The sequence below is a fragment of the Streptomyces africanus genome, assembly GCF_030816955.1.
Lineage (GTDB): Bacteria > Actinomycetota > Actinomycetes > Streptomycetales > Streptomycetaceae > Streptomyces > Streptomyces africanus.
In genome coordinates this window covers 4,544,041-5,450,146 of the sequence record NZ_JAUSYP010000001.1, presented here as the reverse complement: position 1 = coordinate 5,450,146, position 906,106 = coordinate 4,544,041, and the positions used below count along the sequence as shown (strand labels likewise).

Sequence of the window (906,106 nt, the reverse complement as noted above, 5' to 3'; positions counted from 1 at the left end):
TCCAACCGCTCGTACGACCGCCACGCGTGGGTGATCATCAGCCGCTCTGCCCACGGCCCGACGACCGGGAGCCTTTTCAGCCAGTCCATGATCCGACTCTGCCCTCCGCCCGGAAGACCCATGTACGGGTACCCCAGAACCTGAGGACTGTGGCCAACGCCATGCCGATGACCGCGCCGGACACGGTGTCGGCGCGCTGCGAGGTGAGTCCGAGGCCGTAGTGGCTGACGGCCAGGCACAGCAGTTGGACGGCGGCGCCGGCGAGGTTCACCAGGAAGAACGCGGCGTAGGGGCGCAGGCCGCTGATCCGCCTGTCGCGGTAGGTGCCGAGGGCGTTGCCCGCGTAGGCGACCGAGCAGGCCGCCAGGAAGGACAGGGCCTTGGCGGTGAGCGGGCCGAGTCCGGCGGGGCCGCGCAGCCAGGTGAACAGGGCCAGGTCGACGGCGTAGGCGAGGAGACCGGCGGCGGCGAAGCCCAGGAGCTCCCGGCGACCGGGGGCCGTGGGGGCCGACCACGCGCGCGTGGTCACCAATTGGCCACCGCCAGGCCGTACATCGCCATCCACACCAGGCCGATGAGGGCGAGCGCCCGGTCGCGCAGGACGACGTCCTCGGGTTCGCCGGCCGTGCCGCGGTCGGCGAAGACGGCGTACCGGAGGATCGCCAGGATGAAGGCGACCATGGACAGCTGCCGCCAGGGCAGCACGCTGGTGTGCGGGACGCCGCCCTCCTCCATGGCCCACAGGCAGTAGCCGAGGACCGCGACACCGGCGGCGAGCTGCCAGACGAAGCGGAGGTAGCCGGTGGTGTACTCGGTGAGCAACGCGCGCGTGGCGCCCTCCTTTCCGGCCATCTGCAGGGCTTCGGAGTAGCGCTTGGCCGACACCATGAACAGCGCGCCGAAGCCGGTGGTGATCAGGAACCAGCGTGACAGCGGGATGCCGAGGGCGATCCCGCCGACCATGGCCCGCATCAGGAAGCCGGTCGTGACGACGGCGAGGTCGACGACGAGGACGTGCTTGAGGCTGACGCAGTAGGCCAGTTGCATGCCGAGATAGGCGGTCAGCAGGGCGGTGACGGCCGGAGAGCAGAGCCAGGCCGCGGCGGCGGGCGCGAGGACGGCGAGGCCGCCGCCGACGGCGTAGGCGAGAGGTACGGGGACCTGTCCGGCGGCGACCGGGCGGTGGCGCTTGGTGGGGTGGGCGCGGTCGGCCTCGGCGTCGCGGGCGTCGTTGACGAGGTAGACGGCGGCGGCGCAGGCGGTGAAGAGGACGAAGACGAGGGCCAGTTGGAGGAGGGCGTGCCGGGAGAAGAGCTCGCCGGCGGCCGCCGGGGCGGCGACCACGAGGACGTTCTTCACCCACTGCTTGGGCCGCGCGGTCCGCAGGAGACCGGCTAGGAGACCGCCCTTGCGGGGTGGCGCGGACGGCTCCTCGTGGGTGCGCTGCCGCAGGAGGGCCGTCTCAGTCATGGTGGGCCCCTCCCCTCATCCAGCGGGCACCGAGCCGGGCCGTGAGCGCTCCGAGAGCCGCGCCGGCGGCGACGTCCGAGGGGTAGTGGACGCCGGCCACCAGCCGCGAGACGCACACGGCGGCGGCGAGCGGCGGGACGGCGCGCGCTCCGAGGGCGCCGAAGGCGACGGCGGCGGCAGCGGCGGAAGTGGCGTGCGAGCTGGGGAAGGAGTGCCGGCCGACGGTGCGCACCAGGGGCTCGATATGCGCGGGGCGCGGGCGGCGCACGACCCGCTTCACCCCCATGCTGACGAGGTGCGCCCCCGCGGTGAGCGCCGTGCCGCGCAGCCAGGCGCCGCGTCTCGGGCCGTCGACGGCGGCTCCGGCGAGCCCCGCCGCAAGCCACAGCGCCGCGTGTTCCCCCGCCCAGGACAGCGCGCGCGCGGCGCCTGCCACGCGCGGGTCGGTGCCGCACGCCCTGAGCGCCGAAACGATCCGGTGGTCCATGTCGTGCAGGTCGTCGAGGTCGTCCATGTGGACTCACTGTTCACGCCCACCTGGCCTGAAAAGCGGCAATATTGAGCGACATCCCATTAATCACCCGTTTCGGGGAGGGATGCCATGTTCTCGAACTAATAGCTCACACAGGGGCGATACGGTCACGGACATGTCTGCCGACACCGATTCCGACCCGGACGTCATGGGCCTGGACCACGCCACCGTCACCGGCTGGGGCCGCACCGCTCCCACCGCCGCCCGGCTGGTCCGCCCGCGCACGTACGAGGAGGCCGTGGCGGCCGTCCGCGACTGCGGGGCCCGCGGCGGGATCCCCCGGGGCCTGGGACGGGCGTACGGGGACGCGGCGCAGAACGCGGGCGGGTCCGTGCTCGACATGACGGGCCTGGACCGCGTCCACGCGATCGACGCCGACGGCGGCACCGTGCTGTGCGACGCGGGCGTCTCCCTGCACCGGCTGATGGAGGTGCTGCTGCCGCTCGGCTGGTTCGTGCCGGTCACCCCCGGCACGCGCTACGTCACCGTCGGCGGGGCGATCGGCGCCGACATCCACGGCAAGAACCACCACCTCTCGGGCTCCTTCGCGCGACACGTCCTGGCCCTCGAACTGCTCACCGCCGACGGCGAGATCCGCACGGTGATCCCCGGCACGCCGCTGTTCGAGGCCACCGCGGGCGGCATGGGACTGACCGGGGTGATCCTCACCGCGACGATCCGGCTCCAGCCGGTCGAGACCTCGCTGATGTCGGTCGACACCGAACGGGCGGCGGACCTCGACGACCTGATGGCCCGGCTGGCGGCCACCGACCACCGCTACCGCTACTCGGTCGCCTGGATCGACCTGCTGGCCCGGGGCGCCGCCACCGGCCGCGCGGTCCTCACCCGCGGCGACCACGCGCCCCTGGACGCCCTCCCCGCCCGCTTGCGCCGGGACCCGCTGTCCTTCCGCACCTCCCGCCTCCCGGCCGCCCCCTCCCTCCTCCCCGAGGGCCTGCTCACCCGCACGACCGTGGGCCTCTTCAACGAACTCTGGTACCGCAAGGCCCCCCGCACGCGGTCGGGCCGACTCCAGCGCATCTCCGCCTTCTTCCACCCCCTGGACGGCGTGCCGCACTGGAACCGCGTCTACGGCCGGGGCGGTTTCGTGCAGTACCAGTTCGTCGTCGGCTACGGCCAGGAGGACGCCCTGCGCCGCATCGTGCGCCGGATCTCCGAACGCCGCTGCCCGTCCTTCCTGGCCGTCCTCAAGCGCTTCGGGGAGTCCGACCCGGGCTGGCTGTCCTTCCCGGTGCCCGGCTGGACGCTGGCGCTGGACATCCCGGCGGGCCTGCCCGGCCTCGGCGCGTTTCTCGACGAACTCGACGAGGAGGTCGCCACCGCTGGCGGCCGCGTCTACCTCGCCAAGGACGCCCGGCTGCGCCCGGACCTGCTCGCGGCGATGTACCCGCGGCTGGACGACTTCCGCGCCCTGCGCGCCGAGCTGGACCCGCACGGGGTGTTCGTGTCCGACCTGGCCCGCCGCCTCCATCTCTGAGCGATCCCTAGGAGCTGTCATGAAGGACGCCTTCGGTCTCCCCCAGTCCCTGCTCGTCCTCGGCGGTACGTCGGAGATCGCGCTGGCCACCGCCCGCCGGCTGATCGCCCGCCGCACCCGCACGGTCTGGCTGGCCGGCCGCCCGTCGCCCGCCCTGGAGGAGGCCGCCGGGCAGTTGCGCGGGCTGGGGGCGGACGTGCACACCGTCGCCTTCGACGCGCTCGACCCCACCTCCCACGAGGCCGTGCTCGGCAAGGTCTTCGCCGAGGGCGACGTCGACATGGTGCTGCTCGCCTTCGGCCTCCTCGGCGACCAGGCCCGCGACGAGCGGGACCCGGAGGCGGCGGTGCGGGTCGCGCAGACCAACTACACCGGCGCGGTCTCGGCGGGCCTGGTGTGCGCCCGCTCGCTCCAGTCCCAGGGGCACGGATCGCTGGTCGTGATGTCCTCCGTCGCGGGCGAGCGGGCCCGCCGCGCCAACTTCATCTACGGCTCCAGCAAGGCCGGCCTCGACGCCTTCGCGCAGGGGCTGGGCGACGCGCTGTACGGCACGGGCGTGCACGTCATGGTCGTCCGCCCCGGGTTCGTGCGGACGCGGATGACCGCCGGGCTGCCCGAGGCGCCACTGGCGACCACGCCCGAGGCGGTGGCGACGGCCGTCGAGCTGGGGCTGCGGCGCCGCTCGGAGACGGTGTGGGTGCCGGGCGCGCTGCGCGTGGTGATGGCGGCGCTGCGGCACCTGCCGCGCGGGGTGTTCCGGCGGCTGCCGATCTGACCTACGGGCGGATCACCAGGTCGGGACCGAGCCGCGCTCCACGTGTCCGGCCTGGGGCGGGACGACCGGGCCGCCGAAGGGGAACTCGCGGAGCTTGCGCCAGACGCCGTCGGCGCCCTGCTCGTAGAGGGCGAAGCCGGTGCACGGCCACTCGGCCTCGTAGCCGGCGAGTTCCTCGAAGGCGCGGTCCATCGCCGCGTCCTCGATGCCGTGCGCCACGGTGACGTGGGGGTGGTACGGGAACTGCAGTTCGCGTGCGACCGGCCCGGCGGGGTCGCGGACCTGCTCCTGAAGCCGCGTGCAGGCCTCCGCACCCGAGACGACCTGGACGAAGACGACCGGGGACAGGGGCCGGAACGTGCCGGTCCCCGACAGCCGCATCGGGAACGGCCGGCCGGCCGCGGCGACCTCGGCGAGATGCGCCTCGACGGTCGGCAGGGCGGACTCGTCGATCTCCGTCGGCGGCAGCAGGGTGACGTGCGTGGGGATGCCGTGAGCCGAGGCGTCGCCGAAGCCCGCGCGCAGCTGCTGGAGCTCGCTGCCGTGAGGCTCCGGGACCGCGATCGAGACACCGATCGTTACGGTCCCCACGTCGTCTCCTGTCGTTTTGGTGTGCGGGTCGCTGATACGACCACCCGGTTATCGACTGTACGGCCACGACCCGGTTCCAGGCAGGCGCAACCGACGTGATGTACAGCGCTGTGCGGTGGTACGGCTGCGCGCGGGAGCGGGTTCAGTGCTTGGCGGGCAGGAAGCCGACCTTGTCGTACGCGTGGGCGAGGGTCTCCGCGGCGACGGCGCGGGCCTTCTCGGCGCCCTTGGCCAGGATCGAGTCGAGCGTCTCCGGGTCGTCCAGGTACTGCTGGGTGCGCGCCCGGAACGGCGTCACGAACTCGATCATGACCTCGGCGAGGTCGGTCTTGAGCGCGCCGTACATCTTGCCGGTGTACTTCTCCTCCAGCTCGCCGATGGTCTCGCCGGTGAGGGTCGAGTAGATCGTGAGGAGGTTGCTGATGCCCGGCTTGTTCTCGGCGTCGTAGCGGATCACCGTGTCCGTGTCGGTGACCGCGCTCTTGACCTTCTTCGCGGTGGCCTTCGGCTCGTCGAGGAGGTTGATCAGGCCCTTCGGCGTGGACGCCGACTTGCTCATCTTGATCGACGGGTCCTGAAGGTCGTAGATCTTCGCCGTCTCCCGCAGGATGTACGGCTTCGGGACGGTGAAGGTCTGGCCGAAACGGCCGTTGAAGCGCTCGGCGAGGTCGCGGGTGAGCTCGACGTGCTGGCGCTGGTCCTCGCCGACCGGGACCTCGTGCGCCTGGTAGAGGAGGATGTCCGCGACCTGGAGGATCGGGTACGTGAACAGGCCGACGGAGGCGCGCTCGGCGCCCTGCTTGGCGGCCTTGTCCTTGAACTGGGTCATCCGGCCGGCCTCGCCGAAGCCGGTGAGGCAGTTCATGACCCAGGCGAGCTGGGCGTGCTCGGGGACGTGGCTCTGGACGAAGAGCGTGCAGCGGTCCGGGTCCAGCCCCGCGGCGAGCAGCTGGGCGGCGGCCAGGCGCGTGTTCGCCCGCAGGTCCTTCGGGTCCTGCGGGATGGTGATCGCGTGCAGGTCGACGACCATGTAGAACGCGTCGTGGGTCTCCTGGAGGGCCACCCACTGGCGGACGGCGCCGAGGTAGTTGCCGAGGTGGAACGAGCCGGCGGTGGGCTGGATACCGGAGAGCACGCGGGGTCGGTCGTTGGCCATGTTCATCATTGTCTCAGAGAGCTCGGGTGATTCGGGTCGTGGGGAACTGCGGGCCGGCGGGGGCCGGTCGCGCAGTTCCCCGCGCCCCTGGGGACGCTGCCCCTGACGGCGTTCGTCAGCCGAGGTCGATCTCCGGGTACAGCGGGAAGGCCGCCACCAGGTCCGTCGCGCGGTGGCTGATCTCGTCGGCGATCTTCGCGTCGAGGACGTGGGCCGCCTTGGAGGGGGCGCCCGACTTGGTCGTGCCCGGCTCCGTGGTGGTGAGGACGCGGTCGATCAGGCCGGCGACCTCGTCCATCTCCGCCGTGCCGAGGCCGCGGGTGGTCAGGGCCGGGGTGCCGATGCGGATGCCGGAGGTGTACCAGGCGCCGTTCGGGTCGGCGGGGATCGCGTTGCGGTTGGTGACGATGCCCGAGTCGAGCAGCGCGGCCTCGGCCTGGCGGCCGGTGAGGCCGTAGGAGGAAGCGACGTCGATCAGGTTCAGGTGGTTGTCCGTGCCGCCGGTCACCAGGGTCGCGCCGCGGCGCATCAGGCCTTCGGCCAGGGCGCGGGAGTTGTCGACGATGCGCTGGGCGTAGTCGCGGAAGGACTCCTGGCGGGCTTCGGCGAAGGCGACCGCCTTGGCGGCCATGACGTGCGGGAGCGGGCCGCCGAGGACCATCGGGCAGCCGCGGTCGACCTGGTCCTTGAGCGAGTCGTCGCACAGGACCATGCCGCCGCGCGGGCCGCGCAGGGACTTGTGGGTGGTCGTCGTCACGATCTGCGCGTGCGGGACCGGGTCGAAGTCACCGGTGAGCACCTTGCCCGCGACCAGGCCGGCGAAGTGCGCCATGTCGACCATGAGCGTCGCGCCGACCTCGTCGGCGATCTCGCGCATGATCCGGAAGTTCACCAGACGGGGGTAGGCCGAGTAGCCCGCGACGATGATCAGCGGCTTGAACTCGCGGGCCGAGGCGCGCAGGGCCTCGTAGTCGATGAGGCCGGTGGCCGGGTCCGTGCCGTAGGAGCGCTGGTCGAACATCTTGCCGGAGATGTTCGGGCGGAAGCCGTGGGTGAGGTGGCCGCCGGCGTCCAGGGACATGCCGAGCATGCGCTGGTTGCCGAAAGCGCGGCGCAGCTCGGCCCAGTCGGCCTCGGAGAGGTCGTTGACCTGGCGGACGCCGGCCTTCTCCAGGGCGGGGACCTCGACGCGCTGGGCGAGGACCGACCAGAAGGCGACGAGGTTGGCGTCGATGCCGGAGTGCGGCTGGACGTAGGCGTGGCGGGCGCCGAAGAGTTCCTTGGCGTGCTCGGCGGCGAGGGACTCGACGGTGTCGACGTTGCGGCAGCCGGCGTAGAAGCGGCGGCCGATGGTGCCCTCGGCGTACTTGTCGCTGAACCAGTTGCCCATCGCCAGCAGCGTGGCCGGGGAGGCGTAGTTCTCCGAGGCGATCAGCTTGAGCATCTCGCGCTGGTCGGCGACCTCCTGGCCGATGGCGTCCGCTACGCGGGGTTCGACGGCGCGGATGACGTCGAGGGCGGCGCGGTAGGCGGTGGAAGCGGTGGAGAGGGGCTCGGCTGGCATGGGGGACCTCCGGACGTTGCGTTCAGCGTTCACGGTACGGCCCAGGCGCACGGCCCTCATCGGCTGGGCCGCTCCCCGATGGTTCATCCATCCCAGCGCGCCAGTCACGGCCCGGCGATCAGCCTACCGGGTGAGGGGGCGGGGGAGCATCTGCCGGGTGGGCGTCGGTGCCGGGTGGGGGCGTCGTTGTGGCTTGTCTCGCGGTTGTGCGGGGCCCGGACGGACCGGGCCCCGCACAACAGGGTGCTCACGAACCCTCGTACCTCGTGCTCACGGCTTGTCGAGGACCGTCCCCGTCAGCACCGGCCTGCCGGGCAGCGGCTCGGCGTTCCTGTCGGTCAGTGCGAGGCGCATCGACTCGGCCGGCTCGGCCACCTGGTCCCGCACGGTCGGCACGACGAAGTCCACGCCGGTGCTCCCGGGCGGGATGTTCAGCCACACCCACAGGTTCGCGTCGGACAGCGGACGCTCGGGGTCGGGCACGTCACCGGACCAGTCCTGGAGCCACTGCGGGTCCACGTCCTTGGTGGACAGCTCGGCGCCCTCGGTGACCGGAAGCACCCGCACCGGCTCCCAGAGGTCCACCGCCGCGGGCGCGTCCACGGACAACCGCCAGGTCAGCGTCTGTCCCTCGGTCACCCGGTCCGCGACCGGCGACAGGGTGATCACCGGCTCGGGGTCGTCGTTCTCGACGGTGAGCCCGCCCCGGTGCTTGCCGACGACGGCGCCCCGGACGGCCTTGACGGCGATGTCGTGCTCCACGTCGTCGCCGTAGACCGTGTCGCCCTTCACCTCGACCGGCACGTCGATCGCCTTGCTGCCGGGCCGTACGGTCACGAGGCGGTTCTCGGCCCTGCCGCTGTCCGGGTCGAGCACGTACACGCGGACCTGCCCGCTGCCGTGCCCGGAGAGCTCGACCGGGATCCGGTAGGTGCGGGTGCCCGAGTCGCCCTCCTTGACGATCGTGCGGCCCACGTCGACACGCGGCAGTGCGGCCGCCTTCACCGCCGAAGTGCCGGGCGTCCAGCCCCAGGCGTCCATCAGCCAGGCCCGCCCGGACCGCGAACGGGGCGTCAGCTCAAGGGACTTGACGCGCTTGAGATCGAGCCCGGCCCGGGTCGCTGCCGACAGCGGGACGCGCAGCTCCTGAGCCCAGTAGGAGGCGGTGTTCGCGGAGCCCGGGAGCCCGTCCGCCCGGACCGAGCCCAGCGTCACCCGACGGTTGGCGGAGTCGGTGACGGACACGTCGAACTTCGTGCCGGTCGTGTTCGGCGGTACGAAGAGCCGGAGCGCGAGCTTCTGGGAGCCGCGGAGGGAGAGCGGCTCGGCCGGAGTGAGACGCGCGGCCCGGCCCGGCGCGGACCACTTCAGGCCCACCGCGCCGCGGCCGGTCTCCTGTTCCGTCTCCCACGACGCGAAGTGCGGTGACGCTCCGGGGGTCTTGGGGTCCAGACAGGCCACGGCCGGGTCGGGGTCGATCGCCGAGCACAGCCGGGCGCCGGTCACCTTCGCCCCGCCGTCCGGCAGGAAGCCACCGCTGCGGCGGCCGCCGACCGCGTGGGTCAGCACCCGGGCCGGGTCCGCGGACGGGGCCCGCTTGCCGGAACCGTCGAGCAGCGGAAGCACCCGATCGTCACCGGCGAGGAAGAGCCGGGCCGCGGCGGCGATGTACGTGGCGCCCGCCTTGTGCTGCTGGGCGGCGGTCAGCCGGGTCGCGGCACCCGGCGAGCACACCGGGTCCGGCTGCTCCGGGTCGGTCCCGAAGTCGTCCCTGGCCGGTGCGACGGCCTCGCCCGGGGTCCACTCGCTGTTGAAGTAGTTGTGGTTGGCGCCGACCATGTAGACCGCGCTGTGCAGCGCGGTGCCCCGGCTGATCCCCCGGGTGCCGTCGACGAAGTCCTCGCCCTGCAGGTCCGACACGTCGCCGTCGCAGCCCGGCAGCAGCGTCACGGACGGCACGTCGGCGACTGGATTCTGACCGAAGATCGTCGGTCCGATGAGCACGGTCCCGCGCACCTTCCAGCGCACCGGGCCCCGGTAGCCGTCCTCGGCGGCCGGCGGCGGGTAGAGGCTGTCCATGGCGGCCCGGTTGACGCCCTCGCCACCGCGCGAGTGGCCGACGAGCAGGACATGGGAGAGGTCCGCCTTCGCCGCCTTGCGTACGACGGCCGGGGCGGAAGAGCGATGGGCGGCCCAGTCGGCCCAGCGGGCGAGGTGCTGCCGTACCAGCGAGGAACGCGCCTGCGCGCCGGCGTCCTCGGCCTCCCAGTCCTGGGCGTTGATGCCGTTCGCCGAGATCGACACCGTCACATAGCCCTGGGAGGCCAGCAGTCGCTGGTCGCGCAGATAGCCCAGGTGGCTCGGGATCGGCTTGTAGCCGTCCGCACAGGGCCAGTCGCCGGTCACGTCGTCCTCGGAGCCCGGCTTGTAGCAGGTGCCGTGGCGGCCGTGCAGGAACAGCGCGAGCGGCCGGCTGCCGGTGGCACCCTTCGGCGCCACCACCTTGGCGGTCATCTCCACCGGAGCGGCGTACCCGGGCAGGCGCACCGGGGCGAGGTCGTACTGCCCGGTGACCGTGCGGTACGAGCCGGGTTTGCCCGGGTCGACGCCGTTCGCCGGCGCCTGCGCGGGCGTCCGTGCCACGCGCGAGCCGGACCTGTGCGTGTCGTCGGCCGCCGCGTCCAGCCGGCGCCCCGCGGCCGTCACATGAAGGTCCGTCAGCTGCTCGGACCGCGCCTCGCCGACGGCGAGCCGGAAGGTCCGCCCGTCCCTCGCCGGCTTCGGCACCCCGAGCAGCCGGTCCCCGGTACGGAACTCGACCCGCGCGTCCCCCATCGGCACGGCCTTCGGCGCACGCCAGACCAGCTCACGCGCCCCGCCCTCCCCGTCGATCCGCCACCCCGGCGGAAGTGGGTTGTCGTCCGCCGCGCTCAACATCCCCGGTGCGTGGGGCTGTTCCGCCTGTGCCAGTCCGGGCGAGCCCGCCAGGGCCGCCAGCACCGCCACGGCGGTCACACATATTCGCCGGGCACGGATCAATGATCCTCTCCTCAAAACCCCGTGCGCAGACGTCCCGTCGGTCCCGGGCGCCTCTCGCGTCACCTAGGACGGGGGCGGGGAGTCTGTGGGTTGTCTGTGAGGAGACGCCCATGGCGGGCGAGCGATGCGATCAAGCCAGTGCAGCTGATCGCTCTCCGATGCCCGTGGGAGTTCTAAAGGATCACGTGCGGCAGGAAGCGGGCGTATTCGTCCGTGATCAAGCCCGAGCTCTCACGGATGCCCAGGCCCGCCGACTCGTTCTCCACGACCCACGCGCCCAGGACCACGCGGTTGCCGTCGAAGTCGGGGAGCGGGGCCAGTTGCTGGTAGCAGCACGGTTCGTCGCGGAGGGCGGGAGGGGAGCCGGGCTCGTGGATCGTGACGCCCGCACCCTCTCGGCCCAGGAGGGGCTTGGCCGCCCAGCCGTTCGTGGACAGGTCCCGGGGGCCGTCCAGGTACGCCGGGAGGAGGTTGGGGTGGTCGGGGTAGAGGTCCCAGAGGATCGCCAGCAGGGCCTTGTTGCTGAGGAGCATTTTCCAGGCCGGCTCGATCCAGAGGGTCGTGCCCGTGCCGCCGCCGTTGTCGAGGGTGTCCAGGACGTGATCGGCGAAGCGGTCGGTGGTGAGCCACTCCCAGGGGTAGAGCTTGAAGATGCTGCGGATGAAGCGGAGGCGGTTGTCGACGAAGCGGCCGGAGAGGCGGTCCCAGCCGATCTCCTCCATGGCGATCCAGTCGGTGTCCAGACCGGCTTGCTCGGCGGTTTCCTTGAGGTAGGCGACCGTCATCATGTCCTCGCCGAGTTCGTCGGCGGAGGAGTACGCGAAGTACAGGGGGCTGCCCGGCGGGAGGAGGGCGGCCTGTTTCCGCCAGGCGTCGATCAGGCGTTCGTGGAGGGAGTTCCACTGGTCGGCGCCGGGGAAGCGGTCCTCCATCCAGAACCACTGGGGGGATGCGGCCTCCACCAGCGAGGTGGGGGTGTCGGCGTTGTACTCCAGGAGTTTGGCCGGGCCGGTGCCGTCGTAGCGGAGGTCGAAACGGCCGTAGACGGAGGGGAGTTCGGCGCGCCGGTGCCAGGACTCGGCGACCGTGCGGGCCACGCGGGGGTCGGTGATGCCCAGGTCCGCGAAACGGTCCTCCGCGACGATGTGGTCGGCCGCCGCCAGGCACATGCCGTGGAGCTCCTCGACGACCTCTTCCAGGGCCTCGACCTCCGGGAGAGTGAAGGCGTAGTAGGCGCTCTCGTCCCAGTAGGGGCGCAGGGAGTCGTCGGGGTAGCGGGTGAGGGGGTAGATCAGGCCCTGTTCCTCGACGGTCTGCTGCCAGCCGGGGCGGGGGGTGATGGTGCGGCGTTCCATGTGCGTACGACCCCGGTCAGCCGCCGCCGCTGCCGGAACCCGAGCAGCCGAAGCCGCCCCGGTCGACGGCCTCGCTGCGGCTGAAGGTGCCGTTGTCGGCGTAGCGGCCGCTGACGTCGGCGTCGTAGTACCAGTCGGCGTTCGTGCCCTTGGTCTTGCCGGTCTTCTTGCGGCCCTTGCCGTAGGAGGAGGACGAGGATCCGGACGTGCAGTTCTTGTCGGCGACGATCTTGTAGCCGTTGATGTAGTCGTAGCTGTCCCGGTCCACGCAGCGGCGGTCCGGGTCGGAGCCGCAGGCGGACAGGGCCGCCGCGAGGACGCCCATGCCGCCCAGCACCACCGTGCTCGAGCGCAGTCGTCGCCGTGTTTCAGCCATGTGCGTGTCTCCCCGTGTCCCCGTCGTGTACTGCGTGTTCCTGTCATGCACTGCCGAGGGTTCAGCCTAGAGACCGGTGTGAACGGGCGCGCAGGACCCCCGGGCTCACACCCCCTCACCTACTGTCGTTTTGTGATTTTTGGAATGGTGTGCGCCCTTGGCGCGGCGGTCTGCTTCGGTACGGCGACGGTGCTGCAGGCGATGGCCGCGCGGGCGGTGGCGAGCGGTCCCGGCGGGGACGTGGCGCTGTTGTGGCGGGCGCTGCGGCAGTGGCGGTATCTGCTCGGGCTCGGGGTGGACGGGCTCGGGTTCCTGCTCCAGATCGTCGCGCTGCGGTCGGTGCCGATCTACGCCGTGGGGGCGGCGCTGGCCGCGAGTCTCGCCGTGACGGCCGTGGTGGCGGCGTGGCTGCTCAGGGTGCGGCTGAGCCGCATGGAGTGGTCGGCGGTGGGGGTGGTGTGCGCCGGGCTCGCGCTGCTGGGGGCGGCGTCCGGGGCGGAGGGCGACGAGGGCGGGCCGGTCTGGTTGAAGTGGGCGATGCCGGCGGCGGCGGGCGGGGTGCTGCTGCTCGGGGCGGTGGGAGGGCGGCTGCCGGAGCGGGGGCGGGCGCTCGCGCTCGGCCTGGGTGCCGGGCTGGGGTTCGGGGTGGTGGAGGTGGCGGTGCGGCTGATCGACCGGCTGACGCCCGGTGCGCTCGTCACGAACCCGGCGGTGTACGCGCTGCTGCTCGGCGGCGGGGCCGCGTTCCTGTTGCTGACCTCCGCCCTCCAGCGGGGGTCGGTGACCACCGCGACCGCCGCGCTGGTTCTCGGGGAGACGGTGGCGCCCGCACTGATCGGCGTGGTGTGGCTCGGGGACCGTACGCGGCCCGGGCTGGGCTGGCCGGCGGTGCTCGGTTTCCCGGTGGCGGTGGCCGGGGCGCTGGCGCTGGCGCGGTTCGGGGAGGCGCCGGCCGAGCGGGGCGAGGGACCGGAGGTCCCGGTGTTTCCCACCTGCTGAAAAGCTTCACGTTCCGGACGATCGGAAAATTGTTTGTTGAATCTTGAACGCGAGTGAACCGCTTTCCGTATGGGACGGCGTGACCAGTAATCCCGTCACGGTCACCGTGGCCTATCGCGTGACGCCGGGCCGTGCGGCCGACTTCCACTCCTGGGGGTGGGCCATGCTGGGCGCGACCGCGCGGCAACCGGGGTTTCTGGGGGGTGGGGTACTTGTCGACGGAGGGGCGGAGTGGCATGTCGTCTATCGCTTCGCCAGCGAGGGTTCGGCCCTGGCCTGGGAGAATTCGCCCTCCCGGGCACAGTGGGACGCCCGGCTGGACGGACTCGCCCAGGAGGCGGCGCGCAGGCGGGTGCGGGGGGCCCGGGCCTGGTTCGAGGCGCAGACTCTGACACCCGCGCCGCCGGCTCCGCCGTCGAAATGGAAACTGTGGTTCGTGAATATGAGCGCGGTTTTTCCGCCGGTGCTCCTGTTCAATCTGACGGTGCTTCCCTATCTCGGTGACCTCAATGCGCTGATCCGCACGTTGTTGTTATGCCTGTGCGTGACGGCCCTTGTCACCTGGATTCTCATGCCGCGGCTCCAGCGTTTCTTCAGGAAATGGCTGTACCCGTCGCTCCAGGCGCTCCGCGGCCGGCACAAACGCCGGGCCGTGTAGGCCCGCGAACGAACAGAGGGAGGTGGGCGGGTGAAGACCCTGCTCATCGACAATTACGACTCGTACACGTACAACCTGTTCCAGCTGATCGCCGAGGTCAACGGCGAGGAGCCGGTGGTCGTCCGCAACGACGCCGCCGTCGACGGGGTGCCGGATCTCCGGGAGTTCGACAACCTGGTGGTGTCCCCGGGGCCCGGACACCCGGCGGACGCGCGTGACTTCGGCATCACGGCCAGGCTGGTCGCGACCTCCCCGGTTCCGGTGCTCGGCGTGTGTCTCGGCCATCAGGGGATCGCGCTCGGGGAGCGGGGGGTGGTGGGGCCCGCGCCGGTGCCGCGGCACGGGCATCTCTCCACGATCCGGCATGACGAGCGTGACCTGTTCCAGGGCCTGCCGCAGAACTTCACCGCCGTCCGCTACCACTCGCTGTCCGTGCGCGAACCGCTGCCGGAGACGCTGGAGGCCACGGCCTGGGCGGAGGACGGCGTCCTGATGGGCCTGCGGCACCGCACCCGGCCGCTGTGGGGCGTGCAGTTCCACCCGGAGTCCGTCCTCACGGAGTTCGGCCATCGCATGCTCGTGAACTTCCGCAACCTCACCGCGAAGCGGGCCGGCAAGCTGCGCACGAAGAACACGGCGGTGCCGTCCTGGTCACCGGAGGCGGTCCGACGCCGGGTGGCGGTACCGGAGTGCGAGGCGGGGGTGTCTTTGCCACCGACAGCGGCCCGTCGGCCTGCGGCTGCGGCTGCGGCCCGGGCGGCGGTGATCCCGGGGGCCGGGGTGGCTGTGGCTGCGTCTGCCGACGGGGGCGGGTGGTCGGGCGGAGGTGTGCCTTCCGCTGGGGAAGGGTGGTCGGGCGGGGGTGTGCCGTCCGGAGGGGCCGTGTCGTCCGCGGGGGCCCGTGCGTCCGCCGACGCTGTGCCCTCCGGCGGGGCCGGGATGGCCGACGCGGCCGGAACAGCCGACGGGGCAGCGCCGTCCGCCGGGACCGCGTCTGCCTCCCAAGCCGGTCCATGCACCCCACCACGTCGATCCGGCGCGGCCGATCCGTCCGCCGACACCAGTTCATCCGCCCACGCTGTGCCCTCCGGCGGGGCCGGGATGGCCGACGCGGCCGGAACAGCCGACGGGGCAGCGCCGTCCGCCGGGACCGCGTCTGCCTCCGAAGCCCGTCCGTCCGCCGGGTCCGGCCGGTTCTCCGCGGCCGGTTCGTACGCAGAGGCTGGGTCCTCCGGTGGGGCCGGCCCGTCCGGTGGGATGGGTCGTGAGGGTGGGCGGTACGCAGGGCGTCAGGCGCGTGGCGAGGGCGGGGCGGTCAGGGACTCCGTCCCCTCCGACGCCGCTCTCGCCCCTCCCGCCGCCACCATCCCCCGGCCCCGTCGCCCCCACCGCGTCGGGTATCGGCTGCACAGTCGGCGGATCGTCGGGGCCGTGGATGTCGAGGCGGCCTTCGGGCGGATGTACGCGGGAGCCTCGCGGGCGTTCTGGCTGGACAGTTCGCTCGTGGAGCCGGGGCGTTCGCGGTTCTCGTTCTTCGGGGACGGCAGCGGGCCGCTCGCCGAGTTCGTGCGGTACGACGTCGACAGCGGGCGCTGTGCGATAGAGCGGGCCGGCCGGCCGGTGAGGAAGGTCGCGGCCAGTGTCTTCGACTATCTCAAGCGGCAGTTGAGCAACCGCCGTGTGGACGCGACCGGGCTGCCGTTCGACTTCACCGGAGGGTACGTCGGCTACTTCGGCTACGAGGTGAAGGCGGACTGCGGGTCGCCCAACCGGCACCGCTCCCCCGTCCCGGACGCCGCCTGGCTGTTCGCCGACCGGGTGATCGCGGTGGACCACCAGGAGGGCTTCACGTACGCCGTCTGCCTCGCGGAGGACACCCCGCAGGCCGCTCGGGAGGCCGCCGACTGGCTGGAGAGCGCCCTGGCCGACCTCACCTGCGTGGCGACGGAGCGGCCGCCCCTGCCCGTGCCGCCGGCCCCGGCGGACCCCGGCGCCGCCGAGCCGTGGCTGGTGCGCGACCGGGCGACATACCTCGCGGACATCGAGGCGTGCAAGCGGGAGTTGCGCGCGGGCACCAGTTACGAGGTCTGCCTGACCAACGCCGCCCGGTTGCCCGCACCGCCCGACGCGCTGGAGTTCTACCGGACGCTGCGCCGCGACAACCCGGCCCCGTACGCGGCGTTCCTGAGGTTCGGGGAACTGGAGGTGGCCGGGTCCTCGCCCGAGCGGTTCCTGCGGATCGGGCGGGACGGCACCGCCGAGGCCAGGCCCGTCAAGGGGACCGCGCCCAGGGGCGACGGGCCGGAGGAGGACGCCCGGCTGCGGGACGCGCTGGCGTCGGACGCCAAGACCAGGGCCGAGAACCTGATGATCGTCGATCTGCTCCGCAACGATCTGGGACGGGTCTGCCGGACGGGCTCGGTGCGGGTCTCCAAGCTCATGGCCACGGAGACGTACGCCACCGTGCACCAGCTCGTCTCGACCGTGCGGGGCAGGCTCCGGGCGGACACGGACGCGGTGGACTGTGTCCGGGCCTGTTTCCCCGGCGGCTCGATGACCGGCGCGCCGAAGCTGCGCACGCTGGAGATCATCGACTCGCTGGAGTCCGAGGCCCGGGGCGTGTACTCGGGCGCCCTCGGTTACTTCGGGTGCGGCGGCGGCGCGGATCTCAGCATCGTCATCCGTACCGCCGTGTTCGCCGACGGCCAGATGCATCTCGGCGCGGGCGGGGCGATCGTCCTCGGCTCCGATCCGGACGCGGAGTACGAGGAGATGCTGCTGAAGACCGCGGCCCCGATGCGGGCCCTGCACCAGCACACGGCCGACCGGGTCCGGCGGCAGGCCCCGCCGGGTGACCGGGCCGGGGCGGACGGGGAGGCCCGGCGATGACCAGTCCGCAGGTCGCGCCGCATCCCTTCGAGGCCGAGGCGCCCGGGAACCTCGCGGCCCAGCTCGCGGATCTCGCCGAGCGGCGTGGGTGGGGCGGGCGGACCGCCTTCCACCAGGGGCACCGGGCCTGGACCCACGGCGAGGTGCACGGCCTCGCGGCCCGGGCCGCCACCGTGCTCGCCGGACACGGGGTACGCCCCGGGGACCGGGTGCTGCTGGCGCTGCCCGACTCCCTCGCCTGGGTGACGGCCTTCCTCGCCACCGCCCGTCTCGGCGCCGTCGCGGTCCTGGTCAACCCCGAACTCCCCGCGGCCGACCACACGTTCCTGGGGAAGGACACCGGGGCCGTGCTCTGTGTGACGGGGCCGGGCCTGGAGGAGCGGTTCCCCGGACGGGCCCGTCTGGGCGCCGACCAGCTCATGGCGCTCGCCCCCGCCGCCGAGCCCGCGCCCGCCCACCAGGCCGACGCGCACACCCCGCTCTACGTCCAGTACACCTCCGGCACCACGGGCCGCCCCAAGGGCGTCGTGCACACGCACGGCGACCCACGGACGTACCACGACCTCGTCGGCCGGCGGGTGCTGCGGATCACCGCGGAGGACGTCACCCTGTCGGTGTCGAAGCTGTTCTTCGCCTACGGCTTCGGCAACGCCTTCGTCTTCCCGCTGTTCTCCGGCTCGTCCGCGGTGCTGGTGGACCGGCGCCCCACCCCGGCGACCATCGACGAACTCGTCGCCCGCCACCGGGTGACGCTGCTGTACTCCGTGCCGTCCGCGTACGCCGCGCTGGTGGCCGGGCGGGGCCACGGGCACGAGGGCTGCTTCGCCTCGGTGCGGGCCGCGGTGTCGGCCGGCGAGGGGCTGCCGGAGGAGCTCGCCCAGCAGGTGACCGCGCTGCTCGGCGCGCCCGTGCTGGAGCAGATCGGCTCCACGGAGGCCGGTCACGCGTTCTGCGCCAACGGCTTCGCCCACAACCACCCGGGCACCGTCGGCCGCCCCGTGCCCGGCTTCGAGGTGGAGCTGCGGGACCGGGACGGCCACCCGGTGCCGGACGGCGAGGCGGGCGAGATGTGGGTGCGCGGGCCGACGGTGACGCCCGGCTATCTGAACCGGCCCGAGGAGACCGCCAGGACCCTGGTCGGCGGCTGGCTGGCCACCCGCGACCGGGCGTGCCGCGAACCGGACGGCTCCTTCCGGCATCTGGGCCGGGCCGACGACATGGAGATGGTCGGCGGCATCACCGTCGCGCCGCTGGAGGTGGAGGCCGTGCTGCGCCGCCATCCGGCGGTGCGGGAGGTGGTGGTCGCGGCCGTGCCCGACGGGCAGGGCGCGAGCCGGCTGCGGGCCTTCGTGGTCCCCGCCGAGCCGGTGCGGGACGGCCTGGCGGACGAACTCATCGGCCTGGCGCGGGAGAGCCTCGCCGCGTTCAAGGTCCCCCGCAGCGTCAGCTTCGTCCCGTCGCTGCCGCGCACCCCGACCGGGAAGCTGCGCCGCCATCTGGTGCGACGGGGCGCCTGGTGAGCCCCGCAGAGAGGAACGACCGCATGCGAGCATCCCTGTTCACCGACCGCGGCTTCTATCTGGGACCGGTGTTCCGGCGTGCGGCCGACCGGCACGGGGCCGTCTTCGTCACCCTGGACCGGCCGCTGGACGTCGCCCCGGCCCTCGGGGTCGACCTGAGCTACACCGTGCTGGCCGACCTGGTCGAGGACCTGTCCGGCCGGCTGTGGGAGGCCGGGGTGCGGCCGTCGGAGCAGGTCGTCGTACACAAGGCGGACAACGTCGACATCATGCTGCTGACCTGCGCGGTCTCCCGTATCGGAGCCGTGCCGGTGCTGCTGTCGCCCGCGCTGGCTCCCGGGGTCGCCGGGCAGCTCCTTCAGCGGCTGCGCCGGCCCTGGCTGATCACCGACGGCGCCACGCTGGACGGTCTGCGGGAGCTCGCCCTGTCCGGGCTGGTGCGGCGGACGCTCTGCGTGGACGACGCGGCCGGGGCGGAGCCCCTGGCGAAGTACGCCGGCGCCGAGCCTCCCCCGCCGGTCCGGCTGCACCCCCGCGAACCCGCGCTGATCACCCACAGCTCGGGCACGACCGGCGTCCCCAAACTGGCCGTGCACTGCGCGCACACCATGTGGAACCGGCTGGTGCCGCAGCAGGCGATGGGCTGGCCCGCGCGGGGCGAGCCGGCGGCGCTGCACATGTCGTTCGTGCACTCGCGGTTCTACCATCTGCTCGGCGTCCTGCTGCACTTCGGCAGCCCGCTGGTGCTGATCACCGACCCGGATCCGGCCGCGGTGGGCCCGCTGCTGGTCCGGCACCGGCCCGGCATCGTGGAGACGCACCCCAACACGTTCGTGCTGTGGGAGGAGCTGGCCGACGCGCCCGGTGCCCCGCTGTCCCGGGTGCGGGCGTACGGCTCCACGTTCGACGCGATCCATCCGCGTACCGTCCGGCGGCTGCTGGGCGCCTCGCGGCGCCGGACGCCCTGGCTGGTCCAGCTGTACGGGCAGAGCGAGACGGGCCCGGTGGCGTTCCAGGTGGTGACGCGGCGCAGCGCGGCCCGCGCGGACGGGCGCCGGGTCGGGTTCGGGATACCCGGCTTCACCCGGGTCCGGGTCACCGGCGCCGGGGGCGGGCGGGTCCCGCCCGGCACCCCGGGCCGGATCGAGGCCCGTACCCGGGGCCGGATCCTCACCTACCTCGGCATGCCGGAGCGCTACGACCGTCAGCTCACCGACGGCTGGTGGGAGATGGGCGACATGGGCTACCGGAGCCGTCTGGGCGCGCTGTACCTGATCGACCGCGAGGTGGACCAGATCGACGCCGTGCACAGCAATCTGGAGGTGGAGGACGCGCTGATGTCCCGGCTGGAGGAGCTGCGCGAGGTCGTCATCGTGCCGGGTGCGGACCGGGAGCCGGTGCCGGTGGTGTGCGTGCGCGGCGAGCGGCCCCTGGACCCGGAGCGCTGGCGGCGGGCGACGGCAGGGCTGCCGGCGATGGCCGAGCCGCGGCAGTGGCGGTTCGAGGACCTGCCGATGACCGCGACGTGGAAGGTGAAGCGTGTGGAGATCGCCCGGATGCTCAGGGAAGGGGTCCGGGCATGACCCCGGTCCTGGTCGTGGGCGCCGGTCCCGTGGGCCTGTCGGCGGCGCTGGCGCTGCGGGCGCACGGGCTGCCGGCCGTCCTGCTGGAGGCGGAGCCGGAGGACCGTGAACGGCCGGGCAGCCGGGCCCTGTTCGTGCACCGCGAGACCCTCGGCCTGCTGGACTCGATGCGGCCCGGCCTCGCCACCGAGATCACGTCGTACGGGCGGACCTGGCACACCAGGCGGACCCTCTACCGGGGACGTGAGGTCTACGCCCGCACGTTCCCGCCGCCGTCCGGTCCGCCGCCGTTCACCAGTCTGCGCCAGACGGACACCGAGCGGTTCCTGCGGGCGGCCTGTGCGCAGGCCGGGGTGGAGTTCGTGTGGGGCACGCGCGTGACGGGCGTGCGCACCACGGGGACGGAGGTCCGGCTGACGGGTGAGGACGGCCGGGTGTGGTCCGGCGCGTTCGCGATCGCCGCCGACGGGGCCCGCTCCACGGTCCGGCGGGAGCTGGGCATCGCCCTGGAGGGCACGCACGGCGAGGGCTTCCACGTCGTCGTGGACGTCGCCGACGTGCCGGGCGCGGAGCTGCCGCTGGAGCGGGTCTTCCACTACGAGCATCCCGGGGTGGGCGGGCGCAGTGTGATGCGGGTGCCGTTCACCGGGGGCTTCCAGGTCGACCTCCAGTGCCGGGACGACGACCGGCCGGAGGAGTACGGCACCGAGGAGGCCGTACGGCGCTGGCTGCCCTCGGTCGTCGGGGACGGCTACGGCGAGCGGATCCTGTGGGTGTCGACGTACCGCTTCCTGCGCAAGGTGGCGGCCTCGTTCACCGATCCGCACCGGCGGGTGCTGCTGGCCGGCGAGGCGGCGCATCTCTTCCCCCCGTTCGGGGCACGCGGCATGAACAGCGGGATCGCGGACGCGACGGCCGCCGCCGAGGCGATCGCCGCGGGGACCGGTGAGGCGGTCGCCTCCTTCGCCGAGGTGCGGCGGGCGGCGGCCCTGTTCAACAGTGCCGCCGCCGGTGCCGCTCTGGACCATCTGCGGCCGCGCCGCCGGATCGTCCGGGCCGGGCAGCGGGCGGCGGCGGCCCTGTCGCCGGTGCTGCCCTGGTGCGGGTCGTGGCTGGAGCACGCGCCGTACGGGCCCCGGCACGGGGCGCCCGCCGTGGCGGGACGCAAGTACTGAGGAGGCAGTCGGTGACAAGAACGGCGGTGGCGGAAGGCCTGTGGACGTGGGCGCCCGGCCGTGGCCTGGCCCCGGCCGCGGACCAGGCGCCAGGGGGGCGGCTGCTCGTCGCGGACTCGTGGCTGGTGCGCGAGGGCCGGGTGCGGGCCTATGACCGGCACCGGGAGCGGTTCGCGCGGGCCTGCGGCGACTGCGGCGGGCCGGATCCGCGTCGGCTCGGGGCGTTCTGGCAGGACATGACCGCCGTGCTGCCGCGCACGGGTGCGTGGTTCCCGAGGGTGGAACTGGCGGCGGGCTCCCTGGAGTTGCGGCTGCTGGTCCGGCCCGCTCCGCCGCTCGGCACGGGGGTGCTCCTGTGGGCGGCGGGCCAGTCCGATCCGCGGACCGTGCCCCGCCGCAAGGGCCCGGACCTGGACACCCTGGCCCGGGTGCGGCGCCGGGCGGCCGGCGAGGGCGCGGAGGAGGCGGTGCTGATCGCGCCCTCGGGCACGGTGCTGGAGTCGGCCACGGCCGGCGTGCTGTGGTGGGAGGACGACACCCTGTGCCTGCCCCCGCCGCGGCTGCCCCTCCTGCCTGGCGTGACGTCCGGGCTGGTCCAGGAGCGGGCGCTGCGCTCCGGGATCCGGATCGCGCACCGGGAGCGGACCGTGGCCGAGCTGGACGGCCGTGAGGTGTGGCTGGTGAACGCGCTGCACGGGATCCGGCCCGTGACGGGCTGGGTCGGGCGGCCGATGCGGGTGCCTCCGGCTCAGCGGGCCGGGGAATGGCGGAATTGGCTGGACGGTCTCATGGAGCCGCTGCCGGCCGGCTGAATCGAGGAAACAGCCAGGAAATGGCGACGCCGGGTCGAATTCGACCCGGCGCATTCTTCGGCCTGCCGCTTTTCAGTTTTTCGGCACCATGCGCGTCGCTATCGCGATCCGGTTGTACGCGTTGATGACGGTGGCCGACCAGATGAGCGCCGCGATCTGGCTGTCGTCGAAGACGCCGGCCGCCTCGGCGTACACCGCGTCCGGGACGCGACCGTCGTGGACGAGCGTCACCGCCTCGGTCAACGCCAGTGCCGCACGCTCGCGTTCGGTGAAGAACGGCGTCTCCCGCCAGGCGTTCAGGGCGTAGATGCGCCGCTCGGTCTCGCCCTGGCCGCGGGCGTCCCTGGTGTGCATGTCGATGCAGAAGGCGCAGCCGTTGATCTGCGAGGCGCGGATCCTGACCAGTTCCAGCAGTTCCGGTTCGAGTGTGGCGTCCTGGGCCGCGGAAACGGCTGCGGCGTGCAGGGAGCCCATTGCTGCGGAGACGTCGGGTGTTATTTTTTTCAGGGCCACGCGGGGCAGGGAAGTGCTTTCGCTCATGGGGCGACCATATCCGTTGAGCGGCATTCCGGAGGGAATTCGCGCGATTATCCGGGCAGTACCGCGCACAACGCGTCCAGCGCCCCCGACCACGCGTGGTCCGGCGGTGTCCCGTAGCCCACGACGAGGGCGTCCACCGGCTCGGCCCGCGCGGCGGGGTGGGTGTAGCGGGCGAGTCCGTGGAGCGCGAGTCCCCGCCAGTGCGCCGCCTGGACCACCGACTGCTCGGTGCCGGGCGGCAGCCGCAGCAGGACGTGCAGCCCGGCCGCGATGCCGGTGACCCGGGCCTCGGGTGCCCGGGCCGCGACGGCGGCGACCAGGGCGTCGCGGCGGCGCCGGTAGCGCAGGCGGGTCGCGCGGACATGGCGGTCATAGGCCCCTGCGTCGAGGAACTCGGCCAGGGTCAGCTGGTCCAGCACCCCGCAGGTGTCGATCCAGCCCTTGGCCGCGGCGGTCTCCTGCACGAGGCTCGGCGGCAGCACCATCCAGGCCAGCCGCAGCCCGGGTGCCAGGGACTTGCTCGCGGTGCCGAGGTAGACCACCCGGTCGGGGTCCAGGCCCTGGAGCGCGCCCACGGGCTGACGGTCGTAGCGGAACTCGCCGTCGTAGTCATCCTCCAGCACCAGCCCGCCGGTGCGGCGCGCCCAGTCCACGACGGCCGCGCGGCGGTCGCGGTGCAGGGGGACGCCCATGGGGAACTGGTGGGCGGGGGTGAGGAGGACCGCGTCGGCTGCGGACAGCTCGCCGGTGTCGGTGCCCAGCCGGTCGAAGGGCAGCGGGACCGTGTGCAGACCGGACCCGGCCAGGAGTTTCCAGTGCGCGTCGAGCCCGTACGACTCGACGGCGACCGTCCGTGCCCCGCGCGCCCGCAGGGCGGTGCCGAGCAGCTTCAGGCCGTGCCCGAACCCGGCGCACACCACGATCCGTTCGGGGTCGGCGCGTACGCCCCGGGCCCGGGAGAGGTAGCCGGCGAGCGCGGCGCGCAACTCGGGACGGCCACGGGGGTCGCCGTAGTCCAGCACGTCGTAGGGGGCGGCGGTGAGGGCGCGGCGGGCCGCCTTGAGCCACTCCGCGCGCGGGAAGGACGAGAGGTCGGGGCTGCCGGGGCGCAGGTCGTACGCGGGGCGGGTGTGTTCGCGGGGGTGGGGCGCCGTGCCGGCCGGCGGCACCACCGTCCGCTCCGCGACCCGGGTCCCCGAGCCCTGCCGGGCGGTGAGCCAGCCCTCGGCGACCAGGTCGGCGTAGGCGTCGGCGACCGTGTTGCGGGCGATGCCCAGGTCGGCGGCGAGCGCGCGGGAGGAGGGCAGCCGGGTGCCGGGGGCCAGCCGGCCGGAGCGCACCGCCTCGCGCAGGGCGTCGGTCAGCCCCCGGCGCAGGCCCGGGCCGGTCGGCTCCAGGTGCAGGTCGATGCCGAGAGTGGCCCATTGATCCGCCATGGAAATGGACCATACCCCTGGGCTGCTTTCCTCCTAGGGTCGAGGGCATGACGACGACGCACAGCGATGACACGACCGACACGACGACCGTGGAGTACGCCGCCGAGCAGCCCGCCCGCCTGGACTGGGCCAAGCACGCGCCCGAGGTCTACAAGGCGATGGTCCGACTGGAGATCGCCGCCCGGCAGGGCCTCGACCACAAGCTGTACGAGCTGGTGAAGATCCGCGCCTCCCAGATCAACCACTGCGCCTTCTGCATCGACATGCACACCAAGGACACCCTCGCGGCGGGCGAGAGCGTCGAGCGGATCCTCCAGCTCAGCGCCTGGGACGAGTCGCGGCACTTCTACACCGCGAAGGAGCTCGCGGCCCTGGAGCTGACGGAGGCCGTGACGGTCCTGACGGACGGTTTCGTGCCGGACGAGGTGTATGAGAAAGCCGCGAAGCACTTCGAGGAGGCCGAGCTGGCGCAGCTCATCGCCGCGATCACGACGATCAACGCATGGAACCGGTTCGGGGTGACCTGCCGGATGACGCCGGGGCACTACCAGCCGGGGCAGTACAAGTGACGGCCCGGACGCGGCTGTTGGACCCCGCGGTCGCCCGGGCCCTGTCCGCGCTCAGCAAGGCCGCCAAGCAGGGCCTCGGCGACCCGGCCCTGGCCGAACTCGTGGTGATCCGCGCCTCGCAGCTCAACCACTGCGCGTTCTGCCTCGACATGCACCTCGCGCTCGCCCGCGAGCACGGCGTGAGCGAGAAGCAGCTCGATCTGCTGGCGGCCTGGGAGGAGGCCGAGGACGTCTTCGACGAGCGGGAGCGGGCCGCGCTCGCGCTGACGGAGGCGGTGACCGTGCTGACGGACGGTTTTGTGCCGGACGAGGTGTACGAGCGGGCCGCGAAGCACTTCGACGAGGCCGGGCTCGCCCATCTGATCGGCCTGGTCGTCGCCATCAACAACTGGAACCGGGTGATGGTCAGCCGCCGGATTCCGCCCGGAGGTTACACGCCATGAGCAAGGCCGAGATGTTCCGCGCCCTGCACCACAACCGAGCGCCCGGCGATCCCCTGGTGCTGCCCGGGCCATGGGACGCGGCCAGCGCCCGGGTGTTCGCCGAGGCCGGGTTCCCGGCGCTCGCCACGCCCAGTGCCGGGGTCGCCGCCTCCCTCGGCTACGAGGACGGGCAGGTCCCCGCCGACGAGATGTTCGCGGCCGTCGGCCGGATCGTCCGGGCCGTCGACGTGCCGGTGTCGGCGGACGTGGAGGGCGGGTACGGGCTCGCGCCGAAGGAGCTCGTGGAGCGGCTGCTGGAGGCCGGGGCGGTGGGCTGCAACCTGGAGGACTCCGAGGACGGGGTGCTCAAGGATCCGCGGGCGCACGCCGACTGGCTGGCGGAGGTGCGGGAGGCGGCCGGCGGCCGGCTCTTCGTCAACGCCCGCGTGGACACCTTCGCCCGCGGGGTCGCCGATCCCGAACAGGCCATCGAGCGGGCCGCGTCGTACGTGGCCGCGGGCGCAGACTGCGTCTACCCGATCGAGGCGCCGCCGGAGGTGCTGCCGCTGCTGCGGGCCGGCATCCAGGGGCCGATCAACATCGTTGCCGTGCCGGGCGAGGGCCCCTCGCCCGCCGAACTCGGCGCGCGAGGGGCCACCCGGATCACCTTCGGGCCGGGGCTCCAGCGGCGGGCCGCCCGCGCGCTGCGGGAGATCGCCGCCGGGCTGCGGCCGTAGGGACGGTCAGGACAGCCACTTCTTCCACGTGGACTTGTGGCTGTCCACCCACTTCTTCGCCGCGTCCTCCGGCGTCATCTTCTTGTCGGCGATCATCAGGGAGACCTCGTTCTGGTCCTCGGTCGTCCACTTGAACTTCTTCAGGAAGGCCGCCGCCTTGCCGCCGTTCTTCGCGAAGCCCGAGTTCAGGTACTTCTGCAGCGGTGTGTGCGGATAGGCGCAGGCGACCTTCTCCGGATCGGCGTCGCAGCCCTCCTTGTACGGCGGCAGCTTCACCTCGGTCATCGGGACCTTCTTGAAGAGCCACTGCGGCGCGTACCAGTAGGTGAGGAAGGGCTTCTTCTCCTTGGCGAACTGCCGCATCTGCGTGATCTGCGCGGCCTCGGACCCCGCGAACACCACCTGGTAGTCCAGCTTCAGGTTCTTCACCAGCGCCTTGTCGTTGGTGACGTAGGACGGCGAACCGTCCATCAGCTGGCCCTTGTCGCCGCTCTCCGGGGTGCGGAACAGGTGCGAGTACTTGTTGAGGTTCTTCCAGTCGGTGATGTCCGGGTGCTGCTTGGCGAGGTACGTCGGGACGAACCAGCCGATGTGGCCGGTGACGCCGAGTTCACCGCCGGCGGTGATCGTCTTCTTGTCCTTGACGTACCGCTGCTCCTGCTCGGGGTGGCCCCAGTCCTCCAGGATCGCGTCGACGCGGCCCTGGCTCAGGGCGTCCCAGGCGGGCACCTCGTCGACCTGGACGGTGTCGACGCGGTAGCCCAGCTCGTGCTCCAGGATGTACTGGGCGACGGCCACGTTGGCCTGGGCGCCCACCCAGGACTGCACGGACATGGTCACGGTCTTGGCGCCCTGCGCGTTGGCGAAGGGCGAGGCCTGCTTGGTCATGTCGGCGGCACCGCAGCCGGTGAGCAGCGCCAGGGAGCTCACCGCCGCGACCGCGGCGGAGGTACGGAATCGCATGTCACGCTCCCTTCTTGACGCGGCGTTCGGTGGGCTGGGTCACCCGGTCGAGCATCAGGCCGAGGCAGACGATCGCCGCGCCGGCCACCAGACCGGTCGCCAGATCGCCCTGGGCGAGGCCGAAGACGACGTCGTAGCCGAGCGCGCCACCGCCGACCAGGCCGCCGATGACGACGACGGCGAGGACCAGGACGAGGCCCTGGTTGACGGCGAGCAGCAGGGCCGGGCGGGCCAGCGGGAGCTGGACCTGCCGCAGTTGCTGCCAGCTGGTCGCGCCGAGCGAGCCGGAGGCCTCCAGCGCGGCCGGGTCGACCTGGCGCAGGCCCTGCGTGGTGATGCGGACGACGGCCGGGAGCGCGTACACGATCGCGGCCGCGACGGCCGGGGCGCGGCCGACGCCGAACAGGGCGACGACCGGGATCAGGTACACGAACTGCGGCATCGTCTGGAAGACGTCCAGGACCGGGCGCAGCAGCCGCTCCAGACGGTCGCTGCGGGCCGCCGCGATGCCGGTGGCGAAGCCGATGACGAGGGTGACGACGACGGCCGCGAGGACCTGCGACAGGGTGTCCAGGGACGGCTTCCAGACGCCGAGCGCGCCGATCGCGGCCATGGCGAGGACGGCGGTCAGCGCGGTGCGCCAGGTGCCGATCACCCAGGCCAGCGCGGCGACGATCAGCAGGACCGACCACCAGGGCAGCCCCTGCAGGCCGTCGCGCATCGGGTCGAGGACCCAGGTGGTGAAGTGGCCGGCCCAGTCGGCGGTGCCGCCGATCACAGGGACACCCGAGTAGAGGTGCGCGGTCATCCAGTCGACCACGCGGTTGACGGGCTCGGCGATGCCGACGACCCAGGAGTCGGGCCAGTCGAGCCGGCCCGCGAGACGTCCGGCGACCGCCACGGCGACGACACCGACCAGGGCGAGGAGCCAGCCGAGCCCGCGCCGGGGCTCGGGTTCGGCGCCGAGCCGCTCCCCCGCCGCGCCCGTGACGCGGTCCAGGACCACGGCCAGCAGCACGATCGGGATACCGGCGGCGAGCGCGGCTCCCACGTCGACCGAGGCCAGCGCCTGGTAGACGCGGTCACCGAGACCGCCCGCACCGATGACGGCCGCGATGACGGCCATGGACAGCGCCATCATGATCGTCTGGTTCACGCCGAGGAGGAGTTCCTTGCGGGCCAGCGGGAGACGGGCGGTCAGCAGCCGCTGGCGTGCGGTGGAACCGAGTGACTGGACCGCCTCCAGCACCTCCTTGTCGGCGCCGCGCAGCCCGAGCGAGGTGAGTCGGGCCATGGGCGGGGCGGCGTAGATGACGGTGGCCAGGACGGCCGCCGGGACGCCGATGCCGAAGATCAGCACGACCGGCAGCAGGTAGGCGAAGGCCGGGAGTACCTGCATGGTGTCCAGGACGGGGCGCAGGACGCGGTCCATCCGGTCGGACAGCCCGGCGGCGAGCCCGAGCAGCAGGCCCACCACGACCGACGCGACGACCGCGACGACCATCAGGGCGAGCGTCTGCATGGTCGGCACCCACATGCCGAGCAGGCCGCAGGCCAGGAACGCGGTGCCCGTGCCGAGGGCGAGCCGCACGCCCGCGACGCGCCAGGCGACCAGCGCGCCCAGGGCCGTGACGCCCGCCCAGCCGATGGCGAGGAGGGTGAGGTAGACGGCCCGTACGGCGATGACGACGACGTTGCTGACGTGGCCGAGGAAGTACAGGAACAGCGGGTGGCTGTCGCGGTTGTCGATGATCCAGTCGCTGGCCTTGGCGAGCGGCTCGGAGAAGTCGACGGTCAGGGCGCTCGGCCAGGTGCCGCTCGCCCAGCGGGCGTTCGCCAGCGGGACGAGGATCGCCGCCGCCAGGGCCAGGAAGAGAAGCTTGCGGACAGCGGGGCGCTTGAGGATGCCGGGCAGGCCGACACGGGGCGGGGATGCGGTGATGGTCGCCATCACACCGCCTCCTTGGGCTGTTCGGTCCCCGGCGGGGCGGGCTGCTCCGTGCCGGCGACGACGCCGAGCAGGGTGTCGGAGTCGACCACGCCCACGCAGCGGCCCTTGTCCATGACACGGGCCGGTGCGCCGGCGCGGGCGACCGCCTCGATGGCCTCGGAGACCGTCGCCTCGGGCCGGACCGCCGGTCCGCTGCCGTCCTGGTCCGCCGCCGGGCGGCGCATGGCCGTACGGACGGTCATGACCTGCTCGCGCGGGACGTCCCGGACGAACTCGCGGACGTAGTCGTCGGCGGGCGAGCCGACGATCTCCTCGGGCGTACCGAGCTGGACGACCTGGCCGTCGCGCATGAGAGCGATGCGGTCGCCCAGCTTGAGGGCCTCCTGGAGGTCGTGGGTGATGAAGACCATCGTGCGGCCCTCCTCGTGGTGCAGCCGGACCACCTCTTCCTGCATCTCACGCCGGATGAGGGGGTCGAGCGCGCTGAACGGCTCGTCGAACAGCAGCACTTCGGGGTCGACGGCGAGCGCGCGGGCGAGACCGACGCGCTGCCGCTGGCCGCCGGAGAGCTGGCCGGGGCGGCGGTGCTCCATGCCTTCCAGGCCGACCTTGGCGACGACCTCGGCGGCCCGCTCACGCCGCTCGGCCTTGCCCATGCCCTGGATCTCCAGGCCGTAGGCGACGTTGTCGATGACCGTGCGGTGCGGCAGCAGGCCGAAGTGCTGGAAGACCATGGCGGCGCGGTGGCGGCGCAGTTCGCGCAGCCGGGAGCGGTCCATGGCGCGGACGTCCTCGCCGTCGATGGCGATGGTGCCGGCCGTCGGCTCGATCAGCCGGGTCAGACAGCGCACCAGCGTGGACTTGCCGGAGCCGGACAGGCCCATGACGACGAAGACCTCGCCCTTGCGCACGTCGAAGCCGACGTCCCGGACGGCGGCCGTGCAGCCGGTGCGGGCGCGCAGCTCGGCGGGGTCGAGGGCGGTGAGCTCGGGGTCGCCCGGAACGCGGTCGGCCTTGGGGCCGAACACCTTCCACAGGCCCTCCACCGAGAAGACGGGGGTCGTGTCCATGGTCTGCTCCGTGGGGGGTTCGAGGGTCGCGGTCACTTCGCACCACCACCGATCAGCTCGGCGGCACGCTCCCCGACCATGAGCACGCCGATCATCGGGTTCACGGTGGTCATGGTGGGGAACACGGAGGCATCGGCGATGCGGATGCCCTCCAGGCCGCGGATGCGCAGCTCGGGGTCGACGACGGCCAGCTGGTCGTCGGCGTCGCCCATCTTGCAGGTGCCGGCGGGGTGGTAGACGGTGTGGGCGACCTTGCGGGCGTACTCGCCGAGCTCCTCGTCGCCGGTGACGTCCGGGCCGGGGGCGACCTCGCGCTTGAGCCAGCCGGCCAGCGGTTCGGTCTTGGCGATCTCGCGGGCGATCTTGATGCCGTCGACGAGGGTGCGGCCGTCGTAGTCGTCCTCGTCGGTGAAGTAGCGGAAGTCCAGGGCGGGCTTGACCTCGGGGTCGGCGCTCGTCAGGTAGAGCCGGCCGCGGCTCTTCGGCTTGGGGATGTTCGGGGTCATCGAGACGCCGAACTCCGGCCGCTGGTAGCCCAGTCGCTCCGGGTTGTCCGTGAACGGGATCTGGTAGAAGTGGAACATCAGGTCGGGGTGCGGCAGTTCGGGGTCGCGGCGCACGAACAGGCCCGCGTCCGAGTCCATCGCGGAGTTCTCCGGGATGGGGCCGTTGGTCTCCCACACGATGACCGACTCGGGGTGGTCGAGCAGGTTCTCGCCGACGCCCGGCAGGTCGTGCGTGACGGGGATGCCGAGCTTCTCCAGATCCGCCTTCGGGCCGATGCCGGAGTGCATCAGCAGGCGGGGCGAGTCGACGGCGCCGGCGCACAGCAGGACCTCGCCCCGCGCCTTGACGAGGATCTCCTCGCCGTCCTTGGTGCGCACGTGCACGCCCGTGGCGCGGTTGCCGTCCAGCTCCAGCTTGTACGCCCAGGTCTCCAGCAGGATCGTCAGGTTGGGGCGCTCGTCCATCACCGGGTGCAGATACGCCACCGACGCCGAGGACCGCTTGTTGTTCTCGGGGTGGTAGGCGAGGTCGAAGAAGCCGACGCCCTCGGTGAACGGCTTCTGGTTGAAGCCCTCCACGCGCGGGACGCCGAGCGCCTCCTGCGCCGCGTCGACGAAGTCGCGGGCGATGGCGTTCCGGTCCTGCTCGTCGACCGGGACGATGTTGTTGAGCAGGCGCGCGAAGTACGCCTCCATCTGCACGGCGCCCCAGCCCTTGGCGCCGGCGGCCTCCCACTCGTCCCAGTCGGCGGGCAGCGGCTTGAACGCGATCAGCGTGTTGTGCGAGGAACAGCCGCCCAGGACCCGGGCCCGGCTGTGCCGGATGTGCGAATTCCCGCGTGGCTGCTCGGTGGTGGGGTAGTCGTAGTCGAGCTCGCCACCCAGCAGGCCCATCCAGCGGCGCAGGGTCAGCACGTCGTCGCGGCCGACGTCGCTGGGGCCGCCCTCGATGACGGCGACGGAGACGTCGGGGTTCTCGGTCAGGCGGGAGGCAATGACGGAACCGGCTGTTCCGCCGCCTATCACGACATAGTCGTATTCATGGTTGTGGGACATGGCCTGCTTGCTCCAGAGGGGATGAACCAGAGGGGACGAAGGGATCGGGCTCGGAGGGTGGGGGTGTGGGGAGGTCAGCCCGCGAACCAGCGCACCGGCTTCGGCGCGAGGTTCTGGTAGACGTGCTTGGTCTCGCGGTACTCGGCGAGGCCGGCCGGGCCGAGTTCGCGGCCCACTCCGCTCTTGCCGAAACCGCCCCATTCCGCCTGCGGCAGGTAGGGGTGGAAGTCGTTGATCCAGATCGTGCCGTGCCGCAGCCGGCCGGCCACGCGCCGGGCGCGGCCCGCGTCGGTGGTCCAGACGCCGCCCGCGAGGCCGTACTCGGTGTCGTTGGCGAGGGCGACGGCCTCGTCCTCGGTGCGGAAGGTCTCGACGGTGAGGACCGGCCCGAAGACCTCCTCCCGCACGACGCGCATCTCCCGGTGGCAGTGGTCGAGGACGGTCGGCTCGTAGAAGTAGCCGTTCTCCGGGCGCTGCGGGGAGGGCGCCGGGCGCTTGCCGCCGGAGCGCAGCACCGCGCCCTCCTTCAGGGCGGACTCGACGTACATCTCGACCTTGGCGCGCTGCTGTTCGGAGACCAGCGGGCCGCACTCGACGCCGTCCTCGGTGCCGCGGCCGAGGCGGATCTTCTCGGCCCTGCGGGCGAGTTCGGCGACGAAACGGTCGCGCACGGACTCCTCGATGATGAGGCGGGCGCCGGCCGAGCAGACCTGGCCGCTGTGGATGAAGGCCGCGTTGAGGGCCTGGTCGACGGCGGTGTCGAAGCCCTCGTCGGTGGCGCAGGCGTCGGCGAAGACCACGTTGGGGTTCTTGCCGCCGAGTTCGAGGGCGACCTTCTTCACGGTCGGCGCGGCGGCCTGGGCCACCTTGGTGCCGCTGATCAGGCCGCCGGTGAAGGAGACCAGGTCGACGTCGGGGTGCTCGGAGAGACGGGCGCCGACCGAATGGCCCGGCCCGGTGACGATGTTGGCGACCCCGGCGGGCAGTCCGGCCTCGACGAGCAGCTCGATCAGCGCGATGGTCGTCATCGGGGTGATCTCGCTCGGCTTGATGACGAAGGTGTTGCCGGCGGCCAGGGCCGGGGCGATCTTCCAGCTGGCCTGGAGCAGCGGGTAGTTCCAGGGCGTGATCATCGAGCAGACGCCGATGGGCTCGTGCACGACGACGCTGTGGATGTCGGGCGAGCCGGCGTCCACGACCCGGCCGGGCGACTCGCCGGCGACCAGGTCGGCGAAGTACCGGAAGGCGTCGGCGACGCAGTCGATGTCGACGCGCCCCTCCTCGACGGTCTTGCCGGCGTCCCGGCTCTCCAGCAGCCCGAGCTGCTCGCGGTCGCGCACGAGCAGGTCGGCGACGCGCCGCAGCAGCGCGGCCCGCTCCCCGACGGGCGTCCGCGGCCACTCCCCCTCGTCGAAGGCGCGCCGGGCTGCGGCGATCGCCAGATCGGTGTCCTTGTCGTCACCCTCCGCGACCACGGCGAACGGCAGGGCGTCCGCGGGGTCGAGGATCTCGCGCGTGGCGCCGGAGACGGCCGCACGCCATTCCCCTCCCGCGTGGATGGTGCTGCGCGCCTGCAGTTCGTTACTTTCCGCCATGATCGCTTTCGCCTTCCGTTCCTGATCAGCGCCCCTGTGTCACACACGTGTCACTAAGAGACCGAGTGCGCCTGCCCCTCTCCCCTCGATGCATGCGCGATCCGTGGCCGAAAGTGCGCTGTGTCACTGGAGATGCGGGCAATCAGGGGCAAAGCGGGCATGAAACGGGGTCGGTGACGCGGCTGGGGCCCCTAAGCCCTGTCCGACCACGCGGCGAGAATCTCCCGCACCGCCCCGCGAAGCCAGCCGTGCGCGGGGTCGGCGTCGTGGCGCGGGTGCCATGCCAGGCCGAGCCGGACCGGCGGGAGCCGGAGAGGGACGTCGAAGGTGGTCAGGCCCAGGGCCCGCGCCAGCGGCACGCTCCAGGAGTTGACCAGACCCGTCAGGTCGGTGGCCCGGAGGACGAAGAGGGAGGCCGGGAAGGTGCCCACCGACCCCACCACCCGCCGGGCCAGGCCGAGTTCGGCCAGCGCCTCGTCCACCGGCCCGTGCAGCTTCCCCCGCCGGGAGACGGTCAGGTGATCGGCCTCCAGGGCGAACCGCTCGGGCGTCAACTCGCCCTCCAGCAGCGGATGCCCGGCTCGGATCACCCCCACCATCCGGTCCTCGTACAGCGACTCCACCCGCACCTCCGGCGCCACCGTGTCGATCACGCCGACCTCCAGATCGGCGGTGCCCTCGCGCAGGAAGGGCCCGTCCACATGACTCTCGGTGAGGAAGCGGATGCGGATCCCGGGGGCGTCGCGGGCCGCCCGGGTGAAGAGGTCCGGGCCGCAGGCGGCGGCGACGGCGTCATGACAGAGGACGGTGAACGTACGGGTCACCGTCCTCAGGTCGGTGTCGGCGGGCGCGAACAGCGCCCGGGCCCGCTCCACCACCGCGCTCACCTCGGCCCGGACGGCCAGCGCACGCGGCGTCGGCACCATCCGCCGCCCGGCCCGCACCAGCACCGGGTCACCGAGCGCCTTGCGGATCCGGCCCAGGGTGCGGCTCATCGCGGGCTCGGACAGATGCAGCCGCCGCGCCGCACCGCCGACGCTCTGCTCCTCCAGCAGCACGTCCAGGGCGACCAGCAGATTCAGGTCCAGGCCGCTTGATTGCGTCACACGCATCGATCCCTTGCAAAGGTTGCACTGGAGTACGGGTACGGCCCGAGCCTACGGTGACGAGGCGATCCCCATTCACCGAGCTCCCGGGAGGAGCCTTGCCCTCGCACGCCCTGAAACGGCGGACCCTGCTCGCCCTGTGCGCCTGCGTCCTGGTCGCCCAGAGCATGGTCGCCGCCGTCAATCTGCTGATCCCGCAGCTGAGTTCGTCGCCCCTGCACCCTTCGTCCAGCGAGATCCTGTGGACGGTCGACGCGTACGTCATCGTCTTCGCCGGGCTCCTCATCCCGGCCGGCGCCCTCGGCGACCGGTACGGCCGCAAAGGCGCCCTGCTCAGCGGGCTCGCCCTGTTCGCGGCCGGTGCCGCCCTCAGCGCCCTCGCCCGGGACCCTGCGCTGCTCATCGCCGGGCGCGGTGTCTCGGGAGCCGGGGCCGCGCTGATCACACCGGCGACGATGTCGATCCTGATGCACCTGGCCGGACCGCACGGACGCGCCCGGGCCATGGCCTCCTGGACGCTGGCGATCGGCCTCGGCGGGCTGGCCGGCAATCTCGGCGGCGGTCTGGCCGGTCAGTTCCTGTCCTGGCGTGCCCTGTTCGCCGTGATGGTGCCGCTGGCCGCGCTGCTCGCCCTCGCCGTGGCCGTCACCACCCCGCGCACCGACCGCTCCCCGCACAGCCACCTCGCCCCGGCCGGCACGCTGCTCCTCACCGCCGGGCTGGTCGCCGTCCTCTTCGGCATCATCGAGGGCCCGGAGTACGGCTGGAGCGCACCGCGGATCCTGCTCGCGTTCGCGGCGGGCGCCCTGCTCATCGCCCTGTTCACGGTCCAGGCCCTGCGCTCGCGCACCCCGCTGTTCGACCCGCGTGTCCTCGCGGCGCCCCGGCTGCGCGCGGCCACCCTCGGCATGGCGACCGGTTTCTTCGGCCTGTTCGCCCTCTTCTACCTCAACTCGCAGTACCTCCAAGGCGTCAAGGGCTACGGCCCCGCCCGCACCGGTGTCGCCATCGTGCCGCTCATCGTCGGCCTGGCGCTCGTGCCGAGGCTGGCGGCACGCTGGACCGCGCACCCCCGGCCGGTCATCGGCGGCGGCCTGGCCCTCATCGGCCTCGGCCTGCTCGGCGTGGCTACGGCCGGCGCGGGCACGCCCTACGCGGTGTACGCGTGCTGGCTGCTGGTCATCTCGGCGGGCGCCGGGCTGTGCATGCCGACGCTGACCCTGGGCGTCGTCACGTCCCTGCCGCCCCACCAGGCGGGCCTCGGTTCCGGCCTCGGCACGGCCGCCCGGGAGATCGGCGCGGCGCTCGGCGTCGCGGTCACCGGCACGGTCCTGGCCTCCCGCGGCGACCTCCACGAGGGCATGGCCCCGGCCCTGCGCACGGTCGCCCTGCTGGTCCTGGCGGCCACGGCGGCGGTGATCGCCGGGTACGGGGGCTCGCGGAAGGGCGCCGGACAGCCCGCAGGCCCCGCACCGGACGGAACCGGTACGGGGCCTGCGCGCGAACGCGGAGAGACTCCGGTCAGATGAGGCCGAGGCCGCGGACGGCCTCGCGCTCCTCCTCGAGCTCCTTGACGGAGGCGTCGATCCGGGCGCGGGAGAACTCGTTGATCTCCAGGCCCTGGACGATCTCGTACTTGCCGTCCTTGGTGGTGACCGGGAAGGAGGAGATCAGGCCCTCCGGGACGCCGTAGGAGCCGTCCGAGGGGATGCCCATGGAGACCCAGTCGCCGTCGGCGGTGCCGTTGACCCAGGAGTAGACGTGGTCGATCGCGGCGTTGGCGGCGGAGGCGGCCGACGAGGCGCCGCGGGCCTCGATGATGGCGGCGCCGCGCTTGGCGACGGTCGGGATGAAGTCCTCGGCCAGCCACTTCTCGTCGTTGACGACCTCGGCCGCGTTCTTGCCGGCGACCGTGGCGTGGAAGATGTCCGGGTACTGGGTGGCGGAGTGGTTGCCCCAGATGGTGAGCCGCTTGATGTCGGCGACCGTGGAGCCGGTCTTCTTCGCGAGCTGGGTCAGGGCGCGGTTGTGGTCCAGGCGGGTCATGGCCGTGAACCGCTCGGCGGGTACGTCCGGCGCGGCGGCCTGGGCGATGAGGGCGTTGGTGTTGGCCGGGTTGCCGACGACGAGGACCTTGACGTCGTCCGCGGCGTGGTCGTTGATGGCCTTGCCCTGCGGCTTGAAGATGCCGCCGTTGGCCTCCAGCAGGTCGCCGCGCTCCATGCCCTTGGTGCGGGGGCGGGCGCCGACGAGCAGGCCCACGTTCGTGCCGTCGAAGGCGACGTTCGGGTCGTCCGTGATGTCGATGCCCTGCAGGAGCGGGAACGCGCAGTCGTCCAGCTCCATGGCCGTGCCCTCCGCCGCCTTCAGCGCGGGCGTGATCTCCAGCAGGCGCAGCTTCACCGGCACGTCCGCGCCGAGCAGCTGACCGGAGGCGATGCGGAAGAGCAGGGCGTAACCGATCTGGCCGGCCGCGCCGGTGACGGTGACGTTCACGGGAGTGCGGGTCATGGCGTTCTCCGTATGACAGCTGGCGGTGGGGCGTCCCTGCCCCGGACGTTTGATCGATCTCTTGGCGTCAAGAGATCCATCCAGCGGTCAGGCTATCGCGCATCCGGGATCCCGCACGGCCGGGTCGGTGTGGCCCACCCCACAACCCACCCGACACCCGTACGAAAAGGCGGCCGCCCGTCCGGGAGAGGAGGACGAAGGCGGCCGCCGGGGGGAACCGACCAAGCCGGACTCCCGTGGGGGTACGGTTCGCGTGCCCCCGATTCCGCCGACCATGCCACCCTCTCCGAAATTCGTCCCCACCCGCCTCTGCCGCCGACACGTCCGGCCGAAGGCCGGAGGTTGCGACCAGGCGCGATGGGCCCCACCCGAGGTGCGGCGCCCCGCGTTTTACCGGGCGCCCGCGGGCCCCGGACCCCGGCCGGAAGCCAACTCGCCCGCCCGGAGTGGTGTCCCCCTACTCCGTGCAGCCCTGCTCGCCGGAGGCCAGCGTTGCGCAGGCCTTCGCGTCGGTGGCGTTCTTGACGGCGACCATCGGGGTGTACGCGATCGTGTCGCCCGTGGCCGTGATGCTTCCGGTCTGCTTCGCCTTGCCCGCGCTGACCTGGACCTCGTCGCCCTGGGCCGCCTGGGTGATACGGCCCCAGGCCGCCTTGCAGGTCTCGCTGTAGCGGACCTCGACGACGGTCGTGCCGACGGCCGCGGTCTGGGCCGTGGTCACCAGGTCACCACTGCACCCCATGTTCTCCGCGTCCTTGCCCGTGCAACTGTCGCCGCTGCATTTCACGCCGGGCGGCAGCTCCTGGTTCGTGGTGGCGGTCGGGGCCGGCGACTTGCCGCCGCCCTTGGCCTCGTCGTCGCCACCGCCACCGGTGAGGTAGAACGCGCCGGCGATCACCACGAGCACGCCCACGACACCCGCGACGAACGTCGCCGTCCGCCGCTTGGCGGCAGAGCTGCCGGAGCCCCCGGGCCCACCAGAGCTGCCCGTGCCGCCGGATGCACCCGCGCCCGCAGGGACGGCGTCCCGCGGTGGTGTGCCGTACGCGTCCGCCCCGACGTCCGGCATCCGGGTGGTACCGGGACCAGAACCGGGCGTGGTGCCGGTCCCTGTGCCGCCGGTGCGCCCGCGGCCCTGGGACGGGCCCTGGTATCCGGCGATTCCCCACGAGTTGACCCCGGTCCCGCCGCTGCCGGTGGAGTCCTGCACCTCGGGCGCCGTCGGCTGCGGCGGCACGGTCGGGGCGACGCCCGCCGGCCCGGCGATCCCCGGCGTCACCGTGGCGCTGCCGCTTCTGCGGGCCGTCCCGCCACCCCCCGCGGAGGCCGTCTTGCCGTCGCCCTTGGAACCGGCCGAGGCACTCCCGAAGTCCTGCCCGCCGAACTCGCCCAGCGCGGCGCGCGCCTGGGAGATCCGGATGGCCTCCATCGTCATGTCGTGCCGCATCTCCGAGCGGCTCCAGGCCCGCTCGGCGAGCTCCCACATGGTGGTGAGGTGCACCGGGTTGGTCCCGGTGACCTCGGCCAGCGCCACGATCGCGCCCTTGGGCGCGAGCAGCCGCCCGTTCAGATAGCGCTCCCACGACGTCTTGCTGTAGCCCGTGCGGTCCGCCACCGACGCGATGCTCAGACCACTGCGGTCCACGAGCCTGCGCAGCTGGCTGGTGAACTCCCTGATCTGCGGATCGAGCTCATCCGGCAAGGCCCTCCAACGAGGCATTGCTTCCCCCCTCTTCCCCCGCTACGTGCTGTTATGTCCCGCGCTGTTCGCCCCGCGCGCCCGCGGCCTCGGCCGAGTCCCCGTTCTGGCTACCCACAGGGATGCGCCCACCCAGGATCTCAGTTCCCTGACGGGGGGCGCACAGGAGCACAGGACCCGCGCGCGATACGCCCTGGACCGTCCCGATTGTCCACGCCGACCCCGTGCTTGCACCACTTCATACCGAATCTCCCGGCGGACGTACCGGAACCGTCACTTCCGTGCCACAGCGCACGGACAGCCGTTGAACAGGCCGTTCGCCGTGCAGGAGGGTGGTCCGTGGCGGCGGCCCGTCCTTCCTCGGGGGAGAGGACGGACCGCCGTCGCGTCACTCGCTGGTGACCGTGAAGTGCAGCGTGTCCTTCAGGAACGGGATCTGCAGCCAGGGATCCGGCTGCGCCATCATCGCCAGCAGGGCGATCGCCAGGCCCATGACGCCGTACGTGACGATGTCCGTGAACCGGGAGCGGACGGCGAGCATGCCGACGTCCGGCAGCAGCCAGCGCAGCGCGCCACCGCCCAGCAGGGCGATGCCGATCAGCAGCGTCCCCAGCCGGAACTGCCCGAACGCGGTCACCAGCAGCCCGAGTCCCACCAGCCCCAGCACAGCGAGGACGGGCCACTGCCTCGCCGGTGCGAACGCGTCCCCGGGCGCGGCCCTGCCACCGCCCTCGGGCCGCGCGGTGTCCTTGGTGAACAACGGAAACCGCCGGGTTACCCGCCGCGGCCGCCCCTCGGCATCGGGGGCACTGACGGGATCCCGCACGGTGAGAACGCCGTCCTCGTCGCGCACCGCGGCATCGGCGTCATCGTCGACCACACCCGGCGCATCGGGCTCACCTTGCACGGCCTGCGCGCTCTCCGCGCTCCCGGCCTCCGAGGCGCTGCCCGCGCTCCCCGCGTTCCGTTCAGCCGGCACTGCGCTCCGCCGCCTCGACCACGTTGACGAGCAGCTGGGCGCGGGTCATCGGGCCGACTCCGCCGGGGTTCGGGGAGATCCAGCCGGCGACCTCGGCCACGTCGGGGTGGACGTCGCCCACGATCTTGCCCTCGGCGCTGCGGGAGACGCCGACGTCGAGGACGGCCGCGCCCGGCTTGACGTCCTCGGCGCGGATCAGATGGGCGGAACCGGCCGCGGCGACGATGATGTCCGCGCGCTTGAGGTGCGCCGACAGGTCACGCGTGCCGGTGTGGCACTGGGTCACGGTCGCGTTCTCGCTGCGGCGGGTCAGCAGCAGCGGCATCGGCCGGCCGATGGTCACGCCCCGGCCGACCACCACGACCTCCGCGCCCTTGATCTCCACGCCGTAGCGGCGGAGCAGCGTGAGGACGCCGTTGGGGGTGCAGGGCAGCGGGGCCGGCTCGTTCAGGACCAGACGGCCGAGGTTCATCGGGTGCAGGCCGTCCGCGTCCTTGTCCGGGTCCATCAGTTCCAGGATGCGGTTCTCGTCGATGCCCTTGGGCAGCGGCAGTTGCACGATGTAACCCGTGCAGGCCGGGTCCTCGTTCAGCTCGCGGACGGCCGCCTCGATCTCCTCCTGCGTCGCCGTGGCCGGCAGCTCGCGCTGGATGGAGGCGATGCCGACCTGTGCACAGTCACGGTGCTTGCCGGCGACGTACTTCTGGCTGCCGGGGTCGTCCCCGACGAGGATCGTGCCGAGGCCGGGCGTGACGCCCTTCTCCTTCAGCGCCGCCACGCGGGCGGTCAGGTCGGACTTGATCGCGGCTGCGGTGGCCTTGCCATCGAGAATCTGGGCGGTCATGACCCCATCCTCGCGGATGACCCGCCCACGGTTCCAATCCGGCCGCAATACGGGCACCACGGGGTCCCTCCTCCCGTATCCGCCCATGATCAGTGATGTTGCACTTGCACAACACATCGGGAATGCGGCTGGACAAGCCCGTCAGTGGTGAAGAACGATGACCTGACAAGTGCCGCGGGCAGCTCAACGGGGGGACGGTCGCTGTCTGAAGAACTCTCCTCCGTGTGGATGCCACGCGTCGTCCCCGCACTCGGAACCAACGGAGGAAAGCCCCCATGAGCTACGGCGACCCGAACAATCCCTACGGCGCTCCCCAGGGGCAGCCGCAGCAGCCGCAGCAGGGCTACGGCTACCCGCAGCAGCAGGGGCAGGCGCCCGGGTACGGCTACCCGCAGGCCCCTCCGGTGTCCCCCTACGGCGGTCCCGCCGCGCCGACGACGATGCCGGGCTCCGTGGGCGCGGCCCGCGTGATGATGTGGGTCATCGTCGGCCTCCAGGTCATCGGCGTGGCGTTCTTCGCCTTCGCCGCCGCGGCCCTCAACGCCGCGAAGGACGACGAGTCCCTCAAGGACAACACCGCCTTCCAGGACCTGGTCGGCCAGTCGACCGGCGTGATCTGGGGTTACGTGGTGTTCGGCCTGGCCTGGCTGGTGTTCGCGGCCGTCCTGGCGACGAAGTTCAAGAACGGCGGCAACGGCGCCCGCGTCACCATCCTGGTCTTCGCCATCATCACCGCCGTCCTCGGCATCTACCCGTTCCTCCTCGTGGGTCTGGTGCACACCGTCCTGGCCATCCTGGTCGCGGTGTTCGTCGGCAACGCGAACGGCAAGGCCTGGTTCAACCGCCCCCGTTACTGAACGGAGTCCGGCGGGCGGACCAGTTCGCGCCCATCACATCCAAGGGCCGTGTCTCACCCGTTCGAGGGGGGCACGGCCCTGGTGCGTCGCCCTAGTCTGACGTCCATAGCTGTCAGGCACGGGAGAGCACCTTGTACAGCATCATCGTGGTACCTCCGCCGACCACGGAGGACGAGCGAAACCCCAGTCAGATCAGACTCGCGCCCGGCGAACGCCTCACGTTCGGCCGCTCCGCGCACGGCAACGACCTGTGCATCACCCACGACGGAGTCTCCCGCCGGGCCGGTGAGATCACCGCGCAGGGCGCCTTCTGGATCCTCAGCAACCTCAGCCGCGAACAGACCTACGTGGTGGAGAACCCGGAGGGCGCGGGCGAACACGTCAAGATCGCGCCAGGGCGGCTGGACGCGCCGATCCCCTTCGAGTTCTCGCGGATCGTGCTGCCCGCCGCCGGCGACCTGCTGACGCTCCAGGTGTGGGCGCCGCGCCACGACTACCTGAGCGGCCCGGGCGGCCTCGACGGCGCCACGACCGCGCCGGCCTTCTCCCTCGACCGCACCAAACGCTACTTCGCGGTCCTGGCCGCCCTGTGCGAACCGCGCCTGCGCGGCACCCCGCACGCCCCGCTGCCCACCATCGACCAGGTCGCCGACCGCCTGCGCCCCATCTGGCCGGCCGCGTCCCGCACCTCGGTGCAGTGGAACATCGACTACCTCGCCGTGAAACTGCGCCTCAAGCCGGGCCCGGAGAGCGCGGACACCGGCCCGCGGCTCAACGGCAAGAAGGAGTCCCTGGTCTCCCTGGCGCTCCGCTTCGATCTGGTCCGCGAGGACGACCTGACCGTCCTGGCGGCCCGTCGCCGGGCCGGGTGACCCGGTGACCGAGCCCTACGCCGTCGCGGTGCCGAAGGGCTACCGGGTCGGCGTCTGGGAGGTGCGCGAGCCCCTGGCGACCGGCGCCTTCGGCAGTGTGTACGCGGCCCGGCGCACCGGGGAGAGCACGCGGCTGCCCCGGACGGCCGCCCTGAAGTTCCTGCCCACGGGCACGGCCACGCCCCGCCGGCTGACCCATCTGCGCGAGCTGGTCGAGCGGGAGGTCGAGCTGTACCGGCGGCTGAAGCAGCCGCGCCTGGTGCGGATGTACGAGACGCTGACGGTCGACGACCCGGACCGGCCGGAGCTGGACGGCGCCACCGTCCTCGTCCTGGAGCGGGCCGAGGGCTCCCTGTCCGCCCTGCTCACTGCGGAGCCCCGGCCCGAGTCCGGTCCGGCACTGCTCGCGCAGATCTGCGAGGGCCTGGTCCAGCTGCACGGCGCCGGCTGGGTGCACGGCGACCTGAAGCCGGCCAACGTGCTGCTGATGGACGACGATTCGGTCCGCCTCGCCGACTTCAACATGGCCGCCGAGCTGGAAGGCACCCACGCCTACACCCCGGCGTTCTCCACCCCCGACTACACCCCGCCCGAGCTCCTGTGGACCGAGATCGGCGAACGGGGCCGCAGGATCCGCCCGTCGGCCGACGTCTGGGCCTTCGGTGTCCTCGCGCACCTCGTCCTCACCGACTCCTTCCCGCTGCCCGGCGCGACTGCGACGGCCCGCCGCGACGCTGCGGCCGCCTACGCCCGCGGCACCGACGAGCTGCGTCTGTCGCCCGAACTGCCCGACGACTGGCGGCAGATCATCTCCGCCTGCCTGACCCGCACCCACCAGGACCGTGTCTCCGGCGAGGCCCTGCTCGACCGCGTCCGGGCGGCCGCCGGCACCGGGCACCGCTCCTTCCGCCTGCCCCGCCTGCGCCCGGCCCGCCGCCGCTCCCGCCGCATCGCGGTCCTGGCGGCCGGTGCCGTCGTCGCCGCCCTCGGCTACGGCGTCGCCACCTGGGCCGATACCGGCGGCGGCGACGGGAGCAAGTCCGGCGAGACCCGCAAGGTGACCCCCGCCGGCTACGGCGCCTCCGAACTGCGCACCGACAAGGGCGTCCCGGTCGCCTACCGGCGGCTCATCGTCGACTCGGCCCACGACTGCGTCCAGCCGGAGATCACCCCGGCGCTCATCGCCGCGATGCTGAAGGTGGAGAGCGACTTCGACCCCGATCTCTCCGACCCGGACGCGGGCGAGGAGGGCGAGTACGGCATCGCCCGCTGGACCCCGAGCATCCTGCGCTGGTGGATCCGCGCCGACGGCGTCCCCGCGAAGGAGACCCCCAGGCCGCCGCTCACCCCCGCCGAGTCCATCCCGGCCATGGCCCGCTATCTGTGCTTCGCCGAACCGCGCCTGGAGGCCGGGCTGCGAGGCGACCGCCGGGTGCTGGTCGCCGCCGCGTACCGGACGTCGTACAAGAGCGTGAACAACGCGGGCGGCGTTCCCCCGAAGTACCGCGACTACGCCGCCCGCGTCGCCCACTACCTCAAGGAGTACACCCCGGCCGGGAAAAAGTGACCCTGAGAAGTCTGAGGTACCCAGCCGCCCCGACCCCGGTCATCTTTCACAAACCCCTCACAGGCGCGCTGTATCAAGCGCGACACTTCGGACTCGTTCGAAAACGTCCCATACTCTGCCTTCGTCGGACAGGGGGCCGCACCCCCTGGCGTCACTGGAGGAGGGGGATGACTCCATGTACAGCGTCATCGTCGTGCCACCGATGTGTGGCAGCGCGGAGGATCAGGTCAGGATCGCCGCGGGCGAACGGCTGGTGTTCGGCAGGGCCGGGACGGACGGCGGACTCACCATCGACCACGCAGGGGTGCCCCGGGTCGCCGGGGAGATCACGGCACACCGGTCCTTCTGGCTGCTGAGCAACCTCAGCGAGGACCAGACCTACGTGGTGGAGAACCCGGAGGGCGCCGGAGAACACCTCAAGATCGCGCCGGGCCGTCTCGAAGCGCCCGTGCCGTTCGAGTTCGCGCGAGTGGTCCTGCCCGCCGCAGGAGACCTGCTCAGCTTCGACGTCTGGGCGCCACGCCACGCCTTCCGCAGCGCCGACCGCCGGGGACTCCCCGGCGCCGCCACGGCACCGGCGTTCGCCCTGGACCGCACCAGCCGCTACTTCGCCGTGCTGGCCGCCCTGTGCGAGCCCCGGCTGCGCGGGGAACCGCACGCGCCGCTTCCGGCGGTGGAGCAGTTGATGGAGCGCTTGCGTCCGGTCTGGCCGGCGGTCAGCCGCTCGTCCGTCTACTGGAACATCGACTACCTGGCCGTCAAACTCCGGCTGCGCCCCCGCCCCGACACCGCCGAGCCCGGCCCGCGCGTCAACGGCAAGAAGGAGTCGCTGGTCTCCCTCGCGCTCCGCTTCGACCTGGTCCGCGAGGACGACCTGGTGGTGCTGGCCACCCCGGCCGGCGAGGTGGTCCGATGACCGGCCGGTCGTACGCCGTCACCGTCCCGAAGGGCTACCGCGTCGGCCGGTGGGAGGTGCGCGAACCCCTCGCCTCCGGCGCCTTCGCCACCGTGTACGCGGCCCGGCTCGCCGGGGAAGGGGGCCTGGAGCTGCCCCGTCGGGCGGCCCTGAAGTTCCTGCCCACCGGCACCCGCACCCCACGCCAGCTGCGACACCTGCGGGAACTGGCCGAGCGCGAGGTCGAGTTGCTGGGCCGCCTGCGAGCGCCCCGGCTGATCCGGATGTACGACACCCTGACGGTCGACGACCCGGGGCACCCGGAGCTGGACGGCGCCACGGTGCTCGTGCTGGAGCGGGCCGAGGGCTCCCTGGACGCCGTACTGGAACACGAGCCGCAGCCGGAGTCGGGCCCGGCCCTGCTCGCCCAGATCTGCGAGGGCCTGCACCAGTTGCACCACGCGGGCTGGGTGCACGGCGACCAGAAACCCGCCAACGTGCTGCTGATGGAAGACGGTTCGGTCCGGCTGGCGGACTTCAACATGGCGGCGGAACTGGAGGGCACGCACGCCTACGCACCCGCCTTCGCCACGCCCGACTACACACCACCGGAGCTGCTGTGGCCCGAGATCGACGAGCGGGGCACCCGCATACGCCCCTCCGCCGACGTCTGGGCCTTCGGCGTGCTCGCCCATGTCGTCCTCACGGGCTCCTTCCCGTTACCGGGTGGAAGCACTCAGGCACGCACGGACGCGGCGACCCGGTACGCGCGCGGTACCGAGGAGTTGCGCCTGTCTCCCGAACTCCCGGACGCCTGGCGGGAGATCGTCCGGGACTGCCTGGCCCCCACGCACGCGGCGCGCGCCGCCCGGGTTCCTGACACCGGCGCACTGCTGCGCCGGGTGGAGGAGGCCGCGGGCACCTCCCCCTCCGCCCGCCTGCCGAGGCTGCGGCCCCGGCGGTGGCGGCGTCCGGTGCTGGTCGCGGTACTCGCGGCGACGGCGGTGCTGGGCGGGACCGCGGTGACGTACGCTCTCCGCGACGATCCCCCGGCCGCCGCGGCACCGCCCAGATGCGAGAAGCCGGCGGTGTACGAGGACGAGGAGCACGGCGTCGGCTACACCGCGGGCTGGAACAGCACCTGGGACTTCACCGTCAAGCGGGGCGAGGGCGGCAGCCAGGTCCGTGAGGCGCAGTGCCTGCTCCGCTATCTGCACGGCATCACCGCGGTCGGCGAGGTCGACGGGGACTTCGGCCCGCTGACGCACGACGCGGTGATGACGTTCCAGAAGCGGGAGGGGCTGGAGGCGGACGGGGTGGTGGACGCGCGGACGTGGAGCGCGCTGCGGAAGGCCGACGAGGTCTGACCTTCCCCACAACCCGCGCGGCTGCCTGTCAGCCGCAGGAGTGGTACTTGTACCCCGCCTGACGCGAGTCGCCCTTGCGGTCGGGGAAGACGTACTTCCCCTCGGTGTTGCGGCGCAGATCGAAGGTGTGCTTCTTGCCCTCGTACCGCAGATACAGGGTCCTCTCGCTGTCGGTCGACCCACCGATCTTGTACATGTGCTTGTTGACCCGGCTGAAGGTCTTTTCGCCCACGATGCCGTCCGCGGATTCCCCCAGCTTCTTCTGCAGGTCGATCGTCGAATAGAGGGTGCGCCACCCGAAGTCCCCGTCGATGTGGTCCTCTTCGAAGATCTTGCCGTCGTAGTTCGTCGCGTAGGCTCCCTCCGCCCACAGGATGCGCTGCCACAGGCACGTCGCGTTGGAGCTTCGCCAGGCCGACGTGCGGGACAGCTCACCCTCGTCGTCCCAGTCGTCGGAGAACTTGGCGTACCCCCGTATCCACCCGTCGGACACCTTCGCCGAGGCCGGTGATGCCGCCAGTCCCAGCGTGGTCACCATGGCGGCGCCCAGGACCGCCGCCACTGCCCGTGAACGCTTCCTGAGAAAATTCATGTGCTCCCCCTCGGGTCGTGTTGGCCATGTGCAGAGTCACACGGAGGAGGAACGGTGTGACCCTCAAAAGTTTCAGGATGGGTGCGGAAAGGACGGGCCCCAGGGGGAGTTATCGCGGTGAGTTCGGGCGCGGCTGCAAGGATGATGAACACACCGGCACTTCACCTGCGCCGATTGACCTACCCGAGGAAGGTTCACACGTGAGACCAACCCGTACCGCCCTGACCCTCGTGACCACCGTCGCTCTGGCCCCCGCGCTCCTGCTGGCCGGCCCGGCCCTCGCCGCCGAGTCGTCCCCGTCGTCCGCCACCACCGCGGCGACCGCTTCCGACACGGCCGGCTCAAGCGTCGGTGACATGTCCGACGACGACGTCCGGGTCGCGATCGCGCGCATCCTCGCCGACCCCACCACGGGCAGGGCCGTCTACGCCGCCGCGCAGAAGGCCTTGGACGGCACCATCGAGGACCAGCGGTACTTTCTGGAGACCGGCCGGTGGATCGCCCAGGCCGAGGACGACCGCGTCGCCATAGCACGCATCCTCGCCTCCGCCGACCCGAAGACCGACAGGGCGGTCATCCGGGAGGGCAACAAGGCCCTCGACGCCAACACCCCGGAAGCCCTGCGCGCCTTCCTGGAGACCGGCTACCGCCTGGCCGTCGCCGAGGACGACCGCGTCCGTGTCGCCCGCATCCTCGCCGACCCGACGATCAGCGACGCGCTGCGGGCCACGGCGGAGGACGCCATTGACGGGACGCCGGAGGAGTTGCGGTACTTCATCGAGGTGGGCCAGTACGAGGTGGACGGCTGAGCCGTACGTCTGGAACGCCCTCGCTCCGCCCTTCGTTGGCGGGGCGGGGGTGGTCCTCGATTTTCGGGGGAGGGGACGGATCCGTGCACAGCGCGTCCGGACAGCAGCCGCACGCGGTGCCCGTACCGCAGGGCTACCGCGTAGGCCACTGGGAGGTGCGGGAGCCTCTCGGGTCCGGTGCCTTCGCGACCGTGTATGCAGGCCGGCCGACCGGCGAGGCGGATCCGGCCCTGCCCCGCCGGGCCGCCCTGAAGTTCCTGCCGACCGGCACCCGCACCCCACGCCAGCTGCGCCATCTACGCGAACTGGCCGAGCGTGAGGTCGAGTTGCTGTGCCGGCTGCGCGCGCCCCGCCTCATCCGCTTGCACGAAACGCTGACCGTCGACGACCCGGACCACCCGGAGCTGGACGGCGCCACCGTCATCGTCCTGGAACGGGCCGAGTCCTCCCTGGACGCCGTACTGGCACACGACCCGACACCCGAGTCCGGCCCGGCCCTGCTGGCCCAGATCTGCGAGGGCCTGCACCAGCTGCATCACGCGGGCTGGATCCACGGCGACCTGAAGCCGGCCAACGTCCTGCTCATGAAAGACGATTCGGTACGGCTCGCCGACTTCAACATGGCAGCCGAACTGGAAGGCACCCACGCCTACGCACCCGCCTTCGCCACACCCGACTACACCCCGCCCGAGCTGCTCTGGCCCGAGGTCGACGAACGCGGCACGCGCATCCGCCCGACCGCCGACATCTGGGCCTTCGGTGTCCTCGCCCATGTCGTCCTGACCGGAGACTTTCCGCTGCCGGGCGGGACGACCGAGGGCCGCATCGACGCGGCGACGCGTTACGCACGCGGCACGGACGAACTGCGCCTGTCCCCTGAACTACCCGAGGCCTGGCGGGAGATCATCACCGACTGTCTCGCCCGCACACACGCCGAGCGCACCACCGCGGCGGCGCTGCTGCCCCGCGTCACGAAGGCCGCGGGCGTCGCCACACCGGCCCGACTGCCCCGACTGCGCCCCCGCTTCTGGCAGCGACGCCCCGTACTCACGGCGACGCTCACGCTGGCCCTGCTCATCACGACGACGTCGACGGTCTCGGCCTACCGTCATGTGACCACGGACGATGGAACGCCGGTGTACGCGGCCCTGCCCAGAGAGCTGGCGTTCCCCACCAATGCGCGCGGCGAGGTGGTCTACGGCTACCACCGCTGCCCGGAGGACAGTGTCTGCTTCTTCAGCGAGCACAACGGCAACGGCGACATGTGCGTCTGGCAGGGCGACGACCCGGACTGGCAGTCGGGCAAGGACACCTGCACCTGGGCCGCCGACGCCCCGGTGCGTTCGATCTTCAACAACATCGACGACAGCCATGAGGAGAGTGCCGTCGCCTACTTCCGGGGCACCGACTTCTCCCCCGCGGACGCGGACCGCCGCCGCCTGGCGCAGCGCACCGGGTGCAGCGCGGTGAACAGCATGGGCAACCTGGCGGGCACGTATGCGCCGCGCTCTCACCGGCTGATCGACAGTTGCTCGTCGTTCACGGCGGTGGTGGATGTTCTGACGCCGTGGTGAGGGGCGGGCTACAGGGACTTGATGAAGAGGGCCCAGGCTCGGGTGGGGAACATCAGCGCGGGGCCCTCTGGGTTTTTGGAATCGCGGACGGGGACGGTGCCGGGGAAGTTGTCGGCTACTTCGAGGCACTCGCCGCCGGTTCCGTTGCTGTAGCTGCTCTTGCGCCACTGGAGAGGGCTCAGCTCGGCGACCTCGACGCAGTCACCGCCGGTCCCGTTGCTGTAGCAGCTCTTGCGCCACTGCACGGAGCTCAGGTCGATGTTGCTGTTCGGCTTCATTCCGGTAATCCTCTGCTGCTGCCTCGATCATGGCCAGGGACGCCTCCGGTGGCAGTGCGGCGGCCCTGAGCAGATCGTACGACTCGCGGTACTCCATCACGAGGGCCGGATAGTCGATGACTTGGCTGCTGTGCAGAGCTTCGGTGTACACCAGCGGCGGAGCGTCGAGGAAAGTCATGATCCGGGTCATCCCCGTCATGAACGGATGAGCCGCCGCGGTTGCCGGGACGATCTGCGCAATGGACCGCGTGCTCCTGACCACCTCCACAATGTGACCCAGGAGCTCGGCCATCCCTGCGGGCGTCAGCACTCGCCGCCGGATGACCGACTCGTCGAGCACCGCCCAGAACTTCGGGGGCGCCTCGCTCTCGAAAAGCTTTGCCCGGTCCAGGCGGGCGCTCACGATCGCCGACACCTCGGTGTCCGAGGCTCGTGGCATCGCCGACCGCGTGATCGCCGTTGCATAGGCCCTGGTCTGCAACAGCCCGGGCACAAACGTGGGAGCCCAGTCCTCGATGGTCCGCGCCTGCTGTTCCATCTCCGCGACGTCCGCGAAGTACTCGGCGATGCCCACCCGCCGCGCCTTGGCCGCGTCTTCACATCGCCGTTGGAAAAAGCCGTCCGACCCTAGCCGCTTGTCCACATGCAGGGCCAGGTCCATCGGCATCCCGCGCTCGCCACGCTCGATCTGGCTGAGGAACGAGATCCCCCGGAAGCTGCCCTCGGCCAACTGCTCCAACGTCAGCCCCGCTTGCTCCCTCCGATAGCGCAACTCGGCGCCGTAGAAGCACGGAACACTCGTCGACGCGTCAGGGTCCTTCTTCGCGGGCACAACCCACCACCGCCGTTTCACTTGTTGCATGCGCACCCGAAACCCCTTTCACGGTACGCAACTCGACGCCAGTCTGTAAGCGATTCGTCACAGAACGCACATGGAGGCGTCCCGGCATGCACCCCCACCCCCACGCACACCACGAGACCGACACCTGCGTCGAAGACCCCCGCACCGCCCTGGCGGAGAACGGCATCACACTCCCCTCGCTCGGCGTCGACCTGCCGACCTTCGCCGGCACACTCCCCCCGCGGCCCCTCATCGCACTCGGCAACTGCAACCAGGCCACCGCCCGCGCGCTGATCAGCGCCCTGCGCAGGGCGGCGGCCAGGTGAAGCCCCTCGTACTCCACCTGCTCGCGCTCCCCAAGGCCGTACCCGAGGTGCGGCACGCCGTACGCGAGTACCTGGGCGCACCCTGCCCCGAAGTCCAGCTCTGTGTCAGCGAGTTGCTGACGAACGTGGTCGACCACGTCGGCGAGGCCACCCCGGTGACCGTCCGCCTGTTCCTCACCCCTGACGGCCGCACCCGCCTGGAGGTCACCGACTCCGACCCGCACGCGTGGCTCATCGCGCGCCATCCCGGCGAGGACGACGAGACCGGGCGCGGCCTCCTGCTGCTCGACGCGGTGACCCGGCGCTGGGGCGTGTGGCTGACGCCGGCCGGCAAGACGGTGTGGTGCGAGGTCAGCCGGCCGCCCGAGTCGCCGCCCGGAGGACGGACGCCCCCGTCGGTGTGAGGGTGTGCAGCACGGACTGGCCGTGCCGGACGCTGATGAGGAGTCCCGCGTCGCGCAGCGCGGTGGCGTCCGTCCGGGGTGTGCGGCTCGTGGAGGAGCGTGTACCAGAGCACGGGCGGCAGTTCGGAGTCGGCCATGGCGACCTCCTCCCGCAGCCGCTGCCGTGCCGTGCGGTACCTCCCCCGTGAGCCGAGCTTTTGCTCTGCGGCGCAACAGCATCGGTCGGGTGCCGTCGGCCGGGTGATCGTAGGTCGCAGCGAAGCAGGCAGCGATGAACGGGGGCTCAACGGGCATGAGACACCTATTTGGTTCCGCCCGCACGCATGTCGTCGGACCCTGAAACGTTCGAGGTACCGCTCACCCCCTCAACCGTGGTCCATTGAGCACGAACACCTACGGGAGGAATCATGATGGGAAGCCGTATGTCGCTTCGTGCCCGGGCCGCCCTCGCCACGGGGGCCCTCACGTCGACGCTGCTGGCGGGAGCGGTCGTCGCCGCGCCGACCGCCTCGTCGGCGTCGTATCCGACGTGCAACGCCCAGAAGATGGTGTCCACCTCCGGGGGGCGCTTCACCTATCACCCCTACTACAAGGCTACGGGGTCCCGGAACTGTGTGATGGGCCGCGGGGCTCAGTCGGACGGCGTGTTCCCGCTCCAGCACGCCATCGAGTACTGCTACAAGCGGGACATCGCGTTCGACGGGATCTACGGCCCTCAGACCGAGGACGGAGTGTGGGCCATACAGCGCGCCGAAGACGTGGGCAGGGACGGCGTGTACGGGCCGGAGACCCGCAAAGCCATGAAGTGGCCCATCTATCAGGGGGGCGTCGGACACGTGGGCTGCTCGGAGCTGGGTGTCTGACGTACGCCGGCACGAAGGGACGAAGACCTTGCGCACTCTCAGCGCTCTGCGTACCAAGGCGGGCGTCTCCGCCGGCGTGGTCCTGCTGGCCGGGCTGGGCGCGGCCGGTATCACCGCCACCCCCGCCACCGCTGCCACCTACTGGTGCAACAAGACGCTGGGCCGCTTCATCAACGCGGACGGGCACCAGCTGACCGACATCCCCGCCTACAGCAACACCGACAACTGCATCACGGGGAAGGGCGCCACCGGTTCCCATGTGAAGGCGATCCAGAACGCGCTGCGCCACTGTCACGGCCGGAGCAAGGTGACGGTCGACGGCGTCTTCGGGACGATCACCGAGCAGGAGCTCAAGATCGTGCAGGCGAAGCTGGGCGGCCTCGACGACGACGGTGTGTACGGCCCGAAGACCCGCGACAAGCTCCGCTGGCTCGCCACGACCGGCAACTGCGGAACCGTCAACTGACGATCACCGAGAAACGGGGAAACGCATGAAGAGGCTCCGCAGGCCGCGCGTCACGACAGGAGCCGTAGCCAGTCTGTTGCTGCTGTCGGGGCTCGGCCTCGGTGTCGCCACGGCGACACCGGCCGCCGCGTACGCGGGCTACTGCAACAGCGGCTACGCGACGAAGACCAAGACGCTCTCCGGCTCCACCTACACGGCCTACCTTCCCGGCTACAACCGCAACGCGGACTGCCTGATGGACAGGGGCGCGCAGAGCAGCTCCGTCGCGATGCTCCAGCGTTCGCTGAACGTGTGCTACGGCTCTCGCCTGGACTTCAGCCTGGCCGAGGACGGGATCTTCGGCTCTGCCACTGAGCGGGCCCTCCAGGCTGCCCAGCGCGACGAGGACATCGAGGACGACGGTGTCTACGGCAAGGACAGCCGCACCAACCTGCTGTGGGAGTTCACCCGCGGCGGCTCCTACAAGTGCGTCCGACTCTGAGATCGACGAGGAGAAACTCATGACCATCCGCAAGCGGTTCGTCGCTGTGGCCCTGGCCGGCGCGGTCGTCGGCAGCGGCATGATCACCACCGCGGCCGGTGCGGCCACGCGTGGAGAGGTTGTGGCCCAGTCCTGCTACGGGGATGCCAACACCTACACCAAGGACACGGGCACCAACTGGTACCCCAACTACCCGAACTTCCACCGCCTCATCACGACCAGCAGCTGCGCCGACATCAACATCAAGACCAACACCGACCGCTACGTCAAGGTCTGCTTCCTGCCGCGCGACGGTGGACGGGACTGCCAGGACAACTACAAGCTCGCCAAGAAGGGGACCTGGACGGTGATCGCCACGGACGTCAAGGACAACACCTCCTTCCAGTTCTACTTCAGGAGCGACGCGAAATCGACGGGCTCCTACGCGGCCTGAGTTCCCGTCCGTCCCATGACCCCGTGCCGCCCTTGGGGGGAGTCGGCACGGCTGCCGGAGGCGGCCGCCATCAGGGGTGTGCGGTCGATTCCGTATGCGCGGCCGCGGTGAGCGTCACGTTTCCCTCGCTCACCGCGGCCGTCCCGGCAGGTTCTCGGCGCCTTCGAGTCACTCCCGCGCTCGCACCCGATAGCCTCGCACCCATCGTCGTGACACAAGCGACCGTTGGGAAGAACAGCTCTCGGGGGATCGATGACAGACACTGACGCCGTGCTGCGGCAGGCCGGTGCGCAACCGCTGCGGCCGAGTGATCCGGGGCGCATCGGGCCGTACGCCCCGCTCGGCATCCTCGGCAGCGGCGGCATGGGCCGCGTCTACCTCGCCCGCCCCGTCGACGGCACCCCCGGCCTCGCCGCTGTGAAGGTGATCCGCCCCGAGTACGCCGAGGACCCCCGCTTCCGTCGCCGTTTCGAACGGGAGGCGTCCCTGCACGCCCGGGTGCGTTCGGCGCAGGCGCCACAGCTGCTCGGTACCGGGTTCGACGACTCGCTGCTGTGGATGGCGACACAGCATCTGCCCGGCCTCAACCTCGCCGACGCCGTCCGCGAGTGCGGCCCGCTCGACGTCGCCGGGGTGTGGCGGCTGGTCGGTGATCTCGGGCAGGCTCTGGCAGCGCTGGCCGCCGCCGGTGTGGTGCACCGGGATCTCAAGCCGTCCAACGTGATCCTCTCCCAGCAGGGCGCGCACATCATCGACTTCGGTATCGCGCGGGCCACCGACAGCAGCGTGATCACCTCGACCGGGAACCGGGTCGGCACGCCCGCGTTCATGGCGCCCGAGTATCTGCGCGAAGGCCACTGCGACACCGCCTCCGACGTCTTCTCCCTCGCGGGAAGCCTGATCTACGCGGCCACGGGGCGCGCTCCTTTCGGTGACGGGACGGGCGTCGACGTGATGCACCGTGTCGCGTTCGAGGAGCCCAAGGCCGAGATCATGGCCGGACTGGCGGCCCGGGACGCCGGACTGGCCGCAGTGCTTGCCGCCTGCCTCTCCAAGGATCCCGCCGGCCGTCCCACGCCTCGGCAACTGACCGAGGCCGCCGAGGCCGCCGGGGACCCCCACGCCGCCTCCTGGCACGAGCCGCTGGACGGCCGGCTGCTCGTCCGACAGCAGGCCTGCGACGTACTGGAACGTTTCACCTTACCGAAGGCCCCTCACGAGACCGTCCAGTTACGTGGGCCGGCGGCCCAGGGCACAGCAACTCCAGCCCCTGCCCCTGACCCTGGTCCTGGTCCTGGTCCTGGTCCTGGTCCTGGTCCTGGTCCTGGCCCCGAGCAGAGTCCCACGAGGGACAGCGGCGGTGGGCGCACGAAGCGGAAGGTGTACCTCGCCGTCGCCGCCGGTCTCACCGTGTGCGCCGTTGTTGCAGGAACCTTCTTCCTCTCCCGTCCGTCCGTCGGCGACACCGCCTCGACAGTGCCGACAGCGGTCGCCACCAGCACCGGCGACGACGCCCGGACCGTCCCTCCGCCCGGTTCGTCCGTATCACCCTCCGGCGCCCAGGAGAAGGAAGCCGGCAAGGAGGAGAAGCAAGGCGCGTCGGGGGCGCGGGCGGACGAGGCGTCAACTGACCCGAGGACAGACGGGGGCGAAACCCGAGCCGAACCCACCGGCGAGACCTCCGGCGCCCCGGACGGCGGCGAAGACGGCGGGGGCGGTGACGGAGGCGGCCCGACCGCCGCACCCACCAAGACGGCTACCGCGCCCGGCGCCCCTCCCTGGATCTCCCGGTGCACGTATTACTCCGGCACCGAGCTCACCGTCCGCGGTGACAAGGGGCAGCGCGTGGTCCAGGTGCAGTGCATGCTCACCCAGCGTGGCTTCAAGGTCGGCGACGCGGGCGTGGACGGGCAGTTCGGCGGCGCCACGCAAGCCGCCGTCAAGAAGTTCCAGAGGGCCAAGGGCCTCTCCGCGGACGGCCAGGTGCGACCCGACACCTGGGCGGCGCTGCGCAGTTCGACGTAGTCGACGTAGGCAGGGGGCCGGTTCAGTCCGGCTCGTATTCCCAGCGGAAGACGAAGGGCGTTCCCAACGGTGCCCTGACGGTAGCCCTACCGCAACGCGGACGCGACGGGCCCGCCGGCTGACAACCGGCAGGCCCGTCCATGTCATTGCGACGCGGCTCAGTGGAAGAAGTGCCGCGTCCCCGTGAAGTACATCGTGACGCCGGCCTTCTGCGCGGCCTCCACGACCAGTTCGTCACGGACGGAGCCGCCGGGCTGGACCACGGCCTTCACACCGGCCTCGGTGAGGATCTCCAGGCCGTCCGGGAAGGGGAAGAACGCGTCGGAGGCCGCGTAGGAGCCCTGCGCACGCTCGGCGCCCGCCCGCTCCACCGCCAGCTTCGCGGAGTCGACGCGGTTGACCTGGCCCATGCCGACACCGACCGAGGCTCCGTCCTTGGCGAGCAGGATCGCGTTGGACTTGACGGCCCGGCAGGCCTTCCAGGCGAAGGCCAGCTCGGCCAGTTCCTCGGCGCTCAGCGCCTCGCCGGTCGCCAGCGTCCAGTTGGCCGGGTCGTCGCCGTCGGCCTGGAGCCGGTCGGTCACCTGGAGCAGCGCGCCGCCGTCGATCGGCTTGACCTCGACCGGGGCGGAGGGCCCGTCGGGGCAGCGCAGCACGCGGATGTTCTTCTTCTTGGTGAGGGCCTCCAGGGCGCCGTCCTCGTAGTCCGGCGCGACGATGACCTCGGTGAAGATCTCCGCGACCTGCTCGGCCATCTCCTTGCTGACCGGGCGGTTGACCGCGATCACGCCGCCGAACGCCGACAGCGGGTCACAGGCGTGCGCCTTGCGGTGCGCCTCGGCGACGTCCGCGCCCACCGCGATACCGCAGGGGTTGGCGTGCTTGATGATCGCGACGCAGGGCTCGGCGTGGTCGTACGCGGCACGGCGGGCGGCGTCCGTGTCCGTGTAGTTGTTGTACGACATCTCCTTGCCGTGCAGCTGCTCGGCCTCGGCGAGGCCGCCGGTGCCGGAGACGTACAGGGCGGCGGGCTGGTGCGGGTTCTCGCCGTAGCGCAGGGTGTGCTCGCGCTCCCAGGTGGCGCCGAGGAAGTCGGGGAACTGCGACTCGTCGACGGGCGCGTAGGAGGAGGCGAACCAGGAGGCGACGGCGACGTCGTAGGCGGCCGTGTGCTGGAAGGCCTCGGCGGCGAGCCGCTTGCGGGTGGCGAGGTCGAAGCCGCCACTCTGGACGGCCTTGAGCACATCGGCGTAGCGGGCCGGGCTGGTGACGACCGCGACGGACGGGTGGTTCTTGGCGGCGGCCCGGACCATCGACGGACCGCCGATGTCGATCTGCTCCACGCACTCGTCGGGCGAGGCACCGGAGGCGACGGTCTCGCGGAACGGGTACAGGTTGACGACGACGAGGTCGAACGGCTCGACACCCAGCTCGGCGAGCTGCCGCCGGTGGTCCTCCAGGCGCAGGTCGGCGAGGATGCCGGCGTGCACGCGCGGGTGCAGCGTCTTGACGCGGCCGTCCAGGCACTCGGGGAAGCCGGTGAGCTCCTCGACCTTGGTGACGGGGACGCCGGCAGCGGCGATCTTCGCAGCGGTGGAGCCGGTGGAGACGAGCTCGACCCCGGCCTCGTGGAGCCCGCGCGCGAGCTCCTCCAGCCCGGTCTTGTCGTAGACGCTGACGAGCGCCCGGCGAAGGGGCCGCTTGTTGCTCTCGGCGGTCACTGGATAACTACCTTTCGTCCCTCAATGCGATAGCCGTTGCGGGCGAGCCGCCCCACGACCTCGACGAGCAGCCTTCGCTCGACTTCCTTGATGCGCTCGTGCAGAGCGCTCTCGTCGTCCTCGTCCCGGACCTCGACCACGCCCTGGGCGATGATCGGGCCGGTGTCGACGCCGTCGTCGACGAAGTGGACGGTGCAGCCGGTGACCTTGGCGCCGTACGCGAGCGCGTCCCGCACGCCGTGGGCCCCCGGGAAACTGGGCAGCAGGGCCGGGTGCGTGTTGACGAACCGCCCGCCGAACCGGGCCAGGAACTCCTTGCCGACGATCTTCATGAACCCGGCGGAGACGACGAGGTCGGGCTCGAAGGCGGCGACGGCCTCGGCGAGGGCGGCGTCCCACTCCTCGCGGCTGCCGTAGTCCCTGACCTTGTGCACGAAGGTCGGCAGCCCGGCGCGCTCGGCGCGGGCCAGCCCCTCGATGCCCTCACGGTCGGCGCCGACGGCCACGATCTCGGCCCCGTACTCCTGCGCGCCGGCGGCGTCGATCTCGTCGAGCAGCGCCTGAAGGTTGGTACCGGATCCGGAGACCAGCACGACGAGGCGCTTGACGCGCGGGGCCACGGGCTTGGCGGCCACGGTAGGGGCCTTTCTCGGAGGGAGCGTCTGTCCAGGCGGCCGGCCTTGGCGTTTGTACATTCATACGAATGCTTCGGGCCCCCGGAGACGGGGAAGCCTACGAACCGGCCGACCGTCAGCAACGATACCGGCACACCGGACAGCCCCCACGGGACGGGGGCATGGCCGGCAGGTAGCGTCTGGGCGGAGCCGGTTCGGGAACGCCGTCCGGACGTGACGCGTTGAAGAGGTGGCGGGCCCGGGTCCGACACCGTTCGGTTCCGTCCGCCCCTACCTGCTCAGCAACTCGTTCCTACTCATCAACGGGAAGACGCTCACTTGATGCCGGACCGCAGCCTGCGACTCCTCACGTTCCCCCACCTGTCGGCGCAGGGAGGGGAGCGCGGCAGCGTGCTGCTGCGGGAGCGTCCCAGCTCACCGCCCGACGCGCCGTCGGACGGCGACCGCGGCGACGAGCGAGGGCGCGGGTCCCAGGAGGACAACCCCTTCGCCCCGCCGCCCGAGGGCACCCCGGACCGGCCCTGGCAGCCGCGGCGCCCGTCGGGCGACGACTCCCAGGACGACGGCGAGGACGACCGCGCGCCCTGGGGCAGGCAGTGGAGCGACCAGCAGCCCGGCCGCTCCTCCGACGGCTTCGGTGAACGCCCCCGCGGCGGCCCCGAGGGCCCGGGCGGCCCCCAGGGCGGCCCGAACCCGCGCTGGGACCCGACGGACCCCGCCCAGCGCCGTGCGCGCTATGCCCTGCTCTCCGGCATGTGGGCCTTCTTCTTCGCCCTCTTCAGCTGGCCGTACGTGGCGCTGCTGCTCGGCGCGCTCGCCCTCTACTGGGGCATCAGCGCCCTGCGCGCCAAGCCCCGCAGGCCCGACCCGGACGCCCCGGCCCCCGAGCAGCAGGGCCGCCCCCAGACGACGGCGGCGGTGAGCGGCCTGGTCACGGCGTCCCTGGCCATCGCCCTGGTCGCCGCGTCCTTCACGGCCCAGCTGGTCTACCGCGACTACTACACCTGCACGAACGACGCCCTCACGAACGAGGCGAAGCAGTCCTGCTCGGAGCTTCTGCCGAAGGAGCTGCGGGGCTTCCTGGGCACGAACGGCTGACGCGCGGGCCTGCCGCTTCAGGGAGTGTCCGGCTCGGGGGCGGGGGTCGGGAGTCGGGTCGGCGGGCAGGAAGTCGTACGGCTCGAATGGGGAGCCGTCGTGGTCGTCGTGGTCGTCGTGGTCTTGGCGGCCGTACGGGGTGTCGTGATCGAGGGGTGCGAAGGGGGCGTAGGAGGCGTCCGGAGCGGGGGGTGAGGTCCTCGGCTTCGCGGAGCCGGTGTTTCCCGTCCCACTGGCGGGCCCGGCGACACCGGCGGCCCCGGCGCGGCCCGCGCCCCCGGCGACTCCGGCGATCCCGGCGATTCCGGTGCGGGTGAACCAAGCCCGGGCAGGGCGCGAGTCCTTCCGTCGGCGCGTGCCCTGGTGGGTGCCGTCGGCCGGTTCTTCCCGTTGTCTGCCGATACTCGGGCCGTCCGTCCGGGGCGTCCGGCAGCGCCAGGCCCGTAGGGTCATCGCCGTCGGGACGGCCACCAGCACCAGCCACGCCAGTGTGGCCGTACCCACCTGCCACCACACCGGCCCGAACCGGGCCAGGACGGTGACCCCGAGCGGCCCGCCCGCCAGCGCGGCGAGCCCCGCGAGGACGGCCGCGCACAGCACGGCCGCGAGGGCGGCGGCACGGGCGGTGCGCCCCGGCGACCAGACGGCACCGCCCCCGCCGCCCGGCCGCGTCCCGCCGCGCTGCCCCGAATCCGCCTCCCGCGCCGCGACCCAGCCGACGACCACCCCGGTGGCCACCGGCACCGCCCCGGCCACCGCCCAGTGCACCCACCGCCCCTCCCCCGCCTCCGGCACCGCCGCCAGCAGCGGAAACGGCGGCAGGAACGGAGCCGGTGCGGAGGACAGCGGGCTGACGGCATGGCCGGCGCCGAGGGCGAAGCCGGGGCCGAGGGCGTAGGCGGCGCCCCACACCGCCGCGTTCGGCACCAGGGCCGCACACAGCAGCAGCACCGCGAACCGCCCCGACCACCCCTCCGTCAGCCGCAGCAAGGCCGCCTGGGCCGCCGCCCCGTGCCCCAGCAGCGACACCACGACCAGCAGTGCACCGCCCCCGAGGAGTACCGCCGTCCCGGCCGCCGCGGCCCGGGCGGCGACACCCGGGCGCCCGTCCGGCCCGAGCACCAGCGGCCGCGCCCCCGCCGGCAGCACTCCCAGCAGCCGCCGCAGCGGCCCGCCCGGACGGCCGTACGCCGACCACACGCCCGCCCCGGCCGCCACGACGGCGACCAGCGGCACGCACACCCCCGTCCACAGCCACGACGGCCGCAGCGCACCGCCCGCGGCGTACAGGGCGGCGGGCGCGGCTACGGCGAGGTAGCCGAGGACGACGCCCGTCCAGGCAGTCCGGGCGGACACCAGTGGCGGACCGGAGACCACCGCGAGGCCCTCGACAGCCGCGATGTCCGCGGCGAAGCCGTCGTCGGTGCCGTCGCCCCCGTCCCCCGCCCCGCCGTCCGTGGCGTCCCGCGCCGCCCGGTGCAGCAGCCACACCGGCAGCGCGAGCAGCAGCAGCGGCGGGACGCCCACGGGAGCCGGGACGCCGGCCAGCGTGTCGGTGCGGACCAGTTCGGCTCCGTGGGCCAGCAGCCACAGCGCCGCCGCCACGTGCAGCGCGCCGCCGGGCCCGCTGTCGGGGTACGGCGAGGTGATCCACAGCAGCATCACCAGCACGGCGAACGACGCGAGCCCGAGGCCCGCCGCGACCGCACCTCCCACGAGGGCGTCGCCCAGTCCGGGCGAACGGTCGCGCATCCGGGTGAGCAGGGGCGACGGCGGACGTCGGCGGGCGGTCATCTCGATCACGCCCGCCATGCTCCCAACGACACGCGCTTTCCCGTCGTAACAGGCGATCCATCGATGTGTCGCTCAATATACGTTTATGTACTTTTCTGTACGGAGGGGCCCCCTGTGACACAGAGCCCCGCCCTCCCGCTCCCGCCACCCAAGGAACGCCGACGCCTGCGCGAGGCCGCCTCGCTGACGCGGGCTCAACTGGCTTCCCGGGTGGGCGTCACCAGCGAGACGGTGCGCGGATGGGAGACCGGCCGCGCCACGCCGCGCGGACGGAAAGGGGAGAAGTACGCGAAGCTGCTGAACTCACTGGGCGAGGAGGCGGATGTGACAGCGCCTCATGCGGAGCGCGGCACGGCGGCCGCGAGTGATCGGACCCGCTCCTCGGCCACCGGACACAGCCGTACCGCCGGAAGCGTCCGGAGCCGCGGCCCCGCCGCCGGCCACCGCCATACCACGGTTGCCGACCACCGCCACACGACCACCGAGGTCGCCGCCGCCGATCGCGGCCATGCCAACGTCGGCGATCGCCGCCCCGGCCCGGCCCGGGCGACGGTCCCACGGCGGCCGGACGACGCGACCGCCGCCCTGACGCCCGAGCAGGCCTTCGACGCGCTGTACGCGTTCTGCGCGCCCGCGCTCGTCCGGCAGACCTACCTGCTGACCGGCCGCCGCGAGCTGGCCCGGGAGTCGGTCGAGCGAGCGTTTCACATCGCCTGGCAGCGCTGGCCCGAAGTGGCCCGCGACCGCGATCCGGCGGGCTGGGTGCGGGCGGTGGCCTACGACTGTGCCCTCTCTCCGTGGCACCGGCTCCGCCTCCGCCACCGGTACCCCGAGCCGCCTCCCCCCGACGCCTTCGACCGCGCGCTGCTGGACATCCTGCTGAAGCTGCCGCCCTCGTACCGCCGCACGCTGCTGCTGTACGACGGTGTCGGGCTCGGCCTGCCGGAGACGGCGGCGGAGACGGAGGCGAGCAGCCGCGCCGCCGCGAACCGTCTGGTGCACGCGCGGGAGGCGGTCGCCGAGCGGCTGCCGGAGCTGGCGGACCCGGAGGTGCTCCACTGGCGGCTGGTCGAGCTGGCCTCCGTCGAGCGGCTGCGGGCCGCGAAACCACTGGTCGTGCGCCGGGCCGGGGAGCGCCGGGCCCGTTTCTGGACCCGGGCCGCCATCGCCTTCACGATCGCCCTGATCGGGGCCACGGCCCTCACCGCCCGCACGGCCCCCACCCACTACGAGCCGCCGGTACCGCAGGGCGAGACCGTCCAGGACGTGCCGCCACCGGTCGCGCCCGGGCCGCTGTCGGAGTCGGAGCGGGAGCTGCGGGCGAAGCTGCGTGAGGAGGAGCAGCGGGGGCCGGTCCGGCTGATGCCGCAGCCGCGCTGACGCGTGTCTCAGGACATGGACCCTGTTCCATGAAAAGGCGGTGGGCCCGCCCCCGTGCGGGGAGCGGGCCCACCTATGACCTGTGCGCGGGGCTGGTCAGCCGGCGAGGATCGCGCGCGCCAGCTTCGCCGTCTCGGTCGGCGTCTTGCCGACCTTGACGCCGGCGGCCTCGAGGGCCTCCTTCTTCGCGGCGGCCGTGCCGGAGGAGCCGGACACGATGGCGCCGGCGTGGCCCATGGTCTTGCCCTCGGGCGCGGTGAAGCCCGCGACGTAGCCGACGACCGGCTTCTTCACGTTCTCCTTGATGAAGGCCGCGGCCCGCTCCTCGGCGTCGCCGCCGATCTCACCGATCATCACGATCAGGTCGGTGTCGGGGTCGGCCTCGAACGCGGCGAGCGCGTCGATGTGGGTCGTCCCGATGACCGGGTCGCCACCGATGCCGACGGCGGAGGAGAAGCCGATGTCCCGCAGCTCGTACATCATCTGGTACGTCAGCGTGCCGGACTTCGACACCAGGCCGATGCGGCCCGGCTTGGTGATGTCGCCCGGGATGATGCCGGCGTTCGACTGGCCCGGCGTGATGAGGCCGGGGCAGTTCGGGCCGATGATGCGGGTCTTGTTGCCCTTGGACACGGCGTAGGCGTAGAACGCGGCCGAGTCGTGGACCGCGATGCCCTCGGTGATGACGACCGCGAGCGGGATCTCGGCGTCGATGGCCTCGACGACGGCGGCCTTGGCGAACGCCGGCGGGACGAAGAGGACGGATACGTTCGCGCCCGTCTTCTCGATCGCCTCGGCGACCGTGCCGAAGACCGGGATCTCGTTGCCGTCGATGTCGACCGACGTGCCCGCCTTACGGGGGTTCACGCCACCGACGATGTTGGTGCCGTCGGCCAGCATGAGCTTGGTGTGCTTCATGCCCGTGGCACCGGTCATGCCCTGGACGATGACCTTGCTGTCCTTGTTGAGGAAGATAGCCATGGCTGTTTAGTCCCTCGTCCCTTACTTCGCAGCCGCGAGCTCGGCGGCCTTGTCGGCCGCGCCGTCCATGGTGTCCACGCGCTGCACCAGCGGGTGGTTGGCGTCGGAGAGGATCTTGCGACCCAGCTCGGCGTTGTTGCCGTCGAGACGGACAACGAGGGGCTTGGTGACGTCCTCGCCCTTGTCCTTGAGCAGCTGCAGCGCCTGCACGATGCCGTTGGCGACCTCGTCACAGGCGGTGATGCCACCGAAGACGTTGACGAAGACGGACTTGACGTCCGGGTCGCCGAGGATGATCTCCAGGCCGTTCGCCATGACGGCGGCGGAGGCGCCACCGCCGATGTCGAGGAAGTTGGCCGGCTTGACGCCGCCGTGTGCCTCACCGGCGTACGCGACGACGTCCAGGGTGCTCATGACGAGACCCGCGCCGTTGCCGATGATGCCGACCTCGCCGTCGAGCTTGACGTAATTGAGGTTCTTCTCCTTGGCGGCGGCCTCGAGCGGGTTGGCCGCCTCCTTGTCCTGGAGGGCCTCGTGCTCCGGCTGACGGAACTCGGCGTTCTCGTCCAGCGAGACCTTGCCGTCCAGGGCGATGACGTCACCGGAGGCGACCTTCGCCAGCGGGTTGACCTCGACCAGGAGGGCGTCCTCCTTGATGAAGGTGTCCCACAGCTTGACGAGGACGTTCACGACCTTGTCGGCGACCTCGGCCGGGAAGTTCGCGGCCTCGACGATCTCGCGGGCCTTCGCCTCGGTGACACCCTCGTTGGCGTCGATCGGCGTCTTGGCGACGGCCTCGGGGCGGGTGGCCGCCACCTCCTCGATCTCCATGCCGCCCTCGACGGACGCGATGGAGAGGAAGGTGCGGTTGGCACGGTCCAGGAGGAAGGAGACGTAGTACTCCTCCACGATCTCCGGGGCCGTCTCGGCGATCATCACCTTGTGGACCGTGTGGCCCTTGATGTCCATGCCGAGGATGTTGGTCGCGTGCTCGACCGCCTCGTCGGGGGTGGCGGCGAGCTTCACGCCACCGGCCTTGCCGCGGCCGCCGACCTTCACCTGGGCCTTGACGACGGACTTGCCACCGAGGCGCTCGGTGGCTGCGCGGGCCGCCTCAGGCGTGTCGATGACTTCACCGGCCAGCACCGGTACATCGTGCTTGGCGAAGAGGTCCCTCGCCTGGTACTCGAACAGGTCCACGCGCTTCCGTCCCTATCAGTGATCTCGCGGTTCGTTGTCTGCGTGGGCGTGCCGCGAGGGCAACGTGACGTCCGCCGTCTGTCACAAGGGAGGCGCACACGGTGTCCGAGCGCGCGGCATGTCCGTCTCGCAGGTTATCGCTGCTTGCGGGGGGCCTCTAAATCGAGGGTCACACCTGAGCGGTGATACCTGTCACATGATGCCGCGCTCTCTGGCACGGCGTGCCGGGCGTGAGGGGCCTCACCGGGCTGGGGTTGACCCGGTGAGGCCCGTCTGACATCCCCGGCTCTCCGGGGTGCGGGGTGGGTGGTCCCCACCCCAATGGGGACCACCCGACCCCATCCACGAGGTTCCGGCCCTCGGACGACCGACGGTTTTCGACCGCCCGGAGGCGATGCCTCGTGGAGTCGGTGGGGTGAGGGGCGCGGCACCGCAGAGTGGCGGTCCGCCGGTGCTAGCCGGGGAAGGGGATGTCCCGGTGACCGTTCCGGTTGCCTGCCGCGCGGGAGCGGGCCGCGACCCCGGGCAGGAGTCTCAGCGGGGCTCGATGGCTCAGGGTGAGGACGTAGGCGTCACCGTGGCGCGACGTGCCGCTGTCGGATGCGGACCGGTCGCCGAGCATGCCGTCAGGCCGGTCTGGGGCGGGCACGTGCCCACCTGGGCCGTGTCGGACGTGGTCGCGGGCATGTGTGGTCTGTGCGTCTGGTGTGGCCCGAGGCCGAGGAAGACGACAAGGACGGCTTTTTCGCCCGCATCTCTCCCCGCCCCCGCCTCACCGCCTCGCCGGTATCACGGACCACCCGCACCACCCGCTCCCCCACGGCCGCCCCATCGACACCCGCGTGGGAAGCGCTACCGACTCCGGACACGGAGCGAAGAGCCGGCGAGTCGGTCCGCCCGGCCGGGACGTCCGCGTCCGTCAGCCCCCGCACACCGTCCGCCGCCTGCGCCCGCTCTCCCCGCAGGAGCCCGATGACGTGCACCCCGCCCACCAGCAGCGCCACCCGGAGCGCACGCCACCCGGCCGCCGTGCGCAGCATGCGCACAGCGGCATGGGGCAGGGATGCCGACCAGATCAAGAGGGGGAGCTTCCTCCCGTGCTACGAACCAGCGCAGCGCGACGCACCGCCGAGCAGGCGCCGATCCTCGCACGGGAGTGCGGAGGTTAGGCAAGCCCTTGCTCGCTGACGGTCAGTCATATCCGTTTTGCTGGGCGAAAGTCGGACCATCGCGGCCCTCCACACGTCACGCCGCATCCGGTATCGGCAGCGGGCGCTTCTCGATCGCCGCCGCCATCACCTCCGGGAACAGGTCGGGCGTGCAGGCGAACGCCGGTGCCCCCAGCGCGGCGAGCGCTGCCGCGTGCTCCCGGTCGTACGCCGGTGCCCCCTCGTCGGAGAGCGCCAGCAGCGTCACGAACTGCACTCCCGAGGCCTTCATCGCCGCGACCCGCTTGAGCATCTCGTCCCGTATGCCTCCCTCGTAGAGGTCGCTGATCAGCACGACCACAGTCTCCGCGGGCCGGGTGATCTGCGACTGGCAGTAGGCGAGTGCCCGGTTGATGTCCGTGCCGCCGCCCAGCTGCGTCCCGAACAGGACGTCGACCGGGTCGTCGAGCTGGTCCGTGAGGTCGACGACCGCCGTGTCGAAGACGACGAGTCGCGTGGAGATCGTCCGCATCGAGGCGAGCACCGCTCCGAACACCGATGCGTACACGACCGATGCCGCCATGGATCCCGACTGGTCGATACAGAGGATGACCTCCTTCTTCGTGGTCTGGGACGCCCGCCCGTACCCGATGAGCCGCTCCGGCACGATCGTCCGGTACTCGGGCAGGTAGTGCTTGAGGTTGGCCGCGATCGTGCGGTTCCAGTCGATGTCGTGATGGCGGGGCCGGTTGATCCGGGCGCTGCGGTCGAGGGCGCCGGTGAGGGTGGCCCGGGTGCGCGTGGCGAGCCGCTTCTCCAGGTCCTCGACGACCTTGCGCACGACGGCCCGTGCCGTCTCCTTCGTCGTCTCGGGCATGGCCTTGTTGAGCGACAGCAGCGTGCCGACGAGGTGCACGTCGGCCTCCACCGCCTCCAGCATCTCCGGCTCCAGCAGGAGCGTGGCGAGACCGAGCCGGTCGATGGCGTCGCGCTGCATGACCTGGACGACGGAGGACGGGAAGTACGTCCGGATGTCCCCGAGCCAGCGCGCCACGGACGGCGCCGACGCCCCGAGCCCCGCCGAACGGTCCCGGCCCCCCTGCGGCTTCTCCCCCTTTCCGTAGAGCGCGGTCAGCGCTCCGTCCATCGCCGCGTCCCGCCCGGACAGTGCGCACCCGGTGCCGTCCGCCGCGTCGCCCCCGAGCACCAGCCGCCACCGCCGCAACCGCTCCTGCGCCGGGTCCGTCACCTCGGCCGTCATCCGTGTCCTCCCTTGCGAGGCCGTTCCCACAGCGGGATCACCGGTACGGCCGTCGCCGGCCGGCCTTCCGCCCGCGCCCCGTTCCCGTCGGTGTCTCCCGCTTCCGCGCTCGGAACCGGTCGCCGCGGTCCGTCGGTCGTCATCCCGTCACCCCCACCAGGTCGTCGCCGATGTGCTCTGCCACTTCGTCCAGCCCGAGCAGCAGCCGCAGGACCGGCAGCACCGCGTCCGCGCGCTCCGGGTCGAGCTCTGCCGCGAAGCCGGGTATGCCGGAGCCGGCCCCGGTCGCACCGCTCCCGGCCCCCGGCCCGCGCCGCACCAGTTCGCCGAGGGTTCGCCGCACGCCGGGCTCGTACGCCGAGAACGTCCGCCGCAGCAGGGGCAGCACGTCCGTGAACGCCTCCGCCGGCACCCCGGTCAGCCACGCGTCGACCAGCCCGAGCAGCCGCTCGTCGTGCACCAGGAGCATCCCGCCCCCGGAGCCGCCTCCGACGAAGCCCTCGATCCACGCGGCCGCGTCCGGCGGCGGCGTGCCCGGCGACAGGACGAGTCCCATGAGGCGCGCCGCCTCGTCCTGCGCCAACTCCCCGTCGTCCAGCAGGAGCCGCACGGCCCGCCCCCTGATCACTCCGGGTACGGTGTCCCGCCCGCACAGCACCCGCAGCACCGACTGCCAACGGGCTCTCAAATGGCCTCGACCCGCCGCGGGGGCGTCCCCCAGGAGACCCACGGCCCCGTGCACGGAGTCGACATGACGCCGCATCTCCTCGGCGCCGTCCGCGTCGAGTGCGGCGCAGGCCGGGGGCAGGCCGACGAAGACCCGCTCGGCCAGACCCGCCGCGACCTCTCCCAGGGCCCCGGTGTCCGTGCCGCGCACATCGCCGTAGCGCAGGGAGCGGACCAGGGCCGGCAGCGCCTGGGCGAGCCGGCCGACATCCGCGTCGAGTGCCGCCCGGTCGGCGAGGATCCGCATCACCGTCGGCAGCGCGTCGGACAGTTCGGCCAGCAGGCAGCGCTCGGCGAGCGCGGTGACGTCGGCCAGCCCCTGCGCGGTGACGGCGTCCGCCTCGGCCTTGGCGGTCGCGGCGGACAGGACGGTCGTCCCCCACACCCCGGCCTCGGCGACCCGCACCGACAGCTCCGGCTCCCAGCGCAGCCGCCACGTCTCGCGGAACGTGCCCGTGCTGCCCCGCGAGACGGCCGGTTCACCCCACGCGACGCCGAGCAACCGCAGCCGGTGCAGCAGCCTGCTGCGCGCTGCGTCGGTCTCCTTGCGCAGGTCGAGCTCCAACTCCCGTTCCAGCGCCTCCGGCTTGAGCCGCAGACGGCGCTGGAGCCGGGCGAGGTCCCGCTGCAGCGGAACCGCCGGGGCCGTCGGCGGCACCTCCCCCAGCACGTCCCCCACGACCAGCCGGTCCCGCACCAGCGCCAGCGGCACGTCCGAGCCCTCGCACATCACCGCCCGCACGGCGTCGGTCGTCTCGCTCAGGCCGGGCAGCGGACGGCCGCGCATCGCGGCGAGCGTCTCGGCCAGCCGCACGGCCTCGATGACGTGCGCGGAGGAGACGAGCCGGTCCTCGGCGCGCAGCAGCCCCGCCACCTTGGTCATCCACCGCTCGACCGGCCGGTCCGGGGCGCTGAACAGGTGCCCGTACCAGCCCGGCGAGTCGATGCCGGCCCCGTAGCCGCTCACCCGGGACAGCCGGCGGTGGGTCCACGGCACCCACGTCATGTCCGTCTTGATCTTGGGCAGCCCCTTCAGCAGCGCCTTGTCGGCGGCGACGGTGGTCTTCCGGCGCAGGGCGGGCACATGCCACGCCCCGCACACGACGGCCACGCCGTCCTCGAACTCCCGCTGCGCGGCCCGCACCTGGAGCCGCATGTACGCCTCGCGCACCAGGTCCCGGTCGTGTCCCCCGCTGCCGTAGGTCTCCCGCAGCACCCCCATCGCCTCCTCGAGCACGGTGAACGGCGCGAGCGCGTCTCCCTTCCCCACGCCCCGGTGCTCCACGACGTCCTCCCACCACCGCTCCGGGTCGTCGTAGCCGGCGGTTTCGGCGAGCACGCCGAGCGGATCGATCCGCACGTCGGTGGGTTCTGGTTCGGGGCCGGATGCGGGTTCGGGGCCGGATGCGGGTTCGGGGCCGGATGTGGATCCGGGCCCAGGTCTGGAGTCACGCTCGCTGTCCGCCGTATCAGCGTCCAGAGGTGATTCCCCCTCCCCTGCGGCCTCGTCCTCCTGCCTCCCCCACGCCAGCGTGTGCGTGGCCGGCAGGTCGATGAAGCGGGCCGGGACGTCGTGTTCCAGGGCCCAGCGGATGGCGACCCATTCCGGGGAGAACTCGGCCAGCGGCCAGAACGCCGAACGGCCGGGCTCGTCCACGGCATGGGCGAGCAGGGCGACCGGCGGCCGCATCTCCTCGTCGGCGGCGAGCGGAATCAGGGCATCGGCCTCGGGCGGCCCCTCGATCAGCACGACCCGCGGCCGGGCCTCCTCCAGAGCCGCCCGCACGGCCCGCGCCGACCCCGGCCCGTGATGCCGCACCCCGAGCAGCAACGGCCCCGCCCCGGCCGCCCGGCCCATAGCTTCTTCCCGGCCCGTCACTTGATCCCCTCCCATCGCCTGCCCGGTCCCGCAACCGACCCCCGCCCCGCGTCGCTCACACGCTCACCTCCCGGCAGGCCCGGTAGAAGTCCTTCCAGCCGTCCCGCTCGCGGACCACCGTCTCCAGGTACTCCTGCCAGATGACGCGGTCGGCCGCCGGGTCGCGGACCACCGCGCCGAGGATGCCCGCGGCCACGTCGCCCGGCCGCAGCACGCCGTCGCCGAAGTGGGCCGCCAGGGCGAGCCCGTTGGTGACGACGGAGATCGCCTCGGCCGTGGACAGCGTGCCGCTCGGTGACTTCAGCTTCGTCCGGCCGTCGGTCGTGACCCCGTCGCGCAGCTCGCGGAAGACCGTGACCACCCGGCGGATCTCGTCGAGGCCGTCGGGCGCGGCCGGCAGGTCGAGGGAGCGGCCGATCTGGTCGACGCGGCGCGAGACGATGTCGACCTCGGCCTCGGGGCTCTCCGGCAACGGCAGCACCACCGTGTTGAACCGGCGACGCAGGGCGCTGGACAGGTCGTTGACCCCGCGGTCGCGGTCGTTGGCCGTGGCGATCAGGTTGAAGCCGCGGACCGCCTGCACCTCCTGGCCCAGCTCCGGTATCGGCAGCGTCTTCTCCGACAGGATCGTGATGAGCGTGTCCTGCACGTCGGCCGGGATGCGCGTCAGCTCCTCGACGCGGGCGGTCATGCCCTCGGCCATGGCCCGCATGACCGGGCTGGGCACGAGGGCGTCGCGGCTCGGGCCGTGGGCGAGTAGCTGCGCGTAGTTCCAGCCGTACCGGATGGCCTCCTCCGGGGTGCCGGCCGTGCCCTGCACCAGCAGCGTGGAGTCACCGCTGACCGCCGCGGCCAGATGCTCGGAGACCCAGGTCTTCGCCGTGCCGGGCACACCGAGCAGGAGCAGGGCGCGGTCGGTGGCGAGCGTGGTGACGGCGACCTCGACGATGCGGCGCGGGCCGACGTACTTCGGTGTGATCACCGTGCCGTCCGGCAGCGTGCCGCCGAGCAGGTACGTGGCGACCGCCCACGGCGACAGCTTCCAGCGGGCCGGACGCGGACGGTCGTCCTGCGCGGCCAGCGCGGCGAGTTCACCGGCGAAGGCGTCCTCGGCGTGCGGCCGCAGTGCTTCTGCCTCAGGAACGTCCGCGGGTGCGCCCGTGCCCGCGTTCGCGGGCGCGGACCCGTTCTGGCTCGGGTCGACGGACGTCGGTTCTACGGACACAGGCATGGCTGAGTCCCCCTCCAGCTCGGCCGGTTCGGATCTGGCATCCACGTTGCACCACACCACTGACAATGCGTTCTGACCTGCGCAAACGCCTGGCGGGAGCCGCTGGCGGACCCGATTGTCAGTGGTGGGATCTACCTTCGGTGGCATGACTCAGCAGGGGGTGCGCTGGACCGCGGACCAGGTGCTGGCACTGGCGCCTGACGCCGCATCACGCAAAGCGGGAAGCAAACTCGGCGCGGCGGGGCCGTGGTCCGAGGCGGGGAGTTCCGACGAGGGGACGGTGTGGGGGCTGTGCAAGGGCAGCGGAAGCAAGCCGTATCAGACGATCGTGGACATCGCGGACGCCTCCGGGCCCGCGTACAAGTGCAGTTGTCCGAGCCGCAAGTTCCCGTGCAAGCACGCGCTCGGGCTGCTGCTGCTCTGGGCGGGCGGCGAGGGAGCGGTGCCGACCGGCGAGGCGCCGGGGTGGGCCGGTCAGTGGATAGCGGGGCGGCGCAAACGCGCGGAGGAGAAGAAGGCCGGGGACGGCTCCGGTTCGCCGTCCGGGTCCGCTGACCCCGAGGCGGCGCGGCGCCGGGCGGAGCGCCGGGCCGAGCGGGTCACGGCGGGCGCGGTGGAGCTGGAGCAGCGCCTGACCGACCTGTTGCGCGGGGGCCTGGCCTCGGCGGAGCAGTCGGGCTACGGCCTGTGGGAGGAGACGGCGGCCCGGATGGTCGACGCCCAGGCCCAGGGCCTCGCCTCGCGCGTCAGGGAATTGGGGGCCATACCGTCCACCGGCCCGGGCTGGCCGGTGCGTCTGCTGGAGGAGTGCGCGCTGCTGCATCTCCTCGGTCAGGGCTGGTTGCGCCGCGCGCGGCTGCCCGAGGCCCTCGCCGCCACGGTCCGCTCCCGCATCGGTCTGCCTGCCTCCGCGGACGGACCGCCGCTGCGGGACCGCTGGCTGGTGCTCGCCCAGTACGACACGGCGGACACCCGCCTGACGACCCGCCGGATCTGGCTGTACGGCACCGACTCGGACCGCACCGTGCTGCTCCTCTCCTACGGCGCCGCAGGACGCGCCCCGGAGCTGGCGCTGCCGGTCGGGCTGGCCCTGGAGGCCGAGGTGTCCGCCTACCCGGGTGCCGGGCAACTGCGGGTGGCCCTGGGCGAACAGTTCGCCCCGCCCGCGCCGACGGCGATACGCCCGCGGGGGATGACGACGTCCCAGGCTGCCGCCCGTTACGGCGACGCCCTGCGCGACGATCCCTGGCTGGAGTCCGTCCCGGTGACGCTGGACCGGGTCGTCCCCACCCCGGACGGCGACTCCTGGCAGTTGGCGGACGCGGACGAGGACGCGGCGTTGCCGCTCACTCCGGCCGCGCGTTCCCGGCCGGGCCTGTGGCGGCTCGTCGCGCTGTCGGGCGGCGCCCCCGTCCGGGTCTTCGGCGAATGCGGCCACCACGGCTTCACTCCGCTGACGGCCTGGCCGGAAGGCCCGGGCGAGGCGATAGCCCTGTGCTGAGCCGACATCGGCTCCCACGCCAATGCCGGTGCCGGTGCCAACGCCACTGCCGGTGCCGACGGCCCGGCCATTCCGGCCCGACCCGCCTTCCCCTCAAATCCACGCATCTTTCAGGCATCCCGGGACAACCGGTAAGGGTGAGCCTTCAACCACCCCCGGGCGCCCCACGGAAAGGAAGCTCATGACCAGGACCTCCGCTCCTGTGGTCGCGCCCGCGACGGGCGCCTGGGAGGGGCTCGTCACCACAGCACTGCTGGGCACGGACCGGCGCACGCCACCGAACACCGGTCCGGGCCCGGACGCACCGGTGGCCCTGCTGGACGCGGCGGCCGTGGAGACCGTGCGGCGACGGGCCGGTCTGCGTCCGGCGCGGGCGGCGGAGCGTCCGCAACCGGCTCCTGAGGACCCGCGTCCGCCGCTGCCGCAGGCGGCCGCCCGCAGACTCGCGATTCTGCTGGCCGACCGCCCCGGCGCGTCCGGCGGCGGCCGTCGGGGCACCGCGCCCGACCTCACGGAGCTGCTGCCCCAATGGCTCGCGGCGGCCAACGCCCGTGGTTTTGCTCCGCCTCCGCACCTGCTGCCGGCGTTGCTGGACGCGGCCCGGGGGCGTACCGACCTGCGTCCGGCGGCGCTGGAGTTCGCGGGGCCGCGGGCCCTGTGGCTGGCCCGGCTGAACCCGGACTGGCGGTTCGCCCTGCGCTCGACACCGGGTGGCGGAGCGGCCCTGCCGCATCTCGATGACGACGACAGCATCCGGCAGCTGTGGCAGGAGGGCCTGTTCGCCGAACGGGTCGCCCTCCTGTCCGCCCTGCGCTCCCGTGAACCGGCCGCCGCGCGCGACCTGCTCGCGACGACCTGGACGACGGAGCGGGCCGAGGACCGGCTGATGTTCCTCGACTCCCTGCGCACGGGCCTGGGGCCGGACGACGAGCCGTTCCTGGAACAGGCCCTGGCCGACCGCAGCCGCAACGTCCGGGCGGCGGCGGCGGAGCTGCTGTCGGCACTGCCCGGTTCGGCGCTCGCGGCACGGATGGCGCTCAGGGCGGAGGCGTGCGTCGCCATCGACCACATGCAGCCCATCAGGCCGCGCCAGTCCACCCAAGCCACCCCAGACACCCCAGCCACCGCAGCCACGGGGTCCGCCGTGGCCACGCCCACAATCACCGTCGAAGCGCCACATGAGTGCGATCCAGGCATGCAGCGCGACGGCGTCGTGGCGAAGGCGCCCGCCGGGCGCGGGGAACGGTCGTGGTGGTTCGGCCAGTTGGTGGAGGCGGCTCCGCTCGGGACCTGGTCACGGCGGCTGGGCGGGCGGACACCCCGGGAGATCGTGGCGCTGCCGGTCACGGACGACTGGCAGGGCGAACTGCACGCGGCGTGGTGCCGGGCCGCCGTGCGCCAGCGGGACGCCGAGTGGTCGCGCGCGCTGCTCGGAGAACCCTCGGCACCGGAAGCGGGCGGCCCGGGCGCGGTGTCCCTCGCCGAACGCGCCAAGCTGCTCGGCACGCTGGACGCCGCCGAGCGGGCCGAGTGGGTGGCCGGCTTCATCGCGACGCACGGCCTGTCCGAAGCGTTTCAGCTGCTCGGGGTGTGCGCGGTGCCCTGGGCACCGCCGCTGGGCCGGGCGGTGGTGGACGCGCTCAACATCGCGCGGGACGCGGGGAGTTATCCATGGAGTTTCAGCGGAGTCATGGGCCTGGCCGAGCGCTGCCTGGACCCGTCCGAGGCCGGCCGCCTCGACGCCCTGCTGGCCGTACCGGACGAGCCGGAGAACGCCTCTCCCGGCGCCGGCGGCTACTGGGCGGAGGCCTTCCAGCGCCTGGTCACGACGTTGCGCCTGCGCGCGGCGATGACGGAGGAGCTGAACACTCCCTGACCCCGGCCCGCGTCACGGATCCCGGTTGCCACCCACCGACGCCGGCCCCTGCCGACCATCACCACCCGCCGACTACCCCCCGGGCCACCGGCGCACCACCCGGCACCCCCGCCGGAGGCCTACGCCCCGGCCGGCTGGCGTACGTTCGCCCGGACCCAGTCCACGATCGACGCCGTCGTCGCGCCGGGCGTGAAGATCTCCGCGACGCCCTTCTCCTTCAGCAGGGGAATGTCCGCCTCGGGGATGATCCCGCCGCCGAAGACCAGGATGTCCTCCGCGTCCCGCTCCTTGAGCAGGTCGATCACCGCCGAGAAGAGCGTGTTGTGCGCGCCGGAGAGGATGGACAGCCCGATCGCGTCGGCGTCCTCCTGGAGCGCCGTGTCGACGATCTGCTCGGGAGTCTGGTGGAGCCCGGTGTAGATGACCTCCATACCGGCGTCGCGCAGGGCCCGCGCGATGACCTTGGCCCCGCGATCGTGGCCGTCGAGTCCCGGCTTGGCCACCACCACGCGGATCGGACCGGCTGCCACACCCATCACTGCCTCCATGAAGCGACTACATCCATCCGTATCGACAAGTACCGCACATATCGCGCTCGTCGTACACGCCGCACCGCACGGACACCCTGCCCCGATTCGTCCGGGCAAGTGAACGAACGTTATCTCCAGGATCCCGCGACCGGCAGTTTCGCGGTGTGGACCGAGGGGGAAATCACACGATGGGACAAGCGCAAGGGGAGCCGCGACGAGGTCGCCGTACCGCCGCCCCACCCACCACGCACAGCGGCGGTACGGCACTTCGGCGAAGGCACGCGGGACACGCAGGGCACGCACAGCACGCAGGGCAGACACGGCGCAACAGCGGGGAGCCTCGTCGCCGCACCGGCAGGGGACCCCGTCGCATCACTGGCGTCACACGCGCCACAAGCCGCGCTCCTTCCCCGCGGCTCACGCCGCTCACGCAGTCATCAGCCGTCTTCGCCGCTGCTTTCCACGAGGGCACACGGGGGGCGGCAGGCCTCCCGCGTGCCGACAGGAGGTCGGCCATGAAGGTCACCAGGGCTGCTCTGCCCTTTCTTCCGTTCTGCCAGCGTCTGCTGCCGAGCCGGCTGGCGGGACTCTCGCTGGCGCTCCTGAAGGCCACCGCCCTGGAGATCGCGATCCTGGCCGGGCATCTCCTCCTCTATCCCTCCGGCATCACCCAGGAGCGCCGGGCCCCCGCCCCGGCGCTCCCCCCGGGCGGCGCCGCCCAACTGCCCACGGAGGCCAAGCCCCCGGTCGTCCTGCTGCACGGCTTCATCGACAACCGCTCGGTCTTCGTCCTGCTGCGCCGCAGTCTCGCCCAGCACGGCAGGCAGCAGATCGAGTCCCTCAACTACTCGCCGCTCACCTGCGACATACGTGCCGCGGCCGAGCTGCTCGGCCGTCATATAGAGGAGGTCTGCGAGCGCACCGGAGCCCAGCAGGTCGACGTCGTAGGGCACAGCCTCGGCGGCCTGATAGCGCGTTACTACGTGCAGCGGCTCGGCGGCGACACGCGCGTGCGGACCCTCGTGACACTCGGCACGCCGCATTCGGGCACCCGGGTGGTGCCCCTGGCCAACGCGCACCCCATCGTGCGCCAGATGCGCCCCGGCTCACCGGTGCTCGAGGAGCTCACTCGGCCGGCCCCGGGCTGCCGTACGCACTTCGCCAGCTTCTGGAGCGACCTGGACCACGTGATGGACCCGCCGGAGACGGCCTGTATCGACCATCCCGATCTGACGGTGCAGAACGTGCGGGTGACCGGCATCGGTCATCTCGCCCTGCCCGTGCACCCCGCCGTCGCCAACGGAATACGGCAGGTTCTCGACACGGCCCACGAGGGTGAACCGTCCGTCGGCCGGACCGGCGGTCTGACGGTGGCCTGAGACTCGTCATACAGCCGGCACAGAGCGTCGAACCACCGATCAGCCTCGAACAAACCTCGAACACAGGGCCAAGTCCGTGCCCGCAGTCCGCCAAAACACGGCCGAATGCCCGTTTCCTGCGCGCGCGAAACCTGCCGAAGATTGTCGTGCCCGCGTACCGCCGGGTACAGTCGCCGCACTGCTCTGGCAGCCCCTGTTGTCGAGGCGAAAGAGAAGTTGGTGAACGACCGTCACCCGTCGGGGACCATGACCCCGGCTCCGGCTTCCGACGCCGACTCGGCGCACCACGCGTCGTACGGCACCCAGGAAGCCCAGTACGGCGACTTCACCACGTACGGCGACTACGCCGCCACCGGATTTGACACCACCGGTACGGACGGCACCGGTTTTGAGGCCACCGGCCACACCACCGCGACGTTCGCCACCGACCCCCTCTTCGGCGACATGCCGGGCAGCGGCCACGGCACGGGCACGTACGACACCGGCCACTGGCCCACCGGCACGCACGAGAACCCGCAGTACGACGCGTACGCGGCCCAGCACCACGCCGCCTACGACACGGGCGTCTACGACACGACGTCCTGGTCGGCCGCCCAGCAGCCGCTCTCGGTCATCCCGCCGCAGGCCACCTCCCCGGACAGCACCGGGCAGTGGGACACGGGTGCGTGGCTCCAGCCCGACCAGTCGGGCAATCCGGCCGACCAGACCCAGCAGTGGGAATGGGGGACCCAGGCCTTCGACACCGGTGCCTACGACGCCACGCAGTGGAACACCGACGGCGCCGGCGCCCCGGCCCCCGACGCGTACGAGCAGCACGGCGAAACCTTCGAGCAGCACGAGACGGCGACGTTCGAGCAGGTCGCCTACGACGAAGCCGACGGGGCCGCCTACCACGACCCCGCCCCGGACGGCGGCGAGCCGACCGCCACCGGCGAACTGCCCACCGTGGCCCCGCTCCTGGACGGCCAGGAAGAGGCGAGCCCGCGCGCCGGCTCACGGGCGGCCGCGCGCGCCGGGTCCCGTTCCCGCCGCCGCACGCCGCCCAAGCGCTCGGCGCTGCTGACCATCGCGGTGCCCTCGGCGTGTGTGATGGGCGTCGCGGGGATCGCCGCCGCCTCCGTCGGCACCTTCACCGACGACGGCGCCGCGGAGGCGCACACGACCGCGGCGGACGCGCAGCCGGTGAAACCGGTCGCCGCGAACAACAAGCTGGACACGCAGCTCCAGAGCCTCGCCGCCGGCGCCGACGACTTCGCCGACCGGGCCAGCCGTACGCAGGAGCGCATCGACCTCAAGGCCCAGCAGGCGGCCGAGCGCAGGCGCGCGGCGGAGGAGGCGGCCCGCAAGGAGCGGCTGCGCCCCAAGTTCGCCCTGCCGGTCGCCCGGCACGGACTCAGCGCCTACTACGGCCAGTCCGGCATCAACTGGATGTCCCTGCACACCGGCATCGACTTCCCCGTCTCGTACGGCACGACCGTCATGGCCGCGACCGACGGCACCGTCCGCACGCAGTGGAACAGCGCGTACGGCAACATGCTGATCCTCACCGCGAAGGACGGCACGGAGACGTGGTACTGCCACCTCTCCACCTACACGGTCCCCTCCGGTACGACCGTGAAGGCCGGCGATCCGATCGCGCGCTCGGGCAACTCGGGCAACTCGACCGGCCCTCATCTGCACTTCGAGGTGCGCCCGGCCGGGGGTTCGGCGATCGACCCGCTCCCGTGGCTGCGCAGCCACGGCATCGACCCGACGTAACGTCCCGGCAGCCCCCGCCCGTCGAGTGAACGGGGGCTCGTCTCTTACGACTACAGCTTCTCCACCGGCGCGTACCGCAGCAGCAGCCGCTTCGGCTTGGTGTCCCCGAAGTCGATGGTCGCCTCGGCGTTCCCGCCCGTGCCCTTCACCGCCACGACGGTGCCGAGCCCGAACTGGTCGTGCGTGACCCGGTCCCCGACCGCCAGGGAGACGACCGGCTTCTCGGAGGTCCGGCGCGTGGCGAAACCGGACGCGCCCGACGCCGACGAACGGGAGCGGGACGACGACAGCGAGGCCGCCACCCCGGAGACCGGGCCGGAGGACGCGGGCGCGGTGGCTCCCGTCCGCTTCCACTCCACGTAGGCCGGCGGGATCTCCTCCAGGAAGCGGGAGGGCGGGTTGTACGACGGCTGACCCCAGGCGCTGCGCAGGGTGGACCGCGTCAGATACAGGCGCTCCCGCGCGCGCGTGATGCCGACGTACGCCAGGCGCCGCTCCTCCTCCAGCTCCTTGGTCTGGCCGAGCGCGCGCATGTGCGGGAAGACGCCGTCCTCCATGCCGGTCAGGAAGACGACCGGGAACTCCAGGCCCTTGGCGGTGTGCAGGGTCATCAGCGTGATGACGCCGTCGCCGTCCTCCTCGTCGGGGATCTGGTCGGAGTCGGCGACCAGCGCGACCTGTTCGAGGAAGTCGGCCAGCGTGCCCCCCGGGGCGGCAGCCCCTGGCGTCTCCGTGCCCTCACCGCGCTCCTGCTCGAACTCCATGGCGACGGCGGCGAGTTCCTGAAGGTTCTCGATCCGGGTCTCGTCCTGCGGGTCGGTGGAGGCCTGCAACTCGGCGAGGTACCCGGTGCGTTCCAGGACGGCCTCCAGCACCGTGGCCGGTCCGGCGCCGGACTCGACGATCGTGCGGAGGTCCTCCATCAGCGTGTTGAACCGCTTGACGGCGTTGGTGGAGCGCGCGGCCATGCCGTACGCCTCGTCGACGCGCTTCAGCGCCTGCGGGAAGCTGATCTTCTCCCGTTGGGCGAGGGCGTCGATCATCGCCTCGGCGCGGTCGCCGATGCCCCGCTTGGGGACGTTGAGGATCCGGCGCAGCGGCACCGAGTCCTCCGGGTTGGCCAGCACGCGCAGGTAGGCCAGGACGTCCCGGACCTCCTTGCGCTCGTAGAAGCGGACGCCGCCGACGACCTTGTAGGGCAGGCCGACGCGGATGAAGACCTCTTCGAAGACGCGGGACTGGGCGTTGGTGCGGTAGAAGACGGCGACGTCGCCGGCCTTCGCCTCGCCGGCGTCCGTGAGGCGGTCTATCTCGTCGGCGACGAACTGCGCCTCGTCGTGCTCGGTGTCGGCGACGTAGCCGGTGATCGTGGCGCCCGCGCCCGCGTTGGTCCACAGGTTCTTGGGGCGGCGGGACTCGTTGCGCTCGATGACCGCGTTGGCCGCGCTGAGGATCGTCTGGGTGGAGCGGTAGTTCTGCTCCAGCAGGATCGTCGTCGCGTCCGGGTAGTCCTCCTCGAACTGGAGGATGTTGCGGATGGTCGCGCCGCGGAAGGCGTAGATCGACTGGTCGGCGTCACCCACGACGCACAGCTCGGCGGGCGGGACGTCGTCCGGGCCCGGCGGGACGTCGACGGGGTGCTCGGTGGTGCCGACGAGCTCCCGGACGAGGGCGTACTGGGCGTGGTTGGTGTCCTGGTACTCGTCCACCAGCACGTGGCGGAAGCGGCGACGGTAGTGCTCGGCGACGTCCGGGAAGGCGCGCAGCAGGTTGACCGTCGTCATGATCAGGTCGTCGAAGTCCAGGGCGTTCGCCTCGCGCAGCCGCGACTGGTACATCGCGTAGGCCTGGGCGAGGGTCTTCTCGAATCCGTCCGTGGCCTGGGCGGCGAAGTCCTCCTCGTCGATCAGCTCGTTCTTCAGGTTGCTGATCTTGGCGCTGAAGGACTTCGGCGGGAAGCGCTTGGGGTCGAGGTCCAGGTCGCGGCAGACCAGGGCCATCAGGCGCTTGGAGTCGGCGGCGTCGTAGATCGAGAACGAGGACGTGAAGCCGAGCTTCTTGCTCTCGCGGCGCAGGATGCGCACGCACGCGCTGTGGAAGGTCATCACCCACATCGCGTTCGCCCGCGGGCCGACGAGCTGCTCGACGCGCTCCTTCATCTCGCCGGCGGCCTTGTTGGTGAAGGTGATCGCGAGGATCTGCCCCGGGTGCACGTCCCGCTCGGCGAGCAGGTGGGCGATGCGGTGCGTGAGCACGCGGGTCTTGCCAGAGCCGGCACCGGCCACGATGAGCAGCGGGGAGCCGGAGTGGACGACGGCGGCGCGCTGGTTGTCGTTCAGCCCCTCCAGGAGGGCGGCGGTGTCCACCGGCGGGCGCGGGGCGCCGTCGCGGTAGTAGGCGTCCCGGTCCGGGGGCACGTCGAACTTCCCGCCGAACAGATCGTCCGGAACCGGCTCCGGTACGTGATCGTCCTCGGGTGGCGGCGGGGGCTCGTCCGCGGGGCCCCGCTGGGCCTGGAGGTCCGCCAGGAAGCTGTCGTCAAAGAGGCTGCTCATCGCTCTCCGAGTCTAGGGCGCCCCACTGACAGCCCGCCGCCGCCCTGAGCACATCGCCGAAAGACCCCCCTCGTCACCCTGCATCCCCACATGATCACGGCCTGCTACGGACGTCACAATCATGGACGACTCGTGACCAACCACCCTTGACCGGTCACTCTCGGCGACGCTCCGGGATAAGGTCACGAAAATGTATCGGGCATATCACCCATCAACCTTCACAAGGGCCACACCAGTTGGCTACCGTGCGGGCAGGCCGCACGACCCCCACCGGCGAACGTCGCCGGGCCGCGCGGCCTCCGCCGAGTCCGGTGTGCCGCAGCGGCAGCCGGAGCCGGGGACCCAACCGAGAACTCTGGGGTGAATCGGCCCGACTCCCTTCGCGGAGACGGCCGTAGGGCAACCCTTCCGATATACCCGCCCGAACCCGACAGCTAACCCGGTAGGCGGAGCATGGAAGGAGTCGCCTCCCTTGGCGTCGCACCGCAAGTCGCGTCCCGCTGGTACGCGCGTCGCAGGCATACGGACCCCCGCCCTGGCAACGGCGGCCCTCACATCCGTGGCCCTGCTGTCCCAGTCGGCCAACGCCGCCCCCGAGGCCGATGACAAGCCGAGTCTCGAGGAAGTCGAGAAGAAGGTCGACGACCTGTACCGCCAGGCCGAGTCGGCGACCGACAAGTACAACTCGGCCAAGGAGAAGACCACCAAGCAGCGCAAGCGCGTCGACACCCTCCTCGACGACGTCGCCGAGCGCACCCAGAAGCTCAACGAGGCACGGGAGGAACTCGGTTCCTTCGCCGCCGCCCAGTACCGCACCGGTGCCTCCGCCCCGGACACGGCGACGTTCCTGCTCGCGGACACCCCGCAGGACTACTTCGACCAGACCCAGCTGATGGGCCGGATGACCGGCCGTCAGAAGGTCGCGGTCGACGACTACGTCACCCAGCAGTCCGAGACGATGAAGAAGCGCCAGGAGGCCACCGAGAGCCTCGAGACGCTCACCGAGACGCAGGGCGACCTGAAGACGGCCAAGGCCACCGTCCAGCGGAAGCTCGCCGACGCGCGCGAACTGCTGTCGAAGCTGACCGCCGAGGAGAAGGCACGGCTCGCGGCGATCGAGCGGGAGAAGCAGCAGGAGGCCGCCCGCAAGGCCGCCGAGCTGGCCCGGCAGCAGGCCGCTCAGCAGCAGGCGCAGGAGCAGGCCGCCCAGCAGCAGGACAGCGGCTCCTCGTCGACGGGCTCCGGCTCGTCCACCTCGACGGCCCCGGCCGACTCCTCGTACGCCACCAAGGCCGAGAAGGCGCTCGCCTTCGCCCGCGCCCAGATCGGCAAGCCGTACGTCTGGGGCGCCGTCGGCCCCGGTTCCTACGACTGCTCCGGCCTCACCCAGGCCGCGTGGAAGGCCGCGGGCGTCACCCTGCCGCGCACGACCTACGACCAGGTCAACGCCGGCACCACGGTCTCCCTGGCCGACGCCCAGCCCGGTGACCTGGTCTTCTTCTACGACGACGTCACCCACGTCGGCATCTACATCGGCAACGGCATGATGATCCACGCCCCGAAGCCCGGCACCTATGTGCGCGAGGAGTCGATCTACTACGACGGCCAGTCGGCGATCCACAGCGTGGTGCGGCCGGCCTGAGGGCCGTACGTCATGGAGGGCACGCGCGCGTGAGGGTGCTCTCGCGTTTTTGAGACGCCCGCGCGCGTGCCCCGCTCGCAACGCGCGCGGCGCCTCCTAGCATCGGGCCCATGCCCGGCCCCTCCCCCTCCACCGCCTGGTGGGCGCAGCGCGCGCCGTCCGCCAGCGCCGCCGTGCTGACGACCGGCACCCTGTCCGTCGGTCTGGATCTGGCGGGGTACGGCGGCCTCTCCCGTATCGCTCTCGGTCTGGCCTGCGCGGCCTGGCTGATGCTCGCCGTGGACTTCACCCTGCGGCTGCTGCTGGCCGGCACGAAGTTGCGGTCGTACGCGAGGGTGCCGGGCCTCGTGGACACCGTGGCGACGGCGGCCCTCACCACCGTGGCGGCGACGGCCGTCCTGGGCACCGGCTTCTCGGCGGTCGGCTCGCAGGCTCTGGCCGCGGCCCTGCTGGTGCTGGCCCTCCTGCTCTGGCCCGTGGCGCTGGCCCGCCCCGCGCAGGACGGGGAGCGGCGCAGGCCCGGGACGGTGTTCGCGCGCTGCATGGCCACGCAGGGGCTCGCCGTGCTCGGCGCCACACTCGCCGCCACCGAGTCGGCCGCCTGGCTCGCCCACGCGGCTCTGGTGCTGTTCTGGCTGGGGCTCGTGCTGTACGTCCTCGCCCTGGCCCGTTTCGATGTGCGGCAGGTGGCCGAGGGGCGCGGCGACCACTGGCTCGTGGCCGGGGCGCTCGCCCTCTCGGCGCTGGCCGGGGCGCGGCTGATCAGCTCCGACAGCGCGCGCCTGTACCTGTGGAACGTCGACGACCGCGGCACCCTGCGCAACGTGACCGTCGTGCTCCTCGTACTCACACTGGCCGGTTGCGCCGTCCTGCTCGCCGCCGAGTTCCTGCGGCCCCGGCCCCGCACCGACATCCGCCGCTGGGCGACCGTGTTCACCTGGGCCAAGACGGCGACGGCGGCGCTGGCCGTCGCCGCCGCCCTCGACGTCTCCTGGCTCGACGGCCTGGGGGAGGTACTGCTGTGGGTCTCGGTGGCAGCGTGGCTCGGGGTCGCCGCCTGGGCGGTCGCCTCGTCCCGGGCCTACGCCGTGCCCGGCCGGGTCAGCTCCAGAGCACGGCGATGAAGACGTTCGCCGTGGTCAGCGCCCCGACCAGGCCGAACAGGCCCTTGTCCACCTTCTCGTCGTCCCTCTTCACGTAGACCAGGCCGAGGATCACGATCAGCAGGGCCAGTTTGACGCCGATCTTGAGGTTGTTCACGGACTGGTCGTCGGCCTGGTTGAGGCCGACCAGGATCACACCGGTGACCAGCATCGTCAGCGCGCCGTGCAGCATCGCGGGGGTGTAGCGGGCGGTGCCCTCGCCCATCGCCTTCATCTGGGTGAGGAAACCGCCCAGGAGGGAGGCGATGCCGATGATGTGGAGGCCGACGAAGAGGTGGATGAGTACGTCCATGGGGCCGGAGCCTAATCAGGGGCTCCGCAGCCGCCCGACACCGGCCCGGCGGATGCATATATGCGCCCTATAGCACCCGTCCGCCGCACCACGCCGCATGATTCGGCGCATCGGTCATCACGCTGAGTTGAGCCGACGTCGGCGAGAAGAGATCACGGTCGCATACGGTCACCGCCGGTCCTCTCGGGACACTTCCGCACACCCGCCACCGGGCCGCCGCGGCGAGGTTTAGCGTCCTCACCCAGGTGCCCGGCTCCCCACCGCCGCCCGGGCCAGGGGCGGCAGTCGGACACCACCGCCGAAAAGGTCCTGCGGCGGTCCGCTTCCCCTGTGCGGGCCGCCGCCGGACGCGCAGGCCGCCGTCCGCTCCCCCTGGCGGCCTGCGCGTCCGTCGGCGGTCGCAGGAAAGGACGTGGCCCCCAGGTGGCAGCGCACCGCAAGCCCCGCCGGCGCTCCGCGAGCGGCAACACGGCCCGTACGGCCGCCACGATCGCCCTCGCGGGCGCGGCGACCGCCACGGGCTTCGACGGCACCGGACACGCCGAACCCGAGCTCACCCCGAGCCAGGTCAAGGCCAAGGTGGACGAGCTGTATCAGGAGGCGGAGGTCGCCACCGAGAAGTACAACGGCGCGAAGGAGAAGGCCCAGGCGGCCGGACAGCGGCTGAAGGACCTCCAGGATCAGGCGGCCCGCAAGGAGGAGCGGCTCAACTCCGCCCGCGAGGCGCTGGGTTCGGTCGCCGCCGCCCAGTACCGCGGGGGCGGTCTCGACCCCGCGCTCCAGCTCGTCCTGTCCGACGACCCCGACCGGTACCTCGACAACGCCGAGTTCGTCGAGCGGGCCGGAAACCGGCAGCAGGCCGATGTCGCGCGCGTACGGCGGCAGCTCCGGGAGATCGAGCAGCTGCGCGGGGCCGCCCACATCGAGCTGACCTCCCTGAAATCCCGGCAGACGGAACTGAGACGGCACAAGAAGACGATCACCGGCAAGCTGGGCTCCGCGCGTCAGCTGCTGTCCCGGCTCACCGTGCAGGAACGTGCCCTCATCGGAGAAACGAGGGGCACGGACCGCGCCTCACGCTCCTCGACGGCTGCGCGTGACCGCCTGACCGTCCCCGGGTCCGTCAGCGCGCAGGCGCCCAACTCCCGCGCGGCCGCCGCCGTGTCCTACGCCTACCAGAAGCTCGGCAGTCCCTACGTCTGGGGCGCGACCGGGCCTGACGCCTTCGACTGCTCGGGCCTCGTCCAGGCCGCGTACCGCTCCGCGGGCGTCTCCCTGCCCCGCACGACGTACTCCCAGATCGACGCGGGCCGCCGCGTCTCCCGCTCCGAACTGCTCCCCGGGGACCTGGTGTTCTTCTACGCAGGCATCAGTCACGTCGGCATCTATGTGGGCAACGGCCGGATGATCCACGCCCCGAGCCCCTCCGCCCCGGTCCGGGTCGCCCCGCTCGACGAGATGCCGTTCACGGGGGCGACCCGGGTGGTCTGACCAGGGCTGTGCCGGGGTCACACCAGCCGGCGGGCCGTCGCCCAGCGCGTCAGTTCGTGCCGGTTGGAGAGCTGGAGCTTGCGGAGGACCGCCGAGACATGCGACTCGACCGTCTTCACGGAGATGAACAGCTGCTTGGCGATCTCCTTGTACGCGTATCCCCGGGCGATGAGCCGCAGCACCTCGCGCTCGCGCTGGGTGAGGCGGTCCAGGTCCTCGTCGACCGGCGGCGCGTCCGTGGAGGCGAAGGCGTCGAGGACGAACCCGGCCAGCCGCGGGGAGAAGACCGCGTCGCCCTCCTGGACACGGAAGACGGAGTCGACGAGGTCCGTACCGGTGATCGTCTTGGTGACGTACCCGCGGGCCCCGCCGCGGATCACGCCGATCACGTCCTCGGCGGCGTCCGACACGGACAGCGCCAGGAAACGGACGGGCTGCTCGGTGTCGGCCATCAACGGGGCGCAGCGGCGCAGCACTTCGACACCGCCGCCACCGGGCAGGTGCACGTCGAGCAGGACCACCTCGGGCCGGGTCGCGGTGATGACCGTGACCGCCTGGTCGACGTCCGCGGCCTCGCCGACGACCTCGACACCGGTCTGCTCGGTCTGGCCGATCTCGGCCTGGACCCCCGTACGGAACATGCGGTGGTCGTCGACCAGGACCACGCGCACGCGACGCCCTCCGGTGCCGCCGTCCGACTCCGCGGGCCCGGCCGCCTCCGCCGATCCCGCCGTTCCGTTCGCCTCGGTCGGGTCGCTCATGACGTCTTCTCCGCCCTCTCCATCTCCAGCTCGACCTCCGTGCCGCCGTCCGGCACCGCGCGCAGCCGCGCCGTACCGCCGTTGCGCTCCATGCGGCCGATGATCGATTCTCTGACACCCATCCGGTCGGCGGGTATCGAGTCGAGGTCGAAGCCGGGGCCGCGGTCCCGGACGGAGACGAAGACCGTCGTCCCCTCGACCTCGGCGAAGACCTGTACGGCTCCGCCCTCGCCACCGTACTTGGCGGCGTTCACCATTGCTTCGCGCGCGGCCTGCATCTGTGCGCTGATTCTCTCGTCGAGCGGGCAGTCGCCCACGACCACGACCTCGATGGGCACGCCGTGCTTGTCCTCCACCTCGGCCGCGTTGCGCCGCACCGCGTCGGCGAGGGTGGTGGGTTCGTCGGCCTCGTCCTTGCCGGTGCCCTCCGGCTTGTACAGCCAGGTGCGCAGGTCGCGCTCCTGGGCGCGGGCGAGGCGGCGCACCTCGCTCGCGTTCTCCGCGTTGCGCTGGATCAGGGTGAGGGTGTGCAGCACCGAGTCGTGCACGTGGGCGGCGACCTCCGCGCGCTCCTGGGCACGGATGCGCATCAGCCGCTCCTCGGAGAGATCCTGCGTCATGCGCACCAGATACGGCCCGGCGAGAAGCGTTGTCCCGACGAGGACCGCGAGGGCCGCCTGGAGGACGGAGCCGAGGTGGGCGGCGGAGCCCTGCATGACGAAGATGCCGGAGACGCCGGCCGTCACCAGCAGCACACCGCCCACCGAGCGCAGCAGCGTGACCGTGCGCCGGCGGCGGCCGACCTCGACCCAGCGGGCCCGGCGGGCGTTGTCCGCCTGCCGCCAGACCAGGGCGACGCCCGCGCCGACGAGCACCGTCGGCCAGAGATACGCCCTGGCCCCGCCGCTGAGGTTCACATTGCCCACGAACACCATGGCCACGACGACCATGAGGAGCAGGGCCACGATCTGGCCCTTGTCGGGCCTGCGGGCGACGAGTCTGCGGCGGCCGTCGGGCGAGGTCTCCGAGGCGACCAGCGACGGCGGCTTCTGCGCCTCGACGCCGCCGACGCCGAGCGGGACGAAGAACCAGAACGCGGCGTACAGCAGCGCACCGAGGCCGTCGGCCATGAACAGGCCGACGAAGACGAGCCGTACCCAGATCACGGGCAGCCCGAGGTGACCGGCGAGCCCTCGCGCCACACCACCGAGCCAGCGTCCGTCACTGCTGCGGTAGAGCTTGCGCGGCGGCCGCGGTTCGGCGAGTGGCGCTGCTGCGGCTTCCGACATGCCATTGATGGTCACACGGCCGGCAGGCCGGAGCATCAGGGTCGGCCCCGGAGACTCCCCTGATCTCCGGACCCGGGCCTTCGAACGCTTCCCGAGCCGTCCCTCAGGGCCGATATCAGGGTCGGGCCAGGGTCATTCCGGCTGCCGCGGCGCCGCCGCGCCCGTCACCATGGACCCATGACCGATCACGAGCACGCCGCGACGGGTCCGGGACCCGGCTCCGGCCCGCGCCCCGCACCGGGCGCCGGGCCGCAGGATGCCGCGCCCGCCGCGGGCGCCGGCTCCCCCGCGCCCCCGCCCGCGCACGGGCCCGCGGGCGCGGGAGAACAGAAGGGAGCCACGCCCGACGCGGCCGGCCCCGCGGGGGAGGCCGCCCCGCCCGGACCGCCGCACAGGTTCCGGCGCGACCGCCGCAACAAGGCCCTGGCCGGCGTCTGCGCCGGGCTCGGGCGGCAGTGCGACATGGACCCGGTGATCTTCCGGATCACCCTCGCGGTGCTCTCCGCCACCGGCGGCATCGGCCTCCTCTTCTACGGCTTCGCCTGGCTCGTCGTGCCGTACGACGACGAGGACGAGAACGAGGTGCGCAAGCTGCTGACCGGCCGCGTCGACGGCCAGGCCCTGACCGCGGTGCTGTTCGCGCTGGTCGGCTGCGGCGTGTTCCTGACGATGCTGAACAACGGCGGGGTGCTGACCTTCGCCGTCGTCCTCTCCCTCCTCCTCGGGGGCGCCGGCTACTGGTCGCGCCAGCGCGGCGCTCCCAGCCCGGACCCCCTGGCCGCCCAGGCCGCCGCCGACGCCCCGCCCGAACCCCAGGCGCCGCCGGTGTACATCACCTACCCGTCCTGGTGGCGCGACCCCATCGTCAAGGACGGCACCCACATCGGCGGCACGGGCTATCTCTGGGGCCCGCGCGACACCCGCGACCGGGACGTCGATGCGGCCATCAACATCGGCCTCGGCGTCCAGACCGGCGACCGCGAGGACATACCCGCCCCGCGCACCCGGCCGCCCGAGCCGCGCGGCCCCCGCTGGATCGGCGGCTGGGTCTTCCTGCTGGCCCTGCTCGCGGGCGCCCTCGGCACGAGCCTGACCTGGGACCAGCACCCGCTCGGCACGAGCGTGCAGACCGGTCTGTCCTGCGCGCTCGCCATTCTGGGCCTGGGCATAGCGGTCAGCGCCTTCCTGGGGCGGACCGGCGCCGGCTCGATCCTCCTGGCGATCATCACGGCCGCCCTGCTCGCAGGCTCGGCGGCACTGCCCAAGGACATCGGCACGCAGTGGACCCGCACCACCTGGCAGCCCACGACGGTGGCGGACGTACACCGGCAGTACGAGCTGGGCACGGGCGTCGGCACCCTGGACCTGTCGGGGGTGGACGTGGGCCGGGACCAGACGGTCACGACCCACGCCGACGTCGGCGTGGGCCGGGTGAAGGTGGTGGTGCCCGAGGACGTGACCGTGCGGCTGAGCGTCGACGTGGGGTTCGGAGACCTCCAGCTGCCGGGCGACGACACGAAGGACGTGGACGTGAAACCGGGCCAGCACAAGGAGATGACCCTCTCCCCCGCCCAGGGCGTCAAGAAGTCGGGCACCATCGACCTGGATCTGCAGGTCGGCATGGGACAGGCGGAGGTGGCCCGTGCTGCGTCATGAACTCCAGCCCGGAAAGCTGGTCGCCGGCACCGTCCTCACCCTGGCGGGCGTCCTCTACGGCGGTGACGCGGGCGGCGCCTGGGAGACGCCGTGGTTCGCGGCGATACCCCTGGTGGTGGGAGGGCTGTGCCTGGCCGGCGCGGTGGCGTTCCTGACGGGCCGGATACGCCGACGCCGGGCATCGGGCCGTACCGGCGACGAGCCCGGCCCGGACATGGCCGCCTGACGTCAGGCCCGCCCGCCGCGCAGCCCATGGGCGCTACCGGTAACCCCCTGTCCGCTGCCGTCGCCGCGACCGCAAGGCGGCGTCCACGGAGAGCAGGGGAGCGCCCGCGAGCACGAGAGGGGTCCAAGCCATGAGGTAGGCGAGGTCGTTGCCGTAGTAGTACGGGTCGGAGGCCCAGCTCACGGTCAGCCACAGGCTGAGGGAGATCAGCATGCCGCCGAGTGCGGCCAGCCGGGCGAGCAGGCCGAGCAGGGTGCCGATGCCGACGGCCAGTTCGCCGATGGCGATGGCGTAGCCGAAGCCGACGGGGCTCTTCAGGGAGAGGTCCACCAGGGCGGGGATGGCGGAGGAGTCGCGGACCGCGCGCATCATGTCGCCGATCGAGCCGGAACCGGAGTCCTTCATGAAGGCGCTGTCAGTGAGTTTGTCCAGGCCGGCGTAGATGAAGGTGACGCCGAGGAAGACCCGTAGGGGAAGGAGGGCGTAGCGGACGGCGGTGTCCCGCCAGTCTCCTCCGCTGCCGAAGTAGGGGGTGTGCGTGTCCGTTCTCATGCTGTGAGTCATCGCTGCTAGCCGCCTCTCGCCCGCCGGTGCCGAGACCCCCTCAACGACCATACGTACGACAAACCGACCCCGCTCAATCCTGTGCAGCGGCTTTTGTTACTGGGGCCAGGCAACCGGCGTCCCCAAGTGCTCGGCCCCGCCCCACACCACCACGCAGGCGCAACCGTCATTCCGTCACGTCGACCGCATACCGGTTCGTCTCCACCCCCGCCGCCGTGACCACCTGGACCTCCACCCGCCCCGGCTCCACATCCGCCGGTACCAGGCACGGTCAGCAGCGTGTCCGTCGGGTTGTCGAAACCCCCGGGCACCGGCACCAACGGGACGTGGACGTGCACGGCACCCACGCGGACGACCATCCTGGCCAGCCGGTCCGCCCCCTGCGCACCCGGCGGCACGAAACCGGCACCCCGGATCTCGATGTCGTCGCCCGTGCGGATCGGCCCGTCCAGGTCCCCCGCCTCCCGCGACCGCACGACGGAGAGGATGACCGGGCGGCCCCCCTCCGCGTACTTGCCCGCCAGGTACGTCGCCGCCGACACCAGGACGACCACCGCCAGCCCCCACGGGAGGTCCGGCAACTGGTCCGGCCGCCGGGCCAGCCGTACCGCCGCGAAGACCAGGGCGACAGCGCTGATCACGACGTACTGGATGTCGGCGAAGGTGCCCCGCCCCGCGTCGTCGGTCAGCAGGTCGGCGGCTCGCGGCCGGTCGGCGGGTACCTTCTGCAGCCGTTGCCCCAGCACTCGAAGCCCGACCACCCGGCGCACGAGCACGGCGATCCCGCACACCACGGCGAGCACGGTCACGACCCCCGCCCCGCGGGCGAGTTCCAGCCCGGAGAGCAGCGCGTCCCGGTCCGCGTGCCGGGACGCGCCCGCCAGCCGCCCTGCCAGCACGAGCACCGAGTAGGCCACGAAGAGCACCCACGCCCCGGCGACCGTACGGGAGGTGGAGAGCCGGTTGTCCTCACCGATGACGGGCGCCAGCGCACCGCCCTTCGCCCGGTGGAACCACGACGCCGCCGTCAGCGCCCCGGCGACCACCAGCGCCGCGGCCAGCCCGGCCGTACGGGCCGCCGTCCAGCCCGCGCCGACCGCGGTGAGGGACTGCCCGAGCAGGAACAGCACGACGGCCGCCCACACGACACCCGCCGTGCGGCGCCAGAGGCCGGCCAGCCAGGCCTGGCCCTCGGCCCGGCCGCGCTCGGCGACGAGTTCCGCGGACTGCGCCAGTTCCTCCGAGACCCACTGCCGGGAAGCCGAGGCGGAGTGGGCCACCGCGGCCGGCAGCCCCTGCCCGGCCGCGAACTCGTCGCGCTTGCGCAAAAACGCGGCGACGGCCCTCCGGTGCCCCTCACGGGCCCCGTGCGGACAGTCCCCACAGGCGCACCCCCCGTCATGCACACCGCCGTACGCGCCGCTGGGCACACCGCCGTGCACACCTCCGGGCGCACCTCCCCGCACGCCGCCGTGGCCGCCCGCATACCCACCGGCATACGCATCTCCGGCCCCACCGGTGTACCGACCCGCGTACCCACCCGCGTCCGCACCGCCCTGCCCCGCCTCGCGCACCGTCACGCCCGACGCCCGCCTTCCCGCGACCCAACCACCGTCGGTCTTCCGGACCCCGGAAACACCGCTGTACAACTCCCGTGCGACGACAGCGGATTATCCCTTCACCACCTGGTCCGCGTCCGCCCGGTCTGGTCAGCACGGGTGAAGTTCGGCGCGCCGTGTTGACCCGGCTGCGAGAATTCCCTTATGGCCGAGATCATCCAGCGTGACGGGGCCTGGGCCTTCGACGGCAGTACGGTCCGGATCACGCCCGGTCTGCACCGCTCGGTGCCGCTGTTCCGGCAGACGTACGGTGAGATCTCCGTGCCGCTGGAGGCGGTCTCGGGTGTCGTCCTCGAACCGGAACGCAAACGCGGGCGGCTCCGGTTGCGGCTGCGGGAGGGCGCCGACCCGCTGCTCCAGGCGACCGGGGGGCGGCTGCCGGACGCGGCCGATCCGTACCGGCTGGCGGTGGAGGTCGACCGGACGGGGGTCGCCGAGTACGTCGCCGAGGAGATCCGCCGCGCGCTGCTTCTCGACCAGGTCCCGAAGGAACCGGCGAAGGCCTATCTGCTGCCCGGCCCGCCGGTTCCGGTGTCGGTGCGCTCGTCCGACGGGACGGTCTCCTTCGACGGGACCCGGGTACGGATCGACTGGGCCGACACCTCCGAGCGGGTCAAACGCGCCACCGGCCCGCGCGTCATCGACCTGGGCGACCTGGTGCGGGTCGAGTGGCTGCCGAACTCCGGCCACGAGGACGGCTTCCTGCGTTTCGTGACCCGCGAGACGGTGTTCTCGAAACTGCCGCCGGAGAAGGACCCGTACGCCCTGGACCTGTGGGGCAGTGTCCGCCGCGACCTGCTGACCGCGCTCGTCGCGACGGCGGTCACCGCCCGGCTGCCGCATCCGTCCACCCGCGCCGCGGCCGGGAACCACGAGTCCGGCGCGCACGGCTCCCGCCCGGCCTCCGCCGCTTTGCCCGCGGCCGACCACCACGACGTCCTGCTGCGCCGCCTGCGCGAGTTGGGCGAGCTGTACCGGGAGGGTGTGCTCACCGACGAGGAGTTCGCCAGGACGAAGGCAGCGGTGCTCCGCGGCTTCTGAACGGCGGGCCGCTCAGCTCAACTCGGCTCAGCTCAGCAGATCCGGCTCGCTCCGGCTGACCTCCCGCCACATCGGCTGGTAGTTGATCCACGCCACCAGGTCGCCCCCCAGCTGCTCCCGCGTCGCCACCGCCATCCGGTGGTCGATGCGGACCGGCCGCCCGGCGGCCTGCGCCGTCAGCTGCACCTGGCAGGACCGTTCCATCGACACGAACCACCAGGCGGCGGCGTCCACCGAGTCGCCGACGGTCAGCAGCCCGTGGTTGCGCAGCACGAGCGCCTTGCGGGAGCCGAGCGCGGCCGCGATGCGCCGCCCCTCCTCGGCGTCGACGGCGACGCCGGTGTAGGCGTCGTAGAGGGCGTGGTCCTCGTAGAAGGCGCAGCTCTCCTGGGTGATCGGCTCCAGCAGCTCGCCGAGGGCGGCGAGCGCCCGGCCGTGCACCGAGTGGCAGTGGGCGACGGCGACCACGTCGGGGCGGGCGGCGTGGACCTGGGCGTGCACGGTGAAGGCGGCCTGGTTGACGTGGTAGCCGCCCTCGACGACCTGGCCGTCCTGATTCGCGAGCACCAGGTCGCTCACGGTGACGTGCCGGAAGGGCATCCCGAACGGGTTGACCCAGAAGCAGTCGGTGTACTCGGGGTCGCGGGCGGTGATGTGCCCGGACACGCCGTCCTCGTAGCCGAGCCGCCCGAAGATCCGCAGGGCGCCCGCGAGCCGTTCCTTGCGGTGCCGGCGTTCGTCCTCCACCGACTCGTGCATGGGCGGCATCGCGAACCGCAGCCGGTCGGTGGGCAGCGGCAGGGGCGGGGTGGGCCCGTGCATAGGTCCTCCAGCGCTGGTTCTACGTACGGGGCGGAAGCTACCGCCGGTCGGGCCGGGAAGAACAGAACCGTTTGGTGAAGATGAGGCGAGCGCCCCGGCGAACGCCTCGTGAGTACCCGTACGTACCCATGCGCACCCATGCGCACCCGTGCGCACCCCCTTCGCCCCCGGTCTCCCCCACCCCACGAATAGCCGACAGAGGATGTCGGGTTTCGGGGTCAGACTCTCCGTATGACAGCGAACTGGGCGGCTTTCGCCACTGCCGAACCGGATCTGGCCGGCACCGTCGAGAAGCGCTTCGGCGCCTACACCCACCACGTCCTCGCCACCCTCCGGAAGGACGGATCGCCCCGCACCAGCGGCCTGGAGGTGCGGTTCCTGAACGGCGAGCTGTGGCTGGGCATGATGCCGGACTCGCTCAAGGCGCTCGACCTGCGCCGCGACCCACGCTTCGCGCTCCAGGCGAACCCCGGGGAGGGCACGGGCATGGGCGGCGGCGACGTGAGGATCAGCGGGCGGGCGATCGAGGTCGACGACGTGGAGACCAAGGCGCGCTACGTCGAAGAGGTGGAACCGCCGGAGCCGTTCCACCTCTTCCGTACCGAGCTCACGGAGGTCGTACGGACCTACGTCGAGGACGACAAGTACCTCGTCGTCCAGGTCTGGACGCCCGGCGAGCCCCTGCGCACGATCAAGCGCACGTAGGGGTCACTCCCACTCGATCGTCCCCGGCGGCTTCGAGGTGACGTCCAGGACGACCCGGTTGACGTCCTTGACCTCGTTGGTGATGCGCGTGGAGATCCGGGCGAGGACGTCGTACGGCAGGCGCGACCAGTCGGCCGTCATGGCGTCCTCGGAGGAGACGGGCCGCAGGACGATCGGGTGGCCGTACGTACGGCCGTCGCCCTGGACGCCGACGCTGCGGACGTCCGCGAGGAGGACCACCGGGCACTGCCAGATGTCCCGGTCGAGGCCGGCCGCGGTGAGCTCCTCGCGGGCGATGGCGTCGGCCTCGCGCAGCAGGTCCAGGCGCTCCTTGGTGACCTCGCCGACGATCCGGATACCGAGGCCGGGGCCGGGGAAGGGCTGGCGCTGGACGATCTCGTCCGGCAGGCCGAGCTCCTGGCCGACCATGCGGACCTCGTCCTTGAACAGCTTGCGCAGCGGCTCGATCAGCTGGAACTCGAGGTCCTCGGGGAGGCCGCCCACGTTGTGGTGGGACTTGATGTTGGCGGTGCCGGTGCCGCCGCCGGACTCGACCACGTCGGGGTAGAGGGTGCCCTGCACGAGGAACTCCACCGCCGGGCCCTCGTCCGCGATGATCTCGGCCTGGGCCTGCTCGAAGACCCGGATGAACTCGCGGCCGATGATCTTCCGCTTCTCCTCGGGGTCGGAGACCCCGGCGAGCGCCTTGAGGAACCGCTCCTCGGCGTCCACGACCTTCAGCTGCACGCCGGTCGCGGCCACGAAGTCCTTCTCGACCTGCTCGGTCTCGCCCTTGCGCATCAGGCCGTGGTCGACGTACACGCAGGTCAGCTGGGAGCCGATGGCCTTCTGGACGAGGGCCGCGGCGACGGCGGAGTCCACGCCGCCGGACAGCCCGCAGATGGCGCGCCTGTCGCCGACCTGCTCACGGATCGCGGCGACCTGCTCCTCGATCACGCTGCCCGTGGTCCAGGACGGGGTCAGGCCCGCGCCCCGGTACAGGAAGTGCTCCAGCACCTGCTGCCCGTGCGTGGAGTGCATCACCTCGGGGTGGTACTGGACGCCGTACAGCTTCTTCTCGTCGTTCTCGAAGGCGGCGACCGGTACGACGTCCGTGGAGGCCGTCACGGAGAAGCCCTCGGGGGCGGCGGAGCAGGCGTCGCCGTGCGACATCCAGACGGCCTGCTCGGCGGGGGTGCCCTCGAAGAGGGTGGAGGACGACTTGGAGACGTGCAGGTCGGTGCGGCCGTACTCGCGGGCTCCGGTGTTGTCGACGGTGCCGCCGAGGGTCCGCGCCATGAGCTGGAAGCCGTAGCACATGCCGAAGACGGGGACGCCGGCCTCGAAGATCTCGCGGTCCAGGCTGGGCGCGCCCTCCTCGTACACCGACGAGGGCCCGCCGGAGAGGATGATCGCCGCGGGGTTCTTGGCGAGCATCTCGGCGACCGGCATGGTGCTCGGCACGATCTCGCTGTAGACCCGCGCCTCGCGGACACGACGGGCGATGAGCTGGGCGTACTGCGCGCCGAAGTCGACGACCAGGACGGTGTCGGCGGCGCTGGCAGCGGGAGTCGCTGATGACACAGGGTGCCTTCCGGCGGTGGGGCGGGGGTCTTGTGCCACCCGATTCTACCGGGGTGCCGGGGGGCGTCGTCCGGGCGCCGGGGGGGCGGGGCCGTCTCAGGATGCGAACCGTGTTGGACGGCCCCGGAGAGCGGGGCATACTGGACCCATGCTCCAGCACCAGACGTTCGTCTTTACCTATGGCACCCGGCCCGCCGGCTGCCATGGTCGTGCTGCTTGAGCAACTGACAAGCGACTTCCCAGGCGCCCCGGGCCGACAAGGTCCGGGGCGTCTGTCGTCGTCCGGGCCTTGCCGCTCCGGGACACCCCTCGACGACAAGGAGCCCCCATGAACGCCACCGACGTGACCGGCGCCCGTACCCCCGAGGCCGCCGGCGTGATCACCGGCGCGCGTGAGCGCATCGACGCGCTGGACGACCGGATCATCGGCCTGATCCAGGAACGGGCGGCCGTCTCCGCCGTCATCCAGGAGGCCCGGATCTCCTCCGGCGGCCGGCGCGTGAACCTCTCCCGCGAGATGGAGGTCCTCGGCCGCTACCGCGAGGCGCTGGGCAAGCCCGGCACGGCCCTCGCGATGACCCTGCTGGAGATGTGCCGCGGCCGGATCTGAATCCCCGTCCCCAAGGCAGGGGCCGGAACTGAACCCCCGTTCCCCAGGACAGACGTGCGCCCCCTCTCACCCGTACGGCGCGTGACCGTCCCGCGGGCCGCTTCGTTGGTCCCGGTATCCGTGCCAGCCAGGCGCGGGCCTGAGAGAACCACGCGTGGCTCGCTGGAGCGATGAGACGTACGGATCGTGCCGTGCGTCGTGGGACCTCGCTCCAGGGAAGTGACCGGACGGCAGGGGACAGCAGCCCGGTCACCCAAGAGAACGGTCGGCTCCGGGGACGCCCGGGGCCGACCGGCGGACCTTGCAAAAATGCACAAGACCGGGTCGAACGGTTGCGGGCGCCGCGTTCATCCAGCACGATGCGTAGACAGCCCAAGTCCCCTCGTGGGCATCCGCATTGCCCCCTTGCCAGAGGTACAGACCAGCGGCGCACCCCCCGGCGCCGCTTCCAGGCACCGGCGCTGCCCTGACGTCGGTGCTGACGAGAAGAAGGGCCCCGCGGCTCCACCCCGCGGGGCCCTTCTCTCTGCCGTCAGGTGCGCGACACCGTCCCGCACTCGTCCGCGTCGCGGTCGATGTCCTTGCTCCGGTCGTACGGATCCGTCGTCGGACCGCTCGGCGCCGCGCCCGTGGGCTCGCTCGACCGGAACTCCGGGTGCAGATAGCCGTCGTAGACGTCGCAGGAGGAGTTGCCGATCTCCTGGTCGTACTCCAGGAGCAGCAGCCGGCCCTGGGTGACCTGGTACCGCACGGGGTCGGCGAGTTCGACGTCGAGCACCCGGCGCACGATGGTGCGGGTGACCTCGGTGGGACCGTCCGCCCGCACGACGGGGTAGACGAAGGTGTAGTCGGCGCGCACGGCCACGCCCCCGTGCGATCCCTTCTTGAACGTCATGCGGCCGCGGGTCTTGATCACGTCGCCGGCCGGACGCACCTCGTCGGCGTCGAAGCGGCTGAACAACGTCACCGGGTCGTGCTTCCTGCTCGGGGAGCGCAGCGCGGTGCCGAGGTCGTCGAGGACATCCGGCTGCTTGGGGTCGAGCACCGAGAGCGCGGCCTCGGGGCGGGCGCCGCGCAGCGTCTTCGGGTCGAGGTTGGCGCCCACCAGCAGCTTCTTCGTCAGCTTCAGCGCCTGCTCCACACGGTCCTTGGGGACCGGTCCGACGGCCTTGGCCTCGGGCAGCACGATGCCGGCCTCGCCGTCGGCCCAGCGCAGCGCCGGGGAGCCGGCGAACGGCTCGTCCAGGGTGGGGGTTTCGGGGTCCGACGCCTCGGGCGCGGTACTGGGGGCCGCGGTCTCGACGGGCAGCGGTGAGGCGGCGGCCGGTGACTCGTCCGTGCCGAAGGGGTCACCGGGCAGCAGCGACGGCTTCAGCGCCACCAACGCCACGGCGACGGCGAGGGGCACGCCGAGCACGGCCCACAACTTGCGGCGCCGCGCCGCCCTGCCGTTCATCTCCTGCCAGACCGGGCCCGTCCGCCACCCGGGAGGCGACTCGCCCCGGGCCTCCTGCTGTCGCAGCCGCTCGGTCACCATGCGCGCGCGTGCGGACGGCTCCTTCGGGGCGGAGGCATGGCTGTCCCGCTCGGCGTCGCGGATGAACTGTTCCCAGACGTCGTCGGGGATCTCCGAGGCCGACGGCTCATCGTCGGACGGCTTTTCAGACACGAACCCAAGATCTAAGCGGCCGGGAAGCGTCTTCACAAGAAGGTCTTGGGTGTGACTCAGCCCACATAAAAATTCTGTGAATGCCAGCACAACCATTCACAGGTCTCACGGATCAAACCTGCCGAACCAAGGGCCACGCCCGCGCCCCACACGCGGAGGCCTCCCTCAACGTTCGTACCGCACACTGCGGTACGCCCGGACTCCCCGAGGTCTTCATGAAGCTTCGCCGCGCCATGGCAGCAGCGGCCGCCACGGCGGTCATAGCCCCGGTCGCACTGCTCGCGGCACCGGCCGCGTACGCGACCGACGAAACGACGCCCACGCCGAGCACGTCCGTGAGCGAGTCCGCTCCTGAGACGTCGTCCTCGCCGACCACGTCCGCGAGCCCGTCCGCTCCCGAGACGTCGTCCTCGCCGACCACGTCCGCGAGCCCGTCCGCTCCCGAGACGTCGTCCTCGCCGAGCACGTCCGCGAGCCCGTCCTCGCCGGCGCCGTCCACCTCCGAGCCCGAGGAGTCGGAGTCCCCCGACCCCGAGCCCTCGGTCTGCGAGGACACCAAGGTCGACGTCAGCATCTCCGGCCTGCCCGGCAAGATCGCGGCGGGCAGCGGCTGGCACAAGTTCTCGCTGAACGTGCTCAACAACTCCGACTCCACGCTCAACGACCTCGACTTCTTCGCCGGGGCCTCCCCCGACAAGAACGGCGAGGAGCTGTTCTCCAGCAAGCAGGTCCAGCTCCAGGCCTGGGACCCCCAGGACAAGATCTGGGTCGACCTCAACGAGGGCGGCTACGCGGTCGGTTACGTCGGCTACACCGACGAGCTCAAGCCCGACTACGAGGTCAACATCCCGCTGCGCCTCAACGTCAAGCCGTCCGCCCCGGTCGGCGCCGGCTTCTCGCTCGGCGCGACGATCTACGGCGACAACGACGCCGAGTGCACCGGCTTCGGCGACGTGTCGTACAAGTTCCAGATCGTCTCGGCCGGCACGGACACCGGCGGCACCAAGCCGCAGGAAGGCGGCAAGGCGCCCGTCACCGACGAGAAGCCGGCCGGCGACACGCCTGAGGTCACCGGCAGCCTCGCCGAGACGGGCTCCAGCTCCGCCCTGCCGATGATCAGCCTCGTCGGCGGTGCCGCGGTCGTCGCCGGTGCCGGTGCGATCTTCGTCGTGCGTCGCCGCAAGGCCGGCGTCCAGGCGTAAGCCACAGCGGCCGACAGGTCGTTGCACCAGCGGAAGAGGGACCTGCGCTCGGAGGGGGGCGCAGGTCCCTCTTCCGCTGTCCGCTGTCGGTCAGCTCTTCGGCGGTACCGCGGGCAGGCCCAGGAACGGCAGCCGCAGCGCGCCGAACGCGTCCGCCGGGACCGCCGGGGACTTCGGCTCGACCGGCTGGAGACGCTCGTAGGCCGCGCCCTGCCGGGGTCGCGGGTCGGGCTCGCCCTTGTTGGGCCAGAACGACATGGCCCGCTCCGCCTGGGCGGTGATGGTGAGGGACGGGTTGACGCCCAGGTTGGCGGAGACCGCGGCGCCGTCGACGACCGAGATGCCGGGGTGGCCGTAGAGGCGGTGGTAGGGGTCGATCACGCCCGTCTCGCGGGAGTCGCCGATCGGGCAGCCGCCCAGGAAGTGGGCCGTCAGCGGGGTGCCCATCAGTTCGCCGACGTTCGAGCCCGCGAAGCCGTTGATCTCGGCGGCGAGTGCGGACGCGCTCTCCGTGGCCGCCTTGATCTGCTTGGGGTTGGGGGCGCCGTGGCCCTGGCGGGCGGTGAGCAGGCCGCGGCCGACACCCGACGGTTTGAGGTACGTCGTCAGGGAGTTGTCCAGCGACTGCATCACCAGGCCGATGATGGTCCGCTCCGACCAGCGGCGGTTGGACAGGGAGCGCAGCACCAGCAAGGGGTGTTTCGCGGCGTGGGCGAGGAAGCCCAGGACTCGTGAGGTGCCCGAGTTACTCCCGGCGTAGGGGACCTGGAGGATCGACAGGCTGCCCATCGAGTTGGAGCCCTTGCCGTAGCGGACCGGCTCGATGTGGGTGTTCTCGTCCGGGTGGATCGAGGACGTGATGGCCACGCCCCGCGTGAAGTCGGCCTTCGGCGCGCCGTGCGCCTTGCGGTAGCGCCGGTCGTCGGTCTGGGCGCCGACCAGGGCCTCGGAGTTGGTGCGGGTCAGCCCGCCCAGCTTGTCCGACAGGTACGGCAGCTGGCCGCCGGCCTTCATGCGGTGCAGCAGCGTCTGGGTGCCGTACGTGCCGGCGGCGAGGACGACCTGGCGGGCCCTGTAGGTCCGGCCCTTGGCCTTGCGGCGGTCGTCGGTGGGCAGGGTGGCGACGGCGTACCCGCCGCGCGAGTCGTCGGTGACCGAGACGACCGTCGTCAGGGGGTGGACGACCGCGCCGGCCTTCTCGGCGAGGTACAGGTAGTTCTCGTTGAGGGTGTTCTTCGCGCCGTGGCGGCAGCCGGTCATGCACTCGCCGCACTCCGCGCAGGCCCTGCGGGCCGGGCCCGCCCCGCCGAAGTACGGGTCGGGCACCTCCTGGCCCGGCTTCGCCTTCGCCGTGCCGTCGGCGTCCTCGCCGTCACCGAAGAAGACGCCGACCGGGGCGAGGTGGAAGGAGTCACCGCAGCCCATGCGCTCCGCGGCGGCCTTCAGGTGCACGTCGGACGGCGTCATGGTCGGGTTGAGCCGTACGCCGAGCATGCGCCGGGCCTGGTCGTAGTACGGCTTCAGCTCCTCCTGCCAGTCCGTGATGTCCCGCCACTGGGGGTCCTCGAAGAACGGCTCGGGCGGGACGTAGAGGGTGTTGGCGTAGTTGAGGGAGCCGCCGCCGACGCCCGCTCCCGCCAGCACCATGACGTTGCCCAGGAGGTGGATGCGCTGGATGCCGTACATGCCGAGTTTCGGCGCCCAGAGGTAGTTCTTGAGATTCCAGGAGTTCTTGGGGAGGGTCTCGCGGGTGAAGCGGCGGCCGGCTTCCAGGACGCCGACCTTGTAGCCCTTCTCGGTGAGGCGCAGGGCGGTCACCGAGCCGCCGAATCCGGAGCCGACGACGATGACGTCGTAGTCGTAAGCGTCCTGAGGCACGTGCTCTCCTCGCTTCATCACCGGAACCGGAATGCCTTCATCAGGCGCAGGCTCCTGCTCATGAACTGGGCGTACTTCTCGTCGTCCATGCCCAGCGAGGGGGCCATCGGCAGGACTCGCTGGTGGGCGACCGTCTGGGCCTCGGTGTACTTGAGGATGCCCTCGGCGCCGTGGCGGCGGCCGAGGCCGGAGTCCTTCATGCCGCCCATGGGCGACTGGACGCTGCCGTAGGCGGGGGCGTAGCCCTCGTTGATGTTGACGGTGCCGGTGCGCAGGCGGGCGGCGACCTCCCGGCCGCGGCGGGCGTTCTTCGTCCAGACCGAGGAGTTGAGGCCGTACGCCGTGGCGTTGGCGCGCTCGATCACCTCGTCCTCGTCCGTGAAGCGGTAGACCGAGACGACCGGGCCGAAGGTCTCCTCCGTGCAGACGGACATGTCCGTGGCGACCCCGTCGAGGATCGTGGGCTCGAAGAAGTACGGGCCGATGTCCGGTCGGGCCACGCCGCCCGCGACGACCTTCGCGCCCTTGGCGACCGCCTCCTCGACGTGCCGGGTGACGGTCTCCAGCTGGCGTTCGCCGACCAAGGAGCCCATGTCGGCGCCGTACGCCAGGGACGTGCCGAGGCGGATGGCCTTCGTGCGGGCGGCGAAGCGCTCCAGGAAGGCGTCCGCGATGGACTCGTGGACGTACAGCCGCTCGATGGAGATGCAGAGTTGGCCCGCCGAGGAGAAGCAGGCGCGGACGGCGCCGGCCGCCGCCTTCTCGATGTCGGCGTCCTCCAGCACCAGCATGGCGTTCTTGCCGCCGAGTTCGAGGGAGACGCCGACCAGCCGGGCGGCGGCGCCCTGGGCGACCTCGCGGCCGGTGCGGGTGGAGCCGGTGAAGGAGACGTAGTCGGCGTGCCGGACGACCTCCGGGCCGACGACCGGGCCGTCGCCGAGGACGACCTGGAAGACATCGGCGGGCAGGCCGGCCTCGATGAGCAGGTCACGGGCCCACAGGGCGGTCAGGCAGGTCTCCGTGTCGGGCTTCATGACGACCGCGTTGCCCGCGACGAAAGCGGGGAGCGCGTCGCCGACCGACAGCTCCAGGGGGTAGTTCCACGGGGCTATCTGGCCGACCACACCGCGCGGGTGGCGCAGCTCGGTGACCTTGGTGAGGGTCGGCATGGCGCCGGCGTGCCGCTTCGGGCGGAGGTAGGCGGGGGCCTTGCGGCCGTAGTGCCGGGCGGCGACCGCGACGGCCTGGACCTCCTCGTGGGCGTGCAGCCGGGCCTTGCCGGTCTCCAGCTGGATCAGGTCGAGCACCTCGGCCTGGCGCTCCAGCATCAGGTCGTGGAAGCGCAGCAGGACGGCGGCACGCTGCCGTACCGGCGTCTGCGCCCACACGGCCTGGGCGGTGCGGGCCAGGTCGAAGGCCCGCGCCACGTCCTCGGGCGTCGACTCGGGGAGGTCGGCCAGCTTCTCGCCGGTGAACGGCGTGTGGTTGGCGGTCCGGCCGGAGCCGGCCACACCCTTGGTGAGCTGGACGACCAGCTCGGGGGTGACCACGTCGGCGGCGGTGCGGGCGCCCTCCGGCGCGGGGGCGAGGGGGTTCGTGCCGGCCTGTGCCGTGCCGGTCTTCTCCGGGGCGTGCGCGTCCGTCATGAGGCGCAGGGTATGCCCCGGCGGAGCCTTTGGGTACCCGTCGGTAATACGGCTTCACCGAGTGCACACACGGCGCCAGTGGCTGCTGGCAACGAACGCCCTGATCAGGGCGTTGTGCGGTGACCAGTGGGTGTGATTCAGCCTTTTACGATCTCGAGCCGGTCCCGGGCGCCCTCGAACACCGAGGTGCCCTCCTGCTCGTCGGGCGTGCCCTTGGGCATGTCCACGCGCAGTTCGTACATGCGGTCGTCGTCGGTGCGGATCACGACCCGCATGATCCGCCTGGGGTGGTCGTCCAGGCGGTAGGCGGTGTCGGCGAGGGCGGCCTCGTAGCCCTGGACGGTGGTGCGGGTGTACTGCGTGTCCCCCCGAACGACGGGTGCGTTGCGGACCTGGTCCATCGGGGAGCCCGGGGCCCGGTCCCAGAGGAGGAGGCGGACCTGGACGGTGCCGCCCTGTTCGTCGCCGTAGAGCACCGTGCGGGGCTGGTCGGTCGCGCTGCCGGTCCGGCCGAGTTCGCGGTAGTGGCCCGGGAGAGGGAGGACGGCCGCCAGGTCCGGATCGCGGTGCGGAGTCCAGGTCTCCGTCGCTTCGGCGGTCTCGGCGCTGCTGGTGTCGCCGAGGTGGGTGGCGGCGCCTATGCCGCCGGCGAGCAGTGCGCTCATCAGGGCGAGGGGGCCGGGGCGGAGGAGGCTCTGGCGCTTCGGGGGTGCGGCGTGGTTCCGCGTCGCGGTGTCGTCAGTACCCGGAGAATCCCGTATAGCCGAGGACTCCCGTATCACCGAGGACTCCCGTATATCCGCGGCCTGCTGTGTCTCCTTCGGTGTCTCCTCCGCCGCCGGCCACTGCCCGGCCGACGCCTCCAGCGTCTTCGCGACCTCCTCGGCGTCCGGCCGCTGTTCGGGGTCCTGCACGAGCAGTCGTGTGATCAGCGGCCCGAGCGGTCCGGCCTGCTTCGGTTCGGGCGGCTCGGGGGCGAGGATCGCGGCGAGCGTGGCCTGCGGCGTGTCCCGGCGGAACGGGGACGCCCCCTCGACGGCCGCGTACAGCAGGACGCCCAGGGACCACAGGTCGGAGGCGGGCCCGGCGATGCGGCCGGACATCCGCTCGGGCGCGACGAACTCCAGCGAGCCGACGGACTCCCCGCCGGTCGTGAGCGATTCCTCGCCCGGCACATGGGCGATGCCGAAGTCGGTGAGGACGACCCGCTGGTGGGGGCCCAGCAGCACATTGGCCGGTTTCACGTCCCGGTGCACGATGCCGACGGAGTGCGCGGCACGCAGGGCACCGAGGACGGCGAGGCCGATCCGGGCGGCTTCGCGCACCTCGACCGGGCCGCGCCGGAGCACCTCGTGCAGGGACTCGCCCGGCACCAACTCCATGATGATCCAGGGCAGTCCGTCGAGCACCGCGTCGACCGCGTCCAGTCCGTCGCGTCCGAGCCGGACGGGGCGATCGGTCCGCCCGGCGCGCGCGTCCGGCCGGCGCTCCGGCTCGACGACCACGTCGTGGATGGTGACGGCGGCGGGATGGTCGACGCGGGCGGCGGCGCGGGCCTCGCGGTAGAGCCGGTGGGCCGCACGCCGGTGGCTGTCGTCCTCCGGGTCGCCCGGGTCGCCCGGCAACCGGGGCTGCTTGACGGCGACTTCCCGCTGCACGAGCTCGTCGTAGGCCCGCCAGACGGTGCCCGTCCCGCCGGAGCCGATGCGCTCGATCAGCCGATAGCGCCCACCGACCGACCGGCCCTGGGCGCCCGTCCCGCCCCCGTCGTTGCTCATGCCCCATCAGTACCCCGCGGGGCGGCCGCTTGTCGACGCGAGGCAGTGGCCGGACCGCCGGTTCAGGTCCCGTCGATGTCCAGGTTCGCGATCGCCGTGTCGGCCACCTCTTGCCCGCGCTTCGTGAAGTCGCCCTTGCCCGGGTAGCTGACGGTGAGCTTGTACATGTCGCCGCCGGAGGTCCGGTAGTAGAAGATCCTCAGCTCGCGGGGACGGGGGTTCTCGGTGTCATCGGTGAAGTACTTGACGGTGTTCTCGGCGGCCTTCTTCCCCCTGTAGGTGGTGTCCTTGGGAGCCGTCTTCGGGTTCTCGGGCATGTCCAGGGTGTAGCTGCCGGTGTCCTTGAACCCGGTGTCGTCGTCGTACATCTCGGCGGCCGCGGAGCCGGCGATGGTGCGGCCGGTGTCCTCCGACTTCTTTTCGAGCGTCAGGCCGATCCAGATGCTGCCGCTCCAGTCGGTGTACCTGACCCCGTGCCCCTGGTCCGGCTGCCGGTCGGGCAGCGTCCGCTGGTAGTCGCCGGGAACGGCCAGCGACGCGGCGAGGTCCTTCTCCTGGCGTGTCGTCCAGCCCTCGGGCAGCGGCCCGGCGAACGGGTTCGCCAGCACCAGGTACGCCGTCACCGCCGCGGCGACGACCACCGCACCGAGTCCCGCCCACCCCTTGCGGCCGAACCGGAGTCTTCGATCCTGACCGCCCGTCATGGGGACGATCTGTGTGGCCTGGACGGCCGGCGGGTTCGCCGCGGCCTCCAGCAGGGCGCGCACCCGGGCGGCGTCCGGGCGGCGGGCCGGGTCCTTGTGCAGCAGGCCGGTGATGGCCTCGGCGAGTGGGCCCTGGGCGGAGGCGGGCGGCGCGGGCGCGGCGTTGAGGACGGACTGGAGCGTGGCCGGGGTGTTGCTGCGGCGGAACGGCGAGACGCCCTCCGTCGCCGCGTACAGCACCACGCCCAGGGACCACAGGTCGCTGGCCGGGCCCGGGCGCTGGCCCAGCACCCGCTCGGGCGCGATGTACTCGGGCGAGCCGACGAAGCCGCCGGTGTCGGTCAGGTTGGTCTCGCCCTCGATCTGTGCGATGCCGAAGTCGGTGAGGACGACCCGGTCGTAGCGGCCGAGCAGCACGTTGTCCGGTTTCACGTCGCGGTGCAGGATGCCCGCCGCGTGCGCGGCCTCCAGCGCGCCGAGCACCTCCAGGCCGATCCGGGCCGCTTCGCGCGCGGACAGGGTGCCCTCCTGGAGCGCGTCGCCCAGCGAACGGCCCCGCACGAGCTCCATCACGATCCACGGCTGTCCCTCCACGACCGCGACGTCGTGGACGTCGACCACCGCCGGGTGGTCGAGCCGGGCCGCGGCACGTGCCTCGCGGCGCATCCGCTCGAAGACGTTGGAGCGTTCACGTTCGGGAAGATGCTCCGGGACGCGGGGTTCCTTGACGGCGACCTCCCGGTCCACCGTCTCGTCCTTGGCGCGCCACACCGTGCCCATGCCGCCGTGCCCGAGCTTGGCGATCAGCCGGTAACGCCCGGCGATGAGCCGCCCGGCTCCGGGATCCTGGACCGTTGCCGCCGACTGGGACGGCACGACCTGGGTGGGCGTCGCGTACGGGTTGCCCGGTACCGGCGCCGGCGGATTCGGCTGATGTGGTGGTTGCAGCGCGAAACTCGTTGGCTCGTCGGCCCCGGCTCGGGCTCCCCCGTTGTTGCTCATGAGCTCATCAATATCGCGCCAAGCGCTTGCGCATCCAGCACGGAGGCGTCCCGGTCACAGACCCGTGACGCAGTCCGGGGCTTATCTCCCTTTATGCCGGTACGGGGCTCCTCGGTTGCACCCGCGTCAGGGCGAGGACGAGGTGGCAGCGGTCGCGGTGGCGCTGGTGGCCGCGGGAGTGCTGGGAGTGCGCGTGCCGTGGGAGGACGGGACGGCCGACGGCGTCGTCGGCGCCGAACTCTTCGGCGTACGGCCGCCGTCCCCGCCGCCCTCGTCCATGAGCAGCGCCGCCGCCGACACGCCCGCCCCGGCCATGGCGGCGACCAGCAGCGCGGCCACGAGCACCCGGCGCGTGGGTTGCCGGAGCAACTGCTCGTGCCGCGGGTCCGGGCCGGGCAGGTCCGTCGGCGGCATCGGCGGTTGCCGGTCGGCGCTGTCCTGCGGGCGTCCGTGCGAGGCGTCCCGCACCGTCGGCGCGTATCCGGGCGGCGGAGCGTGCGGCGTACTGCCCGTCTCGCGGAACGCCCGCAGCATCCGCTCCGCCCGGTCCGCGTCCAGCCGCCGGTCCGGATCGCGCTCCAGCAGGCCCTGTACGACGGGCAGGAGCGGCCCGGCCTGGGCGGGCGGGCGAATATCGCCGACGACGACCGCGTGCAGGACGCCGCCCAGCGAGTCGCGGTGGAACGGCGACTCGCCGCTGAGGGCCGCGCACAGCAGCGCGCCCAGCGACCACAGGTCGGACTCGGGCCCGGTCCTGACTCCGGACATCCGCTCGGGCGCCGTGTACTCGGGCGAGCCGACGAAGGACCCGCTCTCGGTGAGCGTGGGGGCGCCCGCGACCTGGGCGATGCCGAAATCGGTGAGGACGACCCGGTCGGTACCGGCCTCCAGCAGCACGTTGTCGGGCTTGAGGTCGCGGTGCAGCACCCCGGCCGCGTGCGCGGCGCCCAGCGCGCCGAGCAGGGCGATGCCGATCCGCGCGGCCTCGGCCGCGTCGACCGGGCCTTCGGTGGCGAGCCGGTCGGCGAGCGAGCCTCCCTCGATCAACTCCATGACGATGTACGGGCGTTCGTCGTCCTCGACGACATCGTGGACGACGATGATGTGCGGATGGCTCAGCTGGGCGACGGCCCGCGCCTCGCGCAGCGTACGGTCCCGCTGCCGGCGCGCTTCCGCCGCGGAGAGCGTCTCGTCGTAAGGGAGCTCCTTGACGGCCACGCCCCGGCCGAGCAGCTGGTCGGTCGCCCGCCAGACCACGCCCATGCCACCGCGCCCGAGCCTCGCCTCGAGCCGGTAACGGCCCGCGATGACACGCATGTTGTGTCCCTCGGTCCCCATGCGGCAATCATGCCCCAACGGAGGGACGGGCTCCGGGGGCAGCGGCCCGCGGGTGGCCGAAACACATGGCCCTGTGTCAGGGGCCCTGGGCAGGGGCCGGCCGTGTCAGGGGGTCTTCTCGTGCCAGCCCTGCAACAGCGCCGTGAACTGCTTGCGCGCCTTCGGCCAGTCCTGCGCGGGCGACGACATGTAGAGCGCGTACTCGGTGCCGTCGCGGGCGACGTACGTCTCCTCGATGGCCCTGCGCGGACCGGGGAACTTGGTGTCCTTCGCCTGCGCGGTCCAGGTGTACTCCCACAGCGCGCCGTCCCGGTCACGGTAGACGTTGCGTTTCAGCTGCACGCGCTTGTAGTCGACCAGCCGCTGCAACTGCTGTTCCAGGTCGAGCTGGTGGGCGTACGGGTCGGCGAAGTCCGGGGAGGTGTCGACGGCGATCCGGACGAAGTGCCGGCCGCCGTCGGGTGTGTAGTCGATCTGCTTGAGCTCGCCCTGCGGGCCGAAGGTCTGGCGCTTCCAGCCCTTGGGCAGGTAGAGGCTGAAACCCACGGGGTCGTCGCGGCGGGTCCAGCCGTCGGGCACCGAGCCCCCGGGCCGCTCCGCGCTCGTCGTACCGGGCGAGTCCGATACGGCGCCCGGCGTCTGGCGGCTCTCGTTCCACTGCTGGAGCACCACCGCGGTGCCTCCGCCGATGATGGCCGCGAGAGCGACGACGAGGGCGAGGGTGCGCAGCCGACGGCGTCGGCCCGAACCGGCCGGCTGCGGACCCGGCGCCATCGGGCCGACCATGGTGGGGCCGGGCGTCCCGTGCCCGGTGGCGAAGGCCCCGGCTGCCGCGGTGCCGGCGGTGGCGGTACCGGTCGTCGGCCTCCCGTCGGCGGGCGTCCCGGCCGGCGGCGGGAGCGGCGTCCCGGTGTGCGATCCCGAGCCGGTACCGGCCGTGTCCGGGCGGGACGTGCCAGTGCCGGGCGTACCGGTGCCGACGGTATCCCTGCTGGACGGGTACGTACCGGAAGGGTTCATGCCGGACGTGCCCGTCCCGCTGTGCGCCTCCCGGTACGGCGACGGCCCCCCGTACTGCGTCGGCACATACGCCTGCGCCCCGCTCGGCCGCCGCCCCTCCGCCGCCTCGGCGAGCATCTGCTCGGCCTCGGACGCGTCGGGCCGGGTGGCCGGATCCTTGCGGAGCAGGGCGGTGATGACCGGCGTCAGCGCGTCCGCGTGCTGAAGCTCGGCGGCCTCCTCCTCGACCACGGCCTGCATGGTGGTCAGCGGGGTGGTGCGGCGGAACGGCGAGCGCCCCTCGACCGCCGTGTAGAGCGTCGCGCCGAGCGCCCACAGGTCGGAGGACGGGCCCGGGTCGTGGCCGCGCACGCGCTCGGGCGCCAGGTAGTCGACCGAGCCGACGACCTCTCCGGTCCGGGTGATGGTCGTGTCGCCCTCGATCTGGGCGATGCCGAAGTCGGTGAGCAGGACACGTCCGTCCCGGGCGAGGAGGACGTTGCCCGGCTTGACGTCGCGGTGCAGGACGCCGGCGGTGTGCGCGGCGCGCAGGGCCCGCAGCACCCACATGCCGATGCGCGCCGCCTCGCGCGGCTCGACGCGCCCCTCCTCCTTGACCGCGTCGGCCAGGGAGCGGCCCTCGACCAGCTCCATCACGATCCACGGGCGGCCGTCGTGCTCCAGCACGTCGTGCACCGTGACGACCGCGGAGTGGTTGATCCGCGCGGCGGCCCTGGCCTCGGCCCGGGTGCGCGCCAGCAGGATGGCCTGCTCGCTCTCGGAGACGTAGAGGGCGGCCGTCAGCTCCTTGATGGCGACGGACCGGTGCAGCACCTCGTCATGTGCTCGCCATACCCGGCCCATGCCGCCACTGCCGATGGAGTCGGCGAGCCGGTAGCGGCCCGCGACGAGCAGGCCCTGCATCTGATTCACGTTGCCCCGCAATGGTCTTGACAGGGTCAGCGTAAGGACCCGCCCTTCCCCAGGGAACAAGCGGGGTACCACGGTGACCGCACTGTGACGGTTGTCGCCGCCTGAGACGGGAGGGAACCGCGAGGTGAACTCCAGCGCACGGCATGCGGGTCAGAAGATCATTTCGTCACCCGGTACGTCGCCGCCGCCTGCTCGTACAACCGCGTCACCTCGTCCCGTTCGGACTCCGGGCCGCGCACCTGGACCACGTGGTACCGCCCGCCGACGAGCATCGCGAGGTTGCGCACATACAGCTCGCCCCCGTCGTCGCCGCTCCAGGTGAACTGCCCCTCGGCCATGGTCCGCCCGCCCACCTCGATCGTCTTCAGCCCCGTGGAGGTGGCCCAGCTGGAGTCGCGGTACGGCTGCAGCTCGCGCTCCTTCTCCCGCTGGTAGACCATCGGATCGCTGCCGTGCTCCGACGCGCTGTCCCGGCCCGGTACGACGATGAGCTCGAAGTCGCCCTTCGCGTAGACGACCTGGCCGCTGCCACCCCGCGCGGTGCGGTCCCAGCCCTTGGCGACGGCGACCTGGAAGCCCGCCGCGTCCTTGCGCAGGGTGAAGCCGTCGGCGACCTCGGGGCCGGTGGTCTGCGTCTGCGTGGAACCGGCCGACGTCGACGGGCTCTTCTCGGGCTCGGGTGACGTCCGGTCGGTCCGGGGCTCGCCGCTGGCCTCCGGCTCGGGTGCCTGGCCGGGCCTCACCGGCGACACCGGTCCGGTCGGTGCCTGCCGCGCCGTCGGTCTGCGACTTGGGCATGAAGAGCATGGCGTAGGCGATCGCCGCGGCCATCACGAGCAGGACGAGCAGGAGCAGGGTGCGGCCGAGGCGGTGCGGCGACCGGGACTCCTTGGCCCGCTTGTGCCGCCCGTGGTGCGCGGGCAGTCCGGCCCGCCGCCTGCGCACGAGCTCCCCCCGGCGCCGTACGACGGGCAACCGGCTCGCGTCGACGGGCGGCGCCGCGACGACGTGCACACCGGCCTCCGGCTCGGGCGCCGAGCGCACCAGCGAGCGCAGCCAGCCGCGCAGTTCCTCGAAGTCGAGGCGCTCGGTCGGGTCCTGACGCAGCAGCGACTCCACGACCGGCCTGAGCGGCCCGCACTCCTCGGCGTACGCCGGCGGTTCCGCGCACACCATCTGCACCAGCTCGGCCGTCGACTCCTCCGGGTAGGGCGCATGCCCCTGCACGGCCCGGAAGAGCAGCGCGCCGAGCGCCCACAGGTCGGTGGCGGGACCGATCGGCGCGGCCAACTGCCAGTTCTCGTGCACGGGTCCGGCCTGCTCCGGCGCCCAGCGCTCCGTCACGGGGCCCACCACGGCCATCCGCGCCTGCCGCGCCCGCTCGGCGGCCAGCGCCGTGGCCGGGCCGCGCCGGGGCGCGGGGGTGTGGGCGACCAGGTCGTCCCACCGGGTGGGCTCGCCGGGGGCGGCGGTATCCGGGGCCGGCGGGAGCGCCGTCTGTTCCTGTCCCTGCGGCGAGGGCGTGCCGCCTGTTCCGCCGCGGGGCGTGGCGCCGTGCCATCCGGTCGTCCGGCGGGCGCCGCCGACGCCGTAGGGGTCGGCTATCTGCCCCGGTGCGGTCCCGCCGGGCCCCGCGCTCTGCCCGGGGACGTAAGGCGCCTGCGCCGAGCCGTTGCCGTGGGGCCCGGGTCCCGCCTCCGGGGCGGGCCGCGCGCCGGGCAGGGCCGCCCGGCCGTTCTGCGTCTCCTGGACCCGGGCCGCGGCCCGGGCACCCGCCCGGTAGGCCGCGATCGCCCCGGCTCGCGCGGCCCGCGGGTCCTCGCTGTCCTCCGCGCTCTTGCGGGCCGGCACGGGCGAGCCCCCGCTGCCCGCGTCGGCTCCGGCCGTCGGCAGTCCCCGGGCCTCCCGAGCCTCTATGGCGGCCCGCCGCGCGGCCTCGGGATCACCCGCGCCACCGCCGCCCGGGCCACCGACGCCGCCGGAGCCACCGGCACCGCCCGGGCCGCCGACGCCCTCGGCCGTCCCGGCGCCACCGGTCTCCCGGCCGGGCTCGCCGAAGGCCGGAGCCGGAACGGGGTCGTACCCGCACAGCGCCTCCTCCGCCGCGCCCACCGCCAGTCCGGTCAGCATCACCCGGCCGTCGTCGCAGACGAGGACCGTCCGCGCGGTGATGTTCCGGTGCACCCAGCCGTGCCCGTGCAGCACCCGCAGCGCCATGAGGACGTCGGAGGCCACCTCGGCCGCCCGGTACGGCGTCAGCGGCTTCTCGGCGAGCAGCGCCGCCAGCGGACGCGCGGCCACCAGCTCACTGACGATCCACAGCGAACCGCCCTCGGCGAACACGTCGAAGACCTGGTCGAGCCTGGGATGGTCGGGGATGGCCGCCGCGGCCTGCGCGGCCTCGACCGCCCGCCGTACCACCGGGTCCGTGGGCCGCCGGGTCCCCGCACGGGCACCGGGCCCGCGCGCGCCACCGTCACGTGCCGTGAAGCCGTCGGGCAGCCCCTCCGCGTCGAGGACCTCCGCCTCGACCACCTCCGGCAACGGCACTGCCCTGACCAGGACTTCCTGTCCGCTGTAGGTGTCGAAGGCCCGGGACTCGGTCAGTTCGTACTCGTCGGACGGCGGCAGCGGCAGGCGGTAGCGGTCGGCGAGCACCCGTCCCGCATAGTCGTCCACGATGCCTCCCCCGGCAGCCTGGTCGGTCACATCCGTTCGCCCCACGGTCCGTTCCGGCTGCGCACGGTCCGCAAACATTTACGATACGTGCCGCAGGCAACCCGCATGGGGGGATGCCAGATCTCACTCCCCAAACCCGGGGCCGCTCATGCTCAGGACTTGGGTTCGAAGGTCTTGGTCAGCGTCCGCCAGGTCTCCTTGCGCAGCTCATCGCCCCAGCCGGCCGCTTTCGCCGTGTACATCAGCGCGTAGCCCTGCCGGTCGTCGACGACGAAACCGCGGTCGATGGTCCGGTACTTGGTGCCGCTCTCCACGTAGGTGAACTCCCAGTCGGCCGTGTTCCAGCCGCGGTAGTCCACCTGCTCTATGCGGATCTTCTTGTACTGCGCGCGCACCATGTAGCGCTCCTGGCTCTTCCAGTCCGCCACCGGGTCGCCCTTGGGCGTGGACGTCCAGGCGATGAGCAGCTTCTGCCCGTCGGGCCCGGTGAACCGGTCGCCCGCGGCACCCGTGGACCGGTACTTCCACCCCTTCGGCAGTCCGATCGAGTACCCCTGGCTGCCCTGGTGCGTCGACGCCGCGGCGGTGCCCTTGCCGCCGCCGGAGGACTCGCTCGCCCGGTCGCCGGGCGTGCTGTTCGAGGCGGGCGCCGACGACGCGGCCTGCGTCGCCGCGTTGTCGGTGCGCGTGCCGTCGCTCTTGTCGCCCTTGGTGTCGGCGCTGGTGGACGCGGTGGCGACGGTCTTGCCGCCGTTCCCGCCGGCGGCCCCCTTCGCGTCCTTGTCGTCTCCGCTGAGCGCGATGGCGAGCACCGTGCCGATCACGGCCAGCACCACGACCGCTGCGATGATCATTATGGTCCGCCGCGGCACCACGTCGGTGAGCGGCGCCCTGGGCGCGGGCCGCGGCGGCAGGTCCGGCCGCGGCATGACGGGCCACCCCGAACTCCGGCCCCCGGACGTCGCCTTCGCCCCCTGCCCGCCGGCCCCGGTCCCGGCAGCCGCCCCCGAGACCGATGCCGAGCCCGACGCCGAACCCGACGCCGACACGGACGCACCGGCGTCCCCGGCCCCGGCCTTCGCGCCCTCCGGTCCGGAAGAGGCCGTGCCGTCCTCGGACCCGGTCCGGGACGCGGCCGACGCCCCGGCCGTTCCCGCCGCGGCCTTGCGCACCGAACGCAGGGCCCCGCGCAGCCGCTCCCCGGGCTCCTCGCTCCGCTTGCTCCCGGAACCCGCCGAACTCCCCTTGCGCGAGGACTTGTCCGGCTGCGCCGGCAGCGGCACCACCTTCGTCGCGTCCATCGGCTCCGGCTCGGCCGGCGCGGGGGCGTGGATGACCGAGTTCAGCATCGCCCGGGCGCCCGCGTCGTCGAGCCGCTGGGCGGGGTCCTTGTTGAGCAGCCCGTGGATGACGTCCTTCAGCGGGCCGGCGTTCTTCGGCTCCTCCAACGGCTCGGTCATCACCGCCGTGAGCGTCGCTATGGCCGACCCCTTGTCGTACGGCGGCGTGCCCTCCACCGCCGCGTACAGCAGCCCGCCGAGCGACCACAAGTCGGCCGCCGGGCCCGGCTTGTGCCCGCGCGCCCGCTCCGGGGAGATGTAGGAGGGCGCGCCGACGAGCATGCCGGTCGAGGTGATGGACGGGTCGCCCTCGACCTGGGCGATGCCGAAGTCCGTGAGTACGACCCGGCCGTCCTCGGCGATCAGCACGTTCGACGGCTTCACGTCGCGGTGCAGGATGCCCTCGCGGTGCGCGGACCGCAGCACGTCCAGGACGGCGAGCCCGACCTCGGCGGCCCGCTTCGGTTCGAGGAGGCCGTCCTCCCGGATGACCTCGGCGAGCGACTTGCCCTCGACGAGCTCCATCACGATCCAGGGCCGGTCGTCCTCCTGGACCACGTCGAAGACCGTCACGGCGCTGTTGTTGCGGATCCGCGCGATCGCCTTGGCCTCGCGCAGCGTCCGCGTGATCAGCCGCCGCTTCTCCTCCTCGTCGATGTTCGACGGGAACCGCAGCTCCTTGACGGCGACCGTCCGCCCCAGGGTCTCGTCCTGGGCCCGCCACACCGTGCCCATGCCACCGCGGCCGAGCACCTCGCCCAGCCGGTAACGCCCCGCGAGGAGACGCTCCCTGTTGTCCTGACGAGTGTCCTGACGAGATGTGCCCGCCCGCTCCGCCTCCGACATGCGTCCCCTCATACAACCCGCCCTGACAGAGCCTCCATTGTCTCTCACCCGACAAGTGCCCAGCGCCCCAGGGGCCCCCTGGTGAAACGCCCCCGCGGGCCCGCCCGTCCGGAACCCGGGCGCGGCGCCCGGCGCGCCGCCTTGCATGATGGGCCCCCGACGCCCCGACCAGGGAGGAACCCGCGTGCCGCCCTTTCGGACCTTGCTGGTCCTGCCGGTGTCCGTGGCCCTCCTCGGCCTGCCTCCGGCCGACTCGTCGGCTCTCTCCGCTCCGCCGACGGACGCGGTGCTCCCGCTGCTGGTGACCCGGGGCAGGGCACCGGCCGCGGCCCTGCTCGCCCAGGAGGGGACAACCACCCGCTATGCCCACGCCGGGCAGGGAATCGCCCGGTCGGACCACTTCCGGGCCGGCAGCGTCACGAAGACGTTCATCGCGACGGTCGTGCTGCAACTGGCCGCCGAGCACCGACTGTCGCTGTCCGACACCGTGGAGCAGCACCTGCCGGGCCTGGTGCGGGGAGCGGGCAACGACGGCCGCGCGCTGACCCTGCGCTCCCTGCTCACCCACACCAGCGGCCTGTACGACTACACCGCGGAGACCGGCGGAACCGCACCCGTCACACCCCGTCAGGCCATACGCATCGCACTCACCCACCCCCCGGCCGCCCGCGGCCGCTTCTCCTACTCGAACACCAACTACGTCCTGCTCGGCCTGGTCGTCCGGCAGGTCACCGGCCACTCGTACGCCACCGAGGCCGAACAGCGCATCATCACTCCCCTGCGTCTGACGGGCACCTCCTTTCCCGGATCCCGCTCCTCGCTGCCCTCTCCGCACGGCCGCGCCTACGCCGCCGACGGAACCGACGTCACCGATCTCGACCCGCGGGTGGCCGGCGCCGCGGGCGAGTTGGTGACCACGCTCGCCGATCTGGACCGCTTCTACTCGGCCCTGCTCGGCGGGCGGCTGCTGCCCCCGCACTGGCTGCGCGAGATGCTCGACACCCGTGCCGCACACGGCGCGTACGGCATCGGCCTGTTTCCCGAGAAACTGCCGTGCGGCACGACGGTGTGGGGGCACAACGGGCACATATCCGGCAGCTACGTGCGCACCGCAGCCACCGTCGGCGGCCGGCGTGTCCTCACCTTCCGCGTGAACACGGACGCGATAGCGGATCCCGGCCTCGAACCCGCGGTACTCGCGGCCGAGTTCTGCCCCCGCACCTCGTAGAACGACCGGGTTCCGAACGGAGATCCCCGTTTCTGACACTCGTTCGGGTGATACCGAAAGCACCGCCCGGTTCGCGGGAACATCCGCTCACAGCGGCACGATGTCCGGCGCCCCCAGCCGCGCCGCGTCCGCCGTCAGGTCGTCCGGCTGGCGCTGCGACTCCCGCTCGGCCTCCACCCGCTTCTCGTAGTGCTGCACCTCGCGCTCGATCTGGTCCTTGTCCCAGCCGAGGACCTGCGCCATCAGCCCGGCGGCGTCGCGTGCGCTGCGCGTGCCCCGGTCGAAGGTCTCGATGGAGATGCGCGTGCGCCGGGTCAGCACGTCGTCCAGATGCCGCGCCCCCTCGTGCGAGGCCGCGTAGACGATCTCGGCGCGCAGATAGTCGTCGGCCGCCGGCAGGGGCTCGCCCAGGGACGGGTCCTCGGCGATGAGCGCGAGGAGTTCCTCGGTCATCGTCCCGTACCGGTTCAGCAGGTGTTCCACCCGCACCACGTGCAGCCCGGTCCGGGCGGCGATGCGCGCCCGCGCGTTCCACAGCGCCCGGTAGCCCTCGGCGCCCAGCAGCGGCACGTCCTCGGTGACGCACTCGGCGACCCGCATGTCCAGCCCGTGCACCGCAGCGTCCACCGCGTCCTTGGCCATGACCCGGTAGGTCGTGTACTTGCCGCCCGCCACGACGACGAGCCCGGGCACCGGATGCGCCACCGTGTGCTCGCGCGACAGCTTGCTGGTGGCGTCCGACTCACCCGCGAGCAACGGCCGCAGGCCCGCGTACACGCCCTGGACGTCGTCCCGGGTGAGGGGCACCGCGAGCACCGAGTTCACATGTTCCAGCAGGTAGTCGATGTCGGCGCTGGACGCGGCCGGGTGTGCCTTGTCGAGGTCCCAGTCGGTGTCCGTGGTGCCGACGATCCAGTGCCGGCCCCAGGGGATGACGAACAGCACGGACTTCTCCGTGCGCAGGATCAGCCCGGTCGTCGAGTGGATCCGGTCGCGCGGTACGACCAGATGGATGCCCTTGGACGCCCGGACGTGGAACCGGCCGCGCTCCCCGACCATCGCCTGGGTGTCGTCCGTCCACACGCCGGTCGCGTTGACGACCTGCTTGGCGCGGATCTCGTACTCGCCGCCGCCCTCGACGTCCCGCACCATCGCTCCGACGACCCGCTCGCCCTCGCGCAGGAAGCCCGTCACGCGGGCGCGGTTGGCGGCCTTCGCGCCGTACGCCACCGCCGTGCGCACCAGGGTGGCCACGTACCGGGCGTCGTCCATCTGGGCGTCGTAGTACTGCAGCGCCCCGACCAGCGCGTCCTTCTTCAAGCAGGGCGCCACGCGCAGGGCGTGAGAGCGGGTCAGATGGCGGTGCGTGGGCAGGCCCCGGCCATGGCCCCGGGCCATGGACATGGCGTCGTACATCGCGACGCCCGACCCGGCGTACAGCCGCTCCCACCCCTTGTGCTGCAAGGGGTACAGGAACGGCACGGGCTTCACCAGATGCGGGGCGAGCCGCTCCAGCAGCAGGCCGCGCTCCTTCAGGGCCTCCCGTACGAGCGCGAAGTCGAGCATCTCCAGGTAGCGCAGGCCGCCGTGGATCAGCTTGCTGGACCGGCTGGAGGTGCCGGACGCCCAGTCGCGCGCCTCCACCAGTCCCGTGGACAGGCCCCTGGTCGCCGCGTCGAGGGCGGTGCCCGCACCGACCACGCCTGCGCCCACCACCAGCACGTCCAGCTCGCGCTCGGCCATAGATGCGAGTGACTCGGCGCGCTGCGCCGGCCCGAGTGTCGCTGTCCTCACCGCTGCCTCCCGCTCATCGCGACGGCTGGTGCCGCCTCGGTCGCGCCGGCCGCACCCGTCGGGTGAGACCCCGTCCGTATCCCCTGCCCAAATTCTGACCGTGTTGCCCGACTTCAGCCACCACGGGCCGTCAGCCTGTGGACAACGCCCACGGGACACTCACCGAAACTCGGGCGAGCAATCCCGCATATCGGTCATATTTACTCCTAGTCTGACATTGCGCTCGCCCGTCCTGTCCACAGGGCTTGCGCACCTGTCCCACTTCGGCTATTGGGAAGGACGGCCACGCCATGCCCGCAGATCTCGCCGTCATCGGACTCGGCCCGTACGGCCTGCCCCTGGCCCAGGCCGCCGTCGCCGCCGGTGTCGCCACCATCGGCTACCGGACCGGCCCCGAGGCCGGCTCCCTCAGCCCCGCCGAACAGCGCCGGATGCTCTCGGGGGGCTTCCGGCCGGCCACGAACGCCGCCGAGCTCGGCCGGGTGCGCACCGCGGTCATCTGCGCACCGACCCCGCGGGGCGCGGACGGCGGACTCGACCTGAGCCAGCTGGAGGCGGCCGCCCGCACCCTGGCCGCACAGCTGCGCCCGCACACCACTGTGATCCTGGAGTCGCCTGTGTACCCGGGGACCACAGAGGAAATCCTGCGCCCCCTCCTCGAAGAGGGATCGGGTCTGCGCGCGGGCCGCGACTTCCACCTCGCCTACTCCCCCAGCCGCGTCGACCCCGGCAACCGCGACTTCACCCCCGCCAACACCCCCAAGGTCATCGGCGGCCTCACCCCGGCCTGCACGGAGTCGGCCGCGGCGTTCTACGGACGGCTCACCGACAAGGTGGTACGCGCGCGTGGACCCCGCGAGGCGGAGACCGTGCAGCTCCTGGAGACCAATTACCGGCACGTGAACATCGCCCTCGTCAACGAGATGGCCGTCCTCTGCCACGACCTGGGCGTCGACCTGTGGGACGTCGTCCGCTGCGCGGAGACCAAGCCGTTCGGCTTCCAGGCCTTCCGCCCCGGCCCCGGCGTCGGCGGCCACGCCGTCCCGCAGGACCTGACCGCCCACGGCGGCCGCACCCTGCGCATGGTGGAACTGGCCCAGCAGGTCAACAGCCGCATGCCCGGCTACGTCGTCCAGCGCGGCGCCACGCTCCTCAACGAGCACGGCAAGTCGGCCCGCGGCGCCCGCGTGCTGCTCCTGGGCGTCACCTACAAGCCCGACCTCGCCGACCTGCACGGCACGCCCGCCCAGGAGGTCGCCCTGCGCCTGATGGAACTGGGCGCGTCGGTCAGCTACCACGACCCGTACGTCCCCGCCTGGAGCGTCCTGGACCGCCCCGTCCCCCGCGTGGACTCCCTCTACGAGGCGGTCGCCGACGCGGACCTGACCATCCTCCTCCAGCAGCACCGCACGTACGACCTGCAAGGCCTGTCGGTGAAGGCACAGCTGCTGCTGGACACACGGGGGGCGGCGCCCACGGGGGCGGCGCATCGGTTGTGAAGAGGGGCGCGTGGGGGCGCTGAGCCTCCCGGGCTGGTGGCGCGGGGCACCCCGCCGCCAGTACCTTGGGAGACGGCGGAGCCCACCGCAGAGGCCACTGCGGCAGGCTCCAGGATGGATCACGGAGTGTCCGCCCCTAGTTCTCGTGGGGGTGGCCGCTCACCATCCGAAGCAAGGTGGAGCCCACCGCAGGGGGCACTGCGGCAGGCTCCAGGATGGATCACGGAGTGTCCGCCCCTAGGTTCCTTGGGGGCGGCCGCTCACCATCCGAAAAGTCGCAAGATCCACCTCCTCCGGCACTGCACCATCCGAAGACGGAGTCGGTCCCAGCGGGTGGGCTTGCGGTGGCGTCCCATGGGCGCCCCCTTCCACGACGCCACCCATTGGCCCGGTAGGCAGCACGTCGGAATCGGGCCGGGCCCCGCGGGCCGGGGTCCGGAACCGTGTCCTTGGAAGGGGGCACCCAGGAGAACCGGGGCGCCGATCACGGACACTAGCGCCTCGAAACCGCCCTCCACCGCACCATCCGGCCCGAAGGCAACCACGCGCCCCCCTACGGCAACACGCGCCCCGCCAGGGCCAGTTGGGCACGCAAAAGGGCCTGGTCACTCACTCGAGTGACCAGGCCCTCCCTCGTCCTGGAGGCTACCGGCTACCGCCGGTGCTGCGAGTCCGCCACCGTCACCTCGACCCGCTGGAACTCCTTCAGCTCGCTGTACCCGGTCGTGGCCATCGCCCGCCGCAGCGCGCCGAAGAGGTTCATCGAACCGTCGGGGGTGTGGGACGGGCCCGTGAGGATCTCCTCGATCGTGCCGACCGTGCCGAGGTCGACCTTCTGGCCGCGCGGCAGCTCCTCGTTCACGGCCTCCATGCCCCAGTGGTGGCCCTTGCCCGGCCCGTCGGTCGCGCGGGCCAGCGGGGAGCCCATCATGACCGCGTCGGCGCCGCAGGCGATCGCCTTGGGCAGGTCGCCGGACCAGCCGACACCGCCGTCCGCGATCACGTGCACGTACCGGCCGCCGGACTCGTCCATGTAGTCGCGGCGGGCAGCGGCCACGTCGGCGACCGCGGTGGCCATCGGGACCTGGATGCCCAGCACGTTGCGCGTGGTGTGCGCGGCGCCACCGCCGAAGCCGACCAGCACGCCGGCCGCGCCCGTGCGCATCAGGTGCAGGGCCGCGGTGTACGTGGCGCAGCCGCCGACGATCACCGGGACGTCCAGTTCGTAGATGAACTGCTTCAGGTTCAGCGGCTCGTGCGAGCCGGAGACGTGCTCGGCGGAGACCGTCGTACCGCGGATGACGAAGATGTCCACGCCCGCGTCGACGACGGCCTTGGAGAACTGGGCCGTGCGCTGCGGGGAGAGCGCCGCGGCCGTGACCACGCCCGAGTCGCGCACCTCCTTGATGCGCGCGCCGATCAGCTCCTCCTTGATGGGCGCCGCGTAGATCTCCTGGAGGCGCCGGGTCGCCGCCTCGGCGGGCAGCTCGGCGATCTCGTCGAGCAGCGGCTGCGGGTCCTCGTAGCGCGTCCACAGGCCTTCGAGGTTCAGCACGCCGAGGCCGCCGAGCTCGCCGATGCGGATGGCGGTGGCCGGGGAGACGACCGAGTCCATGGGGGCGGCCAGGAACGGCAGCTCGAAGCGGTAGGCGTCGATCTGCCAGGCGATCGAGACCTCCTTCGGGTCCCGCGTACGGCGGCTGGGGACGACGGCGATGTCGTCGAAGGCGTACGCCCGGCGGCCGCGCTTGCCGCGCCCGATCTCGATCTCAGTCACGTTGGTGGCCTTTCCCTTTTTGCGTTTCAGCGTCTTCCAGTATCGCCGACGGGCACGACGAGGGCGGCCCCGGATGCTCCGGAGCCGCCCTCGGCAGGCCTGGGTACTACTTACTACGGCTGTAGTTAGGCGCCTCGACCGTCATCTGGATGTCGTGCGGGTGGCTCTCCTTGAGGCCCGCCGACGTGATGCGGACGAAGCGGCCCTTGGTCTCCATCTCCTCGATGGTGGCCGCGCCCACGTAGCCCATGGTCTGGCGCAGACCGCCGACGAGCTGGTGCAGCACGTTGGCCAGCGGGCCGCGGTAGGGCACCTGGCCCTCGATGCCCTCGGGCACGAGCTTGTCGTCGGAGGCGACCTCGGCCTGGAAGTAGCGGTCCTTCGAGTACGACCGGCCCTGGCCGCGGGACTGCATCGCACCGAGCGAGCCCATGCCGCGGTACGACTTGAACTGCTTGCCGTTGATGAACTGAAGCTCGCCCGGGGACTCCTCACAGCCCGCGAGCAGGCTGCCCAGCATGACCGTGTCGGCGCCCGCGGCGAGCGCCTTGCCGATGTCGCCGGAGTACTGCAGACCGCCGTCACCGATCAGCGGCACGCCGGCCGGACGGGCGGCGAGGGACGCCTCGTAGATGGCGGTGACCTGCGGGACACCGATACCGGCGACGACCCGGGTGGTACAGATCGAGCCGGGGCCGACGCCCACCTTGATGCCGTCGACACCGGCGTCGATCAGCGCCTGGGCGCCGTCGCGCGTGGCGACGTTGCCGCCGATCACGTCGACGCGCACGCTCGACTTGATCTTCGACATCCAGCTGAGGGCGTTGCTGTTGTGGCCGTGCGAGGTGTCGACGACCAGGAAGTCCACACCGGCCTCGGCGAGCGCCTGGGCCCGCTCCAGGGCCTCGGGGCTGGCGCCCACGGCGGCGCCGACGATCAGCCGGCCCTCGGCGTCCTTGGCCGCGTTGGGGTACTGCTCGGCCTTGACGAAGTCCTTGACGGTGATGAGGCCCTTGAGGACACCCGCGTCGTCGACCAGCGGCAGCTTCTCGATCTTGTGGCGGCGCAGCAGCTCCATGGCGTCGGGGCCGGAGATGCCGACCTTGCCGGTCACCAGGGGCATCGGGGTCATGACCTCGCGCACCTGACGGGAGCGGTCGGTCTCGAAGGCCATGTCGCGGTTGGTGACGATGCCGAGCAGCTTGCCGTTGCCGTCGGTGACGGGGACGCCGCTGATGCGGAACTTGGCGCACAGGGCGTCGGCCTCGCCGAGCGTCGCGTCCGGGTGCACCGTGATCGGGTCGGTGACCATCCCGGACTCGGACCGCTTCACCAGGTCGACCTGGTTGACCTGGTCCTCGACGGAGAGATTGCGGTGCAGGACGCCGACGCCGCCCTGGCGGGCCATGGCGATCGCCATGCGCGACTCGGTGACCTTGTCCATGGCGGCGGACAGCAGCGGGATGTTGACCCGCACGTTGCGGGAGATGCGGGACGAGGTGTCGACCGCGTTGGGGAGCACTTCGGATGCACCCGGCAGCAGCAGCACGTCGTCGTAGGTCAGCCCGAGTGTCGCGAATTTACCGGGCACTCCGTCGACGTTGGCAGTCATGACACCTTCCCCAAATGGCCTTGATCGGTGCGGATGTCCATGCTAACGGGAAGCACGGCTGTCTCATTCCACGGTTCCGCCTGGCTCCGGGCTTCGTATGTTCGTACGGAAGCAGCGCACCGCCTGTTCAACAAAGGGGTTGTTCCAGCAGGGCTACTGCTCGGCCAGCGCCCGCAGCCGGCTCAGCGCCCTGTGCTGCGCCACCCGGACCGCGCCGGGTGACATTCCCAACATCTGGCCCGTCTCCTCGGCCGTGAGGCCCACCGCGATCCGCAGCAGCAGCAGCTCCCGCTGGTTCTCGGGCAGGTTGGCCAGCAGTTTCTTGGCCCATTCCGCGTCGCTGCTGAGCAGGGCGCGCTCCTCCGGGCCCAGGGAGTCGTCGGGCCGTTCCGGCATCTCGTCGGAGGGGACGGCCGTCGAGCCGGGGTGGCGCATCGCCGCGCGCTGCAGGTCGGCGACCTTGTGGGCGGCGATGGCGAAGACGAACGCCTCGAAGGGGCGCCCGGTGTCCCGGTAGCGGGGCAGTGCGAGAAGCACCGCGACACAGACCTCCTGGGCGAGGTCCTCCACGAAGTGCCGGGCGTCGCCCGGGAGGCGGGACAGACGGGTGCGGCAGTAGCGCAGGGCCAGGGGGTGGACATGGGCGAGCAGGTCGTGCGTGGCCTGCTCGTCCCCGTCGACGGCGCGGTGGACGAGCGCGCCGATCGCCCCTTGGGCATTGACCGCCTCGTCATCGCGCATCGGTCCATGGTGCCTTGCGGCCGCCGGGTCCGTGGCACCGCGCCCGTTGTTGTGCACCGAAGCGTTATGAGCAGGTGCGCCGGAACTCATCCCCTGCGCCCTCCCCTTCCGCTCGACCGACTCGTCCCCGAGGAACTCCACACCCTCAAGGATGCGGCATCCGCGGCGAAACGAGCAGCGGGCATCCGGCGGACCCCCGGTCCACCCCCGCCGACCTGGCTTTCCGCGCCCCCACTGCGACCGCTGGGGCCTGCCGTTCGGATCATCCCGGGGCCGTGGGTCCTCGCGTGCACCCTCCTCGAGAGCTCGCACGGGGGCATCCGTGCGCCCCCGCTCTCCGGCCCCGGCCGGAGAGCGCGCGTCGAAGCCGGCCCGATCCGAAGGGCAGGCGCTAGGGGGTGTCCGTAAAGTCCCGTCGTCCGGCCGGAGGGCGGGCCCTGCGGCGTCCGGTGCGCGCTCTCGGCATGCCGGGCGGACACCCGCGTACTGGTGGTACGCAGGTGGTCGCCCGGTGGGGCGAGTGGGGGTACCTCCCACGCCCTTAAGGCAGTGGGGGAGCGTGCCGGGCGTCGCGGGGCAGGCGGGACTTTGCGGACATCCCCTAGCGCACCAGACCCCACCGGAAGCCGAGCGCCACGGCGTGGGCCCGGTCCGAGGCGCCGAGCTTCTTGAACAGGCGCCGGGCGTGCGTCTTGACGGTGTCCTCGGAGAGGAACAGCTCGCGGCCGATCTCCGCGTTCGAGCGGCCGTGGCTCATGCCTTCGAGCACCTGGATCTCACGCGCCGTGAGCGTCGGCGCGGCGCCCATCTCGGCCGAGCGCAGCCGGCGCGGGGCGAGCCGCCAGGTCGGGTCGGCCAGCGCCTGCGTCACCGTCGCGCGGAGCTCCGCGCGGGAGGCGTCCTTGTGCAGATAGCCGCGGGCGCCGGCGGCGACCGCGAGGGCCACACCGTCCAGGTCCTCGGCGACGGTGAGCATGATGATGCGCGCACCGGGGTCGGCGGACAGCAGCCGCCGGACCGTCTCGACGCCGCCCAGGCCGGGCATGCGTACGTCCATCAGAATCAGGTCCGAGCGGTCGGCCCCCCAGCGGCGGAGGACTTCCTCGCCGTTGGCCGCCGTCGTCACGCGCTCTACGCCGGGCACGGTTGCGACCGCGCGACGGAGCGCCTCTCGGGCAAGCGGGGAGTCGTCGCAGACGAGGACGGAAGTCATGGCCGCCCTCCGCAGCTGATGCGCGTCACCTTGAGCCTCCAGGCTGGTACGAAATCGTCACCTGTGCGGTCGACCGTCTCGGACGCCCGCCCGAGCGCTTGTTCCTTCAACCGCCTCGCACTCTCAACGACGGTCACTCGAAAGAGTTACGGGGGCGGCTGACATCTTCGGCACTCTACGTGAGGGGCCGGACACGGTGCAGACATGCGCAAGAGACCCGCGAACTTTCATCACAACCTATGCCCCGTTCGGACCTATTTCTTCCGCTTTGCCAGTGTCTGGAGCTAGATTCGCAATGAGTCATATTTTCATCTCCTTAGATCGTAGTTGTACGGTCGTGGACACCAGATCCGCCCAAAACGGCTACAAGGGGTCACGTAATGGCAGATTTCTCCCGCCTTCCCGGACCGAACGCGGACCTGTGGGACTGGCAGCTGCTGGCTGCCTGTCGCGGGGTGGACAGCTCGCTCTTCTTCCATCCGGAGGGTGAGCGCGGTGCGGCTCGGAGCGCTCGCGAGAACTCGGCCAAAGAGGTCTGCATGAGGTGCCCTGTGCGTGCCGAGTGCGCCGCCCACGCGCTGGCGGTGCGGGAACCGTACGGCGTGTGGGGCGGGCTGACCGAGGACGAGCGCGAAGAGCTGATGGGTCGGGCGCGCAACCGGCTGGTGTCGGCGTCGACATCCGGCGGGCACGCCGCCTCGAACACCTGAAGGAACGTTTCTGCGAGACAGGCACGCGCACGCGTGCCGTTGGTTTTTGACGCGTTGGCGCCGTGGCGTGACGCGCCCGCGCTGTGGCCGGGACACGTTTGTGCTGCGGCCGGGGCACGCCTGCGCCGTGGCTAGCGGTGGGCGGCCCGTGCCAGTTCGCCGAGCGTCGCCGCCACGGCCGGGACCTGTGCGAGGTCGGGCAGGGTGAGCGCGACGATCTCCCGGCGCACCGCCGGTTCCAGCGTCACGGTCCGCACCCCCCGGGGCCGTACGGACTCGATGGCCAGCTGGGGCAGCACGGCCACGCCCAGACCGGCGCCGACCAGGCCGGCGACCGCGGGGTAGTCGTCGGTCGCGAAGTCGATGCGCGGGGTGAAGCCGGCCGCCGCACAGACCTCGACGAGCTGGCCGCGGCAGCGCGGGCAGCCCGCGATCCACGGCTCCCGCGCGAGGTCGCCGATCGCGACGGACTGCGCGCCCGCGAGCCGGTGCCGCTCCGGCACGAGTGCGACGAGCCGGTCCGTCAGCAGCGGCCGTACGACGAGGTCCTCCCACTCCTCGGCGCCCGCCGCCCCCTCGTAGCGGAAGGCGAGCGCCACGTCGCAGTCGCCCTCGCGCAGCATGCCGACGGACGCGGGCGGTTCGGCCTCCTCCAGGAAGACCCGGGTGCCGGGGTGCGCGTCGCGCAGGGCGGCGAGGGCGGTCGGCACGAGCGTGGAGCTGCCGCTGGGGAAGGAGACGAGCCGGACCCGGCCCGCGCGCAGCCCGGCGATGGCGGCGACCTCCTCCTCCGCGGCCGTGAGCCCGGCGAGGATCCCGGCGGCGTGCCGCACCAGCGCCTCGCCGGCCTGGGTCAGGCGCATCTCGCGTCCCGTACGGATCAGCAGAGGTGTGCCGACGGAGGCTTCCAGGGCCTTCATCTGCTGACTGACGGCGGGCTGGGTGCAGCCCAGTTCGCGGCCCGCGGCGGAGAAGGAGCCGGTGGCCGCGACGGCGCGCAGGACACGGAGATGACGGGCTTCGATCACCCTTCGAGGATAAGCGACCCTTTGAAGCCGCTCCGAATAATGCGTCGACGCTTTGGGGACGGGTCCCCTACCGTGCGGGCATGAAGCTTCTGTCTGTGAATCTGGGCCGCGCCAAGGCTGTGCCGTACACGGACAACCCGGAGGGTGTGACCGGAATCGACAAGCGGCCGGTGGACGGGCCGGTGCGGGTCTCGGCGCCCGGGCCCAAGGGCGTCGGCGGGAGCGGGCTGGCCGGGGACGCGGTGTGCAAGCTGGAGCACCACGGCGGCGACGACCAGGCGGTCTACGCGATGGCGCGCGAGGACATGGACGCGTGGGAACGCGAACTGGGCCGGACGCTGCCCGACGGGGCGTTCGGCGAGAACCTCACGACACAGGGTCTCGACGTGTCCGGCGCGCGGATCGGCGAGCGCTGGCGCATCGGGCCCGAGGTGGTGCTGGAGGTCACCTGCGGGCGGATCCCGTGCCGCACGTTCCAGGGCCATCTGGAGGAGAAGCAATGGGTGAAGCGGTTCACGCAGCGGGGCGCACCCGGGGCGTATCTGCGGGTGATCGAGCCCGGTGCGATACGGGCCGGCGACTCCGTCGAGATCATCCACCGCCCCGAGCACGATGTGACCGTGGCCCTCCAGTTCCGGGCGGTGACCACCGAGCGGACGCTGCTGCCGCGGCTGCTGCCGGCGGGCGAGGCGCTGCACCCGGAGTCGCTGAGGCTGGCGCGGGAGTACGCGGAGAAGCTCGGGGTCTGACGGCCGCTCGCCGGTCGGGCCCGACGGCCGCTCGCCGTGCGGGTCTCCACCGACCCTTCACCGGTGAGACCCCCGCGCGGAAGCGGATGCTCATAGTCCGGGTCACTAACCTTCTGCCATGACAACGGCTCTGATTACGGGATCGACGGCAGGCATCGGGGCCGCGTTCGCGCGGCGACTGGCGGCGGACGGGCACAACCTCGTGCTGGTGGCCCGCGATACCAAGCGGCTCCGGGAGCAGGCGACCGAGCTGCACGACCGGCACGGCATCGAGGCGGAGGTGCTGACGGCCGACCTCGCCGAGGACCAGGGCATCGAGTCGGTGGCCGACCGGCTGGGCGACCGCAAGAACCCCGTCGACCTGCTGGTCAACAACGCCGGATTCGGCAACAAGGGCCGCTATCTCGACGTGTCCATGGCCGACGAGCTGCGGATGCTGAAGGTGCACTGCGAGGCGGTGCTGCGGCTGACGTCCGCGGCGACGGAGGCCATGCGGGAGCGCGGCCGCGGCGGCGTCGTGAACGTCGCGTCGGTGGCCGCGTTCGTCCCGCGGGGCACCTACGGCGCGTCCAAGGCCTGGGTCGTGCAGTTCACCCAGGGCGCCGCCCGCGACCTGGCCGGCAGCGGCGTACGGCTGATGGCGCTCTGCCCCGGCTTCGTGCGCACCGAGTTCCACGAGCGGGCCGGCATGGGGACGGACAACATCCCGGCCTGGATGTGGCTGGACGCGGACAAGCTGGTGGCGGCGGCGCTCAACGATCTGGCCCGGGGGAAGACGGTGTCGATCCCGGACCCGAGGTACAAGGCGCTGATGGGGGCGGCGAAGCTGGTGCCGCGGGGGATGCTGGGGGCGGTGTCGTCCAGGACGGGGCGGAAGTACGGGCCGCAGTAGGGGCGTGGCGAAAGGCGCCGACGAGGAACGGCACGGCAGCGGGTTCCACGTGCAGCACGGCCGGGAGGGCTTCCTGCCACTCCCCGTGCCGCAGCGCGTGGATCGCGAGGGAGCGGGCTCTGTCAGGGGCGACCCTGGATACCAGGGCCACCGCCGCTTCAGGGTGTTCACCGAGCGGCCTGGCCCAATTCAGCGCCGCCGAGACGTCGCCGGCTTCGGCGAGAGCCACCACGAGAGCCTCGCGCACGCTGTCGTGTTCGTCCCCGGGAGGAACCTGGCGCACCCACCACCTGGCCTCCTCGCACAACCTCGCCCGCACGAGAGCGCGAACCAGGCGCCATCCCACGGAGTAGCCGGTTACGTTCCGCAGACGCAGCGCCTCACCGGCGACGGCACGGGCTCGATCCGGCTCGCCGAGAACTGACCACGCCTGGAACACGTCGGCCAAGACCAGAGCCGATTCGGGTGCCTTGCCCAGGTCAGGGCACCCGTTGTGCTGCGGGAGCTCCGCCAGCACAGTGCGCGCCTCGGTCCTCATCCCGCTCAGGGCCAGGGCGGCGGCTGCTCTCGCCGTCGCGGAGATCCGTGCGGGTGCTTCTCGTACGGTGCCGGCGCAGTCCACCGAGCGGGCCGCCTCCCCACGTTCCGCCCACACCACCGACATCTCGGCCAGCAGGCCGTCGCGGTATGCCGTCGGCGCCTCCGCGACGAACTTCTCGGCCCTGCCGTACCTCCCGGCCCCCGTCCAGGCGCGCAGGAGTGCCGCCCAGGCCTCGTGGGCGCCGCGGCCCGCGCCGTCGGGTGAACGGATCAGGGCTTCGGCGCGGTCGAGCTCGCCGGATCGCACTAACGCCAGGGCCACGTCAGTGAGTTCCTGACCGTGCCAAGGCGTGTCGGATCCTGCCGAACGGGGCACAGCCGTCTGCGCGAGGGCGTTCTCGATCCCGGCCAGGAGTTCACGCGCCGCCGGGGTGTGTCCGGCGGCTGCCAGCGCCTGCGCCACGCGGGCACGGTCCGATACGGCGCCCGAGATGCCCGCCTCCGCGCGGACCCGGTTCTCGACCCGGGCGAGAAAGGCTGCGGCCTCCTCGCGGTGCCCGGACCGCGCCCAGGCGACGGCACCGCGGGCCAGCGGGTCGAGCCCATGGGCGGGATCGCTCCACACGGCGAGGGACTCGGCTTCCCGCAACCGTCCGGTGGCAGCGAAGCCCTCCGCCGCAGCGGCCGACAACTCGGAGCGTACGGCGGTCGAGGAGAAGGTGCGGCAGAAGCGCCTCACCCGGCCGGATTCGCCGCGGCGGGCGAGAGCGGCGGCCAGGAGGCGGGCGCCCTCGACGGCCGTACCTTCGGTCCGGCCCGCCAGCAGGGCTTCGGCGCTGTCCAGCTTGCCCTCAAGTACGAGAACGGGAGCGAGGAAAGTCGCCAGCCAGAGGGCGGAGTCACCGTCCCGCGCGGTGTTGCGCAGCATTTCCGTGATCACGTCCCACCTTCGCGCGTCCACGAAGGCCTGGAAGTAGTCGGTGGCGTCGGCCCCTGCCTCGGAGAGTTCTTCGAGGCAGTCCTTGGGGTCTTGAAGGCGGTCCTTGAAAGTGGTCGCGTGGTCGCGAGCGTCGTTCAGAAGCCGCTCCGCCTCCTCCACCCGGCCGGCTTCGGCCAGGGCCAGTGCGAGCCGGCACAGCGCGCCGCTCGGCGCGCTGTCTCCGGCCTCCCGGACGATCTCCCACGCCTGTTCTGTCCGCCCCTGCGCGAGCAGGCCTGTGACGAGTGCCCGTATGCAGGCCGACCGGTGCGACGGGGCCGTCTGGCGCGTCACCTCGGCACGTGCCCGGTCGAACTCTTCATCGTCCAACCACGTCTCCACGACCTGCGCGGCAAGCGCCGCAGAGGAGAGAGGAACGGAGGCCGAGCGCAGGACCGCTTCGGCTCGGTCGTACAGCCCGACGCGGACAAATGCTCGGTGGACAGCGACCGCGTGCTCCGGACGGCCGAGCCCGAACCCACTCTCGTGGAGAGCCTCCTCGGCCGCGACCGCCAGTCCCGTGGCGCGCTCGGTATCACCCTGACCAGCCAGTTCCTCCGCCACTCGGGCCAACGCCGGCGTCTTGTCCAGTGGCGGGAGATCGCGTGCCAGGGCCTCCGCGCGCGATGTCCGCCCGAGTGCGGCCCAAGCCCAGGCGAGTGACTCAGTGACGCTGCGGCGCCGACCGCGTATCACGTCGCCGTGCACGCACAGTGCCAGCAGGTGCAGGACCGCGTGCGGGAAGCGGGACGTCCCGGTGCTCCCGGCCGCGGGCTCGGCTTCGTCGGCCACTGCCGTGGCGAGCATCCGCTCCGCGGTGAGGATCTCCTCCAGAGCCGCACCGTCCGCGCCCGTCACCGCCAGCATCCGGTCATGACGGGCCTGGTCCAAGGCGAACTCCACCATGCGTGCCGTGTCCCCTGCCCGGGACACCATTTGGGAGTAACCGCGGAGCAGATAGGCAGGGGTCTCGGCCGGCCACTCCCGCCGGCGCCAGGCGTCGGCCCAGGTGTGCAGCAGGCCCCGGCAGCGGGACAGTTCGGCGTCACCGACCATCTCCTCGGCCTGGCGCCGCAACCCCTCGTGAGCGAGCAGGTAGCCGTGGGCCCGCTTCTCGAACGTCCGGCCCGCCCCCGTTTTCAGCGTCTTGCGCACGCGAAACGGAACCGCTCCGGTGAGTGCCGCCAGATCCTCCACCGTCAGACCGCCGCCGGCGGCCGTCACCAGGGTCAGCAGTTCACGTTCCAGGCCACCGGCCTCGGTGAGTGCGCTCAGTTCTCGTTCCGCAGCGGCCCGCACCATCCGGGCGTACGGCGACGGCTTCAGCGTCCGTGCGACAGAGGGGTCGCGCAGCGGGTGCCCGTCGGGTACGTCTGCCGGCAGCGGCGGGTTCAGCCGGCCGGTGACCAGGACCCGCATCCCCGCCTCCAACTGGTCCGGCAGCAGGCTCGCGATGCTGTGCGCGTCCGGGCCGGTCGTGACGCCCCTGTCCTCGTCCAAGCCGTCGACCAGCAGAACCAGACGCTCGCCCCGCTCCCGGCAGGCTCGGGCTGCTTCGCCGTACAGCCTCAGCAGGTGCGCGTCGCGCGTTGCCGGTCGGAGGTAGGCCGGCATGGAGCCCGAGAGTTCCGCGAGCTGTTCCAGTACGACATCGGCGTACGCCGCGAAGGTGTTGTGCGTGCTCAACTGAGCGGTGACGAAGAAGGGCACCACACACACGCCCGGCGGGGGATTCAGCGCGAACCATTTCATCAGCGCCGTCTTGCCCGCCCACGCCTCCGCGCGCCACCAGGCGTACGCCGGGCCGGAGCCGGCCGTGCAGAAGGCCGTCAGCTCGGCGAGTTCCCGATCGCGGCCGACCAGTTCGCCGGGGGCGATCCTGCGGACCTGCTCCCAGTACGCCGAGCGCACCTGCCGGGTGAACACGAGGTGGTTGTGGTCCCCGGTGACGGCCACCCCGACATCCCGCCCCGCGGCCACCGACCGCTCCCCCCGCTTCCCCCACCAGCGCATGGCCTCATGATGCCAAAGGGCCGGGAGGCGCCGAGCGGCTCTTGTGGGGACAATGGAGCTGTTCAGCCGGACCCAGGGGGGCCGGAGGCGAGGCCATGACCTTCGTACAGCTCATCGAATGCAGGACCAGCCGGCTCGACGAGATGAACCGGCTGATGGACAGGTGGGTCGAGCAGACCAAGGGGAAACGGACCGCTACGCACAGTGTGGTGGCGAAGGACCGGGCCGACTCCTCGCACATCGTCGAGATCGTGGAGTTCCCGTCGTACGAGGAGGCGATGCGCAACTCCGGGCTTCCGGAGACCGACCGGATCTTCCAGGACATGGTGGCGCTCTGCGACGAGACGCCGACGTTCACGGACCTGGACGTGGTGCGGGACGAGCAGCTGAACGCGGCCACGGCGCGCAGGTTCTTCGAGCTGGCGCCCGGGCAGGGTGCGGCGCCCGCGTTCAACGACGTGTTCATCGAGGGCTACCACGACCACGATCCCGCCAATGTGCAGGACGTCATCGGGCTGGACGCGTGGCGGCGCGAGGTGGAGGTGTGGCGGGGCGGGTTCGACTTCTCGTTCACGATCGAGGACCAGATCGCCCAGGGCGACCGGGTGTGCACCCGGTGGACCTGGAAGGGGCACCACAAGGGGGAGTTCCTCGGGATTCCGCCGACCGGGAAGGACGTCACCATGACCGGGGCGACCGTGCACCGGTGCACGCCGGACGGGAAGCTCGCCGAGGGCTGGTGGCAGTACGACCGGCTGGGGCTGATGCAGCAGCTGGGGGCTCTGGAGCCTACGGAGCTGTGACCTCGGTACTCCTTCGGTCAGCCGATCCGCACGGCGATGGTGCGCACACGCCAGGGTGTGCGGTGGCCACACTCTGGTCGGAGTGACTGCTGTTGTTGCACCTGTCGTCAGGGGAGCCGGCGGTGTGTACCTCCTGGAGCTCAAGGGGCACCCGGGCCGCGTCGTGAACCACGGCGACACCTGGCAGTTCCACGGTGACGACCGGGTGCGGACGCTGCGCAACCCACTCCATCCGACCGACCTCAAGGCCAAGGAGCTGAAAGGCCGGCTGGAGCGGTTGCAAAGCGACGGGGGGCTGCATCCCTACGCGGTCACAGGATGACATCACCATGTCGTCGGGGGCGACCCGAACCGCGGTGCTCCCGGCCGTCCTCCCGAGCGGCTTTTCGCCTGCCGCCGCGACGGGCACCACGTGAGCCCGCTGAACTGCAGCCCCGTGAGAACTCACCACCTGCGGGACCAGATCTGATGCATGAGGACAGGGCTGATACGCCACCGGGCGGGAGCGCGGGCCACCGGGCCCGCGCTCCCGCCTCCTGCTGTGCACGGGCTCGTGATCGTGGCATCATCGGCTCGCGCCACGTTGGCTTTTCGGGGGAACTCCATGGCGGATCAGGTCAGTTCACGTCGCTCGTCGTACTGGGCCACCGGCGCCCTCTGCGGCACCGTGGCCGCGCTGGGCGCGACCGGTGACATCATCTTCGACCTCTTCGACGGGTCGACCGCCGTCGCCGTGGGAAGCGGGACGGCGGTGCTGATCGGTGGCCTCACCTGGTATCACGCAGCGCGCGCCCGGCCCGGGTCGGTCACGCAACCGGCCGCACGCGGTGTGCCTCGGCACGAACTGCCTTCCACCGCGCCCTGGGTGGGCCGCCGGACGCTGCTCGACGGCCTGCTCGCCACGCTCCGGGACGTTCCGGCGCCGACGGGCGGGACCCTGTCCGTCGACCTCTCGCACAGCCAGTCGAAGATCATCGCCGTCCACGGGGCGCCCGGCACCGGAAAGACGACCCTCGCCCTCAACGCGGCGCACCGGGTGAAGGACGAATACCCCGACGGCCAGTTGCACCTCGCGCTGCGGGGCGACGGCGACGAGCCCATGACGAGTGCGGACGCCCTGAAGGAGCTCCTGCTGAGGCTCGATGTCGCCCGCGAGGACATCCCCGCCCGCGTCGCGGACCGGGCCGCGCGCCTGCGGTCGCTGACCAACGACCTCCGACTGCTGATCATGCTCGACAACGCGCACAGCGCCGAACAGGTACGCCCCCTGCTGCCGGTGGGGGCGGGGTGCGCGGTGCTGATCACGAGCCGCAGGGCGCTGTCCGTCGGGGACGTGGCCCGTCCCCCCGTGCACGTGTCCCTCCCGAGTGAGGACGACGCGCTGAGTGTCCTCGCGCACTGGGCCGGCGAGGACCGCATCGCCGCCGATCTCGCCGCCGCCCTCCGCATCACGCGGTTCTGCGGCCGGCTCCCCCTGGCCCTGCACATCGTCGGCTCGAAACTCAGGAACCGGCCGGACCTGAGTCTGGCCCAGATGCAGGACCGCCTTGTGGACGAGCGGGAGCGCCTGCGGGAGCTCTCCCGTGCCGACAGCAGCCTGGAGGCCTGTCTGGGCTTCAGCCACCGGGAGCTGGCGGAGCCCACGCGGGCGGCCTTCGGTCTGATCGCCTCGTTACCGGCAGGGCGGCTCACCGACTGGCACTTCGCGTCCGTCCTGGAGACTCGGGGAGCGGCGGTCGCGGCCTGCGACGAACTGGTCGAGGTCAGTCTGATGGAGGCCCAGAGCGACGGGCAAGCGGACCCCGGCTACCGCGTCCACGACCTGATCCGGGTCTACGCGGCCGAGCAGTACGACCGGCTGCCGCCGGACGACCGACGGCACCTGGAGGCCCGCCTGGTGCGGGCGTTCCGGGACGCCGTCGTCCACCTCGCCGCACAGCGCGCCCCGGAGCTCGCGACGGAGGTGTCCGCGGAGCAGGTCGACGGCCTGGACCGGTCGTCGGCCGCCGCCTGGGTTGCGGGCGAGCAGAAGCGGCTGGAGTGGGCCATCGGCCGGGGCCGGAGTCTCGGCATGGACGTGGAGGCGGCCGAGATCGGCGAGGCGCTGTCGTACTTCCTCAACGACATCACCCTGCCGTCCGGTGCCGCGGACTGGCTGTTCAGCGCGCCGTCCGGGACCAGGCCGCGGGTGCGGCGCAGTCTGCGGCGGGCCCGCGCGACGATGGCGCTGGCCGAGGGCTCGCCGGACACGGCACTGGCGCTGCTGGTGCCCGGCGGCACGGAGGACGGGGAGACGCCGGACACGGTGGACCGGGCCAGGGACGAGATGGTCGTCGCCGCCGCACACGCGGCGAAGCACGACTTCCGGGACGCCCTGCGGCACATGACCGCGGCGGTGGACCGGTTACGGACGGCCGGTGACTCCTGGCACGTCCTGAACTCCCTCGAGAGGCTGGGCGAGTTCCAGAGGTGGCGGGGGAAGCCGGAACTCGCGGAGCGGAGCCAGCGGGAGGCGCTGCGGCTGGCCGAGCAGGCCGGTGACCTCCGGGCGTGCGCCCGGCTGCGGCGGACGCTCGCGGAAACCCTCGGCTACCTGCGCCGGCCGGAGGAGGCGGCACCGCTGCTGGAGGCGGCGATCCACGACTTCCGTGTGCTGAACGACCGCAGATGGGAGGGCGCCTCCCTCTACGCCCTCGGAAAGATCTACCGGCTCCTCGGCCGCCGCGACGAAGCGCTCGACTGCTACCGGCGGGCGGAGGAGATCTTCGGGCCGATGGGCGAACGGCACTGGGTGGGGCGGGTCGCCAACGCCAGGATCCGCGTCCTGGCGGGTCTGGGCGACCTGGACGCGGCCGGCGAGACGGCCGGGACGGCGATCGGGATCTTCCGGCAGGTCGGCGACGAGATGTGGGTCGCCCACACTCAGCGGGACGTCGGCTGGCTGCATCTGAAGGCAGGCAGGCCCGCGGAGGCCCTCGGACCGCTCACCCATGCCGTCGAGGTGACCGAACGCGCCGGTGACGCCTACGCCAACGCCATGGCCCGTCATCTGCGCGGGGTCGCCCACCGCGACCTCGGCCACTACGCGGAGGCGCACGCCGACTTCGACGCCGCCCTCGATGTCTACCGGTCCGGGGACTACGCGTGGAACGAGGCGGCGGTGGTCCACGACGTCGTCCGTGCCCTGCGGGCGGAGGGCCGGTCCGACGAGGCCGCCGCCCTGGAGAGTGGCACCGCCGCGGCCAACCCGTTCTTCACGGGGATGCGCGGGCGGAACGGCGCCGAGGCGGTCCCGGACGAGGAGTGACGGCCTTCCGTCGTCCGGCCGGGCGCCGCACGTCCGTGGTGTCTCCCGGACGTTCCCGGGGCCGGCGGGTCCGGCCCGCGCAGCACGTCGTGGCGGGCCGGGAGCCGTGCCCCGGCCCGTCGGGTCCGCCCGGTGCGGGGGCTTCGGCGCCGTCCGTGGCCGGCCCCGCCGTCAGAACCACTTCGTGCAGGTCCAGGAACCGCCGGCGCCGTCGTACTGCTCGACACAGGCCCGGTAGGCGTGGCTGTTCCACACCATGGCGGTGTACGCCGGATAGTTGGGCGAGGCGTGCTCCGTGTACGTGGGACCCTTCTTGGTCTCGATCTTGAAGCGCCAGTTGCTGTTGGCCTTCTGGATGCGGGCCCAGGCCGCGCTGCAGGACGGTGAGACCCGCAGCTCGACCGCCGGGCCGCCGCCGGCCGGCGGGATCCTGCTGCCCTTGAGTGTGCGGGCATCGGCGCCGCAGCCCGTCGCCTGCGGGTTCTTGCCCGTGCAGCCGGAGCCTTTGCAGGTGGCGGCCTGTGCCGTCCCCATGGGCAGCAGCGCGGTCAGGGCCACGGCCGCCGTGACGATACCCAGCGTCTTCTTGAGCATGGCGTCCTCCCCGGGAGTCGCCGACTCCCGTGATCTGTGACGGTGTCGATCAGAAGGTACATATCGACACCCCTGGCCGGCGCGCACGCCACGGCCGGTGGGTGACGCCGCGGCGGCCGTCCTCGCTGTGGGCGCGCGGATGCATCGTTCCTGCGGCGCCGGACTCCGCTGTCCCCTTTCGGGGCAGCGGTGGTCACGCGAGGTTGACATGGGCCGACCAGGCGTCCGGGCCTACGAGGCCGTCGGCGGCGAGCCGGCCCAGGGCTCGGGAGGCCGCGATGCCCACGGTTCTCGTGGTGGGACCGACTCGGGGGCGGGTATTCCGTCGCTCTGCGGCGGACGGTCGCACAGTCGTTCCTCAACGGCCGGGGCGCGGATGTCCGTCCCCGTTGTCGTCAGGGCCCGACGGAACCGGGCCCGGTGCCCCGGTTCCGGTTCCGGCCGCCTTCGCTCAGCGGCCGGCCCGGCCTCCCTGGCGGCCTGTATCTTCCTCGCCACTTTCGCCAGTCTCGGCTCCTTCGCCTTGTTCCCCCCGGCCAGCCGCTTCTGCCGTTCCCGCTGCGCCTCCTCGGGGGTCAGCCGCATGTAGGCGGGTGCGATCTTGGGAATTCCGCTCAGAGGATCGGCGCCCCGGTTCGCGACGGGGCGGGGCGGGAACCGGGGAACTCCTTGTAGCCGGCGGCCCGGGCCTTCTTCTGTCGACCCTTCCTGGACGATTTCCCGGTCCCGGGCGCGGACCCGGACCCGAGCGCGGACGGGCTCGACGCTTCTCGGCCCTGACCGGAGCGGCGGCCAACCCGTTGCGCCGCCGCTCGGCGTCGCGGGCGAGCTCCAGCGCGCGCAGGCGTCCCTTCATGGCCACCAGCAGCCCCCGCCCACCCACCTCCCGATCCACCGCGTCCACCAGCTCCGGCCGGGGAATCCGCCGTGCTCCACCGCCGCGATCGCGCCTCGCCGTACCCGGCCCGCTCCCCCAACTGCGCCTGTGTCAGCCCCGCGGCCTCCCGCAGCAGCTTCATCTGGCGGCCGAAGCACCGCAGGAACTCCCCGTTCGAGTCCGCACCCTCCACGCCCGCACCCGAGTCCGCTCCGGACTCCATCGCACTCGCCCCCTCAGCACATCCGTCCACGGCGAAGGCCCGGCAGCCCCGTCTCCGGGGTGCCGGGCCTTCGCTCGGGCTCGGGCCGACTGAGGTCGTCAGCCGTCACGCATCGTGCCTCAGTGGGCGTGGCCGTGGCCGTGGCCCGCGGCGGCCGGCTCCTCCTCTTCCTTCTTCTCGACGACCAGGGTCTCGGTCGTGAGCAGGAGGGAGGCGATGGAGGCGGCGTTCTCCAGGGCGGAGCGGGTGACCTTGACCGGGTCGATGACGCCGGCCTTGATCAGGTCGCCGTACTCGCCGGTGGCGGCGTTGAAGCCCTGGCCCTTGTCGAGCTCGGCGACCTTGGAGGTGATGACGTAGCCCTCCAGTCCGGCGTTCTCGGCGATCCAGCGCAGCGGCTCGACGACCGCGCGGCGGACGACCGCGACACCGGTGGCCTCGTCGCCGGTCTTGCCGAGGCTGCCCTCGAGGACCTTGGCGGCGTGGACCAGGGCGGAGCCACCACCGGAGACGATGCCCTCCTCGACCGCGGCGCGGGTCGCGGAGATGGCGTCCTCCAGACGGTGCTTGCGCTCCTTGAGCTCGACCTCGGTGGCGGCACCCACGCGGATGACGCACACGCCGCCGGCCAGCTTCGCGAGGCGCTCCTGGAGCTTCTCGCGGTCCCAGTCGGAGTCGGTGGTCTCGATCTCGGCCTTGATCTGGGCGACGCGGCCCTGCACGTCGTCCTTGTTGCCGGCGCCGTCGACGACCGTGGTGTCGTCCTTCGTGACGGTCACGCGGCGGGCGGAGCCGAGGACGTCCAGACCGACCTGGTCGAGCTTGAGGCCGACCTCCTCGGAGACGACCGTGGCGCCGGTGAGGACCGCCAGGTCCTGCAGCATCGCCTTGCGGCGGTCGCCGAAGCCGGGGGCCTTCACGGCGACGGCGTTGAACGTGCCGCGGATCTTGTTCACGACCAGGGTCGACAGGGCCTCGCCCTCGACGTCCTCGGCGATGATCAGCAGCGGCTTGGAGGAGTTGGACTGGATGACCTTCTCCAGCAGCGGCAGGAGGTCCGCGATGGCGGAGATCTTGCCCTGCGTGATGAGGATGTACGGGTCGTCCAGGACGGCTTCCATGCGCTCCTGGTCCGTCACGAAGTACGGCGACAGGTAGCCCTTGTCGAAGGCCATGCCCTCGGTGAAGTCCAGCTCCAGACCGAAGGTGTTGGACTCCTCGACGGTGATGACACCGTCCTTGCCGACCTTGTCCATCGCCTCGGCGATGAGCTCGCCGACCTGCTGGTCCTGGGCGGACAGCCCGGCGACGGCAGCGATGTCGGACTTCTCGTCGATCGGGCGGGCCGAGGCGAGCAGGTCCTCGGAGATCGCGGCGACGGCGGCGTCGATGCCCTTCTTCAGGGCGGCCGGGGAGGCACCGGCGGCGACGTTCTTCAGGCCCTCGCGCACGAGCGCCTGGGCGAGCACGGTCGCGGTGGTCGTACCGTCACCCGCGATGTCGTTGGTCTTGGTCGCCACCTCCTTGACCAGCTGGGCACCGAGGTTCTCGTACGGGTCCTCGATCTCGACCTCGCGGGCGATCGTGACACCGTCGTTGGTGATGGTGGGGGCGCCGAACTTCTTGTCGATGACGACGTTGCGGCCCTTGGGGCCGATCGTCACCTTCACCGTGTCGGCAAGCTTGTTGACGCCGCGCTCGAGGGCGCGACGGGCGTCCTCGTCGAACTTCAGGATCTTCGCCATGGGAGCGTGAGCCCTCTTCCGGAATCAGGGTTAACGGCACTGCGCCCCGGGCGCCCGGCTTCTTATCGATCGCGGGGGGCCAGGGGCGCAGCTCAAAGCAATGTGCTTGGGGTGAATTACTTCTCGACGATCGCGAGCACGTCGCGGGCCGAGAGGACGAGGTACTCCTCGCCGTTGTACTTCACCTCGGTGCCGCCGTACTTGCTGTAGAGCACGACGTCGCCGACGGAAACGTCGAGCGGAAGACGGTTGCCGTCCTCGAAGCGGCCCGGGCCCACGGCCAGGACGACGCCCTCCTGGGGCTTCTCCTTGGCGGTGTCCGGGATGACCAGGCCAGAGGCGGTGGTCTGCTCGGCGTCGAGCGGCTGGACCACGATGCGGTCCTCGAGCGGCTTGATGGCAACCTTGGAGCTGGTGGTCGTCACGATCCGACCTCCCCCTTCGGAGATCTCACGGGGTTAACTGTCTGAGGTGGCGACCAGGTGGATCCGTCGTCGCGGGTGCCGGACCTGCCCGTCGCTGTGTTGGCACTCTCCAGTGGGGAGTGCCAGAGCCGAGACTATGACTGCGATTAGCACTCGGTCAAGCGGAGTGCCAATTGCCGGCGGCGCGTCGGCCCAGGAATCGGGTCGGCGTACGTCTGTGCCAGGGACCCGGCGTTGGCGTCCTGGCCCCTGGGGGCTGCCGCCCCCGGGCCCCCGCTTCGGCCTGGACGGCCTCGCCCTCAAGCGCCGGACGGGCTGGGCATCAGCACCACCCTGCCCACAGGAGTCAGAGGTAGTTCTCCAACCGCCCCACCCGCAGCCCCCTTCTCTCGATCTCCCTCAGCAGGCGCTCCGTCCGTTCTGTGAGCGTCAGGGACGCACTCTCCCCGGACGGAACCGAGATGACGTCGCCGGGGCGCAGGGCGGGCTTGCCTCGGGTGTACGTCAGGGTGCCGTCGGGGTTCAGGGACGCCCGCCACAGGACGACCGCCCGGATACCGCAGTCGGCGGCGGCGCGCAGGGTCGTCGTGTCGTACAGGCCGTAGGGCGGGCGGAAGAGGCGGGGGCGGAGGCCGAAGCGGGAGCGGAGTTTGTACTGCTGGCCGCAGATCTCGGCGCGCTGGCCGGCGTAGGGCAGGCCGCGCAGGGCGGAGTGGTCGAGGGTGTGGTTCTGGAGGGACGCGCCGACCGCGCGCAGCCGGGCGAAGTGGCCGTAGCCGGGCCCCACGACGCTGTCCGTGAGGAACATGCTGACCGGAAGCCGCCGTTCGCGGACGAGGCCGACGAAGGAGGGGTCGCGCTCGGCGCCGTCGTCGTAGGTCAGGAAGACCACCCGGTCGGGCGTGCGGACGTGGTCCACGACCGGCGGGAGGCCGCTCCGGTCCGGCCCGCGGACGCCGCTCGACGCGTGCGCCGGCGACTGGCCCCGGCCGTCCGCTCCCGTGCGCTCCCCCGCGGCCCCGGCGCATCCGGCCAGCAGGATCACTCCCGCGCACACCACTGCGGCCGGCGACCGCCGCCTCACAGGTAGTCCTCCAGCCGGCCCACCGCGTACCCCTCGGCCGTGACCTTGTTCAGGAAGCGGCGGATCATGTCGGGCATCGTGCCCCGCCACTGGTCGCGGCCCCGGAAGTGGGTGAGGACGATGTCGCCCGGGCGCAGTCGCCGGTCCCCCTCGCGGTACTCCCAGTGGTCGGCGAAGACCTCCTCGTTCCAGAGGGGGGCGTACTCGATGCCGCAGGCCTTGGCGGCGCGCAGGGTCGCCCTGTCGTAGCTGCCGTAGGGCGGGCGGAAGAGGGTCGGGCGCTTGCCGTAGCGCTTCTCGATGAGGCGCTGCATGCCGCAGATCTCGCGCTTCTGCGCGCGGTACGACAGGCCCCGCATGAGGCGGTGGCGGAGGGTGTGGTTGTTCAGGACCACGCCCCGGCCCTGCATCTTCTTGAAGTAGCCGTAGTCGTTCCTGATCAGGTAGCCGCTGAGGAAGGCGCTGTACGGGACCTTCAGGTCGCTCATCATCCGCAGGAACGCCGGGTCCTTCTCCACGCCGTCGTCGATGGTGAGGAAGACGACCTTGTCCCGGGTGGGGACGGTGGTGAAGACGGGCGGGAGGTCCAGTCTCCGGTGGCCCTTCACCTCGAAGCCCTCGCGGGTCCTGATCCGCGGCTTCTTCGCGGGGGCCGGCGGGGCGGTCAGCGGGACGGTCCTGAGCCTCCAGCGCTGCGCGGCGGCGATCCGGGCGGCGTGCGCGGCGCGCAGCTTGGAGGCGTAGGAGTCGAGCGCGCGGGCCGGGGGCGCGTCGAGGGGCTGCTGGCCGCCGGCCGCGGGGATCCGGCCGGTGTCGCCCTGCGCGCAGCCCGAGGCGATGGCGGCGAGGGTGAGTACGGCGATGCCGATCCGCACACCGCCAGATGCCCGCCTTTTGTCATTTTGTACGACTGCTCGCATGATGCGGGATCCTCGCAGCCGGCCTCCCCGGATCGGCCTCGACACCGCGACGGGCGGCACACCATCCACCGAGTGGCCCACACAGGGTCCGTGCCGGGCCCTGGCCGGCCTTTCGGCGCGCATACGGACGGACCACGGCCCGCCGCCCGACCCCGGCCTGTTCGGGCGGCGGCGCCGCATGCTGCCGGAGCCGGCGCCGCGCCCGGCGACGCCGGAGCAACGGACGCCCGCGGAGCAGGAGCCCGCCGCCCGCCGCGCGGACCCCGGGCCGACCCGCGTGCCGGCACCGGACCGACCGGCGTCCCGGGCCGGACCGACCGGCACCAGCCCGGACCGCTCCACCGCCCACACCGCCCGCCCCACCCGTGGCCCACAATGATCCGGTGAACGACCTCGCCCTCCTCCTCACCCCCGAAGGCCGCGTCCTCCTCGACGAGGTGCGGGACACCGATCCGGCACGGGAGCTGGCCGTGGCGACCCGGTTGCGCCGTGAGCACCCCGCCGAGCTGGTGTCGGCGGCGCTGGGCCAGGCGCGGCTGCGGCAGCGGGCGGTGGTGAAGTTCGGGGCGCAGGACGCGGGACGCATGTTCTTCACGCCGAACGGGGTGGAGCAGTCGACCCGGGCGAGCGTGGCGGCCTACCGGGCGCGGCGGCTCGCGGAGTCGGGCGTGACCTCGGTCGCCGACCTGTGCTGCGGCATCGGCGGTGACGCGATCGCGCTGGCCCGGGCGGGGATCCGGGTGCTGGCCGTCGACCGGGACCCGGCGGCCGCCGCGGCGGCGCGGGCGAACGCCGAGGTGCTGGGGCTGGCCGGCCTGATCGAGGTGCGGGAGGCGGATGTCACGGAGGTGGACACGGCCGGTTACGACGCCGTGTTCGTCGACCCGGCCAGGCGCGGCGGCCGGGGCCGGATCTTCGACCCCGAGGCGTACTCACCGCCCCTGTCCTGGGCGGTCTCCGCGGCCCGCCGCGCCCCTCGCACCGCCGCGCTGAAGATCGCCCCCGGCATCCCGCACGAGGCGGTCCCCGAGGACGCCGAGGCCGAGTGGATCTCCGACGGCGGCGACGTGAAGGAGGCGGTGCTGTGGTTCGGCACCGAGCCCGGGGCGGTACGGGCCACCCTGCTGCCGGGCCCCCGCACCCTGCTCTCCCGCGGCCTGCCCGACCCGGAGGTCCGCCCGCCCGGCCGCTACCTGTACGAGCCCGACGGCGCCGTCATCCGGGCCCATCTGGTCGCCGAGGTGGCCGAGGAGCTCGACGGCGGGCTGCTGGACGCGACGATCGCGTACGTCACCGCGGACGAGCTGCGCCCGACCCCGTACGCCACCGCCTACGAGATCACCGACCACCTCCCCTTCAACGTCAAGAAGCTGAAGGCGCTGCTGCGGGAGCGGGAGGTCGGCAACCTCACCGTGAAGAAGCGCGGCTCGGCGGTCGAGCCGGAGGAACTCCGCAGGAAGGTCAAGCCGCAGGGCCCGCACGCGGCGACGGTGTTCCTGACGCGGGTGGCGGGGGCGCCGGCGATGCTCATCGGGCACCCGGCCTGACCTTCAGGGCTGCTCCGCCGCCCGCCGCAGCAGCAGGTCCCGCTCCCGCTCGTTGCGCGTCAGCGACGCCGCCCGTTCGAACTCCGCCCGGGCCTCCGCCGTGCGGCCGAGGCGGGCGAGGAGGTCGCCGCGGACGCTGGGCAGCAGGTGGTAGTCCCGCAGGGCGGGGTCGCCGCGCAGTGCGTCGATGAGGGGCAGGGCGGCCTCCGGGCCCTCGGCCATCGAGACGGCCACCGCGCGGTTCAGTTCCACGACCGGGGACGGGGTACGGGCGGCCAGGAGGCCGTACAACGTGGCGATGCGGGGCCAGTCGGTCTCCTCGTACGTGTACGCGTGCGCGTGGCAGGCGGCGATGGCGGCCTGGAGGAGGTACGGGCCCGGGGCGCCGGAGGAGGTGGCCTCGGCCCTGCCCAGTGCGGCGACGCCGCGGGCGATGAGCATGCGGTTCCAGCGGGCGCGGTTCTGGTCCTTGAGGAGGACCGGTTCGCCGGAGGGACCCGTGCGCGCCGCCGTGCGGGACGCCTGGAACTCCAGGAGCGCGGTCAGGCCGTGCACCTCGGGTTCCTTCGGCATGAGGCCCGAGAGCACCCGGGCCAGGCGCAGGGCGTCCTCGCACAGGGACGGGCGGAGCCAGTCGTCGCCGGCCGTGGCGGCGTAGCCCTCGTTGAAGACGAGGTAGATGACGTCGAGGACCGAGCCGAGGCGGGCCTCGCGGTCGGGGCCGTAGGGCACCTCGAAGGCGATGTTCCGCGTCGCCAGGGTGCGCTTGGCGCGGACGATGCGCTGGGCGACGGTCGACTCGGGGACGAGGAACGCGCGGGCGATCTCGGCCGTGGTCAGGCCCCCGAGGAGGCGCAGGGTGAGGGCGGTGCGGGCCTCGGTGGACAGCACCGGGTGGCAGGCGGTGAAGACCAGGCGGAGCAGGTCGTCGTCGATGTCGTCCGGGTCGGCCGGCTCCTGAGGGGGAGAAACCGCCGACAGGTCCCGGCCGATCTCCGCCAGCTTGCGGGCGTAGTTCTCGCGGCGGCGGACCAGGTCGACGGCGCGGTTGCGGGCGGTGGCCATGAGCCAGGCGCCCGGGTTGTCGGGCACCCCGTCCCGCGGCCACCGCTCCAGCGCGGCGACCAGCGCGTCCTGCGCGAGTTCCTCGGCGATGCCGACGTCCCGGACGACCCGGGCGACGCCGGCGATGATGCGGGGCGACTCGATGCGGAAGACCGTCTCGATGGCCTCGGCGGTCCGGTCGGGCCGGGGCGCCGGGGAGGGGGTGGGCTGCGGGGTCACAACCCACCATCAGACACCCCCGGCGCCGCCCGGCCAAGGAGGACCGGTCAGCCCTCGGCGATCTGCCGGACCTCCGCGGTGATCGTCCAGTAGTCCTCGTGCAGGGACAGGAACCGCTTGGTCCACTCGATCGCCTCGGCCTTGTCCTTGCACTGGCTGATCGAGTAGCCGCCGATGACCTCCTTGGACTCGGTGAACGGCCCGTCGGTGACGGAGAGCTTGCCGTCCTCCCAGTGCACCCGGCTGCCGTCCGAGGTCGGGGTGAGTCCGGCCGTGTCGAGCATGACCCCGGCCTTGGTGATCTCCTCCAGGAGCTTGCCCATGCGCTCCTGGAGTTCGGGGCTCGGTCCCTCGGCGGGAGCGTTCTTCTCGTCGATGCGGATCAGGGTGAGAAAGCGCGGCATGGTGACTCCTCGGGGCTGTGCGGAGCGAGGTCCTTCCCCGCTCTCACCCCTGCGTCGATCGGGGGACCCCCGGATCGACACGCTCGCCGTTTTTTCTCCCGGATTTTTTTGCCGAGGGTGTCTGTGCAGGTCAGCGCAGCGACTCCCACAGCTTCCGGGCCTCCGGCTCCTCGGCCACCACCCGGTTGGGATCCGACGGCGCCCGGACCACCGGCATCGTCACCGTCCGCACCGCGCTCGCCGACAGGCCCCGCACGCTCTGCCCGAGCCGGGTCAGCTCGCCGAGGGAGTCCAGGCCGGTGTCGGTGGTGAGACCGGCGGTCACGGCGTCCGCCACCCGGTACAGCTTCGCCGGGTCGGTGAGCAGGTCCTGCGCGGCGATCTGGTCCAGCAGTGCCTTCACCAGCATCTGCTGCAGGCCGATCCGTCCCAGGTCGCTGCCGTCGCCGATGCCGTGCCGGGTGCGGGCCAGGGCGAGGGCCCGCGTGCCGTCCAGGTGGTGGGTGCCCGCCTTGAGGTGCAGATGGCTGTCGTCGTCGGCGATGTCCTCGTCCGTGGTGACGGTGACGCCGCCGAGCGCGTCCACGAGCTTCGCGAAGCCGGAGAAGTCGATCTCGATGTAGTGGTCCATGCGGACGCCGGTCATCGACTCGACCGTCTTCACCGCACAGGCCGGACCGCCCACCGCGTACGCGTTGTTGAACATGGAGTTGTAGGCGACGGCCGTCGACCCGCCGGACGGGCGCGGGCAGGAGGGGCGGGTGACCAGGGTGTCGCGCGGGATGCTCACCACGGTCGCGCTGGAGCGCCCGGCGTCGAGGTGGACGACCATCGCCGTGTCGGAGCGGGCACCTGAGCTGTCGCCGCCGCCGAGCCGCCGGTTCTCCTCGCCGCTGCGCGAGTCGGAGCCCAGCACCAGGATGTTGAGGGCCTCGCCGGGCAGGGCCGCCGCGGAGGGGGACGGCACGACCACCGGCTCCGGCGGGCGGTTGTCGCCCAGCGTGTTGTCGATGTCGACGCTTTTGATGTTGTCGTTGAGATGCCAGTAGGCCCAGCCCGCCGAGCCGAGGCCGAGCACCAGCGCACCCGCCAGGGAGAGGCCGGCGATCCGCAGCGCTCTCGACCGCCGGCCCACCGCTCTGCCCGCGTCCCCGTTCCCGTCCCCGTGTCCGTCACGTCCCGTCACGGGCAGGAACGTAAGTCCGAATTATGACGAGCAGGGACCCCAGGGCGATTTTTCTTCGGAAATTCTCAGACTTCTCCGTCCGGTCTCACCCCAGGGTCACCACCGGCACCGGGTTGCTCCCGCTCCACGAGGCGTTGAAGCCGAACGTGACCGAACCGCCGTCCGGCACCGACCCGTTGTAGGAGGCGTTCACGCAACTGACCGCCGCGCCCGACTGCGTGCAGTTCGCGTTCCAGGCCTGCGTGATCCGCTGCCCGGCGCCGAACGTCCAGTCCGCCTTCCACGACGACAGCGAGGCGCCCGAGCAGGCGATCCGCACCTGGCCCGTGTAGCCGGTGCTCCACTGACTGGTGACGCTGTACGTGGCCGAGCAGGCGCCCGTCGGCGGCGGGGTCGTCGTCCCGCCGAGGGCCTCCGCGATGGCGTGGTACGCCGGTTTCGGCTGGTAGTTCTCGTCGTACGGGGTCGCCGCGCCCTGCCCGGGGAAGGTGTCCGGGATCCAGGAGTCGGCGTCGGTGAAGCCCCAGACGGTGACGCCGGTACAGCGCGCGATGGCCACGCAGGCGTTCATGACCGCCTTGTAGTCGGCGGCCTGCTGGGTCAGCTTCGCCTGCGTCGCCGGCAGCTGCATCCGGATGTCCAGCTCGGTGATCGCCACGTCGACGCCCAGGTCGGCGAAGCGCTGGATGTTCTGCTGCAGCGTCGAGGGCACCTGGCCGACGATGAGATGCGCCTGCAGCCCCACCCCGTCGATCGGGATCCCGCGCTCCTTCAGGGACTTGACCAGGTTGTACAGGGCGGTGCTCTTCGCGTTGACGCCCTCGACGTTGTAGTCGTTGATGTACAGCTTGGCGCCCGGGTCGGCGGCCCGGGCCCAGGTGAGGGCCTGCGCGATGTAGTCCTGGCCGAGGGTGTCGTGGAACAGGGTCGAGCGGTAGGTGCCGTCCTCGTTGAAGGGCTCGTTCACCACGTCCCAGGCGGCCAGCCGGCCCTTGTAGCGGCCGACCTCGGTGGCGATGTGGTCCTGGACGACGGCGCTGAGCTGGTCCCGGGTCCAGTTGCCGTTCGTCAGCCAGCCCGGGTTCTGCTGGTGCCAGAGCAGGGTGTGGCCGCGCACCTGCTGGCCGTGGGCCTCGGCGAAGTTCACGATCTGGTCGGCCTCGGCCCAGTTGTAACTGCCCCGGCTCGGCTCGACGGAGGCCCACTTCATGGCGTTGCCGGGGGTGAGCGAGTTGAACTCGCGGCCGGCGATCTCGCCGTAGGTGCCGGTGAGTTTCGCGCCGGTGACCGCCGTGCCCATGACCTTGCCCTTGGCCTCGGCCAGGTCACGCAGCGGGGCGTCGGCGGCGTGGGACACGGGGGCCGCGGCCAGCAGGGAGCCGGCCGCGACGACGCCGGCCAGCAGGGAGGTGAGTAAGCCCGGTCTCAGCGATCTCATGTGCGGATGCCTCCGAAAGTTTCGGTGGTGCAACCGATTGGCTTCGGTGCAGTGTGGAGGCGTCCGGAACACCCGTCAACACGGCACCAGCGGTCAGCCGCCCGCGGGCGCCGCCGTACTGCTGCGCACCACCAGGCTCGTCGCCAGCTCGACCCGGGTGGCCGCCGGAGTGCCGGCCTCGCGGCCGAGGTCGAGGACCAGCTTGGCCGCCGCCTCGGCCATCTCCGTCAGCGGCTGCCGTACGGTCGTCAGCGGCGGCCCGACCAGGGGCGCCACCGGCAGATCGTCGAATCCGACCACGCTGAGGTCCTCGGGGATACGCAGCCCCAGCTCGCGCGCGGCCTCGTACAGCCCGAGCGCCTGGAGGTCGTTCCCGGCGAAGACGGCGGTCGGCCGGTCCGGGCGGCGCAGCAGCTCCAGGCCCAGCCGGTAGCCGGCCTCGTGGTGGAAGTCGCCGTTCGCGATCAGCGCGGGGCCGACCGGCAGCCCGGCCGTCTCCAGCGCGGCCCGGTAGCCGTCGACCCGGGCACGGCTGCACATCATCTGCGTCGGCCCGCTGATCGCGCCGATCCGGCGGTGCCCCAGCTCGACCAGGTGCCGGGTGGCCGCGAGACCGCCCTGCCAGTTGGTCGCGCCGATCGACGGCACGTCGGCTCCCGGGTCACCGGCCGGGTCCATCACCACGAAGGGGATGGCGCGGCTGGTCAGCAGTGCCCGCTGGGACTCGTCGAGCCCGGACAGGACCAGGACCACGCCGTGCGGGCGGCGCGCGGCGACCTGGTCCGCCCAGGTCCGCCCCGGGGTGAGCCGCCCCGCGCTCTCGGACAGCACCACGCTGAGCCCCGCGTCCCGGGCCACGTTCTCCACGCCCCGGATGACCTCCAGCGCCCAGGCGCTCTCCAGCTCGTGGAAGACCAGGTCGATCAGGGGCGAGCGGGTCGCCTCGGCACGGCGGCGCCGGTAGCCGTGGGCGCGCAGCAGGTCCTCCACGCGGGCACGGGTGGCGGGGGCGACGTCGGCCCGCCCGTTGAGGACCTTCGAAACAGTCGGTGCCGACACACCGGCCTCACGGGCGATCTCGGCGAGCGTCGCGGTCTGCGTGCTGCGCCCCTGCGTCCGGGTTTGCGTCCGGCTTTCAACCGGCTCCGGGGATGTCATGGCGGCGATCGTATCCCTGCGGGCCCCCTTGACGAAGTCCCCGTGGCGCCATAGGTTCCCGGAACATTCGACATACTTACCGAAACATTCGTGGAAGCGGGCGTGAGAAGCGCTCGTGAGCACCGTTCGTGAGAGGGCCGTCCGTCCACCCGACAGGAGCTTCATGACCACCGCGCCCTGGCGTGACCCCGCCCTGCCCGCCGCCGCCCGCGTCGACGACCTGCTCTCCCGGATGACCCTGGAGGAGAAGACCGCCCAGTTGTACGGCGTGTGGGTGGGTGCCTCGACGGACGGCGACGGAGTCGCTCCGCACCAGCACGACATGGCCGTGGACCACGAGTGGGACGAGCTGATCACCCGCGGCCTGGGCCAGCTCACGCGTTCCTTCGGCACCGCCCCCGTCGACCCGGCGCTGGGCGCGCAGGCACTGGCCCGCGCCCAGCGCCGTATCACCGAGGCCGGCCGCTTCGGCATCCCGGCGGTCGCACACGAGGAGTGCCTGGCCGGCTTCACCGCCTGGCAGGCCACGGCCTACCCGGTCCCGCTGGCCTGGGGCGCGACCTGGGACCCCCCGCTGGTCGAGGAGATGGCCCGCCGCATCGGCGCCGACCTGCGCTCGGCCGGCGTCCACCAAGGCCTCGCGCCCGTCCTGGACGTCGTCCGCGATCCGCGCTGGGGCCGCGTGGAGGAGACGATCGGCGAGGACCCGTACCTGGTCGGCACGGTCGGCACGGCCTATGTGCGGGGCCTGGAGTCGGCCGGGATCGTCGCCACGCTGAAGCACTTCGCCGGGTACGCCTCCTCGGCCGGCGCCCGCAACCTGGCCCCCGTACGGGCCGGCACCCGCGAGTTCGCGGACGTCACCCTCCCGCCCTTCGAGATGGCGCTGCGCGAGGGCGGGGCCCGCTCGGTGATGGCCGCCTACACGGAGCGGGACGGCGTGCCGGCCTCGGCGGACCCCGAGCTGCTGACCGGCCTCCTGCGCGAGGAGTGGGGCTTCACCGGCACGGTCGTCGCGGACTACTTCGGCATCGGCTTCCTCCAGACCCTCCACCGGGTCGCCGGCACCCCGGCCGAGGCGGCCCACGCGGCCCTGGAGGCCGGCATCGACGTGGAACTGCCGAGCCTCAAATGCTACGGCGATCCGCTGGTGGACGCGGTCCGCTCGGGCGAGATCCCCGAGGAGCTCGTGGACCGCGCGGCCCGCCGCGTCCTGCTCCAGAAGTGCGAACTGGGCCTGCTGGACGAGGACTGGACTCCCGAGCCGGCCGCCCCGGTCGACCTCGACTCGACGGGCAACCGGATCCTGGCCCGCCGCCTGGCCGAGGAGTCCGTCGTCCTGCTCGACAACCCCGACGGCCTGCTCCCGCTGGCCCCCGACACCCGGATCGCGGTGATCGGCCCCCGGGCGGCCGACGCCCTGGCCATGCTGGGCTGCTACTCCTTCCCGTCCCACGTCCTCACCCACCACCCCGGCGTCCCGACCGGCATCGAGATCCCGACCGTCCTCGACGCCCTGCGCACCGAACTCCCCGACGCCAAGGTGACGTTCGCGCAAGGCTGCGATGTGACGGACCCGGACACCTCCGGCTTCGAGGAGGCCGTCGCCCGCACCGCCGAGGCGGACGTGTGCGTGGCGGTCCTCGGCGACCGGGCGGGCCTGTTCGGCCGCGGCACCTCGGGCGAGGGCTGCGACGCCACGGACCTCGCCCTGCCGGGCGCCCAGGCCGAACTGCTGGACGCGCTGGTCGCCACGGGCGTCCCCGTGGTGCTGGTGCTGCTGACCGGCCGTCCCTACGCCCTCGGCCGCTGGCACGGCCGCCTGGGCGCGGTCGTCCAGGCGTTCTTCCCGGGGGAGGAGGGCGGCCCGGCGGTGGCGGGAGTGCTGTCGGGCCGCGTGAACCCCTCGGGCCGCCTCCCGGTGAGCGTCCCGCAGGCCCCCGGCGGCCAGCCCTGGACGTACCTCCAGCCGCCCCTCGGCCTCGCGGGCGAGGTCAGCAACCTCGACCCGACCCCGCTGTACGCCTTCGGGCACGGCCGTTCGTACACGACGTTCGCCTGGGAGGACGGCACGGGCGGCGCGGAGCCGGCGGAGATCGGCACGGACGGGACGTACGACGTCTCGGTGACCGTCCGCAACACGGGCGACCGCGAGGGCGCGGAGGTCGTGCAGCTCTATCTCCACGACCCGGTGGCGTCGGTGACCCGCCCCGACGTACGGCTGATCGGCTACCAGCGCGTGCGGCTGGCACCGGGGGACGCGGCCCGGGTGCTGTTCCGCTTCCACACGGACCTTTCGGCGTTCACCGACCGTTCAGGCCGCAGAGTGGTCGAACCGGGCGCCCTGGAACTACGGTTGGCGGCGTCCAGCGCGGACGTACGCCACACGGCCCACCTCACCCTCACGGGCCCGGTCCGGGTGCTCGGCACCGACCGGCGGCTGCGCTGCGAGACGGAGGTGTCGGAGGTGGGGTGAGCCTTCGCGCGGGGGATGCGGGGGCGCATGGACAGACTGGTGCACCACGAACTGCGGGCCGTCGTCTCGGTCCTGGCCGCCACGGCCGTCGCCCTGACGACCGTGGGCCTGGTCCGCGGCTTCTCCCCGCCGGCCGAACCTGGCCGGCTGGGGCTCTGCGTCGCCGCCGTGCTCGCCTCCGTCGTGGTGTGGACGCTCCTCAAGGCCACCCGGATCACGTGGTTCAGCGAGGTGCGGGACTTCGAGAAGGCGGTCCCCGTCGAGGAGACCGGCACGGTCCTGCCCACCGAGCGCTTCCTGCGGGACCAGCCGTTCAGCCCGCGCCTCTTCGTGCTGTACCTGCTGTTCGCGGTGCCCCTGTCCCTGTGGGAGCCGTGGGCGGCCCTGCTGCCCCTGTGGTCGGCCCTGGACTGGCTGGGCCAGGCCGCCCTGGTCGCACACTGGGAGCGCGGGCACGGCCTGCTGCTGTGGCGGGGCCGCGTCGCGAGCAGGCCGTGGGAGCTCTCGGTCAGCCGGCGCCCACCGACTCGAACCGCCACCGGTGCACGGCCCGCGTGACCAGCTCCCCGTCGGGCTCGGGCAGTTCCGGCAGTTCCGCGTCGTACGGGGCGTCCCACCAGGTGATGACCAGGACCCGGTCCTGGGGAGCGCGCAGGGTCTCCCGGCGCAGGGGTTCACGGGGCAGCTCCTGCGCCCGCGCCCAGGCCAGCAGGTCCTCGCCCCGGCCGGGCAGCGCCCGCGCCTCCCACATCAAGGCGACCGTCACGAGTAGAGGTTCTCCTTGCTGATCTCGTGCACATGGTCGTGGCCCGGGACATGCGGTTCCGTCACCGGGAGGGACGAGTCAGCCGACAGGTCCCAGCTCGAGGCGGCCCGGTTGCGGGCCACCATCTCCGCGCCGAGCGCGGCGACCATCGCGCCGTTGTCCGTGCACAGCTTGGGCCGCGGCACCCGCAGCCGGATCCCGGCCGCCTCGCAGCGCTCCTGGGCCAGGGCGCGCAGCCGGGAGTTGGCGGCCACCCCGCCGCCGATCATCAGGTGGTCGACGCCCTCGTCCTTGCAGGCCCGGACGGCCTTGCGGGTCAGCACGTCCACCACCGCCTCCTGGAAGGAGGCCGCCACGTCCCGCACCGGGACCTCCTCCCCCGCCGCCCGCTTCGCCTCGATCCAGCGGGCCACGGCCGTCTTCAGCCCGGAGAAGGAGAAGTCGTAGGCCGGGTCGCGCGGACCGGTCAGGCCGCGCGGGAAGGCGATCGCGTCCGGGTCGCCCTCGCGCGCGTACCGGTCGATGACCGGGCCGCCCGGGAAGCCCAGGTTCAGCACGCGGGCGATCTTGTCGAAGGCCTCACCGGCCGCGTCGTCGATGGTCGCGCCCATCGGACGGACGTCGGAGGTGATGTCCGAGGACAGCAGCAGCGAGGAGTGGCCGCCGGACACCAGCAGCGCCATGGTCGGCTCGGGCAGCGCGCCGTGCTCCAGCTGGTCCACGCAGATGTGTGAGGCGAGGTGGTTCACGCCGTACAGGGGCTTGCCGAGCGCGTACGCGTACGCCTTGGCGGCCGAGACACCGACCAGCAGGGCACCGGCGAGGCCGGGACCGGCGGTGACGGCGATGCCGTCGAGGTCGCGGGCGCTCACTCCCGCCTCTTTCAGCGCGCGGTCGATGGTGGGGACCATCGCCTCCAGGTGCGCCCGGGAGGCGACCTCGGGCACGACCCCGCCGAACCGGGCGTGTTCGTCGACGCTGGAGGCGACGGCGTCGGCGAGCAGGGTGGTGCCGCGGACGATGCCGACGCCGGTCTCGTCACAGGAGGTCTCGATGCCGAGGACGAGCGGCTCGTCGCGAGAGTCAGTCATTGGTCTGCGTTCCTCGTACGGAAGTCGAACCCGCGGCGGAGCCGCTGTCGGGTTGCGTGGTCAGTCGCATCACCAGGGCGTCCACGTTCCCCGGCTGGTAGTAGCCGCGCCGGAAGCCGATGGCCTCGAAGCCGAAGCGCTCGTACAGCTTCTGCGCGCGGACGTTGTCCACCCGGCACTCCAGCATCACCTCGGCGCATTCGAAGGCCGTCGCGGCCCGCAGCAGTTCGGTGAGGAGCCGGCCGCCCAGCCCCGTCCCCCAGTACTCCCGGGTGACGGCGATGGTCTGGATGTCGGCCTGCTCGCCGGAGGAGGCGACACCGGCGTACCCGACGATCCGCTCCCCCGCCTCGGCCACGAGGTACTTCCGGCTCGCCTCCGGCCCGCGCGCATGGGCCAGCTCGGACCAGAACATGCCCCGCGACCAGGCGTCGTCGGGGAACAGGTCCCGTTCCAGCTCCAGCACGGAGTCGATGTCCCACCAGCGCATCTCGCGCAGCACACACGTCTCGGACCCGGTCACTTGGGGGTGACCACCTTGTAGTTCTTGGGGACCTGGGCATCGGGGCGGCGCAGATACAGCGGCCGGGGCGCGGGGAGTTCCTCACCCGCCGCCAGCTTCTCCGCGGCCAGCCGGGCGAGCGCGGCGGCGGACACGTGCTCGGGCTCGTGCGCCTGGGGGAAGGTGTCCGGGTACAGCAGGGCGCCCGCACCGACCGCGGGCAGGCCCGCGACCGGCCCGGCGATGTCGGCGGGCCGGTCGACCGCCGGGTCGGTGACGCGGGTGCGGGAGTCGGCGTAACGGGCCCAGTACACCTCCTTGCGGCGGGCGTCGGTCGCCACGACGAACGGACCCTCGATGTCGGCGGCGTAGGCGAGGCCGTCCAGCGTGCACACGCCGTGCACGGGGACGCCGAGCGCGAGCCCGAAGGTCTCGGCGGTCATCAGACCGACGCGCAGCCCGGTGTACGGGCCCGGCCCGATGCCGGCGACTACCCCGGTGACGGCGTCGAGCTTCAGACCGGCCTCGGCGAGCACCCGGTCGATCGCGGGCAGCAGCAGTTCCCCGTGCCGGCGCGCGTCCACCTGACTCGACGAGGCGATGACGTCCCGGCCGTCGTGCAGCGCGACGGTGACGGCGGGGGTGGCGGTATCCAGAGCGAGCAAGAGCACGCAAACAGCCTACGGCTCCCCCGGGCCCGTGTCGGACGTACCTGTCGGGCCGTCACCTGCTGCTACCGTCACCTTCCGTCACGGTGCGGCATGCGCACCGCGCACGACAGGGACGTACGACGCGGAGGTGGGCGCCGGTGGCAGTCAGCAGCTCGGGGATCGTGGCCGGGCTCACCGCCGCGGCCCTCGCGACGGTCGGCTACCTCGCCCACCAGGCGGCACAGACCCTCCCGGCCGGCCTGGGCCGGGCGCACGCGGACGCCGCACCGGCCGCCGACGCCTCGAAGGCGCCGCCCCGGACCAGGAAGGACCCCGCCGCGCTGCCCGTCGGCTCCGGCGAGGGCGCACGGGTCGTGTACTCCCTGCACGGCGACCGGGTGTGGCTGGTCGGCGGGGACGAGGTGGTCACCCGCACGTTCCCGGTCGCCCCGAGTGCGGTGGACCCGGCGCCGGGCAACTACGCGGTCACGTCCCGCTCGAACGCGGTCACCGGCTCCGACGGTGTCCCCGTCGAGCACGTCGTGCGCTTCACCACCGTGGGCGGCGTGGTGATCGGCTTCAGCGCGGCCGTGGACGGCTCGACCGCCGCACCGGCCACGAAGGTACGCACGGGCGGCATCCGCGAGTCCCGCGCGGACGGCGAGGCGATGTGGACGTTCGCGACGATCGGCCGCAAGGTCGTGGTCGTCCGCTAGGCCGCTTCGCGGTGGTCCGCCACCGGCTCGACCGGCTCCGCGAGCTCCGGCTCCGGCGCCCGCGGTGGCGTGGAGATCAGCGCCGCCGCCTCGCCCGCCGCCAGCAGGTCGCGCATGGACACCCCGGCGACCGCGAACGGCAGCGGCCGCCCCTTGCTCTCTGTAGCCGACATGGACGCCTCCCGAAGGCGGGGCGGACGTAGTTAGGTACACCTAACTACGGACTGGATACCATGTGACCACGCACAAGACGCCGAACGCAACATTTTGCCGACGCCTTGTCGGAACGTTCATCAAAACACCACGTGCCGGGAGCTACGCTGCGAGCACGCTCAGGTCCGCCGACGCCCAGCGTTCCCCCACACCGGTGATCGTCATCTGCCGGACCTCGTCGGTCGTGTCGCCCACCGCGCGGTGGATCACCACCTGGAGCCGGTCCTCGGTCAGCTCCTCGACCTTGCCCTCGCCCCACTCCACGACGACGACGGACTCGGGCAGCGAGACGTCGAGATCGAGGTCCTCCATCTCGTCCAGCCCGCCCGACAGCCGGTAGGCGTCGACATGGACCAGCGGCGGCCCCTCGCCCAGCGAGGGATGCACCCGGGCGATCACGAACGTCGGCGAGGTGACGGCCCCGCGCACGCCGAGCCCCTCGCCCAGCCCACGCGTCAGTGTCGTCTTGCCCGCCCCGAGCTCGCCGCTCAGCATCACCAGGTCACCGGCCCGCAGCAGCTTCGCGAGCCGGCGGCCCAGCTCCCGCATCTGCTCGGGGGAGGTGACGACGATCTGGACGGATCCGGGCTCAGCCGGGTTGTGCGGTGCTGGTGCTTCCATAGCCCTTCACGGTAGCCCCTGCGGGCACGGCACCCGTGCGGGTGAGCAGGTCGGCGAGGCGGTCGGTGACCACTTCCGGGTGTTCCAGCATCACCAGGTGCCCCGCGTCCGGCACCAGCACCAGCTCGGCGTCCGGCAGCAGATCGGCGATGGCCTCGCTGTGCTCACTCGGCGTGACCAGGTCCTGCACCCCGGCCAGGACGAGGACCGGCATGTCGGCGAAGTGGGCGAGCGCCTCGGTCTTGTCGTGGTCGTTGAACGCCGGGTAGTACTCGGCGACCACGTCGATGGGCGTGCTCTCGATCATCCGCTCGGCGAACCGGGCGATGGCCGGATCGACGTCCCGGGACGCGAACGAGTACCGCTTGATGACCCCGGCGAACAGGTCCGCGGTGGCCCGGCGCCCCTTCTCCACCAGCTCGGCCCGCTGCCCCATCACTTTCAGCACGCCGGGCAGCACCCGCCGCACCGCGTTGACGCCGGCCACCGGAAGCCCGTAGTTGACCTCACCGAGCCGCCCCGACGACGTCCCCACGAACGCCACCCCGACGACCCGCTCCCGGACCAGCTCGGGGTACTGGTCGGCCAGCGCCATCACCGTCATGCCGCCCATGGAGTGCCCGACCAGCACAATCGGCCCCTCGGGCGCGGCCGCGTCGATCACGGCCTTCAGGTCGCGGCCCAGCTGCTCGATGGTGACCGGCTCGTCCCGCCCCTGGGCCACACCCCGCCCGGACCGGCCGTGGCTGCGCTGGTCCCAGTGCACGGTCCGTACGACGCCTCTGAGCGCCGCCCGCTGGAAGTGCCAGGAGTCCTGGCTGAGGCAGTAGCCGTGGCTGAAGACGACGGTGACGGGGGCGGGGGCCTTGCGGCCGAAGAGCCGTCGGCGGCGCGGGCCGATGGCGGCGGGGGCGGCCTCCGGGTCGAGGTCGTCGACCTCGTAGTACAGCTCCGTGCCGTCGTCGGCGAAGGCCTTGCCGGGCATGCCGCGCAGCGAGCCGTAGGGCCCCGCGGAGTCGAGGGCGAGCCGGGCCTTCTGGCGTATGCCCCGGCCGACCGTCATCCGCTCCAGGGCGACGCCGGCGGCCGCGCCCGCGGCCACCACGCCTATCGCGACACCGGCGATGCCGGTCGCCCGGCGCCAGCCTCCCGCCGCCCCCGCGGCGGAGGCCGCGACGGCCGCGGTGGCGGCGTTCGCGACGACCTCCGCGCTGCTCTCGCTCACGTACCGCTCCTCTTCGCCGGGCTGCTGCCGATGCTGGTGGTCTTGCCGATGCCTGGTGCTGGTGGTGCTGGTGTTGTCAGGGTGCCTGTTGTGCTGCGCGTGACCGGTCCTCTGTGCGAGTTACCCGTCCTGTTCCTCATTCACATAGACGCGAGGAACACGTGTTCCGATCCGGGTCACGATCTCGTAGGCGATGGTTCCGGCCGCCTGGGCCCAGTCCTCGGCCGTGGGCTCACCGCGGTCCCCGGGACCGAAGAGCACCGCCTCGGCGCCCGGCGCGGGCTCGTCGCCGCCCAGGTCGACGACGAACTGATCCATGGCGACCCGCCCCGCGATCGTGCGCCACTTGCCCTCGACGAGGACCGGCCCGGCCGAGGAGGCGTGCCGCGGGATGCCGTCGGCGTAGCCCAGCGGGACGAGGCCGAGGGTGGTCGCGCCGGGCGTCACGTACCGGTGGCCGTAGCTGACGCCGTGCCCGCCCGGCACGTGCTTGACCAGGGCGAGCGAGGCGGACAGCGTCATCACCGGACGCAGCCCGAAGTCGGCCGGGGTGCCGAGCTCGGGGCTGGGCGAGATGCCGTAGGTGGCGATGCCGGTGCGGACCAGGTCGAAGTGGCTCTCGGGGAGCGTGAGCGTGGCCGGCGAGTTGGCGATGTGCCGGACCTCGGGTCGGGCGCCCCGCTCCTCGGCGTACGCGACCATCTCCCGGAAGCGGCCGAGCTGGGCGGCGATGGAGGGGTGGCCGGGCTCGTCGGCACAGGCGAAGTGCGACCACAGCCCCGTGATCCGCAGGAGCCCCTCGGCCTCGGCGCGCAGTGCCTCCCGCACCAGCTCGGCCCAGTCCTCCCCGGGCTGGCAGCCGCCCCGCCCGAGCCCGGTGTCGGCCTTGAGCTGCACGCGCGCGGGCCGGTCCGCCCGCCGGGCGGCCTCGGTGACCTCCGCCAGGGCCCACATCCCGCTGACGGACACGTCGACGTCCGCCTCGATCGCCTCGCGCCAGGGCCCGCCCGGCGTCCACAGCCAGCACATGACGCGGCCCGGCAGCCCGGCGGCCCGCAGGGCCAGGGCCTCCTCGGGCGTCGCCGTGCCCAGCCAGTCCGCCCCGGCGGCGACGGCCGCGCGGGCACACGGCACAGCCCCGTGGCCGTACGCCTCGGACTTCACCACGGCCATCAGGGCCGCGCCCGGCGCGTGGGCACGCAGGGCCCGCACATTGGCCCGCAGGGCGGCCAGGTCGATCTCCGCGCGGGCCCGCAGGGGCGCGGTCCGCGGGGCTGTTCTCTCGCTCATCGCGCCCAGTGTCTCAGAGGGGCCCGGCCCACCCGAGGCAGCGGCCCCCGACGGCCACCGCTACGTCCCGGGCCTGCGCCCCCACACGAACACGCGGTCGCCCTGCTTCAGCACGCTCCACAGCCTCCGGGCGTCGGGGACGGTGAGATTGACGCAGCCCCTGGAGCCGACGGTGGTGTGGAGGCTGCCGTAGACGCCGTGGAAGGCCTGTCCGCCGCTGAAGAACTGGGCGTACGGCATGGGCGTGTTGTACAGCGTCGACCAGTGGTTCTTGTGCCGCCAGTAGACCTTGTGCCACCCGGCGCGCGTCCGGTACCCGGCCCGCCCGCTGCGGATCGGCACCGGCCCGAACACGACCTTCCGCCCCTTCTGCACCCAGGTCAGCTGCCGGCTGAGATCCACGCACGCGACGGGATAGCCGCGTACCGGGCACCGACCGGCGGCATTGGGGTTGCGGCGCGCCGACAGATACTGCATCCGGCCCCACGTCACGGGCCCGGCGAACCCGATGGCCGGCTTGATCCCCTGCCTGACCTGGAACGCCCGGATGGACCCGGCAGTCGGCCGCCGACTGCACCCCGTCCGCCCTCAGCCCCAGCCACCGCTCGACCTGCCGCTGATACGGCCCGGCCTTCCCGGTGCAGCTCACCCGCGCGACCGCCTCCGCCAACGGCACGTACTCGACGAGCGCGTACGTCCCTTCCACCGCCCCCCGCGGCTCGACGGCCTCCTCCTCGGCCGACGGCGTGTACACCACCGGCGGCAGCGCCTGGTCGGGCGTGTCGACGGACCAGGGCTGCGCGGGCCCCGGCGCGACGCCCGGGACCAGCTCGCCCAGGGTGCCGGGAGCGGGCGGTACGGGAGCGGCACCGGCGATTCCGACGGGCAGCGCGGTGAGGGCGGCGAGCAGGAGGGCGACGGCGCAGCCGGCGGTACGTCTGCTGGTCATGTCATCAGAGAAACGGTGTACCGGGTCGTCCCGGGGTTGCCGCGCGGCGGGTTCCCCCGGACGGCCCCCACCGGACAGCGGCGCTCAGCCCCTCTCAGCCCGTCCGGCGCTTGAGAACAGCCCGCCAAGCCGAAGCGGGAATCCCCGGCCGGCCCACACCGGACAGCGGCACCCCGGCACTCTCAGCCCGTCCGGCGCTTGAGGACGAACCCGCCAGGCCGAAGCGGGAATCCCCGGCCGGCCCGCACCTGACATCGGCGCTCAGCCCCTCTCAGCCCGTCCGGCGCTTGAGGACGAGGCCGTCCAGGCCGAAGCGGGGGCCCGGGGGCGGCAGCCCCCGGACTCGGGACGGGAAGGGGAGGAGGGGGCGACCCACCGCCACAGCAACCCCCACCCGCCGCCACCCGCCCCTCACTCAGCCCAGAACATTCCGCCACGCCTCCGGAACCGCCTCCGCCACGTCATGCGCCCCCACCGGCGCCCCGTCCGCCGCCAGCCTCCCGGCCAGCCCGTGCACATACGCCCCCACACTCCCCGCGTCCACCGCCGAAAGCCCCGCCGCCAGCAACGACCCCGCGAGCCCCGACAACACGTCCCCGCTCCCCGCCGTGGCCAGCCAGGACGTCCCCGTCGGATTCACCCGCACGGCCCCGCCCCCCGAGTCCGCGATCAAGGTCGTGGACCCCTTCAGCAGCACAGTCGCCCCGTACCGCCCGGCCAGCTCCCGCACCGCCGCGAGCCGCCCGCCCTCGACCTCCACCCGGTCGACCCCGAGCAGCGCCGCCGCCTCCCCGGCGTGCGGCGTCATCAGCGTCGGCGCCCGCCGCGCCCGTACGACCCCCGCCTCGGCCAGCCGCAACCCGTCCGCGTCGACCAGCACCGGGACGTCCGCCGCCAGCACCTCCCCCACCGTCGCCGCGTCGTCCCCGGCCCCCGGCCCGACGACCCACGCCTGCACCCGCCCGGCGTGCTTCGGCCCCTGGTCCGACACGAGCGTCTCGGGGAAGCGTGTGATGACGGCGTCCCCGGCCGGCCCGACGTACCGCACGGCCCCGGCCCCGCCCCGCAGCGCCCCGGCGACGGCCAGCACGGCGGCCCCGGGGTAGCGCGCGGACCCGGCGGCGATGCCGACGACACCCCGCCGGTACTTGTCGCTCTCGGCCCGCGGCACCGGCAGCAACCGCGCCACGTCCGCGTGCTGCAACGCCGCCAGCTCCGGCTCGGCCGGCAGCTCGAGACCGATGTCGACCAGCCGCACCGACCCCGCGTACTCCCGCGCCGGATCGATCAGCAGCCCCGGCTTGTGCGTCCCGAACGTCACCGTCAGATCGGCCCGGACCGCGACACCGCGCACCTCCCCGGTGTCGGCGTCGACCCCGCTCGGCAGATCGACGGCGACGACGGCGCCCCGCGACCGCTGGGCGGCGGCGGCCAGCGGCACCGCGTCGGGCCGCAGCCCGCCCTTCCCGCCGATCCCGACGATGCCGTCGACGACGAGATCCGCCCGCTCGACCAGCCCCTCGACACTCTGCGCGCCCCCGCCGGCACCCTCAGCTCCACCGGCGCTCACGACCCGCCCCCCGGCCCGCCGCAGCGCCGCCAGCCCCCCGGCGTGAGCCCGCTCCGGCGCGAGCAGCACCGCCGTGACCCCGGCCCCGCGCCGGGCCAGCCGGGCCCCGGCGTACAACGCGTCACCCCCGTTGTCCCCGCTCCCGACCAGCAGCACGACCCTGCTCCCGTACACCCGCCCCAGCAGGTCGGCGCAGGCCGCGGCGAGTCCGGCGGCGGCGCGCTGCATCAGCGCCCCCTCCGGCAGCCGCGCCATCAGCTCTCGTTCTGCGGTCCTGACCGTCTCCACGCTGTACGCACTACGCATGCGGTCGAGTTTCCCGTACGACCGCCCGGCCACTCCCCCGTATCGCGGGCAACTCCGAACCGTGTCGCATCCATTGACGCTTTGCCTGCCCTTTGCCAGACTCACCGGCCGCGCAGAAAGCGCTTGCACACCCCCCACATTCGACGAATCCGAGGCCACCATGGGACGCAGAGCCGCATTCCTCGCCGCCGCCGGTGCCACCGCCGTCCTCACCGCCGCCGGCACCCTGACCGCCCCCGCCACCGCCGCCCCGACCCGGGCAGCGGCCTGCGGAGACGGCTCCTACCAGGCAGAGGCCGTGCAGAACGGCGGCAACTGGACCGCCCGGCGCGGCGGCAGCACCGTCTACACCGGCACCGACATGCGCGCGGCCGTCCAGGCGGCCGTCAACAGCCTCAGCTCCGGGCGCACCTCGAAGGAACGGGTCGTGGTCCGCGGCTCGGGCTCGATCTCGGCGGGTTCACGCATCTCCCTCCCGAGCTACACCGTCCTCGACGTCTGCGGCACCATCAACGTCACCGGCAGCGGCTCCGGCGACCAGGCGCCGGTCTACTCCCGCGGCACCCGCGACGTGGAGGTCCAGAACCTCAAGCTCACCGGCACCCCGCTCTACGGCATCTTCCTGCGCAACGTCCAGAACGTCGTGCTCGGCCAGATCGACATGCGCCTCTCCCGCGGCCTGGGCGTCCGCATCGACAACCGCGGCGACACCAGCCAGTGGACACGCAACGTCCGCATCGACAACGTCTACGTCTCCGGCGCGTCCAGCCACGCGGTCGAGACCTACGGCGTCGACGGCATCACCATCGGCACGGTCACCGCCCGCAACGTGGGCGAGTCCGGCCTGCTGCTCAACCAGACCATCAACGCCACCGTCACCAAGGTGGACGCGGAGAACGCGGGCACGGGCACCGGCTACGCGGCCTTCCGCATGGCCAACCGCAACGGCCGGGTCGGCAGCGGCTACCCGACCAACATCCGGGTCGGCGAGGTCATCGCACGCGGCGGCGGGCGCGGGGTGTTCTGCGTCTCGGAGAGCGGCGGGGCCGTCATCGACAGGGTGACGCTCGGGAACACCGGCAACAACTCGGTCCTGATCGAGAACTGCTACAACGTCAGCCTCGCGGCGCAGAGCGGCACGATCTCGGGCGGCGGCGAACTGCGCCTGGCCGCCCGCTCGGAGTTCCCGAACAACAAGGACATCACCATCCAGAACCTGACGGTCACCAACTCGGCCATCAGGGAGAGCCCGTGCGGTGAGAACACCACGTTCCGCAACATCACGCGGGTGAACAGCAGCCAGACGATCTGCTGACGCCCGCGCCGACGAAGCCGCCCTCAGCCGCGAAGCCCTCGCCTCACCCGGCGGGGGCTTCACCGCGCAGGCGGCTCAGCTCCTCCATGGCTTCGCGTTCGATGCGCGCGATGTCGTGGAGGACCGTCCCTGCCCGCGCGAGGCACTGCTCATCGCCCGACTCACCGGCGTTCGTGATGAGCGCGGCCACGTCCGTCCACAGACCCGCCGCCTCCGAGTACAGCGCGTGCCCGGTGCGCAGACGGCCGCTGTCGAGCCACTCGGCGCACTCGGCGAGGAAGTCGCGGTACAGGTTCCGGAACAGGGCGCCGCCGGTGCCGGCCTTCTCCATCAACAGCGCGGCCTGCGGCAGGTCCCGCCGCGGGTCGTCGGTGCGCTGGAGCCACGTGCGGACGAGCTTGCCGGCCTTCTCGATGCCCCGGTGGCCGAGGTTGGCGATCGGCGGGTTCAGGAAGGCGTCTGCGCAGGCGGTGACGGCGGGGACGATCCGGCTCCGCGGGTCTGGCACCTTCTCCGCAGCGGTGAGCGTGAACGACCGGTGCCTGGCGGTCATCGGTCCGCGCGCGGCCCGGGCCCGGGCGAGGCTGCTCAGGCTGGTGGACACCGCGCCGCCCTGCTGGTCGGTGTCGACCAGGTAGGCGTCGTGCTCGTCGTAGCCGTACAGGGCGACGACGTGACCGCCGAAGTGCACCTTCGAGGTGAAGTAGTCCAGGTGGTAGCTGTCGAGCTGGAGTCCGACGGGCAGTCCGGCGTCGATGGCGGTCGCCACGTTCTCCCACGCCTTACGGGCGGAGCCGGTCTGCTGGACCGCGAGTTCCAGCCCGAGCCCGGCGGCCAGGTTCCTGGTGAGCTCGAAGGGCTTGACGCGCCCGCCCAGGAAGGGGAAGTCCATGTTCTTGCTGTCCCAGTAGATGAAGGACAGGCCGGACCCGAGGCCGAAGAGCATGGGCTCGGACAGATCGAGCCCCTGATGCCGCAGCAGCACACCCAGAGCCGACGTCTCGCAGTGCTGCGTGCCGCGAGGCTCGACGCCCTTCACCGTGGTCATGCCCTTCCCTCCTGGACGCGGATGCGGCCCCCTGTCACCCCTCCGCGATCACCACGGCCGAGGCGACACCCGCGTCATGGCTCAGGGACACGTGCCAGGACCGCACTCCGAGCTCGGCGGCCCGCGCGGCCACGGTCCCGGTCACCCGCAGCCACGGCTGCCCACTGTCCTCGACACACACCTCGGCATCGGTCCACAGCAGCCCGGGCGGCGCACCGAGCGCCTTGGCCAGGGCCTCCTTGGCGGCGAACCGCGCGGCCAGGGAGGCGACCCCCCGGCGCTCCCCACTGGGCAGCAACAACTCCCGCTCCACGAACAGCCGTCCGGCCAACGCGGGCGTACGCTCCAGCGACGCCGCGAACCGATCGATCTCGGCGACGTCGATCCCGACCCCGATAATGCTCATGCCCAGCACCCTACGGCGAGTCCCGCCCCGCCTTCGGACTCGACGTGGCGACTAGCATGATCAGCATGGAATGGGACGGCCTCACCGACCGCGAGCGCTACGGGGACTGGTATCTGAAGGAGCGGGACCGGTTCGCGGACCTGGCCCGGGACGCCGACTGGGACGGCCTGTTGGGGGAGCTGGTGAAGAATCCCGAGCGGGTCAATCTCGCCCGCCCCGGGAACCGCAGCGGGTTCGCCCCACTGCACCAGGCCGCCTGGCACGGCGCCACGATCGCGGTCGTCTCCCGGCTGATCGCGCACGGCGCCTGGCGCACGCAGCGCACCCGGGACGGACGGCGCCCGGTGGACATCGCACGGGAGCGGGGTCACACGCACCTGCTGGAGCTTCTGGAGCCGGTCGCGGTGCGGCAACTCCCGGATCCCACCGAAGCGTTGGAGCGCCACTTCCACGCGATGCTGCGGGAGCGCACCGGCAGCTGCTTCGACGAGATCGAGCACCTCCTGCCACCGCTGTCCCCCCTGACGGAGGGTCTGGACGTGCGGATCTTCTTCCGGGTGGTCGGCATGATGGGCGGCTTCCACTACCGCCTTCACGCGGACATCGTGCACGTGCACGGCAGCTCGCGGATGGACGGCGACAACGGGGACTTCTACCACGTGACCCCCGACGGCTGGACCAAGCTCCCCTACAGCCCCAAGCCGCCGTCGCCCTGGACCTTTCCGTACTGAACCCCTGAACGTGAACTCCCCCTCCTCCTTGTACAGTTCGCGATGACCGCGATGTGCAAACCGCATCGCACGCAACGGGAGGAACGCACCACCATGAAGTTCAAGTCGCTGGGAATCGCGGCCACTTCGATAGCCCTCTTCGCCACGGCCCTCACCGGCACCGTCGCCGCCGCCGGCACCGCCGCCGCGGCCCCGCCGAAGGACTGCAGCAAGGCGATCGTCAACGTCAAGGCCAAGGAGACCGTCAAGGTCCGGACCTCACCGAAGACGTCCGCCACCGCCCTCGGCATCTGGGGCAAGGGCAAGCGCGGCGGGATCTGCAACGACGGCAAGGCCTACAAGGGCGGTTCGTACACGGCCTGCGGCAAGAAGAGCAACATGTGGTACTACGGCGGCGACAAGGTCAACGGCTGGGTCCCGAAGACCTGCATCAACTGGTGATCACCCGGCCGACCGGCTGAAGAGGGGCGAACGGCAGTCGGCCGTTCGCCCCTTTCCTCACTCCACCGTCACCGACTTCGCCAGATTCCGGGGCTGGTCCACCTCGTTCCCGCGAGCCGTCGCCAGCTCGCACGCGAACACCTGGAGCGGCACCGCCGTCACGAGCGGCTGGAGCAGCGTCGGCGTGGCCGGCACCCGGATCAGGTGGTCCGCGTACGGCACCACCGCCTCGTCCCCCTCCTCCGCGATGACGATCGTCCGCGCACCCCGCGCCCGGATCTCCTGGATGTTGGACACGATCTTGTCGTGCAGCACGGACCGCCCGCGCGGCGACGGCACCACGACGACCACCGGCAGATCCTCCTCGATCAGGGCGATCGGCCCATGCTTCAACTCCCCCGCGGCGAACCCCTCGGCGTGCATGTACGCCAGCTCCTTGAGCTTCAGCGCGCCCTCCAGCGCCACCGGATACCCCACATGGCGGCCGAGGAACAGCACCGTGTTCTTCGACGCGAGCGTGCGCGCCAGCTCCCGCACCGGCTCCATCGTGCCCAGCACTTGCTCCACCGCACCGGCGATCGAGGACAGGTCGCGGACCACCGCCCGGATCTCGTCCCCCCACTTGGTGCCCCGCACCTGGCCCAGATACAGGGCGACCAGGTAACACGCGACGAGCTGCGTCAGGAACGCCTTGGTGGAGGCGACGGCCACCTCCGGCCCGGCGTGCGTGTACAGCACCGCGTCCGACTCGCGCGGGATCGTCGAGCCGTTGGTGTTGCAGATCGCCAGCACCTTGGAGCCCTGCTCGCGGGCGTGCCGCAGCGCCATGAGGGTGTCCATGGTCTCGCCGGACTGGGAGATGGCGATGACGAGGGTCTGGGCGTCCAGGATCGGATCCCGGTACCGGAACTCACTGGCCAGTTCCACCTCGCACGGGAGGCGCGTCCAGTGCTCGATGGCGTACTTGGCGATCATCCCGGCGTGGAAGGCCGTACCGCACGCGACGATGACGACCTTGTCGATCTCCCGCAGCACCCCCGCGGGGATCCGCACCTCGTCCAGGGTCAGCGAACCGGAGCCGTCGATCCGGCCCAGCAGCGTATCGGCGACCGCCTTGGGCTGCTCGGCGATCTCCTTGAGCATGAAGTAGTCATAGCCCCCCTTTTCCGCGGCCGACGCGTCCCAGTCGACGTGGTACGAGCGGACGTCGGCGGGGCGGCCGTCGAAGCCCGTCACCGTCACCCCGTCTCGGCGCAGCTCCACCACCTGGTCCTGTCCCAGCTCGATCGCCGACCGCGTGTGGGCGATGAACGCGGCGACGTCCGAGGCGAGAAAGGCCTCGCCCTCTCCAACGCCCACCACCAGCGGCGAGTTCCGCCGCGCGCCCACCACCACGTCCGGCTCGTCGGCGTGCACCGCGACCAGCGTGAACGCGCCCTCCAGCCGCCGGCACACCAGCCGCATCGCCTCGGCGAGGTCCGCGCACGCCGAGAACTCCTCGGCGAGCAGATGCGCGACGACCTCCGTGTCGGTCTCGGAGGCCAGCTCGTGCCCCCGCTCCGCCAACTCGGCCCGCAGCAGGGCGAAGTTCTCGATGATGCCGTTGTGGACGACCGCGACCCGTCCCGCGTTGTCGATGTGCGGGTGGGCGTTGGCGTCGGTCGGGCCGCCGTGCGTGGCCCACCGGGTGTGTCCGATGCCCGTCGTGCCGGCCGGCAGCGGCCGGCCGTCCAGTTCCTTCTCCAGGTTGAGGAGCTTGCCGGCCTTCTTCCCCGTCGCCAGGCCGCCGTCGGCCAGCACGGCGACGCCCGCCGAGTCGTACCCCCGGTACTCCAGCCGCTTCAGCCCGGCCATCACGACCTCGAGCGCCGACTGCGGCCCCACGTATCCCACGATTCCACACATGGGCGGCAGCTTAGGGTCGTTTCCCGCGCCGAACCGGCCGCCGCGTGCCCGAAATCGGAAATTCCCACCGGGGTACGAACAGCTGGGCCCCCTGCTGTCAGACCTTCGCGCGATACGCCCTCATGGCCAGCGGATAGAACACGAGCGCGATACCCGCCGCCCACACCAGCGACCACAGCACCGGCTCCGCCACCGCCCCGCCGAGCAGCAGCCCGCGGAAGGCGTCGGACAGGTGCGTGACCGGGTTGACGTCGCTCCACGCCTGGAGCCAGCCCGGCATGGTGTCGACGACGACGAAGGCGCTGCTGGTGAAGGTGATCGGGAAGATGAGCGTGAAGGCGAAGGCCTGCACCTTCTCCGCGTCACCGGCCACCATCCCGATCAGTACCGCGCTCCACGACACGGCCGCGGCGAACACCACCAGCAGCAGCGCGCCGAGCAGGAACCCGCCGAAGCCGCCGGTGATGCGGAACCCGAGGGCCAGTCCGAGGCCGATCATCAGCAGCATCGCCCACACATGCTTCGCGAGGTCGGCGGTGATCCGCCCGATCAGCGGGGCGGAGCGCGCGATGGGCAGGCTGCGCAGCCGGTCGAAGACGCCCTTGGTGAGGTCGGTGTTGAGCGCCATGGCCGTGTACATCGTCATGAACAGCGTGTTCTGCACGATGATCCCGGGCAGCGCGTACTTCAGATACGCCTCGGGCGATCCGGCCATCTGCCCGCCCAGCACGTAGGTGAACAGGAAGACGAACATGATCGGCGTGATGCTGTAGTCGACCAGTTCGAGCGGGTTGTGCTTGACGGCGACCAGGCTCCGCCAGGCCATCGTGAAGGTCTGCCGCACCCCGGCGAGCGGTGGCACACGGCCCGAGGCGGTGACCGGCGCGGTGATGGTGGTGGCGGTCATGACCGGCTCACCGCCTTCTCCAGCGCGTCGTCGTCCTGGTCGGCCGCGCCGCCGTTGCGCTCGGGCTCGCCCGGTTCGGCGCGGTGGCCGGTCAGGGCGAGGAAGACCTCGTCGAGCGAGGAGCGGCGCAGGGCCAGCTCGCCCACCGCGATCCCCTCCCGGTCCAGCGCGCGCACGACGGCCGGCATCAGCTCGGGGTCCTTCACCGGCGCGGTGATCCGCTCGCCCTCGATCCGGGCCTCCGGGCCGGCGGCCCGGACCACCAGCGCGTGCGCCCGCGTGAGGTCCTGCCCGAGGACCGGCCGGAGCTCCAGCACCTGGCCGCCGACCTGGGCCTTCAGCTGGTCCGGCGCGCCCTCGGCGATCACCCTGCCCTTGTCGATCACCACGATGTCGTCGGCGAGCACATCGGCCTCGTTCAGATACTGCGTGGTCAGCAGGGCGGTCGCACCGTCCGCGACCAGGCCGCGCAGCAGGTCCCACAGCTCACCGCGGCTGTGGGGGTCCAGGCCCGTGGTCGGCTCGTCGAGGAAGAGGATGCTGGGCCGCCCGACCAGGCTGGCCGCGAGGTCCAGGCGCCGTCGCATGCCTCCGGAGAAGGTCTTCGCGGCCCGTCCGGCCGCGTCCGTCAGCTGGAAGCGCTCCAGCAGCTCACCGGCCCGCGCCTTGGCCTCCCGTCTCGGCAGCCCCAGCAACCTGCCGATGAGCAGCAGGTTCTCCGTGCCGGTCAGGTTCTCGTCGACCGCCGCGTACTGCCCGGTCAGCCCGACCGTGGCCCGCACGACCCCGGCCTCACGGACCACGTCGTGGCCGGCCACCCGGGCCCTGCCCCCGTCCGGGCGGAGCAGCGTCGCGAAGATCCGCACCGCGGTCGTCTTCCCCGCGCCGTTGGGGCCCAGCAGCCCGAGCACCGTGCCCTTGCGGGCCGCCAGGTCGACACCGGCCAGCGCCTCGGCGTCCTTGAACCGTTTGACCAGACCTTCCGCCTCTATCGCATACGTCATGGGTCACCCCTCGGCGTTCCTGGACCCCGGCCCGGGCCCACTTCTCCCACAACTGTGACGCACGCCACTGACATTCCTCCCCTTGGCCACTTTTCTCCCATAGGGGAGGCTCCGAGGACGCTGCGTGACGGATCCCACCTCACGGTCCGTTCGTACGCCCGTAACAATGGACTGTGATCTCTCCGGTCTCCTCGATGCCCCGGAGCGCCCACCGGCAGCGGCCGGAGGCGACTCCCTACGTCGACCTCACCCGAGCCGAGTGGAGCGCGTTGCGCGACAAGACGCCGCTGCCGCTGACGGCCGAGGAGGTCGAGAAGCTGCGCGGCCTCGGCGATGTCATCGACCTCGACGAGGTGCGGGACATCTACCTCCCGCTGTCCAGACTTCTCAACCTCTACGTCGGTGCCACGGACGGCCTCAGAGGCGCGCTCAACACCTTCCTGGGCGAGCAGGGCTCCCAGTCCGGCACCCCGTTCGTCATAGGAGTCGCCGGCTCGGTCGCCGTGGGCAAGTCGACGGTCGCCCGGCTCCTCCAGGCCCTCCTCTCGCGCTGGCCGGAACACCCGCGCGTCGAGCTGGTCACCACCGACGGCTTCCTGCTGCCCACCAAGGAGCTCCAGGCCCGCGGCCTGATGTCGCGGAAAGGATTCCCCGAATCCTTCGACCGCCGCGCGCTGACCCGCTTCGTCGCCGACATCAAGGCCGGCAAGGACGAGGTCACGGCCCCCGTCTACTCCCACCTGATCTACGACATCGTCCCTGACAAGAGGCTCACGGTCCGCCGGCCCGACATCCTGATCGTCGAGGGCCTGAACGTCCTGCAGCCCGCCCTCCCCGGCAAGGACGGCCGCACCCGCGTCGGTCTCGCCGACTACTTCGACTTCAGCGTGTACGTCGACGCCCGCGTCGAGGACATCGAGCGCTGGTACCTCAACCGCTTCCGCAAGCTGCGCGCGACCGCCTTCCAGAACCCGTCCTCGTACTTCCGCAAGTACACGCAGGTCTCGGAGGAGGAGGCCCTCGACTACGCCCGGACGATGTGGCGCACGATCAACCAGCCGAACCTGGTCGAGAACATCGCCCCCACCCGCGGCCGCGCCACCCTCGTCCTGCGCAAGGGCCCGGACCACAAGGTGCAGCGCCTCAGCCTGCGCAAGCTGTGACGCCCGGGGCAAAGGCCGGTTAGATAGTCGTCATGCTCCACCTGCGACTGATCACGCCGACCGGGCAGACCGACGACGTGCTGCGGCTGATCGAGAAGACGGTCGGCACCACCCACCTCGTCGTGCTGCCGGACGCCGCCCGCAACCCCGCCGGGGACGTCGTGATGTGCGACGTGGCGCGGGAGGCGGGCGACGAACTGCTCACCGGCCTGCGGGACCTCGGCATAGACACCACCGGTTCCATCGCCGTCGAGACCATCGACCTGTCGCTGTCGGAGCGGGCCGAGCAGGCCGAGGCCGACGCACCCGGCGAGGGCGCCGACGCGGTCCTGTGGGAGCACCTCAGCGACGCGACGCACGAGGAGTCGACCCTCTCCGTCACCTACCTCGCGTTCATCACCCTCGCCACGATGATCGCGGCCTGCGGCGTGGTCCTGGACAACGCGATCCTGATCGTGGGCGCCATGGCGGTGGGCCCGGAGTTCGGCCCGCTCGCCGGCATCTGCACCGCGATCGTCCGCCGCCGAGGACGCCCGGCCCTGCGCTCGGTGATCGCCCTCCTGGTGGGCTTCGCGGTGGCGATGGCGGTGACCGTCGGCTTCAGCCTCTTCATGGACGGCGTCGGACTGTTCACCCAGGCCAGGTTGGATGCCGACCGCCCCAACACCGGCTTCATCTACGCCCCCGACTGGTTCTCCTTCGTCGTGGCGGTCCTGGCCGGCATCGCCGGCACGCTCTCCCTGACCTCCGCCAAGTCGGGCGCGCTGGTGGGCGTGGCCATCTCGGTGACCACGGTCCCGGCCGCCGCGAACGCCGCCGTAGCCCTCAGCTACGGCGACACGAACCAGACCTGGGGCTCCACGGAACAACTCCTGCTGAACCTGCTGGGCATCATCGTCGCCGGCACGCTGACGCTGCTGACCCAGAAATGGCTCTGGTCGAAGCGACCATGAGGGGCGCGGGGAACTGCGCGACAAGCCACACACGACCCGCAGTCCGCACTCAGCGGAACCGCCACCCCCTACCCGCAAAGGCCAACTAGCCCAGCGCGGACTTCACCGCATCGGCCAACCGCCCGGCAACAGACCGAGCCTGCTCGATATCAGCCGCCTCCACCATCACGCGCACCAACGGCTCGGTCCCCGAGGACCGCAACAGCACCCGCCCGGTAGCCCCGAGCTCCCGCTCCGCGTCGGCAACCGCCGAGGACAGCTCGGCCGACGTCGTCACCCGGGACTTGTCGACGTCCCGCACATTGACCAGCACCTGCGGCAGCCGCTCCATCACAGAGGCCAGCTCCCGCAGTGGACGCCCGCTCTGCGCGACCCGCGCCGCCAGCAGCAGCCCGGTCAGCGTGCCGTCACCCGTCGTCGCGTGGTCGAGGATGATCACGTGCCCGGACTGCTCGCCCCCGAGGGCGAACCCGTGCTCCTTCATCTCCTCCAGCACGTACCGGTCGCCCACGGCGGTCTGCACGAGCCGGATGCCCTCGCGCTCCATGGCGAGCTTGAAGCCCAGGTTGGACATCACCGTCGCCACGACCGTATCGGCCCGCAGCGTGGACGCCTCCCGCATGGCCAGGGCGAGCACGGCCAGGATCTGGTCGCCGTCCACCTCCTCGCCGGTGTGGTCCACGGCGAGGCACCGGTCGGCGTCCCCGTCGTGTGCGATGCCCAGGTCGGCCCCGTGCTCGACGACGGCGGCCTTGATCTTGTCCAGGTGCGTGGAGCCGCAGCCGTCGTTGATGTTGAGCCCGTCCGGCTCGGCCCCGATCGTGACGACCTCGGCACCGGCCCGCTGGAACGCCTCGGGCGAGACCCGGAAAGCGGCGCCGTGCGCCTCGTCGAGGACGACCTTCAGCCCGTCGAGCCGGTTCGGCAGGACGCGCAGCAGATGCTCGACGTACCGGTCGGCCCCCTCCTCGGAGTCGCGCACGCGGCCCACTCCGGCCCCGGTCGGCCGGTCCCACGGGGCGCCGGTGCGGTGCTCCTCGTAGACGGACTCGATCCGGTCCTCCAGCTCGTCGGCGAGCTTGTGCCCGCCGCGGGCGAAGAACTTGACGCCGTTGTCGGGCATGGCGTTGTGGCTCGCGGAGAGCATCACACCGAGGTCGGCGCCGAGTTCGCCGGTCAGGTACGCCACCGCCGGTGTCGGCAGCACGCCGACCCGCAGGACGTCCACGCCGGCGCTGGCGAGGCCCGCGACCACGGCGGCCTCCAGGAACTCCCCGGACGCGCGCGGATCACGCCCGACCACCGCGGTCGGCCGGTGCCCCTCGAACGTGCCCGCCTCGGCCAGTACGTGCGCCGCGGCCACGGAGAGGCCGAGGGCCATCTCCGCCGTCAGATCCGCGTTGGCGACACCGCGCACGCCGTCCGTGCCGAAGAGTCGTCCCACTGTGGTGTCCTCCGAATTGCGAGAGAGTGCGGCTCCGGTACATCCCCGGGGACGGTCCGACATCCGCAGGGGTTGTGTACGGGAACGCCCCGACGGCACAGAACGTGCCGCCGGGGCGATCGTTGCGAAATCAGGCGCAACGTTGCGAAGACAGTCGCAACGACAGCGACGCGATTAGCGCTTGCTGTACTGCGGGGCCTTGCGGGCCTTCTTCAGACCGGCCTTCTTGCGCTCGACCGCACGGTCGTCGCGCTTGAGGAAGCCGGCCTTCTTGAGCGGGCCGCGGTTGTTGTCGACGTCCGCCTCGTTCAGCGCGCGGGCGACACCGAGACGGAGCGCACCGGCCTGGCCGGAGACACCGCCACCGGCGATGCGGGCGACGACGTCGTAGCGGCCCTCGAGCTCGAGCACCTTGAAGGGCTCGTTGACTTCCTGCTGGTGCACCTTGTTCGGGAAGTAGTCCTCGAGGGTGCGACCGTTGATCTTCCACTTGCCGGTGCCCGGGACGATCCGGACGCGGGCGATGGCGTTCTTGCGACGGCCCAGGCCGGCGGCCGGCTGGGGCTCGCCGAAGCGGGAGGCCATGGACTCCGAGGTGTACTCACCCTCGACGGGGACCTCGGACTCGGTGGTGTAGCTGTCGATGTCAAGCTCTTCGAGCGGCTGCTCGGCAGTGGTCTCGGCCACGATTCTCCTCAGATTCTCTTCAGTCTTAGGGGGTGGCCGGACTTACTGCGCGACCTGGGTGATCTCGTACGGCTGCGGCTGCTGCGCGCCGTGCGGGTGCTGGTCACCCTTGTAGACCTTCAGCTTCGAGAGCATCTGACGGCCCAGAGTGTTCTTGGGGAGCATGCCCTTGACGGCCTTCTCGATGGCCTTCTCGGGGTTCTTGTCGAGCAGCTCGTCGTAACGGACGGAGCGCAGACCACCCGGGTAGCCGGAGTGGCGGTACGCCATCTTCTGGGTCCGCTTGTTGCCGGACAGGTGCACCTTGTCCGCGTTGATGATGATGACGAAGTCACCAGCGTCGACGTGGGGCGCATAGATCGGCTTGTGCTTGCCCCGGAGGAGGGTCGCTGCGGTGGTGGCGAGACGACCCAGGACAACGTCCTGAGCGTCGATGACGTGCCACTGGCGCGTCACATCGCCGGGCTTGGGGCTGTACGTACGCACGGTTCGTAGCCTTCGCTTCGAGTGAATGGTCCTGAACAGGTCACCGAAACGATCACGACAGCCTTGACCGCACAGCGGTGACGCAAACCGCGTGCTGGTCGCTGGTCATCGGCCCGGTGGACCGGTGTAAGGGCCCGTCCCGTGAGAATGAGCAAGCCAATACACAACGAAAGAGCAGAATACCGGGGCTCACCACAAGGGTCAAAACGCGGGATCATCGCCGCCGGTCGACTACGGAGACGAACAGGCCGGCACAGAGGGTCACGGCCCTCCGCAGCGTCCGGCGCCGCACCGGTCGCACGTACGGAAACACCGACGACAGCAGCACATCGGCGAGCGCCCCGGCGCACCGGCGCGGCAGACAGCCGCCGCCGCGCGGCCGACGCAGCACCCGCAGCACCCCGGCCGCGACCGACGGCCACACCCCGATCGCGGCCGCGGCCGACGGCCAGGACCACAGGCACACCAGCAGCACTCCGGTCGGCAGCAGTCGTCCCAACCACCCGCAGATGTCGCCTTTGCCCGTCCGCATGGGAGGAACGCTAGGGGCTCCGGGGCCCGTCCAGGCGGACCAGCACGCCCCATGTCCCGTCTAAGATGCGCCCCATGAGCTTTGGGCAGGGGGGACCCCAGTCCCAGTGGGATCCATGGAAACCGCAGTCGCAGCAGCCCTGGAACAGCGGGGGCGGCCAGTCTCCGGACTGGGCCGCGCTCGCCGAGGCGTCCGAGGCCCGTAACAGGCGACGCCGGCTGTTCCTGGTCGGCGGCGGCGCGCTCGCCACCGTCGCGATCGGCGCCGCCGTCGCCGTGGCCGTGGTCTCCGCGGGTGGCGACAGCAGCCAGGCGGGCAGCCCGACCTCCCAGGTGCCCTCGGCCGACATCCCGAGCGAGTCCGCCTCGGCCCCGTCGTTCGCCCCGACCAGCGCCCCGCCCCCGCTGGACCCGAAGGACTTCATCGCCAGCGCCAAGAAGGACACGGCTCCGCTCAGCCCGGACACCCTCTTCCCCGGCACGCAGCTGACCATGGGCGAGACGACGTACAAGAAGGGCCCCACGGCCGACACGAAGAACTGCGCCTCGGCGTCGGGCGGCACGCTCCCGAAGATCCTCACGGCGAACGACTGCACGCGCCTGATACGCGTCACCTACTCCGCGGACGGCATAGCCGTGACGGTCGGCGTGGCGGTCTTCGACACCGAGGCGCAGGCCGCCAAGGCCAAGGGCCAGACCAACAAGAAGAGCTTCGTCAAGTCGCTCTCCGGCGGCGGCGTGAAGCCCTTCTGCGAATCCGGGTTCTGCCGTACGACCAGCAACTCCTACGGCCGCTACGCCTACTTCACCAACGCCGGCTTCACCAGCGGCAAGGACGTGACGACGAAGGACACCGAGGTGTTCGCCACGGGCGACAACCTCCAGCTGTTCACCTTCCGCCAGATCCACCGCCGCGGCCAGGCGCAGGCGTCGGCGGCGGCCAACGGGTGACCGGCCGCCGCGCGCCCGGTCACAGCCGCTTCGCGCTGCGCAGCGTCTTGGCGTAGTAGCCGTTGCCGTCCAGCCGGGACACTCCGCCGACATCACCGATGGTCGGTCCGTTGACCTCCTCGCGGCTGGAGACGAAGAGCAGGTGGCCCTCGGTGTCGTAGCCGAGCACCATGCCGACGTGGTCCAGGCGCTGCTTGGTCCGGGTGTCGAGCTTGAAGAAGACGAGGTCCCCGGGCTGGAGCTGGTCGATGCCGGTGGGCCGGTCCGCGGGCGAGATGCCCGTGAGCGGCAGGATGTCGGCACCCTCCTTGGAGCGGGCCATGCCGTTGGCGGTGCGCGGCAGGCCGTCGCCCGAGTCGTCCGAGGACATCAGCGGGTAGCGGGCGCGGTAGCCGAACACCATCCGCATGTACCCCGAGCAGTCGACCGACCGGGCGCGCGCGGCCTCCGGCTGCCCGGTCACGCCGTCGCGGAAGGGGTACGGGACGCCGAGGTAGTCGTAGAAGTCGGACTGCTCCAGGCGCAGGTCGCCGCCCTCCGCCCCGGTCGTGTTGAGGGGCCCGAAGTTGGCGTCACCGGCGTAGACGGTGCCCTGCTCGTCCTTCTTCTGCTTGGCGCCCGCGACGTACTGGAAGGCGATGGCCAGGACGTCGTCCTCCTTGCTGGTCTCGTACTGGGCGTACCAGTCCTTGAACCACTTCTGCTTGTCCGCGCCCTTCTTCCAGGGCTCGGGCATGAGGCGGACCCAGTCCGTCGTGGAGACCTTGGAGCTCGTCGAGGAGGGCTCGGTGAAGGTGCGGGCCGGTCCGGTCAGGGTCGCGGTGCGCGCCCCGTCGGTGAACACCGCCTTGACCTGGCCGTCGGACCCGCGCAGCACGGAGCGTGCGGGGTTGTCCAGCCGGGACCAGCTCTCCCCGCCCTTGTCGCGGGTCTTCGCCGCGCCGCCGGCCCGGTCCGAGCCGTCCAGCACGCCGACGTTCGTGATCTCCGGGACGCCCTTGTCCTCCTGCTTGCGCAGCTCCACGGTGAGGTAGCCGGAGGTCGCGACGAGCCCCAGCACCACGAGGCCGGAGAGGACCGGCCGCGATTTCTTCTTCCCTGCCATGTGTTCTCTCCTGGGTGGTCGGTCGCCGGGACGCCGGTCTCAGACGGTGGGCATGATGCCGAGCAGCAGTCCGGCGGCGACGACGATGTAGGCCATGAGCGAGACGGTGCCGGTCGCCAGCAGCGTCGCCCCCTTGGGCTGGCGGACCATCTGGTACGCGATCAGGCCGGGCACGATGAAGCCGAGGGTCTGGTTGCCGTACAGCAGCGGGAACTCGATCGACAGCACGATCATCACGGTGGCCTGGAGCAGCACGCCCAGCAGGACCACCGCGGCGAACAGCCGCTTGCCGTAGAGGATCACCAGCCGCTGCATGACCTTGGTGCCCGCGTAGGTGAGGGCGGTGACGCCGACCACCATGGCCGCCCGCTGGAGGTCCTCGATGAGGGTCAGGGCGAGCCAGCCGGGTGTGATCATGCCCCCGGGCGACAGGTTGGTGGTCAGGTAGCACAGCAACGAGAAGAACAGGCCGATGGCGATGCCGAGGGCGGCCATCTCGGGGGTCAGGGCGGCGGTGGTCAACGAGGTCTCCGGGCACGGGTGCGGGTGCGGGGCGAGCGGTGGGCGTGAGGCGTGGGGTCCCGCCCGTGGACGTCAGGAACGGGGAGGCTGCCCCCTGTTGTCGGCCGGGGCGTACCCGTAGGGCTCGTCGGTGTACTGCTGCCAGGTCTGCTGGGCCGGAGCGGCGTACGGCCCTTGCTGGTAGGGACCGGGGTCGGCGTACCCGGCGTCGGCGTACGGCCCCGACGGCTGGACGGGGATGCGGACCACCGGGATCTCCTGGGTCTGGGAGGCCTGGTAGCGCTCCTCATAGGCCATGGGGTACGAGGCGTAGGGGTCCAGGCGGGCCGGCTGGGCCGGTACGGCCGTGGCCGAGGGCCGCTCGGTGTCGGCGGGCGCGGACTCGTCCGCCGGGAGTTCCGCCAGGTACTCCAGCAGCTCCTCGCCCTGGCCGTGGATGTTGCCGATGGCGACCAGGGAGGAGTCGGCGGCGAGGCGCCCCAGCAGGGCGGGCATGAACTCCTCGGCCGAGCGCCGTTCGCCCCCGAGGTCGACCGCGCGGTCGCGCCACTCGGCGGGGATGGCGTCGATCGCGCTCTTGGCGGGGTGCCCGATGACGAAGACGTTGTCCGGCTGGAGGTCGGGGATGATCTCGCCCATCTGCCCGTTGCGCTCGACGCGGTCGGGCCGGCAGTTGATCACCACGTTCAGCGGCCGGTGGATGGCTCCCAGGTCGAGCAGCTGGTTGATGTTCATCAGCGTCGACTCGGGGTCGTTGGCCGCGAAGACGTTGGCGAAGGCGAGCCGCTTGCCCTCGGGCGTCTGGTAGCGCTCGACGGACAGCACGCCCGGGTCCGGCGGGGCGTCGTACATGCCCTGCAGGGCGACCCGCCGCTCCACGCCGAGCAGTTCGGCCACGACGAGGGCGATCGCGACGTTCTCCTTGAAGGTGAACCAGCTGAAGCCGCGCAGCTCCTCGTCGGTGACGGTCTCCGGGTCGGCGTAGATCAGCTGGCAGTTCCGGGCGTCGGCCTCCTCCTGGAGGATGTGGAAACGCTCCTTCTCGGCGGTGACGCAGATGCCGTCCTCCGGCATGGAGCGGCACAGCGACCGCGCCACGTCGTCGAGGGTGGGTCCCATCTCGGCGAGGTGGTCCTCGCGGACGTTGCACAGCACGCCGATCGTGGAGCGGATCAGCTTGCTCTGGTTCACCTCCTGCAGGGCCGGCATGACGGCCATGCACTCGATGACGAGGGCGTCGGGCCGGTAGGTGGCGGCCCGGCGCACGATGCCGATCTGCTCCACCACGTTGGCGATGCCGAACTTGCGGTAGACCGGCTCCTCGGTGGCGTCGGGGTGGATGAACCGGGCCGCCGTGCCCGTGGTCTTCGCCACGGTGACCAGGTCGCCGCCGCGCAGCGCCCCGGCGCACAGCCGGGTGATGGAGGACTTGCCGCGGATGCCGTTCACGAGCACGCGCGACGGGATGCTGTGCAGGCTGGCGTAGTGCCGGCGCTGTTCCACGATGCCCGCCACCAGCAGCAGCACGCTGCCGGTGAGCAGGACGAAGTACAGATAGAGCACGGCTGGGTCACCTTCCCCGAACGCCGGCTTCCGGCTCCGCGAGCCGGCGCGCCTGGGTCTGCTTACGGGCCTGGAGTTGCTGGCGCAGCAGTTCGAGGCTGCGCACGACGGCGCCGACCTCGTCCTGGTAGCGGGGGTAGTGCACGGACTTGAGGTCGCCGTCGGCCAGCTTCTCCGCACTGGCCGCCAGGGCCCGCATCGGCCGGGCCACGACCAGGTACACCCAGCCGAGGCAGACGACGATCAGGGCCAGCCCGAGCAGTCCGGCCAGGACGCTGCGGTCCTCGCGTTCGTACGGGGTGATCTGGAAGTCCTTGGCGTTCTGCCAGCTGACCACGGTCCAGCCGATGTCGGCGGCCACACCGCCGCCGGAGAACGGGGCGGCCGCGGCGACCGTGGTCCCGCGTCCCTCGCGGATCAGCAGGCCGTTCTCGACGGGACCGGCGCCGACGTGGACGCTGCCGGCCCGGACGAGGTCGGTGAGCGCGTCGCGGGGCAGTTCCTCGAAGGCCAGGAAGCCGTCGCTGGCGGCGATGGTCTCCGTCTTGGCGTCCACCACGCGGACCTCGCCGAGCCCGGGCCGCTTCAGCAGCGAGTTGAGGAACTCGACCCGGACCTCGCCGACCAGGGTCATGCCCTTGTGGTCCGGCAGGGGCGCGGCGGCCTGGACGACCGGCTTCTTGCCGCCCTTGCCGGCGACCCGGACCAGCGGCAGGTCGTCCCCGTCGGCGAAGCCGGCGCGCGGCTCCTTGCCCGCGCGGGCGACGACCTCGCCGTCCCCGTCGAGGAGGTACAGCGCCTGGTAGCGGGTGTGCTCGCGGAGGGTCTCCTCCAGCAGTGCCTTGCCGGCGTCGGCGTCGTCCGGGTCGATCAGCCGGGACGTGGAGACCAGGTCCGCCTGCGCCTCGTTGAGCGCCCGGCGCACCCGGTCGGCGACCAGGTCGGTGCGGTCGCGCTGGTCCGAGACCATGCTGGCCGGGATGCTGACGGAGTCGTCGGTGCGGTTCAGCAGGAGGCCGACGGGCAGGCACCACAGCAGCAGCAGGACGGCGGTCAGTGCGAGCGGCCCGCGCACCCCGAAGCGCCCCTTGACGCGCTGGCGGCCGCCGGGATCATCGGTAGGTCCGCCCAGCTGCGCGCGCAGCCTCTCCAGTGCGGAGCCGATGCGCGCGGCCTCACCCCAGCGGGGCACGTCCACCGGCCGGGTCAGGTCGCCCCGGGCCAGTCGGCGGGACTCCAGGAACAGCCGCAGCAGCGGCCGCTGCACGGTCGCCCACAGCACGGCCGCGGCGAGCAGTCCGAGCACCACCAGGGCGCCGGCCGCCAGCAGCCCGTACAGCTCCCGGTCCGGACCGGCGGCCTGCTGCTGGACCACGGGCAGCATGGCGACGACGGTGAGCCCGAGGCCCGCGCCGACGCTCTTCTTCTCCTCCGGGTCGGAGGAGGAGAGGGAGGCGTAACCGGCCGTGGCGACACGGCCGTTGTAGCTCGCGCCGACCAGGGTCCCGCTGACCCCGGGGTAGCCGTGGGAGCCCGGTTCCCTGGCGCTGACCGGGTCCTGCTCGGTCTCGCGTGCCGCCCGCGCGGACAGCCCGCTCATCTGCTTCTGGAGGAAGCCCAGCTCCTTGCGCTCCTGGTCGGAGTTGAGCGACTCGGACTGCTCGAAGCCGGCCGTGGCGAGGATCTCCCCGCCGGTGGCGACGACCGCCATGGAGCGGAACTGTCCCAGGTTGATGGCGGGCACCGACAGGCTGTTGGAGGCGAGCAGCAGCTGCTGCGGCCGGTCGTCGAAGTCGAGGACCGCCATGGTCATCAGCCGTACGTCGCCGGTCTCCAGCCGCACCATGCGGGGCTTGAGGGCCGTGTCCCCGGTGAGGACGTCCTTGTCCAGCCATCCGAGGGGAATCGTTTCACCTCTGGCGGCCAGCACCTTGCCGCTCTCCAGGTCCAGGACCGTGGTGCCCGTCCACTTCTGGTACGTCTTCCCCAGGTCGGACAGGACGCGCTCGGGCTTGACCGGCGGCCCCGCGTTCAGCGCGGCGGCGGTGCGGTTCAGGTCGGTGACCCGCTCGTCGATCGAGGCGCGCAGGGCGATGGCGCCGTCCTCCGCGAAGTGCTGCTGCGAGGAGAGCACCGCCTGCGGTACGGCCTGCTCGCCGGCGGGGCCGAGCACTTGGGCGGTGAGGCCCGCGAGGGCCAGCACCAGCACGCACAGCAGCGCGATCGGGGGACGGACGCCGCCCAGCAGCGGCATGTCCGCGCGTCGTCGGCTGCGTCGCCGTCCTCCCTTCGCGGGGCGCACGGCGCGGGTGGGTGTCACCGGTGGTCTCCTGAGGCCTCTGGGTGAAGAACGGCCGCCCCGGACACCGCTCCCGCGGGAGGGGTGACGGACCGCCGTATACAAGACTGTTGGGAAGGGCCGAGGTTGTGCCGCTCGTCCCCGTGTGCGCTGTGGTGCTAGTCACCCTCCAGCGCGAGTTCCTTCAGGCCGTCGCCGCCCGGCGCCCCGCGGTTGTACAGGAAGCCGCGCGTACGGTCGGCCGCCAGCCGGTAGCGCGCGAGCCGCTCCTCGGAGAGGTCGCCGGGCTCGTCGAGCGCCCGCCGCACGTCCACCACCCGGTGGTCCTCGACCGCGCCGGCGGGCGGCTTCTCACCGGCCTCCACCTCGGGCGGGACCTCCACCAGCGTCGTGGCGTAGCGGGCGGAGACGTCCCAGCCGTCGGTCGTCTCGCGGAACTCGAACCAGCCGATCGCGCCCTCCTCGGTGAGCCCGGTGGGCGAGGAGTGCCGGGCGACCTGGTTGCCGAGACCGTAGGCGACCCAGGTGCCGTTCACCTTCTGGATCGGCTGCACCACGTGGGCGTGGTGCCCGATCACCAGGTCGACCCCGGTCTCCTCGGTGAGCCGCTCCGCCAACTGCAGTTGGGGGACGCTCGGTTCGTTGTAGTGCTCGAGCCCCCAGTGCACCGAGAGGATGACCACCTCGGCACCCTTCTCGCGGGCCCGGGCCTCGGCGTCCTTGATGGCGTCCGTGTCGATCTGGTTGAACGCCCACTTCTCCTTCTCCGGCGTCGGGTTCAGGAACGACATCCAGGAGAACGAGAGATGGGCGACCTTGACGCCGTTCACGTCACGGATGTTGATCCGTTCCGCTTCCTCGGGCGTGCGGGCCGAGCCGGTGTGGCCGAGGCCGGCCTTGTCCATGGCGTTCAGAGTGCGCCTGACGGCCCCGAGGCCGTGGTCGTAGGTGTGATTGGAGGCCGTCGAGCAGGTGTCGTAGCCCACGTCCTTGAGCGTCGTCAGGATCTGGGGCGGGACGAGGAACTCCGGGTACCCCTCGAAGGGGCCCCGCGGCTTTCCGACGGGCGTCTCCATGTGACAGATGGCCAGATCGGCCTTGCTGATGACCGGCTCGATCCCGGCGAGCAGCGGCCCGAAGTCCAGCCCGGCCTCTCCCTCGCCGGTCTTCTTGGCATCCTTGGCGGCCTGGTCGACCAGCTCGGGGTGGATCAGCACGTCACCGGCGGCGGCGACGGTGAACGAGCGGCCGCCCGGCTTCACCTGCGGCGTGGAGGCCGCGGAGCTGCACGCGGTCGCCACGGCGACGGTGGCTATGAAAGCGGTTGCCGCCCGGGCTATCCGGAGAGGATTGCGAAGTGTCACCGCATCATATTCACATGAAGCACACATGCACCACGGACGTTGCCATCACAAGACAGTCACATTTGACGCGTATTCTGGTCCAAATCGGACTCGTCCTCGCCTTGTTCGGCTGCCAGTCGGCAACAGACCGGTCAACGGACGACTCCACTCCGCACACCCGGGAGCTGGTGGACGTCCGCAGCAGGATCCTCGCCTACACGGCCGGCCTGGAGCCCGACGCCGCGTACACCCCGCCGGACGACACCCAGCGCGAGCGCGTCGCCGAGAGCGTCGGCCACCTCCTGGACGGCGACACCGCACCGGCCGAACGACTGCTCGCCCCCCTGGGCCTCAAGCTCACCCGCCTCACCGACACGCAGTCCGGCCGCAGGTACGACGAGATCGCCGCCGCCCGCCCGGGCCGGGCCGCACACTGGGGGCGCCTCTACCTGACCGCCGACTCCGACGTCCGCTGGAACGCCCAGGTGCCGCACCCGGTCTCCGACCAGGACACCGAACGCCTCGGCGTGCGGCTCCTGGAGGACAACCCCGGCGGCTCGCTGGTCCTGGCAGGCGCGCACCGCGAGGCGGGCCGGGACGGCGCCGCCGATGTCGCCCACCGGGAGGACAGCCTCTTCCACACCATCGTCGTGGAGCTCCAGAAACGCGACGTCCCGGGCGTCCAACTGCACGGCTTCGCCAAGGACTCGGACCGGCCCTACGAGGCGGTCCTCTCCACCGGAGCCGCGCGCAGCACCCTCACCGAGGCCGCCGCCCTGGCCGACGGCATGCAGGCCGACGGGCTGCGGGTCTGCCGGGCGTGGTCGGCTCGCTGCCCCCTGGAAGGCACCACGAACGTCCAGGGCAAGGCCGCGGAGCGCCACCACGCCAGGTTCCTCCACGTGGAGCTCTCCCCCAAGGCGCGGGGCGACGGCAACGACGCCGACGCCGCCGCAAGGGCCCTCTCCGGGCTGGTCACCACCTGGAACTCCGCCCGCCGGTGAGGAACAGGCGAAAGCGGGTCAGCAGCACCCCGCCGACGGCAACGACCGCTTGTTCCGCGCCTCCTTGCTGCGCGCGGCCAGCAACTCGTCGGCCGGGTAGCCGACCTCCTCCAGCGTCAGCCCGTGCGGCCGCACGACGTGCACGGCCGAGTCCCGTACGCCGGCCGCCAGCACCTTCGCCGGCCAGTCCGGCGGCCGGTGCCCGTCGCCCACGAACAGCAGCGCCCCGATGAGCGAGCGCACCATGTTGTGGCAGAAGGCGTCGGCCCGCACGGTCGCGGTGATGATCCCGTCGTCGCCCTTGTCCAGGCTCAGCTCCTGGAGCGTACGGATGGTGGTGGCCCCCTCCCGCTTCTTGCAGTAGGCGGCGAAGTCGTGCTCCCCGAGCAGCCGCCGCGCGGCCTCGTTCATGGCGTCGACGTCCAGGGGCCAGTCGTGCCAGAGCACATGGTTGCGCAGCAGCGGATCGACGCCCCCGGGATTGTCCGTGACCCGGTACGCGTACCGCCGCCAGACCGCCGAGAACCGCGCGTTGAAGCCACTGGGCGCCTCCCTGAGGGCCCACACCCGTACGTCCCTGGGCAGCCGCCCGGCGAGCCGCTTCAGCAGCTTCTGGTGGTGCTCGGCCCAGACCTCACGCGGCAGATCGACATGCGCCACCTGCCCCCGGGCATGCACCCCGGCATCGGTACGCCCCGCCACGGTCAGCTCGTACGTCTGCCCCGACCGCGTCACGGTCCGCAGGGCGTCCTCGATCTCCCCCTGCACGGTCCGCCGCCCCCCGGCCTGCTTGGCCCACCCGGAGAACTCGCTCCCGTCGTACGACAGATCGAGCCGCACACGAACGTAACCAGCTGCTGCTTCATCACTCACGCACAGATCCTCTCAGCAACACAAAAGCGGGCCCGCCCCTCGGAGAGGAACGGACCCGCCAACGCCCTCAAGGGGCGCGGGGAACTGCGCGACAAGCCACCACGAACCCGCAGCCGCCGACGAACAGCCCCCGGCAGACGCTTAGGCGTCCTTGGACTCCTCGGCGTCGTCGGCCTTGGTCACGTCGACCTGAGCCTCGGCAGCCTCGGCGTCCTTGGCGGCACGCTTGGTCGCGGCCTCGGCCTCACCCGTCGCCTCCTGCGCCACCGTCAGCGCCTCGACCAGCTCGATGACAGCCATGGGCGCGTTGTCGCCACGGCGGTTACCGATCTTGGTGATGCGGGTGTAGCCACCCGGACGGTTCTCGTAGCGCGGGCCGATCTCGGTGAAGAGCGTGTGGACGATGCTCTTGTCCGTGATGACCTGGAGCACCTGACGGCGGTTGTGAAGGTCGCCCTTCTTCGCCTTGGTGACCAGACGCTCGGCGTACGGGCGCAGCTTGCGCGCCTTCGCCTCGGTGGTGGTGATGCGGCCGTGCTCGAACAGCGACTTCGCGAGGTTCGCGAGCATCAGCTTCTCGTGCGCGGCGCTGCCGCCCATACGGGCACCCTTGGTGGGCTTCGGCATGGTGTTTCTCCTAGGTGTCTGCCCCGGCCGTATCAGGTACCGGGGTCAGTATCCGAGCGAGCGGTTGCCCGTCGGAGATCCGGGGTGCGCCCCGGAAGGGGCGCGGGGAACTGCGTGATCAAGCACAGCGCACCCGCGCCCGAAATCGAACCGGCGGTCCCGAGCTCTCAGTACTGCTCGGTCTCCACGAATCCGGCGTCAGCGTCGTCATCGGCCCCGAAGGCATCCGCCGCGGCGGTCGGGTCGAATCCGGGCGGGCTGTCCTTCAGGGCCAGGCCCATGCCGGCCAGCTTCGCCTTGACCTCGTCGATGGACTTCGCACCGAAGTTGCGAATGTCGAGGAGGTCGGCCTCAGAACGAGCCACGAGCTCACCCACGCTGTGGATGCCCTCACGCTTGAGGCAGTTGTACGACCGAACGGTGAGCTCCAGCTCCTCGATCGGCAGCGCCAGATCGGCGGCGAGGGCGGCGTCCGTGGGGGACGGGCCCATGTCGATGCCCTCGGCGTCGATGTTGAGCTCGCGGGCCAGACCGAACAGCTCGACCAGGGTCTTGCCGGCCGACGCCATGGCGTCACGCGGACGCATGGCCTGCTTGGTCTCGACGTCGACGATCAGCTTGTCGAAGTCGGTCCGCTGCTCGACACGCGTGGCCTCGACCTTGTACGTGACCTTGAGCACCGGCGAGTAGATCGAGTCGACCGGGATCCGGCCGATCTCCTGGCCGACCTGCTTGTTCTGCACGGCGGAGACGTAACCGCGGCCGCGCTCGACCGTCAGCTCCATCTCCAGCTTGCCCTTGCCGTTGAGCGTGGCGAGGACGAGGTCGGGGTTGTGCACCTCGACACCGGCCGGGGGCGCGATGTCGGCGGCGGTGACCAGACCCGGGCCCTGCTTGCGCAGGTACATCACGACCGGCTCGTCGTGCTCCGAGGAGACGACCAGCTGCTTGATGTTGAGGATCAGGTCGGTGACGTCCTCCTTGACGCCCGGCACGGTGGTGAACTCGTGCAGGACACCGTCGATGCGGATGGACGTGACCGCCGCACCCGGGATCGAGGAGAGGAGGGTCCGGCGGAGGGAGTTGCCGAGGGTGTAACCGAAGCCCGGCTCCAGCGGCTCGATCACGAACCGGGAGCGGAACTCGTCGACGACCTCTTCGGTCAACGAGGGACGCTGAGCGATCAGCATGTGTGGATCAGATCCTTCAGTCGGGGGCGCCCGCTATATGACGCCCGACTCGACCGTCCCCGACGAAAAGGGACGGGTACTGCAAGGGTACGGGCGATACGGCCCTTTTACGGAGCCGTACCGCCCGAAAACCGAGAACCCGAAGGCGTCGCGTCAGACGCGGCGGCGCTTCGGCGGGCGGCAGCCGTTGTGCGGGGTCGGGGTGACGTCCTGGATGGAGCCGACCTCGAGACCGGTCGCCTGGAGCGAACGGATGGCGGTCTCACGACCGGAACCCGGGCCCTTGACGAACACGTCGACCTTGCGCATGCCGTGCTCCTGGGCGCGGCGGGCAGCCGACTCGGCGGCCATCTGCGCGGCGAACGGCGTGGACTTCCGGGAGCCCTTGAAGCCGACGTGGCCGGCGGAGGCCCAGGAGATCACGTTGCCGGACGGGTCCGTGATCGAGACGATCGTGTTGTTGAACGTGCTCTTGATGTGCGCGTGGCCGTGAGCGACGTTCTTCTTTTCCTTGCGGCGCACCTTCTTGGCAGCGCCCTGACGACCCTTGGGGGGCATCTATAACTCCTACGGGAGGTGGTCGGTCCTGCAGCGAAGACCGCTGACGAGCGTCCGCTGAGGACTACTTCTTGCCCGGCTTCTTCTTGCCGGCGATGGCGCGACGCGGGCCCTTGCGGGTGCGGGCGTTGGTGCTGGTGCGCTGACCGCGGACGGGCAGGCCGCGGCGGTGACGCAGACCCTGGTAGGTACCGATCTCGACCTTGCGGCGGATGTCGGCCTGGATCTCGCGACGGAGGTCACCCTCGGTCTTGATGTTGTTGTCGACGAACTCGCGGATCGCGACGAGCTGCTCCTCGGAGAGGTCGCGAACGCGGGTGTTCGGGTCGACGCCGGTGGCGGCCAGCGTCTGCTGCGAGAGGGTCCGGCCAATGCCGAACACGTAGGTGAGGGCGATCTCCACGCGCTTGTCGCGCGGGATGTCAACACCGGAAACGCGTGCCATTCAATGGCTCCAGTTACTTGACGGAGGTCTTCCGCAGAACCGACTCCCAGCCGCCGTATGAGGTACGAACTGGGTCCCCGGCCTCCGACCGGGGGTGTCAGACCCGAAGGTCCGGGTCCTGCGTATGAACATATTCAGCTTGCGTCGCGCGAATCCCTGCGAGGAAGGCAGAGGGATCGGTCGTGCGTCAGCCCTGGCGCTGCTTGTGGCGCGGGTTGTCGCAGATGACCATGACCCGGCCGTGACGGCGGATCACCCTGCACTTGTCGCAGATCTTCTTGACGCTCGGCTTGACCTTCATGGGTGAGGTTCTCCGGGTCAGTGCCACCACCCCGGAAGCCGGGGCGCGGGCAAGATCTACTTGTAGCGGTAGACGATCCGGCCACGCGTCAGGTCGTACGGAGACAGCTCCACCACGACCCGGTCGTCAGGGAGGATGCGGATGTAGTGCATACGCATCTTGCCGCTGATGTGTGCCAGGACCTGGTGGCCGTTCTGGAGCTCGACCTTGAACATGGCGTTCGGAAGAGACTCGACGACAGTGCCCTCGATCTCGATGGCACCTTGCTTCTTGGCCACGCTTCGCCCTTCGAATCGACTACCTTGATCGACTCAGTGCGAGCGCATGCAGACATGCGGATGCACAAGAGCCGACGAGTCAGTCTACGTCAGGGCCCTCGGAAACACGAATCGAGAGTCTGCCCCGGTAGAGAGATCCTTATGCGCGCCCCGAAGGGGCGCGGGAAGGCGCTCAGCCCAGCGGATCCGGAGCAGCGACGATACCGAGCTCCGCCAGCTTGGCCTTGCCCCCGTCGGGAGCCGTGAGCACGAGCGGCCCCTGCTCCGTCAGAGCGACGGAGTGCTCCCAGTGGGACGACCACGTGCCGTCCGTGGTGACGACCGTCCAGTCGTCCTGGAGGACCTCGGTCTTCGGCGTGCCGAGCGAGACCATGGGCTCGATCGCGAGGCAGAAGCCCGGCACCAGCTTCGGGCCTTTGCCGCGCCGGCGGTCGACGTAGTTCAGCAGGTGCGGGTCCATGTGCATCTCGGTGCCGATGCCGTGGCCGCCGTAGTCCTCGATGATCCCGTACCGGCCGCCGCCGGGCTTGGGCTGGCGGCGGATGTACGTCTCGATCGCCCGGGAGACGTCGACCAGCCGGTTGCCCTGCTTCATGGCCGCGATGCCGGCCCACATCGACTCCTCGGTCACCCGGGAGAGCTCGACCAGCTCCGGGGCGTGACCGGAGCCCACGAAGGCCGTGTACGCGGCGTCGCCGTGCCAGCCGTCGATGATCGCGCCGCAGTCGATGGAGATGACGTCCCCGTCCTTGAGGACGACGTCGTCGGAGGGGATGCCGTGAACGACGACCTCGTTCACCGAGGTGCAGATGGTCGCGGGGAAGCCGCCGTAGCCGAGGAAGTTCGGCTTGGCGTTGTGCTCGGCGAGCACCTTGCGGGCGACCTGGTCCAGATCCTTCGTCGTGGCCCCTGGCACGGCGGCTTCGCGGGTCGCCGCGTGAATGGCCGCGACGACCAGCCCCGCCTCACGCATCTTGGCGATCTGCTCGGGGGTCTTGATCTGCACCATGGGGGCTACGGCCTTTCTGGACCTTCGGCGACGGTGAACGCCTTCAACGATACGGGGCCGGGCGACGGCCCCGTCCACACAGCAGCCGCGGCCCCCGAGGGGAACCGCGGCCGTAGCTGCGCACGAACGACTACTTGTCGTCCTCGCCACGCTTGAGCGCCTCCATGGCGCGCGTCGTGACGTCCTCCACCTTGCCGAGCGCGGAGATCGTGACCACCAGGCCCTGGGCCTTGTAGTAGTCGATGATCGGCTCGGTCTGCGTGTGGTAGACCTCCAGGCGCGTCCGCACCGTCTCCTCGGAGTCGTCGTCCCGCTGGTACAGCTCGCCACCGCAGACGTCGCAGACGCCTTCCTTGGCCGGCTGCTTGTACGTCACGTGGAAGACGTGCGAGGAGTCGTTGCGGCAGATGCGGCGGCCGGCGATCCGCTTGACCACCTCGTCCTCGGGGACCTCCAGGTCCAGCACCGCGTCGAGCTGCATGCTCTCGGTCTCGAGCAGCTCGTCGAGCGCCTCGGCCTGGGAGACGTTGCGCGGGAAGCCGTCCAGCAGGAAGCCGTTCTCGGCGTCCGGCTGCTCCATGCGGTCCTTCGCCATCGCGATGGTGACCTCGTCGGGCACGAGATTGCCCGCGTCCATGTAGGACTTCGCCAGTTTGCCGAGTTCCGTCTGCTGGCTGATGTTGGCCCGGAACAGGTCGCCCGTGGAGATGTGCGGGATCGACAGGTTCTTGGCCAGGAACGCGGCCTGCGTTCCCTTACCGGCACCCGGCGGCCCGACGAGGACGATACGCATCAGCGGAGGAACCCTTCGTAATTGCGCTGCTGGAGCTGGCTCTCGATCTGCTTCACCGTCTCGAGACCGACACCCACGATGATCAGGATGCTGGTGCCGCCGAACGGGAAGTTCTGGTTTGCCCCGAAACCAACCAACGCCATCGTCGGCACGAGAGCGATCAGACCCAGGTACAGCGAACCCGGCCAGGTGATCCGGTTGAGCACGTAGCTCAGGTACTCAGCGGTCGGTCGGCCAGCCCGGATGCCCGGGATGAAGCCACCATACTTCTTCATGTTGTCGGCGACTTCCTCGGGGTTGAAGGAGATCGCGACGTAGAAGAATGCGAAGAAAACGATCAGCAGGAAGTACGAAATGATGTAGTACGGGTGGTCGCCCTTGACGAAGTGTTGCTCGATCCAGGTTTTCCAGCCCGAGGTGCCTCCGGCGAACTGGGCGATCAGCGCCGGGATGTAGAGCAGCGACGAGGCGAAGATGACGGGAATCACACCCGCCTGGTTCACCTTCAGCGGGATGTACGTGGACGTACCACCGTAGGAACGTCGGCCGATCATGCGCTTGGCGTACTGAACGGGGATGCGGCGCTGGGCCTGCTCGACGAAGACCACCAGGCCGACCATGACGAGGCCGACCGCGATGACGGTGCCGAACTCGATCCAGCCGTCGGCCAGGGAGCCCTGCTCCTTGATGGCCCACAGGGCGGACGGGAAGGTGGCGGCGATCGAGATGAACATCAGGATCGACATGCCGTTGCCGATGCCGCGGTCGGTGATGAGCTCGCCGAGCCACATCACGAACGCCGTACCGGCGGTCATGGTGATGACCATGGTGATGGTGACGAAGATCGACTGGTCCGGGACGATCTGGCTGGCCACCGGGCAGCCCTGGAACAGAGCGCCGCTGCGGGCGGTGGCGACGAGGCCGGTGCCCTGAAGGATGGCGAGGGCCACCGTCAGGTAACGGGTGTACTGCGTGATCTTCGCCGTACCGGCCTGGCCCTCCTTCTTCAGGGCTTCCAGGCGCGGAATCACCACGGTCAGCAGCTGCAGAATGATGCTCGCCGTGATGTACGGCATGATGCCCAGCGCGAAGATCGTGATCTGCAGCAGCGCGCCGCCGCTGAACATGTTGACCAGACCGAACAGGCCCTGGTTGGCCTGGGCATTGTCGATACAGGTCTGGACGTTCCGGTAGTCGACGCCCGGGATCGGGATGTGCGTACCGACCCGGTAGACCACGATGATGCCGAGCGTGAAGAGCAGCTTCTTGCGCAGGTCGGGCGTCTTGAACGCCCGGGCGAACGCGGTGAGCACGGTGCCTCCTGCGACCCCCGCGCAACTGCGTCAAGGGTGACGGTCTTGAGGTTCGACGAATAAGTAACGGGCAGCTGCCGCTCAGAGTGCCCGAAGTGCAGCACCCTGTGAAAAGTGGGCAGTGCAGGCCACCTTACCGGCGAGACTGCCCCCTTGGAACGACCGACCGGGGATACCCCATTTGTGGGATATCCCCGGTCGGGATCGCTCAGGTCATCGAGACGCCTGTGGTGTTCAGACGAGCTCGGTGACGGTACCGCCGGCGGCGGTGATCTTCTCCTTGGCCGAGCCGGAGACGGCGTCGACCGTCACCTGCAGCGCCACGGAGATCTCGCCCTGGCCGAGGACCTTGACGAGGCTGTTCTTGCGAACAGCGCCCTTGGCCACCAGCGACTCGACGGTGACCTCGCCACCCTCGGGGTAGAGGGAGGCCAGCTTGTCGAGGTTCACGACCTGGTACTCGGTCTTGAACGGGTTCTTGAAGCCCTTCAGCTTCGGGAGACGCATGTGGAGGGGCATCTGGCCACCCTCGAAGCGCTCCGGAACCTGGTAGCGGGCCTTCGTGCCCTTGGTACCACGACCGGCCGTCTTACCCTTCGACGCCTCACCACGACCGACACGGGTCTTGGCGGTCTTGGCGCCCGGGGCGGGACGGAGGTTGTGGATCTTGAGCGGGTTGTTCTCCGCCATGATCAGTCGACCTCCTCGACCGTCACGAGGTGGCGGACGGTGTGCACCATGCCGCGGAACTCGGGGCGGTCCTCCTTGACGACCTGCGTGTTGATGCCCTTGAGACCAAGGGAGCGCAGGGTGTCACGGTGGTTCTGCTTGCTGCCGATGTACGACTTCGTCTGCGTGATCTTGAGCTGAGCCATTACGCAGCACCAGCCCCGGCACGCGCACGCAGCAGAGCCGCGGGAGCGACGTCCTCGAGCGGCAGACCACGGCGAGCCGCGATCTCCTCGGGACGCTGCAGGCCCTTCAGGGCCTCCACGGTCGCGTGCACGATGTTGATCGCGTTCGACGAGCCGAGCGACTTCGACAGCACGTCGTGGATACCGGCGCACTCCAGGACGGCACGCACGGGACCACCGGCGATAACACCGGTACCCGGCGAAGCCGGCTTGAGGAGAACGACGCCGGCAGCCTTCTCACCCGTGATCGGGTGCGGGATGGTGCCCTGGATGCGGGGGACCTTGAAGAAGTGCTTCTTGGCCTCCTCAACGCCCTTGGCGATGGCGGCCGGCACCTCCTTGGCCTTGCCGTATCCGACACCCACGGTGCCGTCACCGTCGCCCACCACGACCAGCGCGGTGAAGCTGAAGCGACGACCACCCTTCACAACCTTGGCGACGCGGTTGATCGCGACAACGCGCTCAACGTACGCGGTCTTCTCGGCGGCAGCTGCGCCGCCGTCACGGCCCTTCCGGTCCCGCCGCTCGCCGCCACCGGCACCGCCACCGCGGCGCTGGGGTCCAGCCATTGGAATTACCTCTCTCTGTCTCCGCTAGCTACGGAACCAGGACTCAGAACTTGAGTCCGGCCTCGCGGGCGGCGTCCGCCAGGGCGGCGATGCGCCCCGCGTACTGGTTACCACCACGGTCGAACACGACGGCCTCGACACCGGCGGCCTTGGCGCGCTCGGCGACCAGGGCGCCGACCTGCTTGGCCTGCGCGGACTTGTCGCCCTCACCACCGCGGATCGAGGTGTCCAGGGTGGACGCCGACGCAAGGGTGTGACCCTTGATGTCGTCGATCACCTGGGCCACGATGTGGCGGTTCGAGCGGGTAACGACCAGACGCGGACGCTCCGCCGTACCGTTGATGTGCTTACGGATCCGGATGTGGCGGCGCTTGATCGCGGCGCGCTTGTAGGCGTCGCCCTTAAGGATCTTCTGTCCGTATGCCATGGCTTACTTACCCGCCTTTCCGACCTTGCGGCGGATGACTTCGCCCTCGTACTTGACGCCCTTGGCCTTGTACGGGTCGGGCCTGCGCAGCTTGCGGATGTTGGCCGCAACCTCGCCGACCTTCTGCTTGTCGATGCCCTCGACCGAGAAACGGGTCGGGGACTCCACCTTGAAGGTGATGCCCTCGGGGGCCTCGACCAGGATCGGGTGGCTGTAGCCGAGGGAGAACTCCAGGTTGGAGCCCTTCGCCACGACGCGGTAGCCGACACCGCTGATTTCGAGCTTCTTGACGTATCCCTGGGTCACACCGGTGATCATGTTCGCCACCAGCGTGCGGGACAGGCCGTGCAGGGCCTTGCTCTGCCGCTCGTCGTTGGGCCGCAGCACCTGAAGGGTGCCGTCCTCGGCCTTGGCGATGTCGATCGGCGCGATGACGGTGTGGGTCAATTCGCCCTTGGGGCCCTTGACCGCGACCGTACGGCCGTCGATGGTGACGTCCACGCCGGCGGGAACCGGGATGGGGAGCTTGCCGATACGCGACATGTTGTCTCTCCTCCGTTCCCGAACTACCAGACGTAGGCGAGGACTTCCCCACCCACGCCCTTCTTCTGCGCCTGCTTGTCGGTCAGGAGACCGTGGGACGTGGAGATGATGGCCACGCCCAGGCCGCCCAGCACCTTCGGCAGGTTGGTGGACTTCGCGTACACCCGGAGACCGGGCTTGGAGATCCGCTTGATGCCCGCGATGGAGCGCTCACGGTTGGGGCCGAACTTCAGCTCCAGGACGAGGTTCTTGCCGACCTCGGCGTCCTCGACCTTCCAGCCCGTGATGAAGCCCTCCTGCTGGAGGATCTCTGCGATGTGCGACTTGATCTTCGAGTGCGGCATCGCCACGGAGTCGTGGTACGCCGAGTTCGCGTTCCGCAGACGCGTCAACATGTCTGCGATCGGATCAGTCATGGTCATGAATTGGCCTTCGGCCTCTCTCGCCGGGGTTTCCTGGTGCGCCATCCCTCTCCCCGATCCGAGACGGGACGGGTGCGGCGCGGTGGACCTACGGCGTAGTAAGTCGTAAGGGCGGCGGCAGACGCCCAACCCCACAAGCCTAAGGCATGTGAGCTGGACGTCCTGCCGCCCCAGATGCTTACCGAGAGCCCTGCTAATCCCTGATAGGGGGGATTACCAGGAGCTCTTGGTCACGCCCGGCAGCTCGCCACGGTGAGCCATCTCACGAAGGCACACGCGGCACAGGCCGAACTTGCGGTACACGGAGTGCGGGCGGCCGCAGCGCTGGCAGCGGGTGTAGCCACGCACACCGAACTTGGGCTTGCGAGCAGCCTTGGCAATCAGAGCCTTCTTCGCCATCTCGCTCACGCCTCCTTGAAGGGGAAGCCGAGGTGACGAAGGAGCGCGCGGCCCTCAGCGTCGTTGGTCGCCGTGGTGACCACGGTGATGTCCATACCCCGGACGCGGTCGATCTTGTCCTGGTCGATCTCGTGGAACATGACCTGCTCCGTGAGACCGAAGGTGTAGTTGCCACGGCCGTCGAACTGCTTGGGGGACAGGCCGCGGAAGTCGCGGATGCGCGGCAGCGCGAGCGACAGGGTGCGGTCCAGGAACTCCCACATGCGGTCGCCACGGAGCGTGACGTGGGCACCGATCGGCTGGCCCTCACGCAGCTTGAACTGCGCGATGGACTTGCGGGCCTTGGTGACGGCCGGCTTCTGACCGGTGATCGTGGTGAGGTCGCGGATGGCTCCCTCGATCAGCTTGGAGTCGCGGGCGGCGTCGCCCACACCCATGTTGACCACGATCTTGACGAGACCGGGGATCTGCATGACGTTCTCGTACTTGAACTCGTCACGCAGCTTGCCCGTGATCTCCTCACGGTACTTCTGCTTCAGTCGCGGAGTGGTGGTGGTCGTCATCAGATGTCCTCACCCGTCCGCTTGGCAACGCGGATCTTGTTGCCTTCGTCGTCGAAGCGGTAACCGACGCGGGTCACGACCTTGTTGCCGTCCTTCTCCACGACCAGCTGGACGTTGGAGACGTGGATCGGCGCCTCGGTGGTGACGATGCCGCCGGCCTGCGAACCGCGAGCCGTCGGACCGGCCTTGGTGTGCTTCTTGACCCGGTTGACACCCTCGACCAGGACACGGTCCTCACGGGGGAAGGCCGCGATGACCTTGCCCTGCTTGCCCTTGTCCTTACCGGTGATGACCTGGACCAGGTCGCCCTTCTTGATCTTCATGCTCACAGCACCTCCGGCGCGAGGGAGATGATCTTCATGAACTTCTTCTCGCGCAGCTCACGGCCGACCGGGCCGAAGATACGGGTGCCACGAGGGTCGCCGTCGTTCTTCAGAATGACGGCGGCGTTCTCGTCGAAGCGGATGTACGAGCCGTCCGGACGGCGGCGCTCCTTGACGGTGCGAACGATGACCGCCTTGACGACGTCACCCTTCTTCACGTTGCCACCGGGGATCGCGTCCTTGACGGTGGCGACGATGACGTCACCGATACCCGCGTAGCGGCGACCGGAGCCGCCGAGCACACGGATGCAGAGGATCTCCTTCGCACCCGTGTTGTCGGCGACACGCAGTCGCGACTCCTGCTGGATCACGTCTATCTCCTGGTTGTCTGCCGGTTCCCGCAGGGCCCTTTCGGGACGCACCTGCGAGCCTGGCGGAACTGTCCTGCGGGGTAGCCCCCGAAGGAATTACTTAGGCCTCTGCGGGCGAAAACCCACACCGGGGGCCGCATGGCCGCCCCCGGCGGGGGTCAGCAGGGGGCTCACGCCCCCCGCTTGGTTACTTCGCCTTCTCGAGGATCTCCACGACGCGCCAGCGCTTCGTCGCCGAGAGCGGACGGGTCTCCATCAGGAGAACCCGGTCGCCGACGCCGGCGGCGTTCTGCTCGTCGTGCGCCTTGAGCTTGTTCGTACGGCGGATGACCTTGCCGTACAGCGCGTGCTTGACGCGGTCCTCGACGGCGACGACGACGGTCTTGTCCATCTTGTCGCTGACGACCAGACCCTCACGGGTCTTGCGGAATCCGCGGTCCGTCTTGGTCTCTTCAGTCACGTTGCTCTCGCTCATCAGGCGCTCTCCACCGTCTCGATGCCCAGCTCGCGCTCACGCATCAGGGTGTAGATCCGCGCGATGTCCTTGCGGACGGCCTTGAGCCGACCGTGGTTCTCGAGCTGGCCCGTCGCCGCCTGGAAGCGGAGGTTGAACAGCTCTTCCTTGGCCTCGCGGAGCTTGTTGAGCAGCTCCTCGTTGCCCAGCTCGCGCAGCTCGGACGCCTTGGTACCGGCCGACATCACGCTTCACCTGCCTCGCGCTTGACGATCTTGCACTTCATCGGCAGCTTGTGAGCCGCACGGGTCAGGGCCTCGCGCGCGATCTTCTCGTTGGGGTACGACAGCTCGAACATCACGCGTCCGGGCTTGACGTTGGCCACCCACCACTCCGGCGAGCCCTTACCGGAACCCATGCGGGTCTCGGCCGGCTTCTTGGTGAGGGGGCGGTCCGGGTAGATGTTGATCCAGACCTTGCCACCACGCTTGATGTGACGCGTCATGGCGATACGAGCGGCCTCGATCTGGCGGTTCGTCACATAGGCCGGGGTCAGCGCCTGGATGCCGTACTCGCCGAACGCAACCTGCGTGCCACCCTTGGACATGCCGTTGCGCTTGGGGTGGTGCTGCTTGCGGTGCTTGACCCTACGGGGGATCAGCATGTCGGTCAGGCCTCCGTTCCGGTGCTCTCAGCCGGAGCGGCGGACGCGGGAGCCTCGGCCTTGGGGGCCTCGGCGCCGGCAGCCTGCTGCGGCTTGCGACCGCGCCGCTCGCCACCGCGGCCACCACGGGCCGGGCGGTCGGCACCGCCGCGGGCCGGGCGGTTACCCGCACGGGCAGCGGCGTTCTCGGCGCGGACCTCGGCGATGTTCTTGACGTCGCCCTTGTAGATCCAGACCTTCACACCGATGCGGCCGAAGGTCGTCTTGGCCTCGAAGAAGCCGTAGTCCACGTTCGCGCGGAGCGTGTGCAGGGGCACACGGCCCTCGCGGTAGAACTCCGAGCGGGACATCTCGGCGCCACCGAGGCGGCCACCGCACTGGATCTTGATGCCCTTGGCGCCGGCCTTCATCGCCGACTGCATGCTCTTACGCATGGCGCGGCGGAAGGAGACGCGGGAGGAGAGCTGCTCGGCGACGGCCTGGGCAACCAGCTGAGCGTCGGTCTCGGGGTTCTTGACCTCGAGGATGTTCAGCTGGACCTGCTTGCCGGTGAGCTTCTCGAGGTCACCGCGGATACGGTCGGCCTCGGCGCCGCGGCGGCCGATGACGATGCCCGGACGAGCGGTGTGGATGTCCACACGCACACGGTCACGGGTGCGCTCGATCTCGACCTTGGAGATGCCGGCGCGCTCCATGCCGGACGTCATCATCCGACGGATGGCGACGTCTTCCTTGACGTAGTCCTTGTACAGCTTGTCGGCGTACCAGCGCGACTTGAAGTCGGTCGTAACGCCGAGCCGGAACCCGTGCGGGTTTACCTTCTGGCCCATTACCGGGTTCCTTCCTTGCTGCTGACGACCACGGTGATGTGGCTGGTCCGCTTGCGGATCCGGTAGGCACGGCCCTGGGCACGCGGACGGAACCGCTTCAGGGTCGGGCCCTCGTCGACGTAGGCCTCGGAGATGTAGAGGCTGTCGACATCGGTGTGGTCGTAGTTGTGCGCGGCGTTGGCGATGGCGCTGTCCAGCACCTTGCCGACCGGCACGCTCGCGGCCTGCGGGGCGAAACGCAGGACCGCCTGAGCCTCCGTGGCGTTCAGGCCACGGATGAGGTCCACCACTCGGCGGGCCTTCATGGGCGTGACGCGGATGTACCGCGCCTGGGCCCTGGCTTCCATGGTTGTCCTTCCAGTGTCTGTCATGGTCATTCCACCCCGCGCTTAGCGGCGCTTCGACTTCCGGTCGTCCTTGACGTGACCCCGGAAGGTGCGCGTCGGCGAGAACTCGCCGAGCTTGTGGCCGACCATCGACTCGGTGACAAACACCGGAATGTGGGTCTTGCCGTTGTGCACCGCGAGCGTGTGGCCGAGCATGGCCGGCACGATCATGGAGCGACGGGACCAGGTCTTGATGACGTTCTTGGTGCCGGCTTCGTTCTGGGCGTCCACCTTCTTGATCAGGTGGTCGTCGACGAAGGGCCCCTTCTTGAGACTGCGCGGCATCTAAACCCGCTCCTAGCGCTTCTTGTTCGTCTTGCGGCGGCGGACGATGTACTTGTTCGACGCCTTCTTGGGCGAACGAGTACGGCCTTCCTTCTTGCCCCACGGGGACACCGGGTGGCGACCACCGGAGGTACGGCCCTCACCACCACCGTGCGGGTGGTCAACCGGGTTCATGACCACACCACGCACGGTCGGGCGGACGCCCAGCCAGCGCTTGCGGCCGGCCTTGCCCCAGTTGATGTTGCTCTGCTCGGCGTTGCCCACCTCGCCGACCGTGGCGCGGCAGCGCTGGTCGACCAGGCGGATCTCACCGGACGGCATGCGGAGGTGGGCCATCGAGCCCTCCTTCGCGAGCAGCTGCACCGAGGCGCCGGCGGAGCGGGCGAACTTCGCGCCGCCGCCCGGACGCAGCTCGATGGCGTGCAGCGTGGTACCGACCGGGATGTTCCGGAGGGCAAGGTTGTTGCCCGGCTTGATGTCGGCCCCGGGACCGTTCTCGACGCGGTCGCCCTGCGACAGGCCACGCGGCGCGAGGATGTAGCGCTTCTCGCCGTCCGCGTAGTGCAGCAGCGCGATGCGCGCGGTGCGGTTGGGGTCGTACTCGATGTGCGCGACCTTCGCCGGCACGCCGTCCTTGTCGTGACGACGGAAGTCGATCACGCGGTAGGCGCGCTTGTGGCCACCACCCTGGTGGCGGACGGTCACACGACCGGAGTTGTTACGGCCACCCTTGCTGTGCAGGGGGCGGACCAACGACTTCTCCGGCGTGGACCGCGTGACCTCGACGAAGTCGGCGACGCTGGCACCACGACGGCCAGGAGTCGTCGGCTTGTACTTGCGGATACCCATTTCTCAGTCCTCGTCCGATTCCGGACGATCCTGACCGCTTACGCGGTCGGACCGCCGAAGATGTCGATACGGTCGCCCTCGGCGAGGGTCACGATCGCGCGCTTGGAGCCGGCACGCTGACCGAAACCGGTCTTGGTGCGCTTGCGCTTGCCCTGGCGGTTGATCGTGTTGACCCCGGTGACCTTGACCGAGAAGACCGACTGAACGGCCTGCTTGATCTGGGTCTTGTTGGCGCTCGGGTCGACGATGAACGTGTACTTGCCCTCGTCGAGGAGCGCGTAGCTCTTCTCCGAGACGACCGGCTTGAGCAGCACGTCACGGGGGTCCGTGAAGGACTTGCTCAGCGGGGTCTCGACGGTGTTCTTGCCCTCGGTGGCGTGGCGACGCGCCTTCTTGACGCGAGCCTCCTTGGCCTTCTTCGCGGCCTTCGAGGCGATAGCGGGGTGACGGATGGCCATCAGACCTCGCTCCCTTCGGTGTCGTTGGCCTTCGGGCCGGCGACGAAGGACTCGAAAGCGGCCTTGGTGAAGACCACGTCGTCCGAGACGAGAACGTCGTACGTGTTCAGCTGGCCCGGCTCCAGGATGTGGACCTGGGGCAGGTTGCGGGCGGACAGCCACGCGGCCTCGTCGGAGCGGTCGACGACCAGGAGCAGGTTCTTGCGCTCGCTGATCTTGCCGAACAGGCTCTTGGCGGCCTTGGTGGAGGGGGTCTCGCCCTCGATCACGCCGGAGACGACGTGGATGCGGTTGTGACGGGCCCGGTCAGTGAGGGCGTGACGCAGCGCGGCAGCCTTCATCTTCTTGGGCGTCCGCTGCGAGTAGTCACGCGGCACGGGACCGTGCACGACGCCACCACCGGCGAACTGCGGCGCGCGGGTCGAGCCCTGACGGGCGCGACCGGTGCCCTTCTGGCGGTAGGGCTTCTTGCCACCGCCGCGGACCTCGCCACGGGTCTTGGTCTTGTGCGTGCCCTGGCGGGCAGCGGCCAGCTGTGCGACGACGACCTGGTGGATCAGCGGAATGCTGACCTTCTCGACGTCGAAGATCTCCGCGGGGAGCTCGACGGAACCGGCCTTGTCGCCCGCCGGCGAAAGGATGTCAACAGTGCTCATTACCTCAGGCCCCCTTGGCCGCGGTGCGGACCAGGACGAGGCCGCCGTTCGGACCGGGAACCGCGCCCTTGATGAGCAGCAGACCCTTCTCCGCGTCAACGGCGTGGACGGTCAGGTTCTGGGTGGTGACCCGCTCGTTGCCCATGCGACCCGCCATGCGGAGGCCCTTGAACACACGGCCCGGGGTGGCGCAGCCACCGATGGAGCCGGGAGAGCGGTGCTTGCGCTGGGTGCCGTGTCCGGCGCCGAGGCCACGGAAGTTGTGGCGCTTCATGACACCGGCGAAGCCCTTGCCCTTGCTCTTGCCGGTCACGTCGACCTTCACGCCGGCCTCGAACACCTCAGCGGTGATCTCCTGGCCCAGCGTGTACTCGGAGGCGTCCGCGGTGCGGATCTCGACGAGGTGGCGACGGGGGGTGACGTCGGCCTTGGAGAAGTGGCCCTTGAGGGGCTTGTTCACCTTGCGCGGGTCGATCTCGCCGAAAGCGATCTGGACGGACTCGTAGCCGTCGACATCGTTCGTACGGACCTGGGTGACGACGTTGGGGCCGGCCTTGACGACGGTGACCGGGACGACGCGGTTGTTCGCGTCCCACACCTGCGTCATGCCGAGCTTCTCGCCCAGGATGCCCTTGATCTGCTTAGCCATCTCTCAGATCACCGGCCTCAGAGCTTGATCTCGATGTCGACACCGGCCGGGAGGTCGAGTCGCATCAGAGAGTCAACGGTCTTGGGGGTGGGGTCGAGGATGTCGATCAGGCGCTTGTGCGTGCGCATCTCGAAGTGCTCGCGCGAGTCCTTGTACTTGTGCGGCGACTTGATGACGCAGTACACGTTCTTCTCAGTGGGCAGCGGCACCGGGCCCGCGACCGACGCACCAGTACGCGTCACCGTCTCGACGATCTTCTTCGCCGAGCTGTCGATGACCTCGTGGTCGTAGGCCTTGAGCCGGATGCGGATCTTCTGTCCCGCCATGGCTACTCAGTAGTCCTGTCTCTCGTAACGCTCTGGAACCCGGTGTTCCATTTCCCTTCCCTCTCCGACCCACGCGGTCGGGCGTGTCGCTCTCCCGCTGACACAGATGCCCCTTATTCGAACATCCCTGCGGGATTGCACACGGCCCTTCCGGTACCGCGAGCCGGAGGCGAAAGCCCACCGGGTGCCTGGCCGGCGCCGCACTGACACTTCCCGAAAGATTCCCGTACGTCCGCCCCAGCGCTGCCGTGTGGCAGTTAGGGCGACGAGTACTGTGGGACTCGCTTCCGGTCCTCCCGGCGGGAGGCGCGCAGCATCAACACTCGACCGAGCAACTCGGACAGTCTGCCATACGGGGCAGGGCGGACGCCAATCGGGCGGAAGAGACTACCCCGGCGGTGGCAGGAATCAAACGCCACCGACCCCGAAACCCAGACCGGGGTCGATCACAGCCGTGCCTGTTCGGGATGCCCCGGTCATTTCTTCCCCCACCGCCCGGTTCATGAACGCCGACCGCGCAGGGCCCGCCAGGCGTCACTGACGGCATAGACGGACTCCAGCCGCCAGGTCTCCAGCTTGTCCTGCACCTTTGACACGATCTTGCGCCATTTGAGCCACATCGGAAGCTGCCGGAACGGCACGTAGTCGAGGGTGTCGTCGATGGCGTTCTCGGCGATGCTCTTGCGGCCGGGGCCCTCCGCCCGCAGCGCGGCGTACAGCTCTGGCGTCAACGCGCCGTTGAGCCGGGCCGCGGTGCCCGCCGCGGTGAACGCGAACCCGCGCTGAGCGGCATCCGGTAGCTGCATCGCCCGGACGATCCGAGGCGACGCATCCTCCAGCGAACAGTTGAAGGCCAAACCGATCGCCGCTGTACCGAGATGCTTTTCGCCACGCTCGAACGCGGCATCCCACTCTGCCGGGTCGTCGATGCCCAACAGTCCTTCGCCGCTTTCCCAGTCCAAGTCGGACGCCATAACGAACCGTCCCCGTCACCTGTCAGTTGTCGCACTTAGGGGGAAGCACCTTCTGCTTCTTCTTGTTGTTGATCATTCCGGCCCTGACGAGCTTGGTCAGGTGGCTCTCCTTGACAGCGCTCGACGGGTACGAGGCCCGATGCGCCGGAAGTCATCCGGGTTGCTACCATCGCCCCGCGTGATGGACCGGTCCAGCGCGGCCTGGCCGTCCGTGGGAGCGCGACCGATCTCTCCCTTGGCCGACGAACTGCTGCTCGAACCATGCTTGTCGAATGTCGAGTCGTCGTAGATGCGGATCGGCTCGTCGCCCTCAAGGCCGAGCGGGTCGCTCCACCGAAGTGGGTTGCCGACATACGCGTGGTGGTTGGGGGCAGGGACCAGCCCGAGCGGGTCGGGGCTGGGGTAACTCGCCGTGTCCGGGTCGTAGTAGCGGGCCAGGTTGTAATGCAGGCCGGTTTCGGCGTCGCGGTACTGGCCCGGGAAGGCCAGAGGGCACAGGCCGCTGTCACCGCCGGCAGCGAGCAGCAGCCGGGCGTCACGTACCGGTCGGCCGGATCCTGCTGGTGAGCTTCTGCAAGGCTTCGTCGGGTGTGTGGGCGAGCAGCCAGACGCTGTCCATGCCGGCGTAGACCGAGCCGTCCTCCGCAATGGCCAGGTGCTGGTTCCCGCGGTCGCGCATGCCGATGGGGTACAGGTCGACGCCCGCCTGCTCGGCGAGGTCGTCGATGATCTCCGCGTCCCAGATGGCGAGCAGCGGGTCCAGCGAGAACTCCATCCACGGCATCGGGTCCCATGGCTCGCGGTAGGACACGCCCACGGCGCCGAACTCCGCCAGGAAACGCCGTGCCGCATCGTGGATCTCGAACTCGCCGGTCTGCAGAAGGATGCTCTCCCAGGTCTGCGTGGGAACTGACCGGCCCGGGAACCAGCCGCCGGCCCGCAGCACCCGGTCCGCCTCCTCGGACCAGCGCAGTCCGGCGTCCGGGCCGGTCTCCGCGGTGTGCAGTCGACGCCAGAACGCGTGCTCGGCCGCTGGTACCCCTGGCGTCCATAGGGCAGACCGGGCCGCCTGCACCTCGACCAGGCGGTCCAGCGCCCGGTCGGTGGTCTCGGCCAGCTGTTCCACGTGGTCCCTTACCAGGTGGAGTGCCCCGTCCTCGGTGATACCGAGGAAGCTGGCACCTTGGTCGGCCGTGCCAACGGGACAGAGGGACGCCCCCGCTTCCCGGCTCGCCCACGCGAACCGCTCGCTCTGCCAACTGGCCTTCAGGGGGTCGAAACGGATCGCCGACGACGTGGTGATCGTGTCGGCGGGCCAGCCGTACGTCACCAGACCCCCGAATTCGGAGAGGAACCGACGCGCGGCTTCATGGGCCACGCAGGACCCGCGCTCACGCAGGATCGACTCCCAGGTGTCGGTCGGCACGGAACGGCCGGGCCACCAGCCCGCGCGCCGCAGCACTTCATCGGTCTGCGCGGACCAACCACGTGCCTGATCAGCACGCACGTACATCACCCTCGCGCAGGACGACGACGAGCTGCACGGGTGCTTCGGTGTCGTCGTGCTTGACCCCTGCCAGAAGGACCTTGCCGGAGACCCTCCAGGCGGTGTGGTCGGTGAAGTCCGCCCCGCCCGTCAGGTCCTCGTCGGACACCTCGAGGCGAGTTCCGAGCGCTCCGGACTGGAGCTGGGAGACGACAGCCGGGAGTTCGGTGGCGGCGATGTCGTACAAGTCGTCCAGGTACGCGTCAGGGTCGGGCCACTCGTCGGCGACCTCGCGGAACCAGAGGGTGAACTCCACCTCCACCGGCCCGTCGCCCTGTATCCAGGTGCCGGCGTCGCCCCGCCTCCAGGTGGTCGCCCATTCCTTCGCCGGATTCCTGCGCTCGCCTTCCCAGCCCGATGCGGCGAGAACCGCTTCGACGGCTTGACCAGTGAGCCTGTCGAGGTCGGACAGCCGACTCAGTTCTTCAGTTACGTCAACCATTTACGTCAACGCCATTTCTCAGGATTGAGCCCGGCAGCGACGAACGTTTCCCCGGTGGTGACAGTCAGGTCGTTTTGATCAATCTGCCGCGCCACCTTCTCGTGATCGAATTCGTGGAACTCGAAAACGAAGCGTTCGACGATCGCTGGCCGGTCCAGGGGGAAGCCATCAAGATCGACCGACGAGTTCGCACGGTGGGCCCCCTGACAGAGGACCGACACGAAGAGGGGGAAGTGTTCCGCTTCCAGGAGTCGATCCGCGTCGCTAATTAGCCCTACGATCCCGACTCCACCGGTCACCTCAGCGCACAGATCGTCCAGGCAGTCCACCAAGGCGTCCCAGTTCCTGCCGAAGTACCCGGGGAATCGCAGAACCTCAGCGAACGAACGGTAGATCCCGTCCTCGGTCATCAGGTCACGGGAGTCGAAGCGGTGGACGCGTCCTCCCTTCGCTTCCAGCCGCGACAGCTGCTGCCGGATCCCGGCCTCTCCGCCCGGCACGAAGACCACCCAAGGCTCCGAGGTCCCCGTGAGGTCAAAACCTGTCATTACTGGATCACCCTGTGAATTCACCAACTTAGTAAAAGGTTCCGTAGTGGTCCGGCGTGCAGTACGCGGGGACAGGTCCGTCTTTCGGAGTCAGGAGCCGTTCAGGACCTCTGATCTCCTTTCCACATCACGGAGCGCTGCACTGCGGAAGGTCGACCTTGGCGTTGACGCACACCAACGTCAACAACCGTAGGCACACGTGAACTTACAGGGCACAACCATTCGAGGTAAACGTGAGCTTCCACATCGCGAACAGTGCCTGTGCGCGACGCCGCGCATCACCCCGGGGTTGCTCGGCGACGCCGCAGCCAGAACGTGCGACCGGGCCGCCAGTCCGCGCGTCGCAGCAGTTCATCGGTCTGCGGGGACCAGCCACGCGCCTGATCAGCACTCACTCACACACCACCCGAGCGCGCCACATGCATGCAGCGGAGCCAGGTGAAATCAGGAGTACCAGTCCAGAATCTCGGCGATGCAGCTTCTCAGGGTCAAACGCCCCTCGACAGCGCCACGGTCCACTCGGATGCGCTCCATGAGCGCTCGCAGCGCATCGGCAGTAACCGTGTCGCCGTCCTCCAGTGCGTCACCCACGGATCCGCCACCGAGAGTCATGTATTCCACGAGGAAGACAGCCAGTTCGGCGTCCGGGCCGTTCGGCTCTCTCATCCCCCACCCGGAGCTCATGTGCGTCGCAGCGTTGCTGAGAATCCACCCCACGTAACTGGACGGAGAAAAGAGCAGGTCGAGGTCGGGGCAGACCCGAAGACGCCTACTACCAGCGACCGGAGAAGGCGAACGACCGGTCGTGCACAGCAGTTTGTCGCCGGTGGATGTGATCAAGCTCGTGGTGCAGGGCGGGACGGAGAATCCTTGCTCCTGAATCAGCTCCATCCCTGTCACCTCGTAAGGAACGAGCGACCAGCCCTCGCAGTCCTCACCGACTGTCCTCGTCCCTGACGGAACCTGCAAGTGCAGGCTCTTGAGCAAGCCCTCGGCTGCGTCGAAGCGGAACTCGTCCTCCGCGGAGTCCTGCCAGTTTCCCGCTCCCCGGGTAGCGAGCAGGTGCATCTCGTGCTCCTCGCCGCTCGTGTACGGTCCCGCGACAACCAGGGACCCCGAGACGACGAATCGCGGAGTGCCGGTGATACCGCCGCCTGGGGCAAGGCGGACAGCTCCAGTACCGACGCGCATAGTTCCTCCTCGCTACGGCCCGATTCTGGCCGCCGGCGGCATGGTCCTTCCTCTCGGGGTGCGGCCTCCCTCGTTCGTGCGGCACTCAGCCTGCGCCGGGAAGGCCCGTCGTCAGACGTTCGACCGCGACCGTCACAAGTCGTTCGCGCTCGGCCTCCGAGAGCACGTCCGGGAGCGTGAGCTGCTCGACGATCAGCCAGTTGAGCGTGAGGTACAGCAACTGGACGGCGGTGGCGTCCCCGGGCAGGCCGGATTCCTCGTGGTAGGCCACATTGGCCCCGAGGTCGGCACGCACCTGTTCGGTCAGAACCGCCCGGAGCTGTGGCCGCCGGGTGGCCTCCAGGCGCATTTCGAGCAGTGCGAGGTAGCCCGTCCGGAAGTCGCTGATCCGGGCGACGAGTTCGCGCATCAGGGCCGCGTAGGTCTCCCGGTCCCCCGCCCGCGTGCTCGCCCGCTGCCGGGCGATGGTCGCCTCGTCGGGCTGAAGCCGCTCGTAGACACGGGCGCCGGCCTGGGTGAGCAGGTCGTCGCGGTTGGCGAAGTAGTTGGAGGCCGTACCGGCGGGCACACCGGCCTCGGCATCCACCGCCCGGAACGTCAGACCGCGCGCGCCTTCCCTGGCCAGGACCTCGATGGCGCCGTCCACGAGGGTCGCCCTTCGTTCGTCATTCCTGCGCACCATTGACACCACTCCAGCTGTAGTACTACGTTCAAAGCACTCTGAGCAGAGTACTACGAATGGAGTTGCATCGATGCGAGAGCTCGTCTATTACGTCGCCGTCTCCCTCGACGGCCGGATCGCCGACCCCGGCGGAGAGTTCGACTTCTACCCGGCAGGCGACGATGAGCAGGCAGCCGCCTACAGCGCCTGGATGAATGAGCGCTATCCCGAGACTGTCCCCACCGCGCTGCGCGCCGCGCACGGCTTAGCCGATGCGCCCAACCTCCACTTCGACACCGTGCTGATGGGGCTGGGCACCTACCGCGCCGTGCTGGACGCGGGCATCACCAGCCCGTACGCCCACCTGCGTCAGTACGTGGTGTCGAGCACGCTCGGGGCCGGCCCCGACCCGGAGGTGACCGTGGTCGACGACAGCCCGCTCGACCTCGTCCGCAAGCTCAAGGCGGAAGAAGGGAAGGACATCTGGCTGTGCGGAGGCGGTCGGCTCGCGGGGTCTCTGTTGCCTGAGATCGACAGACTGGTCATCAAGAGCTATCCGGTGGTGGCCGGGGCCGGTATCCCGGCGTTCGACGGGGCGTTCGACCCCACGCTCTTCACCGTGACGGAACGCCGGTCGTTCGCCAATGACGTCACGGCGACCTGGTTCACGCGGCGGTAGGGAAAAGGATCAGTGTCGGGAACGACGCCCGCGCCCAGCCCGCCACGCCTCCCCGACGGCGTCCGCGAACCGCAGCCACCAGCCCTCCACCTTGTTCCGCACCGTCGCATGCACCCACCGCCACTTGAACCACGGCGGCAGCTTGCGGAACGGCACGAACGTCAGCGTGTCGTTGATGGCGTCCTCGGCCAGGCCCTTGGGCCCCTCCACGCGCAGCACCGCGTACAACTCCGGCGTCAGCTCCCGGTTCAGCCGCGCTGCGGTACCCGCCGCGGTGAACGCGTACCCCCGCTGATCAGGGTGCGGCAACTGCGTCGCCCTCACGATCCGAGGCGAGGCCTCCTCCAGCGAACACTGGAGCGCCAACCCGATCGCCGCTGTACCGAGATGGCTCTCCCCGCGCTCCCACGCGGCATCCCACTCGGCGGGGTCGTCGATGCCCAGCAGGCCCTTGCCGCTCTCCCAGTCACGATCCGACGCCATGAGCCGTATCCCTACCGATACCAATCCTCGCCGTCGCTCTCCAACGCGCTGCGCACGTAGCCCTCCAGGCCCGGTGCCACGAGGATTCTGCTGTCCGTCTCATGGTCCCAGACGAACACCTCGTGGCGCTCGGGTCGCCGGACGAAGGCGAACTGGTCTCCCCCGCCGTTGTCTCCGAAGAACATGAGCGAATCGAACTCCATGTACAGGGACTCGTACTCTTCGTCGCTGCGAAAGGAGAGATTGTCGCCGAGGATCCGCTCGGCCGACCAGATGACGTCGGTGCCGTATTCATCGGCCAGCCCATCGCTCCCCAGAAGAAAGGAGCGGAGGTCATCCGGGAGCCGCTGACCAAGGACCGATTCGATGCGGTCGAGGGTGCCGGGATCTACGGGGTCACGGAGTTCCGCCGAGGGGAACGCTTCGGCGAGCTCGGGCCAGATCACATCTACTCCGATTCGGTGCCGTCAGCGTCGGTTGCTATGCCTCCGGTGATAGCGCCGGTACGAGCCGACCGGCTAAGGCGTCGTCCACCTGATTCTCGAGCAGGGCGAAATTGGCCAGGGCGAACATACCGCAGGGTTCGGTTCGGCCAGCGATCACCTTGTCGTTCTCGTCGACGTAGGCACTGCGGGCGGGGTCGAAGAAACAGTGCTGAGCCAGCAGGTCGGCCGGCTTGAGCTCTTCGTGCTCAACAGTCCTGAAGTAACCCTTGGTCCAGGGCCAGGGCGCCGTGAAGAACGGCGGCATCAGCAACCGGTCTGGTGTCAGCGTCAGCATCGGCGGGTCCGGCTTCTCGGCCTTGGCAGGGACGTCATACACGTAGGCGAGGAGCCCTCCGGGAAACCGGCCCTCCGGTCCACTCTGCCCAGTCTTCACGATTCGACCAAAACGCACCCCGCGCCCCTCCGGCTGCAGCACGAAGATGTCACCCGGCTGGTGCTGACAGCGCTGGCCCTTCATCCTGATCAGCGGCATGTGCCCGTCCCCTTTCTGGGCCGACGTACACCGCCGAAGCGCTCACCCGTCACCCAGGCGCCCCTCACGATATGCCTTGAACGCTTTCTTGAAGGACTGCGGGCTTGAGTCGTCCACCGGATTGTCCATGTCCATCAGGGGAAGGTTGATCTCGACCGCGGAGATCTGCCGCTCGACGTGGCGAGCATTCCACTCCTCGACTGCGCGAAAAGAGCGCGATGCCGCGAAATAGGCGGGTTGAATGTGCGCGTATGCGGCCTGGACTTTCCAGTGTCCCTGAGCGTCCCTGGTCATGGGTCTGCCGGGTGGCACGATGACGAGGTTGTGCCAGCCGTCGCCCCGCCGGTTCTCCAGGATCTGGGCCTCTTGGACGCCGGGGCGTCCGCCGTACCGTTCGAGGGCGAAGATTCCGGCCATGAGTACCGCGTCGACCGGAGCCTCGGCCCTCAGCCCTCGCTGGCAGATGACGTCTCCGCAGTCTTCGAAGACGCGCTGCCACCTGTCCAGCGTGTCGGTCTTCTGCGAGGTGATCACCAGGCGCACTGTGGCGGCTCTCCTGCTGTCCCGGCCGTCCTCCTGAAGAGGGAGGTCAGCTCGTGAACCGGAACGTCGACGTGATCGCGTCGAAGATGTCGAAGAAGGAGTCCGCGAGGTCGAGGACCTGGCTGCTGCCCGCCACCAGGGCCACCTTGCCCTCCTGGCCCGGCACGGGGATGTATGTCTGCATCAGCACAGCGCGGATCGTGCGGTTGAGCGCGTCGCCGGGAACGGCGATGTCCTCGATACCGAACGTCCGCGCGGCCGGGCCGACTCCGGGGATGTCGACGGTCGTCACCTTCCGCCAGGAGTCGCCCTCCCGCTTGGCCTCCTTGACGGCGAGCTGGCTCGCGATGACGGCCGGGTCGTTCGACAACGGCTCACCGCGCTCGTTGCGGCCGCCGACCAGGGAGACGGTCACCGAGCCGGTGATCGGCGTGTCCCCGCCGAAGCTCTCCGCCATGCAGCCGCAGTACATCGCGCCCGACTTCCAAGCGTCCGCAGCCGCCTTCTTCAGGAAGTCGACGTACGTGTCCCGGTACTGCTCCAACTCCGGCCGCTGCCGCACCCGTTCGTTCACCATCCGCCGGATCGAGTCGTCCCGCGACTCCGGCCGTACGTCGAACTCCCACCACGACTCCGGCACCTTGATCCGGAACCCGCCCCTCTCGACGGTCAGTGCCTCCATGTAGCGGGCCATGACGTCGGCCTCCCCGTTCGCTCGATCACACGATCACTCGATCACTCGTGCGCTCATCGTGCCATTACTCCTCCAGCGTCCAGAACGGTGAGTCCTTCGGCGGCGCCGGTCGCACGGGGAGCGTGCTGAAGTCGATGTCCACGTCGGCGAGTGGGTCTCCGACCGGAAGGCGGTGTCGGTGATCCGGGCTGTAGTACGTCCCGTACGCCCAGTACTCCGGCAGCTCGTGGCCCATCAACTCCACACCCCAGGCGGCCGACTCCCGCGTCCCGTACATCGCGTTGATCCTCGCGACCGCCTCCGCCCGGGAGATACCGACCCGCTCCACCAGCACGTCCGCCATCTCGCGGAAGTACGCGAGCATCTCCTCGTCGAGCGGAAGCACGAACTCCGTGCCCGTCGTGCCGGCCGTGGGACACGCCCCGTACTCGACGAGCCAGCGCAGGCGCCTGACCTCCGCCACCAGTCGCGGCACCGCTTCCCTGGCCCTGGCGGCGAATACCGGGTCCGGGGTCGCGGCCGTACACAGTTCCTCGATCGCGTCCAGGTCGAGGTCTTCGTGAACCGGTTCTGAAGTCATGCCCCAGTGTTACGGCCCGGCAGTGGCGAACTGGTCGGGGGGCTGCCCCCACCCCCGTCCACCAGCCCACCGGATGGCCGGCCCCCCACTCCCCCGGTCACCGTAGTGACCCACGACCACGAAAACGGGGACCCATCATGCGTACCGTCACAGCCACCGCCCTCGCCCTGTCCCTCGCCGCAGCAGCAGCGGCCGCACCCGCCGTCGCCACGCCCGGCAAGCCGAGTACCGAGGGCCTCTGGCGCATGGACGGCTACGGCACCGTCCTCTCCCTGGACGGCGACACCTTCCAGGAGTTCCAGACGACATCGGTCAGCTGCCTCAAGGGCGACACCGCCCGGCGCACCGGCCCGGGCACGTACACGACCGCCTACGGCACCGTGCTCACCGTCCGCCCCGGACCGAACAAGAACCGTGCCTCCCTCGGCGCGGACAGCTCCGTCGGCCACCGCACCCTGCGGCGGATCCACGCCCTCCCCGCCGACTGCACCCGCCCCACACCCAAGGACCCCCGCACCGCCTTCGACGTCTTCTGGCACTCCTTCGCCGAGAACTACCCCTTCTTCGCGGCGAAGGACATCGACTGGCAGGCCGTACGGGACCGCTACCGCCCGAAGGTCGACGACGACACCACCCGCAGCGAACTCTTCGCCCTCTTCAGCGACATGGTCCGCCCCCTCTACGACGCCCACGTCGCCGTCCGGGACGGAGACCGGGTCTTCGCCCAGGGCCGCCCCGGCACCGACATGCCCACGCAGGAGCTGGACACCAAGGTCAAGAAGTTCATCGGCGAACGGGACCTCAAGGGCGCCCCGTACCGCCAGGACTTCGCCAACGGCCGGATCACCTACGCCGACCTGCCCGGCGGCACCGACCAGGGCTACCTCCGCATCTCCGGCTTCGGCGGCTACACCCCCGAGGACGCCCCGTACGCCGCCCACCTCGCCGAACTTGACAAGGTCCTCGACACGATCCTCACCAAGAACCGCACCCAGCGCCTCAAGGGCCTGATCATCGACCTGCGCGTCAACGGCGGCGGCTCCGACGCCCTCGGCATCCACATCGCCGAGCGCCTCACGGACCAGCCCTACGTCGCCTACGCCAAGCGCACCCGCAACCACCCCACCGACCCTGGCCGGCACACCCGCCCCGAGCCCATCCGGGTCGTTCCGGCCGACGGGCCCCGCTACACCGGCCCCATCGCCGTACTCACCGGAGGCTCCACCGTCAGCGCGGGCGAGACCTTCACCCAGGCCCTCATCAACCGCCCCGGCGGCACGATCCGCGTCGGTCAGCCCACGCAGGGCGTCTTCTCCGACGTCATGGAGCGCCACCTGCCGGGCGGCATGACCGCCATCCTCCCGAACGAGGAGTTCCTCAACCGCTCCGGCCACACGTACGACGGCACGGGCATCCCGCCCCACCTCACCGAACCCGTCTTCACCAAGGAGGAGTTCGCCAAGAAGCGCGACTCCGCGTTCGACCGCGCGGTGAGCGTCCTGCGGAACGACGGCTAGACGGACGCCACGAAGTCCGACCAGGCCTCCGGCGCGAGGGCGAGCCGGGGGCCGGCGGCCTGCTTTGAGTCGCGGACGTGGATCACCTCCGGAGTGGTCGCGATCTCGACGCATGAGTCGCCGTCAGGGCCACTGCTGTAGCTGCTCTTGAACCACGCCAGTTCGGAGGCGGCCCCGATCGAGGGCTTGCGGATCATGTCTCTCCCAGCAGTTGCTCAATGAAGGCCAGCGACTCCCGTGGTGGAAGGGCCTGAGCTCGGATGGTGCCATACCGCAGTTCGAGGATCCGGATCTGCTTCGGATCAGTGGTCGGTCGCCCGTTGAAGGCGCCGTCGGACCGGCCCACCGCAGTACCCTCCCCGAACTTCAGCACCTCGATCCCCCCGTTCAGACCTTGGTGGGCCTCGCTGCTCGTCGGCATCACCTGAAGCCTGACGTTTCGCAACCGCCCCACCTCCAGCAGGTGCTCAAGCTGCTGACGCCAGACCATTGTGCCCCCAACCGGGCGCCGCAGCGTCGCCTCCTCCTGGACGAAGCTGAGCGACGGCGCCGGCGACCGCTCGAACACGGACTGCCGGGCCGTGCGCGCAGCCACCAGACGCTCCACCTCGTCCGGCGAGTACGCAGGCTGCCAGGACTCGAACAGGGCTCGCGCGTGATCCGGGGTCTGCAACAGGCCGTTGATGCTGATGCTTTCGTACACCCCGATCTCAACCGCCTGCCCCTCCAACTTGGCCAGCTCCCGCACCTTCTTGGGATACCGAACCCTCTTCACGTCCTCCCACGTCGCCGCAATCAGCCCACCCGCCCCCAACACCTCGTCCGCCCTGACGAGATAGTCCTGCCGGGGAATCCGCTTCCCGCCCTCGATCTTGTAGACCATGTCCTCGCCGTACCCGACCGCCGTCCCGAACTCGGCGGCCCGCATCCCCACCGCCTCCCGCCGCAGCTTCAGCTGCCGTCCGACGGTCGCGATGACGGCGACACCCCACTCGTCGTCCGGATCCACCTCCCAACCCGGCTCGTCCGCCTCGCCCTTGAGCCGACCCGCGTCCGCCTCGACCGCCGTCATCCCGCACCCTTCCGTCGTACGACCGTGCCCAGCGCCCTACCCGTACGCCCGGCCCCGACAGCCCGGACACGACCGGACAGCCTCCGGACAGTTACCGTACGCACCCGCTGAGTCACTGTTCACTGTAAGCACGGACAGCCACTCTGAGTGACGTGAAGCAACAACCCCCTGAACTCACCACCCCTGTCCGCAACTTCAGCGTCCAGCTGTCTCCCACCCCCCGCGGCGCCCGCCTGGCCCGTCTCCTGGCCACCGAACAACTGCGCTCCTGGGGACTGCCGTTGGACCCGGCGAGGCAGGTCATCGCAGAGCTGTCGGCCAACGCGGCGGCACACGCCCGTATCCCCGGCCGCGACTTCCGCCTGCTCCTCTACGTCGTGGCCGACACCCTCCGCATCGAGGTCACGGACACCCGCGACGACCGGCTGCCGACACCCCGCCTCCCCGCTCCGGAGTCCGAGTCCGGCCGCGGCCTGCTCCTCGTCGACGCACTCGCCGATCGCTGGGGCGTCACCCCGGGCCTGCCGCCCCGCAAGACCGTCTGGGCCGAACTCACCCTCTGAGCTGAAGCACCGGGTCCCCACACCTCGCGCTCCGGTGCCGCAGGCCGTCTCCCTCAAGGACCACGAGGAGGAAAGAACCTCACCAAGCCCCACCCCTCCCGCCCAGGCCGCCGCCTCACTCGCTCGCTCACTCACTCACGCGAGTGAACATCGCCAACTCAGCTGGATCCGGGAGCCCTTGCCTGCCCTACGCTCAGCGCAACCAACCGCAGACATGCGACGGCCCTCGCCGGGACGGCAATCCCAGTGCGAGGGCCTGACCACCGAGGAAGGCTCCAACTTCCTGATGGATACGCAGAACCCTAACGTGCCCTCGCACGCCCACACCCCCGTAACGGGGAAGAAGCACCCGAACCGGCGGCACCCCCACGCCGGCCTGGTTCACGACAACACCCGCCACACCGCCCGCTTCACGGTGATCGGCAACCATCTCGCCCAGCACCCGGAGCTGTCACTGCTCGCGATCGGGCTCGGCACGCACATCCAGTCGCTCCCAGCGGGCGCCCGAGTCGACATCAAGACCCTCGCCGCCCGCTTCCCGGAGGGCACGACCCGGATCGCCGCCGCCCTGCGCGAGCTGGAAGCCCACGGCTACCTACGGCGCGTGCGCGAACGCGTCCCCGGGGGCCGGATCATCACCCGCACGATCTCCTGCAACCAGCCAGGTCACAGCCGTACGGACGCCCCTCGACCAGCCCCGAGGAAGCGGAGGAGGCCGCCCGGCAGCAAGCTCCTCCCGGCCGTGCCGCACCCGGCCTACCCCGCACCCGCCCTCCTCCAACAGGCCACGGACCTCCTCACAGGCCTCCACCGCGAGGACACCCGCCTCCTCCTCTCCACCCGCGACGTCGCCCACCTCGCCCTCGGCGTCGCCGCCTGGCTGGAACGCGACGTCTCCCCCACCGCCGTACGCCACGCCCTGACGACCGACCTCCCATCCGAGGCCCTCCACCGCCCGGCCGCCCTCCTGGCACACCGCCTCACAGCCCAACTTCCACCCCCGCCCCCGTTCCGCGCATCCGCACCCCCGCCGGCCGCCCGTCACCCGCTCCAGACCTGCGACGGCTGCGACCGCGCCTTCCGCGCCCCCGAGCCCGGCCACTGCCGCGATTGCCGATCCAGTCTCCTGGAGGCCGCCTAGCATGAGAGCGACGATCCTTGCCCCTGGGCACAGACGAGGAGCGAGCGCCATGACCACCGCCTCGGAGAACGAGCAGCAGGGCGCCTCCCACCGGTATCGGGCCATGCGGGACTTCGTTCAGTCCATGGACGACTCCCTGCCTGGCAAGTTCGAGGTCAGCAAGGAAGGAATCGTCCACGACATGATGGCGCCCGTGGGTCCGCACGAGCTGACCACCCTGCACCTGCGGAGACGCCTGGAAAAGGTGATGCCGGAGGAGATCGTGGCCCACACGGGCGAACCCGATGTGGAGGACGAGTCCGAGGGCATCATGCGTCGCCCCGACGTGATGGTGATCGCTCTGGAGGACATGGACGTCCCGGGCTCCTTCGACCCCCGCACACTGGTCGCCGCCATCGAGGTCGTCTCCCGCTCCAACCCGGACAACGACTGGGTGGCCAAGATGCGCGACTACCCCCTCATCGGCATCCCCGTCTACGCCCTCTTCGACCCCCGCACCGGCACGGGCACCGTCCTCACCGACATCCACAGCACCCCTGACGGCCCTAGGTACGCCACCCGCAAGGACTTCGTCTACGGCGAGGACGTGACCATCGCCGACTGGACGATCGCGACGGACGGCCTGCCCCTCTACCCACAGGAGTAATCCGGCACCCGGGCACAGCAAAGGGGCCCGCACGACCGAAGTCGTACGGGCCCCTCCGAGCCACTCAGGTCAGCAGACCCTCAAGCCAGTCCGAAGACTCACTTGTTGATCTTGGTGACCTGGCCGGCGCCCACGGTCCGGCCACCCTCACGGATGGCGAACTTCAGGCCCTCCTCCATGGCGACGGGCTGGATGAGCTCCACCTTCATCTCGGTGTTGTCACCCGGCATGACCATCTCGGTGCCCTCGGGGAGGGTCACCACGCCGGTCACGTCCGTCGTACGGAAGTAGAACTGCGGGCGGTAGTTGTTGAAGAACGGCGTGTGGCGGCCACCCTCGTCCTTGGACAGGATGTAGGCCTGCGCCTCGAACTCGGTGTGCGGGGTGACCGAGCCCGGCTTGATGATGACCTGGCCGCGCTCGACGTCCTCGCGCTTGATGCCACGGAGGAGCAGACCGACGTTCTCACCGGCCTGGCCCTCGTCGAGGAGCTTCCGGAACATCTCGATGCCGGTGACCGTGGTGGTGGTCTTCTCCTGCTTGATGCCGATGATGTCAACGGTCTCGTTGACCTTCAGGACACCACGCTCGATACGGCCGGTGACGACCGTACCGCGACCGGTGATCGTGAAGACGTCCTCGATCGGCATGAGGAACGGCTTGTCGACGTCGCGCTCCGGCTCCGGAATGGCGGTGTCGACGGCGTTCATGAGCTCGAGGACGGAGTTGCCCCACTCCTTGTCGCCCTCGAGCGCCTTCAGAGCGGAGACCTTGACGACGGGAACGTCGTCGCCCGGGAACTCGTACTCGGTGAGGAGCTCACGGACCTCGAGCTCGACGAGCTCCAGGATCTCCTCGTCGTCCACCATGTCGGCCTTGTTCAGGGCGACGACGATGTACGGAACGCCGACCTGGCGGGCCAGGAGCACGTGCTCCTTGGTCTGCGGCATCGGGCCGTCGGTGGCGGCGACCACGAGGATGGCGCCGTCCATCTGCGCCGCACCCGTGATCATGTTCTTGATGTAGTCCGCGTGACCGGGGCAGTCGACGTGGGCGTAGTGACGCGTCTCGGTCTGGTACTCGACGTGCGCGATGGAGATGGTGATACCGCGCTGGCGCTCCTCAGGAGCCTTGTCGATCTGGTCGAAGGCCGAGGCCTCGTTCAGGTCCGGGTACGCGTCGTGCAGCACCTTGGTAATGGCGGCCGTGAGGGTCGTCTTACCGTGGTCGATGTGACCGATGGTGCCGATGTTGACGTGCGGCTTAGTCCGCTCGAACTTCGCCTTCGCCACTGGGGTCCTCCTGTGGAGTGGTTCTGGTACGCCTTACTCATCGGCGCCAGGTGATCTTTGCTGGAAAGCCCGGGCCCCGGGGCACTCTCACCATGATTGCGGCGGAATGCCCCTCAAGGCTCCGGAGTCAAGCCTACGGCGTGCAGACGCTGTGCGTTACTCGCCCTTGGCCTTCGCGATGATCTCCTCGGCGACGTTCCGGGGAACCTCGGCGTAGGAGTCGAACTGCATGGAGTAGCTGGCACGGCCGGACGTCTTGCTGCGCAGGTCGCCGACGTAGCCGAACATCTCCGAAAGGGGCACGAGGCCCTTCACGACGCGGGCACCGGCCCGCTCCTCCATGGCCTGGATCTGGCCACGGCGGGAGTTGATGTCACCGACGACCTCACCCATGTAGTCCTCGGGCGTGGTGACCTCGACGGCCATCATCGGCTCGAGCAGTACGGGGCTGGCCTTGCGCGCGGCCTCCTTGAAGGCCTGCGAACCGGCGATCTTGAACGCGAGCTCGGAGGAGTCGACCTCGTGGTAGGCACCGTCGAGCAGCGTCACGCGCACACCGGTCATCTCGTAACCGGCGAGGATGCCGAACTGCATGGCCTCCTGCGCACCGGCGTCCACCGAAGGGATGTACTCCTTCGGCACACGGCCACCGGTCACCTTGTTGATGAACTCGTACGAGGCGTCGCCGCCCTCGATCGGCTCGATCGCGATGATCACGCGAGCGAACTGGCCGGTACCACCCGTCTGCTTCTTGTGGGTGAACTCGACCTTCTCGACGGCCTTGCGGATCGTCTCGCGGTACGCGACCTGCGGCTTGCCGACGTTGGCCTCGACCTTGAACTCGCGCTTCATGCGGTCGACGAGCACCTCGAGGTGAAGCTCGCCCATACCGCCGATGACGGTCTGGCCGGTCTCCTCGTTGGTGTGCACCTGGAAGGAGGGGTCCTCCTCGGCCAGGCGCTGGATCGCGACGCCGAGCTTCTCCTGGTCGCCCTTCGACTTGGGCTCGATGGCGACCTCGATGACCGGCGCCGGGAAGTCCATGGACTCCAGGATCACCGGGTTCTTCTCGTCCGCCAGCGTCTCACCGGTGGTGGTCTGCTTCAGGCCCATGACGGCGACGATGTCGCCGGCGCCCACCGACTCGATCTCCTCACGCTTGTTGGCGTGCATGCGGTAGATCTTGCCGATGCGCTCCTTGCGGCCCTTCACCGAGTTCAGCACGGCGGTGCCGGAGTGCAGGCGGCCGGAGTACACGCGGACGAAGGTGAGCTTGCCGAGGTGCGGGTCGCTCATGATCTTGAACGCCAGCGCGGCGAGGGGCTCCTCGTCCGACGGCTTGCGCGCGATGACCTGCTCCGGGTCCTTGACGTCGTGGCCCTCGATGGCCTCGACGTCGAGCGGGGTGGGCAGGTAGCGCACGACCGCGTCGAGCAGGGGCTGAACGCCCTTGTTCTTGAACGCGGTACCGCAGAACACGGGGGTGACGGTGGTGCCGCCGCCCTTGCCGGACGCGATGGTGATGCGACGGATCGCGGCGTAGAGCTGCTCCACGGTGGGCTCGGTGCCCTCCAGGTACAGCTCCATCAGCTCGTCGTCGTTCTCGGCGACGGCCTCGAGCAGCTTGCCGCGGTACTCCTCGGCAGCCTCGACGTGGGTGTCCGGGATGTCGACGGTGTCGTACATCTCGCCCTTGGTCGCCTCGGCCGACCAGACCAGGGCCTTCATCGTCACGAGGTCGATGACGCCCTTGAAGTCCGCCTCGGCACCGATCGGCAGCTGCATGACCAGCGGCTGCGCGCCCAGGCGGTCGCTGATCATGTCGACGCAGCGGTGGAACTCCGCGCCGGTGCGGTCGAGCTTGTTGACGAAGCAGATACGCGGAACGCCGTAGCGGTCCGCCTGACGCCACACGGTCTCGGACTGGGGCTCAACGCCGGCGACACCGTCGAACACCGTCACGGCACCGTCGAGCACGCGCAGGGAGCGCTCCACCTCGACGGTGAAGTCGACGTGACCCGGGGTGTCGATGATGTTGATGGTGTAGTCGTTGCCCTCGAGCGGCCAGTGACAGGTGGTGGCAGCAGAGGTGATCGTGATGCCACGCTCCTGCTCCTGCTCCATCCAGTCCATGGTGGCGGCGCCGTCGTGGACCTCACCGATCTTGTACGAAACGCCGGTGTAGAACAGGATCCGCTCGGTGGTGGTCGTCTTGCCCGCGTCGATGTGGGCCATGATCCCGATGTTGCGGACCCTGGCCAGGTCAAGCGAAGTGGTAGCCATAAGGCTTCAGTCTTCTCTCGGTCTCGATGGGGTCTGCGACTACCAGCGGTAGTGCGCGAAGGCCTTGTTGGACTCGGCCATCTTGTGCGTGTCCTCGCGCTTCTTCACAGCGGCACCCAGGCCGTTGCTGGCATCGAGGAGCTCGTTGAGCAGACGCTCGGTCATGGTCTTCTCGCGACGGGCGCGGGAGTAACCGACGAGCCAGCGCAGCGCCAGGGTGTTGGCACGGCCGGGCTTGACCTCGACCGGGACCTGGTAGGTGGCACCACCGACACGGCGGGACTTGACCTCGAGGGTCGGCTTGATGTTCTCGAGAGCGCGCTTCAGCGTGATGACCGGGTCGTTGCCGGTCTTCTCGCGCAGGCCCTCCATGGCACCGTAGACGATGCGCTCGGCGGTGGAGCGCTTGCCGTTCAGCAGCACCTTGTTGATCAGGGAGGTCACCAGAGGAGAGCCGTAGACCGGGTCGATGATGACCGGGCGCTTCGGGGCGGGGCCCTTACGAGGCATTCTTACTTCTCCTTCTTGGCGCCGTAGCGGCTGCGGGCCTGCTTGCGGTTCTTGACACCCTGGGTGTCGAGCGAGCCGCGGATGATCTTGTAGCGAACACCCGGCAGGTCCTTCACACGGCCGCCGCGCACGAGCACGATGGAGTGCTCCTGCAGGTTGTGTCCCTCACCCGGAATGTAAGCGGTGACCTCGATCCCGCTGGTCAGACGCACACGCGCGACCTTACGCAGGGCCGAGTTCGGCTTCTTCGGGGTGGTCGTGAACACACGCGTGCAGACGCCACGACGCTGGGGCGAACCCTCGAGTGCGGGCGTCTTGTTCTTCTCGACCTTGTCCTGCCGGCCCTTGCGGACCAGCTGCTGGATCGTAGGCACTACTTCTCCGGTTTCTGTGTGCCGAATGGTGAAGCTAACCTGGAACGTCGCCGACCCACGCGGTCGGGTGTGTCGAATCCCGCGGACTCCCGCCGCCAGGCAGAATTAAGCGCAGATTGCGGTGGCCGGTGTCAGCTCGCAGTGCGGGTGATGGCACGCACGAGAGCCAGGGCACACCCCAGGCACAAGGTCTGAGCGTACCTACCGCATTCGCTGCGGTCAAAACAAATGGGTGCCGACCGCATCACCACGCGGGACATGTCAAGCCCCGCGGCCGTTCCCGATCTTCATTTCGATGCCGGCCTGTCGGATTTACCCACATTTCGTGCCGCCTGCGCGTCACCCGGCAGCGATGGACACCACCGTCAGCAACACCAGGACGAGTGCCCAGCCTGCCGTGGACAACCATCCGAGCACGAGACCGGTCAGGGCGAGCCCGTCCCCCAGCTCCCCCCGGCTGCGGATCTCGGCCCGCGCCACATGCCCCAGCACCACGGCCGGAATCCCGGTCAGCCCCATGGTCGGCACGCACAGCAGCCCGCACACGCCGGCCGCCACCGCCTTCCCGTTCGTCTGCGGCCGCGGCACGGGCAGGAACGTCCGCGGCACCGGCAGGACCCCGGCGGGCTGCGGCAGGGGCCCCTGCGGCAGATCCGCGACGAGCACCGCCAGCTCCCCCACGGTCCGCGCCGCGTACGCCCGCGCCACCCGCTTCTCGAACTCGTCGTGCTCCATCCGCCCCTCCCCGTACCCGGCTCTGAGCACGTCCACGGCCCGCTCCCGGTCGGCATGCGAGGCGAGCATGGACGGGGCACTAGGGCCCTGCCAGGGTTGCCAGGAGGGATAGGGCGGCTGGGACACGAAGAACCTCCCCGGAAGCCGGAGTCCTTCCATGATGCGCCGAAGCGGCGCATCCGGCACCGGTGCGTCCGCGGCCGGGGCGTCGCTGACACGCCAAAGGGCGATCACCCCAAAGGATGACCGCCCTCGGCTCAAGCGACTCGCTTACTGGTTGTACGGACCGTAGTCGTAGTCCTCCAGCGGCACGGCCTGGCCGGAGCCCGTGCCGAACGGCGAGTAGTCGATGTCGTCGTAGCCGACGGCCGAGTACATCGCGGCCTTGGCCTCCTCGGTCGGCTCCACCCGGATGTTGCGGTAGCGGGACAGACCCGTACCGGCCGGGATGAGCTTACCGATGATGACGTTCTCCTTGAGGCCGATGAGCGAGTCGGACTTGGCGTTGATCGCCGCGTCCGTGAGGACTCGCGTCGTCTCCTGGAAGGACGCCGCCGACAGCCAGGACTCCGTGGCCAGCGAGGCCTTGGTGATACCCATGAGCTGCGGACGACCGGAGGCCGGGTGACCGCCCTCCTGGACCACACGACGGTTCTCGTGCTCGAACTTCGAGCGCTCGACCAGCTCGCCGGGCAGCAGCTCGGCGTCGCCGGACTCGATGATCGTCACGCGGCGCAGCATCTGCCGGATGATGATCTCGATGTGCTTGTCGTGGATCGACACACCCTGCGAGTTGTAGACCTTCTGGACCTCGCCGACCAGGTGGACCTGGACGGCACGCTGGCCCAGGATGCGCAGCACGTCGTGCGGGTTGGTGGCACCCACGGTGAGCTTCTGGCCCACCTCGACGTGCTCGCCCTCGCTGACCAGGAGCCGGGCACGCTTCGAGATCGGGTACGCCGTCTCGTCGCTGCCGTCGTCCGGGGTGACGACGATCTTCTTGGTCTTCTCGGTCTCCTCGATCCGGATGCGGCCGGAGGCCTCGGAGATCGGGGCGACACCCTTCGGGGTACGGGCCTCGAAGAGCTCGACGACACGCGGCAGACCCTGGGTGATGTCGTCACCGGCCACACCACCGGTGTGGAAGGTACGCATCGTCAGCTGGGTACCGGGCTCACCGATGGACTGGGCGGCGATGATGCCGACCGCCTCACCGATGTCGACCAGCTTGCCGGTGGCCAGCGAACGGCCGTAGCACATCGCGCAGGTGCCGACGGCGGACTCGCAGGTCAGGACCGAGCGGGTCTTGACCTCCTCCACGCCGTGCTTGACCAGCTCGTCGATGAGCACGTCGCCGAGGTCGGTACCGGCCGGGGCCAGCACCTTGCCGTCGACCACGATGTCCTCGGCGAGGCAGCGCGCGTACACGGACGTCTCGACGTCCTCCGCCTTGAGCAGCGTGCCCTCCGCGTTCCGGCTCGCGATCTGCAGACGCAGACCGCGCTCGGTGCCGCAGTCCTCCTCGCGAATGATGACGTCCTGGGAGACGTCGACCAGACGACGGGTGAGGTAACCCGAGTCGGCGGTACGCAGAGCGGTGTCCGCCAGACCCTTACGGGCACCGTGCGTGGAGATGAAGTACTCCAGCACGGACAGGCCCTCACGGAAGGAGGCCTTGATCGGACGCGGGATCGTCTCGTTCTTCGCGTTCGACACCAGACCACGCATACCGGCGATCTGACGCATCTGCATCATGTTGCCTCGTGCACCCGAGTTCACCATCATGAAGATCGGGTTGGTCTTCGGGAAGTTGTCGTTCATCGCCTCGGCGACCTCGTTGGTCGCCTTGGTCCAGATCGCGATGAGCTCCTGCGTGCGCTCGTCCTTGGTGATCAGACCACGCTCGTACTGCTTCTGGACCTTCTCGTCCTGCGCCTCGTAGCCCTTGACGATCTCCTTCTTCGCCTCGGGAACGACGACGTCGGAGATGGCCACGGTGACACCGGAACGGGTCGCCCAGAAGAAGCCGGACGCCTTCAGGTTGTCGAGCGTCGCCGCCACGATGACCTTCGGGTAGCGCTCGGCGAGGTCGTTGACGATCTCGGAGAGCTGCTTCTTGCCGACCTCGTAGTCGACGAACGGGTAGTCCTCGGGCAGCAGCTCGTTGAAGAGCGCACGGCCCAGGGTGGTGTTCAGCCGGAAGCTGTCACCCTGCTGCCACTCGGGCTCGCCCTCCTCCCGCGCCGGCGGGGTCCAGCCGCGCGGCGGGATGGTGCCGACCGGGAAGCGGACGTCGATCCTCGACTGGAGCGACAGCTCGCCCGCGTCGAAGGCCATGATCGCCTCGGCGACCGAGGCGAAGGAACGGCCCTCGCCCTTGAGGTCGCGCATCTCGCCGTCGGTGGTGAGGAAGAACAGACCGAGGACCATGTCCTGGGTCGGCATCGTCACCGGACGGCCGTCGGCCGGCTTGAGGATGTTGTTCGAGGACAGCATCAGGATGCGGGCCTCGGCCTGCGCCTCCGCGGACAGCGGCAGGTGCACGGCCATCTGGTCACCGTCGAAGTCCGCGTTGAACGCGGTGCAGACGAGCGGGTGGATCTGAATGGCCTTGCCCTCGACCAGCTGCGGCTCGAAGGCCTGGATGCCGAGGCGGTGCAGCGTGGGCGCACGGTTCAGCAGGACCGGGTGCTCCGCGATGACCTCTTCCAGCACGTCGTACACGACCGTGCGGCCGCGCTCGACCATGCGCTTGGCGCTCTTGATGTTCTGCGCGTGGTTCAGGTCGACCAGGCGCTTCATCACGAACGGCTTGAAGAGCTCCAGCGCCATCGCCTTCGGCAGACCGCACTGGTGCAGCTTCAGCTGCGGACCGACGACGATCACGGAACGCGCGGAGTAGTCCACACGCTTACCGAGCAGGTTCTGACGGAAGCGACCCTGCTTACCCTTCAGCATGTCGCTGAGGGACTTCAGCGGGCGGTTACCGGGACCGGTGACCGGGCGACCGCGACGGCCGTTGTCGAACAGCGCGTCGACGGCCTCCTGGAGCATGCGCTTCTCGTTGTTCACGATGATCTCGGGCGCACCGAGGTCGAGAAGCCGCTTCAGGCGGTTGTTCCGGTTGATCACACGGCGGTACAGGTCGTTCAGGTCGGAGGTCGCGAAGCGGCCACCGTCCAGCTGCACCATCGGGCGAAGGTCCGGCGGGATGACCGGGACGCAGTCGAGGACCATGCCCTTGGGGCTGTTGGAGGTCTGCAGGAAGGCAGACACGACCTTCAGCCGCTTCAGCGCACGGGTCTTCTTCTGCCCCTTGCCGGTACGGATGATCTCGCGGAGGCGCTCGGCCTCCTCGTCGAGGTCGAACGACTCCAGGCGCTTCTGCAGGGCAGCCGCACCCATCGAACCGTCGAAGTACGTGCCGAAGCGGTCGCGCAGCTCGCGGTAGAGCAGCTCGTCGCCCTCCAGGTCCTGGACCTTGAGGTTCTTGAAGCGGTTCCACACCTCGTCGAGACGGTCGATCTCGCGCTGCGCACGGTCGCGCAGCTGCTTCATCTCACGCTCGGCACCCTCGCGCACCTTGCGGCGCACGTCGGCCTTGGCGCCCTCGGCCTCCAGCTCGGCCAGGTCGGTCTCGAGCTTCTTGGCGCGGGCCTCCAGGTCGGCGTCGCGGCGCTGCTCGATCTGCTGACGCTCGACGGAGACGTGGGCCTCCAGCGAGGGCAGGTCGCGCGTACGGCGCTCCTCGTCGACGTACGTGATCATGTACGCCGCGAAGTAGATGACCTTCTCCAGGTCCTTCGGAGCGAGGTCGAGCAGGTAACCCAGCCGCGACGGAACGCCCTTGAAGTACCAGATGTGCGTCACGGGCGCGGCGAGCTCGATGTGGCCCATCCGCTCACGGCGCACCTTGGCGCGCGTGACCTCGACGCCACAGCGCTCACAGATGATGCCCTTGAAGCGGACACGCTTGTACTTGCCGCAGTAGCACTCCCAGTCCCGGGTCGGACCGAAGATCTTCTCGCAGAAGAGTCCGTCCTTTTCGGGCTTGAGCGTGCGGTAGTTGATGGTCTCGGGCTTCTTGACCTCGCCGTGGCTCCACTGACGGATGTCGTCAGCGGTAGCCAGACCGATCCGGAGCTCGTCGAAGAAGTTGACGTCGAGCACTATGCGTCAATCCCTCTCAGGGTTGTAAGTCTTTGGTCTGATACGGGGGTCCTGGGGCCGGCGGACCTTGGGTCTCCCAAGGTCCGCCGGACTCCCGTCAGACCTCTTCGACGCTGCTCGGCTCGCGCCGGGACAGGTCGATGCCGAGCTCCTCCGCAGCGCGGAAGACGTCCTCGTCGGTGTCACGCATCTCGATGGACATACCGTCGCTGGACAGCACCTCCACGTTCAGGCAGAGAGACTGCATCTCCTTGATGAGCACCTTGAAGGACTCGGGGATGCCGGGCTCGGGGATGTTCTCGCCCTTGACGATGGCCTCGTAGACCTTCACGCGGCCGGTCACGTCGTCGGACTTGATGGTCAGCAGCTCCTGGAGGGCGTACGCGGCGCCGTAAGCCTCCAGCGCCCACACCTCCATCTCACCGAAGCGCTGGCCACCGAACTGGGCCTTACCACCCAGCGGCTGCTGGGTGATCATCGAGTAGGGGCCGGTCGAACGGGCGTGCAGCTTGTCGTCGACCAGGTGGTGCAGCTTGAGGATGTACATGTAGCCGACCGAGATCGGCTCCGGGAACGGCTCGCCGGAGCGGCCGTCGAACAGCCGCGCCTTGCCGGACGGGAGCACCATGCGCTCGCCGTCGCGGTTCGGGATGGTGTGGTTCAGCAGACCGGCCAGCTCGTCCTCGCGGGCACCGTCGAAGACCGGCGTCGCGACGTTGGTCCGCGGCGGGACCTGGTCGGCGTCGATGGCCTGCAGGCGCTGCGCCCACTCGTCGGCGAGACCGGAGACGTCCCAGCCCTGGCTGGCGAGCCAGCCGAGGTGGATCTCCAGCACCTGTCCCGGGTTCATCCGGGACGGCACACCGAGCGGGTTGAGGATGATGTCGACCGGGGTGCCGTCCTCCAGGAACGGCATGTCCTCGATCGGCAGGATCTTCGAGATGACGCCCTTGTTGCCGTGGCGGCCGGCGAGCTTGTCACCGTCCGTGATCTTGCGCTTCTGCGCCACGTAGACACGAACCAGCTGGTTCACGCCCGGCGGCAGCTCGTCGCCCTCCTCACGGTCGAAGACGCGGACGCCGATGACCTTGCCGATCTCGCCGTGCGGCACCTTCAGCGAGGTGTCACGGACCTCGCGCGCCTTCTCACCGAAGATCGCGCGGAGCAGGCGCTCCTCGGGGGTCAGCTCGGTCTCGCCCTTGGGCGTGACCTTGCCGACGAGGATGTCACCGGCGACGACCTCGGCACCGATGCGGATGATGCCGCGCTCGTCGAGGTCGGCGAGGACCTCCTCGGAGACGTTCGGGATGTCCCGGGTGATCTCCTCGGGGCCGAGCTTGGTGTCACGGGCGTCGACCTCGTGCTCCTCGATGTGGATCGAGGAGAGGACGTCGTCCTGCACGAGGCGCTGCGACAGGATGATCGCGTCCTCGTAGTTGTGACCCTCCCACGGCATGAACGCCACGAGCAGGTTCTTGCCCAGCGCCATCTCGCCGTTCTGGGTGGCCGGACCGTCGGCCAGGACCTGGCCCTCGATGATCCGGTCGCCCTCGGCGACGATGACCTTCTGGTTGACCGAGGTGCCCTGGTTGGAGCGGGCGAACTTGGCCAGGCGGTACGTGATGTACGTGCCGTCGTCGTTGGCGGTGGTGATGTAGTCCGCGGAGACCTCCTGGACCACACCGGCCTTCTCGGCCTTGACCACGTCGCCGGCGTCGACCGCGGAGCGGTACTCCATGCCGGTGCCGACGAGTGGGGCCTCCGCCTGGATCAGCGGAACGGCCTGGCGCATCATGTTCGCGCCCATGAGGGCACGGTTGGCGTCGTCGTGCTCCAGGAAGGGGATCATGGCGGTCGCGACCGACACCATCTGGCGCGGCGAGACGTCCATGTAGTCCACGTCCTCGCCGCCGACGTAGTCGACCTCGCCGCCCTTACGGCGGACCAGGACGCGGGCCTCGGCGAAGCGGAGGTCGTCCGTCAGCGGCGCGTTGGCCTGCGCGATGACGAAGCGGTCCTCCTCGTCGGCCGTGAGGTAGTCGACCTCGTCGGTGACCTGGCCCTCGAACACCTTGCGGTACGGGGTCTCGACAAAACCGAACGCGTTCACCCGGCCGTAGGAGGCGAGCGAGCCGATCAGACCGATGTTCGGGCCTTCAGGGGTCTCGATCGGGCACATGCGGCCGTAGTGCGAGGGGTGCACGTCACGGACCTCGAAGCCGGCCCGCTCACGGGACAGACCACCCGGGCCGAGCGCGGACAGACGCCGCTTGTGCGTCAGACCCGACAGCGGGTTGTTCTGGTCCATGAACTGGGACAGCTGGCTGGTGCCGAAGAACTCCTTGATGGAGGCGACGACCGGCCGGATGTTGATCAGGGTCTGCGGCGTGATCGCCTCGACGTCCTGGGTCGTCATCCGCTCGCGGACGACACGCTCCATACGCGCCAGACCCGTACGGACCTGGTTCTGGATGAGCTCGCCGACGCTGCGCAGGCGGCGGTTGCCGAAGTGGTCGATGTCGTCGGTCTCGACGACCACGGAGGTGCCGTTGTCACCGACCGTCTCGGTCTCGCCGGCGTGCAGCTTCACCAGGTACTTGATCGTCGCGATGATGTCCTCGACGGTCAGGATCCCGGCGTCCAGCGGGGTGTCCGTACCCAGCTTCTTGTTGACCTTGTAGCGGCCGACCTTGGCCAGGTCGTAGCGCTTGGGATTGAAGTAGAGGTTCTCGAGCAGCGTCTGCGCGGCCTCACGCGTGGGGGGCTCGCCCGGGCGCAGCTTGCGGTAGATGTCGAGCAGCGCGTCGTCCTGGCCCTGGGTGTGGTCCTTCTCCAGGGTGGCGCGCATGGACTCGTATTCGCCGAACTCCTCGAGGATCTGCTCGGTGGTCCAGCCGAGCGCCTTGAGCAGGACGGTGACGGACTGCTTGCGCTTGCGGTCGATGCGGACACCGACCATGTCGCGCTTGTCGATCTCCATCTCCAGCCAGGCACCCCGGGACGGGATGATCTTGGCGGAGAAGATGTCCTTGTCGGACGTCTTGTCGATGGAGGAGTCGAAGTAGACACCGGGCGAACGGACCAGCTGCGACACCACGACACGCTCGGTGCCGTTGATGACGAAGGTGCCCTTGTTCGTCATGAGCGGGAAGTCGCCCATGAAGACCGTCTGGGACTTGATCTCACCGGTCTCGTTGTTGGTGAACTCGGCGGTGACGAAGAGCGGGGCCGCGTACGTGAAGTCGCGCTCCTTGCACTCGTCGATCGAGTTCTTCGGCGGCTCGAAGCGGTGGTCGCGGAAGGTCAGCGACATCGACCCGCTGAAGTCCTCGATCGGGGAGATCTCCTCGAAGATCTCCTCGAGCCCGGACTTGGTGGGGACGTCCTGACCGTTCTCGAGAGCCTCCTCGACCCGACTCTGCCAGGCGGTGTTGCCGAGCAGCCAGTCGAAGCTCTCGGTCTGCAGCGCGAGCAGGTTCGGAACCTCGAGAGGCTCCTTGATCTTTGCAAAAGAGATGCGCAGCGGGGCAGTGCTGGCGGCGTTGTTCGTATTCGCGGTCGAGGCGTTGCGCGAGGCGGCCAAGAGGGGGTCCTTCCGAGGGCTCGGACTCACTACGCGCGTACCGGCCCCTCTCCCGTACACAGAGACAAGCGGCGTCGGTCCGGCCTTGAGGCCAGGTCAGACAGCTCTTGTCGTCGATGCTCGGGCGAGGGCAGACCCCTGGTGACGGGCAGGGGACAGCTAACAGGCAGCGCAAAGGGTCAGTGTAGCCACTTGGCACACTGATGTCCAGTGCGGGTTGTGAAACCCGTGTTGACCCTCGTTGTTCCACTCCTGCGACAAGGCGCTGCCCTCAACGCACGTTGATACTGCCCTCTTCGTCGCCGATCCATACCTCGGATTCGGATCCTTGTGACGACGCGTCCTGAGAATTGCGCGCTGCGTGCGGTTCGTCAAGGCCCCCCCTGCCCGAACCGGGGCCGGCCCAGAGACACGACGAAGATCACCATACCCCCCGCCACAGAGGGTGCAAGGCAACCGTGGCCGGACCTCAGAAACGCCGAAGAGCGACCACCCGGATGGATGATCGCTCTTCCGCGCTTACGCGTTACACGCCCAGCGGGACGTGTCGTGGATCCTGGCGGATCCGGGAGGTCTTACTTGACCTCGACGGAGGCACCGGCGCCCTCGAGGGACTCCTTCGCCTTGTCGGCGGCCTCCTTGTTGACCTTCTCCAGAACCGGCTTCGGCGCACCGTCGACCAGGTCCTTGGCCTCCTTCAGGCCGAGGGAGGTCAGCTCACGCACGACCTTGATGACCTGGATCTTCTTGTCGCCGGCACCGGTGAGGATGACGTCGAACTCGTCCTTCTCCTCCTCGGCCGGGGCAGCCGGGCCACCCTGGGCCGGGCCCGCGACGGCGACCGCGGCGGCGGCGGCGGTGACGTCGAACTTCTCCTCGAACGCCTTCACGAACTCGGAGAGCTCGATGAGGGTCATCTCCTCGAACTGCGCGAGCAGGTCTTCCTGGCTGAGCTTCGCCATGATTGGCGGTCCTTCCACTAAATCGGCAGGTGCCGGATGTACATGTGAGGCGGGCGTACTACTGGCCCGCTACGGTCGCCGCGTTCAGGCAGCGGCGGCCGGGATGCGAGCCGAGTTACTCGGCACCGCCCTGCTCGTCCTGCTTGGCACGGAGCGCGTCCACGGTGCGGACGAGCTTCGACGGCAGCGCCTGGAAGACAGAGGCAGCCTGCGACTGCTTGCCCTTCATGGCACCGGCCAGCTTGGAGAGCAGAACCTCGCGGGACTCGAGGTCCGCAAGCTTCTTGATCTCATCGGCGGACAACGCCTTGCCGTCAAGGACGCCGCCCTTGATGACCAGGTTGGGGTTGTCCTTGGCGAAGTCACGGAGACCCTTCGCCGCCTCGACCGGGTCACCGGTCACGAAGGCGACGGCCGACGAACCCGTGAAGAGGTCGTCGATCGCGGTGATCCCGGCCTCGTTGGCCGCAATCTTGGTCAGCGTGTTCTTCGCCACACGGTAATGAGCGTTCTCACCGAGTGAACGACGCAGCTGCTGCAGCTGCGCCACGGTGAGACCGGTGTACGCAGTAACGACAGCGCCGTTGGAGTCGCGGAACCTGTCCCGCATCTCCTCGACGGCATCGACCTTGTCAGGCCTCGCCATGAGCCTCGGCCTCCTTCCGGGTGATTCGGACCGCGCGGACCCGAAGGAGGACTGGGGAAAACGAAACGCCCCGGCGCAGGGGCACGGGGCGCAGCTCGACCGTTTGTACGCACGCACGGGGCGGCGGACTACGGGAGCTTCTCCAAGTGTCACCTGCGCGGGCCGTCCGCCGTTCAGCGGATCCTTCGGCCACCGCGCTCTCGTCCGAGCGCGCGGTAAACGACCAGCGGTCTTTGGCTTCTGTAGGAGAGTACGGGAACGGATCGCCGTCAAGCAAATCCGCCCGTACGACGGATCAGCTCGCGTCCAGTTCCTTGAACAGGTCGGCGAGGTCGGCGACGTCCTTGGCCGGCGGGGCCGTGACGTTCACCGGCTTGTTGTAGTCGAGGAAGGTGATGGTCATGTCGAGCGGGCCCTTGTCGGCGGCGCCCTTCATCCGGAACTGCTTGGTGTGGTCGTCGCCGTCGACCCACATGTCCATCGCGAGCTTGTCGACGCCCAGCTTCTCGTACTGCTTGATGCTCTTCTCGCGCTGCTCGCGGGTGGCCGCCTTGCCGTCCTTGAGGGAGGCTCGGAGGTCCTTGAGCGTGACGGTGCCCGTGTAGTGGGTCGTCTCGACGCCCTCGACCTTCTCGGAGCCGACCTCCTTCACGTCCTTGGCGCCCGTCAGGAAGGTGGACTCCGCCGCCGGGTTCTGCTCGGCCTGGTTCGCGGACCCCAGCTGATCCAGGTCCTTGCCCGCTTTGGACCCGGACAGGTCGAACTTCATCCAGGTCTTGCCGTCCATCTCCTTGGCCATCTCGGCTCCCCCACCGATGTACATGGCCTTGTCGACGAGGCGGATCTCCACGGCCTCGGTGGCTCCCTGTGCGGGCGCCGTCATCTTCATGCTCATGGCAATCGTGGGCTTCAGGCGCATCGACGCCTCGCCCTTGACCTGGCCCGACTCCGGCACCGTGCCGTTCAGGCGGTAGCGGAGGGACGTGATGTCCTCCGTGTTCTTCGCCGCCTTGGCGACGGCGGCCGCGGGCGTCATCTCCGGCGACTGCTCCGCGCCGCAGCCGACCGCGCCGGCCGCGAGAAGCAGGGCGCCCAGCCCGGCGACAGGTATGGATGCCTTCATTGATTCCCCCCAAGGAATACGTGATTGCTTCACAGCAAGGCCGTGAGCCTATCCCAGAGGGCACAAGTGATCTATGCGGATTCACGGGGAGCTCAGGGCGTACCGGCCTACTTCCGCATCAGGTCCTCGAAGTCCCCGGTGTCGGACAGCGGGGGCCGCCGGGCCCGGACCGGCACGCCGTAGTCGCCGTAGTGCGCGGTCTGGGTCATCAGGCCCGTACTCATCCGCGCCTTCTCCACCTTCTTGACCAGCAGGTTCCGCTCGTCGATCCAGATGTCGACGGTCTCGGTGGTGACACCGGCCTCGGTGAGCTGTTTCCTCAGGGCGGCGTCGGTGACGTCCGCGGCGGCCACCGTGCCGGTGTAGTGCGTGGCGGGCCGGCCGCGCACGGACTCCTCGCCGGCTTTCCTGACGTCCCCGGAGGCCAGCAGGAGCTTCACGGACTGGTTCGGTGTGGTGCTGCGCATCTGGTCGCCGAGAGGGGCTCCGGAACCCCCGGCGAGGGCTTCCAGGTCCTCGTAGGCGTACCGGATCCAGTGCTTGCCGCCGGCCTGCTCGGAGAACTTCTCGCCCATGCGCGCGTAGTACGCGTCGGGCAGATAGCGGGCCTCCATGGAGGTGCTGCCGAGCCGGCGCATGGTGTCGGCCAGGGTGCCGCCGGTGTACGTGATGCTCAGGGTGCCGGTGATGCCCTTGCCCCAGCCGAGGGTGCCATCGGCGGTCATGGACATCAGCGAGCCCATGGTCGTCGTGGACTCGACCCGGGCGGACCCGGCCCGCTGGGTGGCGCGCTCGGCGGAGCGCAGGGCCGCGACGGTCCGGCCGTGCGCGGCGCGGTCGTCCTTGCCGGAGCCGTCGGAGGAGTCCGGGGAAGTACAGGCGGCCACCCCCGCCAGCGCGCTCGCCATCGCGAACACCAAGCCCACGCCGCGCACGGTCGTGCCCTGCATACGTCCCCCCGTTCGCATCCGGTTCCCGCACGTTAACCCAGGCCACCGGCGTACGTACCGGAAAAGGGAACGGGCCCCGCACCTGTGAGAGGTGCGGGGCCCGTGACCGGTTGCGTGAGCCGTCAGACTCAGACCGCGGCCGGGTCCTCCTCGACGAGGAGGTTGCGAGTGCGGTTCGGGTCGAGCGGGATGCCGGGGCCCATCGTGGTGGTGATGGCGGCCTTCTTGATGTACCGGCCCTTGGCGGCGGACGGCTTCAGACGGAGGATCTCCTCCAGCGCGGCGCCGTAGTTCTCCACCAGCTTGGTGTCGTCGAAGGACGACTTGCCGATGATGAAGTGCAGGTTCGCGTGCTTGTCCACACGGAACTCGATCTTGCCGCCCTTGATCTCGGTCACGGCCTTGGCCACGTCCGGGGTCACGGTGCCGGTCTTCGGGTTGGGCATCAGACCACGCGGACCGAGCACGCGGCCGAGACGGCCGACCTTGCCCATGAGGTCCGGGGTGGCGACGACGGCGTCGAAGTCCAGACGGCCCTTCGACACCTCGTCGATCAGCTCGTCGGCGCCGACGATGTCGGCGCCCGCGGCACGCGCGGCCTCGGCACGGTCACCGGTCGCGAAGACCAGGACCCGGGCGGTCTTACCGGTGCCGTGCGGGAGGTTCACGGTGCCACGGACCATCTGGTCGGCCTTGCGCGGGTCGACACCCAGACGGAAGGCGACCTCGACGGTGCCGTCGAACTTGGTCGTGGAGGTCTCCTTGGCGAGACGGACGGCCTCGAGCGGGGCGTAGAGCTTCTCCCGGTCGACCTTGGCGTCCGCAGCGCGAAGGGACTTGCTGCGCTTGCTCACTACTGCTCCTGTGGATTCTTAGGAGTCGTGGTCCGGGCCGAGCAGGCCCTGCCACTTCTGCTGATGGGGTTGGGGCTCAGCCCTCGACCGTGACGCCCATGGAACGGGCGGTGCCGGCGATGATCTTCTCGGCGGCGTCCAGGTCGTTGACGTTGAGGTCGGGCATCTTGGTGGTCGCGATCTCGCGGACCTGGTCACGCGTGATCTTCGCGACCTTGGTCTTGTGCGGCTCGCTGGAGCCCTTCGCCACGCCCGCGGCCTTGAGGATCATCTTCGCGGCCGGCGGGGTCTTGGTGATGAAGGTGAAGGAACGGTCCTCGTAGACCGTGATCTCCACCGGCACGACCCAGCCACGCTGCGACTCGGTCGCGGCGTTGTAGGCCTTGCAGAACTCCATGATGTTGACGCCGTGCTGGCCCAGCGCGGGGCCGACCGGCGGGGCCGGGTTGGCGGCACCGGCCTGGATCTGGAGCTTGATGAGCCCCGTGACCTTCTTCTTCTTGGGAGGCATGTGCTCTCTCCGGGTCCTAGTGAGAGTTTTCCAGCCTCCGAACCGGATCAGCCGGATGGAGGCATACCGCACAACGATAACGGGTATTCATGTGCGGCCAAAAACCGAGCAGGTCAGGCAGACTCCAGGAGCCCGTCTGACCTGCTCGGAAGCCGGGGTGGTGCTAGTTCTTCTGGATCTGGTCGAAGGAGAGCTCGACCGGCGTCTCGCGGCCGAAGATCTCCACGAGGCCCTTGACCTTCTTCGAGTCCGGGTTGATCTCGTTGATGGTCGCCTGCAGCGTGGCGAACGGACCGTCGGTGACGGTGACCGAGTCGCCCACCTCGAAGTCCAGCACCTGGACCTCGACCTTGCGCTGCGGAGCCGGCTTGCCCTCGGCCTCGGCGGCCTCGCGGGCGGCCTTCTCCTCGGCCTCCGGGGCGAGCATCTTGACGATCTCGTCCAGCGTCAGCGGGTACGGGTCGTAGGCGTTGCCCACGAAGCCGGTGACACCCGGGGTGTTGCGGACGACGCCCCAGGACTCGTTCGTCAGGTCCATGCGGACGAGGACGTAACCCGGGAGCTTGTTCTGCTTGATCGTCTTGCGGTCGCCGTTCTTGATCTGGACGACCTCTTCCTGCGGCACCTCGGCCTGGAAGATGTAGTCCTCGACGTTCAGCGAGACGGCGCGCTGCTCCAGGTTGGTCTTCACGCGGTTCTCGTAGCCGGCGTAGGTGTGGATGACGTACCACTCGCCGGGCAGGACCCGCAGTTCCTCACGGAGCTTCTCGATCGGGTCGCGGTCGTCCTCGGGCTCTTCCTCGGCCTCGTCCGCGACCTCTTCGTCGGTCTCGGTCTCCGCCTCGGCGGCGTCGTCGTCCGCGACGGCGTCGGCAGCCTCGACCTCGGCGGAGGTCTCGGTGTCCTCGCTGTCCGCGCCCTCGACGGTGTCGAGCTCGTCCTCGACGGACTCGACAGGCTCGATGGCGTCGTTCACGTTCGGGTCAGACACGGTGGCTGCTTCTTCCTGGATACATAGGGGTGGAACATGCGAAAGGAGCGCCGGGTACCTCGGCGCTCTTCGCTGGCGGCTCAGCCGAACACGTACTTGGCGGCGTGGCTGAGTCCATAGTCAATCACGGTGACCAGGCCGATCATGATGACCACGAAGATGATCACCACGGTCGTGTATGTCGTCAGCTGGTTGCGGGTCGGCCAGACGACCTTGCGCAGCTCCGCGACGATCTGGCGGTAGAAGAGGGCGAGCCGCTTCAGCGGGCCCTTCTTTCCGCGCTTGCCGCCCTTGCGGGTCTTCTTGGACTCCGGCGCCTCATCCTGGGCATCAGGCATGTCGATGGAGCCCACGGCGTCCGTCACTCGTCCTCACCTGATTCCGGGTCGTGGCCGTGCCGCGCCCGGTCTGAGCCGCACGGCGGTGCATTGCTGTACGTACATGCGCACACATCCTGGCGAAGGTGTGTGTAGCAGGGCCGGAGGGACTTGAACCCCCAACCGCTGGTTTTGGAGACCAGTGCTCTACCAATTGAGCTACGACCCTTTGTGTGTCCCCCAACGTACCGCATCCGTCCGGATGCTTGGTGTGCACCGAACGGGCGCGGCCTGCGAGAGGCCAACGAGGTGAGAGTGTACGTGGTCTGCGGCCGGTCGTCGAACAGAAAGGGCTCCGGCAAGGCCCCGTTGGCGGAAGATCGCCTGCGGAGCGGGGGCGGAGGGCCGGGCTCCGGGTGAAGATCGCCCAGGCCGTGCGGCCGATCCGGACTGTTGTTCAGGGTTTGCCCGGCGTTGTTCAGTCTGTGAAACCCCCGTGCCGCGCGCGTTTCCAGTCTGAAACGATGGGGCGCATGAGCCCTGCAACCCCTCCCACCGAGCGCCGGGTCTCCGCCCGAGTCGGCGCGATCTCCGAGTCCGCCACCCTCGCCGTGGATGCCAAGGCCAAGGCCCTCAAGGCCGCCGGGCGGCCGGTGATCGGCTTCGGCGCCGGTGAGCCCGACTTCCCGACTCCGGACTACATCGTCGAGGCCGCGATCGAGGCCTGCAAGAACCCGAAGTTCCACCGCTACACGCCGGCCGGCGGCCTGCCCGAGCTGAAGGCCGCGATCGCCGCGAAGACGCTGCGCGACTCCGGCCTCGAGGTCGACGCGTCGCAGATCCTCGTCACCAACGGCGGCAAGCAGGCCATCTACGAGGCCTTCGCCGCGATCCTCGACCCGGGCGACGAGGTCATCGTGCCCGCGCCCTACTGGACGACGTACCCGGAGTCGATCCGGCTGGCCGGGGGTGTCCCGGTGGAGGTCGTCGCCGACGAGACGACCGGCTACCGGGTGACCGTCGAGCAGCTGGAGGCGGCCCGTACGGAGAAGACGAAGGTCGTCCTGTTCGTCTCGCCGTCGAACCCGACCGGCGCGGTCTACAGCGAGCAGGAGACCGAGGCGATCGGCCGCTGGGCCGTCGAGCACGGTCTGTGGGTGATGACCGACGAGATCTACGAGCACCTGGTCTACGGCGACGCCTCCGCCGTGTCGATGCCGGCGGTGCTGCCCGAGCTGCGTGACAAGTGCGTCGTGGTGAACGGTGTCGCGAAGACGTACGCGATGACCGGCTGGCGGGTCGGGTGGATCATCGGCCCGAAGGACGTGATCAAGGCCGCGACGAACCTGCAGTCGCACGCCACGTCGAACGTGTCCAACGTCGCCCAGGCCGCCGCACTGGCCGCCGTCTCCGGAGACCTGGTCGCCGTCGAGAAGATGCGGGAGGCCTTCGACCGGCGCCGCAAGACCATCGTGCGGATGCTGAACGAGATCGACGGCGTGGTGTGCCCAGAGCCGGAGGGCGCGTTCTACGCGTACCCGTCGGTGAAGGCGCTGGTCGGCAAGGAGATCCGGGGCCGGCGGCCCAAGGACACGGTCGAGCTGGCCGCGCTGATCCTGGAGGAGGCCGAGGTCGCGGTGGTGCCGGGTGAGGCGTTCGGTACGCCCGGGTATCTACGGATGTCGTACGCGCTGGGTGACGAGGATCTCGTCGAGGGCGTGAGCCGGATGCAGAAGCTGCTGGCGGAGGCCAGGGACTGACGTCCCCTTCGTCGGCCTGGGGCACATACCGAATTCGGTATGTGCCCCATTTGTTTGTGCGAGCAAGGCCACTAAAGGGGAAACCGCTACCGGGACCGCTGAGGCGTACGGCAGGATCCTGGGATGGAGCGTGTACGTGATGTCTCTGAGCTGCCGAAAGCCCATCTGCACCTGCACTTCACCGGGTCGATGCGGCCCTCGACCGTGCTGGAACTGGCCGACAAGCACGGGGTGCGTCTTCCCGACGCGCTGACCGAGGCGCTGAGCGGCGGGGAGCCGCCGAGACTGCGGGCGACGGACGAGCGGGGCTGGTTCCGCTTTCAGCGGCTGTACGACGCGGCGCGCTCGTGTCTGCGGGAGCCGGAGGACATCCAGCGGCTGGTGCGGGAAGCGGCGGAGGAGGATCTGCGGGACGGGTCGGGGTGGCTGGAGATCCAGGTCGATCCGACGTCGTACGCGCCGCGGCTGGGCGGGCTGATCCCGGCGCTGGAGATCATCCTGGACGCGGTGGAGACGACGTCGCGGGAGACCGGGCTCGGGATGCGGGTGCTGGTCGCGGCGAACCGGATGAAGCACCCGCTGGACGCGCGCACGCTGGCGCGGCTGGCGGTGCGGTACGCGGACCGGGGGGTCGTCGGGTTCGGGCTGTCGAACGACGAGCGGCGGGGCATGGCGCGGGACTTCGACCGGGCGTTCGCGATCGCCCGGGAGGCCGGGCTGCTGTCGGCGCCGCACGGGGGTGAGCTGGCGGGGGCGTCGTCGGTGCGGGATTGCCTGGACGACCTGGGGGCGAACCGGGTGGGGCACGGGGTGCGGGCGGCGGAGCATCCGGGGCTGCTGCGGCGGTTGGCCGAGCGGGGTGTGACATGTGAGGTGTGCCCGGCGTCGAATGTGGCGCTGGGGGTGTACGAGAAGCCGGAGGACGTGCCGCTGCGCACGTTGTTGGAGGCGGGGGTCCCGATGGCGCTGGGCGCGGACGACCCGTTGCTGTTCGGGTCGCGTCTTGCCGCGCAGTACGAGATCGCGCGGCGGCATCACGGGTTCACGGACGAGGAACTGGCGGAGGTGGCGCGGCAGTCGGTACGGGGGTCGGCGGCGCCGGAGGATGTGAAGGCGAAGCTGCTGGCCGGGGTGGACGACTGGTTGCTGTCGTAGCGCCTGACGCCGGGTGGTGGTCGGGGCCGCGCCGGGGAGTGCGGGCGCACTCAGCTGCGGGCAGTCGTGCCTCCCCCAGTGCCTCAAGGGCCTGGGAGGTGCCCCCAGGGCGGCACGGGTGGGCGCAGCGGCACCCCGCTCCGCCGGGTGGCGCGGAGCCCCGGCCCCGGCACCGACGCCGGGTGCCTACAGGCTCACTCCCACCGTCACCGGCTCGTTCACCAGCGTGATCCCGAAGGCCTCTCGGACCCCTGCCACCACCTCGCGGGCCAGGGCGAGCAGATCCTCCGTGGTCGCCGTACCCCGGTTCGTCAGCGCCAGCGTGTGCTTCGTGGAGATGCGGGCCGGCCCGTCGCCGTACCCCTTCGTGAAGCCCGCCTTGTCGATCAGCCAGGCCGCGGAGGTCTTGGTGCGGCCCTCCCCCGCGGGATACGCGGGCGGCTCCACCCCCTCGCCGAGGCGCTCCCGCACCCGCGCGCGGAACGTCGCGAAATCGGCGTCCGTGAGGATCGGGTTGGTGAAGAAGGAGCCGGCCGACCAGGTGTCGTGGTCCTCGGGGTCCAGGACCATGCCCTTGCCGGCGCGCAGCTTGAGCACCGTGTCGCGGGCCGAGGCGAGCGGGACACGGTCGCCGGCTTCGACACCGAGCGCCCGGGCCGTCTCGGCGTACCTGAGGGGGGCCGAGAGGCCGTCGGCGTCCTCCAGGGCGAAGCGGACGCGCAGCACCACATAGCGCTCCGGGTCGGACTTGAAACGGCTGTGGCGGTAGGAGAAGGCGCAGTCCTCGGTGGCCAGCGTGACCGTCTCGCCGGTCCGGCGGTCGTAGGCGACGACCTCCGTGATCGTCGAGGAGACCTCCTGGCCGTACGCCCCGACGTTCTGGATGGGGGTCGCGCCCGCCGAGCCGGGGATGCCGGCCAGGCACTCGATGCCGGCCAGGCCCGCCTCCACCGTGCGGGCGACGGCGTCGGTCCACACCTCGCCGGCTGCCAGCTCCAGCCTCGGGCCGTCGAGGGAGTAGCCCTTGGTGGCGATGACGAGGGCCGTGCCCTCGAAGCCCTTGTCGCCGATGACCAGGTTCGAGCCGCCGCCGATGAGCAGCAGCGGGGTGCCCGTCTCGTCGGCTTCGCGTACGACGGCGATCACCTCGTCGTCCGTCGTCGCGGTGACCAGCCGGGTCGCGGGGCCGCCCAGCCGGAAGGTGGTCAGCGGGGCGAGGGGGGCGTCGTGGAGTTCCTGCACGGGCTCAAGAGTACGAGACGGCACTGACAGGCTCCGGCACGCGTGCGTGCGGCCCCCGTCCGGGAGACGGGGGCCGCACGCACGCGTGGTGTCCGTTCAGGGCAGGCGGCGCATTGCCTCCGGCCAGGAGAGCGGGAGGTCGTCGCTGCTCGCCTGCCATGTGATGAAGCTCGCGTCCCTCATCTGCGAGGCGAGGCCCCGGGCAGCGGGTCCGTGGGCGCCCGCGCGGACGAAGTCCTGGAGTGCGGCCTTCGACTCCCAGGCGGACAGCGTCCAAAAGGTCCGTTTGAGGGGCTTCGCCTTCAGGGTCGCCCCGTAGACGCCGGGGCTGCGGCGCACCTGGCGCCAGACGGCGGGCGTCCCGGCGAGGAACTTCAGCGCTCCCCACAGGGTGCGCGTCTCGAAGCGGGAGGCGAAGACGTGCACCTCGGTGCCGCGGGGCGGGGTATTGGGGACGGTCCAGGGAAGGGTCGGCATGACCGTTTCTCCTTCGGGTCGTCGGGGTCAGTGGGACGCGGACGCGGTCTCCAGCACGGGCGCCGGTTCGGCCGGGGCGGCCTGCCGCTCGGCGCGTCGCCGGGTCGGGATCAGCAGGGCCGCGATGCCCGCGAGGGCGACCACCGCGGAGCCCGTCACCAGCGCGGGGCGCATGCCGTCGACGAAGGTCTGGCCGGTCTCGTAGCCGCCCTGCGCCGAGAAGATCGACGCCATGACGGCTATGCCGAGCGCTCCGCCCACCTCGCGCAGGGCGTTGTTGGCACCGGAGGCGACGCCCTGCTCCGAGGGCCGGACGCTGGACATCACCAGGTGCGAGGCGGGCGCGAAGAACAGGGCCATGCCGATGCCGCTGACGATCAGGGCGGGCAGCTGGGCGGCGTAGGAGGCGTCCGCCGTGGCCACGACCGACATGTAGCCGAGGCCCAGGGCCTGGAGGAACAGGCCCGCGGCGACGACCGGGCGGCCGCCGATGCGGTCGGCGAGGATGCCGGCGATCGGGGCGACCAGCATCGGCATGCCGGTCCAGGGCAGCATCCTGAGGCCCGCCTCGGTGGGCGAGTAGCCGAGGACGCCCTGCATGTACTGGCTGAGCAGGAAGATCGAGCCGAACATGCCGAGGAACATCAGCAGGCTCGCCGCGTTGATGCCGGAGAAGGCGCGGGAGCGGAAGAGCCGCATCGGCAGCATGGGGTTGGCGGCGCGCGTGCTGTAGAGGACGAAGCCGGTGAGGAGCGCGGAGCCCGCGAACAGGCCCGTCAGGACCATCGAGCCGGTCCAGCCGTCGACGGGGCCGCGGACCAGGCCGTAGACGATGCCGAAGAGGCCGCCGCTGGCGAGCAGGGTGCCGGGGATGTCGAGCGGGGCGCCCGTGCCGTGGGACTCGGCGAGGCGGAGGCGGGCGAGGGGCAGCAGGGCCAGACCGAGCGGGACGTTCAGCCAGAAGATCCACTGCCAGGAGATGTGCTCGGTGAGGGTGCCGCCGACCAGCGGTCCGGAGGCGACGGCGAGTCCGTTGACGGCTCCCCAGATGCCGTACGCCATGCCTCGCTTGGCGGCGGGCACGGCCGCGGTGAGCAGGGTGAGCGTCAGCGGCATCATCACCGCCGCGCCGGCGCCCTGGATCGCGCGGGCGGCGATGAGGGAGTCGATGCCGGGCGCCAGGGCCGCCGCCGCGGAGGCGCCGGTGAAGACGGCGAGCCCGGCGGTGAAGAGCCGGCGGCGGCCGAACCGGTCACCGAGGGCCGCGCCGAACATCAGCAGGACGGCGAAGGTGAGCGTGTAGGCGCTCACCGTCCATTCCAGGTCGTGCAGTCCCCCGCCGAGGTCCTCGCGGATGGAGGGCAGGGCCGTGGTCACGACGAGGTTGTCGAGGGCCGCCATGAATCCGGCGACGCTGGTGATGACGAGGGCCCAGGCGGCTCCCCCGCGGCGTGCGGTCTGCTGTGACATCTCTCCCCCTGAGAGGTGAATGGCTTGATCAATTAGTTATTGATTACTAACTTTCGCGCCCATGAAAAGGCGCGGCCGTGCGCCCTTCCCCGTCATTTCTCCAGCCGGCCCGTGATCCTCGCCGACGGGTACAGCCCCTCCCAGACGCGGTGCTCGGGAGGGAAGCCCATGCCCACCAGGCAGTTGATGAGCATCCCGTAGGCCAGGAACGTCGTCGTCTCGCCGACGTCGGCGCCCAGCGGCACGTGGACGGTGTCCCACAGCCGCATCCAGCCGGCGCGGACCGACTCGCCGAACTCGCGGTCGCCCTCCTGCTCGGCCGCCGCCACGGCGACGTACATCTGCATCTGCATCATCAGCCGCTCGGGCCGCTCCGCGATGACCTTGGTGTACGCGTTCGCCATGGCATGCAGGGCCTCTTCGCCCTCCAGGCCCTCGGCGGCCTCCGCGAACGTACGGATCGTGTCCTCGACACACCGCTCCGCCGCCGCCAGGAAGATCGCCTTCTTGCCCGGGAAGAGCCGGAAGAGATACGGCTGCGAGACCCCGACCCGCCGGGCGATGGCCTCGGTCGACGTGCCGTGGTAGCCACCGCGCGCGAACTCGGTCGTCGCCGCGCTGATGACGCTCTCGCGCCTCTCCTCCGCACTCATCCTGACCATGCGAGTAAGTTAGTACTCAATCACTAACTACGTCAAGCGGCTGTCGATGCCGCCTACGAGTAAGGGGCGCCCCGCGATGGAGAGCGCCCCTTACCCACTTGCCTGTCGTCTCAGGCCAGCCGCACGACCGCACGCGACATGCCGAGCACCTTCTGCCCCGCGCTCGTCGCCGTGAGGTCCACGCGGACGGTGTTGTCGTCGAGCTTGGCCGCGACCTTGCCGCTGACCTCGATCACGGCGCCCTGGTCGTCGTTCGGGACGACGACGGGCCTGGTGAAGCGGACGCCGTACTCGACGACCGCGCCCGGGTCGCCGGTCCAGTCGGTGACCACGCGGATCGCCTCGGCCATGGTGAACATGCCGTGCGCGATGACGTCCGGCAGGCCGACCTCCTTGGCGAACTTCTCGTTCCAGTGGATCGGGTTGAAGTCGCCGGAGGCACCCGCGTACTGGACGAGGGTCGCGCGGGTCACCGGGAAGGTCTGCGCGGGCAGTTCGGTGCCCACCTCGACGTCCGAGTAGGAGATCTTCGCCGTCATGGGATCGCTCACGCCTCCTCGGCCGCGCGGGCCACGAGCTTGGTCCAGGCGGTCACGACGTGCTCGCCGGCCTCGTCGTGGACCTCGCCGCGGATGTCCAGGATGTCGTTGCCCGCGAGGGACTTGATCGACTCGATGGTGGACGTGACCGTGAGCCGGTCGCCGGCACGGACCGGGCGGCGGTAGGCGAACTTCTGGTCGCCGTGCACCACTCGGCTGTAGTCCAGGCCGAGCTGGGGGTCCTGGACGACCTGCCCGGCGGCCTTGAAGGTGATCGAGAAGACGAAAGTCGGCGGCGCGATCACATCGGGGTGGCCGAGCGCCTTGGCGGCCTCCGCGTCCGTGTACGCCGGGTTGGCGTCCCCGACCGCCTCGGCGAACTCACGGATCTTCTCCCGGCCCACCTCGTAGGGCTCGGTGGGCGGGTACGTCCGTCCCACGAAGGACTGGTCGAGCGCCATGGCCCGGCACCTCCTGGTTCCGCTACTGAACGGTACGGGTCATTTACTGAACGGTACGGGTCGTTCAACGACGCGAGGCCGCCCCCGATCACTCGGGAACGGCCTCGCGTACGAGCCTGTTTTATCGCGTTTCGCGGTGCGCGGTGTGCGCGTTGCAACGCGGGCAGTGCTTCTTCATCTCAAGACGGTCCGGGTTGTTACGCCGGTTCTTCTTGGTGATGTAGTTCCGCTCCTTGCACTCCACGCAGGCCAGCGTGATCTTCGGGCGGACGTCGGTGGCAGCCACGTGAGTGCTCCTAAGACGAACGGATGGACTGTTTAACGCAAGAAGAGTAGCCGATCGAAGGACCGACCCCGCAATCGGCTACTGTCAGTAGCGGTGACCGGACTTGAACCGGTGACACAGCGATTATGAGCCGCTTGCTCTACCGACTGAGCTACACCGCTTTGATGTGATCGGGCCCCCGCCTCGCGACGGGAACCGTTCACACCAGAGCCCCAAAACGGAATCGAACCGTTGACCTTCTCCTTACCATGGAGACGCTCTGCCGACTGAGCTATTGGGGCGAGCGATGAAGACATTACACGCTCCGCCGCCGTTCGCCCAAATCCGTTTCGGGGTACCCGCCCGGGCCGCACCACCGTCCGCGCAGCGGCCTCGTGGGCGCCTCTCGTTCCGGTCCCGTTCCGTACGGCGGACCACGCCGGTACGACTATTGCCCTCCTCCCCGCTACGGACGGGAGGCCGTCCTAGGCTCGACTCACTCTGAGTGATCATGCGTCCTCGCGTGCGCAGCCGAGCCCCAGGAGCGCGATGCCCGACAGCCAGCCGCAGCCGCCGCCCCCGTCGTCCTCACCGGGTCCGGCCGACCCGTCGTCGCTGCTGCTGTGCGGGGCGCGGCTCACCGACGGCCGGACCGTGGACGTACGGCTGGTCGGCGGGCGTATCGAGGCGGTCGGCACGGCCGGCAGCCTGGCGGCGGGCGGCACGCGCGCCTGCGGGGCGCGCGTGGATCTCGGCGGCTATCTGCTGCTGCCGGCACCGGCCGAGCCGCACGCCCACGCCGACACGGCGTTGTCGGCCGACGCCCAGGGCCCGGTCTCGTACGAGCCCCAGGACGTCCAGCGCCGGGCGACCGAGGCCGCGCTGCTCCAGCTCGGGCACGGGGCGACGGCGCTGCGGGCCCACGTGCGTGTGGGGGACGTCCAGGGGCTGGGCGCGCTGACGGCCGTGCTGCGGGCGCGGCGGGCGCTGCGGGGGCTGGCCGAGCTGACGACGGTGGCGATGCCCCGGGTGCTGACCGGGGTGGCCGGGGCGGACGGGCTGGCGGTACTGCGGGACGCGGTGAAGATGGGCGCCTCGGTGGTGGGCGGCCGGCCGGATCTCGACCCGGATCCGACGGGGTACGTGGAGGCGGTCCTGGAGGTGGCCTCCGAGCACGGCTGCCCCGTCGACCTGCACACGGACGCCGGGGATCCGGCGCGGCTGGCCCGGCTCGCGGCGATGGCGGGCGGGCTGCGTCCCGGGGTGACCCTCAGCCCGTGCGGTGATCTCGGCCGGCTGCCCTCCGAGGTGGCCTCGCGGACCGCCGACCAACTGGCGGCGGCCGGGGTGACGGTGGTGTGCCTGCCGCAGGGCGGCTGTGGTGGCGTGGACCGGCGGGGCGCGGCTCCGGTCCGGCTGCTGCGGGCGGCCGGGGTGCGGGTGGCCGCCGGGAGCGGGGCACTGCGGGACGTGTCGAACCCCGTGGGGCGCGGCGACCCGCTGGAGGCGGCGTTCCTGCTGGCCTCGCGCTACGGCCTGTCGCCCGAGGAAGCGTACGACGCGGTGAGCGGGTCGGCGCGGGCGGTGCTGGGGCTGCCGGAGGTGCGGGTGGAGGCCGGTTTCCCGGCCGAGTTGCTCGCGGTGCGCGGGAACGGGCTCGCGGGGGCGCTGTCGCTGGCGTACAGCCGGGTGGTGGTGCACCGGGGGCGCGTGGTGGCGCGGACCAGCGCGGTGCGGGAGTACTGCAGTTCGGCGGCTTCGGTGGAGCTGGGGTTGCCGCGGCAGGGGCGGGGGCAGTTGTCGTAGGTCCGTGGCGGGTGTGGCGTCAGAGTGTGGCGCGGGGTGTGGCGTCGGGGTGTGGTTCAAGGCGTGCGGCGGACGGGGCTGTCCGGGCGTACCGTCGAAGGCATGCGTACTGTCATCGCTGGTGGTCATGGTCAGATCGCGTTGCGGCTGGAGCGGTTGCTCGCCGCGCGCGGGGACGAGGTCGCGGGGATCATCCGCAAGGCCGAACAGGCCGACGATCTGCGGGCGGCCGGTGCCGAACCGGTCGTGCTCGACCTGGAGTCGGCGTCCGTGGACGAGGTCGCGGAGCGGCTGCGGGGTGCCGACGCGGCGGTGTTCGCGGCGGGCGCGGGCCCGGGCAGCGGGGCGGCCCGCAAGGACACGGTGGACAAGGCCGCGGCGGTCCTCTTCGCGGACGCGGCGGTGAAGGCGGGCGTGCGGCGCTTCGTGATCGTGTCGTCCATGGGCGCGGACCCGCGGCACCAGGGCGACGAGATCTTCGACGTGTACCTGCGCGCCAAGGGCGAGGCGGACGCGTACGTGAGCGGCCTGGACGCCCTCGACTGGACGATTCTGCGCCCCGGTCAGCTCACCGACGACGCTGGCACCGGCCTCGTACGCCTGGAGGCGCACACGGGCCGCGGGCCGATCCCGCGTGACGACGTGGCCGCCGTGCTCGCGGAGCTGGTGGACACGCCCGCGACGGCCGGCCTCACGCTGGAGCTGATCAGCGGGCCGGCTCCGGTGTCCGTGGCCGTGAAGTCGGTGGCGGGGAACTGACGACGCCGGGCACCCGCCCCTAGAACAAGGGCAGTTGGCCCGGGAAGTCGGGTACGGCGTAGCCGTCCAGGGAGGGCTGTTCCGGGCCGGGCCTCGCCTGGCGGCGCGAGCCCGGGCATGAGGTGAGCTCCCCGTGTTCCCGGGCGCCGGGCGGGTCGTGGCGCGCGTACCGCCCGGCGACGACGGCGATCTCGCGACGGCACTCGGGGCAGGTTCTGCGACGGGAGGACATGGGGCCAGTGTGCCGCGCGGACGGCTCGCGTATGCCTGTGGCCCGCCTCGCCGAGTCTCCGTCTGCTGACCGCACCTCCACCCCAATCAGGTTGCTTGAGTCAATCAATCAGCTTACCTTGTGACGGGTCGCGCTGTCCCCGAAGCCCCCTACGGAGGCCCGGCCATGTCCCAAGCCCTTCCCCGATCCGCCGACGGCGGGAGGACCGCCGCGCCGCGGGCGAACGCTGTCGTGGCGGTCCTGGCCTTCGGCGGGATCGTGGTCTCGCTGATGCAGACCCTGGTGATCCCGATCGTCCCGGAGCTCCCCCGGCTGCTGAACGCGCCGGCGTCGGACACCGCCTGGGCCGTCACCGCCACGCTGCTCGCCGCCGCCGTCGCCACTCCGATGACGGGCCGGCTCGGCGACATGTACTGCAAGCGGCGGATGCTGCTGATCAGCCTGGTCATGCTGATGGCCGGCTCGGTGACCGCCGCGCTCAGCGACTCGCTCCCCCGGATGATCGTCGGACGGGCACTCCAGGGCCTCGCGTCCGGTGTCGTCCCCCTCGGCATCAGCATCATGCGGGACGAACTGCCCGCCGAGCGGCTCGGCTCGGCGACCGCGCTCATGAGCGCCTCCCTCGGCGTCGGCGGCGCCCTCGGACTGCCCGCCGCCGCGCTGATCGCGGACAACTTCGACTGGCACGCGCTGTTCTGGGCCTCGGCCGGCCTCGGAGTCGTCGCCCTCGTGCTGGTGCCCGCCCTCGTGCCCGAGTCGGCGGTACGCACCGGTGGGCGCTTCGACCTGGTCGGCGGCATTGGCATGGCGGCGGGCCTGGTGTGTCTGCTGCTGGCGATCTCCAAGGGGGCCGACTGGGGCTGGAGCAGCGGCACCACGCTCGGTCTGTTCGCGGCGGCGGTCGTCGTCCTGCTGGTGTGGGGCTGGTGGGAACTGCGCGTCCGGCAGCCGCTGGTCGACCTGCGGACCACCGCCCGCCGTCAGGTGCTGGTCACCAATCTCGCCTCGATCGCCGTCGGGTTCGCGATGTTCGCGATGTCCCTCGTCATTCCGCAGCTCTTGCAGTTGCCTGAGGCGACCGGCTACGGGCTCGGCAGGTCGCTGCTCGTCGCCGGTCTGACGATGGCGCCGTCCGGCCTGGTCATGATGGCCACGGCGCCGGTCTCCGCCGCCCTGTCCAAGGCCAGGGGGCCGAAGATCACGCTGATGACCGGTGCCCTCATCGTGGCCGCCGGATACGGGCTGAACATCGTGCTGATGTCCGAGCTCTGGCACTTCGTGCTCGTCACCTGTGTCATCGGCGCCGGTATCGGCTTCACCTACGGTGCGATGCCCGCGCTCATCATGGGCGCCGTACCCGCCTCGGAGACGGGCGCGGCGAACAGCCTCAACACGCTGATGCGGTCCATCGGTACGTCGACCGCGAGCGCGGTGGCCGGGGTGGTCCTGGCGCAGATGACGACGGCCTTGGGGCAGACCGCCCTGCCGTCCCGGGACGGGTTCAGAGTGGTCCTGGCCATCGGGGCCGGTGCCGCGCTGCTCGCCTTCGCCGTCGCGTCGTTCATTCCGCGGCAGCGAGTGGCGGAGGGGGCCGCCGAGACAACGGAGACAGGCGATGCGGAGGTGGCGGAGGCCGGGGTGGCCGAGGCCGTGGTGGCCGAGGCTCCGGCGAGCGAGGGACCTGTTGCGGTGGCCGGGGTTCCCGTGCGGGGGCGTGTTCTGGGTGCCGAGCGGGTGCCGGTCGCCGGGGCCGCGGTGACGTTGATCTCGCTCGGCGGGAAGCAGCTCGGGCGGGCGGTCTCGCGGGACGACGGGTCGTACGACGTGGCTGCCCCAGGCGCCGGTTCGTACGTGCTGATCACCTCGTCGGAGGGCTGTCAGCCGCAGGCCTCGACGGTCGTCGTGGCCGATGAGCAGGTGGCGTACGACGTGCTGCTGAGCGGCACCAGCGGCCTCGCCGGTGTGGTGCGGTCCGCGGACGGCGGGACGCCGGTCACCGAGGCCGTCGTCATCGTGACGGACGTCCGCGGGGACGTCCTGGCCACCGCACGCACCGACGTGCTCGGCGAGTTCACCGTCACCGGCCTGGTGCCCGGCCCGGTGACCCTCGCGGTCAACTCCCCCAAGCACCGCCCGCTGGCCCAGGTCGTCGAGGTCGGCGGAGCCGGGACCACCCGGGTCGAGCTGGAGTTGCGACCCGGCGCGCAGGTGCGGGGCACGGTGCGCGGAGGGGGCGCTCCGCTGAGCGACGCGCGGGTGACCCTGGTGGACGCGGCGGGCAATGTGGTCGCCACGACGCGGACCGGCGCCGACGGGGCGTACGCCTTCTCCGACTTGGACACCGGTGCGTACACGGTCATCGCGACGGGCTACCCGCCGCAGACGGCGCCGGTGACGGTCCCGGGCACCGGCGTGGACGACCACGACATCGAACTCGCCCACGCCGACGAGTAGACCGCCGCCCTGCCGGGTCGCACCGGATGTGCTCAGCCGGTTGTCGCCGAGTTGCTTTCCGCCGCGCCGAACCACCGCGGCAGCCGGTCGAGCAGTTCCCGCTGGTCCTCGCCGACCCACGCCACATGGCCGTCCGGCCGCAGGAGCACTGCGGGGACGTCCAGTTCCTCGCTGACGTCGACGACGTGGTCGACCCGGTCCGCCCAGCCCGCCACCGACAGCCGGCCGGTCCGGTCGAGCAGCAGACCGCGGCCGCCGCGCATCAGCTCGTAGAGACGGCCCCGCTTCAGCGTCACGTCCCGCAGGCGCCGACCGAGGAGTTCGTGGCCCTCACCGAAGTCGTAGCGGACCGAGATCGCCGTGATCTTCTCGATCAGGTACCGGTTCACCTCCTCGAAGTCCATGAGTTCCCCGAGCAGTCGGCGCACGGCCTGGGGCCCCGGCTCGGAGCTCAGCAGCTCGGTCTGCGCGCGGGTGTTGTCCAGCACGGCGGCGGCGACCGGGCGTCGTTCGGTGTGGTAGCTGTCCAGCAGCCCTTCCGGTGCCCAGCCGCGCACTTCGGCGGCCAGCTTCCAGCCGAGGTTGAAGGCGTCCTGGATACCGAGGTTGAGCCCCTGGCCGCCGGTCGGCGGGTGGATGTGCGCGGCGTCGCCGGCGAGCAGCACCCGGCCGACGCGGTAGCGCTCGGCCAGCCGGGTGGCGTCGCCGAACCGGGACAGCCAGCGCGGCGAGTGCACGCCGAAGTCGGTGCCGGCGAAGTGCCGCAGCCGCTGCTTGAACTCCTCGAGGGTCGGCGGCGCCGTACGGTCCTCAGAGACCCCTTCGGCGGGCACGATGACGCGGTACCGCCCCTCCCCGAGGGGCATGGTGCCGAACCGCCACTGCGTCTTGCGGACCTCGGCCACCACCGCCGCCATCTCCTCCGGCGGCACGCCCACCTCCATCTCGCCCAGCAGCGTCTCGATCCTGGCGGGCTCGCCGGGGAAGCCCACGCCGAGCTGCTTGCGCACGGTGCTGCGGCCGCCGTCGCAGGCCACGAGGTAACGCGAGCGCAGCCGCGTGCCGTCGGCCAGCTCCGCGGTCACACCGTCGTCGTCCTGGCTGAGCCCCACCAGCTCGCAGCCGCGCCGGATCTCGGCGCCGAGTTCGATGGCGTGCTCGGTCAGCAGGCGCTCGGTGTCGCTCTGCGGGATGCCGAGCACGTACCCGTGCGCGGTGTCCAGCCGGGCGGGCCACGTCGTGCCGATACCGGCGAAGAACCCGCCCGTCTCGTGCTTCTGACCGAGTGCAAGGAACCGCTCCAGCAATCCGCGCTGGTCCATCAGCTCGATGCTGCGCACATGGATGCCGAGCGCGCGGGACTGGCCGGTCGGTTCGGCCAGCTTCTCCAGCACGATCACCTGCACGCCGCGCAGCCGCAGTTCGCCGGCCAGCATCATTCCGGTCGGCCCTCCGCCGACCACGATCACGTCCGCCATCACAACCCCCGAATTCCCCGGTGTCCCCGGTTTCCCCGTTTTCGGCTTCGGCCGGTGATTCTGCGGGACGAGGGGGGCCTTGCCGCAAGGCCCCCCTCCTGCTATAAGTTGAGAGTGGCAAGGAGAGATGAACTCCTTGCCTATTCTTGTTTCTCCTCCTTTTTTGTTTTCGATCAGGACTGCGGCGTGCGAGACCGACAGGGCGGAGCGATCGGGGAGGACCGGCCCGCAGCGTGCCTGCGGTGCGGCAGGCGTAGGACCGGGGCGAAGCCCCGCGCTGGGTGCGTGGCGTGGCCAAGGCGACGCTGCTCGGCAGCGAACTGACCCGCAGCGCGAGCCGGAATTCCCGCTCACGGCAGAACTGCGGGGATGACTAGTCGAAGAATAGTGCAGCCGTTCCATGCAGATGTAAATCGCAGCCACATCTGCAACACCTTTGTTGATGGCTGTTCGCCGTGTGAGTTCTCGCGTCTGCCGCAGTCATCCCGCTGCGCCCCATGGACCAGCGGCCCGCCGACCACGCGGAGTGCGCTCTTATGAGCTTCCTCACGCTGCGGTGTCCACATGGCTCAGCTCCGGCGCCGAACCTCGGATGATCACCGAGCGGGTCGACCACAGTTCGGCTCTGCCAAGATCTCCGCCCGCCCGAACGGGCACGACTGATCGGCGTGGACGGCCCCCTCGCCCCGTCCACACAGCCCCAGACGGGACAGTCGAACTCGCGGCACAGTGAGAGAGTCGGCGGATCTGGCGACTGCATGACGAAGGGCCCCTGACCTGCGTTCTTCGCAGATCAGGGGCCCTTCGTTTCCCGTGTGGCGGCGCCAGGATTCGAACCTGGGAAGGCTGAGCCGGCAGATTTACAGTCTGCTCCCTTTGGCCGCTCGGGCACACCGCCGGGGTTGCTGCCCCTCGAACCGCCTTCTGCGGCGGTGCTCCGTGGCAACGACGTAAACAATACCTGATGCAGAGGGGTGCTTCGCCACCCGATTGATCGGCGCCCGGGGGTCGGGGGGTGGCTAGGCTTGTCCGGATGCGGCCCGGGAGCTGAACAGGCCCGGCGGCCGCCCACGTACGCCGGTACGCACGATTCGCACCCCGATACAAGGAGCCACAGGACATGGCCGACTCCAGTTTCGACATCGTCTCGAAGGTCGAGCGGCAGGAGGTCGACAACGCACTCAACCAGGCCGCCAAGGAGATCTCGCAGCGCTACGACTTCAAGGGCGTGGGTGCTTCGATCTCGTGGTCCGGCGAGAACATCCTCATGGAGGCGAACTCCGAGGACCGGGTGAAGGCGATCCTCGACGTCTTCCAGTCCAAGCTGATCAAGCGTGGCATCTCGCTGAAGGCTCTGGACGCGGGCGAGCCCCAGCTCTCCGGCAAGGAGTACAAGATCTTCGCGTCGATCAAGGAGGGCATCTCCCAGGAGAACGCGAAGAAGGTGGCGAAGACCATCCGCGACGAGGGCCCCAAGGGCGTGAAGGCGCAGGTGCAGGGTGAGGAGCTGCGGGTCAGCTCCAAGAGCCGTGACGATCTTCAGGCCGTCATTGCCCTGCTGAAGGGCAAGGACTTCGACTTCGCCATGCAGTTCGTGAACTACCGGTAGGTCCGGTCGGGTCCTCGGGACTCCTGATCTGCATGGGCTCCCGGTCTGCGCGGTGACGAGGAAGGGTGGGCACCTGTCGGGTGCCCACCCTTCTCGCCTGCTGGCTGCGGTCGATGGGTGCCCCTGGAGGGGGAGGCGGTGTGGTGTATGCCGGCCGTGGGCGGTGGGCGCGTGCCTGCGTGGGCCGTGGGCGCGCTCAGTTGCGGGAGTTGCCGAACAGGAGGCGGTAGGCGATCAGGAGGACGAGCGATCCGCCGATCGCCGCGGCCCAGGTCGCGCCGTCGTAGAAGTCCTTGGTGATCGGGTGGTCCATCCAGCGGGACGATATCCAGCCGCCGATGAACGCGCCCGCGATGCCGATCAGGGTCGTGCCGATGAGGCCGCCCGGGTCGCGCCCCGGCAGCAGGAACTTCGCGATGGCTCCGGCCAACAGTCCCAGGATGATCCAGCTGATGATGGTCATGCCGTGAACCTGCCCTTTCACGCTGTGCCCGCACTGTTCCGGCCATGTGATCTTGCTCCCGGCAAGGCCGTACTCGTGCGTCGTACGCCGGGCGTTCCGCGTGCGTCGTCCTTGCCGCGCGCTTTCACGCCGTGTTGGTGGGGAGGACGCCCCGGCGGCGCCTGCCGGTTGCACTGATCAGTAGGGTGCGAGGCATGACAGCCTCCGATCCTGGACTGCGTCGCACTCTCGGCGTCGGGGACGCCGTCGTCGTCGGACTCGGCTCGATGGTGGGAGCCGGGATCTTCGCCGCCCTCGCGCCCGCGGCGCACGCGGCCGGCTCCGGACTGCTCCTCGGGCTCGCCGTCGCCGCCGTGGTCGCGTACTGCAACGCCATGTCGTCGGCGCGCCTCGCCGCCCTGTATCCGGCCTCGGGCGGAACGTACGTGTACGGGCGTGAGCGGCTCGGGGAGTTCTGGGGGTATCTCGCGGGCTGGTCGTTCGTGGTCGGGAAGACGGCCTCCTGTGCGGCGATGGCGCTCACCGTGGGCACGTACGTCTGGCCGGGGCAGGCGCACGCGGTGGCGGTCGCGGCCGTGGTGGCGCTGACCGCGGTGAACTACGGCGGTGTCCAGAAGTCCGCGTGGCTGACGCGGGTGATCGTGGCGGTGGTGCTGGCTGTCCTCGCTGCCGTGGTGGTCGGGTGTCTGGTGTCGGGCGAAGCCGATGCGGGGCGGCTGGACATCGGGGCCTCGGGCGGTGTGGGCGGTGTGCTTCAGGCGGCCGGTCTGCTGTTCTTCGCGTTCGCGGGGTACGCCCGGATCGCGACCCTCGGTGAGGAGGTACGGGACCCGGCGCGCACCATTCCGCGGGTGATCCCGCTGGCGCTGGGCATCGCGCTGGTGGTGTACGCGGGTGTGGCGGTGGCTGTCCTTTCGGTGCTGGGGTCAGGCGGTCTCGGGGACGCGACCGCACCGCTGGCCGACGCGGTGCGGGCGGCCGGGATGCCCTGGTTCGTGCCGGTGGTGCGGATCGGTGCGGCCGTGGCCGCGCTGGGGTCGCTGCTCGCCCTGATCCTGGGCGTCTCACGGACCACGCTGGCCATGGCCCGGGACCGGCATCTGCCGGGCGCGCTGGCGGCCGTGCATCCGCGCTTCCAGGTGCCGCACCGGGCGGAGCTGGCCGTGGGTGCGGTGGTCGCGGTCCTGGCCGCCACGGTGGACGTCCGGGGCGCGATCGGGTTCTCCTCCTTCGGTGTGCTGGCGTACTACGCGGTGGCCAACGCCTCGGCCTGGACGCTGGATTCGGCGCCGACGGCACGGGTGGTGCCGGTGGTCGGGCTGCTCGGGTGCGCGGTGCTGGCGTTCTCGCTGCCGGGGGTTTCGGCGGTCGTGGGCGCGGGGGTGCTGGTGATGGGGGCGGTTGCGTACGGGGTGCGGCGAGGGGTACGGGCGAGGGCCGGGAGGGAGTAGGGCTGGCAGGGCTGCCCTCTTGGCTGTGTTCGGGAGCCTCTCACCGGGTCATCCGCCGGCTCGGGATGTGAAGTCCTACCGGGAGAACGGGTGTTGTGGGCCTGGGCCGTCACCCGTGTCGGCAACTGCTCGATCGCGGTCATGGGTTCATGATGCAGGCCGCCGCTGACAGCCGGGCGGGCCTGTGGATAACCCCGGGCCTGTGGACACCGGGCCGCGTTGGCCCGCCGTCAGCGCGCCGCGAACGGCTCGTTCGTCCGCACGATGTCGCGGCCCAGCGGGAGCAGCGAGACCGGGATGAGCTTGAAGTTGGCGACGCCGAGCGGGATGCCGATGATGGTGACGCACAGCGCGATGCCGGTGGCGATGTGGCCGAGGGCCAGCCACCAGCCCGCCAGTACCAGCCACAGCACGTTGCCGACGCAGGACGGCGCGCCCGCTTCGCGGCGCTCGACCGTCGTGTACCCGAAGGGCCACAGGGCGTAGACGCCGATGCGGAAGGCCGCGATGCCGAACGGGATGCCGATGACGGTGATACAGAGGAGCAGGCCCGCGGCCATGTAGGCGAGGAACAGCCAGAAGCCGCTCAGGACGAGCCATATGACGTTCAGGATGGTCTTCACTGGTTCCCACCTGCCATCTTCTCGAGCCGGGCGATGCGGTCCGCCATCGGCGGGTGCGTGGAGAACATCTTCGAAAGACCCTGGCCGGGCCGGAACGGGTTCGCGATCATCATGTGACTGGCGGTCTCGATGCGCGGCTCGGGCGGCAGCGGGAGCTGCTTCGTGCCCAGTTCGAGCTTGCGCAGAGCGCTGGCCAGGGCGAGCGGGTCGCCCGTGAGCTGGGCGCCCGAGGCGTCCGCCTGGTACTCCCGGGAGCGGCTGATGGCCAGTTGGATGAGAGAGGCGGCCAGCGGGCCCAGGATCATGATCAGCAGCATGCCGAGCAGGCCGGGGCCGTCGTCGTCGTCCGAGCGCCCGATCGGGATCAGCCAGGCGAAGTTGACCAGGAACATGATCACGGAGGCGAGGGCGCCGGCGACCGACGAGATGAGGATGTCGCGGTTGTAGACATGGCTGAGCTCGTGCCCGATGACGCCGCGCAGCTCACGCTCGTCCAGCAGGCGCAGGATGCCGTCGGTGCAGCACACGGCGGCGTTGCGCGGGTTGCGGCCCGTGGCGAACGCGTTGGGCGCTTCCGTCGGGGAGATGTACAGGCGCGGCATGGGCTGGCGGGCCTGCGTGGAGAGCTCGCGGACCATGCGGTAGAGCCCCGGGGCCTCGAACTCGCTCACCGGGCGGGCGCGCATCGCGCGGAGGGCCAGCTTGTCGCTGTTCCAGTACGCGTACGCGTTGGTGGCCAGCGCTACCAGGACGGCGATGACGAGCCCCATGCGGCCGAAGAAGCTGCCTATGACGATGATGAGTGCGGACAGTCCCCCGAGGAGGACTGCTGTCCTGAGCCCGTTGTGCCGGCGGTGCACGGTACGCCCTCCAAGTGGTGCGGCAGGGGGACCCTTGCTTGCTGGTCTGCGGTGCCACTGGTGCCCTGATGTCCCGTCCAGTGGACCCTCCCGTACTGGTCAACGCCAGGCGGGAGGCACTAGTTCCCTTGTGCGCGCGGCGGCGGGTGTGGACCGTCCGGATGAAGGCTCCGGGACGCGGCACGCGCGCGTGGAGGGACGGGTGCCCCACGCGCGCGTGGCGAATGCCGCTGTTGTCAGAACAGGGCGGTGTCGGTGAACCGCAGGACCAGCTGTGGCGCTCCGGACAGGGCGATGCCGAGGACTCCGGTCAGGGCGATCGCGGCGGTGAGCGGGGCGGGGACGCGGTGCTTCTCGGGTTCGCCCTCGGGGGCGCGGAAGAGCAGGGCCGTCCACTGGAGGTAGTAGAACAGCGCGATGACGACGTTGACGGCCATGATCACGGCCAGCCAGCCGAGGCCGGCGTCGACGGCCGCCGAGAAGACGGTGACCTTGGCGAAGAGGCCGATGATGCCCGGCGGCAACCCGGCGAGGCAGAGCAGGAAGAACGCCAGGAGCAGCGCGGACAGAGGGCTCGACGCGTACAGGCCGCGGTAGTCGGAGACGCGGTTGAGGGACTTCGTCCGGCCGACCAGCGCGGCCACGGCGAAGGCGCCGAGGTTCACGGCGCCGTACATCAGGGCGTACGCGACGGTGGAGCCGATCGACTTCTCGGCGTCCCCGGAGTACGCGGCGGCCGCGATCGGCACCAGGAGGTAGCCGGCCTGGCCGACGGAGGACCAGGCGAGCAGGCGTACCGCGCTGTACGCGCGCGTGGCCTGCTGGCGCAGGGCGCCGACGTTGCCCACGGTCATGGTGAGCGCGGCCAGGGCGGCCAGGGCCGGGCCCCAGACGTCGGCGTACGAGGGGAGGGCGACGACTGTGACGAGGATCAGGCCGCTGAAGCCGACCGTCTTGCCGATGACCGACAGGTAGGCGGCGATGGGCAGGGGAGCCCCGACGTAGGTGTCGGGCACCCAGAAGTGGAAGGGCACGGCGGCCGTCTTGAAGGCGAAGCCGACGAGGGTGAGGACGACGCCGGTCTGCGCGAGCGTGTGGAGTTGTCCGTCGACGTTCTGGATGCGGTCGGCGACCTGGGTGAGGTAGAGGGTGCCCGTGGAGGCGTACACGAAGCTGATGCCCATGAGGCTGACCGCGGTCGCGGTGACCGAGGACAGGAAGAACTTCAGGGCCGCCTCGGAGGACTTCCGGTCGCCGTGCCTGAGGCCGACCAGCGCGAAGGCGGGCAGGGAGGCGACCTCCAGGGCGACGATCAGGGTCGCGAGGTCGCGGGAGGCGGGCAGGAGGGCGGCGCCGGCCGCGGAGGACAGCAGCAGGAACCAGTACTCCCCTTCGGGCAGCTCCTTACGGGCGTCCTTCAGGGCGGTGACCGACAGGAGGGCGGCGAGGAGGGCTCCGCCGAGGACCAGGAACTGGATGACCAGGGTGAAGCGGTCGGCCGTGTAGCTGCACGCGGTGGCGTCGCCGGTCAGGCAGAAGGTGCTGCGGTCGCCGTCCAGGAGGGGCAACAGCAGCAGCGTGGCGGCGGCCAGGCCGGCCACGGACGTCCAGCCGAGCAGCGTCTTGCGGTGCTCGGCGACGAACAGGTCGGCGACCAGGACGACGAGGCCGACGACCGCCGCGAGGGTGGGCGGCGCGATCGCGAGCCAGTCGACGGACTGGACCAGCGACGCGGCCAGGGACTGGGCCGGGGAGCTCATCGGGTGCCTCCTGCGAGGAGCTGCTGGACGGCCGGGTTGCTCAGGCCGAGGAGAGCCTTGGGCCACAGGCCCGCGACGACGGTCAGGACGACGAGCGGGGTCCAGGCCGCGAACTCGTAACTGCGGACGTCGGTGAGCCTCGGGGCGTCCTGCGGCAGGGCGCCCATGCACACGCGGCGGACCACGACCAGCAGGTAGGCGGCCGTCAGCAGCGTCCCGAACGCGCCGATCGCCATGAACGTGAGGAAGGCGGGACGGCTGAGGCCGGCCGCCGGCTGGAACGCGCCGAACAGGGCCAGCATCTCGCCCCAGAAGCCGGCCAGGCCCGGCAGGCCGAGCGAGGCGACCGCGGCGAAGGCGAGCAGGCCGCCGAGGCGCGGGGCCTTGCCGTAGAGCGCGGCTCCGGTCTCCTCGGCGAGGGTGTCGAGGTCGGTGGTGCCGGTGCGGTCCTTCAGGGCGCCGACGAGGAAGAAGAGCAGGCCGGTGATGAGGCCGTGGGCGATGTTGGCGAACAGGGCGCCGTTCACGCCGGTCGGGGTCATCGTGGCGATGCCCAGCAGGACGAAGCCCATGTGGCCGACGGAGGAGTAGGCGATGAGGCGCTTGAGGTCGCCCTTCGCGCCCCGCTTGGCGAGGGCCAGGCAGGCCAGGGATCCGTAGATGATGCCGACGACGGCGAGCGCGGCGAGGTAGGGCGCGAAGGTGCGGAAGCCGTCCGGTGCGATGGGGAGGAGGATCCGGACGAACCCGTACGTACCCATCTTCAGCAGGACACCGGCCAGGAGGACCGAGCCGACGGTCGGCGCGGCGGTGTGGGCGTCGGGCAGCCAGCTGTGCAGCGGCCACATCGGCGTCTTGACCGCGAGCCCGATCCCGATCGCCAGAACGGCGATGACCTGCACGGATGTGGTCAGCGACCGGCCGTTGTCAGTGGCGAGTGCCACCATGTCGAACGTGCCCGCCTTGAGCCCGATCAGGAGCAGGCCGAGCAGCATGACCACGGAGCCGAGCAGCGTGTAGAGGATGAACCGCCACGCGGCCTGGCTCCGGCCCTCGCCGCCCCAGCGGGCGATGAGGAAGTACATCGGGATGAGGACCATCTCGAAGGCGAGGAAGAACAGCAGCAGGTCGAGGACGGCGAAGGTCGCGAGCGTGCCGGACTCGAGGACGAGCAGCAGCGCGACGAAGGCCTTCGGGGCCGGGCCCGCGGGCATCTTGAAGTACGAGTAGAGCGCGCAGAGGAAGGTCAGCAGCGCGGTCAGGACCAGAAGGGGGAGGGAGATGCCGTCGATGCCGAGGTGGATGCGTACGTCGAGTGCGGGGATCCAGCTGATGTCCGTGCTGGCCTGCATCTTCGACGGCTGGTCGTGGTCGAAGCCGAGCGCGAGGACGATCGCCGCGATGAGGACCGCGCCGGTGACGGTGACGCCGTGCCGGAGCACGGCCTGCTCGGGGGACTTCCCCTTCAGCCCGGGCGGGGCCGGCAGGAGAGCCGCGGCGGCGCCGAGGAGCGGCCCAACGACGACGAACGCCAGAAGGAACTGCATCACGGACTCGTTGATATCGATCACGCCTGCTCACGCTCCCGTGGCGACGAGGACGACGGCGACCGCGAGGACGACGGTGCCGGCGAGCAGCGCGCTCACATAGGTCTGGACGTTGCCGGTCTGGGCGCGCCGTACGGCGGCGCCGAGCCAGCGGGGCAGCGCACCCGCGCCGCGTACGTAGGTCTCGACGACCTCCCGGTCGAGGAACCGGACGAGGCTCGCCCCGGCCTGGACCGGTCGGACGAAGAGGGCGCTGTACAGGGCGTCCATGTGGAAGCCGGCGGCCGCGTGGCGGTGCAGCGGGCCGAGCAGGAGCCGTCCGGGGTCGGCGGGGTCGGGTGCGTAGGCGATGTCGCCGTAGGCCGGCTCGTGGGTGGCGATGGCCTCCGCCTCGACCTGGGCGGCGTCCCCCTCGGGGTGGGCCGCGACCGCGCCCAGCGGGACGCGCGCTTTGAGCGCGGTGGTGTGCCGCCAGGCGCCGTAGGTGACGATGCCGCCGACCAGGGCCACGCCCGTGCCGAGCACGGAGGTGGTGAGGGTCGGGCTGAGATCGCGACCGTCGAACCAGTCGGGCAGCAGGCGGAACGCGAATCCGCCGAGGGCCAGTGACGGGGCGGCGAGCACCCACAGCACGACGGTCATCGTCAGCGGCTGCCTGCCGTGGTCGGGGGCTTCGGCGCCCCGGCCGCGGAAGGCCAGCAGCCACAGGCGCATCGCGTAGGCGGCGGTGAGCACGGCCGTGAGCAGACCGGCGACGAGGACGAGCCAGCCCGCGGCGGCGGGGGCGTGTTCGGTGTGTCCGGTGACGACGTGTTCGGCGACGCCGAGGACGGCCTCCTTGGAGAAGAAGCCGCTGAAGGGCGGGATCGCGGCGAGCGCGAGCAGCGCCACGGTCATCGTCCAGTAGGCGTCGGGGACGCGGTCGCGCAGGTTCCGCATACGGGACATGGCGGCGAGCGAGTTGGTGCCGGCGGCGTGGATGATCACGCCGGCCGCGAGGAACAGCAGCGCCTTGAAGGCGCCGTGAGACAGGAGATGGAAGACGGCGGCTCCGCGGTCGCCGACGGCGAGGGCGCCGGTCATGTAGCCGAGCTGACCGATCGTCGAGTACGCGAGGACGCGCTTGATGTCGTCCTGGGCGAGCGCGGCGAGCGCCGAGCCGGTCATCGTGACGGCGGCCATGACGGCGAGGACGACCATCGCGGCCTGCGAAGCCTCGAAGACCGGGAGGAGACGGGCGATGAAGTAGACACCGGCGGCGACCATCGTCGCGGCGTGGATCAGCGCGGAGACGGGGGTCGGGCCCGCCATCGCGTCGGGGAGCCAGGTGTGCAGCGGGAACTGCGCGGACTTGCCCGCCACGCCTGCCAGGAGCAGCAGGGCGATCAGCGCCGGGTGGTCGAGCGAGCCGCTCGCGACGGCACCCAGGACCCGGGTGATGCGGAACGAACCGGCGTCGGTGGCCAGGGCGAAGAGACCGATGAGGAAGGGGACGTCGCCGAGCTTGGTGACCAGGAAGGCCTTGAGGGAGGCGGCGCGAGCCTCCGGGGTCTCCCAGTAGTGGCCGACCAGGAAGTAGGAGCAGATGCCCATGACTTCCCAGCCGACCAGCAGCACGATCAGGTCGCCGGAGTAGACGACCAGGAACATCGCGGAGGTGAACAGGGAGACCAGGGCGGCGTACGAGGGGTAGCGCGGGTCGTCGCGCAGGTAGCCCGTCGAGTAGATCTGCACGCAGGAGGCGACCAGGCCGACCAGGACGGCGACGAGGGCGGCGAAGCCGTCGATGTGCAGGGCGAGTTCGATCGGGACGGAGCCGGTGGGGGTGAGTTCCGTGGCCGCATTGACGGCCGCGTCACCGCCCTGGCGCACGGCGACCAGCGCGGCGAGCACCAGGGCGGTGAGCGTCGGCAGGACGGCGAGCGGCCGGACGAAGCCGGGTGCGGTGCGGCCCAGGAGCAGGCCGGCGACGGCACCGAGGAACGGAAGGAGAGGAACGAGGACGGCGAGGGTGGTCGTGGTCACGCGGTGGCCTCAGCCTTCTGGGCCTCGCCGGACTGCCCGGCCGTAAGGGCGTCGTGGTCGGTGCCGTCGGGGTCGTGCCGTTCTGCGGTGTCGCGGAGCTTGTCGATGTCCGCGGTGCCGCGGTTGCGGTGGACGGCGAGGACGATCGCCAGGCCGATGCCGATCTCGGCGGCGGCGATGGCGATGGTGAACAGGGTGAGGGCCTGGCCGGAGTGCAGGGTCTCCTCGGCGGTCCTGCTGAGCCAGACGTCGAAGGCGACCAGGTTGAGGTTGACGGCGTTGAGCATCAGCTCGACCGACATCAGGACCAGGATCGCGTTGCGGCGGGCGAGGACGCCGTACAGGCCCGTGCAGAAGAGGAGGGCGGAGAGGACGGCGGGATAGGCGAGGTGCATCAGCGGGTCCCTTCCTTCTCGCTGCGGTCCGTCTCGCTGCGGTCCTTCTGGCTCCGTGCCTTCTCGCTTCGTGTCTTTTCGCTTCGTGTCTTTTCGTTCCCGGGGGCCGGGGTGTGCTCGGCCGCGGTCGCCGACATGGCCTTCGCCTTGCGGGACAGGACGATCGCGCCGACCAGGGCGGCGAGGAGGAGGACGGAGAGGGCCTCGAAGGGGAGGACCCAGTTCTGGAAGAGGCTCGCGCCGGTGGCCTGGGTGGATCCGGCGGCGGGGCCGTCCAGGTCGATCCAGGTGGTGCGGAAGGCGTCGACGACGACCCAGACCAGGGCGGCAGTGGCGGCGACGGCCACGGTGAGGGCGGCCCAGCGGTTGCCGGAGTCGGCGTCCGGGGAGCGGCCGATGGGAGCCCTGGTGAGCATCAGACCGAACAGGAGGAGGACGACGACGGAACCGACGTAGATGAGGACCTGCACCCAGGCGATGAACTCGGCGGTGAGCAGGAGGTACTCGACGGCCAGGCCTCCGAGGGTGACCACCAGCCACAGGGCGGCGTGCACCAGCTGCCGGGTGGTGACGGTGACGAGCGCGGCGCCGAAGGTGACCAGTCCGACAAGGAGGAAGGCGATCTCGACGCCCGTCGGGGAGAGGAAGCCGTGGGTTTCGGCGGCCGTGGTGAACGCGGTCATTCCCGGCCCTCCTGCCCCGGCTTCGGCTGGTCGATCTGCGGGCTCGGCTGGTCGGTCCGCGGGCTCGGCTGGTCGGCCCGCGAGGTCGGCTGGTCCGTCTTCGGGGTCGGCTGGTCGGTCCGCGAGGTCGGCTGGTCCGTCTTCGGGGTCGGCTGGTCCGTCTGCTGTTTGGAGTCGCCCTGTGGGCGGGTCGGGCGCTCGGCTGCGCGGGCCTGCTCGTCGGCGTGCGGTTCGGTGGCGGGCGGGGACTGCTGGGCGGCCAGTTTGTCGGCGGTCTTGCGGGCGGTGACGAGTTCCTTCGGCTCCTCCGCGCCGGGGTCGAGGGCCGGCGGGGCCGGGACGGTCCACATCCACTCGCGGAGCTTGTCGCGCTCGTGGGTGAGGTCGCGGATGTCGGTCTCGGCGTACTCGAACTCCGGGGACCAGAACAGGGCGTCGAAAGGACAGACCTCGATGCAGATACCGCAGTACATGCACAGGGAGAAGTCGATGGCGAAGCGGTCGAGGACGTTGCGGCTGCGTTCGCGGCCGCCGGGGGTCGCCGCCGGGACCGTCTCCTTGTGGGAGTCGATGTAGATGCACCAGTCGGGGCACTCGCGGGCGCACAGCATGCAGACCGTGCAGTTCTCCTCGAACAGTCCGATCACACCCCGGGTGCGGGGCGGGAGGTCGGGCTGGGCGTCCGGGTACTGCGCGGTGACGGACTTCTTCGTCATCGTGCGGAGGGTGACGGCCAGGCCCTTGGCGAGGCCGGAGCCGGGGATGGGGGCCATGGTTAGTTGATCACCACCTTGACGATGCCGGTGAGGGCGATCTGGGCGAGGGCGAGGGGGACGAGGAGGGTCCAGGACAGTTTCTGGAGCTGGTCCTCGCGCAGGCGGGGGTAGGTGACGCGCAGCCAGATGACGAGGAAGGCGAGGACTGCGGTCTTCAGCAGGGTCCAGACCCAGCCGAGGCCGTCGGCGCCCCAGGGGCCGTGCCAGCCGCCCAGGAAGAGGACGGTGGTCAGGCCGCACAGGACGACGATCCCGGCGTACTCGGCGAGGAGGAAGAGGGCGAAGCGGAGGCCGGTGTACTCGGTGTACGCGCCGAAGATGATCTCCGAGTCGGCGACGGGCATGTCGAAGGGCGGGCGCTGGAGTTCGGCGAGTCCGGCCACGAAGAAGACGATCGCGCCGACGATCTGCCAGGGCAGCCACCACCACTCGAAGGCGTCGAGGATGCCGGGGATCGAGACGGTGCCGGCCGCCATCGCCACCGAGGCGGCGGTCAGGAGCATCGGCAGTTCGTAGGCGAGGAGCTGGGCGGCGGTGCGCAGGCCGCCGAGGAGGGAGAACTTGTTCGCGGAGGCCCAGCCGGCCATGAGCGAGCCGAGGACGCCGACGCCCATGACGGCCAGGACGAAGAAGACACCGGCGTCGATGACCTGGCCCACGGCTCCCTGGTCCGGGCCGATGGGGATGGCGAGCAGCACGAGGAGGTAGGGCAGGAGGGCGACGGCGGGGGCCAGTTGGAAGATACGGCGGTCCGCGCCCGCGGGGACGACGTCCTCCTTCTGCGCGAACTTCACGCCGTCGGCGATCAGCTGGGCCCAGCCGTGGAAGCCGCCGGCGTACATGGGGCCGAGGCGGCCCTGCATGTGGGCCATGACCTTGTGTTCGGTCTGGCCGATGATCAGGGGGAAGGTGAGGAAGACGACGAACACGATCAGGAGTCGCAGGGTGACGTCGAGCACGTCGTTCACCGCGGGCCTCCTGTGGAGTCATCGGGGTTGTCGGTGGGCTGCGGGTTGTTCGCCGGTTCTGAGGTGTCGGAGGTGTCGGAGGGTTCGGGGGTTTCGGAGGGTTCGGGGGTTTCCGAGGGTTCAGGGCTGTCAGCGGGCTCGGGGGTGTCCGGTGACTCCGAGGTGGTGTTCGGGGTCTTCTTGTCATCCGCCGACGGCTGGGGAGTCGGCTGCGCGCCGGCCTCGGGTGAGGGTTCGGGAGCCGGTTCCTCGAAGGCCGGGCGGGCGTGGTGCCAGGGGGCGTCCGAGCTGCGTGGGGGCCGTGACGCCCTGCCCGGCCGGCTGCCGCCGGGGTCGGACGCGGCCCGCTGACTGGCGGAGCCCTCCGAGGCGCTGCGCGCCCGGCGCGGGCCTGCGGGGGCACCCGGCTGGTCCCGCTGCGACGCCGAGCCGTCATTCGCGCTGCGCGCCCGCCGTGGCTCCGCAGAGGCGACCGGGGTTCCACGCCCGGCGTCCGGCCCGGGGGTTCCGGTCCCGGCGTCGGGCCCGGGGGTTCCGCGCCCGGCGTCCGGCGACTCCGCGTCCGGCGACTCCGGCTCGGTGGCCGGTGGTTGAGAGCCGGTCGCGGTCGCCGCTGGTTCGGCTTCGGCCGCCCGGGATTCGCGACCGGGGGTCGCGGCCTCGGGACCGGGGATCGCCGACCCGGAACCGGATGTCGCGGACTCGGAACCGGGGATCGCGGACTCGGAACCGGAGGCCGCGGACCCGGAGGCCGCAGACCCGGAACCGGACGCCGCAGACCCAGAACCGGAGATCGCGGGCCCGGAACCGGAGGCCGCGGACTCGGCACTGGAGATCGCGGACCCGGAACCGGAGATCGCCGACCCGGAACCGGAGGTCGCGGACTCGGGGCCGTTGGACGTCTGGCTTACCGAGCCCTCCCCCGCCGTGCGGTTACGGCGCGGCCCCGCCGAAGCCGGAGCAGCCGACTCCCCGGGTCCGGACTGGCTCGCCGAGCCCTCCGCGGCCGTCCGTGCGCGGCGCGGGGCGGCCGCAGAGGTAGGACCCGCGTCACCGGCAGCGGACTGGCTTGCCGAACCCGCCGCCGCCGAACGGGTTCGCCGCACCGGGCGTTCGCCTGCCGGGCGGGCGGTGCCTCGGGTCGGGCGGTCGCCTGCCGCGCGGCCGGCGCCGCGGGCCGGGGCCGGGGGGAGTTGGCCCTTCAGGGGGCCCCATTCGTTCGGGTCGGGGACGCCGGGCGGGAGCATCTGGCGGCGCTTGGGGCCACCGTGTTCCGACTCGCCGGGCTCCTTCGCGCCGGGCCAGGCCTTGGCGACGCGTGCGGCCAGGACGAAGTCCTTGCGCAGGGGGTGGCCTTCGAAGTTCTCGGGCAGGAGCAGGTGGTCCAGTGCCGGGTGGCCTTCGAAGGTGATGCCGAACATCTCGTGCGTCTCGCGTTCGTGCCAGGCGGCGCCCGCGTAGACACCGACCGCCGAGGGCAGGGTGGGGGCCTCGTGCGGGACCGTCGTACGCAGGAGGAGATGGCGCAGCGGGGACAGTGCGGCGACGTGGGCCGTGACGCGGAAGCCCGTGCCCGGTTCGTCGACCGCGCTCAGCCAGTCGAAGTACGTGCAGGTCAGGCGGTCGCGTGCGGTCTCCAGGGCGGAGATCCAGGCCGTCGGCGGTACGTCGACCGTCAGGACCTCGTAGGACTCGTCGGCCGTGGCGTCCGTGCCGAAGAGTTCCTCGGCGTCGGCGGGGAGCCAGCCGGCCGCGGTCATCGTCCCTCCTCCGAAGCCGAGGCGGCATCCGAGCCCGAGGCGGCATCCGAGCCCGAGGCCGGAGCCGGCGGCTGCACCAGGCCGCTCTGCAGCGCCGCTGCCGAAGGACGGGCGGCGCCGCTTCCGTACCGCTCCCCCAGCGACTCGCGGGCGATCTTCTCCTGGAGCTTGAGGATGCCCTGGAGCAGCGCCTCGGGCCGGGGCGGGCAGCCGGGGACGTAGACGTCGACGGGGATGATCTGGTCGACGCCCTTGGTGACGGAGTACGAGTCCCAGTAGGGGCCGCCGCAGTTGCTGCACGCGCCGAAGGAGATGACGTACTTGGGTTCCGGCATCTGCTCGTAGAGGCGCTTCACCGCCGGCGCCATCTTGTCCGTGACCGTGCCGGACACCACCATCAGGTCGGCCTGGCGCGGGCCCGGCGCGAAGGGGATGACGCCGAGCCGGATGAAGTCGTGGCGGGCCATCGACGCGGCGATGAACTCGATCGCGCAGCAGGCGAGGCCGAAGTTGAAGACCCAGAGCGAGTAGCGGCGGCCCCAGTTCAGGATCACCTTCATCGGCTCGGGTGCGAGGCGCGCCAGGGCGCCGAGCCGCTTCGGCTCGGGAAGCAGCACGGGCTCGGTGCCGGCGGGGGTCACGTCCATGCCAGGACGCCCTTCTTGTATGCGTAGAGCAGGCCCACGGCCAGGAAGCCGAGGAAGATGAACATCTCCACCAGGGTCGTCGCGCCGTAGCCGGGGGCTGCGAAGACGGTCGCCCAGGGGAACAGGAAGATCGAGTCGACGGCGAAGATCACGTACAGGAACGCGTAGACGTAGTAGCGGACCTGGGTGTGGGCCCAGCCCTCGCCGACCGGGTCGACGCCGCACTCGTACGTCAGGAGTTTCTCGGGTGTGGGGACCACGGGCCGCAGCAGGTGGCCGGCCCCGAAGGCGACGGCGACGAACAGCACGCCGACGACGGCGAACAGCCCGACGACCGAATAGGACTGGAAGTAGTCCGCCGCGACGACGGTCGTGGTGACGACGGTCGGTTCCGGCACGTCCGTCCCTCGCTCCCTGAAACTCGGACTGGATCCTGCGACGGTTCCGCGGCTCCGGGGCACGGCCGGGAACAACGGACGCCGCCGTTCGACGAACAACGGACGACGCCGTTCGACGATCTGTACGCACGGGAGTCTAGGCCCTGATAAAGGCAGGGTAAGCAGCCCGTCAGGCTCTGGCATGCGGGGGTGGGGTTTACCTCAGTTGATCCTGGCGGTCTGCCTCATGGCGCGGGTGCCCGCCGCCGGGCACGCTAACGCATATGACCGAACGCATCCCGCCCTTGGGCACGAGCGCGGCCACGGCGGCGGCCGGACCGGACGACCGCCCGCCGCCGCCCCGTCTCGCCTACGACCGGCACACCTGGAAGGAGATCGCGCATCTCCTGGCGAACCTTCCGGTGGCGCTGCTCGGCTTCACCTATGTCGTGACGGTGCTGTTCACCGGCTTCGGACTGACGGTCACGGTGATCGGGTTGCCGCTGCTCGCGGCGGGGCTCAGCGGCGCGCGGCTGCTGGGCCGGATGGAGCGGGCGAGGGCCAGGGCGCTGCTCGGGGTGCGGGTGGACGAGCCGAGCCGGCTGCCGCTGCGCGGCCCGGGCGGCTTCCTCCAGAAGCTGTGGATGTCGCTGAAGGACCCGGTGGGCTGGCGCACGGTGCTGTACGAGTTCATACGGCTGCCGTGGGGTGTCCTCACCTTCGGCATCACGCTGACCTCGCTGTTCGTGCTGTGGCCGGTGCTGCCGTTCATCGCGCGGGGCCTGGCCAACGCCGACCGGGCCATGGTGCGCGGGCTGCTGTCGCCCTCCGACGAGCTGGAGCGGCGCATCGCCGAGCTGGAGTCGGACCGGGGGGTCGTGGTCGACACGGCGGCGGCCGATCTGCGGCGCATCGAGCGGGATCTGCACGACGGGGCGCAGGCCCGGCTGGTCAATCTGGCCATGGGGCTGGGCCTGGCGAAGGAGAAGGTGCTGGAGGACCCCGACGCGGCGGCGGCGATGGTCGAGGAGGCGCACGGCGAGGTGAAGCTGGCGCTCCAGGAGCTGCGCGACCTGGCGCGGGGCATCCACCCGGCGGTCCTGACCGACCGCGGCCTGGACGCGGCCCTGTCCGCGGTCTCCTCGCGCTGCACGGTCCCGGTCAAGGTGACGGTCGACCTGCCGGCGCGGCCGGCCGCGGCCATCGAGGGCATCGCCTACTTCACCGTCTCGGAGCTGCTGCAGAACGTCAGCAAGCACAGCGCGGCGAAGTCGGCGTCGGTGGATGTGTGGCGGACGAACGACCGGCTGCTCATCCAGGTGTGGGACGACGGCCGCGGGGGCGCGAGTCTCGACGGCGGTACGGGGATGCGGGGCCTGGCCGAGCGGCTGGACGCCGTCGACGGGCTGTTCGTCCTGGAGTCGCCCGAGGGCGGCCCGACGACGGTCACGGCGGAACTGCCCTGGCGCGACCGCACGGACGACTCGGGCACCGGCGCGCCCTGAGGGGCGCCCGGAGGTAGGGAAAACCCCCCGTCCAAGACGCCGACGGACTCCATGGTCCGCCGACCTGCGGCGGAGCAGGGTGGAGGTACGGGAAGACAGCCGCAGGACGAGGGAGAAGGACGCGCCGATGGCCACGGAGTACGGACAGGGGTACGGGCTCGACGGCAGGCCCGGGTTCCCCGGGAGCACCGAGCGGCGGCACCGGCTGCCCGCCGCCCTGCGGGCGCCGCTCGAGGGCCGCACCTGGCGCGAGCTCGGATATGTGCTGCTCAGCCTGCCGGTCAGCATCCTGCTGTTCACCTACGCGGTCACGATGGTGTCGCTGGGGGCGGGACTGCTGGTGACGTTCCTCGGCATACCGGTGCTGGCGGCGGCGCTCGCCGGGTGCCGTGGTCTCGGGGCGCTGGAGCGGGGGCGGGCGCGGGCGCTGCTGGACCTGGACGTGGCCGGCCCGGAGCCGCTGCGGATGAAGAAGCCGGGCGCGATGGCGTGGATGGGGGCCGTCCTCAAGAGCGGCGCCTCGTGGCGGGCCCTGCTGTACGCGGTGCTGCATCTGCCGTGGGCGGCGTTCTCGTTCGCCGTCGCCGTGAACCTCTGGGCGCTGGGCTGGGGCTTGCTGACGTACCCGCTGTGGTTCTGGGTGTTCCCGATGTACGCCGGGCAGGACGGGATCCAGCTGTACGGCGACGAGACGCACCGGATCTATCTCGACAACGCCTTCGAGATCACGGTGACCGCGCTGGTGGGCCTGCTGCTGACGATCGCCACGCCGTGGATCGTGCGGGCGCTGACGATGGTGGACCGGCTGCTGGTGCACGGGCTGCTCGGGCCGTCGCGGCTGGCCTCGCGAGTGGTGGAGCTGGAGTCGGACCGGGGGGTCGTGGTCGACACGGCGGCGGCCGATCTGCGGCGCATCGAGCGGGATCTGCACGACGGGGCGCAGGCCCGGCTGGTGGCGCTGGCCATGGATCTGGGGCTGGCGAAGGAGAAGCTCCCGGAGGATCCGGAGGCGGCCGCGCGGATGGTGGACGAGGCGCACGGCGAGGTGAAGACGGCGCTCCAGGAGCTGCGGGACCTGGCCCGGGGCATCCACCCGGCGGTGCTGACCGACCGCGGTCTGGACGCGGCCCTGTCCGCGGTCTCCTCGCGCTGCGCGGTCCCGGTGCAGGTGGAGAGTCGACCTGGCGGAACGGCCGGCGCCGGCGATCGAGGGGATCGCGTACTTCACGGTGTCGGAGCTGCTCCAGAACGTCAGCAAGCACGCGCGGGCGACCTGGGCGGGCGTGGAGGTGTGGCGGACGGAGAACCGGCTGATGCTCCAGGTCGTGGACAACGGCGTGGGCGGGGCCGACGCGTCCCGGGGGTCGGGGCTTGCGGGGCTGGCGGAGCGCCTCGACGCGGTGGACGGGATCCTGGTGGTGGACTCGCCGGCGGGCGGGCCGACCCGGGTGACCGCGGAGTTGCCCTGGCGGGGCGCGCACGTGAGGTGACCTTCGGCCACCCGGCCGAATCGGCCGGCCCCACCCGAACCGGTCGGACCACCCCCACCCGAACCGTCGGATCGGTCGGACAACAGGCCGGTCCACCCCCATCCGGCGCCCGTTCCTGAAATGCTGGACCCGTCGCACGGGTGGGCGCGGAGCCGTTGTGGGCTGCGGACGGGCGGCGTCGGGCTGTGGGGGGCCGAACATCGTGGAGGACAGGGTGCGGGTGGTCATCGCCGAGGATTCAGTGCTGCTCAGGGAGGGCCTGACCCGGCTGCTGACCGACCGGGGGCACGAGGTGGTCGCCGGGGTCGGCGACGGCGTGGCGCTGATCAAGACCATCACGGAGCTGGAGGCGCAGGGCGAGCTGCCGGACGTCGTGGTCGCCGATGTGCGGATGCCGCCGACGCACACCGACGAGGGCGTGCGGGCGGCGGTGCAGTTGCGCAAGGCGCACCCGGGGCTCGGCGTGCTGGTGCTGTCGCAGTACGTGGAGGAGCGCTACGCCACGGAGCTGCTCGCGGGGTCCAGCCGGGGCGTCGGCTATCTGCTGAAGGACCGGGTGGCCGAGGTGCGGGAGTTCGTGGACGCGGTGGTGCGGGTGGCCGAGGGCGGTACGGCCCTCGACCCGGAGGTCGTCGCCCAGCTGCTGGGCCGCAGCCGTAAGCAGGACGTGCTCGCGGGGCTGACCCCGCGGGAGCGGGAGGTGCTGGGGCTGATGGCCGAGGGGCGGACGAACTCGGCGATCGCCCGGCAGCTCGTGGTCAGCGACGGGGCGGTGGAGAAGCACGTCAGCAACATCTTCCTGAAGCTCGGGCTCTCCCAGAGCGAGGGGGATCACCGCCGAGTGCTGGCCGTGCTGACGTATCTGAATTCCTGACCGGACGACTCGTCACGACCTGAAAAGCAGGAAAAGCCGGGGGCGCGTGAACGTCTCAAAGTCGTGTCCAACATGCGAATGACCCGAAGAAGGCGACCCTTACGGTCGTAGTGTTGATCCTGGGAATGCCTGCGGGAAGGCCTTCCCAGGACAGCTGCCTCGAGGGAGGTCCAGTTCAGTGACCAGCCAGGTCAGTAGCCCAGCGGAGCAGGCCGACGAATCAGTCGCAGGGGAGCAGCGCAAAGCGGCGGGCACGAAGGACGTTCGCCGTCTCGACCGGGTGATCATCAGGTTCGCGGGGGACTCGGGTGACGGTATGCAGCTCACCGGTGACCGTTTCACCTCGGAGACCGCGTCGTTCGGCAACGACCTGTCGACGCTGCCGAACTTCCCGGCCGAGATCAGGGCGCCCGCCGGGACCCTGCCGGGCGTGTCGTCCTTCCAGCTGCACTTCGCCGATCACGACATCCTCACGCCCGGTGACGCGCCGAACGTGCTGGTGGCGATGAACCCGGCCGCGCTGAAGGCGAACATCGGCGACCTGCCGCGCGGCGCGGAGGTGATCGTCAACACGGACGAGTTCACCAAGCGGGCGATGCAGAAGGTCGGCTACGAGACGTCTCCGCTGGAGGACGGGTCGCTGGACGGCTATCACGTCCACCCGGTGCCGCTGACCACGCTCACCGTGGAGGCGCTGAAGGATTTCGACCTCACCCGCAAGGAGGCCGAGCGCAGCAAGAACATGTTCGCGCTGGGCCTGCTGAGCTGGATGTACCACCGGCCCACCGAGGGCACGGAGAGATTCCTGAAGTCGAAGTTCGCGAAGAAGCCCGACATCGCGGCGGCCAACATCGCCGCGTTCCGGGCCGGCTGGAACTTCGGCGAGACCACCGAGGACTTCGCCGTCTCCTACGAGGTCGCCCCGGCGGCCACGGCGTTCCCGCCGGGCCTCTACCGCAACATCTCCGGCAACCTCGCCCTGTCGTACGGCCTGGTCGCCGCGAGCCGGCAGGCGGATCTGCCGCTGTACCTGGGGTCGTACCCGATCACGCCGGCGTCGGACATTCTGCACGAGCTGAGCAAGCACAAGAACTTCGGGGTGCGGACGTTCCAGGCCGAGGACGAGATCGCCGGTATCGGGGCGGCGCTGGGCGCGGCCTTCGGCGGTTCGCTGGCCGTGACCACGACGAGCGGCCCGGGTGTGGCGCTGAAGTCGGAGACGATCGGCCTCGCGGTCTCGCTGGAGCTGCCGCTGCTGATCGTGGACATCCAGCGCGGTGGCCCGTCGACGGGTCTGCCCACCAAGACCGAGCAGGCGGACCTGCTCCAGGCGATGTACGGGCGCAACGGCGAGGCCCCGGTCCCGGTGGTCGCGCCCCGTACGCCGGCGGACTGCTTCGACGCCGCGCTGGAGGCCGCCCGGATCGCGCTGACGTACCGCACGCCGGTGTTCCTCCTCTCCGACGGTTACCTGGCCAACGGCTCCGAGCCGTGGCGCATCCCGGACCTGGAGGAGCTGCCCGACCTGCGGGTGCAGTTCGCGCAGGGCCCGAACCACACGCTCGACGACGGCACCGAGGTGTTCTGGCCGTACAAGCGCGACCCGCAGACCCTGGCCCGCCCCTGGGCGATCCCGGGCACGCCGGGTCTGGAGCACCGGATCGGCGGCATCGAGAAGGAGGACGGCACGGGCAACATCTCCTACGCCCCGGCCAACCACGACTTCATGGTGCGCACCCGGCAGGCGAAGGTGGACGGCATCAAGGTCCCGGACCTCGACGTGGACGACCCGAACGAGGCCCGGACCCTCGTCCTCGGCTGGGGCTCGACGTACGGGCCGATCACGGCCGCGGTACGGCGGCTGCGCCGGGCCGGGGAGTCGATCGCGCAGGCGCATCTGCGCCACCTCAACCCCTTCCCGAAGAACCTCGGCGCGGTCCTCGGGCGTTACGACAAGGTGGTGATCCCCGAGATGAACCTCGGGCAGCTCGCCACGCTCATCCGGGCGAAGTACCTGGTGGACGCCCACTCGTACACCCAGGTCAACGGTATGCCGTTCAAGGCGGAGCAGCTCGCCGCGGCGCTGAAGGAGGCCATCGATGGCTGAGACGTCCACACAAGGCACGGGCACCATCGAGGCGCTTTCCCTCGTCCCCAAGGCCGAGGGCAGGCAGTCGATGAAGGACTTCAAGTCCGATCAGGAAGTGCGCTGGTGCCCTGGCTGCGGCGACTACGCCATCCTCGCCGCGGTGCAGGGCTTCATGCCCGAGCTGGGGCTGGCGAAGGAGAACATCGTCTTCGTCTCGGGCATCGGCTGCTCCTCCCGTTTCCCGTACTACATGAACACCTACGGGATGCACTCCATCCACGGCCGCGCCCCGGCCATCGCCACGGGCCTGGCGAGCTCCCGCCGCGATCTGTCGGTGTGGGTCGTCACGGGTGACGGTGACGCGCTGTCCATCGGCGGCAACCACCTGATCCACGCGCTGCGCCGCAACGTCAACCTCAAGATCCTGCTGTTCAACAACCGGATCTACGGTCTGACCAAGGGCCAGTACTCGCCCACCTCCGAGGTCGGCAAGATCACCAAGTCGACGCCGATGGGCTCGCTGGACGCGCCCTTCAACCCGGTGTCGCTGGCGATCGGCGCGGAGGCGTCGTTCGTGGCGCGGACGGTCGACTCCGACCGCAAGCACCTGACGGAGGTGCTGCGCCAGGCCTCCGCCCACCAGGGCACGGCCCTGATCGAGATCTACCAGAACTGCAACATCTTCAACGACGGCGCCTTCGACGCCCTGAAGGACAAGCAGCGGGCCGAGGAGGCCGTGATCCGGCTGGAGCACGGCAAGCCGATCCGCTTCGGCGCCGACCTGGCCAAGGGTGTCGTCCGGGACCCGGCGACCGGCGATCTGAAGGTGGTGGCGGTGACGCCGGACAACGAGGACCAGGTGCTCGTGCACGACGCGCACGCCGAGTCCCCGACCACGGCGTTCGCGCTGTCCCGCCTCGCCGACCCGGACACCCTGCACCACACGCCGATCGGTGTCCTGCGCTCCGTCGACCGGCCCGTCTACGACACGCAGATGGCCGACCAGCTGGACAACGCGATCGAGCAGCACGGCAAGGGCGACCTGGCGGCGCTGCTGGCGGGCGGCGACACCTGGACGGTCGTCGGCTGAGCATGCCCCTCGGAGATCGAGGCCCGGGACCGTCTCAGGACGCGGCCCGGGCCTCGTCGTATGCCTGCCGCGCCTTCTCCACGTCGTCCATGCGCACGCGCGTCCAGGTCGAGAGGGCCCGCACCTGCTCGGCGGCCTCCCGGCCCAGGTCGGTGAGGGAGTAGTCGACGCGAGGCGGGATCACGGGCTTGGCGTCGCGGTGGACCAGGCCGTCGCGCTCAAGGGTCTGGAGCGTCTGCGTGAGCATCTTCTCGCTGACGCCCCGGCCCCCGTAGCGGCCGATCGCCCGGCGCAGCTCGCTGAACCGGTACGGGCGGTCCAGAAGCTCGATCAGCACGAGCACGCCCCAGCGGCTGGTGACGTGCTCCAGCACCAGCCGGTACGGGCACAGGGCCTCGGCATCGCTATTACTTACTGCCATGCCAGTACCTTACTTCAAAGTGGGTACTTTCCAAGAGTTAGCGCCTCTCGTAGGGTTAGTGCCATCGCACCCCACAAGGAGAGTCGCCCTCATGAGCATCATCGTCACCGGAGCCACCGGAAACCTCGGCCGTCACGTCGTGGAGCAGCTGCTGGAGAAGGTCCCCGCCGAGCAGATCACCGCGGTCGTCCGCAACGCGGAGAAGGCCGCCCGGCTTCGCGGAGCGCGGTGTGAAGATCGCACTGGCCGACTACAACGCCCCGGCCTCCTTCGACGGGCTCTTCTCCGCCGGTGACAAGGTGCTGCTGGTCTCCGGCAACGAGTTCGACAAGGGCCGCGTGCAGCAGCACAAGGTCGTCATCGACGCCGCCAAGGCGGCCGGTGTGGCCCTGCTCGCCTACACCAGCGCCCCGGGCACGCTGACCGCCGCCCTCGCCGACGACCACCGCGGCACCGAGGAGCTGCTGCTGGACTCCGGCGTGCCCTACACCCTGCTGCGCAACGGCTGGTACCACGAGAACTACACCGAGAACCTCGCCCCGGTGCTGGAGCACAACGCGGTCGTGGCCGCCGCCGGTGAAGGCAAGGTCTCCTCCGCCGCCCGCGCCGACTACGCCGCTGCCGCCGTCGCCGTGCTGACCGGCGAGGGGCACGAGAACAAGACGTACGAGCTGGGCGGCGACACCGCGTGGAGCTTCGCCGAGTACGCGGCCGAGCTGAGTCGCCAGACCGGCAAGGAGATCACCTACAACGCGGTCTCGACCGAGGTGCTCACCGGGATCCTGACCGGCGCCGGCCTGCCCGAGCCGCTGGCGCAGACGCTCGCGGGCGTGGACGCCTCCATCGAGAAGGGCGAGCTGGTCGTCTCCACCGGCGATCTGTCCCGGCTGACCGGCCGCCCGACCACCCCCTTCTCCGAGGCCATCGCCGCGGCGCTCAAGGGCTGAACTCCCCCGGCGGGTCCTTGAAACGCCCACACCCCGGGCTGTCATGACCGTATACCGATACGGGCATGACAGCCGGGGGCGCCCGGCGTTACCGTCGTGGACGCGGAACACACGTACGGAGGAGGGGCCCGTGAGCGGCAAGCCGAGGGGTGAGCGGCACATAGGACTGCTGAACGGCTTCGCGGCCTACGGGATGTGGGGGCTCGTTCCGCTGTTCTGGCCCCTGCTGAAGCCCGCCGGGGCGCTGGAGATCCTGGCCCACCGGATGGTGTGGTCGCTGGTCTTCGTGGGGGCCGCCCTGCTCGTGCTGCGCCGCTGGGCCTGGGCCGGTGAGCTGCTGCGGCAGCCGCGCAGGCTGGGCCTCGTCGCGGTCGCCGCGACCTTCATCACCCTCAACTGGGGCCTGTACATCTGGTCCGTGAACTCCGGGCACGTCGTCGAGGCCTCACTCGGGTACTTCATCAACCCGCTGGTCACCATCGCGATGGGTGTGCTGCTGCTGAAGGAGCGGCTGCGGCCGGTGCAGTGGCTGGCCGTCGGGACCGGCGCCGCGGCGGTCGTCGTGCTGACCGTCGGCTACGGCCGGCCCCCGTGGATCTCCCTCGGCCTCGCCTTCTCCTTCGCCACGTACGGGCTGGTGAAGAAGAGGCTGAACCTCGGTGGCGTGGAGTCGCTGGCCGCCGAGACCGTGGTCCAGTTCCTGCCCGCGCTCGGCTTCCTGGTGTGGCTGAGCGCGCGGGGCGAGTCCACCTTCGCCGCCGAGGGCGCGGGGCACGCGGCGCTGCTCGTCTCGGCCGGGATCGTCACCGCGCTGCCCCTGGTCTGCTTCGGCGCTGCCGCCATCCGCGTGCCGCTGTCCACGATCGGCCTGTTGCAGTACCTGACGCCGGTCTTCCAGTTCCTCCTCGGCGTCTTCTACTTCCACGAGGAGATGCCGCCGGAGCGCTGGGCCGGGTTCGCACTGGTGTGGCTGGCGCTGACGCTGCTCACCTGGGACGCCCTGCGCGCCGCCCGCCGCGCCTCCCGCGCACTGACCAGCGAGATCAGCGTGCCCAGCACCACCAGGACCACCGGCACGGTCAGCGCCACCCGGAACGCCGACAGCGTGGCCTCGGGGCCGGACCCGGTGGACGCCAGGCCGTAGACGGCGGTCACCGCCGCGATGCCGATGGCGGAGCCGAACTGCGTGGCGGTGGTCAGCAGCCCGCCGGCCAGGCCCTGCTCCGACCCGGCGACCCCGTCCGTGGCCGCGATCGTCAACGGCCCGTAGGCCAGGGCGAAGGCGAGGCCCGAGAGGAACAGGGTGGGGAACATCGCGGCGTAGGACCAGTCCATGCCGACCGGCAGGAACAGCCCGTACGCGATCACGGCCAGGACGAAGCCGCCGACGATCACCTGGGCGTTGCCGAAGCGGGCGACCAGTCTCGGGGTGAGCGTCGGGGCGAGGACGGCGTCGACGCCCATGACGATCAGGGCCACCGCCGTCTGGAGGGGCGACCAGCCGCGGACTTCCTGGAGGTAGAGCGTCACGACGAACTGGAAGCCGAAGAAGGCGCCGAGGAAGAGCAGCGCCCCCAGATCGGCGCGCACGACCGCGCCCTGGCGCAGAATGCCGAGGCGGACGAGCGGATCCGGGCAGCGGCGTTCGACCACGACGAAGGCACCGGCCAGGACGAGCGCCGCGAGACCGGAGACCACGGTGAGCGGCCAGTCGTGCAAGCCGTGTTCGAGGCGTACGACCGTGTACGCGGCCAGCAGCATGGCGCCGACCGCGGTGATCACGCCGGGCAGGTCGAACCCGCGCCGACGCGCCGATGGGCCGTCCTGCCGGGGCACCAGCCGTACGGCCGCCACGAGCAGCGCCGCGGCCAGCAGCACCGGCGCGAAGAACACCCAGCGCCAGCCGAGCTCGGTGAGCAGACCGCCGATGACCAGGCCGAGGGAGAAGCCTGCCGCGCCCGTGCCGGCGAAGACCAGCAGGGCCTTGTTGCGCCGCGGGCCCTCCGCGTACGAGGTCGTGATCAGGGAGAGCGCGGCCGGGGTCATGAACGCGGCGGCGACGCCCGTGACGAAGCGGGCGACGACCAGCATCCAGCCCTCGGTCGCGAGGCCGCCGAGCCCCGAGAAGGCGAGGAAGACGGTCAGCCAGAGCAGGAACATCCGCCGCCGCCCGAGCAGATCGGCCGCCCGGCCGCCCAGCAGGGTGAAACCGGCGTACCCGAGCACATAGCCGCTCATCACCCAGGCCGCGGTGTCGGTGGCCAGCCCGAGGTCGGAGCGGATGGCCGGGATCGCCACCGCCATCATCGCGACATCGATGCCTTCGAGGAAGATCGTTCCACAGAGGACGCACAGCAGCGCCCAGGCCCGGGTGCCCATGGGCCAACGATCCTCTTGCCGGAATCCGTCAGGCAAGTGAGTTACGGGCGGGCCGCGGAGGCTACGGCGTCCTGGGAGCCTGCCGGGACCGGTGCGCCCGGGCCTTCTCGCGGTTGCCGCAGTGCTCCATCGCGCACCAGCGGCGGCGGCCCGGGCGGGAGGTGTCGACGAAGAGCAGGTAGCAGTTGTGGGCGCCACACTCGCGGACGCGGTGGGCGTGGGGACCGGTGAACAGGTCGATCGCGTCCCGGGCGACCGTGGAGAGCAGGTGGGCTCCGGTGGCGCCCGGGGCCCAGGCGCGGGTGCCGTCCGGCTCGATGCGGGCGACCAGCGGGAGCCCGGCCGCGGCGGCGTTGACGACGTCAAGGTGGGCGGCCCGCAGCGGGCGGCCGTGGGCGCGGTCGGCGGCGAGCGGGAACACGGCGTCGCGCAGGGTGCGCACGCGCTCCAGCTCGTCCTTGGTCACGGTGATGTCCAGGCCGTCCGGGAGACGGCTGCGTGCGGTCCAGGCGACCAGGTCGGCGGGCTCGTGCAGCACCTCGTAGCGCGCGAACTCCCCCGGGCCGCCCGTCGTCAGCAGCTCCAGGCACAGGGCGCCCGGGTCGAAGCGGAAGGCCTTCCCCTGGTGCGAGACCAGCGTCAGGCCGGGTGTCCGGTCCGGCGTTTCCCCTGCGCGTCCACTCACCTAACCAGTATAAGTGGTTACATGACACAGACCCCGGCATCTCCCGCGCCCGTGCACTGGAAGATCGTCATCGACGCGAACGAACCGCACGCGCAGGCCGACTTCTGGGCCGCCGCCCTCCGGTACGAGGTCGAGGACAACAGCGCCCTGATCGAGAAGCTGCTCGGCTTCGGCGCCCTGCCCGAAGAGGCCACGGTCGAGTTCCACGGCCGCCGCGCCTTCCGGGACCTGATCGCCGTACGGCACCCCGAGGACCCGTTCGAGGAGGAGAGCGGGACCGGGCTGGGGCGGCGGCTGCTGTTCCAGCGGGTGCCGGAGGCGAAGACGGTCAAGAACCGGCTCCACCTCGATCTGCACCCGGGCGAGGGGCGGCGCGAGGAGGAGGTGGCACGACTGGAGGGGCTCGGCGCGCGTGTGCTGCGGCGGGTGGCGGAGCAGGGCGGCGCGTGGGTCGTGATGGCGGACCCGGAGGGGAACGAGTTCTGCGTGCAGTGACCGTCCCGGGAACCGGCGGTCCGGCTCCTCATAATGCCCTGGCCGGATACGTCTCTTGACGGAGAGTCAGTAGCAGCTTCACCATCCAGGCACCCCATTCACTGTGGGCTGCCCGTGGACACCCCACGGGCTTCCCCATGGAATCCGGAGCCCCCACATGAAGCTCTCCGTTTCCGCGCGTGCCGTGGCGTCGGGTGCCGTGGCGACCGCCATGCTCCTGACGGGCGGTGCCGTGGCGGACGCCGCGTCCGCTCCCCCGAGACCGGCCGCCGCGCCCGACCTACCCCTGGCGGGCGTCAAGGCCCATCTGGCCCAGCTCCAGTCCATCGCCACTGCCAACGGCGGCAACCGCGCGCACGGCCGCCCCGGCTACAAGGCCTCGATCGACCACATCAAGGCGAAGCTGGACGCGGCCGGGTACACCACCACGGTCCAGCAGTTCACCGCCTCCGGCCGCACCGGCTACAACCTGATCGCCGACTGGCCGGGCGGCGACGCCAACCAGGTCGTGATGGCCGGCTCGCACCTCGACAGCGTCTCCTCCGGGCCCGGCATCAACGACAACGGGTCCGGCTCGGCCGCCGTCCTGGAGACCGCCCTCGCCGTGTCCCGGGCGCAGTACAAGCCCACCAAGCACCTGCGGTTCGCCTGGTGGGGCGCGGAGGAACTCGGCCTGGTCGGCTCCCGGTACTACGTCAACCGGCTGGCGACCGGCGACCGTTCGAGGATCGGCGCCTACCTGAACTTCGACATGATCGGCTCCCCGAACCCCGGCTACTTCGTCTACGACGACGACCCGGCGATCGAGAAGACCTTCAAGGAGTACTTCAGCGGCCTCGGCGTCCCGACCGAGATCGAGACCGAGGGCGACGGCCGCTCCGACCACGCGCCCTTCAAGAGCGCGGGCGTGCCGGTGGGCGGCCTGTTCACCGGGGCCAGCCGGACCAAGACGGCGGCGCAGGCGGCCAAGTGGGGCGGCACGGCCGGGCGGGCCTTCGACCGCTGCTACCACTCCTCCTGCGACACCACCGCGAACATCGACGACACCGCCCTGGACCGCAACAGTGACGCCGTCGCGTACGCGGTGTGGGAGCTGTCGGAGTAGCGGCGCCTACTGATTGCGGGCGCGTTCGGTCAGGCGGCCCATGCGGGCGCGGGCCGACTCCAGTTGCTCGATCTCCTCGGCGGCGGGGCCGTCCTCGGCGGCGAGTTCGGTCCACAGGCCGATCAGGTCCCGCCCCAGCTCCAGCCCCACCGCCGGGTCGCGCACGGCGCGCCAGGCGGTGGCCGCGCTCTGCACGTTGCCGTAGGCGGCCTCCGCGTCGCCCGTGCGGCGGCGGGCGCCGGCCAGGTCGAGGGAGAGGTGGAAGGCACGGAGCGGGTCGCCGGCCAAGTAGGAGATGTACGCGGTCAGTTCGCGCAGCCGGAGCACTTCGGGGTGCTCCGGCCCGAGCGTCCCCGACGCCTCCGCGACGGTCTGGTCCGCCAGCCCGGCCGCCGCGTCGATCCGGCCCTCCTTGACGGCCTCGTTGATCCGCGCGACCGGCTCCGCGAGGAGCGCGGGGGCGGTGGGGTCGCCCGGGGCGCCGAGGGGTTCGTCGCCGAGCACGGCCTCCGCGACGGCGTCGAAGCCCCGGGCGGGAGTCGGTTTGGCGTCGGCTTCGGCCGCGAGCAGCTCCGCTTCGGACATCGGCTCGGGTTCCCGCCTGCGGTGCGGACCCGGACCGGTTCCGGGGACGGGGAGCGGCCTGACGTCCATGAGCGGGGGCGGGCCGAACTCGCCGGTCGGGGGTGCGACGGTGCCGGGGGGCGTCGCGGCCGGGCCCGGCGGTGTGTCTTCCGGTTCGGGCTGCGGCGGCTCCGGTACGGCGCGCAGCTCGAACGTCGGTACGGGCTGATCGGCCGGCTGCGGTTCGGGCACGGCCCGCAGCGGGAACGTCGAGGCCGGGCCACGGTCCGGCTCCCTTACGGGGCGCAGGACGTGCGTGGCCCTGTCGTCCTGCGGGTGCCGCGGCTCCGGCGCGGACGGCTCCGGCGCGGCCGGTGTCGGCCCGGGCGGTGGCGGCACGGGCGGTTCCGTCACCGGCGTCTTCGCGGCGACGGCGTCCTCCGGCGGGGCCGTGCGGACCGGCTCCGCGGTGAAGCGGCTGGAGCCGTCCGGGTCGACCTGGAGCGGCACGACGTAGCCGATGCGCTCGTCGTGGATCGTGGCGACGACGGGATGGCCGGTGGCCAGGGCGATGTGGTGAAGGCGGTTCAGAACGGCCTGCTGGATCTCCTCGCCGGGAGCCGCGAAGACGGGGACGCCGCCGACCGACGCACCGTCGGAGGCACCTCCCGCGCCGGCTCCCGGCCCCGCTCCGGCCGGGTCCGCTCCGGCCACGGGGACGCGGACGTCGATCGGCGCCGCCGGGGTCGCCGCACGCGCGGCCTGCTTCTGTTCCCGCTTCTTCTCGCGGCTGAGTCGAGCCATCGTCCCCTCATTCGGCGTCGTCCTACAGTCGAGTGTGTCCGCTCGCTCCCGTTTCTCACGTCACCGCGGTGTCACAGGCTCGTCCCAAGGGTTCCAGGTCCCGGCATGGATCGTTCCGCTTGGCATGAGGATCGGCAGTACGAGGGAGGAGAGGGGCATGCAGACAGGCATGCGACAGGGGCCGGAGATCTGGATCCGCGGCCCGGTGACCGACCAGGATCCGGGGCCGCCGGAGCCCGCTCACGCCCATGCCGCGGCGCGGCGTTTCTCCTGGGTCGGCACCCACGGCGGCGCGGGCGTCTCCACCCTCGCCGCGGTCTACGGCGGTCATGACAGCGGCCGCGCCTGGCCCGGCCCGGGCGATCCGTCGTCGGTGCTGCTGGTCGCGCGGACGCACGCGGCCGGGCTGGACACGGCCGCCGGTGCCGTGGAGATCTTCCGGCGCGGTCAGGCCCCGCCCGGACTGGACCTCGACGCCGTCGTCCTCGTGGCGGACGCCCCGGGCCGGCTGCCGCGTCCGCTCGCCCAGCGGGTCAAGTCCCTGGAGTCGGTCATCGACGTGTACCGGGTGCCGTGGGTGCCGGCCTGGCGGCTGGGCGAGCTGGGGCGCCCGCCGCGCGAGACCTCGGCCCTGGTCCGGCTGACGGGAGCGGCGCACTGACGGCGGTGTCCCGGTCGGCCGGGGAGATCGCGGCGGGCGTACGGGCCCGGGAGCTGCGCGCGGTCGACGTGGCCGAGGCGGCGCTGGAGCGGATCGAGCGGGCCGATCCGGAGCTGTGCGCGTTCGTCGAGGTGTGGCGCGAGGAGGCGTTGCGGCGGGCGGGCGAAGTGGACACGCTGCTCGGCCGGCGGGCCGGGGATGTCCCCCGAAAGGGGGAAGCGCTGCCGCTGGCCGGGGTGCCGATCGCCGTGAAGGGGCGACACGGGCTGCGCGCGGCGGGGCCGCTGCTCGCGGCCGGTTGTGTCCCCGTGGGCGCGACCTCCGTACCCGGGCCGGGAACGCCCTGGCAGACCTGGGGGCTCGGCGCCCGCGGCCGGACCGTCAACCCGTGGCGGGCGGACCGTACGCCGGGCGGCTCGTCGGCCGGTGCCGCGGTGGCGGTGGCGGCCGGGCTGGTGCCGCTGGCGACGGGCGGCGACGGGGCCGGGTCGGTGCGGATCCCGGCGGCGTGGTGCGGGGTGACCGGCCTGAAGACCACGGCCGGACGGCTGCCCTCCGCCGACCGTACGGGGCTCGCCGTCCCCGGTGTGCTCGCCCGCTCGGCGTCGGACGCCGCGGCCTGGTGGCGGGTGGTGTCCCAGGAGCCGGTGCCGTCCGGCACACCGCTTCCCGTCACCGCCGTCTGGTCGTCCGACCTGGGCTTCGCCGGGCCCGACCCGGAGCCCGTCGCGCTCGCCCGGGCGGCGGTGCAGCGGCTGGCGGCGGCCGGTGTCGTACGGCTCGTACGGCCGCGGGTGCCGTTGCGGCTCACGGACCCCGGGCCCGCCTGGCTCGCCCTGCGCACCACGGGTGCCGATCGCGGCGAAGCCCACCGCGTCCGGGCGGAGAACGACCGGCGGCTGGCCGCACTGTTCGCCGAAGCGGAACTGCTGCTCACGCCGACCACGCCCACCCCACCGCACGGTCACGACGGCCCGGGCGACCGCTACTCCACCTCTCTCACCTGGGCGTTCAACCTCAGCGGGCATCCGGCGCTGAGCCTTCGGGCGGGCTTCGGCGAAGACGGCTGCCCGGCCGGGCTGCAGCTGGTGGCACAGCACGGGCGGGAGGCGCTGCTGCTGGCCGTGGCACGGGAGGCGGAGCTGCGCATCGGGAGCTGAGGACACCCCTGGCGGATTTAGATGCATACACATATGATGCAAGCGCGCGTAATTGACGCGCGCCTAATTTCTGGGGGACACCCATGACCCGTCGCTTCCTCTTCGTCCTGGGCAGCGCCCGTACCGACGGGAACACCGAGCTGCTGGCCCGCCGGGCCGCCGAGCAACTGCCCCCGGACGTCGAACAGCAGTGGCTCGACCTCGCCGAGCATCCGGTGCCCGACTTCGAGGACCTGCGGCACGCCGGCGACCACGTCCGCCCGACCGAGGGCAACGTGGCCCTGCTGCTCGACGCCACCCTCGCGGCCACGGACATCGTGATCGCCTCGCCCCTGTACTGGTACTCGGTCTCCGCGCACACCAAGCGTTACCTGGACTACTGGTCGCGCTGGCTGCGCACGCCCGGCCTCGATTTCAGGGCGACCCTGGCCGGACGCACCCTGTGGGGCGTCACCGCGCTCGCACACACGCAGCCGGAGGTGGCCGACCCGCTGGTCGGCACGCTCAACAACTCGGCCGCGTACCTGGGGATGCGGTTCGGCGGAGTGCTGCTCGGCAACGGCAGCAAGCCCGGTGACGTGCTGAACGACACCGAGGCACTGACCCGCGCCAAGACGTTCTTCGCGCAGGAGGCGCCCCTGGCCCGCTTCGTGTACGAGGACTGAGCTCTGTCAGGACTGAGCGCTACGCGGTGATGTCCTTCGTGGTGAAGCGCGCCCAGGCCGCCGAGCCGAACACCGCCGCGTACAGGGCCTGGAGGCCGAGGTTCTTCGCCAGGTCGTCCCAGTAGACGGGTTCGCGCATGAGGTCGGCGAAGGACAGCCAGTAGTGCGAGAAGAAGTACGGCTGGAGGGCGTGCAGTTGCGGGATCTGGTCGAGGATCTGGACCGTGATGAGCAGGCCGACGGTGGTCGCCATCGCCGCGATGCCGCTGCCCGTGAGCGTCGAGACGAACAGTCCGAGCGCGGCCACGCCGATCAGTGACGCGGCGACGGCCAGGGCGATCAGCAGGGCTCTGCCCAGCCCCTCGGCGAAGCTGATCTGCGTGCCGGAGATGGTCGTCAGATCGCCGAGCGGGAACAGCAGCGCGCCGACGGTCAGCGCCGAGACGGCCACCACGAGGGTGGCGGCCAGACAGAAGATGACGACGGTCGCGTACTTGGTGAGCAGCAGGCGGGTGCGGCCGGCCGGGGCGACCAGCAGGTAGCGCAGCGTGCCGGCGTTCGACTCGCCGGCGATCGCGTCGCCCGCGACGACACCGATCGCCATCGGCAGGAAGAACGGGAGAGTGGCGGCCAGCGCGGTGAAGACGAGGAACAGGCCGTTGTTGGTGATCTGCGAGATGAACGCCGGTCCCCCACCACCACCGCCGCCGGGCGACGAACCGTCACTCGTCTCCATCTTGACGGCGATGCCGACCAGGACGGGCACGCCCGCCAGCACGGCCAGCAGCGCGAGGGTGCGCCAGCGCCGGAAGGTTGTTGTGAGCTCGCTGCGCAGCAGCCCGAAGGTCCACAGCGGACTCACCGGCCGTACGGCCTCTGCGGCTTCAGCCTGCGACATCGAAACCCTCCCCGGTCAGCGCCACGAACGCGTCCTCCAGCGAGGCCCGTTCGACCGTGAAGCCGCGGACGCGCACACCGGCCGCGACCAGCGCGGCGTTCACGTCGGCGAGGTCGCGGTCCGGCGGTTCGCCGGTCACCCGGTCGTCCGTGACGACGACGTCGCCGACGCCCTGCTCCTTCAGCACCCGGGCCGCCTCCGCCGGGTCCGGCGTCGTCACCACCAGCCGGCCGCGCGCCCCGGCGGACAGCTCGGCGACCGCGCCCTGGGTGATCAGACGGCCCTGCGTCATCACGGCCGCGTGCGTGCAGACCTGCTCGATCTCGTCGAGCAGGTGGGAGGAGAGGAACACGGTCGTGCCGTCCGAGGCCAGCTCCCGTATCAGCGTGCGGATCTCGCGCATGCCCTGCGGGTCGAGGCCGTTGGTCGGCTCGTCGAGCACGAGCAGCCGGCGCGGCTGGAGCAGCGCGGCCGCGAGACCCAGGCGCTGTTTCATGCCCAGTGAGTAGGCCTTGGCCTTCTTGCCCGCGGCGGCCGTCAGGCCCACCCGGTCCAGCGCGGCGGCGACCCGGGCCTTCCGGGAGCGCGGATCGGCGGCCGGGTCGGCGGAGTCGTACCGGATGAGGTTGTCGCGGCCGGAGAGGAAGCCGTAGAGGGCCGGGCCCTCGATGAGGGCGCCGACGTGCGGCAGCACGGCGCGGGTGGCCCGGGGCATGGGCTGCCCGAGCACCGTCGCCGTGCCGGAGGTGGGCTCGATGAGGCCCATCAGCATGCGGATGGTGGTGGTCTTGCCGGAGCCGTTGGGGCCGAGGAAGCCGAAGACGCTGCCCGCCGGGACGGTCAGGTCGAGGCCGTCGACGGCGAGCTGTCCGCCGCGGTAGCGCTTGGTGAGCGCGCGGGTGGCGATGACCGGCTCTCCGGTCTCGGCCCGCGCGCCGCTGTGCTCCGGCTCCGCGGCGGACGGTTCGCCCATCGGCTTCCTCGTTCTCTCCACGTCCCGCAGGGGAGCGGGACTTACTTCCCGGCGTCGGCCGCCTTCACGAGCGCGTCCTTGGTGACCATGCCCACGTAGACCTTGCCGTCGTCCGTGATCAGGGCGTTGACCAGGCGGGTGGAGAAGACCGTGCCCGAGCCGAACTTGCCGGTGACCTTGTCGCCGAGCGAGTTCACGAAGCCGCCGAGGTCGCCGCCGGCCTCGCCGGAGGGCACGCCCTCGCCGCCGGTGTCGAAGGTGGCTATGGAGCTCCAGCCCTCGCCGATGGTCTTCATGCCGTCGAGGCCCTTGCCGAGGTCCTCCCCGGCCTTGGGGGCGTGTTCGCGCGGCCCGCCCTTCTCGAAGCCCTTGCCGAAGTCCTTGTCGGAGCCCTTGCCGGAGCCCTTGCCGGCGTCCTTCTCCTCGGTGACCTTCGCGCCCTTGGGCGGGGTGAAGTCGAAGGTCGACGCGGTCGGCTTGGTGAAGCTGACCTGGGTGAAGCCCGCGTCGACGACGGCGGCGCCGCCGCTCGTCGGGGTCAGCGTGAACTTCAGCGGCATGCCGGTCTTCGCGTCCACGGCGACGGTGACCGCGCCGACGGTCGAGCCGGACTGCTTGGGCTTGATGACCAGCTTGTAGGCGTCCCGGCCGGCGACCTGGGCGGTGCCGTCCACGGTCACGGAGGTCGTGTCGTCGGTGGCCTTCAGGGCCTCCTCGGCGAAGTCCTTCGGCGTGGCCGGCGGCTGCTGGTCCTTCCCGCGCTCCGGGCTGTCGGAGGCGGTGCCGTGGTAGACCTCGTTCGACTTGCTGTCGTAGCCCCAGACGTCCTTGCCGTTGTGGACGATGCTGTACTCGGCGGCGTTCTCCAGCAGCGACAGCTTCTGCTTGTCCGGGCCGTCGGCCGCGACGCGCAGGGTGTGCGTGCCGGAGGCCAGTTCCGTGAGCTTGGCCGTCGGGTCGGCGGAGGAGCCGCCCTGGTCCGGGCTCGCGGCACCGGACATCAGGCTGCTCTCCAGCCCGCCGAGGTCCGGCAGGCCGAGGTCCGTGCTGATCTTCACCGTGCCGGACAGCTGCTCCACGTCCGACTTGGCGATCTTCTCGATGAGCTGCTGGGCGGTGATCTTCGGGAGGTCGGGGTCACCGGAGTCGGCGAGTGCGGGGACCAGCCCGATCGTCGCGGCCGCCACCCCGATCACCGTGACCGGGACGACGTACCGCGCGGCTTTGCGCCGCCCGGAGCGCTGCTCGTCGACCTCCCCGGCGGTCGTGCTGTCGTCGGATGCGTACGGTGCCATGTGTGCCCTACCTCCGTGATCGGCGGCGGCTGTCCGTGTCGTGCACGCACTCGTCCCTGAGCCGCCATTCTCACCCGAACTGGTGAGGAGTGGTGCTTTCCGTGGTGACTATCTGACCAAATCGGCCGGCGAGATACGTCAGACCCCGGGCTCAACTCCACGTACTGCTGCGGTATGACACGAGAGGGCGGCTTCTCCCTCGACCCGTAGGGGTCGTGGGGGAAAAACGCGCTAGCCGGCCCGGTGCACCACCGCGTCGGACAGCTCCACCAGTGCCGTCTTCGCGGCGCACTCGGGCAGCGGCGCCAGTGCCGAGCGGGCGTCCTGGGCGTAGCGGACGGTGTCCTGCCGGGCCTGTTCCAGGGCCGGGTGGGCCCGCAGCAGGCGCAGGGCCTCGGCGTGCCGGTCGTCGTCGGTGAGGTCGGAGTCCAGCAGCTCGCACAGGGCGATGTCGTCCGCGAGCCCGAGCCGGGCCGCGCGCTCGCGCAGCCGCAGCACCGGCAGCGTGGGGATGCCCTCGCGCAGGTCGGTGCCGGGCGTCTTGCCGGACTCGTGGGAGTCGGAGGCGATGTCCAGGACGTCGTCCGCGAGCTGGAAGGCGACGCCGAGCCGTTCGCCGTACTGGGTCAGCACGTCCACGACCGTGTCGTCGGTACCGGACATCATCGCGCCGAACCGGCACGACACCGCCACCAGCGAGCCGGTCTTGCCGCCCAGCACGTCCAGGTAGTGCTCGACCGGGTCGCGGCCGTCCTGCGGTCCGGCCGTCTCCAGGATCTGCCCGGTCACCAGCCGCTCGAACGCCTCGGCCTGCACCCGCACCGCCTCCGGGCCCAGGTCGGCCAGGATGTGCGAGGCGCGGGCGAAGAGGAAGTCACCGGTGAGGACCGCGACGGAGTTGCCCCAGCGGGCGTTCGCGCTCGCCACCCCGCGCCGCACGGTGGCCTCGTCCATCACGTCGTCGTGGTACAGCGTGGCGAGGTGGGTCAGCTCCACGACGACGGCCGACGGCACGATCCCGGGCGCGTACCGGTCGCCGAACTGGGCGGCGAGCATCACGAGCAGCGGACGGAACCGCTTGCCGCCGGCCCGGACCAGGTGCTGGGCGGCCTCCGTGATGAAGGGCACCTCACTCTTGGTGGCCTCGAGCAAGCCTTCCTCGACAGCCGCCAACCCGGCCTGGACATCGGCTTCCAGAGCCTGGTCCCGCACGCTCAGCCCGAACGGCCCGACGTCGGTCACGAGGGGTCTCCTGTCTGCTGGTGTCTGCCGGTGATTACGCGGTTTGTCGATAGGTCGCTGCCATCACTCGAGTCAGCGTATCCGGTCACGTTTCGATCACCACCAGCGCCCGGGGTTACAGGCCGGGTGGTATCCGATCACGACCGCAATGTTTTCGATCAGCTCATAAGAGCAGACATTTATCGACTTACCAGGTGATAGCGAGCTATGCACGATTTGCCGTGTTGGATAAGCGAATTCCCCTAGGTGCAAATTGCCCCACGGACTCGTGATCAGTGAGTTGAATCACGTTATCCCCTGTGACGCCCCACTCCGGCACCGACCCGTACCTCCTTCCGCCGTACGCAAGTTGAGCCTTGGCTTCAGCAAAGGATCAAGCGCCTCATAACCCCCTGACCAAGGTCAACCGCGCGATATGTGACTCCGGTGCTTGTTCCCGACATGTGCTCTCGCATACGTTCCGGGCCTGTCCGGCGGACGCCGAATCCTGCCACCGCCAGGACTCCCCACACGAACCCACTCACTCACGCAGGGCAGGAGCGGGGGACCCAGGTAAGTCGCCGGTCCGCGCAGCGGAACGGCTCGGGGTGAAGCCGCGTACGGCACACAGCGCCGTAGGCGGCCGGGCACCTCCCGGCCCGAACCCGACAGCTCACCTCGCAGGCGCCGGAGAGGAACATCGCCATGCCTCGAGGCAAGCACCGTCGCACCAGAACCAGTCAGCTCACCCGTCGTGTCGTGGCCGCCGGCACCGGCGGAGCGGCCCTCGCCCTGCCGCTGATCGGCGCGACGCAGGCCAGCGCCGCCCAGCCGGCTCAGAGCGCACCCACCGTCGCGCAGTCCGTGCCGCAGGCGGCCCAGCCCGCCACATCCCTCACGTACACCGTCGCCAAGGGCGACTCGCTCGCCCGCATCGCGGACAAGTACGACGTGTCGGGCGGCTGGAAGCAGCTCTACAAGGACAACCGCGCCGCCGTCGGCGACAACCCGCAGCTGATCCACCCGGGTCTGAAGCTCAAGGTGAAGTCGGCCAAGGCGGACGCCGCGAAGAAGACGGCGACCAAGTCCTCCGCCCCCGCCAAGCCGGCCGCGAAGCCCGCCGGTGGCGTCGCCCAGGCCACCCAGGCCTCCGCGAAGACCTACCCGAACAACCTGGACGGCTGGATCCGCGAGGCGCTGGACGTCATGGCGCAGAAGGGGATTCCGGGTTCGTACGACGGCATCTACCGCAACATCATGCGCGAGTCGTCCGGCAACCCCCTGGCGATCAACAACTGGGACTCGAACGCCGCCCAGGGCACGCCGTCCAAGGGTCTGCTCCAGGTCATCGACCCGACCTTCGCCGCCTACCACGTGGCCGGCACCTCCTTCGACCCGTACGACCCGGTCGCCAACATCACGGCGGCCTGCAACTACGCGGCGGCCCGCTACGGCTCGATCGACAACGTCAACGGCCCGTACTGAGCCGTCCCGCCCAGCAGTCGTTCGAGGACGACGGCGATGCCGTCGTCCTCGTTCGACAGGGTGATCTCGTCGGCCACGGCCTTGAGTTCGGGATGCGCGTTGGCCATGGCGACGCCATGGGCGGCCCAGTCGAACATCGGGATGTCGTTGGGCATGTCACCGAAGGCGATGGTGTCCGCCGGCCGCAGCCCCAGGTGCTCGGCGGCCAGCGCCAGGCCGGTGGCCTTGGTGATGCCGCACGGCTGGAGCTCGACGGTGCCGGGCCCCGACATCGTCACCGTCGCCAGTGAACCGACCACCGCGCGGGCCGTCGCCGCCAACTCGTCGTCCGTCAGACTGGGGTGGCGCAGCAGCACCTTGCTGATGGGCTCGCCCCACAGGTCGTCGCGCCGGTCGACCCGTACCGCCGGCAGGGTCGGGTGCGGCATGAGATAGCCGGGCTCGATGAGCGTGAGGCCGTCGACCCCGTCCTGGTCGACCGCGGCGTACACCTGCCCCACCTCGGCCTCGATCTTGCCGAGGGCGGTCTCCGCCAGCTCCCTGTCCAGGGTGATGGACCACAGCAGCCGGTCCGCGCCGGCGTCGTACACCTGCGCGCCCTGCCCGCACACCGCGAGCCCCGTACAGCGGAGGTCGTCCAGGAGCGGCCGCACTCTCGGCGCCGGCCGGCCCGTCACCACGAGGTGCTGGGCACCGGCGTCCCTCACCCGCGTGAGCGCGGCGAGGGACCGGTCGGACAGGGTGTCGTCGCCGCGCAGCAGCGTCCCGTCCAGGTCGGTGGCGATGAGTGAATATGCGATGGGTGCGGCCATGATCAGAGAATACGGACAGCGCGCCCCTCCGTTTCATCGCGCGGCGCACGCCGATTGCCCGGTTGAAGGCCTCTGCACCAGTTGGCAACAACATGGTCCGCTACCTACCGCCGGGGGCGTCTCGGGCGGTACCTTCCAAGTGTCCAGGGGGGACTTGATCGGGGGGTCGAGTTGAGCAGTGGGCGTGTTCGTGTGGCTGTGCCCGGGGAGCTCGGCGAGGGGGAGAAGGAGCGCTGGCGCGCGCTGCGCGCGGCGTCGGAGACACCGCGCAACCCCTTCATGGAACCGGAGTTCACCGCGGCCGTCGGGCTGGTGAGGCCGCAGGCGCGGGTCGCGGTGGTGTACGAGGGGCTGGAGCCGGCCGGCTTTCTGCCCCATGAGCGGGGCCCGTTGGGGCAGGGCCGGGCGATCGGGCTCGGTGTCTCGGACGCGCAGGGCGCGATCCTGCGGCCCGGCCTGCGTCTGGACACGGGCGAACTGCTGCGGGGCTGCTCGCTGTCGAGCTTCGCCTTCGACAACCTGGAGGCCGAGCAGCGGCTGTTCGTCCGGTACGCGGCCGAGGAGCACGCCACCTACGTCATCGACGTGGAGAAGGGCTACGAGACGTACGAGTCGGTGCTGCGCGCCCAGTCGCCGAAGTTCCTGAAGACCACCCTGGCCAAGGAGCGCAGGCTGGGCCGGCAGGTCGGCGAGCTGCGGTTCGTCTTCGACGAACGCGAGCCGGCCGCGCTGCGCACGCTCATGGAGTGGAAGTCGGCGCAGTACCGCAGGACGGGCCGCCGGGACCGGTTCGCCCAGGAGTGGATCACCCGGCTCGTGGGGCGGCTGGCCGAGACCCGGGCACCGGAGTGCACCGGCACGCTGTCCGTGCTGTACGCCGGCCGGCGGCCGCTGGCCGCGCACTTCGGACTGCGTTCGGCGTCGGTCCTGGCCTGCTGGTTCCCGGCCTACGACCCGGAGTTCGCGAAGTACTCGCCGGGTCTGGTGCTGCACCTGCGCATGGCCGAGGCGGCGGCCGCCGAGGGCATCGGCATGCTCGACCTGGGGCGGGGCGCGGCCGAGTACAAGGACGCGCTGAAGACGGGCGAACTGCCCGTGTACGAGGGTGCGGTGACGCGTCCGGGGGCGGGCGCGGTGCTGCACTGGCTGGGCCGCGAGCCGGCGCGCCGCGCGCACAGCTTCGTCCGCGGCAGGCCGCGGCTGGCGGCGCTGGCCGCGCGGACCCTGAAGGGCGCGGCCCGGCTGCGCCGTACCTGACGACGATCCTGACGACGAGGGGGGAGGGGCCCCATGGCCCGTTCGGCACGGGCGCAGGAGGAGATACGGCGGTTCCTGGACATCGAGGCGGTACAGGTCGCCGAGCTGGACCTCGACGGTGACGAAGCGGTGCTCAGACCGGGCCCGGGGAGCCCGCCGGTGACGCACGGCGAGGTGTTCGTGCTGGTCAGACGGGGCGGGCGGCCCGTGGGGACGCTGCTCGGGCGGGTGCCGGAGGGGCCGGACGCGAAGGCGGTGCTCGCGGAGCGGGCGAAGGCGGTGCTCGGGGAGCGGGCGCGGTCGTGGCAAGCTCCCGAGGTCTGCGAGCCTCCGTACGCGAGTGTCGTCGTCGCGACCCGGGAGCGTGCCGGGCAGCTGGCCCGGGCGCTGGACTCGCTGCTGGCGCAGGACCATCCGCGGTTCGAGATCGTCGTCGTGGACAACGCTCCGGTGACGAGCGAGACGCGGGAGCTCGTCGAGCGGAAGTACGCCGAGCGCGTGCGGTACGTCCGCGAGCCGGTGCCCGGCCTCGCGGTCGCGCACAACACGGGCCTCGCGGCCGCGCGCGGCGAGGTCGTCGCCTTCACGGACGACGACGTGGTCGCCGACCCGCGCTGGCTGACCGAGCTGACCGCGCCCTTCGCCGCCGACCCCGGGCTCGGGTGCAGCACCGGGCTGATCCTGCCCGCGCGGCTGACCACCCCGGCCCAGGTGCTGCTGGAGAGCCACGGCGGCTTCGCGAAAGGCTTCACTCCAAGGACGTACGACCCGGCGCGGCCGCCGGGCGACGAGCCGCTGTTCCCGTTCACGGCGGGGCGGTTCGGCTCCGGTGCCAACATGGCCTTCCGGACGGCCGTCCTGCGTTCCGTCGGCGGTTTCGACCCGGCCACCGGTGCCGGCACGGCCGCCCGGGGCGGCGACGACCTCTACGGCTTCGTCCGTGTCCTCGCCGAGGGCCACCGGCTGCGCTACACCCCGTCCGCACTGGTGTGGCACCACCACCGGGAGACCTGGCAGGACCTTCAGACCCAGGCGTACGGCTACGGCGCCGGCCTCACCGCGTATCTCACCGCGGTGCTGGTGAACCGGCCCGCGCTGCTGCCGGCGTTCCTCGCGAAACTGCCCCGGGGCCTCGCCCGCGCCCGCGCGCTGACCGCCGTCCGCGCGACGGAGGGCGGCGGGGCGCCGGGCGACCACGACACGCGGACGCATCCCTGGCCGCGGCGGCTGTCGCGGTTGCAGCGCCGGGGGATGGTGTACGGACCTGTCGGCTACCTGCGCGCGCGGCGGGCGCTTCGCACGCGTGGTGAGGGGGCGGGATGAGGACGTCGGCACGTACGCGGGACGAGGGGCAGGGGGACGGCAGAGGCCGGGCGGAGCGGGGTGCGCAGGACGCCGAGGGGCCGATATCGCCACCGGGTGCGGTCGGCTCCCCGGCCATCCCGGTCTTCCTGTACCACTCCGTGATGGATGATCCGCCCGGCTGGATCGCCGAGTTCACGGTCACGCCGAAGCAGTTCGCCGCGCATCTCGACGCCGTGGTCCGCAGCGGCCGTACGCCCGTCACGATCAGCGCGATCGCCGACCATCTGACCGGGCGCGCGCCCCTGCCGCCCCGGCCCGTGCTGCTCACCTTCGACGACGGCTTCGCCGACCTGCCCGGCCCCACCGCCGAGGCGCTGGCGAAGCGGGCGCTGCCCGCCACCGCCTATCTCACCACCGGCGCCATCGCCCCGGGCGGCCGCAGTCTGCTGCCGCCCGCGCCGATGATGACCCTGGACCGGGCGGCGGAGCTGGAACGTCACGGCATGGAGATCGGCAGCCACACGGTCACGCACGCGCAGCTCGACACCCTGTCCGGCAAGGACCTGGCGTACGAACTGCGCTCGTCGAAGGCCGTGCTGGAGGACGCCCTCGGACACGAGGTCCGCCATCTCGCCTATCCGCACGGCTACAACAGCCCGCGCGTGCGGGCGATGTCGGCCCGGGCCGGCTACGAGACGGCGACCGCCGTGCGGCACGCGCTCAGTTCCGACCGCGACGAGCGCTACCGCATCGCCCGGCTCATCGTCCGGCGTACCCACACCGTCGCCGACGTCGAGGCCTGGCTGGCGGGTGCGGGCGCCCGGGTCGCGCCGTACCGGGACGGGCCGAAGACGATCGCCTGGCGGTGGTACCGGCGGGCCCGCGCGGTGGTGCACGGGCCCGAGTTCGCGGGCTGAGGGTGCTGAGGGGTCATTTCAGCGGCTGGTTGAAGTAGGGCTCGGCGACCGCCTTGCGCAGGCTGTCCCAAGCCGCGTCGTTCGCCACGGCCAGGTTGCAGTGCGGCCCGGGGTCGCGGTAGTTCCACTGGAGGGCCGCCTTGACGCCGTCCAGGCCCTTCAGCACGCCGGGCACCTGCGCGTACCACTCGGCCTGCCGCTGCGGGCGGGAGGGGTCCGCGGCGGTGCCGAACTCCGAGAGCATGAGCGGCTTGTCGTCGGAGATGTGCTCGCGGATCCAGTCGTGCACGGAGTGCTGCGTCTGCGCGAAGGTGCGCCAGCCCGTGTTGTGGCAGCGGTAGTAGTTGTACTGGTTGTAGCCGATCCAGTCGACGTACTCGTCGCCGGGGTACATCCGCTTCATCTCGTCGGCGTGGTCGAGGTAGCCGGTGGTGATCCACGTCCACACCACGTTGTCGACGCCCAGTTCGCGGAACCGGTCGTGGATGTGCCGGTACGCCTTCACGTACTCGGCGGGGGTGCCGTTGGCCGGGGTGCGGGTGTCCATCTCCAGGTCGAAGGAGAGGAACACCTTCTTGCCGTAGTCCTTGACGCGCTCGGCCTGGACGTCGATGACGGTACTGTCCAGCTCGCCGGAGGCGATCTGCTTCCAGGTCGGCTGCTGCTCCTTCGTGCCGCCCCACCACTTGCTCTCCCAGGACAGCAGCAGCAGGTGGTCCTCGCCGACGCGCTGCTCCTCCGGCGTGAGCAACTGGCCCTCGCGGCGGGTGCCTTCGGGCAGGGACATGTCGTGGTACGTGTACACGATGTCGAGTTCGCGGCCGACGCGCTTCTCGTAGGCGCGCACCTTATCCGGCAGGTCGTCCCGCTCGTGCGGCACGAACGCCCCGAACCAGGCGCCGCAGGGCGGTTCCAGGAGCGCCGTGGGGCGGCAGTCCGCCTGGGAAACGGTGGCTCCCTGGTCCGGCCCGGAGGCGTTCCGGAGGGCGAGTACGCCGACCAGGACCGCGCTGACGATCGTGGCGGACGTGATCAGCAGACGGCGCCGGCTCGATGTGAACGGGCCGGCGGACGGCTGCTCCTGGTGTAACTGCGGCCTCCTGCGGTGCTGTCCGGTCGTGGTCGGCTTGCGGCGAAAGGGACGGTGCGGACGGTTGAACCTCACTGAGCAGAACCCTTCGGTGTCCTCGGTGTCGTCCTCGGCGGCGGGGAGGCGCGCAGCGGCGGACAGAACGCGGCGAGTGTGGTCAGCAGCGTCAGTGTCAGCAGGACCCGCTGTGCGCTGAAGGCGTGCGTGGCGATCAGCACGGTCGCGACGAGCATCACGGCGCCGATGCTGAGGAACAGCACCAGCATCAGGCGCTCCAGCAGGCCGGAGTGGCGGGCGAAGCCCGGGTCCCGGCGCTCGACGGGACCTTCGGCGGGCCGCTCCCCGAGCGCGGGAGCGCAGACTCTGACCATGGCCGCGCCCGGGCCCGCCGCCAGGAAGAGGGCGACGGCGGCGCCCCGCAGCGGCGATCCGCCGGGCAGGGCGAGGGCGGCGAGCGCGAGCCAGCCACTGAACGGCGGCAGCATCCGGACCACGAGTTCCTGCGGCGTCATCGCTCCGCTCCCCCGCCCTGTTTCAGTACGTAGAGCCATCCGGCGCTGTTCTCCGCCACGAGCTGGAAGCGTGGTGAGGCGGCGACGGACTTCTGGATGCGGTCCAGCTGCGCCCGGTCGAGCTGTCCGTTCATCTCTGAGTTGGCCGACTGGCCCTGGGTGAGCAGGAAGTAGGCCCGGGCCGGCCGCTCGACCCCGGCCATGTCACCGGCGAGTGTGCCGGCCGGGTTCCGGACGATCCGGTCGACGTGGCTGCGGGCGTCGTCCAGGAACCAGTAGTGGTCGACGCTCCAGTAGGAGGCGTACGCGAGCGGGTAGTTGCGGTTGGCCGCCACGACGAGCGAGCCGTCGGGCGCCTGGTCGAAGAGCTGCCTTACGAGGGCCACTTCCTGTGGCGGGAAGTAGTTGATCCGGTCCTTGCCCGAGTAGGCCGGGACGAACGCCAGGGTTCCGCCGAGCAGCGCGGCCAGCCCCGCCCAGGTGCCGAGCCCACGTCTGCGGGTCGTCAGGGGGGCGGCCTGCCGGTTGCCGGCCTCCTTCGCGGCGGCGTCGGCGGCCAGCGTGCGGACCTTGGGCAGCAGCGCGGCGGCGGCGAAGAACGCGGCGCCGGGCAGCATGAACAGCAGCACCCTGAAGATCATCTCGCTGCCGTAGCTGCTCGCCGCGAACATCGGCAGCGGGGCCGCCGCGATCAGCAGCAGGGGCCGGGCCCGGTGCCGCAGCACCCGTTGGCGCAGGACGCCGACGGCCGCGAGCAGCAGGACCGAGGCGGACAGCAGCCGGGCCGCCCAGGAGGTGGCGATCGCTCCGGTGCCGGTCGGGGTGGCGCCGTACCCCGTCTCCACGTTGGCGCCGACGTCACCGACGGAGCGGATCATGTCCGGCATCGCCGCGGACAGGAAGGGCAGCGCGGCCGTCAGACACCAGGCCAGGAAGATCACGACGGTCGTGACCACCGGGACCCAGTCGCGGTAGCGGCGGCTCAGGCACAGGGCGAGAAGGCAGACGACCAGCATGCCCGGGGTGAGCTGGTGGGAGATGACGATCGCCACGACCATGACGACGAGCATCACCGTCCACACGGCCTGCCGGGGCCGCCCGCCCCGCACGGCGGACCTGCCGAAGCGGCGCAGGACCAGGGCCAGGACGCCGACATGCAGCGCGTAGGCCACGGACTGGGGGGAGAAGTAGTCCTGGCCGACCCAGTTGGCGACGTAGAAGAGCCAGACCGCGGTCCAGATCAGCCGTCGGTCCTCGGTGAAGGTGCGGTAGATCAGCAGCAGCGGGAGCAGCAGCATCAGGCTGGAGACCAGGGGCCACCAGGCCATGAACATCGCCGCCGAGTCCACGCCCAGCAGCCGCATCAGGGCGGCCTGTGCGGCGAAGAAGCCGGGCCACTGGTCGTACACCGCCATGTCGCCGACCTGGTCGGCCGTCTGCAGACCGCCTGCCGTCAGCAGATGGTCGATGACCGCCTCGTGCTTCCACGCCCAGGCGTACAGCGGGGTCGGGTAGAGCACGGCCTGCGTGGCCCGCTCCATCACCAGCAGCCCGAGGACGTACGCCGCAGCCCAGGCGCCCGCCCGGCGCGGATCGCGGACCGTGAACCAGAAGCCGGTGGTGAGCACGACGAGGCCGGCCCAGAAGGCCGGGTGCAGCGCGGTGACCAGCCCGTAGTCGTCGAGCCGCGAGACGTCGGTGTGCCGCATGGCGTACGCCCACAGGGCGAGCGCGACGAGCAGCGGAACGCCGGGCCAGGTCAGGGCGCGCCGCCCGGACCAGGCGGGGGGCAGGTCGGACAGATCCGTCACGGGCTCATGGGCCGGACTCGACGACTCCGAGGACGAGGAGCTGGAGGACTGGCCGGCGGTCTCGGGGCTGCTGCCGGGGGTGCTCACGCCGTCCCGTGCCGGTGTGGGTTCCGGCGTGGCTCTCCCCCTCGGAGTTACTGGCGGACGCACGGTGGTTCCCCCCTGGCGGTTCGGCTCTCTTGGGCTCTCTTAGGTCCTGTTCGGCCCTGTTCGGCTCTCTTCGGCTCTCTCTGGAGCTTGGTCAGGCGCTGGGTCGGTCGTTGGGACTTCTGCGGTGCCCTGGCCCCAGGGCCGACGCGGCACGGCGGCACAGCGGCAGGAGCAGGACGAGTACGACGAGGACGGCGAGCAGGGGCGGCGCGACCGGTGCGAGCGCCTCACGCCACACCCAGCCGCCGACCGCGACGAGATACAGAACCCCCCAGCGCCCCGGCCACGGCAGCCGTCCGCCCGCGCTCGCGAGCAGCAGCCACAGCGGTACGAGACACAGCAGCTGGCAGACCGGCGGCGCCCAGCGGAGCAGCGGCTCGGGCCCGTCGAGCCCGACCGCGTCCGCGAGGAAGCCGGCCGTCTTCTCATACAACGCCCCGTCCACCGGCCGCGGTTCCCGCCCGAGGGCGGCCGGTGCGGCGTACAGGGCGAGCAGGGCGGCGTACAGCGCCGCGCCGGGCAGCCACGGGTCGCGCCGGGTGCACAGCGTGACAGCGGCGACGAACACCACGAGCAGCAGGCCTCCCGCGGTGAGCGACGGCAGCGGCAGGCCGTCCAGCAACTGGCGCCCGGTCAGTGCCGCTTCGGTGGCGTGGTCGAGCCGGGGCAGGTCGCGCAACGGCGCCCAGAAGAAGACGGTGGCGACGCCGAGCAGGCTCCAGAGGGCGCCTCTCAGCCGCCGCTCCTGCGGCTCCTGGTCCGGTTCCGCGACCTCGTGGTGCGGTGGCTCCCTGGTCGGCCCTTCCGGCCGCACGATCAGCGCCAGCGTGTCCGCCTGGAGCGCCTCCCGTTCGTATCCGGGACGCCCGATGAACAGCGTGACCGTGTCCTCGTCGCCCTCCTTGGGCTGGTGGGCGGCCCGGCGGGCCCAGGTCGTGCCGTACCCGGCGGTGGCGTTCAGCTTCGCCCAGCGGGTGCCGTAGGAGGAGTGGGAGGCGTCGGCGGGCGTACGGGCCGCGGGCGCGCTGTCGTTGTGCCGCAGGGCCGCGCGCAGCCCGGCCGTGGAGACGACGGCGATCAGCGTCATGCTCAGCAGCACCGCCCAGCCGGCGCCCGCGATCCCGGCCGGGGTGAACAGCACGGCCGCGCTGCCCAGCACCAGGGCGCACATGGCGCCTTGGAGCGCGGCGAGCACACCTGTGCGCCCCTGCACGCGCAGTACGCCGATGTACAACTCCACCACGACCCGGGGCAGCGCGCCGAGGGCGAGCAGCCGCAGCACGGTCGAGCCGTGCTCGGCGTAGTCCGGGCTGAAGGGCGTGAGGATGTACGGGGCGAAGAGGACCAGCACCAGCACGACCGGGACCAGCAGCAGCGTCATGCGCCGCAGGGCGCCCCGGACGCCGTCGGCGAGCTGCCGGGGGTCGTGGGAGGCGTGCGCGGTGAGGGACGAGGCCATGTTGATGGCCATGAACTCCATCGTGCCGCCGACCGTGTACGCCACGTAGAAGTAGCCGTTCTCCGCGGCGCTGAAGCGGACCGCGACCATCACCGGCAGCAGGTTGATCATCGCCAGGCTGAACAGCGCGCCCAGCGAGTCCCCGGCCAGGAAGCGGCCCATGTCGCGGAGTTTCGGGGGCTCCTTCTCGCGGTCGAGCTCGGCCTGGCGCGGGATGAGCCGGCGGAAGATCAGCCAGCCCAGCGGCAGGGTGGAGAACGCGATCGCCACCGCCCAGGAGACGAAGATGCCGAGGACGGGCAGCGTGCCGGCGAAGACGGCCAGCAGGCCCAGTTTCCCGACCGAGAACACCGCGTTCCCGGCCGGCACCCACTCCGCCTTGCGCAGTCCGGTGAGCACCCCGTCCTGGAGCGTGAGCAGCGCCCAGGCCACGCACGCCGCGGCGAACACCGCGCCCGCCATGGGCGTGCCCAGCGGGGCGTACGACGCCCCCCACGCGTCGAGCGTGAGCAGGAAGACGGCGGCGGCGAGCGCCACGACCAGCGAACTGGCCGCGTACATGCCCCACACCAGGCGCCCGGTCTCCCGGCCCGCGCGGGGGACGAAACGCACGACGGCGCCGATCATCGTCGTCGCCGTGATGCTGGCGAGGAGCCGCATCGCGGCGATGGCGGCGGAGCCCTGGCCGACGGCCTCCTCGGAGTAGTAGCGGGCGGCCACCAGCCAGAAGCCCAGGCCCAGGACGGCGGACACGCCGGTGCTGAGCATGAGGAAGTAGGCGTTCTTGAACAGCGAGTCGTGCGTGTGCTCGTCGGCGGCAGGCTTCGGTCCGCCGTCGGCGCGCGTGGCGGCGGGCTCGTGCACCTGGATCTCAGCCACGGAATTGACCCAGCCCTCCCGGTGCCGGCCTGCCGCGCGGTGGCTTTCCCGGCGCCTCGGCCGGCCGTGCCCCGGACCGCTCCAGCACCTCCACGACCGTCCGGGCCCGCAGCGGGTCCACGGGCAGCGCGTGCCGCGCGAACCAGCGGGCCGCCTCGGGGGCCGGTGAGAGGTCGGTGAACCGCTCGCCGGCGTAGTCGTCCAGGGGCGGGTCGTAGAGGTAGCCGACGATGATGCCCCGCCGTGCCAGGGCCGCGATCGCCGCGTCCCGGTCGGCCACGAACAGCGGGACGCGGAACAGCGGCTGCGTGCCGTGCCCGTCACGGGTCTTGGCCCAGGGTGTGGACAGCAGCAGCTCCGTGCCCGCCCGGCAGGCGTCCAGCACCTCGTCCAGCCGGTCGAGCCTGCGCCCGACGCGCCGCAGCCGCAGCCGGCCGGACTCCTGGCGGTAGTCGTGCATGTCGACGCGTACCCAGGGGTGGTGGGCGTCGAGCCCGGGCGCGTGGCGGGCGGCCCGCGCGAGTTCGTCCGGGCGCAGCGGCATCCGGATCTCCTCGCGGTCCGCCAGCCCCAGCAGCCGGATCGCGGCCCAGGCGGCGCGCCGCAGCCGCAGCCCGCGCACCGCCGCCTCCGCGTACGGCCGGATCCCATAGGCCAATTCGGAGCCCTGCCGGCGCGGCGTGAGCAGCCCCGCGCAGGTCTTCTCCACCGCGTCCCGCAGCCCCGGGTCGGCGAGGGAGAGCATGCCCCCGGCCTTCGCCCCGACGTGCTTGGACAGGCTGAACACGGAGGCCTCGCCCCACGCCCCGACCGGCCGGTCCCCCACCCGGCTGCCGATGGCGTGCGCCGCGTCCTCGAACAGCGGGATCCCCAGCGCGTCGCACTTCCGCCTGAGACTCGGTGCCGGGTCCGGGTTCCCGTACAGGTTCGTCGTGAGCACGGCGGACACCGATCTCCACGTCTCGTCCGGCACGGCATCGATGTCGATGGACGCGTCGAGCGGGTTCAACGGCGCCTGCACCGGGCGCAGTCCGGCCGCGAGCACGACGAAGAAGATGACGTCGTCGTTGACCGGCGACATCAGCACGCGTCCGCCGGGCGGGCACCAGTGGCGCAGCGCCACGTACAACCCGAAACGGCACGACGGTACATACACGCATTCCCGGCCGAGCCGCACGCGCATGGTCTCTTCCAGCCGCTTCGGCTGCACGCCACGCCGCACCGAGCCCGCGCCGGCCTCCCCAATGGCCATCCGCCCCCCTGGTGTGCCATCGGAACGCCCCCTCCCCGAGGCCTTCCGGCACCCGCCCAGAGTCGCCCCGTTCGCACCGCTCCGTCAAGATTGCGTCGCGTCCTGTGGATAACTTCCGGCTCGTACGGATGTGACGTCCCGTCCGCCGCGCCCGAGTCGCACCGTCCGGCCCCACCCGGGCCCACCTGCCCCGTTCGCCCGTATCGGCCTCCTCGGACACTGCCCAGGACCGGTGTGCCACCCGTAACGTGTGGCACGACCACGAACACGTGGCGACGACACGGCACACCCGAAAGCGAGGCAGCACCCGATGCCCCCCTTCGATGTCCCCGAGGGCGACCCCTTCGGCCCGCACAACCTGCCGTACGGCGTGTTCTCCCTCCCCGGCTCCTCCCGCCGGACCGTGGGCGTCCGGCTCGGTGACCACGTCCTGGACGCCGGCGCGGCGGCCCACGCGCTCGGCTCCCCGTACGCCTCCCTGCTCGCGCGGCCGACCCTCAACGCGCTGCTGGCCGCGGGCCGCACGGCCTGGTCGGACGTCCGCCGGGCGCTGACGGCGTGGGTGACCGTGCCGTCCCACCGCGAGACCCTCGCACCGATGTTCCACCCCCTGTCCTCGGTGACGCTGCACCTCCCCTTCGAGGTCGCGGACTACGTCGACTTCTACGCGTCCGAGAACCACGCCCGGAACGTCGGCCGGATCTTCCGCCCCGACGCCGAGGACTCCCTGACCCCCAACTGGAAGCACCTGCCGATCGGCTACCACGGCCGCTCCGGCACGGTCGTCGTCTCGGGCACGGACGTCGTACGCCCCGCGGGCCAGCGCAAGGCGCCCGCGGACCCGGCTCCGGTCTTCGGCCCGTCCCTGCGCCTGGACATCGAGGCGGAGGTCGGTTTCGTGGTCGGCGTGCCGTCCCGGATGGGCGCGCCGGTGTCCCTCGACGGCTTCCGCGAACACGTCTTCGGCCTCTGCCTCCTCAACGACTGGTCCGCGCGCGACATCCAGGCCTGGGAGTACGTCCCGCTCGGCCCGTTCCTCGGCAAGTCCTTCGCCACGTCGGTGTCGGCGTGGATCACCCCGCTGGACGCCCTGGAGGAGGCCCGGGTGACCCCGCCGGCCCGGACGCACGCGCTGCTGCCCTACCTGGACGACAGCGACGAGGAACCCGGCGGCTACGACCTGCGGATCAGCGTCGCCGTCAACGGCCACGTCGTCTCCGAGCCGCCCTTCTCCACCATGTACTGGACGGCCGCCCAGCAACTGGCCCACATGACCGTCAACGGCGCCTGTCTGCGCACCGGCGACCTGTACGGCTCGGGCACGGTCAGCGGCCCGGCGGACCGCGAGCGCGGCTCCCTCCTCGAACTGACCTGGAACGGCCGCGACCCGCTCGAACTCCCCGACGGCAAGCGGACGTTCCTGGAGGACGGCGACGTGGTGACCCTGTCCGCCTGGGCCCCTGGGCCGGACGGTGTGCGAGTGGGGCTGGGCGAGGTGACGGGGCAGGTGGTGCCGGCCTGACGGTGCGGGGCGGGCGGGACCGTGCGGACACCCCCTGGGGCCCGGATCTGGCCGACAGTCGCCCCTTGCCGCTCTTCTGATGGCGCTCGACCCCTGACTCACACCGCCCGGCACCGTCATACTGGGTTCGGGCGGTGTGCCCGCAGGCGCGCGGTGCACGGCACGTCCGGCGCACTCGTCAGCGGGCGCGTCGTGTACGTCGACCGCGTCACCGCTGCGCACAGCAGCCGCCCTCTCCCGCACGACCCGTAGCCGCCCCTCTTCCGACCAGGAACCGGAGCCCGTGGCAATGACCGTCTGCCTGCTCCTGCTGAGCGTTGTCGCCGTGACGGCCGCCGTCCCCGTTCCCCGCGCGCTGACCCGGGCCGCCTGGCCCGAGCGGGAACCGGTGGTCGGGCTGTGGGTGTGGCAGTGCCTGGTCGCCACCGTCCTGTTGTGCTGCGTGACGGCACTCGCCCTGGGCGCCGCCGCCGTGTTCGGCACGGTCCGCGCCCAGCTCTTCGCCCCGGCTCCGGCCGCGGTGACGGCGGCGTACGACCTGTCCACCGCCCCGCCGTGGGCCGCCGCCCTCACCGTGCTGCTGGCCTGCGGCGCCGCCTGGACGACCGCGATGCTCGCGCGGGAACTCGTCGAGGCGCGGCGGCGCCGCACGCAGGCCCGCGCGCACCTCCGGGAACGCGCCCCCGACCTGCCGGCCGGACTGCCCGCCGCCCGCGGCCCCCTCCTGGTCCTGGAGGACGAGTACCCCGACGCCTGGTGGATGCCCGGCAACCCGCCCCAGCTGATCGTGACCACGGGCGCCCTGCACCGCCTCACGGACCACCAGCTCGACGCCGTCCTCACCCACGAGCGCGGCCACGCCCGCGCCCGCCACGACTGGCTGCTGCACCTGTCCACCGCCCTGGCCACGGGCTTTCCCCGCATCCCGCTGTTCGCCCACTTCTGCGACCAGACGCACCGCCTGGTCGAACTGGCCGCCGACGACACGGCCTCCCGTCGCTGCGGCCACCTGACCACGGCCCTGGCGCTGATCGAGCTGAACCAGCACCGCGGCGTCCTGTCCTGCGCCTCCAGCCACCGCCTGCTGGGCGAGCGGGTCGACCGGCTCCTGGAACCGCCGCCCCGGCTGGGCCGCCGGCACCGGGCCCTGACGACCACCACGGCCGCGCTGGTACCGCTGCTGCCTCTGCTGATCGTGTTCGCGCCGGGTCTGACTGCACTGTCGTAGCCGTACCGGAGCGGGGGTCGGTGGCGGATCTCCTGACCGGCCCGCCGAAAGTCCAGCTCAGCAGCCCACCCGGTCGCGCTTCCGATGGCGCAACATTCCCGCAACACTACTTTTCCTATCGGATAGGTATGGTCCGAGCCATGCCCAGCGACCGCATCCGAGACCACGCCGGCCAGGGAGCCGCGACCACCGTCGCCGCCCACCGCGCGCGGCGACGGCTGCGCGCCGACCGGGCCCGGCAGCTGGCCGATCTGCTCCGCCGGCAACTGCTCACGGGCGCCTTCCCCAACGGCACCCTCCCCCATGAGTCGGCCCTCGCCACCGACTACGGCACCAGCCGCAACACGGTCCGCGAGGCGCTCGACCTGCTGCGGGCCGAGGGCCTCGTGGCACGCCAGCCCGGCGTCGGCACCGTGGTCGTGGCCCACAAGTACCCCCACGGCCTCGACCGTCTGATGGGCCTCGCGGAAACCCTCCGCGAACACGGCCGGGTCACCAACGAGGTCCGCACCATGGGCCCCGCCCCGGCACCCGCGCCCGTCGCCGGACGCCTCCGCCTCGCGCCCGGCACCGACGTGCTCTACATCGAACGCCTGCGCCGCCTGAACGGCCTCCCCCTGTCCCTCGACCTCACCTACATCCCCCTCGACATCGGCACCGAACTGCTCGGCGCCGACCTGGAGAACACCGACGTCTTCCGCCTTCTGGAAGCCGTCACCGGCCGGCGCCTCGGCCACGCCGAGATCACCCTGGAAGCGGTCAGCGCGGACACCCACTCGGCCGCCGTGCTCGAGGCTCCGCGCGGCGCCGCCGTCCTCATGCTGGAACGCCTCACCCACCTCGCGGACGGCCGCCCGGTCGACCTGGAGTTCATCCGCTTCCGCGGCGACCGCATCACCATGAGCGGCCTGCTGCACCGCTCCCAGTAACCCACCCGCTCGCGCACTCTCCTGGAGACATCCATGCCCTTGGCGCCCCAGCGGGCCGACGTGCCCGTGACCATCGACGAGTCGAAGTGCATCGACGGCTGCACGCTCTGCGTGGACATGTGCCCGCTGGACTCCCTCGCCATCGACGAGCGCAACGGCAAGGCGTACATGCATGTCGACGAGTGCTGGTACTGCGGCCCGTGCGCGGCCCGCTGCCCCACCGGAGCCGTCACGGTCAACATGCCCTATCTGCTCCGGTGAGAGGCCCGAACTCCCATGTCCCGAACCTCCGTGAAACGCACAGCAGTCGCCGTCTCCGCCGTCGTCCTCCTGCTCCCGCTCAGCGCCTGCGGCGGTGACGCCGAGGCCGGCAGCGGCTCCACGGTCACCGTCACCGTCGGCTACCAGTCCAGGACGATCAACACCGTCACGGCGGGCACCCTGCTCCGCTCCCTCGGTTCCTTCGAGAAGCAGCTGAACTCCCTGCACGACGGCGTCCACTACAAGGTCGACTGGCAGGACTACGCCACCGGCGCGCCCATCACCGCCCAGATGACCGCCGGGAAGATCGACATCGGCTCGATGGGCGACTTCCCGCTGCTCATCAACGCGGCCCGCGGCAAGCAGCTGAACAACCCGACCCGGCTGGTCTCGGTCACCGGCTACAACCTGCGCGGCGGCCTCAACACCATCGTCACCGCGCCCGGTTCGAAGCTGAACTCGCTGAAGGACCTGAAGGGCAAGAAGGTCTCCACGAGCGTCGGCTCGGCCGCCGACGGCACCCTCGTACGGGCCCTCCAGCGCGCCGGCATCGATCCCGAGGGCGGCATCGAGAAGCTCAACCAGCAGCCCTCCGTCGGCGCCTCCGCCCTCGCCGCGGGCAGCACGGACGCGCTGTCGCAGTTCGTCGCCTGGCCGGGTCTGCTCGCCTACCAGGGCAAGGCGAAGGCGATCTACGACGGCGCCCGGCTGAACCTGCCCACCTTCCATGGCGTCACCGCCCGCGAGGACTTCGCGAAAGAGCGGCCGGCCGTGCTGGAGGCGTTCCTGAAGGCCCAGGCGGAGGCGACGGACTACCTGAACGACCACCCGGTGGACGCCGCCGAGAAGGTCGCGAAGGCGACCGGCCTGCCCGCCGAGGTCGTCTACCTCTACAACGGCGCTCACGGCATCGCCACCTTCGACCCGGCGATCAAGCCCCGGCTCGTCTCCGCGCTGAAGCAGGACGTCTCGGTCCTCAAGTCGGCGAAACTCACCGGCGACGTGGACGTCGACTCCTTCGTCGACGACCAGTACGTGAAGAAGGCCCTCGGATCGAAGGCGTACGCCGAGCGTCTCGCCGCGAAGCCCGCACCGGCCGCGAGCGAGGCCTGGCCCAAGGGCGCCTCGAAGACCGTCACCTTCAACTCCCCCTCTCAGCTGCTGCGTTACGTGGCCGGGCACCGCGACGCCCTGCGCGCCGCCTACGTTCCCGACACCACCACCGGCACCCTGTGGTTCGCCGACAAGGCCGTGTGGGTGGCCGACGGCGACAAGCTGCTGCCCTTCGTCGCCCCCGACACCGCGCAGGCGTACGTCGCCGGGCACGGCGGGGCGCGGGTCGTCCCGTACGCCGACGCCCTGGAGCGGGCGTCGTGAGGCGCTATGTGCTCCGGGTGCTCTCGCTGGCCGCCGCCCTCGGCCTGTGGCAGGCGCTGACCAGCCTGAATGTCGACCTGTGGCTGCGCTTCTCGCAGTTCCCGACGGTCACCGACGTGGCCCGGGCCTTTGCCGCTCGGCTGTCCGGGCCGGACTACTGGACGGACCTCACCGACAGCCTCACCCGGATCCTCACCGGCTTCCTGCTGGCCGCCGTCCTGGGCGTGGCCACGGGCGTGCTCGTGGCCCGCTCGCGCCTCGCCGAGGACCTGCTCGGCCCCCTGCTGGAGGTCATCCGACCGATCCCGGCCATCGCGCTCGTCCCCGTCGCGATCCTGCTGTTCCCGTCCAACGAACAGGGCATCGTCTTCATCACCTGCGCCGCCGCCTTCTTCCCGGTCCTGGTCTCCACCCGGCACGCGGTGCGCGACCTGACCCCCACGTGGGAGGAGGCCGTGCGCACCATGGGCGGCGGCCGGTGGCGGATCCTCGGCTCCGTCGTCCTGCCGGGTGCGCTGCCCGGGGTGTTCGGCGGCCTGTCCGTCGGCATCGGCGTGTCCTGGATCTGTGTGATCTCCGCCGAGATGATCTCCGGCCAGTACGGCGTCGGCTACCGCACCTGGCAGGACTACACCGTCGTCGACTACCCGGGCGTCTTCGTCGGCATGGTCACCATCGGCGTGCTCGGCTGGGTCACCTCCACGGCCGTGGAGCTGCTCGGCCGCCGCCTCACCCGCTGGCTGCCCCGCACCGCGCACGCCCCAGGCGCCCGGCCGCCCAGGCCCGCCCGGTCCGTCCGGTCCGCGAAACCCGCGCCGGCCGCACCCGCCGCCGTACCCGGCGGGCCCGCATCCGAGGAGGCACGCGATGAGCACCTCGTCTGAATCCGTCCTGAGCGCCTCGCCCGAGGGCGTCGCCGCCGGCGCTCCGGTCCGCGGCACCCGGCTCACGCTGTCCGGCGCCCGTCTCGGCCGCCCCGGCGCGCCCGCCCTGGACGGCGTCGACCTGGACATCGCCCCCGGCGAGATCCTCACCGTCGTCGGCCCCTCCGGCTGCGGCAAGTCGACCCTCCTGCGCACCCTGGCCGGTCTGCTGCCGCCACTCGCCGGGGAGATCACCCAGGACGGGCACCCGCTGACCGGCCCCTCGGCCGACCGCGCCCTGGTCTTCCAGGAGGACGCCCTGCTCCCCTGGCGCGCCCTGCGCGCCAACGTCGAACTCCCCCTCGCCATCCGCGGCGTGCCCCGCGCCCAGCGCCGGGAACAGGCCCAGGCCTGGCTGGAGCGGGTCGGGCTCGGCACGCAGGCACGGCAGTTGCCGCACCGGGTCTCCGGCGGCCAGCGCCAGCGCGTCCAGCTGGCCCGCGCCCTGGCCGCGCGCCCCCGCGCCGTCCTGATGGACGAGCCGTTCGGCGCGCTCGACGCCCAGACCCGCGCGGGCATGCAGGACCTGCTGGTCGAGGTGCTGCACGGCACCGGCGCGACCGTCGTCTTCGTCACCCACGACGTGGACGAGGCACTCTTCCTCGGCGACCGCGTGGCCCTGCTCGGCGCGGGCGGCCTCGTCGCCGTGCGGGACGTGCCCCGCCCGCGTGAGCGCGGCGCGCACGACGACCCGGCGCGCCTGGCCCTGCGGCGCGACGTCCTCACCTCGCTCGGTACGTGAAAGGCACCCCGGTGACCACCTCCGTGAACCCCCCTGCGGACACTCCCCTGGCCGTCCCGTCCCTCACCGACGCCGAGGAACTGACCTGCGACGTCCTCGTCATCGGCGGCGGCACCGCCGGCACCATGGCGGCCCTGACCGCCGCCGAGCACGGCGCGAACGTGCTGCTCCTGGAGAAGGCCCACGTCCGCCACTCCGGCGCGCTCGCCATGGGCATGGACGGCGTCAACAACGCGGTCATCCCGGGCCGCGCCGAACCCGACGACTACGTCGCCGAGATCACCCGCGCCAACGACGGCATCGTCGACCAGTCCACCGTCCGCCAGACCGCCACCCGCGGTTTCGGCATGGTGCAGCGGCTGGAGTCGTACGGCGTGAAGTTCGAGAAGGACGAGCACGGCGACTACGCGGTCCGCCAGGTCCACCGCTCCGGCTCCTACGTCCTGCCGATGCCGGAGGGCAAGGACGTCAAGAAGGTCCTGTACCGGCAGCTGCGGCGGCGCGAGATGCGGGAGAGGATCCGCATCGAGAACCGGGTGATGCCGGTGCGGGTCCTCACGGCGGACGGGCGAGCTGTCGGGGCGGCCGGCTTCAACACCCGCACGGGGCGGTTCGTCCAGGTCCGCGCCGGCGCGGTGATCCTCGCGACGGGCGCCTGCGGCCGCCTCGGCCTGCCCGCCTCCGGCTACCTCTACGGCACCTACGAGAACCCCACCAACGCGGGCGACGGCTACGCCATGGCCTACCACGCGGGCGCCGAGCTCACCGGCATCGAGTGCTTCCAGATCAACCCGCTGATCAAGGACTACAACGGCCCCGCCTGCGCCTATGTCGCCAACCCCTTCGGGGGCTACCAGGTCAACCGGCACGGCGAACGCTTCGTCGACTCCGACTACTGGTCCGGCCAGATGATGGCCGAGTTCGCGGCGGAAGTGGCGTCCGACCGGGGCCCGGTCTACCTGAAGCTGAGCCATCTCCCCGAGGAGTCCGTCTCCGCCCTGGAGACGATCCTCCACTCGACCGAACGCCCGACCCGCGGCACCTTCCACTCCGGCCGCGGCCACGACTACCGCACCCACGACGTCGAGATGCACATCTCCGAGATCGGCCTGTGCGGCGGCCACTCCGCCTCCGGCGTCCGCGTGGACGACCACGCCCGCACGACCGTCCCCCGCCTGTACGCGGCCGGCGACCTGGCCTGCGTCCCGCACAACTACATGATCGGAGCGTTCGTCTTCGGCGACCTGGCGGGCGCGGACGCGTCCCAGTACTCGGCGTACGAAGGGGAGCTGCCCGGTGAGCAGCTCCGGGAGGCGCACGAGCTGATCTACCGCCCGCTGCGCAACCCCGACGGCCCCCCGCAGCCCCAGGTCGAGTACAAGCTGCGCCGCTTCGTGAACGACTACGTGGCACCGCCGAAGTCCGGTGCCCGGCTGTCGCTGGCCCTGGAGGCGTTCGAGCGGATGCATGACGACATCGCCGCGATGGGCGCCCGCACCGCGCACGAGCTGATGCGCTGCGCGGAGGTCACCTTCATCCGCGACTGCGCGGAGATGGCCGCGCGGTCCTCCCTGGCGCGCACGGAGTCCCGCTGGGGCCTCTACCACGACCGCCTCGACCACCCCGCTAGCGACGACGCGTCCTGGTTCCACCATCTCGATCTGCACAAGTCCCCCTCTGGTGCGATGGAGTTCACGGCCCGTCCCGTGGCTCCCTATCTCGTTCCGGTCGACGGCTTCGCCCCCGTCGGCGGCCTGTCCCGTTCCCTCGGCGAGGTCCACGCCGAGGACGTGGCGACGGCGGGGTCGCGGGATCTGGCACCGGTGGCGACCCGGGCGGGGACGGCGGAGCCGGAGGCGGCTTCGGCTCCGCATGCCTCGCCCACCGCGCCGTCCGGCGAGCGGTCCGCCGCCCGCCTCCTCGAACTCGTCGCCCTCGCCGACGAGGAGCCCGAACTCGACGCCCTTCTCCCCTACCTGACCGACCCGGTGCCCGCCGTCCGCCGTGAGGCCGTCGCCGTGCTCACCGAGACGCTGCCGCCGGGGACGGGGACCGCCCTCGCCGCCGCTCTGCGCGACACCGCCGCCGAGGTGCGTGCCGCCGCCGCAGCGTCACTGCGCGAGCTCGTCGAGACGCTCCCGGCCGAGCCCGACCTGCGCGACGGCCTCGCCGCCGCCCTGGCCGAGCCGGACCCGGTGGTCCGCGCCGCGGCGCTGGACGTCCTGCGTGCCCTGCGCCTCGGGGACGCCGCCTTGTTCGCGGTCTCCCTGGCCGACTCCGAGATCGCCGTCCGCATCGAGGCCGTGCGCGCCCTCGTGTCGGTCGACGCCGCCGGCGAACTGGCGCGGGCGGCGGCCGGCGACCCGTCCCGCGAGGTCCGGGTGGCGATCGCCAAGGGCCTCGCCACGGTGGGTGCCGAGCGGCCGGCGCAGGACACCACGGCCGCCGCCGATCCCGCCACCGACGCCATCGAAGCGGCCCTCACCGGCCTCCTCGACGACCCGGACGCCCTGGTCCGCGCAGCGGCCTACGGAGCACTGGGCACCACCGGCTGCCCCGAGCCCCTCACCGCACGCGCGGTGGCAGCCCTGTCCGAGTCGGCCTGGCAGGTCCGGGCCGGAGCCGCCACGGCCCTGTCCGTCGCCGACCCCACCGTGGCCGTCCCCGCCCTCGCCAAGGTCCTCGCGGACGCCAACGCCGATGTCCGCAAGGCCGCCGTCCTGGCCCTGACCCGGCACCGCGCCACCGACGAGGCCCGGGCGGCCCTCGCCACGGCGACGACGGACTCCGACGCGGATGTCAGGGCGTACGCGGGACGGGCGCTGTGACCGGCCCGGCTCCCCACCCCCTGTGACCTCGGCCGGAGCCCGGCCCTATATCCAGTCGTCGGGCTCCGGCTCCGCGTCCGTCTCCGGCCAGTGGTCCGGCTCCCCCGCGTCCTGACCGGCGGCGGCGTGGGCCGGCGCCTGGCCGGACGCCTGAGACGAGGGCGAGTCGCCCGCAGGAGCAGAGCCTGCCGGCCCGCCCAGTGACGCGAGCACCTCCAGCACGCCCTCCCCGTACGTCGTGAGCTTCTTCTCCCCCACCCCGCTGATCCCGCCGAGTTCGGCCACCGAGTTCGGCCACACCGTGGCGATCTCCCTCAGCGTGGCGTCGTGGAAGATGACGTACGCCGGGACGCCCTGCTCGCGAGCCTGCTCTGCCCGCCAGGCGCGCAGTGCCTCGAAGGCAGGCAGGAGTTCCTCGGGCAGCTCGGCGGCGGCCGTCTTGCCCTTGCGCTCGCCCCGCCCCGAGCCCGAGGACGACGAGGACCCCGACCGGGAGGTCACCGGCTTCTTCGGCTCCTTCCGCAACGGCACCTCACGCTCCCGCCGCAGCACCGCCCCGCTCGCCTCGGTCAGCACCAGCGTGCCGTACTCGCCCTCCACCGCGAGCAGCCCCTGGGCCAGCAACTGCCGGATGACGCCCCGCCATTCGCCCTCGGTCAGATCGTCACCGATGCCGAACACCGACAGCTGGTCGTGGTCGAACTGGATGACCTTGCCGGTCCGCTTGCCCAGCAGGATGTCGACGATCTGCACCGCGCCGAACTTCTGCCCCCGCTCCCGCTGGAGACGCACCACCGTCGACAGCACCTTCTGCGCCGCGACCGTGCCGTCCCAGGTCTCCGGCGGGGTCAGGCAGGTGTCGCAGTTGCCGCAGCCGGCCGGGTCCGGGTCCTGGCCGAAGTAGGCGAGGAGCTGGCCCCGGCGGCACTGGGCCGTCTCGCACAGCGCCAGCATCGAGTCCAGGTGGGCCTGGGCCCGTCGCCGGAACGCCTCGTCGCCCTCGCCCGACTGGATCAGCTTGCGCTGCTGTATGACGTCGTTCAGCCCGTACGCCATCCAGGCCGTCGACGGCAGCCCGTCCCGCCCGGCCCGGCCCGTCTCCTGGTAGTAGCCCTCGACCGACTTGGGCAGGTCGAGGTGGGCGACGAAGCGGACGTCCGGCTTGTCGATACCCATCCCGAAGGCGATGGTCGCCACCACGACCAGGCCGTCCTCCCGCAGGAAGCGGGACTGGTGGGCCGCGCGCGTGCCCGCCTCCAGGCCCGCGTGGTACGGCACCGCCTCGATGCCGTTGCGGCTGAGGAACTCCGCCGTCTTGTCGACCGAGTTGCGCGACAGGCAGTAGACGATGCCCGCGTCCCCCGCGTGCTCCTCGCGCAGGAAGCTCAGCAGCTGCTTCTTCGGGTCCGCCTTCGGCACGATCCGGTACTGGATGTTGGGCCGGTCGAAACTCGCCACGAAGTGCCGGGCCGCCGGCATGTTCAGCCGCTCGGTGATCTCCTGGTGCGTCGCACGCGTGGCCGTCGCCGTGAGCGCGATCCGCGGTACGTCCGGCCAGCGCTCGCCGAGCAGTGACAGCGCGAGGTAGTCCGGCCGGAAGTCGTGGCCCCACTGGGACACGCAGTGCGCCTCGTCGATCGCGAAGACGGAGATCTTCCCGCGTGAGAGCAGGTCGAGCGTGTTCTCCAGCCGCAGCCGCTCCGGCGCCAGGTACAGCAGGTCCAGCTCGCCGGCGAGGAACTCGGCCTCGACCATCCGCCGCTCGTCGAAGTCCTGCGTGGAGTTCATGAACCCGGCTCGTACGCCGAGCGCCCGCAGCGCGTCCACCTGGTCCTGCATCAGGGCGATGAGCGGGGAGACGACCACCCCCGTACCCGGCCTGACCAGGGACGGGATCTGGTAGCACAACGACTTGCCGCCGCCGGTCGGCATGAGCACGACAGCGTCACCGCCCGCCACGACGTGGTCGATGACGGCTTCCTGCTCACCCCTGAAGGCTTCGTAGCCGAAGACCCGGCGCAGCGCGGCCACCGCCTCGCTCGCGTCGGCGCCGAGGGGCCCGGCGGGGCCACTGCCCGCACCGACCCCGGCCCCGGTCTCCGTCACCGCGTCCAGTTCCGTCATCACACCCGTCCCGCCGGTAGCGCCCATCGTTCCGTCCCCCGTACGTCGCCCCTCGACCACTGCGTCCACCATAGGCGCCCGCACCGACAGCCCCGGAGTTATCCACAGGCCGCCCCGAACGCCTGCGTCAAGGACACGATCGCGTTCACACGTTCGCGGGAGACCCCGCCCGTTTCCGCCCGAATTTCTGAAAGACCCGGCGAGACTCCGTCCCATCGGAGCACGGATGAGCGGCGCACCGAAGGCGTCCACGCCGACCTGGCCGACCCCGCCGGAAGGCGGCTGGACCGCCGACGACCTGGACCGCCTTCCGAATCTGCCTCCGCACACGGAGCTGATCGACGGGAGCCTCGTCTTCGTGGGTCCGCAGACTGTTTTCCACTCACGCGCTGTCGACTTCTTCAATGGGCAGCTCCAGTCTCTGGCCCCCTCGGAATTCGAGGTCATTCAGGGATTCACCATCGACATCGACCGTCAGAACCGGCCCGAGCCGGACGTGATCGTGGTATGCGGCGACGTGGTGGAGGATCCCGGGCAGACCCGCTGTCCGGCAGAGTCCGTCCTGCTCGCCATCGAGGTCGTCTCGGCGGACTCCGTCTCCCGGGACCGCGAGACCAAGCCGCTGAAGTACGCCCGGGCCGGTATCCCCCACTACTGGCGCGTGGAGAACGAGAAGGGCCTCGCCGCCGTGCATGCCTTCGAGCTGGAGCCCACCACCGATGCGTACACCAGCACCGGGATCTTCCGTGAGCGGATGAAGGTCAGCGCCCCGTTCCCCGTGGATCTGGACCTCACGGGCATCAAACCGCGCCTCAAGGGCGGCGAGTAACCGCCGCGACGCACAGGACAGCGGCCCGACACCCCCTGAGGGGAACCGGGCCGCCGTCTCGCACCGAGCGGAGCGTCAGCGCACGAACACCCCCGCCTGTCCCGCCAGATCCAGGAAGTACTGCGGCGCCACACCGAGCACCAGCGTGACCGCCACACCGACTCCGATCGCCGTCATCGTCAGCGGCGACGGCACGGCCACTGTCGGGCCCTCCGGCCGCGGATCGCTGAAGAACATCAGCACGATGACGCGGATGTAGAAGAACGCCGCGATCGCCGACGAGATCACACCGATCACGACGAGCGGGGCGGCCCCGCCCTCCGCCGCCGCCTTGAACACGGCGAACTTCCCGGCGAAGCCGGAGGTCAGCGGAATGCCGGCGAAGGCCAGCAGGAACACCGCGAACACGGCCGCCACCAGCGGCGAACGCCGGCCGAGCCCCGCCCACTTGGACAGGTGCGTCGCCTCGCCGCCGGCGTCGCGCACGAGCGTGACCACCGCGAAGGCGCCGATCGTCACGAACGAGTACGCGGCCAGGTAGAAGAGGACGGACGACACACCGTCCGGCGTGGTCGCGATGACACCCGCGAGGATGAACCCGGCGTGCGCGATCGACGAGTACGCCAGCAGCCGCTTGATGTCGGTCTGGGTGATCGCGACGATGGCGCCGCCCAGCATGGTGACGATCGCCACGGCCCACATCACCGGCCGCCAGTCCCAGCGCAGGCCCGGCAGGACGACGTACAGCAACCGCAGCAGCGCGCCGAACGCCGCCACCTTCGTCGCCGCTGCCATGAAACCGGTCACCGGCGTCGGCGCGCCCTGGTACACGTCCGGCGTCCACATGTGGAACGGCACCGCGCCCACCTTGAACAGCAGGCCCATCACCACCAGCGCGGCACCGATCAGCAGCAGCACGTCGTTGCCCATGGTGCCGGCGAGCGCCGGGTTGACGTCCGCGACCGTGCCGTCGACGACCTGCGCGATCGTCGCGTACGACATCGAGCCCGAGTAGCCGTACAGCAGGGCGATGCCGAACAGGGTGAACGCGGAGGCGAACGCGCCGAGCAGGAAGTACTTGACCGCCGCCTCCTGCGACATGAGCCGCTTGCGGCGGGCCAGGGCGCACAGCAGGTACAGCGGGAGCGAGAAGACCTCCAGCGCCACGAAGAGCGTCAGCAGGTCGTTGGCCGCCGGGAAGATCAGCATGCCGGCGACGGCGAACAGCAGCAGCGGGAACACCTCGGTGGTGGTGAACCCGGCCTTGACCGCGGCCTTCTCGCTCTCGCTGCCCGGCACGGACGCGGCCTGCGCGGCGAAGGAGTCGACCCGGTTGCCGTGCACCACCGGGTCGAGCCGCCGCTCGGCGAAGGTGAACAGGCCGACCAGCGCCGCCAGCAGGATGGTGCCCTGGAGGAAGAGGGCCGGTCCGTCGACGGCGATCGCGCCCATCGCCGCGATGCGCGCCTTGGTCGTGCCGTATCCGTCGGCCGCGAGGGCGACGACCGCGGCGAAGGCGGCGGCGAGCGCGACGACGGACACGAACATCTGGACGTAGTAACGGGATTTACGCGGTACGAACGCCTCGACGAGGATCCCGAGGATCGCCGCACCGACGACGATCAGGGTGGGCGCCAACTGTCCGTACTCGAACTTCGGCGCGTCGATCTTGGTGATCGGCTCGGCCGCGGTTGTCCACAGGCTGTGGACGGCTGTTGCGCTCACTTGGCCGCCTCCACCTCGGGCTGGGGGTCCTTCTTCTGTACGTCGGACATGGTCTGTTTCACCGCGGGGTTGACGATGTCCGTGACGGGCTTCGGATAGACGCCCAGGAAGATCAGCAGTACGACCAGCGGGGCGACGACCACGAGTTCCCGCACTCTGAGGTCCGGCATCGCGCTGACCTCCGGTTTCACCGGGCCCGTCATCGTCCGCTGGTAGAGGACGAGGGTGTAGAGCGCGGCGAGGACGATGCCGAAGGTGGCGATGATGCCGATCACCGGGTAGCGCGTGAACGTGCCGACCAGGACCAGGAACTCGCTCACGAACGGCGCCAGACCCGGCAGCGACAGGGTCGCGAGGCTGCCGATCAGGAACGTGCCGGCCAGCACCGGAGCGACCTTCTGCACACCGCCGTAGTCGGCGATGAGCCGCGAGCCGCGCCGGGAGATCAGGAAGCCCGCCACCAGCATCAGCGCGGCGGTCGAGATGCCGTGGTTGACCATGTAGAGCGTCGCGCCGGACTGGCCCTGGCTGGTCATCGCGAAGATGCCCATGATGATGAAGCCGAAGTGGGAGATCGACGCGTAGGCCACCAGCCGCTTGATGTCCCGCTGGCCGACCGCGAGCAGCGCCCCGTAGATGATGCTGATCAGGGCCAGGACGAGGATCGCGGGCGTGGCCCACTTACTGGCCTCCGGGAACAGCTGGAGGCAGAAGCGGAGCATTGCGAAGGTGCCGACCTTGTCGACGACCGCCGTGATCAGTACGGCGACCGGGGCGGTGGACTCCTGCATGGCGTTGGGCAGCCAGGTGTGCAGCGGCCACAGCGGCGCCTTCACCGCGAAGGCGAAGAAGAAGCCCAGGAACAGCCAGCGTTCGGTGCCGGTCGCCATGTCGAGCGTGCCGTTGGCCCGGGCCGCGGCGATCTCCTGGAGCGAGAAGTTCCCGGCGACCACGTAGAGGCCGATCACCGCGGCCAGCATGATCAGGCCGCCGACCAGGTTGTAGAGGAGGAACTTCACGGCCGCGTACGACCGTTGCGTCGCCGCCGCCTTCTCGCCGTGCTCGTGGGCACGGTCCCCGAAGCCGCCGATGAGGAAGTACATCGGGATCAGCATGGCTTCGAAGAAGATGTAGAAGAGGAAGACGTCGGTGGCCTCGAAGGAGAGGATCACCATCGCCTCGACGGCCAGGATCAGGGCGAAGAAGCCCTGCGTCGGCCGCCACCGGCTGCTGCCGGTCTCCAGCGGGTCGGCGTCGTGCCAGCCCGCGAGGATGATGAACGGGATCAGCAGGGCCGTGAGCGCGATCAGCGCCACCGCGATGCCGTCCACGCCCAGTTCGTAGCGGACACCGAAGTCGGCGATCCAGGCGTGGGACTCGGTGAGCTGGTAGCGGTCGCCGTCCGGGTCGAAGCGGACCAGGACGACGATCGCCAGGACGAGCGTGGCGAGCGAGACGAGCAGCGCCAGCCACTTGGCGGCGGTGCGCCGCGCGGCCGGTACGGCGGCCGTGGCGATCGCCCCGACGGCCGGGAGCGCCGCTGTCGCTGTCAGCAGAGGAAAGGACATCGGTATCAGACCGCCCTCATCAGCAGGGTCGCGGCGACGATGACCGCCGCGCCGCCGAACATCGAGACCGCGTAGGAGCGGGCGAAGCCGTTCTGCAGCCTTCGCATCCGCCCGGAGAGGCCGCCGACCGAGGCCGCCGTGCCGTTGACGACGCCGTCGACCAGGGTGTGGTCGACGTAGACCAGGGACCGCGTGAGGTGCTCGCCGCCGCGGACCAGGACGACGTGGTTGAAGTCGTCCTGGAGCAGGTCGCGCCGGGCGGCCCGGGTGAGCAGGGAGCCGCGCGGGGCGACGGCCGGGACCGGGCGGCGGCCGTACTGGGCCCAGGCGAGGGCGACGCCGACGACCATGCACGCGACGGTCGCGCCGGTGACCACGCCCGCGCTGATCGGCGGGTTGCCGTGACTGTGCCCGGTGATCGGCTCCAGCCAGTTCAGGAAGCGGTCGCCAATGCTGAAGAACGCACCGCCGGCCACCGATCCGACGGCCAGCACGATCATCGGGATCGTCATGACCTTGGGCGACTCGTGCGGGTGGGGCGGGGTGTACTCGCCGCGCGTCTCGGCGGCGGGCTCCACGTCCGGTTCGGCCGGGGACGGCATCGGGGCGTTGCGCCAGCGCTCCTCGCCGAAGAACGTCATCAGCATCACGCGCGTCATGTAGTACGCGGTGATGGCCGCGCCGAGCAGGGCGCAGGCGCCGAGGATCCAGCCCTCGGTGCCGCCCTTGGCGAACGCCGCCTCGATGATCTTGTCCTTGGAGAAGAAACCGGACAGGCCCGGGAAGCCGATGATCGCGAGGTAGCCGAGGCCGAAGGTGACGAAGGTGATCGGCATGTACTTCCTCAGACCGCCGTACCTCCTCATGTCCACCTCGTCGTTCATGCCGTGCATGACCGAACCGGCGCCGAGGAAGAGCCCGGCCTTGAAGAAGCCGTGCGTCACCAGGTGCATGATCGCGAAGACGTAGCCGATGGGGCCGAGACCCGCGGCGAGGATCATGTAGCCGATCTGCGACATGGTCGAGCCGGCCAGGGCCTTCTTGATGTCGTCCTTCGCGCAACCGACGATCGCACCGAACAGCAGCGTGACCGCGCCGACGATGGTGACGACCAGCTGCGCGTCCGGGGCGCCGTTGAAGACGGCAGCGGAGCGGACGATCAGGTAGACGCCCGCGGTCACCATGGTCGCGGCGTGGATGAGGGCCGAGACCGGGGTCGGGCCCTCCATCGCGTCCCCGAGCCAGGACTGCAGCGGCACCTGGGCGGACTTGCCGCAGGCGGCGAGCAGCAGCATCAGCGCGATCGCGGTCAGCTTGTCCTCACCGGCCCCGCCGGCGAGCCCGGCCTCCGTGTGGCTGCCGAGCACCGGCCCGAAGGCGAAGGTGCCGAACCACAGGAACATCAGCATGATCGCGATGGACAGGCCCATGTCGCCGACGCGGTTGACCAGGAAGGCCTTCTTCGCGGCCGTCGCGGCGCTGGGCTTGTGCTGCCAGAAGCCGATCAGCAGGTAGGAGGCGAGCCCGACGCCCTCCCAGCCGACGTACAGCAGCAGGTAGTTGTCGGCGAGGACGAGCAGCAGCATCGCCGCGAGGAACAGGTTCAGGTAGCCGAAGAAGCGGCGGCGCCGCTCGTCGTGCTCCATGTACCCGACGGAGTAGAGGTGGATCAGCGATCCGACGCCCGTGATGAGCAGGACGAACGTCATGGACAGCTGGTCGAGCTGGAAGGCGACGTCCGCCTGGAAGCCCTCGACCGGGATCCAGCTGAACAGGTGCTGGGACATGACGCGGTGTTCGGGGTCCTGGGCCAGCATGTCGCTGAACAGCACCAGGCCGAGCACGAAGGAGGCGGCCGCGAGCAGCGTGCCGAGCCAGTGGCCCACGGCGTCCAGCCGGCGTCCGCCGCACAGCAGGACCGCCGCTCCGAGCAGAGGCGCCGCCACCAGCAGCGCAATCAGGTTCTCCACGATTCTTCCGACCCCTTACAGCTTCATCAGGCTGGCGTCGTCGACCGAGGCCGAGTGGCGGGCGCGGAACAGGGACACGATGATCGCGAGCCCGACCACGACCTCCGCGGCGGCGACGACCATCGTGAAGAAGGCGATGATCTGGCCGTCGAGGTTGCCGTGCATCCGGGAGAAGGCGACGAACGCGAGGTTGCAGGCGTTGAGCATGAGCTCGATGCACATGAACACGACGATCGCGTTGCGCCGGATCAACACGCCGGTGGCGCCGATCGTGAACAACAGGGCCGCGAGATACAGATAGTTGACGGGGTTCACTTCGACGCCTCCTCGGGCCGCTTGAACGTGGTCGGCTCGATGGCCTTCCGCTCCAGGCGCTCCTCGGCACGCTGTTCCAGGGCCCGCAGGTCGTTGAGCGCCTCCTGCGACACGTCCCGGATCTGGCCCCGCTCCCGCAGGGTCTTGCTGACGGTGAGGTCGGACGGTGTGCCGTCGGGCAGCAGGCCCGCGATGTCGACCGCGTTGTGCCGGGCGTACACACCAGGGGCCGGCAGGGGCGGCAGTTGCTTGCCTTCGCGGACCCGCTCCTCGGAGAGTTCGCGCTGCGTCTTGGCGCGTTCGGTGCGCTCGCGGTGGGTGAGCACCATGGCGCCGACGGCGGCCGTGATGAGCAGGGCGCCGGTGATCTCGAACGCGAACACGTACCGGGTGAAGAGGAGGGCGGCGATGCCCTCCACGTTGCCGCCGGCGTTCGCCTGGCCGATGCCGTTGAACTCCTTGAGGGAGGCGTTGCCGATGCCGGCGATCAGCAGGACGCCGAAGCCGAGGCCGCACAGCAGGGCCAGCCAGCGCTGGCCCTTGATGGTCTCCTTCAGGGAGTCCGCCGCGGTGACGCCGACGAGCATCACCACGAACAGGAACAGCATCATGATCGCGCCGGTGTAGACGACGATCTGGACGACGCCCAGGAAGTAGGCGCCGTTGGCGAGGTAGAACACCGCCAGGATGATCATGGTCCCGGCGAGGCACAGCGCGCTGTGCACGGCCCTCTTCATGAGGATGGTGCACAGGGCGCCGATCACCGCGACCGTGCCGAGGATCCAGAACTGGACGGCCTCTCCGGTGGAGGTGGAGTAGGCGGCGAGCTGGGTGGTCATCGGCCGATCACCTTCTTCGACGCCGGTTCCGTCCCGCCGAAGGTCGAGTCGGCCTCCTGGACCACCTCGCCCTTGGAGTGGGCGACCTGCCGCTCCGTACCGGGCGCGGCCTCGGTGACCAGGCCGCGGTAGTAGTCCTGCTCGTCCGTGCCCGGGTAGATGGCGTGGGGCGTGTCGACCATGCCCTCCTCCAGGCCGGCGAGCAGCTGCTCCTTGGTGTAGATGAGGTTGGCCCGGCTGGAGTCGGCGAGCTCGAACTCGTTCGTCATCGTCAGCGCGCGCGTGGGGCACGCCTCGATGCACAGGCCGCACAGGATGCAGCGGGCGTAGTTGATCTGGTAGACGCGGCCGTACCGCTCGCCCGGCGAGTAGCGCTCCTCGTCGGTGTTGTCCGCGCCCTCCACGTAGATCGCGTCGGCTGGGCAGGCCCACGCGCACAGTTCGCAGCCGACGCACTTCTCCAGGCCGTCGGGATGGCGGTTGAGCTGGTGCCGTCCGTGGAAGCGCGGAGCCGTGGTCTTCTGCTGCTCCGGGTACTGCTCGGTCAGCCGCTTCTTGAACATGGCCTTGAAGGTCACGCCGAAGCCGGCCACCGGGTTCTGGAAACCGGGCTTGGTGTCCTTCGGTTCCTCAGCCATCGGACGCCTCCTTTCCATCCGTAGTTCCGCCCAGAGATCCGTCACTCTGAGTATCGGGCCCACCACTGACAATCAGCTCCCGCTCACGGCGCGAGCGGCGCCGCGGGACCGCTGGAAGCTCCTGTCCCGGCAGGGGCGGTACGGGGAATCCGCCCGCCATCGGGTCGAAGGCGGCCGGGGTCTCGGCCGGCTGCTCGGCCTGCTTCGTCTTCTCGCGGAAGATGTCGACGACGAAGGAGAGCACCAGCAGGGCCAGCACGCCGCCGCCGACGTAGAGGGCGATGTCGGCGAAGTCGTAGCCCTCGTTCCGCAGGGCGCGCACGCTGGCGACGAGCATCAGCCAGACCAGCGAGACCGGGATGAGGACCTTCCAGCCGAGCTTCATCAGCTGGTCGTAGCGCACGCGAGGGAGCGTGCCGCGGATCCAGATGAACATGAACAGCAGCAACTGGACCTTGACCGTGAACCAGAGCATCGGCCACCAGCCGTGGTTCGCGCCCTCCCAGAAGGTGCTGATCGGCCAGGGGGCCCGCCAGCCGCCGAGGAACAGCGTCGTGGCGACGGCCGAGACGGTCACCATGTTGACGTACTCGGCGAGCATGAACATCGCGAACTTGATCGACGAGTACTCGGTGTTGAAGCCGCCGACCAGGTCGCCCTCGGACTCCGGCATGTCGAACGGGGCGCGGTTGGTCTCGCCGACCATCGTCACGATGTAGATGACGAAGGAGAGCGGCAGCAGCAGGATGTACCAGCGGTCGGTCTGCTGCTCGACGATCGTGGACGTCGACATCGACCCCGAGTAGAGGAACACGGAGGCGAAGGCGGCGCCCATCGCGATCTCGTACGAGATCATCTGCGCGCAGGACCGCAGACCGCCCAGGAGCGGGTACGTCGATCCGGAGCTCCAGCCCGCCAGCACGATGCCGTAGATGCCGACGGAGGCGACCGCGAGGATGTAGAGCATCGCGATCGGCAGGTCAGTGAGCTGCATCGTGGTGCGGTGGCCGAAGATCGAGATCTCGTTGCCGGCCGGGCCGAAGGGGATCACCGCGATCGCCATGAAGGCCGGGATGGCCGCGACGATCGGCGCGAGGACGTACACCGCCTTGTCCGCGCGCTTGACGATGACGTCTTCCTTGAGCATCAGTTTGATGCCGTCGGCGAGCGACTGGAGCATGCCCCAGGGGCCGTGCCGGTTGGGGCCGATGCGCAGCTGCATCCAGGCGACGACCTTGCGCTCCATGACGATGGAGATCAGCACGGTCACCATCAGGAAGGCGAAGCAGAACACCGCCTTGATGACGACCAGCCACCAGGGGTCGGTGCCGAACATCGAGAGGTCTTCAGCAGCGAGGTACGACGGGCTCATGCCTCCACCTCCTTGGGGGCCTCGCCGGCGAGGGTCGCCGGTCCGATGCGGACGAGGGAGCCGGGCCGCGCCCCGGTGTCGGAGGCGACGCCGCCGCCGGTGGAGTTCAGCGGCAGCCACACCACCCGGTCGGGCATCTCACTGATCTGGAGCGGCAGTTCGACGACTCCCTGGGGGCCGGTCACCGCGAGGAGGTCGCCCTCCTTGACGCCCGCCTCGGCGGCCGTCGCGGCCGAGACACGCGCGCGTGCGGCGTGCCGGGTGCCGGCGAGCGCCTCGTCGCCCTGCTGGAGGACGCCCTGGTCGAGCAGCAGCCGGTGTCCGGCGAGCACCGCCTCACCGGCGGCCGGACGGGGCAGGGCGCCCGCCGTCTCCAGGGGTTCGGTGGCCCGCGGGCCGTCCCAGGCGCCGAGCCGGTCGATCTCCGCCCGTACGGTGCGCAGATCGGGCAGTCCGAGGTGGACGTCCATGGCGTCGGCCACCATCTGCAGCACGCGCGCGTCGGTGGGTGCGAGGCGGCGGGTCATGTGGTCGGGCTTGAGCGCGGCCTCGAAGAAGCGGACCCGGCCTTCCCAGTTGAGGAAGGTGCCGGCCTTCTCGGCGACCGCGGCGACGGGCAGGACGACATCGGCCTTGCGGGTGATCTCGCCGGGCCTCAGTTCGAGCGAGACCAGGAAGCCGACCTCGTCGAGTGCCGCACGTGCGCGTGCCGGGTCGGGCAGGTCGGCGATCTCGACGCCCGCCACCAGCAGGGCCTGGAGTTCGCCGGTCGCGGCGGCCTCCACGATCTGGCCTGTGTCACGGCCGTAGCGGTGCGGGAGACCTGCCACGCCCCAGACGGCGGCGACCTCGTCACGCGCACGTGGGTCGGTGGCCGGACGCCCGCCCGGCAGCAGCGACGGCAGCGCGCCCGCCTCGACGGCGCCGCGTTCCCCGGCCCGGCGCGGGATCCACGCCAGCCGGGCACCGGTCGCGGAGGAGATGCGTACGGCGGCGGTCAGACCGCCGGCCACCGCGGCCAGCCGCTCACCGACGACGATCACGGCACCCTCGGCGCGCAGCGCCTCGGCGGCCGCGGCGCCGTCACCCTCCAGGCCGACGTTGCCCGCGAGCGCGTCCAGCCACTCGGTCTCGGTGCCGGGGGCGGCCGGCAGCAGCGTCCCGCCGGCCTTCTCCAGACCGCGCGTGGCGTGCGTGGCCAGCGAGAAGACCTTCTGTCCGTGCTTGCGCCATGCCTTGCGCAGCCGCAGGAAGACGCCGGGCGCCTCCTCCTCCGCCTCGAACCCGACCAGCAGGACGGCCGGTGCCTTCTCCAGTGCGGTGTACGTGACGCCCGTACCGTCGAGGTCCCGGCCGCGCCCGGCGACCTGGGCGGCGAGGAAGTCGGCCTCCTCGCTGCTGTGTACGCGCGCGCGGAAGTCGATGTCGTTGGTGTCGAGCGCCACGCGCGCGAACTTGCTGTACGCGTAGGCGTCCTCGATGGTGAGCCGGCCGCCGGTCAGCACACCGGTGCGGCCCCGGGAGGCCAGCAGCCCCTGGGCCGCGATCTGGAGCGCCTCCGGCCAGGAGGCCGGTTCCAGTTCGCCCTCCGCGTTGCGCACCAGCGGCGTCTGAAGCCGGTCCCGCTGCTGCGCGTACCGGAACGCGAACCGCCCCTTGTCGCAGATCCACTCCTCGTTGACCTCGGGGTCGTTGGCGGCGAGCCGCCGCATGACCTTGCCGCGCCGGTGGTCGGTGCGCGTGGCGCAGCCGCCGGAGCAGTGCTCGCACACCGACGGGGAGGAGACCAGGTCGAAGGGGCGGGAGCGGAATCGGTACGCCGCCGAGGTCAGCGCGCCGACCGGGCAGATCTGGATGGTGTTGCCGGAGAAGTACGACTCGAACGGGTCGCCCTCGCCGGTGCCGACCTGCTGGAGCGCGCCCCGCTCGATCAGCTCGATCATCGGGTCGCCCGCGACCTGGTTGGAGAACCGGGTGCAGCGGGCGCACAGCACGCACCGCTCACGGTCGAGCAGCACCTGTGTGGAGATCGGCACGGGCTTCTCGTAGGTCCGCTTGCGGCCCTCGAAGCGGGATTCGGCGTCGCCGTGCGACATGGCCTGGTTCTGCAGCGGGCACTCGCCGCCCTTGTCGCAGACCGGGCAGTCCAGCGGGTGGTTGATGAGCAGGAGCTCCATCACACCCTTCTGGGCCTTCTCGGCGACCGGGGAGGTGAGGTGGGTCTTGACGACCATCCCGTCGGTGCAGGTGATGGTGCAGGACGCCATGGGCTTGCGCTGGCCCTCGACGTCGACGATGCACTGCCGGCAGGCGCCGGCCGGGTCGAGGAGGGGGTGGTCGCAGAACCGGGGGATCTCGATGCCGAGCTGTTCGGCGGCCCGGATGACCAGGGTGCCCTTGGGCACGCTGATCTCGATGCCGTCGATCGTCAGCGTCACGAGGTCCTCCGGCGGGACCGCCGCCTCTCCCCCGCCTGAGGGAGCGTTGGTGGTCACGGTCATGCGTTCACCTCCGTGCGGTCGGCCCAGGCCGTCGACTTGGCCGGGTCGAAGGGGCAGCCCCGGCCCGTGATGTGCTGCTCGTACTCCTCGCGGAAGTACTTGAGCGAGGAGAAGATCGGCGAGGCGGCGCCGTCGCCGAGGGCGCAGAAGGACTTGCCGTTGATGTTGTCGGCGATGTCGTTCAGCTTGTCGAGGTCGGACATCCGTCCCTTGCCGGCCTCGATGTCGCGCAGCAACTGCACGAGCCAGTAGGTCCCTTCGCGGCAGGGCGTGCACTTGCCGCAGGACTCGTGGGCGTAGAACTCGGTCCAGCGCGTCACGGCCCGCACCACGCAGGTCGTCTCGTCGAAGCACTGGAGGGCTTTTGTGCCGAGCATGGAACCCGCGGCGCCCACTCCTTCGTAATCAAGAGGGACGTCGAGATGCTCGTCGGTGAACATCGGGGTCGAGGAGCCGCCCGGCGTCCAGAACTTGAGGCGGTGCCCGGGGCGCATTCCGCCGCTCATGTCGAGGAGCTGGCGGAGCGTGATCCCGAGCGGCGCCTCGTACTGGCCGGGGCTGGCGACATGGCCGGACAGGGAGTAGAGCGTGAAGCCGGGCGACTTCTCACTCCCCATCGACCGGAACCATTCCTTGCCCCGGTTCATGATCGCGGGAACCGACGCGATCGATTCGACGTTGTTCACCACAGTCGGGCACGCGTAGAGGCCCGCGACGGCAGGGAAGGGGGGACGAAGCCGCGGTTGACCCCGGCGGCCTTCGAGCGAGTCCAGCAGTGCGGTCTCCTCACCGCAGATGTACGCGCCCGCGCCCGCGTGCACGGTGATGTCGAGGTCGAGTCCGCTGTCCAGGATGTTCTCGCCGAGGAAGCCCGCCTCGTAGGCCTCGCGGACGGCCGAGTGCAACCGCCGCAGCACCGGGACCACTTCACCACGCAGATAGATGAACGCATGCGAAGACCTGATGGCGTAGCACGCGATGATCATGCCCTCGATGAGGCTGTGCGGGTTCGCGAAGAGGAGCGGGATGTCCTTGCACGTCCCCGGCTCCGACTCGTCGGCGTTGACAACCAGATAGTGCGGCTTTCCATCCCCCTGGGGAATGAACTGCCACTTCATGCCCGTGGGGAAGCCCGCGCCGCCGCGCCCGCGCAGACCGGACTCCTTGACGTACGCGATCACGTCGTCCGGCGACATGGCGAGCGCCTTGCGCAGCCCTTCGTACCCGTCGTGCCGCCGGTACACGTCCAGCGTCCAGGACCTGTCCTCGTCCCAGAAGGCCGACAGCACCGGTGCGAGCAGCTTCTCGGGGCTCATGTCTTTCAGCTCGGGTGCCAAGGTCATCACTCCCCCTCCTCGGCGACAGGCCCGGCCGGGTGGGCAGGGTCGGAGGCCGACGTGTCCTGCGGCGCGTCGTGCGAGCTCAAGTGCTCCGTCGGTGACGGCTCGTGCGGCGTGTCGTCCCGGGGCGCCTCCCCGCGCGGATGCACCACGCGCGCGGGAGCGGACTCGCCCTTGGCGAGCTTCAGGCCGACCAGGGAGGCGGGTCCCGCGCTTCCCCCGGCCTCGACGGCCCCGTCCCGCTCGTCGGGAAAACCGGCCAGGACCCGGGCGGTCTCCTTGAAGGTGCACATGCGCGCCCCGCGGGTGGGCGTGACCGGCCGGCCCGCGCGCAGGTCGTCGACGAGGCGCCTGGCGCTCGCCGGGGTCTGGTTGTCGAAGAACTCCCAGTTGACCATCACGACCGGCGCGAAGTCGCAGGCGGCGTTGCACTCGATGTGCTCCAGGGTGACCTTGCCGTCGCCGGTGGTCTCGCCGTTGCCGACGCCCAGGTGCTCCTGGAGCTCCTCGAAGATCGCGTCCCCGCCCATGACGGCGCACAGGGTGTTGGTGCACACCCCGACCTGGTAGTCACCGCTCGGCTTGCGCCGGTACATGGTGTAGAAGGTGGCGACGGCGGTGACCTCGGCCGTGGTCAGGCCGAGCATGTCCGCGCAGAACTGCATGCCGGTGCGCGTGACATGGCCTTCCTCGGACTGCACGAGGTGCAGCAGCGGCAGGAGGGCGGACCGGGAGTCCGGGTAGCGGGCGATGATCTCGCGCGCGTCGGTCTCCAGGCGGGCCCGGACGTCGTCCGGGTAGGCGGGTGCGGGCAGTTCGGGCATGCCCAGGCTGACGCCCCGCTCGGAAGAAGAGGTGGTCACCGGTCGACGCCTCCCATCACGGGGTCGATGGACGCGACGGCGACGATGACGTCGGCGACCTGGCCGCCCTCGCACATCGCCGCCATGGCCTGCAGGTTGGTGAAGGACGGGTCGCGGAAGTGGACCCGGTAGGGGCGGGTGCCGCCGTCGGACACGACGTGCACCCCGAGTTCGCCCTTGGGCGACTCGACCGCCGCGTACGCCTGTCCCGGCGGGACGCGGAAGCCCTCGGTGACCAGCTTGAAGTGGTGGATCAGGGCCTCCATGGAGGTGCCCATGATCTTCTTGATGTGGTCGAGGGAGTTGCCGAGGCCGTCGGGGCCCAGGGCGAGCTGGGCCGGCCAGGCGATCTTCTTGTCGGCGACCATGACCGGGCCGGGCTGGAGCCGGTCCAGGCACTGCTCGATGATCCTCAGCGACTGCCGCATCTCCTCCAGGCGGATGAGGAAGCGGCCGTAGGCGTCGCAGGTGTCGGCGGTCGGGATGTCGAAGTCGTACGTCTCGTAGCCGCAGTAGGGCTGCGTCTTGCGCAGGTCGTGCGGCAGGCCGGTGGAGCGCAGGATCGGGCCCGTCGCGCCGAGGGCCATGCAGCCGGCCAGGTCGAGGTAGCCGATGTCCTGCATGCGGGCCTTGAAGATGGGGTTCCCGGTGGCGAGCTTGTCGTACTCCGGGAGGTTCTTCTTCATCTTCTTCACGAACTCGCGGATCTGGTCCACCGCGCCGGGCGGCAGGTCCTGGGCGAGTCCGCCGGGGCGGATGTACGCGTGGTTCATCCGCAGGCCGGTGATCAGCTCGTAGATATCGAGAATGAGTTCACGATCACGGAATCCGTAGATCATGATCGTGGTGGCGCCGAGCTCCATGCCGCCGGTGGCGATGCACACCAGGTGCGAGGAGAGCCGGTTCAGCTCCATCAGGAGCACGCGGATGATCGAGGCCCGGTCCGGGATCTGGTCCTCGATGCCGAGGAGCTTCTCGACGCCGAGGCAGTACGCCGTCTCGTTGAAGAACGGCATCAGATAGTCCATGCGCGTCACGAACGTGGTGCCCTGCGTCCACGTCCGGTACTCGAGGTTCTTCTCGATGCCGGTGTGGAGGTAGCCGATGCCGCAGCGGGCCTCGGTGACGGTCTCGCCGTCGATCTCCAGGATCAGGCGGAGCACGCCGTGCGTGGACGGGTGCTGCGGGCCCATGTTGACGACGATGCGCTCGTCGTCGGCGCGGGCCGCGGACTGGACGACCTCGTCCCAGTCGCCACCGGTGACCGTGTAGACGGTGCCCTCGGTGGTCTCGCGCGCCGCGGCGGCCGCGGCGGCGGCGTCGGATGCGTGCGACGTGCTCATGAGTACGACCTCCGCTGGTCCGGAGCCGGGATCTGGGCGCCCTTGTACTCGACGGGGATGCCGCCGAGGGGATAGTCCTTGCGCTGCGGAAAGCCCTGCCAGTCGTCCGGCATCATGATCCGCGTCAGGGCGGGGTGGCCGTCGAAGACGATGCCGAAGAAGTCGTACGTCTCGCGCTCGTGCCAGTCGTTCGTCGGATAGACCGAGTACAGCGACGGGATGTGCGGGTCGCTGTCGGGGCAGCTGACCTCCAGGCGGATCAGCCGGTTGTGGGTGATCGAGCGCAGGTGGTAGACGGCGTGCAGCTCGCGGCCCTTGTCGTTCGGGTAGTGGACGCCGCTGACGCCGGTGCACAGCTCGAAGCGCAGGGCCGGGTCGTCGCGCAGGGTCCTGGCGACCGTTACGAGGTGCTCGCGCTCGATGTGGAAGGTCAGCTCGTCGCGGTCGACGACCGTCCTCTCGATGGCGTTCCCGGGGAGGAGTCCCTGTTCCTCCAGGGCGCCCTCCAGCTCGTCGGCGACCTCGTCGAACCAGCCGCCGTAGGGGCGGGTCGCCGGTCCCGGGAGCCGGACCGAGCGGACCAGGCCGCCGTAGCCGGAGGTGTCGCCGCCGTTGTTCGCGCCGAACATGCCGCGCTGGACGCGGATCTCCTCGCCGCCCTGGCCGCGCTGGCCCGGGAGGTTCGACGCGCTGAGGTCCTTCTCGGGGTTCGCGCCGTTGGCGCCGTTCGCGTCGCTCACCGCAGCAGCCCCTTCATCTCGATCGTGGGCAGGGCCTTGAGCGCCGCTTCCTCCGCCTCGCGGGCCGCCTCCTCGGCGTTCACGCCGAGCTTGGAGCTCTGGATCTTCTGGTGGAGCTTGAGGATCGCGTCCATCAGCATCTCCGGCCGGGGCGGGCAGCCGGGGAGGTAGATGTCGACCGGCACGATGTGGTCGACGCCCTGGACGATGGCGTAGTTGTTGAACATGCCGCCCGAGGAGGCGCAGACCCCCATGGAGATCACCCACTTGGGGTTCGGCATCTGGTCGTAGACCTGCCGCAGCACCGGCGCCATCTTCTGGCTGACCCGGCCGGCGACGATCATCAGGTCCGCCTGGCGCGGCGAGCCCCGGAAGACCTCCATGCCGAAGCGCGCCAGGTCGTAGCGCCCGGCGCCGGTGGTCATCATCTCGATGGCGCAGCAGGCGAGGCCGAACGTGGCGGGGAAGACGGACGACTTGCGCACCCAGCCCGCGGCCTGCTCGACGGTGGTCAGCAGGAAGCCGCTCGGCAGCTTTTCTTCGAGTCCCATGACTTGTGGCCCCTCAGTCCCATTCCAGGCCGCCGCGCCGCCATACGTACGCGTACGCGACGAAGACGGTGAGCACGAAGAGCAGCATCTCCACGAGCCCGAAAATCCCCAGGGCGTCGAAGGTGACGGCCCAGGGGTAGAGGAAGACGATCTCGATGTCGAAGACGATGAAGAGCATCGCCGTCAGGTAGTACTTGATGGGGAAGCGCCCGCCGCCGGCCGGCGTGGGGGTCGGCTCGATCCCGCATTCGTAGGCCTCGAGCTTGGCCCGGTTGTACCGCTTGGGCCCGATCAACGTGGCCATGACCACGGAGAAGATCGCAAAGCCTGCCCCGAGGGCTCCCAGTACGAGGATGGGCGCATACGCGTTCACCGCTCCTCGCTCCTCTCAGTCGGCACTGACTGCTGGCGGTTTGCATCGGGCTCACATCCGCCCCACCTGTCCCGCGAACCCCGCCTGCCCCGGCGAAGATCGGGAACATGTGAAGCAGGTCACAAGCCCAACCGCGTGCATCTTATGCCCGACGCTCTGTGATCTGCGACACGGGGTATTGCACAAGCTTTGTGATCTCCACCACCTGACGATCGATCATGAAGTCGGATGAGCGGTGATCTTCACACCCGAAGCGTCCGAGTGATCACCAGAGGTGACATTTTGGCTCGTCAGCGCAGGCCGGAGGGGGCGTATCAATATCAAGAGAGTTCCCTTGCATGCAAATTGGCGAGGGACTCGATCTCTTGATAGAGGCGCGTTCACACCTCAGGGGGCATGCGGAGCGAGGTGTGGACGCGTGCATTCGTTCACGATCTTCGCGAGGCCGTGATCCGGTCGTGATCTCCGGCGCCGGACGCGTCCGCGACGGCGGCCGTTCCGTGACCTCCGTCACATGGATGAGAGGCGCATGAGAACGGGGCTTGGCCAATCAACCCCACCGATGGTAGGTGCGAGGCAATTCGGGCGTATTGATCAAAGGCCGTGATCACAGGCCGGTTACGGTGAGCCCGCAATGTCCGTTATGGCGTCAATAAAGGGCCTCGAGCGGGGGTTTTGGGGGCCCGGTTGAACAACTGTGGCGCAGCACACGTTTCTTGAAGATATGAAGGAGCCCCTGGTACCGGTTGTTCCCATGTCCCACACCGCTCACATACGCAGCCACCGGAAGCCCCGCCGCAGCGCGACCTCTTCGATCGCCCTGCGTGCCGGAGTTGCCGGTGGCGTTCTCAGCATGGCAGCGGCTGGTGCGTCGGCCTCGGCGAACGCCGCCGAGCCGGTGACGCAGACCATCGAACTGCCCACCCTGACGGCCGACCTGTCCGCTCAGGTCGCCCAGTCCGCCGCCGCCACCCAGCAGGCGGCCGCGAACTACGAACTGCGCGCCGAGCGTGACGCCGCCGCCGCCAAGGCCGCCGCGGAGGCCAAGAAGGACCTCGCCGAGGCCAAGAAGAAGGCGGAGGCCAAGAAGAAGGCCGCCGAGGCCGCCCGCAAGGCCGCCGCCGAGCGCGCCACGCGCAGCACCGAGCGCGCCACGCTCTCCGCCTCCGCGTCCGCCTCCACGTCGGTGTCGGCGCCCTCCAGCGGCAGCGTCGCGACCGTCATCGCCTTCCTGAAGGCTCAGGTGGGCGACGCTTACGTCATGGGCGCCACCGGTCCCAACGCCTGGGACTGCTCCTCGCTCGTGCAGGCCGCGTACAAGCAGGTTGGTGTGGACCTGCCGCGCGTCTCGCAGGACCAGTCGATGGCCGGCACGGACGTGCCGCTGTCCGACGTCCAGGTCGGCGACATCCTCTACTGGGGCGGCAAGGGCTCCGCGTACCACGTGGGTGTCTACATCGGTGACGGCCAGTACCTGGACGCGGCCAACCCGTCCAAGGGCGTCGTCATCCAGGACCTGTCGGGCTACCCGGCGTCGGGCGCCGTGCGCGTCCTCTGACCGCACGCATACGGGCTTGAGGGCCGCTGCCACTCGGGGGCAGCGGCCCTCCCGCCATGTCCGGGGGAAGGGCGAGGCGCCCTGCTGCCGCAGGAAGCCGCCGCGGCCCTCGCGAGGCCCTGCCCCTGGGCGACGGCCCCCGCGGCTCCCCTGGCGGCCGTGAGGAGGCGTCTGCGGGTACGGCCGGTCTGCCGCTGGGACCGCTGCGGGGGTTCTGCTGTGATGACTCCCCACAGCATCCTCATGCAGACAGGGAGAGACAGATGCCGAGCGTCTTCGTGCAAGGACGGCCCGTCGACTCGTACCCGAGGCTCGCGCCCGAGGCCCGGCGCGGGCAGGTCCGGCGGATCACCGAGGTCGGTGAGGAGGTCCTGCACAAGCCGTGCCGGGACGTCACCGAGTTCGGTCCGGACCTCGCCGCGCTGATCGACGACATGTTCCTGACGATGTACACCGCGGACGGTGCCGGACTCGCGGCGAACCAGGTCGGGGTCGACCTGCGGCTGTTCGTGTACGACTGCCCGGACGACGAGGGCGTGCGGCACGTCGGGCACCTCGTCAACCCGGTGCTGGAGCCGCTGGACGCCGCTCGCCGCAGGCTGCTCGACGAGGGCGAGGGCTGCCTGTCGGTGCCGGGCGCCACGATGGACGTACCGCGTCCGGACCGGGCCGTGGTGCGCGGGTACGACCGGGACGGCGAACCGCTCGTGATCGAGGGCACGGGCTACTTCGCCCGCTGCCTGGCGCACGAGACCGACCATGTGAACGGGCAGGTGTACCTGGACCGGCTGTCCGGGCGGGAACGCAAGGACGCGCTGCGGCAGATGGCGGACCGGCGCGAGGCGGTGTTCGCGCGCCGGGCCGCCAACATCGCGGCGCTGAGCGGCTGAGCGGGCCTTCGGCGCCGAAGGCCCGAGTGCCTGAAGGCCCGAAGGCCCTGGTGCCCGATCAGGCCTTCGGCGCCACCTTGCTCAGGCCGTTGATGATGCGGTCCATCGCGTCGCCGCCGGTCGGGTCGGTGAGGTTCGCGAGGAGCTTCAGCGTGAACCTCATCAGCATCGGGTGCGTGAGCCCGCGCTGGGCCGCGATCTGCATGACCTTCGGGTTGCCGATGAGCTTCACGAAGGCCCGGCCGAGCGTGTAGTAGCCGCCGTAGGTGTCCTTGAGGACGCGCGGGTAGCGCTGGAGGGCCATCTCACGGCCGGCCGGCGTCGCCCGCGCGTGCGCCTGCACGATGACGTCGGCGGCGAGCTGGCCGGATTCCATGGCGTAGGCGATGCCCTCGCCGTTGAAGGGGTTCACCAGGCCGCCGGCGTCGCCCACCAGCAACAGCCCCTTGGTGTAGTGGGGCTGGCGGTTGAAGGCCATGGGGAGGGCGGCGCCGCGGATGGGCCCGGTCATGTTGTCCGGGGTGTAGCCCCAGTCCTCCGGCATGGACGCGCACCAGGCCTTCAGGACCTCGCGCCAGTCCAGCTCCTTGAAGGAGTCGGAGGTGTTGAGGACGCCCAGACCGACGTTGGACGTGCCGTCGCCCATGCCGAAGATCCAGCCGTAGCCGGGCAGGAGACGGTCCACGGGGCCGCGGCGGTCCCACAGTTCCAGCCAGGACTCCAGGTAGTCGTCCTCGTGGCGCGGGCTGGTGAAGTACGTCCGTACGGCCACGCCCATCGGGCGGTCCTCGCGGCGGTGCAGGCCCATCGCGAGGGACAGGCGCGTGGAGTTGCCGTCGGCGGCCACGACGAGCGGGGCGCGGAAGGTGACCTCGCGCTTGTCCTCGCCGAGCTTGGCGTGCACACCGGTGATACGGCCCGTGCGGTCGTCCAGGATCGGCGCGCCCACGTTGCAGCGCTCGAACAGCCGGGCGCCCGCCTTCTGGGCCTGCCGGGCGAGCTGCTCGTCGAAATCGTCACGCTTGCGGACGAGGCCGTAGTCGGGGAAGGAGGCGAGATCCGGCCAGTCGAGCTGGAGCCGCACTCCCCCGCCGATGATCCTCAGGCCCTTGTTGCGCAGCCAGCCGGCCTCTTCCGAGATGTCGATGCCCATCGCCACGAGCTGCTTGACGGCGCGTGGGGTGAGGCCGTCGCCGCAGACCTTCTCGCGCGGGAACTCGGTCTTCTCCAGGAGCAGTACGTCGAGTCCGGCCTTGGCGAGGTGGTACGCGGTGGTGGAGCCGGCTGGCCCCGCGCCGACGACGATGACATCGGCGGTGTTTTCGGAGAGGGGCTCGGTCACGGCGGGATCTCCCCAAGGTTCGAAATCTGCGTGCCGACCGGCACTGGACAGGGGCAGTCTATTCAGCGCTCTTGATCACCCGGCTGAAGGGCTGCCACGCCCCCAGCCGGCCGGTGACGTTCCGTAGTCGACTGTCACAGAAAGACAGTGCGTGTACCGCGCCTGGTGGGCCTGATGGCCGTGGACGCGCGCGAGACGGCCCGGCTACAGGGCCTGCTCCTCACCACACCGGACCGGCCCGACCTCCCTCTCGCCGTCGTCGACTACGTCGTACGCCAGTACCCGCCCCCCGGCGCCGAGGTGCCGCGGGACTCGATGGTGTACGTGTGGTTCGACTTCGGCCCGGCGAGGGCGGCGGGGGCGTGCACGAGCCGCGGGTCCCGAAGCCGCCCAGGGGCGGTCTCGGGCGGGAGCTGGACGAGCCCGGCGACCCGTACCCGGCCCTCGAGCTCCCCCTGGGGATCAGCTGTCCTTGAAGCCCCGGTGCAGGGCGACGATTCCGCCGCTCAGATTGCGCCAGGCCACCCGCGACCAGCCGGCCTTGCCGAGCCGCTCGGCCAGGGCGGGCTGGTCGGGCCAGGCCCGGATGGACTCGGCGAGGTAGACGTAGGCGTCGGGGCTGGAGGAGACGGCCCGCGCCACCGGCGGCAGGGCGCGCATCAGGTACTCGGTGTAGACGGTGCGGAACGGCGCCCAGGTCGGGTGCGAGAACTCGCAGATCACGACCCGCCCGCCGGGCCGGGTCACCCGGTACATCTCGCGCAGGGCGGCGTCCGTGTCCTGCACGTTGCGCAGTCCGAAGGAGATGGTGACGGCGTCGAAGGTGTCGTCCCTGAAGGGGAGCCGCGTCGCGTCCCCGGCGGTGTAGGGCAGCCAGGGCTGCCGCTGCTTGCCGACCCGGAGCATGCCCTGGGAGAAGTCGCAGGGGACGACGTACGCGCCGGTGCGGGCGAAGGGCAGCGAGGACGTACCCGTGCCCGCCGCCAGATCGAGGACCTTCTGCGCGGGACGCGCGTCGACGGCCTTGGCGACCTCCTTGCGCCATCGCCGGTCCTGGCCGAGGGACAGCACGTCGTTGGTCAGGTCGTACCGTTCCGCCACGTCGTCGAACATCGAGGCGACTTCGTGCGGCTGCTTGTCCAGGGATGCGCGGGTCACGGGCCCATTGTTGCAGTACACCCGCCGGGGAGAAGCCGGGGCGTGCGCCGTGCCGACTGCGACGGCCTCCGCGTGATGCCCCGGCCCAGGAAGGCCTGGGACGCCTTTATGCGCCCTAAACTCGGATTTGCGCTTGATGTGAGACGTTTGCGGCCGGGAAACGTATGGGGTCTTGAACCCGCGGACACCGGCATACCGCGGACACCGGCATCAGCAGAACGGGAGCGTGCGCATGGGGAGTTACCGGAAACCGGCGGCTGTCGGGGTGGGCTGCCTGGTCGCCCTGGCCACCACGGGGTGCTCCGAACAGGCAGAACCGGTCGACCGGGCGGCACGCCCGGCCCCCTCGGCGACAGCCGCCCCCGGCACCTCGTCCCCCGCCGGGACCGGCACCGCGTACGCCCCGTACGTCAGCGCCACGGACGCCGCCGACACCGACTCGGCCGGCTCCCCGACGACGTACAACCTGGCCTTCGTCCTGGCCGACGGCGACGACTGCGCCCCGCGCTGGGACGGCGGTCACGCGATCGGTGACGCGGCGGTGAAGGCCCGGATATCCCGGCTGACGCAGAACGGCGGCCAGGTCCGGGTCTCCTTCGGCGGCGCCTCCGGCAGGGAACTCGCGGCCGTGTGCGACAGCGCGACGGAACTGGCGGCGGCGTACGGCAAGGCCCTCGACACGGCCGGTGCCACCCGGGCCGACTTCGACGTCGAGGGCGACGAGCTGGCCGACCCCGCCTCCGTCGTCCTGCGTTCGAAGGCGATCGCGCTGCTCCAGCGGGAACGGACGGATCTGGAGGTCTCCCTCACGCTCCCGGTCATGCCCTCGGGCCTGGGCAAGAAGAGCCTGGCGCTGCTCCGCTCCGCCTCCGACAACGGCGTCAAGGTCGCCACCGTCAACCTGATGACGATGAACTACGGCTCGTCGTTCGACGGCGACATGGGCGGCTACGCCCTCACGGCCGCCAGGGCCGCGCACACCCAGCTGAAGAAGGTCTTCGGCACCTCGGACGCGGAGGCCTGGAAGGGCATGGCGCTCACCTCGATGATCGGCGTCAACGACGTCGACGGCGAGACCTTCACGCTCGCCGACGCGGCCGAGGTCCGGGCCTTCGCCGAGGAGAAGGGCATCGGGTGGGTGTCCATGTGGTCGGCCCCGCGGGACCGGCAGTGCGCGGACGGCTCCGCGCCGGACCGGCCGGCGACCGATTGCAGTGGGGTGCGGCAGCGTCCGGGGGCGTTCGGGGAGGCGTTCGCGGGCTGACGGGCGGAGTGCCGGACCAACAGGGCGCTGATCAGCGCCGCCGGTGCACGAGCCGCCCCGCGCACACCGTCGCGACGCACTCCCCCGCCTCGTCGAAGACGGCGAGGTCGGCGCGTCCGGTCGGGACGATCGCGGTGTTGCGCGCACGCGGCAGGACGACGACGTCGTTGCGCTCGGCGGCGGACCGCAGTTCCGGCGAGTCGACGTACTCCTCCAGGACCGCGACCGCGCCGAGCTTCAGCACCTCGTGGACGCGTTCGCGCGGGCTCGGGGCGTCCGGGAGCGGACCCTCGTGGACCCGGGCGGGACCGAGGGTCCCGGGCCACCTGCGGACCCGGGCCCGGGGGAACGCCTCACGGACGTCGTCGAGTTTCCCGACGGCACCGATCCGGTCCCGCCCGACGGCCACGGCACCGCCCTTGACGGGCTCGGATTCCCAGGTGACGCGGACGGTCTCGGCCGTGTGAATGGTTTCCAACTACCTCTCCGCGGCCGCTCAGTTGGAGGCGAGCAGCTTCAGCTCGGGGTGAGCCGTGCCGCCCTCGATGGCCGTGGACGAGATGTGCGAGACCACGCGGTCGTCGACGGGGTCGTTCGCCGGGTCGTCGTGCACGACGAGGTGCTCGTACGTGGTCGACCGCTGCGCGGGCACCCGCCCGGCCTTCCGGATCAGGTCGATGATCTCCATCCGGTTGGACCGGTGCTTGGCGCCCGCGGAGGAGACGACGTTCTCCTCCAGCATGATCGAGCCGAGGTCGTCGGCACCGTAGTGCAGGGAGAGCTGCCCGACCTCCTTGCCCGTGGTCAGCCACGAGCCCTGGATGTGGGCGATGTTGTCCATGAACAGCCGCGCGATCGCGATCATCCGCAGGTACTCGAAGAGGGTCGCCTGCGTCCGGCCCTTCAGGTGGTTGTTCTCGGGCTGGTAGGTGTACGGGATGAAGGCGCGGAAGCCGCCCGTGCGGTCCTGGACGTCCCGGATCATCCGCAGGTGCTCGATGCGCTCGGCGTTGGTCTCGCCGGTGCCCATGAGCATGGTGGAGGTGGATTCGACGCCCAGGTTGTGGGCGATCTCCATGATCTCCAGCCAGCGTTCGCCGGACTCCTTCAGCGGGGCGATGGCCTTGCGGGGCCGCTCGGGCAGCAGCTCGGCACCGGCACCGGCGAAGGAGTCGAGCCCGGCGGCGTGGATGCGCCGGATGGCCTCCTCGACGCTCACGTTCGAGATCCGGGCCATGTGCTCGACCTCGGACGCCCCCAGGCTGTGGATGACCAGCTGCGGGAACTCCTTCTTGATCGCCGCGAAGTGCTTCTCGTAGTACTCGACGCCGTAGTCCGGGTGGTGTCCGCCCTGGAACATGATCTGGGTGCCACCCAGCTCGACCGTCTCGGCGCACCGGCGCAGGATGTCGTCCAGGTCCCGGGTCCAGCCCTTGGCGGTGTCCTTGGGGGCGGCGTAGAAGGCGCAGAACTTGCACGCCGTGACGCACACGTTCGTGTAGTTGATGTTGCGCTCGATGATGTACGTCGCGATGTGCTCGGTGCCGGCGTACCTGCGGCGGCGTACGGCGTCGGCCGCGGCGCCCAGCGCGTGCAGCGGGGCGTCCCGGTACAGCGCGAGCGCCTCGTCGGGGGTGATCCGCCCACCGGCGGCTGCACGGTCGAGGATGGGCTGAAGGTCGGCCTTCTCGGTCACCGGGCGTCCCTTTCGTAAGGGTTGTGGACGGACCAGCCCAGCGTACGCCAGCCGTTCGGGCCGCTGGACGTCAGGCCTTCGGGCCTGCGGGCATGGGGCTTCCGTGCTTTCGGGCTTTCGGGCGGCCCTGATGTCGTCAGGCCGCGAAGGCCCCGGCCAGGAGTCCGAGGAAGGCGCCGGAGATCAGGAACGGCCCGAAGGGGATGGCCGTCTTGCGCCCGGCCCGCCGCGCCACCACGAGGGCACCGCCGTACAGCGCGCCCAGCAGGAACCCGGCGAAGGTGCCGAGCATCACCGTCGGCCACCCGTACCAGCCGAGCACCGCCCCCGCGCCCAGGGCGAGCTTGACGTCGCCGAAGCCCATCCCCGCGGGGTTGATGAGGAACAGCACGAAGTAGCCGCCGCCCAGGGCCAGCGAGCCGAGCAGGGCGGTCGTCCACTCGCCCGCGTGCTCGGGCACGAGCGCGGTGAGGCCGAGCAGGACGAGCGCGGCCGCGGCGAAGGGGAGCGTGAGCGGGTCGGGCAGCCGCCGCACCCGGAAGTCGACGGCCGTCAGCAGCACTCCGACGGGCGCGAGCAGCAGCCAGACGCCGAGCTCGGGCCGGGTGCCGGTGGCGGCGGCGAGGGCGGCGCAGACGAGGGCGGTGGCGATCACCAGCGGTGCCGTACGCGGCCCGTATCCGGCCTCCTCGCGCTCTGCGCCCTCCGCGCCTTCCGCGCACTCCGGGCACGAGGCCCGTCCCAGCCAGCCCTTGAGCCGGCCCTTGAGGGCGTGCCCGCCGGGGCACCGCTCCCGCCAGGGCTCCCCGGAGGGGGCCGAGAACCGGTAGGCCGCGCGCGGCAGCAACGCGCCCGCCGCCGCGCCCCACAGCGCGGCGGCGACGGCCAGGACCCCGGTGTTCATCCCACCGCGGCGATCGCGTCGCGCCACGTCGGCAGCAGCTCGTCGAGCAGTGCCTCGGTGCGCGGCGGCAGGCCGCGGGCCCCGCTGCGGCCGATGAGATCGGTGGCGAGCGCGGTCAGCTTGGACGTGTCGCCGGTGGCGTGGGTGGCGCGCAGCAGCTCGTGCCACAGGCGCTCGTCGGCCGGGGCGGTGCGCAGGGCCGCGTTGAGGGCCTCGATGGCCTTCTCGGCGCGGTTCTTCTCCATGTGGAACTCGCACAGCGCGAGCCCGGTGTCCGCGACGAGCAGCGGCAGCTGGGCGTCGACGATCTCGTGGGTGAGCCACCGGTAGCGGCCCTCGGGCCGGTCGGCGAGCAGCGGCCCGCGCACCAGCACCAGCGCGTCGGTGAGCAGCCGCCCGCGCACGGCCCGGCTGCCGACGCCCTTGCCCTGCGTGGCCTCGTGGTAGAGGGACCGCAGCACGTCCAGGTCGGAGACGACGGACTTGGCGAGGGTGAGCCGCCCGGTCGCGTCCCTGCCGAGGCGGGGCGTGCCGTCGGGGTCGGCGCCGAGCCAGTCGCGCAGCCGGTCCAGGAGCGCGTCCCGTACGTCGTCGGTGACGCCGCGCGGCCACAGAGCGGAGGACAGCACGCGCGGGTGCACGCCCTCGCGGTGCAGGAGCAGCAGGGCGAGCGCCTCGTGCAGCAGGGCGCTGCGCTCCCCGTCCGGGGTGTCGAGACCGATGATCTCGTAGGGCCCGACGAGCCGGGCGTAGACGGCCGGCCGGCCCTGCTCGCTGATGTCGACGAGGAACGGCGGGGTGTTCGCGGGCCTGTTGGATTCGCGCTCCGGGTCCGCCTCGACGAACAGCTCGACCACGGCCCGCTGCTGCGCGACCGGCAGCAACTGGGCGTCGAGTTCGAGCCCGAGGAGGGGCGCGAGCAGCTTGCCCTGGCCGGTGATCTCCATCTCCCAGGCGGCGCCCGGCAGGTCGCCGGTCTCGGTGCCGACGAGGTAGCCGATGCCGAGCCGACTGGCGTCGGCGGCGAGTTCGGCGAGCTTGACGGCGTCCTCGGCGGACGGCTGGGCGGCGAGCAGGACCAGGTGCGGGGCCCAGCGGGTGTGCTGGGCGGGCCCGGTGCGCCCGGTGAGGACGGAGTCGTGCCCGGCGGCGCCCAGCGCTCCGCGCCGCTGCCGCGTCTCGGCCTCCATGGTCTCGACGAGCGCCTCGATGTCCTCCAGGTGCCGGATCCGGTTGGGGGCGAGGGGGGTGAGGTCCTGCCCGAAGCCGACGAGCGTGATGGTCATGCGGTCGGACCACCCGTTGGTCGCCAGCTCGGCGGCGACGGACGCGAAGACGGCGGCCCGGTCGGCCTCCCGGCCGGAGAGAGAGACGATGCCGGGCACGGCCTCCAGGTTGAGCAGCAGCCGCGAGTCGTCCATGGTGCCGAGGCTGACGAGCCCCGGGTAGGGCGCGGCCGTGTCGACGTCCTCGTAGCGCTCTGCATCCGTCCGGGCCAGCATCCAGAAGGTCTGGTCCTGCCCCTGCTGCCAGGGGGCGGGCGGCTTTCCGGCGGGCTGGGCGAGCTGGAGGTGCAGATCGCCGTTGCTGAGCCAGGCGGCGTACACGACGGGCAGCGCGCGCGACTCCTCGGCGAGGGAGGCGGCGAGGCCGCGCAGGCTCCGGTCGAGCAGCCGCACGCCCTCGGGGTCGGCGCCGACGAGCAGCGCGTCCTGAACGTCCTGCGCGTCCCCGCTCGGCGTGGGCGGCTCCATACCGCGCCGCCCGCCGACGGCCCCGAACGCCGACTGCCACAGCGCCTGCCGGCGCCGCCGCCCCAGGGCGCCGAGGAGTCCGGCGGCGAGGAGGGGTGCGGTGAGAAGGGCCTCGGGCAGACCGAAGGAGCTGTCGGACTCGGCGTCGACGCCGGTGGCCTGCTGGTGGCCGGCGTCGTGGGCGGGCCGCTGCTGCTCGGGGACGGACACCTGAGTGGCACCGCCACCGGTGTGCTCGTGTCCACCGCCCTGGGCGCCCGAGCCCCCTCCGCCCTGGGCGTGGTCCCCGGTCAGGGCGTAATCGCTGATCTGCTGCTGCACGTCGGGCGACACGTTGGGCGCCTCGTCGGGCATCTCGACGAGCTCGCCGCCGCGCGCGTCGCCCGGCATCTCCATGATCCATCCGGGCCGGATGAGGCTGGCCTCGGAGAGCTTGGAACCGTCCGGCTGGATGCGGTCCTTGTTGAGCTCGAAGATCTCCTTGTAACGACGCCCGTCACCGAGGTGCCGTTCCGCTATCTCCCACAGGGAGTCGTGGTGACGTCCCTCGGGCGGCTGGATCCGGTAATACTTCGTGTCGCCCTGCTTGGCGGTGCTGCCACCGGCGTCGGCGTGCGAGGCGGCGTGCGAGGCCTGGTCGGCGAGGGCGGCCGCGGTGTCGGCGGCCTGCTCCTGCTGCTGGGCGAAGAAACCCGGGGTCTGCTGGGCCGCGGCGACGGTGGGCTTCTGATTGGCGTCGTAGCCGCTCTGGCCGAGCTGCGACAGCCCGGGCGCGAAGCTGGCCGCGGTGGCGCCGACGAGCAGCAGCGCGGCGACGAGCTGCCGGGCGAGCAACTGACTGGGCCCGGCGCCCGGCACCCGCCCCGGCACCCCGACACCGGACAGCGCGGCCTTCATCTCCACGAGCACGCAGGCGGTGAACTGGGCCCACGCGAGCCACACCACGACGGTCAGGATGTTCAGGAACGTCTGAACGGTGATCTCTTGCTGAAGCCAGTCGAGGCTCGGCACCCCGTTCGGCAACGGCCACCCGATCTGAGTGGCCAGCGCGCCGGGCACGCCGACGAGGAGCACGGCCAGGGCGACGAACGCGAAGAACGCCTTGACGAAGTCCCCGAACGACCGCCGCCGGATCCTCACCGGCTGCGGCGTCCGATTCCTCGGGGCCGTCGTCGGGGCCGTCGTTCCCGTCGTACTTCCCGTCGAGCTTGACGAGCTGGAGGTGCGGCGTCGCGGCATGGCGGGTGTCCTGGGGTCGTGTGTGAGTGCGGTGAGACGAACTGGGGGCCGAGAGGTGTGCTGAGCCTACAGAGATCTTATGGACTCTTATTGAGGTCGTCGAAGGGCACGGGGAACGAACGGCGTTGACGTCCGATTTGCCCCGCAGACCGCATGCGGTTGACCCGGCAACCGAGGGGCCGCGAGCCCCCTTCGCGACTGCCACGCACACTCCTCACACGCTCCACACAATCCCCCATGGTCACCTACGGGGCCCAAACAGCCCCTGATAGCTTCGTTCCCTGTCGCACACGCCGAACCTCGGGGGAGAAATCGTGGCCCGCCGCGCTCTGACCACCACAGCTGCCGCGTTCGCCGCAACGGCGGCGCTGCTGCTCACCGCATGCGGCGGAGGCGGAGACGACAAGTCGCCGGACGACATCAAGGGGGCGGACAGCGGGTCGAGCAGCCCGTCGGCCTCCGCGTCCGGCTCTGCGGGCGCCGACCGTCCGGACGTCAGCGTGCCGAAGGATCTGAAGCTGGTCTTCGACTTCGACGAGCCGTCCGATGCGAAGCATGCGGCAGCGCTCGCCGACGCCGAGAACTACATCCGCGCGCTGAAGCACGGCATCGCCGCGCAGGATCCGAACGATCCGGCGTACCGGTTCTATTCGGCGGCCCAGGCCGCCCAGTACGCCAAGTCGCAGATCGAGGCGTGGGTGAAGGGCGGATACACCGTCTACGGGACGGACAAGTACTACGACGACGAAGTCACCACCATGAGTGACGGCAAGGGCGTCCTCGTCTCGTTCTGCCGGAACCAGGCCAAGTCCTTCAGCAAGGAGACCAAGACCGGAAAGGTCCACTACACGGACGAGAACCTGGACAGCTACCAGAAGTTCAGGCTGCTCATGGCGCCCCCGTCCGGCGACTCCGAAGTCTGGCGCGCTGCGAACATCGAGGTCATCGGCAAGGCGAAGGAATGCCGGTGACGGTGCCTTCACGACGGACGGCGCTTCAGGGTGCCGCAGTGGCCACGGCGGCGGTTCTGTGGGCTGCCGGAGCCGCTCACGCAAACGACCTCACCGGGAACACGACCAGTCCTTCGCCTGGTTCGAGCCCGTCGGGCAACGCGAACGACCAGGAACTCTCCGCCGCCGTCACGTCCTCCCGGATCAAGGTCAGTCAGGTCAGTGGCCCTACCGGCGGCAAGCAGGGCACCCTCTCGTCGACGGACGTGACCTGGGAGCCGCCGCCCTGCTGGTACGAGCCCGTCTACACGCCGGAGCAGCTCAAGAAGTTCTCGGAGACGGGGCTCGCCCTCGGGCATGTCAGCCCCCACGCGTCCTGGGGCGGCCAGAAGCTGTGGACGGATCACTACCGGGACGGCAAGGACGCCTACAACTACGAGGACGGCTCCCTCATCACCCGCAAGGGCTACGACAACTACAACCTCGGCAAGGAGGGTTACTTCTGGCGGGGGGTAGCCCGCGACCTGGAGGACCCGGACTCGTACGGCTGCGAACGCGTCATGTTCTGGCAGAACGCCGGCGAGATCCCCGACGTACCGAACGCCCCCACGGCCGAAACGCTCGCCGAGTACGCCTACGACAAGGTCAAGGTCCCGGACACGGAGATCGACCTGAAGCCGGCGGCCAGATCCACGGTGAACCTGCCGACCTGGGTCTGGCTGGACAAGGGCACCTTCAAGGACGTCAAGGTCCGCGCCGAACTCCCCAACACGGGCCTGTGGGCCGAGACGACGGCCAAGCCGATCGCCCTCCACCTTGAGCCCGGCACCGAGGACGCCGAGACCTTCCCGGCCTCCGGCAACTGCGAGATCAACGAGGACGGCTCCATCGGCACCCCCTACACCAAGGGCGACGCCGACAAGACCCCGCCCTGCGGCATCCGCTACCTCCGCGCCACGAACGGCACCCCGTACCAGTTGAAGGCCAGCATCACCTGGCAGATCTCATGGGAGGGCACGGGCGGCGCGAACGGTGACCTCCCGGACGGCACGTTCGAAACGACCCAGGACATGAACGTCCAGGAGATCCAGTCGATCAACCGCTGACGCGACGCCCAGTCGTTCGCAACCGCCACGCCACACTCCTCACGGTCCCCACACAATCCACCACTGCCTCTCAAGGGGCCATTACCCGCCCCTGATAGCTTCGTTCTCTGCCGCACACATCGGACGATGATCGAACCCCGGGGGAGAAGGCCAGTGGCCCGCCGCGCTCTGAAAACGACAGCCGCCACGCTCACCGCTACAACGGCACTGCTGCTCACCGCATGCGGCGGAGGCGGCGACGACTCGTCGGACGACATCAAGGGCGCGGATGCAGGGTCGAGCCCGTCGGCTTCGGCATCCACGTCGACGCCGTCCGGCCCCAAGCGCCCTAAGATCACCCTCCCGAGCAGCTTCCGGCTGACCTTTGAGAACTGGACGAGCAGCGACCCCGACGAGCAGGCCGTACTCAACGACGGCAAGGAACAGCTCCGAGCCGGCTACGCGGCGATCATCGAGAACAAGCCCGCCGGCGGTGACGCCCTCGCCTTCTACGACACGGAAGCTGGTCTCTCCCAGGATCGTGAGTGGATCAAGTCCTATACAGGCAAGAACGTCACCGTCATCGGCGAGCTTCCTGTCTTCGATCCTCAGGCCACACTCTTCGCGAAGAAGACCAAGGCCCAACTCAGGTACTGCACGGACGAGAGCAAGGCACAGACCAAGAACCGCAAGACGGGCGAGGTCGTCGGTAACCCTGCAGGGACTGACCCCCAAGTCGCCTATGTCGTCACGATGCAGAAGAGCGAGCAGGGCGTGTGGCAGACCGTGTCCACGAACTCGAAGAGGGGCGGTTGCTCCTGATGACGTGGCGCAAGGAGGCCCTGTCCACGATCGTTGCGACGGCTCTTGCGGCCGCCCTCTCCACTACATCGGCTCATGCCATCGGCGTGGGAAACGACAAGAAGCCGTCCGGTGGCAACACCACCGGGAATGCCGGTAGCAACGGCACCCTGTCGGCTTCCGTCTCCAACATCAAGCTCACGTATCCGAGCGGTGGGGGCGGCGACGGCAAGCAGGGCAACCTCGGCACGGTCGATCCCAACTGGAAGCCGCCTGCCTGTTGGTACGAGCCCGCCTTCACTCCTGAGCAGTTGAAGCACTTCGTGGACACGGACAGCGGCGGTGACGTCGGCATCCACGAGTCCTGGTGGGGCAAGGGGCTCTGGACCGACCACTACCGAGACGGCAAGCCGGCGGACAACTTCGACATGCACGCGCCGACGAACAGCACCGCCGAGGGCTACAAGAACTACAACCTCAGCAAGGACGGCTACTTCTGGCGCGGTGTCGCACCCGACCCCAACGACTCGGAGTCCTGGGACTGCGGCCGCATCATGTTCTGGGTGGACGCCGGAAAGGTCCCGGACGATCCGAACACGCCCACTCCGAAGACGCTCGCCGAGTACGCCTACAACAAGGTCAAGGTCCCGGACACGGAGATCGACCTGAAGCCGGAGGCCAAGTCCACGGTCAACCTGCCGACCTGGGTCTGGCTGGACAAGGGCACCTTCAAGGACGTCAAGGTCCGCGCCGAACTCCCCAACACGGGCCTGTGGGCCGAGACGACGGCCAAGCCGGTCGCCCTCCACCTTGAGCCCGGCACCGAGGACGCCGAGACCTTCCCCGCCTCCGGCAACTGCGAGATCAACGAGGACGGCTCCATCGGCACCCCCTACACCAAGGGCGACGCCGACAAGACCCCGCCCTGCGGCATCCGCTACCTCCGCGCCACGAACGGCACCCCGTACCAACTCTCCGCCAGCGTCACCTGGCAGATCACTTGGGAGGGCTCCGACGGCACCGGCGGCGACCTGCCCGACGGCACCTTCGAGACCACCCAGGACATGAACGTCCAGGAGATCCAGTCGATCAACCGCTGAGAGTGACCGCCGGGCGGTCAGACGGACGGGTTCTCGTTTGAGACCAGCGCCGCAGTGAAATACAGAGGCAGGCCGTCTTCGGGGTCCACAGGGACCTCCTGTGACGTCCAGCGGTTGAAGGCGATCGTCAGGTCCAGCACGACGGGTTCTTCGGGGTTGGAGTCGTCGATGCGGTATCCCGCCTCGGAGAACGCCTGGAGCAACTGACGAGCAGGAGTCCGGAAGACGTCGAATCCGCGCCACATGACACGCAGGTCTGAGTCTTCCTCCTCGGGAGCCGAGACGTCGACGGCGTTGACCGTTTTCTGGTCCTTGAGGATGACGACGACGTCGAAGTCGTCCCCCATGGCCTGAATCTGCACTGTCGGATTGTGATCGAACGGCCCCATCACGCGTACTTCACCCCAGGAAGCAGCAGCAGCGACGGCCTCCTCGAACGGCATCCCCATGGCCACCGGCGGAACGCCGTTCGGAGGGTCCAGGATGATTTCCATTGTCTTGCCTCACTTCAGCAGGTCGTAATTGATCGTCCAGCCGTTATCGGACAGCATCTTCTGCAGACCGGCGTTGTCCTTCAAGCTGGCGACCATATCGGCTATGTGCTGGTCATACTTCGTTCCGAAACGCGCTCGTATGTCGTCGATGTCCATCTTCATGGCCTCGTCGAACTTCCCCTGATCGATCAGATCACGCTGCGCGTTGCGCCATGGGGTGGCCGAGTATCCACGCGAGTCAGTGCTCGAGACGAGCCGGTGATCACGCCGCTCCATTCGAATGGCAGGACCCATATGGTCGGTCAGGCTGAGGTGGGCGTAAGCCGCCTTGGCGGGTATGTGGTTGATCTCATTGCCCTTACGCGCGGGCGAAAGCCTCCCGTACCAGCCACCAAGGTCTGTACAGACCAGACCGAAGGGGTCACTCCAGGTGAACGGATTGGGGACATAGGAATAGTTGTTGGGAGCCGCGTCCAGTCCGAGTGGGTCCGGTGATATGTATCGGGCGTTCTCCGCGTCGTAGTAGCGCCGGACGTTGTAATCCAACCCGGACTCGAGGTCGTGATACTGGCCGGGAAAGCCCAGCGGACACGCCGGTTCTTCTTCGGCGGTCTCGAACGGTACCCCCCAGACCGAGGTACAGCGCCTCCAGTGAACGCTTCCGTCACCATCGACGAGTTCGGTCGGTGTGCCGACCAGATCGGTGACGATGGCGTAGAACCTGGCGTCGATCTCCTCCTGGCCCTCCGCGCGCCCGTCGGACCCCGCGAACACCCGCTCGGTCTGCGCCAGTGGCCGATGCTCACCCGGCTGCCAGTGCCATGTGGTCGCCCTGGACGCGCCGTTGCCCTGCGGTTGGATCCGTTCCGCGAGGCGGGTCCCCTCCCAGGCGAAGTCGGTCTGCTCGATGACCGTACCGTCCTGCGCCAACAGTTGCTTGGCGATGCGGCGACCATGGGGGTCGTAGAGGTAGTGCCAGCGGCGGTCGTCAGGAGTGACGACATCGGTCAGGCGGTCGAAGGCATCCCAGCGGTACCGCCACGTCCGGGACCCGCCAGACAGCAGGCGCCGCGTGACGGACACGACTCGGCCTTGACCGTCGTATGCGTAACGGCTGCGCCCGCTGCGGCGCAGCAGCAGTCCCTCGTAGTCCCTGACCACGGAAGGCGCGCCTTCTTGGCCTCCCGGTTCGGGGACTCCTTGGCTGTTCGCGAGGTTGCCGACGGCGTCATACGCGTAGCGCTCCTGCCGGCGCGGAGAGTTCGCGGTGAGAACCCTGCCCTGGGTATCCAAGGTGACCCGGTGATTACCCTGGACGGTGTCGTCGTTGTCCGTCAGGAAGTTGTCGGGACGGTAGCCGTAGGTTCGCCTCCAGACCTCGACGGCCCTGCCTTGGCTGCCGGGAGTACGTCCAGTGGAGTACAGGATCTGACGTGTGGTCCGGCCGACGGCGTCCCACGACTGGCTGAGCAAGGCTCCCGCACCCAGCCTGCGTTCGGTCTCGCGACCCATGGGATCGTAGGCGAGCTGAACGCTGATGCCCTGGGTGTGCAGCGCTGTCAGCCGGTGGCCCGCGTCGTACTCCCATGCGGTCACGGCCCCCGAAGGGGTGCGGCGGCGTATTCGGCGCCCCATGAGGTCGTAGTCGAGTTCCAGCGACCGGCCGTTGCACGTCTCCCGGACAACTGCGCCGAGTCCGTCCCGCACGTAGCTGATGACGGCGTCCGGGCCTGCTGCCTCCACGAGGCGGCCGACCCGATCGTATCGATAGCGAATCACTCCGTCGTCCGTCGCCTGGCTTAGGAGGTTCCCGCGTGAGTCGAAGGCACAGACGAGCCGCTGCCCAGCGCCGTTGATCCGCTCGACAGGTTGCCCTGCCGCGTCGTACCCGTACGTCGTCTCGCTGCCGCTGAAATCACGTTCGCGCAGCAGACGGCCGGCCGCGTCATAGCTGTACGACCAAGTGTGGCCGAGGGCGTTGGTGACACCCGTGAGCCGAAGCTCCGTGTCGTAGGCGTACTCGATGCGTGATCCGTCCGGGCACGTCACGGCGACGGGGAGTCCGAAGGGCCCCTGCTCGTAGCGCGTGACGGTGCCTGCCGCGCTGGTGAAGGAGACTGGGTTGCCTGCCGCATCGTGATGCCAGAACTCGGCCGAGCCATCTGCCAGCCGGCGTTCCAGCAGCCTGCCCTCCGGCGTCCACGCGAGAGAGGTGACCGCCCCGTTGGCATCGATGATGCGGACCACCTGTCCCAGCGCGTTCCGTTCATAGCGTGTGGTGTGGCCGAGGGCATCGGTGATCGTGTGAGGAAGGCCGGCCGCGTCGTTGACAATCCGGTACGAAGCACCCAGTGGATCGGTGATCAGTGACCTTGCGCCCCTGTCGTCGTACGAGAAGCGCGTCGTGGCTCCGATCGGATTCACCATCCGTGACAGACGGCCCCGCTCGTCGTAGCTGTGTTGCCAGCGGGCACCGTCAGCTTCGACAAGGATGATGGGCCGACGCTCCTCGTCGTACTCGGCCCGCACGGTGGAGTTGTCGGGCAGGCGTACCTCGATGAGGTCGCCTCGGTCGTCGTAGGTGTAGCAGGTGGTGCGACCCAAGGGGTCGGTCTCGGACAGTAGTCGGTCGTACCTGTCCCACTCACGCACAGTCGTTACACCCAAGGGGTCGATCTCCCGGACCACTTGAAGGTGATCGTTCAGCTCGTACGTGGTCGAGTGCCCGAGCGAGTCGGTGTACACAGTCCGACCGGCCACGTTGTCGTACTGGAACGTACTGTTGAGCAGGCCATCCGGGCCGGTCGTCCGCAAGCAGCGGCCCTGGGCGTCGTATGTGTAGCGGAACACCGTACCGATGCGGTCTTCCCAGCCGCTGATGCGGTTCTCGTCGTCATAGAAGAGCTTCTCCGCGTGACCGGAGGCGTCACGGATGTGCGTGAGTCGCCCCTTCCCGTCATACCCGTATCGGCACAGCGTCGGAGTATCGGGCGCACTCGCAAGGGAGAACTTGGTGATCCGGCCCGACACGACGGAGACGTCGATGCGGTGCCCACCGCTGTGCGAGACATGCAGGGGGATGCCCTGCTCGTCGTAGGAAACTTCGATCGAGTTTCCGTGACGGTCTGTCATGGCGACGAGGGACAGTTCTGCCGGCCGGTGCGGGGTGACCTGAGCAAAGTGCAGTTCCTGGCCGATCTCCGGCTGATGGACAACCATTGGACTGGCCGCGGTACCGTCCCAGGAAAGCTCCCAGCGCGGCCCCTCGACCGGCATGACCGCCAAGTCACGTTCAGGAGCCGGATATTCGAGGACCATGCCGTCCTCGGTGACAAGACGGACGCCGAACTGTTCCAGAATCAACCGCTGGTCCAACGTCGAGGTCCATGAACGCCCGAACCAGCGGCCGGCGAGCTGATCCGTCACGTAGTGCCGCCTGAGAATCAACGGAAGCACACCCGGCAGGAAGACGTCGTCCTCGGACATGACCATCTCACCGGTCGCGACGTCGATCGGATCGTTCTTGCACGTGCGCTTCAACATGCTCAGGGCGCTCTTGCGCAGGTTACTGCCGAGCCCCTTGGCCATCCCCCTGAGGCCGACCTTGGCAAGGCCCTTCATGCCTTTGGCGAGGCCGCCGAGGGTGGTCAATCCCTTCATGCCCGGTATGCAATCCAACGCAGCAAATCCCACATCCCATAGGGACGCCTGGCCTTTGGAGTACTTATAGAGGGTGTCAGCGAGGACGACCGCTGCCGCGATCAGCACGATCGCGCCCAGGATCGGCCCACCGATGATCATCGCGACGATCCCGAGGACAGTCACGACGACTTTGCAGACCGCGACGATCGTGTCCCAGTTGTCGACGAACCAGTCGCCGACCTCCTCCCACCACGACCGGTTCTGAATGCCGGCGTCCGAGGCCTCGTCGATCTTCGACTTCGCCTCCCGCGCGGCCTCCTCACGCATCTTGCGCGCGTCCTCGGCCATCTTCTTCGCCGCGGCGAGAGCGTCCTGGGCATCGGACACGTCCGACTGCGCCTTGGACTGGGCCGACTTGGCGTGCTGCACATCCCGGGTCGCCGCCCGGACCTTGGCCTCGTCCGGCTTGTCCGCGTCGGACTTCCTGCCGGTCGGGTCGTCCTTGTACTTGTCCGCCTCCTTGCCGGCCCGCGTCACCCACGAGTCGGCCGAGGTGAGACGGGACTGGGCGGAGGAGAGGTTGTCCCGCGCCTCACGGCCCTTGACCAGAGCCTTGTCCGCCAGCGACTGCGCCCGCTCCAGCTTCGGCCAGAAGTCCGCCAGCGCGTCCCCGCACATCTCGTAGGACTTCTTCAGCTTCTTGAGGTTCTTCGGGACGTCGGCGAAGTCCTCCTTGAACACATCCGCCGACTTACCCGCCCACTCCAGGAGCGTGCCCTCCCCCGCCATGCCCTTGACCAGACGCAGCGCCTCGGAGACGTCATCGGCGAAGTCATGCAACTGCTTCGCAAGCGTGCGCACCCGCTGCGGATCACCAGGCGTCGGATCCTTGTCCAAGTCCAGGACATGCCAGTCCGCAGGCCTGTGCCCCGCCATACCGCAACCCCCGTCACGCGCACACCAACGCCAACAACCGTATGCACACGTGAACTTACAGGGCACAACCGTTCGACGAAAAGATCGGCTCGGGGTACGGTGCTGGTTGGTTCAGGGCGTTGGACATTGGGGGGCTGCCACATGGGCAACGGCAAGAGCGACCTCGCACTCCCGCTGACCGAGTTGGAGAGCTACGGGCGCCGGCTGCGTTCCATCAAGACCCGGCTGAATCACACCAAGAAGCTCTTCGAGTCCTACAAGGACGACATCGGTGACGGCAGCGTCAATGACGCGCTCGGGGATTTCGAGTCCAACTGGGAGGACGGGCGCGAGGACATCACGCAGCAGCTCGATGCGCTGGCGAGTATGTCCGATGCCGTCGTCCGTGAGTTCAAGAAGCTTGATGACGAGCTCGCCAAGCAGGTCAACGATGCCATGAAGACGGAGGACAAGCGGGGAGGGAAAGGCGGTAAAGGGGGCGGGGGTAAGTAAGGCCGTGACCCGCTGATGTGAAAAGGCCCCGGATGCGGAGATCCGGGGCCTTTCGTGTGCCTGGGGTCAGGAAGCGACCGCGGAGTTGAGGTGCAGGTCCGCCGCGATGCCCGCGGGCGAGACGGCGAGGCCCACGCCGCCGCCGACACCGGTGGTGACACCGGCGGCCGTCGTCTCGACGTAGAGACCGGCCGCGGCGCCGGCACCCGCGGTGCCGCCCGCCTGGCCGCCGGCGATGGTGTCCAGCTCGGCGTCGGACATGTGGGCGGTCTCGATCTGCGGGGTGAAGGCCATGGAAGGCGGTTCCCTTCGTTTCATTTATTCGAAGTGCTGGAGTGCGACCGATCAAAGCACGTCAGGGGAAGGGTCGGCCAGTCAGTGGTTATGGGGGTGAGACGGATTTCGGCACCCCAATTCATGGGTGTGACCATTCGGTCACTTCAATACCCGTCGTCTTCACAGGTTCTGCCACGTTGCGGTACCGGAGTGCAATGCACGGCGGGGTGAGTGAGGAGTGTTCGGCACCCGCCGTGGTTTCTCACGACCTCGCGGTGAACCGTGTGCAGATCCCTCGAATGTTCCGGATCACCGGGTCACCGGGTCACCGGTTCACCGACGGGCGGCCGGCGGCGGGCGGCCTCAGCCCACCTCGTTCTCCGCCACCGCCTGCCCGTGGACCACCACGTCGCCGCCGTAGAACATCCCCGTGAAGACCGGGGAGTAGGTGAGCTGCACCTCGACCTGCACCTGCTGGGCGTCCGCCGCCACGCAGTGGGTCCCTGCGATGTCCGCGCCCGTCATGTCCATCTCGCGGGCGAAGGTCTTCACGCGGGCGTTGCAGTTCTCGTAGTTGATCGGGGCGGGGCCGCCCTCGTTGTCGTAGAGGGCTTCGCGGTCGATGTCCTGGGCGGCGTAGCGGGCCGCCTGTTCCGCGATGTCGGCCGCCCGTTCCCGCTTGGAGATGGACAGGCCGCCGTCGATCACGAACGCGGAGAGGGAGAGGAAGACCAGCGCGAAGATGATGACCGCGCCGGCGCCGGAGCCCCGGTCGTCCAGGTGGGCGCGACGGGCCGCCCACCACGACCGACCGTAAGTCGGGAGGTGTCTCACGCCGACCTCCGGAACGGGTCGAGCGGGGAGCTGAAGCTCGCCGACAGCGTCGTCGGGACGTCGAGGCCGAGCATGGCGAGGCCCCGCACCTGGCAGCTCACCTCGACCGTGAAGATGGTGTCGGGCTCGAAGCCCTGGCTGGTCTGGACGACCGACACGGGGCCGGAGCAGACGTCCCCCAGGTTGGCCTCGGCGGCCTTCTTGGCCTCGGCCATGGCGGTGGCGTGGTTCTTCTGGATCGAGCCCGCGCGGGCCGCGTCCCGGGCCGCTCCGTCGAGCGCTCCGCGGCCGTCGACGAGCTGGCCGAAGGCCACCAGGACGAGGATGAACAGGATCATCACCGGGGCGAGGATCACGACCTCGATCGTGGACAGGCCCCGGTCGTCCGCCCGCCGGCTGTCCTTCCAGGAAACGGGAGGAGAGAGAGTCATCAGTTCTCCTCCTGTACGAAACGCTCCACCGGGCCGGCTGATTGCGCGTGCACCGTCAGGTCCAGGCCCGGGAACACCGTCGGCACGCGGGCCGCGATCTCCACACCGACCGTGTTCTGGTCCGGCTGGAGCATCTTCACGTCCGGCCCCAGCACCAGTTGCGGGCCCAGCTGCTGGATGTAGCTGTCCACCACGTCCCGGGCCTCGCCCCGCCAGGCGCCCGGCTGTTCGTCGGCCGTGGCGCGCGCCTTGCGCGCTCCCGCCTGGGCCGCCGCCTGGGCGACGTGGTCCGCGAAGAAGTACAGGGCGAACTGCACGGTCGCGAAGATCATGAAGAACAGCACGGGAGTGAGCAGCACGAACTCGATCGCGGTCATGCCGGAGTCACCGCGGGCGGCCGCCGCTCTCCGCGCGGCCCGCACCCTGCGGCGTATCCGTCTGCTCACGTCTGCCGGCATCCCCGTGAATCCCGTTGTCCGTACGACTACGACTGTCCCTGTGACTGTCCCTGCGACCGTCCCGGTGACGGATCAGCAGGTCTTGCCCGCGTCCGCGCCCTTGATGCAGTCGCCGACCTTGTTGGCGCCCTCGCTCAGCGCGGCGTTGATGATGGCGGCCACGACACCGACGATCGCCACGACGACCGCCGAGATGATGACCCACTCGACCGCGGAGGCACCGCGGTCCAGCTCGCCGCTGCGGGCGCGCTCGGTACGGGCCTGGAGGAAGGTGACCAGGAAGTCCACGGCCGGGATGCCCGTGTGGAAGTTGCGTCCGATCATGACGACTTGTCCTTTCGAAATCAGTTCCGGGAAGTTCTGGAGTTGTGAAGGTCGGCTCACTGCACCTGGAACACCCGCATCGCCGCCGGAAAGATCAGGAACACCAGGAACCCGGCGCACAGAAGCAGCTGCGCCACGAGCATCGACTGGGACTTCTCACCCGCGCTGCCCTCGATCTCGGCGAGCTCGCGGTGCCGCATGGTCTCGGCCCGGGACGCAAGGGACTCGCGCACCTTCGCACCGTCGTCCGCGACCAGGGCCAGGGAGGCGGAGAGGTCCTTGAGTTCCTCGACGCCGATCTCCTCGCCGAGCTGGCCGAGCGCCTGCCACTGGCTGAGGCCGGTGATGCGGGCGTCGGAGAGGGCGTTGCGGATGCGCTGGTTGGCCCAGCCGTCGGAGATCTCGGCCGCCGCCATCAGGGCCTCGGGCAGACCGCGTCCGCCGGCCAGGCTCATCGACACCAGGTCGAGGTACGCGCCGATCACGCGCCGCAGGTCGCGCCGCTTCTCGGCCGCGTCCCGCCGTACCTCCAGGTCGGGCAGGAAGAAGAAGATCACCGCGAAGAGCAGCGCCAGCCACACCGGGATGATCGGGCTGCGGCCGACGCCGAGCGTGTAGACGATGGCGAACAGGAACGGACCGAAGAACAGGCCCGCCACACCCAGCAGCACCTTCGTCGCCAGGAACTTCTCCCAGCTGCGGTCCAGGACCGCCAGGTCGGCGCGCAGCGAGCGCTGCTCCCAGCCCTGCTGGAGGTAGAACTCGGAGACCCGCAGGCCGACTTCGGCCCGCAGGGCGCCGAAGCGTCCCTTCTCCCGCTCGGTGCGCGCCGACTCGTACGCCGAGCCGCGGGCCCGCATCGCGTCGATCCGCGCGACCTGCGAGATCGGGCTGCGCTTGCTGGGCATGAGGGCGCGTACGAGGGCGTAGACGCCGAGGCCGATGACGGCGCCGACGACGAGCGGCATCGTGAGGTTCACCGGCGTGCCCCCTCTTCCTGCGGCAGCTGCTGCTGGGGCTGCTGCGACGGCGTCCTGGGACGCACGAACTGGACGGCTGCCTCGTCCCGGACCAGGAAGCGTTCGGGCGTCTCGATGGTGGACAGCTTGCGCAGCCACCAGAAGCCGAGCGCGAACAGGCCGCAGACACAGGCCAGGACGAGCTGGCCGACGGGCGTGCCGTACGGCTCCACGAAGTCACGGTTGAAGATCGACAGGCCGAGGACGAAGGCGATCGAGACCGCCACGACGATCTGCACGGACCGGCGGGTCGAGGCGCGCTGCGCCATCACCCGCTGCCGCATGTCCACTTCCTCGCGCGCCGACTTGGCCAGCGCGCCCAGCACCTGGCGCAGACCGGGTCCGCGCAGGCGGGCGTTGAGGATCAGGGCCGCGACGATGATGTCGGCGGAGGCGTCGTCGATCTCGTCGGCGAGGTGCTGGAGCGCCTCGGGCAGCGGGGTGCGGGCGCGCAGGCGGTCGACGAGGGCGTCGAGGTGGGGGCGCAGGACCGGGGCGGCGGCGCGGGCGGAGGCCGGGATGGCCTGCTCCAGGCCGACGGCGCCGGCGATGGTGTCGCGCAGGGACTCGGTCCAGGACGCCAGGGCCTCCACGCGGCGCATGGCGGCCCGCTCCTCACCGGCGCCGCCGAACAGGCGGTCCCAGAAGAAGACGAGGACACCGGCCGCGATACCCGCGACGGCCCAGCGGGTGAGGACGAGGACGACCAGGCCGACGATGGCGGCGAGCGAGCCGCGCTGGCCGGCGAACCGGATGAGTTCGCTCGCCCGCTGAGCGGCCTTCTGCTTCTCGTGGTCGGGCTTGGCGGGCAGTCCGCGTACGGCGACGAGGAGGAGGGCGAGGCCGCCGCCGACGGCGACGCCGCTTCCTATCGAGTACAGGACGGTGGTGGAGAACAGGCCGCCCATGGAGCCGAGCGAGCCGATTGCTGCGAGAGTCGTGTTCATCCCCGGCTCACCCCCAGGTCCCGGACGGCCGGTAGCCGTGTGCCATCAGTTCCTCCAGGCAGGCCAGTGGGGCGTGGGGCACGATCCGGCCGTCGGGGGCCTCCGCGAACACCTCGCTGGACAGGACGCGTCCGTCGACGCCGTTGACCTCGCGGACGGAGGTGACCATGCGCTGGAGGCGGCCGCCGTTGCCGAAGTCGTTGCGCCGCTGGATGAAGACGACGAAGTTCACCGCGCCCGCGATCAGCAACTGGCTGGCCTCGATGGGCAGCCGCTCGGAGGCCTGCAACGCGTAGGTGGAAATACGGTTGAAGACCTCGCTGGAGCTGTTGGCGTGGATCGTGGACAGCGAGCCGTCGTTGCCCTGGGACATCGCGTTGAGCATGGTGACGATCTCGTCGCCGAGGACCTCACCGACGATGACACGGGAGGGGTTCATACGCAGCGAGCGTCGTACCAGTTCCGCCATGGAGATGGCGCCCTGACCCTCGGAGTTGGGCAGCCGTTCCTCGAAGGCGACGACGTTGGGGTGCAGGTCGGGGAAGGTGTCGAGTCCGAGCTCCAAGGCCCGCTCGACGGTGATGAGGCGCTCGTGCGGCGGGATCTCGTTGGCGAGGGCGCGCAGGAGCGTGGTCTTACCGGCGTTGGTGGCGCCGGCGATCATGATGTTCTTGCGGGCGCGGACCGCGCAGGCCAGGAAGTGGGCGACCTCGGGGGTCAGCGTGCCGTTGCCGACGAGGTCCGAGATGAACACCTTGCCCATGCGCGCGCGGCGGATGGACAGCGCGGGGCGCCGGGCGACGTCCATGACGGCGGACAGACGCGAACCGTCGGGAAGACGCAGGTCGAGCTGCGGGTTGGCGGAGTCGAAGGGGCGGGAGGACAGGCCCGAGTAGGCGCCGAGGACCTGGATGAGCTCGATGAGCTCCTCGTCGGTCTCGGCGACGGGGTCGCCCTTCACCTCGCGCCCGTCGGCGTAGCCGACGAACACCTGGTCGCAGCCGTTGATGTCGATGTTCTCGACCTCGGGATTGTCCAGCAGCGGCTGGAGCCGGCCGACGCCGAACAGCGCCGCGTGCACCGCGGCCGCGTACTGCTCCTCGGTCTCGGCGTCCAGCGGCGTACGGCCCGCGTTGATCTCGGCGCGGGCGTACTCCTCCAGGATCTGGGCTATGACGGCACGGGCATACTGCCGTTCGTCCTCCGTGGACATCGGAGTGACGTTGTTGATCTGGTCCTGTCGGCGCTGTTCGGCGATGCGGTCGCCGGCGTCCTGGCGGAACCGCTTGACCAACTGGTGGTCGACAGCGGTCATGTGCCGGCCCCCGCGTGGCCCTGCATCTGGCCCGGGTGGTTGTGCTGGACGTGGTGGGCCTGCGGGACGTGGTGGGCCTGGTTCGCCTGCGCGGAGGCGGCCCAGGCGGCGCCGTACTGCTGGTGGAGGTCGGCGGCGACCTTGCGGGCCGAGCGGATCAGCAGCGACTTGTCGAGACGGCCGCGCCTGCGGCCGGCCAGCTGGTCGGCGCCGGCCGGGTCGTCGGCGATGGTGCCGACCACGCGGGCGCCGGTCTGGGCGTGCACGAGCATGTCGTTGACCTGCGAGGCGAGCTTGCCGGCGTTGCCGGTGTCGGCGATCAGGACGACGCCGATCACCGGGTTGGCGAGGCTCGCGGCACCGCGCGGTCCGCCGTGCAGCTTGCCGGCGAGCGCCGCGGCACGGTCACGTACCCGGGCGATCGCCTCCGGCTCGGTGCGGGAGAGCAGCAGTACGAGGGAGGCGTGCGGGAACAGCTCGACGGCGGGGGTGTCCCCGCTGATGCGTCCGCAGTCGGCGATGACGTCGGCGGCGGCGTTCGGGGAGTCGGCGAGGGAGGCGAAGGCGTGCCCGAGGGTGGGCCACAGCCCCGCGAGCCCGGCGGCCTGCTCGGCGATGCCGAGCCCGACGAGCACTTCCAGTCCCCCGCTGAGCGGCTGTACGTGGTCCCAGAGCTGGTCCGGTACGAGTCCGCGGCGCGCGGTGGCGGCGATGGACAGCATGCCGGTGTTGGGGTTGAGCGGTCCGCCGTGCGCGGCGGCACTGCGGTAGACGAGGTCACCGCCCGCCGGGTCCGTCTCGGCGAGCAGGACGCGCCGCGGCCAGACCGCCGCGAGGGCGACGGCCGCGGTGGTGACGCCGGGGGAACCCTTGTCGGCGGCGAGAGCGATGAGCGCCATGGGTCGGGTGCCGCCTTCTAGTTGCCGGGGACGTGCACGATGGCGACCTCGTTCGCGGCCGCCGCCGAGGCGAGCGCGGCCGCGTCGGCCTGGTCGACGAGGAGGGTGAGCGAGAGGTTGCCCGTGCTCACGGTGGCGTCGGTGTCGTCCTTGATGGTGTTCACGCGCGCGTTGTCGACGAGGGCGCCGCCGGAGGACGAGGTGCCGCTCGAGCCGGTGCTGTCGTCGGAGTTGTTCGAGCTGGAGCCGGTGGTGCCGACGCGGTAGGCGGAGACGACGTCTCCGGCCTTGATGTCCGACGGGTACTGGCCCTCCTTGAGGGCGAGGCCGACGGAGGCCTTGCCGGCGGGCAGGCTCGCCGTCTTGGCGAACATCTCGCCGACCGCGAGGGTGCCCGGGTAGATCGTGGACTTGGCCTTGTACGTCTGGATGGTGGCCAGCTGCGACCACTCGACGTAGTGGATGTTCTCGTCCTTGGCGACCATGACGGAGGTCACGTCGCTCTTCTTGAGGGACTCCCCGGCCTGGACCTGGCTCGTCACCTTGACGACCTCGATCCGGTCACCGGCCTGGAGCACGAGCATCGTCGCGCCCAGCGCACCCACCAGGATGAGCAGCACGGCGAGCGCCGCCAGTGCCGGTTTGCGCTCGCGAGGTGGTGTGGGAAGCCGGTCACCGACCGACGGCTGAGCCGGAGCGGCGGAACGACCGGCGCCCGCCCCCGTACGCTCTTGGATCTTCACGCAACCGCTCCCCGTACACCCAAGAATATGTCTGTCAATTTGCCTTCAAACGTGGACACTTCACCCGCGCCTCCCCGCACGGAGAAGTGCGGGACGGGCCGGACGTACCCGCCCGACCTGGGCGAATAGCCAGCACTGGGGGTGAGTGTCAAGCCATCGCACCGTATCAGCCCCACATAAGCCCCTCAAGGCGCGTCCGGCCTCTCGGGCCCCAGGGTGCGGGCCGTTATCCATCTGCAACTTCAGGGCTGGACAAACCCGTTGATGGCGGCGTGTGGACAGGCCATTCGCTGTGCGGCAGCGAATGCACCACGGGTGGACGAGCGTCCGGCGACCGAGGCCTTCGTTACTTACCGGCCATGAGTTCCACACCATTCACTCACGTGACACCGGAGCCACCGTGTCATGATCTTCGCTTTGCCCCCCCGAGGAGTGCCCCATGAAGCGAGCCGCGCTCGCCGTCTCGACCCTGTCCCTGCTGTCCCTCACCGCGTGCGGCGGCAGCGCCGACTCGGACTCGGCGACCGGGGAACCCCGGCCTGCCGCGACCCGCGCGAAGCAGGTGACCCCGGCCGAGCGACTCGCGAAGCTCGTGATCACGAAGGCGGACGTGCCGGGGCTGGACGTGAAGGCCACTTCCAGGGACGAGGGGGACGACAAGTACGTCTTCGCCAAGTCCCCGGAGGACGTCACGGTCGACCAGCCGGCCTGCGCCCCGCCGGCCTACGCCCTGAACCAGCTGCCCCTCGGCGAGCCACAGGGCGACCTGACCCGCTTTGTCCCGCAGGGCAGCAAGTACACGTACATCACGCTCACGACGTACGCACCCGGCAAGGCCGAATCCGCGTTCGCCGGGCTGGCCAAGGGCGTCGACGCGTGCGGCGGTGGCTTCACGGCGAAGGCGAACGGCTCGACGACGTACGACTCCGTCACCGCCGAGGAGCCGGTGGCGAAGGCCGGTGACGAGTCACTCGCTTTCCGCGCCACGACGACCTTCCAGGGCATCACCCACACCCTGCACGCCCAGGCCGTCCGCAAGGGCGATGTCGTCGCCGTCTACGTCTCCGTGGACGGCATGGCCATGGTCCAGGACAGGCCGGGCGACGCGAAGCTCCCGGCGACGGTGGTGAAGGCCCAGAACCAGAAGCTGGGCTGAACAGCGGGGTGCCGGATGCGCGACCGGCGATCTGTAGCACTCGCGAAGCCCCCAGTAGAGTGCGGCCCGGACAGCGATCGGACCGCGGGGGCACACCGGTGAAAGCAGCCACGACGAACTGGCAACGCGCAGCAGGGATACGGGAATCGAGCGGCCACCGGACCCGCGTCCTCCGCCTGCTCCTCGCCCTCTGCTCACTGACGGCTCTCTTCGCAACCGCCACCCCGGCGCGCGCGGCGGACAGCACGACCACCACCCCGGCGCGCGCGGCGGACAGCACGACCACCACCCCGGCGCGCGCGGCGGACAGCACGACCACCACCCCGGCACGCGCGGCGGACACCGCCCCCGCCACCCAGGCCGCCTACCTCGCCGAGCGCCTCCGCGAGAACCCGGTCTACGTCACCGACCAGCTCCCGCGTGAGATCCCCCGGTCCACGGCCCCCGACTTCGAACGGCTCGCGAAGAAGACCGGCGTCCCGACCTACGTCCTGGTCCTGCCCGCCCAGAGCAGTGTCGACGGCAGGCAGTTGCTCGGCGCGGTGCACGACCGGCTCGGCCGGGACGGGTTGTTCGTCCTGGTCGACGACTCCGACGTCACGGAGGCCACGGCCTACGGCGTACGCGCGCCGGCCGACGCCGCCTCGACCGTCGCGCTGTACGAACTGCCCTCCGACGCGGGCCCGTTGCGCAGCTTCGAGCGGTTCGTCGACGTCGTCGCCCTGGGCGAGAAGAAGGCCGTGGCCCGTGCCGAGGCGGCGCGTGCGAAGTACGGGGACGACGAAGCCGCCGAGATGTACATCGGCCCCTCCGAGCGCCGCAACCAGTCGTTCCTCACGGGGATCCTGCTCACCGGCGTGCCCCTGCTGATCCTGCTGGTGGCCGGTTACGCGGGGCGCCGCCGCCGGCGTTCCGGGGCCGGGCGGCGCGTCCCCCGCTGGGTCACCCCCGGCGCGGGCGTCCTCGCCGCCACCGCCGTCGCCCTCACCGCCACCTCCGTCTTCGACCAGACCAGGTCGAGCGCGGCGCCCGTGCCCACCCCGGCCGAGCTGTCCGCCCGGGTCGAACGGGTGGCGGCGGGCCTGAGGCAGGACCCGGTGTACGCCGATCCGGAGAGCCCGCGGGTGCTGGACGCCCGCCGACTGGACCGGCTGCACGAGCGGATCCGGGACTTCCGGCGCTCCGAGGCAGGCGGCCCGGTGTTCGTCTCGGTCGTGCCGCAGACCCCCGAGAGCGAGTCGGCCGGCGACCCGATGCTGTTCGCCGCGGCGGTGCACGCCAAGGTGGGCGAGGACGGGCTGTACGTGGTCGCCGATCCCGACGACGGATCGATCGACTTCTACAACCACGGCCTGCGCCGGGACACCAACCGCCTGTCCTTCGATCTGCCCGACTCCGTCACGCTCGGCGACAGCAGGGCGGACGAGGCCGACGACCACCTCCTCGGCGAGCGCCTCGACCAGCTGATGACCTTCCTCGACAAGGCCCCGCGCACGGACCGGCCCGGTTCGGAACCCGCGCCGGCCCCCGCCCCGAGGGCCGCCGACGAGAAGACCCTCCCGCCCCTGTTCGCCACCGACTTCTGGCCCGGTCTGTTCGTGGGCGCCTTCCTGGCGCTGCTGCTGTCCGGTGTCGTGGCCGGGGTGACGTGGCTCGTGACCGGCCTGCGGCGACGTCGCTCGCCCGCACCCGAGCCGGCCGGCCTCCTGCCCCTCACCTCTCCGACCGAGCCGTCGGCGTCCTACCTCCGGCGTACCGCGCACGCCGAACTCAGCACCTTGGCGAGCCAGTTCACGGACGACAACCCCCGCGCCTGGGACTGCCTCGACGCGGCGATGCTCCTCCTCGACGGCGACCTGGACCGCGCCCGCAAGCCGGAGACGGATCCCGCGACCCTGGTCGCCGTCGTCGTGCTCGCCCGGGCGGGCCGTGCCGCGCTCACCGGCGACACGAACGACCTGTGCTGCGGCGTCAACCCCCTGCACGGGCCCGCCGTCAGCCGCCACCACGTGCGCGTATCGGCTCAGCCGGCGCAGAGCAACCGCAGGCGCCTGCTCCCCGTCTGCGAGCCCTGCCGCGACACGGCCATCGCCGAACCGAGCGGCATCCCGGGCAGGTTGCTGAAGCTGCCCGGCTCCGCGTCCGGTGACGGCGGCCGACCGCCGTACTTCGACGCAACCGACGGCCCGCTGTCCGCCGTACCCGGCGGCATCGCCCGGCTCATCGACAGGGTGAGGGAGACCGCAGGTGTCCACTGACGTCAAGCGCGTGATCATCGTCCTCGCCGCCCTGCTGCTGGCGGCGCTCACCACCACGCCGGCCCGTGCGGCGGACGGCGCCGCCCCGAGCGCCGGGCAGCGCATCGCCGAGACCCTGCGCACCTCGCCCGTCTACGTCGACGAGGCGTACGCCGATGCCGTACCGCCCTCCAGACAGCGGCAGTTGGCGGACCGGATCCGCCGGACGGGCCTGCCGGTCAAGGTCGTTCTCACGCCGCTCACCAAGGGCGACGCCTTCGACGGCGACTCCGGTGTCCTGGCCGGAATCGTCCGTGACCGGCTCCCGGAGCAGCGCGACCTCATCCTCATCACGACGGACGGCGACTTCCCGGACTCCCTGAACGGCTACGAGTGGCCCGCCGACACCCACCAGACGCGGGACGCCGTGGCCGCCGCCGGTCTCCTGGACGAGACGCGGGACGCGGGGCTGGCCGACCTGACCGCCGAGGCGGTGGAGTTGGTGGCGGAAGGGAAGGGCACGCAGCGGTACGAGGAGGCGAGGAAGGACCTGGACGGCACTCCGGATTCCGAGCCGGAGCCCGGCGGCTCGCGTGGGTGGTGGCTGTGGCCCCTGGCCGCCGTGCCGGCCCTGGCCCTGACCGTGCTCGGGACCCGCGCCCTGGTCCGCTCCCGCTCTCGCAGGACCGTACCGGCCGTTCCCCAGCTGGTGTTCGCCACGGCCCGCGCGGCCGACGAGGCGGAGCTGCGGCGCCGGGCGGAGGCGGAGGTGCTGGCTCTCGGCGAGGCCACCCAGGCGGCCGACGTCTCCACGACACCCGCTCTCCAGCGCGCCCTCGACGCCTACGCCGCCGCGGGCAGGGTCCTCGACGAGGCCCGGGGCGTGCCGGACCTGGCGGGCGCCCTGGCCCTGGTGCAGGAGGGCCAGGGCGCCCTCGCCGGCTCCCCCCGGGCTGCCCCTCTGCTTCTTCAACCCCCTGCACGGCCGCGCCGCCCGCCGCACCGGCTGGCGTCCGCTGGGCCGCCGGGACCGGCTCGACGTGGCGGTGTGTCAGGAGTGCGCGGACGCGCTGCGAGACCGCCGCGCCCCGGAGGTGCTCACGGACCGGGACCAGGACGGCCGTACGGTCCCTTACTTCGAGGTCCCGGCCGGGCGGAGCGTGTGGTCGGCGACGGGGTACGGGTCGCTGATGCCGCCGCTCGACGGCTTCACCTCCCGCAGCGCCAGGGCTCGTTGATCAGCCGGGCGGCCGGTCCTCGCGCAGTGCCGTGAACAGGACGCGGGCACGCCGGTCGTCCCACTTCACCGCGCTGCCCTTGGACGTCCGCAGGTCCGGGTCGGCCACGGGCACGTTGAGCTGTCTGCCCCCGCCGGACGCGGCCTTGCGCAGGGCCTCGAACAGCGACATGAGGTCGGGCAGCTCCATTTCCTCGTCCACGATGAGCGTGTCGAGGCCGGCGCGCAGGGTCGGGAAGGACTTGGACGGGTCGGCGAGGGTGGACGGGGTGGCCGCCTTGCGGGCGAGGGCGGCGAGGAACTTCTGCTGGTTGCGGGTGCGTCCCAGGTCCCCCTGGGCCTCCTGCTTGCGCTGCCGTACGAAGGCCAGCGCCTCGGCGCCGTCGAGGGTCTGGCAGCCGGCGGGCAGGTCGGCGCCGGAGTCCTTGTCCCGTACGGGCTTGTCCAGGCACAGGTCCACGCCGCCGACCGCGTCCACCACGCCCACGAAGCCGGCGAAGCCGATCTCGGCGTAGTGGTCGATGTGCACGCCGGTGTTGCGTTCCACGGTCCGCACGAGCAGATCGGGGCCGCCCAGGGAGAACGCCGCGTTCAGTTTGTCCGGCGCGGCACGGTAGCTGCGGCCGGTGTCGGGATCGACGTAGGGCGGCAGGGTCACCCAGGAGTCGCGCGGCAGGCTGAGCATCGTGGTGCCCTTCGCCCCGGTGTGCAGCAGGATCACCGAGTCGGTACGGCGCCCCTCGGCCGAGCCGGTGTTCAGCTCCTTGCGGTCCTGCTGCGAGAGTCCCTCGCGACTGTCGGAGCCCACGACCAGGTAGTTGGTGCCCTCGCCGCGCGGCACGCGGCCGGAGAGCGTGCCGAGGTCGACCTGCTGGTTGAGCCGGGTGTCGGCCCAGACGTACGTACCGGCGCCGGCGAGCAGCAGGACGGACGACAGCACGGCCGCGGTCCGTACGAACCGGCGGCCCTTTCCGGCGCGGCGCCGCGGGTTCCTGCTGCCGCCGCCCCGCCGCCCACGTTCGTGGACGCTGCTGTCGTAGCGGCCGGGCGCGGCCGGCGAGAGCATGCCGGGCAGGGGGGCCGTGCGGGTCGACGGCGGGGGTGCCAGGAGGGACGGCGGCGGGACCCTTCTCGGATCCTGCCCCGTCCGGTGGTCTCCCGGAGGGTCGGTCCAGTCGTTCATCGTCCCCTCCATCCCGCTGGTTCACGTGGGTCAACGCATAGGCACGCTCCTATACGGAACCGGCCCGCCGATCTGTTCAGCGGCCGTCCCGGAGCGCTTCATCCGCTGCCACCGCAGTCGGCTGCCGAGCAGCAGCGCGACCAGCGACTGGATGACGACGAGATACATCAACTGCCGGTAGACGACGATCTGGAACGGCATCGACCACAGGGCCCGGACCGGCTCGCCGTCGAGTCTCAGCGCGTAGCCGGAGCAGACGATCTGCACGCCGAGGAACGCGAACCACACCGCGGCGGACTCCCAGGGGTCACGGAACAGCACGCCGTACAGGGCGTAGACGTCGATGACGGGCGCCAGCAGCGGCAGGGCGACCTGGAAGAGCGCCAGGTAGGTCAGCCCGCGCCGCCCGAACCGCCCGGCGGGCCCCATGGCGAAGAGAGCCCCGCGATGTTTCCACATCGCCTGCAGGGTGCCGTAGCACCATCGGTACCGCTGCCGCCACAACTGCCTGAGGCTGGTGGGCACTTCGGTCCAGGCGACGGCCGACTCCTCGTACAGCACCCGCCAGCCGGCCCGCCACAGGGCCATCGTCAGGTCGGTGTCCTCGGCGAGGGTGTCCTCGCTGACCCCGCCGACGCCGATCACCGCGTCCCGGCGGAAGGCCCCGATGGCGCCCGGCACGGTCGGCATGCACTCCAGCACCTCGAACATGCGCCGGTCGAGGTTGAACCCGAAGACGTACTCCAGATGCTGCCAACGCGCCAGCAGACTGCGCCGGTTGCCGACCTTGGTGTTGCCGCTGACGGCCCCCACGGCCGGGTGCGCGAGCGGCTGGACGATCCGCTCGATGGCATCGGGCTCGAAGACGGTGTCGGCGTCGACCATCACGACGATGTCGTACCGCGCGTGGGCGAGCCCCGTGTTGAGGGCGGCGGCCTTGCCGGAGTTGGGCTGCCGTACGACTTCCACCCGCGGATCGTCGACGCTCTCGGCGATGTCGGCGGTCCGGTCCGTGGACCCGTCGTCGATGACGACGACCTGGAGCTCCCGATGAGTGGAGTCGAGCAGCGACCGCAGGGTCGACCCGATCCCGGCCTCCTCGTTGTACGCCGGGACGAGCACGGTCACCGGCCCGGACACCTCACGCATCCAGGGCGCCCCGGTCCGGAACCGCTCCAGCCGGCGCACATGGGCCCGGGCGAACAGGGCGAGCAGCACCAGCCGCAGCACGCCGAGCCCGCCGGCGACGCCGAGGATCCAGATCATGGCGGTGGAGAAGGCCTGCCCGAGGCTCGTGACCTGGATCAGCCCCTGCCCCAGCCAGCGCTGGGTGAGGGAAGGCGACGCGTACGGAACGAGCTTGAGCCCGTCGGAGACGGTGGTGAACCGGTCGACGGTCGGGTTGTTCAGGAGCCTGCGCGCCTCCAGATACGCGCTCTCCGTCTGGCTGAGCTGCCGCACGATCCCCTGCGCCGGCTTCCGCGCCCCCTTGTCGGCGGCGACGAGCACGTACCCGTACCCGGTGGCTCGCCGCGCCGCCTGCCACTCACGACCGCACAGGGTCTCGGGGGTGGTGGTCCGCGGCATCCGCAGCAGATTGGTACGCAACCCGGTGGCGCCGGCCAGCGCGCTCTGGGTCAGTTCCAGCTCGGACCGGAAGCGGGGCGCGGAGGACTCGCCCAGCACGGCCCCGGTGTAGGTGTTGGACCCGATCTCGTGGCCCTCGGCACGGATGCGCCGCACCAGCTCGGGATGCCGGGCGGCCTGGGCGCCGTGCACGAAGAAGGTGGCACGCGCGTTGTTCCTGCGGAGCAGATCCAGCAGCCGCGGGGTCCAGACGGGGTCGGGCCCGCCGTCGAAGGTGAGCGCGACGGTCCGGGCGGGCATCGACCCGGACCGGATCCCGTCCCGGTTGATCCCGATCACGGGCCCGCCCTTGGCGACGGCGTCCGGCACGGGCGAGGCACAGGGCGACCGCGACTTCGCGGCGTCGACCTCGTGCTGGGTCCAGCCCTCGAAGAGCAGGAGGGCGAAGACGAGGGGGAGGGTGAGGGCGAGTAACAGCCAGTGGGCGCGGGGGTCTCGGGACTGTTTGTGACGGGCTTTGCTGCGGCGGGGCCGGGGGTGGGGGGATGCGGGGCTGGTCAGGGGGCGTCACCGCCCCCGGGCACTTCTTCACGGCCTCCTCGGGAGGCGCTGCCTCGTCTCGGCTTCGGGTGCTTGGTGTGGTGGGGGGTGCGCATGGGGCGCGAGTGTAGTTACGGGCTGCCGGTTGTATGGCCGTAACAGCAACTCTCACAGGAACGCGGCGCTGCTCAGCTTCCGGCGGTCATCGCACCGGCCGGCCTGCCCTGCAGAAAGGTCACCCTTCCTGCGCTTCACGCACCGGAAAGGTGCTCGTGTCGATCTTCACTCTCTCGCCCGTCGCGAGAGTGAAGGCCACCACCTGGCCGTACGGAATCTCGACGCTCTGTCCATAGCCGGAATCACGCGGCTCCGTCATCAGCGTGACCGCCTTCCTGAAAGGATCAGCGATCATGTAGAACTCGATCCCGAAACGCCCGTACTTCCGAACGTTCCGCACGTAGTCCTTCTCGTCGTCGGGCTCGGACGGCACCTCGACCACCGCCAGCACGTCGAGGCAGGAGTAGCTGTTCCTGCGACGCTCGGCATCAAAGCCGACGATCGTCAGGTCGGGCGCCGCGTCGTTCTCTCCGGGAAAGGTGATGAGGACATCACCGAAGACTCGCTCACGCGCGATTCCGGAGGCTTTGACCGCGTCCTTCACATCGGAGACGGTCCAGTCCTGCTCCGGACTCTGCGGCGTCATGATCACCCTCCCGTCGAAGACCTCGACCTTGTAGCCCTCGGGGATACCGCCCCGCTCGATCAGGTCACTCATGACGGACACGGCAGATCACCTCCTACCCGCATTATGACTGGCCACGAGGCCTTCGTGCGGCGACTCGAAACCACGGCTCGTTCACCCATGTCGCCCTACTCCACGTCACTGTCGGCGGACTCGTAGGCTTCAGCGGGGTACGCGACAAAGGTTCCCTTGGCGGGGAGCGTGACGACGAGGCCCCGCTCGCGGAGCTCACGTGTGGCGCGACGCGCGGTCAGGTGCGCGACACCGTACTCCGCGGCAAGATCTCGCTCGCCCGGCAACCGAGCACCAGGCCGCAGCTCCCCCCTGGTGATCCGCTCGGCAATGTGATCGGCCATCTGCATGTACACGTAAGCGATCTTGTTCGGGTCGATCGGCGACTGCCCTGGTTCTGGCGTCATATCGAACAACGTACGACAGTACCGAGTGCCACGTACGAGTGGAGCACTGTTAACCGCTATACACCACACATGTGCACCCAGTAGCGTGCCTGTATCAGAAGAACCCCGGCGACGGAGGCAAGCCGTCCCGGGGCATGGCCAACGCTGACTAGGAGCGCCGACAATGCTGGACTCTATCGTCCGCACCCTCGCGTGGATGCTGAGCCTCTGCACCCCACGCCCTCGAGGCCGTCACCGCCTCGGCACCCTGCCGCCCCTACGGTTCAACCCCGTCCCACCGCCCCCTCCCCGCTTCACCGAACTCCTCGACGGCAACGCGTCCCGCCTCGTACGTCCCTACGTCCTGGCTCCCGCCGAACACCACCTCCAACGAGAACGCCGTCAAGCTGCCCACCTGGCCAACCTCGGCATCGACCCAGCCCCCAGGCGCACCCAAGGCGTACGAGCCCCGGCGGCCACCCGATGACCCGCCCGGCCCTCCGGATGTGCGCCCGCTGCCAGCGCAACACGGCCGAACCAGTCCTGGTCCACCAGGTCCACGCCCCCACAGGCCCGGGCTTCAATGTGTACGCCTGTCCGGACTGCGCCACCCACTACCCGCCCCCGACAGACCCCATCGAAATCCCGAACCCGCCCCATCGCCGCTCCCGCCTCACCCTCCGCGTCTACAAGATCGACGCAGGAGGCACAGTGACCGACGACCGTGGCGAGGTCGAGATCCTGGCCGACGGACGCAACGACCCAGTCCCCTTCATGTCGGCGTATCCTCCCTGCGCTTGCCCGAGGTGCAGGACACCGCACTAGCGAATCGAGACACCTGAGCACCATGACCCCGGACGTCGCACACAGCGACCTCCGGGGTCACCCCCTGCTTGGGCACGATCAGGACACAACCAGCCTCCAGCGATCCCCATACACACCGGATTGCCCCTGTTTTCGCGGAAGTTCGCTCTGGTGAAACCGGGAACCTCACCGATACCGTCGGTGCTCTTGACTGAACTTCTGTCTCACGGGGAGTCACTGTGAAGCGCCGCCCATTGCCCGTTGCTGCCGCACTGGTGACGACGGCAACACTGCTGTTGACGGCCTGCGGTAGCGGGGACGACAAGTCCAGCGACAACGACAAGATCGCCGGCGCCGGCCAGGGAGCGGAGACACCGAAGGAGTCGGCATCGCCCTCCGGAGCACCTGCAGAGGACAAGCCGGACGGCGTGGATGTGTCCCTGCCGAAGGACATGAACCTTGTCTTCGACTGGGACAAGCCGAAGGACAAGACCGAGGCGGCTGCCATGCATGATGCCGCCAATTTCGTCCGTGCCATCTACCGAGGCGTCTACAAGCGCACGTCCAATGACGCGGCCGTTACCGCCTACTCCACGGGCGAGGGGCTGCACTACGCAAAGACCCAGATCAATAGCAGGGTCGACGGCGGCTGGACGGCCACCGGCACCCGGCGCCACTATCAGGCCACCACACGGTCTGCCCCGAACGGCAAATCAGTGGAAGTCGCATTCTGCGTGGACTCAAGCAAGTTCTATGGTAAAGAGGTCAAGACCGAGAAAGTCCTGAAGAGCAAGCCGAGCATCGCTGACTTCGACTACTTCAAAATCGTGATGGTCAAGTTCCCCACGGGTGATGGCCTATGGCAAGCGTCCAAGGTGTTCGTAGAGACCAAGGCGGGGCAGTGCCGGTGAACAGGGCGCGGCGTATCACCCTCCGCACGAGCACGGTTGCTCTGACGCTGACCCTCGGCGCTCTTGTCCTCACGGAACCGGCCCACGCGGTGGAGCCGACGGGCAACGGCCAGGGCGCAAGCAGCGCCAAGCAGCAAGGCGGCAGGGGCAAGCAAGGCATCTACGCCGCCGCCCGCATCCGGTACTCCGGAGCCGTCACCAAGGACGGCAGCACCGGCAACGTGACATCCTCGGACGTCAATTGGACACCGCCTCCTTGCTGGTACGCCCCCTATCTCGGCGCCAAGGACTTCAAGAAGGAGATGTCCAAGCACATCGAGGGTCAGCTGAACACACCGGGAATGGGCGGGACCGCGGGTGCGGCGATCGGCGAGACGAAGCGCCACTACGAGGACGAATACAGCTGGCCCGGAAAACCGGGCTACAAGGACTACAACGTCGAGAACGACGGCAAGGGAATGTTCTGGGCCGGCGTCGAGAACCCCAACGAGCCGGACTACCTCAAGCGGTCCTCGTGCACGGACCTCCCCTTCTGGGTCGAGAACGGCGACGCCCCGCCACCCCAGTACGAAGAGGCCATCACCCCGAAAATCCTCGCCGCTCTCGCCTACCAGCACATACAGCTTCCCGACACGAAGGTCACGCTCGCTCCCGAGGCGAACACCAAGGTGAACCTGCCGACCTGGGCCTGGCTCGACAAGGCCGTCTTCGACGAGGTCCAGGCCACGGCGGCCCTCAACGTCCCCGGCTTCAACATCCAGGCCACCACCACCGCCAAGCCGGTGTCCCTCAAGCTGGAACCGGGCACCAAGGACGCCGAGACCTACCCGGCCTCCGGCGAGTGCACCATCAACGCCGACGACTCCATCGGCGAGCCCTACGCCAAGGGCAAGTCCGACGAGACACCGCCATGCGGGGTCAAGTACCTCCGCTCCTCGGGCGATGGCACGTACAAGCTCCGGGCCACCATCACCTGGGAGATCAACTGGACCGGTACCGGCGGAGCCGGCGGCGACCTTCCGAACGGCACCTTCGGCAACGACCAGGCGGTGACCGTCCAGGAGATCCAGGCCGTCAACCGGTGAACCGACAGCAGCGAGAACGCGCACGGGGGGAGGGTCATCCATGAGCGACTCGGACCTGACGGTCGACTACGACTTCCTCGCGGACTGCGAGCGCAAGCTCGGGCAGCTCAAGAAGACCTTCGAGGACATCGAGAACCGTCGCGACGACATGGACAAGCACTGGGGCTCCGGTGCGATAGCCGACGTGATGGAGGACTTCGTCGACAACTGGGACGACTACCGCACCCGGCTCGTCGAGTCGCTCGAATCAGTCGGCCAACTCGTGGCCGGCACCAAGAAGGCGTTCGTGAGCCTGGACGAGCAGTTGGCGAAGCAGAACAAGAAAAAGCAGAAGAAGTGACACCGACATCCAAGCGCCGTCCGGTCGACTGGCAGCCGCTCTGTGACTCCGACCCCGTGCCCGGTGACCCGGAGGAGATCCGCGCCGAGGTCAAGCACATGGTCTCGGTCGCCGAGAAACTCCGGGACCAGGCCAAGAACCTCAAGGCGATCAGCGACGAGGACACCCTCAAGGGCAAGTACGTCAAACGCCTGCGCGAGGAGTCCGGCACGCTGGAGAAGCACATGCGGGAGGTGGCCGGCCGGTACGAGCGTGTGCACGGCCATCTGACCAAGTGGTCCAACGAGCTTGAGGACTTCCAGAGCGACGCCGACAAACTCCTGCGCGAGACCAAGGAGAAGCAGGAGGAGGTCGAGGCCGACAAGGCCAAGAAGGCCGCCTCGGAGGACAAGGACGTCCCGCACCCGTCCACCAGCGGCACCAGTCCCGCCGACGATCCCCTGCAGCCCTACCGGACCCGTCTGCACACTCTCACTGGCGAACGGAGCACTCGGGCCAACCACTACGCGGGGAAGATCCGCGCCGAGATCGAAGACGTGATCGAGGACTCGTGGTGGGACGACGTCAAGGGCTGGGTCCATGACCATGCAAACGGGATCAAGGCCTTCATCGATGTTCTCGGCTGGGTCGCGACGTTCGCGGGCTTTCTGGCGCTTGCCATCCCCGGCTTGAACATGCTCGTACTAGGCATCGCGGGCCTCACCATCCTGCTCAGACTCCTGCTGGTGGCATCCGGCGACGCCACCTGGACGGATGTCATCTTCGACGTCGTGGGGGGGCTGCTCGTCGTGGGCGGTCTCAGGGCCGCCGCGAAGCTCGCCAGCGGCGCCAAGGCCACCGTGGGCGCCGCTCAGGCTGCCCGGACCGCCGGCCTGAGCAGGGGGCTCAGGGGCGTCAAGGGCATCATGGACGACATGGGGCGGCTGATGTCCAAAATGCCGGAAGGGGCGGGGCGACAGATCGTCGGGGCCGCCCGTAACGGCATACGGAAGTCCATCTCCCAGAACGTGGGCCTGGTGGTCAAGGCGCCTCTGCGGGTCAGCCCGCTGTCGACCCTGCTGCACCTCGGTGACAAGGAGATGGCCGGCATGGCGAAGATGCTGCAGGCGAACAAGGCTGCCTTCCCGGAGGCCGCGGGGGCCGCCGCGGACAAGGCGTACAAGTCCTACCAGGTGGGCCTCGGTGTCGCGTGGGCCGGTATGGGGATGGACGTCACGGACAAGGTGCTGGGCAAGAGCGACCTGACGAGCTGGACGCACGAAAACCTCGGAACCGGAGAAAAGCCCTACAACCAGGGATATTCCGACTGGAAGGACAACACCTTGAAGCCCGCCCCCGACACCCATTGGTGAGGAGCGATCATGGACCTTTACTCGGCGCAACGCATTGCCGAAGCCGAAGCCGCCCGCACGGGACTCGGCACCGGCCCCAACCGGCGGCTCAGGCTGACTCTGTTCATCGGAATGCCGCTGGTCTTTCCGGTGATCGGAATCATGATCCTCGTGCCGAAGCTCCTGAGGAACGACGTTCTTTACCTCTATGAGGCCGGGATCATCGGTTGCCTCCTCCACTATGTCTGGATCTTCGTCAAGTACCCCCGGTATGCGGGCCGCCCTCCCTACCTCACCCGAGATCTCGCCATGGGCGGTGGCTTCTTCCTGCCTTCCTTGATGCTCGGCTTCTGGCCGGGCATCATCGCCGCACCGGCGTGGGCCCTCTTCGTCGGCATTGCCTACGCGGTGGACGCGATGCGGGAGCGCCATGACCACCACTGAGCACCGCCCGGCACCGAACGGCTTCAACCTGGTGCCGCCGCCTGGCTGGGACGTGATTCCGCTGCGCTCGGGTACGCGGGAAGCGATGGACCGCATCGTCCGCAAGGCAGTGGCGCAACTGCCCGTAGGCTTTCCCAAGGACGATATTCCGAAGGCCCGGCTGAAGCTCAGGCAGGAGATGAAGAAGGTCGTCCGCCGGGCCAGCGCCAAGGGGGGAATGACCCTCTACCTCCCCACCGAACGTCTCCACGGCATCGCCCTGCCCGTCTCGATCGTGGCCTCCGAGCCGATCGAGATTCCGCGGGTCAGACCCGAAAGCGGCCCGGAAGCGGTCTTGGCCGCACTCGCCTCCGAAACCCCCGGAGCCGAGATCCGCGAGCTCGACGACACCGCGGCCCTGCGATCGGAACGAGAGGTCCCCGCCGACCCGGAACAGGGCGTCGAGGTCGCTCACCGGCGCGTCGAGTACCTCGTGCCGATTCCAGACAGCACGCCTGACAAGTACCTCACCTTCTCGTACAGCGCGCTGATCGCGCCCGGCCCGGATCCCGCCTTCTACGACGCCCTCGTGGAACTGTTCGATGCCGTGATGGGCACCTTCCGCTGGACCTACGCCTGATGGCGTCCCCGCCCCATTACCCGAGCCCCGACGAAAGAGGCCGCTCATGTCCGAAGGCACCCTGTGGAGCGCCGACCTCGGTGCGCTTCACGTCGACACCGATGCCAACAAGGGCCTCTGGGGATATCTCTGGCTCCAGATTGACAAGAAGACCTTCAAGGAATGGCTGGACCAGCACCTGATCGGCCTGGCCGCCATTCACGACGTCGAACTCACCCGCAAGCTCCGCCGCTTCCACAAGAACTTCTACGAGCAGACAATCACCATCCTGCGAGACAAGCTCCAGGCCGAAGAGGCGTTCATCTACAACCCCGTCCCGCTCACCTACATGCCCCTAGTGGTGCACGCCACCCGCATCCACTGCGAAGCCCCCGACGCGGCCTCCTGTGAAGGGCTCAGCGCGCCGACCGTGCCGCACCCGGACATTCCCGAGTGGCAGCAACGCACCGGCAGCATCGCTTTCGCATCCCCGCATCTGGGCGAGGACGGCGTCCGGGTCACCCGCTCCTACCCGGCGGACAGCACCATCATGATGACCTCGGTGACCTATCACTGGCACACCCCGCCCGGCATTCCCGACGTATGCCTCCGCGGGCACCACGACGATCCCGAAGTGATGGCTGCGGCCATGGAGGCACTGGACGACTTCGCGCGGACACTCCGACTTCCCGGCACGGCCCATTGACCGGCGCCGCCCGGGGCGGATCAAGCGGATCAGCGGTAGGCACGCTCGTGACACGAACGCACACCGGTAAAACCCCCATGTGCCCGAATTGCAGCCGCTCCCCGAGTAGTTCTCTCTGGCGAGACCGAGGACCTCACCGATACCGTCTGTGCTCTTGACTCGATTTCCGTCTCACGGGGAGAGCCACTGTGAAGCGCCGCCCATTGCCCATCGCTGCCGCGCTGGCTGCGACAGCAGCACTGCTCTTGACGGCCTGCGGCAGCGGGGACGACAGCTCCAAGAGCAACGACAAGATCGCAGGGGCCGATACCGGCGACACAGCCGCCTCGGCTTCACCTAGCGCCGGTGCATCTGATCCCGGCGACAGGCCCAAGATCACGTTCCCCAAGGGCGTGGAGAACAGGTTCGAGAACTGGAAGACAGGCGATCCGACTGAGGACACGGTGTTGTCCGACGTGGCCCAGACGGTGAACGCAGTGGACGACGCGATCCTGCGGGGCGACACGAACTCGGCGACGCTCGCGTACTACCGCCAGGGCAAAGCGCTCGTGAGCGCACAGAAATGGGTTCGGTCCTGGCTGGACGAGGACCTCACGTGGACGGGTGTTACGCGCTACTTCAACCCGAACATCAAGGTCGCCGACAGCGACACGGCCGCCGTCGTCTACTGCGCTGATGAGAGCACGGCCTACAACAAGGACCGCAAGACCGGCAAGGTGGACAAGTCGCCTTCCGGTGAGAGTCCGTACGTCACGTACAGCACGCAACTCAAGAAGAACAGCAAGGGGGTCTGGCAGACCACGGAGGTGCTCTCGAAGAGAGGGGACAAGACGTGCGCGTCCTGACCCGTGGCATCACCGCAGCGAGTGCTTTCGTCGTGGCTTTCGGGATGATCGCCGGCACCGCAGAGGCAAAGGGCCCCGGCGCCTCTGAGGCCGAGGTTGACACCAGCGGCAACAGGTCCGGGAACGACCTCGTCTCCATGATCAGATAAACAGGCGCCACTCCGGGTGGTGGCAGCAAGGGCAACGTCGCCCCTGTGGGCAACTGGGACCCACCCGCGTGCTGGTACGAACCGCGCTCCGCGGAGGAATTCTCGAAGTACGTCGAGAACATGTACGAGGAGACCGTCAACACTCCGGGCCAGCACAGTTATGCCAAGGCTTCCGTCGGTATGTTCCGTAACGAGTACAAGGACGGAAAGTACAAGAACTACAACCTCGATCAGAAGGACGAGGGCAGCTGGTGGGTCGCCGTCCGCGACGAAGCCCGCTGGACCGAGCCCGAGGCCCAACTCTGCGACAAGCAGCCCTTCTGGGTCGAGAACGGGGCCGCCCCGCCCGTCAAGAACGCGGTCACTCCGCAAGTCCTCGCCGAACTCGCCTACAACCGCATCCAGTTGCCTACCACCGAGGTAACTCTGGCCCCCGAGACGACCACCAAGGTCAACCTTCCCACCTGGGCCTGGCTGGACAAGGCCAGCTTCAAGGAGGTCTCTGTCACCGCCGCGCTCAACGTGGGCGGACTCAACATCCAGGCCACCACCACCGCCAAGCCGGTCTCCCTCAAGCTGGAGCCGGGCACCAAGGACGCCGAGACCTACCCGGCCTCCGGTGAGTGCACCATCAACGCCGACGACTCCATCGGCGAGCCCTACGCCAAGGGCAAGTCCGACGAGACACCGCCGTGCGGGGTCAAGTACCTTCGCTCCTCCGGCGACGGCACGTACAAGCTCCGGGCCACCATCACCTGGGAGATCAACTGGACCGGTACCGGTGGTGCCGGCGGCGACCTCCCGAACGGCACCTTCGGCAACGACCAGGACGTCACCGTCCAGGAAATCCAGTCCGTCAACAGGTGACATGGCCCGGTAGGAGACCACCCGTGGGCGGCCGCCCCGGACATGCGCTTCGGCGAATGGCGGCCGCCCCCCGTGGCTGACATGCGCGGTGTCATTCCGGCGTACCCTGCCGCCTCTGCGTGCAAGATTCGAAGTTAAGTTTTCTGGAGTGGGAGTCAGTGGCCACGGCCCCGGCGAAAAGACCAGAAGGTTCTCGGGCCATGAGGTTCCTTGCCGCGTTCACAGTGCCAATCCTCTGTTTCGCATTCCAGGACCGCGGAAGCAAGTATGGGGGGATGGGCTGGCCCACCATTGGCTACGCAGCTTGGCCGCTGATGATTGCGCCTGTTCTGATGCTGCTCCTGCTCATCAAGAACCGAGAGCTGGTCCTGACCCGCGTAGGGGCACCAACTTCTCCCAGACGATTAAGATCGTCGCCGCCTTGTACCTGTTCTGGAACCTCATCGGGGCCATAGGCTACAGTCGGCTGGCCGTGATCTCAGTGCTCTCCTCCCTGACGACCCTGGTAGCCGACCGCAAGCTTAAGAAGCAGGCTTCCGCGTGAGCACGCGATTCCGCGTTATCCCTGCCGCGCCGCCCGGCTCTTCCCCTTGCCCTTCTTGCGAAGCCTCCGCACCCGTTCCCGCTCCACGGCCGCCCGCTCCGCGGCCCGCGTGCTGGTCCAGCGGTGGACGGACCAGCCCACCAGGCCGGCGCTGAGGACGTAGGCCAGGAACGCGCTGCCGGTCCCGGGGATGTAGGCACAACTCTCCGACCGGCAGTTCCTGCCGGGCAGTCCGCTCAGCAGGAGGAAGAACGGCCCGAACGCCGCCGCGCAGCAGACCGCCGTACCCACGGCCTGCAACCCTCGCGCCAGGCGGGCCCGGTCCGAGAGCCCGGAGGCACACCGCAGCCAGCCGGCCACCCCGAGCACGGTGACCACACCAAGGCCACCACCAACCGCCCAGGCGCCCCCGGGCAAGTCCATCAACGCCGGCACGACCTCACGGGCGAACCGCTTCCACAAGCCCATGACCAGCAGGATCACGCCCATACCGACGACCAGCCCGAGAATCACCCCGACCATCCCCAGGCCGCCTCGCGGACCGACCGCGCGCGTCACACGACCCACCGCAGAGACCCCGCGATGGCGTCGCACAGCTGCTCCATCGGGCCGGACATCCCGGTGAGCGGAGCCGAGAAGGAGAGCGTCAGGTAACCCACCCCGCCGGGCATCAGGGCATGGACATTCAACGTCGTGGCGCCAAGAACGCGCACCGCGGCACCCGCCGGGAGATCCACCACCGACACCTTCCGCCGTTCTGGGCCGTCAGGCTCCCGCAGCTCAAGCCACGCCGCGTACTTCTCCGGATCAGCGGGGGTCTTGCCCAGCGGCATCAAGGACACGAGGAGCGAGGCCGGGAGGCCGCCGTTCCGCGTGGTCGTGAGGAGGAAGAACTCCATGGCACCGCGCGCACGGCCGGCTTCGGCGGTGTTGCGCAACGTGGCCCACACGTCTTGTTGAAGCTCCGCGGGCACGCGTCGGCCCTCTGCCTGCCGGTCCACATAAGTCTTCAGTTGAGCGCGCCAGCGATCCTGCATGAGGTCGATGCGGAACCACTCCCGCGGGACCAGCAGCTTGTAGTCCCGCGGGACACCCACCCGTGATGAGACTTCGTCCTGTGGAGACTCATTCACCCCGGCATCACCAGGGGAGCTCCGTGGGCGTCGAAGAAGCGGACGCTCTTCACGACACCGGCGAACATGGCGGAGAAAACATCCCACCCTTCGACCGTCGGTGTGCCCATCTCCAGCAGCAGAACGGTCCCGTTGGTCAGCGGGATCTGGACCTGTATGAAGGACGTCCAGATCGGCTCGTCCCGGCCCGACTGCGTCAGGCTGGCGTCGACGCTGCCCGGTCGATTGCCGACGCACGTCACCGCTGGACCGCAGGGCAATTGCACTTCGCCGACCTGTCCGAGTTCCAGGTGCCGCAACGTGGTCGCGATGAAGCCCGCTGGGTCCTTGCCCGCGCGTTCGTCCAGATCCATGAGGCTGACGTTCACCGTGGCCGTGCAGCGGACGTCGTCGACCTCCGTCGTGACAAAGCCGGCGTACTGTACGCCCGCCTCGATGAACTCGTCGTAGTTCGCGGCGCACATGGCAGCCCATTGCAGCTGGACTTCCTCATCGGCACGCGGCAGTGTCTGCTTGGCCAACCCGACCAGTTTGTCGGCGAGTTCGTCCAGGTCATCCGCCTCGAAGGGCAGCTCGAAGAAACCTTCGGGCATGATCCAGCGAACCTCTACGCCGTCGCTTCCCGTGAGGCCGCGCTGGGCTTCGCCGACGGTGTCAGTGGTCATCTGAACCTTCACTCTCGCGCACATGACGCTGCTCGGTGTCGTCCACCTCGGGATGGAATGTCGCAGCGAATGGGTAGGGGCCGTAGTGCGGGTAGAAAGCCGGGATATCGGCGCCACCCCTTCGAGCGATGTGTGCGATCTCCCGGTAGGTTCGGGCCCGCGCCCGCAGGTTCTGCCGGACCGGATCACCCCAGTGCGACCGGGCACTTCGCACGAAGAAGAAGAGCTGCGTCACGAGGACGATCGCGGCGACCGCCAGATAGGCCGTGCGCGCAGCGGGGCTCTCCCAGTACAGCGCCACACCGCCCCAGTAGAGCACCGCCCCGAAGCCAACGAGCGCCAAGGGCACTCCATGCGCGAAGCCGGCCTTGAACATGTCCTGCTCGTCATCGTGACGCCGACGCAGCAGCGACAGCACGGCGTGGTCGTCCAAGAAGTCGAACCGTAGCTCCCGTCGCGCCTCCTCCGCGGCCCGGTTCGCCTCGGGGACAGCCGCGATCACCGAACCGCTGACCAAGGTGACGACATCACCGCCCCGGCGGCCGATGAACTCCCACTGCCCCAGCTCTTGCTCGTCGTCCATGATTTCCGCCTTCCTTGAAGAGGCCGTTGGTGGGCTACGCCGCCAGGGCCGCGTTGAAGGATGTGGGGGAGACGCTCGGGGCGGGCGCGGGTGAGGGCGACGGTGAAGGAGCGGGTTTGGTGGCCTCTGCCGGCTCCTGGTACCCGGTCTTTTCGCCGTTCTCACCGCTCAGCATCCTGTGCAAGGCGCTCCCGAGGCCCGCACCCTTGATCAGACCCGTGACCTTCCTGCCGTCAACAAGTTCCTTGCGCGCCACCCTGCCCAGGATCTTGTTGGTCACAGTGACGCCGACCCCGTTCAGGAAGGCGTGGCCAATGCCGTCCATTGCAGCCATGCCCCTGAACGATCCGAAGGTCTTCAGACTTCCAAATGCCTTGACTTTCGCCAGTCCCTTGAGGCCGGTGAGGGCCCTGAACCCCTTCAGTGCCCCCATCCCGGGCAGGATTCCCAGCGCATCGGTGCCCAGCTTCAGCCAGTCGACCTTCCCTCCGCGTACAGACATGTCGTACGCATGGCCCGCTAGTGCGGCGGCGCTGGACAGTACTGCCAGGGTCGCAAAAATAGGAGTCAGGAATTGCAGCGGCGGAACAAATGCACAGATCACCGCAAGCACGGACAGGACGGCGGAGATGTTCGACAGCATGTCCGCCCAGTCCGCCAGGAAGTTCATGAAGCCGCCGGGATCCCTGACCGCGTCATGGTGCACGACGTTCCTGATGTGACGAGCGGCCTTGTCTCCGGCATCGTCATAGATCTCCCGGGCGTCCTTCACGGCCTTCCGGGCGTCGCCGATGCGATGCATGGCCTCAGTGCGCTTCTTGACCCAGCGGTCGTACTCGTCCTTCTCCGCAGGGGGAATGGGCTGCGCGGGATATTTGTCGGTGAACTTCTTCACCTCGCGATCCGCGAGGTCGTGGTCGCGCTCTGCCTCGCGGTAGTCGCTCAGCGCCTTGTCCGCCTTCCGCTGGGCACGGCGCATTTCACTGGCGAACTTGTCCGAACTCCCCTCGCGCACATCCTCGCCGACGGCTTTGGCCGCCTCGTCGTAGCGCTCGAAGGACTTCTTCAGCTTGTCCGCCGTGCCACCGGCGAGTTCATGGAAGCCCTTTCCGGCCTCACTGTCCCAACCCTCGACGGACGCAAGCTCCTTGATGACCCTCGACTGCTCATCGATCATGTCGGCCATCTTGCGCAACTTACGTCCCAGTTCGGCGACTTCCTCCGGGTCACCCGGCGTCGGGTCGTCGTTCCACAGAGGCGGCCAGTCGGCGTCCGTCCTGCTCACTTCTTCCCCTTGCTGTTCGCCTTGGCATCCCGGATGGCCTGAGCCAGCTTCTGGTCGACCTCGTCGTAGGCCTTGGCGGCGGACGAGGTGAACTCGGCCAGCTGTTCAAGCTCCTTCATCAGTTTCTTCCGCGTCTTCTTCCAGGTGTCGCCGAATTCAGAGAACGCATCCTTGAGGCCGCCGTGCCCCACAGCCTGGCCGTACTCGTCCGCGGGATTGCCGTTGCGCTCGAATTCGCCATGGATCTTCCCCAGATCCCGTGAACATTGCTTGATGGCGGCAAGATCCGCCTTGATGTGGTCCCCCATGGTCTATGCCTCTCTATGGATGTTCTCGGTGGATCCGGCGAGCACGGGCAGGGTTGCGGACGCCGTCACTCCTCATGACGTGCCGTACGGGATACGCTCGCGGAACAGCGATCCCGTTTCCGCGCCGGCAAGGAGATTCTTGACGTGACACGTAGGGGCAAGCAGCGCGTGCTGGCGGACCGCCTCGGGGTCCATGCCGAAGCGGCGGAATGGTGCACGATCGACAAGATCCCGCAGCCGCCGGCGGAGGTGCTCGAAGCTGCCGGCCATCCCCGGTTCCGTCCTGCCAGGCTGCGCCCGCTGGGCATGGTCGGTGCGGTGCTCGCCGTGCCGTTCATGCCCGTCCTCATGCTGCTGACCCTGCTGTCCAACGGGGAAGAAGCCATCAAGCGGTCCCTTGCCACGAAGGACGAGAAGGAACGGCTGCGGGTCAAGGACGAGGACGACAAGCGCCGGGACGCCCTCATCGCCCAGCAGGGGCTCGACCAGGTCTTCGACGGAAACTGGGACGGCAACGCCGGACAGTTCCTGCTGCGTTGGTACAGCCACTCCACTCACCATCAACGGCTGGTCCTGGCGACCGAGGACGGGATCGTCCTTGCGGCTCCGCCGCAGCGCGTCACCGTGGGCAGGGAGAAGCACATGCAGGTCGTCGCCCGCCTTCCCGCCACCGAGGCGATCCTCGTCGACCCGTTCTCCGGGGAATTCGAGACGAGGATCGTGCTGATCCGCTTCCGTGACGGATCCTGGCTGCGCGTCGACACGGAGGAGCCCCGGAGCGATCTCCACACCTACCTGCTCCGGCAGCCTCTCCCCGACAACTGACACACCCCGTCGACCGGACGCCTGTCCGGTGCCGGCAGCGGCCGCCACCGGCACCGGACAAACACGTGGCCCCTACTTGCGAGCCTGCTTCGCCAGCTCCTCGTCGATCTGCTCGAACTTGTCGGCCGCCATGGTCAGGTAGTCCCCCATGCCGTCCAGACCGTCGAGCGTCTCCTTCGTACCCCGGACGAACTCGTCGAAGTTCTCGTCGAACGCCTTCGACGACGACTTCGTGACGTAGCCGGACTGCACGAGGTTGTTGATGTACTTGCGAAGGCCCTCGAGCTTCTCCTGGAGCTTTTCCTTCTCCTTCACGACATGCTTGGCAGCTTCCCGCATGTCCTGATATGTGACATCAAGGTCCTTGGCCATGAAGCCGCTCCCTCTCACAACGCCGCAGGGCCAACCCCCGTGGCTCCCTGTGTGCGGACTCATCGGCCTTCCGGCCGAGTTGCCGGTCGCACGTGGCAACCGGTGTGATCGTCCGCTCTTGCGTCAGCAGCTTACGGGTGTGGCCTGTGGTGCCACATCCCCGGCTTGTGAACGAGCCGTCATGAAGTCGTGTACGACGTTGCCATCGGGAACGTCACGGCGCCTCCCCATTGCCTCGCCGCCACACCGAACGGATATCGTCCCTTACGGCTGTGACCCGTGTGACTGATGCGGACGGGGCAGCCGCCACACAACCACCGCGGCCACACCGGCCCAGTGGCACGGGGAGGACTAGTCGTGCGCCTGACTCTGACCGTCGTCGACCCGTACGGCGGTGGTACCGCCGACGTGGTGCTCGATGCCGATCCTGAGTCCACCGTGGGGGACATCGCGCAGGAGCTCGCCAAGCAGGTCGGGCACAGCGGCGCGCAGGTCATCCCGCTGGGACAGCACCGCCAGGTGCCGGCCAACAACGCGCCCCTCGTGTACGTGGACGGGTACGCCGTCGATCCTCACGCCACCGTCGTCGGATCGCCCCTGCGCGACGGCGCCGTCGTCAGCCTCCAGGATCCGTCCGGGTGTCTGCCCGGTGAGCCCACCGGGCTCGTCGAGCTCCGGGTCGTGGGCGGGCCCGCGGCCGGGTTCGTGCACCGGCTCGGCGTCGGGCGGTACGACATCGGCAGCGGGGCCGCCTCGTACGTCCGGATCGACGATCCCGAGGTCGACGCGCGGGCCCTGACCCTCTCCGTCACCACCGACGGCACCTGCCAGGTCGCCGTGCACATGGACAAGGAACTCGTCACCCTCGACGGCAAGTCCCTCGCCGAGGACGAGGACGACGACCAGGGCGAAAAGAAGAAGAGCGAGAAGAAGAGCGAGAAGAAGAAGGGGCAGGAGAAGAAGGAGGAGAAGAAGAAGGGCCGCCCCACCGACTGGCCCCTCGGTGCTCAGATCGGGCTCGGCAACACCCTTCTGGAACTCACCCGCTACACGCCCCCCAACGCCGCCCTGAAGTGGTCCGACGACGGCATAGGGCTCGACTACAACCGCCCCCCGCGGCTGCGTCCGCCCGAGCGGCAGACCAGCTTCCGGCTGCCGTCGCCGCCCCGTGAGTACGAGGCCCGGCCGCTGCCCTGGCTGATGGCGCTGACGCCGCTCGTCGGTGCCGTCGTGTCGGTGCTGATCTTCCAGCGCTGGTACTACCTGATCATGGCCGGCCTGGCGCCGATCCTGCTCTTCGCGAACTACTACAACGACAAGAAGCACGGGCGTAAGTCCCACGCCAAGCAGGTCCAGGAGTACGAGGAGCAGAAGGAGCGGATCGAGAAGGACGCTCAGGACGCGCTGGTCGCCGAGCGGAACGACCGGCGGCACGCCATACCCGACCCCGCTACCGTTCTCGCCCTGGGGACCGGGCCGCGTACCCGTCTGTGGGAGCGGCGGCGGACCGACCGCGACCATCTCCTCCTGCGAGTCGGGACGGGGCAGTTGCCCTCCGAGGTCGTGCTCGACGACCCCGAGCAGGACGACCACCGCCGCCATGTCACCTGGAAGATCGAGGACGCCCCGGTCGCGCTGCACCTGCGCACCCTCGGTGTCATCGGCATGGCCGGGCCCGGGGATTCCGCCCGTGCTCTCGGGCGGTGGGCCGTCGCGCAGGCCGCGGCGCTGCACAGCCCGATGGACGTGCAGTTCTACGTGCTGAGTGAGAACGCCGCGCAGGAGTCCTGGGACTGGGTGCGCTGGCTGCCGCACGCCCGGCCGTCCGGCGGGCAGGACGTCAACGTGCTCATCGGGACCGACGCCGAGACGGTCGGCGCCCGCATCGGCGAGCTGACGCAGATCCTCGACGCGCGCAAGAAGGCCGCCGAGCAGAACAAGTCGCAGGGTGGTTCGAGCTTCAGCGACCCCGACATCGTCGTCGTGTGGGACGGGTCGCGGCGGCTGCGCTCGCTCCCCGGTGTGGTGCGGCTGCTGCGCGAGGGGCCCTCCGTGTCCATGTTCGCCATCTGCCTCGACGCCGAGGAGCGGTTCCTGCCCGGCGAGTGCCAGGCGTACGTCGTCGCCGAGCCGAAGGCCGAGGAGTACGAGCAGGCCCAGCAGGTCCAGCAGCAGGCCCAGCAGGTCGCCGGTGCCTTCCCCTCCTTCCAGGCCTGGCACACCACCGACCAGCAGCCCGAACAGGCCGGCCGCAGCGAGAAGTTGCGGCTGCGTGTGGAGGAGGCCGGTGCGGAGCGCCTGAAGGACGTACGGCCCGACTTCGTCTCGCCCGCCTGGTGTCTGCGGCTGGCCCGGGCGCTGTCGCCGCTGCGGGACATCAGCGGTGAGACCGAGGACTCGGCCCTGCCGGGTTCCAGCCGGCTGCTGGACGTGCTGCAGCTGGAGCCGCCGACGAGTGACGCGATCGTGGCGCGGTGGCGGATGGGCGGGCAGTCGACGCTGGCGGTCATCGGTGAGTCGTACGACGGGCCGTTCGGCATCGACATCCGCAAGGACGGTCCGCACGGTCTGATCGCCGGTACGACCGGTTCGGGTAAGTCGGAGCTGCTGCAGACCATCGTGGCGGCGCTGGCCGTGGCGAACACGCCCGAGAACATGACGTTCGTGCTGGTCGACTACAAGGGTGGCGCGGCCTTCAAGGACTGTGTGCATCTGCCGCACACGGTCGGCATGGTGACCGACCTCGACGCCCATCTGGTGGAGCGGGCCCTGGAGTCGCTGGGTGCCGAGCTGCACCGGCGCGAGCACATCCTGGCCGCCGCCGACGCCAAGGACATCGAGGACTACCAGGACCTGGTGCGCCGGGACCCCTCGCACCAGCCGGTGCCCCGACTGCTCATCGTCATCGACGAGTTCGCCTCGATGGTGCGTGACCTGCCCGACTTCGTCACCGGCCTGGTCAACATCGCCCAGCGAGGCCGGTCCCTCGGTATTCACCTGCTGCTGGCGACCCAGCGGCCGTCGGGTGTCGTCTCCCCCGAGATCCGCGCCAACACCAACCTCCGTATCGCGCTGCGCGTGACGGACGGCGGCGAGTCGTCGGACGTCATCGACTCGCCCGAGGCCGGGCACATCTCCAAGAACACCCCGGGCCGCGCCTACGCCCGGCTCGGGCACGCCTCCCTGGTGCCCTTCCAGTCCGGGCGCGTGGGTGGCCGTCGGCCCGGTGCCGCCGACCCGGCGGTGCTGATGCCCTGGGTGGGGCCGCTGACCTGGGAGGATCTGGGCCGGGCGGCGCTGGTCAAGCCGAAGGCCGAGGCCCGTGAGGACGAGGAGATCACCGACCTGAAGGTCCTCGTCGACACCATCCGGGACGCCAACCAGTCGCTCGGCATCCCGCCCCAGCACAGCCCGTGGCTGCCCGCCCTCGACGAGACGCTGCTGCTGGACGAGATCGAGGTGCCCGCGTTCGCCGGGGGCGCCGGCACGCTGCCGCCGGCCCCGTACGGCATCGAGGACCTGCCCGCCAGCCAGTCGCGCCGCCCGGTCGTCGTGGACTTCTCCTCCTTCGGCCATCTGATGATCGGCGGTGCCCCGCGCAGCGGCCGCTCCCAGGTGCTGCGCACCCTCGCGGGCTCCATCGCCCGCACGCACTCCGTCGCCGACGTGCATCTCTACGGCATCGACTGCGGCAACGGCGCGCTCAACGCGCTGACCCGGCTGCCGCACTGCGGCGCGGTCGTCGGCCGTAACCAGACCGAGCGGGTCGTGCGGCTCGTCAACCGGCTCAAGGGCGAGCTGGGCCGCCGCCAGGACCTGCTGTCGGACAAGGGCTTCGCGGACATCGGCGAGCAGCGGGCCTCGGTCTCCGAGGACGAGCGGCTGCCGCACATCGTGGTGCTGCTGGACCGCTGGGAGGGCTGGGTGCCCACGCTCGGCGAGATCGACCACGGTTCGCTCACCGACGAGTTGCAGACGATGATGCGCGAGGGCGCGAGCGTCGGCATCCACCTGGTCCTCACCGGCGACCGGACCCTGCTGGTCGGCCGTATCGCGACCCTCACGGAGGACAAGTACGGTCTGCGGCTGGCCGACCGCAGCGACTTCTCGGCGCTCGGCATCCCGGCCCGCAAGGTGCCGGAGGAGATCCCGCCGGGGCGGGCCTTCCGCAACGAGTTCGGTACGGAGACGCAGTTCGCGCTGCTCGCCGAGGACACCAGCGGCCAGGGCCAGGCCGCGGCGCTGACGGCGATCGGCGAGGCGGCCACGGCCCGCGACGCCGAAGTGCCGCGCTCGCGCCGCCCGTTCCGCGTCGACAGCCTCCCCAGCTGTATCTCCTTCCCGGAGGCCTGGGAGCTGCGCGACCCGGACGCGTCACGCTCGCGCCTGTGGGGTCTGGTCGGTATCGGCGGCGACGAGATCATCGGGTTCGGTCCCGATCTGGCCCAGGGCGTACCGGCGTTCGTCGTCGCGGGCCCGGCCAAGTCGGGCCGCTCGACGGTCCTGCTGAACTTCGCGCACTCCTTCCTGGCCCAGGGCACGCGCCTGGTCGTCGCGGCCCCGCGCCAGTCGCCGCTGCGCGGGCTCGACGGCACGGAAGGCGTTCTGAAGGTCTTCACCGGTGACGACATCGACGAGGACGAGTTCGAGGAGCTCGTCGACCAGGCGTCCCTGGAGGAGCCGATCGCCGTGCTCATCGACGACGGCGAGATCCTGGAGGACTGCGACGCCGAGAGCCAGTTGAAGAAGGTCGTCTCGCGCGGGGCCGAGCGCGGCCTCGCCCTCGTCATCGCCGGTGACGAGGAGGACGTGTGCAGCGGCTTCTCCGGCTGGCAGGTCGACGCGAAGAAGGCCCGCCGCGGCATCCTCCTCTCCCCGCAGGAGTCCTCCAGCGGCGACCTCATCGGCGTCCGCCTCAACCGCAGCATGGTCGGCGGCCAGGTCGCCCCCGGCAAGGGCATGCTCCACCTCGGCGACGGGGAGCTGCGCACGGTCGTCGTCCCGGGGTGAGGCGTTGAGCGGAAGTTCGGCGAAGCCGAAGCGGAGGAAGGCGGCGGGGGCCGCCCTGCGGTACGAGCACCGGCCCGGCCGGCCGAACGCCGATGAGGCGAAGAAGCGGGACTGGGGCTGTGCCTGGGCCTTGGTCGTGCTCCCCGGCTTCGCCGTCCTGCTGATGCCGCTGGTCCTCTTCGACATGTACTGGGGCCACGAGCTGTGGGGCGACTTCGCCCCCGCGTGGCCCGGCGGTGCGTACGCCTTCGCCGGCACGGTCGGTGCCCTCGTGCCGCTGGTGTTCATCGCCTGGGTCTGGCCGTTGATCCTGATGGACTGGAAGAAGAGCAAGCCGCGTTCGCTGGCCTGGGCGATCGCCTCCCTGCCCGGGCTGGCCGCGGGGTACCTGGTCGCCGGGGTGATCAGCACGACCGTACGCCCCAAGCGCCGCCGCGACTGGGACTACGACTGCTATCGCGAGGGCGGCCCCTGCTGGGTGCATGTGCACTACCCGTGGCTGTGGGCCGTCGGCCTGGCCGCCACCCTCGCGGTGATCACGCTCCTCATCGGCCTGTTCGCCCGGCACGTCCGCAGATCGTCCGCTACCGCACCTTCGACATCCGAGCCTGAGGCCGGCCCGACTCCTCGCTCTCCGAGCGGTACTGGAGATCGTCGCCCACCGGCGTGAGGTGGACGGTCGTACGGGCCGGGTTACAGCCGCCGTGGTTGGTCTTCGCGCCCACCGACGTCGCGACGAGCTCCTTCTTCGTCACCTGTTTCAGGGTCAGTACGTCGACGCAGACGCCGCCGATCTGGTCGGTCTGGCGGAGTCGGCCCAGCTCTTCGCCGACGGCGGCCGGTTCGACCGTGATGCGGAAGGTGCCGAGGGGCAGTCTGCCGTCGAGGGCGACGCCCTGGCCCTCCCAGGTGCCGAGGTACGCGGCGGGCACGGCGCCGGCGGAGGGGGCGGAGCTCGCGGTCGCCGCCGGAGGCGAGTCGGATCCGCTGCCCGAGTCCGCGTCGTCCTGGCCGCCCCGGCCCGGCAGCAGGTCGAAGACGAACACCGAGCCGATCGTCACGGCCGCCATCGCCCCGGCGACCGCCAGCGCCACGGTGCAGCTCAGCCTCCGCACCCGGCCGCCGCCCTCCGGCACGGACGTCGCCGCCACGGAGACGGACACCCTGCCGGGGCGCCGGCCGGCGGACGACGGGGCGGCGGTGTCGTCCTGCGGACCACCGTCCCGGGGCGCGGGTACGGATACGGCGGCGGGGGCGGACATGGCCGGCGTGGGCATCACCGGCGGCGGCCCGAACACACCGGCCGAACCCCCTGCCTCCGCCGGCGGCACCGTCTCAGCCGGCGTCCCGGTATCCGCCGGCGTCACCGCCTCCGCCGCGGTCACGGACGGACTGCTGAAACCGACCGGCCCCGAAGGGCCCCCGGCCCCGCCCGGCCCCGTCGCCTCCAGATTCAGCAACTGCACGGCGCCGCGGCTCACCTGCTCCACCAGCGCCCCCGGCAGCCATCCGCCCGCCACCAGCCGGGCCGCGCCCTCGGGCGCCAGCCGCCGGGCCACTTCGGCGGGGGCGGGCCGCGCGTCCGGGTCCTTCGCCAGACAGGCCGCCGTGAGCTCCCGCAACGGCCCGTCCAGCCCACCCAGCTCCGGCTCCTCGTGGACGACCTTGTAGAGCAGGGCCGCCGAGGAGTCCCCGGGGAAGGGCGGTGCGCCGGTCGCCGCGTACGTCAGGACCGCGCCGAGCGAGAAGACGTCCGCCGCGCCCGTGACGCCCTTGCCGAGGATCTGCTCGGGCGACATGTAGCCGGGCGAGCCGATCGACACGCCCGTGGACGTCAGGGACGCCGTACCGTCCGTGGCCCGCGCGATACCGAAGTCGATCAGCAGCGGCCCGTCGAGCGTGAGCAGGACGTTCGACGGCTTCACGTCCCGGTGCACCAGGCCCAGCTCGTGCACCGCCGCCAGCGCCTCGGCCAGCCCCGCCCCCAGCACCCGCACGGTGTGGGCGGGCAGCGCGCCGCCCTCGGTGACCGCGGCCGACAGCGAGGGGCCCGCCGCGTACGCCGTCGCCACCCACGGCACCCGCGCGTCCGGGTCCGCGTCCAGGACGGGCGCCGTCCAGGCGCCGCCCACCCGGCGCGCGGCCTCGACCTCGCGGCGGAAGCGGGCCCGGAACTCCTCGTCCAGCGCGAAGTGCGGATGGACGATCTTCACCGCGACCGTGCGGCCGCCGGCGCTGCGGCCCAGGTAGACCCGGCCCATGCCGCCGGAGCCCAGCCGGCCGAGCAGCCGGTAGGGCCCCACGACGGTGGGTTCGTCGACTTCGAGCGGCCGCATGGCGTCACCCCTCCCCCGTAGGCGCCCGCAGGCCCTCGCCGGACCCCGTACGCGCGCACTCCCCAGCAGAGTAGTGCGGGAGCGCGGGCTCGCTCACGGCTGGAGCAGGTCCACCTTCACGTCCGCGGGGAAGCCGGTCGTGGGGCCGACCCGGCGGGCGAACTCGGCGACCGCCTCCAGCTGCGGGCCGCCGAAGCGGAAGTCGAGGGTCGTGAAGTAGCGGGCGAGGGTCTCCTCGTCGAAGGCCTCCCAGCGGGCGGCCTGCTCGGCGACCTTGCCGACCTCCTCCAGAGAGAGGTTGCGGGAGTCGAGGAAGGCCCCGTGCACCTTGCGGGTGATGACCGGCTCGCGCTCCGCGTAGTCGCGGCGCGCCGCCCAGACCGCGAAGACGAACGGCAGGCCCGTCCACTCCTTCCACAGCGCGCCCAGGTCGTGCACCTCCAGGCCGAAGCGCGGCCCGTCGACCATGTTGGCGCGCAGGGCCGCGTCGCCGATGAGGACGGCGGCCTCGGCCTCCTGCATCATCAGGCTGAGGTCGGGCGGGCACGTGTAGTAGTCCGGCTGTACGCCGTAGCGCTCGGCGAGGAGCAGCTGGGCGAGGCGGACGGAGGTGCGGGAGGTCGAGCCGAGGGCGACGCGGGCGCCGTCCAGCCGGTCCAGGGGGACCTGCGAGACGATCACGCAGGACATGACCGGGCCGTCGCAGCCGACCGCGATGTCGGGGAAGGCGACGAGGTCGTCGGCGTTCTTGAGGAACTCGACCAGGGTGATCGGACCGATGTCGAGATCGCCCTGCACCAGCTTCTCGCTGAGCTTCTCCGGGGTGTCCTTGGTGAGCTCGAAGTCGAGGAGCGTGCCCGTTCTGGCGAGCCCCCAGTACAGGGGCAGGCAGTTCAGGAACTGGATGTGGCCGACGCGCGGCCGGGTGCGAGGATTGTCCACATCGTGAGGCTAGCCCTCATGGCGTAGGGGCCGGCGTCCGGCCCCGCCGTAGGCCTGTGATCCGCGACAGGGGCCTTCTCCGCCAGTCGGCGGACGATGTTTCAAACATTCGGGTGACGTGATCTTGACCCCTATTGCATTCCGGGGTCTGCGTGCTAGGCTCGTCGCAAGTTGCAGTTTGGTTTCCCTTGCAGTACAGAGCCTGCGGAGCATGTGACCGCGGGCTCTCGTCATTCTCAGACGTATGCAGTTGTGCAGAATTCATCTTCACACTTGCTGGTTCTGGAGCAGGGCAACCCTTTTGGGCCCAAGGAGGGCTTATGGCTACCGGAACCGTGAAGTGGTTCAACGCCGAAAAGGGCTTTGGTTTCATCGCCCAGGAGGGCGGCGGCCCCGACGTCTTCGTCCACTACTCCGCGATCAACGCGAGCGGCTTCCGCTCTCTCGAGGAGAACCAGCAGGTGTCTTTCGACGTCACGCAGGGCCCGAAGGGTCCGCAGGCTGAGAACGTCACGCCGGTCTGATCAGTAGTACCCAAGGAGCCCCGCGCCGTCAGGCGGCGGGGCTCCTGCCTTTTCCCTCCTTGCCCCCCGGTGAATTTCCGGCGAATCCTCCGCGCCCCCTCCCCGGCCGAGAACGCCCCGCGGTGTCAGACCCCCGCCCTAAGGTCGGGGCATGACTGACGTCGACTTCCTGGACGAGACCCGGGCTTTCTACGACACCGTGGCGGAGGACTACGCCGTCCGCTTCAGTGAGCCGCGCGTGGCGATGCCGTTGGACCTGGGGCTGCTGTACGGCTTCGCGGAGCTCGTGGGTGAGGGGGGTGAGGTCGCCGACCTGGGGTGTGGGCCGGGGCGGGTGACCGCGTATCTGGCGTCGCGGGGGCTGTCCGTGTTCGGGCTGGACCTGTCGGAGTCGATGCTTGCGATCGCCCGGCGCGAGCATCCCGGTCTGCGGTTCGAGCGGGGCTCGATGCTGGAGCTGGACCTGCCCGACGCCTCGCTCGACGGTGTCGTGTCCTGGTACTCGACCATCCACACCCCGCTCGACCGGCTGCCGGCCGTCTTCGCCGAGTTCTCCCGGGTCCTGCGGCCCGGAGGGCATCTGCTTCTCGGCTTCCAGGCCGGTGACGAGCCCCGCCGCTACGAGGAGGCCTTCGGGCACCGGGTGGCGCTGACCTTCCGGCGGCGGCAGCCGGAGCGGATCGCCGCCCTGCTGGAAACCGCCGGTTTCGTCGTGCGCTCCCGGACCGTCCGGGAGCCCGACGAGGAACTCGGGGAGCCGGTCCGCCAGGCATGCCTGATCGCCCGCAAGCCCCCCGAGCCGGTGTCCTAGAGGTATCCCCTTACAGCACCCCCGCGATGTCCCTCGCCGCGATGTACCCGAACGTCATCGCCGGCCCGATCGTCGAGCCCGCGCCCGCGTAACTGTGGCCCATCACCGCCGCGCTGGCGTTGCCCGCCGCGTACAGGCCCGGGATCACCGAGCCGTCGGGGCGCAGGACGCGGGCCCGGGCGTCCGTCCGCATGCCGCCCTTCGTGCCCAGGTCGCCGGGGACGATGCGGAAGGCGTGGTAGGGAGGCAGCCAGAGGGGCGCCAGGCAGGGGTTCGGGAGGACCGACGGGTCCGTGTAGTAGTGGTCGTAGGCGCTGTCGCCCCGGTGGAAGTCGGGGTCCTCGCCCCGGCGTGCCTGGGAGTTGAAGCGGTCGACGGTCGTGCGCAGGGCCGCCGCCGGGACGCCGATCGACGTGGCCAGGGCGTCCAGGGTCCAGGCCTTGTGCGCGGCGCCGGAGTCGTACCAGGCGTCGGGGAGGGGCAGGGCCGGCAGGACGTCCTTGAAGAGGTACCGGTTGCGGTAGTTCTGGTCGACGATCAGCCAGGACGGGATGGCCGGGTCGGTGTCGTGGACGTCGTACATGGTGTGGACGACGTCGCTGTAGGGCGCGGCCTCGTTGACGAACCGCCTGCCCGCGCCGTTCACCAGCAGCCCGCCGGGGAGGGTGCGTTCGGCGAGGCAGAAGTACGGCCGGCCCGGGACCGGGATCGCCGGGCCCCACCATGCGTCGTCCATCAGGTCGAGCGCCGCGCCGAGTCGCTCCCCGGCCCGGATGCCGTCGCCGGTGTTCTCCTTCGCCCCGACGGTCCACTCCGTGCCGATGGGCTGGCGCTGGTAGCGGTCGCGCATCGCCGCGTTGTGCTCGAAGCCGCCGGAGCCGACGATCACGCCCCGGCGGGCGCGGATCAGGCCGGGCGCGCCGTCGCGGGTGACCACGGTTCCCGTGACCCTGCCGTTCTCGACGTGCAGGTCGCTCAGGGGCGTGTTCAGCCACACCGGTACGCCGGCGGAGCGCAGCCCCGCGCGCAGGCCCGCCGCCAGGGCCTGGCCCATCGTCAGGGGTTTCTGGCCGAGCGCCGCGGCCTTCGTGCCGCGGGCCAGGCACTGGGCGGCGACGGTGGCGCCCCGGGCGTTCACGGCGGCCAGGGACAGCCACTTGTAGTCGGCGCCGAAGACCACCAGGCCGGCGGGGACGTCCAGGTACGGCGGGTTCAGCCGGGCCAGTTCGGCGCCGAGGAGCGTGCCGTCGAGCTGGTCGGGCTCGATGGAGCGGCCGTTCGGCAGGCCGCCGGGCAGCTCGGGGTAGTAGTCGCTGTAGCCCTCCATCCAGCGGAAGCGCAGGGGGCTGTGGGCCATGACGTAGGAGATCGTCGCCGGGCCGTGGGTGAGGAAGGCGCGCTGCCGGTCGGCGGGGACTTCCGGGCCGACGACGGCGGCGAGGTAGGCGGCGGCCTTGGCCGGGGTGTCGGGGACACCGGCCGCGAGGAGCACCGGGTTGTTCGGGATCCAGATCCCGGCACCGGAGCGGGCGGTCGAGCCGCCGAAGGTCGGGGCCTTCTCCACGACGACGCAGCTCAGGCCCTGCCCGGCGGCGGTCAGTGCGGCGGTCATGCCGGCCGCGCCGGAGCCGATGACGACGACGTCGTACGTGCCGAGCGGGGGTAAGTCGGCGGCGTGGGCGCCGTGTCGCACTCCGGCGGCGACCGCGAGGCCGGCACCCGCGGCACCGGCCAGCACGTGTCTTCGGGACGGCGGCCCGGAAGTCCCGACGGAGTTCGTGCTCTTGGTCATGGTCACTCCAGCCCGAAGAGGAACGCGAAGGGGTGGGGAATGTCGCGCGAGAGCCTTGCGAAGTCAAGAGCCAAGCGGGCAGGGCGAGTTCAGATCCTCTCCCGGGAGGCGGAGCCTGCGCGGGCCGGACGCCGGGCGGGGCGAGTCGGCTCCGCGGGCGTCCCCGGCCGCCCGGGGACGAGTTCGGGCAGCAGGGTCGCCAACCCGAGGACGGCCATACCGGCACCGAGCCAGAGGGTGGCCCGCAGGCCCCAGGTGTCGATCGCGACGGCGCCGAGCGAGGAGCCGAGGATGACACCGAGGGTGATGAAGGAGGAGTGGACGGTGTTGACCAGGGGGCCGGCGTTGCCGGTCCGCTGGACGCGGGTGACCATCGCCGGGTTCATGGTGACGCCGACCAGCCCGATGCCCAGCATGCAGACGACGGCGGGTGCGGGCATGTCGGCGAGGAGTGCGAACCCGGTGAGGAACAGGGCGTTGAGCAGGAGGCCGACGGCGAGGACGGGCACGGTCCGACGGTCGGCGAGGCGGCCGACGACGGTGTTGCCGAGGACAGTGGTGGCGCCGTAGGCGATCAGAAGGGCGGGGACGGTACCGGTGGAGAAGCCGGTGACCTCGGTGAGGATGGGGTTGAAGTAGCTGAAGGCGGAGAACGTCGCGCCGATGATCAGCGTGCTGGTGGGGAGGACCACCCAGAGCTTGGGGTTGCGGAAGACGCCGAGTTCCTCGCGGAGTGAGCCGCCGCTTCCCGCCCGCTGAAGAGGGGGAACACCGGCGCGGGTCACGGCCGCGGCGACGAGTGCCAGCGCCGAGATCACCCAGAACGCCGCACGCCAGCCGAACCGTTCACCGACCAGGGTGGACAGCGGCAGTCCGAGCAGCGTGCCGAGCATGAGCCCGTTCATGACGACCGCGATCGCCCGGCCGCGCACCTCCGGACGGGTGAGCTGGACGCACAGCGAGACGGCGACACCGAAGAAGGCCTGGGAGGCCACGCCGGTGATGACGCGGGCGGTTGTCATCACGGCGTAGCCGGATGCGGTCGCGGCCAGGACGTTGCCCGCGAGGAAGACGGCGAACAGCGTCATCAGCGCCGTACGTGGGGGGAGTTTGGCCACCGCCATGGTCAGGAACGGGCCACCGGCCGCCATGGCCACGGCGAAGGCGGTGATCAGGTACCCGATCTGCGGGACGGTGACGTGCAGGCCCTCCGCCATCTGCGGCATCAGCCCGGCGACCACGAACTCGCTGGTCACCATGGCGAAGATGCCGAGCGCCAGGATGTATACGGCACGGGGCACGGTGAGGCTCCTTGTCTTCGGCTGCTTATTTTGTATAGGTCAGTTCAAAACGTGGGCACGCGAAAGCCCGGGGGTCGCGAAGGCGCCGGGTTCAGGGGGTCAGCGCGTCCATCGCGGTCTCGGCGATCGCCTCCAACTCGGCCCGGCCCGCGCCGCCCTGGCTGGAGACGCGCAGACCGGCGACCGTCGCGTTGAGGAAACGGGCCAGTGCCTCCGGGTCGCGCGAGGAGGTGATGCTGCCGTCGCGCCGGCCGGCTTCCATCACGGCCCGGTAAGCGGCCAGGCGCCGGACCGTGTCGCGCTCCAGCAGCGCGGCCGCCGCGGGGTCGCGCCCGGCCAGCTCCACGACGGTGTTGACCCCCAGACAGCCGAGGGCGCGCCCGGAGCCCTCGCGGCACTCGGCCTCGCCCTCGACCACCAGGACGAGCAGTGCGCGCACCCGGTCGGCGGCCGGCCGCTCCACGTCGTCCAGGACGGCCGTCTGCGTCACCGTCATCGCGTCCAGGTAGCGGGCGAGGGCCCGCTCGAACAGCGCGTGCTTGCTCTGGAAGGTGTTGTAGATGCTGCTGCGCCCCAGACCGGTGGCGTCGCACAGGTCCTGAGTGGAGGTGGCCTCGTAGCCAGACTCCCAGAACACGCGCATCACCGCGTCCAGGGCCCGCTCCTCGTCGAACATCCTCGGCCGGGCCATGGCGGCACGCTAACAGTTTTGAACTGAAGGTTCCAATACTCTGGGGCCGGCCTAGTCGAGGCCGATCGCCGCGCAGTCCGCCTTGTACTTCGCCGTGCAGATGTCCTTGACGGTGTAGACCCCGTCCGTGATCACCGTCTCCTTGATGTTGTCCTTGGTGAGGGCGACCACCGGCACCAGCATCGCCGGGATGTTCTTCTGCGTGGGGCTGTCGACCGTGTCCCGGGTCAGCGCCGCGAACTCGATCGAGCGCCCCTGGACCTTGGCGACGGCGATCTTCGCGGCGTTCGTCGCCTCCAGCAGGAACGACTTGTACACGGTCATGTACTGCTCCCCCGCCACGATCCGCTGCACCGCGTCCAGGTTGGCGTCCTGCCCGGTCACCGGCGGGATCTTCGTCGCGCCCTCCTCCTTCAGCGCATCGATGACGGCGCCCGCCATGCCGTCGTTGGCGGAGTAGACGGCGGCGATGTTGTCCAGCCCGACGGTTTGGATCGCCTTCTTCATGTTCGCCTCGGCGATCGAGGGCTTCCACTCCTTGGTGTCGTACTGCTGGACGATGTCGACCTGCCCCTGCAGCTCGCTGAGCGCGCCGTCCTTGAAGCGTGCCGTGTTCGGGTCGGCGGGGTCGCCGTTCATCATGACGACCTTGCTCGTCTTGGCCTTGTCGCCGAGCTCCCCGACGATGGCGCGGCCCTGCACCTGCCCGACGAGTTCGTTGTCGTGGGAGACGTACGCGTCGATCGGGCCCTCGGCGAGCCGGTCGTAGGCGATGACCGGGATGCCGGCGTCCTTGGCCTTCTGCACATCCGAGGCGATCGTCTTGGAGTTCAGCGCGTCCACCAGGATGACGTCGACCTTGTCGTCGATCATCTTCTGGAACTGCTCGCTCTGTCTGGACACGCTCGCCTCGGCGTTGGCGTACTCGACCTTGCCCTGGTTCTCGGTGAGGGAGGCGACCTCCTTCTTGATCAGGGGGTAGTCGAACTTCTCGAAGCGTGCCGTGTCCCGGTCGGGCAGCAGCAGGCCCACCGTGATGTCGTTGCCCTTCTTCACGCCCGCGGAGTCGTCACTCCCGCTGCCGCAGGCGGTGAGGGACAGGGCCGCTGTGGAGACCGCCAGGGCTATGGAGAGGGGACGCACAGCGGGCCGACGGGGGTTACGCGCTTTCACTGGTGGAGCCTTCCGATGGGGGAGCATCGTGACGCGGTGGCTGAAAGCCAACGGGCAGACGCCTGGCGACGTCAAGGACCCCGTGTGAAGAGATCGCAAAGGTGCCTCACCGCGCGTACAGACCCTCCACTTCTGCCGCGAAGGCGCGCATCACCGCCTCGCGGCGCAGCTTCATCGACGGGGTCAGGTGGCCCGCCTCCTCGGTGAAGTCCTCGGGGAGGATCGCGAAGCGGCGGATGGACTCCGGGCGGGAGACCATCTTGTTGGCCTCGTCGACGGCGCGCTGGAGGACGGCGCGGAGCTCCTCGTCGTCGACGAGGAGCTTGGGCGGTACGGGGTGTTTGCCGTTCATCTGGCGCCAGTGGGTGATGCCGTCCGGGTCCAGGGTGATCAGGGCCGAGACGAAGGGGCGGCCGTCACCCACGACCATGCACTGGGAGATCAGCGGGTGGGAGCGCAGCCAGTTCTCCAGGGGCGCCGGGGCGACGCTCTTGCCGCCCGCGGTGATCAGCAGTTCCTTCTTGCGGCCGGTGATCGTCAGATAGCCCTCGTCGTCCAGTTCGCCGATGTCGCCCGTGGCGAGCCAGCCGTCCGGGGCGGCGGGTACGACGCCACCGGCCTGGGGGTCCCAGTAGCCGCGCAGGACGTGGTCGCCGGCCAGGAGGATCTCACCGTCGGCGGCGATCCGGACGCGGGTGCCGGGCAGGGGCCAGCCGACCGTGCCCAGGCGGGGTTTCATGGGCGGGGTGACGGTCGACGCGCCGGTGGTCTCCGTCAGGCCGTAGCCCTCGAAGATCTCGATGCCGGCTCCGGCGTAGAACGCGGCGAGGCGGCGGCCCAGGGGGGAGCCGCCGCAGATGGCGTAACGGACCCTGCCGCCCATGGCGTTGCGGATCCGGCGGTAGACGAGGGGGTCGTAGAAGACGCGGGCGGTCCTCAGGGCGCGGGTGGGGCCGGGGCCGGTGCCGGTCTGCTGGGCCTCCATCGCCTCGCCGTAGCGGCGCGCCACCGCCACCGCGCGGTCGAACGACGTCACCCGGCCGCCCGCCTCGGCCTTGGCGCGGGCCGCGTTGAAGACCTTCTCCAGCATGTACGGGATGGCGAGCAGACAGGTCGGCCGGAAGCTCGCCAGGTCCGGGAGCAGGTTCTCCGCCTTGATACTGGGCGCGTGGCCCAGCCGTACGCGGGCGCGGACGCAGGCGATCGCCACCATGCGCCCGAAGACGTGGGACATGGGCAGGAACAGCAGGACCGAGGCCTCTTCGCTGGTCTTGGCCCTGAAGACGGGGTAGAGCAGCTCGATGGCGTTGTCGACCTCGGCGAAGAAGTTGCCGTGGGTGAGCGCGCAGCCCTTGGGGCGGCCCGTGGTGCCGGAGGTGTAGACGAGGGTGGCGAGGGTGTCGGGGCCCAGCATGCCGCGCCGCACCTCGACCTCCTGGTCGGTCAGGTGTGACCCGGCTTCGGCCAGCCGGTCGATGTGGCCCTTCTCCACGACCCACATGTGTCTGAGGTCGGGCAGGCGTTCGCGCTCCGGGCCGAGTGCGGCGGCCTGCCCGGCGAACTCGGTGACCAGGGCGACCGCGCCGGAGTCCTGGAGGATCCAGCGGGCCTGGAAGACGGACGACGTGGGATAGACGGGGACGGTGACCAGACCGGCCGCCCAGGCCGCGAAGTCCAGGACGGTCCACTCGTAGATCGTGCGGGCCATCACCGCGATCCGGTCGCCGGGCATCAGCCCTTCGGCGATCAGTCCCTTCGCCACGGCCAGCACCTGCTCGGCGAAGCGGGCCGCCGTGACGTCGCTCCAGCGCCCGTCGGCGTTCTTGCGGCTGAGCGCCACGGCGTCCGGGTCCGCGCTCGCGTTGTCGAACGGCAGGTCGGCGAGCGACCCGTGGGTCCACGGCGGCGCCAGCGGCGGTACGGACGCCTCCCGCACGACCCCGTCCAGCCGCCGCGTCTCGGGTTCGACCAGGACCGGTCCGCCGTAGATGTCGCCGTAGGCGGAAGAGGGATGGGCAGTGGACACGGGCGGCTCCTGGGGCGCGCAGCGAAGGAACTGCTTGCTGCATGACGTACGTGCCTCGCACGCCGAGGCGCTCAACCGGCTGAACCCCCAGAAAGGGGTTACTGACGGTAGGAACGGGATCGTACGGGCCGCACGTGGCGGGTTTGTGCGGGTTCGGGGATGGTCCGGAGCCAGGCCTGTGCATTCTCGGGGATTACGTGAGGGCCCTTCAGGTTCGGTACGCCGTCGCCCTCAGGCCCGCTCCAGGATCGCCGTCACGCCCTGCCCGCCCGCCGCGCAGACGGAGATCAACCCGCGGGCGGGCGCGTCCCGTTCGGTGAGCAGCTTGGCCAGGGTCGCCACGATCCGGGCGCCCGTGGCGGCGAAGGGATGGCCGGTGGCGAGGGACGAGCCCGCGACGTTCAGCCGGGCGCGGTCCACCGTACCCAGACCCCGCTTCTCCCAGGCCGCGAGCGTCGCCAGCACCTGCGAGGCGAAGGCCTCGTGGATCTCGACGAGGTCGAAGTCGGCCAGGCCCAGTCCGGCCCGCTCCAGCATGCGCGGGACGGCGTACGCGGGTGCCATGAGCAGCCCGTCCTCACCACCGGCGACGTCTCCGCCGACGAAGTCGACGGCCGCCGTCTCGTACGCGGTGAGATACGCCAGCGGCTCCAGGCCGCGTTCCCTCACCCACTCCTCGCTCGCCAGCAGCACGGTCGCCGCGCCGTCCGTCAGCGGCGTCGAGTTCCCGGCCGTCATGGTCGGGTCGGGGTGGTCGAGGCCGAACACCGGCTTGAGAGAGGCGAGTTTCTCCACGGTCGAGCCGGGGCGCAGGTTCTGGTCGCGGGCCAGGCCCCGGAAGGGGATCACCAGGTCTTGGAAGAAGCCGCGTTCGTACGCCGCCGCCAGCCGCTGGTGACTGGCCGCCGCCAGTTCGTCCTGCGCCTCGCGGCCGATGCCCCAGGCGCGGGCCGTGACGGCGGCGTGTTCGCCCATGGACAGGCCGGTGCGCGGCTCGGCGTTGCGCGGGATGTCGGGGACGAGGTGGCCCGGGCGCACCTTCGCCAGGGCCTTCACGCGCCCGCCCAGTGACTTGGCGCGGCGTGCCTGAAGCAGGATGCGGCGCAGGGTGTCGTTGACGCCCAGGGGCGCGTCGCTCGCCGTGTCGGCGCCGCCCGCGACCGCCGACTCGGTCTGGCCGAGGGCGATCTTGTTGGCGGCGGCGATGACGGCCTGGAGTCCGGTGCCGCAGGCCTGCTGGATGTCGTAGGCGGGGGTGGTGGGGTGCAGGCGCGAGCCGAGGACCGTCTCGCGGGCCAGGTTGAAGTCGCGGCTGTGCTTGAGGACCGCGCCGGCCACGAACTCGCCGACCGCGCCCGGCTCCTGGAGCCCGTACCGCTCGACCAGGCCGTCGAGGGCGGCCGTGAGCATCTGCTGGTTGGAGGCGGTGGCGTAGGGGCCGTCGGAGCGGGCGAACGGGATGCGCGCTCCGCCGACGACCGCCACACGCCGCACCGACATCTTCTGGGGGCTCATCTCGACCCGCTCCTCGCCTGTGACGTAGCCTTACCTCCGGTAACCTTACTCCAGAGTAAGCACATGTGAGCAGTCATCCGAGCTGGGAGTCGCCATGGCCGACCGCTATCTGAGCTTCACCGCCACCGCGCCCGGCCGCTTCCTCACCCGCCGGCTCGGCCTGCCCCAGCCCGCGGCGCTCACCCGCTGGTCCCCCGAGCGGCCCGCCCTCGACGGCGGCCTGCGCCACCTCACCGCCGGCAGGTCCGGACTCGACCTGGCGCCGGTCCTCGCCCGTACGGGGATCGGCCCGGCCGGCTCGGACCGGGCGGCGGCCGTCGTCCTGGACGCGACCGGCGTACGGGACGTCGAGGGCCTGGCCGAGGTGCACGCGGCCCTGCATCCCGTCGTTCGGTCCGTCATCCCGAGCGGGCGCGTGGTCCTGCTCGGCGCGCCGCTCGACCCCGCCCACCATCACCAGGCCGCCGCCCAGCAGGCCCTGGAGGGCTTCACACGCTCCCTGGGCAAGGAGATCGGCCGGGGCAGGACCGTGAACCTGGTCCGGCTCACGGACGCCTCGGCCGCCGAGTCCACGCTCCGGTTCCTGCTGTCGCCCAAGTCGGCGTACGTGAGCGGGCAGGTGATCGAGGTCGGGTCCGGCGACGAGCCCGCCACCCTCCTGGACCGGGACCGCCCCCTCGCCGGTCGCACCGCCCTGGTCACCGGCGCCGCGCGCGGCATCGGCGAGGCGGTCGCCGAGACGCTCGCCCGGGACGGGGCCCGGGTCGTCGTCCTCGACGTCCCGCAGGCCGAGCAGGACGCCCGGCGCGTCGCCGACCGGCTCGGCGGCACCGCGCTGCTCCTCGACATCACGGCCGCCGACGCGGGCACGCGGATCGCCGAGGCCCTGCCGGACGGCCTGGACCTGCTGATCCACAACGCGGGCATCACGCGGGACCGGCGCCTGGTGAACATGCCCGCCGAGCGCTGGATCCCCGTGCTGGAGGTGAACCTGGCGAGCGTGCTGCGCACGACGGACGCGCTGCTGAAGGCCGGGACGCTGAACCGGGGCGGCCGGATCGTGGCGACCGCCTCGATCGCGGGGATCGCCGGCAACGCGGGCCAGACCAACTACGGGGCGAGCAAGGCGGGCATCGTCGGCCTGGTCCGCTCCCTCGCGCCGCGCGCGCTCGCCGAGCACGGGGTGACGGTCAACGCGGTCGCGCCCGGCTTCATCGAGACGAAGATGACGGCCGCCGTCCCGCTGTTCATCCGCGAGGCGGGCCGCCGCATGAACTCCCTCGCGCAGGGCGGCCTGCCGGCCGATGTCGCCGAGACCACCGCCTGGCTCGCGCACCCGGCCTCGGGCGCGGTCAACGGGCAGGTCGTCCGCGTCTGCGGCCAGAGCCTGCTGGGGGCGTGATGGCCGACGCCGCTCTCGTCCTCACCGGGTCCCCCTCCCTCGCCCCGCTCCTCGCGCGCGGCGCCCTGCTGTCCCCCTTCAAACGCCCGGCCCCCGACGCGGAGTTCCCGCGCACCCGGCTGGTCCTGCCGGGCCTGCGCGTCGACCTCGCGCGGCTGGCGGCGTACGAGCGGGTCTGCGGGTTCCCGACCGGGGAGGACGCACTGCCGCTGACGTATCCGCACGTGCTGGGATTCCCCCTGGCCATGCGGCTGATGAGCGGCCGGGACTTCCCGCTGCCACTGCTGGGCCTCGTCCACACGTCGATCACGATCACCCGGCACCGGGCGATGCCGGCCACCGGCGCACACGAACTCACGGTGTACGTCGAGGGGTTGGCGCCCCACCGGCGCGGCACGGAGGCCACGGTCGTCACCGAGGTGCGCGAGGACGGGGACGTCGTATGGGAGTCGAGGAGCACCTACCTCGCCCGGCACCGCACCCGACGGCCCGCCGGGACGCCCCGGGACGAGGCCGGACCACCCCGGGAGGAAATACGGAAGCCGCTGCCGGCCGTCGCCGAGTGGCGGCTCGCCGGGGACGTCGGGCGGCGCTACGGGGCCGCCTCCGGCGACCGCAACCCGATCCACCTCCACCCGCTCACGGCCCGCCTGTTCGGCTTCCCCCGGGCCATCGCCCACGGCATGTGGACCGTCGCGCGCTGCCTCGCCGCGCACGGCACGCCGGAGTCCTGCCGGGTGCGCGCGGACTTCCGGGCACCGGTCCTGCTGCCGGGGACGGTGACGTACGGGGCGCAGGACGGCCGGTTCGAACTGCGGGGCCGGGAGGACCGGATCCACCTGTCGGGGGACGTCTACTCCGCCTGAAGTCCCCGCCCGTTACTCCGCCTGCGTCCCCGCCCGCTCCTCCGGCGGTGACCAGGGCCGCCCCGCCATGAGGTCGCCCAGGCCCGCCCAGGCGAAGTTCATCATCGTGGCCGCGGCCTGGCGGGCGGTGACGCCCGGGGTGGCGTTGGCCCAGGCGGCGAGCGACTCGGCGGCGCCGACCAGGGCCTCGGCGAGGCCGGCGACCTCACGTTCCGGGAGGTCGGGGTCGCGGTGTGCCTCGCGCGCGGCGGCGAGGATCAGCTGGGTCACGAACGCGACGATCTCCTCGCGCATCGCGGCGACCTCGGCGGCGAACGGCTCGCCGTGCGTGCGGGCCTGGAGGTGCAGGACCGCCCAGGCGTCCGGGTTGCGCGCGGTGTGCGCGAAGAACGCGCCGAGCCCTTCCCAGAGTTGCCGGTCGGCGGGCAGATCGCGCCGGACACCGGCGCGCACGGCCTCGACGAGCGCCGTGGCCTCGCGGCGGATGCAGGCGGTGAAGAGGTCTTCCTTGGAGTTCAGGTACAGGTAGACCAACGGCTTGGACACGCCCGCGAGTTCGGCTATCTCGTCCATCGACGCGGCCATGTACCCGCGCTGTCCGAAGATCTGCACGGCGGCGTCCAGCATCTGCTGTTCACGGACCGCACGCGGCATCCGCTTGGTCTTCACGGCACCCATACCGCTTAGCGTACGGTCCCCCTGGCCGGCCCTCGCCGCGGGAAACCGGAGGAGGACAGGCCAGGGGGCGTCGGTGCGTCAGGCCGCGGCGGGAACCTGTTCGGGCTGTGCGTCGCGCGGCTCGTCCAGCGAGGAGCCGTCGGCCGTGGCGTAGGCCGTGCGGTCGAGCAGGTTCTCGCGGGCGGAGACCAGGACCGGGATCAGGGCCTGACCGGCGACGTTGGTCGCGGTGCGGATCATGTCCAGGATCGGGTCGATCGCGAGGAGCAGGCCCACGCCCTCCATCGGCAGGCCGAGGGTGGAGAGGGTGAGGGTCAGCATGACCGTCGCGCCGGTGAGACCGGCCGTGGCGGCGGAGCCGACCACCGAGACGAACGCGATCAGCAGGTAGTCGCCGACGCCCAGCTGGATGTCGAAGATCTGGGCGACGAAGATCGCGGCGATGGCCGGGTAGATCGCGGCGCAGCCGTCCATCTTGGTCGTCGCGCCGAACGGCACGGCGAAGGAGGCGTACTCCTTCGGCACGCCGAGCCGCTCGGTGACCTTCTGGGTCAGCGGCATCGTGCCCACGGACGAGCGGGAGACGAAGGCCAGCTGGATCGCGGGCCAGGCGCCCTTGAAGAACTGGACCGGGTTGGCCTTGGCGACGGTCGCGAGCAGCGTCGGGTAGACGCCGAACAGCACGATGAGGCAGCCGACGTAGATGTCGGCGGTGAACGTCGCGTACTTGCCGATCAGGTCCCAGCCGTAGGTGGCGATGGCGTTGCCGATGAGGCCGACGGTGCCGAGCGGGGCGAGCCGGATGACCCACCACAGTGCCTTCTGCAGCAGTTCGAGCACGGACTCGCTGAGGGTGAGGATCGGCTGGGCCCTCTCGCCGAGCTGGAGGGCGGCGATACCGGCGACGGCGGCCATGAAGACGATCTGCAACACGTTCAGCTCGGTGAACGGCGTGATGACGTCGGTCGGCACGATGCCGGTCAGGAAGTCGATCCAGGAGCCGGTGTCCTCCGGCTTCGCACCGTCCTTGGGGGTGAGACCGGTGCCGGCGCCCGGGTTGGTGACCAGACCGATGACCAGGCCGATGCTCACCGCGATCAACGACGTGGCCATGAACCACAGGAGGGTGCGCGAGGCCAGGCGGGCCGCGTTGTTGACCTTCCGCAGGTTGGTGATCGAGACCAGGATCGCGAAGAAGACGAGCGGGGCGACGGCGAGCTTCAGCAGGCCGATGAACGTGTCGCCGACCTTCTCCAGGGTCGTGACCAGCCAGGACAGGTCCTGGCTGCGGGCGAGCCAGCCGAGCAGCACACCCAGGACGAGACCGGCGATGATCTGGGCCCAGAAGGGCACCTTGAAGGACTTCGTGTGTGAGGACACGGACTGGCTCCGTTGGGGGGACGCGTAGGGACTGACGTGGGAGACGGGGGTTGCGTTACGTCAGGGACGGCGGATAGCGGACGCGCACCGACAGAGATCCACGTGCAGGCGCGCCACGAGCAAAACGCTCGGAGGCATGGGGGGCGCGACTGCTGACTTCATGACATCGACCTTAACACCTGAACTTTGAGGACCTCAAAGCCTGGCTTTGACAGGCGGAAACGCGACCCTACCCACACATGACAAAGCGCCCCGTTTCCGAGCAAGTACGGAAACGGGGCGCTGTACGCCGGTGCGGGGGCCTTACGAGGTCTGCCCCTGCGCCCGGGACGACTCGTCGGCGACGTCCTCCTGGTTGCGGTTGGCCTCCAGGTTGGCCTTCATCCGGTCCACCCGCTGCACGATCTGCACGGACGCCCGGTCCCGCTCCTTGCGCAGCACGACGAAACTGATCGGCGCGGAGAGCAGCAGGGCGAGCATGACGATCCACAGGCCGTTGCTGGCGCCGAGACCGCGCGGGGCGAGGCCGGAGTAGACGAGGCCCCAGACGACCACGAGGCAGCCTGCGAAGATGCCGAGGCGCATCAGCGTGTAGCGGAGCATCTCAATCCACTCTTCCGGTTCGAACGGCCAGAACGCACCCAAAGGGGCACCGTCCAGTGAAGCACGCCGGGCGGCCGATCTTGCAGGGGGGTGCGGGGCCGCCGGGTTCAGGCCAGCGGCAGCAGCATGATGATGTCGTCCCGGTCGTCGCCGGGCGCCACCCGGATCGCGCCGGGGATCCGGCCGACCTCCTTGTAGCCGCAGGACTCGTAGAAGCGCTCCAGGCCGAGACCCCCGCGGCAGGTGAGGCGGATCGCCTCGATGCCGTCGAGCCCCCGGGCCGCGTCGGCAGCCGCCGCCAGCAGATCACGCCCGTACCCCTTGCCCTGATGACGCGGATGCACCATCACCGTGTAGAGCCACAGCCAGTGCGTCATCAGGTGGTGCGTGTTGAGGGTGAGGAACGCGGTCGCCGCGACGCGCCCCTCCTCGTCGTGTCCGACGAGCAGCCTGACCTGCCCCTCCGCCATCGACGCGAAGTGCCGCGTCAGCCAGGGACGGATGTCCTCCGGCGTCACCGGCGGCACGAAGCCGACGGCACCGCCCGCGTTGGAGACGTCGGCCCACAGGTCGAGGATGCCGTCACGCAGGTCGGGCGTGACGGCAGGATCGAAGGTGAAGGTAAGGGGCATGCGCAGATTGTAGCTATTACGCCAGAACCTGCGCCGCCACTTTCAGGTCCGACAGCAGCCCCCGGTACGCCGCCTCGCGGTCGTCCGCCCGCAGCACCGACGACGGATGCACCGTCGGCACCAGCCGCTCCGGCCGGCCGTGGATCTCCTCCTGAAGCACCGTGCCCCGCACCTGCGTGACCCGGAAGGAGGACCCGAGCAGCGCCTTCCCGGCGGTGGCCCCGAGCACGACGATCAGCTCCGGCTCCACGACCGCGAGCTCGGCGGCCAGCCAGGGGCCGCACGCGGTCATCTCACGCAGGCTGGGCGCCTTGTGGATCCGGCGCTTGCGCGGCTCGGCCTGGGTGAACTTGAAGTGCTTGACCGCGTTGGTGACGTAGGCCTCGGAAGGATCGATGCCCGCCTCCTCCAGGGCCCGGTCCAGAAGCCGCCCGGCGGGCCCGACGAAGGGCTTGCCCTGCCGGTCCTCCTGATCCCCGGGCTGCTCTCCCACGAGCATGACGCGAGCGTCCTTGTTCCCGGCCCCGAAAACGGTCTGGGTGGCGTCCCGGTGCAAGGGGCAACCACGACACTCGGCGGCGGCACGCCTCAGGGCGGGCAACCCGCCGCGATCTGGAACGAAGGGTTCTGCGGTATAGGCGTCTTCAGGCGCCTTGATGGCAACCATGCCCTCCGGGTACCCCGCCCAGGCTCACACCCGCATCGGCTGCGGCGATTCGCGCAGCTTCGGGTCGGGACCCTCGTACTCCCGAATGATCTCGTACCGCGTATTCCGCTCCACCGGCCGGAACCCCGCATCGCGAATGAGATCCAGCAGATCCTCACGGGTCAGCTTGTTCGGCGTACCGAAGTTGTCCGCGTCATGCGTGATCTTGTACTCGACGACCGACCCGTCCATGTCATCGGCACCGTGCTGCAGCGCGAGCTGCGCGGTCTGCACGCCGTGCATGACCCAGAAGACCTTGACGTGCGGGACGTTGTCGAAGAGGAGGCGGGAGACCGCGAAGGTCTTGAGAGCCTCCGCCCCGGTCGCCATCTGCGTCCGGGCCTGCAGCCGGTTCCGCACCTTGCCGTCCTGCATGTCGACGAAGTCGTGCTGGTACCGCAGCGGAATGAAGACCTGGAAACCCCCGGTCTCGTCCTGCAGCTCACGCAGCCGCAGCACGTGATCCACCCGGTGCCGCGGCTCCTCGATGTGGCCGTACAGCATCGTGCAGGGGGTCTTCAGACCCTTCTCGTGCGCGAGCCGGTGAATCCGGGACCAGTCCTCCCAGTGGGTCCGGTGGTCCACGATGTGCTGCCGGACCTCCCAGTCGAAGATCTCCGCACCGCCACCGGTCAGCGACTCCAGCCCCGCGTCGATCAGCTCGTCCAGGATCTCGGACGCGCTCATCCCGGAGATGGTCTCGAAGTGGTGGATCTCGGTCGCCGTGAAGGCCTTCAGCGAGACGTGCGGCAGGGCGGCCTTCAACTCCCGCAGCGAGCGCGGGTAGTAGCGCCACGGCAGGTTCGGGTGCAGCCCGTTGACGATGTGCAGCTCGGTGAGGTTCTCGCTCTCCATCGCCTTGGCGAGCTTGACGGCCTCCTCGATGCGCATCGTGTACGCGTCCTTCTCCCCCGGCTTGCGCTGGAAGGAGCAGTACGCGCAGGAGGCCGTGCACACGTTGGTCATGTTGAGGTGACGGTTGACGTTGAAGTGCACGACGTCGCCGTTCTTGCGCGTACGCACCTCGTGCGCGAGGCCGCCGAGCCAGGCCAGGTCGTCCGACTCGTACAGCGCGATGCCGTCCTCACGTGTCAGCCGCTCACCGGCCCTGACCTTCTCCTCCAGCTCGCGCTTGAGCCCGAGATCCATGCCCACACCTTTCTACGACGACGTCCCAACCGTACGACTACGCCTCTTCGGGCAGCTCTCCGACCCGGTTCTCCCACTTCGTGGAGAGAACGATGGTCGTACGCGTCCGCGACACACCCTTCGTACCGCTGAGCCGCCGGATGATCTTCTCCAGGCCGTCCACGTTCTCCGCCCGCACCTTGAGCATGTACGAGTCGTCGCCCGCGATGAACCAGCAGTCCTCGATCTCCGAGAGGTCCCGCAGCCGCTGGGCCACGTCCTCGTGGTCCGTGGCGTCGGAGAGCGAGATGCCGATGAGGGCGGTGACGCCGAGGCCGAGCGACGCGGCGTCGACGGTGGCCCGGTAGCCGGTGATGACACCGGCCGCCTCCAGCCGGTTGATGCGGTCGGTGACGCTGGGTCCCGACAGTCCGACGAGGCGTCCCAGCTCCGCGTAGGAGGCCCGGCCGTTCTCCCTCAGGGCCTGGATGAGCTGCCTGTCCACCGCGTCCATTGCGATCGAAGCCTTCCGCTGAAGTTGTCCGAAAAGTCTGTGGTTGTGATGACGTACAGATGCCGTACAGGGGTGTGGCTCACTCGGCGCGGTGTGCTCCGCCGCCGAGCTCACCTTTCCAACGGCGGTAAAGCCGGTGCGGCACGCCCGCCGCGTCGAGCACGCGTCCGGCGACGAAGTCCACCAGGTCCTGGATATGCGTCGCGCCCGCGTAGAAGCCGGGTGAGGCGGGCACGACGGTCGCGCCCGCGTCGTCGAGGGTGACCAGGTGCCGCAGGGTCTGGCCGTTCAGCGGCGTCTCGCGTACGGCCACGACCAGGGGGCGGCGCTCCTTCAGGGTCACGCTCGCCGCCCGCTGCAACAGGTCCTTCGACAGCCCGAGCGCGACCCCGGCCACGCTCGCGGTCGAGGCGGGCACGATCAGCATGCCCTTGGTGGGGTACGACCCCGAGGAGGGCCCGGCGGCCAGGTCGCCGGCGCTCCAGTGCCGTACGGCGCCGATGTCCACGGAGAACGTGCCGGGCTTGCCGTCGGCGCCCCGGGACAGCCATTCCCGCAGGTCGTCCTGCCAGTGGGCGTCCCGGAAGGAGAGCCCGGTCTCGTCGAGCAGGGTGAGGCGGGAGGCCCGGGACACCACGAGGTCGACCCTTTCGCCGGCGGCGAGGAGCGCCCGCAGCACGGCCGCGGCATACGGGGTGCCGGAGGCGCCGGACACCCCTACGATCCAAGGCGTACGCGGTGTCTCGCCTGGCTTGACTGGGTTCACAACACCGAGCCTATCCGGCGTCGCAGGGTGGGAACCGGCCAAGGGGGGCGGGGCGTTCCCCGGAGGGACGAGCGAGCACTGGGGGCCGCCATGTCTGGTGCCGGAGCGGGATGGTCACGGGGCGACCGTGCGAGGGCCGCGGGCAAGCTGATGCTGGCCTGGGTGGCGCTGTTGTGGCTGCTGGAAGTGGTGGACGTGCTGAGCGGGCACGCGCTGGACGGCCTCGGTGTCACGCCGCGCGCCCCGTCCGAGCTGGTCGACGTCGTCCCGTCGGCCTTCATCCACTTCGGCTTCGCCCATCTGGCCGCGAACACGGTGCCGCTGCTGGTCCTCGGCTTCCTCGCCGCGCTGGCGGGCCTGCGGCGTTTCCTGCTGGTCTGCGCGCTGATCGTGCTCGTCGACGGCCTGGGCGTCTGGCTCATAGCCCCGGCGCACACCAACACGGCGGGCGCCTCCGGCCTGATCTTCGGCCTCTTCGGCTTCCTCCTGGTCAGCGGCTTCGTCGAGCGCCGCCCCTGGGGCATCCTGGCCGGCCTCCTGATCGCCGCGATCTGGGGCGGCTCGATCCTCTCGGGCCTGGCCCCCACCCAGACGGGCATCAGCTGGCAGGGCCACCTGCTGGGCCTGCTGGCGGGCGTGGCGGCGGCGTTCGTGTTTCGCCGCCCGCGGGCCACGCCGCCCGCACTCACACAGTGAGGCCGCGCACCAGCAGGTCCAGCAGCGCGCACACGAACAGGGCAATGCCGATGAAGCCGTTGACGCTGAAGAACGCGCGGTTCACGCGGGACAGGTCGTGGGGGCGGACGATGGTGTGTTCGTAGAGGAACGCGGCGGCGACGATCAGCAGGCCCAGCCAGAAGAAGGCGCCGGCGTCGGTGGCGAGGGCGTACCAGACGAACAGGGCCGTCGTGAGGGTGTGGCAGACCCGGGCGCCCCAGATCGCCGCCGGGATGCCGAAGCGGGCCGGGACGGACATGACGCCGATCTCGCGGTCGGTCTCGACGTCCTGGCAGGCGTAGATCAGGTCGAAGCCGCCGATCCAGATGCCGACGGCGAGACCGAGGAGCACCGCGTCCCAGGACCAGGAGCCCGTGATGGCCAGCCAGCCGCCGACCGGGCCCATCGACTGCGCGAGGCCCAGGATCGCCTGCGGGAAGTTCGTGAACCGCTTGCCGTACGGGTAGACCACCATCGGGATCACCGCGATGGGAGCCAGGGCCAGGCACAGCGGGTTGAGCAGGGCCGCCGCGCCGAGGAAGACGACGAGGGCGATCAGGGCCCCGGTCCAGGCGTGCCGGACCGACATCGCGCCGGTCACCAACTCGCGGTGCGCGGTGCGCGGGTTACGGGCGTCGATCTCGCGGTCGATGATCCGGTTGACCGCCATCGCGAAGGTCCGCAGGCCGACCATGCAGATGGTGACCAGCAGCAGCCGGCCCCAGTGGACGTTCTTGTCCCACTGGTACATCGCGGTCAGGGCGGCGATGTAGGCGAAGGGCAGCGCGAAGACCGAGTGCTCGATCATCACCAGCCGGAGGAACGCCTTCGTGCGTCCCGGCTGCGGGATCGAGGCGGAAGCGGAAGTCACAGGCCGTACTCCTTCCAGCGGCGGTCCACCTTCGCCGCCGTCTCCGGATCGGACTCCACCATGTCGGGCCAGCCGCCGTCACGCGTGTAGCCCTCCTCGGGCCACTTCTTCGTCGCGTCGATTCCGGCCTTGCCGCCCCAGAACTGCTGGTAGGAGGCGTGGTCGAGGTGGTCGACCGGCCCCTCGACGATGCTCAGGTCGCGGGCGTAGTCCGTGTTGCCGAGCGCCCGCCAGGCGACCTCGTGCAGGTCGTGGACGTCGCAGTCGGAGTCGACGACCACGATCAGCTTGGTCAGCGACATCATGTGCGCGCCCCAGATGGCGTGCATGACCTTCTGCGCGTGCTTCGGGTACTTCTTGTCGATCGAGACGATCGCGCAGTTGTGGAAGCCGCCCGCCTCCGGCAGGTGGTAGTCCACGATGTCCGGCACGATGATCTTCAGCAGCGGCAGGAAGAAGCGTTCCGTCGCCCGGCCGAGCGGTCCGTCCTCCGTCGGGGGCCTGCCCACGACGATCGACTGAAGCAGCGGGCGCTTCCGCATCGTCACGCAGTCGATCTTCAGCGCGGGGAAGGGTTCCTGCGGGGTGTAGAAGCCGGTGTGGTCGCCGAAGGGGCCCTCGGGCAGCATCTCGCCCGGCTCCAGCCAGCCCTCGATGACGACCTCCGCCTGCGCCGGCACCTGGAGCGGCACGGTCTTGCAGTCGACCATCTCGATCCGCTTGCCCGCGAGGAACCCGGCGAACAGGTACTCGTCGATGTCCCCGGGCAGCGGGGCCGTGGAGGCGTACGTGACGGCGGGCGGGCACCCGAAGGCGATCGCGACCGGCAGCCGCTCCCCGCGCCGGGCCGCCACCTGGTAGTGGTTCCGGCTGTCCTTGTGGATCTGCCAGTGCATGCCGATCGTGCGCTGGTCGTGGCGCTGGAGGCGGTACAGCCCGAGGTTGCGGATGCCCGTCTCCGGGTCCTTGGTGTGGGTGAGCCCCAGGTTGAAGAAGGAGCCGCCGTCCTTCGGCCAGGTGAACAGAGCGGGGAGCTGGTCCAGGTCGACGTCGTCCCCGGTGAGGACGACCTCCTGGACGGGTCCGTCCTTCACCTTCTTCGGCGGTACGTGCGTCATCGCGCCGAGCTTCCCGAAGGCCTCGCGCACGCCGACGAACCCGTGCGGCAACTCGGGCTTCAGCAGCCCGCCGATCCGCTCCGAGATCTCGCCGTACGACTTCAGGCCCAGCGCCTTCAGCAGGCGCCGGTCCGTGCCGTACACGTTCATCGCGAGCGGCATGCGCGACCCGCGTACGTTCTCGAAGAGCAGGGCGGGACCGCCGGCCTTCTGCACCCGGTCGACGATCTCCCCGACCTCCAGATACGGGTCGACCTCGGCCTTGATGCGCTTGAGGTCGCCCTCGCGCTCCAGAGCCCTGAGCAGGGAGCGAAGATCGTCGTAAGCCATGCGGTCCAGTATCCCCGAGCGGCTACCCTGGCCCTGAACCGCCCACCCGCTTTCGCTGAGAGGCCGCTCATGCTCCGGGTACTGATGTTCCTCGTGCCGCTGGCGCTGAGCGTGTACGCGTTCATCGACTGCATCAGCACGAAGGACGACGAGATCCGGCACATGCCCAAGCCGCTGTGGGCGATCCTCGTGCTGCTGTTCCCGCTCGTCGGCTCGATCTCCTGGCTGATCGCCGGCAAGAAGCGGGGTGCCGCGGCGGGGGGCCGTCCGCGTCCCCGGCAGTGGGTGGCGCCCGACGACAACCCCGACTTCCTGAAGTCCCTCGACGAAGAGAAGCGGGACGACGATCCCAAGCGGGATGAGCCCTGAGGGTCGCCGACGTCCAGTGGGGATCCACCAAGGATGGACAACATGCGGGATCTGTGGCGCCGATTTGAAGAGTGGCTTCGACAGAACGCGCCCGGGGATTATTCCGCGCTCCGCCCAGGAGCGTCAGACGTCGATATATCCAGGCTGGAGAGCGGAGTTGGTTTCCCGCTCCACGGTGACCTGAAGTCGCTTCTCTCGGAACACAACGGTGTCACACCGCGCAGATCCAGCATGGCGCCCGGCGCCTTTCTCGGTCCATGAAGGGCGCATGCTGGAGTGGGTCACGGGCTGACCCGCGAAACGAAGCGTCCTGCCGGATCACCGTGATCCGGCAGGACGCTTCGCTGTGGGACCCGCTGTCAGGCGATGTTGCAGACCGACTTGATGTCGCAGTACTCGAACCCGGTCTTCCAGCTGCCGTCGACCACGTGCAGAGTGATATCTATTTTCGGTCGACGAGGGGGGTGAACTCATCCACGTAAATCTTCGGAACCTGCGGCACCGGACCCATGTCTTCCGAGCCGATCACCGCGTCCTCCGTCCCGGTTTTGCCCGGAGGGACATCCTGAAGCCAGAACCGGTTGTACGCGGTCCAGCCCTTACCGTCGGCGATGCTGATCTGGACCGAGTACGTCGCTTTTCGCTCGTTGGTATTGGCCACCTGGATCTCGGTACGCACACCGCCGCCTTCCGGCGTGGCACGTACGGTCAGGTCTCCGTACTCCAGGACACGTGTGCGGCCTTCGGAGTGCACCGAAGGCACCGGCGAGGGACGCACTTGCGGACTGCTCTGCTCGGCGCTCGGAGTCGCCGACCGCTGCGGCGCGGGTGCCTTGTCGGCGCCGCCGTCCGTACACCCGGCGGCCAGCACACACGCCGCCATCAGGCACAGTGCCCGGACCATGCGCGATCCGGGCACGACTGCACCGGCCTTCACCGGGTGGAAGCGGCCATCTGCTTGCGCGCGGTGGCGATCTGCTTGCCGCGCTGCTCCTTGATGGCGGTCAGCCGGCTCTCGTTGTCGGCGATCTGCTGGTCCTGGATCGCGGACTCCACGCCAGACCAGATCTTCACCAGATCCGTCTGCTTCTTGCAGTCGATGTCGTCGACCGCCAGAGCGATGGACTCCTGCGACGGCTCCCCGTCGTCGGTGACACCCTGGTCCATCGCCTTGTACGGGTCGGCAAGTCCCTTGTGCCCCTTGCCGTCCATGCACGAAGACCACGCGGCGATGGCCTTGACGACCTTGTCGTCCTTCATCGACTGCACCAGGCTGTCCCCGGCGAGCTGCGCCACGGTGATCGGGTCGGCCTCCTGCACGCCGAGCTGCTCCTTGGACCAGCCGATGCAGCCGCCCGTCTTCACCTTCTTGCCGTTGTACTCAGCCCGGGCCGGCTTCGTCTGACCGGGGCCGGCGAATACGCCTCCCGCCTTGACTCCCTCGGGAGCCTTGGGCAGTTCGGGCTTGGTGTGGCCGGTCAGGACCTCCACCTCGACACCGGACAGATCACGCATGGGCTGCTTGGTGTGCTCCCGCAGCGCCGGCGGGAGCTCGTAGCCGTACTTCTCGGCCTCGGCCCGGTCGGTGATGCCGTAACGGCGTTCGATGTTGGCGTCGTTGTCACTGGGGGGCGGGTTGGCGCCCGCCTTCGGCAGCGTCAGGTCGATGCCGTAGTCCTTCATGCAGGACTGCTGGAGATCGTTGGCGGCCTGCTCGATGGTGACCTGGTCCTCGTAGGAGGCCATGTACGCCTCCAGCGGAAGGGTCAGATCCTTGGTCAGGCCACTGGTGGGAACCTTCTCGGGCCAGTTTTCCTTGTTCACGATCGGTCTGCCGTCGGCCGCGTTCTTCGTGGTGTCCGGGGTGGTGCCGGAGGAGCAGGCGCTGAGCAGGCAGGCAGAAGCGGTCAGGGCTATTACGGCGGCGGTCCGCTTGATGTGCTTCACGGGGGTTCCTTCTTGTGCTTTACGCGAAGTGGGAGGAGGCGTTGTTGTTCTTCAGGGCGGAGATCAGGTCGGTGATGTTGCAGTCTCCGTAAGGGCCGTTCTTCGCGAAGTACTGAGACGTGCCGCCGTAGCCGGAGTTGTAGTACACGCGGTAGTTGTCGTCCCGGGCGCAGTTCTGCACGGAAGCCGAATTGTTCTTCATGTACTGGCCGTTGCCATTGCCGCCGTTGCCGAACACGTACCGGTAGGTCGACAGTGACGAACCCTGGTACTGGCTCGTACCCCAGTGGTCGGACACGTTGCCGTAGAACGTCGTGAACGCCGACTTGTAGTAGCCGCCCTGGACGGCGATGTCCTTCGAGTTGTAGAACAGCCACAAGTCGCCGTACGAGCAGTTGATCCACGGAACGTCACAGTTGTCCATGACGGTGTACTCCGCCGCATTCGCCGGGCCGGCGGTCGCCATCACCGCTGCCACTGCCGCGAATGAGGTGGCGCAGGCGGCCATCTTCGTCTTGAAGGGCATACCCCTCATCACATCTCCTCGATCGGTCACACATGGGAGGAGGATCTTCACACCAAGTAGATGTCATGACCATGAACGTTGCCTGATCGAGACCTGCTGAGCCCAGTGAAACGACTTGCTCTCGGGCAACGCATGGTCGTCAATAGTCTTCGGACAGTTACGGCTGTCACTTGGAACTCGCCGACTCTCAGGGGGACTTGATGGAAACAGGGCAGCCACCGGGGCAGTGGGACGTCCCACCCCCGCCCTCCACCCCGCCGCGCGCCATGACGGACATCGAACTGCGCGTCAGCAAGCGGCTGTTATGGGTCGGCGCGGCGGCCTACCCGCTGCGGAACATCGCGCGGGTGTACACGTTCACCCTCCGTCCGAAGCGCAAGGAGGCGGTCTTCCGCTTCCTCGCACGCACCGGGATCATCCTGGCCGTGGCCATCGGCCTGTCGATCATCGGCGGCCTGATCTCCCTCGCGAACGAGGCCGGCGACAGCGGGATGTCCTCGTACGAAGGTAGTCAGTCCAGCGGCAGCGGCGGCGGACTGATCATCTTCGTATGGATCTGCTCCGGTGCGGCGCTGATCTACTTCTTCGTCGACATGCTCTCCGTGGTCACGGCGCCGTCCCACTACGTCCTCGCCATCGAGACGGCCGGCCCGTCCACCGCCATGGTCACCAGCCGGACCCCGCAGCACCTCGACCAGCTCGTGGGCTACGTGGCGGGCGCACTGGAGAACCCCGACACCGAGTTCCAGGTGACGGTGGAGCAGCTCACCATCAACTCGCCCACCAACTACCACTTCGGCGACAACGTGAACATGTACGGCGGCAGCGGGAACGTGGGGATCGCGGCATGAGCGGCAACAATTACTACTACGGCGACAACGTCAACATGCACGGCGGCAGCGGCAACACGGGCATCGTGAAGAACGGCGCGACCGGCGACGCGATGGATCCCACCCTGCGGCTGGCCATCGCCGAACTGCTCCAGGGTGTCCGCGAGTTGCGCGATCAGCTTCCGCAGCCCAGCGCGCAGCTCATCGACGATTCCCTGCCGGTGCTGTCGGCTGACGCCGCGCCTCCCGAGGAACGGCACCGTGCGCTGATGGCTGTCGCCGCGATCGCCGCGGCCGTCGGGGCCGTGGGCCAGCCGGTGGCGGAGGCGGCCAACCGGATCCTGCAGATGCTGGGCGGGCAGTAGCTCAGCACACGCCGGCGAGGAAAGCGGACCAGGCGGACCGGGTCACGAGCAGGACCGGTCCGTCAGGGCTTTTGCTGTCGCGGACGGGGACGGTGTCGGGGAAAACGGGGGCTATTTCCACGCAGTTGCCGCCGTTGTCGTCGCTGTAGCTGCTCTTGATCCAGTGCGCCGCGCAGAGTTCGGACCGGTTCATGATGCTCGTAACCCTCCATCGCGTCGCTGATCAGGGCGGCGGATTCGCGGGCTGACGGGATGTCGGCCCTGAGCACATCATAGGTCTGGGAATGCCGCTGGTAGACGGCCGGATCGTTGTTGAAGTGGCCACGGTCCAGGGATTCCGAGTACACCCATCGCTCGTCAGCCAGTTCGATCAGCGACATGGATCCTCGGGGCCGAACGAGCCCGAAGGCGTCTGCAGGGGCCACCTGGATGCGGATGTTCCGGCGCTGCCCGACCGCCAGCAGGTGCGCGCACTGCTCACGCATGACCTCCGGGCTGCCCACACCGTTGCGCAGACAGCTCTCGTCGAGGATGACGACGTACAGCGGACCGCCGTCGGCCAGGAAGCGTTGCTGTCGGCTCAGACGAGCCCGGACGCGTGAGTCCACCTCCTCGGTATCCGCGCCACGGCGGCTGAACAGCGCGCGGGCGTAGTCCGCTGTCTGCAACAACCCCGGAATCACCCGCTCCTGGTACTCCCGCAAGGCAACGGCCTCCTCGTCCATCTCAGCCCGCCGCCGAAACCAGTCCGGATGCTCCACCTGCGGATACCAGTCGATCCGCCCCCACAACCGCAGCAACACCCCACCCGTGCCAAGGAGTTCGTCGCATTTCTTCGCGAAACCCTCCTGCGGAACCCTCGTGCCCGCCTCCACCCGCGCCACGTGCGAGCGGTCGCACGGGATCTGCCTCGCCAGCGCCTCCTGCGTGAGCAGCGCCGCCTCGCGGAAATGCCGCAGCACCTCGCCGAACACGGCCGCCGTGCTCGCCCCCGACTCCGCCCCGCCGTTCCGTCGGCTCACGGCATCCCCCTCCGTGACAGTGCACCGGTGTCACACGCCAAGCATTGAACCGGACTGTTCCCCTGCGCAACGCTCGGTACACCCAGAGTTACGGAGGTGCACGGAATGGAACCGGGAACGCTCGTCTACGACCCTGCGACGCGCAAGGTCGGCGAGTACCAGGACAGGACCGGCCCGTATGTGATGCTGCGCCCGGTCGGCGGCGGCCGGGAGTGGCAGGCGGACCCGGAGCGGATCCGGGTGGCGACCCTGGAGGAACGGCTCAGTGCGGGCGTACGCGCGGCCAACGACCGTTCCAGGGAAGGGTTGTCGGCCGATCCGAGTCGGCCGCCCGTGCCGGTGCCGGGATGCGCGACGTGTGAGGAACTCGCCGTCCGCCGGGACAAGGCGCGGGCCGCGTTCGACGGGAGTGCCGTGACGGACGCGAACGTGCTGCTGCGTCAGCACCAGCGGCAGGAACACGGCGGGGAACCGGCGGGGCGCCGGATCTTCCGGTACGTGCCCTACTCGATCGTTCAGGACGCGTCGGCGCTGCCGGAGTACCAGGCGTACTGCGTCTCGGGCGAGGAGGAGGACTGCGGGGCGAGTTCGGGGCCGCGCCAGGCCCCGGCCGAGGTGGAGGAGTGGCAGCGCAGGCACACCCAGGAGACCCGGCACCTGCGCTACCGCCGCAGCTTCGCCGACTACGCGGTGCTGGAGAGGCAGGGCTGACGGGGCACGACGCCGCCGAGGAAGCGGGCGATCCCGAGAGCCCGGCGCAGGTCACCCAGCCAGAAATCCGCCGGTCCGGGACGCCCGGGCGGCCGCCACCTCCCGCGGGGTCCCCTCGGCCACGACCTCTCCCCCGCCGGCCCCGCCGACCGGCCCGAGGTCGATCAGCCAGTCCGACGCCCGCATGACATCGACGTTGTGCTCGATGGTGAGGACGGAGTGCCCCGCGTCCACCAGCCGCTGGAGCACGTCCAGCAGCCGCGCGGAGTCCGCCGCATGCAGGCCGGTCGTCGGCTCGTCGAGGACGTAGAGGGTCCGGTCGGCGGCCCGGCGGCCCAGCTCCTTCGCCAGCTTGAGGCGCTGGGCCTCGCCCCCGGACAGCGTGGGCGCGGGCTGTCCCAGCGGCAGGTAGCCGAGGCCGACGTCCGCCATGCGCTGGAGTTGGCCGGCCACGTTGGGCACGTCCCGGAACACCCCGAGCGCCTCGTCCACCGTCGCCGCCAGCACCTCGGCGATGTCATAGCCCTGGTACCGCACGGCCAGCACCTCGGGCCGGAAGCGGCGGCCCTGGCAGGCCGGGCAGCGCACCTCCACGGCCGGGAGGAAGTGCATCCGGACCTTGAGCACGCCCGCGCCCTCACAGCGTTCGCAGCGTCCGCCGGGGACGTTGAAGGAGAACCGGCCCGCTGTCAGGCGTCCTTCGCTGCTCGCGGCGAAGACCTCCCGGATCGGGGTGAAGACGTCCGAGTACGTCGCCGCGTTGGAGCGCGGGACGCGGCTGATCGGCTCCTGGTCGATGAGGACAGCCTTGGACAGGTGCTCCCAGCCGTCGATGCCGTCGTGTTCGGCCGGGAGTTCCCCCGCCCCGTGGAAGCGGCGGCGGGCGGCCCGGCCCAGGATGTCCAGCAGCAGCGTCGACTTGCCCGAGCCGGACGGGCCCGTGACCGTCACCAGGCGGTTCAGCGGGATCCGTACGGTCACGTCCTTGAGGTTGTGGGCCCGGGCCCCGCGGATCACGAGCGCCGAGGCGCTGTCGCCGCGGCCACGGGACGCGGGCGCGGGCAGCCGGCCCGACAGATACGCGCCGGTCACCGAGGACTCGGCCCGGGCCACCTCCTGCGGTGTCCCGGCCGCCACGATCCGGCCGCCGTCCCGGCCCGCCCCCGGGCCGACGTCCACCACGTGGTCCGCCGCCCGCAGCACGTCCAGGTCGTGCTCGACGACCAGCACGGTGTTGCCCAGGTCGCGCAGGCGGCGCAGGACGCCGATCAGGCGGGCGGTGTCCGAGGGGTGCAGGCCGATGGTCGGCTCGTCGAGGACGTACAGCACGCCGGTCAGGCCGGAGCCGAGCAGGGCGGCCAGTCGCAGCCGCTGGGTCTCCCCGGCGGAGAGGCTCGGTGTGGACTGGTCCAGGCTGAGGTAGCCGACTCCGACGTCCACGAGGCGCCGTACCCGCTCCTCCAGGTCGGCGACGACCGGCTCCACGAGCAGCCACTCGTCCCCGGCCGAGCCCTCCTTCAGACCGGCCAGCCAGCCGTCGAGTTCGGTGAGCGGCAGGCGTGCCGCCTCGACGATCGTCAGTCCGCGCACGGTCACCGCCCGGCTCTCCGGCCGCAGCCGGCTGCCCTCGCACTCCCCGCAGGGCTGCTTCACCAGGCCCTGTTTCTCGGCCCGTTCGCGGTACTCGGGGTCGTCGGCGCGCTCGGTGTAGCGCCGCAGCAGCGCGGTCGCGACCCCTTCGAAGCGGCCCGCCGCCACGGTCGTCGGCGCCGCCACCGACGGGAAGTGCCGCCGGAACTCCGGGCTTTCGACGCCGTGGACCAGCAAATCCCGCTGCGGTTCGCCCAGTTCGTCGACCGGGACGTCCGCATCGAAGGTGAAGCCGTAGTGGCGGGCGGCGGCCCGCAGCGCGGTGAGGTTCCACTCGGTGAGCTTCGGGTTCCAGCCCCGTACCGCGCCCTGGGCCAGTGAGCGGGAGCCGTCGACCAGGCGCCGTACGTCGGGCCGGATGACCTCGCCGAGGCCGGTGCAGGACGGGCAGGCGCCGGCGGGCTTGTTGAAGGAGAAGGAGCCCATCACCAGCTCGGGCACGAGCGTGCCGCAGTGCGGGCAGGGGGTCTGCTCGCCCTCGGCGTCGTCGTCGGCCGCGGTGGCCTCGGCGGCGTTGGCGTACGACGGCGGGATGCTCTTGCCGCAGCCGGGGCAGGGGCGGGTCCCGATCCGCGACCACAGCAGCCGCAGGTAGGTGAACACCTCGGTGACCGTGCCGACCGTGGAACGCGGGCTGCGGTTGGTGAGGTGCTGGTCGACGCTGATGGACGGGGACAGGCCGCTGATCGAGTCGACGGCGGGTTTGCTGACGAAGCCGGTGACCATGCCCAGCGACTCCAGGTACTGCCGCTGGCCCTCCTGGTGGAGGGTGTCGAAGGCGAGCGTGGACTTGCCGGAGCCGGACAGGCCGGTCAGGACGACCAGCTTGTTCTTCGGGAGGGAGAGGGAGACGTTCCTGAGGTTGTGGAGGCGGGCGCCGGTGACCCGGATGCTGTTGTCCATTCCTTCAAGTCTTCCATTGAAGTCCGATGTTGAGGCTTTTCGGGCATCAGTGGTGACTCTCCTGCCGTAACCTTCAAATCGATGAGCAACGAACGCCGTCTCCGCCCCGTCGATCTCGCCCGGCTGGCCGGTGTCTCGACGCAGCAGATCCGCAACTACGAGGACGCCGGAGTGCTGCCGCCCGCCGAGCGGACCGCGTCCGGCTACCGCGTCTTCACCGACGCGCACCGCGGCGCCCTGCTGGCGTACCGGGCCCTGATGCGGGGGTACGGGCCGCTGACGGCGACGCGGATCATGCGCGCCCTGCACGACGGGGACGTCCCGGGCGCGCTCGCCCTGGTCGACGCCGCGCACGCCGCCCTGCACGAGGAACGGGTCTCCCTGCGGGCCGCGAGCGAGGCCCTGGAGCTGCTGGCGGCCGAGCCGCCCGCCCCGCTGCCCCGTTCCGGCGGGCTGCGCATCGGGGAGGTGGCCGCGCTGCTGGGCGTACGGACGTCCGCGCTGCGGGTGTGGGAGGGGGCCGGGCTGCTCACGCCGGGCCGGGAGCGCGGCACGGGGTACCGGGTCTACGAACCCGCCGATGTGCGCGACGCCCGGCTCGTGCACACGCTGCGCCGCAGTCACTACCTCTTCGACCAGATCCGCCCGGTACTGAAGGGGCTGCGCCGGGAGGGCAGCAGCGACGCCCTGCGGGCGGCGATCGCGGCGCGCGGGGCGGCCCTGACGGCCCGCACCAGGGGCATGGTCGAGGGCGCGGGTGCCCTTCACACCTACCTCGACCGGGTCACCGCAACCGGGACGGCGTCAACCGAAAGCACCGGCCAGAGCTCGTAACTCGGTTCGAGGAGCCATCCGATCCATTGAAAAACCGGCGACACCGGGTGTCGCCGGTAGCGGGTTCGCCATTCGTTTGGTCGGGTCTATCCCACCTGCGAACGGAGACCCCCTGTGCGAATGACTGATATCCAGCGCTGCGAGGTCCGACCTGGGCGACTCGTCGAATGGACACTCAGTCCGGCGACGGTCGCGACGGCGAAGGCTCTGCCGGAAGACTCCAGGCCACCGGCGTACATCCAGGAGTCGCACATCCGGACGGCCCGGTCCGTGCGGGAGGACGGACTCTTCGTGCCGACCTGGCTGGGCGCGGCGTTCGACATCCCGGGACGGGCCGACCTGGACGCGCTGGGCGAGGCGCTGCGCGGCTGGACGCTGCGCCACGAAACCCTGCGCAGCGGCTTCCGCTGGGCGGGCGGGCCCGGCGACACGATCCGCCGCTTCACACTCGACCCCTCCGCCGTGTCCCTGCACCGCGAGGACGTCGGCGACTTCACCGACGCGGCGGCCCTGGCCCAGCACCTCCAGGACCGCTTCGACACCACGGCCGACGCCCTGCGCTGGCCCAACCTCATCTATACGGCGGTCGTCCGGGACGACTGCACCAGCGTGTACATGGCCTTCGACCACAGCAATGTCGACGCCTACTCCATCCACCGCATCCCCGCCGAGATCCACGAGCTGTACGAGGCCGGGATCGCGGGCAGGGCCGAGGGGCCGGAGCCGGTGAGCAGCTACGTCGACTTCTGCGAGGCCGAGCGGGCGGACGCCGACCGCATCGACGCGGACCACGACATCGTCGCCCGCTGGCGGGAGTTCATCCACCGCTGTGGCGGACGGCTGCCGAGTTTCCCGGTCGACCTCGGCCTGGAACCCGGGGGCGAACTGCCCACGCAGAAGTTCATGCGCGAGATGATGGTGGACGCGGACGCCGCCGCCGCGTTCGAGGCGTACTGCCGCCCGTACGGCGGGAGCCTGGTCGGTGTCCTCGCGGCCTCCGCCCTGATCGTCCACGAGATCGGCGGCGAACCCGTCTACCGCACGGTCGTGCCGTTCCACACCCGGGTGAAGTCCCAGTGGTCGCAGTCGGTCGGCTGGTACGTGGGCGGCGCCCCGATCGAGATTCCCATGTCCGAAGCCGTCGACTTCCCGAGCGCCCTGCGCACCGTACGCGCCGCCCTCCAGGCCAACCGCCGGCTGGCCCGCATCCCCCTGGCCCGCGTCCTCCACCTCCTCGGCAGCGACTTCCGCCCGACCTCCCCCGACCTGTACTCGATCGTCTCGTTCGTCGACACCCGCGACATCCCCGGCTCCGACCACTGGACGGACCAGAAGGCGTACGGGCTCCTCAGGGTGTCCTACGGGGACCAGGTCTGCGCCTGGATCACCCGCCTCCACGAGGGCCTGTGGTTCGCCGCCCGTTACCCGGACACGGACATCGCGTACAAGAACATGCGGCTGTACGCCGAGCGGCTCCGGGACATCGTGAAGGGCGCGGCCGGCAGGCCCTGAGCGACGAAGAAGGCCGGTTCCCGTGACTCACGTCGCGGGAACCGGCCTTCGACGGTACGGGGCTAGACGCCCGCGTAGGAGTGCTTGCCGGACACGAAGATGTTCACGCCGTAGTAGTTGAACAGCCAGCAGCCGAAGGCGATCAGGGCCAGGTAGGCGGCCTTGCGGCCCTTCCAGCCCGCGGTGGCGCGGGCGTGCAGGTAACAGGCGTAGGCGACCCAGGTGATGAAGGACCAGGTCTCCTTCGGGTCCCAGCCCCAGTAGCGGCCCCAGGCGTCACCGGCCCAGATGGCGCCCGCGATGATCGTGAACGTCCACAGCGGGAAGACGGCCGCGTTGACGCGGTAGGAGAACTTGTCCAGGGAGGCGGAGGAGGGCAGCCGCTCCAGGACGGACGTCGCGAAGGTGCCGGGCGTGCCGCCGCTCGCGAGCTTGTTCTCGTAGGAGTCCTTGAAGAGGTACAGGATCGTGGCGACCGCGCCGACGTAGAACACCGCGCCGCAGAAGATCGCCGTGGAGACGTGGATGTACAGCCAGTACGAGTGCAGGGCCGGGACCAGCTGGTCGCTGGCGGTGTAGAGGACCGTGACCGCCAGGCCCAGGTCCAGCAGGACCGAGGTGATCAGGAACAGGCCGAGCCAGCGAACGTTCTTCTTCAGCGCCAGCAGCCCGAGGTACACGCCGACGGCGACCGTGGAGAACGTGATGTTGAACTCGTACATGTTGCCCCACGGCGCCCGCTCCACCGAGGCCGCGCGGGCGATGACGCCGCCCAGCTCGATCAGGAAGGCGAGCACGGTGAGGGAGATGGCGATCCGGCCGTACAGGTCGCCCTGTTCGTCACCGCCGTGCGCCCCGGGCCCGTCCGGCACGTCCCGCTGACCGGCCCCCGCCCGCACGGTGACCTTGGGCCGCTCCAGGACGGCCGTGCCGCCGGCCTGGTTCACGGTGACGGCGGGCGTCTTCTTCGCCTCGGCCTTCTCGGCGGTGAGTGCGGCGGCGGTCTTGGCGACCTTGCTGCGGCTGCCGAAGAGCCATTCGGCGATGTACGCGAAGAACGCCAGGGTGTAGACGGCCATCGCGGAGTAGATCAGCACATTGCTGATGTTCGCGAGGTTTTCGTTGGTGGCGGCGGCGAGAGTCACTTCTCAGCCCCTTCGGCAGGTACGGGGGTTTCGGTACCCGGCTCCTGGTCGGTGTCGGGGGAATCTGCGGGGTCGTCCGGGCCGGGCGCGGCCGGTGCCTGGTCGTAGAGGATCCCGGCGAGCTCGCCGAGCTCCTCGGGGACCTTGGCGGACTCGCTGCGGCCGAGGCCGGCCATCTCCACGACGGTGACGCCGTCGGCGCCCCGGACCGCGCGCACCCAGACGCGGCGGCGCTGGATGAACAGGGAGGCGGCGAGGCCGCCGATGGCCGCGAGGGCCCCGGCGAGGGCCCAGCCGCCGCCGGGCTCCTGGACGACCTGGAAGCCGGCCCACTCCTTGACGTCCTTGCCGACGGTGACCGAACCGGCGCCGTTCGGGAGCTTCATGGTCTCGCCGGGGCGCAGCAGCTTCTTGAACAGCTTGCCCTTGGAGTCCTTGAACTCCTTCATGTTGGTCTTGTCCATCTGGTACACGCTCTGCGGGATGCCGGAGTCGGCCCCCAGGTCGCCGTGGTAGGCGGACAGCGCGAGCACCGGATAGTCCAGCGCGGGGAACTGCGACAGCATCGTGCCGCTGGCGGCGCCGCCGAAGGTCGGCACGAAGAACGCGTTGAAGCCGAGCTGTTCCTTCTTGCCCTCGGGGTTGCGGTAGCCGTCGAGGACCTTGACGACGCCGGAGGAGGTGACGTTGGCGTCGAGCGGCAGCAGCGGCACGGCGTCGTCGTAGACGACCTTGCCCTTGGCGTCGCGGACGGTGATGACCGGGGCGTAGCCGTGGCTGACCAGGTAGACCTTGGCGTCGCCGATCTGCAGCGGGTGGTTGACCTTGACGGTGGTCTTCTCGTCCTTGCCGTAGGGGCCGTCGCTGTATGTGAGGTCGGCCTGGTAGACGCGAGGGGTGCCCTTGTTGGGGCCGGTGCGCTCGTAGGTGCCGGTGAAGTTCTTCAGGTTGAAGCTGAACGGCACCAGATCGTCGGACGTGAAGAGGTTGCCGGACTTGAAGTCGTCGTACTGGGTGAGGGTGTTGGAGAAGCCGTCGCCCTCGACGACCAGCTTGTTGCCCTCGGACTTGTACAGCTGGCCCCAGGCGAAGGCGACCAGCAGCACGATGAGGGCGATGTGGAAGACGAGGTTGCCCAGTTCGCGCAGGTAGCCCTTCTCGGCGGCGACGGCGTCACCGGCGAGGTGGGCGCGGAAGCGGCGCTTCTTCAGCAGGGCCAGGGCGGCGGTGTGGACCTGCTCGGGTTCGGCCGTGGTGCGCCAGGTGGTGTGGGCGGGCAGCCGGTTCAGCCGCCGGGGCGCGCGGGGCGGGCGGCCGCGCAGCTGGCCCACGAACTGCCAGGTGCGGGGGACGATGCAGCCGATGAGGGAGATGAACAGCAGGATGTAGACCGCGGAGAACCACACCGAGCTGTAGACGTGGAACAGGCCGAGCTTGTCGTAAATGTCCCCGAGGGTGGGGTTGCCCTTGCGGAAGTCGGCGACCTTCGTCTCGTCCTGGCCGGACTGCGGGATCAGCGAGCCGGGGATCGCGCCGAGGGAGAGCAGCAGGAGCAGCAGCAGCGCGACCCGCATGGAGGTCAGCTGCCGCCAGAACCAGCGGATCCAGCCGATGACGCCCAGGGAGGGCAGGTTGGGCGCGTCCTCCGTGGGGGCAGTGGACAGCTGGGAGCCGGCGTCGCCCAGCTCCTGGTCCTCGGCGGCGGTCGGGGCCGGGTCGGAGGCGGTGGTCTTGCTCATCGATCAGATCCCCACAGTGAAGCCGTCGGACCAGACCTGCATCTCCTGCACGATGCGGTCCCAGGCGCCGGTCAGCAGCAGCAGACCGGTCACGATCATCATGGTGCCGCCGATCCGCATCACCCAGACGTAGTGGCGCTTGATCCACCCGAAGGCGCCGAGGGCCTTGCGGAACGCGACCGCGGCAAGCACGAAGGGCACGCCCAGGCCCAGACAGTACGCGATGGTCAGTACCGCCCCGCGACCCGCGCTGCCCTGGTTCAGGGCGAGGGTCTGGACAGCGGCCAGCGTCGGGCCGATACAGGGCGTCCAGCCGATGCCGAACAGCGCGCCGAGCACGGGGGCGCCGACGAGACCGGCGGCCGGCTTCCGGTGGAAACGGAACTCGCGCTGGGTCAGCCAGGGCATCAGGCCCATGAAGAAGACGCCCATGAGGATCATGAAGACGCCCAGCACCTTGGACAGCACGCCCCGCTCCGCCTGGAGCGTCTGGCCGAAGTACCCGAAGAAGGCCCCGCCGGAGACGAAGACGGCCGTGAAGCCGAGCACGAACAGCGAGGCCCCGGCGACCATCCGGCCGCGCCGGGCCTCGGCCAGGTCGGTGCCGCTGACTCCGGTGACGTAGGAGAGGTAGCCGGGTACGAGCGGCAGCACGCAGGGCGAGAAGAAGGAGACGAGTCCGCCGAGCAGGGCGATGGGCAGGGCCACCAGCAGGGCGCCGTTGAGCACCGTGCCGTTGGGGTCCGCTACCGCGGCGAGGGTGAGCGCGCTCACGTCACTGCTCCGCTCACTTCTCGGCGACGACCGGCTTGAGCATCTTCACAAGCCGTTCCTCACTGAGGGCGGACAGCGAGCGGGCCGCGATCTTCCCGTCCCGGTCGAGGATCAGGGTGGAGGGGATGGCCTGCGGGTTGAGGGTGCCCTTGTCGAAGCGCAGCAGCAGCTTGCCGGTCGGGTCGTAGAGGCTGGGGTAGGTGATGCCCCAGTCCTTCTCGAAGGCGAGCGCCGCGCCGGTGGAGGTGTCACGGGTGTTGATGCCGACGAACTGCACGCCCTTGCCGGCGTACTCCTTGGAGACCTTCGCGAAGTACTTGGCCTCGGCGCGGCAGGGGTTGCACCAGGACCCCCACACGTTGAGGACGACGACCTTGCCCTTGTAGTCGGCGACGTCGAGGGTCTTGCCGGCGATGGTCTTGCCGGACAGGTCGGGGGCGGGGGTGCGCTCGCCCTCGGCGACCGTTGAGATGCCGTCGGTGCCGGTGACGAAGTTGGTGTTGCCGCCCCCGCCGGAGGTGCCGCCGGAGCCGCACGCGGTGACGAGCAGCGCCGCCACGGCGGCACCGGCAGTCAGGGCGGCGCGGCGACGGACCCGGGTCGAGCGGGCCGTGCGGATCGAGCGGTTCGAACGCAGGGGGGCGCGGCTGGCGGCACTCATGTGAAAAGTTTCGCATGTCCGTTCCGAGGCTCTCGCCCACCCCCCTTGCGGGCGGAAAACCGCATTTCAGGCGGCGTTCCGGGAGGGTGTCCCGGCACCCTGCGGGGCCTTCTCGACGAACCCCTTCCACCCACCGGCCGGTTGCTGCCCGACCTCCAGCGTGCGGAGCTTTTCGAGCACCTCGGGCTTCTGCACGTCCAGCCAGTCGGTGAACTGCCGGAAGGAGACGAGACGCACATCCGCGCCCTTCTCCTTCTCCCGCGCGATGTATGTGAAGGCCTCTTCCACGGCGTCCATGTAGATGCCGCCGTTCCACTGCTCGAAGTGGTTGCCTATGAAGAGAGGTGCCCGATTCGTCTCGTATGCCCGCTTGAATCCCTGGATGTACGCCTGGGCCGACTGCTGCCGCCAGCCCGGGTAGTTGTGCGCCGGGGCCTTCGTGGTGCTGATCGACTGGTTCGCCAGCATGTTGTAGTCCATGGAGAGGACCTCGAAGCCACGTCCGGGGAAAGGTATCTGCTGCAGCGGCAGGTCCCAGATCCCCTGCCGCTTCACCGGCCAGACCTGGCGGCCGCCGGGCGAGGAGGCGTCATAGCGCCAGCCCAGCTCGCGGGCGGTGGGCAGCAGGTTGTCCTGGCCGAGCAGACAGGGCGTCCGGCCGCCGACGAGCTCCTTGTCGTAGTCGAACGGCAGCGACGGCATATCGGTCCAGCCGGTGTTGGTGCGCCACTCCTTCACGAAGGACTTCGCCTGGTCGATCTCGCTGCGCCACTGCCGGGGCGTCCAGTTCTTGACCGAGCCGTAGGCCTCGCCGCAGAAGTGCCCGTTGAAGTGCGTGCCGATCTCGTGGCCCTCCAGCCAGGCCCGGCGGACGTTCTTCAGCGTCTCCTTGACGTGCTCGTCGGTGAGGTAACCGATGTCGGAGGCGCCGCGCGGGTTGTTCGGCGGGTCGTAGAGGCGCTTCTTCGACTCGGGCAGCAGATACAGCCCGGACAGGAAGAAGGTCATGCTCGCGCCGTGCTCCTTGGCGAGGTCCAGGAAGCGCGGGAAGAGGCCGTTGCCGACCTCGCCGGCGCCGTCCCAGGAGAAGACGACGAACTGCGGCGGGGTCTGGCCCGGCTCCAGCGGCTCGGGCTTGGCGGGCTGGTGGGGCTGCTTGCCGGTGTAGGCGGTGGAGCCGTCGCCGATGGGCCGGGCGGCCGGCTTCGGCTTCGACCCGCCCTGGGCGGATTCCCCGGAACCGTCGGCGTGGCTGGACTCGTCCGACCCGGTGAGTCCGCCGCACCCGGCGAGCGAGACCGCCGCCGCGGCCCCCGCGCCGATTCCGAGCATTCCCCTGCGGGAGTAAGGGCGCATTGCATCCCCGTTCATCACGTTCTCTGGTGGTCACCCAGTCAGAGGACGTGATGAACGAGGAGGTTCCGCTGATATTTGCAGATTCCGTAACGAGGCCGTCAGAAGCCAACAGAAAGGGTCTACGCGCCGAACGCCTTGGCCTTCCCCTTCACCGGCTTGGCACCGGCGAGGAGATGCGCCGGGACGAGATCGCGGGCCGGCTCGGTGTAGCCGACGGAAACGATCCTGTCGCCCCGGTACGTGAAGGTCGTCAGCGAGGCGAGCGTGCACTGCCGCTTGCGCGGGTCGTGCCAGAGCCGCCGCCGCTCGACGTACGACCGGACGATCCAGATCGGCAGCTGATGGCTGACCACGACGGCCTCGTGGCCCCGGGCCCGGTCCTTCGCGGCGCTCAGCGCGTTCATCATCCGCACGACCTGGTCGACATACGGCTCGCCCCAGGACGGCCGGAACGGATTGACCAGGTGCTTCCAGTTGCCGGGCTTGCGCAGCGCCCCGTCCCCGACGCCGAACGTCTCGCCCTGGAAGATGTTCTCGGCCTCGATCAGCCGCTCGTCGGTGGCGAGGTCGAGACCGTGCGCCTTGGCGATCGGCTCCGCCGTCTCCTGCGCCCGCTCCAGCGGCGAGGCGACGACGTACGTCACATCGCGGGACGCGAGGTGCTCGGCGACCCGGTCGGCCATGCGCCGGCCCAGCTCGGAGAGGTGGTAGCCGGGCAGCCGCCCGTAGAGGATGCCGTCCGGGTTGGCGACCTCGCCGTGCCGCATGACGTGGACGACGGTGAGGTCGCCGTTCGTGTCGTGGGTCGTCTCGTCGCTCATGCCGTGGCCTCCGCGGCGGCTCGGGCCGCCGCCGGGAGGGCGTCGGCGATCCGCTGCACGGCCCGCTCGTCGTGCGCGGTGGAGACGAACCAGGACTCGAAGGACGACGGCGGCAGGTAGACGCCGTCCGCGAGCAGCGAGTGGAAGAAGGCGGTGAAGCGGAAGGACTCCTGCGCCTTGGCGTCCTCGTAGGTGCGCACGGGCCGGTCGGTGAAGAACACGGAGAACATGTTGGAGGCGTTCTGCAGCGTGTGCGCGACGCCCTCCTTGGTCAGCGCCTCGGTGACGAGCCCCTGGATCTGCTTCGACACGGCGTTGACCTGGTCGTAGGCGGCGTCGTCGAGGAGACGCAGCTGGGCGAGCCCGGCCGCGGTGGCCACCGGGTTCCCGGACAGGGTGCCGGCCTGGTAGACGGGCCCGGCCGGAGCGAGGTGAGCCATCACGTCCGCACGCCCGCCGAAGGCCGCGGCCGGGAAGCCGCCGCCCATGACCTTGCCGAAGGTCATGAGGTCGGGCCGGACCCCGTCGATCCCGTACCACCCGGCCCGGCTGGTCCGGAACCCGGTCATGACCTCGTCGGAGATGTAGAGGGCGCCGTGCTCGGCGCACAGGTCCTTCAGCCCCTGGTTGAAGCCCTCCGCGGGCGGTACGACGCCCATGTTGCCCGGGGAGGCCTCGGTGATCACGCAGGCGATCTCGCCGGGGTGGGCGGCGAAGGCGGCGCGCACGGCGTCGAGGTCGTTGTAGGGCAGGACGACGGTGTCGCCGGCCTGGGCGCCGGTGACACCGGGGGTGTCGGGCAGGGCGAAGGTGGCGACGCCACTGCCCGCGGCGGCGAGCAGCGAGTCGACGTGCCCGTGGTAGCACCCGGCGAACTTGATCACCTTGCTGCGCTGGGTGAACCCGCGCGCGAGCCGGATCGCGGACATGGTCGCCTCGGTGCCGCTGGACACCAGCCGCACCTGCTCCAGCGGCTCGATCCGCGCGACCATCTCCTCGGCGAGCGCGACCTCGCCCTCACCGGGCGTACCGAAGGACGTACCGCGGGCGACGGCGTCCTGCACGGCGGCGATGACCTCCGGGTGCGAGTGCCCGAGGATCATGGGCCCCCAGGAACACACGAGGTCGACGTACTCCCGCCCGTCGGCATCGGTCAGATACGGCCCCTTGCCGGACACCATGAACCGCGGTGTGCCGCCGACGGCACGGAAGGCCCGCACCGGCGAGTTCACGCCACCGGGTGTGACGGCCGCCGCACGGTCGAACAGAGCCTGCGAGGCCGGTGCTTCATACGGATATGCCAGTTCGCTCATGACCTGCGACTTCTCCGACCTTCTCCGACGTCGTCGGGATCCGGGTGTGAGTGACCTGTTCAGGGTAGGACAGTGCCCGGCAACCGGTCCCCGAACCTCTGTCGTCTGCGAGACTGGGGCGTGATACACACAGCTCAAACGGCCCGGGGTGGTCGGAGGCTGCGAAGATCCCGCGGGCAGAAGCTTCACCGCACGTTTCGGCGAGCGACCGCGGGGGAGGTCACTGACACGATGATCGGGTTGCGCGGCGGGGGCGACGCGTCCTAGAAAAGCAGTCGGGTGGAGATATGCATCGCGGTGGCGGACTGGGCGAGGGGACTGATGACCTGGGTCCTCGACGTGCCCGGCGGGGAAGGCACCGGCGCGAAGCGGAGGACACGCAGGAAGCACGTCAGACGCAGGGGCTGCCGAGTGAACCGGACCGGCTCGACCGCCGTACTGAACGCCGGATGGACGATCTTCGGACGGGGAGCAGGAATGGTGGTCGGGTGGGGGTGACGTACAAGTACTTCGGCGCGCCCGACGGCGCGACCGCGGCCCGCGTCCCGATCTCGATGCGTCCCGAGGAACTCGGCGGCGACGAGCTCGGCATGAACGGCATGTTCACGAAGATCAAGCCGGAGACCATGGCGGCGATGGTCCTGACGGGCATCGAGGGCGTCCCCCTGCACAAGGTGCCGCCCCTGGAACTGGTCGTCCTGCACCCCGACTACGCGGTGGTCAAACTCCCGATGACCGTCGTCGACCCCCTGCGGGGCATCGGCGAGGAGGCGGTGGGCGCGGCGGCCTTCATCTGGTCGACGGTCCCGGACCGGGGCGGTCCTCGGGACGCGTTCAATGTGTACCAACTGCTGCATGAGTGGCAGGACTTCTCGCATCGGTTGCATGAGGCGGGGCATCAGCCTTATTGCCTTGTGTGGCCGTGAGCGCAGATTCCCGGGGTGGGGCGGAGCTTGGGGCTCCGCCCTTGTTTGTGTGACCGCTCGCCCTGCTCAGGTCAGGAACTCTGACAGCAGGCGGTTGAGTTCGGCGGGTCGCTCGGTGGGGATCGAGTGGTGGGAGGCGTCGGGCAGGGTGACGACGCTCGCCTCGGGCAGGAGTCGGCGTGCGGCGGCCGCCACCCGTGGCACGTCGTGAACCCGGCTGTGTTCGGCCAGGAGTACCAGGGCCGGGACGGTGCAGGCCCGCAACTGCTGTGCGCTCGGGCGTCGCATGGCGACGACCTTCGACCGCCGGGCGGTGGCGGTGCTGTCCAGGAACGCCCGCCACACCGGGTCCTCGGGGGTGCGGCCGGTCTCCCAGCGGTGGAAGGCCCGCACGCGCTGCACGGTGGGCTTCAGCAGCATCGGCAGCCCGTGCATGAGGTACCGGGCACTCATGCCGGCAAAGCAGTTGGCCGGGTCGAGCAGCGCGAGTCTGCCGAGCCGGTGGGGCGCGTGCAGCGCGTAGTTCAGGGCGATCCAGGCGCCGTAGGAGTGGCCGCACAGGTGTGCCCCGTCCAGGTCCAGCTTGTCGAAGAGCGTGTCGAGCCATGCCACCAGGTCGCCGGCGCCGCGCAGGGGCGCCCCGTCGTGCACGCTGCGGCCGATGTCGCCCATCAGGTCGACGGCGTACACCCGATGGGCGCGGGCCAGGGCTCCGACGGTGGCGAACCAGACCACCGAGGTCGCTCCGCCGCCGGGCAGGAGCACGATCGGAGCGCCGCCCTCAGGGCCGCAGATCTGGACCCGGGTGCTGCCGTAGGGGGACGGCACGTCAACGCTGCGGACCTCGACGGGCCACTGCCGCAGGACGGCGTCGTACGCCGCGAAGAAGACCGCCTCGTCAGCCATGGTCCATACCCCCGCCTATGATTACTCGGTCATCGATAATCTCGACTGTCGAGATATTACGGGAGTGAAAGCGTGGACGACCAGGATCCCGGCCTTCAACTGGTCCATCTGCTGCGGGCCGTCACGGTGGAACTGGACCTTCTCGCTGCCGATTTCGCCGGCCGCGAGGGGCTTCATGCCACGGATGTGCGCGCGCTGATCCACCTGCTGGACGCCGGCCGGGAGGGCGTGCGGGCCACCCCTGGATGGCTCGGAGCGCAGCTGGGGGTGAACTCGGCATCGACCACTGCCGTGGTCGACCGGCTGGAGCGGCTGGGGCTCGTGCGCCGGGAACGGGACACCCGCGACCGCCGGCGGGTGCTGCTGGTCGTCCAGGACGAGGCCGTCACCCTGGGCTGGTCGTTCTTCGGGCCGCTGATCCACGAGATGGTCGCCGAGATGCGGTCCTTCGAGGAGCAGGAGCTGGCCACGGTCCGGCGCTTTCTGCTGACCATGCGCGATGTCGCCACCGCACGGCGACGGGCCCAACGGGACGGCTCCGTTGGGCGGTGAACACGGGGCCGCACGTGCCGGGCACCTCGTCGGTCGATCGAGCACGCCTGGCGACTTCGGGGAACCCCGAGTCAGCCGGGGAGGGCCGCAACGCGGACGCTGTGTCGAGGGTCGTGGGCGAGGATCTCCAGGATCTCTGTGGCCAATTCGGATGCTTCCGGATCAGCCTGGGCCGCCGCTTCCGCCAGTGTCCGCCGGACCCGGTACTCGCTGTCCTTCGCCAGACGCACGGCCGTATCCCGGTAACGGGCCGGGTGCCGTAGGCACAGCACCGCGCTGGCCTGGCGGACACCGACATGGCCGTGCGTCCCCATGAGGTTGGCGTCGACGTCGGCAGCTACGTCCCTCGCAAGCCGGGTCATGGTGACTGCGGCGGCATGAAGATCGGCGCGATCCCCGCTGGACAGCAGGCCGACCGCTTGGTCGCGGACCCATGCATGAGCTTCCGGGGTAGTAGCCGACGCGGCGGCCAGAAGCAGCGCTTCTCCCCGCAGTGACGCGGATCCCATGGAGATCTTGACGGAGCTGAGTGGGTGTGGCGTACCGGTCGCTTCGTCGTCCAGGTAGCTGCCGTCCTGCTGTCCGAGTACGAAGCCCTGCGCTTTGTCGAACACCTGCCGTTGCAGGTCGGCAGGCAGGTCGACCACCAGATTGCGGATCCCGATGAGGGCGTCTCGCCTGGTCGTGGCCACTTCACGGCCGTCGCTTGCGATAGCCATGAGCTTGTCGAGACACACGGTACGGACCTGAGCATCGAGGCAGCCGAGCAGATAGGAATCAGGAACCAGTCTCGTGCCGAACTCGGCGCGGCCGGGTTCGGGGTCAGGACGTTGGAGGATACGGTCCCGTGCCTGCTCCGCCCGCTTCCGCACGGCGTCATGCCCAGGATCGACCAAGGATCGCGCGACGTCAGCCAGGTACAGCCCACTGTCGTCCAGACGACCTACTCGGGTGCGCAGTTCGTTCAAGTCGCCCTCGGACAATGCATCACCGGCGGCAGATCGACTGACGGGTGGTACGCCCTCCTTTCGCGCTGCCAGCAGACTGACCACCTCGTCGTCCACGACCAGTTCCAGTGCCTTGTCCGCCCCGCCTTCCGCCAGGTCGAAGAGCCTTGTCAACGCCGTCATCACGGCGTCCGGATGGGCTTTGGCGATGGCGACGCAGGCGGTCGCATGGAAGTCGTCGGAATGACGGTACTGATGGGGCTCACGTGGCACATCGGGAGCCAGAAGGGCCAGGAGGGCCAGGGCCTGTTCGGGTGTTCCTCGCGCCGCGAGAACGCAGGCGCTGCGGGTGACCTGGTGGGTGAGGTTGTGAAAGGGAGAGTCCACCAGCTCACCCGCTCTGCCGCGCTCGGCCAGTACCGTCAATGTGCCCAGCAGGGTGCCGGCGGTCTCGTCATCGATCAGGTCCGCCTGTGCCTCGACGAGCGCCGCGCGAGCCTGCAGCATCCACCAGGGTGCACCGGTGAAGGGCCCCAGCGGGAGCTTGAGGTCGCCCACGGTGGTGGCGAGTTCCCTGAGCTTCTTGGCTCTGCCCGCGCGCTGGTAGTACCGGGCAGCCAGCTTCGGCTCGCGGCTGTCGCGGTAGAGGTCTCCCAGGAACTCCAGTGCCTCGAATTCGCCCGCCCAGTTTCCGGTGATGACCGTGTCGGTCAGCCAGCGACGGGCGGACAGGGCCGCCTCGACGGGCTTGTCCCTCACCTTGGCGGACAAGGCGTGCTCACGGAAGGAGCGCATACGGTCCAGCAGGCGTCCCGTCCCCGTCGCGCGGAGGGCCTGTGCCAGCCGGTGCTCGTCATCGAGGTCCGAAGTGAACGGTCCGTACTGCGCGTTCACGGCACGGACGGCATAGAGCCAGTCGGCGGCGTCCTCCGCCATCCCCGCGTGGATGGCGTCATAGACCGCATCACGCCAGCTCTCCAGGGCCTCTTCGGCCAGCCCTTCAAGGGCACACCGCCGGCCCTCACGCGCGTTGATCAAGGCCGCGTGCCGACCGGACACGAGGTGACGTCGGGCAAGTCGCTTGAGTTCCTTGCGCTCGGCGGCGGCATACTCGGCCCGCACCAAACGCAACCGGATGACAGCGTCCTCGGTGACTCGAGCGATCGGCTGCGCGTCGGCGTGAGCGACCGCGGCGCTGACGAGTGCGTCCAAAGCCGGCAATCGGCCCGGGTCCGAGGCCAGCAGATGCTCGGCGAGCAGGAGCACCAGCAGCGGCTGGTAGGCGGGCTCCTCCGCCGAGGGTTGCTCCAGGGCCGTCTTCAAGGCATCGAAGGTGCCGAGCGGATGGAGAACGCTTCGGACAGCAGCGCGAACCAGGTGGGCGTGCCGCTGTGTGCCTGCTGACTGCTCCGTCCCGCTGGCCACCGCTTGAGCAGCCAGTTTCTCGATACGGTGCATGAGACTCTTCGGCTCGTCGCGCTCTCCGAAGTGGAGAGCCGTGACCGCGAGATGCGCCGCGAGGTCGATCGCCTGATCAATGAGCCGGGCTTCTTCCAGGGCGTCAAGCTGTTTACCCCGCATGGTCACGGCGTGTCCGCGGAAACCCGCGTCGTGAAGCCGGTTCGCCAGCTCCCCGTACAGACGGGCGGACTCCTCGGGTGCTGTCGATCGCTGGGCATCCGCCTGCCGGAGGATCGGTGCCACGTCGTTCGTCTTCAACGGGCCGACGAGGATCCGCTCCGCCTGCTCCTGCCGGTCGGGCAGCGGTACGGGGACCCCCGGCAGGGGTGCCCCCGTGCAGAAGGTCTCCGCCGTCTCGCGGGTCCAGAACCGGGCGACCACGTCACCCTGGGAGCGCAGGAAGTCATTGATCTGCTCGGAGCCCCACAGGTCCAAGTCCAGGTCGGGGTGCGCGTTCTGAAGCCTGGCAAGCTCGTCGGCCACCTGTGTGGCCTGCGTGGAAGCCGAGGTGGCGATGATCAGACGGTGCGCATCGAACGGGCGCCGACCGGTCGTGAAGACGTCCACGGCTGCCCGCAGGTCACCGGCCGTGAAGGCGAGATAGTCCTTGCATTGGATGACGGTGTAGCTGCCGTCCGGCTCTCGACCGGCGAGGTCGATGCCGTACTGCGCCTGTCCCTGAACACCGTAGCGGCGAAACTTGACGTCCCTCAGGCCCCGTACCCTGCGCGACACCGCCAGGACGAGCTTCTCGAAACGATCCCAGCCGATACGCAGATCAAGATCCTCACCCGGTGGGACGTTTCCCGGGGCGCCAGGTTCGGGGGATGCGCTGAGGTTGGGGTCCTTGACGGACGACGCCCAGGGCCCTTCCCCACCTGCGGAAGCGGTGATCGGCGAAGCGTTTTCAGGCACGTCCTCAGTGTCACATCACCGGCGCAGGCCGATCATTCCCTCATAAGCAATTCAGTCATATGTGCCAACTTGCGGAGATTCTCTCTCCAGTGCGTTGAGCCGTGGTAGATGTCGACCAGGGTCGGAGAGGACCGAGACTCCGGATCACTGGCAGGGGGAGCGATGGCAGAGGTGACAGCGACACTCATGGGCGTATCGGAACTGGCGGTACTGCGCACGCTGGAGCGAGCGGGCAGGAGACTGCTCGGGCGGCCGGACCGAAGCCGGCTCAACGACGTTCCGCCGTGGGAGCTGCACACCCACCTGCCGGTCAACCCCGACAAGGTGGACCGGGCCATGACGGGCGTATGGGAACTGCCCAGAGCGGCAGGGCTTCCGGACGCCCTCATCGCATCGCTGGACGGCTACGCGCGAACCCTGCTCCTCACCGGGCGCCCCTTCGACCGGGACGATCTCCGTTCCTGCCTGGCCCGGACCCCGCAGCATCGGCTGCCCTGGGAAGCGAGGAGCGAGTAACACCCGGCCCGGCCACAGGACGCTGGAAGATGCCGGCCTGCCGTACGGGCGGGATGAGGCGGCCCCCGGAAGGGCAGTACGTGTACTGGACCGGGCAACTCCCGTGCTCCACCGCCGACCTGGGGGGAATGTCATGCGCGATCTCACGGACTCGATCGAATCGGTGGAACAGCTCGCCACGGTGTGGCGGGTCATGGTGCTCGACCGGGATCCGCAGGCGGACGTCCGCGATCTGCCCGGGATCGCCGTCCGCTGGGCCGACTGCCGGTTCGCCTTCTGGAACTGCGTCACGCTGACCGAACCCGGCACCACCGCCGGGCTGCTGAAGCAGCGGCTGGACGAGGTCGCGGAGATCATGCGGGCGAAGAAGCGCCCCGGTTTTCTGTGGGTCTTCGAGGATCTGCTGGACGAGGAGGCGCGTGCGGGGCTCGGGGGCGCCGCCGAGCGAGCCGGGCTCGTGCACGCCTTCGCCGGGACGGGCATGGCGGGGGATCTGCCGCCACTGCCCGAACCCGCCCACCCCGACCTGACGTTCGTCCGCGTGACCACGGACGATCAGCTGCGCGCCTTCGCCGACATCAACGCGCGCGCCTACGGCTTCCCGTTGGAGGACGGCCGTGACGGTCTGGGCCGCTCCTCGCTGTGGAAGAGCCAGGTGTACGCCTACCTGGGCGTGCGCGCCGACGGCACCCCCGTGACCTGCGCCGCCACCGTCGAGGCCGACGGCCGCCTCTTCGTGCTGCTCGTCGCGACCGACCCGGAGTGGGAGCGCCGCGGATACGGGGAGGCGGTGACGAGGAAGGCCCTGTGCGAGGGCGGCCGGGCCACCGGACTGACCCGGGCGACCCTGCACGCCACCGCCGCCGGAGCGCCCGTCTATCCGCGCATCGGTTTCGAGGCGAACTCCCCGATGCGGTTCTTCGCCCTCAAGGATTGATCAGCCGGTTCTTCCGAGGGGGCGCACGTCACTCGCGCACCTGCTCGCCGCCCCGCTCCCCCTCGTCCCAGGCCCTGGCCACCGGCGCGGTCGTGGCCCGCGGGATCACATACGTCGGCAGTACGACATGCCGCTCCTGGGCCGCCCCGGAGTCGTCGATGAGCTTCAGCGCCAGCTCCCCGGCCTCTCGCCCCATGTCCGACGGCGACTGGGCGACCGTGGACAGGTCGAACCAGTCGGCCAGCGGCTGGTCGTCGAAGCCGAGGACGGAGATCCGCTCGGGTACGGCGATCTGCGTCTTGCGCAGGTTCCAGATGAGGGCGACAGCGACCTCGTCCTGCTCGGCGAAGACGGCGGTGGGCGGCTCGCGCAGGCTCAGCAGCATGCCGAGCACCTCGGCGGCGGCGCGCTTGTCGCCGACCCGCGTGGACACCACCAGGTCGTCGTCGAGCGGGACCCCCGCCTCGGTGAGCGCCTGCTGGTAGCCCAGCAGCCGTTCGTTGGAGCTGAAGGAGAAACCGCTCGCGCCCGCCGTCTGGACGAAGGCGATCCGGCGGTGGCCGAGGTTGAGCAGGTGCCGGGTGCCGTGCAGGGCGCCGGCCACGTCGTCGACGTAGATGCTCGGGCGTCCTTCGACGTGCTGGCTGACGTAGATCACCGGCATGCCGAGGTCGTCCAGCCGCGCGGTCTCCTCGTCGGTGAGGTCGAAGGAGAACACCAGGAGCGCGTCGGCGTTGCGGCGGGCCGGGAGGTGCTCGAAGAACGCGGTGCGCTCGGCCAGGTCGGGGATCTCGTAGACGTTCAGCTGCAGCCCGGCGGCCCGCAGCAGCGGGGCCAGGCTGGACAGGGCGGCTCCCATGAACCAGGAGTTGAGCGTCGGGACCAGCACCGCCACCGTCCCGGTCCGGCCCGTGACAAGGCTCGCGGCCTGTCGGGACACGGCGAAGTTCAGCTCGCGTGCGGCCTTCTCGACGCGGGCCCGCACCTCCGGCGAGACCGTGGTCAGGCCGCGCAGCGTGCGCGAGACGGTAGAGGTGGAGACCCCGGCCCGTTCGGCGACGTCGGCCATCGTGGGGTGCCGTTGAGCGGGAGGCATGAGCGGACGCTAGCACAGGGATTCGCTCTCCGGACCAGGAATGTGACAGCGCTTTCACAGAGATACACCCCGAGGCGGGCAGCGATTACTCCCACGTAACGCATTGTCTTCGGCACAGCCCGCCCCTGTCTTGCAAGCGCTATCCCGACGGGCTCGGAGACACCGGGCTTCTTCTCACCGCTTGCGGCAGCGGCTCCGGGCACCCCGCCTCCATGCCGGAGCTCTACCGCACGGCCCTGCGCCTCCGCCGCCGGGCTTCCTGCGCCTGGTCAACCTCTCGACGGAGCCAGGCGGTGTGGCTGGCGGTGTAGGAAGGTGCCGGACAGGGGCAGACTCCGTGGCACCCGGAACTCGTAGGCGCGGAGCCGGCCCGGGTCACTCCAGCCCCCCGCCCACCGTGAACCCGATCACCGTCCCGCCCCCGTCCCGGCGGAACGCGAACGGCGCTCCCCCGTGGGCGAGTGCCACCTCGCGGACGATGGACAGGCCGAGGCCCGAGCCCGGCAGGGAGCGGGCGTCGGCGGCGCGGTAGAAGCGGTCGAAGACGCGGTCGAGGTCCTGGTCGGCGATGCCGGGGCCGCGGTCGAGGACCTCGACGCGGATCGTGCCCGGCCGGGCGGGCCCGGCGACGACGATCTCGATGGGGGCCGTGCCGCCCTGGTCGAACTTCACCGCGTTCTCGACGAGGTTGGACAGCGCCCGGGTCAGCATCCCGGGCCGCCCGTCGGTGGTGGTGTCGCCGCTCGCGCGGAGCAGGATCCGCCGGCCGCTGCGACGCCGGGCGAGGCCCGCCACCTCCTCCGCGATGTCGGCGACGTCCACCCGCCGCGGCGGCTCGGTGTCCGACTGCCCGGCCGCGAGATCGACGAGCTCGTTGACCAGGTCGGTCAGCTCGCGGGCCTCCTGGCCCAGATCGGCGACCAGTTCCTCGCGGGCCTCGGGCGGGAGTTCGTCGATCCGGCGGAGCAGGGAGATGTTCGTCCGCAGGGAGGTCAGCGGCGTACGGAGCTCATGGCCCGCGTCCTGGACCAGACGGCGCTGGTCCTCCTCGGACTGCGCGAGCCGCCCCAGCATGCGGTCGAACGCCCGGCCCAGCCGGCCCACCTCGTCGTGCCCGGCGACGGGCACCTCGATGCCGAGCCGGCGCGTGCGGGCGACGTCCTCGGCGGCGTCGGTGAGGACGACCAGGCGGCGCGTGATCCGCCGGGCCAGCCACCAGCCGAACAGGCCGGCGGCGATCACCACGGCGGCCATCAGCAGCAGCGTCCGCCGCTGCAGCGCCCGCAGCAGGTCCTCGACGTCGCTGAACTCCTGCGCGACCTGCACCGCGCCCCGGCCGCCGCCGAGGGAGACGGTCGCGACGCGGTAGACGTCGTTGCCCACGTCGACGTCCTTGTGCTCGGCGACCCGCCCGGACGTCGCGGCCCCGGCGATCCGCACGTCGGCGCCGGTGACCGGCAGTCCCGGGCTGCCCGGGTCGGCGACATGGCCGTCCGGGCCGAGCACCTGCACATCGGTGCGGGCGGGCCGGACGAGGTCGTGGCCCGGCGCGGCGGACGAGAAGTCGCCGGGCGTCATGTGGTTCTGCCGCACCTCGTCACGCAGGTCCTGCACGACCTCGTCGAACACGGTCTGCTGGTCCACCCGCACCAGCCGGGCCGCCGCGCTGTACGACAGGATGCCGACCAGGATCGTCACGGCCGCCGTCACCGCCGCGAACGACACGGCGAACGTGGTGCGCAGCGAGACCAGCTTCGGCCGCCGCCCGCTGAAGCGCCGGCGGAGGCGGCCCACTCAGTCCTCCCGCAGCACGTAACCCACGCCGCGCACCGTGTGGATCAGCTGCGGCGCGTCCGGCTCGTCGAGCTTGCGCCGCAGATAGCCGACGTAGACGGCGAGGTTCTTCGAGCCGGGGCCGAAGTCGTAGCCCCAGATACGGTCGTAGATCGTCGAGTGGTCGAGGACGATGCCCGCGTTGCGCACCAGCAGCTCCAGCAGTTCGAACTCGGTGCGGGTCAGCTCCAGCTCGCGGGCGCCCCGCCAGGCCCGGCGCGCCTGTGGGTCCATGCGGATGCCGGCCGCCTCGATGAACCGCTCGGGGACCGGCCGGGGCGTCTCGGCCGCGGGTGCGCCGACGACGCTCACCGGGCTGGTGCGGCGCAGCAGGGCGCGCAGCCGGGCGAAGACCTCCTCCACGTCGAAGGGCTTCACCACGTAGTCGTCGGCGCCCGCGTCCAGGCCGGCGATCCGGTCTGCGGTCTCCACGAGCGCGGTCAGCATCAGGATCGGCGTCCGGTCGCCCTCGGCGCGCAGCACACGGCACACCTGGAGCCCGTCGATGCCGGGCATCATCACGTCCAGGACGAGGACGTCCGGACGGTTGCGGTGGGCCTGCGCCAGTGCCTCGACACCGTCGGCGACCGCCATGACCTGGTACCCCTCCAGGGTCAGGGCGCGCTCCAGGGCGTTGCGGATGGCGCGGTCGTCTTCGGCGAGCAGCACTGTTTGGGACACGCGTCCAGTGTGCCCCGCCGCCGGGTCTGCGGGAGGGGATGAGCTGCGCCGGAGCGTCCTTCTTACTGCCCTCTCACCGGGGGTCACGCAACCACGGCCCGGGTGCCTACCGTCCTCTCACCCTCAGGTCCCGGCGCCTTCAGGTCCCGGCGAGCCGGGCCGCGTGGGTCGGCGCGTCGGGCACCTCCGCCGGGCGGCCCACGGCGAACTCCTTGCGCAGCACCGGTACGACCTCCTCGCCCAGCAGGTCGATCTGCTCCAGCACGGTCTTCAGCGGCAGCCCCGCGTGGTCGACCAGGAACAGCTGGCGCTGGTAGTCGCCGGCGTACTCGCGGAAGGCCAGCGTCTTCTCGATCACCTGCTGCGGGGAGCCGACGGTCAGCGGCGTCTGCGCCATGAAGTCCTCCAGCGACGGCCCGTGCCCGTACACCGGCGCGACATCGAAGTACGGCCGGAACTCCCGCACGGCGTCCTGCGAGTTCCGCCGCATGAACACATGCCCGCCGAGCCCGACGATCGCCTGCTCGGGCGTGCCGTGCCCGTGGTGTGCGTACCGCGTCCGGTACAGCTCGACCATGCGCTTGGTGTGCTCGGCCGGCCAGAAGATGTTGTTGTGGAAGAAGCCGTCGCCGTAGTACGCGGCCTGCTCGGCGATCTCCGGCGAGCGGATCGACCCGTGCCAGACGAACGGCGGTACGCCGTCCAGCGGGCGGGGCGTGGCGGTGAAGCCCTGCAGCGGCGTACGGAACTTCCCCTCCCAGTCGACGGCCTCCTCGCGCCACAGCCGGTGGAGGAGGGCGTAGTTCTCGATCGCGAGCGGGATGCCCTGCCGGATGTCCTGCCCGAACCAGGGGTAGACGGGCGCGGTGTTGCCGCGGCCCAGCATCAGATCCACCCGGCCGTCGGCCAGGTGCTGGAGCATCGCGAAGTCCTCGGCGATCTTCACCGGGTCGTTGGTGGTGATGAGGGTGGTGGCGGTGGAGAGGATCAGCCGCTCGGTGCGGGCGGCGATGTGGCCGAGCATGGTGGTCGGGGACGACGGCACGAACGGCGGGTTGTGGTGCTCGCCGGTGGCGAAGACGTCGAGCCCGGCCTCTTCGGCCTTCAGCGCGATGGCGACCATGGCCTTGATGCGCTCGCGTTCGGTCGGCGTCCGGCCGGTGGTCGGGTCGGGCGTGACGTCGCCGACGCTGAAGATCCCGAACTGCATGGTCGCTCACCCTCCAGGTTGTTTACCCTTCAACCGTACCTGGGGGGCAACAGGCAGGTCATCACGTCCGGTACGGGTCCCTGCCGGTCTGCCCGAGCAGCCGCTCGAAGGCCGACGCACCCTCCGCCACCGGCACCGGCTCCGCGAACACACCGGTCGACCGGGCCGTCGGGGCCAGCTCGGCGACCGTGCCGGCGAGCTGCTCCAGGACCGGTTCCAGCTCGTCGTCCGCCCGGTACTCCTGGCCCGTGGCCCGGGCCAGGTCCCACGCGTGCACCGTCAGATCGAGCAACGCCATCCCCCCGACCAGCCGCGCGGGCATCTGCCACGCCCCTGCCGTGCCCTCCTCGGCACCGGGCGCCGACCAGGCCGCCACCAGCCTGTCCGTCTCCTCGGCGAACCGCTCCCTCCAGTCCGGCCCCGCACCGACCCGGTCGGGCGTCGTGGAGAAGTCCGACTCGCCCTTGGCGGCCAGTTTCTGGAACTCCACGACCACCTGGAAGAGGTGGTTGACCAGGGACTTCACGTCGTAGTCGGCACACGGTGTGGGGGCGGAGAGCGCCTCGTCGGGAACCGCCCGGACCACAGGCACGGCCCGCTCACGCGCCACAGCCAGAAGATCGCCCAGGGTGTGGCTCTTCGCTTCACTGCGCTTGGTGTCCATACAGCGACCGTAGGGACACCCGGGGCCGCCCCTCTTGAAGAAACGCGACGTACGATCCGGCCATGGAGGCACCCCGCCACGACACCCGCGGGATCGTCGACCCGTCCGGGCTGCTGAACCACGTGCGATTCCGCCGCCACGAGCCCGCCGAGCCGCTGCGCCGGTACGTCGAGTGGTACTGGCTCATCGACTGGGACCTGCCCGCGCCCTACGCCTCCCACATCGTCCCGCACCCCGCCGTCAACCTCACCTTCCAGTGGGACGGGGCCGACGAGGAGGACGCGCCCTACGGCGAGGTCACCGGCGTCGCGCTCGGCCTGTACACCAGGAAGCTGTCGGGCCGGGGCCGGGTCTGCGGGGCGAAGTTCCGGCCCGGCGGCTTCCGGCCGTACGCCCCCGAGGTGCCGGTTTCCCGGTGGACGGGCCGCACGCTGCCCGTCCGGGAGGTGTTCCCGCAGGCCACCGGCGACACCGCCCGCTCGGTCGTCACCCCCGCGGACGACCGCGCCCGGGTGGCCGCCCTCGACGCCTTCCTGCTCTCCCTGCCCTGCGTCCCGGATCCGCAGGCAGACCTCGCGATCGACCTCGTCCGACGCATCCAGGCGGACCGCACCGTACGCCGCGTCGGCGACTTCGCCCACGCGCGAGGACTGTCGGTACGGGCGCTGCAACGGCTCTTCTCGACCCATGTCGGCGTCAGCCCCAAGTGGGTCATCCTCCGCTACCGCATCCACGAGGCCCTGGAGCAGGCCGGCAGCCGCCGCGACGTCGACTGGGCCGCCCTCGCCGCCGACCTCGGCTACGCCGACCAGGCCCATCTGGTACGCGACTTCACGACGACGGTGGGAGTATCCCCGGCGGCGTACGCCGCCGGAGCCCGAGCCGGGCGCTAGGGAGCCGTCCCGCCGATGCGGAGGCCAGGGCGCGTGCGAAGCTGACCACCATGCTCGTGCTCCGCTCCGCCGCCCTCTTCGTCGTCGCCGCCCTCTTCGAGATCGGCGGCGCGTGGCTGGTCTGGCAGGGCGTGCGCGAGAGCAGAGGCTGGCTGTGGGCGGCCGGCGGCGTCCTCGCGCTCGGCGCGTACGGCTTCGTCGCGACGTTCCAGCCCGACGCCCACTTCGGCCGCGTCCTCGCCGCGTACGGCGGGATCTTCGTCGCCGGTTCGATCCTGTGGGGCGTGGTCGCGGACGGCTACCGCCCGGACCGCTGGGACATCACGGGCGCACTCGTCTGCCTCGCGGGCATGGCGGTGATCATGTACGCCCCGCGAGGAAACTGACCGGCATCCCGGGCCGGAGACTCAGAACGGCTCGTCGGGCAGCAGCCCCAGCTGCCCCAGGAAGTCCATCTCGTCGAAATACAGGCGGTAGTCCACGATCCGGCCGTCCCTCACGGTGGCGATGTCCACCCCGCGGATCCTGATCTCCTTCTGCGTCGGGGGCAGCGTCTCGCCGTTGGGCAGCTCCAGGGGCCCGGTGTTCCGCCCGCTGAAGATCCCCTCGTCGATGGCCGTGTCACCGACCTCGTAGGAGTGCAGCGACTGGAACGTCGCCTCGGGGACCGCCTCCGTCATCGCCCGCCAGTACTCGACGATGCTGTCGCGCCCGCGCAGCTCACCCTCGTCGGGGGTGAAGGCGACCGCGTCCTCGGCGTACAGCTCGCCGATGACCTTCAGATCGGCGTGCGTGGTGACCGCGTCGGTGAGCCGGTCCATGACCTCGCGTGCCTCGCCCATGATCCACCTCCGGAAAATGTCAGGGGATCACCCGCCCTCATTCTCCCACCGCGGGCCCCGCCTATCCTGGCCGGAAGCCCTGAGGCCGACGCCGGCCCGCCCGCCATCGCACACCACGACCGAGGAGCCCCCATGGCCACCGCCGCCCCGTCCGCAGCCTCCCGCATCGCCGTCGTCACCGGTGCGAGCAGCGGAATCGGCGCCGCCACGGCCCGGCAGCTCGCCGCCGCGGGCTACCGCGTCGTCCTCACCGCCCGCCGCAAGGACCGCATCGAGGCGCTGGCGGAGGAGATCACCAAAGCGGGCCACCAGGCCACGGCGTACGCCCTCGACGTCACCGACCGCGCGGCGGTCGACGAGTTCGCCACGGCCTTCAAGACGATCGGCGTACTGGTCAACAACGCGGGCGGCGCGCTCGGCGCCGACCCGGTCGCGACCGGCGACCCGGCGGACTGGCGCCAGATGTACGAGACGAACGTCATCGGCACGCTCAACCTCACCCAGGCCCTGCTGCCCAAGCTGATCGCGAGCGGCGACGGCACGGTCGTGGTCGTCTCCTCCACCGCCGGCCACGGCACCTACGAGGGCGGCGCGGGCTACGTCGCCGCCAAGCACGGCGCGCACGTCCTCGCCGAGACGCTGCGCCTGGAGATCGTCGGCCGGCCGGTCCGCGTCATCGAGATCGCCCCCGGCATGGTCAAGACGGACGAGTTCGCCCTCACCCGCTTCTCCGGCGACAAGGAGAAGGCGGAGAAGGTCTACCAGGGCGTCGCCGAGCCCCTCACGGCCGACGACGTCGCCGACACCATCACCTGGGCGGTCACCCGCCCCAGCCACGTCAACGTCGACCTCCTCGTCCTGCGCCCGCGCGCCCAGGCCTCCAACACGAAGGTCCACCGGGACCTGTGATGCCGGACGCCGAAGGGGACCGGGAACGGGAACAGCAGCGCCTCGCCCAGGAGACGAAGAACGAACGCCACATGTGGGGGTGGCTGGCCTACTTCCTCTTCGGCATCCACATCGTGGCGTTCGTCATGATCTACGCGGTGACGCACGCGCCGGAATAGGAGCGGTCAGCCCTTCACACAGACGACCTGCTTCAGCTTCGCCACGACCTCCACCAGGTCCCGCTGCTGGTCGATGACCTGCTCGATCGGCTTGTAGGCGCCCGGGATCTCGTCCACGACGCCGGAGTCCTTGCGGCACTCCACGCCCCGCGTCTGCTCCTCCAGGTCCTTCGTCGAGAAGCGGCGCTTGGCCGCGTTGCGGCTCATGCGCCGGCCCGCGCCGTGCGAGGCCGAGTTGAAGGACTTGGCGTTGCCGAGGCCCTTCACGATGTAGGAACCCGTGCCCATGGAGCCGGGGATGATCCCGTAGTCGCCGGAGCCGGCCCGGATCGCGCCCTTGCGGGTCACGAGCAGGTCCATCCCGTCGTAGCGCTCCTCGGCCACGTAGTTGTGGTGCGCGCTGATCTCCGGCTCGAAGGCCGGCTTCGCCTTCTTGAACTCCTTGCGGATCACGTCCTTCAGGAGCGCCATCATGATCGAGCGGTTGTACTTCGCGTACTCCTGCGCCCAGAACAGGTCGTTCCGGTACGCCGCCATCTGCGGGGTGTCCGCGATGAAGACGGCCAAGTCGCGGTCGACCAGGCCCTGGTTGTGCGGGAGCTTCTGGGCGACGCCGATGTGGTGCTCGGCGAGTTCCTTGCCGATGTTGCGGGAGCCGGAGTGGAGCATCAACCAGACAGAATCGGTCGTGTCCGTGCAGACTTCGACGAAGTGGTTGCCTCCGCCGAGCGTTCCCATCTGCTTCGTGGCACGTTCCTGACGGAATTTGACCGCCTCCGCCACCCCGTCGAACCGCCCCCAGAAGTCCTCCCACCCGGCAGTGGCCAACCCGTGGAACCGCCCGGGGTCGACGGGATCGTCATGCATCCCCCGCCCCACCGGAATCACCTGCTCGATCCGCGACCGCAGCCGCGACAGGTCCCCCGGCAGGTCGTTCGCCGTCAGGGACGTCTTCACCGCCGACATTCCGCAGCCGATGTCGACGCCCACCGCAGCCGGGCACACCGCGCCCTTCATGGCGATGACCGAGCCGACCGTCGCACCCTTGCCGTAGTGCACGTCGGGCATGACGGCCAGGCCCTTGATCCACGGCAGCGTGGCGACGTTCTGGAGCTGCTGGAGTGCGGAGCCCTCGACCGTGGCAGGGTCGGTCCACATCCGGATCGGTACTTTCGCACCAGGTATCTCTACATACGACATAGCGCCCTCAATCCCCCGTAAACGAACAGAAGTCCTCAACAGCAAATACCGGAGCCAAGGTCGACGAAAGGGAATCCGGACCGGCGTCCACGGCAGTGCGTGCGATACACATTGTGTTCATCGGCTGCCCCGAGGCGGCAAGCCAATATCCGCGTCGAGAGGAGCCACCACGTGCAACGGAAGGCGTACGCACCCGGTATCGCCGCGCTCCTCGCGGCCCTGCTGGCCGGCTGCACCGGCGGCTCCGGCGACGGCGGCCCGACGGACGACTCCAACCCGGGCGACACGGGCACGGCCTCGGCCGCCGCCGAGCCGGGCAAGTACCGCACGCTGCCCGAGCCCTGCGGCGCCGTGAGCGAAGGCTCCCTCGACGAACTCCTGCCCGGTATCCGGCAGATCACCGACGAGGAGCAGCGCGAGAAGGCGTACGAGGGCGAGGCCACGGTCACGTACGACACCGACCGCAAGGTCGGCTGCCAGTGGAAGGTCGACGCACCGCAGGCCACCGACCATCTGCTCGTCGACTTCGAACGGGTCGTCTCCTACGACAACGCGGTCAGCGACGACAGCCAGGCCGAGCAGCTCTTCGCGGAGAAGGAGGCGGCGGCCCACCTGCCCGAGCCGACCGCCACCGAGTCGGCGCCCCCGGGCAGCACGCCGAGCGGCTCCCCGTCCCCGTCCGGCACCTCCTCGCCCTCTCCCTCGGCGTCCGCCTCGGCGTCCGCCTCCGCCTCCGCCACCCCGACCGACCTCCAGCCGCGCGTCCTGGAGGAGGTCGGCGACGAGGCCTTCCTCGACGACGAGCTGAGCAGCTCCGGTTCGACGGCCAAGCAGCGGACGGTGACTGTGGCATTCCGCACGTCCAACGTCATCGTGACCATCGAGTACGCCGAGCAGCCGGCCACCGTCGGCGTCGTCCCGGACAGCAAGGAAATGCAGGACAGGGCGCTGAAACTGGCCTCGCAGCTGGCCGATTCGCTGAGCGACTGAGGCCCCTTCACGCCCCCTTCACGCGCACCCGCAAAGCACCCGAAGGAAGAACACGCCGCTGCCTCACCGCGTACCGTGACCACTCGGACCCGTTCCGACCGCAGGAACCACGAGCGTCATGAGTGAAGGAACCATGCAGCGACGAGCACAGCGAGACCAGCGAGACCAGCGAGCGAAGCGAGTCAACCGCGTCCTTGTCTGCGCGGCCGCCGTCCCCGTGATGCTGGTCGCCGCCGGCTGCTCCTCGGACTCCGGCTCCGGCGACAGCACGGACAAGGCCGCGAAGGCCGCCGCATCGGCGTCCGCGAGCCCGTCGCCGACCGTGGAGGCGGCGGCGTACGGCAAGCTCCCGGAGCCCTGCAAGACGCTGTCGAAGAAGACGCTGAAGGACCTCGTACCGAAGGGCAAGTCCGGCAAGGAGGGCAAGTCGGACGACATCTCGACCCGGGGCAACTGCTCCTGGAACAGCCTCGACAACAACGGAGTCAAGGGCTCGCAGTTCCGCTGGCTGAACGTGTCGATGCTGCGCTTCGAGTCGGACGTCACCCGCGGCCCGGCCGACAAGCTGGCCCGGGAGTACTTCGAGAAGCAGGTCCAGGACGCCCAGGCCGTGGCGGGTGCCAAGAGCACCAAGTCGGAGCCGGTGCCCGGGACGGGCGACGAGGCGACGGCCGTGCGCTACGAGCTGAAGAAGAAGGAAGGCACCTTCAAGCAGCAGACGGTCGTGGCACGCGTCGAGAACGTCGTCGTCACCCTCGACTACAACGGCGCGGGCCTGGCCGGCGACAAGAGCCCGAGCGCCGGCGACCTGATGAAGGACGCGAAGAAGGCCGCCAAGGAGGCGGTGGCGGCGGTGTCCGACGCGAACGGCGCGGGCGGCGGCAAGGCGAGCGGCGCCCCCTCCAAGGCCCCCTCCAAGACGCCCTCCAAGGCCCCGTCGAAGTCGGCGTCCAAGTCGCCGTCGAAGAAGCCCGCGTCGAAGAGCTGAACAGCCCCGACGGGAACCGGCCACCCGTCCTCCGCACACATGTGCCACCCTGTTGCGCGCAACAACACGCAAGGGGAGGGGAGTACGGGTGGCCGCGCCACTACAGCTGACTCGGATGCACCGCGTTCTCATCGGTGTGGTCGTGGCCGGCGCCGTGATCATCGCCGGCATCGGCTTCGCCGGTTCGTACGCGGCGGTCCGCGAGTTGGCCCTGAAAAAGGGCTTCGGGAACTTCTCCTACGTCTTCCCGATCGGTATCGACGCGGGCATCTGCGTCCTGCTGGCCCTGGACCTGCTCCTCACCTGGATCAGGATCCCCTTCCCGCTGCTGCGCCAGACGGCCTGGCTCCTGACAGCGGCGACGATCGCCTTCAACGGCGCGGCCGCCTGGCCGGATCCGCTCGGTGTCGGCATGCACGCCGTGATCCCGATCCTGTTCGTGGTCGCGGTGGAGGCGGCCCGTCACGCGATCGGCCGGATCGCCGACATCACGGCGGACAAGCACATGGAGGGCGTCCGCCTCACCCGCTGGCTGCTCTCCCCCGTCCCGACGTTCCTCCTCTGGCGCCGCATGAAGCTCTGGGAGCTCCGCTCCTACGACCAGGTCATCAAGCTGGAGCAGGAACGTCTCGTCTACCAGGCCCGCCTGCGTTCCCGCTTCGGCCGGGCATGGCGCAGGAAGGCCCCGGTGGAGTCGCTGATGCCGCTGAGGCTGGCCCGCTACGGCGTCCCCCTGGCGGAAACGGCCCCGGCGGGCCTGGCAGCGGCGGGCATAGAGCCTGCCTTGATCCCCCCGCCGCCGCAGCTGGACACAGGCACAGCTGCGGGCAGTCGTGCCGCTGGGGCGGCGCCCGTACCACCGAGAGCGGCACCTCCCGGCGAGCAGCGGCTGGAGCTCGACAGCAACCCCGTCGCAGAGCAACAGGACAACACCCCGGAGCCAGACCAGAGCCCCTGGTTCAACACCCCCCGCGAGGTCGAATACCAGGGCGGCTACGACCCGAACTACGATCCCGCGGAGCAGTACGCCCAGTGGATCGCGGAACAGCAAGAGGCCGAGCAGTACCAGACCCAGTACGAGCAGGAACCCACCCCGGAGGACACCGGCAGCTTCCCCATCCCGGTGGGCCCGAACCGCACGCGCGAACTCGGCGACGGCGGCGGCACGGCCCCGGCCCCCGAGCCGGACGAGGAGGCGTACTACCAGGTGTTCCGCCAGTCGATAGACGGCAGCTACCCCACCCCCCGCGCGCTGGGTGACAACATCCAGGCCACCTACGGCACGACGCTGAGCCCCGGTGAGCTGAAGTCCCTCGTGGAGCGCTTCCAGAAGCGCCATTCGGCGCAACTGGAAGAGGACCACATCGCCTGACCCGCCGGCGCGAAGAAGGGGCCCCCGGAGAAAACCGGGGGCCCCTTCTCAGTGCCTGTTCACTCCCCGAGCAGGGCCCGGACCCGCTCCTGCCCCACCGCGAGCAGCAGCGTCGGCAGCCGCGGCCCCGTGTCCCGCCCGACCAGCAGGTGGTACAGCAGGGCGAAGAAGGACCGCTGCGAGGTCTTGATCTCGGGCGGCAGCTCCTTCGGCGTGGCGTCGGCCGGGAATCCGGCCTGCACCTTCGGCACGCCGTACACGAGGTGCGTCAGACCGTCGAGCGACCAGTGGTCGGCCAGTCCGTCGAGCAGCAGCCGCAGCGACTCCCGCCCCTGCTCGTCGAGCGACTTCAGCAGCTCCGCGTCCGGCTCGTCCCGCACGATCGTGCGCTGTTCGGCCGGCACGTGCGTGTTGATCCAGGCCTCGGCCTTGTCGTACCGCGGCCGCGCCTCGTCGAGCGAGGTCAGCGGCTGCTCCGGGTCGAGCTCGCTCAGGATCCGCAGCGCCTGGTCGGCGTGCCCGGCGGTGATGTCCGCGACGGACGCCAGCGTCCGGTACGGCAGCGGCCGGGGCGTGCGCGGCAGCTCACCGGCGGCCGTACGCACCGCACGCGAGTGCGCGGCGACGTCGGCCGGCAGGGCACTGCCGTCGGCGACCTTGGCGTCGAGCCGGTCCCACTCGTCGTAGAGCCGCTGGATCTCCTGGTCGAAGGCGACCTTGAAGGACTGGTTGGGCCTGCGGCGGGCGTACAGCCAGCGCAGGAGCTGCGGCTCCATGATCTTCAGGGCGTCGGCGGGGGTGGGCACGCCGCCCCGCGAGGAGGACATCTTGGCCATGCCGCTGATGCCCACGAACGCGTACATCGGCCCGATCGGCTGCTTGCCGCCGAAGATCCCGACGATCTGCCCGCCGACCTGGAAGGAGGATCCCGGGGAGGAGTGGTCGACGCCGGAGGGCTCGAACACGACGCCCTCGTACGCCCACCGCATCGGCCAGTCGACCTTCCAGACCAGCTTGCCGCGGTTGAACTCGCTGAGCCGGACCGTCTCGGAGAAGCCGCACGCGGTGCAGGCGTACGTCAGCTCGGTGGAGTCGTCGTCGTAGGACGTGACGGTGGTGAGGTCCTTCTCGCAGTTGCCGCAGTACGGCTTGTACGGGAAGTACCCGGCGGAGCCGGAGCTGCCGTCGTCCTCGGCGGCCGCGCCGGAGCCCTCGGCGGCCTCCAGCTCGGCCTCGTCGACCGGCTTCTGCCCCTGCTGCTTCTTGGCCGGGGCCTTCTTCGTGCGGTACTGGTCGAGGATCGCGTCGATGTCGCCGCGGTGCCTCATGGCGTGCAGGATCTGCTCGCGGTACACGCCGGAGGTGTACTGGGCGGTCTGGCTGATCCCGTCGAACTCCACGCCCAGCTCGGCCAGCGACTCGATCATCGCGGCCTTGAAGTGCTCGGCCCAGTTGGGGTGGGAGGAGCCCTTCGGGGCCGGGACGGAGGTCAGCGGCTTGCCGATGTGCTCGGCCCACGACTCGTCGACGCCCGCGATCCCCGCCGGCACCTTGCGGTACCGGTCGTAGTCGTCCCAGGAGATCAGGTGCCGCACCTGGTGTCCGCGGCGGCGGATCTCGTCGGCGACGAGATGCGGGGTCATGACCTCGCGGAGGTTTCCGAGGTGGATGGGGCCGGACGGCGAGAGGCCGGACGCGACGACGACGGGTTTGCCCGGGGCCCGACGCTCCGACTCCTCGATGACCTCATCCGCGAAACGGGAGACCCAGTCGGTGGTCTCGGTGCTCTGAGCCACGATCGGCACGTCCTTCTTTCTGCATCGGGCAGCCGGTACGGTCGCACGGCTGACCGCACCATTGTCCCAGACCGGCTTGCGCCCGGAAAAACGGCTTTACCCCCATGGGATACTGGCCGTGTCTATCCATTCCCTCGAGGAGAACGGCACCCTTTCCTATGGCCTCGGTCACGTCCCTCAGCGACTCCGTCCACCAGCGCCTCGCGGCGGCCCTGTCGGCGGCTGTGCCGCAGGCCGGCTCCGCGGACCCGCTGCTGCGACGAAGCGACCGGGCGGACTTCCAGGCCAACGGGATCCTGGCCCTCGCGAAGAAGGAGAAGGCGAACCCGCGGGAGCTGGCGACGCAGGTCGTCTCCCGGGTCGAGTCGGGTGACGTGATCAAGGACGTCGAGGTCTCCGGCCCCGGCTTCCTGAACATCACGATCACCGACGGGGCGATCACCCAGAACCTCGCCGCGCGCTACGCGGACGACACCGGCCGCCTCGGCGTGCCGCACGCCGAGCACCCGGGCACCACGGTCATCGACTACGCCCAGCCGAACGTGGCGAAGGAGATGCACGTCGGTCACCTGCGCTCCGCGGTGATCGGCGACTCGGTCACGCAACTGCTGGAGTTCACGGGCGAGAGCGTGGTCCGGCGTCACCACATCGGCGACTGGGGCACCCAGTTCGGCATGCTCATCCAGTACCTGGAGGAGCACCCGCACGAGCTGGACCACAAGGCCGACGAGGTCTCCGGCGAGGAGGCGATGTCGAACCTGGACCGCCTCTACAAGGCCGCCCGCAAGCTCTTCGACGCCGACGAGGAGTTCAAGACCCGCGCCCGGCGCCGGGTGGTGGACCTCCAGGCGGGCGACCCGCAGACGCTGGCCATGTGGCAGAAGTTCGTGGACGAGTCGAAGATCTACTTCTTCTCCGTCTTCGAGAAGCTGGACATGGAGATCCGGGACGCGGACATCGTCGGCGAGTCCGGCTACAACGACATGCTCGCGGAGACCTGCCGCCTGCTGGAGGAGTCGGGCGTCGCGGTCCGCTCCGAGGGCGCCCTGTGCGTGTTCTTCGACGACATCAAGGGCCCGGACGGCAACCCGGTCCCGCTGATCGTGCAGAAGTCGGACGGCGGCTACGGCTACGCGGCGACCGACCTCTCCGCGATCCGCGACCGCGTCTTCAACATCAAGGCGAACACGCTCCTCTACGTGGTGGACGCCCGCCAGTCGCTGCACTTCAAGATGGTCTTCGAGACGGCCCGCCGGGCGGGCTGGCTGAACGAGGACGTCAAGGCGGTGCAGCTGGCCTTCGGTACGGTCCTCGGCAAGGACGGCAAGCCGTTCAAGACCCGTGAGGGCGAGACGGTCCGCCTGGTCGACCTGCTGGACGAGGCGATCGACCGTGCCTCGGCGGTGGTGCGGGAGAAGGCGCAGGACCTCTCCGAGGAGGAGATCGCCGAGCGGGGCACGCAGGTGGGCATCGGCGCGGTGAAGTACGCGGACCTGTCGACGTCGGCGAACCGCGACTACAAGTTCGACCTGGACCAGATGGTCTCGCTGAACGGCGACACGTCCGTCTACCTCCAGTACGCCTACGCCCGTATCCAGTCGATCCTGCGCAAGGCCGGCGAGGCCCGCCCGGTCGCGCATCCGGAGCTGGACCTGCACGAGGCGGAGCGCGCGCTGGGCCTGCACGCGGACGCGTTCGCGGCGACGGTGGCGGAGGCGGCCGCGGAGTACGCCCCGCACAAGCTGACGGCGTACCTGTACCAGCTGGCGTCGCTGTACACGACGTTCTACGACAAGTGCCCGGTCCTGAAGGCCGAGTCGCCCGAGCAGATCGAGAACCGCCTGTTCCTCTGCGACATCACGGCCCGCACGCTGCACCAGGGCATGGCCCTGCTGGGCATCCGGACTCCCGAGCGGCTCTGATGCTCGAGTTGTTCTGACCCCCGTGGGGTGGCCGGCGTCCGCGTCGCCACACCACGCGGGTGACAACTCGGAATCGGCCACTCGGTCCCTGGCGGAACGCTCGGGCTGACGGGTGCGGCCCGTCCTCTCCCCCGCGGGGAGGACGGGCCGCGGTCTGTTGACGGAACCGGCGGTGCCGGGTCAGCAGTTGGGGCAGGCGTTCGCCATGCGCTTGAACGCGGCGCGGGTCCCCGACCCGGGGTCTCCGTCGATCTTGCCCTTGTACCCCCACTGGGCCTTCAGCCAGCGCTGCAGCGCCTTCACCGTGTTGGGCCCGACCTTCCCGTCGATCTTGTCCTTGTAGCTCCAGTGCTTCTTGAGGAAGCGCTGCATCGCCTTCCAGCTGTCGGTGCCGAGCTGCCCGTCGATCTTGCCCTTGTACTGCCAGTTGTCCCGCAGGACGCGCTGGACCTTCTTGGCCTCCGCGGCCTTCAGGCCGAGGTTGACGACCGCGAGCGGGCTGACCTCGGCGCTTGCCGCCGGCCGCGTCTCCGCCGCGACACCGGGACCGGCGGTCGCCAGGCCCCCGACGGCGATCCCGATGGCGGTGGTGGCACAGACGAGTGTCTTCGTGAGTGCTCGCATGAGTTCCCCTCCGATGGTTGTGAGTGCTCTGGGTGCTGCGTGGCAACGAGACTGCGGCCCGGGGGCCCGCAGCCGCCACGGTCGCCGGGGAAGTGACGTCGTGACGGGACGTCCCACGCCCTGACCTGCGGCGACGCCGCAGTCCGGGACGACGCGGCGGGACGATCGCGGCGGGGTGTGGCCGAATCGGTAGGGGGCGGCGGGGCGAAGGGAACCGATGTATGGGGCACCGCGTGGATGCTGATGCAGAATGCGGCGGTGACGGGGACCGCTGACCACGGTCCACGAACGCGAGTGGGGGGAACATGTCGCGTTGGAAAGGGCTGCCCGAAGAACTGGACCCGTGCGTACGGCAGTTGGTGGTGCGATTACGCCGGGTGAAGGACCACAGCGGACTGAGCCTGCGCCAGCTCGCGGCCAAGACGGGGTACAGCACGTCGTCCTGGGAGCGCTACCTGGCCGGCAGGTCGCTCCCGCCCAGGGAGGCCGTCGAGGCGATGGCCCGGCTCGGCGGTGACGACCCGACCCGCCTCCTCGCCCTGCACGAGGTCGCCACCGAGGCGTGGGGCAAGGCGGCGGACCCGGCAGACCGGGCGGACCGGGCGGGCCGGACCGACCGGACCGACCGGGCGGACCAGGCGGATCGGCAGGGCGAGACGACCGGAACCGAGCCCGGAACCGAGCCCGGGACCGGCGCACCCCGCCCCCACGGGCGGGCGCTGCGCATCGCGCTCACCGCCGGATCGGTGGCCCTGGTGCTGGCCGTCGCCGCCGCGGTCCTGCTGGCCGTACGGCTCACGGACGGGGAGGGCAGAGCGGCGGCGGCCGGCCTCCCCGCCTCCGCCACGACGGCACCGGGATCGCCCGGGGAGTCGGACCAGCCCCGGTACACCTGCCGGGCGGAGCGGATCGACGGCCGCTGGTACACCGGCAACAGCCGCACCATGACGGCCGTCCTGGCCGAGGGCAACGCCGGACCGGAGGTGGCCGAGGCACAGTGTCTGCTGCGCGAGGCCGGCCTCGCACCGGGCGCCGTGGACGGCATCTTCGGCCCGCACACGGAACGCGCGGTCAGGGACCTGCAGAAGCGGGCGCACCTGGTCGTGGACGGCATCATCGGCCCGCACACCTGGAAGGCCCTGCGGGAATGACGCGGACCCCGCCCGGCCCGCTGCCGCCCGAGCGCGCCCGGCTCGCCTCCGCGCTGCGGGAGCTGAAGGCGGGCACGGGCCTGAGCCTGGCGGCCCTCGCGGCGAAGACCACCTTCAGCAAGTCGTCCTGGGAGCGCTACCTCAACGGCAGGACGCTCCCGCCGCGCGAGGCGGTGCAGGAGCTGTGCCGGCTCTCGGGGGAGCCGGAGGGCCGGTGTCTGGCGCTGTGGGAACTGGCGGAGTCGGAGTGGAGCGGCCGGGCCGCACCGACGACACCCGCCGCCCCGCCCGCGCAGCCGGAGCCGGAGCCGGAGGCCGAGGCGGACACCCGGAAACCTGCCGCCGGCGGCAGGGGCGTGATCCTGGCGGTCCTGGCGTCGGTGTGCGCGATAGCGGCCGGCGGACTGTCCGTGGCCCTGGTCCTCCTCGCGGGCCAGTCCGGCGACCCCCGGCCCTCCCCGCCGCCTCCGTCCGCCCCGGCACCCCGCTGCCGTGCAGCCGCGTGCGAGGGCAAGAGCCCGATGCACATGAGGTGCGGCGAGTCCCCGCTCACCCTCGCCTCGCACCGCACGTCCACCGGAGCCCACCTCGAACTGCGCTACAGCGACAAGTGCGAGGCCGGCTGGGCCCGGATGTGGAGCACGCGGATCGGCGACCGGCTGGAGCTGAACAGGACCGACGGAGGCCGCCGTCCGCACGCCGCCGAGATCACGGACGGCATCGCCGCCCAGTCCTACGTCTACACGCCCATGACCGAAGCCCGCCCCGGCACGACCGTACGGGCCTGCTTCCGCCCGGTGACGGGAGGGCAGCCGCGAGTGCTTCGACGCCCGCGTCTGACGGGCCGCCGGGTCAGCGCCGGGCCGTCCCCGGTTCTGTCCTCTGAAGCAGCGTCATCCCCTCCGGCGCGGTGATGCCGAACTCCTCCTCCAGGAGCCGCCGCGCCTGCGTCTCACCGGTCACCTCCCGCTCGGTGACCGTGCCGTCGGAGCGGGTCTCCTTGAGAAGCCGGCCGTCGAGCAGGAGGTGCCGGGTGGCGTCGAGGTGCTGGACGTAGGGGCGCTGGGTGAACGGTGAGTGCGGGTTGGTCGCGACGTGCCAGTTGATGACGTCGAAGTCGGGCTTCTCGAAGGGCTCCAGGGTGAAGGCGTACTGGCCGGTCCAGTCGTCCTTCGCCGCGTCGTGGGCCTCAAGCAGCCACATCGCCAGGGGGCCGTCGTGCGGTACGTGCACCAGGCGGTGCCGCCGCCCGGCCCCGGCGAACTCGACGTCCGCGACCAGCGGCACCGGCTCCAGCAGCCCGCCGATCGCCCCGAAGCCGACGTCCGCGAGGTACGGCCGCGGTTCGCCGGGGACCTCGGCCAGCAGCGCCATGTGGGTGCGCGGCCGGCTCGTGAGGGTGTCGGCGCCGAGGGCCACCCGCGCGGACAGCAGGGTCACCCGGAAGCCCAGCGCCTCCAGCGCGGAGGCGAACAGCGTGTTGTGCTCGTAGCAGTAGCCGCCGCGCCTGCTGTGGACCAGCTTGGCCATCAGATCGGCCGGATCGAGGGAGGGAGCCCTGCCGCGCAGCGCGTCGAGGTTCTCGAACGGGAGGGCCCGCAGGTGCGCCAGATGCACACCGCGCAGGGTGGCCGGGTCGGCCCGCCGCTCCCCCTCCCACCCGATCCTCCGGAGATATACATCGAGGTCGAACGGTATGGAATCGAGCATGGCGTCACCGTAACCACACCCCACCCGCCCCGTCTGCGGCCCACAGCCGGACCTGACCTCCGCGGTTGGTCCTAGGTCCCCGGTGTACCGGCCCGCAACCCCTTGCCGAGCCTTCGCAGCCCTTCCCCGATCTCCTCCGGCGTCTGCGTCACGAAGCACAGCCGCAGGGTCGTGCGGTCGGGCGTGCCGGCGTAGAAGGGAGCGCCGGGGACGTACGCCACGTCGTGCCGCACGACCTGGGGCAGCAGGGCCGTCGTGTCGTACGGCTCCGGCAGGCGTGCCCAGAGGAACATGCCGCCCTCGGGCCGGGTCCAGACCGACCCCTCGGGCAGCGCGCCGGGCAGCTCCGCGAGCATGGCGTCCCGGCGTTCGCGGTACACGCCGGCGACGCGTGTGACGTGGGCGTCCAGGTCGTGGTCGGCGAGGTACCGGGCCGCGGCGAGCTGGTTGACGGTCGGCGTGTGCAGGTCGGCGGCCTGCTTGGCGACGGCACAGGCGCGCCGCAGCTCACCGGGCGCGCGCAGCCAGCCCAGCCGCAGCCCGGGCGCCATGACCTTGGAGAAGCTGCCGAGCAGGACCGTACGGTCCTCGGCGCCCGGGTGGGAGGCGATCCACGGCACGCGCTCACCGTCGTAGCGCAACTCCCCGTAGGGGTCGTCCTCGACGATCCACAGCCCGCGCCGCGCGGCGACGGCGGCCACGGCGGCGCGCCGCCCGGCGGGCAGTGTGCGGCCGGTGGGGTTCTGGAAGGTGGGCACGGTGTAGAGCAGCTTGGGCCGCTCGCGCACCACGAGCTCCTCCAGCGCCTCGGGGTCGACACCGTGCTCGTCGCCGGGCACGGGCACGACCCGCGCTCCGGCGAAGCCGAACGCCTGAAGGGCCGCCAGATAGCAGGGGTTCTCGACGAGGACGGTGTCCCCGGGTTCGAGCAGCGCGGTGGCCAGGAGCGAGAGGGCCTGCTGGGAGCCGGTGGTGACGAGCAGGTCGTCGGGACCGGTCGGCAGTCCGCGTGCCGTGGTGCGGCCGGCGAGCGCGGCCCGCAGCGTGGGCTCGCCCTCGGTCGTGGAGTACTGCAGCGCCCGCGCGGGTTCCTCGGCGAGCACGGCCCGGTACGCGGCCGCGATGCCCGCCGCGTCGAACAGCTCCGGCGCCGGCAGCCCGCCCGCGAAGTTGATCACCTCGGGGCGGGCGGTGACGGCGAGGATGTCCCGCACGGGAGAGCCGCCGACCGACCGCGCCCGCGCGGCGAGCGGCGGCACGGGTGAGGGGGCGGGCGCGGGCTCGGTGAGGGTCATGACACGGCTCCTTGGGCTGCGGTGACGGCTGGTGCGCCGCAGCCTAGGGAAGTGCGTGCCGCCTACAAGCACCTTTCCGCGATCCGGACACCCCGCTCAGCCTTTGGCGCCCATCCCCGCGTACACGTTGATGTCCGCGTCCGTGACGTCGTTGATGTCGCGGTAGCGGACCTTCTCGATGTCGTCGAGACCGGCGAGGTACGACTCCTCCGGCTGCTCGGGCACGGGGGCCGCGCCATCGGGCCGCCAGCGGTGCGCCGGGACGATGCCCGGGCCGGCGATCTCCAGGGCGTTCTCCGTGAAGAACCGCTCCACGTCCGCCCGGGAGCGCAGCACGAAGGTGAACCCCCGCTCGGTGTACGTCCGCTGGACCGCGCGGATGTTCTCGGGGTTGAGGTCCTCGGTGAGGTGACTGAGCACCAGCCGGCTGCCGACGGGCAGCGCGCCGAGCAGCTCGCGCACCAGTGGATACGCCTCCTCGTCCGCGACGAAGTGCAGGATGGCGACCAGGCACAGCGCGACCGGCCGGTCGAAGTCCAGGGTCTTGGCGGCCTGTTCCAGGATCCGGGCCGGATCCCGCAGATCGGCGTCGATGTAGTCCGTACGCCCTTCGGGCCCGCTCGTCAGCAGGGCCCGGGCGTGCGCGAGCACGACCGGGTCGTTGTCGACGTACACGACCCGCGCGTCGGGCGCGATGCGCTGCGCGATCTGGTGCACGTTCTCGGCGGTCGGCAGTCCCGTGCCGATGTCGAGGAACTGCCGGATGCCGTCCTGCTCCACCAGTGTGGTGACCGCGCGGCGCAGGAAGTCGCGGTTGTGCCGTACGTCGAGGTACCCGCGCGGGTTGGCGGCGAGCGCGGCGGCGGCCGCGTCCCGGTCGGCCGGGTAGTGGTCCTTGCCGCCGAGGAAGACGTCGTAGACCCGGGCCGGGTGCGCCTTGCTGCTGTCGATCCTCCTCTGCAGCTCGGCGGGATCCTGACTGAGGGCGTCACCGGTCATGGACGTCTCCCTGGGAAGAGTAGGTGGTTCAATCAGCAACCACTCCGATGGTCAACAACCTAACGGTTCAGCTGATTTGATGGTGCCCATGCCGACCGACCAGCCGCCGACGACGACCCTGTGGCGCCCCACCGGCCCCAAGGAACTGGACCTGGTGCGGGAACTCGACTGGCGCGCCTGGCCGCCCCGGCTCCCGGAACAGCCGATCTTCTACCCGGTCCTCAACGAGGACTACGCCATCAGAATCGCGCGGGACTGGAACGTCAAGCACGACGGCGCCGGCTTCGTCACCCGGTTCGAGGTCGACTCCGCCTTCCTGCGCCGGTACCCGGTCCAGCAGGCGGGCGGGAAGACGATCCTCGAACTGTGGGTACCGGCCGAGGAACTCGACGAGTTCAACGTCCACATCGTCGGCAGGATCGAGCTGGTCCACGAGTTCCGCTGAGTCAGTCGGTGGTCCCGGCCGGGACCCACTTGTCGCCGCCCAGCGGGAACTCGTAGGCCGGGCGCCCGTTGTTACCGCTCGTGCGGAAGGGCCGGCCCCGGTCGTCCACCGTCAGCGTGCCGCTCCGGCCGCCGCTGGACCAGCTCAGCTCCAGGTACCAGCTGACGTCGTACGCGGAGGCGTCGGCCCGGATGTGGTAGACCTCCGGGTCGGACTCGCTCACCGAGAACGGGAAGTCGTCGTGCCCCGCCTCCGGGACGACGGCGGGACGCGCGGCGTCGAGAGCGACCGTGAAGGAACGGGTCGGCACGTTGCCGCCGCAGCCGACGCCCGGATAGCCCATGGCGTAGTCGTTCCACGCGAGCGGCGCACGCTTGCCGGCCATCCGGACCGTCAGCCCGTCGACGACCACCGTCTCCTTCCCGGTGCCCTGCACGGTGAGCTTCAGATACTGCTGCCCCGACGGCACGGCACCCATCGCCCCCACCCAGGCGGGCGCGTCCTGCTCGAGCGGCGGCGGCCCCACCCGCCCGGGCGGCCGGTTCACCAGGTAGCGCTGGGAACAGGGACTCTCCCAGGCGTGCGGCTCGGTGCGCACGGTGAGGGGCGCCGGGCCGGCGGGGGCGGGGGCGTCGCGCCCCGGGCGGTCGGCACTCGTACCGCTGCCGCCGGCGGAGGCGGACGAGGCGGGCGCCGCGGAGGAGGCGGCGTCCTTTCCGTCGCCCCTTCCGCCGTCCTTCTTCCCGCCGCTGCCGGAGGAGGAACTGCCCGAGGGCGACACGGACGCGGCCGGGCCGCCGTCCGGCTGCTGCCGGGGCCCGCCGGAGACCGCCGCCGAGCCACGACGCCCGTCGTCGTCCGACCCGCCGGAGGGCAGCGCCACGGCGAGCCCGACCCCGCCCAGGACGACGGCGACGACGGCAGCGGCGAGCAGGGCGGGCCGGGGACGGCGCGGACGACGAGGACGGCGGTCCACCGGCCCCCCTGACACAACGTCGCCCGGCTCCTCCGATGCGCCCCCGCCCGGCTCCTCCACGATGCTCTCGCCCGGCCCCACGGCAACGCGCCCGCCCGGCTCCTCCGCGATGCTCTCGCCCGGCACCTCCGCGATGCTCTCGCCCGGCCCCTCGACACCGCGCTCGGCCGGAGGGGCGCCGGCCCCTTTGCGCCCTCGCCCGGCATCCGCCAGCACCCACCGCCGGTGCAGCTCGACAAGCTCCTGCGGCGACGCCTTGCACAGCCGGGCGAGCCGCTCCACAGGCGCGTAGTCGGTGGGTACGGCATCCCCGTTGCAGTACCGGTGCAGCGTCGACGTACTCATGTGGAGCCGCTTGGCGAGCACCCCGTAGCTCAGCCCGGACCGCTCCTTCAACTCCCCCAGCAACGCGGCGAAGTCCGCCGCGGCCGTGCCTTCCGACACCGTTCCTCCATCCCCCATGTCCCGTTCCCCCGTTCCAGGGGAGGGTCGTTTCCCCTGGTCAAAGCCGGTGCGGGCGTTCCAGCGTCCCTGATCGTCCGCCGACTGTGGCGGCCGGGACGGATCGCCGCACAAGCTCTGGTCATCCAAGCACGCCGCTCCCGGACCGACCGGTGGAGCGGCTCGCTCGGGCCTTCTTGCCGACGACCTTTGTCCGAAAGGGAACCACTCATGCGCAAGTACCACGCTCTGCCCGCCGCCCTCATGGCCGCCCTCGCCCTCACGGCGTGTCAGGACGGCACGGGCACGCAGGACGAAGGCGCGGCCACGCCGCACCTGACGGCGACGGCGACCGCGACCACCGCGCCCACGAAGGCGGCCGCCGACAAGGCGAGCACCACGGCAGGCAACACGGCCGCCGACAAGGCGAGCACCACGACTGCCGGCAAGGGCACGAAGCCCGGGACGGCCGCCGCCACCCCCGCCGCCCGGATCTCCTGCAACGGCACCAACACCACCGTCACGGCCAAGCCGGTCCGCCGCCCCATCAACCACATGCTGATCACGGTCAAGAACACCGGCTCGAAGGCGTGCGACCTCACCTACTACCCGGTGCTGCGCTTCGACGAGATGCAGTGGGCCCCGCAGCCGATGGAGGAGTCCAAGCCGCAGTCGGTGACGACCCTGGCCCCCGGCCAGTCCGGCTACGCGGGCGTGCTGCTGTCGGCGGCCGACGGCAGCGGCACCGGCGGCACCACCGGCCACAAGCTCACGGTCGGCTTCCAGGGCCCCACGCCGAACAGCAGCGGCGGCCCCTCGGCGATCCCGCAGCTGCCCGCCGAGGGCGTGTACTACGACAGCTCGCTGAGCGCCACGTACTGGCTGCGGGACAGGGACGAGGCCCTGTCCTACTGATCCTTGATCCGCTGGGCCACTTCGGTGGCCCAGTAGGTGAGGATGTTCCGGGCACCCGCCCGCCGGATACCGGTGAGGCTCTCCATGATCGCGCGATCCCGGTCGATCCAGCCCTTCTCGGCGGCGGCCTCGATCATCGAGTACTCGCCGGAGATCTGGTAGGCGGCGACCGGCACGTCCACGGCGTCCGCGACCCGGGCGAGGATGTCCAGGTAGGGCCCGGCCGGCTTGACCATCACCATGTCGGCGCCCTCCTCCAGGTCGAGGGCGAGCTCGCGCAGGGACTCACGCACGTTCGCCGGATCCTGCTGATAGGTCTTCCGGTCCCCCTGCAGGGACGAGCCGACGGCCTCCCGGAACGGCCCGTAGAACGCGGAGGCGTACTTCACGGTGTAGGCGAGGATGGCGACGTCCTCCCGCCCGATCTGGTCGAGGGCGTCACGGATGACGCCGATCTGCCCGTCCATCATCCCGCTGGGCCCGACCACATGGGCGCCCGCGTCGGCCTGCACCTGGGCCATCTCGGCGTACCGCTCCAGGGTCGCGTCGTTGTCGACCCGCCCCTGGGCGTCCAGCACTCCGCAGTGCCCGTGATCGGTGGTCTCGTCGAGACACAGATCGGACATGACGAGCAGGTCGTCACCGACCTCGGCCCGCACGTCCCGGAGGGCGACCTGGAGAATCCCGTCCGGGTCGGTCCCCGGCGTCCCGAGGGCGTCCTTCTTCGACTCCTCCGGCACGCCGAACAGCATGATGCCGGAGATCCCCGCCGCGACGGCCTCGGCGGCGGCCTTCTTCAGACTGTCCCGGGTGTGCTGCACGACCCCCGGCATGGCCGCGATCGGCACCGGTTCGCTGACGCCCTCCCGCACGAAGGCCGGAAGGATGAGATCGGCAGGGTGCAACCGGGTCTCGGCGACCATCCGACGCATGACGGGAGTGCTCCGCAAACGCCGCGGCCGCGTACCGGGAAAAGATCCGTACGTCGTCATGCCACCTACGCTACGCCCGCCCAAAACCCCCCGATGCCGACGCACTGTCGGACCCGGCTGCGGCCGAAGTCCGCCAATCCGCAGGCAATCGTGCCGAAACCCGCAGCTCCCGCATGCGCCCCGCAACCCCCAGGTCCATCCTGAAAACAACAGGAACAACAAGGACCCCGACGGCCAGCTGCCACCCCCGCCGCCGCCGTCCCTCCGTACGCCCCCCACGGAGGACGCGATGACCGCCCGCCACGACACGCCCGACCTCTTCGCCCTCTCGGAAATCCACGGCCCGGTCCAGCGCCCCGGCGACCCCGCCTACGCCGACGAGGTCACCGGCTTCAACCTGGCCGCCCTCCACACCCCCGACGTGGTCGTCGGAGCGACCTCCCCGGACGACATCGTCACCGCCATGCGCTGGGCGAAAGCCACCGACACCCCCGTCGCCGTGCAGGCCACCGGCCACGGCGCCAACTTCCCCATCGAGAAGGGCCTGCTGATCAACACGGCCCGCATGACCGACGTACGGATCGACCCCGCCACCCGCACCGCCACCGTCGCCGCGGGCGCGAAGTGGAGCCACGTCATGGCCGCGGCCGCCCCGCACGGCCTCGCCGGCCTCAGCGGCACCTCCACGGACGCGGGCGTCGTCGGCTACACCCTCGGCGGCGGACTCCCCGTCCTCGGCCGTGCCTACGGCTACGCCGCCGACCTGGTCCGCTCCTTCCAGGTCGTCACCCCGGACGGCCGGCTGCGCGAAACGGACCCCCAGCACGAACCGGAACTGTTCTGGGCCCTGCGCGGCGGCAAGGGCAACGTGGGCGTCGTCACCTCGCTGGTCACCGAACTGCTCCCCCTCCCCCGCATCTACGGCGGCGGCATCTACTGCCGGGGCGAGCACGCCGAGACCCTGCTCCAGGCCTGGGCGGACTGGACCCGCACCGTCCCGGACCAGATGTGCAGCGCGTTCACGATCCTCCGCCTGCCGCCCATCCCCCAGATCCCGGAGCCCCTGCGCGGCGGCTTCTGGGCCCGCGTGGCGATCGCCTGGCCCGGCCTCCCGGCCGAGGGCGAGGCACTGATCGCACCGCTGCGCGAAGCCGCCCCGGTAGCCGTCGACACGGTCGAGGTGATGGACCACGCGGCCCTGGACCGCATCCACATGGAACCGCAGGACCCGCTCCCCGGCAGGGAGTCCTGCCTGCTCCTGCGCGACCTGACCCCCGCCGCCATCGGCACGTTCCTGGAGCAGGCCGGCCCCGCGGCCGGTGCCGACCACCCCCTGCTGATGGTCGAGATACGCCACATGGGCGGCGCGCTGTCCCGCCCGTCCGCCGTCGAGGACGCCGTGTGCTCCCGCGACGCCCTGTACTTCATCGACTCGGTCGGCATCATGGCCGCGCCACCCGCCGCCGAGGCCATCGAGCAGGCGACGCAACAGCTCTACACGGCCATGGCCCCCTACGGCACGGGCCGCACCATGGTCAACATCCACGGCACCCCGGGCGACGAACAGGACCGCGCCCGCGCCTGGACCCCGGAGGTGTACGCACGCCTACGCCAGGACAAGGCCACCTACGACCCGTCCAACCTGCTCCGCTACGGCCACGCGGTGACTCCCGCGTAGCCGCAGCGAGCAACACTCAATCCCTTACGTCGTCGACCGCCGCCGCCGGGCCCCCGGCCGCCGCTCACTCGGCCGCGTCACCGGATCCCCGGCCTCCACAGCGGCGGCTCTGCGCTTCGCGCCGAAGTCGGCCAGCGCCTCCGCCAGCTTGTGCACGGACGGCTCCGGAGCCATGACGTCCACCCGCAGCCCGTGCTCCTCGGCCGTCTTGGCGGTGGCGGGGCCGATACACGCGATCACGGTCACGTTGTGCGGCTTGCCGGCGATACCGACCAGGTTCCGCACGGTGGACGACGACGTGAACAGCACGGCGTCGAACCCGCCGCCCTTGATCGCCTCGCGCGTCTCCGCCGGCGGCGGCGAGGCCCGCACGGTCCGGTAGGCCGTGACGTCGTCGACCTCCCAGCCCAGCTCGATCAACCCGGCGACCAGCGTCTCCGTGGCGATGTCGGCCCGCGGCAGGAACACCCGGTCGATCGGGTCGAAGACCGGGTCGTAGGGCGGCCAGTCCTCCAGCAGCCCGGCGGCCGACTGCTCGCCGCTCGGCACCAGGTCCGGCTTCACGCCGAAGGCGATCAGCGCGTTGGCCGTCTGCTCCCCGACCGCCGCGACCTTGATCCCGGCGAAGGCCCGGGCGTCGAGCCCGTACTCCTCGAACTTCTCCCGCACGGCCTTGACCGCGTTCACCGAGGTGAAGGCGATCCACTCGTAGCGGCCCGTCACGAGCCCCTTGACCGCGCGCTCCATCTGCTGGGGCGTGCGCGGCGGCTCGACGGCGATGGTCGGCACCTCGTGCGGCACGGCCCCGTACGACCGCAGCTGGTCGGAGAGCGACGCCGCCTGCTCCTTGGTGCGCGGCACGAGCACCTTCCAGCCGAACAGCGGCTTGGACTCGAACCACGCGAGCTGGTCGCGCTGGGCGGCGGCGGAACGCTCACCGACCACGGCTATCACCGGCCGGCCGCCGTCGGGCGAGGGCAGCACCTTGGCCTGCTTCAGCGTCTGCGCGATCGTGCCGAGCGTGGCGGTCCAGGTGCGCTGCCGGGTGGTCGTACCGGCGACGGTGACCGTCATCGGGGTGTCCGGCTTGCGGCCCGCGGAGACGAGCTCGCCGGCCGCCGCCGCGACGGAGTCCAGCGTGGTGGACACGACGACCGTGCCGTCCGACGCCCCCACCTCCGTCCAGCACCGGTCCGACGCCGTGCGTGCGTCGACGAACCGCACGTCCGCGCCCTGCGCGTCCCGCAGCGGCACACCGGCGTACGCGGGCACACCGACGGCACTCGCGATACCGGGGACGACCTCGAAGGGCACCCCGGCGGCGGCGCACGCCAGCATCTCCTCGGCGGCGTACGTGTCGAGGCCCGGGTCCCCGGACACCGCACGCACGACCCGCCTGCCGCCCCGCGCGGCCTCCATGACAAGATGTGCGGCATCCCGCACCGCGGGGGTGGCTGCGGCGGTTGACGTACCGTCAACAACCGTCAGCTGGGGCGTTCCTGTGCCCGGAGCAGGATCCTGGGAAGGATCCGAGTCCGTGTTCACTTCGGAGACGCCCTGCCTGGCGTGCTGACGTACGACGTCGAGCACTTCGTGCTCGGCGACGAGGACGTCCGCGTTCGCCAGCGCCTCGACGGCGCGCAGAGTCAGTAGTCCCGGATCTCCGGGTCCGGCACCCAGGAAGGTGACGTGCCCGTGTTCAGGACCGGCGGAAAGGGCGGTGGGGCTCAATGTGCTCGCTCCCCCATCAGACCGGCCGCGCCCTGGGCGAGCATCTCGGCCGCGAGTTCGCGACCGAGCGCCATTGCCCGGTCGTGCGTCTCGGGCACGGGACCGGTGGTGGACAGCTGCACCATGCGCGTGCCGTCGGTCGTGCCGACGACGCCGCGCAGGCGCATTTCCTTGACAATCTGCCCGTCGGCCAAAAGGTCGGCCAGCGCGCCCACAGGGGCGCTGCAACCGGCCTCCAGGGCGGCGAGCAGTGACCGCTCGGCCGTCACGGCGACCCGCGTGAACGGGTCGTCGAGTTCGGCGAGCGCGGCGACGAGGTCCGCGTTGCCCGCGGTGCACTCGATCGCCAGGGCCCCCTGGCCGGGGGCGGGCAAAACCGTGTCGACCGACAGGAAGTCGGTCACTTCGTCACCCCGGCCGATCCGGTTCAGTCCGGCGGCGGCCAGTACGACCGCGTCGAGCTCACCGGAGCGTACGTATCCGATCCGGGTGTCGACGTTGCCGCGGATCGGGACGGTCGCTATGTCCAGGCCGTGGCTGCGCGCGTACGCGTTGAGCTGGGCCATGCGGCGCGGCGAACCGGTACCGATGCGGGCCCCGCTCGGCAGGTCGGTGAACTTCAGCGCGTCCCGGGCGACGATCACGTCCCGCGGGTCCTCCCGCACGGGGACGGCGGCCACGACCAGCTCCTCGGGCTGCGTGGTCGGCAGGTCCTTCAGCGAGTGCACCGCGAAGTCGACCTCGCCCTTGAGCAGCGCGTCGCGCAGGGCGGTCACGAACACGCCCGTGCCGCCGATCTGGGCGAGCTGCTCGCGCGAGACGTCGCCGTACGTGGTGATCTCGACGAGCTCGACGGGCCGCCCGGTCACCCGGCTCACGGCCTCGGCCACCTGCCCGGACTGGGCCATGGCGAGCCTGCTCCGCCGGGTGCCGAGCCGTAGTGCCTTTTCGTTCATGCCGGCCCTCGGTCTTTCTCTGTGCTGTCCTCGGCCCGGGAGACGGCGGCAACCGCCTCCGGATCGAGGTCGAACAGGGTCCGCAGCGCGTCCGCGTACCCGGCGCCGCCGGGCTCGGCCGCGAGTTGCTTGACCCGTACGGTCGGCGCGTGCAGCAGCTTGTCCACCACGCGCCGCACGGTCTGGGTGATCTCCGCGCGGTGCTTGTCGTCGAGGCCTGGCAGCCGTCCGTCCAGGCGGGCGATCTCGCTGGCCACGACATCGGCGGCCATGGTGCGCAGGGCGACCACGGTCGGCGTGATGTGCGCGGCCCGCAGTGCTGCCCCGAAGGCCGCGACCTCGTCGGAGACGATACGCCGGACCTGGTCCACATCGGCAGCCATCGGAGCGCCCGCGGATGCTTCCGCCAGCGACTCGATGTCCACCAGCCGCACCCCGGTCAGCCGGTGTGCGGCCGCGTCTATGTCCCGCGGCATCGCCAGGTCGAGCAGGAAGAGCACGGGCTCGGGCCGCGGCGGCTCGTCGGCCGGCTCGGGCCGGCGCCGCTCGGGGATGCGGCCGACGGTGGCCACGGTCGCGGCGAGCGCGGCGATGGCGTCGGCGTCCGGGGCGGGGTCGAGCGGGCCGGCCGTCCCCGGCCGGGCCGCGCGCTGGGCGCCGCCCACCGTGCCGTTGTCCACCCACGCCGCGTGCTGTTCCAGGTCGGCGGCGGCCATACCGGCCACGGCCGCCTCGCCCAGCACGGAGAATCCGGCGGTGCCCTGCACCGCGGGCAGGTCCAGCGGACAGCCGTCCTCGCCGCCGAGTCCGGTGGCCGCCGGGTCGCCCCGCTCGGCGCCCGGGGCCGCAGTCCGGCCGGGCTCACCGTCCGGGGAGGACGATCCGTCGGCCCCGTCCGCCGGCGCGGCCGTACGGCCCTCGACCGCGGCGGCGACCGACTCGGCCGTCAGGACCAGGCCGGTGGCGCCGGTGCAGGAGACGGCGACGTCGGCACGTGTCAGCTCGAACGGCACCGACTCCATCGGGACCGCGCGGGCCAGCACGTCCGTGTCGTCGCCCTCGGTCAGGATCTGCGCGAGGCGCTCGGCGCGGTCGAAGGTGCGGTTGGCGACGACGACCTCGGCGACCCCGGCCCGCGCGAGGGTCGCGGCGGCCAGGGAGGACATCGACCCGGCGCCGATGACCAGGGCCTTCTTGCCCCGGGCCCAGGTCTGCACCTCGCCGCCCGCGGCCAGCTGCTCCAGGCCGAAGGTGACCAGGGACTGGCCGGCGCGGTCGATGCCGGTCTCGGAGTGGGCGCGCTTGCCGACCCTCAGGGCCTGCTGGAACAGGTCGTTCAGCAGCCGGCCCGCGGAGTTCAGCTCCTGCGCCCGGGCCAGGGAGTCCTTGATCTGGCCGAGGATCTGCCCCTCGCCGACGACCATCGAGTCCAGCCCGCAGGCCACCGAGAACAGATGGTGGACGGCGCGGTCCTCGTAGTGCACGTAGAGATAGGGAGTGAGCTCCTCCAGGCCGACCCCGCTGTGCTGGGCGAGCAGCGTGGACAGCTCGGCGACACCGGCGTGGAACTTGTCCACGTCGGCGTAGAGCTCGATGCGGTTGCAGGTGGCGAGCACCGCGGCCTCGCCGGCCGGTTCGGCGGCGACCGTGTCCTGGAGCAGCTTGACCTGCGCGTCCGCGTTGAGCGAGGCCCGCTCCAGGACGCTGACCGGGGCGCTGCGGTGGCTGAGTCCGACGACGAGGAGGCTCATGCCGGCATCACGGCGGGCATGTCCCCGTCGGGTCCCTGGTCGGCGGAGTCGCTGCGCGCGGCGGCGGCCGGGACACCGCCGTCGGAGGCGGCGGCCTCCTCGCCGGCCTTGCGCTGCTCGTGGAAGGCGAGGATCTGCAGCTCGATGGAGAGGTCGACCTTGCGCACGTCGACGCCGTCGGGGACGGACAGCACGGTCGGCGCGAAGTTCAGGATGGAGGTGACACCGGCGGCCACGAGCCGGTCGCAGACCGCCTGGGCGGCACCGGCGGGGGTGGCGATGACACCGATCGACACGCCGTTGTCCTGGATGATCTTCTCCAGGTCGTCGGAGTGCTGCACGGGGATCCCGGCGACGGGCTTGCCCGCCATGGCCGGGTCGGCGTCGATCAGCGCGGCGACCCGGAAGCCGCGGGAGGCGAACCCGCCGTAGTTGGCGAGGGCGGCGCCGAGGTTACCGATACCGACGATCACGACCGGCCAGTCCTGGGTCAGGCCCAGCTCGCGGGAGATCTGGTAGACGAGATACTCGACGTCGTAGCCGACGCCCCGGGTCCCGTAGGAGCCGAGGTAGGAGAAGTCCTTGCGCAGCTTCGCGGAGTTGACCCCCGCCGCGGCCGCGAGCTCCTCGGAGGAGACCGTGGGCACCGAGCGCTCCGACAGCGCGGTCAGGGCGCGGAGGTACAGCGGAAGCCGGGCGACGGTGGCCTCGGGAATCCCTCGGCTGCGGGTCGCCGGTCGGTGAGTTCGGCCAGTTGCCACGGTGCTCCTGCGGGTAGAGCGGGGCTGTAGGCGGTCATACGTCCCTACATGACCGCCCCGTCGAAAGCAGGCTATGTCTTTGTGAACGCGTGCACAAAGATGGTGTCCGATTTGCCCGGCCAACGTGACCGGGGTCACGCGCCCCCGGCGCACTCGCGGGGAACCGGCGCATACGCGCCACCGTTCCTTTGCTTCTGGGGGCAAAACCGCACACTCTCCTCCGTGTATCCCGCCCCCGAGACCAGCCACCGTCGATCCTAAGCGACCTGGCAGGTCCTTTGGACTGCTCGGTCAGTTGCGGCACCGGGCGGGAACAGCGGGATCAGTCGGTCAGCGCCTTGCGCAGGCGGTCCTCGTTCACACGCCAGAACGTGTGCTGCCTGCCGTCGACCAGCACGACCGGGATCTGCTCCCAGTACTGATCGTGCAGTTCACGGTCCTCGGTGATGTCCTTCTGCTCCCAGGGGACTCCCAGATCACCGCACACCTTCTCCACAACGACCTGTGCGTCATCACACAGATGACAGCCCGGCTTGCGGATCAGGGTGACGAGCCGGTCCCGAGGGGGCCTGCGACGAAAGAGGGGACTCATGTCGGCCATTGTCGCGCGCCCCGACACGAGGGGAACCTCCCGCCGGACGCCCTCTTTAACCACACGCTTGCGGAGAGTTCACAGGCTCCGAACCTTTAGACTCCGGAACCCCCGAACAAACTGGCTATGCTCACGCCATGGCCGCTCTCGGATGGCTCACTCCCCGTAGGCGCTCCGCCACGGCGCGGAGCGTTTTGGCAGGCGAGGCCTCGGCGGAGGCTGCCCGCAAGTCCTCACAGGAGGCCGCCGGCACGACCGAGGAACCGCAGTTCCCGGTCCACGGCGACGACCGGGCCGCCGCCTTCTTCGACCTGGACAACACCGTCATGCAGGGCGCCGCCCTCTTCCACTTCGGGCGGGGCCTGTACAAGCGGAAGTTCTTCGAGACACGCGAGCTCGCCCGGTTCGCCTGGCAGCAGGCCTGGTTCCGGCTGGCCGGGGTCGAGGACCCCGAACACATGCAGGAGGCCCGCGACTCGGCCCTGTCCATCGTCAAGGGCCACCGCGTCGCCGAGCTCCAGTCGATCGGCGAGGAGATCTACGACGAGTACATGGCCGAGCGCATCTGGCCCGGCACCCGCGCCCTGGCCCAGGCCCACCTGGACGCCGGCCAGAAGGTCTGGCTCGTCACGGCGGCCCCCGTCGAGATCGCCCAGGTCATCGCCCGCCGCCTGGGCCTGACCGGCGCCCTGGGCACGGTCGCCGAGTCGGTCGACGGCGTCTACACGGGCAAGCTGGTCGGCGAGCCGCTGCACGGCCCGGCGAAGGCCGAGGCGGTCCGCGCGCTGGCCGCGGCCGAGGGCCTGGACCTGAGCCGCTGCGCCGCCTACAGCGACTCGCACAACGACATCCCGATGCTGTCCCTGGTCGGCCACCCCTACGCCATCAACCCGGACTCCAAGCTGCGCAAGCACGCCCGGGACCTGGACTGGCGCCTGCGCGACTACCGCACCGGCCGCAAGGCGGCCAAGGTCGGCATCCCGGCAGCGGCCGGCGTGGGCGCGGTGGCCGGCGGCACGGCGGCGGCGATCGCCCTGCACCGCCGCCGCCGCTGACGACCGACCGGGCCGACGACCGATCAATCCGGGACACCTTCGTCTACGGGATGACAAGCCCCGTAAATCCAACTGGCGTACCCCCACAACCTCGCATCCAGTCCTCTTGGCTGGACACGGCCACAACACGCCCTGGACCCAGCCTCAATCCGAACCATTCCGATCAACAACCGTTCATCCTCTGGCACTTGATACGGCGTCAATCGGTTACGGAAGCGACGTAATCGACGATTTGAGCAACTCGGTGTAGCAGTGCCTGCACGAAGCGTTATTCTCCTCAGACGCAAACCGGTACCCCTCCGTCGCTACGACGGGTGAAAGGTCCCGCACTGCACGTGATGGAAGCTCTGCCTCTGGGAGTCCCGTGTACCCACACGTCGGGGTTGACGCCTCGGGCCTGGCTACGCTGCGCGCAACGGTCCTCGACCTGTTGCGCGGCTTCGTCCCCACCGCGTACGCCGGCCCCGCATTCGCCACCGCCGCACCCGTCGGCCCGTGCTATGCACTGGCCGACGGCAGCGCCGCGGTCGGCAGACGAGGGCGCCCGTCCGGCGCGGCCACCGCCCGACGGCCGGCGGCGGACAGCGACAGCGCCCGCATGATGGACCTCGTGGAGCGCGCCCAGGCCGGCGAAGCCGATGCCTTCGGCCGCCTCTACGACCAATACAGCGACACCGTCTACCGGTACATCTACTACCGGGTCGGGGGAAAGGCGACCGCCGAGGACCTCACCAGCGAGACCTTTCTGCGCGCCCTGCGCCGCATCGGCACGTTCACCTGGCAGGGCCGTGACTTCGGCGCCTGGCTGGTCACCATCGCCCGCAACCTCGTCGCGGACCACTTCAAGTCCAGCCGCTTCCGCCTCGAGGTCACCACCGGCGAGATGCTCGACGCCAACGAGGTCGAGCGCTCCCCCGAGGACTCCGTCCTGGAGTCCCTCTCCAACGCCGCCCTGCTCGACGCCGTGCGGCGGCTCAACCCCCAGCAGCAGGAGTGCGTGACACTCCGCTTCCTTCAGGGCCTCTCCGTCGCGGAGACCGCCCGTGTCATGGGCAAGAACGAGGGCGCCATCAAGACCCTCCAGTACCGGGCCGTGCGCACCCTCGCCCGGCTCCTCCCGGAAGACGCCCGCTGACCGGGCCGTACGCTCGGCGACGGTCAACTCACTTTCCGTCAAAGTCCGTTGACTTCGGCATTCGATCATCCGACGTCCGTAACCCAAGTGCCGCGCCACTCGTTGTGCGGGATGCAGGCTCCCTGTGGTCACCCCCTGACCGGCTCCGATCACTCGATCGTGTGGTCGCGCTCAGGGTGTGCAACCCTCAGGACCCCCTGGGGAGTCGACCGTCATGACGAGAGGAGGTGCCGCCAGTGATCGCGAACGTATCGGCGCACCGGCGGGCGAACGCCTTCGCCCAGGCCCTTCAGGAGCAGTCCGAGCAGGGCACGGCGGCCGAGCAGTCCGAAGGATCGGCACCGGCCCCGGCCGCTGCGGAGCCGACCGACCAGGCACGCCTGCTGGCGCTCGCCTCCGGTCTCGGCGCGCTGCCCAAACCGGAGCTCGACCCGGAGGTCAAGGTCGTCCAGCGGGCCCAGCTGGTGGCCGCGTTCGAGGCCATGCTCCAGGAGGGCACCGCAGGAGGCGGGGCGACGGACGGCGCGGTCCCCGAGCAGCGCTCCCCCCAGGCCCGTGGCGCCCACCGGGCGAGCCCACTGAAGAAGTTCCGGCCCCGTTCCCGCCTCGCCAAGGGCCTCACCGCGGGCGGGCTCAGCGTGGGCGTGGCCGCGAGCGCCTTCGGCGGAGTCGCCGCCGCCAGCTCCGACGCCCTGCCCGGCGACTCGCTCTACGGCCTCAAGCGCGGCATCGAGGACGTCAAACTCGGCCTCGCCGACAGTGCCGACGAGCGCGGCCGGGTCTATCTCGACCACGCCTCCACCCGGCTCAGCGAAGCCCGCCGCCTGATGGAGCGGGGCCGCAGCGGCCCGCTGGACCACGAATCACTGGGCGAAATCCGCCGCGCCCTGTCCGGCATGCGGCACGACGCGTCGGAAGGACACCGGCTGCTCAGCGAGGCGTACGAGCGCGACCCGGACTCCCTGGGCCCTATCCAGGCCCTGTCCGCGTTCTCCCGCTCCCACCGCGAGGCCTGGGGCGAACTGCGCGACAAGCTCCCCGTCACCCTCGGGGACGTCAGCGAACAGGTGTCGTCGGTGTTCGACGCCATAGACGAGGACGTCGCCCCGCTGCGGTCCCTGCTGCCCGAGCCCCCCTCCCGGGGCGGCGGCGGGAACAGCCGGCAGCGCGCCTCCGAGTCGGCCTCCAGCGGCTCCTCGGGCACCGACCGGTCCGTCCGGCCCAGTGACAGCGGCCGCGGTCACTCCGACAAGGGCAGCAGCGGCAGCGGCAGCCCCAGCCACTCGGCCGGCAGCGACAGCGACGGCCTGCTCGGCGGCAACACCGGCGGCCTGCTCGACCCGCCCCAGCAGGACAGCGACACGAGCACCTCACCGTCGACGGAAGGCAACACGCCCGTCCCCGAGCCGGACGTGACGCTCCCGCCGCTCCTGCCCGATCTCCTGCCCGGGCTGGGCATCGACAGCGAGGACGCCGACTAGCCGGCGGTACGACAGTGGGGGCGCCCCTCGTAAAGGGGCGCCCCCACTGTCGTAGGCCCTGGTTCAGAAGAAGACCGACCGGCGCTGCACCAGCAGCTTGTACAGCGTGTGCTGGATCTGTTCCCTGACCTGGTCGGTCAGGTTGAACATCAGCATCGGGTCCTCGGCGGCCTCCGGCGGATAGCCGTCCGTGGGGATCGGCTCGCCGAACTGGATCGTCCACTTGGTCGGCAGCGGCACCGCCCCGAGCGGCCCGAGCCACGGGAACGTCGGCGTGATCGGGAAGTACGGGAACCCCAGCAGCCGCGCGACCGTCTTGGCGTTGCCGATCATCGGGTAGATCTCCTCGGCCCCGACGATCGAGCACGGCACGATCGGCGTCCCGGCGCGCAGGGCGGTCGAGACGAAGCCGCCGCGGCCGAAGCGCTGAAGCTTGTAGCGGTCCGCGAAGGGCTTCCCGAGGCCCTTGAAGCCCTCCGGCATCACCCCGACCAGCTCGCCCTGCTCCAGCAGCCGGGACGCGTCCTCGGCACAGGCCAGAGTGTGGCCGAGTTTGCGGGCCAGTTCGTTGACCACCGGCAGCATGAACACCAGGTCGGCGGCGAGCAGCCGCAGATGCCGGCCCGCCGGGTGGTTGTCGTGCACGGCGACCTGCATCATCAGGCCGTCCATCGGCAGCGTCCCGGAGTGGTTGGCGACAATCAGGGCGCCGCCCTCGGACGGGATGTTCTCCACGCCCTTCACCTCGACCCGGAAGTACTTCTCGTACAGCGGGCGCAGCAGGGACATCAGGACCTGGTCGGTGAGCTCCTCGTCGTAACCGAAGTCGTCGACCTCGTAGTCCCCGGTGAGGCGGCGGCGCAGGAAGGCCAGGCCGCCCGCGATACGCCGCTCCAGGCCGCCCTCGGCCCCCTGGGACTCCTCCGGCGGTTGTTCCTCGGACGTCACAGGAACATCATCCTGCGGAGCGGCCCTGGTGGGCAGGGGCTGCACCTCACGTACCGGCACGGACTCCGTGCCCGGCCGACGGTTCCCCGCACTCCGGCGCCGCTGCGGACGCTGCGCGGCGCCCCCGCGGGACCGGTCGTCGTCGAACGGAATGACCTTGGCATCCGCCATCGTTGATGCGCTCCTCAGTTGGCGCTCTGCGTCGGGGGGTGGCCGCCGCCCGCGAGGGGCAGCGCGGCGATCCGGTCGACGGCCCCCGCAAGGGCCTCCGGCGGAAGAAGTCCGGGACCTTGGCTGCGTGCGAAGTCCGCGAACGTCTCCGCGGTCGTGTACTTGGGCTGGAATCCCAGCGTCTCGCGCATCTGCCCCGTGGCCACGACCCGGCCGTGGGTGAGCAGCCTGATCTGCTCGGGCGAGAAGTCCGTCATACCCAGCGTACGCACCAGCGAGCCCGCCCAGGTGACGGCCGGCAGCAGCAGGGGCACGGTGGGGCGGCCGAGGCGCCGCGGAGCATTGCGAGAGCAGCAGCACACCGTCACCGGCGATGTTGAACGTGCCGCTGTTGAGCGTGCCCCGCCGCGGCTCGTGCGAGGCGATCCGCAGCACCTCGATCACGTCGTCCTCGTGCACGAACTGAAGCCGCGGGTCGTAGCCGAACACGGTCGGCAGGACCGGCAGCGCGAAGTACGAGGCGAGCGGCGTGTCCGCGGTCGGGCCCAGGATGTTGGCGAACCGCAGCACGCACACGGCCACGTCGGGCCGGCGGCGCGCGAAGCCGCGGACATAGCCCTCGACCTCCACCGTGTCCTTGGCGAAGCCGCCGCTGGGCAGGGACTTGGGCGGGGTCGTCTCGGTGAAGACGCCCGGGTCGCGGGGCGCGGACCCGTAGACGTTCGTGCTGGACTTCACCACCAGCCGCCGCACGCTCGGGGACTTCTGGCAGGCACCGAGCAGCTGCATCGTGCCGATGACGTTGGTCTCCTTCAAGGAGGCCCGGTTGCCGCTGCCCAGCGGCGTGCCCGTCACGTCCAGGTGGACGACCGTGTCGGCGCCCGTCTCCGCGAGCACCCGCGCGATTCCGGGCTGCCGGATGTCGGCCTGGACGAAGTCCGCGCCGCCCAGATGGTGCTCGGGCGGCACCGCGTCCACGGCGACGACCCGGTCCACCTCGGGGTCACGCTGGATCCGCCGTACGAACCGGCCCCCCAGCTGGCGGGCCACACCGGTCACGAGCACGACCTTGCCCAAGATCAGCGCCTTCCTTCCAGAAAACCTCTTGCCCCGCCGCGTTCCCCCCTGGGGCCAACTTAGCGGGTCGGTGTTGCGCTGTGATGACCGCCCGCTGCGCGAAGTGACGACAAGCAGCCGGACGCAGGAGCCGGAACGCGTGTGGCCCCCCACCAGTGGGTGGGGGGCCACAGCAACGCTCTCGCGGCGTCCGCGTCGCGAACTTACTTCTTGTTGCGACGCTGGACGCGCGTGCGCTTGAGCAGCTTGCGGTGCTTCTTCTTGGCCATCCGCTTGCGCCGCTTCTTGATAACAGAGCCCACGACTACCCTCGCTCACTTCTCATCACTCGGTTGTTTGGGCGCCATGGGCCCACACGACCTACGAGGGGCTAGCCTACCCGCCCGAGCGCTGAGGTCGTAATCGAGGAGGCCAGGGTGATCCCGAGTGCCCTGTGAGGGATCACCCCGCCCCAGCCGTCAGGCGGTTTCCACCCCCACATAGCTCTCGCGGAGGTACTCGTGAACCGCTTGCTCCGGGACGCGGAAGGACCGCCCCACACGGATCGCGGGCAGATGACCGCTGTGCACCAACCGGTACACGGTCATCTTCGACACTCGCATCACCGAGGCGACTTCCGCCACGGTAAGGAACTGAACCTCGTTCAGAGGCCTCTCGCCAGCTGCAGCCATGACACACCTGAACCTTCCGCACTCGACGGCCACCGGCTTCCCCTTCCGGTGACTCTTCGTCGCTGCGTGCTCACTCCCCAATGTAGGGGCGGGTGATGCGAGTGGGGAAGAGGTGCACCCATCGGCGGCCTACTGTGACAGACACGCCCGATTGAGTACGTAGCGGGTAAGCGGCAGGTAGTAATCAGACCGCACGCCGTCATCAAGTGGAACGACGACGGAGACGGACCCCTCCGCCTCACCGACGAACGGGGCGGGGTCGTCCGTATCGGCCGCCCCGATGGCCTCGAACCCCAGCTGACCTGCTCCGCAGAGCCACCCGTGGTCCCCGATCACCAGCTCGGGAAGGGGCCCGCCGGCCTCCGCGGCAGCGGCCAACACGGTACGAACCGGGAGAGGTGAGTGCGTATGTGCGCCGGGCTCACAACCGGGGCGTTCCACGCCGGATCCCCGCACCAGCGCGACTCCTCGTACGTAGTCGAGGTTGTACGTACGTAGGCCGAACCGGGTCGTTATGTCGACACAGTGACCCTGCGCCGGGGTGAGAACGGCACACCCCGCCGCCGACAGCGCGTCTGCCAGAGCGGCGTAGAAACCGAGCAGCCGGTGGGGGTGCCCGGTGCCGAGGAGCACGGGTGCACTCCGCCGGGCGGCCTCGGCGAGGCGCTCCGCGAAGGCGTCCAGCGCGGCCAGGGTGCGCTCCGGATCGATCACGTCCTGGCCGGAAGTCCGACGGGAACTGGCCGAAACCCCACACCGGTCCGCCATCAGCTCGATCACATCCCGCTGGCTCCAGGCCCCGTCGGGATCGAGCCCGATCAGCACACGGGGATCCCGGGCGGCGAACAGCCGGTAGCTCCGCAGGCTCTCCTCACGAGACGTGGCCACGGTCCCGGCGAGGCGGGCACCCACCAGGTGCGCACGAAGGGCTTCGGGTGTCAGCACGAACAGATCGTGCGCGACAACGGCCCCACGCGTCCCGAGAACGGGCGAACACCGCACGGCCGGCCTACCAGGCACCCGCAGCCCACCGGTCCCCCGGTCAGGCCAGCAGCCCCCGCAGCGGGAACACCGCCCGCCGGGCCGCCAGCACGGCCTGGTCCAGCCGGTCCGCGGGGTCGTAGCCCTCCTCCCAGCCCGGGAAGGCCACGGGCCAGCGCCCGTCCGTCATCCGTGCCGGGGCCAACTGCCGCGTCCGGGCGAACACTTCCTGCCGCCAGCCCTCGGGAATCACCGCCTCGGGCGCCACCGCCCGGCCGGCCGCGATCCCGACCAGATGCGTCCACGACCGCGGTACGACGTCCACCACGGCGTAACCACCCCCGCCCAGCGCCACCCACCGCCCGTCGGCGTACTCGTGCGCCAGGTCGTGACAGGCCACCTGCACCGCCCGCTGCGCGTCCAGCGACACCGCCAGATGCGCCAGCGGATCCTCGAAGTGCGTGTCGGCCCCGTGCTGCGTCACCAGCACCTGCGGCCGGAAGTCCGCGATCAGCTCCGGCACGACCGCGTGGAACGCCCGCAACCAGCCGGCGTCCCCCGTCCCGGCCGGCAACGCCACGTTCACCGCCGACCCCTCCGCGCTGTCGGCGCCGGTCTCCTCCGGCCACCCGGTCTGCGGGAACAGCGTCCGGGGATGCTCGTGCAGCGAGATCGTCAGCACCCGCGGGTCCTCCCAGAACGCCGCCTGCACCCCGTCCCCGTGATGCACGTCCACGTCGACGTACACCACCCGCTCCGCCCCCAACTCCAGCAGCCGGGCGATGGCGAGCGACGCGTCGTTGTAGATGCAGAACCCGGACGCACCGCCGGGCATCGCGTGGTGCAGCCCGCCCGCGAAGTTCACCGCGTGCAGCGCCTCACCGCGCCACACCGCCTCGGCGGCGGCCACCGACTGCCCCGCGATCAGCGCCGACACCTCGTGCATCCCGGCGAACGCCGGATCGTCCATCGTCCCCAGCCCGTACGACTGATCCGCCGCCCCGGGATCCACCGATGCGGCCTTCACGGCCTCGATGTAGTCCTCCCGGTGGACGAGCCGCAACGTCGACTCCCCGGCCGCCTTGGCGGCGACCACGTCCACCTCCCGGTCCAGCCCGAAGGCGTCGACCAGCCTCCGGGTCAGGGCGAGCCGGACCGGGTCCATCGGATGCCCCGGACCGAAGTCATAGCCCGTTACTGCCTCGTCCCACATCAGCTGTGCGCGGCCGCTCATGCCCGCCACCGTATCGGTCCGGTTGAGCAGCGAACGACCGGGCGTACACGAGCGTCACCAGCACCAACACCATCGGCACGAGCATGGCCCCGCGGTAGCTCCACAGGTCCCCGAGCGCACCGACCAACGGCGAACCGATCAAAAACCCGACATAGTTGAAGACATTCAGCCGCGCGACGGCAGCGTCCGAAGCCCCCGGGAACAACCGGCCGGCCGCCGCGAACGTCTGCGGCACCAGCACGCACAACCCCAGCCCCAGCAGCGTGAACCCGAGCATCCCCACCCACGCCCCGGGCGCCCCCGCCACCACGGCGAACCCGCCGGCCGCCACCAGCGCCCCCGCCCGCACGACGGCGACGGCCCCGAACCGCCGCACCCCGAGATCCCCGATCGCCCGCCCGAGCAGCGTGGTCACCATGTACACGTTGTACGGCACGGTCGCCATCTGCTCGGAGCTGCCCAGCACGTCCTGGAGGTACTTCGCGCTCCAGTTGGAAACCGTGGAGTCCCCGATGTACGCCACGGTCATCACCAGACACAGCGGCAGCAGCCACTTGAAGACGAAGACCTGCCCCTCGCCCGCCGCCTTCTCCTCCACCGCCTTCTCGCCCACCGCCGGCGCCGCATCCCCGTCGTCGACGTACCACCGGCTCCCCACCAGCACAGTCGGCAGCAGCACCGCCACGACCGGCAGATACGACACCCACAACGCCAGATCCCAGTGCGCCCCCGCCCACGCCAGCGAGGCCCCCACGATCCCGCCCAGGCTGTAGGCCGCGTGGAAACTGAGCATGATGCTGCGCCCGTACGCCCGCTGAAGGCTCACCCCGAGCATGTTCATCGACGCGTCCAGCACCCCGACGGCGAGCCCGAACGCCGCGAGCGCGACGCCCAGTTCCACCATCCGCTCCCCGGCCCCCACCCCGAGCAGCGCCAACAGCACCACGGGCTGGGACCACCGCAGCAGCCGGCTCGGCCGCACCCGCTTCACCAGCCGCTCGGTGCTCACGCTCCCGACCCCGGCGAGGATCGGCACAGCCGCCAGGAACGCCGGCAGCAGCGCGTCCGAGACCCCGTACCGGTCCTGGATGGCCGGAATCCGCGTCACGAGCAGAGCGAAGGCGACCCCCTGCACCAAGAAGCCGAACGCCAATGAGGCCCTGCCGCGCCGCAGCACATCAGTCATGGCCGCGAGCGTAGGGCCCAGACTTACTCATGGGTAGATCCAGCCAAAGGTGAATTCGGCTCAGCTTCCGCGCTCTCACATGAGCAGCGCCGTCAGCTCCCGCATGTCGGAGAAGAGCCGCCCGGCCCCGGCCAGCCTCTCCGCCGGCGTCATGGCGGTGAACCCGTACACGTCCATTCCCGCCGCGACCGCCGCCCGCACCCCCAGCGGACTGTCCTCGACGACGACACACCGCTCCGGCGCGACCCCCATCCGTTCGGCCGCGTACAGGAACAGATCGGGAGCCGGCTTCCCCCTCCCCACATCCTCCGAGCTGAAGATCCGCTCCTCGTCGAACCACCGGTCGAGCCCGGTCGTCCGGTGCCCCACCCGGATCCGCTCATGACTCCCGGACGACGCCACGCAGTACGGCACGGAGTCGGCGGAAAGCTTCTGCAGGACCTCCTCGACGCCGGCCACCGGCTTCAACTCCCGCTCGAAGGCCGCGAAGACCCGAGCGTGGAAGACGTCGTCGAAGTCCACGGGCAGCCGCTGCCCGGTCTGCTCCGCCACCAGGTCGTGGACGCGGTGCATGGCGGAGCCCATGTAGTCCCGGATGGAGTCCTCGTACGACGTCGGGTGACCCAGCTCGGTGAGATAACCGGCCAGGAGCCGGTTGGAGATGGGCTCACTGTCGACGAGGACACCGTCGTTGTCGAAGATCACGAGGTCATAGCGCATGGCTCGACCCTAAACGCAGAAAACCCCCGCATCCGAAGATGCGGGGGTTTTCCCAAGAATTGTTCGGCGGCGTCCTACTCTCCCACAGGGTCCCCCCTGCAGTACCATCGGCGCTGTAAGGCTTAGCTTCCGGGTTCGGAATGTAACCGGGCGTTTCCCCTACGCTATAACCACCGAAACACTATGAAACTGACAACCGGCACTTTGGTTGTTCGTGGTTTCAGAACCAACACAGTGGACGCGAGCAACTGAGGACAAGCCCTCGGCCTATTAGTACCGGTCAACTCCACACGTTACCGTGCTTCCATATCCGGCCTATCAACCCAGTCGTCTACTGGGAGCCTTACCCTCTCTAGGAGGTGGGAGTCCTCATCTCGAAGCAGGCTTCCCGCTTAGATGCTTTCAGCGGTTATCCCTCCCGAACGTAGCCAACCAGCCATGCCCTTGGCAGAACAACTGGCACACCAGAGGTTCGTCCGTCCCGGTCCTCTCGTACTAGGGACAGCCCTTCTCAAGACTCCTACGCGCACAGCGGATAGGGACCGAACTGTCTCACGACGTTCTAAACCCAGCTCGCGTACCGCTTTAATGGGCGAACAGCCCAACCCTTGGGACCGACTCCAGCCCCAGGATGCGACGAGCCGACATCGAGGTGCCAAACCATCCCGTCGATATGGACTCTTGGGGAAGATCAGCCTGTTATCCCCGGGGTACCTTTTATCCGTTGAGCGACGGCGCTTCCACAAGCCACCGCCGGATCACTAGTCCCGACTTTCGTCCCTGCTCGACCCGTCGGTCTCACAGTCAAGCTCCCTTGTGCACTTACACTCAACACCTGATTGCCAACCAGGCTGAGGGAACCTTTGGGCGCCTCCGTTACTCTTTAGGAGGCAACCGCCCCAGTTAAACTACCCATCAGACACTGTCCCTGATCCGGATCACGGACCCAGGTTAGACATCCAGCACGACCAGACTGGTATTTCAACGACGACTCCACACTAACTGGCGTTAGCGCTTCACAGTCTCCCAGCTATCCTACACAAGCCGAACCGAACACCAATATCAAACTGTAGTAAAGGTCCCGGGGTCTTTCCGTCCTGCTGCGCGAAACGAGCATCTTTACTCGTAGTGCAATTTCACCGGGCCTATGGTTGAGACAGTCGAGAAGTCGTTACGCCATTCGTGCAGGTCGGAACTTACCCGACAAGGAATTTCGCTACCTTAGGATGGTTATAGTTACCACCGCCGTTTACTGGCGCTTAAGTTCTCAGCTTCGCCACCCCGAAGAGTGACTAACCGGTCCCCTTAACGTTCCAGCACCGGGCAGGCGTCAGTCCGTATACATCGCCTTACGGCTTCGCACGGACCTGTGTTTTTAGTAAACAGTCGCTTCTCGCTGGTCTCTGCGGCCACCCCCAGCTCAGAGCGCAAAGCTCATCACCGGATGTGGCCCCCCTTCTCCCGAAGTTACGGGGGCATTTTGCCGAGTTCCTTAACCATAGTTCACCCGAACGCCTCGGTATTCTCTACCTGACCACCTGAGTCGGTTTAGGGTACGGGCCGCCATGAAACTCGCTAGAGGCTTTTCTCGACAGCATAGGATCATCCACTTCACCACAATCGGCTCGGCATCAGGTCTCACCCTCATGTCACCCGGATTTACCTAGATGACGGGCTACACCCTTACCCCGGGACAACCACCGCCCGGGCTGGACTACCTTCCTGCGTCACCCCATCACTCACCTACTACCAGATTGGGTCACCGGCTCCACCACTTTCCTTTCCCCGAAGGGTCCGGAACGGCTTCACGGGCTTAGCATCACTGGATTCGATGTTTGACGCTTCACAGCGGGTACCGGAATATCAACCGGTTATCCATCGACTACGCCTGTCGGCCTCGCCTTAGGTCCCGACTTACCCTGGGCAGATCAGCTTGACCCAGGAACCCTTAGTCAATCGGCGCACACGTTTCTCACGTGTGAATCGCTACTCATGCCTGCATTCTCACTCGTCAACCGTCCACAACTACCTTCCGGTGCTGCTTCACCCGGCAGACGACGCTCCCCTACCCATCACAGCCGGCGTTGGCCGTATATGCTGCAATGACACGACTTCGGCGGTACGCTTGAGCCCCGCTACATTGTCGGCGCGGAATCACTAGACCAGTGAGCTATTACGCACTCTTTCAAGGGTGGCTGCTTCTAAGCCAACCTCCTGGTTGTCTGTGCGACTCCACATCCTTTCCCACTTAGCGTACGCTTAGGGGCCTTAGTCGATGCTCTGGGCTGTTTCCCTCTCGACCATGGAGCTTATCCCCCACAGTCTCACTGCCGCGCTCTCACTTACCGGCATTCGGAGTTTGGCTAAGGTCAGTAACCCGGTAGGGCCCATCGCCTATCCAGTGCTCTACCTCCGGCAAGAAACACACGACGCTGCACCTAAATGCATTTCGGGGAGAACCAGCTATCACGGAGTTTGATTGGCCTTTCACCCCTAACCACAGGTCATCCCCCAGGTTTTCAACCCTGGTGGGTTCGGTCCTCCACGAAGTCTTACCTCCGCTTCAACCTGCCCATGGCTAGATCACTCCGCTTCGGGTCTTGAGCGTGCTACTAAAATCGCCCTATTCGGACTCGCTTTCGCTACGGCTTCCCCACCCGGGTTAACCTCGCAACACACCGCAAACTCGCAGGCTCATTCTTCAAAAGGCACGCAGTCACGAGAATGAAGACAAGTCTTCATTCCGACGCTCCCACGGCTTGTAGGCACACGGTTTCAGGTACTATTTCACTCCGCTCCCGCGGTACTTTTCACCATTCCCTCACGGTACTATCCGCTATCGGTCACCAGGGAATATTTAGGCTTAGCGGGTGGTCCCGCCAGATTCACACGGGATTTCTCGGGCCCCGTGCTACTTGGGTGTCTCTCAAACGAGCCGCTGACGTTTCGACTACGGGGGTCTTACCCTCTACGCCGGACCTTTCGCATGTCCTTCGCCTACATCAACGGTTTCTGACTCGTCTCATGGCCGGCAGACCATGAAAGAGAGATCCCACAACCCCGTATACGCAACCCCTGCCGGGTCTCACACGCATACGGTTTGGCCTCATCCGGTTTCGCTCGCCACTACTCCCGGAATCACGGTTGTTTTCTCTTCCTGCGGGTACTGAGATGTTTCACTTCCCCGCGTTCCCTCCACACTGCCTATGTGTTCAGCAGCGGGTGACAGCCCATGACGACTGCCGGGTTTCCCCATTCGGAAACCCCCGGATCAAAGCCTGGTTGACGACTCCCCGGGGACTATCGTGGCCTCCCACGTCCTTCATCGGTTCCTGGTGCCAAGGCATCCACCGTGCGCCCTTAAAAACTTGGCCACAGATGCTCGCGTCCACTGTGCAGTTCTCAAACAACGACCAGCCACCCGTCACAGCCCGCTTACGCGAACCTTTACCGGGGCCGGCACTGAGGAAAGTTCATTCCCTCAGACACCCAACAGCGTGCCCGACACCCTCGCCCCTCGTGGTCTGCGTTCCACGCTCCGAAGAGCAGTACTAGCAGCCCGAGTTGGCTGAGTGTGCCGAGTAGTCAACGTTCCACCCATGAGCAACCAGCATCAGACATTCGCTGATGTACTGGCCTCTGACCCGGACTAGGTCCGAGTAAGAAGTGCTCCTTAGAAAGGAGGTGATCCAGCCGCACCTTCCGGTACGGCTACCTTGTTACGACTTCGTCCCAATCGCCAGTCCCACCTTCGACAGCTCCCTCCCCACAAGGGGGTTGGGCCACCGGCTTCGGGTGTTACCGACTTTCGTGACGTGACGGGCGGTGTGTACAAGGCCCGGGAACGTATTCACCGCAGCAATGCTGATCTGCGATTACTAGCGACTCCGACTTCATGGGGTCGAGTTGCAGACCCCAATCCGAACTGAGACCGGCTTTTTGAGATTCGCTCCACCTCGCGGTATCGCAGCTCATTGTACCGGCCATTGTAGCACGTGTGCAGCCCAAGACATAAGGGGCATGATGACTTGACGTCGTCCCCACCTTCCTCCGAGTTGACCCCGGCGGTCTCCCGTGAGTCCCCAGCACCACAAGGGCCTGCTGGCAACACGGGACAAGGGTTGCGCTCGTTGCGGGACTTAACCCAACATCTCACGACACGAGCTGACGACAGCCATGCACCACCTGTACACCGACCACAAGGGGGACCCTGTCTCCAGGGTTTTCCGGTGTATGTCAAGCCTTGGTAAGGTTCTTCGCGTTGCGTCGAATTAAGCCACATGCTCCGCCGCTTGTGCGGGCCCCCGTCAATTCCTTTGAGTTTTAGCCTTGCGGCCGTACTCCCCAGGCGGGGCACTTAATGCGTTAGCTGCGGCACGGACAACGTGGAATGTTGCCCACACCTAGTGCCCACCGTTTACGGCGTGGACTACCAGGGTATCTAATCCTGTTCGCTCCCCACGCTTTCGCTCCTCAGCGTCAGTATCGGCCCAGAGATCCGCCTTCGCCACCGGTGTTCCTCCTGATATCTGCGCATTTCACCGCTACACCAGGAATTCCGATCTCCCCTACCGAACTCTAGCCTGCCCGTATCGACTGCAGACCCGGGGTTAAGCCCCGGGCTTTCACAACCGACGTGACAAGCCGCCTACGAGCTCTTTACGCCCAATAATTCCGGACAACGCTCGCGCCCTACGTATTACCGCGGCTGCTGGCACGTAGTTAGCCGGCGCTTCTTCTGCAGGTACCGTCACTTTCGCTTCTTCCCTGCTGAAAGAGGTTTACAACCCGAAGGCCGTCATCCCTCACGCGGCGTCGCTGCATCAGGCTTTCGCCCATTGTGCAATATTCCCCACTGCTGCCTCCCGTAGGAGTCTGGGCCGTGTCTCAGTCCCAGTGTGGCCGGTCGCCCTCTCAGGCCGGCTACCCGTCGTCGCCTTGGTGAGCCATTACCTCACCAACTAGCTGATAGGCCGCGGGCTCATCCTGCACCGCCGGGAGCTTTCCACCACCAAGAGATGCCCCTAGTGGTTGTATCCGGTATTAGACCCCGTTTCCAGGGCTTGTCCCAGAGTGCAGGGCAGATTGCCCACGTGTTACTCACCCGTTCGCCACTAATCCCCACCGAAGTGGTTCATCGTTCGACTTGCATGTGTTAAGCACGCCGCCAGCGTTCGTCCTGAGCCAGGATCAAACTCTCCGTGAATGTTTTCCCGTAATCGGGATGAACACCACGAGAGCGGAACAGCCAGGCGGAATAAGCCCGGCCGTTCACAGCGTCCTCGCTGTGTTTTTTCAAAGGAACCTCGCCCCAGCAGATGCTGGAGACGGGGTATCAACATATCTGGCGTTGACTTTTGGCACGCTGTTGAGTTCTCAAGGAACGGTCGCTTCCTTTGTACTCACCCTCTCGGGCTTTCCTCCGGGCGCTTCCCTTCGGTCTTGCGTTTCCGACTCTATCAGATCTTTTCTCGACCCGATTTCCTCGGTGCTTTCCAGGTTCCCGCTTCCGCGTTTCCCTTTCCGGCGGTTCTGACTCTATCAGATCCTTTCGGGCCCGATTCCCCGTCAGCGGGGTTTGTCTTCGCGGCTGTTGGGCCGTTCCGACGAGTGAGACTTTAGCGGATTCCCCTGCTCCCGAGCCAATCGGGGGCCGCGTCCTTTCGAACGGGGATTCCTCATTCCGTAAATACACATGCCAATGAAACGACGACAGGGCTACTGCACGTCGAAGAGTGGTTGGTACCTGCGGAGTGGCTGTCCGGGGACCGACCGGAGTCGGCGCTCACGTCGGACAACTCGGAGAACACTACGGAGCGGGTCTGGGCGTGTCAACTCAAGGGCGGACGGCTCTCCGGGGGCGTAGTCTCAGGGGCATGACGACGCGTACGTGTACCCAGCTGTGGTGGGCCGCCTGACGGCGGCCGTCCTCACGTATGCACTCAACGGCCGCCGCTTCGGCGGCCGTTCTTGTTTCTCCCTCCAGAACCACCGGGGGGCGGCCGCCGGGGCGGCGGTCCCGGCCAGGAGGTGGAGGAGAGATGACACGGGTCTTCAGCGGGGTCAAGCCGACGGGGCATCTGACACTGGGGAACTACCTGGGAGCCATGCGGCGGTGGGCTGCCGTCGACCAGTACGAGGCCGACGCCTTGTTCTGCGTCGTCGATCTGCACGCGCTGACCGTGGACCACGACCCCGCGCGGGTGCGCAGGCTGAGCCGGCAGGCGGCGACCTTGTTGCTGGCGTCCGGGCTGGACCCGGAGCTCTGCACGTTGTTCGTGCAGAGCCATGTGGACGAGCATGCGCGGCTGTCGTACGTGCTGGAGTGTGTGGCCACCGACGGTGAGATGCGGCGGATGATCCAGTACAAGGAGAAGGCCGCGCGGGAGCAGCGGCGGGGCGGGAGCGTGCGGCTGTCGCTGCTGACGTATCCCGTGCTGATGGCGGCGGACATCCTGGCGTACGCGGCCGATGAGGTGCCCGTCGGGGACGACCAGGTGCAGCACGTGGAGCTGACGCGGGATCTGGCGGTGCGGTTCAACCAGCGGTACGGGCATACGTTCGTGGTGCCTCGGGCCACGCGTCCGGGAGTGGCGGCGCGGGTGATGAACCTGCAGGACCCGACGTCGAAGATGGGCAAGAGCGATGACGTCGGGCCGGGGATCGTCTATCTGCTGGACGAGCCGGACGTGGTGCGGAAGAAGGTCATGCGGGCCGTGACCGACAGTGGGCGGGAGGTCGTGTACGACCGGGAGGCCCGGCCCGGGCTCGCCAATCTGCTGGAGATTCTCGCCGCGTGCTCGGGTGGCAGTCCTGAGGAGCTGAGCGGTGCGTATACGTCGTACGGGGACCTGAAGAAGGACACCGCTGAGGCGGTGGTCGAGGTGCTCAGGCCCGTGCAGGCGCGGCACAAGGAGTTGTGCGCGGATCCCGGCCATGTGGAGCGTGTGCTGCGGGACGGTGCGGAGCGGGCTCGGGGGATGGCCCGGCCGACGGTGGATGCCGCTTATCGCGCGATCGGGTTGCTGCCTGCCGTGCCGGAAGTGGCGGCGGCGGACGCGGGTGGGGCCGCCGTGCTGGGGGCGTGAGGTGGTGCGGGCGTCGGGGGCGGGCCGTCCCCGACGCCAGCGGTGCTCAGCTGTTGTTGCCGGAGGCCAGGGCGCGGCTGCGGTCGCGGGCGGCTTCGAGGGCGGCGATGAGGGCGGCCCGTACGCCGTGGTTCTCGAGTTCTCGGATGGCGTTGATCGTCGTGCCGGCGGGGGACGTGACGTTCTCGCGGAGCTTGACGGGGTGTTCGCCGCTGTCGCGGAGCATCGTCGCGGCGCCGATCGCGGACTGGACGATCAGGTCGTGGGCCTTGTCGCGGGGCAGTCCGAGGAGGATGCCGGCGTCGGTCATGGCTTCGACCAGGTAGAAGAAGTAGGCCGGGCCGGAGCCGGAGAGGGCCGTGCAGGCGTCCTGCTGGGACTCGGGGACGCGGAGCGTCTTGCCGACGGCGCCGAAGATCTCCTCGGTGTGGGCCAGGTGGGCGGCGGTGGCGTGCGTGCCGGCGGAGATGACGGACATGGCCTCGTCGACCAGGGCGGGGGTGTTCGTCATGACGCGGACGACCGGGGTGCCGGGGGCGAGCCGTTCCTCGAAGTACCCCGTGAGGATGCCGGCGGCGCCGCTGATGACCAGGCGGTCGGCGGGGACGTGGGGGACGAGTTCGTCGAGGAGGGTGCCCATGTCCTGCGGTTTGACCGTGAGGATCAGGGTGTCGGCGATCTTCGCGGCTTCCGGGTTGGTGACCGGGGTGACGCCGTAGCGGGTGTGGAGTTCTTCGGCTCGTTCCTGGCGGCGGGTGGTGACCAGGAGGTCGGCCGGGGTCCAGCCGGCTCGGATCATTCCGCTGAGCAGGGCTTCGCCGATCTTGCCGGTGCCGAGGACTGCGACTTTCTGGGTCATGGCGCGGGGTGCCTCCGGGGGTGCGTCGTCCGGCGTACATCGTCGCATCGGGGAGGGGCCGGCGGCTTGCGTGTCCGTTGGGCGGGATGCCGGTGGCGCCCCGGGCGGGCATAGTGCAAGGACCCCTCAGGCCGTCCTGCGGCGTAGGGTCGCCGCGCCCAGGACCAGGACCAGCAGGGCGCAGCCGGCGACGATCAGGGTGTCGCGTACGAACGTGGCGGTCATGTCCGTGTGGCGGAGGACCTCGTTCATGCCGTCCACCGCGTAGGACATGGGGAGGACGTCGGAGATGGCTTCCAGGGCCGGGTGCATGGTGTCGCGGGGCGTGAACAGGCCGCAGAGGAGGAGCTGGGGGAAGATCACCGCCGGCATGAACTGGACCGCCTGGAATTCCGAGGCCGCGAAGGCCGAGACGAAGAGGCCGAGGGCCGTGCCGAGGAGGGCGTCGAGGAGGGCCACCAGGAGGAGGAGCCAGGGGCTGCCGGTGACGTCGAGGCCGAGGAACCAGACCGCGAGGCCCGTGGCCAGGGCGGACTGGATGATCGCGAGGGTGCCGAAGGCGAGGGCGTAGCCGGCGATGAGGTCGCCTTTGCCGAGGGGCATGGCGAGGAGGCGTTCGAGGGTGCCCGAGGTGCGTTCGCGCAGGGTGGCGATGGAGGTCACCAGGAACATCGTGATCAGCGGGAAGATCCCGAGCAGGGACGCGCCGATGCTGTCGAAGGTGCGGGGGCTGCCGTCGAAGACGTAGCGCAGCAGGAACAGCATCACGCAGGGGATGAGGATCAGCAGCGCGATGGTGCGGGGGTCGTGGGTCAGCTGGCGTAGGACGCGGGTGGCGGTGGCGGTGGTGCGGGCGGGGGTCAGGACCCGTGGCCGGGTGGGGGTGATCGTGGTGGTCATCGGCTCGTCTCCTTGGTGCGGGCTGCGGCCCTGGCCTCGTCGACCAGGTGGAGGAAGGCCTCTTCGACGGTCTCCGCGCCGGTGCGGGTGCGCAGGGCGTCGGGGGTGTCGTCGGCCAGGAGCTCGCCCTCGCGCATGAGGAGGAGGCGGTGGCAGCGCTCGGCCTCGTCCATGACGTGGGAGGAGACGAGGAGTGTCGCGCCGCGGCTCACCGCGAGGTCGTGGAAGAGGGACCACAGGTCGCGGCGCAGGACCGGGTCGAGACCGACGGTCGGTTCGTCGAGGACCAGGAGTTCGGGGGTGCCGAGGAGGGCGACGGCCAGAGAGACGCGACTGCGCTGGCCGCCGGAGAGGTTGCCGGCCAGGGCGTCGGCGTGGGTGGTGAGGTCGACGTCGGCTATCGCGCGGGTGACGTCGTCGTGGCGGCGGTCGGCGGCGGACCGGCCGGGGTCGAGTATCGCGGCGAAGTAGTCGAGGTTCTGGCGGACGGTCAGGTCGTCGTAGACGGACGGGGCCTGGGTGACGTAGCCGATGCGGGTGCGGAGGGTGGGGTGGCCGGCGGGGTGGCCGAGGACGTCGAGGGTGCCGGTGACCTTGGCCTGGGTGCCGACGATGGCGCGCATGAGCGTGGACTTGCCGCAGCCGGAGGGGCCCAGCAGGCCGGTGATCTGGCCGCGGGGGACGGTGAAGGCGAGGTTGTGCAGGACCGTGCGGGGGCCTCGGGTGACGGTGAGGTTCCTGGCGTGGACGGCTGTGGTTTCCGTGGGGGTTTCGGCGCCCGGGCGTGGATCAGGAGCATTATTCATCATGTGATGAATAATGCTCCTGGGGGCGGGGTGCGTCAAGCAGGGGTCTTCGCGAGGAGGAGGATCACGTCGTAGACCTCTTCGACCATGCCGTCCGGGAAGGCCTTGAGGAGGTGCTCGCGTTCCTCGGCCAGGAAGGCCGCGGTGTGGTCCTCGCCGTGGACCAGGAAGACCGAGTGGCTGCCGATGTTGGCGAGGTGGGTGTCCACCGGGATGCGGCGGCTCCAGCGGACCGTGCGGCGGGTGAAGTCCAGGCGGCCGGTGGGGTCGGCGGCGCGGGCGTTGACGTTTCGCCGCTCGGCGGCCGTGTCGATGTCGAAGTGGCGTTCCGTGCGGGCGGCGGCTTCGGCGATCCACGGCACGTCCAGGGCCTCGGTGTTCCACCAGAGGGCGAGGGCGCCGCCGGGGCGCAGGACGCGGAGGGCCTCCGGGACGGATCTCGCCTGGTCGGTCCAGTGCCAGGCCTGGGCGTAGGTGACGAAGTCGACGGAGGCGTCGGCGAGGGGGAGGTCGTCGCCGGTGCCGCGGACGATCGGGATGTCGGGGAGGGTGCTGCGGAACTGGGCCGCCATGCCGTCGCCGGGTTCCACGGCGATGACGTGCGCGCCTCGGGCGTGGAGGAGGGCGGTCGCTATGCCGGTGCCGGCGCCGATGTCTGCGACGCGGGAGCCGGGGAGGGGCTGGTCGGCCAGGGCTTCTATCGCGTCGAAGAGGGCTGGGGGGTAGGAGGGGCGGTTGGCCGCGTACTGGGCTGCGGCGGTGTTGAAGGAGTGGGCGCGGGCGGTGCGGGTGGGGGGTGTGGGGGGTGTGGGGGGTTCGGGGGGTTCGGGGGGTTCGGGGGTGGTTTCGGCTCCGGTGGGGTGGTGGGCGGAAGCGCGTGTGGTCATGCGGCCATGGTGGCCGGGGGTGGGTGTGCGGGGTGGTGAGATTTCGGTGAGAGGCCGGCGGGTTATGCGGGTCGGCGTTTTCTCGACGGGTTGCCCGAGCGGCGGGTCGTGCGCCTCTCGTGGTGCTTGAGGGCTGTCTCGTACTCCTCGCGGTGGAGTTTTTCGCCGGGGGCCTCGGTGAGGGAGCGGACGAAGTACGCGAGGAGGGAGCCGACGAAACCGATGGCCAGGAGGCCGCGGAGGGAGGCCTGGCGGTCGGGGTCGGGGCGGCGGGTGAAGCCGTCCCAGGTGTGGCGGAAGGCCATCGCGCTGCAGATCGCGAACATCACGACCATGAGCAGGGTCACGAAGCCGCCGATCGCGGCGATCTGGAGGCCCTGGTAGGCGAGGCGGAGGACGAGGCAGGAGACGGCTGCGGTGGCCAGTGAGCCGAGGGCGACGCCGATGCGGCGGGCGGTGTAGCCGTTGTCGTGGTTCAGCCAGGTCGTGCCGAAGAAGCGGATGGGCTCGGGGCGGGGGGCGAGGGGGCCGGTCTCTGCGCTCACCGGTCGATTATGGCTTGCGGGGGTGTGGTCGTCGTGTGGTCGTTGTATGCCTGCGGCGGCCTGTGGCTGCTTCGGTGGGGGTGCGCGTAGCGCCTGCTCGCCGGTGGTGGGTCGGGGCCGCGCCGGGGGGTGTCCGTCCTCGGAACGGCGCGATGGGGTTGCGAACCGACTAACCGTCCGTTGACGCGCCAACCGCTGCGGGCGGACACCCCCCGACACGTCCCCTTCTCGCCGTCGGCGGGTGCGGACGCGCTCAGCTGCGGGCAGTCGTGCCTCCCCCAGTGCCTTAAGGGCCTGGGAGGTACCCCCAGGCGGCACGGGTGGGCGCAGCGGCACCCCGCTCCGCCGGGCTGCGCAACGCCCCGCCCCAGCAACAACGCCGAGCTACCGGACAACCCCGGCCCAGCTGCCGCAGGTCAGCCGCAGCGTGGGCGGATGTAGCCGTCGCTGCCCGTGTTCACGTAGGCGTCCGAGACGTACTGGCCGCTCGCGATGTTGTCCCAGATCGTCGTCGTGCCGTAGGGGCCCGTGACCCTGGTGCCGGGTGTCTGGCAGTGGATCGGGACTCGGGAGCCCTCGGGCAGGACCTTGACGATCGGGTAGCCGGTGCCGGGACCGCTGCGGACGTTGAGGCTGACTCCCGGTGCGATCGAGAAGTACGTGGCCGCCGCGGCCAGTGTGGTGACCAGCGGCTTGCCGATCTCGTGTGCGGCCTCTTCGACAGGCTCTACTGACATGAAAACCTCCCCCGTTGCACCCCATGGCTGCCATGGGGTCCCGTTGATTCCCCTGAATCACGCCATCAAACACCTGTGCGTGACTCGCCAGCGGAGGCTAGCAAGCCGCCTCTGTCCCGTACGAGGCATCGACTAGGCTCCGTGCGTCGCGCGCGCGGACGAACAGCACGGGGGTGGTCCCATGGCGCCACAGCGGAACGTCGGAGCGGGCCCGGAAGCGGAACTTCCTGAGTACGCCGGTCACTACCGGCTGGAGTCCTGTCTGGGCTCGGGCGGCATGGGGGTCGTCCATCTGGCCCGGAGTACGTCCGGGATGAAGGTCGCCGTGAAGGTCGTGCACGCGGAGTTCGCCAAGGACCCCGAGTTCAGGGGGCGTTTCCGGCAGGAGGTCGGGGCGGCCCGGCGGGTCAGCGGGGCTTTCACCGCGCCTGTCGTGGATGCCGACCCCGAGGCCGGACGGCCCTGGATGGCCACGCTGTTCATTCCGGGCCCGACCCTGGCCCAGGAGGTGAAGCGGAACGGGCCCCTGGCCCCGGCGCGGTTGCGCCGGCTGATGGCCGGGCTCGCCGAGGCGCTGCGTGACATCCACCGGGTCGGGGTGGTGCACCGGGACCTGAAGCCGAGCAACGTCCTGCTCGCCGAGGACGGGCCGAAGGTCATCGACTTCGGCATTTCCCGGCCGAAGGACAGCGAACTGCGCACCGAGACCGGGAAGCTGATCGGTACGCCGCCCTTCATGGCGCCCGAGCAGTTCCGGCGGCCCAGGGAAGTGGGGCCCGCCGCCGATGTGTTCGCCCTCGGGTCCGTGATGGTGCATGCGGCGACCGGGCGGGGGCCGTTCGACTCCGACAGTCCGTACGTCGTCGCCTATCAGGTCGTGCACGACGAGCCGGAGCTGGCCGGCGTACCGGAAGAGCTGGTGCCGCTCGTGCTGCGGTGTCTCGCCAAGGAGCCCGAGGACCGGCCCTCCCCCGACGAGTTGATGCGGGAACTGCGGTCGGTGGCGGCCTCGTACGACACGCAGGCGTTCATACCGGCGCAGCGTGTGGACGGGGCGGAGGAGCAGGCACCGGCGGCTGAAGAGGAACAGGGCGGCGAGGGTCCTGTCGGGGGCGAAAAGGCGTCGCCTCGGGCCAGAGTGCGGTTCGGTAAGCGGGCCGTCCTCGGTGCCGGGGCTCTCGGGCTGGCCGTCGTCGGTGCGCTGGCGGCCGTTCCCCTGCTCGGGGGTGGTGGGCCGGGGCACGAGGTCACTGCCGCGCCGCGGACCACGGCGGCCGCGTTCTCGGCGTGGGAGGCGCCGCCGCTGTCCGGGAAGAGCATGCCTCAGTGTTCATACGCGGCGGGGAAGTTGCTGTGTGCGCAGACCGGGCTGGTCTTCGCTCTCGATCCTGTCGACGGGCGGCTGCTGTGGCGGCATCCTCTGGACGTGAGCGGGCCGCCGAGCGGGGCTCCGGTCGTGTCGGGTGGGCTGGTGCCGGCCGGGCTGGGCCAGGGGCGGCGGGTGGCGATGCTCGATCCCGGCTCGGGTGACGTGGAGCGGCGGCAGGAGCTGCCCGCGTACGGGGGGCTGCGGGCCGTCGGCGGCATGCTGCTGCTCACCGCGGCCGACGGGACGGTGAGCGGGGTGGAGAGCGCCTCGGGTGAGGTGAAGTGGAGCCATCGGATTCCCGGGCAGGACGTGCCGTACTTCGTCTCGTTCCCCGGGGATCCGCTGGCTTACGCGGCGAGCGTGTCGGGTGACGGGTCCGGTACGAGGGTCACGGCGGTGGATCCGGGCACGGGGGACGTGCGGTGGGAGGCGCGGCTGGAGGGGGCGTTGCAGCCGCTCGGGGTTGTGGACGGGGCGGTCGTGTTCGTGGCGGTCGACGCCGTGCGTGGGGATGCTCGGGCCGTGGTCCGTTACGACCCGGAGCGCCGGGCCAGTGTGCGGGTGCCGTTGCGTGTTCCGCTGCAGCAGGTGGCGGGGAGTGTGCACGGGGACGTCGTGCACCTCATGGCGACGGGCGGTGCGCTGGTCGCCGTCGATCTGGAGGCGCGTCGGCAGCGGTGGAGTCTGGAGACCGGGGTCGTCCGGGGGTCGACGCCGGTCGCCGACGACCGGTACGTGTACGTCACCGCGCCGGACGGGCGGCTGCTCGCCGTCGACGCGCGGCGCGGGAAGCTCGTCGGGCAGACGTCTCCGCGGCTGGGCGACCGGTCGGACCGGGTTCCGGCCGCGCTTCCCGAGCCCGTGCTCGTGGGCGATCGTGTCTATGCCGGTGCGCCGGACGGGGCCGTCTTCGCCGTGAGCGGGCGTGATCCGTCGGGGTGGTAGCGCGTACGGGGAAGGGCCGCTCCCGGGAGACCCGGGGGCGGCCCTTTCTCGTGTGGAGTGCTCAGCCCAGCTTCGTGACGTCTCGCACGGCGCCCTTGTCCGCGCTGGTCGCCATCGCCGCGTAGGCCCGCAGCGCCGCCGAGACCTTGCGGTCGCGGTTCTTCGGGGCGTACGCGCCGTTCAGCGCCTGCTCGCGGCGGGCCAGCTCGGCGTCGCCGACGAGGAGCTCGATGGTGCGGTTCGGGATGTCGATGCGGATGCGGTCGCCGTCCTCGACGAGGGCGATGGTGCCGCCGGCGGCGGCCTCGGGCGAGGCGTGGCCGATGGAGAGGCCGGAGGTGCCGCCGGAGAAGCGGCCGTCGGTGATCAGGGCGCAGGTCTTGCCGAGGCCGCGGCCCTTCAGATACGAGGTCGGGTAGAGCATCTCCTGCATGCCGGGGCCGCCCTTGGGGCCCTCGTAGCGGATGACGACGACGTCGCCCTCCTGGACCTGCTTCAGCAGGATCTTCTCGACGGCCTCCTCCTGCGACTCGCAGACGACCGCCGGGCCCTCGAAGGTCCAGATCGACTCGTCTACACCGGCCGTCTTCACCACGCAGCCGTCCACCGCGAGGTTGCCCTTGAGGACTGCGAGGCCGCCGTCCTTGGAGTACGCGTGCTCGACGGAGCGGATGCAGCCGCCCTCGGCGTCCTCGTCGAGGGCCTCCCAGCGCTCGGACTGGGAGAAGGCCTCGGCGGAGCGGACGCAGCCGGGGGCCGCGTGCCACAGCTCGACCGCCTCGGGGGACGGGGAGCCGCCGCGCACGTCCCAGGTCTTCAGCCAGTCGGACAGCGACGGGCTGTGGACCGCGTGCACGTCCTCGTTGAGCAGGCCCGCGCGGTGCAGCTCGCCCAGGAGGGCGGGGATGCCGCCGGCGCGGTGCACGTCCTCCATGTAGTACGTGCGGTCCTTGGCGACGTTCGGCGCCACCTTGGCCAGGCAGGGGACCCGGCGGGAGACCGCGTCGATCTCCTCCAGGCCGAACGGGACGCCGGCCTCCTGGGCCGCGGCCAGCAGGTGCAGGATCGTGTTGGTGGAGCCGCCCATCGCGATGTCGAGGGCCATCGCGTTCTCGAAGGCCGCGAACGTGGCGACGTTGCGCGGCAGGACCGTGTCGTCGTCCTGCTCGTAGTAGCGGCGGGTGATGTCCATGACCGTGTTGGCGGCGTCCACGTACAGCTGCTTGCGGGCCGTGTGGGTGGCCAGGACCGAGCCGTTGCCGGGGAGGGAGAGGCCGATGGCCTCCGTGAGGCAGTTCATCGAGTTGGCGGTGAACATGCCGGAGCAACTGCCGCAGGTCGGACAGGCGTTCTCCTCGATGCGGAGGATGTCCTCGTCCGAGATCTTCTCGTTCACGGCCTCGGACATCGCGTCGACCAGGTCGAGCGTGCGGACCGTGCCGTCGACGAGCGTGGCCCGGCCGGACTCCATCGGGCCGCCGGAGACGAAGACCGTCGGGATGTTCAGGCGCAGGGCCGCGTTGAGCATGCCCGGGGTGATCTTGTCGCAGTTGGAGATGCAGATCAGGGCGTCGGCGCAGTGGGCCTCGACCATGTACTCCACGCTGTCCGCGATCAGGTCGCGGGAGGGGAGGCTGTAGAGCATGCCGCCGTGGCCCATGGCGATGCCGTCGTCGACGGCGATCGTGTTGAACTCGCGCGGGATGCCGCCGGCCTCGACGATCGCCTCGCTGACGATCCGGCCCACCGGCTGGAGGTGGGTGTGGCCCGGCACGAACTCGGTGAAGCTGTTGGCGACCGCGATGATCGGCTTGCGGCCGATGTCCGCACCCGGTACACCGGAGGCGCGCATAAGGGCGCGGGCGCCCGCCATGTTGCGGCCGTGGGTGACTGTGCGGGACCTCAGCTCGGGCATCGTCGCTCGCTCCTTCAGAGACGGCGTCAGAGGATTCGGAGATTTCTGACTGCTACCGAGCGTACGCCGGTCATCCAGAGGGCGGGACGGAGTGTCCGGAATGCGGGACGCATGTCTCGGCCGACGGCGGTTCAGGGCCCGGTGAGGTGGCCCTGCACGACCGGTGCCAGGCGCGCGATGATCTGCTCGGGGTCCGCCGAGGCCAGCGGCTCGATCTTGATGACGTACCGCAGCATCGCGGTGCCCACCAGCTGGGCGGCGGCGAGTTCGGCCCGCAGTTCGGCGTCCGGCAGGTCCAGCCGTCCCGCGATGCGGCGCAGCACCTGGGCGGCGACGATACGGCGGAAGACGGCGGCCGCCGTGTCGTTGGTGACGGCGGAGCGGACGATGGCGAGCAGGGGCGCGCGGGTCGCCGGGTTCTCCCAGACGCCGAAGAAGAACCGGGCCAGGCGCTCCCCGACGCCGTCGAGGGGGCCTTCCTCGATGGCCTTCGGCGCGTCGAGGGCGGGTCCGAAGGACAGGGTGATCGCCGCCTCGAAGACCTGCTCCTTCGTCCCGAAGTAGTGGTGCACGAGCGCCGGGTCGACCCCGGCCGCCTTGGCGATGCCGCGTACGGACGTCTTCTCGTAGCCGCGCTCGGAGAACTCCTCGCGGGCGGCGGTCAGGATGCGGTCCCGCGTGTCGGCCGACTCCGTGCGCGGGGGGCGGCCCCGGCGGCGGGCGGTGGACCCCGTGGCGGGGCCGGGGTTGGTGCCGGTCCCCGTGCCGGAGCCGGTCCCCGTGCCGGTACCGGTGCCGGAGCCGGTCCCCGTGGCGGCGCCAGTGCCGGAGCCAGTCCCCGTCCCGATGCCGGAGCCGGTGCCGGTCCCCGTGCCGGAGCCGGTGCCGGTCCCCGTCCCGGTGCCTGAACCGGTGCCGGAGCCAGTCCCCGTCCCGGTGCCGGTGCCGGTCCCCGTGCCGGTGGCGTTCGGGGGGCCGGCCGGGGGGAGGTCGTTCATCGCCTCGGTACCTTCGCCGCCGAGGCCAGGTGCAGGCGTGTGAAGGCCAGCGCCTCCGCCAGGTCGGCCTCCCGCTCCGCGCTCGACATGGCGCGCCGGGTGTTGACCTCGATCACGACATGGCCGTCGAAGCCGGTCACGGCGAGCCGCTCCAGGACCTCGGCGCAGGGCTGGGTCCCGCGGCCGGGCACGAGGTGCTCGTCCTTGGCCGAACCCCTGCCGTCGGCGAGGTGGACGTGGCCCAGGCGGTCGCCCATGCGGTCGACCATGTCCAGCGCGTCGGCGCGGGCCGTCGCGGTGTGGCTGAGGTCGATCGTGAAGTGGCGGTAGTCGTCCTTCGTCACGTCCCAGTCGGGGGCGTACGCGAGCATCTCGCGGTCGCGGTAGCGCCAGGGGTACATGTTCTCGACGGCGAACCGTACGTCCGTCTCGTTCGCCATGCGCCAGATGCCCGCGACGAAGTCCCTGGCGTACTGGCGCTGCCAGCGGAACGGGGGGTGGACGACGACCGTGCTCGCGTCGAGCTTCTCGGCCGCCGCGCGGGCCCGCTGGAGCTTGGTCCAGGGGTCGGTGGACCAGACGCGCTGCGTGATGAGCAGACAGGGGGCGTGGACGGCCAGGACCGGGATCTGGTGGTAGTCGCTCAGTCTGCGCAGGGCTTCGATGTCCTGGCTGACCGGGTCGGTCCAGACCATGACCTCGACTCCGTCGTAGCCGAGGCGCGCGGCGATCTCGAAGGCCGTGGCCGTCGACTCCGGGTAGACCGAGGCCGTCGACAGGGCGACCTTCGCGTCCGGGATCCTTACGGCTGGCTCTGCCATGCAGGACAGATTACGGGGTGTGGTCGGGGTGGAGCGGGGTGCCTATTCGCCGTTGTGGTGTTTGCCATAGACGGCTCCGTCCTCCCTGCGGGCTCACACCGACTCCATGTGATCCAGGCGGCGCAGGATCACGCCCTCCCTGAGTGCCCAGGGGCAGATTTCCAGTCGCTCCACGCCGAAGAGGTCCATCGCGGCCTCGGCGACCAGGGCGCCCGCCAGCAGCTGGCCCGCCCTGCCGTCCGAGACGCCCGGCAGCTCGGCCCGTTCCGCCTCCGTCATCCCGGCCAGCCTCGGGACCCAGCCCTCCAGGGACTCCCGCTTGAGTTCCCGCTGGACGTAGAGGCCCTCGGCGGAGCGGGCGGCTCCGGCGATGCGGGCGAGCTGCTTGAAGGTCTTGGACGTGGCGACGACGCGGTCGGGCGGGCCGAAGCGGCTGAACTCGCCGACCGTGCGGGCGACCTCGGTGCGGATGTGCCGGCGCAGGGCCCGCACGTCGTCCGGGGCGGGCGGGTCGCCGGGCAGCCACCCGGCGGTGAGACGGCCGGCGCCCAGCGGCAGGGACGCGGCCGCGTCGGGCTCCTCGTCGATGCCGTAGGCGATCTCCAGGGAGCCGCCGCCGATGTCCAGGACCAGCAGTTTCCCGGCCGACCAGCCGAACCAGCGGCGGGCGGCGAGGAAGGTGAGGCGGGCCTCCTCCTCGCCGGTGAGGACCTGGAGCTCGACGCCGGTCTCGGTGCGCACGCGCGCGAGGACGTCGTCGGCGTTGCCGGCCTCGCGCACGGCGGAGGTGGCGAACGGCAAGAGGTCCTCGACGCCCTTGTCCTCGGCGGCCTGGAGTGCCTCGTGGACGACCGAGACCAGCCGGTCGACGCCCTGGGGGCCGATCGCGCCGTCGTCGTCGAGGAGCTGGGCGAGGCGCAGTTCCGCCTTGTGCGAGTAAGCGGGCAACGGGCACGCGCCGGGATGCGCGTCCACCACGAGCAGATGCACCGTGTTCGATCCCACGTCGAGGACACCGAGTCTCATGTACGGAACGCTACTGCCAGCTGTGCCGTCCGCAGTCCTCGGTGGGGGGACAAGGCCCGTACCCTGGACTCGTGCCAAAGACGAAAAAGGCGAAGCGCGACAAATCATCGGGCGTCCCGCGGTCCGACGAGAAGGCACCCGACGAGAAGGGCCTCGACTTCGCCCGCGCGTGGGTGGAGTTTCCTGATCCGGCGGACGACGAGCAGGTCTTCCGCTGCGATCTGACATGGCTGACCTCTCGCTGGAACTGCATCTTCGGCAGCGGCTGCCAGGGCATCCAGGCCGGCCGCGCGGACGACGGGTGCTGCACGCTGGGTGCCCACTTCTCCGACGAGGACGACGAGAAGCGGGTCGCCGAGCATGTGGCGAGGCTCACCCCGGACATCTGGCAGCACCATGCCGAGGGCACGAGCAACGGCTGGGTCTCCAAGGACGAGGACGGCGACCGGCAGACGCGCCCCTTCCAGGGCTCGTGCATCTTCCAGAACCGGCCCGGCTTCCCGGGCGGCGCGGGCTGCTCGCTGCACATCCTCGCCCTGAAGGAGGGCCGCGAGCCGCTGGAGACCAAGCCGGACGTGTGCTGGCAGCTGCCGGTGCGGCGGACCTACGAGTGGATCGACCGGCCAGACGACACGCGCGTGCTCCAGGTGTCGATCGGTGAGTACGACCGGCGCGGCTGGGGGCCGGGCGGCCACGATCTGCACTGGTGGTGCACCTCGGCGACCTCGGCGCACGGCGCGGGCGAGCCGGTGTACGTCTCCTACCGGCCGGAGCTGATCGAGCTGATGGGCAAGGCCGGCTACGACCGGCTGGTGGAGCTGTGCGAGGAGCGGCTTGCCTCGCAGCTGCCGTTGCTGGCGCCGCACCCGGCCGATCCGGCCGACTGACCGTCTATGGCACTGACCGTCTATTCCGTGGACGGGCTCGGGTCGCCGCTGTCGGAGGGCGGAGGTGTCGGGTCCGTCGGGTCCGTCGGGTCCGGGTCCGTGGGTGTGGGGTCCGGGTCGGGTGACGGGGGCGGGGTGGTCGGCGTCGGGTCCGGTGGGGCCGAGGTCGTGGGCGTCGGGTCGGGCCGGGTCGGAGGCGGGTCGCCCGGGTCGTCGGGGCGGGGGTCCGGTCGCGGGCCGGGGTCGGAGGGGCTGGGCGCGGTGCCGAAGCCCTCGATGTGGACGACGGCGCCCGCCGGTGCGACCGCCACCTGCGCGTACCAGGGGCCGGAGGGCTCCCGCAGATGGTCGACGTACACCTTGATCGTCAACGACTCGCCCGGCCGGAGCGTTCCCGACGACTGGCTCAGGTAGAGCCAGTCCGCTCCGGTGGACGCCGACCAGCGGACCGGAGCCGGGCCCGTGGCGGTGAGGGTGATGAGGGTGGTGTCGCCGCTGTGGTCCGCCGTGACGTCCAGGGTGCTCGTACGGCCGGCGCCGGCGACGCCGAGGACCTCCACCGAGACGTCGGCCTTGCCGTCCTTGCCGAAGCGGGGCCCGGGCCTGGTACTCGCGTTGCCGGTGTTCTCGTAGCCGCCGCCGGCCATCTCGCTTTCCAGGGCGAACGGGTCGTCCGCCTCGCGTGCGGAGGCGGAGCGGCCGTCCTGGCCCTCGCCGACCGGGGTGCCCCGGTAGGCGGCCCACAGGGCGAGCACGGGGGCGGCCACGACGGTGGCGACGACGGTCGTCGTGACGGCACGCGCGCGGAGGCGGTCCCTTCGGGCGGCGCGGTCCTTGGGGTCCATGGGGAAGCCGCGCCGGTCGAAGCGGGGTCCGGCGCCACGCGCGCGTGCGTGGTGGGCCATGGCGACGTGCAGGGCCGCGCGCGGGGCGGACAGGACGGGCAGTTCGGCGGGTGTGACGCTGGTGCCGGGCCAGCGGCCGGGGATGGCGCGCTCGGCGGTGCGGCGGCAGCGCGGGCAGTCGTCGACGTGCCGGACGAGTTCCCGGCGCAGGGCCGTGCCGAGCACGGGCCGGTCGTCGCCGACGAGGTGCGCGACGCTCGGACACGCCCCGGTCTCGACGACGGCGAGGGCCGCACGCGTACGTTCCACCTCGCAGGCGGCGGAGGCGAGCAGGTCGCGGGCGGCGGCCAGGTCCATGCCCAGGACGGCGGCGACCTCATGGGCGGCGAGGTGGTGGCGCACGGCCAGTTCGAGCGCCTCGCGCTGCTCCGGGGTGGTGCCGGCGGCCTCCGGCCAGGCCAGCAGGGCCAGTTCACGCCGCCGCCGCTCCTGGACCTCCTCGGAGACGGCCGGGCCGGACGGCCGGTCGGCGCGCTGGGGGCGGCCCGCGGCGTGGCTGCTCTGACGTTTCTGCTTGGCCTCGGCCAGCTTGCGCAGGCACGCCCAGCGGGCCAGCGCGTACAGCCACGCCCGGCGGTCGGCGGGGGCGTCGGGGACGTGCCGGCCTCGGCGTTCGGCGAGGGCGAGGGCGTCGCCCAGGGCGGCGGTCGCGGCGTCGTGGTCGCACAGCACGGACAGGCAGTAGGTGAACAGGCCGTCCAGGTAGGGCTCGTAGCGCGCGGGCGGCCGCTGCGCCAGCGTGCGCGCCGCCCCGCGGTCACGCGCTTCCCGGTGCGCCCGGTGCGGGCCGGCCGTGCGGGTGGAGCGGGTCGAGATCTCCGGAGTACTGCTCATCATTCGGCGACCGTAGGCGGCCGGGAGTGGCACCTTCCGGCGGCTTGAGCACTTTTAATCCGTACGGGTGAAACGATCCCTCAATCGGGGACATGAACCAGTGGTTCCGCCGCTGGCGCGGGGTGGCGCGGCCCTGGCGCGCAGGTGGCCGCCCCGGTCGGCGCCCGCGTTGTCAGTGCCGGCGGCTACGGTTTCGTCCATGGCTGCCCGTACGAAGACCACCAAGGACCGCCCGTCCTACCGCTGCACGGAGTGCGGCTGGCAGACGGCGAAGTGGCTCGGCCGCTGCCCCGAGTGCCAGGCCTGGGGGACGGTCGAGGAGTACGGCGCGCCCGCGGTCCGTACGACGACACCGGGGCGGGTCACCACCTCCGCCCTGCCCATCGGCCAGGTGGACGGCCGCCAGGCCACCGCCCGCTCCACCGGCGTGCCCGAGCTGGACCGCGTGCTCGGCGGCGGACTGGTCCCCGGCGCGGTGGTCCTGGTCGCGGGCGAGCCGGGCGTCGGCAAGTCGACGCTCCTGCTGGACGTGGCGGCCAAGTCGGCGAGCGACGAGCACCGCACGCTGTACGTCACGGGCGAGGAGTCGGCGAGCCAGGTCCGGCTGCGCGCCGACCGCATCCACGCCATCGACGACCACCTCTACCTGGCCGCCGAGACGGACCTGGCGGCGGTGCTGGGCCACTTGGACGCGGTGAAGCCGTCGCTGCTGATCCTGGACTCGGTGCAGACGGTGGCCTCACCGGAGATCGACGGCGCGCCCGGCGGCATGGCCCAGGTGCGGGAGGTCGCGGGAGCCCTGATCCGGGCCTCCAAGGAGCGCGGCATGTCCACGCTGCTCGTGGGCCATGTCACCAAGGACGGCGCCATCGCGGGCCCGCGCCTGCTGGAGCACCTGGTGGACGTCGTCCTGAGCTTCGAGGGCGACCGGCACGCCCGCCTCCGCCTCGTCCGGGGCGTCAAGAACCGCTACGGCACCACCGACGAGGTCGGCTGCTTCGAGCTGCACGACGAGGGCATCACGGGCCTGGCCGACCCGAGCGGACTCTTCCTGACCCGCCGGGCCGAACCGGTCCCGGGCACCTGCCTGACCGTCACCCTGGAGGGCCGCCGCCCGCTGGTCGCCGAGGTCCAGGCGCTCACGGTCGACTCGCAGATCCCCTCCCCGCGCCGCACCACCTCGGGCCTGGAGACCTCCCGCGTCTCGATGATGCTGGCGGTGCTGGAACAGCGCGGCCGGATCAGCGCCTTGGGCAAAAGGGACATCTACTCCGCGACGGTCGGCGGTGTGAAGCTCTCGGAGCCCGCCGCGGACCTGGCCGTCGCCCTCGCCCTGGCCAGCGCGGCGAGTGACACACCTCTCCCCAAGAACCTCGTCGCGATCGGGGAGGTCGGCCTCGCCGGCGAGGTGCGACGGGTCACGGGAGTGCAGCGCAGGCTGGCCGAAGCCCACCGCCTGGGCTTCACCCACGCCCTCGTTCCGGGCGACCCGGGCAAGATCCCCTCGGGCATGAAGGTCCTGGAGGTAGCGGACATAGGGGACGCCCTGCGGGTCCTCCCCCGGTCCCGTCGCAGAGAGGCCCCCCGGGAGGAGGAGGGTCGCCGGTAGACTTTGCCCTGGTCTCGCCCGTCCGTGCGAACCGAGCGCGCGACACGGGGGCGCCCAGAACCTGCGACCGGAGGAGTGCAGTGGCAGCCAACGACCGGGCATCAGCTCCCGGAAAGTCCGGCGGGAGTGCCGGTACCGAGGGCCTGATGCGCGCCTCGCTGAGCGCCGTGGCACCCGGCACCGCCCTGCGTGACGGCCTGGAGCGCGTGCTCCGCGGCAACACCGGCGGACTCATCGTCCTGGGCTCCGACAAGACGGTCGAGGCGCTCTGTACCGGCGGTTTCGTACTGGACGTCGAGTTCACCGCGACCCGTCTGCGCGAGCTGTGCAAGCTGGACGGCGGCATCGTGCTGTCCTCGGACCTGTCGAAGATCCTGCGCGCGGGCGTGCAGCTGGTCCCGGACCCGACGATCCCCACGGAGGAGACGGGCACCCGGCACCGCACCGCGGACCGCGTCAGCAAGCAGGTCGGCTTCCCGGTCGTCTCGGTCTCCCAGTCGATGCGGCTGATCGCCCTGTACGTGGACGGCCAGCGCCGTGTCCTGGAGGACTCGGCGGCGATCCTGTCCCGCGCCAACCAGGCCCTGGCGACCCTGGAGCGCTACAAGCTCCGCCTCGACGAGGTCGCGGGCACGCTGTCGGCGCTGGAGATCGAGGACCTGGTGACCGTCCGGGACGTCTCGGCGGTCGCCCAGCGCCTGGAGATGGTGCGCCGCATCGCCACGGAGATCGCCGAGTACGTGGTGGAGCTGGGCACGGACGGCCGGCTGCTGGCCCTCCAGCTCGACGAGCTGATCGCCGGCGTGGAGCCCGAGCGTGAGCTGGTCGTCCGGGACTACGTGCCCGAGCCCACCGCCAAGCGCTCCCGCACGGTCGACGAGGCGCTGGCCGAGCTGGACGCCCTCACCCACGCCGAACTGCTCGAACTGCCCACGGTGGCCCGGGCGTTGGGCTACACCGGCTCGCCCGAGACGCTGGACTCGGCCGTGTCGCCGCGCGGCTTCCGCCTGCTCGCCAAGGTGCCCCGGCTCCCCGGCGCGATCATCGACCGTCTGGTCGAGCACTTCGGCGGCCTCCAGAAGCTGCTCGCCGCGAGCGTCGACGACCTCCAGACGGTGGACGGCGTCGGCGAGGCCCGGGCCCGCAGCGTCCGGGAGGGGCTGTCGCGGCTGGCGGAGTCGTCGATCCTGGAGCGGTACGTCTAGCGACTGCACCGGCTGGAACGGCCGGAGAACGACTGAGGGCGGTACCCGGCCAGGGTTACCGCCCTCAGGTGTCTCTGCTGCGGGTTCTCTGCCGCTGGGCCCAGGACCTGTCCTAGTCGGCCGACAGCACGAACGACGTCTGCACCTTCGCAAAGCCCGGAGCCTTGGCTTCCACCAGGTACGTGCCCGCCCCGGCCGAGCCCGCCGGAGGCGTCGCGCACTCGGGGGCGCTCGGCTTGCGGTCCCATTTCACGGTGTAGGTGATGCCGCTGCCCGCGGGCACCCGGTACAGCTGGTGCGCGGCGGCCTTCGGGCAGTCCTTCGAGGACCAGTAGTCGTCGTCGGAGCTCGCCGGGGTGATCGTGAACACCGCGTTCTTCGGCCCGAGATCGACCTTGCAGTCGCTGCCGGAGATGTTCCGCGCGGTCAGCAGAAACGTGGGCGTCTGCTCGGGGTCGTAGGTGTTGTGCCGGCTGCGCAGGCTGAACTTGACCACGCTGGCGGTGCAGTTGGGCAGCGTGGAACCGGCCGGCAGGGTGTCGCCCACGCCGACGCCGCCCACCGCAGTATCACCACCGGCACCACCGGTACCACCGGCACCGCCCGGCCCTCCGGAGCCGCCCGAGCCGGAACCGCCGCCGGAGCCCGAACCGGAACCGTCCCCGGCGCCGTCACCCGAGCCGTCGCCGGAACCGCCCCCGGACCCGGACCCGGACGACGAGCCGCCGGAGCCCTCGTCGCCCGACTCGTCGCGTCCGCCGGGCGCTTGGCTGATGGCCGGGCCCGAACTCGACGGGCCGGGCGTGATGGAGGGCGCGGGATTCTTGCCGTTGGCGCCGTTGTCGCCGTCCTTGCCCCCGCCGCCCATGGTCACGATCCAGGTGATGAGCAGCGCCAACAGGGCGACCACAGACACCAGTACGACCCTCCGACGCCAGTAGATGGAGGAGGGAAGCGGCCCGACCGGATTGCGCAGAGATCCCACGGCGCAAACCTTACGAGAGTTCGGCGCGTTCGCCTGTCCCACCCGCCGCTCGGGGCCACAACTTTTCCGGATCATCATCTCGGAATCCCGGGGTCAACCCCTGTCTTTCGTCAGGTTCGGGACGCGACGATCGCTGGGTGTGACGGTATCGGCCTGCCGCCTACCGTCCGTGACCATGAACTTCGAGGACAGCGCGCTCTACCGCGACATCACCGACTTCGCCCATGACACCCCGATGTGGGTACAGCACGGGGCCGGCATATGGACGGAGGCCGGACTGCTGGTCTTCGTCGCGCTGTTCGCCGCCGCCTGGTGGCGCGCCCGCCGCGGCACTCCCCGCGCGTTCGCGATCGCGGCCCTTGCACCTGTGGCCACGGCTGTGGCGTACGTGTGCAGCGAGGTGCTCAAGTCCGCGGTCACCGAGGAGCGTCCGTGCCGGGCGGTCGCAGGTGCGGCCGCGTCCCTCGCCGAGTGCCCGCCGCACGGCGACTGGTCCTTTCCGTCCAACCACGCCACGATCGCGGGCGCGGCGGCGGTCGCCCTCGCGCTGGTCCGGCGCGCGCTCCTGTGGCTGACGGCCCCACTCGCCCTGCTCGTGGCCTTCTCCCGGGTCTTCGTCGGCGTGCACTATCCGCACGACGTCCTCGTGGGGTTGGTGCTGGGCACGCTCGTGGCCCTCGTCGCCGTACGGCTGGGCAGGGACCCGGTGACGCGGCTGGCCGGGGCGTTGCGCACCTCGTCGGCGCCGGCCGTGCGGTGGTTCACCGGGCCGGGCGCGGCGCCCGTCAGGTCGTACGGCTCGCACGCGCGGCGCTGAGGCGGGCCGCGAGCGCATCAACGGTCCGGAAAGCGCCCCGCGCCGCCCCGGCCGCCACGCACCGCCCCGGCCGCCACGCACCGCCCCGGCCGCCACGCACCGCCTCGGGCGTCACGCGCCGCTCCGGGCGTCACGCCTCCACGAGCCCCGCCTCGTACGCCACGATCGCCGCCTGCACGCGGTTGCGCACCCCCAGCCGGTCCAGGACCGCGCTCACATACGCCTTCACCGTGCCCTCGACGAGGTGCAGCCGGGCGGCGATCTCCGGGTTGGACAGGCCCGCGCCGACCAGGCCGAGCACCTCGCGTTCGCGGGGACTCAGCACGGCCACGCGCGCGCGTGCCTGTGCCTCACGGGTGAGCCGGCCGCCGCCGAGGCCCTCGTCGATGACGTACCGGGCCACCTTGGGTGAGAGGAACGCGGCGCCGGCGGCCACCGCCCGTACGCCCGCGATGAGTTCGTACGGGTCCCCGGACTTCAGCAGGAAGCCGGTGGCGCCGCCGCCGAGGGCGCGGGTCACGTAGGCGCCCTCGGAGAAGGTGGTGAGCATCGCGACGGCCGTGCCCGGCACGGTCCGTACGATCTCCTCCGCCGCCGTGAGGCCGTCCAGGCGCGGCATGCGGATGTCGAGCAGGGCCACGTCCGGGCGGTGGGCGCGGGCCAGCTCGACCGCCTCGCGGCCGTCGCCCGCCTCGGCGACGACGTCCGTCACGCCGCTGCTGCCCAGGATGGCGCGCACCCCGGCCCGGACCATGGCCTCGTCGTCGGCCAGCAGAACGCGGATCACTGTGAGAACTCCTCGTATTCCTCTCGGCCTTCGCCGGGCAGACCGATGCGCGGGACCACGTCCTTGGCGACCAGCCGGCCGGCGGCGAAGCACAGTCTGAAGTGGTCGACGGAGACGAACAGTTCGCCGCTCGCCCGGTAGTAACGGCAGTCGGCTCCCCCGGGCTCCGGTGTCGGCGCCCGTTCGGCAGGTGGGTCATGCACGTCCCGCTCGGGCAGCACGCGCTCGACGTCGGCCACGGGGGCGCCGAGGCGCAGTTTCGCGTACGCGGCGGGTTCGAGCACCGAGTGCTTCTCCGCGTACGCGTACCAGCCGAACGCCACGCCGGTCAGCACGACGCCCACACCGGCCGCGGTGCCGAGGCCGACGGCGACCCGGCGGCGGGCGTGCCGGAAGGGCGCGGGGCCCGGGGGCTCGGCGGTGGACTGCTGCTCGGGGACGTCGGGCACGTACGCCGATACCCGGAACCCCTCCTCGTGCGGTCCGGCCTCGAACTCCCCGCCGACCGAGGTCACCGCGGCCCGTAGCCCGAGCAGGCCCGTACCGCCGCCCGTAGGGCGGGAACTCTCGTGGGCGGGCGGGCCGTTGGTGATGGTGACGGACATTCCCGCGGCCCTCCCCGTTCCCGCGGCTCTCCCCGTCACCGCGGCCCGTCCCGTCACCGCCACGGTCACGGGAGCGCCCGGTGCGTGCCGTGCCGCGTTGGTCAGCGCCTCCCGGACCACGCGGTGCAGCAGCCGTTCGGCGACCCCGCCGGGCTCCGCGGCCGGGCGGCCCTGTCCGGCGGGCTCCCAGCACACCGGCAGGCCCGATTCCGCGGCGCGGGTGACGAGTTGCTCCAGCGTCTCGCCCGGCGGGGCCAGCGGCGCGGGCTCGTCGTCGTCCTCGCGCAGGACGCCGATGATGCGGTGCAGCCGGTCCGTGGCGTCGGCGGCGGCCGCGCGCAGGTCCGCCACCGCGGTGCGCTGCTCCTCCGCGAGTCCGGGGGCGACCTGGAGCGCGCCCGCGCGCAGGGCGATGAGGCTCAGCTCGTGGCCGAGGGAGTCATGCATGTCCTGGGCGATCCGGGCCCGTTCGCGCAGCCGGGCGCGTTCCTCGGCGAAGCGGGCCTCGTCCTCCAGCCGGGCGGCGCGCAGCCACCCCGCCACGGCCAGCTCGCGGCTCTGCCGCCAGTAGCGGCCGCCCAGCCAGGGGAAGACGCAGCCGAAGAGCAGCATGCCCGTCATGACGAGCCACTCGGGGGCCGGGTCGACGCCGACGAGGACGATCCGGGCGGTGCCGGCGCAGCCGACGGCCGCGAAGCACAGCACCGCGGGGCGCGCCCCGCCCGCCCGCAGCCCGAGCAGCAGCGCGAACACGCCGAGGGCGGGGCCGTAGGAGACGGTGAACAGGGCCGGGGCGGCGGCCAGGCTCAGGGCGGCCACCAGCCCGAAGGCCGCGAGCGGCAGCCGCCGGGACAGGGCGGCGGCGACCGCCAGCACCGCCACACCGGCCGCCTGCTGCCAGGCCGGACGCGGCTCGTTCAGCCCGATCCGGTCCGCGCGTGAGCGCGGGCAGGGCGAGGGCCGCCCAGAGCAGGGCGCATCCGCCGAGCCGGGCGGGACGAGGACGTTCCATTCGCCCGACGCTATAGGCGGGCGGCAGGGCGGCACTGCTGCCGATCGTCAGGTACGCCCGTCCGTCTGGACAGGTACGTCTGCCCATCTTGAGTGGTGGTGTGCCCGGATCGCGGCCCCCGCGTGGCAGGATCGAATGGCCATGACTGCTCCCACGAAGCCCCCGCACACCAGCCCCGCCGACCCCGCCTCCGGCCGGCCCTCCGGCGAACACCTGCACGCCCCCGTCATCGACTGGTTCGACGAGAACGCCCGGGACCTGCCGTGGCGGCGCCCCGAGGCCGGGGCGTGGGGTGTGATGGTCAGTGAGTTCATGCTCCAGCAGACGCCGGTGAGCCGCGTCCTGCCCGTCTACGAGCAGTGGCTGGCCCGCTGGCCGCGCCCGGCCGACCTGGCCAAGGAGGCCCCGGGTGAGGCGGTCCGTGCCTGGGGCCGGCTCGGCTACCCGCGCCGCGCGCTCAGGCTGCACGGCGCCGCCGTCGCGATAACGGAACGGCACGGCGGTGACGTACCGGCCGACCACGCCCAGTTGCTGGCCCTGCCCGGCATCGGCGAGTACACGGCCGCCGCCGTCGCCTCCTTCGCCTACGGGCAGCGGCACCCGGTGCTGGACACCAACGTGCGCCGGGTCTTCGCCCGCGCGGTCACCGGCGTGCAGTACCCGCCGAACGCCACCACCGCCGCCGAGCGCAAACTGGCCCGCGCGCTGCTGCCCGAGGACGAGCCGACCGCCGCCCGCTGGGCCGCCGCCTCGATGGAGCTGGGCGCGCTGGTGTGCACGGCGAAGAGCGAGTCGTGCCACCGCTGCCCGATCGCCGCGCAGTGCGCGTGGCGGCTGGCGGGCAAGCCGGAGCACGACGGGCCGCCGCGCCGCGGGCAGACGTACGCGGGCACCGACCGGCAGGTGCGCGGGCGACTGCTCGCCGTGCTGCGGGACGCCCACGGTCCGGTTCCGCAGTCGGCGCTGGACCGGGTGTGGCACGAGCCGGTGCAGCGGGCCCGCGCTCTGGACGGCCTCGTCGCCGACGGTCTGGTGGAGCCGCTGGCGGGCGGGCTGTACCGGCTGCCGCTGACCTGACGTACAGGCAAGTCACAGCCGCGAGTCGTCGCCTGTCACAGTGATCAGGGTGGACAAATCGCCCTTACCCACCCCAACTCGCCCACGGCTCTACCCTGTTCCGACGTCCGTTACACAACCGACGGACAGCCGAGTGCTAGCCGAAGGCTGCTTCGGACAGTGCCGTGACAACGCCTCCGTACCTTCAATTCCGTTCCCGGAAGACACGGGACGACCAAGGAACACAGGCAGTGCACGGGACGGCGGGAAGCCGGCCGTAACGGGGAAACGGGAGGCGGTTCACCATGGCGCAGGGCGAGGTGCTCGAGTTCGAGGAGTACGTCCGCACGCGGCAGGACGCGCTGCTGCGCAGTGCCCGCCGCCTGGTCCCGGACCCGACGGACGCGCAGGACCTGCTGCAGACCGCGCTGGTCCGCACGTACGGCCGCTGGGAGACCATCGAGGACAAGCGGCTGGCGGACGCCTACCTGCGCCGGGTGATGATCAATACGCGGACGGAGTGGTGGCGGGCCCGCAAGCTGGAGGAGGTGCCGACCGAGCAGCTCCCGGACGCCTCGGTCGACGACTCCACCGAGCAGCACGCGGACCGCGCCCTGCTGATGGACGTCCTGAAGGTGCTCGCCCCGAAGCAGCGCAGTGTCGTCGTCCTGCGACACTGGGAGCAGATGTCCACAGAGGAGACGGCCGCCGCCCTCGGCATGTCGGCCGGAACGGTCAAGAGCACGCTGCACCGGGCGCTCGCCCGGCTCCGCGAGGAGCTGGAGTCCCGCGACCTGGACGCACGCGCGCTGGAGCGTGAGGAGCGGGAGCGGTGCGCGGCCTGACCGGCGAAGGGTCTGCACGGACCCCGGGCAGCATCCAGGCGGTGAGTACGGCCCTGGCCGTGCTCGCCGCCCTCGCCCTTTTGGTGTCCGCCTGCGGCGCGGGCGGCACCGGCGCCCGGGACGAGGGCCCGGCCCACTCCGACTCGGTGGCGGGCGCCGCCGCGGCCACACCGTCCGCCGCACCGTCGAAGACGCCCGACACGGTCGACGCGGTCCGGCTCGTCAAGGACGACCCCGAGGTCTCCCCCGAGGTGAAGCGCGAGCTGAAGCCGTGCGTCGCCGACGAGTACCCCGTCGACGTGTCCTACGGGAACCTGACCGGCGGATCGGGCGACGACGTCGTCGTCAACGTGCTGACCTGCGGTGACGCTGTGGGTGTGGGCAGTTACGTGTACCGCGAGCAGGACGGCTCGTACAAGAATGTGTTCAAGGCGGAGGAGACCCCGGTCTACGCGGAGATCGACCGCGGCGACCTGGTCGTGACCAAGCAGGTCTACGACAAGGGCGACCCGGTGTCGAGCCCCTCCGGCGAGAACGTGATCACCTACAGATGGACCTCCGGCCGGTTCGACGAGGAGTACCGCACGCACAACGACTACGGGAAGGTCGGCGGCGACACCCCCACGCCGGAGCCCGCGAGCTGACGTGGGCGCAGGGCGTGTGAACCGATCGGGCCGCTCGGACCGATCCACCGGTGAACGCATCACACCGATCGCGCGTCCCCCAGAGGGAACGCGACAGAACGCACCCCACGAACCACACGAGGACTGAGAGCACCGGGATGGCAGACCAGACCCACGTCCTGTTCGTCGAGGACGACGACGTCATCCGTGAGGCCACGCAGCTCGCCCTGGAACGGGACGGCTTCGTGGTCACCGCCATGCCCGACGGGCTGTCGGGCCTGGAGGCGTTCCGGGCGGACCGCCCCGACATCGCGCTGCTGGACGTCATGGTTCCCGGTCTGGACGGGGTCAGCCTGTGCCGCCGCATCCGGGACGAGTCGACCGTGCCGGTCATCATGCTGTCGGCGCGGGCCGACTCCATCGACGTCGTGCTGGGCCTGGAGGCGGGGGCCGACGACTATGTGACCAAGCCGTTCGACGGTGCCGTGCTGGTCGCCCGGATCCGCGCGGTGCTGCGCCGGTTCGGGCACGCGGGCGGCGGCCGGGCCGAGGAGGCGGCCTCCCCGGCGAGCGGCGGGGTGCTGACCTTCGGGGATCTGGAGGTCGACACCGAGGGCATGGAGGTCCGCCGGGCCGGGCAGCCGGTGGCGCTGACGCCGACCGAGATGCGGCTGCTGCTGGAGTTCTCGACGGCGCCGGGCACGGTGCTCTCCCGCGACAAGCTGCTGGAGCGGGTGTGGGACTACGGCTGGGGCGGGGACACCCGCGTGGTCGACGTGCACGTGCAGCGGCTGCGGCAGAAGATCGGCCAGGACCGCATCGAGACGGTCCGCGGCTTCGGTTACAAGTTGAAGGCCTGAGCAGGGGTGATGAGGGGGCATTTCCGGCGCCTGGTCGCCACGGGCTTAGAGCGCGCGGGTATCCGCACGGGCCTCAGATGGAAGCTGAGCGCTGCCATCGCGCTGGTCGGGGCGCTGGTGGCGGTCGCGCTGAGCCTGGTCGTGCACAACGCCGCCCGGGTGTCGATGCTGGACAACGCGCGCGACCTGGCCGACGAGCGCATCATGATCGCCCAGCGCAACTTCGAGCTGTCGGGGCGGATGAACTTCCCCAACACCAAGATCGACGACCCGAACCTGCCGGTGGCGCTGCGGCAGCGGGTGGAGGCGGGCCAGCGGGCGACGTACGTGGCGGACCGGCCCGGTGACGTGCCCGACATATGGGCCGCCGTGCCGCTGAAGAACGGGCATGTGATGTCGCTGCACTCGGGCTTCACCGACCGCAGCTCGGACATCCTCCAGGATCTCGACCAGGCCCTGATCATCGGCTCCATCGCGGTCGTCCTCGGCGGCAGCGCGCTCGGTGTGCTCATCGGCGGGCACCTCTCGCGGCGGCTGCGCAAGGCGGCCGTCGCGGCCGGCCAGCTCGCGGGCGGCGATACGGACGTGCGGGTGCGGGACGCCATGGGCGGGGTCGTCCGCGACGAGACCGACGACCTGGCGAGCGCGGTGGACGCCATGGCGGACACGCTGCGGCAGCGGATCGAGGCCGAGCGGCGGGTCACCGCCGACATCGCGCACGAGCTGCGCACACCGGTGACCGGGCTGCTGACCGCCGCCGAACTGCTGCCGCCCGGCCGCCCGACCGAGCTGGTGCTGGACCGGGCGAAGGCGATGCGCACGCTCGTGGAGGACGTGCTGGAGGTGGCCCGGCTGGACGGGGCATCCGAGCGGGCGGAGCTCCAGGACCTCATGCTGGGCACGTTCGTCGCCCGGCGGGTGGCGGCGAAGGACCCCGACGTCGAGGTGCGGATCGTGCACGAGTCGGAGGTCACCACCGACCCGCGGCGCCTGGAGCGGGTGCTGTTCAACCTGCTCGCCAACGCGGCCCGGCACGGCAAGCCGCCCATCGAGGTCACCGTCGAGGGCCGCGTCATCCGCGTCCGCGACCACGGCCCCGGCTTCCCCGAGGACCTGCTCGCCGAGGGGCCGAGCCGCTTCCGCACCGGCAGCAAGGACCGGGCCGGGCACGGCCACGGCCTCGGCCTGACCATCGCGGCCGGGCAGGCCCGGGTGCTGGGCGCCCGGCTGACCTTCCGGAACGTACGCACGCCGGGCGCGCCGGAGGGCGTACCGGCCGAGGGCGCGGTGGCCGTGCTGTGGCTGCCGGAGCACGCGCCGACGAACACGGGGAGTTATCCGATGCTGCCGGGGTCGTAGACCTTGCGGATCAGCAGGTCCAGTCCTGGTCCAGGTCGAGTCCGCCCTCCCGGGGCTGCGTGAAGGAGAACCAGTTGCCGGAGTCGTCACGGAACAGCGCCTCCGTGCCGTACGGGCGCTCCTGCGGCTCCTGGAGGAACTCCACGCCCCGGTCCTTGAGCTTCTTGTAGTCGCCGTGGATGTCGTCGGTGGTCAGCACGCCGGCGCCGAGCGCGCCCTTCGTCACCAGCTTCCGGAGCATCTCGGCGGACTCGGGGTCCATGGCGGGCCCGCCGGGCACCATCAGCGTGAGCTCGACGTCGGGCTGGTCCGGCGAGCCGACGGTGAGCCAGCGCATGCCGCCCTCGCCCATGGTCATGTCCGTACGGACCTCCAGCCCCAGTTTCTCGGTGTAGTACTCCTTGGCCCGGTCCTGGTCGAGGACCCAGACGGTCGAGATGGCGAGACCCTTGATCATCATGCGCTCCTGCTGGTCGGCGGCCGGTCGGTGCCTGCCCTGTCACCGTAGGCAGCGGGGGTGTCAGCCCGCTTCTCCGGAATTGCGCTGTTGCCCGGAGCCGGTGCCGGAGCCGGGTGCCGATCGGAAGCCGCCGGCCCACAGCATCGCGTAGCAGCCCGGTATGAGTGCCGCTCCGCGGCCCACGTGCTTCGTCCGGTACTCGCTGGGGGTGAGGCCGGTCCACGTCTTGAACCGGGCCGAGAACGTGCCGACGCTGCTGAAGCCGACCAGGTGGCAGATCTCCGTCACCGAGAGGTTCGCCGTGCGCAGCAGGTCCTGTGCGCGTTCTATGCGGCGGTGCGTGAGGTACTGCCCGGGGGTCTCGCCGTACGCCTCCTTGAAGGCGCGGAGGAAGTGATACCGGGAGTACCCGGCGTGTGCGGCCACGGCGTCCAGGTCCAGGTCGGGATCGGCCCAGTCCCGGTCCATGGCGTCCTTGGCGAGGCGCACCTGCCGCAGCTTGTCCATGGATCCGATGGTGGCACGAGGGTCTGACAACGGCCCTGGGATCGCGGCCGGGCATGACGAAGCCCCCGGGGCGGACCACCCCGGGGGCTTCGTGCGGTCCGGTCAGACGGTCTCCGCCACGGGCGGCTGCGCCGCCGGGGCGTCCGGCTCGCCGTCCGTCTTCGGGCCCGCGCCCTTGAGCGGGACCTCCTTGACGAACACGGCCGCCGCCAGGGCGAACACCGCCACCACGGCTCCCAGCAGGAAGGCCGAGTGCGTGCCGGCGGACACCGCGTGCTGGTACGCCTCCCGGGCCAGGACGGGAAGCTTCTCCAGGCTCTTCGCGTCGAGCTGCGCCGACTGCTCGGTCACCTTGGAGCCCAGCGCACCCGCCCGCTCGGCCATGACGTCCTGGACGCGGCTGTTGAACAGGGCGCCCATGATCGCGACGCCGAAGGAGGAGCCGAGGGTGCGGAAGAGGGTCGTCGACGAGGACGCCACGCCCATGTCCTTCATCTCCACGCTGTTCTGCGCGACCAGCATGGTGATCTGCATCAGGCAGCCCATGCCGAACCCGACCACGGCCATGAAGACACCGGACGTGAACCGCGAGGTCCCCGTGTCCATCGTGGACAGCAGGTAGAGGCCGACGGTCATCAGGACGCTGCCGAGGATCGGGAACACCTTGTACCGGCCGGTGTTCGTGGTGACCCGGCCGGCGACCATCGAGGTCACCAGCATCGCGCCGAGCATCGGCAGGAGCAGCAGCCCGGAGTTCGTCGCGGAGGCGCCCTGCACGGACTGCTGGTACAGCGGCAGGAACAGCGTCGCGCCGAACATCACGAAACCGGTGATGAAGCCGATGAGCGACATCAGCGTGAAGTTGCGGCTGCGGAAGATGTGCAGCGGCACCACGGGCTCGGCCGCCTTGGTCTGCCAGAACACGAAGCCGACGAGTGCGGCGACACCGATGCCGATCAGCTCCATGATCCGCGCGGAGCTCCAGGCGTACTCCGTGCCGCCCCAGGTGGTGACGAGGACGATCGCGGTGATGCCGACGGTCAGCAGGGCGGCGCCCAGATAGTCGATCCGCGCATCGGACCGCTTCTTCGGCAGGTGCAGGACCACACTGATGGCGACCAGCGCGACGACGCCGAGCGGCAGGTTGATGTAGAACGCCCAGCGCCAGCCCCAGTTGTCGGTGATCGTGCCGCCGACCAGCGGGCCGCCGATCATCGCCAGCGCCATGACGCCGGCCATCATGCCCTGGTACTTGCCGCGCTCCCGGGGCGGGATCAGGTCACCGATGATCGCCATGACGCCGACCATCAGACCGCCGGCGCCGAGGCCCTGGACGGCACGGAAGCCGATCAGCTCGCCCATGTCCTGGGCCATGCCGCTGAGCGCGGAGCCGATCAGGAAGAGGACGATCGACGTCATGAACGTGCCCTTGCGGCCGTACATGTCGCCGAGCTTGCCCCACAGCGGGGTGGATGCCGCGGTCGCGAGCGTGTACGCGGTGACCACCCACGAGAGGTGTTCGAGGCCGCCCAGCTCACCGACGATCGTCGGCATCGCCGTACCGATGATCATGTTGTCGAGCATCGCGAGCATCATCGCGATCATCAGCGCGAGCAGGACGACCCGCACGCTCCTCGGCTGTTTCCCCCCGGTGTCGGCGCCGACCGCCGGTGTGTCCGTCGTGTCCGCCATTGCTTTCCCACTCCCCCAGCTACCGCTACTTACTTGTCGACCGGCTAGTGACTACACTCGGAAGCTAGCCGCGGAACTAGCCGGGCGTCAAGTAAGTTTTATGGAAAGGGAGCGGCGTAGGAGGATGGGCGGCACCATGGACGGCACCAGGCATCGGCGCCGCGGGGACACCCGCCAGCGCATCCAGGACGTGGCCCTCGAACTCTTCGCGGAGCACGGCTACGAGAAGACCTCTCTGCGCGAGATCGCGGAACGCCTGGAGGTCACCAAGGCGGCGCTCTACTACCACTTCAAGACGAAGGAAGAGATCCTCGTCAGCATCTTCGACGACCTCACGAAGCCGATCGAGGAGCTGATCGAGTGGGGGCGGCAGCAGCCGCACACGCTCGGCACCAAGCAGGAGATCATCCGCCGTTACGCGCAGACCCTGTCCGGCGCCACGCCGCTGTTCCGCTTCATGCACGACAACCAGGCGACGGTGCGGGAGCTGCGGATCGGCGACTCCTTCAAGGAGCGCATCCGCGGTCTGCGCGACATCATCATCGACCCCGAGGCCGACCTGGTCGACCAGGTCCGCTGCGTCAGCGCGCTCTTCACGCTGCACGCCGGGATGTTCCTGCTCCAGGACCTGGAAGGCGACCCCGAGGACAAGAACAAAGCCGTCCTCGAGGTCGCCACGGACCTGGTGACCCAGGCCCACGAAGGAGCTCAGGGCTCCTAGCGAGGCCGGGCCGCCGGGGCCGTCAGACCTTGACGCCCTTGGCGCGCAGGAACTTCACCGGGTCGATCGCCGAGCCGTAGTTCGGGGTCGTACGGATCTCGAAGTGCAGGTGCGGACCGCTGGAGTTACCGGTGTTGCCGGACCGGGCTATCTCCTGGCCGGTCTTGACGACCTGGCCGATCCGCACCTCGATCTTGGACAGGTGGGCGTACTGCGAGTACGTGCCGTTGCCGTGCTTGATCACGACGGCGTTGCCGTACGCGGGGCCGTCACCGGCGCCGTTGCCGCCGGCCTTGACGACGGTGCCGCCATGGGCGGCGAGGACCTGGGTGCCGCTCGGCACGGCGAAGTCCTGCCCGCTGTGCTTGTGCTGCCACATGCCACCGGCCTGGGCGAAGCTCGCGGAGAGCGTGTACTTCTTCACCGGGTCGATCCAGGACGGCTTGGCCTTCTTGGCGGCCTTCTGCACAGCGGCCTTCTTCGCGGCGGCGGCCTTCTTCGCGGCGGCGGTCTGGGCGGCCTTCTCAGCCTTCGCGGCCTCGGCCTTGGCGGCCTTGGCCTGGACGGCGGCCTGCGCCTGGACGGCACTGGCGGTACCGGACGCGGCCGTGGTGTCGGCGGCGGACGCGACCCCTGCTCCCAGTGCGACCGAGACACCGAGGCCGGCGGCCAGCACGGTCGCACGGGTGCGGAGCTGGGACGTACGGGAAGAACGGGACGTGACGCGCTGGGACATCGAAACCTCGCGGGGAAGGGGACGGAGAAAACCACCCGGCGCACAGTCGCTCGCCGAATGGCCATCCCTTGGTAACCCGAAGTCCGACAAACCCCCAAAAGCATGATCTACGGCCTAAGTTAGTAATTCCCCTCAGTGGTCTACGTCTCTTGACATGACGTCCATTCAGGCCATTCAGGACCAATCAGGGCACTGCGCCACACTTCAGCCTGCCTGCCGGGGCAAGAATCCCTTTTCTTCCGGCCCGTTCAGCACTATTCCACCTAGTAACGGACATATCGCCTGTGCGGCATGTCACCGGAGGCCCTCTTCGGCCATTCCGAAAATGTGGCGCACGCCTCTATGCGCCTACCGTCCGGTAACCCTACGGTTCCCCTCGCGCCACCCTCGCCCACGAACATGCACACGACATGTTGGCAGCGTCACGGACGTGAGAGGACCCCCACGACATGCAGACCCGACGCCCCTGGTTGCGCCGCGCATCAGTGACCGCCGTCTCGGCGGCCGCCCTCATGGCGATGGCCGCACCGGCCGACGCCGCGGCCCCCGCCGATGCCGCCACCGCGGTCACCGCGGCCGCCGCCGCAGACGTCGACTACGCGACCTGGCAGAAGGACTGCCAGGCGGTGATGGACCAGGCGCTGCCCTACCTGAAGCAGCGGATCGCGGCCGCCAAGCCCGGCGAGAAGCAGGCGATCGTCTTCGACATCGACAACACCACGCTGGAGACCGACTTCGGCTTCAGCTACCCGCAGCCGGCCAACAAACCGGTCCTGGAGGCCGCCAGATACGCCCAGGAGCGCGGCGTCGCCCTGTTCTTCGTGACCGCCCGCCCGGACATCATCTCCTCGTTCACCGAGTACAACCTCAAGCAGGCCGGTTACCAGGTCTCCGGCCTCTACGTCCGGAACTTCATCGACCTGTTCAAGAACGTCGCCGAGTACAAGACGGCCCAGCGCGTCGACGTCGAGAAGAAGGGCTACACGATCATCGCGAACATCGGCAACAGCGTCGGCGACCTCTCCGGCGGCCACGCCGAGAAGACGTACAAGCTGCCGGACTACGACGGGCAGCTGTCGTAGCGCGGGCCATGCGCCTGAGGGCATGGAAAAGGGGCCGGTGCTTTTCAGCACCGGCCCCTCTCACTCGACCGTGACGCTTACACGTCCTTGCTCAGGTTCGGTCCCGTGCCACCGGCCGCCTGCTCGATCGGCGGGACGTCCGGCAGGGCCGACTTCTCCTCACCCCGGAAGGTGAAGGTCTTGGTCTCGCCCTCGCCCTCGGTGTCCACGACCACGATGTGACCGGGGCGCAGCTCGCCGAAGAGGATCTTCTCCGACAGGCTGTCCTCGATCTCGCGCTGGATCGTCCGGCGCAGCGGCCGGGCGCCCATGACCGGGTCGTAGCCCTTCTTGGCGAGGAGCTCCTTGGCGGACTGGGCGAGCTCGATGCCCATGTCCCGGTCCTTCAGGCGCTCGTCCACCTTGCTGATCATCAGGTCGACGATCCGCAGGATGTCGGCCTCGGTCAGCTGCGGGAACACGACCACGTCGTCGACGCGGTTGAGGAACTCGGGCCGGAAGTGCTGCTTGAGCTCGTCCGAGACCTTGTTCTTCATACGCTCGTAGTTGGTCTTCGTGTCACCCGAGGCCGCGAAGCCCAGGTTGAAGCCCTTGGAGATGTCCCGGGTACCGAGGTTGGTCGTCATGATGATGACCGTGTTCTTGAAGTCCACGACCCGGCCCTGGGAGTCGGTCAGACGACCGTCCTCCAGGATCTGCAGCAGCGAGTTGAAGATGTCCGGGTGGGCCTTCTCGACCTCGTCGAAGAGGACCACCGAGAACGGCTTGCGCCGCACCTTCTCGGTCAGCTGGCCGCCCTCCTCGTAGCCCACGTAGCCGGGGGGCGAACCGAAGAGCCGCGACACCGTGTGCTTCTCGCTGAACTCCGACATGTCGAGGGAGATCAGCGCGTCCTCGTCACCGAAGAGGAACTCGGCGAGCGCCTTGGACAGCTCGGTCTTACCGACACCGGACGGGCCGGCGAAGATGAACGAGCCACCGGGACGCTTCGGGTCCTTCAGACCGGCACGCGTACGGCGGATCGCCTTCGACAGCGCCTTGACGGCGTCGTTCTGGCCGATGACCCGCTTGTGCAGCTCCTCCTCCATGCGGAGCAGGCGGCTGGACTCCTCCTCGGTCAGCTTGAAGACCGGGATGCCCGTGGCCGTGGCGAGGACCTCGGCGATCAGCTCGCCGTCGACCTCGGCGACGACGTCCATGTCGCCGGCCTTCCACTCCTTCTCCCGCTTGGCCTTGGCGGCCAGGAGCTGCTTCTCCTTGTCGCGCAGGGAGGCGGCCTTCTCGAAGTCCTGCGAGTCGATCGCGGACTCCTTGTCGCGGCGGACACCGGCGATCTTCTCGTCGAACTCGCGCAGGTCCGGCGGCGCGGTCATCCGGCGGATGCGCATCCTCGATCCGGCCTCGTCGATCAGGTCGATCGCCTTGTCCGGCAGGAAGCGGTCCGAGATGTACCGGTCGGCCAGGGTGGCGGCCTGGACCAGCGCCTCGTCCGTGATGGAGACGCGGTGGTGCGCCTCGTAGCGGTCACGCAGACCCTTGAGGATCTCGATCGTGTGCGGCAGCGACGGCTCGGCGACCTGGATGGGCTGGAAGCGGCGCTCGAGGGCCGCGTCCTTCTCCAGGTGCTTGCGGTACTCGTCCAGCGTGGTCGCACCGATGGTCTGCAGCTCACCGCGGGCCAGCATCGGCTTCAGGATGGAAGCCGCGTCGATGGCGCCCTCGGCGGCACCCGCACCGACCAGCGTGTGCAGCTCGTCGATGAACAGGATGATGTCGCCGCGGGTGCGGATCTCCTTGAGGACCTTCTTCAGGCGCTCCTCGAAGTCACCGCGGTAGCGGGAGCCGGCGACCAGCGCGCCGAGGTCCAGGGTGTAGAGGTGCTTGTCCTTGAGGGTCTCGGGCACCTCGCCCTTGACGATGGCCTGGGCGAGGCCCTCGACGACGGCGGTCTTGCCGACGCCGGGCTCACCGATCAGGACCGGGTTGTTCTTCGTACGGCGGGAGAGCACCTGCATGACCCGCTCGATCTCCTTCTCGCGCCCGATGACCGGGTCGAGCTTGGACTCACGAGCGGCCTGGGTGAGGTTCCGGCCGAACTGGTCGAGGACCAGGGACGTGGAGGGCGTGCCCTCGGCAGGACCGCCGGCGGTGGCGGTCTCCTTGCCCTGGTAACCGGAGAGCAGCTGGATGACCTGCTGCCGCACCCGGTTGAGATCTGCGCCCAGCTTGACCAGGACCTGGGCGGCGACGCCCTCGCCCTCGCGGATCAGGCCGAGCAGGATGTGCTCCGTGCCGATGTAGTTGTGGCCCAGCTGAAGGGCCTCGCGGAGCGACAGCTCCAGGACCTTCTTGGCACGGGGGGTGAAGGGGATGTGCCCGGACGGGGCCTGCTGGCCCTGGCCGATGATCTCCTCCACCTGCTGGCGGACCGCCTCGAGCGAAATCCCGAGGCTCTCAAGGGCCTTGGCGGCGACACCTTCACCCCTCGTGGATCAGGCCCAGGAGGATGTGTTCAGTGCCGATGTAGTTGTGGTTGAGCATCCGGGCTTCTTCCTGAGCCAGGACGACAACCCGCCGCGCGCGGTCGGTGAACCTCTCGAACATCGTTAATCGCTCCTCAGAGCGGTCAGGCAGTGGGGGGAACTTCCCCTCCCTGTCCTTCCGCAGCTTAGTCCCGCAAGCGGGGACCGCTCATTCCAACTGCCGACACCGTCCTTGGCCTCCTGACCCCGAACGCCGACATCTGCTCCAACCCGATGGTGCGAGACGATGTTCCCGCAGGCCAGGCAGATACCCCCTTCGTCAGTACGCCCATGGCGAACGTGAGACTGCCTTTCCTGCGTGTCGCCCCCTCCCACTAGGGATGTCTTACCCGCACGGACCGGAAGTCCATGCCGAGCGCCCCCCTTCCCTCCGCTACGGGCGAACAACCTTGCGCCTCCCCGCGCCCCCCGCACGCCCCCATTTCGACACTGTGCGCATTCGTGACGCCACCCAGCGTAACCCGCACGTCCTTCCGGCTGTTGCGCTTGGCATGTTCGGCGCCCCTCGCCTCGTCCCGCTCCCCCGCCGGCCGCTCGACGAGAGCTGTCGGGTCCGGCGGTGGTACGAGAACGAACTGGGCTGGCCGACGGTGCCCGGTGACCCGCTGCGGCTGGTGGTGGGGGTGCGCTACGACGTCCTGGACGTGCCCTCCGAGGCGGGACACGCGGCCCTGCGGCGCCTGGCCCCGGCCTCTCCGGTGGCTGTGCTCGGCGACCGGATGCGGTTCCTGGTGGCCGCGGGCACGGCGGAGGAACTGCCCGGGCTGCTGGAGTGGCTGGAGTGGGGAACCCTGCCGCTCGACCTGACGGCGACCGGAGCGGGCGACACGATGGAGGCGCCTCGGCCGCCGGGGGCCGATACGCCGCCGCGGGCGTGGGAGAGCGGTGGGCCACTGCCCTTCAGTGAGAGGGGCGGGACGCTGCCTCGCGAGAGCGACTCGCTGTTGCCCTGTGAGTCGGGCGGCTCGATGTCGTGCGAGAAGGGCGGGCCGCTCCCCGAGCGGTTTGCCGAGCGAGGTCGGCAGGGGTTCGCGCCGTCGGCTTCCGAGGCGGACGGCGCGTTGTTCCCCGAGCCCGGCTTCTGCCGTGGCCGGCCGCTTCCCCTGGGCCGGTTCGGTTCCCAGGGGGCCGCCGTGTGGCTGCGGCCCCCCGAGCCGGGATGCGAGGTCGAGGCCTCGCTGCCGACGCTGTCGGCCTTGGGGGGCGGTGGAGACGCCCCCGATCTCGTACGGCTGGTGAACACGGTGGCCACGCAGTGCCACCGGGTCCGGCTGCGGCGCGCGCGTGCCCAGCCGTCGGCCTTGCGCGCGCAGGGTCGCTAGTGCCGCTGTTCAGCCGTTGGCCTTCTCGTAGGCCTCGCGGATGGTCGCGGGAACACGGCCGCGGTCGTTGACCTCGTAGCCGTTCTCCTTCGCCCAGGCGCGGATGGCCGCGGTGTCCTGGCTGCCGCTCGAAGCCGCACGCGCCTTTCCGCGCCCGCCCGAAGCACGGCCTCCGGTACGACGACCGCCCTTCACGTAAGGCTCGAGAAGGCCGCGGAGCTTGTCCGCATTAGCGGTGGTGAGATCGATCTCGTACGTCTTGCCGTCCAGCGCGAACGTGACGGTCTCGTCCGCCTCGCCGCCGTCGAGGTCGTCGACAAGAAGGACCTGAACCTTCTGTGCCACCGGATTTCCTTTCATCGATATCTTCAGGGCCGGGGTGTGCCGGCGTCCGCCGTATCGCCGTCCCCTGTTATATGCAGTACTGCAGTACCTCGGAAAGCAAACCGCTTTTGCCGGAAAAACACAAACCCTCGGCAGAGACCGGCACCCCGCCTCCGTCCGGAAACGTGCGCGTTTCGGACATAGGGCACCCGGGCAGGGCGGCGGTGCGGAATACGTCTTGAGGAACCGGACGGGCGGTCTTGCGACCGGCTTGCGACTGGCTTGTGTCCGTCCCGATGATCACAGATGCAGAAGCATCCGGCTGTTGCCCAAGGTGTTCGGTTTCACTCGTTCGAGACCGAGGAACTCCGCGACACCCTCGTCATAGGAACGCAGCAGCTCCGCGTAGACATCCGTGTCGACTGGCGTCTCGCCGATCTCCACGAAGCCGTGCTTGCCGAAGAAGTCCACTTCGAAGGTCAGACAGAAAACACGGCGAACGCCGAGCCAGCGGGCGGTGTGCAGCAACTTCTCCAGCAACCGGTGTCCGACGCCCGCGCCCTTCAGGCCGGGCTTCACGGCGAGAGTACGGACTTCGGCGAGGTCTTCCCACATCACGTGCAGGGCGCCGCAGCCGACGACCTCGGCGTTGTCGTCCCGTTCCGCGACCCAGAACTCCTGGATGTCCTCGTAAAGCGTCACCGTTGCTTTGTCGAGCAGGATGCCGCCGCGGACGTAGGCGTCCAGGAGGCGGCGCACGGCCGGGACATCACTGGTACGTGCCCGTCGGACGGTGATGGCTTTTGTGGGGGCTTCAGGGCTCTTCGCGGACATGACGGGACGCTATCGCCCGCCGGGGTCCTGAGCAGAGGCGGGGTTCTCCGGCGGTTCAGCCGGTTCCGTTCGTTCCGGCGGTTCCGTACGTTCCGGCGGTTCCGTTCCTTCCGCCGGAACGGCCAGTTCCGACGGTCCGGTCGGTTTCCTGGTTTCCGGGACCTGGGCGATGCGTACGGCATCGCGGAGAGTCTCTCGCTGTTCCTCGCTCATCATGCCGAAGAAGGCGACGAGAGCCGCGGCGGGGTTGTCGCTCTGCGACCAGGCGTCGTTCATCAGGGCCGCGGCGTAGGCGGCGCGTGTGGAGACCGCCTCATATCGATAGGCGCGGCCTTCCGCCTCGCGGCGCACCCAGCCCTTCTGATGGAGATTGTCCAAAACGGTCATCACGGTGGTGTACGCGATGGACCGCTCCTTCTGAAGATCTTCCAGGACTTCTCGAACGGTCACCGGGCGGTTCCACTTCCACACCCGTGACATGACCGCGTCTTCGAGTTCTCCCAATGGGCGAGGCACACCTCAGAACAATAGTGGGAGATCTGGGTAATGGCGTGGCGGACGTGCGCTTCACCGGCGAACGGGAGCAAAAAGGGCGTACGACTCGAAAGTGCGGGCCTCGCGGGGGAGGCCGGCCGCACGGAGTCGTACGCCTCGGAGCGCTGCGCCCAGTGGGGCGGCGGCAGCGGTCGGGTCAGGCTTCGGCCTTCGGGGGCGTCGTGGAGGACTGCCGGGCACCCTCCACGCGCGCGAGGGCGGCATCGACGGCCGCGTCCTCCTTGGCCTTGTTGGCGCCGCCCTGTGTCTTCACGATCACCCGGATCACGCCGATGAAGAAGATGGCCATGACGACCGGGGGCAGGAGCGCGGAGACGTAGTCCATGGATCCAGAGTAGCCACGTCAGCCCGCGGCGAGCTGCTGGGGGTTGGCCGGGGGTGGCGGCGGGGTGGGCTTGCGGCGCGGGAAGACCTCGCCCGGGGTGGGGATCGGGCGGCTGGGTTTCGGGGTGCCCGGGGCGGGGGCCGGGCTGGGCTTGGGGGCGGGCTTCTGGGGCGCCGGCTTCCGCGCGGGTTTCTTCTCGGGCTGCTTCTCCGGTGTGTCCTTCCCGGCGGCGGAGAGGCCACCGGGGAGGGGCAGGAGGCGGAGGCGCGCGCGGGAGGCGGGGACGGTGGGGGTGTGTGAGCGGATGGCGCGTACCGGCTGCTGCCCGGCGAGCAGTCGGCAGCGGTCCAGGAGGGCGGCTGCGGTGGGGCTGCCGCGCAGGGCACCGAGGGCGGCGAGGTCGTCGGGGTGGGGGCGGTATCCGGCGCCCAGTGCCTCGTCCAGGAGCGTGAGGTAGCCGGCGGCGGTGCCGGGGAGGGCGGCGCGGTACCGGCCGAGGTCGGCCACGAGGAAGGCGCGCAGCCTGGCTCCCTCCCGCATCACCTCGTCGAGCGACTCTGCGAGGCGGAGGCAGTCCTGGACGTCGTCGGCCGAGGCGGAGGTGGGGTGAAGGGCGAGGGCGAGAGCGCGGCGGAGCACACGCAGCTCCTCCACGCCGAACGCCATGCCGCCGCGGGATCCATATGGCGTGGGCATGCTGCGACGATACGCGCTAATCAGACAAATTCCGCATATCGGGCAGGTGTGGCGTGCGGGACCACCCGGGTGGGCGGGGCACCGGCCACGGACTCCTGCCGCGGGGTGGTGGGTCGGGGCCGCGCCGGGGGGTGCAGGTCCCGCCTGGCTGCGGGCAGCCGTGCCTCCCTCAGTGCCTTAAGGGGCCTGGGATGTGCTCCCAGGGCGGCACGGGTGGGCGCAGCGGCACCCCGCTCCGCCGGGCTGCGCACCCACCCGGCCCCGGCAAACACCGGCCGTCACATGCGCGACACGTTCCGCTCGTACACCAGTCGCAGCCCGATCAGCGTCAGCCACGGCTCGTGCTCGTCGATGACCGACGACTCGCCCAGGACCATCGGCGCGAGACCGCCCGTCGCGATCACCGTGACGTCGTCCGGGTCCTCCGACAGCTCGCGGGCGACGCGGTTGACGACCCCGTCGACCTGGCCGGCGAAGCCGTAGATGATGCCCGACTGCATCGCCTCGACCGTGTTCTTGCCGATGACGCTGCGGGGCCGGGCCACCTCGATCTTGCGGAGCTGGGCGCCGCGGACGCCGAGGGCCTCGACGGAGATCTCGATGCCGGGGGCGATGACCCCGCCGACGTACTCGCCGCGCGCGCTGACCGCGTCGAACGTCGTCGCCGTGCCGAAGTCGACGACGATCGCGGGGCCGCCGTAGAGCTCGACCGCCGCGACCGCGTTGATGATGCGGTCCGCGCCGACCTCCTTGGGGTTGTCCATGAGGATCGGGACGCCCGTCTTGACGCCCGGTTCGACGAGGACCGCCGGGACGTCGCCGTAGTAGCGGCGCGTCACCTCGCGGAGCTCGTGCAGGACCGAGGGGACGGTCGCGCAGATGGCGATGCCGTCGATGCCGTCGCCCAGTTCGTCGCCGAGGAGCGGGTGCATGCCCATCAGGCCCTGGAGGAGGACCGCCAGCTCGTCGGCGGTGCGGCGCGCGTCCGTGGAGATGCGCCAGTGTTCGACGATGTCCTCGCCGTCGAACAGGCCCAGGACGGTGTGGGTGTTTCCTACGTCGATCGTCAGCAGCATGGCCCGTACCCGCTCCCCTACTCCGCCGGCCGCAGGTCCAGGCCGATGTCCAGGATCGGCGAGGAGTGGGTGAGGGCTCCGACGGCCAGGTAGTCGACGCCGGTGTCCGCATAGGCCCTGGCGTTGTCGAGGGTCAGGCGGCCCGAGGCCTCCAGGGCGGCGCGGCCCTGGACGAGGGCGACCGCCTCCTCGCACTCGCCCGGCGTGAAGTTGTCCAGGAGGATCAGGTCCGCGCCGGCGTCCAGGACCTCGCGGAGCTGGTGCAGGGTGTCGACCTCGACCTCGATGGGGACGTCGGGGAAGCGCTCGCGGACCGCCTTGAAGGCCTGGGCGACGCCGCCCGCGGCGACCACGTGGTTGTCCTTGACGAGGGCCGCGTCCGAGAGGGACATGCGGTGGTTGACGCCGCCACCGCAGCGGACCGCGTACTTCTCCAGGGAGCGCAGGCCGGGTGTCGTCTTGCGGGTGTCGCGGACCTTGGCCTTGGTGCCGTCCAGGGCGTCCGCCCACGCGCGCGTGGCCGTCGCGATGCCCGACAGGCGGCACAGGATGTTCAGCGCGCTGCGCTCGGCCGTGAGGAGGTCGCGGGTGCGGGTGGTGACCGACAGGAGCTTCTGGCCCGCCTCGACGCGGTCGCCGTCCTCCGCGTGGCGCTCGATCTCGAGTTCCTCCTCGCAGACGACCGAGATGACCGCTTCGGCGATGCGCAGGCCGGCCACGACGCCCGCCTCGCGGGCCGTGAAGTCGGCGGTGGACACCGCGTCCTCGGGGATCGTCGCCACCGTCGTCACGTCCACGCCGTGGGCCAGGTCCTCCTGGAGGGCCACGTTGGCGATGTCCTCGACCTCGACGGGGTCGAGGCCGGCGTCGGCCAGGAGCTGGGCGAGTGCGGGGTCCAGGCCGCACTCCAGGTACGCCTCGTCGTCCGCGCCGCAGGCGCAGCCGTCGCCGCAGCCTCCGGACGAGGCGAGGGGAAGGTCGGGGGTGCTCACGTCGGTCACTGCTCCTGGGGGGCCTGGGGCGGGAGGGTCGTAGGGAAGTCTGTGGTGTCCGTGGTGTGCACGGCCAGCGTGCGGTCGGGGTTCAGGCGTACGACGATGTGGCGGCGCCAGGTGGTGTCGTCGCGCTCGGGGCGGTCCTCGCGCCAGTGGCAGCCCCGGGTCTCCTCGCGCAGCCGGGCCGCGGCGACCAGGACGCGGGCCACGCACAGCAGGTTGGTGGCCTCCCAGGTGTCGACGCCGGCCTCGGCCGTCTTGCCGTTCTCGGCGAGGGCGTCGCGGGCGTCGGTGTGCAGTTGCTGGAGCTGGTCGGCGGCCTTGGTGAGGGACTCGGCGGAGCGCAGGACACCGGCCCCGTTCGTCATGATCCGCTGGATCGTGAAGCGGGCCTCCGGGGTGAGCAGAGGGTGCTCGGGGGTCTCCGGGTGCGGCAGCGGCTGCGGCACCCGGGCCTCGACGCCGTTCGCCGCGATGTCGGCCGCGATGCGCTCGGCGTAGACAAGGCCTTCGAGGAGCGAGTTGGAGGCCAGGCGGTTGGCGCCGTGCACGCCGGTGCAGGCGACCTCGCCGCACGCGTACAGGCCCGGGACGGTCGTACGGCCCCGGGAGTCGGTGCGGACGCCGCCGGAGGCGTAGTGGGCGGCCGGGGCGACCGGGATCGGCTCGGTGACCGGGTCGATGCCGTGGGCGCGGCAGGCGGCGAGGATCGTCGGGAAGCGGTGTTTCCACATGTCGGCGCCGAAGTGCCGGGCGTCGAGGAACATGTGCTCGGCGTCCCGCTCCTGCATGCGGCGCAGGATGCCCTTGGCGACGATGTCGCGGGGCGCGAGCTCGGCCAGTTCGTGCCGGCCCTGCATGAAGCGCACGCCGTCGGCGTCGACCAGGTGGGCGCCCTCGCCGCGCACCGCCTCGGAGACCAGGGGCTGCTGGCCCTCCGCGTCGGCGCCCAGGAAGAGGACCGTCGGGTGGAACTGGACGAACTCCAGGTCGCTCACCTCGGCGCCCGCGCGCAGCGCCAGGGCCACGCCGTCGCCCGTGGAGACGGACGGGTTGGTCGTCGCCGAGAAGACCTGGCCCATGCCGCCGGTCGCCAGGACCACCGCCGGGGCGTGGACCGCGCCCACGCCGTCGTGCTGGCCCTCGCCCATGACGTGCAGGGTGACGCCCGCCGTGCGGCCCTCGGCGTCGGTGAGGAGGTCCAGGACGAGCGCGTTCTCGACCGTGCGCAAGCCACGCGCGCGTACTGCCTCGACCAGGGCCCTGGAGATCTCGGCACCGGTGGCGTCGCCGCCGGCGTGGGCGATGCGGCGGCGGTGGTGGCCGCCCTCGCGGGTGAGTTCCAGGCCGCCCTCGGAGGACTCGTCGAACTGAGCGCCGGTCTCGATGAGGCGGCGTACGGCCTCCGGACCCTCGGTGACGAGGATGCGGACCGCTTCCTCGTCGCACAGGCCCGCGCCCGCGACCAGGGTGTCGTCCAGGTGCTGTTCGGGGGTGTCGCCCTCGCCGAGGGCCGCGGCGATGCCGCCCTGGGCCCAGCGGGTGGAGCCGTCGTCCAGGCGGGCCTTGGTGACGACGACGGTGGTCAGGCCGGCCGCCTCGCAGCGCAGGGCGGCGGTGAGGCCGGCGACGCCGGAGCCGACGACGACCACGTCCGCGGAGATGGACCACCCGGGGGCGGGCGCGTGCAGTCGTATGCCTGTGCTGGTCACGAGGCGGCTCCGAAGGTGAGGGGAACGTTGTCGATCAGTCGGGTCGTCCCGACCCGGGCGGCGACGGCGAGGACCGCCTCGCCGGTGAAGTCGTCCCCGATGTCGGTGAAGTCGGACGGGTCGACCAGGGCGAGGTAGTCCAGCACGAGCGGCGGATCGAGGCGGGCGGCCTCGTCGAGGACCTGGCGGGCGGCCGCGCGGACGGCGGACGGGCCGCCCGGGACGGCCGTCGCGACGGCGTGCGCGTCCGCTGCCGCGCGGGACTCCCCTATGGCGCTGAGGGCCTCGGCACGCGCGCGTGTGGCGGGCACCTCGCGGGCCCGGGCGCGCAGCGCCTCCTGCGCGGCGTGCCGGTCCTGCCCCGCGAACAGGGCGCTGGACAGCGCGAGGGCGGTGCGCCGCTCGGCGGGCGAGAGGTAGCGGTTGCGGCTGGACAGGGCCAGGCCGTCCTCCTCGCGGACGGTGGGGACGCCGACGATCTCCACGCCGAAGTTCAGGTCCCGCGCCATGCGGCGGATCAGGGCGAGCTGCTGGGCGTCCTTCTGGCCGTACAGGGCGACGTCGGGGCGGGTGAGGTGCAGCAGCTTGGCGACGACCGTGAGCATGCCGTCGAAGTGGCCGGGGCGGGAGGCGCCCTCCAGCCGCTCGCCCATGGGGCCCGCGGTGATGCGGACCTGGGGCTCGCCGCCGGGGTAGACCTCGTCGACGGCCGGGGCGAACACGACGTCCGCGCCCGACCCCCCGGCCAGCTTCACGTCGGCGTCCAGGGTGCGCGGGTAGCGGTCGAGGTCCTCGCCCGCGCCGAACTGGAGCGGGTTGACGAAGACGGTGACGACGACCTCGCCGTCGGGTCCGGCGAGGGCGCGCGCGGTGCGGATCAGCGTGGCGTGGCCCTCGTGCAGCGCGCCCATGGTCATCACCACGGCGCGGCGGCCCGCACGCGTGCGTGCGTGCAGTTCGGCGGCGGTGCTGAGCAGGGTCGTGGTCATCGGGTGTCCCCTTCGGTGCCGTCGGTCCCGTGGGCGAGTACCCCGAGGAGGTCCTCGGCGAGCTCCGGCTTCAGCAGGCCGTGGGCCAGGGCCCGGTCGGCGGTCGCGCGGGCCATCGCCAGGTAACCGTCGACGGCTTGCGGGGCGTGCCGGCGCAGCTCGGTGACGTGCGCTGCGACCGTGCCCGCGTCGCCGCGCGCGACCGGGCCCGTGAGGGCCGCGTCGCCGGAGCGCAGGGCGTTGTCCAGGGCCGCGCCGAGCAGCGGGCCGAGCATCCGGTCGGGGGCCGAGACACCGGCCGTGCGCAGCAGCTCCAGGGACTGGGCGACCAGCGTGACCAGGTGATTGGCGCCGAGCGCGAGGGCCGCGTGGTACAGCGGCCGGTTCTCCTCGGCGATCCACTCCGGCTCGCCGCCCATCTCGATCACCAGGGCCTCGGCGGCCAGCCGCAGCTCCTCGGGCGCCGTGACGCCGAAGGAGCAGCCGGCCAGCCGCTGGACGTCCACGGGTGTGCCGGTGAAGGTCATCGCGGGGTGCAGGGCCAGCGGCAGGGCGCCCGCGCGCAGGGCGGGGTCGAGCACCCGCGCGCCGTACCGCCCGGAGGTGTGGACGAGCAGTTGTCCCGGTCGTACGGACCCGGTGTCGGCGAGGCCCGCGACCAGCTCGGGGAGGGCGTCGTCGGGAACCGTCAGCAGGACCAGGTCGGCCCGCTGGAGGACCTCGGCGGGCGGCATCACCGGCACGTCGGGCAGCAGTTGCGCGGCGCGGCGCCGGGAGACGTCGGAGACCGCGGAGACGGCGACCGGGCGGTGCCCGGCGAGCTGGAGGGACGCGGCCAGTGCGGGTCCCACGCGGCCGGCGCCGACGACGCCGACGGTGAGCCGCGCGGGGCGGTCCCTGGGGTCTGGCTGTGGGGTTGTGTTCACTCGACGGCGGCCTTCCCGTTCCAGTCCGCTCCGGGTACCGGACGATTTCTCGTCATGTTAACGCGATCGGTTCGAGGGGCGTTCGGTTGTCCACAGGGCGTGCATCACACGCGTGCCCGGGCGTACGGAAATCCGGGTGTCCGGCCGCACACGCGCGCGGGATGATCCGGGCCATGAGTGACATGGCGGAGCAGGACGAGCAGGACGAGCAGGGCGAGCGAGCGGCCGGGCAACGGCCGGACGAGGACCGGCCGGACGAGGACCTCAGATCACAGCTCCGGGAGCGGCGGCTGGCCGCCCACCGCGGCGCACGGCGCGTGTTCGCGCGCTTCGCCTTCCACAAGACGCTCCGGGAGCGGCTGGCGGAGCTGGACGGGGCACAGGATGTGTACGACCTGGACGAGCGGTCCGACGTGTACGGCGACGGCGTCGTCGAGGCGCTGGAGACGAAGGTCGCCGCACTGCTCGGCACCGAGGCCGCCGCGTTCTTCCCGACGGGCACGATGGCCCAGCAGGTGGCGCTGCGCTGCTGGGCGGGCCGCACCGGCGACCCGACCGTCGCCCTGCACGCGCTCAGCCATCCCGAGGTGCACGAGCGGAACGCGTTCCGCGAGGTCGGCGGCCTGCGGCCGGTGCGCGTGACCAGCGAGCCGCGACTGCCCACCGCCGCCGAGGTGCGCGACTTCGAGGAGCCCTTCGGCGCGCTGATGCTGGAACTGCCCCTGAGAGACGCCGGTTTCGTGCTGCCCTCCTGGGAGGAGCTCACCGAGGTGGTGGCGGCCGCGCGGGAGCGGGACGCGGTGGTGCACTTCGACGGGGCCCGCCTGTGGGAGTCCACGGTCCACTTCGGCCGCCCCCTGGAGGAGATCGCGGGCCTGGCCGACAGCGTCTACGTGTCGTTCTACAAGTCCCTGGAGGGCTTCGGCGGTGCGGCGCTCGCCGGTCCCGGGGAGCTCGTGGAGGAGGCGAAGGCCTGGCGGCACCGGTACGGCGGCCTGGTCTTCCAGCAGTTCCCGACGGCCCTGTCGGCGCTGGTCGGGCTGGAGCGGCAACTGCCCCGGCTGCCGGAGTTCGTCGCCCACGCGCGCGTGGTGGCCGCCGCCCTGCGCGAGGGGTTCGAGGCGGCCGGGGTGCCGTGGGTGCGCGTGCACCCGGAGGTGCCGCACACCCACGACTTCCAGGTGTGGCTGCCCTACGACGCCGACGTCCTCTCGGAGGCGGCGGTGCGGACGGCCGAGGAGACCGGTACCGTCCTGTTCTCCTTCGCCTGGGACCGGAGCGGCCCGGGCCTGGCCCGCACGGAGGTGCAGGTGCGGTCCGCCGGTCTCGAGTGGACCGCAGAGGACGTGAAGACGGCGGTCGCCGACTTCGTCGCCCGGCTGCCCGGGCGGATCAGCCGGTAGCGCGGCGCCTGGAGGGCAGCCACCGGCCCAGGGCGTGCCGGATCCGCTTCCGCCGACGGGCCGGGCGCCCGGCGAGGACGGCCCGGAACTGCCGTTCGTCGCGCCATTCCCGTACGACCTGCCAGTCGTGCGTGCCCGGCGCGGGCGGGGCGGGCTCGTCGTGCTGCCGGGCGCGGTAGGTGTCGAGGAGGTACTGCTGCGTGATGCTCATGGTGGATCGCCTCTGGGGGACGGGGGGTTGGAGGTCCGAAGGCTCCGCGGCTGCCCCGGTGGTCCCACAGTGCGCCCGTGCCGAGGGCGGCGTCGCGTCGATTGACGAGGCCCGTCAATCGAGGGGGCGTTGTCAGTGGCGGGGTGCACCATGAGGTCATGAGCGTGCACATCGACATCGCCGGGCTGCGGCCGGAGCAGGTCGCCGTCGTGCCCTCGCCCCTGGCCGAGCTGGGCATGGCGCTGCACGCGCTGTCCGAGCCGGGACACCACCCGGGCCTGCAGGGCTGGGTGACGGGCGTGACCGCCCGGCTCGACCCGCATCTGGCCGACCGGATGTGCGAGGCCGACTTCCTGTGGCGGACGACGTTCTCGGACCTGTTCATGCCCTTCGCCGGCATCCCGGGCCGGAGCACGCCGCCGGGCGCCACGCTCGCCGAGGAACTGGACCTGCTGGACAAGCTGACGGACGAGCAGTTCGTGGACGCGGCCCTGGAGTTCACATGCGCGCAGCCGTACTGCTCGCACGGTCCGAACGCGCTGTCCGACGCGCAGGTGCGTCGGCGCGCCCTGGAGCTGGCCGCCGCGCGCGGGCCGCAGCAGTTGCGGTTCAGCGAGCGGCTGCTGGCCGACCCGCCCAGGATCCGGGCGTGGCTGCGGCAGTTCCTGCAGGACTGCGACGCGGCGTTCTTCTCGGAGGCCTGGTCCCGGCTGCGCCACCAGCTCGCGGCCGACACCCGGCACAAGACGGACCTGCTCAGGCACAAGGGCCTGGCCGAGACGCTGGCCGCGGTGTCCCCGGCGGTGACGCTCGACGAGGCCGCCGCCGACATCGCGGTCGACAAGCTGGGCGAGGGCCGTACGACCACGGGGGACGGCGGCCTGCTGCTCGTCCCGACAAGCCTGGGCTGGCCCCATCTGGCGGTCCTGCACCGGTACGGCTGGCAGCCGGTGCTGCACTACCCGGTCGGCTCCCCCGAGCTCGCCGCCCCGCCCACGCTGGAGCAGCTGGCCCTGCGGATGACCGCGCTGTCCCACCCCGTGCGCATGCGCATCTGCCGTCATCTGGCCCGCAGCGCGTACACCACCGGCGAGCTGGCGCAGGTGCACGGCATGACGGCCCCGGAGATATCCCGGCATCTGGCCGTGCTGAAGAAGGCGGGCCTGATCACCACCCGCCGCCGCGGGCGTTACGTCCTGCACCAGCTGGACGTGACGGTGGTGGCCCGGCTCGGCAGCGAGTTCCTGGAGGGGATCCTGAGGTAGGGCCCGGGCGGCCGGGTCAGCCGAGCCCGCCGGCCCGCACCAGTCCCGTCTCGTAGGCCAGCACCACCACCTGCACCCGGTCCCTGAGCCCCAGCTTGGTCAGGATGCGGCCCACGTGCGTCTTCACGGTCGCCTCGGACAGCACCAGCCGGGCCGCGATCTCGCCGTTGGACAGGCCCTGCGCGACCAGCACCATGACCTCGCGCTCGCGTCCGGTGAGCCGCTCCAGTTCCTGGTGCTGCGGCTCCTTCGCGGTGCCCGGCAGCATCGGCGCGAACCGGTCCAGGAGCCGTCGGGTGGTGGAGGGCGCGACGACCGCGTCCCCGCTGTGCACGGAGCGGATCGCGGCGAGGAGCTCCCCGGGCGGCACGTCCTTGAGCATGAAGCCGGAGGCGCCTGCCTTCAGCCCGGAGAAGGCGTACTCGTCGAGGTCGAAGGTGGTCAGGATGAGCACCTTCGGCGGGTCGGTGTCCGAGCAGATCCGGCGGGTCGCCTCCACCCCGTCGAGCTTCGGCATGCGGACGTCCATCAGCACCACGTCGACCTCGGTCGTGCGCAGCACCTGCAGGGCCTCGACACCGTCGCCCGCCTCCGCCACGACCTCCATGTCCGGCTGGGCGGCGAGCACCATCCGGAACCCGGTGCGCAGCAGCACCTGGTCGTCGACGAGCATCACGCGGATCGTCATCGGGGCCTCTTCCAGTCTCTGTTACAGGTGGGAGCGTTGCAGGTGGGAGCGTTACAGGTGTCAGCGAGGGGCGTGTGCCGAGGTCAGCCGGCGGGTTTGAGCGGCAGCAGGGCACTGATGCGGAATCCTCCGCCCGGGCGCGGGCCGGCGTCCAGGGTGCCGCCGACCATGCCGACCCGTTCCCGCATGCCGATCAGGCCGTGGCCCTGGCCGTCGAACCCGCCCTCCTCGTACAGCTCGTGCGGGGCGCCCTTGCCGTCGTCCTCGACGAGCAGGCCGAGGCCGTCGTCGAAGTACACCAGGCGTACGCTCGCGCCCGCGTTGGGCCCGCCGTGCTTGCGGGTGTTGGTGAGCGCCTCCTGCACGATGCGGTAGGCGGTGAGCTCGACGCCGCTGGGCAGCGGGCGGGGGGTGCCCTCGACCTTGAAGTCGACGGGCAGTCCGTGCCCCCGGCACTGCTCGACGAGGTCCTCGATCTGCTGGACGTCGGGCTGCGGCACGTACTCGCCGCCCTCCTCGTGCTCCCCGGTGCGCAGCACGCCGAGCAGGCGGCGCATCTCGGCGAGGGCCTGGCGGCCGGTGGAGGAGATGGTCTCCAGGGCCTTCTTCGCCTGGTCGGGCGCGGCGTCGAGGACGTAGGCGGCGCCGTCGGCCTGCACCACCATCACCGAGACGTTGTGGGCGACCACGTCGTGCAACTCGCGGGCGATGCGGGCGCGTTCCGCTGCCACGGCGACCTTGGACTGGGCCTCGCGCTCCCGCTCCAGGCGGGCGGCCCGCTCCTCCAGCTGCGCGAAGTAGGCGCGGCGGGTGCGGATGGAGTCGCCGAGCACCCAGGCGAGGGCGAAGGGCACGGTCATGAAGACCGTCGCGGCGATGCCGGCCGCGACGCTCGTCTGGCCGTTCGGCCAGCGCAGGTGGGCCACCGGGGCCGCGCACAGGCCGGCGACCAGCGCGAAGCGGGAGGCCCAGCGCGCGCCCTCCGCCGCGACCGTGTAGACGATCACCAGCATGGCGAAGTCGAAGGGACCCATCTCGACATCGGTGATCAGCTGGGCCAGACCGACCGCGGTCGCGAGCAGCAGCATCTTCTCCGGCATGCGCCGGCGCAGCGCGACCACCAGGCACAACAGCAGCGAGAGCGGAACGGCGACGGCCGGGTGGCCGAATCCGCCCGACGCTCCGCTGACCACGGAAATCCCGAGGAGGACCACGGCCCACGAGCCGTCGACCCACATCGGGTGCCTGCGGAGGAAGTCATAGAGGCGCTGCACGTAACCCAGCGTAGGGAAGCGGAATAGGTGCAGGGGTCAACCGGAGGGCCGATCCGCACCGGGCGCGCGTACTCCGCAAGGTGGAGTTGCGTTCGTTGTGTCCGCATAGCCTGGCCCCGTGACGGCAGTGACGAGGGGCGAGGGATCCCAGGGACCGGCGGGGTCTGGGTGGCGCGGGTGGCGTGCGGCGGCTCGGGAGGCCCTGTACGGGCCGGGCGGTTTCTACCGCCGGGCCGAGGGGCCGGCCGGGCACTTCCGTACGTCCGTGCACGCGTCGCCGCTGTTCGCAGGGGCCGTGGCGGGGCTGCTGTGCCGGGTCGACGAGGCGCTGGGACGGCCCGCGACGCTGGCCTTCGTCGACATGGCGGCCGGGCGGGGCGAGCTGGCCGCCGGGGTGCTCGCCGCGCTCCCGGGCGATGTGGCGGCCCGCACGCGCGCGTACGCCGTCGAAGTCGCCGAGCGGCCCGCGGGCCTGGATCACCGGATCGAGTGGCTGGCCGAACCGCCGCAGGGCGCGACCGGGCTGTTGTTCGCCAACGAGTGGCTGGACAACGTACCGGTGGAGGTCGCCGAGGTGGACTCCGCGGGCGTGGCGCGGCTGGTGCTGGTCCGGGAGGACGGGATCGAACGGCTCGGGGAGCCGGTCGACGGGGCGCAGGCGCGGTGGCTGGCGCGCTGGTGGCCGCTGTCCGGCGAGACGGGGCTGCGGGCCGAGATCGGACTGCCCCGGGACGAGGCCTGGGCCTCGGCGGTCGCCACGCTCGACCGGGGGCTCGCCGTCGCCGTGGACTACGCGCACACGGCGGACGCGCGGCCGCCGTTCGGGACGCTCACCGGCTTCCGGGAGGGCCGCGAGACGGCGGCCGTGCCGGACGGGTCGTGCGACATCACGGCCCATGTGGCGCTCGACGCGTGCGCGCTGCCCGGTGGGCGCCTGCTCCGGCAGCGTGAGGCACTGCGCGCCCTCGGCGTGACCGGCGCACGCCCCCCGCTCACGCTGGCGTCCACCGACCCCGCCGCCTACGTACGCGCCCTCGCGAGCGCCGGAGAGGCCGCCGAACTCACCGCGGCGGGCGGCCTGGGCGACTTCGGGTGGCTGGTGCAGCCGGTCGGGATCGGGGACCCGCTCTAGGGGCCCTAGGACTGGGGACGCTACTTGTCGATGTCGCCGACGACGAAGAACATCGACCCCAGGATCGCCACCATGTCCGCGACCAGCGTCCCCGGAAGCAGCTCCGTCAGCGCCTGGATGTTGTTGTACGAGGCCGAGCGCAGCTTCAGCCGGTACGGCGTCTTCTCGCCCTTGCTGACCAGGTAGTAGCCGTTGATGCCGAGCGGGTTCTCGGTCCAGGCGTAGGTGTGTCCCTCCGGTGCCTTCAGGACCTTGGGGAGCCGCTGGTTGACCGGCCCGGGCGGCAGTTCGGCGAGCCGGTCGAGGCAGGCGTCGGCCAGGTCCAGGGCGTTGTGCGTCTGCTCCAGGAGGCACTCAAAGCGGGCGAGACAGTCGCCCTCCTGCCGGGTCACCACCTTCAGGGTGTCCTGGAGGTCGCCGTAGGCGAGATACGGCTCGTCCCGGCGCAGGTCGAAGTCGACGCCCGAGGCGCGCCCGATCGGCCCGCTCACCCCGTACGCGTGCACGGCCTCCGGCGAGAGCCTCCCCACGCCCCGGGTACGGCCCCGGAAGATCTCGTTGCCGAGCACCAGGTCGTCGAACCGGTCCATCCGGGACCGCACGTCGGCGACGGCGGCACGCGCGCGCGTGGTCCACCCGGCCGGCAGGTCCTCCTTGAGACCGCCCACGCGGTTGAACATGTAGTGCATCCGCCCGCCGGAGACCTCCTCCATGACGTGCTGGAGCTCCTCGCGCTCCCGGAAGGCGTAGAAGATCGGGGTGATCCCGCCGAGCTCCAGCGGGTACGAGCCGAGGAACATCAGGTGGTTGAGCACCCGGTTCAGCTCGGCGAGCAGCGTGCGCAGCCACACCGCGCGCTCGGGGACCTCCATGCCGAGCATCCGCTCCACGGCGAGCACCACGCCCAGCTCGTTGGAGAAGGCCGACAGCCAGTCGTGGCGGTTGGCGAGCATGATGATCTGGCGGTAGTCGCGCGCCTCGAACAGCTTCTCCGCGCCGCGGTGCATATAGCCGATCACGGGCTCCGCACGCGTGATGCGTTCGCCGTCCAGGACGAGCTTCAGCCGCAGCACGCCGTGCGTGGACGGGTGCTGCGGCCCGATGTTGAGCACCATGTCGGTGCTCTCCGCGGCGCCGCCGATTCCGACCATGGTCTCCGTCGTAGGAGTCATGGACACAGTCTCTCCTACGTACGCTGGCCTCATGGAGACGGGGAGCCCGCAGGACACGGGGCCGGCGGGGACAGAGGGCGCGGCGGAGACGCAGGGCGCGACGGGGGCAGAGGGCGCGGCGGAAAACGGCGGAGGTACCGCAGAGGGCGTCGGAGGCACCGCGGACGCCGTCGGAGGCACCGCAGAGGCCGTCGAGGACGGGCCGGTGTGGATCGCGCTGCCCCCCGGCCTGCTGAAGATGCGGCGGTTGCTGCTGGTGGTGTGGCTGGGGCTGATCAGCCTGGCCGCCGGGCTGGTGCCGGGCCTGCTGGCCGGGCCCGCCTGGGCCGCCTTCGCGCTGCCGCCGCTGGCGCTGATGGCCTGGGGCTGGGTGATGACCGGCCGCAACTGGCGCTCCTGGCGGTACGCCGAGCGCGCCGACGACCTGCTGATCAGCCGCGGTGTGCTGTGGCGCGAGGAGACGGTCGTGCCGTACGGGCGGATGCAGCTGGTCGAGGTCACCTCCGGGCCCGTGGAGCGGCACTTCGGGCTGGCCAGCGTGCAGCTGCACACGGCCGCCGCGGCGACCGACGCGACCATCCCGGGCCTGGATCCGGCCGAGGCCGAACGGTTGCGCGACCGGCTCACCGAGCTGGGCGAGGCCCGATCGGCGGGGCTGTGACAGCGCCCGACGCCGCCGAGGCCGCTGAGTCCGCCGAGGCCGGGAACGGACTCGCCGAGCGGCGGCTGCACCCCGTCACACCGCTGAGGCGGGCCTGGGCCCCCGTCGCCGTCCTCATCGGCTGGGCCGTGCACGACCCGGACGGGGCACAGCGCCATCTGACCCGGCTGAACACGACCACGCTCCTCATCGGCCTCGCCGTGCTCGTTCCGGCCGCGGCCCTGTACGGGTTCTGCTCCTGGTGGTTCACGCACTTCGCGGTGACCGAGACCGAACTGCGCATCCGCACCGGCCTCGTCTTCCGCCGCACCGCACACATCAGGCTGGAGCGGATCCAGGCCGTCGACGTCACCCAGCCGCTGCTCGCGCGGGTCGCGGGCGTCGCCAAGCTCAAACTCGACGTCATAGGCACCGACAAGAAGGACGAGCTGGCCTTCCTGGGCGCGGACGAGGCGCGTGCGCTGCGGGCCGAACTGCTCGCCCGGGCGGCGGGATTCGCGCCCGAGACCGCGCACGAGGTCGGTGAGGCGCCGTCCCGGCAGATGCTGCGGGTGCCGCCCGGCGTCCTCGCCGTGTCGCTGCTGCTGAGCGGGGCGACCTGGGGATCGCTGGCCGCCGCGCTCGTCGTGCCGCCGGTGCTGTGGCTGGCCACGGAGAGCGTGTGGACCGTCCTGGCCGTCGCCCTGCCGCTGCTGGGTGCCGCGGGCGCGAGCAGCGTGGGAAGGTTCGTCGGCGAGTACGACTGGACGGTGGCCGAGTCGCCCGACGGACTGCGCATCGACCACGGCCTGCTGGACCGGGCCCATGAGACGGTGCCGCCGGGGCGGGTGCAGACCGTGCGGATCGTGGAGCCGCTGCTGTGGCGGCGGCGCGGCTGGGTGCGCGTGGAGCTCGACGTGGCGGGCTCCTCCAACTCCGTGCTGGTGCCGGTCGCCCCGCGCGAGATCGCGGAGGTCGTCGTCGCGCGCGTGCTGCCCGGCGTGACCGTGCCGGAGCAGGCGGCCCTGTCCTCGTCGCCGCGCCGGGCCCGGTGGTGCGTGCCGGTGTGGTGGCGCGGGTACGGGCTCGCCGTCACGGACGCGGTGTTCGCGGCGCGGTCCGGGCTGCTGCGGCGCAGCCTCGCCCTGGTGCCGCACGCGAAGGTGCAGAGCGTACGGATGACGCAAGGGCCGTGGGAGCGGGCCCGGGGCGTGGCCGACGTGTGCGTGGACACGGGCGCGAACAAGACGGTGAGGGCACGGCTGCGGGACGCGACCGAGGCACGCGCGCTGCTGACGGCACAGGCGGAGCGGTCACGGACGGGGCGCAGGGACGCCCGGCCGGACCGCTGGATGGCGTGACCCACCGGAAACGCGAAGGCCCCCCGGCCGCAGCCGGGGGGCCTTTTCAGCAGTGCCCGTGTCAGGAAACCGCGCTCCGCAGCCCCTGCACATCGATCTGCTCCGTCTCGTCATGCGCCGTCAGGTCGATGACCTGGCCGATCCCGCGCGACTCCTCGTCCGCGGGCTTGTACCCGGCCTCCGCCTCGGCCTTGTGCAGCGCGAGGGCCTCCTGGCCGACGACATCGGCCAGGTCCTCGTTCTGCACGGCCTCCAGGGCGGCCCGTGACGTGCCCTGCTTGGAGCCGAAGAAGTCGAACCCGCCTTCGGACAGGGGGCGTCGCACCGGCGTCTGCGGTGCCACGGCCACAGCGGTCGGCACGGTGTAGTGACCTGAAGAGGCAGGCTGCGCAAGCCGCTCGGCCTCGGCTCCGGCCGCCGTGGACGTACCGGCGGTCGCCCGCTCGTGCCCGGCGACCGCCTCGGACTGCCCCTGCGGCTCGTCCTCCCTGTCCGCCTCCGACTGCTCCCGCCGGTCGTCCTTCCGGTCCCCCGCGGGCTCCGCGTCGTCGCCCTTCGGTACGCCGTCGCCGTCGCCGCCCCCGTCCGGGTCCGGGGCCGAGTCGCTGTCGAGCCGGGCGAGCGCCGCCGCGGCACGCAGGAACAGCCGGGTACCCTCCGGGGAGAACACCGCGGGAATCGCCGTCTGCTCGTCGACGGCGAGGCCCTCCGCCCCGGTGGTGGCAGCCGCCTCGTCCGCCGGAGCGTCCGCCGTCCGGGCCGCCCCCGCGGGCAGCGCGGCCCGTGCCGGAGCCGTCGCCTCGATCTCCAGCACCCGGCGTTCCTCCAGGACGCTCGCGCGCTCGGTCTCGGCGGTGGCGTACCGGCGCAGCAGAGAGGCGTGCTCGTTGCGCAGCCCGGCCAGTTCGGTGCGCTTGGCGCGCAGCCGCTGCTCCAGTTTCGCGCGCAGTTCGCGGGACTCCTCGAGGTCGGCCTCCAGTTCGGCGACCCGCTCCTCGAAGCGCCACTCGTCGCTCGCCCGCGCGCGCGTGAGGTCGGCGACGCGTTTGCCCGCCTGGATGTCCCAGCGGCGGAGCACGACCGCGCCGACGACCGCCGTCGCCGCGGCGGCCGCGGCCAGACCGCGGAGCACCATCGGCTCCGTGAACACCCAGGGCCCCAGGGCGCAGACGAGGGAGACGCCTGCGATCGCCGACGGGGGCAGCAGCCTGTGCAAGGGCGGGGAATGGCGGTGACGTCCACGTGGCATGGCCAGAAACTTACCGCGCGTAGGCGAATCTTGGTGACCCACCCCGCAAAACAAAGCCATACCGAAGCGTTCACACGGCACCGGAACTCGGGAAGAAGCGGAATCCGCCCCTCTTCCAATTCCCAAGATCATTTCCAAGGGCCGTTCAGCCGCTCGCCGATCCACTCCAGCGTCGCCGGAATCTCGCGCCGCCAGGTGTTGAAGTTGTGCCCGCCGCTCCCCAGGATGATCGACGAGATCCGCGTCCGCCCGGTGGTCTCCACCCGCTCTATGAACCGCGTCGTGTCCTTGTAGTTGGACTCGCCGGATCTACTGCTGGTGACGAGCAGTGAGGTGTCGGGAGCGGGCCTGTGCTTGAGATACCACCACAGGTCGGCGCGATTCCGGAGTTCCTTGTCGCCCTGGAAGAGATCGCCCGTGGTGGCGTCGATCGGCGCCTTGTAGTACGCGGACAAACCCGCCCCGGCGCCATACACACCGGGGTGGTGCATGGCGATCTTCAAGGCGCAGTAGCCGCCCGTCGAGTTGCCGACGATGCCCAGACCGCCCGGCTTTTCGGCCACCCGGTAGTGCGTGCGCAACGCGTCGGGCAGATCCCTGGCGAAGAACGACTCGGTCTGCGGACCGCCCGGGACGTCCACGCACTCCGTGTCCCGGGGCGGCGCCACCGTGGGCCGCAGCATCACCAGGATCATCGGCCGCATCCGGCCCGCCCGGGCCAGTTCCAGTGCCGTGCGCGGGTAGTGGAGCTTCTCCACCAGCGCCGAAGCCGTGCCCGGATATCCGGTCAGCACGACGGCCGCGGGGAACGTACGGGTGCGGTACCGCGGCTGGAAGTACTCCGGCGGCAGATAGACGTACGCGGGTGTGGCGATGTGCGTCGTACGGCCCACGATGTCGATCTGCTGGATCCGGCCGCCCGCCCGGGCACTCACCCCGGCCGCCCCCGGCACCCGGCGCGAGCCGACCACCCGCAACGGACCGCCGCCCGACGCGTGGTCGACGACCACGCCCTGGTCCTTCTCCTGCCCGAACAGGTCCGCCCAGCTCGCGTAGAAACCGAAGGACTGGTTGGCGGCGAGCCCCACCGCGGCGAACAGCGCCACCTGTGTGGCGAGCAGCAGGCCGATCCGCCCGCCCACGGCCCGCCAGTTCCGCCGGGCCAGGCGTGGCCACAGCCAGACCGTGCCGGCGAACAGCAGCACGGCGGACAGTACCGCCAGCACCAGCACTTTGTTGCTCGTGAGACCCAGACCCATCGGTGGTTACCTGTCCGCGCTTCCCGTCCGGGGCCGCCCCGCGCGCGTACACCTTCGCAAGGGCTTGTCCCAGACTTTCCTTTGCCTTTGAAACGGCTTTGACGACGGGAGTGAACCTCTTCCCCCGAGACACCGTCCTAGAGGGCGCAATGTCGCCGGATGCCCGAATCGGCACCGGATCCAAGGTCTCTCGCAGAACTACGGGATGCGATGTCTGTCAGGACAGATGAGGAAATGTCGGGCGAGGTTCCGAGTCGTGGTGTCGCCACGGCAGGAACCGGCCGGACGAACCGCGTGCGCCACCTGCTGCGCGGACCACGCCCCGAGGCCGCCCCCCTCCTGGTCGGCAGAGCCTGCGCCCTGGTGGGCGTCCTGGACATCGCCGCGGGCGTCTTCCCGCGCTTCCGGCACAGCCGTATGCACGCCATCGCCGAGGTGCTGCCCGGCGCGCTCGGCCCGTTCGCGGCCGCCCTGTCCCTCAGCACCGGCGTGCTGTTGCTGCTGCTCGCCCACGGCCTCAAGCGCGGCAAGCGCCGGGCCTGGCGGGCGGCCGTGGCCCTGCTGCCGGCCGGTGCCGTCGCGCAGTTCACGTACCGGCACTCGATCGTGGGCGTGCTGATCTCCCTGGCCCTGCTGGCACCCCTGCTGCGCCACCGCGACCAGTTCGACGCCCTGCCCGACCCGCGCAGCCGCTGGCGGGCGCTGGCCAACTTCGTGCTGATGAGCGCCGGTTCGCTCCTGCTGGGCCTGCTCATCGTCAGCGTCCACACCGAGCGCATGGTCGGCGACCCGAGCCTGGCCGACCGCATCACCCACGTCCTCTACGGCCTGTTCGGCTTCGAGGGCCCGGTCGACTACCAGGGCAACACTTCCTGGACCGTCGCCTTCTCGCTCGGCGCCCTCGGCCTGCTCACCGCCGTCACCACCATCTACCTGGCCTTCCGCCCCGAACACCCGGCCGCACACCTCACCGAGGAGGACGAGGCGAAGCTGCGCGCCCTGCTCGAGCGGCACGGCGGCCGCGACTCCCTCGGCCACTTCGCGCTCCGCCGCGACAAGGCCGTCGTCTTCTCCCCCAGCGGCAAGGCGGCCGTGACGTACCGCGTGGTCTCCGGCGTGATGCTCGCCAGCGGCGACCCGATCGGCGACGTCGAGGCCTGGCCCGGCGCCATCGAACGGTTCATGGACGAGGCCAGGGCCCACTCCTGGACACCCGCCGTCATGGGCTGCTCCGAGACCGGCGGCGAGGTGTGGACCCGCGAGACCGGGCTCGACGCCCTCGAACTGGGTGACGAGGCGGTGGTGGACGTCGCGGATTTCTCCCTCGCCGGCCGCGCGATGCGCAATGTGCGCCAGATGGTCAAACGCATCGAGCGCGCCGGTTACGAAACCCGGGTACGACGTGTCCGTGACCTCGGCGACGCCGAACTGGAGCGCATCCGGCGCGCCGCCGACGACTGGCGCGGCACCGACACCGAGCGCGGTTTCTCCATGGCCCTGGGCCGCGTCGGCGACCCCGCCGACGGCGACTGCCTCATCGCCACCGCCCACAAGCAGGACGACCACCCCGGCGAATACGGCGACCTGAAAGCGATCCTGCACTTCGTGCCCTGGGGCACCGACGGCGCCTCGCTGGACCTCATGCGCCGCGACCGCTCGGCCGACCCCGGCATGAACGAACTGCTCATCGTGGCCGCCCTCCAGGCCGCCCCGAAGTTCGGCATCGCGCGCGTCTCCCTCAACTTCGCCATGTTCCGCTCGGCGCTGGCCCGCGGCGAGAAGATCGGCGCCGGCCCGGTGCTGCGCGCCTGGCGCGGGCTGCTCGTCTTCCTCTCCCGCTGGTTCCAGATCGAGTCGCTGTACAAGTTCAACGCCAAGTTCCAGCCGCGCTGGGAGCCCCGCTTCGTCGTCTACCGGGCCTCGGGAGACCTGCCCCGCATCGGCTTCGCCGCCATGCAGGCCGAGGGCTTCGTCAACCTGGCTCTGCCGCTGCCGCGCTTCCTGCGCCGCCGTCGCCCGGCCGGCCGCCGCCCCTGCGCCCACGGCACGACGACGGAACGGAGCGTCAGAGCGGCGTGACCTGTCGGGACCGACCCGGGCCGCAGCGCCTGACGGCCGTCCCCTGGGCCTACGCTGAACATATGAGCAACCAGAGCGGACGCGGGCGCGTGGCGGGCCTACCGGAATGGGGCCGCTGCGCGGTCATGGGAGTCGTGAACGTCACCCCCGACTCCTTCTCCGACGGCGGCCGCTTCTTCGACACCACGGCCGCCGTCAAGCACGGCCTCGACCTGGTCACCGAGGGCGCGGACCTGGTCGACGTCGGCGGCGAGTCGACCCGCCCCGGTGCCACCCGGGTGGACGAGGCCGAGGAACTGCGCCGCGTCGTCCCCGTCGTCCGCGGCCTGGCCTCCGAGGGCGTCACCGTCTCGGTCGACACCATGCGCGCCTCCGTCGCCGAACGGGCCCTCGCCGCGGGCGCCGCCCTCGTCAACGACGTCAGCGGCGGCCTCGCCGACCCCCGCATGATCCCGGCCGTCGCCGACGCCGGCGCCCCGTTCGTCGTCATGCACTGGCGCGGCTTCCTCCAGGGCGGCAACGTGCGCGGCGAGTACACCGACGTCGTCACCGAGGTCGTCGACGAACTGCACGCGCGCGTGGAGGCCGTCCTGGCGGGCGGCATCGCCCCCGACCGGGTCATCGTCGACCCGGGCCTCGGCTTCTCCAAGGACGCCGAGCACGACCTCGCGCTCCTCGCGGGCCTCGACCGGGTCCTCGCCCTCGGCCACCCGCTGCTCGTCGCCGCCTCCCGCAAACGCTTCCTCGGCCGCGTCCTGGCCGGCCCGGACGGCCCGCCACCGCCCGCACGCGAACGCGACGCCGCCACCGCCGCCGTCTCCGCGCTCACGGCGCACGCCGGCGCGTGGGCGGTCCGCGTGCACGAGGTGCGCGCCACGGCGGACGCCGTACGCGTCGCCCACGCCATCGCAGCGGCACGCACCGGCGCAGAAGGAACCCGGTGAGCGCCCCGCACACCGACGTCGAACAGGTCGAGGCCGCCAACACCGCCTTCTACGAGGCACTCGAGCGGGGCGACTTCGAGGAACTGGCGTCGCTCTGGCTGACGCCCTCCGACCTCGGCGTCGACGAGACGTACCACGACCCGGCCGACAGCGGCGTGGTCTCCTGCGTGCACCCCGGCTGGCCCGTGCTCACCGGCCGCGGCGAGGTCCTCCGGTCGTACGCGCTGATCATGGCGAACACCGACTACATCCAGTTCTTCCTGACCGACGTGCACGTCTCCGTCACCGGCGACACCGCCCTGGTGACCTGCACGGAGAACATCCTCAGCGGCGGCCCCGCCCCCAAGGGCGACGAGGAGCTCGGCCCGCTCGTCGGCCAGCTCGTGGTCGCCACCAACGTGTTCCGGCGCACGCCCACGGGGTGGAAACTCTGGTCGCACCACGCATCCCCCGTTCTGGCCGAAAACGACGAGGACGAGCAGGACGAACCCCCCGCGTGAGTGGGTACGCGCCAGGAAGTGGTTGGAATCACGGAGCCGCGGGTATGGGCGGCTACCAACCCGTGAGCCGCCGGGTTCCCCAGGGGAAACGCCGGGTGAAACCTGCCGGGTCCGGCCCGGGCCCACGCCCCCGAGGCCCGGGCCCGCCCGGGCTCGCAGGTAGATTCGACTGAGGCCGGTGTGCCGCCCGCACACGGCACGGACCGGCCGGCACCGACGATTGCAGGAGTGATTCGCGTGGATCGTGTCGCGCTGCGCGGCCTGAAGGCCCGCGGGCACCACGGGGTGTTCCCGAGGGAACGCGAGGAGGGCCAGACCTTCGTCGTGGACCTCGTCCTCGGCCTGGACACCCGGCCGGCCGCGGCCGACGACGACCTGGCGAAGACCGTGCACTACGGCATCGTGGCCGAGGAGGTCGTGGCCGTCGTCCAGGGCGAGCCCGTCAACCTCATCGAGACGCTCGCCGAGCGCATCGCCCAGGTATGTCTGAAGCACGACGGGGTCCGGCAGGTCGAGGTCTGCGTCCACAAGCCGGACGCCCCGATCACCGTCCCCTTCGACGACGTGACCGTCACCATCACCCGGAGCCGAGTATGACTGCACCCTTCCTCAAGGGTCCCAGCGACCCGACCGTACAGCCGGTACCCGCCTCCGTCGTCGAGAAGGTCGACGCCGCCGACACCACGCTCAGCAACCCCAAACGGGCCGTGGTCGCCCTCGGCTCCAACCTCGGCAACCGCCTGGAGACCCTCCAGGGAGCCATCGACGCCCTGGAGGACACGCCCGGCGTCCGCATCAAGGCCGTCTCGCCCGTCTACGAGACCGAGCCCTGGGGCGTGGACCCGGGCAGCCAGCCCGCCTACTTCAACGCGGTTGTCGTCCTCAAGACCACCCTCCCGCCCTCCTCGCTCCTGGAGCGCGCGCACGCGGTCGAGGAGGCCTTCCACCGCGTCCGGGACGAGCACTGGGGCCCCCGCACCCTGGACGTCGACATCGTCTCCTACGCCGACGTCGTCTCCGACGACCCGCAGCTCACCCTCCCCCACCCCCGCGCCCACGAGCGCGCTTTCGTCCTGGCCCCCTGGCACGACCTGGACCCCGAGGCGCAACTGCCCGGCCGCGGCCCCGTCGCCGGTCTGCTGGACTCCGTCACCCGCGAGGGCGTCGCGCCGCGCACGGACCTGGAACTCCGGCTGCCCGAGTAGCCGTTAAGGTCGAGACGGCCGCAGAACCGGGCCGGAGCCGGGGGAACCGAAGGGACACTGTGAAAGAGCTGCGCATCAGGGTGCTGGCCGGCGTCTTCGTCGTGGCAGGGGTGCTGTCCTGGGCGGGCGCCCGGCTGTGGAACGCGGTCGGGACCCTGCCGAGCGTCCCCCTGGCCGCGCCCATCGTCCTGGCCGTGATCGCCGTGGTCCTGCTGGCCACGGCGCTCTCGCTGCGCGCGCGGCTGAAGGCCCAGCGCGAGCGGCAGCCCGACGCCAAGGGCGTCGACCCGATGATGGCGGCCCGCGCGGTCGTCTTCGGCCAGGCCAGCGCCCTGGTGGCCGCCCTCGTCGCCGGCATGTACGGCGGCACCGGCGTCTTCCTGCTGGAGTCCCTCGACATCCCCGCCCGCCGCGACCAGGCCATCTACGCCGGCTTCTCCGTCCTCGCGGGTATCGGCGTCATAGCGGCGGCCATCTTCCTGGAGCGCGTCTGCAAGCTCCCGGACGACGACGAACACGAGGGCACGGGGGCGGCCCCGACCGTGTGACGTCCGGCGTCAGCGCGCCATGATGAGGCTCATCGCCTCGTTCCGCGTCGCCGCGTCCCGCAGCTGCCCCCGCACGGCCGACGTCAGCGTCTTCGCGCCGGGCTTGCGTATCCCGCGCATCGACATGCACATGTGCTCGCACTCCACGACCACGATGACGCCGCGCGGCTCCAGCATCTCCATCAGCGAGTCCGCGATCTGCGTGGTGAGTCGTTCCTGCACCTGCGGACGCCGGGCGTAGACGTCCACGAGCCGGGCCAGCTTGGACAGCCCGGTGATCTTTCCGCTGTGGGCGGGGATGTACCCGACGTGGGCGACGCCCCGGAACGGCACCAGATGGTGCTCACAGGTCGAGTACACCTCGATGTCCTTCACGAGGACCATCTCGTCGTGCCCGATGTCGAACGTCGTCGTCAACACGTCCTCGGGCTTCTGCCACAGCCCCGCGAATATCTCCTTGTACGCCCGCGCCACCCGCGCCGGCGTCTCCCGGAGCCCCTCGCGGTCAGGGTCCTCGCCGACCGCGATCAGCAGCTCCCGTACGGCGTTCTCGGCCCGCTTCTCGTCGAACTCGCCGATCTGGCCCTCGCTGTCCAGCATCACGGGGTCGGTCATCTGGTGCCTCGTTCCTGTGTCCATCACGGCGCGGCCTGCACCTATGGCGGAAAGCCGCGCCCCCCAGGCTAAAACCTGGGGGGCGCGGCATCCATTCCGGGCCCGGTGGGCCACCGGGAGAGCGGTGGTCAGCTCTCGGGGCGGTCCTCCGGGGCTCGCTCGGGCGCCGGGGCGGGCTCCGCCGCGGTGCTCTTCGCGGTGGAGATGGCCGGCGTCGCGCCGTTCGCCCCGTTCGTCAGGGCCAGCTCCTTGGGGGAGAGGACCGGCGGGCGGGTGGACGGCGTACGGCGGGAGGAGCCGGTCCAGGCGGGCCGCGGCGGGCGCTTGACGACCGGGGCGAAGATCTCGGCGATCTCCTCCTTGCCCAGCGTCTCCTTCTCCAGCAGCTGCAGCACCAGGTTGTCGAGGACGTCGCGGTTCTCGACCAGGATCTCCCAGGCCTCGTTGTGCGCGGTCTCGATGAGCTTCTTGACCTCTTCGTCGACCAGCGCGGCGACCTCTTCCGAGTAGTCCCGCTGGTGAGACATCTCACGTCCCAGGAACGGCTCGGTGTTGTCCCCACCGAACTTGATCGCGCCGAGACGCTCGGTCATGCCGTACTGCGTGACCATCGCGCGGGCCAGGCCCGTGGCCTTCTCGATGTCGTTGGCGGCACCCGTCGTCGGGTCGTGGAAGACGAGCTCCTCGGCCGCGCGGCCGCCCAGCATGTAGGCCAGCTGGTCCAGCATTTCGTTGCGCGTGGTCGAGTACTTGTCCTCGTCCGGCAGCACCATCGTGTAGCCGAGGGCGCGGCCTCTCGACAGGATCGTGATCTTGTGGACGGGATCGGAGTTCGGCGAGGCCGCCGCGACCAGGGCGTGTCCGCCCTCGTGGTACGCGGTGATCTTCTTCTCCTTGTCCGACATGATCCGGGTCCGCTTCTGCGGGCCCGCGACCACACGGTCGATCGCCTCGTCGAGCATGTGGTTGTCGATCAGCTTCTTGTCGCTGCGGGCCGTCAGCAGGGCGGCCTCGTTCAGCACGTTGGCCAGATCGGCACCCGTCATGCCGGGCGTACGGCGGGCCATGGCCGACAGGTCGACGTCGGGCGCGACCGGCTTGCCCTTCTGGTGGACCTTGAGGATCTCCAGACGGCCCTGCATGTCCGGGCGGTCGACGGCGATCTGCCGGTCGAAGCGGCCGGGGCGCAGCAGCGCCGGGTCGAGGATGTCGGGCCGGTTCGTCGCGGCGATGAGGATCACGCCGCCCTTGACGTCGAAGCCGTCCATCTCGACGAGGAGCTGGTTCAGGGTCTGCTCGCGCTCGTCGTGACCGCCGCCGAGGCCGGCGCCGCGGTGGCGGCCGACCGCGTCGATCTCGTCGACGAAGACGATCGCCGGGGCGTTCGCCTTGGCCTGCTCGAACAGGTCACGGACTCGGGAGGCACCGACACCGACGAACATCTCGACGAAGTCGGAACCGGAGATCGAGTAGAAGGGAACGCCCGCCTCGCCCGCGACGGCACGCGCGAGCAGGGTCTTGCCGGTGCCGGGAGGCCCGTAGAGCAGGACGCCCTTGGGGATCTTGGCGCCGACGGCCTGGAACTTGGCCGGCTCCTGGAGGAACTCCTTGATCTCGTGGAGCTCCTCGACGGCCTCGTCGGATCCGGCGACGTCGGAGAAGGTGGTCTTGGGGGTGTCCTTGGTGATGAGCTTCGCCTTGGACTTCCCGAAGTTCATGACCCGGGAGCCGCCGCCCTGCATCTGGTTCATCAGGAACAGGAAGACGACGACGATGAGGACGAAGGGGAGCAGGGAGAGCAGGATCCCGACGAACGGGTTCTGCTTGGACGGCGAGACCGTGTAGCCGTCCGGGATCTGCTTGTCCTGGAACTTCGCCTGGAGCGTGCTGGCAATCGTCACGCCCTGGTCACCGATGTAGCTCGCCTGGATCTTCGAGCTGCCCTCGATCTTTACGCCGTTCTTGAGCTCGGCCTTGATGGTCTGCTCGTCGCCGGTGGTCAGCTTGGCCGATTCGACCTTGTTGTCATTGATCGCCTGGACGACCTGGCCGGTGTCCACCGTCTTGTAGCCGCCGGACGAGCCGACGACCTGCATCAACACGACCACGGCAAGGACGGCCAGCACGATCCACATGACCGGCCCACGGAAGTATCGCTTCACGTCCATCCATACGGAGCGGTGCCGCCCCGTCCCTCCTGCCATAGTGAGTTTGATAAAGGCTGTTCTTCGGACGGTACCCCAGCATTGTCACCTGAAGCCGCGCGGGACGACTGGCGATCCGTCTACGCATGCTCCAACGGCGGGAAACCCGCTGGGGTTCCCGATCACCGTCACGGCACCCCGGCCGGAATGTCAGCCGCCGTACACGTGGGGCGCGAGCGTACCGACGAACGGGAGGTTGCGGTACTTCTCGGCGTAGTCGAGCCCGTAGCCGACGACGAATTCGTTGGGGATGTCGAACCCGACCCATTCCACGTCGATGGCGACCTTCGCGGCCTCGGGCTTGCGCAGCAGCGTGCACACCTTGAGGGAGGCGGGCTCGCGCGAGCCGAGGTTGGAGATCAGCCAGGACAGGGTCAGGCCGGAGTCGATGATGTCCTCGACGATGAGGACGTGCTTTCCCTTGATGTCGGTGTCGAGGTCCTTGAGGATCCGCACCACACCGGAGGACTGGGTGCCCGCCCCGTACGAGGATACGGCCATCCAGTCCATGGTGAGGGGGGTGGACAGCGCCCGGGCGAGATCGGCCATGACCATCACCGCGCCCTTGAGGACGCCGACGATCAGCAGGTCCTTGCCCGCGTACTCCGCGTCGATCTTCGCGGCCAGCTCGGCCAGCTTGGCGTCGATCTCTTCCTTGGTGATGAGTACCTGCTGAAGGTCGGCACCCATGTCTTTCGCGTCCACCCGCATCACTTTCGGTCGTCCCTGACTGAGCGGCCCCAACCACCGACTGCTCGGAGGGGGACGTGATTCAGCCTTGCCGAATCACCAGTCTGCCACCCTGCCGCCGGGCCATGACCTTGCCGGGGAGGTTGATGGCACCCTGACCGCGCCAGCCGGTGATCAACCGGTCGACTTCCTCGAGGTGCCGGGCGAACAGCGAACCGGCCGGGGCACCGGCTGCGATGGCGGCCCGGCGCAGCACTCGGCGGCGTACGGCGGGCGGCAGGGCGTAGAGCTTCGCGCACTCCAGTTGCCCGGCGGCGTCGCGGACGGTGGCCTCGGCCTGGGCGGCCCAGGAGTCGAGGGCGTCGGCGTCGTCGCGGGAGAGCTGTGCCGTACGGGCGAGGGCCTCGACGACGCCCTTGCCGAGGGCCTTCTCCAGGGCGGGCAGGCCTTCGTGGCGCAGCCGGGAGCGGGTGTAGGCCGGGTCGGCGTTGTGGGGGTCGTCCCAGACGGGCAGGGACTGGACCATGCAGGCCTTGCGGGCGGTCTGCCGGTCGAGTTCCAGGAAGGGGCGCCGGTAACGGCCGCCGGCCCCCGAGACCGCGGCCATTCCGGACAGGGAGCGGATGCCGGAGCCCCGGGCGAGGCCCAGCAGGACGGTTTCGGCCTGGTCGTCCCGGGTGTGGCCGAGCAGGACCGCGATGGCGCCGTGGCGTTCGGCGGCGGTGTCGAGTGCGGCGTAGCGGGCGTCGCGGGCGGCGGCTTCGGGGCCGCCCGCGCGGCCGACGGTCACGGCGACGGAGTCGACGGGGTCGAGGCCGAGTTCGCGCAGGCGCTGGACGACTTCCGCGGCCCGTACGCCGGAGCCGGGCTGCAGGCCGTGGTCGACGGTCACGCCGCCGGCTCTGATGCCGAGCTTGGGGGACTCGAAGGCGAGGGCGGAGGCGAGGGCCATGGAGTCGGCGCCGCCGGAGCATGCCACGAGCACGAGCGGCGGGGGCGGCGGCTCGTGCGAGGGGGCGTGCGGGAGTGCGGCGGCGGTGCTGTGGTGTTCGGTGAGCAGGTCGTGGAGGACGCGGCGGACCGCCAGGCGTATCGCCGCGACCGCAGGATGGGGACCCATGTCCGGTTCCCTTCATGAAGTTTTCGGGGGGTGAACCCGAGTGTCGGTCACGCAGAGTGTGTAGATGGTGACAGAACCGGGCCCGTTCCCCGAGCATTGCACGCCTACCCCTCGCTCACGGTCCCTCGGACGGGTGATTGGAGGGGCGTTCGCCTGCCGGCGGCCCATTTCCTTTCACGACCCTGCCGCGATGTTCACTACTCGGTCCTGCGATGCACCCGCGCGATCCAGTCCGCCGGTTTGGCGATCTCCGTCTTGGTGGGGAGGGTGTTCGGCGAGGTCCACACGCGGTTGAAGCCGTCCATGCCGACCTCGTCGACGACGGCCCGTACGAAGCGTTCGCCGTCCCGGTACTGGCGGAGCTTGGCGTCCAGGCCGAGCAGCTTGCGCAGGGCCAGGTCCAGGCGGGAGGCGCCCTTGGCGCGGCGCTGCTGGAACTTCTCGCGGATCTCTCCGACGCTCGGCACGACGTCCGGTCCGACGCCGTCCATCACGAAGTCGGCGTGGCCCTCCAGCAGGGACATCACGGCCGTGAGGCGGCCGAGGATCTCGCGCTGGGCGGGGGTCTGCACGATCTCGACGAGCGAACGGCCGCCGTCGTCCTCCTCGGCCTCGGGACGGCCCCCGGCGAGGCTCTGCGCGGCCTCCCGTACGCGTTCCAGGACGGTCATGGGGTCGACGTCGGTCTCGCTCAGGAAGGACTGGATCTCGCCCTCGAGGTGGTCGCGCAGCCAGGGCACGGCCGTGAACTGCGTGCGGTGCGTCTCCTCGTGCAGGCACACCCAGAGCCTGAAGTCGTGCGGGTCGACGTCGAGTTCGCGCTCCACGTGCACGATGTTCGGGGCGACGAGCAGGAGCCGGCCGCCGCCGTTCTCCCCGGCCGGGAGCTGGCGCGTGGCCGGGGCGAAGGTCTCGTACTGGCCGAGGACGCGGGAGGCCAGGAAGGACAGGAGCATGCCGAGCTCCACGCCGGTGACCTTGCCGCCGACGGCGCTCATGACCGCGCCGCCGGGGGTGTTGCCGCGCCGGTCCTGCATCTTGTCGAGCAGGGGCTTCAGCAGTTCCCGGAAGCCGGCGACGTTCGCCCGGATCCAGCCCGGGCGGTCGACGACCAGGACGGGGGTGTCGCGGCCCTCCTCCGTGCCCAGACGAGTGAAGCCCCTGACGTGTCCCTCCGAGGCCTTGGCATGCCGGCGCAGCTCCGCGACGACGGCCCGGGCCTCGTCGCGGCTGACGTCGGGGCCCGGCCGCACGAGCCGGGTCGCGGTCGCGACCGCGAGGTTCCAGTCGACCATGCCGGTTGAAGCACCACCGATGCTCGTCATGCGTCAACCGTACGTGAGCGCCGGCCGCTGGGGCAGGGCGGCGAGGGTTGGGGGACGCTGGGTTCGTTCTCGGGTGCTCGGCGTTGTGGTCGGCGTGCGGGGGTCGACAGCGGCTGGGGTGTCTTCGCCGGTACTCGGCGTTGCAGGCCGTGCCCACCCGTTCCGCCCCAGCGGAACGACTGCCCACGGCCGGGCGGGACCGACTGCCCACGGCCGGGCGGTTAGCCGCAGCCGCAGGCCGCCAGGGTCGTTGCCGCCCTGTCCAGGGCCGTCTGGGCCGCTGCCGGGTCGGTCGTGTTGTTGGCCATGAAGGAGAAGGCCAGCAGGCGGCCGTCCTGGTCGACGACCGTGCCCGCGAGGGTGTTCACGCCGGTCAGGGTGCCTGTCTTGGCGCGGACGACGCCCGCTGCGCCGTCCGTGTAGCGGGCGGTCAGGGTGCCGGTGAAGCCGGCCACGGGCAGGCCGGTGAGGGCCGGGCGGAGCTCGGGGTGGGCGGGGTCGGCCGCCTTGGCCAGGAGGGCGGTGAGGAGGCCGGCCGTCAGGCGGTCGGCGCGGTCCAGGCCGCTGCCGTCCTTGAAGGCGGCTCCCTTGAGGGGCACGCCGAGCCTGCGGAGCTGGGCGTCGATCGCCCGGCCCGCGCCGGCGAAGTCGGCCCGGTGGCCCGTGGCGATCGCCGTCTGGCGGGCGAGGGCCTCGGCGATGTCGTTGTCGCTGTTGGTCAGCATCCGTTCGACCAGCGCCGAGAGCGGGGGCGAGTCCACCGTGGCCAGGGTCTTCGCGCGGGCCGTGGCCTTCGACGGGCCGGGGGCCGTGGTTTTGATGCCGCGGGACTTCAGGAGGTCACCGAAGCGGCGGGCCGCGTCCGCGGCCGGGTCGGTCACGCGGGTGGCCGGGCCGCCGGTCGAGTCGTCCGTGCGGCCCTCGTCGACCATCAGGGGGCTGACGGGGGCGAGGTTCGGGTTGACCCCGATCGGGTGTTTCTCGCTGCCCGCGTAGCGGGTCGTGTCGTAGGAGAGCGTCACGTCGCGGACGCCGCGCTGGGCCAGGGCCGCGGCCGTCTGGTCGGCCAGGGTGCGCAGGTCGGCCGAGCCGTCGGAGGACTCGCGGGCCGTGAGGGTGGGGTCGCCGCCGCCGACCAGGATGACCTCCTTCGTGTCGGGTTCCAGCGCGGCGCGGGTGGTGAGGCGGTGGTCGGCGCCCATCGCGGACAGCGCGGCGACCGCCGTGGCGATCTTCGTCGTGGAGGCCGGGGTGAGCGCGGCGTCCGGGTCCGTGCCGTACAGGCGCCTGCCGGTCGTGACGTCCACGACCGCCGCCGCCGGCCGGGGGCCGAGCGCCGGGTCCTTCAGCAGGGGCGTGAGGGTCCTGGCGAGGGCCTTGCCGTCCGGGGCGGACTTCACGGTGCTGACGCCGCCGAGGCCGGTCAGCACGGGCCCGGCGCTGGGGGCGGGCCGGGGCTGGGCGGGCGCGCCGGGGGCCCGGCCGTGATCTGTGCCACCCGCGCGGCCCAGGGCAGCGGCCCGGTCCCGCTCGGCCGTACGCTGACCCGAGGAGTCCCAGGGGCCGACGGCGGTCACCACACCGGCGGCCAGTGCGAGGCCGGCGGTGGCGGCGCCCGCGGTGTACTGCCAGGTCTTCGGCCGGGTGACCCGCGCGACCTGCGGTTCTCCGGCTCGGACGAGCCGCGCGACCTGCGGTTTTCCGGCTTGGACGAGCCGCGCGACCCGTGGTTTCGCGGCCGCGGCGGCCCTGGCCAGGCGCGGTCGTAGGGCGTGCGCGATCCGCACCACGTGCGGCCTCGCGGCCCGCCAAGGACGCAGCTCCGGCACGACCACCAGCCCCTTTCGCGATCACACACCTGCGTGAGGGACACTTAACCACCAGAACTATGTGTTGATCATGGAGGAGCCACCGGTGGAGTTCGACGTCACGATCGAGATTCCGAAGGGTTCGCGCAACAAGTACGAGGTGGACCACGAGACCGGTCGGATCCGCCTGGACCGTCGCCTCTTCACCTCGACCAGCTACCCGGCCGACTACGGCTTCGTCGAGAACACCCTCGGCGAGGACGGCGACCCGCTGGACGCGCTGGTCATCCTGGACGAGCCGACCTTCCCCGGCTGCCTCATCCAGTGCCGTGCGATCGGCATGTTCCGGATGACGGACGAGGCCGGCGGCGACGACAAGCTGCTGTGCGTGCCGGCGCACGACCCGCGTGTGGAGCACCTGCGGGACATCCACCACGTGTCGGAGTTCGACCGCCTGGAGATCCAGCACTTCTTCGAGGTCTACAAGGACCTGGAGCCCGGCAAGTCGGTCGAGGGCGCCAACTGGGTGGGCCGTACGGACGCCGAGGCCGAGATCGAGCGGTCCTACAAGCGCTTCAAGGAGCAGGGCGGTCACTGACCCCTGCTGATGCTCACGGGCCGTACGCCTGCGCGTGCGGCCCGTTCGCCTGTATGTGCGCATACTGAGGCTGGGGGTACTGAGGCTTACGTGTCGTACAGGGAGCGCCAGGCAGTGACGGACGCGGAGGACCGCAAGCCGAAGTCGGACGAGGCCAGGAGCGCGTTCCAGCCTCCGGCCGGGGCCGCCGTCGACGGGGACATGTCGACGACGTCGGAGTTCGCGATCCCCGAGGGTCTCGCCGTGCCCAAGGTGACCGGTACGGAGTCCGAGGTGACGTCGGAGTTCGCCCTGCCGGAGGGGCTGGACGTCTCGCAGGTGCCGGCGGCGGATCCGGAGGGGTCGGCGTTCACTCCGCCGAGCACGTACAGCGCGAAGCAGGCTCCGACGGCGTTCACCCCGCCGACCGGGATCCCCAAGGTCAGCCTGACCAAGGACGTGCCCTGGCAGGACCGGATGCGCACCATGCTGCGCATGCCGGTGGCGGAGCGGCCGGCGCCGGAACCGAGCCAGCGCGGCGGCGACGACTCGGGGCCGGCCGTGCCGCGCGTGCTCGACCTGACGTTGCGTATCGGCGAGTTGCTGCTGGCGGGCGGTGAGGGCGCCGAGGACGTGGAGGCGGCCATGTTCGCCGTCTGCCGTTCGTACGGTCTGGACCGCTGCGAGCCCAACGTCACCTTCACGCTGCTGGCGATCTCCTACCAGCCGTCCCTCGTCGACGACCCGGTCACGGCGTCGCGGACCGTGCGCCGCCGGGGCACCGACTACACGCGGCTGGCGGCCGTGTACCAGCTGGTGGACGACCTCAGCGACGACGAGACGGTGGTCTCCCTGGAGGAGGCCTACCGGCGGCTGGCGGAGATCCGCCGTAACCGGCACCCCTATCCCGGCTGGGCGCTGACCGGCGCGAGCGGGCTGCTGGCGGGCGCGGCCTCCGTGCTCGTCGGCGGTGATCTGATCGTGTTCGTCGCGGCGGCGCTGGGCGCGATGCTCGGCGACCGGCTGGCGTGGCTGTGCGCGGGGCGCGGGCTGCCGGAGTTCTACCAGTTCACGGTGGCCGCGACGCCGCCGGCCGCGATCGGGGTCGCGCTGACGCTCGGCCAAGTCGACGTGAAGGCCTCCGCGGTCATCACCGGTGGGCTGTTCGCGCTGCTGCCCGGGCGGGCGCTGGTGGCGGGGGTGCAGGACGGGCTGACCGGCTTTTACATCACCGCGTCCGCGCGTCTGCTGGAGGTCCTGTACTTCTTCGTGGGCATCGTCGCGGGTGTGCTGATGGTGCTGTACTTCGGCGTGCAGCTGGGGGCCCGGCTGAACCCGGACGCGGCGCTCGGGGTCTCCGACGATCCGCTGGTGATGATCGGTGCGTCGATGCTGTTGTCGCTGGCGTTCGCGGTGCTGCTTCAGCAGGAACGATCCACCGTGGTGTGGGTGACGCTGAACGGGGGTGTCGCGTGGATCGTGTACGGCGCGATGCACTACGCCGGGGACATCTCGCCGGTGGCGTCCACGGCCGCGGCCGCCGGGCTGGTGGGGCTGTTCGGGCAGCTGCTGTCCCGGTATCAGTTCGCCTCGGCGCTGCCGTACACGACCGCGGCGATCGGGCCGTTGCTGCCGGGTTCCGCGACGTACTTCGGGCTGCTGGCGATCGCGCAGAACGAGGTGGACGAGGGGCTGGTGTCACTGTCCAAGGCGGTGGCTCTGGCCATGGCGATCGCCATCGGGGTGAATCTGGGGTCCGAGATCTCGCGGATGTTCCTGCGGATCGGGTCCGCGGAGAAGCGGCGGGCCGCCAAGCGGACCAGGGGTTTCTAGCGCCGGGTGCCTCTGGGTTCCGGGCTTGGGGTCCGCCGGCGGCCGCGGGCCGGTGGGGGTTGGTCGCGCAGTTCCCCGCGCCCCCGGGAGGGTTGGTTCAGTAGCCGCCGTTGTAAGGGCCCCGCTGCTGGTGGCCGTAGCCGGGGCTCTGGGGGTACTGGTCGTAGTACTGCTGGTCGTCGTAGCCGTTGTGGTTGCCGTACGAGGGCTGCTGCGGGTGCTGGTGGGGCTGGTCGTGCGGGGTGATGCGGCGGAGCTGGGTCGTCGCATCGTCCATGACGGGGGGATGGGGCTGGGCCGCCGGGGCCTCGGACGCGGCGCGCTTCTTCTTGGAGCGGTCGCGGAGGTACTCGATGAGGATCGGGACGACGGAGAGCAGGACGATCAGGACGAGGATCGCCTCGACGTTCGTCTTGATGAACTCGATCTGGCCGAGCCAGTAGCCCGCGAGGGTGACGCCGGTGCCCCAGGCGATGCCGCCGATGACGTTGTACGTGAGAAACGTGCGGTACTTCATGCGGCCGGCGCCGGCGACGATCGGGGCGAAGGTGCGCACGATCGGGACGAAGCGGGCCAGGACGATCGCCTTGGGGCCGTGCTTCTCCATGAACTCGTGGGCCTTGTCCAGGTTCTCCTGCTTGAAGAGCTTGGAGTTGGGGCGGCTGAAGAGCTTCGGGCCCAGGAACTTGCCGATCATGTAGCCCACTTGGTCGCCGAGGACGGCGGCGAGCACGATCAGCGTGCAGACCAGCCACAGCGGCTGGCTGATGTACGTGCCCTCGGCGACGAAGAGGCCCGCCGTGAACAGCAGGGAGTCGCCGGGCAGGAACGCGAAGAGACCCGACTCCGCGAAGACGATGAGCAGGATGCCCGGCAGGCTGAACGTCGAGATCAGGTAGTCCGGGCTGAGCCACTCGGGGCCGAGCGCAAGCGTGGTCACGGGGATGTGGCTCCTGCTGCTGGGGGTACGGGCTGGGGGCTGACTGCTTCAAAGTATCAACGCAGCCGTCATGGCCCAGGTTCCATGGGCGTACTCAGGATGCACTGTGCGCCGTCCCGGTCAAAGCTGTGAACCATGGGCATCGATGAATACGGCGGCGGACAGGGCCCCCGGCCCGACGTCCTCGTCGTCACCACGAACGACGTACCCGGCCACCGCGTGCAGGAGGTGCTCGGCGAGGTCTTCGGGCTGACCGTGCGCTCCCGGCACCTGGGGAGCCAGATCGGCGCCGGGCTGAAGTCGATGGTCGGCGGCGAGCTGCGCGGGCTCACCAAGACGCTCGTGCAGACCCGCAACCAGGCCATGGAGCGACTCGTCGAACAGGCACGCGCGCGTGGAGCCAACGGTGTGCTCGCGTTCCGCTTCGACGTGACGGAGGCGGCGGACGTGGGCACCGAGGTGTGTGCGTACGGCACGGCGGTGGTCCTGGCCCGGGAGTGAGACCCCGCGCGAGCGCGTTTCCGATTTGTTCTGTTTGATCCGCTTATCGTGTGCCCGTGGTCCAGGACACCGAGCAGCAGGCGCCCTCCGTCACTCCGTCGACCCCCGCGCGCGTGCTGCTGCCGTCGGTCCTGCCCGCGGTGGCCGTCGGGGTGCTGTCCAGCCTGCTCCTGGTGGGGGTGGAGGCCGCCGCCGAGCAGCTCCAGGACGTGCTGTGGGAGACCGTTCCGGACGCACTGGGCATCGGCCGGTACTCCGTGGCGTGGATGTTCGTGATGCTCGTCGCGACCGGTGTCGCCGTCGGGCTGGTGGTGTGGAAGGTGCCGGGGCACGCGGGCCCGGATCCGGCCACCACGGGGCTGGACGCGCCCGTCCTGCCGCCCGTCGTGCTGCCGGGGCTGCTGCTGGCGACCGCGCTGATGCTGGCCGGCGGGCCGAGCCTGGGCCCCGAGAACCCGATCATCGCTGTGAACGTAGGCCTGGCGGTCTGGCTGGGCGGCCGGGCCGTGCCCCGGGCGCCGGGCCGGATCTGGCCGGCGCTGGCGGAGGCGGCGACGATCGGCGCGCTGTTCGGCACGCCCGTGGCGGCGGCCCTGGTGATCTCCGAGGTGCTGTCCCGGCAGGAGACGCGCGGCCTGCTCTGGGACAACCTCTTCGCGCCGCTGACCGCCGCCACGGCCGGTGCCCTGACCGTCACGCTCATCGACCACCCGAGCTTCGACCTGGACCTGCCGTCCTTCGGCCGGCCGGGCTGGGGGGACCTGCTGGTGGCCGGCGTGGTCGCCGCGGCAGGCGCGCTGCTCGGCATGTGCGCCGTGCGCGCGCTCCCGTACGTCCACGGCGTCTTCCGCCGGCTGCGGCACCCGATGCTGATGCTCCCGGCGGGCGGTGCCGTGCTGGGCTGCCTCGCCGCCCTGGGCGGCCATCTGACGCTGTTCAAGGGGCTCGACGAGATGGCCGAGCTGGCGCACGACCCGGACGGCTGGTCGGCCGGGGAGTTCGCCGTCATGACGGTGGTGAAGCTGGCCGCGCTGCTCGTCGCCACGTCCTGCGGGCTGCGCGGCGGGCGCATCTTCCCGGCCGTGTTCGCCGGCACCGCCCTCGGTCTGTGCGCGCACGCCCTGGTGTCCGGGGTGCATCCATCGGTGGGGGTGTCCGCCGGTGTGCTCGGGATGCTGCTGGCCATCACCCGGCAGGGCTGGATCAGCCTGTTCGTCGCCGCGGTGCTGATCGACTCGCCGGGGATCCTCGCCCTGCTCTGCGTCGCCTCGCTGCCGGCCTGGCTGCTGGTGACGGGCCGGCCGCAGATGCAGCTCCGGCCGGACGGGACGCCGGTCCGATGACCCCACCCCTCCCCCACCACCCCTTCTGGAGTCCCTCATGCCACTGAACGAAGGCCCCCGCCAGACCGGCGACCGCCGCCTGTCCGTCAACCCCTTCTACGGCCCCGCCAACCCGGTCGGCGACATGGCCGAGGCCCCGCCCACGCACCGGCTCCCGGACCAGCCGATGGCGCCGGTCACGGCCCACCAGCTGGTGCGCGACGAGCTGATGCTCGACGGCAACGCGCGGCTGAACCTCGCCACCTTCGTCACCACCTGGATGGAGCCGGAGGCCGGGGTGCTGATGGCGGAGTGCCAGGACAAGAACATGATCGACAAGGACGAGTACCCGCGCACGGCCGAGCTGGAGCGGCGGTGCGTGGCGATGCTCGCCGACCTGTGGCACGCGCCCGATCCGGCGGCGGCCGTGGGCTGTTCGACGACCGGGTCGAGCGAGGCGTGCATGCTCGCCGGGATGGCGCTGAAGCGGCGCTGGGCACGCCGCAACGCCGACCGGTACCCGGGGGCCCGGCCCAATCTGGTGATGGGCGTGAACGTGCAGGTCTGCTGGGAGAAGTTCTGCACCTTCTGGGAGGTCGAGGCCCGGCTGGTCCCCATGGAGGGAGAACGGTTCCACCTGGACCCGCATGCCGCGGCCGAACTGTGCGACGAGAACACCATCGGGGTCGTCGGCATCCTGGGCTCGACCTTCGACGGGTCCTACGAGCCGGTCGCCGAGCTGTGCGCGGCGCTGGACGCGGTGCAGGAGCGGACCGGGCTCGACATCCCCGTGCATGTCGACGGGGCGTCCGGCGCCATGGTCGCGCCGTTCCTCGACGAGGACCTGGTGTGGGACTTCCGGCTGCCGAGGGTGGCGTCGATCAACACCTCGGGGCACAAGTACGGCCTCGTCTACCCGGGCGTCGGCTGGGCGCTGTGGCGGGACGCGGAGGCGCTGCCGGAGGAGCTGGTGTTCCGGGTGAACTACCTGGGCGGCGACATGCCGACGTTCGCGCTCAACTTCTCCCGGCCCGGCGCGCAGGTCGTGGCCCAGTACTACACGTTCCTGCGGCTGGGCCGGGAGGGCTACCGGGCCGTGCAGCAGGCCGCGCGGGACGTGGCCACGGGCATGGCCGGGCGGATCGAGGCGCTGGACGACTTCCGGCTGCTGACCCGGGGCGACGAGTTGCCGGTGTTCGCCTTCACGACCGCGCCGGACGTCACGGCGTACGACGTCTTCGACGTCTCGCGGCGGCTGCGCGAGAGCGGCTGGCTGGTGCCCGCGTACACCTTCCCGGCCAACCGCGAGGACCTGTCCGTGCTGCGGGTGGTCTGCCGCAACGGCTTCTCGGCCGACCTCGCCGAGCTCCTCACGCAGGACCTGGAACGCCTGCTGCCGGAGCTGCGCCGGCAGCCGCGCCCCTTCACCCGGGACAAGGGCGCGGCCACGAGCTTCCACCACTAGCGGCTCAGCCGCCCGAACCTCCGTACCGCCAGCGGGAAGAACACCGCCAGCAGGGCCAGGGGCCAGACGATCGCCGCCCCGACATGCCCGGGCTCCGCGCCGGGGCTGCCGAACAGGTCCCGTACGGCCGTGGCCGTGTGGGACATCGGGTTCCACTCGACGACCGTGCCGAGCCAGCCGGGCATGGAGTCGGGCAGGGCCAGGGCGTTGGACAGGAAGCCGACCGGCCAGACCAGGATCTGCACGGCCTGGACCATCTCCGGCTTCCCGGCCACCAGCGCCAGGTGGATGCCGATCCACAGCATGGCGAACCGGAACAGGAGCAGCAGGCCCACGGCTCCCAGGAAGGCCGCCGGACCGCCGTGGACCCGCCAGCCCAGCGCGGCGCCCACGCCGGTCAGCACCACCAGGGCCATCACCGACTGGAGCATGTCGGCGGCCGAACGGCCCACGAGCACGGCTCCGTTGGCCATGGGCATGGAGCGGAAGCGGTCGACGACGCCCTTGTCGAGGTCCCGGGTGACGGCGATCATCGTGCCCTCCAGGCCGAAGGCCATGGTGAGCGCGAGCATGCCGGGGATCAGGTAGTCGCGGTACTCGCCGCCCACGCCCCGGCCGCCGCCGACCAGGTAGCCGAACATCAGCAGCAGCATCACCGGGAAGACGAGGTTGACGACCAGTTGGACCGGCTGCCGTCCCCAGCGGGCGAGTTCCCGGCGGGTCATGGTCCAGGAGTCGGTCAGGGCGTGGGCGGTCACGCGTCCTCCTTCACTCGGCGGTCGTCTGCGGTGAGGTGCAGGAACACCTCGTCCAGCGTCGGGCGGCGCAGGGCGACGTCCTCCGCCTCGATACCGGCCTGCTGAAGGGCCCGTACGACTCCGGAGAGCGCTTCCATGCGGTCGGTCACGGGGGCGCTCAGCAGCCGCCGGTCGGTGTCGACGCTGATTCCGGCGAGGGGCAACAGGGCGACAGCGGTCCCCAGTTGGCCGGCATCCCGCAGGACCACGTCGATCCGGTCACCGCCGGTCTCGGCCTTCAGCTCGTCCGCCGTGCCCTCGGCGATGACCCGGCCGGCGTCGACGACCGAGATGCGGTCGGCGAGCTGGTCGGCCTCCTCCAGGTACTGCGTGGTGAGCAGGACCGTCGTACCGCCGCCGACCAAGGAGCGGACGGATCCCCACACTTCGGCGCGACCGCGCGGGTCGAGGCCGGTGGTCGGCTCGTCCAGGAACAGCACCTCCGGTTCCGTGATCAGGGAGGCGGCGAGGTCCAGGCGGCGCCGCATGCCGCCGCTGTACTGCCGGACCGCCTTGCGGCCGGTGTCGGCCAGGCCGAAGCGCTCCAGGAGTTCACCGGCACGCGCGCGTGCCCGCCGCGCGCCCAGGTGGTGCAGCCGGCCGAACAGCTCCAGGTTCTGCCGGCCGCCGAGCTCCTCGTCGAGCGCGGCGTGCTGGCCGAGCAGACCGATGCGCAGCCGGACCTCGTACGCCTCGCGCACCACGTCGTGCCCGGCCACCTCGATCCGGCCCGCGTTGGGGCGCAGCAGCGTGGACAGGATCCTCACCAGGGTGGTCTTGCCCGCGCCGTTCGGGCCGAGCACCCCGTGCACCGTGCCGCGCGCGACCGTGAGGTCGAGCCCGGCCAGTGCCTTCTTGTCGCCGTATCTCTTCTCCGCGCCTTCGACGGTGATCGCCGTGTCGGCCACAGGGACTCCCTCGCTAGTCAAACTTGACTACAAGCGCGAACGTAACTCCGCCCGTGCCATTCGTCAAATTTGATTAGAGAGCGTCCCCGGGGTGCGGCTTTCCCGTGGCGTACGGGTTCTCCTCACCCTCGGCCAGGATCCCGACGAACGGGTCGCCCTCGTCGGCGAAGGTGTAGGCGCCGCCCTCGATGCGCTCGATGAGACCGCGGGTCCACTCGGCCTCGGAATCGGCCGTGTGGACCCACATGTTCATGATCTCGCCGATGTGGCCCAGCTGACCGGGCCCCTCCTCGGGGACGTAGTGCTCCAGGACGGAGGCCCGCCACTGCTCGATCCGCAGGGTGCGCTCCTTCAGCAGCGCGACCGCCTCCGCCCGCGGCAGGTCGACGACGAAGCCGACGGCGGCCGTCTTCACGTCCCCCCGCTGGTCGTACGTGACCAGCGCCTCACGCAGCAGCCGGAAGTACTCCTCGGTGCCCTGCCCGGTGATCTCGTACTCCGTGCGCGGCGGGCCGCCGGCCGTGGACGGGGCGGTCTCGTGCGCGTGCAGCAGTCCCTGCTTCGCCATCTGCTTCAGGGCGTGGTAGATCGAGCCGGGCTTGGCGTTGGACCACTCGTGCGCGCCCCAGTACTCCAGGTCGTTGCGCACCTGGTAGCCGTGGGCCCGCCCGTGCATGCGGACCGCGCCGAGCACGAGGAGACGGATCGCTGACATGCGGCCCAGGTTATGACCCGGCCGCCACCTGCTGCTCCTCGGCCACCAGCTCGAAGGCGGTCCTGCCGTCCAGCGACTCCCGGATGATGTCGGCGTGGCCGGCGTGCCGGGCCGTCTCGCGGATGAGGTGGAGGCACAGCCAGCGGTGGGAGACCCGGCCGTCCGGCGGGAACCAGGGCTGAGCCGGCAGCGCGAAGGTGTCGTCGAGGCTCGGCACCGAGCGGATGTACGCCTCCGTCTCCGCGGCGACCTTCTCCCAGTACGCCAGCTGCGAATGGACGGTCTCCCCCTCGACCAGCCGGAAGCACTCGTGCCAGTTGCTCTGGTCCCGCACGACGGCCGGCGGCTCGCCCTTGGCCAGACAGACCCACATCTGCTCGACCTCGGCGACGTGCTTGACCAGCCCGGCGAGGGACAGCTCACTGGCGCTGGGACGGGAGCTCGCCTGCTCGTCGGTCAGCCCAAGCACCGCCCGACGGATGCCGCCGCGCTGCTCCTCGATGAAGGCCAGCAGCGCTCCGCGCTCGTCGCCGTGTGCCTCCGCGGGAACGTGAGTGACCATGACCGCCGCCTTTCGCCGGATCCGGGGGCCTGTCCCCCGACAACGACAAAGCTACGGACCCTTGCGGTCAGGTTCTGTCCGCAAGGGCCAGGCAGACCGAAAGGATCAGAACGGGAACCGGCTCCGGCCGTGCTGCACCGAGATCCACTTGGTCGTGGTGAAGGAGTCCAGCATCGTCTCGCCGTTGAGCCGGCCGAGGCCCGAGTGCTTCTCGCCGCCGAACGGGACGATCGGCTCGTCGTGGACGGTGCCGTCGTTCACGTGGAACATGCCCGTGTCGATCTGCTTGGCGAAGTTCACGCCCCGCTCGATGTCCGCGGTGTGCACGGCGCCGCTCAGGCCGTACGGGGTGTCGTTGACGAGGCGTACGGCCTCCTCCTCGCCGTCGAACGGGACGAGGAACGCGACCGGTCCGAAGACCTCCTGCCGCAGCAGGGGCGAGTCGGCGGGCAGGCCGGTCAGCACGGACGGCTCGACGAGGTTGTCGGTCCGCCCGCCGCGCACCAGGGCCGTGGCGCCCTCGGCGAGGGCCTGCTCGACCACGCCCGCGACGGCGTCCGCCTGCGAGGAGTTGATGACCGGGCCGATGACGGTCTCCGGGTCGCGCGGGTCGCCCGCCTTGAGGGTCTTCACCTTGGCGACGAACTTCTCGGTGAACTCGTCGGCGACGGACCGGTCGACCAGGACGCGGTTGGCGGCCATGCAGACCTGGCCCTGGTGGACGTACCGGCTGAAGACGGCCGCGTCGACCGCGTAGTCGATGTCGGCGTCGTCGAGGACCACCAGCGCGCTGTTGCCGCCCAGTTCGAGGACCGAGCGCTTGAACTGCCGTGCGCAGACGGTCGCCACGTGCCGGCCGACCTGGTCGGAGCCGGTGAAGGAGATGACCTTGGGCACCGGGTGCTCCAGGAAGGCGTCGCCGATCTCCGCGATGTCGGTGATGAGGACGTTCAGCAGACCGCCGGGCAGCCCCGCGTCCTCGAAGATCTTCGCGACCAGCGAGCCGCCGACGACCGGCGTGTTCTGGTGCGGCTTGAGCACCACGGCGTTGCCGAGCGCGAGCGCCGGGGCGACGGACTTGATCGAGAGCAGGAACGGGAAGTTGAAGGGGCTGATCACGCCCACGACACCGACCGGCACGCGGTAGACGCGGTTCTCCTTGCCGTCCACCGGCGAGGGCAGGATCCGGCCCTCGGGGCGCAGCGCCAGCTGGACCGCCTCGCGCAGGAACTCCTTGGCCAGGTGCAGTTCGAAGGCGGCCTTCAGACGCGTCCCGCCGAGCTCGGCGATGATCGCCTCGGATATCTCGGCCTCGCGCTCCTCGATGAGCCTCAGAGCCTTCTCGAAGACGGCACGGCGGGCGTAGGGGTTGGTCGCGGCCCACTGCTTCTGGGCCCGGGCGGCCGCCCGGTACGCCTGATCGACCTCGTCGACCGTGGCTATGGTGATCGACGCCAGCTTCTCGTCGTCGTACGGGTTGAAGTCGATGATGTCCCAGGAGCCGGTACCCGGGCGCCACTCACCGTCGATGTACTGCTGTGCAAGGTCGGTGAAGTAGGACGACGACATGTGATCCCTCGATCCCTAGCAGACCTTCGATCGCGCCATCACGATCTGATCACACGTCATCGTACTGACGTTTCGGGAGAGTTGGAGGTTTCAGGAGAGTTGGAGGAGCCCCCGGAGAAGGTCCCGGCTCTCCGACGGGCCCGGGCTGTCGCTCTGGAGTTCCTTGAGCGCCTTCTCGTACTGGGCGACGTCCTCGGGCTTGTCCAGGTACAGCGCGCTGGTGAGCTGCTCCAGGTAGACGACGTCCGAGAGGTCGGACTCCGGGAAGCTGAGGATCGTGAACGCGCCACTTTCGCCGGAGTGGCCGCCGAGGCTGAACGGCATGACCTGGAGGCGTACGTTGGGCCGCTCGGAGATCTCGATGAGGTGCTGGAGCTGGCCGCGCATCACCTCGCGGTCGCCGTAGGGGCGGCGCAGGGCGGCCTCGTCCAGGACGATGTGGAAGTCGGGCGCCCTCTCGTCGACGAGGTACTTCTGCCGCTCCAGCCGCAGCGCCACGCGCCGCTCGACATCGGCCTCGCTCGCGCCCTGCATGCCCCGCCGGACCACCGCGTGCGCGTACGCCTCGGTCTGCAGCAGGCCGTGCACGAACTGCACCTCGTACGCCCGGATCAGCGAGGCGGCGCCTTCCAGGCCGACGTAGGTGGGGAACCAGCTCGGCAGCACGTCCGAGTAACTGTGCCACCAGCCCGCGACGTTGGCCTCCTTCGCCAGGGACAGCAGGGAGGCGCGCTCCTGCTCGTCCGTGATGCCGTACAGCGTGAGCAGGTCCTCGACGTCCCGGGTCTTGAAGCTCACCCGGCCCAGCTCCATCCGGCTGATCTTCGACTCGGAGGCGCGGATCGAGTAGCCCGCCGCCTCGCGCGTGATGCCCCGAGCCTCACGCAGTCGCCTGAGTTGTGATCCGAGCAGCATGCGCCGCACCACCGATCCCGGCTCTCCCGCGCTCACGTTCGCCAGCCTCCCCAACGTCTTCAGGGGCCGAAGTCTGCCACTAAAACACTCCGAGCAGTACTCGTCCGGTTACGGAAACGGAATCGAGACAGCGGACGCACGCGCGCGGAGTCAAGAAAGTGGCAAGCGAACAGGCAGACAAGGGCGTGAAGATGACGGAAAAAATGACCAACAAGCGGTACGGGACAACTCATTCCGGTCACGTGCACGTGCATCTGCCCTTGCATCTGCTGTACGCATCCGAAACCATGGTCCCGCACCACCGCCGCATCGCACCGACCGCGAATTCCCGGGAGTGCCTCGCATGGGGACGAATGGATCGACCATGCTCGAGCCGTTACGGCAGGGCCTTCCGCCGCTGGATCCCGCGGCCGTGTCCGATGCCGCCTCCTGCGCTCTGCCCGCCCGCTACGAAGCGGTGCGCGAAGCACGGCGGTTCACGCGCAGAACTCTCGACCAGTGGGACATGGGCGACCGTTTCGACGACGTCTGCCTGGTGGTCTCGGAACTGGTCACCAACGCCCTGCGACACGGCCTGCCCGGGAGTACCCGGTGCGTCACCGGTCAGGAGCCGCCCGTCCGGCTGCACTTGATGCGCTGGACCGAGCGCCTGGTGTGCGCGGTGCGCGATCCCAGTCACGACAGTCCCGTCGCGCGGGAGACCGACGACTTCTCGGCCGAGTCGGGCCGGGGGCTGTTCCTCGTCGACTCCTTCAGCGACAGCTGGGGCTGGCATCCGCTCGCGGGCGCGCTCAGCGGCAAGGTGGTCTGGGCGCTGTTCCGGCTGCCGCGGCCCGACGCGGGGCCACACGCGGAATGAGAAACCGCGGCGCTTCCTCGCGCCGCGGTTCTACGCGCGTCGCGGCGCGTTGAGTACCGATTGCCCCGTTATGTAAGGGGCCTGGCGGGCCGTCAGCCTCCGACCAGGTGGTCGAACTCGCCGTCCTTCACGCCCAGCAGCATGGCCTCGATCTCCGCACGGGTGTAGACCAGTGCGGGGCCGTCCGGGAAGCGCGAGTTGCGGACGGCCACGTCACCGCCCGGCAGCCGGGCGAACTCCACGCACGAGCCCTGCGAGTTGCTGTGCCGGCTCTTCTGCCAGGCCACACCCCGCAGCCCGGCGGCCGCCATACCGTTGTACACGTCGTGGTCCACAGGTCGCTCCCCGGTGGTGCACTGGCTGGTGTGGCCATTGATGCAGCGGTCAACTGACCCGGATCATAGCCCTGTTCATGTGCAGATGCATGGGCAGATGCACGTGCACGGCGGGTGGTCCTCCGGTTACAGCGTTGACGACTGCTTTACCGAAAGCTCTTGCCTGTTTGACGGGACTGCCCGGCCGCGCGTTCCCGGCCACCGGCGACGAAGTCGGCGGGTTCGGCGGAGGTGTCGTGGAGGCGGAGCATCCGTTCGGCGGCGGGGACGGGCGCCGGGACGGCGGCGGGACCGGAGAAGTGGGAGCTGGGGCGCGGAGTCCGGGGCCTCGGGCGGGACCGTACGGCCTCCATGCGGAAGGCGACCGCCGCCTGCGGGAGCAGGAGGAAATGGGCCGCGCGCAGGACCGTGCCGTCCTTCTTGGGGCCGGTGCCGGGGTCGCATCATCGCCGGACAGGCGCTCGGCCGCCCGGCCCTGACGGACCGCCCGGTGTGCGCCTCCTGCGGCCTCGGGACAGATGCATGCGGTTCCCCACCCGTCAAGCGTGGGGAACCTCACGCGGGTTGGGGGGTCAGCGGCTGGCGTAGGGCAGCAGCGCCATCTCGCGCGCGTTCTTGATCGCCCGGGCCAGCTGCCGCTGCTGCTGGGCCGACACGCGGGTGACCCGGCGGCTGCGGATCTTTCCGCGGTCGGAGATGAACTTCCGCAGCAGGTCGGTGTCCTTGTAGTCGATGTACTCGATCCCGGCCTGGTCCAGCGGGTTGGGGCGGTTCTTGACGGGCTTGCGGTCGATCTTGCGGGGCATCGGGTCAGACCTCCAGGAGGGAGTCGAAGGCGTGCGGCAGCCGCTGCCAGGCGTCGCGCCCGGCCGCGTACTCGGCGTCGGTCAGCAGGCAGGACTCCAGCAGCCGCTCCAGGCCGTCCCGGTCGAGGCCGGGCGAGGTGAAGACCAGGTGCTGGCCGCGGTCGCCGTGCTCGGGGTGCCAGTCCAGCGAGGCCGCGGCGCGGCGCACCGGCGGGACCATCTCCCAGGCCGCGTCCGGCAGGGAGGCGAGCCACGGACCCGCGCTCTCCACGCACAGGGCCCCGCCCGCCGCGTCCCAGTGGAACAGCGTGTCGGGCTTGTCGGCGAGCCAGAACCGGCCCCGGCTGCGGGCGGCCGCGCAGGTCAGGTCCTCCAGGGCGGCGTAGAGCCGCTCCGGGTGGAAGGGACGGCGCTGCTGCCAGACCAGGGTGGAGACGCCGTGCGCGTCGGCCTCGGCGGGGAGCAGGGCGCAGGCCGGGTGCTGGGCGGCCGCCGCCGACTCCACGTCGAAGCCGGCCAGGGCGGCCTCGGCCAGCGGGGAGAGCGGGCGGCGCCGCGGGGCCGGCACGGTCAGGCCGTCGGCCCCGTCCTGCGCGAAGGCGCCGGGCGCGGGTGCGCCCGCCAGGTCGCCGTGGCCGATCGGGACCTGGCGGGCCGTCGGGTGCAGCTGCGCGAGCAGCTCGCGGTCCTCGTCGTCGGCCTCGGGGGACTCGGCGATCGCGAGGACGGGGGCGTACTCCAGCTGGCGGGCGAAGGTGTCGGCGACTGTGCGCTGGTCGGTTGCGGCGGCGGCGAGACCGCCGTCGGCCAGGTCGTCGCCGTTGCCCAGGTACGGCAGGACCAGGGCCGGGTCGACGGCGGTGATCACGCCGGTGACGGTGAGCCCGCCGGCCGTGACGACCTCGGCCATGGCCTTGGGCTCGACGGAGTCCCACAGCTCGACGACGGCGAGCGGCGTCCGCCCGGCCTCCGCGAGCCGCTCCAGCTCCGGGACCAGGTCCTCGCGCAGGGCGCAGCAGGCACAGTCGTTGACGAGCGGCGCCTCCCCCGCGTCCAGGACGCCGGTGGCGTCCCGGACGGTCCGTACGACGGTGCCGGCCGCGGCCGTCGCCAGGTCGTGGTGGAGCGCGACGCTGCCGGGCACGTCGGCGAGCAGCCGGGCCACGGCCGCCCTGCGGGCGTCGGCGTGCAGCCCGCCGACGATCACGACGGAGAGCCCAGAAGGGACAGCCACGGTGCTCAGCCCTTCTTTCCGTACCGGCGCTCGAAGCGCTCGACGCGTCCCGCGGTGTCCAGGACGCGGGCGGTGCCGGTGTAGAAGGGGTGGCTGACGTCGGAGATCTCGACGTCCACGACCGGGTAGGTGTTGCCGTCCTCCCACTCGATCGTCTTCTCGCTCGTCATGGTCGAGCGGGTGAGGAAGGCGTAGTTCGCGGCACGGTCGCGGAAGACGACGGGACGGTAGTCCGGGTGGATTCCCTCGCGCATGGTCAGCGCTCCTCTCGGAAGTCGACGTGGCGGCCGACGACCGGATCGAACTTGCGCAGGGTCAGTCGGTCCGGGTCGTTGCGACGGTTCTTGCGGGTCACGTAGGTGTAGCCGGTCCCGGCCGTGGACCGGAGCTTGATGACCGGCCGGAGTTCGTTGCGTGCCATGCCGCTATGCTACTGAAAATGAATTCCATTTACATCTCCTGAGCCAGAGAGGTACGTCACCACATGTCCGCGCACTGCATGCTGACCGGCACCCAGCCCGGCTTCGGCAACCGCATCTCGCACTCCCACCGGCGCACGTCGCGCCGGTTCGACCCCAACATCCAGTCCAAGCGCTACTGGCTGCCGAGCGAGGGCCGGTACGTACGCCTGCGGCTGAGCGCCAGGGCGATCAAGACCGTCGACACGATCGGGGTCGAGGCGGCCGTCGCCCGGATCCGCGCCCGGGGAGTGAAGGTCTGATGGCGAAGAAGAGCAAGATCGCGAAGAACGACAAGCGGCAGGAGGTCGTCGCGCGGTACGCCGCCCGGCGGGCCGAACTGAAGGAGATCATCCGGCGGCCGTCCTCCACGGACGCCGAACGGCTCGCCGCGCAGGCGGAACTGCGCAGGCAGCCGCGCGACGCGAGCCCTACGCGGGTGCGCAACCGGGACCAGGTGGACGGGCGTCCGCGCGGGTACTTCCGGGCGTTCGGGCTGTCCCGGGTGAGTCTGCGGGAGCAGGCGCATGCGGGGTATCTGCCGGGGGTGCGCAAGTCGTCCTGGTGAGGCGGGGGCTTGCCGGCGCCGGGGCCCGGCGCCGGCCGGCCGGTAAGCGGCCCTCGGGGGTTCGCCCCGGGGTCTCTTGACCGGCCCTGGTAGCTTGCTGCGGGTTCCGGGAATTGCCGGCGGGCCGCGCCGGGGCCGGTCGGACGGCTACAGCTTGGGGGCTTGCAGTGAACTCGGTGATCTTCTCGCGTCGCCCGGGAGCGAGTCGGCGGATGCCGGTGCGGGTCGCGGCGGCGGCCGCGGGACTGGCGGGCGTGCTCGTGCTGTCCGCGTGCAGCGACGACGGCGGCTCCGGGGACGACTCGGCGTCCAGCCCGGCCCCGTCCGCCACGGCGTCCGCCGGAACGGGCAGCGACTCCGGCTCGGGCGCCGGTTCCGGTTCCGACGGGTCGGCCGCCGACGAGCTCGCGGGCAGCTGGCTCGCCACGACCGACGGCAAGGCCGTGGCCCTGGTGATCACCGGCAAGCAGGCCGCGCTCTTCGCCACCGGCGGCAGTGTGTGCACCGGCACCGCGGGCGAGCAGTCCGGGATGCGGATGATCCGCCTGAAGTGCACGGACGGCAGCAAGGACCGGACGACCGGCATGGTCGACTCCGTGAACGGCCGGAGCCTCAAGGTCACCTGGAAGGGCGGCCTCGGCGCGGAGACGTACCAGAAGGCGGAGGGCGGGAAGCTGCCGACGGGGCTGCCGACGGGGGGCCTCGGGTAGGAACGCGGGGCTTTGCCGGGCGGGGGTTCACCCGGCGGAAGTTCACCCGGCCGGTGTTTTGGGAGGCCGCCCCGGCGGGCGGCCTGCCCAGGTGCGTGACGGTCCCCGCGTCCGAGATGATCCAACCGTCGGAACCGCTCATCGCCATCACGCACCAGAGGACCCCATGCGCACCTTTCCTCCCCTCGCCCTGGCCGCCGCCCTCGCGGCGACACTCCTGCTGACCGCCTGCGACGGCGACAAGACCAGTGGCGACGACGTCAAGAACGCGGACCGGCCGGGCGCTTCGGCCTGTGCGATCGGCGACTTGGGCGTGGAGGTCGGGGCCGGTGCCGCCCCCGCCGCCGGGGACACGGGCAATGTCACCGTCACCCTCACCAACCAGGGCCGCGCATGCGTGCTGAAGGGCTTCCCCGTCGTCGACCTCTCGGCGGAGGACACCACGACGTCCGTGTCCCCGGAACAGACCGCGAAGGCCCGGCCGCTCACCCTCGGGAAGGGCGGCACCACGTCCTTCACGATCACCTACGTCCGGGGCGAGGCGGACTCCCCGAAGAGCCTCACCGTGCGGAAGGCGTCCTTCGCCCTGCCGGGCGCCACCGCGGAGGCACGCGACCTGCCGTGGTCGTACGGCGAGGTCGCCAGGAGGGACGGGAGCAGCAGCGGCGGCGCGGCGCAGGCCTCGGTGAGCGGCTTCGAGTCCTCGGGCGACTGACGGCAGGTCAGCGCAACGGCGGGCGGTGGTCGACCTGGGCGCGGTCCGCCGCCTGTGCGCCCTCCGTCCAGCCCGCCGCGTCGCGCACGCCGCGCAGACGGGTCGTGGTCGTCTCCGGGAACAGCCGGTCCAGCCGGCCGGTGACCGCCACGTCACGGGAGGCGAGGACCGGGAGCAGGTCCTGTGTCACCTGGGTCTCGGCGGCAGCCGCCAGACGGGTGCCGATGCGGTGGGCGTAGGCCGCGAGGAAGGACTGCCGGAACGTCTTGGTGCGCTTGCGGCCGCCCGCCCGCTGGGCGGCCTCCGCCTTCGTCATCGCGGTCGTGGCCTGCACGAGGAGTGAGGTGTAGAGGAGTTCGACCGCTTCCAGGTCGGTTTCGAAGCCGACGACGGTGGAGAAGCCGAGGGGCTCGTTCCACACCGCCCGGCAGTGGTTGGCGGTGGCGACGGCGTCCAGCAGCACCGCCTTGGCCTGCTCGTACGGCGGTTCGACACCGATCCGGCAGGCCCCGGGCGTCTCGGGCGAGGGCGACCGGGCCGCGAGCAGCGCCTCGTCGACACTGTGCCGGGCCATCAGCTCCTGCGCCTTGGCGCTGAGCGCCTCCGCCTCCTCCGGGAACCCGGTGGCCTCGGCCTTGGCGAGCAGGGCGCGGATCCGGCCGAGCATCCGGGACTTGGTCCTCGGCTCCCCGGGCGACTCGTCGAGGGACCCGTCGAGGGACTCCAGGGCGGGCAGGCGCAGCAGCAGGCGGTACAGCTCCAGTACGGCGGTGGCGTGCGAGAAGCGGTCGGTGCGGGGCGGGGCGTCGTCGGGAAGCTCCGCGAGCTGCGCGTTCCAGCGGCGGCCGCGCGGGCGGTCGTGCGGCGCCTGCGCGCGGATCAGTGCCGCCACCAGGTGGACGTGTACGTCGTCCAGTTCGCGCCGCACGATGCGTACGACGTCGGCCGGCTGCCAGCCGCGCCGCCATGCCGCCGCCACGAACTCCGCACCGCGCCGGGCGAGTTCGGCGTCCGCCGCCGGGTCGGACGCGAGCAGGGACGCGCCGGCGTCGAGGGCCGTCTCGCTGCTGTCGTACAGGGCGGCCTCGAACGCGCGGTCGACGGTGCTGGGCGTACTCACGGGGCCGATGGTGCCACGCCGTCATGGGCGGCCCGGAATGCGCGACCTCGTACGTCTCACTCCGCGGAATTGCGTCGTCCGAGCGCGGCGGGGCTTCGAGCATGGACCTCATGGTGGACATGTCTCTGTACGCGGCGTTCCTCGTCGCCGCCTTCGCGCTCTGCATCACCCCCGGCCCGGACATGATGTTCATCGTGGCGATGGGCGGCCGGGGCGGGCCCACCGCCGGGGTGATGGCGGCGTTCGGGGTGGCGTGCGCGATGCTCGTGCACGCGGTCGCGGCGGCGCTCGGGCTGTCGGCCCTGTTCACGGCGCTGCCGACGCTGTACCACGTGCTGCGCTGGGCGGGCGCGGCCTATCTGCTGTACCTGGCGGTGAAGGCGTTCCGGGACCGTTCGGTGCCGGGCGAGGAGGGGAGCGGCGCCGCGGGTCCGGGGATGCGGCGGGCATTCTGGCAGGGCGCGATCACCAACCTGCTCAACCCCAAGGTGATCCTCTTCAACGTGGCGTTCCTGCCGCAGTTCGTGGACCCGTCGCTCGGCCATGTCCAGGGCCAGTTGCTGCTGCTCGGGGTCACGCTCGTCGTGATGGGCTTCCTGTGGGACGGCAGCGTCGGCCTGCTCGCGGGGCGGCTGGCGACTCTCCTCAGGCGCAGTGCGCGGGTGAATCGCTGGCTGAACATCGTCTCGGGGACGGTGTTCACGGGGCTGGCCGTGCGGTTGGTGGCGACGTCTCCGAAGTAGGCGGCTTCTGACTCCCGACCGTGGGTGTCAACCCGCGGTTGACACCCGGCTGGGCGCAACCTACGGTTGACACCATGACGACGAACCCCGACATCACGTCATCCGTGCGCCTCGACGATCTGATCGCGGCGATCAAGACGGTTCACCAGGAACCCCTCGAACAGCTCCAGGACGCGGTGCTCGCCGCCGATCACCTCGGCGAGGTGGCCGACCACCTGATCGGCCACTTCGTGGACCAGGCCCGGCGTTCGGGCGCCTCCTGGACGGACATCGGCAAGAGCATGGGGGTCACCCGGCAGGCCGCGCAGAAGCGGTTCGTGCCGAAGGAGTCGGCCGACCTCGACCCGAGCCAGGGCTTCAACCGCTACACCCCCCGGGCCCGCAACACGGTGATGGCCGCGCACAACGCGGCCAAGTCCGCGCACAACGCCGAGGGCGTGCCCGAGCACCTCGTCCTCGGTCTGCTGGCCGAGCCCGACGGCCTCGCCGCGAAGGCGCTCGTCGAGCAGGGCGTCTCCCTCGACACGGTCCGCGAGGCGGCGACCGCCGCACTGCCGCCGGCCGTCGAGGACGCCCCGGAACTCGTGCCGTACGGCCAGGCCGCCAAGAAGGTCCTGGAGCTCACCTTCCGCGAGGCCCTGCGCCTCGGCCACAACTACATCGGCACGGAGCACATCCTGCTCGCCCTGCTGGAACACGAGAACGGCGAGGGCGTCCTCAGCGGCCTCGGCATCGACAAGGAGCGGACCGAGCGGTACGTGGCCGAGGTGCTGGAGAAGATCGTGCAGGCGCAGAAGGACGCGGCGGACGGGGCGTGACGCTCCGCTGAGCCACGGGCAGTCGTGCCTCCCCCAGTGCCTCAAGGGCCTGGGAGATACCCCAGGGCGGCCGGGGCCGGGGCCGGGACGGCTATCGGGGCGTTGTCAGACCCCCCTGGCACACTCGCAGCATGGCCGATCGGTGGGTGCTCGCTGCGGCCGAGGACGGTGGCGTGGACGTCGCCCCCCTCGGTCCGGACGGGCTGCCCGCCGGGCCGGTCCGGCGGGAGGCGGATCCCGCCGAGGCCGTGCGGAGCCGTCCCGGCGTCACGCGGTGGGTGTGGCGGTCCACCGCCGAGGTCTACCCGCGCCTGCTCGCCACGGGGGTGCGAGTCGAGCGGTGCTACGACATCGAGGCCGCCGAGACGCTCCTCCTCGGTCACGAGGGGCGGTACGGGGAACCACGCTCGGCCGCGGCCGCCCTGGCCCGGCTGCGCGGCGGCCCCGTACCGCCCGATCCGCCCCAGCGCTCCGCCGAACCGGGCTCCCAGTCGTCCCTGTTCGAACCACAGGGCGTCCACCTGCCCCTGGCGGATCTCCTCGCGGTCTACGCCGAGCAGCAGAAGCGGCACGCGCAGGCCGAGCACCCCGAGCGGATGCGCCTGCTGACGGCCGCCGAGTCGGCCGGCATGCTCGTGGCCGCCGAGATGAACCGCGCCGGGCTGCCCTGGCGCGCCGAGGTCCATCGCGCGGTGCTGCACGACCTGCTGGGTGAGCGGTACGCGGGCGGCGGTGAGCCGCGGCGCCTGGCCGAGCTGGCCGACGAGGTGTCCGCCGCGTTCGGCCGCCGGGTGCGGCCCGACCTGCCGGCCGACGTGGTCAAGGCCTTCGCCCAGGCCGGCATCAAGGTCACCTCGACCCGCCGCTGGGAGATCGAGTCCGTCGACCACCCGGCCGTGAAGCCCCTGATCGAGTACAAGAAGCTGTACCGCATCTGGGTCGCCCACGGCTGGTCCTGGCTCCAGGACTGGGTGCGCGACGGGCGGTTCCGGCCCGAGTTCCTCGCGGGCGGGACGGTGACCGGGGCGCTGGGTGACCAACGGCGGGGGCGGGCTCCAGATCCCCAAGGTGATCCGGCGGGCCGTGGTCGCCGACCCCGGCTGGCGGCTCGTCGTCGCCGATGCCGACCAGATGGAGCCGCGTGTCCTCGCCGCGATCTCCCGCGACCCCGGGCTGATGGAGGTGGCCGGGCGGGAGAGCGACCTCTACCAGTCCGTGTCCGACCGCGCCTTCTCCGGCGACCGCGCCCAGGCCAAACTCGCCGTGCTCGGCGCGGTCTACGGCCAGACCTCCGGCGACGGCCTGAAGAACCTCGCCGCGCTCAGACGCCGCTTCCCCCGCGCGGTGGCGTACGTCGACGACGCGGCCCGCGCCGGCGAGGAAGGCCGGCTCGTGCGGACGTGGCTCGGCCGGACCTGCCCGCCGGCGGCCCGGGGGACGGACGACACGACGGAGGAGGCCGGCATCCCGGCCACCGACGAGGAGCAGCCCGACGGCGGACAGTGGGTGCCCGGGTACGCCTCCACCAACGCCCGCGCCCGCGGCCGCTTCGCCCGGAACTTCGTCGTCCAGGGCAGCGCGGCCGACTGGGCCCTGCTGCTGCTCGCCGCGCTGCGCAGATCCTGCGCGGACCTGGCGGCCGAGCTGGTCTTCTTCCAGCACGACGAGGTGATCGTGCACTGCCCCGAGGAGGAGACGGAGACGGTCGTCGCGGCGATCCGCGAGGCGGCTGCCCTGGCCGGCCGGCTGACCTTCGGGGAAACGCCGGTGCGGTTCCCGTTCACGACGGCGGTGGTGGAGTGCTACGCGGACGCCAAATAGCCGAGAGCCCGAGCAGCCGAACCGCCGAACCGCCGGAGTCAGGGTGTCAGTCGGCGGGCGCGAGCAGCTCGCGGAGTTCCCCGACCACCGCGTGCGCGTCCGTCCCCTCCAGCGCCGCGAGAGCCGAGCCCCACGCCTCGCGTGCCGCTCCTGCCCGCCCCTGTTCCCGTAACAGCAGTCCGTGCTGGTGGCGGGCGAGACCGCCGGTGTAGCGGTCGGCGCGGGCATCGGCCCGGTCCAGCAGCTCGGCGCACTCGCGGGCGGCCCGCCCGGTGCGGCCCAGCAGCCGCAGCGCGCGGACCAGGCCCAGCCGGGTCTGGGACTCGCCGTGCCAGTCGCCGTGACCGCCCAGGATGCGCAGGCTCTCCTCGAAGTGCGCGACGGCGGCGGCCGGTTCGCCGAGCCGCAGATGGGCGTACCCGATGTTGCAGTGCGCGGAGTGCCGGACGATCACGGCGCCGATCTCGTCCCCGATGGCGAGCGAACGCCGGTGCTGCTCGATGGCGGCCCGCGGGTCGGTGTGCTCGTAGAGGTTGCCGAGGTGGCTGTGGGTGACGGCCTCGCCGTACGGGTCGTTCAGCCGCCGTGCGTACTCCAGGCTCCGGGTCAGCGCCTCGCACGCCTCGGCGGACCGGCCGAGCCCGTCGAGCAGCAGGCCGCGGTTGTTGAGGCAGCGGCGGATCCAGGACGGGTCGTCGAGCCGTCGCCAGATGGCCAGCGCGCGGTCGTTGAGGTCCAGGGCGTCGCTCTGGCGGCCGGTCAGGAAGTGCAGTCCGGCGAGGTCGACCAGCGCATACGCCTGAGCCGCCTCGTCCCCGAGCCGCCGTGCCACGCCGAGGCCGGCCCGGCCGAGCACCTCCATCTCGGCGACGCGTCCCCTGCGGTGCGCGTAGGGGAAGATCAGCCGCACGAGCGTGGAGACGAGGCCCGCACGCCGCCGGCACGGGTCGTCCGCGTACCGCTCGACGAGAGTGACGATGTTCGCCAGCTCCCCGTCGCCCCAGGCGAAGGCCTCCTCGGGGCTGCCGAAGGGGGCGACGGTCTCGACGTGCGCCGCGTGCCCGGGTGGCTGGACCGCGGTGGGGCGGCGACGGTCGTCCTGGTCGGGCCCGGGCTCGACGATCGCGACGAGCACCCGCTCGGCGACGGCGGCGTACCAGCGGAGGGCGGTTTCGCAGGCACCGGTGTGGTCGGTGTCGTCGGCGCCGGTTTCGGTGTGGTCGGCGTCGGTGTCGTCCGCGTTGCGCACGCCGCCCTGTCCACGGGGCGTGCCGGAACCGCCGATGCCCTCCACGCCCCACTCCTGCCCCGCCGGCTCGCGGGCGAAGTCGCGGACGAGGTCGTGCGGTGCGTAGCGGCCGTACGCCGGTTCCTGGAACAGGGCCACGTCGACGAGGCGGTCCAGCGCGGCCTCGGTACGGCGTTCGCCCGTGCCGGTGAGGCGGGCGAGCAGGGGTGCGCCGTACGTGGGCAGATCGAGCGCCCCGATACTGCGGAGGGTGAGGGCCGCGTCCCGGTCGGCCTCGCGCTCGGAGCCGGCGAGCGCGTCGTGCGCGACGGCCAGGGAGCGGCGCACGCTCAGGTCGTCGTACTCGAGATGGCGCAACCGCCCTTCCGTTTCGGACAGTTGCCCGGCGAGGACCTCCGGCGTGAGGGCCTGCCGGGCGGCGAGCCGCGCGGCGACGACGCGCAGGGCCAGGGGGAGGCGGCCGGTGAGTTCGACGAGGCGGCGGGCGGCGTCCGAACCGTCCAGTCCGGCCCGGCCCGAGGCCGCGACCAGGAGCGCCGCGCTCTCCTCGTCCGACAGCGGGCCGAGCGGGAAGCGGGCGACGCCGTCGAGGGCGGTGAGCGGCGAACGGCTGGTGACGATCACCGCGCACCCGGCGCCGCCCGGCAGCAGCGGCCGTATCTGCGCGGCGCTCGCGGCGTCGTCCAGCACCAGGAGCGTGCGGGTCGGTGCGAGCAGCGAGCGCAGCAGCGCGGATGCCGCGTCGGGGCGTTCGGGGATGCGGCAGGGCTCGGCCCCGAGGTCACGCAGCAGGGCGGTGAGCGCCTGACCAGGGGTGAGAGGGGCCATGCCCGGGGTCGCACCGTGCAGGTCGAGGTAGAGCTGGCCATCGGGGAAACGTTCCGCCAACTCGTGTGCGACGTGCAGCGCGAGTGCGCTCTTGCCGACGCCGGGCATGCCGCTGATGACAGCGGTGGCGGGGAGCGTTCCCGGTGTCGTGAGGGTGCGGCGCAGGGAGTCGCGTTCGGCGGCACGTCCCGTGAAATGCGCCGGCGGCGGCGGAAGTTGAGCAGGCTGCGGTGGGGCGGACGAGGGCGACGCGGCGACCTGCAGCACCTCCACATGAGCCTCCCGCACCCCCGGCCCCGGCTCGATGCCGAGCTGGTCGACCAGCCGGGTGCGCAGATCGCGGTGGACGGCCAGGGCCTCGGCCTGGCGGCCGGTCCGGTGCAGGGCGAGCATGAGCTGGCGGTGGTACACCTCCCGCAGCGGATACTCGGCGGTCAACGCCGCCAGCTCCGGCACGAGCCCGTCCAGACGCGGGCCGCCCAGCGCCAACTCGGCGTCGTAGCGCCACTCCAGAAGCAGTAGCCGGGCCTCGCGCAACCGTCGTGCGAAGGCGTACCCGCCCACCTCGGACGGCAGCCCGGCGAGCGGTGTGGCCCGCCAGAGTCCGAGCGCGGCGGCGCACTCACGCACGACGCGCTCCCACTCCTGCCCGGCGTGCGCGGCCCGCGCCGCGGCGGCACGGGCTTCGAACACATGGACGTCCAGCTCACCCTCGTCGACCCGCAGCACGTACCCGGACGGCACGGTCCGCAGCCGCTCGGGATCGTCGAGCAACCGCCGCAACCGGGCTACGTGGTTGTGCAGCGAGGCCTGGGCGGAAACGGGCGGCGCCCCGCCCCACAGCGCGTCCTTGAGCGACTCGACGGAGACGACCCGTCCGGCGTCGAGCAGCAACGCGGCCAGCAGCACACGGGACTTGGGGCTCGCGACATCCCGGACTTCACTCCGGCCGCACCCGCCGGCGTCGTGGTACAGCACCGGCGGCCCGAGCAGCCCGAACCGCAGCCCGCGCCGCCCGCCGGTACCGTCCTCGCTGCCCGAACAGGCAGTTACCCCCATCGTGTCCCCGTCTCCCCGTGCCACCGCCCTTGACGAGTTTCCGCCCCCGGGGCAGCGGTTTTCCGCCACCTTCGTCCTCACGTTCTCCGCCGGAACGGCCCCGCACAGGCCGTGGTCCGTCCTGGTTCGGCGACTTCACGCCAATCGGCAGACGACCCAACGGCGAACCGTTGGCCACATGTTAGCGATCCGTTGGCAAACCCTGATGTGATCACTACGTCGGATCTGGCCCGGCGGCGCGCGCGTCTGGACGCGCAACTCGGGGGAGTGTCGCCGCCGCGGCCGGGTCCGGGTCCCGGTCGGCGGAGGTGAACGGCCGGGGCCCCACCAACTTCCCGCCGCCCGGCGAAGTCCTCGGCGTCAGATGACCGGCGGCCGCCCCAGCCGCGTGAGCCGCCACACCGTCCGCCAGCGCATGGGCCGCCGCTCACCCGCCGGCTCCCGTACGCCTTCCACGAATCCGCCGAACCATGCCCGCAGCCCCGCACGCGACCGGTTCCGTGCGAGGGTGAGCAGCACCCAGACGCCCAGGTGGACCGGGACGAGCGCGAGCGGCAGCCGGCGGCGGGGCCAGCCAGACCCGGTTGCGGGCGTTCACCCGGTAGTAGATGGCGTGGCGGGCGGGCGAGGTCTTCGGGTGCTGGAGCAGCAGTTCGGGCGCGTACAGGATGCGCCAGCCCGCGTCGGCCGCGCGCCAGGCCAGGTCGGTCTCCTCGTGCGCGAAGAAGAACTCGGCGGGCCAGTCGCCGACTTCGTCGAGCATGGCCATCCGCAGCGCGTGCCCGCCGCCGAGGAACCCGGTGACGTACCCGCCCCGCAGGGGGTCCGAGTTGCCGATCCGGGGCACGTGCCGCTGCTGCGTCTCGCCCAGCTCGTCGGCGATGCGGAAGCCGACGATGCCGAGCCGCTCGTCGGCGGCGTACAGCTCCTGCACGCGGCGCAGCACATCGGCGTCGACGAGCAGCCCGTCGTCGTCCAGATCCACGACGACGTCGATGTCGCCGAACTCCCGCAGCCGCGCGAGGGCCGCGTTCCGGCCGCCGGGGCAGCCGAGGTTCTCGTCGAGCTCGATCGGGGTGACCTCGCCGGGCAGCGACAGCCGCCGGGCGAACTCGGGCAGCGGGCAGCCGTTGCCGACGATGACGATCCGCTCGGGCGGCACGTCCTGCTTGGCCACGGACCGCAGCAGCGCGTCGACCTCCTCGGGCCGATTGCCCATCGTCACCACGGCGACGGCGATCCTGGGCGCCCCCATGTCCTCACCTCGTCCCGGTCGGCAACTGACGGTTGAGCGGGCGATGCTAGCCGTTCACGGTAAAGACCCTTTAAGTACGCCTGCCGGACGGTGGTGCGCCTACGCCGTCCGGCGGATGCGGCACCCGACCCGATCGGGCACAGGATGTCGGGTGCGGCAGGGTGCGCGCTGCCTAGCGTGGTGATCACGAAAGAGGAAGGAACCGAGCGTGCTGGAGCGGCTCAACCAGGCGATGGAGCACATCGAGTGCCGTCTCGACGAGTCGGTGGACGGCGCCGAACTGGCGCGGATCGCGACCACGTCGGAGTACCACCTGCGCCGGATGTTCTCCGCGCTGGCAGGCATGCCCCTGTCGGAGTACATCCGCCGTCGGCGGTTGACGGTCGCGGGCGCGGAGGTGCTCGCGGGCGACGGGACGCTGCTGGAGATCGCGGTGCGCTACGGCTACGGCTCGGGCGAGGCGTTCGCACGGGCGTTCCGCGCGATGCACGGCGTGGGTCCGGGCGAGGCCCGGCGCACCGGCGCCGCGCTCGTCTCCCAGCCCCGGCTGACCTTCCGCCTCACCGTCGAAGGGAGCAGCAGCATGCACTACCGAGTAGTGGACCGCCCGGCCTTCACCGTCGTCGGCTTCAAGGCCCGGGTACCGCTCGTGCACTCGGGCCCGAACCAGGCGATCATCGACTTCGTCCGGGGGCTCGACCAACAGGCCCTGGAGCAGCTCGGGAAGCTCTCGGACCAGGAGCCGCACGGCATCGTCGCGGTCTGCGACGACCTGGACCCGAGCCGCGCCGAGGGCACCGAACTCGACTACTACCAGGCGGCGCTCACCACGGCGTCCGCCCCGGCCGGCGCCCCCGCGGGCGTCACCACCCTGCCCGTCCCGCCCGGCACCTGGGCGGTCTTCACCACCTCCGGCCCGGTACCGCGGGCCATCCAGGAGCTGTGGCGGGACGTGTTCACCGAGTGGTTCCCGTCCAACCCGTACCGCAGCCGCCCCGGCCCGGAGATCCTGCGGACCGGTCTCTCGGCGGACGGGACGCAGGCGGACGCCGAGCTGTGGCTGCCGGTGGAACGGGAGACCAGCCGCTGAACGCCGAGAGCCCCGGGTCGGAAGCGGTCCGGCCCGGGGCTCTCGGGGGCGGCTACCGCGGCGCGACCGTCTCCGCGGTGTCCTTCCGGCGGGCCCGCTCCCGGACCAGCGAGATGGCGATCACCACCGCGGCGACGAGCACCGAGAGCAGCACCTGGCTGCGGCCGCCGCCCTCCTTGTCGTCGGTGAGCATGTAGAGGAGCACGAACGTGATCATGGCGATCGTCGCCCACGTCAGATAGGGGAACAGCCACATCCGGACGACGAGCTTCTCCGGGCTCTCGCGCAGGATGATCCCCCGCATCCGCAGCTGCGAGAAGCAGATGACCAGCCACACGAAGAGCGCGACGGCACCCGAGGAGTTCAGCAGGAACTGGAAGACCGTGTCCGGCCACAGGTAGTTGAAGCCGACCGCCACGAAGCCGAAGACCACGGAGGCCAGGATCGCGGCCTGCGGGACACCTCGCGTGTTCGTCCGCGCGAAGGACCGCGGGGCGTCGCCGCGCTGCCCGAGGGAGAAGGCCATCCGGGAGGCGGTGTAGAGGCCGGAGTTGAGACAGGACAGCACGGCGGTCAGCACGATGAAGTTCATGATCTCGCCGGCGTGCGGGATGCCGATCGAGTCGAGGGCCGCCACGTACGAGCCCTTCTTCTCGATCGCGGGGTCGTTCCACGGCAGCAGGGCGACCACGACGAGGATCGAACCGACGTAGAAGACACCGACCCGCCAGATCACGCTCCTGGTGGCCTTGGCCACCGCCCGCCGCGCGTCCGAGGACTCACCGGCGGCGAGGGTGACGATCTCGCTGCCCATGAAGGAGAAGACGACCAGCAGGATGCCGGTGAGGATCGCTCCCGGCCCGTTCGGCAGGAAACCGCCGTGCCCGGTGAGGTTTCCGAATCCCGTCGCGGCATGGTCGGAGCCGGGCAGCACACCGAAGATCGCCAGCCCGCCGAGCACGATGAAGCCCGTGATGGCGACGACCTTGATGCCGGCGAACCAGAACTCGAACTCGCCGAAGGAGCCGACCGAGGCCAGGTTCGTGGCGGTGAGGACCGTCATCACGATCAGGGCCCAGGCCCACTGCGGTACCGCCGGCACCCACCCTTCCAGGATGACGGCGCCCGCGGTCGCCTCCACGGCGAGTACGACGACCCAGAAGAACCAGTACAGCCAGCCGATCGAGAACCCGGCCCAGCGGCCGAGCGCCCGGTCCGCGTAGGCCGAGAAGGACCCGGAGGTCGGGTTGGCCGCGGCCATCTCGCCCAGCATCCGCATCACGAAGACGACGAGGGCGCCGACCAGCGCGTAGGACACCAGGATGCCGGGCCCGGCGGCGGCGATACCGGAGGCGGAGCCCACGAAGAGACCCGCGCCGATCACCCCGCCGATGGCGATCATGGACAGATGGCGGTTCTTGAGACCGGCTCGCAGGCCTGCCTGCTGCTCCGGGGGCTGACCACTGGTGGGTTGAGCGGTGTCAGGGGCCAGTGAGCCAGGGGGACGTGTAGTCATGTCGACATCCATGGGGTCGTTGGGAGTGCCGTGCTGTGCGTCAGGAGGGACGGTCGGGGCACTGACGATTCCCGGAAGCGTTCACGGTGCGGTTCGCGGAGTCCGGACGCCGTGCTGGTGACGGGGTCGTCACCGCACGTCCGCGGTGCGCTCCGTCTCCTCGTGGGAGGTGGGCCGCATCACTTGCGGAAATGGATTTGCGCAAGCGTATGGGGGGCCATGGGGCCACATGTTTGTGAAGGCTGAACAAACTCGCCCTGGAGGGCTGTACGACCGGCCAATGCGGAACCGGGTCAGCCGGTGGGCGGCAGCCGCAGCTGCAGCATGGCCAGCAGCCGCTGGTCGGGACGGCTGAGATCGAGGCCGGTCAGCTGCTCGGCCCGGCGAAGGCGGTACCGCAGCGTGTTGGGGTGCACATGGAGCTGTGCGGCCGCCGCCCGTATGTCACCGAAGGAGTTGAGGTACGTCAGGAGCGTCTCGGCGAGCCGGCCCTGGTGCCGGCTGTCGTGCGAGACCAGGGCGGTCAGCCGGGGATCCCGTATCTCGGGGCGGTCGGAGAGCAGCGTCAGTATCTCGCTGACCAGCACCTCCGCCTGGATGTCCGGCAGCGCGGCGACCGCGACGGTCACTCCGGCGCTCACCATGGCGTCGAGGATGCGGTCGGCCTCCCTGCGTGACTCGGGGACCTCCCCGAGCCCCGGCACCAGGCAGCCGACCGAGCCGCGCAGGGGCAGGCCCAGGTGGCGGCGCGCGGCGTCGGTTATCTCCTGGGTCCAGCCGCGCAGCGTGTCCGTGTCGATGCCGCGCGGCAGCTGGGGCAGCAGCACATAGATGCGGGGATCGACCTGGGTGACCAGGGCGCTGCGGTGCCGGGCGGCGATGTGCACGGAGACCAGGTTGGTGACCTCGGAGTGGGTCAGTTCCGGTGCGGCGACGCCTCCCGGGGTCTCGTACGCCTCTGTGGTCCCGTAGGCCTCTTTGGTCCCAGACGCCTCTGTGGTCCCGTACGAGAAACCCAGCACGGCGGCCGGGCGGGTGGCGTCGAATCCCAGGTGCGTGGCCAGCGGCTGCGGTCCGGTGCTGCCGTCCAGGAGTCCGGCCAGCAGGGTCCGGGTGAGCGTCACGTCGTCCGAGAGTTCCCGGCGACGGCGTACGAGATGGAGCGCCGCGACCCGGGCGGCGCCCAGCAGCGCCTGGCGCGAGCGTTCGGACAGCGGAATCGAGCCCTCCTGCACCCATATCGTGCCCAGCTGCCGGTCCCCGGACCGGATGGCCACCGCGAGCCGGCGGCGGATGCCCAGCTCGGGGTGGCTGTCGATACCGATCACCTCGTCGCTGGAGTGCAGGTGCTGGAACACGCCCCATTCGCGCAGCTTCGCCAGATACCCTTCCGGCCCCTGCCAGCCGAGGATGGAGCGCCGGCGCAGGTCGTCCGCCTCATCGGAGTCGGTGGTGCGGGAGTAGGCCAGCACCCGGTTCGCGGTGTCCTCGATGCTGACGATGCCGCTGGTGAGGATGGCGGTGGTCTGGGCGAGCGAGAACAGGTCGCCCTCCTCGGTCCCCATGCCGGGCTCGCCCGGCGGTGCGTCGTCGAGGGCGGCCCGGGCCAGCGCGTTCACCTGCTCCCAGCGTGCTTCGCTGCGCAGCGAGAGCAGGGCGACCCCGGCCTCGGCGGCGGTCTCGCTGAGCGCCGCGGCCTGGCCCGGCCCGTCCAGCTTGACCACGACGGCGGCGGCTCCGTCCCGCCCGGCGGCCCGCAGCGCGGGAAAAGCGGCCCGGCCACGGGCACCGATCACGAGAACCAGCTCGCCCGGCTGTGCGGTCGGCGGATCCTCGGGGTCGAGCAGCGAGACCCCGCGGATCTCGACGTCCAGCCCGGCGGGCGCGGCCTGCACCTCCACCAGCGAATCCCCCAGCACCATCAGCAACTGACGCAGGCCGATGCTCGCTGCGGTGGGAGACACTGCGGCCGGATCCATGATCGTCGCCTCTGCTGGGAGCCATGCCGGAGCTCCGATGCTATCCGCCGCCGCCGGCGCCCGGCGCCCATGTCGACGCCGTGGGCTGCCGACCGCCCGCGACGAGGGACTGATCGGATCACCGCAGGCCGGCGAAGCCCTCCACCTGCTCGGCGATCAGCAGCACCAGCCCCTCGGGGTCCTCACGGTGCGGATCATGGCCGGTGGCCATGGAGGCGGTGGTGACCAGCGACGACTCGGCGTCCAGCCGCGCCAGCTGCTCCTTGAGCCCGGCGAACCCCGCGCTCCACGCCTGCCCCGCCGGTTCCCGGAACAGCATCGCGTACTCGCTGCCCAGGTCGCCGGTGACCACGAGGAGGGGGCACCGGGCCGCGCGATAGGTGGCGAACAGGTCGAGGGCGTCGATCGCACGCATGATCTCGCGCAGCTCGTCATCCAGGCCCTTGGCCATGTCCTCCAGCTCCTCGGCCAGGTGGCCGAAGGCCCAGTCGGCCGACACCTCGTCCATGCCGAGCAGTTGGTCGGGGCGGGTGGGGTTGCCGTGCCCGTCCAGGTTCACGGCGAGCCGGCATTCCGGGTGCTCCGTGGCCCAGACCGCCGCGACCATGCCGCCGAGCGAATGACCGATGACGATGGGCTTCGACAGCCCCAGCGCCTCCACGACGGCCGACACATCGTCCGCCGCGGCGCTCCACGACCAGGGAGCGGACCCCGAGTCCCCATGGCTCCTGAGGTCCATCGCCACCGGCCGCAGCCCGTTCTCCAGCAACACGGAGGCGAAGGGGTCCCAGTCCTCGGCCGTCCGTCCCCCGCCGTGCAGCAGGAGTACGTCCTGGCCGCCGCCCCCGTAGTCGCGCACGGAGAGGGGCAGGTCGCCCGTCTTGGTCACACTCGTCATGACGTCCATTCCTCGGCACGGTAAGGGCATACCGGCGTCCGGTGCGCTGCAATTTCGCACGAGCTCAGCGCTGGTCACGAGAGGGGTCGGACTCCAACGGACGACGGTGGACACCTCCGGACGACAGAGCAACCGAGACCGCAACTGAGAGCGTCGCTTCTGCCGACTTGGCCCTGTCTCAGGGCTGGAGGTCAGTCAGCGTTGCGTGGGCGACGGCGAGGAAAGCCGACCGACTCGCGAGGGATCAAGGCATGGGCCAGACCTCCACGTCGACGCAGGCGATGGCGCCCTCATACAGCGAGTGATCATGTTTGGCTTCGGATGTGCCGAAGGCGAGAACGCGATCGTGACCTTCCGTTACTGGTCGGTCGCCGACCTGAAAAGCGCCCCTCACGAAACAGTAGCGCGAGGCATTTTATTTCGAAAATAAAGCGGTCCGGCGATGCGCCAAAAAAATAGGATGAAGCCTCACGCCACTACGCGTTGAGATGCGGGCCGCTGCGAACAGGATTAGCATTAAAACCATGACTACAACACAGACACGAGACGCCATCTACTACGTCGTAGAAGGCGACACCCTCTCCGAGATAGCCGAGTTTTTCGGGACCACGGTCGCGAAGCTCCAGCAGCTGAACAACATTGCTGACCCCGACGTGATCCGCGTCGGGCAGCGTCTGGTCATCTCCCATTCAGGAAACGGCTTCGTTCCGTTCCCCGGAAAGCGATGGTTCCAACGTCACCCGAACAACAAGGTCGTCCTCGCGATGGCTCGCCGCCTGCAAAAGGAAGGCTGTGGCACCTATCATGCGCCAGAGCCGGACACGAAGTGGTCGCCGGCGGACCAGGCCTCGTACAAGAAGTTTCAGGAAAAGAATGGGTTCAGCGGCCCCGACGCGGACGGTATCCCGGGGAAGCTGACATGGGACAGGCTCAAGGTTCCCACGCCTTCCGCCTGACCGCGACGGCGTGAATTCACCGACACGAAAGAATGCCGGATGGATCACGTCCCGAGAAGAACCAAAACAAGGCCGGTCGGCTCATAGTCGACCGGCCTTATTGAGCGATGAGGCGACTTCCGCTTTGCTGGTCGCGCTTGTTTGCTGCTGTTGGCGTACGCCACACCTGATCAGGTGCTGGGCGTGTTCGGGGTCTTGCTGGTCGCTGAATCAGTGGCGTGCGACTTCCAGTGCTGCGATCACGGCCGCAGGATCGCCGTCGTACGCGAGGTGCAGTTCATCCGACTCGGGAGGGACGAAGCGGGTGCGGTACCGCTGACAAGCACCGGGGTGGCGTCGGCGTCGGTCGCGATGGCTCGCCACCGGTCGCGGTCGTCCGGGGTCCAGAAGCCATGGTCAACTACGACATCATGCCCCGCCTGCCCGTCTTCGTTCCGCTGCTGGTCGAAGGCAGCGCAGGACGAGATGCGAACCGCCGCCGGGGAGCTGTGGCAGGAAGATCACGTCGTGTTCTCAAGGCCGGACGGGCGCCCGCTCGACCCTCGCGCCGACTACGAGGAGTTCAAGGAACTGCTCGCAGAAGCGGGCGTCGACGATCCTGGACGAGCTGGGCGTGGACATACCCACCATCTGGAGATTGGTCCCACTGAGACCAGAACTGAGACCGCCGGCACCCGAGCGGCCCGCTCACGGCGCCGCCGCCGCATCCGCTGCACGAGAAAACCCGACGTAGGAACGTTCCTAGGTCGGGTTCTCAGTGGAGCCGCCTTCGGGATTCGAACCCGAGACCTACGCATTACGAGTGCGTTGCTCTGGCCATCTGAGCTAAGGCGGCGCGCTGTCCGCACTATGGTGCGATCAGCAACGACGGTAAGTCTACACAGTTTCCGGGGGTGCTCCGTACCAGCCCCGGAGGCGGGCCCTCCGGGGCTCGGCACAGGCCTATGAGCAGCGTTTGCCGTCCGTGGGAGGGGTGCCGCGGAGCAGGTAGGCGTTGATCGTCCGGTCGACGCAGGAGCTGCCGCGGCCGTACGCCGTGTGGCCGTCGCCCTCGTAGGTGAGCAGGCGGGCCGAGGAGAGCTGACGGGCCAGGGCCTGCGCCCAGCGGTACGGGGTCGCGGGGTCGCGCGTCGTGCCCACCACGACGATCGGGGCGGCGCCCTTCGCCTCGATGCGGTGCGGCTCGCCCGTGGCCTGCACGGGCCAGTACGCGCAGTTCAGGGAGGCCCACGCCAGGCCCTCGCCGAAGACCGGGGACGCCTTCTCGAACTTGGGCAGCGCCCTGCGCACCTCGTCGGGGGTGTCGAAGGCGGGCGGCAGATCGAGGCAGTTCACGGCCGCGTTGGCGAACATCAGGTTGCTGTAGCCGCCGTCGGCGTCCCGCTCGTAGTAGCCGTCGGAGAGGGCGAGGAGCCCGGAGCCGTCGTTCTTCTTCATCGCGGACGTCAGCGCCTCGCGCAACTGCTGCCAGGCGCCCTCGTCGTACATGGCCGCGATCACGCCCGTCGTGGCGAGCGACTCGGTGAGGCGGCGGCCGTCGCGGGCGCCGGTGGCGGCCGGCCGCGCGTCCAGCTTCTCGAAGAACGCCTTGAGACTCCGGCCGACCCGCTCGGGCGAGGTGCCCGCGCCGCCCAGCGGGCAGTCCGCGTGCCGTACGCAGTCCCGCGCGAACGACCGGAACGCCGTCTCGAAGCCCGCCGTCTGTTCGAGGTTGAGCCGCCGCGCGGGCAGCGACGGGTCCATCGCGCCGTCCAGCACCAGCCGGCCCGCCCGGTCCGGGAAGAGCCCGGCGTACGTCGCGCCGAGGAACGTCCCGTAGGAGGCACCGACGTAGTTCAGTTTCTCGTCGCCGAGCACCGCCCGCACGATGTCCATGTCCCGGGCCGCCTCCACGGTGGACACATGGCGCAGCAGCCGGGGCGAGTCCGCGCCGCAGCCCTCGGCGAACGTCCGGTACGCCGTGACCAGCCCGTCGGTCTCCCTGGCGTCGTCGGGCGTACTGTCCGTCTGCGTGTACCTGTCCATCCCCGGCCCGTCCAGACAGGTGACGGGCTCGCTGCGGGCCACGCCGCGCGGGTCGACCGCCACCATGTCGTAGCGGGCCCGGATCTCGGCCGGGTAGCCGATGCCGGCGTACGCCTGGACGTAGCCGATCGCCGAGCCGCCCGGCCCGCCGGGGTTCACCAGCAGCGAGCCCAGCCGCTTCCCCGGGCCCATGGCCTTCTTGCGGGCGACGGCGAGCCGGACGTCTCCGGCGGCGGGCTCGGCGTAGTCGAGCGGTGCCTTGATCGTGGCGCACTCGAAGCCCGGGACGCCGCAGCCGCGCCAGGCCGGCTTCTGGGCGTAGTACGACGTGAGCGCCGCGGGGGTGGACCGCGGCAGCGCGACCAGTGCCGCCTCCTCCGCCGCGGCCGTGGCGGACGTCGTCGAGCTCCCGGAGGAGCAGGCGGAGACGAGCACCGCGGCCGTGGCGAGGAGGCCGGCCGCGGTCCTGGCTCCGCTGCGGGTCCGGCGGTGCAGGCCGCCGGAGCGGTCGCCGGAGCGGGGAGTGCGCCTTGTGTCCATCCAGCGATCGTAACTCTGAGCGATGGAATGGATGCCCTGCGTGCGTGTCGTGCCTCGTACGAGTTACGCCGTCAACTCCGCTTTCCCCTCATGTGCGGTGCCGGGCGGTAGCGAGCCGGTGCCCTGTCGTGCCGCTCTGCAGGGTCAGCCCGCTCTGAGCGCCATCGTCATGGCCTCCACCGCGAGCAGGGGTGCCACATTGCGGTCGAGGGCGTCTCGGCAGGCGGCGATCGCCTCGATGCGGCGGAGCGTGGACTCCGGGGAGCTGCCGCGGGCCAGGCGCTCCAGGGCGTCCTCGGCGTCCGCGTTGGCGATGGCCACGCGGGAACCGAGCTGGAGGGCGAGGACGTCGCGGTAGAAGGCCGTGAGGTCGGTCAGGGCGAGGTCGAGGCTGTCGCGCTGCGTGCGCGTTCTGCGGCGCTTCTGCTTGTCCTCCAGGTCCTTGATCACACCCGCCGTGCCGCGCGGCATGCGGCCGCCCTGGGACGCGCCGAGGGCGGCCCTCAGCTCCTCGGTCTCCTTGGCGTCCGTCTCTTCCGCGAGTTGCTTGGCGTCCTCGGCGGCCGCGTCCACGAGCTCCTGGGCGGCCTTGAGCGCCCCGCCGATGTCCTCCACCCGCAGCGGCAGCCTCAGCACGGCGGCACGGCGCTCGCGCGCGGCCGGGTCGGTGGCCAGGCGACGGGCCCGGTCGACATGACCCTGGGTCGCCCGGGCCGCCGCGGCGGCGACGCCGGGCTCGATGCCCTCGCGGCGTACCAGCATGTCGGCGACGGCGTCGACCGACGGCGTGCTCAGGTTCAGGTGGCGGCAGCGGGAGCGGATGGTCGGCAGGACGTCCTCGATGGAGGGGGCGCACAGCAGCCAGACCGTGCGCGGGGCGGGTTCCTCCACGGCCTTGAGGACGGCGTTGGCCGACTTCTCGTTCAGCCGCTCGGCGTCCTCGACGAGGATGACCTGCCAGCGGCCGTTCGCCGGTGACGTGAACGACTTGCGGACCGTGTCGCGCATGTCGTCGGCGAGGATCTGCGTGCCGACCGCGGCGACCGTGGTGACGTCGGCGTGCGTGCCGATCAGGGCCGTGTGACATCCGTCGCAGAAGCCGCAGCCCGGGGAGCCGCCGAGGGCCCGGTCCGGGCTGACGCACTGCAGGGCCGCCGCGAACGCCCGCGCCGCCTGGTTCCGCCCGGCCCCGGGCGGGCCCGTGAACAGCCACGCGTGCGTCATCTTCGACGCCTCGGGCGGGGGGACGTCGGTCCCGGCCGCGGTGACCAGGGCGTCGGCGTCCCGGGCGGCGGCGTCCAGCTGCGCGCTCACCCTCTCCTGCCCGACGAGGTCGTCCCACACGGTCATGGGTCACGCCGCCCTTTCGTCACGTTCCACGGTTTCGTCACCTTCTACGGTGCGAGATCCATTGTGGGGGTGACCACTGACAACGCCCCCTGGCAGACCGCCGGAGACCTCAGCGGCCCCGGCCGCCCTTGCCCCGGCGCCCCCGGCCCTCGTCCGGCTCGTCCTCGTCGTGCGGTCCGAGCAGCTCGTCCGCCAGCGAGGGCAGGTCGTCCAGCGGCGTCTCCTCGGCCCAGTCGGACCGCCGGCGGGGCCGGCCCTCGGCGTCGAGCTGGGGCATCTCCCGCGTGCGGTCCTCGGTCCCGTCGGGCCGGGCGGCCGGGGCGTCCTCCCGGAAGTACCCGGGCGGAACCCGGTCCGCCGGTTCGTCCCCGCGTACGGGCGGCAGCACGGCCGTCTCTTCGGCGTCCCCCGGCCGGACCGGAGGCAGCACAGCCGTCTCGTCGCCCGCTCCGGAGGGCACCTGGGGCAGCACCTCGGTCTCGTCCCCGAAGCCGGAACCGGACCCGGAGCCGGACCCGGAGTCGGGGCGAACCGGCGGCAGTACCTCCGTCTCCTCACCCGCCCCCGGCGGAACCGGCGGCTTGGGCAGCTCGGCCGTCACCTCGGCGTCGGACCCACCGGACGTCCGGCCCCGGCCCTGCTCCTCGTCCCGCACCCGGCGCAGCACGGTCGTCTCGTCCGCTGAGCCGCCCGGGGCGTTCTCGGGTGTCACCACGGGCGTGGGCACCGTCGCCGCGTCCTGACCGGCCGTCGAACCGGAGGCACCTCGGGGGGCAGCGCTCTTCGGCCCCGCCTCCGCGGCAGCGGCCGCCGCTTCCGCCAGGCGCCGGGCCTCCTCGGCCCGCAGCAGGGCCTCCTCGGCCTTGCGCTGCTTCTCCAGGCGGAGTGCGTCGGCCTCGGCACGCAGCCGGGCCTCTTCCTCGGCCTGCCGGCGGCGCCGCTCCTCCTCGGCCTTGCGCCGGGCCTCCTCCTCGGCGCGGGCCTTCTCCTCCGCGAGGAGCCTCGCCCGCTCCTCCTCGGCCTTCTTGCGCGCTTCCTCGGCCCGCCGCCGGGCCTCCTCCGCCTGCCGTTCGGCCTCGCGGCGCTGCGCCTCCTCCAGCTCGCGCCGCTTGCGCTCCTCCTCCTCGGCGCGCAGCCGGGCGAGCTGCTCCTGGCGCTCACGCTCCAGGCGCTCCTCCTCCGCCTTGCGGGCCGCCTCTTCCTCGGCCTTCCGGCGGGCCTCCTCCTCGGCCTTCTTCCTAGCCTCCTCCTGGGCCTTGATCTCGGCCTCGGACAGCGGCAGCACCTGGTCGAGCCGGTGCCGGATGACGGTCGTGACGGCCTCGGGCTCCTGGCCGGCGTCCACCACCAGATACCGCCCGGCGTCGGCCGCGGCCAGGGTCAGGAAACCGGCCCGCACGCGCGCGTGGAACTCGGCCGGCTCCGACTCCAGCCGGTCCGGCGCCTCGGTGAACCGCTCGCGCGCGGTCTCCGGCGCGACGTCCAGCAGGACGGTCAGATGCGGCACCAGTCCGTTCGTGGCCCAGCGGTTGATCCGGGCGATCTCGGTCGGCGACAGGTCACGGCCCGCCCCCTGGTAGGCCACGGACGAGTCGATGTACCGGTCGGAGATGACGACCGCGCCGCGCTCCAGGGCGGGCCGTACGACGGTGTCGATGTGCTCGGCCCGGTCGGCCGCGTACAGCAGCGCCTCCGCGCGGTGCGACAGGCCCTCGCTCGACACGTCCAGCAGGATCGACCTCAGCCGCTTGCCCACCGGCGTCGCCCCGGGCTCGCGCGTCAGCACGACCTCGTGGCCCTTGCCGCGGATCCACTCGGCGAGCGCCTCGGCCTGCGTGGACTTCCCGGCCCCGTCACCGCCCTCCAGGGCGATGAAGAAACCGGAGGCGGCGGGGGCCTGCTCCGGGTCGTCGCCGCGCAGCAGCGCGTCGCGCAGGTCCTGGCGCAGCGGGACTCCGGAACGGTCGTCGACCTTGGCCAGCACCAGCGCGGCCACCGGCAGCAGCAGGGCGCCGGCCAGCATCAGCGTGAAGGCCGCGCCGCCGTGCGCGAAGACGAACTTGCCGCTTTCCAGCCGGTGCGGCCCGATCCCCGCCGCCACCACCGGCGCGATCACCGCACCGAGCGCCACACAGACGCGGACGACCGCGTGCAGGTGCTCCGTCGTACGGGACCGCCGGTACTCCTCGGTCTCCTGGTCGAGCAGGATGTGCCCGGTGTTGGCCGACATGCCCGCGCCGACGCCGGCCAGCACGAGGATCAGCAGCACGCTGGTGACGTCCGGGACGAGCCCGGCGGCCAGCAGCGCGACACCGGTGAAGGCGATGGCCAGCGCGAGCAGCCGGCGGCGCGACAGGGCGGGCAGCAGCGAGGGCGCCGTACGGATGCCGACGACGACACCGCCGGTCAGCGCACCCACGAACAGCCCGTACAGCACCGGGCCGCCGCCCAGGTCCTTGGCGTGCAGCCCGGCCACGGCGACGGCGGCGGACACCGCGGCGGCGACGGCCGCGCAGGCCAGCACGAGCAGTGGCATCACACCGGTGCGTCCCTTGTCGGACCCGGCGGTGGTCTTCGGGCGGCGCAGTCCCTCGAGCGGCGACCGCGCGCGCGGGGTGCGCGTGGCGGGCAGCTCCAGGAAGGTCAGCACGGACAGGGAGGCGGCGAACAGCCCTGCCGCCACGTAGGAGGCGAGGGCCGCCTGGTGCTGGCCGAACCAGTCGATGCCGGCGCCCAGCAGGTTGTTGAACAGGGACGCGACGACGAGCGCGACGGCCGCGAGCGGGATCGCGACGAAGCCGGTGCGCAGCGACAGGCGGCGCAGGGCGTCCATGTGGTCCGGCAGTGGCCGGACGGTCGCGCCTTCCGGCGGCGGGGGCGGCAGCAGCGCGGGGGCCGCGCTCTCGCGGCACACCGTCCAGAACCGCTCGGCGACTCCGGTCACGAAGGCCGTGACGAGGAGGACGGCCAGGGCGTTCTCCGGCGTCCAGTCGATCCACAGGGGCGCGACGATGAGCAGCGCCGCGCGCAGCCCGTCCGCGCCCACCATGGTCCAGCGGCGGTCCAGCGGACCGTCCTGGGAGGTGAGCGCGGTGAGCGGGCCGAGCAGAACGGCGCCGAACAGGAGCGTCGCGAGGATGCGCACCCCGAAAACGGTCGCCACTGCGAACGCCACGCCGCGGTAGCCGCCCCCGAACGAGCCTTCGGCGACGGCCGCTTGGAGGGCGAGGACGACCAGCACGAGAAGGGCGAGGGTGTCGCCCACGCCGCCCACGAGCTGCGCGCTCCACAACCGCTTCAACTGCGGACGGCGCAGCAGGGCGCGGACGGCACGCTCGCGGGAGTCCGCGACAAGGGCGTCGTCAGGGGCCGGCTGAGAGGCCGTTGGATGCTCAGCTCGCGTCATGCGTTCAGCCTATCGGGAGCCACCGACACCCCGGGATGCCCGGCCTGGCATGCGCACGCCCCGACACCGAAGTGTTGTCGGGGCGTTCGCTTTCCGAACCCGGGGCGAAGATCCGGACCTTGGCAGTCCGGATACCGAACGGGGCCCGCGCGGATCCCGCGCGAATTCCGAACGGGCCCCGAACGAGCCTCAGTCCTCCGCCGGCTCCGAGACGGTCGCCGTCTTGGCGGCCGTCTTCTTCGCGGTGGTGGCCTTCTTCGCCGTCGTCTTCTTGGCCGTCGTCTTCTTCGCGGTCGTGGTCTTCTTCGCCGCGGTCTTCTTGGCCGTCGTCGTCTTCTTCGCCGGAGCCTTCTTGGCCGCCTTCTTCGCGGTCTTCTTCGCCGGCGCCTTCGCGCGCTTCTCGGCGAGCAGCTCGAAGCCGCGCTCCGGGGTGATCGTCTCGACGCTGTCGCCGGAGCGCAGGGTCGCGTTGGTCTCGCCGTCGGTGACGTACGGCCCGAAGCGGCCGTCCTTGACGACGACCGGCTTCTCGCTCACCGGGTCGGTGCCCAGCTCCTTCAGCGGCGGCTTGGCGGCCGCCCGGCCACGCTGCTTCGGCTGGGCGTAGATCGCCAGCGCCTCCTCCAGCGTGATCGTGAAGAGCTGCTCCTCGGCCTGGAGCGAGCGCGAGTCCGTGCCCTTCTTCAGATACGGGCCGTAGCGGCCGTTCTGCGCGGTGATCTCCTGGCCCTCGGCGTCGGTGCCGACGACACGCGGCAGCGACATCAGCTTCAGGGCGTCGTCGAGGGTCACCGTGTCCAGGGACATCGTCTTGAACAGGGACGCCGTGCGCGGCTTGACCGCGTTCTTGCCCGTCTTCGGGGTGCCCTCGGGGAGGATCTCCGTCACATACGGGCCGTAGCGGCCGTCCTTGGCGACGATCGTGTGGCCGGTGGCCGGGTCCGTGCCCAGTTCGTAGTCGCCGCTCGGCTTGGCGAGCAGCTCCTCCGCGAGGTCGACGGTCAGCTCGTCCGGCGCCAGGTCGTCCGGGATGTCGGCGCGCTGGTGCTGCTCGGTGTCCTTCTCGCCGCGCTCGATGTACGGCCCGTAGCGGCCGACCCGCAGCACGATGTCGTTGCCCACCGGGAACGACGACACCTCGCGCGCGTCGATCGCGCCCAGGTCGGTCACCAGTTCCTTGAGGCCGCCGAGGTGGTCCCCGTCGCCGTTGCCGGCGTCGGCGGCACCGCCCCCGCCTGTGCCCTCACCGAAGTAGAACCGCTTCAGCCACGGCACGGACTGCGCCTCACCGCGGGCGATGCGGTCGAGGTCGTCCTCCATCTTGGCGGTGAAGTCGTAGTCGACGAGCCGCCCGAAGTGCTTCTCCAGGAGGTTGACCACGGCGAAGGACAGGAAGGACGGGACGAGCGCCGTGCCCTTCTTGAACACGTAACCGCGGTCCAGGATCGTGCCGATGATCGACGCGTACGTCGACGGGCGGCCGATCTCGCGCTCTTCCAGCTCCTTGACCAGGGAGGCCTCGGTGTAGCGGGCCGGGGGCTTGGTGGCGTGCCCGTCGACCGTGATCTCCTCGGCGCTCAGGGCGTCGCCCTCGGAGACCTGGGGCAGGCGGCGCTCGCGGTCGTCGAGCTCGGCGTTCGGGTCGTCGGCGCCCTCGACGTACGCCTTGAGGAAGCCGTGGAAGGTGATCGTCTTGCCGGACGCGCTGAACTCGACGTCCCGGCCGTCGGCCGCCGTGCCGCCGATCTTCACCGTGACGCTGTTGCCGGTCGCGTCCTTCATCTGGGAGGCGACGGTCCGCTTCCAGATCAGTTCGTAGAGCTTGAACTGGTCGCCGGTCAGTCCGGTCTCGGCGGGAGTGCGGAAACGATCACCCGAGGGGCGGATCGCCTCGTGGGCCTCCTGCGCGTTCTTGACCTTCCCGGCGTACGTCCTCGGCTGCGGCGGCAGGTAGTCGGCGCCGTACAGCTGCGTGACCTGGGCACGGGCGGCGGCGACCGCCGTGTCGCTCAGGGTCGTGGAGTCCGTACGCATGTACGTGATGTAGCCGTTCTCGTACAGCTTCTGGGCGATCTGCATCGTCGCCTTCGCGCCGAAGCCGAGTTTGCGGCTGGCCTCCTGCTGCAGCGTCGTCGTACGGAACGGGGCGTACGGCGAGCGGCGGTACGGCTTGGACTCGACGGACCGGACCGCGAAGCTCGTGTTCTCCAGGGCGGCGGCCAGGGCGCGGGCGTTCGCCTCGTCGAGGTGGAGAGTGTTCGCGCTCTTCAGTTGTCCCAGGGAGTCGAAGTCGCGGCCCTGCGCCACCCGCCTGCCGTCGACGGTCTGCAGGCGCGCGACCAGCGACGACGGGTCCGACTGGTCTCCCGCGCGGCCGGTCGCGAAGGTGCCCGTCAGGTCCCAGTACTCAGCCGAACGAAAGGCGATGCGCTCGCGTTCCCGCTCCACCACGAGTCGTGTGGCGACCGACTGGACACGGCCCGCGGACAGCCGCGGCATGACCTTCTTCCACAGGACCGGCGAGACCTCATAACCGTAGAGACGGTCGAGGATGCGGCGGGTCTCCTGGGCGTCGACGAGCTTCTGGTTGAGCTCGCGCGGGTTGGCCACGGCGGCCTGGATCGCGGCCTTGGTGATCTCGTGGAAGACCATCCGCTTGACCGGGACCTTGGGCTTGAGCACCTCCTGGAGGTGCCAGGCGATGGCCTCGCCCTCGCGGTCCTCATCGGTGGCGAGGAAGAGCTCGTCGGAGTCCTTCAGCAGGTCCTTGAGCTTCTTGACCTGTGCCTTCTTATCGGCGTTGACCACATAGATCGGCTGGAAGTCGTGTTCGACGTCCACACCGAGGCGGCGGACCTCGCCGGTGTACTTCTCGGGCACCTCGGCAGCGCCGTTGGGAAGGTCGCGGATGTGCCCGACGCTCGCCTCGACTACGTAGCCGGGGCCCAGGTAGCCCTTGATCGTCTTCGCCTTGGCAGGCGACTCGACGATGACGAGTCGGCGGCCGCCCTGTGCGGTCTCGCTGGTCGGGGACAACTTCGCTCTTCTCTCCGGTCGACGCTGGGGCCTCCCCAGGGTTCGCCTCCCGGGGTCGGGTCGTGGTGACGCTGCGGAGTGTGACGGTACATCCCGCCCCCGTGTCAAACGGGAAAAGCCCGCAACGGCCACTCGAACGGTAACCCGACTACCACCATTCCTGCCGCCCGGAGTGCCCGGAGCCGGCCCGGCCCGATGCGGAGCGCCACCTCTCGGTTACCCACAGGCGCGTCGCCGACACGGGCTTCAGAGGCGTGTGAAGCACCAGGTTCCGGCCGCCAGCGCGAGCACCGCGGCGACGCTCGCGAGGGTCGCCGACGCGACGGGGCTCATGCCCTGGGCGACGGGCCGGTGCCGGCGGACGCATGCCACGGTCCAAGCCAGCAGCCCGCCTCCGAACAGGGAGAACACCGCTCCCGCGAAGATCGCCGGTTCGCTCTCCATGACTCGCCGTGTCCCCCTTGTCCCCGTCCTCGTCTCCCCAGCCACGGGAGGCTGTCACGCGGGGGCGGCGGGCAGGCGAACCGGAGGTGAACGCCGGGACGACACCGCCGCGGATCGGGGGCGTCCGGTCCCTCACGGACCGTTTCGGACGAGGTGTTCAAATCGACTCGAATTTGTTGGCGAGCCGACGCGGGTACCACCCTGACGATCTCTTGAGCCCCTCAGCGGACCGGCTCCAGGAACCCCTGCTCGACGAGCAGCCGGATCTGCGCCGGAGTGCGGTCGCGCAGCAGCACCGGGTCCTCGCCGATCAGCTGGGCGATGGCGTCGAGGATGCGGCCGGCGCTCATCGTGCCGTCGCACACGCCGGCGAAGCCCGCGCCGACCGTGTCCACCCGGGTCGCCCGGCGCATGCCGCGGTTCTGGCGCAGCACGACATGCTCGGGGTCCTCCGCGCCGGGCAGCCCGACCTGTTCCTGCACGACCTCGGCGCCGAGCCGGAAGTGTCCTTCGAGCAGCGCGGCGTCGTCGTGGTCGCGCAGGTAGTCGAGCCGGTCGAAGTGGGCCCGGACGGTGTCCCCGAGCGGCTGCTCCACCGGATGCGGCCACTCCTCCACCGTGACGGAGGGCACGGCGGCGTCCGTCCTGCGCAGGGTGATCCAGCCGAAGCCGACGGCCCTCACCTTGCGCGCCTCGAACTCGTCGAGCCAGGCGTCGTACCGCGCCTGGTACTCCGCCACGTCCTCGCGGTGGTCGCCCGCGTCGCGCAGCCACAGCTCGGCGTACTGATTGACGTCCTGCGCCTCGCGCTGCACGATCCACGCGTCGCAGCCCCGGGGCACCCATGACCTGAGCCGGTCCTGCCAGTCCTCCCCCTCCACGTGCTGCCAGTTGGCGAGGAACTGCGCGAACCCGCCCGCGTTCAGCCGCTCCCCCGCCTCCTGAACGAGCGTGCGGCACAGATCGTCCCCGCCCATCCCGCCGTCGCGGTAGGTGAGCCGGGCGCCGGGAGAGATCACGAACGGCGGGTTCGAGACGATCAGGTCGTACGTCTCGTCGTCCCGCACCGGCTCGAAGAGGGAGCCTTCGCGCAGATCGGCGGCCGGGGTGCCGGACAGCGCCAGCGTGAGGGCGGTGATGTGCAGCGCGCGCGGGTTGAGGTCGGTGGCCGTCACGCGCGTGGCGTGACGGGCGGCGTGCAGCGCCTGGATGCCGGAGCCGGTGCCCAGGTCGAGCGCGGCGGCGACCGGCGTACGGACGGTGATGCCGGCGAGTGTGGTGGAGGCGCCGCCGACTCCCAGGACGACTCCCTCGTCACGCCGGCCGATCCCGCCGGCGCCACCGACCGCGCAGCCCAGGTCCGACACGATGAACCAGTCCTCGCCGTCGGGCCCGCCGTAGGGCCGTACGTCCACGGCGGCGGCCAGCTCGTCGTCACCGACGCGCGTCAGCCAGCCGCTCTCCAGGCACGCCTCGACGGGCAGGACGTCCGCCACGCGCGCGTGCGGCACGGGCTGCTGAAGGAGGAACAGCCGGACGAGCAGCTCCAGCGGTGTGTCCCCGCGGGTCGCCCGGAGCGCGGGCACGGTCTCGCTCCGGGCCAGGGCCGCGTACGCGGGGGCGCCGAGCAGTTCGAGCAGCCCGTCGGCGGTGAAGGAGGCTCCGAGCAGGGCGTCGCGGAGCCGGGCGGCGGCATCGGGACGATCGGAGGAGGGCAGCGGGGGCAGGGGTGACTGGCTGGCGTTACTCACGCCCCCATTGTGGCCGTCGGCACCGGCATCGCACGCGCCCGTACCGGTATCGCGCAGGGCTCCGCGGACCGGCTCTGGCATGGCGTGCCTCTCGGGACCGGCATGGGTATCGCGCGGCTCCGCCGACCGGCTCGGAATCGCGCGCGCCTCCGCACCCCGGCCCGGGCACCACGCGCCACTCCGAACCCGCTCGGCTACCGCGCACCTCCGCACCCCGGCCCGGGCACCACGCGCCACTCCGAACCCGCTCGGCTACCGCGCACCTCCGCACCCCGGCCCGGGCACCACGCGCCACTCCGAACCCGCTCGGCTACCGCGCACCTCCGCACCCCGGCCAGGGCACCATGCGCCACTCCGAACCCGCTCGGCTATCGCGCGCCTCCGCACCCCGGCCCGGATACCGCGCGCGCCTCCGCACCCCGACTCGGGCACCACTCACGCCTCCGCCGACCGGCCCGGGCATCCCGCGCCACCGCACTCCGACTCAGCAGTCACTGCCGCCTCAGCAGCCCCGCCAGCACCGAAATGCTCCTCGCCCAGCTCGGCTCAGCTCTGCGTCGCCGGCGCCGTGGCCGCCTTGCAGCTGGACTGGCGCGCCATCGCCTGGCCGACCTCGCCCTCCTCCAGGGTGCGGAGCGCGTCGTTCCCGCTCTTGCCCAGCTTGTCGAGCTCCGTGGCGATGTCCTTGAGGCCGTCCGCGAACTTGCCCTGGTCCTTGGTGTCGAGCCCGTCGACCTGCTTCTTCAGGGAGGCGTACGAGGAGGAGATCGTGTTGAGCTCCTTGACGGCGTCCTGCTGCTTCTTCTCGCCGTTCTCGACATCCGGCGCCCCGGCCTTGGTCACCGCGGCCCCGATGGCCTTGTAGGCGTCGGACATGTCCTGGAAAGCCTGTGCGTCGGTCTTCTGGACGTCCGCCGGCTTGCTGTTGTCCGAGGTTTCCTTCTGGATCGAGGCATTGGCCGACTCGATCTTCTTGGCCTGCGGCTGCACGGCGTCGCAGACCTCCTTGGCCCAGGAGTCCAGCTTCTCGTTGTCGTCGCCGCCGCACCCCGACAGCGCCAGTACCAGTACCGCACCGCCGGACAGTGCGGCCGCGAGCTTCTTGTTCACCGGTTTGGTCCCTTCCATGGCTCTCGGCCCCGGAACATACACGCCAGATGCACGGCAACCGCACGCCGAAAGTCTATTAAGACCCTTCTGTAACCTTTTGCACCAAGCGAGAGAAGCCTCACGGCGCGATGGCGCACACACACAGAGCGGGCGGGCGACGCGTCAACGCGCGCCGCCCGCCCGCACCTTGAGCTGGGGCTTGGACGTCCCCCCTACGAAACCACAGCCGGGTCCGCCGACTTGGGCTTCTCATCGGCGTTGTCTTCGTCACCCATGGCGATTCCACGCCGCTTTGACACGTACACCGCGCCGACGATCACGAGGAACGCGACGGCCGCGACCAGGATCCGCACCCCGATGCTCTTGTCGGCGCCGTAGGAGAACTTGATCACCGCGGGCGCGATGAGCAGCGACACCAGGTTCATGACCTTCAGCAGCGGGTTGATCGCGGGACCGGCGGTGTCCTTGAAGGGGTCGCCGACGGTGTCGCCGATCACGGTCGCCGCGTGGGCCTCGCTGCCCTTGCCTCCGTGATGGCCGTCCTCGACGAGTTTCTTGGCGTTGTCCCAGGCGCCACCGGAGTTGGACAGGAACACCGCCATCAGCGTGCCCGCGCCGATCGCGCCCGCCAGGAACGCGCCGAGCGGGCCGACACCGAGCGTGAACCCGATGAAGATGGGCGCCAGCACGGCGAGCAGACCGGGCGTGGCCAGCTCGCGCAACGCGTCCTTGGTGCAGATGTCGACGACCTTGCCGTACTCCGGGGTCTCGCTGTAGTCCATGATCCCGGGCTTCTCGCGGAACTGCCGCCGCACCTCGAAGACCACGGCACCCGCCGACCGCGACACGGCGTTGATCGCCAGCCCCGAGAAGAGGAAGACGACCGCCGCGCCCGCGATGAGACCCACGAGGTTGTTGGGCTGGGAGATGTCCATCATCAGGCTCAGCGGGGCACCGTCCCCGCTGAGCTTCTCGCCCACGTCCCGCGCGCCGGTGAAGATCGCGTCGCGGTACGACCCGAACAGCGCCGCCGCCGCGAGCACGGCCGTGGCGATCGCGATGCCCTTGGTGATCGCCTTGGTGGTGTTGCCGACCGCGTCCAGGTTCGTGAGCACCTGCGCGCCCGCCCCCTCGACGTCGCCGGACATCTCCGCGATGCCCTGCGCGTTGTCGGAGACCGGCCCGAAGGTGTCCATCGCGACGATCACGCCGACCGTGGTGAGCAGGCCGGTGCCCGCCAGCGCCACCGCGAACAGCGCCAGCGTGATCGACGTACCTCCGAGCAGGAACGCCCCGTACACGCCGAGGCCGATCAACAAGGCGGTGTAGACGGCCGATTCGAGACCCACGGAGATACCGGCGAGGACGACGGTGGCCGGGCCGGTGAGCGAGGTCTTGCCGATGTCCCGGACGGGGCGTCGGGTGGTCTCGGTGAAGTAGCCGGTCAGTTGCTGGATCAGGGCGGCGAGCACGATGCCGATGGCCACCGCGACGAGCGCGAGGACCCGCGGGTCACCGTCCTTGCCCAGGATCGCGGTGTCGGTGACGCCGTCGAGCTCGGAGTACTTCCCGGGCAGGTAGACGAAGACGGCCACCGCCACCAGCACCAGCGAGATCACCGCGGAGATGAAGAACCCGCGGTTGATGGCGCTCATGCCGCTGCGGTCGGCGCGCCTCGGCGCCACCGCGAAGATGCCGATCATGGCGGTGACCACACCGATCGCCGGCACGAGCAGCGGGAAGCCGAGCCCGGCGTCGCCGAAGGCCGCCGAGCCCAGGATCAGCGCGGCGACGAGGGTCACGGCGTACGACTCGAAGAGGTCGGCCGCCATGCCCGCGCAGTCGCCGACGTTGTCGCCCACGTTGTCGGCGATGGTCGCGGCATTGCGCGGGTCGTCCTCCGGAATGCCCTGTTCGACCTTGCCGACCAGGTCGGCGCCGACGTCGGCGGCCTTGGTGAAGATGCCGCCGCCGACACGCATGAACATCGCGATCAGCGCGGCCCCGAGGCCGAAGCCCTCGAGCACCTTCGGCGCGTCGGCCGCGTACACCAGCACCACACAGGAGGCGCCCAGCAGACCGAGGCCCACCGTGAACATGCCGACGACACCGCCCGTGCGAAATGCGATCTTCATCGCTTTGTGCGAGACGGTGGTGAGATCTTTTTCCGGCTCGCCTGCCGCCGGAGTGGCTTCGCGCGCCGCCGCGGCGACACGCACATTGCTGCGTACGGCGAGCCACATGCCGATATAGCCGGTGGCCGCCGAGAACGCCGCTCCGATCAGGAAGAACACCGACCGACCGGCACGCTGATTCCAGTCGTCCGCGGGCAGCAGCATGAGCAGGAAGAACACGACCACGGCGAATACGGCGAGCGTGCGCAGCTGACGTGCCAGATAGGCGTTCGCGCCTTCCTGGACCGCCGCCGCGATCTTCTTCATGCTGTCGGTGCCCTCGCCGGCCGCGAGTACCTGGCGTACCAGGACGCCCGCGACCACGAGTGCCGCCAGTGCGACGACCGCGATGACCACGACGAGAACGCGGTTGTCATCGGTCAGTACGGCGGCTGCGAGGTCTGTGGGATGGCCCGACTGTGGTGAGAGAGAAAGCCCCGCCATTCGTCCTCCTTGACGCTTGGGCTGAGCTCAAGATGTGGACGGGATTGTAGGTACCGGAACCTGATCAAAACAGAGCGCGATTAGTGGAATTGGCCGTCTGAGGTAATGCCCTGAAAGCATTCTCGGACGGCCCTGGAGCATGCGAATGATCGTGAACGAATTCACGCGATGAACGGCACAGGAACTACTGTAAAGGCGACCACTGACACCCGCACATGACGAAGGGCCCCACGGGTGTGGGGCCCTTCGTCAAACGGTGTGCGCGGTGGCTTGTCAGGCCAGGATGGTCGGCGGCGGGGTGGTCGGCCAGGTCATCTTGATCGACCCGCCGTGCTCCCCCGCGCTGACCTCGACATCGTCGACGAGTCCGCTGATGACCGCGAGGCCCATCTCGTCCTCCTCGGACTCACCGTCGGGGTCGCCGGGTCCGGCGCCTGTGCGCTCGCCGGGGACCGCGTGCGGGGCCTCGTCGCCGACCTCGATGGAGAACTGTTTCTCCTCCTCGATCAGCAGCACCTTCACCGGTGCCGAGATCCCGCCGGTCTGATGCAGCCCGACGGCCCGCGTGCAGGCCTCGCCGACGGCGAGTCTGACCTCGTCGAGGACGGCCTCGTCCACTCCGGCCCTGCGCGCCACCGCGGCCGCCACCAGCCGGGCGGTCCTGACGTGCTCGGGCAGCGCGCTGAAGCGGAGCTCAACGGTGGCCATGCATCCCCCTCGCAACTACGGGCGTGCTGTCGAGAGGCTCCGGGCCGCCGAAAGCCCGGGCCCCCTCGGTCTTCACTTCTGCCGAACTCTTGCCGCGGCTTCGGCCTGCCCGGGCACGAGGCCCGGGCCCGGTGTCAGTCGGTCGCCGCCACCGCTTCCTCGACCGAGGTGTGAATCGGGAACACCTTGGTCAGGCCGGTGATACGGAAGATCTTCAGAATGCGCTCCTGGTTGCAGACCAGGCGCAGGGAGCCCTCATGGGCCCGCACACGCTTCAGGCCGCCGACCAGCACGCCGAGCCCGGTGGAGTCGAGGAAGTCCACGCCCTCCATGTCGACGACAAGGTGGAAACTGCCGTCGTTCACCAGCTCGACCAACTGCTCGCGCAGCTTGGGCGCGGTATATACGTCGATTTCGCCACCGACCCTGACGATCGTGCGATCGCCCATGGTCTCGGTCGACAGGGACAGGTCCACGGATCCTCCAGCACCTTGCTATCGAGCGGTCGCCCTTGGGGCACCTCGGCTTCGTCCCCTGGACGGTTCGCCAGCCGCGATGGCATTCAATCACTTACGGGCAGGCGTGCACGACGCCTTGGCTCCATTGTCCGTCACGCCAGTGACACACTCGGTGCCGATGGCCAAGAATCACCGATCCGATGGACCCCCGACGGACCCCGCCTCCCGACCCGCGCCGGGCGCGGTCCTGGACCGGCTCGCGTCCGGTCCGAGCAGGGCTTCGCGCATTACTCATACGGAGCACTTGCCCCCGCGCGAGGGTCGGCATGCCGTCTGGTCGGACCGGATCCGCCCGGAGGTCGTGGCGGCCGTGCAGGCCGCGGGCATCGAGCACCCCTGGGCCCATCAGGCCCGCGCGGCGGAGCACGCGCTGGACGGCGAATCGGTCGTCGTCGCCACCGGCACGGCCTCCGGCAAGTCCCTGGCCTACCTCGTGCCGGTCCTGTCCACCCTCCTGGACGGCGCCGAGGCCCCGAACGGCCGCGGCGCGACGGCCCTCTACCTGGCCCCCACCAAGGCCCTTGCGGCGGATCAGTGCCGCTCCGTGAAGGAACTTTCACATCCGTTGGGCCATTCGGTACGCACGGCCGTGTACGACGGCGACACTCCGTTCGAGGAGCGCGAGTGGATCCGCCAGTACGCCAACTACGTCCTGACCAACCCGGACATGCTGCACCGCGGCATCCTGCCGTCCCACCCCCGCTGGTCCTCCTTCCTGAAGTCGCTGAAGTACGTCGTCGTCGACGAGTGCCACACCTACCGCGGCGTCTTCGGCTCGCACGTCGCCCAGGTGCTGCGCCGGCTGCGCCGCCTGTGCGCCCGCTACGGCTCCTCGCCCGTGTTCCTGCTGGCCTCCGCGACCGCCGCCGAGCCCGCGGTGGCCGCCCGCCGCCTGACCGGCCTGCCGGTTCTGGAGGTCGCCGACGACGCCTCCCCGCGCGGTGAACTGGTGTTCGCCCTCTGGGAACCGCCGCTGACCGAGCTGCACGGCGAGAAGGGCGCCCCCGTCCGCCGCACGGCCACCGCCGAGGCCGCCGACCTGCTCACCGACCTCACCGTGCAGGGCGTGCGCTCGGTCGCCTTCGTACGGTCCCGGCGCGGGGCCGAGCTGATCTCCGTCATCTCCCAGGAGCGACTGGCCGAGGTCGACCGGTCGCTGGCCCGGCGTGTCGCGGCGTACCGGGGCGGTTATCTCCCGGAGGAACGCCGGGCACTCGAACAAGCCCTCCATTCGGGTGAACTGCTGGGTCTCGCCGCGACGAACGCCCTCGAACTCGGCATCGACATCTCCGGCCTGGACGCGGTCGTCATCGCCGGTTACCCGGGCACACGCGCCTCCCTCTGGCAGCAGGCGGGCCGGGCCGGACGGTCCGGGCAGGGAGCGCTGGCCGTCCTGGTCGCACGGGACGACCCGCTGGACACCTTCCTCGTCCACCACCCGGAGGCCCTGTTCGACCAGCCCGTCGAGTCGACGGTCCTCGACCCGGACAACCCCTACGTGCTGGCCCCGCACCTGTGTGCGGCCGCCGAGGAACTGCCCCTGACGGACGAGGACCTCGACCTGTTCGGCCCGGCCTGCGAGGACCTCCTCCCCCAGCTCGAAGCCGCCAAGCTGCTGCGTCGCCGCACCAGGGCCTGGCACTGGACGCGCCGCGAGCGGGCCGCCGACCTGACCGACATCCGCGGTGAGGGCGGGCGGCCGGTCCAGGTCGTCGAGGCCGGCACGGGCCGGCTGCTCGGCACGGTCGACGCCGGCGCCGCGCACTCGACCGTCCACGAGGGGGCGGTCCACCTCCACCAGGGCCGCACCTACCTGGTGCGGTCGCTGGACCTGGAGGACTCCGTCGCCCTCGTCGAGGAGGCCGCGCCGCCCTACTCCACGGTCGCTCGCGACACGACGTCGATCTCCGTGCTGGAAACGGACGTCGAGGTCCCCTGGGGCGACGGACGCCTGTGCTACGGCTCCGTCGAGGTCACCAACCAGGTCGTCTCCTTCCTCCGCAGGCGGCTCATCACCGGTGAGGTGCTGGGCGAGACGAAACTCGACCTCCCTCCTCGTACGCTGCGCACCCGGGCCGTGTGGTGGACCGTCACCGAGGACCAGCTCGACCGCGCCCGGATCAACCCGGAGATCCTCGGCGGCTCCCTGCACGCCGCCGAGCACGCCTCGATCGGCCTGCTGCCCCTCTTCGCGACCTGCGACCGCTGGGACATCGGCGGCGTGTCGATCCCGCTCCACCCCGACACGCTCCTGCCCACGGTCTTCGTCTACGACGGCCATCCCGGCGGCGCGGGCTTCGCGGAGCGCGCCTTCCACACCGCCCGCACCTGGCTGACCGCCACCCGCCAGGCCATCGCCTCCTGCGAGTGCGACGCCGGCTGCCCGTCCTGCATCCAGTCCCCCAAGTGCGGCAACGGCAACGACCCGCTGCACAAGAGAGGGGCGGTCCGGCTGCTCACGGTGCTGCTGGAGGGGGCTCCCGAGGAGAAGGAGGCGGCGGCGGAGCCGCCGACGGAAGGCCCAAGGGAGCCGACGGAGGCCCCGCCCGCGCCCTGACCTCCGCCGTGAACGGCCCCCGGCCCGACGCCGCCGTCACGTCCGAGATCTCCCCGACGACCTCGCACCGCACGAGCCGGACGCCCTGTGCCCGGGCCACCCGGCCGGCCCGGACACAGGCCGCCGTACCGCCCTCGGCCCAATGGTCGGCCGCCGCGAGCGCCGCGAGATCCGCACCGCCCGCCGCCCGGTGCCGGATCACGACGGCCTGCCCCAGTGCGAGGACGACGCCGAACACCACGCACAGGACGGCGATCGCCCCGACGCTCCAGACGGTGGCGGATCCCTGGTCCGAGGCGGTGCATCCCATCAGCCGGTGCCCCGGGTTCCGGCCCCGCGTCTCCGGCCGCCGTCTCACGTGCCCACCCCCACCGTCTCCTCCACCGACGCCACGGCCTCCTCCCGCACGGTGAAGGACAGGCCGCGCAGCACCGGCGGCTCGGCGACGACGACCACCCGGACGTGTTCCGCGCCCCGGTCGACGGTCACCTTCGCGCCGGGCGGTGCCGCCTCGCGGGTCAGTCGCACGACCGCGTCGGGCGAGTCCTGGCGCGCCGCCGCCCGGGCGCCCGTCCGTGCCGCGTCCACGCACTGGATCTGCGCGGCCACGGCCAGCAGCCCCCACACCAGCGCCATCGCGAACATCACCAGCACGGGCAGCACCACAGCCGACTCCGCCGTGACGAACCCCCGGTCCGCGCCCCGCTCACATCCGCGCATTGAGGGCTTCCTTCACGATGTTCTGGAGCTCCGCGCTGACCGCACCGCTCGTGACGACCTTGTAGAGCACCACCGCGAAGGCCACCGCCGCGACGATTCCCATCGCGTACTCGGACGTGACCATCCCCGCGTCCCTCCGCGCCGCACGCGCCCCGCACACCAGGGCACCCAGCCGTGCCCGTACCGCCTGATACATCTCAACCTCCGTAGGAAAGAGTCCGAACTTCTGTTGGTTGTCGCTGACTTGTTCCGCCGCCGATCCAGGCCTCCGTCTCAGGCACCACCCCTTTCGAGCACCCCACCCGCGAGCCCGATCACCACGGGCAGCACGCCGATCGCGAGGAACGCGGGCAGGAAGCACAGCCCGACCGGCGCGCTGACCATGACGCCCGCCCGGCGTGCCCTGGCCGTCGCGGCGCGCCCCCAGTCGGCTCGGGTCTCGGCGGCGAGTCGTGCGACCGGCGTGGCGGCGGGCAGTCCGGAGACGTCGGCCCGTTCGAGCAGCCGGGCCAGGCCTCCGGCGCCGGGGAGGGCGGCCAGCCTCCGCCAGGCAGGGCCCGGTTCGCCGCCCAGCCGTACCTCCGCCGCGCCATGGGCGAGGGCGTCGCCCACCGGCCCGCCCAGGGCCTCGCCCACCGCTTGCGCGGCGATCACCGGCCCGGCGCCCGCCGCGATGCAGGCCGCCAGCAGGTCGGCGGCCAGGGGCAGTTGCCGTGCCGCCTCGGCCAGGTCGGCTGCCCGCGTGTCCGTACCGGCCGCCTCCCGCCGCAGCCGCCACCGCCACATCCCCACCGCGCCGGCCAGTCCGACGGCGACACCGACCGGGCCGCCGATCAGCACCCACCCGGCGCACGCCACGCCCAGGGGAGCCGGCCATCTCCGCGCCGCCCGCCCCAACCCGGGGCGCGGAGTCCGAGCGGTCGCTTCCCGGGGCGACAGCTCGGCCAGCCGGCGCCGCATCCTCCGGCGGCGTCCCGCCGTCTTCAGCCGGCGCACCGACCACCAGAGGGCCAGCAGCACCCCCACCGTCACCCCCAGCCTGTGGATAACTTCTGCGCTCATGCCGCCTCCGCTCCCCGCACGATCCGCTGCACCCACCACAGCCCGAGGCCCTCCAGCACACCGCCGGCCACCAGACAGCCCAGGCCCGCCGTGGTGTGCAGCAGGACGTGGAGGGGGTCCGCGCCGAGGACGGTGCCGATGAGGAGGCCCAGGGACGGCAGCCCGGCGAGCAGCACCGCCGTGGCCCGCGCGCCCGCCAACTGGGCGCGCAGATCGGAGCGTTGGTCCCGTTCGGCGCGCAGGGCGGCGGCGAGCCGGTCGAGTCCGGCCGCGAGCCCCGCGCCCTGGTCCACGGCGACCCGCCAGCACGCCGCGAGTCCCCGCAGCCCCTCGGCCCCCGGCTGCCCGGCGGCGGTCGCGAGCGCGTCGGGCACGTCACCGCCGAACCGTGCCGCCGCCAGCACCGTCCCCTGTGCGTCCGCGAGTCCGCCGCAGTCCCGCGCGGCCCGCAGCAGCGCCTCTCCCGGCTGCCGCCCGGCCCGCACCTCCCCGGCGAGCGCCCCGCACAGCGCGATCACCGCGTCGGCCCGGCGCTCCCGGTCCCGCCGCACCCGGCCGGCCAGCCGGACCCGTCGCAGCAGCGGCACTCCGGCCACTCCCAGGACGACCGGCAGCACCGACGCTCCCAGCACCGCCAGCACCAGCCCGGCCACCGGCGCCCACCACTCGGCCCGCAGCCGCCCGCGGACCCGCCGCAGACCATCGGCCATCCGCCCCCACCCGGGCGGCCCGCTCCCGACGGTCCCGCCGCCCGCGAGCAGCAACCGCGCCCGCCGTGCCGTCGAGTGACGCTCACCCAGCAGCCAGGCCGCCGCCCCCATGCACGCCACGGCCGCACCCATCGACATCTCAGCCGCTCCCGTCATCACTCGCCCCCTTCATCACGGCCTCACCCGGCCCGCCCTCGCTTCCCTCACCCCGAAGCAGCCCCCGCAGCCGCTCCCACCCCCGCTCCCGCACGAAGGCCTCCACTCCCCACCGCAGCGCCGGCACCGTCCGCACCAGCCCCGACGGGTCCCGCTCCAGCACATGCACCTCGGCGATCCGCCGCCGCCCGGTCCGGTCGCGTACGAGGTGCAGCACCACGGAGAGGGCGGCCGCCACCTGGCTGTGCAGCGCGGCCCGGTCGAGCCCCGCGGCCGTTCCCAGGGCCTCCAGCCGGGCCGGCACGTCGGCGGCGGCATTGGCGTGCACGGTTCCGCAGCCGCCCTCGTGGCCGGTGTTCAACGCGGCCAGCAGATGCACCACTTCGGGCCCTCGGACCTCGCCCACGACCAGCCGGTCGGGCCGCATCCGCAGCGCCTGGCGCACCAGGTCCTCGAGGGTGACGAGGCCCGCGCCCTCCTGGTTGGCGGGTCTGCTCTCCAGTCGCACCACATGCGGATGGTCCGGCCGCAGTTCCGCCGAGTCCTCGGCGAGGACGATCCGCTCGTCCGGCCCCACCAGCCCCAGAAGGGCGCTCAGCAGGGTCGTCTTTCCGCTGCCCGTGCCGCCGCTGACGAGGAAGGACAGCCGTGCGTCGAGCAGCGCGCGCAGCACGCGGTCCCCGCCCGGCGGCACCGTGCCCGCCGCGACCAGCTCGCCGAGCGTGAAGGCACGCGGCCGTACGACCCGCAGCGACAGGCAGGCGCAGCCCACGGCGACCGGCGGCAGCACCGCGTGCAGCCGGGTCCCGTCGGGCAGCCGGGCGTCGGCCCAGGGCCGGGCGTCGTCCAACCGGCGCCCGGCCACGGCGGCGAGGCGCTGGGCGAGCCGTCGTACGGCCGCCGCGTCCGCGAAGCGCACCGGCGTGAGCTCCAGCCCGCCGCCCCGGTCCACCCAGACCCGGTCCGGGGCCGACACCAGCACGTCGGTCACCGACGGGTCGGCGAGCAGGGGCTCCAGTGGCCCGCTGCCGACCAGCTCGGACCGCAACCGCGCGGCGGCCCCCAGGACTTCCGCGTCCCCGAGCACCCTGCCCTGCTCCCGCAGGGCCTGTGCCACGCGCGCGGGGGTCGGCTCGGCCCCGCTCTCGGCCAGCCACCGCCGCACTCCGTCGAGCAGTTCCGCGCTTACCGGTCCGGCCAGGGTGCTCACGCCGCACCCGCCTCGACGAGCGCCCGCTCCCAGAACTCCTTGCAGAACCGGGCGAGCGGTCCGCGCGGGGCGGCGCCCGGGGGCGCCGTGCCCTCGTCCGGGCGCAGCAGTTGCGGCTCGGCCGGCACCTCGCCGACCAGGGGCAGTCCGAGCAGCCGGGCCACTTCCCGGTCGTCGAGCCCGGGCGGGTACGGCCCGCGGACGGCCACCCGCAGATCGCGCAGGACCATGCCGACCGCGGACGCCACCCGCCCGGCGGCCGCGACGGCGCGCAGCTCGGCGGGCACCACCAGCACGCCGACGTCGAGTTGGGTGAGGACTTCGGCGACGCCGTCGTCGATGCGGCGCGGCAGGTCGACCACGACCGTGCCGCCCCGGCGCCGGGCCGCGGCGAGCACCGCGCGCACCGCCTGGGGCGGGACGGCGATCCGGTCGCCGCGGTCCCAGCTGAGCACCCGCAATGAGTGCAGCTCGGGCAGCGACTCCTCCAGAGCGCCCCCGCCGACCCGCCCGCGTGAGGAGGCGAAGGCGGGCCAGCGCAGTCCGTCGGCCGTCTCGCCGCCGAGGAGTACGTCGAGTCCGCCGCCGAGCGGATCGGCGTCCACGAGGAGTGTGCGCAGCCCCTCGCGCGCGGAGGTGACGGCGAGCGCGCACGCGAGCGTGGACGCTCCGGCCCCGCCCCGGCCGCCGATGACGCCCACGGTGAGGGCGGGCCGGCCGACGCCCTCGGCCACGTCGGCAATGCGGTCGATCAGCCACTGCTCGCCGTCGGGCAGCATCAGGACGTGCTCGGCGCCGATCTCGACGGCGCGCCGCCACACCCCGGAGTCGTCCTGGTCCCGGCCGACGAGAACGACTCCCCTTCGGCGCGCGGCCCCGCGCACCCGCCGCGCGGCGTCGTCGCCCACGAGGACGAGCGGCGCGGTCTCCCAGCCGCCTCTGCGATCGGGCACCCCGTGGTGCACCTCGGGTGTGGCGCCCGCCGCCGCGCACAGGCGCAGCAGGTCGTCGAGGAGTTCGGTGTCCTCGGTGACGATCAGCGGTCCGCCCTGCCGCCCTCCGGCGGCCGGCGGCGGATCGTGTGTGACGGCTCCTGCCACGGTCTCCATCCCCCTTCGCTGCATGACTCGCACGGCCCCTGCGGCCCGCGACTCCCAAACGCGGGAAGAACCGGCAACGCGGCCTCCCTTTGAACGGCCGACACAAACCGGCCGAGCGCCACCGGCAATCGGAGCCGGTCATGAACCCGCCGCGAGCGGGGTGCGCTGGAATCACGGTGCAGCGATCCCGGAAATCATGTGGATCTTGGTGGAAAACTGTGGACGCCTCGGCGGTTGTGAATATCGCCGTCACCCATACCGGTGATGCCCGCAGCCCCTCAGTGCGACTTCCACAGAGCAGTCCGACGACTACGGACCGTGACAGGTCATGGGCATGCCAATAGCGCCGCCGACGCGGCACCAGAGCGGCTCTCCGGCCGCGCGAGGAAGGGGAAAATGCATCCGGACATGCGACGACCCCCGCCGGGGGGGAGAGCGGGGGTCGTCCCCACGGCCGACTCGGGGGGGGGGAGGAGTCGGGCCGGGTTAGCACGGTCGCGAACGATCCGTGACTTCCATGGTGTACCCGAGAGGCCTCTCAGGCAAACCCACACGCCCCACCTTACGCCGAATGGGCTGCCCCTATGCTCAAGGGCGTGGAAAACCACTTGTCGCCCCGCACAGCGGCCTTCTTTGACCTGGACAAGACGGTCATTGCGAAGTCGAGCACGCTCACGTTCAGCAAGTCGTTCTACCAAGGCGGTCTGATCAACCGCAGGGCCGTCTTGCGAACTGCATATGCCCAGTTCGTCTTCCTGGCCGGCGGCGCCGACCACGACCAGATGGAACGCATGCGCGCCTACCTGTCCGCGCTGTGCCGCGGCTGGAACGTGCAGCAGGTCAAGGAGATCGTCGCCGAGACGCTGCACGATCTGATCGACCCGATCATCTACGACGAGGCCGCCTCCCTCATCGAGGAGCACCACACCGCCGGCCGCGACGTCGTGATCGTGTCCACGTCGGGCGCGGAGGTGGTCGAGCCGATCGGCGAGCTGCTCGGCGCGGACCGGGTGGTGGCGACCCGCATGATCGTGGGCGACGACGGCTGCTTCACCGGCGAGGTGGAGTACTACGCCTACGGTCCGACCAAGGCCGAGGCCATCAGGGAGCTGGCCGCCTCCGAGGGGTACGACCTCAGCCGCTGCTACGCCTACAGCGACTCGGCGACCGACGTGCCGATGCTGGAGTCCGTCGGCCACCCCCATGCCGTGAATCCGGACCGTGCGCTGCGCCGCGAGGCCCTCGCGCGCGGGTGGCCGATTCTGGACTTCCACCGTCCGGTCCGGCTCAAGCAGCGCCTCCCCGGGTTCTCCGTACCGCCGCGTCCGGCGCTCGTCGCGGTGGCCGCGATAGGCGCCGCCGCGGCCACCGCCGGCCTCGTCTGGTACGCGAACCGGCGCCGGGCGACCATCGCTTGACCTGGAGCGATCCGAAGTCCTATTTGAACCCAAAAGTAAAGAAGTGCAGCCTGGACTTCCGCTTACTCCGGGTCAGGAGTACAAAGGACTCAACGGCCCGCGAGACCAAGGACATCCGAGAGGATCACCTTAATTACGCATTTGGCCCCACGGACCGAGCATGAACACCGGGCACCCACGCGACGTCGACCCGTCGATTACGGGCCAGCCGCACCAGGGACGGGCAAAGTTCCCGACCTGATGGGCATATATCGAGGACGCTTGGTACCCCGATGCTCATGCCAGCGGCGGTACGAGTTCTCGTACCGCCGCATTTCTGTGCCGGACCGGTCCCGCTGTCACGCCGCTCCGCGCTGCAACGCCTCGCACACCGCCATCGACTCGCGCGCCCCCAGCTCGACCGCCCTGCCGCAGTGGGCGATCCAGGCGGCCATGCCCTCCGGGGTGCCGGAGACGTACCCGTCGAGGGCTTCCAGGTAGGCCACGCGGCCCAGCTCTGCGTGGCCCACCTCGGCCGCGCAGACCGACTTCGGATCCAGGCCGCTGCCGATCAGGACGATGCGCTCGGCCGTACGGGCGACCAGGCCGTTGTGGGATGTGAAAGGACGCAGCGCGAGGAGCTCGCCGTGCACGACGGCGGCCGTCACCAGCGCCGGCGCGGTGCCGCCCGCGATGATCAGCCCGGCCAGCCCCTCCAGCCGGCCGTGCGCCTCGGCCGCGCTCGGCAGCGGCAGCCCGACGAGCGGCTCGTCGACCGCCTCGCCCTCCTGCCGGGGCCGCCCCACCTGGTCGGCCTTGTCGGCCGCCGCCACCAGGTGCAGCCGGGCCAGCACCCGCAGGGGCGACTGCCGCCAGATGGACAGCAGCTGTCCCGCCTCGGCGGTGAGCCGGAGAGCGGCGCCCACGGTGCGCGCCTCGTCGTCGCCGCTGAAGTCCGTACGCCGGCGGACCTCCTCCAGGGCCCAGTCCGCGCCGGCCAGCGCCGCCGAGCCACGGGCGCCGCGCAGGGCGGCCTCGGAGGTGATCGCGTTGCTGCGCCGCCGCATGATGCGGTGCCCGTAGACCCGGTCCACGGACTTGCGTACGGATTCCACGGATTCGGCCACACCGGGCAGCGCCCCCAGGGCCGCGAGAGGGTCGGCGGTCGCGCCTGCTGTACTCATGAGTACGACCCTACGCACCCCGGGAGCCCGCCCCACGGCGGAGTGGCCATCTTCACTCGGGCCGCTACTTCACCGCCGGAGCCCCGGGCACGCCCTTCGGGGCCGGGGCGGGCCGGCCCGCGAGGAACGACGCCCAGCCCTGCTCGGGCGCCTCGCCGACCTTCAGCGTGCGCAGCTTCTCCAGCGTCGTCGGATCCTGGGCGTCCAGCCAGTCCACGAGCTGCCGGAACGAGACGCAGCGCACCTCCTCCTTGGTGCACACCGTCTCGATGACCTCCTCGACGGCCCGCATGTAGGTGCCGCCGTTCCAGGACTCGAAGTGATTGCCGATGATCAGGGGCGCGCGGTTGCCGTGGTAGGCCCGGGAGAAGCCCTTGAGCAGGCCGTCGCGCATCTGGTCGCCCCAGAAGTCGCGCATGGCGGGGTTGCCCTGGGTGGTGGTGCCCGACTGGTTGACCATGAAGTTGTAGTCCATGCTCAGCTGCTCGTAGGAGTGCCCGGGGAACGGCACGAGCTGCATGGACACGTCCCACAGGCCGTTCTTCTTCCTCGGCCAGACCTGGTCGTTGACGCCACTGGTGTCGTAGCGGAAGCCCAGGTCACGGGCCGCCTTCAGGAAGTTCCGCTGCCCCTCCAGACAGGGCGTGCGGGCGCCGATGAGCTCCTTGTCGTAGTCGAAGGGCAGCGGGGACGCGTCCTTCAGGCCGGTGTTGGTCTTCCAGGTCCTCACGAACTGCTTGGCCTGGGCGATCTCGTCCTTCCAGTCCTTTACGGACCACTCGCCGACCCCGCCGCCACTGCCGCAGAAGTGGCCGTTGAAGTGGGTGCCGATCTCGTTGCCCTCCAGCCACGCCAGGCGCAGTTGCTCCACCGTGGCGGCGATACCGCGGCGATCGTTGAAGCCGATGTCGGAGCGGCCCGGGGAGTGCTGCGGCGGCCGGTACCGGTCGCGCTTCTCGTCCGGCAGCAGGTACACGCCGCTCAGGAAGTAGGTCATGGTCGCGTTGTTCGCCTTGGCGACCTTGCGGAAGTGCGAGAACAGCTTCTGGCCGTCCTCGCCCGCGCCGTCCCAGGAGAAGACGACGAACTGCGGGGGCTTCTGGCCGGGCCGCAGCCGCTCGGGCCTGGGCAGGTGTGGCTGGGCGCCGGTGTAGGCGGTGGAACCGTCCCCGATCAGCCGGACCGCGCTCTGCGGCGCCGGAGCCGGCTTCGCCTTGCGTGGGGCCGGGGCCTCGTGCCTCGACGTGCCGGTCCCGCAACCGGCGAGCGATACCGCGCAGACCGCGGCGATCAGGGAGCCCGCGGCGATCCTGTGGCTGGCGGCCATGTTCCGCCCACCTTCTTCCTTCTCTCGGAGTGCGGACAGCGCCGCCAAATTCGCACGAGACCGAGAAGGAATTAGTACGACAAGCCGATCAGATGGCCACTTCACCCTTCAGGGTGATTTATTCGCCCATTTGCCCGTAAAGTCTATGCTCGTCCTTTACTCTGCATTACGATCCGTTTACCGAGCGTTGATTCATCCCGCCGATTTACACCGTGACCACGGCCGCGACCGGCCCCCGCCCCGAGCGGGGAGCCCGTCGCTCGACCGCGCAGCCCCGGAGGAGACGGGAAACACATGTCAGCCTGCACCCCCACCCGCGCCGACGACCCGAGCCGGACCGAGCGCACTCATCCACCCCACAGCCCGCCGTCCCACGGCCCCCGCCGCTTCCGGATCGCGGGTGCCGACGTGTCGGCCTCGATCGCGGTCTTCCTGATCGCCCTGCCCCTTTCCCTGGGCATCGCCCTCGCCACCGGCGCACCGCTCCAGGCCGGCCTCGTCGCCGCCGCCGTGGGCGGGCTCGTCGCCGGACGGCTCGGCGGCTCCCCGCTCCAGGTGAGCGGACCGGCCGCCGGACTCACCGTCGTCACCGCCGATCTCATCCAGCGCTACGGCTGGCGGACGACCTGCGCCATCACCGTCCTCGCCGGCCTCGCCCAACTGGGCCTCGGCTGCCTGCGCGTGGCCCGTGGCGCCCTCGCCGTCAGCCCCGCCATCGTGCACGGCATGCTCGCCGGGATCGGCGTCACCATCGCCGTCGCCCAGCTGCACATCGTGCTCGGCGGCACACCGCAGAGTTCCGTCCCGGACAACCTCCGCGCGCTGCCCGCCCAGTTGGCGGACATGCGCCTCGCGTCCGTGTCGGTGAGCGTGCTGACCCTGGCGCTGCTCATGCTCTGGCCGAGACTGCCCGGCCGGGCCGGACGCCTGCTGCGCAAGGTCCCGGCCGCGCTCGTCGCCGTCGCCGGAGCCAGCGTCGCCGCCGCCCTCGCCGGCCTCCGCCTGCCCAAGGTCGACCTGCCGTCCTGGAGCAACCACGCCCTGGCCGGACTGCCCGAGGGCCCCGTGCTCGGCATCGTCGCCGCGGTGCTCACCACCACGCTGGTGTGCAGCGTGCAGTCACTGCTCGGCGCGGTCGCCGTGGACAAGCTGGTGGCCGGCCGCCCGGGCCTGTCCGCCCGCGTCCGGCGCTCCGACCTCGACCGCGAACTGCTCGGGCAGGGCGCCGCGAACATCGTCTCCGGCTCGCTCGGTGGACTGCCCATCGCGGGCGTGGCCGTGCGGACTTCGGCGAATGTGCACGCGGGCGCGGTGAGCCGGAACTCCACGATGCTGCACGGCGTTCTCGTAGTGATCGCCGCGCTGCTGATGGTCCCGATCCTGGAGCTCATCCCGCTCGCCTCGCTCGCCGCCCTGGTGATGGCCGTCGGCATCCAGATGGTGTCCCTGCACCACATCCGCACGGTGACGCGCCACCGCGAAGTGTGGGTGTACGCCGTCACGGCCCTCGGCGTCGTGTCCCTCGGCGTCCTGGAGGGCGTCGCCCTGGGCATCGCCATGGCCGTCGGCGTCGCCCTGCACCGCCTCACCCGCACCCGTATCACGCACGAAGAGACGGAAGGAGTCCATCACGTACATGTCAGAGGGCAGTTGACGTTCCTCGCGGTGCCTCGGCTCAGCCGGGCCCTGCATCTCGTACCGCACGGTGCCGACACCGTCGTCGAGCTGGACGGGTCGTTCATGGACCACGCGGCGTACGAGACGCTGCAGGACTGGCAGAAGACACACACCGCACAGGGCGGAACCGTCGAGATCACCGGCCGGCACCCCGGCATCCGCATCTCCGAGCCCCAGGCCTTCACCGGCTGCCGATGCCGGCCCTGGACGCCCTGGCGCAACCACCAGTGCGACCGCTCCCAGTCTGCTTCCCCCTCCCTGAACGCCCCGGACGGGACGGACCGCACCGACGCGGACCCGAAGGGCACCGGCGGAGGCAGTGGGCACGAACTGGCGCGTGGCATCAGCGCGTTCCAGCGCAACACCGCACCCCTGGTGCGCAGCGAGCTGGCCCGACTGGCGCGTGAGGGGCAGCGGCCTTCGCAGCTCTTCCTGACCTGCGCCGACTCGCGGCTGGTCACATCGATGATCACCTCCAGTGGTCCGGGCGACCTGTTCGTCGTGCGCAACGTGGGCAACCTCGTCCCACAGCCGGGCGAGGAGAGCGGCGACGACTCGGTGGCGGCCGCGATCGAGTACGCCGTGGACGTGCTCCAGGTGCGCTCCATCACGGTGTGCGGGCACTCGGGCTGCGGCGCCATGCAGGCACTGCTCAACTCCGAGCCCGGCGGCGCCCGGACACCGCTGAAGCGGTGGCTGCGGCACGGGCTGCCGAGCCTGGAGCGCATGGCCGACGACAGCGGGCCGTGGGGCAGGCTGGCCGGGCGGTCTCCCGAGGACGCAGTCGAGCAGCTCTGTCTGACCAACGTGGTCCAGCAGCTGGAGCACCTGCGCGCGCACGACTCCGTGGCCCGTGCCCTCGCCAAGGGCTCCCTGGAGCTGCAGGGGATGTACTTCCACGTGGGCGAGGCCGAGGCCTACCTGCTCACCGAGACGGACGACGGCAGCGTCTTCGACCGCGTACGCGAGGCGGACCTGACGGCCTGAGCCCGGCTCGCGCACGGGTGTGCGGCCCGGACGGCCTTCCGGCGGCCCGACGGCCCCGACGGCCTCCGGGCCGCACGGCCGCACACCCCACGGCCGCACACCGCATCGCCGGCAGCCCACCGCCCGCACACCCCCACCGTCGGCACACCCCACCACCCGCACGCCACGCCGCCGCCCCGCCCCCGCCCCACGCGTGACGCGCGTTACACAGGCTGAACTTTCCCTGGTCGGCGTCCGTGGGTACGGATGACGCCGCCCGCCGACACTGCCGCCCGACAGGTCTAAACCAATCGGCGGTCGGCCCTTGTCATCGCACCCCCGGGTCTGATGAGCTGTGGCCTGGGACACAACGGACACCCTGGGAAAGGCAGATGCCGTGAGCAACGAAAGCCTGGCCAACCTGCTCAAGGAAGAGCGCAGGTTCGCACCCCCCGCCGACCTGGCCGCCAACGCCAACGTCACCGCGGAGGCGTATGAACAGGCCAAGGCTGACAGGCTCGGCTTCTGGGCCGAGCAGGCCCGTCGGCTGACCTGGGCCAAGGAGCCCACCGAGACCCTCGACTGGTCGAACCCGCCGTTCGCCAAGTGGTTCAAGGACGGCGAGCTCAACGTCGCCTACAACTGCGTCGACCGGCACGTGGAGGCCGGGCACGGCGACCGGGTCGCGATCCACTTCGAGGGCGAGCCCGGCGACAGCCGCGCCATCACCTACGCCGAGCTCAAGGACGAGGTCTCCAAGGCCGCCAACGCCCTGCTGGAACTGGGAGTTCAGGCCGGCGACCGAGTCGCCGTCTACATGCCGATGATCCCCGAGACGGCGATCGCGATGCTGGCCTGTGCCCGCATCGGCGCCGCGCACTCCGTCGTCTTCGGCGGTTTCTCCTCGGACGCGCTCGCCACCCGTATCCAGGACGCCGACGCGCGCGTGGTCATCACCTCCGACGGCGGCTACCGGCGCGGCAAGCCGTCCGCGCTGAAGCCGGCCGTGGACGAGGCCGTCGAGAAGGCGGGCACTGTGGAGCACGTCCTGGTCGTGCGCCGCACGGGCCAGGAGGTCGCCTTCACCGAGGACCGCGACGTGTGGTGGCACGACCTCGTCGGGCGGCAGAGCGCCGAGCACACCCCGCAGGCGTTCAACGCCGAGCACCCGCTGTTCATCCTCTACACCTCGGGCACCACGGGGAAACCGAAGGGCATCCTGCACACCTCCGGCGGCTATCTCACGCAGACCGCCTACACCCACCACGCCGTCTTCGACCTCAAGCCGGAGACGGACGTCTACTGGTGCACCGCCGACGTCGGCTGGGTCACCGGCCACTCGTACATCGTCTACGGCCCGCTCGCGAACGGCGCGACGCAGGTCATGTACGAGGGCACGCCCGACACGCCGCACCAGGGCCGCTTCTGGGAGATCGTCCAGAAGTACGGCGTGACGATCCTCTACACCGCGCCGACCGCGATCCGTACGTTCATGAAGTGGGGCGACGACATCCCCGCCAAGTTCGACCTGTCCAGCCTGCGGGTGCTGGGCTCGGTGGGCGAGCCGATCAACCCCGAGGCGTGGATCTGGTACCGCAAGAACATCGGCGGCGACCGCACCCCGGTCGTGGACACCTGGTGGCAGACCGAGACCGGCTCGATGATGATCACCCCGCTGCCGGGTGTGACGGCGGCCAAGCCCGGGTCCGCGCAGACGCCGCTGCCCGGCATCTCCGCGACGGTCGTCGACGACGAGGCGAACGAGGTACCCAACGGCGGGGGCGGCTACCTGGTGCTGACCGAGCCGTGGCCGTCGATGCTGCGCACCATCTGGGGCGACGATCAGCGGTTCATCGACACGTACTGGTCGCGCTTCGAGGGCAAGTACTTCGCCGGTGACGGCGCCAAGAAGGACGACGACGGCGACATCTGGCTGCTCGGCCGGGTCGACGACGTCATGCTCGTCTCCGGGCACAACATCTCCACCACGGAGGTCGAGTCCGCGCTCGTCTCGCACCCCTCGGTCGCCGAGGCGGCCGTGGTCGGCGCGGCGGACGAGACGACCGGGCAGGCGATCGTCGCGTTCGTGATCCTGCGCGGCACCGCCTCCGAGACCGAGACCCTGGTCGCCGAGCTGCGCGCCCACGTCGGCAACGCGCTCGGCCCGATCGCCAAGCCCAAGCGCATCCTGCCGGTGGCCGAGCTGCCCAAGACCCGCTCCGGCAAGATCATGCGCCGCCTGCTGCGGGACGTCGCCGAGAACCGCCAGCTCGGTGACGTCACCACGCTGACCGACTCCACGGTCATGGACCTCATCCAGGACAAGCTGCCGGCCGCGCCCAGCGAGGACTGATCACGGCACAGGCATAGCGCAGCGGACGAAGGGGCACCCGGCGGTCGGTACGCCGAGTGCCCCTCGGCACTCCCGGTGTCGATCACTGAGGTGCCTCGGCACCCCCGTTGACGATCACCGGATGCGCCCGGCCATATGTTTACCTAGACTAAGAAAAACAACTGCTCCATGGTGCGCCGGGAAGTCTGGTCGGCATGCGTACAGCCCTGCCCACCGACCGGAGGTCTCCCCCGTGACCGCGCCCCGCCCCGACACCCCCCGCAAGATCCTCGGCCGGCTCTCCCTCCCCGAGCGGACCTACGTCGCGGACGCGCTGCGCACCGAGACCGTCGGCGGGGTACTGCTGCTCGCCGCCGCGGTCGCCGCGCTGCTGTGGGCGAACATCCCCGGGCTGCACGACAGCTACGAGAGCGTCGCCCACTTCCACCTGGGCCCCGCCTCCCTGGGCCTGGACCTGTCGGTCGCGCACTGGGCCGCCGACGGGCTGCTGGCGGTCTTCTTCTTCGTCGCCGGGATCGAGCTCAAGCGCGAACTCGTCGCGGGTGATCTGCGCGACCCCAAGGCCGCCGCGCTGCCGGTCGTCGCCGCGCTGTGCGGGATGGCCGTACCGGCGCTGGTCTACGTCCTCACCAACGTCACCGGCGGCGGCTCGCTCGCCGGCTGGGCCGTGCCCACCGCCACGGACATCGCCTTCGCGCTCGCCGTGCTCGCGGTCATCGGCACGTCCCTGCCGAGCGCGCTGCGGGCCTTCCTGCTCACGCTCGCCGTCGTCGACGACCTCTTCGCGATCCTGATCATCGCGGTCTTCTTCACCGACAGCCTGGACTTCGCCGCGCTCGGCGGTGCGGTCGCGGGCCTGGCCGTCTTCTGGCTGCTGCTGCGGGGCGGCGTGCGCGGCTGGTACGTGTACATGCCGCTCGCGCTCGTCATCTGGGGCCTGATGTACAACAGCGGCGTCCACGCCACGATCGCCGGCGTCACCATGGGCCTGATGCTGCGCTGCCACCGGCACGAGGGCGAGGCGCACTCCCCCGGTGAGCGCATCGAGCACCTGGTACGGCCCCTGTCGGCAGGGCTGGCCGTACCGCTGTTCGCGCTGTTCAGCGCCGGTGTCGTCGTCTCCGGCGGCGCGCTCGCCGACGTGTTCACCCAGCCCGAGACCCTCGGTGTCGTCCTCGGCCTGGTCGTCGGCAAGGCGCTCGGCATCTTCGGCGGCACGTGGCTGACGGCCCGTTTCACCCGGGCGTCGCTCAGCGACGACCTCGCCTGGGCGGACGTGTTCGCGGTGGCGAGTCTCGCCGGCATCGGCTTCACCGTGTCGCTGCTGATCGGGGAACTCGCCTTCGAGGGCGACCAGACGATGACGGACGAGATCAAGGCCGCGGTGCTGCTGGGCTCCCTCATCGCCGCGACACTCGCGACCGTGCTGCTGAAGATGCGCAACGCCAAGTACCGTCGCCTGTGGGAGAACGAGGAGCGCGACGAGGACGCCGACGGCATCCCGGACGTCTACGAGGAGGACGACCCGGCCTATCACGAGCGGCTGGCCGACCTCTACGAACGCAAGGCCGCCGAACACCGCCGGATCGCCCGGGAGAAGGCAGCCGCGCGCCACGGGCTTGCCGAAGTACCGGGCGGGGCAGGCGATGACCACCACCGTCCGGCATGATCTGACGAGACGGTACAAAAGACGGGACCGTACGCAGTCAGGCCGCACGCAGTGGGACGACTGTGGCGAGTCAGGCACAAGACGCGGACATCGGACCGTACGCAGAAGAGGGAGACCGCGATGAGCGCACCCGACGGCAGCCCGGTCGGCGCCGAACGCACCATCGGCCAGCTGTTCGCCTCGGCGACGGCGGAAATGTCGGCGCTGGTGCACGACGAGATCGCGCTGGCCAAGGCGCAGCTCAAGCAGGACGTGAAGCGCGGCGCGACCAGCGGCGGCGCCTTCTCGATGGCGGGGGCGGTACTGCTGTTCTCCCTGCCGATGCTGAACTTCGCGCTGGCGTACGGCATCCGCACCTGGTCCGACTGGAACCTGGCGATCTGCTTCCTGCTGTCCTTCGCGGCGAACGTGCTCGTCGCGGTCGTGCTCGCGCTGATCGGCGTGGTCTTCGCGAAGAAGGCCAAGAAGAGCCAGGGCCCGCAGAAGGTCGCCGCCTCGATGAAGGAGACCGCGGGCGTGTTCCAGAAGGCCAAGCCGCACCCGCGGCCCGAGCTGCCGAAGGACCGGGTCCCCGAGGCCATCGAGGCTGTGGCACGCTCGTCGTCATGACCGATCCCGCCACACCTTCGGCACAACCGGCTTCGGCCGTGCGGCTGGACGGACCCTGGAGCCACCGCGACGTCGCCGCCAACGGCGCGCGCTTCCACATCGCCGAGCTGGGCGACGGGCCGCTGGTCCTGCTGCTGCACGGCTTCCCGCAGTTCTGGTGGACCTGGCGGCACCAGCTGGTGGCGCTCGCCGACGCCGGCTTCCGGGCCGTCGCCATGGACCTGCGGGGCGTCGGGGGCAGCGACCGTACGCCGCGCGGCTACGACCCCGCCAACCTCGCGCTCGACGTCACCGGCGTGATCCGCTCGCTCGGTGAGCCGGATGCCGCGCTGGTCGGCCACGACCTGGGCGGGTACCTGGCGTGGACGGCGGCCGCGATGCGCCCCAAGCTCGTGCGGCGGCTGGCGGTCGCGTCCATGCCACATCCGCGGCGCTGGCGCGCGGCGATGCTGCGGGACGTGAAGCAGACCCGCGCCGGTTCACACATCTGGGGGTTCCAGCGGCCCTGGATCCCGGAGCGGCAGCTCACCGCCGAGGACGGGGCGCTCGTGGCCGAGCTGATCCAGGACTGGTCCGGGCCGCGCCCGCCGGAGGACGAGGCGCTGGAGAACTACCGCCGGGCCATGTGCATCCCCTCCGCGGCGCACTGCGCGGTCGAGCCGTACCGCTGGATGGTGCGCTCCCTGGCCCGCCCGGACGGCATCCAGTTCAACCGCCGGATGAAGCGGCCCGTGCGCGTGCCGACGCTCCATCTGCACGGCTCGCTCGACCCCGTGATGCGCACGCGCAGCGCGGCCGGGTCCGGCGAGTACGTCGAAGCCCCGTACCGCTGGCGCCTGTTCGACGGCCTCGGACACTTCCCGCACGAGGAGGACCCGGTCGCGTTCTCCTCGGAGCTCATCAACTGGCTGAAGGATCCCGAACCCGATCGGTGACCGGACGACCGCGGCCGGTGTCCACGCGTGAACGCTTGTCCGAGGAACGGCCAATTGCCTGGCGCATAGGCCAATTGGGCGCTCCGGGGGCGGTTATCGACCATGGGGCAGGGGCACACGTCGGGGTATGGGCTGGACGCACGACTACAGTGACGCAAGCCGCAATCGCCGCTCGGCGGGCGGTGCGAACCCCCACCAGCGGAGCGGTGCACCGCAGATGGCGACCGCGGACCCCAGGGTCGGGATCCCGCGCATCCTCCGCCGCCGGGCCCGCTGGGTCTCCGTACGTCTGCGCCACACACGCGACTGAGGCGTCACTCGCGCGAGTGACGCCCCGACCTGCTCGCCCCCAGGGCCGCTCCTAGAGCGCGCAGCTGTCACTGCCCACCTGCTGGTTGGCGGTGCGCCCCTTGGTGATGTCCTGCTGGATCTCGTCCACGGTCAGCGCGTAACCCGTCTCGGCGTCGTCGAGGGACTTGGCGAAGACGACGCCGTAGACCCTGCCGTCGGGCGTGAGCAGCGGGCCGCCGGAGTTGCCCTGGCGGACGGTCGCGAAGAGGGAGTAGACGTCGCGGCGGACCGTGCCTCGGTGGTAGATGTCCGGGCCGTTGGCCGTGATGCGTCCCCGCACGCGCGCGGCCCGCACGTCGTACGCCCCGTTCTCCGGGAAGCCCGCGACGATCGCGCCGTCGCCGCTGCCCGCGTCCTTGGTGGTGAACCGCAGCACGGGCGCCTTGAGGTCCGGCACGTCGAGAACGGCGATGTCGCGCCGCCAGTCGTAGAGCACGACCGTGGCGTCGTACTTCCTGCCCTCGCCGCCTATCTGCACGGTCGGCTCGTCGACGCCGCCCACCACGTGCGCGTTGGTCATGACGCGGCGGTCGTCGAAGACGAAGCCGGTGCCCTCCAGGACCTTGCCGCAGCTCGGGGCCGTGCCCATGACCTTGACGATGGAGCGCTGGGCGCGGGTCGCCACCGGGCTGTTCGCCAGGGCCGGGTCCGGGGGCTGGACGTCGGTGATCGGCTCGTTCGAGAACGGGCTGAAGACCTGCGGGAAGCCGTTCTGCGCGAGGACCGAGGAGAAGTCCGCGAACCAGGTGGCGGCCTGGTCCGGCAGCGCCTGGGAGACGCCGAGCAGCACCTTGGAGTTGCGGACCTCCTTGCCGAGCGTCGGCAGGGTGGTGCCCGCGAGGGCCGAGCCGATCAGCCAGGCGACCAGGAGCATCGCCACGACGTTGACCAGGGCGCCGCCGGTGGCGTCCAGGGCCCGGGCCGGGGACCAGGTGATGTGCCGGCGCAGCTTGTTGCCGAGGTGGGTGGTGAGGGCCTGGCCGACGGAGGCGCAGACGATGACGACGACGACCGCGACGACGGCCGCGGTCGTGCTCACCTCCGCGTTGTCCGTGATCGCGTCCCAGATGACGGGCAGCGCGTAGACCGCGACGAGACCGCCGCCCAGGAAGCCGGTCACCGACAGGATGCCGACGACGAATCCCTGGCGGTACCCCACGACCGCGAACCACACGGCGGCGACCAGCAACAAGATGTCCAGCACGTTCACGGAGGCCACCCTGTCATGCGCGCCAGTCGAGCGGGACCTGCTTCTCGCGGTCCCAGGGCCGCTCCCAGCCCGCGTAGTGCAGCAGCCGGTCGATGATTCCGGCCGTGAAACCCCAGACAAGTGCCGATTCGACCAGAAATGCCGGTCCTCGGTGGCCGCTGGGGTGGACGGCGGTGGCGCGGTTCGCGGGATCCGTGAGATCCGCCACGGGGACGGTGAAGACCCTGGCGGTCTCGTTCGGATCGACGACCCCGACCGGGCTGGGCTCACGCCACCAGCCCAGCACCGGGGTGACGACGAAGCCGCTGACCGGGATGTAGAGCCTGGGCAGGACGCCGAACAGCTGGACGCCCGAGGGATCGAGGCCGGTCTCCTCCTCGGCCTCGCGCAAGGCCGCCCGCAACGGGCCGTCGCCCCGCGGGTCGCCGTCCTCCGGGTCGAGGGCGCCGCCGGGGAAGGAGGGCTGCCCGGCGTGCGAACGCAGGGAGCTCGCACGCTCCATGAGCAGCAGCTCCGGCCCCCGCTCGCCCTCCCCGAACAGGATCAGCACGGCGGACTGGCGCCCGGCGCCGTCCTCCGGGGGCAGGAAGCGGCTCAGCTGCCGCGGCCGGACCGTCTCCACGGCGTGCACCACCGGGTCCAGCCAGGCGGGCAGCCCCTCCTTGCTGACTGTCACCCGGCCGCCCTGTGTGTCACTCGCCCGCGTCATCGCCACCCCCGTCGTCCTGCCGCTTCCAACGCGCGGCGCCCCTGAGATCGTTCCGCGAACGGCCGCGATCCCCTGATCGGGCGGCTCGTGGGGCGGCTCATCCGGCCCCCAGCGGCGGCGCCGGTTTGCCGCCCGCGTCCAGGTAGGCCTGCGGGGGGTTCAGACGCTGGCCTGGGAAGCCGCCCTTCTCGTACTTGAGCAGCTTCTTCGCCTTCTCCGGGTCGGTCTCGCCCTCGCCGTACGCCGGGCAGAGCGGGGCGATGGGGCAGGCGCCGCAGGCGGGCTTGCGGGCGTGGCAGATACGGCGGCCGTGCCAGATCACGTGGTGTGAGAGGTCCGTCCAGTCGCTCTTCGGGAAGAGCGCGCCGATCGCGGCCTCGATCTTGTCCGGGTCGGTCTCGGCGGTCCACTGCCAGCGGCGCACCAGGCGCTGGAAGTGCGTGTCCACGGTGATGCCGGGCCGGCCGAAGGCGTTGCCGAGCACGACGAACGCGGTCTTTCGGCCGACACCGGGCAGCTTGACCAGGTCCTCCAGCCGGCCTGGGACCTCACCGCCGAAGTCCTCCACCAGGGCCTTGGACAGCCCTATGACCGACTTCGTCTTGGCCCGGAAGAAGCCGCACGGGCGGAGGATCTCCTCCACCTCCTCCGGGTTGGCGGCGGCCAGGTCCTCGGGGGTGGGGTACTTGGCGAAGAGGGCGGGGGTCGTCTGGTTGACGCGCAGGTCGGTGGTCTGGGCGGACAGGACCGTGGCGACCACCAGCTGGAAGGGGTTGGCGAAGTCCAGCTCGGGGTGGGCGTACGGGTAGACCTCGGCGAGCTCGCGGTTGATCCGGCGGGCCCGGCGGACCAGGGCGGTGGGCGACTCACCGCTGGGCGGGTGGACGACGGCCCTGGCCGCGGCACCCTTGACGCGGGCCGTGGCCTTCTTGGGCGCGACGGTGACCTTCTTAGCGGCGGGGGCCTTCTTCGCCGGCGCAGCCTTCTTCGCAGACGCGGCCTTTTTCCCAGGCGCGGCCTTCTTGGCAGAAGCAGCCTGCTTCGCAGCCGCGGCCTTCTTCGCGGACGCGGTCTTCTTCACCGCCGCAGCCTGCATCGCAGATGCCTGCTTACTCGCGGCCCCGGCCCTCCTGGCAAGCGCCTTCTTCGCCGGCGTCGGCTTCCCGGAAGGCGCCGCCTCCCCTGTCGCTTTCGCCGTTTTCCTACCGCCATCGGGGCTCTGTTCGCCCACAGCGGAATCGCGACGTACAACCACCCGCGCAGCCCCCTCGGCCTGTGCTCTCACCGGCGATTTGGACACCCGGCCAGCCTAAGCCCAGGCACCGACATCCGGCCCGGACCCCGAAGATCGGCGTCCAATTGGACCCCTGCCGCGTACCCCGGGACACGTGTGCGGCATCCTTGTGACAGATCACACTGTTTGGACCGTCAGGCAAAATGGGCACCACGGTGCCTTGGTACGCGGGGGCGACAGCCCCTGAGCAGGTCGACAAGGAGAGAACTCGTGGACGACGTTCTGCGGCGCAATCCGCTCTTCGCGGCGCTCGACGACGAGCAGGCCGCGGAGCTCCGCGCCTCCATGAGTGAGGTGACCCTCGCGCGCGGCGACTCGCTGTTCCACGAGGGTGACCCCGGCGACCGCCTGTACGTGGTCACGGAGGGCAAGGTCAAGCTCCACCGCACGTCCCCCGACGGCCGCGAGAACATGCTGGCCGTGGTCGGCCCCGGCGAGCTCATCGGCGAGCTGTCGCTGTTCGACCCGGGCCCGCGCACCGCGACCGCCACGGCACTGACCGAGGTCAAGCTGCTCGGCCTCGGCCACGGCGACCTCCAGCCCTGGCTGAACGCCCGCCCCGAGGTGGCCACGGCGCTCCTGCGCGCCGTCGCGCGCCGGCTGCGCAAGACCAACGACGCGATGTCCGACCTCGTCTTCTCGGACGTCCCGGGCCGTGTCGCCCGGGCCCTGCTGGACCTCTCGCGCCGGTTCGGCGTGCAGTCCGAGGAGGGCATCCACGTCGTCCACGACCTCACGCAGGAGGAGCTGGCCCAGCTGGTCGGCGCGTCCCGCGAGACGGTCAACAAGGCACTGGCGGACTTCGCCCAGCGGGGCTGGCTGCGCCTGGAGGCCCGCGCGGTGATCCTCCTGGACGTGGAGCGCCTCGCCAAGCGCTCGCGCTGACGCGCACGCGCCCTGGCCCTACGACGTCGGGCCCCGTCTCCTCGCGAGACGGGGCCCGACGTCGTAGGGGGGCACGGTCAGATGAGCCCGTGCTCCTCCAGGTAGTCCAACTGCGCCCGCACCGACAGTTCCGCCGCCGGGCACAGGGAGCGGTCGACGTCGGCGTAGACGTGGGCGACGACCTGACCGGGGGTGCGGTAGCCGTCCTCGACGGCCGTCTCGACCTGGGCCAGGCGGTGGGCGCGGTGGGCGAGGTAGTACTCGACGACGCCCTGGGCGTCCTCCAGGACCGGTCCGTGGCCCGGGAGGACCGTGTGGACGCCGTCGTCGACCGCGAGGGACCTGAGGCGCCGCAGGGAGTCCAGGTAGTCGCCGAGACGGCCGTCGGGGTGGGCCACGACCGTCGTCCCGCGGCCCAGGACGGTGTCGCCGGTCAGGACGGCCTGGTCGGCCGGGAGATGGAAGGAGAGGGAGTCGGCGGTGTGGCCGGGGGTCGGGACGACCCTCAGTTCGAGACCGCCGGTGGTGATGACGTCTCCGGCGGCCAGGCCCTCGTCGCCCAGCCGCAGTGCCGGATCGAGCGCACGCACGCGCGTGCCGGTCAGTTCGGCGAACCGGGCGGCGCCCGCCGCGTGGTCGGGATGACCGTGGGTCAGCAGGGTCAGGGCGACGCGCTTGCCGGCCCCCTCGGCCGTGGCGACGACGTGGCGCAGGTGCCCCTCGTCGAGGGGCCCCGGGTCGACCACCACCGCCAGGTCCGAGTCGGGCTCGGACAGGATCCAGGTGTTCGTGCCGTCCAGGGTCATCGCCGACGGGTTGGGGGCCAGGACGTTGACGGCGCGCGCGGTGGCGGGCCCCGAGAGGACTCCGCCGCGGGGCTGGCCGGGAAGGGCTGCTGCGTCCGTCATGCGCTGGCTCCACCGGTCGGGGCGGTCGGGATGTGCTTGGTGAACTCGTCGTGGCCCGGCCAGGAGAGCACGATCTCGCCGTCCACCAGGCGGGCGGTGGCCAGGACGGGCGTGAGGTCCCGGGCGGGGGCGGCCGCGAGCGCCTGGGCAGCGCTCTCGTACGCCGTCAGCTGACGCAGCGTCGCGATGGTCGGCGGCATCATCAGCAGCTCGCCCGTGTCGTACCCGGCCGCCGCCTCGCCGGGGGCGATCCACACCGCGTGGTCCGCCTCCGTGGAGGCGTTGCGGGTGCGCTGCCCCTCGGGGAGGGCGGCCACGAAGAACCACGTGTCGTAGCGGCGGGCCTCGAACTCCGGGGTGATCCAGCGGGTCCAGGCGCCGAGCAGGTCGGAGCGCAGGACCAGGCCGCGGCGGTCCAGGAACTCCGCGAAGGACAGGTCCCGGTCGACCAGGGCGGCACGGTCGGCCTCCCAGTCGGCGCCGGTGGTGTCGCCGACGACCGAGTCGGGCGTCTCGCCGGCGAGCAGCACGCCCGCCTCCTCGTACGTCTCCCGGACGGCCGCGCAGACGATCGCCTGGGCCGTCGCCTCGTCGACACCGAGCCGGTCCGCCCACCACGCGCGCGTGGGGCCCGCCCAGCGGACCTGGTGGTCGTCGTCCCGGGGGTCGACGCCGCCGCCCGGATAGGCGTACGCGCCTCCGGCGAAGGCCATGGAGGCGCGTCTGCGCAGCATATGGACGGCGGGGCCGGTGCCGGTGTCCTTGAGGAGCATGACGGTGGCCGCGCGCCTGGGGGTCACCGGGGTGAGGGTGCCGGCCGCGAGTGCGCGGATGCGGTCCGGCCACTCCGGGGGGTACCACTGACCGTTCGCCATGGGCGCGAGGCTATCCCGTGACGGGCGGATGTTCGAGTGGCCCCGGGGACGGATTCCGCAGCTAGGACCACCGACAGGGGGTCAGGCGAGCTCCACCTGGATCTCGACCTCCACCGGTGCGTCCAGCGGCAGCACCGCCACGCCCACCGCGCTGCGCGCGTGCACGCCCCTGTCGCCGAGGACCTCGCCGAGCAGCTCGCTGGCGCCGTTCAGCACCGCGGGCTGGCCCGTGAAGTCCGAGGCCGAGGCCACGAAGCCCACGACCTTCACCACGCGCGCGATGCGGTCCAGGTCACCGGCGACGGACTTGACGGCGGCCAGGGCGTTCAGCGCACACGTGCGTGCCAGTTCCTTGGCCTCCTCCGGGGTGACCTCCGCACCGACCTTGCCGGTGACCGGAAGCTTGCCCTCCACCATCGGGAGCTGCCCGGCGGTGTAGACGTACGGCCCGGACTGCACGGCCGGCTGGTACGCGGCGAGCGGCGGGACGACGTCGGGCAGGGTCAGGCCGAGCTCGGCCAGCTTCGCCTCGACGGCGCCCATTACTGCTTCTCCCGCTTCAGGTAGGCCACGAGTTGCTCGGGGTTGTTCGGCCCGGGCACGACCTGGACGAGCTCCCAGCCGTCCTCGCCCCAGGTGTCCAGAATCTGCTTCGTGGCGTGGACGAGCAGCGGCACGGTTGCGTATTCCCACTTGGTCATGCGGCCGACTCTAGCCGCTGATGGAGAGGGGCCACGCGGCCGACCACGCCCCGGGACCGGAGCCGTCGCCCGGCGGCCATGACGACGGTTATCCACAGCCTCCCGCGTAGCCCGGGCACGGACTGGTTAGGCTCGAATACGTGAGCAGGCTCCAGGTCGTCAGCGGCAAGGGCGGTACCGGCAAGACCACGGTGGCCGCGGCCCTAGCGCTGGCCCTGGCCACGGAGGGGAAGCGGACGCTTCTCGTCGAGGTCGAGGGTCGCCAGGGAATCGCGCAGCTCTTCGAAACGGAGGCGCTGCCTTATGAGGAACGGAAGATCGCGGTCGCTCCCGGGGGCGGGGAGGTGTACGCGCTGGCCATCGACCCCGAACTGGCCCTTCTGGACTACCTCCAGATGTTCTACAAGCTGGGCAGCGCCGGGCGGGCCCTGAAGAAGCTCGGCGCGATCGACTTCGCCACCACCATCGCGCCCGGCCTGAGGGACGTACTCCTCACGGGCAAGGCGTGCGAGGCGGTACGCCGCAAGGACAAGAGCGGGCGGTTCGCGTACGACTACGTCGTCATGGACGCCCCGCCCACCGGACGCATCACGCGCTTCCTGAACGTCAACGACGAGGTCGCCGGCCTCGCCAAGATCGGCCCGATACACAATCAGGCCCAGGCCGTGATGCGGGTGCTGAAGTCGCCGGAGACGGCCGTGCACCTGGTGACGCTGCTGGAGGAGATGCCCGTCCAGGAAACGGTGGACGGCATCGCCGAGCTGCGGTCGGCGCGGCTGCCGGTGGGACGGATCATCGTGAACATGGTCCGGCCGGAGGTGTTGGACGCGGCCGACCTGGAACTCGTCAGGACGGCCCCGCGTTCCACCGTTGCGCGGTCGCTGTCGTCCGCCGGGCTCGGCGGGGCGCGACGCGGCGGGCGCGCGGAGCAGCTGGTGGATCCGTTGCTCGCCCAGGCCGAGGAGTACGCCGAGCGGTACGCGCTGGAGCACGAGCAGCGCGCGGTGCTCACCGAGCTGGGCCTGCCGCTGCACGAACTGCCGCTGTTCGCCGAGGGCATGGACCTGGCGGGGCTGTACGAGCTGGCCCGCGAGCTGCGCGAGCAGGGCGTGTCATGAGCCGGGCAGGCCGCGGGCCCCGGGAACAGCACACAGGCAAGGCCCGTCATGAGTCGGAAGCAGGGGATGTCATGAGTCGTCCGGACCCGGCCCACACCCACGACCCGGCCCGCCATCTGTCCCCCGCGCGCGTCCTCGACGTCGATCCGCTGCTGGCGGACCCGAAGACCCGGATCGTGGTCTGCTGCGGCTCGGGCGGGGTCGGCAAGACCACGACCGCGGCGGCCCTGGGGCTGCGCGCGGCAGAGCGGGGCCGCAAGGTCGTCGTCCTCACCATCGACCCGGCCCGCCGGCTCGCCCAGTCCATGGGCATCGACTCCCTCGACAACACCCCGCGCCGGGTGAAGGGCATCGACGACTCCGCGGGCGGCGAGCTGCACGCGATGATGCTCGACATGAAGCGCACCTTCGACGAGATCGTCGAGGCGCACGCGGACCCCGAGCGGGCCGCCGCGATCCTGGGCAACCCCTTCTACCAGTCGCTCTCGGCGGGCTTCGCGGGCACGCAGGAGTACATGGCGATGGAGAAGCTCGGGCAGCTGCGGGCCAGGGACGAGTGGGACCTGATCGTCGTCGACACCCCGCCCTCCCGCTCGGCGCTGGACTTCCTGGACGCGCCCAAGCGGCTCGGGTCGTTCCTGGACGGGCGGCTGATCCGGCTGCTGACGGCACCGGCGAAGCTGGGCGGCCGCGCCGGCATGAAGTTCCTGAACGTCGGCATGTCGATGATGACCGGCACCCTCGGCAAGCTGCTCGGCGGCCAGCTCCTCAAGGACGTGCAGACGTTCGTGTCCGCGATGGACACGACCTTCGGCGGGTTCCGCACGCGTGCGGACGCCACGTACAAGCTGCTCCAGGCGCCCGGCACGGCGTTCCTCGTGGTCGCGGCCCCGGAGCGGGACGCGCTGCGCGAGGCCGCGTACTTCGTGGAGCGCCTGGCCGCGGAGGACATGCCGCTCGCCGGGCTGGTGCTCAACCGGGTCCACGGCAGCGGCGCCGGAGGCCTGTCGGCCGAGCGGGCGCTCGCCGCCGCGGAAAATCTTGAAGAGCCCCGCATTGTGGATCAGGAGGGCGGGAAAGCAGTACTTCGTAACTCCCTCGACACGTATGACAGTTCAGGCTCTCCCACATCCGAAACACCAGCTCCGGCTACTGCTGAGGCTTCTGACGGTGGCTCCCCCACCGAGGACGCCGGGAACGCCGGGAACACCAAGAACTCCGAGAACACTGAGCGGTCCGTCGACCAGCTCACGGCAGGCCTCCTGAGGCTGCACGCCGAACGTATGCAGCTGCTCTCCCGTGAGCAGCGCACGCGTGACCGCTTCACCGCGCTCCACCCCGAGGTGGCCGTGACGGAAGTGGGCGCGCTGCCCGGCGATGTGCACGACCTCGGTGGACTGCGCGACATCGGCGACCGCCTCGCGGCGAACGAGCGCGAGCTTCCCGACCCCGCCGACGACTCCGAGCTGCCCCACCCGGACAGCCGACCCGAGGCGAGTGCCTGAGGGCAACCCGGCGATGGCGAAGGGCCCCTCAAGGGCCCTCGGACCGTCGAAGCTCCCGGAAGGAACCCCTCAGCTCACCGCCGCGTAGTTCTCGTAGACCTCGTCGTCGTCGAGGGGCACGATGCCCGTGCCGCGCTCGTACTCCGTGCGCGCCGTCTCCAGCAGCCGGCGCCAGGAGGTCACGGTGGGACGCCTGCGCAGCAGTGCGCGGCGCTCCCGCTCCGTCATGCCTCCCCACACGCCGAACTCGACGCGGTTGTCCAGCGCGTCGGCCAGGCACTCCGTGCGCACCGGGCATCCCGTGCACACCGCCTTGGCCCTGTTCTGCGCTGCTCCTTGAACGAACAGTTCATCCGGATCGGTAGTGCGGCAGGCCGCCTGCGCACTCCAGTCGACTACCCAGCCCATACCGGCGCCGTCCTCTCCCGAATCGAGGCTCCCCCACGGCGGCAGCGGCATATTCACCGCCGCCAGTTGAGGACGTTACGGAAGGTGGGCACAGCGCAACACCCCCAGCGGGCCCAATCTTGAATGGTCCGAACGGACTATGGGTAAGCGGCAGATCACCCGGGGGAGTGAGCTGGCGACATACGTAACCTTCCTGGCAAACCAGGACAGTTCGCATGCGTCACAACGGACGCCGTATGACACACAAGGCGGATTCGGACACGACCCCATCAAAAAAGTTGGGGAACATCCGGAACGATTCGGGGTCGCCGGACGTATTGATACGTGGTCTCACTGCTGTGACAGTTGAGAGCAGCTTAGGCCAAGGCCTATACGCCTGTCCGGCGAATGAGAACGTAGGCTGCCCTCATGCCAAAGAAGCGCTCGGGCGGTGGTCTGTCTCCCACGCAGCAGGCCGCCAAGTTCCTCGGTGTCAGTGTTCTCGCGGGAGCCGTGCTGGCCGGTATCGCGCTGCCCGCGGTGGGCGCGCTGGGGCTGGCGGCGAAGGGATCGGTCGAGAGCTTCGACGAACTCCCGGCCACCATGAAGACCCCGCCCCTGAGCCAGCGCACCACGATCCTCGACGCGGACGGCGGCCAGATCGCCACGGTCTACTCGCGCGACCGCACGGTGGTCCCCCTCAAGGACGTCTCGCCGTACATGCAGAAGGCGATCGTCGCGATCGAGGACTCGCGCTTCTACCAGCACGGCGCGGTCGACCTGAAGGGCGTCCTGCGCGCCCTCAACAAGAACGCGCGCAGCGGTGAGGTCGCCCAGGGCGCCTCGACCCTGACGCAGCAGTACGTGAAGAACGTCTTCGTCGAGGAGGCCGGCGACGACCCGACGAAGGTCGCGCAGGCCACCCAGCAGACCATCGGCCGCAAGATCCGCGAACTGAAGTACGCGATCCAGGTCGAGGAGGAGCTCGGGAAGAAGAAGATCCTCCAGAACTACCTGAACATCACGTTCTTCGGACAGCAGGCCTACGGCGTCGAGGCCGCGGCCCGGCGCTACTTCTCCAAGTCCGCCAAGGACCTGAACGTCCAGGAGGCGGCCCTCCTCGCCGGCATCGTCCAGTCGCCCAGCCGGTACGACCCGGTCAACGACGAGGCGGAGGCCACCAAGCGCCGCAACACCGTGCTCCGGCGCATGGCCGAGGTCGGCGACATCTCCCGGGCGCAGGCCGCCGAGGCGATGAAGGCGCCGCTGGGCCTGAAGGTCAGCAAGCCCAAGAACGGCTGCATCACGGCGACCAAGGGCGCGGGCTTCTTCTGCGACTACGTGCGCGAGGTCTTCCTGAACGACCCGGTCTTCGGCAAGACCAGGGAGAAGCGGGCGAAGGTCTGGAACCAGGGCGGTCTCACCATCCGGACCACCATGGACCCGCAGGCCCAGAACGCGGCACAGCGGTCCATCAAGGACCACGTCTACAAGAGCGACGAGGTGGCCACCGCCGTCTCCCTCGTCCAGCCCGGCACCGGCAAGATCCTCGCCATGGGCCAGTCGCGCCCGTACGGCTTCGGCAAGAACCAGACGCAGATCAACCTCTCCGTCGACCAGTCGATGGGCGGCGGCATGGGCTACCAGCCCGGTTCGACGTTCAAGCCGATCGTGGCCGCCGCGGCCCTCGAGGACGGCATGCCGGCGAACAAGGCGTACCCCTCGCCGTACCAGATGCCGTATCCGAGCCCGGTTTCGGCCTGCGACGGCAGGACCTGGCAGAACAGCCGGACCAACCCTGCCAAGGTCGAGAACGAGAACGAGTCCGAGGTCGGCCCGTACGACATGAGGGAGGCGACCGCCAAGTCGGTCAACACCTACTACGTGCAGATGATCGGCGACATCGGCATCTGCCCGGTGACGACGATGGCGAAGAAGATGGGCGTCGAGCGGGCCGACGGCGACAAGATGCCCCAGGTGCCCTCCATCGCCCTCGGCACCCAGGAGATGTCCCCGCTGACCATGGCGAACGCGTACGCCACGTTCGCCTCGCGCGGCATGTACTGCACGCCGGTCGCCATCGAGTCGATCAGCCGGCGTGTCGGCGACAGCACGAAGTCGCTCCAGGTCCCGAAGTCCACCTGCTCGCGGGCGATGTCGGAGAAGACCGCCGACACCATCAACACGCTGCTGCGGGGCGTCGTCGAGGACGGTACGGGCAAGAAGGCCGGCCTCGGCAGCCGCCCCAGCGCCGGTAAGACCGGTACGACGGACGAGCGCTACGCGGCCTGGTTCGTGGGCTACACGCCGAACATGGCCGGTGCCGTGTGGGTCGGCGACCCCGCACACAAGCGGAAGATGGTCGGCATCACCATCGGCGGCGTCCCGTACGACAAGGTGTTCGGCGGCGAGGTCCCCGGACCGATCTGGGGCGACATGATGACCGGCGCGCTGGAGGGCAAGCCCGTCGAGAACTTCAACACCGTCCACATCCCCCCGGGCGTCGACCGGAACCGCGGCGACGGCGACGACGAGGGCCGCGACGACGGGGACGAGGGCGACAACGGCGACGACGGCTTCATCGGCGGCCTGGTCGGCGGCAACAACAGCGGCGGCGGGGACGGCGGGACCTTCCCGACACCGTCGTTCAGCATCCCGGAGGGGTTCTTCCGGGGTCAGGGCAACGGGGGCAACGGGGGCAACGGGGGCAACGGGAACGGGGGGCGCGGCTGACGCGGCCGGCTCGGATCGACGCGGCCGAGGCGGCTGACGCGGCGTCCTGAACGCGGACGGCCCCTTCCCGCCGTCGAAGATCTTCGTACGGCGGGAAGGGGCCGGGTGTCCTAGCCCGCGAGGATCTTCTTCACCGCAGCGGCGACGCGGCCGCCCTCGGCCTGGCCCGCGACCTTCGGGTTCACGATCTTCATGACCGCACCCATGGCCCGCGGTCCCTCCGCCCCGGCCGCCTTCGCCTCCTCGACGGCCTGGGCGACAATCCGGTTCAGCTCGTCGTCGCTGAGCTGCTTCGGCAGGTACGCGGCGAGCACCTCGCCCTCCGCCTTCTCCCGCTCCGCACTCTCGGCGCGACCACCCTGCGCGAAGGCCTCGGCCGCCTCACGGCGCTTCTTCGCCTCCCGGGTGATCACCTTCTGCACCTCGTCGTCGGAGAGCTCGCGCTTCTCCTTGCCCGCGACCTCCTCCTTGGTGATCGCGGCGAGGGTCAGCCGGAGCGTCGAGGAGCGGAGCTCATCGCGCTCCTTGATCGCGGCGTTGAGGTCGTCCTGCAGCTTCGACTTGAGCGTGGTCATGAGGTTGATTGTCGCAGGTGCGGGCGGGCGGGCGCCCCCTGATTTGCGGGGCGATGCCACAAAGGACGGTCGAAGGGCCGGGGCCGTCAGGGGATTTCGGGCACCGCCGGTCGGAGACGACCGGCGCGGTCTGACACGATGGTCCTATGCGCGCGCGATACGGAGTCCCTCTGGGAATCGCGGCGGCTGGTGCCGCCGGTCTGTTGTACTCGGCGGGCTTCGAGGCCCGCTCCTTCCGCCTCCGCCGGGTCACGGTCCCGGTCCTGCCCTCGGGAATGCGCCCCCTGCGCGTGTTGCAGGTCTCCGACATCCACATGGTCAGCGGCCAGCGCAAGAAGCAGCGCTGGCTGCGGTCCCTGGCCGGCCTGCGCCCCGACTTCGTGATCAACACGGGTGACAACCTCTCCGACCCGGAGGGCATCCCGGAGGTCCTGGACGCGCTCGGCCCCCTGATGGAGTTCCCCGGGGCGTACGTCTTCGGCTCCAACGACTACTACGGCCCGAGGTTCCGCAACCCCGCCCTCTACCTGTGGGAGAAGGTGCAGGGCCGCCACGGCCTGAACGGCAACCCGCCGGCCGTCGGCGTGGCCCACATCCCGTGGGAGGACATGCGGGACGCCTTCGACGCGGCGGGCTGGCTGAACCTGACGAACACGCGCGGCACGCTCAAGATCGACGGCGTCTCGCTGGAGCTGACGGGTTTGGACGACCCGCACATCAAGCGGGACCGCTACGAGCAGGTGGCCGGCGGCCCGTCGGATTCCGCCGACTTCTCCATGGGCGTGGTCCACGCGCCGTACCTGCGCACGCTGGACGCCTTCACGGCCGACGGCTACCCCTTGGTCCTGGCCGGCCACACCCACGGCGGCCAGCTGTGCATCCCCTTCTACGGCGCCCTGGTCACCAACTGCGACCTGGACACGGACCGCGTGAAGGGCCTGTCCACGCACACGGCGGAGGGCCGTACGTCGTACCTGCACGTCTCGGCGGGCTGCGGCACGAACCGCTACACACCGGTACGGTTCGCGTGCCCGCCGGAGGCGACGTTGCTGACGTTGGTGGGGCGGGAGTAGGGGAGCCTCCGCCCGGGGTCGATCAGGAGTCGATCAGTCGATCAGTCGATCAGTCGATCAGAGGACGATCACGGGTCGACGGGAGGACGATCACGGGTCGATGGGAGACCCGTTAACCCACACAGCCCGCCCACATCGCCCGCTATGTCCGTTTCTGTCAGCGTGGGGGCATGACCGCCCCGATACCCCGGGACATACCGGATCTCCCCGCGATTCCGGGCAAGCCCGCGTTGAAGCCCTCCCCCGTCCCCGCCACGGCCGTCGTCACCCCGGTCCGCCGCCCCGCGGCCGCGGCCTTCCGCCTGCTGGTCGCCCTCGCGGCGACCGCGGGCGTGACGCTCGACATACTCCTGGGCGACCCGTCCCGGGCCCTCGGCTACTTCGCGATCCAGAGCAACATCCTCCTCGCACTGGTGATGGCCCTCTCGGCCCGCCGCGCGTGGACGGCCGGCCGCCCGCTGCCAGGAGCCGTCCTGGGCGCGACCCTGCTCTACGTCGTCATCGCGTCCCTGGTGTACCACCTGCTCCTGGCGAACGAGGCGAGCCCCTTCTCCCTCACGGGCGAGGCCGCGGCCGCTCCCACGGGCTGGCAGGCCGTCGCCCACCACACCCTCCACACGCTGACCCCGATCGCGGCCGTACTGGACTGGCTCCTGCTCACGGCCCCCGGCCGCCTGCACCTGCGCCAGGCCAGCACGTGGCTGCTCTACCCCCTGGCCTACCTGGCCTTCTCCCTCATCCGAGGCGAGCTGCTCCTGCCGGGCACCCCCGACCGCTACCTCTACCCCTTCCTGGACGTCGACCAGGACGGCTACAAGAAGGTCCTCGGCAACGCCCTCCTCCTCGGCCTCTCCTTCTACGCCCTCGCGGTCCTCCTCGTGGCCCTCGACCACGCCCGCCCGAACCCCCTCCGTCACCCCTGGAAAACCGGATTTCGTCTCTAGCCACCAGTGGGCTAAAGTAAACGTCGTCGCCGCGACAGCAGCGACATCGGGGTGTAGCGCAGCTTGGCAGCGCGCTTCGTTCGGGACGAAGAGGTCGTGGGTTCAAATCCCGCCACCCCGACAGTGAAGTACCAGGTCAGGGACCTGATCCGCTTAGCGGATCAGGTCCCTGAGTGGTTCCGGGGGCCGTTTTGGGAGCCGTTTGGGAGCCGACTTCATATCCCCGCTCCCAAACGGCTCCCATCGCCCCGTCGCCGAGTCCGCTCGATCATGGGCCAAGGGCGGCGGACCTCACGTGATCATGGGGCAGCTCTCATGCACTGGCATCCGGCCATCGCCACACCGTCGCGTCGGCATCCGCGTCGCGTACACCCTTCAGCTTCACGTCAGCCATGGATTCGACATCGAAGAAGCGCAACGGATCAGTGATGATCCGCAGCATCGGGGTCCCCCTGCCCTCTTCCAGGTTCGAGGCGATGACGAGCGAGTAGTTACTTCCCTCGGCAAGCGCACGCGTGAGTTCGGCGCTGGTGAGAGAAAGGTCGGCAGGCTCTGCGCCGCCATGAGCCTTGATCTCGTAGTAGTGCCCTGTTGAATCGACGGCGTCGGCCCCTAGTCGCTGAAGACCTCGCTGGTCTTCCAGCGTCCGCCCACTCGCGCCAAGAATTTCGGCAAGCAGTGCCAGGACGGTCTTTTCCTTGTCCCGGTCCTGGTAGCCGAGCATGCCGGAACGCTCGTTGGGCGCGGCCCCGCCGTGGCGCGGTTGCGGCAGCGAGGCGGCACGCCGGCTTCTCGCGGAGGACGCAGAACGAGACTGCGCCGAGAAAGCGGAACGGGTGGCCTGTGGAGTACGCGCCTGCAATTCAGCCAAGGAGACCAGCTTGCGAGGCTCAGCCGACGGAGGGGCGGCGGGGGACCCCACGCCGGAAGGCATGGGACTCGACGAAGGCGCAGGGATCGACGGAGGTGACAGAACTCCTGTTGGCGGCTTCACCAGACCGCTTGATTGGGCCGGAACCGTGGGGCCCGAAGGTCGTGACAGCTCTCGCTCCCGCAGCTGCAAGGCCAAACGCTCGCGGTCCTCACGATCTTGTTGGCCAGACGGGACGAGCGGAGTGACAGAAGCTCTCTGCGGCCAATCTTCCTCCCATAGATCGCGCCAGCGGTGGGCGACGTGAGCGCGTTCCGCCGAGAAGAGGGAGGCCACGGCCAACCCACCTCCCCGGGTGGTTCGCAATGCCTCGGGGCTGCTGACGAAGAGCGCCTTGGCTTCCGGATCGACATGCGCGTCGACCGGGACGCCGATCACCTCGTGGTCCTCGCCTGGGTTCAGCCGGATCCGTAGCCCCGGGAAGACCCGCACCTCGAGCTCCAACAGCCAGCCCCAGCCCGTGAAAGCCTCGGCGGCGGCCGGCTCATCTCGCACAAGAGCGTCCTGCAGGCTCGTCACGGCCCAACGGAAGTCCTCAGTCAGCTGTTGGTCGGGGCGGGCACGGTCCGGGGCGGCGACACACGCTTCAGATGCCTCGAGCTTGTGCACCTTGAGGACACCCAACAGGCCGGTGAATTGCTGGAGATCTCCGCCCGGCTGCCAAACGTGCAGATGCTCGCCCAGCGCACGCGCGATGGCGGGGTGGTCTACTGCGTAGACGGGCCGCTTCTTCGTCCAACCGAGGGTGGTATGCAGCGGCACCGAGCGCAACTTGGAACGCAGACCAAGCGAGATGGGGCCATCAGCCGAAGTGACCGTGTCCGACAGGGACCTCAGCGCCTCCAGCATCACTCGCTGCTGGTCCGCCCGGAGTTGGGTGCCGGACCGCGCGATCTCCTTCAACACATCAGCAAGGTCCTCGGGGCCCGGCTCCTCGATCGAGAGAGCGTCCCAGAGGGGGTTCAACTCGGGGTCAGGGATGGTGAAAGGCCGGAATCCGCGGAGGACTGTAGGCCCCCGGAAGCAGTCACGCGCCCTCTGCCATCCTTGGTCAGTGAGCACGAAGTCGGAACCGTTGAAGGCATCCCGGACCTTCCGCAGCTCGCTGCGGGGCGTACCCGTGGCCTCTTTCCTCAGCCGCCCCGCCAGAGCCTGGTAGACGAGATAGACGTCGGCTTTGAGACGATCTTCCACCAGGTCGGGAGCTGCGGAACGCTTCCGGAGTTCTCGCAGCCGGTCAATCAGCTGAGGAATGTCGGGGTCGCCGTTCACGCCGAGAGTGGCCAGGACGTCGATCCGGGTGGAAGTGGCCTCTTGGATCGCGGGGTGCAGGTACCCCGGGTCGTCCTGCCCGTAGAGCGCCTGCGCGTCGCGCGTGTACAGGTGCACCTGCCCCGGAGCGCGGAGGTTGCCTCTGGTGTCCTCCAACCAGGCGACCTCCCGGAGCCGCCAGACCCAGAAGGCTGCCGTCTGGCCACGTACCTTCCATCGGCGGTACGCCTCCGCCGCCTGTACCTCCGCGTGGTCGGAGGAGGTGATCAGGCCGGGCCTGCCGAGCGTCTGCAGCAGGGCCGCCGTACGACGTCTGCGGTCCTGCGGGTTCTGCTCGGCGACGATGTGCTGCACCACGGCGTCCAGGTCAGGACTGCCGCAGTCGTCCAGTGTGTATTCGGCCCCCAGTCGGCGCAGCTCCCGCGTGCGGGCAGTCGGCGACAGCCCTGAGTCGCGCGACAGACCGAGGCGGGAGTCCGCGTCGTACTCCTTGGTGTACCGGCCGGGCTGAATCTCCTTGAGCCGGGGCGCGTCCGCCACCCCGAGGAGGCGCAGGAAGGCCGTACGGCTCAGCCCGCACTGTGCCTGGGACAGCAGGGTCCGTGCATAGGAGCGATGCACCCACTTGATTCCGGGGGTCTTTCCGGCGGCGACGGCGAACCGGTCTCCGTCGGTGCTTTCGAGCGCTTGGGGAAGGTAGGCGTGTGCGGGCTGTACTTTGCACGGCATCTCGTTGCCGTCGATGTCGTATTCGTAGCCGTCGAGCAGTACGGTCCTTCCGATCCCGGAGCCGAGTCGCTCTCGGACCTTCTTCGACACTTCTCCCAAGGCCGTCTGGATAGCGGCGAGTTGCTCGACTCCGCTGCCCGTCTCACCTCCCATTCGTCTGCCTGCCCGCCCCATCAGTTCGATTCGGCGCAGTACGGCCGCGGTGTCGTCACGCCGTAGGAGGCAGTCCTGTTTCCGTAGCCAGTCGAGGACACGTCGGGACCACTGCGAGTCCTCCGCGTAACCGGCATGGAGATCAACGACGATGCCCAAAGCATCCAACGGGCCGGCGCCGCGTGGTGAGGAGTTCTGGGGTTCCGCGAACGCGACACCGGGTGCGGCCGGCCGCAGACGCCGACCATCGGCTGCGATGACACACGGACGATTGCGCAGCATATGGTCGAGTTCGTCCTCGATTGCCACGGCCGCAAGACGGATGGTTCGCCCGATGTCGTACTCGGTGTCGTCGAGCGAGACGAGCGCGTCACGCACCCTCACCTCATCGGGAAGTTCCGCGGTGCCTTCGGAGCGCCAGTCAGTGAGGACGTCGCGCCACTGGTGGGCACCGTCGCGGGCACGTTCCGGAAACGTACTCGGCAGGCCGGCCAGCCGGGCGATGTCTTCGTCCTCCAGCACCCCTGACAACTGCGGCACCTCAACGGCGAGCGCCGAAAGTGGCTCCATACTCCCGTCAGGGCAGGGCAGGGAGATCTGAGATGCCAACCACGTGCGGGCACGGTCGACCAACGCCGCGCGGATAGTCTCCTGGAGCCGGGCGGGCGACGAGGGGTCGGAAGCCGAGGGCAGCGGGACGAGGTGCCACGCCGAAGGTTCGACGTCGCCGAGTACGTCGAGGACCGCGCCAACCCAGAGGTCCGCTACGAGCGGGACGAGGTCCTCGTTCCATTGGCTGGCGGCGAATCCCTCACGGCTGACGACGGGGTCGAACTGGGCGTGCACTCGGGCCGCGGCTCTCAGCTCGGCCACCGGTAGCCCGGCGTGCACACTCCCCGGTTCCGGTGCGTGCACGGGCAGCGCGACGGCGACCGGCATGGAGGACCCAACCGCCTTGTGCCTACGGGTACTCGTGCCGTGCGGTGCGACATGGGCGTCGTAGACCCGCCACAGTGCCCCACTGGTCGTCCGGGCCTCACGGACCCGGATATCCGCTTCCCCACTGCCGATACGAAGCCTTCGCCGGTCGATCTCCGTCCAGCTCAGCCTCAGCTTCACGGGCGGCGTCTCGTCATCGGCGCCCTGCTCACCCCGGCGGTCGCCGAGTGCTTCGACCCGCCTCACGTGACGGAGAAAGAGCAAGGAGCTGTCGTTCCATGTCTCAAACCACTCGAAAAGCTCCGAGGCGGAGAGCGTGTCCGGGGCGAGAGGGATTCGGAAGACCGTCCACTCGGGACCCGCGACCTGCTCCGGCACGACCAGTGGCCCGACCGCCCGGATGGAAAGGTCGGCGAACCGCACGTGGAAGGGGTGACAGTGCACCTCCCAGGTGGTCGCGAGGGCACGCAAGGTCGCCAGGCCGATACCGAATCGCCCTGTGGCCTCGGCATCGGAGGTCTTCCCGCTGAGCCATGGCAGGCCGAGCAGCAGGATGTCGGCCAGTCGTACGCCCTTGCCGTCGTGGGCGATCAGCAACTCCTCGGGGCGCCAGATGAACCGGACTTGGGAAGCTCCCATGTCATCGGCGTTCTGCACCATCTCCGACAGGACTTGCAGACGGTCCGATGACAGGGTTTCTGCGCCCCTCTGCCCTCCCTCGGCCATCAGCCGGAAGACGCCGGGCCCGTTCTGAAGTCCGTCTTCGAGAAGCCCCACCGCGCGAGCGGCTTGTTCAGCGGTCTCGACGTCGATACCCGGATCCGTACGCGGATCCGACAGCAGCGCTTGCACTGCCGCGATGAGCTCCTCGTCCTCGTTCACCCGGTTCTCCTCCCCATGGGCTGTTTTCGAGAGCGCCCCCACGCCCTTGCAAAGCCTCAGGGCAGATGGAACTCGGTCTGGCGATGACTGGCGAATTCACGCCAAAGTCCGGTGCCGCAGAACCCCGAGTCGGCACTCCAGTGACAAGGCAGGCCGCGCGCCGCGGTCCACCGAAACACTCGCTCAACAACTCACGTCGCAGCCGGTGAACGACCGGAATCGCCTGATCCCAGGGCCCGATTGTCAGACCGGGATGCTAGAGGCGCCGGATGGTGACGCACTGGCCCCCGTTGACCTCGTGGGACCCCACTTCGTCGGCCCGGGATGTTCAACAGGCGCCTAGTAGACCCGAAGGTCAGCGTGCAGCCAGCCGCTCGGTCCAGCTGAATGCCCTCAAACGCGACTGGCACCGCCGAGGGCGGACGAGTAGCCCTGTGCGGCTTGTGCCGCAGTGGTCACAGACGGTACGACGATCGCCATGCACCCATGGTCCCCGTTAAACGACCGGCAGCTCGCACTCCTCAGCCGCATCGGCGACGGAACCGACCCCGTTACGTCGGACAGCCCCGAGCTCACGCTTACCGCCCGCGCGCTCAAGGAGCGGCGCCTGATCACCATGCCCAAGCAGAGCGGGAAGTGGCAGGCGGAGATCACCGACGCAGGGCGCTTCTACCTTGAGCACGGGCATCATCCTGACCGCCCGGAGCCAGCTCCACGCAAACCTCGTTCGCCGGCGCGTGGAGCCAAGGCACCGGCTGTCTCTCGCCCTCAGCAGGATGAAGCTCCCCTGCACGAAACGAAGTCGGCCCCGCAGCGTGCCATGAAGCCCCCGCGCCCGTCACCAGCGGCAGTCGGCCCGGCGCTGATCGCGCAGGTGCAGGAAGCCGGACGATTCCTCCGGATCCCGAACCCCAGCGAGGCGGAACGAGCTCGGTATCGCAGAGCCTTCGACGCAGCGCGGCAGTGCGCTCCAGAGGGATACCACCTGAAGTACAGCGGGCGGGCGAAGGGGGACTTCTTCCTCGGTCTGCTCCGGGTGACCGGTGAGGACGAGACGGAGTGGAACCGGATCCGGCTGGCGCGCAGCCGTGTGATCACCGACGTCGAGGACGTGCTCGCCGCAGTCAGGGCAGACCACAGCGCCTTCGAGATCTCGGAGGAGGTCCTGCCTCGGGTGCTCTCGCTGCTCCGGCTCCTTGCGGAGCAAGGTCTCGCGCGCCATGGCGAGATCGCGGTGTCCAAGAAGCGCAGGCAGCCGAGGCCGCTGCTCACCGTCCATGGCAGGACGTACGAGGTCAGCTTCCGCGAACGGCAGAAGCCGGTCCGGTACGTCCCCAAGCAGCCGGGCCGCCGTACGTACGACTGGCAACGCGTCACCCCGGCCCAGAAGTTCGAGCCGTCCGGCGAACTGGAGCTGCTGGTCAGCCAGCAATCGGGCTACAGCTACGGCTGGAAGAAGGAGTGGGCCGACACCGCCAAGAAGCCGTTGGAGGACCAGATCGGTTCAGTCTTCCGGGCGTTGAAGGCCCGCGCGGAGGAACAGGAACGGGCTCGGCTGGAACGTGAGGCGGAGCAACAGCGCCTGCGAGAGGAACGAGAGCGTCAGGAGGCCGAGCGCCGGCGGCTGGAGGCCGAGCGGGAGGAGCGCGAGCGGCGCGAGTGGGAGGCCGCAGTAAGTGCGGCTTCGGACAAGGCAGTTCACGCGGTACGGGTCGAACACTTCGGCACGGCCCTTGAACAGTGGCGGGCCGCAGGTGAGATCCGGGCGTTCTGTGCCGCGCTGGATGAAGTCGCCGCCGCATCAGAAGAGGCCCTCGAAGCCGAACGGCTGCGGGAGTGGTCGGCCTGGGGGCATGCGGAGGCCAATCGACTCGACCCCACCAGGAACGGTCAGGGTCTGGCCTCACTCGACTTCCACGCGAAGCCGACGAAGAAGCAACTGCGGCCCTTCCTCGACGGGTGGCACCCGGAACGGCCGGAGAAGGAGAAGCCTCCGGCCCAGCCGGCGCCGCCCAAGCCAGAGCCGGACCCGTGGCGAGGCGTCATCGACGCACATCAGGATCAAGGGTGGCGATATGGACGCCAAGGTCGCGCTCAATGGTGGAGGCGATGACGCCGTGGCCTCGGTCGCGTAGGGCCTTGACCGCCTTCTCCACGAGTTCCCCGAGCCGGATGACCTCGGTGCGCAGGGCGACCAACTCGTCGTAGCGGTCGGCCTTGTCTTCGCCGCACCAGGCCCGGACAGTTCGCAGGACAGCCGCCTCCGCGTCCAGCTTCCGGTCGTCCCGCCGACTGTAGGAGTACCAGGAGGGCTGGGCGCGCTCCTGCTCGATGTCCTGCTGCTTGCGGTCGACCTCCGGAAGGATCTCGTCGGCGAGGCGGCTGGCCACGTGGCGAGCGACGCGCTCGGTGACCGACCACCCTGTCAGGCACATGCCGTGACGGTTCTCGTAGACCATGGCGTCGCTGCGGAGTTCGGCTGCGTCCATGCCGATGAGCGGTGCCGTCTCGTCGAGGCGGCTCAGCTCCAGGACGCCTGCGTCCGCCACCGTTCGGCGCAGACGCAGCCTGTTCTTCGGGCGGACGAATCCGAGGATCATGCGGGCGGCCTCAAATTCCGTGCTGCCCCGGACGTGACGAGAGGACTCCACCAGCGCCAACTCCGCCGCGTCGTCCGCGCGGAACGTATCGACATCCGCCCACGGCGCTACGAGAGAACCGGAGCTGACCCACTCCTGCAGGCCAGCGGCGTCGCCTTCGAGAAACCGCACGTGGATCCAGCCAGACCTGCCAGGGCCGCCCACGCGTACGACCTCCACCTGGCGGACCTCGCTACCCAGTTCCTTCGGCCTCGCGCGGTATGCCCAGTGCTCGCCAATCTCCATGTGCCTATTGAGCCAGGTCTGATGGACCCGTCGGCGAGCATTCACCGTTCCTGCGAGAGCGAACTGACGCTGCTACCCCTGCCCAGCGAGCTATAGCTGTGCGCGAAATCGGCCTCAGCCCTGTCCTCCTGGGCGACCGCATACGTCTGGTCGAACCCCATGACACACGCCGTTGGTCCACGTGATCGGGCCCGTACAGCAGGGCACAGCTTGGGCGCGCGCCCCGCAGACCCGGACTCTATGGACCGTCAGGCCCCCTGCTTCCCAAGGCGTTTGATGAGTAACCACCTACACCCTTAACTTTTCCCGTGATATTTTCACGGACGTGATTAAGGATGAGGTCGCGCACATCCGCGACGCCACCGCGCAGCTCTGCGAGCCCCTTCACGACGCCTTCGCGTGGGCTGTTCAGCACCAGCGGGCCCAAGTGCCCGAGATGAACGGCCACGCCTACGGCTGGATACGCACGCACATGACCCGCGCCTTCGTCCACTACCGCCTCGGTACAGCGGCGACCAAGCTCGGCGACTGGAAGCTCAGCGGCAACCACCGCCGGAATGGCGAGCTGTGGCTTACGAACGATGAGTACTGCACCCGACTGCTGCATGGCTTCAGGGACGATCACGTCCCGGCCCCTGGGCCGAACCGTCAGCGGCGCGCCTTCTACCAGAATCGCCCGTTGACGAAGTTCGGACAGCCGACCCTGATGGGGCCGGAAGACAACGACCTGCTTATCCTCTGGCGTATCGATGCCGAAGGAGCACCGTTGTTCCGGGTAGTACGGACCATCGGAGCGTGGCGGTTCGGCAAAGAACAGCTTGTCGATCTTGATTTTCCGCTGCTCGCCAGTGCATCCGACCTGCGGGACCTTCACTTCGAGCCGCAAGATGAAGGTCTGGAACTCGAACTTCCGGATGAGGAGACGAACGATGCCGACGGCACTGGAGGCTTCCCCTGGTGAGCGGCTGCGGACACTCCGCGACCTCCTCGGGCTCACCGGTGCCGACCTCCACCGCCTGACAGGAATCAGCCAAAGCTGGACCTCGCAGGTTGAGACAGGTGCACGCGAGCCAGCAGAGGACCGGCTGCGCGTGATTGCTGAAGCCACCGATACGCCGATGAGCTTTTTCTACGCGCAGCCTTCCTCCGTACCACTGGACTCGTTGCGCTTTCGCAAGATGGCAACTGCGAGCCGGACTGTCACCCGACGAATCAGCGCGTTCTACGGCGAGAGCTTTCGCGTGACAGAGGAGATCACCAACAAGGCCGGCTACCCGGCCCCGCCACTTCCGTTCGCCAGCACACCAGCCCTGTCGCAAGACGATATTGAGGAGCTGGCAGCCCAGACGCGCGAGGCCCTGCGCCTAGCCCCAGACAAGCCCATCCCTCACCTCACACGTGCGCTTGAGCGCGCTGGTATCGCGGTTGCCCCCATCGTGCTGCCTGATCCAACGGGCGACTCAGTCAGCCCGACGAACAAGCACTTCGGCGTTTCATACTGGGCTGGCATCGGAGAGACCGCGCTGATCGCTTACTTTCCTGGCGCACAGGGCGACCGGGACCGGTTCACACTCGCTCATGAACTCGGTCACCTTGTACTCCACACCTTCAGGCCACGCGCGGCAGATCCCGAGGGTGAAGCAAACAGGTTCGCGGGCGCCCTGCTTGTCCCCTACGAAAGGGCACGGGAGGAAATCACGGACCGTCTGACCCTGGAGGGCTTCGCTCGCCGGAAGCAGACATGGGGGGTGTCGATGCAGGCCCTGATCCTTCGTGGTGCCGCGGTTGGTCACATCGACGACAGTCGCAAGCGGTCTCTATATGTGCAGCTCACTCAGCGGGGCTGGCGCAAGGAGGAGCCGGTGTCGGTAGGACAGGAGGCTCCCCTGCTCCTCTGGAGCCTCCTGCAGCGCCAGTACGGGGACAAACCGTATCTACGCGCGTCGGACCAGCTGGCGATCCAGCCGACGATCCTGCGGTCCATCGCTCCGCAACCCGTCGCAAACACCTCAGCTACTCGTTCCGGCCAGCCAAGAGCGGATGGAAAGGTAGTCGCCTTCAAGCAGCGGACGGGCCGGCCAGGAGACGATCTGCGCAGTACTGCACCCTGACCATTGGGGCACCGCCAAACGCACCTGTGCTGCAGAGGGCTGACGGAGAACTTCTCCGCCTCCGACTGGAGACGCGTTGGGCCTGGCACCGAGCATTCGGCGCCGGGCCCAACCAACTTAGCCAACGCTATGGGGAGCAAGCCTCCGCAAACGCAGAAGCTCGTCGAGGACGCGCACCGACGATGTGGGGCTCATAGCAAGCCGGACGTCGAGGGCCGTGTTCCACTGCTCGGTCAGTCCAAGCTTGAGCCGATTGCGCATGCCGGCAGTGACATGGGCGTAGCGCGCGGAGACGGAGCCGTCGATGTGGCCCATGCGTTCGTCCATGAGGACCTTCTCGGTGCCGAGGTCCTCCATCACGGTCCGGTGGGTGTGTCGTAGGCCATGGGGCGTGAGGCCCTTGGCGATCGGGAGCCAGCAGGCATCGGCCCGGTCGCTGGCACCGCGTCCCCGCGCCGGGACACCGGGCCACGGCTCGCCGAGGACCGGCACGGGGCGGGCCTCCTGCGGCGCCTTCTTCGGGTACCAGCCCGAGACTGCTGGAGTGAACAGCCACGTCCCGAAGCCGTTTCGGCGCCAGTGGGCAGCGTGCTCCGACACCACGCCGCCCCGCACGAACCCCAGGTCCGCGATCGCCTGCTCCACCCTCAGCCGCTTGGCTTCGGTGACGCGGTCGGGGTGATTGAGGACGTTGGACACCGTGCCCGTGGAGACTTCGGCACGGCGTGCGACGTCGACGAGCTTCGCACCCTGGTGGCCGCCGGTGCGGGCCGTGCCCTGCCCGCGGAAGACGTAGGTCTTGCCGTGGCACGGGCAGGGTTTCGGCTTCGTACGGGCGACGTGGTTGGCGACCAGGGCCGACAGCCAGTCCATCGCATCGATCTTGCGGTAGCTGTCGTCTTTGGGCGGGCACCGCACGAGCTCGCCGGTGTCGAGTTCGTACAGCTGCCACTCGACACGAACGGAGCCGGGGCGGGCGAACTCCGTCTCCAGGCCGACGATTTCGCCCCAGCGCATGCCGGTGTAGCCCTTGAGGACGACGGCGACGAACTCGTCATCGCGGCCGGAGAGCAGGGCGGCTCGTTCGGCGGTCAGCAGGATGCCGAGCGGGTCGGTGACGACCTTCTCCGGGCCGCGGTTTCGGGAGCGACCGGCGCGCTTGCCGCGTCCGCGCCGTCTGGCGGCCGGGTTAGACGTGATCAAGCCCTCGTCGATCGCATCCTCGAAGATCAGATGGAGCGTCGAGCGCCAGGTCTTGACGCTGGAGGCCGCGTAGACGGCCTTCTCCTTCTTCTCCCACAGGTCGACGTCCGTGCGCAGGATGCCGGCGAGCGCCTTGTCCTCGAAGTCGGGGAGCAGGTGCTCCTCGATGTGGCGCTTGTAGTTCTGCATGGTCGAGGCGGCCAGGTCCTGGGCCTCGTACCAGCGGTTCGCGTACTCGCCGAAGGTCTCCTGGCCGAGTGCCGGGTCCCGCCAGTCACCGCGCCGGTACTTGTTCTCGGCCTCGCTCGCAGCGCGCTGGGCCTCGCCCTTGGTGGCGAACCGGATCGCTTTGCCGTTGTCGTCGACGACCGTGAGGTGCTTGCCAGGCGCGGTCTTGTAGCGGCCGCGCCAGTAGTTTCCGCGCTTCTCCGCGAAACCCAACTTCCGTTTTCCTCCCCTGCTCTTTGGTTTGCGACTGGGCGCGGGCGCGCTACGCGACGGTCTCGTACTGGGTGCGGCGCGGCGGTCGAGCCCGCAGACGCCCTGTCGTCGAAGCCGTAGTCGGCCCAGGCGGCCGAGAGGCGCGACTCGGTGCAGCGGGAGGACTTGTCGCTGCCCGATTCGCCGACGCGCTGCTGACGGATCGCTTCGGGCGCTCTTCGTGGAGGCGGACGATCTCGGCGAGGTGTGCGGCAGTGAAGCGGTAGGCGCGGCCGACGCGGGTGTGCGGGATGAGTCCGCGTCGGGCCCGGTCCTTGACCCACCAGGCGGAACAGCCGAGGGCTTCGGCCATTTCTTCGGGTCGGTAGAGACGAGGCAAGGGGGCTCCGCCCTCTGTGCCGGAAAGTCGCACGAGGGCAGGGGGTATCTCGGAGTGGTGCAAGAAGGGCGGGTCCTAACTTGGGCGGGAGCGTGCTCGGTCAGCGCGCTAGGCGGGCCTCGTCACGTGATGGTCGGCCCCTGCAGCAGCACGAGAGGCGAGACGAGGGGCGCTTCGGCGATCGCGACGAGGTCGTCGGCGTCACATCGCCGTTGGGCGCGCTCGATGCGGGACAGCATGGTGTTGGACATCGGGTGGCCGAGGGAGGTCACGCGGCCGGCCAACTGGCGTTGTGACAGGCCGCGTTCGGTTCGGAGGATTTCGATGGTGCGGGCCGCCTGCATTCCTGCGGGTCCGACTTCCAATGGGCGTGGGGGCATGACTCCAATTGAAAGGTCCATTCGCCGGTTTGGGTAACCGGCGATCGTGGTCTATGTTGCCCCCCGCGTCGTTCGCCGAGATGCGGTTCCCGGGGGTCCGAAGGGGCACGGGACAGTGCATCGTTCATGGCTCTGACGTGGGGTGTTGTGTTGTAGCTTCCCCGTCTACGGCCCGTCAACGGCTTGCCGATGTGACGCTTCTGGCTCTGCAGTCCGGGCAACTATTTGGTCAACCGGCGATCGTGCCTTACGGTTTTGCTCCCGCCCGCCACCGAGCCCCATTTCTCGCAGCCTTTCTGCCGTGAGAGATTGCGCCGGATAGGGCTGGACTTGCGCGACTGGGGTGTGGCTATGTTGACGACACCCCCGGAAACGCAACCGCTTCCCGGCGCGCGTCCGCGCCAACACCCCCTCGAATCCCGCCCCGACCGACGGTGAGCCGTGATGTCCACGCACAGGCCACCGAGTGAGGACCGCCCCGCTCTTGGCACGAATCCGCACCATCAAGCCCGAAGCGTTCGTCTCCGAGTCCCTGGCCGCCGTCTCCCTGACAGCAGAGCGGACCTTCCTCGGCCTGCTCACCCAGGCCGATGACCAGGGCCGCCATCGCGACCACGCCGCGATCATCACCGGGCAGCTGTGGGTGCTGCGCCCGGAGCACACTCCGTCCGATGTCGAGACGGACCTCGGTCAGCTCGCCGACGCCGGGCTGATCTGCCGCTACAAGGGGCCGGATCACAAGCGGTACCTGCATGTCGTGACCTGGCATCAGCATCAGAAGATCAACCGGGCCAGCAAGAGCCGCCTCCCGGGCTGCCCGGTTCATGACGCTTCGGTCGCTGACGCGCCTGCCGTAGAAGCCGGTGTCACGGAGTCTTCCCTGATGCCTCACGCAGTCCTCCCTGAGGGCTCCGGCGAGGTCCGTGAGTCCGCGCTGAATGCCGGGCACGATGGCGAAGTCGCAGGTCAGGAGCGTTTCGCGGAGTCTGCCGTGAGGGCTCAGGGAGCGCTCGGTGAGGCAGCAGTGACGTCTCACCGTCCGGATCTAGGACCTAGGACCGTGGATCTAGGAGATATCCCTTCGGGGGGCGCGAGCGCCCACGCGCCCAACACCGTCTCGGCCAAACAGCTCCTTGGCGAGTACGTCACGGCGTGCAACCACCGCCCACCGGACGCCTTCCTGAACCGTCTCGGCGGACAGGTGCGCAGGCTGCTCGACGAGGGCGTCTCCCCCACCCATCTCCGGGCTGCTCTCGAACGCCATCGGGCCAAGGGCCTGTCCCCAAGCGTCCTGCCCAGCCTCGTCCACGAGGTCATGAACGCCGGATCCTCCGCCACGCCCGCCGCCTACCGGGCATGGACGAACCCCACCGACGTCGTCGCCGCCTACGGAGATGAGCTCTGACCACCACCCTCACCCGAGAACCCCACCGAGTCGGCCCGCTCGCCGACCGGCTCAACACGATCCTCGCCAACCGCGGCATCGCCCCCGCCGCCGCTGCCGCCCACGAGCCGGCGCCCGAGGCCGTCACCGCCCTGGAGCTCGCCGACGCCCGTATCCCCGCCCGCTACCGCCGCGCCCTGGCCGACCACCCCCAGATCACCGTCTGGGCCGACCAGATCGCCAGGGCTGGGCGTCCCGGCCCGAGCGGACCCGGTATCGCCGAGGGCCATTCGCTGCTGATCGCTGGCCCCACCGGTACGGGCAAGACCCACCAGGCGTACGGCGCTGTACGCGCCCTCCTCACCCGAGGCGTCCGTCTGCGCTGGGAGGCCACCACTTCCGCCGACCTCCACGCGCGGCTCCGCCCGCGCGCCGGCCACGACGGCGAGCGTGAGCTGCAGACGCTGGCTCGCTGCCCGCTACTGGTCCTGGACGACCTCGGCGCGGCCAAGACCAGCGAATGGACCGAGGAGCTGACCTACCGGCTGATCAACCACCGGTACGAGCACATGCTCCCCACCCTCATCACCACCAACCTCCCAACCGCCGAGCTCCGCACCGCCCTCGGCGACCGCGTCGCCTCGCGCCTCGCCGAGATGACCGAGCGGGTCATCCTCAGTGGCCCCGACCGACGCCGAACCGCGCCCACTGCCTGAACGGCTCGCGGTTCCTCCCCTTCTCACCGCCTCGCCCGCCCGCGCTTCCGCCTGCCCTCGAACGCGCGGGCCCCTTGGAGAGCCTCTGCATGACACCTCGCACCACCACGCTCATCAGCGCCAACAACGTCGGCATGCCTACCTTGCCGCACTGGGTCCCTGCGCCTGCGGCCATCGTGGTCCTGCTCGTCGTCGCACTGTCCGCCGCATGGTCCCTGCAGCGGTACCTACGGAAGCCGAGCGCTGGACGGCGCCGTAGCACCGCGGCGATCCCGGTCGCCGCCATCGCCGCGATCGGCTGCACCGCCTACAGCGCGGACACCAGCTGGCGCTTCGCCGCCGATTACCTCGACATGGGCGGCACCATCGAGCGCGCCGCGATGTTCGCCGCTGCCGAACTGGCGCTATTCGCCACCGCGCTGATGGCGCGGGCGAACCTCAACGGCTCGAAGCAGGCGTCCGGGGTGCCCGGCACTCTCACCTGGGTGATCACCGGGGTGCAGATCGTGCCCGCCTACGCCGAGTCCGGGCTGGTCGGCGGAACCGTGCGGGCCTTCGTCGGCCCGGTCCTGGCGGCCGTGCTCTGGCACCTGGCCATGGGCATCGAACTGCGCCACCGCAGCCCGCACGCCGACTCCCGCAGCCTGACCGCCGTCCTCACCCGCCAGGCACGCGAACGGCTGCTGGCTCGTCTGGGGATTACCGACCGGGACGCGGATGCCGCCCGGATCATCCGCGACCGCGCCCTCGACCGGGCCGTCACCCTGATCCTCCGGGCAGAGACTATGCCGCCCGACAAACTCACCAAGTGGCGAGGTCGGCGCCTCACCCGCCGCCTGCACCAGGCCATGGAGCAGGCTGACGTCGACCGCGACGAACGCCAGGACGAGCTGCTGCTGCGCAAGCTCGCCACCCGCCAACAAGTCGCTGCCCTGGCCTCCAAGCCATTGCCCGCGCGCTGGCCCGAACCCCCCGTGCGTACCAGGGGCGGCTCCGCGACGGCCCGCCCGCGGGCCACGGCAAGAGAGCGGGCGGAAATTTCGGGCCGCCCGCCCTCCAAGGTCACGGGCGATGACGCCGCCGACCGGGCAGCCCGCCCCCAGCCCGAAAACCGCCCGCAACAGCCCGCCCGCACCACCGTCGGCCCGGAACGAAAACCGGGTGAGGATCCGCCGGGCAACGATCCGAGCACGGCCTCGCGGGCGGAATCGAAGCGCCCGGGCTCCAAACCGCGCGCGACACGGGACCTCCTCAACAAGTACGCCCGTGACATCTACCGAGAGCACGGACGCCTCTCCCGCGACCTACTGGAGGAAGCCGTGCGCAACGACGGCTACAGCGTGGCCAGCGACACCGCCGGTGATGTGGTCCGCACCGTCAAGGCCGAGCTGCAGACGGCACCCGTCGGCCACCCGCACTGAGACCATCCCCAACGCCCAAGGAAAACCACTCAATGCACGACTCGCACCACGAACTACAAGACGCCCAAGAGGAGATCACCACGCCCACCTCGACGGCAGCAAGCAATGGCGATGGACCGTCCATAGGCCGGTCCATCGCCGACTCCTCCGCCCCGGGGGTGGCGGAGGAGCAGCTCCGGCACGAGGGCGTGCCGGAGCAGGAGCGGGTGGGCGCCTGCGAGCAGCCTGCCGATCCCTCCGTTGGGGCCACGCAGCGTGCGCCGTACCGCCGCGCGAACCTCGATGCGCAGCGCTGCGAGCACGTCACCGCGCGCTTCGCGCCGCACGAGAAGCACGACATCCAGTCGTCGGCGAAGACCGCTCACGTGACCATGGCCCGCTACATTGCCGACGCCACCATGGCCCGCGTCCGCGGTGAGATCACCGTCGCTGCCGAGCGCACGGTCTACGACGATGCGGTCGACGAGCTCGCCACTATGCGGGCGCAGATCGCCCGGATCGGCAACAACGTCAACCAGATCGCCCGCCGCCTCAACGCGGACGGCGATCCACACCCTGTGGACGCCGCGATCCTTCACCGAGCGGACCGCCTGCTCGCCACCGCCCACGACACAGTCCGGGCGATCGACGACGCCGCCTTCCGGGCAGCCGAGCAGAAGGCGGCGGCCTGAGTGATCGCGAACATCGTCAAGCCAGGCGACAACACGTACGGCGTGCTGGCCTACCTCTTCGACAAGGGCCGCGCCAACGAGCACACCGACCAGCACATCGTTGCCTCCTGGGACGGCTTCATCCCCGACCCCGGCCCCTGGGACAGCCCCGGTCACAAACAGCGCCTCGGCCAGCTCACCAAAGCCCTCGACCTGCGCGTCATCCAGGCCGGCGACAAGGCCCCCGAGGGGCACGTGTGGCACTGCTCGGTGCGCGCCGCGCCGGAGGACCGCATCCTCGCCGACGCCGAGTGGGCGACGATCGCCCGCCGCATGGTCCACGCGACCGGCATCGCACCGGAGGGCGATCCGGACGGCTGCCGCTGGGTCGCCGTGCGCCACGCGGACGACCACATCCACATCGTCGCCACCAAAGTCCGTGGCGACCTGCGTCCACCGCGGAACTGGAACGACTACCACCGCGCCATGACCGAACTCATGGCGATCGAGAAGGACTTCGGCCTCACCCAAGTACCGCGCGGTCCCGAAGCGGCCGCTGGCACCCCGGCCGCGAAGCGCCCCACTCGCGCCGAGCAGGAGAAAGCCAAACGGCAAGGCCGCGCCACGACGGCGCGCGAGCAGCTGCGGCACACTGTGCGCGCGGCGCTCTCCCACGCCCAAAACCTGGACGACTTCTTCAACCTGCTCGCCGACGCCGGCGTCCAGGTCGAAACCCGCACCCTGCCCTCCGGCGACCTCGGCGGCTACAAGGTCGCCCTGCCCGACGATCACCCGCCCATCTGGTACTCCGGCTCCAAACTCGCCACCGACCTGTCCCTCCCCCAGATCCAGAAGCGTCTCGCCGCCGCCGAAACGCCTGCCGCCACACCGGCTGGGCCGCGCCGCCCCAACGCATGGCACCAGGCCACCGCGGCCACAGAACGCATCCCCCACCACCTCGCTCAGGCCGACGAGGACGCCGCCCAGGCCCATCTGACAGTCTTCGGCGACCTCCTCTACGCCCTACCCGCCCACGCCCCCGCCCATCTCAAGGCCGAACTCCAGCGAGCCGCGCTCACCTTCGAACACGCCGCCCACACCCGCGCCCGCGCCGACCACCAGCACGCCCGCGTCCTGCGCGCCGCTCTGAAAGGCATGCGCTACCAGCCCGGCGACCACACCGGCCTAGCCATGCTCCTGGACGCCGCCATCCTCGTCGTCCTCGCCGCCCAGCGCCGCAGCGCACTGCGCCACCACGACCACCACGTGGCCGCCGCGCGTCAGACCCTCATCCACCTGCAAGGCGCTTACGACCAGATCGCCCCCGCCACCCTCACCGCGCTCGCGCGGCGCCGCCCATCCGACGGCGCCGTCCACCGGTACGCCCGTACCCTGCACGAGGTCGTGCCCTCTCACACCGAGCAGATCCTCGCCGAGGCCGCCTGGCCCGCACTCACCGCCGCTCTCGCCACCGCGGAAGCCGCCGGCCACAACCCTGCCAGCGTGCTCCAACAGGCAGCGCGACAACGCTCGTTGGATGACGCCAAGTCGGCATCCGAAGTCCTCGTCTGGCGCATTCAACGCCTAGGCGACCGGCACGCCCCCGGCCCCGGCGCCCGAGCCGCATACACGCCACCGCCATCCCGCCCTGGCCGGTCACGGTGAGCACGCACTCTGCGCCTTGGCGCTATCTCCGAGACGGAGCCGCGGAGAGTAGCCGCACAACCCTGGTTAGCGAAACCGGTGATTCTCCGAACGATTTGTGTTGCCCACCCACCCCTGAAGGGAGCACCTGCATTCCCAACACCGGCCCCAACCCCCATGTCGTCATCCTGCTGTGTGACCTGCACTACGACTACAGCTGCGATGGCTGGTTCCACCTCGACGGAAGGCCCATCACCGAAGAGGAACACAGCATCGCTCACGAGGCCACCCTCGAAGAGATCCGTGAGGCGGACGCGCAGACACTTCGCTACCACGAGTACCTGCACTCGTGGTATGAAGCCCCCGAGATCCTGGACCGGTTCCTCGAACCCTTCCTTGAGCAGCTCGAAGAGAAGACCTTCGGCAACGCCATCGACAGCATGGATCTGGACGAGCGGGCCAAGCTCGAGCAACTGATCGGCGCCGTGACAGAGCCCCTCCGTCCGTTCACCGCATACACCTTCTGACAAGGGACAACGCCGCCCACACACGTACATGACGAAGGGGCCGGTGGCCGGGACAAAGCCCGGGCACCGGCCCTTCACGTACTCGAAGTCATCGTGCGCGCAGCCCCTTGGCAACGGCCTTGGCCACGTGGGCGTCGACAAGGCCGGGACTGCCTGAGACCACCACCAGGATATTGCCGACACGGATCGCCGTCTGCTTGACGACGCTGCGCTGCCCGCCGACGGAGAAGGTGAGCAGCTGACTCCACCGCTCATCGCCGAGGTCCGGCGCCGCTGACCTCGCGGTGCTCATGTCGATGACGGCGCTGCCCGACGTCACCTGATAGTTGGGGCAGGAGAGCATCGCGTCGAAGACCTTCCCCACGCCTTTGGACAGCTTCGCGGCGCTGTCGCTGTACAGCTCCTCGCTGATCTCGGAGGAGCTGGTGTCGGTGTGGGTGAAGGCCGGCTTCGCCCTGCAGGTGAAGGCGAGGCCAGAGCCGATGGCCGCGTCGCTGCCGAGCTTCTCCAGCGCCGGACAGCCGACCACGGTCACGTCGTCGTGCTGCGCCGAGGGCTGAGACGTGCGGGTGTAGCCCTCTCCCAGATCGCTCTCGTCCAAGAGCCGCTTGGCCAACGCGGCCGAGGACAGCAGAGCGGACGCCGGGGCACTCACGCCATCCGGGTGCACCCAGACGGTCGCCGGGGAGGTCGGGCGGATGGGAGCAGCGCTGCCGGTCGAACAGCCCGTCAGGGCAAGGACGGCGAGGGCGCTGAGGCTGAGGACGGTCGTGGCGTGAAGGCGCATGCGAACCCCATGATGGTCTGCGAAACGGACAGGTTGACCAGGCCGGCCTCCGAGTACCGGCAGTGCGAAGGGGTGGAGGGGGCTCAGGAGTTCAGTGGCCGAGGTGGCGCAGGCCCTCTTCTAGGCTGGGGTGGAACCGGTCGACCGGACCTGAGTTGCGGTTGTACCAGGCCGCATCCAGACCGGGCTCCTTCGTCTCGTGGCCGGCCCGGCAGCGCAGCCAGACCGAGTCGTCGCGCAGGCAGAAGACGATCCAGTCCCGGTACGCCCCGCAGCCCGGGCACGTACGGACCTCACCTTCGATGACGAGCGGCTGCTGCCAGCGCATCATCAGCCCGGCCACCTCCTGCCGCGACGGCACCCGCAACTCCGGCGGCAGGAAATCGGCCGCTACCGCTGCCTCCGCAGCCGGAGCCGGTACGGCCTGCTCGGGGACGTCGGGCCACGGCTGCATGGCCTGGAACTGCAGGAGCAACTCGTAGCCCGCGCGCTGGACTTCACAAAATGCACGGTCCTCGCGAGCACGTCGAAAGAACAAGATCTCTTCCTCTCTGTTGTCTGGCGGGCACGGGAATGTGCCTCCGCTCAGGGAGATAGCGACCAGCCGCACACCAGCGGCTCCAATGGAGGGCTGAGGTCGTCAGCTGCGGCGGACGACGGTGAGCCGGCCCTCGGCGCCCTCGGGCACGGTGCGGCGGGGTACCGGGGCAGGCGAGGCGAGCGAGGAGGCGAACGCGGCGACCAGGTCGTGGGGGACGCTGGCGCTGAAGCTGGCGCACCACAGATACGGGGCGCCAAGAAGGGGTTCCGCCCACGTCTGCCAGCCCACCAGGTCGGGGCGCGGGTCGGCGTCCTCAATGAACGGCGGCACCATCTCCAGGGAGACGCTGCAGGAGAATCCGGGATCCGTGGCGGTGGTGCGGGGGCGGTCGACGTCGCGGAGCCAGCCGTGGGCAGAGAGCGCACTGAGGACGGTCTCGGGCCCGTCGAAGTCGGCGGCGGGCGTCTTGCGGCTGTCGATCTCCACAAGGAGGTCGGCGAGCGCCTCGTACGGGACACCGGCGGTGAAGTAGGCGTTCCACGCGGTCATCACCGAGGCGGCATGCGGGCGGCCGCTCAGTTGCCAGGCCACCGGCAGTCCGCCCAGCTCGAACGGGTAGGCCGCAAGGACCCATTCGGCGCCGCACAGCCCGTCCGGGCTGACGTACAGCAGGGTGTGGCGGGCGGTGGGCCACATACGCCAGCCGAGGTCGGACAGGGTGCCGTCGATCCGCTCGGCGAGCGCGTCGTCATCGCCGGCCAAGTGGCGCGGGGTGACCCAGTACACCGGTTCGGGCGAGACAGGATAGGAGGGTTCGCTGGCGTGGTGCGGGTGCAGGGGCGCCTCCGTGGGCTCGGGGTGGTTTCCAGCAGGGCGTTGTACGTTGACATGGCTTGCCGCCGCGCACCAGCCCTTCAGGGGGTCTTTCCTGTCTGCCCCCGGCGAACTGTTGTCCTTTGACATCGAAGTTAGTCGTGTGCAGCCCCCTGACCTGGGCCGACTAGGTTGGATGTCAACGATTCCTCGGTTACCCGTGCTTGTCCGGTTCGGCGTCGGCGAAGGCGCGGTATCCGCCGAGATCTCGGGCTGGGCGAGGACGTCGCCGCGGTGTACGACTCGGACCGGACCCGGGGCCATCATCGGATGCTGATCCGCTGGCGTAGCGAGGTCGTGTCGGACATTCAGCAAGACCGCCGTCGTCATCACTGCGAAGTCCGCCGGGCGCAGGGTCTTCGGCCTCGCCACCGCAGGCGTCCGTGTCGCTTGACCGCTTGCGCGTCAGTCCGGCAGCCAGTGCAGCTCGTGCGCCAGGGTTTTGGCGACGGCACGGATGCGGCGGTGTAGTGGTGACTGCTCGCGTGGGAGGACCAGGTGGATCGTCAGGCTGGGCGCGCCTCGCAGTGGTCGCCAGGTGAGACCGGCCGGTTGTACCGTGGCCGCGGCTTCTCCGGCAGGGGCGAGGGTGACCCCGTCGCGCAGGTCGCGTTGAGACATGTCGAAAGAGACTGCGGGCGTGTGGAATCGGGGGTGTGGTCGGGTGTCTCGGAACAGTGCGGACAGCTGATCGTGGATCACGGGGTTGGCCGCACGGTCCGGGAGTCGCAGCGGATACGCGGCCGCGTCGGCGATCTCGATCTCCGGGTGTTCGGCCAGCGGATGGTGCTGCGCCAGCTGGACCCCGACGCGCATACGCCGCAGCAGGAACCGGCGCACGCCACGGCCCGGCTGTTCACCGCGGGTGATCCCGGCATCGATGCGGCCGTCGGCGACCGCGGGGGAGATCTCCGGTGTCGCCATCGGGACCGCGCCGACCTCGAGTCCGCTGTTGCCGCGAATCAGCCTGTCCACCAGGGCCGGTGCCGTCTCGGCCCCGGTGCTGAGGCTGTATCCGATGCGCAGCGTGCCCAGTTCACCGGCCGCCGCGCTCCGGGCGGTGTCCCATGCCCGGTCCAGCGCCGCCAGCGCGGGCGGCGCGGTCTCCGCCAAAGCCGCACCGGCCGTGGTCAATACGACGCTACGCGTGTTGCGGACCAGCAGGGCCGTACCGAGTTCCGCCTCCAATCGGCGCATCCGGGCGCTGAGTGCGGGCTGTGCGATACCGATCCGTGCGGCCGCGCGGGTGAAGTTCAACTCCTGCGCCAGCACCAGGAAGTACCGCAGGCTCACCGTATCCGGCGCCACGTGCTCTCCCTGCCGATTGATAACGATTCGTTCTGAGTCTATCCCGTACCGGTCTTTCCCTCGACCGCGGATCAAGCCCTAACCTGCGCGTATGACGATTCAACTGACCGCAGTACCCGTCACCGGGATCGATCGATCTGAGTGTCAATTCGAAGTCGGACGTGTCCGGCCGAACACAGGAGGTTTCCATGGCTAAGGGCTACTGGGTCAGTGTCTACCCCGCCATTTCCGACCCTGAGAGGCTGACTGACTACAACGAGCTGGCGGGTCTGGCTGTCCGGGCTGGGGGCGGGCGCGTCCTGTCCAATTTCGGTCGAGTCGTCGCCCACGAGGCCGGAATCACCGAACGCGTCGTTCTGATCGAGTTCGACGGCTTTGAACAGGCGGTCGCGGCATACGAGAGCGAGGCATACCAGAAGGCGCTGGTGGCCCTCCCCGACGGCTTCGAGCGCGACTTCCGCATCGTCGAAGGCATCGACTGACCGGCGGGCCCAGCCATCGCTGGGCATCCGTCACCTGATACGCCCACGGTGCTCAACGACGACTCACGAGACGAGTTCGAAGCGATGCCCCGCGTCCCAGTTCGTCGTCGACGTCCTCGACGGCCTGATCCCTGTCGGGCGGATCGAAGAAGCGACGCGACGTCCGGGCCAGCTGGACTGTCTCGCTGACCTCGTCGACGAAACTGCTGGTGGTGGCCTCGCCGATCTTGTTTGTGCTGACGTGGGTGAACCACATCTTGCCGTCGGGGCCGGTGGTGATCTGCTCCGGGCGCGCGTCCGCGGTGGGCACCGGGTACTCGGTGATGGCCCCGGCAGGGGTGATCTTCCCGATCTTGTGGCTGTTGTATTCGGTGAACCACATGTTGCCGTCCGGACCGGGGGGTGATGTCGAAGGGCTTGGCGCCGCCGGTGGGCACCTTGAAGTACTTCACCGCACCCTTGGTGCTCATGTTCACGATCATGTTGAGGTTCTCAGCGGTGAACCACAGATTGCCGTCCGCACCGGCGGCAATCCCCACCGGAGTGGAGTTCCCGGCCGGCACGTCGTCCTCCGTGACCACCCCGGCAGGGGTGATCCTCCCGAGCTGGCCGTCCTGGAGCTGGGTCAACCAGACGTTGCCGTCCGGGCCCGTGGCGATGCCCTGAGCCCGGCCGGGCACGCTGTGCTCGGTGATGGTCACCACCGCGGATGCCGGGATCGCGCCCACCCCGCGCCTGTAGCGGAGCGCTCAGTTCCTCCTCGGCTGGCCCGGGTAGGACCCGGCGGGGCGGAGCCGGGTGCCGGTTCTGTAGTCGTGTGCAGCCCCCTGACCTGGGCCGACTAGGTTGGATGTCAACGATTCTGCTCGTGCTGACGCTGTTCGGGATCGTGTGTATCGGATGTAGTGGCGGATGCTGTCGTATGTGACCAAGTAGTCGTGGTGATCCATGAGTTCTGTCCAGATCTGCCTTCCGTTGAGCTTCCTGCCGATCATGCCCTCGACCAGGTCGGCGAGTTCCCCTGTGATGGGGTCGGTCAGCGGACTCGTCTCTGCGGTGATCAGGCGTGGGACCTCCAGGGCGAAGCGGATGTCCGAGCAGCGGAGGTTGTGGCGCTTTGCGAGCGTGCGGATCTGTGTCCCCTTGAGGGCCTCTTGGGCGATGCGGTGGGCCAGGTCTTGGCGCCTGGGGAAGGGATTTCTCCTGGGGAGGCGTCGGCGTGGTCTGTTTGTGCCGCCCAGGGAGTTGGCGTCGGCGAGAGCCCGTTCGAGTGCTTCGGGCGAGTGGCCGGCGGTGGTGGCGAGGTGTTCGAGGAGCGGCCTGCCGAACCACTGCGGTGGGCCGCAGAGATAGCAGTGCAGGAAGCTGGGCTGGAGATGGTTGGCGCGGGCCAGGCGCCGGATGTAGGAGTTGGTGGATTCTCCGAGGCAGGGGCGGATTCGGACCGGCAGCGGCGCGAACCGGGGCGGAAGTTCGCTGTTCATCGCGACGTAGCGGTCTTCGTGGCCATCGACGCCGTGGTGTGGGCGGTGTGGTCGAGCGGAATGGCCTGGAGGCTCTTCTTGGTGATCTTCTCGGTGCCGGTGAGGATGGCGTCGAGGGCGGCTCCGCGGACGGCGTGGGAGAGAGATCCGATCATGCCGCCGGTGTGGCTGTGCAGGAAGCGATCCAGGTCGGTGAGTGTGCCAGGGCGGTGTTCGTGCAGCCGCAGGGTGTCTTCCATGGCGGCGACCAGGCCCTTCCATTCGCTGTTGTAGGGGAAGGGGCGGGAGGGGATCAGGGTGAAGCGGCCGGCGATCTGGGCGCCGCGTGTCCCGGACAGCAGCCCGGATTCGTCGATGTCGATGCCGGCATAGACGAAGGTGGCGGGCAGACGTTCGGAGAAGTACTTGAGGGTGTCGGCGACTTCGGCGCCGTGGCGGCTGGTGAGCGAGATGTTGTGGAGTTCGTCGACCAGCACCAGAGCGGTGCGGGTATCGGTGCAGACACCGACGACAGCCTCGATGATGTCCGTCATGTTCGAGCGTGCCCGCACCGGCAGGCCCAGGAAGCGTGCGAACTCGGTCGCGATCATGCGGGCGGTCGCGGCGGGCGGGACGGTGACATAGACGACCGGAATCCGGTGTGTGGCATGAGGGTGCCGGGCCCGGTCCAGGAGTTCATGGGAGCGCCCCAACTGCGTGATGGCGATGGTCTTTCCGGTTCCCGCCGGGCCGGAAACGATCAGCCCGCGGCGGGCGCTGATCGCGTGCCGGTTCAGCAGCACCAGACGACGGCCGCAGATCGCCGTCCGCTCGACGAACGAGGTGGCGACGGTGAGCATCCGAGCGTGATGGTCAAGGCGGGACTCGTCATAGAGATCCCGCTCGGCTGGGTTCATCTGCTGCCAAGCACTGCGCGACGCCAAGACCGGGGGAGTGGGTGGGCCGTCGATGAACCTGCGCCATCCAGTCAACGTGTTCAGCTGCCGGTCGGCCTCGGCGTCGGTCTCCTGCAGCACGGTGCGTCGGGCCGCCGGTTTGGAGATGGTCACGTGCGCCTCCAAGGATCGGCCAGCGGGTCAAACAGGCCCAGCGGGATGACCTCTGCCAGCGCGGAGTCCGCCCTGTCCTCGTCCATGGGCTCGCTCCCGGCCGGTGGATCAGGAATCTCCCTGCTCGGGGCGGTCGCTCGGGTGCGGGCTGCGACCCGGCGATCCTTCCTTGATCGTTTGGCGGGAGGGCTCTTCTCGCTTCCAGGGCCGTTGTGGGCGCGCTTGAGCAGGGCGGCTGCCGCTTCCGCGATCTGACTTTCGCTGCCGTTCGGAACCTGCCGGCGGGCGTGATCCCAGGCCATCTCGCCGAACGGGACGCCGACGCGGTGCAGGTGCCGCCAGAACACGGTGATCCACCGGTCCCTCTCGCCGCGGCGGTCGCGTACCCAAATCCGGGAGATGTCGTAGGGGTCGTAGTGGACCTCCCACAAGCCCTTCTTCTCCGCGACCCCGGAGTGCTGACGGCGCAGTGGGTTCAACTCCGGGCTGTCGTAGGTGCGGCGCTTGATCCGGATGCCGTAGGCGTTGATCGCGTGCCACCGCTCCGGCAGAAGCTCGACGTAGTCCTCACCGCTCAACGGGGCCGGAACGTAGCCGCACGACTCCAGCAGCATCGCGTACTTCTCGTTCGGCGAGAACGCCCGCTTCGGCGTGCTGGGATCGCGCAGCGCGTCGTGCGGCCGGTTCTGCCAGACCGTGACAACCCACTTGTCCAGCAGGTCCTGCAGCTCGGGCAAGGACCACAACGGCCCGTCTTCCACACGCCGGCCACGGCGCTCCACCGAGCGGCCGGTGTACCCCGCGACGAACTGCGCGAACAGCGTCGCCACCGATCCCAGCGTCTTCTCGATCACGCCCTTCTCGAAGGGCGACGCCTTGTGTGTCGGCTGTAGCGAGACGCCCAAGAAGCGGCAGGAGGCACGGAAGTTGTGTGAGATGAACACCTTGCCGTGATCGCAGACGATCGTCTCTGGAACGATCACCGGCCGCGCCGCCGCCTGGTCCAGCCGCTCGTCCAGGGCCAGCAGCCGCCGGTGCGGCAGGACCGACCGGGACATCCGCAGCGCCTGTGGCCAGCCCGGCCGCATCGTCTCCGGTGTGATGCTGCGGGCCAGGAGAGCAGAGACGTCGGCCGCCTTCGTCGTCGGACGCAGCACTGCCGCCGTGATCGACCTGGACGCGATGTCCACCAGCGCGGTCAACTCGACCTTCTCCGCGACGCCGTCATCCAGCCGTACCAAAACGTCCAACGGAGTGGAGTCGATCTGCATCAGCTCGCCCGGCGCGACAGCCGGGACTTCCCCGAACGGGCCGGCCGGACGCGCCTGCAACGAACGGCGTGTCCTCGCCGAACCGGTCGCGTGCGTGCCGACCGCCAACTTGTCGAACAGCCGATAAAGCGTGCGCTCCGTAGGCAATTCGATGCCGTCGGCGTCCTCGCGGGACTCCAGGATCTCCTTCGTCCGCCAGATGGTGAACCGGACCGTCCTCGAGGAGGCATCGGTGGTCTCGGCGATCGCCTGCCTCATTGCCTCGACCACCAACGGGGAAATCTGGCCGAAGTCCGGCAGCTTCTTGGCCGACCGGCCGTCCGCCAGCCCGACCAGCCCGTCGCGCTGATAACGCTGGCGCCGCTGCTTGATTCCACTGGCCGTCATCCGATGGCCCGCCGCGGTCAGCTCGGCGGCCTTGGCCCGCTCCCGCTCGGCCAGGCAACGTTGCCGAGGGTCGAACTCCGGTCGCGGCACTGCCCCGTGGGGAGCATCCGGCGGCAATCCGTGCAGCACCTCCAGGATGTGTCCTTCCCACCAACGGGCCTGTTCAGCAGCCTTCTTAGGGAACTCCGCGATCCGCGCAGTCGGCGGGACCCGACGCTCCTCGCTCGTCATCCGGCACTCCCGCCAGCCCGGCGCACGACCGTGCGCGGCCCGAGCAGTTCGATGTCCATCTGCTCGGCCGACAACTCGTGCTTCCACAAGAGGTGGAACAACACAGGCAGCGTCGCGAGCCGGTCGCCAGCCCCATCAGCCCCGGCCATCAGCGGCCCCGGCTGCGAGAAGACCTCCAACAGCCGAGCTGCTACCGGCTCCCGTCGGCAGCGGGGGTGCCGGTAGCGCGACAGCCACCGGACATTCGCCAATAGCACTGCCTCCGGCGTCCCCACCCGCTCGAACCTCCACCCAACTTCCGCGCAGGCCCTGCGCGTCAATTCGAACGCTTCGGCGTCCCGCGGCGCGATCCAGTCGTCGGCACGGACATCGACGACCACCGCCGAGCCATCGACCCGGCGTACGAAGAAGTCCGGGGCATGCCGACGCTCACGTTCCCCGTCGTGCCAGTGCAGCCAGAACGGCTGGGACGCTATCCCCACCACAGCAGGATCGAAGTCCATGAGCACCAGCCGGTCCCGCTCCAACCACGACTCGAAACCGACGTGCTGCCCTGTAGTCGCCGCCCAGTACCACCCGGGGAAATGGCGCCCACCCCACGACCACCGAAACGGCCGGACCGGCACCGCGTCTTCGAACCTGGCCGTCGCGCAGTCCAGCAACGGACGACGCCGCTTACTCCCGCGCTTGTCGTCCACACGACACGACACCTCGATGTACGGGGCAGCGCTCTCCACCCCTGTCGATACCGGCATTCGACACCCCCAGCGTGATCACCCCTCCGACTAGATTCACTGTCAGAAAAGCCGAAACGACTGAGTTCGCTGTCAAACGCCTCGATTGGATGACAAAGGACAACTGTTGTCCGCTGCCATCGAATCCAGTCCGTTGAAGGTTCCCGACCTGCACGGACTTGGTTGGTTGGGCAAGACCGGTTGTGCCGCTGCACGGTTGATCAAGCCCAGTGATCTCGCGTAGTGGAGAGCGTCGTCGATCTGGCCACGGGAATTATCAGCGGCGCCGACTGGGGTGAGGCCGGGGCCGTTGAAGGGCCCGAGTGTGTCCGCGAGCGACGTCCCTGCTACTAGTCCAGGTCGAGGTCTCCGGTTTCCTCGTCGAGCAGGCCCCGGGCCATAGAGTCGGCGCGGCGGGCGGCGCGCAGGAGCCAGTCATACGTCCGGACCTCGATCCGGTCATTGGCGGACCGGCGATCCCGAATCTCGCGGGCTCTGTCCGTCCCATCCTCCCGTCCCATAATGATGAGTCCGCGTGCGTCCATGGTGATGCCTGGAAGCTTTTCCCGGGCGGCCAGGAGATTGGTCTTCAGCCACTCGCGCCAGTCCTGGATCTGTTCAATGGCATGGCGCAGTGTGGGAGATTCGCGCCCGTTGCCGACGTTGGTGAGCCGCGCCGTGGGGCATTCGAGTTCGACGAGGTGCCAGCGCATCCCTGCCGAGGTCTCACTGGCGATGAGGAAGTCCGAGACGTATTGGTCGCCCAGACGAACCTGCGGTCGGACCCATACCCCGTGGTTGCCCGTGATCATGTTGGCGAGGAGTGCTGGGTGGTTCTCCAGAACAACCTGCATCGGCCGTTCCTCGGTGGCGCTGTCAAGGGCCTCTTGGAGAGCTCGACAGTCCGCCAGCGAGGAGCGGCGGGGGACCTTCCAGTTGTCGAGCAGCGCGAGCTCTCGGTTGGTGACACGCGCAGGGTGCCGGTCCTCGGCAGCGACCTCCTCACGTGCCCTGGTGAGAAGCTCGCCATGGTCGGCGTCGCTGACCTTCGCGACGCGCTTGACAGTGTGGGGCCACGCTCTTCTGCCGAGGCCACCGCGGAAGTTCAGCTGGCCGTTGAGGCTGATCGAGCTGATATGCCCGTACCGGTCCTCCTCGGGCTTCCTTCTCCTCACGGTGATGGCGACATCACCCACCTCGGGGCGTAGGCGTTCGAGGTGGTGGACCGTTCGCCGTGCCCAGGCGACTTCGAGCCACGCGTCCAGAAGATCCCGGCTGCCTATCTCTTCGAGGACTGGGACGTACAGGTTCGTCTCAGTTGCTACGCGGGCGAGGTAGTAGTACTCCGGCTCGTCGATCGGGGGGTGCTCTCGCAGGCGCAGTGGTTTTGCAAGGTGAGCGCGGAGCAGGGCGGCAGCGACGGGGGTGGGTGTGCCCGGCACCAGAGGAAACCTCAATTGGTCGGCGATGGCATGCTGCTCTGCGGTCGGTCCGGCGTACAGATGGCCAAGCGCATCCGCGACCAGCTGCCAATTGGTCTCAGTCACCGATGTTGTCCTCCGTGCCGAACGGTTGGGCCTGGTCTTGTTCGTCGCGCCCCACGAGTGCTCACGCTGCACGACTAGGTTCCTGTCATACACAGCCGAAGCAGCTGGGTTCGCTGTCAGACGCCCGATCGGGTGACAGGGGACAACTGTCCCTCGACAGCGAAGTCAGCCGTGTGCAATGCGCTGCTCTCGGGTCGCCTGGGTTGGCTGGTCAACGGGAGGCTGATCTGCCCATCTGAAGCCGGTGGTAGCCGGAGACCGTGACGACGTCGGCAGGGACCTTGCGGATTGCTCACGGGTGCGGGACGGCGATGTCGCTGGCGCCGGATAGCGTCCCGAAGCATGCCGATACCTCTGGACGTCCTGGCACTGCAGGCGATCAAGGACGTCGTCACTGTCACCACCGGTGAACTTGAGTGGTCATGTTCCGACCCGCTCGACCCGGATGCCCGTGCGCTGCCCTGGGGGGGCGTGTACGCATGGTCATCGCGGCTGACCCACCAGGTGCTATACACCGGGAAGGCTTCGGGGAAGAACAGCCTGCGCAGTCGGCTCGGCGCGCAGGAGCTGCGCTGGGTGCGCGAGGGCCATGAGGCGGTCGAAGCCGGGGCAGGCGAGGCACATACGGCGAACCACTGGGAGTCGTTCAGCCGTGTGATGGTCGCCCGTGACGCCGTGGTGTGGTGGGCTCCGACCTCGGATGCAGCGGCAGCCCGGCAGTGGGAGCGCAACCTGCTGCAATGGGCGATCCGGGAGACCACCGCGGTGCCGATCGTCAACGGCGGTGCCTGGTGGAACCGTTCTGCGTTCTGGGCCGCTGCCCGTTCCTGGGCGCAAGCAGCCGCAGGCCGGGCCGCCGCGTGCCGCAGAGCCGATGACCTGGCGCAGGCGGCCTGATCACGGTCGCGCTCTCTCGACGACGGCCGACTTCGCTGTCATATACCTCTGGTGGATGACAGGAGACGCAAACCCATGCAGGGTGCTCTAGAGGCGCATCTCTTCCTCGATGGCACGGGCGATCTCTGGCCACGGTGCGCGCAGCGCACTAACGAGCGACCAGTAGCTGTACATATCCCGGACCAGGGCTCCGACGCCAAGGCGTGCCGCGTCTCGGTCGATGGTGCCTATGACTCGCCGGGTGATTCCTCCCGCCCCTCGGGCGGCCGGGGTGATCCCGTGCCCGAGGAGGAGCGTGGCGGTTCTGATGGCATCCAGCGTGGTCGGTGGCGCAGCCCCAGCAAAACGGCCGTAGATCAGCTGGTGCCAGCGCTCCTGGGTGCGAGCCCATGCCAGGCGTTCCAGTCCGCTGCCGAGGTCTACGGCCATGCGGTCTGGGTTTTCGGTGTTCCACAGAAGGACGATGTCGCCGAGAGTGTGGTCCAGATGGCGGAAGCGCAGCGTGATTCCCTCGACCTGTCGCCGCCGCCACGAGGACAGCTTGCCGTAGACGCTCAGGTGCCGTGCGTGGAAGCCCAGTTGGGAAAGGACTGTCAGCCAGCCGTCGATAACAGCGCCGTACTCGTCGAGACTGCCTATGTGTTGGACCCGGGAAACGTTGACGAAGGAGGTCAGGAAGCCGTCCTTCAAGAGTCCGGCGGCGTCGCGCTGGCCTGTGAAGCGAACTACCGGCTGCGGAAGGAACCCGCTTCGGTACGTGCGGAGTTGGCCGTCCTTGAGGAGTGGGTCGAGTGCCTGGACCGCGGAGATGGTCAGTTCGGTCTCCCGACCCCAGCGGAGGGGAAGGCAGGTATCACGTGCGACCCCAGCCCGGGCGAAGCCGGTCTCCAGGGAGTTGAGCAGCTCCCTCCAGGAGGGCGGTCGACGCGGTGGACTGTAGGGCGTACCGCGGTTCGGATGGCGGACCTCGATGTGATGGCCGTCGCCCGTGAACTCCCAATGAGCGCCTAACGCGGCGCGCATAACGATCGGTATCTGCTTGGCCAAGACTTCTCCGGCCATGCCTTGCGCGCGGGTCAGCACGGCCGCGTTGCCATCGCCTGGAAGTGGCGTGCAGGGTCGAAGCGCCGCATCCCGATGTCTTGGACCCCGCGGTGGTCGAGACTCTCCGCCTGCGCGATCGCGTCGGCGAGCCTCCGTGCCGCTGTCTCATCGTCCTCCCGCGGGTCGACGACGGCGACCGCGCCCGTCTCGTCGCACAAGGCGGCTTGGGCGCAGGTCCCATCCCGCCACGTCAGAGCGGCCATCGGGGTGCCGGCGCGGAGAGATTCACCGAAGACAGCGGCGCCGGCTTCCACGTAGGCGCGGGCGTACGTGTAGACGAAGACGGACGCCTCGGCGATCGCGGCGGTCTTGTCGGGGCCGCCGAGTTCCCCGATCCACTTGACGTGGTCGGCCGTAAGGAGGCGCTCGTGCCGCCGCACGTACTCCTCGTCGAAGACGGGACCGACGATCCGGATCCGGCGGCCGAGGATCTGTGCCGCCCGCACCGCGATGTGCGGGGCCTTGTCCTCGTCGATCCGGCCGAGCCAGACGAGGTCGGTACCGGCGGTGGCCGGAGGTTCCTCCTCGCGGAGGCCGAGGTGAACAGCGAGTTCGGGGATCGGTCGGTGGTCGGCGTAGCGCTCGGTCATCTCGGGCGAGTAGCAGTAGAGCCGCGATCGCTGGCCGTCGAACGCGGTAGCTGTGTGCTGGAAGACCGGCGAGTGCTGGAACGTTGCGACGTCGCAGTCCAGCTCACTCCACGTGCGAGTCCAGTCCGGAAGCGACGGATACTCGTGGCCCACGACCAGGAGGTCGTACCTCGCGTCGCGCAGCTCGCGCTCGGCGAGCGTTCCGGGGGTGACGTCCTCCAGGCGGACCGGCTTGCGGACCCAGTCTTCTTCCAGGTCCGCGAGCCAGCCAGGCCCAAGGAGGTGTACGTCGGCGCCTGCGGCGCGGGCGCCTGTGGCGACCGCCCACAGCCATCGTTCGATGCCGCCGTATCCGGCGGGTGGAAAGGCGTAGCTACCAGGGAAGTCGCAGACGCCGACGAGCACTATGCCTCCGGTGTTCCGTCCGCCGAGATACGGCGGAAGCCGAGGTACGGGACGAGGGATTCGGGCAGGAGGATGGAACCGTCCTGCTGCTGGCACTGCTCAAGGAGAGCGGCCAGGGTGCGGCCGATGGGCAGGCCGGAGCCGTTGAGGGTGGCGACGAGCTTGGGCTTGCCGTCCTCGCCACGGGTCCGGATGTTCGCCCGGCGGGCCTGGAAGGTGCCGAAGTTGGAGACCGAGGAGATCTCGCGGTACGTGTTCTGGCTCGGGATCCAGACTTCGATGTCGTAGGTGAGCTGGGCGGAGAAGCCCGTGTCACCGGCCGCCAGCTTGATGACGCGGTAGGCGAGGCCGAGTTCCTTCAGGCACGCCTCGGCGTGACCGATCATCTTCTCCAGCTCGGCATCGGCCTCCGCCGGCTCGACGAGCCGGACGATCTCGACCTTCGCGAACTGGTGCTGGCGGATCAGCCCGCGGGTGTCGCGGCCGTACGAACCCGCTTCGGACCGGAAGCACGGGGTGTGCGCGGTGAGCGCGAGCGGCAGCTCCGCCGGGGGGATGATCTCGTCGGCGTAGAGGTTGGTCAGCGGGACCTCGGCCGTCGGGATGAGGAACAGTTCGCGGTCGGCGACGCCGGTCTTGAACAGGTCCTCCTCGAACTTCGGGAGCTGGCCGGTACCGGTCATAGTCTTGCGGGTGACCAGGTAGGGGACCGCGTACTCGACGTAGCCGTGCCGACGGGTGTGGAGGTCGAGGAAGAGCGTCGCCAGGGCGCGCTCAAGGGCGGCACCGGCACCGCGAGAGACCGCGAAGCGCGGGCCGGACAGTTTCGTCGCCCTGCCGAAGTCGAGGATGCCCGTGGCCTCACCGAGGTCGACGTGGTCTTTCGGCTCGAACGGGAACGCGGGGGGCGTACCAACGCGCCGGATCTCCACGGCAAACTCCTCGGAGTCGCCGTCAGGGGCCGAGTCGTCCGGCAGGTTCGGGATGCTCAGCAGCAGATCGCGCAGCTGGGCCTCGATCTGTTCCTGGCCGGCCTCGATCTCGCGGATCTGCTCCTTCAGCTCGCGGGCGCGCTCCTTGAGCTTGGAGATGTCGCCGCCCTGTTTGGCCGTCTGCTGGACCTCGCTGGCCACTCGCTTGGACTCTGCCCGCAGTTCGTCAGCCGAGCGGATGTTCTGGTTGCGCCGAGAGTAGAGGGACTCCAGCTCGGACAGGTCCAGGGTGTAACCGCGACGAGCGAGCCGACGAACCGCTTCGGCACCCATGTCGATCAGGGCGCGGGCATCATGCATGAGGAAGATCCTTCTGATCCTGCGAGTGGGATGGGGATGCGGAATCGACGGTAGCAACCGCCGAGTCGTTCCCGTTCCGGAATATCCTCCCGCCATTGGTATCGGCGGCACGGCGCTCAGCGCCTTCAAGATCGTTCATCAGCGTCCCGATGAATTCCGGCAGCTCCTCGTCGGGGATGGCGATGGGCTCAACGTACGGTGCCTCGGGGAAGAACAGAGGCATGGCCTGATCAGGAGTCCGGGCGCGGTGCCACAGGAGTACGGAGACCAGTAGGCCGTGGGCCACGAGGACGCGAGGGCCGGGGTGGTCGAGAGCCGCGAGGACCCCCGTGAGCATCCTTCGGATTCCCTCGATCTGCGACTCGGCGCTAGCGGGCGGCCGTTCGTCGGCTCTGTGCTCGTCGAGCCAGGCGGCGTAGTCGAGAAACGGCCCTCCTTCGAAGTCCCCGTAGTCGAGTTCGTTCAGCCGCGGGTCGATGATCAGTTCTGGTCCGGGAACACCCATCAGCAGGTTCGCGGTCTGCTGGGCGCGGGGGAATTCGCTGGCCATCCACGTCCTCACGCTGTGGAGGGGCAAGCTGGACCATCCCCTCGTCAGCGCCTGCCGGCCGTCCTCGTTCAGGTGGATAGGTCTGGCTGGGTCGCCGTTGACGAGATAGCGCCGGCTGTAATCGGTCGGCCCGTGGCGGAGTACGTGAGTCGTCATGGTCGGTTCCCTGGGGTTGGTGCCGACAGCCACGCGAGGACTTCGGCCATCCGAGGTGCGCGTGGATCAGCGGTTTCGAGGTAGTAGAGGAGACCGTCCACTGCCAGGGCCCGGCACCACGGCGCGAGCACGGGGACAGGGATACGCGTAATCCGGGCGGCTGTGGCGAGGCGAGCGTCCGTGCCGTGCCCGAGGTCGTAGTACACGGTCCAGAAGGCCCAGTCGAAGGCGGCGTCACCGACCATCGGGAGGGGATCGATGAACCGCGGGTGCCCCAGCCAGTCGAAGAGCACGTTTTCGCGGTAGAGGTCCGCATGCAGGACCGTCGCGCGGCCGTCGTCCTCCTCCAAGGTCATGAGCTCGGGGAGGATCGCGTTGGCGAGGTCGTGCCACGAGCCAAGATCGACCGACTCCAATCTGCGCCAGATCCGGGGGCGTACTTCCTGGTGCAGGTATGTGGCAAGGAGCGGGAGATCACGCGGTCGGCGACGGAGACGGCCGAAGGTGTGGAGGCCCTGAAGGGCGGCGGCCACCGTTTGAAGCTCCCGTCGCGGCCGCTCGCCGCCGCCCGGCTGGCCACTGATCATCTCCAGGGCCGCCACGGCGAGGTCGTCCGCCACCTCGACGACGTCCACCGTGGGACCGCCCGCCCAAAGGCGCAGGGCGCTCACTTCGTTATGGAACCGGGCGGGGTCGGCCCATGCCTTGAGGAGCAGCGGACGCCCGTCGAGGGTGGCGGCCGTGGCGATGACGGAGGCGTGTCCGGCGTCGTGATATCCGCCGAGCGTGAGCTTCCAGCGCTCCGCCGCCTGATCCAGCAGAGCGGGCACCGCGTCGAGCCACCCGGAGACCTCGGTGCCATAGTGGGTGATCAGGCGCTGACGGCACTCCCGGGAGACCTCTCCAAGCGTCCGCTTCACCATCAGCTCAGCACGATCCCGTCGGAGACCAGCTCGTCGGTGAGGGCGGGGAACTCGCTCAGCGCTTCCTCCACCAACGCCTGGACCTTGTCCACCTCGACGTCCGGGGACGCCAGGCGGACGAGGACGCGCCATGGCTGGTCGAGGCGCTGTCCGGTGGCGCTCACCAGGTGGACCTCGGCGTGCTCCCCGGTCGCCTCATGGAGCCGCTCGGCGAGCCGTTGCGCGGCGATGTTGTAGAGCTTGCCCACGTGATACACGGGGTTCTTGCCGTTGGCCCCCTCCAGGTTCATCGGCCGCAGCGGCGTGATCAGCCCGTTGACCCGGTTGCCGCGGCCGACGACTCCTTCGTCGCCGGACTCGATCGAGCTGCCGGTGTACGTGAGGTACAGCTCGTCCTTCTCGGGGACGTCGCGCGCGTTGAGCCGAAACCGCGCCTCCGTGCCGGGGAGCCGGAGGGCGGCGAACCTCTGGCACTCGGCAAGCACGATCTCCGTGTTCCGCACGTACTCGGCGCGGCTGGCGACGAAACGCGACTTCTGCGGGACGCAGAGCACGACGTCGGCCTGCTCCCCATCCCAGTAGCCCATGAGCTTGACGTCCGACCCACACCAGGCGTGGGCACGGGTGAACTCGCTCTTCCCGGAGAAGTGGTTCACCAGCTCGCGGACGAACGACTCGAAGGTGTTCTCCGGCGCCCAACCGGTGCCCAGTGAGGTGTCGTTGGACAGTCGCACCCGCCGCTCCCGCAGATCCTCGATCGACCTCGGGTTGAACCAGCGCGTGCGATCGGGCGCCTCGTCGCCCGTGAGGACTGCGCCCGGGCTCGAATTGCTGGTGATGTTGAAGACGATGTCGAGGTGGTCCGAGACCTCGGGGAGCCGCTCGGCGAAGAACGCCCGCACCTCGGCCTCCACGATCTCTTCGACGGGAATCCGCTCCCTGCCGCACATGGGCGCGGCACGGCCGTTGACGAGCACCCTGACCGGAGCGGTCATCCGGCCGGCGCCGTACCGGACCTCGCTCGCGCCCCCGAGGAGGGCGAGCTTGTCGAAGTTGTGGTGCAGCACAGCGCCGAAGCGCTCGACCGTGTGGTGGCTGTAGGCACGGGACAGCCGCTCGGCGAGGTGGTCGGCCAAGGTGTCCGGGTGACCGAGGCCCTTCCGTTCGACGATGGTCGTTGCGTCCGGGCGGGCCATGGCGGTGTCGATGACGAGGTGGCTGTTGCCGATGGTCGTGCTGGTACGAGGCATCGCGAACTCCCGTTCTGGGGTTGGCAGGAGGTGGATGCGCGCAGGCGTCAGCGCGCCTGGGCGAGAAGTGAGCGAAGATTCAGCGAGGGACGCCGGCGGCGCGCAGAGCAGAGATGGCCCGAACCAGTGACGCGTAGCCGGCTGAGGCGTGGTCCTCGGCAGCAAGCCGGAGGATGTCGCGGGTCACGATGAGGTCGATGTCCTGAGGGCGACGGCGATCAAGCCAGAGCAGCAGGCGCCAGGCCAGAACAGGGCCGCTGAACGGCAGCCGGGTGATGAGAGCGATGGGGACACGGCCGGGCTTCACGCCCGCGTACAGAAGGTCACGTACGAGGTGGAACGCCGCGTCGGTGTGGTCGACGACGGCGGGCCCACGTGCGCTCGCCTCCCAGTCCACAACGCTCAGTTGGTGCTCGTCGATCAAGAGGTGCTCAGGCTTGAGATCGCCGTGGAGGTAGACGACAGGTTGCGATTCAAGCGGGTGGAGGGCATCGGCCAGTGCTGCCCACCACGGCCGGTGTCGGCAGCGTGGAGAGAGCTGTGCGAGCAGGAAGTGGTGCTGGAGTGCATGGCTTCCTCGATCATCGGTCCAGCCGGGACCAGGTGCGAGTCCGGGCGAAGACCGGTGAAGCCTGTATGCCAGATCGAGGACATGGCCGATGTACTCCTTGATCGCCCGGTCCGTACGCACGTCACACGGCACGCCCGGCAGTGTGCGGAATACCGACCAAGATCCAGCGTCGCACTTCCCTGTGGCCAGGACTTCCGGGACCGACAGACCCCAGTGAGCCGCACGCCGGACCGTCTCCACTTCACGGTGCCGCCGGCCCTCGGGATCAACCCCCGTGTAGACCTTCAGCAGAGAACTGCCGTCGGCTGCCCACTGTGTTCTGGAGTACGGCTTGACGGTCGCACGGCCGAAAGGCCCGTACTGAAGCTCGGCCTCCCGTACCGTCACGTCGCCGTCAAGCACAGGTCTCCCCCTTTCAATGGAGTCATTGCAACGGCTGGACGAGTACGGAGCCGTCGACGCGCTCACAACCTCAGCCCCGACAGCAGTCCCGCGACCGACGCCGTGACGTCCTTAGCGAAGGGGCCGACGTTGTGGGTCCCGGCGAGGTAGAGGCCGAAGAGCGCACACACCACGGCGTGACCCGCTTTGAGCCCGCCTCCTCGGCACAAGAAGACGATCACGATGCCGAGGATCAGCAGGACAGCGACATCGACAGCCATCGCGGAGCCCCTTCCGATCTCGTACGGACAATGGAGACCGAGGCGGACTATGCGGTGACCGCGTCGGTGTGACCATGACACCGGTTCGGGGTTGTGCGGAGTATCACAAGCTGTTGCCGTAGCTGTTCATCAGCAGCTCATGGCCGGTTGGTCCGACTTTTCAACATCCGCTTACACACGGGTTCATGAGAGGCAGACTTAGGCTCCGGATCATGACCAGGGATGGGCAGGCGGTAGGCGCAGTGGGTAAGAGTCGCCCGGGGTGGCGCCCGGACAAGTTGAGGCAGCAACGCGAAGCCCACGGCCTGACGCTCGAAGGCGCGGGCGAGCAACTGCGTGAGGTGGCCGGGGCGGCCGGACTCGCGGTGCCAGCCGCCAACTTCCAGACGCTGTGGCAGCACGAGCAGGGTGAGGTCTATCCCGGCCCGCACTACCGTCGCGCGTACTGCCTGCTGTATCGCGCGACCGAGCCCGAGCTCGGCTTCCGCAACGCCCTGCCCGATGAGGCCAGGAAGCTCAAGTTCACCGAGTCGAGCGAACCGCACAACGGAGCCCACGTGCTGGCTGTGGAACGCGCGTTGCTCCAACTTGCGCCCGGTACCGAGGACGCTGACGGGCAGGGCGTACAGCAGCGGATCCTCGACGCCTGGAAGCGCCGCCACACCGGCGGCGACCCGAACAGGCCGACGTTGATGATGGTCGGTGGCTACGCGGGCAGCGGGAAATCGGAGTTCGCCCGCTTCATATCCCAGCTCACTGGCTGGCCCGTCCTCGACAAGGATCCGATCACGCGCCCGCTCGTCGAGCGCCTCCTTGTAGAGATGGGCAGCGAGCCGAACGACCGGCACACCGACCTCTACCGGGAGAAGGTCCGCCCGCTGGAGTACCAGTGCCTGCTGGAGACCGCGTACGCGAACATCGACTGCGCGATCAGCACCGTGCTCTCCGCCCCTTTCATCGCCGAGGCCACCGATGCTCGGTGGATGCGCCGCCTGATCAACCGCTGCGAAGCACGCGGGGTCACCGTCGTTGTCGTCTGGATCCGGTGCGACATCGACACGATGCACGAATACATCAGCTTCCGGTCCGCCGCCCGGGACAGCTGGAAACTCCAGAACTGGGACATGTACGCCGAAGGTATCGATCTCGAACTTCGTCCTGTCGTACCGCACTTGGTCGTCGACAACCGGCTTGGCTCTGCGATCTCGCTCACGGACCAAGTGCGCCAGGTCTTCGGGACGGTGTTCCAGTGAGGCAGGGCATTCTGCTGTACGGGCCGCCGGCGGCAGGCAAGGACACGGTCACCGATGCACTTGCCGAACTCGATGCGCGATACGTGTCGTTCACCCGGCTGAAGATCGGGGCGGGGAAGACCAAGGGCTACCGGATGGGAACACCGGAGCAGCTGGCTGCCCTCGAAGCACGCGGCGAGGTCGTCTACCGCAACGAGCGGTACGGCAACATCTACGTCGTCGACCGGCCCGGCCTCGAACAGGCCATGGAGGGCGGCAGGGTCCCCGTCGTGCACCTCGGTCAGATGGTGGGAATGGAGCAGGTGGCCGCCCTCTTCCCGGCGCACTGGGTGCGTGTTCTGCTGTGGTGCTCCAAGGAGACCACCGCGCTGCGCTCACCGCAGCGGGGCGACAACGACACGGCTGCTCGGCTGACCGCGTGGGACGCCACCCAGGCCGATCTTGCGGCCCATCCGCAGGCTCAGTGGGGGCTGCGGCGTGGATACGGATATGGCGGCACCTCGTGAAGCCGCGAAGAGGATCGACGACATCGTCCGCACCTCGTCACCCCGCTCCCGATAGCCAGGACGTCAGTGACCCCCGGGTGCGATCTACTCAACTGGGGTCGTCCAGGTCCCGCTCACCACGCAGGGCTTCCAGTGCCTCAGCGATGTCCAGCGGCTCGTCCCTGTTGTCGTCCCACCGGGCCAGCGTCGCGGCAGCGGCGTGCATCAGGGAATCCGGCAGGCCGGCGTCGGCGAGCAGAGTCGCAACATCCTCGAGCTCCGGTCCCCAACGCCAGGCGCGGGAAGCGGTCTTGGGGATGTAGTCGGTCTCCACGAGGTAGCTGCGGGTGCGCTTGGCCGCGATCACCAGCAGCTCGTCCGCGACTCCGTACGATTCGGCTGCTCCGTACGCCACGGCGGCGAGGACGCGGGAGACCTTCTGATAGCTGGAGTACGCGAGCTTGAGCGCGGAGGCTTGGCCGATTCTGTCGCCCAGGACGTGGGTCCGCACATCGGTTCCGGCGAAGAGTTCGACGATGCGGTCGGCCTGCTTGCTTGGGCCGGACAGGTAGAGCGTGGGGGTCTTGCCGCCCACCGGGGGCGATCCGACCACTGCGGCATCGATGACCGGCATTGGGGCCAGGCGGTCGGTGACGCACTGCACGCGGGGCGGCGCGACCGCGTTCGCTTCGACATAAATCGTGCCTGTGCCGACCACGCCGAGCTCGGCCGCCTGGGCGGCAATCTCCTCGGCGGCGGCTGGCGGGCATAGGGAGAGCAGCACGTCAGAGCGGGAGACAAGCTCGGGCAGTGCCGCGGGTTCAAGACCCGCACGCGCTGCCCGGCGACGGGTTGCGTCGCTGCGCCCGTCGGGGCACCACAGCACATTGTGGCCGCGGGCGCGCAGCTGGGCGCCGAAGGCGGATCCCATGCTGCCGGGATGCAGCAGCCCGACGGTGTACGTCATGCCCTGGTCCTCGCATGATCTTCGGCGTGCAAAAGCAAGAGATCGATGGCTGCGCGTGCGTGCGGCACCATGTGGTCCGGCCCGGAGTCGTCCGTCGGCCAGGAGTGGCCGTGGCCGACCCAGATGGTGCGCAACCCTGCAGAACGTCCGCCGCCAATGTCGTTGACCGGGTTGTCGCCGACCACCCAGCCGCCATCACCCAGCGCAGCGCCGCAACGGGCCGCAGCCAGAGCAAAGTGCCGGCGCTGCGGTTTGCGTGCGTCGGCGTCCTCGGAGACGAAGATGCCGTCCACGCGCTCGAAGATACCGGTTGCCCGAAGCTTGGCGCGCTGGATGTCCGACGCGCCGTTGGTCGCCACCCCGACCCGCCAGCCGGCCGCCCGCAGCTCGTCCAAGCCCTCTAGCACCTCCGCCGGGCACGACACCAAAGCCGCGATGTCGGCGCAGTACGCGCTCCACAATTCGTCAGTCGACATGGGCAGTCGGCACTGGGAACGGATCAGGTCAAAGGTGGACGGATAGGCCCGCTCGGCCACCATGTCCAAGACGTACGCCCGCACTTCGTCCCCCAGACCGTGTCGGGCCGTGAACTCGGCGGCCCAGTCGCCGAGTGTTCCGCGTCTGTCCACGAGGGTGTTATCGAGGTCGAAGAGAACCAGAAGGCGCCGCACATCCAGCACCCTAACCACTTTGGCGCGAGCCTCGAAGATCATGGGCCCCCACGTCGTGCTTTACCGGGTAGGCCCACTACCTGCCCGACGCGCCGGAAGCTTACGGGTCCATGATCACTCGCGCCAAAGCAGCTCCAGGTCAAAGTCGTTCCGCCGACATGGCTGCCACAGCTTCCTCAGTCAGTCTTCGCTATCAAGTACTCGCAGAATGGCGTCCAGCTTAGTGGTATCCGATTTCTTGTCGCGGTAATCCTTATACCTCTTCTGAGCTGTGGCGAGCAACTCGTCATAGTACAGAACTCGCCCGTTGATGTGTTCGAGCTGCCGGGCGATGACATCGGCCAGATCCCTACCCCCTAGGTAACCAGCATCAGGCTCCTGCCCCAAGACGAAAACCAGCGAGATGTTCTTTACTGGCTCGCCTCTCTTTCGAATTACCTCTGACAGAGCCTCGTGATATTTAGCACCTTGTTCCCGCAGCTCATCCACTGTGGTCTTCCGGCCATACTTCTTCAACTCCACGATCATGTGCACGCCGGCGGCAGTGCGATACTGGATGTCAATACGGCCTTGCTTTTGGTTCTCCTCTTCCGATTTGCCGAAAAGAAGCCCCTTCCTGATCCTGGACAAGCTGATTTCCATGTCGGCGTCTCCTGTTGCGCCCTCCCAAGAGGGATCCAGGAGCCACATGTTTTCGAAGAGATGCTTCTGCAGCACCTTCTCCAACTCGTCCTTGTTGATCATATGTTCTAGCTTCTCGATGGCCTCCAATCGGGATCGCAAAATCTGTACGTACAGTGCATCCTCATAGGAACGTGCGTTGGCAAGCAGCGGCAGGATGTCAACGGCATAAAGACCGTCTGCGAATTTCTCAAGCTCTCGAGTGGTGGCGTCGAGAGCCATTCTTTCGAACGCAAGGATGCTGGACTTATAGAGTTGCGGCCGCTGCTCCTCGTCGTCCAGCTGTAGAGCAGCGACGGTGCTGATCAGCTTTTGAGCAGCCGTTCGCTGGGAGTCCGGCCGGTCTTCGACCCACTCACGGACTACCGGGTAACGGTCGGTCAGCTCGATGAACTTCTGCTTCGGCCGCTCGTCCGACCACTGTTGCGCGGCAGAGTTGAAGCATTCCCGGAGCTTCGCTACAAGAAGCTTGACCCGCTCGTCGTCCTCAATCAGCCTCTGACGGTCACTCGTTGCGATGTCATCGGAACCGTCGTCGAGGTCAAGAAATTCGGCACGAATCTGCCCGGTTACATAACTGCCGAAAATCTTGTTGAAGTCAAGCTGATCGAGGATACCTTCCTGAATCGGACGCCGGCGGGCGAGAATTATGATATTCCGCAGGGACTCCTGAGTATCTTCAGGGTCGTTCAGCTCGTCCGGCTTGCGAACGGTTCCGAACCACCCTTCAAGCTGCCAGCCACGCGTAGAATCGACAGCATTGTCGGCGATCACCCACCGCCGCTTGGCGTTGGGAGTGTCGCTGGCAGCGATCTCGTCAGTCCCGAGCTGCCAGATGTACTCCAGACGCTTGAGGTCTTCGCGGTCTTCGTAGGTGACCGGACGGCCGTCGATCTCGATCACAAACCGTGCTGGATCGTCATCCGCGTAGCCGAGAACATCGAATCGACGCGCTATCCTGCGCCGTAAAGCAGTGACAGAGACCCCAGTACGCTTGCGGTTCAGTTCCCGTAGCACGATCCGCGTCCCTTCGGCCGGAAAGTCCTCAGGAATTTCAACGGGAGTCGGGTGATATCGCTTCTTCTCGGCAATACTTTGCTTAAGCTCGTTGAGCTTGATCCGGAATCCGTTACGTTCGCCGTCTTTGGCGGAGTAGACTTCAACCTCTCCGGCCAGGGAAAACACGGATAGCTTACCAATACCCTTTCGACCCATGAATGGTCGATTATGCCTCGGTGAAATCTTACCCTCTCTGTCTCGCTTCTTATAGGCGACGGTGAGGTAGCGCTCGTTCAGCTCCTCCCGAGTCATTCCGACGCCATCATCCTCAATCATTATCTCATCACCGTTGTCACCCCACTCAATGCTGACTTTGTTAGCGTCTGCGTCCCAGGCGTTGGCGACCAGCTCTGAAAGAACAGCTGCCGCATTGCTGTACAAATTAATTCCGAGTGATTCGACTACAGCCAAGTCAACACTGAATGTAAACGGTTCAGCCATGCTCACGACGACAGCTCCTTAGAGACAAGGTCAGCCTTTTCGACGATAACCTCCCCGACTGCCCGACCAAACGCCGGTGGTACCGCGTTGCCGATCAGCCGGCCTACTGCCTGCATTGAAGGCCGCTCCCCCTCGGGCACGAATTTGTAACTGCGAGGGAACCCTTGCAACATTGCCGCTTCTCTCAAAGTCAGGCTCCGGTCCTGTTCTGGGTGACCGAATCGTCCCGTACCGAAGTTGAAGGACTGGGTCGTTATCGTGGGCGAGGGCGCATCCCAAACCATGCGTCCATAGAATGCCTGGAAACTAGACCCACTATTCTTTCTGTGGCAAGGCGCCAGAAGCTCATCCGGCCAGTCGCGCCAGGTGCCTCCAGGCTGAGAAGCGCGCATCCTTGCCAGATTCAAAGGCGATAGGCGTCGAGCCGTGTGCAAAGGATCCAGAGGATCCCCCTCGCCATGCTGAAGAGCAGGGAGCTTCGCAATCGTCTGCCGTACTGTTTTATATTTGGTCTTGGGTGTGCTTCCAACAGGCAAACGCACAACGCCCGCTTTCGACGCAATCAGAACCAGGCGACGCCGCTCTTGGGGAAGACCGAAATCTGGACCGTAGAGACTTCCGAAATCTACGGCATATCCTCGGCTACGGAGGTTGCTGACGAAGTTTTGGAATACCGCCATCCTCCCCAGTCGAGGTACGTTCTCCATGGTCACGAAGTCTGGCAGAGTTTCATCTACGAGGCGAGAGAACTGCGTCAAGAGATCCCAGTTCTCCTCCGAACTTGTGTCCACCCCCCGTCGGTGACTCGAAAAGGGCTGACAAGGCGCACAGCCAGCGAGCAGCCTGAACGCGCTCTTGTCCTTCCACAGGGCCTGAAGGTGCTCGCCGGTGATTCGACTGACGTCCCCTTGGACGAATTTGGAACGAATGTTCCGCTTGAACGGGTAGGCGCACGCCGGATCCAAGTCGATCCCCGCCGCCACCTTCACGCCGGCTTGCTTCAGACCAAGCGACAGCCCACCTGCACCACAAAACAAGTCAATGGCTGAAACTAGAGGCTCTGATGCAGACATGTACCGTACGGTAGCCCGATCACCCCTGAGTCGTCGACGGCTGTGGATAACGAAGATGACGCAGGGCGCCGCAGAGCACAGGTGACCCGGTCCGCAGCCCTGCGGCTGTGGCGGCCCCATTGCACTCAGGCTGACTTGCGAGCGTACGGCAGCTCAAGCTCCTCATGGTGACGCCACAGAAGGTGGCGATCGCCACGACGTAGCCGGTGGGCGGCGTCATCGAAAAGCCGGCTTCGTCTTCGAAGCACAGCCAGGCCCCGAGCACCGCCACCGTGTTTCCACCTGGGCCAGCTCTCCTTCACCCAGCCGGTGACGGCTTCCTCGTTACGCTCGGTCGCGCGCCGGGCTGGGACCTGATGGCTGAAGCCGTGCCGGTGCAGCATCTGAGCGATGGCCGACAGCGTCATGCTCTTGTGGAAACGGCGCCCGATCAGGGTCTTGATCCGCGCCAGTGCCCAGGTCTGGTCCGGCCAGCCGTGCGCCACCGGCCCCCTAGCCAACTCCTGCTTGAGCACCCCGAACAGTGCCTCACTCAGCTTGGGCCTGGACACCTGCCCCTTCAACTCCAGGCAGACGTTCCGCTGTGCTCCCAAGCCTGGCGCCACCGCTATGCAGACCGCACGCTGACACGTAACTCCTTGGCGATGGCGGCATTGTCGTGTCCCAGGGCGAATGACTCGGCCGCCTGCATCCGGATGCGCTCGCGAAGCGCCCGTCGCTCCGCGGTCAGCCCGCCCCCTTGCGGATACCTCATGTCACCGGCCTACTGCGACAACCACAGCTTGTCGACCCGCGACATCACGCCAGCAAGGTCAGTAATTGGTAACCGCGACACAAGGAGCAGCCGAGGAAGGCTCACCAAGTGCACAACTGGGAGAGGCCACGCCAACCTGGTGAAGAACTACTGGCCACCAGGGGGCAATTCGCCTACCTCAAATGCCCTCGGATGGAACCGGCCCGTTGCAGGCTCAGCAGGCGAGGTCGACAGCAGAGGCAGCGTAGTCGTCCTCAAGCAATTGGGGAGCGTCGCCCTTCGCCTGCAGAACGTCAGCGTCGAAGAGCTTGGAGGTCAGCGCCTCGGTCAGAGGCGGAGGCACCGCGTTGCCGATGATGAGCTGAACCTCGGTGCGAGTCAGCTCATAGCGAGGCTTGGCCCTCTCATCGACGAACCTGAAATAGTCCGGAAAGCCCTGGATACGCGCGGCCTCGTGAGCGGTCAGACATCGAGGGACACCAGGATGGACAAACCGTCCGCGACCCATCGTCGCGAAACCGCTGGTAATGGTCTGAGACGGACGGTCCCACCACAAGCGGCCATACATTGAGGTGTAATTGTGCTCGCCCTGGTGACACTCGGGTCGCTCTTCGTTCGGCAGATTATGCTCGTCATTCTCAAAGAGATACTTCATACGCCGCTGGTTATCCGCGTTGGGTACGGCAGCTTCATCGAAGAATGACTTCGGTTGAATGTCGAGCAGGTCGCCGATGGCCCAACGCAGGTCATGGGGTGCGGCATTGTGGTCTTCGATCTGCAGCAGGTCAGCAGCCGAAAAGCCAAAAGACAGCGCATCTTTGTGGACGGCCAGCAGTATGTGGCGCTTGCGTGTCTGGGCGACCCCGAGCTTGAGTAGGTCGATACGACTGGTGGCGACATCGTATCCAAGCTTCTTGAGGTGAACGATGGCGCGGGAGACCACCTGCTGCTTGTCATTGACAACGGCCAGCACGTTCTCGATGACGACTACACTGGGGCGCAGGACCTCTGCGGCGCGAGCCATACGCAGGTATAGCCGGTTCTTGGGATCATCGCGGCGAGTGTGGTTGTTTAGATTGCTGTGCCCCTGACACGGTGGCCCGCCGATCAGGAGCTCCACCTCACCCACCATGGAGAGAGTCTCGGCCTCCTGAGCAGTCAACGAGGCGCCAAGGTCACCGTCGAAGTAGGACTCGACGGTTCCCTGTTGGACGTTGGCCTTGGGAAAGTTAGCCTTGAAGACCTTGGTGGGAGCCGCCTCAAAGTCGACTGCGAGACGAACATCGAGCGAGACGTCATGCTTGTGGGCTGCCTGGGCAATACCGAGGGTGAGGCCGCCGCAGCCGGCGAAGAGGTCCACGACTCGCAGCGAGCCGACGCCCTCCTCAAATTTCGGCCGCCGCTTGGCCCGCAAGGGGTGCCGCTCACCCACGTGTGCCCCCCATCTGCGCTTGCTTGTAGAACCGGCGGAACGAGCGGTCATCGTACTCGATCAAGGGTGAGGGCGCGCGGTAGACCGGTACCTAGGTGTCGCCTGACCTGCTGATCACAACGGTTCCGCGCCTCGCCTTCTGGCATCACGGCACCTTGAACGAGCTCATCAACCGCCGTCAAACGCGGCGCTGTTGCTGCCGCGGTGTCGATAAGGCCGACGTCCCGCACCTACTCAACGCGATCGCAGTCAGCATCGAGCACCGCAGCATCAAGCGCGATGGTCACGGGTTCTCAAGATCCGCGACACAGTCATGCGCTGGCGAACCGGGCGGACTTCGGCCCTCTGACGCGGAATTTGATCTACCGTCAGGAGTGCTGGCAGCTAAAATTCTGCAGCGCTCCCGGCCCGGTCGACGAAGGACAGCAGCATGCCGCTAGAGGTCAACAAACACGTCCAACGGATACGTCGTTACCAGCCGTTCGACGTCGACACCTCTGAGATGATCTACGAGCTGCAGGCAGATTGGACGCAGTCACTGTTCACCGTCGTGACGCTGACCTACCTGCTGAACGCCATTGAGCGACCGACCACGAAGACCATCGTCCTCACCGGGGATGCCGGGCATGGCAAGACGAGCCTGTGCGCCAGCCTTCTGGCCGAGCTGCAGGTTGATGCTGAGCCGATTACACCGGATGTCCGGAAGGCAGTTTTCCGCGAGCTGTCTGATGCCGGAGACGCCAGCCGACCTATCGGGTGGACCCGTAGCAGGCGCCCGCTGTACATCCTGAAGGATCTCAGCGAGCTCAGCCTGCAGGCGGGCGCTCGCAAGCTCGTGGACCTGCTTGACCCTCCGGACGAGGGCGTCGCGATCATCTGCGCAAACGAGGGCCAGCTACGCAAGTGCGTCGCTGAAGACGACAACCTCGACAAAGACGGCACCGGGCGCGCCAAGATTTTGGTGGAGACCCTCACGGCAGGCATTGCCCGCGGGCAGGTCAGCGACCCCGGTGGTGCAGTCACTGTCATCAACCTCAACTACCAGTCCGTAGCGGCCGACAGCCCCAACGGTGGCCTCATACCTTGGGTCCTGAAGCAGTGGACGACGACGCAATGGTCGCGGTGGAAGCCATGTGAGACCTGCGATGCCCGGAACGTCTGCCCGATCCTGGCCAACCACAAGCAGCTAAACGATCCCGCCCAAGGGCCTCAGCGCCGGGCCGCGATACGGGACGTGTTCGCCGCGGCCGAGCGCACCGGGGCCGTAGTCACGACCCGTCAGGCGCTGTCGGTAACCAGCTATATGCTCACCGGCGGCCTGTCCTGCGAGGACGTCCATGCCAAGTACCAGTGGTCACACTCGAACACGTTGTGGCAGGCTCCCCACTTGTACCACCAAGCGCTCTTCGGTGACCGGCTGACCCAGCAACAGCGTCATCTGGTTCCTGCCTTCTTCGCGCTGCGAAAGCTGGACCCGGGCAGGGTCTCCCGCCGCCAGGTCGACGACCGACTGGACCCAGACGCGGCCGGCGACTTCCCTCCCGCGGACGCCAGCAGCTACCTGCAGAAGGTACGTACGAGTCGGGACGTCCAGAAGCAGGCCGAACAGTTGCGGGGCTTGTACACGTTCCTGCGACGAGCTGACTTCTTCAACAGCGACGACGACAAGGACCGGTTCGCCCGCATGGGACTGCAGGCCGGCGACGACTTCGTCACTGTCCAGGACAAGGAGGGAGACCTGGCCGACATCACGGTGCGAGACCGCTTCCTCAAGGGTCTGGAAGCCGTCCAGGGCATCCACCGAGCGGGGAGCAACCCGGACTTCCTCGTGCTCGATCCGGCATTCTTCGCACAACGCGCCCGCGCGGCCGTGATCTCCCGACGAGTGTCCAGCAAGGGCGTTGAGGTCGTCGACCAGGTCACCCAGTGGCAGAAGGAAGGCTGCACAGGCAGCACCCCCGAGATGCGGAACGCCGTTGAGTGGCTCAACCGTGCCATCTACATCCGTATCCCGGCCGTCGCCCCTGACCAGGATGCAGTCTCGGTCGAAGTGGACCTTCTGCGCTTCGAGTTGCTGACACGCTGGGCCGCAGGCTTGCGCAGCGAGGTCCAGCATGAGGCCGAGATCCGCGGCCTGAGCGGATCCCTGGCAGAGCTGGCTGACTCGTCGAACAAGGACGACGAGATCCAGGTGCTGGTGGGCAACGTCATGAGAAAGCTCATGATCGACGTCGGCGACAAGATCAGGTCGGTGCGTGCGTGATGGCTGATCGTTCCAAGGCAGAGGTCGTCCGTCGTCTCTTCGGGGTGAATCTCGAACAGCAAGGCCGCGGCTTCTACGTCCCGCTTGAGATGCTCGCGATCGCCCGCGGCGTCTACCTGGCACATCAGGAAGACCCAGAGAATCGCGCAGGACTCCTGGACAACGAAGACAAGGTCGCCTACAAGAGGACCTCACACGACTTGGCCCGGCGGATCGCGACTAAAGCCTCCATCGCCGAAGGCGACGAAGAACTCGGCAAGGCCGTCGAGCTGGACTCTCCCGAGACGTTGGAGACGCTCCACGCCCTGTTCTCGTCCCTTCTAGTTGAGATCCCTGGGCGTCGCAGTCAGCCCAGCTGGTTCGGCGCGCACATCTATCCGTTCGTCGGTGAGCTCATCCACTACGACGCAGTCGAACGACGAATCAATCAACGCGGCGCTTCCCCCAAGAAGCGCAAGCAGGCCGACAAGGTGGCTCCCACCATCAAGGCTCCGAGCATAGAGCGCTACCTCTTCCGCGACGGTGGGGGCTGGGCCTACAAGGTCCTGCGCAGCGATCCTGATCCTGACCGCAAAGCAGTGACCCGACAGGGCTTGGCCGACCTCGTCCAAGACAGCGGCACCCCGCTGGGCAATCTCGCCAAGGCCCTCAGCGCCCACGACTTCGACTACGACGAAGCGCCGTACGAAGACGATTCAGAAAAAGAAATCGAACTGTACGAGGACCTCAGCCCGTGGCCCGACCTACTGAGAAAAGGGGCTCGTAACATCGTCGCGCGAACCACGACGCCCAGGGCCAAGCGCACCGAGAGTCTCATGCACTGGGTCCCCTACTGCTTGGCACGCCACCAGCTTCACCTTGCACGCAGGAAGCTCGGAGTTACCGACGGCGAGTCGATCCTGTTGGACTTCGGCAACGAGGCAACCCCGCTGCGCAGAGAGTCGCAGAGGAACCTCACCAACTTCCGCAACAACATCGTCAACGCAATCAACGCCCAAGCTCGGGAAATGATCGACGAGGCCGAAGCCGAAGGCGACGAAGCCAGGAAAGTCCGCTACGAGCGATTCAGCAAGGAGACCGGAGCCGCGGTCGGATCGCCCCGAGCCTTCTTCACTGAGACACTCGCCGCTGTGGGAGCCCTGAACGCGACGGGCGGGCGCCGGCACTTCACCATGAAGCCGCCGATGCTTGAGGCCCTGGTATCTGCCACTGTCCCGCAAGGCACGGAGATGGAGTTCGATCAGTTCTGCGCACTGCTGTACGAGACGTACAGGCTCGTAGTGGAAAACAAGGTCGCGGCCGCGAGCCCGTTGGCCTCCGAGGTCGACCCATCGGTCCTTGACCACAACGGCAAGGCGTTCCGGGAGAAGCTGGCCGCTATCGGTCTGCTCACTCAGTATTCAGATGCAACCAGCATGGTTCGAGGGGAGCCCCGGTGACCGACAGCAGCATCCGAGCGCTCGGCCGGTTCGTCGCCGACGAAGCACTGCGCAAGGTCACTGAGATCAGCGGGGCCCGTGCCAGCCTGCGAGTCAGTGGGTTCGACCAGCAGACTGTGGCCGAGGCTCTCCGTCGCACGGCCCAGAGGCTGTTGGAGTCGCCGGAACTTCAGGTTGTCGTCAAGGTCGGCACCTCAGAGCCCATCGAAGGCGTACCTGTTGATTACCTGCTGGAACCGCAGGACCAGCTGACCAAGTGGCGAAATTCGGGACAGGGTGCGGCGGTGTTGCTCTTCGAGTGGGGGCAGTCTCCGGATGCACAGGGTCTGGCGGCCATGAATGCCCTTGACGATGCCACGATCCTGGGCGACCACCACGACGCGTCCGGCGAGCGCGGGTTCGACAGGTTCATGGCAGAAGCATGGCGGGAGGCCGGTGGCATCGGCGCAGTTCCGGCCCTGATGGCCACCTCTCTGCCGGAGATCTGGCGTGCTATCACCGATGAGGAGGCCCGGTCCTTGCACCGCTGGACGGCCTTCCTGGTCGAGACCGCGCGGAAGGTTGCAGCAACTCAGGTCCACACCCATGACGTGGTCTACCCCGAGATCTCTGCAGCCCTGCCCGCTCTTGACCTCTTCCCGGACCGAGAACTCTTCAGCAAGCCCACCGCGCTGCCCGCCCGAATCAAGAAGAACGTCTCGGTGAGTGCCTTCAAACAGCCCACCGGCAAGGAGATCACCGAGGAAGACCTGATAGACCGCATCGCCACGACCGAGTTCAGCGAGCAGTCCCTGGACCACATCGGTACGGACTCCGACACTGCCAAAACGCGCATGCGCAGCCTCGTACTCAACCTCAATCGTAGTGGTTCTACCCCGCAGGATCCTCGTCAGCTGCGCCGCGAGCAGGACCTAACCCTCTGGCTTGAGGTCTTCGAGCAGAAGTCCAAAAAGGTCGGCCTGGGACAGCAGGTCCGGCAGGAGATCGAGAGAACCGACGCAGAGCGGGTCGACGAGTTCGACGCCATGATGATCGAAGACGCGCTTGATCGCGGAGACCAGGAATCCGCACAGCGCTTCCTTGACGAGGCTCCCGTTGGTGGGGCCGAACCGCTGGCCGACCTGCTGTCCAAGCGGTCGCGCCGCAAAGTCGAGAAGCTTGCCTTCCCAGACTCTCAGTTCGTCCAGGACCCATTGCGTGCCCTGCTGCGCGAGCTGACCTACTTCTCTGACGAAGAGGAAGGCTCCGTCGTCGTCGGGCTTGAAGGCAACCAGGAAACAGGGCGGTGGAGCCGCTGGCTGTTCGCTTTCCTGTACGCACGCACCCTGCGTGATGTCCAGGACTCCACCGGTCTTCGCCTAACCCTGGAGATCAAGGACTGCCTGCTGGACCCGACCAAGCCGCCCCTGCCGGAGGAGGACGAGCCGTTTGACCCAAACACCGAGTGGGCCCCGCTGCGCATCCTGGTCGAGATGGACGGTGCCGCCCAGCGACGCTTTCGCTGGGACCCCCTGGGCATCCCCGGGCAGATCGCACTGGCGGCCCTCATCCACGGCTGGCGAAACCCCCCTGGCCATGCCAGCAATCTGACCTTCGACACCTTCCTCGAGAAGTTCAATGACCCCCGGCAGTGGCAAGTCGACGAGCCTGTGCCTGTCCCTGCATCACATTTCGCGGGTCAGCTGGAGCGCCTCAAGCTGGAGCACTTCGAGCGGTTCTCCGACGGGCTTGACGCCGGGAACATCAACGATTACGTACGCGAGTGGGAAGGCATACTCCGCGAAGCTCGCACCACCCTGGTTCCCGACAACGCTCCGAACCCAGACCTTGAAGCCGTCGTCCTGACCGACGTCGTCGGGCTGGCCGATCACCGCATGATGATGCTGGCCACCCACCCGCTGAAGCTGCGCTGGCTGGCAAAGAACTACGCGGAGGCCGCCGGCAGCATCGAGACCGCCCTGAACAAGGAGGGAGGTCTGAGTCTCAACCAGGAGAACGAGGACCTCTTCTTCGACGCCATCGACCGTATCTCCCCACATGGGACACCGGCGGTCCTCGTCGGGCCCGGCGGCACGATCGCCATCCCGATGCGCGAATCGGCCGGGCACGAGGAGTACGCCCCGGTCCGCCTCAGCGGCAACGAGTCCAAGGAATGGCTCTCCAGCGTCGACGAGACGGCGATCGACGAGATGGTCCGCGTCATCACCGACTACCTGACGACCTACCCCCACAAGCTTGACGGCCTACGTGTACTGCTTCTGGACCGCAACGGCGACCCTGTCCTGCCGATGCGCGTGGCCAAGCAGGTACGGGCCAAGAACCCTCGTCTGAAAGTTGATCTGGTCGTGCTGGCTCCCCAGGCCACCCATCACGAGATCATCCAGGGCTTCGACCTGCACTTCTCCGGTGCGGAGATGTCCGAGGACACCTTCCTGCCCGACGTCCAACTCATCCTGCAGGCATGGGAGCCCGACCAGGAAGCAGACCTGTCAGGGCTGGAAGACACTATCGACCTCGCCTTGGCTCCGGCGCTGTTCGGCACCCAGACCAGCATCAAGGAGAGCACAAAGAAGGAGTCCTTGTCGGGCTCCTTCAACCCCTGGAAGCACCCAGCTTCACACAACCTGGCTCAGACCAGCGAGAACGTCGTGAGAGCGCTGTTGCCCGAGACCGCCGACGAGACTCTTGAGTCCTGGTCAACCTTGTGCGTGCGCTACGACCGCCGTTCCCCGGTCTCCCGGGAGAGTGTCGACGGCATCGACTACTTCGAGATGCAGGTGCAGTTCGACCAGCACCAGGACTTGTTCGCCACTCTGCACCGCGTGGCCCACTGGGTCGTCACCCTCGACAGCTTCATCGGCCGTGAGCAGATCGATGCCCTGCGCAACCGCCCTGACGTCATCCTCGTCAAGCCCAGTGTCGGCAAGAACGAGTCCTACACCCTCATTGTCAGCTCGCAGACCGGTCGGCAGTTCGTCGTCCAGCGGCTGCGGCGCCGCCTGGAGCAGATCGGCGTCGCCACCCCGCAGGACTCCGAAGGCACCGCTAAGCGGATCTACGAAGTCGGTCGCAACGTGGCCCCTGGCGCCGTGCTGCGCTCCCTCGGTATCGGCACCACGGTCAACGAAGTCGTCGGCCTGGTCGCCACTCGGTTTGTCATTGACCAGCAGTTTCCCGTCTCTCGGCAGGGCACGAGCCTGGTCACCTGGATCAGCTTCGACGAGCATCACCGCTGGTTCGGCCGCGGACACAAAACCCGTGCCGATCTGGGCCGGTTCGTGCTGACCATCCAGGACGACGGCACAGTTCGCCTGGATGTCCTGGTCGCCGAGTCCAAGTTCCGCCAGACCTTCGACGTCGGTTCGGCTGAGGAACAGCTCAACCGCACCACCGACCTGTGCGAGGATGCCTTCCGCTCGGACGGCGAGGCTCGCCACGACCGTCCCTTCTGGCTGGACGAGCTTGCCGCCGCGATCGCTCAGACCAGTGGCAACGCCCTGCAGCCCGCAGACCTTCCAGCTCGCACCTTGATCGGCAATGACGACCACCGTCAGGTCGAGGCGAAGGTCCTTGACGCCCTACGCTCCGAGGGCGTCCGGCTCGGTCAAGTCACCGGCGTTGCCGTGGCTATCTCAGCCGAGGACGACCAGCCGGCCCCCGCGGTCGGAGCCCTCGGCAAGCACACCCTGGTGAGGCTGAACAAGCACGAACTGCTCAACCTCATCGGCGCTCTGCGCGCCAACCAGGACCCCACCAATGCCGACCCCCTTGTTGTTTCTGGGGACCTCAGTGGGACCGTGAAGGCCCCCCACACTGTCGCCACGACCCCCTCAGCAGGAATTTCCGCCGGACTGCCTGCCCCGGACGAACCGACGGCACCTGTCGAGGCCGTCGGAGCGGCTGCTCCAACAACCGGGCAGGGACCGGTAGTTGCGCGTCACTCTGCTGCAGAGGTAGATCCTGTCCCTCTGAAGACTCACCGCGGGGGGCTCTCCGAGGAGGAGCTGAGACTTCGATACAACAAGGTCGCCGACGTCTTCGCTCGCCACAAGGTGGCGGTCACCGCCCCGGAGGTCGGCAAGTGGCAGGAAGGACCCGGCTTCTACATCTTCCGGTTCATCCCCAGTCCTGGGGTCACCGTGGACAAACTGACCAACCGGCGCGACGAGATCTTCCTGGCCCTGGCACTGCCCTCCGGGTTCAGCATTCGTACCCGCAGCGACCGCGGCTCCGTGCTCTTCGAGATCCCCAAGATCGACGACGAGAAGTACGGGGTCGACGCCGAGTCGCTGTGGCAGCGGTGCCCGGCCGACCCCAAGAGCCTCATCGCGCCGCTGGGCGCCGACATCGAAGGCAACCCTGTCACCATCGACCTGTCTTCCGCGGACTCACCGCACTTGCTGGTGGCCGGTACTACCGGATCAGGAAAATCCGTCGCCCTGGACACGATCCTCAAGGGCCTGGTCCGGTACGACAAGAGCACCCTGCGACTCCGCCTCGTCGATCCCAAGGGCACCGAGCTTGTCGACTTCGAGGACGACCCTCACCTTGACGGCGTGATCGGTATGGACGCCGCGGACGCCATCGAGATTCTTGAGGAAACCGTCGAAGAGATGGCCGTGCGCTACAAGGACATGAAGGCGATCCGCACCCGCAAGCTCGTCGAGTACAACGCCAAGGTCGACAAAGCAGATCGAAAGCCCTGGATCGTCATCGTCCTGGACGAGTACGCCGATCTCACCAGCGATCCCGAAGAGAAGAAGCAAATCGAAGCGCTGCTCAAGCGCCTGACGCAGAAGGCCCGCGCTGCGGGCATCCACGTCATCGCAGCCACGCAGCGACCGAGTGCGGACGTTATCTCAACGACCATCCGCTCCAACTTCCCTGCCCAACTCGCCCTGCGGGTCAAGACGGCGACCGACAGCCGCATCATTCTGGACGAGACCGGAGCCGAAGCTCTGGCCGGACAGGGCGACGCCTTTCTGCACACGGCCAAGGGCACCGTACGACTGCAGGTGGCCTACGACGGGAGCTGACCAGGTCCCGCGCCACGTTTGATCAACTCCATCTCGTATAGGGGCCAAGAAGGCCACCAGCGGCACGAGCTCTTCTCGCTGAACCCGGCGAAGATCAGATGACTGCTGCCGCCAGCGACGCGACGGTCAGGAGGTCTTCCTCGGATGCTTCGAGGCTTGGACCCCCTGCCGCCGGGCGGCCACTGCCTCGATGACAGTCGCGGCACACGCCTCTGGTTCGAGGTGTTCCCAGAAGCGGAGCACCAGCCAGCCTGCCTCCGCGAGGCGGTTGTCTGTGTCCCGGTCGCGCTGGATGTTCCGGCTGATCTTTTCTTCCCAGTACGGCCGGTTCGTCTTGGGCATCACGAAGTGCTCCGGGCAGCCGTGCCAGAAGCAGCCGTCGATGAAGACTGCGACTTTCGCAGGGCGGAAGACCATGTCGGCCGTGCGGCGCATCTTCGGGAGCGGCTTTGCAGCCACCCTATAGCGCAGTCCAGCGGCGTGGACAAGCGAGCGGAGGAGCAGCTCGGGCGCAGTATCGCGATTCCGGTTGCCAAGCATGCTCCGCCGGCTCGCGGCCGACGACGCCCACGACCCCTCCGGCGGTGTCCACTGCTCGGCCGGCGCTTCTGGTAGTCCTTGCTCGCTCATATCTCCAGCAGCTTAGGGACAGCTTCCTCCGGGTCGTCCCGCCTGGCGAGGACCCATTCCTATCTGTCCAGCTCTATTCTCGGCGCTTCCCCGTGGTGGGGGCGGGCAGCCGCAAGCCTCGCACTCACCGACGCCACCCGGTCGCACGCCGACGATCCCCGACCGCTGCCACGGGAGTGGCCTCGCGGCGGCGGGATCTCCACTCACAGAGTCCCGTCCTGCAGCAGTGCCTTGAAGGCGTCTGCCTCTCGCTGCAGCACAATGCGCCCGTCGCCGTCGCTGAACGCCAGGATCCGGCCGCCTGCATCCAGGCCCGCCTCCGCGAGGAGCCCCAGCGGCAGGGACACACGGCCTTCGTCATCGATCTGCAGTTCTGCTGGTTCGCGTATCACAATCGCAGTCTGCCAGTCTCCAGGTAGCACTGGGCTGCCCTGACCGGTCCGGCGATCAGCCGCCCAGGAGCATCACCCTCTGTGGCACGTAGATCCGCAAGCGCGACCAGGAATGGCTTGGGTAACGGACAGAGCGCAGACCCCGGTCCAGGGCAGGTCAGGGGCTGACAAGAGTGTTCCATGCGCCGTGTGTCGCGTGGTCGCCTGCTGCAGAATGTTGGACCTGCTCCGCGTGGCTCAGCCGAATGTCGAACTGCCTCGTCGGCCTCCGTGGACACGGCGCGAAACGCGGACTCAGCGGCCGTTGGCTGAGGTCCCGCTGGGAGCCATCTGGGAGCCAACCTGCTCCCCAAGCCCCTCCCAGACCACCCAAGACCACCGCACCCCAACGCTCTGAACAGGCAAAACACCAAACCGCCCGGTGTCGATCACGCCCGACCCTCATTCGGGACGAAGAGGTCGTGGGTTCAAATCCCGCCACCCCGACAGTGAAGTACCAGGTCAGGGGCCTGATCCGCGAAAGTGGATCAGGCCCCTGACTCGTTTCGCAGGCCTCTGGGTGTCAGCGGGGTGTCGCGCGCTCCTGCGACAGCGGTCGAGCACCGGCACCGGAGATCTGGGCGCCAGGGCCAGGCCGCGCACCGGGGCTCCCGGCGACGGCTCGGCAGTGACCGGCGCAGGGGGCGCATCCTGCGGTCCCTTCTTTCGGTACCAGCCGGTCGCGGCCGGAGTGAAGATCCACGTGGCGTGACGGACCGGCGCCAGTGCGCCGCTTCCCTGGCGGGGCCGGTCTGCCGCACGAAGCCCAGCTCCGCGATCGCCCTCTCCACCCGGACCCGTGTCCGCTCGGCCACCCGGTCCGGCCGGTTGAGGACGTTGGACACCGTGCCCGTGGACACGCCGGACACCGGCCACCTGACGCAGAGTCGGCCCCGCTGGCCCTGGTCGCCGGCGCCCCGCCCGGTGAACGAATGCCGCCCATGGCACGCTTATTCCATGACCCATCCTGTTCGTGCTGCCCTATTGGTTCGGAGCAGGTGGATGTTCATGGGTGCTACTGATTTCCTGGATCTCGTCCGTAGGATCACGAATGCCGAGGCGCGCGTACGCGAGCGGGGCGCGGATGAAGCCACTGACCGGCTGAGCTCGTATTCGGGAGGTCGATCTCCGGGAATTGCCGGCCGAGCTCCGGGAGTATGTAATCGACTTGCTTACGGAGTGACACGCCTGGTCCGGGAGAACAGTGACCGTGAGAATGAATGCCCGGATGTTCGAACTCCTCGGGACGGCTGAACCACATGCTCGGACGGAAGACGCGCCTGAACCTTTCCAAGCCATCGCGGACGCGGGGTGGACCCGCGACGGTGATGCACACCTTCTGACGGCCCTGCGCTCCGGCTACTCCGGTGCCGGGCGCATGGATTTTGAGGACGTCATCCACTACGAAGCCACGGTCAATGGCCGCGGCATGACCGACTACGATCTGCCGGCCTCAGGCGCTGAGAGGCGCGGGACTCTCCTGCGCCGCTGCCTGGGCTACGCCTGTGCAGCGCTGAGGGCCGTGCCAGACAGGCAGACACGGTCGGTGGTCGGGTATGTCTCCCTGTCCGAGGGAGGGCTTGCGGACAACCTCCTCACCGCGCGTGTCACCTTCTGCTCCGTGCATCCGGGCCTTCCCCGGTACCTGGACGACATGGACTCGTACACGCAGGAGGCGTTGCTGGAGATCGAGCAGGAAGACGCGGCTGCCATGCTCGCGAAGTGACGGCTGTGGAATCAGCGGATCGCGGAGTGCGGGCCGCCGCTCAGACAGCGGCTTCCTGGCCGTCCACGAGCTCTTGGATCGCCGCCAGGATCCCCTCGAGGGCGCCGGGTTCGGCTGCCAGCGCGGACAGCGAGACCGACGGCCAGCCCTTGTACCCCTTCTGCCGCTGCATCTCCAGCTTCTTCCGCAGTTCGGGAACGGCCGGCAGAGACTCCGCGAAGGCCGCCGCGCGGTCGAGGCCGAGGTGATGGGTGAGGGAGCCGAAGCTGAAGGCGAGTTCCTCCTTCACGGGGTTGTCGTACAGGGACAGCGTCCAGATGGGGACCTGCCGGCCGGCGACCGGATAGTAGACGGACATGCTCGGGTACTTGGCCGTTCCGCCCTCCAGCCGTCCCCGCGCCGCCGCGTGATCGAGCAGTGCGGTTGCCAGCCGACTCGGTTCCGGGGCGAGCCGGGCCCGGATCACCGCATCCATGTCGGCACGCGTGGTCCGCTGCGCGGTGCGGCGCCCGGACGGGGACTTCGCTGCCGTGGCGACCTCCCCGTGGATGCGGGGGACGAGGACGCGGAGGTCACCGTCACCCCGGTACTGGGTCAACTCGACCGCGTACACGTCGGTCTGGCGCATCTGCCGGTTCAAGAACTCCACGATCGCCCTCAGCTCCAGCGGGATCCGGTCCGCCACGAACAGCAGCCGCATCTGCCCCGCGGCCAGCCGCTCCTCGACCATCGACCAGAACTCCTCCGGGGAGCGGTCACCGAGAAGTAGTTCCCCGTACGCCTCTTCCAGCGGCCGGCCGTCCGCGACACACGTCTCTTCGAACGAGCGCTGAAGCAGCGCTCCGGGCCAGTAACGAGCGCCGTTCGCCGCGTAGTCCAGCATCTGGCCCACCACCTCGCGCCGGATGCGCGTATCGCTCGCGCGCTTGACCTCCACCAGCGTCGGCACCCCGTCGGCATCGACGAAGAGGTGGTCCAGCCAGTACGCCGGACCGCTCTCCGCGCTCGTCGACACACCCATCTCCCGAGCCACCAGCACCAGTCGCAGCGGCTGACCGTCGGCAAGCGAGCCGAAGTCCAGTACCCGTGGATGGCGCGCGAGAAGCTCCTGGAACTCCGCCTCGGTCTCGAACGCGGCCGGCTCCAGGGTCTGCAGGTCGCTCCCCAGGACGAATACCGACTGATCAGTCACCTGTCACCCCACCTTGGCAGATCTCGCCGTCAAGCCGACGCCCCCGTCACTATGCCCAGCAGGGTGAGCGCGAAGAAGACCGTGCTCCAGGCCAGGGCGTGGCGTATGCAGCGGTATTTGGTCCAGACGGTCCGGGACAGGGCCGCCAGTTGGCACAGGTCCCGGGCGACGGGGTCGGTGCGGCGGACCGTCCGCTCCAGGTGTGCGGCCGACATCACCAGTCTCGCGTCGCCGAAGTAGTGGGTGCGGGAGCGGTGGGGGCTCCCCAGCCGTGGGGTCACGGCCAGACCGAGCAGGACGAGTGCCGGTGTGCAGGCGGCGCAGCCCACCCAGAGGAGTACCTGCGGGACGACCGGGTACTGGCGCGGGGCGATGACGCCGCTGCCGATCGCGCCGAGCAGGGCGGTCAGGACCGCGCCCAGGGACGCCAGCATGAGACCGGCCTTGTTGTCGGCCTTCACGAGCTCCTCACGGACCTCGGACAGCAGCACCCTGGCGAGTTCCGCGCCGCGGTCGGTTGCGGTGCCGGTGTCGATGTCCGGGCCCGTACCGGGGGCGCCTGCGGGTGTGGTCATGCCTCCCCCTCCTTTCCGTCGGTGTCAGGCGGCCGCCCCGGTGTGCGGGGCGGCCGTGGAGCTGTGTTCGTGTCCTTGGTGCGGGCGGGTGTGTCAGACCGTCGACGAGCGGCGGATCTCGTCCTCCAGCGCGTTCACCGCCTGCCGGACCCGGATGTTCATCGCCGCCGTGTGTTCCCGGGCTGCCGCCTCCGACTCGGCGCGGTGGCGCCGGACCTCCTGTTCGATGGCGTCCTGGGCGATCTCGAGGTTCGCCATGGCCCGGCGCTCGGTGAGGCGGACCTCCTCGCCGTGGATCTTGACCGCGCTGTTGCTCTCGCTGGTGAGCATCCGGTCGTACGCGGTATCGCCGCTCAGGTACTTCACCAGCACGGGGAGCATGTCGAGGAGTACGAACAGCAGGCGGACCAGCCAGATGCCCACGAACAGCACCGCGTTGCCGCTCGCGAGTTCATCGAGCGCCCGGATCCGTTCCAGGACCCCGATCTCCTTCTGTTTGCGCCGCTCCTCGTCCAGCCGTCGCTCGATGCCGTCGGCCCGGTCCTTGAGGAACGCGCCGCGTGACGAGGTCAGTTCGGCCTCGATCGTCGAGATGCGGCTGTGCATGCCGGCGAGTCGCTTCTCGTTCTCACTGGTGCGGTGGGTGGTCCGGTAGTCGTGCGCCTTGTCGCGCAGGCGCAGGCACTCGGACGTCCGCTGATAGAGGCCGGTCGCGGCGATGCGGATCAGTCGGCGGCACTCGTCCCGTACCTCGGAGTCGATCGCCTCCAGCCTGGTGGTGTCCCGGTCCACCCGCTTCTGCAGGGTGGCGGCGTCCGAGCGCAAGGCGTCCAGTTCCTCGCCCCGTTCGCCGGGCGTCGCGCCGAAGGAGAGGACGTACGCCCTGTCACAGCCCTTCGGCGTGACGGGCTGCGTCGTGGACGGGACGGGGTTGCAGCGGACCAGATTCGTGCGCAACCGGTCGATGACGTCCGTACGTTGGTCCGCGACGCGTTCCTCGATGGCGGTCTGGAAGATGCGCAGCACCAGCGGCTCGGCGATCACCACACCGAGCATCAGCGCGATCAGCAGGCGGGTGACGAGTGGGCCGGCCCGTCGCCGGGCGTTCGGCTGCGGAGTGACCAGCCAGCGGTCGAGATTGAGGACGAACAGCATCCAGATGACGGTCGGGACCAGGGCCACGAAGGAGACCCTGCCGAGCGCCTCGGTCGCGAAGTTCCACATGGAGAACGCCGCTATCACGGAGGTGCCGAGCACCACCCCGCCGAGGGCCGTGTACTTGCTTCGCTCGTATCCGACCCTGGCCAGCAGCTCCTCGTCGACACCGGTGAGGGCACGCAGCCGTCGTGCGGCCCTGTCGCCGGTCCCCTGGCCGCCCGGCGTGCCGGAGGCCGTCACACGGCTCGTCAGGAAGTCAGTCAACGAGATCGTCCTCGTCCTTGACGAAACCACCCTGCGCGTCGCGCGCGCCCTCCCGGCCCGCTGCCGTGCTTCCGGGGCGTGCCTGTCCCGACTCGACCATGCGGGCGGTGCCGGCGGCGGCTGAGATGCCGGGCGTGGCCTGGCCGCCCGTCTCGCGCAGGACCTGTTCCAGGACCTGGTGGTAGTCGACGTACTCGCTGCCGCCCATCTGTCGCAGCAGCGTCAGCAGCATGTCGCGGCGCATCTGCGCCTCCGCCGTCTCGCGCGCGTGCGTGTGGGACCGCTCCGCCGTCTCAGCCGTGTGGCGGCGGGCGGACTCCTCGTCGGTGATCCGGTGGATGCGGGCCGCCACCTCGGTGACGTCCATCTCCTTCCGGGCGATGCCGAAGGCGTCCACGTGGTCGGATCCCTGGGACAGCAGTTCCGCGATCCGCCGGGCGTCCTCGGTCTCAAAGTCGCGCTGGCCACGTTGCAGTTCCCAGGAGCGCCGCTCGTCACGCAGCTTCTGCTCCCAGTCCCGCAGGTCCTCCGACGCGTGGACCTCGGCGCTGACGAACTCGACGCTCATGCCCGCGACGCGCGGCGGCACGATCGCGCTGTAGGCGGTCATACGATGGCTTGCCTCCGTGCGCACCGCGTTGACCTCCTCCACGCGGTGCCCGGCGCTGACTCTCGGCAGGTCGCTGTCGCCCATCAGGTAGGCGCGCAGGGGAACGGTGACATCGATGATGCCCTGCCGGGCGATGACCGTCGGGTCGGTCACCTGGCAGGTGAAGGACGCCCGCATGGTGAAGTTGTCCGCCTCGCTCATCGACGGCAGGGGGCGCTCCACGTCGACGAGGCGCGCCCGGGTGTCGACCAGGCTGACCGAGGAGGCGTCGAGCACGTCGGGGTGGGACGGGTCGAACACCATCCCCTCGGGGAACGTGCGGTAGTTCCCGCCGACCCTGAAGACGTAGGCCGCGCCGGGCGGAAGCGGCGGTACGTCCTCGCGGCGGCGACGCCGAGACCACCAGGTGCCCTGGACCGTGGCCAGTATGTGCTCGGCGATGACCGGGTAGTTCACTTGCTTCGACCTCCAGGAGAGGAAGGGACGGGAGCGGTGGACATGAGGGACGCGGCGGAGCGCCGGGACTCGGCCGGTGCCCGTCCGCGCAGCGATCCGAGGAGGACCTGCGCCAAGCGGTGGGCGCCGGGGATCGCGTAGTCGGGGTGCTTCAGGGCGATGGACAGGTGGTGGCACAGGGCGGCCCACTGGCGCCCGCTCATGGCCTTCCGCATGGCCTCGCCGAGTTCGCGTACGGCGCCGGTGACGGACGGGTCGTCCCGCAACTGCACCAGCGTGCGGCACAGCGCGCTGACCGCCCGGCTCCGGTTGCCGCTGTGCAGGACGTCCGCCCACAGTGACCCGAGCTGGCGGGCGCTGTCGGGGACGGTACGCAGGAGTGCCGCGGTGACGGGCTCCGGGACCTCCAGCCGGGTGGCCTCCAGCAACTGCAGGGCGGTTCGCAGTGCGATCGACCGCTCCCGGGAGCGTGGCGCCGTCCTGGCGATCACCGTCCGTACGTACCGGAGGGTGAACAGGACGCGTTCGGGATCCTGTTCGGCGGTCTGGAGCAGCAGGACGAGGGAACGCCGGGCCGAGAACGCGACCCGCTCCCCGCGCTGTGCCAGGAACCACAGCCCGTTGAACGCGTCCAGGCGGTAGAGGGAGCCCAGGCGGCCCGTCAGTGCCATGGCCGCCGTCACGGCACGGCCCTGGCCGCTGTTGTCCGTCCAGCTCAGGACGATGTTCAGGGCCTGCGGGGCGAGATGCTCCACGTCGCACATGAACTGGAGCGTCAGCGCGGCGGTCACCCGCTGGCTGGTGATGCCCTCGGACCACATCTGCAGCAGGTTCTCGTCGACCTCGACCAGCGCGTACCGTGCCAGGAGCGCGACGCCCCGGGCCACCTCCGTCCGGGTGCCGAGGTCGCCCCGCAGGGCCAGCTCGCCCAGCCACTGGCGCAGTGGGTACCAGAGTTCGTAGCCGTACAGGTCGTGCAGCTCCGCGATGACGAGCTCGCGGACGCGCGACGAGGTGAAGACCAGGCGCCGTTCGCTGCGCACGGCGTCCCGGCCCGGACCCGGGCGGTGCTCGGTGGTCACGAGTCCCACCACCCGCTCCTTCCACCGGGCCCTGGACTGCTGGGCCACCGCGCCGCCCGACGGCGTCCTGGCCTCGACGTCCGGCTCCGCGACCGGCGTCTCGCCGCTCTGTTCCCAGTTGCGCACGTGGGCGGCGAGCGCGGCGCACTCCTTCTCGAACGTCCGCTCCGGGACGCCCTCCAGGAAGGCCAGCGCCGCGAGCGGGAGCAGGTCGTCCGCGGACGGCTGATCGCGGAACCACTCCTGGACCCGCTCCCGGTACCGGTCCCGCAGGGTGTCCAGCGCCTTCTCCGCGCCGTCCCGGCACAGGGCCACGGCCGCCGCGACGACGTCCGCGGGCCGCCGCTGTTCGCCGACCCGCTCCAGCAGCTCCTGCTCCACGTCCGGCGTGAGGCCGGAGGGCGGCAGCTTCTCCCGGCAGTGTTCGAACAGCTCTACGGGGTCCGGGGGCTGCCAGGGCACACAGCGGTCCCGCAGCGCCAGCCGCCGACGGGTCGTGTCGCCCGCCGTGATCACCAGGTACGACCCCTTGCGGTGCAGCTCCTCGCTCAGCCGCCCGATCTCGTACGCCTGCACGGCCTGGTCGGGCAGCTCGCCGACGTAGTCGAGGATGACGTAGCCCAGGCCCGGCTTGAGGTCCCGTGAGGCCGCCAGCCCGGCGAGGGCGTTGGCGGGCGACAGGCTGCGCAGCCTGGCCTGCTCGCCCAGGATGTCCCTGAGCAGGGCGAGGGAACCCGCGCCCCGGCCGCAGCCGTCCTGACCGGTCAGGACCACGAGGCCGTCCGCGCGCAGCCTGCCCAGCGCCTCGTCGAAGCAGGGCCGCGGGGGCAGGTAGTACCGCAGGGCCCGGTCCGCCTCCTCGGGCTCGATGGTGCCGGGAGCGAGCCCCGGGGAGGAGGCGGGGCCGAAGCCGAATGCCGCCCCGGCCGCGTCGACGACGCCGTAGAAGTTGTTGTTGACGAGCTGGTGGACGCGGCGGAGGTCGTCGTAGCCGCGGTCGTCCTCCTCCCGTTCGTCCGGCTCTGGGCGCTGCTCGGGGGCCTTGTCCGGGCCCGGGTCCTCGTCCCCGGCCCGCGGCGCGCTGCCGTCGTCCTCCGGCTCGGGCGGCTCGGCGTCCTGGACGGCTGCGGGGACGGGCGGCGATATGTCCAGCCCGCCGTCCGCGTCCGTGTCGTCAGCCACCGGCGCTCCCGAAGCCGAAGACGGCACCCCGGGCGTCCACCGGGCCGGCGATGTTGGTGACGTTGATGTTGTCGCCTTGGTAGGCGTTGCTGATCCCCGTCCCGCCCGCGGCGGCCGGCTCGGGCCGGTCCGCCGCGGGCTCCCCCGGCACCGGGGCCGCGTGCTTCCCCCTTTGCGCGGCCCCGGGCTCATGCGAGGCCGCGGCCGGTGCGCCGGACGCGGGCACCCACAGCCAGGCCGTGGCCTCGTACTCCTTCACATGGACGGTGACGCGGGTGAAGTCCTCAGTGGCCAGGGTCGTGTGCCCGCCCGCCACCGTGGACCGGAAGACGTCGTCGGACAGCAACAGCGCCAGGTCGGCCTCGGGGGGCAGGCGGCCAGGGCGTCGTAGAGCGCGGGCGCGTTCAGCAGACGGGCCGTGGCCACCACGGCCGTGCCGGCGAAGCCGTTGTCGGCCAGCTCCACCAGCCCCTGGTGGACGACGGCCCGCAGCCGCATCCGGGCCTCGGGAACGCGCTGGGCGTTGTACTCGCGCAGCTCGGCGACGAGATGGCGGACGTAGTCGTCGACCAGGCGCGGTTCCTTGCCGTCGACGGGCCGGATCGCCAGCTGCTCGTCGCCCTTGCGCTGGATGTGCCACTGCGCGCGGTCCAGGCCGGCGCCTCTGGCGGCACGGTCGAGGAGCCTCGGCAGATCGTGCTGGATTTCGGACTGCCTACGGTCGTTCTTGCTTCCGTAGGACTGTGCGTCCACGGCTATGCAGGTGCAGGGATAGAAGTCAGGCCACGCAGCCACCCGATCATTCCTCTCTGGGCAGGCGATGGGCAGACACTGCCCACGAAGTGCTGTCCGAGAGGTTAGGAGAGAGTGCGCGAAGCGATTCCGTATCAGTACGGGTTGTCGGCAACGACTTTGGCGAATTCCATCAACTTCGGAACGTCACAGATGGTTATGTTGCGGTAACTGCGTTCCACCAGTCCCTGGGCTGTCAGTGCGGCCAGGCTCTTTTCGGCCGTGTTGAGCTTCAGACCTGCCAGCGACGCGAGTTCCTTCTGGGTGAGCGTCACACCGAGGTCGCATCGCCTGCCGTCACCGTCCGGCGCGGGCTGGGCATAGGCCTGGCACAACTCGGCCAGGACCCGGGCCAGCCGGGTCAGCGAGTCGTAGGCCTGGAAGTCGACCCGGCGCCGGTTGGCCCAGCGCAGCCGGGCGCACAGCATCTGGAGGATGGCCCGCATGGCGTCCGGGTGCCGGGTGAGGAAGGTCTCCAGCGCCTGCACCTGGATGATCCGCGCGGTCACGTCACTGCACGCGATCACCGTGCCGGACCTGGGACGCTCCTCGAAGGCCGCCATCTCGCCCACCAAGTCGCCCGCTATACGGACGGCGAGCAGCATGTCGTAGCCGCTCTCCGCGCTGGCGACGACCTTCACGACACCCCTCGTGATCAACAGGACGTGCCGGCTGTCGTCGCCCTGCTGCAGCAGCGCGCGATGTGTCGGATAGGCGATGGGGGTGCCCTGCCCCAGGAGTTCTTCGCGTGTCGTGTTCCGCAGCCGGCCGAGAAAGGTGGACGGCGGCCACACGTGATTCACCAGCACCCCCGACGATCTCACTCCGCGGCGCAGTTCGCCGTTCAAGCGTCTGACCATGTTGCCGCCGAGCCGAGCCCCGGCAAACAGACGGGACGGGATGTGGCCTGTTCTTCTTGCCTCTCAGCCGGAATTGACCGAACGGACGTTCCCTGTAGGAACACGTCCACGATTAATACTGGTGAGTTAATCAGAGCGTGAAAGCCGAGCGGAAGCGCTCCAGCGCCAGTTCGCTGTCGCCGGAGGCCCAGGCCTCCATCGCGACCGTGCCCTCGTAGCCGATCTCCTTCAGGGTGCGGGCGACGGCGGGGTAGTTGATCTCGCCGGTTCCGGGTTCGCGGCGGCCGGGGACGTCGGCCACCTGGATCTCGCCGATCAGGTCCAGGGCGTGGGCCTTGCGGACCAGTTCGATCAGGTTTCCCTCGCCGATCTGGGCGTGGTAGAGGTCCAGGTTCATCCGCAGGCCGGGGCGGTTCACCGCCTGGACCAGGGCCAGGGTGTCGGCCGCGGTCGCGAACGGGACGCCGGGGTGGTCGACGGCCGTGTTGAGGTTCTCCAGTGTGAAGACCACGCCGGCCCTCTCGCCCAGCTCGGCGAGGCGGGTGAGGGTGTGGTGGGCGGTGATCCACAGCGGGCCCGTGGGGTCGCCGGTCACCGGCGCTACCGGCAGGCCCTTGTCGTCCAGGCCCGTGCCGTGCAGGTTCAGGCGGGGGCAGCCCAGTTGCTCGGCCGCCCGGATCGACGCCTCGGCGGTGCGCAGGAGCTCCGCCGCGCCCTCCTCGTCGGTCAGGGTGCCGCGGATGTAGCCGGTCATCGAGGAGAACTCGGCCGGGGTGCGGGCCAGGGCGTCGAGGTCGTGCCGGGTCCAGTCCCAGATCTCGGCCTGGAAGCCGGCGTCGTGGATGCGCCGGGCCCGCTCGTCGATCGGCAGGTCCAGGAAGACCATTTCGGCGCAGACCGCCAGGGTGTACACCATCGCCAGTTTCCTCTCGTCTTGAGCGATCCGACTAGAGCGCCGACTAGAACGTCGACTAGAACGTTCTAGGAGTCTGCCCTACATCGCCCGCAGGGGCTAGAACGTTCTAGGATCGGCTTCCGGTGACGACCCGACCAGGGAGGAACCCGTGCCAGAGACCCCGGCGGCCCCGGACGGAAAGCGGCCGACGCTCGCGGACGTCGCCGCGCGGGCCGGTGTGTCCACGGCGCTTGTCTCCATCGTGATGCGGGACGCGAAGGGCGCCGGTGCGGCCACGCGGGAGCGTGTCCTCCAGGCGGCGCGGGACCTCGGCTACCGTCCGGACGCCCGGGCGCGGCTGTTGCGCAGCAGGCGGTCCCGGCTCCTCGGGGTGCAGTTCGGCCTCCAGCAGCCGTTCCACGCCGACCTGGTCGAGGGCATCTACGCGGCGGCCGAACCGGCCGGGTACCAGATCGCGCTGAGTGCCGTGGCCGCCGGGCGCGGCGAGCAGCGTGCCGTCGAGACGCTGCTCGCCGACCGCTGCGAGGCGCTGGTCCTGCTCGGTCCGCAGGCCCCGGCCGCGCGACTGGCGGAACTCGCCGTGCAGGTGCCGGTCGTCTCCGTGGCCCGCCGGCTGCGCTCGCCCGTCCCGGGGCTGGAGGTCGTACGGACCGCCGACGACGAGGGAGCCCGCCAGGCCGTGGACCATCTCGTCGGCCTCGGGCACCGGGACATCGCCCATGTCGACGGCGGCCGGGCGCCGGGCGCGGCCGACCGGCGCCGCGGCTACCGCACCGCCATGAACCGCCACGGCCTGTCCGGCCACATCCGAGTCCTGGCCGGCGGGCTGACCGAGGAGGAAGGTGCCGCTGCCGCCCGCGGCCTGCTGGTGGCCCGCCCGCGCCCCACTGCTGTGCTGGCCTTCAACGACCGCTGTGCGACCGGCGTTCTCGACGTGTTCCTCCGCTCCGGTGTCATGGTTCCCGGCGACATCTCCGTCGTCGGCTTCGACGACAGCCACCTGGCCCGGCTGGCCCACATCGACCTCACCACCGTCGGCCAGGACATCCCGCGCCTCGCCCGGCTCGCGGTCGGCCGGGCCGTCGCACGTCTGGAAGGTGAGGAGGCCGCGACCGGCGAGGACGTCGTCGCGCCTCGGCTCGTGGTGCGGGGGACGACCGCCGCGCCTCGCTGAACCCCGGTCCCGGTCCCGGCCGCGGCCGGGACCCGTCCCGCCGCCGGTGTGGTGCCATGCCCGCCGACCGGAACGTGATGCCGTTGCTGCCGTGGAAGGTGCTGTCCTGGGCCGAGAAGCGCGGGGGACGGAAGCTGACGTAGGGCGGGGGCGGAAGAGGCGGGGCGTGGGCGTGGCGCGGGCGTGAGCCGTCGAGTGCGTGAACCGGAGGGTTGGCGAGCCATGGGACTGTTTCGGAAGCGGCGGGAGCGGTGGGAGCGGCGGTCTGGGGACGAGCCGCACCCGTACGTGGATCAGGAGCAGGGGCGGTCCGCCGATGACGCGTACGTGCTTCTGCGGGACGGCGCCGGGGAGTTGGAGGGCCTGTGGATCGGTGACGTCCGGCAGGCCGACGACGACTTCATCGGGGCGGTGCTCGCCCGGCACGGGCTGGGGGACGATGTGACGACCTCGCGGTACCGGGTCGTCCACAACACCTTCAACGACCGCGGCGGAGTCTTCGTCAGGTTCGTCGGGGACGCCTCGACCGCCGGAGCCGGTGCGCCGCCCCGGCGGGAGCTGGTGGTCGGGGACCGGCACTGCCCGGTGCACGAGGACTTCGACGCGTTCAGCCGCGATGCCGCCGCCGGTGACGTCGCGCTGCTGAAGACGACCATCGACGCGGCGTCGGCCGGTGACCTCTACCCGCTGTACCAGGCGCTGTCGGAGAGGTTCGGCGATCAGGCACCGCAGGCCCGGGCCGCAATGCGCGCCGCGCTGCAGTGCGCGACGTGCCTGCGGCTCTACCCGGCCAGTCTGATCCATCTGCGGGACATGAAGCGGGAGGGCAGGCCGATGGCCGGGACCGTCAGCAGCGAGGACGGCGCCAGGCAGGTCAACCGGGCGCTCGCGATGACCGCGTGTCTGGACTGCGGCGGCGAGGTCGCGGTCTGGGTGTACAACCCCCATGTCCTGGATGAGTCGCAGTGATCTGAGTGGGCTGCTGGCTGCTGGCTGCTAAGACAGCAGCCCGGCCAGCGTTCCCGCCAGGGTGAGGGTGAGGAAAGCCGCGCCCCAGGCCATCGCCCGCCGTATGCAGCGGTACTTGAGCCGGGCCGTGCGGGACAGGGCTTCCGACTGCCCCGCGTCTGTGGAAGACGAGGCCTGGGAGGTGCGTCGGGGCGATACGGCCAGACCGAGGAGGACGAGGGACGGGGCGCAGGCCGCACAGCCGGACCAGACCAGGAGTTGCGGGACCACGGCGTACTGGCCCGGCACGATGAGGCCGCCCGCGATCGCGCCCAGCAGGGCGGTCAGGGCCGCGCCCAGGGTCGCCAGGGTCAGACCGGCCTTGCTGTCGGCCTTCGCGAGTTGCTCGCGGGCCTCGGTCATGAGGTCCCGGGTGGGTTCCGCCGCGCGGTCGGGCCGCGTCCCGGTTCCGGTCTCGCGAGTCGATGCGGTCATGCCTCCCCCTCGCTGATCAGCGAGATTCCCGAGTACCCGGAAGTGGCTGTTCTACTACGCGGCGTGCTGGCATCCGGTACGCGGGGCTCAGGTGTTCCACGTCTCGTCGTACGGGTCGGTCGGTACCGGTACCGGTCTGGCGCTGGTGACGTCGAGGTACGGGATCGGGCCGTCGTTGACCGGGTCCTTGGTCCGGCGGGGTGTGTAACGGCCGGTGATCTCCAGCCAGGTGTCCGGGCTCAGGACCGGGGGGATCCTGCCGGTCAGGGCGATCTTGACCGGCTGGGCGTCCGCAGCGCAGCAGTTGAGGCCCATGCGGACCAGGTAGGGGGTGCCCGACCGGTCCAGGGTGACGAAACCGGTGATCTTCAGCTCGCGGTCGCGGAGGGAGCGGCCCTTGTCGTACACCGCTCGGCCCGCGTAGTCGGCCACGCCGAGGCGGAGGGGTTCACCGGCGGGGAGGTCCGGGAACCCGAAGGGCTTCGTCAGGGCCGTGCCCGTGTGGGCCGCGCTGTAGGAGCCCAGGGCCGGCGGGGAGACCAGGATCAGAGCGAGGACGGGGAGGGTGAGGAGCCAGGAGATGCGGGGCTCGTGGTGGTGGTGCTGTTGCCCGCGTGCGCGGCGGCGTTCGTACCAGAGGGTCGCCGCCGCCGTCGCGATCAGCACCACGCCCGCCACCAGCACCAGCGGGCGCAGGCCCGCCTTGACGTAGCGCAGGTACAGGTCGGTCAGGCCGGCGTGCAGGAGTGTCGCGCCGAGCAGGAAGAGGAGGGCCGTCTGGGCCAGGCGGTTCACAGCAGGACCGTTCCGGTCAGGGCCGACACGACGACGGCCAGGGCGAACGTCGCGGGGGCGAAGCGCAGGGCGAAGGCCCGGCCGAAGGTGCCCGCCTGCATCGCGAAGAGCTTCAGGTCGATCATCGGCCCCACGACCAGGAACGTCAGACGGGCCGTCAGCGAGAACTGGGTCAGGGACGCCGCCACGAACGCGTCCGCCTCCGAGCAGATGGACAGCAGGACGGCGAGCACCGCGAGCGCCAGCACCGAGAACACCGGGTTGCCGGCCGCCGCGCGCAGCCACTCCTCGGGCACCACCGCCTTCAGCGTCGCCGCGGCCATCGCGCCGACCACCAGGAAACCGCCCGCGTGCGTCACGTCATGGCGCACCGAACCCCAGAAGGCCGCGCCCTTGCCCTGCCCCTCGTACGTCGGTCTGTCCGGCGGGCGCAGCCAGTCGGTGCGGCCGACGCGGTGCCAGAGCCAGCCCATCGCGCACGCCACCAGCAGGCTCGCGACGAAACGGGCCAGGACCATCTCCGGCTTTCCGGGGAAGGCCACGGCCGTCGCCGTCAGCACGATGGGGTTGATGGCGGGTGCCGAGAGGAGGAACGCCAGCGCCGCCGCCGGTGTGACCCCCCGGCGGACCAGCGCCCCGGCCACCGGCACCGACGCGCACTCGCAGCCCGGCAGCACCGCGCCCGCCACGCCCGCGACCGGCACCGCCAGGGCCGGGCGCTTCGGCAGAGCCCGGGCGAAGAAGGACGGCGGCACGAACACCGCGATCGCCGCCGACAGCAGCACGCCGAGCACCAGGAACGGCAGTGCCTGGACCATGACCGCGACGAACACCGTCATCCAGCTCTGCATCACCGGTGCGGACAGGGCCCCGCGGATCGGGCCCTGGAGCATCACCGCCGTGAGCAGGAGGAGAGTGAGCAGGAGGGGTGAGTTGAGGTGGCGGGCCTCGTCCGGGCTCGGGTGGCGGGCGTCGTCCGGGCCTGGGCCCTTGTCGGCGACCGGTTCGGTGGTCTCGTTCCCGACCGTCTCGTCGGTCTCCTGCGGGGCGGGTTTCGTGGTGGCCACGGGCCCGGTACCTCCGGTCGTGCGCACGGGCATTGCCTCCCCTTCCTTACGGCCGGGCCACGCCGGGCGTTCAGCCACCGCTGTCCCCTTCTGGAACCAGCCGTCCCGGTGAGGCAGTCTTCTCCCTTGTGGGGAGCGTTCCGAACCAAGGTCTGCCAGGTGATCCGGCCACGCACATGATCGTGTGCGGGGACGACGGGCTCGCGCACCGGCTGGCCGCCGAACTGCGCGGTGTGTACGGCGAACAGGTCACGCTCGTGGTGCCGACCTCGGGGCGCCGGGTACGGCAGCCGGTGGTCGGGCGGGCCCGGGCCGCCTCGGCGGCCCTGCTCGACCGGGTCAGCGCGGCCGTCAACCGGACGGGCACGGGCGCCGCCGAACCGGCCGCGAACGAGCAGATCGTGGAGGCCCCCGAGGTCACCGAGGCCGTGCTCACCGACGTGGGCGCCGACCGGGCGGCCGCTCTGGCGCTCGTGTACGACGACGACGAGACCAACATCCGCGCCGCGCTCACCGCCCGCCGGCTCAACCCCCGCATCCGGCTCGTACTCCGGCTGTACAACCGGCGGTTGGGCCAGCACATCGAGGAACTGCTCGACCAGACGGCGGCGGTGGCCTCCGGCACGGGGCCCGGCACGGGCGGTGGACTGGACGCGTCGACGACCGTGTTGTCCGACGCCGACACGGCCGCTCCCGCGCTGGCCGCCACCGCCCTCGTCGGCACCAGCAAGGTCGTCCAGACCGAAGGGCTCGTCCTGCGTGCCGTGGAGCGGCAGCCGCCGCGGCCGGGCGAGGTGGCCGACCCCGGCCTGTGCACCCTGGCGCTGCTGTCCGCGACCAGCAACGACCCGGCCGGGGCGGACGGTTCCGAGGGCAGCGGGGAGCAGGGACCGCGACTGCTGCCGGACGAGACGGCGGTGGCGTCGGCGACCGGGCGCGGGACCGTCGTCCTGGAGCAGGTGTCGTACTCCGGGCCGTCCCTGCCCGCCGGGCGGGGTGCTGTGCCGCCGTTCGCCTCGCTGTTCTCGCGGCGGCTGCGGTGGTCGCTGGCCGGATTGGTGGGGTGTGTGCTCGCGCTCGCCGTCGCGTTCATGTTCGTGACCGGGGAGCATCCGCTGTACGCCACGTACGTCACGCTCCTCGACCTGTTCGGCATCAACGATCCCGCGTACCACGCGTCGACCGGGCGGCAGGTGCTGCAACTGCTGTCCGGGCTGGTCGGGTTGCTGCTGCTGCCGGTGCTGCTGGCCGCGGTGCTGGAGGCACTGGGCACGTTCCGCAGCGCGTCGGCGCTGCGGAAGCCGCCGCGGGGGCTCGGCGGGCACGTGGTGCTGCTCGGGCTCGGCAAGATCGGCACGCGGGTGCTGACGCGGCTGCGGGAACTGCACATTCCCGTGGTGTGCGTCGAGTCCGACCCGGAGGCCCGGGGGATGGCCACGGCGCGGCGGCTGCGGGTGCCGGTGGTGCTCGGGGACGTCACGCAGGAAGGGGTGCTGGAGGCCGCGAAGATCCATCGGGCGCATGCGCTGCTGGCCTTGACCAGTGCGGACACGACGAACCTCGAGGCCGCGCTGTACGCACGGTCCGTGCGGCCCGATCTGCGGGTGGTGCTGCGGCTGTACGACGACGACTTCGCCACCGCGGTGTACCGGACGCTGCGGGCCGCGCATCCGTTCGCCCTGACCCGGAGCCGGAGTGTGTCCCATCTGGCCGCGCCCGCGTTCGCCGGGGCGATGATGGGGCGGCAGATTCTGGGGGCGATTCCGGTCGAGCGGCGGGTGTTGCTGTTCGCGGAAGTGGAGGTGGCCGGGCATCCGCAGCTGGAGGGGCGGACGGTCGGGCAGGCGTTCCGGGCGGGGGCGTGGCGGGTGCTGGCGCTCAACACGGCACCTCCTGGGGGGCGGCGGGGTGAGGGGGAGACTCCGGAGGAGGAAGGGGCGCCGGCTTCGGGGCTGGTGTGGGATCTGCCTTCCACGTATGTGCTGGGGGCCGGTGATCGGGTGGTGCTGGCGGCTACGCGGCGGGGGTTGGCGGAGTTGCTGGGGCGGAGGCGGCGGGAGCGGGCGGGGGCGTGATCGCCGAGCGGTGGATTCACGCCCCAAGGGGCGCGGGGAACTGCGCGATCAGCCACGACGCACCCGCAGCCGCCACACCACACGCCCTCCCGAGCTACTGGGCGTTCGGCCGCCCCTTGAGGTGCCTCTCCGCGAACTCCAGTTCCAGCCTCACCTGCTTGATCCGTTCGTCCACCACCAGTGAGCCGTGCCCCGCGTCGTAGCGGTACACCTCGTGGACCGCGCCCCTGGCCTCCAGGCGCTTGACGTAGTTCTCGATCTGGCGGATCGGGCAGCGGGGGTCGTTGACGCCGGCCGAGATGTAGACCGGGGCCTTGACCTGGTCGACGTAGGTGAGGGGGGAGGATGCCTTGAAGCGGTCGGGGACCTCTTCGGGGGTTCCGCCGAGGAGCGTGCGGTCCATCGCCTTCAGCGCTTCCATCTCGTCGTGGTACGCCGTGACGTAGTCGGCGACGGGGACCACCGCGATGCCCAGGGCCCACGCGTCGGGCTGGACGCCGAGGCCGAGGAGCGTGAGGTAGCCGCCCCAGGAGCCGCCGGTCAGGACGAGGCGGTCGGGGTCCGCGAGGCCCGAGGTGACGGCCCACTCGCGGACCGCGGCGATGTCCTCCAGCTCGATGAGGCCCACGCGGTGCTTCAGGGCGTCCGTCCAGGCACGGCCGTAGCCCGTGGAGCCGCGGTAGTTGACACGGATCACCGCGTAGCCGTGGTCGACCCAGGCCGCCGGGCCCGCCGCGAAGGAGTCGCTGTCGTGCCAGGTCGGACCGCCGTGGATGTCGAAGACCGTGGGGAGCGGACCGGTGCTGCCCTTGGGCTTCTGGACGAGTGCGTGGATACGGCCGCCCGGCCCCTCCACCCACACGTCCTCCACCGGCACCGAGCCGGGTGACTTCATGCCGGGCGGGTCGAGCACGACACCGCCGGACGTGGAGCGGACCGCCGACGGTTCGGCGGCCGAGGACCACATGAACTCCACGCTGCCGTCGGGCCGGGCCGTGGCACCGGAGACCGTGCCGGGCGGGGTCGGGATCTCGGTCAGGGCGCGGCTCGCCAGGTCGTAGCGGAACAGCTCGCTGCGGGCCTCGAAGCTGTGCGCGATGAGCAGGCCGGTGCCGTCCGGGTACCACTCGGCGCTGACGTCGCCGGGCAGCTCCAGCGCCAGGTCCGTCTCCTCGCCGGAGGCGACGTCCCAGACCAGGGGCTCCCAGCGGCCCCGGCGCTGGTGGCCGATGAGGAGGCGGGTGTCGCCGTCGACGGGGGCGAAGCCGAGGACCTCCAGGCCCAGCTCGCGCCTCCCGCCCTCGGTGTCGTCGAGGTCGGCGACCGGGGTGCCGTCGGTGCGCAGGACGCGCAGGGCGGAGTGCATGGCGTCGCCGTGCTCGGTGTGCTCGATGGCGATGAGCGAGCCGTCGTGGGAGAGGTCGCCGACGCCGGCCGACTCGCGGTGGCGGTAGATCTCCACCGGCTCCTCGCCCGTGCGGACGAGGTGGATCGTCGTGCCGTCCTCGTCGGTCGAGCGGCCGATGACCGCCGTGCGCCCGTCACGGCCGAGGGCGAGGCCCGCCGGGTAGGAGGGGCCCAGGCCCTCGGCGGCGGGTTCGTCCGCGCCGCCCGCGAAGGGCTGGCGGCGCCAGACGCCGAACTCGTCGCCGTCCTTGTCGTCGAACCACCAGATCCAGGCGCCGTCCGGGGACAGCACGCCGTCCGTCGTGCCGTTCGGCCGGTCCGTCACCTGGCGCTGCTCGCCCGTCTTGCGGTCCCAGGCGTACAGCTCGTACGTCCCCGTCGCGTTCGACACGAACAGGGAGCGGTCCGGGGCGTCCTCCGCCCAGTCGGGCAGGGACACCCGGGGCGCCCGGAAGCGCTTCTCCCAGTCCGGCATCCGCTCCTGCTGTGCCGCCTGTACCTCTTGCTCGTGCTGGTCCCGATGGTCCCGCTGATCCCGCGCGTCGGATCCGTTGCTCTCAGTCATGGCCCCATACTGCCCGCCCTCACCGACAATTCGCTGGCGAGGTCCTCAGCCTGTGGATAACCTCCACGGGTCCCCCTTCCCAGCAGGTCAGGAGTCATCCATGTACTCCCCCACCCCGGCCGACTGGCACGAGGCCAACCGGGCCCACTGGGACGAGCGGGTCCCGCTGCACACCACGGGCGGTTTCTACGACCTCGACGCCTTCCGGGCCGGGCAGGACCCCTTGCGCGACTTCGAAAAGACCGAGGTCGGCGACGTCTCCGGCCGCTCGCTGCTGCACCTCCAGTGCCACATCGGCCTCGACACCCTGTCCTGGGCGCGGCACGGCGCCGACCGTGTCGTCGGCCTCGACTTCTCCGCACCGGCGGTCGACGTCGCCCGCGGCCTCGCGCGCGATCTCGGCCTCGGCCAGGACCGGGCCGCCTTCGTCGCGGCGGACGTGTACGACGCGGCCACCGCGGTTCCGGACCCGTCGTACGACATCGTCTACACCGGCGTCGGCGCGCTGTGCTGGCTGCCCGACATCGGGCGCTGGGCAGAGACGGCGGCCTCGCTGGTGGCGCCCGGCGGGTTCCTGTACCTCTCCGAGTTCCACCCGCTCACCGACGTCCTCGACGACGAGACCGGCTCGCGGATCACGTACGACTACTTCGCCCGTGACGCCTGGATCGAGGAGAGTCCGGGTTCCTACGCGGCCGAGGGCGCCGAGTTCGTCCACAACCGGCGCGTGGAGTGGCAGCATCCGGTCGGCGAGGTCGTCTCGGCGCTGGCGGCGGCCGGGCTGCGCATCGAGTTCCTGCACGAGCACGACGTCTCGCTGTTCCGGCGGTTCGGGTGCTTCGAGCGGCGGGACGGCTACTTCCGCTATCCGGCGGACCGGCCGCGGATCCCGCTGATGTACTCGCTCCGGGCCCGCAAGGACTGACGGCCGACCCCGCAGGCCGGGTTCGCCCGGCTGCCCCGTACCGTAAGGGTGTGTACCGGTTTCTGCTGACGCCCCGATGGTGGGGGATCAACGTCTTCGTGCTGTTGTCCATCCCCTTCTGCATCTTCATGGGGTCCTGGCAGCTGGGCCGGTTCGAGGAGCGGGTCCAGGACCACCGCACGGCGACCGAGCAGGTCTCCGAGGCGCGGCACGAGGCGCCCCGGCCGCTCGGCGAGATGCTGCCGGTGACCAAGGCGACGTCCGGCAAGCAGGTCACCGCGACCGGCCGCTACGGCAGGCAGTTGCTGGTGCCCGGCCGGGAGCTCGACGGCAAGCAGGGCTTCTACGTCCTGACGCTGCTGCGGACCGACTCGGGTGAGGCGCTGCCGGTGGTACGGGGCTGGCTGCCCGGGGCCGCCGACGCGGCGAAGGCGCCCGCCGCGCCCGCCGGTGAGGTCACGGTGACCGGGGCGCTTCAGGCGTCCGAGACGCCGGGTGACAACGGCGTCAGTGCGCAGGGCGGTCTGCCGGCCGGGCAGACCGGGGCGATCAGCGCGGCGTCCCTGGTGAACCTGGTGCCGTACGACGTGTACGACGCGTGGGTCACGTTGGCGAAGGGTGACTCGGGGATGAAGGCGGTGCCGGCGAGTGCGCCGCCGGACACCGGGCTGGACCTGAAGGCGTTCCAGAACCTCGGTTACACCGCCGAGTGGTTCGCCTTCGTGGGGTTTGTGATCTTCATGTGGTTCCGGTTGCTGCGGCGCGAGGTGGAGTTCGCGCGGGATGCGGAGCTGGGGCTGGTGGCGGAGGAGGAGCAGCCTGTCGCTGCGGACGCCGGAGCGAAGTGACGCGGCGTTGCTGCTGAGGCCGGGTGGGTCCGCAGCCCGGCGGTGCGGGGTGCCGCTGCGCCCACCCGTGCCGCCTGGGGGGCACCTCCCAGGCCCTTAAGGCACTGGGGGAGGCACGATTGCCCGCAGCTCAGGCCTGAGGCGGGGTGCCGCCTTCTTGGGACGGGCGCGCCCCAGCGGCACGATTGCCCGCAGCTGAGGCAGCTACGAAGCCGCCAGTACGCCCGTCCAGTAGACCGTCCCCGCGCACGCGTTGGACACCGTCACCGAGGTCGCGCCCGAGCCGGTTGACGGGGTGTACGTCACCGCCACGCTGCCGTCTGGTGTGCCGTCCTCTGTGGCCAGCTGCGGGGCCGTGCCCGTGTCGCCGGCGGTGGAGGTGCCGCCCGTGGCGCCGTCCGGCGTCGGTGTGGGTTCGGGAGTGGGGTCGCCGGGGTCGCCCGGGTCGCCGCCGGGGGTCGGGCAGGTCTCCGTGGGGACCCAGGCGAACTTCACGTCGTAGGCGACGCCCGGCGCGAGCACCAGCTGGGCGGCCTCCAGGGACGGGTCGGGCAGCCCGGCCGCCGCGTCCCCGGCCGTGTGCCGGACCGCACCGACCTTGGTGGCGTCGGCCGAGCCCTGCGCCAGGGCGCTCACGTCGCCGGGGCCGGTGACCGTGCAGCTCGCCGCGGAGACGTTGGTGACACGGAAGGAGCCGTAGACCGCGCCGGTGGAGTCGGGGGCGGCGCTGCTGCCGGTGGCGGGGCCGAGCTGGGCGGCGGTGCACGCCTGGATGCCGGCGGCGGTGGTGGAGGACGGGCCGGCACCCTGGGACGCGCCGGTCGAGGCGCCGCCGGTGCTCTTGCCTTCCTTGCCCTTCTCCTTCTTGTCGCCCTTGCCCTTGCCCTCGGTCTTGCCGGGCGAGCTGCCCGCGGTGCTCTCACCGCCGTCCGGGCCCTTGCCCTGGCTCGCGCCGCCCTGCGTCTCGGAAGCGTGGCCGGCGACCGACGGGTTGGCGTCGGAGCCGGGGGCGTTGGAGACGTGCACGAGAGCGGGGATGGCCGTGCCGATGAAGAGCGCGGCGGCGGCCATGCCGACGACGGCCTGCCGCTTGCGGGCCCGGCGCTGGGGCACCGCCTTCCGCAGATAGTCCAGGGTGCCGTCGCGCGGCTCCACCTCCTGCACCACTTGGTGCAGCATCCTGCGCAGGTCCAGCTCGTCCGAGTCGAACCCCTCGGGGCTCTGGTCGTCCAGGCCGTGGTTCACAGTTCCGTTCCCAGCGTGCGATTGCTTCGGATCTTGCCCGTGCAGCCTTGTCGGCTCGTGCCACTCGAAGGGTTCGTGCCGGTCGCGCCCGTCGCGGGGCGCGCCGTTGCCGTCGCTCATGCCGGCGCCTCCATGGCCAGCCGCAGCGCCGCGATGCCGCGCGAGCCGTAGGCCTTGACCGAGCCCAGGGATATGCCGAGGGTCTCGGCGACCTGGGCCTCGGTCATGTCCGCGAAGTAGCGCAGCACCAGCACCTCGCGCTGGCGGCGCTGGAGGCCCTTCATCGCCTTGATGAGGGAGTCGCGCTCCAGCTGGTCGTAGGCGCCTTCCTCGGCACTGGCCATGTCGGGCATGGGCTTCGACAGCAGCTTGAGGCCGAGGATGCGGCGGCGCAGCGCCGAGCGCGACAGGTTGACGACCGTCTGACGCAGGTACGCCAGGGTCTTCTCGGGGTCGCGGACACGCTTGCGGGCCGAGTGGACACGGATGAAGGCCTCCTGGACGACGTCCTCGCAGGAGGCCGTGTCGTCGAGGAGGAGGGCGGCGAGACCGAGCAGCGAGCGGTAGTGCGCCCGGTAGGTCTCGGTGAGGTGGTCGACGGTGGTCCCGGCCGCGACACCGTCCTCGGCGCCGTCACGCTGGTTCGGGATGCGGGCCGGCCGCGCTGCGGGCACGGGCGCGATCACCGGCATGCCACCGGCGGTACCGGGCATGCGGGGTCGTAGAACCGCCGGACGGGGCGGTCTGAGGACCGTGCCGCGTGCCGCGCTGAAGTCGAGTACCTCTGCCACGTCTGTTGGACACGCTCACCCCCGTGAGGGTTGTACGTGCCGGGCATCACTTTCACGCCGACCTTGACCGTCGACGGTCTACCCGCGTCAGGCAGCACAACCGATGGTGCATCAAATGCCCTCATGCGTCCCGCTCTTCCCCTATGTCCATTTGTGAACGGGCGTCCCCACGCCCGGTTCCAGGCGTCCCCACGCCTGAATGCACGTCCCGCCGCCCGGAAGGGCGATCGCAAAGACGCTCCCCGCCCTCCGCGTGGTTGCGGAGGGCGGGGAGGTAAATCCTCGGATGCCGAGGGGGTCCGGGACAAGTGGTCCGGACCATCGACCGGCTCACATGTCGTACACAGATCCTACAAACCCCCTATGACACACGGCGGGGGATTTCGGCGTGGCGAAACTTCCCGAAACCCGGGCGACGCCCACGGGCCCGGCCCGTCACGAAGGCCGACGGCCGCCGGGTCGGCACGACACGGAAGCTCGACGGCCACCGCTCCGGCCCGTCACGAGCGCTCGGCGGCCACCAGTTCGGCGATCTGTGCGGTGTTGAGCGCGGAGCCCTTGCGCAGGTTGTCGCCGCAGACGAACAGTTCGAGCGCCGTCGGGTCGTCCAGTGCCCGCCGCACCCGCCCGACCCACGTCGGGTCCGTGCCGACCACGTCGGCGGGGGTGGGGAACTCGCCCGCGGCCGGGTTGTCGAACAGCACGACACCGGGCGCCGTGGCGAGGATCTCGCGGGCCTTGTCGACGGTGACCTCGCCCTCGAAGCGGGCGTGCACGGTCAGCGAGTGCGTGGTGATCACCGGTACGCGCACGCAGGTGATGGCCACGGGGAGGCCGGGCAGCCCGAGGATCTTGCGGGACTCGTCCCGGACCTTCAGCTCCTCCGACGACCAGCCGTCCTCGCGCGGCGACCCGGCCCACGGCACCACGTTCAGCGCGACCGGCTCCGGGAACGGCCCGGTGCCGTCCCCCACGGCCCGCCGTACGTCACCGGGGTTCGTCCCCAGCTCCGTGCCGGCGACCAGGGACAGCTGCTGCCGCAGCGTGGCCACGCCCGCGCGGCCGGCGCCGCTGACCGCCTGGTACGAGGAGACCACCAGCTCGCGCAGCCCGAACTCGGCGTGCAGCGCGCCCAGGGCCACGATCATGGAGAGCGTCGTGCAGCTGGGGTTGGCGATGATCCCGCGCGGGCGCATCCGCACGGCGTGCGGGTTGACCTCGGGCACCACGAGGGGCACCTCCGGGTCCATCCGGAACGTGCCGGAGTTGTCGACCACCACCGCGCCCTTGGCGGCGGCCAGGGGCGCCCACCGCTCGGCGACCTCGTCGGGGACGTCGAACATGGCGACGTCGACCCCGTCGAAGGCCTCCTCGGTGAGCGCCACGACCTCGGTCTCCTCGCCGCGCACGGCCAGCTTGCGGCCGGCCGAGCGCGGGGAGGCGATCAGTCGGATCTCGCCCCAGATGTCCGCCCGCTGGGACAGGATCCGGAGCATGACCGTGCCGACGGCCCCGGTCGCTCCCACGACGGCGAGCGTCGGCCGCCCGGACCGGCCGGACCCGTCGGCCCGTCGGAGGCCTGCCATCAGCGGCCGGTGCCTCCGTAGACGACGGCCTCGTCGCTGTCGGAGTCGAGCCCGAACGCGGTGTGCACGGCACGGACGGCCTCGGGCACGTCGTCGGCGCGCGTGACGACCGAGATGCGGATCTCGGAGGTCGAGATCAGCTCGATGTTCACACCGGCGTCGGACAGCGCCTTGAAGAAGTCGGCCGTGACACCCGGGTTGGTCTTCATCCCGGCGCCGACGAGGGAGATCTTGCCGATCTGGTCGTCGTAGCGCAGGGAGTCGAAGCCGATGGTGCCCTTGTTCTTCTCCAGGGCGTCGATGGCCTTGCGTCCCTCGGACTTGGGGAGCGTGAAGGAGATGTCCGTCAGACCCGTGGAGGCGGCGGACACGTTCTGCACGATCATGTCGATGTTGATCTCGGCGTCCGAGATCGTCCGGAAGATCGCGGCCGCCTCGCCCGGCTTGTCCGGCACGCCGACGACCGTGACCTTGGCCTCGGAGGTGTCGTGCGCGACACCGGAGATGATGGCCTGCTCCACCTGCTTGTCCCCTTGCTCGATCGGCTCACTGCTGACCCACGTGCCCTTGAGTCCGCTGAAGCTGGACCGGACGTGGATCGGGATGTCGTACCGGCGGGCGTACTCCACGCAGCGGTGGAGCAGCACCTTCGACCCGGATGCCGCCAGCTCGAGCATGTCCTCGAGGGAGATCCAGTCGATCTTCCGGGCCTTCTTCACCACGCGCGGGTCGGCGGTGAACACGCCGTCGACGTCGGTGTAGATCTCGCACACATCGGCGCCGAGGGCGGCCGCCAGGGCCACCGCGGTGGTGTCGGAGCCGCCGCGGCCGAGCGTGGTGATGTCCTTGGTGTCCTGGCTGACGCCCTGGAAACCCGCCACGATCGCGATGTTGCCCTCGTCCACCGAGGTCTTGATCCGGCCCGGCGTGACGTCGATGATCCGGGCTTTGTTGTGGACCGAGTCGGTGATGACACCTGCCTGGCTGCCGGTGAACGACTGCGCCTCGTGGCCCAGCTTTTTGATCGCCATGGCCAGCAGTGCCATGGAGATCCGCTCTCCGGCGGTCAGCAGCATGTCGAGCTCGCGCCCGGCAGGCATCGGGGAAACCTGCTCGGCGAGATCGATCAGCTCGTCCGTCGTGTCGCCCATCGCGGAAACGACGGCAACCACCTGGTTGCCGTTCTGCTTCGCTTCCACGATCCGCTTGGCGACGCGCTTGATGCCCTCGGCATCGGCTACGGAGGAGCCTCCGTACTTCTGCACGACAAGGCCCACGTGCGCTCCTCGCTCAATCCGTCTCTATCCGCTCATACGCATTCGTACTGCGGTCGGCTCAGTCTAACGAGCGTCCGAAAAACCCCTCCGCGATATCGCATGGTGAGACTTCCGGGGGTACTCGTTCAGATCTGCTCATGCCCATCTGGGCACAGGCCACGCGAGAAAGTGCCCGGCGTCACAATCGCACGTGCCCGCTCACGGTGACTCAACTTTCAAGCACTAGGGTTCGCCTGTGCGCGTACTTCTGGTGGAAGACGATGAACCGGTCGCCGAGTCCCTCAGACGCGGCCTGAAGCGCTACGGCTTCGAGGTCGAGTGGGTCACCACGGGCCGGGCGGCGCTGGACCACCCGGGCCCCTGCGACGTCGTCCTGCTGGACCTCGGCCTGCCCGACACCGACGGCCTGGACGTCTGCAAGGCGCTGCGCGCACGCGGCGACGTCCCGATCATCGTGATCAGCGCCCGCAGCGACGAGACGGACCGGGTGGTGGGCCTGGAGATCGGCGCGGACGACTACGTCTCCAAGCCGTTCGGCGTCCGCGAGGTCATCGCGCGCATCCGTGCGGTCATGCGCCGCGCCCAGCCCCGCACTCCCACGGCCGGGGCGCCCGGGAACGGCCCCGACCGCTACGGCCCCCGCCTGACCGTCGACCGCAAGGCGGCCCGGGTGCGCCTCGACGGCGAGGAGGTGGCCCTCGCCCCCAAGGAGTACGACCTGCTGGCCTTCCTCACCGAGGAGCCCGGGGCGCTGATGTCGCGCGAGCAGATCATGGAAGCGGTCTGGGACGCGAACTGGTTCGGGCCGACGAAGACGCTGGACGTGCACGTGGCGGCGTTGCGGCGGAAGCTCGCGGGGGCGATCACGATCGAGGCGGTGCGCGGGGTCGGCTTCCGGCTGGAGATCGTCCAGGACGGCGGCGATCCGAGCACCGGAACGGACAGCGCCGCCTCATGATCCGCCAGCTCGTCCGCAGCTACATCTTCCTCGTCGCGATCGCCATCGCCCTGTTCACGGTGCCGGTGGCCTTCTCCCTCACCTCCCAGCTGCGGGGCGACACCGAGGGGTCCGTGCTGCGCGAGGCCAAGACCATGGCGCTGCTGCTGGCCCACGGCGACTCCACCTCCTGCGAAGCACTCCGGAAGATGGCCACCGCGTACGCCGCCGAGACGCCCGGCGACGTCCAGGTGACCGGAGCCGCAGGCTGCGCGCCGGGCCTGCTCCGCCCGAAGCGGGACGCGGCCCTGACCGCCGCCCTCGAACGGAACGATGCCACGACCGACTGGGGCTCCTCCTTCATCTGGGGGCCCGAGCTGGTGATCACGGTCCCCGCCAGGACGGCCGGGGAGGACCACGCCGCCGGGGCCGTGCGCATCGTCTACTCGACGGACGAGATGACCGACCGCCTGTGGACGATCTGGGGCTTCCGGGCGGTCCTCGCGGTGCTGGTCCTCGGGGTGGCCGCCCTGCTCGGCGCGGGGGTGGCGCGGCGCCTCACCCGCCCGCTGCGCCAGCTCAACGACATGGCGAGCAGGTTCAGCGACGGCGACCTGACCGCCCGCTCCCCCGTGACGGGCCCGCCGGAGACCCAGACGCTAGCGCGCACCCTCAACCAGGGCGCGGAACGCCTGGACACGCTGATCGCGGCCCAGCGCATCTTCGTCGCGGACGCCTCGCACCAGCTGCGCACCCCGCTCACGGCCCTGCGGCTGTCCCTGGACAACATCGCGGACGGTGTCGACGACGAGTTCGTCCGGGAGGACGTGGAGCAGGCCACCGCCGAGGTCGTCCGGATGAACCGCCTGGTCAACGGCCTGCTGGTGCTGGCCCGTGCCGAGGCGAAGGTGACGGCGGCCGAGCCGCTCCCGCTGCTGGACATCGTGCGGGAGCGGCTCGCCGTGTGGAGGCCGGCCGCCGACGAGCGCGGAGTCACCGTCGCGCTCAGGGGGAGTATCGACGGCCGGCCGTCTGTGCTGTCCAGCCCCGGTCATCTGGACCAGATGCTGGACAACGTGCTCTCCAACGCCCTGGAGGTCTCGCCGGACGGCGGGACGATCACCGTGCGGGTGGACCCCCGGGGCGATGTGGTGGGGGTGTCGGTCCTGGACGAGGGGCCCGGCATGTCGGACGCCGAGAAGTCCCGCGCCTTCGACCGCTTCTGGCGCGGCCAGGGACTGACCGGGAAGGGCGGCTCCGGTCTCGGTCTCGCCGTCGTCAAGCAGCTGGCGACGGACGACGGCGGGACCGTGGCCCTGACGGACGCTCCCCCAGTCTCGGCTTCGCTCGACCGGGGGCACCCCCATGGGCGCGGTCTGTGCGTGACCATCACCCTCCGGGCGGTCAGCCCTCGGGCATCTTCGAGGAGTGGTGGTTGACGATCAGCCACGTGCCGTTCGGCTGCTTCTCGTAGGCGTACGTGTAGCGGGCCTTGACGGTGCTCTTCGCGCCCGTCTCGTGGTCGGTGAGCGCGAACTCGTACACGCCGGTGTCGATGGCGGTGTCCCGGTCGAGGACGTTGACGACCGACTCGACCTTCGTGCCGGCCGGCTTTTTCCGGAGGAAGTGCTCGAAGTAGTCGACGATCTCGGCTCTGTCCGTACGGACGTTGTCGGAGACGGTCGGCAGCAGGACGGCGTCCTTGGCGTACAGGTCGGCGACCTTCTGCGGGTCGCCGGTCTGCAGCGCCGCGTTCCACTGGTCGAAGAGTCCGAGCACCTGCGCCTTGGTGGCCGTCTTGGCGGACGTCTTCCCGGAGGCGCCGCGCGAGTCGGCCCCGGCGACTCCGGCACCGACGGCGAAGGTGCCGGCGGCGAGGACGGCCACGGCGGTGGCGACGGCGACGCGCTTGCGTATGGACGGGGCCGCGGGGCGACGGGTCATCTTCATCTCCGGTGGGATCGAGGGGGAGTTGACTGCCTCCGCTTTCTCTGCGGTGGAAGTGACTCCAGACTCGCGTGTCACCGGTTAGGGGCCGTGCAGCCGTCGTACAGGGGACGTCCAGGATGCGGCCAACTCACTCAGGGTGAGGCGTCCTTGGCCCGGAGGCCGCCGCCGAGGGGCTCATGCGTCTGCCGTGGAGGCGGAGCCGATGTCACCGCCCGCGGCGACGGAACGCTCGCCGGATGCGGTGACGTTCCGGGGCTGCGCAGGCGTGGAAGAGGGCGGGGGCGAGGGGTTGGCCGGCGGGGCGGGCGCTGAGGGCCCCGGGCCGTGGCCGGTCGAGACCGTACCGATGGTCCCGCCGGCGGCGACGGACCTCGTACCGCTCGCGTTCACCGCCGTGCCACCGGATGTGCCGGACGTACCTGCCGAGCCCTGGAACCCGGCGTACACCGCGAGTGCCAGGCCGATCAGCGCGGCGACGCCGCCGGCCACACTGGCCCAGGGATCCGCCGCCTCGACGTCCAGGACAGCACCGACGACGAGCCCCAGGGCCCCGGCGGCGCAGAGCCCGACGCCCGTCCACATCCATGCCTTCGACTGACCGGTCATCCGGCCATCATCGCGCCCGGGGCCGGGCCGTGGTGGGGAGAAAGCCGCTGAGGCGGGGCGGTTACTTGGCCGGGCGCAGGCCCAGCGGGCCCGCGATCTCCTCCGCCATCACCCGGCCCGCCTCGATCTCCAGGGTGTCGTCGCCCATGTCCTGGTCCGTGTCGAGGCCGTCGAGTTCGGCCAGGGGCTGGTCGAGGCGGACGTGGGCGAGGACCGACTGGAGGGCGCGCAGGGTCGCGGAGGCGGTGGAACCCCAGTTGGAGAAGTAGGAGAACTGCCACCACCACAGGGCCTCCGTGGTGCGGCCCGCCCGGTAGTGGACCATGCCGTGGCGCAGGTCGGTGATGACGTCGGTGAGGTCGTCGGAGATACGGGCCGGGACCGGAGCCTTGCGGGGCTCGTAGGGGTCGAAGACCTCCGAGTAGACGTCGACGGGGTCGAGGAGGCGGGCCAGGTTCTCGCGGAGTTCGTCGACGTCCGGCTCGGGGCCCGGGTCGGGCTCGTAGCGCTCGTCGGGCACGATGTCCTCGTGCGCGCCGAGACGGCCGCCGGCCAGGAGGAGCTGGGAGACCTCCAGGAGCAGGAACGGCACGGCCGATTCCGGCTCGTCGCCCTTCGCGATCTCCGTGACGGCGACCAGGAAGCTCTCGACCTGGTCCGCGATCTGGACGGCGAAGTCGTCCGGGTTCTGGTCGGTCGCGTGCAGCGTGGCGTCAGACATCTAGGAGTCGTCTCCCCTCGAAGGCGCGACCGAGGGTCACCTCGTCCGCGTATTCCAGGTCGCCACCCACCGGGAGGCCGCTGGCCAGGCGGGTGACCTTCAGGCCCATGGGCTTGATCATGCGGGCGAGGTACGTGGCGGTCGCCTCGCCTTCGAGATTGGGGTCCGTGGCGAGGATGAGCTCCGTGACCGTGCCGTCGGCCAGGCGGGCCAGGAGTTCCCTGATCCGCAGGTCGTCCGGCCCCACCCCGTCGATCGGGCTGATCGCTCCGCCCAGGACGTGGTACCGGCCCCGGAACTCACGTGTGCGCTCGATCGCCACGACGTCCTTCGGTTCCTCGACGACGCAGATGACGGCGGGATCGCGGCGGGTGTCACGGCAGATGTTGCACAGCTCCTCCTGCGCGACGTTGCCGCAGGTCGCGCAGAAGCGGACCTTCGCCTTGACCTCCATGAGGGCCTGGGCGAGCCGGCGTACGTCCGTGGGCTCCGCCTGCAGGATGTGGAAGGCGATCCGCTGGGCGCTCTTCGGACCGACGCCGGGCAGCCGCCCCAGCTCGTCGATCAGGTCCTGGACCACGCCTTCGTACAACGGACTGCCTTTCCTGGGTCATCGGGGTCGTGCGCGCCGTACGGCCTTCCCGTACGTACCGTAGTTGTCAGCCGCCTGTCCGAGGAAGGCGGCGGGCGTCTCAGAACGGCAGACCGGGGATGCCGCCGCCGCCCAGACCCTGCGCGAGCGGGCCCAGCTTCTGCTGCTGGAGCGCCTGCGCGTTCTCGTTGGCCGCCTGTACCGCCGCCACGACCAGATCGGCGAGGGTTTCCGTGTCGTCCGGATCCACCGCCTTCGGGTCGATCTTCAGGTTGCGCAGCTCGCCGGCGCCGGTGACGGTCGCGGTGACGAGTCCGCCGCCCGCCTGGCCGTCGACCTCCGTCTGCGCCAGTTCCTCCTGCGCCTGCGCCAGGTCCTGTTGCATCTTCTGGGCCTGCTGGAGCAGCTGCTGCATATTGGGCTGGCCACCACCGGGGATCACGATCAGCTCCTTGCTCGGTACGGGTTTTCCCGTTCGGCACGAGCCTACGTGGTCGGGCCTGGCGTCGCCCCAGCACTCTTTCGAGTGAGTTTCCCTCGCGCCCTATAACTGATCAAGGAATACTTCCGGGCGGAAAAGCGGCGAAAGCTACATCTTCGCCACCCGTTGGGGGGTAGGAAGGGTCCGGCGCGTGTGCGTCGTGTGTGTCACTTGTCACGCAGGGTGGTCAGTAGGGAGTGCCGGGTGGGTCAGCCGGAGATGCAGCCCGAGGGGCCGCCTCAGGACGGACGGGGCGAGGGGGCGGCCCGGCTGCGGCCGGGCGATCTGACCGGGCGGGCCTTTCCGCTCGGGGACTGGGGGGAACCGGCGGTCCGGCTCGACGAGCTGTACCGCTGGGTGGAGCGCGGGGCGCTGCGGACGGCGGCCTGGTATCTGGAGGACCGGGTGTGGAAGCGGCGGTGCGCGCGGGTGCTGCGCTGCGGGGCCGCGGTGGGGGCGGTCACCGGGGTCGCGCTGCCCCTGCTGGATCTGACCGGGGTCGCGGGCGGGATCGCGCCTTGGGGGTGTCTGGCGCTGCTGCTGGGGGTGGCCTGTGTGGCCGTCGACCGGTACTTCGGGGTGACGTCGGGATGGATGCGGGACGTGGCCACCGCGCAGGCCGTGCAGCGGCGGTTGCAGGCGCTTCAGTTCGACTGGGCGGCGGAGTGCGTGCGGGAGGTCCTGGGGCCGGCGGAGGGGACGGCGAGCGAGGCGGCCGAGCGGTGTCTCGGGGTGCTGCGGAGGTTCTCCGAGGACGTGAGCGAGCTGGTGCGGGGCGAGACGGCGGAGTGGGTGGGGGAATTCCGGAACGGGGGTGCACCTGTGGGTTTGCAGGCGGTGGTGTTCCCGGGGGGCGGGCGCGGGGCCGAGGCGGGGGGCCTCAACGGGCGGTTCTCCGTGCCGCCGGCGGGAGGTGCGCGGCCGAACATGCCCCGGCAGCGGCCGCCGGAGCCCAGATGACGGCGGGTCCGGCAGGCCGAGGCCTACGGGACGTTCAGCGCGGGGGCCGGTCAGCGTGGGGCGTCGGTGAGCTGGGTTCCTATGACGGCGAGCAGGTCCAGTTTGTCGGCGCTGTCCGTACCCAGCGCGGGAGTGAACCAGAGCAGCCGCTGCCGGCCGTCCTCGCTGAAGAGGTTGAGGCAGTTGACCTCCAGCGTGCCGAGTGCGGGGTGGTTGATGCGCTTGCGGTCGTCCCGGCGGACTCTGACCTCGTGCTGGGCCCACAGGTCGTCGAACTCGGGTGAGCGGGCACTCAGGTCGGCGATCAGGGTGCGGGCCTCGGGGTCTTTCGCGTCGCGACGTGCCGCGGCGGCCCGCAGGTCGGCGACGAACGAGCGGGACTGTGCGTCGTGATCGGCTTCGGGATAGAGGCGGCGCGCGGCGGGGTCGGTGAACCAGCGGTAGACGAAGCTCGCGTTCTTGCCGCGGAACCCCGACTGGTCGCCGAGCAGGGCGATGGCGAGGGGGTTCTGCACGAGCGTGACGTGCAGGTCGGTGATGACCTGCGCCGGCGTCGAGGTCAGCCGGGTGAGCAGGTCCGTCATCCCGGGGTGTACATGCGCCCGGGGCCCGCCGTGCGCGGGCAGGGGGCGGTCGGCGAGGCGGTAGAGGTAGTCGCGCTCGTCCGACGTCAGACGCAGCGCGCGGGCCAGGGCGGCGAGCATCTGCTCCGAGGGCTGTGAGCCCGCACCGCGTTCGAGCTCGTTGTAGTAGTCGACCGAGGCACCCGCGAGTTGCGCCACCTCATCACGGCGCAGCCCCGGCACACGGCGGCGCGGGCCCGCGACCAGGCCGACGTCCTCGGGGCGGATGCGCTCACGGCGCGAGCGCAGGAAAGCGCCGAGCTCGGTGTATTTCGGGGAACCCACACACCCAGTCTGCGCGATGGCGGCCTGCCGGCACACCGCTGACACAGGGGATGACATCCCCTGGTACGCACGCCGCGAGCGCCGCATCGTGGGACACATGAATCCCACCGACACTGCTGCTGCAGCGCCCCGCCGGGTCGCCGTCGTCACCGGCGGCTCGCGCGGCATCGGGCGCGCCGTCGCCGAGCGCCTGGCCCACGACGGCCTGATCGTGGCCGTGAACTACGCGAGCGACTCCGCCTCCGCCCAGGAGACGGTGAAGGCGATCACCGCGGCCGGCGGCCAGGCGATCGCGCTCCAGGCCGACGTCGCCGACGAACACGCCGTCACCGCCGTGTTCGATCGGGTGGAAGCCGAGTTCGGCGGCGTGGACGTGGTGGTGAACTGCGCCGGACGGATGGCTCTGTCCCCGATCGCCGACCTCGATCTGAGCGTGCTCGACGCCGTGCTGCGCACCAACGTCCGCGGCACCTTCGTCGTGGCGCAGCAGGCCGCCCGCCGGCTGCGCGCGGGCGGCTCCTTCGTCGCCTTCTCGACCTCCGTGGTCGCCACCCAGTTCCCCGCCTACGGTGCCTACACGGCCAGTAAGGGCGCGGTCGAGGCACTCACCCTCACCCTCGCGCGCGAGCTGCGCGGCCGGGACGTCACCGTCAACACCGTCGCCCCCGGGCCCACGGCGACCGACCTGTTCCTGGACGGCAAGACGGACGAGCAGATCGAGGCGCTGGCCAAGACCCCGCCGCTGGAGCGTCTGGGCACGCCGGCCGACATCGCCCACGTGGTCGCCTTCCTCACCAGCAGGGAAGGGCACTGGGTCAACGGCCAGATCCTGCGGGCGAACGGCGGCATGGCCTGACCGCGGCGTCCGCCCCCACACCACCCTGTGACCCGTACACCACCGGAAAGGAACACCTCATGCCCTTCGCCAACCTCAAGGTTCCCGCCGACACGCTCACCGAGGAGTCCAAGAAGAAGCTCCAGGACGCCGTCACCGACGCGTTCGCCGACGTCTACGGAGAACGTGCCCGCGCGACGACGCTCGTGGTCCTCGAAGAGGTCGCCGACGGCGGCTGGAGCCTGGGCGGAACCATCCTCAACGCGGAGATTCTCGGCCACAGTTGATCAGGCACGGCCGTCGCCACGGCCACGAGGTTCCACGAGGAGTTGGTCACTGCCTCGTGTACGTCAGCCGCTCCCCGCTGCTCGTGTTGAGGCGCTGGAGCGTGCCGTCCGGCAGGAGGGTGACCTCGGTGGCGGCGCCCGGGGTGCAGGCGGTGCGCGGCTGCCCGACCTTCACGGTGGACGGGCCGATCTTCAGCGTGCCGTCGGCGCCGGGTCCAGCGGTCAACTGCCCCTCGAACACGCAGTGGTAGCTGCCGCCGTCCTTGGTCGGGCCGTCGGCCACGAGGGACAGGACCGTGTCGCCCGGTTCGCCCTGCTGGAGGGTGAGCGAACGGCTGTGCTCGCCGTCGGCGTTGTCGATGGTCGTGGTCCAGGTGCCGAGGTACCCGGTCGGGATCGCGCCGTCCGCCGGAGAGGCGGAGGTGTCCGGCTGTGAGGTCGTCGGGGACGGGCCCGGCGTGGTCGGGGGCGCGCCGGTGCTCTGCGTGGGGGTGGGGCCGGCGTCGGCCTGGTCGCCGTCGCCGCCCTGCATCAGCGCGTACACCGAGCCGCCTGCGGCCAGCGCGACGACCAGGGCGATCACGGCGAGCAGCGCGGTGGAACGGCCGCTTCTTCGCCCCGGGTCCTGCGGGGGGCCGTAGGGCGGGGTGGGGCCGTAGGGCGGAGTCGTGCCGTAGGGCGGCGGGCCGTAGGGCGGGGTGGAGCCGAGTCCGCCGTAGGCGGGGTGGTACGCCGGGGTGCCGGGGGCGCCGGGGGTCCCGGGTTGGGGGTGCTGCTGGGGGTAGCCGTACGCCGGGTGCGGCGGCGGGGGCGTCTGCGGCTGCGGCTGCGGCTGCGGCTGCTGCGGGTGGGACGGTGCGCCCGTGCCCGGGAGTTGCCGGGGCGCCGGGGGCGCGCTCTGACCGGCGACCATGGTGGGCAGATGGTTCACCGGCGGGCCCTCGCCCGGCAGGCCCGGAGGGGGCGGGCCGGGGGTCGCGGCGGGCGCCGTCGCGGGGGCCGGGGGCAGCGCGGGGCGCGGCGCCGACTCGTCGGCGGCGGGGGCGTGTTCGGGCGTGGGGTCGGGGCCGGGGTTCTCCTCGGGGCCGGGACCCCGCTGCTCGGCAGGCGGCTCGGGGGAACCCGCTCCCTCGGCGGAGCCGGCCCCCTCCGGATCCTCCGCGTCCAGCAACCGCACCGCGTGCCGCCCGAGTTGGGCGACCAGGGCGCTCGGGAGCCAGGGGTCGAGGGCGCGGCCGTCGGAAACGGTGTCGTCCGCGCCGGTGCGTTCCAGGACGCGGTCGAGGGACGGGCGTGCGGCGGGGTCCTTGCGCAGGCAGTCGCGGACCAGGTCGGCGATGCCCTCGGGGACGCCCTCCAGGTCCGGTTCCTCCTGGGCGATGCGGAACATCAGGGCGTGCACACCACTGTTGGCGGTGCCGAAGGGCAGGGCGCCGGTGGCGGCGTAGGCGAGGACCGAGCCGAGGCAGAAGACGTCGCACGCGGGGGTGATGCGGTCGCCGCGCACCTGCTCGGGCGCCATGAAACCGGGCGATCCGACGAGCGCCCCGGTGCGCGTGAGCCCGCCGTCCGTCACGGTCTGCAGGGCCCGGGCGATACCGAAGTCGATGACGCGCGGGCCGTCGATGGTGACCAGCACGTTGGACGGCTTGAGGTCGCGGTGGACGATGCCGGCGGCGTGGATGTCCTTGAGCGCGTGCGCGAGCCCGGCCGCGAGGATGCGGACCGTCCGCTCGGGCAGGGCGCCGTGGTCGTGTCCGACGACCTGCTGGAGGCTCGGCCCGGCGACGTACCCGGTGGCCACCCAGGGCACCGCCGCCTCGGTGTCCGCGTCCAGCACCGGCGCCGTCCAGTACCCGCCGACCCGCCGCGCGGCCCGCACCTCCTGCCGGAAGCGCTCCCGGAACTCCTCCTGCGCGGCCAGTTCCTCGCGCACGAGTTTCACGGCGACCGTACGGCCCCGCTCCGAGCGGGCCAGATACACGTGCCCCATACCGCCCGCCCCGAGCCGCGCCAGCAGCCGGTAGGCACCAATGCTCCCCCAGTGCTTAACGCCTGGGGGGACCCCCAGTGGATCCCCGGGCCCCAGCTTCTCCATCGCTCAACCGCCTTCCCCCCACACGTGAGCAACAGATCGAGAATAGTGCCGGGCCCGGGCGGGGCAGGCCCGAACGACGTCTACGGTTCCGTAACAGGCGGTCCCACCTGGTCGAGCACCTTCGACAGCCGTTCCAGTACCCGCACCGCCTCCGCCAGGTCCGCCTCCCCGAACGCCTCCGCCAGCCGGTCGGCGAAGGCCGTGTGCCCGGGGTTGATACGGGCGATCGCCGCCCGCCCCTCCCCGGTCGGCGCGAGGAGCTTGGCGCGGCGGTGCGCGGGGTTCGGCCGGTACTCGGCGAGCCCGCGGTCCACCAGCAGGTCGGCGATGCGCTGCACGCTCTGCCGCGTGATGCCCATGGCGCGGGCGATGCCGGAGACGGGCAGCGGCTCTCCGAGGACCGCGCCGAGCACCTGCCACCAGGCGGCGGTCAGTCCGGCGGGCCGGGCCAGTTCCTCCGCCACGGCGAGGAACTGGCCGTTCAGCCGGAACACCCCGAGGGCGCTGCGGCTGAGCAGGTCCTGACGCTCCCGGCTCATGCCGCCCCGGCCTTCGCCAGCACGGCGTACGCCGCCGCGTCGGAGTCGTGGAACAGCCGGTACCAGGCGTCGAGCACCTCGCCCTCGTACACCCCGAGCAGCCGGAAGATCTCCCGGGCGAAGGCGACGGGCTCGGTCGGGCCGGCGGTGACCAGGTTTGCGTCGGTGACGGCGTCGGTCTCGACGTAGCGCTCGCCGCCCGCGTAACCGGTCGCGGCCAGGTAGAAGGAGACCGCGCTGGTGTGGTCGCGGTCGTCGAGCAGGCCCTCGCGGGCGAGCCCGGCGGTGGCCCCGCAGATCGCGGCGACCGGCACGCCCGCGTCCAGGAACGCCCGGGCCTTGCGGGCGAAGGGCGCGAGGTCGCCGGTCGTGTCCCAGAGGTCGGCGCCCGGGAGGATCAGCAAGGAGCTGTCCTCGGGCCGTACGTCGTCCAGGGCCGTGTCGGGCTGGATGCGCAGTCCGCCGATGCTGGTGACCGGGTCCGTGGACGGGCCGACGGTCCGGATCCGGTACCCGGCGCGGGCGAGATGGGCCGTGGCGTGGCCCGTCTCCCAGTCGGCGAGGGTGTCGTAGACGGCGAGATGGACGGGCTTGCGGTCGGTGACGGCGTTCATGGCTCCTCCTGAGACCCGAAGCTCGACCCCGAAAGGTCATGACAGCATCCTGACATTTAGACAGCACACTGTCAATCCAGGGATCTCCGCGCGCCTGGACAACCTGTCGCGGAATGCCGCCGACGGCAGACAGGCCGCCGATTTCACCGCCCTCTCCCCCGCGCCTACGCTCGCCCGCATGACCCCTCAGCCGAACCCCGAAGCCGGTGCCGCCGTCAAGGCCGCCGACCGTGACCACGTGTTCCACTCCTGGTCCGCTCAGGAGCTCATCGACCCGCTCGCCGTCGCCGGGGCGGAGGGGTCGTACTTCTGGGACTACGACGGCCGGCGCTACCTCGACTTCTCCAGCGGGCTCGTCTACACGAACATCGGCTACCAGCACCCCAGGGTCGTCGCCGCGATCCAGGAGCAGGCGGCGAGGATGACGACCTTCGCGCCCGCGTTCGCGATCGAGGCCCGGTCGGAGGCGGCCCGGCTGATCGCCGAGCGGACCCCGGGCGACCTGGACAAGATCTTCTTCACCAACGGCGGCGCCGACGCCGTCGAGCATGCGATCCGGATGGCCCGGCTGCACACGGGCCGCCCGAAGGTGCTCTCGGCGTACCGCTCGTACCACGGCGGTACGCAGCAGGCCGTGAACATCACCGGCGACCCGCGCCGCTGGGCCTCCGACAGCGGCACGGCCGGGGTCGTGCACTTCTGGGCGCCCTACCTCTACCGCTCCCGTTTCTACGCCGAGACCGAGGAGCAGGAGTGCGCGCGGGCGCTGGAGCACCTGGAGACGACGATCGCCTTCGAGGGACCCTCGACCGTCGCGGCGATCATCCTGGAGACGATCCCGGGCACGGCCGGGATCATGGTCCCGCCGCCCGGCTATCTCGCCGGGGTGCGGGAGCTGTGCGACAAGTACGGGATCGTCTTCGTCCTGGACGAGGTCATGGCCGGGTTCGGGCGGACCGGTGAGTGGTTCGCGGCGGGCCTGTTCGGCGTCACGCCCGACCTGCTGACCTTCGCCAAGGGCGTGAACAGCGGGTACGTGCCGCTGGGCGGGGTCGCGATCTCCGGCGCGATCGCCGAGACCTTCGGGAAGCGGCCGTACCCCGGCGGTCTGACGTACTCCGGGCATCCGCTGGCGTGCGCCGCCGCCGTCGCGACGATCAACGTCATGGCGGAGGAGGGCGTCGTCGAGAACGCGGCCCGGCTGGGCGCGTCCGTCGTCGGCCCGCAGCTGCGCGCGCTGGCCGCGCGGCACCCGAGCGTGGGCGAGGTGCGCGGCGTCGGCATGTTCTGGGCGCTGGAGCTGGTCCGCAGCCGGGATACGCGGGAGCCGCTGGTGCCCTACAACGCGGCCGGGGAGGCGAACGCGCCGATGGCCGCCTTCGCCGCCGCCGCGAAGGACAGCGGGCTGTGGCCGTTCGTGAACATGAACCGGACGCATGTGGTGCCGCCCTGCACCGTCACCGAGGCGGAGCTGAAGGAGGGGCTCGCGGCGCTGGACGCGGCGCTCTCCGTGGCGGACGAATACACCAGGTAATCAGCTGTAAACCGACCAGAAGACGACCACAACCAGTCAGTAACCGACCAACCTCGTACCTCGTTCGAACGCGTAGGGTGGCGTGGCCGTAGACATATACGTGCACGCCACCCGAACGCGACGAGGGAGACGCCCTGACCATGCCCCGCAGCTCCGGCAACGGCGCCGTGACGCGCAGCACCCTGCGACAGCAGATCGCCGACGCGCTTCGTGACGAGGTACTGGCGGGACGGCTCCAGCCGGGGCAGGAGTTCACGGTCAAGGAGATCGCCGACCAGTACGGGGTGTCGGCCACGCCGGTCCGGGAGGCGCTGGTCGACCTCTCCGCGCAGGGGCTCCTCGACGCCGACCAGCACCGCGGCTTCCGCGTCCACGAGTACTCGGCCGAGGACTTCCGCGGCATGATCGAGGCCCGCGACCTGGTCATCGAGGGGATGTTCCACGCCCTCACCACCGGGCAGCACGCTTCCGGGCAGCCGGGCGACCCCCGGGTCGCCGCCGTGCTCGCCGGGGTACGGCGGCGCGGCGAGGAGGCGCAGCGGGCCGCGGCGGCCGGTGACCTCACCGTCCTCATCGGCTACGACCTGCGTTTCTGGCGCGAGCTCGCCGCCCTCTTCGGCAACCCCTACCTCGCCGACTTCCTGCACCGGCTGCGTGTGCAGACCTGGGTCTGTGCGGTGCAGCACCTGCGCCGGCTCAGGGACCTGCGGGGCGAGCTGTGGGCAGGCCACACCGAGCTGGTCGACGCCCTGGGCGCCCGCGACACCCACACGGCCCGGTCGATCATCGCCGACTACAACGCCCACTCCATCGCCCTGATCGAGCGCCTCGCCTCAGGATGACCTGCGTCGCATCTGTCCGTATGGGTATGGGACATGCACGGCGGGAGCCGCTTTTCGTGCCGCACCGATACCCTTCCCTGACACCGCGCCACCCGACCACCGAGCTGAGCGAGGAGCCTTCTTTGGCCTGTGACCTGTGGCTGGTACCGCTCGTCGACGTGTTGTGCCACACGCCGGACAACCCGTTCGCCGAGGAACTCGCGCAATACAACAAGGTGCTCGCCGAGGCCGGGCTGCCGCCGGTGCCGGTGTACCAGTACATGCCGGGACTGTCGGGCGACGTCGCCCCGGTGGCGGGCTTCGACTACGACGCGCTGCACTTCCTGCGCCGCGCCTACCTGCTCCAGGTGTGCGGCCTGCCGGTGACGCCCGTGGACGAACTCGGCGGCGACTACGAGCAGTTGCTGGAGATGTTCGAGTCGACGGCCCAGCAGTCGCACCTCGTCTGGCACTACGACCACGCGGGCGCGTACGTCCCCGTCGACTTTCCCAGCCCGCTCGCCGACGACCAACTCCTCGCGGGCGGCGGTCCGCTGGGTTCCTCCCACGCCCTGCTGCGAGAGCTGGAGCTGGTCGCCCCGGCCATCGGCATCGACCCGGCCAATCCGCCGGCCGCGCCCCAGCCGCCGCTCGTGCCCACGGAACTGGAGGAACCCGCCGTCCCGGCCCCGTACGATCCCAGCCCCTTCGCCCGGGAACGCCACGTCTGGCTCGGTCTGCACGCGGCCGTGACGCGGAGCCTGGCGCAGGGGTCGATGATCGTCTTCAGCTGAGCCCCGGGCTCAGCGGCCCAGCTGGGAGAGGCCCTTCTGCAGGTCCTCCAGGTTCATCACCGGTGTGTAGCTGATCTCCGCGCCGAGCTGGAGGAAGAAGGGCTCGCTGAGCACCGGCATCTGCGAGCTGTCCTGCATGTCGAAGACGAGGAAGGCGGTCCGCTTGCCGTGGTCGGCGGTGAAGTAGGCCGCTTCGGGCTTGATCTGTTCCAGTGACTCCTGGACCAGCTTCCCCAAGGTGCCGTTGCGGATGGCCTCGTTGGCCTTCTCCGTGTCCATGGATGCCTTGAGCAGTACGCGCATCGCAGTCACCTTCTTCTGGTCGACGCACGCGGGGGGTCTGACTTTCAGCCTATGCCCGATCACCGGCGCCCGCGCGGGACGCCGGTGACCGGGCGCTGACGGCCCTGTGGCCTACAGGAACGAGTTGATCTCGATCGTCTCGTCCCGGCCCGGGCCCACGCCGATCGCGGAGATCGGGGCGCCGGACATCTCCTCCAGCGCCTTGACGTAGCTCTGGGCGTTCTTCGGCAGGTCGGCGAAGGACTTGGCCTTGGAGATGTCCTCGTTCCAGCCCGGCAGCATCTCGTAGACCGGCTTCGCGTGGTGGAAGTCGGTCTGGGAGTAGGGCAGCTCCTCGACCCGCTTGCCGTCGATCTCGTACGCCACGCAGACCGGGATCTGCTCCCAGCCGGTGAGGACGTCGAGCTTGGTGAGGAAGAAGTCCGTCAGGCCGTTCACCCGGGTCGCGTAGCGGGCGATCACTGCGTCGAACCAGCCGCAGCGCCGGTCACGGCCGGTGGTGACACCGCGCTCGCCGCCGATCCGGCGCAGCGCCTCGCCGTCCTCGTCGAACAGCTCCGTCGGGAACGGGCCCGCGCCGACACGGGTCGTGTAGGCCTTGAGGATGCCGATGACCCGGCTGATCTTCGTCGGGCCCACGCCCGCGCCCGTGCAGGCGCCGCCCGCGGTCGGGTTGGAGGAGGTGACGAAGGGGTACGTGCCGTGATCGATGTCCAGGAGCGTGCCCTGGCCGCCCTCGAACAGGACGACCTTGTCCTCCTCCAGCGCCTGGTTGAGGACCAGGACGGTGTCGGCGACGTACGGCGCGAGCTTGTCGGCGTAGCCCAGCAGCTCCTCGACGACCTGGTCGACGGCGATCGCGCGCCGGTTGTAGAGCTTGGTGAGGATCTGGTTCTTGACGTCGAGCGCCGCCTCGACCTTCTGCGTGAGGATCGACTCGTCGTACAGGTCCTGGACACGGATACCGACGCGGTTGATCTTGTCGGCGTAGGTCGGGCCGATGCCGCGCCCGGTCGTGCCGATCTTCCGCTTGCCGAGGAAACGCTCCGTCACCTTGTCGACCGTGACGTTGTACGGCGTGATGATGTGCGCGTTTCCGCTGAGGAGGAGCTTGGAGGTGTCGACACCACGCTCGTTCAGACCGCTCAGCTCGGAGAGCAGGACCGACGGGTCGACGACGACACCGTTACCGATGACCGGCGTGCAGCCGGGAGACAGGATTCCGGAAGGGAGCAGGTGGAGGGCGTACTTCTGGTCACCCACGACCACCGTGTGGCCGGCGTTGTTGCCGCCCTGGTAGCGCACTACATAGTCCACCGAACCACCGAGAAGGTCGGTGGCCTTTCCCTTGCCTTCGTCACCCCACTGAGCACCGAGCAGCACAAGTGCGGGCACGCGCGTACACCCCTTCCGGGCGGGGCATGTCCATGGTCGAGGGCGAACGCGGAGGTCTCCGCCGCGTGCACCGCGACCGCCGTTGGCCGCCAACCGTCGGACCGGATGCCCCGGAATAGACGAAGCCCCTGGCGCAATAGCGCAAGGGGCTCTTGCACAAAGATGCTACCCGAGGAAGCGAGGCATGGCCGAGGTGGCGACTTCCGCGACGTCCGAGCAGCTGCTGGTGGTGGTCGACCCGGTCGCCCGTCGGTCGGACGGCGAGTCCGTACGGATAGCGAAAGACGTGCTCGGAGCGGGTGCGGCGATGAAGCTGTGCCTGCCGGACGGCCCGGAGGAGTTCGCGCGGGCGTTGCGCCGGCGGGGCTCGCGCCGCCCGGTGGTGGTGGGTGACGACCGGGCCCTGATCCGCGCGGTGTCGCTGCTGCACCGGCATCGGGAGCTGGCCGGATGCGCGCTGTCGGTGGTGCCGGTCGGGGGCGTGCAGTCCCTGGCCCGGTCGCTGGGGGTGCCGACGGGGACGGTGGCGGCGGCGCGGGCGGTGCTCGACGGGGTCGAGCGGCGGATGGACCTGATGGTGGACGACAGCGACGGGGTGGTGCTCGGCGCGCTGCGGATACCGCCGGTGTATCCGCAGGCTTCGCCGGAGCCTTCCGCGCGTCCCTGGCTGCGGACGTGCCAGTTTCTCGTCAAGACGCTGGTGCCGGTACGCCCCGCGCGGGAGGTCCCCGTCGCCGGTCCCCGGCCGTCCCGGCTGCGGGTGGAGGTCGACGGGGTGACGCTGGTGGATCTGGGCCAGCCGGTGGAGGCGGTGTCGGTGACGCCGGGGTCCTCCGGGGTGGCGGAGGTCGAGGTACGGCCGGCTTCGGTGGGCGCGGAGGCGTCGCCCGTGCGGGCGGCCGGGAAGACGGTGACCGTGGTGGGCGCGGATTTCCGGTACCGGTCGGACGCGGGGGTGTCGGGGCCGGTGCGCAGGCGGACCTGGACGGTTTGGGAGGGGGCTTGGGGGCTTACGCTGCCTTCGTCGGCGTGAGCCTTCAGGCCTCGTTCTGCTCCTGGGCTTCCTGTTCGGGGGCCTGGAAGCCTGTGGTGTCGAGTGTGCAACCGAAGGGGTCCGGGATGTAGAGCTTCTCGCCGAAGGGCTTGGTGAAGCGGACCTCATATCCCTTCGCGGACGGGGACCCGAAGACGATGGCCTGCTCTTCCTGCATGTCGAGGACCAGGTAGAGGGGGACGCCTGCCTTCCCGTACGTCTCGACCTTGTCGGTGAGGTCTTCGTCCCTGGTGGAGGTCGAGGTCAGTTCGGCGACGAAGGACAGGCCTTCCCCGTCCAGGTGGTTGCTGCTTGTCTCGTACGTCCGCTCGTGTGCGGCATGGATGTCCGGCCCATACGCACGCTCGACTCGGGGGAAGACGAACAGCTGCGGAGCCCGCTCGATGATGTGGCCTGCGGGGAGGTGTGGCTCGAGTTGGTTGCACACCAGCTTCATGACGCGGGTGTAGTACCCCTTGGACCACGGCGACACGACGATGCTCCCCCTGATGATCTCGGCCTTGTAGCCGTCGGGCACGCGCAGCTCGTCGAGGAGGTCCAGAAGCTCCTCGAAGCCACTGCGGGGCGTGGTGCCGCTTATCACCGGTCGCTCTGCCATGAGTGTCATGATGCGCCCTCCCCTTGCCGCGGACCAGCCGCCACTCAGCGTAGCTGCTCGCTCACGGAGCCGCAGTCGATCTCGTCCTTCAGCCCGACCCCCGTGACCCCCGACTCCCGCGCCCTCCCCATCAGCCCCGACAGTTTCCCCGCCGCCGTCTCGTACGTCAGCCCCAGAGGTGGCCGGATGTTGGACAGGCAGTTGCGGTCGGCGTCTGTCGTCACTCCCGGCTTCGGCGCGTACGTCAGGTAGGCGCCCAGGGAGTCGGCCGCCGACATGCCCGGGCGTTCGCCGACGAGCACGACCACCATCGCCGCACCCATCGCGTGGGCGATGTCGTCACCGAGGGCCACCCGGGCCTGTTCGGCGAGGACGACGGGGGCGACGTTCCAGGCCGGCAGCCGTGTCACCGTCTCCCGCACCACCGCCGCCGCATGCTCGTGCACCGCCCGGCTGGACAGGCCGTCGGCGACCACGAAGACCACGTCCCAGTCACCCACGGGCAGGTGTGCGCGGTCCGTGGGGTCCAGGCGGCGGCCCAGGTCCGGGCGCTGGAGGTACGTGAGCCGGTCGGGGGCCGCGCTGCGCACCCGTACCGTCGGCAGGCCGGGCAGCACCGCCGCGATCGCGTCCGGGGCGAACGGCGCGTGCACGGCGTCGCGGGCGGCCGCGTGCGCGGACTGGAGTTCCAGGCGGTGGCGGGTGGACAGCGCCGATCCCGCGCGGCCCAGGCCGATGCGGGCCTGGGTGTGGCGGCGGAGGGCCGGCCACAGGTCACCGGTGACGTCAGGTGTCGTCATACCGCCCGCTCCCGTCCGATCGCCGTGAGCGGGTGGGCCGTATGCGATACGTCCCTGACCCCACCCCGTTCGTCCAGCAGCCCGATCGACTCCAGCCACGCCTCGAACTCCGGCGCCGGGCGCAGGCCCAGCACCTCGCGCAGGTACAGGGCGTCGTGGTACGAGGCCGACTGGTAGTTGAGCATGATGTCGTCGCCGCCCGGCGTGCAGATCACGAAGGAGGCGCCGGCCACGCCCAGCATGGTCAGCATCGTCGCCACGTCGTCGTCATCGGCGTCCGCGTGGTTCGTGTAGCAGATGTCCAGGCCCATCGGCAGGCCGAGCAGCTTGCCGCAGAAGTGATCCTCCAGGGCGGCGCGGAGGATCTGGCGGCCGTCGTAGAGGTACTCCGGGCCGATGAAGCCGACCACCGTGTTCACGAGCAGGGGGTCGTAGCGGCGGGCGACCGCGTACGCCCTCGCCTCCACCGTCTGCTGGTCCACCCCGTGGTGCGCGTCGGCCGACAGGGCGCTGCCCTGCCCCGTCTCGAAGTACATGACGTTCCGGCCGACGGTGCCCCGCTGCAGTGCCCGCGCCGCCTCGTGCGCCTCGTCCAGCAGGTCCAGCGTGACCCCGAAGGACGCGTTCGCCGCCTGTGTCCCCGCGATGGACTGGAAGACCAGGTCCACGGGAGCGCCGCTCGCCATCAGGTCGAGGCTCGTCGTGACGTGGCACAGCACGCACGACTGGGTCGGGATCGCGTACCGCTCGATCACGCCGTCCAGCAGTTCCAGCAGGTCCCGTACCGCCTTCGGGCTGTCCGTCGCCGGGTTGATGCCGATGACCGCGTCGCCGGAGCCCAGCAGCAGGCCGTCCAGCAACGCCGCCGCGACTCCCGCCGGGTCATCGGTCGGATGATTGGGCTGCAGTCGTGTCGCCAGCCGGCCCGGTAGCCCGATCGTCGAGCGGAACGCCGTCACCACCCGCACTTTGCGGGCCACGGCCACCAGGTCCGCGTTCCCCATCAGCTTGGACACCGCGGCCACCATCTCCGGCGTCAGCCCGGGGGCCAGCGCGGCCAGCGTCCCGGTGTCCGCCGCCTCCGACAGCAACCACTCCCGGAACTCGCCGACCGTCAACCCGGCCACGGGCGCGAAGGCCGCCGCGTCGTGCGTGTCGAGGATCAGCCGGGTCACGTCGTCGGTCTCGTAGGGGATCAACGGCTCGGTCAGGAAGGCCGCGAGCGGCACCTCCGCCAGCGCCCAGCGTGCCGCGACCCGCTCCTGCGCCGACTCGGCGGCGAGCCCGGCCAGCCGGTCGCCGGAGCGCTCGGGACTGGCGGCGGCGAGCAGGCGGGCGAGGGAGTCGAAGCGGTGGCGGTGGCCGCCGAGGGTGGACGTGTAGCTCATGTCGGCGACCGTACGAGCCGCCGAAAGGGCCCGTCCACACGTGCGCGAAGAGTTAACCCAGCCGTTCGCCACGGCGGCCATCTAAAGGTCTGGTTGACAAACATTTAACCGCTCCACCCCCTGGAGTGACTCATACGCCAGACAGCATCGTCACCCAGCAGACAGTGGAACGGTCATGGAAGGGGCCACCCGATGGCAGTGGACGAGGGCGTCGCCCCGGCGGCGGAAACAGACGACTCGGGGACGGTTCACCGGCTCAAGCCCAATGCCGTGGGCCTGCTCGGCGTGGTCTTCATGGCCGTGGCGACCGCCGCGCCGATCACCGCGATGACGGGCAACGTGCCCTTCATGGTGTCGTCCGGCAACGGCGTCGGGGCCCCGGCGGGCTACCTCGTCGCAATGGTCGTCCTGGCAATCTTTGCCGTCGGCTTCACGTCGATGGCGAAGCACATCACCTCGACGGGCGCCTTCTACGGCTTCATCTCCTACGGCCTCGGCCGCACCGTCGGCCTCGCCTCCGGGCTACTGGCCACCTTCGCGTACGTCGTCTTCGAGCCGGCGCTCATCGGCATCTTCTCGACCTTCGCGACGACGACCCTGAAGGACCAGACGGGCCTGCACATCCCCTGGTGGGCCTTCGCGATCCTCATGCTGGCGATCAACGCGGCGGGGACGTGGTTCGGCATCGACGTCGCCGAGAAGCTGCTCGTCGTCCTGCTGGCCACGGAGGTCACCGTCCTCGCCGCGATGGCGATCTCCGTCGCCCTGCACGGCGGTGGCCCGGACGGCTTCACCTTCGACCCGGTCAACCCGGTCAACGCCTTCCACGGGACGTCCGCCGGTCTCGGTCTCTTCTTCGCCTTCTGGTCGTGGGTCGGCTTCGAGTCGACCGCGATGTACGGCGAGGAGTCCCGCGACCCGAAGAAGATCATCCCCAAGGCGACGATGATCAGCGTGCTCGGCGTCGGCGTCTTCTACGTCTTCGTCTCCTGGATGGCCATCACGGGCAACGGCGAGGCGGCGGCCGTGAAGGCGGCCTCGAGCGCCAACCCGCTCGCGCTCTTCTTCAACCCCACCGAGCACTACGTCGGCCACTGGGCGGTCGTCGTCATGCAGTGGCTGATGATCACCGGCTCGCTGGCCTGCGGCATGGCCTTCCACAACTGCGCCGCCCGCTACATGTACGCCCTGGGCCGCGAGGGCGTCCTGCCGTCCCTGAAGCACACCCTCGGCCGCACCCACGCCAAGAACGGCTCCCCGCACATCGCCGGCCTGGTGCAGACGATCGTCACCGCCGTACTGCTCGGCGCGTTCTGGGCCGCGGGCAAGGACCCGTACAGCGGTACGTACGTCCTGCTGGCCATCCTCGGCACCATGGCGATCCTGGTCGTCCAGGCGGTGTGCTCCTTCGCGGTGCTGGCGTACTTCCGCACGAACCACCCCGAGAGCCGACACTGGTTCCGGACGTTCGCCGCTCCCCTCGTCGGTGGTGTCGCGATGCTCGCGGTGGTCGCGCTGCTGGTGTCCAACATGGGCGCGGCGGCAGGCCCGGAGTCCAGCTCCCTGGTGCTGAAGGCCACGCCGTGGATCGTGGCACTGGTCGCACTGAGCGGCATCGGCTACGCGCAGTACCTCAAGCGCCGCGACCCGTCCCGGTACGCGCTGCTCGGGCGGACGGTGCTGGAGGAGACGAAGGAGCGGTAGCCGTACGGGAGGCCCCGATGCGCACGGAGCGCGGACGGGCCAAGCCGTCGACGTTCATCCCGGTTTTCGACGCGACCGCCGAACTCGTCGGGGAGCAGGCGACCATCACCGACCGACAATTTCGCCGGTGGCGTCAACCTGATCCCGGCCGCATCCACCGGCCTGGCGGGTGCTGCACGCGTTGTTCGGCACGAACCCCGGTGACCTCGGCTTCCCGGGGCCAGGGCCAAGCACGACGGCGGACGCTCCTCAAGTACGGCCGTGAACGTGGACCGCAGGACCTTCGTCGCGGACTCGATCGGCGTCGCCGCCGGCCTGGCGGTGGGACCTCGGGAGAACACCGGGATCCCGGATGCCGTCGGCACCGCCCACCTCCTCTGACGAGGCGCCGCTGTACGACTGCATGGTCCGCGAGCTGCGCTGGGCGGTGCGCCCGGCCTGGCGCACCGAGAACCTGGTTTGCGGGTCAGCCCCGGCCGAACATCTTGTCCCGGTGCACGCGCCAGCGTTCCATCATGACCTCGACCTCCGTCTCGACGAACTCGAAGAAGGCAAGGGTCTCCGCGAGCCGGCGGCCCGCCGGGGAGTCCGCGCCCAGGCTGGTGACGCCCTCGCGCAGGGCGTCCTCCCAGCGCTTGATGATCGCGTTGCGGTTGGTGAGCGCCTCGTACCACTGGTCGCTGTGCACCCGGTACCGCTCCCGGCGCGAGCCGGGTTCCCGCTCGCGCGAGACCATGTGCACCTGCGCCAGGTAGCGCACCGCCCCGGAGACGGCCGCAGGGCTGATCTGGAGCTGTTCGCCCAGCTCGGCCGAGGTCAGGGTGCCGGTGTCGGAGGCGAGCAGCGCGGCGAAGACCCGGGCGGGCATCCGGGGCAGGCCTGCCTCGACGAGCTGAGCCGCGAAGTGCTCCACGAACCGCGAGACCGCCTCCGTGTTCCGTCCCGCACCGGCCGCTTCCGTCATGCCTCGATCATCTCCCGTACTCAGACCCCGCCCACGAGCCTACCCGCCATTTCGACGGTTCCTTAACTTCACAAGTTTCTGAAAGAAGCGTACGTTCCGAAGCATGACGAAGGCCATCACCGTCTCCGGACTGCACAAGTCCTTCGGACGGACGCACGCTCTCGACGGGCTCGACCTGGACGTCGCCTCCGGCGAGGTCCACGGCTTCCTCGGCCCCAACGGCTCGGGCAAGTCCACCACCATCCGGGTCCTGCTCGGCCTGCTGCGCGCCGACTCGGGCGCCGCGCAGGTGCTGGGCCGCGACCCCTGGACGGACGCGGTGGAGGTGCACCGCCGGATCGCCTACGTCCCCGGGGACGTGACGCTGTGGCGCAACCTCTCCGGCGGCGAGGTCATCGACCTGTACGGCAGGCTGCGCGGAGGCCTGGACCCTCGGCGCCGCGCGGAGCTGATCGAGCGGTTCGAGCTCGATCCCACCAAGAAGGGCCGCACCTACTCCAAGGGCAACCGGCAGAAGGTCGCCCTGGTCGCCGCGTTCGCCTCGGACGTCGACCTGCTGGTCCTGGACGAGCCGACCTCGGGCCTGGACCCGCTGATGGAGGAGGTCTTCCAGCGCTGTGTGGCCGAGGAGCGCGACCGGGGCCGCACGATCCTGCTCTCCTCCCACATCCTGAGCGAGGTCGAGGAGCTGTGCGACCGGGTGAGCATCATCCGCAAGGGCCGCACGGTCGAGAGCGGTACGCTCGCCGACCTGCGCCACCTGAGCCGCACCAGTGTCGTCGCCGAACTCGCGGGCCCGCCGAACGGGCTCGCGCACCTGCCCGGCGTCCACGACCTCGACGTGCAGGGGCGCCGGGTCCGGCTCCAGGTCGACACCGACGGGCTGGACGCCGTCCTGCGGTCCCTGAGCGAGTCGGGCGTACGGTCGCTGACGTCGACGCCGCCCACGCTGGAGGAACTGTTCCTGCGGCACTACCAGGACGAGGCGGCCGCCCGATGACGACCTTCGCCGTACGGCCCGGCAGCTCACGCAGGCTGGCCGGGACGGGCACGCTGCTGCGGTTCGCCCTGCGCCGCGACCGGCTGATGATGCCGGTGTGGATCGCGGTGAACGCCCTGATGGTCCTCTCCATGCCGAACACCCTGGAGGGCCTCTACGGCACCCCGGCCGAACGCGCCGACCTGATCCGGCAGATGGGGACCAACTCCTCGCTGCGCGCGATGGTCGGCCCGGTCTTCGACGACTCGCTGGGCGCGCTGACGGCCTGGCGGGTCGGCGTCTACGCGGGCGCCCTGGCCGCCGTGATGAGCCTGCTGGTCGTCGTCCGGCACACCCGGGACGAGGAGGAGAGCGGCCGTCAGGAGCTGGTGGCGTCCGGGATGGTGGGCCGCCGGGCCTCCCTCACGGCCGCCCTGCTGGCGGCGGCGGTCGCGAACGGCGTACTGGCGCTGGTGCTCACCGCCGGCCTGGCCGGCCAGGGCGCGGCCGGGGCGCTGGCCCTGGGCCTCGGCATCGCCGGAGTCGGCATGGTCCTCGCCACGACGGCGGCGATCGTCGCCCAGCTGACGGAGAGCGCGCGGCTGGCCCGGGGTCTGACGGCGGCGGTGCTGGGCGCCGCGTTCGTACTGCGTGCGGCGGGTGACTCGGCGACGGACGACGGCTCGTCCGCCTTGACCTGGATGTCGCCGCTGGGCTGGCTGGAGAACCTGCGGCCGTACGCGGACGAGCGCTGGTGGGTGCTGGCGCTGCTCGTCGGGGCGGTCCTCCTCCAGGGCGCGGTCGCGTACGGGCTGGCCGGCCGCCGCGACGTCGGCATGAGCTTCCTGCCCACCCGGCCGGGCCCGGCGTCCGGCCGCCTGGGCAGCGCGGGCGCGCTGGCCTGGCGGTTGCAGCGGGGCAGTGTGCTGGGCTGGAGCGTCGGATTCCTTCTCGCCGGGGTCGTCTACGGCGGCATGACCGAGGGCGCGGCCGACCTCGTCGGCGACAACGACGGCGCCCGGCGGATCTTCGAGCGGATGGGTGGGCGGTCGGGCCTGACGGACACGTTCCTGGCCTCGATGACCGGCATGCTCGGCCTGGTCGCGGCCCTGTACATCGTGGCGTCGGTGCTCCGCCTGCACGGCGAGGAGACCTCCGGCCGGGCGGAACCGGTGCTGGCGAACGCGGTGGGCCGCCTGCGGTGGGCTGCCGGGCACCTGGTGATCGCCTTCGGCGGTTCGGCGCTCCTCATGCTCCTGGCCGGCCTCGGCCTGGCCGCCGGCTACGGCAAGGAGACCGGCCCGATCCTGGGGGCGTGCCTGGTGCAGTTGCCGGCGATCTGGGTGATCGGCGGGGTGGCTGTGCTGCTGTACGGGGTGCTGCCCCGCGCGGCCGCGGCGGCATGGGGCGTGGCAGGGGCGGCCCTGCTGATCGGCTGGGTCGGCCCCGCGCTGGACGTCCCGCAGGCGGTACTGGACATCTCGCCGTTCGGGCATCTGCCGAAGCTGCCCGGAGGATCCATGGAGTGGAGGCCGGTGGTGGTGCTGACCGGACTGGCTGTGGTGCTGGTGGCCGGAGGGCTGGCGGCGTTGCGGAGGCGGGACATGACCACGTGATCGGTCGACGCACTGCTTGAGCTCTTACCCCACCTCGACGGCCAGCCCCTCCAGCCCCCTGATCACGAAGTTCGGTTTCCTCTCCGGCTCGGCGGCCAGGCGCAGCGTCGGCGCCCGCTCCAGCAGCGCCCCCATCGACGCCGCCAGTTCGATGCGGGCCAGGGGTGCGCCGATGCAGTAGTGGATGCCGGCGCTGAAGGAGATGTGGGGGTTGTCCGGGCGGCCCAGGTCCAGTGCGGACGGATTCTCGAACACGGTCGGGTCGTGGTTGGCGGAGCCGAAGAGCAGGGCGACCTCCGCGCCGCGCGGGATCGTCGTGCCGGCGAGTTCGATCTCGTCCAGGACCCAGCGCTCGAAGAGCTGGAGCGGGGTGTCGTAGCGCATCAGTTCCTCGACGGCGGAGGGGATCAGCGAGTGGTCCGCGCGCAGCAGCTCCAGCTGGGCCGGGTTGCGGAACAGGGCGTACCAGCCGTTGACCGTGGCGTTCACCGTGGCCTCGTGGCCGGCGTTGAGGAGGAGGACCGCCGTCGAGATCATCTCCTGCTCCGTGAGACGGTCGCCCTCGTCATGGGCCGCGATCAGGCCCGAGACGAGGTCGTCGCCGGGCTCCTTGCGGCGGGCCGCGATCAGTTCGCGCAGGTAGTCCGAGAACTCCACCGACGCCCGGACCGCCTTCGCCGCCGTCTCCTCGGACGGGTTCAGCTCGTACATCCCGCAGATGTCCGCCGACCAGGGCCGCAGCGGGGCCCGGTCGGACTCCGGGATGCCGAGCATCTCCGCGATCACCGCCACCGGGAGGGGCTCGGCGACGTCCTTCAGCAGGTCGCCGCCGCCCGCTTCGGCCAGGGCCGCGGCGAGCTCGTCCGCGAGGCCCCGCACATACGGCTTCAGCCGCTCCACCGTGCGGGGCGTGAACGCCTTCGACACCAGGCGCCGGATCCGGGTGTGGTCCGGCGGCTCCAGGTCGAGCATCCCGTGGTCGTTGAGCGTGTGGAACGGCTCCTGCTCCGGCGGGGGCGGGGTGCGGCCGAACTCCTCGTGGGTGAACCGGTGCTGGTAGGTCCGGCCCAGGCGCCGGTCGCGCAGCAGCGCCGAGACGTCCGCGTGATGCGGGACGAGCCACTGGTTCGTGGGCGCGTAATAGTGCACCCGGCCCTGGGCGCGCAGCTCGGCGTAGGCGGGGTACGGGTCGGCGAGGAACGCCGGGTCCCACGGGTCGAACGCGAGGTCGAAAGCAGCTGCCATGGACGGACGCTAGCTCCACATCCCCCCGTCTGACCAGGGGCGACCAAGATCGTTAAGCTGGGCGGGCCGCCTGAGCGGCATCTGACTTCTCAAGGAAAGAACGTCATGACACAGCAGCGAGCCAAGCTCCGCACCCGCGTCCCCGCACGTCTGGCCGCCTCGGCCGTACTGGCCCTGTCGCTGACCGCCGGCGCGGTCGCGGCCACCGCCCCGGTCGCCACCGCCGCCGAGATGCCGTGCAAGCCGCGCGTCTACTACTACGTCTACAAGAGCAGCGGCGTGAACTTCCGCACGGGCCCGGGCACCGGCTACAAGTCCAAGGGCATCCTCCACAAGGACGACTGGGGCAAGAAGGTCGGCACCAAGGGCTCCTGGATCAAGCTGAAGCTGGGCCAGAAGTCGAAGAGCGGGCTGGCCAAGGGCACCACCGGCTGGGTCTCCAAGTCGTACGTGAGCGACTGCACGCCGATGCAGCTGGACTGATCCGGCCTGTCGCCCCCGGGCCCTCGGGCCTGCGGGGCGACGTCTCTCCGTCTAGCCGGGCGTCACCAGCCGTGCCTCGTAGGCGAACACCGCCGCCTGCGTCCGGTCCCTGAGCCCCAGCTTCACCAGGATCCGGCTGACATGAGTCTTGATCGTCGACTCGGCGACCACCAGCCGTTCGGCGATCTCCGCATTCGACAGGCCCTGCGCGATGAGGACCAGCACCTCCGTCTCCCGGTCGGTGAGGTCGCCGTACGCCGCCTGCGCGGAGGGCATGAGGCGGGGCGTCTCGGAGAGCTTGGAGAACTCGGTGATCAGGCGCCTGGTCACCGACGGGGCCAGGAGGGCCTCACCGGCGGCCACGACCCGCACCCCGTCGGCGAGCTGGCGGGCCGAGGCGTCCTTGAGGAGGAACCCGGAGGCTCCCGCGCGCAGCGCCTGGTAGACGTACTCGTCGAGATCGAAGGTGGTGAGCACCAGCACCTTCGCCGCGCCGTCGGCGGCGACGATCTCCCGGGTCGCCTCGATGCCGTTCAGCTCGGGCATGCGGATGTCCATCAGCACGACGTCCGGGGCGAGCTCGCGGACCTTCGCGACGGCCTCCCGGCCGTTCACCGCCTCGCCGGCGACCTCGATGTCCGGCATCGCGTTCAGCAGGACGGAGAAGCCCTCGCGCACCATCATCTGGTCGTCCGCGATCAGCACGCGAATGGTCATGCGTCGTCCTCGTCCGGCAGGGCGACCGGCAGGAACACCGCCACCTCGTAACCTCCGTCGTCCGTGGGGCCCGCCGTCATCTCGCCGTTCAGCATCGTCACGCGCTCCCGCATGCCCGTGATGCCGTGCCCGGCGCCGGGCGAGGGCTTGATCAGGCTCAGGTTCGGCGGCGGGCTGTTGACTATGCGCAGGCCCAGGCCGCCGAGCACGTACCCGATCTCGACACGGGCGCTCGCGCCCGGCGCGTGCCGCAGGGTGTTGCTCAGGGCCTCCTGCACGATCCGGTACGCCGACAGCTCCACGCCCTGCGGCAGCTCGCGCACCGCGCCGGTCACCACCTTCTCGACACCCAGACCGGCCTCCCGCACATTGGCCAGCAGCCCCTCCAGGTCGGCGAGCGTGGGCTGCGGGGCGTCCGGGGCCTCGTAGTCCTCGGCGCGGACGACGCCGAGGACCCGGCGCAGCTCGGTCAGGGCCGCCACCGCGTTCTCCCGGATCGTGGCGAAGGCCTTCTCCAGCTCCGGCGGCGGGTTCTCCACCCGGTAGGGCGCGGCCTCCGCCTGGATGGCCACCACCGACATATGGTGGGCGACCACGTCGTGCAGCTCGCGGGCGATCGTCGTGCGCTCCTCCAGCAGCGTGCGGCGGGAGCGCTCGTGCGCGGTGACCGTCTGCTGCGCGGTGACCTCCTGCTCCGCGTGGCGGCGGATGTGCCAGACGGTGACGGCGAGGAGGACGAACGCGGATACGGCCAGCATCGGGCCGGTGTTGGTGCCGTAACGGCCCGCCGAGCCGAAGAGCGTCTCCGCGAGGACGCCGTAGACCGCGGTCAGCGCCCACATCCAGGCGGCCGTGCGCGGCCTGGTGCGCACGGCCACGACCGTCAGCACCGTCAGATGGCAGACGAAGCTGCCCGGCAGCCAGGGCCAGTCGCCCCACGGGTCGCCGAACGGCAGGGCCAGCGGGGTGGCCGCCATGGACGCCCAGAACGCTCCGACCGGCCGGACCATGGTCAGCAGGACCGGGACCACGGCGAGCAGCCCGAGCAGCAACGCGAAGCCCTCGTCGACCGTCGCGCCGACCAGGGCGATCAGGGCGGCCGCGCAGATCACGGCGTGCGGTGTCCAGGTCGCGAAGTCCCGCAGGCGGCCGGGCAGCCTCCTGGTCAGGGGGCCCTCGACGCGCATGCGCGGCAACAGGCGGTAGGCGAAGGCGTCGTGGAACAGGTCCTGCCGCAACCCGCGCAGGGCGTCCACCGCCAGCCGGTACTCCGGGCTGCGAGACTTGGCCTCGTCCCCCGGCGGCATGGTCTGCAGGTGAGTCGTCTCGGTCACGTACAGAACGGTAGGCGCACCCCTGGTCGAGGTCGTCCCCAGTGAGAGGGGTTCCCGGGCCTCCCCCTCAGGTACTACGGGGCCCGGCCTCAGTACCCCGACGGCCGGACCAGCCCCGACTCGTACGCGAACACCGCCGCCTGCGTGCGGTCCCTCAGGCCCAGTTTCACCAGGATCCGGCCCACATGGGTCTTCACCGTCTGCTCGGCGACGAACAGGTGCTTGGAGATCTCCGCGTTCGACAGGCCCTGCGCGATCAGGGTGAGCACCTCCGTCTCCCGCTCGGTCAGGTCACCGATCCGCTCCTTGAGCGGGGCGCGGGGCCGGTCGTCCAGCCGGGAGAACTCGGCGATCAGCTTGCGGGTGATCACCGGGGCGAGCAGCGCGTCACCGGCCGCGATCACCCGGACCGCCTCGGCGAGCTGCTCCGACGAGGCGTCCTTCAGCAGGAACCCGGAGGCTCCGGCGCGCAGCGCGTCGTACACGTACTCGTCGAGGTCGAAGGTGGTGAGCACCAGCACCCTGATGTCCGGGTTCGCGGTCGTGATGCGCGCGGTGGCCTCGATGCCGCCGATCCCGGGCATGCGGATGTCCATCAGGACGACGTCCGGGGCGGTCCCGGCGGCCATCGCGACGCCGTCCTCGCCGTTCTTCGCCTCGCCGACGACCTCTATGCCGGGCTGGGTGCCGAGCAGCACGGTGAAGCCCTGCCGGACCATCGCCTGGTCGTCGACGATGAGAACCCGGATGGGTCGGCCGGCGCTGCTCGTCATGGGGTCCCTCCCCGGGGATCGGTGGTGGTGTCGGTGGAACGGGTGGTGCCCGGGGCGTCGGCGGGCGGCGTGTCCGGGAGGAACGCGGTGACCTTGAAACCGTCCCAGTGCCACGGGTGCGCCGTCATGGTGCCGCCGAGCATCGCGACCCGCTCCCGCATGCCGAGCAGTCCGTGCCCCGCTCCCCTCGACGGGGGTGCGGGCCCGGTCGGCCGGCCGTTGACGACCTCCACCTCCAGGCCGTCCGGCTGATACGTGAGACGGACCGTGGCTCTCGCGCCGGGCGCGTGCCGCAGGACGTTGCTCAGCGCCTCCTGCACGATCCGGTACGCCGACAGCTCCACGCCGGGCGGCAGCGGGCGCCGCTCGCCGTTGATCTCGGTGATGACCTCGCGGCCGGCGGCCCGGGTGTTCTCCACCAGCGCGTCGAGCCGGTCGAGGGTGGGCTGCGGGGCGTGCCCGGCGGTGTCGCCGTCCGGGCCTGCGGGCTCGCCCGGCCCAGGGTGCTCCGAGCGCAGCACGCCCAGCACCCGGCGCAGCTCGGTCAGCGCCTCCAGCGCGTTCTGCCGGATGCCGGCGAGGTTCTCCTTGAGTTCGTCGGGCGGGTTCTCCACGAGGTGCGGGGCGACCTGCGCCTGGATGGAGATGACCGACATGTGGTGGGCCACCACGTCGTGCAGCTCCCGCGCGATGCGGCTGCGCTCCTCCAGCAGGGTGCGCCGGGTGCGCTCCTCGGCGGTGAGCGTGGTCTGCTCGACGAGCTGCGCGCGGGCCTCGCGGCGACCGCGCAGGGCGGTGCCGACGACCACGACGACGGCGAACAGGGAGAGTGAGAGCACGCCGGTGGTGTCGTAGCGCTCCGCGTCCCGCAGGCTCTCCAGCCCGTAGGTGAGCAGCGCGGTCACGGCCAGGGCCGCTGTCGCCGCGCGGGTGGGCACCCGCAGGGCGAGCAGCAGCAGCACGAACATCTCGGCGATGATGCCGGCCGCGGTCCAGGGCCAGGTGTAGGTCTCCGGGTCGAAACCGAGCCGGCCGCGCACCGCCACGGCTCCGACGACGAAGCCGCCCATGGACAGCCACCACGCCGGCACCGGCCGCCACAGTCCCAGGACCATGGCGCCGCCCTGCCCGGCCGCGACCAGGAAGGCCAGGCCGGAGCCGAGATGGCCGTTGTCGTTCATGTCGCCGGTGCCGCCGACCGTGACACCGAACGCCGCCAGGCACACCAGTCCGTGGGGCAGCCAGCGCAGCCAGGTGGAGGGCGGCAGCGGATCCGCCCGGAGGGTCCACAGGTCCTCGCGCAGCACGCGCAGCCAGCCCGTGACGCGCGCTCGCAGCGCGCGGCCCACCCCCGTGTCCCTCATCCGGCCCAGCCTAGACATCACGGGCCGCCGCCGCTGTCCCCCGGTCGGACGGACGGTGCGCCCGCACCACCCGCGACCGCCCGTCCCGGCCGGCGCCCCGCTGGAAGGACCGGAAGGCGGCCCAGCAGACCGCGAGGGCCAGCGCGAACACCGGCAGCCAGAGCAGTCGGGCCCCGACCCAGGCGAGGCTGTCCGGCGGCGTGTGCAGGCCGGGGAGCCGGCCCGCGAGGAGGCCGGTGGCCGTCGTGGCCATCAGGGCCGTCTGGTGCCACAGGAAGACGGTCATCGCGAAGAGGTTGACGAGGGCCACCGCCGCCCACGCCACGGGCCGGCGCGTCGCCCGCCGCAGCCGCTCGCGCAGCAGCAGCGCGAGACCGCACTGGGCCAGCCCGAAGGTGACGACGGCCAGCGTCGGCGGGTCCAGGTTGGACATGCCCCCACCCGGGACGCCGACCATCGACGCCGGATAGCCCGCCCACGCGACGAGCCCCGCGGTCACCACGGCACCGCCGGCGAGCAGGATCCAGCCCGCGCGGCGGCGCTCCAGCTCGCCCCGGGTCCAGGCCGCGCCCAGCGTGAAGGGCACCAGCCAGCCCGCGGCCACGTTCACCCAGCCCAGCCAGGAGGGGCCGCCGAGGCCGAAGCGCAGCAGGTCCACGTGGAGTACGACGGCCAGCGGCCACAGCGGGTTGAGCCGGGTCAGCAGCGGGGTCGCTGCCGTCAGGGCCGCGAACACCACCAGGAACCACAGCGGGGACAGGGCCAGTTTCACCAGCGTCCGGACCGTCCCGAACTCGGCGCCCGACAGCAGCAGGGCGAGCGCGGCGACCGTCCACAGGCCGAGGACGGCCGCGACGGGTGCGAACAGCCGGGTCAGCCGGGCCGTCAGCCAGCGGTGGTACGGGATGCCGCGGGCCCGGGCCGAGGCCAGGCTGCGCGTGGCGACATGCCCGCCGACCAGGAAGAACACGGCGAGCGTCTGGAACAGCCAGGAGACGGGTGTCAGCCAGGGCATGTGCTGGAGAGGGCTCGCCGTGCGCAGGGTGCCGCTGCCGGCGACCAGGGCCGTGACCAGCCAGTGCCCGAGGACGACACCGAGGACCGCGGCGGCACGCAGGGCGTCCACGGCCCGGTCGCGGTCGGCGGGGGTGGCGGCACCGACGCGGTCGGCGCCGCGGCGCACCGCGTGCCGGACACCTCGTACTCCGTGCACTTCGCGGACTCCGACGTCAGTCATGGGTCACCGCCTTGGTCTCGCCCAGGACGATCCGGGCCAGGTTGGTCAGGGAGGTCGAGCCGGGGCTGAAGTAGTCGCTGTGGCCGCCGTCGCCCGCCGTGAAGACCCGGGCGCCGAAGGCCGGGGAGACGGGGTCGGTGCCGAAGCCGACGGTGGTGCCGAACAGGTCCGCGCTGACGTGCGGGACGTTCTCCACCCAGTCGTCGCCGCCGCGGGCCGCCCAGACGCGGGCGCGGGTGTGCAGGGCGGCCGCGGAGTCCGCGCCGGTGCCGGGACTGCCGACGAGCGCGATGTCGTCGACGGCGAGCCCGGCGGCGGCCCGGCCGCAGACGACCGAACCGTAGGAGTGGCACAGCAGCGAGACGCGCGGTCCGCCGCCCGCTATGGCGCGCAGGTCGGCGACGAGCGCGCGCAGCCGCGGAGCCGCCTGCTCCGCCCTGCCGGTCGTCGTGACCGTCGCGCTGACCGTGCCCGGCGTCTCGTAGCCCAGCCAGGCCACGACCGCCGTGCGCGTGCCCGCGGGGGCCTGCCGCGCGAGCTGTCCGTACAGGGCGGCGGCTGCCGCGTGGAACCGGCCGTAGGTGTCCAGGCTCGTGTCGGAGCCGGGGACCAGGACGGCGATGCGGTCGGCGCGGGCGAGGTCGCCCAGGACCTCCGTCACCCGGCCGGAGCCGCGGCCGTCGAAACGGAGGAGATGCCGGGCCGGGGCGGCCAGCTGACGGTCCGTCGCGGCCCGGTCCCGGTCGTGGTGGGCGGCGGCCAGCCGGGCCGCTTCGGCGGCGTTGGCGCGGTTGGCCGCGTACGCCTCGTCGAGCGTCGACGCGCTGAGAGGTGCGAGGGACGCGGGGACGGGCGCAGGGATCTCCGGGCGTCCCGCCGCGGAGAGAGGGAACACCACCGCACCCGCGATGAGGGCGGCGAGCGCGGCACGACGCCATCGGTGGCCGCGGCGCCGAACGCCCTCACCGAAGCGGTACTTCGCCGCCCACCCCATGGTCGTCCCCTCCCGCGCACCCGGCCATCGGGTCTGCATGGAAGGGAAGTTACGGATGGGGGCCCGTCGTCCGCGTCACACCGCGGAGCTCACCTGCGGCCTGGCTCTCAGGTACTACGGGTACGACCCAAGGGTCCGACCAAGAAGTCCGCTCACCAGGCCGATCGGGCGATTCACCAGGCCAGTTGGGCGATCTCCTCCACGACCACCGCGCAGGCGTCCGCCGCCGGGTCGATGAGCGGGAAGTGCCCCACGTCCTCCAGCAGCGTCACTCCCACCATCTCCCCGGCCTTCGCCGCCGCGTCCGCGTACGACTCGGCGACCGCCTGCGGCACGTCGAGGTCCGCGCGGCCCTGGACGAGGGTCGTGGCGATGCCGGTGGGCAGCAGCAGCGCCGGGTCCGCGAAGGGCTGCCGCTCGGCGAAGTGCTCGTCCCCGCCCAGCAGTTGCCGTACGGCACCGCCGCACGCGTCGAGCTTGTCGGCGACCGCGAAGTCCGCGATCGGGGCGAGCGCGACCACACCGCGCAGGGCCGCCGGGCTGTCGCTGTGCCAGGGCGAGCCGGCCGGCAGGACGTGCCGGGACGCGGCCCACAGGGCGAGGTGCCCGCCCGCCGAGTGACCGGTGAGGACCGTACGGCGCGGGTCGGCCTGCGGCAGCAGCTCCTTCACGAGCGCCGGAAGGGCGTCCAGCGCCGCCGCGACGTCGTCGAGGGTGTCGGGCCAGCGCCCCGCGACGGAGTCGCCGTCACCACCGCGCCGGTACTCGGCACTGGCCACGGCGAACCCGCGCCGGGCGAGGAAGTCCGCGAACGGGCTGATGTGACGCCGGTCGTACGGCGCCCGCCAGGCGCCGCCGTGCAGCACGAGGACGACCGGGGCGGGCCCGCCCGGGCCGGCCTCCGAGCGCGGGGCGTAGAAGTCGATCACCTGGTCGGGGTGGTCGCCGTAGGCGGCGGTGGCGTCGGGGGCGACGGGCGCGTGGGAGAACGCCGACTTCTCCTCGGCGGCGGCCCGTGCTGCTGCGACGTCGTCCGTCATGCTCCAACCTCTCAGCGATCCAACGTAGATGGCGGACCAGGCGGGGGTCCGGCCGTTGGCCGGGACGGTATCAGGCGCGTGACATGCGCGGACACGGGGATGTCACGCTGGGTGAGGCTCAAGGGGTTCTGCCGTTCCGGCGCGACGGGCCGTCGACGGGGCCGGGTCCGGGCAGCGGATCCGGCCCCGTCGGCGCTCACCCCAGCGTCTGCGCCAGCACCCGCGCCGCCCGCTCCACGTCGGCGAAGCCCACGTACAGCGGTGTGAAGCCGAAGCGCAGCACGTCCGGCGCCCGGAAGTCGCCGACCACCCCCCGCTCGACGAGCCGTTTCATCACGTCACCGGCGTCGTCGCAGCGCAGCGCGATCTGGCTGCCCCGCTCCGCGTGCGGCACCGGCGTCAGGCACTCGACCCTGCCCTCGGGCACGTACGCGGCCACGCACTCCAGGAAGAAGTCCGTCAGCGCGAGCGACTTGGCCCGCACCGCCTCGACCGGCACCCCGTCCCACACCTCCAGGGCCGCCTCCAGGGCGAGCATGGAGAGGATGTCCGGCGTGCCGACCCGGCCGCGCAGGGCGCCGGGGGCCGGCTCGTACCCGCCGCGCATCCCGAACGGCTCGGCGTGGGAGTTCCAGCCGGGCAGTGGGGAGTCGAAGCGGTCCTGGAGCTCCCGGCGCACGTACAGGTACGCCGGTGAACCCGGCCCGCCGTTCAGGTACTTGTAGGTGCAGCCGACCGCGAGGTCCACGCCGTGCTCGTCCAGCCCCACGGGCAGCGCGCCCGCGCTGTGGCACAGGTCCCAGACGGCGTACGCGCCCGCCTCGTGCACGGCGGCCGTCAGCGCCGGCAGGTCGTGCAGCCGGCCGGTGCGGTAGTCGACGTGGTTGAGCAGGACGGCGGCGGTCCGGCCGCCCAGCGCGCCCGGCACGTCCGCCGGTGCCACCGGCCGCAGCGTGCGGCCGGTCATCCGGGCGGCGGACTCGGCGATGTACCCGTCGGTCGGGAAGGTCGTGGCGTCGACGAGGATCTCGTCGCGGCCCTCCCCGGCCATCCGCACGGCCCCCACAAGGGCCTTGAAGACATTGACACTGGTCGAGTCGCCCACCACGATCTGTCCCGGCGCCGCCCCGACCAGCGGGGCGATCCGGTCACCGATCCGCTCGGGCGCGGTCCACCAGCCGCTCTCCTCCCAGGACCGGATGCGCAGCTCGCCCCACTGGCGGCGTACGACGTCCTCGACCCGCCCGGGGACGACGGCCGGCAGCGCGCCGAGCGAGTTGCCGTCGAGGTAGACAACATCGTCGAGAACGAACCCGTCCCGCTTGCCGCGCAGCTCGTCGGCGGCGTCCAGCTTCTCCGCGCGCATCACCAGTTCAGACATAGGAGCGCGCCGTCCACAGCTCGGGGAACACGTGCTTCTGCGCCCGCTTCTCCAGCCAGGCCACTCCGGCGGAGCCGCCCGTGCCGGTCTTGGCGCCCATCGCGCGGCGGGTGGCGACGAGGTGGTCGTTGCGCCAGCGCCACACCAGCTCGGCGACATCCGTCAACGCCTCGCCGAGCCGGGCGAGTTCGCCGCTCTCGTCACCCGAGTAGACGGCCGTCCAGGCCGCCTCCACCTCGGGGGACGGCTCGTAGCGCAGCGACACGTCACGCCCCAGCACGGCCTGGGGGATGTCGTACCCGCGCCGCGCGAGCAGCCGCACGACCTCGTCGTACAGGCTCGGCTCGTGCAGCGCCTTCTCCAGCTCGGCGTGTACGCGGGGCGCGCCCCGGTGCGGGACCAGCATGGACGCGGACTTGTCGCCGAGCAGGAACTCCATCCGCCGGTACATCGCCGACTGGAATCCGGAGCCCTCGCCGAGGGCGGACCGGTACGAGTTGAACTGGGCGGGCGTGAGCTGGCCGAGCGGCTTCCAGGAGGCGTTGAGCGCCTCCAGCTCGCGCACGGACCTCTTCAGCGCGGCGGTCGCGGTGGGGACGTCGTCGCGGCGCAGCGCGTGTGCCGCCGTCTCCCACTCGTGGACGATGACGGTGAACCACAGCTCCATCACCTGGGTCGTGACCAGGAAGACCATCTCTCCGGGGTCGTCGGAGAGGGTGTGCTGGAGGTGGGTGAGCACGTCGGCCTTGACGTAGTCCTCGTACGGCGTCGTGCCGTGGAAATCGAGATGCGGGGTCTCGGGCTCGTGAGCCTCGTGGGACATCGCTGTCTCCTGCTTTGTAACTCCGGGTAGCGGTCCGCCCCTGCCGATGCCGGCACGGGGGCCCCGGTCCCCACGGGCATACTCCGCAATCGTGCCCCAAGACCGCAAGGCCCGCCCGCTCGGCGGACGGGCCCAGGGGGTGTCGTCAGCCCAGGACCTGCGCCGCCTCCGGCGAGGAGTCCTTCAGGAACTGGGAGCAGCGCTCGTACTCCTCCTGCTCGCCGATCGCCTGTGCGGCACGGGCGAGGGCGTGCAGGGCACGCAGGAAGCCGCGGTTCGGCTCGTGCTCCCAGGGGACCGGGCCGTGGCCCTTCCAGCCGTTGCGGCGCAGCGCGTCCAGGCCGCGGTGGTAGCCCGTACGGGCGTACGCGTACGACTCGACGGTCGCGCCCCGCTCGAACGCTTCGTCGGCGAGCTGCGCCCAGGCGAGCGAGGAGGTGGGGTGCGCGGCGGCGACGTCGACCGGCGCGGTACCCGACGCGAGCATTTCCCGTGGCCCGGGGTCGTCGGGGAGATGGGTCGGGGGCGGGCCCCCGAGGAGGTTCTCGTGAATGGACATGGGGTCAAGTCTGCCGCACGTGAGCTGCGGGCAGTCGCGACCAAGCTGCGGGCAGTCGTGCCGCTTGGGGCGGCACGGGTGGGCGCAGCGGCACCCCGCAACGCCGGGCTGCGCAACACCCCGGCGCGAGCACAAACTCCCCCTGCTACGACAACCGCTTCCGCACCGGCTCCCCCTCCAGCGGCGGTGCCGTCACACCCCCGTGCCTCAGACACTCCGGCCGCTTGCAGCCCGGCGGCGGCCTCCGTACCACTGCGGCCGCGATGACGGCCCCCACCACCAGGGCCCCCGCACACCACGCCATCGCCTTCCCGAAGGCGACGTCGAACGCCCCCGGCTCCCGGTACGCCTCCTCCCCCATCCCCGCCAGCAACGGCAGCGCCGCCACCGCCACCAGCCCCGCCGCCCGGGCCGCCGCGTTGTTGATCCCGCTGGCCAGCCCCGCCCGGGCCACGTCCACCGACCCCAGCACGGTCGCCGTCAGCGGCGCCACCAGCGTGACCATGCCCAGCCCGAGCACCATCAGCGCCGGCAGCACATCGGCCACGTACGACGCCCCCGGCCCGACCCGCAGCATCAGGAGCATCCCGGCCGCGCACAGCAGCGGCCCCACCGTCAGCGGGATCCGCGGTCCGATCCGGTCGGCCAGTTCCCCGGACCGAGCGGACAGCAGCAGCATCAGCACGGTCGTCGGCAGCAACGCCGTACCGGCCGCGAGGGCCGAGTAGCCCACCACCACCTGGAGCTGGAGGGCGGCGAGGAAGAAGAACCCGCCGAGGGCCGCGTACACGCACAGCGTGACGAGGTTGACGGCCGTGAACTGGCGGGACGCGAAGATGTCGGTCGGCATCATCGGATCGGGCCGGCGCCGCTCGACGACCACGAACGCGACGGCCGCGGCCAGCCCGGCCACCGCCGAGACCGCCACCACCGCACCGCCCCCACCGGCCTCGATCAGCGCGTACGTCACCAGCGCGAGCGCCAGCGCCCCCAGCACGGCCCCGAGCACGTCGAACCGCCCGTGCACCCGCTGGTCCCCCGACTCGGGCACGTGCCGCAGCGCCACGGGCGCGCACAGCAGGGCCAGCGGCACGTTCAGCAGGAACACCCACCGCCAGCCCGGCCCGTCCACCAGCCAGCCGCCGACGAAGGGCCCGACCGCCGCCCCGATCCCGCCGAAGCCGGACCACAGGCCCACCGCGCGGCCCCGGTCGTCGGGGTGGAAGGACGCCTGGATCAACGCCAGCGACCCCGGCGTGAGCAGGGCGCCGCCCACCCCTTGCAGGGCACGCGCGGCGATCAGCACCCCGGCGTTCGGCGCGATCCCGCACAGCAGGGACGCCACCGCGAACCACACCACACCGACGACGAACACCTTCCGGCGCCCGAACCGGTCGCCCAGCGCCCCGCCCAGCAGGATCAGCCCGGCCAGCGTGACCATGTACGCGTTGACGGTCCACTGCAGGGCCGCCAGGTCCGCGTCGAGGTCACGGCCGATGCGGGGCAGCGCGATATTGACCACGGTGGAGTCCAGCAGAGCCATGCTGGAGCCGAGGACGGTGGTGAGCAGGATCCACCGGCCCTGGGGCGAGGCGAGCCGCACATCGGGCATGCAGGGAGCATACGGAAGAGCCCGGCACCAGGAGAGGCGCCGGGCTCCAACGCGTGGAACGAACCGGACTTACTTGATCTTGGTGCCGGTCGAGCGGAGGTGGCCGCAGGCCTCGACGACACGCTGGGACATGGACGCCTCGGCCAGCTTGCCCCAGGTGCGCGGGTCGTAGGTCTTCTTGGAGCCGACCTCGCCGTCGACCTTCAGGACACCGTCGTAGTTGCGGAACATGTGGTCCGCGACCGGACGCGTGAAGGCGTACTGCGTGTCCGTGTCGATGTTCATCTTGACCACGCCGTTCTCCAGCGCGGTGCGGATCTCCTCCTCCGAGGAGCCGGACCCGCCGTGGAAGACGAAGTCGAACGGGGAGGCCTTGCCGAACTTCGCGGCGACGCCCTCGTTCAGCTCCTTCAGCAGGTCGGGGCGCAGGACGACGTTGCCCGGCTTGTACACGCCGTGCACGTTGCCGAAGGACGCGGCGAGCAGGTAGCGGCCCTTCTCGCCCAGGCCCAGGGCCTCGGCGGTGCGGATCGCGTCGTCGACCGTGGTGTAGAGGGAGTCGTTGATCTCGTGGGAGACGCCGTCCTCCTCGCCACCGGTCGGGGTGATCTCCACCTCGAGGATGATCTTCGCGGCGCGGGCCTGCTCCAGCAGCTCCTGCGCGATGGAGAGGTTGTCGGCGAGGGTCTCGGCGGAGCCGTCCCACATGTGCGACTGGAACAACGGGTTCAGACCGGCCTCGACGCGCTTCTTGGACAGCGCCAGCAGCGGACGTACGTACCCGTCGAGCTTGTCCTTCGGGCAGTGGTCCGTGTGCAGCGCGATGTTCACCGGGTACTTCTCGGCGACGATGTGCGCGAACTCGGCCAGGGCGACCGCGCCGGTCACCATGTCCTTGCTGTACTGGCCGCCCAGGAACTCGGCCCCACCCGTGGAGATCTGGACGATGCCGTCGCTCTCCGCCTCGGCGAAACCGCGCAGTGCCGCGTGCAGGGTCTGGGTGGAGGTCACGTTGATGGCCGGGTAGGCGAACTTTCCTGCCTTCGCCCGGTCCAGCATCTCGTTGTAGACCTCGGGAGTTGCGATGGGCATGCGTCCGCTCCTTGTATCTGCGGGTTGGCGTACTGCGTTGTCGGCCCTGACCTAGACCTTGGGGTGCGACGTCATCGTCGGCCCCATCTTTCCAGACTTGGCCGGAAGGTCCAGGCCACCGTCCACGCCCTGGTCAGTCCAGGCCCAGCTCGTCCTTCGAGAAGGCGAAGAGGTACGGCACCCCGGCGCCCTCCTGGATCTTCTCCGCGGCGCCGGTCGCCCGGTCGACGATGGTCGCGACGGCGACGACCTCGGCCCCGGCCTCGCGCACGGCCTCGACGGCGGTGAGCGGGGAGCCGCCGGTGGTGGAGGTGTCCTCGACGACCAGCACCCGGCGGCCCGCGATGTCCGGGCCCTCGACGCGCCGCTGCAGGCCGTGCGCCTTGGCGGCCTTCCGTACGACGAAGGCGTCCAGGCGCTTGCCGCGCGCGGCGGCGGCGTGCAGCATCGCGGCGGCCACCGGGTCGGCGCCCATGGTGAGCCCGCCCACCGCGTCGAACTCCAGCTCGGCGGTCAGGTCGAGCAGCACCTGCCCGACCAGCGGCGCGGCCTCGCCGTCGAGGGTGATGCGCCGGAGATCGACGTAGTAGTCGGCCTCCAGACCCGACGACAGGGTCACCTTGCCGTGCACCACGGCCTTGTCCTTGATCTGCTGCAGCAGCGCGCCGCGTGTGTCCGTCATGGCGCCCAGCTTAGAGGCGGCGCCAGCTCCAGGTCGTGGTGGCCTCCAGCGGCTCCAGGGGCGTGACCAGGCGCGGCGCGGTGTTGAGCCCGTTGGGCGGGCCGGTCTGCGGCTCCACGCACACGGCGGCCTCCTGCTCGTCGTAGACGACGACCCACTCCTCCCGGCTGGTCACCTTCAGCTCCAGCTGCCCGGGCCAGGTGAGGGTCACGTCGACGCCGCCGGGCATCCCGAAGCAGTCGTCCCAGGGGCCGGGCTTCGGCTCGACGCGATTGCCGGCGGGCAGGTGGTCGTCGCCGCGCTCCTCCTGCCACGCCGGGTCGAAGTCGAGGGTCACGTCCTCGCCGCCGAGGTTCCGGTTGAACCACGGGTGCCAGCCGATCTGCGCCGGGAACGACGACTCGTACGTCTCCACGGACATGGTCAGCGTCAGCGCGTCCTCGGTGAGGGCGACGACCTGGGTGATGCGGCCCGGGTGCGGCCAGGGGTCGACGAGCTCGTAGGTGAGGACGGCCTCGGCCGTGCTCGTGCGGGCGGTGCGCCAGGCGCCGTCGCGGGCGGTGCCGTGGATGGCGTGCGGCGGGGCGTTGAGGGGCATCTGCCGTACGGCGGCGCCGTCCAGGAAGCGCCCGTCCCGGATCCGTCCGCACCAGGGCACCATCGGGAAGCAGCCGAACCGCTGCCCCTGCCGGAGCAGCTCCACGCCGCCGATCCGCAGCCCTCCGACCCGGCCGCCGTTGCCCGGCTGCACGGTCACCTCCGCGTCGCCCGCGGTCAGCGTGATGTCTTCGTCACTCACGGGACGACCCTACTGGGGTGATCAAGAGGGCCTCGTGCGGTGCGGGGCGTTTTCAGCGGCGTCGGCGCAGGGCCCGGACCGCCACGACGGCCGACGCCAGCGCGAGCGCCGCGGCGGGGGCCGCCCAGCGCAGCGGGGCGGAGGGCATCACGGTCTGCGGCGCGGGCACCGGCGCGTACCGCCCGCGCGGCGGCGCGTGATCGACCTCCTCGGCGCTCCGCCCGATCATCGTCCGCCGCGCATGCGCCGCCTCGGCGATGTCCTCGTCGTCCTCGTCGTCCTCACCGGAGGGCCCGAGAGAAGACGGCGGAATATCGGCGCCGAAGGCGGTGGGGGGCTCGGGGGCCGGGGCGGGGGGTTCGTCGGCATCACCCGGAGCCGAGGGCTCGTCACCGCCCTCGGCCTCCGCCGGAGGGGGTGGGGGCGCGTCGTCCGCGTCCGGGGTCGTTTCGTAGTCGGTCGTGGCGCGGGGTTCGAAGTCCTGGGTGGCGAGGGGCGTGGTCGTGTCCGGGGATGCCGCGGCCAGGTGTTCCGCGAAACGGTTCAGCAGGCGGGTGACGGCGCCCTCGACCGCGTCGGAGGGGAGGTCCTTGATCCGTCCGTCCGCGGCGGCCGTACCGTCGAAGACGATCGTCGTGCCGTCCTCCGCGTCCCGCAGGGCGATCCGCAGCGCGAGTTTCACCGAGCCGGTGCCACGGGTCTCCGTGGCGTCGCCCTCGACGGCGTACTCCCCGCCGTCCCCCCGGGACACCCGTACGGCCCCCCGGTACGTGACCGAGTGGCTGCCTACCCTGATCTTCAGCCGCCCCGCGACGGGCTCGGCGCCGGCGTCCTGCTGGAGCCCCGGAACCGCCCGGGCGACCAGCGCGGGGTCGTCCAGCACCTCCCTGAGCCGCTCGGCCGGAACCGGAACGAACACCTCGTGCTCCATGTGGACGGACTCTACCCAGCACGGGCCGAAACGCACCCCCGGCTTCGGGATTCACCCCCGATCCGCCCCCGCCAGGCGTATCCTCACCCGCCCCCGCCAGGCCGTCCGGGCCCGTTCAGTAGCGCGGATGCACCAGTGTCGACGCGGGCAGCCCCCCGATCCGGGTCGCCCGCGCCGCCCGCTCCCCCGCCGCGAGGGACGCGTCGTCGAGGACGATCGGGCGCGGGCCGTCCGGGTCGAGGCGCGGTCGCGGCTCCGTGCGGGCGGCCAGGACGAAACCCCAGTCCCGGGGCGCCCGGGAGCGGTCGGCGGGCGGGCGGTCGGGGCCGGCGGCGAAACCGGCGTGGCGACCGCCCGTGCCGTACGGGGCGGTGCGGAAACCGGCCGCGCGCAGGGTCGCCTCCACCGTCCAGAACACCCGCGGGCCGGCCGCGACGGGCCCGGCGTGCACCGCGAGCCGGCCGCCGGGGGCGAGCACCCGCCGCGCGAGGCCGTAGAACTCCTGCGAGTACAGCTTGGTACTCGCCGTGATGCCCGGGTCCGGCAGATCCGACAGGACCACGTCGTACGCCCCCGGGGGCGCTCCGCGCAGCCAGCCGAAGGCGTCCTGCTCCGTCACGCGCACGCGCGGGTCGCCGAAGGCGTGCCGGTTCAGGGCCGACAGGGCCGGGTCGGTGCGGGCCAGCCGCAGCACCTCCCCGTCGAGTTCGACGACGTCGACCCGTTCCACCCCGCGATGCCGCAGCACCTCGCGGGCCGCCAGTCCGTCACCGCCGCCGAGGATCAGCACGCGCGCGTGCGGTCCGGTCATGGCCGGGTGGACGAGGGCCTCGTGGTAGCGCAGTTCGTCGCGCCCGCTGACCCGCAGCCGGCCGTCGAGGAACAGGTCGGGGGGCCGGCCGTCGGTACCACCGGTGAGCACCACCTCTTGCACGCCGGTGTGGAGCACCACGCGTACGTCCCGGCCGTACACCGCCTGCCGCGCGGCCCGTTCGAAGTCGTCGACGAGGACGGCGGCCGAGGCGAGGACCGCCAGCACCAGCACGTTGGCGGCCAGCAGCAGCCAGCGGGCGCGCCGGGTCAGGTCCCGGCGGAACAGGCCGAGGACCAGCGCGCCCCCGATGACCGCGTTGACGGCGCCGGTGAGCAGCGCGCCGGTCAGCTGCCCGAGGAACGGCAGCAGCAGGAAGGGGAAGGCGAGCCCGCCGACGAGCGCACCGACGTAGTCCGCGGCGAACAGGTCGGCCACCGCGCCGCCCGCGTCCTGGCGGCGGATGCGCTGGATCAGCTCCATCAGCAGCGGGACCTCGGCGCCGATGAGCAGCCCGGTCGCGAGGGAGAAGGCGACCAGGAGGCAGCGCGGCCCGCTGGCCCACATCCCGCCCCAGTCGCCGGTCCAGGCGAAGACCGCGTACAGGGCCATCGCGCTGCACCCGCCGACCAGGGCGAGGGTCGCCTCGACCGCGCCGAAACCGGCCGCGGCGAGCCCGCGCAGGCGCTTCGCGGCGAGGGAGCCGATGCCCATCGCGAAGACCATGACGGACAGCACGACGGACGCCTGGGTGACGGAGTCGCCCATCAAGTACGAGGCGAGGGCGACGAGTTCCAGTTCGTACACCAGTCCGCAGGCCGCGCAGACGAACACGCCCGCGAAGACCAGGAACCGTCCGGTGCCGGGCCGGACGGGCAGCTGCGCCGGGCCGCGGGGGCCGCCCGGGGCGCTCCAGGGCGGCGGGGAACCGGGCGGGGCGGGCGCGTGCGGCTCGATCACGCTGCGACGTTACGTCACGTCTCCACTGCGGTTCGTCACCCACACGTGTGGTGCTGGTTTACAGAGGCCGGATAACGGTACGAGATCGGGTTCGGCGCGTGCGGGCCGTGCGGGGGGATTCAGTTCACGGTGGCCGCCGCCGACGTCCGCACGCCCACCTTCGTGCGGGTCGCCACCAACTGCCCGTCCTGCGGGTACGCGTGCCAGGTCCGCCAGTGCACCTGGCCCTCGTGGTGCTGGGCCAGCAGTGCCGTGAAGGCGTGCGGGCTGCCGGGGAAGACGCCGGCCAGGCCGTGCGGGTGGTCGGAGACGAGGGCCAGCAACTCCTGGGCGCGGCCCGCGAAGGAGCCGGGCGAGAGGACCTCGACCCGGGCCGCGAACTCGTACTCCCAGTCGCCCACCCGCTTGGCGACGCCGAGCGGGAGCGGGGTGCTGCCGCCCGGAATGCACGCCACGGTCTCCGAGCAGGTGCCCCGCTCCTCCTCCAGCAGGACCTGGTGGGACGCGCCGAGGAGTCGCAACTGAAGTCTGGCGCCTGTCAGTTCGAGGTCGAGCGTGGCCAGTGCGGGAAGCGGCTCGCGTCCCAGGGCCCAGGCGAGATCGGCCGCGCGCGTGTCGGTGTAGGAGGTCTTCAGGGTCGTGAGCATGGATCGGCTCCGCAAGCACACAAGGAGAGGGAGAGGGGTCCGCTGTGCCCCGGTCGCACCGGGGGATCGGCCCGGGGCAAACCGGTCGGCCGGTTTTGGGAAGGTGTCCGCAGAACGTCCGAGAGGCTGCGTCGGTGATGGAGAGGGAATCATGAACTGTGGCGCCGCAACAGCGTTTTTACCCAAGTTCGCAGGGTTTCCATCCCTCAGAGGGCTCCACAGCTCAACTGTTCAAACACGGCGTGCGCCGGCACCGGGGAGGCGTGCGCCGGTGCGCCATGGCTCACGCCTGGAGCGGGACCGGACGGGTACCCGGGCTTCGGGCGGGCCCCCGAAGTGCCCGCTTGACGGGCGCAGTTGCCGCAGTCACACCTCGGTCCGACGCTCCACGGCCACAGTTGTCCTACAGGCATGCGAAGTTGCCAGAACGCACTCCGAGTCACAAGACAGAAGTTCGACTCGTACGTCGGACGGGGAACACCGGACACCAGCCCACACACGAACGCGGGGCCCGCCCCAGGTGCGGACCCCGCGTTCGTGGTTGCGGCTTCCCCCGTCGGGAGCACGGCCGACGTGCGTCAGCTGCCTCCGCCGCCGCAGCCGCCTCCTCCACCGCCGCCGCCGCCGCAGGACGACCCGCCTCCGCAGGACGAGCCGCCGCCGCAGGAGTGGCCCCCGTGGTGTCCGCCGGACGAGCCGGAGTCTCCGCCCCCGGCCCACCAGCTGCCGCTGCCGCTGCTGCCGGAGGACGCGACCCCGCGACGCGTCCTCTGTCCTGAACCACCACCGCGTGCCTTGGACACCAGCGCCCCGACCAGGACGACTCCGACCACCGCCAGGATGATGCCGACAACCATGGCGTCACCCTCCTTCCGTTTCCCCCGAAGCGGCCCCCCGTGGGCGCCTCGCTCTTGCGTGAGACGGTGATGCCCTCCCCACTCTCGGGCCAAAGCAGAGTTGAGGAACTCCAGAGCTTCGGCGGAGGATGACCCGCATGACCCCCAGCGCGCGCCCCCTCCTCAACCGTCGGCTCGCCGAGTTCGGGACGACGATCTTCGCCGAGATGTCCGCCCTGGCCCTGAGCACCGGCGCCATCAACCTCGGGCAGGGCTTCCCCGACACCGACGGCCCCGAGGAGGTCAGGGAGGCCGCCGTACGGGCGCTGCGGGACGGACTCGGCAACCAGTACCCGCCGGGCCCCGGCGTCCCCGAGCTTCGCACCGCGATCGCAGCCCACCAGCAGCGGCGCTACGGCCTGTCCTTTGACCCCGACACGGAGGTCCTGGTCACCGCCGGGGCCACCGAGGCCATCGCCGCTTCGCTGCTGGCCCTGGTGGAGCCCGGCGACGAGGTGATCGCCTTCGAGCCGTACTACGACTCGTACGCGGCGTGCATCGCGATGGCCGGCGGGCGCCGGGTGCCGGTCACGCTCCGCCCGGACGACGGCCGCTTCCGCCTGGACCTCGACGAACTGCGCGACGCCGTCACCGACCGCACCCGTCTGCTGCTGATCAACACCCCGCACAACCCGACCGGCACGGTCCTCACCCGCGCGGAGCTGGCCGCGATCGCCGAGCTCGCGGTGGAGCGGGACCTGCTCGTCGTGACGGACGAGGTGTACGAGCACCTGGTCTTCGACGACGCCGAGCACGTGCCGCTGGCGACGTTCCCGGGGATGCGCGAGCGTACGGTCACCATCGGGTCGGCCGGCAAGACGTTCTCGTTCACCGGCTGGAAGGTCGGCTGGGTGACGGCCGCCCCGGAGCTGGTCACGGCGGTGCGCTCGGCGAAGCAGTACCTGACGTACGTCTCGGCGGGCCCGTTCCAGTACGCGGTCGCCGAGGCCCTGGCGCTGCCCGAGTCGTACTTCACGGCCTTCCGGGACGACATGCTGGCCAAGCGGAACCTGCTGGCGGCGGGCCTGGAGGAGGCCGGTTTCCGGGTCTTCCGCCCCTCCGGCACCTACTTCGTCACGACCGACATCCGCCCCCTCGGCGAGACGGACGGCTTCGCCTTCTGCCGCGGCCTGCCGGAACGCGCCGGTGTCGTCGCCATCCCCAACGCGGTCTTCTACGACCACCGCGAGGAGGGCGCGCCGTTCGTACGGTTCGCGTTCTGCAAGCGGACGGGCGTACTGGAGGAGGCCGTGAAGCGCCTCAGGACGGCGCTCCAGACGCCCCGGGTGGCCTCGGCCGGGCGAGACACTCCGAGTTGCTAGAGTCATGATGCGAGTACGGGTACGTACCCGCATCTGATCTGCGATGGTGAGCGAAAAGGGAGCCCGCGTCATGTCGGACGCCAACATCCGTATCCCCGCCGATGCCCGCGATCGGCTTGCCGAGATAGCGGCTGAGGAAGGGCTGTCCCTGCGCGCCTACCTCGCCCGGCTGGCCGAGACCCTGCTCACTCCAGCCGAGCGGGCCGAGCGGGCGGAGAAGGCACGGGCCGTTCTGCGGGAGTGGAACGGATATGACCCGAACACGGACGAGCAGGCCGAACTGGACACCGAACTGGACCGCCGTATGGCCGAAGCGGGTGTTACGTGACCCGTGATGTGCATGTGTTCCTCGACGACAGCGCGATGGTGGCCGCCGGGAGGGGTAGCGTCCTGGTCTCCCGGCTGATCCATCGCGCTCACACTGAACCGGGCTGGTTCCTGTACGTCACCGTGTGCGCCCTGGTCGAGGCCGACCGCGCCCGGCCGGGCACTGCGGAGCACATCGCCGCCCTGCCCGGCATCGCAATTCTCGATCTGGATCTGCCGGCCGCCCTGTCGGTGGCCCGTGCGACCACATGGGCCGATGCCCACACCCTCTATGCCGCCCAGCCCAGTCCCGACCGACCGGACGGCGCGGTGATCGCGACCACCAGGCCGCACACGTGGAAGGAGCAGCCGGTGCGCACCTTGGACCTCAGCCCCTGAACTCAGGCGGCACCGGCTCAGCCGGCCGCGCGCAGGCGTTCCTCGCCCAAGCGGTCCCGGCAGCTCCTGCAGTGCCCGGGTACCGGGGCACGGAAGGCACGCTCGCAGCCGTCACAGGTCTGGAAGGGCAGTACGGCCGGGCGCTCGACGCTCGGGGGCAGTGGGATCGGAGGAGGCGCCGGCAGCGGTGTCTCGCGGAGCCGGAAGGCGAGGACGCTTGCCGGTCGGGCACGGAAACGGTCGGGGAGCCGTACGGTCAGCAACTCCGTGATCTCCCGTGGTCCGACACCGGCCGCCAGCCACTCCGCGACGGCCGGCGCCAGTCGGGCGGCCTCCTGGGCTGACAGGACGAGACGAGGGTCGACCCGGCGCAGGGCGGCCAGTACGGCGACCGCCTCCGGGTCGGCGTCGCCGAGTGTGGGTGCCGGGCTCTCGCTCTCTTGAGGACGGTCAGCGGGCGCCGCCTCCCGGACAGCGAGCCGGGGGCGGGGCGGCTCCGGCGGGTCGTCAGGGCCTTCGCCGCGGGGTACGTCGTAGAAGTACGTCCTGGTCCGCACCTGCCCGGTGGGCGTCCGTTCGCGACGGCGCTCCAGGTATCCGGCTGCTTCCAGCTCCCTGAGCGCTCGCGAGACGAGGATCTCGCCCTCGCTGAAGTGCTCGCACAGAGCGGTGATGGTCACCGAGGAGCCGTCGGGCAGAGAGGCGATGTACGCCGCGACACCGACCGTGACCGCGCTGCCGCGTCGCTGGGCGAGCGCGTTGGAGATCACCGTGAAGTCGGCCGTCAGCCGGGTGCGTACGTGGATCACGCCGGAGGTCGGAGCTCCGGCGTCGGCGCGCAGGCGCGCGTTAGACTGCGGGTCAGCCATCGGGAAGTGCACTCTTCCTGATCGGTCAGGCCCTCGATCGGGATTGCCGTCCCGGCCGGGGGCCGTATCTGTTTGCGGTTGTCGCGGCGAACGTAACGGTCCGTGTCCCGCGCCTGCAAGCCGGTCACTCGCACGGGTGACGCCCGCCCTCTGGCGCGGGGAGGGTGGGTGGGCGGGTAGTTCTTTCCCCCGGTTCTTTGAGGAGGTCAGCGGCCGACCGGACCCTCGCGGACAAGGGCCCGGTGAGCCCTGAAGGCGGACGGCGGCCGGGGCCCGGCCGCCTCAGGGACGGTGGTGCTCGGCCTTCAACTCGCCTATGAAGGCGTCCCAGGAGGCGGCTTGGAAGCACAGCGCCGGACCGGCCGGGACCTTGCTGTCACGGACGGGGACGATGGCCTGGAACACGTCGGCCACCTCCACGCAGTTGCCGCCCTCCTGATTGCTGTAGCTGCTCTTGCGCCAGGCGGCGCCGTTCAGATCGGGACGGGACGTTCGCTCCACGGTGGTTGTCCTCCATCACGGATCGGATCACGTCGAGTGACATGAGCGGGGGCAGAGCTGCCGCCCGCAGCCGATCGTAGGTCAGCGCGAAGTACCTGACGTCGTCCGGATCCTCGATGAGTTGGCCGTAGTGCGCGCCCTCCGTGTAGGCGACCTCCGAGCCGTCCGGCATGGTGAGCACCGTGAGCGAGCCGCCCATGACCTCGTGCTCGCCCTGGTCGAACGGCAGTACCTGCACGGTGATGTGAGGTTCCTCCGTGGCCCCGAGCAGCCGCGCCAACTGCTCACGCATCACCGCCCGGCCGCCGACCGGACGCCTGAGCACCGCCTCGTCGAGGACCACCCACAGCTCGGGCCGATCGGGCGTGCCGAGACGCTCCTGTCGTCCCATGCGAAGGGCGACCCGCTCTTCCAACTGCTCTTTGCTGCCGAGCGTTCGACCGACGCTCAGCACCGCCCGCGCGTAGGCCTTCGTCTGTAACAAGCCTGGCACCACATGAGCCGCGTACTCGCGGACGGCCACCGCCCGCTCCGAGTACTCCATGAACCTCCGCGACCAGTCCGGAAACGCCTCCCGGTACACGTACGGCCACAGCTCCACCAGCAGGTCGTCCGCGCCGAGGACCACGTCCAGCGCACGCGCCAGCGCCAGCGTCGGCTTCGCCCCGGACGCCCGCTCGATCTGCGTGATCCGCGTGCTCACCACATGCGTCAGGTCACCCAGCTGAGTCTGGGTCAGCCCTGCCGCGATACGGAGCCTGCGCACCCGCGCACCGAACAGCGCCGCCATCGACGTGCTGGGGTCAATTCCGTTGGCCAAGGCATCACTTCCGTTCCTTACGGCCTCAAAAGTAAGGCTTCGCCCCCTGTCGAGCGTAGGACGATCGGCCGACTCTTGAGCACGGAACGTGATGACTCGTGTGCGCCACGGAGCGCCTCGACCCGACGGAAAAGGACGAACGGGCCGTGCTGACAGAAATCGCCGCCCCCGGAGGCGAGTATGAACTCCACTCGCTCACCCTGCAGTACCCCTCCTCCCCGCGTGGTGCGCAGCTCGCCCGGCGGCACGCCGTCCGGTGGATGGAGGAACGGGGCTACCCGCCGGCGTCGGACGTGTCCTGCGCGGTCGCCCTCGTCGTCGGTGAGCTCGCGGCGAACGCCGTACAGCACGGTCGGGTTCCCGGCCGCGACTTCGGCCTCCGGCTCGCCCTCGACCGGGCTGCGGGGCTGCTGCGTGTCGAGGTCGCGGACGCCGCCTCCGCGAGGCGACTGCCTACGGCCGCGCCCTCGTCGTCTCCCGAGGGTGAGTCCGGCCGGGGGCTGCTCCTGGTGGACGTCCTGGCCGTGCGCTGGGGGTCGGCGCCTCGCGGCCCGGTGGGCAAGACGGTATGGGCGGAGCTGCGTCTTGAGATTTGATTCAGCGAGCGTCCGCCTCGGGCTCCGGGCGCGGGAGCTCGTCGAGGTCGAGGGTGAAGGTGCGGCCGTCGGCCAGGGGGATGGGGAGCTTGCCCGTGCCGTACTTGTGGGTGTGGGCCGCGATGTAACCCGTGGCGGTCGGCTGGGTGTGCAGGACGACTTCCTGGGCGTACGGGTCCACGACCAGGTAGATCGGGATGCCGTAACGGCCGTACTTCGCGGTGCAGTCGTCGTAGTCCTTGCGGGCGGAGGAGGTCGAGACGACCTCGGAGATCAGCAGGGCGTCCTCGAAGCTGTAGCGCGTGCCCACCCGGCGGGCGTCCTCGCGAAAGATCGCCAGATCGGGGGCGGAGTTCTCGTCGGCTGGGAAGTCGATGTAGACGTCGGAGGCGGTCTTCGCGTGGCGTCCGAGCGACACGATCGTGTCGTACTGCATCGACTTGATCGTGCTGGAGTGCTCGAAGCTTTGCGGGGTCATGATCACCTTTCCGTCGGCCCCGAACAGGACCGTGTACCCCTTGGGGAACTCGGTGTGCACGATCGCGTCGACGCTCATGGACGGCTCCTTCCCGTGTGTGGTCAGGATACGGCGGACAGCGCCGTGTCACCGGGCCTGCCGGCACAGGCCCCCGAAAAGGCATACGGCGCGTACAGCACGTACCTGCTCGTACGCGCCGACGCGCCGCTGGGGCGGAGGCCTGCCGGGCCTACTCCTCGTCCTCGGGCTTGTCCGCCTCGTTGATCTCCTCCTCGAGACCGAGCTGCTCGATGAGCCACTTGTCGAACTCGATCGCGGCCCGCACCCAGCTGACCGTCGAGGAAACGAAGTGCTCCAGGCTCACGCCCATGCCGATCAGCATCTGGGCCTCGCCGATGAGGCGGACCGTGCCGTCGTCGTGGGTGTGGCTGTAGACCTTGGGCCACAGGGTGCGGCGGTTCCAGTCGTCGATGGACTCCAGGATCTGCGGCTTGGCCTCGATCTCGTGAGGCCGGTCGTAGAACGTCCGCACGGAGAAGACCTGCTGGTCTCCCTCACCCCGGAACATGAAGTAGGTGCGGAACTGCTCCCACGGCGCCGCGAGGTCTCCCTCGTCGTCGACGACGTACTTGAGCTCCATCTGGTCGAGGAGCTGCTTCACGAGGTCCTGATCCGGGACTACGGGGCCCGCCGGTCCTTGCGGCTGCGGCTCGGGCTGGCCCCCGAAGTTCGGAATCGAGGACGGGTCGATGGTCACCGTGATTTTCCCTTCGTACGGATCCCGCCATCCTCCCCCATGCGGGGAGGGGGGTGGCAACCCCGGACGGGCCCCGTCAGCCCTCGGCTGACAGGATCCGGCCGGTCGGGGGAGTACCGGGTACCTCCCCCGAGCCTTCCCGCACCTGTCAGGCGCGCCGGACCTCGAAGATGTCGACCTTGTCGTTCCAGTTCCCGCCGCCCGGGTAGTCGAGATTGCGGAAGTTGGAATAGCCGCCCGGCGGGTCCAGCCGCCGGACCCGGTCCTCGACGGGCCATGAGCGCAGGTCGGTGATCTTAGCGTCGCCGTAGTTGATCGAGTAGCGGCCGACCCAGTAGTAGACGGAGCTGAGCTTGTCCCGGCAGCCCCACTCCTTGAGGTCCTTCTTCCCGTCGGAGTACAGCCGCAGGAGCCTGCCCTTGTAGCCGGAGTCCATGTACAGGCACCAGTAGTCGGCGACGCACCGGTCGGGCGGCGCGGCGGCCGCGCGGGCCCCCGCGGGAGCGGCGGCGGCGGCCTTCCGGGTCTGCTCGCGGATCTCGGCGGGCAGCTCGGGGTCGGCCACCGCCTCGGCGTCCGAGTCGTAGCAGTGCACCTCACCGCTGGGCAGTTCGGTGCAGCTCTCGGCGCCCTCCCACGACTCGGCGAGGTTGATCTCCCGGCCGTTGTACTCGGCGATCACGGGGTTGGCCGGTGCTTCGTCCGCCGGGGTGGCGGTCGCCGACGGCTCGGCGCTGATCGACGGCTCGGCGGTGGGCTCTTCCGCGTGCACCGCCGTGCCGCTGGTGAGCACGAGCACGGTGGCCGAGGCCGCGGCGACGAGGGCGGCCGTGAGCGATCTGCGTATCACGTCTGTATCTCCGGGGCGGTGTCGTTTCGGGTGACGGGTTCCGTCGGTCAGCCGTGGACCAGCGCGGTGCCCGGGAGCTCCTGGGTGATGGCGCCCTTGGCGTCCCCCTCGATGTCGTAGACGATGGTTGCGTCCGACGACCACCACAGCTCACCGTCGTAGGTGGTGGACGGGGCGACGCAGGTGTTCTCCGGGGAGTCGGAGGACCAGGCGTAGTGGTCGTTGACCATCGCGGTCAGGTCGCACGTCTTCTTGGTGACGACGTTGTCCTCGCCGGTCTTGGTGAGGCGCTCCTCGATCCGGGTCGTGATCTTGAAGCTGGTGAACCGCTTGGAGCCGTCGATCACCTGGTCGACGCCGAGCTGCCAGTAGACGACCGACTTCCCGGTCATGTTGCCGTTCGACGTCGTGTTCGCGCCGGTGTTCTCCACGTAGTAGGTCGTCTGCGGCTTCTGGCCGGGGAAGACGACGTCGAATTGGGTCGAGGCCGTCCAGGCGGCCGCCGGGCCGGCCAGCATCACGCCGAGCGCGACGGCGGAGGTGGTGAGACCGGCTGCGGTCAGGATCTTGCGCATGGGCATTCCTTCTGGGCTGAAGTGGGTGCACGTGAGGGCCGGGCAGGGCTCCGGCCGGGGGCTGGTCACCTGTGCGGACGGAAATGTCAGCCGGTGGACCGGAAACGCGTTCTCGCCGAAACGGGAAAGGGTGCGGGAGCCGCCGCTGTACCGGCGCGGGCCGCGAGGTGCTCTCTCCCCGTCAACGGACAGGTGGCGGCGTGAAGGCGCGCAGGATGACGTGCATGGCTGAATCCCCCCGTGAATGGTCAGCGCCCCAGGCCGGACTGGTCAGGTCCGCTTCACGGGGCAGCCCGGTCACTTTAGGCACAGGGGCAACACGGCGACAGAGGGGCGCGGGGGCGTGGCCGAGAACCGCTCCATGAACGGAATCGACGACTGGACCCGAAAGGCCGTTCGACTCATGCCGGACATCGTGAAGATGCCGTGAAGCGGAAGGGCGCGGAGTGTGTGGATGAGGCCCCGAGTTGGCCGAATATCGCGTATGCGGCTCGCCCGGCCGGTCCCCGGGAGCGCGGCATGCGACGGCACGACTCGGAGGCGGCATGCGACGGCCCGCCCTGCGCTCCGCGGCATGCGACGGCCCGCCCCGGAGTGCGGGGCGGGCCGTCGCCAGGGTGCCTGAGCGTCCGGTCAGAGGGTCTTGCCGGCCGCCGGTCCCACCAGGAGCTCGTCGCCGAAGCGGTCGACGCGGACCGTGTCACCGTCCTTGATCTCGCCGGACAGGATCTCCTTGGCGAGCCGGTCGCCGATGGCGGACTGGACGAGGCGGCGCAGCGGGCGGGCGCCGTACGCCGGGTCCATGCCCTCCTCCGCGAGCCAGGCCAGGGCCTCGGGCGTGATGTCCAGGGTGAGGCGCCGCTCGGCGAGCCGCTTGGCCAGGCGCTCGATCTGGAGCTTCGCGATGCGCTCGAGTTCGGGCTTGGTCAGGGCGGCGAAGACGACCAGGTCGTCCAGGCGGTTGAGGAACTCCGGCTTGAAGGAGGTCCGCACCACCTCGAGGACCTGCTCCTTCTTCTCCGCCTCGCTGGTGAGCGGATCGACCAGGAACTGGCTGCCCAGGTTCGACGTCAGCACGAGGATGGTGTTGCGGAAGTCGACCGTGCGGCCCTGGCCGTCCGTGAGACGCCCGTCGTCGAGCACCTGGAGCAGGATGTCGAAGACCTCGGGATGGGCCTTCTCCACCTCGTCCAGCAGGACGACGGAGTACGGACGGCGGCGCACCGCCTCCGTGAGCTGGCCGCCCTCCTCGTAGCCGACGTATCCGGGCGGGGGCGCCGACCAGCCGGGCCACGCTGTGCTTCTCGCTGTACTCCGACATGTCGATGCGGACCATCGCCCGCTCGTCGTCGAAGAGGAAGTCTGCGAGGGCCTTGGCCAGCTCGGTCTTGCCGACGCCGGTCGGGCCGAGGAAGAGGAAGGAGCCGGTGGGGCGGTCGGGGTCGGAGATCCCGGCCCGCGAGCGCCGCACGGCGTCGGACACCGCCCGCACGGCCTCGGTCTGGCCGATGAGCCGCTTGCCCAGCTCGTCCTCCATACGGAGCAGCTTCTGCGTCTCGCCCTCCAGCAGGCGCCCGGCGGGGATGCCGGTCCAGGAGGCGACGACGTCGGCGATGTCGTCGGCGCCGACCTCCTCCTTGACCATGGTGTCCTTGGCGCCCCCGCCGGAGGCGGAAGATGTCAACGCCTCCTCGGCCTCGGAGGCGGCCTCCAGCTCCTTCTCCAGGGCGGGGATCTCGCCGTAGAGCAGCTTGGAGGCGGTGTCGAAGTCACCGTCGCGCTGGGCGCGCTCGGCCTGGCCGCGCAGTTCGTCGAGGCGTTCCTTCAGCTCGCCGACGCGGTTGAGGGACTGCTTCTCCTTCTCCCAGCGGGCGGTCAGGCCGCGCAGCTCCTCCTCCTTGTCGGCGAGGTCGCGGCGCAGCTTCTCCAGGCGCTCGCGGGAGGCCGCGTCGGTCTCCTTGCCGATCGCGAGCTCCTCCATCTTCAGCCGGTCGACGGCGCGCTGGAGTTCGTCGATCTCGACGGGGGATGAGTCGATCTCCATCCGCAGCCGCGAGGCCGCCTCGTCGACGAGGTCGATGGCCTTGTCGGGCAGGAAGCGGGAGGTGATGTACCGGTCGGAGAGGGCGGCGGCGGCGACCAGCGCGCTGTCGGCGATCTGCACCTTGTGGTGAGCCTCGTAGCGGCCCTTGAGGCCGCGCAGGATCGCGATGGAGTCCTCGACGCTCGGCTCGGCGACCAGCACCTGCTGGAAGCGCCGCTCCAGGGCGGCGTCCTTCTCGATCCGCTCGCGGTACTCGTCGAGGGTCGTGGCACCCACCATGCGCAGCTCACCGCGGGCGAGCATGGGCTTGAGCATGTTGCCCGCGTCCATGGCGGAGTCACCGCCGGCACCGGCGCCCACGACGGTGTGCAGCTCGTCGATGAAGGTGATGATCTGCCCGTCGGAGTCCTTGATCTCGGCGAGGACGGTCTTCAGCCGCTCCTCGAACTCACCCCGGTACTTGGCCCCGGCGACCATGGCGCCCAGATCGAGCGCGACGAGCCGCTTGTCCTTGAGGGACTCCGGCACGTCCCCCTTGACGATCCGCTGGGCGAGCCCCTCGACGACGGCGGTCTTGCCGACGCCGGGCTCGCCGATGAGCACGGGGTTGTTCTTGGTCCGCCGGGACAGCACCTGCACCACGCGCCGGATCTCCTGGTCCCGCCCGATGACGGGATCGAGCTTGCCTTCCCGCGCGGCGGCCGTGAAGTCCGTCCCGAACTTCTCCAGGGCCTTGTACTGCCCCTCGGGATCGGCCGTGGTCACACGCCGGGCGCCCCGCGTCTTCTGGAAGGCGTCCTGCAGCTTCCTGGCGTCGGCGCCCTGCTGCGACAGCACCTCGCCGGCCGCGCCGCCCTTCGCGGCGATGCCGAGGAGGAGGTGCTCCGTGGAGAGGTACTCGTCCCCGAGGTCCTTGGCGCGGGCCTGCGCGTCGGCGACGACGGCGAGCATCTCGCGGTTGGGCTGGGGCGGCGCCACGGTGGACCCGGTCACGCTGGGCAGCCCGGCGAGCACGCGCTCGGCTCCGGCGCGTACGGCCGCCTGGTCGGCGTCGACCGCGGCGAGCAGATCGGTGATGTTCTCGTTGTCCTGCCCCTGGAGCAGCGCGAGAAGCAGGTGGGCTGGGGTGAGGTCGGGGTGGCCCTCGGTCACGGCACGGTTGCTGGCCGCGTTGATGGCGTCCCGGCTCCGGTTGGTCAGCTCGGCGTCCACGTTCGCGTTCTCCTCCTTGCACTGACCCGAACGACTTGCACAAAGTTGAGTCTAGTCCACTCAAGGCCGGTTCGGGGAGGAGACAGGGGTTAAGTTCCGGGGCATGGCGACCAAGTACTCCGTCGATCCGGGTGCCCCGGACCCGCCGTATCTCGCCTTCTGGCGGGAGCGGCACGTGTGCACCCTGACGACTCCCCGGCCGGACGGCACTCCGCACGTGGTACCCGTCGGGGTCACATACGATCCGGAGGCCCGGCTCGCTCGGGTGATCACGAACAAGGCGAGCGCCAAGGCGCGGCACGTCCTGGCCGCCGGGGAGCGGGGAGCGGCGGTCGCGGTCTGCCAGATGGAGGGCCGGCGCTGGGCGACGCTCGAGGGCCGGGCCTTCGTCCGCACGGAGCCGGAGCGGGTGGCGGAGGCGGAGCGCCGTTACGCGGAACGCTACGGACGAACACCCTCACCCAACCCCGCCCGCGTGGTGATCGAGATCGAACTGACGCGAGCGATGGGGCGTGGGTGAGCGGAGTGAAAATCCACACCGGTGATCGATTGGATCCGGCCACGGCGTGACCGGGGCGATACCCGGAAATGTCCCCAGAAACTGCAGCGGCGTCACCGTGTTCAGGTCACGGTGACGCCGCTGCGGGGGGAAGCACCTGAGCGATCTGTTACGACGGGGGAATCGCGTCAGGCACTGCGGGGGGTGGCAGAGATGGTCCTCGGGACGGGAGAGTCGGCTTCCACCTGCTCATGGTCCCTCTGGTCCAGGTTCACAAAGATCATTCCGTACCGTACGGCACACCGCACGGGCTGCGGCGCCCCCCGAGGCCGCCGCAGACACCGGTAAGCCCGTACGTCCTCGTCCTCGTCCCGCGTGACGACCACCGGCTCGCCGAACACGGTCACCATCAACGAGTCACCGCTGTGGGGGATGGCGGTGACCAGGTCGATGAAGTGCCAGCCGGAGCGGTAGGCGGTGGCCATTTCGCGGCGGAAGGAGCGGTCGTCGGGTGGAGTGGTCACGTCAGCTCCCGGCTCCGTCGACCCCAGGGTTCGGCCACTGGGTGTTGTCAGTAGTTGCAACGTCCGCGACTGCCGCCGGCCACTGCGTGTTCGCCCGGACTCCGTCCTTCTCATCGGAGTGGCCACTCAGCACACCGAGGGCCACGACGGCGGAGAAGGTGGCGACAAGCACCGAGCGAAGCATTTTGTTACGCATAGTCGGCTTCGTCCTCACTTGAAGGTCCCCTTTTCCCCCGTCGAATACGACGATGGCTCATTCGGGCACGTCATGGCCACACAATCGGTGCATCATGTTCCTGCATGTTCAGGACCCTGGGGGGTGGAGATTTGAGCGCTAATCGGGCTAAGGGTGCGCATACCCACCCAATCGCTGAGCTCTGCGAGGCGGGAAGTCGTCTCTATACCACGGCTCTGCGCGCTGGACGTGTGGCGCGCGCTGACGCGGAGTCCGCTCCCTGCCTCGTCGAACTCGCTCTGTTGCACCCCGATCCGGACGACCCGACCTGGCTACGCCCCGTGCCGCCGGCGGTCGCGCTGGCACAGCATCTGCATCCCCTCGAGCGGGAGATCACCGAACGCAGGCGCCTGTCCGTGCAACTCGCGGACACCTTCGAGCCGTTCATGGCGATGGGCATGCAGGCGACGGCAACCAGCGATTCCATCACCGTATTGGAGGGCGGTGAGCGCATCAACGCGGCGCTCAATCTGGCCACCGCCCAGTGTCAGACGGAACTTCTGACAGTGCAGCCCAGTGACCGGGTCTCCGAGCGGAGCCTCCTGCGAAGTCTCGAACGGGACAAGCCCTTGATCGACCGCGGTGTCAAGGTCCGCAGCCTCTACCAGCACACCGCTCGGTACAACCCGGAGAAGCTGTCGTACGTCGCCCGGCTCTCCGACGGAAAGGTCGAGTACCGCACCATCGACGAACTGGTCGAGCGCTTGATCATCTGCGACGAGACAGTCGCCTTCATCCCCGCACGTGACGACCAGCAAGTGGCCCTGGAGCTGCGCCACCCCGGGCTCGTCCGTTACCTGATCAAGGTTTTCGAGTACCTGTGGGACCGCGCGGTTCCGATGAGCACCGGCGCGCCCTACGAAGCGGCTTCCGACGGCATCACCGAGATCCAGCACTCCATAGCCAAGCTCCTGGTGGAGGGCCACGTGGACGAGGCCATCGCCCGCCGCCTCGGCATGAACGTCCGTACCTGCCGTGCTCACATAGCCAAGCTGGCGTCGGCCCTGGGGAGCGGCAGCCGAGCCCAACTCGGGTACCTCATAGCGCAGTCGGGGATCCTGAAGCAGGACCACTGAAGAGGAGGACGTTCCGAGTGACGTCGGCGCAACACTTACTGCACGACGCGGAAGAACTGTGCCCTGCCGGGACGGATCTGTACGAACGAGCCCTGCGCGAAGGGCACGTGCCCGCGGAAGCGGCCGATGCCGCGCCCTGTCTGATGGACTTCGGCCTGCTGCACCCCGCCGTCGACGACCTTCACCGACTTGAGCCGGTGGCGCCGGCCGTCGCCCTCCACCGGCTGTTGCGGTCCTCCAGGGAACGGATCGCGCGCGAACGACGACGGGAGGAGCGGCTGGCCGAGACATTCGAGCCGCTCATGGCCGTCGAAGGGCATCGCGCGGCTGCGGCCGCCACCCCGACGCTGACGCTCCTCAGCGGAAAGGAGCGGATCAACGAGGCCATCACCGAGGCCATGGCGGACGCCTCCCGGGAACTGCTCACCATCCAGCCCCGCCCCAAGATCACCAGGGAACGGGTCGAGGCGGCCTACGCCGTCGCCACGGACCGCGACCAGGCTCTGCTGGACCGCGGCGGTCGCATCCGCACCCTCTACCAGCACACCCTCCGCCACTCCCCCTTGACCGTCGCGCACCACGAACGGCTGAGGGGTGACATCGAGGCGCGTGCGCTGGACGAGCTCACCGACCGGCTCATCATCGTCGACCGGGCCGTCGCCTTCCTCCCCGCCGACGACAACGGCGACCTCGCTCTGGACATACGCCACCCGGCCATCGTCGGATACCTGTCCACCACCTTCGACCGGTTCTGGCGCCTCGCCACCCCGGTGTTCCCCGAAGCCGTCGCCCAACCCTCCAGCGACGGCGTCACCCCCCGCCAACGCGCCATAGCCACCCTCCTGGTCGAGGGCCACACCGACGCCGTCATAGCCGACCGCCTCGGCATGAACATCCGTACCGCCCGGGTCCACATCGCCAAGCTCGCCGCGACGCTGGGCAGTCAGAGCCGGGCGCAGCTCGGGTTTCTCATCGCACGCTCGGGGATTCTTGACCAGGGATGCTGAGGGGTGCCGCCGAGCGGGGCCGGCCGTCCAGGCCCGCCTGGGCGATCCGCACCCCCAACTGCGTACGGCTGGCCGCCCCCAGCGTCTCCGACAGCCGGGCGATGTGCGCCCGGCACGTCCGGACGCTGATCCCCAGCCGCTCAGCGATCACCGCGTCCTGGTGCCCTTCCGCCAGCAGGGCCGCGATCGACTGCTCCCGGTGGGAGATGCCCTCGATGCCGGTGTCGGGCAGCGGCGCGGTCAGCGGGATGGCGAGGCGCCAGAGTCGTTCGAACACCGTGACCAGGTACTCGACGATCGCCGGGTGCCGTAGCTCCAGGGCCATCGTGCGGTCGGTGTTGGCGGGGATGAAGGCCACCGTCCGGTCGAAGAGGATCAGCCGGTCGATCACCTCGTCCAGCGTGCGCGCCTCCACCGCGTCGCCCATCAGCTCCAGATAGGTCATCAGACCCTGCCCGTGCCGGGCGACATGCGTGTACAGGTCCCGCATCCGCACGCCCCGGCCGCGCAGCGCCAGCGCCCGGTGCAGCCCCTCGGAGAGTTCCGCCTCGCGCCGGATGCCGCCCGGCTGCACCGTGAGCACCTCGGTCGTGCACGCCTGGGTCGCCTCGTCCATCGCGGTCTGGATCCGGGCGAGGCCGTCCAGGACCCGGATCGCCGGGCCCTCGGCCGCCGACGGGGCCGGCTGCACCTGCCGCCCCAGCCCGGCGTACCGCTCGAACGCCGCCACGGCCGAACCCACCCGCCGCTGGCTCGCGCTGACCTCGTCGTACATGCCGCGCAGCAGCCGGGTCATGACCTCCTGCGGGGGGGTCGGCACCAGCCAGTCCATGTCGTCGGGGTCGGGGTGCAGCAGGGCGAGTTCCAGCAGACAGGGCACCGGATCCGCGTCCCGGCGCGGCACGCGGCCCCGTCGTACGGCCCGGGAATACACGCGATCCCCGGCCTCGCACAGTCGGTCGGCACCGTGTGGATGCTCCTCCGCCCCGTGCCCGGCCATCGCCGATCCCACCCCCGGTGTCGCCGTCGTTCCGCAGCGCAACTATGCGCGGACGGGGCCTGCTCCGCAACACGGCTCCCCGCACCGGCGGACGGCAGACGGCAGACGGCAGACGGCAGACGGCAGACGGCAGACGGATCGGGCTACCTCAGGCCGATCGCCTGGCAAGCCGCCTTGTACTTCGCCGTGCAGATGTCCGACAGCTTGTAGATGTCGTCCGCCACCACCGTGTCCTTGATGTTCTCCTTGGTGAGGGCGACCACGGGCACGAGCTGGGCGGGGATGCCCTTGTGGGTGGGGCTGTCGACCTTGTCGCGGGTGAGGGCGGCGAACTGGATGTCGCGGCCCTGGACCCTGGCCACGGCCATCTCCGCGGCGTTCTCGGCCTCCTGCGGGTACGACTTGTACACGCTCATGTACTGGTCACCGGCGATGATCCGCTGCACCGCCGGGAGCTCCGCGTCCTGGCCGGTGATCGGCGGCAGGTCGGTGACGCCCGCGGTCTCCAGCGCCTTGACGATGCCGCCCGCCATGCCGTCGTTGGCGGAGTACACGGCGGCGATGTCGTCCTTGCCGATCTTCTCGATCGCCTCGGCCATGTTGGCCTCGGCGTTCTCCGGCTTCCAGTCCTTGGTGTCGAAGGACTGCGCGATCGTCACCTTGCCGTTCAGCTCGGACATCGCACCGGCCTTGAACTGCTTGGCGTTCGGGTCCGTCGGCGAACCGTTCATCATCACGATCTTGTCGGAGAGGCTCGCCTTCTCGCCGATCGCCTCCAGCAGGGTGCGCCCCTGGACCTCGCCGACCAGTTCGTTGTCGAAGGAGATGTACGCGTCGATCGGGCCCTCGGCCAGCCGGTCGTAGGCGATGACCGGAATGCCGGCGTCCTTGGCCTTCTGCACGCCGGCGGCGATGGCGTGCGAGTCGACGGCGTCCAGCAGGATCACGTCGACCCGGTCGTCGACCATCTGCTGCAGCTGGGCCGCCTGCGTGTCCGCGCTCGCCTCGGCGTTGGCGTACTCGACGCGGCCCCGGTCGTTGGTGAGGGACTCGACCTTCCTCTTGATGATGGGGTAGTCGAAGTTCTCGTACCGGGTGTTCGCCTTCTCCGGGAGCAGCAGGCCCACCGTGATGTCGTTGCCCTTGGTCGGGCTCGCCTCGTCGCTGCTCCCCGTCGCGTTGAGCACGCCGCAGCCGGCGAGCGTGACGGACATCGCGGCCGCGGCCACGGATATGGAGATAGGACGGCGCATTCGGGAGCTCACTTCGCGTGTGATTCGGACGTGGGCGCACTTTGTGGCCCATGTGACTGAAAAGCCAACGCGGGTGCGCCCCCAGCGTCAAGCGGAACCACTTAACGAGATGACAACACCACGCTCCGCAGCAGTTGTGAAGACTCTGCGGAATCACCTCCAAGTGACATGCACCATCCGGTCATCCACAGGAGGCGCAGCAAAAACACCCCAAGACATACAAAAAGGGCCGGGAGTCTCCTCCCGGCCCCTTTGCGGGCGTACGCGCGTCAGTCGCGTCAGTCCGACTGCTGCTGCCGTTTCGGCCGCCACACCACCAGCGCGCTGGTCTGCTGGACCTCCTGGTACGGCACCAGGTCGCGGCGGTACGACGCGTGCACCGCCGCCTCGCGCTGGCGCATGGCCGCCGCCGCGCCGTCGAGCGCGTCCTCCAGCTCGGCGACCCTGGCCTGGAGCGCGGCGACCTGGTTCTCCAGTTCGATGATGCGCTTGATCCCCGCCAGGTTGATGCCCTCGTCCTGCGACAACTGCTGGACGGTGCGCAGCAGTTCGATGTCGCGGGCCGAGTAGCGGCGGCCCCGGCCGGCGGTGCGGTCCGGAGACACCAGGCCCAGACGGTCGTACTGGCGCAGGGTCTGCGGGTGCAGGCCGGACAGCTGGGCCGCCACCGAGATGACGTAGACCGGGGTCTCCTCGGTCAGTTCATACGGGTTGCGTCGACGACCGTCCATCTGACTCATGCTCCCTTCGCGGCCTGGAACAGCTCCGCCCGCGGATCCTCACCCGCGGTCGCCTCGCGATACGCCTCGAGTGCGTCTCGAGCCTTCCCCGTCAGGTCCGTCGGAACACTCACCTCGACGGTGACCAGGAGGTCGCCCCGGGTGCCGTCCTTGCGGACCGCGCCCTTGCCCCGGGCTCGCATCGTACGGCCGTTCGGCGTGCCGGGCGGCAGCTTCAGCGTGACGGGCGGGCCGCCCAGCGTCGGCACCCGGACCTCCCCGCCGAGGGCCGCCTCGGCGAAGGTCACCGGGACGGTGACGGTGAGGTTGTCGTCCTTGCGGCCGAACACCGGGTGGGAGTCGACGTGCACGACCACGTACAGATCGCCCGCCGGGCCGCCGCGCTCGCCCGGCGCTCCCTTGCCGCGCAGCCGGATCCGCTGGCCGTCGCTGACGCCCGCGGGAATGCGCACCTGCATGGTCCGCGAGGACTTGGCCCGGCCGCTGCCCTTGCAGACCTCGCAGGCGTTCTCCGCGATCAGGCCGCGGCCCTTGCAGTCCGGGCAGGGGTCGGTGAGGGAGAAACCGCCGCCGCTGCCCCGGGCGACCTGCCCGGTGCCGACGCAGGTCGGGCACACGCGCGGCGTGCCGTTCTTGTCGCCGGTGCCCGAGCAGGCCTTGCAGGGCGACTGCGAGGACATCCGCAGCGGGACGGTCGCGCCCTCGATCGCCTCGGTGAAGCTCAGCGTGACCTCGGACTCGATGTCCTGGCCGCGCCGCGGATGCGGACGCGTCCCCGCGCCCGCGCCGCCACGGTTGAACAGGCCCCCGAAGACGTCACCGAGTCCACCGCCGAAACCGCCGGCTCCCTGGCCGCCCTGGGCGCCTCCGAAGAGGTCGCCCAGGTCGAAGTTGAAGGAGCCGCCGCCCGCGCCGGGCCCCGGACGGAAGCCGCCGTTGCCGAAGAGGGCGCGTGCCTCGTCGTACTCCTTGCGCTTCTTGGGATCGCCGAGGATGTCGTTGGCCTCGGAGATCTCCTTGAAGCGCTCCTCCGCCTTGACATTGCCCTTGTTGGCGTCCGGGTGGTACTCGCGGGCGAGCTTCCGGTACGCCTTCTTGATCTCGGCCTCGGTGGCGTCCTTGGGGACGCCGAGGACCTTGTAGTAGTCCTTCTCGATGAAGTCCTTGGTGCTCATCCTCGACGCCCCTCCTTCCCTTCGTCCGCTATGACGTCAGCCCTCTTCCGGGCCACCGCTCTCCTTGTCGTCGGCTTCGGCGGTCTCGTCCGCCTTGACCGTCTGCGCCCCCGGCTGGGGCTCGGCCACGGCCACCCGCGCGGGGCGGATGGTGCGCTCGCCGATCCGGTACCCGGGCTGCAGAATCGCCACGCACGTCGTCTCGGTGACGTCCGGTGCGTAGCTGTGCATCAGGGCTTCGTGGATCGTCGGGTCGAAGGGCTCGCCCTCCTTGCCGAACTGCTGGAGGCCCATCTTGGCCGCCGTGCTCTCCAGCGACTCGGCGACGGACTTGAAGCCGCCGACCAGTTCGCCGTGTTCACGCGCGCGGCCGATGTCGTCGAGTACGGGCAGGAGCTCGGTCAGGAGGTTCGCGATGGCGATCTCCTTGACCGCGATCCGGTCACGCTCGACCCGGCGGCGGTAGTTCTGGAACTCGGCCTGAAGGCGCTGGAGGTCCGCCGTGCGCTCGCTGAGCGCCGTGCGGGCCTGGTCCAGCTGGGCCACCAGAGCCACGTCCTGGCCCGTGTCCCCGGCCGGGGCCGCCCCCTCCTCCTGAGAGGGGGAGTCGGCGGCCTTCGGCTCGGCGTCGTCGGAGGTGGCGCCGGAAGGGACGTCGGGCTGCTGCTCGTCGAAGCCCGGGGTCTCCTCCGTCACGCGGCACCGTCCTTCCGCTCGTCGTCCACGATCTCGGCGTCGACGACGTCGTCGTCGGCCTTGGCGTCACCGGCACCGGCGTCCGCACCGGCTCCGGCGGAGGCGCCGCCGGCCTGCGCGGCGTTCGCGTCGGCGTACATGGCCTGGCCGAGCTTCTGCGAGACGGCCGCGACCTTCTCCGTGGCGGTGCGGATCTCGGCCGTGTCCTCGCCCTTGAGCTTCTCCTTCAGCTCGGCGACGGCTTCCTCGACCTCGGTCTTGATCTCGCCGGGGACCTTGTCCTCGTTGTCCTTGAGGAACTTCTCGGTCTGGTAGACGAGCTGCTCGCCCTGGTTGCGGGACTCGGCGGCCTCGCGGCGCTTGTGGTCCTCCTCCGCGTACTGCTCGGCCTCCTGGCGCATGCGGTCGACCTCGTCCTTCGGCAGCGAGGAGCCGCCGGTGACGGTCATCTTCTGCTCCTTGCCCGTGCCCAGGTCCTTCGCGGTCACGTGCATGATGCCGTTGGCGTCGATGTCGAAGGAGACCTCGATCTGCGGGACGCCGCGGGGCGCCGGGGGCAGACCGGTCAGCTCGAACATCCCGAGCTTCTTGTTGTACGCCGCGATCTCGCGCTCGCCCTGGTAGACCTGGATCTGCACGGACGGCTGGTTGTCCTCGGCCGTCGTGAAGATCTCGGACCGCTTGGTCGGGATCGTGGTGTTGCGCTCGATGAGCTTGGTCATGATGCCGCCCTTGGTCTCGATACCGAGGGACAGCGGGGTGACGTCGAGGAGCAGGACGTCCTTGACCTCGCCCTTGAGGACACCGGCCTGCAGGGCGGCGCCGATGGCGACGACCTCGTCCGGGTTGACGCCCTTGTTGGCGTCCTTGCCGCCGGTCAGCTCCTTGACGAGCTCGGCGACGGCGGGCATACGGGTCGAGCCGCCGACCAGGACGACGTGGTCGATCTCGCTGATGGAGATGCCGGCGTCCTTGATGACGTTGTGGAACGGCGTCTTGCAGCGCTCCAGGAGGTCCGCGGTCAGCTGCTGGAACTGGGCGCGGGTGAGCTTCTCGTCGAGGTGCAGGGGGCCCTCGGCGGAGGCGGTGATGTAGGGCAGGTTGATCGAGGTCTCGGTGGACGAGGACAGCTCGATCTTGGCCTTCTCGGCGGCCTCGCGCAGACGCTGCAGGGCCATCTTGTCCTTGCCCAGGTCCACGCCGTGGCCGGACTGGAACTGCTGGACCAGGTAGTCGACGATGCGCTGGTCCCAGTCGTCACCACCGAGGTGGTTGTCACCGTTGGTGGCCTTCACCTCGACGACGCCGTCGCCGATCTCCAGCAGCGAGACGTCGAACGTACCGCCACCGAGGTCGAAGACCAGGATGGTCTGGTCGTCCTTGTCGAGGCCGTACGCCAGAGCGGCCGCGGTGGGCTCGTTGACGATGCGCAGCACGTTCAGACCGGCGATCTCGCCGGCCTCCTTCGTGGCCTGGCGCTCGGAGTCGTTGAAGTACGCCGGGACGGTGATGACCGCGTCGGTCACCTTCTCGCCCAGGTAGGACTCGGCGTCCCGCTTCAGCTTCTGGAGCACGAAGGCGCTGATCTGCTGCGGGTTGAAGGGCTTCCCGTCCAGCTCGATCTTCCAGTCGGTGCCCATGTGCCGCTTGACCGAGCGAATGGTCCGGTCCACGTTGGTGACCGCCTGACGCTTGGCCACCTCTCCGACGAGCACCTCACCGTTCTTGGCGAAGGCGACGACGGACGGCGTGGTCCTGGCGCCCTCGGCGTTGGTGATGACGGTGGGCTCGCCGCCCTCCAGAACGCTGACGACGGAGTTAGTCGTGCCCAGGTCGATGCCGACCGCACGTGCCATGGTTGATTCCTCCAGCTGACTTGAGTGGAACGGACTCAAGTGTGCACGACGCCTCCCGACCGGTCAACAGAGCTGAGTCGAGCGGGCTCAACTCTTATCCGTTCCTTACACGCAATGGCGCTCTGACCTGCGTCGATACAGTGCGTCGATCGGCGTACACAGGGACACGCGAAAGAGCGAACACGACCAGGAGAGCCCCTCCCGCCACCCACCACAGGGCGTCGCTCCCGATCCGGCCGGCGTGCGCGAGTACCCCGATGAGGACACCGGACAACGCCCCGGCCCCCAGCAGGACGGTCGCCCCCGGCACGGTCAGCCCGAGCCGCCGCAGCCGGTGCGCGAGGTGGTCCGGCCCGCTGCGGACGACGGGCCGCCCGCCCAACCGCCGCGACAGCAGGACGAGTACGGCATCGGCACCCGCCACGGCGGTCAGCGCGAACAGCACGCCCGCGCTCTCCCCGAGCCCCAGCCCGGCCCGGGTGTGCACGGCCCCCGCGGCCAGGACGAACCCGGCGGACATCGCCCCGCACGCCCCGAGCGCGGCCCGCGCGGGATACCAGTTGTGCAGGAGGAACCCGGTCAGCGCGGCGGCCAGCACGCTCATCAGCACCGCGATCCCGTCCATCACCTCCATAGCCGCACAGGCCGCCACCCCGAAGGCGGTCACCACCCCGACGGACCCCGCGAGCCCGTCGGCGTGATCGAGCCCGCGGAAGGCGAAGGTCACGCACACGACCCACCCGACGGCGAGCAGGCCGCCCCCGATCCCGGTGTCGCCGTACGGCACGACGCACGCCGCCGCCACGGCCGTGCCGGCGAGAAGCACCCGTCGCCGCAGCCGCCGGATGTCGTCGACGAGGCCGAGCAGGGCGACCACGCCGCCGGCCAGGAGCAGCTTCGCGACCTCGGGCCCGAGCGTCACGGCACCGGCCCGCTCCCCGCCCCACAGGACCGCCCCGGCTCCGAGCGCGACGGCCACACCGCCGCACAGCGGCACGTCCCGCCGGCGCCGCCGCTCGAACAGACGCAGCCGTCGGGCGGGGGCCCGCAGGACGGCCGCGAGCAGGGCGGTGAGGAGCAGGGCGGTGGCGGCGGCGACGATCCCGTAGAGCACGGATATAAGTTAGGCGTCACTATGACAATTCGGTACGAATAACACGACGGGATCGCGAGCCGCGTCGGGGCGTTTCCTGAGGCAACCCTCAGCGATTCAGATCACTGCCCACCCGGCTACAGTGCGGCGGAAGATAGGGGTAGTCTCAGACGGACTGCATAAGTTACCGCTTAGTAATCTCGGGGAACCCTGAAGAACGACCGGTTCCCCCGACAAACCCTCGCAGGCCCGAGGAGCCCCCATGCAACTCGCCGCGATCATCGTGTCGCTGGTCTTGACCGTGGTCGGCGTCGCGCTGCTCGCACGCGCGATCGGCCAGTTCGTCCGGTACTTCAAGCTGGGCCAGCCCGTGCCCGCCGGTACCCGGACCGACAATCCCTACCAGCGCAGCGTGACGCTGGTGAAGGAGTTCCTCGGCCACACGCGCATGAACCGGTGGGGCATCGTCGGTGTCGCCCACTGGTTCGTGGCGATCGGCTTCCTGACGCTGCCGCCGACGATCATCACTGCGTACGGCCAGCTGTTCCAGGCCGACTGGACGCTGCCGGTGCTCGGCGGCTTCCTCCCGTACGAGCTCTACATCGAGTTCATCGCGGCGATGACCACCCTCGGCATCGCGACCCTGATGGTCATCCGCCTGCTGAACCTGCCGTCGCGGCCGGGCCGCAAGTCCCGCTTCGCCGGCTCGAAGATGGGCCAGGCGTACTTCGTCGAGTACGTCATCCTCACGATCGGCCTGGCCATCTACGTCCTGCGGGGCCTGGAGGGCGCGCTCCACCACGTGGACCACTACGAGGCCGCGTACTTCGCCTCGTACCCGCTGGTCCTGGCCTTCAAGGGCCTGAGCGTGGCGGCGCTGCAGAACCTCGTCTACTTCTTCGCGATGATCAAGCTGGGCACGACCATGATCTGGATGATCACGGTCAGCCTGAACACCAACATGGGTGTCGCCTGGCACCGCTTCCTGGCGTTCCCGAACATCTGGTTCAAGCGCGAGGCGTCGGGCGGCACGGCTCTGGGCGCGCTCCAGCCCATGACGTCGGGCGGCGAGCCGATCGACTTCACCGACCCGGGCGAGGACGACGTCTTCGGCGTCTCCCAGGTCGAGCAGTTCTCCTGGAAGGGCCTGCTGGACTTCTCCACGTGCACCGAGTGCGGCCGCTGCCAGTCGCAGTGCCCGGCCTGGAACACGGGCAAGCCGCTCTCCCCCAAGCTGCTGATCATGTCGCTGCGCGACCACGCGCACGCCAAGGCGCCGTACCTGCTGGCCGGCGGCGGCAAGACGATGGAGGGCGAGGAGAAGGCATCCGAGGAGCAGCTGGCCGGCGTGCCCGCCGCCGCCCTCGCGGAGGCCGAGCGCCCGCTGATCGGCACGGCCGAGGACAACGGCGTCATCGACCCGGACGTCCTGTGGTCCTGCACCACCTGCGGTGCCTGTGTCGAGCAGTGCCCGGTGGACATCGAGCACGTCGACCACATCGTCGACATGCGCCGCTACCAGGTGATGATCGAGTCGGCGTTCCCGTCCGAGGCGGGCACGATGCTCAAGAACCTGGAGAAAAAGGGCAACCCCTGGGGCCTGGCGAAGAAGCAGCGCCTGGAGTGGCTCAAGGAGGTCGACTTCGAGGTCCCGGTCGTCGGCAAGGACATCGAGGACCTGTCCGAGGTCGAGTACCTCTACTGGGTCGGCTGCGCCGGCGCCCTGGAGGACCGCGCCAAGAAGACCACGAAGGCCTTCGCGGAGCTGCTCCACATCGCGGGCGTCAAGTTCGCCATCATGGGCGGCGACGAGAAGTGCACCGGTGACTCCGCCCGCCGCCTCGGCAACGAGCCCCTGTTCCAGGAGCTCGGCATGGAGAACGTCATGGCTCTGAACATGGCGTTCGGCGAGGAGATGGACGACGACGGCAAGGTGACGCCCGAGTCGGCGAAGCCCAAGTCGGCGAAGAAGATCGTCGCGACCTGCCCGCACTGCCTCAACACGCTCGGCAACGAGTATCCGCAGCTCGGCGGCGACTACGAGGTCATCCACCACACGCAGCTGCTCCAGCACCTGGTGGACGAGGGCAAGCTCATCCCGGTGACCCCGGTCGAGGGCATCATCACGTACCACGACCCCTGCTACCTGGGACGCCACAACAAGATCTACACGCCTCCGCGCGAGATCATCGCCAGCGTCCCCGGCATCCGCAACGAGGAGATGCACCGCCACAAGGAGCGCGGCTTCTGCTGTGGCGCGGGTGGTGCGCGGATGTGGATGGAGGAGCGCATCGGCAAGCGCATCAACAACGAGCGCGTCGACGAGGCGCTGTCGCTCAACCCCGACATCGTCTCCACGGCCTGCCCGTTCTGCCTCGTGATGCTCACGGACTCCGTCAACGGCAAGAAGAACGACGGCAAGGCGAAGGAGTCCATCCAGGTGGTGGACGTCGCTCAGCTCCTGCTGGACTCGGTGAAGACGCCGGTCCCCGCGGAGGACGAGGACGACGACGGCGAGCCGCCGGCGGGCACGGCGGACTCGGAGAACGCGCCGGAACCGGAGCCGGTGAAGTAGGCGGTTCCCACCGGGTGTTCTCGACGCCCCCTGCCCGAGTTGCCGGGCGGGGGGCGTCGGCATTCCCTCGCCGGATGCCGCCGGATGCCGCCGGTCAGCACGGGGGGTCTCAGTCGCGGTGGCTGGAGCCGGCCCCCGCCAGCCCCGTCCCGAGAAGGATGTATGCCGCGAGGGCCAGGAACGGTATGTGCCCGCCCACCCTGTCGATGTCGTCGGTGAAATACCCGGAGACCCCTGACCAGAACAACCCACCGACAGCCACCAGCACGGCGTTGTGGGTTTCCCCCATCATCCGCATGCCGGCCCACAGCAGAAGGGGCATGAGAACCCAGGAAGCGGCTGTGGTGAGCAGGAACTCGAAGGCGCCGGCCCACATCTCGTCGTCGCTCTCGGCTGCGCTTTCGTGTGCCCGCGCGAAGCCGGCGGACATGAGGGTGTGGCAGGCCGCGGTGGCGGCGGTGACGGTGACGGCGCCTTTGACATGTCGTACGTATCGCATCGGGGGGGATCCTCGCCCTTCTCAGGCCGTGGGCTCGCACGAGTGCGGTCCGCCGCCGGGCAGGTCGTCCGCGCCGCCTGGTGAGGACGAGGCAACTCCAGGAGCGGACGTGATCGTGGGCGTCGCAGCGCCCTGCGGTGGCATGTGCGGTGCGGGCCGTGAGGCGGGCACAGCCACCGGCCGTGAGAGGCGCTGAGGCTGGTGACGTCGGGCGAGCCACAGCACGAGCGCGGCGTAGATCAGGGTCGTTGCCACATCCGTGAGGGCGAGTTGCCAGGGCGAGTCGGCGGCGGTCTCGTCGGACGCCAGCCCGTCGACGACCGCGGCGGCGACGCCGAAGGCCAGCAGGTTGTTCAGGACGTGCAGGGCGACGGCTGCCTCCAGCCCGCCGGTACGGATGGTCAGCCATCCGGCGATCAGGCCGAAGACCAGCAGGCCGCCGAAACCCCACCCGGTGCCCCAGCCGTGGGCGGCGGCGAACAGCACGGCCTGCGGGAGCACCGCGAACCACGGAGAACGGACGAAAGCGCCGACCGTCTGCGCCAGCCAGCCCCGGAAGACGTACTCCTCGGCCGCGGCCTGCACCGGGACGAGGAGGGCCAGCACGACCAGCGAGGTGAGGAACGACCGCCAGCCCACCCATGCGCCCGACTCCCCCGAGTCGGCTCCGCCGTCGGGCAGGAAGGCGGCGGTCACCGCCAGCACGGTCACGGGGAGCACGGCGGCGAGCAGACACCGGGCCAGCCAGCGCCACCGCAGCCGTCCGCCGACCGACGACAGGGTGCCGGGCGGTCGCCGCCCCGGCCACCACACGGCCAGCAGGATCAGGGGCAGGGCCACCGCGATGGACGTCAGGTCCAGGGCCGTGTTGGCGAGCGGTCCGAAGTCGTGGCCTCCGTCGGGCAGTTCACGGAGCCCGGCCGCCGCACCGACGCCGTAGGAGACGGCGAACAGTACGAGGTTGAGTACGAGGTAGGCACCGAGAAACAGCACAGTGCCGAGCAGTGGCCGCCACCAGCGGTGACGGCCCGTGCAGTGACCCATGCGGTGGTAGGCGAGGCCGGTGGGGTGCGGTAACGGCGCTGTCATGATCCCTACTATGCAGTGGATCACCCTGATCAGCACCGTAGTTGGGTGTGACAGAGGTGGTTTGACCTTCACGCATGGGTCAATGCCTGGTGTCATCGGCATGCAGCCCTTCACGAAGAGCGCCACGCCGCCTGCGTCTTCCAGCCTGCCCAGCTCGGGCCCTCAACCGGCAAACGCCTTACGATCCGCGGCTTCACCCTGTGGGGCCATCTCGACCGGGCAGGGGAGTTCGGCGGACAGTTCCGCGTGGCGATCCAATCCCAGACCGGCCACCTGACCCGCTCCGCCTGGCACACGCCCGGCGAGACCCGCCCGCTGCCACCCGCCGACGCCATCGCGGTCACCCCGGCGACCTTCAACGCGATCAACAAGTGGGCCGCCGGTATCCCGGACGCTCTCGCCCTGAGGATCCTGCGCTCGCAGCCTGGCGCAACTGCGGGAGATGGGCATCCTGATCAACTCCTACGCCCCCACCGTCCCAAAGCCGGCGGTGGCGCGGATCGCTTCCGTTGGACGGAGGCTGTTGACCTCCTGGAGCCGGGGCTTACTCAGCGGTCCTGACAGCTGAGGCGTGGTGGCTCCCTGCCTTCCACGGCCCGCTACCTGGTGGGCCACTGCTGCACGCCGACTGGGCAGAGCACACCCCCATGGGTATCGCAATCAATCTCGATGAATCGCTCTTGGCGGGTGTGAACAGGAACAAAACAGTCACTCGCATACATAGCGGGCCATAAGTTACATGATCTTGTGAGGAGGAGTGGCTGATGAACGAGGCAGCGCAGGGCGGCACGACGAGGTTGCGGCAGACCGGGGAGACGGCCAGAGCGGAGGCGTCGGCCACCACCGATCACGCCAGGCAGGCCGCGGGAGAGGTCACGGGTACCGCAGTGGACCAGGCCAAGGCCGTGGCGGGCGAGGCCCGGCAGCAGGTCGGCGCGGTCGCCCAGGACCTGCGGAGCCGTGCGATGAACGAGGTTGAGGAGCAGACCAGGCGGGCGGTCGGCTCGCTGCGCCAGTGGGCGGACGATCTGTCCGGCATGGCGGAGAACGCCCAGAGCGACTCGCCTGCGCGTAGCCTCGCGGCTCAGGCAGCCGACGGTGGGCACCGCGCGGCCGATTACCTGGACGAACAGGGGGTCGACGGCGTCCTCACCGATGTGCAGGACTTCGCCCGCCGACGCCCCGGCATTTTCCTGGGTGGCGCTCTGCTGGCAGGGCTGGCCGTCGGACGGTTGGTGAAGGCGGCGGGGAAGTCCGACGGGTCCCCTGAGCGCACACAGCAGCCTGAGGCACCGGCCGAGGGGCAACCTACGGCGCTGCCGTCCGGTCCTCCGCCGGAGATGCAGCCGTCCGTCGGCATGCCCCCGGGTGGTGCGTCGACTCGTCCGTACCCGGAGGTGTGAGAGATGGCCTCGATCCCGTCCCGCCAAGTGGAGGCGCACGGTGGGGACACCTCGGTGGGCGATCTGCTGTCCGCCGTGACCTCCGACGTCCAGACCCTGTTCCGGCAGGAAGTCGAACTGGCCAAGACCGAGGTCAAGCAGGAGGCGACCAAAGCGGGCAAGGCGGCAGGCATGTACGGCGGCGCGGGGTTCGCCGGCTACATGGTTCTGCTGTTCCTGTCACTGGCCGCAGTGCTGGGCCTGGCCAACGTGATGGACGGCGGCTGGGCCGCCCTGATCGTCACCGCGGTGTGGGCCGTGGTCGCGGCGGTGCTGTACGCACGGGGCCGTACCCGGATGCGCACCGTGGCACCGAAGCCAGGGCAGACAGTCGAGACGCTGAAGGAGAATGCGCAATGGGCACGTCACCCGACCAGATGAGGGCCGAGATCACCGCCACGAGGGACCGCTTGTCCGCCGACATGGACCGGCTCGCGGACCGGACCAGCCCTCGGCGTATAGCCCGTCGCCGCACCCGCAGGATGCGCGGCACCGTCTCGGGCATGCGGGAACGGGTCATGGGATCCGCCTCCCAGACCGCCCAGGGCGTCAGCGGCAGTGCGCAGTCGATGGCCGGATCGCTGCAGGAGGGCACCCAGCAGGCAGCCGACACCGCGCGTGAGGTGTCCGGCCAGGCCGGTGAAGTTGTACGGCAGGCCCCGGAACAGGCGATGCGCCGGACCCAGGGCAACCCGCTGGCCGCCGGCCTGATCGCCTTCGGCGCCGGCATGCTGGCGGCCTCGATGCTGCCCGTCTCCCAGATGGAGCAGGAGAAGACCACCGACCTGATGCAGCGCGGCGGCGAGGCGCTGGAACCCGTGAAGCAGGCCGCCCAGGATTCCGCGCAGAACCTGAAGGAGGGGGCCAAGGAGGTCACCCAGAGTGCGGCGCAGGAGGTGAAGGACACCGCCGCAGAGGCCGCCCGTACCACGCAGGAGGAGGCCCGCGGCCAGGCCACCCAGGTAGCCGAGCAGGCACGCGACTCCGGGCAGCAGGTCGCTGGTGAAACCCGGCAGCAGGCAGGCCCTGGCTGAGAACCGTGCAGGCCCGTCGTGCCCCGGATCACGATCGGTCCGGGGCACGGCCGCGCTCTGGGGCCGGCCGGCCCCAGCGGGCACAAGCGCTCCCTGCCCGGTCTCGTCGGAGTGATCGGTCTCGATCCGCTCCTTGCGGAGGTCGCCACGAACGGTTGTGTCGTCGGTCGGTATGTTCCTCGATGCCCAGCCGGACGCGTTCGACGATGATCGGCTTGCGCTCGACACCCAGTGCGGCCGAAGGGCCGAATGCGGGGAGCGGCGTGCGATGGGTTTCCGGCGTGCGGCCGGTCTATGGATGGACAAGGACGTGCAGCCGGCCAGCGCCACCGGGTCCGCGAGCAGCCGTGACCAGGGGTTCCGGCTGTTCTACAGCCCTCAAGAATTAACCGAACTCACGTACAACCCTTACGTCCCCACGCAGGTCTCCTGATCGCCGACCACCCGTGAACGCCCGGACAACCCCCGGCGAACACGGACGGTCCGGCCCTCCATCGACTTGTGGATGTCCGCCAGGCATCCCCGCATGCAGCAGGAGACCTCGCATGCATCAGCACGAGCGCCCCGCCGGGCGCCCGCACGCGCACGGGTACCCGCCCGCGCACCCGTTCCGCCGCCCCCGCTCCCGCCCGCGCCTCGCCCTGGCGACCGCCGCCGTGGCCGCCCTCACCGGCGCGCTGCTCACGGCCACGGCCGGTACGGCGACGGCCGCGGACCCGACGCAGGCCCCGCGGGCCGACTTCGACCACGACGGCATCGGCGACGTGGCGTTCTCCGCCTCCGGCGCGTACGTGAGCGGCAAGAAGGACGCCGGCCAGCTCGTCGTCCTGTACGGCACGAAGACCGGGGTGTCCTCCGCGAAGCGGTCCGTCATCAGCCAGAACACCGCCGGCAACCCGGGCACCGCCGAGAGCGGTGACGTGTTCGGCGCCGACAGCGCCTACGCCGACTTCAACGGCGACGGCTACGACGACCTCGCCGTCTCCTCCCCGCTGGAGGACGTCGGCAGCGACAAGGACGGCGGCGGTGTCGCGGTCCTGTGGGGCTCGGCCCAGGGCATCACCGGCAAGGGCGTCTCGATCGCGGACCCGGCCCCCACGAAGCACGACCGGTGGGGCAGGAACCTCGCCGCCGGAGACTTCGACGGCGACGGCAAGGCGGACCTGGCCGTCGGCACCACCTCCAACGTCGTCTACGTCCACAAGGGCGGCATCAGCGCCTCCGGCACGGCGGTCAAGGGCCGGTACAGCGTCAAGGCGCCGATCCAGGCGTCGGGCGACGGGTCCGGCCCGCTCAACCTCACCGCGGGCGACGTCAACGGCGACCGCCGCACCGACCTGGTCGTCGACGGCTTCGAGACCGCCACCGGCCAGTACTGGAACGCCAACTACCTCCTCCTCGGCACGGGTTCGGGGCTGTCCGCCGCCGACGCCCGGCCGCTGAAGGCCGGTGTCATCACCGGCATCGGCGACATCAACGGCGACGGCTACGGCGACATCGTCACCGGCATGCACTGGAACCGGACCGACGACGGGGTGACCTTCCCCGAGGCCTCCGACGGCGGCAAGGTGTGGATCACCTACGGCGCGCCGGACGGCCCCGGCTCCACCACCGGCATCACCCAGAACACCGGCAACGTCCCCGGCAGCTCGGAGCGCAACGACTACTTCGGCTACGAGCTGGACCTGGGTGACATCAACGGCGACGGCTACCAGGACCTCGTGGTCGGCGTCGCGGGCGAGGACATCGGGCCGGTCGCCGACGCCGGCCAGCTCGTGGTGCTGTACGGCTCGGCCTCGGGCATCGACACCTCCACCGGCACCCAGTCCTTCGCGCAGAGCACCGCGGGCGTCCCCGGCTCGGACGAGAAGGGCGACTTCCTCGGCACCGACGTGAAGCTCGACGACGTCACCGGCGACGGCCGCGCCGACCTGCTGGCCGGCTCGTTCGAGAACGACGGCAACGGCGCGGTCCTCTACCTGCCGTCCGGCGGCACGAAGATCACCGCGACCGGTTCGCGCACCGTCTCCCCCAGCACCTCGGGCGTCTCGACGACGGGCTACCCGAACTTCGGCGCGAACTTCGCCGACTGAGCCACCCCGCATCCCCGGTGCCGGGCCTTCCAGGTCCGGCCCCTTCCCACCCGGAGCCCTCCCTTGCGCAAGCGCACCCTCCTCCTGGCCGCCACACTCACCACCGGCCTGCTCACCGTCACCCCGGCCGCCGCCGCGCCCGCCGGCCTCGCCGGGGACTTCAACGGCGACGGGTACCGGGACATCGCGGCCGGCGCCCCCTGCACCACCGTCGGCTCGGCCTCCTGCGCCGGTGCGGTCGTCGTGCTGTACGGCTCGGCGTCCGGTGTCTCGGCCACCCGCAAGGCCGTCATCACCCAGAACTCCACCGGCGTGCCCGGCACCGCCGAGTCGGGCGACCTGTTCGGCGCCGCCCTGGCCACCGGCGACCTGGACAAGGACGGCTACTCCGACCTCGTCGTCGGCGCCACCGGCGAGAGCATCGGCGACCGGGACGGCGTCGGCTCGGGCACGGTCCTGTGGGGCGGCAAGTCGGGCCTGACCAGCGGCAAGGGTTTGCCGCAGCCGTCGACGCTCTCCGAGTACGGCGGCTTCTCCCGGGGCATCGCCACCGGCGACTTCGACGGTGACGGCGACACGGACGTCACGCTCACCGGCCAGAGCCACACCCGCATCTACAACGGCCCCTTCACCCGCACCGGCGGCCCGCTGAACAACCTGCGCGTCGGCGAGGTCGGCACCACCTTCGAGGTGATCGCGGGCGACCTCACCGGCGACGGCGCGGCCGAGCGCGTGTACCCGTTCAACGTGGACGGCGACACCGGCGGCGAGATCGACTACTTCCGCTGGACCGGTACGACGTACAAGATGGCCGAGCTGCCGGACGCCGACGGCTACCCCGGCTCGATCGGTGACATCAACCGCGACGGCTACGGCGACCTCGTCCTCGGCGACTACACGGACCCGTACGACCTCAAGCCCGGCGGCCACAAGGGCGGCCAGATCACCGTCTGGTACGGCGGCCCGAACGGCCCCGACCCGGCGCAGCAGCCGACCGTCGTCCACCAGGACACCGCGGGCGTGCCCGGCGCGGGTGAGGCCGACGACGGTTTCGGCACGGCGGTGAGCACCGGCGACATCAACGGCGACGGGTACGCCGACGTCGTGGTCTCCGCCCCGGGCGAGGACGTCGGCTCGGCGAAGGACGCGGGCTCGGTGACCGTGCTGTTCGGCTCCGCCTCCGGCCTGAGGACCGGCACCGGCGTGAAGTCGTACACCCAGGACACCGCCGGGGTGCCCGGTTCCGCCGAGTCCTGGGACCGTTTCGGTTCCGCGGTCGGCCTGACCGACGTGACCGGGGACGGCAAGGCGGACCTGGTGATCGGCGTCGACGGCGAGAACTCCACGGGCGGCCTGTGGACCCTGCGCGGCTCCGCCTCCGGCCTGACCACGAGCGGCGCACAGGGCATCACCACCACCGCCCTCTCCCTCAAGTCCGGCGCCAACCTCGGTTCGGTCGTGGCCCAGTGACCTCCCGTCGCCCAGTGACGCCCCATCAGACCTCCAGTGAGGCACGTACCGCCATGCGCACCCGTATCACCGCCGCCGTCCTCGCGGCGGCCCTGACCCCGCTCGCCCTCACCCTGTCCGCCCCCGCCGCGCACGCCGCGACGCCCGCCGTCCCCTACGACTTCAACGGCGACGGCCGCACCGACCTCGCGATCGGCGCCCCGGGCGCCACCGTCGCCGGCCAGGCGAGGGCCGGTGCCGTGTCGGTGGTCTACGGCAGCACCAGCGGGCCGAAGAGCTCCACGCGCACGCTCCTGACCCAGAACACGGCCGGCCTGCCCGGCGCCGCCGAGGCCGACGACGCCTTCGGCTCTGCGCTCGCCTCCGCCGACCTGGACACCGACGGTTACGCCGACCTGCTGATCGGCACGCCCGGCGAGGACGGCAGCGACAGCAACGACGGCACGGTCACCATCGTCTGGGGCGGGCAGTCCGGCCTGTCCGGCGCCCGTTCGCTGTTCAGCTTCTTCAGCACCGACTACGACCGGTACGGCCAGGCCCTGGCCGCGGGCGACTTCGACGGCGACGGGGACGTGGACGTCGCGGTCGGCTCCACCGGCCCGATCACCCTCTCCCTCGTGCAGGGCCCGATCACCAGGACGAGCGCGTCCAACGGCGGTTCGGGCTCGCGCAACGACGGGTGGTCCTCCTCGACCGGCGTCACCCACCTCTCCTCCGGGGACGTCACCGGCGACGGCCGGCCGCGGGTGGTCCTGCACGGCCGTGCCGTGAGCACCGGCGCCGCGACGACCGCCCTCGCCGACCTGAAGATCGGCAACTACGTCGACTGGCTGGAGCGGCTGCCCGCCGGGTTCGTCTCCGCCGTCGGGGACATCGACGGTGACGGCCACGACGACATCGTCGTGGGCAACGACCGGGAGCCGTCCGCCGACCCGGAGGGCGCCCTCGGCGGCCGGGTCACCGTCGTCTACGGCGGACCCGACGGCCGCGACACGAACCGCGCCCCGCTCGTCCTCACCCAGGACACCGCCGGGGTGCCCGGCGCCGCCGAGAAGGGCGACCGCTTCGGCAGCGACGTCTCCCTCGGCGACATCAACGGCGACGGCTACGCCGACCTGGCCGTCGGCACCGCGGGCGAGAACTCCGCCGCCGGGGCCGTCACCGTGCTGTACGGCTCTGCGTCCGGCCTCACCACCAAGGGCGCCACGTCGTACACCCAGAACACCGCGGGCGTGCCCGGCGGCTCGGAGAAGGGCGACCGGTTCGGCGAGCGGGTCACGCTCACCGACCACACCGGCGACCGCCGCGCCGACCTGTCCGTCTCCGCGCCGGGCGAGAACGCCGGCGACGGCGCGGTCTGGTCCCTGCGCGCCACCGCCACCGGCCCGACGGCCACCGGCTCCGTCAGTTTCGGCCCGGGCACGACCGGCGTCTCCACGGCCGGCACGCCCGGCTACGGCACCGCACTCAACTCCTGATCACGACAGCAGGGACTCCACAGATGCGCAAGCGCACCCTCCTCCTGGCCACGGCCCTCACGACCGGCCTGCTCACGGCCCTGCCCGCGACGGCCGCCACCGCCGCTCCCGCCACCGGCCCGACCGCCGACTTCAACGGCGACGGCTACGGCGACGTCGCCTTCGCCGCCCCGTACGCCAAGGTCGACGGCCTGGGCATGGCCGGCTACGTCGCCGTCGTCTACGGCGGCGCCACCGGCCTCGACCCTGCCAAGCGGACGGTGGTCAGCCAGAACACCGCCGGCGTGCCCGGCGCCGCCGAGGCCGAGGACACCTTCGGCGACGCCCTCGCCGTGGCGGACCTCAACGGCGACGGCTACACCGACCTCGCGGTCGGCTCCTCCGGCGAGGACGTCGGCACGGACACCGACGGCGGCTCCGTCACCGTCCTGTGGGGCTCGGCGAGCGGCCTGAAGAACGGCACCACGGTCAAGGACCCGGCGGTCTCCGGGCACGACAACTGGGGCCGGCTGCTGACCGCCGGCGACTTCGACGGCGACGGCAAGACGGACCTGGCCGTCGGCACCGGCTCGTCCCACGCCTACGTCGTCCGCGGCCCCTTCACCACCACCGGCACCACCGGCGCCGCGAAGCGCGTCAACACGCCCGAGACGGCGTACAGCGTCGACGCCATGGACGCGGGTGACACCAACGCCGACGGCAGGTCGGACCTGGTCCTCACCTACCGCGTCCGCCTCGACTCGGACGAGTCGGGCAGCTGGTCCAAGGGCGTCGCCTACCTCGGCTCCCCCACCGGCCCGGACACCTCGGTCCCCCGCCCCCTGAACGGCGGCACCTCCCTCGCCCTCGGCGACATCGACGGCGACGGCTACGACGAGATCGCCCTCGGCAACGTCTTCTCGAAGGAGGACGACCACAGCGGCAGCCTCGGCGGCCGGGTCGTCGTCATCCGCGGCTCCGAGGGCGGCCCGGTCAACGGCGACGCCCCCATGGCCGAGCTGACCCAGGCCTCCACCGGCGTCCCCGGCGCCGACGAGGCGAACGACGGCTTCGGCGGCTCGGTCTCCATCGGCGACGCCAACGGCGACGGCTACGGCGACCTCGCCATCGGCGTCGTCTTCGAGGACGTCGGCACCCTTGAGGACTCCGGCTCCACGGTCCTGATGAACGGCTCCGCCTCCGGCGTCTCGCGCACCGGCGCCCGCACCCTCACCCAGGCGACCGCCGGTGTCCCGGGCACCGCCGAGGCCATGGACTACTTCGGCTCGGACGTCCTGCTGGCCGACGTCACCAAGGACGGCCGCGCCGAGTTCACGATCACCGCCGGCTTCGAGGACGAGGGCATCGGCGCGATCACGACCCTGCGCGGCTCGGCCACCGGCCCCGTCACCGACGGCGCCCGCTCCTTCGGCCCCGGCAGCCTCGGCCAGACCCGCTCCTACGGCGCCTTCGGCACCGGCCTCATCGGCTGACGGACCAGGGAGACACCATGCGCAGATCCACCACGGCCGCCCTGGCCGCCGCCCTGCTGGCGACCGGCGTCACCCCCGTGTTCCTCACCGGCCCGGCCTCCGCGGCGGTGGCCAAGCACTACGACGACTTCAACGGCGACGGCCGCCGCGACCTCGCCTACGCCGGCTACGACGACGTCGACCGCGAGGGCGGCACCGTCACCGTCGTGTACGGCACCGCCACCGGCCTCGACACCGCCCACCCGAAGTACCTCCACCAGGACAGCGCCGGCGTCCCCGGGGCCGGGGAGGAGGACGACCAGTTCGGCGCGTCCCTCGCGAGCGCCGACCTCGACAAGGACGGCTACGCGGACCTCGTCGTCGGCAATCCCACCGAGCACGTGGGCAGCGCCGAGTACCGCGGCACGGTCACCGTCCTGTGGGGCTCGAAGTCCGGCCTGTCCGGCGGCACCAACCTCACGCCGGCCGGCGGCGCGGGCGGCCACTTCGGCCGCGACCTGGCGACCGGCGACTTCACCGGCGACGGCTCCCCCGACCTGGCCGTGATCGGCGGCGAGGAGGCGTGGCTGTACCGCGGCCCCTTCACCAAGTCGGGCACGACCGGCAAGGTCAGCAAGATCGACAAGGCCTCCGGCGGCTGGTACTCTTCCGCCCTCGCGGCCGGCAAGGTCGACGGCGACGGCCGGACGGACCTGGTGGTGATCGGCACGGAGATCACCGGCAGCGACATCCGCGAGCGCGCCTGGTTCCTCAAGGGCACCTCCTCCGGCCTCGCCTCGGGCGCGTCCAGGACCCTCAGCGACCGGCAGCAGGGCCTGTACCCGAGCCCGGTCATCGGCGACTTCGACAAGAACGGCTACGGCGACATCGCCCTCGGCCTGCCCGACAGGGACGACGGCAAGGGCGCGGTCACGATCTGGCGCGGCACGTCGACGGGCCCGGGCACGGCGACCACGTTCACCCAGGCCACCTCGGGCGTCTCCGGCAGCCCGGAGGCCGACGACAACTTCGGCTACGCGATCTCGGCCGCCGACACCAACGGCGACGGCTACGCGGACCTCGCGGTCGGCGTGCCGCACGAGGACGTCGACGGCCTTCAGGACCAGGGCGGGGTCCACGTCTTCCGCGGCGGTTCCGGCGGCCTCAGCGGCGCCCGCTCCTCCTGGATCGCCCAGACGGTCCTGGGCCCGGCCGACTCCGACGCCGCCTTCGGCTACACCCTCCGCCTGCGCGACCTGACCGCCGACGGCCGCGCCGACCTGGCCGTGGGCGCGGCGGGCGGCGCGCTGCTGATGCCGGGCACGGGCACGACGCCGACGAAGACCGGCGCGATCGCCCTGCCGGACCTGGGCGGGGCGCTGCCCGACTGACCCGCCCGGGCCGGCCCGGGCCACCGGCAAGCCCGTACGGCCGAACCCCTACAACCCACGGATACCCAAAGGCCCTTACCCCCTAAGGGATGTCACAGCTCGGCCGCAAAGCCGGGTCCGGAAGCCCGGGCCCGGCACGCCACCGCCCGCTACCGGGTACGTTCGATGACGTGGCTGGATTCAGGATCGGACGCGGCCGGAACAACGGCGCTCCTCAGACGCGACCGCACAACCCTCCGAACGGGCAGCAGACGCCGCAGGGACCGTCGTACGGCTACCCGCCGGCGCCGCAGCCGTACCCGCAGCAGCAGCCGCCCTACGGCAACGGCGGCGGCCCCACCTGGCCGCAGCCGAACGCCGGGCGGCCGGGCGGCGGCTACGGCGGCCAGGGCGAGCCGGAGTACTTCGGCGACGGCGCGTACCCGCCCGGCCCGCAGGGCCCGCACGACCCGTACGCGGCGAACAACCCGGGCCACACCCAGGCCTTCTCGGTCGGCGAGGACCCCTACAGCGAGGGCGACACCTACCGCGCCGGCTCGGCCGCCCCGCCGCCCGGCCCGGTCGGCCCGCGCCTGCACTGGAAGGCCCTGCTGAGGGGCATCGTCCTCGCCCCCAACCAGACGTTCCTCCAGATGCGGGACTACACGATGTGGGGCCCGGCCCTCATCGTCACGTTCCTCTACGGCCTGCTCGCCGTCTTCGGCTTCGACGGCGCCCGCAAGGATGCGATAAACGCCACACTCTCGAACGCCGTCCCCATCGTCCTGACGACGGCGGTCGCGATGGTGATCAGCGCGTTCATCCTGGGCGTGGTCACCCACACGCTGGCCCGCCAGCTCGGCGGCGACGGCGCCTGGCAGCCCACGGTCGGCCTGTCCATGCTGATCATGTCCCTCACGGACGCGCCCCGCCTGGTCTTCGCCATGTTCGCCGGCGGCGACGCGACGTTCGTGCAGCTGCTGGGCTGGGCCACCTGGATCGCGGGCGGCGCGCTGCTGACCCTCATGGTCAGCCGCTCCCACGACCTGCCCTGGCCGAAGGCGCTGGGCGCGTCGGCGATCCAGCTGATCGCACTGCTGTCGATCGTGAAGCTGGGCACGGTCTGAGACCTGCCGCACGGTGTGAGAAAAGGGGCTCCCCGCAAGGGGGAGCCCCTTTTCTCGATGTCGGTGTCAGGCGTCGAGCACCTGGCCGGCCCGCCTCACCACGGGCGGCTCCACGGACCACGGGAAGTTGATCCACTCATCGGTCCGCTTCCACACGTACTCGCACTTCACCAGCGACTGCGACTTCTCGTAGACGACCGCGCTGCGCACCTCGGCGACGGTGTCGAGGCAGAAGTCGCGGACCAGCTTGAGCGTCTTGCCGGTGTCGGCGACGTCGTCGGTGATCAGCACCTTCTTCTCGGAGAAGTCGATCACGTTGGGGACGGGGGCGAGCATGACGGGCATCTCGAGCGTCGTCCCCACACCCGTATAGAACTCGACGTTCACGAGATGGATGTTCTTGCAGTCGAGGGCGTAGGCGAGCCCGCCGGCCACGAAGACACCGCCGCGGGCGATGCTGAGCACTATGTCGGGCTCGTACCCGTCGTCGGCGATGGTCTGCGCGAGCTCGCGCACGGCGACGCCGAACTGCTCGTAGGAAAGGTTCTCCCGCACGTCACTCATGCTCGGGTCACTCACACCTGGGTCCGATGGAAGTTGAGGAAGGACCGGGAGGCGGTCGGCCCCCGCTGCCCCTGGTACCGCGATCCGTACCGCTCGCTCCCGTACGGGAAGTCGGCGGGCGAGCTGAGCCGGAACATGCACAGCTGCCCGATCTTCATCCCCGGCCAGAGCTTGATGGGCAGGGTGGCGAGGTTGGACAGCTCAAGGGTCACGTGCCCGCTGAACCCGGGATCGATGAAGCCGGCCGTCGAATGCGTGACCAGCCCGAGCCGCCCCAGCGAGCTCTTCCCCTCCAGCCGGGAGGCGAGATCGTCGGGCAGCGAGATGACCTCGTACGTACTGGCGAGGACGAACTCCCCGGGATGCAGGATGAACGGCTCGTCCCCCTCCGGCTCGACGAGCCGGGTCAGATCGGCCTGCTCGATCGAGGGGTCGATGTGGGGGTACCGGTGGTTCTCGAACACCCGGAAGTAGCGGTCCAGCCGCACGTCGATGCTCGACGGCTGCACCATGACGTCGTCATAGGGATCGATCCGCACGCGTCCGGCATCGATCTCGGCCCGGATGTCCTTGTCTGAGAGAAGCACGCCCCGAGGATACGCAAGGCGCGCGGAGCGACCACAATCGGACGACCCCGCGCGCCTGCCTGCGTGCTTCTGGCTGCCGCGCCGCTACCGCTTCTCGTAGCTCACGGGCACCACGCTCCTCAGCCGCGCACATCGCGGACACCGAAGCAGCCGGCCGGGGCCGAGCCGCTCGGCCTGCTGCATCGGGAACGAAGCGGTGCTGAACACGTGCCCATCCGCACAACGGACGACGGTGCGCTCCATCAAGTCCAAGAGTCCCTTCCCCAAGAGCCGCGTCGGGCTGCTGCTTGCCTGACGACAAAAGCCACGGTACGGGATCAAAGGGACGGCCCTCCAGGCGGCACTCCGGTCCCGCCCGGACCCTCGCCCACGCCCCCACCGTACGCCCCAACTCCGGTCACCCGCAGCCGCATCCCGCCCCTGAAACGCCCTCAGGCTCCGCGGCATGAACACCGGGAGCCTGACATGAGGTAAAGTGGCGACCGTTCGGACACCGACTCCGGTCGGCGTCTTACGCGGGTGTAGTTTAATGGTAGAACATCAGCTTCCCAAGCTGAGAGCGCGAGTTCGATTCTCGTCACCCGCTCCATGCGAAACCCCCAGGTCAGAGGCCCGGGGGTTCTTTGTTGTCTAGACCGGTAGGCGGGTCTCGCACCACGCGCGGTCTCGGCCAACCCGGGGGTAACGGGCCGGCCGCCCGAGACCACTCGAGTATTCGTCATGGCCAGACGTGAGCCTGTGCCCGGAACGTGTCGGGGTCGCTCTCCACAGGTAGTACGCACAGCAGATGACCGCCAGGCACTCGTAGCACGCAGCACTCCTGCCACTGTGAAATCTGCTCGGCGCCCAGGGCGATCAGGCGCGCGGTTTCCGATTCGACGTTGTCGGTCTCGATGTCGAGGTGGATACGGGGTGCGTCGTCGACCGCCTGGACTGCGGTGATCAGCCCTGGCAGGGCCTGGTGGAGCGTGGTGAACTGCGGTGCCGGTGGAAACGGTTGGGCAGTCACACCGAGAGCTGCCGCCCAGAAGTCCGCTGCCCGGGCGGCCTCGGCTTCGGGTGTGTCGATCAGTACGGCGTATACGCGGCTTCTGTGCATCGCCGTCACCGGGTCGCCGGGGTCGTCGGATTGCCGTAGTAGGCGTCGGGGCCGTGCTTGCGGGTGTAGTGGCGCTCCAGGAGGTGACGGGGTGGCGGAGTCGTCGGTGAGAGGGACATGGTGTGGAGGGCGATGTCGGCGACCGCCTCGCAGATGATCGCGTGTTCCAGGGACTTGCGGGCGGTGGCCCCCCAGGTGAAGGGGCCGTGGCCCGCGACGAGGGCGGCGGGGACCTCGACGGCCCGCTGGTCGTCGCCGTCGAGGAGGTCCACGATGACGTGACCGGTGTTGTACTCGTAGTCCTTCGCGCACTCCTCCTCGGTGAGGTCGCGGGTGACCGGCACGGGGCCGTTGAAGGTGTCGGCGTGGGTGGTGCCGAGGACGGGGATGTCCCGGCGGGCCTGGGCGAAGGCGACCGCGCGGGTGGAGTGGGTGTGGGTCACGCCGCCGACGGACGGGAACGCCAGGTACAGGCAGCGGTGAGTCTCGGTGTCGGTGGAGGGGCGCAGGTCGCCCTCGACCACCGCGCCGTCGGACAGGCGGACCGTCACCAGGTCGTCGATGGTCAGGGCCTCGTAGGGGACACCGGAGGGCTTGATGACGAACACGCCCGCCTCGCGGTCGACCCCGCTGACGTTTCCCCAGGTCAGGGTCGCCAGGCCGACCTGGGGGATGGCAAGGTTCGCCTCCAGTACCTCTTGGCGCAGGCCCTCCCGGACAACTGCGGTCATCGTGGTCTCCTTCCTCACAGGGCCTGGGCGAGGCGGTGGTAGGCGGCGTTCCAGCGGATTTCCTTGCCGAACTGCTCGGTGGTGGTGTTCTCGTCGATGGTGAGCAGTTCGACGCCGGTCATGGCGGCGTAGTCGGTCAGGGTCTCGACGTCGACCGCCGAGCTGAGCACGGTGTGGTGCGGGGCGCCGGCGAGCAGCCAGCTCTCCGCCGATTCCGCCAGGGACGGACGTGGCTTCCATACGGCGCGGGCGACCGGCAGGCGGTGCAGGGGTTCGCTCGGGGCGACGACGTCGACGGCGTTGGCCGTGAGGCGGAAGCGGTCGCCGAGGTCGGAGAGGCCGACGACCACGGCGGGCCCTTCGGAGGCGTTGAAGACCAGGCGGACCGGGTCCTCGCGGCCGCCGATGGACAGGGGGTGGATCTCGCAGCGGGGGCGGTCGGCGGCCATAGAGGGGCAGACCTCCAGCATGTGGGCGCCCAGGACGCGCGGGGTGCCGGGGCCGAGGTGGTAGGTGTAGTCCTCCATGAAGCTGGTGCCGCCGGGGCGTCCGGCGCCCATGACCTTCATCGTGCGCAGCAGCGCGGAGGTCTTCCAGTCGCCCTCGCCGCCGAAGCCGTAGCCGTCGGCCATCAGGCGCTGGACGGCGATGCCGGGCAGCTGGCGCAGGCCGCCGAGGTCCTCGAAGTTGGTGGTGAAGGCGGTGAAGCCGCCGTCGGTGAGGAAGGTGCGCAGGCCGAGTTCGAGGCGGGCCGCGTACACCAGCGAGTCGTGGCGGATGCCGCCGGGGCGCAGGGCCGGGACGACCTCGTACGACTCCACGTACTCGTCGGCGAGTTCGGCCGCCGCCTTGTCCTCGACGGCGTCGACCACGGCGACCAGGTCGTTGACGGCGTAGGTGTTGACGGAGAAGCCGAACCGCAGCTGGGCCTCGACCTTGTCGCCCTCGGTCACGGCGACGTCGCGCATGTTGTCGCCGAAGCGGGCCAGCCGCAGGGTGCGTGACGCGTGGCGGCCGACGGCGGCGCGGGCCCAGGCGGCGACGCGCCGGATCACCCTCGGGTCGGTCGCGTGACCGGCGACGATCTTGCGGTCGACGCCGACGCGGGACTCGATGTGCCCGAACTCCCGGTCGCCGTGGGCGGCTTGATTGAGGTTCATGAAGTCCATGTCGATGCTCGGCCAGGGCAGCGACAGGTTGTACTGGGTGTGCAGATGCAGCAACGGCCGGTCCAGCGCGCTCAGTCCGGCGATCCACATCTTCGCCGGGGAGAAGGTGTGCATCCACACGATCACGCCGACGCAGGCGTCGGAGGCGCTCGCCTCCTGGCACATCCGGCGGATCGACTCGGCGTCGGTGAGGACCGGCTTCCACACGATCCTGACCGGGACCTTCCCGGGGCGGCCGAGGGTCTCGGAGATGCTGCGGGACTGGTCGGCGACCTGGCGCAGCACGTCGTCGCCGTACAGGCCCTGGCTTCCGGTGAGGAACCAGATCTCCTGGCTGTCGTAGGGCCTTTCGGAAGTGGTCATGAGGGTGTTCCTTTCACAGTGGCTCAGACGGAGGCTTCCGCGCGCATGCGGCGCAGGCGGTGCATGACGTCGTTGGTGCCGCGGCCGAAGTAGTCGTGCAGCACGCGGTACTCGGAGTAGAGGCGCTCGTAGGCGACCTCGCGCTGCGGGTCCGGCAGGTAGACCCGGCGGTGGACCTTGCCCATGGCGTGGGCCGCGGCACGGATGTCGGGGTACGCCCCGGCGGCGACGGCGGCGTGCATCGCGGCGCCGAGGGCCGGGCCCTGGGTCGAGCCGATGATGCTCAGGGGGCGGCGGGTGACATCGGCGTAGATCTGCATGAGCAGGGCGTTCTTCGTCAGGCCGCCCGCGATGATCAGTTCCGTCACCGGTACGGCGGCGGACTCGAAGGCGTCGATGATGGTGCGGGTGCCGAAGGCGGTGGCCTCCAGCAGGGCGCGGTAGATGTCCTCCGGGCGAGTGGAGAGCGTCTGGCCGATCAGCAGGCCGCTGAGGTCGTGATCGACCAGGACGGAGCGGTTGCCGCTGTGCCAGTCCAGGGCGAGAAGACCGTGTTCGCCGACCTTCTGTCCGGCCGCGAGGGCGGTCAGGTACTCGTGCGGGGTCTGGCCGGCCGCGGCGGCCCGCTCCGCGTACTCGGCGGGCAGGCCCGTGCGGACGAACCAGCCGAAGATGTCGCCGACGCCGCTCTGCCCGGCCTCGTAGCCCCACAGCCCGGGGAGGATGCCGCCGTCCACGACCCCGCACATGCCGGGCACGGCACCGTGCTGGTCGGAGCTCATCACATGGCAGGTGGAGGTGCCCATGATGGCGACCATCTGGCCGGGTTCCACGGCGACCGCCGCCGGGGCGGTGACATGGGCGTCGACGGTGCCGACACAGACCGTGATGCCCTCCGGCAGCCCGGTCCAGGCGGCGGCCTCGGCCGTCAACAGCCCAGCCGGATCGCCGAGTTGACCGATGGGATGGTCCAGCTTGTCGGTCACGAAGTCGGCGAAGTCCGTGTTCAGGGCGGCGAGATAGTCCCGGGAGGGGTAAGTGCCGTCCTGGTACTGGCCCTTGTAACCGGCTGTGCAGGCGTTACGGACGTACGTGCCGCAGAGCCGCCACACGATCCAGTCGGCCGCCTCCAGCCACCGCTCGGTGCGCCGGTAGATCTCGGGGTCCTCCTCCAGGACCTGGAGCGCCTTGGCGAACTCCCACTCCGAGGAGATCTTCCCGCCGTACCGCTCCAGCCACGGCTCCTTCATCTCGGCGGCCAGCGCGTTGATCCGGTCGGCCTGGCCCTGGGCGGCGTGGTGGCGCCACAGCTTGACGTAGGCGTGCGGGCGGTTCTCCAGGCCGGGGAGTTCGCACAGCGGTGTGCCGTCGGCGAGGACCGGCAGGACCGTGCAGGCGGTGAAGTCGGTGCCGATGCCGATGACTTGCTCCGGCCGTACTCCCGCCCGCGTCATCGCCTCGGGTACGGCGCCTCGCAGCACGTCGATGTAGTCCGAGGGCACCTGCAGGGCCCAGTCGGGGGGCAGCCGGGTGCCGTCGGGCAGGCTCCGATCGAGGACGGCGTGGGCGTAGACGTGCTCCGCCGACGCCAGTTCCGCGCCGTCGCTGACCCGTACCACCACGGCACGGCCGGACAGGGTTCCGAAGTCGACGCCCACGACACAGGGTTCATCAGACACGGAGCGACCCACCTCTCTCGTTCGGTATGACAGTCATTGTTCGGAATACTGGACAGATGGGCGGGGGCCCGGCCGCGGCCGGGCCCCCTGGCGGGTCAGTTGACCCGCACGACCTGCCACAGTTCGTCATCGGCGCCGTTGTCCGCCGACTGGACGATCAGCGCGCCGTTGGCGGTGGAGGCGGAGGCGACGTCCGCCACCAGGCCGCTGGCGGAGTTGACGAGCTTGAAGTAGCCGCCTCCCGCGTCGGTGAGCGTCCACTTCTGGGAGCTCGCCCCCGACGACGAGTTCTGGACGACGGCGGCGCCGGCCGAGGTCGAGCCGTTGTTGTCGAGGAACAGACCGCTGTTGACGTTCTTCACGGTCCACGCCCCGCCGCTGACCGACTGGAACGTCCACAGCTGGCAGTTGTTGGCGGTGTTCACCCACTGGCCCGCCTGCTTGCCCGCCGTGGTGGAGGCGCCGGGGATCTCCAGGAACTTGCCGCTGTTCTTGTTGACCAGCCGGTACTGCCCGGTGGACAGGGTGGGCAGCGCGGTCTGGGGTGAGGTTCCAGCGCTGGCAGGCGCAGCCGGTGTCGGACCACTGACCGGCGGCGGTGCCGACGGTGGTGGAGGCGCCGGGGATCTCCAGGTACTTGCCGCTGATCCGGTTGGTGGCGGTGAAGCCGCCCGCCGGGTTCGGGGCGATCGCCCACTCGTGGTCGAGGGTGCCGTTGTCGTCCCACTGCAGGACCTTGGCGCCGTTGGCGGTGGACTGGTTCTGCACGCCCAGCACCTTGCCGCTGGCCACGTTGAAGATCTTGAAGTAGCCGGAGGTCTGCTGGACGAACTTCCACTTCTGGTCGGTGGCGTTGTCGGCATTCTGCTGGGTGGCGCCCACGCCGTTGGTCGTGGAACCGCCGACGATCGTCAGCATCAGATGCTGTTGGCGTTGGACATGGTGTAGGTGGCACCGTCCGAGATGCCGCCGCCCAGGTCGATGGTGCCGTAGCTGACCGGGTTGAGGCCGGTGCTGGTCAGGTGGCCGCCGCTGAGGACCAGCAGGCTGTGGCCGTCGGCCAGCGGGAGCAGACCGCGGCTGTAGCCGCCGGGGACGGTGGAGGCGATGCGCGTCCAGGTGTTCGCGGCGCCGTTCTGGGTGTTGAGGAACAGGTCGTCGCTGCTGTTGGCGCTGACCACCAGGGTGCCGTTGGCGCCGCCGGTGGGCAGCCAGGTGATGTACGGGGAGCTCTTGGGCTGGGTGCCGTCGGTCGCCTTGAGCGGGATGCCGGTGGCAGAGCCGAACGCCTCCGGGTTGGAGGAGATCTTGTAGTAGACGGCGAAGCCGCCCTCGGGGGCGCCCCAGAACTCGTACGTCATCACGTAGTTGCCATTGGGAAGCTTGGCGATCACCGGCATGCCCGGGCGGTCGTCGTACGTCGACGTCGTCACGTCGTCGACGACGGAGCCCCAGGTCAGGCCGTCCGTGGAGACCTGGTGCACGATCTTCTGGCCGTAGTTGGGGTCACGCTGGTCGGAGTAGTACACGATCAGCTTGGAGCCGGACACCATCAGGAACGGCTCCCAGACCGGCGTCTGGCCGTTCGTGGGGTCGGCCTTGCCGCCGGTGGCGATGGTGCTGACGTACGACCAGCTGGCGCCGTGGTCGGTGCTGGCGTACAGGTCCAGCTCGGTCGAGGACAGGTCGCTGGGGATGGAGTTGCCGGCGGCGAGGATCGTGCCGGCCGGGAAGTTGCCTACAGCGGTGGGAAGTTCGTACAGGAACGGCTGGTAGCGCATGCCGAAGCCGTTGTGCGTGTCCGTGATGCTGGAGATCTGCGTCCAGCTGTTGCCGTTGTCGGTGCTGCGGTAGATCGGGAAGACGGGGGTGCCCGAGCTGTACTGCTCGAAGGTGGCGAGCAGGGTGCCGTTGGAGGATCCGCTGTTCTGCAGGCGCAGGGCGCGCGGGTAGAGCGAGCCGGGGGACGGGGCGTTCGACGGCGGGGTGTACATCGTCTGCGAGGCGCGGGAGATCGCGTGCGCCTGGCCGGCGGTGGGGAGGACGAGGGCGACGGCGGCTGCGAGCAGGGCCAGCAGCAGGGTGATCGCCTGGGTTCTGGGCAGGGCGCCGGGTCCGGCGCCTTCCCTGGTGGTGGACATGGGCGGCTCCCAAGGAATGTCCGGGAAGAGGGAGTGGTGCTGGGCCCGCCGCTCCCCCCGAGGAGGAGGAAGAGGGGTGGAACGGCGGGTGTCCGAGGGGGTGGGTCAGCCGGCGCGGCGCAGCCGGATGACGTTCCAGGAGACCGGCGGCAGGCTCGCGGTGAGACGGCCGTCGGCGACGGGACCGGTGTCTGCGGTGTACGGGCGGACTCGCTCGGGGTCGTCCTGGGTGTTGGCGGCGCGGACGTCGGGGTCGCTCAGCACCGAGTGCTCCACCGGTGTGTAGCCGGGGAACGCCCGTAGGTCGAGGGCGAGTTCGACGTTCTCGCTCTGGTGCCGGTTGACGGCGAAGACGGTGAGCTCGTCGGCGCCTTCCGCCTCCGCGAGGTGCGTGGCCACGGCGTCGACGACGGAGACCTCGCCGAAACGTTTCGTCTCATACGTCGGCGCGACCGGCTCCACCCGCAGGACCGTGCCGCGGGCGTGCCGGGCCGCCTGGGCGAAGGGGTGGAAGGTGGTCTGCCGCCAGCTCGGGCCGCCCGCCTCGCTGCGGATGGGGGCGATGACGTTGACGAGCTGGGCGAGGCAGGCGGCGGTGACCCGGTCGCTGTGCCGCAGCAGGCTGATCAGCAGCCCGCCGACGACGACGGCGTCGGCGACGTTGTACTCGTCCTCGATCACGCGCGGGGCGACGGCCCACTCGGTGGGCTTCTCCTGCGCCTCGAAGCGGGTGTTGTACCAGACGTTCCACTCGTCGAAGGAGAGGTTGATCCGCTTCTTCCTGCGCAGCTTGGCCCGGATGTGGTCGGCGGTGGCGACCACCGACTCGACGAAGTGGTCCATGTCGACCCCGGAGGCCAGGAAACTGCCGAGGTCGCCGTCGAGTTCCTCGTAGTAGGCGTGGCAGGAGATGTAGTCGACCTGGTCGTACGCCTCCTCGAGGACGGTGGCCTCCCAGGCGCCGAAGGTCGGCATCGCGGAGCTGGAGCTGCCGCAGGCGACCAGTTCGAGCTTGGGGTCGATCATGCGCATGGCCCGGGCGGTCTCGGCGGCGATACGGCCGTACTCCTGGGCGGTCTTGTGGCCGGTCTGCCAGGGGCCGTCCATCTCGTTGCCCAGGCACCACATGCGGATGCCGAAGGGGTCGGGGGCGCCGTTCTTGATCCGCTGGTCGGACCAGGCGGTGCCGCCCGGGTGGTTGCAGTACTCCAGCAGGTCCAGGGCCTCCGCCACGCCCCGGGTGCCGAGGTTGACGGCCATCATGGGCTCGACGCCGGCCTTCTCGGCCCAGCGGTGGAACTCGTGCAGGCCGAAGGCGTTGGTCTCGGTGCTGTGCCAGGCGAGGTCGAGGCGGGTGGGGCGGTCGGCGACCGGGCCGACGCTGTCCTCCCAGCGGAAGCCGGAGACGAAGTTGCCGCCGGGATAGCGCACGGCGGTCACGCCCAGCTCGCGCACCAGGTCCAGGACGTCACGGCGCAGGCCGTCCTCGTCGGCGTACGGATGGCCGGGCTCGTAGATGCCGGTGTAGACGCAGCGGCCCATGTGCTCGACGAACGAGCCGAAGGTACGGGGACTCACGTCGGCGACGCGGAAAGCGGGGTCGACGGTCAGGGAGGCGTGCAGCATGAAGGTCGCTCCGGGAGGTGCGCGAGGAGAGGAGGAGGAACGGGTCGGCCCGTCAGGTCACTTGAGGCTTCCGACGGTCAGACCGCCGCGCCAGTACCGCTGGAGGAGGAGGAAGGTGACGATCAGCGGCAGGATCGCCACCAGGGAACCCGCGATGACGAGGGTGAACAGCGCGTTGGCGCCGGACTGGATCAGCGCTCCCTGGTACCAGGACTGCAGGCCGACGGTGAGCGGGAAGAGCTTGTCGTTGTTGAGCATCACCAGCGGCAGGAAGAAGTTGTTCCAGGTGCCGACCATGGAGAACAGCAGCACGGTCACCAGCGCCGGCTTCAGGGTCGGCAGCGCCACCGACCACAGCACGCGCAGCTCGCCGGCCCCGTCCATGCGGGCCGCCTCCAGCAGCTCGTCCGGCAGGGACTCCTGCACGTAGACCCGTACGAGGTAGACGCCGAAGGGGTTGAGCAGCTGGGGCAGGATGACCGCCCACATGGTGTTGGTCAGCGCGACCTTGCTCAGCAGCAGGTAGGTGGGGATGGCCAGGGCAGTGGCGGGCACCATGATGGCGCCGAGGAGGCTGGAGAAGAGCACGTTCCGGCCGGGGAAGCGGTACTTGGCGAAGGCGTAGCCCGCGAGGGTCGCCACGGCGGTGGCGCCCACCCCGCTCACGCCCGCGTAGACGGCGGTGTTGCCCATCCAGCGCAGGTACTCGCCGTCATTGTAGGTGAACAGCTGCCGGACATTGGTGACGAAGGCGCCCGGCGAGTGGAACCACAGGGCTGCGGTGGAGAACAGCGCGTCGTTGTCCTTGGTGGCGGCGACGACCAGCCACCAGAACGGCAGCAGGAAGTACAGGATCATCGCCACCATCACCACGTTGACGGTGACGCGTCCGCGGGCGGCGGACGGGTGGCGGCCGGTGGCCGGGGCGGTGGTTACGGCGGGTGCGGCGACGGTGGTCACTTCAGTCCGCTCCTCTTGCGTGTGGCGAACAGGAAGAAGTAGGAGCCGATGAAGACCACCGCTCCGAGGGAGAAGGAGATGGCGGCGGAGTAGTTGAACTCCGAGTACTGGAACGCCAGGTTGTAGGCGTACAGGTTCGGCGTGTAGTCCGGGGTGATCACCTGGGAGGCGGTCGGCTCCAGCACCCGCGGCTCGGTGAAGAACTGCAGGGTGCCGATGAGGGTGAACATCAGGGTGAGCACCAGCGCCGAGGAGATCATCGGGACCTTGATGCGCAGGGCCGTCTGGAGCTGGCCGGCGCCGTCGAGCTTCGCCGCCTCGTAGACCTCGCGGGGCAGGCCCTGGAGGGCGGCGTACAGGACGATCATGTTGTAGCCGGTCCACTGCCAGGTCACGATGTTGCCCAGCGAGGTCAGCATCAGACCGTGGCCCAGCAGGTCGACCTTGCCGAGACCGAGCGAGCCGCTGATCGAGTTCACCGGGCCGAAGGTCGGGCTGTACAGGAAGCCCCACATCAGGGCGCCGATCACCGCGGGCACGGCGTACGGCATGAACAGGGTCATCCGGAAGACCTTGGCGAGCCTGCTCGTCACCTCGTCGATGATGAGCGCGCCCACCAGAGCGAGGCCGAGCATCAGCGGGATCTGCACCACACCGAAGACGGCCACCCTGCGCACGCCGGACAGGAACTGCGGGTCGGTGAAGGTCTGCTTGTAGTTGGCGAACCAGCTGAAGTGGTCGCCGCCGACCAGGGTGGAGGTCCTCAGGCTCAGCCAGAAGGCGTAAGCCAGCGGCGCCACCAGGAAGGCCAGGAAGAGCAGGAGGAACGGGCTGACCAGCAGCAGGCCCATGCCCTTGTGCCGGGTGCGGGCGGACAGCCCGCCGGGGCGCCGGCCCGCCATGGGAGTGCGAAGTCCCTTCGCGGGGACGGCACTCGGCGGTGCCGTCGCGGTGGATCCCTGCTGTCGGAGCAGGCTCATCACTTCTCCTTGCGCGTCGTGCGGGCCCCCGCCGGCGGCGGAGCTGTCGGGCGCGGGCGCGCCGGCGGGGGGCATGGTGAGCTGGGGCTCGGGCCGGTTACTGGCTGACCTTGAAGCCCTGCTTGCCCGCGTAGGAGGTCACCTTCTGCTGGACGTTGTCGTTGACGGACGACCAGGAGGTCTGGCCCTGGAGGGCCTTGCCCACCTCACTGGTGTCGGTGTTGTAGGCGTAGTCCTGGAACGGGCTCCAGTCGAAGGTCCCGATGCCGTTCGCGGCGGGCACGAACACCTTGTTGATCTGCTGGCCGCCGAAGAAGTCGTACTTCTTGTCCTGGAAGTAGGACCCGTTGAGGATCGGCTTGGACAGCGGGAAGAGGTACGCCTGGTCGATGCCGATCTTCCAGGCCGCCTGGGAGGTGCCGAAGAGCTCCCGGGCGACCTCGGTGGCCTCCTTGGGGTGCTTGGTCTGCGAGGTCACCGAGAAGCTCGAACCGCCCCAGTCGCCCTGGGCGTTGTCGCCCGCGTTCCACTGCGGCAGCGGGGCGACGGCCCACTTGCCGGAGGTCTTCGCGGCGACGCTGGAGAGGTAGCCCGGCCCCCAGCCGGCCGCGATGTAGGTGGCGTACTTGCCGGTGCTGAGGCCGTTGTAGAAGTCCGTGGTGGCGTACGACTGGGTGTCGACCAGCTTGTTCTTGACCAGGTCGCCCCAGTAGTCGTACACCTTCTTGGCGCCTGCGTCGTTCAGCTTCACGGCGATGTCCGGCAGCTTGCTCGCCGAGTACGTGTAGGGGCGGGAACCGGCCTGCCACATCAGACCCTGGCGCCAGCCGGCGGCCGTCTCGTCGCTGCCGAAGTCGGTCATGTACGCCTTCGGGTCGGTCTTGTGCAGCTTGGCCGCCTCCTCCTTGTACTCCGCCCAGGTCGTGGGGACCTTCAGGTGGTACTTCTTGAAGAGGTCGGTCCGGTACATCATCGCCATCGGGCCGCCGTCGACCGGGATGGCGTAGACGTGGTCGCCGTCGGAGGCCTGCTTCCAGGCCCAGTCCACGTACTTGTCCTTGTCGGCGTTCGCGCCGTACTTGCCCATGTCGAGCAGGCCCTTGGTGAGCTGGATGGTGGGCAGCTCCTGGAACTCCAGCATGACGACGTCCGGGGCGCCCTGGCCGGCCTTCAGCGCGGTCTTCAGCTTGGTGTACTCGTCCTGGCCGACGCCGGCCTGGACCCAGTCGACCTGCACGTCCTTGTGGGTCTTGTTGAACTCCGCCACGACCTGCTTGAACTGCGGGTACCAGGCCCACACCTTGATGTGCACGGGGCCGCTCTGCGCACCGCTGGAGCTGCCGCCCCCGCCGCCGCAGGCCGCGAGGAGCACGCCGGCGAGGGCGGCGGAGGTCGCCGCGAACGCGGTTCGGCGGACGGAACGGAGCTGGGGCTTTCTGCTGGACGACATGAGCGATCTCCTGGGTGTGGTGCCCGAGGGCAGGACGGGGTACGAGGTACGGGAGGTGAGGGGAGGTGCGCCGGGCACACGGAGGACCGGCGTGAAGGCGGTGAACGGGGTGAGGGCGTGCGGGCACGCCGGCTCGGGTGAAGGGCGGGCGCTTCGGGCGCGAGTCGCTCGGGTGTGCTGCCCGCCTACGGATGCCGGCGGGCGGACGTCGGTTGACGCGGGAGGGTGGGCGTGCGTGACGTCGGCGAGGGGGGAGAGACGGCTCGGTGATCAGCGCGGCGGGCGCGCCGGGCAACGGCTCAGACCGCGGTGAGTAAGGAGTGATGCCCCATCAGGACGGGTGCGGCTCCCGGCCCGTGAGAAGTTGCTGGTCCCACTGCGGCTCCCACTGTTCATCCCCGTGATCGCTCTCGGGGATCCGGTCCGTGGCGCGGTGACGTCACGGACCCTGGGAACTTGATCCACCGGATCAAGCCCTTCTGCTACGCTCTGCAGCGCTGCAAAAGTGTTAACCGAGAAGTTGCCGCGCTGCAAGAGCACAGGCGCTCTCTTGGGGGAAAACTTCAGCGCTGAAACCGACATCCGGGATGAAGGTGGCATATGGCAAAGGGCGTCACACTCCGCGACGTCGCGGAGCTCGCCGGCGTCTCCAGCCGGACCGTGTCCAACGTGGTCAACGGCTACGCTCCCGTCGCCGAGGCCACCCGTGCCCGGGTTCAGCAGGCCGTGGACAAGCTCGGCTACCGGCCCAACGTGCTGGCCCGCAACCTCGCCGCAGGGCGCTCGGGCCAGATCGCCGTGGTGGTGCCCTACCTGGACACCCCCTACTTCGCCGAACTGCTGCAGGGCATCATCCGCGCGGCCCGCGTCCAGGGCTACAACGTGCTGATCGACCAGACCGACGGCGACGCCGAGCACGAGAAGCTGTTCCTCGGCCGCGGCTCCCAGCACCTCCTGTTCGACGGCGTCATCTTCAGCCCCCTCGGCCTCGCCCAGTCCGACCTGAGCGAACGCGACCCGAGCCTGCCGCTCGTCGTGCTCGGCGAGCGGGTCAGCGACGGCGGCTTCGACCATGTCGGCATCGACGACGTCGCCGCCTCCCTGGAGGCCACCGAGCATCTGCTCGGCCTCGGCCGGCGCCGCGTCGCCGCGATCGGCGACCAGCCGTACCGCACCGGCGAGGCGGCCCAACTGCGCACCCGGGGTTACCGGTTGGCCCACGAGCGGGCCGGCCTGCCCGTCCGCGAGGAACTCGTCGTCTCCACCCCGCGCTTCAACCGCTCCGACGGCGCGACCGCGATGGCCCACCTGCTCGACGACCTGGAGGAACCGCCCGACGCGGTCTTCTGCTACAGCGACCTGGTGGCCCTGGGCGCCCTGCACACCCTGGCCTCCCGCGGACTGCGCGTCCCCGAGGACATCGCCGTCGTCGGCTACGACGACATCGAGGACGGCCGCTACTCCAACCCACCCGTCACCACGGTCTCCCCGGACAAGAAGGTGATCGCGGAGACGGCGGTGGAACGGCTGCTGAAGCGGATCAGCAGCTCAACTCCCGTGCCAGGCAGGGAGATCCGGGCGCCGCACCGGCTGATTCCACGAGCCAGCACCATCGGGCGGCAGGCGGCGGCAGCTGACGGACCCTGAGCGTGCGGGCGGGCATGGAGGCCGGTACTTACGGACTGTGAGCATCCGGGCCGAGCGCGGAGGCGACACTTGGCGCTCCGGCCCCATGGACGACCGCGCATGGCAACGTCTCCTGAGCATGAGGGGCCTTCTGGCAGCGGGCATCGAGGACCTGCGTCTTCTGGGCAGGCCGGCGAGCCGCTCGCCGCGGCAACAGGCCCTTTTCCTGGACGGGTCAGGTCACGCACCGGCCGACGGCGAGGGCCTCCGTGGACCCGATGAACGGCTCGAAGGGCCTCCGCCGCCATGGTGGTGGTGACGGCGTGGCGTGCGACTGCTGCGGTCCGTCGAGTATCTCCGAGGCCCCGCACGGAGCCGACGCGTGATCTGTCCGTTGCGGGCACGCTGTTCGGACGTTGTGTCGAACCCTGGCAGGCGCGCGCTATTCACCGGCAGCCAGTGAAGAGACCAGCAACGCCCCGCCCCCGAGGACGACCAACTGCACGATGCCGGGGATGTGCCATCGCAGGGCGAGGAGGCCGCCGCCTGTCAGTACTGCGCCGCCCCCCAGAAGCCACGATGCCTGCGACGCCGCCCGCGACGCACTCGACGGAGCGACACCGTCGCTTTCGTAGCTGTCGGCCCATCCCGCAATCCCAACGGCATACACCGACCAGGCGATGAGCATGAAGTCGATGACGAGCAGCGCCAAGCTGACCCCGATCTGCCGACCGGTTGACGGCTCATTCGCCCGTTTCATGCCCACTGCCGTCCCGTCTGCGGGTGATGATCGACTAAGTACATGCGGTCAGCATGGTGGTCGCGGCGGGCACTGCACATGAGCGCAGGTACTCAGATGCACGTCAGCCGTACTCGGGCTGCCACATGGCGTCCTGGATCTGCTGGATCACGTCGTCCAGGCGGGCCCGGGCGACGCCCTCCTCGGCGGCGCGGCGGGCGACCGCCGCGGCGACGACGGCCGAGGAGGTGCGCAGGTTCTCCACCTCCGGCAGCAGGGCGGCGCCGGGCTCCGACAGGTCGGCGAGGCCGGCGACGGCTTCCGCCGCGGCCTGGAGCATGCCGTCGGTGATCCGCTCGGCGCGGGCCACCACGGCGCCCAGCCCCAGCCCCGGGTAGACGAGGGCGTTGTTGGCCTGGCCGATGACGTGCGTGGTGCCGTCCAGCTCCACCGGAGGTACCGGGATGCCGGTGGCGACCAGGGCCTTGCCGCCGGTCCACCGCAGGACGTCCTCCGGCATGGCCTCGATCTTCTCCGTCGGGTTGGACAGCGGCAGGACCACCGGCCGGTCCACGTGGCGGGCCAGGGAACGCACCACGTCCCGGGTGAAGGCCCAGTGCTGGGTGGAGGTGCCCACCAGGACGGTCGGCTGTGCCTGGTCCACCACGCTCGGCAGGTCGGCCGACCCGTCGCCGGGCCACTCGTCGTCGGGCCGCGCGTAGGGCCGCTGGTAGTCGCGGAGCCCCTCGGTGGACTGCCGCAGCAGGCCCTGGCGGTCCACGCACCAGATGCGGCGGGTGGCCTCCTCGCGGTCCAGTCCGTCGCGGACCATGGCATCGCGCAGCTGGTCGGCGATGCCCACGCCCGCCGTCCCGGCGCCGAAGACCACGATCCGCTGATCCCGCAGGGGCGTGCCCGTGACCCGTGCCGCGTTCATGACGCAGGCCAGCGTGATCGCGCCGGTGCCCTGCAGGTCGTCGTTGAACGTGCAGATCTTCTCGCCGTACTGCTGGAGGATGCGGCGGCCGTTGCCGGGGCCGAAGTCCTCCCAGTGCAGCAGCGCCCGCGGGAACAGCTCGCCCACCGCCTCCACGAAGGCGGCGACGAACGAGTCGTACGCCTCGCCGCGCACCCTGTTGTGCCGGTTGCCGACGTACAGCGGGTCGTTGAGCAGCGCCTGGTTTCCGGTGCCGACGTCGAGCATCACCGGGACGGCCCGCCCCGGGTGGATGCCCGCGGCGGCCGTGTAGACGGCCAGCTTGCCGACCGCGAGCTGCATGCCGCCCACGCCCCAGTCGCCGATGCCGAGGAGTTGCTCCGCATCGGTTGCCACCAGCAGGTCGACGTCGTCGGGGCCCAGGCCCAGCGCCTGGAACGCCGGGCGGATGTCCTGGGGGCGGTCGATGGACAGGTAGACACCGCGCGGCCGCCGGTACTCGTGGCTGTAGCGCTTGACCGCCTCGCCCACCGTCGGGTCGTACACGATCGGCAGCAGCTCGGTGAGGTGGTCGCAGAGCAGCCGGAAATAGAGGACCTCATTGCGGTCGTGGAGCTGCTCCAGGTACACGTTCTTCGCCAGGTCGTCCGGCTGCGCCCGCAGTTGCTCCCAGGCGCGGCGCGCCTGGAGCTCCGGCGACAGCACGGCGGGCGGCAGCATCCCGACCAGCCCGTGGCGTTCCCGCTCCTCCTGGGTGAAGGCGACACCCTTGTTGCTCAGCGGGTCCGTGAGCAGCGCGCGGCCGCTCGGTCCGTCTTGTGCGCGCTTGCGGGGCGGGGCCATCGGATCTCCTTACGTCGGGCGTGTGCGGTCGGGACTCGTTTGTCCCCACGCACCCGGGTAACCCGCCCGCCAGGACGGGGCACTGTCGCCCCTCCCTTTTTTTGACTCCTCCGACGTCGCCGTCCACTCAGGACAGAGAACGAGGTACGTCCCCATGAACAAGCCCGCACAGCAGCAAGATCCTCCGGGTACGGAGGCGGAGCTGCGGCCCAGGGCCGATCACGGTGAGCACAGCTACCGCGGATCGGGGCGACTCGCCGGGAAGGCAGCCCTGGTCACCGGTGGCGACAGCGGTATCGGCAAGGCCGTCGCGATCGCCTACGCCCGCGAGGGCGCCGATGTCCTCCTCTCGCACCTGCCCGAGGAGGAGGACGACGCCCGCGACACGGCGCGCTGGGTGGAGGAGGCCGGCCGCACGGCGGTTCTGGTGCCCGGTGATCTGAGCGATCCCGCTCACTGCCGGGAGGTGGTGGCACGGGCCGTGGAGGAGTTCGGCCGCATCGACGTCCTGGTCAGCAACGCGGCGTTCCAGATGTTCCGCGACTCGATCGAGGAGATCCCCGACGAGGAGTGGGACCACACGCTGGCGACCAACCTCAGCGCCATGTTCCACCTCTGCAAGGCGGCGGTGCCGCACATGAAGCCCGGGGCGTCGATCATCGCGTCCAGCTCGGTGAACTCCGACACGCCGCCGCCGGGCCTGCTGGCGTACAACGCGACGAAGGCGGGCCTGGCCAACATGGTCGGCTCGCTGTCCCAGTCGCTCGCCGAGCGGGGCATCCGGGTCAACAGCGTCGCGCCGGGACCCATCTGGACGCCGCTGATCCCCGCCACGATGCCGCCCGAGCAGGTCGAGGACTTCGGCGGCCAGACCCCGCTGGGGCGCGCCGGGCAGCCGGCCGAACTCGCCCCGGTGTACGTCATGCTCGCCTCGGACGAGGCCGCGTACGTCTCGGGTGCGCGCATCGCCGTCACCGGCGGCCAGCCCATCCTCTGACATCCCATCCCCTGACATCCCATCAGGAGCTTTGCCATCAGCGATCAGGAGTGACCGTGGACTGGTACCCCTTGCGGCTGACCACCCCGGTCAAGCAGCACGTCTTCGGGGGCCGGGCCCTCGCCGAACGGCTGGGCCGTACCGGCCCGCCCGACGGCCCGGTCGCCGAGACCTGGGAGGTCAGCGACGTGGACGGCGAGGGGGCAGTGGTCGCGGACGGCTCGCTGGCCGGCCGGCCGCTGCGCCGGCTCGTCGAGGACCACCCCGACGCACTCGTGGGACGCGGCTGGCGCGGCCCGCGCTTCCCGGTACTGACCAAGTTCATCGACGGCACCGGTCCCCTCCCGGTCCATCTGCACGCCGACGACGACACCGCGCGCCGCCTGGAGGACGAGCCCCACGGCAAGACCGAGGCGTGGCACGTCCTCGACGCGGCCCCGGGAGCCACCGCCCTGGTGGGGGTGAAGGCCGGGGTGGACCGGGACACCCTGCACCGGGCCCTGCTCGCCCAGGACTTCGACGCGGTCATGCGCCGGCTTCCGGTGCGGGCCGGGCAGACCGTCTACGTACCCGGCGGCACCCTGCACAGTTTCGGCCCCGGCACGCTGGTCTACGAGATCGAGCAGACCTCCGACATCCAGCAGCACGCCATGCGCCGGCGTATGGAGGACGGCTCGGAACTGGACGACGCGGAGTGGCACGCCAACCTCGGGCGGCTGCTCGACGAGTGGCGTCCCGGACCACGCCCCGAGTTCCACTCCGGCCTGAGCGTCCGGGCCGACGACGGGGTGGAGCGCACCGTGCTGTGCGCCGGCCCGTACTTCGCGCTGGAACGGTGGCGGGCGGGCACCTCGGCCCCCCTGGTGCACGACTTCTCCACCGCCCTGATCGTCAGCAACGCCGGTGCCCCGGTCACCGTGGAGTCCGGTGGCCGGTCCGAGCGGCTCGGTCGGGCCCGGAGCCTTTTGCTGCCGGCCGCGCTGGGCCGCGTGCGGATCCAGGGGCCCGCCGATGTCCTCCTCGGCTACCTGCCCGACCTGGAGCAGGACATCCGCACGCCCCTGCGCGCGGCGGGGCACGGATCCGCCGCCGTGGCCGCCCTCGGAGAGGGCCTCACCGACCCGCTCACGTAGGAGATCCATGAGCACCGTCACCACCGGCGACGGCGTCACCATCCACTACGAGGAAAAGGGCAGCGGACCGCCCCTCGTCCTGATTCACGGCTGGGGCTTCAGCGGCCGTTTCTTCACCCGCAACGTGGACGCCCTCGCCGCACACGCCCGCGTCATCACCGTCGATCTGCGCGGGCACGGCGACTCCGGCAAGCCCCGCCACGGCTACCGCGTGTCGCGGCTGGCCAAGGACCTGTACGAGCTCCTCGAGGAACTCGACCTGCGCGAGGTCACCGTCCTGGGCTGGTCACTCGGCTGCCCGGTCATCTGGAGCTATCTCGAACTCTTCGGCAGCCACCGCCTGGCCCGCGCGGTCCACGTCCAGCAGGCACCCCGCCAGTACTACGCGCCGGACTGGCCGCACGCACACGCCACCTGCTACGACGAACCGTCCCTGGCCGCCCTGCAGACCCAGCTCAGCTGCGACCCCCCGGCCTTCGACGAGGACCAGATCGGCACCATCCTCGCGGGCGAACCCACCCCGCGGGAGAGGGAGTTGCTCCTGGCCGAGATGGCCAAGGCACCCGCGTACGCGCGCAACGCCCTGATGGCCGACCACACCCGCCACGACTGGCGCGACCTGCTGCCCACGATCCGGCTGCCCAGCCTGGTCCTGGTGGCCCGGCAGGACCAGGTGTTCCCCTGGCAGGGGCCCGCCTGGGTCGGCCAGGCGCTGCCGGCCGCCCGGACCGTCTTCTTCGAGCACAGCGGCCACGCGCTGTTCTTCGACGAGCCGGAGAAGTTCCACCGCACGGTCACCGGCTTCCTGACCGGCAGCGGAAACGCCGCGGGGACGGGGCCGCCCAGGTGACCGCAGGTGTCCGTGGGGAACACCGGCCCGGTTCCCCGGCGCATCCCTCCTATCGTGGGACATCAGCAAACGGACAGTCGGCGCCGAGGCGGGCAGCACATGAGGAAACCGCAGATCGACTACGCGGCGGTGTTCCGGGCCCTCCCCGGCATGGTGGCGCTGCTGACCCCCGACCTGGTGTACGCCGACGCCAACGAGGACTTCCTCCGACTGGCCGGACGCACCCGCGAGCAGCTGCTGGGCCGGTACATCTTCGACGTCTTCCCCGAGAACCCCAACGACCCCGCCGCGGCCGGCATGCGGGAGACCCAGGCGTCGATGCTGCGGGTGGTGGCCACCGGTGAGCGCGACACCATGGCGCTGCTGCGCTACGACATCGAGGACCGCGAGCGGCCCGGCCACTGGGTGGAACACTTCTGGAGCCCGGTCAACGCCCCCGTGCTGGACCGGGACGGAAACGTGGTGCTGATCGTGCACCGGGTGGAGGAGATCACCGAACTCATCCGCGCCCGCGCCGGCGCCGGCAGCGACACCGGCCGGGCCCGGGTGCTGGAGGCCGAGCTCTACACGCGCGCCCGTGAGCTGCAGGAGCTCAACGAACGCCTGCGCCGGGCTCAGGCGCGCGACCGCGAGGTCGCCCTCGCCCTGCAGGAGGCCATGCTGCCCGCTCCCGGTCCGGTCGGGCATCACAGGGCAGCCGTCCGCTACCGGCCCGCCATCGGGACCCTGAACGTGTGCGGCGACTGGTACGACCTGGTCGACCTGCCCGGTGACCGGATCGCGGTCGCCGTCGGCGACGTCGTCGGCCACGGCCTGAGAGCCGCCGGCGTCATGGGTCAGCTGCGCAGCGCGCTGAGCGCGGCCGCCCGGGTCGCCGACGGCCCCGCCCGGGCACTGGAGGCCCTCGGGCTGTATGCCCGCCATGTCGAGGGAGCCGAGTCGACCACCGTGGTGAAGACCTACATCGACTGGGACGCCCACACCCTCACCTACAGCAGCGCGGGCCATCTTCCACCCGCCCTGCTCCGGCCCGACGGCACCGTGACCTTCCTCGACCGGGCGACCGACCCACCTCTTGGCGCGCGCCCCGAACACATCGCGCGGCCGGAGGCCGACCTCCCCTTCGCCGAGGGCGACATCCTGGTCCTCTACACCGACGGCCTGGTCGAGCGCCGTGACGAGGACATCGACGCCGGCCTGGCCCGCCTCGCCGACTCCCTCGTCCGTCACGGGCGGTCCGTCCCCGAGGCCCTGGCCGACGCCCTCCTGGCCGACCTCCTCCCGCCCGGCGGCAACACCGACGACACGGCGCTGGTCGTCATCCGCCTGTGACCCGTCCCGTCGACAGCGACGGACGCGGGCCGCCCCGGCCGCCGGGCGTACGCGCAGCGTGCCCGGGGGGCCCGCGCAGGCGATACTGAGGGTGATGACTCGCATGGCGGCTCCCGCGCTGGACCGGCGGAACGGCTGTTGATCCCAGGAGCGGAGGGATCCGAGACCGGAGAGCAGTTACGGCGTCATCCATCCCGGCCGTGACGTGATCCTCGACTTCCGGCCCGACCTCCACGGCGACTCGGAGCCCATGAGGTGACCCTGACGGCTCCGGCCGGAGTGACCGGATCGACGCGCGCGAACGCCGCGTTGATCCGTGGGGCCTGTCACCGGGCCACGGTCACCTGTACCGGGTGAGGCCCGAAGGAGCACGGCGGTGGACGATCGCAGGGAAGGGTGCCGTCCGCCCGTCCCAGGGAGTCCGTGGGAGGACAGCTCGTGCGCTACGAGATCCGAGTCGAGGGACACCTGTCGGAAACGCTGGCCAAAGCCTTCCCGGAGCTGGGCCACGTGGTGATGTCCGGCCAGACCGTCCTGTTCGGCCCCGTCGTGGACGAGGCGCACCTGTACGGTCTGCTGGCACGCTGCCGGTCACTGGGGCTGCGTGTCCTGGAGATGCGGCAGCTGCCGGAGTGACTAATCCGGGCGGTGTGCTCGTGTCACGGTCCGGCCTCCCGGTCCGGCGTCCCGGTCCGGCGTCCCGGCAGCCGTGCCGGAAGGCGGCTCGGCCGACGTTCCGCGGCGCCGGCGACGCAGCCCCGCCTGGACCGCGCCCGCCAGCACCCGTGCGGCGACGCCCACGAGCAGGAGCCCTCCCGCCATCTGAGCCATCGTCAGCACGCGCCCGGTCTGGGAGCGTGCCGTGATGTCCCCGAAGCCGACGGTGCTGAACGTGGTCAGCGTGAAGTACAGGGCATCCGTCCTGGTCAGCGGCTCGCTGAAGGAGCCCCGTCGCGCTCGTCGTGGTCCGAGGGTTCCCGCGCGACAGCACGCGCCCCCCGCTCGTCGTCGTCCTCGCGGCCGCCGCGGGCCCGGCCGCCGGGCTTGAGGACCGGGCGGCGGCCCCGTGAGCCATGGCCAGGAAACCCGGCCCCGCCCGCGCGTCCCACAGACGCACGGTGGTGGAGCGGGCCCTGGCGGGCCTGCGGTCCGGTCCGGTGGCCGGCTGCTTCCCCGCCTGTCGGCGGCGCTCAACGTCGTGGAGGGCTCCGTGCGGCTGGCCGCGCAGGCCTTCCTCACCGCGCTCCCGCTGCTGATGACCATCGCGGCATTCGCGCCGAAAGGGGTGCAGGACCTGCTGGCCGACTCGGTCCGTGCGGTTCTGGGGTCCGGGGCGACACGCTCGACGAGGTACGCCGCACCTTCTCCGCCACCGGCACCACGGGACGCCGCCGGAGCCGTGGGCGTGGTGGTGACCCTCGTGTCCGCCGCGGCGTTCAGCCGCGCGCTCCAGGCGGTCTGCGAACGGTGCCGGCACCTGCCCCGCACACCGGTGCGGGCCGCGGTCTGGCGCTGGCTGCTCTGGCGGTCTCGGGCCTCGCCCTCGGCGAGTATGTCGCCTCCTCCCCCTGGTACCGGACGGCCGCCGCGTCCGCCGTGAGCAGGCCGGACCCTGAGCCGGCCGCAGGAGCGCGCCCCTCACGTGCCGGGCCGCCCGCAGGCTCACCCGCGCCGGGTGAGGTCACCCGGCCCCGGCCGTGTCCATGCTGAAGACAGCACGCAACGGCAGCCGGGCGAGCGCCCGGGACGGAGGAGAGACATGAGCGCGCAGACGTACCTCGCGTACGACTATCCCCTGCTGAGCGTCTTCTGGAGCATGCTCTTGTTCTTCCTGTGGATCATGTGGTTCGTCCTGCTCTTCCGCGTCGTCGTCGACATCTTCCGTGACGACGACCTGAGCGGCGGGGCGAAGGCCGGCTGGCTGGCGTTCACCATCCTGCTGCCCTTCGTGGGCGTCTTCGTCTACGTGGTCGCGCGCGGCAAGAACATGGGCCGCCGGGAAACATCCCGGGCCCGGGCACAGCAGGAAGCCTTCGACGCCCGCATCAGGGAGGCCGCAGGCGCCCAGGGCGGGCCCAGCAGCATCGACGAACTCGCCAAGCTGTCGGAGATTCGCGCCCGCGGCGACATCACGGACGAGGAGTTCCGCAGGGCCAAGGAGCTGGTCCTGACCGGCCACGGCCCGGCGGAGCACGCCGGCTCCATCCCCCGCACCTCCGGTCGCTGAGCATCCGGACCACACGAATCGAGGCGCACGATGACCGCGACATACAACCGGCCGGCCCACACGGCGAGGCAGGAATGGGCAACCGGCCTGACCGCTTTCGCGGCCGTGATGCTCTTCCTCGTCGGCCTGCTCGACATCTTCCGGGGCATCATGGGCATCGCCGAGGACGACATCTTCGTCACGACGCGCAACTATGCGTTCGAGTTCGACCTGACCGGCTGGGGCTGGGTCCACCTCGCCCTGGGCGCGCTCGCCGTGATCGTCAGCATCGGGCTGCTCCGGACGGCGATGTGGGCGCGCGTCACCGGCGTGGCCATCGCCGGACTCGTCATCATCGCCAACTTCCTCTACCTGCCGTACTACCCGGTGTGGTCGGTCGTGATGATCGCGATCTCGGGCTTCATCATCTGGGCCCTGTGCGCGGTCCAGCAGGGCAACCTCTTCGACCTGTCCGAGGAACGTCCGATGTCCGACGAGCGCCCGCAGAGCAGGACCTCGTATCCGCACGGGCCCACGTGAGCGCACAGCGGTCAGCGTGGTCCAGGAAAGCGCCGACGGCGGTGACGAGGGCGACGGCACCGAGCGCCCGTACCCCGGCGCGCAGGAACCGGACCAGCGCGTCGTACACCGCTCCGGCGGCAGCCGGGGACGCGCCGCGGGGCGGATGGTCGAGGTAGACGTCACGGAAGACGGTGAGGGTGATCCCGAGGACCAGCATGGCCACGAACACCGCCGGCCCGGCTCCGATCAGCGCGTGCCGGCGGTTGAACGCCGTGTACACCCCCGCCGCGGCCACCAGCAGGGCGATGACGGGCGGCCGGCTGCCCATGAGCTCCAGGACCCTCATATAGTTCTTGATCTTGCCGACCGGCCTCGCCTCGCTCACTGCCCGGAACGTCGTCGTGGACGCCGACGCCCCCGGCGTTCCCGTGGGCGTCGACGGCGAGGCCCTCGTCCTGCCGGCCCCGGTCCACTGCCGGATCCCCACCGCCCAGCCTCACGCGACGAGGCCGTAGCCCCGGGCGGGCGCCCGCGCGGACCGAGGGCGCATACTCGGTGATCGTTGCGGTGCCGTCAGGGTGGTGGCCGCTGCGGCCGATTCGGTGGTCCGACGAGGAAGGGCATGGGGGACATGAGTGGTGCCAACGGGCCGATAATGCCGGAGTCGGTGGACAGTCCGGCTCTGCGGACACCGCCGACGGGCAAGACGGCACGGTGGCTGCTGCGGCACCAGGTGCAGCCGGTGGGGCCGGCGGCCGGTGAGAGTCACGGCGAGCAGCACGCCTGGTGGAAGGTGATGTGCCTGACCGGGGTCGACTACTTCTCCAGCCTGGCCTACGTGCCGGCGATCGCCGCTCTGGCCGCCGGGGCCGTCTCTCCTCTGGCGACGCTGCTGATCGTGGCGTTGACGTTGCTGGGGATGTTGCCGATGTACCGGAAGGTGGCCAGGCAGAGCCCGCACGGCGCGGGGTCGGTCGCCATGCTGGAGGATCTGCTGCCCTTCTGGTGGGGCAAGCTGTTCGTGCTGGTCCTGCTCGGGTTCGTGGCCACCTCGTGGATCATCACCATCACGTTGTCCACGGCGGACGCCTCCGTCCACGTGATGGAGAACCCTTTCTTCCCCTCCGCCCTCCACGGCCACGAGGTCGCCCTGACCGTGGGGCTGCTGCTGGTCCTGGGGGGTGTTTTCCTGCTCGGGTTCAGCGAGGCGGTGAGTGTCGCCATCCCGCTGGTCGCCGTCTTCCTGGCGCTCAACGCGGTCGTCATCGGCGTCGGCCTGGTCCAGGTGTTCACGACGGACGGCGCGCTGTCGGCCTGGACCGACGCACTCGCCGACGGGGGAGGCGGCTTCGGTGACCTCGCCGGTCCGGCACTGCTGGCCTTCCCGCTGCTGGTGCTGGGTCTGTCGGGCTTCGAGACCGGTGTGAGCATGATGCCGCTCGTGGCGGCCGACGGTGCCGACGCCGAGCAGCGGCTGCGCGCCAGGATCCGCAACGCCCGCCGGCTTCTGACCACGGCCGCTGTGATCATGAGCGTCTATCTGCTGTCCGCCAGCTTCGTCACCACCGTCCTCATTCCGGAGAAGGAGTTCGAACCCGGCGGTGCGGCCAACGGACGGGCGCTGGCCTGGCTGGCGCACGAGCACGTCAGTGAGGCGTTCGGCACCGCGTACGACATCAGCACCATCCTCATCCTGTGGTTCGCCGGTGCCTCCGCGATGGCCGGGCTGATCAACATCGTTCCCCGTTACCTGCCCGACTACGGTATGGCCCCCGAGTGGGGGCGCGCGGTGCGCCCGGTCGTCATCGTCTACACGGCTCTGTGCATCCTGATCACCATCGCCTTCGACGCCGACGTCGACGCCCAGGCCGGTGCCTACGCCACCGGGATCCTGGCCATGATGGTCTCCGGCGCCTTCGCCGTGACCGTCTCCGCGGCACGCAACGGCCGCCGCGCGGGTACGGTCGGCTTCTCCCTGCTCACCGCGGTGCTGTTCTACGCGCTGGTGGCCAACATCGTCGACAAGCCCGACGGCATCGCCATCTCCGGCTTCTTCATCCTGGGCATCATCGTCGTGTCGCTGATCTCCCGCGTCTCGCGCACCACCGAACTGCGCGCCGACCGCATCGTCTTCGACGAGGCCGCCCGCCGGTTCATCGCCGACACCCTCGCCCACGACGAGTCCATCAACATCATCGCCAACCGCCGCCAGGCCGGCGACGTCGCCGAGTACAGCGCCAAGGAACGCGAGCAGCGCGGCACCAATCCGGTACCGGGCCCCGCCGACGTGCTCTTCCTGGAGATCGACGTGGTCGACCCGTCCGACTTCAGCGAAACCCTCACCGTCCACGGCGTCGAAGTCGACGGCTACCGCATCCTGCGCGCCGAGGCGCCGGCCGCGCCCAACGCCATCGCCGCGATCCTGCTCGCCCTGCGCGACGCCACGGGCGTGCGGCCACAGTGCTACTTCGCCTGGGCCGAAGGCAGCCCCCTGGTGCACATGGTCCGTTACTTCCTCCTCGGCCGCGGTGACACCGCCCCGGTCACCCGCGAGATCATCCGCAGCAACGAACCCGACCCCGACCGCCGCCCGGGCATCCACGTCGGCGGCTGAGACCGTCACCGCAGCCGGGGAGACGCGGCGGACCGCTGACCGAAAGGAGGTCGGCGACCACGTGGCCCTTTCCCTGCGCGGCCGCGTGCTGCCACTTGGGACGCGTGACCGCGAACCGGTGACGGGCGGGCCCTATGCTTCTACTTGTTTGTAGAAGACACGCGTGTAAGGAGTGGACGCCACCATGGTGTTCAAACGACTGCTCGGCTCGCTCGGCCTGGGCGGCCCCACGGTCGACACGGTCCTCGACCCAGGAGCGGCCCGGCCCGGCGGGGCGCTCACCGGCCAGGTGCAGCTCAAGGGCGGCAGCGCCGGCTTCGACATCGAGCACATCACCCTGGAGCTGGTGGCGCGGGTCGAGGCCGAGCACGCCGAAGGCGAGAGCGAGGGCGTCGTCGCCTTCGACCGGTTCACCATCGGAGGCGGCTTCCGGCTCGCCGAGGGCGAGCAGCGCAGCATCCCGTTCAGCGTGCCGCTGCCGTGGGAAACCCCGATCACCGAGCTGCACGGCCGGCCCCTGGGCATCGTGCTGGGCGTGCGCACCGAACTGTCGGTGGCGGGCGCCAGGGACAAGGGCGACCTCGACCCGCTGACCGTCGGCCCGCTGCCCGTCCAGGAGGCCGTCCTCGAAGCCCTCGGCCGGCTCGGCTTCGGCTTCAGGTCGGCCGACCTGGAGTACGGGCACATCGGCGGCACCGGCCAGCGACTTCCCTTCTACCAGGAGATCGAGATCACCCCGTCGCCGCAGTACGCGCACCAGGTGAACGAGATCGAGATGACCTTCCTGGCCCACCCGGGCGGCATGGAGGTCGTCCTGGAGGCCGACAAGCGGGGCGGCTTCCTCTCCGGGGGCCACGACGCGCTGACCCGCTTCACGGTCGGCCACCAGGACGCACGCGACTGGGACGCGGAAGTCGACGGCTGGATCCGGCAGTTGGTCGAGCACCGGGCGTCGTACGGCTCCCACAGCGCGTACGGCCACGGTGATCCCTATGCCGGACACGGGCACGGACACGGCGGCCCGTACGAGCACGGCGACCACCACGACGATCACCACCGCTCCGGCCCCGGCATGGGCACCGCCGTCGCGGCGGGCGCCGCAGGGCTCGCGGCCGGTGCCGTCGGCGGCATGGTCGCGGCCGAAGTCGTGGACGAGGTCGGGGACTTCTTCGAGGGCGACGAGGAGGACGAAGGGGACGAGGGCTGATACGGGGCCCGGTGGACGATAAGGGGCGCCCAAGCAGGGGGGCGGGGCAGCGGTAAGGCTCCGCCCCGGTTCAGAGGGGCGTGGCCGCGTGCAGGATGACGACCATGGTCACCGCGGAGTTCGCGGACGACATCGCCGAGACAGCCGTCCCTGCGGCAGCACCCCACGCCGCCAGCCCCACCGAAGTGAACGCGGACGGCCAGCTGCGCACCGCGGGGGCGGGGCCGAGCAGGGCGGCCACCCTGCGCGGCACCGGACCCGGTGACGCGAAGGCCGCCAGTGTGCCCACCGGGGTGCCTTGGGACACCAGGGCCGCCTTGCCGATCGCGCACGCCACCGCCCGGCGGCTGCCCACCCTTCGGGCCGCCTCCTCGTCGGCCCATCGCTCGGCCGTGTACGACACCGCCGTACTCAGCGGCCGCAGGAAGGGGTTGGCACGGGCGGCCAGTTGGACGGCGAGCAGGAAGCGGTGGTGCCGGGCGGCGAGGTGGGCCCGCTCGTGGGCGAACAACGCCCGGCGCTCGGCGGGTTCGAGACAGTCCAGCAAGGCCGTGGTCACCACGACGCGGTCGCGACGCCGGCCCGGCAGGGCGTACGCGTACGGGAGATCATCAGGCAGTACGGCGACCTCCGTGTCCGGCAGCCCGCCCAGCGCCCGGTGCGCGCTTCGGCGTACCCGGCCATGCCGCCACAGCGTCCGCCCACAGGCGACGAGCACCGCGCACAGTGCGGGAATGGCAGCCTTGCCGACGACCTCGTCGAACGGCACCGTCGCCCGCACCTCCGGGTCCGACCAGCCGTCGGGCAGCGGGTTGCCGGGCAGTTGGGCGGTACCGACCACCATCACCAGGCCCAGGCACACCGTGCTGCACGTCGCCATCACCGCCGCCAGTCCCGTCAGCAGCCGGGTCGCGGTACGCGGGTGCAGATGCTGCTCGGCGAGGCGCGCGACCGGCCACGCCGTCAACGGCAGCACGAGCGGCAGAAAGACGAACACCCCCATGAGGCTTCAGTCTTCTACTTCGTTCCGGGACTGGCCCAGCAGCCCACGCAGCAGACGTTCGTCGTCCGGATCGAGGCCGGTGACGAAACTGGCCAGCACGGCCTCGCGGTCCCTCTCGGAGTCCAGCACCTTGCGCATCTTCCGCGCGGCCAGGCCCGCCTGGTCCGAGGCGGGTGTCCAGGCGAAGGACCGGCCCACCCGCTCACGGGTCACCGCGCCCTTGCCCAGCAGCCGGGTCAGGATGGTGATGACGGTCGTGTAAGCGAGGTCGCCGCCCACGCGTTCCTGCACCCAGCCCGCCGTCGCCGGGCCGTCCGCCTCCCGCAGGGCCGACAGAACCAGCGCCTCCAGCTCACCCTGCCCCCGCCGCCGGGGACGCTGCCGGTGCTCCGCCACGCCCTGTCTCCCTTCCGCCGCCGCCCGTTTCCCGCGCCGCCATCGTAAGACGCGGACCAGCGACCCCGGCGGAAGGTGCGCCTGGTGCAAGGCCGCTCAGACCGGTTCGGGTTGCGGTTCGGGGCGCCGCGCGGCCACGGCCGGCGGGTCCCACAGTCGGGCGGTCCGTACGTAGCCGTAGACCACCGAGGTCATCGCCAGGACGAGAAGTGATCCGGACACCTCCTGATGCCGGGCCATCTCCATCGGAAGCCAGCGGTACGCCACCAACAGCGCGGCGAAGACCACGGCGCCGTAGACGACCAGTCGGATCCCCTGCCGGTCCCAGCCACGGTCGAACGCACGCATCGCCGCCTCGACGGTGAGCGCGAACACCACGCCGGCGACGAGGTCCACGCCGTAGTGGTAGCCGAAAGCCAGCGTCGCGCCGAGCGTGGCGATCAGCCAGAACGTGCCCGCGTAGCGCAGCGCACGCGGGCCCTTGCGGGTGTGAATGAAGATCACGGTGGCCCACGCCGTGTGCAGGCTGGGCATGCAGTTGCGGGGGGTGATCCCGTCGTAGGGCATCGGGTGCGGCACGCTGATCGGCAGCGGCGTGTCCGGCCACAGATTGGCCGCCGCCCAGTGCACGCCGCCGGTGCCGGAGGCGCCCGGGCCGTAGGCGAAGACCGGTCCGACCACGGGAAAGAGCATGTAGATGCCCGGCCCGAGAAGGCCGATCACCAGGAACGTGCGCACCAGATGATGGCCCGGGAAGCGGCGCTCGGCCGCCACGTGACGCAGCTGGTACAGCGCGACGACGAGCGCGGCCACCGCGAGCTTCGCGTAGACCAGGTCGAGAACATGGGTGGGGATCGGGCCGGCGGCCTGGAGGAGGCGGCCTGCCAGCCACGAAGGGTTGCCCAGCGCGTGATCGGCGGTCGCCACGTACTGGTCGAGCACCGTCGGGCGGGTCTTCGCCGTGATCAGCAGCCAACTGTCACCGGTCTTGCGGCCGGCCACCAGCAGCAGGCCCAGCCCGACGCCCTTCAGCAGGAGGGCGCGTTCCGGGCCGGTGCGGCGCGTGACGGCGATGACCGCGTAGCCCAGCATCACCAACAACGCGCCGTTGCCGAAGAATTGGCCGTCGGAGACGTTGACGTCGGCCGCCCACCGGACCAGCAGGAAGACGGCGTCCGTGCCGATCGCGGCACCGACCGCGATGATCCGTTGCGGCCAGGTGAGCACCACCGACATCAACGCCAGACCGCCGTACAGCGGCCCCGGTTTCGGGGCGAAGACCGCCCCTTTCAGTTGGTCGGAGACCGACCCCGGCTGACCGTAGTGGCGTGCGGTGAGCTCCAGTGCGACAAGGAGTACGAGAGCCGCCACACCCGCTGTGCCCCACAGCATCACACGCCACTGACGCCCAGCAGTCACCGCACGTCTGCTCTCTATTCGCGAAAACACATGCAACGCCCTCGATGTGAATTTTTCCGGTCAGTCGTGCGGTGCCTGCCCGCTGACCCGGTGGTCGGCGTGGCTGAGCGCCTCCAGCACGAGCCGCCGCAGATGCCCGTCGCGCAGGCTGTAGTAGATGTGCCGTCCTTCGCGCCGTGTCTCCACCAGACCCGCGAGCCGCAGCTTCGCCAGGTGCTGGCTCACCCCTGTCCGGGACGCCTCGCACCGCTCGGCCAGGGAGCCGACGTCCGACTCCCCCTGGGCGATCAGCCAGAGCAGGTGCAGCCGCGTCACGTCGGACAGCATCGCGAACACCTCGGTCGCCTCAGCGAGACGCGCGCTGTCCGGGGGGCGCAGATGCGCACCGGGTGCAGTTGGCAGGGACTCGCGAGCAGGCATGCCCACAGCGTAGAGGCCTCAATGAGCCGACGGCGCCCGTCCACGGACCAATCCGCCGTCAACATGTGCGCAGGTGCGCACCTGTCGATACAGTGAGGAACGGCCGCGCCCGTCTCCGACCTGCCGAGGGATTGCCGCATGCTGTCCGTCCTGCGCAACCGCACCTACCGGCGTCTCTTCACCGCGCAGGTGATCGCCCTGGTCGGCACCGGTCTGGCCACGGTCGCGCTCGGTCTGCTGGCGTACGACATCGCCGGCGCCGACGCGGGGTCGGTCCTCGGCACCGCACTGGCGATCAAGATGGTGGCCTACGTGGCGATCGCCCCGGCCATCGGCGCGGTCGCCGACCGGCTGCCCCGCCGGTGGCTGATGGCCGGCGCGGACCTCGTCCGGGCCGCGGTCGCGCTGACCCTGCCGTTCGTGGACCAGGTGTGGCAGGTGTACGTCCTGATCTTCCTGCTCCAGTCGGCGTCGGCCGCGTTCACACCCACGTTCCAGGCGGTCATCCCGGATGTGCTGCCCGCCGAGCGCGACTACACGCGGGCGCTGTCGCTGTCCCGCCTCGCCTACGACACGGAGAGCCTGTTCAGCCCGGCACTCGCCGCCGCGCTGCTGTCGCTGATGACCTACAACTGGCTGTTCCTCGGCACGATGGCAGGGTTCCTGGCCTCGGCGGTCCTGGTCGTCTCGGCGATCCTGCCGAAGCAGGCCGCCCCCGAGCCGCTCGGCGGCGGCGCGTACGCCAAGGCCACCGCGGGCACGCGTCTGTTCCTCGCCAGCCCGCACCTGCGCGCCCTACTCGCCCTCGACCTCGCGGTCGCGGCGGCGGGTGCGATGGTCACCGTCAACACCGTCGTCTACGTCCGTGACGAGCTGGATCGCAGTGCGGCCGACGTGTCGCTCGCGCTCGGCGCGTACGGCGGGGGATCCATGGTCGCCGCCCTGCTGCTGCCCCGGGTCCTCGACCGCGTCCGCGACCGCACGGTGATGCTGCGCGGCGCCCTGCTGCTCACGCTCGTCTTCGCCGCGCTCGGCGCGCTCACGGCAGCCGGCGCCGGCCCCTGGCGCTGGCCCGCGCTGCTGCTGACCTGGGCTGCCTTCGGCGCGGCCGGTTCGATGGTGCTCACCCCGGCCGGCCGGCTGATCCGCCGCTCGGCCCCGCCCGAGGCACGCACCGCCGCCTTCGCCGCGCAGTTCTCCCTCTCGCACAGCTGCTGGCTGCTGACGTATCCGCTGGCCGGCTGGCTCGGCGCGGCCGCCGGTCTGCAGTCGGCGGTGGTGGCGCTGGGCCTCATCGCCCTCACGGCCGGGCTTCTGGCGGTGCGGCTGTGGCCGGCTGCTCAGGAACCGGGCCCTGTCGAGCACGAGCACAGCGACCTCCGCGCCGGCCATCCACACCCTGTGGACGCCGTACGCGTCCGGGGCGGCCGGCGGCACAGCCACGACCCTCTGGGGCGACGGGCTCCACGCCCACCGGTGAGGGCCTTGTCGCTCAGGTCATCCCCGCACAGGCCGCCGTACCGTCCACCGTCTCCGTGACGACCGTATCGCCCGGCTCCTCGACGAGGCCGTCCACGGCCCGCGTGGTTTGTTCGTCCGTGGCGCAGGGCACCTCCACCCAGACGGTCTTGCCTCCGTCGGCGGTGTGCTCGGTGAGGATCACCCCGTTCAGCTCTTCGAGCAGGGCGTGCACGATCTTCAGACCGCGACCGCCGGTCGCCTCGGTGCCGGGGTCCCCGAGGGCGGGGCAGTCGGCGTGGCCGTCATGCACTCCCATGCGTACCCAGGCGCCGTCGAGCAGTTCGACCACGACACCGGTTTCGGCCGTGGCCGCGGACGCGTGCACCACGACGTTGGTCAGCAGCTCCGAGGCGATCAGCCGTATCGCGTCGAAGGCGTCGCTGTCGTCCGGGACGCCCCAGTCGTGAAGGATGCGCAGCACGGCTCGGCGGGCGAGAGGGACCTGGTCCGCGTGGGCCGGGACGGTGATGGTCCGGGTTCTCCGGTGCCGAGCGTTCATGAGGCCGAGCTCCTCTGGGGGATCCGCGACGGAGTGCCTTTCGGCGTGTGGGAACGCTAGAGGCGCCGGCAGCGCCACCGGCGATGGTTGTCGCGGTGCCGGTAAGAAGACGGAGCCGCTCGGGGAACAGCTCGTGGTCAGTGGAACAGCGCTGTGAGGAGGTCGTCGCCGATGCGGCGTACGCGTTCCAGGGTCAGCTGGTAGTAGGCACGCCTGCCGTCGCGTTCGACGGTGACGAGGCCGGCGTCGCGCAGCCGGGCGAGGTGGCGGGAGACCTGGGGCAGGGACATGCCGATGCGGGCGGCCAGTTCGGAGGGGGTGAGCGGTTCCCGGGCGATGGCGCGCGCGATGCGCTGCCGGCCCGGGTCGCACAGCACTTCGAGCCGGCGCTGCACCACCGCATGGCCGGGTTGGTCGTCGCCTTCCAGGAGCAGGGGGAACTGGACGACCGCCACGAAGCCCGGCTCGTGCTTCACCAGCAGGTGGGGGCGGCCGAACGCCGACGGTACGACGAGCACCGGGGTGGTGGCGACGTTCACGATCCCGTGGTGGAACTTGTCGAAGACCACGCGCGACGGCTCGGAGCGGTACGACGCCGTGGGATCCAGGCCGGCCAGCGTCCTGCCCGGGCCGTCGCGGTCGAGGGAGGCCCGCAGCCCTGGCAGCCGGCCGCCGATCACCCGGGCCGCCCGCGCCAGGTCCGGCTCCAGGGCCCGGGCCGCCTGGGCCAGGAGATCGAGCAGGTCCGCGCGCAGGGAGTCCGGCGCGTCCAGGAGCCGGTGGGCGAGTTCGGCGCGGGCGGTCGAGCGCCGCTCCGCAGCGGCGAGCAGGCCCTCGCGTTGCGTGCGGTCGGACAGCACCCGGTCGAGCGGGGTGCCGGAGTTGCCTCCCCGGATCGCGTAGCCGGTGAGCTCGGCGAAGAGCGGGGGCGGCAGGTCCGCGATGTCGGCGAGTTCGGCGTCGAGCAGTCTGTCTCCGGCGGTCAGCGGGAGCAGGTAGCGGGCCCGGTACGAGGCCCACAGCGGTGCCCAGCCCCTGATGCGCCGCCGCAGAGCGGGAGTGAGGGCGGAGGCGGGTGCCTTGTCCGGCACGGATGCTCCACTTCCGGAGGCCTCGGTTTCCAGACCCCGGGCCCAGCGGATCGCGTGGGGATGGTGCTCGGCCTCCGTGTAGGCGTGCAGCGCGGCGGTCAGCTCGGCGAGCGGTGAGGCGTGCGCGGAGACACACGACGGGTCGGCGCCGGCGAGTGAGAGGACGACGCTCATGGTCACCTCCGGCCCGTCGGGATGTCGGTTACCGCGACCGCGGCAAGCGTCGTGGGGGGAGTGTCCGGCACGCCCTACGGTTCCGGCAACCCGAAAGCGACCCCCGGAGTTGCCGTGAAACCTTGTGTCCCCGCAGACCTCCACGCCGCCGTCCGCGAGCGTAGGTCCGCGCTCCAGCAACTCAGTCTCGATCTGCACGAGACGCCGGAGACCCGGTTCGAGGAGCACTACGCCGTCGAGCAGCTCGCGGGCCGGCTCGCCGCCGCGGGCTTCGAGGTGGACAAGGGCGTGGCCGGCCTGCCGACGGCCTTCACGGCCACCCACCGGGGACCGTCGGACGGCCCGACGGTCGCGGTCCTGCTGGAGTACGACGCGCTGCCGGGCATCGGCCACGCCTGCGGTCACAACCTCATCGCGGCCGGCGGGCTGACCGCCGCCCTGGCCTCCGCCGCCACGCGGCCGGACCACCCCGGCACGCTGAAGGTGATCGGCACACCCGGCGAGGAAGGCGGCGGCGGCAAGATCCTGATGCTCGAGCGCGGCGTGTTCAGCGGCGTGGACGCGGCGGTGATGTTCCATCCGGCCGACCGCAGCCTGCGGGCCCGGCACGCGCTCGCCGCCAGCCATCTGCGGCTGACCTTCCACGGGACGGCCGCGCACGCCGCCAAGGCGCCCTGGGACGGCCGCTCCGCGGCGGCCGCCGCCCAGCTGTTCCTCACGGCGGTCGACTCGATGCGCCAGTTCGTCCCGCCGACCGCACGGATCCACGGCATCATCGCGCACGGCGGCGCGGCCCCGAACGTCGTACCCGACCGCAGCGAGGTCGACATCTTCGTACGGGAGGCCACCTCCGCCGCGCTGGACGCGCTGCTGCCACGGGTCCTCGCGGCCGCCGACGGGTCGGCGCTCGCGACCGGTACCACCGTGGAGTCCACCGAGACGGCACCCCGCTACGCCGAGCGGAACAACAACATGGTGATGGCCGACCGGCTCGCCGCGTACGCCGCCGGCCTCGGTCTGGCCCTGGAACCGCCGTCACCGGCGAATCCGGCCGGCTCCTCGGACATCGGCAATGTCTCGATCGAGCTGCCCGTCATCCATCCTTATGTGCAAATATGCCCCCGCGACACCCCGGGGCACTCGGTCCCGATGCGCGTTGCCGCCCGCAGTCCGCAGGCGCACGACGCGGTCGAGACGATCACGACTGCCATGGCCGCGCTGGTTCTGGACCTGCTCGGCGACCCGGACCTCCTCGCCGCCGTCCGCGAGGAGTTCCACGCCTCCACGTCCCGCCCCGCTCACGGTCAGGAGTCGCGATGACACCTCCGTCCCCGATCCCCCTGGCGTCGAACGCCCTGGTCAACACGTTCTTCGACTGGGATTTGATCGCCAGGACCTTCCCCCGGCTGATCACCGAGGGGCTGCTGAACACGCTGATCATCGCCGCGGGCGCGATCGTCCTCGGCGTGGCCATCGCCCTCCTGGCGGCGATGCTGCTGCTGTCGAACCGCTGGTGGGTGAGACTGCCCGCGCGGCTGTACGTCGACGTCTTCCGCGGCCTGCCGGTGATCATCACGGTGATGCTGGTCGGTGTGGGGCTGCCCGCCGCCGGGTTCCGTCCCTTCGGCACCGACCCGTTCGGCTACGCGATCCTGGCGATCGGCATCATCTCCGGCGCCTACACCGCGGAGATCTTCCGCTCCGGCATCCAGAGCGTCGACCCCGGCCAACTGCAGGCGGCCCGCAGCCTCGGCATGAGCTACCTCTCGGCGATGCGCCTGGTCGTCGTACCGCAGGGCGTCCGCCGCGTACTGCCCGCGCTGGCCGGCCAGTTCGTCAAGGACATCAAGGAGAGCTCGCTGGTCTACCTCCTCGGTCTCGCCGCCGGGCAGCGCGAGCTGTACTTCATCGCGCAGGAGGAGGTCTCCCGGACCTACAACTCTTCTCCCCTGATCGCCGCGGGCCTGTGCTACCTCGCGCTCACCATCCCCATGACCTACCTCGTGAACCACCTCGACCGGCGACTGCGCGACGGCCCGCGCCCCGGGAACACCCCGGCCCTCACCGAGCCGGACCTGCCCAAGACCCCCGTCCCGGCCGCCGGAGGAGAGAACCGATGACCCCCGTGACCAAGGCCCCCGTCACCCCGGCCGCTCTGCAGACCACGGGCCTGGGCAAGAGCTACGGCCAGAACACCGTGCTGCGCGACATCACCCTCGACGTCCAGCGCGGGGAGACCCTCTGTCTGATCGGCCCCTCCGGCTCGGGAAAGTCCACGCTCCTGAAATGCCTCAACCTGCTGGAGGCTCCGGACGCCGGTGAGATCTGGCTCGGCGAGACCTGTCTGACCGCCCCGGGCGCCGACGTCGACGCCGCCCGGGCCCGCATCGGCATGGTCTTCCAGCACTTCAACCTCTTCCCGCACATGAGCGTCGAGCGCAACGTCACGCTCGCCCTGACCTCCGTGAAGGGCATGGGCCGCGAGCAGGCCCGGCAGATCGCCCTGCGCCAGCTGGAAGCGGTGGGCCTCGCCGCCTTCGCCGACCGGCGGCCCGCCCAGCTGTCCGGCGGGCAGCAGCAGCGCGTCGCCATCGCCCGCGCGCTGGCCATGGAGCCGGAACTGATGCTCTTCGACGAGGCCACCTCCGCGCTCGACCCCGAACTGGTCAAGGACGTGCTCGCCGTGATGCGGGATCTCGCATCGGGCGGCATGACCATGGCCGTCGTCACCCACGAAATGGGCTTCGCCCGGGAGGCCGCCGACCGCGTCGCCTTCATGTGCGACGGCCGCCTCGCCGAGATCGACACCCCCGACCGGATCTTCGAACGCGCCGACCACCCCCGGCTGCGCCAGTTCCTCTCCCAGGTCCTGTGAATGTCCCTCCCCAGCAGAAGGCCCACGCCATGAACTCCGCCACGCGCCCCGCCATGAACAGCTCTTCCCGCAGATCACTCCTGATCGGCGCCGCGACCACCAGCCTGCTGCTGCTTTCGCTCACCGCCTGCGGCGGGGACAGCGAGGCGGCGGGTTCCGCGGCCGCCCGGTACAAGCTGGTCCAGAACGGTGTGATCACCGCCGGCACCCAGGCCGAGCAGCCCCCCTTCGCGGTCACCGACGCGTCCGGCAAGCCCAGCGGATTCGCCGTCGACCTGATGAACGAGGCCGCGGAGCGTCTCGACCTGAAGGTCCAGTACAAGACCACGAACCTCCAGGGCATCCTCGCCGGGCTCTCGGCCGGTCAGTACGACATCGGCGTGGCCGGCGTCGGCGCCACCCCCGAGCGCAAGAAGCAGGTCGCCTTCACCACCCCGTACTACTGGGGTTTCACCGACGTCGTGACCCTCAAGGGCGGCAAGCAGACCACGCTGCCGGACTTCGACGGCAAGCGGGTGGGTGCCGTCAGCGGTTCCGTGCAGGAGGCGTTCGTCAACCACGAGATGTCCGGAGCCCGCCTGGTGCAGTTCAAGGACCAGACCGCACTGATCGCACAGCTGCTCTCCGGAGGAGTGGAGGCCATCGTGCTCGGCGGCGCCGACGCCGACGAATACGCCCGGAAACAGCCGATACGCATCGCCGTCGAGGTGGACAGCCTCCAGGGCAGCGCCTTCCCGCTGCGCAAGGACGGCGATCCGAAGCTCCTGAAGGACCTCGACGCCCAGATCGACGCGATGATCGACGACGGCACCTACGTCAAGCTGTACAAGAAGTACTTCCACGACCCGATCGCGAGCGACCTGATCAGGGAACGGCCGAAGCTGGCCCGCCAGGTCATGAACACCGACCTGGCGCCCGCGCGGCACTGACACGGCCGTCCCGCACCGCGGCGCTGTGCCTACCCGGGCATGGCGTCGCGGACGAGGGCGGTGTCGACGAACTGCTCGAAGCGGACGATGAGGCCGCCGCGGACCGTGAAGTGGTGCGCGACGCGCACGTCGATCGGCTTGCCGGTGGCCTTGTTGGCCGCGGTGTAGCGGGCGAGGACGACGACATTCTCCCCGTCGACGACATAGGTGTCGTCGTGCGCGGTCCAGCCGTCCCAGTCCTGCCCGAGCTTCTCCATCACGTGGGTGGTGACGCCGTCGGGAGTGCGGTAGGTGCCGGCCAGAGGGAAGCCGGCCATCTCCGTCCACTCCACGTCGGGGGCGAGGGTGGCGCGCAGGGCCTCCAGGTCGCCGGCCGCGGAGGCCAGGTACTGGCGGCGGACCACGTCGGCCGGGGCCGTGGAGGTCGCGAAGTCGGTGTGTTCGCAGGTCATGACAGTCAGCCCCACGTCATCTCGCCCTTGGCGACCTTCGCTCCGAGCTGGGCGGCGATCAGCATGCCGTGGTCGGGGTAGCGCCTGACGAGTGCCTCGGTCAGCGCGGCGCCGTCGGCCGCCTTGCCGAGCTCCTCCTCGAAGGCGACGAGGTAGTCGCGGGTGGCCGTGACGGCGGAGGCGTCGGCCGCCGTGCCGGGCAGGCGGTGGCCGGGGACGACCAGCGCGGGCTGCAGGGAGGCCATCTCGTCGAGCAACTCGATCCAGACGGAGCGATCGGCGGGGGTGGGGGTGTCGGCGACCCAGACGTGCTCCTGCTGGAAGAGCAGCACGCCGCCGAGGAGGGCGCGGTGCTCGGCCTGCCACAGGTAGTGGCGGTCGGGCAGGCCGGCCGGGCCGCCCCTGAGCTCGAAGCGGTGGCCTTCGAGGGTGAGGTCACCGGTCAGCGGGCTGAGGCCGACCAGGCGGGTGGGCAGGTTCGGGCCGAGGGCCTCCCACGCCTTGAGCTTGCCCTCGTAGGAGTGCTGGATGTGCTCGATGACGATCGGGGTGGCGACGAAGACGGCGTCGGGGAAGGCGTCGGCGAGGACCTCGGCGCCGAAGTAGAAGTCGGGGTCGCCGTGGCTGACGAAGACGGTGGTCAGCTTCTTGCCGGAGTCGAGGATCTCGGCGGCGAGGCGGTGGCCGTCGGCGCGGGTGAAACCGGCGTCGACCAGCAGCGCCTCCTGATCGCCGGTGACGAGTGTGGCGGTCTTGTTCTTGCTGCCGGCCGGGAAGTCGAGGTCGAGGACCTTGAAGGAGAGAGTGCTCATGCGGGGGCCTCCTGGAGGGAGTGGGGTTCAGCGGGTCCCGCCGAACGCGATCAGTTCATCTGAGGAAACAGTAACTGACTCGTCAGATATTCCGCCGAGCCTCGCCCAGAGCGGGGAGGCCGTCGTTCAGGGCAGGCGGGGCAGCTCGTCCCGTGCGGCGTGGCTCAGGATCCTCAGGTCCTCGGCGAACCGCTCCCGGTCCTCGGCCGGCAGCGGCGCCAGGAAGTAACGCCGGATGTTCTCCACATGCACCCGGGACGCCCGCACCGTGGTCTCCTCCCCCAGCGGCGTCAGCCGGACCAGCCGCCCACGCCGGTCACCGGGATCCTCGGCACGCTCCACCAGCCCGGCCGCCTCCATCCGGTCCACCAGACGCGTCGCCCCGCCCGTGGTCAGCACCTGCTCCTGGGCGATGGCCCGCATCGAGAGCCCGGGATCGCCCGCCCGCCCCAGGATGAGCAGCACCTCGAACATCAGATGGCTGATGCCGCACTCCAGCTCCAGCGACCGCCCGAGGATGTACTCCAGCCGGTTCGCCGCCCCCTGCAACCGCCCGAACGCCAGCACCAGCGCGTTGTCCGCGGCCTCCTTCGGCGACGAGATCTCCGCCGGCTCTTCCCCGTTCCCACCGCCCGACTGGGCCTCCACACCATGCATCCACCGATCATGCCCGGTGTGGAGGCGGAACGGCATGGCCGAGCGCTGGGGCCGGGGCAGTGACTCAGCGGTCGATGTAGCTGAAATCGCCCACGGTCCAGGCGCTGACGTCCTTGATCGCGACGCGGTACATACCGCCCGTCTCGGGGATGCCGAGGCTGCCCTGCAGGATCCGTGCGAGGTGGAAGTGCAGGTGCGTGGGCGCCTCGTCGGGGCCGGGCCGGTGCTCTCCCGGGCCGCGAGCGAAGACGTCGGCGAACGGGCCGAGCCGCTCCGAGTCCTTCAGGACGTCCGCCACCCGCTCCCGCCACAGGGCCTCGGGAGCGAGCCGGCCGGTGATGACGGCGCCGCCGACGACCACGGTCAGTGACATCTGATTGCTTCGCTCTGACTCAACCGCGGCGGAGATGGCGACGAGCAGCTCATCAGGGTTCGACATAAGTGCACATCCTATTCAGTCGCCCCTCCCGGAACCCCCCGCGGGCAGGAAACGGCTGCGGGGAGCCGGAGGGGTGAGCCGCGTGACGCAAGGCGGCGCGTCGGCGAACCGCCGTCCACAGCCGATGTGTTGCCGTGTCACGGGCGCGCCACGGCGGTGTCCTGAAGGGAAGACGGGCGCGACCGGAGGGCTCCGGGGCTCCTCCTAACCGCACAGAACTGCTACTCCCCACTTCGGAAGGACCTCCCGTGATGAACCGCCACCTGCGCAAGGCCGCCGTCGCCACTGCCGCGATCACCGCCGGGCTGCTGATGACGGCCTGCCAGAGCAGCACGGCCGACAGCTCGTCGGGCAAGAGCGGAACGGGCACGGCGGCGGTCGCGGAACAGGCTTCGGACTCGAAGAACTCCACGGACGCCACGGACGCCAAGAGCTCCAAGAGCTCGAAGGGCTCCAAGGGCGTCAGCGGCTCCTTCAAGAACGGCAAGGTCACCTATCTCGCCCGCCGTGCACGCTGGACCAGCTGGAGGCCGCCACGAAGAAGGCCGCCGTGAACGCCGACGTGGAGATGACGAACGGCATCGCGACCCTGGTCAGCGAGCGGCGTGCCAAGGGGGTCAACGGGACCTGGTTCGGCAACGTCTCCTACCTGGCGCCGGGCAAGTACACCGTCTCCGACCTGAAGGGCACCGAGCAGCAGTTCTTCGTCGCCGAGGACACCGAGATCTGGGGCTACGGCGACATCTGCGGTGACACGAACACGGGCGAGGGCGGCCAGGGCGGCACCCAGTGCACGGAGGCGGAACTGGAGACGGCCGCCAAGAAGGGCTTCAGCGCGGAGGTCGTGATCAGCAACGGCATCGCGACCACCATCCGCGACGACCACTGAGCCGGGGCGACGTCAGGGCGCCGGCAGGGCGAGGGCGAGATGATGGCCCCATGCGCATCCGCATCGACGCCGTCGACCTGCCCGGCCTCACCCGCCCCGCCGCCGCCGACGGCAAGGTTCCCGCCTACGGCAACCTCCACGTCGCCGTCCAACGCCGCGACCGTCCGGCCGAACTCCTCGCACCACAGCCCGGCGACGCACCGTCCGCGACCTGGACCCTGGAGTGCACCACGAGCACGTCGCCGACCGGCACCGAGGTCAAGGGCCCCTACGTGCAGGACCGTCTGGGCCGGCGGTTCGTCTACCTGTCGTGGGGCACGGTCGACGACTCGGGCACCTTCACGATGTTCCGCCGCGCCAAGCTCATGCTCGACGTCATCCCCGCCGACGTACTCGCCGCCGCCGCACGCGACGGACTGCTGGTCGGCCGCCTCGGCCTGACCGACGCGCAGGGCGGGCCCCGGTGCGGACGCGTCGAGCCCCCGCACATCACGTGGACGGCCGGAGGCGCCGGCCAGTGGGACCGCCGGAGCTGAGCGGGCAACAGCCACGAACGGCCCGCCCCGGAGTGCCTCGCAGGCCCGGGCCGCTTAGCGTCGTCCTGCGTACCCCGCGCGGTCCGCGCCGCGCCGCGCCCCGCCGTGCCGTGCCGTGCCGAGGCGATCGAGAGTCGGCGAACAGAGCGAGCGAAGCGAACAGCGATGACGGACGACGGTAGGTTGCAGCCGGGCAGGATCGGCGTGGACCGGTCGGAGGGGTTCGGCGAGCGGCTGCTGGGGGTGCTGCTGGACCGGGCGCACGAGATGCCGCCCGACCTGATCGCACCGCTCGTCGCGGAAGAGGTGGCCAGGGTCGGGGGCCGGGAGGTCTCCATCCTCCTGCAGGACTACGAACAGGTACTGCTCGTGCCGCTGCCGGGCCGCAGGCTGAAGGTCGGCGGCCCCGAACCGGTCGAGGACTCCCCGGCGGGCGAGGCGTTCCTGAGCCGCAGAACGGTGGAGGCGGCGCAGGACGGCCGGGTGCGGATGTACCTGCCGCTGCTGGACGGCAGCGACCAGATCGGGGTGATGGCCGTCACCCTGGACAGGGTCGACGACGACGACCGGCGGCTGCTCCGCAGACTCGCCGGCCTGGTCGCGGACATGCTCGTCACCAAGGACGCCTACACCGACCGGTTCTTCCAGGCCCGCCGCAGCGCGCCGATGAGCGTGGCCGCGGAGATCCAGTGGTCGCTGCTGCCCCCGCTGTCGATGACCATTCCGCAGGTCGAGGTGGCCGGGATCCTGGAGCCCGCCTACGACGTGGCGGGCGACAGCTTCGACTACGCCCTCAACGGCGACATCCTGCACGTGGCCATGCTCGACGCGATGGGCCACGGGCTGGACGCGGCGACCATGGCGACGGTGGCCGTCGGCGCGTACCGCCACACGCGACGGGCCCATACCGAGCTGTCCCAGGTGTACGCGTTCATGGACCGGGCCATCAACGAGCAGTTCGGCCACGACCACTTCGTCACCGCGCAGATGATGGTGCTGAACATCGCCACGGGCCTGCTGCACTGGGTCAACGCCGGTCACCCGGCTCCGTTCCTGATCCGTGACCGTGCCGTGGTGGACCGGCTGGAGAGCCCGACCACGCTGCCGGTCGGCTTCGGCGGCGAGGAGCCGGTGGTCAGTGAGCGGATGCTGCGCCCCGGGGACCGGGTGCTGTGCTTCACCGACGGCCTGATCGAGGAGCACCAGGCAGGCGGGGCCCAGTTCGGCGAGGAGCAGCTCATCGAATGGACCAACCGGATCCTGCGCGACCGCACCGAGGTACGGGCGGTGGTGCGGGCGCTCTCGCACGCCCTGAAACACGAACGCGGCGGCACGACGACCGACGACGCGACCATCTTCCTCATCGAGTGGCGCGGCGGCGACGCCGATCACCTCGCCGCCCTCGACTGACGTCGGCCGTGCCGGCCGCCCCGTCACCCGTATGCCGATGTGACCTTCCTCGCGATCGCGGGGTTCCGGCGCCTGCGCCGTCGTCCCCTCCGCCGATGGCGACGGGCACGGCGCATGGGTCATCGGGGGAGGTCATGGCGCTGCGGGCGGAGGCGGCGGCAGGAACAGTGAAGCCCCGCGGAGCCAATATCTGTTTTTGTGAGAGGAGAAATTGGCGCGGCCCCCGGCGAGTATTCCTCGATCGCCGGACGGGCCGGAATTAGTGCTCCGTACAGGGCCGGTCGCACCATGCTACTGTCGATCTCAGTTGCAGGTGTGGTTGCCAGAAGGTTCATTTTCCTACGGGGTAATCAGCACGGCGACGCGGAATCCGCACAGGGCGAATTCCGAACATCGTCTCCGAAGGAGAATTAACATGGCTACTGGCACTGTGAAGTGGTTCAACTCGGAAAAGGGCTTCGGCTTCATCGAGCAGGACGGCGGCGGCGCCGACGTCTTCGCCCACTACTCGAACATCGCCGCCCAGGGCTTCCGTGAGCTGCTCGAAGGCCAGAAGGTGTCCTTCGACATCGCTCAGGGCCAGAAGGGCCCGACGGCCGAGAACATCGTTCCCGCCTGACATCGCGGCAGCAACGCATATTTCGCAGCTGGGGCCCGCACCTTGGGGTGCGGGCCCCAGCTCGCTGCTTTTCAGGGCGCGTGACAAGTACGCCGCGCCCAACCTCTCAGGCTCGTTCTCGCGATTCTCTGCGCCGTTCGTTTCGCTGCGGAAATTCCTTGATACGTGCCTACCAGCTCACATCGAGGAAGGTTCCGCTTGAACCGCGCACGCACCACACGCACGCCCCGCACCTACGACCGCTCCCGGGGCGGCGTCACCAAGGGCTCGGGGGCGCCGCGCCGCTCCAAGGGCTACGACCGCCGGCCGGCCGCACCCCAGGGGGAGTTCGCGCTGCCGGTGACGACCACGCCCGCGCTGCCCGCCGTCGAGGCGTTCGCCGACCTCGCGCTGCCGGCGCCGCTGCTGGCCGCGCTCGGCCACGAGGGCGTGACCGTGCCGTTCCCCATCCAGGGGGCCACCCTGCCGAACTCGCTCGCCGGGCGTGACGTCCTCGGCCGCGGCCGTACCGGGTCGGGCAAGACCCTCGCCTTCGGCCTCGCGCTGCTGGCCCGTACCGCCGGCCGGCGCGCGGCGCCCCGGCAGCCGCTCGCCCTGGTCCTCGTCCCCACCCGCGAGCTCGCCCAGCAGGTGACCGACGCGCTCACCCCGTACGCCCGCTCCGTGCGGCTGAAGCTGGCCACCGTGGTCGGCGGCATGTCGATCGGCAGGCAGGCGGGTGCGCTGCGGGCCGGTGCGGAGGTCGTCGTCGCGACGCCGGGGCGGCTGAAGGACCTCATCGACCGCGGCGACTGCCGGCTGGACGACGTCACCATCACCGTCCTCGACGAGGCCGACCAGATGGCCGACATGGGCTTCATGCCCCAGGTCACGGCCCTGCTCGACCAGGTGCGTCCCGAGGGGCAGCGGATGCTCTTCTCGGCCACCCTGGACCGCAACGTCGACCTGCTCGTCCGCCGCTACCTGACGGACCCCGTGGTCCACTCCGTCGACCCGTCGGCGGGTGCGGTCACCACGATGGAGCACCACGTACTGCACGTGCACGAAGCGGACAAGCACCGCACGACGACGGAGATCGCGGCGCGGGACGGCCGGGTGATCATGTTCCTGGACACCAAGCGCGCCGTGGACCGGCTGACCGAGCACCTGCTGAACAACGGCGTCCGCGCCGCGGCGCTGCACGGCGGCAAGTCCCAGCCCCAGCGCACGCGGACCCTCGCGCAGTTCAAGACCGGCCATGTGACGGTGCTGGTGGCGACCAACGTCGCGGCCCGCGGCATCCACGTCGACAACCTCGACCTGGTCGTCAACGTGGACCCGCCCACCGACCACAAGGACTACCTGCACCGCGGCGGCCGTACGGCCCGCGCCGGCGAGTCCGGCAGCGTCGTCACCCTGGTGACGCCCGGCCAGCGCCGCGGCATGACCCGGCTGATGGCCTCGGCCGCCATCACCCCCCAGGTCACCCCGGTGCGTTCGGGTGAAGCGGAGCTGAGCCGGATCACCGGCGCCCAGGCCCCGTCCGGTGTCCCGGTCGTCATCACCGCGCCGGCCCCGGCATATCCCCGCCGTGGCACGTCGTCCGGAGCCCCCTCGTCCCGAGGCCGCCGCCCCTCCCGGGGGCGCCCCGCCGGGCAGACGGGGCGGCGCACGGCGCAGCGGCCCGCCTACAACCCGGCGGCCTAGTGGCGTCGACCGGCAGTCGGGCCGGCAGTCGGGCCAGTAGCTCACCCATCTCCGAGGAGACAGCTTTGACACCGGTTCAGACGCAGCGCCGGCAGGCGGATCCCTGCCCCGTGACCGTGATCGACGGCATCGACGGATCCGGCCCCCGGGTCCGGGACGACATGACCGTCGAGGTCGCCCTGTCCGTCATGGCCGGTGCCCGGGTCGACCACCTCCTGCTGTGCGACGCGGACGACCAGTGCACGGGCTCGGTCACCCGGGCCGAACTCGCCGTGCACCGCGGCAGCGCCACGTACACGGACCGGACCCGGCTGCGGGACGTCCTCGGCGGACCGTTCGCCTCCGCCGTCACCCGGATCGGCACCCTCGGGGAGCACGACCGGACCCCGGGCGTCCTCGCCCTCTCCAGCTGATCCGCCTCGCCCGGTCAGCCCGTTCTCCTTCTCCCTGAGGGGCATCATGCGCTGTGTCATCGCCCGGTACCCGTTCGACCTGACCAAGAACGGGGTGCTGGCCTCCATGAAGGGCATCACGCCCGAACTCGTCACGGGTGAGTCCGTGACCATCGGCCGCCGCCGCTACCCCGTCAAGCAGGTGGGTCAGGTCCTCACCCGGCAGGACCCCCGCGACTTCACCGCCGCCGAGGTCGTCCGGGCCATGACCCGCCTCGGCTTCACCTGCCACACCCACCCCGACGCCGCGCCCGTGCGCGTCGCCGCCACCCCGCTCCAGACCGCGTCGGCACTGCTCGGCGCCGCACCCCTGGACGCATGAGGACGGGCGGACCACCGCCCACCCCGATCCCGATGAGGGCCCTGCCGACGCGCGTCGGCAGGGCCCTCGTCGTCGTCTCGCCGCGCCCGTGCGGGCCGCAAGCAATGTGCGCCTGAAGCGAACGAAAATCTACTCTTGCCGGAGTAGACATTGGGCTCCGGCACGGTTAGCCTTTTTCTCGTTGACACGGATCACTGATCGAAGAAGGACGGAGGAGCAGACGCCATCAGGATCGCCCGGCCCGAGCAGCGCTCGGCCGGGTACCGCAAGACCCCGGATTGGAAGGTGGTCCCCGGTCACGCAGCCGCGATCCCCGCATCCCCCCTCCTGCAGGGCCGGTAGCGGAAACAGAAGGTCGGCGCAGCATTAGGGCCGACAGATGGTGTTCAATTTCCTTCGGGGCCCTGGTGCCGTACGGCACCAGGGCCCCTCGACGCGTGCGTTGCATACGAGGTGACATGACAGCAGATACCCCGCTCAGCGATCGTCTGGACGACGACGACTACCCCGCGTACACGATGGGGCGGGCCGCCGAGATGCTCGGCACCACCCCTGCCTTCCTCCGGGCCATCGGTGAGGCTCGTCTGATCACTCCGCTGCGCTCGGAGGGCGGACACCGCCGGTACTCCCGCTACCAGCTGCGCGTCGCCGCGCGCGCCCGCGAGCTCGTCGACCGGGGCACCCCGATCGAGGCCGCCTGCCGCATCGTCATCCTCGAGGACCAGCTCGAGGAAGCCCAGCGCATCAACGCCGAGTACCGCCGCCGCGCCGGGCACGACACGCCCGAGGGTTCCGTGGCCGAATCCGGCTGAGCACTTGCCCAGTGATGGGACCTGGGCCGCCTGAACGAACGTGGTCGTACAGGTCCACCGTCAGCTGCACCCACGCCTCCGGCACACCCTGCGCCCGCTGCTCCTGCGCGTACGCCTCCGGCGTGAGCGGGACGTAGCGGAGGCCGCGGCCGGTGCCCCGGCGATTTCCGCGACCGCGTCCCCGAAACGCCTTCGCCTTCAGCGCCGCGTTCAAGCGGGCGCACGGCATCAGTCCGAGCGAGTACCGGGTGCGCGAGGGAGTGCTCTCGCGCGTGGGCCGACCGTAGACCGTCAGACGGGCCGTCGGGTGCGGCGCCGGGAGAAACGGCCCCGGGCCTTTTGCGTAGCCGCCGGTGCCGGTCCCGCGACGGGCAGACCGGAGCGGCCGTAGTGGAAGGCGGCGATGCGGTCGCTGTGCTGGGCGTTCAGCTGGTGGATGAGGAACACCCCGAGAACGATCATCCCCAGGATCGCGGCCACGGTCACGAATGTCTCCACGGTTCTCACCTTCCCATCAGCTGCGGCGGCACCGCGGGGGCCGGGGCCTCTTGTCCGCCTTCGGAGTCCCAGACCGCCTCGACGGCCCGGTCGGTCTCGTACGCCGTCCGCACGCGTGCCTCCTCCTCCATCAACCGGCTCGCGGTCGAGGTGCCGAGCGGGTCGCTCGCGGCGGCCATCAGCCGGGCGGCCGACTCGGGAGGCGTCCGCGGCGGGACCACCAGGAGGTTCCAGCGGCCCGCGCGGTACGAGAGCAGCAGCAGTTCGTGCGGGTCCTGCTCGGCCAGGAACCAGCCCACCTTCACCACGTGCCCGGTGACGGGCACCTTGCGGGGAACGGCCGGCCAGTGGGTGGGATTCACCGTGACCCGGGTGATCCGCCCCCACAGCGGGTCCAATACGGCGATCAGGGAGGGGAGTTCGGCCCCGAGGTCGCGGGAGCGGGGCCACCAGGCGCCGTCCAGCAGCGGCGGTGCGGGACCGACGGGAGCGAGCGACAGACGCGGAGAGGACGAGGAGAACCGGTCATCGGCTTCGGCTGTCAGGGCGTGGGAAACGGTCGCAATCATGGCGCGAACCCTGCCCCGGGCCGATCACGACCGGCCCGGTATCTTCGATCGCCGAAAACGACACGAGCCTGGTAGCCGGTGCGCGAAATATCCTCGGTGTCTCAACCGTACTCCTCAGTCCGCCCGCCCGGCGCCCGTGTCGATGAGGATCTGTTCGGCCTGCCGCAGGCTGCCGACGCGGACGGCCTCGGTCATGGCGGCGCGCGCGGCGTCGGGCGTCGCGTGCGGCGGGACCACGAGGAGCGAGAAGAGGTCCTGCCCGCCCCGGGTGATGAGGACGGTGTCGTCGCCGACCGGGGAGGGGTCGATGTGGACGACACGGCCGTCGACGGTCATCCGCGTCGGCAGCTCTTCCCAGGCACCGGCGTCCAGGCCGACACGGGTGATGGGCCCGAGGTGCTCGGTCAGTGCGGTGATCAGGCCGGGGAGCTCGGCGGCGATGTCGTGGGAGCGCGGCCACCACGCCCCGTCGAGCACGCCCTGCCGGTCGTGTGTCGTCTCCAGCCGTACGACGGCCGTGCCCGGCCGCACGGCCTGGTGGACGGCGTCCGGCAGGAGCCTGGTCACACGCGGGGAGTCAAAGTCGGACATCGCTCTCGCCTGCCTGCCCTGCCGGGGGTAATGCCGGGAATCCGGAAACCGAGCGGCTTCCTTGTTTCACGGTACTCTCGGGCCGCCGGCGCCCGGAGACCCCGGAGTTCCCGGAGTTCCCGGAGTAGAGTGAAAGATCCGGCCGTTTCCCACCGGGACATCGAACTCCGAGGTCGCCATGCAGTCCACGGAACCACCCTCGGACGGGCAGGACGGGCACGCCGAGGTCCGCATCGTCGCCGCCTCGCCCGAGGTCGCCCGCCGGGTCGCGGAGATCCTCCGCCTCTGCTTCGCCGCGAGCGAGCAGCGCAGCTATCCCGCGGGCCCCGACGGGGGAACCCGCCTCGACCTCACCGTGGACACCAGCCGCCCGGCGGAACCCGCACGGTCGTGGCTGGAGAGCAGCCGGTCCATGGAGGACAGCCACCGCCGGAGGTGAGACGCCGCCCGGCGGGTGCGGTCACCCGTGGTCGCTCGCGGCGGCGGCCATCAGCGGTTCCGCGGCCTCCTCGGTCGTGTCCGGCGGCACGACCAGCAGGTCCCAGCGGCCCCGGCCGGGGGCGAGCAGGACGACGGTGTGCGGGGCGGACGCCGCGAGGGCTCTGTGCAGTCCCACGACCTGGTTGAAGACGAGCATCCGGCCCGGTGCCGTGGACCAGGTCCCCCCGTTGACGGTGACGCTGGTGATGTGGCCCCAGGCCCGCGGCAACCCGGCGAGCAGCGACGGGAGTTCCGCGAGCAGGTCGTAGGAGCGGGGCCACCACGCGCCGTCGATGGGCCGGGGCATGGCGCTGCGGGGCGCTAGACGCAGCCGGAGGACCGGGTGGGAGGGAAGCGGGGGCTGTGGCGCGACGGTCATGAGGGCTCCTGCCGACTGTCGTGAGAGGTCGGGTGGGCGGTGTCAGACCCGACGGGCCGCGACCCGTTCCGCGGTCGGCCAGCGCACGTCGTGCACCCAGCCGAGGCGTTCGAGGAGGCGGATGACGGCGGCGGAGGGGTCGACCTGACCGCGGTCGACGCCGTGGCGGGCGCTGGTGGGGTCGGCGTGGTGGAGGTTGTGCCAGCTCTCGCCGAACGAGAGCAGGGCGAGGGGCCACAGGTTGGTGGCCCGGTCGTGGCGGCGGGTGCGGAACGGGCGCTCACCGATCAGGTGGCAGAGGGAGTTCACGCTCCAGGTGACGTGGTGGAGCAGCGCGATGCGCACCAGTCCCGCCCACAGCAGGGCCGTCACGCCGTACAGCCAGGTACCGCCGATGGCCCAGCCGATCGCGAACGGCAGGGCGAGCGTGAGGACGGACAGGGCCGGGAAGGCGCGGGAAATGGCACGGAGGTCGCGGTCGGCGAGGAGGTCGGGGGCGTACCGGTCGGCGGGGGTGCGGTCGTTGCGGAACAGCCAGCCCACGTGCGCGTGCAGCAGCCCGCGCAACTGGCCGCGCAGATGCGTGCCGTAGCGGTACGGGGAGTGCGGGTCCCCGGGCCGGTCGGTGAAGGCGTGGTGGCGGCGGTGGGTGGCGACCCAGCCGATGACGTCGCCCTGGAAACTCATCGAGCCCGCCACCGCGAGCGCGATGCGCACGGGCCGGTTGGCCCGGTAGCCGCCGTGGGTGAGGCCGCGGTGGAAGCCGACGGTGACGCCGAGGCCCGTGATCGTGTACAGGACGAGGGCGAGCACGATGTCGGCGGGATGGATGAGACTCCCCCACAGCAGCCGGCCGGCGAGACCGATCGCCACGAACGGCAGGACGACGATCACCCCGGTCACCGCGACGTACAGCCGCTCACCGCCGTCGCGGGCGGGCGCCGGGCCGTCCTGCTGCGGGAAGGGGGACGTCCCGTCGTAGGCCTGGGGCGACGGTGCGGGGTCCGGCGGGGGGACCGCCCTGGACGTGGTCGGACTGTGCGGCGACGGCATGTGTGGCTCCTCGGCCTGTGTGCGGATGCGCGGCCGGGATCACGGGCTGCCCATGCGAGGACGGATGGCGTGCACGGTCCGGAACCCGTCAGAATTCCGGCATACGGAAAGTCCTCGTTCTTCCCACCGTACTCCGGCCCGGGCGGGAGTAGGGTGAATTGGGCGAACCAGACAGGGGGTGCGGCATGATCCGGTCAGCTGACATCCGCGAATGGCGCGACCACGAGGTGCTCGACCCGAAGCAGCACAAGATCGGCGTGCTCGAAGCGGTCTACGTGGACACCGCCACCGACGAACCTGCCATGGCCACCGTCCGGACCGGGCTGCCCAGCCGCCGGCGCCTGGTCTTCGTCCCCCTAGACGACGCCGTTCTCGGACCGGGCTACGTCAAGGTGCCCTACGCCAGGGGCCAGGTGCGCAAGGCCCCCTCGATCGGGACGGACGACGTCCTTCCGGCCGAGCGGGAGGAGGAGATCTTCCAGCACTACGGCATGACGTTCCGGGCGGGGGCGGGGGGCGAACGCCGGCTCGCCCGCGGGTGACCGGCGAGCACGCGGCACAGGAGAGGTGGTCCACGGTGATGGCGCTCTTCCTTCTGGTCGTCCTCGTGGCCGTCGCCCTGGGCATCATCGGCGTGGCAGCGGACGGCCTGGACTATCTCCTGGCCATCGGCATCGCGCTCTTCGCCGTCGACGTGATCTTCTTCGCCGTACGGGTGTCCCGGCGCTCGGGGCGGCGGCCCGTGCGCTGACGACGGTGGATCCGAGGCCGGCGGGAGTGAATGCTCTGGGGCGGGAGTTGAGCGTTCGCTCCGGCGGGGGGTAAGAGGTTCATGGGGCGGGCGGCCCTGCGGGGTGCAGTGCCTCACTCGCCGCCCGGATGAAGTCGTTGATGGCGTCCGGAAACGGGGTGACGTTCTCAGGCACCGGCTCGTGCTCGCACGGCATCAAGTGCTGCCCGGTAGCTCGCATCCGCTTGGGCCAGACCGGCGCGAGCAGTCTCTTCCGCCCCGCGTAGCCCCCCCCGCAACTGCCAACGGCCGAGGACGAGAGTGGTCGGTATGCCGACGGCTGCGACGGCAGCCGCGGCCAACGCCCTCTACAGCGCTCGCTCCGCCGCCGACCGCACACAGGGCGTCGAGGACATGCGCCTGCTCTTCGGCTGGGTGCCTGTGGACGATCGCGCCTACGACCGCGCCTGGCAGGTCCAGGAGATCCTTGCCGAGCGCGGACAGCCGGTAAGTGGGCCGGGGGCGGCCTCTCGGCGTTCCTCGTCGGTCAGGAATCGAGAAGCGCGGGGTGCGTGCCGCGCCTAGCGTCAGTGGCATGACTTCCATCGAATCCGTCACCCTCGAGGTGGACGACCCCGCCGCCGCCCGCCGCTTCTACAGCAGCGCGTTCGGACTGGACAGACAGGTGCGCGTGCGGGGCTCCGAGGCTCCGACGACCGGCTTTCGCGGGTTCACGCTGTCGCTCGTGGTGGCGCAGCCGGCCGATGTCAACGCGCTCGTCGAGGCCGCCGTGGACGCCGGTGCCACGACGCTGAAGCCCGCCGCCAGGTCGCTGTGGGGGTACGGGGGCGTCGTGCAGGCACCGGACGGGACGATCTGGCAGATCGCGTCGTCGTCGAAGAAGGACACCGGCCCGGCCACCCGGCGGATCGACGAGATCGTGCTCCTGCTGGGGGTCGCGGACATGGGCGGGAGCAAGCGGTTCTACGTCGAGCACGGCCTCCCCGTGGCGAAGAGCTTCGGCAGCAAGTACGTCGAGTTCGACACCGGGTCGGGCGCCGTCAAGCTGGCGCTGTACAAGCGGCGGGGCCTGGCCAAGCTCGTCGGGGTCTCTCCCGACGGGACCGGATCGCACCGGCTGACGGTGAACGGCGACGCCGGGCCCTTCACCGACCCGGACGGGTTCGCGTGGGCGACGGCTTCACAGACCGCGTCGCTGTGACCGTGACCGTGGTCGACCTTACGGAGTCATGACGTGCGGGCGCGGTCGCGTCGTGCGGCGGGGTAGCGGGCCTAGCGTGGCCGTATGCGCGTACTGGTCACCGGCGGTGCCGGGTTCATCGGGTCCCATGTGGTCGCCGCCCTCCGGGAGCGCGGGCACGAGGCGGTCGTGTTCGACGTGCGGGAGGACACCGCCGACGACGTGCGGGACCCGACCGCCGTCGACCGTGTCCTGGCCGGTGTGAACGCCGTGTGCCATCAGGCCGCGAAGGTCGGGCTCGGCGACGGGGTCGCCGACGCGGCGGAGTACGTCTCCCACAACGACCTCGGGACCGCTGTACTGCTCGCCGCCATGGCGGAGGCGGGGGTACGGCGTCTCGTGCTGGCCGGGTCGATGGTGGTCTACGGGGAGGGCCGGTACGAGTGCCCCCGGCACGGGGTCGTACGGCCCGGGCCGCGTGCCGTCGCCGACCTCGACGCCGGCCGGTTCGAGCCGCCGTGCCCGGTGTGCGGGGCGGACCTCGTCCCCGGGCTGGTCGGCGAGGACGCCCCGGCCGACCCGAGGAACGTGTACGCGACGACCAAGCTGGCCCAGGAGCACCTGGCCGCCGCCTGGGCCCGCTGCACGGGCGGCTCGGCGGTGTCGCTGCGCTACCACAACGTGTACGGGCCCGGCATGCCCCGCGACACCCCGTACGCCGGTGTCGCCTCCTTCTTCCGCTCGGCGCTCGCCCGGGGCGAGGCCCCGCGGGTGTTCGAGGACGGGCGGCAGCGCAGGGACTTCGTGCACGTCCGGGACGTCGCGGAGGCCAATGCGGCGGCCCTGGAGGCGGACGCCGCCCCGGGCGTGCTCACGGCGTACAACACCGGCAGCGGCGACCCGCACACCGTCGGGGAGATGGCCTGGGCGCTCGCCGCCGCGTACGGCGGGCCCGAGCCCGTCGTCACCGGCGAGTACCGGCTCGGGGACGTACGGCACATCACCGCCGACTCCGCGCGGCTGCGGGACGCGCTGGGCTGGAAGCCGGACGTCGGATTCGAGGACGGCATGGCGGAGTTCGCGCGGGCCGGGATGCGGGACGCGTAGGAGCCGTCGGCCCCGACGGGCCCGGCTCGTGAAAGACCGGTGGTGCTGCCCGTGTTACGAAGCGGCGGCGGGCAGCACCACCTCGAAACGGCAGCCGCCGGGGATGTTCCGTACGGTGGCCCGGCCCTGGTGCGCCTCCACGATCCCCCGGACGATGGCGAGGCCGAGACCCGCTCCCGCCGGGGGCGTCCGGGCGTGCGTGCCGCGCCAGCCGGTGTCGAAGACGCGCGGCAGGTCCTCGTCGGGGATGCCGCCGCAGCCGTCCGTCACGGACAGCACCACGCCCTCGGTGGAGCGTTCCGCGGTGACGGCGACCGTGCCGTCGGCCGGGGTCCGGCGGATGGCGTTGACCAGCAGGTTGCCCAGCACCCGGCTCATCTCCTTGCCGTCCACCTCCACCGGAACCGGCTCGATACGGCCGCCCACCAGCCGCACCCCGTGCTCCCGGGCGAGCGGGTCCGCTCCCGCCAGCGCGTCGCCCACCAGGTCGTACAGGGAGATCCGGCTGGGGGCCAGGGCGAGCGCGCCGGCGTGGATGCGGGAGAGTTCGAAGAGGTCGCCGACCATGTCGTTGAGGCGTTCGACCTCCGTGCGGATCTGCTTCAGATAGCGGCCGGGGTCGGCGGCGACGCCGTCCTCCAGGGCCTCCGACATGGCGCGCAGACCGGCCAGCGGGGTGCGCAGGTCGTGCGAGATCCAGGCGACGAGCTCCCGCCGGGACGCCTCCAGCGCGCGTTCCCGCTCCCGGGACTCGGCGAGCCGGGCGCTGGTGGCGGCCAGTTCACGGCTCAGGTGGTCCAGTTCGGCGGTGGTCGGGCCGTCGGGGGCGGCGAAGTCCCCGCCGTCGCCGAAGGAGCGTGCGGCCACGGCGAGTTCGCGGCTGCGGGCGACGACCCAGCGGCCCAGCAGCAGCGCGGTGGCCAGGGAGACGACGGCCGCCATGGCGACGACGGTCGTGACGACGGACAGGTCGTGCGGCGACAGGAACATCGCCCAGGCGACGGCGAGCGTGCCCGCGAGCATCGCGACGACCCCGACCCCCGCGACCACGGCGAGCGAGGCGGTCAGCGACCGACGCCGGATCAGGCGCAGCGCCCCGGCCCCGGCCAAGCCGGTGGCCGCGGCACCGGCGAAGGCGTACACGGCGATGAGGAGGGTGTCGTTCACGATCCGGCCTCCTCTCCGGTCATTCCTGTGGCGTCGAAGCGGTAGCCCACGCCCCACACGGTCTGGATCAATCGGGGCCGGGCCGGGTCGTCCTCGACCTTGCCGCGCAGGCGGCGGACGTGGACCGTGACGGTCGACAGGTCGCCGAAGTCCCACCCCCACACCTCGCGCATCAGGTCCTCCCGGCCGAAGGCCCGCCCGGGATGCCGCAGGAAGAAGGAGAGCAGGTCGAACTCGCGCAGGGTGAGGGCGAGTTCGGTGCCGTTCTTGGTGGCCCGGCGGGCTGCCGGGTCGACGGTCAGACCGGCCGCTCCCAGCCGGTGCCCGGGGACGGCGGGCCGGCTGCGGCGCAGCACCGACTCCACGCGCAGCACCAGTTCGCGGGGGCTGAACGGCTTGGTGACGTAGTCGTCGGCGCCGACCTCCAGGCCCAGCACGCGGTCGTCCTCGTCGCCTCGGGCGGTGAGCATGATGACCGGGACCGGCCCGTGTCCGCGCATCCGCCGGCACACCTCCAGGCCGTCCATCCCGGGCAGCATCAGGTCGAGGACGACCAGGTCCGGCCAGTGCGCGGCGGCGCGGGTGAGCGCGGTCGGGCCGTCGTCGGCGCGGTCCACGACGTACCCGGCGCGGTCCAGATACCCGGCGACGACCTCGGCGACGGTCGGATCGTCGTCGACGACCAGGACCCTCGGGGACCCGCCGGGGGTCTCCTCGTGCTGATGGGGCTGCTGCATGGCTCCAGCGTCGCACCGGGCCGCCGCCGGTGACCCGTCCGCACGCCTCCCCGGCCGCCGACGTCCGCGTTTCGTAAGGAGCCGGAGTCCGGTATGCCTGTTTCGCGTTCGTAGGGTGAGACCGTGACGACGACTCCTTCGGACGTCGACGTGGTGCTGCCCTGCCTGAACGAGGCCGAGGCCCTGCCCTGGGTGCTCGAACGGATCCCGCCGGGCTGGCGCGCACTCGTCGTCGACAACGGTTCCACCGACGGCTCGGCCCGGGTCGCCCGCGCGCTCGGCGCGACGGTCGTGTCCGAGCCGCGCCGGGGCTTCGGCGCGGCCTGCCACGCCGGGCTGACGGCCGCCACCGCCGACGTGGTGTGCTTCTGCGACTGCGACGCCTCCCTCGACCCGGCGCTCCTCGTCCCCTTCGTGCGCGAGGTGCGGGGCGGCGAGGCCGACCTCGTGCTCGGCCGGCGGCGTCCGCAGGGCCGGGGCGCCTGGCCCGCGCACGCCCGCGCCGGGAACCTCGCGCTCGCGCGGATGCTGCGGCGCCGCACCGGGCTGCGGCTGCACGACCTCGGTCCCCTGCGCGCCGCCCGCCGCGAGCCGCTGCTCGCCCTCGGTCTCACCGACCGGCGCAGCGGCTATCCGCTCCAGATGGTGGTGCGCGCGGCCGACGCCGGCTGGCGGATCACCGAGCACGACGTGCCGTATCTGCCGCGCACCGGGGCCTCGAAGGTGACGGGCACCTGGCGCGGCACCTGGCAGGCAGTACGGGACATGAGCCGGGTGCTGGGCGAGGCGCCCGGCGGGACTCCGGCCGTGGAAAGGAGCGTGCGGTGACCACCCTGCCCGTGACCACCCTGCTCGTCATCGCCAAGGAGCCGCGCCCCGGCCGGGTCAAGACCCGGCTCACCCCGCCGTTCACGCCCCGTCAGGCCGCGTCCCTCGCCGAGGCGTCCCTCGCCGACACCCTGGACGCGGTCGCGGCGGTCCCGGCCGGCCGCAGGGTCCTCGTCCTCGACGGGGAGCCCGGGCCCTGGCTGCCGCCCGGCTTCGACGTCGTACCGCAGTGCGCGGGCGGGCTCGACGAGCGGCTGGCGGACGCGTTCGCGCGCTGTACCGGCCCGGCCCTGCTCATCGGCATGGACACGCCGCAGGTGACGCCGGAGCTGCTCACCGTGGACTTCACCGGCTGCGACGCCTGGTTCGGACCGGCCGAGGACGGCGGCTTCTGGGCCCTCGGCCTGGCCCGCCCCGACCCCGCCCTGCTGCGGGGCGTGCCCATGTCGACCGCCGCTACCGGGGCCGTCCAACGGGACCGGCTCGTCGCGGCGGGCCTGCGGGTGGGCGACCTGCCCCGCCTGCGCGACGTCGACACGGCGGCCGACGCCCACGCCGTCGCCGCGCTCGCCCCGGACGGGCGGTTCGCGGCGCGGCTGGCTCGGTGTGCGGCGAGTGGGGCGTCCGGCCCCGTCGCCGGCTCCCGGCCTGCCATGGCGCCGGCCTCCCGCCCGGCCGGGCCCCGATGAGCGCCCCGCCCGTCACCGCCGTCGCCTGGGCGGCCGCCGACCCCTACGCCGCCGCCCTGCGCGCCGGTCGCGGGCCGCTGTTCCTGCGGCGGGCCGACGGCTGGCTGCTGCCGCTGGAGGTGGAGCGCTGGTGTGCGCGGGCCGACGCGGTGGACCGGGGCGTGCTGGACCGGTGCGAGGGGACCGTATTGGACGTGGGATGCGGGCCCGGGCGGCTGGTGGCGGAACTCGCCGCCCGGGGCCGGCCCGTACTCGGCATCGACGTCAGCGCCGCCGCCGTCGACCACACCGTACGGACGGGAGGCCAGGCGCTGCGGCGCTCGGTGTTCGAACCGCTGCCCGGCGAGGGCCGCTGGGACACCGTCCTGCTCATGGACGGCAACATCGGCATCGGCGGCAACCCCCGTGCCCTGCTGGACCGGGTCGCCGGACTCCTGCGCCCCGGCGGCCTGTTGATCGCCGAGACCGCGCCGGTGGACGTGGACGAACGCGCCCAGGTCCGGGTCGTCGGCCGCACGGACGCACGCGGCACCGGCGACGCCTTCCCCTGGGCGCGGCTCGGCACACCCGCCCTGCTCCGGTACGCCCGGGGCTGGACGCGGGCCGGTCAGTGGACCGCCGACGGCCGCCGCTTCGCCGCCCTGCGCACCCGCAGCAGCCGCACAGCCAGCAGCAGCGCCGAGCCGCCGAAGAGGACGGCGGTGATCAGCAGCCAGCGGGCGGGGAACACGTCCGCCGGCAGGCCGGTTGCGGACCGGTAGCGCCGCTCCACCATGCCGCTGACCAGCGGGAACCACACGAGGAGCAGCAGCCCGGATAGGGCCGCCGGTACGCGCACGTACGGCACCCACTCCCGGTGCGCGCCGAGCCCTCGTACGACCGCCCGGTCCAGGGCCGCGTACAACGGCAGCAGCACGAGGTCGTGCAGCAGCGCCGCGCCCACGAACCACAGCGCCACGCCGAACCAGTCACCGGCGAGCAGCCGCACGCCCGCGTAGGCGGCGAGCGCGAACGAGCAGGCGAGCAGGAGGAGCTGGAAGGGGCTTCCGAGGGGGAGCAGCGGCCTGCGCATCAGTGGCGGGCGGCGCATGAGTCGCGGGCGGCGCATCACAGGTCTCCGAAGGTCATCCGGGCCACCCACTTGGTGTTCAGCACACCGGGTGCCGCGGGCACGATGATCCGCGCCGGGTGGCCGTGGTCGGGGGACAGCTCCTCGCCGTTGACGTACAGGGCGAGCAGGGAACGCGGGTCGGCCACCTGGTTGGCGCGCAGGGCGGCGCTGCGGAAGGCGCCGTGCCGCTGGAGGGACTCGACGAACAGGTCCGGCGGGTCGCCGACGTCGTAGCCGACGAGGGCCGCGAGATCGCGCAGTCGCACCCCGCGCCACCACTGGTCCGACGTCGACCAGCCCTCCACACAGGCGATGGGCAACGCCGAGCTGTGCAAGGGGAGTTCGGCGAGCTGGGCGCGGCTGAGGCGGACGGTGCCCGTGCGCCCGGTGATGACGAGCCGCCAGGCCTCCTCGCCGGACTCGGCCGCGCTGATCCCGGCGTAGGCGGCGGTCTTGTTGATCTGGAAGCCGTTCGGGCCGCTGCCGGGATCGCCGCCGCCGTGCGGTGCGAGGAGGGCGGTGCGCCGCAGCGGACCGTCGAAGTTCTGCCCGACCGTCGTCACGAAGAGCAGCAGCGAGCCGCCCCCGACGAACCACAGGGCGCCCCGGCGGGAGACGGTCGGCTCGGCGGGGCGCGGCGACACGAGGTCGTTCCTCTCCTCCCGCAGGTGCCGCAGGTTGCGCAGCGCCGTGGGCATCTTCAGCAGCGCGTGGGCGACGAAGGCGGCGAAGAACACCCACGCTCCGTAGAAGTGCAGCGGGTAGAAGGAGCCGGGGAAGACGTAGTCGAGCTGGACGTTGAGCACACCGGTCACGAACTCGAACAGCCCACCGCCGACCAGCAGCACCAGCGAGATCCGCTCCAGGGCGTGCGCGAACGAGCGCGCCGGCGGCAGCGCGAACAGCCTAGGCACCACGGACCACAGCTTGGCGAGCAGGACGGGGATCAGGGTGATGCCGAGGGTGACGTGGACGCCCTGGTTGAGCCGGTACAGCCAGTGCGGACGCGTCGGCCAGGCGAAGAGGTAGAAGCCGAGGATGCCCTTGTCCGGGGTCTTGTCGTTCACCGGCGACAGGCCCGGGTTGTAGGCGGCGTACGAGATCAGGCCCGTCACGAACAGCACGGTGATGCCGGCGAGCAGGACGAGGCCCAGCACGGAGGTGAGCCAGGGGCCGCGCAGGGGGCTGCGCCAGAAGCCGGGCGAGGAGGGAAGCCGGGGGACGTCGGGGTCGCGCATGTCCTGACGGTAGGCCGGGATCACCCCGGGAAAGGGTGCGCAACCCATGACGAAAGGCTGACGTCCGGCCCGGACGGCGGCCCGCGCCCGCCCCGTCGGCCTAGCGTTCCGCTGTGACCCGCTCCCTCCGCCCTGACCTGCGCCGTGACCTGTACGCCGCCGGGGCCGCCGTGCTGCTCGTGACGGCCGCCGTCCTGGTCGGCCGCCACATCCAGAGCACCAGTCGCACCCTGTTCGTCGACTGGCCCCCGCTGCTGGCGTCCTGGGGCCCTCACCTGGGCCCCGGCACCCCGGCGGCCGTACTCCTGGCGATCGCCACCGTGGCGTACGGCCCCGCCCTCGCGGCCCGGCTCCCCTGGCGGGCTCTGCTCCCTGTGACCTGGGGCGCGGCCACGACGTGGATCTTCTCCCTGGCCCTGATCGACGGCTGGGACCGGGGCATCGCGCACCGGCTCACCACCCGCTACGAGTACCTCCAGGTCATCGACCGCTTCGACGGCATCCCCGAAGCGCTACGGGACTTCACCCACCACATCCTCCTCGACTCCCCCGACAACTGGCCCGCCCACATCGCCGGCCACCCGCCCGCCGCCACACTCACCTTCGTCCTGCTCGACCGGATCGGCCTGCGAGGCGGCGGCTGGGCGGGCATGTGGTGCATCACCGTCGGGGCGACGGCCTGCGTCGCCGTGCTGTTCACGATCCGCCTCCTGGCCGACGAGACCCTCGCCCGCCGGGCGGCCCCCTTCCTCGCCCTGGCCCCGGCGGCGGTGTGGATGGGCACGTCGGCCGACGCGTACTTCGCGGCAGTGGCGGCGTGGGCGGTGGCGCTGCTGGCGCTTACGGTCACGAGACGGTCCCTGTGGTGGGCGGGGGCGTCCGGCCTCCTCTTCGGCCTGACCTGCTACCTGTCGTACGGCCTCACGCTCGTCGCACTGATCGCGGCGGCGGTCCTGGTGCTGGGCCGGCAGGGAGTCCGGGAACGCCCCGCCCTGTTGGTGCCGCTGCTCGCCGGACTGGCCGTGGTCCCGGCGGCGTTCACGCTCGCCGGGTTCGACTGGTGGGAGGCGTACCGCCTGCTGGTGACGCGCTACCACCAGGGCGCGGGCGGCATCCGCCCCTACGGCTACTGGGTATGGGCCAATCTGGCCTGCACGGTGCTCATCACGGGCCTGGCGACGGCGGCGGGGCTGCGCCGGACGGGTGCGGTGCTGCTCCACCGCCGCGCCGACAGTGCCGCGGCGGCCCGCCTCGCGCTCCTCGTCTCCGCCGCGCTCCTCGCCCTGCTGGTCGCCGACCTGTCCGGCATGAGCAAGGCGGAGACGGAACGCATCTGGCTGCCCTTCGCGGTGTGGCTTCTCCCGTCCTGCGCGTTGCTTCCCCACCCGCGCGCGTGGCTCACCGGGCAGGTGGCGCTTGCGTTGCTGCTCAACCATTTGCTGTTGACGGGGTGGTGACCCTGTCCTGCGCTCTGCCGATGGCCTCGCCGTTGTCGTCCACGGTCGGGCAGCCCGGGTATCCGGGGAAGTGCTGGAGCATGCGCCAGCCTTTTTGCCCATCCGCAGGCTCGATGGTCAGCGCCGGGTGTCCTGCGTGAGGTCGCCCTTCCAAGGTGGCGGCCAGGGGACTGGCTCCGCTATGCGCGTCCCTCGCACGCCGAGACCGACACGAGCCAGTTCCAGGAAGCGCTGCCGTGCTTGTCGGAAGTCCTCGTAGGCCTGGTCCCAGCCCCCCTCTCCTCTTGTCGGGAGTTCACGGGCCAGCCACTCCAGGTGCCACAGGCAGTGGTTCAGCCTGACAGCGGCCGTGTTCGTCCTGACGTCCCCCAGCAGCCACACCGTCTCCGCGAGCGCCGAGCGTTGCACCTCGGCTTCCGCCACCTCGGCGAGGACCTCATCGGTGGGCTCCAGCGGCGCGGCTCCGCTCGCAGCAATGCCCTTGGCGACCGCGATGCGCCGGTAGCGGTGTGCGAGGTCCTTCACGGCGTGGGCGTACTCCGCGTACGCACTCAGGCGACGCTCGTGCCACCGGACGGACTGCTCCCGACGCCATCGGGCTTTCTCCACGATCATGGTTGTCGCCATCGACAGGACAGCGCCCAACGCCACGCCAAGCAGCGTCGCCAGTTGACCAGTCAGACCCATGAGTGCTTCATAGCCCACCGGCTCAAGCGGCAATCGCATGCCATTCGATCGCCGCGGTCCTTCAGTTGACGTAGTTCAGGGCGAAGTGCTGGCGTGCCACAACCACGCCCGAGCTACCCGCCCTCGACTCGGTCGGAGGCACGGGGCGGCGGCGCTGGGACAGGTCAGGCGCGCCGAGCCTGCCGGAACTCCTTGTTCAGTCGTTCGCCTTCCGCGCAGAGGAGACCGAGGTTCGTTCCCTCCTCGTCCATGGCGGAGCACGTGATGCAGGCGATGCAGTGGTCTGCCAGGTGCACGAACGCGTCCGCCCACGGGGCATCGACGAATGACGGGTGGCCGTTGGCCGTCATGCCTCACGCTCCATGGCCAAGCAGTGCTTTCCGGCGGCGATCAACCGCACGACCGTGAGTGGACTGCACAACATCCCCGTCGAGTCCATCGGCACCGACCAGTAGCAGGCGAATGCGTGCTCCCTCTTCACGGCGTCCAGCCGCGGCACTCCCAGGTAGCTGCCGCGCCCAAGGCAGTCGACCTCCAGGGCCCGCCACGTGTCGGCAACCTGGTGCAGCGTCGCCGGCATGCGGGCAGGCACCAGCGCATAGAGCCGCGAGAAGTGCGGATCACAGATGACCGGCCCGCCGCCGAGGGCCTCGGCCAGGAAGGTGTCCAAGCAGTCCGCCTCGCTGCTTCCAGCCAGAGCGACTACCAAGCGGCTGGGGATCCGTACTGCCGAGAAAAGCGTGCCCAGTGGCATCATCGCCACGTGGTGCTGTTCCCATTCCAGCCGGGCCCGGCGCCGGAGCGGGGCCGGCAGGGTCGACAAGAGCCAGTGTTCCGAAGCCAGTCGGCGTTCCTCCGTGGGGTGCACGAGTACTCCTGATGCAGCCCCACCGGGCGCTGAGGCCCGTCGGCTGTGGTCGCTGGTCATGCTCACGCCTCCCCGGTCGCATGTGGTCCGCCTCATACACGGGACCCTAGGGAGGTGTGATCCCGCCGACCCGAGCTGACAGTTCGGGCGAACCACGGGCTCGGCGGCCTACACGAGGCCGATGCGCACCGCCAGTTGTTCGGCCTGCCGCGCGTGCATGGCCCGGCCTCGTCGGATCACCGTGAGCACCAACTGCCGCGCGAGTGGCGTCCGGGCCAGGTCCTCCGGGGCGATCGCCTCCAAGCCGAGGAGGGCGAGCAGCGCCGCGGCGGTGTCCCGGCGCTGGCTGTGGCAGGCCGCCACCTCCAGACCGAACGTGAACTCGCGCTCCAGCGAAGGCAGCCCGCTCGTGTCGATGGCGTCCGCGGTGTGCAGGGCCTCGCTGGTCTCGCCCGCTTCCATCTCGATGCTCAAGGCGTGCAGCGCCATGTTCGTCGGCCCGAACACCGTCCAGCCGATGTTGCTCGCGTCGGGAACAGCGCGCGCCGCGGGCGCCACATGCCGGGCGAGCCGCTCTCTCGCTGCCCACCATTGGCGTCGGCGCGCGGCCCCCACCACGGCGACCAACTGCAGGGCACCCTCCATCGCCACCCTCTCGACCTGCGGCATCCGCGCGGTGGCAACCTGCTCAGCCGCCCGCAGTGCCAGTTCCTCTGCCTCGGCGGGCCGGCCAGCGGCCAGCAATACATGGCCGAGGTTCCACTGAGCGGCGGCGATGCGGAGCGGGTCGTCGGCGTCCTCGGCGGCGCGCATGGCCCGGTCGGCCGCCAGGGTGGCAAGGTCTACACGGCCGGTGCGGCGCAGATACGAGCGCAGCAGGCAGTACATGTCCGCGGCCGCTCGGAGTACGGCGCGGCGCTCCGCTGGGTCCGTGCCGGCCCGAGCGGCGCGTAAGGCGTGTTCGACGTCGGTGACCAGCCCGGGCAGGGCGTCGGCCGCCTTGGAGAAACGGTCACGTGCGGTCTGCCAACTCTGCCACGCGGCGTCCACCCGGTCCCGCAGCTCGGATGTCGGCACGGGCGGGGTTCTAAGATCGGGGCCGCAGCCGAAGAGTGCCCGACCGACAGCGGTCTCCGCTGTGTACGTCGGCTCCTCCTCGTCCGGCGGCTGCTCCGACAGCAACGCGGAGGTGGGTACGCCAAGCTCCTGCGCGAGGGCGTAGAGGATGGGCAGCGACGGCACCTTGAGACCCCGTTCGATCTGAGACAGGTAGTCGGGTGAGATGCCGACCAACCCGGCGACCGCATCTTGGCGACGTCCGCCGCGGTAGTGCCTGATCCTGTCCCCGATCGGGAGGTCTGCTGCAACCACGCGCCCACTCCTCGCTCTGAGCGTAGGGTGCCCGCTGCGTGGGGACCGGGAGTTCGTGAAGAGGGGAGGCGCTGGTGCCTGAACTCGTGCTGTGGGACATCGACCACACGTTGATGGCGACGCGGGGACTCGGCGGTGAGCTGTGGGGCGAGGCGTTCGAGCAGGTGACAGGTGTGGCGCTACGGGAGCAGGCTTCGGTGACCGGGGCGACGGAGCGGGTGATCCTGAAGGAGACAGCCCGACTGCATGACGTCGTCTATGACGAGACTCTGTTCACCCGGTTCGCTGACGCGCTCGGTGACGTGCACGTCCGGCGGGCAGCCGAGATGCGCAAGAGAGGCCACGCGTTGCCTGGTGCCGGGGCAGTGCTCGCGGCACTCGCGGACCAGGGCGTGCGCCAGTCAGTCGTGACCGGCAACGTCCGCCGGGCCGCCGAGGTGAAGCTCGCGGTGTTCGGCCTCAATGCCTACGTACGGCTCGACGAAGGGGCGTACGGCGAAGACGGGGAGGGGCGGCCCGAGCTCCTGCGAGCCGCCCTCGAACGGGCGAATGTGTCCCCCGACGGCGCGGTGTTCCTGGGGGACACCCCGGCGGACGTTGCAGGAGGCCGAGAGGCCGGAGTTCGAGTGGTGGCGGTCGCGACGGGCCGTACCTCGGCGAGCGACCTGCACGCAGCCGGCGCCCATATCGTGCTGGAGGGGCTGTCGCACACGGATCGGGTTCTCGCCGCAATCGGAGCATGAGGAGACGTCCCTGCCCGATGGCAAGAGGGGAAGGGTTCTCACGGGTACTGGGGCGACAGCCCCTGCCGTATTGAGGCCTACCCACGCCAGCACCCGCATCACATGGACGATCCGGCCAGTGGTCTTCATGGCTCGGCGGAGCGATCGCCGAATTGGCCGGGCTCGGCTGAGGCAGGCGGCGTGATCATTCGTTGAACGATGTATGAAGGATCTGGTTGAGCGGTTGGTGCCGGACGAGTTATGGGTGTTGTGTCGGCGGGTGGTGCCGCCGACGGAGGTGAAGCGTCCGCAGGGCGGTGGCCGACGGCGGGCCGGTGACCGCGAGACCCTGGCGACGATCATCTTCGTGGCCACTTCAGGCTGCACGTGGCGGCAGTTGCCGCCGGTGTTCGGCCCGGCCTGGCCCACCGTCTACCGGCGCTTCGCCCAGTGGAGCCGGGAGAGGGTCTGGGCCAGGCTGCACCGGGTCGTCCTCGGCGAACTCGGCGCAAGGGGTGAGCTGGACTGGTCGCGGTGCGCGATCGACTCGGTCAGTGTGCGGGCGACAAAAGGGGGCCACTGACCGGGCCGAATCCGACCAACCGCGGCAAGAGCGGATCGGAAATCCACCTCATCACGGACCGGAACGGACTACCCCTGTCACTGGGCATCTCCGGTGCCAACATGCATGACCGCCTCGGTCTGCAGCCCCTGGTGCGTGGTATCCCGCCCATCCGTTCCCGGCGTGGCCCGCGTCGTCGGCGCCCGGCCAAGCTGCATGTCGACAAGGGCTACGACTACGACCACCTACGGCGGTAGCTTCGCCAACGCCGTGTCGGCCACCGCATCGCCCGCAAAGGCATCGAGTCCTCCACACGGCTGGGCGCCGCCACCGCTGGGTCGTTGAAAGGACCGTGTCCTGGCTGGTCGGCTGCCGACGCCTGCACCGCCGATACGAACACAAGCCCGAGCACTTCCTCGCCTTCGTCGGCTACCGCCGACTCACCAACCAAAACAACATCTAAGCCACCTGAACGCGCTTCCGGGCCAGATGCCTGCCAGATACTGCGGGGAAATGGGGAACAGCGGGCACCCACTCCAGCACGCCCTCAAGTCATGAGGCCGCTCCGCAGCAGGTCAGCAAGCCTTTCCTGGCCTGAGAACGCCCGGCCGCGTCATACCCAGGTAGGAGCTCTCGCCCCACAGGGAACGCACAGGCACTCTTCCTCCTCTTGCACGGCGTCACCCCCCAACTGAAGGGAATGCGCCGTGCGTTCACGTACACGTATACGCCTGTATCCGGCCGGGTCGGTGGTCCTGGCTCTCGCCGCGGCCGGAACCGTGCTGGCCGGGCCGGTCGGCTCCGCTTCTGCTGCCGACGCGGCCGGTCGTGCCGATCTGCGCGCGGACGTGAACCGCGACGGACGGGTCGATGTCACCGGTGGCAGCGACAAGAAAGGGGAGGACAGCTGGTCCGTCGGGCGTGGGGCCGTCTACCTGCCCAACATCGACGACGACAGCAAGCGGTGCCCGGTGACCGGGCCCGGCGGCAAGCCGCTGTCCGACGCCAAGTTGGCCGCGTGCAACGACGGCTCCGACACGAAGGTCAACGGCAGCGCGGATGCCGCCGACCTCGCCCGGGTTCGTTCCGTGCCTCTGCCCGGCCTCCCCGCGGACGCCCAGGGCCGGTTGAAGGTCACCACGGGAGGCGAGCACGCCCGCCTCTTCCTCAAGCGTTCCGGCAAGTGGACAGCGGTGACGTCCAAGACCCGGCTGACCGCCGACGAGCTCCGTGCCGGTGTCGAGTTCGGTGTCGAGGGCACCGATGTCGTCCGGGACAGCACGAAGTGGGACGGCCGTGCGGTGGTCCGGCTGACGGTGACGGCCGGGCGGACGTCCACCTCCGATGCCGTGACCCTGCGTGTCGCGCCGCTGCTGACCCACCATCACCTGCAGAACACCCAGCAGGTGATGGTGACCGAGGTCCAGGGCGAGGGCCCGTACAGCCGTCTTCAGCAGAAGTTCGTCGCTGAACTCGGCAAGGAAGTCAAGAAGGCCGGAATCACCGCGCCCCTGGTCAAATTCAAGAAGTACGCCGACCCCTGGGCCCAGGACTTCGTCGAACCGGCCTACGTCAGCATGACCGGGCCGGGCGGCCGGCGGCACGTGATGCGCGTGATGCTGCGGTCCGCCCAGCCGGACCGGGACGCGGGCCGGGAGCTGTTCGAGAAGGTGCGCGGCCGGGACATCGGTGTGGTGCAGGTGAACGACCCGGGCAAGCCCGACGACTGGTCGCTCAACTCCATGGGGAACCTGGAGACCATCCCGCCCTACGCGCACGGCGGGCGCTCCTTCCCGGCCGGGCGGATCATCATGGGCGAGCGCAAGGACAGCGGGGCGCGGCCGTCCAAGGTGATGCGGACGATGCTGAAGTCGCAGGGGTTGCAGGACCCGCTGCTGCTGGACACCTCCTGGCTGGGCGTGGGGCACGTCGACGAGTTCGTGCAGTTCCTGCCCGCCGACACGCCGCGCGGCTGGCGCATGGGGGTCGCCGATCCGGAGGCGGGGCTGCGGCTGCTGCGCGACGCCAAGCGCGACGGCCACGGCAAGACGAAGATGTTCTCCGTCCCGGGCCGGAGCGACAGCCCGGCGCCCAAGGAGACCATCGACCAGGCGCTCGCCTCCAAGCATCTGGTGGCCGACAACGAGATGGCCGCACGACGCATCGCTGCCAACCTGGAGATCCTGAAGCGGGAAACGGGGATCACCGACGGGGAGATCGTGCGGGTGCCGGCCCTGTACACCCGCGAGTCGGAGGTGATGACCGCCGACGGTGACGAGATCCCCGTGCCGCGTCTGACGCGTATGGGTGCCGGGTCCGGCCTCGTGGACAGCCTCGGGGACCGCGGCCAGCAGAAGTGGCTCGCCGAGAACCCGGCCGGCTCGCGTACGAAGGCGGCGGCGACGGTGATGACCAGCGCATACGTCCCCGGCGCGGTCAACGGCGTGCTCCTGGGACGCGACCGCTACCTCGCCCCGCGCCAGTGGGGGCCCGTCATCGGCGGCAAGGACATCTTCACGCAGGCCGTCAACGCCGCGTACCGGCAGGCCGGTCTGAAGGTGTCGTACATCGACGACTGGTACACGTACCACCTCGGCATGGGCGAGGTGCACTGCGGCACCAACACCCTGCGCGACGCGACGGCCGCGTGGTGGCAGCGGCCGGTGGGCTGAGCGAGCCGTAACGAGGAGCAGGCGGCGGACCGGACGGTCAGGAGCCGTACGGTCCGTCGCCCCGCCCGCCGTCCTGCCCGGCGCGTCCGGGCGCCAGGCGGCGGTACGCGGCGCGGGCGTGGGCTACGCGGGCCAGGGACGTGCCGACGAGCGTGGCGGTGAGCAGGCAGGCGAGCCATGTGGTGTCGCGGGGGCCGGCCCAGGTGAGGGTGCCCGCGGGCGGTATGGCGAAGCCGTTGAGGAACAGCCAGCACAGGACGGCCGTGCCGGGGGCCGCCGTGAAGCGTGCGCACAGTCCGAGCACCGCGGCCAGCAGGGACAGCGCGAGCAGGGCCAGTCCCGGACGGCCGGTCCCCACCACGGTGTTGAGGACTGCCACGAGTACCAGTGCGCCGCCGAACGCCCCGGCCCACACCAGCGGTGTCGCCACGGGCCTCGGAACGGGCCTGGCTCCGGTGCCCAGCGGCCTCCACTCGATCATGCCGGCGCTTCCTTCCCCGAGAGTGCTCGTCAGGGTCCCACTCCCGCCTGTTCCGTGGAAACGCTCGAACCGGACAGTCGGACGACGCCGAGCATGACGAAACCCCAGGTACAAGACCTGGGGTTGCTTCGTCCGGACCCGGCTGGTCCGCGTCACACGAACGCGCTCCGGCCCGTGATCGCCTTGCCGACGATCAGGGTGTTCATCTCACGCGTGCCCTCGAAGGAGTAGATCGCCTCGGCGTCGGCGAAGAAGCGGGCGATGTCGTGGTCCAGGAGGATTCCGTTGCCGCCGAAGATCTCCCGGCTCCACGCCACGACCTCCCGCATCCGCGAGGTGACGAACGCCTTGGCCAGGGAGGAGTGTTCGTCGCGGAAGACCCCGGCGTCCTGCAACCGGGCGAGCTGCACCAGCATGCCCCACGACGCGGTGATGTTGCCCAGGCTCTTGACCAGCAGGTCCTGCACGAGCTGGAAACCGCCGATCGGACGGCCGAACTGCCGCCGTTCACGGGCGTAGTCGAGGGCCAGTTCGTAGGCGCCGGTCATGACGCCCAGCGCCTGCCAGGCCACCCCGCTGCGGGTGGCGCGCAGGATCTCGGCGACGTCGCGGAAGGAGTTGATGTTCTGGAGGCGGTTGGCCTCCGGTACCCGGACGTCGGTGAGGGTGATCTCGGCGTTTTCGACGATCCGGAAGGCGATCTTGCCCTCGATCTTCGCCGGTTCGAAGCCGGGTGTGCCCTTCTCGACGACGAAGCCCTTGACGTGATTGTCGTCGACGTCCCGCGCCCACACGACGACGTAGTCGGCGAAGGTCGCGTTGCCGATCCACTTCTTGGCGCCGTTGAGGATCCAGGTGTCGCCCTCGCGCTTGGCCGTGGTGCGCATGCCGCCCGCGACGTCGGAGCCGCCGAGCGGCTCGGTCATGGCGAACGCGCCGATCTTGTCCATCGCGGCCATCGCCGGGAGCCAGCGGTCGCGCTGCTCCTGGTCCCCGCCGGAGTGGACGGAGTACATCGCGAGACCGTTGTGGACGCCGAAGAAGGTGGCCACCGAGGCGTCGGTGCGGCTCAGTTCCATCGCCAGCATGCCGCTGAGCAGGTTGCTGACGGCGGGCCGGTGCTCGCCGTAGCCCTCGTAGGGCAGGCCGGCGAGGCCGCTGTCGCGGAAGATGCCGACGAGTTCCCGGGGGAACTCGCCCTTGGCCCAGTGGGCGTTGACCAGCGGCTTGATCTCGTCCCGCATCAGGGCACGGGCCTTGAGGAGGATCTTCCGCTCCTCGTCGGGCAGCAGCGCCTCGTAGGCGTAGAAGTCCGCGACCAACTGGTCTTCGAGCGTGGTGGTCATCTCAGTTCTCCTCCTTGTCGGCGCTGTCCAGGGCGGACAGGACGGCGAGTTGCCTGCGGTCGCGCGTCTCGGTGAGGTCCGCGTACGTGGCGGAGCCGTAGGCCCGTTCCACGGCTGCGATGAGCCGTTCCTGCTGGTCGTGGTTCTGTGACGGGGTGCCGAGGTCCGCCCACATCCGCTTCATCGAGGGGCCGATGTGCTCGGCCAGGTGCCGGTAGCCGCCCGGTCCGCCGCCCAGGTGCGAGCCGAGGAACGGCCCGACCGTGGCCCAGCGCAGGCCCAGCGAGTTGGTCATCACCGTGTCGAGCTCCTCGGGCGTCACCACGCCCTGTTCGACCAGGTACACGGCCTCGCGGCTGAGGGCGTTCTGCAGCCGGTTCCCGACGAAGCCGGGGATCTCCTTGCGTTCGACGACCGGGGTGCGGCCGACGGAGGTGTAGAAGTCGACGGCGGCCTGGACGGCGTCCTCCCCGGTGCGCTCGCCGGGCACGACCTCGACGAGCGGGACGAGGTGCGGCGGGTTGAAGGGGTGGCCGATCAGGACGCGGGCGGCGGCGTCGTCGGCCAGTTCCTTGGTGAACTCGGTCGACGGGATGGCCGACGAGGAGCTGAGCAGCAGCGCGTGGCCGGGTGCCTCCCGGGCCAGGCCGGCGAACAAGTCCTGCTTGAACTCGACGCGCTCGGGGCCGTTCTCCTGGACGACGTCCGCGTCCCGGACCGCCTCGGTGACGTCGGCGACGAGGTGCACCCGGCCGGCGAGGCCGGTCACGTCCAGGCCGCGGGCGGCCAGGTGCGGGGCGGACTGCGCGAGGGCCTCGTCCACGGCCTCGGCGAGGTCCGGTCGCGGGTCGCTCACCCGGACGGTCAGGCCGTGCGCGGCGAACAGCGCCGTCCAGGACAGTCCGATGGTCCCGGCGCCGATCACCGCGGCCGTACGGAAGGTGCGGGTCATGACGCGGCTCCCTTCAGGTAGTCGTGGACCGGCTCGACGCCGGACAGCGTCAGGTCGGTGAGGATGTGGCTGGCGGAGACGACCTCCAGCACAGGCAGGTCGGCCAGCGGGGCGAGCACGTGCGCGAAGAGCTGGAGCCGGGCGGGCCCGGTCCAGGCCTCCTTGACGGTGACGTCGGTGATGCGCGTGCGGACGAGTTCCTGCACGCGCGGCAGGCCGTCGTAGCCGGGGATGGTCTTGAGCATGAAGGTCGGCACGGTGATCTGCGCCTCGGCCTCGCGCCGGTCCAGCTCGTGGTGCTTGTAGCCCATGGTCGCGGTGGCGACCCGCAGGCTGCCGTGGTCGAGGGTGCCGACGAGCGCGCCGGAGTCGACGGTGAGCGACGGGGAGCCGAGCACCTTCGGGTAGGCGGAGACCTCACGGCCGGAGGCGGTCGCCGGGAAGTTGTCGAGGTACATCGCGTGCAGGTACTCGCCCTGCTCGCCGTCGAAGCTGACGGGGATCGCCTGGCCGGCCTCCGTGTAGGGGCCGTAGCCGCTGACGTCGCCCATCTTCATGACCTCGAACCGGACCAGGGGTTCACCGATGCGCAGGGGTTCGGGGACTACGGCCCGCAGGGCGTCCGGGTCGGTGCGGTAGACGACGTTGAGGTACTCGCGGTCGGTGAAGCGCGGGACGGTCGGCGCGTACGCCGGGCTGGTGAGCGGGGTGGTGAGGTGCTGTCGTACGTCCTCGGCGTGCATCGCGGCTCACCGTCCCGTCCACCGCGCGGGGCGGCGTTCGGCGAAGGCGGTCATGCCCTCGCGTACGTCCGCCGAGGCCATCAGGGTCTTCATCTCCCCGCGCTGGAAGGCGAAGGCCTCGGCGTCGGGCGCACCGTCGGCGGCGCGGACGACGCGCTTGACGGCCGCGAGCGCGAGCGGGGCGTTCTCCGCGAGCCGTCCGGCCAACCGGAGCGCCTCGGCGACGGCCTGGCCGCCGGCCGTGACCCGGTTGGCCAGGCCCAGTTCACCGGCGCGGCGGCCGTCGACGGGCTCGCCGGTCAGCAGGAGTTCCATGGCCAGGTGGTGCGGGATGCGCTTGGGCAGCCGGATCACGCCGCCGCCCGCGGCGATCAGCCCGCGCTTGACCTCGGGCAGCCCGAACCGGGCGTCCTCGGCCGCGACGATCAGGTCGCAGGCCAGGGCCAGTTCGAAGCCGCCGCCCATGGCATAGCCCTCCACGGCGGCGATCAGGGGCTTGGCCGGTTCGGCCTCGGTCAGTCCGCCGAAGCCGCGGCCTTCGACCTCGGGCGACTCGCCGCGCAGCGCGGCCTTGAGGTCCATGCCGGCGCTGAACGTGCCGCCCTCGCCGGTCAGGACGCCGGCCCGCAGCTCGGGGTCGGCCTCCAGTTCGTCCAGGGCGGCGGTCAGGCCGACGGCGACCGCGGCGTTCACGGCGTTGCGGGCCTCGGGACGGTCGAGGGTGATCAGCAGGGTGGAGCCGATGCGTTCGGTGCGGACGACGGGGGTGGTGGGGGTGCTCATGGCTGTCCTCCTGTGACGGTCAACGGGCGGCGGTGTCGAGCTCGGCGAGGACGTCCTCGGTGTCCTGGCCGGCGACCGGCGCCAGGCGGCGGATCGAGCCGGGCGTGGCGGAGAAGCGCAGCGGGATGCCGATGGTGCGGACGGTGCCCTCGGTCGGGTGCTCGACGGTGTCGAGGAGGTGGCCGTCGCGCACGTAGGGGTCCTCGTGGGCGCGCTCCAGTTCCAGCACCGGAGCCATCGGGATGCTGTGCTTGGCGCACACCTCCGCCCACTCGTCGGTGGTCAGCGCCGGGGCGCAGGTCTGAAGGAGCGCGGCCAGGTCCTCGTGGTCGGCGCTGTCGATAGCGTCCCCGTTCACACGCGGGTCCTCCGCCAGGTCCGGGCGTCCGGCGGCGGTGAAGAAGTCCCGGTAGTTCTGCGGGTTGTACGGCATGACACAGGCCAGGCCGTCCTTGGTGCGCACCGCCTTGTGGCCCTTCAGCATCGACAGGGCGAATCCGGTGGGGCCGGTCTCGGGCACGTGGGTGTGTCCCGCCAGGTGCTCGACCAGGTTGAACGCGATCAGGGTGTCGGTCATCGGGATCTCGACGAGCTGGCCCTGCCCGGTCCTGTTCCGGTGCAGCAGGGCGGCGAGCACGCTGTAGGCGATGGTCAGGGAGGAGACCTTGTCGCCGATGATGGTCGGCAGGTAGACGGGCTCGCCCAGCGCGCGGTCGGCGATGTCGACCAGGCCGGACGCGGCCTGCACGGTCTCGTCGTAGGCGGCGTTGCCCGCCCGGTCCGAGTCGCTGCGGAAGCCCTGGGCGTGTGCGTAGACGAGCCCCGGGTTGCGGGCGGCGATGTCGTCGTGGGACAGGCCGAGGCGGTGCAGGGCGCCCGGCCGCATGTTGGTGATCAGCACGTCCGCGGTGTCGATCAGCTTCAGCGCCCGCTCGCGGTCGGTGTCGTCCTTCAGGTTGAGGGCGACGCTGCGCTTGTTGCGGTTGACGTTGAGGTTCAGCGGGGTCATGCCCGGCGTGGTGCGGTAGTGGCCCACGCGCACGGTGTCGGCGGGCGACTCGATCTTGATCACGTCGGCGCCCAGGTCGCCGAGGATCTGTGCCGCGTAGGGGCCCATCACCACGGTCGACAGGTCGATCACGCGGATGCCTTCCAGGGGGCCGGTGGCGGTGTCCGTGATGTCCGTCATCGCTTTTCCTTCAACTCCTTGCTTCGCCATGTATGTGTATCTGGAAACTAAGTTAGCAAGGAGCGGGCGGAGACCGGAAACAAATGGAGTGACCAATAGACGAAAGGCGGTATGACCGCAGTGGTCATACCGCCTTTGGCGAATACCTTTCGAATACTTGAGTGGGTCAGGTGTGGAGCGGCTCGGCGAAGATCTCGCGGGCGGCGGCGACGACTTCTTCCAGGTCACCGCCGCGCGCCCGGTCCTTGCGCCAGAGCAGGCCGGTCTCCAGCCGGGGGTGGAAATCCGAGAACGGCAGGACCGTGACATTGTCGAGACGGTAATTCTGCACGGGGCTTCGCGGATCCAGCATGGAAATCGAGAAAGCCAGGCCACTGGACACTATCTCGGAGACTCCCTCGAACGTCGCGCTGCCGATTTCGATCCGCTTCTTGATGCCGAGCTCGGCCAGCTGCTGGTCGAGACCGCGGAAATACGCGTTGGTCACGGCCGTGGGCGAGCCCGCGTAGGCGAGTCCGGACAGTTCCGCCAGGGCGATCGACTCCCGCCCCGCGAACCGGTCCCGGGGCACGACCGCGCCGAGGCGCTCCGACATCACGGGCAGCCGTTCCAGGGCCGGGTCGCCGCCGACCGGGAGCCGGGCGAGGGTCAGTGCCAGTCTGCCGTCGCACACCGCGTCGACCAGCCGCTCGGTGCCGCCCGGCCAGCGTTTGATCTCGAACCGGTCGCCGACCCGCTCGGCGAGGGCGGCCATCCGTGCGCGCAGGTCCGGATGGATGCCGCTCGGGACACCGAGCAGCAGGGTGGTCCGCCGCGGCCGGGCCGTCTCGTCCAGCCGCCACTGGATGGAGTCGACCTGCTCCAGGACCCCGCGGGCGATCGGCACCAGCGCGCTGCCGGCCGGGGTGAGCCGCACATGGTGGGTGTCGCGGTCGAAGAGCCGGTGTCCGAGTTCGTTCTCGAGATCCTTGATCCGCCGGCTCAACGGGGAGGCCGCCATGTGCAGTTTGCGGGCGGCGGTGGAGAAGTTCAGTTCTTGGGCGACGGCGACGAAATAGCGCAGGTGCAGGAGCTCCACGCGGTTCACCCTAACCGCTGCGGTCGGCGGCTTTCGGGGCCGCGGGGCCGGGCAGCCCCTTCTCCGACAGCTCCTTCTCCATCAGCGTGAACGACTTGGGCGCCCCGCCCGGCTGCGGTTTGCCCTCCTTGTGGCCGACGACGCGGTAACCGGCGTCCCGGTAGTAGGCGTTGAGCGGTGCGTTGCCCGCCAGGCAGTCCAGGCGGACCCGGGTCCGTCCGGCCTCGGCCACCCGGCGTTCCGCGGCCTCCAGCAGCCGCCGCCCTGTCCCGGGCGGGGCGCTGCTCCGGTCCACCATCAGCCGGTGCACGTACCCGGCCACGGGCGGCTGCGGCCCCCAGGCGGCCTCGTCCTCCCACCACAGCTCCCAGGCTCCGCCGACCCGCCCGCCGGCCTCCGCGAGCCAGACCTCGCCGTGCGCCATGACCTGGCGGAAGTGGCCCTCGTCCAGCTCCCCGGGTTGCCACTGCCCGGTGATGCCGCGGGCCAGCATCCAGCGGGCGGCGTCGTCGCGGAGCCGGACGAGGGTGGGCAGGTCGGCCTCGGTGGCCGGGCGGATGAGGAGATCATTCACCCGGGGATCGTCGCACAACCGTCCGACGGCGACGCCTCGTTGTCAGGCGTCCTCGATCGTGATGAAGGGATCCCACTGGAAGTAGCCCTTCAACTGGCGGTGGCGGTCCAGGATCTGGAAATAGAAGTGGTAGACGACCTTGCCGGGCTGTTTGACCGTCGTGCGCCAGTAGTGGTCCTGGTAGCGCTGGGTGTCGAACTCCGGCCTGCCCTCGGTGCCCTCCTTCGGCAGGGGGTAGATGCCGCTGACCACCTCGATCTCCGGCGGCTTGATGAGCTGGTACTGGCTGTCGCTGCTGACGTACCGGTAGAGCAGGGCCTTGTAGTCGCTGCCGAGCGACAGGGTCGTCTCCCGCCACTTGACGCTGTCCCCGGGCTCGGCGCGCAGGTTCAGCTCGGCGCCCGACGTGCCGACGATGTGGTCCTGGCGGGTGGTCATGTAGATCAGGCGCGGGTCGACCTGCGTGGGCGTGTCGGGGTTGCGGGACGCGTTGGGGTTGCGTTCGACGATCGTGGCCGCGTCGAACGAGATCAGTACGTTGAGCTCGGCCATGTCTTTTCCCCTCGGGTAACCGGGCTTACGGACGACGGGACTTACCGGGTCTGGGAGGACTTCGGCACCTTGTACGCCATCGCCCTCGGGTAGTCGTGGCGGTGCAGGTGCACGCGGACCAGGAGCGGGCCGGCGTTGAACGAGTCGGACGGGTCGGTGAGGCGGTCCAGGAGGTCGTCGAGTTCGGCGGTGTGCGCGACGGTGACGCCGTGCGCCGGGGTGTGCTTGCCCGCGAAGACGTCCGCGAGGCGGTCGTAGTGCCAGGGGTGGAGGACGTTGTAGAAGTCCGCCTCGGTGGCGTCCTCGTCCGCGTAGTACCGCGGATGCACCAGCATCTGCTCGACGCCGTAGAAGTGCCCGTTGTCCATGACGAACACCACCGACCGCAGCCCGTGCCGGGTGTGCGTGGAGAGTTCCTGGCAGGTCTCCTGGAAGGCGCCGTCGCCGACGAACACCATCGGGCGGGCGTCGCCGCGCTCGGGGGCGAGCGCGGCGCCGGTGGCCGCGCCGACCGACCAGCCGATGGACAGCCAGCTGACCTGCGACAGGAACCCGCCCGCCGGCAGGGACAGGTTCATCGAGCCGATGAGGGAGAACGCGGCGTCCGAGACGACCGTCCAGTCCTCCCGCGTCTCGTGGTTCAGGAAGTGGTTGACCCGGTCGAACACGGCGTCGTAGGTGAGGCGCCGGCCGGCCCCGTGCCGGGCTGCCGAACCGGCGGTCAGGAGCGAGGCGCGGTGGTGTTCGAGGGCCGCGGGGCGGTCGCCGCGCGGCCCGTGGTGGGCGTAGGACTCCGCGTAGTAGTCGGCGGCCAGGCCCCCTGAGCCGTACGCCTTCACCAGCGCGTCCTGGAGGGCGGGCAGCAGCCAGGTGAGCTGGACGTCGGGGAAGTAGGTCGTGCCGACGCTGACGCCGCCGTGCGCGGCCATCACCCAGTCGTCGCCGACGCACTGCTCCCCGCCGAGGTTCTTCGACGTGGACCAGGCGCCGAGCCCGATGCGGCAGGTGGCCCAGTCCTTGAAGACGGCGTGCACGTCCGGGTGGCTGGCGCCGCCGTTGTAGACGCCGTGGAACTGCGGCAGGTCCTCGTCGACGACGGCCTTGGCGCCGACGGTGGTGCAGAACGGCACGCCCGTCGCCTCCACCAGGTCGGTGAGCTGCCCGCCGAGCCCGAACCGGTCGATCTCCTCGCCGGCCCAGACGATCGGGCGGGGCCTGCCGTCCGGACCGGGATGCTCCTCGACCAGGGTGAGGACCGCATGCACGGCGTGGTCCAGCATGGGCTGGTTGCGCGCGCTCAGCGGCCGCTCCCGGGCGACGATCGGCGCCTGAGGCTCCGGGCAGGGCTCGTCCCAGAGGTCCTCCATGACCTCCAGGTAGACCGGCCGGCGCTCGGAGAGGCACGCGGTGAGCGCAGCGTCGATCTGGCCGGGGGCGAGGCCCGGGTTGGAGATGACCTGGGCGTCCACGGTGACCTGCCGGTAGACGTCCAGGTTGCTCTCCGGGCGGGGGCTCATGTGCGAGGTGAGCAGGCCGACAGCCCGGTAGTTCTGCCACTGCTCGTAGGGCGGGGAGGCGTTGACGGCGACGAGCGGGACCTGTTCGACGTAGGCGCCGCCGCACGCGTTGAGGAGGTTGAACGCGCCGACGCTGTAGGTGACGGCGGCCGCGCCGATGCCGTGGATCCGGGCGTAGGCGTCGGCGGCCTGGCCCGCGCCGCCCTCGGTGGGGGTGCCGACCCACTCGATGTCGCCCTCGGCCCGCAGGGTGGTCAGGAACGGGCCGAGGTGGTTGCCGGGGACGCCGAAGAGGTGCGTGATGCCCAACTCGGCCAGGCGCAGGGCGAGGTAGCGGGCGACCGTGCACCCGGGGTCGATCGCGCTCATGAGCGGCCCCCGTCCCGGTCCGCGCCCGGGGTGGTGACCGGCGGGGCCTGGTGGACGGCGAGGGCGGCACGCACGGCGCTCTCCAGGGCGCCCTCGATCCAGGCGTGCTTGAGGGAGGTGTGTTCCCCGGCGAAGTGCACGGGGCCTTCGGGCCGGGAGACGTCCAGGTGGAAGCTGGTCATCTGGTGGGCGGTGTAGATGGCGGCCTCGCCGAAGGCGTACGGGTCGCGGGCCCAGCTCTGGGTGGCGCCCCGGCCGGTGAAGAACACCTCGATGCGGCGGCCGTGCAGGGCCTGGAGGTTGCGCAGGGCGTAGACGTAGCGCTCCGAACTCCGCATGGAGTCCCAGCGGGCGGCGTCGTCGGACCAGCAGTACGAGGCGAGCACTACACCGCCGGTGCTGCCCTCGACCCGGTGCGACGGGTAGTACATGAACCGGTTGGGGTTGTCGGTGACCGAGCCTCCTCCGAAGCAGTGGGTGGCGGGGCGCAGCGCGGGGCCGCGCAGCGGCATGGTGCTGTTGAGCTGCCGCATCTCCTCGGTGACGCTGCTGTCCTTGACGGCGGCGGCCAGCAGATCGGTGCCCGGCCCGGCGAACGTCAGGACGGGTTCGGCGTCCACCTGGCCGCCCAGCCGGTAGTACTCGTACAGGCCGGGCGCGATGCGGTCGAGCTCGTCGCGCCAGTCGTCCTCGGTGAACTCCCACCAGCGGTGGCTGAACTCCAGCAGCACCTTGGTGGCCTGGTCGTAGTGGGTCTCGATGACCGCGCGGCGCTTCTTGTACGACATCGACGGGACGATCTCCACGAAGCGCAGGGCGGAGAACGGGATGGTGACGATCGCCAGGTCGGCCGTCCACAGGCGCGGCGGGGCCTGTGGATCGTTCTCGGCGACGGTCTGCACGGCCACGCCCCACCCGTCGGGCCCGACCTCGCCGGTGCCCTCGGGGTCGGTGTCGCGACTGGGGTCGTGGTACTCCAGGCGGATCATGCGGTGGCCGAGCCGCACCTCGTCGCGCAGCCCCTGGTGCAGCGCGTGCGGCAGGCGCCAGCTGCCGCCGGGTATCTCCCAGTAGCGGACACCCGGGTTGATGTCGCTGCGGCTCAGGAAGCTGTGGAAGAACGACAGGTGCAGCCGCGAGGACATGTTCTCCAGCGTTCCGACGGCCTCGATCGCCTCGTCGCTGAGCCCGGCGTGGTCGCGCAGGAAGCCGCCCATCGAGTAGCCGTCGAAGTCGCGGATCACCCGGGCCCAGCCCTCGACCCACTCCTCGAAGGGCTTGTTGACGCGCCGCCCGTCGACGACGTCGGAGTAGTAGTCGCGCACGCACTCCAGGGCGTCGTCGACCATCTTCACGACGGGGGCGCGGACCTCGTCGTCGGTGAGGTGGAAGCCCTCGTTGATCCGCTCGGGACCGGCGGCGTAGTCGGCGCGCCGCACCTGGGTGCGGTTGGCGCGGATCCAGGAGTTGCCGCGCTTGCCGGGTTCGCGGAAGCCGGGGCTGTCGTCGCCGTAGGTCCAGGTGCGGCCGGTGAAGGAGGTGTACGTCACCGGAGGCACGGGGACGTCGGGGCCGCTGCCGGTGCCGGGGGCCACGTCCACGTTGTAGAACTGGCGGCGGCCGAGCCCGAGTTTGTCGACCAGGGCGAGGACGAGCGGGTGGAAGTCAGGCAGCCGCATGGCACCGGCCTCGGCGTACTGGGCCGGGTCGTCGAAGGGCTGCTGGTGTTTGGTGGCGCGGAAGGTCTTGATGCGTCCGCCGACCCGGCCGGCGTTGGCCTCCAGGATGGTGACGTCGTGTCCGGCGTCCTTGAGCAGCCGGCCGGCGACGAGGCCGGTGATGCCGGCGCCGATGACGAGGATCTTCTTGCGCGGGTGCGGGGTCGGGCCGAGGCGGCCCGTGTCGATCAGGGTGTGCAGATAGCCGAGTTTGAGGTCGGAGCCGTCCGGCCCGACGAGGAGGAGTTCACGGGCGAGCCTGAGGCAGGTCTGCCAGCGGGCACGGGCGGCCGAGTCGTCCCGGGGTAAGTCGGTCATAGCTTTCGATCGTAGATATGCCGAAACGATTTCGCGGTTTCCTCCGGAGACAAAGTCCGGAAAACGCCGACCGCATCGCCTGACGGGATTTCGACTTGCGACCCGTTACGCCCGTCAATAATTCACTTATGGAATGTGGAAATCCTGGGACCGGTGTGCCGCGGGAGGCAAAAGGGCCCGCCCCGGATTCGGAACGGGCCCCTTCGGGTCAGCGGAGCCGGCTCAGTCGAGCACGATGCACGTCGTGGGCACCCAGCCCTTGGTGCCCCGGTAGTTGATGTAGTCGAACTGGTCGCTGCCCTGACCGCACTTGCTGTCGTACCACTTGGCCTTCTCGTTCTTGAGGCTGCAAGCGTTCTTCCCCTTCGGGAAGAGCCCGAGGGCGGTTCCCGAAATGCTCTTCGTCTTGCGGATCTTGACGCTTTCCCGCGCCTTCACCTTTTCTCCGCGCGAGCAGGCGGCACTCACGGACACATCGCCCGAAGAAGCGGTCGCCGCGGCCACCGCGGGAGTTGAGGAGAAGGCGAGACCCGCCAGCACCACGACACCCAGTGCGCCCATTACCTTCTTACGCATGACACCCCGTTCTATGAAATTGCTTCGCGGTCAAATCCAACCTATCAGCCCGGCAGTGACACACCGTCGAATGGCGAATGGGGGACGGAAAGGGATTGTGCCGGTTCCGTGAAAGGGACGCAGATCGGGCGGGCGTCCCGATCCGGGGTTGTTCGGGCCGCGGAACGGGTGGCCGAACAATCCGCCCACCGGATGGACTGGGGCCTGCGGTACCGGTTGGTCGCGGCAGGGAGAGGGGTCTCGGATGGGCGGGAGCAGGGGCGTCGTCGTGGTGGTCGCCGGGATGGTGCTGGCCGTCGGAGGGTGCGGGGGCGCGGCGGACGAGGCGCACCGGGCGGACGGCTCGGCCGGAAAGGGAACAGTGTCCCCGACGCCGGTGCGGTCGCCGTCCGGGGAATTGGTGAAATGGGTCGGCGGCCTGTGCGAGTCGACGGTCGCGCTCAAGAACCTGCGGGCAAAGAGCGCCGCCGACGTGAAGGAGATCCGGGGCGCCGACGAGGGGGATCTCGTCGCCCGGGCCGGCGCCATCGGCTATCTCTCCTCGACCCCGTCGGCGGTCGACCGTGTGCAGAGCGGACTGGAGGAACTCGGCTCGTCGGGCGTTCCCGCGGCCGACCGGCTGCTCGGCGCCTTGCGGAAGAAGGTGACCGGTGTCGCCACGGAACTCGAAGGGATGTCACCGGCCATGGCCGTCGACGACGCCGCGGGCAGCGCCGAGGACGTCGACGAGCTCGTCCGGTCCCTCACCCCGCCCAAGCCGGACCTGCCCGCGCTCGCCGCGAAGGATCCACGGCTCGGGGCCGCGTACGAGCGGGCCGAGCAGTGCGCCCCGGGCTGGAAGCCCGCCGGCCGGGAGACGTCCTCGCCCGCGCCGGCCGGCCCCCTGCCGAAGGCGGCGGACGGCAAGAACTACCGGGCCTGCGCGGACGGTGCGTGCGAGGTGCTGGTGACGTCCACGGCGGACATCACGGCGGACGGCACGCGCGTGCACGTCTCCGTGGCGGACGACTACGTCACCTTCCAGTCGGGGGGCACCCTGATGCAGCTCGGCGGCGCGGGTGGCGAGGCCGGTTTCGGCGACGCCCTGAAGGCGACCGTCGTGGCGCACGACAAGGACGGGGCCGTACTGAAGTTCACCCTGCCCTAACGTTCTTCGCAGGCCTCCCGGTAGCCGAGCTGGGGCAGGTGCTGCCGCCAGTCGGACCGGGTCAGGATCCCGCCGGTGTGCGCGCAGACGTACTGCGCCGCGCGGTCGGCGTCCAGCGTCCACACCCGGGCCGTGAGGTCGTAGCCGGCGGAGGCGAGGGTGTCGCCGCGCGGGCTGAACGCGACGGTGGTGACGGTGTCGAGGTGGCCGGTGAGTTCCTGTCCGGCCGGCTCGGCCCGGGCCGGGTCGGACACGTCCCACAGGCGGACCGTGTGGTCGCCGCTGCCCGTCGCCAGCGTCCTGCCGTCCGGGGCGAAGGACAGGGCCCGGACCGCCGCGCGGTGTCCGGTCAGCTCCTTTCCCAACGGGCGGGCGCGGTCGCCTCCTTCGACGTCCCGTACGTCCCACAGCCGCACCGTGCGGTCGTCGCTGCCCGTCGCCAGGGTCCTCCCGTCCGGGGCGAAGGCCACCGCTTCGACCGACTCGTCGTGGCCGGTGAGGGCGGCTCCCGCGGGCCGGGCCCGCGCCCCGTCGCCGTCCACGTGCCACAGGCGGGCCGTGGCGTCCTCCGCGCCCGTGGCCAGGAGGCGACCGTCCGGGGAAAAGGCCACGGAGGTGACGGTGTCCGTGTGGCCGCGCAAGCGGGCGCCGAGCGGCCGTGGGCGGTCCGGTCGCCGTACGTCCCACAGCCGGACCGTGTCGTCCGCGCCGCCGGTGGCCAGGGTGCGGCCGTCCGGCGCGAAGGCGACGGCGTGGGCTTCCCCGTCGTGTGCGCGCAGGGGTGCGCCGAGCGGGGCCGGGCGGTCGGGCGTGGAGACGTCCCACAGGCGTACGGTGCCGTCCGCCGAGCCGCTGACCGCCGTACGGCCGTCCGGCGCGAACGCGACGGCGAGCACCCGGTCCTCGTGGGCGAGCGGGCGCGGTAGCCGGCGCGGGCGGTCCGGGCGGCGTACGTCCCACAGGCGGACCAGACCGTCGTCGGTGCTGGCGGCGGCGAGCAGGCGTCCGTCGGGGCTGTAGGCGACGGCGGTCACCGGGTTGGTGAAGTCCGTGAGCACCGTCGGCGGCCGGTGCCAGAGCAGGACGCCGCCGTCGGCGCCGGTGCTGGCGAGGGTGCGGCCGTCGGGGCTGAAGGCGACCTCCCACACCGGCTCCGTGTGCCCGGTCAGCGGCTCCCCGAGCCGCTGCGGATAGGCGGGGTTGGCCACGTTCCACAGCAGCGGCGCGTCGTCCTCGCCGGCGCTCGCCAGGGTCTCCCCGTCGGGGCTGAACGTGACCGACATGACGGGCGCGGTGTGCCCGGTGAGCGGTTCGCCCAGCGGCGTGAGCCGGCCCGGGCCGGACACGTCCCACAGCCGTACGGTCTCGTCGAAACCGGCGGTGGCCAGCGTGCGGCCGTCGGGCGAGAAGGCCAGGGTCCAGACCGGGGCGGTGTGGGCGCGCAGGGGCTTGCCGAGCGGTGCGAGCCCGTCGATCCCGCCGTACCGCCACATCCGGACGGCGGCGTCGTAGCCCGCCGTCGCCAGGGTCTTCCCGTCCGGGGCGAAGGCGACCGCGCGGACGCTGCGGTCGTCCGAGTCGTCGGCTACGGCGGGCTTGCCGAGCGGCGCGGGGCGGGCCGGATCGGCCAGGTCCCACAGACGTACGGTGGCGTCGTCGCCGGCCGTGGCCAGCGTGCGGCCGTCGGGGGCGAAGGCGGCGGAGACGATGTTCTCCCCGTCGTGGCTCACCAGTGGGCGGCCGAGGGCGCGGGGGTGCTCCCGGTCGCGCACGTCCCACAGGCGGATGACGCCGCCCTCGCCGGTGGCCGCCAGCAGATCGCGGCCCGCCGGTGCGAAGGCGACCGCGCCGACCCGGTCCGTCCCGAGTCGCAGCGGTGCGCCCAGCGCCCTGCCGCCCGTGTCCCACAGCCGGACCGTCCCGTCGTGGCCGCCGCCGGCCAGGGTGCGGCCGTCGGGCGCGTACGCCACGGAGCTACCGCCCCCGTCAAAGCCGGGCAGCCGCGTGGCCAGGACCCGGCCCGCGTCCGAGGCCAGCCGGGTCCGCAGGTCCGGGGTGGCGCGCATGCGGTACGCGGCCACGTCGAGCCGGGCGGCCAGCCCGGCGTGGGTGTCGCGGACCCGGTCGGCCTCGGCGGTGAGCCCGCCGAACACGGCGTCGTCCCGTTCGGCCTGCGCGGTGGCGCGGGCCTGGAGGGCGACGACGGCGGTGCCGGTGGCGAGCAGGGCGAGCGCGGCGAGTACGGCGACGACCGTGCGGCGCAGGAGCGCGGCGCGGTGCCGGCGGCGGAGCGAGGCGGTGAGGAACCGCCTCTCCAACGGGGTCAGTTCGTCACTGCCGGGCGCGGCGCCGGCCGCCGGGAAGGCGTCGCGGGCGGCGGACAGCCGGGAACCGGCGTAGAGCGCGGCGTTCTCCTGGCCGAGGTCCTGCCAGGTGCGGGCCGCCTCGGACAGCGCGCGGTGGACGCGCAGCCGGTCGCGTTCGGCGTCGATCCAGGTCCGCAGCCGGGGCCAGGCGGTGATGAGCGCCTCGTGGGCAAGGTCGGCGGTGCCGTCGTCGAAGGTGATGAGGCGGGCCCGGGCCAGCCGTTCCAGGACCACCCGGGTGTCGGCGGGGTCGCCGAAGTCCAGCTCCGCGTGGTCGGCGGGGCGGCGTGTGTCGGCGGTCCCGTCGCCGGGCGCGACGAGGCGCAGCAGAATCCGGCGCGCCAGCTCCGCCTGCGGTGCGCTCAGTTCTCCGTACACCTGCTCGGCCGTCCGTACGACGGCGCCGTGCAGTCCGCCGGCCGCCTCGTACGCCGCCTCGGTCAGGGTCCGGCCGCTGCGGTGGCGCCAGGTCTCCAGCAGGGCGTGCGACATCAGCGGCAGTCCGCCGGGGGCGCCCTCGACCTCGTCCAGGAGCCGGTCGGTCAGGGCGCGTTCGACGATCAGTCCGGACGCGGCGGCCGGGCGGACGATGGCCTCCCGCAGTTCCGCCCGGCTCATCGGCCCGGCCAGCAGCGTGGCGTCCTGCAACGCGGCGGTGAGACCGGGGTGTTCGGCGCACCGGCCGAGGAAGTCGGCCCGCACGGCGATGACGACGCGCAGCCCGCTGCCGGCGGCGGTGGCGGCGACGAGTCGGTCGATGAAGGCGTCCCGGTCGGCCGGGTCGGCGCCGAGGGTGTACAGCTCCTCGAACTGGTCGACGATCAGCCAGGTGTCGGCGTCGGTGCCGGGCACGGGGTCCAGCCGCTCGGCGTGCGTGCGCAGCGGATCGGCGCCGGGGGTGAGGATCCGTACGGCCGCGGGCGGCGCGTCGCTGTCGCCGGCCGCCCGCAACAGGGGGATCAGGCCGGCCCGCAGCAGCGACGACTTGCCGCTCCCCGAGGGGCCGAAGACGGCGGTGAAGCGGTGCTTGCGGTTCAGCTCGGTGAGCCGCTCCACGAGTTGGCCGCGGCCGAAGAACAGGTGGGCGTCGCCCGGTTCGAACCGGGTCAGGCCGCGGTAGGGCGGCCGGGCGGTGTCGTCGGCGGCACTTTGGGCGGCCAGTTCGTCCGACGCCTCGCGCCAGCGCCGCTCCCACTCGGCGAGGTCGCCGCCGCACGCCCTGACGTAGGCGAGCGTCACCGCGCGGGTGGGCAGCTGCCTGCCCGCCGCCGCCTGCGACAGCGTCGTCACCCCGTACCGCGCCCGCCGGGCCATCTCCCGGTACGTCGGCCTGCCCGCGGACTCGCGCAGTGCACGCAGCCCGGCCGCGAACCGCTGCACCGGCCCGCCCTCCGGATCCAGCTCGCCCTCGGCGCGGCCCGGCCCTGATGGTCCCGGCACGTGCCCGCCCCCCTCACCTCGTACGCCCTCCCCCGACTTTCGGCCGTATCGACGGCCGCGACACGGGCGTTCACTCCATCCTCACGGTTCCTCCAGGCCGGCAGAGCCGTCTTCCTGTGTGTTCCCGGACGGCCACGGTGACCGTCTTCGGACTCCTTCGAATGAGTGCTCCTGAACTCCTCCTGTCGGGTCGCGGGTGAAGGCATGGTGGTGGAGGACGAGGGGGTGGGGATGACGCGCAGGCGGGGGGCGTGGGCGGGGTCCGCGGTGATGGGCGCTGCGGCGGTAGTAACGGCGGGCCTCGGACTGGTGACCAATTACGCGAGTGTCTCGGTGCCCGGGTGGGCCGCCGATCCGTGGGTGGTATGGCCTGTCTTCGCGGTTCTGCTGGCGGCCGCTGTGGGGCTGCTGTGGTGGGACCGGCGCCTGGACACCGGAGGGCCTGCGACGCGGCTGACGCTGGTGGACCGGCTGGCCGGAAGTCGGCACGCCTCGCTGCGACGCCCGCATGTGGAGCGGATACGCGGCCGGGGGTCGGAGCTGGCCGTTCTGACCCGGATGCTGCGCCGACCGCAGGATGAGCTGGCGGTGGTCTGCGGGGCCGGCGGGCTGGGCAAGACCACGGTGGCCGCGCAGCTGGCCGCCCTGGCAGAAGAAGACGGCTGGCATGTGTTCTGGGTGCGATGGCGCGACTCGGTGGATCTGGCGCAGCAGATGACCCGGGTGGCGGTGGCCTGCGGGCTGTCGGAAGCGGAGCTGGAGGCTGCCCGGGCGGGGCAGCAGAGTCTCCCGGATGTGGTCTGGCGGCAGCTCGCCTCCGCACGGCGGTGGCTGCTGGTGCTGGACAACATCGACGAGCCCCAGACGGTGGACCCGGATGGTGAGCCGGTGGCGCACTACCGGGGCTGGATCCGCCCCCACGGACGGGGCCTGTTACTGATCACCAGCCGGGACACCAGCGAACAGACCTGGGGGCGGTGTGCCCGGCTGCTGCCGCTGAAGCCGCTGGCCGTGACCGATGCGGGGCAGGTGCTGCTGGATGTGGCAGCCCGGGCCGGCACCCAGGCACAGGCGCAGGAGTTGGCCGAGCGCCTGGGCAGGCTTCCGCTGGCCCTGCACGCGGCCGGCTCCTACCTGGCCACCCCCACCAGCCGCTACCAGACGTTCGAACGCTACCGCCAGGCACTGGACGCCGAACTGGGCACGCTGCTGGGCGCCGAACACCCGGATGCCTCCGACCCTGACATCGCCCGTACCGTGGTCCGCCACACCTGGGAGCTCTCCTTGGACCAGCTCGCGGCCGAAGGGCACATGCCGGCCCGCCCGCTGCTCCGGCTCCTGGCCCTGCTGGCGCCGGCCCCCGTCCCGCTGTCCCTGATCACCCCCGGCCTGCTCAACGCTGCGACAGGACAGTCGGCCACCATCGCGGGCGTCGAGGCCGCCCTGGCGGGCCTGTACCGCTACGGCCTGCTCGGCCTGCCCGAAGATCCCAGCCCCCGGCCACAACCGACGGTGGATGACGACCCGCCCACCCAGGTGGTACTCCACCCTCTGGTGAGGGAGATCAGCGCCCTGGCCCTGACAGGCGAGACCTCCGACCTCACCGTCTGGCACCGGGCCCTGGTCACGCGGCTGGCCGAGGCCGCTGACGACACCGCCGACGCCGGGCGCTCCGGCTGGCCCACCGCCCGCCTTCTCGCCCCTCACCTCCCGCTCTTGCTGAACCACACCACGACCCCACAAGACCTCGACGACACGGCCGACACCCTCAACCGCCTCGCCGACGTGCTGTACGACGCGGGCACCTACGCGTCGGCACATGCGCTGAGCCGGCACCTCCTCCAGGCACAGACACGCGTCCTGGGCCCGGACCACCCTGACAGCCTTGCCAGCCGCCACCGCCTGGCCAGAGCCCTGGACGGGATGGGCCAGTACGCGCAGGCGGCCGACCACCACCGGCACACCCTCGACGACCGCACCCGCGTCCTGGGCCCCGACCACCCCGACACCCTCACCAGCCGCAACAACCTCGCCAACGCGCTCTACGGCATGGGCCAGTACACACAAGCGGCCGACCACCACCGGCACACCCTCGACGACCGCACCCGCGTCCTGGGCCCCGACCACCCCGACACCCTCACCAGCCGCAACAACCTCGCCAACGCGCTCTACGGCATGGGCCAGTACACACAAGCGGCCGACCACCACCGGCACACCCTCGACGACCGCACCCGCGTCCTGGGCCCCGACCACCCCGACACCCTCACCAGCCGCAACAACCTCGCCAACGCCCTGAACGCGATGGGCCACTGCGAGCAGGCGGTCGACCTGCACCGCCAGACCGTCGACGACCGCGCCCGCGTCCTGGGCCCCGACCACCCCCACACCTTGGCCAGCCGCAACAACCTCGCCTTCGCCCTGGACGGGATGGGGCAGTACGCGCAGGCGGTCGACCTGCACCGGCAGACCCTCGACGACCGCGCCCGCGTCCTGGGCCCCGACCACCCCCATACCCTCGGCAGTCGCCACAACCTGGCCGACGCCCTCGAAGGCCTGGGCCACTACGCGGAGGCGGCCGACCTGTACCGGCAGGCCTTCACCGCCTACCTCCGCGTTCTGGGCCCCGACCACCCGAACACCTTGGGCAGCCGCCACAACTTGGCCATCGCCCTGGAGGGCATGGGTCAGTACGCGCAGGCGGTCGACCACCACCGGCAGAACCTCGCCGTCCGCACCGGCCTCCTCGGCCCGGACCACCCTGACACCCTGCTCAGCCGTGACAGCTTGCAGGCGGCGCTGGCTGCCTCACGCTCAGCACACCGGCTGCGAGACCGCCGGCTGCGGCACAGGGCCATCACCGACTGAACAGTCACTCACCGGAGCGTATCGGCGGAAGTGGATGCCGTGGAGGTCGCGTGGGTCCGGGCCCGATCCAGGCGGTCCCCTGGGGTTGTTCGGTGCTGGTGAGGGGCCAGCCGAACAACGGTGTGCGGCGGTCGAATGGCTCAAGGACGCGGCCGGGACGGGCCATGGGGCAGCGGTCCGAACCCTGCGAGGGGAGGGCTCGGGCCGTCCCGCCCTCCTGGATGTGTCCGCACACACCATCCGCGACAGGCTGGAGGAGAGCCATGCACGGACGTCATCACACCCGGCACCTCACGGCCGGGCGAAGAGGCCATGAGGCGATCGCGACGCGGCGCCGGCCGCAGGTCTCGGTACCCGGCCCGGCCGCGGGGGTGGTCACGGCATGACGTACCCGGCGTACGAACCCGGTCCGCCCCTGCCGCCGGAGCCCTCCGGGCCGCCGCAGCCCCCGGCCTCCGCCGACCCGTGGGCGGTGGCTCTCGGCAACGCGACGCTGCTCGGCATCGGCTATCTGCTGCTGCGCCGGTGGCGCCTGGCCGCGACCGCCGCGCTCGGCACGGCCGTGCTCCTCGACCTCACCGCCTCCACCGCCCGGAGCCGGTACGAGATCCTGCTGCTGCTGTGGTGGGCGGCCGGCATCGCCCACGGCTGGTTCCTGGCCCGTCGCCGCCCGGAGCGGGCCGTACGACGCGGGCAGCGCGCGGGGACGCTCGGGCTCGCGCTCGCGGTGGTGCTGACCGCCGTACTGCTCCGCGTCGACGCGTACGGCATCGAGAACCGTGTGACCGAGGCCCGCGAGGGCGGCGACTGCGAGGCGGCCGTCGCCGCGCAGGGCGAGGTGGGGTGGAGCCACCGGCTGGCGGGCGCGCCGGTGGTGGCACCCGGCGACGCGGTGGTGACGGCGTGCCACCGGCTGGACGGGGCGGCGGCCACCCTGGCCCGCGCCGCGCGCAGGGGCAGCACGGAGGACCTGCGGCAGGGCTTCGGCACGCTCGCCGGCGTCCTCGACGAGCCCGGCAACGAACGGACCGTCAGGACGGTCCTGGACGCCTTCCTCGACGGCCTGCCCACCGACGACTCCTGCAACACCGCCGCCCTCACCGCCTGGCTCCGCGACCGCGCCCCCACCCACGACGTCCTGGAACGCTCCGCCGGCCCGGCGGCACGCACGGAACCCGCCGCCCTGGTGGGCTGCGGCGACCACCTGATGACCGAGGACGCCTGGCAGCAGGCGCGGACCCACTACCAGCGGCTCCTCGACACGTACCCCGACGACGCCCGCGCCGGCAAGGCCCGCGACGGCGTCCGCGAGGCCACCCTCGCCATCGAACTGGACCATGTGCGCGGCCTGGTCGAGAACACGTCCGGCGCCGACTCCGGCTACTGCTCCAGGCCCGCGAAGTACAGCGGTGCCCCGCCCTACCGCAAGGGCACCCACCGCGCCCTGTTCCTCGGCGACTCCGAGTACACCGACAAGCTCCCCGGCTCCTGGCGCACCGGCGACCCGGCCAGGGCCGCGCTCGTGGTCTGCGCGGGCGCGGCGGAGAACGGGGCCGCCGTGCAGACCTGCTACTACGAGAACGACAAGTCGAGGTACCTGCCCCACCAAGTCACCTTCTACAAGGTCAAGATCCCCCTGAAGGTCTACGAACTGCGCACCGGCAAGCGCCTCGACCCGCGCTCGGTCCAGATCGGCGGCGGCAGCTGCCCGAGGGTCCTGCGTTACGAGTACTACATGTACGACCTGGGGCCGGGCGACCAGTTCGTCTCGACGACCAAGTCCGGCGTACGGGACGCGTTCCGGCCGGTCGTCCGACGGTGACCGTCCGGTCTCCCGGCCCGGTCCGGCCCGTCACGCCCGCGACCCAGGGCCAGGCCGTCGACAGCTCGACCGGCAGCCCCAGTGCGACTCAGCAGCAGCGTCGGAACGGGCTACCTGCGCGCCTGACTCCGCACCGGCACGCCGGGCGAGGGCCTCGCCCCCGCCCGCCGTGCCCGCACCGCACGGATCCCCAGGAACACCAGCAGCCCGAACGGCGACAGCAGGATCGTGAGAAGCAGCAGCGGTCCCATCAGCAGGGCGGAGATCTCCAGCCGCCGGCTCTCCCGGTACATCCACTGCCCGATCAGCAGATCCCAGGCGATGACCTGCGCCCAGACGGCACCGGCACCGTCCGGCAGGGCCGTCAGCTCGCGGAAGCTGCCGAGGTCCGGACTGCTGACCGCCGTCCACAACTCGGGGAACACAGGCACCGCGAGCGCGACATACACGAACAGCACCGGCAGCACGGTCAACGGTGACCCGGCGATGCGAGCGGTCGGTCCCCACGCCGGCGCGAAGATCATGAGCAGCCAGACGGGCGCGGCCAGGAGGAAGGAGAGCTCGAAGAGGAAGCCGGTCATGACACGAGATCCTTCGAAACGGGAGCACTTGTCGCGTCCGCCGCCCCGTGTGCACGGGACGTCCGGCCCGCCCGCACGGCCCCGTACACCCCGAGAGCGACGGCGATCAGAATCAGGCTGGCCGCCCCCAGCGTCGCCCCGTCCGGGCGGGTCAGCGGCCGGCCGCGCAGCGCCTGCCAGAGGAGCAGCGCGAAGACGGCGGCGTACGCGCCCGAGGCGAGCAGCACGAGACGCAGTCGGACCCGCTCGTCGGCGAGACGGGCGAAGCGCGGTGCGAGGACGGTCAGCAGCATGAGCAGCAGCGGCAGGAGTTGCAGCGCGTGCATGCCGAAGAAGTGCGGGATCCGCAGATCACCACCGGTCGTGGACCAGCCGGTCAGCGGCATCGAGGGACCCCCGTCCGGCACGCCCACGCTGTGCGCACCGACCACCTCGGAGACACCGCGCCGCTGCCCCGGCGCGGGCTGGGTCATCAGGAAGCCGACGGCCGCCCCGGCCAGCGCCAGCAGGATCCCGCAGCGCATCGCCCAGGCGGACGCCCGGTCGGTGATCCGGGCGCGCAGCAGCAGTAGGGCGACGATGAGCGTGCCCGCCCACAGGACGACGACCGTGACGGCCATCGCGTTGAACAGCGCCTCGTCGAACGGTGTTTCGTGGTTGAAGTGGCTGCGCTTGCCGCGGACGACCTGCCCGGTGATGATCACCATCTCGACGAGGCTCGCCAGCGCGACGACGGTCCCCGCCCACCAGCCCACGCGCCGCCGGCCGGGGAGAAGCGACAGCATCCAGGCGAGCGAAAGGCAGTACGCCACGAACGAGACCGCGAACTTGAACGGCTTGGCCCAGATCGGGGCCCCCACGAGGACGCGGTCGTCGACCACGATTCCCACGGCGGACACGACGGCCATGACCGCCATCGCGGCCGAGAACACCACCAGCGGCCGATGCCAGGACGTACGTAAGAACACCATGCCCACCCCTGAGCTAGACAAGCAGCAAATGGATAGCGGCACTATCCGCTATCAGATAGCCCCACTATCTATCATGAGAGCCGAGTCGGCAAGGGCCGGCACGACGTGCAGGGCGAAGGGCAAGGAGTGAACGGACATTGCGCATCGGTGAGTTGAGCCGGAAGACCGGGGTGCCGGTGCCGACGATCAAGTACTACGTCCGCGAAGGGCTGCTCCCCGCAGGCGAGTTGACCAGCCGCAACCAGGCGAGCTACGACGAGACACACGAACGCCGGCTTCGGCTGATCCGCGCCCTGCTCGACGTCGGCGGCATGAAGGTGGCGGAGATCGCGGACGTACTGGCGGCCGTCGACGACCCGGAACGCCCGCTGCACAAGGTGCTCGGCGCGGCAGCCGACCGCATGGGCGGCCCGGCTGCCGACCAGGACGACGTCGAATCGGCGGCCGCCCGCACCACCGTGACCGACCTCATCTCCCGACGCGGCTGGCGCACCCACGAGTCGAACCCCGCCGCCACCGACCTCGCCAGAGCCCTGGCCGCCCTGACCCGGCTGGGCCACGGAACCTTCGCCGAACTCCTCGACACCTACGCCGAAGCCGCCGAGCAGGTGGCCCGGGCCGACCTCGCGTACGTGGACCGGCGCGTCGCGGTCGAGGACATGGTGGAGGGCGTGGTCATCGGCACGGTCCTGGGCGAGGCGGTGTTCAGCGCACTGCGCCGCCTGGCCCATGTCGACGCGTCGGCCAGGCTGTACGGGGCGGAGGGCGGGACGAGCTAGTCGGCGGGTCGCCTTCCGGACTCCCGGTGGGCCGCGCCAGGGGCCGTTACCGTGTACGCCCTATGGACATACGCGGGGGCTTACGGGAGTGGTGGGAGCGCGGCCGGGTGCTGGGGGCGGCCAATCCGTTCCTCGTCGACATCGGTGTCGCGCTCCTCGTCCAGGCCGCGATGACCATGCCGTTCGTCGTGCCCCGGGCGGCCGGGGCACCGCCGGCGACCTGGGCCGCGTACGGGCTCAGCACGCTCGGCGTGGTGCCCCTGGTCTGGCGGCGGCGTGCTCCCGTCGCCGTGCTGTTCGCGGTGCTGGCCGCCAACGGGCTGTACCGGCTGACCGTGGACGGGCCCGGGCAGCCGTTGCCGTACGCCGGGCTGGTGGTCGTGTACACGGTTGCCGCACTGTCGCCCGCCCGCAAACGGCTCGTCACCGGGCTCGTGCTGCTGGTCGCCGTGCCGGTGGGGGTGTGGCTCAACACCCGGTCGGCCCGTGAACTGACCTTCTCCGTCTTCGTGTTCGCCGCCGCCTATGTCTTCGGGCGGCTCACCGACGCCCGTCAGCGGGCCCACCGCGTCGAGGCCGAGCAGGCCGCCGCGCGCGAACGGGCCCGGATCGCACGGGAGATGCACGACATCCTCTCCCACGCCGTGAGCCTGATGATCGTGCAGGCGGAGGCCGGGCCGGTGGCCGTGCGGGCCGCGCCGGAGCGGGCCGAGGCCGCCTTCGACGCCATCTCCGCGACCGGACGGGACGCCATGGAGCAGTTGCGCCGGATGCTGGGTGTGCTGCGGGTGAGCGACGGTGTCCCCCTGCGCGAACCGCAGCCCGGGATCGCGGAGTTGCCCGATCTGTGCGACCGGGTGCGGGCCGGCGGTGGGCTGGAGGTCGTGTACCGGACCGCGGGGGCCGTCCGGCCGGTGCCGGGGGCCGTCGCGGCGACCGTCTTCCGGGTGGTCCAGGAGGCCCTCACCAATACCGTCCGGCACGCCGGTGCCCGTACCGTGACCGTACAACTGACCTACGGAGACAGCGACTTGTGTGTATGCGTGGCCGATGACGGGCGTGGGCCGCAGGCCGGGGGCGGCGGGCGCCGGGGCGGGCACGGGCTCGTCGGGATCCGGGAGCGGGCGGCGGCGCTCGGAGGGAGCGCGGTGACCGGGCGGGGAGCGGACGGGCGGGGGTTCGAGGTGCGGGTGCGGATTCCCGTGGCGGCGGTGGTGGAGGCGGGGCGGTGACGATCCGGGTGGTGGTCGCCGACGACCAGGAACTGGTGCGCAGCGGCTTCGCGCTGATCCTGGACGTCCAGCCGGACATCGAGGTCGTCGCGGAGGCGGGCGACGGGGCCGCGGCCGTCGAGGCGGTGCGGCGGCACGCCCCCGACGTGGCGCTGCTCGATGTGCGCATGCCGCGCATGGACGGGATCGAGGCCTGCCGGGCGATCAGCGCCGCGGGCGACTGCCGGACGGTGATGCTCACGACCTTCGACTCCGACGAGTACGTGTACGACGCGCTGCACGCGGGCGCGAGCGGCTTCCTGCTCAAGGACGTCCGCCGGGACGACCTCGTGCACGCGGTCCGGGTCGTCGCCCGGGGCGACGCGCTGCTCGCGCCCTCCGTGGCCCGGCGTCTGGTGGAGCAGTACACGCGCTCCACGAGGCATCCCCGGCCCGCCGCCCGCCTCGACGTGCTGACCGGGCGGGAGCGCCAGACGCTGCTGCTGCTCGCCCGGGGCCTGTCCAACGCCGAGATCGCCGCGGAGCTGGTGGTCAGCGACCACACGGTCAAGACGCATGTCGGCAACGTGCTGGCCAAGCTGGGCCTGCGGGACCGGATCCAGGCCGTGATCTGCGCGTACGAGACCGGGCTCGTCGCGGCCGGGGATCCCCCGCCCGGGGGAGCGGACCGGGCCGGCCCCTCCCCCTCGTCGGCGAGAAACTGACCCTCCGAGACCCCTCGCGGGGGTGATCCGCCCGGCACCGCCGGTCCCGAGGATGGAGCCGCACACCACAACAACGGCTCACATCCACGGAGTTGACCATGTCCCGTACCGCTTCCCTGCTGGCCGCCGTGCTCCTCGCGGGAGTCGTGGCGGGGCCGTCGGCCCTCCCGGCCGCCGCCGCCACGCCTCCCGACCGGGCCTCCACCCACCTGGCCGTCCAGCACCGGAACCCCGCCCTCGCCGCCGCCATCGCCGGTCTCCCCAGCGCCGACGCCACCGCCGCGCTCGTGCGCGTCGGAGGTGACGAGGGCGTCTGGCGGGGCAGTTCGGGCGTGCACGACCTGCGCAGCGGCCGGCCGGCCGATCCGGGCGCCCGCTTCCGCGCCGGTTCCGTGACCAAGGTCTTCACCGCGGCGGTCGCCCTGCAACTGGCCGCCGAGGGCAGACTGGACCTGGACCGCAGCGCCCGCTCCTACTTGCCGGAGCTGATCCCGGCGTCGTACGGGGGCGTCACCGTCCGGCAGCTCCTGAACCACACCCACGGCATCCCGGCCCCCGACTTCCCGGGCACCACGGTCGAGGAGGTGTACGCCGACCGCTTCCGGGTCCACGACCCCCGGGACATGGTCCGCTCGGCGACCTCCAAGAAGCCCGAGTTCGCCCCGGGCGAGCGGCAGCACTACCTCAACATCGGGTACACGATCACCGGCCTGCTGATCGAACGCGTCACCGGTGACACGTACGAGCATGAGGTCGCCCGGCGGATCCTGCGCCCGCTCGGGCTGCACGGCACCTACCTGCCGGGGAAGAACCCGCACATCGCCGGCCGGCACAACCACGGCTACCAGACCATGCGGCTGGACGACGGCACGACCGGGCTGCGCGATGTGTCCGTGTGGGGATCCACGGACGGCTGGGCGGCCGGGGACCTCATCTCGACCACGGCAGACCTCGAACGGTTCACCGACGCCCTGTTCCAGGGCCGGGTCGTGCGCGGACCGCTCCTGGAGGAGATGTTCACGCTGCCCCGGGTGACCGACTTCAAGAACGGGAAGCCGGCCGCGTATGCCGCCGGCCTCTCGATGAAGGTGCTGGGCGGGCGCGAGGTGTGGGGGAAGACGGGCGGGCGCTGGGGATACAACGCCGCCATCGCCTCCACCCGCGACGGCTCGCGCACCCTCGTCTACAGCGTCAACTCCACGGACGCCAAGGGCCAGGACATGAACAAGGTCGCGGAGAACATCATGGTGGCGGTGTACGGGCGGCCGTAGCAGCCCTCACACGGTCGGCGGAGCGGCCCGTACGAGGCCCGTCTGGTAGGCGATGACGACCAGTTGCGCACGGTCGCGGGCGTTCAGCTTGGTCATGGCCCGGTGGATGTGGGTGCGGACGGTCAGCGGGCTGAGCGTGAGGTCCTCGGCGATCTCGGTGTTGGACCTGCCCTCCGCGGCCAGGGCCATCACCTCGCGTTCGCGGACCGTGAGGTCGGCGAGGCGCTCCGGTGGTGCCAGGTGGCTGTCGGGGGCCGGGGCCAGGAGGAAGCGGGTGATCAGGGAGCGGGTGGCGCCGGGGGACAGGAGCGCCTCGCCGGAGGCCACCGTGCGCAGGCCGGCCAGCAGGGTGTCGGCGGTGACGTCCTTGCCGAGGAAGCCGCTGGCACCGGCCCGCAGCGCCTGGGCGACGTAGTCCTCGGTCTCGAAGGTGGTCAGGATCAGGACGCGGGTGGCGGACAGGTCCGGGTCGGCGCAGAGCTGGGCGGTGGCGGTGAGGCCGTCGGTGCCGGGCATGCGGATGTCCATGAGGACGATGTCGGGGTGGTGGGCGCGGGTCAGCTCCACCGCCTCGGCGCCGTCGGAGGCCTCGGCGACCACCTCCAAGTCCGCACAGGAGTCGATGAGGATCCGGAAGGTGGCCCGCAGCAGGGCCTGGTCGTCGGCGAGCAGCACCCTGATGGTCATGGCGTGGTTCCTTCGGCGGGGAGGGTGGTGGGTTGCAGCGGGAGGGCCGTGGTGACCTCGAAGCCGCCCTGGGGGCGCGGGCCGGCGCACAGTTCGCCGCCGATGGAGTGGGCGCGTTCGCGCATGCCGATGACGCCGAAGCCGCGGCTGCCGTGAGGGGCCTCGGCCGCCGGCTTGCCGGTGCCGTCGTCGGTGACCGTGATCAGCAGGCGGGAGCCGGTGTAGGCGAGGCGTACGTGGGCGGCCTCGGCGGTGGCGTGCTTGGTGACGTTGGTGAGCGCCTCCTGCACGATCCGGAACGCGGTCAGGTCGACGCCGGGCGAGAGCGGCTGCGGTTCCCCCTCCGTGATGACGGTGACCTCCAGGCCCGCCGACTCGCACGCCGAGACCAGCTCGGGCAGCCGGGCCAGGCCGGGGGCCGGTTCGAGCGCCGTGGAGCCGGGGCCGGTGTGGTCCTCGTGGTCGTCCTGCCGCAGCAGGCCCAGGGCGGCCTTCAGTTCCCGGAGCGCGGAGGACGTGGTGCCGGTCAGGTCGGTGAGGATCTTCCGGGTCTGCTCGGGGTGCGTGAGGGCGAGGTGCGCGGCCGTGCCGGCCTGGGCGTTGGCCAGGGCCATGTGGTGGGCGACGACGTCGTGGAGCTCGCGGGCGATGCGCATCCGTTCCTCGGTGACGCGCAGCCGGGCCTCCTCCTCTCGGGTGCGCTCGGCGTGTTCGGCCCGGGCCTGCACGGCATGGAGGTAGGCACGCTGCAGCCGCGTCATGTTGCCCGCGGCGAGGGGCAGCATCAGCCAGAAGAACGGGCCGATCGTCCTCAGCAGCAGCGAGAGGTGGTCCATGGAGTGGGAGAACACGGCCGCGACGATCACCGCCAGCATGGTGATGATGCCGTAGAGGCGGGTGGTCCTGCGGTCGGTGAGGGTGGCGAGCCAGTACAGCGCCGCCATGACCGGGGCCAGCAGCAGCGGCGTGACCAGATAGCCGAGCGCGACCGCGGCCACCGTGCAGCCCCCGGACACGACGACGGCGGTGCGCGGGTGGGTGCGGTGCTTGAGCAGGACGAGGCACGCGACGCCCATGAGGACGGTGGCGGCCGGGTCCTGGTCCGGCGGCTCGGCGCTGGGCAGGGTGAGCGAGCCGCCGAGGGCCGCGCAGCCCATCAGCGCCAGGACCATCGCCAGATCGACGAGGATCGTGTGGCGCGCCGAGAACTCCTCCAGGCGATCCGCGTAGCGCCGCTCCAGGGTGATGCTCATCGGGCTCTCCGGGGGGTGGTGGGCTGGGGACCATGGTGGTCGACGCCGGGCGGGAACGCCCGAGTGGCCGCCCGTGTCCTTCGCCACGGGCGGCCCTGGTGCGGGGCGTGTCAGGTGCGCGCCGGCTCCCGGTCCGGTGTGGGGTCCGGGGCCGGTTCCCGCTCCGGCCGGCTGAGGGCCTCGCCCTCCACGTCGACGCGGGGCAGGGCCCGGTCCAGCCACCTCGGCAGCCACCATGCCCGCTGGCCGAGCAGGGCGAGGACGGCCGGCACGATCGCCATCCGGACGACGAAGGCGTCGAACAGGACGGCGGAGGCGAGCCCGAACCCGATCATCTTGATCATGGAGTCGCTCTCGCCGATGAACCCGGCGAACACCGCGATCATGATCAGGGCCGCCGCCACGACCACCCGGGCGCTGTGCCGGAAGCCGGACGTGACCGCCTGCGCGGGCGACTCGCCGTGGACGTACGCCTCCCGCATCCGTGAGACGAGGAACACCTCGTAGTCCATCGCGAGGCCGAAGACGATGCCCACCAGGAAGATCGGCATCAGGCTCATGATCGGGCCGGTCTGCTCCACCCCGAAGAGCTGCGCGCCATGGCCCTGCTGGAACACCACGACGACCGCGCCGAGGGAGGCCAGCACCGACAGCAGGAAGCCGAGGGCCGCCTTGAGCGGGACGAGCAGGGACCGGAAGACCACCAGCAGCAGCACGATCGCCAGGCCGACGACCACGGTCAGATAAGGAACCAGCGCGGCCTGCACCTTCTCCGCTATGTCGATGTTCATCGCGGTGGTGCCGGTGACCTCGTAGCTCGCGCCGGTGGCGGACTCGATGCCGGGCCGCTCGCCCCTGATGGTCGTCACCAGGTCCTTGGTCTTCTCGTCGGTCGGCGCGGTGGACGGCACGACGGAGAAGACGGCGGTGTCACCGGCGCCGTTGAAGCGGGCCGGGGAGACGGACACGACGCCCTTCGTGGCGCCGATCTCCCGGGCGATCTCGTCCGCGGCGCCCTTGGCGTCGGTGGCGCCCCTGCCGTCCACGACGACGGTCAGCGGCCCGTTGAAGCCCGGCCCGAAGCCCTCGGCGAGCGCGTCGTAGGCGCGGCGTTCGGTCGTGGACGTCGGCTTGGCCTCGTCCCCGGGCATGCCCAGCTGGAGGCCGGCCGCGGGCAGGGCGAGGGCGCCGAGGCCGACGACGCCGAGGAGCAGCACGGGTATGGGGCGGCGCAGCACGAACCGGGCCCAGCGGCTGCCGCCGTTGTCGCCGTCGCTCTCCTCGATCCGGCCGCTCTTGCGGGCCCGCCGGGTGAGCACGGCGTTCGGCCAGAAGCCGAGGAAGGCCGGGACGAGCGTCAACGCGATGAGTACGGCGACGACGACCGCGCCGGCGGCGGCCAGGCCCATCTTGGTGAGCATCGGGATGCCGACCACGGCGAGCCCGGCCAGCGCGATGACGACGGTGAGCCCGGCGAAGACGACCGCGGACCCGGCCGTGCCGGCGGCGAGTCCGGCGGCCTCCTGCGGGGCACGGCCCTTGGCGCGTTCCTCGCGGTAGCGGGAGACGACGAACAGGGCGTAGTCGATGCCGACGGCGAGGCCCAGCATCATCGCCAGGGTGCCGGTGGTGGTGGACAGGCCGAGGGCCTGGGACAGGGCGAGGATCGCAGCCATGCTGACGCCGACGCCGATGAGGGCGGTCAGCAGGGGCAGCCCGGCGGCGGCCAGGGAACCGAAGGTGACGAGCAGCACGACGGCGGCGATCGAGACGCCGATCACCTCGGCCGTGCCGCCCGGCCCGGCGTTGTCGGCCAGCGCGCTGCCGCCCGCCTCGACGGTGAGCCCGGAGTCCCGGGCCTGGTCGAGGGCGTGTTCCAGGTGGGTGCGGCTGGCGTCGGTGAGGTCGTCCACCCCGACCTTGTAGGTAACGGTCGCGAAGGCGGTCGAGCCGTCCTTGCTGATCGTCTTCGCCTGGAACGGGTCGACGGCGCTCGCGACCTGCGTGCCGTCGCCGAGGCCGGTCACGGCCTTCTCGATGGCCTGCTTGTTCTCGGCGGCGGTCACCTTCTCGCCGCCGGACGCGATGAAGACGACCCGGGCGGTCGCCCCGTCGGCCGTGGCCCCGGGGAAGCGCTGCTCCATCAGGTCGAACGCCTTCTGGGACTCGATGCCGGGCATCGAGAAGCCCTCGTCGGCGGCCCCCGGCGCCCGGAGGGCACCGAGCCCGACGGCGGCCAGGACGGCCGCCCAGACCAGGGCGACGTACCAACGTCGCCGGAAGGCCAGTCGGCCCACTCGATACAGGAAAGTAGCCACGGCAGCGGGTCTCCACATCTGGGTGTCGATCGTCTGCCAAGGCTCTCCGGCGGCGAGCCGTCCCGTCGTCGTGCGGCTGCCGACAATCCGGCCTACTCGGAACGCAGTACGAGCGGGCCGCCCGTACACCTCGGGTACGAGATTCCCGGGCCATCCGGCTCGGCCTGTGCTACCGTCGTTGTTGTTGCAGTTTTGGTTCCCAGAGACTTCGAGTGCTCTATCGACCTTTGTCGACGAGCACTCTTTTTAGTTGCCGAGGATTTTCGGATCTCTCCGAGGGTGATCATTTCAGCGACTCCGAGTCCGTAAAGTGCGGGTCTCGGGTTTGTCCCCCTAAGGGAGATTCAGCATGGCATCTGGCACTGTGAAGTGGTTCAACGCGGAAAAGGGCTTCGGCTTCATCGAGCAGGAGGGTGGCGGTCCTGACGTGTTCGCCCACTACTCGAACATCGCCACCTCCGGCTTCCGCGAGCTTCAGGAAGGCCAGAAGGTTACCTTCGACGTCACGCAGGGCCAGAAGGGCCCGCAGGCCGAGAACATCGTGCCCGCCTGACGCTGACGCGTCCGACGTGACCGGGGCCCGCACCGTGAGGTGCGGGCCCCAGCCTCGTTCTCATCCAAAACCCGGCTCAGTGTTGCGAATCCTGGTGCGGCCCCTCCCGGCTGCCGGGAATTCCCCGATACGTGTGCCGCATCGAGGAAGGATCCCCTTGGATCGCACCGCTCGCAAGAACAACGGCTCGCCCCACTCCCGTAAGGCGGCGGGCCGAAGCGTCTCCGCCCGTACGGCCGGTGCGGGCCGCGGCGGCCCCCGGCGCCGTACCGCGCCCGGCGGGGAGTTCGCGCCGCCGGCCACCCTCACCCCGGCGCTGCCCGCCGTGCACGACTTCGCCGGACTCGCCCTTCCCGAGCGGCTGTTGACCGCGCTGCGCGCCGAGGGCATGACCGTGCCGTTCCCGATCCAGGCGGCGACGCTGCCGAACTCCCTGGCCGGCCGGGACGTGCTGGGCCGCGGGCGCACCGGGTCGGGCAAGACGCTCGCCTTCGGTCTCGCCGTGCTGGCCCGCATCGACGGGCAGCGGGCCGAGCCCCGGCAGCCGCTGGCCCTCGTCCTCACCCCCACCAGGGAACTGGCCCAGCAGGTCACCGACGCGCTCACTCCCTACGCCCAGGCGTTGCGGCTGCGGCTCACCACGGTCGTCGGCGGCATGTCGATCGGCCGCCAGGCGAGCGCGCTGCGCGGCGGGGCCGAGGTCGTCGTCGCGACGCCCGGCCGGCTCAAGGACCTCATAGACCGTGGTGACTGCCGCCTGGACCGGGTCACCGTCACGGTGCTGGACGAGGCCGACCAGATGACCGACATGGGCTTCATGCCGCAGGTGACCGCCCTGCTCGACCAGGTGCAGCCCGGGGGCCAGCGACTGCTGTTCTCGGCCACGCTGGACCGCAACGTCGACCGCCTGGTCCGTACCTACCTTCACGACCCCGTCGTGCACTCGGTCGACCCGTCCGCCGGCGCGGTCACCACGATGGAGCACCACCTGCTCCACGTGGAGGACGACGACAAGCACGCCACCACGACGGAGATCGCCGCCCGCGACGGCCGCGTGATCATGTTCCTGGACACCAAGCACGCCGCCGACCGGCTCGCCAAGAAGCTGCTGGCCGTCGGGGTGCGCGCCTCCGCCCTGCACGGCGGGAAGTCCCAGTCGCAGCGCACCCGCACCCTGGCCCGGTTCAAGGACGGCGAGGTCACGGTCCTGGTGGCCACCAACGTCGCCGCCCGCGGCATCCACGTCGACAACCTCGACCTGGTCGTCAACGTGGACCCGCCCGCCGACCACAAGGACTATCTGCACCGCGGCGGCCGGACCGCCCGGGCCGGCGAGTCGGGCACCGTCGTCACGCTGGTCCTGCCCCACCAGCGCCGCGAGACGGCCCGCCTGATGGCCGACGCCGGGATCACGCCGCGCGTCACCCGGGTCCGCTCGGGCGCGGCCGAACTGACCCGCATCACCGGCGCCCAGGCGCCCTCGGGCGTGCCCGTCGTCCTCACCCCGCCGCCCTCCGACAACGGCCCCGCGCGCACGGGTTCCGCCCCGCGCGCCCGCCGCGGCAGGCCCTCCCGGGGGCGCCGCCGCTGAACCGCTCCGCGGGTTGCTCCCCGGCGGGTCACGTCGGGGAGGCCGTGGGCGAAGAGGGCGGGGGCGGAGGACCTGGCGGTCGGCACCCCGCCGTGCGCTCAGGTGCCGGTCCGTGTCCGCGACAGCCGTATCACCGTCCCCTCCCCGTTCGACGACAGGAGCAGGGAGCCGTCCGGGGCGGCGGTGAGACCCGCGAACCGGGGGGCCACGCCGGGGAGGCCGTGGGCGAAGAGGGCCGGGGTCTGGCGCGGTGCGGTCCCCGCGGGGGTGCCGACCGACAGGTCTACCGCCTCCACGCGGGTGTCGCCCGTCGTGAGGGAGACCGACCAGAGCCGGCGGTGCGCGGTGTCCACGGTGAAGAGGTCGTCGCCGTGGACGGCGAGGCCCTGCGGGGTGCCGAGGCCGTCCGCGACCGGCACCGGCTCGCCGTCGTCGAGGCGGAGT

Annotated in this window: 829 protein-coding genes, 7 tRNA genes, 3 rRNA genes, 25 pseudogenes and 3 riboswitches (2 of these 867 running past the window's edge); of the genes and pseudogenes, 314 read left to right on the top strand and 550 right to left on the bottom strand. The window is 70.7% G+C overall.

Features of this window, described 5'->3' with window-relative positions; translation table 11 throughout:
• The 4 genes in view from QF034_RS25405 to QF034_RS25390 are tightly spaced (each overlapping or abutting the next) and all read right to left on the bottom strand, a layout consistent with a single transcriptional unit that may run on beyond the window.
• On the bottom strand, nt 1-89 hold the beginning of the coding sequence (locus QF034_RS25405) for a YihY/virulence factor BrkB family protein (protein ID WP_307177104.1). The gene continues 865 nt to the left of window position 1, outside the view; the window shows 89 of its 954 coding nt (coding positions 1-89); its start codon is at nt 87-89; its stop codon lies off the left edge, out of view.
• Nucleotides 77-529: a GtrA family protein gene (locus QF034_RS25400; RefSeq protein ID WP_307177103.1), complete on the bottom strand. Its 453-nt coding sequence runs from the start codon at nt 527-529 to the stop codon at nt 77-79. Before QF034_RS25400 ends, QF034_RS25405 begins: the two co-directional genes overlap by 13 nt.
• Complete coding sequence (locus QF034_RS25395; protein ID WP_307177102.1) at nt 526-1,470, bottom strand: decaprenyl-phosphate phosphoribosyltransferase; 945 nt, start codon at nt 1,468-1,470, stop codon at nt 526-528. The genes QF034_RS25400 and QF034_RS25395 overlap by 4 nt, the downstream gene beginning before the upstream one ends.
• Nucleotides 1,463-1,984: a phosphatase PAP2 family protein gene (locus tag QF034_RS25390; RefSeq protein WP_307177101.1), complete on the bottom strand. Its 522-nt coding sequence runs from the start codon at nt 1,982-1,984 to the stop codon at nt 1,463-1,465. Before QF034_RS25390 ends, QF034_RS25395 begins: the two co-directional genes overlap by 8 nt.
• A 133-nt stretch (nt 1,985-2,117) precedes the next feature.
• On the opposite strand from QF034_RS25390, the gene dprE1 reads away from it, so the two are divergent.
• Together dprE1 and dprE2 are read left to right on the top strand one after the other, a co-directional pair.
• Nucleotides 2,118-3,500, top strand: a complete 1,383-nt coding sequence (gene dprE1 / locus QF034_RS25385) for a decaprenylphosphoryl-beta-D-ribose oxidase (RefSeq protein ID WP_307177100.1) — start codon at nt 2,118-2,120, stop codon at nt 3,498-3,500.
• Between the two features lie 19 nt (nt 3,501-3,519).
• On the top strand, nt 3,520-4,275 hold the full coding sequence (dprE2, locus tag QF034_RS25380; protein WP_086565116.1) for a decaprenylphospho-beta-D-erythro-pentofuranosid-2-ulose 2-reductase: 756 nt from the start codon (nt 3,520-3,522) through the stop codon (nt 4,273-4,275).
• A 12-nt stretch (nt 4,276-4,287) separates the two neighbouring features.
• Here dprE2 and QF034_RS25375 read toward each other — a convergent pair whose 3' ends face one another.
• The 6 genes from QF034_RS25375 to QF034_RS25350 all read right to left on the bottom strand — a co-directional run bounded on the left by QF034_RS25375 (nt 4,288) and on the right by QF034_RS25350 (nt 12,356).
• The gene (locus QF034_RS25375; RefSeq protein WP_307177099.1) at nt 4,288-4,866 is read right to left on the bottom strand and encodes a 2'-5' RNA ligase family protein; all 579 of its coding nucleotides are present in this window, start codon (nt 4,864-4,866) and stop codon (nt 4,288-4,290) included.
• Nucleotides 4,867-5,008: 142 nt separating this feature from the next.
• Nucleotides 5,009-6,022 (bottom strand): tryptophan--tRNA ligase, encoded by a 1,014-nt coding sequence (gene trpS / locus QF034_RS25370; RefSeq protein ID WP_307177098.1) that lies wholly within the window; start codon nt 6,020-6,022, stop codon nt 5,009-5,011.
• Between the two features lie 115 nt (nt 6,023-6,137).
• Entirely contained in the window at nt 6,138-7,586 is a 1,449-nt protein-coding gene (locus QF034_RS25365) for a glycine hydroxymethyltransferase (protein WP_307177097.1), read from the bottom strand.
• A 32-nt stretch (nt 7,587-7,618) separates the two neighbouring features.
• A riboswitch (ZMP/ZTP riboswitch) is annotated at nt 7,619-7,704 on the bottom strand.
• 152 nt (nt 7,705-7,856) lie between these two features.
• A complete protein-coding gene (locus QF034_RS25360; protein WP_307177096.1) occupies nt 7,857-10,601 on the bottom strand; it encodes an alpha/beta hydrolase in 2,745 nt (914 codons plus the stop codon).
• A gap of 197 nt (nt 10,602-10,798) precedes the next feature.
• On the bottom strand, nt 10,799-11,980 hold the full coding sequence (locus QF034_RS25355) for a glutathionylspermidine synthase family protein (RefSeq protein WP_307177095.1): 1,182 nt from the start codon (nt 11,978-11,980) through the stop codon (nt 10,799-10,801).
• A 16-nt stretch (nt 11,981-11,996) separates the two neighbouring features.
• Nucleotides 11,997-12,356 carry a hypothetical protein gene (locus QF034_RS25350; RefSeq protein ID WP_307177094.1) on the bottom strand — a complete coding sequence of 120 codons (360 nt, stop codon included), beginning with the start codon at nt 12,354-12,356 and terminating at the stop codon, nt 11,997-11,999.
• Nucleotides 12,357-12,500: 144 nt separating this feature from the next.
• On the opposite strand from QF034_RS25350, the gene QF034_RS25345 reads away from it, so the two are divergent.
• The 7 genes from QF034_RS25345 (at nt 12,501) to QF034_RS25315 (ending at nt 21,992) form a co-directional block, all read left to right on the top strand.
• Nucleotides 12,501-13,355, top strand: coding sequence for a DMT family transporter (locus tag QF034_RS25345; protein ID WP_307177093.1), 855 nt, complete (start codon nt 12,501-12,503; stop codon nt 13,353-13,355).
• Nucleotides 13,356-13,434: 79 nt separating this feature from the next.
• Complete coding sequence (locus QF034_RS25340; RefSeq protein ID WP_307177092.1) at nt 13,435-14,013, top strand: antibiotic biosynthesis monooxygenase; 579 nt, start codon at nt 13,435-13,437, stop codon at nt 14,011-14,013.
• Between the two features lie 30 nt (nt 14,014-14,043).
• Nucleotides 14,044-16,902, top strand: coding sequence for an aminodeoxychorismate synthase component I (gene pabB / locus QF034_RS25335; protein WP_307177091.1), 2,859 nt, complete (start codon nt 14,044-14,046; stop codon nt 16,900-16,902).
• Nucleotides 16,899-18,422, top strand: coding sequence for an AMP-binding protein (locus tag QF034_RS25330; RefSeq protein ID WP_307177090.1), 1,524 nt, complete (start codon nt 16,899-16,901; stop codon nt 18,420-18,422). The genes pabB and QF034_RS25330 overlap by 4 nt, the downstream gene beginning before the upstream one ends.
• Nucleotides 18,423-18,445: 23 nt before the next feature.
• Nucleotides 18,446-20,005: a class I adenylate-forming enzyme family protein gene (locus QF034_RS25325; protein ID WP_307177089.1), complete on the top strand. Its 1,560-nt coding sequence runs from the start codon at nt 18,446-18,448 to the stop codon at nt 20,003-20,005.
• The gene (locus tag QF034_RS25320) at nt 20,002-21,180 is read left to right on the top strand and encodes an FAD-dependent monooxygenase (protein ID WP_307177088.1); all 1,179 of its coding nucleotides are present in this window, start codon (nt 20,002-20,004) and stop codon (nt 21,178-21,180) included. The genes QF034_RS25325 and QF034_RS25320 overlap by 4 nt, the downstream gene beginning before the upstream one ends.
• A gap of 11 nt (nt 21,181-21,191) precedes the next feature.
• The gene (locus QF034_RS25315) at nt 21,192-21,992 is read left to right on the top strand and encodes an aminotransferase class IV (RefSeq protein WP_307177086.1); all 801 of its coding nucleotides are present in this window, start codon (nt 21,192-21,194) and stop codon (nt 21,990-21,992) included.
• A gap of 72 nt (nt 21,993-22,064) precedes the next feature.
• On the opposite strand, the gene QF034_RS25310 is transcribed toward QF034_RS25315, so the two are convergent.
• Complete coding sequence (locus QF034_RS25310; RefSeq protein WP_307177085.1) at nt 22,065-22,532, bottom strand: carboxymuconolactone decarboxylase family protein; 468 nt, start codon at nt 22,530-22,532, stop codon at nt 22,065-22,067.
• 47 nt (nt 22,533-22,579) lie between these two features.
• Nucleotides 22,580-23,968 carry a MocR-like pyridoxine biosynthesis transcription factor PdxR gene (gene pdxR / locus QF034_RS25305; protein ID WP_307177084.1) on the bottom strand — a complete coding sequence of 463 codons (1,389 nt, stop codon included), beginning with the start codon at nt 23,966-23,968 and terminating at the stop codon, nt 22,580-22,582.
• A 47-nt stretch (nt 23,969-24,015) separates the two neighbouring features.
• Between pdxR and QF034_RS25300 the strand changes: the two genes are divergently transcribed.
• From QF034_RS25300 to QF034_RS25290, 3 genes are read left to right on the top strand one after another with little or no spacing between them, the layout of a single operon-like run.
• A complete protein-coding gene (locus tag QF034_RS25300; protein ID WP_307177083.1) occupies nt 24,016-24,537 on the top strand; it encodes a carboxymuconolactone decarboxylase family protein in 522 nt (173 codons plus the stop codon).
• Nucleotides 24,534-24,980, top strand: coding sequence for a carboxymuconolactone decarboxylase family protein (locus QF034_RS25295; protein ID WP_307177082.1), 447 nt, complete (start codon nt 24,534-24,536; stop codon nt 24,978-24,980). The genes QF034_RS25300 and QF034_RS25295 overlap by 4 nt, the downstream gene beginning before the upstream one ends.
• Complete coding sequence (locus QF034_RS25290) at nt 24,977-25,696, top strand: isocitrate lyase/PEP mutase family protein (protein WP_307177081.1); 720 nt, start codon at nt 24,977-24,979, stop codon at nt 25,694-25,696. Before QF034_RS25295 ends, QF034_RS25290 begins: the two co-directional genes overlap by 4 nt.
• 6 nt (nt 25,697-25,702) lie before the next feature.
• Here the strand turns inward: QF034_RS25290 and QF034_RS25285 are convergent, their stop codons facing one another.
• The 6 genes from QF034_RS25285 to QF034_RS25260 all read right to left on the bottom strand — a co-directional run bounded on the left by QF034_RS25285 (nt 25,703) and on the right by QF034_RS25260 (nt 33,949).
• Nucleotides 25,703-26,659, bottom strand: coding sequence for an ABC transporter substrate-binding protein (locus QF034_RS25285; RefSeq protein ID WP_307177080.1), 957 nt, complete (start codon nt 26,657-26,659; stop codon nt 25,703-25,705).
• Between the two features lies 1 nt (nt 26,660).
• On the bottom strand, nt 26,661-28,610 hold the full coding sequence (locus QF034_RS25280) for an ABC transporter permease (RefSeq protein WP_307177079.1): 1,950 nt from the start codon (nt 28,608-28,610) through the stop codon (nt 26,661-26,663).
• Nucleotides 28,610-29,680, bottom strand: a complete 1,071-nt coding sequence (locus QF034_RS25275) for a quaternary amine ABC transporter ATP-binding protein (RefSeq protein WP_307177078.1) — start codon at nt 29,678-29,680, stop codon at nt 28,610-28,612. The genes QF034_RS25280 and QF034_RS25275 overlap by 1 nt, the downstream gene beginning before the upstream one ends.
• Nucleotides 29,681-29,712: 32 nt before the next feature.
• Nucleotides 29,713-31,242 carry a GMC family oxidoreductase gene (locus QF034_RS25270; RefSeq protein ID WP_307177077.1) on the bottom strand — a complete coding sequence of 510 codons (1,530 nt, stop codon included), beginning with the start codon at nt 31,240-31,242 and terminating at the stop codon, nt 29,713-29,715.
• A 74-nt stretch (nt 31,243-31,316) separates the two neighbouring features.
• Nucleotides 31,317-32,837 (bottom strand): aldehyde dehydrogenase family protein, encoded by a 1,521-nt coding sequence (locus QF034_RS25265; protein WP_307177076.1) that lies wholly within the window; start codon nt 32,835-32,837, stop codon nt 31,317-31,319.
• A gap of 191 nt (nt 32,838-33,028) precedes the next feature.
• Nucleotides 33,029-33,949, bottom strand: a complete 921-nt coding sequence (locus tag QF034_RS25260) for a LysR family transcriptional regulator (protein WP_307177075.1) — start codon at nt 33,947-33,949, stop codon at nt 33,029-33,031.
• Between the two features lie 92 nt (nt 33,950-34,041).
• Between QF034_RS25260 and QF034_RS25255 the strand changes: the two genes are divergently transcribed.
• Nucleotides 34,042-35,472 carry an MFS transporter gene (locus tag QF034_RS25255; RefSeq protein WP_307177074.1) on the top strand — a complete coding sequence of 477 codons (1,431 nt, stop codon included), beginning with the start codon at nt 34,042-34,044 and terminating at the stop codon, nt 35,470-35,472.
• Here QF034_RS25255 and QF034_RS25250 read toward each other — a convergent pair.
• From QF034_RS25250 to QF034_RS25235, 4 genes are all read right to left on the bottom strand, one after another.
• Nucleotides 35,465-36,454, bottom strand: coding sequence for a malate dehydrogenase (locus QF034_RS25250; RefSeq protein ID WP_307177073.1), 990 nt, complete (start codon nt 36,452-36,454; stop codon nt 35,465-35,467). The two genes, QF034_RS25255 and QF034_RS25250, sit on opposite strands and share 8 nt — an antisense overlap.
• A gap of 457 nt (nt 36,455-36,911) precedes the next feature.
• Complete coding sequence (locus QF034_RS25245; RefSeq protein WP_307177072.1) at nt 36,912-38,156, bottom strand: helix-turn-helix domain-containing protein; 1,245 nt, start codon at nt 38,154-38,156, stop codon at nt 36,912-36,914.
• A 385-nt stretch (nt 38,157-38,541) separates the two neighbouring features.
• Nucleotides 38,542-39,132, bottom strand: a complete 591-nt coding sequence (locus tag QF034_RS25240; protein ID WP_370880848.1) for a DUF3017 domain-containing protein — start codon at nt 39,130-39,132, stop codon at nt 38,542-38,544.
• The gene (locus QF034_RS25235) at nt 39,122-39,976 is read right to left on the bottom strand and encodes a bifunctional methylenetetrahydrofolate dehydrogenase/methenyltetrahydrofolate cyclohydrolase (RefSeq protein ID WP_104777804.1); all 855 of its coding nucleotides are present in this window, start codon (nt 39,974-39,976) and stop codon (nt 39,122-39,124) included. The genes QF034_RS25240 and QF034_RS25235 overlap by 11 nt, the downstream gene beginning before the upstream one ends.
• A gap of 275 nt (nt 39,977-40,251) precedes the next feature.
• On the opposite strand from QF034_RS25235, the gene QF034_RS25230 reads away from it, so the two are divergent.
• From QF034_RS25230 to QF034_RS25210, 5 genes are all read left to right on the top strand, one after another.
• Nucleotides 40,252-40,833 carry a hypothetical protein gene (locus QF034_RS25230; protein ID WP_307177070.1) on the top strand — a complete coding sequence of 194 codons (582 nt, stop codon included), beginning with the start codon at nt 40,252-40,254 and terminating at the stop codon, nt 40,831-40,833.
• Between the two features lie 131 nt (nt 40,834-40,964).
• The gene (locus tag QF034_RS25225; RefSeq protein ID WP_307177069.1) at nt 40,965-41,705 is read left to right on the top strand and encodes an FHA domain-containing protein; all 741 of its coding nucleotides are present in this window, start codon (nt 40,965-40,967) and stop codon (nt 41,703-41,705) included.
• Nucleotides 41,706-41,709: 4 nt separating this feature from the next.
• Nucleotides 41,710-43,272, top strand: a complete 1,563-nt coding sequence (locus QF034_RS25220; RefSeq protein ID WP_307177068.1) for a protein kinase domain-containing protein — start codon at nt 41,710-41,712, stop codon at nt 43,270-43,272.
• Between the two features lie 175 nt (nt 43,273-43,447).
• Nucleotides 43,448-44,188 (top strand): FHA domain-containing protein, encoded by a 741-nt coding sequence (locus QF034_RS25215; RefSeq protein ID WP_307177067.1) that lies wholly within the window; start codon nt 43,448-43,450, stop codon nt 44,186-44,188.
• Nucleotides 44,185-45,534, top strand: a complete 1,350-nt coding sequence (locus QF034_RS25210) for a serine/threonine-protein kinase (protein WP_307177066.1) — start codon at nt 44,185-44,187, stop codon at nt 45,532-45,534. The genes QF034_RS25215 and QF034_RS25210 overlap by 4 nt, the downstream gene beginning before the upstream one ends.
• A 28-nt stretch (nt 45,535-45,562) precedes the next feature.
• On the opposite strand, the gene QF034_RS25205 is transcribed toward QF034_RS25210, so the two are convergent.
• On the bottom strand, nt 45,563-46,126 hold the full coding sequence (locus QF034_RS25205) for a peptidoglycan-binding domain-containing protein (protein WP_307177065.1): 564 nt from the start codon (nt 46,124-46,126) through the stop codon (nt 45,563-45,565).
• Between the two features lie 200 nt (nt 46,127-46,326).
• On the opposite strand from QF034_RS25205, the gene QF034_RS25200 reads away from it, so the two are divergent.
• Nucleotides 46,327-46,935: an ALF repeat-containing protein gene (locus QF034_RS25200; RefSeq protein ID WP_307177064.1), complete on the top strand. Its 609-nt coding sequence runs from the start codon at nt 46,327-46,329 to the stop codon at nt 46,933-46,935.
• Nucleotides 46,936-47,018: 83 nt separating this feature from the next.
• The gene (locus tag QF034_RS25195) at nt 47,019-48,509 is read left to right on the top strand and encodes a serine/threonine-protein kinase (protein ID WP_307177063.1); all 1,491 of its coding nucleotides are present in this window, start codon (nt 47,019-47,021) and stop codon (nt 48,507-48,509) included.
• A gap of 8 nt (nt 48,510-48,517) precedes the next feature.
• Here QF034_RS25195 and QF034_RS25190 read toward each other — a convergent pair whose 3' ends face one another.
• The gene (locus QF034_RS25190; RefSeq protein ID WP_307177062.1) at nt 48,518-48,787 is read right to left on the bottom strand and encodes a DUF397 domain-containing protein; all 270 of its coding nucleotides are present in this window, start codon (nt 48,785-48,787) and stop codon (nt 48,518-48,520) included.
• On the bottom strand, nt 48,711-49,619 hold the full coding sequence (locus tag QF034_RS25185) for a helix-turn-helix domain-containing protein (RefSeq protein ID WP_306964577.1): 909 nt from the start codon (nt 49,617-49,619) through the stop codon (nt 48,711-48,713). Before QF034_RS25185 ends, QF034_RS25190 begins: the two co-directional genes overlap by 77 nt.
• Nucleotides 49,620-49,735: 116 nt before the next feature.
• Here QF034_RS25185 and QF034_RS25180 point away from each other — a divergent pair, with 116 nt between their 5' ends.
• The 7 genes from QF034_RS25180 to QF034_RS25145 all read left to right on the top strand — a co-directional run bounded on the left by QF034_RS25180 (nt 49,736) and on the right by QF034_RS25145 (nt 54,626).
• A complete protein-coding gene (locus QF034_RS25180; protein WP_306964579.1) occupies nt 49,736-49,954 on the top strand; it encodes a hypothetical protein in 219 nt (72 codons plus the stop codon).
• Nucleotides 49,951-50,358, top strand: coding sequence for an ATP-binding protein (locus QF034_RS25175; protein ID WP_307177061.1), 408 nt, complete (start codon nt 49,951-49,953; stop codon nt 50,356-50,358). The genes QF034_RS25180 and QF034_RS25175 overlap by 4 nt, the downstream gene beginning before the upstream one ends.
• A 422-nt stretch (nt 50,359-50,780) precedes the next feature.
• Nucleotides 50,781-51,221: a peptidoglycan-binding domain-containing protein gene (locus tag QF034_RS25165; RefSeq protein ID WP_306964583.1), complete on the top strand. Its 441-nt coding sequence runs from the start codon at nt 50,781-50,783 to the stop codon at nt 51,219-51,221.
• A 28-nt stretch (nt 51,222-51,249) separates the two neighbouring features.
• Nucleotides 51,250-51,687, top strand: coding sequence for a peptidoglycan-binding domain-containing protein (locus tag QF034_RS25160; RefSeq protein WP_307177060.1), 438 nt, complete (start codon nt 51,250-51,252; stop codon nt 51,685-51,687).
• 25 nt (nt 51,688-51,712) lie between these two features.
• Nucleotides 51,713-52,168, top strand: coding sequence for a peptidoglycan-binding domain-containing protein (locus tag QF034_RS25155; RefSeq protein WP_306964586.1), 456 nt, complete (start codon nt 51,713-51,715; stop codon nt 52,166-52,168).
• A 19-nt stretch (nt 52,169-52,187) separates the two neighbouring features.
• Nucleotides 52,188-52,601 (top strand): hypothetical protein, encoded by a 414-nt coding sequence (locus QF034_RS25150; RefSeq protein ID WP_306964588.1) that lies wholly within the window; start codon nt 52,188-52,190, stop codon nt 52,599-52,601.
• A 252-nt stretch (nt 52,602-52,853) separates the two neighbouring features.
• Nucleotides 52,854-54,626, top strand: a complete 1,773-nt coding sequence (locus tag QF034_RS25145) for a serine/threonine-protein kinase (protein ID WP_307177059.1) — start codon at nt 52,854-52,856, stop codon at nt 54,624-54,626.
• Between the two features lie 158 nt (nt 54,627-54,784).
• Here QF034_RS25145 and purH read toward each other — a convergent pair whose 3' ends face one another.
• Both purH and purN read right to left on the bottom strand, forming a co-directional pair.
• Nucleotides 54,785-56,347, bottom strand: a complete 1,563-nt coding sequence (gene purH, locus QF034_RS25140) for a bifunctional phosphoribosylaminoimidazolecarboxamide formyltransferase/IMP cyclohydrolase (RefSeq protein WP_307177058.1) — start codon at nt 56,345-56,347, stop codon at nt 54,785-54,787.
• The gene (gene purN / locus QF034_RS25135; RefSeq protein ID WP_307177057.1) at nt 56,344-56,982 is read right to left on the bottom strand and encodes a phosphoribosylglycinamide formyltransferase; all 639 of its coding nucleotides are present in this window, start codon (nt 56,980-56,982) and stop codon (nt 56,344-56,346) included. Before purN ends, purH begins: the two co-directional genes overlap by 4 nt.
• Nucleotides 56,983-57,303: 321 nt before the next feature.
• Here purN and QF034_RS25130 point away from each other — a divergent pair, with 321 nt between their 5' ends.
• Nucleotides 57,304-58,080, top strand: a complete 777-nt coding sequence (locus QF034_RS25130) for a hypothetical protein (RefSeq protein WP_307179967.1) — start codon at nt 57,304-57,306, stop codon at nt 58,078-58,080.
• 42 nt (nt 58,081-58,122) lie between these two features.
• On the opposite strand, the pseudogene QF034_RS25125 reads toward QF034_RS25130, so the two are convergent.
• Nucleotides 58,123-59,892 (bottom strand): annotated as a pseudogene (locus tag QF034_RS25125) (cell division protein PerM); the annotation flags it as partial.
• Between the two features lie 96 nt (nt 59,893-59,988).
• Here QF034_RS25125 and QF034_RS25120 point away from each other — a divergent pair.
• Nucleotides 59,989-61,254: a helix-turn-helix domain-containing protein gene (locus QF034_RS25120; protein WP_307177056.1), complete on the top strand. Its 1,266-nt coding sequence runs from the start codon at nt 59,989-59,991 to the stop codon at nt 61,252-61,254.
• A gap of 96 nt (nt 61,255-61,350) precedes the next feature.
• Here QF034_RS25120 and sucD read toward each other — a convergent pair whose 3' ends face one another.
• From sucD to QF034_RS25090, 6 genes are all read right to left on the bottom strand, one after another.
• Nucleotides 61,351-62,235: a succinate--CoA ligase subunit alpha gene (gene sucD, locus QF034_RS25115; protein WP_010036416.1), complete on the bottom strand. Its 885-nt coding sequence runs from the start codon at nt 62,233-62,235 to the stop codon at nt 61,351-61,353.
• 21 nt (nt 62,236-62,256) lie between these two features.
• On the bottom strand, nt 62,257-63,435 hold the full coding sequence (gene sucC / locus QF034_RS25110) for an ADP-forming succinate--CoA ligase subunit beta (RefSeq protein WP_307177055.1): 1,179 nt from the start codon (nt 63,433-63,435) through the stop codon (nt 62,257-62,259).
• Between the two features lie 454 nt (nt 63,436-63,889).
• A complete protein-coding gene (locus tag QF034_RS25105) occupies nt 63,890-64,084 on the bottom strand; it encodes a hypothetical protein (RefSeq protein ID WP_307177054.1) in 195 nt (64 codons plus the stop codon).
• Nucleotides 64,085-64,680: 596 nt separating this feature from the next.
• A complete protein-coding gene (locus QF034_RS25100; protein ID WP_307177053.1) occupies nt 64,681-65,844 on the bottom strand; it encodes a VWA domain-containing protein in 1,164 nt (387 codons plus the stop codon).
• A gap of 139 nt (nt 65,845-65,983) precedes the next feature.
• Entirely contained in the window at nt 65,984-68,428 is a 2,445-nt protein-coding gene (locus tag QF034_RS25095; protein WP_307177052.1) for a DUF5682 family protein, read from the bottom strand.
• A gap of 76 nt (nt 68,429-68,504) precedes the next feature.
• Complete coding sequence (locus QF034_RS25090) at nt 68,505-69,680, bottom strand: ATP-binding protein (protein ID WP_307177051.1); 1,176 nt, start codon at nt 69,678-69,680, stop codon at nt 68,505-68,507.
• A gap of 145 nt (nt 69,681-69,825) precedes the next feature.
• Between QF034_RS25090 and QF034_RS25085 the strand changes: the two genes are divergently transcribed.
• On the top strand, nt 69,826-71,181 hold the full coding sequence (locus QF034_RS25085; RefSeq protein WP_307177050.1) for an SWIM zinc finger family protein: 1,356 nt from the start codon (nt 69,826-69,828) through the stop codon (nt 71,179-71,181).
• A gap of 181 nt (nt 71,182-71,362) precedes the next feature.
• A complete protein-coding gene (locus QF034_RS25080) occupies nt 71,363-73,057 on the top strand; it encodes a DUF5691 domain-containing protein (RefSeq protein ID WP_307177049.1) in 1,695 nt (564 codons plus the stop codon).
• A gap of 119 nt (nt 73,058-73,176) precedes the next feature.
• Here the strand turns inward: QF034_RS25080 and icmB are convergent, their stop codons facing one another.
• Nucleotides 73,177-73,593: a coenzyme B12-dependent isobutyryl CoA mutase small subunit gene (gene icmB, locus QF034_RS25075; protein ID WP_307177048.1), complete on the bottom strand. Its 417-nt coding sequence runs from the start codon at nt 73,591-73,593 to the stop codon at nt 73,177-73,179.
• 509 nt (nt 73,594-74,102) lie between these two features.
• On the opposite strand from icmB, the gene QF034_RS25070 reads away from it, so the two are divergent.
• Entirely contained in the window at nt 74,103-74,966 is an 864-nt protein-coding gene (locus QF034_RS25070; RefSeq protein WP_307177047.1) for a lipase family alpha/beta hydrolase, read from the top strand.
• Between the two features lie 105 nt (nt 74,967-75,071).
• The gene (locus tag QF034_RS25065) at nt 75,072-76,724 is read left to right on the top strand and encodes a M23 family metallopeptidase (protein ID WP_307177046.1); all 1,653 of its coding nucleotides are present in this window, start codon (nt 75,072-75,074) and stop codon (nt 76,722-76,724) included.
• Between the two features lie 50 nt (nt 76,725-76,774).
• Here the strand turns inward: QF034_RS25065 and pcrA are convergent, their stop codons facing one another.
• Nucleotides 76,775-79,279: a DNA helicase PcrA gene (gene pcrA / locus QF034_RS25060; protein WP_307177045.1), complete on the bottom strand. Its 2,505-nt coding sequence runs from the start codon at nt 79,277-79,279 to the stop codon at nt 76,775-76,777.
• Between the two features lie 290 nt (nt 79,280-79,569).
• Nucleotides 79,570-79,743: riboswitch (cyclic di-AMP (ydaO/yuaA leader) on the top strand.
• Between the two features lie 8 nt (nt 79,744-79,751).
• Between pcrA and QF034_RS25055 the strand changes: the two genes are divergently transcribed.
• Complete coding sequence (locus QF034_RS25055; protein ID WP_307177044.1) at nt 79,752-80,921, top strand: C40 family peptidase; 1,170 nt, start codon at nt 79,752-79,754, stop codon at nt 80,919-80,921.
• Between the two features lie 110 nt (nt 80,922-81,031).
• On the top strand, nt 81,032-82,045 hold the full coding sequence (locus QF034_RS25050) for an SLAC1 family transporter (protein WP_307177043.1): 1,014 nt from the start codon (nt 81,032-81,034) through the stop codon (nt 82,043-82,045).
• Here QF034_RS25050 and QF034_RS25045 read toward each other — a convergent pair.
• Nucleotides 82,023-82,376, bottom strand: coding sequence for a hypothetical protein (locus QF034_RS25045; protein ID WP_307177042.1), 354 nt, complete (start codon nt 82,374-82,376; stop codon nt 82,023-82,025). The two genes, QF034_RS25050 and QF034_RS25045, sit on opposite strands and share 23 nt — an antisense overlap.
• A 423-nt stretch (nt 82,377-82,799) precedes the next feature.
• Here QF034_RS25045 and QF034_RS25040 point away from each other — a divergent pair, with 423 nt between their 5' ends.
• Complete coding sequence (locus QF034_RS25040; RefSeq protein WP_307177041.1) at nt 82,800-83,867, top strand: C40 family peptidase; 1,068 nt, start codon at nt 82,800-82,802, stop codon at nt 83,865-83,867.
• A 17-nt stretch (nt 83,868-83,884) separates the two neighbouring features.
• Here QF034_RS25040 and QF034_RS25035 read toward each other — a convergent pair whose 3' ends face one another.
• Nucleotides 83,885-84,628 (bottom strand): LuxR C-terminal-related transcriptional regulator, encoded by a 744-nt coding sequence (locus QF034_RS25035; protein ID WP_307177040.1) that lies wholly within the window; start codon nt 84,626-84,628, stop codon nt 83,885-83,887.
• Nucleotides 84,625-85,917, bottom strand: a complete 1,293-nt coding sequence (locus tag QF034_RS25030) for an ATP-binding protein (protein ID WP_307177039.1) — start codon at nt 85,915-85,917, stop codon at nt 84,625-84,627. The genes QF034_RS25035 and QF034_RS25030 overlap by 4 nt, the downstream gene beginning before the upstream one ends.
• Nucleotides 85,918-86,094: 177 nt before the next feature.
• On the opposite strand from QF034_RS25030, the gene QF034_RS25025 reads away from it, so the two are divergent.
• The gene (locus QF034_RS25025) at nt 86,095-87,573 is read left to right on the top strand and encodes a PspC domain-containing protein (RefSeq protein ID WP_307177038.1); all 1,479 of its coding nucleotides are present in this window, start codon (nt 86,095-86,097) and stop codon (nt 87,571-87,573) included.
• Nucleotides 87,560-87,799, top strand: coding sequence for a hypothetical protein (locus tag QF034_RS25020; RefSeq protein ID WP_307177037.1), 240 nt, complete (start codon nt 87,560-87,562; stop codon nt 87,797-87,799). The genes QF034_RS25025 and QF034_RS25020 overlap by 14 nt, the downstream gene beginning before the upstream one ends.
• 33 nt (nt 87,800-87,832) lie before the next feature.
• Here the strand turns inward: QF034_RS25020 and QF034_RS25015 are convergent, their stop codons facing one another.
• Both QF034_RS25015 and QF034_RS25010 read right to left on the bottom strand, forming a co-directional pair.
• On the bottom strand, nt 87,833-88,363 hold the full coding sequence (locus QF034_RS25015; RefSeq protein ID WP_307177036.1) for a DoxX family membrane protein: 531 nt from the start codon (nt 88,361-88,363) through the stop codon (nt 87,833-87,835).
• 166 nt (nt 88,364-88,529) lie between these two features.
• A pseudogene (locus QF034_RS25010) lies at nt 88,530-89,805 on the bottom strand (hypothetical protein).
• A 321-nt stretch (nt 89,806-90,126) separates the two neighbouring features.
• Between QF034_RS25010 and QF034_RS25005 the strand changes: the two are divergent.
• The gene (locus QF034_RS25005; RefSeq protein ID WP_307177035.1) at nt 90,127-91,023 is read left to right on the top strand and encodes a DUF4429 domain-containing protein; all 897 of its coding nucleotides are present in this window, start codon (nt 90,127-90,129) and stop codon (nt 91,021-91,023) included.
• Between the two features lie 27 nt (nt 91,024-91,050).
• Here the strand turns inward: QF034_RS25005 and QF034_RS25000 are convergent, their stop codons facing one another.
• Nucleotides 91,051-91,845, bottom strand: a complete 795-nt coding sequence (locus QF034_RS25000; RefSeq protein ID WP_307177034.1) for a class II aldolase/adducin family protein — start codon at nt 91,843-91,845, stop codon at nt 91,051-91,053.
• Nucleotides 91,846-92,076: 231 nt separating this feature from the next.
• On the opposite strand from QF034_RS25000, the gene QF034_RS24995 reads away from it, so the two are divergent.
• Nucleotides 92,077-92,550: a pyridoxamine 5'-phosphate oxidase family protein gene (locus QF034_RS24995; protein WP_307177033.1), complete on the top strand. Its 474-nt coding sequence runs from the start codon at nt 92,077-92,079 to the stop codon at nt 92,548-92,550.
• A 3-nt stretch (nt 92,551-92,553) separates the two neighbouring features.
• Here the strand turns inward: QF034_RS24995 and guaA are convergent, their stop codons facing one another.
• The gene (guaA, locus tag QF034_RS24990) at nt 92,554-94,134 is read right to left on the bottom strand and encodes a glutamine-hydrolyzing GMP synthase (protein ID WP_307177032.1); all 1,581 of its coding nucleotides are present in this window, start codon (nt 94,132-94,134) and stop codon (nt 92,554-92,556) included.
• A 289-nt stretch (nt 94,135-94,423) separates the two neighbouring features.
• On the opposite strand from guaA, the gene QF034_RS24985 reads away from it, so the two are divergent.
• On the top strand, nt 94,424-94,744 hold the full coding sequence (locus QF034_RS24985) for a chorismate mutase (protein WP_307177031.1): 321 nt from the start codon (nt 94,424-94,426) through the stop codon (nt 94,742-94,744).
• 532 nt (nt 94,745-95,276) lie between these two features.
• On the opposite strand, the gene QF034_RS24980 is transcribed toward QF034_RS24985, so the two are convergent.
• A complete protein-coding gene (locus QF034_RS24980; protein ID WP_307177030.1) occupies nt 95,277-96,413 on the bottom strand; it encodes a hypothetical protein in 1,137 nt (378 codons plus the stop codon).
• Nucleotides 96,414-96,646: 233 nt separating this feature from the next.
• Between QF034_RS24980 and QF034_RS24975 the strand changes: the two genes are divergently transcribed.
• Nucleotides 96,647-97,615 (top strand): LAETG motif-containing sortase-dependent surface protein, encoded by a 969-nt coding sequence (locus QF034_RS24975; protein WP_370880847.1) that lies wholly within the window; start codon nt 96,647-96,649, stop codon nt 97,613-97,615.
• A gap of 90 nt (nt 97,616-97,705) precedes the next feature.
• On the opposite strand, the gene QF034_RS24970 is transcribed toward QF034_RS24975, so the two are convergent.
• From QF034_RS24970 to QF034_RS24935, 8 genes and pseudogenes are all read right to left on the bottom strand, one after another.
• Nucleotides 97,706-99,493, bottom strand: a complete 1,788-nt coding sequence (locus QF034_RS24970; RefSeq protein WP_307177027.1) for a GMC family oxidoreductase N-terminal domain-containing protein — start codon at nt 99,491-99,493, stop codon at nt 97,706-97,708.
• Between the two features lie 17 nt (nt 99,494-99,510).
• Nucleotides 99,511-101,139, bottom strand: a complete 1,629-nt coding sequence (locus tag QF034_RS24965) for a succinic semialdehyde dehydrogenase (RefSeq protein WP_307177026.1) — start codon at nt 101,137-101,139, stop codon at nt 99,511-99,513.
• Nucleotides 101,140-101,276: 137 nt separating this feature from the next.
• Entirely contained in the window at nt 101,277-102,917 is a 1,641-nt protein-coding gene (locus QF034_RS24960; protein WP_307177025.1) for a serine/threonine-protein kinase, read from the bottom strand.
• Between the two features lie 62 nt (nt 102,918-102,979).
• Nucleotides 102,980-104,623, bottom strand: a complete 1,644-nt coding sequence (locus QF034_RS24955; RefSeq protein ID WP_307177024.1) for a serine/threonine-protein kinase — start codon at nt 104,621-104,623, stop codon at nt 102,980-102,982.
• A 126-nt stretch (nt 104,624-104,749) separates the two neighbouring features.
• Complete coding sequence (locus tag QF034_RS24950) at nt 104,750-105,961, bottom strand: serine/threonine-protein kinase (protein WP_307177023.1); 1,212 nt, start codon at nt 105,959-105,961, stop codon at nt 104,750-104,752.
• Nucleotides 105,962-106,066: 105 nt separating this feature from the next.
• A complete protein-coding gene (locus QF034_RS24945) occupies nt 106,067-107,884 on the bottom strand; it encodes a serine/threonine-protein kinase (RefSeq protein WP_307177021.1) in 1,818 nt (605 codons plus the stop codon).
• A 167-nt stretch (nt 107,885-108,051) separates the two neighbouring features.
• Nucleotides 108,052-110,572: pseudogene (locus QF034_RS24940) on the bottom strand (serine/threonine kinase C-terminal domain-containing protein).
• Nucleotides 110,573-110,724: 152 nt separating this feature from the next.
• On the bottom strand, nt 110,725-112,758 hold the full coding sequence (locus QF034_RS24935) for a serine/threonine-protein kinase (protein WP_307177020.1): 2,034 nt from the start codon (nt 112,756-112,758) through the stop codon (nt 110,725-110,727).
• 184 nt (nt 112,759-112,942) lie between these two features.
• Between QF034_RS24935 and QF034_RS24930 the strand changes: the two genes are divergently transcribed.
• The gene (locus tag QF034_RS24930) at nt 112,943-113,986 is read left to right on the top strand and encodes a serine hydrolase domain-containing protein (protein WP_307177019.1); all 1,044 of its coding nucleotides are present in this window, start codon (nt 112,943-112,945) and stop codon (nt 113,984-113,986) included.
• An 87-nt stretch (nt 113,987-114,073) separates the two neighbouring features.
• On the opposite strand, the gene QF034_RS24925 is transcribed toward QF034_RS24930, so the two are convergent.
• Nucleotides 114,074-115,780, bottom strand: coding sequence for a glycerol-3-phosphate dehydrogenase/oxidase (locus QF034_RS24925; protein WP_307177018.1), 1,707 nt, complete (start codon nt 115,778-115,780; stop codon nt 114,074-114,076).
• Nucleotides 115,781-116,070: 290 nt separating this feature from the next.
• Between QF034_RS24925 and QF034_RS24920 the strand changes: the two genes are divergently transcribed.
• Nucleotides 116,071-117,279, top strand: coding sequence for a nucleotide sugar dehydrogenase (locus QF034_RS24920; RefSeq protein WP_307177017.1), 1,209 nt, complete (start codon nt 116,071-116,073; stop codon nt 117,277-117,279).
• Nucleotides 117,280-117,931: 652 nt separating this feature from the next.
• Here the strand turns inward: QF034_RS24920 and QF034_RS24915 are convergent.
• The 4 genes from QF034_RS24915 to QF034_RS24900 all read right to left on the bottom strand — a co-directional run bounded on the left by QF034_RS24915 (nt 117,932) and on the right by QF034_RS24900 (nt 122,622).
• The gene (locus QF034_RS24915; RefSeq protein WP_020276389.1) at nt 117,932-119,056 is read right to left on the bottom strand and encodes a GuaB3 family IMP dehydrogenase-related protein; all 1,125 of its coding nucleotides are present in this window, start codon (nt 119,054-119,056) and stop codon (nt 117,932-117,934) included.
• Between the two features lie 106 nt (nt 119,057-119,162).
• On the bottom strand, nt 119,163-120,668 hold the full coding sequence (gene guaB, locus QF034_RS24910) for an IMP dehydrogenase (protein WP_307177016.1): 1,506 nt from the start codon (nt 120,666-120,668) through the stop codon (nt 119,163-119,165).
• A 153-nt stretch (nt 120,669-120,821) separates the two neighbouring features.
• The gene (locus QF034_RS24905) at nt 120,822-121,409 is read right to left on the bottom strand and encodes a sigma-70 family RNA polymerase sigma factor (protein ID WP_010036508.1); all 588 of its coding nucleotides are present in this window, start codon (nt 121,407-121,409) and stop codon (nt 120,822-120,824) included.
• A 601-nt stretch (nt 121,410-122,010) separates the two neighbouring features.
• A complete protein-coding gene (locus tag QF034_RS24900) occupies nt 122,011-122,622 on the bottom strand; it encodes a response regulator transcription factor (protein WP_003948568.1) in 612 nt (203 codons plus the stop codon).
• 380 nt (nt 122,623-123,002) lie between these two features.
• Here QF034_RS24900 and QF034_RS24895 point away from each other — a divergent pair, with 380 nt between their 5' ends.
• Entirely contained in the window at nt 123,003-123,332 is a 330-nt protein-coding gene (locus QF034_RS24895; RefSeq protein WP_086561542.1) for a WhiB family transcriptional regulator, read from the top strand.
• Between the two features lie 131 nt (nt 123,333-123,463).
• On the opposite strand, the gene QF034_RS24890 is transcribed toward QF034_RS24895, so the two are convergent.
• Nucleotides 123,464-124,360 carry a LysR family transcriptional regulator gene (locus QF034_RS24890; RefSeq protein ID WP_307177015.1) on the bottom strand — a complete coding sequence of 299 codons (897 nt, stop codon included), beginning with the start codon at nt 124,358-124,360 and terminating at the stop codon, nt 123,464-123,466.
• Between the two features lie 80 nt (nt 124,361-124,440).
• Between QF034_RS24890 and QF034_RS24885 the strand changes: the two genes are divergently transcribed.
• The 5 genes from QF034_RS24885 to QF034_RS24865 all read left to right on the top strand — a co-directional run bounded on the left by QF034_RS24885 (nt 124,441) and on the right by QF034_RS24865 (nt 133,643).
• Nucleotides 124,441-125,109 carry an MOSC domain-containing protein gene (locus tag QF034_RS24885; protein WP_307177014.1) on the top strand — a complete coding sequence of 223 codons (669 nt, stop codon included), beginning with the start codon at nt 124,441-124,443 and terminating at the stop codon, nt 125,107-125,109.
• Nucleotides 125,110-125,227: 118 nt separating this feature from the next.
• Nucleotides 125,228-126,001 carry an SDR family NAD(P)-dependent oxidoreductase gene (locus QF034_RS24880; protein ID WP_307177013.1) on the top strand — a complete coding sequence of 258 codons (774 nt, stop codon included), beginning with the start codon at nt 125,228-125,230 and terminating at the stop codon, nt 125,999-126,001.
• A gap of 3,627 nt (nt 126,002-129,628) precedes the next feature.
• Nucleotides 129,629-130,336: an ester cyclase gene (locus QF034_RS24875; protein ID WP_307177012.1), complete on the top strand. Its 708-nt coding sequence runs from the start codon at nt 129,629-129,631 to the stop codon at nt 130,334-130,336.
• 82 nt (nt 130,337-130,418) lie between these two features.
• The gene (locus tag QF034_RS24870) at nt 130,419-130,658 is read left to right on the top strand and encodes a nuclease-related domain-containing protein (protein WP_307177011.1); all 240 of its coding nucleotides are present in this window, start codon (nt 130,419-130,421) and stop codon (nt 130,656-130,658) included.
• A 282-nt stretch (nt 130,659-130,940) separates the two neighbouring features.
• Nucleotides 130,941-133,643 (top strand): tetratricopeptide repeat protein, encoded by a 2,703-nt coding sequence (locus QF034_RS24865; RefSeq protein ID WP_307177010.1) that lies wholly within the window; start codon nt 130,941-130,943, stop codon nt 133,641-133,643.
• Between the two features lie 171 nt (nt 133,644-133,814).
• Here the strand turns inward: QF034_RS24865 and QF034_RS24860 are convergent, their stop codons facing one another.
• The 6 genes from QF034_RS24860 to QF034_RS24840 form a co-directional block, all read right to left on the bottom strand.
• Nucleotides 133,815-134,237 carry a DUF2690 domain-containing protein gene (locus QF034_RS24860; protein WP_307177009.1) on the bottom strand — a complete coding sequence of 141 codons (423 nt, stop codon included), beginning with the start codon at nt 134,235-134,237 and terminating at the stop codon, nt 133,815-133,817.
• A gap of 614 nt (nt 134,238-134,851) precedes the next feature.
• On the bottom strand, nt 134,852-135,256 hold the full coding sequence (locus tag QF034_RS41570) for a hypothetical protein (protein ID WP_370880963.1): 405 nt from the start codon (nt 135,254-135,256) through the stop codon (nt 134,852-134,854).
• Between the two features lie 200 nt (nt 135,257-135,456).
• Entirely contained in the window at nt 135,457-137,082 is a 1,626-nt protein-coding gene (gene groL / locus QF034_RS24855; protein WP_193501937.1) for a chaperonin GroEL, read from the bottom strand.
• Nucleotides 137,083-137,198: 116 nt separating this feature from the next.
• The gene (gene groES / locus QF034_RS24850; RefSeq protein ID WP_003974211.1) at nt 137,199-137,507 is read right to left on the bottom strand and encodes a co-chaperone GroES; all 309 of its coding nucleotides are present in this window, start codon (nt 137,505-137,507) and stop codon (nt 137,199-137,201) included.
• 346 nt (nt 137,508-137,853) lie between these two features.
• The gene (locus tag QF034_RS24845) at nt 137,854-138,591 is read right to left on the bottom strand and encodes a polysaccharide deacetylase family protein (RefSeq protein ID WP_307177008.1); all 738 of its coding nucleotides are present in this window, start codon (nt 138,589-138,591) and stop codon (nt 137,854-137,856) included.
• The gene (locus QF034_RS24840) at nt 138,588-139,511 is read right to left on the bottom strand and encodes a polysaccharide deacetylase family protein (protein ID WP_370880844.1); all 924 of its coding nucleotides are present in this window, start codon (nt 139,509-139,511) and stop codon (nt 138,588-138,590) included. Before QF034_RS24840 ends, QF034_RS24845 begins: the two co-directional genes overlap by 4 nt.
• Nucleotides 139,512-139,894: 383 nt before the next feature.
• Here QF034_RS24840 and QF034_RS24835 point away from each other — a divergent pair, with 383 nt between their 5' ends.
• Nucleotides 139,895-141,058 carry a class I SAM-dependent methyltransferase gene (locus tag QF034_RS24835; RefSeq protein WP_307177007.1) on the top strand — a complete coding sequence of 388 codons (1,164 nt, stop codon included), beginning with the start codon at nt 139,895-139,897 and terminating at the stop codon, nt 141,056-141,058.
• A gap of 3 nt (nt 141,059-141,061) precedes the next feature.
• Here the strand turns inward: QF034_RS24835 and QF034_RS24830 are convergent, their stop codons facing one another.
• The 5 genes from QF034_RS24830 to QF034_RS24810 all read right to left on the bottom strand — a co-directional run bounded on the left by QF034_RS24830 (nt 141,062) and on the right by QF034_RS24810 (nt 146,528).
• A complete protein-coding gene (locus tag QF034_RS24830) occupies nt 141,062-142,342 on the bottom strand; it encodes an RNA polymerase sigma factor (RefSeq protein ID WP_307177006.1) in 1,281 nt (426 codons plus the stop codon).
• A 47-nt stretch (nt 142,343-142,389) separates the two neighbouring features.
• Nucleotides 142,390-142,746: a YciI family protein gene (locus tag QF034_RS24825; RefSeq protein ID WP_307177005.1), complete on the bottom strand. Its 357-nt coding sequence runs from the start codon at nt 142,744-142,746 to the stop codon at nt 142,390-142,392.
• 130 nt (nt 142,747-142,876) lie between these two features.
• A complete protein-coding gene (locus QF034_RS24820) occupies nt 142,877-143,932 on the bottom strand; it encodes an LCP family protein (protein WP_307177004.1) in 1,056 nt (351 codons plus the stop codon).
• An 85-nt stretch (nt 143,933-144,017) separates the two neighbouring features.
• A complete protein-coding gene (locus QF034_RS24815; RefSeq protein ID WP_307177003.1) occupies nt 144,018-145,370 on the bottom strand; it encodes a glycoside hydrolase family 10 protein in 1,353 nt (450 codons plus the stop codon).
• Between the two features lie 93 nt (nt 145,371-145,463).
• Nucleotides 145,464-146,528 (bottom strand): LacI family DNA-binding transcriptional regulator, encoded by a 1,065-nt coding sequence (locus QF034_RS24810; protein ID WP_307177002.1) that lies wholly within the window; start codon nt 146,526-146,528, stop codon nt 145,464-145,466.
• 163 nt (nt 146,529-146,691) lie between these two features.
• Between QF034_RS24810 and QF034_RS24805 the strand changes: the two genes are divergently transcribed.
• Complete coding sequence (locus tag QF034_RS24805) at nt 146,692-149,004, top strand: beta-xylosidase/alpha-l-arabinosidase (RefSeq protein ID WP_307177001.1); 2,313 nt, start codon at nt 146,692-146,694, stop codon at nt 149,002-149,004.
• 27 nt (nt 149,005-149,031) lie between these two features.
• Complete coding sequence (locus QF034_RS24800; RefSeq protein ID WP_307177000.1) at nt 149,032-149,562, top strand: hypothetical protein; 531 nt, start codon at nt 149,032-149,034, stop codon at nt 149,560-149,562.
• Here the strand turns inward: QF034_RS24800 and QF034_RS24795 are convergent.
• The 4 genes from QF034_RS24795 to tsaB are packed head-to-tail and all read right to left on the bottom strand — an operon-like array spanning nt 149,513 to nt 152,034.
• On the bottom strand, nt 149,513-149,770 hold the full coding sequence (locus QF034_RS24795) for a hypothetical protein (RefSeq protein WP_307176999.1): 258 nt from the start codon (nt 149,768-149,770) through the stop codon (nt 149,513-149,515). The genes QF034_RS24800 and QF034_RS24795 overlap by 50 nt on opposite strands.
• On the bottom strand, nt 149,767-150,861 hold the full coding sequence (gene tsaD, locus QF034_RS24790) for a tRNA (adenosine(37)-N6)-threonylcarbamoyltransferase complex transferase subunit TsaD (protein ID WP_307176998.1): 1,095 nt from the start codon (nt 150,859-150,861) through the stop codon (nt 149,767-149,769). The genes QF034_RS24795 and tsaD overlap by 4 nt, the downstream gene beginning before the upstream one ends.
• Nucleotides 150,854-151,351, bottom strand: coding sequence for a ribosomal protein S18-alanine N-acetyltransferase (gene rimI / locus QF034_RS24785; RefSeq protein ID WP_307179965.1), 498 nt, complete (start codon nt 151,349-151,351; stop codon nt 150,854-150,856). The genes tsaD and rimI overlap by 8 nt, the downstream gene beginning before the upstream one ends.
• Nucleotides 151,352-151,380: 29 nt before the next feature.
• Nucleotides 151,381-152,034 carry a tRNA (adenosine(37)-N6)-threonylcarbamoyltransferase complex dimerization subunit type 1 TsaB gene (gene tsaB / locus QF034_RS24780; RefSeq protein WP_307176997.1) on the bottom strand — a complete coding sequence of 218 codons (654 nt, stop codon included), beginning with the start codon at nt 152,032-152,034 and terminating at the stop codon, nt 151,381-151,383.
• A 137-nt stretch (nt 152,035-152,171) separates the two neighbouring features.
• Here tsaB and QF034_RS24775 point away from each other — a divergent pair, with 137 nt between their 5' ends.
• Nucleotides 152,172-152,729 (top strand): hypothetical protein, encoded by a 558-nt coding sequence (locus tag QF034_RS24775; RefSeq protein ID WP_307176996.1) that lies wholly within the window; start codon nt 152,172-152,174, stop codon nt 152,727-152,729.
• On the opposite strand, the gene QF034_RS24770 is transcribed toward QF034_RS24775, so the two are convergent.
• The 6 genes and pseudogenes from QF034_RS24770 to QF034_RS24745 all read right to left on the bottom strand — a co-directional run bounded on the left by QF034_RS24770 (nt 152,726) and on the right by QF034_RS24745 (nt 158,903).
• Complete coding sequence (locus tag QF034_RS24770) at nt 152,726-152,902, bottom strand: hypothetical protein (protein ID WP_307176995.1); 177 nt, start codon at nt 152,900-152,902, stop codon at nt 152,726-152,728. The genes QF034_RS24775 and QF034_RS24770 overlap by 4 nt on opposite strands.
• A 142-nt stretch (nt 152,903-153,044) precedes the next feature.
• Nucleotides 153,045-153,563, bottom strand: coding sequence for a tRNA (adenosine(37)-N6)-threonylcarbamoyltransferase complex ATPase subunit type 1 TsaE (tsaE, locus tag QF034_RS24765; protein ID WP_307176994.1), 519 nt, complete (start codon nt 153,561-153,563; stop codon nt 153,045-153,047).
• Entirely contained in the window at nt 153,532-154,788 is a 1,257-nt protein-coding gene (locus tag QF034_RS24760) for an alpha/beta fold hydrolase (protein WP_307176993.1), read from the bottom strand. Before QF034_RS24760 ends, tsaE begins: the two co-directional genes overlap by 32 nt.
• Nucleotides 154,789-154,908: 120 nt before the next feature.
• A complete protein-coding gene (gene alr / locus QF034_RS24755) occupies nt 154,909-156,078 on the bottom strand; it encodes an alanine racemase (RefSeq protein WP_307176992.1) in 1,170 nt (389 codons plus the stop codon).
• A gap of 60 nt (nt 156,079-156,138) precedes the next feature.
• A pseudogene (locus QF034_RS24750) lies at nt 156,139-157,027 on the bottom strand (L,D-transpeptidase).
• 415 nt (nt 157,028-157,442) lie between these two features.
• On the bottom strand, nt 157,443-158,903 hold the full coding sequence (locus tag QF034_RS24745) for an NAD(P)H-hydrate dehydratase (protein WP_307176991.1): 1,461 nt from the start codon (nt 158,901-158,903) through the stop codon (nt 157,443-157,445).
• 160 nt (nt 158,904-159,063) lie between these two features.
• Between QF034_RS24745 and QF034_RS24740 the strand changes: the two genes are divergently transcribed.
• Nucleotides 159,064-160,218, top strand: a complete 1,155-nt coding sequence (locus tag QF034_RS24740; protein WP_307176990.1) for a right-handed parallel beta-helix repeat-containing protein — start codon at nt 159,064-159,066, stop codon at nt 160,216-160,218.
• 43 nt (nt 160,219-160,261) lie between these two features.
• Here the strand turns inward: QF034_RS24740 and QF034_RS24735 are convergent, their stop codons facing one another.
• Both QF034_RS24735 and QF034_RS24730 read right to left on the bottom strand, forming a co-directional pair.
• Nucleotides 160,262-161,266 (bottom strand): BtrH N-terminal domain-containing protein, encoded by a 1,005-nt coding sequence (locus QF034_RS24735; RefSeq protein ID WP_307176989.1) that lies wholly within the window; start codon nt 161,264-161,266, stop codon nt 160,262-160,264.
• Between the two features lie 34 nt (nt 161,267-161,300).
• Complete coding sequence (locus tag QF034_RS24730) at nt 161,301-161,672, bottom strand: holo-ACP synthase (protein ID WP_086565408.1); 372 nt, start codon at nt 161,670-161,672, stop codon at nt 161,301-161,303.
• A 65-nt stretch (nt 161,673-161,737) separates the two neighbouring features.
• On the opposite strand from QF034_RS24730, the gene QF034_RS24725 reads away from it, so the two are divergent.
• Nucleotides 161,738-162,403, top strand: coding sequence for an ankyrin repeat domain-containing protein (locus QF034_RS24725; RefSeq protein WP_307176988.1), 666 nt, complete (start codon nt 161,738-161,740; stop codon nt 162,401-162,403).
• A 93-nt stretch (nt 162,404-162,496) separates the two neighbouring features.
• Complete coding sequence (locus QF034_RS24720) at nt 162,497-162,844, top strand: hypothetical protein (protein ID WP_307176987.1); 348 nt, start codon at nt 162,497-162,499, stop codon at nt 162,842-162,844.
• Between the two features lie 57 nt (nt 162,845-162,901).
• On the opposite strand, the gene glmS is transcribed toward QF034_RS24720, so the two are convergent.
• The 3 genes from glmS to QF034_RS24705 form a co-directional block, all read right to left on the bottom strand.
• Nucleotides 162,902-164,749, bottom strand: coding sequence for a glutamine--fructose-6-phosphate transaminase (isomerizing) (gene glmS, locus QF034_RS24715; RefSeq protein WP_307176986.1), 1,848 nt, complete (start codon nt 164,747-164,749; stop codon nt 162,902-162,904).
• Between the two features lie 97 nt (nt 164,750-164,846).
• Nucleotides 164,847-165,656, bottom strand: a complete 810-nt coding sequence (locus tag QF034_RS24710; RefSeq protein ID WP_307176985.1) for an ABC transporter permease — start codon at nt 165,654-165,656, stop codon at nt 164,847-164,849.
• Complete coding sequence (locus tag QF034_RS24705; RefSeq protein ID WP_307176984.1) at nt 165,653-166,660, bottom strand: ATP-binding cassette domain-containing protein; 1,008 nt, start codon at nt 166,658-166,660, stop codon at nt 165,653-165,655. The genes QF034_RS24710 and QF034_RS24705 overlap by 4 nt, the downstream gene beginning before the upstream one ends.
• A 194-nt stretch (nt 166,661-166,854) precedes the next feature.
• On the opposite strand from QF034_RS24705, the gene coaA reads away from it, so the two are divergent.
• Together coaA and QF034_RS24695 are read left to right on the top strand one after the other, a co-directional pair.
• Entirely contained in the window at nt 166,855-167,823 is a 969-nt protein-coding gene (gene coaA / locus QF034_RS24700) for a type I pantothenate kinase (protein ID WP_307179964.1), read from the top strand.
• A gap of 32 nt (nt 167,824-167,855) precedes the next feature.
• Complete coding sequence (locus QF034_RS24695) at nt 167,856-168,776, top strand: DUF389 domain-containing protein (RefSeq protein WP_307176983.1); 921 nt, start codon at nt 167,856-167,858, stop codon at nt 168,774-168,776.
• A gap of 85 nt (nt 168,777-168,861) precedes the next feature.
• On the opposite strand, the gene glmM is transcribed toward QF034_RS24695, so the two are convergent.
• The 4 genes from glmM to QF034_RS24675 all read right to left on the bottom strand — a co-directional run bounded on the left by glmM (nt 168,862) and on the right by QF034_RS24675 (nt 171,925).
• Nucleotides 168,862-170,220: a phosphoglucosamine mutase gene (gene glmM, locus QF034_RS24690; protein WP_307176982.1), complete on the bottom strand. Its 1,359-nt coding sequence runs from the start codon at nt 170,218-170,220 to the stop codon at nt 168,862-168,864.
• Between the two features lie 174 nt (nt 170,221-170,394).
• Nucleotides 170,395-170,907, bottom strand: a complete 513-nt coding sequence (gene rpsI, locus QF034_RS24685) for a 30S ribosomal protein S9 (protein ID WP_020276276.1) — start codon at nt 170,905-170,907, stop codon at nt 170,395-170,397.
• A gap of 42 nt (nt 170,908-170,949) precedes the next feature.
• A complete protein-coding gene (gene rplM / locus QF034_RS24680) occupies nt 170,950-171,393 on the bottom strand; it encodes a 50S ribosomal protein L13 (RefSeq protein WP_010036634.1) in 444 nt (147 codons plus the stop codon).
• 214 nt (nt 171,394-171,607) lie between these two features.
• On the bottom strand, nt 171,608-171,925 hold the full coding sequence (locus QF034_RS24675; RefSeq protein ID WP_307176981.1) for a hypothetical protein: 318 nt from the start codon (nt 171,923-171,925) through the stop codon (nt 171,608-171,610).
• Between the two features lie 74 nt (nt 171,926-171,999).
• Between QF034_RS24675 and QF034_RS24670 the strand changes: the two genes are divergently transcribed.
• Nucleotides 172,000-172,875 carry a hypothetical protein gene (locus QF034_RS24670; RefSeq protein ID WP_307176980.1) on the top strand — a complete coding sequence of 292 codons (876 nt, stop codon included), beginning with the start codon at nt 172,000-172,002 and terminating at the stop codon, nt 172,873-172,875.
• Between the two features lie 19 nt (nt 172,876-172,894).
• Here the strand turns inward: QF034_RS24670 and QF034_RS24665 are convergent, their stop codons facing one another.
• From QF034_RS24665 to QF034_RS24645, 5 genes are all read right to left on the bottom strand, one after another.
• The gene (locus QF034_RS24665) at nt 172,895-173,980 is read right to left on the bottom strand and encodes a C40 family peptidase (RefSeq protein ID WP_307176979.1); all 1,086 of its coding nucleotides are present in this window, start codon (nt 173,978-173,980) and stop codon (nt 172,895-172,897) included.
• A 39-nt stretch (nt 173,981-174,019) separates the two neighbouring features.
• Nucleotides 174,020-174,502, bottom strand: a complete 483-nt coding sequence (locus QF034_RS24660) for a poly-gamma-glutamate biosynthesis protein PgsC/CapC (RefSeq protein ID WP_020276280.1) — start codon at nt 174,500-174,502, stop codon at nt 174,020-174,022.
• Nucleotides 174,503-174,574: 72 nt separating this feature from the next.
• Entirely contained in the window at nt 174,575-176,065 is a 1,491-nt protein-coding gene (gene pgsB, locus QF034_RS24655; RefSeq protein ID WP_307176978.1) for a poly-gamma-glutamate synthase PgsB, read from the bottom strand.
• A gap of 7 nt (nt 176,066-176,072) precedes the next feature.
• Nucleotides 176,073-178,319, bottom strand: a complete 2,247-nt coding sequence (locus tag QF034_RS24650; protein ID WP_307179963.1) for a HAMP domain-containing protein — start codon at nt 178,317-178,319, stop codon at nt 176,073-176,075.
• 203 nt (nt 178,320-178,522) lie between these two features.
• On the bottom strand, nt 178,523-179,755 hold the full coding sequence (locus tag QF034_RS24645) for a CapA family protein (protein ID WP_370880843.1): 1,233 nt from the start codon (nt 179,753-179,755) through the stop codon (nt 178,523-178,525).
• Here QF034_RS24645 and QF034_RS24640 point away from each other — a divergent pair.
• Nucleotides 179,722-180,711, top strand: coding sequence for a hypothetical protein (locus QF034_RS24640; protein ID WP_370880842.1), 990 nt, complete (start codon nt 179,722-179,724; stop codon nt 180,709-180,711). The genes QF034_RS24645 and QF034_RS24640 overlap by 34 nt on opposite strands.
• An 18-nt stretch (nt 180,712-180,729) precedes the next feature.
• Here QF034_RS24640 and truA read toward each other — a convergent pair whose 3' ends face one another.
• From truA to QF034_RS24450, 38 genes and pseudogenes are all read right to left on the bottom strand, one after another.
• The gene (truA, locus tag QF034_RS24635) at nt 180,730-181,584 is read right to left on the bottom strand and encodes a tRNA pseudouridine(38-40) synthase TruA (RefSeq protein WP_306964743.1); all 855 of its coding nucleotides are present in this window, start codon (nt 181,582-181,584) and stop codon (nt 180,730-180,732) included.
• A 141-nt stretch (nt 181,585-181,725) separates the two neighbouring features.
• Nucleotides 181,726-182,211 (bottom strand): 50S ribosomal protein L17, encoded by a 486-nt coding sequence (gene rplQ / locus QF034_RS24630; RefSeq protein WP_307176975.1) that lies wholly within the window; start codon nt 182,209-182,211, stop codon nt 181,726-181,728.
• 167 nt (nt 182,212-182,378) lie between these two features.
• Nucleotides 182,379-183,401 carry a DNA-directed RNA polymerase subunit alpha gene (locus QF034_RS24625; protein WP_003966937.1) on the bottom strand — a complete coding sequence of 341 codons (1,023 nt, stop codon included), beginning with the start codon at nt 183,399-183,401 and terminating at the stop codon, nt 182,379-182,381.
• Between the two features lie 153 nt (nt 183,402-183,554).
• Entirely contained in the window at nt 183,555-183,959 is a 405-nt protein-coding gene (rpsK, locus tag QF034_RS24620) for a 30S ribosomal protein S11 (protein WP_003956432.1), read from the bottom strand.
• A gap of 64 nt (nt 183,960-184,023) precedes the next feature.
• Nucleotides 184,024-184,404, bottom strand: coding sequence for a 30S ribosomal protein S13 (gene rpsM / locus QF034_RS24615; protein ID WP_003992375.1), 381 nt, complete (start codon nt 184,402-184,404; stop codon nt 184,024-184,026).
• A gap of 187 nt (nt 184,405-184,591) precedes the next feature.
• Nucleotides 184,592-184,705 (bottom strand): 50S ribosomal protein L36, encoded by a 114-nt coding sequence (gene rpmJ, locus QF034_RS24610; RefSeq protein ID WP_003974245.1) that lies wholly within the window; start codon nt 184,703-184,705, stop codon nt 184,592-184,594.
• Nucleotides 184,706-184,761: 56 nt separating this feature from the next.
• On the bottom strand, nt 184,762-184,983 hold the full coding sequence (gene infA / locus QF034_RS24605; protein ID WP_003948620.1) for a translation initiation factor IF-1: 222 nt from the start codon (nt 184,981-184,983) through the stop codon (nt 184,762-184,764).
• Between the two features lie 172 nt (nt 184,984-185,155).
• Entirely contained in the window at nt 185,156-185,992 is an 837-nt protein-coding gene (gene map / locus QF034_RS24600) for a type I methionyl aminopeptidase (protein WP_307176974.1), read from the bottom strand.
• Between the two features lie 130 nt (nt 185,993-186,122).
• A complete protein-coding gene (locus QF034_RS24595) occupies nt 186,123-186,785 on the bottom strand; it encodes an adenylate kinase (protein ID WP_086560687.1) in 663 nt (220 codons plus the stop codon).
• Entirely contained in the window at nt 186,785-188,098 is a 1,314-nt protein-coding gene (secY, locus tag QF034_RS24590; protein ID WP_307176973.1) for a preprotein translocase subunit SecY, read from the bottom strand. Before secY ends, QF034_RS24595 begins: the two co-directional genes overlap by 1 nt.
• 234 nt (nt 188,099-188,332) lie before the next feature.
• The gene (rplO, locus tag QF034_RS24585) at nt 188,333-188,788 is read right to left on the bottom strand and encodes a 50S ribosomal protein L15 (RefSeq protein ID WP_059424841.1); all 456 of its coding nucleotides are present in this window, start codon (nt 188,786-188,788) and stop codon (nt 188,333-188,335) included.
• A gap of 2 nt (nt 188,789-188,790) precedes the next feature.
• Nucleotides 188,791-188,973: a 50S ribosomal protein L30 gene (rpmD, locus tag QF034_RS24580; RefSeq protein WP_005481207.1), complete on the bottom strand. Its 183-nt coding sequence runs from the start codon at nt 188,971-188,973 to the stop codon at nt 188,791-188,793.
• Nucleotides 188,973-189,581: a 30S ribosomal protein S5 gene (gene rpsE / locus QF034_RS24575; RefSeq protein ID WP_030671799.1), complete on the bottom strand. Its 609-nt coding sequence runs from the start codon at nt 189,579-189,581 to the stop codon at nt 188,973-188,975. The genes rpmD and rpsE overlap by 1 nt, the downstream gene beginning before the upstream one ends.
• 43 nt (nt 189,582-189,624) lie before the next feature.
• Complete coding sequence (gene rplR, locus QF034_RS24570; RefSeq protein ID WP_007494754.1) at nt 189,625-190,008, bottom strand: 50S ribosomal protein L18; 384 nt, start codon at nt 190,006-190,008, stop codon at nt 189,625-189,627.
• 3 nt (nt 190,009-190,011) lie between these two features.
• Nucleotides 190,012-190,551 (bottom strand): 50S ribosomal protein L6, encoded by a 540-nt coding sequence (gene rplF, locus QF034_RS24565; RefSeq protein WP_010036705.1) that lies wholly within the window; start codon nt 190,549-190,551, stop codon nt 190,012-190,014.
• 23 nt (nt 190,552-190,574) lie between these two features.
• Nucleotides 190,575-190,973 carry a 30S ribosomal protein S8 gene (gene rpsH / locus QF034_RS24560; protein WP_003992367.1) on the bottom strand — a complete coding sequence of 133 codons (399 nt, stop codon included), beginning with the start codon at nt 190,971-190,973 and terminating at the stop codon, nt 190,575-190,577.
• A 213-nt stretch (nt 190,974-191,186) separates the two neighbouring features.
• On the bottom strand, nt 191,187-191,372 hold the full coding sequence (locus QF034_RS24555; protein WP_003948630.1) for a type Z 30S ribosomal protein S14: 186 nt from the start codon (nt 191,370-191,372) through the stop codon (nt 191,187-191,189).
• Between the two features lie 5 nt (nt 191,373-191,377).
• Nucleotides 191,378-191,935, bottom strand: a complete 558-nt coding sequence (rplE, locus tag QF034_RS24550; RefSeq protein ID WP_010036711.1) for a 50S ribosomal protein L5 — start codon at nt 191,933-191,935, stop codon at nt 191,378-191,380.
• Entirely contained in the window at nt 191,935-192,258 is a 324-nt protein-coding gene (gene rplX, locus QF034_RS24545; protein ID WP_003992365.1) for a 50S ribosomal protein L24, read from the bottom strand. Before rplX ends, rplE begins: the two co-directional genes overlap by 1 nt.
• 2 nt (nt 192,259-192,260) lie before the next feature.
• Entirely contained in the window at nt 192,261-192,629 is a 369-nt protein-coding gene (rplN, locus tag QF034_RS24540) for a 50S ribosomal protein L14 (protein ID WP_003998823.1), read from the bottom strand.
• A 187-nt stretch (nt 192,630-192,816) separates the two neighbouring features.
• A complete protein-coding gene (gene rpsQ / locus QF034_RS24535; RefSeq protein ID WP_010036717.1) occupies nt 192,817-193,104 on the bottom strand; it encodes a 30S ribosomal protein S17 in 288 nt (95 codons plus the stop codon).
• On the bottom strand, nt 193,104-193,328 hold the full coding sequence (gene rpmC / locus QF034_RS24530) for a 50S ribosomal protein L29 (RefSeq protein ID WP_010036720.1): 225 nt from the start codon (nt 193,326-193,328) through the stop codon (nt 193,104-193,106). Before rpmC ends, rpsQ begins: the two co-directional genes overlap by 1 nt.
• Entirely contained in the window at nt 193,328-193,747 is a 420-nt protein-coding gene (gene rplP / locus QF034_RS24525) for a 50S ribosomal protein L16 (protein ID WP_004984526.1), read from the bottom strand. The genes rpmC and rplP overlap by 1 nt, the downstream gene beginning before the upstream one ends.
• 5 nt (nt 193,748-193,752) lie before the next feature.
• A complete protein-coding gene (gene rpsC, locus QF034_RS24520; RefSeq protein ID WP_086560684.1) occupies nt 193,753-194,577 on the bottom strand; it encodes a 30S ribosomal protein S3 in 825 nt (274 codons plus the stop codon).
• Nucleotides 194,577-194,924 carry a 50S ribosomal protein L22 gene (rplV, locus tag QF034_RS24515; RefSeq protein ID WP_010036727.1) on the bottom strand — a complete coding sequence of 116 codons (348 nt, stop codon included), beginning with the start codon at nt 194,922-194,924 and terminating at the stop codon, nt 194,577-194,579. Before rplV ends, rpsC begins: the two co-directional genes overlap by 1 nt.
• Before the next feature lie 42 nt (nt 194,925-194,966).
• Nucleotides 194,967-195,248, bottom strand: a complete 282-nt coding sequence (gene rpsS, locus QF034_RS24510; protein ID WP_003992359.1) for a 30S ribosomal protein S19 — start codon at nt 195,246-195,248, stop codon at nt 194,967-194,969.
• 12 nt (nt 195,249-195,260) lie between these two features.
• Complete coding sequence (gene rplB / locus QF034_RS24505; protein WP_086560683.1) at nt 195,261-196,097, bottom strand: 50S ribosomal protein L2; 837 nt, start codon at nt 196,095-196,097, stop codon at nt 195,261-195,263.
• 38 nt (nt 196,098-196,135) lie between these two features.
• Nucleotides 196,136-196,555 (bottom strand): 50S ribosomal protein L23, encoded by a 420-nt coding sequence (rplW, locus tag QF034_RS24500; protein ID WP_086601016.1) that lies wholly within the window; start codon nt 196,553-196,555, stop codon nt 196,136-196,138.
• Nucleotides 196,555-197,211 (bottom strand): 50S ribosomal protein L4, encoded by a 657-nt coding sequence (gene rplD, locus QF034_RS24495; protein WP_306964750.1) that lies wholly within the window; start codon nt 197,209-197,211, stop codon nt 196,555-196,557. The genes rplW and rplD overlap by 1 nt, the downstream gene beginning before the upstream one ends.
• Before the next feature lie 4 nt (nt 197,212-197,215).
• On the bottom strand, nt 197,216-197,860 hold the full coding sequence (gene rplC / locus QF034_RS24490; protein WP_003992355.1) for a 50S ribosomal protein L3: 645 nt from the start codon (nt 197,858-197,860) through the stop codon (nt 197,216-197,218).
• Between the two features lie 17 nt (nt 197,861-197,877).
• Nucleotides 197,878-198,186, bottom strand: coding sequence for a 30S ribosomal protein S10 (gene rpsJ / locus QF034_RS24485; protein ID WP_003948644.1), 309 nt, complete (start codon nt 198,184-198,186; stop codon nt 197,878-197,880).
• A gap of 500 nt (nt 198,187-198,686) precedes the next feature.
• Entirely contained in the window at nt 198,687-199,160 is a 474-nt protein-coding gene (locus tag QF034_RS24480; RefSeq protein WP_307176972.1) for a hypothetical protein, read from the bottom strand.
• A gap of 308 nt (nt 199,161-199,468) precedes the next feature.
• Nucleotides 199,469-199,655, bottom strand: a pseudogene (locus QF034_RS41565) (RHS repeat-associated core domain-containing protein); the annotation flags it as partial.
• 40 nt (nt 199,656-199,695) lie between these two features.
• Nucleotides 199,696-200,673 carry an SUKH-3 domain-containing protein gene (locus QF034_RS24470; protein ID WP_370880841.1) on the bottom strand — a complete coding sequence of 326 codons (978 nt, stop codon included), beginning with the start codon at nt 200,671-200,673 and terminating at the stop codon, nt 199,696-199,698.
• Entirely contained in the window at nt 200,657-201,148 is a 492-nt protein-coding gene (locus QF034_RS24465) for a hypothetical protein (protein WP_307176969.1), read from the bottom strand. The genes QF034_RS24470 and QF034_RS24465 overlap by 17 nt, the downstream gene beginning before the upstream one ends.
• Nucleotides 201,149-201,153: 5 nt before the next feature.
• Complete coding sequence (locus QF034_RS24460) at nt 201,154-201,696, bottom strand: barstar family protein (RefSeq protein ID WP_307176968.1); 543 nt, start codon at nt 201,694-201,696, stop codon at nt 201,154-201,156.
• A 444-nt stretch (nt 201,697-202,140) separates the two neighbouring features.
• Nucleotides 202,141-202,887, bottom strand: a complete 747-nt coding sequence (locus tag QF034_RS24455) for a hypothetical protein (protein WP_307176967.1) — start codon at nt 202,885-202,887, stop codon at nt 202,141-202,143.
• Nucleotides 202,888-202,972: 85 nt separating this feature from the next.
• Entirely contained in the window at nt 202,973-203,569 is a 597-nt protein-coding gene (locus QF034_RS24450; RefSeq protein WP_307176966.1) for a TetR/AcrR family transcriptional regulator, read from the bottom strand.
• A gap of 70 nt (nt 203,570-203,639) precedes the next feature.
• On the opposite strand from QF034_RS24450, the gene QF034_RS24445 reads away from it, so the two are divergent.
• Entirely contained in the window at nt 203,640-204,227 is a 588-nt protein-coding gene (locus QF034_RS24445; protein ID WP_307176965.1) for a dihydrofolate reductase family protein, read from the top strand.
• A 9-nt stretch (nt 204,228-204,236) separates the two neighbouring features.
• Here the strand turns inward: QF034_RS24445 and QF034_RS24440 are convergent, their stop codons facing one another.
• From QF034_RS24440 to QF034_RS24415, 6 genes are all read right to left on the bottom strand, one after another.
• Nucleotides 204,237-204,710 carry a hypothetical protein gene (locus QF034_RS24440; RefSeq protein WP_307176964.1) on the bottom strand — a complete coding sequence of 158 codons (474 nt, stop codon included), beginning with the start codon at nt 204,708-204,710 and terminating at the stop codon, nt 204,237-204,239.
• Nucleotides 204,711-204,721: 11 nt separating this feature from the next.
• A complete protein-coding gene (locus tag QF034_RS24435) occupies nt 204,722-205,156 on the bottom strand; it encodes an SMI1/KNR4 family protein (protein WP_307176963.1) in 435 nt (144 codons plus the stop codon).
• A gap of 34 nt (nt 205,157-205,190) precedes the next feature.
• On the bottom strand, nt 205,191-205,688 hold the full coding sequence (locus QF034_RS24430; protein ID WP_307176962.1) for an immunity 26/phosphotriesterase HocA family protein: 498 nt from the start codon (nt 205,686-205,688) through the stop codon (nt 205,191-205,193).
• Between the two features lie 42 nt (nt 205,689-205,730).
• Complete coding sequence (locus QF034_RS24425; protein ID WP_307176961.1) at nt 205,731-206,231, bottom strand: hypothetical protein; 501 nt, start codon at nt 206,229-206,231, stop codon at nt 205,731-205,733.
• Between the two features lie 46 nt (nt 206,232-206,277).
• Nucleotides 206,278-206,925 carry a hypothetical protein gene (locus tag QF034_RS24420; RefSeq protein ID WP_307176960.1) on the bottom strand — a complete coding sequence of 216 codons (648 nt, stop codon included), beginning with the start codon at nt 206,923-206,925 and terminating at the stop codon, nt 206,278-206,280.
• A gap of 64 nt (nt 206,926-206,989) precedes the next feature.
• Entirely contained in the window at nt 206,990-207,505 is a 516-nt protein-coding gene (locus tag QF034_RS24415) for a hypothetical protein (RefSeq protein WP_307176959.1), read from the bottom strand.
• A gap of 137 nt (nt 207,506-207,642) precedes the next feature.
• Here QF034_RS24415 and QF034_RS24410 point away from each other — a divergent pair, with 137 nt between their 5' ends.
• Complete coding sequence (locus QF034_RS24410; protein ID WP_307176958.1) at nt 207,643-209,022, top strand: S41 family peptidase; 1,380 nt, start codon at nt 207,643-207,645, stop codon at nt 209,020-209,022.
• On the opposite strand, the gene QF034_RS24405 is transcribed toward QF034_RS24410, so the two are convergent.
• On the bottom strand, nt 209,019-209,219 hold the full coding sequence (locus QF034_RS24405) for a DUF397 domain-containing protein (RefSeq protein WP_307176957.1): 201 nt from the start codon (nt 209,217-209,219) through the stop codon (nt 209,019-209,021). The two genes, QF034_RS24410 and QF034_RS24405, sit on opposite strands and share 4 nt — an antisense overlap.
• Nucleotides 209,216-210,094, bottom strand: coding sequence for a helix-turn-helix domain-containing protein (locus QF034_RS24400; RefSeq protein ID WP_307176956.1), 879 nt, complete (start codon nt 210,092-210,094; stop codon nt 209,216-209,218). The genes QF034_RS24405 and QF034_RS24400 overlap by 4 nt, the downstream gene beginning before the upstream one ends.
• A gap of 152 nt (nt 210,095-210,246) precedes the next feature.
• Between QF034_RS24400 and QF034_RS24395 the strand changes: the two genes are divergently transcribed.
• The 3 genes from QF034_RS24395 to QF034_RS24385 all read left to right on the top strand — a co-directional run bounded on the left by QF034_RS24395 (nt 210,247) and on the right by QF034_RS24385 (nt 212,444).
• Nucleotides 210,247-210,657 (top strand): ATP-binding protein, encoded by a 411-nt coding sequence (locus QF034_RS24395; RefSeq protein ID WP_307176955.1) that lies wholly within the window; start codon nt 210,247-210,249, stop codon nt 210,655-210,657.
• Between the two features lie 286 nt (nt 210,658-210,943).
• A complete protein-coding gene (locus QF034_RS24390) occupies nt 210,944-211,798 on the top strand; it encodes a helix-turn-helix domain-containing protein (protein ID WP_307176954.1) in 855 nt (284 codons plus the stop codon).
• Between the two features lie 49 nt (nt 211,799-211,847).
• Entirely contained in the window at nt 211,848-212,444 is a 597-nt protein-coding gene (locus QF034_RS24385) for a Uma2 family endonuclease (protein WP_307176953.1), read from the top strand.
• A gap of 98 nt (nt 212,445-212,542) precedes the next feature.
• On the opposite strand, the gene tuf is transcribed toward QF034_RS24385, so the two are convergent.
• From tuf to QF034_RS24305, 16 genes are all read right to left on the bottom strand, one after another.
• Nucleotides 212,543-213,736: an elongation factor Tu gene (gene tuf / locus QF034_RS24380; protein ID WP_020274921.1), complete on the bottom strand. Its 1,194-nt coding sequence runs from the start codon at nt 213,734-213,736 to the stop codon at nt 212,543-212,545.
• A 156-nt stretch (nt 213,737-213,892) separates the two neighbouring features.
• Nucleotides 213,893-216,019 carry an elongation factor G gene (gene fusA, locus QF034_RS24375; RefSeq protein ID WP_086559327.1) on the bottom strand — a complete coding sequence of 709 codons (2,127 nt, stop codon included), beginning with the start codon at nt 216,017-216,019 and terminating at the stop codon, nt 213,893-213,895.
• A gap of 39 nt (nt 216,020-216,058) precedes the next feature.
• Nucleotides 216,059-216,529, bottom strand: a complete 471-nt coding sequence (rpsG, locus tag QF034_RS24370) for a 30S ribosomal protein S7 (protein ID WP_003998848.1) — start codon at nt 216,527-216,529, stop codon at nt 216,059-216,061.
• Nucleotides 216,530-216,531: 2 nt separating this feature from the next.
• Complete coding sequence (gene rpsL / locus QF034_RS24365; protein WP_003948652.1) at nt 216,532-216,903, bottom strand: 30S ribosomal protein S12; 372 nt, start codon at nt 216,901-216,903, stop codon at nt 216,532-216,534.
• A 339-nt stretch (nt 216,904-217,242) separates the two neighbouring features.
• Entirely contained in the window at nt 217,243-217,764 is a 522-nt protein-coding gene (locus QF034_RS24360; RefSeq protein WP_307176952.1) for a DUF1707 and DUF4190 domain-containing protein, read from the bottom strand.
• A gap of 144 nt (nt 217,765-217,908) precedes the next feature.
• A complete protein-coding gene (locus tag QF034_RS24355; protein ID WP_307176951.1) occupies nt 217,909-221,808 on the bottom strand; it encodes a DNA-directed RNA polymerase subunit beta' in 3,900 nt (1,299 codons plus the stop codon).
• Nucleotides 221,809-221,905: 97 nt separating this feature from the next.
• A complete protein-coding gene (gene rpoB, locus QF034_RS24350) occupies nt 221,906-225,391 on the bottom strand; it encodes a DNA-directed RNA polymerase subunit beta (RefSeq protein WP_279540599.1) in 3,486 nt (1,161 codons plus the stop codon).
• A 575-nt stretch (nt 225,392-225,966) separates the two neighbouring features.
• A complete protein-coding gene (gene rplL / locus QF034_RS24345) occupies nt 225,967-226,353 on the bottom strand; it encodes a 50S ribosomal protein L7/L12 (protein WP_307176950.1) in 387 nt (128 codons plus the stop codon).
• A 115-nt stretch (nt 226,354-226,468) separates the two neighbouring features.
• On the bottom strand, nt 226,469-226,999 hold the full coding sequence (gene rplJ / locus QF034_RS24340; protein ID WP_307176949.1) for a 50S ribosomal protein L10: 531 nt from the start codon (nt 226,997-226,999) through the stop codon (nt 226,469-226,471).
• A 295-nt stretch (nt 227,000-227,294) separates the two neighbouring features.
• Complete coding sequence (locus QF034_RS24335) at nt 227,295-228,122, bottom strand: SCO4651 family lipoprotein (protein WP_307176948.1); 828 nt, start codon at nt 228,120-228,122, stop codon at nt 227,295-227,297.
• 107 nt (nt 228,123-228,229) lie between these two features.
• The gene (locus QF034_RS24330) at nt 228,230-229,072 is read right to left on the bottom strand and encodes an SCO4651 family lipoprotein (protein WP_307176947.1); all 843 of its coding nucleotides are present in this window, start codon (nt 229,070-229,072) and stop codon (nt 228,230-228,232) included.
• 128 nt (nt 229,073-229,200) lie between these two features.
• Nucleotides 229,201-229,926 (bottom strand): 50S ribosomal protein L1, encoded by a 726-nt coding sequence (gene rplA / locus QF034_RS24325; protein ID WP_307176946.1) that lies wholly within the window; start codon nt 229,924-229,926, stop codon nt 229,201-229,203.
• A 76-nt stretch (nt 229,927-230,002) separates the two neighbouring features.
• A complete protein-coding gene (gene rplK / locus QF034_RS24320) occupies nt 230,003-230,437 on the bottom strand; it encodes a 50S ribosomal protein L11 (RefSeq protein ID WP_010036796.1) in 435 nt (144 codons plus the stop codon).
• Between the two features lie 163 nt (nt 230,438-230,600).
• Nucleotides 230,601-231,428: a transcription termination/antitermination protein NusG gene (gene nusG / locus QF034_RS24315; protein WP_307176945.1), complete on the bottom strand. Its 828-nt coding sequence runs from the start codon at nt 231,426-231,428 to the stop codon at nt 230,601-230,603.
• Nucleotides 231,429-231,508: 80 nt separating this feature from the next.
• Nucleotides 231,509-231,793, bottom strand: a complete 285-nt coding sequence (gene secE / locus QF034_RS24310) for a preprotein translocase subunit SecE (protein ID WP_010036800.1) — start codon at nt 231,791-231,793, stop codon at nt 231,509-231,511.
• Between the two features lie 108 nt (nt 231,794-231,901).
• Nucleotides 231,902-231,974, bottom strand: a tRNA-Trp gene (locus tag QF034_RS24305).
• Between the two features lie 304 nt (nt 231,975-232,278).
• Here QF034_RS24305 and QF034_RS24300 point away from each other — a divergent pair.
• Together QF034_RS24300 and QF034_RS24295 are read left to right on the top strand one after the other, a co-directional pair.
• On the top strand, nt 232,279-233,505 hold the full coding sequence (locus QF034_RS24300; RefSeq protein ID WP_307176944.1) for a pyridoxal phosphate-dependent aminotransferase: 1,227 nt from the start codon (nt 232,279-232,281) through the stop codon (nt 233,503-233,505).
• Nucleotides 233,506-233,628: 123 nt separating this feature from the next.
• Complete coding sequence (locus QF034_RS24295; protein ID WP_307176943.1) at nt 233,629-234,660, top strand: adenosine deaminase; 1,032 nt, start codon at nt 233,629-233,631, stop codon at nt 234,658-234,660.
• Between the two features lie 186 nt (nt 234,661-234,846).
• Here QF034_RS24295 and QF034_RS24290 read toward each other — a convergent pair whose 3' ends face one another.
• The 9 genes from QF034_RS24290 to QF034_RS24250 all read right to left on the bottom strand — a co-directional run bounded on the left by QF034_RS24290 (nt 234,847) and on the right by QF034_RS24250 (nt 240,078).
• Nucleotides 234,847-235,902 carry a UDP-N-acetylmuramate dehydrogenase gene (locus QF034_RS24290; protein WP_307176942.1) on the bottom strand — a complete coding sequence of 352 codons (1,056 nt, stop codon included), beginning with the start codon at nt 235,900-235,902 and terminating at the stop codon, nt 234,847-234,849.
• Nucleotides 235,903-235,998: 96 nt separating this feature from the next.
• Nucleotides 235,999-236,379 carry a DUF3291 domain-containing protein gene (locus QF034_RS24285; protein WP_307176941.1) on the bottom strand — a complete coding sequence of 127 codons (381 nt, stop codon included), beginning with the start codon at nt 236,377-236,379 and terminating at the stop codon, nt 235,999-236,001.
• A gap of 27 nt (nt 236,380-236,406) precedes the next feature.
• Nucleotides 236,407-237,849 carry an MFS transporter gene (locus tag QF034_RS24280; protein WP_307176940.1) on the bottom strand — a complete coding sequence of 481 codons (1,443 nt, stop codon included), beginning with the start codon at nt 237,847-237,849 and terminating at the stop codon, nt 236,407-236,409.
• Between the two features lie 92 nt (nt 237,850-237,941).
• Nucleotides 237,942-238,511, bottom strand: a complete 570-nt coding sequence (locus QF034_RS24275; protein WP_307176939.1) for a TetR/AcrR family transcriptional regulator — start codon at nt 238,509-238,511, stop codon at nt 237,942-237,944.
• 110 nt (nt 238,512-238,621) lie between these two features.
• The gene (locus QF034_RS24270; protein WP_307179962.1) at nt 238,622-239,050 is read right to left on the bottom strand and encodes a MaoC family dehydratase; all 429 of its coding nucleotides are present in this window, start codon (nt 239,048-239,050) and stop codon (nt 238,622-238,624) included.
• A gap of 8 nt (nt 239,051-239,058) precedes the next feature.
• A complete protein-coding gene (locus tag QF034_RS24265; protein ID WP_086563250.1) occupies nt 239,059-239,511 on the bottom strand; it encodes a MaoC family dehydratase N-terminal domain-containing protein in 453 nt (150 codons plus the stop codon).
• Between the two features lie 121 nt (nt 239,512-239,632).
• Nucleotides 239,633-239,797: a 50S ribosomal protein L33 gene (gene rpmG, locus QF034_RS24260; protein WP_003948671.1), complete on the bottom strand. Its 165-nt coding sequence runs from the start codon at nt 239,795-239,797 to the stop codon at nt 239,633-239,635.
• Between the two features lie 88 nt (nt 239,798-239,885).
• Nucleotides 239,886-239,958, bottom strand: a tRNA-Met gene (locus QF034_RS24255).
• Nucleotides 239,959-240,005: 47 nt separating this feature from the next.
• Nucleotides 240,006-240,078, bottom strand: a tRNA-Thr gene (locus tag QF034_RS24250).
• A gap of 247 nt (nt 240,079-240,325) precedes the next feature.
• On the opposite strand from QF034_RS24250, the gene QF034_RS24245 reads away from it, so the two are divergent.
• Nucleotides 240,326-241,582, top strand: coding sequence for an amidohydrolase family protein (locus tag QF034_RS24245; RefSeq protein WP_307176936.1), 1,257 nt, complete (start codon nt 240,326-240,328; stop codon nt 241,580-241,582).
• A gap of 102 nt (nt 241,583-241,684) precedes the next feature.
• Entirely contained in the window at nt 241,685-242,341 is a 657-nt protein-coding gene (locus QF034_RS24240) for an NAD(P)H-binding protein (protein WP_307176934.1), read from the top strand.
• A gap of 19 nt (nt 242,342-242,360) precedes the next feature.
• Here the strand turns inward: QF034_RS24240 and QF034_RS24235 are convergent, their stop codons facing one another.
• Nucleotides 242,361-242,573 (bottom strand): hypothetical protein, encoded by a 213-nt coding sequence (locus QF034_RS24235; protein WP_020275027.1) that lies wholly within the window; start codon nt 242,571-242,573, stop codon nt 242,361-242,363.
• 165 nt (nt 242,574-242,738) lie between these two features.
• Here QF034_RS24235 and QF034_RS24230 point away from each other — a divergent pair, with 165 nt between their 5' ends.
• Nucleotides 242,739-245,027: an MFS transporter gene (locus QF034_RS24230; protein ID WP_307176933.1), complete on the top strand. Its 2,289-nt coding sequence runs from the start codon at nt 242,739-242,741 to the stop codon at nt 245,025-245,027.
• 32 nt (nt 245,028-245,059) lie between these two features.
• Here QF034_RS24230 and rox read toward each other — a convergent pair whose 3' ends face one another.
• Nucleotides 245,060-246,505, bottom strand: a complete 1,446-nt coding sequence (gene rox / locus QF034_RS24225; RefSeq protein ID WP_307176932.1) for a rifampin monooxygenase — start codon at nt 246,503-246,505, stop codon at nt 245,060-245,062.
• A gap of 816 nt (nt 246,506-247,321) precedes the next feature.
• Nucleotides 247,322-247,403: transfer RNA gene (locus QF034_RS24220), tRNA-Tyr, on the bottom strand.
• A 222-nt stretch (nt 247,404-247,625) separates the two neighbouring features.
• Here QF034_RS24220 and QF034_RS24215 point away from each other — a divergent pair.
• Nucleotides 247,626-248,114, top strand: coding sequence for a YajQ family cyclic di-GMP-binding protein (locus tag QF034_RS24215; protein ID WP_086563244.1), 489 nt, complete (start codon nt 247,626-247,628; stop codon nt 248,112-248,114).
• Nucleotides 248,115-248,310: 196 nt separating this feature from the next.
• Here QF034_RS24215 and QF034_RS24210 read toward each other — a convergent pair whose 3' ends face one another.
• Nucleotides 248,311-248,577 (bottom strand): GlsB/YeaQ/YmgE family stress response membrane protein, encoded by a 267-nt coding sequence (locus QF034_RS24210; protein ID WP_086563242.1) that lies wholly within the window; start codon nt 248,575-248,577, stop codon nt 248,311-248,313.
• A 194-nt stretch (nt 248,578-248,771) separates the two neighbouring features.
• On the opposite strand from QF034_RS24210, the gene QF034_RS24205 reads away from it, so the two are divergent.
• Nucleotides 248,772-250,028, top strand: a complete 1,257-nt coding sequence (locus QF034_RS24205; RefSeq protein ID WP_307176931.1) for an APC family permease — start codon at nt 248,772-248,774, stop codon at nt 250,026-250,028.
• A gap of 230 nt (nt 250,029-250,258) precedes the next feature.
• On the opposite strand, the gene QF034_RS24200 is transcribed toward QF034_RS24205, so the two are convergent.
• The 12 genes from QF034_RS24200 to QF034_RS24145 all read right to left on the bottom strand — a co-directional run bounded on the left by QF034_RS24200 (nt 250,259) and on the right by QF034_RS24145 (nt 262,470).
• Nucleotides 250,259-250,651, bottom strand: a complete 393-nt coding sequence (locus tag QF034_RS24200; protein ID WP_306964787.1) for a YccF domain-containing protein — start codon at nt 250,649-250,651, stop codon at nt 250,259-250,261.
• On the bottom strand, nt 250,648-251,511 hold the full coding sequence (gene htpX / locus QF034_RS24195) for a zinc metalloprotease HtpX (protein ID WP_031118818.1): 864 nt from the start codon (nt 251,509-251,511) through the stop codon (nt 250,648-250,650). Before htpX ends, QF034_RS24200 begins: the two co-directional genes overlap by 4 nt.
• A 236-nt stretch (nt 251,512-251,747) precedes the next feature.
• Nucleotides 251,748-253,271: an NADH-quinone oxidoreductase subunit N gene (locus QF034_RS24190; protein WP_307176930.1), complete on the bottom strand. Its 1,524-nt coding sequence runs from the start codon at nt 253,269-253,271 to the stop codon at nt 251,748-251,750.
• Nucleotides 253,268-254,842: a complex I subunit 4 family protein gene (locus tag QF034_RS24185; protein WP_307176929.1), complete on the bottom strand. Its 1,575-nt coding sequence runs from the start codon at nt 254,840-254,842 to the stop codon at nt 253,268-253,270. Before QF034_RS24185 ends, QF034_RS24190 begins: the two co-directional genes overlap by 4 nt.
• A 6-nt stretch (nt 254,843-254,848) precedes the next feature.
• On the bottom strand, nt 254,849-256,843 hold the full coding sequence (locus tag QF034_RS24180; protein WP_307176928.1) for an NADH-quinone oxidoreductase subunit 5 family protein: 1,995 nt from the start codon (nt 256,841-256,843) through the stop codon (nt 254,849-254,851).
• Nucleotides 256,840-257,238 (bottom strand): NADH-quinone oxidoreductase subunit NuoK, encoded by a 399-nt coding sequence (gene nuoK, locus QF034_RS24175; RefSeq protein WP_307176927.1) that lies wholly within the window; start codon nt 257,236-257,238, stop codon nt 256,840-256,842. Before nuoK (QF034_RS24175) ends, QF034_RS24180 begins: the two co-directional genes overlap by 4 nt.
• Nucleotides 257,238-257,921 (bottom strand): NADH-quinone oxidoreductase subunit J family protein, encoded by a 684-nt coding sequence (locus tag QF034_RS24170; protein ID WP_307176926.1) that lies wholly within the window; start codon nt 257,919-257,921, stop codon nt 257,238-257,240. The genes nuoK (QF034_RS24175) and QF034_RS24170 overlap by 1 nt, the downstream gene beginning before the upstream one ends.
• Complete coding sequence (locus QF034_RS24165) at nt 257,918-258,694, bottom strand: NuoI/complex I 23 kDa subunit family protein (protein WP_307176925.1); 777 nt, start codon at nt 258,692-258,694, stop codon at nt 257,918-257,920. Before QF034_RS24165 ends, QF034_RS24170 begins: the two co-directional genes overlap by 4 nt.
• 2 nt (nt 258,695-258,696) lie before the next feature.
• On the bottom strand, nt 258,697-259,665 hold the full coding sequence (locus QF034_RS24160; RefSeq protein WP_307176924.1) for a complex I subunit 1/NuoH family protein: 969 nt from the start codon (nt 259,663-259,665) through the stop codon (nt 258,697-258,699).
• Nucleotides 259,662-261,425: an NADH-quinone oxidoreductase subunit C gene (locus tag QF034_RS24155; protein WP_307176923.1), complete on the bottom strand. Its 1,764-nt coding sequence runs from the start codon at nt 261,423-261,425 to the stop codon at nt 259,662-259,664. Before QF034_RS24155 ends, QF034_RS24160 begins: the two co-directional genes overlap by 4 nt.
• Nucleotides 261,422-262,072: an NADH-quinone oxidoreductase subunit B gene (locus QF034_RS24150; RefSeq protein WP_307176922.1), complete on the bottom strand. Its 651-nt coding sequence runs from the start codon at nt 262,070-262,072 to the stop codon at nt 261,422-261,424. The genes QF034_RS24155 and QF034_RS24150 overlap by 4 nt, the downstream gene beginning before the upstream one ends.
• The gene (locus QF034_RS24145; RefSeq protein ID WP_307176921.1) at nt 262,063-262,470 is read right to left on the bottom strand and encodes an NADH-quinone oxidoreductase subunit A; all 408 of its coding nucleotides are present in this window, start codon (nt 262,468-262,470) and stop codon (nt 262,063-262,065) included. Before QF034_RS24145 ends, QF034_RS24150 begins: the two co-directional genes overlap by 10 nt.
• A 263-nt stretch (nt 262,471-262,733) precedes the next feature.
• On the opposite strand from QF034_RS24145, the gene QF034_RS24140 reads away from it, so the two are divergent.
• From QF034_RS24140 to QF034_RS24120, 5 genes and pseudogenes are all read left to right on the top strand, one after another.
• Entirely contained in the window at nt 262,734-263,954 is a 1,221-nt protein-coding gene (locus QF034_RS24140) for a sensor histidine kinase (RefSeq protein WP_307176920.1), read from the top strand.
• 127 nt (nt 263,955-264,081) lie between these two features.
• Nucleotides 264,082-265,444 (top strand): annotated as a pseudogene (locus QF034_RS24135) (sensor histidine kinase).
• Between the two features lie 214 nt (nt 265,445-265,658).
• On the top strand, nt 265,659-266,318 hold the full coding sequence (locus QF034_RS24130) for a LuxR C-terminal-related transcriptional regulator (RefSeq protein ID WP_503167804.1): 660 nt from the start codon (nt 265,659-265,661) through the stop codon (nt 266,316-266,318).
• A gap of 178 nt (nt 266,319-266,496) precedes the next feature.
• On the top strand, nt 266,497-268,425 hold the full coding sequence (locus QF034_RS24125; protein ID WP_307176918.1) for a 2-oxoacid:acceptor oxidoreductase subunit alpha: 1,929 nt from the start codon (nt 266,497-266,499) through the stop codon (nt 268,423-268,425).
• Entirely contained in the window at nt 268,418-269,497 is a 1,080-nt protein-coding gene (locus QF034_RS24120; RefSeq protein WP_307176917.1) for a 2-oxoacid:ferredoxin oxidoreductase subunit beta, read from the top strand. Before QF034_RS24125 ends, QF034_RS24120 begins: the two co-directional genes overlap by 8 nt.
• A 34-nt stretch (nt 269,498-269,531) precedes the next feature.
• Here the strand turns inward: QF034_RS24120 and QF034_RS24115 are convergent, their stop codons facing one another.
• Complete coding sequence (locus QF034_RS24115) at nt 269,532-269,918, bottom strand: winged helix-turn-helix transcriptional regulator (RefSeq protein WP_307176916.1); 387 nt, start codon at nt 269,916-269,918, stop codon at nt 269,532-269,534.
• 91 nt (nt 269,919-270,009) lie between these two features.
• On the opposite strand from QF034_RS24115, the pseudogene QF034_RS24110 reads away from it, so the two are divergent.
• Both QF034_RS24110 and rarD read left to right on the top strand, forming a co-directional pair.
• Nucleotides 270,010-270,865 (top strand): annotated as a pseudogene (locus tag QF034_RS24110) (SDR family oxidoreductase).
• Nucleotides 270,866-270,995: 130 nt separating this feature from the next.
• The gene (gene rarD, locus QF034_RS24105; RefSeq protein ID WP_307176915.1) at nt 270,996-272,009 is read left to right on the top strand and encodes an EamA family transporter RarD; all 1,014 of its coding nucleotides are present in this window, start codon (nt 270,996-270,998) and stop codon (nt 272,007-272,009) included.
• Nucleotides 272,010-272,041: 32 nt separating this feature from the next.
• Here the strand turns inward: rarD and QF034_RS24100 are convergent.
• Nucleotides 272,042-273,244 (bottom strand): annotated as a pseudogene (locus tag QF034_RS24100) (MFS transporter); the annotation flags it as partial.
• 61 nt (nt 273,245-273,305) lie between these two features.
• Nucleotides 273,306-273,929: a CGNR zinc finger domain-containing protein gene (locus QF034_RS24095; protein WP_307176914.1), complete on the bottom strand. Its 624-nt coding sequence runs from the start codon at nt 273,927-273,929 to the stop codon at nt 273,306-273,308.
• Between the two features lie 21 nt (nt 273,930-273,950).
• Between QF034_RS24095 and QF034_RS24090 the strand changes: the two genes are divergently transcribed.
• The gene (locus QF034_RS24090; RefSeq protein ID WP_307176913.1) at nt 273,951-274,424 is read left to right on the top strand and encodes a VOC family protein; all 474 of its coding nucleotides are present in this window, start codon (nt 273,951-273,953) and stop codon (nt 274,422-274,424) included.
• A 157-nt stretch (nt 274,425-274,581) separates the two neighbouring features.
• Entirely contained in the window at nt 274,582-275,529 is a 948-nt protein-coding gene (locus QF034_RS24085) for a M28 family metallopeptidase (protein WP_307176912.1), read from the top strand.
• Nucleotides 275,530-275,535: 6 nt separating this feature from the next.
• Here QF034_RS24085 and QF034_RS24080 read toward each other — a convergent pair whose 3' ends face one another.
• On the bottom strand, nt 275,536-276,897 hold the full coding sequence (locus tag QF034_RS24080) for a tetratricopeptide repeat protein (RefSeq protein WP_307176911.1): 1,362 nt from the start codon (nt 276,895-276,897) through the stop codon (nt 275,536-275,538).
• Nucleotides 276,898-277,054: 157 nt separating this feature from the next.
• Here QF034_RS24080 and QF034_RS24075 point away from each other — a divergent pair, with 157 nt between their 5' ends.
• From QF034_RS24075 to QF034_RS24065, 3 genes are all read left to right on the top strand, one after another.
• The gene (locus tag QF034_RS24075; RefSeq protein WP_307176910.1) at nt 277,055-277,558 is read left to right on the top strand and encodes a DUF6668 family protein; all 504 of its coding nucleotides are present in this window, start codon (nt 277,055-277,057) and stop codon (nt 277,556-277,558) included.
• A gap of 5 nt (nt 277,559-277,563) precedes the next feature.
• Nucleotides 277,564-278,718, top strand: coding sequence for an amidase (locus QF034_RS24070; protein ID WP_307176909.1), 1,155 nt, complete (start codon nt 277,564-277,566; stop codon nt 278,716-278,718).
• Nucleotides 278,719-278,801: 83 nt separating this feature from the next.
• Complete coding sequence (locus QF034_RS24065) at nt 278,802-279,383, top strand: flavodoxin family protein (RefSeq protein ID WP_307176908.1); 582 nt, start codon at nt 278,802-278,804, stop codon at nt 279,381-279,383.
• Between the two features lie 19 nt (nt 279,384-279,402).
• On the opposite strand, the gene QF034_RS24060 is transcribed toward QF034_RS24065, so the two are convergent.
• From QF034_RS24060 to QF034_RS24045, 4 genes are all read right to left on the bottom strand, one after another.
• Nucleotides 279,403-280,281 carry an ABC transporter permease gene (locus QF034_RS24060; protein ID WP_307176907.1) on the bottom strand — a complete coding sequence of 293 codons (879 nt, stop codon included), beginning with the start codon at nt 280,279-280,281 and terminating at the stop codon, nt 279,403-279,405.
• Entirely contained in the window at nt 280,268-281,254 is a 987-nt protein-coding gene (locus QF034_RS24055; protein WP_307176906.1) for an ABC transporter ATP-binding protein, read from the bottom strand. Before QF034_RS24055 ends, QF034_RS24060 begins: the two co-directional genes overlap by 14 nt.
• 41 nt (nt 281,255-281,295) lie before the next feature.
• Nucleotides 281,296-282,549, bottom strand: a complete 1,254-nt coding sequence (locus tag QF034_RS24050) for a LolA family protein (RefSeq protein ID WP_307176905.1) — start codon at nt 282,547-282,549, stop codon at nt 281,296-281,298.
• Between the two features lie 231 nt (nt 282,550-282,780).
• Nucleotides 282,781-283,791: a polyprenyl synthetase family protein gene (locus tag QF034_RS24045; protein ID WP_307176904.1), complete on the bottom strand. Its 1,011-nt coding sequence runs from the start codon at nt 283,789-283,791 to the stop codon at nt 282,781-282,783.
• A gap of 507 nt (nt 283,792-284,298) precedes the next feature.
• Nucleotides 284,299-284,472: riboswitch (cyclic di-AMP (ydaO/yuaA leader) on the top strand.
• A gap of 3 nt (nt 284,473-284,475) precedes the next feature.
• Here QF034_RS24045 and QF034_RS24040 point away from each other — a divergent pair.
• Complete coding sequence (locus QF034_RS24040) at nt 284,476-285,255, top strand: LysM peptidoglycan-binding domain-containing protein (RefSeq protein ID WP_307176903.1); 780 nt, start codon at nt 284,476-284,478, stop codon at nt 285,253-285,255.
• Here the strand turns inward: QF034_RS24040 and QF034_RS24035 are convergent.
• Nucleotides 285,219-286,067: an HAD family hydrolase gene (locus QF034_RS24035; protein WP_307176902.1), complete on the bottom strand. Its 849-nt coding sequence runs from the start codon at nt 286,065-286,067 to the stop codon at nt 285,219-285,221. The genes QF034_RS24040 and QF034_RS24035 overlap by 37 nt on opposite strands.
• 192 nt (nt 286,068-286,259) lie before the next feature.
• Here QF034_RS24035 and QF034_RS24030 point away from each other — a divergent pair, with 192 nt between their 5' ends.
• From QF034_RS24030 to QF034_RS24020, 3 genes are all read left to right on the top strand, one after another.
• On the top strand, nt 286,260-287,324 hold the full coding sequence (locus tag QF034_RS24030; RefSeq protein WP_307176901.1) for a GNAT family N-acetyltransferase: 1,065 nt from the start codon (nt 286,260-286,262) through the stop codon (nt 287,322-287,324).
• Nucleotides 287,325-287,357: 33 nt separating this feature from the next.
• Complete coding sequence (locus QF034_RS24025) at nt 287,358-288,647, top strand: glycosyltransferase family 2 protein (protein ID WP_307176900.1); 1,290 nt, start codon at nt 287,358-287,360, stop codon at nt 288,645-288,647.
• Between the two features lie 143 nt (nt 288,648-288,790).
• Nucleotides 288,791-289,546: a polysaccharide deacetylase family protein gene (locus QF034_RS24020; protein ID WP_307179961.1), complete on the top strand. Its 756-nt coding sequence runs from the start codon at nt 288,791-288,793 to the stop codon at nt 289,544-289,546.
• A gap of 13 nt (nt 289,547-289,559) precedes the next feature.
• Here the strand turns inward: QF034_RS24020 and QF034_RS24015 are convergent, their stop codons facing one another.
• The 5 genes from QF034_RS24015 to QF034_RS23995 all read right to left on the bottom strand — a co-directional run bounded on the left by QF034_RS24015 (nt 289,560) and on the right by QF034_RS23995 (nt 296,699).
• Nucleotides 289,560-290,711: a glycoside hydrolase family 26 protein gene (locus QF034_RS24015; protein WP_307176899.1), complete on the bottom strand. Its 1,152-nt coding sequence runs from the start codon at nt 290,709-290,711 to the stop codon at nt 289,560-289,562.
• The gene (locus QF034_RS24010) at nt 290,708-291,148 is read right to left on the bottom strand and encodes a hypothetical protein (RefSeq protein WP_307176898.1); all 441 of its coding nucleotides are present in this window, start codon (nt 291,146-291,148) and stop codon (nt 290,708-290,710) included. The genes QF034_RS24015 and QF034_RS24010 overlap by 4 nt, the downstream gene beginning before the upstream one ends.
• The gene (locus tag QF034_RS24005) at nt 291,145-293,046 is read right to left on the bottom strand and encodes a glycosyltransferase (protein ID WP_307176897.1); all 1,902 of its coding nucleotides are present in this window, start codon (nt 293,044-293,046) and stop codon (nt 291,145-291,147) included. The genes QF034_RS24010 and QF034_RS24005 overlap by 4 nt, the downstream gene beginning before the upstream one ends.
• Nucleotides 293,047-293,200: 154 nt before the next feature.
• Entirely contained in the window at nt 293,201-295,447 is a 2,247-nt protein-coding gene (locus tag QF034_RS24000; protein ID WP_307176896.1) for a lipopolysaccharide biosynthesis protein, read from the bottom strand.
• Complete coding sequence (locus tag QF034_RS23995) at nt 295,440-296,699, bottom strand: DegT/DnrJ/EryC1/StrS family aminotransferase (protein ID WP_307176895.1); 1,260 nt, start codon at nt 296,697-296,699, stop codon at nt 295,440-295,442. The genes QF034_RS24000 and QF034_RS23995 overlap by 8 nt, the downstream gene beginning before the upstream one ends.
• Nucleotides 296,700-297,009: 310 nt before the next feature.
• Between QF034_RS23995 and fahA the strand changes: the two genes are divergently transcribed.
• The 8 genes from fahA (at nt 297,010) to QF034_RS23955 (ending at nt 306,509) form a co-directional block, all read left to right on the top strand.
• Entirely contained in the window at nt 297,010-298,221 is a 1,212-nt protein-coding gene (fahA, locus tag QF034_RS23990) for a fumarylacetoacetase (protein ID WP_307176894.1), read from the top strand.
• 289 nt (nt 298,222-298,510) lie between these two features.
• On the top strand, nt 298,511-299,449 hold the full coding sequence (locus tag QF034_RS23985; protein WP_307179960.1) for a M56 family metallopeptidase: 939 nt from the start codon (nt 298,511-298,513) through the stop codon (nt 299,447-299,449).
• 140 nt (nt 299,450-299,589) lie between these two features.
• Nucleotides 299,590-300,378 carry a GntR family transcriptional regulator gene (locus QF034_RS23980; protein ID WP_307176893.1) on the top strand — a complete coding sequence of 263 codons (789 nt, stop codon included), beginning with the start codon at nt 299,590-299,592 and terminating at the stop codon, nt 300,376-300,378.
• A 33-nt stretch (nt 300,379-300,411) separates the two neighbouring features.
• The gene (locus tag QF034_RS23975) at nt 300,412-300,639 is read left to right on the top strand and encodes a 4Fe-4S dicluster domain-containing protein (RefSeq protein WP_003992261.1); all 228 of its coding nucleotides are present in this window, start codon (nt 300,412-300,414) and stop codon (nt 300,637-300,639) included.
• 30 nt (nt 300,640-300,669) lie between these two features.
• On the top strand, nt 300,670-302,016 hold the full coding sequence (locus QF034_RS23970) for an ABC transporter substrate-binding protein (protein ID WP_307176892.1): 1,347 nt from the start codon (nt 300,670-300,672) through the stop codon (nt 302,014-302,016).
• Nucleotides 302,013-302,900: an ABC transporter permease gene (locus QF034_RS23965; RefSeq protein WP_307176891.1), complete on the top strand. Its 888-nt coding sequence runs from the start codon at nt 302,013-302,015 to the stop codon at nt 302,898-302,900. Before QF034_RS23970 ends, QF034_RS23965 begins: the two co-directional genes overlap by 4 nt.
• Nucleotides 302,884-303,681 (top strand): ABC transporter ATP-binding protein, encoded by a 798-nt coding sequence (locus QF034_RS23960; protein WP_307176890.1) that lies wholly within the window; start codon nt 302,884-302,886, stop codon nt 303,679-303,681. Before QF034_RS23965 ends, QF034_RS23960 begins: the two co-directional genes overlap by 17 nt.
• 11 nt (nt 303,682-303,692) lie before the next feature.
• Nucleotides 303,693-306,509 (top strand): fumarate reductase/succinate dehydrogenase flavoprotein subunit, encoded by a 2,817-nt coding sequence (locus QF034_RS23955; protein ID WP_307176889.1) that lies wholly within the window; start codon nt 303,693-303,695, stop codon nt 306,507-306,509.
• A 45-nt stretch (nt 306,510-306,554) separates the two neighbouring features.
• Here QF034_RS23955 and recQ read toward each other — a convergent pair whose 3' ends face one another.
• Nucleotides 306,555-308,660, bottom strand: a complete 2,106-nt coding sequence (recQ, locus tag QF034_RS23950; protein ID WP_307176888.1) for a DNA helicase RecQ — start codon at nt 308,658-308,660, stop codon at nt 306,555-306,557.
• Nucleotides 308,661-308,859: 199 nt separating this feature from the next.
• On the opposite strand from recQ, the gene QF034_RS23945 reads away from it, so the two are divergent.
• Nucleotides 308,860-309,462: a Uma2 family endonuclease gene (locus tag QF034_RS23945; protein WP_307176887.1), complete on the top strand. Its 603-nt coding sequence runs from the start codon at nt 308,860-308,862 to the stop codon at nt 309,460-309,462.
• A gap of 75 nt (nt 309,463-309,537) precedes the next feature.
• Here QF034_RS23945 and nuoN read toward each other — a convergent pair whose 3' ends face one another.
• The 14 genes from nuoN to QF034_RS23875 are packed head-to-tail and all read right to left on the bottom strand — an operon-like array spanning nt 309,538 to nt 325,600.
• A complete protein-coding gene (nuoN, locus tag QF034_RS23940; protein ID WP_307176886.1) occupies nt 309,538-311,187 on the bottom strand; it encodes an NADH-quinone oxidoreductase subunit NuoN in 1,650 nt (549 codons plus the stop codon).
• Nucleotides 311,184-312,755: an NADH-quinone oxidoreductase subunit M gene (locus QF034_RS23935; RefSeq protein WP_307176885.1), complete on the bottom strand. Its 1,572-nt coding sequence runs from the start codon at nt 312,753-312,755 to the stop codon at nt 311,184-311,186. Before QF034_RS23935 ends, nuoN begins: the two co-directional genes overlap by 4 nt.
• Nucleotides 312,756-312,760: 5 nt before the next feature.
• Entirely contained in the window at nt 312,761-314,725 is a 1,965-nt protein-coding gene (gene nuoL, locus QF034_RS23930; RefSeq protein ID WP_307176884.1) for an NADH-quinone oxidoreductase subunit L, read from the bottom strand.
• A 15-nt stretch (nt 314,726-314,740) separates the two neighbouring features.
• Nucleotides 314,741-315,040 (bottom strand): NADH-quinone oxidoreductase subunit NuoK, encoded by a 300-nt coding sequence (nuoK, locus tag QF034_RS23925; RefSeq protein ID WP_003992252.1) that lies wholly within the window; start codon nt 315,038-315,040, stop codon nt 314,741-314,743.
• Nucleotides 315,037-315,879 carry an NADH-quinone oxidoreductase subunit J gene (locus QF034_RS23920; protein ID WP_307176883.1) on the bottom strand — a complete coding sequence of 281 codons (843 nt, stop codon included), beginning with the start codon at nt 315,877-315,879 and terminating at the stop codon, nt 315,037-315,039. Before QF034_RS23920 ends, nuoK (QF034_RS23925) begins: the two co-directional genes overlap by 4 nt.
• Entirely contained in the window at nt 315,876-316,517 is a 642-nt protein-coding gene (gene nuoI / locus QF034_RS23915; RefSeq protein WP_307176882.1) for an NADH-quinone oxidoreductase subunit NuoI, read from the bottom strand. The genes QF034_RS23920 and nuoI overlap by 4 nt, the downstream gene beginning before the upstream one ends.
• Entirely contained in the window at nt 316,510-317,889 is a 1,380-nt protein-coding gene (gene nuoH / locus QF034_RS23910) for an NADH-quinone oxidoreductase subunit NuoH (protein ID WP_307176881.1), read from the bottom strand. Before nuoH ends, nuoI begins: the two co-directional genes overlap by 8 nt.
• Nucleotides 317,886-320,390 carry an NADH-quinone oxidoreductase subunit G gene (locus QF034_RS23905; protein ID WP_307176880.1) on the bottom strand — a complete coding sequence of 835 codons (2,505 nt, stop codon included), beginning with the start codon at nt 320,388-320,390 and terminating at the stop codon, nt 317,886-317,888. Before QF034_RS23905 ends, nuoH begins: the two co-directional genes overlap by 4 nt.
• Nucleotides 320,387-321,733 carry an NADH-quinone oxidoreductase subunit NuoF gene (gene nuoF, locus QF034_RS23900; protein WP_370880840.1) on the bottom strand — a complete coding sequence of 449 codons (1,347 nt, stop codon included), beginning with the start codon at nt 321,731-321,733 and terminating at the stop codon, nt 320,387-320,389. Before nuoF ends, QF034_RS23905 begins: the two co-directional genes overlap by 4 nt.
• A complete protein-coding gene (nuoE, locus tag QF034_RS23895) occupies nt 321,733-322,593 on the bottom strand; it encodes an NADH-quinone oxidoreductase subunit NuoE (protein ID WP_307176878.1) in 861 nt (286 codons plus the stop codon). Before nuoE ends, nuoF begins: the two co-directional genes overlap by 1 nt.
• Nucleotides 322,590-323,936, bottom strand: a complete 1,347-nt coding sequence (locus tag QF034_RS23890) for an NADH-quinone oxidoreductase subunit D (protein WP_307176877.1) — start codon at nt 323,934-323,936, stop codon at nt 322,590-322,592. Before QF034_RS23890 ends, nuoE begins: the two co-directional genes overlap by 4 nt.
• The gene (locus QF034_RS23885) at nt 323,933-324,676 is read right to left on the bottom strand and encodes an NADH-quinone oxidoreductase subunit C (protein WP_307176876.1); all 744 of its coding nucleotides are present in this window, start codon (nt 324,674-324,676) and stop codon (nt 323,933-323,935) included. The genes QF034_RS23890 and QF034_RS23885 overlap by 4 nt, the downstream gene beginning before the upstream one ends.
• Nucleotides 324,673-325,227: a NuoB/complex I 20 kDa subunit family protein gene (locus QF034_RS23880; RefSeq protein WP_018528252.1), complete on the bottom strand. Its 555-nt coding sequence runs from the start codon at nt 325,225-325,227 to the stop codon at nt 324,673-324,675. Before QF034_RS23880 ends, QF034_RS23885 begins: the two co-directional genes overlap by 4 nt.
• A gap of 13 nt (nt 325,228-325,240) precedes the next feature.
• Complete coding sequence (locus tag QF034_RS23875; RefSeq protein ID WP_003992243.1) at nt 325,241-325,600, bottom strand: NADH-quinone oxidoreductase subunit A; 360 nt, start codon at nt 325,598-325,600, stop codon at nt 325,241-325,243.
• Between the two features lie 724 nt (nt 325,601-326,324).
• On the opposite strand from QF034_RS23875, the gene QF034_RS23870 reads away from it, so the two are divergent.
• Both QF034_RS23870 and def read left to right on the top strand, forming a co-directional pair.
• Complete coding sequence (locus tag QF034_RS23870; protein WP_086562796.1) at nt 326,325-327,158, top strand: C40 family peptidase; 834 nt, start codon at nt 326,325-326,327, stop codon at nt 327,156-327,158.
• A gap of 263 nt (nt 327,159-327,421) precedes the next feature.
• Nucleotides 327,422-328,048 carry a peptide deformylase gene (gene def, locus QF034_RS23865; protein ID WP_307176875.1) on the top strand — a complete coding sequence of 209 codons (627 nt, stop codon included), beginning with the start codon at nt 327,422-327,424 and terminating at the stop codon, nt 328,046-328,048.
• A gap of 58 nt (nt 328,049-328,106) precedes the next feature.
• Here def and QF034_RS23860 read toward each other — a convergent pair whose 3' ends face one another.
• Nucleotides 328,107-329,390 (bottom strand): geranylgeranyl reductase family protein, encoded by a 1,284-nt coding sequence (locus tag QF034_RS23860; protein ID WP_307176874.1) that lies wholly within the window; start codon nt 329,388-329,390, stop codon nt 328,107-328,109.
• Nucleotides 329,391-329,564: 174 nt separating this feature from the next.
• On the opposite strand from QF034_RS23860, the pseudogene QF034_RS23855 reads away from it, so the two are divergent.
• Nucleotides 329,565-329,866, top strand: a pseudogene (locus tag QF034_RS23855) (PASTA domain-containing protein).
• Here QF034_RS23855 and QF034_RS23850 read toward each other — a convergent pair.
• Nucleotides 329,853-330,548 (bottom strand): demethylmenaquinone methyltransferase, encoded by a 696-nt coding sequence (locus QF034_RS23850; protein ID WP_307176873.1) that lies wholly within the window; start codon nt 330,546-330,548, stop codon nt 329,853-329,855. The pseudogene QF034_RS23855 and the gene QF034_RS23850 overlap by 14 nt on opposite strands.
• A gap of 232 nt (nt 330,549-330,780) precedes the next feature.
• Between QF034_RS23850 and QF034_RS23845 the strand changes: the two genes are divergently transcribed.
• Nucleotides 330,781-331,812: a chitinase gene (locus QF034_RS23845; protein ID WP_307176872.1), complete on the top strand. Its 1,032-nt coding sequence runs from the start codon at nt 330,781-330,783 to the stop codon at nt 331,810-331,812.
• A gap of 31 nt (nt 331,813-331,843) precedes the next feature.
• On the opposite strand, the gene QF034_RS23840 is transcribed toward QF034_RS23845, so the two are convergent.
• From QF034_RS23840 to QF034_RS23825, 4 genes are all read right to left on the bottom strand, one after another.
• Nucleotides 331,844-332,290 (bottom strand): hypothetical protein, encoded by a 447-nt coding sequence (locus tag QF034_RS23840; RefSeq protein WP_307176871.1) that lies wholly within the window; start codon nt 332,288-332,290, stop codon nt 331,844-331,846.
• Nucleotides 332,291-332,308: 18 nt separating this feature from the next.
• Nucleotides 332,309-333,508 carry a cyclic dehypoxanthinyl futalosine synthase gene (gene mqnC / locus QF034_RS23835; RefSeq protein WP_307176870.1) on the bottom strand — a complete coding sequence of 400 codons (1,200 nt, stop codon included), beginning with the start codon at nt 333,506-333,508 and terminating at the stop codon, nt 332,309-332,311.
• Nucleotides 333,509-333,644: 136 nt separating this feature from the next.
• The gene (locus tag QF034_RS23830; RefSeq protein WP_307176869.1) at nt 333,645-334,412 is read right to left on the bottom strand and encodes a prepilin peptidase; all 768 of its coding nucleotides are present in this window, start codon (nt 334,410-334,412) and stop codon (nt 333,645-333,647) included.
• Entirely contained in the window at nt 334,409-337,405 is a 2,997-nt protein-coding gene (locus QF034_RS23825; protein WP_307176868.1) for a BTAD domain-containing putative transcriptional regulator, read from the bottom strand. Before QF034_RS23825 ends, QF034_RS23830 begins: the two co-directional genes overlap by 4 nt.
• A gap of 314 nt (nt 337,406-337,719) precedes the next feature.
• On the opposite strand from QF034_RS23825, the gene QF034_RS23820 reads away from it, so the two are divergent.
• The 4 genes from QF034_RS23820 (at nt 337,720) to QF034_RS23805 (ending at nt 341,341) form a co-directional block, all read left to right on the top strand.
• Nucleotides 337,720-338,376 (top strand): hypothetical protein, encoded by a 657-nt coding sequence (locus QF034_RS23820; RefSeq protein WP_307176867.1) that lies wholly within the window; start codon nt 337,720-337,722, stop codon nt 338,374-338,376.
• Entirely contained in the window at nt 338,367-339,461 is a 1,095-nt protein-coding gene (locus QF034_RS23815) for a hypothetical protein (protein WP_307176866.1), read from the top strand. Before QF034_RS23820 ends, QF034_RS23815 begins: the two co-directional genes overlap by 10 nt.
• A gap of 126 nt (nt 339,462-339,587) precedes the next feature.
• Nucleotides 339,588-340,262, top strand: coding sequence for a hypothetical protein (locus QF034_RS23810; protein ID WP_307176865.1), 675 nt, complete (start codon nt 339,588-339,590; stop codon nt 340,260-340,262).
• Nucleotides 340,262-341,341, top strand: a complete 1,080-nt coding sequence (locus QF034_RS23805) for a hypothetical protein (protein ID WP_370880962.1) — start codon at nt 340,262-340,264, stop codon at nt 341,339-341,341. The genes QF034_RS23810 and QF034_RS23805 overlap by 1 nt, the downstream gene beginning before the upstream one ends.
• Nucleotides 341,342-341,358: 17 nt before the next feature.
• On the opposite strand, the gene QF034_RS23800 is transcribed toward QF034_RS23805, so the two are convergent.
• The gene (locus QF034_RS23800; protein WP_086562524.1) at nt 341,359-341,835 is read right to left on the bottom strand and encodes a hypothetical protein; all 477 of its coding nucleotides are present in this window, start codon (nt 341,833-341,835) and stop codon (nt 341,359-341,361) included.
• 9 nt (nt 341,836-341,844) lie between these two features.
• On the bottom strand, nt 341,845-346,374 hold the full coding sequence (locus tag QF034_RS23795) for a DUF6531 domain-containing protein (RefSeq protein ID WP_307176863.1): 4,530 nt from the start codon (nt 346,372-346,374) through the stop codon (nt 341,845-341,847).
• A 180-nt stretch (nt 346,375-346,554) separates the two neighbouring features.
• Here QF034_RS23795 and QF034_RS23790 point away from each other — a divergent pair, with 180 nt between their 5' ends.
• Nucleotides 346,555-346,905, top strand: coding sequence for a hypothetical protein (locus QF034_RS23790; protein WP_307176862.1), 351 nt, complete (start codon nt 346,555-346,557; stop codon nt 346,903-346,905).
• A gap of 66 nt (nt 346,906-346,971) precedes the next feature.
• Here the strand turns inward: QF034_RS23790 and QF034_RS23785 are convergent, their stop codons facing one another.
• The 10 genes from QF034_RS23785 to QF034_RS23740 all read right to left on the bottom strand — a co-directional run bounded on the left by QF034_RS23785 (nt 346,972) and on the right by QF034_RS23740 (nt 354,151).
• A complete protein-coding gene (locus QF034_RS23785; RefSeq protein ID WP_307176861.1) occupies nt 346,972-347,199 on the bottom strand; it encodes a hypothetical protein in 228 nt (75 codons plus the stop codon).
• A gap of 345 nt (nt 347,200-347,544) precedes the next feature.
• Nucleotides 347,545-348,015 (bottom strand): TadE/TadG family type IV pilus assembly protein, encoded by a 471-nt coding sequence (locus QF034_RS23780; protein ID WP_307176860.1) that lies wholly within the window; start codon nt 348,013-348,015, stop codon nt 347,545-347,547.
• A complete protein-coding gene (locus QF034_RS23775; protein ID WP_307176859.1) occupies nt 348,012-348,446 on the bottom strand; it encodes a TadE/TadG family type IV pilus assembly protein in 435 nt (144 codons plus the stop codon). The genes QF034_RS23780 and QF034_RS23775 overlap by 4 nt, the downstream gene beginning before the upstream one ends.
• Nucleotides 348,446-348,904, bottom strand: a complete 459-nt coding sequence (locus tag QF034_RS23770) for a TadE family protein (RefSeq protein ID WP_307176858.1) — start codon at nt 348,902-348,904, stop codon at nt 348,446-348,448. Before QF034_RS23770 ends, QF034_RS23775 begins: the two co-directional genes overlap by 1 nt.
• A gap of 72 nt (nt 348,905-348,976) precedes the next feature.
• Nucleotides 348,977-349,228, bottom strand: coding sequence for a hypothetical protein (locus tag QF034_RS23765; protein WP_020272654.1), 252 nt, complete (start codon nt 349,226-349,228; stop codon nt 348,977-348,979).
• Nucleotides 349,229-349,284: 56 nt separating this feature from the next.
• Nucleotides 349,285-350,208: a type II secretion system F family protein gene (locus QF034_RS23760; protein ID WP_306964861.1), complete on the bottom strand. Its 924-nt coding sequence runs from the start codon at nt 350,206-350,208 to the stop codon at nt 349,285-349,287.
• Nucleotides 350,205-351,155 (bottom strand): type II secretion system F family protein, encoded by a 951-nt coding sequence (locus QF034_RS23755; RefSeq protein ID WP_307179959.1) that lies wholly within the window; start codon nt 351,153-351,155, stop codon nt 350,205-350,207. The genes QF034_RS23760 and QF034_RS23755 overlap by 4 nt, the downstream gene beginning before the upstream one ends.
• Nucleotides 351,156-351,201: 46 nt before the next feature.
• Nucleotides 351,202-352,509 carry a TadA family conjugal transfer-associated ATPase gene (locus tag QF034_RS23750; protein WP_086841629.1) on the bottom strand — a complete coding sequence of 436 codons (1,308 nt, stop codon included), beginning with the start codon at nt 352,507-352,509 and terminating at the stop codon, nt 351,202-351,204.
• A complete protein-coding gene (locus QF034_RS23745) occupies nt 352,506-353,408 on the bottom strand; it encodes a hypothetical protein (protein WP_307176857.1) in 903 nt (300 codons plus the stop codon). Before QF034_RS23745 ends, QF034_RS23750 begins: the two co-directional genes overlap by 4 nt.
• A gap of 17 nt (nt 353,409-353,425) precedes the next feature.
• Nucleotides 353,426-354,151: a hypothetical protein gene (locus QF034_RS23740; RefSeq protein ID WP_307176856.1), complete on the bottom strand. Its 726-nt coding sequence runs from the start codon at nt 354,149-354,151 to the stop codon at nt 353,426-353,428.
• 439 nt (nt 354,152-354,590) lie between these two features.
• Between QF034_RS23740 and QF034_RS23735 the strand changes: the two genes are divergently transcribed.
• From QF034_RS23735 to QF034_RS23725, 3 genes are all read left to right on the top strand, one after another.
• Complete coding sequence (locus tag QF034_RS23735) at nt 354,591-355,307, top strand: hypothetical protein (protein WP_307176855.1); 717 nt, start codon at nt 354,591-354,593, stop codon at nt 355,305-355,307.
• A gap of 98 nt (nt 355,308-355,405) precedes the next feature.
• Entirely contained in the window at nt 355,406-357,565 is a 2,160-nt protein-coding gene (locus QF034_RS23730; protein ID WP_307176854.1) for a hypothetical protein, read from the top strand.
• The gene (locus tag QF034_RS23725; RefSeq protein ID WP_307176853.1) at nt 357,555-358,817 is read left to right on the top strand and encodes a hypothetical protein; all 1,263 of its coding nucleotides are present in this window, start codon (nt 357,555-357,557) and stop codon (nt 358,815-358,817) included. Before QF034_RS23730 ends, QF034_RS23725 begins: the two co-directional genes overlap by 11 nt.
• Here the strand turns inward: QF034_RS23725 and QF034_RS23720 are convergent.
• The 4 genes from QF034_RS23720 to QF034_RS23705 all read right to left on the bottom strand — a co-directional run bounded on the left by QF034_RS23720 (nt 358,783) and on the right by QF034_RS23705 (nt 363,252).
• Entirely contained in the window at nt 358,783-359,964 is a 1,182-nt protein-coding gene (locus tag QF034_RS23720; RefSeq protein WP_307176852.1) for an LCP family protein, read from the bottom strand. The genes QF034_RS23725 and QF034_RS23720 overlap by 35 nt on opposite strands.
• Nucleotides 359,965-359,994: 30 nt before the next feature.
• The gene (locus tag QF034_RS23715) at nt 359,995-362,112 is read right to left on the bottom strand and encodes a bifunctional polysaccharide deacetylase/glycosyltransferase family 2 protein (protein ID WP_503167803.1); all 2,118 of its coding nucleotides are present in this window, start codon (nt 362,110-362,112) and stop codon (nt 359,995-359,997) included.
• A gap of 214 nt (nt 362,113-362,326) precedes the next feature.
• Nucleotides 362,327-362,866, bottom strand: coding sequence for a Uma2 family endonuclease (locus QF034_RS23710; RefSeq protein ID WP_306964870.1), 540 nt, complete (start codon nt 362,864-362,866; stop codon nt 362,327-362,329).
• A gap of 95 nt (nt 362,867-362,961) precedes the next feature.
• Nucleotides 362,962-363,252 (bottom strand): winged helix-turn-helix domain-containing protein, encoded by a 291-nt coding sequence (locus QF034_RS23705; RefSeq protein WP_307179958.1) that lies wholly within the window; start codon nt 363,250-363,252, stop codon nt 362,962-362,964.
• A 163-nt stretch (nt 363,253-363,415) separates the two neighbouring features.
• On the opposite strand from QF034_RS23705, the gene QF034_RS23700 reads away from it, so the two are divergent.
• The 10 genes and pseudogenes from QF034_RS23700 to QF034_RS23655 form a co-directional block, all read left to right on the top strand.
• Nucleotides 363,416-363,718 carry a hypothetical protein gene (locus QF034_RS23700; RefSeq protein WP_307176850.1) on the top strand — a complete coding sequence of 101 codons (303 nt, stop codon included), beginning with the start codon at nt 363,416-363,418 and terminating at the stop codon, nt 363,716-363,718.
• A gap of 556 nt (nt 363,719-364,274) precedes the next feature.
• Nucleotides 364,275-364,946 (top strand): hypothetical protein, encoded by a 672-nt coding sequence (locus tag QF034_RS23695; RefSeq protein ID WP_307176849.1) that lies wholly within the window; start codon nt 364,275-364,277, stop codon nt 364,944-364,946.
• Entirely contained in the window at nt 364,937-366,031 is a 1,095-nt protein-coding gene (locus QF034_RS23690) for a hypothetical protein (protein WP_307176848.1), read from the top strand. The genes QF034_RS23695 and QF034_RS23690 overlap by 10 nt, the downstream gene beginning before the upstream one ends.
• Nucleotides 366,032-366,071: 40 nt before the next feature.
• A complete protein-coding gene (locus QF034_RS23685) occupies nt 366,072-366,371 on the top strand; it encodes a hypothetical protein (protein WP_307176847.1) in 300 nt (99 codons plus the stop codon).
• The gene (locus tag QF034_RS23680; protein WP_306964875.1) at nt 366,368-367,723 is read left to right on the top strand and encodes a spectrin repeat-containing protein; all 1,356 of its coding nucleotides are present in this window, start codon (nt 366,368-366,370) and stop codon (nt 367,721-367,723) included. The genes QF034_RS23685 and QF034_RS23680 overlap by 4 nt, the downstream gene beginning before the upstream one ends.
• Before the next feature lie 9 nt (nt 367,724-367,732).
• A complete protein-coding gene (locus QF034_RS23675) occupies nt 367,733-368,146 on the top strand; it encodes a hypothetical protein (RefSeq protein WP_307176846.1) in 414 nt (137 codons plus the stop codon).
• Entirely contained in the window at nt 368,133-368,765 is a 633-nt protein-coding gene (locus QF034_RS23670; RefSeq protein ID WP_307176845.1) for a hypothetical protein, read from the top strand. The genes QF034_RS23675 and QF034_RS23670 overlap by 14 nt, the downstream gene beginning before the upstream one ends.
• A 46-nt stretch (nt 368,766-368,811) precedes the next feature.
• Nucleotides 368,812-369,450, top strand: a complete 639-nt coding sequence (locus QF034_RS23665; protein WP_306964878.1) for a hypothetical protein — start codon at nt 368,812-368,814, stop codon at nt 369,448-369,450.
• Nucleotides 369,451-369,653: 203 nt separating this feature from the next.
• Entirely contained in the window at nt 369,654-370,295 is a 642-nt protein-coding gene (locus QF034_RS23660; RefSeq protein ID WP_307176844.1) for a hypothetical protein, read from the top strand.
• Nucleotides 370,296-370,459: 164 nt separating this feature from the next.
• Nucleotides 370,460-371,311 (top strand): annotated as a pseudogene (locus tag QF034_RS23655) (hypothetical protein); the annotation flags it as partial.
• 559 nt (nt 371,312-371,870) lie between these two features.
• Here QF034_RS23655 and QF034_RS23650 read toward each other — a convergent pair.
• The 6 genes from QF034_RS23650 to QF034_RS23625 are packed head-to-tail and all read right to left on the bottom strand — an operon-like array spanning nt 371,871 to nt 375,829.
• Complete coding sequence (locus QF034_RS23650) at nt 371,871-372,413, bottom strand: hypothetical protein (protein WP_307176843.1); 543 nt, start codon at nt 372,411-372,413, stop codon at nt 371,871-371,873.
• A complete protein-coding gene (locus QF034_RS23645) occupies nt 372,410-372,952 on the bottom strand; it encodes a hypothetical protein (protein WP_307176842.1) in 543 nt (180 codons plus the stop codon). Before QF034_RS23645 ends, QF034_RS23650 begins: the two co-directional genes overlap by 4 nt.
• Nucleotides 372,953-372,984: 32 nt before the next feature.
• Nucleotides 372,985-373,653, bottom strand: coding sequence for a hypothetical protein (locus QF034_RS23640; RefSeq protein WP_306964883.1), 669 nt, complete (start codon nt 373,651-373,653; stop codon nt 372,985-372,987).
• Nucleotides 373,643-374,236 (bottom strand): hypothetical protein, encoded by a 594-nt coding sequence (locus tag QF034_RS23635; protein WP_307176841.1) that lies wholly within the window; start codon nt 374,234-374,236, stop codon nt 373,643-373,645. The genes QF034_RS23640 and QF034_RS23635 overlap by 11 nt, the downstream gene beginning before the upstream one ends.
• 34 nt (nt 374,237-374,270) lie before the next feature.
• Entirely contained in the window at nt 374,271-375,521 is a 1,251-nt protein-coding gene (locus tag QF034_RS23630; RefSeq protein ID WP_306964885.1) for a putative T7SS-secreted protein, read from the bottom strand.
• Nucleotides 375,518-375,829 (bottom strand): WXG100 family type VII secretion target, encoded by a 312-nt coding sequence (locus QF034_RS23625; RefSeq protein ID WP_086559826.1) that lies wholly within the window; start codon nt 375,827-375,829, stop codon nt 375,518-375,520. Before QF034_RS23625 ends, QF034_RS23630 begins: the two co-directional genes overlap by 4 nt.
• A 144-nt stretch (nt 375,830-375,973) precedes the next feature.
• Between QF034_RS23625 and QF034_RS23620 the strand changes: the two genes are divergently transcribed.
• The gene (locus QF034_RS23620; protein ID WP_306964886.1) at nt 375,974-376,654 is read left to right on the top strand and encodes a hypothetical protein; all 681 of its coding nucleotides are present in this window, start codon (nt 375,974-375,976) and stop codon (nt 376,652-376,654) included.
• A gap of 72 nt (nt 376,655-376,726) precedes the next feature.
• Here QF034_RS23620 and QF034_RS23615 read toward each other — a convergent pair whose 3' ends face one another.
• Nucleotides 376,727-377,026, bottom strand: a complete 300-nt coding sequence (locus QF034_RS23615) for a WXG100 family type VII secretion target (RefSeq protein ID WP_208641417.1) — start codon at nt 377,024-377,026, stop codon at nt 376,727-376,729.
• A gap of 357 nt (nt 377,027-377,383) precedes the next feature.
• Between QF034_RS23615 and QF034_RS23610 the strand changes: the two genes are divergently transcribed.
• Entirely contained in the window at nt 377,384-382,036 is a 4,653-nt protein-coding gene (locus tag QF034_RS23610; RefSeq protein ID WP_307176840.1) for an FtsK/SpoIIIE domain-containing protein, read from the top strand.
• A gap of 4 nt (nt 382,037-382,040) precedes the next feature.
• Nucleotides 382,041-382,706: a hypothetical protein gene (locus tag QF034_RS23605; RefSeq protein WP_307176839.1), complete on the top strand. Its 666-nt coding sequence runs from the start codon at nt 382,041-382,043 to the stop codon at nt 382,704-382,706.
• Here the strand turns inward: QF034_RS23605 and QF034_RS23600 are convergent.
• Entirely contained in the window at nt 382,621-384,372 is a 1,752-nt protein-coding gene (locus QF034_RS23600) for a serine/threonine-protein kinase (protein WP_307176838.1), read from the bottom strand. The two genes, QF034_RS23605 and QF034_RS23600, sit on opposite strands and share 86 nt — an antisense overlap.
• 93 nt (nt 384,373-384,465) lie before the next feature.
• Nucleotides 384,466-385,314, bottom strand: coding sequence for a menaquinone biosynthetic enzyme MqnA/MqnD family protein (locus tag QF034_RS23595; protein WP_307176837.1), 849 nt, complete (start codon nt 385,312-385,314; stop codon nt 384,466-384,468).
• 320 nt (nt 385,315-385,634) lie between these two features.
• On the opposite strand from QF034_RS23595, the gene QF034_RS23590 reads away from it, so the two are divergent.
• Both QF034_RS23590 and QF034_RS23585 read left to right on the top strand, forming a co-directional pair.
• The gene (locus tag QF034_RS23590) at nt 385,635-385,838 is read left to right on the top strand and encodes a cold-shock protein (protein WP_003992177.1); all 204 of its coding nucleotides are present in this window, start codon (nt 385,635-385,637) and stop codon (nt 385,836-385,838) included.
• Between the two features lie 151 nt (nt 385,839-385,989).
• Nucleotides 385,990-386,649 (top strand): class I SAM-dependent methyltransferase, encoded by a 660-nt coding sequence (locus QF034_RS23585; protein WP_307176836.1) that lies wholly within the window; start codon nt 385,990-385,992, stop codon nt 386,647-386,649.
• Nucleotides 386,650-386,659: 10 nt separating this feature from the next.
• Here the strand turns inward: QF034_RS23585 and kstD are convergent, their stop codons facing one another.
• The 6 genes from kstD to QF034_RS23555 all read right to left on the bottom strand — a co-directional run bounded on the left by kstD (nt 386,660) and on the right by QF034_RS23555 (nt 395,147).
• Nucleotides 386,660-388,441 carry a 3-oxosteroid 1-dehydrogenase gene (gene kstD, locus QF034_RS23580; protein ID WP_307176835.1) on the bottom strand — a complete coding sequence of 594 codons (1,782 nt, stop codon included), beginning with the start codon at nt 388,439-388,441 and terminating at the stop codon, nt 386,660-386,662.
• Between the two features lie 89 nt (nt 388,442-388,530).
• Nucleotides 388,531-389,742: an MFS transporter gene (locus tag QF034_RS23575; RefSeq protein WP_307176834.1), complete on the bottom strand. Its 1,212-nt coding sequence runs from the start codon at nt 389,740-389,742 to the stop codon at nt 388,531-388,533.
• A 91-nt stretch (nt 389,743-389,833) separates the two neighbouring features.
• Complete coding sequence (locus QF034_RS23570; protein ID WP_307176833.1) at nt 389,834-390,433, bottom strand: TetR/AcrR family transcriptional regulator; 600 nt, start codon at nt 390,431-390,433, stop codon at nt 389,834-389,836.
• Nucleotides 390,434-390,484: 51 nt separating this feature from the next.
• Nucleotides 390,485-391,606 (bottom strand): sugar ABC transporter substrate-binding protein, encoded by a 1,122-nt coding sequence (locus QF034_RS23565; RefSeq protein WP_307176832.1) that lies wholly within the window; start codon nt 391,604-391,606, stop codon nt 390,485-390,487.
• A 106-nt stretch (nt 391,607-391,712) separates the two neighbouring features.
• Nucleotides 391,713-393,632, bottom strand: a complete 1,920-nt coding sequence (locus tag QF034_RS23560; protein ID WP_307176831.1) for an AMP-dependent synthetase/ligase — start codon at nt 393,630-393,632, stop codon at nt 391,713-391,715.
• Between the two features lie 231 nt (nt 393,633-393,863).
• Nucleotides 393,864-395,147: an acetyl-CoA C-acetyltransferase gene (locus QF034_RS23555; RefSeq protein WP_307176830.1), complete on the bottom strand. Its 1,284-nt coding sequence runs from the start codon at nt 395,145-395,147 to the stop codon at nt 393,864-393,866.
• Between the two features lie 94 nt (nt 395,148-395,241).
• On the opposite strand from QF034_RS23555, the gene QF034_RS23550 reads away from it, so the two are divergent.
• A complete protein-coding gene (locus QF034_RS23550; protein WP_307176829.1) occupies nt 395,242-396,549 on the top strand; it encodes a 3-oxoacyl-ACP reductase in 1,308 nt (435 codons plus the stop codon).
• Nucleotides 396,549-397,415 (top strand): MaoC/PaaZ C-terminal domain-containing protein, encoded by an 867-nt coding sequence (locus QF034_RS23545; RefSeq protein ID WP_307176828.1) that lies wholly within the window; start codon nt 396,549-396,551, stop codon nt 397,413-397,415. The genes QF034_RS23550 and QF034_RS23545 overlap by 1 nt, the downstream gene beginning before the upstream one ends.
• A gap of 12 nt (nt 397,416-397,427) precedes the next feature.
• Here QF034_RS23545 and QF034_RS23540 read toward each other — a convergent pair whose 3' ends face one another.
• The 9 genes from QF034_RS23540 to QF034_RS23505 all read right to left on the bottom strand — a co-directional run bounded on the left by QF034_RS23540 (nt 397,428) and on the right by QF034_RS23505 (nt 403,822).
• Entirely contained in the window at nt 397,428-398,093 is a 666-nt protein-coding gene (locus QF034_RS23540; RefSeq protein ID WP_307176827.1) for a TetR/AcrR family transcriptional regulator, read from the bottom strand.
• A 78-nt stretch (nt 398,094-398,171) separates the two neighbouring features.
• Nucleotides 398,172-399,473 carry a dicarboxylate/amino acid:cation symporter gene (locus QF034_RS23535; protein WP_307176826.1) on the bottom strand — a complete coding sequence of 434 codons (1,302 nt, stop codon included), beginning with the start codon at nt 399,471-399,473 and terminating at the stop codon, nt 398,172-398,174.
• Nucleotides 399,474-399,533: 60 nt separating this feature from the next.
• Nucleotides 399,534-399,635 carry a putative leader peptide gene (locus QF034_RS41560; protein ID WP_370880839.1) on the bottom strand — a complete coding sequence of 34 codons (102 nt, stop codon included), beginning with the start codon at nt 399,633-399,635 and terminating at the stop codon, nt 399,534-399,536.
• A 141-nt stretch (nt 399,636-399,776) separates the two neighbouring features.
• Entirely contained in the window at nt 399,777-400,076 is a 300-nt protein-coding gene (locus QF034_RS23530) for a DUF4229 domain-containing protein (protein WP_307176825.1), read from the bottom strand.
• A 107-nt stretch (nt 400,077-400,183) separates the two neighbouring features.
• A complete protein-coding gene (locus tag QF034_RS23525; RefSeq protein WP_307176824.1) occupies nt 400,184-400,708 on the bottom strand; it encodes a GNAT family N-acetyltransferase in 525 nt (174 codons plus the stop codon).
• 16 nt (nt 400,709-400,724) lie between these two features.
• Complete coding sequence (locus QF034_RS23520; protein ID WP_307176823.1) at nt 400,725-401,375, bottom strand: UdgX family uracil-DNA binding protein; 651 nt, start codon at nt 401,373-401,375, stop codon at nt 400,725-400,727.
• Between the two features lie 24 nt (nt 401,376-401,399).
• Nucleotides 401,400-402,563, bottom strand: a complete 1,164-nt coding sequence (gene mqnE, locus QF034_RS23515) for an aminofutalosine synthase MqnE (protein WP_307176822.1) — start codon at nt 402,561-402,563, stop codon at nt 401,400-401,402.
• A gap of 37 nt (nt 402,564-402,600) precedes the next feature.
• The gene (locus tag QF034_RS23510) at nt 402,601-403,056 is read right to left on the bottom strand and encodes an Lrp/AsnC family transcriptional regulator (RefSeq protein ID WP_059424549.1); all 456 of its coding nucleotides are present in this window, start codon (nt 403,054-403,056) and stop codon (nt 402,601-402,603) included.
• Nucleotides 403,057-403,135: 79 nt separating this feature from the next.
• Nucleotides 403,136-403,822: a UbiX family flavin prenyltransferase gene (locus tag QF034_RS23505; RefSeq protein WP_307176821.1), complete on the bottom strand. Its 687-nt coding sequence runs from the start codon at nt 403,820-403,822 to the stop codon at nt 403,136-403,138.
• Nucleotides 403,823-403,912: 90 nt separating this feature from the next.
• Between QF034_RS23505 and QF034_RS23500 the strand changes: the two genes are divergently transcribed.
• Nucleotides 403,913-404,518 (top strand): rhomboid family intramembrane serine protease, encoded by a 606-nt coding sequence (locus tag QF034_RS23500; RefSeq protein ID WP_307176820.1) that lies wholly within the window; start codon nt 403,913-403,915, stop codon nt 404,516-404,518.
• On the opposite strand, the gene mqnP is transcribed toward QF034_RS23500, so the two are convergent.
• Nucleotides 404,508-405,410: a menaquinone biosynthesis prenyltransferase MqnP gene (gene mqnP / locus QF034_RS23495; RefSeq protein WP_307176819.1), complete on the bottom strand. Its 903-nt coding sequence runs from the start codon at nt 405,408-405,410 to the stop codon at nt 404,508-404,510. The genes QF034_RS23500 and mqnP overlap by 11 nt on opposite strands.
• On the bottom strand, nt 405,407-406,858 hold the full coding sequence (locus tag QF034_RS23490; protein ID WP_307176818.1) for a menaquinone biosynthesis decarboxylase: 1,452 nt from the start codon (nt 406,856-406,858) through the stop codon (nt 405,407-405,409). Before QF034_RS23490 ends, mqnP begins: the two co-directional genes overlap by 4 nt.
• Nucleotides 406,859-406,927: 69 nt before the next feature.
• On the opposite strand from QF034_RS23490, the gene QF034_RS23485 reads away from it, so the two are divergent.
• Nucleotides 406,928-407,227: a PLD nuclease N-terminal domain-containing protein gene (locus QF034_RS23485; protein WP_307176817.1), complete on the top strand. Its 300-nt coding sequence runs from the start codon at nt 406,928-406,930 to the stop codon at nt 407,225-407,227.
• Between the two features lie 442 nt (nt 407,228-407,669).
• Here the strand turns inward: QF034_RS23485 and QF034_RS23480 are convergent, their stop codons facing one another.
• The 3 genes from QF034_RS23480 to QF034_RS23470 are packed head-to-tail and all read right to left on the bottom strand — an operon-like array spanning nt 407,670 to nt 409,709.
• Complete coding sequence (locus QF034_RS23480; protein WP_307176816.1) at nt 407,670-408,131, bottom strand: hypothetical protein; 462 nt, start codon at nt 408,129-408,131, stop codon at nt 407,670-407,672.
• A 29-nt stretch (nt 408,132-408,160) separates the two neighbouring features.
• Nucleotides 408,161-409,174: a hypothetical protein gene (locus QF034_RS23475; protein WP_307176815.1), complete on the bottom strand. Its 1,014-nt coding sequence runs from the start codon at nt 409,172-409,174 to the stop codon at nt 408,161-408,163.
• A 19-nt stretch (nt 409,175-409,193) separates the two neighbouring features.
• Nucleotides 409,194-409,709, bottom strand: a complete 516-nt coding sequence (locus QF034_RS23470; protein ID WP_307176814.1) for a hypothetical protein — start codon at nt 409,707-409,709, stop codon at nt 409,194-409,196.
• Nucleotides 409,710-409,966: 257 nt separating this feature from the next.
• Here QF034_RS23470 and QF034_RS23465 point away from each other — a divergent pair, with 257 nt between their 5' ends.
• Nucleotides 409,967-410,551: a DUF6232 family protein gene (locus QF034_RS23465; protein ID WP_307176813.1), complete on the top strand. Its 585-nt coding sequence runs from the start codon at nt 409,967-409,969 to the stop codon at nt 410,549-410,551.
• Nucleotides 410,548-410,895 (top strand): hypothetical protein, encoded by a 348-nt coding sequence (locus QF034_RS23460; protein ID WP_307176812.1) that lies wholly within the window; start codon nt 410,548-410,550, stop codon nt 410,893-410,895. Before QF034_RS23465 ends, QF034_RS23460 begins: the two co-directional genes overlap by 4 nt.
• A gap of 1 nt (nt 410,896) precedes the next feature.
• Here the strand turns inward: QF034_RS23460 and QF034_RS23455 are convergent, their stop codons facing one another.
• Nucleotides 410,897-411,010 carry a DUF397 domain-containing protein gene (locus QF034_RS23455; protein ID WP_307179957.1) on the bottom strand — a complete coding sequence of 38 codons (114 nt, stop codon included), beginning with the start codon at nt 411,008-411,010 and terminating at the stop codon, nt 410,897-410,899.
• The gene (locus QF034_RS23450) at nt 410,958-411,917 is read right to left on the bottom strand and encodes a helix-turn-helix domain-containing protein (protein ID WP_307176811.1); all 960 of its coding nucleotides are present in this window, start codon (nt 411,915-411,917) and stop codon (nt 410,958-410,960) included. The genes QF034_RS23455 and QF034_RS23450 overlap by 53 nt, the downstream gene beginning before the upstream one ends.
• A 105-nt stretch (nt 411,918-412,022) precedes the next feature.
• Between QF034_RS23450 and QF034_RS23445 the strand changes: the two genes are divergently transcribed.
• A complete protein-coding gene (locus QF034_RS23445) occupies nt 412,023-412,628 on the top strand; it encodes a DUF7848 domain-containing protein (protein WP_307176810.1) in 606 nt (201 codons plus the stop codon).
• 51 nt (nt 412,629-412,679) lie between these two features.
• Here the strand turns inward: QF034_RS23445 and uvrA are convergent, their stop codons facing one another.
• Nucleotides 412,680-415,181: an excinuclease ABC subunit UvrA gene (gene uvrA / locus QF034_RS23440; RefSeq protein ID WP_307176809.1), complete on the bottom strand. Its 2,502-nt coding sequence runs from the start codon at nt 415,179-415,181 to the stop codon at nt 412,680-412,682.
• 81 nt (nt 415,182-415,262) lie between these two features.
• On the opposite strand from uvrA, the gene QF034_RS23435 reads away from it, so the two are divergent.
• The gene (locus QF034_RS23435; RefSeq protein WP_307176808.1) at nt 415,263-416,015 is read left to right on the top strand and encodes a MerR family transcriptional regulator; all 753 of its coding nucleotides are present in this window, start codon (nt 415,263-415,265) and stop codon (nt 416,013-416,015) included.
• A gap of 114 nt (nt 416,016-416,129) precedes the next feature.
• A complete protein-coding gene (locus QF034_RS23430) occupies nt 416,130-417,527 on the top strand; it encodes a condensation domain-containing protein (RefSeq protein WP_307176807.1) in 1,398 nt (465 codons plus the stop codon).
• A gap of 62 nt (nt 417,528-417,589) precedes the next feature.
• Here QF034_RS23430 and ccsB read toward each other — a convergent pair whose 3' ends face one another.
• The 7 genes from ccsB to hemL all read right to left on the bottom strand — a co-directional run bounded on the left by ccsB (nt 417,590) and on the right by hemL (nt 425,336).
• Nucleotides 417,590-418,672 carry a c-type cytochrome biogenesis protein CcsB gene (gene ccsB / locus QF034_RS23425; protein WP_307176805.1) on the bottom strand — a complete coding sequence of 361 codons (1,083 nt, stop codon included), beginning with the start codon at nt 418,670-418,672 and terminating at the stop codon, nt 417,590-417,592.
• Complete coding sequence (gene resB, locus QF034_RS23420; protein WP_307176804.1) at nt 418,669-420,411, bottom strand: cytochrome c biogenesis protein ResB; 1,743 nt, start codon at nt 420,409-420,411, stop codon at nt 418,669-418,671. Before resB ends, ccsB begins: the two co-directional genes overlap by 4 nt.
• Nucleotides 420,412-420,414: 3 nt before the next feature.
• A complete protein-coding gene (locus tag QF034_RS23415; protein WP_086563960.1) occupies nt 420,415-421,185 on the bottom strand; it encodes a cytochrome c biogenesis CcdA family protein in 771 nt (256 codons plus the stop codon).
• A 13-nt stretch (nt 421,186-421,198) separates the two neighbouring features.
• Nucleotides 421,199-421,846, bottom strand: a complete 648-nt coding sequence (locus QF034_RS23410) for a TlpA family protein disulfide reductase (RefSeq protein WP_307176803.1) — start codon at nt 421,844-421,846, stop codon at nt 421,199-421,201.
• Between the two features lie 66 nt (nt 421,847-421,912).
• Nucleotides 421,913-423,202, bottom strand: a complete 1,290-nt coding sequence (locus QF034_RS23405; protein WP_307176802.1) for a polysaccharide deacetylase family protein — start codon at nt 423,200-423,202, stop codon at nt 421,913-421,915.
• Nucleotides 423,203-423,321: 119 nt separating this feature from the next.
• Nucleotides 423,322-424,023 carry a histidine phosphatase family protein gene (locus QF034_RS23400; RefSeq protein WP_307176801.1) on the bottom strand — a complete coding sequence of 234 codons (702 nt, stop codon included), beginning with the start codon at nt 424,021-424,023 and terminating at the stop codon, nt 423,322-423,324.
• Nucleotides 424,020-425,336, bottom strand: a complete 1,317-nt coding sequence (hemL, locus tag QF034_RS23395; RefSeq protein WP_307176800.1) for a glutamate-1-semialdehyde 2,1-aminomutase — start codon at nt 425,334-425,336, stop codon at nt 424,020-424,022. Before hemL ends, QF034_RS23400 begins: the two co-directional genes overlap by 4 nt.
• Before the next feature lie 488 nt (nt 425,337-425,824).
• Between hemL and QF034_RS23390 the strand changes: the two genes are divergently transcribed.
• Nucleotides 425,825-426,262, top strand: a complete 438-nt coding sequence (locus QF034_RS23390; RefSeq protein WP_003974483.1) for a hypothetical protein — start codon at nt 425,825-425,827, stop codon at nt 426,260-426,262.
• A 66-nt stretch (nt 426,263-426,328) separates the two neighbouring features.
• On the opposite strand, the gene QF034_RS23385 is transcribed toward QF034_RS23390, so the two are convergent.
• Complete coding sequence (locus QF034_RS23385; protein WP_307176799.1) at nt 426,329-427,168, bottom strand: alpha/beta fold hydrolase; 840 nt, start codon at nt 427,166-427,168, stop codon at nt 426,329-426,331.
• A 72-nt stretch (nt 427,169-427,240) separates the two neighbouring features.
• Between QF034_RS23385 and QF034_RS23380 the strand changes: the two genes are divergently transcribed.
• Entirely contained in the window at nt 427,241-427,720 is a 480-nt protein-coding gene (locus QF034_RS23380; RefSeq protein WP_307176798.1) for a MarR family transcriptional regulator, read from the top strand.
• 71 nt (nt 427,721-427,791) lie between these two features.
• Here the strand turns inward: QF034_RS23380 and QF034_RS23375 are convergent, their stop codons facing one another.
• Nucleotides 427,792-431,043 (bottom strand): PDDEXK family nuclease, encoded by a 3,252-nt coding sequence (locus QF034_RS23375; protein ID WP_307176797.1) that lies wholly within the window; start codon nt 431,041-431,043, stop codon nt 427,792-427,794.
• Nucleotides 431,044-431,214: 171 nt separating this feature from the next.
• Between QF034_RS23375 and QF034_RS23370 the strand changes: the two genes are divergently transcribed.
• Together QF034_RS23370 and QF034_RS23365 are read left to right on the top strand one after the other, a co-directional pair.
• Nucleotides 431,215-431,559 (top strand): hypothetical protein, encoded by a 345-nt coding sequence (locus tag QF034_RS23370; RefSeq protein WP_307176796.1) that lies wholly within the window; start codon nt 431,215-431,217, stop codon nt 431,557-431,559.
• Nucleotides 431,560-431,692: 133 nt separating this feature from the next.
• The gene (locus QF034_RS23365) at nt 431,693-432,496 is read left to right on the top strand and encodes a GNAT family N-acetyltransferase (RefSeq protein ID WP_307176795.1); all 804 of its coding nucleotides are present in this window, start codon (nt 431,693-431,695) and stop codon (nt 432,494-432,496) included.
• 28 nt (nt 432,497-432,524) lie between these two features.
• On the opposite strand, the gene QF034_RS23360 is transcribed toward QF034_RS23365, so the two are convergent.
• From QF034_RS23360 to QF034_RS23340, 5 genes are all read right to left on the bottom strand, one after another.
• Nucleotides 432,525-433,565, bottom strand: coding sequence for a LacI family DNA-binding transcriptional regulator (locus QF034_RS23360; RefSeq protein ID WP_307179956.1), 1,041 nt, complete (start codon nt 433,563-433,565; stop codon nt 432,525-432,527).
• 402 nt (nt 433,566-433,967) lie between these two features.
• On the bottom strand, nt 433,968-435,386 hold the full coding sequence (locus QF034_RS23355) for a HAMP domain-containing sensor histidine kinase (RefSeq protein ID WP_307176794.1): 1,419 nt from the start codon (nt 435,384-435,386) through the stop codon (nt 433,968-433,970).
• Nucleotides 435,387-436,106 (bottom strand): response regulator transcription factor, encoded by a 720-nt coding sequence (locus QF034_RS23350; RefSeq protein ID WP_307176793.1) that lies wholly within the window; start codon nt 436,104-436,106, stop codon nt 435,387-435,389. It abuts the gene before it with no gap.
• 139 nt (nt 436,107-436,245) lie between these two features.
• Nucleotides 436,246-437,316: an LLM class flavin-dependent oxidoreductase gene (locus tag QF034_RS23345; protein ID WP_307176792.1), complete on the bottom strand. Its 1,071-nt coding sequence runs from the start codon at nt 437,314-437,316 to the stop codon at nt 436,246-436,248.
• A 61-nt stretch (nt 437,317-437,377) separates the two neighbouring features.
• Complete coding sequence (locus QF034_RS23340) at nt 437,378-437,980, bottom strand: TIGR03086 family metal-binding protein (protein ID WP_307176791.1); 603 nt, start codon at nt 437,978-437,980, stop codon at nt 437,378-437,380.
• Between the two features lie 62 nt (nt 437,981-438,042).
• On the opposite strand from QF034_RS23340, the gene QF034_RS23335 reads away from it, so the two are divergent.
• Nucleotides 438,043-438,873, top strand: coding sequence for a helix-turn-helix domain-containing protein (locus QF034_RS23335; RefSeq protein ID WP_307176790.1), 831 nt, complete (start codon nt 438,043-438,045; stop codon nt 438,871-438,873).
• A gap of 50 nt (nt 438,874-438,923) precedes the next feature.
• The gene (locus QF034_RS23330; RefSeq protein WP_307176789.1) at nt 438,924-439,259 is read left to right on the top strand and encodes a YnfA family protein; all 336 of its coding nucleotides are present in this window, start codon (nt 438,924-438,926) and stop codon (nt 439,257-439,259) included.
• A 21-nt stretch (nt 439,260-439,280) separates the two neighbouring features.
• Here QF034_RS23330 and QF034_RS23325 read toward each other — a convergent pair whose 3' ends face one another.
• A complete protein-coding gene (locus QF034_RS23325) occupies nt 439,281-439,715 on the bottom strand; it encodes an ester cyclase (RefSeq protein ID WP_307176788.1) in 435 nt (144 codons plus the stop codon).
• A 132-nt stretch (nt 439,716-439,847) separates the two neighbouring features.
• Between QF034_RS23325 and QF034_RS23320 the strand changes: the two genes are divergently transcribed.
• The gene (locus QF034_RS23320) at nt 439,848-440,624 is read left to right on the top strand and encodes an SDR family NAD(P)-dependent oxidoreductase (protein WP_307176787.1); all 777 of its coding nucleotides are present in this window, start codon (nt 439,848-439,850) and stop codon (nt 440,622-440,624) included.
• Nucleotides 440,624-440,782, top strand: coding sequence for a hypothetical protein (locus QF034_RS23315; protein WP_307176786.1), 159 nt, complete (start codon nt 440,624-440,626; stop codon nt 440,780-440,782). The genes QF034_RS23320 and QF034_RS23315 overlap by 1 nt, the downstream gene beginning before the upstream one ends.
• Nucleotides 440,783-440,788: 6 nt before the next feature.
• Here the strand turns inward: QF034_RS23315 and QF034_RS23310 are convergent, their stop codons facing one another.
• A complete protein-coding gene (locus tag QF034_RS23310; RefSeq protein ID WP_307176785.1) occupies nt 440,789-441,982 on the bottom strand; it encodes an RtcB family protein in 1,194 nt (397 codons plus the stop codon).
• Nucleotides 441,983-442,153: 171 nt separating this feature from the next.
• Between QF034_RS23310 and QF034_RS23305 the strand changes: the two genes are divergently transcribed.
• From QF034_RS23305 to QF034_RS23295, 3 genes are all read left to right on the top strand, one after another.
• Nucleotides 442,154-442,972, top strand: coding sequence for a DUF3558 domain-containing protein (locus tag QF034_RS23305; protein WP_307176784.1), 819 nt, complete (start codon nt 442,154-442,156; stop codon nt 442,970-442,972).
• Between the two features lie 118 nt (nt 442,973-443,090).
• Nucleotides 443,091-443,960, top strand: coding sequence for a DUF3558 family protein (locus QF034_RS23300; RefSeq protein WP_307176783.1), 870 nt, complete (start codon nt 443,091-443,093; stop codon nt 443,958-443,960).
• A 115-nt stretch (nt 443,961-444,075) separates the two neighbouring features.
• On the top strand, nt 444,076-445,332 hold the full coding sequence (locus QF034_RS23295; protein WP_307176782.1) for a DUF2637 domain-containing protein: 1,257 nt from the start codon (nt 444,076-444,078) through the stop codon (nt 445,330-445,332).
• A gap of 59 nt (nt 445,333-445,391) precedes the next feature.
• On the opposite strand, the gene lysS is transcribed toward QF034_RS23295, so the two are convergent.
• Nucleotides 445,392-447,137, bottom strand: a complete 1,746-nt coding sequence (lysS, locus tag QF034_RS23290) for a lysine--tRNA ligase (protein WP_307176781.1) — start codon at nt 447,135-447,137, stop codon at nt 445,392-445,394.
• A gap of 149 nt (nt 447,138-447,286) precedes the next feature.
• Between lysS and argS the strand changes: the two genes are divergently transcribed.
• Entirely contained in the window at nt 447,287-449,050 is a 1,764-nt protein-coding gene (argS, locus tag QF034_RS23285; protein WP_307176780.1) for an arginine--tRNA ligase, read from the top strand.
• Nucleotides 449,051-449,230: 180 nt separating this feature from the next.
• On the opposite strand, the gene QF034_RS23280 is transcribed toward argS, so the two are convergent.
• Nucleotides 449,231-449,674 (bottom strand): peptidoglycan-binding domain-containing protein, encoded by a 444-nt coding sequence (locus QF034_RS23280; RefSeq protein ID WP_307176779.1) that lies wholly within the window; start codon nt 449,672-449,674, stop codon nt 449,231-449,233.
• A 305-nt stretch (nt 449,675-449,979) separates the two neighbouring features.
• On the opposite strand from QF034_RS23280, the gene QF034_RS23275 reads away from it, so the two are divergent.
• Together QF034_RS23275 and QF034_RS23270 are read left to right on the top strand one after the other, a co-directional pair.
• Nucleotides 449,980-450,825 (top strand): peptidoglycan-binding protein, encoded by an 846-nt coding sequence (locus QF034_RS23275; RefSeq protein WP_307176778.1) that lies wholly within the window; start codon nt 449,980-449,982, stop codon nt 450,823-450,825.
• Nucleotides 450,822-451,739, top strand: a complete 918-nt coding sequence (locus QF034_RS23270; protein WP_307176777.1) for a helix-turn-helix domain-containing protein — start codon at nt 450,822-450,824, stop codon at nt 451,737-451,739. Before QF034_RS23275 ends, QF034_RS23270 begins: the two co-directional genes overlap by 4 nt.
• On the opposite strand, the gene QF034_RS23265 is transcribed toward QF034_RS23270, so the two are convergent.
• From QF034_RS23265 to QF034_RS23255, 3 genes are all read right to left on the bottom strand, one after another.
• Nucleotides 451,678-452,535: an arylamine N-acetyltransferase family protein gene (locus QF034_RS23265; protein ID WP_307176776.1), complete on the bottom strand. Its 858-nt coding sequence runs from the start codon at nt 452,533-452,535 to the stop codon at nt 451,678-451,680. The two genes, QF034_RS23270 and QF034_RS23265, sit on opposite strands and share 62 nt — an antisense overlap.
• A 71-nt stretch (nt 452,536-452,606) precedes the next feature.
• A complete protein-coding gene (locus QF034_RS23260; RefSeq protein ID WP_307176775.1) occupies nt 452,607-453,830 on the bottom strand; it encodes an aminotransferase-like domain-containing protein in 1,224 nt (407 codons plus the stop codon).
• Between the two features lie 96 nt (nt 453,831-453,926).
• Nucleotides 453,927-454,829, bottom strand: a complete 903-nt coding sequence (locus QF034_RS23255) for an SAM-dependent methyltransferase (protein ID WP_307176773.1) — start codon at nt 454,827-454,829, stop codon at nt 453,927-453,929.
• Nucleotides 454,830-454,917: 88 nt separating this feature from the next.
• Between QF034_RS23255 and QF034_RS23250 the strand changes: the two genes are divergently transcribed.
• The gene (locus tag QF034_RS23250) at nt 454,918-455,274 is read left to right on the top strand and encodes a hypothetical protein (protein ID WP_307176772.1); all 357 of its coding nucleotides are present in this window, start codon (nt 454,918-454,920) and stop codon (nt 455,272-455,274) included.
• A 1-nt stretch (nt 455,275) separates the two neighbouring features.
• Here the strand turns inward: QF034_RS23250 and QF034_RS23245 are convergent, their stop codons facing one another.
• Nucleotides 455,276-456,694: a helix-turn-helix domain-containing protein gene (locus QF034_RS23245; RefSeq protein WP_307176771.1), complete on the bottom strand. Its 1,419-nt coding sequence runs from the start codon at nt 456,692-456,694 to the stop codon at nt 455,276-455,278.
• Between the two features lie 228 nt (nt 456,695-456,922).
• Here QF034_RS23245 and QF034_RS23240 point away from each other — a divergent pair, with 228 nt between their 5' ends.
• A complete protein-coding gene (locus tag QF034_RS23240; RefSeq protein ID WP_307176770.1) occupies nt 456,923-457,606 on the top strand; it encodes a DUF4232 domain-containing protein in 684 nt (227 codons plus the stop codon).
• Here QF034_RS23240 and hemB read toward each other — a convergent pair.
• Nucleotides 457,600-458,598: a porphobilinogen synthase gene (gene hemB / locus QF034_RS23235; protein WP_307176769.1), complete on the bottom strand. Its 999-nt coding sequence runs from the start codon at nt 458,596-458,598 to the stop codon at nt 457,600-457,602. The two genes, QF034_RS23240 and hemB, sit on opposite strands and share 7 nt — an antisense overlap.
• 229 nt (nt 458,599-458,827) lie before the next feature.
• Between hemB and QF034_RS23230 the strand changes: the two genes are divergently transcribed.
• Nucleotides 458,828-460,216, top strand: coding sequence for an FAD-binding oxidoreductase (locus tag QF034_RS23230; protein ID WP_307176768.1), 1,389 nt, complete (start codon nt 458,828-458,830; stop codon nt 460,214-460,216).
• 24 nt (nt 460,217-460,240) lie between these two features.
• Here the strand turns inward: QF034_RS23230 and QF034_RS23225 are convergent, their stop codons facing one another.
• From QF034_RS23225 to QF034_RS23205, 5 genes are all read right to left on the bottom strand, one after another.
• Nucleotides 460,241-461,947, bottom strand: a complete 1,707-nt coding sequence (locus tag QF034_RS23225; RefSeq protein WP_307176767.1) for a bifunctional uroporphyrinogen-III C-methyltransferase/uroporphyrinogen-III synthase — start codon at nt 461,945-461,947, stop codon at nt 460,241-460,243.
• Entirely contained in the window at nt 461,944-462,903 is a 960-nt protein-coding gene (gene hemC / locus QF034_RS23220; RefSeq protein ID WP_307176766.1) for a hydroxymethylbilane synthase, read from the bottom strand. Before hemC ends, QF034_RS23225 begins: the two co-directional genes overlap by 4 nt.
• A complete protein-coding gene (locus QF034_RS23215) occupies nt 462,900-464,654 on the bottom strand; it encodes a glutamyl-tRNA reductase (protein WP_307176765.1) in 1,755 nt (584 codons plus the stop codon). The genes hemC and QF034_RS23215 overlap by 4 nt, the downstream gene beginning before the upstream one ends.
• Nucleotides 464,651-465,415 carry a redox-sensing transcriptional repressor Rex gene (locus QF034_RS23210; protein ID WP_020275182.1) on the bottom strand — a complete coding sequence of 255 codons (765 nt, stop codon included), beginning with the start codon at nt 465,413-465,415 and terminating at the stop codon, nt 464,651-464,653. Before QF034_RS23210 ends, QF034_RS23215 begins: the two co-directional genes overlap by 4 nt.
• Before the next feature lie 322 nt (nt 465,416-465,737).
• A complete protein-coding gene (locus QF034_RS23205) occupies nt 465,738-466,016 on the bottom strand; it encodes a glutaredoxin family protein (protein WP_086603661.1) in 279 nt (92 codons plus the stop codon).
• A 128-nt stretch (nt 466,017-466,144) separates the two neighbouring features.
• Between QF034_RS23205 and QF034_RS23200 the strand changes: the two genes are divergently transcribed.
• The 3 genes from QF034_RS23200 (at nt 466,145) to QF034_RS23190 (ending at nt 469,678) form a co-directional block, all read left to right on the top strand.
• Complete coding sequence (locus QF034_RS23200) at nt 466,145-467,062, top strand: HAD family hydrolase (protein ID WP_082320012.1); 918 nt, start codon at nt 466,145-466,147, stop codon at nt 467,060-467,062.
• 364 nt (nt 467,063-467,426) lie between these two features.
• Nucleotides 467,427-468,197 carry an ECF subfamily RNA polymerase sigma factor, BldN family gene (locus QF034_RS23195; protein WP_037671603.1) on the top strand — a complete coding sequence of 257 codons (771 nt, stop codon included), beginning with the start codon at nt 467,427-467,429 and terminating at the stop codon, nt 468,195-468,197.
• Between the two features lie 236 nt (nt 468,198-468,433).
• The gene (locus QF034_RS23190) at nt 468,434-469,678 is read left to right on the top strand and encodes a DUF5667 domain-containing protein (RefSeq protein WP_307176764.1); all 1,245 of its coding nucleotides are present in this window, start codon (nt 468,434-468,436) and stop codon (nt 469,676-469,678) included.
• 63 nt (nt 469,679-469,741) lie between these two features.
• Here the strand turns inward: QF034_RS23190 and QF034_RS23185 are convergent, their stop codons facing one another.
• From QF034_RS23185 to QF034_RS23135, 11 genes and pseudogenes are all read right to left on the bottom strand, one after another.
• Entirely contained in the window at nt 469,742-470,797 is a 1,056-nt protein-coding gene (locus QF034_RS23185) for a lysophospholipid acyltransferase family protein (protein ID WP_307176763.1), read from the bottom strand.
• Nucleotides 470,798-470,811: 14 nt separating this feature from the next.
• Nucleotides 470,812-471,874, bottom strand: a pseudogene (locus QF034_RS23180) (NAD-dependent epimerase/dehydratase family protein).
• 203 nt (nt 471,875-472,077) lie between these two features.
• Entirely contained in the window at nt 472,078-472,176 is a 99-nt protein-coding gene (locus QF034_RS23175; RefSeq protein WP_003948845.1) for a 30S ribosomal protein bS22, read from the bottom strand.
• 156 nt (nt 472,177-472,332) lie between these two features.
• Entirely contained in the window at nt 472,333-472,545 is a 213-nt protein-coding gene (locus tag QF034_RS23170; protein WP_004984898.1) for a helix-turn-helix domain-containing protein, read from the bottom strand.
• Between the two features lie 129 nt (nt 472,546-472,674).
• Nucleotides 472,675-473,490, bottom strand: coding sequence for a phosphatase (locus tag QF034_RS23165; protein WP_307176762.1), 816 nt, complete (start codon nt 473,488-473,490; stop codon nt 472,675-472,677).
• Between the two features lie 97 nt (nt 473,491-473,587).
• Nucleotides 473,588-474,760 (bottom strand): acetoin utilization protein AcuC, encoded by a 1,173-nt coding sequence (locus QF034_RS23160; RefSeq protein WP_307176761.1) that lies wholly within the window; start codon nt 474,758-474,760, stop codon nt 473,588-473,590.
• A complete protein-coding gene (locus tag QF034_RS23155; protein WP_307176760.1) occupies nt 474,711-475,946 on the bottom strand; it encodes an MFS transporter in 1,236 nt (411 codons plus the stop codon). The genes QF034_RS23160 and QF034_RS23155 overlap by 50 nt, the downstream gene beginning before the upstream one ends.
• Nucleotides 475,947-476,021: 75 nt before the next feature.
• The gene (locus QF034_RS23150) at nt 476,022-476,666 is read right to left on the bottom strand and encodes an HAD family hydrolase (RefSeq protein ID WP_307176759.1); all 645 of its coding nucleotides are present in this window, start codon (nt 476,664-476,666) and stop codon (nt 476,022-476,024) included.
• A 61-nt stretch (nt 476,667-476,727) separates the two neighbouring features.
• Nucleotides 476,728-476,844: ribosomal RNA gene (gene rrf, locus QF034_RS23145) — 5S ribosomal RNA — on the bottom strand.
• A 72-nt stretch (nt 476,845-476,916) separates the two neighbouring features.
• Nucleotides 476,917-480,040: ribosomal RNA gene (locus QF034_RS23140) — 23S ribosomal RNA — on the bottom strand.
• 303 nt (nt 480,041-480,343) lie between these two features.
• Nucleotides 480,344-481,872 (bottom strand): 16S ribosomal RNA (locus tag QF034_RS23135).
• The 16S, 23S and 5S rRNA genes sit together here, the layout of an rRNA operon.
• 835 nt (nt 481,873-482,707) lie before the next feature.
• On the opposite strand from QF034_RS23135, the gene trpS (QF034_RS23130) reads away from it, so the two are divergent.
• Complete coding sequence (gene trpS / locus QF034_RS23130) at nt 482,708-483,754, top strand: tryptophan--tRNA ligase (RefSeq protein ID WP_307176758.1); 1,047 nt, start codon at nt 482,708-482,710, stop codon at nt 483,752-483,754.
• A gap of 46 nt (nt 483,755-483,800) precedes the next feature.
• Here trpS (QF034_RS23130) and proC read toward each other — a convergent pair whose 3' ends face one another.
• From proC to QF034_RS23100, 6 genes are all read right to left on the bottom strand, one after another.
• On the bottom strand, nt 483,801-484,613 hold the full coding sequence (gene proC / locus QF034_RS23125) for a pyrroline-5-carboxylate reductase (protein ID WP_307176757.1): 813 nt from the start codon (nt 484,611-484,613) through the stop codon (nt 483,801-483,803).
• Nucleotides 484,614-484,739: 126 nt separating this feature from the next.
• On the bottom strand, nt 484,740-485,513 hold the full coding sequence (locus tag QF034_RS23120) for an ABC transporter permease (RefSeq protein ID WP_307176756.1): 774 nt from the start codon (nt 485,511-485,513) through the stop codon (nt 484,740-484,742).
• Entirely contained in the window at nt 485,510-486,322 is an 813-nt protein-coding gene (locus QF034_RS23115; RefSeq protein WP_307176755.1) for an ABC transporter ATP-binding protein, read from the bottom strand. Before QF034_RS23115 ends, QF034_RS23120 begins: the two co-directional genes overlap by 4 nt.
• Before the next feature lie 32 nt (nt 486,323-486,354).
• Complete coding sequence (locus QF034_RS23110) at nt 486,355-487,206, bottom strand: class I SAM-dependent methyltransferase (RefSeq protein ID WP_307176754.1); 852 nt, start codon at nt 487,204-487,206, stop codon at nt 486,355-486,357.
• A gap of 62 nt (nt 487,207-487,268) precedes the next feature.
• Nucleotides 487,269-487,751, bottom strand: a complete 483-nt coding sequence (locus QF034_RS23105; RefSeq protein ID WP_307176753.1) for an EamA/RhaT family transporter — start codon at nt 487,749-487,751, stop codon at nt 487,269-487,271.
• Between the two features lie 416 nt (nt 487,752-488,167).
• Nucleotides 488,168-488,488 (bottom strand): SH3 domain-containing protein, encoded by a 321-nt coding sequence (locus QF034_RS23100; protein ID WP_307176752.1) that lies wholly within the window; start codon nt 488,486-488,488, stop codon nt 488,168-488,170.
• Between the two features lie 181 nt (nt 488,489-488,669).
• Here QF034_RS23100 and QF034_RS23095 point away from each other — a divergent pair, with 181 nt between their 5' ends.
• Nucleotides 488,670-490,802, top strand: coding sequence for a serine/threonine-protein kinase (locus QF034_RS23095; protein ID WP_307176751.1), 2,133 nt, complete (start codon nt 488,670-488,672; stop codon nt 490,800-490,802).
• A gap of 61 nt (nt 490,803-490,863) precedes the next feature.
• Here QF034_RS23095 and ilvD read toward each other — a convergent pair whose 3' ends face one another.
• From ilvD to QF034_RS23075, 4 genes are all read right to left on the bottom strand, one after another.
• The gene (gene ilvD, locus QF034_RS23090) at nt 490,864-492,717 is read right to left on the bottom strand and encodes a dihydroxy-acid dehydratase (protein ID WP_307176750.1); all 1,854 of its coding nucleotides are present in this window, start codon (nt 492,715-492,717) and stop codon (nt 490,864-490,866) included.
• A gap of 131 nt (nt 492,718-492,848) precedes the next feature.
• Nucleotides 492,849-493,565, bottom strand: a complete 717-nt coding sequence (locus QF034_RS23085) for a TetR/AcrR family transcriptional regulator (RefSeq protein WP_370880961.1) — start codon at nt 493,563-493,565, stop codon at nt 492,849-492,851.
• 146 nt (nt 493,566-493,711) lie between these two features.
• Nucleotides 493,712-494,536, bottom strand: a complete 825-nt coding sequence (locus QF034_RS23080; RefSeq protein ID WP_307176749.1) for a sugar phosphate isomerase/epimerase family protein — start codon at nt 494,534-494,536, stop codon at nt 493,712-493,714.
• A gap of 93 nt (nt 494,537-494,629) precedes the next feature.
• Nucleotides 494,630-495,562 carry a Ppx/GppA family phosphatase gene (locus QF034_RS23075; RefSeq protein ID WP_307176748.1) on the bottom strand — a complete coding sequence of 311 codons (933 nt, stop codon included), beginning with the start codon at nt 495,560-495,562 and terminating at the stop codon, nt 494,630-494,632.
• Between the two features lie 71 nt (nt 495,563-495,633).
• Here QF034_RS23075 and QF034_RS23070 point away from each other — a divergent pair, with 71 nt between their 5' ends.
• Nucleotides 495,634-496,449: a DUF3109 family protein gene (locus tag QF034_RS23070; RefSeq protein WP_307176747.1), complete on the top strand. Its 816-nt coding sequence runs from the start codon at nt 495,634-495,636 to the stop codon at nt 496,447-496,449.
• Nucleotides 496,450-496,469: 20 nt separating this feature from the next.
• Here QF034_RS23070 and QF034_RS23065 read toward each other — a convergent pair whose 3' ends face one another.
• On the bottom strand, nt 496,470-498,191 hold the full coding sequence (locus tag QF034_RS23065; protein WP_307176746.1) for a BACON domain-containing protein: 1,722 nt from the start codon (nt 498,189-498,191) through the stop codon (nt 496,470-496,472).
• Nucleotides 498,192-498,387: 196 nt separating this feature from the next.
• Between QF034_RS23065 and radA the strand changes: the two genes are divergently transcribed.
• Together radA and disA are read left to right on the top strand one after the other, a co-directional pair.
• Nucleotides 498,388-499,797, top strand: coding sequence for a DNA repair protein RadA (gene radA, locus QF034_RS23060; protein ID WP_307176745.1), 1,410 nt, complete (start codon nt 498,388-498,390; stop codon nt 499,795-499,797).
• A gap of 80 nt (nt 499,798-499,877) precedes the next feature.
• Entirely contained in the window at nt 499,878-501,002 is a 1,125-nt protein-coding gene (gene disA, locus QF034_RS23055) for a DNA integrity scanning diadenylate cyclase DisA (RefSeq protein WP_274818155.1), read from the top strand.
• A gap of 112 nt (nt 501,003-501,114) precedes the next feature.
• On the opposite strand, the gene QF034_RS23050 is transcribed toward disA, so the two are convergent.
• Nucleotides 501,115-501,987 (bottom strand): hypothetical protein, encoded by an 873-nt coding sequence (locus tag QF034_RS23050; protein ID WP_307176744.1) that lies wholly within the window; start codon nt 501,985-501,987, stop codon nt 501,115-501,117.
• Nucleotides 501,988-502,162: 175 nt separating this feature from the next.
• On the opposite strand from QF034_RS23050, the gene QF034_RS23045 reads away from it, so the two are divergent.
• Nucleotides 502,163-502,804, top strand: a complete 642-nt coding sequence (locus QF034_RS23045; protein ID WP_307176743.1) for a phosphatase PAP2 family protein — start codon at nt 502,163-502,165, stop codon at nt 502,802-502,804.
• Between the two features lie 130 nt (nt 502,805-502,934).
• Here QF034_RS23045 and QF034_RS23040 read toward each other — a convergent pair whose 3' ends face one another.
• Complete coding sequence (locus QF034_RS23040; RefSeq protein ID WP_086564618.1) at nt 502,935-503,591, bottom strand: response regulator transcription factor; 657 nt, start codon at nt 503,589-503,591, stop codon at nt 502,935-502,937.
• Entirely contained in the window at nt 503,588-505,078 is a 1,491-nt protein-coding gene (locus QF034_RS23035; protein WP_307176742.1) for a sensor histidine kinase, read from the bottom strand. The genes QF034_RS23040 and QF034_RS23035 overlap by 4 nt, the downstream gene beginning before the upstream one ends.
• Nucleotides 505,079-505,349: 271 nt before the next feature.
• Between QF034_RS23035 and QF034_RS23030 the strand changes: the two genes are divergently transcribed.
• The 5 genes from QF034_RS23030 (at nt 505,350) to cseC (ending at nt 509,951) form a co-directional block, all read left to right on the top strand.
• A complete protein-coding gene (locus QF034_RS23030; protein WP_307176741.1) occupies nt 505,350-506,285 on the top strand; it encodes an HhH-GPD family protein in 936 nt (311 codons plus the stop codon).
• Nucleotides 506,286-506,569: 284 nt separating this feature from the next.
• Nucleotides 506,570-507,109, top strand: a complete 540-nt coding sequence (locus QF034_RS23025; protein ID WP_010048809.1) for a SigE family RNA polymerase sigma factor — start codon at nt 506,570-506,572, stop codon at nt 507,107-507,109.
• Nucleotides 507,097-507,753, top strand: a complete 657-nt coding sequence (locus QF034_RS23020) for a hypothetical protein (RefSeq protein ID WP_307176740.1) — start codon at nt 507,097-507,099, stop codon at nt 507,751-507,753. Before QF034_RS23025 ends, QF034_RS23020 begins: the two co-directional genes overlap by 13 nt.
• 137 nt (nt 507,754-507,890) lie before the next feature.
• Nucleotides 507,891-508,592 carry a two-component system response regulator CseB gene (gene cseB, locus QF034_RS23015; RefSeq protein ID WP_306964994.1) on the top strand — a complete coding sequence of 234 codons (702 nt, stop codon included), beginning with the start codon at nt 507,891-507,893 and terminating at the stop codon, nt 508,590-508,592.
• 9 nt (nt 508,593-508,601) lie between these two features.
• Nucleotides 508,602-509,951 carry a two-component system sensor histidine kinase CseC gene (gene cseC, locus QF034_RS23010; RefSeq protein WP_307176739.1) on the top strand — a complete coding sequence of 450 codons (1,350 nt, stop codon included), beginning with the start codon at nt 508,602-508,604 and terminating at the stop codon, nt 509,949-509,951.
• 10 nt (nt 509,952-509,961) lie between these two features.
• Here the strand turns inward: cseC and QF034_RS23005 are convergent, their stop codons facing one another.
• The 3 genes from QF034_RS23005 to QF034_RS22995 all read right to left on the bottom strand — a co-directional run bounded on the left by QF034_RS23005 (nt 509,962) and on the right by QF034_RS22995 (nt 512,610).
• On the bottom strand, nt 509,962-510,408 hold the full coding sequence (locus QF034_RS23005; RefSeq protein ID WP_307179955.1) for a VOC family protein: 447 nt from the start codon (nt 510,406-510,408) through the stop codon (nt 509,962-509,964).
• A gap of 63 nt (nt 510,409-510,471) precedes the next feature.
• Nucleotides 510,472-510,918, bottom strand: a complete 447-nt coding sequence (locus QF034_RS23000; protein ID WP_307176738.1) for a helix-turn-helix transcriptional regulator — start codon at nt 510,916-510,918, stop codon at nt 510,472-510,474.
• A 102-nt stretch (nt 510,919-511,020) separates the two neighbouring features.
• Nucleotides 511,021-512,610: an MDR family MFS transporter gene (locus tag QF034_RS22995; protein WP_307176737.1), complete on the bottom strand. Its 1,590-nt coding sequence runs from the start codon at nt 512,608-512,610 to the stop codon at nt 511,021-511,023.
• A gap of 124 nt (nt 512,611-512,734) precedes the next feature.
• Between QF034_RS22995 and QF034_RS22990 the strand changes: the two genes are divergently transcribed.
• Nucleotides 512,735-513,331 carry a TetR/AcrR family transcriptional regulator gene (locus tag QF034_RS22990; protein WP_307176736.1) on the top strand — a complete coding sequence of 199 codons (597 nt, stop codon included), beginning with the start codon at nt 512,735-512,737 and terminating at the stop codon, nt 513,329-513,331.
• A gap of 22 nt (nt 513,332-513,353) precedes the next feature.
• Here the strand turns inward: QF034_RS22990 and QF034_RS22985 are convergent, their stop codons facing one another.
• Nucleotides 513,354-514,067, bottom strand: coding sequence for a M23 family metallopeptidase (locus QF034_RS22985; protein ID WP_307176735.1), 714 nt, complete (start codon nt 514,065-514,067; stop codon nt 513,354-513,356).
• A 449-nt stretch (nt 514,068-514,516) separates the two neighbouring features.
• Here QF034_RS22985 and QF034_RS22980 point away from each other — a divergent pair, with 449 nt between their 5' ends.
• On the top strand, nt 514,517-515,149 hold the full coding sequence (locus tag QF034_RS22980; RefSeq protein WP_307176734.1) for an HAD family acid phosphatase: 633 nt from the start codon (nt 514,517-514,519) through the stop codon (nt 515,147-515,149).
• 77 nt (nt 515,150-515,226) lie between these two features.
• Here the strand turns inward: QF034_RS22980 and QF034_RS22975 are convergent.
• Nucleotides 515,227-517,753 (bottom strand): annotated as a pseudogene (locus QF034_RS22975) (ATP-dependent Clp protease ATP-binding subunit).
• 430 nt (nt 517,754-518,183) lie between these two features.
• Here QF034_RS22975 and QF034_RS22970 point away from each other — a divergent pair.
• On the top strand, nt 518,184-519,014 hold the full coding sequence (locus tag QF034_RS22970; protein ID WP_307176733.1) for an SCO3374 family protein: 831 nt from the start codon (nt 518,184-518,186) through the stop codon (nt 519,012-519,014).
• A gap of 9 nt (nt 519,015-519,023) precedes the next feature.
• Here the strand turns inward: QF034_RS22970 and QF034_RS22965 are convergent, their stop codons facing one another.
• The 10 genes from QF034_RS22965 to QF034_RS22920 form a co-directional block, all read right to left on the bottom strand.
• Entirely contained in the window at nt 519,024-519,359 is a 336-nt protein-coding gene (locus QF034_RS22965) for a histone-like nucleoid-structuring protein Lsr2 (RefSeq protein ID WP_010048839.1), read from the bottom strand.
• A 279-nt stretch (nt 519,360-519,638) separates the two neighbouring features.
• Nucleotides 519,639-520,172, bottom strand: coding sequence for an amino-acid N-acetyltransferase (locus tag QF034_RS22960; protein ID WP_307176732.1), 534 nt, complete (start codon nt 520,170-520,172; stop codon nt 519,639-519,641).
• A gap of 9 nt (nt 520,173-520,181) precedes the next feature.
• Nucleotides 520,182-520,652, bottom strand: coding sequence for a BlaI/MecI/CopY family transcriptional regulator (locus tag QF034_RS22955; protein ID WP_370880960.1), 471 nt, complete (start codon nt 520,650-520,652; stop codon nt 520,182-520,184).
• A 211-nt stretch (nt 520,653-520,863) separates the two neighbouring features.
• The gene (locus QF034_RS22950; RefSeq protein ID WP_086565905.1) at nt 520,864-521,052 is read right to left on the bottom strand and encodes a hypothetical protein; all 189 of its coding nucleotides are present in this window, start codon (nt 521,050-521,052) and stop codon (nt 520,864-520,866) included.
• A gap of 18 nt (nt 521,053-521,070) precedes the next feature.
• On the bottom strand, nt 521,071-521,748 hold the full coding sequence (locus tag QF034_RS22945) for a hypothetical protein (protein WP_307176730.1): 678 nt from the start codon (nt 521,746-521,748) through the stop codon (nt 521,071-521,073).
• A 278-nt stretch (nt 521,749-522,026) separates the two neighbouring features.
• A complete protein-coding gene (locus tag QF034_RS22940; RefSeq protein ID WP_010044343.1) occupies nt 522,027-522,824 on the bottom strand; it encodes a type III pantothenate kinase in 798 nt (265 codons plus the stop codon).
• A gap of 17 nt (nt 522,825-522,841) precedes the next feature.
• Nucleotides 522,842-523,816 (bottom strand): carboxylating nicotinate-nucleotide diphosphorylase, encoded by a 975-nt coding sequence (gene nadC / locus QF034_RS22935; RefSeq protein WP_307176729.1) that lies wholly within the window; start codon nt 523,814-523,816, stop codon nt 522,842-522,844.
• A 5-nt stretch (nt 523,817-523,821) separates the two neighbouring features.
• On the bottom strand, nt 523,822-525,531 hold the full coding sequence (locus QF034_RS22930) for an L-aspartate oxidase (RefSeq protein ID WP_307176728.1): 1,710 nt from the start codon (nt 525,529-525,531) through the stop codon (nt 523,822-523,824).
• Nucleotides 525,528-526,520: a pantoate--beta-alanine ligase gene (gene panC, locus QF034_RS22925; protein ID WP_307176727.1), complete on the bottom strand. Its 993-nt coding sequence runs from the start codon at nt 526,518-526,520 to the stop codon at nt 525,528-525,530. Before panC ends, QF034_RS22930 begins: the two co-directional genes overlap by 4 nt.
• The gene (locus QF034_RS22920; protein ID WP_307176726.1) at nt 526,517-527,446 is read right to left on the bottom strand and encodes a Rossmann-like and DUF2520 domain-containing protein; all 930 of its coding nucleotides are present in this window, start codon (nt 527,444-527,446) and stop codon (nt 526,517-526,519) included. The genes panC and QF034_RS22920 overlap by 4 nt, the downstream gene beginning before the upstream one ends.
• Nucleotides 527,447-527,619: 173 nt before the next feature.
• Here QF034_RS22920 and QF034_RS22915 point away from each other — a divergent pair, with 173 nt between their 5' ends.
• Nucleotides 527,620-528,849: a threonine aldolase family protein gene (locus QF034_RS22915; RefSeq protein WP_307176725.1), complete on the top strand. Its 1,230-nt coding sequence runs from the start codon at nt 527,620-527,622 to the stop codon at nt 528,847-528,849.
• Here QF034_RS22915 and QF034_RS22910 read toward each other — a convergent pair.
• Entirely contained in the window at nt 528,839-529,060 is a 222-nt protein-coding gene (locus QF034_RS22910) for a hypothetical protein (protein WP_307176724.1), read from the bottom strand. The genes QF034_RS22915 and QF034_RS22910 overlap by 11 nt on opposite strands.
• Before the next feature lie 158 nt (nt 529,061-529,218).
• Here QF034_RS22910 and QF034_RS22905 point away from each other — a divergent pair, with 158 nt between their 5' ends.
• Nucleotides 529,219-530,325, top strand: coding sequence for a DUF5937 family protein (locus QF034_RS22905; RefSeq protein ID WP_307176723.1), 1,107 nt, complete (start codon nt 529,219-529,221; stop codon nt 530,323-530,325).
• 16 nt (nt 530,326-530,341) lie between these two features.
• Here QF034_RS22905 and QF034_RS22900 read toward each other — a convergent pair whose 3' ends face one another.
• Together QF034_RS22900 and QF034_RS22895 are read right to left on the bottom strand one after the other, a co-directional pair.
• Nucleotides 530,342-531,013 (bottom strand): response regulator transcription factor, encoded by a 672-nt coding sequence (locus QF034_RS22900; protein WP_307176722.1) that lies wholly within the window; start codon nt 531,011-531,013, stop codon nt 530,342-530,344.
• 83 nt (nt 531,014-531,096) lie between these two features.
• Nucleotides 531,097-532,287, bottom strand: coding sequence for a sensor histidine kinase (locus QF034_RS22895; protein ID WP_307176721.1), 1,191 nt, complete (start codon nt 532,285-532,287; stop codon nt 531,097-531,099).
• 118 nt (nt 532,288-532,405) lie between these two features.
• Here QF034_RS22895 and QF034_RS22890 point away from each other — a divergent pair, with 118 nt between their 5' ends.
• Nucleotides 532,406-533,419 carry an SAM-dependent methyltransferase gene (locus QF034_RS22890; RefSeq protein WP_307176720.1) on the top strand — a complete coding sequence of 338 codons (1,014 nt, stop codon included), beginning with the start codon at nt 532,406-532,408 and terminating at the stop codon, nt 533,417-533,419.
• A gap of 20 nt (nt 533,420-533,439) precedes the next feature.
• Here QF034_RS22890 and QF034_RS22885 read toward each other — a convergent pair whose 3' ends face one another.
• Entirely contained in the window at nt 533,440-534,591 is a 1,152-nt protein-coding gene (locus QF034_RS22885) for an NADH-quinone oxidoreductase subunit D (RefSeq protein WP_086559028.1), read from the bottom strand.
• Nucleotides 534,592-534,622: 31 nt separating this feature from the next.
• Between QF034_RS22885 and QF034_RS22880 the strand changes: the two genes are divergently transcribed.
• Nucleotides 534,623-535,252 (top strand): PH domain-containing protein, encoded by a 630-nt coding sequence (locus QF034_RS22880; protein WP_307176719.1) that lies wholly within the window; start codon nt 534,623-534,625, stop codon nt 535,250-535,252.
• Nucleotides 535,249-536,592, top strand: coding sequence for a PH domain-containing protein (locus tag QF034_RS22875; protein ID WP_307176718.1), 1,344 nt, complete (start codon nt 535,249-535,251; stop codon nt 536,590-536,592). Before QF034_RS22880 ends, QF034_RS22875 begins: the two co-directional genes overlap by 4 nt.
• Before the next feature lie 61 nt (nt 536,593-536,653).
• On the opposite strand, the gene QF034_RS22870 is transcribed toward QF034_RS22875, so the two are convergent.
• Both QF034_RS22870 and QF034_RS22865 read right to left on the bottom strand, forming a co-directional pair.
• Nucleotides 536,654-537,841, bottom strand: a complete 1,188-nt coding sequence (locus QF034_RS22870; RefSeq protein WP_307176717.1) for a hypothetical protein — start codon at nt 537,839-537,841, stop codon at nt 536,654-536,656.
• Nucleotides 537,842-537,969: 128 nt separating this feature from the next.
• Nucleotides 537,970-539,094, bottom strand: coding sequence for an alpha/beta hydrolase (locus QF034_RS22865; RefSeq protein WP_307179954.1), 1,125 nt, complete (start codon nt 539,092-539,094; stop codon nt 537,970-537,972).
• A gap of 240 nt (nt 539,095-539,334) precedes the next feature.
• Between QF034_RS22865 and QF034_RS22860 the strand changes: the two genes are divergently transcribed.
• The 6 genes from QF034_RS22860 (at nt 539,335) to QF034_RS22835 (ending at nt 544,376) form a co-directional block, all read left to right on the top strand.
• Complete coding sequence (locus QF034_RS22860) at nt 539,335-541,179, top strand: phosphatidylglycerol lysyltransferase domain-containing protein (protein ID WP_307176716.1); 1,845 nt, start codon at nt 539,335-539,337, stop codon at nt 541,177-541,179.
• 62 nt (nt 541,180-541,241) lie between these two features.
• Entirely contained in the window at nt 541,242-542,123 is an 882-nt protein-coding gene (gene folP, locus QF034_RS22855; RefSeq protein WP_307176715.1) for a dihydropteroate synthase, read from the top strand.
• The gene (locus tag QF034_RS22850) at nt 542,120-542,623 is read left to right on the top strand and encodes a nuclear transport factor 2 family protein (RefSeq protein WP_307176714.1); all 504 of its coding nucleotides are present in this window, start codon (nt 542,120-542,122) and stop codon (nt 542,621-542,623) included. The genes folP and QF034_RS22850 overlap by 4 nt, the downstream gene beginning before the upstream one ends.
• Nucleotides 542,624-542,860: 237 nt before the next feature.
• On the top strand, nt 542,861-543,220 hold the full coding sequence (gene folB / locus QF034_RS22845) for a dihydroneopterin aldolase (protein ID WP_086559022.1): 360 nt from the start codon (nt 542,861-542,863) through the stop codon (nt 543,218-543,220).
• Nucleotides 543,217-543,828, top strand: coding sequence for a 2-amino-4-hydroxy-6-hydroxymethyldihydropteridine diphosphokinase (folK, locus tag QF034_RS22840; protein ID WP_086559021.1), 612 nt, complete (start codon nt 543,217-543,219; stop codon nt 543,826-543,828). The genes folB and folK overlap by 4 nt, the downstream gene beginning before the upstream one ends.
• A gap of 59 nt (nt 543,829-543,887) precedes the next feature.
• Nucleotides 543,888-544,376: a DUF3180 domain-containing protein gene (locus tag QF034_RS22835; protein WP_307176713.1), complete on the top strand. Its 489-nt coding sequence runs from the start codon at nt 543,888-543,890 to the stop codon at nt 544,374-544,376.
• Between the two features lie 9 nt (nt 544,377-544,385).
• On the opposite strand, the gene folE is transcribed toward QF034_RS22835, so the two are convergent.
• The 6 genes from folE to dacB all read right to left on the bottom strand — a co-directional run bounded on the left by folE (nt 544,386) and on the right by dacB (nt 552,165).
• Complete coding sequence (gene folE, locus QF034_RS22830; protein ID WP_307176712.1) at nt 544,386-544,991, bottom strand: GTP cyclohydrolase I FolE; 606 nt, start codon at nt 544,989-544,991, stop codon at nt 544,386-544,388.
• 128 nt (nt 544,992-545,119) lie between these two features.
• A complete protein-coding gene (gene ftsH, locus QF034_RS22825) occupies nt 545,120-547,159 on the bottom strand; it encodes an ATP-dependent zinc metalloprotease FtsH (protein ID WP_307176711.1) in 2,040 nt (679 codons plus the stop codon).
• A 186-nt stretch (nt 547,160-547,345) separates the two neighbouring features.
• Nucleotides 547,346-547,906: a hypoxanthine phosphoribosyltransferase gene (gene hpt / locus QF034_RS22820; protein WP_020270244.1), complete on the bottom strand. Its 561-nt coding sequence runs from the start codon at nt 547,904-547,906 to the stop codon at nt 547,346-547,348.
• A gap of 61 nt (nt 547,907-547,967) precedes the next feature.
• Complete coding sequence (gene tilS / locus QF034_RS22815; protein ID WP_307176710.1) at nt 547,968-549,005, bottom strand: tRNA lysidine(34) synthetase TilS; 1,038 nt, start codon at nt 549,003-549,005, stop codon at nt 547,968-547,970.
• 197 nt (nt 549,006-549,202) lie between these two features.
• The gene (locus QF034_RS22810; protein WP_307176709.1) at nt 549,203-550,330 is read right to left on the bottom strand and encodes an Rv3626c family coenzyme F420 biosynthesis-associated protein; all 1,128 of its coding nucleotides are present in this window, start codon (nt 550,328-550,330) and stop codon (nt 549,203-549,205) included.
• 221 nt (nt 550,331-550,551) lie between these two features.
• On the bottom strand, nt 550,552-552,165 hold the full coding sequence (gene dacB, locus QF034_RS22805; RefSeq protein WP_307176708.1) for a D-alanyl-D-alanine carboxypeptidase/D-alanyl-D-alanine endopeptidase: 1,614 nt from the start codon (nt 552,163-552,165) through the stop codon (nt 550,552-550,554).
• A gap of 79 nt (nt 552,166-552,244) precedes the next feature.
• Between dacB and QF034_RS22800 the strand changes: the two genes are divergently transcribed.
• Together QF034_RS22800 and QF034_RS22795 are read left to right on the top strand one after the other, a co-directional pair.
• On the top strand, nt 552,245-552,736 hold the full coding sequence (locus QF034_RS22800; RefSeq protein ID WP_003991985.1) for an inorganic diphosphatase: 492 nt from the start codon (nt 552,245-552,247) through the stop codon (nt 552,734-552,736).
• A gap of 114 nt (nt 552,737-552,850) precedes the next feature.
• On the top strand, nt 552,851-554,548 hold the full coding sequence (locus QF034_RS22795) for a threonine/serine exporter family protein (protein WP_307176707.1): 1,698 nt from the start codon (nt 552,851-552,853) through the stop codon (nt 554,546-554,548).
• Nucleotides 554,549-554,645: 97 nt separating this feature from the next.
• Here the strand turns inward: QF034_RS22795 and QF034_RS22790 are convergent, their stop codons facing one another.
• Nucleotides 554,646-555,488, bottom strand: a complete 843-nt coding sequence (locus QF034_RS22790; protein WP_307176706.1) for a DedA family protein — start codon at nt 555,486-555,488, stop codon at nt 554,646-554,648.
• Nucleotides 555,489-555,623: 135 nt separating this feature from the next.
• Here QF034_RS22790 and QF034_RS22785 point away from each other — a divergent pair, with 135 nt between their 5' ends.
• The 3 genes from QF034_RS22785 to gad are packed head-to-tail and all read left to right on the top strand — an operon-like array spanning nt 555,624 to nt 558,776.
• Entirely contained in the window at nt 555,624-555,989 is a 366-nt protein-coding gene (locus QF034_RS22785; RefSeq protein WP_010044286.1) for a YbjQ family protein, read from the top strand.
• A gap of 56 nt (nt 555,990-556,045) precedes the next feature.
• A complete protein-coding gene (locus tag QF034_RS22780) occupies nt 556,046-557,332 on the top strand; it encodes an ion channel protein (RefSeq protein ID WP_307176705.1) in 1,287 nt (428 codons plus the stop codon).
• Nucleotides 557,333-557,369: 37 nt separating this feature from the next.
• Complete coding sequence (gene gad, locus QF034_RS22775; RefSeq protein WP_307176704.1) at nt 557,370-558,776, top strand: glutamate decarboxylase; 1,407 nt, start codon at nt 557,370-557,372, stop codon at nt 558,774-558,776.
• Here gad and QF034_RS22770 read toward each other — a convergent pair.
• The 6 genes from QF034_RS22770 to QF034_RS22745 form a co-directional block, all read right to left on the bottom strand.
• Entirely contained in the window at nt 558,773-559,534 is a 762-nt protein-coding gene (locus QF034_RS22770; protein WP_307176703.1) for an ABC transporter permease, read from the bottom strand. The two genes, gad and QF034_RS22770, sit on opposite strands and share 4 nt — an antisense overlap.
• Complete coding sequence (locus tag QF034_RS22765) at nt 559,531-560,481, bottom strand: ATP-binding cassette domain-containing protein (RefSeq protein WP_307176702.1); 951 nt, start codon at nt 560,479-560,481, stop codon at nt 559,531-559,533. The genes QF034_RS22770 and QF034_RS22765 overlap by 4 nt, the downstream gene beginning before the upstream one ends.
• 73 nt (nt 560,482-560,554) lie before the next feature.
• On the bottom strand, nt 560,555-561,196 hold the full coding sequence (locus QF034_RS22760) for a PadR family transcriptional regulator (protein ID WP_307176700.1): 642 nt from the start codon (nt 561,194-561,196) through the stop codon (nt 560,555-560,557).
• Nucleotides 561,197-561,206: 10 nt separating this feature from the next.
• Complete coding sequence (locus tag QF034_RS22755) at nt 561,207-561,758, bottom strand: DinB family protein (RefSeq protein WP_307176699.1); 552 nt, start codon at nt 561,756-561,758, stop codon at nt 561,207-561,209.
• Nucleotides 561,759-561,863: 105 nt separating this feature from the next.
• Nucleotides 561,864-563,327 carry an aldehyde dehydrogenase family protein gene (locus QF034_RS22750; RefSeq protein WP_307176698.1) on the bottom strand — a complete coding sequence of 488 codons (1,464 nt, stop codon included), beginning with the start codon at nt 563,325-563,327 and terminating at the stop codon, nt 561,864-561,866.
• 90 nt (nt 563,328-563,417) lie between these two features.
• Nucleotides 563,418-564,254 (bottom strand): Sco1979 family transcriptional regulator, encoded by an 837-nt coding sequence (locus QF034_RS22745; protein WP_503167802.1) that lies wholly within the window; start codon nt 564,252-564,254, stop codon nt 563,418-563,420.
• Between the two features lie 331 nt (nt 564,255-564,585).
• On the opposite strand from QF034_RS22745, the gene QF034_RS22740 reads away from it, so the two are divergent.
• A complete protein-coding gene (locus tag QF034_RS22740) occupies nt 564,586-565,101 on the top strand; it encodes an ATP-binding protein (RefSeq protein WP_307176697.1) in 516 nt (171 codons plus the stop codon).
• A gap of 92 nt (nt 565,102-565,193) precedes the next feature.
• On the opposite strand, the gene QF034_RS22735 is transcribed toward QF034_RS22740, so the two are convergent.
• The 5 genes from QF034_RS22735 to rpmG (QF034_RS22715) form a co-directional block, all read right to left on the bottom strand.
• Nucleotides 565,194-565,412, bottom strand: coding sequence for a DUF397 domain-containing protein (locus QF034_RS22735; protein WP_050810297.1), 219 nt, complete (start codon nt 565,410-565,412; stop codon nt 565,194-565,196).
• A 596-nt stretch (nt 565,413-566,008) separates the two neighbouring features.
• Nucleotides 566,009-566,242, bottom strand: coding sequence for a 30S ribosomal protein S18 (rpsR, locus tag QF034_RS22730; protein ID WP_020271512.1), 234 nt, complete (start codon nt 566,240-566,242; stop codon nt 566,009-566,011).
• A gap of 4 nt (nt 566,243-566,246) precedes the next feature.
• Nucleotides 566,247-567,476, bottom strand: coding sequence for a CobW family GTP-binding protein (locus tag QF034_RS22725; RefSeq protein WP_307176696.1), 1,230 nt, complete (start codon nt 567,474-567,476; stop codon nt 566,247-566,249).
• 5 nt (nt 567,477-567,481) lie between these two features.
• Nucleotides 567,482-567,730, bottom strand: coding sequence for a type B 50S ribosomal protein L31 (locus tag QF034_RS22720; protein WP_307176695.1), 249 nt, complete (start codon nt 567,728-567,730; stop codon nt 567,482-567,484).
• A gap of 2 nt (nt 567,731-567,732) precedes the next feature.
• Nucleotides 567,733-567,897: a 50S ribosomal protein L33 gene (gene rpmG / locus QF034_RS22715; protein WP_010044249.1), complete on the bottom strand. Its 165-nt coding sequence runs from the start codon at nt 567,895-567,897 to the stop codon at nt 567,733-567,735.
• A gap of 63 nt (nt 567,898-567,960) precedes the next feature.
• Here rpmG (QF034_RS22715) and rpmB point away from each other — a divergent pair, with 63 nt between their 5' ends.
• The 4 genes from rpmB (at nt 567,961) to QF034_RS22695 (ending at nt 569,927) form a co-directional block, all read left to right on the top strand.
• Nucleotides 567,961-568,197 carry a 50S ribosomal protein L28 gene (rpmB, locus tag QF034_RS22710; RefSeq protein ID WP_086561587.1) on the top strand — a complete coding sequence of 79 codons (237 nt, stop codon included), beginning with the start codon at nt 567,961-567,963 and terminating at the stop codon, nt 568,195-568,197.
• Complete coding sequence (gene rpsN, locus QF034_RS22705; protein ID WP_307176694.1) at nt 568,197-568,502, top strand: 30S ribosomal protein S14; 306 nt, start codon at nt 568,197-568,199, stop codon at nt 568,500-568,502. Before rpmB ends, rpsN begins: the two co-directional genes overlap by 1 nt.
• 212 nt (nt 568,503-568,714) lie before the next feature.
• On the top strand, nt 568,715-569,212 hold the full coding sequence (locus tag QF034_RS22700; RefSeq protein WP_307176693.1) for a hypothetical protein: 498 nt from the start codon (nt 568,715-568,717) through the stop codon (nt 569,210-569,212).
• 166 nt (nt 569,213-569,378) lie between these two features.
• A complete protein-coding gene (locus QF034_RS22695; RefSeq protein ID WP_307176692.1) occupies nt 569,379-569,927 on the top strand; it encodes a DUF4232 domain-containing protein in 549 nt (182 codons plus the stop codon).
• Nucleotides 569,928-569,934: 7 nt separating this feature from the next.
• Here the strand turns inward: QF034_RS22695 and QF034_RS22690 are convergent, their stop codons facing one another.
• The gene (locus tag QF034_RS22690) at nt 569,935-571,047 is read right to left on the bottom strand and encodes a DUF2786 domain-containing protein (protein ID WP_307176691.1); all 1,113 of its coding nucleotides are present in this window, start codon (nt 571,045-571,047) and stop codon (nt 569,935-569,937) included.
• 110 nt (nt 571,048-571,157) lie between these two features.
• On the opposite strand from QF034_RS22690, the gene QF034_RS22685 reads away from it, so the two are divergent.
• From QF034_RS22685 to QF034_RS22675, 3 genes and pseudogenes are all read left to right on the top strand, one after another.
• Nucleotides 571,158-571,790, top strand: coding sequence for a LysE family translocator (locus tag QF034_RS22685; protein ID WP_307176690.1), 633 nt, complete (start codon nt 571,158-571,160; stop codon nt 571,788-571,790).
• 74 nt (nt 571,791-571,864) lie between these two features.
• The gene (locus QF034_RS22680; protein WP_307176689.1) at nt 571,865-572,608 is read left to right on the top strand and encodes a Clp protease N-terminal domain-containing protein; all 744 of its coding nucleotides are present in this window, start codon (nt 571,865-571,867) and stop codon (nt 572,606-572,608) included.
• A gap of 131 nt (nt 572,609-572,739) precedes the next feature.
• Nucleotides 572,740-574,429 (top strand): annotated as a pseudogene (locus QF034_RS22675) (bifunctional 3'-5' exonuclease/DNA polymerase).
• A gap of 46 nt (nt 574,430-574,475) precedes the next feature.
• Here QF034_RS22675 and QF034_RS22670 read toward each other — a convergent pair.
• Nucleotides 574,476-577,565: an AfsR/SARP family transcriptional regulator gene (locus QF034_RS22670; protein WP_307176688.1), complete on the bottom strand. Its 3,090-nt coding sequence runs from the start codon at nt 577,563-577,565 to the stop codon at nt 574,476-574,478.
• 360 nt (nt 577,566-577,925) lie between these two features.
• A pseudogene (locus QF034_RS22665) lies at nt 577,926-578,820 on the bottom strand (glycosyltransferase family 2 protein).
• A 208-nt stretch (nt 578,821-579,028) separates the two neighbouring features.
• Between QF034_RS22665 and QF034_RS22660 the strand changes: the two are divergent.
• Nucleotides 579,029-579,910: an AraC family transcriptional regulator gene (locus QF034_RS22660; RefSeq protein ID WP_307176687.1), complete on the top strand. Its 882-nt coding sequence runs from the start codon at nt 579,029-579,031 to the stop codon at nt 579,908-579,910.
• 52 nt (nt 579,911-579,962) lie between these two features.
• Here the strand turns inward: QF034_RS22660 and QF034_RS22655 are convergent, their stop codons facing one another.
• From QF034_RS22655 to QF034_RS22645, 3 genes are all read right to left on the bottom strand, one after another.
• Nucleotides 579,963-581,426 carry an amino acid permease gene (locus QF034_RS22655; RefSeq protein WP_307176686.1) on the bottom strand — a complete coding sequence of 488 codons (1,464 nt, stop codon included), beginning with the start codon at nt 581,424-581,426 and terminating at the stop codon, nt 579,963-579,965.
• Nucleotides 581,427-581,719: 293 nt separating this feature from the next.
• Nucleotides 581,720-583,348, bottom strand: a complete 1,629-nt coding sequence (locus tag QF034_RS22650) for a PucR family transcriptional regulator (RefSeq protein ID WP_307179953.1) — start codon at nt 583,346-583,348, stop codon at nt 581,720-581,722.
• A 175-nt stretch (nt 583,349-583,523) separates the two neighbouring features.
• Complete coding sequence (locus tag QF034_RS22645) at nt 583,524-584,303, bottom strand: alpha/beta fold hydrolase (protein ID WP_307176685.1); 780 nt, start codon at nt 584,301-584,303, stop codon at nt 583,524-583,526.
• A gap of 524 nt (nt 584,304-584,827) precedes the next feature.
• Between QF034_RS22645 and QF034_RS22640 the strand changes: the two genes are divergently transcribed.
• Together QF034_RS22640 and QF034_RS41800 are read left to right on the top strand one after the other, a co-directional pair.
• A complete protein-coding gene (locus QF034_RS22640) occupies nt 584,828-585,259 on the top strand; it encodes a peptidoglycan-binding protein (RefSeq protein ID WP_307176684.1) in 432 nt (143 codons plus the stop codon).
• A gap of 447 nt (nt 585,260-585,706) precedes the next feature.
• A pseudogene (locus QF034_RS41800) lies at nt 585,707-585,853 on the top strand (tyrosine-type recombinase/integrase); the annotation flags it as partial.
• Between the two features lie 164 nt (nt 585,854-586,017).
• Here QF034_RS41800 and QF034_RS22635 read toward each other — a convergent pair.
• The 11 genes from QF034_RS22635 to bldG form a co-directional block, all read right to left on the bottom strand.
• A tRNA-Thr gene (locus QF034_RS22635) sits at nt 586,018-586,094 on the bottom strand.
• Between the two features lie 107 nt (nt 586,095-586,201).
• Nucleotides 586,202-587,824, bottom strand: coding sequence for an alpha/beta hydrolase (locus tag QF034_RS22630; protein ID WP_307176683.1), 1,623 nt, complete (start codon nt 587,822-587,824; stop codon nt 586,202-586,204).
• A gap of 144 nt (nt 587,825-587,968) precedes the next feature.
• Nucleotides 587,969-589,174 carry a DNA polymerase III subunit delta' gene (locus tag QF034_RS22625; protein ID WP_307176682.1) on the bottom strand — a complete coding sequence of 402 codons (1,206 nt, stop codon included), beginning with the start codon at nt 589,172-589,174 and terminating at the stop codon, nt 587,969-587,971.
• 109 nt (nt 589,175-589,283) lie between these two features.
• The gene (tmk, locus tag QF034_RS22620; RefSeq protein WP_307176681.1) at nt 589,284-592,580 is read right to left on the bottom strand and encodes a dTMP kinase; all 3,297 of its coding nucleotides are present in this window, start codon (nt 592,578-592,580) and stop codon (nt 589,284-589,286) included.
• Nucleotides 592,581-592,769: 189 nt separating this feature from the next.
• A complete protein-coding gene (gene topA, locus QF034_RS22615) occupies nt 592,770-595,616 on the bottom strand; it encodes a type I DNA topoisomerase (RefSeq protein ID WP_307176680.1) in 2,847 nt (948 codons plus the stop codon).
• Nucleotides 595,617-595,862: 246 nt separating this feature from the next.
• Complete coding sequence (locus QF034_RS22610) at nt 595,863-596,060, bottom strand: hypothetical protein (RefSeq protein WP_307176679.1); 198 nt, start codon at nt 596,058-596,060, stop codon at nt 595,863-595,865.
• 221 nt (nt 596,061-596,281) lie between these two features.
• On the bottom strand, nt 596,282-597,811 hold the full coding sequence (locus QF034_RS22605) for a DUF7059 domain-containing protein (protein ID WP_307176678.1): 1,530 nt from the start codon (nt 597,809-597,811) through the stop codon (nt 596,282-596,284).
• 546 nt (nt 597,812-598,357) lie between these two features.
• Nucleotides 598,358-598,939 carry a small secreted protein gene (locus QF034_RS22600; RefSeq protein WP_307176677.1) on the bottom strand — a complete coding sequence of 194 codons (582 nt, stop codon included), beginning with the start codon at nt 598,937-598,939 and terminating at the stop codon, nt 598,358-598,360.
• A gap of 194 nt (nt 598,940-599,133) precedes the next feature.
• Nucleotides 599,134-601,539, bottom strand: a complete 2,406-nt coding sequence (locus tag QF034_RS22595) for a sodium-translocating pyrophosphatase (protein WP_307176676.1) — start codon at nt 601,537-601,539, stop codon at nt 599,134-599,136.
• A 273-nt stretch (nt 601,540-601,812) separates the two neighbouring features.
• Nucleotides 601,813-602,247 (bottom strand): ATP-binding protein, encoded by a 435-nt coding sequence (locus QF034_RS22590; protein WP_307176675.1) that lies wholly within the window; start codon nt 602,245-602,247, stop codon nt 601,813-601,815.
• Between the two features lie 134 nt (nt 602,248-602,381).
• Nucleotides 602,382-602,723 (bottom strand): anti-sigma factor antagonist BldG, encoded by a 342-nt coding sequence (gene bldG / locus QF034_RS22585; RefSeq protein WP_003991900.1) that lies wholly within the window; start codon nt 602,721-602,723, stop codon nt 602,382-602,384.
• Nucleotides 602,724-602,802: 79 nt separating this feature from the next.
• Here bldG and QF034_RS22580 point away from each other — a divergent pair, with 79 nt between their 5' ends.
• Nucleotides 602,803-605,322 carry a DEAD/DEAH box helicase gene (locus tag QF034_RS22580; protein WP_307176674.1) on the top strand — a complete coding sequence of 840 codons (2,520 nt, stop codon included), beginning with the start codon at nt 602,803-602,805 and terminating at the stop codon, nt 605,320-605,322.
• Here QF034_RS22580 and QF034_RS22575 read toward each other — a convergent pair.
• The 7 genes from QF034_RS22575 to ssd form a co-directional block, all read right to left on the bottom strand.
• Complete coding sequence (locus QF034_RS22575) at nt 605,222-605,632, bottom strand: Rv3654c family TadE-like protein (RefSeq protein ID WP_307179952.1); 411 nt, start codon at nt 605,630-605,632, stop codon at nt 605,222-605,224. The genes QF034_RS22580 and QF034_RS22575 overlap by 101 nt on opposite strands.
• A 44-nt stretch (nt 605,633-605,676) precedes the next feature.
• Complete coding sequence (locus QF034_RS22570; RefSeq protein WP_370880833.1) at nt 605,677-606,042, bottom strand: TadE family type IV pilus minor pilin; 366 nt, start codon at nt 606,040-606,042, stop codon at nt 605,677-605,679.
• The gene (locus QF034_RS22565; RefSeq protein ID WP_306965063.1) at nt 606,029-606,238 is read right to left on the bottom strand and encodes a DUF4244 domain-containing protein; all 210 of its coding nucleotides are present in this window, start codon (nt 606,236-606,238) and stop codon (nt 606,029-606,031) included. The genes QF034_RS22570 and QF034_RS22565 overlap by 14 nt, the downstream gene beginning before the upstream one ends.
• 77 nt (nt 606,239-606,315) lie before the next feature.
• Nucleotides 606,316-607,104 (bottom strand): type II secretion system F family protein, encoded by a 789-nt coding sequence (locus tag QF034_RS22560; RefSeq protein ID WP_307176673.1) that lies wholly within the window; start codon nt 607,102-607,104, stop codon nt 606,316-606,318.
• Nucleotides 607,101-607,970, bottom strand: coding sequence for a type II secretion system F family protein (locus QF034_RS22555; RefSeq protein ID WP_307176672.1), 870 nt, complete (start codon nt 607,968-607,970; stop codon nt 607,101-607,103). Before QF034_RS22555 ends, QF034_RS22560 begins: the two co-directional genes overlap by 4 nt.
• Nucleotides 607,954-609,180: a TadA family conjugal transfer-associated ATPase gene (locus tag QF034_RS22550; protein ID WP_307176670.1), complete on the bottom strand. Its 1,227-nt coding sequence runs from the start codon at nt 609,178-609,180 to the stop codon at nt 607,954-607,956. The genes QF034_RS22555 and QF034_RS22550 overlap by 17 nt, the downstream gene beginning before the upstream one ends.
• Nucleotides 609,177-610,289: a septum site-determining protein Ssd gene (gene ssd / locus QF034_RS22545; RefSeq protein WP_307179951.1), complete on the bottom strand. Its 1,113-nt coding sequence runs from the start codon at nt 610,287-610,289 to the stop codon at nt 609,177-609,179. Before ssd ends, QF034_RS22550 begins: the two co-directional genes overlap by 4 nt.
• 575 nt (nt 610,290-610,864) lie before the next feature.
• On the opposite strand from ssd, the gene QF034_RS22540 reads away from it, so the two are divergent.
• Nucleotides 610,865-611,698, top strand: a complete 834-nt coding sequence (locus QF034_RS22540; RefSeq protein ID WP_307176669.1) for an HAD family hydrolase — start codon at nt 610,865-610,867, stop codon at nt 611,696-611,698.
• 338 nt (nt 611,699-612,036) lie between these two features.
• Here the strand turns inward: QF034_RS22540 and QF034_RS22535 are convergent, their stop codons facing one another.
• Nucleotides 612,037-612,861 carry a Fic family protein gene (locus QF034_RS22535; protein ID WP_307176668.1) on the bottom strand — a complete coding sequence of 275 codons (825 nt, stop codon included), beginning with the start codon at nt 612,859-612,861 and terminating at the stop codon, nt 612,037-612,039.
• Between the two features lie 64 nt (nt 612,862-612,925).
• Entirely contained in the window at nt 612,926-614,188 is a 1,263-nt protein-coding gene (locus tag QF034_RS22530) for a polysaccharide deacetylase family protein (protein WP_307176667.1), read from the bottom strand.
• 294 nt (nt 614,189-614,482) lie between these two features.
• On the opposite strand from QF034_RS22530, the gene QF034_RS22525 reads away from it, so the two are divergent.
• The 6 genes from QF034_RS22525 (at nt 614,483) to QF034_RS22500 (ending at nt 622,707) form a co-directional block, all read left to right on the top strand.
• Nucleotides 614,483-616,852, top strand: a complete 2,370-nt coding sequence (locus QF034_RS22525; RefSeq protein WP_307176666.1) for a bifunctional SulP family inorganic anion transporter/carbonic anhydrase — start codon at nt 614,483-614,485, stop codon at nt 616,850-616,852.
• 376 nt (nt 616,853-617,228) lie between these two features.
• Nucleotides 617,229-619,184 carry an acetate--CoA ligase gene (acs, locus tag QF034_RS22520; RefSeq protein WP_307176665.1) on the top strand — a complete coding sequence of 652 codons (1,956 nt, stop codon included), beginning with the start codon at nt 617,229-617,231 and terminating at the stop codon, nt 619,182-619,184.
• A gap of 232 nt (nt 619,185-619,416) precedes the next feature.
• Nucleotides 619,417-620,853, top strand: a complete 1,437-nt coding sequence (nhaA, locus tag QF034_RS22515; RefSeq protein WP_307176664.1) for a Na+/H+ antiporter NhaA — start codon at nt 619,417-619,419, stop codon at nt 620,851-620,853.
• Between the two features lie 120 nt (nt 620,854-620,973).
• On the top strand, nt 620,974-621,462 hold the full coding sequence (locus QF034_RS22510) for a phage holin family protein (RefSeq protein WP_306965074.1): 489 nt from the start codon (nt 620,974-620,976) through the stop codon (nt 621,460-621,462).
• A complete protein-coding gene (locus QF034_RS22505) occupies nt 621,459-622,397 on the top strand; it encodes an alpha/beta fold hydrolase (protein ID WP_307176663.1) in 939 nt (312 codons plus the stop codon). Before QF034_RS22510 ends, QF034_RS22505 begins: the two co-directional genes overlap by 4 nt.
• Before the next feature lie 127 nt (nt 622,398-622,524).
• Nucleotides 622,525-622,707 carry a hypothetical protein gene (locus QF034_RS22500; protein ID WP_078602692.1) on the top strand — a complete coding sequence of 61 codons (183 nt, stop codon included), beginning with the start codon at nt 622,525-622,527 and terminating at the stop codon, nt 622,705-622,707.
• 51 nt (nt 622,708-622,758) lie between these two features.
• Here the strand turns inward: QF034_RS22500 and QF034_RS22495 are convergent, their stop codons facing one another.
• The 3 genes from QF034_RS22495 to nth form a co-directional block, all read right to left on the bottom strand.
• Nucleotides 622,759-623,958 carry a MarP family serine protease gene (locus QF034_RS22495; protein WP_307176662.1) on the bottom strand — a complete coding sequence of 400 codons (1,200 nt, stop codon included), beginning with the start codon at nt 623,956-623,958 and terminating at the stop codon, nt 622,759-622,761.
• Between the two features lie 13 nt (nt 623,959-623,971).
• The gene (locus QF034_RS22490) at nt 623,972-624,667 is read right to left on the bottom strand and encodes an NUDIX hydrolase (RefSeq protein ID WP_307176661.1); all 696 of its coding nucleotides are present in this window, start codon (nt 624,665-624,667) and stop codon (nt 623,972-623,974) included.
• A gap of 97 nt (nt 624,668-624,764) precedes the next feature.
• A complete protein-coding gene (nth, locus tag QF034_RS22485; RefSeq protein WP_370880832.1) occupies nt 624,765-625,898 on the bottom strand; it encodes an endonuclease III in 1,134 nt (377 codons plus the stop codon).
• A gap of 273 nt (nt 625,899-626,171) precedes the next feature.
• On the opposite strand from nth, the gene QF034_RS22480 reads away from it, so the two are divergent.
• Nucleotides 626,172-626,846: a Crp/Fnr family transcriptional regulator gene (locus tag QF034_RS22480; protein WP_010031945.1), complete on the top strand. Its 675-nt coding sequence runs from the start codon at nt 626,172-626,174 to the stop codon at nt 626,844-626,846.
• 77 nt (nt 626,847-626,923) lie between these two features.
• On the opposite strand, the gene QF034_RS22475 is transcribed toward QF034_RS22480, so the two are convergent.
• From QF034_RS22475 to sp36, 4 genes are all read right to left on the bottom strand, one after another.
• Entirely contained in the window at nt 626,924-627,754 is an 831-nt protein-coding gene (locus QF034_RS22475) for an MBL fold metallo-hydrolase (protein WP_307176659.1), read from the bottom strand.
• Nucleotides 627,751-628,629, bottom strand: coding sequence for an NUDIX hydrolase (locus tag QF034_RS22470; RefSeq protein ID WP_307176658.1), 879 nt, complete (start codon nt 628,627-628,629; stop codon nt 627,751-627,753). Before QF034_RS22470 ends, QF034_RS22475 begins: the two co-directional genes overlap by 4 nt.
• An 81-nt stretch (nt 628,630-628,710) precedes the next feature.
• Nucleotides 628,711-629,172 (bottom strand): RidA family protein, encoded by a 462-nt coding sequence (locus QF034_RS22465; RefSeq protein ID WP_307176657.1) that lies wholly within the window; start codon nt 629,170-629,172, stop codon nt 628,711-628,713.
• Nucleotides 629,172-629,330 carry a Sp36 family protein gene (sp36, locus tag QF034_RS22460; protein WP_003991873.1) on the bottom strand — a complete coding sequence of 53 codons (159 nt, stop codon included), beginning with the start codon at nt 629,328-629,330 and terminating at the stop codon, nt 629,172-629,174. Before sp36 ends, QF034_RS22465 begins: the two co-directional genes overlap by 1 nt.
• 140 nt (nt 629,331-629,470) lie before the next feature.
• Here sp36 and bagA point away from each other — a divergent pair, with 140 nt between their 5' ends.
• Together bagA and bagB are read left to right on the top strand one after the other, a co-directional pair.
• Nucleotides 629,471-630,448, top strand: a complete 978-nt coding sequence (bagA, locus tag QF034_RS22455) for an ATPase BagA (RefSeq protein WP_307176656.1) — start codon at nt 629,471-629,473, stop codon at nt 630,446-630,448.
• 71 nt (nt 630,449-630,519) lie between these two features.
• Nucleotides 630,520-631,953 carry an ATPase BagB gene (gene bagB, locus QF034_RS22450; protein WP_307176655.1) on the top strand — a complete coding sequence of 478 codons (1,434 nt, stop codon included), beginning with the start codon at nt 630,520-630,522 and terminating at the stop codon, nt 631,951-631,953.
• Between the two features lie 69 nt (nt 631,954-632,022).
• Here bagB and wblA read toward each other — a convergent pair whose 3' ends face one another.
• Nucleotides 632,023-632,361, bottom strand: coding sequence for a transcriptional regulator WblA (gene wblA, locus QF034_RS22445; RefSeq protein ID WP_010031964.1), 339 nt, complete (start codon nt 632,359-632,361; stop codon nt 632,023-632,025).
• A gap of 408 nt (nt 632,362-632,769) precedes the next feature.
• Here wblA and QF034_RS22440 point away from each other — a divergent pair, with 408 nt between their 5' ends.
• The gene (locus QF034_RS22440; RefSeq protein ID WP_307176654.1) at nt 632,770-635,073 is read left to right on the top strand and encodes a transglycosylase domain-containing protein; all 2,304 of its coding nucleotides are present in this window, start codon (nt 632,770-632,772) and stop codon (nt 635,071-635,073) included.
• A 110-nt stretch (nt 635,074-635,183) separates the two neighbouring features.
• On the opposite strand, the gene QF034_RS22435 is transcribed toward QF034_RS22440, so the two are convergent.
• Nucleotides 635,184-635,648: a GatB/YqeY domain-containing protein gene (locus tag QF034_RS22435; RefSeq protein WP_020271803.1), complete on the bottom strand. Its 465-nt coding sequence runs from the start codon at nt 635,646-635,648 to the stop codon at nt 635,184-635,186.
• Between the two features lie 146 nt (nt 635,649-635,794).
• On the opposite strand from QF034_RS22435, the gene QF034_RS22430 reads away from it, so the two are divergent.
• The 3 genes from QF034_RS22430 to QF034_RS22420 all read left to right on the top strand — a co-directional run bounded on the left by QF034_RS22430 (nt 635,795) and on the right by QF034_RS22420 (nt 637,786).
• The gene (locus QF034_RS22430) at nt 635,795-636,721 is read left to right on the top strand and encodes a metallophosphoesterase (RefSeq protein ID WP_307176653.1); all 927 of its coding nucleotides are present in this window, start codon (nt 635,795-635,797) and stop codon (nt 636,719-636,721) included.
• Between the two features lie 170 nt (nt 636,722-636,891).
• A complete protein-coding gene (locus QF034_RS22425) occupies nt 636,892-637,665 on the top strand; it encodes a Pr6Pr family membrane protein (RefSeq protein ID WP_307176652.1) in 774 nt (257 codons plus the stop codon).
• Between the two features lie 47 nt (nt 637,666-637,712).
• Nucleotides 637,713-637,786 (top strand) — tRNA-Pro (locus tag QF034_RS22420).
• Nucleotides 637,787-637,978: 192 nt separating this feature from the next.
• On the opposite strand, the gene QF034_RS22415 is transcribed toward QF034_RS22420, so the two are convergent.
• The gene (locus QF034_RS22415; RefSeq protein WP_307176651.1) at nt 637,979-642,571 is read right to left on the bottom strand and encodes an ATP-binding protein; all 4,593 of its coding nucleotides are present in this window, start codon (nt 642,569-642,571) and stop codon (nt 637,979-637,981) included.
• 478 nt (nt 642,572-643,049) lie between these two features.
• Between QF034_RS22415 and QF034_RS22410 the strand changes: the two genes are divergently transcribed.
• Nucleotides 643,050-644,684: a PE-PGRS family protein gene (locus QF034_RS22410; protein WP_307176650.1), complete on the top strand. Its 1,635-nt coding sequence runs from the start codon at nt 643,050-643,052 to the stop codon at nt 644,682-644,684.
• On the opposite strand, the gene QF034_RS22405 is transcribed toward QF034_RS22410, so the two are convergent.
• Nucleotides 644,614-645,456 carry a PE-PGRS family protein gene (locus tag QF034_RS22405; RefSeq protein WP_307176649.1) on the bottom strand — a complete coding sequence of 281 codons (843 nt, stop codon included), beginning with the start codon at nt 645,454-645,456 and terminating at the stop codon, nt 644,614-644,616. The genes QF034_RS22410 and QF034_RS22405 overlap by 71 nt on opposite strands.
• 325 nt (nt 645,457-645,781) lie before the next feature.
• Here QF034_RS22405 and QF034_RS22400 point away from each other — a divergent pair, with 325 nt between their 5' ends.
• Nucleotides 645,782-646,417 (top strand): hypothetical protein, encoded by a 636-nt coding sequence (locus QF034_RS22400; protein ID WP_307176648.1) that lies wholly within the window; start codon nt 645,782-645,784, stop codon nt 646,415-646,417.
• Entirely contained in the window at nt 646,386-647,567 is a 1,182-nt protein-coding gene (locus QF034_RS22395) for an XRE family transcriptional regulator (RefSeq protein WP_307176647.1), read from the top strand. Before QF034_RS22400 ends, QF034_RS22395 begins: the two co-directional genes overlap by 32 nt.
• A 117-nt stretch (nt 647,568-647,684) precedes the next feature.
• Here QF034_RS22395 and QF034_RS22390 read toward each other — a convergent pair whose 3' ends face one another.
• The 3 genes from QF034_RS22390 to QF034_RS22380 form a co-directional block, all read right to left on the bottom strand.
• Nucleotides 647,685-649,211 carry a LacI family DNA-binding transcriptional regulator gene (locus QF034_RS22390; protein ID WP_307176646.1) on the bottom strand — a complete coding sequence of 509 codons (1,527 nt, stop codon included), beginning with the start codon at nt 649,209-649,211 and terminating at the stop codon, nt 647,685-647,687.
• 49 nt (nt 649,212-649,260) lie between these two features.
• The gene (locus QF034_RS22385) at nt 649,261-649,563 is read right to left on the bottom strand and encodes a helix-turn-helix domain-containing protein (protein ID WP_370880831.1); all 303 of its coding nucleotides are present in this window, start codon (nt 649,561-649,563) and stop codon (nt 649,261-649,263) included.
• 149 nt (nt 649,564-649,712) lie between these two features.
• Nucleotides 649,713-649,970 (bottom strand): helix-turn-helix domain-containing protein, encoded by a 258-nt coding sequence (locus tag QF034_RS22380; RefSeq protein ID WP_307176645.1) that lies wholly within the window; start codon nt 649,968-649,970, stop codon nt 649,713-649,715.
• A 484-nt stretch (nt 649,971-650,454) separates the two neighbouring features.
• Here QF034_RS22380 and QF034_RS22375 point away from each other — a divergent pair, with 484 nt between their 5' ends.
• The 6 genes from QF034_RS22375 to QF034_RS22350 all read left to right on the top strand — a co-directional run bounded on the left by QF034_RS22375 (nt 650,455) and on the right by QF034_RS22350 (nt 656,312).
• Complete coding sequence (locus QF034_RS22375) at nt 650,455-651,375, top strand: hypothetical protein (protein WP_307176644.1); 921 nt, start codon at nt 650,455-650,457, stop codon at nt 651,373-651,375.
• Nucleotides 651,372-652,070: an ATP-binding protein gene (locus QF034_RS22370; RefSeq protein ID WP_307179949.1), complete on the top strand. Its 699-nt coding sequence runs from the start codon at nt 651,372-651,374 to the stop codon at nt 652,068-652,070. The genes QF034_RS22375 and QF034_RS22370 overlap by 4 nt, the downstream gene beginning before the upstream one ends.
• A gap of 89 nt (nt 652,071-652,159) precedes the next feature.
• Nucleotides 652,160-653,491, top strand: coding sequence for a hypothetical protein (locus tag QF034_RS22365; protein WP_307176643.1), 1,332 nt, complete (start codon nt 652,160-652,162; stop codon nt 653,489-653,491).
• Nucleotides 653,492-653,523: 32 nt separating this feature from the next.
• Nucleotides 653,524-654,162, top strand: coding sequence for a plasmid mobilization protein (locus tag QF034_RS22360; protein WP_307176642.1), 639 nt, complete (start codon nt 653,524-653,526; stop codon nt 654,160-654,162).
• The gene (locus QF034_RS22355; RefSeq protein ID WP_307176641.1) at nt 654,163-655,806 is read left to right on the top strand and encodes a relaxase/mobilization nuclease domain-containing protein; all 1,644 of its coding nucleotides are present in this window, start codon (nt 654,163-654,165) and stop codon (nt 655,804-655,806) included.
• Nucleotides 655,803-656,312 carry a hypothetical protein gene (locus QF034_RS22350; RefSeq protein WP_307176640.1) on the top strand — a complete coding sequence of 170 codons (510 nt, stop codon included), beginning with the start codon at nt 655,803-655,805 and terminating at the stop codon, nt 656,310-656,312. The genes QF034_RS22355 and QF034_RS22350 overlap by 4 nt, the downstream gene beginning before the upstream one ends.
• 88 nt (nt 656,313-656,400) lie before the next feature.
• Here QF034_RS22350 and QF034_RS22345 read toward each other — a convergent pair whose 3' ends face one another.
• The 4 genes from QF034_RS22345 to QF034_RS22330 form a co-directional block, all read right to left on the bottom strand.
• On the bottom strand, nt 656,401-657,099 hold the full coding sequence (locus QF034_RS22345) for a hypothetical protein (protein ID WP_307176639.1): 699 nt from the start codon (nt 657,097-657,099) through the stop codon (nt 656,401-656,403).
• Between the two features lie 91 nt (nt 657,100-657,190).
• A complete protein-coding gene (locus QF034_RS22340; protein WP_307176638.1) occupies nt 657,191-657,637 on the bottom strand; it encodes a hypothetical protein in 447 nt (148 codons plus the stop codon).
• Nucleotides 657,638-657,739: 102 nt separating this feature from the next.
• Nucleotides 657,740-658,426 (bottom strand): SPDY domain-containing protein, encoded by a 687-nt coding sequence (locus tag QF034_RS22335; RefSeq protein WP_307176637.1) that lies wholly within the window; start codon nt 658,424-658,426, stop codon nt 657,740-657,742.
• Nucleotides 658,427-658,918: 492 nt separating this feature from the next.
• The gene (locus QF034_RS22330; RefSeq protein WP_307176636.1) at nt 658,919-659,821 is read right to left on the bottom strand and encodes a LysR family transcriptional regulator; all 903 of its coding nucleotides are present in this window, start codon (nt 659,819-659,821) and stop codon (nt 658,919-658,921) included.
• A 188-nt stretch (nt 659,822-660,009) separates the two neighbouring features.
• Between QF034_RS22330 and QF034_RS22325 the strand changes: the two genes are divergently transcribed.
• The gene (locus QF034_RS22325) at nt 660,010-660,303 is read left to right on the top strand and encodes a DUF1330 domain-containing protein (RefSeq protein ID WP_220647298.1); all 294 of its coding nucleotides are present in this window, start codon (nt 660,010-660,012) and stop codon (nt 660,301-660,303) included.
• 52 nt (nt 660,304-660,355) lie between these two features.
• On the opposite strand, the pseudogene QF034_RS22320 reads toward QF034_RS22325, so the two are convergent.
• The 7 genes and pseudogenes from QF034_RS22320 to QF034_RS22295 form a co-directional block, all read right to left on the bottom strand.
• Nucleotides 660,356-660,715: pseudogene (locus QF034_RS22320) on the bottom strand (virginiamycin B lyase family protein); the annotation flags it as partial.
• Nucleotides 660,714-661,004: pseudogene (locus QF034_RS41740) on the bottom strand (Vgb family protein); the annotation flags it as partial. The pseudogenes QF034_RS41740 and QF034_RS22320, both read right to left, overlap by 2 nt.
• A gap of 48 nt (nt 661,005-661,052) precedes the next feature.
• Nucleotides 661,053-661,787: a TniQ family protein gene (locus tag QF034_RS22315; protein WP_307176634.1), complete on the bottom strand. Its 735-nt coding sequence runs from the start codon at nt 661,785-661,787 to the stop codon at nt 661,053-661,055.
• Nucleotides 661,784-662,836, bottom strand: a complete 1,053-nt coding sequence (locus QF034_RS22310; RefSeq protein WP_307176633.1) for a TniB family NTP-binding protein — start codon at nt 662,834-662,836, stop codon at nt 661,784-661,786. The genes QF034_RS22315 and QF034_RS22310 overlap by 4 nt, the downstream gene beginning before the upstream one ends.
• The gene (locus tag QF034_RS22305) at nt 662,833-664,725 is read right to left on the bottom strand and encodes a Mu transposase C-terminal domain-containing protein (RefSeq protein WP_307176632.1); all 1,893 of its coding nucleotides are present in this window, start codon (nt 664,723-664,725) and stop codon (nt 662,833-662,835) included. The genes QF034_RS22310 and QF034_RS22305 overlap by 4 nt, the downstream gene beginning before the upstream one ends.
• The gene (locus tag QF034_RS22300) at nt 664,722-665,480 is read right to left on the bottom strand and encodes a TnsA-like heteromeric transposase endonuclease subunit (RefSeq protein ID WP_307176631.1); all 759 of its coding nucleotides are present in this window, start codon (nt 665,478-665,480) and stop codon (nt 664,722-664,724) included. The genes QF034_RS22305 and QF034_RS22300 overlap by 4 nt, the downstream gene beginning before the upstream one ends.
• 329 nt (nt 665,481-665,809) lie before the next feature.
• Complete coding sequence (locus tag QF034_RS22295) at nt 665,810-667,006, bottom strand: Shedu anti-phage system protein SduA domain-containing protein (RefSeq protein ID WP_307176630.1); 1,197 nt, start codon at nt 667,004-667,006, stop codon at nt 665,810-665,812.
• 342 nt (nt 667,007-667,348) lie between these two features.
• Between QF034_RS22295 and QF034_RS22290 the strand changes: the two genes are divergently transcribed.
• Nucleotides 667,349-667,903: a hypothetical protein gene (locus QF034_RS22290; RefSeq protein WP_307176629.1), complete on the top strand. Its 555-nt coding sequence runs from the start codon at nt 667,349-667,351 to the stop codon at nt 667,901-667,903.
• A gap of 87 nt (nt 667,904-667,990) precedes the next feature.
• Here QF034_RS22290 and QF034_RS22285 read toward each other — a convergent pair whose 3' ends face one another.
• From QF034_RS22285 to QF034_RS22250, 8 genes are all read right to left on the bottom strand, one after another.
• Nucleotides 667,991-668,950 (bottom strand): hypothetical protein, encoded by a 960-nt coding sequence (locus tag QF034_RS22285; protein WP_307176628.1) that lies wholly within the window; start codon nt 668,948-668,950, stop codon nt 667,991-667,993.
• Between the two features lie 29 nt (nt 668,951-668,979).
• Nucleotides 668,980-670,002 carry a glycosyltransferase gene (locus tag QF034_RS22280; protein WP_307176627.1) on the bottom strand — a complete coding sequence of 341 codons (1,023 nt, stop codon included), beginning with the start codon at nt 670,000-670,002 and terminating at the stop codon, nt 668,980-668,982.
• Nucleotides 670,002-671,294, bottom strand: coding sequence for a serine--tRNA ligase (gene serS / locus QF034_RS22275; protein ID WP_307176626.1), 1,293 nt, complete (start codon nt 671,292-671,294; stop codon nt 670,002-670,004). Before serS ends, QF034_RS22280 begins: the two co-directional genes overlap by 1 nt.
• The gene (locus QF034_RS22270; protein WP_307176625.1) at nt 671,287-672,000 is read right to left on the bottom strand and encodes a histidine phosphatase family protein; all 714 of its coding nucleotides are present in this window, start codon (nt 671,998-672,000) and stop codon (nt 671,287-671,289) included. The genes serS and QF034_RS22270 overlap by 8 nt, the downstream gene beginning before the upstream one ends.
• Nucleotides 671,997-672,923, bottom strand: a complete 927-nt coding sequence (locus tag QF034_RS22265; protein WP_307176624.1) for an aminoglycoside phosphotransferase family protein — start codon at nt 672,921-672,923, stop codon at nt 671,997-671,999. The genes QF034_RS22270 and QF034_RS22265 overlap by 4 nt, the downstream gene beginning before the upstream one ends.
• Nucleotides 672,923-674,173, bottom strand: coding sequence for a methionine adenosyltransferase (locus tag QF034_RS22260; protein ID WP_307176622.1), 1,251 nt, complete (start codon nt 674,171-674,173; stop codon nt 672,923-672,925). The genes QF034_RS22265 and QF034_RS22260 overlap by 1 nt, the downstream gene beginning before the upstream one ends.
• Nucleotides 674,174-674,252: 79 nt before the next feature.
• On the bottom strand, nt 674,253-675,146 hold the full coding sequence (locus QF034_RS22255) for an aminoglycoside phosphotransferase family protein (RefSeq protein ID WP_307176621.1): 894 nt from the start codon (nt 675,144-675,146) through the stop codon (nt 674,253-674,255).
• A 62-nt stretch (nt 675,147-675,208) separates the two neighbouring features.
• Nucleotides 675,209-675,406 (bottom strand): hypothetical protein, encoded by a 198-nt coding sequence (locus QF034_RS22250; protein ID WP_307176620.1) that lies wholly within the window; start codon nt 675,404-675,406, stop codon nt 675,209-675,211.
• A 212-nt stretch (nt 675,407-675,618) separates the two neighbouring features.
• Here QF034_RS22250 and QF034_RS22245 point away from each other — a divergent pair, with 212 nt between their 5' ends.
• On the top strand, nt 675,619-676,659 hold the full coding sequence (locus QF034_RS22245; RefSeq protein ID WP_307176619.1) for a P-loop nucleotide/nucleoside kinase family protein: 1,041 nt from the start codon (nt 675,619-675,621) through the stop codon (nt 676,657-676,659).
• Nucleotides 676,656-677,165, top strand: coding sequence for a nucleoside/nucleotide kinase family protein (locus QF034_RS22240; protein ID WP_307176618.1), 510 nt, complete (start codon nt 676,656-676,658; stop codon nt 677,163-677,165). The genes QF034_RS22245 and QF034_RS22240 overlap by 4 nt, the downstream gene beginning before the upstream one ends.
• Before the next feature lie 88 nt (nt 677,166-677,253).
• On the opposite strand, the gene QF034_RS22235 is transcribed toward QF034_RS22240, so the two are convergent.
• From QF034_RS22235 to QF034_RS22210, 6 genes and pseudogenes are all read right to left on the bottom strand, one after another.
• Nucleotides 677,254-678,111 carry an NAD(P)-dependent oxidoreductase gene (locus QF034_RS22235; protein WP_307176617.1) on the bottom strand — a complete coding sequence of 286 codons (858 nt, stop codon included), beginning with the start codon at nt 678,109-678,111 and terminating at the stop codon, nt 677,254-677,256.
• A complete protein-coding gene (locus QF034_RS22230; protein WP_307176616.1) occupies nt 678,108-678,824 on the bottom strand; it encodes an HAD family hydrolase in 717 nt (238 codons plus the stop codon). The genes QF034_RS22235 and QF034_RS22230 overlap by 4 nt, the downstream gene beginning before the upstream one ends.
• Nucleotides 678,825-678,962: 138 nt before the next feature.
• Nucleotides 678,963-680,963, bottom strand: coding sequence for a BbrUII/HgiDII family restriction enzyme (locus tag QF034_RS22225; RefSeq protein WP_307179948.1), 2,001 nt, complete (start codon nt 680,961-680,963; stop codon nt 678,963-678,965).
• Nucleotides 680,964-680,965: 2 nt separating this feature from the next.
• Nucleotides 680,966-682,036 carry a DNA cytosine methyltransferase gene (locus QF034_RS22220; protein WP_307176615.1) on the bottom strand — a complete coding sequence of 357 codons (1,071 nt, stop codon included), beginning with the start codon at nt 682,034-682,036 and terminating at the stop codon, nt 680,966-680,968.
• A gap of 206 nt (nt 682,037-682,242) precedes the next feature.
• Nucleotides 682,243-682,790: pseudogene (locus tag QF034_RS22215) on the bottom strand (transposase); the annotation flags it as partial.
• A gap of 214 nt (nt 682,791-683,004) precedes the next feature.
• Nucleotides 683,005-684,150, bottom strand: a complete 1,146-nt coding sequence (locus tag QF034_RS22210) for a DNA cytosine methyltransferase (RefSeq protein WP_307176614.1) — start codon at nt 684,148-684,150, stop codon at nt 683,005-683,007.
• 502 nt (nt 684,151-684,652) lie between these two features.
• Between QF034_RS22210 and QF034_RS22205 the strand changes: the two genes are divergently transcribed.
• The 3 genes from QF034_RS22205 to QF034_RS22195 are packed head-to-tail and all read left to right on the top strand — an operon-like array spanning nt 684,653 to nt 692,960.
• On the top strand, nt 684,653-686,485 hold the full coding sequence (locus QF034_RS22205) for a hypothetical protein (protein WP_307176613.1): 1,833 nt from the start codon (nt 684,653-684,655) through the stop codon (nt 686,483-686,485).
• The gene (locus QF034_RS22200; RefSeq protein WP_307176612.1) at nt 686,485-687,924 is read left to right on the top strand and encodes a hypothetical protein; all 1,440 of its coding nucleotides are present in this window, start codon (nt 686,485-686,487) and stop codon (nt 687,922-687,924) included. Before QF034_RS22205 ends, QF034_RS22200 begins: the two co-directional genes overlap by 1 nt.
• Nucleotides 687,921-692,960 (top strand): FtsK/SpoIIIE domain-containing protein, encoded by a 5,040-nt coding sequence (locus tag QF034_RS22195; protein ID WP_307176611.1) that lies wholly within the window; start codon nt 687,921-687,923, stop codon nt 692,958-692,960. The genes QF034_RS22200 and QF034_RS22195 overlap by 4 nt, the downstream gene beginning before the upstream one ends.
• A 126-nt stretch (nt 692,961-693,086) precedes the next feature.
• Here QF034_RS22195 and QF034_RS22190 read toward each other — a convergent pair whose 3' ends face one another.
• The 3 genes from QF034_RS22190 to QF034_RS22180 form a co-directional block, all read right to left on the bottom strand.
• Nucleotides 693,087-693,590, bottom strand: a complete 504-nt coding sequence (locus QF034_RS22190; protein ID WP_307176610.1) for a very short patch repair endonuclease — start codon at nt 693,588-693,590, stop codon at nt 693,087-693,089.
• Between the two features lie 203 nt (nt 693,591-693,793).
• Nucleotides 693,794-693,982, bottom strand: coding sequence for a hypothetical protein (locus tag QF034_RS22185; protein ID WP_307176609.1), 189 nt, complete (start codon nt 693,980-693,982; stop codon nt 693,794-693,796).
• A 527-nt stretch (nt 693,983-694,509) separates the two neighbouring features.
• A complete protein-coding gene (locus QF034_RS22180; RefSeq protein WP_370880830.1) occupies nt 694,510-694,881 on the bottom strand; it encodes a LacI family DNA-binding transcriptional regulator in 372 nt (123 codons plus the stop codon).
• A gap of 368 nt (nt 694,882-695,249) precedes the next feature.
• Here QF034_RS22180 and QF034_RS22175 point away from each other — a divergent pair, with 368 nt between their 5' ends.
• On the top strand, nt 695,250-695,747 hold the full coding sequence (locus QF034_RS22175; RefSeq protein ID WP_307176608.1) for a hypothetical protein: 498 nt from the start codon (nt 695,250-695,252) through the stop codon (nt 695,745-695,747).
• Between the two features lie 40 nt (nt 695,748-695,787).
• Here the strand turns inward: QF034_RS22175 and QF034_RS22170 are convergent, their stop codons facing one another.
• From QF034_RS22170 to QF034_RS22130, 9 genes are all read right to left on the bottom strand, one after another.
• Entirely contained in the window at nt 695,788-696,939 is a 1,152-nt protein-coding gene (locus QF034_RS22170; protein WP_307176607.1) for a PDDEXK family nuclease, read from the bottom strand.
• 29 nt (nt 696,940-696,968) lie between these two features.
• Nucleotides 696,969-697,514 carry a Pycsar system effector family protein gene (locus QF034_RS22165; RefSeq protein ID WP_307176606.1) on the bottom strand — a complete coding sequence of 182 codons (546 nt, stop codon included), beginning with the start codon at nt 697,512-697,514 and terminating at the stop codon, nt 696,969-696,971.
• 93 nt (nt 697,515-697,607) lie between these two features.
• Complete coding sequence (locus QF034_RS22160) at nt 697,608-698,936, bottom strand: DUF4407 domain-containing protein (RefSeq protein ID WP_307176605.1); 1,329 nt, start codon at nt 698,934-698,936, stop codon at nt 697,608-697,610.
• A complete protein-coding gene (locus tag QF034_RS22155; RefSeq protein ID WP_307176604.1) occupies nt 698,929-700,002 on the bottom strand; it encodes a hypothetical protein in 1,074 nt (357 codons plus the stop codon). Before QF034_RS22155 ends, QF034_RS22160 begins: the two co-directional genes overlap by 8 nt.
• Nucleotides 699,999-702,266 (bottom strand): hypothetical protein, encoded by a 2,268-nt coding sequence (locus tag QF034_RS22150; protein ID WP_307176603.1) that lies wholly within the window; start codon nt 702,264-702,266, stop codon nt 699,999-700,001. The genes QF034_RS22155 and QF034_RS22150 overlap by 4 nt, the downstream gene beginning before the upstream one ends.
• Complete coding sequence (locus tag QF034_RS22145; RefSeq protein ID WP_307176602.1) at nt 702,259-702,525, bottom strand: hypothetical protein; 267 nt, start codon at nt 702,523-702,525, stop codon at nt 702,259-702,261. Before QF034_RS22145 ends, QF034_RS22150 begins: the two co-directional genes overlap by 8 nt.
• Nucleotides 702,522-703,061 carry a hypothetical protein gene (locus tag QF034_RS22140; protein ID WP_307176601.1) on the bottom strand — a complete coding sequence of 180 codons (540 nt, stop codon included), beginning with the start codon at nt 703,059-703,061 and terminating at the stop codon, nt 702,522-702,524. The genes QF034_RS22145 and QF034_RS22140 overlap by 4 nt, the downstream gene beginning before the upstream one ends.
• Nucleotides 703,062-703,153: 92 nt before the next feature.
• Nucleotides 703,154-703,906, bottom strand: coding sequence for a Crp/Fnr family transcriptional regulator (locus tag QF034_RS22135; protein WP_307176600.1), 753 nt, complete (start codon nt 703,904-703,906; stop codon nt 703,154-703,156).
• 142 nt (nt 703,907-704,048) lie between these two features.
• Entirely contained in the window at nt 704,049-704,834 is a 786-nt protein-coding gene (locus QF034_RS22130; RefSeq protein ID WP_307176599.1) for a TIM barrel protein, read from the bottom strand.
• Between the two features lie 148 nt (nt 704,835-704,982).
• Between QF034_RS22130 and QF034_RS22125 the strand changes: the two genes are divergently transcribed.
• Together QF034_RS22125 and QF034_RS22120 are read left to right on the top strand one after the other, a co-directional pair.
• Nucleotides 704,983-706,008, top strand: a complete 1,026-nt coding sequence (locus QF034_RS22125) for a LacI family DNA-binding transcriptional regulator (RefSeq protein WP_307176598.1) — start codon at nt 704,983-704,985, stop codon at nt 706,006-706,008.
• 222 nt (nt 706,009-706,230) lie between these two features.
• On the top strand, nt 706,231-706,977 hold the full coding sequence (locus QF034_RS22120) for a hypothetical protein (RefSeq protein ID WP_307176597.1): 747 nt from the start codon (nt 706,231-706,233) through the stop codon (nt 706,975-706,977).
• A gap of 27 nt (nt 706,978-707,004) precedes the next feature.
• Here the strand turns inward: QF034_RS22120 and QF034_RS22115 are convergent, their stop codons facing one another.
• The 3 genes from QF034_RS22115 to QF034_RS22105 form a co-directional block, all read right to left on the bottom strand.
• Nucleotides 707,005-707,451, bottom strand: coding sequence for a Pycsar system effector family protein (locus QF034_RS22115; protein ID WP_307176596.1), 447 nt, complete (start codon nt 707,449-707,451; stop codon nt 707,005-707,007).
• An 87-nt stretch (nt 707,452-707,538) separates the two neighbouring features.
• Complete coding sequence (locus QF034_RS22110; RefSeq protein WP_307176595.1) at nt 707,539-708,246, bottom strand: TIGR03943 family putative permease subunit; 708 nt, start codon at nt 708,244-708,246, stop codon at nt 707,539-707,541.
• Entirely contained in the window at nt 708,243-709,346 is a 1,104-nt protein-coding gene (locus QF034_RS22105; protein WP_370880829.1) for a permease, read from the bottom strand. The genes QF034_RS22110 and QF034_RS22105 overlap by 4 nt, the downstream gene beginning before the upstream one ends.
• Before the next feature lie 143 nt (nt 709,347-709,489).
• On the opposite strand from QF034_RS22105, the gene QF034_RS22100 reads away from it, so the two are divergent.
• On the top strand, nt 709,490-711,388 hold the full coding sequence (locus QF034_RS22100; protein WP_307176593.1) for an NAD-binding protein: 1,899 nt from the start codon (nt 709,490-709,492) through the stop codon (nt 711,386-711,388).
• Nucleotides 711,389-711,482: 94 nt separating this feature from the next.
• On the opposite strand, the gene QF034_RS22095 is transcribed toward QF034_RS22100, so the two are convergent.
• Nucleotides 711,483-713,360 (bottom strand): S9 family peptidase, encoded by a 1,878-nt coding sequence (locus tag QF034_RS22095; RefSeq protein ID WP_307176592.1) that lies wholly within the window; start codon nt 713,358-713,360, stop codon nt 711,483-711,485.
• A 100-nt stretch (nt 713,361-713,460) separates the two neighbouring features.
• Between QF034_RS22095 and QF034_RS22090 the strand changes: the two genes are divergently transcribed.
• Together QF034_RS22090 and QF034_RS22085 are read left to right on the top strand one after the other, a co-directional pair.
• A complete protein-coding gene (locus tag QF034_RS22090; protein WP_307176591.1) occupies nt 713,461-714,285 on the top strand; it encodes a class I SAM-dependent methyltransferase in 825 nt (274 codons plus the stop codon).
• Nucleotides 714,286-714,335: 50 nt separating this feature from the next.
• On the top strand, nt 714,336-715,133 hold the full coding sequence (locus QF034_RS22085; RefSeq protein WP_307176590.1) for an SURF1 family protein: 798 nt from the start codon (nt 714,336-714,338) through the stop codon (nt 715,131-715,133).
• A 204-nt stretch (nt 715,134-715,337) separates the two neighbouring features.
• On the opposite strand, the gene QF034_RS22080 is transcribed toward QF034_RS22085, so the two are convergent.
• The 4 genes from QF034_RS22080 to QF034_RS22065 all read right to left on the bottom strand — a co-directional run bounded on the left by QF034_RS22080 (nt 715,338) and on the right by QF034_RS22065 (nt 720,032).
• The gene (locus QF034_RS22080; protein WP_307176589.1) at nt 715,338-716,378 is read right to left on the bottom strand and encodes a hypothetical protein; all 1,041 of its coding nucleotides are present in this window, start codon (nt 716,376-716,378) and stop codon (nt 715,338-715,340) included.
• A gap of 116 nt (nt 716,379-716,494) precedes the next feature.
• Nucleotides 716,495-717,070, bottom strand: a complete 576-nt coding sequence (locus QF034_RS22075; protein WP_010032008.1) for a SigE family RNA polymerase sigma factor — start codon at nt 717,068-717,070, stop codon at nt 716,495-716,497.
• Between the two features lie 599 nt (nt 717,071-717,669).
• Nucleotides 717,670-718,755, bottom strand: coding sequence for an aspartate-semialdehyde dehydrogenase (locus QF034_RS22070; RefSeq protein WP_307176588.1), 1,086 nt, complete (start codon nt 718,753-718,755; stop codon nt 717,670-717,672).
• Nucleotides 718,755-720,032, bottom strand: a complete 1,278-nt coding sequence (locus QF034_RS22065) for an aspartate kinase (protein WP_086561646.1) — start codon at nt 720,030-720,032, stop codon at nt 718,755-718,757. Before QF034_RS22065 ends, QF034_RS22070 begins: the two co-directional genes overlap by 1 nt.
• A 235-nt stretch (nt 720,033-720,267) precedes the next feature.
• Here QF034_RS22065 and QF034_RS22060 point away from each other — a divergent pair, with 235 nt between their 5' ends.
• Both QF034_RS22060 and QF034_RS22055 read left to right on the top strand, forming a co-directional pair.
• A complete protein-coding gene (locus QF034_RS22060) occupies nt 720,268-720,990 on the top strand; it encodes a response regulator transcription factor (protein WP_307176587.1) in 723 nt (240 codons plus the stop codon).
• Nucleotides 720,987-722,408 carry a sensor histidine kinase gene (locus QF034_RS22055; RefSeq protein WP_307176586.1) on the top strand — a complete coding sequence of 474 codons (1,422 nt, stop codon included), beginning with the start codon at nt 720,987-720,989 and terminating at the stop codon, nt 722,406-722,408. The genes QF034_RS22060 and QF034_RS22055 overlap by 4 nt, the downstream gene beginning before the upstream one ends.
• Here the strand turns inward: QF034_RS22055 and QF034_RS22050 are convergent.
• The 5 genes from QF034_RS22050 to QF034_RS22030 all read right to left on the bottom strand — a co-directional run bounded on the left by QF034_RS22050 (nt 722,374) and on the right by QF034_RS22030 (nt 725,280).
• Nucleotides 722,374-722,913, bottom strand: coding sequence for an SgcJ/EcaC family oxidoreductase (locus QF034_RS22050; RefSeq protein WP_307176585.1), 540 nt, complete (start codon nt 722,911-722,913; stop codon nt 722,374-722,376). The two genes, QF034_RS22055 and QF034_RS22050, sit on opposite strands and share 35 nt — an antisense overlap.
• Nucleotides 722,914-723,093: 180 nt before the next feature.
• Nucleotides 723,094-723,525, bottom strand: a complete 432-nt coding sequence (locus QF034_RS22045; RefSeq protein WP_307176584.1) for a hypothetical protein — start codon at nt 723,523-723,525, stop codon at nt 723,094-723,096.
• A 61-nt stretch (nt 723,526-723,586) separates the two neighbouring features.
• Nucleotides 723,587-724,246 (bottom strand): DUF5063 domain-containing protein, encoded by a 660-nt coding sequence (locus tag QF034_RS22040; protein WP_306965117.1) that lies wholly within the window; start codon nt 724,244-724,246, stop codon nt 723,587-723,589.
• Nucleotides 724,239-724,838 (bottom strand): recombination mediator RecR, encoded by a 600-nt coding sequence (gene recR / locus QF034_RS22035; RefSeq protein WP_003991835.1) that lies wholly within the window; start codon nt 724,836-724,838, stop codon nt 724,239-724,241. The genes QF034_RS22040 and recR overlap by 8 nt, the downstream gene beginning before the upstream one ends.
• A gap of 100 nt (nt 724,839-724,938) precedes the next feature.
• Nucleotides 724,939-725,280 carry a YbaB/EbfC family nucleoid-associated protein gene (locus QF034_RS22030; RefSeq protein ID WP_184594451.1) on the bottom strand — a complete coding sequence of 114 codons (342 nt, stop codon included), beginning with the start codon at nt 725,278-725,280 and terminating at the stop codon, nt 724,939-724,941.
• Between the two features lie 243 nt (nt 725,281-725,523).
• On the opposite strand from QF034_RS22030, the gene QF034_RS22025 reads away from it, so the two are divergent.
• On the top strand, nt 725,524-726,279 hold the full coding sequence (locus QF034_RS22025) for an SLATT domain-containing protein (protein WP_307176583.1): 756 nt from the start codon (nt 725,524-725,526) through the stop codon (nt 726,277-726,279).
• A 50-nt stretch (nt 726,280-726,329) separates the two neighbouring features.
• On the opposite strand, the gene QF034_RS22020 is transcribed toward QF034_RS22025, so the two are convergent.
• Nucleotides 726,330-727,187 (bottom strand): helix-turn-helix transcriptional regulator, encoded by an 858-nt coding sequence (locus tag QF034_RS22020; protein ID WP_307176582.1) that lies wholly within the window; start codon nt 727,185-727,187, stop codon nt 726,330-726,332.
• A 97-nt stretch (nt 727,188-727,284) separates the two neighbouring features.
• Here QF034_RS22020 and QF034_RS22015 point away from each other — a divergent pair, with 97 nt between their 5' ends.
• Both QF034_RS22015 and QF034_RS22010 read left to right on the top strand, forming a co-directional pair.
• Nucleotides 727,285-728,043, top strand: a complete 759-nt coding sequence (locus QF034_RS22015; protein ID WP_307176581.1) for an SDR family oxidoreductase — start codon at nt 727,285-727,287, stop codon at nt 728,041-728,043.
• Nucleotides 728,044-728,102: 59 nt separating this feature from the next.
• Complete coding sequence (locus tag QF034_RS22010; RefSeq protein WP_307176580.1) at nt 728,103-728,309, top strand: tautomerase family protein; 207 nt, start codon at nt 728,103-728,105, stop codon at nt 728,307-728,309.
• A 46-nt stretch (nt 728,310-728,355) separates the two neighbouring features.
• Here the strand turns inward: QF034_RS22010 and QF034_RS22005 are convergent, their stop codons facing one another.
• The 3 genes from QF034_RS22005 to QF034_RS21995 form a co-directional block, all read right to left on the bottom strand.
• Complete coding sequence (locus tag QF034_RS22005) at nt 728,356-730,407, bottom strand: serine/threonine-protein kinase (RefSeq protein ID WP_307176579.1); 2,052 nt, start codon at nt 730,405-730,407, stop codon at nt 728,356-728,358.
• Nucleotides 730,408-730,487: 80 nt separating this feature from the next.
• Entirely contained in the window at nt 730,488-730,946 is a 459-nt protein-coding gene (locus QF034_RS22000) for a MarR family winged helix-turn-helix transcriptional regulator (RefSeq protein WP_307176578.1), read from the bottom strand.
• Nucleotides 730,943-731,560, bottom strand: a complete 618-nt coding sequence (locus QF034_RS21995; RefSeq protein WP_307176577.1) for a type 1 glutamine amidotransferase family protein — start codon at nt 731,558-731,560, stop codon at nt 730,943-730,945. The genes QF034_RS22000 and QF034_RS21995 overlap by 4 nt, the downstream gene beginning before the upstream one ends.
• Before the next feature lie 178 nt (nt 731,561-731,738).
• On the opposite strand from QF034_RS21995, the gene QF034_RS21990 reads away from it, so the two are divergent.
• From QF034_RS21990 to QF034_RS21980, 3 genes are all read left to right on the top strand, one after another.
• On the top strand, nt 731,739-733,094 hold the full coding sequence (locus QF034_RS21990) for an aspartate aminotransferase family protein (protein ID WP_307176576.1): 1,356 nt from the start codon (nt 731,739-731,741) through the stop codon (nt 733,092-733,094).
• Nucleotides 733,095-733,234: 140 nt separating this feature from the next.
• Nucleotides 733,235-733,936 carry a GntR family transcriptional regulator gene (locus QF034_RS21985; protein WP_307176575.1) on the top strand — a complete coding sequence of 234 codons (702 nt, stop codon included), beginning with the start codon at nt 733,235-733,237 and terminating at the stop codon, nt 733,934-733,936.
• 122 nt (nt 733,937-734,058) lie between these two features.
• Nucleotides 734,059-734,709, top strand: coding sequence for a putative DNA-mimic protein (locus QF034_RS21980; RefSeq protein WP_307179947.1), 651 nt, complete (start codon nt 734,059-734,061; stop codon nt 734,707-734,709).
• Nucleotides 734,710-734,718: 9 nt separating this feature from the next.
• Here QF034_RS21980 and QF034_RS21975 read toward each other — a convergent pair whose 3' ends face one another.
• Complete coding sequence (locus QF034_RS21975) at nt 734,719-735,012, bottom strand: hypothetical protein (protein ID WP_307176574.1); 294 nt, start codon at nt 735,010-735,012, stop codon at nt 734,719-734,721.
• 111 nt (nt 735,013-735,123) lie between these two features.
• Nucleotides 735,124-736,407, bottom strand: coding sequence for an adenylosuccinate synthase (locus tag QF034_RS21970; protein ID WP_307176573.1), 1,284 nt, complete (start codon nt 736,405-736,407; stop codon nt 735,124-735,126).
• Between the two features lie 184 nt (nt 736,408-736,591).
• Here QF034_RS21970 and QF034_RS21965 point away from each other — a divergent pair, with 184 nt between their 5' ends.
• Nucleotides 736,592-737,440: a diacylglycerol kinase family protein gene (locus QF034_RS21965; protein WP_307176572.1), complete on the top strand. Its 849-nt coding sequence runs from the start codon at nt 736,592-736,594 to the stop codon at nt 737,438-737,440.
• A 4-nt stretch (nt 737,441-737,444) separates the two neighbouring features.
• On the opposite strand, the gene QF034_RS21960 is transcribed toward QF034_RS21965, so the two are convergent.
• The 3 genes from QF034_RS21960 to QF034_RS21950 are packed head-to-tail and all read right to left on the bottom strand — an operon-like array spanning nt 737,445 to nt 740,247.
• A complete protein-coding gene (locus QF034_RS21960) occupies nt 737,445-738,068 on the bottom strand; it encodes a Uma2 family endonuclease (protein ID WP_307176571.1) in 624 nt (207 codons plus the stop codon).
• A gap of 35 nt (nt 738,069-738,103) precedes the next feature.
• Nucleotides 738,104-738,859 carry an ethanolamine ammonia-lyase subunit EutC gene (gene eutC / locus QF034_RS21955; protein ID WP_307176570.1) on the bottom strand — a complete coding sequence of 252 codons (756 nt, stop codon included), beginning with the start codon at nt 738,857-738,859 and terminating at the stop codon, nt 738,104-738,106.
• Complete coding sequence (locus QF034_RS21950) at nt 738,856-740,247, bottom strand: ethanolamine ammonia-lyase subunit EutB (RefSeq protein WP_307176569.1); 1,392 nt, start codon at nt 740,245-740,247, stop codon at nt 738,856-738,858. Before QF034_RS21950 ends, eutC begins: the two co-directional genes overlap by 4 nt.
• Before the next feature lie 192 nt (nt 740,248-740,439).
• Here QF034_RS21950 and QF034_RS21945 point away from each other — a divergent pair, with 192 nt between their 5' ends.
• Nucleotides 740,440-741,951, top strand: a complete 1,512-nt coding sequence (locus QF034_RS21945; protein ID WP_307176568.1) for an APC family permease — start codon at nt 740,440-740,442, stop codon at nt 741,949-741,951.
• A 466-nt stretch (nt 741,952-742,417) separates the two neighbouring features.
• Here the strand turns inward: QF034_RS21945 and QF034_RS21940 are convergent, their stop codons facing one another.
• Nucleotides 742,418-742,915, bottom strand: a complete 498-nt coding sequence (locus QF034_RS21940) for a GbsR/MarR family transcriptional regulator (protein ID WP_307176567.1) — start codon at nt 742,913-742,915, stop codon at nt 742,418-742,420.
• Between the two features lie 103 nt (nt 742,916-743,018).
• On the opposite strand from QF034_RS21940, the gene QF034_RS21935 reads away from it, so the two are divergent.
• Both QF034_RS21935 and QF034_RS21930 read left to right on the top strand, forming a co-directional pair.
• Nucleotides 743,019-743,915, top strand: a complete 897-nt coding sequence (locus QF034_RS21935) for an ABC transporter ATP-binding protein (protein ID WP_307176566.1) — start codon at nt 743,019-743,021, stop codon at nt 743,913-743,915.
• Nucleotides 743,912-745,510 (top strand): ABC transporter permease, encoded by a 1,599-nt coding sequence (locus QF034_RS21930; RefSeq protein WP_307176565.1) that lies wholly within the window; start codon nt 743,912-743,914, stop codon nt 745,508-745,510. The genes QF034_RS21935 and QF034_RS21930 overlap by 4 nt, the downstream gene beginning before the upstream one ends.
• 24 nt (nt 745,511-745,534) lie before the next feature.
• Here QF034_RS21930 and QF034_RS21925 read toward each other — a convergent pair whose 3' ends face one another.
• Nucleotides 745,535-746,755: a cytochrome P450 gene (locus QF034_RS21925; protein ID WP_307176564.1), complete on the bottom strand. Its 1,221-nt coding sequence runs from the start codon at nt 746,753-746,755 to the stop codon at nt 745,535-745,537.
• Between the two features lie 105 nt (nt 746,756-746,860).
• Between QF034_RS21925 and QF034_RS21920 the strand changes: the two genes are divergently transcribed.
• Entirely contained in the window at nt 746,861-747,238 is a 378-nt protein-coding gene (locus tag QF034_RS21920) for an SH3 domain-containing protein (RefSeq protein WP_307176563.1), read from the top strand.
• A gap of 51 nt (nt 747,239-747,289) precedes the next feature.
• Here the strand turns inward: QF034_RS21920 and QF034_RS21915 are convergent, their stop codons facing one another.
• From QF034_RS21915 to QF034_RS21830, 18 genes are all read right to left on the bottom strand, one after another.
• Nucleotides 747,290-747,955 (bottom strand): response regulator, encoded by a 666-nt coding sequence (locus tag QF034_RS21915; RefSeq protein WP_307176562.1) that lies wholly within the window; start codon nt 747,953-747,955, stop codon nt 747,290-747,292.
• Nucleotides 747,952-749,289: a sensor histidine kinase gene (locus tag QF034_RS21910; RefSeq protein ID WP_307176560.1), complete on the bottom strand. Its 1,338-nt coding sequence runs from the start codon at nt 749,287-749,289 to the stop codon at nt 747,952-747,954. Before QF034_RS21910 ends, QF034_RS21915 begins: the two co-directional genes overlap by 4 nt.
• An 89-nt stretch (nt 749,290-749,378) precedes the next feature.
• Nucleotides 749,379-750,062 carry a response regulator gene (locus tag QF034_RS21905; RefSeq protein ID WP_307176558.1) on the bottom strand — a complete coding sequence of 228 codons (684 nt, stop codon included), beginning with the start codon at nt 750,060-750,062 and terminating at the stop codon, nt 749,379-749,381.
• A complete protein-coding gene (locus QF034_RS21900) occupies nt 750,059-751,444 on the bottom strand; it encodes a sensor histidine kinase (protein ID WP_370880828.1) in 1,386 nt (461 codons plus the stop codon). Before QF034_RS21900 ends, QF034_RS21905 begins: the two co-directional genes overlap by 4 nt.
• Nucleotides 751,437-752,663: an acyltransferase family protein gene (locus QF034_RS21895; protein ID WP_307176556.1), complete on the bottom strand. Its 1,227-nt coding sequence runs from the start codon at nt 752,661-752,663 to the stop codon at nt 751,437-751,439. Before QF034_RS21895 ends, QF034_RS21900 begins: the two co-directional genes overlap by 8 nt.
• A complete protein-coding gene (locus QF034_RS21890; RefSeq protein WP_307179946.1) occupies nt 752,656-753,657 on the bottom strand; it encodes an alpha/beta hydrolase in 1,002 nt (333 codons plus the stop codon). Before QF034_RS21890 ends, QF034_RS21895 begins: the two co-directional genes overlap by 8 nt.
• A gap of 173 nt (nt 753,658-753,830) precedes the next feature.
• The gene (locus QF034_RS21885) at nt 753,831-754,697 is read right to left on the bottom strand and encodes an alpha/beta hydrolase (RefSeq protein WP_307176555.1); all 867 of its coding nucleotides are present in this window, start codon (nt 754,695-754,697) and stop codon (nt 753,831-753,833) included.
• A gap of 196 nt (nt 754,698-754,893) precedes the next feature.
• Entirely contained in the window at nt 754,894-756,078 is a 1,185-nt protein-coding gene (kynU, locus tag QF034_RS21880) for a kynureninase (protein ID WP_307176554.1), read from the bottom strand.
• Nucleotides 756,071-756,901, bottom strand: coding sequence for a tryptophan 2,3-dioxygenase family protein (locus tag QF034_RS21875; protein WP_086565028.1), 831 nt, complete (start codon nt 756,899-756,901; stop codon nt 756,071-756,073). Before QF034_RS21875 ends, kynU begins: the two co-directional genes overlap by 8 nt.
• A gap of 145 nt (nt 756,902-757,046) precedes the next feature.
• Nucleotides 757,047-757,460, bottom strand: a complete 414-nt coding sequence (locus QF034_RS21870) for a DUF3151 domain-containing protein (RefSeq protein ID WP_010032064.1) — start codon at nt 757,458-757,460, stop codon at nt 757,047-757,049.
• Nucleotides 757,461-757,605: 145 nt separating this feature from the next.
• Complete coding sequence (locus QF034_RS21865; protein ID WP_307176553.1) at nt 757,606-759,072, bottom strand: MFS transporter; 1,467 nt, start codon at nt 759,070-759,072, stop codon at nt 757,606-757,608.
• Nucleotides 759,073-759,141: 69 nt separating this feature from the next.
• On the bottom strand, nt 759,142-760,164 hold the full coding sequence (gene fbaA, locus QF034_RS21860; protein ID WP_307176552.1) for a class II fructose-bisphosphate aldolase: 1,023 nt from the start codon (nt 760,162-760,164) through the stop codon (nt 759,142-759,144).
• Nucleotides 760,165-760,297: 133 nt separating this feature from the next.
• Nucleotides 760,298-760,846, bottom strand: a complete 549-nt coding sequence (gene pyrE / locus QF034_RS21855; RefSeq protein WP_086565157.1) for an orotate phosphoribosyltransferase — start codon at nt 760,844-760,846, stop codon at nt 760,298-760,300.
• A 10-nt stretch (nt 760,847-760,856) separates the two neighbouring features.
• The gene (locus tag QF034_RS21850; RefSeq protein ID WP_307176551.1) at nt 760,857-761,645 is read right to left on the bottom strand and encodes an aldose epimerase family protein; all 789 of its coding nucleotides are present in this window, start codon (nt 761,643-761,645) and stop codon (nt 760,857-760,859) included.
• Between the two features lie 52 nt (nt 761,646-761,697).
• The gene (locus QF034_RS21845; RefSeq protein WP_307176550.1) at nt 761,698-762,576 is read right to left on the bottom strand and encodes an SRPBCC domain-containing protein; all 879 of its coding nucleotides are present in this window, start codon (nt 762,574-762,576) and stop codon (nt 761,698-761,700) included.
• Nucleotides 762,577-762,691: 115 nt separating this feature from the next.
• Complete coding sequence (locus QF034_RS21840) at nt 762,692-764,347, bottom strand: polyamine aminopropyltransferase (protein WP_307176549.1); 1,656 nt, start codon at nt 764,345-764,347, stop codon at nt 762,692-762,694.
• 119 nt (nt 764,348-764,466) lie between these two features.
• Nucleotides 764,467-764,994, bottom strand: a complete 528-nt coding sequence (locus tag QF034_RS21835; RefSeq protein WP_307176548.1) for a DUF2617 family protein — start codon at nt 764,992-764,994, stop codon at nt 764,467-764,469.
• Nucleotides 764,995-765,572: 578 nt separating this feature from the next.
• The gene (locus QF034_RS21830; protein WP_307176547.1) at nt 765,573-765,851 is read right to left on the bottom strand and encodes a hypothetical protein; all 279 of its coding nucleotides are present in this window, start codon (nt 765,849-765,851) and stop codon (nt 765,573-765,575) included.
• A gap of 128 nt (nt 765,852-765,979) precedes the next feature.
• Between QF034_RS21830 and QF034_RS21825 the strand changes: the two genes are divergently transcribed.
• From QF034_RS21825 to QF034_RS21815, 3 genes are all read left to right on the top strand, one after another.
• The gene (locus tag QF034_RS21825) at nt 765,980-767,212 is read left to right on the top strand and encodes a pyridoxal phosphate-dependent aminotransferase (protein ID WP_307176546.1); all 1,233 of its coding nucleotides are present in this window, start codon (nt 765,980-765,982) and stop codon (nt 767,210-767,212) included.
• Between the two features lie 70 nt (nt 767,213-767,282).
• Nucleotides 767,283-767,540 (top strand): hypothetical protein, encoded by a 258-nt coding sequence (locus QF034_RS21820; RefSeq protein WP_307176545.1) that lies wholly within the window; start codon nt 767,283-767,285, stop codon nt 767,538-767,540.
• A gap of 35 nt (nt 767,541-767,575) precedes the next feature.
• Nucleotides 767,576-767,917 (top strand): PIN domain-containing protein, encoded by a 342-nt coding sequence (locus QF034_RS21815; RefSeq protein ID WP_370880959.1) that lies wholly within the window; start codon nt 767,576-767,578, stop codon nt 767,915-767,917.
• 17 nt (nt 767,918-767,934) lie between these two features.
• On the opposite strand, the gene QF034_RS21810 is transcribed toward QF034_RS21815, so the two are convergent.
• The 3 genes from QF034_RS21810 to QF034_RS21800 all read right to left on the bottom strand — a co-directional run bounded on the left by QF034_RS21810 (nt 767,935) and on the right by QF034_RS21800 (nt 770,077).
• Entirely contained in the window at nt 767,935-768,786 is an 852-nt protein-coding gene (locus tag QF034_RS21810) for a hypothetical protein (protein ID WP_307176543.1), read from the bottom strand.
• Between the two features lie 282 nt (nt 768,787-769,068).
• On the bottom strand, nt 769,069-769,200 hold the full coding sequence (locus QF034_RS21805) for a DUF397 domain-containing protein (RefSeq protein ID WP_307179945.1): 132 nt from the start codon (nt 769,198-769,200) through the stop codon (nt 769,069-769,071).
• Nucleotides 769,163-770,077, bottom strand: a complete 915-nt coding sequence (locus QF034_RS21800; protein ID WP_307176542.1) for a helix-turn-helix domain-containing protein — start codon at nt 770,075-770,077, stop codon at nt 769,163-769,165. Before QF034_RS21800 ends, QF034_RS21805 begins: the two co-directional genes overlap by 38 nt.
• Nucleotides 770,078-770,256: 179 nt before the next feature.
• Between QF034_RS21800 and QF034_RS21795 the strand changes: the two genes are divergently transcribed.
• Nucleotides 770,257-770,703, top strand: a complete 447-nt coding sequence (locus tag QF034_RS21795; protein ID WP_370880958.1) for an ATP-binding protein — start codon at nt 770,257-770,259, stop codon at nt 770,701-770,703.
• 1 nt (nt 770,704) lies between these two features.
• Here the strand turns inward: QF034_RS21795 and QF034_RS21790 are convergent, their stop codons facing one another.
• From QF034_RS21790 to clpB, 5 genes and pseudogenes are all read right to left on the bottom strand, one after another.
• On the bottom strand, nt 770,705-771,259 hold the full coding sequence (locus QF034_RS21790) for a Uma2 family endonuclease (protein ID WP_307176541.1): 555 nt from the start codon (nt 771,257-771,259) through the stop codon (nt 770,705-770,707).
• Between the two features lie 151 nt (nt 771,260-771,410).
• Complete coding sequence (locus tag QF034_RS21785; RefSeq protein WP_306965155.1) at nt 771,411-771,938, bottom strand: YbjN domain-containing protein; 528 nt, start codon at nt 771,936-771,938, stop codon at nt 771,411-771,413.
• Nucleotides 771,939-772,086: 148 nt separating this feature from the next.
• Complete coding sequence (locus tag QF034_RS21780) at nt 772,087-772,788, bottom strand: peptidase inhibitor family I36 protein (RefSeq protein ID WP_307176540.1); 702 nt, start codon at nt 772,786-772,788, stop codon at nt 772,087-772,089.
• A 47-nt stretch (nt 772,789-772,835) separates the two neighbouring features.
• Nucleotides 772,836-773,363 (bottom strand): hypothetical protein, encoded by a 528-nt coding sequence (locus tag QF034_RS21775; protein WP_307176539.1) that lies wholly within the window; start codon nt 773,361-773,363, stop codon nt 772,836-772,838.
• 633 nt (nt 773,364-773,996) lie between these two features.
• Nucleotides 773,997-776,619: pseudogene (gene clpB, locus QF034_RS21770) on the bottom strand (ATP-dependent chaperone ClpB).
• A gap of 103 nt (nt 776,620-776,722) precedes the next feature.
• On the opposite strand from clpB, the gene QF034_RS21765 reads away from it, so the two are divergent.
• Nucleotides 776,723-777,139 carry a pyridoxamine 5'-phosphate oxidase family protein gene (locus QF034_RS21765; RefSeq protein WP_307176538.1) on the top strand — a complete coding sequence of 139 codons (417 nt, stop codon included), beginning with the start codon at nt 776,723-776,725 and terminating at the stop codon, nt 777,137-777,139.
• A gap of 167 nt (nt 777,140-777,306) precedes the next feature.
• On the opposite strand, the gene QF034_RS21760 is transcribed toward QF034_RS21765, so the two are convergent.
• A complete protein-coding gene (locus tag QF034_RS21760) occupies nt 777,307-777,642 on the bottom strand; it encodes a Rieske (2Fe-2S) protein (RefSeq protein WP_020269590.1) in 336 nt (111 codons plus the stop codon).
• Between the two features lie 300 nt (nt 777,643-777,942).
• Here QF034_RS21760 and QF034_RS21755 point away from each other — a divergent pair, with 300 nt between their 5' ends.
• Entirely contained in the window at nt 777,943-778,953 is a 1,011-nt protein-coding gene (locus tag QF034_RS21755) for a helix-turn-helix domain-containing protein (protein WP_307176537.1), read from the top strand.
• Between the two features lie 17 nt (nt 778,954-778,970).
• Nucleotides 778,971-779,960, top strand: a complete 990-nt coding sequence (locus tag QF034_RS21750; protein ID WP_307176536.1) for a helix-turn-helix transcriptional regulator — start codon at nt 778,971-778,973, stop codon at nt 779,958-779,960.
• On the opposite strand, the gene QF034_RS21745 is transcribed toward QF034_RS21750, so the two are convergent.
• The 7 genes from QF034_RS21745 to QF034_RS21715 form a co-directional block, all read right to left on the bottom strand.
• A complete protein-coding gene (locus QF034_RS21745) occupies nt 779,923-780,960 on the bottom strand; it encodes a helix-turn-helix transcriptional regulator (protein ID WP_307176535.1) in 1,038 nt (345 codons plus the stop codon). The genes QF034_RS21750 and QF034_RS21745 overlap by 38 nt on opposite strands.
• Nucleotides 780,961-781,103: 143 nt before the next feature.
• On the bottom strand, nt 781,104-782,225 hold the full coding sequence (locus tag QF034_RS21740) for a sugar ABC transporter substrate-binding protein (RefSeq protein ID WP_370880827.1): 1,122 nt from the start codon (nt 782,223-782,225) through the stop codon (nt 781,104-781,106).
• 266 nt (nt 782,226-782,491) lie between these two features.
• A complete protein-coding gene (locus tag QF034_RS21735; RefSeq protein ID WP_031142455.1) occupies nt 782,492-782,944 on the bottom strand; it encodes a heat shock protein transcriptional repressor HspR in 453 nt (150 codons plus the stop codon).
• Between the two features lie 5 nt (nt 782,945-782,949).
• Nucleotides 782,950-784,128: a molecular chaperone DnaJ gene (gene dnaJ, locus QF034_RS21730; protein WP_307176533.1), complete on the bottom strand. Its 1,179-nt coding sequence runs from the start codon at nt 784,126-784,128 to the stop codon at nt 782,950-782,952.
• A gap of 36 nt (nt 784,129-784,164) precedes the next feature.
• On the bottom strand, nt 784,165-784,824 hold the full coding sequence (gene grpE / locus QF034_RS21725) for a nucleotide exchange factor GrpE (RefSeq protein ID WP_307176532.1): 660 nt from the start codon (nt 784,822-784,824) through the stop codon (nt 784,165-784,167).
• The gene (gene dnaK / locus QF034_RS21720; protein WP_307176531.1) at nt 784,821-786,680 is read right to left on the bottom strand and encodes a molecular chaperone DnaK; all 1,860 of its coding nucleotides are present in this window, start codon (nt 786,678-786,680) and stop codon (nt 784,821-784,823) included. The genes grpE and dnaK overlap by 4 nt, the downstream gene beginning before the upstream one ends.
• A 94-nt stretch (nt 786,681-786,774) precedes the next feature.
• Nucleotides 786,775-787,794, bottom strand: coding sequence for an MraY family glycosyltransferase (locus tag QF034_RS21715; protein ID WP_307176530.1), 1,020 nt, complete (start codon nt 787,792-787,794; stop codon nt 786,775-786,777).
• Nucleotides 787,795-788,035: 241 nt separating this feature from the next.
• Between QF034_RS21715 and QF034_RS21710 the strand changes: the two genes are divergently transcribed.
• A complete protein-coding gene (locus tag QF034_RS21710; protein WP_307176529.1) occupies nt 788,036-790,348 on the top strand; it encodes a (Fe-S)-binding protein in 2,313 nt (770 codons plus the stop codon).
• Between the two features lie 109 nt (nt 790,349-790,457).
• Here the strand turns inward: QF034_RS21710 and QF034_RS21705 are convergent, their stop codons facing one another.
• Both QF034_RS21705 and QF034_RS21700 read right to left on the bottom strand, forming a co-directional pair.
• Nucleotides 790,458-790,847 carry a hypothetical protein gene (locus tag QF034_RS21705; RefSeq protein WP_307176527.1) on the bottom strand — a complete coding sequence of 130 codons (390 nt, stop codon included), beginning with the start codon at nt 790,845-790,847 and terminating at the stop codon, nt 790,458-790,460.
• Nucleotides 790,848-790,868: 21 nt separating this feature from the next.
• Nucleotides 790,869-791,936, bottom strand: a complete 1,068-nt coding sequence (locus QF034_RS21700) for a CPBP family intramembrane glutamic endopeptidase (RefSeq protein WP_307176526.1) — start codon at nt 791,934-791,936, stop codon at nt 790,869-790,871.
• A 249-nt stretch (nt 791,937-792,185) separates the two neighbouring features.
• On the opposite strand from QF034_RS21700, the pseudogene QF034_RS41555 reads away from it, so the two are divergent.
• From QF034_RS41555 to QF034_RS21650, 11 genes and pseudogenes are all read left to right on the top strand, one after another.
• A pseudogene (locus QF034_RS41555) lies at nt 792,186-792,497 on the top strand (flavoprotein); the annotation flags it as partial.
• A 203-nt stretch (nt 792,498-792,700) separates the two neighbouring features.
• Complete coding sequence (locus tag QF034_RS21695) at nt 792,701-793,339, top strand: hypothetical protein (RefSeq protein ID WP_307176525.1); 639 nt, start codon at nt 792,701-792,703, stop codon at nt 793,337-793,339.
• A gap of 3 nt (nt 793,340-793,342) precedes the next feature.
• Nucleotides 793,343-793,759, top strand: a complete 417-nt coding sequence (locus QF034_RS21690) for a phage holin family protein (RefSeq protein ID WP_307176524.1) — start codon at nt 793,343-793,345, stop codon at nt 793,757-793,759.
• Nucleotides 793,735-794,412 (top strand): DUF3618 domain-containing protein, encoded by a 678-nt coding sequence (locus QF034_RS21685; protein WP_307176523.1) that lies wholly within the window; start codon nt 793,735-793,737, stop codon nt 794,410-794,412. The genes QF034_RS21690 and QF034_RS21685 overlap by 25 nt, the downstream gene beginning before the upstream one ends.
• A 172-nt stretch (nt 794,413-794,584) precedes the next feature.
• On the top strand, nt 794,585-794,845 hold the full coding sequence (locus QF034_RS21680; RefSeq protein ID WP_307176522.1) for a hypothetical protein: 261 nt from the start codon (nt 794,585-794,587) through the stop codon (nt 794,843-794,845).
• Between the two features lie 112 nt (nt 794,846-794,957).
• Nucleotides 794,958-796,505, top strand: coding sequence for a VCBS repeat-containing protein (locus QF034_RS21675; protein WP_307176521.1), 1,548 nt, complete (start codon nt 794,958-794,960; stop codon nt 796,503-796,505).
• A gap of 63 nt (nt 796,506-796,568) precedes the next feature.
• Nucleotides 796,569-797,975 carry an FG-GAP-like repeat-containing protein gene (locus QF034_RS21670; RefSeq protein WP_307176520.1) on the top strand — a complete coding sequence of 469 codons (1,407 nt, stop codon included), beginning with the start codon at nt 796,569-796,571 and terminating at the stop codon, nt 797,973-797,975.
• Nucleotides 797,976-798,028: 53 nt separating this feature from the next.
• The gene (locus QF034_RS21665; protein ID WP_307176519.1) at nt 798,029-799,453 is read left to right on the top strand and encodes an FG-GAP-like repeat-containing protein; all 1,425 of its coding nucleotides are present in this window, start codon (nt 798,029-798,031) and stop codon (nt 799,451-799,453) included.
• A gap of 23 nt (nt 799,454-799,476) precedes the next feature.
• A complete protein-coding gene (locus tag QF034_RS21660; RefSeq protein ID WP_307176518.1) occupies nt 799,477-800,925 on the top strand; it encodes an FG-GAP repeat domain-containing protein in 1,449 nt (482 codons plus the stop codon).
• Between the two features lie 17 nt (nt 800,926-800,942).
• Nucleotides 800,943-802,295 carry an FG-GAP and VCBS repeat-containing protein gene (locus QF034_RS21655; protein ID WP_307176517.1) on the top strand — a complete coding sequence of 451 codons (1,353 nt, stop codon included), beginning with the start codon at nt 800,943-800,945 and terminating at the stop codon, nt 802,293-802,295.
• An 89-nt stretch (nt 802,296-802,384) separates the two neighbouring features.
• On the top strand, nt 802,385-803,401 hold the full coding sequence (locus tag QF034_RS21650; protein WP_307176516.1) for a Yip1 family protein: 1,017 nt from the start codon (nt 802,385-802,387) through the stop codon (nt 803,399-803,401).
• A 66-nt stretch (nt 803,402-803,467) separates the two neighbouring features.
• Here the strand turns inward: QF034_RS21650 and QF034_RS21645 are convergent, their stop codons facing one another.
• On the bottom strand, nt 803,468-803,965 hold the full coding sequence (locus tag QF034_RS21645) for a phosphoribosyltransferase (protein ID WP_307176515.1): 498 nt from the start codon (nt 803,963-803,965) through the stop codon (nt 803,468-803,470).
• 11 nt (nt 803,966-803,976) lie between these two features.
• Nucleotides 803,977-804,552, bottom strand: coding sequence for a dCTP deaminase (gene dcd / locus QF034_RS21640; RefSeq protein ID WP_307176514.1), 576 nt, complete (start codon nt 804,550-804,552; stop codon nt 803,977-803,979).
• A 515-nt stretch (nt 804,553-805,067) separates the two neighbouring features.
• On the opposite strand from dcd, the gene QF034_RS21635 reads away from it, so the two are divergent.
• Nucleotides 805,068-805,141 (top strand) — tRNA-Gly (locus tag QF034_RS21635).
• A gap of 129 nt (nt 805,142-805,270) precedes the next feature.
• On the opposite strand, the gene QF034_RS21630 is transcribed toward QF034_RS21635, so the two are convergent.
• From QF034_RS21630 to QF034_RS21580, 11 genes and pseudogenes are all read right to left on the bottom strand, one after another.
• Complete coding sequence (locus tag QF034_RS21630) at nt 805,271-805,651, bottom strand: VOC family protein (protein WP_307176513.1); 381 nt, start codon at nt 805,649-805,651, stop codon at nt 805,271-805,273.
• Nucleotides 805,652-805,656: 5 nt separating this feature from the next.
• Nucleotides 805,657-806,382, bottom strand: a complete 726-nt coding sequence (gene araD / locus QF034_RS21625; protein ID WP_307176512.1) for an L-ribulose-5-phosphate 4-epimerase AraD — start codon at nt 806,380-806,382, stop codon at nt 805,657-805,659.
• Nucleotides 806,383-806,396: 14 nt separating this feature from the next.
• Entirely contained in the window at nt 806,397-807,914 is a 1,518-nt protein-coding gene (araA, locus tag QF034_RS21620; RefSeq protein ID WP_307176511.1) for an L-arabinose isomerase, read from the bottom strand.
• 23 nt (nt 807,915-807,937) lie between these two features.
• Nucleotides 807,938-809,593, bottom strand: coding sequence for a ribulokinase (gene araB / locus QF034_RS21615; protein ID WP_307176510.1), 1,656 nt, complete (start codon nt 809,591-809,593; stop codon nt 807,938-807,940).
• Between the two features lie 95 nt (nt 809,594-809,688).
• Entirely contained in the window at nt 809,689-810,063 is a 375-nt protein-coding gene (locus tag QF034_RS21610; RefSeq protein ID WP_307179943.1) for an RICIN domain-containing protein, read from the bottom strand.
• Nucleotides 810,064-810,187: 124 nt separating this feature from the next.
• Nucleotides 810,188-810,511: pseudogene (locus QF034_RS21605) on the bottom strand (RICIN domain-containing protein); the annotation flags it as partial.
• The gene (locus QF034_RS21600; protein ID WP_307176509.1) at nt 810,511-811,734 is read right to left on the bottom strand and encodes a sialidase family protein; all 1,224 of its coding nucleotides are present in this window, start codon (nt 811,732-811,734) and stop codon (nt 810,511-810,513) included. The pseudogene QF034_RS21605 and the gene QF034_RS21600, both read right to left, overlap by 1 nt.
• A 105-nt stretch (nt 811,735-811,839) precedes the next feature.
• Entirely contained in the window at nt 811,840-813,360 is a 1,521-nt protein-coding gene (gene arfA / locus QF034_RS21595; RefSeq protein WP_307176508.1) for an arabinosylfuranosidase ArfA, read from the bottom strand.
• Nucleotides 813,361-813,417: 57 nt separating this feature from the next.
• The gene (locus QF034_RS21590; protein WP_307176507.1) at nt 813,418-814,320 is read right to left on the bottom strand and encodes a carbohydrate ABC transporter permease; all 903 of its coding nucleotides are present in this window, start codon (nt 814,318-814,320) and stop codon (nt 813,418-813,420) included.
• A complete protein-coding gene (locus tag QF034_RS21585; protein WP_307176506.1) occupies nt 814,317-815,300 on the bottom strand; it encodes a carbohydrate ABC transporter permease in 984 nt (327 codons plus the stop codon). The genes QF034_RS21590 and QF034_RS21585 overlap by 4 nt, the downstream gene beginning before the upstream one ends.
• 97 nt (nt 815,301-815,397) lie before the next feature.
• Nucleotides 815,398-816,750, bottom strand: a complete 1,353-nt coding sequence (locus QF034_RS21580) for an ABC transporter substrate-binding protein (protein WP_307176505.1) — start codon at nt 816,748-816,750, stop codon at nt 815,398-815,400.
• A gap of 600 nt (nt 816,751-817,350) precedes the next feature.
• Between QF034_RS21580 and QF034_RS21575 the strand changes: the two genes are divergently transcribed.
• On the top strand, nt 817,351-818,397 hold the full coding sequence (locus QF034_RS21575) for a LacI family DNA-binding transcriptional regulator (protein ID WP_307176504.1): 1,047 nt from the start codon (nt 817,351-817,353) through the stop codon (nt 818,395-818,397).
• A 421-nt stretch (nt 818,398-818,818) separates the two neighbouring features.
• Here the strand turns inward: QF034_RS21575 and QF034_RS21570 are convergent, their stop codons facing one another.
• Both QF034_RS21570 and QF034_RS21565 read right to left on the bottom strand, forming a co-directional pair.
• The gene (locus tag QF034_RS21570) at nt 818,819-819,088 is read right to left on the bottom strand and encodes a hypothetical protein (RefSeq protein WP_307176503.1); all 270 of its coding nucleotides are present in this window, start codon (nt 819,086-819,088) and stop codon (nt 818,819-818,821) included.
• A 151-nt stretch (nt 819,089-819,239) separates the two neighbouring features.
• Complete coding sequence (locus QF034_RS21565) at nt 819,240-820,895, bottom strand: NAD-dependent malic enzyme (protein WP_307176502.1); 1,656 nt, start codon at nt 820,893-820,895, stop codon at nt 819,240-819,242.
• 154 nt (nt 820,896-821,049) lie between these two features.
• On the opposite strand from QF034_RS21565, the gene QF034_RS21560 reads away from it, so the two are divergent.
• From QF034_RS21560 to QF034_RS21540, 5 genes are all read left to right on the top strand, one after another.
• On the top strand, nt 821,050-821,892 hold the full coding sequence (locus QF034_RS21560; protein ID WP_307176501.1) for an SDR family oxidoreductase: 843 nt from the start codon (nt 821,050-821,052) through the stop codon (nt 821,890-821,892).
• A 56-nt stretch (nt 821,893-821,948) separates the two neighbouring features.
• Entirely contained in the window at nt 821,949-823,025 is a 1,077-nt protein-coding gene (locus tag QF034_RS21555; protein WP_307176500.1) for a type I phosphomannose isomerase catalytic subunit, read from the top strand.
• Nucleotides 823,026-823,032: 7 nt separating this feature from the next.
• On the top strand, nt 823,033-823,875 hold the full coding sequence (locus tag QF034_RS21550) for an alpha/beta fold hydrolase (protein WP_307176499.1): 843 nt from the start codon (nt 823,033-823,035) through the stop codon (nt 823,873-823,875).
• Nucleotides 823,876-823,974: 99 nt separating this feature from the next.
• A complete protein-coding gene (locus QF034_RS21545) occupies nt 823,975-825,207 on the top strand; it encodes a PP2C family protein-serine/threonine phosphatase (protein ID WP_307176498.1) in 1,233 nt (410 codons plus the stop codon).
• Between the two features lie 438 nt (nt 825,208-825,645).
• The gene (locus QF034_RS21540) at nt 825,646-825,843 is read left to right on the top strand and encodes a DUF8691 family protein (protein ID WP_086564822.1); all 198 of its coding nucleotides are present in this window, start codon (nt 825,646-825,648) and stop codon (nt 825,841-825,843) included.
• Here the strand turns inward: QF034_RS21540 and QF034_RS21535 are convergent.
• Nucleotides 825,844-826,167: pseudogene (locus QF034_RS21535) on the bottom strand (potassium channel family protein); the annotation flags it as partial.
• 238 nt (nt 826,168-826,405) lie between these two features.
• Between QF034_RS21535 and QF034_RS21530 the strand changes: the two are divergent.
• The 7 genes from QF034_RS21530 (at nt 826,406) to QF034_RS21500 (ending at nt 831,756) form a co-directional block, all read left to right on the top strand.
• Complete coding sequence (locus QF034_RS21530) at nt 826,406-826,807, top strand: hypothetical protein (RefSeq protein ID WP_307176497.1); 402 nt, start codon at nt 826,406-826,408, stop codon at nt 826,805-826,807.
• 159 nt (nt 826,808-826,966) lie between these two features.
• On the top strand, nt 826,967-827,434 hold the full coding sequence (locus QF034_RS21525; RefSeq protein WP_307176496.1) for an SHOCT domain-containing protein: 468 nt from the start codon (nt 826,967-826,969) through the stop codon (nt 827,432-827,434).
• A gap of 30 nt (nt 827,435-827,464) precedes the next feature.
• On the top strand, nt 827,465-827,953 hold the full coding sequence (locus tag QF034_RS21520; protein ID WP_307176495.1) for a DUF7144 family membrane protein: 489 nt from the start codon (nt 827,465-827,467) through the stop codon (nt 827,951-827,953).
• Between the two features lie 197 nt (nt 827,954-828,150).
• Nucleotides 828,151-828,285 (top strand): hypothetical protein, encoded by a 135-nt coding sequence (locus QF034_RS21515; protein ID WP_307176494.1) that lies wholly within the window; start codon nt 828,151-828,153, stop codon nt 828,283-828,285.
• 3 nt (nt 828,286-828,288) lie between these two features.
• Entirely contained in the window at nt 828,289-828,450 is a 162-nt protein-coding gene (locus tag QF034_RS21510) for a hypothetical protein (RefSeq protein ID WP_307180120.1), read from the top strand.
• 140 nt (nt 828,451-828,590) lie between these two features.
• The gene (locus tag QF034_RS21505; RefSeq protein WP_370880957.1) at nt 828,591-830,549 is read left to right on the top strand and encodes an APC family permease; all 1,959 of its coding nucleotides are present in this window, start codon (nt 828,591-828,593) and stop codon (nt 830,547-830,549) included.
• Nucleotides 830,550-830,733: 184 nt separating this feature from the next.
• Complete coding sequence (locus tag QF034_RS21500) at nt 830,734-831,756, top strand: sporulation protein (protein WP_307176492.1); 1,023 nt, start codon at nt 830,734-830,736, stop codon at nt 831,754-831,756.
• Nucleotides 831,757-831,826: 70 nt separating this feature from the next.
• Here QF034_RS21500 and QF034_RS21495 read toward each other — a convergent pair whose 3' ends face one another.
• The 4 genes from QF034_RS21495 to QF034_RS21480 form a co-directional block, all read right to left on the bottom strand.
• Nucleotides 831,827-832,759, bottom strand: a complete 933-nt coding sequence (locus QF034_RS21495) for a M56 family metallopeptidase (protein ID WP_307176491.1) — start codon at nt 832,757-832,759, stop codon at nt 831,827-831,829.
• Nucleotides 832,760-832,765: 6 nt separating this feature from the next.
• Nucleotides 832,766-833,155 carry a BlaI/MecI/CopY family transcriptional regulator gene (locus QF034_RS21490; RefSeq protein WP_307176490.1) on the bottom strand — a complete coding sequence of 130 codons (390 nt, stop codon included), beginning with the start codon at nt 833,153-833,155 and terminating at the stop codon, nt 832,766-832,768.
• Between the two features lie 96 nt (nt 833,156-833,251).
• Nucleotides 833,252-834,547, bottom strand: coding sequence for a phosphatase PAP2 family protein (locus QF034_RS21485; RefSeq protein ID WP_307179942.1), 1,296 nt, complete (start codon nt 834,545-834,547; stop codon nt 833,252-833,254).
• Between the two features lie 87 nt (nt 834,548-834,634).
• Entirely contained in the window at nt 834,635-834,994 is a 360-nt protein-coding gene (locus QF034_RS21480) for an ArsR/SmtB family transcription factor (protein ID WP_086563874.1), read from the bottom strand.
• Between the two features lie 138 nt (nt 834,995-835,132).
• Between QF034_RS21480 and QF034_RS21475 the strand changes: the two genes are divergently transcribed.
• Nucleotides 835,133-836,533, top strand: a complete 1,401-nt coding sequence (locus QF034_RS21475) for an MFS transporter (protein WP_307176489.1) — start codon at nt 835,133-835,135, stop codon at nt 836,531-836,533.
• Here QF034_RS21475 and QF034_RS21470 read toward each other — a convergent pair.
• Both QF034_RS21470 and QF034_RS21465 read right to left on the bottom strand, forming a co-directional pair.
• Nucleotides 836,487-837,014: an ATP-binding protein gene (locus tag QF034_RS21470; RefSeq protein ID WP_307176488.1), complete on the bottom strand. Its 528-nt coding sequence runs from the start codon at nt 837,012-837,014 to the stop codon at nt 836,487-836,489. The two genes, QF034_RS21475 and QF034_RS21470, sit on opposite strands and share 47 nt — an antisense overlap.
• A 137-nt stretch (nt 837,015-837,151) precedes the next feature.
• Nucleotides 837,152-838,279 (bottom strand): ArsR/SmtB family transcription factor, encoded by a 1,128-nt coding sequence (locus QF034_RS21465; protein ID WP_307176487.1) that lies wholly within the window; start codon nt 838,277-838,279, stop codon nt 837,152-837,154.
• A 114-nt stretch (nt 838,280-838,393) separates the two neighbouring features.
• Here QF034_RS21465 and QF034_RS21460 point away from each other — a divergent pair, with 114 nt between their 5' ends.
• From QF034_RS21460 to QF034_RS21445, 4 genes are read left to right on the top strand one after another with little or no spacing between them, the layout of a single operon-like run.
• Nucleotides 838,394-839,599, top strand: a complete 1,206-nt coding sequence (locus tag QF034_RS21460) for an amidohydrolase (RefSeq protein WP_307176486.1) — start codon at nt 838,394-838,396, stop codon at nt 839,597-839,599.
• Nucleotides 839,596-840,399 carry an amino acid ABC transporter permease gene (locus QF034_RS21455; RefSeq protein WP_307176485.1) on the top strand — a complete coding sequence of 268 codons (804 nt, stop codon included), beginning with the start codon at nt 839,596-839,598 and terminating at the stop codon, nt 840,397-840,399. The genes QF034_RS21460 and QF034_RS21455 overlap by 4 nt, the downstream gene beginning before the upstream one ends.
• Nucleotides 840,396-841,154, top strand: coding sequence for an amino acid ABC transporter ATP-binding protein (locus tag QF034_RS21450; protein ID WP_307176484.1), 759 nt, complete (start codon nt 840,396-840,398; stop codon nt 841,152-841,154). Before QF034_RS21455 ends, QF034_RS21450 begins: the two co-directional genes overlap by 4 nt.
• Before the next feature lie 29 nt (nt 841,155-841,183).
• Nucleotides 841,184-842,083: a substrate-binding periplasmic protein gene (locus tag QF034_RS21445; protein ID WP_307176483.1), complete on the top strand. Its 900-nt coding sequence runs from the start codon at nt 841,184-841,186 to the stop codon at nt 842,081-842,083.
• Between the two features lie 29 nt (nt 842,084-842,112).
• Here the strand turns inward: QF034_RS21445 and QF034_RS21440 are convergent, their stop codons facing one another.
• From QF034_RS21440 to QF034_RS21425, 4 genes are all read right to left on the bottom strand, one after another.
• Nucleotides 842,113-842,535: a nuclear transport factor 2 family protein gene (locus tag QF034_RS21440; RefSeq protein WP_307179941.1), complete on the bottom strand. Its 423-nt coding sequence runs from the start codon at nt 842,533-842,535 to the stop codon at nt 842,113-842,115.
• 5 nt (nt 842,536-842,540) lie between these two features.
• Nucleotides 842,541-843,347, bottom strand: coding sequence for an MBL fold metallo-hydrolase (locus tag QF034_RS21435; protein ID WP_307176482.1), 807 nt, complete (start codon nt 843,345-843,347; stop codon nt 842,541-842,543).
• Nucleotides 843,348-843,473: 126 nt separating this feature from the next.
• The gene (locus QF034_RS21430; RefSeq protein WP_307176481.1) at nt 843,474-844,004 is read right to left on the bottom strand and encodes a MarR family winged helix-turn-helix transcriptional regulator; all 531 of its coding nucleotides are present in this window, start codon (nt 844,002-844,004) and stop codon (nt 843,474-843,476) included.
• Between the two features lie 64 nt (nt 844,005-844,068).
• Nucleotides 844,069-844,443: a GvpU-like protein gene (locus QF034_RS21425; RefSeq protein WP_307176480.1), complete on the bottom strand. Its 375-nt coding sequence runs from the start codon at nt 844,441-844,443 to the stop codon at nt 844,069-844,071.
• Between the two features lie 251 nt (nt 844,444-844,694).
• Between QF034_RS21425 and QF034_RS21420 the strand changes: the two genes are divergently transcribed.
• The 9 genes from QF034_RS21420 (at nt 844,695) to QF034_RS21380 (ending at nt 851,169) form a co-directional block, all read left to right on the top strand.
• Nucleotides 844,695-844,997 (top strand): hypothetical protein, encoded by a 303-nt coding sequence (locus QF034_RS21420; protein ID WP_307176479.1) that lies wholly within the window; start codon nt 844,695-844,697, stop codon nt 844,995-844,997.
• Nucleotides 844,994-845,332 carry a hypothetical protein gene (locus tag QF034_RS21415; RefSeq protein WP_307176478.1) on the top strand — a complete coding sequence of 113 codons (339 nt, stop codon included), beginning with the start codon at nt 844,994-844,996 and terminating at the stop codon, nt 845,330-845,332. Before QF034_RS21420 ends, QF034_RS21415 begins: the two co-directional genes overlap by 4 nt.
• A gap of 50 nt (nt 845,333-845,382) precedes the next feature.
• Nucleotides 845,383-845,868: a DUF5990 family protein gene (locus QF034_RS21410; RefSeq protein ID WP_307176477.1), complete on the top strand. Its 486-nt coding sequence runs from the start codon at nt 845,383-845,385 to the stop codon at nt 845,866-845,868.
• Between the two features lie 165 nt (nt 845,869-846,033).
• On the top strand, nt 846,034-847,278 hold the full coding sequence (locus tag QF034_RS21405; RefSeq protein ID WP_307176476.1) for a PP2C family protein-serine/threonine phosphatase: 1,245 nt from the start codon (nt 846,034-846,036) through the stop codon (nt 847,276-847,278).
• Nucleotides 847,279-847,693: 415 nt separating this feature from the next.
• Nucleotides 847,694-847,897 (top strand): cold-shock protein, encoded by a 204-nt coding sequence (locus QF034_RS21400; protein ID WP_020119326.1) that lies wholly within the window; start codon nt 847,694-847,696, stop codon nt 847,895-847,897.
• Nucleotides 847,898-848,095: 198 nt separating this feature from the next.
• Nucleotides 848,096-849,583, top strand: coding sequence for a DEAD/DEAH box helicase (locus tag QF034_RS21395; RefSeq protein WP_307176475.1), 1,488 nt, complete (start codon nt 848,096-848,098; stop codon nt 849,581-849,583).
• 65 nt (nt 849,584-849,648) lie between these two features.
• Complete coding sequence (locus QF034_RS21390; RefSeq protein ID WP_307176474.1) at nt 849,649-849,996, top strand: CBS domain-containing protein; 348 nt, start codon at nt 849,649-849,651, stop codon at nt 849,994-849,996.
• 46 nt (nt 849,997-850,042) lie between these two features.
• A complete protein-coding gene (locus tag QF034_RS21385) occupies nt 850,043-850,357 on the top strand; it encodes an SCO5918 family protein (protein ID WP_307176473.1) in 315 nt (104 codons plus the stop codon).
• 458 nt (nt 850,358-850,815) lie between these two features.
• Nucleotides 850,816-851,169, top strand: a complete 354-nt coding sequence (locus tag QF034_RS21380) for a helix-turn-helix domain-containing protein (RefSeq protein ID WP_086563836.1) — start codon at nt 850,816-850,818, stop codon at nt 851,167-851,169.
• A 291-nt stretch (nt 851,170-851,460) separates the two neighbouring features.
• On the opposite strand, the gene QF034_RS21375 is transcribed toward QF034_RS21380, so the two are convergent.
• The 3 genes from QF034_RS21375 to QF034_RS21365 form a co-directional block, all read right to left on the bottom strand.
• The gene (locus QF034_RS21375; protein ID WP_307176472.1) at nt 851,461-851,667 is read right to left on the bottom strand and encodes a hypothetical protein; all 207 of its coding nucleotides are present in this window, start codon (nt 851,665-851,667) and stop codon (nt 851,461-851,463) included.
• Between the two features lie 5 nt (nt 851,668-851,672).
• Nucleotides 851,673-852,236 carry a DUF5994 family protein gene (locus QF034_RS21370; protein ID WP_307176471.1) on the bottom strand — a complete coding sequence of 188 codons (564 nt, stop codon included), beginning with the start codon at nt 852,234-852,236 and terminating at the stop codon, nt 851,673-851,675.
• A 114-nt stretch (nt 852,237-852,350) separates the two neighbouring features.
• Complete coding sequence (locus QF034_RS21365) at nt 852,351-852,827, bottom strand: DUF5994 family protein (RefSeq protein WP_307176470.1); 477 nt, start codon at nt 852,825-852,827, stop codon at nt 852,351-852,353.
• Between the two features lie 178 nt (nt 852,828-853,005).
• Between QF034_RS21365 and QF034_RS21360 the strand changes: the two genes are divergently transcribed.
• Complete coding sequence (locus QF034_RS21360) at nt 853,006-853,266, top strand: hypothetical protein (RefSeq protein WP_307176469.1); 261 nt, start codon at nt 853,006-853,008, stop codon at nt 853,264-853,266.
• A 21-nt stretch (nt 853,267-853,287) separates the two neighbouring features.
• Here the strand turns inward: QF034_RS21360 and QF034_RS21355 are convergent, their stop codons facing one another.
• Together QF034_RS21355 and QF034_RS21350 are read right to left on the bottom strand one after the other, a co-directional pair.
• On the bottom strand, nt 853,288-853,686 hold the full coding sequence (locus QF034_RS21355; RefSeq protein WP_307176468.1) for a DUF5994 family protein: 399 nt from the start codon (nt 853,684-853,686) through the stop codon (nt 853,288-853,290).
• A 42-nt stretch (nt 853,687-853,728) separates the two neighbouring features.
• Nucleotides 853,729-854,739 (bottom strand): acyl-CoA desaturase, encoded by a 1,011-nt coding sequence (locus QF034_RS21350; RefSeq protein ID WP_307176467.1) that lies wholly within the window; start codon nt 854,737-854,739, stop codon nt 853,729-853,731.
• A 185-nt stretch (nt 854,740-854,924) separates the two neighbouring features.
• Between QF034_RS21350 and QF034_RS21345 the strand changes: the two genes are divergently transcribed.
• The 5 genes and pseudogenes from QF034_RS21345 to QF034_RS21325 all read left to right on the top strand — a co-directional run bounded on the left by QF034_RS21345 (nt 854,925) and on the right by QF034_RS21325 (nt 857,777).
• Entirely contained in the window at nt 854,925-855,281 is a 357-nt protein-coding gene (locus tag QF034_RS21345) for a PRC-barrel domain-containing protein (RefSeq protein ID WP_307176466.1), read from the top strand.
• Nucleotides 855,282-855,319: 38 nt separating this feature from the next.
• Nucleotides 855,320-855,490, top strand: coding sequence for a hypothetical protein (locus QF034_RS21340; RefSeq protein ID WP_307176465.1), 171 nt, complete (start codon nt 855,320-855,322; stop codon nt 855,488-855,490).
• A 348-nt stretch (nt 855,491-855,838) separates the two neighbouring features.
• A pseudogene (locus tag QF034_RS21335) lies at nt 855,839-855,973 on the top strand (PIN domain nuclease); the annotation flags it as partial.
• 91 nt (nt 855,974-856,064) lie between these two features.
• The gene (locus QF034_RS21330; protein ID WP_307176464.1) at nt 856,065-856,691 is read left to right on the top strand and encodes a VOC family protein; all 627 of its coding nucleotides are present in this window, start codon (nt 856,065-856,067) and stop codon (nt 856,689-856,691) included.
• An 84-nt stretch (nt 856,692-856,775) separates the two neighbouring features.
• Entirely contained in the window at nt 856,776-857,777 is a 1,002-nt protein-coding gene (locus QF034_RS21325; protein WP_307176463.1) for an NAD-dependent epimerase/dehydratase family protein, read from the top strand.
• A 54-nt stretch (nt 857,778-857,831) separates the two neighbouring features.
• Here the strand turns inward: QF034_RS21325 and QF034_RS21320 are convergent, their stop codons facing one another.
• Both QF034_RS21320 and QF034_RS21315 read right to left on the bottom strand, forming a co-directional pair.
• Nucleotides 857,832-858,944 carry a sensor histidine kinase gene (locus QF034_RS21320; protein WP_307176462.1) on the bottom strand — a complete coding sequence of 371 codons (1,113 nt, stop codon included), beginning with the start codon at nt 858,942-858,944 and terminating at the stop codon, nt 857,832-857,834.
• On the bottom strand, nt 858,941-859,681 hold the full coding sequence (locus tag QF034_RS21315; RefSeq protein ID WP_307176461.1) for a response regulator transcription factor: 741 nt from the start codon (nt 859,679-859,681) through the stop codon (nt 858,941-858,943). The genes QF034_RS21320 and QF034_RS21315 overlap by 4 nt, the downstream gene beginning before the upstream one ends.
• A gap of 123 nt (nt 859,682-859,804) precedes the next feature.
• Between QF034_RS21315 and QF034_RS21310 the strand changes: the two genes are divergently transcribed.
• The 3 genes and pseudogenes from QF034_RS21310 to QF034_RS41550 form a co-directional block, all read left to right on the top strand.
• Nucleotides 859,805-860,509 (top strand): glycosyltransferase family 2 protein, encoded by a 705-nt coding sequence (locus QF034_RS21310; RefSeq protein WP_307176460.1) that lies wholly within the window; start codon nt 859,805-859,807, stop codon nt 860,507-860,509.
• An 11-nt stretch (nt 860,510-860,520) separates the two neighbouring features.
• Nucleotides 860,521-861,198, top strand: coding sequence for a TIGR04282 family arsenosugar biosynthesis glycosyltransferase (locus tag QF034_RS21305; RefSeq protein ID WP_307179940.1), 678 nt, complete (start codon nt 860,521-860,523; stop codon nt 861,196-861,198).
• A pseudogene (locus QF034_RS41550) lies at nt 861,195-861,629 on the top strand (class I SAM-dependent methyltransferase); the annotation flags it as partial. The gene QF034_RS21305 and the pseudogene QF034_RS41550, both read left to right, overlap by 4 nt.
• A 176-nt stretch (nt 861,630-861,805) precedes the next feature.
• On the opposite strand, the gene QF034_RS41545 reads toward QF034_RS41550, so the two are convergent.
• The gene (locus QF034_RS41545; RefSeq protein WP_370880826.1) at nt 861,806-862,306 is read right to left on the bottom strand and encodes a hypothetical protein; all 501 of its coding nucleotides are present in this window, start codon (nt 862,304-862,306) and stop codon (nt 861,806-861,808) included.
• A complete protein-coding gene (locus QF034_RS21295) occupies nt 862,306-863,547 on the bottom strand; it encodes a molybdopterin-dependent oxidoreductase (protein WP_307176458.1) in 1,242 nt (413 codons plus the stop codon). Before QF034_RS21295 ends, QF034_RS41545 begins: the two co-directional genes overlap by 1 nt.
• A gap of 113 nt (nt 863,548-863,660) precedes the next feature.
• Here QF034_RS21295 and QF034_RS21290 point away from each other — a divergent pair, with 113 nt between their 5' ends.
• Nucleotides 863,661-865,004: a hypothetical protein gene (locus QF034_RS21290; protein ID WP_307176457.1), complete on the top strand. Its 1,344-nt coding sequence runs from the start codon at nt 863,661-863,663 to the stop codon at nt 865,002-865,004.
• A 117-nt stretch (nt 865,005-865,121) separates the two neighbouring features.
• Here QF034_RS21290 and QF034_RS21285 read toward each other — a convergent pair whose 3' ends face one another.
• From QF034_RS21285 to QF034_RS21270, 4 genes are all read right to left on the bottom strand, one after another.
• Nucleotides 865,122-865,655 carry a hypothetical protein gene (locus QF034_RS21285; RefSeq protein WP_307176456.1) on the bottom strand — a complete coding sequence of 178 codons (534 nt, stop codon included), beginning with the start codon at nt 865,653-865,655 and terminating at the stop codon, nt 865,122-865,124.
• A 200-nt stretch (nt 865,656-865,855) separates the two neighbouring features.
• The gene (locus QF034_RS21280) at nt 865,856-866,041 is read right to left on the bottom strand and encodes a hypothetical protein (protein WP_307176455.1); all 186 of its coding nucleotides are present in this window, start codon (nt 866,039-866,041) and stop codon (nt 865,856-865,858) included.
• On the bottom strand, nt 866,038-866,559 hold the full coding sequence (locus tag QF034_RS21275) for a hypothetical protein (RefSeq protein ID WP_307176454.1): 522 nt from the start codon (nt 866,557-866,559) through the stop codon (nt 866,038-866,040). The genes QF034_RS21280 and QF034_RS21275 overlap by 4 nt, the downstream gene beginning before the upstream one ends.
• A 168-nt stretch (nt 866,560-866,727) precedes the next feature.
• Complete coding sequence (locus QF034_RS21270; RefSeq protein ID WP_307176453.1) at nt 866,728-867,930, bottom strand: helix-turn-helix domain-containing protein; 1,203 nt, start codon at nt 867,928-867,930, stop codon at nt 866,728-866,730.
• A gap of 74 nt (nt 867,931-868,004) precedes the next feature.
• Here QF034_RS21270 and QF034_RS21265 point away from each other — a divergent pair, with 74 nt between their 5' ends.
• The 3 genes and pseudogenes from QF034_RS21265 (at nt 868,005) to QF034_RS21255 (ending at nt 871,886) form a co-directional block, all read left to right on the top strand.
• Nucleotides 868,005-868,673 carry an HAD family hydrolase gene (locus QF034_RS21265; RefSeq protein WP_307176452.1) on the top strand — a complete coding sequence of 223 codons (669 nt, stop codon included), beginning with the start codon at nt 868,005-868,007 and terminating at the stop codon, nt 868,671-868,673.
• 202 nt (nt 868,674-868,875) lie between these two features.
• A pseudogene (locus tag QF034_RS21260) lies at nt 868,876-869,677 on the top strand (IS5 family transposase).
• Nucleotides 869,678-869,921: 244 nt separating this feature from the next.
• Entirely contained in the window at nt 869,922-871,886 is a 1,965-nt protein-coding gene (locus QF034_RS21255; RefSeq protein WP_307176451.1) for a protein-arginine deiminase domain-containing protein, read from the top strand.
• Nucleotides 871,887-871,923: 37 nt separating this feature from the next.
• Here the strand turns inward: QF034_RS21255 and QF034_RS21250 are convergent, their stop codons facing one another.
• From QF034_RS21250 to QF034_RS21195, 12 genes are all read right to left on the bottom strand, one after another.
• Entirely contained in the window at nt 871,924-872,367 is a 444-nt protein-coding gene (locus tag QF034_RS21250) for a hypothetical protein (RefSeq protein WP_307176450.1), read from the bottom strand.
• A 152-nt stretch (nt 872,368-872,519) separates the two neighbouring features.
• Nucleotides 872,520-873,713 carry an acyl-CoA dehydrogenase family protein gene (locus QF034_RS21245; RefSeq protein WP_307176449.1) on the bottom strand — a complete coding sequence of 398 codons (1,194 nt, stop codon included), beginning with the start codon at nt 873,711-873,713 and terminating at the stop codon, nt 872,520-872,522.
• Nucleotide 873,714: 1 nt separating this feature from the next.
• Nucleotides 873,715-874,665 (bottom strand): 3-hydroxyacyl-CoA dehydrogenase NAD-binding domain-containing protein, encoded by a 951-nt coding sequence (locus QF034_RS21240; RefSeq protein WP_307176448.1) that lies wholly within the window; start codon nt 874,663-874,665, stop codon nt 873,715-873,717.
• Complete coding sequence (locus tag QF034_RS21235; RefSeq protein WP_307176447.1) at nt 874,662-875,408, bottom strand: acetoacetate decarboxylase; 747 nt, start codon at nt 875,406-875,408, stop codon at nt 874,662-874,664. Before QF034_RS21235 ends, QF034_RS21240 begins: the two co-directional genes overlap by 4 nt.
• 6 nt (nt 875,409-875,414) lie before the next feature.
• Nucleotides 875,415-876,191 carry a crotonase/enoyl-CoA hydratase family protein gene (locus QF034_RS21230; RefSeq protein ID WP_307176446.1) on the bottom strand — a complete coding sequence of 259 codons (777 nt, stop codon included), beginning with the start codon at nt 876,189-876,191 and terminating at the stop codon, nt 875,415-875,417.
• A gap of 19 nt (nt 876,192-876,210) precedes the next feature.
• Entirely contained in the window at nt 876,211-877,380 is a 1,170-nt protein-coding gene (locus tag QF034_RS21225; RefSeq protein WP_307176445.1) for a CaiB/BaiF CoA transferase family protein, read from the bottom strand.
• 166 nt (nt 877,381-877,546) lie between these two features.
• On the bottom strand, nt 877,547-878,458 hold the full coding sequence (locus QF034_RS21220; RefSeq protein WP_307176444.1) for a LysR family transcriptional regulator: 912 nt from the start codon (nt 878,456-878,458) through the stop codon (nt 877,547-877,549).
• Nucleotides 878,459-878,468: 10 nt separating this feature from the next.
• Nucleotides 878,469-879,032, bottom strand: coding sequence for a GNAT family N-acetyltransferase (locus tag QF034_RS21215; RefSeq protein WP_307176443.1), 564 nt, complete (start codon nt 879,030-879,032; stop codon nt 878,469-878,471).
• 42 nt (nt 879,033-879,074) lie between these two features.
• Nucleotides 879,075-879,584, bottom strand: coding sequence for an inclusion body family protein (locus tag QF034_RS21210; RefSeq protein WP_307176442.1), 510 nt, complete (start codon nt 879,582-879,584; stop codon nt 879,075-879,077).
• A gap of 41 nt (nt 879,585-879,625) precedes the next feature.
• Nucleotides 879,626-881,470, bottom strand: a complete 1,845-nt coding sequence (locus tag QF034_RS21205) for a thiamine pyrophosphate-binding protein (protein WP_307176441.1) — start codon at nt 881,468-881,470, stop codon at nt 879,626-879,628.
• Complete coding sequence (locus QF034_RS21200) at nt 881,467-883,506, bottom strand: flavin monoamine oxidase family protein (protein ID WP_307176440.1); 2,040 nt, start codon at nt 883,504-883,506, stop codon at nt 881,467-881,469. Before QF034_RS21200 ends, QF034_RS21205 begins: the two co-directional genes overlap by 4 nt.
• A 222-nt stretch (nt 883,507-883,728) precedes the next feature.
• A complete protein-coding gene (locus QF034_RS21195; RefSeq protein ID WP_307176439.1) occupies nt 883,729-884,082 on the bottom strand; it encodes a hypothetical protein in 354 nt (117 codons plus the stop codon).
• Between the two features lie 244 nt (nt 884,083-884,326).
• Between QF034_RS21195 and QF034_RS21190 the strand changes: the two genes are divergently transcribed.
• Nucleotides 884,327-885,229: a hypothetical protein gene (locus tag QF034_RS21190; RefSeq protein WP_307176438.1), complete on the top strand. Its 903-nt coding sequence runs from the start codon at nt 884,327-884,329 to the stop codon at nt 885,227-885,229.
• Here the strand turns inward: QF034_RS21190 and QF034_RS21185 are convergent.
• On the bottom strand, nt 885,226-889,035 hold the full coding sequence (locus QF034_RS21185; protein ID WP_307176437.1) for an nSTAND1 domain-containing NTPase: 3,810 nt from the start codon (nt 889,033-889,035) through the stop codon (nt 885,226-885,228). The two genes, QF034_RS21190 and QF034_RS21185, sit on opposite strands and share 4 nt — an antisense overlap.
• A 231-nt stretch (nt 889,036-889,266) precedes the next feature.
• On the opposite strand from QF034_RS21185, the gene QF034_RS21180 reads away from it, so the two are divergent.
• Nucleotides 889,267-891,900 carry a tetratricopeptide repeat protein gene (locus QF034_RS21180; protein WP_307176436.1) on the top strand — a complete coding sequence of 878 codons (2,634 nt, stop codon included), beginning with the start codon at nt 889,267-889,269 and terminating at the stop codon, nt 891,898-891,900.
• 382 nt (nt 891,901-892,282) lie between these two features.
• Nucleotides 892,283-893,722 carry a hypothetical protein gene (locus QF034_RS21175; RefSeq protein ID WP_307176435.1) on the top strand — a complete coding sequence of 480 codons (1,440 nt, stop codon included), beginning with the start codon at nt 892,283-892,285 and terminating at the stop codon, nt 893,720-893,722.
• 110 nt (nt 893,723-893,832) lie between these two features.
• Here the strand turns inward: QF034_RS21175 and QF034_RS21170 are convergent, their stop codons facing one another.
• A complete protein-coding gene (locus QF034_RS21170) occupies nt 893,833-894,303 on the bottom strand; it encodes an ABA4-like family protein (protein ID WP_307176434.1) in 471 nt (156 codons plus the stop codon).
• A complete protein-coding gene (locus tag QF034_RS21165) occupies nt 894,300-895,220 on the bottom strand; it encodes a hypothetical protein (protein ID WP_307179939.1) in 921 nt (306 codons plus the stop codon). Before QF034_RS21165 ends, QF034_RS21170 begins: the two co-directional genes overlap by 4 nt.
• A gap of 191 nt (nt 895,221-895,411) precedes the next feature.
• On the opposite strand from QF034_RS21165, the gene QF034_RS21160 reads away from it, so the two are divergent.
• From QF034_RS21160 to QF034_RS21145, 4 genes are all read left to right on the top strand, one after another.
• Nucleotides 895,412-896,053, top strand: coding sequence for a MerR family transcriptional regulator (locus QF034_RS21160; RefSeq protein WP_307176433.1), 642 nt, complete (start codon nt 895,412-895,414; stop codon nt 896,051-896,053).
• A 62-nt stretch (nt 896,054-896,115) separates the two neighbouring features.
• Complete coding sequence (locus QF034_RS21155; protein ID WP_307176432.1) at nt 896,116-897,285, top strand: sensor histidine kinase; 1,170 nt, start codon at nt 896,116-896,118, stop codon at nt 897,283-897,285.
• Nucleotides 897,282-897,989 (top strand): response regulator, encoded by a 708-nt coding sequence (locus QF034_RS21150; protein ID WP_307176431.1) that lies wholly within the window; start codon nt 897,282-897,284, stop codon nt 897,987-897,989. The genes QF034_RS21155 and QF034_RS21150 overlap by 4 nt, the downstream gene beginning before the upstream one ends.
• Nucleotides 897,990-898,087: 98 nt before the next feature.
• The gene (locus tag QF034_RS21145) at nt 898,088-899,260 is read left to right on the top strand and encodes a serine hydrolase domain-containing protein (RefSeq protein ID WP_307176430.1); all 1,173 of its coding nucleotides are present in this window, start codon (nt 898,088-898,090) and stop codon (nt 899,258-899,260) included.
• A gap of 6 nt (nt 899,261-899,266) precedes the next feature.
• On the opposite strand, the gene QF034_RS21140 is transcribed toward QF034_RS21145, so the two are convergent.
• The 3 genes from QF034_RS21140 to QF034_RS21130 all read right to left on the bottom strand — a co-directional run bounded on the left by QF034_RS21140 (nt 899,267) and on the right by QF034_RS21130 (nt 903,518).
• Complete coding sequence (locus QF034_RS21140) at nt 899,267-899,947, bottom strand: response regulator transcription factor (RefSeq protein ID WP_307176429.1); 681 nt, start codon at nt 899,945-899,947, stop codon at nt 899,267-899,269.
• On the bottom strand, nt 899,944-901,200 hold the full coding sequence (locus QF034_RS21135; protein WP_307176428.1) for a sensor histidine kinase: 1,257 nt from the start codon (nt 901,198-901,200) through the stop codon (nt 899,944-899,946). Before QF034_RS21135 ends, QF034_RS21140 begins: the two co-directional genes overlap by 4 nt.
• Before the next feature lie 110 nt (nt 901,201-901,310).
• Nucleotides 901,311-903,518 carry an MMPL family transporter gene (locus QF034_RS21130; protein WP_307176427.1) on the bottom strand — a complete coding sequence of 736 codons (2,208 nt, stop codon included), beginning with the start codon at nt 903,516-903,518 and terminating at the stop codon, nt 901,311-901,313.
• 349 nt (nt 903,519-903,867) lie between these two features.
• On the opposite strand from QF034_RS21130, the gene QF034_RS21125 reads away from it, so the two are divergent.
• Together QF034_RS21125 and QF034_RS21120 are read left to right on the top strand one after the other, a co-directional pair.
• Nucleotides 903,868-904,071: a cold-shock protein gene (locus QF034_RS21125; RefSeq protein ID WP_010032345.1), complete on the top strand. Its 204-nt coding sequence runs from the start codon at nt 903,868-903,870 to the stop codon at nt 904,069-904,071.
• Nucleotides 904,072-904,228: 157 nt separating this feature from the next.
• Nucleotides 904,229-905,662, top strand: coding sequence for a DEAD/DEAH box helicase (locus QF034_RS21120; RefSeq protein ID WP_307176426.1), 1,434 nt, complete (start codon nt 904,229-904,231; stop codon nt 905,660-905,662).
• 98 nt (nt 905,663-905,760) lie between these two features.
• On the opposite strand, the gene QF034_RS21115 is transcribed toward QF034_RS21120, so the two are convergent.
• Nucleotides 905,761-906,106 carry the end of an SMP-30/gluconolactonase/LRE family protein gene (locus QF034_RS21115; RefSeq protein ID WP_370880825.1) on the bottom strand. Its footprint extends 1,271 nt past the window's final position, so only the last 346 of its 1,617 coding nucleotides appear in the window; its start codon lies off the right edge, out of view — the gene reads right to left on this strand; the stop codon is at nt 905,761-905,763.

What these genes read in the sequence shown, in the direction of transcription:
- QF034_RS21985 (WP_307176575.1), top strand. Translation starts at nt 733,235, where the DNA reads ATGCCCCGCAGCTCCGGCAACGGCGCCGTGACGCGCAGCACCCTGCGA.
- QF034_RS22685 (WP_307176690.1), top strand. Translation starts at nt 571,158, where the DNA reads ATGGTGGACATGTCTCTGTACGCGGCGTTCCTCGTCGCCGCCTTCGCG.
- QF034_RS22000 (WP_307176578.1), bottom strand. Translation starts at nt 730,946, where the DNA reads ATGAGCCGGGAGCGTCAGGACCTGCTCAGCCGCAGCGCCCTCGGGGTG.
- QF034_RS25390 (WP_307177101.1), bottom strand. Translation starts at nt 1,984, where the DNA reads ATGGACGACCTCGACGACCTGCACGACATGGACCACCGGATCGTTTCG.
- QF034_RS25345 (WP_307177093.1), top strand. Translation starts at nt 12,501, where the DNA reads ATGGTGTGCGCCCTTGGCGCGGCGGTCTGCTTCGGTACGGCGACGGTG.
- QF034_RS23110 (WP_307176754.1), bottom strand. Translation starts at nt 487,206, where the DNA reads ATGACCACACGCGCTTCCGCCCACCACCCCACCGGAGCCGAAACCACC.
- QF034_RS21565 (WP_307176502.1), bottom strand. Translation starts at nt 820,895, where the DNA reads ATGGCCCCGCCCCGCAAGCGCGCACAAGACGGACCGAGCGGCCGCGCG.
- QF034_RS24020 (WP_307179961.1), top strand. Translation starts at nt 288,791, where the DNA reads ATGGATGATCCGCCCGGCTGGATCGCCGAGTTCACGGTCACGCCGAAG.
- QF034_RS22045 (WP_307176584.1), bottom strand. Translation starts at nt 723,525, where the DNA reads ATGACCGGTCAGTCGAAGGCATGGATGTGGACGGGCGTCGGGCTCTGC.
- QF034_RS25165 (WP_306964583.1), top strand. Translation starts at nt 50,781, where the DNA reads ATGTCGCTTCGTGCCCGGGCCGCCCTCGCCACGGGGGCCCTCACGTCG.
- QF034_RS24205 (WP_307176931.1), top strand. Translation starts at nt 248,772, where the DNA reads ATGACAGCCTCCGATCCTGGACTGCGTCGCACTCTCGGCGTCGGGGAC.
- QF034_RS21895 (WP_307176556.1), bottom strand. Translation starts at nt 752,663, where the DNA reads ATGACTGACGTCGGAGTCCGCGAAGTGCACGGAGTACGAGGTGTCCGG.
- QF034_RS21365 (WP_307176470.1), bottom strand. Translation starts at nt 852,827, where the DNA reads ATGTCCGACTTTGACTCCCCGCGTGTGACCAGGCTCCTGCCGGACGCC.
- QF034_RS23770 (WP_307176858.1), bottom strand. Translation starts at nt 348,904, where the DNA reads ATGCCGGCAGACGTGAGCAGACGGATACGCCGCAGGGTGCGGGCCGCG.
- QF034_RS21340 (WP_307176465.1), top strand. Translation starts at nt 855,320, where the DNA reads ATGGCGCTCTTCCTTCTGGTCGTCCTCGTGGCCGTCGCCCTGGGCATC.
- QF034_RS23800 (WP_086562524.1), bottom strand. Translation starts at nt 341,835, where the DNA reads ATGGAAATCATCCTGGACCCTCCGAACGGCGTTCCGCCGGTGGCCATG.
- rpmC (WP_010036720.1), bottom strand. Translation starts at nt 193,328, where the DNA reads ATGTCGGCCGGTACCAAGGCGTCCGAGCTGCGCGAGCTGGGCAACGAG.
- fahA (WP_307176894.1), top strand. Translation starts at nt 297,010, where the DNA reads ATGCCCCCCTTCGATGTCCCCGAGGGCGACCCCTTCGGCCCGCACAAC.
- kstD (WP_307176835.1), bottom strand. Translation starts at nt 388,441, where the DNA reads ATGACCAAGAGCACGAACTCCGTCGGGACTTCCGGGCCGCCGTCCCGA.
- QF034_RS22435 (WP_020271803.1), bottom strand. Translation starts at nt 635,648, where the DNA reads ATGACCACGCTCAAGTCGAAGCTGCAGGACGACCTCAACGCCGCGATC.
- QF034_RS21920 (WP_307176563.1), top strand. Translation starts at nt 746,861, where the DNA reads ATGACACAGCAGCGAGCCAAGCTCCGCACCCGCGTCCCCGCACGTCTG.
- QF034_RS22265 (WP_307176624.1), bottom strand. Translation starts at nt 672,923, where the DNA reads ATGGTGAAGCGGACGCTTGGAGAGGTCTCCCGGGAGTGCCGTCAGCGC.
- QF034_RS23345 (WP_307176792.1), bottom strand. Translation starts at nt 437,316, where the DNA reads ATGCAGTTCGGGATCTTCAGCGTCGGCGACGTCACGCCCGACCCGACC.
- QF034_RS22750 (WP_307176698.1), bottom strand. Translation starts at nt 563,327, where the DNA reads ATGTCGTCGTCCTACTTCACCGACCTTGCACAGCAGTACATCGACGGT.
- QF034_RS22945 (WP_307176730.1), bottom strand. Translation starts at nt 521,748, where the DNA reads ATGCCCACGCCATATGGATCCCGCGGCGGCATGGCGTTCGGCGTGGAG.
- sp36 (WP_003991873.1), bottom strand. Translation starts at nt 629,330, where the DNA reads ATGACCAAGTGGGAATACGCAACCGTGCCGCTGCTCGTCCACGCCACG.
- nuoK (WP_307176927.1), bottom strand. Translation starts at nt 257,238, where the DNA reads ATGCACCTCGCCTATCCCGCCGTCCTCTCCGCCCTCCTCTTCTGCACG.
- QF034_RS22250 (WP_307176620.1), bottom strand. Translation starts at nt 675,406, where the DNA reads ATGGCTGTCGATGTCGCTGTCCTGCTGATCCTCGGCATCGTGATCGTC.
- QF034_RS21360 (WP_307176469.1), top strand. Translation starts at nt 853,006, where the DNA reads ATGCAGTCCACGGAACCACCCTCGGACGGGCAGGACGGGCACGCCGAG.
- folP (WP_307176715.1), top strand. Translation starts at nt 541,242, where the DNA reads ATGAGCAACCAGAGCGGACGCGGGCGCGTGGCGGGCCTACCGGAATGG.
- QF034_RS22345 (WP_307176639.1), bottom strand. Translation starts at nt 657,099, where the DNA reads ATGCGCCTTCACGCCACGACCGTCCTCAGCCTCAGCGCCCTCGCCGTC.
- QF034_RS22900 (WP_307176722.1), bottom strand. Translation starts at nt 531,013, where the DNA reads ATGACGATCCGCGTGATGCTCGTCGACGACCAGGTGCTGCTGCGCACC.
- QF034_RS25235 (WP_104777804.1), bottom strand. Translation starts at nt 39,976, where the DNA reads ATGACCGCCCAGATTCTCGATGGCAAGGCCACCGCAGCCGCGATCAAG.
- QF034_RS21735 (WP_031142455.1), bottom strand. Translation starts at nt 782,944, where the DNA reads ATGGACGGTCGTCGACGCAACCCGTATGAACTGACCGAGGAGACCCCG.
- QF034_RS21560 (WP_307176501.1), top strand. Translation starts at nt 821,050, where the DNA reads ATGAACAAGCCCGCACAGCAGCAAGATCCTCCGGGTACGGAGGCGGAG.
- QF034_RS24235 (WP_020275027.1), bottom strand. Translation starts at nt 242,573, where the DNA reads ATGTCCTCCCGTCGCAGAACCTGCCCCGAGTGCCGTCGCGAGATCGCC.
- QF034_RS22070 (WP_307176588.1), bottom strand. Translation starts at nt 718,755, where the DNA reads ATGGCAGGCCTCCGACGGGCCGACGGGTCCGGCCGGTCCGGGCGGCCG.
- QF034_RS21960 (WP_307176571.1), bottom strand. Translation starts at nt 738,068, where the DNA reads ATGACACTCATGGCAGAGCGACCGGTGATAAGCGGCACCACGCCCCGC.
- QF034_RS21550 (WP_307176499.1), top strand. Translation starts at nt 823,033, where the DNA reads ATGAGCACCGTCACCACCGGCGACGGCGTCACCATCCACTACGAGGAA.
- QF034_RS23260 (WP_307176775.1), bottom strand. Translation starts at nt 453,830, where the DNA reads ATGACCCTCACCGAGCCCGCGCCCGCCCCCTCACCCGTGCCGCCGCTC.
- QF034_RS24170 (WP_307176926.1), bottom strand. Translation starts at nt 257,921, where the DNA reads ATGACCGCGTTCACCACGGCCGCCGAAACCCACGGCTTCCTCTCCCCG.
- QF034_RS22650 (WP_307179953.1), bottom strand. Translation starts at nt 583,348, where the DNA reads ATGGTGCTGGGGGATTCGCTGGTGGAGGTGCAGGCCGCGCCCGCCGGG.
- rpsC (WP_086560684.1), bottom strand. Translation starts at nt 194,577, where the DNA reads ATGGGCCAGAAGGTAAACCCGCACGGGTTCCGGCTCGGCGTTACGACC.
- rpmJ (WP_003974245.1), bottom strand. Translation starts at nt 184,705, where the DNA reads ATGAAGGTCAAGCCGAGCGTCAAGAAGATCTGCGACAAGTGCAGGGTG.
- QF034_RS22325 (WP_220647298.1), top strand. Translation starts at nt 660,010, where the DNA reads ATGGCTAAGGGCTACTGGGTCAGTGTCTACCCCGCCATTTCCGACCCT.
- tmk (WP_307176681.1), bottom strand. Translation starts at nt 592,580, where the DNA reads ATGACGCGAGCTGAGCATCCAACGGCCTCTCAGCCGGCCCCTGACGAC.
- QF034_RS25050 (WP_307177043.1), top strand. Translation starts at nt 81,032, where the DNA reads ATGCCCGGCCCCTCCCCCTCCACCGCCTGGTGGGCGCAGCGCGCGCCG.
- QF034_RS24040 (WP_307176903.1), top strand. Translation starts at nt 284,476, where the DNA reads ATGCCTCGAGGCAAGCACCGTCGCACCAGAACCAGTCAGCTCACCCGT.
- QF034_RS22040 (WP_306965117.1), bottom strand. Translation starts at nt 724,246, where the DNA reads ATGTCTGACGCCACGCTGCACGCGACCGACCAGAACCCGGACGACTTC.
- QF034_RS21935 (WP_307176566.1), top strand. Translation starts at nt 743,019, where the DNA reads ATGACGAAGGCCATCACCGTCTCCGGACTGCACAAGTCCTTCGGACGG.
- QF034_RS24215 (WP_086563244.1), top strand. Translation starts at nt 247,626, where the DNA reads ATGGCCGACTCCAGTTTCGACATCGTCTCGAAGGTCGAGCGGCAGGAG.
- QF034_RS24440 (WP_307176964.1), bottom strand. Translation starts at nt 204,710, where the DNA reads ATGGCGTCGGATCGTGACTGGGAGAGCGGCAAGGGCCTGCTGGGCATC.
- trpS (WP_307176758.1), top strand. Translation starts at nt 482,708, where the DNA reads ATGACACGGGTCTTCAGCGGGGTCAAGCCGACGGGGCATCTGACACTG.
- QF034_RS21775 (WP_307176539.1), bottom strand. Translation starts at nt 773,363, where the DNA reads ATGCGCAAGATCCTGACCGCAGCCGGTCTCACCACCTCCGCCGTCGCG.
- QF034_RS21580 (WP_307176505.1), bottom strand. Translation starts at nt 816,750, where the DNA reads ATGTCGTCCAGCAGAAAGCCCCAGCTCCGTTCCGTCCGCCGAACCGCG.
- QF034_RS22305 (WP_307176632.1), bottom strand. Translation starts at nt 664,725, where the DNA reads ATGACGAGCGAGGAGCGTCGGGTCCCGCCGACTGCGCGGATCGCGGAG.
- QF034_RS22570 (WP_370880833.1), bottom strand. Translation starts at nt 606,042, where the DNA reads ATGCGCGGATGTGAGCGGGGCGCGGACCGGGGGTTCGTCACGGCGGAG.
- QF034_RS23705 (WP_307179958.1), bottom strand. Translation starts at nt 363,252, where the DNA reads ATGACGCCAGAACCAGGGCAGTCGCCGATCGACCCGAACAAGATCGCT.
- QF034_RS21135 (WP_307176428.1), bottom strand. Translation starts at nt 901,200, where the DNA reads ATGAGCATCACCCTGGAGCGGCGCTACGCGGATCGCCTGGAGGAGTTC.
- QF034_RS24450 (WP_307176966.1), bottom strand. Translation starts at nt 203,569, where the DNA reads ATGGTGCGCAGGAATGACGAACGAAGGGCGACCCTCGTGGACGGCGCC.
- QF034_RS21930 (WP_307176565.1), top strand. Translation starts at nt 743,912, where the DNA reads ATGACGACCTTCGCCGTACGGCCCGGCAGCTCACGCAGGCTGGCCGGG.
- QF034_RS21790 (WP_307176541.1), bottom strand. Translation starts at nt 771,259, where the DNA reads ATGAGCGTCGACGCGATCGTGCACACCGAGTTCCCCAAGGGGTACACG.
- QF034_RS22015 (WP_307176581.1), top strand. Translation starts at nt 727,285, where the DNA reads ATGAATCCCACCGACACTGCTGCTGCAGCGCCCCGCCGGGTCGCCGTC.
- QF034_RS22910 (WP_307176724.1), bottom strand. Translation starts at nt 529,060, where the DNA reads ATGAGCATCACGCAGCAGTACCTCCTCGACACCTACCGCGCCCGGCAG.
- QF034_RS41560 (WP_370880839.1), bottom strand. Translation starts at nt 399,635, where the DNA reads ATGAAGTCAGCAGTCGCGCCCCCCATGCCTCCGAGCGTTTTGCTCGTG.
- QF034_RS24455 (WP_307176967.1), bottom strand. Translation starts at nt 202,887, where the DNA reads ATGCGCGTCGGTACTGGAGCTGTCCGCCTTGCCCCAGGCGGCGGTATC.
- QF034_RS22760 (WP_307176700.1), bottom strand. Translation starts at nt 561,196, where the DNA reads ATGTCAGCGATCCGTCTCCTCGTGCTCGGCGCGGTCCGCATGCACGGG.
- QF034_RS23435 (WP_307176808.1), top strand. Translation starts at nt 415,263, where the DNA reads ATGAGCAACGAACGCCGTCTCCGCCCCGTCGATCTCGCCCGGCTGGCC.
- QF034_RS22225 (WP_307179948.1), bottom strand. Translation starts at nt 680,963, where the DNA reads ATGGCTGAACCGTTTACATTCAGTGTTGACTTGGCTGTAGTCGAATCA.
- QF034_RS21645 (WP_307176515.1), bottom strand. Translation starts at nt 803,965, where the DNA reads ATGAGTGACGTGCGGGAGAACCTTTCCTACGAGCAGTTCGGCGTCGCC.
- QF034_RS23520 (WP_307176823.1), bottom strand. Translation starts at nt 401,375, where the DNA reads ATGGTTGCCATCAAGGCGCCTGAAGACGCCTATACCGCAGAACCCTTC.
- QF034_RS25325 (WP_307177089.1), top strand. Translation starts at nt 18,446, where the DNA reads ATGCGAGCATCCCTGTTCACCGACCGCGGCTTCTATCTGGGACCGGTG.
- QF034_RS24470 (WP_370880841.1), bottom strand. Translation starts at nt 200,673, where the DNA reads ATGTACGTGCGTGCTGATCAGGCACGTGGTTGGTCCGCGCAGACCGAT.
- QF034_RS21830 (WP_307176547.1), bottom strand. Translation starts at nt 765,851, where the DNA reads ATGGTTGTCGGCATCATCCTGGCGGTGGTCGGAGTCGTCCTGGTCGGG.
- QF034_RS24300 (WP_307176944.1), top strand. Translation starts at nt 232,279, where the DNA reads ATGAGCCCTGCAACCCCTCCCACCGAGCGCCGGGTCTCCGCCCGAGTC.
- QF034_RS24960 (WP_307177025.1), bottom strand. Translation starts at nt 102,917, where the DNA reads ATGAGCAACGACGGGGGCGGGACGGGCGCCCAGGGCCGGTCGGTCGGT.
- QF034_RS22970 (WP_307176733.1), top strand. Translation starts at nt 518,184, where the DNA reads ATGTTCGGCGCCCCTCGCCTCGTCCCGCTCCCCCGCCGGCCGCTCGAC.
- QF034_RS22950 (WP_086565905.1), bottom strand. Translation starts at nt 521,052, where the DNA reads ATGGACTACGTCTCCGCGCTCCTGCCCCCGGTCGTCATGGCCATCTTC.
- QF034_RS24265 (WP_086563250.1), bottom strand. Translation starts at nt 239,511, where the DNA reads ATGGCGCTCGACCAGTCCTTCGTGGGACGGACGTACCCGCCCACCGAG.
- QF034_RS23400 (WP_307176801.1), bottom strand. Translation starts at nt 424,023, where the DNA reads ATGAGCGACGAGACGACCCACGACACGAACGGCGACCTCACCGTCGTC.
- QF034_RS21225 (WP_307176445.1), bottom strand. Translation starts at nt 877,380, where the DNA reads ATGACGGACATCACGGACACCGCCACCGGCCCCCTGGAAGGCATCCGC.
- QF034_RS21240 (WP_307176448.1), bottom strand. Translation starts at nt 874,665, where the DNA reads ATGACCCGCACCTTCCGTACGGCCGCGGTGATCGGCGCCGGGACCATC.
- QF034_RS24900 (WP_003948568.1), bottom strand. Translation starts at nt 122,622, where the DNA reads ATGACTTCCGTCCTCGTCTGCGACGACTCCCCGCTTGCCCGAGAGGCG.
- QF034_RS23590 (WP_003992177.1), top strand. Translation starts at nt 385,635, where the DNA reads ATGGCTACCGGAACCGTGAAGTGGTTCAACGCCGAAAAGGGCTTTGGT.
- rpsE (WP_030671799.1), bottom strand. Translation starts at nt 189,581, where the DNA reads ATGGCTGGACCCCAGCGCCGCGGTGGCGGTGCCGGTGGCGGCGAGCGG.
- QF034_RS21820 (WP_307176545.1), top strand. Translation starts at nt 767,283, where the DNA reads ATGTCGGACGCCAACATCCGTATCCCCGCCGATGCCCGCGATCGGCTT.
- QF034_RS21990 (WP_307176576.1), top strand. Translation starts at nt 731,739, where the DNA reads ATGACCCCTCAGCCGAACCCCGAAGCCGGTGCCGCCGTCAAGGCCGCC.
- QF034_RS22425 (WP_307176652.1), top strand. Translation starts at nt 636,892, where the DNA reads ATGACCGCCCCGATACCCCGGGACATACCGGATCTCCCCGCGATTCCG.
- QF034_RS24705 (WP_307176984.1), bottom strand. Translation starts at nt 166,660, where the DNA reads ATGACGTATGCGATAGAGGCGGAAGGTCTGGTCAAACGGTTCAAGGAC.
- QF034_RS23120 (WP_307176756.1), bottom strand. Translation starts at nt 485,513, where the DNA reads ATGACCACCACGATCACCCCCACCCGGCCACGGGTCCTGACCCCCGCC.
- QF034_RS22230 (WP_307176616.1), bottom strand. Translation starts at nt 678,824, where the DNA reads ATGATCTTCGAGGCTCGCGCCAAAGTGGTTAGGGTGCTGGATGTGCGG.
- QF034_RS23880 (WP_018528252.1), bottom strand. Translation starts at nt 325,227, where the DNA reads ATGGGACTCGAAGAAAAGCTGCCGAGCGGCTTCCTGCTGACCACCGTC.
- arfA (WP_307176508.1), bottom strand. Translation starts at nt 813,360, where the DNA reads ATGCTGCACGCCTCCCTGACCGTCGACCCCGCTTTCCGCGTCGCCGAC.
- QF034_RS22095 (WP_307176592.1), bottom strand. Translation starts at nt 713,360, where the DNA reads ATGACTGAGAGCAACGGATCCGACGCGCGGGATCAGCGGGACCATCGG.
- QF034_RS24805 (WP_307177001.1), top strand. Translation starts at nt 146,692, where the DNA reads ATGACCACCGCGCCCTGGCGTGACCCCGCCCTGCCCGCCGCCGCCCGC.
- QF034_RS23270 (WP_307176777.1), top strand. Translation starts at nt 450,822, where the DNA reads ATGACGCGGACCCCGCCCGGCCCGCTGCCGCCCGAGCGCGCCCGGCTC.
- rplF (WP_010036705.1), bottom strand. Translation starts at nt 190,551, where the DNA reads ATGTCGCGTATCGGCAAGCTCCCCATCCCGGTTCCCGCCGGCGTGGAC.
- QF034_RS21330 (WP_307176464.1), top strand. Translation starts at nt 856,065, where the DNA reads ATGACTTCCATCGAATCCGTCACCCTCGAGGTGGACGACCCCGCCGCC.
- QF034_RS23830 (WP_307176869.1), bottom strand. Translation starts at nt 334,412, where the DNA reads ATGAACACCGGGGTCCTGGCCGTCGCCGCCGCGCTGTGGGGCGCGGCG.
- QF034_RS21585 (WP_307176506.1), bottom strand. Translation starts at nt 815,300, where the DNA reads ATGAGCCTGCTCCGACAGCAGGGATCCACCGCGACGGCACCGCCGAGT.
- QF034_RS22090 (WP_307176591.1), top strand. Translation starts at nt 713,461, where the DNA reads ATGTACTCCCCCACCCCGGCCGACTGGCACGAGGCCAACCGGGCCCAC.
- QF034_RS25045 (WP_307177042.1), bottom strand. Translation starts at nt 82,376, where the DNA reads ATGGACGTACTCATCCACCTCTTCGTCGGCCTCCACATCATCGGCATC.
- QF034_RS24050 (WP_307176905.1), bottom strand. Translation starts at nt 282,549, where the DNA reads ATGGCACCGTACGCATCCGACGACAGCACGACCGCCGGGGAGGTCGAC.
- QF034_RS25395 (WP_307177102.1), bottom strand. Translation starts at nt 1,470, where the DNA reads ATGACTGAGACGGCCCTCCTGCGGCAGCGCACCCACGAGGAGCCGTCC.
- QF034_RS21405 (WP_307176476.1), top strand. Translation starts at nt 846,034, where the DNA reads ATGACGGACGACGGTAGGTTGCAGCCGGGCAGGATCGGCGTGGACCGG.
- QF034_RS25205 (WP_307177065.1), bottom strand. Translation starts at nt 46,126, where the DNA reads ATGAATTTTCTCAGGAAGCGTTCACGGGCAGTGGCGGCGGTCCTGGGC.
- QF034_RS22290 (WP_307176629.1), top strand. Translation starts at nt 667,349, where the DNA reads ATGCCGATACCTCTGGACGTCCTGGCACTGCAGGCGATCAAGGACGTC.
- QF034_RS22985 (WP_307176735.1), bottom strand. Translation starts at nt 514,067, where the DNA reads ATGTCCCAGCGCGTCACGTCCCGTTCTTCCCGTACGTCCCAGCTCCGC.
- QF034_RS22075 (WP_010032008.1), bottom strand. Translation starts at nt 717,070, where the DNA reads ATGCCGGTGATCGCGCCCGTGCCCGCAGCGCGGCCGGCCCGCATCCCG.
- QF034_RS21235 (WP_307176447.1), bottom strand. Translation starts at nt 875,408, where the DNA reads ATGCACGCCGAGGACGTACGACAGCACCTCACCACCCCGCTCACCAGC.
- panC (WP_307176727.1), bottom strand. Translation starts at nt 526,520, where the DNA reads ATGACCACGACCCTGCTCAGCACCGCCGCCGAACTGCACGCACGCACG.
- QF034_RS21940 (WP_307176567.1), bottom strand. Translation starts at nt 742,915, where the DNA reads ATGACGGAAGCGGCCGGTGCGGGACGGAACACGGAGGCGGTCTCGCGG.
- proC (WP_307176757.1), bottom strand. Translation starts at nt 484,613, where the DNA reads ATGACCCAGAAAGTCGCAGTCCTCGGCACCGGCAAGATCGGCGAAGCC.
- QF034_RS24650 (WP_307179963.1), bottom strand. Translation starts at nt 178,319, where the DNA reads ATGCCGCTGCTGGGCGGCGTCCGTCCCCCGATCGCGCTGCTGTGCGTG.
- QF034_RS23710 (WP_306964870.1), bottom strand. Translation starts at nt 362,866, where the DNA reads ATGAGTGACCTGATCGAGCGGGGCGGTATCCCCGAGGGCTACAAGGTC.
- QF034_RS22695 (WP_307176692.1), top strand. Translation starts at nt 569,379, where the DNA reads ATGCGCACCTTTCCTCCCCTCGCCCTGGCCGCCGCCCTCGCGGCGACA.
- QF034_RS24815 (WP_307177003.1), bottom strand. Translation starts at nt 145,370, where the DNA reads ATGAGATCGCTGAGACCGGGCTTACTCACCTCCCTGCTGGCCGGCGTC.
- QF034_RS23825 (WP_307176868.1), bottom strand. Translation starts at nt 337,405, where the DNA reads ATGCCGCGACGCCGCACCTCCAGCTCGTCAAGCTCGACGGGAAGTACG.
- QF034_RS23995 (WP_307176895.1), bottom strand. Translation starts at nt 296,699, where the DNA reads ATGGCCATTGGGGAGGCCGGCGCGGGCTCGGTGCGGCGTGGCGTGCAG.
- QF034_RS21440 (WP_307179941.1), bottom strand. Translation starts at nt 842,535, where the DNA reads ATGACCTGCGAACACACCGACTTCGCGACCTCCACGGCCCCGGCCGAC.
- QF034_RS24955 (WP_307177024.1), bottom strand. Translation starts at nt 104,623, where the DNA reads ATGAGCAACAACGGGGGAGCCCGAGCCGGGGCCGACGAGCCAACGAGT.
- QF034_RS24810 (WP_307177002.1), bottom strand. Translation starts at nt 146,528, where the DNA reads ATGACATCCCCGGAGCCGGTTGAAAGCCGGACGCAAACCCGGACGCAG.
- QF034_RS23550 (WP_307176829.1), top strand. Translation starts at nt 395,242, where the DNA reads ATGGCCGACCGCTATCTGAGCTTCACCGCCACCGCGCCCGGCCGCTTC.
- QF034_RS23675 (WP_307176846.1), top strand. Translation starts at nt 367,733, where the DNA reads ATGGACCTTTACTCGGCGCAACGCATTGCCGAAGCCGAAGCCGCCCGC.
- QF034_RS21950 (WP_307176569.1), bottom strand. Translation starts at nt 740,247, where the DNA reads ATGAGCTACACGTCCACCCTCGGCGGCCACCGCCACCGCTTCGACTCC.
- rplR (WP_007494754.1), bottom strand. Translation starts at nt 190,008, where the DNA reads ATGGCATACGGACAGAAGATCCTTAAGGGCGACGCCTACAAGCGCGCC.
- QF034_RS21845 (WP_307176550.1), bottom strand. Translation starts at nt 762,576, where the DNA reads ATGGAGCACGAGGTGTTCGTTCCGGTTCCGGCCGAGCGGCTCAGGGAG.
- QF034_RS22575 (WP_307179952.1), bottom strand. Translation starts at nt 605,632, where the DNA reads ATGGGATGCACCGCCTCGGACCAGGGATCCGCCACCGTCTGGAGCGTC.
- QF034_RS21245 (WP_307176449.1), bottom strand. Translation starts at nt 873,713, where the DNA reads ATGACCACCACGCTCGAAGACCAGTTGGTCGCGGACTTCTACGCCTAC.
- QF034_RS23975 (WP_003992261.1), top strand. Translation starts at nt 300,412, where the DNA reads ATGCCCTTGGCGCCCCAGCGGGCCGACGTGCCCGTGACCATCGACGAG.
- QF034_RS24150 (WP_307176922.1), bottom strand. Translation starts at nt 262,072, where the DNA reads ATGGACGTGACCCCCGCCGGCACCGAGCCCGTGCTGCTTCCCGAGCCG.
- QF034_RS24460 (WP_307176968.1), bottom strand. Translation starts at nt 201,696, where the DNA reads ATGACAGGTTTTGACCTCACGGGGACCTCGGAGCCTTGGGTGGTCTTC.
- QF034_RS23805 (WP_370880962.1), top strand. Translation starts at nt 340,262, where the DNA reads ATGACGTGGCGCAAGGAGGCCCTGTCCACGATCGTTGCGACGGCTCTT.
- QF034_RS25300 (WP_307177083.1), top strand. Translation starts at nt 24,016, where the DNA reads ATGACGACGACGCACAGCGATGACACGACCGACACGACGACCGTGGAG.
- fbaA (WP_307176552.1), bottom strand. Translation starts at nt 760,164, where the DNA reads ATGCCCATCGCAACTCCCGAGGTCTACAACGAGATGCTGGACCGGGCG.
- nuoH (WP_307176881.1), bottom strand. Translation starts at nt 317,889, where the DNA reads ATGAGCCCGTCGTACCTCGCTGCTGAAGACCTCTCGATGTTCGGCACC.
- QF034_RS21500 (WP_307176492.1), top strand. Translation starts at nt 830,734, where the DNA reads ATGGTGTTCAAACGACTGCTCGGCTCGCTCGGCCTGGGCGGCCCCACG.
- QF034_RS21870 (WP_010032064.1), bottom strand. Translation starts at nt 757,460, where the DNA reads ATGTCCATTCACGAGAACCTCCTCGGGGGCCCGCCCCCGACCCATCTC.
- QF034_RS24405 (WP_307176957.1), bottom strand. Translation starts at nt 209,219, where the DNA reads ATGATCCGCAAGCCCTCGATCGGGGCCGCCTCCGAACTGGCGTGGTTC.
- QF034_RS22630 (WP_307176683.1), bottom strand. Translation starts at nt 587,824, where the DNA reads ATGGACACAAGGCGCACTCCCCGCTCCGGCGACCGCTCCGGCGGCCTG.
- QF034_RS22220 (WP_307176615.1), bottom strand. Translation starts at nt 682,036, where the DNA reads ATGTCTGCATCAGAGCCTCTAGTTTCAGCCATTGACTTGTTTTGTGGT.
- QF034_RS22990 (WP_307176736.1), top strand. Translation starts at nt 512,735, where the DNA reads ATGGGCGGCACCATGGACGGCACCAGGCATCGGCGCCGCGGGGACACC.
- QF034_RS21465 (WP_307176487.1), bottom strand. Translation starts at nt 838,279, where the DNA reads ATGAGCGTCGTCCTCTCACTCGCCGGCGCCGACCCGTCGTGTGTCTCC.
- QF034_RS22050 (WP_307176585.1), bottom strand. Translation starts at nt 722,913, where the DNA reads ATGACCCGTCGCCCCGCGGCCCCGTCCATACGCAAGCGCGTCGCCGTC.
- QF034_RS21755 (WP_307176537.1), top strand. Translation starts at nt 777,943, where the DNA reads ATGTTCAGGACCCTGGGGGGTGGAGATTTGAGCGCTAATCGGGCTAAG.
- QF034_RS24090 (WP_307176913.1), top strand. Translation starts at nt 273,951, where the DNA reads ATGACACAGACCCCGGCATCTCCCGCGCCCGTGCACTGGAAGATCGTC.
- QF034_RS23205 (WP_086603661.1), bottom strand. Translation starts at nt 466,016, where the DNA reads ATGGCCGACATGAGTCCCCTCTTTCGTCGCAGGCCCCCTCGGGACCGG.
- QF034_RS24670 (WP_307176980.1), top strand. Translation starts at nt 172,000, where the DNA reads ATGAGCTTTGGGCAGGGGGGACCCCAGTCCCAGTGGGATCCATGGAAA.
- QF034_RS24410 (WP_307176958.1), top strand. Translation starts at nt 207,643, where the DNA reads ATGCGTACCGTCACAGCCACCGCCCTCGCCCTGTCCCTCGCCGCAGCA.
- QF034_RS21865 (WP_307176553.1), bottom strand. Translation starts at nt 759,072, where the DNA reads ATGCCCGATGTGCGGCTCGCCTCGCCCCAGGGCCGGTGGATCCTGCTC.
- QF034_RS23920 (WP_307176883.1), bottom strand. Translation starts at nt 315,879, where the DNA reads ATGACCACCCAGCTCGCCGCCTACTCCACCTCCACCGGAGAGGCCGTC.
- QF034_RS23600 (WP_307176838.1), bottom strand. Translation starts at nt 384,372, where the DNA reads ATGCGGCCGCTCGAAGTCGACGAACCCACCGTCGTGGGGCCCTACCGG.
- QF034_RS21195 (WP_307176439.1), bottom strand. Translation starts at nt 884,082, where the DNA reads ATGCGTAAGAAGGTAATGGGCGCACTGGGTGTCGTGGTGCTGGCGGGT.
- QF034_RS23485 (WP_307176817.1), top strand. Translation starts at nt 406,928, where the DNA reads ATGCTCCGGGTACTGATGTTCCTCGTGCCGCTGGCGCTGAGCGTGTAC.
- QF034_RS23230 (WP_307176768.1), top strand. Translation starts at nt 458,828, where the DNA reads ATGACCGCCCGCCACGACACGCCCGACCTCTTCGCCCTCTCGGAAATC.
- QF034_RS23100 (WP_307176752.1), bottom strand. Translation starts at nt 488,488, where the DNA reads ATGTCAGTAGAGCCTGTCGAAGAGGCCGCACACGAGATCGGCAAGCCG.
- QF034_RS21410 (WP_307176477.1), top strand. Translation starts at nt 845,383, where the DNA reads ATGCGCATCCGCATCGACGCCGTCGACCTGCCCGGCCTCACCCGCCCC.
- QF034_RS21325 (WP_307176463.1), top strand. Translation starts at nt 856,776, where the DNA reads ATGCGCGTACTGGTCACCGGCGGTGCCGGGTTCATCGGGTCCCATGTG.
- QF034_RS25030 (WP_307177039.1), bottom strand. Translation starts at nt 85,917, where the DNA reads ATGTCGGAAGCCGCAGCAGCGCCACTCGCCGAACCGCGGCCGCCGCGC.
- QF034_RS21800 (WP_307176542.1), bottom strand. Translation starts at nt 770,077, where the DNA reads ATGGCGGCGCTGTTCGGTGCGCGGGTGCGCAGGCTCCGTATCGCGGCA.
- QF034_RS23335 (WP_307176790.1), top strand. Translation starts at nt 438,043, where the DNA reads ATGGAGGCACCCCGCCACGACACCCGCGGGATCGTCGACCCGTCCGGG.
- QF034_RS24695 (WP_307176983.1), top strand. Translation starts at nt 167,856, where the DNA reads ATGCTCCACCTGCGACTGATCACGCCGACCGGGCAGACCGACGACGTG.
- QF034_RS22300 (WP_307176631.1), bottom strand. Translation starts at nt 665,480, where the DNA reads ATGCCGGTATCGACAGGGGTGGAGAGCGCTGCCCCGTACATCGAGGTG.
- QF034_RS22560 (WP_307176673.1), bottom strand. Translation starts at nt 607,104, where the DNA reads ATGAGCGCAGAAGTTATCCACAGGCTGGGGGTGACGGTGGGGGTGCTG.
- QF034_RS22525 (WP_307176666.1), top strand. Translation starts at nt 614,483, where the DNA reads ATGTCAGCCTGCACCCCCACCCGCGCCGACGACCCGAGCCGGACCGAG.
- rpsG (WP_003998848.1), bottom strand. Translation starts at nt 216,529, where the DNA reads ATGCCTCGTAAGGGCCCCGCCCCGAAGCGCCCGGTCATCATCGACCCG.
- QF034_RS25230 (WP_307177070.1), top strand. Translation starts at nt 40,252, where the DNA reads ATGAGCTACGGCGACCCGAACAATCCCTACGGCGCTCCCCAGGGGCAG.
- hemB (WP_307176769.1), bottom strand. Translation starts at nt 458,598, where the DNA reads ATGACGACGTACGGATCTTTTCCCGGTACGCGGCCGCGGCGTTTGCGG.
- tsaE (WP_307176994.1), bottom strand. Translation starts at nt 153,563, where the DNA reads ATGGAAGCACCAGCACCGCACAACCCGGCTGAGCCCGGATCCGTCCAG.
- QF034_RS41570 (WP_370880963.1), bottom strand. Translation starts at nt 135,256, where the DNA reads ATGAAGCTGCTGCGGGAGGCCGCGGGGCTGACACAGGCGCAGTTGGGG.
- QF034_RS24295 (WP_307176943.1), top strand. Translation starts at nt 233,629, where the DNA reads ATGGAGCGTGTACGTGATGTCTCTGAGCTGCCGAAAGCCCATCTGCAC.
- QF034_RS21690 (WP_307176524.1), top strand. Translation starts at nt 793,343, where the DNA reads ATGGCCTCGATCCCGTCCCGCCAAGTGGAGGCGCACGGTGGGGACACC.
- QF034_RS23585 (WP_307176836.1), top strand. Translation starts at nt 385,990, where the DNA reads ATGACTGACGTCGACTTCCTGGACGAGACCCGGGCTTTCTACGACACC.
- QF034_RS21905 (WP_307176558.1), bottom strand. Translation starts at nt 750,062, where the DNA reads ATGACGAGCAGCGCCGGCCGACCCATCCGGGTTCTCATCGTCGACGAC.
- QF034_RS23460 (WP_307176812.1), top strand. Translation starts at nt 410,548, where the DNA reads ATGAGCGGCAACAATTACTACTACGGCGACAACGTCAACATGCACGGC.
- QF034_RS24385 (WP_307176953.1), top strand. Translation starts at nt 211,848, where the DNA reads ATGACCACCGCCTCGGAGAACGAGCAGCAGGGCGCCTCCCACCGGTAT.
- QF034_RS24245 (WP_307176936.1), top strand. Translation starts at nt 240,326, where the DNA reads ATGCCCGACAGCCAGCCGCAGCCGCCGCCCCCGTCGTCCTCACCGGGT.
- rpsJ (WP_003948644.1), bottom strand. Translation starts at nt 198,186, where the DNA reads ATGGCGGGACAGAAGATCCGCATCCGGCTCAAGGCCTACGACCACGAG.
- coaA (WP_307179964.1), top strand. Translation starts at nt 166,855, where the DNA reads ATGCCCCGGAGCGCCCACCGGCAGCGGCCGGAGGCGACTCCCTACGTC.
- QF034_RS21810 (WP_307176543.1), bottom strand. Translation starts at nt 768,786, where the DNA reads ATGGCTGACCCGCAGTCTAACGCGCGCCTGCGCGCCGACGCCGGAGCT.
- QF034_RS23295 (WP_307176782.1), top strand. Translation starts at nt 444,076, where the DNA reads ATGCACCGCGTTCTCATCGGTGTGGTCGTGGCCGGCGCCGTGATCATC.
- QF034_RS22700 (WP_307176693.1), top strand. Translation starts at nt 568,715, where the DNA reads ATGCCGGTGCGGGTCGCGGCGGCGGCCGCGGGACTGGCGGGCGTGCTC.
- QF034_RS21315 (WP_307176461.1), bottom strand. Translation starts at nt 859,681, where the DNA reads ATGCAGCAGCCCCATCAGCACGAGGAGACCCCCGGCGGGTCCCCGAGG.
- QF034_RS23155 (WP_307176760.1), bottom strand. Translation starts at nt 475,946, where the DNA reads ATGACTGATGTGCTGCGGCGCGGCAGGGCCTCATTGGCGTTCGGCTTC.
- QF034_RS21815 (WP_370880959.1), top strand. Translation starts at nt 767,576, where the DNA reads ATGGTGGCCGCCGGGAGGGGTAGCGTCCTGGTCTCCCGGCTGATCCAT.
- QF034_RS23775 (WP_307176859.1), bottom strand. Translation starts at nt 348,446, where the DNA reads ATGACTCTCTCTCCTCCCGTTTCCTGGAAGGACAGCCGGCGGGCGGAC.
- QF034_RS22735 (WP_050810297.1), bottom strand. Translation starts at nt 565,412, where the DNA reads ATGGCGGCCGCCGGGCTGCGGGGTGTGGCCTGGCAGAAGAGCCGGCAC.
- QF034_RS24895 (WP_086561542.1), top strand. Translation starts at nt 123,003, where the DNA reads ATGGCAGATTTCTCCCGCCTTCCCGGACCGAACGCGGACCTGTGGGAC.
- QF034_RS23815 (WP_307176866.1), top strand. Translation starts at nt 338,367, where the DNA reads ATGCCGGTGACGGTGCCTTCACGACGGACGGCGCTTCAGGGTGCCGCA.
- QF034_RS21680 (WP_307176522.1), top strand. Translation starts at nt 794,585, where the DNA reads ATGTTCCTCGATGCCCAGCCGGACGCGTTCGACGATGATCGGCTTGCG.
- QF034_RS24945 (WP_307177021.1), bottom strand. Translation starts at nt 107,884, where the DNA reads ATGCAGGGCCTGCTCGTCGCGGGCCGCTACCGGCTCGCCGACTCCATC.
- QF034_RS24865 (WP_307177010.1), top strand. Translation starts at nt 130,941, where the DNA reads ATGGCGGATCAGGTCAGTTCACGTCGCTCGTCGTACTGGGCCACCGGC.
- rplC (WP_003992355.1), bottom strand. Translation starts at nt 197,860, where the DNA reads ATGGCTAAGCAGATCAAGGGCATCCTGGGCGAGAAGCTCGGCATGACG.
- QF034_RS22395 (WP_307176647.1), top strand. Translation starts at nt 646,386, where the DNA reads ATGCCGACGGCACTGGAGGCTTCCCCTGGTGAGCGGCTGCGGACACTC.
- QF034_RS21445 (WP_307176483.1), top strand. Translation starts at nt 841,184, where the DNA reads ATGAACTCCGCCACGCGCCCCGCCATGAACAGCTCTTCCCGCAGATCA.
- QF034_RS21995 (WP_307176577.1), bottom strand. Translation starts at nt 731,560, where the DNA reads ATGAACGCCGTCACCGACCGCAAGCCCGTCCATCTCGCCGTCTACGAC.
- QF034_RS21520 (WP_307176495.1), top strand. Translation starts at nt 827,465, where the DNA reads ATGACCGCGACATACAACCGGCCGGCCCACACGGCGAGGCAGGAATGG.
- rplJ (WP_307176949.1), bottom strand. Translation starts at nt 226,999, where the DNA reads ATGGCGAGGCCTGACAAGGTCGATGCCGTCGAGGAGATGCGGGACAGG.
- QF034_RS23065 (WP_307176746.1), bottom strand. Translation starts at nt 498,191, where the DNA reads ATGATGAGCAGTACTCCGGAGATCTCGACCCGCTCCACCCGCACGGCC.
- QF034_RS21385 (WP_307176473.1), top strand. Translation starts at nt 850,043, where the DNA reads ATGCGCTGTGTCATCGCCCGGTACCCGTTCGACCTGACCAAGAACGGG.
- folK (WP_086559021.1), top strand. Translation starts at nt 543,217, where the DNA reads ATGACTGCACCCTTCCTCAAGGGTCCCAGCGACCCGACCGTACAGCCG.
- folE (WP_307176712.1), bottom strand. Translation starts at nt 544,991, where the DNA reads ATGACCGACCCCGTGATGCTGGACAGCGAGGGCCAGATCGGCGAGTTC.
- QF034_RS23720 (WP_307176852.1), bottom strand. Translation starts at nt 359,964, where the DNA reads ATGAACGACTGGACCGACCCTCCGGGAGACCACCGGACGGGGCAGGAT.
- QF034_RS22530 (WP_307176667.1), bottom strand. Translation starts at nt 614,188, where the DNA reads ATGGCCGCCAGCCACAGGATCGCCGCGGGCTCCCTGATCGCCGCGGTC.
- wblA (WP_010031964.1), bottom strand. Translation starts at nt 632,361, where the DNA reads ATGGGCTGGGTAGTCGACTGGAGTGCGCAGGCGGCCTGCCGCACTACC.
- QF034_RS22005 (WP_307176579.1), bottom strand. Translation starts at nt 730,407, where the DNA reads ATGGAGAAGCTGGGGCCCGGGGATCCACTGGGGGTCCCCCCAGGCGTT.
- QF034_RS23810 (WP_307176865.1), top strand. Translation starts at nt 339,588, where the DNA reads ATGATCGAACCCCGGGGGAGAAGGCCAGTGGCCCGCCGCGCTCTGAAA.
- QF034_RS21190 (WP_307176438.1), top strand. Translation starts at nt 884,327, where the DNA reads ATGGGCGGGAGCAGGGGCGTCGTCGTGGTGGTCGCCGGGATGGTGCTG.
- mqnE (WP_307176822.1), bottom strand. Translation starts at nt 402,563, where the DNA reads ATGGATCTCGGGCTCAAGCGCGAGCTGGAGGAGAAGGTCAGGGCCGGT.
- QF034_RS23700 (WP_307176850.1), top strand. Translation starts at nt 363,416, where the DNA reads ATGCTGGACTCTATCGTCCGCACCCTCGCGTGGATGCTGAGCCTCTGC.
- QF034_RS24330 (WP_307176947.1), bottom strand. Translation starts at nt 229,072, where the DNA reads ATGCAGGGCACGACCGTGCGCGGCGTGGGCTTGGTGTTCGCGATGGCG.
- QF034_RS24190 (WP_307176930.1), bottom strand. Translation starts at nt 253,271, where the DNA reads ATGAGCTCCCCGGCCCAGTCCCTGGCCGCGTCGCTGGTCCAGTCCGTC.
- QF034_RS21250 (WP_307176450.1), bottom strand. Translation starts at nt 872,367, where the DNA reads ATGATCGAGTGGAGGCCGCTGGGCACCGGAGCCAGGCCCGTTCCGAGG.
- QF034_RS23980 (WP_307176893.1), top strand. Translation starts at nt 299,590, where the DNA reads ATGCCCAGCGACCGCATCCGAGACCACGCCGGCCAGGGAGCCGCGACC.
- QF034_RS25090 (WP_307177051.1), bottom strand. Translation starts at nt 69,680, where the DNA reads ATGCCTGTGTCCGTAGAACCGACGTCCGTCGACCCGAGCCAGAACGGG.
- QF034_RS24950 (WP_307177023.1), bottom strand. Translation starts at nt 105,961, where the DNA reads ATGGGGACCGAGGGACACAACATGCGTGTCATCGCGGGCCGTTACCGG.
- rpmG (WP_010044249.1), bottom strand. Translation starts at nt 567,897, where the DNA reads ATGGCACGCAACGAACTCCGGCCGGTCATCAAGCTCCGGTCCACGGCC.
- QF034_RS23000 (WP_307176738.1), bottom strand. Translation starts at nt 510,918, where the DNA reads ATGGACAAGCTGCGGCAGGTGCGCCTCGCCAAGGACGCCATGGACCGG.
- QF034_RS22625 (WP_307176682.1), bottom strand. Translation starts at nt 589,174, where the DNA reads ATGACCGTGTGGGACGACCTCGTCGGGCAGGAGAGGGTGAGCGCGCAG.
- QF034_RS24120 (WP_307176917.1), top strand. Translation starts at nt 268,418, where the DNA reads ATGGCTGAGACGTCCACACAAGGCACGGGCACCATCGAGGCGCTTTCC.
- QF034_RS22260 (WP_307176622.1), bottom strand. Translation starts at nt 674,173, where the DNA reads ATGCCTCGTACCAGCACGACCATCGGCAACAGCCACCTCGTCATCGAC.
- groL (WP_193501937.1), bottom strand. Translation starts at nt 137,082, where the DNA reads ATGGCGAAGATCCTGAAGTTCGACGAGGACGCCCGTCGCGCCCTCGAG.
- QF034_RS21155 (WP_307176432.1), top strand. Translation starts at nt 896,116, where the DNA reads ATGGACATACGCGGGGGCTTACGGGAGTGGTGGGAGCGCGGCCGGGTG.
- QF034_RS23640 (WP_306964883.1), bottom strand. Translation starts at nt 373,653, where the DNA reads ATGACCACTGACACCGTCGGCGAAGCCCAGCGCGGCCTCACGGGAAGC.
- QF034_RS24165 (WP_307176925.1), bottom strand. Translation starts at nt 258,694, where the DNA reads ATGGCCCCCATCCCCGGCTCCGGCCTCGCCAAGGGCCTGGCCGTCACC.
- QF034_RS22600 (WP_307176677.1), bottom strand. Translation starts at nt 598,939, where the DNA reads ATGGAAGGGACCAAACCGGTGAACAAGAAGCTCGCGGCCGCACTGTCC.
- QF034_RS22360 (WP_307176642.1), top strand. Translation starts at nt 653,524, where the DNA reads ATGCACGACTCGCACCACGAACTACAAGACGCCCAAGAGGAGATCACC.
- hpt (WP_020270244.1), bottom strand. Translation starts at nt 547,906, where the DNA reads ATGCGGGTGGACGCGAAAGACATGGGTGCCGACCTTCAGCAGGTACTC.
- QF034_RS24935 (WP_307177020.1), bottom strand. Translation starts at nt 112,758, where the DNA reads ATGTCGGAGGCGGAGCGGGCGGGCACATCTCGTCAGGACACTCGTCAG.
- QF034_RS22465 (WP_307176657.1), bottom strand. Translation starts at nt 629,172, where the DNA reads ATGGGCGCCGTCGAGGCGAAGCTGGCCGAGCTCGGCCTGACCCTGCCC.
- QF034_RS21280 (WP_307176455.1), bottom strand. Translation starts at nt 866,041, where the DNA reads ATGACGGCCAACGGCCACCCGTCATTCGTCGATGCCCCGTGGGCGGAC.
- QF034_RS22200 (WP_307176612.1), top strand. Translation starts at nt 686,485, where the DNA reads ATGGCTGATCGTTCCAAGGCAGAGGTCGTCCGTCGTCTCTTCGGGGTG.
- QF034_RS24965 (WP_307177026.1), bottom strand. Translation starts at nt 101,139, where the DNA reads ATGACGGACGCGCACGCCCCGGAGAAGACCGGCACGGCACAGGCCGGC.
- QF034_RS25025 (WP_307177038.1), top strand. Translation starts at nt 86,095, where the DNA reads ATGACCGATCACGAGCACGCCGCGACGGGTCCGGGACCCGGCTCCGGC.
- QF034_RS23255 (WP_307176773.1), bottom strand. Translation starts at nt 454,829, where the DNA reads ATGACCGGTGACGCCCTCAGTCAGGATCCCGCCGAGCTGCAGAGGAGG.
- nuoI (WP_307176882.1), bottom strand. Translation starts at nt 316,517, where the DNA reads ATGGCTGAGGAACCGAAGGACACCAAGCCCGGTTTCCAGAACCCGGTG.
- uvrA (WP_307176809.1), bottom strand. Translation starts at nt 415,181, where the DNA reads ATGGACAACAGCATCCGGGTCACCGGCGCCCGCCTCCACAACCTCAGG.
- QF034_RS24645 (WP_370880843.1), bottom strand. Translation starts at nt 179,755, where the DNA reads ATGTGTGCTTCATGTGAATATGATGCGGTGACACTTCGCAATCCTCTC.
- QF034_RS23545 (WP_307176828.1), top strand. Translation starts at nt 396,549, where the DNA reads ATGGCCGACGCCGCTCTCGTCCTCACCGGGTCCCCCTCCCTCGCCCCG.
- QF034_RS21660 (WP_307176518.1), top strand. Translation starts at nt 799,477, where the DNA reads ATGCGCAAGCGCACCCTCCTCCTGGCCACGGCCCTCACGACCGGCCTG.
- QF034_RS23735 (WP_307176855.1), top strand. Translation starts at nt 354,591, where the DNA reads ATGAAGCGAGCCGCGCTCGCCGTCTCGACCCTGTCCCTGCTGTCCCTC.
- dnaK (WP_307176531.1), bottom strand. Translation starts at nt 786,680, where the DNA reads ATGGCACGTGCGGTCGGCATCGACCTGGGCACGACTAACTCCGTCGTC.
- QF034_RS21355 (WP_307176468.1), bottom strand. Translation starts at nt 853,686, where the DNA reads ATGACCGTCGCGCCACAGCCCCCGCTTCCCTCCCACCCGGTCCTCCGG.
- QF034_RS24035 (WP_307176902.1), bottom strand. Translation starts at nt 286,067, where the DNA reads ATGGCCGCACCCATCGCATATTCACTCATCGCCACCGACCTGGACGGG.
- QF034_RS22470 (WP_307176658.1), bottom strand. Translation starts at nt 628,629, where the DNA reads ATGGCGAACGGTCAGTGGTACCCCCCGGAGTGGCCGGACCGCATCCGC.
- QF034_RS22440 (WP_307176654.1), top strand. Translation starts at nt 632,770, where the DNA reads ATGCCAAAGAAGCGCTCGGGCGGTGGTCTGTCTCCCACGCAGCAGGCC.
- QF034_RS23320 (WP_307176787.1), top strand. Translation starts at nt 439,848, where the DNA reads ATGGCCACCGCCGCCCCGTCCGCAGCCTCCCGCATCGCCGTCGTCACC.
- pdxR (WP_307177084.1), bottom strand. Translation starts at nt 23,968, where the DNA reads ATGGCGGATCAATGGGCCACTCTCGGCATCGACCTGCACCTGGAGCCG.
- QF034_RS23470 (WP_307176814.1), bottom strand. Translation starts at nt 409,709, where the DNA reads ATGAGGGGTATGCCCTTCAAGACGAAGATGGCCGCCTGCGCCACCTCA.
- QF034_RS23500 (WP_307176820.1), top strand. Translation starts at nt 403,913, where the DNA reads ATGTCTGGTGCCGGAGCGGGATGGTCACGGGGCGACCGTGCGAGGGCC.
- QF034_RS24555 (WP_003948630.1), bottom strand. Translation starts at nt 191,372, where the DNA reads ATGGCGAAGAAGGCTCTGATTGCCAAGGCTGCTCGCAAGCCCAAGTTC.
- QF034_RS24880 (WP_307177013.1), top strand. Translation starts at nt 125,228, where the DNA reads ATGACAACGGCTCTGATTACGGGATCGACGGCAGGCATCGGGGCCGCG.
- QF034_RS25190 (WP_307177062.1), bottom strand. Translation starts at nt 48,787, where the DNA reads ATGAAGCCGAACAGCAACATCGACCTGAGCTCCGTGCAGTGGCGCAAG.
- QF034_RS23170 (WP_004984898.1), bottom strand. Translation starts at nt 472,545, where the DNA reads ATGGCTGCAGCTGGCGAGAGGCCTCTGAACGAGGTTCAGTTCCTTACC.
- QF034_RS21350 (WP_307176467.1), bottom strand. Translation starts at nt 854,739, where the DNA reads ATGCCGTCGCCGCACAGTCCGACCACGTCCAGGGCGGTCCCCCCGCCG.
- QF034_RS22810 (WP_307176709.1), bottom strand. Translation starts at nt 550,330, where the DNA reads ATGACGAGCATCGGTGGTGCTTCAACCGGCATGGTCGACTGGAACCTC.
- QF034_RS24155 (WP_307176923.1), bottom strand. Translation starts at nt 261,425, where the DNA reads ATGACCGCGGCCGGCTGGCTCCCCGCCGACGCCGAGGAACTCTTCGGC.
- QF034_RS24065 (WP_307176908.1), top strand. Translation starts at nt 278,802, where the DNA reads ATGACCCGTCGCTTCCTCTTCGTCCTGGGCAGCGCCCGTACCGACGGG.
- QF034_RS23030 (WP_307176741.1), top strand. Translation starts at nt 505,350, where the DNA reads ATGACTGCTCCCACGAAGCCCCCGCACACCAGCCCCGCCGACCCCGCC.
- QF034_RS21705 (WP_307176527.1), bottom strand. Translation starts at nt 790,847, where the DNA reads ATGCGATACGTACGACATGTCAAAGGCGCCGTCACCGTCACCGCCGCC.
- QF034_RS23280 (WP_307176779.1), bottom strand. Translation starts at nt 449,674, where the DNA reads ATGCGAGCACTCACGAAGACACTCGTCTGTGCCACCACCGCCATCGGG.
- QF034_RS21180 (WP_307176436.1), top strand. Translation starts at nt 889,267, where the DNA reads ATGACGCGCAGGCGGGGGGCGTGGGCGGGGTCCGCGGTGATGGGCGCT.
- QF034_RS25080 (WP_307177049.1), top strand. Translation starts at nt 71,363, where the DNA reads ATGACCAGGACCTCCGCTCCTGTGGTCGCGCCCGCGACGGGCGCCTGG.
- QF034_RS25290 (WP_307177081.1), top strand. Translation starts at nt 24,977, where the DNA reads ATGAGCAAGGCCGAGATGTTCCGCGCCCTGCACCACAACCGAGCGCCC.
- QF034_RS22995 (WP_307176737.1), bottom strand. Translation starts at nt 512,610, where the DNA reads ATGGCGGACACGACGGACACACCGGCGGTCGGCGCCGACACCGGGGGG.
- QF034_RS23340 (WP_307176791.1), bottom strand. Translation starts at nt 437,980, where the DNA reads ATGGACACCAAGCGCAGTGAAGCGAAGAGCCACACCCTGGGCGATCTT.
- QF034_RS22190 (WP_307176610.1), bottom strand. Translation starts at nt 693,590, where the DNA reads ATGAGCGAGCAAGGACTACCAGAAGCGCCGGCCGAGCAGTGGACACCG.
- QF034_RS21430 (WP_307176481.1), bottom strand. Translation starts at nt 844,004, where the DNA reads ATGCATGGTGTGGAGGCCCAGTCGGGCGGTGGGAACGGGGAAGAGCCG.
- QF034_RS23300 (WP_307176783.1), top strand. Translation starts at nt 443,091, where the DNA reads ATGAGTGAAGGAACCATGCAGCGACGAGCACAGCGAGACCAGCGAGAC.
- QF034_RS22205 (WP_307176613.1), top strand. Translation starts at nt 684,653, where the DNA reads ATGCCGCTAGAGGTCAACAAACACGTCCAACGGATACGTCGTTACCAG.
- QF034_RS25350 (WP_307177094.1), bottom strand. Translation starts at nt 12,356, where the DNA reads ATGGCTGAAACACGGCGACGACTGCGCTCGAGCACGGTGGTGCTGGGC.
- QF034_RS23555 (WP_307176830.1), bottom strand. Translation starts at nt 395,147, where the DNA reads ATGAGCCCCCAGAAGATGTCGGTGCGGCGTGTGGCGGTCGTCGGCGGA.
- ftsH (WP_307176711.1), bottom strand. Translation starts at nt 547,159, where the DNA reads ATGGACGTGAAGCGATACTTCCGTGGGCCGGTCATGTGGATCGTGCTG.
- QF034_RS23005 (WP_307179955.1), bottom strand. Translation starts at nt 510,408, where the DNA reads ATGATCAAGGGTCTCGCCATCTCGACCGTCTGGGTCCTCGACCAGGAC.
- QF034_RS24240 (WP_307176934.1), top strand. Translation starts at nt 241,685, where the DNA reads ATGCGTACTGTCATCGCTGGTGGTCATGGTCAGATCGCGTTGCGGCTG.
- QF034_RS21915 (WP_307176562.1), bottom strand. Translation starts at nt 747,955, where the DNA reads ATGACCATTCGCGTGCTGATCGCGGACGACCAGATGATGGTGCGCGAG.
- QF034_RS21450 (WP_307176484.1), top strand. Translation starts at nt 840,396, where the DNA reads ATGACCCCCGTGACCAAGGCCCCCGTCACCCCGGCCGCTCTGCAGACC.
- QF034_RS25365 (WP_307177097.1), bottom strand. Translation starts at nt 7,586, where the DNA reads ATGCCAGCCGAGCCCCTCTCCACCGCTTCCACCGCCTACCGCGCCGCC.
- QF034_RS24335 (WP_307176948.1), bottom strand. Translation starts at nt 228,122, where the DNA reads ATGAAGGCATCCATACCTGTCGCCGGGCTGGGCGCCCTGCTTCTCGCG.
- rplP (WP_004984526.1), bottom strand. Translation starts at nt 193,747, where the DNA reads ATGCTGATCCCCCGTAGGGTCAAGCACCGCAAGCAGCACCACCCCAAG.
- QF034_RS21475 (WP_307176489.1), top strand. Translation starts at nt 835,133, where the DNA reads ATGCTGTCCGTCCTGCGCAACCGCACCTACCGGCGTCTCTTCACCGCG.
- QF034_RS22590 (WP_307176675.1), bottom strand. Translation starts at nt 602,247, where the DNA reads ATGGCCACCGTTGAGCTCCGCTTCAGCGCGCTGCCCGAGCACGTCAGG.
- QF034_RS24735 (WP_307176989.1), bottom strand. Translation starts at nt 161,266, where the DNA reads ATGACCACGGTGAAGGGCGTCGAGCCTCGCGGCACGCAGCACTGCGAG.
- QF034_RS21710 (WP_307176529.1), top strand. Translation starts at nt 788,036, where the DNA reads ATGCAACTCGCCGCGATCATCGTGTCGCTGGTCTTGACCGTGGTCGGC.
- QF034_RS24420 (WP_307176960.1), bottom strand. Translation starts at nt 206,925, where the DNA reads ATGGCCCGCTACATGGAGGCACTGACCGTCGAGAGGGGCGGGTTCCGG.
- QF034_RS21370 (WP_307176471.1), bottom strand. Translation starts at nt 852,236, where the DNA reads ATGATTGCGACCGTTTCCCACGCCCTGACAGCCGAAGCCGATGACCGG.
- QF034_RS25015 (WP_307177036.1), bottom strand. Translation starts at nt 88,363, where the DNA reads ATGACTCACAGCATGAGAACGGACACGCACACCCCCTACTTCGGCAGC.
- ilvD (WP_307176750.1), bottom strand. Translation starts at nt 492,717, where the DNA reads ATGCCCGAGCTGAGGTCCCGCACAGTCACCCACGGCCGCAACATGGCG.
- dprE1 (WP_307177100.1), top strand. Translation starts at nt 2,118, where the DNA reads ATGTCTGCCGACACCGATTCCGACCCGGACGTCATGGGCCTGGACCAC.
- resB (WP_307176804.1), bottom strand. Translation starts at nt 420,411, where the DNA reads ATGAGCAAGACCACCGCCTCCGACCCGGCCCCGACCGCCGCCGAGGAC.
- QF034_RS23445 (WP_307176810.1), top strand. Translation starts at nt 412,023, where the DNA reads ATGGAACCGGGAACGCTCGTCTACGACCCTGCGACGCGCAAGGTCGGC.
- QF034_RS25250 (WP_307177073.1), bottom strand. Translation starts at nt 36,454, where the DNA reads ATGACCCGCACTCCCGTGAACGTCACCGTCACCGGCGCGGCCGGCCAG.
- QF034_RS22565 (WP_306965063.1), bottom strand. Translation starts at nt 606,238, where the DNA reads ATGTATCAGGCGGTACGGGCACGGCTGGGTGCCCTGGTGTGCGGGGCG.
- QF034_RS23785 (WP_307176861.1), bottom strand. Translation starts at nt 347,199, where the DNA reads ATGGCCTTCACCCCGCAGATCGAGACCGCCCACATGTCCGACGCCGAG.
- QF034_RS21675 (WP_307176521.1), top strand. Translation starts at nt 794,958, where the DNA reads ATGCATCAGCACGAGCGCCCCGCCGGGCGCCCGCACGCGCACGGGTAC.
- QF034_RS23665 (WP_306964878.1), top strand. Translation starts at nt 368,812, where the DNA reads ATGTCCGAAGGCACCCTGTGGAGCGCCGACCTCGGTGCGCTTCACGTC.
- QF034_RS24770 (WP_307176995.1), bottom strand. Translation starts at nt 152,902, where the DNA reads ATGTCGGCTACAGAGAGCAAGGGGCGGCCGCTGCCGTTCGCGGTCGCC.
- QF034_RS23215 (WP_307176765.1), bottom strand. Translation starts at nt 464,654, where the DNA reads ATGAGCCTCCTCGTCGTCGGACTCAGCCACCGCAGCGCCCCGGTCAGC.
- araD (WP_307176512.1), bottom strand. Translation starts at nt 806,382, where the DNA reads ATGACCGCAGTTGTCCGGGAGGGCCTGCGCCAAGAGGTACTGGAGGCG.
- QF034_RS23095 (WP_307176751.1), top strand. Translation starts at nt 488,670, where the DNA reads ATGGCGCCACAGCGGAACGTCGGAGCGGGCCCGGAAGCGGAACTTCCT.
- QF034_RS24230 (WP_307176933.1), top strand. Translation starts at nt 242,739, where the DNA reads ATGTCCCAAGCCCTTCCCCGATCCGCCGACGGCGGGAGGACCGCCGCG.
- QF034_RS24800 (WP_307177000.1), top strand. Translation starts at nt 149,032, where the DNA reads ATGGACAGACTGGTGCACCACGAACTGCGGGCCGTCGTCTCGGTCCTG.
- QF034_RS25330 (WP_307177090.1), top strand. Translation starts at nt 16,899, where the DNA reads ATGACCAGTCCGCAGGTCGCGCCGCATCCCTTCGAGGCCGAGGCGCCC.
- QF034_RS21975 (WP_307176574.1), bottom strand. Translation starts at nt 735,012, where the DNA reads ATGCGCGTACTGCTCAAGGCATCCATGGACACGGAGAAGGCCAACGAG.
- QF034_RS24415 (WP_307176959.1), bottom strand. Translation starts at nt 207,505, where the DNA reads ATGACTTCAGAACCGGTTCACGAAGACCTCGACCTGGACGCGATCGAG.
- QF034_RS22410 (WP_307176650.1), top strand. Translation starts at nt 643,050, where the DNA reads ATGCACCCATGGTCCCCGTTAAACGACCGGCAGCTCGCACTCCTCAGC.
- QF034_RS24480 (WP_307176972.1), bottom strand. Translation starts at nt 199,160, where the DNA reads ATGGCGTCCGACTTGGACTGGGAAAGCGGCGAAGGACTGTTGGGCATC.
- radA (WP_307176745.1), top strand. Translation starts at nt 498,388, where the DNA reads ATGGCTGCCCGTACGAAGACCACCAAGGACCGCCCGTCCTACCGCTGC.
- QF034_RS24595 (WP_086560687.1), bottom strand. Translation starts at nt 186,785, where the DNA reads ATGCGTATCGTCCTCGTCGGGCCGCCGGGTGCCGGTAAGGGAACGCAG.
- QF034_RS25310 (WP_307177085.1), bottom strand. Translation starts at nt 22,532, where the DNA reads ATGAGCGAAAGCACTTCCCTGCCCCGCGTGGCCCTGAAAAAAATAACA.
- QF034_RS24665 (WP_307176979.1), bottom strand. Translation starts at nt 173,980, where the DNA reads ATGGCAGGGAAGAAGAAATCGCGGCCGGTCCTCTCCGGCCTCGTGGTG.
- QF034_RS22645 (WP_307176685.1), bottom strand. Translation starts at nt 584,303, where the DNA reads ATGACGAGTGTGACCAAGACGGGCGACCTGCCCCTCTCCGTGCGCGAC.
- QF034_RS23745 (WP_307176857.1), bottom strand. Translation starts at nt 353,408, where the DNA reads ATGGCGCTCATCGCTCTCGCCGCCGACAAGGGTTCCCCCGGCGTCACC.
- QF034_RS25275 (WP_307177078.1), bottom strand. Translation starts at nt 29,680, where the DNA reads ATGGACACGACCCCCGTCTTCTCGGTGGAGGGCCTGTGGAAGGTGTTC.
- rplQ (WP_307176975.1), bottom strand. Translation starts at nt 182,211, where the DNA reads ATGCCGAAGCCCACCAAGGGTGCCCGTATGGGCGGCAGCGCCGCGCAC.
- QF034_RS24270 (WP_307179962.1), bottom strand. Translation starts at nt 239,050, where the DNA reads ATGACGGCGAAGATCTCCTACTCGGACGTCGAGGTGGGCACCGAACTG.
- QF034_RS21495 (WP_307176491.1), bottom strand. Translation starts at nt 832,759, where the DNA reads ATGGGGGTGTTCGTCTTTCTGCCGCTCGTGCTGCCGTTGACGGCGTGG.
- cseB (WP_306964994.1), top strand. Translation starts at nt 507,891, where the DNA reads ATGGCAGACCAGACCCACGTCCTGTTCGTCGAGGACGACGACGTCATC.
- QF034_RS21900 (WP_370880828.1), bottom strand. Translation starts at nt 751,444, where the DNA reads ATGTCTAGGCTGGGCCGGATGAGGGACACGGGGGTGGGCCGCGCGCTG.
- QF034_RS24875 (WP_307177012.1), top strand. Translation starts at nt 129,629, where the DNA reads ATGACCTTCGTACAGCTCATCGAATGCAGGACCAGCCGGCTCGACGAG.
- QF034_RS25130 (WP_307179967.1), top strand. Translation starts at nt 57,304, where the DNA reads ATGCCGGACCGCAGCCTGCGACTCCTCACGTTCCCCCACCTGTCGGCG.
- rpmD (WP_005481207.1), bottom strand. Translation starts at nt 188,973, where the DNA reads ATGGCTCAGCTCAAGATCACGCAGACGAAGTCGTACATCGGCAGCAAG.
- QF034_RS24445 (WP_307176965.1), top strand. Translation starts at nt 203,640, where the DNA reads ATGCGAGAGCTCGTCTATTACGTCGCCGTCTCCCTCGACGGCCGGATC.
- QF034_RS23385 (WP_307176799.1), bottom strand. Translation starts at nt 427,168, where the DNA reads ATGGCTGACGAGGCGGTCTTCTTCGCGGCGTACGACGCCGTCCTGCGG.
- QF034_RS21480 (WP_086563874.1), bottom strand. Translation starts at nt 834,994, where the DNA reads ATGCCTGCTCGCGAGTCCCTGCCAACTGCACCCGGTGCGCATCTGCGC.
- QF034_RS25095 (WP_307177052.1), bottom strand. Translation starts at nt 68,428, where the DNA reads ATGGGCCGGGCGGCCGGGGCGGGGCCGTTGCTGCTCGGGGTGCGGCAT.
- dnaJ (WP_307176533.1), bottom strand. Translation starts at nt 784,128, where the DNA reads ATGAGCACCAAGGACTTCATCGAGAAGGACTACTACAAGGTCCTCGGC.
- cseC (WP_307176739.1), top strand. Translation starts at nt 508,602, where the DNA reads ATGAGGGGGCATTTCCGGCGCCTGGTCGCCACGGGCTTAGAGCGCGCG.
- tilS (WP_307176710.1), bottom strand. Translation starts at nt 549,005, where the DNA reads ATGGGTCCCCATCCTGCGGTCGCGGCGATACGCCTGGCGGTCCGCCGC.
- QF034_RS24995 (WP_307177033.1), top strand. Translation starts at nt 92,077, where the DNA reads ATGACAGCGAACTGGGCGGCTTTCGCCACTGCCGAACCGGATCTGGCC.
- icmB (WP_307177048.1), bottom strand. Translation starts at nt 73,593, where the DNA reads ATGGGTGTGGCAGCCGGTCCGATCCGCGTGGTGGTGGCCAAGCCGGGA.
- QF034_RS23275 (WP_307176778.1), top strand. Translation starts at nt 449,980, where the DNA reads ATGTCGCGTTGGAAAGGGCTGCCCGAAGAACTGGACCCGTGCGTACGG.
- QF034_RS23200 (WP_082320012.1), top strand. Translation starts at nt 466,145, where the DNA reads ATGGCCGCTCTCGGATGGCTCACTCCCCGTAGGCGCTCCGCCACGGCG.
- QF034_RS22610 (WP_307176679.1), bottom strand. Translation starts at nt 596,060, where the DNA reads ATGGAGAGCGAACCGGCGATCTTCGCGGGAGCGGTGTTCTCCCTGTTC.
- serS (WP_307176626.1), bottom strand. Translation starts at nt 671,294, where the DNA reads ATGCATGATGCCCGCGCCCTGATCGACATGGGTGCCGAAGCGGTTCGT.
- QF034_RS22405 (WP_307176649.1), bottom strand. Translation starts at nt 645,456, where the DNA reads ATGGAGATTGGCGAGCACTGGGCATACCGCGCGAGGCCGAAGGAACTG.
- QF034_RS23490 (WP_307176818.1), bottom strand. Translation starts at nt 406,858, where the DNA reads ATGGCTTACGACGATCTTCGCTCCCTGCTCAGGGCTCTGGAGCGCGAG.
- QF034_RS22130 (WP_307176599.1), bottom strand. Translation starts at nt 704,834, where the DNA reads ATGGTGTACACCCTGGCGGTCTGCGCCGAAATGGTCTTCCTGGACCTG.
- QF034_RS23185 (WP_307176763.1), bottom strand. Translation starts at nt 470,797, where the DNA reads ATGGCGGATGCCAAGGTCATTCCGTTCGACGACGACCGGTCCCGCGGG.
- QF034_RS21485 (WP_307179942.1), bottom strand. Translation starts at nt 834,547, where the DNA reads ATGCTGTGGGGCACAGCGGGTGTGGCGGCTCTCGTACTCCTTGTCGCA.
- QF034_RS21455 (WP_307176485.1), top strand. Translation starts at nt 839,596, where the DNA reads ATGACACCTCCGTCCCCGATCCCCCTGGCGTCGAACGCCCTGGTCAAC.
- QF034_RS21600 (WP_307176509.1), bottom strand. Translation starts at nt 811,734, where the DNA reads ATGTCCACCACCAGGGAAGGCGCCGGACCCGGCGCCCTGCCCAGAACC.
- QF034_RS23075 (WP_307176748.1), bottom strand. Translation starts at nt 495,562, where the DNA reads ATGAGACTCGGTGTCCTCGACGTGGGATCGAACACGGTGCATCTGCTC.
- QF034_RS21400 (WP_020119326.1), top strand. Translation starts at nt 847,694, where the DNA reads ATGGCTACTGGCACTGTGAAGTGGTTCAACTCGGAAAAGGGCTTCGGC.
- QF034_RS24080 (WP_307176911.1), bottom strand. Translation starts at nt 276,897, where the DNA reads ATGGCTCGACTCAGCCGCGAGAAGAAGCGGGAACAGAAGCAGGCCGCG.
- rplO (WP_059424841.1), bottom strand. Translation starts at nt 188,788, where the DNA reads ATGGCGGAGAACAACCCGCTCAAGATCCACAACCTCCGTCCCGCCCCG.
- recQ (WP_307176888.1), bottom strand. Translation starts at nt 308,660, where the DNA reads ATGGGCGCTACCGGCGGGACGGGTGTGATGACGGAACTGGACGCGGTG.
- QF034_RS24085 (WP_307176912.1), top strand. Translation starts at nt 274,582, where the DNA reads ATGAAGCTCTCCGTTTCCGCGCGTGCCGTGGCGTCGGGTGCCGTGGCG.
- QF034_RS23750 (WP_086841629.1), bottom strand. Translation starts at nt 352,509, where the DNA reads ATGACCGCTGTCGACCACCAGTTGGTCAAGCGGTTCCGCCAGGACGCC.
- rplX (WP_003992365.1), bottom strand. Translation starts at nt 192,258, where the DNA reads ATGAAGATCAAGAAGGGCGACCTGGTCCAGGTCATCACCGGTAAGGAC.
- QF034_RS21170 (WP_307176434.1), bottom strand. Translation starts at nt 894,303, where the DNA reads ATGACCGGCTTCCTCTTCGAGCTCTCCTTCCTCCTGGCCGCGCCCGTC.
- QF034_RS21200 (WP_307176440.1), bottom strand. Translation starts at nt 883,506, where the DNA reads ATGACCGACTTACCCCGGGACGACTCGGCCGCCCGTGCCCGCTGGCAG.
- QF034_RS24975 (WP_370880847.1), top strand. Translation starts at nt 96,647, where the DNA reads ATGGCAGCAGCGGCCGCCACGGCGGTCATAGCCCCGGTCGCACTGCTC.
- QF034_RS25210 (WP_307177066.1), top strand. Translation starts at nt 44,185, where the DNA reads ATGACCGGCCGGTCGTACGCCGTCACCGTCCCGAAGGGCTACCGCGTC.
- QF034_RS23615 (WP_208641417.1), bottom strand. Translation starts at nt 377,026, where the DNA reads ATGGCCAAGGACCTTGATGTCACATATCAGGACATGCGGGAAGCTGCC.
- QF034_RS21695 (WP_307176525.1), top strand. Translation starts at nt 792,701, where the DNA reads ATGAACGAGGCAGCGCAGGGCGGCACGACGAGGTTGCGGCAGACCGGG.
- QF034_RS24055 (WP_307176906.1), bottom strand. Translation starts at nt 281,254, where the DNA reads ATGGGCGAACCGTCCGCCGCGGAGCCGGAGCACAGCGGCGCGCGGGCC.
- QF034_RS21925 (WP_307176564.1), bottom strand. Translation starts at nt 746,755, where the DNA reads ATGGCAGCTGCTTTCGACCTCGCGTTCGACCCGTGGGACCCGGCGTTC.
- QF034_RS21525 (WP_307176496.1), top strand. Translation starts at nt 826,967, where the DNA reads ATGAGCGCGCAGACGTACCTCGCGTACGACTATCCCCTGCTGAGCGTC.
- rpsQ (WP_010036717.1), bottom strand. Translation starts at nt 193,104, where the DNA reads ATGAGCGAGAGCAACGTGACTGAAGAGACCAAGACGGACCGCGGATTC.
- QF034_RS22785 (WP_010044286.1), top strand. Translation starts at nt 555,624, where the DNA reads ATGGGCATCGATGAATACGGCGGCGGACAGGGCCCCCGGCCCGACGTC.
- QF034_RS24825 (WP_307177005.1), bottom strand. Translation starts at nt 142,746, where the DNA reads ATGCCGCGCTTTCTCACCCTGATCCGCATCGACGAGAAGAACGCTCCC.
- QF034_RS23570 (WP_307176833.1), bottom strand. Translation starts at nt 390,433, where the DNA reads ATGGCCCGGCCGAGGATGTTCGACGAGGAGCGGGCCCTGGACGCGGTG.
- QF034_RS21435 (WP_307176482.1), bottom strand. Translation starts at nt 843,347, where the DNA reads ATGAGCACTCTCTCCTTCAAGGTCCTCGACCTCGACTTCCCGGCCGGC.
- QF034_RS21965 (WP_307176572.1), top strand. Translation starts at nt 736,592, where the DNA reads ATGGCCGAGGTGGCGACTTCCGCGACGTCCGAGCAGCTGCTGGTGGTG.
- QF034_RS23250 (WP_307176772.1), top strand. Translation starts at nt 454,918, where the DNA reads ATGCCGACCGACCAGCCGCCGACGACGACCCTGTGGCGCCCCACCGGC.
- QF034_RS22490 (WP_307176661.1), bottom strand. Translation starts at nt 624,667, where the DNA reads ATGACGCGGGCGAGTGACACACAGGGCGGCCGGGTGACAGTCAGCAAG.
- QF034_RS21650 (WP_307176516.1), top strand. Translation starts at nt 802,385, where the DNA reads ATGTCACAGCTCGGCCGCAAAGCCGGGTCCGGAAGCCCGGGCCCGGCA.
- QF034_RS21505 (WP_370880957.1), top strand. Translation starts at nt 828,591, where the DNA reads ATGCCGGAGTCGGTGGACAGTCCGGCTCTGCGGACACCGCCGACGGGC.
- QF034_RS23960 (WP_307176890.1), top strand. Translation starts at nt 302,884, where the DNA reads ATGAGCACCTCGTCTGAATCCGTCCTGAGCGCCTCGCCCGAGGGCGTC.
- gad (WP_307176704.1), top strand. Translation starts at nt 557,370, where the DNA reads ATGCCACTGAACGAAGGCCCCCGCCAGACCGGCGACCGCCGCCTGTCC.
- QF034_RS25355 (WP_307177095.1), bottom strand. Translation starts at nt 11,980, where the DNA reads ATGGAACGCCGCACCATCACCCCCCGCCCCGGCTGGCAGCAGACCGTC.
- glmS (WP_307176986.1), bottom strand. Translation starts at nt 164,749, where the DNA reads ATGTGTGGAATCGTGGGATACGTGGGGCCGCAGTCGGCGCTCGAGGTC.
- QF034_RS24060 (WP_307176907.1), bottom strand. Translation starts at nt 280,281, where the DNA reads ATGTCGCAGGCTGAAGCCGCAGAGGCCGTACGGCCGGTGAGTCCGCTG.
- QF034_RS23080 (WP_307176749.1), bottom strand. Translation starts at nt 494,536, where the DNA reads ATGGCAGAGCCAGCCGTAAGGATCCCGGACGCGAAGGTCGCCCTGTCG.
- rpsR (WP_020271512.1), bottom strand. Translation starts at nt 566,242, where the DNA reads ATGCCCCGCAAGATCGACCGCAAGCCCGTCAAGAACCGCCCCAACCCG.
- QF034_RS23755 (WP_307179959.1), bottom strand. Translation starts at nt 351,155, where the DNA reads ATGGGCGGCCTGTTCTCCACCACCGTCCTGTACTCGATAGGAAGCGGC.
- QF034_RS23405 (WP_307176802.1), bottom strand. Translation starts at nt 423,202, where the DNA reads ATGCGCCCTTACTCCCGCAGGGGAATGCTCGGAATCGGCGCGGGGGCC.
- QF034_RS21890 (WP_307179946.1), bottom strand. Translation starts at nt 753,657, where the DNA reads ATGGGGTGGGCGGCGAAGTACCGCTTCGGTGAGGGCGTTCGGCGCCGC.
- rplE (WP_010036711.1), bottom strand. Translation starts at nt 191,935, where the DNA reads ATGACGACCACCACCACTCCGCGACTGAAGCAGAAGTACCGTGAGGAG.
- QF034_RS24275 (WP_307176939.1), bottom strand. Translation starts at nt 238,511, where the DNA reads ATGGTCAGGATGAGTGCGGAGGAGAGGCGCGAGAGCGTCATCAGCGCG.
- rpsK (WP_003956432.1), bottom strand. Translation starts at nt 183,959, where the DNA reads ATGCCCCCCAAGGGTCGTCAGGGCGCTGCCAAGAAGGTGCGCCGCAAG.
- QF034_RS23790 (WP_307176862.1), top strand. Translation starts at nt 346,555, where the DNA reads ATGGGCAACGGCAAGAGCGACCTCGCACTCCCGCTGACCGAGTTGGAG.
- QF034_RS22500 (WP_078602692.1), top strand. Translation starts at nt 622,525, where the DNA reads ATGGGCTGGACGCACGACTACAGTGACGCAAGCCGCAATCGCCGCTCG.
- rpsN (WP_307176694.1), top strand. Translation starts at nt 568,197, where the DNA reads ATGGCGAAGAAGAGCAAGATCGCGAAGAACGACAAGCGGCAGGAGGTC.
- QF034_RS23365 (WP_307176795.1), top strand. Translation starts at nt 431,693, where the DNA reads ATGCGCGATCTCACGGACTCGATCGAATCGGTGGAACAGCTCGCCACG.
- QF034_RS21230 (WP_307176446.1), bottom strand. Translation starts at nt 876,191, where the DNA reads ATGAGCACCCCCACCACCCCCGTCGTCCGCACCGAACGCATCGGCTCC.
- QF034_RS21345 (WP_307176466.1), top strand. Translation starts at nt 854,925, where the DNA reads ATGATCCGGTCAGCTGACATCCGCGAATGGCGCGACCACGAGGTGCTC.
- rplB (WP_086560683.1), bottom strand. Translation starts at nt 196,097, where the DNA reads ATGGGTATCCGCAAGTACAAGCCGACGACTCCTGGCCGTCGTGGTGCC.
- QF034_RS25280 (WP_307177079.1), bottom strand. Translation starts at nt 28,610, where the DNA reads ATGGCGACCATCACCGCATCCCCGCCCCGTGTCGGCCTGCCCGGCATC.
- rplW (WP_086601016.1), bottom strand. Translation starts at nt 196,555, where the DNA reads ATGGCCATCCGTCACCCCGCTATCGCCTCGAAGGCCGCGAAGAAGGCC.
- QF034_RS24885 (WP_307177014.1), top strand. Translation starts at nt 124,441, where the DNA reads ATGAAGCTTCTGTCTGTGAATCTGGGCCGCGCCAAGGCTGTGCCGTAC.
- QF034_RS22510 (WP_306965074.1), top strand. Translation starts at nt 620,974, where the DNA reads ATGAGCGCACCCGACGGCAGCCCGGTCGGCGCCGAACGCACCATCGGC.
- QF034_RS22940 (WP_010044343.1), bottom strand. Translation starts at nt 522,824, where the DNA reads ATGCTGCTGACGATCGACGTAGGAAACACCCACACCGTCCTGGGCCTG.
- dprE2 (WP_086565116.1), top strand. Translation starts at nt 3,520, where the DNA reads ATGAAGGACGCCTTCGGTCTCCCCCAGTCCCTGCTCGTCCTCGGCGGT.
- QF034_RS22880 (WP_307176719.1), top strand. Translation starts at nt 534,623, where the DNA reads ATGGAGACGGGGAGCCCGCAGGACACGGGGCCGGCGGGGACAGAGGGC.
- QF034_RS23325 (WP_307176788.1), bottom strand. Translation starts at nt 439,715, where the DNA reads ATGGGCGAGGCACGCGAGGTCATGGACCGGCTCACCGACGCGGTCACC.
- QF034_RS21745 (WP_307176535.1), bottom strand. Translation starts at nt 780,960, where the DNA reads ATGGCCGGGCACGGGGCGGAGGAGCATCCACACGGTGCCGACCGACTG.
- nuoF (WP_370880840.1), bottom strand. Translation starts at nt 321,733, where the DNA reads ATGACCTTGGCACCCGAGCTGAAAGACATGAGCCCCGAGAAGCTGCTC.
- QF034_RS24210 (WP_086563242.1), bottom strand. Translation starts at nt 248,577, where the DNA reads ATGACCATCATCAGCTGGATCATCCTGGGACTGTTGGCCGGAGCCATC.
- QF034_RS22960 (WP_307176732.1), bottom strand. Translation starts at nt 520,172, where the DNA reads ATGTCCGCGAAGAGCCCTGAAGCCCCCACAAAAGCCATCACCGTCCGA.
- QF034_RS24430 (WP_307176962.1), bottom strand. Translation starts at nt 205,688, where the DNA reads ATGCCGCTGATCAGGATGAAGGGCCAGCGCTGTCAGCACCAGCCGGGT.
- QF034_RS21825 (WP_307176546.1), top strand. Translation starts at nt 765,980, where the DNA reads ATGACCCGCATGACCCCCAGCGCGCGCCCCCTCCTCAACCGTCGGCTC.
- QF034_RS22380 (WP_307176645.1), bottom strand. Translation starts at nt 649,970, where the DNA reads ATGCCCCCACGCCCATTGGAAGTCGGACCCGCAGGAATGCAGGCGGCC.
- QF034_RS22755 (WP_307176699.1), bottom strand. Translation starts at nt 561,758, where the DNA reads ATGGTCACTCACGTTCCCGCGGAGGCACACGGCGACGAGCGCGGAGCG.
- QF034_RS21885 (WP_307176555.1), bottom strand. Translation starts at nt 754,697, where the DNA reads ATGACGGACGACGTCGCAGCAGCACGGGCCGCCGCCGAGGAGAAGTCG.
- QF034_RS22270 (WP_307176625.1), bottom strand. Translation starts at nt 672,000, where the DNA reads ATGACGACTCACGTACTCCGCCACGGGCCGACCGATTACAGCCGGCGC.
- QF034_RS22740 (WP_307176697.1), top strand. Translation starts at nt 564,586, where the DNA reads ATGGGGACGAATGGATCGACCATGCTCGAGCCGTTACGGCAGGGCCTT.
- QF034_RS23935 (WP_307176885.1), bottom strand. Translation starts at nt 312,755, where the DNA reads ATGTCCTTTCCTCTGCTGACAGCGACAGCGGCGCTCCCGGCCGTCGGG.
- QF034_RS22385 (WP_370880831.1), bottom strand. Translation starts at nt 649,563, where the DNA reads ATGGCCGAAGCCCTCGGCTGTTCCGCCTGGTGGGTCAAGGACCGGGCC.
- QF034_RS24115 (WP_307176916.1), bottom strand. Translation starts at nt 269,918, where the DNA reads ATGGCAGTAAGTAATAGCGATGCCGAGGCCCTGTGCCCGTACCGGCTG.
- QF034_RS22430 (WP_307176653.1), top strand. Translation starts at nt 635,795, where the DNA reads ATGCGCGCGCGATACGGAGTCCCTCTGGGAATCGCGGCGGCTGGTGCC.
- QF034_RS23985 (WP_307179960.1), top strand. Translation starts at nt 298,511, where the DNA reads ATGACCGTCTGCCTGCTCCTGCTGAGCGTTGTCGCCGTGACGGCCGCC.
- araA (WP_307176511.1), bottom strand. Translation starts at nt 807,914, where the DNA reads ATGACCACTTCCGAAAGGCCCTACGACAGCCAGGAGATCTGGTTCCTC.
- tsaD (WP_307176998.1), bottom strand. Translation starts at nt 150,861, where the DNA reads ATGACTGACTCTCGCGACGAGCCGCTCGTCCTCGGCATCGAGACCTCC.
- ssd (WP_307179951.1), bottom strand. Translation starts at nt 610,289, where the DNA reads ATGGAGACCGTGGCAGGAGCCGTCACACACGATCCGCCGCCGGCCGCC.
- QF034_RS24860 (WP_307177009.1), bottom strand. Translation starts at nt 134,237, where the DNA reads ATGCTCAAGAAGACGCTGGGTATCGTCACGGCGGCCGTGGCCCTGACC.
- QF034_RS24280 (WP_307176940.1), bottom strand. Translation starts at nt 237,849, where the DNA reads ATGTCACAGCAGACCGCACGCCGCGGGGGAGCCGCCTGGGCCCTCGTC.
- QF034_RS21140 (WP_307176429.1), bottom strand. Translation starts at nt 899,947, where the DNA reads ATGACCATCAGGGTGCTGCTCGCCGACGACCAGGCCCTGCTGCGGGCC.
- QF034_RS24720 (WP_307176987.1), top strand. Translation starts at nt 162,497, where the DNA reads ATGAAGTTCAAGTCGCTGGGAATCGCGGCCACTTCGATAGCCCTCTTC.
- QF034_RS22555 (WP_307176672.1), bottom strand. Translation starts at nt 607,970, where the DNA reads ATGACGGGAGCGGCTGAGATGTCGATGGGTGCGGCCGTGGCGTGCATG.
- QF034_RS25265 (WP_307177076.1), bottom strand. Translation starts at nt 32,837, where the DNA reads ATGGCGGAAAGTAACGAACTGCAGGCGCGCAGCACCATCCACGCGGGA.
- QF034_RS21575 (WP_307176504.1), top strand. Translation starts at nt 817,351, where the DNA reads ATGGCAAAGGGCGTCACACTCCGCGACGTCGCGGAGCTCGCCGGCGTC.
- QF034_RS21665 (WP_307176519.1), top strand. Translation starts at nt 798,029, where the DNA reads ATGCGCACCCGTATCACCGCCGCCGTCCTCGCGGCGGCCCTGACCCCG.
- hemC (WP_307176766.1), bottom strand. Translation starts at nt 462,903, where the DNA reads ATGAACGAAAAGGCACTACGGCTCGGCACCCGGCGGAGCAGGCTCGCC.
- QF034_RS22055 (WP_307176586.1), top strand. Translation starts at nt 720,987, where the DNA reads ATGATCCGCCAGCTCGTCCGCAGCTACATCTTCCTCGTCGCGATCGCC.
- QF034_RS22595 (WP_307176676.1), bottom strand. Translation starts at nt 601,539, where the DNA reads ATGGCGGGGCTTTCTCTCTCACCACAGTCGGGCCATCCCACAGACCTC.
- QF034_RS23045 (WP_307176743.1), top strand. Translation starts at nt 502,163, where the DNA reads ATGAACTTCGAGGACAGCGCGCTCTACCGCGACATCACCGACTTCGCC.
- QF034_RS21700 (WP_307176526.1), bottom strand. Translation starts at nt 791,936, where the DNA reads ATGACAGCGCCGTTACCGCACCCCACCGGCCTCGCCTACCACCGCATG.
- map (WP_307176974.1), bottom strand. Translation starts at nt 185,992, where the DNA reads ATGGTGCAGATCAAGACCCCCGAGCAGATCGCCAAGATGCGTGAGGCG.
- QF034_RS24465 (WP_307176969.1), bottom strand. Translation starts at nt 201,148, where the DNA reads ATGGTTGACGTAACTGAAGAACTGAGTCGGCTGTCCGACCTCGACAGG.
- QF034_RS23905 (WP_307176880.1), bottom strand. Translation starts at nt 320,390, where the DNA reads ATGACCGTGACCACCAACGCTCCCTCAGGCGGGGGAGAGGCGGCGGTC.
- QF034_RS22505 (WP_307176663.1), top strand. Translation starts at nt 621,459, where the DNA reads ATGACCGATCCCGCCACACCTTCGGCACAACCGGCTTCGGCCGTGCGG.
- pyrE (WP_086565157.1), bottom strand. Translation starts at nt 760,846, where the DNA reads ATGACGGACACACGCGGCGCGCTGCTGCAGCAGATCAAGGACAAGGCC.
- QF034_RS22120 (WP_307176597.1), top strand. Translation starts at nt 706,231, where the DNA reads ATGGGACTGTTTCGGAAGCGGCGGGAGCGGTGGGAGCGGCGGTCTGGG.
- rpsH (WP_003992367.1), bottom strand. Translation starts at nt 190,973, where the DNA reads ATGACCATGACTGATCCGATCGCAGACATGTTGACGCGTCTGCGGAAC.
- QF034_RS22680 (WP_307176689.1), top strand. Translation starts at nt 571,865, where the DNA reads ATGACGACGAACCCCGACATCACGTCATCCGTGCGCCTCGACGATCTG.
- QF034_RS23150 (WP_307176759.1), bottom strand. Translation starts at nt 476,666, where the DNA reads ATGCGCTATGACCTCGTGATCTTCGACAACGACGGTGTCCTCGTCGAC.
- trpS (WP_307177098.1), bottom strand. Translation starts at nt 6,022, where the DNA reads ATGGCCAACGACCGACCCCGCGTGCTCTCCGGTATCCAGCCCACCGCC.
- guaB (WP_307177016.1), bottom strand. Translation starts at nt 120,668, where the DNA reads ATGACTGCCAACGTCGACGGAGTGCCCGGTAAATTCGCGACACTCGGG.
- pcrA (WP_307177045.1), bottom strand. Translation starts at nt 79,279, where the DNA reads ATGAGCAGCCTCTTTGACGACAGCTTCCTGGCGGACCTCCAGGCCCAG.
- QF034_RS25145 (WP_307177059.1), top strand. Translation starts at nt 52,854, where the DNA reads ATGACAGACACTGACGCCGTGCTGCGGCAGGCCGGTGCGCAACCGCTG.
- QF034_RS24840 (WP_370880844.1), bottom strand. Translation starts at nt 139,511, where the DNA reads ATGCGAGCAGTCGTACAAAATGACAAAAGGCGGGCATCTGGCGGTGTG.
- QF034_RS22105 (WP_370880829.1), bottom strand. Translation starts at nt 709,346, where the DNA reads ATGCCCGTGCGCACGACCGGAGGTACCGGGCCCGTGGCCACCACGAAA.
- QF034_RS24725 (WP_307176988.1), top strand. Translation starts at nt 161,738, where the DNA reads ATGGAATGGGACGGCCTCACCGACCGCGAGCGCTACGGGGACTGGTAT.
- QF034_RS22870 (WP_307176717.1), bottom strand. Translation starts at nt 537,841, where the DNA reads ATGCCACGTGGACGTCACCGCCATTCCCCGCCCTTGCACAGGCTGCTG.
- rimI (WP_307179965.1), bottom strand. Translation starts at nt 151,351, where the DNA reads ATGCGCTGGTGGGACATCGACTCCGTGCTGGAGCTGGAACGGGACCTG.
- QF034_RS21145 (WP_307176430.1), top strand. Translation starts at nt 898,088, where the DNA reads ATGTCCCGTACCGCTTCCCTGCTGGCCGCCGTGCTCCTCGCGGGAGTC.
- QF034_RS24075 (WP_307176910.1), top strand. Translation starts at nt 277,055, where the DNA reads ATGCAGACAGGCATGCGACAGGGGCCGGAGATCTGGATCCGCGGCCCG.
- QF034_RS24625 (WP_003966937.1), bottom strand. Translation starts at nt 183,401, where the DNA reads ATGCTGATCGCTCAGCGTCCCTCGTTGACCGAAGAGGTCGTCGACGAG.
- QF034_RS22670 (WP_307176688.1), bottom strand. Translation starts at nt 577,565, where the DNA reads ATGGGGGTAACTGCCTGTTCGGGCAGCGAGGACGGTACCGGCGGGCGG.
- QF034_RS23310 (WP_307176785.1), bottom strand. Translation starts at nt 441,982, where the DNA reads ATGTCGTATGTAGAGATACCTGGTGCGAAAGTACCGATCCGGATGTGG.
- QF034_RS25215 (WP_307177067.1), top strand. Translation starts at nt 43,448, where the DNA reads ATGTACAGCGTCATCGTCGTGCCACCGATGTGTGGCAGCGCGGAGGAT.
- QF034_RS23525 (WP_307176824.1), bottom strand. Translation starts at nt 400,708, where the DNA reads ATGCCCCTTACCTTCACCTTCGATCCTGCCGTCACGCCCGACCTGCGT.
- rplK (WP_010036796.1), bottom strand. Translation starts at nt 230,437, where the DNA reads ATGCCTCCCAAGAAGAAGAAGGTCACGGGGCTCATCAAGCTCCAGATC.
- QF034_RS22885 (WP_086559028.1), bottom strand. Translation starts at nt 534,591, where the DNA reads ATGACTCCTACGACGGAGACCATGGTCGGAATCGGCGGCGCCGCGGAG.
- QF034_RS21125 (WP_010032345.1), top strand. Translation starts at nt 903,868, where the DNA reads ATGGCATCTGGCACTGTGAAGTGGTTCAACGCGGAAAAGGGCTTCGGC.
- QF034_RS25150 (WP_306964588.1), top strand. Translation starts at nt 52,188, where the DNA reads ATGACCATCCGCAAGCGGTTCGTCGCTGTGGCCCTGGCCGGCGCGGTC.
- QF034_RS23265 (WP_307176776.1), bottom strand. Translation starts at nt 452,535, where the DNA reads ATGCTCGATTCCATACCGTTCGACCTCGATGTATATCTCCGGAGGATC.
- QF034_RS24010 (WP_307176898.1), bottom strand. Translation starts at nt 291,148, where the DNA reads ATGACGCCGCAGGAACTCGTGGTCCGGATGCTGCCGCCGTTCAGTGGC.
- QF034_RS23870 (WP_086562796.1), top strand. Translation starts at nt 326,325, where the DNA reads ATGAAGGAGCCCCTGGTACCGGTTGTTCCCATGTCCCACACCGCTCAC.
- QF034_RS22535 (WP_307176668.1), bottom strand. Translation starts at nt 612,861, where the DNA reads ATGAGTACAGCAGGCGCGACCGCCGACCCTCTCGCGGCCCTGGGGGCG.
- QF034_RS25085 (WP_307177050.1), top strand. Translation starts at nt 69,826, where the DNA reads ATGACTCAGCAGGGGGTGCGCTGGACCGCGGACCAGGTGCTGGCACTG.
- QF034_RS23845 (WP_307176872.1), top strand. Translation starts at nt 330,781, where the DNA reads ATGGGGAGTTACCGGAAACCGGCGGCTGTCGGGGTGGGCTGCCTGGTC.
- QF034_RS41545 (WP_370880826.1), bottom strand. Translation starts at nt 862,306, where the DNA reads ATGCGCCGCCCGCGACTCATGCGCCGCCCGCCACTGATGCGCAGGCCG.
- QF034_RS22315 (WP_307176634.1), bottom strand. Translation starts at nt 661,787, where the DNA reads ATGAACAGCGAACTTCCGCCCCGGTTCGCGCCGCTGCCGGTCCGAATC.
- QF034_RS24675 (WP_307176981.1), bottom strand. Translation starts at nt 171,925, where the DNA reads ATGCGGACGGGCAAAGGCGACATCTGCGGGTGGTTGGGACGACTGCTG.
- QF034_RS24710 (WP_307176985.1), bottom strand. Translation starts at nt 165,656, where the DNA reads ATGACCGCCACCACCATCACCGCGCCGGTCACCGCCTCGGGCCGTGTG.
- QF034_RS24745 (WP_307176991.1), bottom strand. Translation starts at nt 158,903, where the DNA reads ATGCGTAGTGCGTACAGCGTGGAGACGGTCAGGACCGCAGAACGAGAG.
- QF034_RS24140 (WP_307176920.1), top strand. Translation starts at nt 262,734, where the DNA reads ATGACCGAACGCATCCCGCCCTTGGGCACGAGCGCGGCCACGGCGGCG.
- QF034_RS23480 (WP_307176816.1), bottom strand. Translation starts at nt 408,131, where the DNA reads ATGGTCCGGGCACTGTGCCTGATGGCGGCGTGTGTGCTGGCCGCCGGG.
- rpsM (WP_003992375.1), bottom strand. Translation starts at nt 184,404, where the DNA reads ATGGCACGCGTTTCCGGTGTTGACATCCCGCGCGACAAGCGCGTGGAG.
- QF034_RS21295 (WP_307176458.1), bottom strand. Translation starts at nt 863,547, where the DNA reads ATGCGCGACCCCGACGTCCCCCGGCTTCCCTCCTCGCCCGGCTTCTGG.
- QF034_RS25000 (WP_307177034.1), bottom strand. Translation starts at nt 91,845, where the DNA reads ATGCACGGGCCCACCCCGCCCCTGCCGCTGCCCACCGACCGGCTGCGG.
- QF034_RS22475 (WP_307176659.1), bottom strand. Translation starts at nt 627,754, where the DNA reads ATGACGGACGCAGCAGCCCTTCCCGGCCAGCCCCGCGGCGGAGTCCTC.
- QF034_RS21765 (WP_307176538.1), top strand. Translation starts at nt 776,723, where the DNA reads ATGGCGACCAAGTACTCCGTCGATCCGGGTGCCCCGGACCCGCCGTAT.
- QF034_RS25270 (WP_307177077.1), bottom strand. Translation starts at nt 31,242, where the DNA reads ATGTCCCACAACCATGAATACGACTATGTCGTGATAGGCGGCGGAACA.
- QF034_RS21210 (WP_307176442.1), bottom strand. Translation starts at nt 879,584, where the DNA reads ATGGCCGAGCTCAACGTACTGATCTCGTTCGACGCGGCCACGATCGTC.
- QF034_RS23330 (WP_307176789.1), top strand. Translation starts at nt 438,924, where the DNA reads ATGCTCGTGCTCCGCTCCGCCGCCCTCTTCGTCGTCGCCGCCCTCTTC.
- QF034_RS25260 (WP_307177075.1), bottom strand. Translation starts at nt 33,949, where the DNA reads ATGCGTGTGACGCAATCAAGCGGCCTGGACCTGAATCTGCTGGTCGCC.
- argS (WP_307176780.1), top strand. Translation starts at nt 447,287, where the DNA reads ATGGCCTCGGTCACGTCCCTCAGCGACTCCGTCCACCAGCGCCTCGCG.
- QF034_RS22580 (WP_307176674.1), top strand. Translation starts at nt 602,803, where the DNA reads ATGGCATTCAATCACTTACGGGCAGGCGTGCACGACGCCTTGGCTCCA.
- QF034_RS22245 (WP_307176619.1), top strand. Translation starts at nt 675,619, where the DNA reads ATGACCAGGGATGGGCAGGCGGTAGGCGCAGTGGGTAAGAGTCGCCCG.
- QF034_RS25005 (WP_307177035.1), top strand. Translation starts at nt 90,127, where the DNA reads ATGGCCGAGATCATCCAGCGTGACGGGGCCTGGGCCTTCGACGGCAGT.
- QF034_RS22540 (WP_307176669.1), top strand. Translation starts at nt 610,865, where the DNA reads ATGCTCAAGGGCGTGGAAAACCACTTGTCGCCCCGCACAGCGGCCTTC.
- rplD (WP_306964750.1), bottom strand. Translation starts at nt 197,211, where the DNA reads ATGAGCACTGTTGACATCCTTTCGCCGGCGGGCGACAAGGCCGGTTCC.
- kynU (WP_307176554.1), bottom strand. Translation starts at nt 756,078, where the DNA reads ATGTCTGAACTGGTGATGCGCGCGGAGAAGCTGGACGCCGCCGACGAG.
- QF034_RS21875 (WP_086565028.1), bottom strand. Translation starts at nt 756,901, where the DNA reads ATGTCCCACGAGGCTCACGAGCCCGAGACCCCGCATCTCGATTTCCAC.
- QF034_RS22915 (WP_307176725.1), top strand. Translation starts at nt 527,620, where the DNA reads ATGAGTGACATGGCGGAGCAGGACGAGCAGGACGAGCAGGGCGAGCGA.
- rpsS (WP_003992359.1), bottom strand. Translation starts at nt 195,248, where the DNA reads ATGCCGCGCAGTCTCAAGAAGGGGCCCTTCGTCGACGACCACCTGATC.
- QF034_RS21380 (WP_086563836.1), top strand. Translation starts at nt 850,816, where the DNA reads ATGACAGCAGATACCCCGCTCAGCGATCGTCTGGACGACGACGACTAC.
- QF034_RS23765 (WP_020272654.1), bottom strand. Translation starts at nt 349,228, where the DNA reads ATGATCGGACGCAACTTCCACACGGGCATCCCGGCCGTGGACTTCCTG.
- QF034_RS22010 (WP_307176580.1), top strand. Translation starts at nt 728,103, where the DNA reads ATGCCCTTCGCCAACCTCAAGGTTCCCGCCGACACGCTCACCGAGGAG.
- QF034_RS23410 (WP_307176803.1), bottom strand. Translation starts at nt 421,846, where the DNA reads ATGAGTGCCGCCAGCCGCGCCCCCCTGCGTTCGAACCGCTCGATCCGC.
- QF034_RS23670 (WP_307176845.1), top strand. Translation starts at nt 368,133, where the DNA reads ATGACCACCACTGAGCACCGCCCGGCACCGAACGGCTTCAACCTGGTG.
- QF034_RS23945 (WP_307176887.1), top strand. Translation starts at nt 308,860, where the DNA reads ATGAGCGGCGCACCGAAGGCGTCCACGCCGACCTGGCCGACCCCGCCG.
- QF034_RS22165 (WP_307176606.1), bottom strand. Translation starts at nt 697,514, where the DNA reads ATGACCACACCCGCAGGCGCCCCCGGTACGGGCCCGGACATCGACACC.
- QF034_RS22365 (WP_307176643.1), top strand. Translation starts at nt 652,160, where the DNA reads ATGACACCTCGCACCACCACGCTCATCAGCGCCAACAACGTCGGCATG.
- QF034_RS22655 (WP_307176686.1), bottom strand. Translation starts at nt 581,426, where the DNA reads ATGACTACACGTCCCCCTGGCTCACTGGCCCCTGACACCGCTCAACCC.
- eutC (WP_307176570.1), bottom strand. Translation starts at nt 738,859, where the DNA reads ATGACGACACCTGACGTCACCGGTGACCTGTGGCCGGCCCTCCGCCGC.
- QF034_RS23315 (WP_307176786.1), top strand. Translation starts at nt 440,624, where the DNA reads ATGCCGGACGCCGAAGGGGACCGGGAACGGGAACAGCAGCGCCTCGCC.
- QF034_RS25285 (WP_307177080.1), bottom strand. Translation starts at nt 26,659, where the DNA reads ATGCGATTCCGTACCTCCGCCGCGGTCGCGGCGGTGAGCTCCCTGGCG.
- QF034_RS25100 (WP_307177053.1), bottom strand. Translation starts at nt 65,844, where the DNA reads ATGACGGCCGAGGTGACGGACCCGGCGCAGGAGCGGTTGCGGCGGTGG.
- QF034_RS21425 (WP_307176480.1), bottom strand. Translation starts at nt 844,443, where the DNA reads ATGTCGAACCCTGATGAGCTGCTCGTCGCCATCTCCGCCGCGGTTGAG.
- QF034_RS22175 (WP_307176608.1), top strand. Translation starts at nt 695,250, where the DNA reads ATGTTCGAACTCCTCGGGACGGCTGAACCACATGCTCGGACGGAAGAC.
- QF034_RS23360 (WP_307179956.1), bottom strand. Translation starts at nt 433,565, where the DNA reads ATGGCCGACGTCGCCGAACGGGCCGGGGTCTCCACCTCTACCGTCTCG.
- QF034_RS22980 (WP_307176734.1), top strand. Translation starts at nt 514,517, where the DNA reads ATGCAGACCCGACGCCCCTGGTTGCGCCGCGCATCAGTGACCGCCGTC.
- QF034_RS24285 (WP_307176941.1), bottom strand. Translation starts at nt 236,379, where the DNA reads ATGCCGACCCTTCCCTGGACCGTCCCCAATACCCCGCCCCGCGGCACC.
- def (WP_307176875.1), top strand. Translation starts at nt 327,422, where the DNA reads ATGCCGAGCGTCTTCGTGCAAGGACGGCCCGTCGACTCGTACCCGAGG.
- QF034_RS24730 (WP_086565408.1), bottom strand. Translation starts at nt 161,672, where the DNA reads ATGAGCATTATCGGGGTCGGGATCGACGTCGCCGAGATCGATCGGTTC.
- QF034_RS21470 (WP_307176488.1), bottom strand. Translation starts at nt 837,014, where the DNA reads ATGAACGCTCGGCACCGGAGAACCCGGACCATCACCGTCCCGGCCCAC.
- QF034_RS21630 (WP_307176513.1), bottom strand. Translation starts at nt 805,651, where the DNA reads ATGCACAGAAGCCGCGTATACGCCGTACTGATCGACACACCCGAAGCC.
- QF034_RS22115 (WP_307176596.1), bottom strand. Translation starts at nt 707,451, where the DNA reads ATGACCGCATCGACTCGCGAGACCGGAACCGGGACGCGGCCCGACCGC.
- QF034_RS23530 (WP_307176825.1), bottom strand. Translation starts at nt 400,076, where the DNA reads ATGCTCCGCTACACGCTGATGCGCCTCGGCATCTTCGCAGGCTGCCTC.
- QF034_RS22720 (WP_307176695.1), bottom strand. Translation starts at nt 567,730, where the DNA reads ATGCGCGAGGGAATCCACCCGGACTACCGTCCCGTCGTCTTCCGCGAC.
- QF034_RS22640 (WP_307176684.1), top strand. Translation starts at nt 584,828, where the DNA reads ATGACTACAACACAGACACGAGACGCCATCTACTACGTCGTAGAAGGC.
- fusA (WP_086559327.1), bottom strand. Translation starts at nt 216,019, where the DNA reads ATGGCTACCACTTCGCTTGACCTGGCCAGGGTCCGCAACATCGGGATC.
- QF034_RS21420 (WP_307176479.1), top strand. Translation starts at nt 844,695, where the DNA reads ATGAACCGCCACCTGCGCAAGGCCGCCGTCGCCACTGCCGCGATCACC.
- QF034_RS22235 (WP_307176617.1), bottom strand. Translation starts at nt 678,111, where the DNA reads ATGACGTACACCGTCGGGCTGCTGCATCCCGGCAGCATGGGATCCGCC.
- QF034_RS24390 (WP_307176954.1), top strand. Translation starts at nt 210,944, where the DNA reads ATGGATACGCAGAACCCTAACGTGCCCTCGCACGCCCACACCCCCGTA.
- QF034_RS23890 (WP_307176877.1), bottom strand. Translation starts at nt 323,936, where the DNA reads ATGAGCACGTCGCACGCATCCGACGCCGCCGCCGCGGCCGCCGCGGCG.
- QF034_RS24025 (WP_307176900.1), top strand. Translation starts at nt 287,358, where the DNA reads ATGGCCCGTTCGGCACGGGCGCAGGAGGAGATACGGCGGTTCCTGGAC.
- QF034_RS21205 (WP_307176441.1), bottom strand. Translation starts at nt 881,470, where the DNA reads ATGAGCGCGATCGACCCCGGGTGCACGGTCGCCCGCTACCTCGCCCTG.
- QF034_RS21165 (WP_307179939.1), bottom strand. Translation starts at nt 895,220, where the DNA reads ATGGCGGTCATGGCCGTCGTGTCCGCCGTGGGAATCGTGGTCGACGAC.
- QF034_RS22955 (WP_370880960.1), bottom strand. Translation starts at nt 520,652, where the DNA reads ATGTCACGGGTGTGGAAGTGGAACCGCCCGGTGACCGTTCGAGAAGTC.
- QF034_RS23625 (WP_086559826.1), bottom strand. Translation starts at nt 375,829, where the DNA reads ATGGGGGACCACATCAAGGCGGATCTTGCCGCCATCAAGCAATGTTCA.
- QF034_RS23025 (WP_010048809.1), top strand. Translation starts at nt 506,570, where the DNA reads ATGGCGCAGGGCGAGGTGCTCGAGTTCGAGGAGTACGTCCGCACGCGG.
- QF034_RS23160 (WP_307176761.1), bottom strand. Translation starts at nt 474,760, where the DNA reads ATGAGCGGCCGCGCACAGCTGATGTGGGACGAGGCAGTAACGGGCTAT.
- QF034_RS25070 (WP_307177047.1), top strand. Translation starts at nt 74,103, where the DNA reads ATGAAGGTCACCAGGGCTGCTCTGCCCTTTCTTCCGTTCTGCCAGCGT.
- rplV (WP_010036727.1), bottom strand. Translation starts at nt 194,924, where the DNA reads ATGGAAGCCAGGGCCCAGGCGCGGTACATCCGCGTCACGCCCATGAAG.
- QF034_RS21175 (WP_307176435.1), top strand. Translation starts at nt 892,283, where the DNA reads ATGACGTACCCGGCGTACGAACCCGGTCCGCCCCTGCCGCCGGAGCCC.
- QF034_RS23115 (WP_307176755.1), bottom strand. Translation starts at nt 486,322, where the DNA reads ATGATGAATAATGCTCCTGATCCACGCCCGGGCGCCGAAACCCCCACG.
- QF034_RS23685 (WP_307176847.1), top strand. Translation starts at nt 366,072, where the DNA reads ATGAGCGACTCGGACCTGACGGTCGACTACGACTTCCTCGCGGACTGC.
- QF034_RS24740 (WP_307176990.1), top strand. Translation starts at nt 159,064, where the DNA reads ATGGGACGCAGAGCCGCATTCCTCGCCGCCGCCGGTGCCACCGCCGTC.
- sucD (WP_010036416.1), bottom strand. Translation starts at nt 62,235, where the DNA reads ATGGCTATCTTCCTCAACAAGGACAGCAAGGTCATCGTCCAGGGCATG.
- QF034_RS25065 (WP_307177046.1), top strand. Translation starts at nt 75,072, where the DNA reads ATGCCCGTTTCCTGCGCGCGCGAAACCTGCCGAAGATTGTCGTGCCCG.
- QF034_RS23510 (WP_059424549.1), bottom strand. Translation starts at nt 403,056, where the DNA reads ATGGACGCGGTGGACAGGCAGCTCATCCAGGCCCTGAGGGAGAACGGC.
- QF034_RS22100 (WP_307176593.1), top strand. Translation starts at nt 709,490, where the DNA reads ATGATCGTGTGCGGGGACGACGGGCTCGCGCACCGGCTGGCCGCCGAA.
- QF034_RS23465 (WP_307176813.1), top strand. Translation starts at nt 409,967, where the DNA reads ATGACGGACATCGAACTGCGCGTCAGCAAGCGGCTGTTATGGGTCGGC.
- rpmB (WP_086561587.1), top strand. Translation starts at nt 567,961, where the DNA reads ATGTCCGCGCACTGCATGCTGACCGGCACCCAGCCCGGCTTCGGCAAC.
- QF034_RS23635 (WP_307176841.1), bottom strand. Translation starts at nt 374,236, where the DNA reads ATGGACGACGAGCAAGAGCTGGGGCAGTGGGAGTTCATCGGCCGCCGG.
- QF034_RS21945 (WP_307176568.1), top strand. Translation starts at nt 740,440, where the DNA reads ATGGCAGTGGACGAGGGCGTCGCCCCGGCGGCGGAAACAGACGACTCG.
- QF034_RS23540 (WP_307176827.1), bottom strand. Translation starts at nt 398,093, where the DNA reads ATGGGTGCCGTGAAGACCAAGCGGATGCCGCGTGCGGTCCGTGAACAG.
- QF034_RS24400 (WP_307176956.1), bottom strand. Translation starts at nt 210,094, where the DNA reads ATGACGGCGGTCGAGGCGGACGCGGGTCGGCTCAAGGGCGAGGCGGAC.
- QF034_RS22860 (WP_307176716.1), top strand. Translation starts at nt 539,335, where the DNA reads ATGTCGGGCGAGGTTCCGAGTCGTGGTGTCGCCACGGCAGGAACCGGC.
- QF034_RS25035 (WP_307177040.1), bottom strand. Translation starts at nt 84,628, where the DNA reads ATGAGCGACCCGACCGAGGCGAACGGAACGGCGGGATCGGCGGAGGCG.
- bagB (WP_307176655.1), top strand. Translation starts at nt 630,520, where the DNA reads ATGAGTCGTCCGGACCCGGCCCACACCCACGACCCGGCCCGCCATCTG.
- hemL (WP_307176800.1), bottom strand. Translation starts at nt 425,336, where the DNA reads ATGAGCGAACTGGCATATCCGTATGAAGCACCGGCCTCGCAGGCTCTG.
- rplL (WP_307176950.1), bottom strand. Translation starts at nt 226,353, where the DNA reads ATGGCGAAGCTCAGCCAGGAAGACCTGCTCGCGCAGTTCGAGGAGATG.
- QF034_RS21655 (WP_307176517.1), top strand. Translation starts at nt 800,943, where the DNA reads ATGCGCAGATCCACCACGGCCGCCCTGGCCGCCGCCCTGCTGGCGACC.
- rox (WP_307176932.1), bottom strand. Translation starts at nt 246,505, where the DNA reads ATGGCGGACGTGATCGTGGTCGGCGGAGGGCCGACCGGAATGATGCTG.
- QF034_RS25180 (WP_306964579.1), top strand. Translation starts at nt 49,736, where the DNA reads ATGCACCCCCACCCCCACGCACACCACGAGACCGACACCTGCGTCGAA.
- QF034_RS25155 (WP_306964586.1), top strand. Translation starts at nt 51,713, where the DNA reads ATGAAGAGGCTCCGCAGGCCGCGCGTCACGACAGGAGCCGTAGCCAGT.
- QF034_RS21685 (WP_307176523.1), top strand. Translation starts at nt 793,735, where the DNA reads ATGGGCACGTCACCCGACCAGATGAGGGCCGAGATCACCGCCACGAGG.
- alr (WP_307176992.1), bottom strand. Translation starts at nt 156,078, where the DNA reads ATGAGCGAGAGAACAGCCCCGCGGACCGCGCCCCTGCGGGCCCGCGCG.
- QF034_RS25320 (WP_307177088.1), top strand. Translation starts at nt 20,002, where the DNA reads ATGACCCCGGTCCTGGTCGTGGGCGCCGGTCCCGTGGGCCTGTCGGCG.
- QF034_RS21515 (WP_307176494.1), top strand. Translation starts at nt 828,151, where the DNA reads ATGGCCACGAACACCGCCGGCCCGGCTCCGATCAGCGCGTGCCGGCGG.
- QF034_RS22905 (WP_307176723.1), top strand. Translation starts at nt 529,219, where the DNA reads ATGAGCGTGCACATCGACATCGCCGGGCTGCGGCCGGAGCAGGTCGCC.
- QF034_RS24920 (WP_307177017.1), top strand. Translation starts at nt 116,071, where the DNA reads ATGCCCGCAGATCTCGCCGTCATCGGACTCGGCCCGTACGGCCTGCCC.
- QF034_RS21835 (WP_307176548.1), bottom strand. Translation starts at nt 764,994, where the DNA reads ATGCTCACGACCCTGAAGACCTCCTACACCGACACGCGCGCGGCCGAT.
- QF034_RS23240 (WP_307176770.1), top strand. Translation starts at nt 456,923, where the DNA reads ATGCGCAAGTACCACGCTCTGCCCGCCGCCCTCATGGCCGCCCTCGCC.
- QF034_RS24905 (WP_010036508.1), bottom strand. Translation starts at nt 121,409, where the DNA reads ATGCGCGATGACGAGGCGGTCAATGCCCAAGGGGCGATCGGCGCGCTC.
- QF034_RS21545 (WP_307176498.1), top strand. Translation starts at nt 823,975, where the DNA reads ATGAGGAAACCGCAGATCGACTACGCGGCGGTGTTCCGGGCCCTCCCC.